The 906,639-nt window shown below is 53.4% G+C and carries 875 protein-coding genes, 15 tRNA genes, 3 rRNA genes, 1 other RNA gene, 13 pseudogenes, 1 CRISPR repeat array and 2 riboswitches (2 of these 910 only partly in view); of the genes and pseudogenes, 466 read left to right on the forward strand and 441 right to left on the reverse strand.

Annotated elements, in window-relative coordinates; all coding sequences use genetic code 11:
* From minC to QYC28_RS03170, 5 genes are all read right to left on the reverse strand, one after another.
* Positions 1-299, reverse strand: partial view of a septum site-determining protein MinC gene (gene minC / locus QYC28_RS03150; RefSeq protein ID WP_149818102.1) — the 5' end (the start) only. Its footprint begins 490 nt before the window's first position; 299 of the gene's 789 nt are visible here — the first part of the coding sequence; its start codon is at positions 297-299; its stop codon lies off the left edge, out of view.
* Complete coding sequence (locus QYC28_RS03155) at positions 296-1,084, reverse strand: nuclear transport factor 2 family protein (RefSeq protein ID WP_226971996.1); 789 nt, start codon at positions 1,082-1,084, stop codon at positions 296-298. The genes minC and QYC28_RS03155 overlap by 4 nt, the downstream gene beginning before the upstream one ends.
* A gap of 33 nt (positions 1,085-1,117) precedes the next feature.
* Positions 1,118-1,954 carry a Ycf66 family protein gene (locus tag QYC28_RS03160; protein WP_149818104.1) on the reverse strand — a complete coding sequence of 279 codons (837 nt, stop codon included), beginning with the start codon at positions 1,952-1,954 and terminating at the stop codon, positions 1,118-1,120.
* A 104-nt stretch (positions 1,955-2,058) separates the two neighbouring features.
* Positions 2,059-2,211, reverse strand: a complete 153-nt coding sequence (locus QYC28_RS03165; protein WP_149818106.1) for a photosystem II reaction center X protein — start codon at positions 2,209-2,211, stop codon at positions 2,059-2,061.
* A gap of 62 nt (positions 2,212-2,273) precedes the next feature.
* Positions 2,274-3,188: a phosphodiester glycosidase family protein gene (locus QYC28_RS03170; protein WP_286668926.1), complete on the reverse strand. Its 915-nt coding sequence runs from the start codon at positions 3,186-3,188 to the stop codon at positions 2,274-2,276.
* 275 nt (positions 3,189-3,463) lie between these two features.
* On the opposite strand from QYC28_RS03170, the gene QYC28_RS03175 reads away from it, so the two are divergent.
* From QYC28_RS03175 to QYC28_RS03185, 3 genes are read left to right on the forward strand one after another with little or no spacing between them, the layout of a single operon-like run.
* The gene (locus QYC28_RS03175; RefSeq protein WP_310828839.1) at positions 3,464-4,450 is read left to right on the forward strand and encodes a cytochrome c oxidase subunit II; all 987 of its coding nucleotides are present in this window, start codon (positions 3,464-3,466) and stop codon (positions 4,448-4,450) included.
* A 33-nt stretch (positions 4,451-4,483) separates the two neighbouring features.
* Positions 4,484-6,142 carry a cytochrome c oxidase subunit I gene (gene ctaD / locus QYC28_RS03180; RefSeq protein WP_302679829.1) on the forward strand — a complete coding sequence of 553 codons (1,659 nt, stop codon included), beginning with the start codon at positions 4,484-4,486 and terminating at the stop codon, positions 6,140-6,142.
* A 19-nt stretch (positions 6,143-6,161) separates the two neighbouring features.
* Positions 6,162-6,767, forward strand: coding sequence for a heme-copper oxidase subunit III (locus QYC28_RS03185; RefSeq protein ID WP_149818114.1), 606 nt, complete (start codon positions 6,162-6,164; stop codon positions 6,765-6,767).
* On the opposite strand, the gene QYC28_RS03190 is transcribed toward QYC28_RS03185, so the two are convergent.
* The 10 genes from QYC28_RS03190 to QYC28_RS03235 all read right to left on the reverse strand — a co-directional run bounded on the left by QYC28_RS03190 (position 6,764) and on the right by QYC28_RS03235 (position 16,924).
* Positions 6,764-7,477 (reverse strand): DUF4079 domain-containing protein, encoded by a 714-nt coding sequence (locus tag QYC28_RS03190; RefSeq protein ID WP_286626565.1) that lies wholly within the window; start codon positions 7,475-7,477, stop codon positions 6,764-6,766. The genes QYC28_RS03185 and QYC28_RS03190 overlap by 4 nt on opposite strands.
* Positions 7,478-7,517: 40 nt before the next feature.
* A complete protein-coding gene (locus QYC28_RS03195; RefSeq protein WP_302679830.1) occupies positions 7,518-8,093 on the reverse strand; it encodes a hypothetical protein in 576 nt (191 codons plus the stop codon).
* Between the two features lie 19 nt (positions 8,094-8,112).
* Positions 8,113-8,185 (reverse strand) — tRNA-Arg (locus QYC28_RS03200).
* Positions 8,186-8,203: 18 nt separating this feature from the next.
* Positions 8,204-8,920 (reverse strand): ABC transporter ATP-binding protein, encoded by a 717-nt coding sequence (locus QYC28_RS03205; protein WP_149818118.1) that lies wholly within the window; start codon positions 8,918-8,920, stop codon positions 8,204-8,206.
* A 3-nt stretch (positions 8,921-8,923) separates the two neighbouring features.
* Positions 8,924-9,163 (reverse strand): hypothetical protein, encoded by a 240-nt coding sequence (locus tag QYC28_RS03210; RefSeq protein ID WP_149818120.1) that lies wholly within the window; start codon positions 9,161-9,163, stop codon positions 8,924-8,926.
* A 111-nt stretch (positions 9,164-9,274) separates the two neighbouring features.
* Entirely contained in the window at positions 9,275-10,123 is an 849-nt protein-coding gene (locus QYC28_RS03215) for a nitrate ABC transporter ATP-binding protein (RefSeq protein ID WP_399363183.1), read from the reverse strand.
* A gap of 27 nt (positions 10,124-10,150) precedes the next feature.
* Positions 10,151-12,127 carry a nitrate ABC transporter ATP-binding protein gene (locus QYC28_RS03220; protein WP_149818124.1) on the reverse strand — a complete coding sequence of 659 codons (1,977 nt, stop codon included), beginning with the start codon at positions 12,125-12,127 and terminating at the stop codon, positions 10,151-10,153.
* A 9-nt stretch (positions 12,128-12,136) separates the two neighbouring features.
* Complete coding sequence (gene ntrB / locus QYC28_RS03225) at positions 12,137-12,973, reverse strand: nitrate ABC transporter permease (RefSeq protein WP_190278189.1); 837 nt, start codon at positions 12,971-12,973, stop codon at positions 12,137-12,139.
* Between the two features lie 31 nt (positions 12,974-13,004).
* A complete protein-coding gene (locus QYC28_RS03230; RefSeq protein WP_149818126.1) occupies positions 13,005-14,345 on the reverse strand; it encodes a CmpA/NrtA family ABC transporter substrate-binding protein in 1,341 nt (446 codons plus the stop codon).
* Positions 14,346-14,668: 323 nt separating this feature from the next.
* Positions 14,669-16,924: a bifunctional diguanylate cyclase/phosphodiesterase gene (locus tag QYC28_RS03235; RefSeq protein ID WP_302679831.1), complete on the reverse strand. Its 2,256-nt coding sequence runs from the start codon at positions 16,922-16,924 to the stop codon at positions 14,669-14,671.
* Positions 16,925-17,331: 407 nt separating this feature from the next.
* Here QYC28_RS03235 and QYC28_RS03240 point away from each other — a divergent pair, with 407 nt between their 5' ends.
* On the forward strand, positions 17,332-17,949 hold the full coding sequence (locus QYC28_RS03240) for a hypothetical protein (protein ID WP_302679832.1): 618 nt from the start codon (positions 17,332-17,334) through the stop codon (positions 17,947-17,949).
* Here QYC28_RS03240 and QYC28_RS03245 read toward each other — a convergent pair.
* The 9 genes from QYC28_RS03245 to QYC28_RS03285 form a co-directional block, all read right to left on the reverse strand.
* Positions 17,946-19,187, reverse strand: a complete 1,242-nt coding sequence (locus QYC28_RS03245; protein WP_302679833.1) for a zinc ribbon domain-containing protein — start codon at positions 19,185-19,187, stop codon at positions 17,946-17,948. The two genes, QYC28_RS03240 and QYC28_RS03245, sit on opposite strands and share 4 nt — an antisense overlap.
* On the reverse strand, positions 19,184-20,191 hold the full coding sequence (gene trpS / locus QYC28_RS03250; RefSeq protein ID WP_149818132.1) for a tryptophan--tRNA ligase: 1,008 nt from the start codon (positions 20,189-20,191) through the stop codon (positions 19,184-19,186). The genes QYC28_RS03245 and trpS overlap by 4 nt, the downstream gene beginning before the upstream one ends.
* Positions 20,192-20,334: 143 nt before the next feature.
* Positions 20,335-22,926, reverse strand: coding sequence for a M1 family metallopeptidase (locus QYC28_RS03255; protein ID WP_302679834.1), 2,592 nt, complete (start codon positions 22,924-22,926; stop codon positions 20,335-20,337).
* A 40-nt stretch (positions 22,927-22,966) separates the two neighbouring features.
* Positions 22,967-23,191 carry a DUF167 domain-containing protein gene (locus QYC28_RS03260; RefSeq protein WP_149818134.1) on the reverse strand — a complete coding sequence of 75 codons (225 nt, stop codon included), beginning with the start codon at positions 23,189-23,191 and terminating at the stop codon, positions 22,967-22,969.
* A gap of 6 nt (positions 23,192-23,197) precedes the next feature.
* Entirely contained in the window at positions 23,198-23,611 is a 414-nt protein-coding gene (locus QYC28_RS03265) for a hemerythrin family protein (RefSeq protein WP_302679835.1), read from the reverse strand.
* A gap of 14 nt (positions 23,612-23,625) precedes the next feature.
* On the reverse strand, positions 23,626-24,480 hold the full coding sequence (locus QYC28_RS03270; RefSeq protein ID WP_286668929.1) for a DUF4388 domain-containing protein: 855 nt from the start codon (positions 24,478-24,480) through the stop codon (positions 23,626-23,628).
* A gap of 27 nt (positions 24,481-24,507) precedes the next feature.
* On the reverse strand, positions 24,508-25,074 hold the full coding sequence (locus QYC28_RS03275) for an ATP/GTP-binding protein (RefSeq protein ID WP_149818140.1): 567 nt from the start codon (positions 25,072-25,074) through the stop codon (positions 24,508-24,510).
* Between the two features lie 46 nt (positions 25,075-25,120).
* Positions 25,121-25,516 carry a roadblock/LC7 domain-containing protein gene (locus QYC28_RS03280; RefSeq protein ID WP_149818142.1) on the reverse strand — a complete coding sequence of 132 codons (396 nt, stop codon included), beginning with the start codon at positions 25,514-25,516 and terminating at the stop codon, positions 25,121-25,123.
* A gap of 54 nt (positions 25,517-25,570) precedes the next feature.
* Positions 25,571-26,125 carry a protoglobin domain-containing protein gene (locus QYC28_RS03285; protein ID WP_149818144.1) on the reverse strand — a complete coding sequence of 185 codons (555 nt, stop codon included), beginning with the start codon at positions 26,123-26,125 and terminating at the stop codon, positions 25,571-25,573.
* Between the two features lie 644 nt (positions 26,126-26,769).
* Between QYC28_RS03285 and QYC28_RS03290 the strand changes: the two genes are divergently transcribed.
* Positions 26,770-27,063, forward strand: a complete 294-nt coding sequence (locus tag QYC28_RS03290; RefSeq protein ID WP_149818146.1) for a hypothetical protein — start codon at positions 26,770-26,772, stop codon at positions 27,061-27,063.
* 8 nt (positions 27,064-27,071) lie between these two features.
* On the opposite strand, the gene QYC28_RS03295 is transcribed toward QYC28_RS03290, so the two are convergent.
* Positions 27,072-27,491 carry a cupin domain-containing protein gene (locus tag QYC28_RS03295; protein WP_286626579.1) on the reverse strand — a complete coding sequence of 140 codons (420 nt, stop codon included), beginning with the start codon at positions 27,489-27,491 and terminating at the stop codon, positions 27,072-27,074.
* Positions 27,492-27,581: 90 nt separating this feature from the next.
* On the opposite strand from QYC28_RS03295, the gene dapB reads away from it, so the two are divergent.
* The gene (gene dapB / locus QYC28_RS03300) at positions 27,582-28,397 is read left to right on the forward strand and encodes a 4-hydroxy-tetrahydrodipicolinate reductase (RefSeq protein WP_190278192.1); all 816 of its coding nucleotides are present in this window, start codon (positions 27,582-27,584) and stop codon (positions 28,395-28,397) included.
* A 1-nt stretch (position 28,398) separates the two neighbouring features.
* On the opposite strand, the gene QYC28_RS03305 is transcribed toward dapB, so the two are convergent.
* Positions 28,399-29,262, reverse strand: coding sequence for a Tab2/Atab2 family RNA-binding protein (locus QYC28_RS03305; RefSeq protein ID WP_302679836.1), 864 nt, complete (start codon positions 29,260-29,262; stop codon positions 28,399-28,401).
* 261 nt (positions 29,263-29,523) lie between these two features.
* Between QYC28_RS03305 and QYC28_RS03310 the strand changes: the two genes are divergently transcribed.
* Both QYC28_RS03310 and trmB read left to right on the forward strand, forming a co-directional pair.
* Positions 29,524-30,969 (forward strand): ammonium transporter, encoded by a 1,446-nt coding sequence (locus QYC28_RS03310; RefSeq protein ID WP_286649869.1) that lies wholly within the window; start codon positions 29,524-29,526, stop codon positions 30,967-30,969.
* A gap of 153 nt (positions 30,970-31,122) precedes the next feature.
* Positions 31,123-31,764 (forward strand): tRNA (guanosine(46)-N7)-methyltransferase TrmB, encoded by a 642-nt coding sequence (gene trmB / locus QYC28_RS03315; RefSeq protein ID WP_302679837.1) that lies wholly within the window; start codon positions 31,123-31,125, stop codon positions 31,762-31,764.
* On the opposite strand, the gene QYC28_RS03320 is transcribed toward trmB, so the two are convergent.
* Both QYC28_RS03320 and QYC28_RS03325 read right to left on the reverse strand, forming a co-directional pair.
* Entirely contained in the window at positions 31,761-32,465 is a 705-nt protein-coding gene (locus QYC28_RS03320) for a triacylglycerol lipase (protein ID WP_286626583.1), read from the reverse strand. The two genes, trmB and QYC28_RS03320, sit on opposite strands and share 4 nt — an antisense overlap.
* Positions 32,466-32,469: 4 nt before the next feature.
* Positions 32,470-33,357: an MBL fold metallo-hydrolase gene (locus tag QYC28_RS03325; protein ID WP_286626584.1), complete on the reverse strand. Its 888-nt coding sequence runs from the start codon at positions 33,355-33,357 to the stop codon at positions 32,470-32,472.
* A 289-nt stretch (positions 33,358-33,646) separates the two neighbouring features.
* Here QYC28_RS03325 and QYC28_RS03330 point away from each other — a divergent pair, with 289 nt between their 5' ends.
* Genes QYC28_RS03330 through QYC28_RS03340 form a run of 3 tightly spaced genes read left to right on the forward strand, consistent with a single transcriptional unit; the run spans position 33,647 to position 38,692 of the window.
* Positions 33,647-34,804, forward strand: coding sequence for a sigma-70 family RNA polymerase sigma factor (locus QYC28_RS03330; protein WP_149818160.1), 1,158 nt, complete (start codon positions 33,647-33,649; stop codon positions 34,802-34,804).
* Positions 34,805-34,858: 54 nt separating this feature from the next.
* Positions 34,859-36,241 carry a DUF1822 family protein gene (locus QYC28_RS03335; protein ID WP_302679838.1) on the forward strand — a complete coding sequence of 461 codons (1,383 nt, stop codon included), beginning with the start codon at positions 34,859-34,861 and terminating at the stop codon, positions 36,239-36,241.
* A gap of 30 nt (positions 36,242-36,271) precedes the next feature.
* A complete protein-coding gene (locus QYC28_RS03340; protein ID WP_302679839.1) occupies positions 36,272-38,692 on the forward strand; it encodes a CHAT domain-containing protein in 2,421 nt (806 codons plus the stop codon).
* A gap of 488 nt (positions 38,693-39,180) precedes the next feature.
* Here the strand turns inward: QYC28_RS03340 and sbcD are convergent, their stop codons facing one another.
* Both sbcD and QYC28_RS03350 read right to left on the reverse strand, forming a co-directional pair.
* On the reverse strand, positions 39,181-40,494 hold the full coding sequence (gene sbcD, locus QYC28_RS03345; protein WP_190278194.1) for an exonuclease subunit SbcD: 1,314 nt from the start codon (positions 40,492-40,494) through the stop codon (positions 39,181-39,183).
* A gap of 5 nt (positions 40,495-40,499) precedes the next feature.
* Positions 40,500-42,134 carry an alpha-D-glucose phosphate-specific phosphoglucomutase gene (locus QYC28_RS03350; protein WP_286649872.1) on the reverse strand — a complete coding sequence of 545 codons (1,635 nt, stop codon included), beginning with the start codon at positions 42,132-42,134 and terminating at the stop codon, positions 40,500-40,502.
* Between the two features lie 169 nt (positions 42,135-42,303).
* Here QYC28_RS03350 and QYC28_RS03355 point away from each other — a divergent pair.
* The 3 genes from QYC28_RS03355 (at position 42,304) to QYC28_RS03365 (ending at position 45,135) form a co-directional block, all read left to right on the forward strand.
* A tRNA-Phe gene (locus QYC28_RS03355) sits at positions 42,304-42,376 on the forward strand.
* An 11-nt stretch (positions 42,377-42,387) separates the two neighbouring features.
* On the forward strand, positions 42,388-43,326 hold the full coding sequence (locus QYC28_RS03360) for a cobalamin-binding protein (protein ID WP_302679841.1): 939 nt from the start codon (positions 42,388-42,390) through the stop codon (positions 43,324-43,326).
* Positions 43,327-43,545: 219 nt separating this feature from the next.
* Positions 43,546-45,135: a glycoside hydrolase family 57 protein gene (locus tag QYC28_RS03365; RefSeq protein WP_149818172.1), complete on the forward strand. Its 1,590-nt coding sequence runs from the start codon at positions 43,546-43,548 to the stop codon at positions 45,133-45,135.
* Positions 45,136-45,147: 12 nt separating this feature from the next.
* Here QYC28_RS03365 and ffh read toward each other — a convergent pair whose 3' ends face one another.
* Entirely contained in the window at positions 45,148-46,557 is a 1,410-nt protein-coding gene (gene ffh / locus QYC28_RS03370; protein ID WP_149818174.1) for a signal recognition particle protein, read from the reverse strand.
* Positions 46,558-47,068: 511 nt separating this feature from the next.
* Between ffh and QYC28_RS03375 the strand changes: the two genes are divergently transcribed.
* From QYC28_RS03375 to QYC28_RS03390, 4 genes are all read left to right on the forward strand, one after another.
* Positions 47,069-48,505: a circularly permuted type 2 ATP-grasp protein gene (locus tag QYC28_RS03375; protein WP_399374920.1), complete on the forward strand. Its 1,437-nt coding sequence runs from the start codon at positions 47,069-47,071 to the stop codon at positions 48,503-48,505.
* Positions 48,506-48,634: 129 nt separating this feature from the next.
* On the forward strand, positions 48,635-49,105 hold the full coding sequence (locus QYC28_RS03380) for a CAAD domain-containing protein (protein ID WP_302679842.1): 471 nt from the start codon (positions 48,635-48,637) through the stop codon (positions 49,103-49,105).
* A gap of 8 nt (positions 49,106-49,113) precedes the next feature.
* On the forward strand, positions 49,114-49,806 hold the full coding sequence (locus QYC28_RS03385) for a type 1 glutamine amidotransferase (protein ID WP_286649874.1): 693 nt from the start codon (positions 49,114-49,116) through the stop codon (positions 49,804-49,806).
* Positions 49,806-50,582 carry an RNA methyltransferase gene (locus QYC28_RS03390; RefSeq protein ID WP_190278304.1) on the forward strand — a complete coding sequence of 259 codons (777 nt, stop codon included), beginning with the start codon at positions 49,806-49,808 and terminating at the stop codon, positions 50,580-50,582. Before QYC28_RS03385 ends, QYC28_RS03390 begins: the two co-directional genes overlap by 1 nt.
* On the opposite strand, the gene psbZ is transcribed toward QYC28_RS03390, so the two are convergent.
* The 11 genes from psbZ to QYC28_RS03445 form a co-directional block, all read right to left on the reverse strand.
* Entirely contained in the window at positions 50,579-50,767 is a 189-nt protein-coding gene (psbZ, locus tag QYC28_RS03395; protein ID WP_149818185.1) for a photosystem II reaction center protein PsbZ, read from the reverse strand. The two genes, QYC28_RS03390 and psbZ, sit on opposite strands and share 4 nt — an antisense overlap.
* Before the next feature lie 116 nt (positions 50,768-50,883).
* On the reverse strand, positions 50,884-51,738 hold the full coding sequence (locus QYC28_RS03400; protein WP_302679843.1) for a M23 family metallopeptidase: 855 nt from the start codon (positions 51,736-51,738) through the stop codon (positions 50,884-50,886).
* A 131-nt stretch (positions 51,739-51,869) separates the two neighbouring features.
* Positions 51,870-52,625 carry a phycobilisome rod-core linker polypeptide gene (locus QYC28_RS03405; protein ID WP_149818189.1) on the reverse strand — a complete coding sequence of 252 codons (756 nt, stop codon included), beginning with the start codon at positions 52,623-52,625 and terminating at the stop codon, positions 51,870-51,872.
* Between the two features lie 33 nt (positions 52,626-52,658).
* On the reverse strand, positions 52,659-53,399 hold the full coding sequence (locus QYC28_RS03410; protein WP_302676357.1) for a phycobilisome rod-core linker polypeptide: 741 nt from the start codon (positions 53,397-53,399) through the stop codon (positions 52,659-52,661).
* A gap of 3 nt (positions 53,400-53,402) precedes the next feature.
* Positions 53,403-54,236, reverse strand: coding sequence for a phycobilisome rod-core linker polypeptide (locus QYC28_RS03415; RefSeq protein WP_149818193.1), 834 nt, complete (start codon positions 54,234-54,236; stop codon positions 53,403-53,405).
* 15 nt (positions 54,237-54,251) lie between these two features.
* Positions 54,252-54,893: a HEAT repeat domain-containing protein gene (locus QYC28_RS03420; protein WP_225901515.1), complete on the reverse strand. Its 642-nt coding sequence runs from the start codon at positions 54,891-54,893 to the stop codon at positions 54,252-54,254.
* Positions 54,890-55,720: a HEAT repeat domain-containing protein gene (locus QYC28_RS03425; protein WP_149818197.1), complete on the reverse strand. Its 831-nt coding sequence runs from the start codon at positions 55,718-55,720 to the stop codon at positions 54,890-54,892. Before QYC28_RS03425 ends, QYC28_RS03420 begins: the two co-directional genes overlap by 4 nt.
* Positions 55,721-55,727: 7 nt before the next feature.
* Positions 55,728-55,964 (reverse strand): phycobilisome linker polypeptide, encoded by a 237-nt coding sequence (locus QYC28_RS03430; RefSeq protein WP_149818199.1) that lies wholly within the window; start codon positions 55,962-55,964, stop codon positions 55,728-55,730.
* Between the two features lie 43 nt (positions 55,965-56,007).
* Positions 56,008-56,871 carry a phycobilisome linker polypeptide gene (locus QYC28_RS03435; RefSeq protein WP_149818201.1) on the reverse strand — a complete coding sequence of 288 codons (864 nt, stop codon included), beginning with the start codon at positions 56,869-56,871 and terminating at the stop codon, positions 56,008-56,010.
* 113 nt (positions 56,872-56,984) lie between these two features.
* Positions 56,985-57,473: a phycocyanin subunit alpha gene (cpcA, locus tag QYC28_RS03440; protein WP_149818203.1), complete on the reverse strand. Its 489-nt coding sequence runs from the start codon at positions 57,471-57,473 to the stop codon at positions 56,985-56,987.
* 68 nt (positions 57,474-57,541) lie between these two features.
* Positions 57,542-58,060: a phycocyanin subunit beta gene (locus QYC28_RS03445; RefSeq protein ID WP_011057792.1), complete on the reverse strand. Its 519-nt coding sequence runs from the start codon at positions 58,058-58,060 to the stop codon at positions 57,542-57,544.
* A 433-nt stretch (positions 58,061-58,493) separates the two neighbouring features.
* Between QYC28_RS03445 and QYC28_RS03450 the strand changes: the two genes are divergently transcribed.
* A complete protein-coding gene (locus QYC28_RS03450) occupies positions 58,494-59,201 on the forward strand; it encodes a uracil-DNA glycosylase family protein (RefSeq protein WP_149818205.1) in 708 nt (235 codons plus the stop codon).
* 1 nt (position 59,202) lies between these two features.
* Here QYC28_RS03450 and QYC28_RS03455 read toward each other — a convergent pair whose 3' ends face one another.
* The 9 genes from QYC28_RS03455 to QYC28_RS03495 all read right to left on the reverse strand — a co-directional run bounded on the left by QYC28_RS03455 (position 59,203) and on the right by QYC28_RS03495 (position 66,825).
* Positions 59,203-59,562, reverse strand: a complete 360-nt coding sequence (locus tag QYC28_RS03455) for a PadR family transcriptional regulator (RefSeq protein ID WP_149818207.1) — start codon at positions 59,560-59,562, stop codon at positions 59,203-59,205.
* Positions 59,563-59,953: 391 nt separating this feature from the next.
* Positions 59,954-60,514 (reverse strand): 2'-5' RNA ligase family protein, encoded by a 561-nt coding sequence (locus tag QYC28_RS03460; protein ID WP_286626599.1) that lies wholly within the window; start codon positions 60,512-60,514, stop codon positions 59,954-59,956.
* Complete coding sequence (locus QYC28_RS03465) at positions 60,514-61,170, reverse strand: class I SAM-dependent methyltransferase (RefSeq protein ID WP_149818211.1); 657 nt, start codon at positions 61,168-61,170, stop codon at positions 60,514-60,516. Before QYC28_RS03465 ends, QYC28_RS03460 begins: the two co-directional genes overlap by 1 nt.
* A gap of 3 nt (positions 61,171-61,173) precedes the next feature.
* On the reverse strand, positions 61,174-61,764 hold the full coding sequence (locus QYC28_RS03470) for a DUF3177 family protein (protein ID WP_149818213.1): 591 nt from the start codon (positions 61,762-61,764) through the stop codon (positions 61,174-61,176).
* A 63-nt stretch (positions 61,765-61,827) separates the two neighbouring features.
* The gene (yvcK, locus tag QYC28_RS03475) at positions 61,828-63,177 is read right to left on the reverse strand and encodes a gluconeogenesis factor YvcK family protein (protein WP_190278196.1); all 1,350 of its coding nucleotides are present in this window, start codon (positions 63,175-63,177) and stop codon (positions 61,828-61,830) included.
* A complete protein-coding gene (locus QYC28_RS03480; RefSeq protein WP_149818217.1) occupies positions 63,161-63,571 on the reverse strand; it encodes a hypothetical protein in 411 nt (136 codons plus the stop codon). The genes yvcK and QYC28_RS03480 overlap by 17 nt, the downstream gene beginning before the upstream one ends.
* A gap of 73 nt (positions 63,572-63,644) precedes the next feature.
* Complete coding sequence (locus QYC28_RS03485) at positions 63,645-64,586, reverse strand: folate-binding protein YgfZ (RefSeq protein ID WP_149818219.1); 942 nt, start codon at positions 64,584-64,586, stop codon at positions 63,645-63,647.
* Complete coding sequence (locus QYC28_RS03490; protein WP_149818221.1) at positions 64,583-65,773, reverse strand: bifunctional 2-polyprenyl-6-hydroxyphenol methylase/3-demethylubiquinol 3-O-methyltransferase UbiG; 1,191 nt, start codon at positions 65,771-65,773, stop codon at positions 64,583-64,585. Before QYC28_RS03490 ends, QYC28_RS03485 begins: the two co-directional genes overlap by 4 nt.
* Entirely contained in the window at positions 65,770-66,825 is a 1,056-nt protein-coding gene (locus QYC28_RS03495) for a thiamine phosphate synthase (RefSeq protein ID WP_190278197.1), read from the reverse strand. Before QYC28_RS03495 ends, QYC28_RS03490 begins: the two co-directional genes overlap by 4 nt.
* Before the next feature lie 84 nt (positions 66,826-66,909).
* On the opposite strand from QYC28_RS03495, the gene QYC28_RS03500 reads away from it, so the two are divergent.
* The 11 genes from QYC28_RS03500 (at position 66,910) to bioA (ending at position 76,616) form a co-directional block, all read left to right on the forward strand.
* Complete coding sequence (locus QYC28_RS03500; protein ID WP_190278198.1) at positions 66,910-67,467, forward strand: SPOR domain-containing protein; 558 nt, start codon at positions 66,910-66,912, stop codon at positions 67,465-67,467.
* 141 nt (positions 67,468-67,608) lie between these two features.
* Entirely contained in the window at positions 67,609-68,925 is a 1,317-nt protein-coding gene (locus tag QYC28_RS03505) for a DNA methyltransferase (RefSeq protein WP_302679844.1), read from the forward strand.
* Between the two features lie 76 nt (positions 68,926-69,001).
* Positions 69,002-69,718: a hypothetical protein gene (locus QYC28_RS03510; protein ID WP_302679845.1), complete on the forward strand. Its 717-nt coding sequence runs from the start codon at positions 69,002-69,004 to the stop codon at positions 69,716-69,718.
* Positions 69,708-70,316: a DUF4033 domain-containing protein gene (locus QYC28_RS03515; protein WP_226972039.1), complete on the forward strand. Its 609-nt coding sequence runs from the start codon at positions 69,708-69,710 to the stop codon at positions 70,314-70,316. Before QYC28_RS03510 ends, QYC28_RS03515 begins: the two co-directional genes overlap by 11 nt.
* Before the next feature lie 87 nt (positions 70,317-70,403).
* Complete coding sequence (locus QYC28_RS03520) at positions 70,404-71,414, forward strand: ArsJ-associated glyceraldehyde-3-phosphate dehydrogenase (protein ID WP_286626608.1); 1,011 nt, start codon at positions 70,404-70,406, stop codon at positions 71,412-71,414.
* Positions 71,415-71,424: 10 nt separating this feature from the next.
* Positions 71,425-72,678, forward strand: a complete 1,254-nt coding sequence (gene arsJ, locus QYC28_RS03525; RefSeq protein WP_149818233.1) for an organoarsenical effux MFS transporter ArsJ — start codon at positions 71,425-71,427, stop codon at positions 72,676-72,678.
* A 161-nt stretch (positions 72,679-72,839) separates the two neighbouring features.
* Entirely contained in the window at positions 72,840-73,139 is a 300-nt protein-coding gene (locus tag QYC28_RS03530) for a hypothetical protein (RefSeq protein ID WP_149818236.1), read from the forward strand.
* Positions 73,140-73,354: 215 nt separating this feature from the next.
* Positions 73,355-73,816: a ribosome maturation factor RimP gene (gene rimP / locus QYC28_RS03535; protein WP_190278200.1), complete on the forward strand. Its 462-nt coding sequence runs from the start codon at positions 73,355-73,357 to the stop codon at positions 73,814-73,816.
* A gap of 40 nt (positions 73,817-73,856) precedes the next feature.
* Positions 73,857-75,044, forward strand: a complete 1,188-nt coding sequence (nusA, locus tag QYC28_RS03540; RefSeq protein WP_149818240.1) for a transcription termination factor NusA — start codon at positions 73,857-73,859, stop codon at positions 75,042-75,044.
* Between the two features lie 2 nt (positions 75,045-75,046).
* The gene (locus tag QYC28_RS03545) at positions 75,047-75,313 is read left to right on the forward strand and encodes a YlxR family protein (protein WP_149818242.1); all 267 of its coding nucleotides are present in this window, start codon (positions 75,047-75,049) and stop codon (positions 75,311-75,313) included.
* A complete protein-coding gene (gene bioA / locus QYC28_RS03550; protein WP_302679846.1) occupies positions 75,306-76,616 on the forward strand; it encodes an adenosylmethionine--8-amino-7-oxononanoate transaminase in 1,311 nt (436 codons plus the stop codon). Before QYC28_RS03545 ends, bioA begins: the two co-directional genes overlap by 8 nt.
* On the opposite strand, the gene QYC28_RS03555 is transcribed toward bioA, so the two are convergent.
* Positions 76,592-76,984, reverse strand: a complete 393-nt coding sequence (locus QYC28_RS03555) for a DUF1823 family protein (RefSeq protein ID WP_149818246.1) — start codon at positions 76,982-76,984, stop codon at positions 76,592-76,594. The two genes, bioA and QYC28_RS03555, sit on opposite strands and share 25 nt — an antisense overlap.
* 75 nt (positions 76,985-77,059) lie before the next feature.
* Between QYC28_RS03555 and lepB the strand changes: the two genes are divergently transcribed.
* Positions 77,060-77,629 (forward strand): signal peptidase I, encoded by a 570-nt coding sequence (gene lepB / locus QYC28_RS03560; RefSeq protein WP_149818248.1) that lies wholly within the window; start codon positions 77,060-77,062, stop codon positions 77,627-77,629.
* Here the strand turns inward: lepB and QYC28_RS03565 are convergent.
* Positions 77,626-77,940: a hypothetical protein gene (locus QYC28_RS03565; RefSeq protein ID WP_302679847.1), complete on the reverse strand. Its 315-nt coding sequence runs from the start codon at positions 77,938-77,940 to the stop codon at positions 77,626-77,628. The genes lepB and QYC28_RS03565 overlap by 4 nt on opposite strands.
* Before the next feature lie 417 nt (positions 77,941-78,357).
* Here QYC28_RS03565 and QYC28_RS03570 point away from each other — a divergent pair, with 417 nt between their 5' ends.
* The 8 genes from QYC28_RS03570 to cruF all read left to right on the forward strand — a co-directional run bounded on the left by QYC28_RS03570 (position 78,358) and on the right by cruF (position 84,300).
* Complete coding sequence (locus tag QYC28_RS03570) at positions 78,358-79,191, forward strand: DUF975 family protein (protein WP_149818252.1); 834 nt, start codon at positions 78,358-78,360, stop codon at positions 79,189-79,191.
* 4 nt (positions 79,192-79,195) lie between these two features.
* Positions 79,196-80,521 (forward strand): aspartate aminotransferase family protein, encoded by a 1,326-nt coding sequence (locus tag QYC28_RS03575; RefSeq protein ID WP_302679848.1) that lies wholly within the window; start codon positions 79,196-79,198, stop codon positions 80,519-80,521.
* Between the two features lie 48 nt (positions 80,522-80,569).
* Positions 80,570-80,884, forward strand: coding sequence for a hypothetical protein (locus tag QYC28_RS03580; RefSeq protein WP_149818256.1), 315 nt, complete (start codon positions 80,570-80,572; stop codon positions 80,882-80,884).
* A gap of 109 nt (positions 80,885-80,993) precedes the next feature.
* The gene (locus QYC28_RS03585) at positions 80,994-81,461 is read left to right on the forward strand and encodes a VOC family protein (protein WP_302679849.1); all 468 of its coding nucleotides are present in this window, start codon (positions 80,994-80,996) and stop codon (positions 81,459-81,461) included.
* Positions 81,458-81,736: a glutaredoxin family protein gene (locus QYC28_RS03590; RefSeq protein WP_302679850.1), complete on the forward strand. Its 279-nt coding sequence runs from the start codon at positions 81,458-81,460 to the stop codon at positions 81,734-81,736. The genes QYC28_RS03585 and QYC28_RS03590 overlap by 4 nt, the downstream gene beginning before the upstream one ends.
* Positions 81,737-81,895: 159 nt before the next feature.
* A complete protein-coding gene (locus QYC28_RS03595) occupies positions 81,896-82,609 on the forward strand; it encodes a TrkA family potassium uptake protein (RefSeq protein ID WP_149818262.1) in 714 nt (237 codons plus the stop codon).
* A 10-nt stretch (positions 82,610-82,619) separates the two neighbouring features.
* On the forward strand, positions 82,620-83,306 hold the full coding sequence (locus QYC28_RS03600; protein ID WP_302679851.1) for an energy-coupling factor transporter transmembrane protein EcfT: 687 nt from the start codon (positions 82,620-82,622) through the stop codon (positions 83,304-83,306).
* Positions 83,307-83,385: 79 nt separating this feature from the next.
* Positions 83,386-84,300, forward strand: coding sequence for a gamma-carotene 1'-hydroxylase CruF (gene cruF / locus QYC28_RS03605; RefSeq protein ID WP_302679852.1), 915 nt, complete (start codon positions 83,386-83,388; stop codon positions 84,298-84,300).
* Here the strand turns inward: cruF and priA are convergent.
* Positions 84,256-86,682, reverse strand: coding sequence for a primosomal protein N' (gene priA / locus QYC28_RS03610; RefSeq protein ID WP_302679853.1), 2,427 nt, complete (start codon positions 86,680-86,682; stop codon positions 84,256-84,258). The two genes, cruF and priA, sit on opposite strands and share 45 nt — an antisense overlap.
* Before the next feature lie 128 nt (positions 86,683-86,810).
* On the opposite strand from priA, the gene QYC28_RS03615 reads away from it, so the two are divergent.
* From QYC28_RS03615 to QYC28_RS03625, 3 genes are all read left to right on the forward strand, one after another.
* Positions 86,811-86,990, forward strand: coding sequence for a hypothetical protein (locus QYC28_RS03615; protein ID WP_149818268.1), 180 nt, complete (start codon positions 86,811-86,813; stop codon positions 86,988-86,990).
* A 77-nt stretch (positions 86,991-87,067) separates the two neighbouring features.
* Complete coding sequence (gene pruA / locus QYC28_RS03620; protein WP_149818270.1) at positions 87,068-90,010, forward strand: L-glutamate gamma-semialdehyde dehydrogenase; 2,943 nt, start codon at positions 87,068-87,070, stop codon at positions 90,008-90,010.
* Positions 90,010-91,173 (forward strand): class I SAM-dependent methyltransferase, encoded by a 1,164-nt coding sequence (locus QYC28_RS03625; RefSeq protein ID WP_302679854.1) that lies wholly within the window; start codon positions 90,010-90,012, stop codon positions 91,171-91,173. The genes pruA and QYC28_RS03625 overlap by 1 nt, the downstream gene beginning before the upstream one ends.
* Here QYC28_RS03625 and QYC28_RS03630 read toward each other — a convergent pair.
* Together QYC28_RS03630 and QYC28_RS03635 are read right to left on the reverse strand one after the other, a co-directional pair.
* Positions 91,165-96,255: a DEAD/DEAH box helicase gene (locus QYC28_RS03630; RefSeq protein ID WP_302679855.1), complete on the reverse strand. Its 5,091-nt coding sequence runs from the start codon at positions 96,253-96,255 to the stop codon at positions 91,165-91,167. The two genes, QYC28_RS03625 and QYC28_RS03630, sit on opposite strands and share 9 nt — an antisense overlap.
* Before the next feature lie 171 nt (positions 96,256-96,426).
* Positions 96,427-97,566, reverse strand: coding sequence for a glycosyltransferase family 1 protein (locus QYC28_RS03635; RefSeq protein ID WP_302679856.1), 1,140 nt, complete (start codon positions 97,564-97,566; stop codon positions 96,427-96,429).
* A gap of 105 nt (positions 97,567-97,671) precedes the next feature.
* On the opposite strand from QYC28_RS03635, the gene QYC28_RS03640 reads away from it, so the two are divergent.
* From QYC28_RS03640 to QYC28_RS03650, 3 genes are all read left to right on the forward strand, one after another.
* On the forward strand, positions 97,672-98,253 hold the full coding sequence (locus QYC28_RS03640; protein ID WP_302679857.1) for a PAP/fibrillin family protein: 582 nt from the start codon (positions 97,672-97,674) through the stop codon (positions 98,251-98,253).
* 104 nt (positions 98,254-98,357) lie between these two features.
* Entirely contained in the window at positions 98,358-99,353 is a 996-nt protein-coding gene (locus QYC28_RS03645) for a hypothetical protein (RefSeq protein WP_302679858.1), read from the forward strand.
* Positions 99,354-99,414: 61 nt separating this feature from the next.
* The gene (locus tag QYC28_RS03650; RefSeq protein WP_149818280.1) at positions 99,415-99,963 is read left to right on the forward strand and encodes an NADPH-dependent FMN reductase; all 549 of its coding nucleotides are present in this window, start codon (positions 99,415-99,417) and stop codon (positions 99,961-99,963) included.
* On the opposite strand, the gene hemB is transcribed toward QYC28_RS03650, so the two are convergent.
* From hemB to QYC28_RS03675, 5 genes are all read right to left on the reverse strand, one after another.
* Positions 99,960-100,946, reverse strand: a complete 987-nt coding sequence (hemB, locus tag QYC28_RS03655) for a porphobilinogen synthase (RefSeq protein ID WP_149818282.1) — start codon at positions 100,944-100,946, stop codon at positions 99,960-99,962. The two genes, QYC28_RS03650 and hemB, sit on opposite strands and share 4 nt — an antisense overlap.
* A gap of 154 nt (positions 100,947-101,100) precedes the next feature.
* A complete protein-coding gene (locus QYC28_RS03660) occupies positions 101,101-101,649 on the reverse strand; it encodes an NUDIX hydrolase (RefSeq protein ID WP_149818284.1) in 549 nt (182 codons plus the stop codon).
* Positions 101,650-101,654: 5 nt separating this feature from the next.
* The gene (map, locus tag QYC28_RS03665) at positions 101,655-102,479 is read right to left on the reverse strand and encodes a type I methionyl aminopeptidase (RefSeq protein ID WP_149818287.1); all 825 of its coding nucleotides are present in this window, start codon (positions 102,477-102,479) and stop codon (positions 101,655-101,657) included.
* 72 nt (positions 102,480-102,551) lie between these two features.
* Entirely contained in the window at positions 102,552-103,994 is a 1,443-nt protein-coding gene (locus tag QYC28_RS03670) for a deoxyribodipyrimidine photo-lyase, 8-HDF type (protein WP_149818290.1), read from the reverse strand.
* A 21-nt stretch (positions 103,995-104,015) separates the two neighbouring features.
* Positions 104,016-104,333 (reverse strand): hypothetical protein, encoded by a 318-nt coding sequence (locus tag QYC28_RS03675; protein ID WP_286626640.1) that lies wholly within the window; start codon positions 104,331-104,333, stop codon positions 104,016-104,018.
* A 128-nt stretch (positions 104,334-104,461) separates the two neighbouring features.
* On the opposite strand from QYC28_RS03675, the gene QYC28_RS03680 reads away from it, so the two are divergent.
* The 12 genes from QYC28_RS03680 (at position 104,462) to QYC28_RS03735 (ending at position 116,753) form a co-directional block, all read left to right on the forward strand.
* Positions 104,462-104,872, forward strand: a complete 411-nt coding sequence (locus tag QYC28_RS03680) for an STAS domain-containing protein (RefSeq protein ID WP_226972000.1) — start codon at positions 104,462-104,464, stop codon at positions 104,870-104,872.
* Between the two features lie 54 nt (positions 104,873-104,926).
* Positions 104,927-105,382 carry a Mini-ribonuclease 3 gene (locus tag QYC28_RS03685; protein ID WP_149818294.1) on the forward strand — a complete coding sequence of 152 codons (456 nt, stop codon included), beginning with the start codon at positions 104,927-104,929 and terminating at the stop codon, positions 105,380-105,382.
* Positions 105,383-105,397: 15 nt separating this feature from the next.
* The gene (locus QYC28_RS03690) at positions 105,398-105,868 is read left to right on the forward strand and encodes an ATP synthase subunit I (protein ID WP_302679859.1); all 471 of its coding nucleotides are present in this window, start codon (positions 105,398-105,400) and stop codon (positions 105,866-105,868) included.
* 41 nt (positions 105,869-105,909) lie between these two features.
* Positions 105,910-106,668: a F0F1 ATP synthase subunit A gene (atpB, locus tag QYC28_RS03695; protein ID WP_149818298.1), complete on the forward strand. Its 759-nt coding sequence runs from the start codon at positions 105,910-105,912 to the stop codon at positions 106,666-106,668.
* Between the two features lie 73 nt (positions 106,669-106,741).
* Positions 106,742-106,990, forward strand: a complete 249-nt coding sequence (gene atpE, locus QYC28_RS03700; RefSeq protein WP_009767951.1) for an ATP synthase F0 subunit C — start codon at positions 106,742-106,744, stop codon at positions 106,988-106,990.
* A 61-nt stretch (positions 106,991-107,051) separates the two neighbouring features.
* Positions 107,052-107,468, forward strand: coding sequence for a F0F1 ATP synthase subunit B' (locus tag QYC28_RS03705; protein ID WP_149818300.1), 417 nt, complete (start codon positions 107,052-107,054; stop codon positions 107,466-107,468).
* Between the two features lie 11 nt (positions 107,469-107,479).
* Positions 107,480-108,010 (forward strand): F0F1 ATP synthase subunit B, encoded by a 531-nt coding sequence (locus QYC28_RS03710; RefSeq protein WP_302679860.1) that lies wholly within the window; start codon positions 107,480-107,482, stop codon positions 108,008-108,010.
* Positions 108,007-108,564, forward strand: coding sequence for an ATP synthase F1 subunit delta (gene atpH, locus QYC28_RS03715; RefSeq protein ID WP_302679861.1), 558 nt, complete (start codon positions 108,007-108,009; stop codon positions 108,562-108,564). The genes QYC28_RS03710 and atpH overlap by 4 nt, the downstream gene beginning before the upstream one ends.
* 40 nt (positions 108,565-108,604) lie before the next feature.
* Positions 108,605-110,116, forward strand: coding sequence for a F0F1 ATP synthase subunit alpha (gene atpA, locus QYC28_RS03720; protein ID WP_149818305.1), 1,512 nt, complete (start codon positions 108,605-108,607; stop codon positions 110,114-110,116).
* 175 nt (positions 110,117-110,291) lie between these two features.
* On the forward strand, positions 110,292-112,823 hold the full coding sequence (locus tag QYC28_RS03725) for a mannose-1-phosphate guanyltransferase (RefSeq protein WP_149818307.1): 2,532 nt from the start codon (positions 110,292-110,294) through the stop codon (positions 112,821-112,823).
* A gap of 46 nt (positions 112,824-112,869) precedes the next feature.
* Positions 112,870-114,828: a two-component system sensor histidine kinase NblS gene (gene nblS / locus QYC28_RS03730; RefSeq protein WP_149818309.1), complete on the forward strand. Its 1,959-nt coding sequence runs from the start codon at positions 112,870-112,872 to the stop codon at positions 114,826-114,828.
* Between the two features lie 200 nt (positions 114,829-115,028).
* Complete coding sequence (locus tag QYC28_RS03735) at positions 115,029-116,753, forward strand: ShlB/FhaC/HecB family hemolysin secretion/activation protein (protein ID WP_302679862.1); 1,725 nt, start codon at positions 115,029-115,031, stop codon at positions 116,751-116,753.
* On the opposite strand, the gene trpA is transcribed toward QYC28_RS03735, so the two are convergent.
* Positions 116,750-117,544, reverse strand: a complete 795-nt coding sequence (gene trpA, locus QYC28_RS03740) for a tryptophan synthase subunit alpha (RefSeq protein WP_315863218.1) — start codon at positions 117,542-117,544, stop codon at positions 116,750-116,752. The two genes, QYC28_RS03735 and trpA, sit on opposite strands and share 4 nt — an antisense overlap.
* 93 nt (positions 117,545-117,637) lie before the next feature.
* Here trpA and QYC28_RS03745 point away from each other — a divergent pair, with 93 nt between their 5' ends.
* The gene (locus tag QYC28_RS03745) at positions 117,638-118,918 is read left to right on the forward strand and encodes an FtsW/RodA/SpoVE family cell cycle protein (protein ID WP_302679864.1); all 1,281 of its coding nucleotides are present in this window, start codon (positions 117,638-117,640) and stop codon (positions 118,916-118,918) included.
* Here the strand turns inward: QYC28_RS03745 and QYC28_RS03750 are convergent.
* The 3 genes from QYC28_RS03750 to QYC28_RS03760 all read right to left on the reverse strand — a co-directional run bounded on the left by QYC28_RS03750 (position 118,915) and on the right by QYC28_RS03760 (position 123,335).
* Positions 118,915-120,801 carry a PhoX family phosphatase gene (locus QYC28_RS03750; RefSeq protein ID WP_302679865.1) on the reverse strand — a complete coding sequence of 629 codons (1,887 nt, stop codon included), beginning with the start codon at positions 120,799-120,801 and terminating at the stop codon, positions 118,915-118,917. The genes QYC28_RS03745 and QYC28_RS03750 overlap by 4 nt on opposite strands.
* A 109-nt stretch (positions 120,802-120,910) precedes the next feature.
* Entirely contained in the window at positions 120,911-122,503 is a 1,593-nt protein-coding gene (locus QYC28_RS03755; protein WP_302679866.1) for an ABC transporter ATP-binding protein, read from the reverse strand.
* Positions 122,504-122,516: 13 nt separating this feature from the next.
* On the reverse strand, positions 122,517-123,335 hold the full coding sequence (locus tag QYC28_RS03760) for a photosystem II manganese-stabilizing polypeptide (protein WP_149818320.1): 819 nt from the start codon (positions 123,333-123,335) through the stop codon (positions 122,517-122,519).
* Positions 123,336-123,590: 255 nt separating this feature from the next.
* Here QYC28_RS03760 and QYC28_RS03765 point away from each other — a divergent pair, with 255 nt between their 5' ends.
* From QYC28_RS03765 to QYC28_RS03775, 3 genes are all read left to right on the forward strand, one after another.
* Entirely contained in the window at positions 123,591-124,109 is a 519-nt protein-coding gene (locus tag QYC28_RS03765) for a hypothetical protein (protein WP_149818322.1), read from the forward strand.
* A gap of 166 nt (positions 124,110-124,275) precedes the next feature.
* Entirely contained in the window at positions 124,276-125,823 is a 1,548-nt protein-coding gene (locus QYC28_RS03770) for a serine/threonine-protein kinase (RefSeq protein WP_286626657.1), read from the forward strand.
* A gap of 115 nt (positions 125,824-125,938) precedes the next feature.
* Positions 125,939-126,109, forward strand: a complete 171-nt coding sequence (locus QYC28_RS03775) for a chlorophyll a/b-binding protein (protein WP_011056299.1) — start codon at positions 125,939-125,941, stop codon at positions 126,107-126,109.
* A 257-nt stretch (positions 126,110-126,366) separates the two neighbouring features.
* Here the strand turns inward: QYC28_RS03775 and ndhM are convergent, their stop codons facing one another.
* The 4 genes from ndhM to QYC28_RS03795 all read right to left on the reverse strand — a co-directional run bounded on the left by ndhM (position 126,367) and on the right by QYC28_RS03795 (position 129,508).
* Positions 126,367-126,702 (reverse strand): photosynthetic/respiratory NAD(P)H-quinone oxidoreductase subunit M, encoded by a 336-nt coding sequence (ndhM, locus tag QYC28_RS03780; RefSeq protein WP_206199685.1) that lies wholly within the window; start codon positions 126,700-126,702, stop codon positions 126,367-126,369.
* A gap of 245 nt (positions 126,703-126,947) precedes the next feature.
* Positions 126,948-127,286, reverse strand: coding sequence for a DNA-binding protein (locus QYC28_RS03785; RefSeq protein WP_399363189.1), 339 nt, complete (start codon positions 127,284-127,286; stop codon positions 126,948-126,950).
* A 130-nt stretch (positions 127,287-127,416) separates the two neighbouring features.
* The gene (locus QYC28_RS03790; protein WP_149818328.1) at positions 127,417-128,835 is read right to left on the reverse strand and encodes a CHASE3 domain-containing protein; all 1,419 of its coding nucleotides are present in this window, start codon (positions 128,833-128,835) and stop codon (positions 127,417-127,419) included.
* Complete coding sequence (locus QYC28_RS03795; RefSeq protein ID WP_149818330.1) at positions 128,825-129,508, reverse strand: response regulator transcription factor; 684 nt, start codon at positions 129,506-129,508, stop codon at positions 128,825-128,827. Before QYC28_RS03795 ends, QYC28_RS03790 begins: the two co-directional genes overlap by 11 nt.
* Before the next feature lie 157 nt (positions 129,509-129,665).
* On the opposite strand from QYC28_RS03795, the gene QYC28_RS03800 reads away from it, so the two are divergent.
* Together QYC28_RS03800 and trmFO are read left to right on the forward strand one after the other, a co-directional pair.
* On the forward strand, positions 129,666-131,069 hold the full coding sequence (locus QYC28_RS03800; RefSeq protein ID WP_149818332.1) for a cation:proton antiporter: 1,404 nt from the start codon (positions 129,666-129,668) through the stop codon (positions 131,067-131,069).
* Positions 131,070-131,071: 2 nt separating this feature from the next.
* Complete coding sequence (trmFO, locus tag QYC28_RS03805) at positions 131,072-132,445, forward strand: FADH(2)-oxidizing methylenetetrahydrofolate--tRNA-(uracil(54)-C(5))-methyltransferase TrmFO (protein WP_302679867.1); 1,374 nt, start codon at positions 131,072-131,074, stop codon at positions 132,443-132,445.
* Here trmFO and tsaE read toward each other — a convergent pair.
* Genes tsaE through QYC28_RS03830 form a run of 5 tightly spaced genes read right to left on the reverse strand, consistent with a single transcriptional unit; the run spans position 132,348 to position 135,920 of the window.
* On the reverse strand, positions 132,348-132,806 hold the full coding sequence (tsaE, locus tag QYC28_RS03810) for a tRNA (adenosine(37)-N6)-threonylcarbamoyltransferase complex ATPase subunit type 1 TsaE (RefSeq protein WP_302679868.1): 459 nt from the start codon (positions 132,804-132,806) through the stop codon (positions 132,348-132,350). The genes trmFO and tsaE overlap by 98 nt on opposite strands.
* Entirely contained in the window at positions 132,807-133,499 is a 693-nt protein-coding gene (bchM, locus tag QYC28_RS03815) for a magnesium protoporphyrin IX methyltransferase (RefSeq protein ID WP_149818338.1), read from the reverse strand.
* Positions 133,500-133,547: 48 nt separating this feature from the next.
* Positions 133,548-134,456, reverse strand: a complete 909-nt coding sequence (locus QYC28_RS03820; RefSeq protein ID WP_149818340.1) for an ABC transporter permease — start codon at positions 134,454-134,456, stop codon at positions 133,548-133,550.
* On the reverse strand, positions 134,425-135,147 hold the full coding sequence (ftsE, locus tag QYC28_RS03825; protein ID WP_226972002.1) for a cell division ATP-binding protein FtsE: 723 nt from the start codon (positions 135,145-135,147) through the stop codon (positions 134,425-134,427). Before ftsE ends, QYC28_RS03820 begins: the two co-directional genes overlap by 32 nt.
* Positions 135,144-135,920: a WecB/TagA/CpsF family glycosyltransferase gene (locus QYC28_RS03830; protein WP_190278205.1), complete on the reverse strand. Its 777-nt coding sequence runs from the start codon at positions 135,918-135,920 to the stop codon at positions 135,144-135,146. The genes ftsE and QYC28_RS03830 overlap by 4 nt, the downstream gene beginning before the upstream one ends.
* Before the next feature lie 269 nt (positions 135,921-136,189).
* Between QYC28_RS03830 and psbD the strand changes: the two genes are divergently transcribed.
* On the forward strand, positions 136,190-137,248 hold the full coding sequence (gene psbD, locus QYC28_RS03835) for a photosystem II D2 protein (photosystem q(a) protein) (protein ID WP_149818344.1): 1,059 nt from the start codon (positions 136,190-136,192) through the stop codon (positions 137,246-137,248).
* Between the two features lie 57 nt (positions 137,249-137,305).
* On the opposite strand, the gene rfbC is transcribed toward psbD, so the two are convergent.
* The 3 genes from rfbC to rfbB are packed head-to-tail and all read right to left on the reverse strand — an operon-like array spanning position 137,306 to position 139,810.
* A complete protein-coding gene (gene rfbC, locus QYC28_RS03840; RefSeq protein ID WP_302679869.1) occupies positions 137,306-137,854 on the reverse strand; it encodes a dTDP-4-dehydrorhamnose 3,5-epimerase in 549 nt (182 codons plus the stop codon).
* Positions 137,847-138,734 (reverse strand): glucose-1-phosphate thymidylyltransferase RfbA, encoded by an 888-nt coding sequence (gene rfbA, locus QYC28_RS03845; protein ID WP_149818348.1) that lies wholly within the window; start codon positions 138,732-138,734, stop codon positions 137,847-137,849. Before rfbA ends, rfbC begins: the two co-directional genes overlap by 8 nt.
* A complete protein-coding gene (rfbB, locus tag QYC28_RS03850) occupies positions 138,731-139,810 on the reverse strand; it encodes a dTDP-glucose 4,6-dehydratase (RefSeq protein WP_302679870.1) in 1,080 nt (359 codons plus the stop codon). The genes rfbA and rfbB overlap by 4 nt, the downstream gene beginning before the upstream one ends.
* 103 nt (positions 139,811-139,913) lie before the next feature.
* Here rfbB and QYC28_RS03855 point away from each other — a divergent pair, with 103 nt between their 5' ends.
* Positions 139,914-140,363 (forward strand): nucleoside deaminase, encoded by a 450-nt coding sequence (locus tag QYC28_RS03855; RefSeq protein WP_302679871.1) that lies wholly within the window; start codon positions 139,914-139,916, stop codon positions 140,361-140,363.
* 6 nt (positions 140,364-140,369) lie between these two features.
* On the opposite strand, the gene alr is transcribed toward QYC28_RS03855, so the two are convergent.
* Positions 140,370-141,521, reverse strand: a complete 1,152-nt coding sequence (gene alr, locus QYC28_RS03860) for an alanine racemase (RefSeq protein WP_302679872.1) — start codon at positions 141,519-141,521, stop codon at positions 140,370-140,372.
* A 308-nt stretch (positions 141,522-141,829) separates the two neighbouring features.
* Between alr and murI the strand changes: the two genes are divergently transcribed.
* A complete protein-coding gene (murI, locus tag QYC28_RS03865; RefSeq protein ID WP_149818353.1) occupies positions 141,830-142,723 on the forward strand; it encodes a glutamate racemase in 894 nt (297 codons plus the stop codon).
* 77 nt (positions 142,724-142,800) lie between these two features.
* The gene (locus QYC28_RS03870) at positions 142,801-143,523 is read left to right on the forward strand and encodes a Bax inhibitor-1 family protein (protein ID WP_190278207.1); all 723 of its coding nucleotides are present in this window, start codon (positions 142,801-142,803) and stop codon (positions 143,521-143,523) included.
* Here QYC28_RS03870 and aroC read toward each other — a convergent pair.
* From aroC to rimI, 6 genes are all read right to left on the reverse strand, one after another.
* Positions 143,520-144,611 (reverse strand): chorismate synthase, encoded by a 1,092-nt coding sequence (aroC, locus tag QYC28_RS03875; RefSeq protein ID WP_286626682.1) that lies wholly within the window; start codon positions 144,609-144,611, stop codon positions 143,520-143,522. The genes QYC28_RS03870 and aroC overlap by 4 nt on opposite strands.
* 15 nt (positions 144,612-144,626) lie before the next feature.
* Positions 144,627-144,965, reverse strand: coding sequence for an iron-sulfur cluster assembly accessory protein (locus QYC28_RS03880; RefSeq protein WP_286626684.1), 339 nt, complete (start codon positions 144,963-144,965; stop codon positions 144,627-144,629).
* 11 nt (positions 144,966-144,976) lie between these two features.
* Positions 144,977-145,915 carry a TIGR01777 family oxidoreductase gene (locus tag QYC28_RS03885; protein WP_286649896.1) on the reverse strand — a complete coding sequence of 313 codons (939 nt, stop codon included), beginning with the start codon at positions 145,913-145,915 and terminating at the stop codon, positions 144,977-144,979.
* Positions 145,916-145,921: 6 nt separating this feature from the next.
* On the reverse strand, positions 145,922-146,365 hold the full coding sequence (locus tag QYC28_RS03890) for a ChuX/HutX family heme-like substrate-binding protein (RefSeq protein ID WP_302679873.1): 444 nt from the start codon (positions 146,363-146,365) through the stop codon (positions 145,922-145,924).
* 80 nt (positions 146,366-146,445) lie between these two features.
* The gene (locus tag QYC28_RS03895; protein WP_286668950.1) at positions 146,446-147,621 is read right to left on the reverse strand and encodes a transaldolase; all 1,176 of its coding nucleotides are present in this window, start codon (positions 147,619-147,621) and stop codon (positions 146,446-146,448) included.
* Between the two features lie 90 nt (positions 147,622-147,711).
* On the reverse strand, positions 147,712-148,263 hold the full coding sequence (rimI, locus tag QYC28_RS03900; RefSeq protein ID WP_302679874.1) for a ribosomal protein S18-alanine N-acetyltransferase: 552 nt from the start codon (positions 148,261-148,263) through the stop codon (positions 147,712-147,714).
* A 61-nt stretch (positions 148,264-148,324) separates the two neighbouring features.
* Between rimI and QYC28_RS03905 the strand changes: the two genes are divergently transcribed.
* The 6 genes from QYC28_RS03905 (at position 148,325) to ald (ending at position 152,410) form a co-directional block, all read left to right on the forward strand.
* Positions 148,325-148,702: a DUF2996 domain-containing protein gene (locus tag QYC28_RS03905; protein ID WP_226972003.1), complete on the forward strand. Its 378-nt coding sequence runs from the start codon at positions 148,325-148,327 to the stop codon at positions 148,700-148,702.
* Positions 148,674-149,183: a peroxiredoxin gene (locus QYC28_RS03910; protein ID WP_226972004.1), complete on the forward strand. Its 510-nt coding sequence runs from the start codon at positions 148,674-148,676 to the stop codon at positions 149,181-149,183. The genes QYC28_RS03905 and QYC28_RS03910 overlap by 29 nt, the downstream gene beginning before the upstream one ends.
* 98 nt (positions 149,184-149,281) lie before the next feature.
* Positions 149,282-150,004 carry a DUF928 domain-containing protein gene (locus QYC28_RS03915; RefSeq protein WP_149818368.1) on the forward strand — a complete coding sequence of 241 codons (723 nt, stop codon included), beginning with the start codon at positions 149,282-149,284 and terminating at the stop codon, positions 150,002-150,004.
* A 7-nt stretch (positions 150,005-150,011) separates the two neighbouring features.
* Positions 150,012-150,376, forward strand: an RNA gene (rnpB, locus tag QYC28_RS03920) — RNase P RNA component class A.
* An 83-nt stretch (positions 150,377-150,459) separates the two neighbouring features.
* Positions 150,460-151,314, forward strand: coding sequence for a prephenate dehydratase (gene pheA, locus QYC28_RS03925; protein WP_149818371.1), 855 nt, complete (start codon positions 150,460-150,462; stop codon positions 151,312-151,314).
* A 7-nt stretch (positions 151,315-151,321) separates the two neighbouring features.
* Positions 151,322-152,410: an alanine dehydrogenase gene (gene ald, locus QYC28_RS03930; protein WP_149818373.1), complete on the forward strand. Its 1,089-nt coding sequence runs from the start codon at positions 151,322-151,324 to the stop codon at positions 152,408-152,410.
* A 91-nt stretch (positions 152,411-152,501) separates the two neighbouring features.
* Here the strand turns inward: ald and QYC28_RS03935 are convergent, their stop codons facing one another.
* The gene (locus QYC28_RS03935) at positions 152,502-152,819 is read right to left on the reverse strand and encodes a helix-turn-helix domain-containing protein (protein ID WP_255451710.1); all 318 of its coding nucleotides are present in this window, start codon (positions 152,817-152,819) and stop codon (positions 152,502-152,504) included.
* A gap of 260 nt (positions 152,820-153,079) precedes the next feature.
* Positions 153,080-153,937 carry a phosphatidate cytidylyltransferase gene (locus tag QYC28_RS03940; RefSeq protein ID WP_149821646.1) on the reverse strand — a complete coding sequence of 286 codons (858 nt, stop codon included), beginning with the start codon at positions 153,935-153,937 and terminating at the stop codon, positions 153,080-153,082.
* A gap of 247 nt (positions 153,938-154,184) precedes the next feature.
* Between QYC28_RS03940 and QYC28_RS03945 the strand changes: the two genes are divergently transcribed.
* On the forward strand, positions 154,185-154,850 hold the full coding sequence (locus tag QYC28_RS03945) for a sigma-70 family RNA polymerase sigma factor (protein WP_149818375.1): 666 nt from the start codon (positions 154,185-154,187) through the stop codon (positions 154,848-154,850).
* Positions 154,851-154,891: 41 nt separating this feature from the next.
* Positions 154,892-155,422 carry an anti-sigma factor gene (locus QYC28_RS03950; RefSeq protein ID WP_149818377.1) on the forward strand — a complete coding sequence of 177 codons (531 nt, stop codon included), beginning with the start codon at positions 154,892-154,894 and terminating at the stop codon, positions 155,420-155,422.
* Here QYC28_RS03950 and QYC28_RS03955 read toward each other — a convergent pair.
* From QYC28_RS03955 to proB, 8 genes are all read right to left on the reverse strand, one after another.
* On the reverse strand, positions 155,412-156,338 hold the full coding sequence (locus tag QYC28_RS03955) for an NAD(P)H-dependent glycerol-3-phosphate dehydrogenase (RefSeq protein WP_302679875.1): 927 nt from the start codon (positions 156,336-156,338) through the stop codon (positions 155,412-155,414). The two genes, QYC28_RS03950 and QYC28_RS03955, sit on opposite strands and share 11 nt — an antisense overlap.
* 12 nt (positions 156,339-156,350) lie before the next feature.
* Positions 156,351-156,671, reverse strand: a complete 321-nt coding sequence (locus QYC28_RS03960; protein ID WP_149818381.1) for a hypothetical protein — start codon at positions 156,669-156,671, stop codon at positions 156,351-156,353.
* A gap of 99 nt (positions 156,672-156,770) precedes the next feature.
* On the reverse strand, positions 156,771-157,625 hold the full coding sequence (locus tag QYC28_RS03965; protein WP_149818383.1) for a DUF6671 family protein: 855 nt from the start codon (positions 157,623-157,625) through the stop codon (positions 156,771-156,773).
* Positions 157,618-158,388: an ABC transporter ATP-binding protein gene (locus QYC28_RS03970; RefSeq protein WP_149818385.1), complete on the reverse strand. Its 771-nt coding sequence runs from the start codon at positions 158,386-158,388 to the stop codon at positions 157,618-157,620. Before QYC28_RS03970 ends, QYC28_RS03965 begins: the two co-directional genes overlap by 8 nt.
* Positions 158,389-159,336, reverse strand: coding sequence for a serine hydrolase (locus tag QYC28_RS03975; RefSeq protein ID WP_226972005.1), 948 nt, complete (start codon positions 159,334-159,336; stop codon positions 158,389-158,391).
* A gap of 110 nt (positions 159,337-159,446) precedes the next feature.
* The gene (locus QYC28_RS03980; RefSeq protein WP_302679876.1) at positions 159,447-160,199 is read right to left on the reverse strand and encodes an RNA methyltransferase; all 753 of its coding nucleotides are present in this window, start codon (positions 160,197-160,199) and stop codon (positions 159,447-159,449) included.
* Positions 160,200-160,790: 591 nt separating this feature from the next.
* On the reverse strand, positions 160,791-161,798 hold the full coding sequence (locus tag QYC28_RS03985; protein ID WP_190278210.1) for a GntR family transcriptional regulator: 1,008 nt from the start codon (positions 161,796-161,798) through the stop codon (positions 160,791-160,793).
* 166 nt (positions 161,799-161,964) lie between these two features.
* The gene (proB, locus tag QYC28_RS03990) at positions 161,965-163,074 is read right to left on the reverse strand and encodes a glutamate 5-kinase (RefSeq protein WP_302679877.1); all 1,110 of its coding nucleotides are present in this window, start codon (positions 163,072-163,074) and stop codon (positions 161,965-161,967) included.
* 74 nt (positions 163,075-163,148) lie between these two features.
* Here proB and QYC28_RS03995 point away from each other — a divergent pair, with 74 nt between their 5' ends.
* From QYC28_RS03995 to QYC28_RS04010, 4 genes are all read left to right on the forward strand, one after another.
* A complete protein-coding gene (locus tag QYC28_RS03995) occupies positions 163,149-163,952 on the forward strand; it encodes an inositol monophosphatase family protein (protein ID WP_302679878.1) in 804 nt (267 codons plus the stop codon).
* Between the two features lie 34 nt (positions 163,953-163,986).
* The gene (locus tag QYC28_RS04000) at positions 163,987-164,436 is read left to right on the forward strand and encodes a DUF29 domain-containing protein (RefSeq protein ID WP_190278211.1); all 450 of its coding nucleotides are present in this window, start codon (positions 163,987-163,989) and stop codon (positions 164,434-164,436) included.
* A gap of 16 nt (positions 164,437-164,452) precedes the next feature.
* The gene (locus tag QYC28_RS04005; RefSeq protein WP_149818398.1) at positions 164,453-164,890 is read left to right on the forward strand and encodes a DUF29 domain-containing protein; all 438 of its coding nucleotides are present in this window, start codon (positions 164,453-164,455) and stop codon (positions 164,888-164,890) included.
* Between the two features lie 71 nt (positions 164,891-164,961).
* A complete protein-coding gene (locus tag QYC28_RS04010) occupies positions 164,962-165,147 on the forward strand; it encodes a hypothetical protein (protein ID WP_011057956.1) in 186 nt (61 codons plus the stop codon).
* On the opposite strand, the gene QYC28_RS04015 is transcribed toward QYC28_RS04010, so the two are convergent.
* Positions 165,144-165,728: an L-threonylcarbamoyladenylate synthase gene (locus tag QYC28_RS04015; protein ID WP_302679879.1), complete on the reverse strand. Its 585-nt coding sequence runs from the start codon at positions 165,726-165,728 to the stop codon at positions 165,144-165,146. The genes QYC28_RS04010 and QYC28_RS04015 overlap by 4 nt on opposite strands.
* A gap of 9 nt (positions 165,729-165,737) precedes the next feature.
* A complete protein-coding gene (gene ggt, locus QYC28_RS04020) occupies positions 165,738-167,465 on the reverse strand; it encodes a gamma-glutamyltransferase (RefSeq protein ID WP_302679880.1) in 1,728 nt (575 codons plus the stop codon).
* A gap of 99 nt (positions 167,466-167,564) precedes the next feature.
* Between ggt and QYC28_RS04025 the strand changes: the two genes are divergently transcribed.
* From QYC28_RS04025 to QYC28_RS04080, 12 genes and pseudogenes are all read left to right on the forward strand, one after another.
* Complete coding sequence (locus QYC28_RS04025) at positions 167,565-169,394, forward strand: NAD(P)H-quinone oxidoreductase subunit F (RefSeq protein WP_302679881.1); 1,830 nt, start codon at positions 167,565-167,567, stop codon at positions 169,392-169,394.
* Positions 169,379-170,875 (forward strand): NADH-quinone oxidoreductase subunit M, encoded by a 1,497-nt coding sequence (locus QYC28_RS04030; protein ID WP_302679882.1) that lies wholly within the window; start codon positions 169,379-169,381, stop codon positions 170,873-170,875. The genes QYC28_RS04025 and QYC28_RS04030 overlap by 16 nt, the downstream gene beginning before the upstream one ends.
* Positions 170,872-172,017 carry a CO2 hydration protein gene (locus QYC28_RS04035; protein WP_302679883.1) on the forward strand — a complete coding sequence of 382 codons (1,146 nt, stop codon included), beginning with the start codon at positions 170,872-170,874 and terminating at the stop codon, positions 172,015-172,017. Before QYC28_RS04030 ends, QYC28_RS04035 begins: the two co-directional genes overlap by 4 nt.
* Before the next feature lie 66 nt (positions 172,018-172,083).
* Entirely contained in the window at positions 172,084-173,361 is a 1,278-nt protein-coding gene (gene glyA, locus QYC28_RS04040) for a serine hydroxymethyltransferase (protein WP_149818412.1), read from the forward strand.
* Between the two features lie 28 nt (positions 173,362-173,389).
* Positions 173,390-174,436, forward strand: coding sequence for a glycosyltransferase family 4 protein (locus QYC28_RS04045; RefSeq protein WP_149818414.1), 1,047 nt, complete (start codon positions 173,390-173,392; stop codon positions 174,434-174,436).
* A gap of 4 nt (positions 174,437-174,440) precedes the next feature.
* On the forward strand, positions 174,441-175,691 hold the full coding sequence (locus QYC28_RS04050; protein WP_310828887.1) for a competence/damage-inducible protein A: 1,251 nt from the start codon (positions 174,441-174,443) through the stop codon (positions 175,689-175,691).
* Complete coding sequence (locus QYC28_RS04055; protein WP_149818418.1) at positions 175,688-176,095, forward strand: hypothetical protein; 408 nt, start codon at positions 175,688-175,690, stop codon at positions 176,093-176,095. Before QYC28_RS04050 ends, QYC28_RS04055 begins: the two co-directional genes overlap by 4 nt.
* Before the next feature lie 930 nt (positions 176,096-177,025).
* A pseudogene (locus tag QYC28_RS13235) lies at positions 177,026-177,370 on the forward strand (cell surface protein); the annotation flags it as partial.
* 27 nt (positions 177,371-177,397) lie between these two features.
* A complete protein-coding gene (locus QYC28_RS04065; protein WP_302679886.1) occupies positions 177,398-178,876 on the forward strand; it encodes a YadA-like family protein in 1,479 nt (492 codons plus the stop codon).
* A 263-nt stretch (positions 178,877-179,139) separates the two neighbouring features.
* The gene (locus QYC28_RS04070) at positions 179,140-180,102 is read left to right on the forward strand and encodes a glycosyltransferase family 9 protein (RefSeq protein ID WP_302679887.1); all 963 of its coding nucleotides are present in this window, start codon (positions 179,140-179,142) and stop codon (positions 180,100-180,102) included.
* Positions 180,095-180,685, forward strand: a complete 591-nt coding sequence (locus QYC28_RS04075) for an HAD-IIIA family hydrolase (RefSeq protein WP_149818426.1) — start codon at positions 180,095-180,097, stop codon at positions 180,683-180,685. The genes QYC28_RS04070 and QYC28_RS04075 overlap by 8 nt, the downstream gene beginning before the upstream one ends.
* Positions 180,686-180,687: 2 nt before the next feature.
* Positions 180,688-181,191, forward strand: a complete 504-nt coding sequence (locus QYC28_RS04080; RefSeq protein ID WP_190278214.1) for a hypothetical protein — start codon at positions 180,688-180,690, stop codon at positions 181,189-181,191.
* Here the strand turns inward: QYC28_RS04080 and QYC28_RS04085 are convergent.
* On the reverse strand, positions 181,180-181,875 hold the full coding sequence (locus QYC28_RS04085) for a Crp/Fnr family transcriptional regulator (protein ID WP_149818430.1): 696 nt from the start codon (positions 181,873-181,875) through the stop codon (positions 181,180-181,182). The two genes, QYC28_RS04080 and QYC28_RS04085, sit on opposite strands and share 12 nt — an antisense overlap.
* A gap of 563 nt (positions 181,876-182,438) precedes the next feature.
* Between QYC28_RS04085 and QYC28_RS04090 the strand changes: the two genes are divergently transcribed.
* From QYC28_RS04090 to QYC28_RS04100, 3 genes are read left to right on the forward strand one after another with little or no spacing between them, the layout of a single operon-like run.
* The gene (locus QYC28_RS04090) at positions 182,439-182,648 is read left to right on the forward strand and encodes a DUF2997 domain-containing protein (RefSeq protein WP_190278215.1); all 210 of its coding nucleotides are present in this window, start codon (positions 182,439-182,441) and stop codon (positions 182,646-182,648) included.
* A 20-nt stretch (positions 182,649-182,668) separates the two neighbouring features.
* Positions 182,669-183,055, forward strand: coding sequence for a DUF1257 domain-containing protein (locus QYC28_RS04095; protein WP_302679888.1), 387 nt, complete (start codon positions 182,669-182,671; stop codon positions 183,053-183,055).
* Between the two features lie 24 nt (positions 183,056-183,079).
* On the forward strand, positions 183,080-183,490 hold the full coding sequence (locus QYC28_RS04100) for a ferredoxin (RefSeq protein WP_226972007.1): 411 nt from the start codon (positions 183,080-183,082) through the stop codon (positions 183,488-183,490).
* Here QYC28_RS04100 and QYC28_RS04105 read toward each other — a convergent pair.
* On the reverse strand, positions 183,477-183,908 hold the full coding sequence (locus QYC28_RS04105) for an NfeD family protein (RefSeq protein WP_190278216.1): 432 nt from the start codon (positions 183,906-183,908) through the stop codon (positions 183,477-183,479). The genes QYC28_RS04100 and QYC28_RS04105 overlap by 14 nt on opposite strands.
* 204 nt (positions 183,909-184,112) lie before the next feature.
* Between QYC28_RS04105 and QYC28_RS04110 the strand changes: the two genes are divergently transcribed.
* The 3 genes from QYC28_RS04110 to QYC28_RS04120 are packed head-to-tail and all read left to right on the forward strand — an operon-like array spanning position 184,113 to position 185,828.
* Entirely contained in the window at positions 184,113-184,289 is a 177-nt protein-coding gene (locus tag QYC28_RS04110) for a hypothetical protein (protein WP_190278217.1), read from the forward strand.
* 38 nt (positions 184,290-184,327) lie between these two features.
* The gene (locus tag QYC28_RS04115; protein ID WP_286626722.1) at positions 184,328-185,092 is read left to right on the forward strand and encodes an EI24 domain-containing protein; all 765 of its coding nucleotides are present in this window, start codon (positions 184,328-184,330) and stop codon (positions 185,090-185,092) included.
* Positions 185,073-185,828 (forward strand): DUF429 domain-containing protein, encoded by a 756-nt coding sequence (locus QYC28_RS04120; RefSeq protein ID WP_149818440.1) that lies wholly within the window; start codon positions 185,073-185,075, stop codon positions 185,826-185,828. The genes QYC28_RS04115 and QYC28_RS04120 overlap by 20 nt, the downstream gene beginning before the upstream one ends.
* Here the strand turns inward: QYC28_RS04120 and QYC28_RS04125 are convergent.
* Entirely contained in the window at positions 185,825-186,124 is a 300-nt protein-coding gene (locus QYC28_RS04125; protein ID WP_206199745.1) for a DUF6825 family protein, read from the reverse strand. The genes QYC28_RS04120 and QYC28_RS04125 overlap by 4 nt on opposite strands.
* Before the next feature lie 293 nt (positions 186,125-186,417).
* On the opposite strand from QYC28_RS04125, the gene QYC28_RS04130 reads away from it, so the two are divergent.
* The gene (locus QYC28_RS04130; RefSeq protein ID WP_149818445.1) at positions 186,418-188,109 is read left to right on the forward strand and encodes a SulP family inorganic anion transporter; all 1,692 of its coding nucleotides are present in this window, start codon (positions 186,418-186,420) and stop codon (positions 188,107-188,109) included.
* On the opposite strand, the gene QYC28_RS04135 is transcribed toward QYC28_RS04130, so the two are convergent.
* The 4 genes from QYC28_RS04135 to dnaK (QYC28_RS04150) are packed head-to-tail and all read right to left on the reverse strand — an operon-like array spanning position 188,100 to position 192,802.
* On the reverse strand, positions 188,100-188,612 hold the full coding sequence (locus QYC28_RS04135) for a DNA-3-methyladenine glycosylase (RefSeq protein ID WP_255451731.1): 513 nt from the start codon (positions 188,610-188,612) through the stop codon (positions 188,100-188,102). The two genes, QYC28_RS04130 and QYC28_RS04135, sit on opposite strands and share 10 nt — an antisense overlap.
* 46 nt (positions 188,613-188,658) lie before the next feature.
* Positions 188,659-189,744 carry an acyl-CoA dehydrogenase family protein gene (locus tag QYC28_RS04140; protein WP_302679889.1) on the reverse strand — a complete coding sequence of 362 codons (1,086 nt, stop codon included), beginning with the start codon at positions 189,742-189,744 and terminating at the stop codon, positions 188,659-188,661.
* Between the two features lie 3 nt (positions 189,745-189,747).
* Positions 189,748-190,728, reverse strand: coding sequence for a DnaJ C-terminal domain-containing protein (locus tag QYC28_RS04145; RefSeq protein WP_149818449.1), 981 nt, complete (start codon positions 190,726-190,728; stop codon positions 189,748-189,750).
* A 49-nt stretch (positions 190,729-190,777) separates the two neighbouring features.
* Entirely contained in the window at positions 190,778-192,802 is a 2,025-nt protein-coding gene (gene dnaK / locus QYC28_RS04150) for a molecular chaperone DnaK (protein WP_190278312.1), read from the reverse strand.
* Between the two features lie 290 nt (positions 192,803-193,092).
* On the opposite strand from dnaK (QYC28_RS04150), the gene QYC28_RS04155 reads away from it, so the two are divergent.
* Positions 193,093-193,407 carry a DUF6679 family protein gene (locus QYC28_RS04155; protein ID WP_024125163.1) on the forward strand — a complete coding sequence of 105 codons (315 nt, stop codon included), beginning with the start codon at positions 193,093-193,095 and terminating at the stop codon, positions 193,405-193,407.
* A gap of 9 nt (positions 193,408-193,416) precedes the next feature.
* Positions 193,417-194,556: a bifunctional diaminohydroxyphosphoribosylaminopyrimidine deaminase/5-amino-6-(5-phosphoribosylamino)uracil reductase RibD gene (gene ribD, locus QYC28_RS04160; RefSeq protein WP_302679890.1), complete on the forward strand. Its 1,140-nt coding sequence runs from the start codon at positions 193,417-193,419 to the stop codon at positions 194,554-194,556.
* Here the strand turns inward: ribD and QYC28_RS04165 are convergent.
* Entirely contained in the window at positions 194,528-194,998 is a 471-nt protein-coding gene (locus tag QYC28_RS04165; RefSeq protein WP_149818455.1) for a hypothetical protein, read from the reverse strand. The genes ribD and QYC28_RS04165 overlap by 29 nt on opposite strands.
* Positions 194,999-195,613: 615 nt before the next feature.
* On the opposite strand from QYC28_RS04165, the gene QYC28_RS13240 reads away from it, so the two are divergent.
* The 3 genes from QYC28_RS13240 to QYC28_RS04180 all read left to right on the forward strand — a co-directional run bounded on the left by QYC28_RS13240 (position 195,614) and on the right by QYC28_RS04180 (position 199,118).
* Positions 195,614-196,942, forward strand: a complete 1,329-nt coding sequence (locus QYC28_RS13240; protein ID WP_302679891.1) for a M23 family metallopeptidase — start codon at positions 195,614-195,616, stop codon at positions 196,940-196,942.
* Between the two features lie 3 nt (positions 196,943-196,945).
* On the forward strand, positions 196,946-198,466 hold the full coding sequence (gene cobA / locus QYC28_RS04175; RefSeq protein ID WP_302679892.1) for a uroporphyrinogen-III C-methyltransferase: 1,521 nt from the start codon (positions 196,946-196,948) through the stop codon (positions 198,464-198,466).
* Positions 198,467-198,527: 61 nt separating this feature from the next.
* Positions 198,528-199,118 (forward strand): chromophore lyase CpcT/CpeT, encoded by a 591-nt coding sequence (locus QYC28_RS04180; RefSeq protein ID WP_149818459.1) that lies wholly within the window; start codon positions 198,528-198,530, stop codon positions 199,116-199,118.
* Here the strand turns inward: QYC28_RS04180 and lgt are convergent.
* From lgt to rpmI, 3 genes are read right to left on the reverse strand one after another with little or no spacing between them, the layout of a single operon-like run.
* Complete coding sequence (gene lgt / locus QYC28_RS04185; RefSeq protein ID WP_149818461.1) at positions 199,115-199,921, reverse strand: prolipoprotein diacylglyceryl transferase; 807 nt, start codon at positions 199,919-199,921, stop codon at positions 199,115-199,117. The two genes, QYC28_RS04180 and lgt, sit on opposite strands and share 4 nt — an antisense overlap.
* A gap of 14 nt (positions 199,922-199,935) precedes the next feature.
* Positions 199,936-200,286, reverse strand: coding sequence for a 50S ribosomal protein L20 (gene rplT / locus QYC28_RS04190; protein WP_286626737.1), 351 nt, complete (start codon positions 200,284-200,286; stop codon positions 199,936-199,938).
* A gap of 41 nt (positions 200,287-200,327) precedes the next feature.
* Positions 200,328-200,525 (reverse strand): 50S ribosomal protein L35, encoded by a 198-nt coding sequence (gene rpmI / locus QYC28_RS04195; RefSeq protein ID WP_149818467.1) that lies wholly within the window; start codon positions 200,523-200,525, stop codon positions 200,328-200,330.
* 65 nt (positions 200,526-200,590) lie between these two features.
* On the opposite strand from rpmI, the gene QYC28_RS04200 reads away from it, so the two are divergent.
* From QYC28_RS04200 to QYC28_RS04210, 3 genes are read left to right on the forward strand one after another with little or no spacing between them, the layout of a single operon-like run.
* Entirely contained in the window at positions 200,591-200,989 is a 399-nt protein-coding gene (locus tag QYC28_RS04200; protein ID WP_149818469.1) for a hypothetical protein, read from the forward strand.
* Positions 200,990-201,721 carry a photosystem II S4 domain protein gene (locus tag QYC28_RS04205; RefSeq protein ID WP_149818471.1) on the forward strand — a complete coding sequence of 244 codons (732 nt, stop codon included), beginning with the start codon at positions 200,990-200,992 and terminating at the stop codon, positions 201,719-201,721. It begins immediately after the preceding gene.
* A 4-nt stretch (positions 201,722-201,725) separates the two neighbouring features.
* A complete protein-coding gene (locus QYC28_RS04210) occupies positions 201,726-202,517 on the forward strand; it encodes a YdcF family protein (protein ID WP_149818473.1) in 792 nt (263 codons plus the stop codon).
* On the opposite strand, the gene QYC28_RS04215 is transcribed toward QYC28_RS04210, so the two are convergent.
* Positions 202,514-203,401 (reverse strand): alpha/beta fold hydrolase, encoded by an 888-nt coding sequence (locus QYC28_RS04215; RefSeq protein WP_302679893.1) that lies wholly within the window; start codon positions 203,399-203,401, stop codon positions 202,514-202,516. The genes QYC28_RS04210 and QYC28_RS04215 overlap by 4 nt on opposite strands.
* Positions 203,402-203,666: 265 nt before the next feature.
* Between QYC28_RS04215 and QYC28_RS04220 the strand changes: the two genes are divergently transcribed.
* The 12 genes from QYC28_RS04220 to QYC28_RS04275 all read left to right on the forward strand — a co-directional run bounded on the left by QYC28_RS04220 (position 203,667) and on the right by QYC28_RS04275 (position 219,646).
* Positions 203,667-204,674 carry a PstS family phosphate ABC transporter substrate-binding protein gene (locus tag QYC28_RS04220; protein ID WP_302679894.1) on the forward strand — a complete coding sequence of 336 codons (1,008 nt, stop codon included), beginning with the start codon at positions 203,667-203,669 and terminating at the stop codon, positions 204,672-204,674.
* Positions 204,675-204,809: 135 nt separating this feature from the next.
* Positions 204,810-205,823 (forward strand): phosphate ABC transporter permease subunit PstC, encoded by a 1,014-nt coding sequence (gene pstC / locus QYC28_RS04225; protein WP_310828903.1) that lies wholly within the window; start codon positions 204,810-204,812, stop codon positions 205,821-205,823.
* A gap of 2 nt (positions 205,824-205,825) precedes the next feature.
* Complete coding sequence (gene pstA, locus QYC28_RS04230; RefSeq protein ID WP_149818481.1) at positions 205,826-206,773, forward strand: phosphate ABC transporter permease PstA; 948 nt, start codon at positions 205,826-205,828, stop codon at positions 206,771-206,773.
* Positions 206,767-207,570, forward strand: a complete 804-nt coding sequence (gene pstB / locus QYC28_RS04235) for a phosphate ABC transporter ATP-binding protein PstB (RefSeq protein WP_149818483.1) — start codon at positions 206,767-206,769, stop codon at positions 207,568-207,570. The genes pstA and pstB overlap by 7 nt, the downstream gene beginning before the upstream one ends.
* Before the next feature lie 110 nt (positions 207,571-207,680).
* A complete protein-coding gene (locus QYC28_RS04240; protein ID WP_302679895.1) occupies positions 207,681-209,243 on the forward strand; it encodes a polysaccharide deacetylase family protein in 1,563 nt (520 codons plus the stop codon).
* A gap of 30 nt (positions 209,244-209,273) precedes the next feature.
* The gene (locus QYC28_RS04245; protein WP_149818487.1) at positions 209,274-209,945 is read left to right on the forward strand and encodes a Uma2 family endonuclease; all 672 of its coding nucleotides are present in this window, start codon (positions 209,274-209,276) and stop codon (positions 209,943-209,945) included.
* Positions 209,946-209,968: 23 nt separating this feature from the next.
* Entirely contained in the window at positions 209,969-210,631 is a 663-nt protein-coding gene (locus QYC28_RS04250; RefSeq protein WP_149818489.1) for a Uma2 family endonuclease, read from the forward strand.
* 23 nt (positions 210,632-210,654) lie between these two features.
* On the forward strand, positions 210,655-211,320 hold the full coding sequence (locus QYC28_RS04255; protein WP_149818491.1) for a Uma2 family endonuclease: 666 nt from the start codon (positions 210,655-210,657) through the stop codon (positions 211,318-211,320).
* Positions 211,321-211,342: 22 nt separating this feature from the next.
* Positions 211,343-212,311: a cyanophycinase gene (locus tag QYC28_RS04260; RefSeq protein ID WP_149818493.1), complete on the forward strand. Its 969-nt coding sequence runs from the start codon at positions 211,343-211,345 to the stop codon at positions 212,309-212,311.
* Between the two features lie 93 nt (positions 212,312-212,404).
* Positions 212,405-215,095 (forward strand): cyanophycin synthetase, encoded by a 2,691-nt coding sequence (cphA, locus tag QYC28_RS04265; protein WP_302679896.1) that lies wholly within the window; start codon positions 212,405-212,407, stop codon positions 215,093-215,095.
* Positions 215,096-215,294: 199 nt separating this feature from the next.
* A complete protein-coding gene (locus QYC28_RS04270; protein WP_399375210.1) occupies positions 215,295-215,954 on the forward strand; it encodes a transposase in 660 nt (219 codons plus the stop codon).
* A gap of 44 nt (positions 215,955-215,998) precedes the next feature.
* The gene (locus QYC28_RS04275) at positions 215,999-219,646 is read left to right on the forward strand and encodes a hydantoinase B/oxoprolinase family protein (RefSeq protein WP_302679897.1); all 3,648 of its coding nucleotides are present in this window, start codon (positions 215,999-216,001) and stop codon (positions 219,644-219,646) included.
* A 10-nt stretch (positions 219,647-219,656) separates the two neighbouring features.
* Here QYC28_RS04275 and QYC28_RS04280 read toward each other — a convergent pair whose 3' ends face one another.
* Together QYC28_RS04280 and QYC28_RS04285 are read right to left on the reverse strand one after the other, a co-directional pair.
* Positions 219,657-220,058 carry an AbrB family transcriptional regulator gene (locus tag QYC28_RS04280; RefSeq protein WP_149818499.1) on the reverse strand — a complete coding sequence of 134 codons (402 nt, stop codon included), beginning with the start codon at positions 220,056-220,058 and terminating at the stop codon, positions 219,657-219,659.
* Positions 220,059-220,555: 497 nt separating this feature from the next.
* The gene (locus tag QYC28_RS04285; RefSeq protein ID WP_149818501.1) at positions 220,556-221,164 is read right to left on the reverse strand and encodes a Uma2 family endonuclease; all 609 of its coding nucleotides are present in this window, start codon (positions 221,162-221,164) and stop codon (positions 220,556-220,558) included.
* An 89-nt stretch (positions 221,165-221,253) separates the two neighbouring features.
* Here QYC28_RS04285 and QYC28_RS04290 point away from each other — a divergent pair, with 89 nt between their 5' ends.
* On the forward strand, positions 221,254-224,265 hold the full coding sequence (locus QYC28_RS04290) for an SMC family ATPase (protein WP_302679898.1): 3,012 nt from the start codon (positions 221,254-221,256) through the stop codon (positions 224,263-224,265).
* Between the two features lie 72 nt (positions 224,266-224,337).
* Positions 224,338-225,588, forward strand: a complete 1,251-nt coding sequence (locus tag QYC28_RS04295) for a VWA domain-containing protein (RefSeq protein ID WP_302679899.1) — start codon at positions 224,338-224,340, stop codon at positions 225,586-225,588.
* Here the strand turns inward: QYC28_RS04295 and QYC28_RS04300 are convergent.
* The 6 genes from QYC28_RS04300 to QYC28_RS04325 all read right to left on the reverse strand — a co-directional run bounded on the left by QYC28_RS04300 (position 225,580) and on the right by QYC28_RS04325 (position 231,252).
* Complete coding sequence (locus QYC28_RS04300) at positions 225,580-226,356, reverse strand: S-adenosyl-l-methionine hydroxide adenosyltransferase family protein (RefSeq protein WP_302679900.1); 777 nt, start codon at positions 226,354-226,356, stop codon at positions 225,580-225,582. The two genes, QYC28_RS04295 and QYC28_RS04300, sit on opposite strands and share 9 nt — an antisense overlap.
* 7 nt (positions 226,357-226,363) lie before the next feature.
* Positions 226,364-227,098, reverse strand: coding sequence for an SDR family oxidoreductase (locus tag QYC28_RS04305; RefSeq protein WP_302679901.1), 735 nt, complete (start codon positions 227,096-227,098; stop codon positions 226,364-226,366).
* Entirely contained in the window at positions 227,095-228,453 is a 1,359-nt protein-coding gene (locus QYC28_RS04310) for an FAD-binding oxidoreductase (RefSeq protein WP_149818511.1), read from the reverse strand. Before QYC28_RS04310 ends, QYC28_RS04305 begins: the two co-directional genes overlap by 4 nt.
* The gene (locus tag QYC28_RS04315; RefSeq protein WP_149818513.1) at positions 228,431-228,838 is read right to left on the reverse strand and encodes a GtrA family protein; all 408 of its coding nucleotides are present in this window, start codon (positions 228,836-228,838) and stop codon (positions 228,431-228,433) included. Before QYC28_RS04315 ends, QYC28_RS04310 begins: the two co-directional genes overlap by 23 nt.
* Entirely contained in the window at positions 228,835-230,241 is a 1,407-nt protein-coding gene (locus QYC28_RS04320) for a UbiA family prenyltransferase (RefSeq protein ID WP_302679902.1), read from the reverse strand. The genes QYC28_RS04315 and QYC28_RS04320 overlap by 4 nt, the downstream gene beginning before the upstream one ends.
* 351 nt (positions 230,242-230,592) lie before the next feature.
* Entirely contained in the window at positions 230,593-231,252 is a 660-nt protein-coding gene (locus QYC28_RS04325) for a transposase (protein WP_399375211.1), read from the reverse strand.
* Positions 231,253-231,384: 132 nt separating this feature from the next.
* Between QYC28_RS04325 and QYC28_RS04330 the strand changes: the two genes are divergently transcribed.
* On the forward strand, positions 231,385-232,020 hold the full coding sequence (locus tag QYC28_RS04330; RefSeq protein ID WP_149818521.1) for an EcsC family protein: 636 nt from the start codon (positions 231,385-231,387) through the stop codon (positions 232,018-232,020).
* On the opposite strand, the gene QYC28_RS04335 is transcribed toward QYC28_RS04330, so the two are convergent.
* The 8 genes from QYC28_RS04335 to mnmA all read right to left on the reverse strand — a co-directional run bounded on the left by QYC28_RS04335 (position 232,017) and on the right by mnmA (position 239,983).
* Positions 232,017-233,051, reverse strand: coding sequence for an AI-2E family transporter (locus tag QYC28_RS04335; RefSeq protein ID WP_149818523.1), 1,035 nt, complete (start codon positions 233,049-233,051; stop codon positions 232,017-232,019). The genes QYC28_RS04330 and QYC28_RS04335 overlap by 4 nt on opposite strands.
* Positions 233,052-233,057: 6 nt before the next feature.
* Positions 233,058-233,684, reverse strand: a complete 627-nt coding sequence (locus tag QYC28_RS04340) for a DUF3153 domain-containing protein (protein ID WP_302679903.1) — start codon at positions 233,682-233,684, stop codon at positions 233,058-233,060.
* 194 nt (positions 233,685-233,878) lie between these two features.
* The gene (locus QYC28_RS04345) at positions 233,879-234,514 is read right to left on the reverse strand and encodes a peroxiredoxin (protein WP_149818527.1); all 636 of its coding nucleotides are present in this window, start codon (positions 234,512-234,514) and stop codon (positions 233,879-233,881) included.
* Between the two features lie 119 nt (positions 234,515-234,633).
* Positions 234,634-235,329, reverse strand: coding sequence for an N-acetylmannosamine-6-phosphate 2-epimerase (locus QYC28_RS04350; RefSeq protein ID WP_286626769.1), 696 nt, complete (start codon positions 235,327-235,329; stop codon positions 234,634-234,636).
* Positions 235,326-237,917, reverse strand: coding sequence for a TIGR03960 family B12-binding radical SAM protein (locus tag QYC28_RS04355; RefSeq protein WP_302679904.1), 2,592 nt, complete (start codon positions 237,915-237,917; stop codon positions 235,326-235,328). The genes QYC28_RS04350 and QYC28_RS04355 overlap by 4 nt, the downstream gene beginning before the upstream one ends.
* A 25-nt stretch (positions 237,918-237,942) precedes the next feature.
* Positions 237,943-238,623, reverse strand: coding sequence for a hypothetical protein (locus QYC28_RS04360; protein WP_149818533.1), 681 nt, complete (start codon positions 238,621-238,623; stop codon positions 237,943-237,945).
* 5 nt (positions 238,624-238,628) lie between these two features.
* Positions 238,629-238,859 (reverse strand): DNA-directed RNA polymerase subunit omega, encoded by a 231-nt coding sequence (locus tag QYC28_RS04365; protein ID WP_149818535.1) that lies wholly within the window; start codon positions 238,857-238,859, stop codon positions 238,629-238,631.
* Between the two features lie 14 nt (positions 238,860-238,873).
* A complete protein-coding gene (gene mnmA, locus QYC28_RS04370; RefSeq protein ID WP_149818537.1) occupies positions 238,874-239,983 on the reverse strand; it encodes a tRNA 2-thiouridine(34) synthase MnmA in 1,110 nt (369 codons plus the stop codon).
* 234 nt (positions 239,984-240,217) lie between these two features.
* Between mnmA and QYC28_RS04375 the strand changes: the two genes are divergently transcribed.
* The 6 genes from QYC28_RS04375 (at position 240,218) to hisD (ending at position 245,135) form a co-directional block, all read left to right on the forward strand.
* Positions 240,218-240,502, forward strand: coding sequence for an RNA-binding protein (locus QYC28_RS04375; RefSeq protein WP_149818540.1), 285 nt, complete (start codon positions 240,218-240,220; stop codon positions 240,500-240,502).
* Positions 240,503-240,604: 102 nt separating this feature from the next.
* Positions 240,605-241,600: a ketol-acid reductoisomerase gene (gene ilvC / locus QYC28_RS04380; protein WP_149818542.1), complete on the forward strand. Its 996-nt coding sequence runs from the start codon at positions 240,605-240,607 to the stop codon at positions 241,598-241,600.
* A 21-nt stretch (positions 241,601-241,621) separates the two neighbouring features.
* Positions 241,622-242,710, forward strand: a complete 1,089-nt coding sequence (ruvB, locus tag QYC28_RS04385) for a Holliday junction branch migration DNA helicase RuvB (protein WP_149818544.1) — start codon at positions 241,622-241,624, stop codon at positions 242,708-242,710.
* A complete protein-coding gene (locus QYC28_RS04390) occupies positions 242,694-243,170 on the forward strand; it encodes a DUF29 domain-containing protein (RefSeq protein WP_149818546.1) in 477 nt (158 codons plus the stop codon). Before ruvB ends, QYC28_RS04390 begins: the two co-directional genes overlap by 17 nt.
* Positions 243,171-243,200: 30 nt before the next feature.
* On the forward strand, positions 243,201-243,698 hold the full coding sequence (locus tag QYC28_RS04395; protein WP_302679905.1) for a DUF29 domain-containing protein: 498 nt from the start codon (positions 243,201-243,203) through the stop codon (positions 243,696-243,698).
* A gap of 141 nt (positions 243,699-243,839) precedes the next feature.
* On the forward strand, positions 243,840-245,135 hold the full coding sequence (hisD, locus tag QYC28_RS04400; protein ID WP_149818550.1) for a histidinol dehydrogenase: 1,296 nt from the start codon (positions 243,840-243,842) through the stop codon (positions 245,133-245,135).
* Between the two features lie 6 nt (positions 245,136-245,141).
* Here the strand turns inward: hisD and QYC28_RS04405 are convergent, their stop codons facing one another.
* The 3 genes from QYC28_RS04405 to QYC28_RS04415 form a co-directional block, all read right to left on the reverse strand.
* On the reverse strand, positions 245,142-246,239 hold the full coding sequence (locus tag QYC28_RS04405; protein WP_149818552.1) for an ArsA-related P-loop ATPase: 1,098 nt from the start codon (positions 246,237-246,239) through the stop codon (positions 245,142-245,144).
* 1,065 nt (positions 246,240-247,304) lie between these two features.
* Complete coding sequence (locus QYC28_RS04410) at positions 247,305-248,702, reverse strand: IctB family putative bicarbonate transporter (protein WP_149818554.1); 1,398 nt, start codon at positions 248,700-248,702, stop codon at positions 247,305-247,307.
* A gap of 31 nt (positions 248,703-248,733) precedes the next feature.
* Entirely contained in the window at positions 248,734-249,024 is a 291-nt protein-coding gene (locus tag QYC28_RS04415; protein WP_190278222.1) for a hypothetical protein, read from the reverse strand.
* Positions 249,025-249,323: 299 nt separating this feature from the next.
* Here QYC28_RS04415 and QYC28_RS04420 point away from each other — a divergent pair.
* The 7 genes from QYC28_RS04420 (at position 249,324) to QYC28_RS04450 (ending at position 256,904) form a co-directional block, all read left to right on the forward strand.
* Positions 249,324-250,813, forward strand: a 16S ribosomal RNA gene (locus QYC28_RS04420).
* Positions 250,814-250,930: 117 nt separating this feature from the next.
* Positions 250,931-251,004, forward strand: a tRNA-Ile gene (locus QYC28_RS04425).
* 11 nt (positions 251,005-251,015) lie between these two features.
* Positions 251,016-251,088 (forward strand) — tRNA-Ala (locus QYC28_RS04430).
* A gap of 144 nt (positions 251,089-251,232) precedes the next feature.
* A 23S ribosomal RNA gene (locus QYC28_RS04435) occupies positions 251,233-254,847 on the forward strand.
* Positions 254,848-254,972: 125 nt separating this feature from the next.
* Positions 254,973-255,089 (forward strand): 5S ribosomal RNA (rrf, locus tag QYC28_RS04440).
* The 16S, 23S and 5S rRNA genes sit together here with 2 tRNA genes alongside, the layout of an rRNA operon.
* Positions 255,090-255,258: 169 nt before the next feature.
* Positions 255,259-256,581: a S41 family peptidase gene (locus tag QYC28_RS04445; RefSeq protein ID WP_399363193.1), complete on the forward strand. Its 1,323-nt coding sequence runs from the start codon at positions 255,259-255,261 to the stop codon at positions 256,579-256,581.
* Entirely contained in the window at positions 256,581-256,904 is a 324-nt protein-coding gene (locus QYC28_RS04450; protein WP_149818561.1) for a helix-turn-helix transcriptional regulator, read from the forward strand. The genes QYC28_RS04445 and QYC28_RS04450 overlap by 1 nt, the downstream gene beginning before the upstream one ends.
* On the opposite strand, the gene QYC28_RS04455 is transcribed toward QYC28_RS04450, so the two are convergent.
* The 13 genes from QYC28_RS04455 to QYC28_RS04515 all read right to left on the reverse strand — a co-directional run bounded on the left by QYC28_RS04455 (position 256,901) and on the right by QYC28_RS04515 (position 271,585).
* Positions 256,901-258,034 carry a cob(I)yrinic acid a,c-diamide adenosyltransferase gene (locus QYC28_RS04455; RefSeq protein WP_149818563.1) on the reverse strand — a complete coding sequence of 378 codons (1,134 nt, stop codon included), beginning with the start codon at positions 258,032-258,034 and terminating at the stop codon, positions 256,901-256,903. The two genes, QYC28_RS04450 and QYC28_RS04455, sit on opposite strands and share 4 nt — an antisense overlap.
* Positions 258,035-258,068: 34 nt before the next feature.
* Positions 258,069-258,248: a hypothetical protein gene (locus QYC28_RS04460; RefSeq protein WP_149818565.1), complete on the reverse strand. Its 180-nt coding sequence runs from the start codon at positions 258,246-258,248 to the stop codon at positions 258,069-258,071.
* Between the two features lie 17 nt (positions 258,249-258,265).
* Positions 258,266-258,988: a Stp1/IreP family PP2C-type Ser/Thr phosphatase gene (locus tag QYC28_RS04465; RefSeq protein ID WP_149818567.1), complete on the reverse strand. Its 723-nt coding sequence runs from the start codon at positions 258,986-258,988 to the stop codon at positions 258,266-258,268.
* Between the two features lie 24 nt (positions 258,989-259,012).
* Positions 259,013-260,722 (reverse strand): AarF/ABC1/UbiB kinase family protein, encoded by a 1,710-nt coding sequence (locus QYC28_RS04470; protein WP_286626792.1) that lies wholly within the window; start codon positions 260,720-260,722, stop codon positions 259,013-259,015.
* 68 nt (positions 260,723-260,790) lie between these two features.
* Positions 260,791-262,017, reverse strand: a complete 1,227-nt coding sequence (locus QYC28_RS04475) for an MFS transporter (protein ID WP_149818571.1) — start codon at positions 262,015-262,017, stop codon at positions 260,791-260,793.
* 362 nt (positions 262,018-262,379) lie between these two features.
* Positions 262,380-265,013 (reverse strand): DNA mismatch repair protein MutS, encoded by a 2,634-nt coding sequence (gene mutS / locus QYC28_RS04480; RefSeq protein WP_149818573.1) that lies wholly within the window; start codon positions 265,011-265,013, stop codon positions 262,380-262,382.
* A 76-nt stretch (positions 265,014-265,089) separates the two neighbouring features.
* Positions 265,090-265,479, reverse strand: coding sequence for a hypothetical protein (locus QYC28_RS04485; protein WP_190278224.1), 390 nt, complete (start codon positions 265,477-265,479; stop codon positions 265,090-265,092).
* A gap of 126 nt (positions 265,480-265,605) precedes the next feature.
* On the reverse strand, positions 265,606-266,982 hold the full coding sequence (locus QYC28_RS04490; RefSeq protein ID WP_255451714.1) for a PP2C family protein-serine/threonine phosphatase: 1,377 nt from the start codon (positions 266,980-266,982) through the stop codon (positions 265,606-265,608).
* Positions 266,983-267,100: 118 nt separating this feature from the next.
* Positions 267,101-268,402 carry an MFS transporter gene (locus QYC28_RS04495; RefSeq protein WP_149818578.1) on the reverse strand — a complete coding sequence of 434 codons (1,302 nt, stop codon included), beginning with the start codon at positions 268,400-268,402 and terminating at the stop codon, positions 267,101-267,103.
* Complete coding sequence (gene recO, locus QYC28_RS04500) at positions 268,399-269,238, reverse strand: DNA repair protein RecO (RefSeq protein ID WP_286668981.1); 840 nt, start codon at positions 269,236-269,238, stop codon at positions 268,399-268,401. Before recO ends, QYC28_RS04495 begins: the two co-directional genes overlap by 4 nt.
* Before the next feature lie 64 nt (positions 269,239-269,302).
* Positions 269,303-269,623: a nucleotidyltransferase family protein gene (locus QYC28_RS04505; RefSeq protein ID WP_149818582.1), complete on the reverse strand. Its 321-nt coding sequence runs from the start codon at positions 269,621-269,623 to the stop codon at positions 269,303-269,305.
* Positions 269,620-270,033, reverse strand: coding sequence for an HI0074 family nucleotidyltransferase substrate-binding subunit (locus QYC28_RS04510; protein ID WP_190278225.1), 414 nt, complete (start codon positions 270,031-270,033; stop codon positions 269,620-269,622). Before QYC28_RS04510 ends, QYC28_RS04505 begins: the two co-directional genes overlap by 4 nt.
* Before the next feature lie 25 nt (positions 270,034-270,058).
* Positions 270,059-271,585, reverse strand: coding sequence for a UbiD family decarboxylase (locus QYC28_RS04515; protein ID WP_149818584.1), 1,527 nt, complete (start codon positions 271,583-271,585; stop codon positions 270,059-270,061).
* A 64-nt stretch (positions 271,586-271,649) separates the two neighbouring features.
* On the opposite strand from QYC28_RS04515, the gene lpxA (QYC28_RS04520) reads away from it, so the two are divergent.
* The 3 genes from lpxA (QYC28_RS04520) to QYC28_RS04530 are packed head-to-tail and all read left to right on the forward strand — an operon-like array spanning position 271,650 to position 274,480.
* Positions 271,650-272,447, forward strand: coding sequence for an acyl-ACP--UDP-N-acetylglucosamine O-acyltransferase (gene lpxA / locus QYC28_RS04520; protein ID WP_302679907.1), 798 nt, complete (start codon positions 271,650-271,652; stop codon positions 272,445-272,447).
* Positions 272,448-272,502: 55 nt separating this feature from the next.
* Positions 272,503-273,036: a hypothetical protein gene (locus QYC28_RS04525; RefSeq protein WP_302679908.1), complete on the forward strand. Its 534-nt coding sequence runs from the start codon at positions 272,503-272,505 to the stop codon at positions 273,034-273,036.
* A 7-nt stretch (positions 273,037-273,043) separates the two neighbouring features.
* A complete protein-coding gene (locus tag QYC28_RS04530) occupies positions 273,044-274,480 on the forward strand; it encodes a serine/threonine-protein kinase (RefSeq protein ID WP_302679909.1) in 1,437 nt (478 codons plus the stop codon).
* 7 nt (positions 274,481-274,487) lie between these two features.
* On the opposite strand, the gene QYC28_RS04535 is transcribed toward QYC28_RS04530, so the two are convergent.
* Both QYC28_RS04535 and QYC28_RS04540 read right to left on the reverse strand, forming a co-directional pair.
* Positions 274,488-275,186 carry a DUF1995 family protein gene (locus QYC28_RS04535; protein ID WP_286626807.1) on the reverse strand — a complete coding sequence of 233 codons (699 nt, stop codon included), beginning with the start codon at positions 275,184-275,186 and terminating at the stop codon, positions 274,488-274,490.
* 5 nt (positions 275,187-275,191) lie between these two features.
* On the reverse strand, positions 275,192-275,521 hold the full coding sequence (locus tag QYC28_RS04540) for an Hpt domain-containing protein (protein ID WP_302679910.1): 330 nt from the start codon (positions 275,519-275,521) through the stop codon (positions 275,192-275,194).
* Positions 275,522-275,724: 203 nt separating this feature from the next.
* Here QYC28_RS04540 and argC point away from each other — a divergent pair, with 203 nt between their 5' ends.
* Positions 275,725-276,777 (forward strand): N-acetyl-gamma-glutamyl-phosphate reductase, encoded by a 1,053-nt coding sequence (gene argC / locus QYC28_RS04545; RefSeq protein WP_149818596.1) that lies wholly within the window; start codon positions 275,725-275,727, stop codon positions 276,775-276,777.
* A 3-nt stretch (positions 276,778-276,780) separates the two neighbouring features.
* Here argC and QYC28_RS04550 read toward each other — a convergent pair whose 3' ends face one another.
* The 3 genes from QYC28_RS04550 to hemH all read right to left on the reverse strand — a co-directional run bounded on the left by QYC28_RS04550 (position 276,781) and on the right by hemH (position 278,500).
* Positions 276,781-276,951 carry a hypothetical protein gene (locus QYC28_RS04550; protein WP_149818598.1) on the reverse strand — a complete coding sequence of 57 codons (171 nt, stop codon included), beginning with the start codon at positions 276,949-276,951 and terminating at the stop codon, positions 276,781-276,783.
* Between the two features lie 16 nt (positions 276,952-276,967).
* On the reverse strand, positions 276,968-277,252 hold the full coding sequence (locus QYC28_RS04555) for a hypothetical protein (protein ID WP_149818600.1): 285 nt from the start codon (positions 277,250-277,252) through the stop codon (positions 276,968-276,970).
* A gap of 81 nt (positions 277,253-277,333) precedes the next feature.
* A complete protein-coding gene (gene hemH, locus QYC28_RS04560) occupies positions 277,334-278,500 on the reverse strand; it encodes a ferrochelatase (RefSeq protein WP_190278227.1) in 1,167 nt (388 codons plus the stop codon).
* 120 nt (positions 278,501-278,620) lie between these two features.
* Between hemH and QYC28_RS04565 the strand changes: the two genes are divergently transcribed.
* The 3 genes from QYC28_RS04565 to QYC28_RS04575 all read left to right on the forward strand — a co-directional run bounded on the left by QYC28_RS04565 (position 278,621) and on the right by QYC28_RS04575 (position 280,758).
* Positions 278,621-280,213, forward strand: coding sequence for an Hsp70 family protein (locus QYC28_RS04565; RefSeq protein WP_149818603.1), 1,593 nt, complete (start codon positions 278,621-278,623; stop codon positions 280,211-280,213).
* Positions 280,214-280,225: 12 nt separating this feature from the next.
* Positions 280,226-280,489 carry a DUF3146 family protein gene (locus QYC28_RS04570; protein WP_149818605.1) on the forward strand — a complete coding sequence of 88 codons (264 nt, stop codon included), beginning with the start codon at positions 280,226-280,228 and terminating at the stop codon, positions 280,487-280,489.
* A gap of 65 nt (positions 280,490-280,554) precedes the next feature.
* Entirely contained in the window at positions 280,555-280,758 is a 204-nt protein-coding gene (locus QYC28_RS04575; protein ID WP_011058047.1) for a hypothetical protein, read from the forward strand.
* Here QYC28_RS04575 and QYC28_RS04580 read toward each other — a convergent pair.
* The 3 genes from QYC28_RS04580 to QYC28_RS04590 are packed head-to-tail and all read right to left on the reverse strand — an operon-like array spanning position 280,736 to position 285,169.
* Positions 280,736-281,884: a tyrosine-type recombinase/integrase gene (locus tag QYC28_RS04580; RefSeq protein WP_302679911.1), complete on the reverse strand. Its 1,149-nt coding sequence runs from the start codon at positions 281,882-281,884 to the stop codon at positions 280,736-280,738. The two genes, QYC28_RS04575 and QYC28_RS04580, sit on opposite strands and share 23 nt — an antisense overlap.
* Positions 281,859-284,165, reverse strand: a complete 2,307-nt coding sequence (locus QYC28_RS04585) for a heavy metal translocating P-type ATPase (RefSeq protein WP_302679912.1) — start codon at positions 284,163-284,165, stop codon at positions 281,859-281,861. Before QYC28_RS04585 ends, QYC28_RS04580 begins: the two co-directional genes overlap by 26 nt.
* Before the next feature lie 23 nt (positions 284,166-284,188).
* Positions 284,189-285,169, reverse strand: a complete 981-nt coding sequence (locus tag QYC28_RS04590) for a bestrophin family ion channel (RefSeq protein WP_315863213.1) — start codon at positions 285,167-285,169, stop codon at positions 284,189-284,191.
* 187 nt (positions 285,170-285,356) lie between these two features.
* Here QYC28_RS04590 and QYC28_RS04595 point away from each other — a divergent pair, with 187 nt between their 5' ends.
* Together QYC28_RS04595 and QYC28_RS04600 are read left to right on the forward strand one after the other, a co-directional pair.
* Complete coding sequence (locus QYC28_RS04595) at positions 285,357-285,566, forward strand: chlorophyll a/b-binding protein (protein ID WP_149818613.1); 210 nt, start codon at positions 285,357-285,359, stop codon at positions 285,564-285,566.
* 227 nt (positions 285,567-285,793) lie between these two features.
* The gene (locus QYC28_RS04600; protein ID WP_286626817.1) at positions 285,794-286,552 is read left to right on the forward strand and encodes a hypothetical protein; all 759 of its coding nucleotides are present in this window, start codon (positions 285,794-285,796) and stop codon (positions 286,550-286,552) included.
* Here QYC28_RS04600 and QYC28_RS04605 read toward each other — a convergent pair.
* Positions 286,541-287,806: a hypothetical protein gene (locus tag QYC28_RS04605; protein WP_302679914.1), complete on the reverse strand. Its 1,266-nt coding sequence runs from the start codon at positions 287,804-287,806 to the stop codon at positions 286,541-286,543. The genes QYC28_RS04600 and QYC28_RS04605 overlap by 12 nt on opposite strands.
* Positions 287,807-287,972: 166 nt before the next feature.
* On the opposite strand from QYC28_RS04605, the pseudogene QYC28_RS13245 reads away from it, so the two are divergent.
* A pseudogene (locus tag QYC28_RS13245) lies at positions 287,973-288,339 on the forward strand (transposase); the annotation flags it as partial.
* Between the two features lie 4 nt (positions 288,340-288,343).
* Here the strand turns inward: QYC28_RS13245 and galE are convergent.
* The gene (gene galE / locus QYC28_RS04615) at positions 288,344-289,396 is read right to left on the reverse strand and encodes a UDP-glucose 4-epimerase GalE (protein ID WP_302679915.1); all 1,053 of its coding nucleotides are present in this window, start codon (positions 289,394-289,396) and stop codon (positions 288,344-288,346) included.
* Positions 289,397-289,440: 44 nt separating this feature from the next.
* Here galE and prfC point away from each other — a divergent pair, with 44 nt between their 5' ends.
* Together prfC and recR are read left to right on the forward strand one after the other, a co-directional pair.
* Positions 289,441-291,066 carry a peptide chain release factor 3 gene (gene prfC / locus QYC28_RS04620; protein ID WP_149818617.1) on the forward strand — a complete coding sequence of 542 codons (1,626 nt, stop codon included), beginning with the start codon at positions 289,441-289,443 and terminating at the stop codon, positions 291,064-291,066.
* Between the two features lie 7 nt (positions 291,067-291,073).
* The gene (gene recR / locus QYC28_RS04625) at positions 291,074-291,682 is read left to right on the forward strand and encodes a recombination mediator RecR (protein WP_149818619.1); all 609 of its coding nucleotides are present in this window, start codon (positions 291,074-291,076) and stop codon (positions 291,680-291,682) included.
* A gap of 166 nt (positions 291,683-291,848) precedes the next feature.
* Here recR and QYC28_RS04630 read toward each other — a convergent pair.
* Positions 291,849-292,388 (reverse strand): annotated as a pseudogene (locus QYC28_RS04630) (response regulator); the annotation flags it as partial.
* Positions 292,389-292,636: 248 nt separating this feature from the next.
* On the opposite strand from QYC28_RS04630, the gene thrS reads away from it, so the two are divergent.
* Positions 292,637-294,451 carry a threonine--tRNA ligase gene (thrS, locus tag QYC28_RS04635; RefSeq protein WP_302679916.1) on the forward strand — a complete coding sequence of 605 codons (1,815 nt, stop codon included), beginning with the start codon at positions 292,637-292,639 and terminating at the stop codon, positions 294,449-294,451.
* A 17-nt stretch (positions 294,452-294,468) separates the two neighbouring features.
* Entirely contained in the window at positions 294,469-295,251 is a 783-nt protein-coding gene (locus QYC28_RS04640) for a glycosyltransferase (RefSeq protein ID WP_302679917.1), read from the forward strand.
* Positions 295,252-295,368: 117 nt separating this feature from the next.
* Here QYC28_RS04640 and QYC28_RS04645 read toward each other — a convergent pair whose 3' ends face one another.
* Complete coding sequence (locus tag QYC28_RS04645; protein ID WP_286649917.1) at positions 295,369-295,812, reverse strand: SufE family protein; 444 nt, start codon at positions 295,810-295,812, stop codon at positions 295,369-295,371.
* A 151-nt stretch (positions 295,813-295,963) separates the two neighbouring features.
* Positions 295,964-296,109: riboswitch (cobalamin riboswitch) on the forward strand.
* Positions 296,110-296,399: 290 nt separating this feature from the next.
* On the opposite strand from QYC28_RS04645, the gene metE reads away from it, so the two are divergent.
* The 3 genes and pseudogenes from metE to QYC28_RS13250 form a co-directional block, all read left to right on the forward strand.
* Positions 296,400-298,652 carry a 5-methyltetrahydropteroyltriglutamate--homocysteine S-methyltransferase gene (gene metE / locus QYC28_RS04650; RefSeq protein WP_302679918.1) on the forward strand — a complete coding sequence of 751 codons (2,253 nt, stop codon included), beginning with the start codon at positions 296,400-296,402 and terminating at the stop codon, positions 298,650-298,652.
* Positions 298,653-298,821: 169 nt separating this feature from the next.
* On the forward strand, positions 298,822-299,058 hold the full coding sequence (locus QYC28_RS04655) for a His/Gly/Thr/Pro-type tRNA ligase C-terminal domain-containing protein (protein ID WP_226972012.1): 237 nt from the start codon (positions 298,822-298,824) through the stop codon (positions 299,056-299,058).
* 128 nt (positions 299,059-299,186) lie between these two features.
* Positions 299,187-299,405, forward strand: a pseudogene (locus QYC28_RS13250) (nitroreductase family protein); the annotation flags it as partial.
* A gap of 82 nt (positions 299,406-299,487) precedes the next feature.
* Here QYC28_RS13250 and QYC28_RS13255 read toward each other — a convergent pair.
* Complete coding sequence (locus QYC28_RS13255; RefSeq protein ID WP_302679919.1) at positions 299,488-300,105, reverse strand: hypothetical protein; 618 nt, start codon at positions 300,103-300,105, stop codon at positions 299,488-299,490.
* 276 nt (positions 300,106-300,381) lie between these two features.
* Between QYC28_RS13255 and QYC28_RS04670 the strand changes: the two genes are divergently transcribed.
* From QYC28_RS04670 to QYC28_RS04680, 3 genes are all read left to right on the forward strand, one after another.
* Positions 300,382-301,038: an NAD(P)H-dependent oxidoreductase gene (locus QYC28_RS04670; RefSeq protein WP_302679920.1), complete on the forward strand. Its 657-nt coding sequence runs from the start codon at positions 300,382-300,384 to the stop codon at positions 301,036-301,038.
* A 171-nt stretch (positions 301,039-301,209) separates the two neighbouring features.
* Complete coding sequence (locus QYC28_RS04675) at positions 301,210-301,716, forward strand: GNAT family N-acetyltransferase (RefSeq protein WP_226972042.1); 507 nt, start codon at positions 301,210-301,212, stop codon at positions 301,714-301,716.
* A 44-nt stretch (positions 301,717-301,760) separates the two neighbouring features.
* Positions 301,761-302,027 (forward strand): DUF5340 domain-containing protein, encoded by a 267-nt coding sequence (locus QYC28_RS04680; RefSeq protein ID WP_149818636.1) that lies wholly within the window; start codon positions 301,761-301,763, stop codon positions 302,025-302,027.
* On the opposite strand, the gene menA is transcribed toward QYC28_RS04680, so the two are convergent.
* Positions 302,015-302,911 carry a 2-carboxy-1,4-naphthoquinone phytyltransferase gene (gene menA, locus QYC28_RS04685; RefSeq protein ID WP_302679921.1) on the reverse strand — a complete coding sequence of 299 codons (897 nt, stop codon included), beginning with the start codon at positions 302,909-302,911 and terminating at the stop codon, positions 302,015-302,017. The two genes, QYC28_RS04680 and menA, sit on opposite strands and share 13 nt — an antisense overlap.
* Before the next feature lie 33 nt (positions 302,912-302,944).
* Positions 302,945-303,334 carry a hypothetical protein gene (locus QYC28_RS04690; protein WP_190278228.1) on the reverse strand — a complete coding sequence of 130 codons (390 nt, stop codon included), beginning with the start codon at positions 303,332-303,334 and terminating at the stop codon, positions 302,945-302,947.
* Positions 303,335-303,535: 201 nt separating this feature from the next.
* Between QYC28_RS04690 and QYC28_RS04695 the strand changes: the two genes are divergently transcribed.
* The 5 genes from QYC28_RS04695 (at position 303,536) to QYC28_RS04715 (ending at position 311,283) form a co-directional block, all read left to right on the forward strand.
* Positions 303,536-304,561, forward strand: a complete 1,026-nt coding sequence (locus QYC28_RS04695) for a hypothetical protein (RefSeq protein WP_302679922.1) — start codon at positions 303,536-303,538, stop codon at positions 304,559-304,561.
* A 70-nt stretch (positions 304,562-304,631) separates the two neighbouring features.
* Complete coding sequence (locus tag QYC28_RS04700) at positions 304,632-306,779, forward strand: polyribonucleotide nucleotidyltransferase (protein ID WP_149818643.1); 2,148 nt, start codon at positions 304,632-304,634, stop codon at positions 306,777-306,779.
* Between the two features lie 12 nt (positions 306,780-306,791).
* Positions 306,792-308,975 carry a glycine--tRNA ligase subunit beta gene (gene glyS, locus QYC28_RS04705; RefSeq protein ID WP_302679923.1) on the forward strand — a complete coding sequence of 728 codons (2,184 nt, stop codon included), beginning with the start codon at positions 306,792-306,794 and terminating at the stop codon, positions 308,973-308,975.
* Between the two features lie 144 nt (positions 308,976-309,119).
* Positions 309,120-310,007, forward strand: coding sequence for a hypothetical protein (locus QYC28_RS04710; protein WP_302679924.1), 888 nt, complete (start codon positions 309,120-309,122; stop codon positions 310,005-310,007).
* A gap of 112 nt (positions 310,008-310,119) precedes the next feature.
* Positions 310,120-311,283: a GuaB3 family IMP dehydrogenase-related protein gene (locus tag QYC28_RS04715; protein ID WP_149818647.1), complete on the forward strand. Its 1,164-nt coding sequence runs from the start codon at positions 310,120-310,122 to the stop codon at positions 311,281-311,283.
* On the opposite strand, the gene QYC28_RS04720 is transcribed toward QYC28_RS04715, so the two are convergent.
* The 9 genes and pseudogenes from QYC28_RS04720 to QYC28_RS04755 form a co-directional block, all read right to left on the reverse strand.
* Complete coding sequence (locus QYC28_RS04720) at positions 311,280-311,996, reverse strand: C40 family peptidase (protein ID WP_226972014.1); 717 nt, start codon at positions 311,994-311,996, stop codon at positions 311,280-311,282. The genes QYC28_RS04715 and QYC28_RS04720 overlap by 4 nt on opposite strands.
* Before the next feature lie 127 nt (positions 311,997-312,123).
* Positions 312,124-312,406 (reverse strand): annotated as a pseudogene (locus QYC28_RS13165) (type II toxin-antitoxin system VapC family toxin).
* A gap of 89 nt (positions 312,407-312,495) precedes the next feature.
* Positions 312,496-312,750 (reverse strand): type II toxin-antitoxin system Phd/YefM family antitoxin, encoded by a 255-nt coding sequence (locus tag QYC28_RS04725; protein ID WP_190278229.1) that lies wholly within the window; start codon positions 312,748-312,750, stop codon positions 312,496-312,498.
* A 226-nt stretch (positions 312,751-312,976) separates the two neighbouring features.
* The gene (locus QYC28_RS04730) at positions 312,977-313,954 is read right to left on the reverse strand and encodes a linear amide C-N hydrolase (protein ID WP_149818649.1); all 978 of its coding nucleotides are present in this window, start codon (positions 313,952-313,954) and stop codon (positions 312,977-312,979) included.
* A 7-nt stretch (positions 313,955-313,961) separates the two neighbouring features.
* A complete protein-coding gene (gene purQ, locus QYC28_RS04735) occupies positions 313,962-314,687 on the reverse strand; it encodes a phosphoribosylformylglycinamidine synthase subunit PurQ (protein ID WP_149818651.1) in 726 nt (241 codons plus the stop codon).
* Positions 314,684-315,289, reverse strand: coding sequence for a hypothetical protein (locus QYC28_RS04740; RefSeq protein ID WP_302679925.1), 606 nt, complete (start codon positions 315,287-315,289; stop codon positions 314,684-314,686). Before QYC28_RS04740 ends, purQ begins: the two co-directional genes overlap by 4 nt.
* 5 nt (positions 315,290-315,294) lie before the next feature.
* Positions 315,295-315,564: a phosphoribosylformylglycinamidine synthase subunit PurS gene (gene purS / locus QYC28_RS04745; RefSeq protein ID WP_149818656.1), complete on the reverse strand. Its 270-nt coding sequence runs from the start codon at positions 315,562-315,564 to the stop codon at positions 315,295-315,297.
* A gap of 3 nt (positions 315,565-315,567) precedes the next feature.
* Positions 315,568-316,527, reverse strand: coding sequence for an SPFH domain-containing protein (locus QYC28_RS04750; RefSeq protein ID WP_302679926.1), 960 nt, complete (start codon positions 316,525-316,527; stop codon positions 315,568-315,570).
* 187 nt (positions 316,528-316,714) lie between these two features.
* A complete protein-coding gene (locus QYC28_RS04755; protein WP_399375214.1) occupies positions 316,715-317,728 on the reverse strand; it encodes a transposase in 1,014 nt (337 codons plus the stop codon).
* 516 nt (positions 317,729-318,244) lie between these two features.
* On the opposite strand from QYC28_RS04755, the pseudogene QYC28_RS04760 reads away from it, so the two are divergent.
* Positions 318,245-319,092: pseudogene (locus QYC28_RS04760) on the forward strand (IS630 family transposase).
* Positions 319,093-319,145: 53 nt separating this feature from the next.
* Here QYC28_RS04760 and QYC28_RS04765 read toward each other — a convergent pair.
* The 4 genes from QYC28_RS04765 to QYC28_RS04780 all read right to left on the reverse strand — a co-directional run bounded on the left by QYC28_RS04765 (position 319,146) and on the right by QYC28_RS04780 (position 323,890).
* Positions 319,146-320,453 (reverse strand): aminopeptidase P N-terminal domain-containing protein, encoded by a 1,308-nt coding sequence (locus QYC28_RS04765; protein ID WP_302679927.1) that lies wholly within the window; start codon positions 320,451-320,453, stop codon positions 319,146-319,148.
* 428 nt (positions 320,454-320,881) lie between these two features.
* Positions 320,882-321,946, reverse strand: coding sequence for a threonine-phosphate decarboxylase CobD (gene cobD, locus QYC28_RS04770; protein ID WP_149818663.1), 1,065 nt, complete (start codon positions 321,944-321,946; stop codon positions 320,882-320,884).
* Positions 321,947-321,951: 5 nt separating this feature from the next.
* Positions 321,952-322,278 (reverse strand): HU family DNA-binding protein, encoded by a 327-nt coding sequence (locus QYC28_RS04775; RefSeq protein WP_190278230.1) that lies wholly within the window; start codon positions 322,276-322,278, stop codon positions 321,952-321,954.
* A gap of 409 nt (positions 322,279-322,687) precedes the next feature.
* Positions 322,688-323,890: a phosphoglycerate kinase gene (locus tag QYC28_RS04780; RefSeq protein WP_149818667.1), complete on the reverse strand. Its 1,203-nt coding sequence runs from the start codon at positions 323,888-323,890 to the stop codon at positions 322,688-322,690.
* 154 nt (positions 323,891-324,044) lie between these two features.
* On the opposite strand from QYC28_RS04780, the gene QYC28_RS04785 reads away from it, so the two are divergent.
* Both QYC28_RS04785 and QYC28_RS04790 read left to right on the forward strand, forming a co-directional pair.
* Positions 324,045-324,434 (forward strand): universal stress protein, encoded by a 390-nt coding sequence (locus QYC28_RS04785; RefSeq protein ID WP_149818669.1) that lies wholly within the window; start codon positions 324,045-324,047, stop codon positions 324,432-324,434.
* A 114-nt stretch (positions 324,435-324,548) separates the two neighbouring features.
* Positions 324,549-327,107 (forward strand): DUF3536 domain-containing protein, encoded by a 2,559-nt coding sequence (locus QYC28_RS04790; protein ID WP_302679928.1) that lies wholly within the window; start codon positions 324,549-324,551, stop codon positions 327,105-327,107.
* Here the strand turns inward: QYC28_RS04790 and QYC28_RS04795 are convergent.
* Positions 327,104-327,688 carry a Uma2 family endonuclease gene (locus tag QYC28_RS04795; RefSeq protein ID WP_302679929.1) on the reverse strand — a complete coding sequence of 195 codons (585 nt, stop codon included), beginning with the start codon at positions 327,686-327,688 and terminating at the stop codon, positions 327,104-327,106. The two genes, QYC28_RS04790 and QYC28_RS04795, sit on opposite strands and share 4 nt — an antisense overlap.
* A gap of 141 nt (positions 327,689-327,829) precedes the next feature.
* On the opposite strand from QYC28_RS04795, the gene QYC28_RS04800 reads away from it, so the two are divergent.
* On the forward strand, positions 327,830-328,564 hold the full coding sequence (locus QYC28_RS04800; RefSeq protein WP_149818673.1) for a DUF2993 domain-containing protein: 735 nt from the start codon (positions 327,830-327,832) through the stop codon (positions 328,562-328,564).
* Here QYC28_RS04800 and QYC28_RS04805 read toward each other — a convergent pair.
* Entirely contained in the window at positions 328,514-329,206 is a 693-nt protein-coding gene (locus QYC28_RS04805) for a phosphoribosylanthranilate isomerase (protein WP_302679930.1), read from the reverse strand. The two genes, QYC28_RS04800 and QYC28_RS04805, sit on opposite strands and share 51 nt — an antisense overlap.
* A 95-nt stretch (positions 329,207-329,301) precedes the next feature.
* Between QYC28_RS04805 and psaK the strand changes: the two genes are divergently transcribed.
* Positions 329,302-329,553, forward strand: a complete 252-nt coding sequence (psaK, locus tag QYC28_RS04810) for a photosystem I reaction center subunit PsaK (RefSeq protein ID WP_226972017.1) — start codon at positions 329,302-329,304, stop codon at positions 329,551-329,553.
* Here the strand turns inward: psaK and QYC28_RS04815 are convergent.
* Complete coding sequence (locus tag QYC28_RS04815; RefSeq protein WP_149818679.1) at positions 329,530-330,483, reverse strand: serine hydrolase; 954 nt, start codon at positions 330,481-330,483, stop codon at positions 329,530-329,532. The genes psaK and QYC28_RS04815 overlap by 24 nt on opposite strands.
* A 10-nt stretch (positions 330,484-330,493) precedes the next feature.
* Positions 330,494-332,278, reverse strand: a complete 1,785-nt coding sequence (gene pyk / locus QYC28_RS04820; protein WP_302679931.1) for a pyruvate kinase — start codon at positions 332,276-332,278, stop codon at positions 330,494-330,496.
* A gap of 208 nt (positions 332,279-332,486) precedes the next feature.
* On the opposite strand from pyk, the gene QYC28_RS04825 reads away from it, so the two are divergent.
* From QYC28_RS04825 to QYC28_RS04845, 5 genes are all read left to right on the forward strand, one after another.
* Positions 332,487-333,533: a GTP-binding protein gene (locus QYC28_RS04825; RefSeq protein ID WP_149818683.1), complete on the forward strand. Its 1,047-nt coding sequence runs from the start codon at positions 332,487-332,489 to the stop codon at positions 333,531-333,533.
* Positions 333,534-333,542: 9 nt separating this feature from the next.
* Positions 333,543-333,698 carry a DUF2256 domain-containing protein gene (locus tag QYC28_RS04830; protein ID WP_302679932.1) on the forward strand — a complete coding sequence of 52 codons (156 nt, stop codon included), beginning with the start codon at positions 333,543-333,545 and terminating at the stop codon, positions 333,696-333,698.
* Between the two features lie 32 nt (positions 333,699-333,730).
* Positions 333,731-334,108 carry a SaoD/DsrE family protein gene (locus QYC28_RS04835; RefSeq protein ID WP_149818687.1) on the forward strand — a complete coding sequence of 126 codons (378 nt, stop codon included), beginning with the start codon at positions 333,731-333,733 and terminating at the stop codon, positions 334,106-334,108.
* 16 nt (positions 334,109-334,124) lie between these two features.
* Positions 334,125-334,343 carry a GDCCVxC domain-containing (seleno)protein gene (locus QYC28_RS04840; protein ID WP_149818689.1) on the forward strand — a complete coding sequence of 73 codons (219 nt, stop codon included), beginning with the start codon at positions 334,125-334,127 and terminating at the stop codon, positions 334,341-334,343.
* A 69-nt stretch (positions 334,344-334,412) separates the two neighbouring features.
* On the forward strand, positions 334,413-335,540 hold the full coding sequence (locus tag QYC28_RS04845; protein WP_302680056.1) for a geranylgeranyl reductase family protein: 1,128 nt from the start codon (positions 334,413-334,415) through the stop codon (positions 335,538-335,540).
* Here QYC28_RS04845 and QYC28_RS04850 read toward each other — a convergent pair.
* The gene (locus tag QYC28_RS04850) at positions 335,537-337,501 is read right to left on the reverse strand and encodes an adenylate/guanylate cyclase domain-containing protein (protein WP_302679933.1); all 1,965 of its coding nucleotides are present in this window, start codon (positions 337,499-337,501) and stop codon (positions 335,537-335,539) included. The two genes, QYC28_RS04845 and QYC28_RS04850, sit on opposite strands and share 4 nt — an antisense overlap.
* 42 nt (positions 337,502-337,543) lie before the next feature.
* Between QYC28_RS04850 and QYC28_RS04855 the strand changes: the two genes are divergently transcribed.
* From QYC28_RS04855 to QYC28_RS04865, 3 genes are all read left to right on the forward strand, one after another.
* Positions 337,544-338,056: a hypothetical protein gene (locus tag QYC28_RS04855; RefSeq protein WP_149818693.1), complete on the forward strand. Its 513-nt coding sequence runs from the start codon at positions 337,544-337,546 to the stop codon at positions 338,054-338,056.
* Between the two features lie 71 nt (positions 338,057-338,127).
* Positions 338,128-338,209, forward strand: a tRNA-Tyr gene (locus QYC28_RS04860).
* A gap of 193 nt (positions 338,210-338,402) precedes the next feature.
* The gene (locus tag QYC28_RS04865; RefSeq protein WP_190278231.1) at positions 338,403-338,858 is read left to right on the forward strand and encodes a hypothetical protein; all 456 of its coding nucleotides are present in this window, start codon (positions 338,403-338,405) and stop codon (positions 338,856-338,858) included.
* A 28-nt stretch (positions 338,859-338,886) separates the two neighbouring features.
* On the opposite strand, the gene QYC28_RS04870 is transcribed toward QYC28_RS04865, so the two are convergent.
* Entirely contained in the window at positions 338,887-341,355 is a 2,469-nt protein-coding gene (locus tag QYC28_RS04870; RefSeq protein ID WP_302679934.1) for a sigma 54-interacting transcriptional regulator, read from the reverse strand.
* Between the two features lie 139 nt (positions 341,356-341,494).
* Here QYC28_RS04870 and typA point away from each other — a divergent pair, with 139 nt between their 5' ends.
* Positions 341,495-343,285, forward strand: a complete 1,791-nt coding sequence (gene typA / locus QYC28_RS04875) for a translational GTPase TypA (RefSeq protein WP_149818697.1) — start codon at positions 341,495-341,497, stop codon at positions 343,283-343,285.
* The gene (locus QYC28_RS04880) at positions 343,285-343,566 is read left to right on the forward strand and encodes a DUF3593 domain-containing protein (RefSeq protein WP_149818699.1); all 282 of its coding nucleotides are present in this window, start codon (positions 343,285-343,287) and stop codon (positions 343,564-343,566) included. The genes typA and QYC28_RS04880 overlap by 1 nt, the downstream gene beginning before the upstream one ends.
* Positions 343,567-343,570: 4 nt before the next feature.
* On the opposite strand, the gene QYC28_RS04885 is transcribed toward QYC28_RS04880, so the two are convergent.
* Positions 343,571-345,217 carry an AarF/ABC1/UbiB kinase family protein gene (locus tag QYC28_RS04885; protein ID WP_286649926.1) on the reverse strand — a complete coding sequence of 549 codons (1,647 nt, stop codon included), beginning with the start codon at positions 345,215-345,217 and terminating at the stop codon, positions 343,571-343,573.
* A gap of 128 nt (positions 345,218-345,345) precedes the next feature.
* Between QYC28_RS04885 and trxA the strand changes: the two genes are divergently transcribed.
* Both trxA and QYC28_RS04895 read left to right on the forward strand, forming a co-directional pair.
* Positions 345,346-345,660 carry a thioredoxin gene (gene trxA / locus QYC28_RS04890; RefSeq protein WP_149818701.1) on the forward strand — a complete coding sequence of 105 codons (315 nt, stop codon included), beginning with the start codon at positions 345,346-345,348 and terminating at the stop codon, positions 345,658-345,660.
* 126 nt (positions 345,661-345,786) lie between these two features.
* Complete coding sequence (locus QYC28_RS04895) at positions 345,787-346,944, forward strand: DUF445 domain-containing protein (RefSeq protein ID WP_255451733.1); 1,158 nt, start codon at positions 345,787-345,789, stop codon at positions 346,942-346,944.
* Here the strand turns inward: QYC28_RS04895 and QYC28_RS04900 are convergent.
* Positions 346,941-347,531 carry a DUF3318 domain-containing protein gene (locus QYC28_RS04900; RefSeq protein WP_149818704.1) on the reverse strand — a complete coding sequence of 197 codons (591 nt, stop codon included), beginning with the start codon at positions 347,529-347,531 and terminating at the stop codon, positions 346,941-346,943. The genes QYC28_RS04895 and QYC28_RS04900 overlap by 4 nt on opposite strands.
* 120 nt (positions 347,532-347,651) lie before the next feature.
* On the opposite strand from QYC28_RS04900, the gene QYC28_RS04905 reads away from it, so the two are divergent.
* Positions 347,652-348,923 (forward strand): FAD-dependent hydroxylase, encoded by a 1,272-nt coding sequence (locus QYC28_RS04905; RefSeq protein WP_286626866.1) that lies wholly within the window; start codon positions 347,652-347,654, stop codon positions 348,921-348,923.
* 80 nt (positions 348,924-349,003) lie between these two features.
* Complete coding sequence (locus QYC28_RS04910; RefSeq protein ID WP_302679935.1) at positions 349,004-350,323, forward strand: class I SAM-dependent methyltransferase; 1,320 nt, start codon at positions 349,004-349,006, stop codon at positions 350,321-350,323.
* On the opposite strand, the gene QYC28_RS04915 is transcribed toward QYC28_RS04910, so the two are convergent.
* Genes QYC28_RS04915 through dapF form a run of 4 tightly spaced genes read right to left on the reverse strand, consistent with a single transcriptional unit; the run spans position 350,315 to position 353,919 of the window.
* Positions 350,315-351,427, reverse strand: a complete 1,113-nt coding sequence (locus QYC28_RS04915; protein ID WP_302679936.1) for a DUF819 domain-containing protein — start codon at positions 351,425-351,427, stop codon at positions 350,315-350,317. The genes QYC28_RS04910 and QYC28_RS04915 overlap by 9 nt on opposite strands.
* Positions 351,420-352,139, reverse strand: a complete 720-nt coding sequence (locus QYC28_RS04920; RefSeq protein WP_149818713.1) for a peptidase — start codon at positions 352,137-352,139, stop codon at positions 351,420-351,422. The genes QYC28_RS04915 and QYC28_RS04920 overlap by 8 nt, the downstream gene beginning before the upstream one ends.
* Before the next feature lie 9 nt (positions 352,140-352,148).
* Complete coding sequence (locus QYC28_RS04925) at positions 352,149-353,051, reverse strand: VWA domain-containing protein (RefSeq protein ID WP_149818715.1); 903 nt, start codon at positions 353,049-353,051, stop codon at positions 352,149-352,151.
* A 7-nt stretch (positions 353,052-353,058) separates the two neighbouring features.
* Entirely contained in the window at positions 353,059-353,919 is an 861-nt protein-coding gene (dapF, locus tag QYC28_RS04930) for a diaminopimelate epimerase (RefSeq protein WP_149818717.1), read from the reverse strand.
* A gap of 29 nt (positions 353,920-353,948) precedes the next feature.
* Between dapF and QYC28_RS04935 the strand changes: the two genes are divergently transcribed.
* The gene (locus tag QYC28_RS04935) at positions 353,949-354,167 is read left to right on the forward strand and encodes an Hfq-related RNA-binding protein (protein ID WP_149818719.1); all 219 of its coding nucleotides are present in this window, start codon (positions 353,949-353,951) and stop codon (positions 354,165-354,167) included.
* Here QYC28_RS04935 and larC read toward each other — a convergent pair.
* Together larC and QYC28_RS04945 are read right to left on the reverse strand one after the other, a co-directional pair.
* Positions 354,159-355,358, reverse strand: coding sequence for a nickel pincer cofactor biosynthesis protein LarC (gene larC, locus QYC28_RS04940; protein WP_302679937.1), 1,200 nt, complete (start codon positions 355,356-355,358; stop codon positions 354,159-354,161). The two genes, QYC28_RS04935 and larC, sit on opposite strands and share 9 nt — an antisense overlap.
* Positions 355,359-355,430: 72 nt before the next feature.
* Entirely contained in the window at positions 355,431-355,760 is a 330-nt protein-coding gene (locus QYC28_RS04945) for an MGMT family protein (RefSeq protein WP_302679938.1), read from the reverse strand.
* Positions 355,761-356,143: 383 nt separating this feature from the next.
* Between QYC28_RS04945 and QYC28_RS04950 the strand changes: the two genes are divergently transcribed.
* The 9 genes from QYC28_RS04950 (at position 356,144) to QYC28_RS04990 (ending at position 363,462) form a co-directional block, all read left to right on the forward strand.
* Positions 356,144-356,881 (forward strand): V4R domain-containing protein, encoded by a 738-nt coding sequence (locus QYC28_RS04950; RefSeq protein ID WP_149818725.1) that lies wholly within the window; start codon positions 356,144-356,146, stop codon positions 356,879-356,881.
* Positions 356,862-357,437 (forward strand): hypothetical protein, encoded by a 576-nt coding sequence (locus tag QYC28_RS04955; RefSeq protein ID WP_302679939.1) that lies wholly within the window; start codon positions 356,862-356,864, stop codon positions 357,435-357,437. Before QYC28_RS04950 ends, QYC28_RS04955 begins: the two co-directional genes overlap by 20 nt.
* A gap of 9 nt (positions 357,438-357,446) precedes the next feature.
* Positions 357,447-357,932, forward strand: coding sequence for a phycobilisome protein (locus QYC28_RS04960; RefSeq protein ID WP_149818729.1), 486 nt, complete (start codon positions 357,447-357,449; stop codon positions 357,930-357,932).
* A gap of 56 nt (positions 357,933-357,988) precedes the next feature.
* A complete protein-coding gene (locus tag QYC28_RS04965) occupies positions 357,989-358,660 on the forward strand; it encodes a V4R domain-containing protein (protein WP_149818731.1) in 672 nt (223 codons plus the stop codon).
* Positions 358,661-358,710: 50 nt separating this feature from the next.
* Positions 358,711-359,193: a 2Fe-2S iron-sulfur cluster-binding protein gene (locus tag QYC28_RS04970; protein WP_149818733.1), complete on the forward strand. Its 483-nt coding sequence runs from the start codon at positions 358,711-358,713 to the stop codon at positions 359,191-359,193.
* Positions 359,194-359,231: 38 nt separating this feature from the next.
* Positions 359,232-360,032: a tetratricopeptide repeat protein gene (locus QYC28_RS04975; protein WP_149818735.1), complete on the forward strand. Its 801-nt coding sequence runs from the start codon at positions 359,232-359,234 to the stop codon at positions 360,030-360,032.
* 94 nt (positions 360,033-360,126) lie between these two features.
* A complete protein-coding gene (locus tag QYC28_RS04980) occupies positions 360,127-361,917 on the forward strand; it encodes a serine/threonine-protein kinase (protein ID WP_286626876.1) in 1,791 nt (596 codons plus the stop codon).
* A 43-nt stretch (positions 361,918-361,960) separates the two neighbouring features.
* Entirely contained in the window at positions 361,961-362,929 is a 969-nt protein-coding gene (locus tag QYC28_RS04985) for a metal-binding protein (protein WP_149818737.1), read from the forward strand.
* The gene (locus tag QYC28_RS04990; protein ID WP_286626878.1) at positions 362,926-363,462 is read left to right on the forward strand and encodes a hypothetical protein; all 537 of its coding nucleotides are present in this window, start codon (positions 362,926-362,928) and stop codon (positions 363,460-363,462) included. The genes QYC28_RS04985 and QYC28_RS04990 overlap by 4 nt, the downstream gene beginning before the upstream one ends.
* Before the next feature lie 29 nt (positions 363,463-363,491).
* Here the strand turns inward: QYC28_RS04990 and cobT are convergent, their stop codons facing one another.
* The 4 genes from cobT to QYC28_RS05010 all read right to left on the reverse strand — a co-directional run bounded on the left by cobT (position 363,492) and on the right by QYC28_RS05010 (position 366,478).
* Positions 363,492-364,580, reverse strand: coding sequence for a nicotinate mononucleotide-dependent phosphoribosyltransferase CobT (gene cobT / locus QYC28_RS04995; protein ID WP_302679940.1), 1,089 nt, complete (start codon positions 364,578-364,580; stop codon positions 363,492-363,494).
* On the reverse strand, positions 364,577-365,347 hold the full coding sequence (gene pgeF / locus QYC28_RS05000; RefSeq protein WP_302679941.1) for a peptidoglycan editing factor PgeF: 771 nt from the start codon (positions 365,345-365,347) through the stop codon (positions 364,577-364,579). Before pgeF ends, cobT begins: the two co-directional genes overlap by 4 nt.
* A 44-nt stretch (positions 365,348-365,391) precedes the next feature.
* Entirely contained in the window at positions 365,392-365,685 is a 294-nt protein-coding gene (locus tag QYC28_RS05005; protein WP_149818744.1) for a nucleotidyltransferase family protein, read from the reverse strand.
* A gap of 79 nt (positions 365,686-365,764) precedes the next feature.
* Positions 365,765-366,478 (reverse strand): phycocyanobilin:ferredoxin oxidoreductase, encoded by a 714-nt coding sequence (locus tag QYC28_RS05010; RefSeq protein ID WP_149818747.1) that lies wholly within the window; start codon positions 366,476-366,478, stop codon positions 365,765-365,767.
* An 87-nt stretch (positions 366,479-366,565) separates the two neighbouring features.
* Between QYC28_RS05010 and shc the strand changes: the two genes are divergently transcribed.
* Entirely contained in the window at positions 366,566-368,509 is a 1,944-nt protein-coding gene (gene shc / locus QYC28_RS05015) for a squalene--hopene cyclase (RefSeq protein ID WP_286626882.1), read from the forward strand.
* Here shc and QYC28_RS05020 read toward each other — a convergent pair.
* Together QYC28_RS05020 and QYC28_RS05025 are read right to left on the reverse strand one after the other, a co-directional pair.
* Complete coding sequence (locus tag QYC28_RS05020) at positions 368,506-369,345, reverse strand: M48 family metallopeptidase (RefSeq protein ID WP_226972018.1); 840 nt, start codon at positions 369,343-369,345, stop codon at positions 368,506-368,508. The genes shc and QYC28_RS05020 overlap by 4 nt on opposite strands.
* An 88-nt stretch (positions 369,346-369,433) precedes the next feature.
* Positions 369,434-370,423, reverse strand: a complete 990-nt coding sequence (locus tag QYC28_RS05025) for a cysteine synthase A (RefSeq protein ID WP_302679942.1) — start codon at positions 370,421-370,423, stop codon at positions 369,434-369,436.
* A 137-nt stretch (positions 370,424-370,560) separates the two neighbouring features.
* Between QYC28_RS05025 and QYC28_RS05030 the strand changes: the two genes are divergently transcribed.
* Positions 370,561-370,647: transfer RNA gene (locus tag QYC28_RS05030), tRNA-Ser, on the forward strand.
* A 113-nt stretch (positions 370,648-370,760) separates the two neighbouring features.
* On the opposite strand, the gene QYC28_RS05035 is transcribed toward QYC28_RS05030, so the two are convergent.
* On the reverse strand, positions 370,761-371,555 hold the full coding sequence (locus QYC28_RS05035) for a site-specific DNA-methyltransferase (RefSeq protein ID WP_149818755.1): 795 nt from the start codon (positions 371,553-371,555) through the stop codon (positions 370,761-370,763).
* Positions 371,556-371,570: 15 nt separating this feature from the next.
* A complete protein-coding gene (pyrR, locus tag QYC28_RS05040; protein WP_190278235.1) occupies positions 371,571-372,113 on the reverse strand; it encodes a bifunctional pyr operon transcriptional regulator/uracil phosphoribosyltransferase PyrR in 543 nt (180 codons plus the stop codon).
* A 360-nt stretch (positions 372,114-372,473) separates the two neighbouring features.
* On the opposite strand from pyrR, the gene uvrB reads away from it, so the two are divergent.
* The 3 genes from uvrB (at position 372,474) to ispF (ending at position 375,714) form a co-directional block, all read left to right on the forward strand.
* Positions 372,474-374,483 (forward strand): excinuclease ABC subunit UvrB, encoded by a 2,010-nt coding sequence (gene uvrB, locus QYC28_RS05045; RefSeq protein WP_286626885.1) that lies wholly within the window; start codon positions 372,474-372,476, stop codon positions 374,481-374,483.
* Positions 374,484-374,641: 158 nt separating this feature from the next.
* Positions 374,642-375,151, forward strand: a complete 510-nt coding sequence (gene apcB / locus QYC28_RS05050; protein ID WP_181494530.1) for an allophycocyanin subunit beta — start codon at positions 374,642-374,644, stop codon at positions 375,149-375,151.
* A gap of 80 nt (positions 375,152-375,231) precedes the next feature.
* Positions 375,232-375,714 carry a 2-C-methyl-D-erythritol 2,4-cyclodiphosphate synthase gene (gene ispF / locus QYC28_RS05055; RefSeq protein WP_149818762.1) on the forward strand — a complete coding sequence of 161 codons (483 nt, stop codon included), beginning with the start codon at positions 375,232-375,234 and terminating at the stop codon, positions 375,712-375,714.
* A 9-nt stretch (positions 375,715-375,723) separates the two neighbouring features.
* Here the strand turns inward: ispF and QYC28_RS05060 are convergent, their stop codons facing one another.
* Complete coding sequence (locus QYC28_RS05060) at positions 375,724-376,470, reverse strand: pentapeptide repeat-containing protein (protein WP_302679943.1); 747 nt, start codon at positions 376,468-376,470, stop codon at positions 375,724-375,726.
* Between the two features lie 95 nt (positions 376,471-376,565).
* Between QYC28_RS05060 and QYC28_RS05065 the strand changes: the two genes are divergently transcribed.
* Both QYC28_RS05065 and QYC28_RS05070 read left to right on the forward strand, forming a co-directional pair.
* Positions 376,566-377,522 (forward strand): LysR family transcriptional regulator, encoded by a 957-nt coding sequence (locus QYC28_RS05065; protein WP_190278237.1) that lies wholly within the window; start codon positions 376,566-376,568, stop codon positions 377,520-377,522.
* Position 377,523: 1 nt separating this feature from the next.
* Entirely contained in the window at positions 377,524-378,168 is a 645-nt protein-coding gene (locus tag QYC28_RS05070; protein WP_149818768.1) for an alpha/beta hydrolase, read from the forward strand.
* Here the strand turns inward: QYC28_RS05070 and QYC28_RS05075 are convergent.
* Together QYC28_RS05075 and wecB are read right to left on the reverse strand one after the other, a co-directional pair.
* Positions 378,155-378,805 carry a diacylglycerol/polyprenol kinase family protein gene (locus QYC28_RS05075; RefSeq protein WP_190278238.1) on the reverse strand — a complete coding sequence of 217 codons (651 nt, stop codon included), beginning with the start codon at positions 378,803-378,805 and terminating at the stop codon, positions 378,155-378,157. The two genes, QYC28_RS05070 and QYC28_RS05075, sit on opposite strands and share 14 nt — an antisense overlap.
* A 26-nt stretch (positions 378,806-378,831) precedes the next feature.
* Positions 378,832-379,956: a non-hydrolyzing UDP-N-acetylglucosamine 2-epimerase gene (wecB, locus tag QYC28_RS05080; protein ID WP_149818770.1), complete on the reverse strand. Its 1,125-nt coding sequence runs from the start codon at positions 379,954-379,956 to the stop codon at positions 378,832-378,834.
* 261 nt (positions 379,957-380,217) lie between these two features.
* Here wecB and QYC28_RS05085 point away from each other — a divergent pair, with 261 nt between their 5' ends.
* The 3 genes and pseudogenes from QYC28_RS05085 to QYC28_RS05095 all read left to right on the forward strand — a co-directional run.
* A complete protein-coding gene (locus tag QYC28_RS05085; RefSeq protein ID WP_190278239.1) occupies positions 380,218-380,733 on the forward strand; it encodes a bifunctional nuclease family protein in 516 nt (171 codons plus the stop codon).
* Between the two features lies 1 nt (position 380,734).
* Positions 380,735-381,856 (forward strand): aldo/keto reductase, encoded by a 1,122-nt coding sequence (locus QYC28_RS05090; RefSeq protein ID WP_149818774.1) that lies wholly within the window; start codon positions 380,735-380,737, stop codon positions 381,854-381,856.
* A 214-nt stretch (positions 381,857-382,070) separates the two neighbouring features.
* Positions 382,071-382,358: pseudogene (locus QYC28_RS05095) on the forward strand (transposase); the annotation flags it as partial.
* Positions 382,359-382,381: 23 nt separating this feature from the next.
* Here QYC28_RS05095 and QYC28_RS13170 read toward each other — a convergent pair.
* The 7 genes from QYC28_RS13170 to rsmH all read right to left on the reverse strand — a co-directional run bounded on the left by QYC28_RS13170 (position 382,382) and on the right by rsmH (position 386,737).
* Complete coding sequence (locus QYC28_RS13170) at positions 382,382-382,636, reverse strand: hypothetical protein (RefSeq protein ID WP_149818778.1); 255 nt, start codon at positions 382,634-382,636, stop codon at positions 382,382-382,384.
* Positions 382,624-382,899 carry a hypothetical protein gene (locus QYC28_RS13175; protein ID WP_149821683.1) on the reverse strand — a complete coding sequence of 92 codons (276 nt, stop codon included), beginning with the start codon at positions 382,897-382,899 and terminating at the stop codon, positions 382,624-382,626. The genes QYC28_RS13170 and QYC28_RS13175 overlap by 13 nt, the downstream gene beginning before the upstream one ends.
* Position 382,900: 1 nt before the next feature.
* Positions 382,901-382,973: transfer RNA gene (locus tag QYC28_RS05100), tRNA-Ala, on the reverse strand.
* 10 nt (positions 382,974-382,983) lie between these two features.
* The gene (psbP, locus tag QYC28_RS05105; RefSeq protein ID WP_149818780.1) at positions 382,984-383,535 is read right to left on the reverse strand and encodes a photosystem II reaction center PsbP; all 552 of its coding nucleotides are present in this window, start codon (positions 383,533-383,535) and stop codon (positions 382,984-382,986) included.
* Positions 383,536-383,559: 24 nt separating this feature from the next.
* Positions 383,560-385,326 carry a penicillin-binding protein 2 gene (locus QYC28_RS05110; RefSeq protein WP_302679944.1) on the reverse strand — a complete coding sequence of 589 codons (1,767 nt, stop codon included), beginning with the start codon at positions 385,324-385,326 and terminating at the stop codon, positions 383,560-383,562.
* A 9-nt stretch (positions 385,327-385,335) separates the two neighbouring features.
* The gene (locus QYC28_RS05115) at positions 385,336-385,776 is read right to left on the reverse strand and encodes a hypothetical protein (RefSeq protein WP_190278241.1); all 441 of its coding nucleotides are present in this window, start codon (positions 385,774-385,776) and stop codon (positions 385,336-385,338) included.
* Between the two features lie 88 nt (positions 385,777-385,864).
* On the reverse strand, positions 385,865-386,737 hold the full coding sequence (gene rsmH, locus QYC28_RS05120; protein ID WP_302679945.1) for a 16S rRNA (cytosine(1402)-N(4))-methyltransferase RsmH: 873 nt from the start codon (positions 386,735-386,737) through the stop codon (positions 385,865-385,867).
* A 59-nt stretch (positions 386,738-386,796) separates the two neighbouring features.
* Between rsmH and QYC28_RS05125 the strand changes: the two genes are divergently transcribed.
* From QYC28_RS05125 to QYC28_RS05145, 5 genes are read left to right on the forward strand one after another with little or no spacing between them, the layout of a single operon-like run.
* Complete coding sequence (locus tag QYC28_RS05125; protein ID WP_302679946.1) at positions 386,797-387,342, forward strand: Npun_F5560 family protein; 546 nt, start codon at positions 386,797-386,799, stop codon at positions 387,340-387,342.
* Positions 387,343-387,360: 18 nt separating this feature from the next.
* The gene (locus QYC28_RS05130) at positions 387,361-387,672 is read left to right on the forward strand and encodes a nucleotidyltransferase family protein (RefSeq protein ID WP_302679947.1); all 312 of its coding nucleotides are present in this window, start codon (positions 387,361-387,363) and stop codon (positions 387,670-387,672) included.
* Complete coding sequence (locus QYC28_RS05135; RefSeq protein WP_302679948.1) at positions 387,648-388,049, forward strand: HI0074 family nucleotidyltransferase substrate-binding subunit; 402 nt, start codon at positions 387,648-387,650, stop codon at positions 388,047-388,049. The genes QYC28_RS05130 and QYC28_RS05135 overlap by 25 nt, the downstream gene beginning before the upstream one ends.
* The gene (locus QYC28_RS05140) at positions 388,046-388,678 is read left to right on the forward strand and encodes a hypothetical protein (protein ID WP_302679949.1); all 633 of its coding nucleotides are present in this window, start codon (positions 388,046-388,048) and stop codon (positions 388,676-388,678) included. Before QYC28_RS05135 ends, QYC28_RS05140 begins: the two co-directional genes overlap by 4 nt.
* 27 nt (positions 388,679-388,705) lie before the next feature.
* On the forward strand, positions 388,706-390,064 hold the full coding sequence (locus QYC28_RS05145; protein WP_302679950.1) for an OB-fold nucleic acid binding domain-containing protein: 1,359 nt from the start codon (positions 388,706-388,708) through the stop codon (positions 390,062-390,064).
* On the opposite strand, the gene QYC28_RS05150 is transcribed toward QYC28_RS05145, so the two are convergent.
* Entirely contained in the window at positions 390,061-391,311 is a 1,251-nt protein-coding gene (locus QYC28_RS05150) for a SufS family cysteine desulfurase (protein WP_286626904.1), read from the reverse strand. The genes QYC28_RS05145 and QYC28_RS05150 overlap by 4 nt on opposite strands.
* 328 nt (positions 391,312-391,639) lie before the next feature.
* On the opposite strand from QYC28_RS05150, the gene QYC28_RS05155 reads away from it, so the two are divergent.
* The gene (locus QYC28_RS05155) at positions 391,640-392,878 is read left to right on the forward strand and encodes a DUF4912 domain-containing protein (RefSeq protein ID WP_149818794.1); all 1,239 of its coding nucleotides are present in this window, start codon (positions 391,640-391,642) and stop codon (positions 392,876-392,878) included.
* Between the two features lie 58 nt (positions 392,879-392,936).
* On the opposite strand, the gene QYC28_RS05160 is transcribed toward QYC28_RS05155, so the two are convergent.
* Together QYC28_RS05160 and QYC28_RS05165 are read right to left on the reverse strand one after the other, a co-directional pair.
* The gene (locus QYC28_RS05160) at positions 392,937-393,812 is read right to left on the reverse strand and encodes an alpha/beta fold hydrolase (RefSeq protein ID WP_149818795.1); all 876 of its coding nucleotides are present in this window, start codon (positions 393,810-393,812) and stop codon (positions 392,937-392,939) included.
* A gap of 84 nt (positions 393,813-393,896) precedes the next feature.
* Positions 393,897-394,217 (reverse strand): DUF1815 family protein, encoded by a 321-nt coding sequence (locus tag QYC28_RS05165; RefSeq protein WP_149818796.1) that lies wholly within the window; start codon positions 394,215-394,217, stop codon positions 393,897-393,899.
* A gap of 371 nt (positions 394,218-394,588) precedes the next feature.
* Here QYC28_RS05165 and QYC28_RS05170 point away from each other — a divergent pair, with 371 nt between their 5' ends.
* Positions 394,589-395,032 (forward strand): NUDIX hydrolase, encoded by a 444-nt coding sequence (locus QYC28_RS05170; protein WP_149818797.1) that lies wholly within the window; start codon positions 394,589-394,591, stop codon positions 395,030-395,032.
* Here QYC28_RS05170 and QYC28_RS05175 read toward each other — a convergent pair.
* The 5 genes from QYC28_RS05175 to QYC28_RS05195 all read right to left on the reverse strand — a co-directional run bounded on the left by QYC28_RS05175 (position 395,029) and on the right by QYC28_RS05195 (position 397,921).
* Positions 395,029-395,745 (reverse strand): metal ABC transporter ATP-binding protein, encoded by a 717-nt coding sequence (locus QYC28_RS05175; protein ID WP_149818799.1) that lies wholly within the window; start codon positions 395,743-395,745, stop codon positions 395,029-395,031. The two genes, QYC28_RS05170 and QYC28_RS05175, sit on opposite strands and share 4 nt — an antisense overlap.
* The gene (locus QYC28_RS05180) at positions 395,742-396,803 is read right to left on the reverse strand and encodes a metal ABC transporter substrate-binding protein (RefSeq protein WP_149818801.1); all 1,062 of its coding nucleotides are present in this window, start codon (positions 396,801-396,803) and stop codon (positions 395,742-395,744) included. The genes QYC28_RS05175 and QYC28_RS05180 overlap by 4 nt, the downstream gene beginning before the upstream one ends.
* Before the next feature lie 122 nt (positions 396,804-396,925).
* Entirely contained in the window at positions 396,926-397,141 is a 216-nt protein-coding gene (gene rpsR / locus QYC28_RS05185) for a 30S ribosomal protein S18 (protein WP_011057896.1), read from the reverse strand.
* Between the two features lie 13 nt (positions 397,142-397,154).
* On the reverse strand, positions 397,155-397,349 hold the full coding sequence (gene rpmG, locus QYC28_RS05190) for a 50S ribosomal protein L33 (RefSeq protein WP_149818803.1): 195 nt from the start codon (positions 397,347-397,349) through the stop codon (positions 397,155-397,157).
* 35 nt (positions 397,350-397,384) lie between these two features.
* Positions 397,385-397,921, reverse strand: a complete 537-nt coding sequence (locus tag QYC28_RS05195) for an RDD family protein (protein WP_302679951.1) — start codon at positions 397,919-397,921, stop codon at positions 397,385-397,387.
* A gap of 90 nt (positions 397,922-398,011) precedes the next feature.
* Between QYC28_RS05195 and QYC28_RS05200 the strand changes: the two genes are divergently transcribed.
* The 3 genes from QYC28_RS05200 to QYC28_RS05210 are packed head-to-tail and all read left to right on the forward strand — an operon-like array spanning position 398,012 to position 402,925.
* Positions 398,012-399,772: an NFACT family protein gene (locus tag QYC28_RS05200; protein ID WP_149818807.1), complete on the forward strand. Its 1,761-nt coding sequence runs from the start codon at positions 398,012-398,014 to the stop codon at positions 399,770-399,772.
* A 39-nt stretch (positions 399,773-399,811) separates the two neighbouring features.
* Positions 399,812-400,270, forward strand: coding sequence for a photosystem II protein PsbQ (gene psbQ / locus QYC28_RS05205; RefSeq protein ID WP_149818809.1), 459 nt, complete (start codon positions 399,812-399,814; stop codon positions 400,268-400,270).
* A gap of 36 nt (positions 400,271-400,306) precedes the next feature.
* Positions 400,307-402,925 (forward strand): DNA polymerase III subunit alpha, encoded by a 2,619-nt coding sequence (locus QYC28_RS05210; protein WP_302679952.1) that lies wholly within the window; start codon positions 400,307-400,309, stop codon positions 402,923-402,925.
* Here QYC28_RS05210 and tmk read toward each other — a convergent pair.
* Positions 402,851-403,564 carry a dTMP kinase gene (gene tmk / locus QYC28_RS05215; RefSeq protein WP_149821687.1) on the reverse strand — a complete coding sequence of 238 codons (714 nt, stop codon included), beginning with the start codon at positions 403,562-403,564 and terminating at the stop codon, positions 402,851-402,853. The genes QYC28_RS05210 and tmk overlap by 75 nt on opposite strands.
* 191 nt (positions 403,565-403,755) lie before the next feature.
* Between tmk and QYC28_RS05220 the strand changes: the two genes are divergently transcribed.
* From QYC28_RS05220 to QYC28_RS05245, 6 genes are all read left to right on the forward strand, one after another.
* Positions 403,756-404,109: a hypothetical protein gene (locus tag QYC28_RS05220; RefSeq protein ID WP_149818813.1), complete on the forward strand. Its 354-nt coding sequence runs from the start codon at positions 403,756-403,758 to the stop codon at positions 404,107-404,109.
* Between the two features lie 23 nt (positions 404,110-404,132).
* A complete protein-coding gene (locus QYC28_RS05225) occupies positions 404,133-405,230 on the forward strand; it encodes an FAD-binding oxidoreductase (protein WP_226972019.1) in 1,098 nt (365 codons plus the stop codon).
* Between the two features lie 25 nt (positions 405,231-405,255).
* Positions 405,256-405,366: a photosystem II reaction center protein PsbM gene (psbM, locus tag QYC28_RS05230; protein WP_149818817.1), complete on the forward strand. Its 111-nt coding sequence runs from the start codon at positions 405,256-405,258 to the stop codon at positions 405,364-405,366.
* 69 nt (positions 405,367-405,435) lie between these two features.
* Positions 405,436-406,566: an iron-containing alcohol dehydrogenase family protein gene (locus QYC28_RS05235; protein WP_315863221.1), complete on the forward strand. Its 1,131-nt coding sequence runs from the start codon at positions 405,436-405,438 to the stop codon at positions 406,564-406,566.
* Entirely contained in the window at positions 406,567-407,763 is a 1,197-nt protein-coding gene (locus QYC28_RS05240) for an aspartate aminotransferase (protein WP_286669017.1), read from the forward strand.
* Between the two features lie 16 nt (positions 407,764-407,779).
* On the forward strand, positions 407,780-409,654 hold the full coding sequence (locus QYC28_RS05245; RefSeq protein ID WP_302679954.1) for a potassium transporter Kup: 1,875 nt from the start codon (positions 407,780-407,782) through the stop codon (positions 409,652-409,654).
* Positions 409,655-409,667: 13 nt separating this feature from the next.
* Here QYC28_RS05245 and QYC28_RS05250 read toward each other — a convergent pair whose 3' ends face one another.
* Both QYC28_RS05250 and mscL read right to left on the reverse strand, forming a co-directional pair.
* Entirely contained in the window at positions 409,668-410,939 is a 1,272-nt protein-coding gene (locus QYC28_RS05250; protein WP_149818825.1) for an ABC transporter substrate-binding protein, read from the reverse strand.
* Positions 410,940-410,951: 12 nt separating this feature from the next.
* Complete coding sequence (gene mscL / locus QYC28_RS05255; RefSeq protein WP_226972020.1) at positions 410,952-411,368, reverse strand: large conductance mechanosensitive channel protein MscL; 417 nt, start codon at positions 411,366-411,368, stop codon at positions 410,952-410,954.
* 223 nt (positions 411,369-411,591) lie between these two features.
* On the opposite strand from mscL, the gene QYC28_RS05260 reads away from it, so the two are divergent.
* The 4 genes from QYC28_RS05260 (at position 411,592) to QYC28_RS05275 (ending at position 414,890) form a co-directional block, all read left to right on the forward strand.
* Positions 411,592-412,584: a 30S ribosomal protein S1 gene (locus QYC28_RS05260; protein ID WP_149818829.1), complete on the forward strand. Its 993-nt coding sequence runs from the start codon at positions 411,592-411,594 to the stop codon at positions 412,582-412,584.
* A 1-nt stretch (position 412,585) separates the two neighbouring features.
* Positions 412,586-413,611 carry a 4-hydroxythreonine-4-phosphate dehydrogenase PdxA gene (gene pdxA / locus QYC28_RS05265; RefSeq protein WP_149818831.1) on the forward strand — a complete coding sequence of 342 codons (1,026 nt, stop codon included), beginning with the start codon at positions 412,586-412,588 and terminating at the stop codon, positions 413,609-413,611.
* A gap of 85 nt (positions 413,612-413,696) precedes the next feature.
* Positions 413,697-414,020 carry a DUF1825 family protein gene (locus QYC28_RS05270; RefSeq protein ID WP_286649937.1) on the forward strand — a complete coding sequence of 108 codons (324 nt, stop codon included), beginning with the start codon at positions 413,697-413,699 and terminating at the stop codon, positions 414,018-414,020.
* A gap of 12 nt (positions 414,021-414,032) precedes the next feature.
* Positions 414,033-414,890, forward strand: coding sequence for an aminotransferase class IV (locus QYC28_RS05275; RefSeq protein ID WP_149818835.1), 858 nt, complete (start codon positions 414,033-414,035; stop codon positions 414,888-414,890).
* A gap of 11 nt (positions 414,891-414,901) precedes the next feature.
* Here QYC28_RS05275 and QYC28_RS05280 read toward each other — a convergent pair whose 3' ends face one another.
* Together QYC28_RS05280 and QYC28_RS05285 are read right to left on the reverse strand one after the other, a co-directional pair.
* A complete protein-coding gene (locus tag QYC28_RS05280) occupies positions 414,902-415,528 on the reverse strand; it encodes a hypothetical protein (protein WP_302679955.1) in 627 nt (208 codons plus the stop codon).
* A gap of 34 nt (positions 415,529-415,562) precedes the next feature.
* Positions 415,563-416,213 carry an exopolysaccharide biosynthesis protein gene (locus tag QYC28_RS05285; RefSeq protein WP_302679956.1) on the reverse strand — a complete coding sequence of 217 codons (651 nt, stop codon included), beginning with the start codon at positions 416,211-416,213 and terminating at the stop codon, positions 415,563-415,565.
* Positions 416,214-416,325: 112 nt separating this feature from the next.
* On the opposite strand from QYC28_RS05285, the gene QYC28_RS05290 reads away from it, so the two are divergent.
* Complete coding sequence (locus QYC28_RS05290) at positions 416,326-416,688, forward strand: DUF6464 family protein (RefSeq protein ID WP_149818841.1); 363 nt, start codon at positions 416,326-416,328, stop codon at positions 416,686-416,688.
* 76 nt (positions 416,689-416,764) lie between these two features.
* On the opposite strand, the gene QYC28_RS05295 is transcribed toward QYC28_RS05290, so the two are convergent.
* Both QYC28_RS05295 and QYC28_RS05300 read right to left on the reverse strand, forming a co-directional pair.
* A complete protein-coding gene (locus QYC28_RS05295) occupies positions 416,765-419,293 on the reverse strand; it encodes a glycogen/starch/alpha-glucan phosphorylase (RefSeq protein WP_149818843.1) in 2,529 nt (842 codons plus the stop codon).
* 128 nt (positions 419,294-419,421) lie between these two features.
* On the reverse strand, positions 419,422-420,162 hold the full coding sequence (locus QYC28_RS05300) for a hypothetical protein (protein ID WP_302679957.1): 741 nt from the start codon (positions 420,160-420,162) through the stop codon (positions 419,422-419,424).
* 130 nt (positions 420,163-420,292) lie between these two features.
* Between QYC28_RS05300 and QYC28_RS05305 the strand changes: the two genes are divergently transcribed.
* The gene (locus QYC28_RS05305) at positions 420,293-421,234 is read left to right on the forward strand and encodes a MoxR family ATPase (RefSeq protein WP_286626922.1); all 942 of its coding nucleotides are present in this window, start codon (positions 420,293-420,295) and stop codon (positions 421,232-421,234) included.
* Positions 421,231-422,676: a DUF58 domain-containing protein gene (locus QYC28_RS05310; RefSeq protein WP_302679958.1), complete on the forward strand. Its 1,446-nt coding sequence runs from the start codon at positions 421,231-421,233 to the stop codon at positions 422,674-422,676. The genes QYC28_RS05305 and QYC28_RS05310 overlap by 4 nt, the downstream gene beginning before the upstream one ends.
* Here QYC28_RS05310 and QYC28_RS05315 read toward each other — a convergent pair.
* Positions 422,673-422,888, reverse strand: a complete 216-nt coding sequence (locus tag QYC28_RS05315) for a hypothetical protein (RefSeq protein ID WP_302679959.1) — start codon at positions 422,886-422,888, stop codon at positions 422,673-422,675. The genes QYC28_RS05310 and QYC28_RS05315 overlap by 4 nt on opposite strands.
* A 164-nt stretch (positions 422,889-423,052) precedes the next feature.
* On the reverse strand, positions 423,053-423,313 hold the full coding sequence (locus tag QYC28_RS05320) for a hypothetical protein (protein WP_206199935.1): 261 nt from the start codon (positions 423,311-423,313) through the stop codon (positions 423,053-423,055).
* A gap of 436 nt (positions 423,314-423,749) precedes the next feature.
* Here QYC28_RS05320 and QYC28_RS05325 point away from each other — a divergent pair, with 436 nt between their 5' ends.
* Positions 423,750-426,431 (forward strand): CHAT domain-containing tetratricopeptide repeat protein, encoded by a 2,682-nt coding sequence (locus tag QYC28_RS05325; RefSeq protein WP_302679960.1) that lies wholly within the window; start codon positions 423,750-423,752, stop codon positions 426,429-426,431.
* On the opposite strand, the gene QYC28_RS05330 is transcribed toward QYC28_RS05325, so the two are convergent.
* A complete protein-coding gene (locus tag QYC28_RS05330) occupies positions 426,428-427,585 on the reverse strand; it encodes a DUF58 domain-containing protein (protein WP_302679961.1) in 1,158 nt (385 codons plus the stop codon). The genes QYC28_RS05325 and QYC28_RS05330 overlap by 4 nt on opposite strands.
* 14 nt (positions 427,586-427,599) lie before the next feature.
* Entirely contained in the window at positions 427,600-428,073 is a 474-nt protein-coding gene (locus QYC28_RS05335; protein WP_226972021.1) for a co-chaperone YbbN, read from the reverse strand.
* A gap of 16 nt (positions 428,074-428,089) precedes the next feature.
* Here QYC28_RS05335 and QYC28_RS05340 point away from each other — a divergent pair, with 16 nt between their 5' ends.
* Together QYC28_RS05340 and recA are read left to right on the forward strand one after the other, a co-directional pair.
* Positions 428,090-428,878: a hypothetical protein gene (locus tag QYC28_RS05340; RefSeq protein WP_149818855.1), complete on the forward strand. Its 789-nt coding sequence runs from the start codon at positions 428,090-428,092 to the stop codon at positions 428,876-428,878.
* 74 nt (positions 428,879-428,952) lie between these two features.
* A complete protein-coding gene (gene recA, locus QYC28_RS05345; protein ID WP_149818857.1) occupies positions 428,953-430,011 on the forward strand; it encodes a recombinase RecA in 1,059 nt (352 codons plus the stop codon).
* Here the strand turns inward: recA and QYC28_RS05350 are convergent.
* Positions 429,978-430,517, reverse strand: coding sequence for a GNAT family N-acetyltransferase (locus QYC28_RS05350; RefSeq protein ID WP_286669030.1), 540 nt, complete (start codon positions 430,515-430,517; stop codon positions 429,978-429,980). The genes recA and QYC28_RS05350 overlap by 34 nt on opposite strands.
* Position 430,518: 1 nt before the next feature.
* A complete protein-coding gene (locus QYC28_RS05355) occupies positions 430,519-431,385 on the reverse strand; it encodes a tetratricopeptide repeat protein (protein WP_149821693.1) in 867 nt (288 codons plus the stop codon).
* Between the two features lie 259 nt (positions 431,386-431,644).
* Between QYC28_RS05355 and QYC28_RS05360 the strand changes: the two genes are divergently transcribed.
* The 3 genes and pseudogenes from QYC28_RS05360 to QYC28_RS05370 all read left to right on the forward strand — a co-directional run bounded on the left by QYC28_RS05360 (position 431,645) and on the right by QYC28_RS05370 (position 432,835).
* The gene (locus QYC28_RS05360; RefSeq protein WP_302680057.1) at positions 431,645-431,794 is read left to right on the forward strand and encodes a CD225/dispanin family protein; all 150 of its coding nucleotides are present in this window, start codon (positions 431,645-431,647) and stop codon (positions 431,792-431,794) included.
* A gap of 31 nt (positions 431,795-431,825) precedes the next feature.
* Positions 431,826-432,631, forward strand: a pseudogene (locus QYC28_RS05365) (IS630 family transposase).
* An 81-nt stretch (positions 432,632-432,712) separates the two neighbouring features.
* Positions 432,713-432,835, forward strand: coding sequence for a hypothetical protein (locus QYC28_RS05370; RefSeq protein ID WP_399375219.1), 123 nt, complete (start codon positions 432,713-432,715; stop codon positions 432,833-432,835).
* Here the strand turns inward: QYC28_RS05370 and nagA are convergent.
* The 8 genes from nagA to QYC28_RS05410 form a co-directional block, all read right to left on the reverse strand.
* Complete coding sequence (gene nagA, locus QYC28_RS05375; protein ID WP_149818863.1) at positions 432,806-433,954, reverse strand: N-acetylglucosamine-6-phosphate deacetylase; 1,149 nt, start codon at positions 433,952-433,954, stop codon at positions 432,806-432,808. The two genes, QYC28_RS05370 and nagA, sit on opposite strands and share 30 nt — an antisense overlap.
* Positions 433,951-434,184, reverse strand: a complete 234-nt coding sequence (locus QYC28_RS05380) for a ferredoxin family protein (RefSeq protein ID WP_149818865.1) — start codon at positions 434,182-434,184, stop codon at positions 433,951-433,953. Before QYC28_RS05380 ends, nagA begins: the two co-directional genes overlap by 4 nt.
* A gap of 50 nt (positions 434,185-434,234) precedes the next feature.
* On the reverse strand, positions 434,235-435,866 hold the full coding sequence (locus tag QYC28_RS05385; RefSeq protein ID WP_302679962.1) for a helicase HerA domain-containing protein: 1,632 nt from the start codon (positions 435,864-435,866) through the stop codon (positions 434,235-434,237).
* A 3-nt stretch (positions 435,867-435,869) separates the two neighbouring features.
* The gene (locus QYC28_RS05390; RefSeq protein ID WP_302679963.1) at positions 435,870-437,117 is read right to left on the reverse strand and encodes a D-alanyl-D-alanine carboxypeptidase; all 1,248 of its coding nucleotides are present in this window, start codon (positions 437,115-437,117) and stop codon (positions 435,870-435,872) included.
* 7 nt (positions 437,118-437,124) lie between these two features.
* Complete coding sequence (locus tag QYC28_RS05395; RefSeq protein ID WP_302679964.1) at positions 437,125-437,331, reverse strand: DUF2839 domain-containing protein; 207 nt, start codon at positions 437,329-437,331, stop codon at positions 437,125-437,127.
* A gap of 173 nt (positions 437,332-437,504) precedes the next feature.
* The gene (gene leuS, locus QYC28_RS05400; protein ID WP_286626935.1) at positions 437,505-440,072 is read right to left on the reverse strand and encodes a leucine--tRNA ligase; all 2,568 of its coding nucleotides are present in this window, start codon (positions 440,070-440,072) and stop codon (positions 437,505-437,507) included.
* A 73-nt stretch (positions 440,073-440,145) separates the two neighbouring features.
* A complete protein-coding gene (locus QYC28_RS05405; protein ID WP_302679965.1) occupies positions 440,146-440,844 on the reverse strand; it encodes a response regulator transcription factor in 699 nt (232 codons plus the stop codon).
* Between the two features lie 52 nt (positions 440,845-440,896).
* Positions 440,897-441,502, reverse strand: a complete 606-nt coding sequence (locus QYC28_RS05410; RefSeq protein ID WP_149818878.1) for a hypothetical protein — start codon at positions 441,500-441,502, stop codon at positions 440,897-440,899.
* Positions 441,503-441,696: 194 nt separating this feature from the next.
* On the opposite strand from QYC28_RS05410, the gene QYC28_RS05415 reads away from it, so the two are divergent.
* A tRNA-Met gene (locus QYC28_RS05415) sits at positions 441,697-441,770 on the forward strand.
* A 69-nt stretch (positions 441,771-441,839) separates the two neighbouring features.
* Positions 441,840-442,547: a molecular chaperone gene (locus QYC28_RS05420; RefSeq protein ID WP_302679966.1), complete on the forward strand. Its 708-nt coding sequence runs from the start codon at positions 441,840-441,842 to the stop codon at positions 442,545-442,547.
* Here the strand turns inward: QYC28_RS05420 and QYC28_RS05425 are convergent.
* The 5 genes from QYC28_RS05425 to QYC28_RS05445 form a co-directional block, all read right to left on the reverse strand.
* Positions 442,544-445,027, reverse strand: a complete 2,484-nt coding sequence (locus tag QYC28_RS05425) for an O-antigen ligase family protein (RefSeq protein WP_302679967.1) — start codon at positions 445,025-445,027, stop codon at positions 442,544-442,546. The genes QYC28_RS05420 and QYC28_RS05425 overlap by 4 nt on opposite strands.
* Positions 445,028-445,098: 71 nt before the next feature.
* The gene (locus tag QYC28_RS05430) at positions 445,099-446,331 is read right to left on the reverse strand and encodes an LL-diaminopimelate aminotransferase (protein WP_302679968.1); all 1,233 of its coding nucleotides are present in this window, start codon (positions 446,329-446,331) and stop codon (positions 445,099-445,101) included.
* A 34-nt stretch (positions 446,332-446,365) separates the two neighbouring features.
* Positions 446,366-449,041, reverse strand: coding sequence for an alanine--tRNA ligase (gene alaS, locus QYC28_RS05435; RefSeq protein WP_149818886.1), 2,676 nt, complete (start codon positions 449,039-449,041; stop codon positions 446,366-446,368).
* Positions 449,042-449,343: 302 nt separating this feature from the next.
* Entirely contained in the window at positions 449,344-450,195 is an 852-nt protein-coding gene (locus QYC28_RS05440) for a prepilin peptidase (protein WP_399363006.1), read from the reverse strand.
* A complete protein-coding gene (locus tag QYC28_RS05445; protein WP_225901554.1) occupies positions 450,150-450,377 on the reverse strand; it encodes a hypothetical protein in 228 nt (75 codons plus the stop codon). Before QYC28_RS05445 ends, QYC28_RS05440 begins: the two co-directional genes overlap by 46 nt.
* A gap of 307 nt (positions 450,378-450,684) precedes the next feature.
* Here QYC28_RS05445 and QYC28_RS05450 point away from each other — a divergent pair, with 307 nt between their 5' ends.
* Positions 450,685-454,428: a PAS domain S-box protein gene (locus QYC28_RS05450; protein WP_302679969.1), complete on the forward strand. Its 3,744-nt coding sequence runs from the start codon at positions 450,685-450,687 to the stop codon at positions 454,426-454,428.
* Positions 454,429-454,461: 33 nt separating this feature from the next.
* Here QYC28_RS05450 and QYC28_RS05455 read toward each other — a convergent pair whose 3' ends face one another.
* Positions 454,462-454,980, reverse strand: a complete 519-nt coding sequence (locus QYC28_RS05455; RefSeq protein ID WP_302679970.1) for a glycosyltransferase family A protein — start codon at positions 454,978-454,980, stop codon at positions 454,462-454,464.
* 383 nt (positions 454,981-455,363) lie between these two features.
* Between QYC28_RS05455 and hemL the strand changes: the two genes are divergently transcribed.
* Complete coding sequence (gene hemL, locus QYC28_RS05460) at positions 455,364-456,599, forward strand: glutamate-1-semialdehyde 2,1-aminomutase (RefSeq protein WP_315863222.1); 1,236 nt, start codon at positions 455,364-455,366, stop codon at positions 456,597-456,599.
* On the opposite strand, the gene QYC28_RS05465 is transcribed toward hemL, so the two are convergent.
* Positions 456,590-458,746, reverse strand: a complete 2,157-nt coding sequence (locus QYC28_RS05465) for a histidine kinase dimerization/phospho-acceptor domain-containing protein (RefSeq protein ID WP_302679972.1) — start codon at positions 458,744-458,746, stop codon at positions 456,590-456,592. The genes hemL and QYC28_RS05465 overlap by 10 nt on opposite strands.
* A gap of 218 nt (positions 458,747-458,964) precedes the next feature.
* On the opposite strand from QYC28_RS05465, the gene QYC28_RS05470 reads away from it, so the two are divergent.
* From QYC28_RS05470 to QYC28_RS05490, 5 genes are all read left to right on the forward strand, one after another.
* On the forward strand, positions 458,965-459,816 hold the full coding sequence (locus tag QYC28_RS05470; protein ID WP_149818896.1) for a circadian clock protein KaiA: 852 nt from the start codon (positions 458,965-458,967) through the stop codon (positions 459,814-459,816).
* 5 nt (positions 459,817-459,821) lie between these two features.
* A complete protein-coding gene (kaiB, locus tag QYC28_RS05475) occupies positions 459,822-460,148 on the forward strand; it encodes a circadian clock protein KaiB (RefSeq protein ID WP_149818898.1) in 327 nt (108 codons plus the stop codon).
* Between the two features lie 76 nt (positions 460,149-460,224).
* Entirely contained in the window at positions 460,225-461,781 is a 1,557-nt protein-coding gene (gene kaiC, locus QYC28_RS05480) for a circadian clock protein KaiC (protein WP_286669038.1), read from the forward strand.
* A 4-nt stretch (positions 461,782-461,785) separates the two neighbouring features.
* Complete coding sequence (locus tag QYC28_RS05485; protein WP_149818902.1) at positions 461,786-462,706, forward strand: NAD(+) kinase; 921 nt, start codon at positions 461,786-461,788, stop codon at positions 462,704-462,706.
* Between the two features lie 60 nt (positions 462,707-462,766).
* Positions 462,767-464,380 carry an HD family phosphohydrolase gene (locus tag QYC28_RS05490; RefSeq protein WP_149818904.1) on the forward strand — a complete coding sequence of 538 codons (1,614 nt, stop codon included), beginning with the start codon at positions 462,767-462,769 and terminating at the stop codon, positions 464,378-464,380.
* Here QYC28_RS05490 and QYC28_RS05495 read toward each other — a convergent pair.
* The 3 genes from QYC28_RS05495 to QYC28_RS05505 are packed head-to-tail and all read right to left on the reverse strand — an operon-like array spanning position 464,377 to position 465,781.
* On the reverse strand, positions 464,377-464,973 hold the full coding sequence (locus QYC28_RS05495) for a CPBP family intramembrane glutamic endopeptidase (protein WP_149818906.1): 597 nt from the start codon (positions 464,971-464,973) through the stop codon (positions 464,377-464,379). The genes QYC28_RS05490 and QYC28_RS05495 overlap by 4 nt on opposite strands.
* Positions 464,974-464,977: 4 nt before the next feature.
* The gene (locus QYC28_RS05500; protein ID WP_149818908.1) at positions 464,978-465,304 is read right to left on the reverse strand and encodes a 2Fe-2S iron-sulfur cluster-binding protein; all 327 of its coding nucleotides are present in this window, start codon (positions 465,302-465,304) and stop codon (positions 464,978-464,980) included.
* A 42-nt stretch (positions 465,305-465,346) separates the two neighbouring features.
* Positions 465,347-465,781, reverse strand: a complete 435-nt coding sequence (locus QYC28_RS05505) for a thioesterase family protein (RefSeq protein WP_149818910.1) — start codon at positions 465,779-465,781, stop codon at positions 465,347-465,349.
* Between the two features lie 112 nt (positions 465,782-465,893).
* Between QYC28_RS05505 and QYC28_RS05510 the strand changes: the two genes are divergently transcribed.
* The gene (locus QYC28_RS05510; protein ID WP_302679973.1) at positions 465,894-466,940 is read left to right on the forward strand and encodes a WD40 repeat domain-containing protein; all 1,047 of its coding nucleotides are present in this window, start codon (positions 465,894-465,896) and stop codon (positions 466,938-466,940) included.
* A gap of 89 nt (positions 466,941-467,029) precedes the next feature.
* Here the strand turns inward: QYC28_RS05510 and sufB are convergent, their stop codons facing one another.
* The gene (gene sufB / locus QYC28_RS05515) at positions 467,030-468,466 is read right to left on the reverse strand and encodes a Fe-S cluster assembly protein SufB (protein ID WP_149818914.1); all 1,437 of its coding nucleotides are present in this window, start codon (positions 468,464-468,466) and stop codon (positions 467,030-467,032) included.
* Between the two features lie 121 nt (positions 468,467-468,587).
* On the opposite strand from sufB, the gene sufR reads away from it, so the two are divergent.
* The 5 genes from sufR (at position 468,588) to aroQ (ending at position 471,262) form a co-directional block, all read left to right on the forward strand.
* Positions 468,588-469,247: an iron-sulfur cluster biosynthesis transcriptional regulator SufR gene (gene sufR, locus QYC28_RS05520; protein ID WP_149818916.1), complete on the forward strand. Its 660-nt coding sequence runs from the start codon at positions 468,588-468,590 to the stop codon at positions 469,245-469,247.
* A 1-nt stretch (position 469,248) separates the two neighbouring features.
* Positions 469,249-470,127: an alpha/beta fold hydrolase gene (locus tag QYC28_RS05525; RefSeq protein ID WP_302679974.1), complete on the forward strand. Its 879-nt coding sequence runs from the start codon at positions 469,249-469,251 to the stop codon at positions 470,125-470,127.
* Between the two features lie 50 nt (positions 470,128-470,177).
* Positions 470,178-470,510 (forward strand): photosystem II reaction center protein Psb28, encoded by a 333-nt coding sequence (psb28, locus tag QYC28_RS05530; protein ID WP_149818920.1) that lies wholly within the window; start codon positions 470,178-470,180, stop codon positions 470,508-470,510.
* A 126-nt stretch (positions 470,511-470,636) separates the two neighbouring features.
* Positions 470,637-470,765, forward strand: a complete 129-nt coding sequence (locus tag QYC28_RS05535) for a hypothetical protein (RefSeq protein ID WP_255451719.1) — start codon at positions 470,637-470,639, stop codon at positions 470,763-470,765.
* Positions 470,766-470,815: 50 nt separating this feature from the next.
* Positions 470,816-471,262 carry a type II 3-dehydroquinate dehydratase gene (aroQ, locus tag QYC28_RS05540; RefSeq protein WP_190278250.1) on the forward strand — a complete coding sequence of 149 codons (447 nt, stop codon included), beginning with the start codon at positions 470,816-470,818 and terminating at the stop codon, positions 471,260-471,262.
* On the opposite strand, the gene QYC28_RS05545 is transcribed toward aroQ, so the two are convergent.
* Positions 471,259-471,798 (reverse strand): YqeG family HAD IIIA-type phosphatase, encoded by a 540-nt coding sequence (locus tag QYC28_RS05545; protein WP_302679975.1) that lies wholly within the window; start codon positions 471,796-471,798, stop codon positions 471,259-471,261. The two genes, aroQ and QYC28_RS05545, sit on opposite strands and share 4 nt — an antisense overlap.
* A 143-nt stretch (positions 471,799-471,941) precedes the next feature.
* Here QYC28_RS05545 and QYC28_RS05550 point away from each other — a divergent pair, with 143 nt between their 5' ends.
* The 4 genes from QYC28_RS05550 to QYC28_RS05565 all read left to right on the forward strand — a co-directional run bounded on the left by QYC28_RS05550 (position 471,942) and on the right by QYC28_RS05565 (position 475,034).
* Entirely contained in the window at positions 471,942-472,439 is a 498-nt protein-coding gene (locus QYC28_RS05550) for an HNH endonuclease (RefSeq protein WP_149818924.1), read from the forward strand.
* An 8-nt stretch (positions 472,440-472,447) separates the two neighbouring features.
* On the forward strand, positions 472,448-473,158 hold the full coding sequence (locus QYC28_RS05555) for a Crp/Fnr family transcriptional regulator (protein ID WP_149818926.1): 711 nt from the start codon (positions 472,448-472,450) through the stop codon (positions 473,156-473,158).
* Between the two features lie 68 nt (positions 473,159-473,226).
* Positions 473,227-473,814 carry a hypothetical protein gene (locus QYC28_RS05560; RefSeq protein WP_399374965.1) on the forward strand — a complete coding sequence of 196 codons (588 nt, stop codon included), beginning with the start codon at positions 473,227-473,229 and terminating at the stop codon, positions 473,812-473,814.
* A 107-nt stretch (positions 473,815-473,921) separates the two neighbouring features.
* Positions 473,922-475,034, forward strand: coding sequence for an RNA polymerase sigma factor, RpoD/SigA family (locus tag QYC28_RS05565; RefSeq protein ID WP_149818928.1), 1,113 nt, complete (start codon positions 473,922-473,924; stop codon positions 475,032-475,034).
* On the opposite strand, the gene ispE is transcribed toward QYC28_RS05565, so the two are convergent.
* Positions 475,031-475,966 (reverse strand): 4-(cytidine 5'-diphospho)-2-C-methyl-D-erythritol kinase, encoded by a 936-nt coding sequence (gene ispE / locus QYC28_RS05570; RefSeq protein WP_206199976.1) that lies wholly within the window; start codon positions 475,964-475,966, stop codon positions 475,031-475,033. The two genes, QYC28_RS05565 and ispE, sit on opposite strands and share 4 nt — an antisense overlap.
* An 82-nt stretch (positions 475,967-476,048) precedes the next feature.
* On the opposite strand from ispE, the gene QYC28_RS05575 reads away from it, so the two are divergent.
* Positions 476,049-476,903 carry a metal ABC transporter permease gene (locus QYC28_RS05575; RefSeq protein WP_302679976.1) on the forward strand — a complete coding sequence of 285 codons (855 nt, stop codon included), beginning with the start codon at positions 476,049-476,051 and terminating at the stop codon, positions 476,901-476,903.
* Here the strand turns inward: QYC28_RS05575 and tsaD are convergent.
* The gene (tsaD, locus tag QYC28_RS05580) at positions 476,848-477,909 is read right to left on the reverse strand and encodes a tRNA (adenosine(37)-N6)-threonylcarbamoyltransferase complex transferase subunit TsaD (protein ID WP_149818934.1); all 1,062 of its coding nucleotides are present in this window, start codon (positions 477,907-477,909) and stop codon (positions 476,848-476,850) included. The genes QYC28_RS05575 and tsaD overlap by 56 nt on opposite strands.
* A 215-nt stretch (positions 477,910-478,124) precedes the next feature.
* Between tsaD and QYC28_RS05585 the strand changes: the two genes are divergently transcribed.
* Entirely contained in the window at positions 478,125-478,562 is a 438-nt protein-coding gene (locus tag QYC28_RS05585) for an Rrf2 family transcriptional regulator (protein WP_149818936.1), read from the forward strand.
* A gap of 63 nt (positions 478,563-478,625) precedes the next feature.
* Complete coding sequence (cysK, locus tag QYC28_RS05590) at positions 478,626-479,591, forward strand: cysteine synthase A (RefSeq protein WP_149818938.1); 966 nt, start codon at positions 478,626-478,628, stop codon at positions 479,589-479,591.
* Between the two features lie 79 nt (positions 479,592-479,670).
* On the opposite strand, the pseudogene QYC28_RS05595 reads toward cysK, so the two are convergent.
* The 3 genes and pseudogenes from QYC28_RS05595 to QYC28_RS05605 form a co-directional block, all read right to left on the reverse strand.
* Positions 479,671-479,943, reverse strand: a pseudogene (locus QYC28_RS05595) (transposase); the annotation flags it as partial.
* Between the two features lie 83 nt (positions 479,944-480,026).
* Complete coding sequence (locus QYC28_RS05600) at positions 480,027-480,332, reverse strand: hypothetical protein (RefSeq protein WP_302679977.1); 306 nt, start codon at positions 480,330-480,332, stop codon at positions 480,027-480,029.
* A 92-nt stretch (positions 480,333-480,424) separates the two neighbouring features.
* Positions 480,425-481,816, reverse strand: a complete 1,392-nt coding sequence (locus QYC28_RS05605) for a ParA family protein (protein WP_190278251.1) — start codon at positions 481,814-481,816, stop codon at positions 480,425-480,427.
* Positions 481,817-482,033: 217 nt separating this feature from the next.
* On the opposite strand from QYC28_RS05605, the gene rpsB reads away from it, so the two are divergent.
* Both rpsB and tsf read left to right on the forward strand, forming a co-directional pair.
* Entirely contained in the window at positions 482,034-482,825 is a 792-nt protein-coding gene (gene rpsB, locus QYC28_RS05610) for a 30S ribosomal protein S2 (protein WP_149818942.1), read from the forward strand.
* A gap of 17 nt (positions 482,826-482,842) precedes the next feature.
* Positions 482,843-483,769, forward strand: a complete 927-nt coding sequence (gene tsf, locus QYC28_RS05615; protein ID WP_149818944.1) for a translation elongation factor Ts — start codon at positions 482,843-482,845, stop codon at positions 483,767-483,769.
* Positions 483,770-483,774: 5 nt separating this feature from the next.
* Here tsf and QYC28_RS05620 read toward each other — a convergent pair whose 3' ends face one another.
* Genes QYC28_RS05620 through QYC28_RS05640 form a run of 5 tightly spaced genes read right to left on the reverse strand, consistent with a single transcriptional unit; the run spans position 483,775 to position 490,578 of the window.
* Positions 483,775-484,425, reverse strand: coding sequence for a riboflavin synthase (locus tag QYC28_RS05620; RefSeq protein ID WP_302679978.1), 651 nt, complete (start codon positions 484,423-484,425; stop codon positions 483,775-483,777).
* A gap of 7 nt (positions 484,426-484,432) precedes the next feature.
* Positions 484,433-486,283 carry a prolyl oligopeptidase family serine peptidase gene (locus QYC28_RS05625; RefSeq protein ID WP_302679979.1) on the reverse strand — a complete coding sequence of 617 codons (1,851 nt, stop codon included), beginning with the start codon at positions 486,281-486,283 and terminating at the stop codon, positions 484,433-484,435.
* Entirely contained in the window at positions 486,280-487,728 is a 1,449-nt protein-coding gene (gene purF / locus QYC28_RS05630) for an amidophosphoribosyltransferase (protein WP_149818948.1), read from the reverse strand. The genes QYC28_RS05625 and purF overlap by 4 nt, the downstream gene beginning before the upstream one ends.
* Positions 487,729-490,014: a phosphoribosylformylglycinamidine synthase subunit PurL gene (gene purL / locus QYC28_RS05635; protein ID WP_302679980.1), complete on the reverse strand. Its 2,286-nt coding sequence runs from the start codon at positions 490,012-490,014 to the stop codon at positions 487,729-487,731. It abuts the gene before it with no gap.
* Between the two features lie 39 nt (positions 490,015-490,053).
* Positions 490,054-490,578, reverse strand: a complete 525-nt coding sequence (locus QYC28_RS05640) for a GNAT family N-acetyltransferase (RefSeq protein WP_149818952.1) — start codon at positions 490,576-490,578, stop codon at positions 490,054-490,056.
* A gap of 71 nt (positions 490,579-490,649) precedes the next feature.
* Here QYC28_RS05640 and QYC28_RS05645 point away from each other — a divergent pair, with 71 nt between their 5' ends.
* Positions 490,650-491,372 carry a hypothetical protein gene (locus tag QYC28_RS05645; RefSeq protein WP_149818954.1) on the forward strand — a complete coding sequence of 241 codons (723 nt, stop codon included), beginning with the start codon at positions 490,650-490,652 and terminating at the stop codon, positions 491,370-491,372.
* Between the two features lie 40 nt (positions 491,373-491,412).
* Complete coding sequence (locus QYC28_RS05650) at positions 491,413-493,071, forward strand: Ppx/GppA phosphatase family protein (protein WP_302679981.1); 1,659 nt, start codon at positions 491,413-491,415, stop codon at positions 493,069-493,071.
* Positions 493,072-493,081: 10 nt separating this feature from the next.
* Here the strand turns inward: QYC28_RS05650 and QYC28_RS05655 are convergent, their stop codons facing one another.
* The 6 genes from QYC28_RS05655 to QYC28_RS05680 all read right to left on the reverse strand — a co-directional run bounded on the left by QYC28_RS05655 (position 493,082) and on the right by QYC28_RS05680 (position 496,089).
* The gene (locus QYC28_RS05655; protein WP_149818959.1) at positions 493,082-494,017 is read right to left on the reverse strand and encodes a branched-chain amino acid ABC transporter permease; all 936 of its coding nucleotides are present in this window, start codon (positions 494,015-494,017) and stop codon (positions 493,082-493,084) included.
* Positions 494,018-494,401 (reverse strand): glycine cleavage system protein GcvH, encoded by a 384-nt coding sequence (gcvH, locus tag QYC28_RS05660; RefSeq protein WP_149818961.1) that lies wholly within the window; start codon positions 494,399-494,401, stop codon positions 494,018-494,020. It abuts the gene before it with no gap.
* A gap of 16 nt (positions 494,402-494,417) precedes the next feature.
* Positions 494,418-494,615 (reverse strand): hypothetical protein, encoded by a 198-nt coding sequence (locus QYC28_RS05665; protein ID WP_149818963.1) that lies wholly within the window; start codon positions 494,613-494,615, stop codon positions 494,418-494,420.
* 18 nt (positions 494,616-494,633) lie between these two features.
* The gene (def, locus tag QYC28_RS05670; protein WP_149818965.1) at positions 494,634-495,200 is read right to left on the reverse strand and encodes a peptide deformylase; all 567 of its coding nucleotides are present in this window, start codon (positions 495,198-495,200) and stop codon (positions 494,634-494,636) included.
* Between the two features lie 73 nt (positions 495,201-495,273).
* Positions 495,274-495,615: a LapA family protein gene (locus QYC28_RS05675; RefSeq protein ID WP_149818967.1), complete on the reverse strand. Its 342-nt coding sequence runs from the start codon at positions 495,613-495,615 to the stop codon at positions 495,274-495,276.
* A gap of 108 nt (positions 495,616-495,723) precedes the next feature.
* Positions 495,724-496,089 (reverse strand): hypothetical protein, encoded by a 366-nt coding sequence (locus QYC28_RS05680; RefSeq protein ID WP_149818969.1) that lies wholly within the window; start codon positions 496,087-496,089, stop codon positions 495,724-495,726.
* Positions 496,090-496,167: 78 nt separating this feature from the next.
* On the opposite strand from QYC28_RS05680, the gene QYC28_RS05685 reads away from it, so the two are divergent.
* From QYC28_RS05685 to QYC28_RS05700, 4 genes are all read left to right on the forward strand, one after another.
* Entirely contained in the window at positions 496,168-496,995 is an 828-nt protein-coding gene (locus tag QYC28_RS05685; RefSeq protein ID WP_226972023.1) for an aldose epimerase, read from the forward strand.
* A gap of 33 nt (positions 496,996-497,028) precedes the next feature.
* Entirely contained in the window at positions 497,029-498,549 is a 1,521-nt protein-coding gene (gene trpE, locus QYC28_RS05690; protein WP_149818973.1) for an anthranilate synthase component I, read from the forward strand.
* A 167-nt stretch (positions 498,550-498,716) separates the two neighbouring features.
* Positions 498,717-499,334, forward strand: a complete 618-nt coding sequence (locus QYC28_RS05695) for a Crp/Fnr family transcriptional regulator (protein ID WP_149818975.1) — start codon at positions 498,717-498,719, stop codon at positions 499,332-499,334.
* Positions 499,335-499,458: 124 nt separating this feature from the next.
* Positions 499,459-499,543: riboswitch (Glutamine riboswitch) on the forward strand.
* A gap of 41 nt (positions 499,544-499,584) precedes the next feature.
* On the forward strand, positions 499,585-500,040 hold the full coding sequence (locus QYC28_RS05700; protein ID WP_302679983.1) for a DUF4278 domain-containing protein: 456 nt from the start codon (positions 499,585-499,587) through the stop codon (positions 500,038-500,040).
* A 117-nt stretch (positions 500,041-500,157) separates the two neighbouring features.
* Here QYC28_RS05700 and QYC28_RS05705 read toward each other — a convergent pair whose 3' ends face one another.
* Together QYC28_RS05705 and QYC28_RS05710 are read right to left on the reverse strand one after the other, a co-directional pair.
* Positions 500,158-500,706, reverse strand: a complete 549-nt coding sequence (locus QYC28_RS05705; RefSeq protein WP_149818979.1) for a hypothetical protein — start codon at positions 500,704-500,706, stop codon at positions 500,158-500,160.
* Between the two features lie 624 nt (positions 500,707-501,330).
* A pseudogene (locus tag QYC28_RS05710) lies at positions 501,331-501,560 on the reverse strand (acetamidase/formamidase family protein); the annotation flags it as partial.
* Positions 501,561-501,690: 130 nt separating this feature from the next.
* Here QYC28_RS05710 and QYC28_RS05715 point away from each other — a divergent pair.
* Both QYC28_RS05715 and lnt read left to right on the forward strand, forming a co-directional pair.
* A complete protein-coding gene (locus QYC28_RS05715) occupies positions 501,691-502,887 on the forward strand; it encodes a DNA double-strand break repair nuclease NurA (protein WP_302679984.1) in 1,197 nt (398 codons plus the stop codon).
* Positions 502,838-504,370: an apolipoprotein N-acyltransferase gene (gene lnt / locus QYC28_RS05720; protein WP_302679985.1), complete on the forward strand. Its 1,533-nt coding sequence runs from the start codon at positions 502,838-502,840 to the stop codon at positions 504,368-504,370. Before QYC28_RS05715 ends, lnt begins: the two co-directional genes overlap by 50 nt.
* On the opposite strand, the gene QYC28_RS05725 is transcribed toward lnt, so the two are convergent.
* A complete protein-coding gene (locus tag QYC28_RS05725; protein ID WP_149818984.1) occupies positions 504,321-505,160 on the reverse strand; it encodes a DUF3598 family protein in 840 nt (279 codons plus the stop codon). The genes lnt and QYC28_RS05725 overlap by 50 nt on opposite strands.
* Before the next feature lie 179 nt (positions 505,161-505,339).
* Here QYC28_RS05725 and QYC28_RS05730 point away from each other — a divergent pair, with 179 nt between their 5' ends.
* Genes QYC28_RS05730 through QYC28_RS05740 form a run of 3 tightly spaced genes read left to right on the forward strand, consistent with a single transcriptional unit; the run spans position 505,340 to position 508,796 of the window.
* Positions 505,340-506,206 (forward strand): response regulator, encoded by an 867-nt coding sequence (locus QYC28_RS05730; protein ID WP_149818986.1) that lies wholly within the window; start codon positions 505,340-505,342, stop codon positions 506,204-506,206.
* Positions 506,203-507,450: an FAD-binding oxidoreductase gene (locus QYC28_RS05735; protein ID WP_286626999.1), complete on the forward strand. Its 1,248-nt coding sequence runs from the start codon at positions 506,203-506,205 to the stop codon at positions 507,448-507,450. The genes QYC28_RS05730 and QYC28_RS05735 overlap by 4 nt, the downstream gene beginning before the upstream one ends.
* Before the next feature lie 20 nt (positions 507,451-507,470).
* Complete coding sequence (locus QYC28_RS05740; RefSeq protein ID WP_302679990.1) at positions 507,471-508,796, forward strand: (Fe-S)-binding protein; 1,326 nt, start codon at positions 507,471-507,473, stop codon at positions 508,794-508,796.
* Here QYC28_RS05740 and QYC28_RS05745 read toward each other — a convergent pair.
* Genes QYC28_RS05745 through QYC28_RS05755 form a run of 3 tightly spaced genes read right to left on the reverse strand, consistent with a single transcriptional unit; the run spans position 508,793 to position 511,390 of the window.
* Positions 508,793-509,227, reverse strand: a complete 435-nt coding sequence (locus QYC28_RS05745; RefSeq protein ID WP_149818992.1) for a hypothetical protein — start codon at positions 509,225-509,227, stop codon at positions 508,793-508,795. The two genes, QYC28_RS05740 and QYC28_RS05745, sit on opposite strands and share 4 nt — an antisense overlap.
* Before the next feature lie 27 nt (positions 509,228-509,254).
* Positions 509,255-509,626, reverse strand: a complete 372-nt coding sequence (locus tag QYC28_RS05750; protein ID WP_149818994.1) for a hypothetical protein — start codon at positions 509,624-509,626, stop codon at positions 509,255-509,257.
* 54 nt (positions 509,627-509,680) lie between these two features.
* Positions 509,681-511,390: an AarF/ABC1/UbiB kinase family protein gene (locus QYC28_RS05755; RefSeq protein ID WP_149818996.1), complete on the reverse strand. Its 1,710-nt coding sequence runs from the start codon at positions 511,388-511,390 to the stop codon at positions 509,681-509,683.
* A gap of 357 nt (positions 511,391-511,747) precedes the next feature.
* On the opposite strand from QYC28_RS05755, the gene QYC28_RS05760 reads away from it, so the two are divergent.
* Both QYC28_RS05760 and QYC28_RS05765 read left to right on the forward strand, forming a co-directional pair.
* A complete protein-coding gene (locus QYC28_RS05760) occupies positions 511,748-513,673 on the forward strand; it encodes a DICT sensory domain-containing protein (protein ID WP_149818998.1) in 1,926 nt (641 codons plus the stop codon).
* Between the two features lie 48 nt (positions 513,674-513,721).
* Positions 513,722-514,447, forward strand: a complete 726-nt coding sequence (locus tag QYC28_RS05765; RefSeq protein ID WP_149819000.1) for a segregation/condensation protein A — start codon at positions 513,722-513,724, stop codon at positions 514,445-514,447.
* Here the strand turns inward: QYC28_RS05765 and QYC28_RS05770 are convergent.
* A complete protein-coding gene (locus QYC28_RS05770; protein ID WP_302679991.1) occupies positions 514,444-515,295 on the reverse strand; it encodes an inositol monophosphatase family protein in 852 nt (283 codons plus the stop codon). The two genes, QYC28_RS05765 and QYC28_RS05770, sit on opposite strands and share 4 nt — an antisense overlap.
* Positions 515,296-515,301: 6 nt before the next feature.
* Positions 515,302-515,694, reverse strand: coding sequence for a 2Fe-2S iron-sulfur cluster binding domain-containing protein (locus QYC28_RS05775; protein ID WP_149819004.1), 393 nt, complete (start codon positions 515,692-515,694; stop codon positions 515,302-515,304).
* A 141-nt stretch (positions 515,695-515,835) separates the two neighbouring features.
* On the opposite strand from QYC28_RS05775, the gene QYC28_RS05780 reads away from it, so the two are divergent.
* Positions 515,836-516,384 (forward strand): DUF1269 domain-containing protein, encoded by a 549-nt coding sequence (locus tag QYC28_RS05780; RefSeq protein WP_149819006.1) that lies wholly within the window; start codon positions 515,836-515,838, stop codon positions 516,382-516,384.
* A 232-nt stretch (positions 516,385-516,616) separates the two neighbouring features.
* Complete coding sequence (locus QYC28_RS05785; RefSeq protein WP_190278253.1) at positions 516,617-518,389, forward strand: hypothetical protein; 1,773 nt, start codon at positions 516,617-516,619, stop codon at positions 518,387-518,389.
* Here the strand turns inward: QYC28_RS05785 and QYC28_RS05790 are convergent.
* A complete protein-coding gene (locus tag QYC28_RS05790; protein ID WP_190278254.1) occupies positions 518,386-519,228 on the reverse strand; it encodes an acyl-CoA desaturase in 843 nt (280 codons plus the stop codon). The genes QYC28_RS05785 and QYC28_RS05790 overlap by 4 nt on opposite strands.
* Before the next feature lie 671 nt (positions 519,229-519,899).
* On the opposite strand from QYC28_RS05790, the gene QYC28_RS05795 reads away from it, so the two are divergent.
* From QYC28_RS05795 to ntcA, 4 genes are all read left to right on the forward strand, one after another.
* A complete protein-coding gene (locus QYC28_RS05795) occupies positions 519,900-522,626 on the forward strand; it encodes an MGH1-like glycoside hydrolase domain-containing protein (protein WP_302679992.1) in 2,727 nt (908 codons plus the stop codon).
* A 368-nt stretch (positions 522,627-522,994) separates the two neighbouring features.
* Positions 522,995-523,654: a hypothetical protein gene (locus tag QYC28_RS05800; protein ID WP_286669048.1), complete on the forward strand. Its 660-nt coding sequence runs from the start codon at positions 522,995-522,997 to the stop codon at positions 523,652-523,654.
* A gap of 6 nt (positions 523,655-523,660) precedes the next feature.
* Positions 523,661-524,305: a DUF2834 domain-containing protein gene (locus QYC28_RS05805; protein ID WP_302679993.1), complete on the forward strand. Its 645-nt coding sequence runs from the start codon at positions 523,661-523,663 to the stop codon at positions 524,303-524,305.
* 174 nt (positions 524,306-524,479) lie between these two features.
* Positions 524,480-525,145: a global nitrogen regulator NtcA gene (gene ntcA / locus QYC28_RS05810; RefSeq protein WP_190278317.1), complete on the forward strand. Its 666-nt coding sequence runs from the start codon at positions 524,480-524,482 to the stop codon at positions 525,143-525,145.
* Here the strand turns inward: ntcA and QYC28_RS05815 are convergent.
* Together QYC28_RS05815 and psb35 are read right to left on the reverse strand one after the other, a co-directional pair.
* A complete protein-coding gene (locus QYC28_RS05815; RefSeq protein WP_302679994.1) occupies positions 525,142-526,758 on the reverse strand; it encodes a cyclic peptide export ABC transporter in 1,617 nt (538 codons plus the stop codon). The two genes, ntcA and QYC28_RS05815, sit on opposite strands and share 4 nt — an antisense overlap.
* Entirely contained in the window at positions 526,755-526,982 is a 228-nt protein-coding gene (psb35, locus tag QYC28_RS05820; RefSeq protein ID WP_149819022.1) for a photosystem II assembly protein Psb35, read from the reverse strand. Before psb35 ends, QYC28_RS05815 begins: the two co-directional genes overlap by 4 nt.
* Positions 526,983-527,144: 162 nt before the next feature.
* Here psb35 and QYC28_RS05825 point away from each other — a divergent pair, with 162 nt between their 5' ends.
* Both QYC28_RS05825 and hemC read left to right on the forward strand, forming a co-directional pair.
* Positions 527,145-528,479, forward strand: a complete 1,335-nt coding sequence (locus QYC28_RS05825) for a TIGR03279 family radical SAM protein (RefSeq protein WP_302679995.1) — start codon at positions 527,145-527,147, stop codon at positions 528,477-528,479.
* A gap of 73 nt (positions 528,480-528,552) precedes the next feature.
* Entirely contained in the window at positions 528,553-529,515 is a 963-nt protein-coding gene (gene hemC / locus QYC28_RS05830; protein ID WP_302679996.1) for a hydroxymethylbilane synthase, read from the forward strand.
* A gap of 7 nt (positions 529,516-529,522) precedes the next feature.
* Here the strand turns inward: hemC and QYC28_RS05835 are convergent, their stop codons facing one another.
* The 3 genes from QYC28_RS05835 to accD all read right to left on the reverse strand — a co-directional run bounded on the left by QYC28_RS05835 (position 529,523) and on the right by accD (position 536,800).
* Positions 529,523-533,785, reverse strand: a complete 4,263-nt coding sequence (locus QYC28_RS05835; RefSeq protein WP_149819028.1) for a CHAT domain-containing protein — start codon at positions 533,783-533,785, stop codon at positions 529,523-529,525.
* Positions 533,786-533,897: 112 nt separating this feature from the next.
* Positions 533,898-535,757, reverse strand: a complete 1,860-nt coding sequence (locus tag QYC28_RS05845; protein ID WP_302679999.1) for a serine/threonine phosphatase — start codon at positions 535,755-535,757, stop codon at positions 533,898-533,900.
* A gap of 119 nt (positions 535,758-535,876) precedes the next feature.
* On the reverse strand, positions 535,877-536,800 hold the full coding sequence (gene accD / locus QYC28_RS05850) for an acetyl-CoA carboxylase, carboxyltransferase subunit beta (RefSeq protein WP_206200021.1): 924 nt from the start codon (positions 536,798-536,800) through the stop codon (positions 535,877-535,879).
* A 235-nt stretch (positions 536,801-537,035) separates the two neighbouring features.
* On the opposite strand from accD, the gene rseP reads away from it, so the two are divergent.
* From rseP to QYC28_RS05875, 5 genes are all read left to right on the forward strand, one after another.
* Complete coding sequence (gene rseP, locus QYC28_RS05855) at positions 537,036-538,142, forward strand: RIP metalloprotease RseP (RefSeq protein ID WP_286627016.1); 1,107 nt, start codon at positions 537,036-537,038, stop codon at positions 538,140-538,142.
* Positions 538,143-538,150: 8 nt separating this feature from the next.
* The gene (nth, locus tag QYC28_RS05860) at positions 538,151-538,819 is read left to right on the forward strand and encodes an endonuclease III (protein ID WP_149819035.1); all 669 of its coding nucleotides are present in this window, start codon (positions 538,151-538,153) and stop codon (positions 538,817-538,819) included.
* 10 nt (positions 538,820-538,829) lie between these two features.
* Positions 538,830-539,459, forward strand: a complete 630-nt coding sequence (locus tag QYC28_RS05865; RefSeq protein ID WP_302680000.1) for a Uma2 family endonuclease — start codon at positions 538,830-538,832, stop codon at positions 539,457-539,459.
* Complete coding sequence (gloB, locus tag QYC28_RS05870; RefSeq protein ID WP_302680059.1) at positions 539,456-540,214, forward strand: hydroxyacylglutathione hydrolase; 759 nt, start codon at positions 539,456-539,458, stop codon at positions 540,212-540,214. Before QYC28_RS05865 ends, gloB begins: the two co-directional genes overlap by 4 nt.
* 62 nt (positions 540,215-540,276) lie before the next feature.
* Positions 540,277-541,569 carry a hypothetical protein gene (locus QYC28_RS05875; protein ID WP_302680001.1) on the forward strand — a complete coding sequence of 431 codons (1,293 nt, stop codon included), beginning with the start codon at positions 540,277-540,279 and terminating at the stop codon, positions 541,567-541,569.
* Here the strand turns inward: QYC28_RS05875 and QYC28_RS05880 are convergent.
* From QYC28_RS05880 to QYC28_RS05895, 4 genes are read right to left on the reverse strand one after another with little or no spacing between them, the layout of a single operon-like run.
* Positions 541,566-543,134 (reverse strand): serine protease, encoded by a 1,569-nt coding sequence (locus QYC28_RS05880; RefSeq protein ID WP_190278256.1) that lies wholly within the window; start codon positions 543,132-543,134, stop codon positions 541,566-541,568. The genes QYC28_RS05875 and QYC28_RS05880 overlap by 4 nt on opposite strands.
* A gap of 53 nt (positions 543,135-543,187) precedes the next feature.
* Positions 543,188-544,069, reverse strand: a complete 882-nt coding sequence (locus QYC28_RS05885) for a 3'(2'),5'-bisphosphate nucleotidase CysQ (RefSeq protein WP_286627022.1) — start codon at positions 544,067-544,069, stop codon at positions 543,188-543,190.
* On the reverse strand, positions 544,066-544,599 hold the full coding sequence (locus QYC28_RS05890) for a GIY-YIG nuclease family protein (protein ID WP_302680002.1): 534 nt from the start codon (positions 544,597-544,599) through the stop codon (positions 544,066-544,068). The genes QYC28_RS05885 and QYC28_RS05890 overlap by 4 nt, the downstream gene beginning before the upstream one ends.
* The gene (locus QYC28_RS05895; protein ID WP_149819044.1) at positions 544,596-545,165 is read right to left on the reverse strand and encodes a HAMP domain-containing protein; all 570 of its coding nucleotides are present in this window, start codon (positions 545,163-545,165) and stop codon (positions 544,596-544,598) included. The genes QYC28_RS05890 and QYC28_RS05895 overlap by 4 nt, the downstream gene beginning before the upstream one ends.
* A 78-nt stretch (positions 545,166-545,243) precedes the next feature.
* Between QYC28_RS05895 and rodA the strand changes: the two genes are divergently transcribed.
* The 4 genes from rodA to QYC28_RS05915 all read left to right on the forward strand — a co-directional run bounded on the left by rodA (position 545,244) and on the right by QYC28_RS05915 (position 547,830).
* Positions 545,244-546,518: a rod shape-determining protein RodA gene (gene rodA / locus QYC28_RS05900; RefSeq protein WP_286627028.1), complete on the forward strand. Its 1,275-nt coding sequence runs from the start codon at positions 545,244-545,246 to the stop codon at positions 546,516-546,518.
* Positions 546,519-546,572: 54 nt separating this feature from the next.
* A complete protein-coding gene (locus QYC28_RS05905; RefSeq protein WP_149819048.1) occupies positions 546,573-546,740 on the forward strand; it encodes a DUF3285 domain-containing protein in 168 nt (55 codons plus the stop codon).
* A gap of 20 nt (positions 546,741-546,760) precedes the next feature.
* The gene (gene ybeY / locus QYC28_RS05910) at positions 546,761-547,249 is read left to right on the forward strand and encodes an rRNA maturation RNase YbeY (protein ID WP_302680004.1); all 489 of its coding nucleotides are present in this window, start codon (positions 546,761-546,763) and stop codon (positions 547,247-547,249) included.
* Positions 547,250-547,377: 128 nt separating this feature from the next.
* Entirely contained in the window at positions 547,378-547,830 is a 453-nt protein-coding gene (locus tag QYC28_RS05915) for a diacylglycerol kinase family protein (RefSeq protein WP_286627031.1), read from the forward strand.
* Between the two features lie 23 nt (positions 547,831-547,853).
* Here QYC28_RS05915 and ychF read toward each other — a convergent pair whose 3' ends face one another.
* From ychF to QYC28_RS05940, 5 genes are all read right to left on the reverse strand, one after another.
* The gene (gene ychF, locus QYC28_RS05920; protein ID WP_302680005.1) at positions 547,854-548,945 is read right to left on the reverse strand and encodes a redox-regulated ATPase YchF; all 1,092 of its coding nucleotides are present in this window, start codon (positions 548,943-548,945) and stop codon (positions 547,854-547,856) included.
* 235 nt (positions 548,946-549,180) lie between these two features.
* Entirely contained in the window at positions 549,181-550,596 is a 1,416-nt protein-coding gene (glnA, locus tag QYC28_RS05925; protein WP_286669055.1) for a type I glutamate--ammonia ligase, read from the reverse strand.
* A gap of 109 nt (positions 550,597-550,705) precedes the next feature.
* Positions 550,706-551,203, reverse strand: a complete 498-nt coding sequence (locus QYC28_RS05930) for a DUF2085 domain-containing protein (protein WP_149819059.1) — start codon at positions 551,201-551,203, stop codon at positions 550,706-550,708.
* Positions 551,204-551,371: 168 nt separating this feature from the next.
* Positions 551,372-552,730 (reverse strand): glycosyltransferase family 1 protein, encoded by a 1,359-nt coding sequence (locus QYC28_RS05935; protein ID WP_149819061.1) that lies wholly within the window; start codon positions 552,728-552,730, stop codon positions 551,372-551,374.
* 59 nt (positions 552,731-552,789) lie between these two features.
* Positions 552,790-553,866: a glycosyltransferase family 4 protein gene (locus QYC28_RS05940; RefSeq protein WP_302680007.1), complete on the reverse strand. Its 1,077-nt coding sequence runs from the start codon at positions 553,864-553,866 to the stop codon at positions 552,790-552,792.
* A gap of 343 nt (positions 553,867-554,209) precedes the next feature.
* Here QYC28_RS05940 and QYC28_RS05945 point away from each other — a divergent pair, with 343 nt between their 5' ends.
* From QYC28_RS05945 to QYC28_RS05970, 6 genes are read left to right on the forward strand one after another with little or no spacing between them, the layout of a single operon-like run.
* Entirely contained in the window at positions 554,210-555,079 is an 870-nt protein-coding gene (locus QYC28_RS05945) for a branched-chain amino acid ABC transporter permease (RefSeq protein ID WP_149819065.1), read from the forward strand.
* Positions 555,063-555,608, forward strand: coding sequence for a D-glycero-beta-D-manno-heptose 1-phosphate adenylyltransferase (rfaE2, locus tag QYC28_RS05950; protein ID WP_149819067.1), 546 nt, complete (start codon positions 555,063-555,065; stop codon positions 555,606-555,608). Before QYC28_RS05945 ends, rfaE2 begins: the two co-directional genes overlap by 17 nt.
* On the forward strand, positions 555,584-556,291 hold the full coding sequence (locus tag QYC28_RS05955; protein ID WP_286669057.1) for a GUN4 domain-containing protein: 708 nt from the start codon (positions 555,584-555,586) through the stop codon (positions 556,289-556,291). Before rfaE2 ends, QYC28_RS05955 begins: the two co-directional genes overlap by 25 nt.
* A gap of 45 nt (positions 556,292-556,336) precedes the next feature.
* Positions 556,337-556,732 carry a Spy/CpxP family protein refolding chaperone gene (locus QYC28_RS05960; RefSeq protein WP_190278259.1) on the forward strand — a complete coding sequence of 132 codons (396 nt, stop codon included), beginning with the start codon at positions 556,337-556,339 and terminating at the stop codon, positions 556,730-556,732.
* Positions 556,733-556,736: 4 nt separating this feature from the next.
* Positions 556,737-556,895, forward strand: a complete 159-nt coding sequence (locus QYC28_RS05965) for a hypothetical protein (RefSeq protein WP_190278260.1) — start codon at positions 556,737-556,739, stop codon at positions 556,893-556,895.
* A gap of 16 nt (positions 556,896-556,911) precedes the next feature.
* Complete coding sequence (locus tag QYC28_RS05970) at positions 556,912-557,355, forward strand: hypothetical protein (RefSeq protein WP_190278261.1); 444 nt, start codon at positions 556,912-556,914, stop codon at positions 557,353-557,355.
* Here the strand turns inward: QYC28_RS05970 and QYC28_RS05975 are convergent.
* Entirely contained in the window at positions 557,347-557,649 is a 303-nt protein-coding gene (locus tag QYC28_RS05975; protein WP_286669095.1) for a carbon dioxide-concentrating mechanism protein CcmK, read from the reverse strand. The genes QYC28_RS05970 and QYC28_RS05975 overlap by 9 nt on opposite strands.
* Before the next feature lie 96 nt (positions 557,650-557,745).
* On the opposite strand from QYC28_RS05975, the gene cofH reads away from it, so the two are divergent.
* From cofH to QYC28_RS06000, 5 genes are all read left to right on the forward strand, one after another.
* Positions 557,746-558,924, forward strand: coding sequence for a 7,8-didemethyl-8-hydroxy-5-deazariboflavin synthase subunit CofH (cofH, locus tag QYC28_RS05980; RefSeq protein ID WP_149819075.1), 1,179 nt, complete (start codon positions 557,746-557,748; stop codon positions 558,922-558,924).
* The gene (locus QYC28_RS05985; protein ID WP_302680008.1) at positions 558,924-560,525 is read left to right on the forward strand and encodes a DUF3352 domain-containing protein; all 1,602 of its coding nucleotides are present in this window, start codon (positions 558,924-558,926) and stop codon (positions 560,523-560,525) included. Before cofH ends, QYC28_RS05985 begins: the two co-directional genes overlap by 1 nt.
* 70 nt (positions 560,526-560,595) lie before the next feature.
* Positions 560,596-561,525 (forward strand): pentapeptide repeat-containing protein, encoded by a 930-nt coding sequence (locus QYC28_RS05990; RefSeq protein ID WP_149819079.1) that lies wholly within the window; start codon positions 560,596-560,598, stop codon positions 561,523-561,525.
* A 57-nt stretch (positions 561,526-561,582) separates the two neighbouring features.
* Positions 561,583-562,668: a 3-isopropylmalate dehydrogenase gene (gene leuB, locus QYC28_RS05995; RefSeq protein ID WP_149819081.1), complete on the forward strand. Its 1,086-nt coding sequence runs from the start codon at positions 561,583-561,585 to the stop codon at positions 562,666-562,668.
* A gap of 126 nt (positions 562,669-562,794) precedes the next feature.
* The gene (locus QYC28_RS06000; RefSeq protein WP_149819084.1) at positions 562,795-563,325 is read left to right on the forward strand and encodes a YqhA family protein; all 531 of its coding nucleotides are present in this window, start codon (positions 562,795-562,797) and stop codon (positions 563,323-563,325) included.
* A gap of 29 nt (positions 563,326-563,354) precedes the next feature.
* Here the strand turns inward: QYC28_RS06000 and QYC28_RS06005 are convergent, their stop codons facing one another.
* The 3 genes from QYC28_RS06005 to QYC28_RS06015 all read right to left on the reverse strand — a co-directional run bounded on the left by QYC28_RS06005 (position 563,355) and on the right by QYC28_RS06015 (position 566,900).
* Entirely contained in the window at positions 563,355-565,493 is a 2,139-nt protein-coding gene (locus tag QYC28_RS06005; RefSeq protein ID WP_302680010.1) for a bifunctional diguanylate cyclase/phosphodiesterase, read from the reverse strand.
* Positions 565,494-565,641: 148 nt separating this feature from the next.
* Positions 565,642-565,968 (reverse strand): hypothetical protein, encoded by a 327-nt coding sequence (locus tag QYC28_RS06010; protein WP_302680011.1) that lies wholly within the window; start codon positions 565,966-565,968, stop codon positions 565,642-565,644.
* An 800-nt stretch (positions 565,969-566,768) separates the two neighbouring features.
* The gene (locus QYC28_RS06015; protein ID WP_255451724.1) at positions 566,769-566,900 is read right to left on the reverse strand and encodes a hypothetical protein; all 132 of its coding nucleotides are present in this window, start codon (positions 566,898-566,900) and stop codon (positions 566,769-566,771) included.
* A 119-nt stretch (positions 566,901-567,019) separates the two neighbouring features.
* Here QYC28_RS06015 and nrdR point away from each other — a divergent pair, with 119 nt between their 5' ends.
* On the forward strand, positions 567,020-567,508 hold the full coding sequence (nrdR, locus tag QYC28_RS06020) for a transcriptional regulator NrdR (RefSeq protein WP_149819090.1): 489 nt from the start codon (positions 567,020-567,022) through the stop codon (positions 567,506-567,508).
* Here the strand turns inward: nrdR and QYC28_RS06025 are convergent.
* The 4 genes from QYC28_RS06025 to QYC28_RS06040 are packed head-to-tail and all read right to left on the reverse strand — an operon-like array spanning position 567,505 to position 570,306.
* Positions 567,505-568,701, reverse strand: coding sequence for a GNAT family N-acetyltransferase (locus QYC28_RS06025; protein WP_149819092.1), 1,197 nt, complete (start codon positions 568,699-568,701; stop codon positions 567,505-567,507). The two genes, nrdR and QYC28_RS06025, sit on opposite strands and share 4 nt — an antisense overlap.
* A 44-nt stretch (positions 568,702-568,745) precedes the next feature.
* The gene (locus QYC28_RS06030) at positions 568,746-569,738 is read right to left on the reverse strand and encodes a pentapeptide repeat-containing protein (protein ID WP_286649964.1); all 993 of its coding nucleotides are present in this window, start codon (positions 569,736-569,738) and stop codon (positions 568,746-568,748) included.
* Between the two features lie 42 nt (positions 569,739-569,780).
* Entirely contained in the window at positions 569,781-570,032 is a 252-nt protein-coding gene (locus QYC28_RS06035) for a hypothetical protein (RefSeq protein WP_286649965.1), read from the reverse strand.
* On the reverse strand, positions 570,025-570,306 hold the full coding sequence (locus tag QYC28_RS06040; RefSeq protein WP_011057702.1) for a helix-turn-helix transcriptional regulator: 282 nt from the start codon (positions 570,304-570,306) through the stop codon (positions 570,025-570,027). Before QYC28_RS06040 ends, QYC28_RS06035 begins: the two co-directional genes overlap by 8 nt.
* A 43-nt stretch (positions 570,307-570,349) precedes the next feature.
* Here QYC28_RS06040 and QYC28_RS06045 point away from each other — a divergent pair, with 43 nt between their 5' ends.
* Entirely contained in the window at positions 570,350-571,747 is a 1,398-nt protein-coding gene (locus QYC28_RS06045; RefSeq protein WP_302680012.1) for an aminotransferase class I/II-fold pyridoxal phosphate-dependent enzyme, read from the forward strand.
* On the opposite strand, the gene QYC28_RS06050 is transcribed toward QYC28_RS06045, so the two are convergent.
* The 6 genes from QYC28_RS06050 to acpP all read right to left on the reverse strand — a co-directional run bounded on the left by QYC28_RS06050 (position 571,744) and on the right by acpP (position 576,937).
* Complete coding sequence (locus QYC28_RS06050; RefSeq protein ID WP_149819098.1) at positions 571,744-572,361, reverse strand: DUF3727 domain-containing protein; 618 nt, start codon at positions 572,359-572,361, stop codon at positions 571,744-571,746. The genes QYC28_RS06045 and QYC28_RS06050 overlap by 4 nt on opposite strands.
* 97 nt (positions 572,362-572,458) lie before the next feature.
* Entirely contained in the window at positions 572,459-572,869 is a 411-nt protein-coding gene (locus tag QYC28_RS06055) for a hypothetical protein (protein ID WP_302680013.1), read from the reverse strand.
* A 4-nt stretch (positions 572,870-572,873) separates the two neighbouring features.
* Complete coding sequence (locus tag QYC28_RS06060) at positions 572,874-573,296, reverse strand: hypothetical protein (protein WP_149819102.1); 423 nt, start codon at positions 573,294-573,296, stop codon at positions 572,874-572,876.
* A 98-nt stretch (positions 573,297-573,394) separates the two neighbouring features.
* Positions 573,395-575,389 carry a transketolase gene (gene tkt, locus QYC28_RS06065; protein ID WP_149819104.1) on the reverse strand — a complete coding sequence of 665 codons (1,995 nt, stop codon included), beginning with the start codon at positions 575,387-575,389 and terminating at the stop codon, positions 573,395-573,397.
* Positions 575,390-575,424: 35 nt separating this feature from the next.
* Positions 575,425-576,687 carry a beta-ketoacyl-ACP synthase II gene (fabF, locus tag QYC28_RS06070; protein ID WP_206200057.1) on the reverse strand — a complete coding sequence of 421 codons (1,263 nt, stop codon included), beginning with the start codon at positions 576,685-576,687 and terminating at the stop codon, positions 575,425-575,427.
* Between the two features lie 4 nt (positions 576,688-576,691).
* Entirely contained in the window at positions 576,692-576,937 is a 246-nt protein-coding gene (gene acpP, locus QYC28_RS06075) for an acyl carrier protein (RefSeq protein ID WP_149819108.1), read from the reverse strand.
* 221 nt (positions 576,938-577,158) lie between these two features.
* On the opposite strand from acpP, the gene QYC28_RS06080 reads away from it, so the two are divergent.
* The 7 genes from QYC28_RS06080 (at position 577,159) to QYC28_RS06110 (ending at position 584,552) form a co-directional block, all read left to right on the forward strand.
* Entirely contained in the window at positions 577,159-579,423 is a 2,265-nt protein-coding gene (locus QYC28_RS06080) for a ribonuclease R family protein (protein ID WP_302680014.1), read from the forward strand.
* A 36-nt stretch (positions 579,424-579,459) separates the two neighbouring features.
* Positions 579,460-580,455 (forward strand): methionyl-tRNA formyltransferase, encoded by a 996-nt coding sequence (gene fmt / locus QYC28_RS06085; protein ID WP_302680015.1) that lies wholly within the window; start codon positions 579,460-579,462, stop codon positions 580,453-580,455.
* Between the two features lie 132 nt (positions 580,456-580,587).
* Positions 580,588-580,911, forward strand: a complete 324-nt coding sequence (locus QYC28_RS06090; protein ID WP_149819114.1) for a ribbon-helix-helix domain-containing protein — start codon at positions 580,588-580,590, stop codon at positions 580,909-580,911.
* Positions 580,912-580,955: 44 nt separating this feature from the next.
* A complete protein-coding gene (locus QYC28_RS06095) occupies positions 580,956-582,485 on the forward strand; it encodes an AAA family ATPase (protein ID WP_190278319.1) in 1,530 nt (509 codons plus the stop codon).
* 120 nt (positions 582,486-582,605) lie between these two features.
* Positions 582,606-582,959, forward strand: coding sequence for a DUF1257 domain-containing protein (locus QYC28_RS06100; protein ID WP_149819118.1), 354 nt, complete (start codon positions 582,606-582,608; stop codon positions 582,957-582,959).
* Positions 582,960-583,206: 247 nt separating this feature from the next.
* Complete coding sequence (locus tag QYC28_RS06105; protein ID WP_149821710.1) at positions 583,207-584,031, forward strand: site-specific DNA-methyltransferase; 825 nt, start codon at positions 583,207-583,209, stop codon at positions 584,029-584,031.
* The gene (locus QYC28_RS06110) at positions 584,019-584,552 is read left to right on the forward strand and encodes an NUDIX hydrolase (protein WP_149819120.1); all 534 of its coding nucleotides are present in this window, start codon (positions 584,019-584,021) and stop codon (positions 584,550-584,552) included. The genes QYC28_RS06105 and QYC28_RS06110 overlap by 13 nt, the downstream gene beginning before the upstream one ends.
* A gap of 23 nt (positions 584,553-584,575) precedes the next feature.
* On the opposite strand, the gene QYC28_RS13260 is transcribed toward QYC28_RS06110, so the two are convergent.
* The 5 genes from QYC28_RS13260 to QYC28_RS06130 all read right to left on the reverse strand — a co-directional run bounded on the left by QYC28_RS13260 (position 584,576) and on the right by QYC28_RS06130 (position 589,659).
* Positions 584,576-584,875, reverse strand: coding sequence for a transposase (locus QYC28_RS13260; RefSeq protein ID WP_399375227.1), 300 nt, complete (start codon positions 584,873-584,875; stop codon positions 584,576-584,578).
* Positions 584,853-585,137 carry an IS630 transposase-related protein gene (locus QYC28_RS13265; protein ID WP_399363204.1) on the reverse strand — a complete coding sequence of 95 codons (285 nt, stop codon included), beginning with the start codon at positions 585,135-585,137 and terminating at the stop codon, positions 584,853-584,855. The genes QYC28_RS13260 and QYC28_RS13265 overlap by 23 nt, the downstream gene beginning before the upstream one ends.
* 193 nt (positions 585,138-585,330) lie before the next feature.
* Positions 585,331-587,541: a glycosyltransferase gene (locus QYC28_RS06120; protein WP_302680016.1), complete on the reverse strand. Its 2,211-nt coding sequence runs from the start codon at positions 587,539-587,541 to the stop codon at positions 585,331-585,333.
* 26 nt (positions 587,542-587,567) lie between these two features.
* Complete coding sequence (locus QYC28_RS06125; protein WP_149819124.1) at positions 587,568-588,647, reverse strand: PIN/TRAM domain-containing protein; 1,080 nt, start codon at positions 588,645-588,647, stop codon at positions 587,568-587,570.
* A gap of 49 nt (positions 588,648-588,696) precedes the next feature.
* Positions 588,697-589,659: an HMA2 domain-containing protein gene (locus tag QYC28_RS06130; protein ID WP_149819126.1), complete on the reverse strand. Its 963-nt coding sequence runs from the start codon at positions 589,657-589,659 to the stop codon at positions 588,697-588,699.
* A 105-nt stretch (positions 589,660-589,764) separates the two neighbouring features.
* On the opposite strand from QYC28_RS06130, the gene QYC28_RS06135 reads away from it, so the two are divergent.
* From QYC28_RS06135 to QYC28_RS06145, 3 genes are read left to right on the forward strand one after another with little or no spacing between them, the layout of a single operon-like run.
* Positions 589,765-590,787 carry an ABC transporter ATP-binding protein gene (locus tag QYC28_RS06135; protein WP_190278320.1) on the forward strand — a complete coding sequence of 341 codons (1,023 nt, stop codon included), beginning with the start codon at positions 589,765-589,767 and terminating at the stop codon, positions 590,785-590,787.
* Positions 590,787-591,197 carry a hypothetical protein gene (locus QYC28_RS06140; protein WP_286627067.1) on the forward strand — a complete coding sequence of 137 codons (411 nt, stop codon included), beginning with the start codon at positions 590,787-590,789 and terminating at the stop codon, positions 591,195-591,197. Before QYC28_RS06135 ends, QYC28_RS06140 begins: the two co-directional genes overlap by 1 nt.
* A gap of 3 nt (positions 591,198-591,200) precedes the next feature.
* On the forward strand, positions 591,201-592,340 hold the full coding sequence (locus QYC28_RS06145) for an LptF/LptG family permease (protein WP_149819130.1): 1,140 nt from the start codon (positions 591,201-591,203) through the stop codon (positions 592,338-592,340).
* Here QYC28_RS06145 and QYC28_RS06150 read toward each other — a convergent pair.
* From QYC28_RS06150 to ndhO, 5 genes are all read right to left on the reverse strand, one after another.
* Positions 592,337-593,518 (reverse strand): M20 family metallopeptidase, encoded by a 1,182-nt coding sequence (locus tag QYC28_RS06150; protein WP_149819132.1) that lies wholly within the window; start codon positions 593,516-593,518, stop codon positions 592,337-592,339. The genes QYC28_RS06145 and QYC28_RS06150 overlap by 4 nt on opposite strands.
* A 38-nt stretch (positions 593,519-593,556) precedes the next feature.
* Complete coding sequence (locus tag QYC28_RS06155; RefSeq protein WP_302680018.1) at positions 593,557-594,039, reverse strand: CYTH domain-containing protein; 483 nt, start codon at positions 594,037-594,039, stop codon at positions 593,557-593,559.
* Between the two features lie 3 nt (positions 594,040-594,042).
* Complete coding sequence (locus QYC28_RS06160; protein WP_286627070.1) at positions 594,043-595,506, reverse strand: carotenoid oxygenase family protein; 1,464 nt, start codon at positions 595,504-595,506, stop codon at positions 594,043-594,045.
* Positions 595,503-596,858: a folate/biopterin family MFS transporter gene (locus QYC28_RS06165; RefSeq protein ID WP_149819136.1), complete on the reverse strand. Its 1,356-nt coding sequence runs from the start codon at positions 596,856-596,858 to the stop codon at positions 595,503-595,505. Before QYC28_RS06165 ends, QYC28_RS06160 begins: the two co-directional genes overlap by 4 nt.
* A 110-nt stretch (positions 596,859-596,968) precedes the next feature.
* On the reverse strand, positions 596,969-597,181 hold the full coding sequence (gene ndhO, locus QYC28_RS06170) for a photosynthetic/respiratory NAD(P)H-quinone oxidoreductase subunit O (protein WP_149819138.1): 213 nt from the start codon (positions 597,179-597,181) through the stop codon (positions 596,969-596,971).
* A gap of 257 nt (positions 597,182-597,438) precedes the next feature.
* Here ndhO and QYC28_RS06175 point away from each other — a divergent pair, with 257 nt between their 5' ends.
* Positions 597,439-598,869, forward strand: coding sequence for a mannose-1-phosphate guanylyltransferase/mannose-6-phosphate isomerase (locus QYC28_RS06175; protein WP_149819140.1), 1,431 nt, complete (start codon positions 597,439-597,441; stop codon positions 598,867-598,869).
* A 15-nt stretch (positions 598,870-598,884) separates the two neighbouring features.
* Here QYC28_RS06175 and QYC28_RS06180 read toward each other — a convergent pair whose 3' ends face one another.
* The 7 genes from QYC28_RS06180 to QYC28_RS06210 form a co-directional block, all read right to left on the reverse strand.
* Positions 598,885-599,334 (reverse strand): divergent PAP2 family protein, encoded by a 450-nt coding sequence (locus tag QYC28_RS06180; protein ID WP_149819142.1) that lies wholly within the window; start codon positions 599,332-599,334, stop codon positions 598,885-598,887.
* 51 nt (positions 599,335-599,385) lie between these two features.
* Entirely contained in the window at positions 599,386-600,309 is a 924-nt protein-coding gene (gene crtE, locus QYC28_RS06185) for a geranylgeranyl diphosphate synthase CrtE (RefSeq protein ID WP_149819144.1), read from the reverse strand.
* A 10-nt stretch (positions 600,310-600,319) separates the two neighbouring features.
* Positions 600,320-601,240, reverse strand: a complete 921-nt coding sequence (folD, locus tag QYC28_RS06190) for a bifunctional methylenetetrahydrofolate dehydrogenase/methenyltetrahydrofolate cyclohydrolase FolD (protein ID WP_149819146.1) — start codon at positions 601,238-601,240, stop codon at positions 600,320-600,322.
* A gap of 203 nt (positions 601,241-601,443) precedes the next feature.
* Positions 601,444-601,779, reverse strand: a complete 336-nt coding sequence (locus QYC28_RS06195) for a hypothetical protein (protein WP_149819148.1) — start codon at positions 601,777-601,779, stop codon at positions 601,444-601,446.
* Positions 601,780-602,050: 271 nt separating this feature from the next.
* Positions 602,051-602,695 (reverse strand): pentapeptide repeat-containing protein, encoded by a 645-nt coding sequence (locus QYC28_RS06200; RefSeq protein WP_149819152.1) that lies wholly within the window; start codon positions 602,693-602,695, stop codon positions 602,051-602,053.
* A 5-nt stretch (positions 602,696-602,700) separates the two neighbouring features.
* Positions 602,701-603,162, reverse strand: coding sequence for a Fur family transcriptional regulator (locus QYC28_RS06205; protein WP_149819154.1), 462 nt, complete (start codon positions 603,160-603,162; stop codon positions 602,701-602,703).
* 134 nt (positions 603,163-603,296) lie between these two features.
* Positions 603,297-603,596 carry a TMEM165/GDT1 family protein gene (locus QYC28_RS06210; RefSeq protein WP_286627074.1) on the reverse strand — a complete coding sequence of 100 codons (300 nt, stop codon included), beginning with the start codon at positions 603,594-603,596 and terminating at the stop codon, positions 603,297-603,299.
* 162 nt (positions 603,597-603,758) lie between these two features.
* Between QYC28_RS06210 and QYC28_RS06215 the strand changes: the two genes are divergently transcribed.
* The 3 genes from QYC28_RS06215 (at position 603,759) to QYC28_RS06225 (ending at position 606,319) form a co-directional block, all read left to right on the forward strand.
* The gene (locus QYC28_RS06215) at positions 603,759-604,739 is read left to right on the forward strand and encodes a hypothetical protein (RefSeq protein WP_190278267.1); all 981 of its coding nucleotides are present in this window, start codon (positions 603,759-603,761) and stop codon (positions 604,737-604,739) included.
* On the forward strand, positions 604,736-605,062 hold the full coding sequence (locus QYC28_RS06220; protein ID WP_149819160.1) for a hypothetical protein: 327 nt from the start codon (positions 604,736-604,738) through the stop codon (positions 605,060-605,062). Before QYC28_RS06215 ends, QYC28_RS06220 begins: the two co-directional genes overlap by 4 nt.
* Positions 605,063-605,176: 114 nt before the next feature.
* Positions 605,177-606,319 carry a histidine kinase gene (locus tag QYC28_RS06225; RefSeq protein WP_149819162.1) on the forward strand — a complete coding sequence of 381 codons (1,143 nt, stop codon included), beginning with the start codon at positions 605,177-605,179 and terminating at the stop codon, positions 606,317-606,319.
* Here the strand turns inward: QYC28_RS06225 and QYC28_RS06230 are convergent.
* Positions 606,316-607,275 carry a hypothetical protein gene (locus tag QYC28_RS06230; protein ID WP_149819164.1) on the reverse strand — a complete coding sequence of 320 codons (960 nt, stop codon included), beginning with the start codon at positions 607,273-607,275 and terminating at the stop codon, positions 606,316-606,318. The genes QYC28_RS06225 and QYC28_RS06230 overlap by 4 nt on opposite strands.
* 113 nt (positions 607,276-607,388) lie before the next feature.
* A complete protein-coding gene (gene lpxD, locus QYC28_RS06235) occupies positions 607,389-608,405 on the reverse strand; it encodes a UDP-3-O-(3-hydroxymyristoyl)glucosamine N-acyltransferase (RefSeq protein ID WP_149819166.1) in 1,017 nt (338 codons plus the stop codon).
* A gap of 204 nt (positions 608,406-608,609) precedes the next feature.
* On the opposite strand from lpxD, the gene QYC28_RS06240 reads away from it, so the two are divergent.
* Positions 608,610-608,795, forward strand: coding sequence for an NblA/ycf18 family protein (locus tag QYC28_RS06240; protein WP_024125509.1), 186 nt, complete (start codon positions 608,610-608,612; stop codon positions 608,793-608,795).
* A 71-nt stretch (positions 608,796-608,866) separates the two neighbouring features.
* Here the strand turns inward: QYC28_RS06240 and QYC28_RS06245 are convergent, their stop codons facing one another.
* Entirely contained in the window at positions 608,867-609,613 is a 747-nt protein-coding gene (locus QYC28_RS06245; protein ID WP_286627078.1) for a hypothetical protein, read from the reverse strand.
* Between the two features lie 238 nt (positions 609,614-609,851).
* Between QYC28_RS06245 and QYC28_RS06250 the strand changes: the two genes are divergently transcribed.
* Entirely contained in the window at positions 609,852-610,133 is a 282-nt protein-coding gene (locus tag QYC28_RS06250) for a hypothetical protein (RefSeq protein WP_149819170.1), read from the forward strand.
* A gap of 54 nt (positions 610,134-610,187) precedes the next feature.
* Entirely contained in the window at positions 610,188-610,910 is a 723-nt protein-coding gene (locus QYC28_RS06255) for a superoxide dismutase (protein WP_149819172.1), read from the forward strand.
* Here the strand turns inward: QYC28_RS06255 and QYC28_RS06260 are convergent.
* The 4 genes from QYC28_RS06260 to rpsP are packed head-to-tail and all read right to left on the reverse strand — an operon-like array spanning position 610,855 to position 612,669.
* On the reverse strand, positions 610,855-611,877 hold the full coding sequence (locus QYC28_RS06260; RefSeq protein ID WP_149819174.1) for a PhoH family protein: 1,023 nt from the start codon (positions 611,875-611,877) through the stop codon (positions 610,855-610,857). The genes QYC28_RS06255 and QYC28_RS06260 overlap by 56 nt on opposite strands.
* Before the next feature lie 9 nt (positions 611,878-611,886).
* Positions 611,887-612,060, reverse strand: a complete 174-nt coding sequence (rpsU, locus tag QYC28_RS06265) for a 30S ribosomal protein S21 (RefSeq protein WP_015126245.1) — start codon at positions 612,058-612,060, stop codon at positions 611,887-611,889.
* Between the two features lie 3 nt (positions 612,061-612,063).
* Positions 612,064-612,414 (reverse strand): KH domain-containing protein, encoded by a 351-nt coding sequence (locus QYC28_RS06270; protein WP_149819176.1) that lies wholly within the window; start codon positions 612,412-612,414, stop codon positions 612,064-612,066.
* A 3-nt stretch (positions 612,415-612,417) separates the two neighbouring features.
* Positions 612,418-612,669 carry a 30S ribosomal protein S16 gene (gene rpsP, locus QYC28_RS06275; RefSeq protein WP_149819178.1) on the reverse strand — a complete coding sequence of 84 codons (252 nt, stop codon included), beginning with the start codon at positions 612,667-612,669 and terminating at the stop codon, positions 612,418-612,420.
* Between the two features lie 106 nt (positions 612,670-612,775).
* Here rpsP and fabD point away from each other — a divergent pair, with 106 nt between their 5' ends.
* Positions 612,776-613,666 carry an ACP S-malonyltransferase gene (fabD, locus tag QYC28_RS06280; protein WP_190278269.1) on the forward strand — a complete coding sequence of 297 codons (891 nt, stop codon included), beginning with the start codon at positions 612,776-612,778 and terminating at the stop codon, positions 613,664-613,666.
* Positions 613,663-614,298 (forward strand): 1-acyl-sn-glycerol-3-phosphate acyltransferase, encoded by a 636-nt coding sequence (locus QYC28_RS06285; RefSeq protein ID WP_149819182.1) that lies wholly within the window; start codon positions 613,663-613,665, stop codon positions 614,296-614,298. Before fabD ends, QYC28_RS06285 begins: the two co-directional genes overlap by 4 nt.
* On the opposite strand, the gene gap is transcribed toward QYC28_RS06285, so the two are convergent.
* The 7 genes from gap to QYC28_RS06320 all read right to left on the reverse strand — a co-directional run bounded on the left by gap (position 614,295) and on the right by QYC28_RS06320 (position 621,534).
* Positions 614,295-615,317, reverse strand: coding sequence for a type I glyceraldehyde-3-phosphate dehydrogenase (gap, locus tag QYC28_RS06290; protein WP_302680019.1), 1,023 nt, complete (start codon positions 615,315-615,317; stop codon positions 614,295-614,297). The genes QYC28_RS06285 and gap overlap by 4 nt on opposite strands.
* A gap of 23 nt (positions 615,318-615,340) precedes the next feature.
* Positions 615,341-615,676, reverse strand: a complete 336-nt coding sequence (locus QYC28_RS06295; protein WP_149819186.1) for a rhodanese-like domain-containing protein — start codon at positions 615,674-615,676, stop codon at positions 615,341-615,343.
* Between the two features lie 52 nt (positions 615,677-615,728).
* Positions 615,729-617,276 (reverse strand): NAD(P)H-quinone oxidoreductase subunit N, encoded by a 1,548-nt coding sequence (locus tag QYC28_RS06300; RefSeq protein ID WP_302680021.1) that lies wholly within the window; start codon positions 617,274-617,276, stop codon positions 615,729-615,731.
* Positions 617,277-617,421: 145 nt separating this feature from the next.
* Positions 617,422-618,318: an LD-carboxypeptidase gene (locus tag QYC28_RS06305; RefSeq protein ID WP_149819190.1), complete on the reverse strand. Its 897-nt coding sequence runs from the start codon at positions 618,316-618,318 to the stop codon at positions 617,422-617,424.
* A gap of 1 nt (position 618,319) precedes the next feature.
* Positions 618,320-618,856: a DUF2808 domain-containing protein gene (locus QYC28_RS06310; protein ID WP_302680022.1), complete on the reverse strand. Its 537-nt coding sequence runs from the start codon at positions 618,854-618,856 to the stop codon at positions 618,320-618,322.
* Positions 618,857-618,859: 3 nt separating this feature from the next.
* Entirely contained in the window at positions 618,860-619,381 is a 522-nt protein-coding gene (locus QYC28_RS06315) for a transcriptional repressor (RefSeq protein WP_190278270.1), read from the reverse strand.
* 221 nt (positions 619,382-619,602) lie between these two features.
* Positions 619,603-621,534 carry a transglycosylase domain-containing protein gene (locus tag QYC28_RS06320; protein ID WP_399375229.1) on the reverse strand — a complete coding sequence of 644 codons (1,932 nt, stop codon included), beginning with the start codon at positions 621,532-621,534 and terminating at the stop codon, positions 619,603-619,605.
* Positions 621,535-621,684: 150 nt separating this feature from the next.
* On the opposite strand from QYC28_RS06320, the gene tyrS reads away from it, so the two are divergent.
* From tyrS to QYC28_RS06340, 4 genes are all read left to right on the forward strand, one after another.
* Positions 621,685-622,911 (forward strand): tyrosine--tRNA ligase, encoded by a 1,227-nt coding sequence (tyrS, locus tag QYC28_RS06325; RefSeq protein ID WP_286627167.1) that lies wholly within the window; start codon positions 621,685-621,687, stop codon positions 622,909-622,911.
* 57 nt (positions 622,912-622,968) lie between these two features.
* On the forward strand, positions 622,969-623,298 hold the full coding sequence (locus QYC28_RS06330; protein WP_302680023.1) for a hypothetical protein: 330 nt from the start codon (positions 622,969-622,971) through the stop codon (positions 623,296-623,298).
* A gap of 62 nt (positions 623,299-623,360) precedes the next feature.
* Positions 623,361-626,045, forward strand: coding sequence for a pitrilysin family protein (locus QYC28_RS06335; RefSeq protein WP_302680024.1), 2,685 nt, complete (start codon positions 623,361-623,363; stop codon positions 626,043-626,045).
* Positions 626,046-626,049: 4 nt separating this feature from the next.
* Positions 626,050-626,772: a cytochrome c biogenesis protein CcdA gene (locus QYC28_RS06340; protein ID WP_149821714.1), complete on the forward strand. Its 723-nt coding sequence runs from the start codon at positions 626,050-626,052 to the stop codon at positions 626,770-626,772.
* A 295-nt stretch (positions 626,773-627,067) separates the two neighbouring features.
* A CRISPR array of direct repeats spans positions 627,068-629,747; the repeat unit is 36 nt; unit sequence GTGCTGGGATTCTTTCCCAGCCGAACAAATGGAAAC.
* Between the two features lie 15 nt (positions 629,748-629,762).
* On the opposite strand, the gene QYC28_RS06345 is transcribed toward QYC28_RS06340, so the two are convergent.
* Complete coding sequence (locus tag QYC28_RS06345) at positions 629,763-630,983, reverse strand: F420-0:Gamma-glutamyl ligase (RefSeq protein ID WP_302680025.1); 1,221 nt, start codon at positions 630,981-630,983, stop codon at positions 629,763-629,765.
* 75 nt (positions 630,984-631,058) lie between these two features.
* Here QYC28_RS06345 and QYC28_RS06350 point away from each other — a divergent pair, with 75 nt between their 5' ends.
* On the forward strand, positions 631,059-631,835 hold the full coding sequence (locus QYC28_RS06350; protein WP_286627093.1) for a DUF1350 family protein: 777 nt from the start codon (positions 631,059-631,061) through the stop codon (positions 631,833-631,835).
* Positions 631,836-631,883: 48 nt separating this feature from the next.
* The gene (gene trpB, locus QYC28_RS06355) at positions 631,884-633,125 is read left to right on the forward strand and encodes a tryptophan synthase subunit beta (protein WP_286627095.1); all 1,242 of its coding nucleotides are present in this window, start codon (positions 631,884-631,886) and stop codon (positions 633,123-633,125) included.
* Between the two features lies 1 nt (position 633,126).
* Here the strand turns inward: trpB and asnS are convergent, their stop codons facing one another.
* The 3 genes from asnS to QYC28_RS06370 form a co-directional block, all read right to left on the reverse strand.
* The gene (gene asnS / locus QYC28_RS06360; RefSeq protein WP_286627096.1) at positions 633,127-634,515 is read right to left on the reverse strand and encodes an asparagine--tRNA ligase; all 1,389 of its coding nucleotides are present in this window, start codon (positions 634,513-634,515) and stop codon (positions 633,127-633,129) included.
* An 11-nt stretch (positions 634,516-634,526) separates the two neighbouring features.
* On the reverse strand, positions 634,527-636,923 hold the full coding sequence (locus QYC28_RS06365; RefSeq protein ID WP_302680026.1) for an endonuclease MutS2: 2,397 nt from the start codon (positions 636,921-636,923) through the stop codon (positions 634,527-634,529).
* 68 nt (positions 636,924-636,991) lie between these two features.
* The gene (locus QYC28_RS06370) at positions 636,992-637,951 is read right to left on the reverse strand and encodes an FHA domain-containing protein (RefSeq protein WP_286669073.1); all 960 of its coding nucleotides are present in this window, start codon (positions 637,949-637,951) and stop codon (positions 636,992-636,994) included.
* A 195-nt stretch (positions 637,952-638,146) separates the two neighbouring features.
* Here QYC28_RS06370 and QYC28_RS06375 point away from each other — a divergent pair, with 195 nt between their 5' ends.
* Positions 638,147-638,623: a Dps family protein gene (locus QYC28_RS06375; RefSeq protein WP_149819216.1), complete on the forward strand. Its 477-nt coding sequence runs from the start codon at positions 638,147-638,149 to the stop codon at positions 638,621-638,623.
* Here the strand turns inward: QYC28_RS06375 and QYC28_RS06380 are convergent.
* Together QYC28_RS06380 and QYC28_RS06385 are read right to left on the reverse strand one after the other, a co-directional pair.
* Positions 638,620-638,994 (reverse strand): hypothetical protein, encoded by a 375-nt coding sequence (locus QYC28_RS06380; RefSeq protein WP_149819218.1) that lies wholly within the window; start codon positions 638,992-638,994, stop codon positions 638,620-638,622. The genes QYC28_RS06375 and QYC28_RS06380 overlap by 4 nt on opposite strands.
* Positions 638,995-639,075: 81 nt before the next feature.
* Positions 639,076-642,471 (reverse strand): EAL domain-containing protein, encoded by a 3,396-nt coding sequence (locus QYC28_RS06385; RefSeq protein WP_302680027.1) that lies wholly within the window; start codon positions 642,469-642,471, stop codon positions 639,076-639,078.
* A gap of 144 nt (positions 642,472-642,615) precedes the next feature.
* Between QYC28_RS06385 and QYC28_RS06390 the strand changes: the two genes are divergently transcribed.
* Genes QYC28_RS06390 through mutL form a run of 3 tightly spaced genes read left to right on the forward strand, consistent with a single transcriptional unit; the run spans position 642,616 to position 645,642 of the window.
* On the forward strand, positions 642,616-642,831 hold the full coding sequence (locus tag QYC28_RS06390; RefSeq protein WP_149819222.1) for a DUF2555 domain-containing protein: 216 nt from the start codon (positions 642,616-642,618) through the stop codon (positions 642,829-642,831).
* Positions 642,818-644,032 carry a bifunctional phosphopantothenoylcysteine decarboxylase/phosphopantothenate--cysteine ligase CoaBC gene (gene coaBC, locus QYC28_RS06395; protein WP_286649976.1) on the forward strand — a complete coding sequence of 405 codons (1,215 nt, stop codon included), beginning with the start codon at positions 642,818-642,820 and terminating at the stop codon, positions 644,030-644,032. Before QYC28_RS06390 ends, coaBC begins: the two co-directional genes overlap by 14 nt.
* Complete coding sequence (gene mutL / locus QYC28_RS06400; RefSeq protein ID WP_302680028.1) at positions 644,032-645,642, forward strand: DNA mismatch repair endonuclease MutL; 1,611 nt, start codon at positions 644,032-644,034, stop codon at positions 645,640-645,642. Before coaBC ends, mutL begins: the two co-directional genes overlap by 1 nt.
* On the opposite strand, the gene QYC28_RS06405 is transcribed toward mutL, so the two are convergent.
* Entirely contained in the window at positions 645,584-646,126 is a 543-nt protein-coding gene (locus QYC28_RS06405) for an NADAR family protein (RefSeq protein ID WP_226972031.1), read from the reverse strand. The two genes, mutL and QYC28_RS06405, sit on opposite strands and share 59 nt — an antisense overlap.
* Positions 646,127-646,297: 171 nt before the next feature.
* On the opposite strand from QYC28_RS06405, the gene psb27 reads away from it, so the two are divergent.
* Both psb27 and QYC28_RS06415 read left to right on the forward strand, forming a co-directional pair.
* On the forward strand, positions 646,298-646,702 hold the full coding sequence (psb27, locus tag QYC28_RS06410) for a photosystem II protein Psb27 (protein WP_149819226.1): 405 nt from the start codon (positions 646,298-646,300) through the stop codon (positions 646,700-646,702).
* A 5-nt stretch (positions 646,703-646,707) separates the two neighbouring features.
* Positions 646,708-647,418 carry a M15 family metallopeptidase gene (locus QYC28_RS06415; protein WP_302680029.1) on the forward strand — a complete coding sequence of 237 codons (711 nt, stop codon included), beginning with the start codon at positions 646,708-646,710 and terminating at the stop codon, positions 647,416-647,418.
* A gap of 14 nt (positions 647,419-647,432) precedes the next feature.
* Here QYC28_RS06415 and rpmB read toward each other — a convergent pair whose 3' ends face one another.
* From rpmB to QYC28_RS13185, 6 genes and pseudogenes are all read right to left on the reverse strand, one after another.
* On the reverse strand, positions 647,433-647,669 hold the full coding sequence (gene rpmB, locus QYC28_RS06420; RefSeq protein WP_149819231.1) for a 50S ribosomal protein L28: 237 nt from the start codon (positions 647,667-647,669) through the stop codon (positions 647,433-647,435).
* Between the two features lie 81 nt (positions 647,670-647,750).
* Entirely contained in the window at positions 647,751-648,389 is a 639-nt protein-coding gene (locus QYC28_RS06425; protein WP_149819234.1) for an LON peptidase substrate-binding domain-containing protein, read from the reverse strand.
* 59 nt (positions 648,390-648,448) lie between these two features.
* A tRNA-Leu gene (locus tag QYC28_RS06430) sits at positions 648,449-648,532 on the reverse strand.
* A 62-nt stretch (positions 648,533-648,594) separates the two neighbouring features.
* Positions 648,595-649,041, reverse strand: coding sequence for a hypothetical protein (locus QYC28_RS06435; protein ID WP_190278272.1), 447 nt, complete (start codon positions 649,039-649,041; stop codon positions 648,595-648,597).
* A gap of 124 nt (positions 649,042-649,165) precedes the next feature.
* Positions 649,166-651,487, reverse strand: coding sequence for a DNA helicase PcrA (pcrA, locus tag QYC28_RS06440; RefSeq protein ID WP_302680030.1), 2,322 nt, complete (start codon positions 651,485-651,487; stop codon positions 649,166-649,168).
* A gap of 166 nt (positions 651,488-651,653) precedes the next feature.
* Positions 651,654-651,881 (reverse strand): annotated as a pseudogene (locus QYC28_RS13185) (hypothetical protein); the annotation flags it as partial.
* A gap of 155 nt (positions 651,882-652,036) precedes the next feature.
* Here QYC28_RS13185 and menB point away from each other — a divergent pair.
* From menB to QYC28_RS06480, 8 genes are all read left to right on the forward strand, one after another.
* A complete protein-coding gene (gene menB, locus QYC28_RS06445; protein ID WP_149819238.1) occupies positions 652,037-652,873 on the forward strand; it encodes a 1,4-dihydroxy-2-naphthoyl-CoA synthase in 837 nt (278 codons plus the stop codon).
* Positions 652,874-652,917: 44 nt separating this feature from the next.
* Entirely contained in the window at positions 652,918-653,166 is a 249-nt protein-coding gene (locus QYC28_RS06450; protein WP_149819240.1) for a Ycf34 family protein, read from the forward strand.
* Between the two features lie 164 nt (positions 653,167-653,330).
* Complete coding sequence (locus QYC28_RS06455; protein ID WP_255451725.1) at positions 653,331-654,650, forward strand: TrkA-related ion transporter; 1,320 nt, start codon at positions 653,331-653,333, stop codon at positions 654,648-654,650.
* Positions 654,651-654,654: 4 nt separating this feature from the next.
* Positions 654,655-655,179 carry an SRPBCC family protein gene (locus QYC28_RS06460; protein WP_149819242.1) on the forward strand — a complete coding sequence of 175 codons (525 nt, stop codon included), beginning with the start codon at positions 654,655-654,657 and terminating at the stop codon, positions 655,177-655,179.
* Positions 655,180-655,241: 62 nt separating this feature from the next.
* Positions 655,242-656,054: a hypothetical protein gene (locus QYC28_RS06465; protein WP_190278274.1), complete on the forward strand. Its 813-nt coding sequence runs from the start codon at positions 655,242-655,244 to the stop codon at positions 656,052-656,054.
* A 95-nt stretch (positions 656,055-656,149) separates the two neighbouring features.
* Complete coding sequence (clpB, locus tag QYC28_RS06470; protein ID WP_302680031.1) at positions 656,150-658,813, forward strand: ATP-dependent chaperone ClpB; 2,664 nt, start codon at positions 656,150-656,152, stop codon at positions 658,811-658,813.
* A gap of 32 nt (positions 658,814-658,845) precedes the next feature.
* Positions 658,846-659,718: a ParA family protein gene (locus QYC28_RS06475; protein WP_149819246.1), complete on the forward strand. Its 873-nt coding sequence runs from the start codon at positions 658,846-658,848 to the stop codon at positions 659,716-659,718.
* A gap of 40 nt (positions 659,719-659,758) precedes the next feature.
* Positions 659,759-660,550, forward strand: a complete 792-nt coding sequence (locus QYC28_RS06480) for a ParB N-terminal domain-containing protein (RefSeq protein WP_302680032.1) — start codon at positions 659,759-659,761, stop codon at positions 660,548-660,550.
* On the opposite strand, the gene chrA is transcribed toward QYC28_RS06480, so the two are convergent.
* From chrA to nblR, 3 genes are all read right to left on the reverse strand, one after another.
* Complete coding sequence (gene chrA / locus QYC28_RS06485) at positions 660,547-661,776, reverse strand: chromate efflux transporter (RefSeq protein ID WP_286649982.1); 1,230 nt, start codon at positions 661,774-661,776, stop codon at positions 660,547-660,549. The two genes, QYC28_RS06480 and chrA, sit on opposite strands and share 4 nt — an antisense overlap.
* Positions 661,777-662,210: 434 nt before the next feature.
* Complete coding sequence (locus QYC28_RS06490; protein ID WP_149819253.1) at positions 662,211-662,723, reverse strand: DUF192 domain-containing protein; 513 nt, start codon at positions 662,721-662,723, stop codon at positions 662,211-662,213.
* Positions 662,704-663,393: a response regulator transcription factor NblR gene (gene nblR, locus QYC28_RS06495; RefSeq protein ID WP_149819255.1), complete on the reverse strand. Its 690-nt coding sequence runs from the start codon at positions 663,391-663,393 to the stop codon at positions 662,704-662,706. Before nblR ends, QYC28_RS06490 begins: the two co-directional genes overlap by 20 nt.
* A gap of 63 nt (positions 663,394-663,456) precedes the next feature.
* Between nblR and QYC28_RS06500 the strand changes: the two genes are divergently transcribed.
* The 3 genes from QYC28_RS06500 to frr all read left to right on the forward strand — a co-directional run bounded on the left by QYC28_RS06500 (position 663,457) and on the right by frr (position 664,846).
* Positions 663,457-663,530, forward strand: a tRNA-Arg gene (locus QYC28_RS06500).
* Between the two features lie 52 nt (positions 663,531-663,582).
* On the forward strand, positions 663,583-664,311 hold the full coding sequence (gene pyrH / locus QYC28_RS06505) for a UMP kinase (RefSeq protein ID WP_149819257.1): 729 nt from the start codon (positions 663,583-663,585) through the stop codon (positions 664,309-664,311).
* A complete protein-coding gene (gene frr, locus QYC28_RS06510) occupies positions 664,298-664,846 on the forward strand; it encodes a ribosome recycling factor (protein WP_149819259.1) in 549 nt (182 codons plus the stop codon). The genes pyrH and frr overlap by 14 nt, the downstream gene beginning before the upstream one ends.
* 1 nt (position 664,847) lies before the next feature.
* Here frr and QYC28_RS06515 read toward each other — a convergent pair whose 3' ends face one another.
* The 3 genes from QYC28_RS06515 to QYC28_RS06525 are packed head-to-tail and all read right to left on the reverse strand — an operon-like array spanning position 664,848 to position 667,474.
* Entirely contained in the window at positions 664,848-665,486 is a 639-nt protein-coding gene (locus QYC28_RS06515; protein ID WP_206200125.1) for a histidine phosphatase family protein, read from the reverse strand.
* 52 nt (positions 665,487-665,538) lie between these two features.
* Complete coding sequence (locus QYC28_RS06520; RefSeq protein WP_302680033.1) at positions 665,539-666,708, reverse strand: SpoIID/LytB domain-containing protein; 1,170 nt, start codon at positions 666,706-666,708, stop codon at positions 665,539-665,541.
* Positions 666,709-666,745: 37 nt separating this feature from the next.
* Positions 666,746-667,474, reverse strand: a complete 729-nt coding sequence (locus tag QYC28_RS06525) for an HpsJ family protein (RefSeq protein WP_149819265.1) — start codon at positions 667,472-667,474, stop codon at positions 666,746-666,748.
* A gap of 214 nt (positions 667,475-667,688) precedes the next feature.
* Between QYC28_RS06525 and glmU the strand changes: the two genes are divergently transcribed.
* On the forward strand, positions 667,689-669,038 hold the full coding sequence (gene glmU, locus QYC28_RS06530) for a bifunctional UDP-N-acetylglucosamine diphosphorylase/glucosamine-1-phosphate N-acetyltransferase GlmU (RefSeq protein WP_302680034.1): 1,350 nt from the start codon (positions 667,689-667,691) through the stop codon (positions 669,036-669,038).
* Here the strand turns inward: glmU and QYC28_RS06535 are convergent.
* The 7 genes from QYC28_RS06535 to QYC28_RS06565 all read right to left on the reverse strand — a co-directional run bounded on the left by QYC28_RS06535 (position 669,035) and on the right by QYC28_RS06565 (position 674,003).
* Entirely contained in the window at positions 669,035-669,367 is a 333-nt protein-coding gene (locus QYC28_RS06535) for a hypothetical protein (protein WP_149819267.1), read from the reverse strand. The two genes, glmU and QYC28_RS06535, sit on opposite strands and share 4 nt — an antisense overlap.
* A gap of 54 nt (positions 669,368-669,421) precedes the next feature.
* Positions 669,422-669,493 (reverse strand) — tRNA-Val (locus QYC28_RS06540).
* Between the two features lie 52 nt (positions 669,494-669,545).
* Positions 669,546-670,250, reverse strand: coding sequence for an orotidine-5'-phosphate decarboxylase (pyrF, locus tag QYC28_RS06545; RefSeq protein WP_226972032.1), 705 nt, complete (start codon positions 670,248-670,250; stop codon positions 669,546-669,548).
* A gap of 24 nt (positions 670,251-670,274) precedes the next feature.
* Positions 670,275-670,871 carry a DUF3611 family protein gene (locus tag QYC28_RS06550; RefSeq protein WP_149819269.1) on the reverse strand — a complete coding sequence of 199 codons (597 nt, stop codon included), beginning with the start codon at positions 670,869-670,871 and terminating at the stop codon, positions 670,275-670,277.
* A gap of 30 nt (positions 670,872-670,901) precedes the next feature.
* Positions 670,902-671,738 carry a sulfurtransferase gene (locus tag QYC28_RS06555; protein WP_149819271.1) on the reverse strand — a complete coding sequence of 279 codons (837 nt, stop codon included), beginning with the start codon at positions 671,736-671,738 and terminating at the stop codon, positions 670,902-670,904.
* Positions 671,739-671,744: 6 nt separating this feature from the next.
* The gene (locus tag QYC28_RS06560; protein ID WP_149819273.1) at positions 671,745-672,896 is read right to left on the reverse strand and encodes an NAD-dependent epimerase/dehydratase family protein; all 1,152 of its coding nucleotides are present in this window, start codon (positions 672,894-672,896) and stop codon (positions 671,745-671,747) included.
* Between the two features lie 93 nt (positions 672,897-672,989).
* Entirely contained in the window at positions 672,990-674,003 is a 1,014-nt protein-coding gene (locus QYC28_RS06565) for a hypothetical protein (protein WP_286649986.1), read from the reverse strand.
* Positions 674,004-674,352: 349 nt separating this feature from the next.
* Here QYC28_RS06565 and QYC28_RS06570 point away from each other — a divergent pair, with 349 nt between their 5' ends.
* The 6 genes from QYC28_RS06570 to QYC28_RS06595 all read left to right on the forward strand — a co-directional run bounded on the left by QYC28_RS06570 (position 674,353) and on the right by QYC28_RS06595 (position 681,514).
* The gene (locus tag QYC28_RS06570) at positions 674,353-674,940 is read left to right on the forward strand and encodes a Uma2 family endonuclease (protein ID WP_149819277.1); all 588 of its coding nucleotides are present in this window, start codon (positions 674,353-674,355) and stop codon (positions 674,938-674,940) included.
* Between the two features lie 97 nt (positions 674,941-675,037).
* Positions 675,038-676,714, forward strand: coding sequence for a DUF3685 domain-containing protein (locus QYC28_RS06575; RefSeq protein ID WP_302680035.1), 1,677 nt, complete (start codon positions 675,038-675,040; stop codon positions 676,712-676,714).
* Between the two features lie 276 nt (positions 676,715-676,990).
* Positions 676,991-678,784 carry an iron uptake porin gene (locus tag QYC28_RS06580; RefSeq protein WP_302680036.1) on the forward strand — a complete coding sequence of 598 codons (1,794 nt, stop codon included), beginning with the start codon at positions 676,991-676,993 and terminating at the stop codon, positions 678,782-678,784.
* 94 nt (positions 678,785-678,878) lie between these two features.
* A complete protein-coding gene (locus QYC28_RS06585; protein WP_302680037.1) occupies positions 678,879-680,114 on the forward strand; it encodes a S41 family peptidase in 1,236 nt (411 codons plus the stop codon).
* Positions 680,104-680,745: a phosphoribosylglycinamide formyltransferase gene (gene purN / locus QYC28_RS06590; protein ID WP_310829008.1), complete on the forward strand. Its 642-nt coding sequence runs from the start codon at positions 680,104-680,106 to the stop codon at positions 680,743-680,745. The genes QYC28_RS06585 and purN overlap by 11 nt, the downstream gene beginning before the upstream one ends.
* Before the next feature lie 148 nt (positions 680,746-680,893).
* Positions 680,894-681,514, forward strand: a complete 621-nt coding sequence (locus QYC28_RS06595) for a hypothetical protein (protein ID WP_149819285.1) — start codon at positions 680,894-680,896, stop codon at positions 681,512-681,514.
* 36 nt (positions 681,515-681,550) lie between these two features.
* On the opposite strand, the gene QYC28_RS06600 is transcribed toward QYC28_RS06595, so the two are convergent.
* Positions 681,551-682,717, reverse strand: a complete 1,167-nt coding sequence (locus QYC28_RS06600) for an aminotransferase class V-fold PLP-dependent enzyme (RefSeq protein WP_302680039.1) — start codon at positions 682,715-682,717, stop codon at positions 681,551-681,553.
* Between the two features lie 142 nt (positions 682,718-682,859).
* Here QYC28_RS06600 and QYC28_RS06605 point away from each other — a divergent pair, with 142 nt between their 5' ends.
* Positions 682,860-683,585 carry a hypothetical protein gene (locus QYC28_RS06605; RefSeq protein ID WP_286627136.1) on the forward strand — a complete coding sequence of 242 codons (726 nt, stop codon included), beginning with the start codon at positions 682,860-682,862 and terminating at the stop codon, positions 683,583-683,585.
* Between the two features lie 41 nt (positions 683,586-683,626).
* On the opposite strand, the gene ruvX is transcribed toward QYC28_RS06605, so the two are convergent.
* On the reverse strand, positions 683,627-684,082 hold the full coding sequence (ruvX, locus tag QYC28_RS06610; RefSeq protein WP_149819291.1) for a Holliday junction resolvase RuvX: 456 nt from the start codon (positions 684,080-684,082) through the stop codon (positions 683,627-683,629).
* Positions 684,083-684,179: 97 nt separating this feature from the next.
* On the opposite strand from ruvX, the gene ileS reads away from it, so the two are divergent.
* The 5 genes from ileS (at position 684,180) to QYC28_RS06635 (ending at position 690,016) form a co-directional block, all read left to right on the forward strand.
* Positions 684,180-687,041: an isoleucine--tRNA ligase gene (gene ileS / locus QYC28_RS06615; RefSeq protein ID WP_149819293.1), complete on the forward strand. Its 2,862-nt coding sequence runs from the start codon at positions 684,180-684,182 to the stop codon at positions 687,039-687,041.
* 16 nt (positions 687,042-687,057) lie between these two features.
* Positions 687,058-687,858 (forward strand): site-specific DNA-methyltransferase, encoded by an 801-nt coding sequence (locus QYC28_RS06620; protein WP_149819295.1) that lies wholly within the window; start codon positions 687,058-687,060, stop codon positions 687,856-687,858.
* On the forward strand, positions 687,855-688,358 hold the full coding sequence (locus QYC28_RS06625; protein WP_149819297.1) for a hypothetical protein: 504 nt from the start codon (positions 687,855-687,857) through the stop codon (positions 688,356-688,358). The genes QYC28_RS06620 and QYC28_RS06625 overlap by 4 nt, the downstream gene beginning before the upstream one ends.
* 310 nt (positions 688,359-688,668) lie before the next feature.
* Positions 688,669-689,475, forward strand: coding sequence for a transposase (locus QYC28_RS06630; RefSeq protein ID WP_302680061.1), 807 nt, complete (start codon positions 688,669-688,671; stop codon positions 689,473-689,475).
* A 46-nt stretch (positions 689,476-689,521) separates the two neighbouring features.
* Positions 689,522-690,016, forward strand: coding sequence for a pentapeptide repeat-containing protein (locus tag QYC28_RS06635; protein WP_226972035.1), 495 nt, complete (start codon positions 689,522-689,524; stop codon positions 690,014-690,016).
* On the opposite strand, the gene gltX is transcribed toward QYC28_RS06635, so the two are convergent.
* Both gltX and QYC28_RS06645 read right to left on the reverse strand, forming a co-directional pair.
* Complete coding sequence (gltX, locus tag QYC28_RS06640; RefSeq protein WP_286627140.1) at positions 690,006-691,463, reverse strand: glutamate--tRNA ligase; 1,458 nt, start codon at positions 691,461-691,463, stop codon at positions 690,006-690,008. The two genes, QYC28_RS06635 and gltX, sit on opposite strands and share 11 nt — an antisense overlap.
* A 58-nt stretch (positions 691,464-691,521) precedes the next feature.
* Positions 691,522-693,621 carry a TIGR00300 family protein gene (locus QYC28_RS06645; RefSeq protein WP_149819303.1) on the reverse strand — a complete coding sequence of 700 codons (2,100 nt, stop codon included), beginning with the start codon at positions 693,619-693,621 and terminating at the stop codon, positions 691,522-691,524.
* A gap of 264 nt (positions 693,622-693,885) precedes the next feature.
* Between QYC28_RS06645 and tig the strand changes: the two genes are divergently transcribed.
* From tig to clpX, 3 genes are all read left to right on the forward strand, one after another.
* Complete coding sequence (gene tig, locus QYC28_RS06650) at positions 693,886-695,340, forward strand: trigger factor (protein WP_226972046.1); 1,455 nt, start codon at positions 693,886-693,888, stop codon at positions 695,338-695,340.
* An 84-nt stretch (positions 695,341-695,424) separates the two neighbouring features.
* Entirely contained in the window at positions 695,425-696,114 is a 690-nt protein-coding gene (gene clpP / locus QYC28_RS06655) for an ATP-dependent Clp endopeptidase proteolytic subunit ClpP (protein ID WP_302680040.1), read from the forward strand.
* A gap of 32 nt (positions 696,115-696,146) precedes the next feature.
* Positions 696,147-697,469 carry an ATP-dependent protease ATP-binding subunit ClpX gene (clpX, locus tag QYC28_RS06660; RefSeq protein ID WP_149819308.1) on the forward strand — a complete coding sequence of 441 codons (1,323 nt, stop codon included), beginning with the start codon at positions 696,147-696,149 and terminating at the stop codon, positions 697,467-697,469.
* On the opposite strand, the gene QYC28_RS06665 is transcribed toward clpX, so the two are convergent.
* Positions 697,466-698,185 (reverse strand): SDR family oxidoreductase, encoded by a 720-nt coding sequence (locus tag QYC28_RS06665; RefSeq protein ID WP_302680041.1) that lies wholly within the window; start codon positions 698,183-698,185, stop codon positions 697,466-697,468. The genes clpX and QYC28_RS06665 overlap by 4 nt on opposite strands.
* 163 nt (positions 698,186-698,348) lie before the next feature.
* Between QYC28_RS06665 and QYC28_RS06670 the strand changes: the two genes are divergently transcribed.
* From QYC28_RS06670 to QYC28_RS06690, 5 genes are all read left to right on the forward strand, one after another.
* Positions 698,349-703,046, forward strand: coding sequence for a translocation/assembly module TamB domain-containing protein (locus QYC28_RS06670; protein WP_302680042.1), 4,698 nt, complete (start codon positions 698,349-698,351; stop codon positions 703,044-703,046).
* Between the two features lie 88 nt (positions 703,047-703,134).
* The gene (locus QYC28_RS06675; protein ID WP_302680043.1) at positions 703,135-705,417 is read left to right on the forward strand and encodes a cache domain-containing protein; all 2,283 of its coding nucleotides are present in this window, start codon (positions 703,135-703,137) and stop codon (positions 705,415-705,417) included.
* Positions 705,418-705,426: 9 nt separating this feature from the next.
* Positions 705,427-706,104 (forward strand): bifunctional demethylmenaquinone methyltransferase/2-methoxy-6-polyprenyl-1,4-benzoquinol methylase UbiE, encoded by a 678-nt coding sequence (gene ubiE, locus QYC28_RS06680; protein WP_302680044.1) that lies wholly within the window; start codon positions 705,427-705,429, stop codon positions 706,102-706,104.
* Positions 706,105-706,283: 179 nt separating this feature from the next.
* The gene (locus QYC28_RS06685) at positions 706,284-706,775 is read left to right on the forward strand and encodes a universal stress protein (RefSeq protein ID WP_149819316.1); all 492 of its coding nucleotides are present in this window, start codon (positions 706,284-706,286) and stop codon (positions 706,773-706,775) included.
* A complete protein-coding gene (locus QYC28_RS06690) occupies positions 706,768-707,364 on the forward strand; it encodes a tRNA-(ms[2]io[6]A)-hydroxylase (RefSeq protein WP_302680045.1) in 597 nt (198 codons plus the stop codon). Before QYC28_RS06685 ends, QYC28_RS06690 begins: the two co-directional genes overlap by 8 nt.
* 2 nt (positions 707,365-707,366) lie before the next feature.
* Here QYC28_RS06690 and QYC28_RS06695 read toward each other — a convergent pair whose 3' ends face one another.
* On the reverse strand, positions 707,367-708,038 hold the full coding sequence (locus tag QYC28_RS06695) for a hypothetical protein (protein WP_149819321.1): 672 nt from the start codon (positions 708,036-708,038) through the stop codon (positions 707,367-707,369).
* A gap of 195 nt (positions 708,039-708,233) precedes the next feature.
* On the opposite strand from QYC28_RS06695, the gene rpe reads away from it, so the two are divergent.
* Positions 708,234-708,929: a ribulose-phosphate 3-epimerase gene (gene rpe, locus QYC28_RS06700; protein WP_206200153.1), complete on the forward strand. Its 696-nt coding sequence runs from the start codon at positions 708,234-708,236 to the stop codon at positions 708,927-708,929.
* On the opposite strand, the gene thiO is transcribed toward rpe, so the two are convergent.
* Positions 708,926-710,032, reverse strand: coding sequence for a glycine oxidase ThiO (gene thiO, locus QYC28_RS06705; RefSeq protein WP_302680046.1), 1,107 nt, complete (start codon positions 710,030-710,032; stop codon positions 708,926-708,928). The genes rpe and thiO overlap by 4 nt on opposite strands.
* A gap of 177 nt (positions 710,033-710,209) precedes the next feature.
* Between thiO and QYC28_RS06710 the strand changes: the two genes are divergently transcribed.
* The 7 genes from QYC28_RS06710 to hmpF all read left to right on the forward strand — a co-directional run bounded on the left by QYC28_RS06710 (position 710,210) and on the right by hmpF (position 720,336).
* Positions 710,210-710,719 carry a TIGR02652 family protein gene (locus QYC28_RS06710; RefSeq protein ID WP_149819327.1) on the forward strand — a complete coding sequence of 170 codons (510 nt, stop codon included), beginning with the start codon at positions 710,210-710,212 and terminating at the stop codon, positions 710,717-710,719.
* A 2-nt stretch (positions 710,720-710,721) separates the two neighbouring features.
* Positions 710,722-711,708, forward strand: a complete 987-nt coding sequence (thiL, locus tag QYC28_RS06715; RefSeq protein ID WP_310829030.1) for a thiamine-phosphate kinase — start codon at positions 710,722-710,724, stop codon at positions 711,706-711,708.
* A 221-nt stretch (positions 711,709-711,929) separates the two neighbouring features.
* A complete protein-coding gene (locus QYC28_RS06720; RefSeq protein WP_149819331.1) occupies positions 711,930-715,349 on the forward strand; it encodes a phycobilisome rod-core linker polypeptide in 3,420 nt (1,139 codons plus the stop codon).
* A 249-nt stretch (positions 715,350-715,598) separates the two neighbouring features.
* Entirely contained in the window at positions 715,599-716,342 is a 744-nt protein-coding gene (gene rpaB / locus QYC28_RS06725) for a response regulator transcription factor RpaB (protein ID WP_149821735.1), read from the forward strand.
* Between the two features lie 18 nt (positions 716,343-716,360).
* The gene (locus QYC28_RS06730) at positions 716,361-717,161 is read left to right on the forward strand and encodes a hypothetical protein (RefSeq protein ID WP_149819333.1); all 801 of its coding nucleotides are present in this window, start codon (positions 716,361-716,363) and stop codon (positions 717,159-717,161) included.
* A 5-nt stretch (positions 717,162-717,166) separates the two neighbouring features.
* The gene (locus tag QYC28_RS06735) at positions 717,167-718,363 is read left to right on the forward strand and encodes a homocysteine biosynthesis protein (RefSeq protein ID WP_149819335.1); all 1,197 of its coding nucleotides are present in this window, start codon (positions 717,167-717,169) and stop codon (positions 718,361-718,363) included.
* Positions 718,364-718,689: 326 nt separating this feature from the next.
* The gene (gene hmpF, locus QYC28_RS06740; protein ID WP_302680062.1) at positions 718,690-720,336 is read left to right on the forward strand and encodes a pilus motility taxis protein HmpF; all 1,647 of its coding nucleotides are present in this window, start codon (positions 718,690-718,692) and stop codon (positions 720,334-720,336) included.
* A 3-nt stretch (positions 720,337-720,339) separates the two neighbouring features.
* Here hmpF and QYC28_RS06745 read toward each other — a convergent pair whose 3' ends face one another.
* Positions 720,340-721,392, reverse strand: a complete 1,053-nt coding sequence (locus tag QYC28_RS06745; protein ID WP_302679180.1) for a tetratricopeptide repeat protein — start codon at positions 721,390-721,392, stop codon at positions 720,340-720,342.
* 181 nt (positions 721,393-721,573) lie between these two features.
* Between QYC28_RS06745 and QYC28_RS06750 the strand changes: the two genes are divergently transcribed.
* Positions 721,574-723,568, forward strand: coding sequence for an elongation factor G (locus QYC28_RS06750; RefSeq protein WP_302679181.1), 1,995 nt, complete (start codon positions 721,574-721,576; stop codon positions 723,566-723,568).
* Here the strand turns inward: QYC28_RS06750 and QYC28_RS06755 are convergent.
* Positions 723,565-724,413: a glycosyltransferase family A protein gene (locus QYC28_RS06755; protein ID WP_286625053.1), complete on the reverse strand. Its 849-nt coding sequence runs from the start codon at positions 724,411-724,413 to the stop codon at positions 723,565-723,567. The genes QYC28_RS06750 and QYC28_RS06755 overlap by 4 nt on opposite strands.
* Positions 724,414-724,513: 100 nt before the next feature.
* Between QYC28_RS06755 and QYC28_RS06760 the strand changes: the two genes are divergently transcribed.
* Both QYC28_RS06760 and QYC28_RS06765 read left to right on the forward strand, forming a co-directional pair.
* Positions 724,514-724,586 (forward strand) — tRNA-Glu (locus QYC28_RS06760).
* A gap of 96 nt (positions 724,587-724,682) precedes the next feature.
* A complete protein-coding gene (locus QYC28_RS06765) occupies positions 724,683-725,846 on the forward strand; it encodes a pyridoxal phosphate-dependent aminotransferase (RefSeq protein ID WP_286649433.1) in 1,164 nt (387 codons plus the stop codon).
* Here QYC28_RS06765 and QYC28_RS06770 read toward each other — a convergent pair.
* The 3 genes from QYC28_RS06770 to QYC28_RS06780 are packed head-to-tail and all read right to left on the reverse strand — an operon-like array spanning position 725,843 to position 728,750.
* Complete coding sequence (locus QYC28_RS06770; protein WP_302679182.1) at positions 725,843-726,445, reverse strand: Uma2 family endonuclease; 603 nt, start codon at positions 726,443-726,445, stop codon at positions 725,843-725,845. The genes QYC28_RS06765 and QYC28_RS06770 overlap by 4 nt on opposite strands.
* A 44-nt stretch (positions 726,446-726,489) precedes the next feature.
* The gene (locus tag QYC28_RS06775; RefSeq protein WP_149819349.1) at positions 726,490-727,386 is read right to left on the reverse strand and encodes an ROK family protein; all 897 of its coding nucleotides are present in this window, start codon (positions 727,384-727,386) and stop codon (positions 726,490-726,492) included.
* The gene (locus tag QYC28_RS06780; protein WP_302679183.1) at positions 727,383-728,750 is read right to left on the reverse strand and encodes an LCP family protein; all 1,368 of its coding nucleotides are present in this window, start codon (positions 728,748-728,750) and stop codon (positions 727,383-727,385) included. The genes QYC28_RS06775 and QYC28_RS06780 overlap by 4 nt, the downstream gene beginning before the upstream one ends.
* Positions 728,751-728,943: 193 nt before the next feature.
* Here QYC28_RS06780 and obgE point away from each other — a divergent pair, with 193 nt between their 5' ends.
* The 5 genes from obgE to dnaN all read left to right on the forward strand — a co-directional run bounded on the left by obgE (position 728,944) and on the right by dnaN (position 736,639).
* A complete protein-coding gene (gene obgE, locus QYC28_RS06785; RefSeq protein ID WP_149819353.1) occupies positions 728,944-729,954 on the forward strand; it encodes a GTPase ObgE in 1,011 nt (336 codons plus the stop codon).
* Between the two features lie 38 nt (positions 729,955-729,992).
* Positions 729,993-732,524 (forward strand): CHAT domain-containing protein, encoded by a 2,532-nt coding sequence (locus tag QYC28_RS06790; protein WP_302679184.1) that lies wholly within the window; start codon positions 729,993-729,995, stop codon positions 732,522-732,524.
* Positions 732,525-732,526: 2 nt separating this feature from the next.
* The gene (locus tag QYC28_RS06795; RefSeq protein WP_190278322.1) at positions 732,527-733,798 is read left to right on the forward strand and encodes a HAMP domain-containing sensor histidine kinase; all 1,272 of its coding nucleotides are present in this window, start codon (positions 732,527-732,529) and stop codon (positions 733,796-733,798) included.
* Positions 733,799-733,864: 66 nt separating this feature from the next.
* Complete coding sequence (gene murJ / locus QYC28_RS06800) at positions 733,865-735,433, forward strand: murein biosynthesis integral membrane protein MurJ (RefSeq protein ID WP_149819359.1); 1,569 nt, start codon at positions 733,865-733,867, stop codon at positions 735,431-735,433.
* Positions 735,434-735,529: 96 nt separating this feature from the next.
* A complete protein-coding gene (dnaN, locus tag QYC28_RS06805) occupies positions 735,530-736,639 on the forward strand; it encodes a DNA polymerase III subunit beta (RefSeq protein ID WP_149819361.1) in 1,110 nt (369 codons plus the stop codon).
* On the opposite strand, the gene QYC28_RS06810 is transcribed toward dnaN, so the two are convergent.
* Complete coding sequence (locus tag QYC28_RS06810; protein ID WP_302679185.1) at positions 736,636-737,268, reverse strand: CPP1-like family protein; 633 nt, start codon at positions 737,266-737,268, stop codon at positions 736,636-736,638. The genes dnaN and QYC28_RS06810 overlap by 4 nt on opposite strands.
* Before the next feature lie 294 nt (positions 737,269-737,562).
* Between QYC28_RS06810 and QYC28_RS06815 the strand changes: the two genes are divergently transcribed.
* The 4 genes from QYC28_RS06815 (at position 737,563) to QYC28_RS06830 (ending at position 740,573) form a co-directional block, all read left to right on the forward strand.
* Positions 737,563-737,820 carry a hypothetical protein gene (locus QYC28_RS06815; RefSeq protein ID WP_302679186.1) on the forward strand — a complete coding sequence of 86 codons (258 nt, stop codon included), beginning with the start codon at positions 737,563-737,565 and terminating at the stop codon, positions 737,818-737,820.
* A 66-nt stretch (positions 737,821-737,886) separates the two neighbouring features.
* Positions 737,887-738,732: a ferredoxin:protochlorophyllide reductase (ATP-dependent) iron-sulfur ATP-binding protein gene (gene bchL, locus QYC28_RS06820; RefSeq protein ID WP_149819367.1), complete on the forward strand. Its 846-nt coding sequence runs from the start codon at positions 737,887-737,889 to the stop codon at positions 738,730-738,732.
* Positions 738,733-738,776: 44 nt separating this feature from the next.
* On the forward strand, positions 738,777-739,157 hold the full coding sequence (locus tag QYC28_RS06825) for a DUF5331 domain-containing protein (protein WP_149819369.1): 381 nt from the start codon (positions 738,777-738,779) through the stop codon (positions 739,155-739,157).
* A gap of 33 nt (positions 739,158-739,190) precedes the next feature.
* Positions 739,191-740,573 carry a ferredoxin:protochlorophyllide reductase (ATP-dependent) subunit N gene (locus QYC28_RS06830; protein WP_302679187.1) on the forward strand — a complete coding sequence of 461 codons (1,383 nt, stop codon included), beginning with the start codon at positions 739,191-739,193 and terminating at the stop codon, positions 740,571-740,573.
* 65 nt (positions 740,574-740,638) lie between these two features.
* Here QYC28_RS06830 and QYC28_RS06835 read toward each other — a convergent pair whose 3' ends face one another.
* The 7 genes from QYC28_RS06835 to QYC28_RS06865 all read right to left on the reverse strand — a co-directional run bounded on the left by QYC28_RS06835 (position 740,639) and on the right by QYC28_RS06865 (position 748,109).
* Positions 740,639-742,801, reverse strand: coding sequence for an AMIN domain-containing protein (locus QYC28_RS06835; RefSeq protein WP_302679188.1), 2,163 nt, complete (start codon positions 742,799-742,801; stop codon positions 740,639-740,641).
* A gap of 94 nt (positions 742,802-742,895) precedes the next feature.
* Positions 742,896-743,615, reverse strand: coding sequence for a type 4a pilus biogenesis protein PilO (locus QYC28_RS06840; RefSeq protein WP_149819373.1), 720 nt, complete (start codon positions 743,613-743,615; stop codon positions 742,896-742,898).
* Positions 743,612-744,313 (reverse strand): PilN domain-containing protein, encoded by a 702-nt coding sequence (locus QYC28_RS06845; protein ID WP_149819375.1) that lies wholly within the window; start codon positions 744,311-744,313, stop codon positions 743,612-743,614. The genes QYC28_RS06840 and QYC28_RS06845 overlap by 4 nt, the downstream gene beginning before the upstream one ends.
* Before the next feature lie 11 nt (positions 744,314-744,324).
* Positions 744,325-745,404, reverse strand: a complete 1,080-nt coding sequence (gene pilM, locus QYC28_RS06850; RefSeq protein WP_226971900.1) for a type IV pilus biogenesis protein PilM — start codon at positions 745,402-745,404, stop codon at positions 744,325-744,327.
* A 263-nt stretch (positions 745,405-745,667) separates the two neighbouring features.
* Positions 745,668-746,249, reverse strand: a complete 582-nt coding sequence (locus QYC28_RS06855) for a L,D-transpeptidase (RefSeq protein ID WP_302679189.1) — start codon at positions 746,247-746,249, stop codon at positions 745,668-745,670.
* 29 nt (positions 746,250-746,278) lie between these two features.
* A complete protein-coding gene (locus tag QYC28_RS06860; RefSeq protein ID WP_149819381.1) occupies positions 746,279-746,710 on the reverse strand; it encodes a hypothetical protein in 432 nt (143 codons plus the stop codon).
* A gap of 169 nt (positions 746,711-746,879) precedes the next feature.
* The gene (locus QYC28_RS06865) at positions 746,880-748,109 is read right to left on the reverse strand and encodes an acetate/propionate family kinase (RefSeq protein ID WP_302679190.1); all 1,230 of its coding nucleotides are present in this window, start codon (positions 748,107-748,109) and stop codon (positions 746,880-746,882) included.
* A gap of 122 nt (positions 748,110-748,231) precedes the next feature.
* On the opposite strand from QYC28_RS06865, the gene QYC28_RS06870 reads away from it, so the two are divergent.
* The gene (locus tag QYC28_RS06870; RefSeq protein ID WP_149819386.1) at positions 748,232-749,929 is read left to right on the forward strand and encodes a phospholipase D-like domain-containing protein; all 1,698 of its coding nucleotides are present in this window, start codon (positions 748,232-748,234) and stop codon (positions 749,927-749,929) included.
* Positions 749,930-749,947: 18 nt separating this feature from the next.
* On the opposite strand, the gene QYC28_RS06875 is transcribed toward QYC28_RS06870, so the two are convergent.
* Complete coding sequence (locus QYC28_RS06875) at positions 749,948-750,460, reverse strand: adenine phosphoribosyltransferase (RefSeq protein ID WP_149819388.1); 513 nt, start codon at positions 750,458-750,460, stop codon at positions 749,948-749,950.
* A 49-nt stretch (positions 750,461-750,509) separates the two neighbouring features.
* The gene (locus QYC28_RS06880) at positions 750,510-751,814 is read right to left on the reverse strand and encodes an NCS2 family permease (RefSeq protein WP_226971901.1); all 1,305 of its coding nucleotides are present in this window, start codon (positions 751,812-751,814) and stop codon (positions 750,510-750,512) included.
* A gap of 402 nt (positions 751,815-752,216) precedes the next feature.
* On the opposite strand from QYC28_RS06880, the gene QYC28_RS06885 reads away from it, so the two are divergent.
* The 7 genes from QYC28_RS06885 to QYC28_RS06915 all read left to right on the forward strand — a co-directional run bounded on the left by QYC28_RS06885 (position 752,217) and on the right by QYC28_RS06915 (position 760,231).
* Entirely contained in the window at positions 752,217-753,935 is a 1,719-nt protein-coding gene (locus QYC28_RS06885; RefSeq protein WP_302679191.1) for a hypothetical protein, read from the forward strand.
* An 18-nt stretch (positions 753,936-753,953) separates the two neighbouring features.
* On the forward strand, positions 753,954-754,745 hold the full coding sequence (locus QYC28_RS06890; protein WP_302679192.1) for a prepilin-type N-terminal cleavage/methylation domain-containing protein: 792 nt from the start codon (positions 753,954-753,956) through the stop codon (positions 754,743-754,745).
* Positions 754,723-755,229, forward strand: coding sequence for a GspH/FimT family pseudopilin (locus tag QYC28_RS06895; RefSeq protein ID WP_302679193.1), 507 nt, complete (start codon positions 754,723-754,725; stop codon positions 755,227-755,229). The genes QYC28_RS06890 and QYC28_RS06895 overlap by 23 nt, the downstream gene beginning before the upstream one ends.
* An 11-nt stretch (positions 755,230-755,240) precedes the next feature.
* Positions 755,241-755,888: a type II secretion system protein J gene (locus tag QYC28_RS06900; RefSeq protein ID WP_302679194.1), complete on the forward strand. Its 648-nt coding sequence runs from the start codon at positions 755,241-755,243 to the stop codon at positions 755,886-755,888.
* 186 nt (positions 755,889-756,074) lie between these two features.
* A complete protein-coding gene (locus QYC28_RS06905) occupies positions 756,075-756,581 on the forward strand; it encodes a DUF6790 family protein (protein ID WP_302679195.1) in 507 nt (168 codons plus the stop codon).
* 120 nt (positions 756,582-756,701) lie between these two features.
* Positions 756,702-760,004 carry a carbamoyl-phosphate synthase large subunit gene (gene carB / locus QYC28_RS06910; RefSeq protein ID WP_149819400.1) on the forward strand — a complete coding sequence of 1,101 codons (3,303 nt, stop codon included), beginning with the start codon at positions 756,702-756,704 and terminating at the stop codon, positions 760,002-760,004.
* Complete coding sequence (locus tag QYC28_RS06915) at positions 759,998-760,231, forward strand: DUF370 domain-containing protein (RefSeq protein ID WP_149819402.1); 234 nt, start codon at positions 759,998-760,000, stop codon at positions 760,229-760,231. Before carB ends, QYC28_RS06915 begins: the two co-directional genes overlap by 7 nt.
* A gap of 14 nt (positions 760,232-760,245) precedes the next feature.
* On the opposite strand, the gene QYC28_RS06920 is transcribed toward QYC28_RS06915, so the two are convergent.
* The 5 genes from QYC28_RS06920 to QYC28_RS06940 all read right to left on the reverse strand — a co-directional run bounded on the left by QYC28_RS06920 (position 760,246) and on the right by QYC28_RS06940 (position 765,054).
* Entirely contained in the window at positions 760,246-760,737 is a 492-nt protein-coding gene (locus QYC28_RS06920) for a spore coat U domain-containing protein (protein WP_149819404.1), read from the reverse strand.
* Positions 760,710-762,974, reverse strand: a complete 2,265-nt coding sequence (locus QYC28_RS06925; protein WP_302679196.1) for a fimbria/pilus outer membrane usher protein — start codon at positions 762,972-762,974, stop codon at positions 760,710-760,712. Before QYC28_RS06925 ends, QYC28_RS06920 begins: the two co-directional genes overlap by 28 nt.
* Positions 762,975-762,984: 10 nt before the next feature.
* Complete coding sequence (locus QYC28_RS06930) at positions 762,985-763,755, reverse strand: molecular chaperone (protein ID WP_302679197.1); 771 nt, start codon at positions 763,753-763,755, stop codon at positions 762,985-762,987.
* 1 nt (position 763,756) lies between these two features.
* Positions 763,757-764,332, reverse strand: coding sequence for a spore coat U domain-containing protein (locus tag QYC28_RS06935; protein ID WP_302679198.1), 576 nt, complete (start codon positions 764,330-764,332; stop codon positions 763,757-763,759).
* A gap of 182 nt (positions 764,333-764,514) precedes the next feature.
* Complete coding sequence (locus QYC28_RS06940) at positions 764,515-765,054, reverse strand: spore coat U domain-containing protein (RefSeq protein ID WP_302679199.1); 540 nt, start codon at positions 765,052-765,054, stop codon at positions 764,515-764,517.
* Between the two features lie 448 nt (positions 765,055-765,502).
* Between QYC28_RS06940 and QYC28_RS06945 the strand changes: the two genes are divergently transcribed.
* From QYC28_RS06945 to QYC28_RS06970, 6 genes and pseudogenes are all read left to right on the forward strand, one after another.
* A complete protein-coding gene (locus QYC28_RS06945; RefSeq protein WP_149819415.1) occupies positions 765,503-765,889 on the forward strand; it encodes a hypothetical protein in 387 nt (128 codons plus the stop codon).
* A gap of 98 nt (positions 765,890-765,987) precedes the next feature.
* A pseudogene (locus QYC28_RS06950) lies at positions 765,988-766,792 on the forward strand (IS630 family transposase).
* A 217-nt stretch (positions 766,793-767,009) separates the two neighbouring features.
* Positions 767,010-768,020 carry a sulfate/molybdate ABC transporter ATP-binding protein gene (locus QYC28_RS06955; protein ID WP_149819417.1) on the forward strand — a complete coding sequence of 337 codons (1,011 nt, stop codon included), beginning with the start codon at positions 767,010-767,012 and terminating at the stop codon, positions 768,018-768,020.
* A gap of 68 nt (positions 768,021-768,088) precedes the next feature.
* Positions 768,089-768,160 (forward strand) — tRNA-Gln (locus QYC28_RS06960).
* 17 nt (positions 768,161-768,177) lie between these two features.
* Entirely contained in the window at positions 768,178-768,960 is a 783-nt protein-coding gene (locus QYC28_RS06965) for an HAD family hydrolase (protein ID WP_149819420.1), read from the forward strand.
* Positions 768,961-769,014: 54 nt separating this feature from the next.
* A tRNA-Lys gene (locus QYC28_RS06970) sits at positions 769,015-769,086 on the forward strand.
* Between the two features lie 6 nt (positions 769,087-769,092).
* On the opposite strand, the gene QYC28_RS06975 is transcribed toward QYC28_RS06970, so the two are convergent.
* The 5 genes from QYC28_RS06975 to QYC28_RS06995 are packed head-to-tail and all read right to left on the reverse strand — an operon-like array spanning position 769,093 to position 773,304.
* Entirely contained in the window at positions 769,093-769,938 is an 846-nt protein-coding gene (locus QYC28_RS06975) for a PspA/IM30 family protein (protein WP_302679200.1), read from the reverse strand.
* A gap of 47 nt (positions 769,939-769,985) precedes the next feature.
* Positions 769,986-770,765 (reverse strand): enoyl-ACP reductase FabI, encoded by a 780-nt coding sequence (gene fabI / locus QYC28_RS06980; protein WP_149819423.1) that lies wholly within the window; start codon positions 770,763-770,765, stop codon positions 769,986-769,988.
* A 57-nt stretch (positions 770,766-770,822) separates the two neighbouring features.
* Entirely contained in the window at positions 770,823-771,896 is a 1,074-nt protein-coding gene (locus QYC28_RS06985; RefSeq protein ID WP_149819425.1) for an aromatic ring-hydroxylating dioxygenase subunit alpha, read from the reverse strand.
* A gap of 39 nt (positions 771,897-771,935) precedes the next feature.
* Positions 771,936-772,943, reverse strand: a complete 1,008-nt coding sequence (locus QYC28_RS06990) for a photosynthesis system II assembly factor Ycf48 (RefSeq protein WP_302679201.1) — start codon at positions 772,941-772,943, stop codon at positions 771,936-771,938.
* A gap of 25 nt (positions 772,944-772,968) precedes the next feature.
* Entirely contained in the window at positions 772,969-773,304 is a 336-nt protein-coding gene (locus tag QYC28_RS06995) for a rubredoxin (RefSeq protein ID WP_149819429.1), read from the reverse strand.
* A 345-nt stretch (positions 773,305-773,649) separates the two neighbouring features.
* On the opposite strand from QYC28_RS06995, the gene sfsA reads away from it, so the two are divergent.
* A complete protein-coding gene (sfsA, locus tag QYC28_RS07000) occupies positions 773,650-774,375 on the forward strand; it encodes a DNA/RNA nuclease SfsA (RefSeq protein ID WP_149819431.1) in 726 nt (241 codons plus the stop codon).
* Here sfsA and QYC28_RS07005 read toward each other — a convergent pair.
* Positions 774,372-774,725: a VOC family protein gene (locus QYC28_RS07005; protein WP_149819433.1), complete on the reverse strand. Its 354-nt coding sequence runs from the start codon at positions 774,723-774,725 to the stop codon at positions 774,372-774,374. The genes sfsA and QYC28_RS07005 overlap by 4 nt on opposite strands.
* Positions 774,725-775,261, reverse strand: coding sequence for a phycobiliprotein lyase (locus QYC28_RS07010; RefSeq protein ID WP_190278015.1), 537 nt, complete (start codon positions 775,259-775,261; stop codon positions 774,725-774,727). Before QYC28_RS07010 ends, QYC28_RS07005 begins: the two co-directional genes overlap by 1 nt.
* A 184-nt stretch (positions 775,262-775,445) precedes the next feature.
* Between QYC28_RS07010 and QYC28_RS07015 the strand changes: the two genes are divergently transcribed.
* The 3 genes from QYC28_RS07015 to QYC28_RS07025 are packed head-to-tail and all read left to right on the forward strand — an operon-like array spanning position 775,446 to position 777,264.
* Entirely contained in the window at positions 775,446-775,769 is a 324-nt protein-coding gene (locus tag QYC28_RS07015; RefSeq protein ID WP_149819437.1) for a DUF2605 domain-containing protein, read from the forward strand.
* A 36-nt stretch (positions 775,770-775,805) separates the two neighbouring features.
* Entirely contained in the window at positions 775,806-776,087 is a 282-nt protein-coding gene (locus QYC28_RS07020; RefSeq protein ID WP_149819439.1) for a DUF2973 domain-containing protein, read from the forward strand.
* The gene (locus tag QYC28_RS07025) at positions 776,056-777,264 is read left to right on the forward strand and encodes a GTPase family protein (RefSeq protein WP_302679202.1); all 1,209 of its coding nucleotides are present in this window, start codon (positions 776,056-776,058) and stop codon (positions 777,262-777,264) included. Before QYC28_RS07020 ends, QYC28_RS07025 begins: the two co-directional genes overlap by 32 nt.
* Here the strand turns inward: QYC28_RS07025 and QYC28_RS07030 are convergent.
* From QYC28_RS07030 to QYC28_RS07050, 5 genes are all read right to left on the reverse strand, one after another.
* Complete coding sequence (locus QYC28_RS07030; RefSeq protein WP_302679203.1) at positions 777,261-779,546, reverse strand: ComEC/Rec2 family competence protein; 2,286 nt, start codon at positions 779,544-779,546, stop codon at positions 777,261-777,263. The genes QYC28_RS07025 and QYC28_RS07030 overlap by 4 nt on opposite strands.
* 95 nt (positions 779,547-779,641) lie before the next feature.
* Positions 779,642-779,932 carry a DUF1816 domain-containing protein gene (locus QYC28_RS07035; protein WP_302679204.1) on the reverse strand — a complete coding sequence of 97 codons (291 nt, stop codon included), beginning with the start codon at positions 779,930-779,932 and terminating at the stop codon, positions 779,642-779,644.
* 179 nt (positions 779,933-780,111) lie between these two features.
* Positions 780,112-780,792, reverse strand: a complete 681-nt coding sequence (rsmG, locus tag QYC28_RS07040; RefSeq protein WP_302679205.1) for a 16S rRNA (guanine(527)-N(7))-methyltransferase RsmG — start codon at positions 780,790-780,792, stop codon at positions 780,112-780,114.
* On the reverse strand, positions 780,779-781,114 hold the full coding sequence (locus tag QYC28_RS07045; protein WP_286625103.1) for a hypothetical protein: 336 nt from the start codon (positions 781,112-781,114) through the stop codon (positions 780,779-780,781). The genes rsmG and QYC28_RS07045 overlap by 14 nt, the downstream gene beginning before the upstream one ends.
* A 150-nt stretch (positions 781,115-781,264) precedes the next feature.
* Positions 781,265-783,019 (reverse strand): iron uptake porin, encoded by a 1,755-nt coding sequence (locus QYC28_RS07050; protein WP_302679206.1) that lies wholly within the window; start codon positions 783,017-783,019, stop codon positions 781,265-781,267.
* Between the two features lie 309 nt (positions 783,020-783,328).
* On the opposite strand from QYC28_RS07050, the gene radC reads away from it, so the two are divergent.
* Entirely contained in the window at positions 783,329-784,078 is a 750-nt protein-coding gene (radC, locus tag QYC28_RS07055) for a DNA repair protein RadC (protein WP_286668544.1), read from the forward strand.
* A gap of 43 nt (positions 784,079-784,121) precedes the next feature.
* Here the strand turns inward: radC and QYC28_RS07060 are convergent, their stop codons facing one another.
* The gene (locus QYC28_RS07060; RefSeq protein WP_286668545.1) at positions 784,122-785,027 is read right to left on the reverse strand and encodes a polyphosphate kinase 2 family protein; all 906 of its coding nucleotides are present in this window, start codon (positions 785,025-785,027) and stop codon (positions 784,122-784,124) included.
* Positions 785,028-785,231: 204 nt separating this feature from the next.
* Here QYC28_RS07060 and QYC28_RS07065 point away from each other — a divergent pair, with 204 nt between their 5' ends.
* The gene (locus QYC28_RS07065) at positions 785,232-785,651 is read left to right on the forward strand and encodes a hypothetical protein (RefSeq protein ID WP_286625107.1); all 420 of its coding nucleotides are present in this window, start codon (positions 785,232-785,234) and stop codon (positions 785,649-785,651) included.
* A gap of 13 nt (positions 785,652-785,664) precedes the next feature.
* Positions 785,665-786,840 carry a hypothetical protein gene (locus QYC28_RS07070; protein WP_302679207.1) on the forward strand — a complete coding sequence of 392 codons (1,176 nt, stop codon included), beginning with the start codon at positions 785,665-785,667 and terminating at the stop codon, positions 786,838-786,840.
* A 7-nt stretch (positions 786,841-786,847) separates the two neighbouring features.
* Here the strand turns inward: QYC28_RS07070 and QYC28_RS07075 are convergent, their stop codons facing one another.
* The 7 genes from QYC28_RS07075 to QYC28_RS07105 all read right to left on the reverse strand — a co-directional run bounded on the left by QYC28_RS07075 (position 786,848) and on the right by QYC28_RS07105 (position 794,737).
* A complete protein-coding gene (locus QYC28_RS07075; protein ID WP_149819459.1) occupies positions 786,848-787,429 on the reverse strand; it encodes a DUF1997 domain-containing protein in 582 nt (193 codons plus the stop codon).
* 72 nt (positions 787,430-787,501) lie between these two features.
* Positions 787,502-789,127, reverse strand: a complete 1,626-nt coding sequence (locus QYC28_RS07080) for an iron ABC transporter permease (RefSeq protein ID WP_310834793.1) — start codon at positions 789,125-789,127, stop codon at positions 787,502-787,504.
* A gap of 71 nt (positions 789,128-789,198) precedes the next feature.
* On the reverse strand, positions 789,199-790,065 hold the full coding sequence (gene nadC, locus QYC28_RS07085) for a carboxylating nicotinate-nucleotide diphosphorylase (RefSeq protein WP_302679208.1): 867 nt from the start codon (positions 790,063-790,065) through the stop codon (positions 789,199-789,201).
* The gene (gene trpD / locus QYC28_RS07090) at positions 790,055-791,074 is read right to left on the reverse strand and encodes an anthranilate phosphoribosyltransferase (protein ID WP_149819465.1); all 1,020 of its coding nucleotides are present in this window, start codon (positions 791,072-791,074) and stop codon (positions 790,055-790,057) included. The genes nadC and trpD overlap by 11 nt, the downstream gene beginning before the upstream one ends.
* Positions 791,075-791,111: 37 nt before the next feature.
* Positions 791,112-791,465, reverse strand: coding sequence for a hypothetical protein (locus tag QYC28_RS07095; RefSeq protein WP_302679209.1), 354 nt, complete (start codon positions 791,463-791,465; stop codon positions 791,112-791,114).
* 96 nt (positions 791,466-791,561) lie between these two features.
* Entirely contained in the window at positions 791,562-793,058 is a 1,497-nt protein-coding gene (locus tag QYC28_RS07100; RefSeq protein ID WP_302679210.1) for a cobyric acid synthase, read from the reverse strand.
* A complete protein-coding gene (locus QYC28_RS07105; protein WP_149819468.1) occupies positions 793,058-794,737 on the reverse strand; it encodes an alpha/beta hydrolase in 1,680 nt (559 codons plus the stop codon). The genes QYC28_RS07100 and QYC28_RS07105 overlap by 1 nt, the downstream gene beginning before the upstream one ends.
* A 382-nt stretch (positions 794,738-795,119) precedes the next feature.
* On the opposite strand from QYC28_RS07105, the gene QYC28_RS07110 reads away from it, so the two are divergent.
* Entirely contained in the window at positions 795,120-795,851 is a 732-nt protein-coding gene (locus QYC28_RS07110; protein WP_302679211.1) for a DUF928 domain-containing protein, read from the forward strand.
* Here QYC28_RS07110 and QYC28_RS07115 read toward each other — a convergent pair.
* The 3 genes from QYC28_RS07115 to QYC28_RS07125 all read right to left on the reverse strand — a co-directional run bounded on the left by QYC28_RS07115 (position 795,848) and on the right by QYC28_RS07125 (position 798,934).
* Positions 795,848-796,687, reverse strand: a complete 840-nt coding sequence (locus QYC28_RS07115) for a fatty acid desaturase (RefSeq protein ID WP_286625115.1) — start codon at positions 796,685-796,687, stop codon at positions 795,848-795,850. The genes QYC28_RS07110 and QYC28_RS07115 overlap by 4 nt on opposite strands.
* 94 nt (positions 796,688-796,781) lie before the next feature.
* Positions 796,782-798,164, reverse strand: a complete 1,383-nt coding sequence (gene hemN / locus QYC28_RS07120) for an oxygen-independent coproporphyrinogen III oxidase (RefSeq protein ID WP_302679212.1) — start codon at positions 798,162-798,164, stop codon at positions 796,782-796,784.
* Between the two features lie 38 nt (positions 798,165-798,202).
* Entirely contained in the window at positions 798,203-798,934 is a 732-nt protein-coding gene (locus QYC28_RS07125) for a heme oxygenase (biliverdin-producing) (RefSeq protein WP_149819476.1), read from the reverse strand.
* 273 nt (positions 798,935-799,207) lie between these two features.
* Here QYC28_RS07125 and acsF point away from each other — a divergent pair, with 273 nt between their 5' ends.
* Positions 799,208-800,272 carry a magnesium-protoporphyrin IX monomethyl ester (oxidative) cyclase gene (gene acsF, locus QYC28_RS07130; RefSeq protein ID WP_149819478.1) on the forward strand — a complete coding sequence of 355 codons (1,065 nt, stop codon included), beginning with the start codon at positions 799,208-799,210 and terminating at the stop codon, positions 800,270-800,272.
* A 2-nt stretch (positions 800,273-800,274) separates the two neighbouring features.
* Here the strand turns inward: acsF and QYC28_RS07135 are convergent, their stop codons facing one another.
* Positions 800,275-800,577: a DUF3181 family protein gene (locus QYC28_RS07135; protein WP_302679213.1), complete on the reverse strand. Its 303-nt coding sequence runs from the start codon at positions 800,575-800,577 to the stop codon at positions 800,275-800,277.
* A 328-nt stretch (positions 800,578-800,905) separates the two neighbouring features.
* Here QYC28_RS07135 and QYC28_RS07140 point away from each other — a divergent pair, with 328 nt between their 5' ends.
* From QYC28_RS07140 to QYC28_RS07155, 4 genes are all read left to right on the forward strand, one after another.
* The gene (locus QYC28_RS07140) at positions 800,906-803,317 is read left to right on the forward strand and encodes a dynamin family protein (protein ID WP_302679214.1); all 2,412 of its coding nucleotides are present in this window, start codon (positions 800,906-800,908) and stop codon (positions 803,315-803,317) included.
* A gap of 112 nt (positions 803,318-803,429) precedes the next feature.
* On the forward strand, positions 803,430-805,838 hold the full coding sequence (locus QYC28_RS07145; protein WP_302679215.1) for a dynamin family protein: 2,409 nt from the start codon (positions 803,430-803,432) through the stop codon (positions 805,836-805,838).
* Positions 805,839-805,972: 134 nt separating this feature from the next.
* Positions 805,973-806,914 carry a diguanylate cyclase regulator RdcB family protein gene (locus QYC28_RS07150; RefSeq protein ID WP_302679216.1) on the forward strand — a complete coding sequence of 314 codons (942 nt, stop codon included), beginning with the start codon at positions 805,973-805,975 and terminating at the stop codon, positions 806,912-806,914.
* A 2-nt stretch (positions 806,915-806,916) separates the two neighbouring features.
* Complete coding sequence (locus QYC28_RS07155; protein WP_149819486.1) at positions 806,917-808,005, forward strand: patatin-like phospholipase family protein; 1,089 nt, start codon at positions 806,917-806,919, stop codon at positions 808,003-808,005.
* 30 nt (positions 808,006-808,035) lie between these two features.
* On the opposite strand, the gene QYC28_RS07160 is transcribed toward QYC28_RS07155, so the two are convergent.
* Positions 808,036-808,455 carry a photosystem I reaction center subunit II PsaD gene (locus tag QYC28_RS07160; RefSeq protein ID WP_149819488.1) on the reverse strand — a complete coding sequence of 140 codons (420 nt, stop codon included), beginning with the start codon at positions 808,453-808,455 and terminating at the stop codon, positions 808,036-808,038.
* Between the two features lie 377 nt (positions 808,456-808,832).
* Here QYC28_RS07160 and QYC28_RS07165 point away from each other — a divergent pair, with 377 nt between their 5' ends.
* Complete coding sequence (locus tag QYC28_RS07165) at positions 808,833-809,468, forward strand: YqiA/YcfP family alpha/beta fold hydrolase (RefSeq protein WP_149819490.1); 636 nt, start codon at positions 808,833-808,835, stop codon at positions 809,466-809,468.
* Here QYC28_RS07165 and QYC28_RS07170 read toward each other — a convergent pair.
* Positions 809,453-810,439: a methyltransferase domain-containing protein gene (locus tag QYC28_RS07170; protein WP_302679217.1), complete on the reverse strand. Its 987-nt coding sequence runs from the start codon at positions 810,437-810,439 to the stop codon at positions 809,453-809,455. The genes QYC28_RS07165 and QYC28_RS07170 overlap by 16 nt on opposite strands.
* A gap of 232 nt (positions 810,440-810,671) precedes the next feature.
* Here QYC28_RS07170 and ribBA point away from each other — a divergent pair, with 232 nt between their 5' ends.
* Positions 810,672-812,315 (forward strand): bifunctional 3,4-dihydroxy-2-butanone-4-phosphate synthase/GTP cyclohydrolase II, encoded by a 1,644-nt coding sequence (gene ribBA / locus QYC28_RS07175; protein ID WP_286627175.1) that lies wholly within the window; start codon positions 810,672-810,674, stop codon positions 812,313-812,315.
* A gap of 54 nt (positions 812,316-812,369) precedes the next feature.
* On the opposite strand, the gene QYC28_RS07180 is transcribed toward ribBA, so the two are convergent.
* The 3 genes from QYC28_RS07180 to QYC28_RS07190 are packed head-to-tail and all read right to left on the reverse strand — an operon-like array spanning position 812,370 to position 814,491.
* The gene (locus tag QYC28_RS07180) at positions 812,370-812,957 is read right to left on the reverse strand and encodes a 4'-phosphopantetheinyl transferase superfamily protein (RefSeq protein WP_149819495.1); all 588 of its coding nucleotides are present in this window, start codon (positions 812,955-812,957) and stop codon (positions 812,370-812,372) included.
* Position 812,958: 1 nt separating this feature from the next.
* On the reverse strand, positions 812,959-813,396 hold the full coding sequence (locus QYC28_RS07185) for a hypothetical protein (protein ID WP_226971906.1): 438 nt from the start codon (positions 813,394-813,396) through the stop codon (positions 812,959-812,961).
* A gap of 60 nt (positions 813,397-813,456) precedes the next feature.
* The gene (locus tag QYC28_RS07190) at positions 813,457-814,491 is read right to left on the reverse strand and encodes a Gfo/Idh/MocA family protein (RefSeq protein WP_149819497.1); all 1,035 of its coding nucleotides are present in this window, start codon (positions 814,489-814,491) and stop codon (positions 813,457-813,459) included.
* A 143-nt stretch (positions 814,492-814,634) separates the two neighbouring features.
* Here QYC28_RS07190 and queC point away from each other — a divergent pair, with 143 nt between their 5' ends.
* The 5 genes from queC (at position 814,635) to QYC28_RS07215 (ending at position 819,617) form a co-directional block, all read left to right on the forward strand.
* Positions 814,635-815,336 carry a 7-cyano-7-deazaguanine synthase QueC gene (gene queC, locus QYC28_RS07195; RefSeq protein WP_149819499.1) on the forward strand — a complete coding sequence of 234 codons (702 nt, stop codon included), beginning with the start codon at positions 814,635-814,637 and terminating at the stop codon, positions 815,334-815,336.
* A 125-nt stretch (positions 815,337-815,461) separates the two neighbouring features.
* A complete protein-coding gene (dnaK, locus tag QYC28_RS07200; RefSeq protein WP_149819501.1) occupies positions 815,462-817,384 on the forward strand; it encodes a molecular chaperone DnaK in 1,923 nt (640 codons plus the stop codon).
* 205 nt (positions 817,385-817,589) lie between these two features.
* Positions 817,590-817,754, forward strand: a complete 165-nt coding sequence (locus tag QYC28_RS07205; RefSeq protein ID WP_011057571.1) for a hypothetical protein — start codon at positions 817,590-817,592, stop codon at positions 817,752-817,754.
* Between the two features lie 10 nt (positions 817,755-817,764).
* Entirely contained in the window at positions 817,765-818,064 is a 300-nt protein-coding gene (locus tag QYC28_RS07210; RefSeq protein ID WP_149819503.1) for a TMEM165/GDT1 family protein, read from the forward strand.
* 125 nt (positions 818,065-818,189) lie between these two features.
* On the forward strand, positions 818,190-819,617 hold the full coding sequence (locus tag QYC28_RS07215; protein ID WP_149819504.1) for a mechanosensitive ion channel domain-containing protein: 1,428 nt from the start codon (positions 818,190-818,192) through the stop codon (positions 819,615-819,617).
* A 5-nt stretch (positions 819,618-819,622) separates the two neighbouring features.
* Here QYC28_RS07215 and QYC28_RS07220 read toward each other — a convergent pair whose 3' ends face one another.
* From QYC28_RS07220 to QYC28_RS07235, 4 genes are all read right to left on the reverse strand, one after another.
* Positions 819,623-819,997 carry a YraN family protein gene (locus QYC28_RS07220; protein ID WP_149819506.1) on the reverse strand — a complete coding sequence of 125 codons (375 nt, stop codon included), beginning with the start codon at positions 819,995-819,997 and terminating at the stop codon, positions 819,623-819,625.
* A gap of 5 nt (positions 819,998-820,002) precedes the next feature.
* Positions 820,003-821,283 (reverse strand): glutamyl-tRNA reductase, encoded by a 1,281-nt coding sequence (locus QYC28_RS07225; RefSeq protein ID WP_149819508.1) that lies wholly within the window; start codon positions 821,281-821,283, stop codon positions 820,003-820,005.
* Between the two features lie 103 nt (positions 821,284-821,386).
* Positions 821,387-822,232 carry an Rpn family recombination-promoting nuclease/putative transposase gene (locus tag QYC28_RS07230; protein WP_149819510.1) on the reverse strand — a complete coding sequence of 282 codons (846 nt, stop codon included), beginning with the start codon at positions 822,230-822,232 and terminating at the stop codon, positions 821,387-821,389.
* 36 nt (positions 822,233-822,268) lie between these two features.
* On the reverse strand, positions 822,269-823,570 hold the full coding sequence (locus QYC28_RS07235) for a valine--pyruvate transaminase (protein ID WP_149819513.1): 1,302 nt from the start codon (positions 823,568-823,570) through the stop codon (positions 822,269-822,271).
* 145 nt (positions 823,571-823,715) lie between these two features.
* On the opposite strand from QYC28_RS07235, the gene QYC28_RS07240 reads away from it, so the two are divergent.
* The 11 genes from QYC28_RS07240 (at position 823,716) to uvrC (ending at position 836,244) form a co-directional block, all read left to right on the forward strand.
* On the forward strand, positions 823,716-825,002 hold the full coding sequence (locus QYC28_RS07240; RefSeq protein WP_302679218.1) for an efflux RND transporter periplasmic adaptor subunit: 1,287 nt from the start codon (positions 823,716-823,718) through the stop codon (positions 825,000-825,002).
* Positions 825,003-825,011: 9 nt separating this feature from the next.
* The gene (locus QYC28_RS07245; protein WP_190278324.1) at positions 825,012-825,431 is read left to right on the forward strand and encodes a VOC family protein; all 420 of its coding nucleotides are present in this window, start codon (positions 825,012-825,014) and stop codon (positions 825,429-825,431) included.
* Between the two features lie 55 nt (positions 825,432-825,486).
* Positions 825,487-826,977 carry a leucyl aminopeptidase gene (locus tag QYC28_RS07250; protein WP_302679219.1) on the forward strand — a complete coding sequence of 497 codons (1,491 nt, stop codon included), beginning with the start codon at positions 825,487-825,489 and terminating at the stop codon, positions 826,975-826,977.
* An 11-nt stretch (positions 826,978-826,988) separates the two neighbouring features.
* Positions 826,989-827,723: a 16S rRNA (uracil(1498)-N(3))-methyltransferase gene (locus QYC28_RS07255; RefSeq protein WP_302679220.1), complete on the forward strand. Its 735-nt coding sequence runs from the start codon at positions 826,989-826,991 to the stop codon at positions 827,721-827,723.
* A 56-nt stretch (positions 827,724-827,779) separates the two neighbouring features.
* Positions 827,780-828,184, forward strand: coding sequence for a 30S ribosomal protein S12 (rpsL, locus tag QYC28_RS07260; protein WP_149819523.1), 405 nt, complete (start codon positions 827,780-827,782; stop codon positions 828,182-828,184).
* A 71-nt stretch (positions 828,185-828,255) separates the two neighbouring features.
* The gene (rpsG, locus tag QYC28_RS07265; RefSeq protein ID WP_149819525.1) at positions 828,256-828,726 is read left to right on the forward strand and encodes a 30S ribosomal protein S7; all 471 of its coding nucleotides are present in this window, start codon (positions 828,256-828,258) and stop codon (positions 828,724-828,726) included.
* Between the two features lie 74 nt (positions 828,727-828,800).
* The gene (gene fusA, locus QYC28_RS07270; RefSeq protein WP_149819527.1) at positions 828,801-830,876 is read left to right on the forward strand and encodes an elongation factor G; all 2,076 of its coding nucleotides are present in this window, start codon (positions 828,801-828,803) and stop codon (positions 830,874-830,876) included.
* 17 nt (positions 830,877-830,893) lie between these two features.
* On the forward strand, positions 830,894-832,123 hold the full coding sequence (gene tuf / locus QYC28_RS07275; RefSeq protein WP_149819529.1) for an elongation factor Tu: 1,230 nt from the start codon (positions 830,894-830,896) through the stop codon (positions 832,121-832,123).
* 100 nt (positions 832,124-832,223) lie between these two features.
* Positions 832,224-832,538, forward strand: a complete 315-nt coding sequence (gene rpsJ, locus QYC28_RS07280) for a 30S ribosomal protein S10 (RefSeq protein ID WP_149819531.1) — start codon at positions 832,224-832,226, stop codon at positions 832,536-832,538.
* A 30-nt stretch (positions 832,539-832,568) separates the two neighbouring features.
* Positions 832,569-834,344, forward strand: coding sequence for a M61 family metallopeptidase (locus tag QYC28_RS07285; RefSeq protein WP_302679221.1), 1,776 nt, complete (start codon positions 832,569-832,571; stop codon positions 834,342-834,344).
* Between the two features lie 13 nt (positions 834,345-834,357).
* A complete protein-coding gene (gene uvrC / locus QYC28_RS07290) occupies positions 834,358-836,244 on the forward strand; it encodes an excinuclease ABC subunit UvrC (RefSeq protein WP_302679222.1) in 1,887 nt (628 codons plus the stop codon).
* A 49-nt stretch (positions 836,245-836,293) separates the two neighbouring features.
* Here uvrC and QYC28_RS07295 read toward each other — a convergent pair.
* The 4 genes from QYC28_RS07295 to QYC28_RS07310 all read right to left on the reverse strand — a co-directional run bounded on the left by QYC28_RS07295 (position 836,294) and on the right by QYC28_RS07310 (position 838,489).
* Positions 836,294-836,365: transfer RNA gene (locus QYC28_RS07295), tRNA-Gly, on the reverse strand.
* Positions 836,366-836,418: 53 nt separating this feature from the next.
* Positions 836,419-836,751, reverse strand: a complete 333-nt coding sequence (locus tag QYC28_RS07300) for a P-II family nitrogen regulator (RefSeq protein WP_181494899.1) — start codon at positions 836,749-836,751, stop codon at positions 836,419-836,421.
* Between the two features lie 40 nt (positions 836,752-836,791).
* Positions 836,792-837,895: a sodium-dependent bicarbonate transport family permease gene (locus QYC28_RS07305; RefSeq protein ID WP_149819539.1), complete on the reverse strand. Its 1,104-nt coding sequence runs from the start codon at positions 837,893-837,895 to the stop codon at positions 836,792-836,794.
* Between the two features lie 261 nt (positions 837,896-838,156).
* Positions 838,157-838,489: a YnfA family protein gene (locus QYC28_RS07310; RefSeq protein WP_315863028.1), complete on the reverse strand. Its 333-nt coding sequence runs from the start codon at positions 838,487-838,489 to the stop codon at positions 838,157-838,159.
* A gap of 54 nt (positions 838,490-838,543) precedes the next feature.
* Between QYC28_RS07310 and QYC28_RS07315 the strand changes: the two genes are divergently transcribed.
* From QYC28_RS07315 to QYC28_RS07335, 5 genes are all read left to right on the forward strand, one after another.
* A complete protein-coding gene (locus QYC28_RS07315) occupies positions 838,544-839,533 on the forward strand; it encodes a succinate dehydrogenase/fumarate reductase iron-sulfur subunit (RefSeq protein WP_302679223.1) in 990 nt (329 codons plus the stop codon).
* A 56-nt stretch (positions 839,534-839,589) separates the two neighbouring features.
* Positions 839,590-839,748 (forward strand): chlorophyll a/b-binding protein, encoded by a 159-nt coding sequence (locus tag QYC28_RS07320; protein WP_149819543.1) that lies wholly within the window; start codon positions 839,590-839,592, stop codon positions 839,746-839,748.
* 3 nt (positions 839,749-839,751) lie between these two features.
* Positions 839,752-840,825 carry an ABC transporter ATP-binding protein gene (locus QYC28_RS07325; protein WP_286625150.1) on the forward strand — a complete coding sequence of 358 codons (1,074 nt, stop codon included), beginning with the start codon at positions 839,752-839,754 and terminating at the stop codon, positions 840,823-840,825.
* 94 nt (positions 840,826-840,919) lie between these two features.
* Positions 840,920-841,891: a solanesyl diphosphate synthase gene (gene sds / locus QYC28_RS07330; protein ID WP_011057594.1), complete on the forward strand. Its 972-nt coding sequence runs from the start codon at positions 840,920-840,922 to the stop codon at positions 841,889-841,891.
* A gap of 190 nt (positions 841,892-842,081) precedes the next feature.
* Positions 842,082-843,443, forward strand: coding sequence for an LCP family protein (locus QYC28_RS07335; RefSeq protein ID WP_302679224.1), 1,362 nt, complete (start codon positions 842,082-842,084; stop codon positions 843,441-843,443).
* Here QYC28_RS07335 and QYC28_RS07340 read toward each other — a convergent pair.
* Positions 843,440-844,096, reverse strand: coding sequence for an ATP-dependent Clp protease proteolytic subunit (locus QYC28_RS07340; protein ID WP_149819549.1), 657 nt, complete (start codon positions 844,094-844,096; stop codon positions 843,440-843,442). The two genes, QYC28_RS07335 and QYC28_RS07340, sit on opposite strands and share 4 nt — an antisense overlap.
* A gap of 106 nt (positions 844,097-844,202) precedes the next feature.
* On the opposite strand from QYC28_RS07340, the gene QYC28_RS07345 reads away from it, so the two are divergent.
* From QYC28_RS07345 to QYC28_RS07375, 7 genes are all read left to right on the forward strand, one after another.
* Positions 844,203-845,042: a prohibitin family protein gene (locus QYC28_RS07345; RefSeq protein WP_149819551.1), complete on the forward strand. Its 840-nt coding sequence runs from the start codon at positions 844,203-844,205 to the stop codon at positions 845,040-845,042.
* Between the two features lie 131 nt (positions 845,043-845,173).
* Complete coding sequence (gene lysA / locus QYC28_RS07350) at positions 845,174-846,526, forward strand: diaminopimelate decarboxylase (protein WP_302679225.1); 1,353 nt, start codon at positions 845,174-845,176, stop codon at positions 846,524-846,526.
* 20 nt (positions 846,527-846,546) lie between these two features.
* Positions 846,547-847,425, forward strand: a complete 879-nt coding sequence (gene cdaA / locus QYC28_RS07355) for a diadenylate cyclase CdaA (protein ID WP_149819555.1) — start codon at positions 846,547-846,549, stop codon at positions 847,423-847,425.
* Between the two features lie 22 nt (positions 847,426-847,447).
* Complete coding sequence (gene uppS, locus QYC28_RS07360) at positions 847,448-848,197, forward strand: polyprenyl diphosphate synthase (protein WP_302679226.1); 750 nt, start codon at positions 847,448-847,450, stop codon at positions 848,195-848,197.
* A gap of 58 nt (positions 848,198-848,255) precedes the next feature.
* Positions 848,256-848,918 carry a uracil phosphoribosyltransferase gene (upp, locus tag QYC28_RS07365; protein WP_149819559.1) on the forward strand — a complete coding sequence of 221 codons (663 nt, stop codon included), beginning with the start codon at positions 848,256-848,258 and terminating at the stop codon, positions 848,916-848,918.
* Between the two features lie 3 nt (positions 848,919-848,921).
* Entirely contained in the window at positions 848,922-849,827 is a 906-nt protein-coding gene (gene thrB, locus QYC28_RS07370; protein WP_302679227.1) for a homoserine kinase, read from the forward strand.
* A gap of 51 nt (positions 849,828-849,878) precedes the next feature.
* A complete protein-coding gene (locus QYC28_RS07375) occupies positions 849,879-850,949 on the forward strand; it encodes a RuBisCO accumulation factor 1 (protein ID WP_302679228.1) in 1,071 nt (356 codons plus the stop codon).
* Between the two features lie 7 nt (positions 850,950-850,956).
* Here the strand turns inward: QYC28_RS07375 and QYC28_RS07380 are convergent, their stop codons facing one another.
* Together QYC28_RS07380 and QYC28_RS07385 are read right to left on the reverse strand one after the other, a co-directional pair.
* Positions 850,957-853,185, reverse strand: coding sequence for a polysaccharide biosynthesis tyrosine autokinase (locus tag QYC28_RS07380; RefSeq protein ID WP_302679229.1), 2,229 nt, complete (start codon positions 853,183-853,185; stop codon positions 850,957-850,959).
* 16 nt (positions 853,186-853,201) lie between these two features.
* Positions 853,202-854,332 (reverse strand): polysaccharide biosynthesis/export family protein, encoded by a 1,131-nt coding sequence (locus QYC28_RS07385; protein ID WP_302679230.1) that lies wholly within the window; start codon positions 854,330-854,332, stop codon positions 853,202-853,204.
* Positions 854,333-854,443: 111 nt separating this feature from the next.
* Here QYC28_RS07385 and QYC28_RS07390 point away from each other — a divergent pair, with 111 nt between their 5' ends.
* On the forward strand, positions 854,444-855,166 hold the full coding sequence (locus tag QYC28_RS07390) for an ABC transporter ATP-binding protein (RefSeq protein ID WP_302679231.1): 723 nt from the start codon (positions 854,444-854,446) through the stop codon (positions 855,164-855,166).
* Positions 855,167-855,193: 27 nt separating this feature from the next.
* Positions 855,194-855,478 carry a DUF427 domain-containing protein gene (locus tag QYC28_RS07395; protein WP_286625162.1) on the forward strand — a complete coding sequence of 95 codons (285 nt, stop codon included), beginning with the start codon at positions 855,194-855,196 and terminating at the stop codon, positions 855,476-855,478.
* On the opposite strand, the gene QYC28_RS07400 is transcribed toward QYC28_RS07395, so the two are convergent.
* Entirely contained in the window at positions 855,432-856,370 is a 939-nt protein-coding gene (locus QYC28_RS07400; protein WP_302680063.1) for a methylenetetrahydrofolate reductase, read from the reverse strand. The two genes, QYC28_RS07395 and QYC28_RS07400, sit on opposite strands and share 47 nt — an antisense overlap.
* Positions 856,371-856,419: 49 nt before the next feature.
* Positions 856,420-857,790: a phosphoglucosamine mutase gene (glmM, locus tag QYC28_RS07405; protein ID WP_302679232.1), complete on the reverse strand. Its 1,371-nt coding sequence runs from the start codon at positions 857,788-857,790 to the stop codon at positions 856,420-856,422.
* A 183-nt stretch (positions 857,791-857,973) separates the two neighbouring features.
* Here glmM and rfaE1 point away from each other — a divergent pair, with 183 nt between their 5' ends.
* The gene (gene rfaE1, locus QYC28_RS07410; protein WP_302679233.1) at positions 857,974-858,996 is read left to right on the forward strand and encodes a D-glycero-beta-D-manno-heptose-7-phosphate kinase; all 1,023 of its coding nucleotides are present in this window, start codon (positions 857,974-857,976) and stop codon (positions 858,994-858,996) included.
* Here the strand turns inward: rfaE1 and QYC28_RS07415 are convergent.
* A complete protein-coding gene (locus tag QYC28_RS07415; RefSeq protein WP_302679234.1) occupies positions 858,993-860,690 on the reverse strand; it encodes an N-acetylmuramoyl-L-alanine amidase in 1,698 nt (565 codons plus the stop codon). The genes rfaE1 and QYC28_RS07415 overlap by 4 nt on opposite strands.
* 432 nt (positions 860,691-861,122) lie before the next feature.
* Here QYC28_RS07415 and QYC28_RS07420 point away from each other — a divergent pair, with 432 nt between their 5' ends.
* On the forward strand, positions 861,123-861,347 hold the full coding sequence (locus QYC28_RS07420) for a replication restart DNA helicase PriA (protein WP_149819579.1): 225 nt from the start codon (positions 861,123-861,125) through the stop codon (positions 861,345-861,347).
* 68 nt (positions 861,348-861,415) lie between these two features.
* Positions 861,416-861,694, forward strand: coding sequence for a hypothetical protein (locus QYC28_RS07425; protein WP_149819581.1), 279 nt, complete (start codon positions 861,416-861,418; stop codon positions 861,692-861,694).
* Here the strand turns inward: QYC28_RS07425 and QYC28_RS07430 are convergent.
* Entirely contained in the window at positions 861,691-862,893 is a 1,203-nt protein-coding gene (locus tag QYC28_RS07430) for an anion transporter (RefSeq protein WP_302679235.1), read from the reverse strand. The genes QYC28_RS07425 and QYC28_RS07430 overlap by 4 nt on opposite strands.
* Positions 862,894-863,067, reverse strand: a complete 174-nt coding sequence (locus QYC28_RS07435; protein WP_149819585.1) for a hypothetical protein — start codon at positions 863,065-863,067, stop codon at positions 862,894-862,896.
* 273 nt (positions 863,068-863,340) lie between these two features.
* Here QYC28_RS07435 and QYC28_RS07440 point away from each other — a divergent pair, with 273 nt between their 5' ends.
* Positions 863,341-863,646, forward strand: coding sequence for a DUF3155 domain-containing protein (locus tag QYC28_RS07440; protein WP_149819587.1), 306 nt, complete (start codon positions 863,341-863,343; stop codon positions 863,644-863,646).
* A gap of 244 nt (positions 863,647-863,890) precedes the next feature.
* The gene (locus tag QYC28_RS07445) at positions 863,891-864,736 is read left to right on the forward strand and encodes a transglutaminase family protein (protein WP_149819589.1); all 846 of its coding nucleotides are present in this window, start codon (positions 863,891-863,893) and stop codon (positions 864,734-864,736) included.
* Here the strand turns inward: QYC28_RS07445 and cax are convergent.
* A complete protein-coding gene (cax, locus tag QYC28_RS07450; RefSeq protein ID WP_149819592.1) occupies positions 864,733-865,800 on the reverse strand; it encodes a calcium/proton exchanger in 1,068 nt (355 codons plus the stop codon). The genes QYC28_RS07445 and cax overlap by 4 nt on opposite strands.
* Before the next feature lie 97 nt (positions 865,801-865,897).
* The gene (locus QYC28_RS07455; protein WP_149819594.1) at positions 865,898-867,337 is read right to left on the reverse strand and encodes a DUF3084 domain-containing protein; all 1,440 of its coding nucleotides are present in this window, start codon (positions 867,335-867,337) and stop codon (positions 865,898-865,900) included.
* Positions 867,338-867,439: 102 nt separating this feature from the next.
* On the opposite strand from QYC28_RS07455, the gene xth reads away from it, so the two are divergent.
* Entirely contained in the window at positions 867,440-868,261 is an 822-nt protein-coding gene (gene xth, locus QYC28_RS07460; protein WP_286625174.1) for an exodeoxyribonuclease III, read from the forward strand.
* On the opposite strand, the gene surE is transcribed toward xth, so the two are convergent.
* Positions 868,211-869,014 carry a 5'/3'-nucleotidase SurE gene (gene surE, locus QYC28_RS07465; protein WP_286625175.1) on the reverse strand — a complete coding sequence of 268 codons (804 nt, stop codon included), beginning with the start codon at positions 869,012-869,014 and terminating at the stop codon, positions 868,211-868,213. The two genes, xth and surE, sit on opposite strands and share 51 nt — an antisense overlap.
* A gap of 173 nt (positions 869,015-869,187) precedes the next feature.
* On the opposite strand from surE, the gene QYC28_RS07470 reads away from it, so the two are divergent.
* The 12 genes from QYC28_RS07470 (at position 869,188) to QYC28_RS07525 (ending at position 881,651) form a co-directional block, all read left to right on the forward strand.
* Positions 869,188-869,424 carry a hypothetical protein gene (locus QYC28_RS07470; RefSeq protein ID WP_149819600.1) on the forward strand — a complete coding sequence of 79 codons (237 nt, stop codon included), beginning with the start codon at positions 869,188-869,190 and terminating at the stop codon, positions 869,422-869,424.
* A gap of 182 nt (positions 869,425-869,606) precedes the next feature.
* A complete protein-coding gene (locus QYC28_RS07475) occupies positions 869,607-870,188 on the forward strand; it encodes a thioredoxin family protein (protein WP_149819602.1) in 582 nt (193 codons plus the stop codon).
* 118 nt (positions 870,189-870,306) lie between these two features.
* Positions 870,307-872,343 (forward strand): BamA/TamA family outer membrane protein, encoded by a 2,037-nt coding sequence (locus QYC28_RS07480; RefSeq protein ID WP_302679236.1) that lies wholly within the window; start codon positions 870,307-870,309, stop codon positions 872,341-872,343.
* A gap of 11 nt (positions 872,344-872,354) precedes the next feature.
* Positions 872,355-873,212: a UDP-3-O-acyl-N-acetylglucosamine deacetylase gene (gene lpxC / locus QYC28_RS07485; RefSeq protein ID WP_149819606.1), complete on the forward strand. Its 858-nt coding sequence runs from the start codon at positions 872,355-872,357 to the stop codon at positions 873,210-873,212.
* A 62-nt stretch (positions 873,213-873,274) separates the two neighbouring features.
* Positions 873,275-873,736, forward strand: coding sequence for a 3-hydroxyacyl-ACP dehydratase FabZ (gene fabZ / locus QYC28_RS07490; RefSeq protein WP_149819609.1), 462 nt, complete (start codon positions 873,275-873,277; stop codon positions 873,734-873,736).
* A 12-nt stretch (positions 873,737-873,748) separates the two neighbouring features.
* Positions 873,749-874,555, forward strand: coding sequence for an acyl-ACP--UDP-N-acetylglucosamine O-acyltransferase (gene lpxA, locus QYC28_RS07495; RefSeq protein WP_190278326.1), 807 nt, complete (start codon positions 873,749-873,751; stop codon positions 874,553-874,555).
* 27 nt (positions 874,556-874,582) lie between these two features.
* Complete coding sequence (locus QYC28_RS07500; protein WP_149819613.1) at positions 874,583-875,044, forward strand: tRNA (cytidine(34)-2'-O)-methyltransferase; 462 nt, start codon at positions 874,583-874,585, stop codon at positions 875,042-875,044.
* On the forward strand, positions 875,044-875,544 hold the full coding sequence (locus QYC28_RS07505; protein ID WP_302679237.1) for a gamma-glutamylcyclotransferase family protein: 501 nt from the start codon (positions 875,044-875,046) through the stop codon (positions 875,542-875,544). Before QYC28_RS07500 ends, QYC28_RS07505 begins: the two co-directional genes overlap by 1 nt.
* A complete protein-coding gene (locus QYC28_RS07510; protein WP_302679238.1) occupies positions 875,541-876,794 on the forward strand; it encodes an HlyD family secretion protein in 1,254 nt (417 codons plus the stop codon). Before QYC28_RS07505 ends, QYC28_RS07510 begins: the two co-directional genes overlap by 4 nt.
* Positions 876,795-876,797: 3 nt before the next feature.
* Complete coding sequence (locus QYC28_RS07515) at positions 876,798-879,005, forward strand: glycosyltransferase family 2 protein (RefSeq protein ID WP_302679239.1); 2,208 nt, start codon at positions 876,798-876,800, stop codon at positions 879,003-879,005.
* 412 nt (positions 879,006-879,417) lie between these two features.
* A complete protein-coding gene (locus tag QYC28_RS07520; RefSeq protein ID WP_286668559.1) occupies positions 879,418-879,558 on the forward strand; it encodes a hypothetical protein in 141 nt (46 codons plus the stop codon).
* Positions 879,525-881,651 carry a glycosyltransferase gene (locus tag QYC28_RS07525; RefSeq protein ID WP_302679240.1) on the forward strand — a complete coding sequence of 709 codons (2,127 nt, stop codon included), beginning with the start codon at positions 879,525-879,527 and terminating at the stop codon, positions 881,649-881,651. Before QYC28_RS07520 ends, QYC28_RS07525 begins: the two co-directional genes overlap by 34 nt.
* Here QYC28_RS07525 and QYC28_RS07530 read toward each other — a convergent pair.
* The 3 genes from QYC28_RS07530 to QYC28_RS07540 form a co-directional block, all read right to left on the reverse strand.
* The gene (locus QYC28_RS07530; protein ID WP_302679241.1) at positions 881,648-882,901 is read right to left on the reverse strand and encodes a hypothetical protein; all 1,254 of its coding nucleotides are present in this window, start codon (positions 882,899-882,901) and stop codon (positions 881,648-881,650) included. The two genes, QYC28_RS07525 and QYC28_RS07530, sit on opposite strands and share 4 nt — an antisense overlap.
* A gap of 222 nt (positions 882,902-883,123) precedes the next feature.
* Positions 883,124-883,708 (reverse strand): RdgB/HAM1 family non-canonical purine NTP pyrophosphatase, encoded by a 585-nt coding sequence (rdgB, locus tag QYC28_RS07535; protein ID WP_302679242.1) that lies wholly within the window; start codon positions 883,706-883,708, stop codon positions 883,124-883,126.
* A 3-nt stretch (positions 883,709-883,711) separates the two neighbouring features.
* Positions 883,712-884,365 (reverse strand): TIGR02281 family clan AA aspartic protease, encoded by a 654-nt coding sequence (locus QYC28_RS07540; RefSeq protein WP_302679243.1) that lies wholly within the window; start codon positions 884,363-884,365, stop codon positions 883,712-883,714.
* 62 nt (positions 884,366-884,427) lie between these two features.
* On the opposite strand from QYC28_RS07540, the gene QYC28_RS07545 reads away from it, so the two are divergent.
* Positions 884,428-885,009, forward strand: coding sequence for a Uma2 family endonuclease (locus QYC28_RS07545; RefSeq protein WP_149819629.1), 582 nt, complete (start codon positions 884,428-884,430; stop codon positions 885,007-885,009).
* Between the two features lies 1 nt (position 885,010).
* Here QYC28_RS07545 and QYC28_RS07550 read toward each other — a convergent pair whose 3' ends face one another.
* From QYC28_RS07550 to speA, 8 genes are all read right to left on the reverse strand, one after another.
* Positions 885,011-885,415 (reverse strand): NIL domain-containing protein, encoded by a 405-nt coding sequence (locus tag QYC28_RS07550; RefSeq protein WP_149819631.1) that lies wholly within the window; start codon positions 885,413-885,415, stop codon positions 885,011-885,013.
* A gap of 604 nt (positions 885,416-886,019) precedes the next feature.
* Positions 886,020-887,537 (reverse strand): CapA family protein, encoded by a 1,518-nt coding sequence (locus QYC28_RS07555; protein WP_302679244.1) that lies wholly within the window; start codon positions 887,535-887,537, stop codon positions 886,020-886,022.
* Between the two features lie 96 nt (positions 887,538-887,633).
* The gene (locus tag QYC28_RS07560; protein WP_149819635.1) at positions 887,634-888,104 is read right to left on the reverse strand and encodes a CBS domain-containing protein; all 471 of its coding nucleotides are present in this window, start codon (positions 888,102-888,104) and stop codon (positions 887,634-887,636) included.
* Positions 888,105-888,106: 2 nt separating this feature from the next.
* Positions 888,107-888,538, reverse strand: a complete 432-nt coding sequence (gene aroH, locus QYC28_RS07565) for a chorismate mutase (protein WP_149819637.1) — start codon at positions 888,536-888,538, stop codon at positions 888,107-888,109.
* A 30-nt stretch (positions 888,539-888,568) separates the two neighbouring features.
* On the reverse strand, positions 888,569-889,393 hold the full coding sequence (gene sppA, locus QYC28_RS07570) for a signal peptide peptidase SppA (protein ID WP_286625191.1): 825 nt from the start codon (positions 889,391-889,393) through the stop codon (positions 888,569-888,571).
* Positions 889,394-889,453: 60 nt separating this feature from the next.
* Entirely contained in the window at positions 889,454-890,572 is a 1,119-nt protein-coding gene (locus QYC28_RS07575) for an S-layer homology domain-containing protein (RefSeq protein ID WP_286625192.1), read from the reverse strand.
* A 49-nt stretch (positions 890,573-890,621) separates the two neighbouring features.
* A complete protein-coding gene (locus QYC28_RS07580) occupies positions 890,622-891,008 on the reverse strand; it encodes a hypothetical protein (protein ID WP_286625193.1) in 387 nt (128 codons plus the stop codon).
* Positions 891,009-891,016: 8 nt separating this feature from the next.
* A complete protein-coding gene (speA, locus tag QYC28_RS07585) occupies positions 891,017-892,930 on the reverse strand; it encodes a biosynthetic arginine decarboxylase (RefSeq protein WP_149821751.1) in 1,914 nt (637 codons plus the stop codon).
* Between the two features lie 156 nt (positions 892,931-893,086).
* Here speA and accC point away from each other — a divergent pair, with 156 nt between their 5' ends.
* The 7 genes from accC (at position 893,087) to QYC28_RS07620 (ending at position 898,685) form a co-directional block, all read left to right on the forward strand.
* Positions 893,087-894,448: an acetyl-CoA carboxylase biotin carboxylase subunit gene (gene accC, locus QYC28_RS07590; protein WP_286625194.1), complete on the forward strand. Its 1,362-nt coding sequence runs from the start codon at positions 893,087-893,089 to the stop codon at positions 894,446-894,448.
* Positions 894,448-895,518, forward strand: coding sequence for an undecaprenyldiphospho-muramoylpentapeptide beta-N-acetylglucosaminyltransferase (gene murG, locus QYC28_RS07595; RefSeq protein ID WP_302679245.1), 1,071 nt, complete (start codon positions 894,448-894,450; stop codon positions 895,516-895,518). Before accC ends, murG begins: the two co-directional genes overlap by 1 nt.
* 10 nt (positions 895,519-895,528) lie before the next feature.
* On the forward strand, positions 895,529-896,023 hold the full coding sequence (locus QYC28_RS07600; RefSeq protein WP_149819649.1) for a low molecular weight protein-tyrosine-phosphatase: 495 nt from the start codon (positions 895,529-895,531) through the stop codon (positions 896,021-896,023).
* Entirely contained in the window at positions 896,023-897,048 is a 1,026-nt protein-coding gene (gene purM / locus QYC28_RS07605; RefSeq protein WP_149819651.1) for a phosphoribosylformylglycinamidine cyclo-ligase, read from the forward strand. Before QYC28_RS07600 ends, purM begins: the two co-directional genes overlap by 1 nt.
* Before the next feature lie 79 nt (positions 897,049-897,127).
* Complete coding sequence (locus QYC28_RS07610) at positions 897,128-897,802, forward strand: Uma2 family endonuclease (RefSeq protein WP_302679246.1); 675 nt, start codon at positions 897,128-897,130, stop codon at positions 897,800-897,802.
* 28 nt (positions 897,803-897,830) lie between these two features.
* A complete protein-coding gene (locus QYC28_RS07615) occupies positions 897,831-898,493 on the forward strand; it encodes a Uma2 family endonuclease (RefSeq protein WP_286668562.1) in 663 nt (220 codons plus the stop codon).
* A gap of 3 nt (positions 898,494-898,496) precedes the next feature.
* Positions 898,497-898,685 carry a nucleotidyltransferase substrate binding protein gene (locus tag QYC28_RS07620; RefSeq protein ID WP_302679247.1) on the forward strand — a complete coding sequence of 63 codons (189 nt, stop codon included), beginning with the start codon at positions 898,497-898,499 and terminating at the stop codon, positions 898,683-898,685.
* A 108-nt stretch (positions 898,686-898,793) separates the two neighbouring features.
* Here QYC28_RS07620 and QYC28_RS07625 read toward each other — a convergent pair whose 3' ends face one another.
* The gene (locus QYC28_RS07625) at positions 898,794-899,861 is read right to left on the reverse strand and encodes an AI-2E family transporter (RefSeq protein WP_226971909.1); all 1,068 of its coding nucleotides are present in this window, start codon (positions 899,859-899,861) and stop codon (positions 898,794-898,796) included.
* Positions 899,862-900,036: 175 nt separating this feature from the next.
* On the opposite strand from QYC28_RS07625, the gene QYC28_RS07630 reads away from it, so the two are divergent.
* Together QYC28_RS07630 and QYC28_RS07635 are read left to right on the forward strand one after the other, a co-directional pair.
* On the forward strand, positions 900,037-900,717 hold the full coding sequence (locus tag QYC28_RS07630) for an NnrU family protein (RefSeq protein ID WP_255451735.1): 681 nt from the start codon (positions 900,037-900,039) through the stop codon (positions 900,715-900,717).
* Positions 900,718-900,790: 73 nt separating this feature from the next.
* A complete protein-coding gene (locus tag QYC28_RS07635) occupies positions 900,791-902,677 on the forward strand; it encodes a chloride channel protein (protein ID WP_190278020.1) in 1,887 nt (628 codons plus the stop codon).
* Here QYC28_RS07635 and cobA (QYC28_RS07640) read toward each other — a convergent pair.
* The 3 genes and pseudogenes from cobA (QYC28_RS07640) to QYC28_RS07650 all read right to left on the reverse strand — a co-directional run bounded on the left by cobA (QYC28_RS07640) (position 902,651) and on the right by QYC28_RS07650 (position 904,635).
* The gene (gene cobA / locus QYC28_RS07640; RefSeq protein WP_149819663.1) at positions 902,651-903,418 is read right to left on the reverse strand and encodes a uroporphyrinogen-III C-methyltransferase; all 768 of its coding nucleotides are present in this window, start codon (positions 903,416-903,418) and stop codon (positions 902,651-902,653) included. The genes QYC28_RS07635 and cobA (QYC28_RS07640) overlap by 27 nt on opposite strands.
* 53 nt (positions 903,419-903,471) lie before the next feature.
* Positions 903,472-904,113: an L-threonylcarbamoyladenylate synthase gene (locus QYC28_RS07645; RefSeq protein WP_149819665.1), complete on the reverse strand. Its 642-nt coding sequence runs from the start codon at positions 904,111-904,113 to the stop codon at positions 903,472-903,474.
* Between the two features lie 89 nt (positions 904,114-904,202).
* A pseudogene (locus QYC28_RS07650) lies at positions 904,203-904,635 on the reverse strand (DUF29 domain-containing protein).
* A gap of 139 nt (positions 904,636-904,774) precedes the next feature.
* Between QYC28_RS07650 and QYC28_RS07655 the strand changes: the two are divergent.
* A complete protein-coding gene (locus QYC28_RS07655; RefSeq protein WP_149819669.1) occupies positions 904,775-905,179 on the forward strand; it encodes a hypothetical protein in 405 nt (134 codons plus the stop codon).
* Between the two features lie 295 nt (positions 905,180-905,474).
* Positions 905,475-906,639, forward strand: the 5' portion of a protein-coding gene (locus tag QYC28_RS07660; RefSeq protein ID WP_149819672.1) for a hypothetical protein. The gene runs 86 nt beyond the window's last position; the window shows 1,165 of its 1,251 coding nt (coding positions 1-1,165); it begins with the start codon at positions 905,475-905,477; its stop codon lies off the right edge, out of view.

A 906,639-nucleotide genomic window follows, 5' to 3' on the forward strand; every position in this document is an offset into this window, starting at 1 on the left:
TGATGTTCACTCAGGGCTTCTGCTAACTGTTGCAGCTGTGACTGATCTAAGAGCCGCTGTCCGCAGGCACAATCTACGGGTAAGGTCTCTGACCAGAGGTGTTCTTGACCGACAAGGTAAAGTTGCAACTGCGGCCACAGGTCAATCCAGTCTAAATCGGCCGGCAACGTGAGTCGGTAGCGCCCTCCACAGTGTTCTAAAGCGAGGCCGCTGACAATGGGTGTGCTTTGCTCCACCTCAAGAGTTACCGCAGGGCTTTCAGCAGGTTCCTCTACGGGGGTTGACTCCGCCTCACTCATGGTTTTTCCACTCGCAGTCGCTGTGTAATCAGAACCATGCCCGTATCGCGAATTAAGGCCACAGAGACCCAGCGATTACCGGCTTCTTGAGGCGCACGTCCCACCTTAAAAATCCCGCCCGCAGAGAGAAGTTCCAATTTGACGGGGCTAGGATTGGCGTAGGTTTGGGCGTTGATGGGCTGATCGCTGGCGGCGCCGAGGAGAATGGCATTGCCAATAGGTTCTTGCACAATCGCATCAAGGCTGAATTCTTCACCCGCACGCACGGCTTGGGGGAGGGAGAATTGCACCGTAGGCGGTGTCGCACCAATCGTGATCGTAGTTTTTTCGCTGGTAATGTCTTGGCGGATGATTTTGCCGTTGCGGATGACTTGGGTGGCTTGCAGGTTGCCACGAATGTTTTGCGGGCGATCGCTCGTGCCGCCGGTTCCCTCAATGGTTGTACTAATCTCTAGAATCCACTCATTTCCCTGCTGTTGCCAACGGTTCACCGTCGTGCGGTAGCGGATGTCACGGTAGGGTTGCCAAAACGTCGGCAGTTGTTTGCGCAAGATTTCAAGGGTGAGGCCGTCCCCTGTTTTGAACTCAGGGTCATAAAAGGCTAGCACTGCCTCTAGATTCTTTTGACTGGCTGCTGTATCCAACCCGTTAACGAGGGATTGCAACGATTCTGGCAGAGCAGCCGGAGTGGCTTGCGCGAGGGGAGCCGCCCAAGTCTGCTCCTGTATCCCTCCACAGATCACTGCCAAGCCAAGAACTGAAACCAAAAAAGAGCGACGCATCATTCACTGCCTTTGCGACTCGTTTGCCATTAAGGTCTATTCATCAAAATTGGCGGAGTTATCTTGCTCGTCAGTGGGGGGACGATCCAAGGGTTGATAGGGCACATATTCACTGCCATCCGTTGTGCCTTCCGGACGGGGGCGGGGGGGTCGCCGTCGCACAGGGCGATCGCTCACTTCCGCAGTTTCCGTAATCGGCGGCGGTCGGCGGGTTGGCCGGCGGGTTGTCGGTGTTGGTGGGCGATAGGGTTCATCGACAATCTCATCTGCCGCTGGTGTTGTCGGTCGCGGACGCCTTGAAGGGGGACGCCGAACACTGGGGCGGCTAGGGGGTGGGCTACTGCGGCGCGAGGGTAAACGTCCTACAGGGGGGGTATCTTCCACATCTTCGTCTTCATAGCGCGATCGCGACACATCACGGCTACCACGAATTCGCCGCAGGGGTGGGTACTCCTCCTCTTCTTCCTCGTCGTCGTAGGGTTCGAGTTCCTCTATTTCCGCACGGTAGGTGTAGCTGCGGCTCACAGGTCGCTCTTCATCCACAATCGGGGTATTTCGCCGCGCCTGCTCTGTGGCTACCCGCCGCAAACGAATACTTTCGTAGGCAAAAAAGGCAGCGGTGCCCGTCAGCAGAAACTGGCCAAAGAGCAGAATTGGATCGAGGCGCCATCCTTGGAAAAAGAGAATCCCACCGCACAGGAGAGCCACTGCGGCAAAGAAAATATCATGATCCCGCGCTAACTCTGGTTGAATCGAGCGCAGAAAATAGAGGAGGGCTCCAGCAACCGCTAGGCCAATTCCCAAAATGCCAGCAGGCCCAAGCCCGACATTAACAATTTGACCAAGGAGGGGGGAAAAGGAAAGATACGTCATTTAACCCATCGTATTGAAGGGGCAAAATAAAACACAGAGTCACAGCGCAATGGCCATGACTCTATTTTAGCGATGATTGCAAAGCCCACCAGCCGCTTGGCTGCCTATGAAGAACGCTGCACTTTATCAATTTGACTAATGGTGATCAAAGCAGCGAAGGTTAAACCCAGCACCACCGCGCCGGACAATAGCCCAATAAAGAAACCTTTCAGAGAAGGGGTAATGGTCAACAGTAGAGGGTACGCAGAATGAATCATGGCTGTTGCTTGCAGGTCAAAGTGAACACTAGGATTTTAACAAAATCTGGCCTTGCTGCTCATTAGCCCCAGTCTCGCCAAGCCCGCAATCGCGTCAGTAGCCGCTGCTGAATCCGCTCCCAAAACCCAAAGGAAAGGACGCCTCGGGGTTGCTCTCGTGGGACTAAGCCGATATTTGCCCCGACCGGTCTGAGCGATCGCCCCATGGCCATCGCCGCTTCGCGAGCCTCTTCTCCAGGAGGAATAAACGTGAGGGTGGGAGCGGGTAGCCAACGCGCCAGTTCGCAATAGCGATCGCGGGGATGATTTTTTACTTGTCCCTGCACCACCAACGTCGCCGATTCGCCACCATCCACCGCCGTTGCATCAGTGACGCCCTGCTCCAGTAAAAACGCCTGAAGCTGTGGAAAGGAGACCCCCGGCGAACCACCATTGCCCCGCCCATCGCTGACGACGAAAATATATTCATTGCCCCGTCTGCCGAGAATCGCCTTTGGGGACGTGCGATCGCTCCCATCAACGGGTAGCTTCCTGCCCCCTTCTAAAATTTGCTGCGAGCCACTGACCACATTAAAGGGTTGCTCTGGCAACCTACCGCGATAAAACTCGATCCCTCCTTGGGCAGGAAAATTCACCACCCCTGAATAGCCCCCCTCATAGGGACGCACCACCTGACCATTCACGATGTAGGCTCCGAGAACCCCCGCTGGAATCGTGCCTCGACCGCTCAAGCAGGTTTGCCGCAGTGCTCGGTAACTAATACCCTCAGGATGGGACTCGCCCATGATCCATTTTTGATAATCCTGAAAAGAGGGCAGGGATTGAGCATGCAGCCAGCGGAAAAAATTAGTATTCATCGCTGCCACAGCTCCCGTCCGCCGCGCAAAAGCCGCTGTCGTTTCTAAATAGGTATCTTGGCCATTAGGGGCAGGTTCTGTCATGACCACCCGATAATCTGCCATCGGCGCAGCCACCATATATACCTGCGTTTGATCCACTCTATGGGTCGAGTACTGAAGAGTGGCTAATGAGAGGCCAACCCAAGGCAACACACTCAGCATCTATTTTCCTCCAGCACAGCCTTCAGTTTCGGTGGGCTATCTCTAACCTAGGACGCAAAAACAGATGATTCTGTCCCCAAGCTGCTTTAAGGATAGTGAATAAATCAACATAAATCTTTAGGTTCTTTTAACCCACATCCTTGGGGAATCTGCCTAGGATCAGGGTGGGATTTTCTGGACGCTTTGGCACCATGGAACAAATACCCGCTTCAATTTGGACACTCACCGCTGGCATTGTTGTTACCCTGATTAGCTTCTGGGTTGGTCATCACCATGGCCTCCTGCCGGAACAGGCCTCTGAGCAGGCTCCCTTGGTGGATAACTTCTTTGACATTATGCTCACAATTGGTACCGCTCTCTTTTTGGTGGTACAGGGTGCGATCATCCTCTTTGTGATTCGCTATCGCCGCCGTGCCGGTGAGGAAGGGGATGGTCTACCCGTAGAGGGCAACTTACCCCTAGAGGCCTTCTGGACGGCCATTCCTGCCCTGATTGTGATTTTCCTTGGTATCTACAGCGTGGATATTTTCCAGCGCATGGGGGGACTGAATCCGGGGGATCATGCTCTGCACTCCATGCACACCCCTAAACCAGCAGTGGCGGTTGTTGCCGAAGCCTCCTCAAAAACCACCAGCGATGCAACTGCCCTTTTAGCAGCAGCGCCAACCCCTGAAATTGGCATTGGTGCCAGCCCCGATGTTCAAGGCAAAGCCCCAGACGTAGTGGTGGATGTGGCGGGTATGCAGTATGCATGGATTTTCACCTACCCCGACAGTGGCATTGTCTCCGGCGAATTGCATATCCCAGTGGGCAAAGATGTCCAATTAAATATCTCCGCGCGGGATGTGATCCATTCCTTTTGGGTGCCCCAGTTTCGCTTGAAGCAGGATGCGATTCCGGGTGTGCCCACTGAACTGCGCTTTAAGGCTACCAAGGTCGGGACATACCCCGTCGTCTGTGCTGAACTCTGTGGTGGCTACCACGGTGCCATGCGCACGCAGGTGATCGTGCATACCCCAGAGGATTTTGAAGCGTGGCGCAGTCAAAACCAAGCGATCGCAACGACTCCCGTGATCCCCTCCCTGAGCGATCGCCATGTCGAGGAGATGGGCGTCACCCCCCAATTGGTGGCGCAAGTAGAAGCAATGACCCACCACCATTCTCCGGCAAAGCTTTAGTTTTCTTCCTACTGTTGCATTCTTGAGAGAGTTATGGCGCAAGCACAACTGCCGCTAGATACCCCCTTGTCGCTCCCTGAGCATCCCAAGGCGTGGAAGTGGTACGACTATTTCACCTTCAATGTTGATCACAAGGTAATTGGCATTCAATATTTGGTCACCGCCTTTATCTTTTACTTGATTGGCGGACTGATGGCGGTGGCCATGCGCACGGAGCTGGCAACGGCAAATTCCGATTTTCTTGACCCGAATCTTTACAATGCTTTCATGACCAACCACGGCACCATTATGATTTTCTTTTGGGTGGTGCCAGCGGCCATTGGTGGCTTTGGCAATTACTTGGTGCCCCTGATGATTGGGGCGCGGGACATGGCTTTTCCCCGCTTGAATGCCTTAGCCTTTTGGCTGAACCCGCCGGCGGGGGCATTACTCTTGGCCAGTTTCCTGTTTGGCGGTGCCCAAGCGGGTTGGACCTCCTATCCGCCCTTGAGTACGATCACGGCCACTACTGCCCAGAGTATGTGGATTCTGGCGATCGTCCTTGTGGGTACCTCCTCGATCATGGGATCGGTGAATTTCATCGTTACCATCTGGAAGATGAAAGTGCCTAGTATGCGCTGGGATCAATTGCCCCTCTTTTGCTGGGCCATGCTAGCCACCTCTCTGCTGGCTCTAGTGTCAACGCCCGTGCTGGCGGCGGGGCTGATTTTGCTGCTGTTTGATATTAACTTTGGCACCTCGTTTTACAAACCTGATGCCGGTGGGAACGTTGTCATTTACCAGCACCTTTTCTGGTTTTACTCTCACCCGGCGGTGTACCTGATGATTTTGCCGATCTTTGGCATTATGTCTGAGGTGATTCCGGTTCATGCCCGTAAGCCCATCTTTGGCTATCAGGCGATCGCCTACTCCAGTTTGGCCATCTGCTGCGTGGGTCTCTTTGTCTGGGTACACCATATGTTCACCAGCGGTACGCCCCCTTGGATGCGGATGTTCTTCACGATTTCGACACTGATTGTGGCGGTGCCGACAGGAGTAAAAATCTTTAGTTGGGTCGCCACCCTCTGGGGGGGCAAGATTCGCCTCAACAGTGCCATGCTCTTTGCCATTGGCCTACTGTCGATGTTTGTCCTTGGTGGCCTCAGTGGTGTGACCTTGGGGACTGCCCCCGTGGATATTCACGTCCACGACACCTACTATGTAGTGGCACACTTCCACTACGTGCTTTTTGGTGGTTCCGTGTTTGGTCTCTATGCGGGGATTTACCACTGGTTCCCCAAAATGACAGGACGGCTCCTCGATGAGCGCTTAGGGATTCTCCACTTTGTGCTGACCTTTATTGGCACGAACCTGACCTTTTTGCCGATGCATGAGTTGGGTCTTAAAGGCATGCCACGGCGAGTGGCCATGTACGATCCCCAGTTTGAGTCGATTAATCTCATTTGTACGATTGGCGCCTTTGTCTTGGCCTTCTCAATTATTCCCTTCCTGATTAACATCATTTGGAGCTGGAATAAGGGCAAAATTGCCGGCGATAACCCTTGGGGCGGTCTCAGCTTAGAGTGGACGACCAGTTCACCGCCGCTGATTGAAAACTGGGAAGTGCTGCCTGTGGTCACCAAAGGTCCCTACGACTACGGCATTGAGCAGCGCAAGGGAAGCACCGATGAGGATGAGGACGAGAAAGAGTAGGACACTGTAGGAGCAAGCCATGCAAGGTACTGTTGACTCTCAAGCGACGGCCATAGCCGTTGATCATGCCCATGAGCACCCTGATTTTCGGGTTTTAGGGTTGCTGGTCTTTTTGATTTCTGAATCCCTAATGTTTGGTGGCCTCTTTGCGGCCTATTTACTTCTGCGGGGCATGAATGAGCAATGGCCGCCCGAAGGCACTGAGGTGGAACTTCTTGTGCCCACCATCAACACCATCATCCTTATTTCCAGTAGCTTTGTCATCCACTACGGCGATGTTGCCATCAAAAAGGATGACGTTCGCGGCATGCGCCAATGGTACTGGATCACGGCGGCCATGGGGGCAGTGTTCTTGGGCGGTCAAGTTTATGAGTACCTCACCCTCGGCTACGGCCTGCGCACCAATGTCTTTGCCAACTGCTTTTATGTGATGACGGGCTTCCATGGCCTCCATGTCTTTGTGGGGATTTTGCTGATTTTGGGGGTGATCTGGCGATCGCGCCGCCCCGGACATTACAATGCCCACAAGCATACGGGGGTGGCCATGGCAGAGATCTACTGGCACTTTGTGGATGTGATCTGGATTATCCTCTTCACCCTGCTGTATATCCTGACTCGCTTTTAGGGACAGGTCTTGAATTGGGGCGATCGCGGATCAAAGTTGCACTGATAGACCACAGGTGCTTGCCAACTCAAGGGAATTTCCAAGAGGTCACGGGTACCCGTAATTCCCTGCAAGAGAAAAAGAACAAGGGCAAGGGAATTCAAGCCAATGTGAATCCGCCGCCACCTGAGCGATCGATCTTGGTAAATCTCCCCCACAATGGCCACAGAAAAAATCATCAGCATCACCGCCGCCAAGCCAAAGTAAAAGTGGGAAACCCACCACTCGTCATCACGGCGAAAGACCCCCGGTTGAAAAGCTAGAATGGTCACCCCCATCCCTGAGAGGGTGGCAAAAACAGCACGCCATAGCTTCGATTGAGCGCGATACAGCAGCGCCGTTGCTGCAATGGTGACAACAAACATCAGTGCCACGAGGACAACAGAGAGCGGTTGCAGTGTCTGATTCTCCGCCTGCATCAAGAAGCCCTGAAATCCAAACACCACTGAATAGGCCAAGGCCACCAATGTGATGCCAACCACGCCGGCTGCTAAAAGATTGCCCAATTTGACATGCAGGGTGCCCACTGTGGGTGGGATGGTGGTGTCTTTGAGACGACGCTGCCGCGTTTGCAGAGCAAAGAATGTGGTGATGCCAATGACCGGAAAGACAAATGTGCAGGCCAAGATGGGATGCAACAGCAAAATGATGTCTTTGAGGTTGAGAAACATACTGGCTAAGAACGATAAGGCCAGTTTTAAGGTAACGAATCTAGGGGCGGGGCAAATCAAAGAACAGCACTTTTGTCAGTAAGCCAACTGTGGCCACCAACAGGGTCACTAGGAATCCCCATAGCCGCGCATCTGTGCCCGCTTGTCGCTTAGAAATATCCTGCAAGGTGGACTCTACCGTATCAATCCGCTGCCCTAACTGTACTTCTATGGAATTGATACGCTGCTCCAGTTTGGCCTCCACAGCCTTCATCTGTTGCTCCAGCTTAGCTTCGACAGCATTGATACGCTGCTCCAGTTTGGCCTCCACAGCCTTCATCTGTTGTTCCAGCTTAGCTTCGACAGCATTGATGCGCTGCTCTAGTTTGGCTTCGACGGCGTTGATGCGCTGCTCTAGCTTAGCCTCCACAGCATTGATACGCTGTTCAAGTTTGGCCTCGACAGTATCAATTTTGTCCTCAAGCCTTTGGAATTTCTCGTTACTCGTGGCGATGTGAATATCCAGCTTTTTATCCATGGCTTGGATGGCAGCCTGCATTGACTGCATATCGGCCTGCATCCCTTGGATAGCATCTAAAACTTGGCTCAATTCGGAACGGCTAACGGGTTCAGTCATGATGCTGATACTTGATTAACGGACGTGGAGGGATTCGAACCCCCGACCCTCAGAACCGGAATCTGATGCTCTATCCACTGAGCCACACGTCCAGCCTTCTCATCATAGCATTAACCAAGGTAGGCTTGCTGAACCCGTGGATCATTCAGGAGATCCGCTGCACGACCGCTGAGGGTCACTTGACCCGCTTCAAGCACATAACCGCGATCGCCCAATTGTAAGGCTAGGTGCGCATTTTGCTCGACCAGTAGCATTGTCATCCCCTGTTGCCGCAGTTGTGCCAAGATGGCAAAAATTTCCCGTACTAAATTGGGCGCTAAGCCTAAACTGGGTTCATCAAGGAGCAGTAAGCGAGGACGACTCATCAGGGCACGGGCGATCGCCAGCATTTGTTGCTCACCGCCACTGAGGGTTCCCGCCAGTTGGTATTGCCGCTCCCGTAGTCTAGGAAAGCGCTTGAGTTGTTCTTCGAGGTCTTGTGCAATCTGCGCCTCATCTCGACGACAGTAGGCACCGAGAAGAAGATTGTCGCGTACGGTTTGGCGGGCGAGAACCTGACGCCCCTCTGGACAATGGGCAATGCCCAGCCTCACTAATTCATGGGGCGATCGCCCTGCAATCGATTGACCGGCAAAGCAAATGGTACCTTCACTGGGAACGAGTTTAGAGATGGCACGCAGCAGGGTGGTTTTGCCAGCACCATTGGCACCCACAAGGGTAATGCACTCGCCGGCTGCAATGGCCAGACTCACCTCGCGCAGAGCGCAAATGCCACCGTAGTGGACACTCAGGGACTCAATTTCCAAGATGCGCGCTTGAGAAGTCATCCCCTAGGCCGTGGTCTGTGATTCCTCCGGGTTGGGGGAGCCACCCCGCGCCTCTTCCCATTCAGCAATAGCGGCATTTTCGGTTTGGGCAGCAGCACTGGTGACGAGGGCGGAAATTTCCCGAGGAGAGAACCCTTCTTCCAGTAGCTCCATATAGATAGGATGGAGGTTGCGTTGCAGTTCTTTGAAGATGGCGCGGGCGCGATCGGTATAGCGAAAGTTTTGGTCAAATAAGCTGGCCATCTGAGAAATCCAAGAGCACTGCCACTATCCTAAATCCTATCGGCACACCCATTGCCAGTGGTGGCGCGGACTTTTGTTTTCTTTCCCTTGGGCAATGCAAGTAGAAAAAACCTACTCTGCCTCTTCGTCGAGATGATAACGACGATAGAGAAAGTCAAGGGCATCGTTGCGCAGTTGATAGTAGGTGGGATCTTCGAGGATGCGCTCGCGATCGCGCGGCCGTGGGAAGGGAATTGTCATGATTTCACCAATTTTGGCAGCAGGGCCATTGGTCATCATCACTAGGCGATCAGCCAAAAACAGCGCCTCATCAATGTCGTGGGTAATCATCAACACGGTGCAGCGGTGTTCTTGCCAAATGTTGAGCAGCTCCTCTTGCAGTTCCTCCTTGGTGATGGCATCGAGGGCACCAAAGGGTTCATCAAGAATGAGGATCTCTGGCCGAATCGCAAGAGCACGAGCGATCGCCACCCGCTGTTTCATCCCGCCTGACAACTGCGCCGGATATTTATTGGCCGCTTCCGCCAAGCCCACCATTGCCAAGTGTTCGCGGACAATCGCCATCTTTTGCGGACGGGATTTCTCTGGCCAGACAGCATCCACTGCCAGATAAACATTCTCAGCAGCAGTTAACCACGGTAAGAGGGCATAGTTCTGAAACACCACCATGCGATCAGGTCCCGGCTCCTTGATAGGTTGCCCCTTGAGGCGTACTTCCCCGGTGGTGGGACGCACAAAGCCCGAGACCATATTGAGTAAGGTGGTTTTGCCACAGCCAGAGTGACCAATGACGCAGATAAACTCCCCCGCTCGAATATCGAGGGTAATATCCGTCAGCACAGTAAAAGGCCCCTTCTGGGTGGGATAGACTTTGCTCACCTGCTCTAGGCGCAAAAAGGATTCAGGGGAGACTACGGCAACGGGGGTAGTCATGGCTCGGTTTCCTTGGCTAATCATCAGCAACTCCAATCATCTGACATATTGGGCTTAGGCAGCGCGTGGCACGGGCAAATGCAAGGGAATTTCTGCCATATAGACCTCGTGCTTGATCTCTAGGCTATTGAGATAGCTAATGGGGTCATCGGCATTAAAGGTGGTGCCATCAAAGAGTTGGATCGGCCCAGTGCGATACTTAATATCCAAGAGTCCCAACTCCCGCGCCGCTGTACTAAAGACACTCACCCGACACACCCGCTCGAGAATTTCCACCCAGTTGCGTGGGAAGGGAATCGTGCCCCAACGGGCAATCTGGGTCATCATCCACAGGTGCTCAGTTCGGCTAGGACGATTCACACCGTCGCCAAAGAACAGATGATGCACAGATCCACCATTTTGATCCACCCCCAGTTCTAGATACTCAGGGTTGGTAGCCACATAGGCCTTGCGGCTGAGGATTTGCTTAATCTCCTCACTGTGGGCCGGGTCGGCACAGTAACGACAGGCATCTAGTAGGGCTTTGACTAAAGCAATGTGGGTATTGGGATAAGCCATCGCCCAATCTTCGCGCACGCCTAGGACTTTCCCGGGATGTCCTGCCCAAATGTCAATGTCGCTGGCAATCGTAAAGCCCACTCCCTCTTTGGCCGCCCGCAGATTCCAAGGATCACCGACGCAATAGCCATCAATACTACCAGAGCGCAGATCCGCAACCATTTGTGCCGGTGGAATCGTCTGGAGGTGGACATCATGATCGGGGTGAATGCCCCCTGCCGCTAGCCAGTAGCGCAATAGAAGATTATGCATGGAGGAGGGATGCACCATTCCCAAACGGTGGGGGCGATCGCGCGTTTGCAGCAAGTAGCGGTGAAAGTCACTAAGGGTGCGAATCCCCTGCTCGGCAAATTCCTTTTTCAGCGTGATGCCATTACCATTACGGCTCAGGGTGAGGGCACTGACCACAGGCAGCGGTTGCTCTTCATGACCGCCACAGGTAAACCACACGGGCATCCCCGCCGGCATCTGAGCGGCATCGAGGTAGCCTGCGGCAATCCCATCCACAATGCCTCGCCAACTGCTCTCGCGTACAAGGGAGACTTCCTCTAGGCCATGGTGGGCAAAGAACTCCTTTTCGTAGGCAATGGCAATGGGAGCGCAGGCAGTCAAGGGCACAAAGCCAATTTCCAGATTCGTTTTTTCGAGACCATGGCGGGCAATGGCCGGTTTGCGACGCGCCTGCAACTGTTTCACCCGTTTTTGCTGGTTGAGGAAATAGATGATTTCACTGCGCAGACTGTAGTAACTGGGGTGTTCGACAACGGCCATCCGCTGCCGGGGACGGGGAATATCCACCTCAAGAATGCCGCCAATTTTCGAGCCGGGACCATTGGTGAGCATGACAATCCGATCCGAGAGCAGCACCGCCTCATCGACATCATGGGTGACCATCACCGCCGTCACCTGCTGGGCTTCGCAGATCTTCATCAATTGTTCCTGCAAATTACCCCGCGTCAGGGCATCCAAGGCACCAAAGGGTTCGTCCAGCAGCAGCAGCTTCGGCTGAATGGCGAGGGCACGGGCGATCGCCACCCGTTGTTTCTGACCGCCAGAGAGCATAGTGGGTGGCTTGTGGGCATGGGGGCGCAACCCCACGAGGTCGATATGGGACTCGACAATTTGCCGCCGTTCAGCCGGAGTGAGGTGATCGAGCACTTCATCCACCGCTAGGGCAATGTTCTCGCGTACCGAAAGCCACGGCAGCAGCGAATAGTTTTGAAAGACCACCATGCGATCGGGACCCGGCTGGCGCACCCGCTGTCCCTCCAACGTCACCACCCCTGAGGTGGGCAGGTCTAAGCCGGCAATCATATTCAGTAAGGTGGACTTGCCACAGCCGGAGTGACCAATCAGCGAGATAAACTCCCCCTTTTGAATCGTCAGGTCAATCCCTTTGAGGGCGAGATACTGCCCGCCATTCGTGAGGTCAAAGACCTTCTCCACCTGATCCACAGCCACAAAAACGCCCATGATTCCCTCCTAGCGATTTGCCGGTGCAATTTTGCTTTGCAGGAAGCCCACCAAGCGATCCAAAATCAGGCCAATGGCACCGATATAGACCACCGCCACAATGATTTCCGTGACGTAGTTTTGCTGGTAGGCATCCCAAATAAAGAAGCCAATGCCCGCTACCCCCGACATGACAATTTCAGCGGCAATAATCGCCAGCCATGCCAAGCCAATGGCAATCCGCAAGCCGGTGAAAATGTAGGGCAATGCCGAGGGCAAGAGAATTTTCAGAAAGAACGTTTTCTTGGAGAGCCGCAGTACTCGCGACACATTTTTGTAGTCTTGGGGAATTTCCCGTACGCCCACAGCAGTATTGATCAGAATCGGCCAGATGGAGGTAATGAAGATCACAAAGATCGCGGCGGGTTCATTTTGGCGCAACGCCGCAAGGGAGATGGGTACCCACGCCAAGGGTGCCACCATGCGCAGAAATTGAAAGATGGGGTCGAGGGACTTATTCAGTGCTTTACTGGTGCCCACCAAAATCCCCAGCGTAATTCCGACAATGGCAGCCAAGCCATAGCCTTGGGCAACACGGGTCAAACTAATGAGGGTCTGGCGTGCCAACCCCTGATCCAAGGGGCTGTTGTAATAAAAGGGGTGAAAGATCAGATAGCGACTGCGCTCATCGGCAAACACTTGAATCGGACCCGGGAGCGAGAGAATTTTGGTTGAAGAGAGAATCTGCCAAACCACCAGAAACCCAATCACACCCATAATTGGTAGGTAAAAATCCGCCCCCTGCTGGCGCAGAAACTTCATGAGGGGATTGGTATTGCCATTACGGCGCACAGATGCAACAGCCATGGAAGTCTCCTATTGAGTAGCAACGAAATGACTAGGACTTGACCTTGATTTTGAGGCTGTCCAGATAGGCTTGGGGGTTATCGGGATCAAACTTGATGCCATCAAAGAAGGTTTCCACGCCCCGCGAGTCGGTGGTGGGAATTTCAGCCGCTGGCACCCCTAACTCTTTGGCGGCCTCTTGCCAGAGATCGCTGCGGTTGACACGCCCAATCATTTGCTTGATGTTGTCAAAGTCCTTGATTTTATCGGCGTTGAAGCCCCAGCGCAGGTTTTCAGTCAAGAACCAGAGGTCGTGACTCTTGTAGGGGTAGGAAATACTGTTGCCATTGGGGTCGCGCCAGTAGAGGGGCCCCATGTTAAAGTCGTTGAAATTCGGTTGACCATCTCCCATGGTGTAGGTGCCTTCATAGGGAGGAGTGAGGATATTGCCGGGAATGTTGAAATACTCGCGGCGGCCACAAATTTGAATGAGTTCCGGGCGGTTGGCCTTGTCATCGCACCACTGCTGAGCTTCCATGACGGCTTTCAGGAGCGCTTTGGTGGCGTTGGGGTGTTTATCGACCCAGTCAGCCCGCACGGCTAGGTACTCTTCGGGGTGGTAGGGCCACATCTGTGCTGTTAGGGTGGCCATAAAGCCAATATCATCACTGACAATGCGGAAGGGCCAAGGATCACCGGTACTGAAGGCGTCCATCGTACCATTGCGCATGCCAGCAACTGTTTCAGCAGAAGGAACGGCTAGGAGTTCGATGTCGCGATCGGGGTCAATGCCATTGGCGGCAAACCAGTAGCGGATCCACAGGTCTTGGTTGGCGTTGGGAAAGGTGTAGGCAGCTTTGAACTTGCGGCCATTTTTGGCAGCAAAGCCTTTAATGTAGTCGGGATCGGCGATTTTGAGGTGCAAGCCTTTGCCCTTATTGGCGCCGGAAATGGCAATCCCGTTGCCCTGGGTATTTAACTGTGCCAAAACGTACATCGGCACTTTTTGATTGTTGAGGGTGATAATGCCTTCGCTGATCAGGTAGGGCATGGGCATCTGCCACTGACCACCATCAATCCCGCCGGCAGCAGAGCCAATCACCACATTGTCCCGAGCACTGGCCCAGTTGGCCTGCTTGGAGATTTCAGCATTGGTGAGACCATGCTTGGCAAAGAACCCTTTTTCTTTAGCAATAATCAGAGGTGCTGATTCCACAATGGGAATAAAACCTAACTTAATCGTGTCCGTTTCCACTGCCCCCGTAGTGGTAGTCCCTCCTCCCTGCTGTTGTCCTTGGGGAGTTTCTGCGGGGGCACATCCCTTGAGGGCGATCGCCCCCATGGCGGTAGCAGTGGCAGTCATTAGAAAACGACGACGTGACAATTGAGACATAGCGTGACCTATATCGAGAACAGTAAATAGTTGACAAAAAAATCGATTCCCAGACCAACAGGTTGGGACAGGTTTTCCAATTAGCGGTGACGAAAGACCGAAATTTGGATTGGTAAAAATCTATCACCCCAGCTCGTCAAAAAGACATAGGCCTATACTATAAACTGAGATGAACTTTTTTATAGAATTTATAACCTAAGCTAATGTGATTAAGCCCTGCTATTAGCGCCATTTCCCCCCTTGATTAAAGGAGGTGAGGAATGATGACAAGTCAATTTGTTATTCATTTTTCGATTGAACTTGACTTGAAGGTGCTGGTGTTGTTAAAGGATGTGTTCCTGTAGATACACCTCAGCCTTGTCCGTAGTCAGCGGTGGGGCAAAAAGATAGCCTTGACCAAAGGGACAGCGCAGCGATCGCAACAGTTGCAGTTGAGTTGTGTTTTCAATGCCCTCAGCAATGCAATCGAGGTGGAGGTTGCGCGCCAGCACCAAAATCGTGTGAACCACCTCTAGATCTTCTTGGCTGCGATCCATTTGGGAAATGAAGGAGCGGTCAATTTTAATGCCATCGAGAGGCAGATGGCGTAGATAGCTCAGGGAGGAATACCCAGTGCCAAAGTCGTCAATGTTAATGCGTACCCCCATCGCCTTCAACTCGGCAAGAATTTCGCGGGCAGAGTCCAAGTGTTGCATCAAGGTACTTTCAGTAATTTCTATCTTTAGAAAGTGCCCTGCTAAATGGTAATGCTCAAGGGTTTGTTGAATCTCAGCTACAAGGGTGGGCAACGAAAATTGGTTGGCGGACAGATTGATACTCATCGTAAAGCCCACGGACTGAAGCTTGGGATAACGCTGTTGCCACTGCTGCAACTGTTCACAGGCATTGTGCAAGACCCAGCGGGAGAGTTCAAAAATCAGCCCCGTTTCTTCAGCGACGGGAATAAAAACTTTGGGGGAAATCAGCGTATCCCCCTTTTGCCAGCGCAGGAGTGCCTCAAAACCTTTGAGAGATTGGCTCCGGAGCTTGACGATGGGCTGATAGTGGAGGACAAAGTCCCCCCGTTCAATCGCTTGCCGCAGTTCCACTTCTAAGTACAGGCGATCGCGCACCTGTTGCAGCATCACAGGATCAAAGACATCAATGCGATTGTGTCCCTTGGTTTTAGCGTGGTACATGGCCATGTCAGCATCCCGCAGCAGTTCCTCGCTACTGGTGTAATGGGGGTTACCCATCACAAGACCGATACTCACCGTGCTGTACAGGGTGTAGTGATCGATTTCAAAGGGATGGTTGAGGCGATCCTGCAGTTGGTGGGCAATGGCTTGGGCATGTTCTATCCCCTCAATATCATTGAGCAAGACCGCAAATTCATCTCCCCCTAGGCGTGCCACTACGTCCTGAGGACTCACACAACGCGTCAGCCGCTGAGCAAAGGCTTGGAGGAATAAATCCCCTGTGCCATGTCCCAGACTGTCATTGAGGGTCTTGAAGCGATCGATATCCAAACAGAGCACAGCATAGTGGTAGTGGGGGTGCTCGGCTGCATAGCTGAGGGTAAGGCGCAACTGCTCCTCAAAGAACCAGCGATTGGGTAAATGGGTGAGGCGGTCATGGCGGGCTTGGTAGAGGAGTTGGGCTTCGATTGCTTTGCGCTCTTGAATTTCCGCTTGCGCCTTTTGATAGAGTTCTGCCTGCAGGATGGCGATCGCCAACTGGGTCGAAATTTGCTTAATCAGTTCAATTTCACTGTCTTGCCAGTCGCGGGGATGGGCGCATTGATGACAGATGAGCAACCCCCACAGCCGCCCTTCGACAATAATCGGTACCACCAGATTGGCCTTGACCTGATAATGAGCCAGCAGATCCCGATAGCAGGGAACTAGAGGGGCGGTGTCTAAATCATTTACCACATGGATGCGACCGCGCTTGTAGGCTTCAATGTATCGCTCTGTAAAGCAGGAATCCCCCACCACGTCCCCAAGAGCCGACAACCAAGGGGGAACGACGGCTTCAACATCCATAATGCCGCGCCAATCCTCGAGGAAACGATAAACGAGCACGCGATCGCAGCCCAAGAGTTCTCGCACATCCTTGACGGCAGCTTCGAGAATCGTGGCCAGATCAAGGGATTGGTGAATGTGCTGGGTAATTTGTACCAGCAGGCGATCGTACTGGGCTTGGCGCAGCAGTTGTTGTTCCACCTGATGGCGATCGATGGCATGGCGAAAACTGCGCGCCAGCAAGTTGGGACTGAGTTCCTGAAAGCTCAAGTAGTCCTGAGCACCACTGTGGAGGATCTGAGTGGCCAGATCAGGGCGATCGCTGGGATCAATCACAACTAAGGGTAAGTGTGGATAGCGTTGCTGGAGTGTTTGCACTGCTTTAAGAACGTGATCCCCTTGAGCAATGAGGACAAGGAGATTGGGCTTGGCCTGAGCAACCACCCCGGGGGTTAAATGAGAATACGGACAGGTGTGAACTTGATAGCAAATGTAATCAATCTCGGCGAGATGGGGATATAAAATTTCACCCGATTGGGGGATGTTTTCGATCAGTAATATGTTGATGGATGGCAATAAGCATTTTTTTTGAGGATATTTTTGCGCAGAGTCTTCTGCGACGACTTCAACGGTCGCTAGTGGTTCTAAAGGGCAGTCATCAACAGCGGACAAAACAAGGAGTTTCTCAATCATTGCTAAGTCATCATTCAACACATTAAAATCACAAACTATACAAAAATTTATCAAGGAATATTATTTGTTGCTTCTTCCTAAGTCCATCATACAGCCCTTTTCTAAACTATTGGGGCAGCGATGGCACTTCATCCCCTCAAAGAGCGGTTTTGAGGCTTTTCTGACCGTGATCCCGTCACTGTGAAAAGGGGTGGGGATCGCTGTGAGATCGTGATAGAGAACACGTTTAGACTGCTATCAAAATTGCTAGGTTAGAAGCAGCATTCCCCAAAGGCAGGGGGTTGATCATTGTGCTGCAAAAACAACTTCAAAGCTGGCTGCGGGTTTCTTTACCGACATTGACGCTGGCGATCGCCCTTGTAGTTTCCCCATCCCCGGGTCTCGCCCAGCGGGATTTGATCCCCATTGACGGTTCCGATGAGGATATGCAGCTTCTCTTTGATCTGGTTTATTATCCGCGCCGCGATCCTGCCCGTTTTCGGCTGCAAAACAGTGCTGAGGTGGAAGCTTATCAGTTGATTCGCACCATTTTGCGTACGGGCACGACCCTCTACATCCGGCAGCGCCAAGATGATAATTACGGCTCCTATAGTTTTAGTCGCGATCGCTTGATCTTGCGTCCTCGCGCCCTTGCTCATTGGCCGATTTTTATCGAAACGCTGCGCCATGAGGGCTGGCATGTCGTTCAAGCCTGCTTTGCGGCGAAACGAGATTTGGATTCCTTGGTACCCGTGGGCATTCGCGTCAGCCCCGGTATCGTCGCGGATCTCTACCGCAAGAGTGGCTATAACCCCGCAGACATTCCAATTGAGGCCGAGGCCTTTGCTGCTGAGCGGGTACCCAATATGACATTGCAGGGGCTACAGCGTGAGTGTGCCGACTGGCTCAACCGCCCCAGCAAGGACTAGCCAGAAGAACGGGTCGATGCACCGCAATGACGACAATAGGGTAAGTGGCGATAGGTGGGCTGCTGACAATTGGGACAGGGCATCCACTGCAAATAACCACAGTGGGGACAGTGCTGATCGAGATCCCGCAGTCGTTTGCCACAACGGACACAGCGGAGTTTTTGGACCCGCCCTGCCGCCTGTCGCTGTGGATTGAGGAAAAAAGCTTGCGCCACTTTAATCATGCCAAACCCGACCGCTGGAATCAGCAAGATATAGAGGTAGCTGACCAAAAAAAGCAGACCGCCAAAAAGAGCAAGAATGACATTAGCCAGCCACTCAAAGAGTGCTCCCACCTGCAATAGTTCAAAAATCTTCAGCACCAAAGGAATCAAGAAGATCACCAGCAGGTGCCAACTCATGAGGGCAAGCAGGCCATGGCGGTGGCGATCGGCAAAACGATGCACCACTAGGGCGATCGCAATCAGCGGTAATAGAAAGAGGGCTTGTAAAACAAATTGGAGACTGGGATACCAAAACTGAGAGCGCTGATATTGGTTCTCAAGCTGGGCAAAGGTGGCGTCCTCGGCTAAAAATTTCAAGAAGGCTTGGCTATCGGCTTCTTGGAGAATCGCCTGTTCAAGGGCCGCCATCTCATTTTTGAGAGCGGCAATTTGGCGGTTGTTGGCCTCAAGGGTGGCTTTGGCCTTGGCGGCTTCCACCAAGTTGATCGATTGATCCGCGGGTTGCCCCGCAAGCTGCTCTAATAGTGTCGAGTCATACTCTTGACGAATGCGGGCATTGGTGGCCTCGAGGGTTTGAATTTGTGCCTGTTTCTGCTGTCGTTGCTTAAGTCGGGCTTGATTGGTGGGGTGGTTGACGGCATCTTGATACTCTGCATAGGTGAAGCAAATGGCGGAGATGGTTCCCAGTTTGCCCTTGCTGCTTTCCTGTAGGCGCTCCACAGCCGTCTGGGGCGGGGGGTCAAGGCTAATCTGCTGCTCTAGAAAACGAATGTCGCGCTCCCTAGCGGTGTCTTGGCGATAGGCTTGCCAAGGAGCATAACAGGGCTGGGCTTGACTGGGACTCAAAGGCCAATTGCTAATTTCGCTGAGGCCACTAAAGACATTAATGAGGATAAAAATATCCACCAAGATAATGACAATGAGACTGACCCAATTCAGGGGTTCGTCATTGACAAGGCGCGATCGCCGCCAAAATCCCCGCCAGAGTCGCCTCAACCCGCTTGTGATATTCATGGCAGCGTAAACCCAAAGGCAAGTTTTACCCGCTCTAGGGTTGCATTGGCCACACGGGCGGCCTGTTCTTGGCCTTTTTTGAGCAAATCCTTGAGATAGCTGGGGTCTGCCATAATCTCTTGGTATCGCTGCTGAATCGGTTCTAGGGTAGCAATCACCGCATCGGTGAGTAGGGGCTTAAACTGTCCCCAGCCCATATCGGCACATTCTGCTGCCACTGCCTCTTTCGTTTTTCCCGTGAGTACTTGATAGAGACTCAGCAGGTTATTGGCTTCAGGACGGTTAGGATCATCAAAGGTCAAGCCGCGGATTGAGTCGGTCTTGCAACGCTTGATTTTCTTGCGAATCTCATCGGGGGAGTCCAAAAGGTTAATGCGACTCAGTTCCGAGGGATCCGACTTCGACATCTTCTTGGTGCCATCGGTAAGGCTCATCACCCGTGCCCCCTCTTGGGCAATCAAGGGTTGCGGCAGCTTGAGAATTGGCGGCTGATTGTGGGCAAAGAGGTAGTTGACACGGGCAGCAATATCGCGGGTCAGTTCCAAGTGTTGCTTTTGATCTTCCCCCACAGGGACCAGATCGGCATCGTAGAGCAAAATATCTGCTGCCATCAACACAGGATAGTCCAAGAGTCCTGCCGCGACATTTTCTCCCTGCTTGACGGCTTTTTCCTTGAATTGAATCATGTCCTCCAGCCAGTTGAGGGGGGTGATGCAGTTCAGTAACCAAGTGAGTTCGGCATGGGCGCTGACGTGGGATTGGACAAAGATGGTGGCGTGGGCTGGGTCAATGCCACAGGCCAAGTACAGAGCAGCAACAGTATAGGTATTAGCCGCCAGTTCTGCGGGATTGTGGGGGACGGTAATGGCATGTAAATCCACCACACAAAAGTAGTTTTCATACTCGGCTTGCCCCGCCACCCAGTTGCGAATGGCTCCGAGATAATTCCCCAAGTGCAAGCTACCTGTGGGCTGGACTCCCGAAAGCACCCGTTTTTTGGTCACCCCAACCTCCTCTAATTGCATTCCTACTATGCTACAGCCCTTTTCCTATGGATGGAACACGGCTTAAAGGATGAAAGCCCCTATCCCATGGCAGGGTCATCTAGGCTTGCCCAATGCCCGCAGGGGTCTGGGTGTCGCTATCCCTAACTTAGCGCTGAGTCCTGCTGGGTCGCTTTAGTGCGTGCTTCTAACTCTTCAAGGCGGCTTTTTAGGGTTTGATTTTCCTTTTGTAACTCGTTGAGGGTGGTCTCAAGGGTCTTGAGGCGGTCATCGCTGCCAAGGGCTTTCTGAACTTTGGCGATTCCTTCATCAACTGATCGTTTGATACGGCCGTCGGTGGTGCGATCGCCCAGCTGCTGCAGCAGGCCTAAAACTTGGGGATGGTCAATTTGACTCAGGGCTTGAACAACGGCCATCTGGGTAAAGAAAAAGGTCTCGTGGCTGAGTTGCTCTAGCCGTTCCAGAATTTGTTGCAGTTGGGGATGGTGGCGATCGCCAATGGTGCCAAGGGTACGAATGGCGGCCAAGCGTAGGGGTTGCGGGACATCAATAGCGGTGTAGTCAAGAACCAAATTCACCGCCTCTGGAGACGCCTTGAGTTGCCCCAAGCCAGCGATCGCCCCACAGCGTACCACCTCATTCCAGCCTTGTCGTTTTTCCAAAGCCTTCCGCAGTCGTTTCAGCACTTTTTCGAGCTTGGGTTTCGGTTGCGGTTTGGCAGCGGCAATCACACCAATTCCCTTCAGGGCGGCAGCTTCAACGCTATAGCTGGGGTCGCCGTGCTTGGCAATGGGCTTGAGAAGTTCGTAGGCTTTGGCGGACTTAAACCCAGCAATGGCCTCCACGGCTGCTGCACGGACATGGGGATGGCTATCGGTAAGGGCGAGCCTTAGAGCCTCTAAGCTTTGATCCAGTTGAATCGTGCCCAGCACTTTGGCAATTTCACGCCGCACTCCCCAAAAGGGTTCCCGTTGCAGCGCCGCCGCCAAGGTTTGCACAACTTCTAGGTTTCCTTTTTTGCCTAGGGCAATGGCAGCTTGAACCCGCCCCAAAACATCGGGGTCGTACTGCAGTTGGGCTTTGAGTTCAGGGAGGGGGTACTCTAGGGTAACGGTTTTGAGGGTATGGTTGCCAGCATCAAAACTCACAAAGGTGGGCTGCTGTGGCAGCGGCAAATAGAAGGTGTGCTCTGGTTCATGAATGCGCAGGGGAATGGTTTTGACCGTCACCTGCCCCTGATCATCCACCGTACCGATGCCAACAGGGATGCGCAGATCAAAGAGGTTGCGCTCTAGGGGCGTGACCCCATCGGTCACCTGCTGCTGCTTGACGGTAAGAACGGCTAATTGATCGGCTACCTCCCAGCGATAGCTCACATGGAAGTCGGGATGTCCCCCACGAAAAACGTATTGGTCAAAGAGGGGAAGTAGGTTGCGGCCGGTGGCCATTTCAATCGCCCGCAGCAGATCCACCGTTTCGACAGTTTGATGGGCGTAGGTTTGGACAAAGGTTTGAATGGCTTTCCAGAATTGTTCTTCGCCGAGTTCCTGGCGGATCATGTGATAGACGCAGGCGCCTTTTTCGTAGAGGTGGCGATCGTAGAGTTCAATGGCTTCGCGATAGACATGGGTGACAATGGGGCGGCGGTAGCGATCGCTATCCTCACTGAGGTAGTTGCGCAATTCCCCAAGGCGATAATAGGCGGCAAAATCAGCGCCATATTCCTCCTCAAACCAGAGCACCTCGGCATAGGAGGCCATGCCCTCCTTGATCCAAGCGTGAGACCAGTGCTTGATCACCACCAGATCGCCAAACCACTGGTGTGCCAACTCATGGGCCACTAAACTTTCACTGCGAAAATCTTCAGCGGCGGCTCGCTCATCCAACAGACAGCGGTCTGTCAATAGGGTTGTCGAGGTATTTTCCATACCGCCAAAGATAAAATCGGCCACACAGACTTGGGCATATTTGGGGTAGGGATAGGGATAGCCGTAGATGCGGCTGAAAAAGTCCATCATCTTTGGCGTTTTGCCCAAGGTGCGGCGGGCATCAGCAGCGCGATCTTTAGCAACGTAGTAGGTGACGGGCTTGCCCTGCCACTGGTCATCAAAAACCGCAAAATCCCCCACCGCTAGGGTCATCAGATAAGTGGGATGGACCTGGGGTTGATACCAGTGAAAGATTTGCCACTCTCCCTCGCTGTAGCAGGCACGCAATTCCCCATTGGAAATAGCCTGTAAGGGTTGCCGCACCCGCGCTCGTACCTCTGACGTCGCCAGCTGCCCAGGAGAATCAAAGCAGGGAAACCAATAGCGGGAGTCCTCATCTTCCCCTTGGGTCCAAGCTTGGGGGGGATCAGTGGCAACAAAGTACAATCCCCGCTGGGGTTTCTGCAGACGGTAGTCAATGGTGATCACCAGCACCTGATCTGGGTGAATCCCCAAGCTCGCATCAAGGGAAATATCCAGAAACTCACCATCGTAGTGGAAGGCTTGGGGTTGGTGCTGCACAGTCACACTCTGGATCTGTTGCCCCACGGCATTGAGGCGCAGCTGGCGCACTTGGGAGTGCAATGGTCGTAGGTGGATATGACACTGTCCCCAGCATGCCTGGGTCTCTAAATCTAGGGTCAAGTCCAAGCAGATATGTTCCACCTGCCCCACTCGATCGGGACTGTAGTGGGGACGTGCACCGCTGAGGACAAAGGATTTGGCTGGAGTGACATCAAGAGTCATAGGTTATGTTGAGCCGCACTTGCTCTTAGTCTAGGGGGTATCAATCGAGGAGTTCAACCACCTTATAGCGACTGGTATGACCCTTGATTAACCGAACACGGGACTTAGGCACCTGAAAATAGGCTGCCAAGACCGCAATCAGTTCTTGATTGGCCTTGCCATCAGTGGCAGGGGCACGCACCGCCACCACTAGCTGACCGGCAGAATCAACAGCAACAGAGGACGCTCTTGCATTCGGTTTGACCACCAGATGGTATTTCTTCATGCCCTCCTAGCCTGAAGCATGGGCACAGATGTGCTGCCCAATTTGCTTGTCAATTTTCATAATGTGATTCACTAACCAGTCTGCTAACTTACCATGGATCTGGGTGGCGATCGCCGCATCCGCTTGGCTGTTGCGGTACTGCTGCTGCAGCTCTTCAATCATCTCGATGAACTGTTTATGGGCGCAGCGGTTAACTTCTGCTAGGGGGCACTGGTATTTTTCAGCACAGCTTTCTTCATTCCCGAAGTGCCACTCTGCATAATACTTCATGAAAGCAATTAGCTGTTTAATCGCAGCGCTTCCCCGACCCTGTTCAATGGCATCCGCCAGATCATTGACAGCACAGACGAGTTCCTTGTGCTGTATATCAATCATGGGCACGCCGGTCTGGAGCTGCTCTGTCCACGCGAAGCGTTGCATTGTTTTTTATCCCCCTAGACCGATTGTGGGTGGGTTTTTGTTTTCAGAAACGCAAAGATTCCCTCTAGAAAGGAGGAGCTAATTTCTGTTGTTTCAATGAGTTCTGGTTCCCTAGGGCTGGCGGCGGCAGCAGCAATGCCAGCAATTTCCTCGGCAATCCCCACCACTATTAGGCGAAAACAAATTTTTTGCACCTCTAGAATGGGTAAGTTCAACGCTTCACTGATTTCTTGGAGGGTTTTGGTACCGTTAGCGTACTCCCACACTTGCCACTCATGATGATTGAGGTGGTAGGGGGGCTGTCCTTCAATCGTGCTGGCAATGGTTGAACTCGGCAGGGGCAGCTTGTCCATTAGGGCTGTCCAATCCCGCAGCAGTCGTAGACCCGCCAAGGAAATTTCCATGGGTGAGGCACTCAGTCCCGTCATTTCCTCAAAGGGCAGTGGATGGTTGGCATCGAACTTAAACCAGCCCTCATTGAGGCTAAAGAGGTGAGGAATCGGTGTCAGTACCTGTTGCTTGAACAATAGCCGCAGCTGTTCTGGCTCAAGGGCACCTTGGGTTTTCAAACACAGCCCAAGGGATCCGGTTCGGGAACAAAAGGGTAAAAGGCGTTGAATGGTAGTTGGGCGCAGCCAGCCCCGCTGCTCAATGAGCCGTTGCAATCCTTGGTGATCCAAGGTCGTTGTTGCGGCTACAATCTGACCCAAGTGAAAGAAGATATAGTACTCCTGCATTTGGGGAATCAGCGGCATCATCCCCGCCATTTCCACGGGCTTAATGGAGAGGCAGCCCGTTTTTTGCCCCTGCTCCAGAAAATGAAAAATTTCCCCCAAGGAAAATTCCGATAGATAACCTGTAATTTTCATACATTCCCCCTAGTGAGTGATGTTGTTCTAAGTGGTGAGTGCACTGCGGTTTAATTGCGAGGATTGGGCACTGGCATAGGCTTGAATGAGTGCCATCATGGCAGCGGCAACGGAAGACTGATCCAAAGCATTCACAGGCACCATGGGTGGGCGGCGGTGGGGACTCAAGTAGCCAAGGGCGATCGCGATCTCTTCAGCAGGCCACGCATTGGGATTATCGGCATGGCTCAGACCCACTAGCATTGGAATCTTTGTGCGATGGCGCATGAAGGCCAAAATCCGCCGTGCGGCTCGAAAATCTTGGGGACGGTGAGAACTGACCAGTAGGATAAACGCATGGGCTTTGCGAATAAGAATATCCCACATAAAGTCAAAGCGTTCTTGACCAGGCGTGCCATACAGATGCAGGGCAACATTAGGACCAAACTGCAGCCGCCCAAAATCCATCGCTACCGTTGTCTTTTCCTTGAAAGCAGCAATTTCATCCGTTGCCTTGCGATCGGTATCCACCACCTCAATTTCGCTGATGGTACGGATGAAGGTGGATTTGCCTGCGCCCACTGGTCCTGTGATGACAATGCGCATAATTTCCATGGGTTGGCACCTCAATTACGGCAAAACACAGAGGAATCAGGCTGGTCTAAACATTCACGGCTTGCCCCATACCCATGAGTTGGGTTTGCAATTCAGCCAGAACATTTTTAATTTCAAGGTTGATAATGCCCAATTTGGCAGAGGCATCCGCCAGCACAAGGAAAACCGCATCTTCGGTGCAGCTGGTGAGAATGCCATACCCACTGGCACCCTCTACAAGGATGCGCTCGATTTTGCCCCGGCTTAGCTCTCGTCCAATACGTTCCCCCAACGACAACATGGCCGCTGACATCGCTGCCACCCGTTCATCATCCATTCCCCCCGGCAAGGTTGCCGCCAGCGTCAGACCATCGGGAGACACAAGCGCTGCCCCTTGGACATTACTGGCATTGGCAACAAAGTGTTGCAATGTAGCTTCAAGTTTTGCGGCATTAATTGGCATAGTCTAATCCTCGTAAAGATATGGGAACTTTTTCAACAATGACTGCTAGGTGACCTACATGGCAGCAGCCCCTGTGGCAATTAGCCGTTGAAATAGTGCTTGGGTCCAACCGGTTTCCTTAAGAACCGCTTGGGAAGACACCTCGAAGTAGGCCTGTTCAATAAAGGCAAGATCAATCATGCAAATTTTGCCTAGGGCATCACTGAGGGCCTCGGATTTGTTGGCTTCCCTTAACTTTTGCCGCACGGCGTTGACAACAATTGCCATCGCGGGTACCACATGCTGGGGCCCAATGCCAATGCGCACGTGAACCAGACCAATTTTCCAGCGGCGCTCAGCGTAGGCCTTGCCCCAACCATCCATCCCTGTGAACATTTCATGGAACCAGTCGATGAAGGTTTGATGGAGGCGATGAATGCGTCCTTCTGTGGCGTTGAGGATGGCATTCATCTCTTCATCCCGCCCCAAGTAGTCATAAAAAATATCAGCCATCTGTGGAGCAATTTCTTTTCCCCAAGGGGCAGCCTCAGCTAACAGGGATTTGTCTTCATCAGTCAACTGGACTCGTCGCACCATTATTGCCATAAAATTGATTGGCTCAATTGTCATCTCTTTCGCCTCGAAACACTGAATAACTTTAATTACTAGATCAGGTGAATTGACTGGGCGTCCGTGATTCAGTGATTAGAATCAAGTCAGGCACTTGCTCCTGCAAGCTAACAAACAATATTCGGAAAAGCTGAAAATTTCAGAAACAATTAAAGATTCCCCCTTAAAAATCCAAGCACTGCTGGTACAGACCCCTGCATTAGATGCTTGAAAAGCGCTTTCTCACTCCACGACATGCAACCTCAACTCAGATTTAGCCGATTTCACAGGGACTCAACACAGAAATAAAAGTTGCTCCTCATTCTAAAAAGTATGAAGTTAGCTTACTTATCACTCTGCGTTGCAGAAACAGGCTGCGGTTAATGCAGAGAGTATCCCCCTGACTTTCTAATGAAAAGTATAGATTTCTCTGTAGTTCTCTGATTGTATTTCTCGACACACTACACAAAATAAAATGATTAGACACATTTTTTAATTATTCTTTAGTTTTTTAATTCGCTTTGTGTGGAAATGAAAGTAACTTTTACAAAATATCCCCAATGCCTTGATCCCATGGCACGGAGTATGCCACCCTTGCATTGTTATCCATCTAGGATGCTTTGAGTCATCGTAGGTATTTATCTTGAGCAAGGGAGGATAGTTATATGTCCGATCGCTTGACCTACCAAGGCGAAATGGAAACGAAGCTGCAACAACTCGGTGCCCAGCTTGACCAACTCAAGGCAAAGGCGGATCAAGCGGGTGAAGATGTCAAGGCAGATATTGAAGCTAAAATTGAAGCCCTCAAGACCAAACGCGATGAGATTACTCAGCAATTGGCTGCCCTCAAAGAAGCGGGCGATGATGCTTGGGAGTCCCTCAAAGCAGGGTTCCAGAGTGCGTGGGATGAGTTGAGCAAGGCCTTTGAGGAAGCAGCCAGTAAGTTTAAGGGTGAATAACTGTTTTCTTAGCTCCAGCCCTCAATGGTGACATCGACGCGATCGCTCTCGTGGGAAAGGGGCGCAATGTTCAAGTAGTACAGGGGCTGATCCGGCGATAAATTCCGCAGCCAATGGAGACATTGGGCATCCACATGGACATAGGAGCCGGTTTCCACGGGGGTACGGATCAAGGCGGTTGCCGCCACAGAACTCGCAGGGGGCGTCATCGGGTAGGTAATCAGTTCACCAACTCCCGATACAATCAGGAAAATATCGTCACCGCGATGGTGGTAATGGGGATAGTTGGCTTGTCCTGGCTCAATGCGATAGAGACTAGAGGCTAGCTCAGGGTTGTGGTGATCCAAGGGACAGACGGCATAGCCCGGCCGCTTTGGTGTCCAAGTTTGACAGCGCTCAACCAACTCAGGAAAAGAAAAAACTAACATCGTGCCTTTAGGACAAAATACTCAGCATTGGCTTATTGTATCGCCAAGCGATCGCGCTATCCTAGCCTGTGGTCTGTGTCGGAGTTTGGCATGAGTACATCCATCCCAGTGATTGTTGTTGGCGCCCTCGGTAAAATGGGACGCGAAGTTGTGAAAACAGTGCAGCAGGCTCCTGACACGACCCTTTATGCGGCTGTTGATCGCAAGCAGGTGGGGGAAGATATTGGTGAAGCCTTGGGGCTAGGAGCCTTAGAGATTCCCATTAGCGGCAGCTTGCAAGAGGTGTGTGTGGCGGCTGCCCAAGAAAAACAACCCGTGGTCATGGTGGATTTTACCCATCCCCAAGCAGTGTATGAGAATGTGCGCATGGCGATCGCCTACGGGGTGTATCCGGTGGTGGGGACGACAGGCTTGAGTCCAGAACAAATTGAAGATCTGGCCGAGTTTGCCGACAAGGCCGATATGGGGGTGGTCATTGCGCCGAATTTCTCAATTGGCATGGTGCTGCTCCAAGAGGCTGCCATCCGCGCAAGCCAGTACTTTGATCACGTGGAGATCATTGAACTGCACCACAACCAAAAGGCTGATGCTCCTAGTGGTACCGCCATTCAAACCGCGCAGCGTTTAGCAGAATTGGGCAAAACCTTTAACCCCCCCCAAGTGCAGGAGTCCGAACATCTCACGGGGGCGCGAGGGGCGTGCGCTGACGCTGAAATTCGCATTCACAGTGTTCGCCTCCCCGGACTGATTGCCCATCAGGAGGTGATTTTTGGGGCACCGGGACAAATTTATACGCTGCGCCATGACACCAGCGATCGCCAGTGCTATATGCCGGGGGTACTGCTTGCCATTCGCAAAGTCACGCACCTCAAACGCTTAATCTATGGCCTTGAAAAGCTGCTTTAGTCTAAACTTCAGGGGTTTGCTGCAACAACCAAAAGCCTTGCAATGCATCTTGTTCCGGTCGTTCCTTCACTGCGATAAAGTGTAGCCCCTGGCTTTGAGTACAGGCGTCCCTAAAGGCAGCCAGTTCCTTCTGAATTTGGGGATTGCGGCCACTAATGAGAACCCAGCGATCGCTCGCTCCTGTTTCTAATACCAATAACGGTTGGGGGTTCTCCTCAAAACTCAAATAGGCCGGCTCTAATCCCGATAGCCAACCCGCTAAGGGCAGTGCGCGCTGCGAATAGATAATTAACCCCGGCAGTAGCGTATCGTCCCTGAGGGTCAAAAAGGGCAGTGGGGGTACCTCACCAAAGGGCAGTTCCCATTCACCAGCCGTTTTAATTTCCCCCAGAGGAAGACCACTGAATTGCCAGCGATCGCCCCGCAGGGCTGGTGGTAAAGGTTGAGGTGCAGGGGGGATCAACTGGGGTGGCGTTGCCAGATCGGCTTGGTAGTTGGGTAGGGTTGGATAGAGGTTTGTGGCGCGATCGCGCAGCCAATCATAGAGGGCAAACGTGCGCCGACTGGGCACCATCACTAATCCTGCCGCTTCTCCCCCCCGCGTAATAATGCTGGTCATGGCTCGGCGGAAAAAACGTACCCGATCGGGTTGAGCACTGTTTGCCAGTCCCAGTTGCTGCCGCCATTGATCCATGGCTTCTTTGAGGGCAGCTTCTAACCAGCGGGCATTGGCTTCAGCGCCGGCACAAGTTTTGCTGAACTGAAATTGTTGCTGGCGATCGCAAATCAGCAATTCCCAGATTTTTTTGTTGTTTTCATCCACAAGGGGACGGGAATAAAAATCCAACTCCCAGATCGTATCCATTCACACCTAGAGGAACGTTACCCGCAAACTTGAAGCTATTTGCCTTTCCTAGGATAGGCGGTTTTGGCCGTCAAGGTAAATGTATAACCCGATACAGATTTTCCACTGTGAGAACTGGTGCAATCAAAGGTTAATTGCGGGTCAATGCTTTGCTCAGCTCAAGCCAAACAACAGCCAGATCACTTTCTGGCGCGATGGTGCCGCAACTGCGATTTCTCCTCCGCTGAACTCATGTGCAACTCTACTCCATAATCGTTGAGAATGAAAGCGATGTCCAAGTTAAAACTGAAACGTGCGAGACGGCAAAAGCGCCCGTTACGCAACCTCGACCGGCAGCCCAATTTCCGCTGGCGATCGCCAGCCCTTGTCGCCTGCAGTCCCCTAGCTTTAATCATTGTGGCTGTTTGGGGAGTGGCTGCTCAGGCACAGGATAAACCCCTCACCCCTGAAACAGTTCAAGGAGTACTCAACACCATTTGGGTACTCATTGCAGCCATTCTGGTGATTTTCATGAATGCTGGCTTCGGCATGTTGGAAACTGGCTTCTGCCGCCAGAAAAATGCTGTCAACATTCTTTCTAAAAACCTCATTGTTTTTGCCTTGGCCACCCTTGCCTACTGGGCGATCGGATTCTCTTTCATGTTTGGTACCGAGGGCAATGCTTTTATTGGCCTAGGGGGCTTTTTCCTCAGTAGTGAAAACCCCGAAACCTACGGTCTTGATCCCTTTCCGGAGGGCTTACCCATCGCTGTGGCCTTTCTGTTCCAAGCTGCCTTTGCAGGAACCGCAGCCACCATTGTTTCTGGAGCAGTGGCCGAGCGGATCAAGTTTGTTGACTTTTTGATTTTCAGCCTCCTGCTCACTGGTATCTCTTACCCCATTACGGGTCACTGGGTTTGGGGGGGTGGCCTTCTCAGCAACATTGGTTTCCTTGGCCCAGATATTGCCTTTAAGGATTTTGCCGGTTCAACGGTGGTTCATGCCGTAGGCGGTTGGTCGGCACTGATGGGCGCTGCGTTTCTAGGACCACGGCTTGGCAAGTATGCCGCAGATGGTACGCCTCGGGCGTTGCCCGGCCACAACATGGGCTTTGCCATGCTGGGGTGTTTGATCCTCTGGATCGGCTGGTTTGGTTTTAACCCTGGTTCTGAACTGGCCGCGAATGAAGCTGTACCCTACATCGCAGTCACAACAAACTTGGCGGCGGCAGCCGGTGGGGTTGCGGCAACAATTACCGCTTGGCTAGCCATTGGTAAACCTGACCTCTCCATGATTATCAACGGTATTCTGGCGGGATTAGTGTCCATTACAGCACCCTGTGCAGGTGTGTCTTACTGGAGTGCCGTGATCATTGGTGCCATTGGCGGTGTGATTGTGGTCTATTCTGTCCTTTTCTTTGACCGCATCAAAATTGATGACCCCGTCGGCGCCACCTCTGTCCACTTGGTCTGCGGCACTTGGGGTACCTTAGCTGTTGGCTTGTTTGACAAAGAGTTAGGCTTGCTCACCGGCCACGGAGTGACTCAGTTGATTGCTCAGATTATCGGTATTTTGACAGTCGGTGGCTTTACTGTACTGCTGACCAGTATCTTTTGGCTGGCTCTGAAACAAACGCTTGGCATTCGTGTTTCCGAAGAAGAGGAACTCAAAGGCTTGGACATCGGCGAGCATGGCATGGAAGCCTACAGCGGTTTCTTGAAGGAGTAACTCGCCTGCCAATAAGTTTGGGGTCGTACCACGCCGCTGGACGATCCCATTGCCCTAGGTGGTTTTTGCTGTCCTCAGCGTTTGAGGGCAGTTTTTTCTAACTTTGCAGTGATATACGCTACGCTATAGCGGCAGTACATTAGGGAGTTTTGGATGAGCGATCGCGCCATGGCGGTACGGGTGCGACAACACGTTAACCCTCTCAGTCAAAAGTTCCAGCAGGACATTGCTGTTCCCGATTGGGCAACGATTTACGAGCAACCCTCGCAGCCTTTACATCTCGATATTGGCTGTGCCAAGGGGACGTTCTTGCTAGAAATGGCAGCACTGTATCCAGAGCAAAATTTTCTGGGTCTGGAAATTCGCTACCCGCTGGTGGTGACGGCCAATGAACGGCGCGATCGCCAGCAACTTCGGAACCTCCACTACCTTTGGGGCAATGCCAATGTCCACTTGGGCAAAATCCTCGGCGGACTCCCCCTGCACACCGTCACGATTCAGTTTCCAGATCCGTGGTTCAAGCGCCGTCACCATAAACGCCGCGTCGTCACCCCTGAACTGGTGGCCACCCTTGCCGAACTCCTGCCCGCTGGTGGGCGTGTTGTCCTTCAGTCAGATGTCTTTGAGGTGGCTGAATCAATGGTGCAACAGTTTCGTGCCCATGCCGCCTTTAGCTCAACCTGTACCGATTGGTTACCCCAGAGTCCTTGGCCCGTCGCGACAGAACGGGAAAAATGTGTCCTCAGTAAAGGATTACCCGTTTACCGCTGGCAATTTGAGCGGTGTGCCCTCTAACTGGCTTTCAAATACTGCTGCCAAGTAGCGACAATAGCTGGGGAACCGTACCAAGGGGCATCGGGGCGATCGCGCAAGCGGCTGCGAGGCGCATGGAGCACATCTTCATAGACCAGATTCTCTGCCCCCTCAAGGTGGGCTGCTGCCACCGGTGTCACCCCATCTCCCCAACAGGCACCCTCGCCACAGGTGAGTTTATAGCTTTGATACGTAAACCAATTGGCAAACGAACCGCGTGGTGTGCCATAGATGGCCTTGCCCGCTAGACACACATAGCGAACTTGCGGGTAATAGGCACCGGGGTACGTGGTGTTCACAAAGTCAAGATTGCGGCGCGTCCAACGCTCCTGACTCCGATGGGGAGTACCCAACGTGATTAGCGTGTGCACCCATTTGTGACCCGCCCAAACTTGGTCATCATAGGGTTGATCCCCTAGGTAAATGCGGCTAATCCAGCCCCCCGCTGAGTGGCCAATGAGATGCACGGCAGACGCCCCTGTTGTATTCAGAACATGCTGAATGGTGGTATCCAAGGCCTGTAAAATTGGCGCCACCGATCGCCCCCCCAACGTGGGAAACCACGAGCGTACCCTGAGGGGCACCACCTCCGCCACAAACCCCAATTGCCGCAGATAATCCCGCAGTGGGTAATAGTCAGGGGCAGCCGCTAAATATCCCGGTAAAAGAACGACAGGCAACACAGGACTAACTTGCTTGAGGCGTCGCCGGGAAGTGTATCACATTTGGATAGACGGAAATCATTAGCCCCTCGCGAGCCAGCAGCGTCTGCGGAAATCGTGCCCGTGCCAACTCACCAATGCGATCTAGACAGTCATCATCATGGCTAGGGTCATGGTGAAACAAAATCAGTTGCTTCACTTGGGCGGCTTGGGCAAGCTTAACCGCCTCCTGCCATGTGGAATGCCCCCACCCCACCTTGCTCTGCTGCGGGTGATAGTACTCTTCATCGGTATAGGTGGCATCGTAGATCATCACATCGGCGCGATCGGCCAAGGCAAACGCCCCCGGATGCAACTGATCGGGCAAATGCTCCGTGTCTGTGATATAGGCCACATGGATACCCTGCCAACTCACACGGTAGCCCACCCCCCCACCCGGATGATTCAGGGCTTCATTACTCACCACCACACCACCGCCTAGGTGTACCTGTTCGCCCGCCTCCAAGTCATAAAAACGCAAATCTCCCCCCATAATCTGCAACGGGACGGGAAAGTTGGGGTGCAGCATTTGATCATTCAGTCGTCGTTCAATGCCTTGGCCATTTTTCCCTGGCACGGCGTAGATATGGAACTGATTCCCCGGTACAAAGGCGGGCTGAAAGAAGGGAAAACCCTGAATATGATCCCAGTGGGTATGGGTAAAGAATAAATGTGCCGCCACCGGCTGTTGACTCATTAGGTGCTCCCCCAGAACCCGTAAACCCGTACCGCCGTCAAAAATGATGCGTTGACCATTAGCTTGAATTTCCACGCAGGGAGTGTTACCGCCATAGCGGACAGTGTGGGAACCGGGACAGGGAATACTGCCGCGCACGCCCCAAAACCGAATGGTGAGTGGGTTAAACATGGGCATATCGCAAATCTTGATCGTAGTGTGCCACAGAAAACACTCTTGACTTGTGATATGGATCATCTTCCCCCTGTGACGCTAGGAGTTGATAGAGTGGGGGCTAGCCGCCACGAAGGTTGGTAAAAAATTTTTTCTAAAATCTGCAAGGCGAGTGCATATTTGTAAAAACGCCATTGGATAAATGAATGGAGGGTTGTAACAGGAGGATGGATGAAAATGCCCAGTGAATAAAGCAGGCGGTCACGTTTCTCCGTACGGTTGTCCTTTGATTGATATCTAGTGAGAGCGATTGATGACACGCCAACCCTGCGATAAACTCATTGCTTTGCTCCGATTTGACGGTTCCGATCGCCCGCGCTGGTATTGCGATCGCCAACTACAGGCCTACTTCACAGCAGCGGGGTACAACCTCGAGGAGCCGGAGCCGACGGCTGTCTTCCTCCTCCAAAAATTACAGCGTCAGCCGAACCATGATGATGCCCAGTACTGGCGGCGGGGTCTATTTTGCTATCTCCAAGAAACTAGTTGGTCTGTAGCCATGACCCTGCGGGAGAAACTGGGCGGGATGCATCAGGTCAGTGACTGTTTTCAGCAGGCTTGCTGTCTCACTAATGATCCCCTCAAGTTATTGAGCAAATTTAAGCCCGAGCGGGGTACGCGGCTATCCACCTATGCCTATCGCCGTATCTATGACGGTGTGTATGCTGCGCTGGTGGGGGTTCGGAAATCAGATTGGGGCCTACTCAAACACAGTAGTTCCCGTTCTCTTGCCTCAGCTTTGAGGAACCAAGGATACAGCGAAGGTGACATCAACCGAATCGAAAAGGTTGTCCAGCTCTGGAAAGAGTTGGTGGATCAGCCCACTGCTACCGATCAGGCACTGCTGGCTGAGGTGGCTAAAACCTATCGTCAATGTTATTCTCATCTCCCTGCTGTGACTCCTAGCGAAGTTGAAACCCTGCTTGGTAAAGCGATCGCTGCCTTGCGAGCTTATCACCAACCACAGGTGGTGAATCCTGCTGAGCAAAGGTTTTGGGACACCCTAGAAGGAGGAAATACGCCTTGGGAAGCAACCCTGAAACAGGAAGAACAGGAAACCCTTAAACGGGTCTTTGAAATGATGAAAAATGCGATTGCAGCACTGGATGACACTAGTCGTCAGGTGTTTTGTCTGTACTATTGCGAGCAGGTCAGCCAACAAGCAATTGCCCAGCACTTAGGCTTTGCAAAACAATATCAAGTGTCTCGCGTCCTAGAGCGGATTCGTGGTCATTTGGCGAAAGTGCTACTCGCAGCCCTTAACCAACCCACGCATCCTCAACGCCTTAAGGAGGTAACAGTGGCTATCAATCTGTGGTTAAAGGGGGGCTATAAAGTGTTAAGAGCGTCTTGTCAACGGTGTGGTCGGGTGGGTATGGCAGAACACTGTCGTTATGAGGGTGCATCTTGACTGTTTTGTAAACGGTATGAACTTTTGGGAGTTGTTGTACTTAGGTAAGAAACCATGACATCGCTATCACTGTCGTTTCTCACTGCCATAGATGCGCCACCGATGGCGCACACAGAACACGTTCACATTGACTTAACAAATTGTGGCGATCGCCAGTGGATTGAGCAGATCACAGCGGCTGCCCGCGCTTACCGTCGTGGCAGTGTCCGAATAAATGCGATGGCCTATGTAGCTGTGCGTGACTGGTTCGCAGCAATGGGCATCAGTGCCGACCCCTTCCTCTCCACCGTCAAACTGCCCATCTTCTGGGAGTTTGTCAACGGCACCCTGCTGAAGACCGCCATTGGTCAAGTGTTGATTGTGCCTGATACTTCCATAGAGCTTGACGAGTGCCGCATTCCTCAGGAATGGTTGCACATTGCCGCTTGGAAACCCGATTACATCTTGGGTGTCCAAGTCTTTGCCGAAGAAGCGCAGGTCAGACTCTGGGGCTATGCACCGACTAGCAGTGTGAATCGTGCTGCTGTTGACGCCTTTAGTCGTACCTACAGCCTCGATCGCGAGGACATGATCGAAGATGTGCCCCTCCTCGCTGCCTTGCCGGCCTGCCATCACATCCCTGTTCCATCACCTGCCGCAACTGCGATTCCCACAGCCACGCTTCAGCAAATTGCCAGTGGTGAGATTCTCTTGCCCCGCTTGGTGTTACCCCTAGAGGAATGGCTGCACATCATTGGGCAACCTCGCCATCGCCTTGATCTCTTTTTGGCCTGTCATCCGCAGCGGCTGAGTCTATGGCTTTATGCCAAGACCAAGGGCGTGAGCAACCTGTTGGGTCAAGTGTGGCAAGACGTGCAGGAACTGCTTGAGGAGGGCGCTATGATCAATCCCTATCTCAGTTGGAAGCTGGGCTGGACATCGCCAGAGTGGGCATTGCGCTCCAATGACACCTTAGAAGCCATGCAAGCTCAAGCTCAATTACGCCAAGCCTTGGCAACGGAGGATTGTCGCCAAGCGGTTGCCCTCCTCAAAGACCTGATTGCCACCACTGCCGATGAAGGATTGCGCTGGCTGGCGGCAGAATATCTCCACGCTAAAGATGCCACTGCCCCAGAAGCAGGGGTGTGGAAAACTCGTACCGTGGACTTGGGTCTTGCCCTCGGCGGACAGTCCTTCGGCTTGGTCATGGCCGTACTGCCGCGAGATACGATGTCTGCCAATATTCTTGTGCGCGTCACTGCCCTCAAGGTAGGTGAAACGTTGCCCCCAGACTTGGTTTTGATGATTACTGAGGCCAATGGCAATACCTTTGCCCAAGTCACTAGTCGGCAGCAGGATCAAGCGGTGCAGTACAAGTTTTGGGGACAAATTGGCGAAACTTTTGGCATCACATTGGCCTATGGAGATGCTAAGATCACGGAAACTTTTGTTGTCTAGCTGCATTGGCTCTTTTTGATTGCCGCTGCGATGAAACACGTCTGTCTCGAAATCTACGGGGGTTGCCTTGAGCAGCATTCCCTCAAGGGTCGCCTATTACTGGGGACAGAAAGCCAAGTGGATGCCTATGGGGTGTATCCTGTAGAGTTTCCAGCAATGCCTCACCTTCCGCACCGCTATCGGCAGTGGCGTGACGCCTATCACGGCTATGCGAAGAATACTCGTCTGGGGGCTAGCGGTAACCAGATTACGAACATTGGTACTCAGCAACCCACCCTCCTTAAAGAGGTACGGCAAAACTACACTGACCTTGTGACCACCCTTGGCACGTGGTTGCACAATACGCGCATCTGTTATCTCTGCGAGGAACAGATCAATGAGCAAACTTCACTTTCTAAGGAGCAGACTTCATTTTTTGGCCTAGGCAACTTTATCTTGCCGCCGCCGATGAACGAGATTCACCGCATTTCTGTGCAGACAGATTTTGTTGAACTGTGGCGCTATCCATGGCACGACTGGACACCGATTCGCCAACACAGCAATCTGGATGTGGTGTTTTCACCAATGGTGTATCAGTCCCTGAAGTCTTCGACAGCGCACCATGAGGGAGTACGGATTCTGGCAATTTTTGGCGCGAGTGGCGACCTTGATCTCAAGGGGGATCTTGAGGCTCTCAGGGCGTTGCCCAATGTCGAACTCCACTGCCTGCGATCGCCCCAATTAAGTGAACTCTATTCCCTGTGGTGTCAGCCTTGGGACATTCTCTTTTTTGCTGGGCATAGTCAGGGTAATGGCATTATTATCAACAATGAAGAGGAACCATTAGAGATTCGCGAACTTTATCGCACGCTTGAACGTGCAGTGGCGCAGGGGCTAAAACTGGCAATCTTTAATTCCTGCAACAGTATTCCCCTAGGACAGTTTTTGATTCAATTGGGCTTGCCCCACGCGATCGTGATGCGCGAAGCGGTTCCGAATATTGCCGCTGAGTTGTTTTTGAAGTACTTTTTACAGAACTTTCACGGCGGTGCAGATCTCTATGCCGCTGTAGCTCAAGCGCGATCGCAATTACGCGAACTGAGTCGCTGCGATGATCATCTGCCGGGCACATCAGCGCTTCCCTTAATTTGCCGCCATCCCCAAGCGCGCTGCCTACACTGGCACCATTTACGCCGATCAGAAGCCCCTGCTGTTACAGTTGGTGTGTCTGGGGGCGATCGCTCCTCCCCAAGGGTTTCTAAATTTCCCGCATTCCTCTACTGGTGTCGCTGGCAACTGGAACTGGCGCAACTGCTGCCCCACGCCCAAGATCCTAGTCGCTGGGTGACAGCAATTCCTGGGGGTTGCAGTCCCCAAAGGCCACAGCAAAACTACCAAGAGGCCTTTGCGAATGTTGCCCACTGGGTCTGCGGCCTCGAGCGCACTATCGGTGGCTTTTCCCCTCAAGCGGAGTTGGCCTTTTTCTTTCCTGCCCTAGAGGCTGAGGCTCGGCAACTTCTAGCGCGGATCTCTAGCCAACAGCTGCTGCCTTACTTGGAATCCTTGGTGGTGGAGCAGCGGGGTCTCCCCCGTGTCCGTGCCGCTTTTTTAATTGCGCAGCAATATCCCAATGTCAGCCACCTCAGTACAGCGTTTCAAGTTTTAGAGGATACCTTACGCCAAGACACCAAGCCCCAAGTGCGCGAAGAACTATTAGCGGAGTGTCAGCAATTTCTCAAGGAGCTAGATGCCAAGCTTGTCAGGAGCGTTTGGGACAGCACCACGGGAGAGCGCCTACAGCAGTTTTTACAGCGGCTGCTCCATTATCCCCAACAGTCTAACCGCCTGAAACTGGCGATCGCCTCTGTTCTGATTACGGCAAAAGGCCGTTGGGCGGTTGAAGCTAGCAATGTTGCCCTAGAAATTTTTCGTAACTCCTCATACCTAGAGGATGTGATCCTTGCCAGTCGCTGTTTACACCAAGCGGGGGTGCAGCAGTGGGAGGTTGTTGGCCGACTAGAGCGCTATTTGGGCTTGGCCACGGTGCAGTCCCACCAGATTGCCCTTGCCGGCGCCCTTGGCCTTGTTAGTCCGAATCATCCCCAAGCCATTGACACCCTTGAGTTAATCATTGAGCAGCAGGCCTACGATCTGGAAACATTGATGGCGGCGGTGCGTGCCCTTCACCGCATTTCCCCTGAGCATCCCCTTGTGTTGGCGACCCTGCGATCGCTCTTGGTCAAGGCACAGGAAACCCAAGATATTCTCGGCTTTTACTATGGGCTAGCAGCTCTCGATGACTTGCAGCAGCCCCTAACCCCCTACATCTCAACTACAGTCATCCCATGGGTTTGCCAGAAAATTGCGGTTTTTAAGGCGCAAGAAGAACCTTACCTGATGGCTCCCTATACCGTGCTGTGGTACTGTAGCCGCCATATTCCCTACCAAGAATTTGCAAATTTTTGGCAATAGTTAACTTCCCCGCAGGGGCGTGAGATCGAGCGCTTTCTGGGGATCAACTGTAGGACTAAAGAAAAAATGGGGTCGTCGCAATGACTGACCCCGCCTGCCGATTCCTCAGAGAGGAGAACACTAAGACTTAGCCTAAGTCAGATGAGAAAAAATGTCAACAAGCTCGAAGAAAAAATTTGCCCAAGATGCCGCACACTCCCTTTCCCCCTCTCCCTCAGATTCCAAGCCATGGGCTTTCGCCCTAACCTCTGAGAAAAGTTACCACTGCTTAGGGGGGTGCTCAAGGTTGAAGAGTTGCTCAGCCCTCAACACCAATTGCGGGAGTAGCGTTGATCGAATTAGGGATTGTCCTGATGCATCAGTCTGGTTCCCGTGATGTTCGCAGGCCAGTGCGCACGCCAATGCCACCGGGGAAAATTTCGAAGGGTAAATGATTCGCCTTAATTTCGTTTTCAAGTGTGGTGAATAAAAATCAAATAATTGCGATATTAGGAGAGCAATTTCAGTTGCTGAATCACAGGTTCGGGCGATCGCGCAGCGCGCCCTTCAGGCGATCGCGGCATCTCTGGAGTGTCTTGACCCTCTTCTTCAGAGTGGTCATCAAGGGTTTGGAGTGCCGCTAGCAGATCTTGGTGCAGCGGTTCAAGGTCAGGGTGATGATCCAGATAGAGTTGCAGAGCATGGCTGGGGTCAAGGCACTGTTCGAGGGCAACTTCTGGCAGGCGGGCAATGGGCTGGCTATTCACCAGTTGAGGCAGAAGGCTGACGCTGTGGGCACTTTCAAGCGCTTTTTGCAGTTCATGGAGGTTGATCAGGGGAATTTGATCGGGGCGCAGTTGATACATGACCCGCACCACAGCCCCGCTGATCTCCCCGCGGGCGATTGCTCCCAAGAGGGCGGCTTGGGGATCCAGTTCCACCTCGGTTAAGTCCACACGAATGGTGCGGAAGGGGCGGGTGGGTAGGGGACAAAACTGAAATTCTGTTTTGCCCTTAGCAAGGTTCACTAAGACATAGCCCTTTTCTTCCCCCTCTTCACCAAAATCCACCCGCTCAATGCTGCCGGGATAGACCACGGGTGGATCGTGACACAGGACTTGATGGCGATGCACATGGCCAAGGGCAACGTAGTCAAAACAGGGGCGCGCCAAAAAACTCAGGGGAATCGTAAAACCTTTGCCGGCACTCAAATAGCGTTCAGAGCCGTACTGGGCGGTGTCCACCATGGCATGGGCAAGTAAGACAGTGGGCAAGGCCGGATCAAGTTGGCGAATTTCCCCCTCAAGGGCAAGGCGCAGCCGCTCTAGGAGCAGTTGATGCACATCCGCAAGGGAAAGGCCACTGGTTTCTGGCCGAGTGAGGAGCGTAGATCGCGTTAACCAAGGGAGGGTAATGACTTGAACACTGCCGCGGCGAGTCTCAATGCGATGGGTAGCCAAGCGATCGCCCACGATAAAACCGGGCACCCCAAGGGTGCGATAAAGACTGAGGCTCGCGCCCCCCTGTCCTTGGGCGTGCTGATCGTGGTTGCCCACCAGCAAAACCGTAGGAATGCGGGCATCGGCCAAGCGGCGAAATTGGCTGGCAAAGGCTTCATGGACGAGAGGGGGTGGCGTGGCATCGGGAAAGGCATCACCGCCAAAGAGCACCAGATCAACGGGTTCACTGAGGGCACGGTCAATACAGGTGGCCAGAGCAGCAATAAAATCCTCAAGGCGCGTATTCAAGCCGGTGGCCGGGTTAATGTGGCCATGACTGAGGCCACTGCCTAGGTGAATATCGGACACATGGAGAATTTTCATAGCGATCAGGTGATGACCGTGGGGCGATCGCGCCCCGTTAAGCCTTTGATATTCGCCACTTCATTGGCCAGTTGAATTAAATCGGCGAGTGCCACTTGGGCATCGAGGTGCTGCTGGGCAGGATTGGGTTCAAAGCGCTCCAAATAGACCCGTAGTGTTGCCCCTTGGGTTCCCGTTCCCGATAGGCGATAGACAATGCGACTGCCATCCTCAAAAATCAGCCGCATCCCTTGATTTTGGCTGACGCTGTGATCCACTGGATCGGTGTAGCTAAAGTTATCGGCAGTGGCCACGGTGTAGGCACCCAAGGTCTGACCCACGAAGCTGGGCAGTTTTTGCTCCAGTTGGCTCATCAGGGTGTGGGCGCGATCGCTCTCAATGCCTTCGTAGTCATGGCGGGAGTAGTAGTTGCGGCCATAGGTCTGCCAGTGGGCTTTGACAATCTCGGCCACGGAGGTTTGGCGGACGGCCAAGATATTCAACCAAAAAAGCACAGCCCAGAGGCCATCTTTCTCGCGCACGTGGTTGGAGCCAGTACCAAAACTTTCCTCACCGCAGAGAGTGGCTTTACCGGCATCGAGGAGGTTGCCAAAGAACTTCCAGCCCGTGGGGGTTTCATAACAGTCAATCCCCAGCTTGGCCGCAACGCGATCGGCCGCTTGACTCGTGGGCATGGAACGGGCAATCCCCGCTAATCCGTCTTTGTAGCCGGGCACCAGTTGGGCATTGGCGGCCAGAATGGCTAGGCTATCACTGGGGGTAACAAAACAGTGTGCCCCCAAAATCATGTTGCGATCGCCATCGCCATCGGAGGCCGCACCAAAATCAGGAGCCTGCTCGCCAAAGAGTTGCTGCACCAAGTCATGGGCATAGACCAAATTGGGGTCGGGATGACCACCACCAAAGTCCGGTAGCGGCACACCATTTTGCACCGTGCCTTGGGGTGCCCCTAGGCGTTTTTCAATGATCCGATGGGCATAAGGTCCCGTAACCGCGTGCATGGCATCAAAGACAAGGCGCAGCTTCCCATTGCGAATGACCTCAGCAATACGATCAAAGTCAAAAAGAGTCTCCAGCAATGTTTGATAATCGGCGACGGAGTCAATGACTTCAACAATCATTTCACCCAAGGGAAACTCCCCAAGGGTGTGCAGATTCACATCGGGGGCTGTGTAGATTTTGTAGCTGGTGAGGGCAAGGCTCCGCTCATAGATCGCGTTGGTAACTTTCTCTGGCGCAGGCCCGCCATTGGCAATATTGAACTTAACGCCAAAATCTCCCTGTGGCCCTGCGGGGTTGTGACTGGCTGAGAGAATAATGCCACCGATCGCCCCATACTTGCGGATCACACAGGAGGCTGCCGGCGTTGAGAGAATGCCATTTTGCCCCACCTTGACCCGTGCAAAGCCATTGGCTGCGGCCATCTTGAGGATGACTTGGATCGCCTCAGCATTGAAGTAACGGCCATCACCCCCTAGGACAAGGGTTTGCCCCTGCGGTGCCTCAATGGTGTCAAAAATCGCTTGAATAAAGTTTTCTAGATAGTGGGGCTGCTGGAAAACAGGTACCGCCTTACGCAACCCAGAGGTGCCGGGTTTTTGATCCTTGAAGGGAGTGGTGGCAACAACTTGAATACCCATTAGGAGGCTCCACAAGGGGACTGTCACTATAAGGGCAGCTTAGTCGGCTCCAGAATCGTGGTCAAGACCTTTCCATATAGTATGCGATAGTATGCCTTTGCCCTAATTGATTTTCTGAGAGACTTGTCATCGCACCTAGACGCTTGCTAAAATCATAAAGCACTTTCAAGCCGGGATAGCTCAGTTGGTAGAGCAGAGGACTGAAAATCCTCGTGTCGCCAGTTCAATTCTGGCTCCTGGCATCGCCGACAAGATGCGCCTCGTTTCGCTCCTACCGAGTGCCACAGAAATTGTTGCTGCCCTAGAATTGACACCGTTTCTTGTGGGGCGTAGCCATGAATGTGACTATCCGCCAGAGGTGAAGACATTGCCTGTTTGTACACGGGCAAGGTTAGATACACAGCAGTCAAGTTTAGCAATTGATCGGGCGGTTCAAGACCTCCTGCGATCGGCTCTGGGCATTTATGACTTGGAACTGGCGACCCTGCAAGCGCTAAAACCGACCCACATCATTACCCAAGATCAATGCGATGTTTGTGCTGTAACCTTTGCAGAGGTGCAGGGGGCAATCGCCAGACTCTTTGAGCCACCACCGCAGTTAATTTCCCTCCAACCCCATTGCCTTGAGGATGTCTGGCAGGATATTCGGCGGGTGGGTCTTGCCCTCGGTGTCTCTCCCGACCCCCTACTGAATTCGCTACACACCAGAATTCATGCCTGTCAAGCATGGGTGAGCGATCGCCCGCGGCGGCAAGTCGCGACCATTGAATGGATTGACCCCCTCATGGCCAGTGGCAATTGGGTACCGGAATTGATTGCCCTCGCGGGGGGTGAAAATGTCCTCGGTACAGCAGGAAAACATTCCCCCTACATTGAGTGGTCAACACTTCTGGCGATCGACCCGGAGGTGATCATTGTCATGCCCTGTGGCTTTGACCTCGAACGCAGCCGTCAAGAACTTGACCAAGCCTTGCACACTTATCCCCAGTGGCAGCAATTGCGTGCCCTGCAAACAGGTCAACTGTACATTGTTGATGGCAACGCCTATTTCAACCGCCCCGGCCCCCGCTTAGTGGATTCCCTTGAAATTCTTGTCGAGATTCTCCACCCACCCCAAGAACCAAAATTTCAAGGCATGGGTTGGCAACCCTACAGCCCTTTTCCCAAGGATGGCACACGCTCACAGCTGTGAAAGCCAGTGCCGGCAAGGATTTGATTTCCTATCCCCTATTTCAGCAAAGGGCAGCTGTACGCGCCATCAATCGCAGGAGGATGGCACCAACGATAAATCTGAAGAAAAGATAAAAATTACCCGTTGCAGATTTGGCTATTTCGCCTAAGATGAGGGAAACTCAACTGATCTCATTGATCCCCTGCCGTTGTCCCAAATACATAAATAGGCAAGCTTCCTATGGCAATTGGTTATTTAGCGCTGGTTTTGCATGCTCACCTCCCCTTTGTCCGCCACCCCGAGAGTGACTACGTTTTAGAAGAAGAGTGGCTCTTTGAGGCAATTACCGAAACCTATGTGCCCCTGATCTGGATGTTTGAGGGGCTAAAGCGTGACGGCGTGGACTTCAAAATCACCATGAGTATGACGCCGCCATTAATTTCAATGCTGCGGGATCCGCTACTTCAGGAACGCTACGATCAGCACTTGGCAAAACTAGAGGAACTGGCAGAACTAGAGGTAGAGCGCAATACCTACAATGGCCACATCCGCTACCTTGCCGAGCACTATGCCCAAGAATTCAACCGCGTACGGCAGACATGGGAAAACTACGATCGCGACCTCGTCAAGGCCTTTAAGCAGTTTCAAGACACCAATAACCTTGAAATCATTACCTGTGGTGCCACCCACGGCTACCTGCCCCTCATGAAAATGTATCCCCAAGCGGTGTGGGCACAACTGCAAGTGGCCTGTGAGCACTATGAACAAACCTTTGGCCGCCCGCCCAAGGGCATTTGGCTGCCAGAATGCGCCTATTACGAAGGCCTAGAGCGAATGCTGGCCGATGCGGGTTTGCGCTATTTCATTACTGATGGCCATGGTATTCTCTATGCCCGTCCGCGGCCTCGCTTTGGCACCTATGCGCCTATTTTCACCGAAACTGGGGTGGCTGCCTTTGGCCGTGATCATGAATCCTCCCAGCAGGTGTGGTCGTCAGAGGTGGGCTATCCGGGGGCGCCTGAATACCGTGAGTTCTACAAGGACTTGGGGTGGGAAGCGGAGTACGAATACATCAAGCCCTACATCATGCCCAATGGCCAACGCAAAAATACGGGGATTAAGTACCACAAAATTACCGGGCGCGGTCTTGGTTTAGGGGACAAGCAACTCTACGACCCCTATTGGGCACGGGAAAAGGCGGCTGAGCACGCTGCCAATTTCATGTTTAACCGCGAAAATCAAATTCGCTACTTGCACCACCTAATGCAGCGTCCGCCAATTGTGGTCTCTCCCTACGATGCTGAACTCTATGGCCACTGGTGGTATGAAGGGCCTTGGTTCCTTGACTTTCTCTTCCGCAAGGTCTGGTTTGACCAAGACACCTTTGCCATGACCCACTTGGCAGACTATCTGCGCGCCCATCCCACCCAGCAGGTGTGCCGTCCGTCCCAGTCCAGTTGGGGCTACAAGGGCTTCCATGAATACTGGCTGAATGACACCAATGCTTGGATTTACCCCCACCTCCATAAGGCTGCTGAACGGATGATTGAACTGGCCAAGGGGGAGCCGTGGGATGAATTGAGTTGGCGTGCCCTCAACCAAGCGGCACGGGAATTACTCCTTGCCCAATCCTCAGACTGGGCTTTTATTATGCGGACGGGAACGATGGTACCCTATGCGGTTCGCCGCACCCGTAGCCACTTGATGCGCTTCCACAAGCTCTATGATGACATCAAGGCACAAAAAATTGATGCGGGTTGGCTGGAAAAAGTGGAAGCTATTGACAATATCTTTCCCCACATTAACTATCGGGTCTATCGCCCCTTGTAATTGGGGCAGTGGTTAAAGAACGCCAAAGCCTTTGCGTTTCTTTTGCTTCTTGGGCTTTTTGGGAGCCTGAGCACGACCCCCTCGACCCATTGGGTTCATACCCGGCATCCCCATTCCCGGAAAGCCCCCTTGACCCATCTGCTGCATCAGCGATCGCATCCGCTGGAAATCGCTGACCAACTTTGTCACATCGGCCACTTGATAACCAGAACCTTTGGCAACCCGTTCACGGCGACTGGGGGAGCTAGCGAGAAGTTCAGGATTGCGGCGCTCTTCGCGGGTCATGGAGTTAATCATTGCTTCCGCCCGTTTGAGTTGTACTTCGCCCTGCTGGAGTTGCTCCGTTGAAATTTTATTCATGCCGGGGATGAGCTTCATAATTCCCGCAAGGGAACCCATATTTTTTAGGAGGCGCAGTTGCTTGAGGAAGTCATCAAAGTCAAACTGGGCTTCGAGGATTTTGCGGGACATTTTTTCGGCATCGGCCAAGTCCACTTCCTCTTGGGCTTTTTCGACAAGGGTGAGGACATCCCCCATCCCCAAGATGCGAGAGGCCAAGCGATCGGGATAGAAAGGTTGGAGAGCCTCGACTTTTTCACCAACACCAATAAACTTAATTGGCTGTCCTGACACCTGTCGCACTGAAAGAGCTGCACCGCCGCGTGTATCCCCATCCAGTTTGGTGAGAATGGCACCCGTAATCCCCACCTGCTCATGGAAGGCACGGGTGAGGTTGGCTGCCTCTTGTCCCGTCATTGCATCCACCACGAGGAGAGTTTCGTGGGGTTGGACCGCTTCCTTGATGGCCGCTAGTTCTGCCATCATCTCGGCATCAATTTGTAAGCGCCCGGCTGTGTCAATAATCACGGTATCTACACCGAGTTCCTTGGCTTTGGCCACCCCTTGGCGAGCAATTTCCACGGGGCTAACTTCTGTACCCATCTCAAACACGGGCACGTCAATTTGTTTGCCAAGAGTAATCAACTGATCAATCGCAGCGGGACGATAGACATCAGTGGCCACCAAGAGGGTGCTGCGGCGTTCTTTGCGCAGGTGCAGGGCGAGCTTTGCTGTGGCGGTGGTTTTCCCCGTTCCTTGTAAACCGGCCATGAGAATAATCGTGGGGGGTGGCTCCACGTGAGCAAGGGGACTGTGGGATTCCCCCATGACCTCAACAAGGGCATCGTAAACAATTTTGATAAATTGCTGATCGGGACGAACCCCGGCAATGACCTCAGCACCGATCGCCCGCTGACGCACATTTTCAATAAAGTCTTTAGCGACCTGGAGGTTGACATCGGCCTCTAACAGGGCACGGCGCACTTCCCTAAGAGCTTCTTGGATGTTGTTTTCGGTAATTTTGTCTTGACCCCGTAGGGTTTTCCAAGCAGATTCAAGGCGTTCGGCAAGGGCGTCAAACATGGATTACAGCTCAAGGGGCAACAAGAATTTCATTGATCTTAGAGTATCTATCGTAGCAAACCGTCTTCCCCATACCGTCTTGGCTGCCGATTTAAGCAAGGGGCTGCGAGTTGCAATTTGTAGCAAAGTTAGCAGTGGTCGTCAACCGTATCCCCTAGGCTTTCACGGTAAGATAAAAACATTAGGGTTAGAGTCTTTATTTTTATCAGGTTCTATAAAGACGGCCCATTAAAGGCTCTGATCGGCGGGAGGTGTCCAATGCTTGTGATCCTCACCCAAAATCAGATTTTACCATCACAGTCTGTGTGTCAATCCTGCTTGTTTGCTGATCGCCAAGGCCAACCCCGCTGGCAGGAGGGTCAGCTCCGTTGTGGGGCGCCTCTAGGGAGTACTGCCGAAGCGGGATGTCAACACTTTCGCTGTCAAATGGGGTTTCATTTAGTGGCGGTGTCAGATTTGCCGACTCCTCTCGAGCAAGACCATTGAGGGAAATCGCCACCAAGGAATATCAATGCTGGAATTTGAGAACTACGATCCGGAAGACTTTTACGACGAGTGGTTTCTAGCCAAAGGCCAACCACGACCTTTTATTGAACCGCTGTTACAAGGGGTGCGATCGCTGCCAGCGGGAGAACTGCAACAGCGCCAAAAAACCGCACAACAGGTGATGTTTAACATTGGCGCCACATTCACGGTCTATGGTGCTGCCGAGGGCACCGAGCGGATCATGCCCTTTGATATTCTGCCGCGGGTCATTCCCGCCCAAGAGTGGCAAGCCCTTGAACGGGGTCTCAAGCAACGGATTGCGGCGCTCAATACATTTATTGCGGATGTCTATGGTGAGCAAAAAATTATTAAGGATGGTGTCATCCCACGGCAACTCATTGAGTCGGCCAAGGGCTATCTGCGTCCCTGCCATGACCTGAAGCCGCCGGGGGGCATTTGGTGCCATATTACGGGTACCGACTTAGTGCGCGATCGCGATGGCACCTTCTATGTCCTAGAAGATAACCTGCGCTGCCCTTCGGGGGTCTCCTATGTGCTGGAAAACCGCCGCGTGATGAAAAGCACGTTTCCCCTTGTCTTCAAAGAACTGCACATTCAACCTGTGGACGAGTACCCCAGCCATCTCCTAGAAACGCTGCTGAACCTTGCGCCCCCCGGCCTACCGGATGCGACCGTGGTGGTACTGACGCCGGGGATGTACAATTCCGCCTATTTTGAGCATTCCTTCCTTGCTCAGCAAATGGGGGTAACGCTTGTGGAAGGGCGGGATCTGGTGGTGGCCGATGGTTACCTACAAATGCGCACAACCAAGGGTCTGAAGCGCGTGGATGTGGTCTATCGCCGCATTGATGATGACTTCATTGATCCAGCGGTATTTCGTCCTGATTCGATGCTGGGGGTCAGGGGTCTGATGGAGGTTTATCGCCAAGGGCGGGTGGCGATCGCCAATGCCCTCGGAACTGGCGTGGCCGATGACAAGGTAATTTATGCCTATGTGCCGCAAATGATTCGCTATTATCTCGGTGAGGAACCCCTACTGCCCAATGTGCCCACCTACCTGTGTTGGGAGCCAGAACAGTTAGATCATGTGCTCAAGAACCTCGATTCCCTCGTGGTGAAATCTGCCAACGAGTCCGGCGGCTATGGCATGCTCATTGGTTGTCAAGCCACGGCTGAGCAGCGGGCAGAATTTGCAGAGCGCATCAAAGCCAATCCCCGCAACTACATTGCCCAGCCCACCCTTTCGCTGTCGCGCGTGCCCACCCTGCTGGGGGATGAAATTGTCGGCTGCCATGTGGACTTACGCCCCTATATCCTGTACGGTAAGGAAATTTATGTCCATCCCGGTGGTCTGACGCGGGTGGCGATGAAGCGTGGCTCATTGGTGGTGAATTCTTCCCAAGGGGGCGGGAGCAAGGATACGTGGGTGCTTAATGATTAGAGCCGTCTTTTGGGGACAGGGGATGCTAGCGGTAAGGCACCACCTATGTTAAACAATTATTAGCTATTAGCCAACGCTGATCGGTGAACTTAGCCTAAACTTGCTGAGGTACTGAAGGAACTTAAGCGCATGAATGAATTTGAGACATCCCCAACCACAGAAACCGCCCATACGGAAAAGCCTATTTTTGAACCAACGCCGGCACCAGCACCCTTAGCGGAAGTAGAGTCTCAGCCAGCACCGCCGAAGGTGGGCGGTCTCACGGATGAACAGTGGCAACAGGCTCGTGAAAAACTCTATTGGCTCCTCACGGTCTTCCCCGATCAGGTTAGTGCATTTCTGGGCGAATACAAGCAGCCCCTGCGCACCCTCCTCATCATTCTCGCCACTGTTCCCTTTGTGGCACTCGCGGTTGCCATTTTGGAAGTAGTGAATGCCATTCCCCTCCTAGGCCCGACCTGTGAACTCGTAGGCTTTGGCTACACTTGTTGGTTTCTCTATCGCTATGTCCTCTTTGAGTCCGGTCGCCGTGAACTTGGCCAAAAGGTGAATGAGTATAAATCCCGTATCCTTGGGAATGAAGGCGGCAGTTCTTCCTAAGGGGATTCATGCGGCTGCACTACCTCCAGCACGTGCCCTTTGAGACCCCTGCCTACATTGCGCAGTGGGCGATCGCCCGTGGTTTTGATTGGCAAGGCAGTCATCTCTATGCGGGCGAGCCGCTACCCGCATTGACGGAGGTGGATGCGCTGATTGTGATGGGCGGCCCTATGGGGGTACACGATGAGGCTGTTTATCCGTGGTTAGGGGCTGAAAAGGCCTTTTTGCGCCAAGCGATCGCCAACGGGTTACCCATTTTCGGGATTTGTCTTGGTGCTCAGCTCTTGGCACAAGTCCTAGGGGCAGAGGTCACCCCAGCACCCACGAAGGAAATCGGCTGGTTTCCCATTGAACTGACAGCAGCCGCCCAAGCGCATCCTTGGTTTCAGGATTGGCCACCCCAACTGACGGTGCTGCATTGGCATGGGGAGATGTTTAGCCTCCCTCCGGATGCGATGCCCCTCGCCAAAAGTGCCGCCTGTCCGCAGCAAGGATTCTTGTGGGGCGATCGCATTGTTGGTCTTCAGTTTCACTTAGAAGTGACCCCCGCTAGCCTTGGGGAGTTGATTCAGCACTGTCAGCACGAGCTAGTCCCCGGCCCTTACATTCAATCCGCCACAGAGATTCAAGCTCAAGCCGCGCAAACCGCACTCTTGACTCCCTATCTGGAACGTTTACTTGAGCGCTGGATTCAGTTGTGATCATTACCAGTCGGCAGAATCCCTTGGTGCGCTCGATCCGTAGGCTGCACCACCGTAAATATCGCCAAGGGCACTTGCTTTTAGAGGGGACTCATTTGCTCCAAGAGGCACTGGCAGCCGGCTATCGCTTATCGGTGGTTTGCTATACCAGCGCTTGGCAAGCAAAGCAATCGCCAACATTTTGGCAGCAGGTTGTCCATAGGAGCGATCGCGCCGTTGAAGTCAGTGAAGAGGTACTGACTGCCCTCTGTACGACAACCACTCCCGATGGCGTCGTTGCTGTTGCCGACTATACACCCCTTCCTACCTTGCCACTCCAGCGTTTAGGTCTGTGCTTAGTCACGCTTCAGGATCCGGGCAACTTGGGAACGATTATTCGTACCGCTGCCGCCGTAGGTGTTGAGGGGCTATTGTTGACCCCCGATTGTGTGGACATGACCCATCCAAAAGTGTTGCGTGCCAGTGCCGGCCAGTGGTTTCGCCTACCGATGCAAACTGTTAGCGATGGTTTGGCAACTCTCAAAGCCTACCAAGCCCAAGGATGGCAAATAGTCGTCACATTACCAACCGCGCCACTGATCTATTGGCAAGCGGATTTTCGTCAACCGACCTTACTGGTCATGGGAAATGAAGGCCAAGGGTTACCCCCGGCCTACCAAGATCTCACGTTTACGGCACTGCGGATTCCTCAGGAGCCAAATGTTGAATCCCTCAATGTGGCGATCGCCACAGCAGTGCTCTTGTACGAAGTCTATCGCCAACGCTGGCTGAACTAAACCACAAAAAAGTTGAGAACGCCTACCACCAGCACTAGGGCAATCCATAGCCCAGAGCCAAGGAAAATTAACTGCTTTGAGCGATCCCAGTCTTGGGGCGAGGCGTAGGCCACTGGCACAGCCACCACCATCACAAAGGAGAGGACGACAAGGGCAGCAAGAGCCAGTTGAAAGAGAATCGTCATTGTTGCTAACTCCCAAATCTTATCAGCGGCAATGGTAGCGAAGCGGCTACCTCTGAACTAGCATTATCCCCCATTTCTTGACCCTAAACTAGGCTCAGCAGCGAGTTATATCGCAACTATTGCCAGCCCTGAGCCAGCCACGATCGCGGATCAACGCACTCGCCATTAACGTAGAGTCCCCAATGTAAATGGGATCCTGTGGAGGCACCCGTATTGCCAACCGTACCAATGACTTGTCCTGCCTCAACCATTTGTCCCTCTTGAACGCGGATTTGATCGAGGTGCAGGTAAATCGTCAGCACCCCCTGCCCATGATCAATACCGATCGTGTTGCCATGGATGAGAAATCCTTGGGATTCTCGCCCCACTAAGGCCACTCGCCCCCGCTGCGCCGCTACTACGGGTGATCCCTTGGGGCCTGCATAGTCCAAACCACGATGGAAGTAGTCCTTGGCAAAAACCCCGTTGTAGTACCGCCGCACGCCGTAGGGTGTGGTCACAGGGCCACTGTTGGGGCGGCGAAAGGCACCTTGCCAGAGTCTTTCGGGGGTGACCAGTGCCTTAAAGGCATCCACGCGATCAAATTCCAAATCCGTTCCTGAGGCGTCTTTGCCCGGTGGGAGCCAAATACTTTGCACAGGAAAGGAGCGATCGCCCACCCACAGCAACAGATTGCGGGTTTCATTTCCTGAGCGAACCACCAATGAACGGCGGCCGGGGGTCTGTAGTGGTGTTGTGGCCACAAACGCACGCCATTGCTGTGGCCCAATGGAGAAGACCGGCAGGGCTTTGCCCGCCACCTCGACTGTGGGTTGTTCTGCAGCGTTGACCACAATGGCCAGCGTATCTCCCAAAACAGCGCGACCGGGACTGACGGTGACCGTAATTGGAATCGTAACTTGACTACTGGCGGGCAGAATGGTGGTAGTGATAATGGCAGGTACTAGCCACGGGAGAAGGCGATCGCGCATAGCGGCAAGAAACAATGAGCCTCTAGATTGGACACGCAAAAATGCACTGGGGTTCCAAGCAGGAACGAATGAGAAAAAGCCGCCAGTAAATTTACCGACGGCCAGATGATTAAAGCATCGTTGAGCGTAATTTAACGCCGGCGGGGCACCTTGGCCAAGTAGTCAATATCAGCGGCACGCAACTGCTGGGCATAGCGAGTCTTGGGCGCGATCGCTGCTGCCAAATTGCGGTATTTGCGGGGGTCGCCCTCCGGTAGCCGCCGCTCTTGGAACTTGCGATCGTAGAATTTCTCCAGCGTAAACCGCCAATCCGTGGTAGTGGTGCCGACTTTGTCGCGGTATTCAAAGCCATAGCGCGGCGTCACGAGGTTAAAGGGACGTCCCTCCATCCGCTTGCGCTGGTAGGGCACCGTAAAGTCACCAAAGGCATTGGTGTATTCCTCACTGTCGAGGAGGGCATCGACAAAGCCATAGAAGCCAAGAGTGCCGATTTTAATTGACCAAGCAATTTTTTCCTCTTCGTTGTAGGCACTGCGCCCCAAGAACCGCCGCAGGCAAACATCCACCAAACGGTAGTTGTCGTTCACAGCCACCACCGTATTGTAGAAGCGCTCTGATTTGGCCAGACCGCGAATGAAGTCCCGCACCGTAATCACTCGGTTCACTAATTGGGATTCCAAGGTGATTTGACGGTTAAAGGCCAAGGTGGCATGCTCACTAAACACCTGCCGATAGCAGGCCCAAATCACCTCGCGGATTTCCGCGTAGGAGGCCGCATCCTCAAGACGATAGATATAGGGGGTATCTTCGTTTTGATCGGCAGTTCCAAAGCTAGCGACGCGGTGGTTTTGAGTCGTGGGTTTGTAGGTGAGTAGAGGTAAGTCCATGGATCTCTCCCAAGTCAAAGAGTGAAACAATAGCTAGCGCAGCGGAAAGGTCGCCGTCGGGTTGATCGACGCCGGTACAGTCGGGCGATCGCGCCGCGTGGTATCGGGGATTTGCACATTGGCCGTGGACACTGGCTTGAACTGCACAGGCGTCACTTTGACCGATCGTGCCATCTCCAAGAAGTTGCGAATGTCGCCCCACTTGTAGCGACTGTTCTCTAACTTATCGCGCCAGTAGTCACCATAGCGAGGGGTCACCAGATTAAAGGGGCGATCTTTATAGCGACGACGCTGGTAGGGCACGGTGTTATCGCCAAAGTTTTGCGTATATTCGTCACTATCCACAAGGGTATCGACAAAGTTCTGCCAACCGTCGGTGGCAATGCGAATGGACCACGCCAGTTCTTCATCTTTGTTGTAAGGGGCACGCCCAAGGAGCCGCTTCAGGGCAATTTCCACCAAGCGATAGTTGGAGTTCGTCTCCACCACCAAGCGACGGAATGTCTCCGATTTGGCCAAGCCGCGAATAAAATCCCGTACCGAAATGGCACGATTGGCTAGTTGGGACTCCAAATGGGGCTGGCGGGTACTCTTGAGGACAACGTGTTCACTAAACACTTGGCGATAGGCTGCCCAAATCAGTTCATCAATATCCGACTGATCCACTGCATCCTCAAGGGAATAGCGCCAAGGGGTGTCTTCATTGGGCACTTCATAGCCCGGTACCCGCTGATTTTGGGAACTAGGGGCATAGCTCAGCAAGGGAATCGTCATGGCTTACACCTTTGGTTGAGAGGGCAAATAACGATAGGGCAACGCAACGGGCACAGGTTTGACCGGTGTCGGCGGCAAATCCCGCTCTTGGGCGGTGTTGGGAACCGTCACCAAACTGGAGGTGGCCCGTGCCACATGGCGTTGAGTATCGAGGGTAGGCACCACAATTGAACGCGCCATAGAGAGGAAGTTGGCTGGAATCGCGCCGCGGATAATTTGCTTGTCCAGTGGCCCTGCGGTGTAGTAGCGCACTTGATAGTAAGAACGGCCACTCAGGGACATTTCCTTGTTGCGCCAGTAGTCGCTGTAGCGGGGATTAACGAGGTTAAAAGGACGCGCCATGCGCCGCCGCCGTTGGTAGGGGACAATATCGGCACCAAAGTTTTGCTGGTACTCGTCGCTGTCCACCAAGGCATCAATAAATCCTTCTAGGCCACGGGTGGCTAAAATAATTGACCAAGCAATCTGCTCCTGCTGGCCATAGGTGGGGCGGCCAAGGAATCGCTTGAAGGAGACATCCACAAGGCGGTAATTGGAATTGACGGCTGCCACTTGCTCGCGATAGACCTCGGACTTACCCAAGCCACGGATAAAATCCTGTACGGAAATGGCACGATTGCGCAGTTGGGATTCTAGGAAGGGCTGACGGTAGGAGGCCAAAATCAGGTGCTCGCTGAAAATTTGGCGATAGGCTGCCCAAATCAGGGCATCCACGTCTGCGGCATCGGTGGCATCGGTGAGGCGGTAGATGACGGGATCATCCTCGGCGGGGACTTCATAACTGACCACCCGCTGGTCAAGGGTTCTGGGCTTCACAGCCAGCAAGGGTAACGACATAACTTTCCAATCCTTTTAGGTGTGCATGGACAGAGAGTCCCTCTGGAGGGCAAGTTGACAACGGGAACGCACAACAATGTCGGGGTCGCGATCGCTCAAATGATTGAGGAGGAAACGCACCGCTTCCCGAAGGGCACGAGCAGCCGCCTGCTGATGCAGATGATCGAGGGCAACACCCACGGCATAGCGAACCGCCCAATCCGCTGCTTCACTGTTGCGTTGAAGAACTGTGAGTGCTTCCCTTAATTGAGCCTCTCTTGCCGTCTCTTCAGGGATTAACTGCCAGCGGAGCGTTCCTAAGGCCTTTGTGGCGGCGCGACGAACACTGGGGGCAAAATCCGACTGCGCGGCAGCCAATAAGACCCGTAGGGCGGCAGGATGACCAATGCTTCCCAAAACTCGCACCCCATAGGCACGGGCACCGTAGTTGTATCCATCCAACTGTGCCAACAGCGGCTCCACGACAGCATCCCCAAGGGCAATGAGGCCTGCCACAGCGGCTTGGGCAGCAGCGGGGTTGTTGTACCCCAAAACCGCAATCAGCGTGGGAATGGCAGCGGTGTCTTTTTGCTGGGCAAGCTGAACCACCGCCTCGCATAGGGCAGGAGCAGAGGTGGCGGTCTCAACGGCATGGATATAGGGATGGAGATCACTCACAGCAGTTGATCCAATCCTTGAAAGAGGGAGAGGGTCTGTTCGGCTGGGGCGGCCTGCCGCAGTTGCTGGCTGAGGATGCCGTGGAGGGCAATGAGCTTGAAGCTCGCTTCAACACCCGCCTGCAAAATAGCCTCTGCTGCGGGTAGATAGCCCATCGCTCCCAAATCCAGAAGCGCTGTCCGCCGCAGTTGCACATCCTCACTGTTGAGAGCCGCCAGCAGGCGATCGCCATACTCGGCCGCTCCCGTGAGCTGAAAAAGTGCCCGCGCGGCGGCAAATTGGACTCGCGGCATCTCATGGGCCAAGAATGGCTCAATCAGGGCAATGGCTTCAGTGGCACCGAGCTGACCCAAGCTTTCAATCACAGCTTCCACCGGCTGCACTAAATGCGGGCGCCCGGGGACGAGCCGCGCCATTGCCACACCCCCTTCTAGGAGCGCTTGTAGGGGCGCGATCGCTTGGGGATCTCCCAACTGACCAAGGGCAATGGCCGCCGCCTCACGGACATAAAAATCCTCGCAGCGCAAGCACTCAATTAACGCCGGTACGGCTTGGCGATCGCCTAACTTGCCCAAGGCACGGGCGGCATTCCGCCGCAGAGGGTAGCCCCCCAATTCTGTGCGATCGGCCTCATCGGCTAAAGCCATCATCAAAGCGCTGACAATGGCCTGCCGCTCCGCTGCCGTTGCCGTTTCTAGGCCAAACTTCCCCAGCCACCACGCCGCATAGTAGCGGAGACTGGTATCCGTCCCCTGAAGCTGCGCCAGCATTTGGGGAACCGTCAGTTGTACCGGTTCAGAGACCGCCGTCATTCCCTCTCCAGACATCAGCCAATTAGGAGGCGACGACAGGGGTAATGGAAACGATTTTGCCCCCCATGCGGGTAATGCGCTGCATCTCTTCATTCATGCGGTTGTAGGGCACCGTAATAAAGGTGCTACCGCTGCGCCGAATCGGAAACCCCATTTTGTCAGTTTCTTCGTTTTGACGCAGACCCACAACCTCGTAGCGGAAAACGCGAGCGCCGGAGGGGCTAAGGGCAGCACTTCCAGACGCAGTTTGACCAAACATGACACCTGACTCCCAATCTCAAAAGGACGCTAAACAAACATTCCTAGGCAGGATTGACACTGACAATGCGAGCACCCGTGCGCTGAAGCTGCTGCATTTTGCTCGACAGTTGCTCATAGGGCACCAAGAAGGCGGTACTGCTGCGGCGCACCCCCGGATAGCCCGGTTGGCGAATGCCCGCCACTTCAATGCGATAGACGCGGCCACTTTCACCAAAGGAACCACCCAAGCAAGCCCGTGGGGGAACATCGGCACTGGGGGTGTAGTAGGCAAAGGCTGTATCGCTACTCGAAGGCGGCACCACCGTATTGGGACTGTTGGTGGCCAGATCCCGCGCTAAACGGGACATGCTGCCTTCTGCTTGGGCGCGATCGCTATTGGCATAGCCACGATAGAGACGGAACATGCGGTTAAAGCCCACTGTTTTCTGACCCGGCTGGCTATTAAAGCCACGGTAATAGGGCACGACCCAATCCCCAAAGCTATCGGTGTATTCGGGGGAATCAATGTAGGAGTCAATGTCGGCATCAAAGCCCTCATTTTCGTAGAGATCCAAATGGAAGATTACTTCCGACTCGTCGTAGGGTGCCCGCCCCAACAAATGCTTATAGTTCAGTTCAATGACACGGGTTTGAAAATTGCCGTAGAGAAACTTCTCTTTGTATAGTTCCGACTTGGCCACTGCGCGCACAAACTCCCGCACGGTAATTTTGCCATTGCGCAACAGTGACTCCGCACTCACCAAACGCTCCGATGCCATGACATAGTCATTGCCCAAGACCTGACGGTAAACGGCACGGATGACAGTCTCTAGATCTTCCTCGCTCCAGTTGGCACGCAGCTCCACCCGCGGAGCATCACTGAAGGCGGAGGTACCCAAGCGCGAAGCAGCAGCAGTAATAGCCACGGTACAAACTCCTAAATATCGAGGGTACAAACAAGCCCGGTGCTGTAAACAAAGGGTCAGCCCAACGCCGACAACATCTGCTTACCTCACCGGGCAACGAAGGGAAACGCCTATTAGCTGAGGGCGTTAATGGCGTAGTCGATGTAGGCGTTGGCTTCCACCGCAGCTTGGCCCGTCAAGCCATGATTGGCTTTGATGTATTTCAGAGCTTCCACATACCAGCTTGGGGAGAGATCAAACGTGCTGTTGATTTCAGACAAGCCAGCGATGAGGTACTCATCCATCGGACCAGTGCCACCGGCAACGAGGCAGTAGGTCACCATCCGCAGGTAGTAGCCGATGTCACGGGCGCACTTGGCTTTGCCTTCGGGGGTCGAGGCATATTGAGAGCCTTGCATGGTGGTGGTGTAGGGGAATTTTTGGTACACCGCTTGGGCTGCGCCGTCAATCAGGCTCTGAGCATTGTTGGTCAGGGCGCGAGCAGCTTCCATGCTGGCCACAGCGCGCTTGAAGCGACCGTCAACCGCTTGCAGCTCGGTGTTGCTAAGGAAACGACCTTGGGTATCAGCGGCGGCAATAGCTTCAGTAATCGGCGTTTTCATGGATAAAATATCTCCCTAAAAAATGTGCGTGTTCAGAACGGTCAAAGTTACAAGACGGTAGCTGTGTCTTAGGCAACAGCGGCAGCGGCACGATCAAAGTAGCCAGCAATCTCAGACATCAGGGCACTGCAATCGCCAGGGGTGATGCCATTGGGATCATTGGCGATCGCGATCGCGGCATCTTTCATTTTTTGGATAGCCACAGCCACGGAGGAGCCGGGGGTACCAAGGGCTTGGTAGGTTTCCCGCAGACCGTTCAAGCAGCGATCATCGAGCACGCTGGAGTCACCGGCCAAAATGGCGTAGGTCACATAGCGCAAGATGATTTCCATGTCGCGCAGGCAAGCAGCCATACGACGGTTGGTGTAAGCATTCCCACCGGGTTGGATCAGTTGGGGTTGCTCTGCAAAGAGGGCACGAGCAGCGTTAGCAACGATCGTGGAGGCATTGCTGGTGATGCGGTTGACGGCATCCAGACGCTTGTTGCCTTCTTTCACCAAGTTGGACAGGGCATCGAACTGGGCGTTGGTGAGGAATTCACCGCGGGCATCGGCCTGAGCGACAACTTTGGCAAATGCATCTAGCATGGATCAATTCTCCTTAAAGGTTGTTAAAGAAGTTAGAACTTCTTGACATTCCTGCCCCTAGCGGGATTGCAGGATTTTTATGGTGTTTTTGTGTCAACCCATAAAGGCTGTGTCAAGCAACCTTAGAGCGACCAAGCTGATCCTTGGTGTGGATATGTCAGGTCACGAACACCACAGTGGTGGGTGCCGGAAAGGTCGAATAACAGCCTGTGTTTCCCTAGGTGAGGTCAACAACCGTGCTGTTAAACCCTTCAGGTATTTCTTATACAATGCAGTGGGAAACCTGTTTCGCCGTAGTTATTAATTTGTAAAATACTTTTGTGAGATAAATTAAGCTTCCCGCGATCGCCATAAAATTGGTGCGATTTGTCCTAAGTTTTTCCTAAGTTTCGTGAAGTTTCTTTAACATTATTCTCAGGAAGTTACGATCCACATGAGTGAACCGTTGCAATTTAGCTTATTTGACACCCCCACCGAGGCCGAACCTGCACCAGCGACGCCCCTTGATGCTGCCACCTACGATCAAATTCCACTGCGGGCTGAGGTGCCCATTCCCGCCGGTACCTACCGCGACTTGGAGGCGCTTGCGGCGCATTGTCAGCAGTGTCAACGCTGTGGCTTAGCGGCCACCCGTACCCATGTGGTGGTCAGCCGTGGTAATCCCGCCGCCAAGCTGATGATTATTGGGGAAGGACCGGGTCAAGCGGAGGATGAAACGGGTCGCCCCTTTGTTGGCAAGGCAGGGCAGCTCCTCGATAAAATCCTTGCTTCGGTCAATCTCGATAGTGAACGGGATGCCTATATCTGCAACATTGTGAAGTGCCGCCCCCCCGGCAACCGCGTCCCAACACCCGTGGAAGCAGCAGCCTGTTTGCCCTACCTCCTAGAGCAGATTCGCTTGGTGAATCCCCGCATTATTTTGCTGGCGGGGGCAACGGCTGTCTCTGGATTGCTGAAAGATAATCGCGGCATTACCAAAATTCGTGGCCAGTGGATTGAATGGCAGGGACGCTGGTGTATGCCGATTTTTCATCCTGCTTATCTGTTGCGAAATAACTCGCGGGAGCCGGGCAGTCCCAAGTGGCTAACGTGGCAGGATATGCAAGCCGTGCGCGATCGCCTGCGCCAACTCGATGCTTAGATTACTCCTGACGGTGGGGATGTTCCTGCAAATAGCGTAGCCAAAGCTCCGAAAGTTCCCGCGCCTGTTGCTCCTTTTCGCCAACAATGTGGTACATTCGCCGCGGCCGACCGCGACCTTCCACCTTCTTCCAATAACCATCAATAATTCCCTCATCCTCAAGGAATTTGAGGGCGCTGTAAAGAACCGTATCAGAAAGGCGGTAAAGAGGATATTCGTTTTCAATGGCTTGAATCAGCGCCGTGCCATAGGAGTCCCCCTTTTCCACAAGGGTATAGAGCACATAGCACACCGCAACTTCCTTGCTCAGGTAAACGGGCGGTGGCTGGCGGAAAAAGGTGTAGATATCTTCCAGTTTCATAACCTTATCCTCAGCAATGGGCTACTGCTGATCCATTGACTCCCCAAAATTCCTCAGATCATGGAAGCGTCTGAATTCAACTCTGTTGCTCCAAATGATAGAAAACACAAATACTCCCCCCTTAATATCAGCACTTGCCTCTAGCCTCATATAGCGCATGAAAGTCACTAAGTATTTATCACTACCAAGACTACAATATTGTTTTACAACCCTTTCCTGAGATATAGGAGAAACAGTCTTCTCCCGTATCGGCTTTCACGATTTTAAGCGTGTGCCATCCTTGTGCAAAGGGCTATACTTCTGATTTTAGGAAGTCTGAGAGAAAAGTGTTCCTTGCATCATAATTCCGCAGTTGGCAAAAATCAAGTCATTGACTTGTCGCAAATTGATTTCAAGGGGCATCAGGGGCAAGGTTTCTTAACAAAAATTCACGATAAATCTGCCAGCGGCGGCCATTGTGCACCAGCAGTGTGAGGTGGGATACCCAACAGCGAGCCGCAAAGGATTGTGCTTGAAAGTCTGCCCAAGCGTGGCGAAAGTTGTCCTTGGTTAAATCACGAAAGGCGATCGTCATGTGGGGGGTAAAAGGGTGCCGCCGGGTGAAGGGAAGGTTCAAGGGTTGAGCTACGCTCTTAACTAAGTTGGCTTGGAGCATTTTCAGATCTGGGGTGGCGGCAACATGAATGTAAATGACCCGCGGCGGAAAGGCAGCAAAGCCATTGAGAATCAATTCCACTGGAGCAGCTTGGCGGGAAAAGGTTTCTAGGGCTTGCTCTAGATCTGCTACTGCTACATGTGGCCACCAAAAGGGGGGATAGAGGGTGACGTGGGGTGGGGAGCGTAGTGCTGCTTGGGTTTGGTAGCGATCGCAACAATACTGCTTGAGGCGGGTGACTTCAGCCTGAATGTCAGCATTGGGCAACAAAGCAATAAAGTAATGCCGCCGGTTCATTAGCGCTGTGCCACAACGGTCCAATGGCGATCGGAGGTGAGGGTGGCTTGCCACTGCTGCGGCGGCTGCGGCAAGGTTTTGAACAGATCCCTCATTTCCGTTAAGGTCAGTGCCGCATGGAGCGAATCGGCAAACAGTTGCCGTTGTTGGGGCGTGTCTTGACCCGCATATTGGTCAACCAAGGCTTGCAGTTCTGCCCGCGTTTGCGGACGACAGAGATCGCGGATAAACAGGGTGCCTTGGGGACGGAGCACCCGCAGCATTTCCCCTAGGGCAGGCTGGGGATCGGCTAAGTGATGGACAAGGCTATTGCTGATAACGACATCAAAACTCGCTGCGGCAAAGGGCAAGGCTTTGGCATCCCCTTGCATAAAGTTTAATTGGGGACTGTGGTGCCGGGCGATCGCCAGCATGGCTGGACTGAGGTCAATCCCTGTTAGTTGCCAATGGGGATAGCGTTGATGCAGCATTTGCAGAATCCGCCCGTTCCCTGTACCCACATCTAAGACTTTTAGAGGTTGCTCAACACTGGCTAAGACTGCGGCTAAATCTTCACAGAAGACGGCATTAACGGCAGTAAAATCCATGGCGTCATAGGCGGCAGCCGTTTCTGGCGTTTCCATGACCTCAGGTTCAAGAATGCGTTGCAGCGGCATAGGCTATAGACCCGTGGCCGATCGCCCCTGCTTGGGTAAGCGCACAAACACAAAGTAGCTCAGGTAGAGCAGATAAATCACCAGTGCAACCGCCGCAAAGAAGCCAAGGGTGCCAGCGCGGGCTTGGGCATGGAAAATATCTTTGAACATCAGGGGCGGCTCGAGCCAGACTTGGCAACTGGGGGTCTGAACGGCACCAGCGACAAACGCACAGGGCAAATAAAAGGCCTGACCAATGGCGGCAAGGGTACAGTAGAGCGTGATTGCCCAACGCCAGCTACTAAAGACCTGACCAATCAAATCTTGGCGATCGCTAATTTCTTCATTGAGATCGACCCAGAACCAGAGGCTAATGGGAATCAGTACCAAGGCCATAAATCCCGTGACGTAGGCCACTGGCCACTGGGGCATCATCAGATATACCGTAATTGCCAATAGACTGGACACCCGCCAATAGATAATCAGCAGTTGAGTAATGGCTGGCACATTCTGAATCGTTGACCACAAGAGCAGGATCAAGGGAATAACGACTGTAAACAGTACCGCCAAGCGGTAGTCCATCCACACGAGCGAGCGCAGAAGTTCCAAGGACATGGCAGGCCACAGACCCAAGTGCAACGGTTCTATTATTAGGGATCGCCTTCCCAAGGCACAAGGCTAGAGCGATCGCACGCGTTCATACCAACGCATCAGAATGGCTGCTAACTTTTGCGAATCATGGCGCACGGTTGGCGTGGATTCGTCCATCACATCAGCAAGGATCAGCCGACAGTTTTGGCGGGTCAGGGCTTCCCGATCAATAGCCACAGCGGTACTTCCCTGCTGCGCATAGCGTTCAAGGTGAGCAGCACTGGGGGGATATTTTTGCACCAGCACTGCATCAAACAGGCGATCGCCCGTGACCGCATCAAGAGCACGCACATGATCACTCACAGCATAGCCATCGGTTTCCCCCGGCTGCGTCATAATGTTGCAGACGTAAACACAGGGGCACTGCCGCTCCGCTAGGGCTTGGGCAATCTCAGGCACCAAAAGATTGGGAATGATACTCGTATAGAGACTGCCGGGGCCAAGGATAATGTAGTCGGCTTCATGGAGAGCTTGAATGGCGCGGGGTAGGGCTTTGGGGGCAGGGGGAGAGCAACCAATTTCGACAATTTTGCCGCGGGCGGCTGTAATGTTGGACTCCCCATGAATGAGGCGACCATCGGCAAGGCGTGCCCAAAGGGTCATATCTGTTAGGGTGGCTGGCAACACTTGACCACGAATGGCCAAGACCGCTGAACTGGTGGCGATCGCTCGCTCCAGATCCCCCGTGATATTTGTCATCGCCGTCAGAAACAAATTGCCAAAACTGTGCCCCGCCAAGCCATCGCCCGCCTCAAAGCGGTACTGAAAGAGTTCGGTGACGATTTTCTCCTCATCCGCTAGCGCCGCCAAGCAGTTGCGAATATCCCCCGGTGGCAGCACCCCAATTTCTCGCCGCAGTCGTCCGGATGAGCCGCCATCATCGGCCATCGTCACAATGGCAGTGATATTGGAACTATAGAGCTTGAGTCCCCGCAAGAGGGTTGACAGCCCCGTACCGCCCCCAATGGCCACAATTTTCGGGCCTCGCCCCAAGCGCCGATGGGTGAGGAGTCGCTCCACAAGCGCCTTATCGTCCTCTGGCAGTAGGACTTCCGTAATGGAACCAAGGGTACGGGCATAGCCCCAAGCAATCAGTGCCAACCCCCCAAGCAGCAGTAAAGGGCCACTGATGTAGCTGGGCACAAAACGGGCAATACTTTGAACAAACTGCTCTAGAAATTGCAGGAAGTAAAAAATGGGGGTGAGGTTGATGCTAATGGCAAAGCCCAGACTAGCCAGCAAAACGCCAACTGCACTAATTAGGAGCCATCGTTTCACCAGTAGCCCAGGGAGCAACCATTGGGACCACAAACGGATTTTACGACGGGCTGGACGCAGTCTTGCTGAGAGTTGTTGAGCCTTATTCGCTCTCCTCATCCGCACCAATACCCAAATAGGTTTTACCGAGGTAGCGGGCGAGGCGCTGGAGTGGATTGGTCACTTGGGTTTGGTGTTCAGCGTGGTCACTATTCACAGGAACGCCTAAAATGCCTGAAAATTCGTCATCACTGATTTCCCCCGCCTGATGTTGGGCAAAGGAATCCACCACCTGCACCAGTTCATCGGTGGAAAACTCAAAACCATGCTGACTGGCAAAATCCACCACTTTCGGTGCCATTTTTCCCCGCAGCGCGGCCAGTTCCTCGGCATCGAGTTCGGCAGCCCCGCTGATATTGCCATCCCCTACCCCCAGAAGGTTTTCCAATTCATCCCGCAGTTTGGCATCCTCAGCGGTCTTTTGCATGAACGCTAATACCTGTGCCGTGGCCATAGGCTTCCTTCCTTCGGTCAGTAAACGTCTGCACGAACCGATTGGATTATAACATTCTCTAATGAGAGTATTTTTAGGCAACAGTTCTTAAGAAGGGTACCTCGACCACTTGGGCAGTCACGCCCTCTGGGGTGTGCAACGTCAACCCAGCACCGCCCACTTTTGTGCGCACATAGCCGAGGCCAAAGGCACCCTTCTCTAGGGGAGTACAACTGGTGAGCAGACCCACTTTTTCACCGGCTAGGAGTAAGGGGGTGGGGGGTGTCACTACGGCACTTAAGTCCAGTCCCCAGAGATGTTGTTTGACCCCTTGGTAGGTGTTGAGGCGAGCGATCGTTTCTTGGCCAATGTAGCAGCCCTTATTGAAAGAAATCGTATGCCCCAGTCGGGCTTCGAGGGGGTTATAGTCTTCGGTGAGTTCAGCCTCGGCAGCCGGACGGCCTTGGCGGATGCGTAGGTGCTCCCAGTCGGCATCACTCAGTTGGGGATAGGGATGAAGTAAATCGCTGAGGGGGCGATCGCTCCAAAGGGTGAAACCCGGAATTGCTAGGCCACTGGTGGCAGCAAGGGTTAAGGGAACACCTTCGTGGGTGACAGTGACATGATCATAGGGATGCGCTAATCCTTCAAGACCAAATTGAGCGCTGATCTTCTCAGCAACACTCCCAAAAACTCGATAGCAGTAGCTCTCAGCAGTGCGATCGCTCACCTGCACATCGTCGCCAAAGAAGATGTACTTATCGAGCCATTTCAAGAGAAACTCGCGGCGCTGCGGTGACACCAGTAGATCCACCCACTCCCTATGAACAAGTAGGGTGACAAGATCAAGGGTGCGCGCCGTCGAGGTCAGAAAAACCGTATCTGCCCCTTGGCCGGGTTGCAAGACAAGACAGTTATTGGAGCTTTGATTGTGCAAAAACTTCAGGCGATCGCCCCCCGTAAGGCGTAGACGTCCCCAATGACTGCAATCATAGACTGCCCCACTGGCAGAGACTATTTCCAGTAGATCCGTCATTCTTTTACTCCTAAGAGAAGTAAGTCCCGCTCAAGGAGCGATCGCACCCCTGCAAGATTGAAGCCCGGTTGCTCAGCTAATACCTCAGCCACGTTTTTTTGACCCGTCGCAGCCGTCAGGAATTGCTGCTCAGCCTGATTGAGCTGAATCACATCATAGTGACAGTTAAAGACACAGGCTCCTGGCCAGCCATCTAAGCAGGGGTGTCGCCACGGAATGGCCACCAGCAGAGCCGCATCCTCAGACCAATCGTGACGGGGCAGCGGCGGCTTGGCCAAAAAGAACTCAAAGTGGGTCATTGCCTCAGGGTCAAGGCATTCAATGAGTTGATATTGCTGGATCGGATCTAAGTGCTGTGCCCGGTGCAAAAGTTCTGGCTGCGTGCCCAACAGCCGCTCCAACCGCCAAACTTGGGGATTGGAAAAGCCAACGAATTCTAGGCCAGAGGCAGCAATGAGATCAAAGAGGCTGGCGATCGTGTAGTCAATTTCTTGGGGATGCACATACATATCAGCAAAGCATTCATCCCGCTGATTTTCGAGGCTCCAGCGCTCCTGCTCGCGCTTTTTCAGGCGGTTGTTCTGCGGCAATGCGGCAAAGAGTTGTCGTCCAATGGCCACCCCCTCGCGATAGTTGTGGCGATCGCTCCCTAGAAGGAGGGCAATGGCCTGCTGCATCAGTTTAATTTCCCAGCGACCGTAGGCTCCATAAACAAAGATGTGCAAAATGCCGCCGGGGGCAAGAACATCGGCGAGAGCTTGAATACCCCGCTGCGGATCCGGCAGATGGTGCAGCACGCCCACACAGTTAATCATCTGGAACCTTTGCCCCAGTTGTGCCACATCCTCTAGGCTTAGGTGGTGAAATTCGACATTGGTGGCGCCCGATCGCCGGCAGCGTTCGCGGGCAATCTCCAAAGCACCCTCACTGAGATCCAACGCGGTAATCTTTGCCTGCGGATTCAAATGGGCGAGATATTCCGTTCCTACACCAGTGCCACAACCGGCATCGAGAATGGCAACCTCTAACTGGGAGGGATAGCGTCCTGTGCAAAAGCTATAGGCCGCCGGCCAAGACCAGCGCCAGTTGTACCCCGGTGGTGGCTCATCAAGGAGCGGTTCCGGCGGAAAAGGATAGGTATTGTACAGTTGCCGCACAGCAGCAGTAATCTCAGCCGCCGAGGTCATGATGGTTCCCTTTGAGATAAGCGTCGTAATAATTCTCGGGTGGTTGCCTCTGGGTCAGCCGCATCCATAATGGCGCGGACAACGGCCACCTGAGTCGCCCCGGCCTTGACCACCTCATCAATGTTACTGAGATCAATGCCGCCAATGGCAAACTGCGGCATCGGGGCGTGTTTGCGGGCGTATTGGAGATAGTCAAAGCCCACAGCCGCTTTACCGGGCTTGGTAGGAGTCGCAAAAATCGGCCCAACACCCACATAATCGGCACCTTCAGCAATGGCGCGCTCCAGTTCTTGGGGATTGGTGGTCGAGCGTCCCACGAGGCGATCGCGCCCTAAAATTTGCCGAGCCAGTTCCATGGGAATATCCGTCTGTCCGAGGTGGACACCATCGGCATTGGCACCAACGGCAATATCCACGCGATCGTTGACCAAAAACAGGGCGCCGTAGCGTTGGCACAGCGCTTGTAACTGGCGAGCCGTGGTTAGACGGGTGTGATCATCACTGGTTTTGTCGCGGTATTGCACAAGGGGCAGTCCCCCCTTCAAAGCAGCTTCGACGGTTGCCAGCAGGCGATCGCTGGGGGCAGTCACCAGATAGAGCTTTGCCCCTTGCAGGCGTTGCGCTCGAGCTTGGCGCGGGTTGAGGATCAGGGCTTGCTCGAGAATGTAAACGCGATAGCGGAGGGCTTTGGCGGTGTCACTCAGCTCAGTGTCCGTCAATTTCGCGTATTCTTCAATCACCCGCAGGGCTTCTTGGACACGGGCAAAGTTAGCGGTGAGCACCTCGCTGAGGGTCTGGCGATCGCGCTCTTGGGGATGACTCAAAGCAGTCCCCGGATCCTGATCCGTTTGTCGTGCCGCCCGCAACTCTGGGGTATGGTAGCGGCCAAGGGTTTGGCGCAAATCTTTACATTCTGCACTCAGGGCAGCATCTTCGCGGCCAAAGCGGCACCATTCCTCAATCACCCGCAGACCTTCGCGGGCACGGTCAAGGTTGGCATCGAGAATCCGCCGGATGCGTTGCCCCTCAAATCCGGGAGCTAAATTTTGCATAGCACGTCCGATCCCCACAGAAAAGAATCAACACAGTTCTGTTCACCGTTCATCGGCATTGTTGATAGCGCAATGAAGTTTTTGATGAGCCGTTTCAGCATTCACTCCCAGCCGTGGTTGAGTCACCTATGTTTGATCCTAATGGGTTGGGGGACGCCCGTATTGGCGGCAGAACCGATTCCCATCCCCGTGCCACCGCCAGAGGTGAATACCGTCATCCCGATTCCCGTGCCTGCCCCAGAGGTGAGTACCGCGCCAATTCCCACCCCACCGCCGCAGCAGCTTGACAACTCCCTCGAACGATTGCCGGTGCCTAGTGGCCCGATTCCGATGGGATTTGTGGGTCGCGATCGCGCGATGAATCAATTGCCGCCCCCACCAGACATTTCTGATGCAAACTTGGCAACACTAGCTCCCGTAGCCCCCAGAACGCGGTTTCGAGTCATTGTTTTGGATTTGCGGGAGGATGATCTGGCCAATCAAGAACGCCTGCGATCGCTCGTTCCCGAAGTGATACCCATTACCTTGGGTCAGCGCCGCGCCCTACAAGTGGGAAGTTTCCAAAACGAGGCCAATGCCACCGAAATGCGCGCCTTTATGGAGGTCAATGGCTTCCGCGCTGAGATTCAACGTCTGCCCTAAACGACCTCAATTGGATCAAGAACGCTGCAAAGAGGCCTAAAGAGTGCCCGCTTTTTGAGGCAGTGAAGTGAACCCCCTGCCAATGCAGTCAATTTTTCATAGACTTTAGAGGATTAGGAGCAAATCGCCACAGGAGTTGAGTTGCTAAAACATTCTAAGGATACAACCGTTCCCAAAGACAATGGCAATATCAACAAGATAGATGAGCAAGACCGCGCCTTTCATGACTGGTATCGGTTTGTGCTCTCTTATCCGCCCCATCTTGTGAGGGATTATATAGAAGACTTTGGCTTGAATGCAGAGAGTGTCATCCTCGACCCCTTTTGCGGCACAGGCACAACGCTGGTTGAGTCGAAGCTGCGTGGAATCCCCTCATTGGGTACCGAAGCCAATCCATTTGCCCATTTTGCGACGTGTGTTAAGACGGATTGGGATGTTGATCCGGATTTACTCTACCGTCACTCCTGTGAGATCGCAGAATTTGCCCTTGACATCCTGCGGCAGCAAGGGATAGAGGACTCGCTGCCTTTTGAGGGGAATATTGCGGATCTACCGTTACGCCAACTCTCGCCAGAGCAACATAAACTCATCCTTACGGGGTCGATCAGCCCGATTCCCTTGCACAAGGTCTTGGTACTCCTTGACTGCTTAGAGAAATACAGAATAGAACAGGTCTATCGGCATCAACTGCTAGCGATCGCCAACATACTGGTTTTTGCCGTGAGTAATTTGCGCTTTGGCCCTGAAGTGGGTGTTGGCAAGCCTAAAGTTGATGCACCAGTGATTAGTGCTTGGCTCGCCAAAATTGATGAAATGGTGGAGGATTTGCGGCAGGTCAAAAATCAAAATGATGCCCCTGCCCACGTCTATCTGGCGGATGCAAGGTGTCCTGACCGAGTATTGCCGCCGCAGTCCGTTGATGCGGTAATCACGTCGCCCCCGTATCCCAACGAAAAGGACTACACCAGAACAACTCGCCTTGAATTGGTACTCCTAGGTTTCATCAAAACCAAGGCGGATTTACAGGCTTTGAAAAAGAGTCTACTGCGTTCCAATACCCGCAATGTGTATAAGGCCGATGACGACGATCGCTGGGTTCAAAATCATCCCGAAATTCAGAGGATAGCAGCTGAAATTGAACGCCGCAGAATTGAGCTGGGTAAAACGTCTGGCTTTGAAAGGCGCTACAGCAAAGTAACAAGGCTTTATTTCGGCGGTATGGCGCGCCACTTGGCTGCCCTGCGATCGCTCCTGCGCCCCAATGCCCAACTAGCCTACGTCGTGGGTGACCAAACCTCCTATTTGCGCGTAATGATTCCCACTGGCCAGCTGTTAGCCGACACCGCCCAATCCCTTGGCTATGAGGTTGTGCGTACAGATCTCTTCCGAACACGGTTTGCCAGTGCCACCAAGGAGCAACTGCGCGAAGAAGTGGTGATCCTACGCTGGAAAGGCTAATGCAGCCAATTCAGACAAGCTGAGGGGCTATAGAATTACGGTAGAATAAAGCATCAATTGGCAGTATACCCACCCTATGGTTACCTCTTGGGCGAAATGGTCATTGCCGCGACCTCAACGGCACTCAACTGTGCTGCACCACAGGCGATTGCCCAAAGGGCACGCGACGCGATCGCAACGGCTGCGCTGGAAATCCTTCGTTTTTAATCTGCTGTCTGAGCGTCTTTTGCTGGTCATCGGCGGACTGGGGGCCGGCCTTCTCCTGTGGCAAACCGATGGCCCTTTGATGGTGGCCACCCTGAGCGGTGTGGGTACGATTTTTCTCCTCAGTCGCTGGCAATGCCGACTGTTGACCCTATGGCAAGACCTGCGCCAACAGATGTCCCAATGGCTACACCATCCCTTCGCCTTTACGGTGGTCGCGGGTCTGTTGGCCTGTTTGGGCACCTATACCCTTTTGCATTTGGGTCAGCACACCGCAGATCCATGGCTCGTGGTGGCGCTTGTCATCCTCGGCATTCTTTTAGTGGCCGTCATTGCCCTTCTTGGGACGCTCATGGGGCAACTGCAACAGCAGCAACAGCTCCAACAGGTGTCTCAGTGGTTTGCTGACCTCAGCCATCCGCAACCGCTCCATCGGCTAGTGGCCATTCGCCAGTTAGCACGTGTCCCTAGAAATACTGATTGCCGCCAGGTGCAGGAAGCCCTGTATTTGCTGCTGGGACAGGAAACGGATCCAATCGTTCGCCGTGCTGCCCTTGAGGTGCTCGATCAGCTTGACGATGCCGCCTGAGTCCCTCAACTGGCTAGAGCGATGGTGCTTGGCTCGGTTGATTCGAGCGATCGCTAGTGTCATTGGGGTTGAGCCACAGCGATTCGACTACGTTGGCTTTGTTGAAATCACACGGCAAGTGAAGCAGGGGCGATCGCCCGTGCAGCAGCAGGCTATCGTGGCCACCGTCTTTGATCGGTTAGTCCCCCCTGTCATCAGCACCTTGGTGCGCACACTCTTTCGCCCGACCCGTTGGGTCTGTGAGTGGAATGCGTGGTTTGCCACCCGCCTCACGGGCTGGTTAGTGGGAGCCAGCGATCGCTACTGGGTCGAGGTCATTCCCCCCGATCAACCCCGCCAATGGCAACACAGTGGCGTGCGCATTCAAAAATGCCGCTATCTTGCTGAATCTCAATGCGTGGCACTCTGTATCAACCTGTGCAAAAAGCCCACAGAGCAATTCTTTCGGCAGCGATTTGGCATTCCCTTGACGATGACGCCCAACTTTAGCGACTACAGTTGCGAAATGGTTTTTGGTACCCCTGCCCAGCCGATTCCTGAGCCGACGCTGCCGCCGTGTTGGGAAGATCCGAGTCAACCCCCCTGCTCCCACGTTTAAGAGCATTCCTTTCAGAAAGAATTTTTGCTGATTGACAATTCAAGATTATTTGAAATAACGTAGGGATGTCCCGCTGGAGCAGCAACGATGGGCGTTGGCATCGGCATTAATGGCTTTGGCCGCATTGGTCGCTTGGTTTTGCGTGCCGCGTGGGGTTGGCCTGAACTCGACTTTCGCCACATTAACGAGATTAAAGGAGGCACAACCGCTGCCGCCCATTTACTAGAGTTTGACTCGGTGCATGGCCGCTGGCTCCAAACTATCGAGGCCAAAGAGGGGGCGATCGCCATCAACGATCAGATCCTGACCTTTTCGGAAGCAAAAACCCCAGCAGAGGTACCTTGGCAAGAGCGCGCGGTGGACATTGTCCTAGAGTGCTCCGGTAAATTCCGTACCGCTGAGCAACTGGCGGCCTACTTTGCAGTTGGGGTGAAAAAAGTGATTGTTGCCGCCCCCGTCAAAGAACAGGCTCTCAACATTGTCATGGGCGTCAATGACCATCTCTACAATCCCCAAGAACACCACTTACTCACCGCCGCCTCCTGTACGACAAATTGCCTTGCCCCCGTCGTTAAGGTCATTCACGAAACCCTTGGCATTCGCCACGGCTTGATCACCACGATCCACGATGTCACCAATACGCAAACAGTGGTGGATACCCCCCACAAGGACTTGCGCCGTGCCCGCTCTAGTCTAATGTCTCTTGTGCCGACAACCACGGGTTCAGCCACTGCTATTGGGCTGATTTATCCAGAACTCCAAGGCAAACTCAATGGCTTAGCCGTGCGGGTACCGCTGTTGAATGCGTCCCTCACCGACTGTGTTTTTGAAGTCAGCCGCCCCACTAGTGTAACAGAGGTGAATGCAGCCCTGAAAGCGGCGGCAAACGGTCAGCTCAAGGGAATTCTCGGTTATGAGGAGCGCCCTCTTGTTTCCATTGACTATTGCAACGACCCCCGTTCAAGTATTGTCGATGCCCTCTCCACAATGGTTGTGGATGAAACGCAGGTAAAAATTCTCGCGTGGTACGACAACGAATGGGGCTACAGCAATCGCATGGCCGAATTAGCTCGTCACGTCGCCACTACTTTGCCCTAGGGAGTCTGCTATGGCTGTGTCCACCAGTGTCCGCAACTATATGATTGTTACCCTCGCCTACTGGGGGTTCACGATTACCGATGGCGCACTGCGGATGCTAGTGCTGCTCTACTTTAACCAAATTGGTTACACACCGCTGCAAATTGCCTTCCTCTTTCTCTTCTATGAAATTTTTGGCATTGTCACCAACTTTCTCGGTGGCTGGATTGGTTCCCGTTTAGGGCTGAATGTCACCCTCTACGCGGGCATTGGTTTACAGGTGATCTCGCTGATCATGCTCACGCCCTTAACGCAAGAATGGCCCTTGTGGTTTGCGGTGCCCTATGTGATGGCGGCACAGGCGATGTCGGGGGTGGCCAAAGACCTGACAAAGATGAGTTCTAAGAGCGCCATTCGCTTAGTGGTGCCCCAAGAGGCGGAGTCACGGCTCTTTAAGTGGGTGGCGATTCTGACGGGTTCTAAAAATGCCCTCAAGGGGGTGGGTTTCTTTGTTGGCAGTGTGTTGCTGACATTGGCGGGCTATAGAGCGTCCCTGTGGATTATGGCGATCGCGCTTATCTTGATCCTGTTCAGCGGTTTGTTATTGCCACGGGGGATGGGGCAGATCAAAAAGAAAATCAAATTTCGCCAACTCTTTTCCAAGAGCAAGGAGATCAATATTCTTTCTGCCGCTCGCTTTTTCCTCTTTGGTGCGCGGGATGTCTGGTTTGTGGTGGGTTTGCCCGTCTATCTCCAAAGTGTTCTCAACTGGTCATTTTATGAAGTGGGGGGCTTTCTCGCCCTGTGGGTCATTGGCTATGGGGGTGTTCAGTCCTCGGCACCCCTGCTGTTGAAATACCTCAATCGCGGTCGCCCTCCCCAAGCCGCCACTATTCAGTTTTGGACGTTTACACTGACGATTGTGCCAGCAGTCATTGCCTTGGGCTTGATGAGCCACTGGAATCCCAATGCCGTCATTATTGGCGGCTTGCTCCTTTTTGGCTTGATTTTTGCCATGAATTCGGCAGTCCACTCCTACTTGGTGCTGGCCTACACCGATGATGAAAAGGTGGCCTTGAATGTTGGCTTTTACTACATGGCCAATTCCGGCGGGCGACTAGCAGGAACGGTTCTCTCTGGCCTCATCTATCAAATTTGGGGCATTGTCGGCTGTCTGTGGGTTTCGATGGTCTTTGTCCTCTGTGCTGGACTTATTTCCCTAAAGCTCGAGGATCCGAAACGGCAGCAGCCCTACCCCTCGTTGGCGATGGGCGATGGTGAGTAACTGCAACATTTCCTCAGATCGGCTACAACTGAATAGAATTAAGGTAAGGTACAGTTCTTTTCCTAAGGATGAGATATCCTCAACACGGTAAAAGCACACGTGAGACAGGGTAGTACTTCCAGAAAAGGGCTGTAGGAGAGGTTCCCCGAGGAATTGCCATTATGATGCTCCCCCAAGAAATCATCGGCCAAAAAGTATGGTTGGAAGTGGAGCCCGAAGATGCCTACTATGCGGGTGAGAAGATTCGGGTACAGGCGGAAATTAGCCAGCCCACTGCTCCCCCATGGTACTATGCTCGCTACATCAACCCACCCCGCTGGTTCCGCACCCCAGGCCAGTGGCTCACCCACCATGAGGCGGAGATGGCAGTGCTCTTGAATCCTGTCTTGGAGGATTTGGAGCTAGAAGAAGAGGACTACGACGGTGATGAGCTGACGAATGGCGATTTTAGCGATCGCTAGGAGCGTCTCGGGTCTGTTGGTCAGGGTGGCGATCGCCCACTGTTAGCTGCTATACTAAGTGCTACGAAGAGTGGTGTATTGGCAGCACCCATGAACGTTCTGTTGTGAACGGTTCAAAAGTCTCCTTCCCCTAGGGAAGTGGGGTTGTCATTTTCTGAGATTGTTTGGGTGTGGTGGGCAATGTCCCGCCTTTTTTATTTCCTATGCAGATACAGATGCTTTTGCCTGTGGTGCAAACCCTTGCCCAGCAGGTTGCCGACCAAGAACACCTTGATCTGGTGAGTGTGCAGTGGCTGACCCATCAATCGCCCCCGATTTTACGGGTGGAGGTGCGCCATCCTGAGAATGACACCAGCTTAGAGGATTGCGAACGGCTGAGTCGGGCACTGGAGATGGCTTTGGATGGGCTGCCAGAGTTGGAGTTTGCCTACGTTCTCGAGGTGTCGAGTCCCGGCCTGTCGGATTACTTGAGTAGCGATCGCGACTTTGATGCCTTTCGTGGCTTTCCTGTACGGGTCACGACCACCGCACCCCATCGGGGCAAAACCCTTTGGGAGGGCAACCTGATTCGCCGTGACGCGGTGAATGTCTATCTCAATCAACGGGGGCGATCGCTGGCGATTCCCCGCTCACTCATTGCCAGTGTCCAACTGTACACCCCCAGCAGTGAGCCTTAGCAGCAGTTGATCTACTCAATGAACGAGGTTGTAACAGACGATGACCATCTATCGCTTACCCGGCCTACGGGCCATGATCAATGAAATCAGTCAAGAGCGGAATTTGCCCAAGCACGCAGTGCATCAAGCCCTCAAGGAAGCACTGCTCAAGGGATACGAACGCTATCGCCGCAGTCTGCGCCCGGATCATAGTCACTTTGAAGAAGACCACTTTGCCAACTTTGAAGTGGAACTAGACACCGAGCAGGAGGGCTTCCGCGTTTTGGCCACCAAAACGATTACGGAAACAGTGGCGAACCCCGATCGCGAAATTGCCCTTGCCGATGTGATTGAGGTGGTGCAGGATGCCCGTGTCGGCGATACGGTGCTGTTGGATGTGACCCCTGACCATCAGGAATTTGGTCGCATGGCCGCCATGCAAACCAAGCAAGTGCTGGCGCAGAAATTGCGAGATCAACAGCGTCGCCTCGTCCAAGAGGAATTCAAAGACCTCGAGGGCACCGTACTCATGGGGCGCGTCCTGCGGTTTGAGCGGCGATCGGTGATTATGGCTGTGCGCAGCGATGCTAGCCAACCGGAAGTGGAGGCCGAACTGCCGAAACGGGAACAACTTCCCAACGACAACTATCGCGCTAACTCCACATTCAAGGTGTATCTCAAGCGCGTCAAAGAGGGACCTCAGCGCGGCCCCCAATTGGAGGTTTCCCGTGCGGATGCTGGCTTGGTGGTCTATCTCTTTGCCAATGAGGTGCCAGAAATTGAGGATGAAGTGGTGCGGATTGTGGCCATTGCCCGCGAAGCCAATCCCCCGAATCATAAAGTCGGCCCCCGCACCAAAATTGCCGTGGATACCTTAGAGCGGGATGTCGATCCGGTGGGTGCCTGTATTGGGGCACGGGGATCCCGCATTCAAGCAGTGGTGAATGAACTGCGGGGGGAAAAAATTGATGTGATCCGCTGGTCGCCGGATCCAGCCACCTATATTGCCAATTCCCTCAGTCCCGCCCCGGTAGAGGATGTGCGGCTAATCAACCCCGAAGCCCGCATTGCCCATGTCCTTGTGGCACCGGATAAGGTCTCCCAAGCCATTGGTAAGGAAGGCCAAAATGTGCGCTTGGCAACTCGCCTAACGGGCTGGAAAATTGAGGTGCGCGATAGCTCCCAATACAACTATGAAGAGGAGGATCGCTTGGCCATGGCCGCCCTCGAAGAACAAGTTGCCAGTTAGGGATGATGGCTGTCCCCCAACGCCGCTGTGTGTCCTGTGGCCGCTTGGCCGATCGCTCGGAGTTTTGGCGAATCGTGCGCTGCTGGCCCGATCAAAAGGTGCAGTTGGATCGGGGGATGGGGCGATCGGCCTATCTGTGTCCCACTGCTGAGTGTCTCAAGGTGGCCAAACAAAAAAAACGCTTGGCGCGATCGCTCCGCTGTCCCATTCCCGAGGATATTTTTACGACCCTTGCTGCTCGCTTAGATGCCCATCGCAACTATGACTGACTCCCCCATTTGGCAGCCCTTTACGCAAATGAAAACGGCGGCTCCGCCCCTGAAGGTGGTGCGTGCCCAGGGTGCTCGCCTTGAACTGAGCGATGGCCGTCAGATTATTGATGCCATTTCCAGTTGGTGGGTGACGCTCCATGGCCATAGCCATCCTGTGCTGGCTAAAGCGCTCTATGAGCAGGCACAAACCCTTGAGCACGTCATTTTTGCCGGCTTTACCCATGAGCCAGCGGAGCAGCTTGCCCAACTGCTGTGTGCCCACACGCCAGCGGGGTTACAACGGGTCTTTTTTTCCGACAATGGCTCAACCGCCGTGGAAGTGGCGCTGAAGATGGCCTACCAGTATTGGCAGCGGCGAGATCAACCCCAGCGATCGCGCTTCATTGGCTTTGCCGGGGGGTACCATGGCGATACCCTTGGGGCAATGACTGTCGGCCAAAGTTCCCCGTGGTGGCAACCCTTTCAACCGCTGCTCCCCCCCTTAACAATCCTGCCCTACCCAGCAACCTATGCGGGGGATCCAGAGGTGGAGACCAAGGAAGCACAGGCGATCGCTCAACTGGAGGATACCCTGAAGGCAGACCCCGATGCCTATGCCGCTCTCTTCATTGAGCCACTCGTACAGGGGGCAGGGGGAATGCGCATGTGTCGTCCCTCGTTTTTGCAAGCCCTTTCTGCAATTGCCAAGGCCTATGGGGTGTTAGTCGTCTATGACGAGGTGATGACGGGGTTTGGCCGCACAGGTGCCCTCTTTGCCTGTGAGAAAGCGGGGACACAACCCGATCTCCTTTGTCTCTCTAAGGGGTTATCGGGAGGCTGCTTGCCCATTGCCGTCACATTGGCCACTGAGGACATTTACCAAGCCTTTTATGCCGATGATCCGGCGCGCGCCTTTTTCCACAGCCATTCCTATACCGGCAATCCCTTGGCCTGTGCGGTGAGTGTGGCTTCATTTCAATTGCTGCTTGCCAAACCTGAAGCCTACCAAGGCCTAGAGGCGCGCCATTGGCAGTGTTACCAGCAGTATCTTGCCGATGTCAGCAATCTCAAGCAATTTCGCACCTGTGGCACGATCGCGGCCATGGAATTGGCGACGGCGGCCTCCTACTTTAGTGACCTTGTGCCCCAACTGCGCCGCCGCTTTATTGAGTTGGGTGTGCTGCTGCGACCTTTGGGCAATACGCTCTATATCCTGCCCCCCTACTGCATTAGTGATGAAGAACTGGCCGCAGTCTATCGCGCCATCCGCCAAGTGGCGATCGAGGTGGCCGCAGGTTATTTCACCGCAGCCTCGGCTTGAGTGGCCATGTAGCTGAGGAGCCAATTGACCGCAGTGGCACGGCGCGTACGGCGGGGGTTGAGTTCCTTGATTTCATAGCCAGCAAAGCCCAACTGTTCCTTGAGAAGTTGCTTGTGGGCAGGGGGAATAGAGCGGGTAAGCTTGACGATGGCGGGGCGGCTGCCAATGAAGTCGGGGGGTTGGGGATAGTCTTGTCGCCATTCTGGAGGCACGCGATCGCTCTGCCAAGTTTGACTGTGGGCGTCATAGCGATAGCCCAAGCAGTGCCACAGGAGCTGATTGACCGTAGCATCATCCAATTCATCATTGAGAATTTGCCACAATGTGGCTTCTGTGAGAGGGGGGAGTGGCGAATCAGAGCTATCCATTCACACTCTTTGTAATCAGTCGGTCTACTGAAACCGGTACCATAAAAAGGGTGGTTTCTCTAAATCTGCCCTTATATGTCTGCTTCGGCAACGAATTCCCCTTCCCGCTGGCGATCGCTACGCAATAATGCCCTGTTGATTGGGGTGGCTGTGCTGATCACGCTACTGATTCGTATTTTTGTGGCGGAGTCGCGCTTTATTCCCTCAGAATCTATGGAGCCAACGCTTTGGCCGGGCGATCGCATTGTGGTGGAAAAGATCACCTATCGCCAGCGATCGCCTCGACCGGGAGATATTGTTGTCTTCTATACCCCACCCCTCTTGCAGACCCTTGGTTATCGCGCCGATCAAGCCCTCATTAAACGAGTGATTGCCACCGCCGGGGATACGGTTGCCGTGCATGATGGTCAAGTTTGGGTCAACGATCGCCCCCTTGAAGAACCCTACATTGCTGAGCCACCCGTTTATACGCTCTCCCCAGTGACAGTGCCAGAGAATATGCTCTTTGTTATGGGAGATAACCGCAACCACAGCAATGACTCCCATATCTGGGGATTTTTGCCCCTTGAGAATGTCATTGGTCGGGCGATCGCCTGCTATTGGCCCCTCAACCATGCGGGTAAAATTTCGTCCCCGGCTGCTTAATAGGTGACTAGCCGCATCAGTGTGGGGTTAGCATCCTCCACCAGTCCCCATTCAACTGGTAACGGTACCACTTGTCCCACAGGAGTTGTTTGCGTTGCTTGGAGACAATCAGTCTGCAAACTGTAGTTGCCATTGCGCAGGCTTGACGGTTGGGCAGGGCGGCTGACTTGACAGGTTTTAATGACCGTCGCTCCCACCTGTAGCGTGCTATGGGTTTGGCTGTGAGCCAAAGGTGTCCAAGAAAACACGGCTAACAAACTCAAGGCGATCGTGGCGACAAGAGACTGCCACCAAAACTGCATGCTGAACATAATTCCCCCGCCTTCAAGTCATTGATGAAATCACTTGTAACAGTTCCTTAGATTCCTTCCCCCGCTTTTGCAAACATGAGGCTTTGAGTCTTGAACAGTGAATACTAAAGGTATTAACTGCAAAAAAGTAATAAGAAAATGAGAGGAGCTGTTTAGAGTTGTAGGGGACTCCGTCGCTTTCCCTACACTTCTATTGTAGGCTTTATAGCCAAACCTAGTTACGATCCTGTACAAAAGTTCATGATTGAGTCTTAAATACAAGTCTTGTCCCATGGATTGAACACACTCAACATTTTGAAAATGATTACAGGAAAGACTTATATCCGATGTTTTAGAAAGGTGAAGAAGTGACACATTGACAATTGGCGCAGCCCCAAGCGATCGCTAGGCTAGAGGCAACCCCTTGGAACCGCCATTATGTACAGTGAGTCAGAACATACTCCCCAAGCGATCGCCAACCGCCCCTATCAAGTACGGATTGGTCAATACCTCAATGAGGGCTGGCAAATTTTCAGCACTCAACCCGCTGCCTACATTGGTTTTCTCATTCTGACAACCATTATCAATGGTGTGCTCAACAATATTCCGGGGGCTGGCCCAATTGTTAGCACGATTTTGGCAGGCCTCTTCGCCGCAGGCTACTACTTTTTCAGCTTTCGCATTGCCCGCAACCAAAGAACCGAATTTAGCGACTTTTTTAATGCGTTCAAAAACAACTACTTTCTGCCCATCTTCTTGACGAACTTGATCATCGGTTTGATTACGAATGTGTTTGTGATCAGTGCCAGCATTCTATTTGTGATTGCGGGGTTGCCCTTCTTGCAAAGCATATTAGAGCAGGCGGCGGCTGAAGCAACGGAACCCGATGCCGACTTAGAACAACTGCTAGCGTTACTGGAGCAGCTTCCCTCTGTGCCGCATGCCCTGAACCCCGTTTTCATCTTGGTGGGTGCCATCCTGCTGCTGCCCGGGGTTTACTTTGGGGTAGCCTATATGTTTGCTGTGCCTTTGGTGGTGGAACACCGGTTTGATGTGTGGCCGGCACTAGAAACCAGCCGCCGCTTAGTTTCCCGCGATTGGTGGAGCTTCTTTTTTCTCAGCGTGTCAATCATTTTCTTCAATATCTTGGGCTTTTGCCTCTGCTGTGTGGGGATGCTGGTGACTATTCCTTGGAGTAGTTGTGTCATTGTGGCGGCTTACCGCGATATTATTGGCCTCATGCCCACCACTGACAATAGTAACCAGTTTTAGTCCGATGACGCTGCCCACCCTTGCAGATCTGAATCTCGACCCCTTTTGGATGCCCTTTACGGCCAATCGCCAGTTTAAGCAAAGTCCTCGGCTCCTTGTTTCGGCAGCAGGGATGTACTACAGGAGCATTGATGGCCGTGAGATTCTCGATGGCACCGCCGGGTTGTGGTGTGTCAATGCCGGCCACTGCCGTCCAGAAATTGTGAGGGCGATCGCCCAACAGGCAGCAACACTGGATTTTGCCCCCACATTTCAGATGGGACATCCGGGGCCATTTCGGGTGGCCGATCGCCTGCGCACAATGACCCCTGACCCCCTCAACCATGTCTTTTTTGCCAACTCTGGCTCTGAGGCCGTGGATACAGCCTTGAAAATTGCCCTTGCCTACCATCGGCTGCGGGGAGAGGGGACACGGCAACGGCTCATTGGTCGCGAGCGGGGCTATCACGGGGTCGGCTTTGGTGGAATTTCAGTGGGGGGAATTGCTGCCAATCGCAAGTTCTTTGGTTCTCTCTTGGCAGGGGTGGATCATCTGCCCCACACCCACAACCTTGAGCACAATGCCTTCAGCAAGGGACAACCCACTTGGGGAGCACATTTAGCCGACGAGCTAGAACGCTTAGTGGCGCTGCATGATGCATCGACGATCGCAGCGGTAATTGTTGAACCCCTTGCGGGTTCGACGGGGGTATTGATTCCGCCCCAGGGGTACTTGGAACGCCTGCGTGCCATTTGCGATCGCCACGGCATTTTGCTGATCTTTGATGAAGTGATCACGGGTTTTGGCCGTCTCGGTGCCCCCTTTGCCAGTCAGTACTTTGGTGTGACTCCAGACCTCATCACGGTTGCCAAGGGTCTAACCAATGCCGCTGTACCCATGGGAGCGGTGATTGTCCGCGATGAGATTTACGACACCTTCATGCAAGGCCCTGCGGGGCAAATTGAGTTTTTCCATGGCTACACCTATTCGGGACATCCCCTTGCCTGTGCGGCCGCCTTGGCAACCCTAGAGATCTACGAGAAAGAAGCCCTATTTGAGCGGGCGGCTTCCCTTGCGCCCTATTGGCAGGAGGCCATCCACAGCCTACGGGGTCTGCCCCATGTCATTGATATTCGCAACTTGGGCTTGGTGGCAGGGATTGAATTGGCGCCACGGGAGGGGCAAGGAGGGGCACGGGGCTATGATGCCCTCTGTCGTGCCTTTGAGGCGGGACTACTGATTCGTGTCACGGGGGATATTATTGCCCTCTCACCACCGCTGATTGTGGAGCGATCGCACATTGATCAAATGGTGGATATTTTGAGTCGTGTTCTACGGGAACTTCCCTAGGCACCGCAGCGTCGGAATCAGAGGATCACTCTCTCCTTGGAGGCTTCTATGTTACGCTTCCTGCCGTTGGCCATCAGTAGCTTAGCTACGCTGGTGGCGATCGCTCCCCCCAGTCGTGCCGCCTATCCCCTCTTTCCTAATCAGCCGGGAGTTGATGTCTTCTTCCCAGGGCTAGAGTCCTTTGGGCGGCCGCGGACACCGCAGTACAGTCCCTACAATCCTGTCATTTACCGTCCGCCGGGGCAATCTCAAACGTACATTATTGTGCCAGTGCCCTATCCACCTCGCCCCGTAATTTACCCGCCCCCCTATTCACCCGTTTATTATCCCTATTACCCCTGTTATCCATTCCGTTGCCGATAAACAACAATACTGGGGATTGATACTTGACTCGACTTGGGAAGCAGACCGAGAGCCGGTTCTCCTGCTAAAATAGCGGCTAATTTAGCCATTTTCAGTTCGAGAGAAATCTATGGCTCAGTTGGCGATCGCTCCCGTTTTATTTCACCTTGCCTTTCCTGTCAGTAATTTGGCGGACACCAAGGCCTACTACATTGATGGGTTGGGCTGTGAACCAGGGCGCGAAAATTCCCACTGCCTAATCATGAAGCTCTATGGCCATCAACTGGTGGCCCATGTCACCCATGAACCCTTAAGCCCATCCAAAAGTATCTATCCGCGCCACTTTGGCCTCATTTTCTTGGCGGAAGCCGACTGGCAACACCTCTGCGATCGCGTGATCAAGAAGGGACTTGACTTTTACCAGCCGCCGCGCACCCGCTTTGCCAACACCCCCTTAGAGCACCAAACGTTCTTTCTCGAGGACCCCTTCCACAACCTGATTGAAATGAAGCACTACCGCCATGCAGAAGCCATTTTTGGCCTGCGGGATCACCGTCATATTGGCGATACCCCCCTCGTTTCTGCGCCGCAACCGTGACCCATCTGATTCTCTATAGCAAGCCCGGCTGTCACCTCTGTGAAGGCCTGCAAGAAAAGCTAGCCACCCTGAGGGAATTTACCCTTGAGGTACGCGACATCACCAGCCGCGATGATTGGTGGCAAGCCTATCAATACGAGATTCCTGTTCTCTACCTAGTGATTGGAACGCAAGTGCTTCCCGTACCGCGCTTTTCTCCCCGTGCCAGTGCTGAACACATTCGTCGGCGACTCCAACAACTGACCCATTCAGGCGGCGCCTCATCCAGCAATTAACGGTATAATCAATTAGTGGGATACAGCCCTTTTCAGAGGGAGCGAATACACCCAAAAATTTAATAGCCCCAAATGGCAGAGGATTGCCTCCCCCCTAGGTATCCCATATGTTAGAAAAGGGCTATCATTGGCATTGCAACGCCAATAGAGAATTCACGCATGGTAGATTTTGGAGCAATGCTCTTTCGCGGGCGGGGGGTCAAGATCTCGCAGCAGTATGCAGTGATTGGCCTAGGGCGGTTTGGCCGGGGGGTGTGCGAGACCCTGCACGGCATGGGCTATGAGGTGCTCGGCAGTGATAACCAAGAGCGATTGGTGAATCAAGTGCTTCAGGATCACATTGTGGATCATGCGATTCAACTGGATTCCACGGATCCCCAAGCCCTGAAGGAGGCGGGTCTCTTTGAGTTTGAAACGGTAATTGTGGCCATTGGCAACCATCTCGACGCCAGTATTATCACCACATTGAACCTAAAGGAGGCAGGCGTGCCCAATGTCATTGCCAAGGCTTCCTCAGAGATTCATAAAAAACTCCTAGAGCGAGTGGGGGCAGATCGGGTGATCTTTCCAGAGTATGAGGCGGGTTGTGAACTGGCGCGATCGCTCACCCGCCCAGCGATTCTCGATTGGTTCGACCTTGACCCCGAAAAAAGTATTGTCGAAGTCAAAGTGCCTGAGGCATTTCACAATCGCACAGTTGCCGAGGTGGAACTGCGCAGTCGCTATGGCCTCAATTTAATTGCCCTGCGCTTTGATGATAAGTTTGAGATCAATCCCAGTCCCAACCAGAAGCTCAATAAAGGGGACATTATGGTGGTGATTGGTGCTAATAACGATATTGATCGCTTTTTGCGGAGTCAACACATTAATTAGGGCATAACCCTTGAGCTTTCGCTACTGGTCGCCGCCGGCACGGGTGATGGCGATTCTCCTGTGGATTTTTTGCATTAGTAGTTTGCGGCGGTGGGAAAGTCTGGCGATCGCGACCTTGCTTGTGGCGCTCCTCTATCTCCTGAGCCATGTCCCTTGGCAGCGCTTAGGCAAACGTCTGCAGCAGATGGGGCTCTTTTTTCTGGGACTGTGGTTACTGTTGGCGGTTACTGCGTGGCCGATCGCACTGCTCCTCACATGGCGCTTGGTCTTGTGTCTTGCCCTTGGCGTGGTGTTGCTAGAAAGCTTGACGTTTAGCGAATGGGTGCAGGTCTGTCGCTGGTGGGGGCTACCGCCCTTGTTGGTGGATACGTTGGCTTTGACCCATCGCTATCTCTTTGAGCTAGAGAGTCAGTTGACACAAATGCAGCAGGCACTCTTTCTGCGGGGATTTCGCTTGAGTTGGCGCCGCCTTCGCCCGTGGGCACAGGTGATTGGTATCTTTCTCATTCGCGCCGAGGAACGGGCACAGCAGATCTATCTGGCAATGCGCTTACGGGGCTATGGGCAAGTGCTTCAGCGTCGTCCGCAATTTTCTGAAGGGGCGGTTTGGAGTTGGGGGCTAACGCTGAGTGCTGGCTTGGGGGCAGGATTGTTGGCAATCTATGATGCCCTTGGTGAAATCCAACTGCCTTTTTGAGGTGGATAGACGACAGTGGGAACAGTGGTACATTAACATATTAACATTTGTAAACGATTGCCCCTTTGAGATTGCCCCTATGAAACCCAAGAACGCGCTTTTCGTTGCGGAGCAGGTGTGCCTAGTTGGCCACATTGTGGCGATGGCCTTTGGCTTAGCGGGGTTGCTCCTCGTCGTACCCCATCCCGAGTTTATTCTGGCATTGCCCGCCTGGGGTCAGCAGCTGTTTCAATGGAGTATGGCCAGTGGGGGTGTCGTTTATATTGTCCTCGGTGCACTGGCGATCGCCCTTCACACCTATCGCAACTTTGGCCTTGGCAAACTCCTTGGCTTTTTACTGCCAGCGGTGGGCATTTCCCTTACCAGTGAACTGTTGGGGACGAGTACCGGCTTTCCCTTTGGCCATTATGGTTACCTCAGTGGTTTGGGGTACAAAATTGCTGGGCTGGTGCCCTTCACGATTCCCCTCTCCTGGTTTTATATGGGGCTAGTCACGTTTCTTTTGGCCTACAGTGGCTTCATCAGTCGTCCGCTGCGGGAAGGCAAGGGCGTGGGCTGGGGGGCAGCCCTGATCACTGTGGGCTTGGGAGCAATCTTTTTAACCGCTTGGGATTTTGTCCTTGATCCGGCCATGAGTCAAACTGCCATTCCTTTTTGGCAATTTCAGGATGTCGGTGAATTCTTTGGGATGCCCTACCGCAACATTCTGGGATGGACGGGCACAGGAGCCGTGTTTATGGGGCTGGCGATGATCACTTGGTGGCCAAAGCCAATGGTGGTGAACCGTGGGCAACTCATTACCCCCTTGGTGGTGTATCTGGTGAATTTTGCCTTTGGGGCGATGATCACGCTCACGTCCTTGGATCAACGTTTTTGGATTCCGGCAACCTTGGGATTTGTTTTGGGGGTCGTGCCGGTCACAGCACTGTGGTGGTTTACTGAAGCCCCCCTAGAGAAAGTTCAGGGGGTCAACATCAATACTGAGGCGGGTTGAGCGGGGACACTGCGCCTTGAGGTGCATGAGGGCTGGGCTGAGGTTAGAAACTCGTTCTAGTTTGCCCTTGAGTAAAATTTGCCAGCGGTAGCGGCCAGCAATTTTGGCAATCGCCGCGGGGGCGGGGCCAAGCACTTCCCATTCTCCCTGAGAAACTGGGGCTAACGTTTGGAGCTGTTGGGCGATCGCCTGAGCCGTTGCGGCCACGTCCTCAGGATCGGGACTACTCAAGCGCAGAAGGATGAGTTGGGCATAGGGGGGATAGCCCAAGGGGGCACGGCTACTTAGCTCCTGTGTGGCAAAGGTGTCCCAGTCATAGGCTTTGACCGCTGTAATCACGGGGTGTTCGGGTACATAGGTTTGAAGAATAACTTTACCGGCGTGGGCACCCCGCCCCGATCGTCCGGCCACTTGGGTGAGGAGTTGAAAGGTTCGTTCTGCCGCCTGATAATCCGGTAAGTGCAGGAGGCTATCGGCTGCCAGAATGCCCACCAGCGCCACTTGGGGTAGATCAATGCCCTTCGTCAGCATTTGCGTCCCCACCATCACATCGGCTGCGCCGGCGGCAAATTGAGTCAATAACTGGCGATGGGCGCCCTTGCGTTGGGTGGTATCACTGTCAAAACGCAGTACTCGCAGCTGTGGAAAGAGGCGATTCAGTTCACTCACCACCCGCTGCGTCCCGCCACCAAAGGGCTTGAGATAGGGAGAGCCACAATTAGGGCAGCGTTCGGGCACAGCTTGGGTGTAGTTGCAATAATGACAACGCAGCACTTCCATTTTATCGTTAAAGAGGTGCCCAGTGAGAGACACGCTGCAATGGGGACAGTACATCACTGTGCCACAACTGCGGCAGGAAAAAAAGGTGCTGTGACCGCGCCGCGGCACAAAGAGAATTGCCTGCCGGCTCTGTAGGTTGCCAAGGGCCTCCTGGAGAAGGTAACTGAGCATGGAACGGTTGCCCCGGTGTAATTCTTGGCGCATATCCACGATGGTGATGGGGGGTAGGGGGGTGGCATGAATGCGCTGGGGTAAAGAAAGAAGCTGAATCTGTCCTGTTTGGGCGGCTTGCCAAGTGCTGAGGGCAGGGGTAGCAGTGCCCAAAATCAGGGGACACCGTTGCTGGCGCGATCGCCATTGGGCAACGGTACGGGCATGGTAACAAGGCTGAGGTTGATCCTGTTTGTAACCACTGTCGTGCTCTTCATCGAGAATGATCAAACCCAAGCCCACCAAAGGCAGCAGAACCGCCGATCGCGTGCCAATGATTACCCGTGGCTGCGGCATCAGCGTCAGTCGCCAAGTATCGTAGCGCTCCCCCTCACTGAGACCACTGTGATACACCAGCAAGCGTTCACCAAAGCGAGCACGCACGCGATCCGTCAGTTGAGGCGTCAAGCCAATCTCCGGTACCAGCAGTAGGGCCGATCGCCCTCGCCCTAGGCACTCAGCAATTGCTTGCAGATAGACTTCCGTTTTGCCAGACCCCGTCACCCCGTGCAGGAGAAAGGTTTGGGCACAGTCTAGGTGTTCGGAAATAGCTTGCAGGGCAGTGGCTTGGGCAGGGGTGAGGGCTTTTGGCCGATCCGATGTCACCGTTACCCCCTGTTCAATGCGGCAATGCTGCTGCTCGACAATGGCAATGTATCCCTTGGCAGCAAGGCGATGGAGCGTTTGGGCGGTGGTGCCAGTAGCCTTGAGTACCTCTTGCAGCCAGCAATCGCGACCCTGTTGCTGCAAATAGCGGAGGATTTGGCGCTGCCGCTGGGTTAAGGTCTCCCCTTCACTATTGAGGAGTACCACCGCCTGTTGCTGTTTTGGCTGTTGACTGGCGGGTGCCGCTAAGTAGGTTTCCACCCAGCCAAGGCGTTCGAGTTCTGCGAGGGCACGCTGAGCCTTGGGAAGCTGTTGCTGGAGGTAGCGCACACTGTAGTCCCCACTCCCTTTGGTCTGGAGAAAGCGCAGCAGATGTTGCCCTTGTTCTGACAGGGGGGGAATCCCCTGTTGTGGCCGCAGGCGCACCCGCCGTTGCGATCGCCCCAAGACCCCTGGCGGTAGAGCAGTGCGCACCACTTGAATTAAAGGCGTGCAGTAGTAGGTGGCAATTTGTTCTAACAACGCCCAATAGTCCTTGGGAAAAAGCTGCTGGTCAACCACGTCAAGGAGCGATCGCAAGCGTTGTGGCTCAACTGATGGCGGTACAGTTTCCAGTACCTCGAGGACAATCCCCCGCACCACTTGGGAGCCAAAGGGTACTTCCACCACCTCGCCCCCTTGAAGACACCAACCCGCAGGAACTTGGTAAGTGTAAGCCTCGCTTGCCGCCGGACAGTCCACAAGCACACTGGCGTAGAGAGAGGGTTGTTGAGGTGCTAAGGCCATCAGATGGTTTGATTGGTTTTCACTCAGACAGGCAGATAAAAACGTCCCCAACCACTGTACATACTTCTTCTTTAGATTTTCGCTATTCCACAACGCAGATTTGCTCGCTAGGCTGGGAGCTGGCGATTATGCGCTGGCCGGTGGTGCGCCGCTTTCCCACAGGCACTGTTTTAAGAGCCAATATCACACCCGCAGGCTTTGCCACGATTACCGATAGTCGCGGTTTGCCTTGGCTGAAGGTCTCCATTGGTGACGAGGATCGCATTTGCTTGGTGCGAGCCAACCGCCGATTTATTCGTCCGCGCTGAGAATTTAGTTGTTTACTTTAGTTTGCTTGAGAGGGCGTGGGAAAATAGGGAAGACTGCTCCTCACCCAAGATTCTTCATGACTGGTCTTTACGAAGCACAAACGATCGCGATCGCCCGTCAACTGTGGGCGGCTAGTCAAGAGTCCCGCAACTTTTTCAGTCAACTGCGGGAGCAAATGCGCATTGAAGATAAACTCCTCAGCTGGGCGATGGAACATCCGGGGCTACGGGTGCAACTCTTTCGCCTCATTGACTGCCTGCCGAGTCTGCGCAGTAAAGCCGAGGTGGCACGCCACTTGCAGGAGTACCTCAGTGACCCCAGTGTGGAGTTGCCGGAAGGCCTAAAAAAACTCTTGAACTTTGCTCAGCCGGATTCCCTGCCCGCCCAAGCAGCGGCAACCACCTTCACAACAGCCGTTCAAGCCCTTGCCCACAAGTACATTGCTGGTGAAACTACCGAGCAGGTGCTGAAAACCATTGGCCGCCTACGCAAGCAGGGCATGTTGGTGACGATGGATATTCTTGGGGAGGCGGTGATTACGGAGGCAGAGGCACAGCAGTATTGCGATCGCTACCTTGACTTGATGCAGCAACTCAGCCCCTTGGGTCAGCGGGAAGGGGTGAATCCAGTCCAAGTCTCCGTGAAGCTGACGGCCTTTTACTCCCAGTTTGATCCCCTAGATGTGTCTGGCTGCCGTGCCAAGGTAGGGGAACCGATTCGGCGGTTGTTGCATCGTGCCCAAGAATTGGGGGTGGCGGTGCACTTTGACATGGAGCAGTACGCCTACAAAGACATTACCCTCGCAATCTTGAAGGACATTTTGCTAGAGCCAGAGTTTCGCGATCGCGCCGATGTCGGGCTGACACTACAAGCCTATTTGCGGGATAGCTACCAAGATGCCCAAGACCTGATTACTTGGGTGCAACAGCGGGGGACACCAATCACGGTGCGGGTGGTCAAGGGCGCCTACTGGGATCAAGAACTCATTAAGGCGGTACAAAATGACTGGCCATTGCCCGTCTATCAACACAAGCAAGATACCGATGCCAACTTTGAGCGGGTGATTGAACTGCTCCTGAGTCACCACACGCTTTTGCGCACAGCAGTTGCGAGTCATAATGTTCGTTCCCAAGCGCGGGCGATCGCGATCGCCCAACATCAGCACATTCCGCCCACGGCCATGGAATGCCAAGTTCTCTATGGTATGGCCGATAAACTTGCCAAGGCTCTTGTGGAAGCGGGGCAGACGGTGCGGGTCTATTGTCCCTACGGTGAGCTGATTCCGGGGATGGCCTACCTGATTCGGCGGCTCTTGGAAAATACGGCCAATAGTTCCTTTTTGCGCCAACAATTGGGAGCGGTAAATATTGACGCACTCTTGGCACCGCCAGAACCAACGGCAGACTTTAGGGCAGTGAACGTTCATCTGACCACGGGCAAGACCTCAACCTTTCTCAATGCTGCCAATAGCGACTATGCCCGCGCCAGCCAGCGGGAAGCGATTCAAGCGGCCTTAATTCATGTCCATCGCCAACTAGGGCAAACCTATACCCCCATCATCAATAGCGATCGCGTCAATACCCTCGAATACAGTGAGTCCCTCAACCCCTCACAGCCCGAAGAAGTTGTCGGTCGCGTTGGCTTGGCCACCATTGAGGATGCCGAGCATGCAATCCGGGCTGCCAAAGCTGCTCAAGCGCAGTGGCAACAGACTCCCGTAGCCGAACGGGCCATCCTGCTCCGGCGGGCAGCGGATCTCCTCGAGGCACAACGCCATGAACTGGTGGCTTGGATGTGCTACGAAGTGGGCAAGGTGGTGGCGGAAGGGGATGCTGAAGTCTCCGAAGCTGTTGATTTTTGCCGCTACTACGCTGATGAAATGGAGCGCCTCAGCAGCGGCTATGACCGCAACTTTCCCGGCGAAACCAACCATTACCACTACCAAGGTCGCGGCATTGCAGTCGTCATTTCCCCTTGGAACTTTCCCCTAGCGATTCCCACCGGTATGACCGTGGCCGCCTTAGTCACAGGCAACTGTACCATCCTCAAGCCCGCGGATCCGGCGGCTGTGATTGCAGCGAAGCTGGCTGAAATTCTCATTGCCGCTGGTTTTCCCCGCGGGGTGTTTCAGTTTCTCCCCGGCCGTGGCTCCGTGATTGGCCCCTACCTCACCAAACATCCCGATGTGCATCTCATTGCCTTTACTGGCTCCCAAGAGGTGGGCTGCCGCATTATTGCTGAGGCAGCGGTGTTGCAGCGGGGACAAACCCACATCAAACGGGTGATTGCCGAGATGGGGGGCAAAAACGCCATTATCATTGACGAAAGTGCCGACTTAGATCAGGCAGTGGCGGGGGTGGTGCAATCGGCCTTTGGCTACAGCGGCCAAAAATGCTCCGCCTGTTCACGGGTGATTGTCCTCGAGTCCATCTATCAACCCTTTGTGCAGCGCTTAGTGGAGGCCACCAAGTCCCTCAATATTGGGCCTGCCCATTTGCCCAGTACCCGTGTCGGACCGGTGGTGACCGCAGCCGCCCGCGATCGCATTCAGGAATACATTGCCAAGGGACAGCGGGAAGCGGAACTGACCTTGAGTGTACCGGTACCGGAGGTGGGGTATTTTGTCTCTCCTACCATCTTTACCAACGTCCCCCCCACCGCCACGATCGCCCAAGAGGAAATTTTTGGCCCGGTGCTAGCGGTACTGCGGGCAGAAACCTTCAGCCAAGCCCTTGAAATTGCCAATGCCACGGCCTATGCCCTGACGGGGGGGCTCTATTCGCGGACGCCGTCCCATATTCAGCAGGCCAAAGCCCAATTTGCCGTAGGGAACCTGTACATCAACCGTGGGATTACGGGGGCGATCGTGGATCGGCAGCCCTTTGGTGGCTTTAAGCTCTCAGGGATTGGTTCCAAAGCGGGTGGCCGCGATTACCTGCTGCAATTTCTGGAACCGCGTGTCATTACCGAGAATGTGCAGCGCCAAGGGTTTGCCCCCATTGCCGGAGTGGATGATTGATGTCAAAGGGCACTCAGCTATTGGCCGACCTTCAGGAGCGCATCAGGGCAGCGGGCGCCATTTCCTTCTGTGAGTTTATGGCCTTGGCTCTCTATGCACCGCAGTGGGGCTACTACAACCGTCCCCAAATACAGATTGGTCGGCGCGGCGACTTTATCACGTCCAGTAGTCTGACGAGGGATTTTGCGGAACTGCTCACTGAGGCTTTTGTGCAGATGTGGCACGCCTTGGAGCGACCGCAGCGGTTTACCCTGTTGGAGATGGGGGCGGGTGAAGGCCAATTTGCGGCTGGGGTCTTGGGCTATAGCCAAGCGACCTACCCCGATTTCTTTGCCACCTTGGAGTACCAGATTCAAGAGCAGTCCCCCACTTTACGGGAACGCCAACGGCAACGCTTGGCTCCTTGGGGCGATCGCCTGCACTGGCTGGATTCTAGCACAGCGGCTGAACCCATCGTTGGCTGTATTTTTAGCAATGAACTCGTGGATGCATTCCCAGTGCATCGGCTGCAATGGCAGGGGAGCAATTGGCAGGAAATTTACGTCAGCCTCAATGCCCAAGGGGAGTTTCAAGAGGTTTTGCGTCCCTTGAGTGGCGATCGCCTTCATACCATTAATGATTACTTTGCCACCGTTGGCATTAATCCGCAGCAGCAGGGCTACAGCGACGGCTACCGTACCGAGGTTAATTTGAACCTAATCCCGTGGCTCAAGGATCTGAGCCAGCGCCTAGAGCAGGGCTTTGTTCTCACCATTGACTATGGTTATCCCGCTCAGCAATACTATCATCCCGCCCGCTGTGAGGGTACCTTGCAGTGCTACTATCAACACCGCTATCACGACAATCCCTACTGTTTTGTTGGCGAGCAGGACATTACGGCTCATGTGGATGTGACCGCCTTGACGTGCTATGGGGAGCACTTTGGCCTTGAAACTCTCTATGTCACCCGCCAGAGTTTATTTCTCATGGCCCTAGGTTTGGGCGATCGCCTACTGGCGCAACAGCAGAGGAATGGCAGTCTCCTCCAAGCCCTGAACCGCCATCAATCACTGCACCAACTCATTGACCCCCTTGGCCTCGGTGGCTTTTACGTCGTTCTCCAAGGGAAGCAAGCCACCCTCGATCTGCCGCTATTAGGCGAACTAGATACAGCACTAAGTTAACGGTTTTTCATGAATTTGAACATCAATTGCTGAATCATCACTACGGACTTCATATTTATGCTCTGACTGACGGTATACATTGACTGTTTGATGGGTTGTTGAAAAAGTGTTCTCTTCTAGATATTGAGGGTTACCCCAGATTATCTCTTCAATGGTGCTAGAGGTATACTCAGTGAATCCACTACCTGAGTCTTTCACAAGTTGTTCAATTTCACGAATCTTCTGTAAGTAATTTATGCCTTCTGTATCATCATCTGGCATCACAATAAAGAGATAGTCTCGCGCTCGGCTGATAGCCACATTGAGAATATTTTGGTTGTTAAGGAACATCTGAGAACTTGAAGAGAGTTTTGGTGGTGGATTGAAAAGAGTAAAAATAATATCGCACTCATCACCTTGGAAACCATGGATGGTACCGACTTCAATCTCAATAGTACTCGGCTTAGGAGACCATGAGTCAGTTAACCTATTCAATAGGCTAGCTTGGGCACGATAGGGAGCAATGATTCCGATGTGTAACTTGGAACTTAAATGGACTTGGCTTGCAAGCCAGCGAACGAATTCAAAAGTGAACAACGCTGAGTAGATATGGTAAGGCGTTCCACTTTCCAGTCGCTTAGGTCGGTAAATACTTTCATATTGTTTAACGGGAAACTTAATAAGATTGATTGGCTGAATAGTAAGGCTACCAAAATTTAATGGACGCTGCATTTCATTTGTTCGATAGTGCCGTAAAATACCGTCATAAGTAAATCGACTGAAAACTTCGCCAATAGCAGGAATACTCCGATATTGTGTTTCTAGATTTATTACTCGGTACTGATGTGGCTCTGTAGTAGGACTTGCAAAAGAGCCTACTTTACTGAGGCCAACCAGTGTATAGATATTTTCACTTTTCCAATCTTCAACTTCAGAAATCGGTTCAATTTGGAAGGGATCTCCCGCAATAATAAATTTGCAAGACCGGTGGCTGTATAGTGGATAAATAATGTTGACAAGTGGAATCATTGAAGCTTCATCAATCACTATTGTATCCCACTCTATTTCACGTAACTTCTGCCTACCAGATTTGGTAGAAAATCCATCATAGACAAAACGGGCAATCGTCGTGACTGTTATGAAATGACTTAACTGGCTAATATCAAAGGAGCGATCGCGACACACACCTGCTTTTTCAATATACTCATCACTAGAGCTTCCAAAACGAATAAGCCAGTTTTGATAGGAAATATTTGTGCCCATTTTCTCTATAATACGAGCTACTAGAACATCGGCTGCTTTATTAGTAGGTGTAAGAACAAGTACCTTGGCTGGATTATCACCTTGCATCATTGGAATCAGCACTTTCTCTGCAAGGTAAGTAGTCTTACCTGTACCAGGTGGACCGAATACAAACTCAATATGAGGCGTTAGGTTCGCCTTCATATCAAACTGATTGTCCAACCCTAGTTCACGAAAGCACTTCATTAGTTGATCTAAGAGAAAAGATGGATTTTGTATTTCGATACAAGCTTCTAGTACCTTACTTAGATCAAGGCCCTTCAGGTCATCCTCAGAAGTAAGCTTACCAAGAAGTATAAATTCTTTTGCCGTAAATGATTCAATATGCAGTTTTTCCTTTCGCCCATCAGCAAAACACAAATCTAGACGTACATCCGAAAAATCTTCAATCGAGGGTGGAATAAAACGATTCGGCTCCTTTAGAACAATAGTTCTAGATGACTGATTGTCCAAGTCTACTTTACTAAATCGAATAGAAATAGCCTTGCTGCTTGAAAATTTTTCAAGATTTTGCATGCACTCTAATTCAAGTAGTGAAATAAACCAGCCATAGCTGTATCGAGGCAATTTTTTAGCTTTCCGATATAGAGCTTCTTCACGTTCTATGCGATCAAGTTCACTAGCGTAGCGATCTTTGGCACGATCTAGCTTTTTGTCATAGTTAACTGATTGTGGAGCATAGTCATCTACATCTTGAATACTGTCATCCTCCTTATTAGGATCCTTATTAGGAGCCTTAACTGAAGAGCGACGCTTTTCAATTTCTTGAATTAGAGAAGACTGACAACTTCTATCCTCTAATTGAGTACTTTTTCTGCGAACAGCCTTTTTGAGAATATCTATTGCTTCAGTTTCGGAAATTTCCAGTTCTTCTAGTACTTTATTGAATCTATCAGCTTGCTCAATTTTCCGAGATTCTTCCTCACTTAAATAAGAAGTTTTTTCTGATTTATTTTTTATTCCCAAAAATTCGATAAAATTTCCTGCGTCACGTTGATTATATTCATCTGAAAGTTCTTGAATTGTAATAGCATCAGGAGAAACCAGATCACCCGACTTATTTAGGAGCCACTTACTTTTGCGTAGCCTCTCGCTAACACTTGTGTAATATTCGTATTCTCCTTTGTAACCTCCACGTGGTCCAAAATGCCTTCGAGATACCGTCATAGCACTTTTATAACTACTCCACCAATAGCGAGTAAGAATATTCCAAAGGAGAATAGATTTTTCATGATTCACTTTCTCTAATAATTCCTCTAAACCATCAATTTTTTTGTCATCACCTGTCACTCTTATGCCAAACCAATTATAGTGAACTTCATAGCTAGGGACGTCAATTATTTTTGGAATAGAATTAACACCAAGCTCACATAGAAATCTTTTGAGATTTTCTTCATCTTTTTCATCTATAAACTTCTTGTATTCATCTTCTAGTAAAAACCTTGTATCTGGTTTAGTTTCAAACCATTTTCTTAATTTAGTAGTCGGGAAATATATTATTTCGTTCGGTTTACTCCAGTGAATTTCTGAATTATTACTTTTATTTTGTGTAAAGCAAGCAAGAAAGGGAATTTTTTTAATGTCATTCAAAAAACTTTCGGCCTCATATTGGGGAAGAGACATAAAATAATCAAAAAAAGTTTTTAAGTGAGTAAGTCGCTCATTGATACTAAGCTTCTGTAGAGATTCATCATCTTTATATTGAGGTAGGATAATTTCATATATCTCGTCACGTTTAGATGGTTCTTGACTATTGACGCCTAATAAACCTAAAAATTTTTTTAAGATTTCATGATCAGATTCAGGATATTTCTCAGCAAGATATTCCCAATCTAGGAACTTGGTGTCCGGCTTGGATTTATAAAAAGCAACTAGAGCATCAGTTGGAAAATACAGTGCTGTTCCCCGAGAATATCCCCTTTGACCATTTTTTGCTTGATAAGGCAGGAAGTCTATCTTCTTAATTCTTGAAATAAAGTGATCCGTTTCATTATGCAGGCACTCATTTTTGAAGTATTTGAATGACTTAGCCAAGAAATTATCTGGTGAGATCTGTCCTCTAGCTATCTTATTAATATCAGCCTCAATTTCATCCTTGACGGTGTATTCTCTGATGCCGAAGCGAGCAAAAAACTCCCTAGCACTTTTTTTATTACCATTGCCTATAATTCGTTGGATAGCCATAAATAGTTTGTATGATAAGGCTTTATAGTCGTCATGATCACTATTGGGAAGAAATAGAGCCAGCTTACCTTCTCGATCGTATACTGAAGTAACATTTCCATCATTATCAATAAATATATTTCTATTTTTTACTATATCCATCCTTTTTTTGGATTCAGATATCCACTCATAGAATCTATACAACCATTTATAGTTTTGTTTTTTTATGAAAACACTAAATGTATCCTCAAAATTATTCAGAATTTTATCTTCATCTAACCAACCAGATATAATTTCATCGATATAATTCACGAGTTGCTTATTTTTTCGATGACATTCATCTCGACCAAATGAAGTAAATACCCAGCAGGCATCTTGATTACCTGTTAGAAATGCCAACTGCTCGTTAGAAATGATCTGTGTAATTCTAGGAATAGATGCCCAATAGGCATTGTCTGATTTTGCAAATCGGTTTTTGCTAGAAGGAAGTAATGCTTCTTCCTTAAACTTAGACTTGATGGCTGTATAAAATGGCCTGAATGAAATTCTACTACTATTATCTTGATTATCAAACATTAATTCATCATAGGGAATAATATCAATGATACTATCATCTATGAGTTTTTCATCTCGTAGTACAGGAAGGCTATCAGCAGCAAGTTGTGCTAAGTCCTCAATAAGCTTTTGGTTATGTTCCTCTCCAGCTTTGATACCTTCTCGACTGTCCGTCAGCAGAAATGGTGCATGCAAAATAAAGTTGAGATTTGTTTCTTCTCTAGTTGGAAAGAAACAAAATGCAGGACGATGAATGGGGCGTAGTGCTTTATTTTTTTCTAAAGCGTAGCCAATAGAATAAGTATGACCTTTATCATTGGTTCTGCTAAACATTAATAAGTATTCGATATTCTTTCTTTCATTTGTAACTAATGACAGCTTTAGATGTTGAACTCTGATATCTTGTTGCTGAGTCTCATCTCTAACTTCTTTAATATACTGACCATTAACATTACCCGCTTCAAAAGAAATGAATTTTAGGTTAGAGAGAAATAGAGTAGGAAATTCTAAAGACTTTAATTTTTTAAGAATCTCGTCATAACTCTCTTGAGCTTGTTTCTCTGTGTGGTCAAAAGGAAAGAAAAAAACTGTTTCTGATGACTCTCGCCAATCAAGATCAGCATCTAGCATACGTGGCACGATAAAGCGTTCAATTTTGAACTGAAATTGTGGATCATAGATGTGTGGTGTTTGGGTGTACTGAAAAACTGCCTTAAAGCCAATTCCAAATTTACCAATTGAAGCTTGAGTTTTGTTTGAGTTTCCAATTGAAGTAATTGCGTTAATATGGCCTAAAGTGCCATTTTCTCTATCCTCTTTTTCTCTGTCGGGATCAGAAATAGTAAACCAAATAGAACCATTGTGTATAAAGTACAGTCCATCTTTTTTAAGTCTGAACTTGGCAATAGTTGCCTTAGCATCATCAGCATTTTGCAGTAATTCATAAATAAAGTGTGCTTGGTCAGAGTATTTGTCCACAACACTACGCTGGAGACCACGCATGAAAGGCTGCTCAAGCATATCAGCAGCTTGGGCGCGAACTTGGGTAAGCTTATCGAACCACTCTTTCTCTTTTCTTCCCATTATTTTTGTTAATAACTTAGCTTTGTTACGCTATAGCATACTAAATTTCAAGGAATAATATGCATAAATTTTAGAAATCTTTACTTGCGATCATCAAGTGTACTGCATGGCTTAGGGACTGTGATCGCCCCCTATAAAGGAAATTAGCTATGCCAGCAATATTTACCGCATTTAGCAAGTTAAAACTGTATCCTGATGTTTGGTTGGCAAAACTGATCGGTAGTACTGCTCTAGTTGCTGGGTGGCCGCCGCCCAACTCCAGCGTTCAGCTTCTTGGCGGGCATTTTGGCGTAGGGTCTCGCGATCGCTCGGAGAGTCAAAGAGGCGCTGACAAGCCGTAATCGCTCCTGTAGAATCCGCTGGGTCAAACAAAAACCCATTCACCCCATCAGTGACAATATCCGGAATCCCACCACTGTTGGCAGCCACGACAGGACAGCCTGCGGCCATCGCTTCTAAAAGAACCAAGCCAAGGGTTTCCGTGCGCGAGGGAAAGACAAAGACATCCGCCGAGGCAAAGGCCGCTGCCAAGCGTTCACCGCGCAGATAGCCCACAAAATGGGTGGGGGTACCGGCAAAGTGTTTTTCAAGTGCCTCCCGATGCGGACCATTGCCCACGAGTGCCAGTCGCGCCTGAGGAATCTGCTCCAGAATGGGCTTAATCTGCTCAATTTCCTTTTCCGCGGAGAGGCGACCAACGTAGAGCAATAGGGGGGCTTCTGGATGCCCTTGGCTGAGAAAGGAGCGCATTTCTTGACTTTGGCGTTGTGGATGGAACAGCTCCACATCTACCCCCCGCTGCCAGAGATCCAGATGGCGAATGCCGTGCGCTTTCAGTTCTGCCACCATGGCCGTTGAGGTACACAAGTTGAGTTGAGCACGGTTATGGGCCAACCGCAGCAGCGACCAGAGCACCTCTTCAAGAAACCCCAAGCCATAGTACTTCAGGTATTGCGGCAAATGGGTGTGGTAGGAAGCGACCAAAGGTAAGTGGAATTTCTGCGCATAGTACAGACCCGCTACCCCCAAGACCGCTGGGTTCGCCACATGGATCAGATCGGGTGCAAAGGCCTCTAGGGCTTGACCAATGGCGGGTCGCGGCAGGGCGAGTTTGAGTTCAGGATACAATGGGAGGGGAAAACCGGAGACACCGTAGATCTGCGCGCCTTCGTAATAATCCAGCCCGCCCTCGGGAGCCACCACCAACACCTGATGGCCATTCCGTTGCAGATGCCGGACGGTTTGACACAAACGGGTCACAATGCCATCAATCTTGGGAAGAAAGGTCTCGGTAAATAGCGCGATCCGCATTTCGCTAACCTGAATGGGAGGGAGGTTTTTCCCATTCTCGAATTAGGGGGGTCTTGACGCAACCCATAGGGGCGAAAAAGTTTCTTGCACAAGGAGGGGTAAACTGTGGCAAAAGCAGAGTTATTGATGGCGATCGCTGGCCTGAATCGAGGCATTCTAGCCACACCGCGCGATCGCAAACAGGTGGCCGCCCTTGCCGCTTCCCTTGAAACCATGAATCCCACCCCCGATCCCCTCAATGCCCTCGAAAAACTTGCTGGGGATTGGCGACTCATCTACACCAGTAGTCAGGCGCTGCTTGCTCTAGATCGCTCCCCAATTGTCAAGCTGGGGCAAATTTATCAGTGCATTCGTCCGCAGCAGCAGCGCATCTACAATATTGCTGAACTCTACGGCTTGCCCTTCCTAGAGGGGATTATCAGTGTCTTGGCGCGGTTTGAACCCTTGACCCAACAGCGGGTACAGGTGTACTTTGAACGCTCCATTGTTGGGTTGCGTCAGTGGCTCAATTACTATTCTCCCTCCCAGTTCATTCCCCAACTCCACAGCCGTCAGCCGCTGATTGCCCTAGATGTCCCCCTCAACAGCAATGATCAACAGGGCTGGCTGGAGATTACCTACCTAGATGAAGACCTGCGAATTGCCCGCGGCAATGAGGGGAGCCTCTTTGTCTTAAGCCGGGTTTAGGGACCATTCCCTGTACCGTTAAACTAGGGAAGAGTGGCACGATTCTCACCCCTGCCGCAATGGAAGCACAGCTGCCCCAGCAACTCAGTTTTCCATGGAATCCGATGCCTTCTGAACCGCTGGCTGAAGGTTCCCTAGCGGCTACTCCTGTTGCAGGGAGTGATAGTAGCCAAGAGCGCATCCGTTATTTAGAGCAGGCCATTGACCAATGCCAAAACTATATCAACGAGCTGAAGCAGCAACTGCGCAATCAGGCCTTTTTGGAAGACTTACTTGCTCGTACGGAAGAAACGGCTCAGATTCAACAACAGGCGATCGTTGCCCTCCAAGAACAATTGCGCTCCCAAGCCACCTGTGCTCACGAGTTGGCCGAAATGAGCCACCATCGCCAATCCTTGGAAACGATTCTTCAGCAATCGCAAACGGAAATTGAGCACCTGCATCAGGAGGTGGATCGGCTCCTCAAGGCTCAAGATGCCCTCGAGGCTAAATTGGTGAATAGCCATCGCCTCCTGCGGCAACGGGAACAGGAATATCAACTCCTTGAATCCCAACTGCGCCAAGTCCAAGAGGAAAAAGCGCTGCTGCAAACTCGCCTTGAACAAGCCCGCTCAGAGTTGAGCGATCGCCAAACCCAACTGGATGATCTCAACCGTCGCCTCACCCAAGCCAACCATTTAATTGAAACCCAAGAACGGATCATCACTGCACTGCAACAGGCGCAAGGATCAGAGGCCAGCAAAAACAGTGTTATTCAGGGACTGAGTAAAACCCTGCTAAAAACCCAAACCAAGTTACAGGAATTGGAACGGGACTATCAGCAGCAGCGCCTGCAATATATGACCACCCAGCACTACAACCAAGAGCTGGAGGCGCGCACTAGTCAACAACAGGAACGCCTACAACACCTAGAAGCCCAAATTGCCGAACTCCAAGAGCAAATTCTCCATCAGGCACAGCAGGCACGGGAGCAGGAAACCGCTGTTCAACACTGGAAGGATCGCTACACCGAGGCCGAGCGATCGCTAGCGCAGTTACAACGCGTCATTGCCCAAATGGCCACGGGTGGTTCCATTTCCCTGAGTGAGGTTCCTTCTTAAAGAGGATGTTTGAACAAACCTAAATTTTGTATAATAAGCCATAGTCATTACGAGTTTGTTTATGGTCAAATTCATTGGTTGGGCAGGGAGTCTGCGGGATGGCTCCTACTCTCAAAGCGCCCTAGATGTTGCCATTGCCAAAGCCGCCGCCCAAGGGGTTACCGTTGAACGTCTGGATTTACGGCAAATGACGCTCCCCTTTTGTACCGGTGCTGAGAGCTACCCCGACTACCCCGATGTCGCCATCTTTCAAACCAAGGTCAAGGAAGCCGATGGTATTTTGCTGGTGACCCCGGAGTACCACGGCAGCGTTAGCGGTGTGCTCAAGAACTCCCTTGATCTCCTCAGCTTTGAACACCTCAGCGGCAAAGTGGTCGCCATGATGAGTGTCCTCGGCGGCCAAACCAACAGCAATGCCCTCAACGATCTACGGGTGATTCTGCGCTGGGTGCATGCTTGGGTGATTCCAGAGCAGGTAGCCATTGGTCAGGCGTGGCAAGCCTTCACACCCGAAGGGCAATTGAGGGATTCCAAGCTGGATGAGCGAGTGGACAAAATGATTGCCAGTTGGATTCAGACCACCCGTCAACTACGAGAAGCAAGCGCCTAATTCAATCCCTCTTGCAGCCACTGCGCCACCTGCTTAGCATGGTAGGTGAGAATGACATCAGCACCTGCCCGCTTAAAGCCAAGGAGAGTTTCCAGCACCACTTTTTTCTCATCAATCCAGCCATTGCGGGCGGCGGCTTTCACCATTGCGTATTCCCCGGAAACGTTGTAGGCGGCCACCGGAACATCGCTCACCTGCTTGAGTTGGGCAATGACATCCATGTAGGCAAGGGCAGGTTTCACCATCACCAGATCGGCGCCCTCCTCAATATCCAAGCTGACCTCCCGCACTGCTTCGCGGACATTGGCGGGATCCATTTGGTAGGTTTTTTTATCACCAAACTTCGGTGCCGAATCTAAAGCATCGCGAAAAGGGCCATAGTAGGCGGAGGCGTATTTCGCAGAGTAGGCGAGAATCCCCACGTGGGTATAGCCTGCGGCATCTAGACCCGCCCGAATGGCACCGACACGGCCATCCATCATATCTGACGGAGCAACAAAATCAGCGCCCGCAGCCGCTTGACTCACTGCCTGTTTGACCAGCACCTCTACGGTTTCGTCATTGAGAATTTCGCCATCTTTGACAATGCCATCGTGGCCTTCGCTGCTGTAGGGATCAAGGGCGACATCGGTAAAGATCAGCAGATCCGGTAAGACGGCCTTAATGGCGCGTACCGATCGCTGGACAAGACCCTCAGGATTGTAGCTTTCAGTACCTGCATTGTCCTTGAGGTGCTCAGGAACGAGGGGAAATAGCGCGATCGCCCCAATTCCCAAGGCATAGACCTCCTTCAGCTCTAAAATCAGGCGATCCAGCGTATAGCGATAGCAGTCGGGCATTGAGGGGACTTCCTGCACCTGATCTTCCCCCTCCATGACAAAGACCGGATAGATCAAATCGCCCGTGGTTAGGGTATGCTCGCGCACCAAGCGACGAATTTGAGCCGTGCGGCGTAAACGGCGAGGCCGATGGGTTAGCTCCATAATTCAACAATCAAAAACTCAGTAATGTCCCAGTTCAAACAGCTGTGAATCAGCACGTACAACCTTTGGATTATTTCCGCATTATCTCACCTTGAGGGATCAAAACTGTGGGCGGTGCAGGATGCTTACAAACGTTTACGAACAACTTCAGTGTTCAAGCGGGTTGCAGATAGGGCAAGGCCAGATAGAAACTGGTGACGGTCTTGGCATCTTTCACTTGACCACTATGAATCGCAGCGGCCAAGTCAGCTAGAGAAAACTCCACAATTTCAATGTGCTCGTCGGTGTCCTGAGGCGGGGGTGTCTCTAGTTTTTCCAGCTCAGTGGCCAAGTAGGCGTAGATCACTTCATCAGAATAGCCGGGGGCAATGTAAAACTCTCCCAGTTTTTGCCAATGGTGGGCGCGGTAGCCCGTTTCCTCTTCAATCTCGCGCTCAATGGTGGCAAAAGGCTTTTCGTGATCCTCAACGGTGCCCGCTGGGAACTCCAGCAGATATTCCTCAGTGGCAAAGCGGTATTGTTTGACAAGGATCAGGTTGCCCTCTGGGGTCACCGGCACAGCTAATGCCCCCCCTGGATGCCGCACAGTTCCCAAGATCGAGACAGACCCATGGGGCAAGCGATATTGATTGACCTCAAATGTAAATTTACGACTGCGGCAAAAGCAGTGGCGTTCGAGGACTTCGGGGGGGATTTTCGTCATAGGGGTTAGACAAGGGTGCGATCGGTGAGAATTTCGTAGCCCGTTTTGGTGACCAAGACCGTGTGCTCAAATTGGGCAGAGAGGGAATTATCAACCGTAACCGCTGTCCAGCGATCGCGCAAAATCCGCACCTGCTTTGACCCCGCATTGACAATGGGTTCGATAGCTAGGGTCATCCCTGCCCGCAGCCGCACATTCTTGAGTTCAGTGGTGCGAAAGTTAAACACCGAGGGTTCTTCGTGGAGATTGCGCCCCACGCCGTGGCCAGTAAAGTCCTCGACCACCACAAAGCCATTGGCTTCGACATAATCTTGAATAGCACCCGCCAAATCCATGAGGTAGTTGCCTTCTTTGACCTGCTCAATGCCGCGGTAGAGGGCTTCTTCGGCAACTTTTACAAGCTTGGCCGCCTCCTCAGAGATCTCCCCCACCGGAATCGTAATGCAAGAGTCGCCATGGAAGCCGTTGTAGTAGGCACCGGTGTCAATCTTAACGATGTCGCCATTGCGAATCACTTTGCGGGGGCTGGGAATGCCATGAACCACTTCATTATTGATGCAGGCGCAAATGGAGGCCGGAAAACCCTGATAGCCTTTGAAGCTTGGTGTTGCCCCCATTTCGCGGATGCGTTTCTCAGCATAGGCATCGAGATCCGCCGTCGTCATGCCCGGCTCAATCATTTGGGAGATTTCCTTGAGCACCGTCGCGACAATCCGCGAGGCCTGCCGCATAATCTCAATTTCTCGCTTAGATTTAATTTCAATGCCACGGCGGGGGCGAGTTTGGACAGGGGTGGTGGGGGGAGTGAGCAGACTGCCAAGGATATTCATGGGCGCGATGCAACCGCAAAAATCGTTCTTTTTCAGGATAACGCTGTTGCGCTGATCAGGGGAATGTCAATTTTATCCTTGAGGGATGGGTGAACGAAAATGCGCTTGATAGAGCTGCTTAAATCGCCGCTGTTGCTGCCCGTGATCCACAATTGGCAAGGGATAACCGCAGCGATGCCGCTCTAGGGGAGAAATATTTCCCGTCACCAAATCTGCCGTGTCTAGGGATTTCAATTCCGGCAGCCAACGGCGAATGTACTCCGCCTCAGGATCAAATTTTTGCGCTTGACTGGCTGGGTTAAAAATCCGCAGCGGCTTTGGATCCATCCCACTAGAGGCACTCCACTGCCAACCGCCATTATTAGCTGCCAAGTCGCCATCAATCAGTTTTTGCATAAAGTACTGCTCACCCCATTGGGGATTGATGATTAAGTCCTTGGTGAGGAAACTGGCCACAATCATGCGGCAGCGGTTGTGCATCCAACCCGTTTCATCGAGTTGGCGCATGGCGGCATCCACAATTGGGTAACCGGTGCGCCCCTCACACCAAGCCGCAAAGTGTTCTGCGTGATTCAGCCAAGGAAAAGTGGCAAATCCTTCACGATGGGGACGCTCCGCCAAGTGGGGAAACCAATAGAGGGCGTGCTGATAAAACTCCCGCCACGCCAATTCCTGCTGCCACGTGCGAATACTCGTTTGTGCCTCTTCACTGCGGGCTGAGGCCATAGCGGCCTGACTGGCTGCCCAGACACGACGAATACCAATGACACCGAACTTGAGGGCAGGGCTTAAGAGGGAGGTTCCAGGTTGCGCTGGATAGTTGCGCTGCTCACCATAGTCTTGAATGTGCTGGTCAATAAAGGTCTCCAGTTGTGCTTGGGCAGCGGCTTCACCGGGAGCAAGGATCAGTTCTCCTGACCAGTGAAATCCCAAGTCCTTGGCAGTGGGCAGCGGTATCGCCCCTAGGGCTGTGGCTGTCGCTTGTTCAGCTTCTGTCAGAGGTTCGAGGCGTTGGGGAGTGGGAGCTGGCTGCGGTTTGGCAAGGCTCGACCAGTTGCGCCAAAAGGGGGAATAGACGGTGTAAGGCTGCCCCTGTTTTGTTTGTACGGCCTCTGGGGGATGTAGGAGTTGATCCCATGTGGTTTCGACGGCAATGCCTTTTTCCTTGAGGGCAGCAGCCACAGCGCGATCGCGATCGCGACCGTAGGGTTCCACATCCTCATGCCAATGCACCGCCACCGCCCCTAAGCCACCGGCCACTTGGGGCAGAATTTGACGCGGGTCACCATGAAAAATTAAAAAGCTCCCCCCAAGTCGCTGATAGGCTTCTTGCAAGGCCTGTAGGCAACCCATGAGGTATGTCACCCGCACCGCCGCAATGTCCGAGGCACTGAGAATCGCCGGGTCAAAGCAAAAAATGCCAACCACTTTGGGAGTTTGGGTGTAGGCAGCCGCCAACCCCACACTGTCACTGAGGCGCAGATCGCGACGATGCCAAAACAGGCGCAGGCTCATCGCCCGTCCATCCTAGGCGCCCTAGAAAATAGCGCCAATACATTCATTGGTTGCGGCTTTAACTTCCGGGGGTTCATTGTCGGCAGTCATTTTCTGAAATTCCTCATAGCTCATTTTTTGTTGGAGGCGGTTTATCAGGCAAGTGCAATAGCGATCGCCGCGATCGCCAAAGCCGGGAGGCGCTTGCGCCGCAAATTTGGTTTGACACTCCTGCATAAAGACCGCGATCGCCTCTGGGGGATAAGTCGCCGCTGGCATTTCTTGGGCGAAAATAGATAAACTCAGCAATCCCAGACCGCTACTGCTGAGAAGGCTCATCACGAGTTTGGAGAATTTCATTGGGGCGGTACCTGATCCGATTCTGGCAAAGAGCTTCCTGCGGTTGCTGCACTTCCAAACTTTTGTTGAGTTAGCGATCAAGTCATAGACAAGGATGCCACGTTTATCTATACTTGTTTTCTATCGTTTTGTGTGTCCAGTTATCGGCAAAGGAGGCTCTCATTTCTGAACCACTTGCCCTCACCCAAAGCCTAAGGGGTACCCGTGAGATTCGCGATAACTATCAAGTGTTTCGCCTGACGGGTCTCATTGATGCGTTCTCCGAGTCGGCCTTTCGCAAGGTCATTAGTAAGTGTTTTGACGATGGGCCTGCCAACGTCATCTTAGACCTTTCAAAAATTGAGTTTATTGACAGCTCTGGCCTCGGCATTTTGGTACAACTCGCCAAAAAAGCCCAAGAGCATCAGGGTCAACTGCAAATTGTCACCAATCCCCGCATCACCCAAACGGTCAAACTCGTGCGTTTAGAAAACTTTTTGCCCCTTCAGCCGGATCTGGCGACGGCGATCGCCCAAATTACTGGCGAAACCCATTCCTAAACATTCTGTTCCTGTGGCAGTAAAACCAAGGGGGGTCTCTTTAGCTGAAACGTCATGCTGGACTCTGCTGGATTATTGCCCCTTGTCCCCCCCAAAATTCCCGCCCATCAACTGCCACCGGCGGCTTTGGCCTACTTTGGCGACGCCGTTTATGAACTCTTTATCCGCTGGCTTTTTCTAACCCCGCCCCAACGCATCAATACCTACCACCGCCAAGTGGTGGCGCATGTGCGTGCTGAAAGTCAAGCCCGTTATATGGACTTCCTTTGGCAGCATTGCACCGAAACCGAACGCTCGATTTTTCGTCAGGGTCGCAATGCGGCTGCCGATGGCCCGAAGCGAGTTGCCGCAAAAATTTACCGCCAAGCTACTGGCTTTGAAGCCCTACTGGGATACCTCTACCTCACCAATCCTCAACGTCTACAGGAGATTTTTCAACTGCTTGAGCGGCACATTCGCAATGAAATGAACAGCAATATCGACGAAGCAGAATCCCGTAATGAAATGTAACCACTGCGTGATAGGATGCTTAGTGGCCAGTTCAAGGCATCCTCGGATGCTCCCTATTCTGCTGTGACTGTTCCCGATTCTGCTTCAGCACCCTCTGCGCCATCAACCATTGCCAATTCCCCAAAGAAGGGCGGCTCGATGGCCGAGTTTTATCAACTCTGTCGCGAATTATTCACGACAAGCCTCGTGCTGATGGCGATCGCCTTTGGAGCGGTTTGGCTGATTTACGGCCTGAACACAGCGTTGAACTACGTTTTGGGGGCAAGTGCGAGCCTAATTTATCTGCGGCTCCTCGCCCGCAGTGTGGAGCGCCTAGGAAACGACCAGAAAAAGCTGGGGAAAACGCAGCTCCTTGTCGTCGTGGTTGTGATTATTTTGGCAGCCCGTTGGCAAGAGCTACATATTATTCCAGTGTTCTTGGGGTTCTTAACCTACAAAGCCGCCATTCTGGTCTATATGTTTCGTACGGTTTTGCCGTCCCCTTAACGCTGGCTCACTGTAGTGCTTAGACAACCGAGCGCGGAGGCATGATGCCTTTGATACACCTTTGGACAGCTCTTCCCCTTGCCAAGTTGGAGGTGGGGCACCATTTCTACTGGCATATTGGCAACCTAAAAGTTCACGGTCAAGTCTTCATCACCACTTGGTTTGTGATGGCCATTCTGATTGCGGCGGCCTTTGCAGCCTCGCGGAATATCCAACGGGTGCCCAGTGGTATTCAAAACTTGATGGAATACGCGCTGGAATTCATCCGCGATTTGACCAAGAGCCAAATGGGTGAGCACGAGTACCGAGCTTGGGTTCCCTTTGTGGGGACACTGTTCCTGTTCATTTTTGTTTGTAACTGGTCAGGCGCACTGGTACCGTGGAAACTCATCGAACTACCAGAAGGGGAGCTAGCAGCACCCACCAATGACATCAATACCACCGTGGCCTTGGCTTTACTGGTCTCCTTGGCCTATTTCTACGCCGGGCTACGCAAGCGGGGGCTGAAGTATTTCACCAAGTACATCGAGCCAACGCCCGTCTTACTTCCCATTGCCATCTTGGAAGATTTTACAAAACCGCTTTCCCTGAGCTTCCGTCTTTTTGGCAACATCTTGGCGGATGAATTGGTGGTGGGGGTCTTGGTGTTGCTGGTGCCCTTGTTTGTGCCCTTGCCCGTGATGGCCTTGGGACTCTTTACCAGTGCCATTCAAGCCCTTGTGTTTGCCACCCTTGCAGCCACCTACATTGGGGAGGCCATGGAGGGGCATGGCGGCGAGCACGAAGAGGCTCACTCCTAAAAGGGGTACATACCCTGCTATTGTTATCTCTGGAAATTTTGTTTCGTCCTACTACGTCTCGAGGAAATCAACTATGGATCCGTTAGTCGCTTCTGCTTCTGTTTTGGCTGCTGCTCTGGCAATTGGTTTGGCATCGCTTGGGCCTGGGATTGGTCAAGGGAATGCCTCTGGTCAAGCCGTGGAAGGGATTGCGCGGCAACCGGAAGCGGAAGGTAAAATTCGGGGTACCTTGCTGCTGACACTCGCATTCATGGAGTCCCTGACCATCTACGGTCTGGTAATTGCGCTGGTGCTCCTGTTTGCCAACCCCTTTGCATCCTAATGAACCCCAGTGGGGGAGGCTTGGATGAGCTTTCCCCCGATCCCCCATTCTGGAGAGGCTGATGTTTGATTTTGATGCCACCCTACCCCTGATGGCTGTGCAATTCTTAATCTTGACCGTCATTTTGAATGCGCTGCTGTACAAGCCCTTGGGTCAGGCGCTGGACAATCGGGATGAATATATCCGAACCAACTTGCAGCAGGCCAAGGAGCGGTTGCAACAGGCCACTGAACTGGCTCAGCAGTATGAGCAGGAATTGGCCAGTACCCGTCGCCAAGCCCAAACCTTGATTGAAGAGGCCAGAGCCGAGGCACAAAAAATTGCCACCGCCGAAATTGCTGAAGCACAGCAGGCCGTGCAGGCAGAGTTACTCAAGATTCAAGCAGAAATTGATCAGCAAAAGCAGGCGACACTGCAAGCGCTTGAGGGTCAAGTTGCCAGCTTGAGTGAACAGTTATTAGCGAAGTTACTGGCCTAGGAGTGTGGGTCATGGACGCAGTATTTTTATTGGCAACGGAAGAAGCGGGGCATTTTGGCATTAACACCAATTTGCTCGAAACCAATGTGATCAACCTTGCCATCATTATTGGGGTATTGGTGTATTTTGGGCGGGGCGTACTTGGCAAAACCTTGGGCGATCGCCAGCAACAAATTGCCACAGCCATTGCGGAAGCCGAAGAACGCCAGAAAGTGGCCGCTGCCCGCCTCGCCGAAGAGCAGCAAAAACTGGCTCAGGCCAAGCAGGAGGCACAACGCATTCGCGAAGACGCCCTTGCCCGTGCCAAGGCTGCCAAGGAAGAACTCATTGCCCAAGCCAAGCGAGAAATTGATCGCTTGAAGGAAACCGCTTCCCAAGATACCAGTGCCGCCACTGAGCGGGCGATCGCCGAAATTCGTGAGCGGATTGCTGCTATGGCACTTGCCGAGGCCGAAAACCAACTCAAAGCGCGTTTGAGCCAAAATCCAGACCTTCAACGCACCCTTGTTGATCGCAGTATTGCCCTACTAGGAGGCAAATGATGCAGACCACTGTCCGTGGTGAACTTGTTGAACCCTATGCCGAGGCGCTGCTGTCGTTGGCGCAAACCCACAACCTCATTGATCAGTTTCAGCAGGACACGCAGTTAATTCTGGAACTCCTTGCCAGCTCCAGTGAACTGCAACAGTTTCTTGCCAATCCCCTGATCAAGCCTGAGGCCAAAAAGAATGTGCTGCGGCAGTTGACAGTGGATAAGGTGCACGGCTACTTCCTCAACTTCTTAATGTTGCTCGTGGATCGGCGGCGAATTAACTTTCTTGGCCCTATTTGTGAGCAGTATCGTGCCCTTGTGCGCAAACTCCGCAATGTGGTCTTGGCGGAAGTCACCAGTGCTGTCGAACTCAATGACGATCAACGCCGTGCCGTGGTCGAAAAGGTCAAAGCCATGACCGGTGCTGCCGATGTGGAGCTTGTCACTGCCTGCGATCCCGAACTGATTGGTGGCGTGGTGATTAAAGTTGGCTCCCAAGTCTTTGATGCTAGTCTGCGGGGTCAACTCCGCCGCCTCAGTCTCACCTTGGCGCAAGCCGCTTAACGTCCCTTTGTAAACTGTTCAACCCTTGAGAGCGACTTCTATGGTAAGTATCCGACCCGACGAAATCAGTAGCATTATTCGCCAGCAAATCGAGCAGTACGAACAGTCGATCAAAGTCGATAATGTCGGTACTGTATTGCAGGTGGGCGATGGCATTGCCCGTGTCTATGGCCTCGACAAAGTGATGGCCTCAGAATTGGTGGAATTTGAAGACGGCACCGTGGGGATTGCCCTTAACCTCGAAGAGGATAACGTAGGGGTGGTGCTGATGGGCGATGGCCTCGGTATCGAAGAAGGCAGTACGGTGCGGGCCACCGGTAGAATTGCTTCCGTGCCTGTGGGTGAAGCGGTCATTGGTCGGGTCGTGGATGCGCTGATGCGCCCCATTGACGGCAAAGGGGAGATCCACACGACGGCAACCCGCCTGATTGAATCCCCTGCCCCCGGTATTGTCCAGCGCAAATCTGTGTGTGAGCCGTTGCAAACGGGGATCACCGCCATTGACGCCATGATTCCCATTGGTCGTGGCCAGCGGGAACTGATCATTGGCGATCGCCAGACGGGGAAAACGGCCGTTGCCATTGACACGATTCTGAACCAAAAAGGCCAAGATGTGATTTGCGTCTATGTGGCCATTGGTCAAAAAGCGTCCAGTGTGGCTCAAGTGGTGAACGTGCTGCGGGAGCGGGGTGCACTCGATTACACGATTGTGATTGCCGCTAACGCCAGTGATCCAGCCGCTTTGCAGTATCTGGCTCCCTACACCGGTGCCACGATTGCTGAGTACTTCATGTACCAAGGCAAGCACACCCTCGTCATCTATGACGACCTCTCCAAACAAGCGCAAGCCTATCGGCAAATGTCGCTGCTGCTGCGCCGTCCCCCCGGTCGTGAAGCCTATCCAGGGGATGTGTTCTATCTCCACTCCCGCCTGCTGGAGCGTGCCGCCAAACTCAACGATGCCCTCGGCGGTGGCAGCATGACGGCGCTTCCTGTGGTTGAAACCCAAGCCGGTGACGTGTCTGCCTACATTCCCACCAACGTCATTTCCATTACCGACGGTCAAATCTTCCTCTCCTCTGACCTCTTCAACGCTGGCTTGCGTCCTGCCATCAACGCGGGGATTTCCGTGTCGCGGGTGGGTTCCGCTGCTCAAATCAAAGCCATGAAGCAAGTGGCTGGCAAACTGAAGCTGGAATTGGCGCAATTTGATGAACTGCAAGCCTTTGCCCAGTTTGCCTCTGACTTGGATAAAGCCACCCAAAACCAACTGGCGCGGGGTCAACGGCTGCGGGAAATTCTCAAGCAGCCCCAGTACTCACCCATTCCGGTGGAATACCAAGTGGCAACCATTTACGCCGGTACCAATGGCTACCTTGACGACATCCCCGTTGAGGCAGTGGCCAAGTTTGTTGCCGGTCTGCGGGACTACCTACACACAAGCAAGCCCGAATACGGCGAAATCATCCGCACCACCCAAAAACTGGATGAAAAAGCTGAAGCCTTGCTGAAAGAGGCAATCGCCGAGTACAAAGCCGGCTTTACTGCCTAGGCGCGATCGCGCTATATCATGCTCTGAACCTGCCCTCTACCCAGGGTAGGTTTTTTTATGCCTAGGCTACTCTCAAGTGTCAAAAATCATTGCAGTTTCCTTGAGCCATCCCCCTGAGCCTGCCGTCCTCTCCTACACTGGGATCCTAGGGCGAGGTTTGACAAAGGAGAAAACAGTGCGTGTCGTCCTCATGGCCGGGGGAAGTGGTACTCGGTTGCGTCCCCTCACCTGTGATCTACCCAAGCCAATGGTGCCGGTGGTCAATCGTCCCATTGCCGAGCATATTCTCAATCTCCTACGCCGCCATAGCCTTGATGATGTGGTCATGACATTGCACTATCTCCCCGATGTCGTGCGCGACTATTTTGGCGATGGGAATGAGTTTGGGGTGCACCTGAGCTATGTCGTTGAGGAAGAGCAGCCCCTTGGCACAGCAGGTTCAGTCAAAAACATTGCCAATTTGCTAACGGATCCCTTTTTGGTGGTCAGTGGCGATAGTATTACCGATGTCGATTTAACCGATGCCCTACGTTTTCACCAGCAGCACGGTGCTCCCGTAACCCTGATCCTTGCCCGTGTACCTCAACCGAAGGAGTTTGGCATTGTCTTTACTGATAGCGATGGCCGCGTGCGGCGATTTCTCGAGAAGCCCTCAGCGGGGGAAGTCTTTACGGATACGGTGAATACGGGCATCTACATCCTCAGTCCTGCTGTCATGGACTATCTCAATAGCGGCATCGAGCGGGATTTTTCGCGGGATTTGTTCCCATTGCTGTTGCAGGCGGATGTGCCGATGTATGGTTATATCACCGATGCCTACTGGTGCGATGTCGGCAGTCTGCAAACCTATCAACAGGTGCAACAGGATGCCCTCTATGGCCGCGTGCACTTGGAAATTCAGGGGCACGAAGTTCAGCCGCAAATTTGGGTAGGGCACAACACCACATTGCCGCAAACAGTTCAGCTACAGGCGCCGCTCGTCTTGGGCAATAATTGCCGCTTTGGTGCGGGGGTCACCCTTGGGGCGGGGACGATCTTGGGAGATAACGTGATTGTTGGCAATGGCAGCCGGTTGTGCTCAGTGGTGGCTTGGAGTGGCTGTTTTATTGGGGATGACAGTGAATTAGAGCATTGCATTTTGGCGCGCCATGTCCATGTCGATCGCCATGTAACCCTACACGAAGGGGTAATTATTGGCAGTCGCTGTGTGGTCGGGGAGGAAGCTAGCCTCAGTCAGGGGGTGCGCCTGTGGCCGGGCAAACGTATTGAAGCGGGTGCAATTGTCAATGAAAGTCTGATCTGGGGCACAACGGGACAGCGCTATCTCTTTGGTCAGCGGGGGGTAGCCGGTGTGGCCAATGTGGACATTACACCGGAGTTTGCGGTGCGGTTGGCAGCGGCCTATGCATCCACCCTTGAACTGGGAACTAGTGTCTTGGTATCGCGGGATCAGCGCAATGTATCGCGGATGGTAGCCCATGCCCTGATGTCGGGTTTGATGTCAGTGGGGATTCATGTGCTCAATTTGGAGGCGATCGCCCTGCCTATTGCCCGTTTTGCTGCCCAAACCCTTTCAGTCAGCGGCGGAATTCATGTGCGTGCCCATCCCGATCGCGCCGATCAACTCTTGATTGAGTTTTTTGACCATAAGGGCATCAACCTGAGCAAAGCCAAAGAGCGGCAAATTGAAACCGCCTACTTCCGCGAAGATATTCGCCGCGCCCTACTGACGGATGTCGGTGTCATGACCCATCCCAACAACTGCGTGGCCGCCTATGCCCAGGGCTTTGAAAAGTGGCTGAATACCCAACTGTTTTATGGTAGCCCCGCCAAAATTGTCATTGACTATGCCTATGCCGTTTCTGGGGTTGTCTTGCCCCAGCTCCTCAGTAAGTTTGGCTGTGATGCCGTTGTTCTCAATGCCACCCTGCACCCAACCCTCCTCAATATTCTCGAACGACAGCGACTCCTGCGGGAACTAGGACAGGTGGTGACAGCGCTGTCTGCCAGTTTGGGGGTACAAGTCTCCGCCAATGGTGAACGGTTGACCTTGGTGGACAATGCCGGTCAGGTGTTCAGTGATCAAGAACTCACGGCGTTGATGACCTACTTGACCCTCTTGACCCATCCGGGGGGCAGCGTTGTGGTGCCGGTCACAACCTCTAGCGCCGTGGAGGCGATCGCCCGCCAACAGGGCGGACAAGTCATTCGCAGTCGCACCAACCCCACTGATCTCATGGAAGCCTGCCAACACCACAGCGGTGTAGTTCTCGGCGGTTCTGCAGAAACCGGTTTTATCTTCCCGCAACTGCATCCGGGGTTTGATGCCATGTTTACGATCGCCACGCTGATCGAACTACTGGCACTGATTGGCAAACCCCTCACCGTCATGCGCCAAGAACTACCCCGCGTTCACTACTACCACCGCCCGATTCGCTGTCCTTGGATTGCCAAAGGGTCATTGATGCGGCACTTGGTGGAAACCCATCCCCGCAATCACTTGAGTCTCATTGATGGCGTCAAAATTGGTGAACCCAACACGGATCATTGGGTGCTGATTCTCCCCGATGCCAGTGAGCCACTGGTACACCTCTATGTAAACAGTCCAGATGCTACGTGGAGTGAGCAGATGCTGCACCGCTACAGCCGCCGCATTGAAGAGTTTGCTCGTTTGGAACCCCTCTCAGATGCCACAATAAAGATGTAACCAAAATCCCGTAGAATCAGGGAAAATTTTTCGTACATTAGGCGCAATGGTGCTTTTGAAAACGGAGAAAACCGAAGGGGACTTTACTGATAAATTGCGAGGAATTGCCCGTTGGTGGTCAGAATTCAAGATTCAAACCCGCCTCATGGCCACAGCAACCCTCGTGGTCTCGATCATCATGAGTGGTTTCACCTTTTGGGCGGTGAATACCATTCAAACCAATGCCCACCTCAATGACACCCGCTATGGCCGCGATTTGGGGTTGCTCTTAGCTGCCGATGTGGCTCCCCTAGTGGCCAAGGGGGATACCGCCGCTGTTGCCGAATTTTCTCGTAAGTTCTACGAGCGCAGTGCCAGTATTCGCTACATCCTCTATGCCGATCCCGATGGGGAAATTTACTATGGCCTGCCCTACTCTGCCCCCCAAGTGGAAAGTGCGCTGACCCTGCGCCGCCGTATTCAACTGCCGGACACCTACCGTGCCAGCCAAGAACCCCTTGTGCGCCAACACCAAACCCCCGACGGCCTTGTGGCCGATGTCTTTGTGCCGTTGATATTTAATGGTGAAAATCTAGGAGTTGTGGCTTTGGGCATTAATCCCAACCAAACGCTTATTGCCTCTGCCAATCTCACGCGGGATCTCACGATCGCCGTCTTTGTCTCCCTCTGGATCATGGTGATCTTGGGGGGCGTCTTCAATGCCCTCACCATTACTCAACCCATTAAAGAATTGGTGCAGGGGGTCAAAAACATTGCCGCCGGAAATTTTAAGCAACGCATTAACCTGCCCTTTGGCGGTGAACTGGGGGAACTGATCACCAGCTTTAACGACATGGCTGAGCGCCTTGCTTCCTACGAAGCCCAAAACATTGAAGAACTCCAAGCCGAGAAAGCGAAACTGGATACCTTGGTGTCCACCATTGCTGATGGGGCGATTCTCTTAGATACCGACATGCGGATTATTCTTGTCAACCCCACGGCTCAGCGCCTCTTCAATTGGGAAGGGATGAACGTCATTGGCCAAAATGCTCTGAACTGTTTTCCAGCACCGGTATGTGAAAAACTCACCTGCCCCCTCTACAAAGCCTCCAAGGGCGAGTCGGAAGGAGGAGAATTTCGGGTAACGCTGCAAGAGCCTAGCTCGCGATCGGTACGCATTTTGCTGACAACGGTGATGGATGTGCAACGGGAAAAACCCAAGGGCATTGCGATTACGATTCAGGACATTACCCGTGAGGTGGAACTCAACGAAGCCAAAGCGCAATTGATTAGCAATGTTTCCCACGAATTACGCACACCCCTATTCAATATCAAATCGATCATCGAAACCATTCAAGAGTACGGCAGCAGCCTCAGTGAAAAAGAGCAACAGGAATTCCTCGAAACTGCTAACCACGAGACCGATCGCCTGACTCGTCTTGTGAATGATTTCCTCGATATTTCTCGCCTCGAATCGGGTCGCCCCTATCAATTTGGCTCGGTACAGATGGCGCAGGTGATTGATCAGATCATGCGCACCTACCAACTCAATGCTGCCAATAAGTCCATTACCCTCACTGCCGAAGTGGAAAACCCCCTGCCACCGGTTTGGGGCAACTACGATCTGCTCATTGGTGCCCTCACTAACTTGGTGGGGAATGCTTTGAAGTTTACCCCCGAAAATGGACGGGTAACCATTCGTGCCTATGTCTGGCATCCCCCCAGCGATCCAGAGCAGGAACGGGTGCGCATTGAAGTCGCCGACACGGGTATGGGCATTGCCCCAGAGGATCAACCCCGCGTCTTTGAACGCTTTTTCCGCGTTGAGAATCGCGTGCATACCCTAGAGGGGACAGGGCTGGGGTTGGCCATTGTCCAAGATATTATCCACAAGCACAATACACAAATTCATTTAATTAGTGAATTGGGGGTCGGCAGTACCTTTTGGTTTGATTTGGCCATTGATGAATCCGCCCTCGTTAATAACCCTGATGGCACTGCTGAAAGGGCACTTCCCCCCGCTTGAACAAGTTGATAGAGGAAGGGGGCGATCGCCCCCCGTTGCCAACAACCACAAATAATCGGCTAAAATCTGAAGGCACGAATTCACCACTCCTCACGCCGATGGTTCCTTGGGCTTGACCCACAGGAAGAAAAAAACAGGTCTTTGTATTGATTTTGCGGCTCTATACTAAAACCGAATAATTAAACATTGGGGTTGAGGACGTGAAAACAAACTTATTTGCACCCGTTGCCCTTCTCTCTGTTCTCGGCAGTACGGGAGCGGTGTTACCTGCTTTAGCGATTCCAGTTCTCACCCCCACCCAACAGGATATTCAGCCCCCCCTACCGGAACCACCCCCTCTACCCTCCCCTTCGCCACCCGCTCTTGAACCGCCCCCTTCACCCCCTAGCCCAGCCCCCGAGTCAGAAAACGTTTTAATACCTGTACAAAAAATTGTTGTTGAAGGGAGTACTATCTTTGGGCCTGCGGAATTTGATCCGATTATTAAGCCCCTGGAAGGGCGTCAGGTGACGCTTGCGGAGCTACAAGGCGCTGCCGATGCGATTACAAAACTCTATCTTGAGGGGGGCTATTTGACCTCTCGCGCCGTTTTAGGCGAGCAGGTGGCACGGGATGGGGTAATCACGATTCAAGTGCTTGAAGGCCGCCTAGAGGACATTCGTATTGAAGGGAATAAAGGAATTATCCAACGCTATATTCGCAGTCGTATTGCCCTCGGTGCCGGCGTGCCCCTCAACTCCAATCGTCTGGAAGAGCAGTTGCGCCTGCTGCGAACGGATCCTCTCTTTGCCAATCTTTCTGCCAGTCTGCGACCCGGCACGACGCCCCAAGACAGTATTTTGGTGGTACGGGTGGTGCCCGCCCGCTGGTTTAATGCCGCCTTTGGTTTGGATAACAATACACCACCGGCGATCGCCCCCAGCCGTGCTACTGTCTTTTTGGGATACAACAACCTCAGTGGCCGCGGCGATAGTGTCTATGGCTCCTACGCCATTAGCAACAACCTTAGCACCTTTGACTGGGGAGCGTCCAACACCGTAGAGTTTGGCTACAGTCTGCCCCTCAATGCCATGAATGGCACACTCACCATTCGCACCGTACAAGCAGACAGCGAAATTACCCGCCCCCCCGCCCTTGCTGGCTTGAATATTCGCAGTGAGTCTTCTATTTACGAAGCCAGTTTTCGCCAACCGGTGATTCGCAATCTCCGTGAGGAACTGGCCTTTGGCATTGGCTTCCTGATGCAGTCGGCACAGACTTTTGTTTTGGGAGTGCCAACCCCCATTTCCATTGGTTCTGATCCATCGGGCTATAGTGCCACCCGAGTGCTGGAAGTGAGCCAAGAATATATCCGCCGTGATCCCCAAGGGGCATGGGTCTTTCGTTCGCAGTTCAACTTTGGCCTGCCGATCTTTGGCGCCACCGAAAACCCCAGTCCAACCCCTGATGGTACTTTCTTTAGCTGGCTGGGACAGGGACAGCGGCTGCAACGCCTCTGGGCAGATAACTTCTTGATTTTGCGTACGGATGTGCAACTGAGTCCCAATAGCCTCCTCCCCTTTCACCAATTTGTCATTGGTGGCCCCCTGTCGGTGCGGGGTTACTCAACCAATGCCCTCTCTGGGGATAATGGCCTGCGGTTCTCTGGGGAAGCCCGTTTTCCCATACTGCGCACTGCCAATCGTCGCCCGATTATTTCCATTGGACCGCTGTTTGATCTAGGGGTGGTCTGGAACAATAGCCGTAATCCTGCGGGTGCAGTGCCCGATAATGTGATTGCCGGCTTAGGTATGGGACTCTTGGTGCAACCAACGCCCAACTTAGACATTCAGTTCCAGTACGCGGCACCATTGATTGATCTGCCCGGTCAAACCCGCAGTTTGCAGTCCGATGGCATTTACTTTACGTTGACGGTGCGTCCCTAGGGCGTATCGAGGGCTGCGCGGAGTGACTGACAAAACTCGGCGACAGCGGCAACTCCCTGCTCTGGTTCTGCCAGACGTTTGACAAAGGCACTGCCGACAATGGCAGCATCGGCGCCCCAATCGCGCACTTGGCGGGCATGCTCCGGACTGGCAATGCCAAACCCGACACCGATGGGCTTGGGAGTGATCTGGCGTAGGGTGTGCAACAGTTCCTGAACCCGAGTGGCCATTTCTTGGCGCATGCCAGTGACACCCGTGGTGCTGACAAGGTAGATAAAACCTTGGGAGGCGGTGGCGATCGCCTGCATCCGTTCGGGCGATGTGGTGGGCGCAATCAGTAGTGTCAATTCCAAGCCTAGATGCGCTGTTTCTGCAAGAACGGGTTCTGCTTCCTCAAGGGGCAAATCCGGAATCACTAAGCCCTTGATCCCGGCTTGGGCAACGGCTTTCAGAAATGAAGAGACCCCTCGATGGTAGATGGGATTGTAGTAGGTAAATAAAATGAGTGGTGCCCTCAGTTGGCGGTGTAAGTCCGTTGTCATTTCTAAGACTGCCTCGAGGCGAGTTCCCCGTTGCAGGGCGCGGGTAGCGGCTGCCTGAATCACGGGACCATCGGCCAAGGGATCGGAATAGGGCATTCCCAGTTCAATCAAATCTGCACCATGGGCATCTAAGGCCTTGAGGGCAGCAACCGTCGTTTCTAAATCAGGGTCACCGGCAGTCAAAAAGGGAATCAGGGCACAGCGTTGGCGGGCACGACATTGCTCAAAGCGTTCAGAAATTGTAGGCACAGTCACAGGCAGTCGCTCTAAAAGATGCATAATAATTGTGCCAGATTAGATACTGTTCCTATAGTGGCCGATGCCAGTGAGGGTCATCTAAGCGTGAGTTGGTGGCGTTTTCTCCCCTTTGGCGATCGCCTGCGGCGCAGCGAAGCGGTTGGCGACCTGCGGCAGTGGACCCTAGAAGCACGATTGCTCCACTGGTTGACCCTAGTGTGGATTGGTCTGGGGTTGGTCGTCCTCTTTTCCGCTAGTTTTCCCGTCGGTTTGGCCGAAACAGGGGATGGGCTGTACTACTTTACGCGCCAGTTGCTGTGGCTTGCCCTTGGCTGGGCAGGGTTTCAATTGTTTCTACGGCTACCCCTGCGGCGATCGCTCCAGATGGCCATTCCAGGTTTCTTTTTGTTTCTGCTGCTGATCTGGGCAACACGCCTACCGGGGGTCGGGACAACGGTGATGGGCGCCACCCGCTGGATTAGTCTTGGCCCTTTTCAACTCCAGCCCTCGGAAATGATGAAGCCTTTTTTAGTCCTGCAAGCCGCTTGGGTGTTTAGTTCGTGGCGGCGGCTGCACCTGAAGGCGCGTTGTTTTTGGTTAACGGCCTTTGCCCTGACGCTGCTGGGAATTTTAATCCAACCCAACCTCAGCACCACCGCCCTCTGTGGCATGACATTGTGGCTGATTGCCCTTGGGGCAGGTTTACCCTTGGCGCCCCTACTGTTAACAGCCATGAGTGGCTTGGGCTTGGCAGTCCTCAGCATCAGCATTAACGAGTATCAACGGCGGCGGGTGATGTCCTTCCTCAACCCTTGGGCGGATGCGATGGGGGATGGCTACCAACTGGTGCAGAGTCTCTTGGCGGTTGCTTCGGGGGGCGTTTTGGGCACGGGCTATGGCTTTTCACAGCAAAAGCTCTCCTATTTGCCCATCCAGCACACGGATTTTATTTTTGCGGTCTATGCCGAGGAAATGGGGCTATTGGGGTGCCTCTTGCTCCTAGGACTGCTGGCGGCCTACGGTTGGCTGGGAATGCGGGTGGTGAATCAGGCGCGGGATCCCCTGATCCAGCTCATTGCCTTGGGGGCAACGGTGATCATGCTCCTACAGGCCCTGATTAATATAGGTGTCGCCATTGGTATCCTACCGACAACAGGATTACCCTTTCCCCTCTTTAGCTATGGCGGTAGCTCAATTATGGCCAGTATGGCGATCGCTGGCCTGTTGATTCGCTGTGCCCGTGAAGGACAGCAGGCAGAGGTGATTGCCTTCCCCGCTGCCACAAACACTCGCGCCAAAACGTCTAGAACCCACCGCCGCCGGGCTGCCCCAGTCGTACCCCTGCGTCCTGAAGGGATCAATCGCTATTCTTCCCGCAAGCCCTAGGCTGACACTTCCCGGCCATCTGAGCGCCATACAGCAATGACGGCAGGCCGAGGCACGACCACCTCTTCTCCATAGGGCCAGCGTGTTGGCAGATCAGCTGTGGATTTTGCCCCTTCCCCCGGATGCTGAATAGCACAGAAGAAGGTTTGATAGTCACTGCTAAATTCAGGGCCACAAATTTCACAGCCGGGCACGCCAGAGAGGAACATCTTCAGTTCGCGGCGCTGCGGATTGAGGACATAAACGCCATCATTTTTGCCCAAGCGGGTTGATCCGCCATTGCCATCGGTGGCAATCCAGACATTGCCGGCGCGATCAAAGGTCAAGTTATCGGGGGCTGAGATTGGCGTTACCTCTGCGTTGGTGGGTTCACCATACAGCACTAACTGGCGGTTTTTCTCTGGGGCGGAGGGATCTCCACAAAGCAAAGGTAAACGCCACTGAAACTGCAAGGCGGTTGGGTTATTGCCCTGCTCAATCATTTCAATCACATGCCCCATCACATTTTCAGGACGCGGGTTGGCGCCATCCGTGGCCTTAGCCTTCCGTTTCTCGTTGTAGGTCAGCGCCAGCCAAACACTTTTGGTGACCGGATTCCACTCGAAGTCCTCGGGTCGATCCATTTTTGTTGCCCCTAGGGCATCAGCGGCGGCGCGGGTGTAAATAAAACACAGGGCAGGATCCTGTTGGAAGGCTGTGGGCAGATTAGGGTTGGGGGTAATTGTACTGCCCTCAACGCGGGCGATCGCTCGCCATTCACCCGTCAGATCGTCATTAAAGCGAGCAACGTACAGTTCCCCTTCATCCAACAGGTTCAAGTTGGCGGCGCGATCGTTGGCTTGGTACTTGCCCTTGGTAATGAATTTGTAGGCATACTCAAAGCGTTCATCATCCCCCATATACACCACAACTCGACCATCGGGGGCAATCACCGTTGTCGCCGCCTCATGGCGAAACCGTCCTAGGGCTGTGCGTTTAATGGGGGCGCGATCCGGAGAAAGAGGATCCACTTCCACAACCCAGCCAAAGCGAAAGGCCTCTTGGGGTTCCTTCGCGATGTTGAAGCGATCTTCATAGAGATAAAAGCCATAGCGATCGGCCCGCTCATTGGGAATGTCATAGCGCTTATGCAGCTCCTTCACCATGCCCGTGAGGTTGCTATCACTGCCGCCAAAATAGCTATGGAAGTTTTCCTCGCAGGTGAGTACCGTGCCCCAAGGGGTTTTGCCCGCTGCGCAGTTATTGAGGGTGCCATTCACCCGTGTCCCCGTGGGATCCGCAGCCGTTTTCAAAAGGGCGTGGCCTTTAGCAGGGCCAGAAATCTCACAGGGCGTTGAACCTGTGATTCGGCGGTTGTAGGGCGAGGCTTTCACATATTGCCAGCCACCATTGGCGTTTTTGGCAATCTCGACAATGGAGAGTCCATGGGCCTCCCGCTGGAGTGCGGCTTGCCATTGATTCGGGCGATCGCCCACGGTTTGAAACATGAGTTCGGGATTGGTGTATTCATGATTTACGACCAGCAAATGCTTGCCATCGGGTGTGGTCTGATAGCCAACAAAATCACAGTTGTAGCCAAAGCACTGCTGCTGCCGTTGGACATCGGCTGCGGTGACTGTCTGGTGAATGCGATTCCAATTCAAGTTTTCACCACCATCGAGGGCATCGCCCCAGCGAATCACGACGCCATGCTCAAAGCCCTCAGGCAGCGTAATTTTATCGTCGGTGTTGGGGTAAATCGTTGGAAAGCCTAAAGCCGGTGCAGTGGCACACCCCTTGGTCAGGGTTGCAAGGGTTAAACCCGCCGCGCCAAAAAGAGCAGTTTTTAGTACGGTGCGTCGGCTTAGGACACGGGGTAACAGATCACCAAAATATTCAGCCATGAAGCGTATCTCGTTCCAAATTCATCCACTGTGGGCAGCCAGTTCCTAAACTTTAGGGAAGTTGGGTTAGGGTTTGCCTAAGAAATGGGGGAAAAATGGTTAAGATACGCTACAGAGCAGCGGCCAGCAATTTTTGCGTGTAGGGATGCTGCGGCTGGGCAAACAATTGGGCAGTGGGAGCCAGTTCAACGATCTTACCAGCGTACATGACGGCAATGCGATCGCAAAAATAGCGGGCGATCGCCAGATCGTGGGTGATAAAGAGATAAGTGAGTTGGAATTGTTCCTTTAACTGTTGCATCAGCGCCAGCACCTGGCGTTGGATATGGGCATCGAGCATACTCACTGGTTCATCACAGACCACCAGTTGGGGATGGGTAATCAGGGCACGGGCGATCGCCACCCGTTGGCGTTGTCCCCCCGACAGAGCATGGGGATAGCGATGAACATAGGCTTCAGGGGGGGTCAATTCCACCTGTGCCAGCATCTCGCGCACGCGGTCTTGGGCAGCCTCTTTGGCCATCAGCCGATGAATTAGCAGTGGCTCCAGCAAGTTTTGCTCCACGGTCATTTTGGGATTGAGGCAGGCATGGGGGTCTTGGAAAATCATTTGCAGATCGCGGCGGACTGGGCGCAGTTGTGCCGCTGGTAATTGAGTTAAATTGCGCCCCAAAAAGACCACTTCACCGGCGTTGGCGGGAATCAGTTGCAGAATCAAGCGCGAGAGCGTACTTTTACCACAGCCGGATTCGCCCACAAGGCCAAGGGTTTCTCCACGGCGCAACGTCAGATCGACGCCATCAACCGCTCGAATCGTGGTTTGCGGTTGTAGCCATCCCCCCAAGCGGTAGTGCCGCTGTAAATTGTGAACCTGCAGCAGTTCTGGGGCAGTGTCCAAGGGTGGGGTTTCTTTAGGGGTGAGTTGGGTGGCCGCAAGTAGGGACTGGGTATAGGGGTGTTGGGGCTGTTGCAGCACTTGACGAGCCGCTCCCAGTTCAACAATCTTGCCTTGGTGCATGACCGCAAGGCGATCGCAATACTTGGCCATCAATGCCAAATCGTGGGAAATCAGCAGCAGTCCCCGCTGCTCCGCTTGGCACAGGCGCGTGAGTTCATCGAGAATTTCCGCCGCGACAGTCACATCTAGCGCCGTTGTCGGTTCATCAGCAATGATCAGGGGTGGGTTCAAGAGCAACGCAAGGGCGATCGCCACCCGTTGACGCATCCCGCCACTCAACTCATGGGGATGCTGATGCAGGCGATTGGCCGAAATTTTCACCCGATCCAACACCTCAACAATGCGCTGCCGCCGTTGGGAGCGACTCCAAGCAGAGCAATGACTCCGCAATAGCTCATCGCAGTGGTCATAGACGCTCATGAGGGGATTGAGGCGCGTCATCGGATCCTGAAAGACCAAACCAATTTGCTCGCCCCGCAGTCGCCGCAATTGGGAAGTGGTCAGCCCCAAAAGGGATTGCCCCTGAAGGGCGATCGCCCCAGCAACCTGTGACCCAGTCGGCAATAATTGCAAAATGGCCTTACCAATCGTGGATTTGCCACAACCTGACTCCCCCACTAAGCCAAACCGCTCCCCAGCGGCCACACAAAAAGAAACACCATCTACCACGCATGTTGCAGCAGATGATGTCTCCGTTGTAGGGTAGGCGACCCGCAGTTCCCTGAGTTCTAAAAGAGTCGCCATGGGCTGGTCGACCCTAGGCAGGTTCGATGCGGGCGTAAAAGACCCCTTGAATTTTCACTTCGTGAGGTTCGTGGGCACCCATATCATCATCGGAGAGTTGCTCACTTTCAAAGGTGCCAGCAATTTCACCCGTGCGGCCATCCACTTTCGCCACATTCAGAGAAATTTCACCCTTGGTCAGGGAGAAGCGTTTGACGTTGGCGCGAGCCAGCTCTTCTTCTTTACCTTGGGGAATGGCGATCGCCGAATCATAACCAGAGGCCAAGCCCCGTCCTTTGGGATCGAGGAAGTTGGCGGTGCGGTAGGAAGGAACGGTGAATTCCCCTTTGAAATCCGTTGAAGTGGTGATGCTGCTAATGTTGGGCTGAGTGCTCGCCACCAAGTTTTTCACCGTAAACAGCAGTGGGATACGCTCGCCACCGGGCATTTGCACGGTCACTGGTTGGAAATCAATCCCATCCTCTTCTATGAACGTGAGGCTGCCATCGCTGTTGACCTTGAGTTCCCCTTGAATTTGATCCAAGCTTGTGGTTTCGCGGGTCACCAGTTTTGTGGGAACAAATTCGGCCTCTTGGCGTTTGTTCTTAGGCTCTTCCTTGACCAAAAATGTCGTCGGCTGCAAGCACAGTTGGGCAATGCGATAGGTTTGGGAGCTATCAATGGGGTAGGCACCGCGTGCCGTATCATCAAGCGTGGGGCACTTGTTGGCCAGACCAGTGCCGACAATATCGTCATAGGTTAAAGTCTGTTTTGCGGCAAAGGCGGGGGCGCTCAAGGAAAAAATCCCTAAACATACCGCCAGCAGCGTCGCCATTAAAATGCGATATTTCATGGTTAACCTCAGAAGTCAAAGCATCTCAAAGCAGTCAGAGTGTGGGAGATACCCCTGCGTAAGAGTCCAGTGAAGGCAGCCATGCAACTACCTTATCAATCCATGATTATACGGAGCTTTGCGATCGCCTCAGAAAGGAAATTTTCCCAGATGTTTTAATTTCAAAAAGTAAAAATGAATTGGCTCCCCCTCTCCTGCTGGTGCGGCCCAGCGAACTGGCTACACTAAGAGAGAAGCAGAATTGGGAGTGGATACATGGATGACAGCGAGTTGTTTGCTGTTTTTGTTGCCGATGTTGTCAATGGGGCTGAGAGCCTTGCATCGAATCCCAACTATCGCATTGAATCCGTCTTAGGGACTTGGCAACTGGTGGACAACAAAGCGGGCGTCATTGCCACAGGCAAAAGTGAAAATGGTCAACCGCAGATCATGGTCAAGCGCTACTGCGATGCGTGGGAATCTTTGCGACAAGCATTGACCCATGGTTCATTTTTCCCTGATCTTGCTCAAAATAAGGCACAACTGGTGCCCTTTACCCGTGCCGCCATTCCCGAAGGCTATCAACTCTATGATTGTGCTGCCAGTGAGATGTGGCGCAGTTGGCGACGGGGCGCCGTTGATCATGTGCACATCTATACCGCGAATCAGTGGCGATCGGTGGGGGAGATTTCCTGTAGTGGCGGTGTGGTCTTTATCCCTGTTCCGGATCTGGAGAAAGAGATTCAGATTACCAGTTCTTCACTGATGTCTTGGTTAGGCGTTCCCAATGCTTAGAACCCTAAAAAGGCTTAAGAAACTACGGATTGGGGGGAGCGATCGCCCCAATGGATCAAACAGAACCTAAAGACTCTAGAGATAATAGACGTATAACCATAGCGACCTAGCAACACAATACTTGCCTGTTTGCGACCTCGTCAGCCGATTTCCCCTTGAGGCAACTATGTCAGAACCGCACCGCGATACCAACATTGGCCAAATTCTGATGAATCGGTACCAGCTGACGGAGCTGATTGGCAAAGGCTCAATGGGGCGGGTGTATCGAGCAGAGGACATTCTCCTTGGTGGTGTTCCCGTTGCCGTTAAATTCCTGTCGCAAACCCTGCTCAACGATCGCATGAAAACCCGCTTTGCCCAAGAAGCGCGCGCGGGTGCTCTCCTCGGTCAGAAAAGTATGCACGTGGTGCGGGTGCTCGACTACGGCATGAACAACGAGGAAATTCCCTTCTACGTCATGGAATTTTTGGAAGGCGAAAACCTCAGTGATTTGCTCCTAGAAGAACCCCTGCCCTTAAGCCGATTTCTGCGAATTGCACGCCATATGTGCCTTGGTCTGCAGGTAGCCCATGAGGGAATTATCATCGAAGGCCAAAAATGCCCCATTATTCACCGTGACATCAAACCTAGCAACGTCCTTGTGATTCAGGATGGCACGATGGGGGAACTTGCGAAGCTATTGGATTTTGGGATTGCCAAATTTTTGGGGGATGTCTCTGAAAAAAGGCAAACCTCGTCGTTTATGGGCACTTTGGCCTACTGTTCCCCAGAGCAAATTGAAGGGCGAGAGTTGGATCACCGCTCGGATATCTACAGTCTTGGCATCACCATGTATGAGCTACTCACCGGCAAGATGCCCATTCAGGCGGACACCCACTCCATTGGCAGTTGGTTTAAGGCACACCACTTCCAAAAGCCAGTGCCCTTCAATGTGGCCAGTCCAGGGTTGTATCTTCCTCCTGTCCTTGAGGAACTGATCATGGCCTGCATGGCCAAGTCCCCCAGCGATCGCCCCCAAAACGTCGGTGAAATTATCAACGTCTTAACAGCCCTTGAGGAACAGTTTGGGAGTAGTCGAGTCACCCAGCCGGGGGTAGAGGTTGCTGCAAAAGTCTCTCAACCCTCAGAACGCCAGTCTCAACCGCCTGTTGCCCTTGCAACGGTTGAAGAAGTCTGCTGGCAAAGTGTTTGGCCTGCCGATAAACCCGTCGCGGAAATTGTCTTTCCGATGCCTTTGTATGCACAGCGGGAATCAGCCGCCTCGCTGTGGGTGATGCTGCCTCGCCCAGAAATTGATCGGCGCATGCTCAATATTCGCTACAACCAGTTTCTCTTTACCACCAGTCCCCACCCGATGATCCTCTGGATTACTGCTATCTACGATCCCAAACAAGGTCCCCGCTGGTTGCCCTGTTATTTGGATATGAAACTGCCACGCAACCAAGAACTCTGCGTTTTGCTCTCGGAGACCGGCTACTATCCGCTGCTCTTTTTCTCCCTTGAGGATCCGCAACACTGCATCAATGTCCGCATGTTTACGATCGCTACCTTCCAGCGGCAACTGCTACGGGATTGGCTGCAAACCAGTAAAAGCTTGCCCAGTTCTGCCCCAGCGATTGTGAGCCGTAATCTCCTCAAAGCAGAGTTTGAAAACTACAAGCCGCAAATCCTCGCCAAGCTGGAGAACGTGAAGATGGCCACAGTCATTGATTAGGGATACCGCGATCGCCCTCTAGGACAGCAATAGAGAAAAATATATTAAGAGATGTTGCGGAATTAGTAAAGAATTGTTACAGTGAGGGTACAGGGTTCGATCAGGAGTCAAAACCATGGAAGATACCAAAACCATCAAAGCTGAAGATCGCAACGCATGGGTCTTTGGATTCACCCCCCAAGCTGAAATTTGGAACGGTCGCCTCGCCATGATTGGCTTTGTGGCGGCGCTACTCACAGAACTGATCACCAAACAAGGCGTGCTTCACTTCTGGGGTCTCCTCTAGACCTTAACTCTCTCCCAATTTTCAGCGGTCAAAGTGTCATTTTGAGGTCAGTAATGGCCTCTTTTTTTTTGGCCAATTCAGCGGTACTACAAGGCAAACACAGCGCCTTTCACAAAGAGAGCACACCTTCAAAACCGTGAAAGCGACTAGCAGAGAGGATTGTACTCCCTCTATGCATCCCAATATGTCAGGACTGTAGCGGGAAATTTCGCTGTCAAAGTACCTGTTAAATAATTCGCGATTAAGGATGAATAAATCTAGGAGTGATTCACACGAGGAATCCCCAGACTGTAGTTACGCACACGACTATTGAGGTTGTAACCAATTTCACCTTGCATCAGTAACGAGCGAATAAAGTGCTCCAAGTCCGAGCCAATCCGCCGCAAATTGTATTCCGTCAAGTCCTCGCCAGCGGCATTTGCCACCAACTCCTGAAATTTGGCTTCCACCTTCGCTAGGGCGGCGTCGTTCCACTCCAACTCGTTATCGGGATCCACATTCAGCGTCAGCGTTTCTGTATCAGGATGAACTTCACCATCAACCACATGGCCGGCATAGATGTGAACGTGACGTGTTGTGGACTTCAGTAGCATGGCTGACCCAATGACGAGTGGACAGTAGTTCGTAAACGCTTCTACTATACCAAGAATCCTTTCGCGGAAAGTTTCGAAAAACTCATGCCTTAACCCAAGAATCCGTAATAGAACTAGGCTGGATTCTAGGCTGATTTTGGCTAGCGATCGCTGAAAATAAAAGGGGCAATCGCCCCCTCTATCCATCGAAATTTTTAGCTACCTCACAAAATTTTCCAGCGGCCTATGTGGTAAAGTGGTTTATCCTAACGTGCTTGTCGTTGCTCCCAGCGTCGCCGGCCACCCGCCCAAGGGGGAGGCCCACCATGGGGACGAATGTTAATCACCTCTCCATTGGCGCGGGTAATACGAAAGGCGTCAAAATCATAATCATCATATTTCCCCACCACCGTGACCGTTTCGCCGGGCTGGAGATTGATTTGGTGAAACCAACGCGGCCCCGCATCCACAATCACTTGGCCAGTGCCATCCTCGAGAATGAAATGATTGCCAACAACACTGCGTACAGTGCCGCGAATGGTAATGCCATAGACATTGCCTAAATTACGAATCGGGGTTACCGACTGGGCAACGCTTTGAGCCATCGGCGGCATAAAAACGCCCGTAGTACCAACAAAAAGAGACATACTCAGGATCCACAAATACTTCCTAACCACCTTCTGTGTCCTCAATGCTTCAATCCCTAGGTTAGGGAAAAAAAATGACAGAACTATGTCAACGTCCGCTTGGGAGTAAGGTAATGGTCACCGTTGTTCCCTTCCCCACGCGACTGTGAATTTGCAGCTGTCCTTGATGAGCATCAACAATTTGTTTGACGATTGCCAGCCCTAAACCAAAACCCTTTGGTTGTTCCTGGCCTTGAGCAATGCGATAAAAGCGTTCACACACATGGGGAAGGGCGCCCTCAGGAATACCAATACCTGTATCGGCTACAGCAACTTGAACACCGCGATCCGTTGGCTGTAGTCCTAGTACCACCTTGCCACCCCTAGGGGTATAGGCACAGGCATTTCTCAAAAGGTTTGCAATTGCTTGCTTGAGCAGCAAAAAGTCACCCTTTACCATGACGGGCAATTCAGGGAATTGAACCACAAATGTGATCCCTTGGTTATCCATGGGCTGCTGCCACTCTTCAGCTAATTCCTTGATCAGCGCATGGGCATTAAACGATTGGCAATTGGCCAATTGACCTTCATGGCGAGCCAAAAACAGCAGATCGCTGACTAAATTGGCCATTTGTTTTGCAATCTGGCAAATGTTGTTTAAATTTTGCTGCACAGTTGCAAATGATTCACTGTCATCTTGCAGCTCTTCTTCTAGGATCATTAGAGCCAGCTGACTATTACTTAAAATTGCTGATAAAGGTGCCCTTAGCTCATGGGAAGCATTGGCTGTAAATCGCTGAAGCTGATGACAAACAACAGATAGTTTTTCATTATTTTCCCTAAGGGAATTTTCGCGAAATTCTAGCTCCGCAACCAGCTGATAAAACAAGCGAACAGAGAGTAAGCTAGCAATACCACCAATCACGGCGGCAGCAATTATAATTGACCATGCCAATTCTCGATACTCAATTTGGTGCTGCCGGCGATCGCCCAACAGCACCTCCTCATTTTTATAAAATTCGTAAATGCTTTGCCGTGCTCTTTCCATTAAAATTCGACTTTTATTCCAATCAATATTCTGCTCTTGGTTGGACTTACTGAATACATGAGTCGTAGATGCAAAATTTTCTGAATATACGTAACGATCAAAAATCTGAATGTTTTGATGAAGGGTTTCCTCGATGGAGTCTAAAGCTTTAAGTTGCTCAGGATTATCCTGTACCAGCCCTCTAATTTTTTCCAATGATGGAACAATGCGAGATTTTGCTGTGATGTAAGGTTGCAGAAAGCTGTGACTGCGTGTCAGGCTATAGCCACGCACACCTGTTTCCAAGTCCAGCAGTAAGTTAAGTAGTTTTTGCGTTTCTAGTCGTACTTTTTGCGTATGCAACACCCATTCATCATCTTCAATTAGGTTTAGCTTCAACCATATAAATGACGCGACAATAATGAACAGACAGATAATCGGCATGGCAATAATTAAGCCAGCACGATAGCGAATTGATCCAACTACTTTCCTAAGAAACATTTTGCTGGGGATTCAAGGAATAACCACTACCGTAGTGGGTTTTGAGCCAATGCTCTACCCCCAGTTGTTTCAATTGCTCCCGCAGCCGTTTCACTCGCACGGCAACCGCGTTACTCTCAGGGGATTTATCCCATTCCCAGAGTTGACTTTCAATTTGCTGGCAGCTGAGAACTTGGCGTGGATGGCGCATCAGGTAGCTGAGCAACTGAAAATCTCGACTTTTAAGCTGAATTTCCGCACCTTGATAGCTCAACTTCCGAGTCTCTAGGTGGAGAGTTAATCCCTCAAGGGTTAGTTCATCCCCCTGCCAGAGGGGCGATCGCCGCCGCAGGGCGCGGATGCGTGCCAATAATTCCAATAGATCCACGGGCTTAATGAGATAATCATCGGCACCCACATCTAAGCCAGTGACTTTATCCGCCGTCGTGTCCTTTGCGGTAAGAAAGACAATTGGCGCGGTTTTTTGTTGCTGGCGGTAATAGCGACACAGCTGTGTGCCTTCACCATCGGGCAAAAGCCAATCTAAAATGAGCAATTCATAATCCACCTCATGGATTAACCAGTAGGCTGTTTTCAAATCGGGTGCAGTATCAACGGTGTAGCCCTGCCGCTGCAGTGCTAGGCAAATGGGCTGTCGCTGCTGGGGGTCATCTTCGACAAAGAGAATGCGCATGCTCGAGTGACCGCTGCTATAAAAAACGATGATAAACCTGCTGAAATCCAATTTGATTTAGACAGAAAGGAATAGGATTCGGTTCAGGCCAGAGGCAGGTTGAGCAAAAGGGGAAGGCATGCTTAACTGAGTTAAAGAGTTTTGAGCCTTTGCTCCTATGCCTTTGATAACGCTACTGTTTGAACCCTTTTTTGCCAATGCGGCAGCAGAATCAGTGAACTTGGCGGAAGCAGCACCTTTAATTTTGGCCGCTGTTTTACTGAGTCTGGTGGTGATTTACTTGGCAAGCAAAATGGGCGGTGAAATTTGTGCCCGCATTAACTTTCCACCGGTGTTGGGCGAGCTGGTGGGCGGTGTGGTGGTTGGTATTTCGGTTTTGCACCTGTTGGTCTTTTCCGAAGGGGGAACCACTGAGCCCTCTGTGCTGACGACGTTTATTCAGCAGACCACCGGTATGGATGACCCGCTGGCTACGGTGGTTGCCAATACTGCCAGTGAGGTAATTGCCGTCCTCTCAGAAATTGGCGTTATGATTTTGCTGTTTGAGATTGGCTTGGAATCCGATTTAGAGGGTTTGCTGAGGGTGGGGCCGCAGGCAGCTATCGTTGCTGTGGGCGGGGTGGTGGTTCCCTTTACAGCGGGAACCCTTGGCCTCGTGACGCTGTTTCATGTGGACTTGGTGCCGGCCATCTTTGCCGGTGCGGCTCTGACGGCAACCAGTATTGGCATCACAGCCAAAGTCCTTGCCGAAATTCAACGTCTTACTTCCCCGGAAGGTCAAATCATCATTGGGGCAGCCGTTCTCGATGATATTCTCGGCATTATTGTGCTGGCAGTGGTGGCCAGTCTAGCCAAAACGGGCACGGTCGAGATTAGCAATGTGATCTACTTGATCATTAGCTCTGTGGTCTTTTTGGTGGGGTCTGTTGTCGTGGGGCGGCTGCTGAGTCCCTTCTTTTTGGGAATGGTCGATCGCCTGACAACGCGCGGTAACTTGCTGATTCCCTCTCTTATCTTTGCCTTTGTCCTTGGTTATGTGGCAGTGATCCTGCAATTGGAAGCGATTCTCGGTGCTTTTACCGCTGGCTTAGTCTTGGGAGAAACGGAAAAACGACGTGAGCTAGAGGAGCAGATTTTGCCCATTGCCGATATGCTAGTGCCAGTTTTCTTTGTCTGTGTTGGCGCGCGCACCGATATTAGCGTTCTCAATCCCCTAGAACCGGCCAATCGTGCGGGTCTGATCATTGCCTCCTTCCTTGTCGTTGTGGCCATTGTTGGTAAGGTAGTTACAGGGGCAACGGTCTTTGGTCAGCCGGGAATTAACCGTTGGGCCATTGGCATTGGTATGGTGCCTCGCGGTGAAGTGGGTTTGATTTTTGCGGCTGTGGGGTCGGCCAGCGGTGTGCTCTCGAAGGCTCTAGATGCCGGTATTATCGTCATGGTGATTGTGACCACCTTTGTTGCGCCACCCCTGTTGCGCTTGGTCTTTAAGCCAGAGGTAGAGGAGTCAGAGGCGTTACCCAGCTCAGAAGTTGCAGTGGAGTCTCCCCCAGAAGGATAGCAATGGAACCGATTACGGTCGTTGGTGGTGGTCTAGCGGGTACAGAAGCAACTTGGCAAATTGTTCGAGCGGGTGTGCCGGTGGTGCTGTATGAAATGCGCCCCCATGTGCCTAGTCCAGCTCACCATACGGCGGAGTTGGCAGAGTTGGTGTGCAGTAATTCCTTTGGTGCCAAGGCGAGCGATCGCGCCACGGGGTTATTGCACCATGAACTGCGTGCCCTCGGGTCGTTGATTATTGCCACTGCCGATCGCCATCAAGTGCCCGCCGGCGGTGCTCTAGCGGTGGATCGCGCCCAGTTTAGCCGTGAGTTGACTGAAACCCTCGAACGCCATCCCCTTGTGACATTGCGGCGCGAAGAACTCCCCCATTTGCCAGAGACCGGGATTGTCGTACTAGCCACCGGGCCGCTTACCAGTGAGGCGCTGAGTGCGGATTTGCAACGTTTTACAGGCCTAGACTACCTGAGCTTTTTTGATGCTGCCAGCCCAATTGTGGCTGGGGAGTCCATTAACCGTGAGGTGGCCTTTTTGGCCTCCCGCTACGACCGCGGGGAAGCGGCCTATCTCAACTGTCCCTTCACTGCTGAAGAATATCAGCGCTTTTGGCAAGCTCTCTGTGAAGCTGAACAGGCCCCCTTGAAGGACTTTGAGCGTGAGAATGCTCAATTTTTTGAGGCTTGCTTACCCGTAGAGGAGTTGGCGCGGCGGGGGGTGGATACCCTGCGCTTTGGACCTTTGAAACCCGTGGGCTTGCGAGATCCGCGTACGGGAGAGCGTCCCTATGCGGTGGCACAACTGCGCCAAGAGGATCGCCACGGCCAACTGTGGAACTTGGTGGGCTTTCAAACGAATCTACGCTGGGGGGAGCAACAGCGGGTGTTTCGGATGATCCCCGGTTTAGAGCAGGCGGAGTTTGTGCGCATGGGGGTGATGCACCGCAATACCTTCTTAAATGCGCCGAAGTTGTTGAGTGCCAGTCTCCAGTTTCGCGATCGCCCCACCCTCTTGGCGGCGGGTCAAATTACGGGTACCGAAGGGTATACAGCAGCGGCGGCGGGGGGGTGGTTAGCCGGCACGAATGCGGCTCGCTTGGCACAAGGACTCGCCCCCTTGGTATTACCCCCAACCACGATGGCTGGTGCCCTCTTCCACTACATCAGTACGGCGGAGAGCAAAACCTTCCAGCCCATGCCCCCCAACTTTGGTATTCTGCCACCCCTAGAGCAAAATGTTCGGCAAAAGGCCTTGCGCTATGCCGCCTATCGCGATCGCGCCCTCAAAGATTTAAGCACTTGGGCAACAGCGATGTCGCTGCCCCTACAGCCTCTAAGGTTAGATGGGTGCGATCCTGCTGTCGTTGAAACTGGAGCCTAAGATAATTCGGGGGCAATGTTGGCAGGCGATCGGGCCACTCTATGGCAACAATTCCCAGATCAATTTCTTCCCCAAGCCAATAGCGTTCCGGTGCCAACTCCGCCACTTCAGCGGGGGTAAGGCGATAGAGATCAAAGTGATAGAGGGGCACACGCCCTTCGGGGTATTCCTGAATCAGCGTGAAAGTGGGGCTTTGGATGACATCCGCAATGCCCAATCCCTCCCCCAAGGCTTGCACAAACGTGGTTTTCCCTGCCCCTAGATCCCCCGCTAACAAGAGCACTGTCCCCGGCGGCAGCCATGTCCCCCACTGGCGCCCCAAGGCTTGCAGATCCGCCAAGCTGAGGTTGAGGTTCGTCATCTAGGCGCGCACTGCTTCTAGGAGTCGCGAAAAGTAAAAGCGGGTTTTGATCATGGCATTGCGTTCAATCCGCCAACCCAAGTCTCGCAAAATCCCCACAATAAATTCCTCACTGTGGAGATAGGCACGGGTGGCCTTGCTGGAGCCGGGGAAGAATTCACCAATTTTTTTCAGCAGCGTATATTTTGGTGTTTTGGGGGCAAAGCTGAGGATCAGTCGCTCCATCGCCAAGGAACTCAAGTGGGCTAGCATCCCTGCCATTTGGCTGTCGGGATAGTGGATGAGGACATCGAGGCAGATGACGGTATGGTATTGTCCCCGCAGGGCTTCAAGATCACTGACACTGAGGATGAGTTCATGGTGGCCATTCAATTGAGCAGCGGCGCGATCGCGGGCTTCGGCCACCATCTTCTCGGAAATATCACTGGCATAGACCCGTGCCCCCAATTCCGCTAGGGGAATGCTCAGACTACCAACACCACAGCCCGCATCACAAATGAGTTTACCCTTGAGGGAGCCATCAGCCTTGAGCCATGCCAGCACCGTATCAATGGTCTGTTGGTGTCCCATGCGGATATCCGCTTGCACCTTGCTGACCTGATCCGTGCCATAGATGCGCCGCCAGCGATCGAAGCCGGTCGTGTTGAAATAATTTTGAACAATTGCTTTCTCGTCAGCCGTAAATTGTGTCATAGCCCTTAGAATCAATCGTCATTGCCCCATTTATTGTGGCATAGCCGCCTACCGCTGAGAGGTGGTTGGCAGGGCTAATCGGGTACTCACCAGTCCCAAAATCACGCCGCTGAGAACCAAGAACACCCCCAAAGCGGGTGACCAGACAACAGAGGCATGGCTAGAAAGAGCGCGAAAGCTGGCCTGTTGGGCTAACCACTGCTGCAGCTGTTGACTGCTACCCCAGCCAACCATCCACGCCAGTAAACCGCCGCCGCCCCCTAGACTAGCAGCTTGAATAAATAGGGGGGTATAAATCCAAGTTTGGGTGGCGCCCACTAGAGTCATGATCTCAATTTCAGGTTGGCGCACAAGGATAATCAACCGTAAAATGGCGCTCACTAAGGCAACTACCGTTAAACTCAGGAGCAGCACCAAAATGAACGTGATTCCCCGCACTACTCGCTGCACACTTTGCAGACCTACTAGGGCGCGCTCAAGATACTGCACCGACTCAATGCCTTCCTTTTGGGCAATTTGGCTGGCTAGGGGGGCTACCTGATCGAGGCTTTGGGCGCGGATCTTGATTTCATCGCTGAGGGGATTGGTGTCAAAGAGGTCTAAGCCACCCTGTTCACTTTTGAGGCCTAAATCAGCTTGCAATTCTGCCCAAGCGCGATCGCGATCCATCCAAGTGAAGTCGGCTACCCCCGGTAATGCCGCCAACTGCTCCTTAAGGCTGGCCACTTTGGCTGCGGGAAGTTCAGGCGACACATAGGCCGTAATTTCTAGGCGATTGCCCAAGGACTCAACACTAGCGCCAAGGAGGTGCGACACTTGCCAACCCCAACCAAAAATAAAGAGCGTCACGGCCACAGCAATGACGGCTGCGCTATTGAGCCAACCACCGCGCCAGAGACTGCGGCGCACTTCTGGAAGCAAAAAGTCAAGGGTGGGTAAGGGGCTCAAGTTTGCCATGGTGCAAATGGAGAATCCGATGGGGGACTAAGCGAGTCAAGGCTAAGTCATGGGTGGTAAAGAGAACCGTTAGCCCATGTTGATGAAGGCGATGGAGCAGGGCAAGAATTTGCTGGCTGGTTTGCGGATCCAGATTACCCGTGGGTTCATCCGCCAGCAATAGCTCAGGCCCACCAACGATCGCCCGAGCAATGCTCACCCGCTGCTGCTCTCCCCCCGATAGAGATTGGGGATTGGCATTGGCTTTGTGGCTCAGGCCCACCAGTTTGAGCGCCGTTTGTACCCGCTGCTGAATTTCTGCTTTGGGAATACCGCGCACCAGCAGCGCAAAGGCCACATTCTCTGCCACGGAGCGATCGCCCAGCAGCTTAAAGTCTTGAAAGATTACCCCCAAGCGCCGCCGCAACTGTGCCATCCGTCGATCCTGTTGGGGATTGACTTCCTCACCAAAGAGGCGAACTATGCCCTGATCTGGGCGAACTTGGCCACAGAGAAGTTTTAAGAGGGTGGATTTACCCGACCCCGAAGCACCCGTGAGAAAATAAAACTCTCCCCGTCGCAGTTGTAAATTGACGCGATGTAAGCAGGGCAAAGTGCCACCAAAGGACTTCGTGACTTGCCACAGTTCTGCAACGATTACCCCCTCAGAGGTGGGTTCGCAGGGGGGTACCACTGGGGTCACTGCTGTCATCGGGACGAGAAACGCTGTCGCCCATACAAACGACTTAGGAGCGCCTTCCATGCAAATTGGGGCAAAGCCAACATCCGCCGCCAGCGCCACGGTTCCTGATACAGACGGTAGAGCCATTCTAGATGGAGTTTTTGCATTAGCTTGGGTGCTCGCTTTTTAACCCCTGCCCACACATCAAAACTACCGCCCACGCCAACCCAAATCGCCTCTGGGCAAATGTGACGATGGCGATCGATCCAGTATTCCTGCCGAGGCACCCCCAAAGCCACAAAAATAATGTGGGGTTGTGTCTCCTTCAGCGTTTCAATGAGAGCAACCTCTGTATCGGCATCGTGGTAGCCTGACTGCACACCAACAATGTTCAGGTTGGGCAACTCTCGATGCCAGCGCTCAGCCACTTTTTCTGCCACCCCCGGCGCTGCCCCATAGAAGAAGACCCGCTTGGGCTGGGGAGCTTCATTGGCAAGTCGCAGGAGGGCTTCGGCAAATTCAATCCCCGGCAGACGGCGCACCGAGAGGCCATGCAACTTGAGGTAGAGAATGACCCCCGATCCATCGGGAATCACCAAATCAGCACGGTGTAAAACATCGGCAAACTCTGGTGTGCGCTCCGCTAGGATCACCATCTCTGAATTGAGCGTGATTACGTGCTGACCATGGCCATCCCGCTGCTGCATCAAGAGCCACTCTGGGGCATTATCCACCAAGTGCAGTGGAAAGCCAAGAACAGAGACCTTTACGGGAATGGCGGGAATTAGAACTGAGCGACCCATAGGGCAAAATTCAGCGCAAGAAACACCGAGTATCTTACAGCCCTTTTCACAGTAATTGCACCCTCCCGGCAAAAACAGCTTTTAACAGGGATGTTGAAGCAAGGGCCATAATAGCTACCGCCCTATCTTGGGATCTATGCGTTGTTGAAATCCACAAAACGCCTTTGCTAGATTAGAGTCGTTATTAAGATTCGTAAACTTGGCTCTTATCGTCCCATTGAGCTACCTCACGAATCTGCCTTTATCACTTCCTTTTGGAGTTGAGTTTTATGACGATCGCAATTGGACGAGCGCCAGCAGAACGGGGATGGTTTGACATCCTCGACGACTGGCTCAAGCGTGACAGATTTGTCTTTGTCGGCTGGTCAGGCATCCTGCTGTTTCCCTGCGCCTACCTTGCCCTCGGGGGCTGGCTGACCGGTACCACCTTTGTGACCTCTTGGTACACCCACGGCCTCGCCTCCAGCTACCTCGAAGGCTGCAACTTCCTCACCGTTGCCGTTTCCACCCCCGCCAACAGCATGGGGCACTCCCTTCTTCTCCTTTGGGGTCCCGAAGCCCAAGGGGACTTCACCCGCTGGTGCCAACTCGGTGGTCTGTGGACCTTTATCGCCCTCCACGGCGCCTTTGGCCTCATTGGCTTCATGCTGCGGCAATTTGAAATTGCTCGCTTGGTGGGCATCCGTCCCTACAACGCCATTGCCTTCAGTGCCCCCATTGCCGTCTTTGTCAGCGTCTTTTTGATCTACCCCTTGGGGCAATCCAGTTGGTTCTTTGCCCCCAGCTTTGGGGTGGCTGCCATCTTCCGCTTCCTGCTGTTCTTCCAAGGGTTCCACAACTGGACTTTGAACCCCTTCCACATGATGGGGGTGGCCGGTGTGCTCGGCGGTGCCCTGTTGTGTGCCATCCACGGTGCCACAGTGGAGAACACCCTCTTCCAAGATGGCGAAGGCGCCAGCACTTTCCGTGCCTTTAGCCCCACCCAATCGGAAGAGACCTACTCGATGGTGACGGCGAACCGGTTCTGGAGCCAAATTTTTGGGATTGCCTTCTCGAACAAGCGCTGGTTGCACTTTTTCATGTTGTTTGTGCCCGTAACGGGGCTGTGGATGAGTGCGATTGGCGTGGTGGGTCTGGCGTTGAACCTGCGGTCTTACGACTTTATTTCCCAGGAGATTCGGGCAGCGGAAGACCCTGAGTTTGAGACGTTCTACACGAAGAACCTGCTCTTGAACGAGGGCATCCGCGCTTGGATGGCGCCCCAAGACCAACCCCATGAAAACTTTGTCTTCCCAGAAGAGGTACTTCCCCGTGGTAACGCTCTGTAGAGCCTAATCGTATCCTCGTCTGAGTGTCCCTCTCCAATTGGGGAGGGATTTTTTATCTCAAGCAAATAGGGGAAGTTCGTTGAAAGACTTGCCCTGCTGATCCTTGACAGAAAGGAGGGGGTCGCTGTCGATCGGCCATTGAATGCCGACGGTTGGATCATTCCACAGCAGTGTATATTCATCCCCCGGATTGTAGTAGTCCGTTGTTTTGTAGAGCACTTGGGCAGTGGCTGATTGCACCCAGAAGCCGTGGGCAAAGCCAGGGGGAATCCACAGTTGCTGGAAGGTGTCTGCACTGAGCCAAGCCCCTACCCATTGGCCACAGGTGGGCGAGGAACGCCGCAAATCGACTGCGACATCAAAAATTTTTCCTTCGATGACGCGAATGAGTTTGCCTTGGGGCTGTTGGTGCTGGTAGTGTAATCCCCGTAGCACGCCCTGTTGTGAGGCAGAGTGATTGTCTTGGACAAAGGTCACCTCTAAGCCTGTAGCGGCCATAAAAGCCCGTTGATTAAAGCTTTCTAGGAAAAAGCCCCGCTGATCGCGAAAGACACGGGGTTCCAAAAGCAGAACATCAGCGATCGCCAACGGTTGTACCTTAAGCATGAATGCCTCCAGTGACTTCTGCCCACACCTGCAAGAGATATTGACCGTAGCTACTTTTGCGCAGGGGTTGGGCGAGTTCATAAAGTTGCTCTGGGGTAATGTAGCCCTGATGCAGAGCAATTTCCTCTAAGCAGGCAATTTTCACCCCCTGCCGTTCCTCCAGCGTGCGAATGAAGCTGCTGGCCTGTTGCAGCAGATCATGGGTACCCGTATCCAGCCACGCATAGCCGCGTCCCAGCAATTCCACCCGCAGTTGTCCCTTTTCAAGGTAAAGGCGGTTGAGATCGGTGATTTCCAGTTCCCCCCGCGCCGATGGTTGAAGCTGGGCTGCCAGATCGCACACTTGATGGTCATAGAAATAGATGCCGGGCACCGCATAGTTGGACTTGGGTACTGCTGGCTTTTCCTCAATGCCGAGGACGCGACCGCTGGCATCAAACTCAATCACACCGTACTGCTGCGGATTGGCCACCCGATAGCCAAAAATCATTGCCCCTTCCGTCAATTGCGCCCCCTGTTGCAATTTTTGGGGTAAATCATGGCCGTAGAGCAGATTATCCCCAAGGGTGAGGCAGACGGGTTCTCCTTGTAAAAACTCCCGCCCTAGGATAAAAGCTTCCGCGAGACCATTGGGCTGAGGCTGCACACAATAGCTGAGGGACAAGCCCCACTGATGACCATCCCCTAGAAGCTTTTCAAAAAGATAGAGGTGCTCTGGGGTAGAAATAATGAGGATCTCCCGAATCCCCGCCAACATCAGAATTGAGAGGGGATAGTAAATCATTGGCTTGTCGTAGATGGGCATCAGTTGTTTACTGACCACCTGCGTCAGGGGATAGAGGCGGGTTCCAGAGCCACCGGCCAAAATAATTCCCTTCATGGGCAATGACTAAGAACGCTGCCATAGTGGGTTGCCAGCCAAGCACTGTAGTCGGCGGTGCGCGCTGCTTCCACCCAATCTTGATGGGCAAGATACCACTGCACCGTCTTTTCGAGGCCACTGCTGAAGGTTTCTTGGGGCTGCCACCCCAATTCTCGCTGAATTTTACGGGCGTCAATGGCGTAGCGGCGATCGTGGCCGGGGCGATCGCTCACAAAGGTAATCAAGCTGCGGTAATTCAAATCAGACCGGGGCACAAGGGTTTGCAGCAGATCACAGAGGGTTTGCACCACCTCAAGGTTCGGCTTTTCGCAGTTGCCACCAATGTTGTAGGTTTCCCCCACCCGCCCCTTTTGCCAGACGGTATAGACCGCGCGGCAGTGATCTTCAACGTAGAGCCAATCCCGCACATTTTGACCATCGCCATAAATGGGTAGCGGTTGCCCCGCCAAGGCTTGGCAGATCATCAGGGGAATCAGTTTTTCGGGGAACTGGTAGGGGCCGTAGTTGTTGGAGCAATTGGTTGTCAGGGTGGGCAGACCGTAGGTGTGGTGGTAGGCACGCACAAGGTGATCTGAGGCGGCCTTTGAGGCGGCATAGGGGCTGTTGGGGGCATAGGGGCTGTCTTCGCGAAAGGGCGGATCTTCAGGGCCAAGGCTGCCATAGACTTCATCGGTGGAAATATGAATGAAGCGGAACTGCTCCTGTGCTCCAGTGGGTAACTGTTGCCAGTAGGTTTTGACCTCCTCTAGGAGATTGGCGGTGCCCACAACATTGGTTTGGATAAAGTCTTGGGGACTATTGATGGAGCGATCCACATGGCTTTCGGCAGCAAAGTGAATCACGGCATCGGGCTGAAAGGTTTGCAATAGCTCTTGGACAAGGGGGCGATCGCCCACATCCCCCTTGACAAACTGATAATTGGGCAGTTGCTCCAGCATGGCCAAGGTTCCAGGGTGGCAGGCATAAGTCACTTTATCGAGGTTGAGCACTGCACCCCAGCCTTCCGTAAGGGCTAAGCGCACAAAGTTGGCGCCAATAAAACCACCCCCACCCGTTACCAAAAACTTGATCATGGACACTGACACCAGCAGATTCTGGCTTGCATCATACCAAGACTAGACACCTGTTCAGAAAAAGACGTTTACTAGGAATGAACATTTGCTCAGGCGGACAATCATGGATGAATTTATGGCGGCAGCGATCGCCGAGGCAGAGCAAGGACTCAAAGAGGGCGGCATTCCCATTGGCTCGGTCTTGGTGCGCAATGGCCAAATCATTGGTCGCGGCCACAACCAACGGGTGCAGCGGGGCAGTCCGATTCTGCATGCGGAGATTGACTGTCTGGCCAATGCGGGTCGCATCGGTCGCTACGATGATACAGTACTGTACTCAACCCTCATGCCCTGCTATCTCTGCGCCGGTGCGGTGGTGCAGTTTGGCATCAAAAAAGTGATTGCGGGTGAATCCCAGACCTTTCCGGGGGCGCGGGAGTTCATGGCAGCCCACGGCGTTGAGGTGATTGACCTGAACTTGGAGCGATGCCAGCAGTTAATGCGGGACTTTATTACGCAACATCCCCAGCTCTGGTTCGAGGACATTGGCGAACTCACCTCTGAAGGAGAGTAGCAAAATTCAGGAGACAGGAATACGCGGCAAGCGGTTCTTGAAGCCGCAGAGAATTTCCCAAGTAATTGTGCCTAGGGTATCCGCCCAAGTTTCTACGGTTAGGCAATCCTCGCCATCTTCGCCTAGGAGCGTGACGACATCCCCCTCTTGCAAGCCATCAATGTCACTGACATCAATCATCAGTTGATCCATCGTAATGGCTCCCACTTGGCGCACCCGTTTTCCTTGAACCAAGACTTCAAGCTTGTTGGAAAGAAGGCGGGGCACCCCATCGGCGTAGCCAATGCCAACAACGGCAATTTTCATCGGCTTGGGGGCAATGAATTGGTGGCCATAGCTAATGCCCGTATGGGCGGGAATCTCCTTCAACAGGGTAATGCGCGATCGCACTTGCATGACTGGTCGCAGCGGCACCACCTCCCGTAAATGGGGGGCAGGATACACACCGTAGAGACTCAAACCAATCCGCACCATGTCATAGTGGCTACTGCGATTGGCCAAGGTGGCGGCTGAATTCGCCATGTGACGCCGCACCGATCCCAACCCAAGGGGAGCAAGTTCTTGACACACCTGCTCAAAATAGGCCTGCTGCTGGTGCATCAAACTGGGGTCAGGGTCATCGGCACTGGCAAAGTGGGAATAAATCCCTTGGATGCGGAGGTTGGGTAACCGCTGCACAAACTGCACAAAACCCACGGCATCTTGCCACGGACAGCCCAAGCGAGACATGCCCGTATCAATCATCAAATGGACATCAAGGGGTTCCCGCAGATGATCGGCGTAGTCGGAGAAAATTAGGGCTTGCTTGGGTGTAGAGAGGGTGGGCTGAAGCTGCCACTCGGCCATCATCTGCACCTGCACGGGCAAATTGACGGATCCCAAGACCAAAATTGGCGCTGTAATCCCCGCCTGCCGTAGGGCAATCCCTTCGGGAATTGTTGCCACCCCTAGCCAAGTTGCACCGTGGGCTAAAACCGTCTGTGCCACCGTGAGGGCACCATGACCATAGGCATCTGCTTTCACCACGGCTAAAAGTTCCGTTGTTGGTGCCAGCCATTGGCGAAGATGTTGGGTATTGGCTGCCAAGGCCGCCAAATCAATTTCAATCCATGCGCGCTCACACTCCTGGGAACTGGTGAGCTGTTCCTGACTGAGCATTGTTTTTCCTATCCTCACACCATAATTCCCCAGTAGGGGGTGACGAAACTTACAGCCACAGGTGCTCTGTGATTCAATGTATAGCACCCTATGTTCGGTCTTGGCGTCAATTATTCGGTTCTTGGCAAAACCTGCTAGAGTGGCACTACAGCCCTTTTCTCAGACCTAGCGTCCATAGAGGGGATGTATTGTGGCTCTCACGGTTTGGAGCGTGTTTCATCCCGGTGAAAAGGGCGGTAGATTGGCTGTGGTTGCTCTCTTGCTGAACGGGGCAATGTCATTTTTGTTGGTGTGAGGTCGAGGTTCGAGTGGACAACTGGCACAAGACATCCCTAGGGCTAAATCCTCTGGGAGCGATTGGCGTGTTTGACAGTGGGGTGGGGGGCCTAACGGTTTTACAGGCACTCCAACGCCTTTTACCCCAAGAATCGTTTCTCTACTTTGGGGATACAGCACGGTTGCCCTATGGAACTCGCCGCCGCAGTGAAATCCTGCAATATGTGCGGGAGATTTTGACGTGGATGCATTCCCAAGGCGTCAAGATGGCGGTAATGGCCTGCAATACTAGTTCAGCCCTTGCCTTGGCACAGGTTCGCAGTGAGTTTCCCTTTCCGATCCTTGGCTTGATTGTCCCCGCTGCCAAGATGGCAGTCACGCTGGGAAAGCGCATTGGTGTCATTGCTACCCCCGCAACGGTTAAAAGCGGTGCCTATGCACGGGCACTTCAGGAACTCTCACCCACAGTGGCGATCGCTCAAGTGGCTTGCCCTGAGTTTGTCCCCCTTGTGGAAAGCAATTGCCTAGAGGGCGATCGCGTCCACCGCATTGTTTGTCAGACCCTAAACCCCCTAGTTCAATTTGACCCCGATACCCTCATTTATGGTTGCACCCATTACCCCCACCTGCGCCCTGTGATTGAGCAGTATTTGCCCGCAACGGTTCATCACCTTGATCCTGCCCATGCCGTTGCCCGTGCAACAGTGCGCAAACTAGAAGCCATGAATTTAGCGACTCCTTGCCCCCAAGGCCAAGTGCACTTTTATGTCAGTGGGATACCCGAACAATTTGCCCAGTTAGCCAGTCAATGGCTGGGATACTACCCAACGGTGGAGCATCTATCCTTGAGTGTCTTGACCCAATTCTATCCGCCATTAGAGATAACCGCCCCGCCACCAGAGGTCTCCGTGGTTGTTGCCAGCTAGGTGCCCTTGGGAATTTTGGCACAATAGAACTATGCCATCTGGCTGTGTTGTCTATTCACCACCCTTGGAGGATTCCCGTGAGTAGTACCAGTAACTTTCAAGAGGCGATTCGCGAGGCGCGTAGTAGCGCGATCGTCGGTCCCAATGTGATTCGCAATGCCCTGCCCTTTGTCGGTGGTGGCCTCGTCCTGACGGCGGTGGGTAGCTGGGGTGGTCTGGGCGTGCTTGCTGCTGCGCCCCAACTCTTCATGCCCACGTTTATTGTGGCCATTATTGCTGAACTTGTCCTCTTTTTTGTGGCGCAGGGAGCCGCTCGCAAAGGGAACAATGGGCTAGCCCTACCCCTGTTGGCCACCTACAGTTTGCTATCGGGTTATACGCTCTCTGGATTGATTGCCCTTGCCCTCAGCACCGTGGGCATTATGGGGATCATCATTGCCGCTGGCGGCTGTGGCATCACGTTTATGGCCGCTAGTCCCATTGGTTCCAATCTGTCGGAACGCGATGGCTTTGCCCTTGCCAAAACGGTACAACTGGGGATTATTGCCCTGCTGGTGGTGCTCGTTCTCCAGTTAGTCTTCAGCTTCTTTGGTGTCTTTACACCCACGTTTCTGGAAATTGCGATTTCTGGCATTGGTGTCGTGCTCTTTGTGGGGGCTGCGGTGGTGGACTTCTTTGTGCTGCCCCGTACCTACCGCGATGATCAGTACCTCTCTGCTGCCCTTTCGATGTACTTGACCTACATCAACCTGTTTATCTTTATCCTGCGGTTACTGATTGCCCTCAATCGCAGTCGCTAAAACAGCAGATGACACTGGGCATGATCCCGGAGCAGATGGTCACAGAGAACGAGAGCTACCATTGCCTCGACCATCGGCACCGCTCGCGGTAACACACAGGGATCATGCCGCCCTTTTGCCGCTAGAATGGTTTCTTCACCCGCTTGGTTCACGGTTTTCTGGGCTTGGCCAATGGTGGCGGTGGGCTTAAAAGCTACCCGCAAAATAATGTTTTCGCCATTGGAGATGCCCCCCTGAACCCCCCCAGAACGATTGGTGCGGGTGCGAATGCGCCCCTGTTCATCGGTATAGAACTCGTCATTGTGCTCTTGACCCGTGAGCAGGGTACCGGCAAAGCCAGAACCAATTTCAAAGCCCTTACTGGCGGGCAGCGACATCACCCCCTTGGCAAGATCTGCTTCTAGTTTGTCAAAGACGGGGGAGCCTAGGCCGACAGGCACATTGCGAACCACACACTCAATGACACCGCCAATGGAGTTGGCTTGCCGCCGCACCTCATCCACAAGGGCAATCATCTTTTCTGCGGTGGTGGCATCGGGACAGCGCATGATATTCGCCTCAACGGCAGCCGCTGCCACGGTATCAGGATCAACAATGGCTTCAATGTCCTTGACCCGCTTGACGTAGGCAATGATTTCGGTACCCGCGACTTGAGCCAGAATTTTGCGGGCGATCGCCCCCGCTGCAACCCGCCCAATGGTTTCCCGTGCCGAGGAACGCCCACCCCCTTGCCAGTTGCGAATCCCGTATTTGCCGTCATAGGTAGCATCTGCATGGGAGGGACGATAGACCTGTGCCATTTCGGCATAATCTTCGGGGCGAGTGTCCTTGTTGCGCACCAGAATCGCAATGGGCGTGCCGAGGGTTTTGCCCTCAAAGACCCCGGAGAGAATTTCACAGCGATCGCTCTCTTGGCGAGGGGTCGTGAGACGACTTTGGCCGGGGCGGCGGCGATCCAGTTCCTTTTGAATATCCGCTTCTGACAGTTCCAATCGGGGAGGGCAGCCATCCACAACCACCCCCACACCGCCCCCGTGGGATTCACCAAAGGTGGTGACGCGAAAGAGATGCCCAAACGTATTGCCCATAGTGATTTCTGAAACCTACGATCCGCTCACCCGAAAGGCCATGCCACAGCCACAGGTTTGACTGGCATTGGGATTGTGGAAGCGAAAAGCGCCCCCCATTAAGTCTTCGATGTAATCCACCCGCAAGCCCCGCAACATCTCAGCCGCTTCCGCCGCGATCGCGATCGTCCAGCCTTGGGACTGGGTGAGCACATCCGTCGGCTCGGGTTCGGCCACAAGGGCAAGATCGTAGCGCCAGTCACTGCACTCACTGGGTTGCACCTGAATCCGCAGAATGGCTGCTTGGCCTCGACTGACGCCATGGGCTTGGAGACGTTCCAACTCTTGAATGGCTGCGGGGGTCAATTCCACCATCTTGCACCAAACTAGCGGGAACCATCAGTATATCGTGGTTTTAGGAGGTTGGTGAGAGCTGCCTTGGCGTTGGGGTAGTCAAATTGAAATCCCGTAGCCAGCGTTCGCTCCGGCAAGACCCGCTGCCCCTTGAGCACCACATCAGCTCCTTCCCCAAGCAGCAATTGGAGAACTGGGGCAGGCACAGGCAACCAAGAGGGGCGCTGCATCACCTCTCCTAATACCCGGCAAAAGTCCGCCATCGTCAGTGGCTCTGGGGCGGTGGCATTGTAAACCCCCTGCATTCCCGCTTGATCCACTGCGGCTAGAATCAGGCGCACTAAGTCCTGCTGATGGATCCACGAAAACCACTGCTGACCCGAGCCAAGGGGCCCCCCTAGATATAACTGAAAGGGCAATAGGAGCTTGGCCAGTGCCCCCTGCTCGCCGAGGACAATGCCAAAACGGAGAATTACGAACCGCACCCCTAAATCCGTTACCCCTTGGGCAGCCGCTTCCCAGTCCACACAGACCTTGGCCAGAAAATCATTTCCCGCTGCATGGGTTTCGACAAACATTTCTGTATCGCTAGTGCCGTAGTAGCCAATGGCAGAGGTGGAGACCAATACCTGCGGGCGCTGTTGACATTGGGCGATCGCCTGCACCAACTGCTGTGTGCCGACAACCCGGCTATCGTAGATCTCCTGTTTGCGCTGCGCTGTCCAGCGACCATTGGCAAGGGGTTCTCCTGCCAAGTTAATTACTGCATCCGCCCCCTCAAGGGCAGCAAACCAGTCCCCGGCGGCTTTGGGGGTATAGCCCACCCATTCAACATGGGTCATGCCAGCGAATTGTTTGGCGGCTTTCGCCGAGGAGCGTACTAAGGCAACCACGTGATCGCCGCGATCGCTCAGGGCGCTGACGACCTGCTGCCCGACAAATCCAGTAGCACCGGTTACAACGACTCTCATAGATGCCTATCCATGGGTTGCGCTGGACGCTTTTGCCTCAAGGTCGGCCACCACGGGTTGCCACTCTGTACCGTAGCGTTCCCGCAGGGCGTGCCAAGCTGCCACTTGACCTGCGGCGTATTCACCGGGTTTGCCCCATTGCAAAAAGGCGCTGAGGACAGATTTTTCATTGGCATCGAGAAAGCGAATGGCGTAGGTGGGAAAGTTGCCCCGCTTGGCTTGCCCCTCCTCGAAGCGAACTTTGGCCACCTGATCCATATTCAGGTGAAACTCAAAGTCCTCCGTGTGCATATTGGCATAGCGCCCCTTGGGCAGTTCAGCATAGAAAACCTTGGTGAGGGGCGATCGCACCTCCAGAACGGCAGTTTCGTTTGTAACCACAAGGCGCAGTAGCCCCAATTGCTCACAATCCCTGAGGAATTGCTGAAAGGAGGGAGAAGTATCAGACATCGTTGGTGCATCAGCTATGAACGCTTCTTCCACTGTGACGCACAGGGGATGCTGATGCAAGACTGCCAAGTTGGTCTTTGTTATTTGGCCTTGGCCAAGTGCAGCACCACCCCCAAGCCTGCTCCCATGTCCTCCGGGGTCACCTTACCATCGTGGTTGGCATCGAGGGCATCAAACACTGCATCCGTTCCCAGCCACTCTTCGCGGGTAATAATGCCATCGCCATCGAGGTCATAGACATGGAAGAGTTCTTCTGCTGCATGGGTGAGGGTTTCCGCCCCTTCAAGGCGGGCCAGTCGCTGCGTCAAGAGATCCTCAAGGGTCTCCAGTGCCTTGGTGAAGCCCTTAATGCCCTCATCCAGTTTTTCACTGGCCATCTCATCAGCCGCGTGCATCCTGCGGAAGGTGGCTTCATCCATAGCGACTTTTTCAATGTCAAGGGTGGCAGCGATCGCCGGATCCAACTTGCGTTTTAGCTCGCCACTGGTATTTTGTAGCTCTTGGAGCAAGGCCGGGGAAATGGTGAGCAAATCGCAGCCGGCCAGTTCAATGATTTCGCCAATGTTGCGGAAGCTAGCGCCCATCACTTCGGTAGGATAGCCGAATTTCTTGTAGTAGTTGTAGATTTTGGTGACGGAAATCACCCCTGGATCCTCAGGCCCCGGATACTCGGCACGACCTGTTTTTTTCTTGTACCAGTCGAGAATGCGCCCAACAAAGGGGGAAATCAATGTCACACCCGCCTCAGCGCAGGCGATCGCCTGATGGAAGCCAAACAGCAGGGTTAAATTGCAGTGAATGCTCTCTTTTTCGAGAATTTCGGCTGCACGAATGCCTTCCCAAGTCGAGGCAATTTTAATCAGCACGCGATCGCGCCCCACGCCTGCGGCTTCGTATTGGCCAATCAACTCCCGCGCCTTTTGCACTGTAGCTTCTGTATCGTAGGAGAGCCGCGCATCTACTTCCGTTGAGACCCGACCGGGGATAATTTGCAAAATTTTCAAGCCAAAGGCCACCGCCAAGCGATCCACAGCAAGGGAGACAATCTCACGGGGAGTAGCACCAGACCCCAAATCAGCTTTGGCTTTGCGCAGGGTTTCATCGACAATGGGCTGGTACTCCTTCATTTGGGCAGCAGCTGTAATCAACGAGGGATTCGTGGTGGCATCGCGGGGGGTGAATTTTTCAATGGCGAGGATGTCTCCCGTATCAGCGACCACAACTGTCATTTGTCGCAACTGTTCCAGCAAGTTCATGAGACAGGTCTCCCAAAGGTGTCCCTTTCATTATCGTTCGCCAGCCCCAGGGTCGGAGAAAGCACCGTAACAAAGCGCAATATGTCACCCCTAGGTTCTCTCAGTGCGATCGCTGAGCAACCAACCTTGCGCCTCAACCCGCGATCGCCAGTGCTGCCAGTGCTGCTCAAGTTCCTGCCCCATTTCGGGAGTATTGAGGTGATTGCGCCAAAGAATCAGGGCATCCTCTGGGGGGTTCTCGTAGTAGTGGGGACGCCGTCCGACCAGTTCAAAGCCAAAGTGCTGATAGAGTCGTTGGGCGGCTGCATTGCTGGCGCGTACTTCCAACGTTGCCCACTGGCGATCGCCCCCTTGATGCCCCAGTTGCAAGAGCCGACACAGCAGTAACCCCGCTAACCCCTGCCGCCGGTACTGCGGATGCACCATCAACAGCACAAGGTGCAATTCATCGGCAATCCCCCAGCTCACGCCACAGCCGCACACCCCATCAAGGGTGGCCACCACCAGCAGCGTATGTTGCGGATTCTCCAACTCACGGGCATAGCCCTGGTGCGACCAAAAGCCCTTCAGACACACCTGATCCAGTTGAACGATGCTATCTAAATCCTTGATCGTTGGGCGTCGTAATTCTAATTGCCCCATGGCCGTTGCCTGCAAGGGAGAGTGCTATCATGCAGAGGAAATGGTACCGTGTAGCAGCGCTATGGCAGAAGAGACGCCCACCCAAGCCCCCAAAAAAGAAAAGCCCCCCGCCATTGAGGATAAACCCTTTGCTGAGTTTATTAATGAGGCTTTTTTGCCTGCTCTCCAGAACGCCCTCAGCGCCAAAGTGGGGGATGTGAGTCTGCGCCTAGAGGAGAATACCGTGATGGGTGAGTGGGGCAAGGGAATGTATCAGTTTCGCCTCTACTTCCTAGAGGGGGATATCCAAGGGCCGAAGGCTTTTGTCTGTAGCAGCGGTGGCATTACCCCCAGCACCATTGAGCCATTTTTGGGGGATGAGCGTAAAGTAACGCTTGATCTCTTGGTCTTTGGGGTGATGCAGCGCCTGAATGGCCAAAAGTGGTTGGGAGGCAATTAGCGAGAGTATGGCCACAGCAATTCAAGTGGGCGATCGCGCCCCTGACTTTGAACTCACGGCTGCCGATGGCCGCAAGGTGAAGCTCTCCGACTTTCGTGGCAAAAAGAACGTTGTCCTCTACTTTTACCCCGCCTCAGAAACCCCCGGCTGCACGATTCAAGCCTGTGCCTTTCGCGATGCCTACAGTGTTTTCCAAGAACTGGGTGCTGAAGTGATTGGCATTAGTGGCGACCCCGTGGAGCGGCAGCAGGGCTTCCAGAAAAATCACCAACTCCCCTTTCTCGTCCTCAGTGATCCCGGCAACAAGGTTCGCCAGCAGTATGGTGCCTCTTCGCTCTTTGGTCTCTTTCCGGGGCGGGTCACCTATGTCATTGATCAAAAGGGTGTGGTGCGCTACGTTTTTGACTCTATGCTCAACTTCAAAGCCCACGTAGATGAGGCGCTCAAGATTTTGCGTCAGTTGGCCAGTGCCACTGCCTAAAACCAGCGATCGCAATCACACCCCAACGGTAAGCGAGTTCACTGCCAAGGCCGACTCCCTAGGGCTAGGGTAGAGCCATTCTTCTTAGGAGTTTGGCCATGCGTTCCTACCTTGCCCTTGTACCTGCGGTGACCCTCTTTCTGTTGCCCCTTGGTTCTCTCAGCCTTGCGCAGGGAACGACCCCTGTGGTGAGTCAGCCTTCCAGTCTTGTGGCGCGGCTGCGGGCGAATCTGCCGAACCGTGGTGTTCCCGGTAGTCGCTTTGGGGGGGCAACCCGTGGAGCCTGTGTTAGCGGCAGTGAACGTTTAACCGCCTTACTCCCTGATACCCACCTTGGCCAAACGGCTGTGGCGACACCAACCCTCTTTGTTTTTGTGCCCAAGAGCAAAGCCACGCAGGGGGAAGTGGTGATTGCTGATGCTGAGCATCGTCCCCTAGCAACAATGGTGGTGGATCTACCCGCTGAACCGGGGATTCTGGCACTGAAGCCCAATGTGCAACTCCAACCCGGCCAAGACTACCGCTGGACCTTTACCCTACTGTGTGGTGCTGATGCCGATGATCCCTCCGCCTTTATCTCTGTCAGTGGCGTGATTTCGCGGGTGCAGCCGGCCACGGATTTGGCAAAGCAACTTCAGGGCAAGAGTGGGGGCGATCGCCTTGGGGCAGCAGTTGATGCGGGTCTTTGGTACGAAACCTTGGCGATTTTGGCCGAGCTGCAAGGGAATGAAGCCACACGGAACCTAGCCCGCAGTGAATGGGTCGCCGTATTATCTGCCGTTGGTCTAGGGAGTATTGCCCAAGCACCCCTAGTACAATAAAACTGAATGAGTTAGCGCGGTGGTTGCGGGAGTCTCTCACTCCTGAGGAAAGTCCGGGCTTCCAAAAGACCAAGCTTGCTGGGTAACGCCCAGTGCGGGTGACCGCGAGGATAGTGCCACAGAAATATACCGCCGATGGAGGGAAACCTCACAGGCAAGGGTGCAACGGTGCGGTAAGAGCGCACCAGCAACATCGAGAGGTGTTGGCTCGGTAAACCCCGGCTGGAAGCAAGGTGTGCTAGCGCTAAGGAACCAGGGTTGGTCTTTTCCCCAGTTCTTTGCTAGCCAGAGCCGCTAGAGGCACTTGGTAACAAGTGTCCCAGATAGATAACCACCCTTTGAACAGAACCCGGCTTACGTCTAACTCATTCATTAATCATTTTTTTATGATCTTGAGAAATGCCCCCTGGGGACGTGCCCTTGACTCTTTTCTGCCTCTGTATTGAAGTCCGTCTATGGTGAAGCTGGGTTACCTTGGCCCAGTGGGCACCTACAGCGAAGAAGCTGCCCAAAGCTATGCCCAATGGCAGCAACAACAGGGAGTATGCCTTTGCCTTGTGCCGATGATCACGATCGCCGGCTGTCTGGAGGCATTGGCGGTAGGAGAATTAGATTTAGCGCTGGTGCCCAGTGAAAACTCGGTTGAGGGCAGTGTCAACATTACCCTTGATTCGCTGTGGCGACTGGATACGCTGCACATTCAGTACGCCTTTATCCGCCCCATTGTCCATGCCTTCATTGCCCAAACCACAGATTTCGCCCAAATTCAAGCGGTCTATTCCCATCCCCAAGCTCTCGGGCAGTGCCAGCGCTGGTTACAAGCCCATCTTCCCCATGCGCGCCAATGTCCGGTGACCTCCACCGCCGAAGGGCTGCAATACGTGGCTCAATCCGATCGGGTGGGGGCGATCGCCTCCGTACGAGCCGCCCAACTCCATCAACTACCCATTGTCGCCACCGAAATTCAGGATATTCCCGACAATTGCACGCGGTTTTGGGTGGTGAGTCGCCAACAGGGGGATGGCTGGCCCCAGCCGGGGGATACCCACACTTCCATTGCCTTTAGCCTGAAGGCCAATGCCCCCGGTGCCCTGCTCAAGGTGCTGCAACTCTTTAGCGATCGCCAGATTAACCTCAGCCGCATTGAATCGCGCCCCAGCAAACGTGCTTTGGGGGATTATCTCTTCTTTGTTGACTTAGAGGTGAATGGTCGCCCTGATGTGGTGGCTGATTGTCTGCTGGCGCTTAAGGACGCTACAGATGTGTTGAAAGTCTTTGGTAGTTATCAATTTCTAGACCTCGGAGAATAGATTGGCCATGCGTATCGGTGTCCCCAAAGAAATGAAGGATCAAGAATTCCGCGTCGGTCTGACGCCAGCAGGGGTACAAAGTCTGCGGGAGCGCGGCCATGAGGTTCTCATTGAAAGTGGCGCGGGGGTGGGTTCAGGCTTTCTCGATGAGGCCTATGTTGCCGCAGGTGCCCAAATTGTGTCCACGGCTCAAGCCGCGTGGGATGCCCAACTGGTGGTCAAAGTCAAGGAACCCTTGCCCTCGGAGTATCGCTATTTGCGTTCTGGCCAACTGCTCTTTACCTACTTGCACCTTGCCGCTAGTCGGGAGCTGACGGTGGCTCTGTTGGAATCGGGGATTACCGCGATCGCCTACGAAAGTGTTGAAGAAACGCATCACCAACGCAGCTTCCCGCTGCTAACCCCCATGAGCATGATTGCCGGTCGCTTGGCAGTGCAGTTTGGTGCCCGCTTCCTAGAGCGTACCCAAGGGGGGCGGGGAGTGCTCCTCAGTGGCATTCCGGGGGTGCGGCCGGGGCGGGTTGTCATTTTAGGGGGCGGTGTCGTCGGCACAGAAGCGGCGCGGATGGCTGTGGGTTTGGGGGCACAGGTGAGCATTCTCGATATTAATGTCGAGCGTCTCAAGTACCTAGAAACCCTCTTTGGCGCCCGGGTGGAGTACCTCTACAGCAGTTCTCACCTCATTGCTGAGCTATTGCCCCAAGCGGACTTAGTGATTGGTGCTGTCCTTGTGCCGGGTCAGCGTCCTCCCTGTTTGGTGCCCAAGTCCCTTGTGCAAACGATGCGCCCCGGAGCAGTGATCATTGATGTGGCCGTGGATCAAGGGGGCTGTGTGGAAACGCTGCGACCCACGACCCATTCCAACCCCACCTATACCGCCTTTGGTGTGGTTCACTATGGCGTGCCGAATATGCCGGGAGCCGTGCCTTGGACAGCCACCCAAGCCCTGACGAATAGCACCTTGCCCTATATTCTTTGCCTCGCCGATCATGGCGATCGCGCCCTCGAACTCTCCCCTGCCCTTGCCAAGGGTCTAGTGGTCAAGCAGCACCATTTAGTCCATCCCGATGTGCGGGTTGTCTTTCCTGATCTTTAGGCGGACGATCAAGTACCTCTGGACAGGCTGAGCCCCGTTCTCATTGACGCTCATCCCGCTAACGCTAGGCGTATAGCAGGAGATTCCCCGTTCACAGCATCTCTACGAAAAACTTGGGTCGTGCTAGTTGAAGTCCGTCCGAGGTGGAGAGAAAGTATTCCAGACCAACATCGACGCCAACCACCCGCTTCAAGACTTGCTGCAATGCTTGGGTGTTAACCGACGCTAAATCAGGGTTGGTCTGCTTTGCTTGAGTCAATCGTTGGCACTGCACGTTGAAGCTGGGGTAAGGGGCATCCGCTGGGATGATGTACTCGCTACGCACAGAGCAGGCATTGACTGGACATTTGCGCGAAGCAATCCAGTCTTTGCGCTCCCTCAGCGCATCATTCCAAACTTGGCGACACACTTCTAGATCTCTAGATCGTAGTCGATCTGCTTAGCCTGCTGCTGGGTTAGTTTTAGCCTGTACTCGTACGTCAGGGTGAGCATGAGTGGATTATAGCTATCAGTCGCACCCGATGTTCGGTGCTAGCTCAATATATCCAGCAACAAGCTGAGATTGAGTGACTGCTCCCTATGGTCGCCCGCCGCCTCACCACTACCTAACCGCTTTGCGGTATAGACGGAGCACTGCGGCGAATTTTGGTAGATTGAATGGCAAGAAACTCATTGACACAGGGGCAATAGTAACGTCACAAAGTAAAACACAAGGGGTGCCGTAAAAACATAGCTATCGGCGCGATCCAAAATGCCGCCATGCCCGGGAATCAACTGGCCAGAATCTTTGACGCCGGCATCCCGTTTCATCATTGACTCCGTTAAGTCCCCCAATAGACTGGCAATGCCAATCATGAGGCCAAACATTGCACCCAAAAGCCAAGGGAGTGGCCAGCCGAGGGAATGTGCTCCCCAAAGGGCGACGCCTAAACTCCCTAAAACGCCAAACACTGCCCCTTCTACGGTTTTCTTGGGACTGATGTGGGAAAGCCGTGTCCGGCCAAAGAGCTTACCAACAGCATAGGCACCAATATCTGCCGCCCAAATACAGACAAAGGCCAAGAGGGTTACCTGCAACCCCAAGGGCAAAGCGGTGAGTTGAAACTGCTCTGGCCAAAATCCTCCCAAAGGTAATGTTGCCTGTTGCTCCAATCCCCGCAAGCGCACCCAATAGCTTGGCAAATAGCCGCCGTAAAACAGCCCCATGATTGAAGTGGAAATGTCGGCGATCGAGGCCAGCTTGGGTTGAAATAGCAAGTAGAAGCAAATAAAAGTACCTGCGACAGGAAAGACAGCATCCGCAAGGTCTGGACGCAGCAGTGAGGTGATCAGGAGCACTTGACTCACCACGAGGGTGGTTTTAGCCGCCGGCGCACTCCCTTTGGCACGGGCTAATTCAAAGTATTCCAGTTGACCCAGATAAATCAGTGCCCCAATGCCCAGACAAAAATACCAACCGCCTAGAAAGGTCATCAGCAGCGCGAGAGCGATCGCGACAAGTCCACTGGCAATGCGGATCCAGAGCATGGTGGTGAGGGGCGGTGATAAGGGGTTACATTGAGCCGCGCGTTGAGTGTTTGCGTAGCGCGTCCAAAGAACGATCGCCGCTACAATAAAAAGTTTAATCTAAATTCACCAACGTTAAGGGAACATTAACAGACTCGCAGCCAAGACAGGATGCATGGCAATGTCCTTGCCAAGCTATAACGGATTATGGAACATCATGGGGGCAAGGGCGTCATGAAAAGCGATTGGTCTGAGGTCGATTGTATCCATGACATCCAGTCTTCCCCTTGCTTGGACGCGTGTTGAGGAGACCAGTGCTCGGGTGACGCTGCCGCTGACAAAACTTACACCCCAAGAGTTGGTTGTCCGCTGTCAAGCCGGCAGAACCCCAGATCGCGCTGCCTTTACTGAATTGTTGCGGCGATACCAATCCCATGTGGAGCGAATTATCTATCACCTCGCGCCCGACTGGGACGATCGCGCCGACCTTGTGCAAGAAGTCTGGATTCGGGTCTATCGCAACATTCACAAACTGCAAGACGCCAGCAAATTTCGGGGTTGGCTCAGCCGCATTGCCACCAACTTGTTTTACGATGAGTTGCGCAAACGCAAACGCCATCAACCGCCCCTGTCGCTGGATGCACCCCTGAAAACCCAAGAGGGTGAAATGAGCTGGGAACTTGCCGCCAGTGATGCCAGTCCCGATGACCGGTTGCGTACGGATGAATTCTATGATCAATTACGGCGGGCGATCGCCAACCTACCGGAAACCTTTCGGACAACGATTGTTCTGCGGGAAATTGAAGGCCTCTCCTACGAAGAAATTGCCCAAATCACTGGGGTTTCCCTCGGAACCGTGAAATCGCGAATCGCCCGTGCCCGACAGCGACTCCAACTAGAACTCCAACCCCACCTCGATCTCCCTTCAACCTGATGCGAATCACCCCTACCCTTTTCCTGCAAGGACAGACCCCTATGATGGACGAACTTGATCACTGCAAACGCGATACCTTTGAACTCCTGAGCGCCTACCTCGATGGTGAAGTGACGGCTGCAGAACGGCAACAGGTGGAAGCATGGCTGGCCACTGACCCCGAAGGCCAACGCCTCTATCAGCGACTCCTGACCCTCAAGCAGCAGATGCAAGAACTGCCCGTACCCTTGACCCCCTGTCCAGCGGATCGTTTGGCCGCTCAAGTGATTGCTAAGGCCCATCGCCCCCGTCGTATTTGGGTCTTAGGGAGTGCGGGAGCAACCCTAGCGGCATCCTTCGTGGCAATCCTGACGGGTCTAATTCCCAATCCCTTCCCCAGTCTGCCTGTAGCTATCACCAGTCCTGCTGGCATTGAGCCAGAGGTATCTCCCCTACCGATTGAGCCAACGGCAGTCGGTTTGATGCTCAGTCTTGACCGTCCCCCTGTGGCCATTCCCGTCAGTGAAACGGCTCCTGCGGCGCTGCCGGCACCCCGGGCAAGTTCACAGCCAAGGACTGAAGCTACTGACTAGGAATAATCTCCGGCTTGAAGGGACGCTCCAAAAGACAGTTGAGGGCAGCTTGGGGAGTGAGATGACCACTAAGAACGGCATTCACCATCGCCGTAATCGGGATATCTAACTGGTGCTGCTGGGCATAGGTGCAGAGCGCGCGAGCAGTGTTCACCCCTTCAGCCGTCCCCTTGGTCAGCGCTAGGGCTTGGGAGAGGGACTTACCGTGGGCAAGATGCCACCCCACTTGATAGTTGCGACTCAGGGCGCTGGTACAGGTGGCGAGGAGATCTCCTAACCCTGAAAGGCCGTAGAAGGTTTCCACTTGTCCGCCCCAGTGGGTACCCACCCGCACCATTTCCACCAGTCCTCGGGTAATCAGGGCAGAGCGGGCATTGACGCCCAGACCCAGACCATCATTGACGCCACAGGCGATCGCAATCACATTTTTGAAGATGCCCCCCATTTCCACACCCCGCCGATCCTCATTGCTATAGAGGCGAAAGGTGGTACTGCCCAAACAGTCCTGCACTTGCTTGGTTGCTGCTAGGTTGCCCCCCACCACTGCCGCTGCCGGTAATCCCTGCTGAATTTCACTGGCTAGGTTGGGTCCTGAAAGCACCACAAGATCGTGATGCGGGCAGTAGGTTTGCCAAATATCCGCCGCTGTGGCAAAGGTTTCTGATTCTAGGCCTTTCGTGGCACTGACAAGGATCATTTCTAAGGGGGGTTGAAGGGCGGCGACTTGGGCAGCCACTTCCCGTACAGCTTTGATGGGGAGAGCCGAAACCAGTAAATGAATGTCTTGAAAAAGAACAGCCGAGAGTGCCCCCTGCGATCGCCCCCAGCAGGAGACCGTGCAGCCCTGTTGCTCAAATAGGTATGCCAGTGTTTGTCCCCAATGACCTAAGCCCAAAATCAATACCCTTGGGGACATACCATCCCCGTCCTAGGGCGTAACCGTTAGATTTTGAAATTGTTGCTGCTGTCGTTTGCGAAAGGCCTCTGCTTCAGCATTAAGATTTTCCATTTGATCCGCCACTACTTCGTTGGGATCGCGACCATCCATCAAACGCAGGCGATTCATCAGTCCGGGCACGGAAAAGTTGCCATTCTGGGGATTAAGAATGCTTCCCAAATCATTGGCATTGCCGTTTTGTTGCCAGCCTTCCATTGGGTTATTCGTGTTTGCAGTCTGGGCAAGCGCCATACTCCCGAGATTGAGAGTGAGTGCAGCAAGGGCAAGACTGGTTAGATAGCGAGGTGTCATGGGTCACTCCTCAAAACATGCGCTAGGAATGCAGACGATAGGATGGCTCAATCGGTGCCGAGGGCTGTACAAGGGATTATACCAAGTCTTTGTCGTTGCCTAGGGGTTGCAGAAGTAGCATTGACTGGGATCGGCAACGGTTTCAGGAACCGGTACTGTGAGTTGGTGCAAACAGCGTTGACAGCGGTAACGGCTGGCTTTGATGGCGCTGGTGGGTGCGCCACACCGTTCACAGGGTAGCCCCGGCAGTTTCTCACGAGCCACAAACCCCGGCCAGCCACACTGAGGACAGCCCTGAGCCATTGCTTGAACGAGGTCAGCAGCCGCTTGAGCAATCACCTGCATGCGCGTCGGGTTCATGTGGGCCCGCATATCGGTTTCAAGGTGAATGGTGGGGCGATCGGTTTGCAGGGTGGCGATCGCCCTTTGCAACTGTTCCTCGCTTTGAATCCCTTTGAAAATTGGCGTATTGGGTAGAGGATCCGCCTGCGCCATCGCAATCAAACCATGTTCTGGAAAGCCCACCCGCTCGGCAAAGGCCAAGGCCTCTTCAAGATTGCTCACGGTGGCATGGTTAAAGTTCGTTTCTAGGGAGAGCACTTCCCCCCGCAAGACAAGGTCATGGCGGCGATCCACAAGCAGGATGAGTTCGCGATCGCTCGGAAGCATCGGAAATTGCGGATGGGGGCCAAAGCTGCCTTCACTGGCAACCACTAAGTCTGCGTCCGTTTGTGCCAGCACTGCTTCTGCCTTGGCGAGAGCCGCCTCTTCTTGGGTGCCACAGCGGGGAATTTCACGGCTAAACGTGCCAAAGCGATCGCTATCAAAATCTGAGGCCACAACTACCGTTACCCCTAAGCGAGCCAGCACCGGAGCGATCGCCTGCTCTTTGCCATGCTTGGTGGCAAGAATTGCCGTGCGTCCTTGGAAGTAGCGATCTGTGGCTCTAAACATCACCGCCAAGATAGGCCTCAATCACCTTGGGATCATTTTTAACCGTCAGGGGATCGCCCAGAGCAATGAGTTGACCAAAGTCCAATACTGCCAAGCGATCGCACAAACTCATCACCAAGGGCACATGGTGCTCAATGAGAATCACCGTCAGGTCAAAGGTCTCCTTGAGGCGACGAATTAACTCACAGAGGTCTTGCTTTTCCTTGGGGTTCATACCCGCAGCCGGTTCATCTAACAAGAGCAGGCGGGGTTGCAGTGCCAAGGCACGCGCCAGTTCAAGGCGGCGTTGTTCACCATAGGGTAAGTTGCCTGCCCGCTCGTGGCGCCGCTCATAGAGATTCACCCAGTAGAGAAGCTCCTTGGCGCGGTTTTCCAAGCGCTCCTGAGCATACCGTACAGGGGCTGCTCCCCAGAGGTTTGCCCAAAAACTGGCAGGGGCATGGAGATGCTGTCCCATGCGCACATTCTCCCAAACACTCATCTCTGGAAAGAGGCGAATATTTTGAAAGGTGCGAGCAATGCCCAACCCAGCAATCTGGTGGGGCTTAAGCAGGTGCAGGGGCTGCTGCTGAAACTGAACTTCTCCTGAGGTGAGAGGAATTAACCCCGTCAGCAGGTTAAAAAGGGTGGTTTTACCAGCGCCATTGGGGCCAATAATGCCAAAAATCTCCCCCGTTGCCACGCTAAAGGACACGCGATCAACCGCCTTGAGGCCGCCAAAGTAGCGGCACACATTCTCTAAGGTCAGGAGTGGCTGCGACATCTAGGGCTGAGGAGGGGGAAGTTTCTCGAAGGCTTGGTAGGCCATGCGCGAGACTTGGCGAATGAGTTCACTACCTCGGGGATCATTGTAGGGGCGTTTCACCATCATTGCTGCCACATAGCGTTGGCCATTGGGCATATCCACCATGCCCACATCTCCCACCACAATACCAATATCGCCAGTTTTGTGGGCAATGGTGGCCCCTTTGCCAAGACCAGCGGGCAAGAGGGTATTAGTGACCGTGCGCCGCATAATGTCCAGCAGGCGATCGCGACTACGGGGGGAGACAATTTCCCCCTGACCAATTTTCAGCATCAGCGTTGCCAAGTCGCGGGGGCTAGTGGTGTTGGTGCCCTTCATATCCGGTAGCAGATTGTTGATCACCGTATTTTCTAAGCCCCATTCCTGAAACTGTTGGTTGAGCACGGCGGCGCCCCCAAGGCGATCAATAATCATATTCGTTGCCGTGTTGTCGCTAATGGTAATCATTAAATCGGCCACCTCAAGGGCGGGGTACTGGGAATTCGGCTTTTGGTATTGCAATGTGCCCGCCTCAGAAGCAATCAGATCGGGGCGCATCGTCAGGCGTTCATGGAGCGTGACTCGTCCCTCATCCACCGCCTTGAAAAAGGCAACAAGGATGGGAAATTTAATCGTAGAGGCTGCTGGAAAGACCGCATCGCCGCCTACATTCAGAGATGCCCCGGAGTCGAGGTTAAAAAAGTACAGCCCCGCGGCCAGATTGGGTTGACGGCTCACTAATTGCTGAATTTGCTGTTGCAGGTTTGTCAGGGGACGTTCTGGGGGCAAGTTGGGGATTGGTGCTTCGGGGGCGATCGCCTGACTGGCCGTGGTCTCTAGGGACAGTTTTTCAGGCTGCAACACCGACAGCAGTGTGCCTACTATGGTGGCAAGGGCAACCACACTGACGCCAAAGCGAAAAGTCATTAAGAACAAATTGGGACGGGGAGGCGTTGGGCTAGGAAGCGGTGCTGGACGAGACAGTGAGGAAAGAGTAGAGGACGGAACCATTGAACGAGACTGAGCAACCATGCCATTTACTGTAGAGGGAAGGTGTCCGAAGCAATCGTGGCTGCGTGCTGAATCGCCCACTCCACCTGACGCAGTATGCCCCGCAACAGCGCTACTTCAGCAGCCGTGGGGTAGGCGCGCCCGAGGAGCGATCGCACCTTGGCCATACGACTAGCAGCGGTATGGGGATACAAAAAACCAATCTGGAGCAGCACCTGCTCTAAATGGTCATAAAACCCCTGCAACTGCTCAAAGGGGACGGCAGACCCTTGGGAAAAAGTTCCCCCGCTGTCGCAGACCGTCAACCACAACTCATAGCAGCATACGGCAACAGCTTGCGCCAGATTCAAAGATGGATAAGCATTAGCCGTAGGAATCTGCACCAAACCATGGGCACACTCCAATTCTGCATTCGTGAGTCCCCGATCCTCGCGACCAAAGACCAGTGCCGACTGCGGGACAGCCAACAGTTGCGGTGCCGCCTGACGCGGTGTCCACAGAGGTAACGCCAAATCCGCCACCTCTCGCCCCACCGTGGCAAAGACCCGCTGACAATCCGCCAGTGCCGTTGCGAGGGAGTCCGTCATTCTGGCTTGCTGGAGCACATCCTCTGCATGAACCGCCCAGCGACGGGCTAGCTCTCCCTTGGGATCACAGCGGGGACTGACAATCCACAACTGCTGTAACCCCATATTTTTCATCACCCGGGCAATGCTGCCGACATTGATCTCCCCTTGGGGTTCAACGAGCACAATGCGTACCAAAGGCAGGGTATCCACGCTTGCTGGCTGAGCCAAAATAAAAAAATAATTAACATTTTCTAGATGATTTTAGAAGACTTCTTTAATCTTTCTCAAGTCCTTACAAATTCAGGACTTTGCTGCATATTTCATAAAATTTAATAACTGTAACACGCTTAGTACGGTTCTTAGCGCAATCAGTAGAATTGGAAATAACTTTTTAGGTGTGACCCCTACTCGCAAACCGCGTTCCCTTGCTTAGGAAGTTCTCCAGAGATTTCCTAGGTACAGTCCTGTTCTAAAACATGGGGGACACAAAGGGGGCTTCTCTCCTATAGAGACTTTCACCGTTTTAACTGTGTTCCATCCCTGTGAAGAGGGCTGGGTTTTGGGCTGGCAGCAGGGGTCTTGATTTATGTGGTGTGGTTCTGTCAACGAGGAGTCAACTCATGTGGCGTTTTATGAGCTTGCATTGGCCAAAACTCAGTGCCGTCGGCCTCCTGTACTGTGGTCTAGCCGCTGGCTTAGGTTATCTTACGAACCTACAACTGGATGCAATGCACAATCAAGCAAAAAACCAGGCAATCACCGTGCAATTGTCCCATAGCCTGAATGATCTCAATCCCTGAGTCAAGAGGCTTTAGCTTCGAGGGGGAGATCTTCCGTCAGACCAATTTCCCGTTTCAGCAGTTCGACCGACTGCGGATCAATGTAGCTTTCGCAGCAAATGAGACGGGGGATGCGAATCAACTCATGGCGGGCCGCCGCAATGGCTGCTTTGACCCGTTCCCCACTGGCGCGATCGCTAATGATCGTATGGGCACGGTGCACCAAGGCATTGAGCTTATAGCTATCGTTGGCTTGAGCCGTCACCAAGAGTAGCTCATCCCCCCGCAAACTGTGGATCATCACCTCTGCGACACCAAGGGTACCGGAACTGAGGCTGACCAACCCCAAGCAGGAGCCTTTCGGCAATTGCCGTACCACTTCCAGTTCCCGCTGGTAGTTGTAGATGTCGATGAAAAATACTCGCACGTCCTTATCGCGGGTGATGGCTTCCGTCATGCTGGCAAAATAGCGCACGGTAACGACAGTTGCAGAGGTATCGCCATCAAGGACGGTTTCTAAGTCTTCAAGAAAAATCAGCTCGACGGGAATCGGCAGCAGTTGTTGCAGTTCCTGAACAATCAGTTCGCCAGCCCCTTGATCGTGGCGGGGCACCGTCACCAAAACCCTCACCCCGGCTTTTTGGCGGGCATCAATCTCCGCAAGGAATAACTCGCGAATTTGACTTAGGGAATAGCCCATTTCGAGGAGGGTATCAACGCTTTCCTGAACAATGCGGTGCACAGGCACAACAGCGGGTCGGCGTTGGCGAGGACGGGTTTCCTCTTGGCCGAGGGCACGCACATAGATGCCCGACCCCACTTGGGGCACGACTAAACCAGCAGCTTCAAGGCGTTCGTAAACTTTGCTGATCGTGTTGCGGTGCAATCCAGTTTGCATGGCCAGCTGCCGCGTACTGGGCAAGCGATACCCCGGCGGAAATTGCCGTGCAGCGATCGCAAAACTAATTTGGTTAAAGAGCTGAGTTGAAGCAGGAATTTCGCTATCTGGTTGGATGTGGAATTGAACCATACGTGTCCTTTCGCCCATCAGGTACTGTCCTAGAGGGATACGCCCTCCTTGGTGTGGCTATGCCAGATGCAAAACCTACCCCCAATCGCTGCATAAACCGTCACAGTTAGTGAGTAATTTTACCGCACTTGCTACCGATCGTTCTTTTTGGGGCGATAAAGCACGGTTACAGGGTCACCACCAAGTTGTCGCGGTGGACAATTGTATCGGCAGCGGCATAGCCGAGGATGTTGGCCAATTCCGTAGATTGTTGCCCCTGCACACGCCGGATTTCTTCACTGTTGTAGTTGACAAGGCCACGGGCAATTTCAGTGCCTGTGGGGTCACAGAGCTTCACGGCATCTTGGGCTTGAAACTCCCCTGCAACACGGGTGATGCCTGCTGCCAAAAGAGACTTGCCACCCACAGTAATGGCCTTAACGGCACCCTCATCGAGCCACAACTCGCCTTTGGGAATGAGGGCACGAGCAATCCAGCGTTTGCGGGCATTGATGGTTTTGGGACGAGGTTCAAAGTGGGTGCCCAAGGGCTCACCCGCAAGGATTTTTAGCAGGTTGGTGGGCGATCGCCCATCGGTAATGACAGTGCGTACGCCGGCTTCGGTGGCAATCTCGGCAGCCCGAATTTTGGTGGCCATGCCCCCCGTGCCCCAAGGGGAGCCAGCAGCACCAATTTGAATCGTTTGGGCTAACTCGGCTAAGGAGACCACCCGCTCAATGGGAACGGCTGTTTTATCAATGCGCGGATCTGCTGAGTAGAGGCGATCGACATCCGTGAGCAAAAATAACCAATCGGCTTCCACTAAGCTTGCCACAAGGGCTGAGAGGGTATCATTGTCGCCAAACTTGAGTTCATCCACTGCTACCGTGTCGTTTTCATTGACAATGGGGATGACGCCCAGTTCAAACAGCGCCTGGAACGTGTTGTAGATATTCAGGTAGCTCTGGCGATCCACAAAATTTTGCCGCGTCACGAGGATTTGGGCAATCGGCTGGCGCAGGACTGAAAAAAGATCATCGTACATGCGCATTAGGTGTCCCTGCCCCACTGCTGCCACCGCCTGTTTTTGGGCTAATTGTTGGGGACGCTCTGTTAAGCCCAAGCGCACAGCACCCACACCCACCGCCCCAGAGGAGACGAGTACCACGCGATCGCCCCGCCGTTGACAGTGACACAGCACCTCCACTAATTGGGCAATGGTGGCCAAGGCCAGATTTCCTTCTTTACCCCCCGTTAAGCTCGATGTGCCAATTTTGACGACCAGTGTTTGTGCCATGGGGAGTCGGGACGGATATTGACCAGTGGGTATAGGATCAGACGTGCTCATTGTATCGCGGTGGGAGACAGCCAATGAACTCAGGGTTTTGGTCTGAGGTGCTGGAAACCTGTCAACAGATTCAACAGGTGGTTGCCCCCCGTTTGCTGGAGTGGGCAGGGCAATCCCCCAGCGATCGTAAAGCCGATGGCAGCCTTGTTACCCGCGCCGACCTTTGGGCCGATCAGAAAATCACCGAAATGCTGCAACAACGCTTTCCCCACCACGGCTGTCTGAGTGAAGAGGGCAACCATACCTACGGTGGTGAACAGTGGTGTTGGATCATTGATCCCATTGATGGCACGACTAACTACAGTCATGGTTTGCCCATTTGGTGTATTGCCCTCAGTCTGCTCTACCAAGGCACACCCGTATTTGGCTATGTGCACGTTCCCGGCTTTCAGCAGACGTTTCATGGCTTCTATCAAGCCCCTGACCATGCCAACGGTGCCTATTTGAATGAGAAACCCATTCGCGTTAAGGTCAGTGAGCCAACGTTGCAGACGTTTTTTAGTCTTTGTGCCCGCAGTACCGATGTGCTCAAGCGCTCCTTCCCCTGCAAAATTCGCATGTTAGGAGCCGCCAGTTACAACTTGCTGACCGTTGCTGCGGGTTATACCCTCGGTGCTGTGGAGCGCACACCTCGCATTTGGGATGTTGCCCCCGCTTGGCCGATTGTCCATGCTGCTGGTGCCCACTGGCAATGGTTAGACCCGCCAGAACCTTGGCAAAGAATGTTTCCCATTCAGCCGGGGCAGGAAGCCGGCAGTCGCATCTTCCATACACTGGTGAGTGCTAGTCCTAGCTTGGGGCAATTTTTTGCGGCGTACATTATCTAAAATGCAGCTGGAGGGGATCTGCTCATCAAAAATCATGCAAAGCAATCTTTATGAAAGCGACTTTTATGCTTGGACCCTAGAGCAGGCAAAGTTACTCAAGACAGGCGACTTTGGCCATCTTGATATTGCCCACCTAGTAGAGGAAATCGAAGCCTTGGGACGGCAGGAGCGGCAAGAACTAAAAAACCGCCTCGGTGTTTTGATTGGGCATTTGCTGAAGTGGGAGTATCAGCCAGAAAGACGCAGTAAAAGTTGGCGAGTCACGATTCAGATGCAACGACGCGAGATTAAGGATTTATTGGAGGAAAATCCTAGCCTTCAGTCTTATCTAACGAAGGCGATCGCCAAAGCCTATTTGGCAGGACTCGACTTAGTGTGCTTGGAAACGCCCCTAGACTATCCAGATTTACCCCCAACCTGTCCCTATACCCTAGAACAATTGCTTGACCCAGACTTCCCGCGAGATTTGTATCCCACGGAATAGTTCACCATCAAAGGCCATGACCTCTCCTCTGTATGACACGGACTTTTATGCTTGGACCCTAGAGCAGGCGAAGTTGCTCAAGGCAGGCGACTTTGGCCATCTTGATATTGCCCACTTAGTAGAGGAAATCGAAGCTTTGGGACGGCAGGAGCGTCGGGAGCTAGAAAATCGCCTCGGGATTCTCATTGGACATCTCCTGAAGTGGGACTATCAGCCGCAAAAACGCAGTAAAAGCTGGCGAGCAACCATTCGCGAACAACGGCGAGCTGTGCAGAAACTGATCCATCAAAACCCCAGCCTGCAACCCTACTTACCCCAGGCGATCGCTGAGGCCTATGAATCTGGCAAAGATTTAGTGGTGCGTGAAACCCCCTTGGACTACTCAGATCTCCCTGAAACCTGCCCCTATACACTGGGGCAACTCTTTGATCCCGACTTTCCTGCCACGAAGTAAAAAACTTCAGCGTTCTGAAGCATACTCATGGCATCAAGGCTATACTGGCAGTGACGACGTGGAGTCGCAGTATGGATACAGCCCAAATTAAAGCTCTAGTGGAAAAAGCCCTAGAAGATAAAATTCTTACCCTCGAAGAGCATGGCCAAATTATTGACGCAGTGCTTTCCGATGGCCAAATTTCCGAAGAAGAGGAAAAAATTTTACAGGAACTCCTCGAACGGGTCGCCTCTGGGGAAATTGATTCCCAGTATTAGGGTGTTTTAATCTGCACTCGCCCTTGGCGCAGGACGTACCATTCCCCCGATCGCCATTGCACGACGGTTGAAGGTTCTGGGGGGGTAAGGGGTAACTGCCACGGGTGGAGCGTCAGCACTTGGGGAAACTCACAGGCGATCGCCCCCCATTCAATGAGTGGCGGCTGACCTGAACGGTTAATACTGGTGGTGGCCAATGGTCCTGTTTGCTCGAGGAGGGCTTGGGCAGGCGGCCAATCGGGAACCCGCAAGCCAATCGTGCCTGTACCTAGGGGGTTCAAACCCGCAGGAAGTTCAGCAGCGGGCAACACCAAGGTCACGGCTCCCGGCCAATAACGCGCCGCCATGGCAGACCACTGCTCCCATTCAGCCGCACTACCGCGCACAAAGGGCCAGAGTTGCTCAGGATTGGCACCCATGAGGATCAAGGGTTTAGCCAGTTGGCGCTCCTTGGCAGCATAGATCAATTCCCCGCGATCGCACCGACTGGCCAAGGCGGGCACCGTATCGGTGGGAAAACTAATCAACCAATGGCCCGCTCGCACTGCGGCGACTAAGGCGGCCATACTCACCTGTGCCATATTTCTCCTCTACCAACCCATGGCAGCTCCTTCCCCCCGAGGATCCGCTGCCCCTTCCAATTGTCCCTGATCCAAAACGCGAATTAAGCTGGCATTCCCCCAAGGGCGGCTTTGTTCTGCCCGATAGCCCCACTGCTGCCACGTTTGAATCCAAGAACTTGGAATCGTTGGCTCGACAAAGAGGGTATCCGGCGCCCACTGCTGATGAATGCGGGGACGGGCAACGGCGGTGGCGGCATCCTGCCCTAAATCAACGACGTTCAGAAACAGTTGCAGCACAGTTGTAATAATGCGACTGCCGCCGGGGGAGCCTAAAACCATATTGAGGCGATGATCCTTTAGCACAATTGTTGGACTCATGCTCGAAAGGGGACGCTTGCCCGGTTCGATGCCATTGGCTAGGGGGGCGTTTTCTGATTGAATACCAACCACACCAAAGAGGTTGGGTTGATTGGGGGCAATGGCAAAATCATCCATTTCATTGTTGAGGAGAATCCCCGTTTGCGGCACCACCACACCCGCCCCAAAGGGACCATTGATCGTAAAGGTTAGGCTAACGACATTTCTTTGGGCATCGACAACATTCAGGTGACTGGTGTTGTCTGACTCTGCAAGTTGGATTGGGGTGGCGGCACTCACAGCACGTTGGGGACGGGCACGACGGGGAAGAATTTCGCTAACCCGCTGTTGGGCATAGCGAGGATGGGTGAGGGCCGTGACCGGCACCGGCACAAAGTCACTATCCCCGAGGTAACGGGCGCGATCGGCGTAGGCAATTTGCATGACGCTGGCTAGGTAGTGACCGCGATCGCTGGGGGTAGAAGCAGGGGGCAACAGTTGCCAGAGGTTGAGCATTTGCACAAGGGCCACACCACCAGCAGAGGGGGGTGGCATCGAACAGACCTGAAACGCACGATAGGTGCCACAAATTGGCTCTCGCCAAACGGGGGTATAGGTTCGTAAATCCTCTAGGGTGATCTTGCCCCCTTGCTGCGCCATAAACTCGGCAATCGCTCTGGCAATCCAACCCTCATAAAAGCTGCGCGGCTCGCGGGCGATCGCCCCCAAGGTTTTTGCTAACTCTAGCTGTTGAATCACCGTGCCCAAGGGGGGAACTTGGCCATCCCTGAGGAAAATGCGCGCGGCGGTAGCATCGTGCTGCAGAACGGCTTGGCGCATCGTTGCCCACTGCTGATAACGTGGGGTAACCGCAAACCCCTGTTGGGCAGCCTGAATGGCGGGTGCCACCACCTGCGACCAAGGCAGTTGACCATAGCGCTGGTGCAAAGCGGCTAAGCCAGCAACGGTGCCGGGGGTGCCTGCGGCCAAGACTCCATCCAAACTGGCGCGGGGAATCACCTCTCCCTTCGCGTTGAGATACATCGTTGGTGTCGCTTGCAGGGGGGCACGCTCCCGAAAATCAAGGGCACGCAGGGTTTGAGATTGGGCGTGATACACAAGGGCAAAGCCACCGCCACCAATCCCAGCGGCATAGGGTTCAACGACGGCGATCATGAATGCGGTTGCCACGGCTGCATCCACGGCATTGCCCCCTGCCTTGAGGATGTCTCTTCCTATTTTTGCTGCTGCGGGTTGAGCTGCTGTCACCATTCCCCGCTGGCTAATCGTTTGAGCTGGGGCGGGTGGGGCGGCAAAAAATGTTACCGCTAGGACAATAGCGAGGAAGGGCGATCGCCCCCATTGCTCAACCTTCCCTAGAGTGAATCCTTGCTCCATGATTGATTTGGCTCAAAACTGCTGCGGAACCCCAGCCTGTAAAATACACGAAGAGAGCAGTATTGCAAACGTCCTCAACCGCCAAGGTTCATTTTTGCCATGCCAAATTCACTGTTAGAAACCAGTTGGTGGGTGCCCTGTTATGGCTTAGTGGGTGCAGCCCTGACGTTGCCTTGGGCCACCGGTGTTGTGCGGCGCACCGGGCCTCGACCCGCAGCCTACTTCAATCTGCTGATGACGATTGTTGCTTTTGTGCATGGCTTTTTCCTGTTGCAACAAACTCGCAGTGGCGCCACCGCAACGATTGTTTGGCATTGGCTACAGGCACCGGGACTCGATCTCTCGTTTTCATTGCTCATCAACAGTGTCACCACGGGGGCTATGGAGTTGGTGACGGGCCTGAGTATCCTCGCCCAGATTTTTGCCCTAGGTTATCTCGAAAAGGACTGGGGTATGGCCCGCTTCTTTGCCTTAATGGGCTTTTTTGAGGCGGCCCTCAGTGGCATTGCGATCAGTAACTCGTTGCTCCTGAGCTATGGCCTGTTGGAGATGCTGACCCTCTCGACCTATTTGCTGATTGGCTTCTGGTATGCTCAGCCCCTTGTGGTCAAAGCAGCACGGGATGCCTTTCTCACCAAACGGGTGGGGGATATCTTACTCCTCATGGGGGTAGTCGCTGTCGGCAGCCTTGCGGGGAGTTATGATTTTCCCAATCTCTACCAATGGGCAGAAGACGCCAATTTACCAGACGGTTGGGGCTTTTTACTGGGCTTAGCCTTGATTGCAGGTCCCACGGGTAAATGTGCTCAAGTGCCTTTGCACCTGTGGCTCGATGAAGCGATGGAAGGGCCCAACCCCGCTTCGATTATGCGCAACTCAGTGGTGGTGGCGGCGGGTGCCTATATTCTCATTAAGCTACAGCCGATTCTGGTGGCCTGCCCGGGGGCAAACATTGCGCTGATCCTGATTGGGGCAGTCACAGCCATCAGTGAATCCCTTGTTTCCATTGCCCAAATTGACATTAAACGGGCACTGTCCCACTCGACGAGCGCCTATCTGGGGTTGGTGTTTATTGGCGTCGGCACCAACTGGACAGATTTTGCCCTGTTTGTATTGCTCACCCACGCGATCGCCAAGGCACTGCTGTTTATGAGTATTGGCAGTGTGATTATGACCACCAACTGTCAGGATTTGACGGAATTGGGGGGCTTAGGCGGACGGATGCCAGCCACAAGTTCAGCCTTTGTGATTGGCGGTCTCTCCCTAATTGGCTGTCTGCCCTTGGGTGCCTTTTGGTCGTTTTATCGCGGCATTGACTACTACTGGCAAACCCAGCTTGGCTTGGTGGGTCTGATTTTGCTGGTTAATACCCTAACGGCGGTCAACCTCACCCGTGTCTTTCGCTTGGTCTTCTTAGGGCCTGCTCAACCCAAAACCCGCCGTGCCCCTGAAGTGCCTTGGCCGCTGGCAGTGCCAATGGTCACCCTGAGTATTTTGAATGTGCTGGTGCCCTTTATCTTGCAGCGGGTGCAGTTGTTACCGACAACGATTGATTGGTGGATTGTGGTTCTGCTTGTGGTGTCAGGATGCACTGGAATTCTCCTTGGGGGTTTTGTCACCCTCAAGCGCCAGTGGACACGTCCGATCAAGGTGCCCTTGCGCTTTGTGCAGGATCTGTTAGCCTACGATCTTTACATTGAGGAACTCTATCGCTATACCGTGGTTTGGGCAGTGCGATCGCTCTCGCAGTTCAGCGCTTGGGTGGATCGCCATGTTGTTGATCGCATTGTGAATACAACGGGTGTGGCATCCCTTGTGGGGGGTGAGTTGCTCAAGTACAGTGCCAGTGGTCAATCCCAAGCCTATTTGCTGCTGGTGTTTATTGGTGTGGCAATTCTTGGGGGGGCGATCGCATGGCTACTACTGTAATGCCGCTGTTAAGTTTCCTTCTCTGGGTGCCCTTACTCGGTGCCCTTGCCCTCAGCCTGTTACCCGCTGAAAGTCTGGGACGCACCTACCGCAGTTTAGCCGCTGTCGTGATGGCGATCGCCCTTATCGTCAGTCTCGCGATCGCCCGTCTATTTGACCCCGCCAATGCAGCACCGCAATTAACCGAGGTGATTCCTTGGTTGGAGCCACTGGGCTTGAGCTATCGCCTGAGCGTGGATGGCCTGTCGCTGCCGCTATTGGTCTTAAATAACTTCCTGACGCTGATTGCCCTCTTGGCCACTTCTGTCAATCTGCCCCGTCCGCGGTTGTATTACCCGCTGGTACTGCTGTTGAATGCGGGTGTCAGTGGCGCTTTTTTGGCCGATAATTTGCTGCTCTTTTTCCTCTTCTATGAATTGGAGTTGATTCCCCTCTACCTTCTGATTGCGATTTGGGGTGGGGCACGGCGCAGTTATGCGGCCACCAAGTTTTTAATTTACACGGCCATTTCTGGGGTGCTGCTTCTAGCCGGATTCCTAGGACTGGTGTGGCTTGCCCATACCCCCTCCTTTGACTTTGACCCCCAGTTATCCACCCCCTTGCCCCTCAGTTCACAGCTGGTTTTGCTAGGGCTGATTTTGGTGGGCTTTGGCATCAAGATTCCCCTCGTGCCCTTCCATACGTGGTTACCCGATGCCCACGTTGAAGCTTCCACGCCGATTTCTGTGCTGCTGGCGGGGGTACTCCTGAAATTGGGTACCTATGGGCTAGTGCGCTTTGGCGTGCAGTTATTCCCGCAGGCATGGCAAGTTTTGGCGCCGGGGTTGGCCACTTGGGCGGTGGTCAGTGTCCTCTACGGTTCCCTAATGGCGATCGCCCAAACGGATATGAAAAAAATGGTGGCCTACAGTTCCATTGGGCACATGGGGTTTGTTCTCTTGGCCACTGCCACTGCCACTCCCTTGAGTATTTTGGCGGCTATTGCCCAAATGATGAGCCACGGCTTAATTTCCGCCCTCCTCTTTTTGCTGGTGGGGGTTGTCTATGAAAAAACTGGCAGCCGCAACATTGAGGTACTGCGGGGATTGCTGAACCCTGAGCGGGGGTTGCCCCTGATTGGTAGCCTGATGATTGTCGGTGTCATGGCCAGTGGCGGTATCCCCGGCATGGTGGGCTTTGTGGCGGAGTTCCTGATCTTCCGCAGTAGTTTCCTCACCTTCCCAGTGCAAACACTCCTGTGTATGGTGGGGACGGGCTTAACGGCAGTGTATTTTCTCTTGCTGGTGAACCGCGTCTTTTTTGGTCGTTTGCCCAATGAATTGACGGATTTGCCGCCCGTGGCGTGGGGCGATCGCCTGCCGAGCCTCCTATTAGCCACGCTAATCTTGATCTTAGGGATTGTTCCTAACTGGCTGATCCATTGGAGTGAAACCACCGTTAGCCTTCTCACCACTGCTGTTGCTACGCTGCCCGTACCATGACCCTGATTACTGCTGCTCCAACCTCCCTGCATCAAGAACTGCGTACCGCCATCCTAGAGCGGTTGCTGAATGGTCAAGCCCTGTTACCGGATACGCCAACCCACGTGATGGAAGTGGTGGGCATCCTCAAAAGCTATGGGGTGGTGCTCAAGGCCTATGCCGAAAATCTTTGTGACATTAGTCAGCGGCAGTTTCTGGTGCTCTTTCCCTTTTTCAAATACTTCAACGGTGAGATTACCATTCCCAAGCTGCTGCGCCACTGGTGGCACGACCGCATTAACTACGAATACGCCGAATACTGTATGCGTGCCATGATGTGGCATGGGGGCGGCGGTCTTGATGCCTTCCTTGATTCGGCAGAATTTCGGCAATTGGCGGCCAAGGCGATCGCCGCTAAACTGCGGGGCAATCCCCTGATGCAATTCGTGAACCAGCTTTTTCCAGAGTTTTTGCTGGAAACAGTGCGGATGCTTTGCTACTACAGTGGCTTGGGGCAGTTTTGGACGGTGATGTATCCCATCTTTCTCACCTTGAGCGATCGCTACGATGCGGGTGAGATTCGCAGCATTCCCGATGTCGTAGATCATATTCGCGCGGGACTGATTGCGGCTGCCGATCACCCCATTACCTACAGCGTTACCATTCACGGCCAAACTTACGATATTCTGCCGGCTAGCGCTGGTCTTACCTTTTTAGCTGACACCGCCATTCCCTATGTCGAAGCGGTGTTCCTGCGGGGTACCCCCTTCTTTGGCCTCATTTCCTTCAATGCCCAAGCGCAACAAATTTCCCGCGATCAAGCCGAATTTGGCTATGGCGCCCTGTTTGCGGATCCCATTCCCACGGGTGCGGCTGGTATTCCTCCCACACTGCTCATGCAGGATATGCGCCACTATCTCCCTCCCTATCTTTTAGAGTTCTATCGTCGCCAAGGCCGAGGGGAAGACGATCTGCGCGTGAAAATTTGCCAAACCTTCCAAAAATCAATGTTTTGCGTCACCACAGCGGCAATCACCGCCCTTGCCCCCTATCCTTGGACGACCACTGACCCCCAAGAGCAAGCCGCCAATCGGGCATTCTACGAAACGTGGCTAGATCGCCTCGAAACCTCCCGACTCTGGAACGTGCAACTGAGCAACTAACCAAGGCTCAGGCAGCGATCCGCGATAAGATAGTAAGGCAGTTCATCTCCCTCCATCGACAATAAAATGACCCATATTGATTGGCTTGCGCAAACGGATCCCTTGGTCGCTGAAATGGTACAGCGGGAAATCCAGCGGCAGCAGCAACACCTTGAACTGATTGCCAGCGAAAACTTTACTTCTCCTGCGGTGATGGCCGCTCAAGGCACAGTTCTCACCAACAAATATGCCGAGGGATTGCCCGGTAAACGCTACTACGGTGGCTGCGAATTTGTGGATGAAGTAGAGCAACTGGCCATCGATCGCGCCAAGGAACTCTTTGCCGCCGCCCACGCCAATGTGCAACCCCACTCCGGTGCCCAAGCCAATTTTGCCGTCTTTTTGGCACTGCTCAATCCCGGCGACACGATTATGGGGATGGATTTGTCCCACGGTGGCCATCTCACCCACGGTTCCCCCGTCAACGTTTCTGGTAAATGGTTTAACGTCGTTCACTACGGTGTCCATCCTGAAACAGAACGCCTCGATATGGACCAGGTGCGGGATTTAGCGCGGCAGCACCGTCCTAAGCTGATCATCTGCGGCTATTCCGCCTATCCGCGCGTCATTCCCTTTGCCGAGTTTCGCCAAATTGCCGATGAAGTGGGGGCCTACCTCATGGCCGATATTGCCCACATTGCCGGTTTGGTTGCCACAGGTCACCATCCCAATCCGGTGCCCCTTTGCGATGTGGTCACCACCACCACCCATAAAACCCTGCGCGGCCCTCGCGGCGGCCTGATTCTTACCCGTGATGAAGAGTTGGGCAAAAAGTTCGATAAAGCCGTCTTTCCCGGTACCCAAGGGGGGCCATTGGAGCACGTTATTGCTGCTAAGGCGGTGGCCTTTGGTGAAGCCCTTAAGCCCGAGTTCAAAGCCTATTCTGGCCAAGTGATCCGCAATGCCCAAGCCCTCGCTGCGGGGCTGCAAGCGCGACAACTGCGCCTTGTCTCTGGGGGCACCGATAACCACTTGATGCTGATTGACCTGCGATCGGTAAATCTAACGGGCAAAGAGGCCGATCGCCTGATGGGGGAAATCAATATCACCACCAATAAAAATACGATTCCCTTTGACCCTGCCTCTCCCTTTGTCACCAGTGGTCTGCGGTTAGGAACCCCAGCGTTGACAACCCGTGGCTTCACTGAGGCTGAGTTTACGGAAATCGCCGAAATTATTAGCGATCGCCTGCATGCCCCCGAGGATGAGGTGATTAAAAACCGCTGCCGCGAGCGGGTGGCTGCCCTCTGTGCTCAATTTCCCCTCTATCCCCACTTGCAATTGCCGCAACCAGTGCTAGCCTGAGGGGGAATCCTGCCAATGGTCTAATCAGATGCTGTACCACCTGATTGCCTTCCTTGCTGCCATTGCCGTTGTTCTGTTGGTCACTCCCATTGTCAATGACTTTGGCCAGAAGGCAGGGTTTGTGGATAGACCCAATGAACGCAAAATTCACACCCGTCCAATGGTGCGCCTCGGTGGCGTCTCCATTTTTCTTGGTAATCTGGTGGCACTGCTGATTGTCTGGAATGCCGGCGGATTTGGTGTTTTACCCCAGCCAGCGGAGTATGAAATTTGGGGGGTCACTCTTGGCGGGGTGGCTTTTTTCCTCATTGGCCTAGCGGATGATCTGCTGACTTTACCAGCGCTTCTACGCCTTGTCCTGCAATTTCTGGTGGCGGGTATTGTCTGGGCGGTGGGGGTCAAAATTCGCATTATCACAGTGCCTTTGGTGGGAACTGTTGACCTCGGCTGGCTCAGTTTGCCCCTGACCACAGTGTGGCTAGTGGGGATTGCCAATGCCATTAACTTCATTGATGGGGTAGATGGGCTAGCAGCAGGGGTGTCGGGGATTGCTGCCTCAGCAATGCTGTTTGTCTGTATGCTGATGGGGGAGCCGGAGGCAGGACTATTGGCAGCTGCCTTGGCAGGAGGTGCCTTGGGGTTTCTACGCTATAACTTCAATCCGGCACAAATTTTTATGGGCGATGGCGGCGCCTACTTCATGGGTTTTACCCTTGCAGGTTTGGGCGTGATTGGACTCGTCAAGGCCTATACGGCGGTGGCCATTCTACTGCCCCTACTGATTTTGGCCGTGCCCATTGTGGACACCTCAACCGTTGTTTTTAACCGCCTCCTGAAAGGGCAGTCTCCCTTTGCCCCCGATAAGGGACATCTACACCATCGCTTGCTCAAGGCTGGTCTTTCTCAGCGGATGACGGTGCTGTTTATCTATTGCCTAACGCTATGGGTGGGGAGTCTGGCCTTGGCCTTGGCTGGTTTGCCGGGGGGATGGGGCTATGCCGTGGCTGCCTCCCTTTTGATGGGCTTTGCCGCTTGGTATGTATGGGAACGGGTGCGCAACAACGAAGATGACTGAAACAATGAGCGCAGAGATTATTTGCGTGGGCACAGAATTGCTGCTGGGGGAAATTCTCAACAGCAATGCCCAGTTTTTAGCGCAACAACTGGCGAGCTTGGGTATTCCCCACTATTACCAAACTGTCGTTGGCGACAATCCCACGCGGATTAAGAAAGTCGTCGCTATTGCCTGCGATCGCGCCCGCCTATTGATTTTCACGGGTGGCCTTGGCCCCACGCCCGATGACCTGACAACGGAAACCCTAGCGGATTTCTTTCAAGCCCCCCTTGAAGAACGCCCGGAAATTATTACTGACCTAGAACGCAAGTATGCCCATCGCGGCGGCTTTAGTCCCAGTAATCGCAAGCAAGCCCTCCTGCCCGTGGGGGCGCAAATTCTCCCCAACCCCTTGGGGACTGCCCCCGGCATGATTTGGCAGCCGCGCACGGGTCTGACAATTCTCACCTTTCCCGGTGTCCCGGCTGAAATGAAACAAATGTGGCAAGAAACTGCGGTGCCCTTTTTGCGGTCCCAGGGCTGGGGAAAAGAGGTGATTTACAGCCGTGTGCTGCGTTTCTGGGGCATCCCTGAATCGGTACTTGCGGAAAAAGTGGCTGCCCAAATTGCCCGTGAGCATCCCACGGTGGCGCCCTATGCCAGCAATGGGGAAACCCGCCTCCGCATTACCGTCCGTGCCAAAGATGAAGCGGAGGCCCAGCAATTGATTCAACCCGTTGAAGCAGAAATCCGCCAAATTGTCGGCCTAGATTGCTACGGTGCGGATGAGGATACCCTTGCCAGTGCGGTGGCGCGGCTGCTTCAGGAACGACAGCAAACAGTGGCAGTGGCAGAGTCCTGCACCGGCGGTGGCCTTGGGGAGATGCTAACCCGTTTGCCGGGGAGTTCCCTCTCGTTTAAGGGGGGCGTAATTGCCTACGCCAATGATGTCAAGGTAACTCTACTGGGGGTCAATCCTGAGGACTTAGAGCAAGAAGGTGCCGTGAGTGCCGTGGTGGCTGCCCAGATGGCTCTAGGAGTGAAAACGCGTTTAGGCAGTGACTGGGGCGTCAGTATTACCGGGATTGCTGGCCCCGGCGGCGCGACGCTCAGTAAGCCAGTGGGATTGGTGTATATTGGCGTGGCACTGCCCAATGGCGAGGTCATGACCCGTGAATTTCGCTTTAGTGGTCAACGGGGACGGGATTGGGTGCGGCATCTCAGTGCTATGAATGCCCTCGATGTCTTGCGGCGGCAGTTATTGGTGAATCGATGAGTCACGGTCTGCTCTGGTTACCCCTATTGGCTATTTTTATCGTGCTGGCACGGTTGGGCTGGGTCGAGTACCGGAAGGTGGAACACTATCGCCAGTGGGCAAAAAATTTTGAAACCAGTAAATATGACATTGCCGCTGTCCTCGGTCAACAGGGCGATCGCTTGACGTGGGGACGCCCTACCCAACAGGGCATTATTCATTTGCAAACTTGTGAATTATCGACTATTCAAAACATTTGGATTGAGTGTAACGGTCAACGAATTGACACACAAACTACTCATTCTAAAGGAGCAATTCAACTGGTGCTAGAAACCTTTACAGGAGACTGTTATCGCATTCCTTTTACAGAATTCACCCTTGCCTTGGCATGGCGCGATCGCCTGCAACGGGCGATCGGGAACTGATGGGGTCGATTAAAAACTAAAAAAATCTAAATTGTGCTTGACTAAGCTTGACAATTAAGCGAAGTCTGACTAGAGTTACTTAAATAGTGAGCTAACGGGGGATACCAAAAAGGCAGGGTTTTCTTTCGCTTTTTTAGCGACTGTAGGACTTGTGTCTTTTTGGGTTTAAGGAAAGAGTAGCCCATAGGAAAGTGCAAAATTCTACAAAGCACTTGACTGTTGTATTTACACCTTAACCTTGGGAGGCCTATCCTCATGTGCAAAAGACTACACCCCGTTTTGGCTTGTGTTGTTAGCACAACAGTGCACATTATTCTAGTCACCACACCTGCATTGTCTCAAACTCGAGACTGTGGGAATCCTATTCCTCCTTTTCCTTTTTTGTTCAATTCTGCCACTGGTACAGGGAACGAAAACCTAATTTGTGGCGCAAATAACAATTTACTCCCTGCCTTGCAACGGTCTATTGCTGTTGGTATTAGCAACACAGTAAATGGTGGCACTGTCGCCAATCATGCGATCGGTAGCAACAATAACCTTGGGCCAAACATAAATACCACAAACACCGCTGTTGGTCATAATAACAAAATTGACGGAGTTAATGCTCAGAATCATGCCTTTGGCTCTAGCAACACAATCGGCGTTGGAGGGCCTATTCTAACTGAAGACGAAGGCAACAATAACACTGCCCTAGGAGCAGAAAATCAAGTCGGCACAGTTGGAACACCCAATCCTTCAGATCCTTCTTTTCCCGATGCAGCTCGCAATAACAATACCGCAGTCGGTTATCAGAACGTTGCTGATGGCACTACGAATACAACTGGCAGTAACAACACCGCCATTGGCATGCAGAACCGAGCCGAGGGTGATAACAACACTGCTGTGGGGATGCAGAACCGAGCCCAAGGAGCTAATAGCACCGCAATGGGGATGCAGAATTCAGCGAATGCAGTAAATGCCACCGCCGTGGGGATGCAGAACCAAGCCCAAGGAGATAGAAGCACGGCAATGGGGTTTGTGAACCAAGCCAATGCAGACAACACCACAGCTGTGGGGTTTGTGAACACCGCACAAGGAGCTAATAGCACCGCAATGGGGTTTTTTAACCAAGCCTTGGGAAATGACAGCAGCGCAGTTGGCTTTGCAAACACCGCCCAAGGAGTTCAGAGCAGCGCGGTTGGCTTTGTAAACACCGCCCAAGGAGTTCAGAGCAGCGCGGTTGGCTTTGCAAACACCGCACAAGGAGTTCAGAGCAGCGCGGTTGGCTTTGCAAACACTGCCCAAGGAGATAGAAGCACCGCAATGGGGTTTGTGAACCAAGCCAATGCAGACAACACCACAGCTGTGGGGTTTGTGAACCAAGCCAATGCAGTAAACGCCACCGCCGTAGGCTCTGGTAACCAAGCCCAAGGGCTTGACAGCACCGCAATGGGTTCAGGCAACCAAGCCCAAGGAGTTCAAAGCAGCGCGGTTGGCTTTACAAACACTGCCCAAGGGTCTGACAGCACCGCAATGGGTTCAGGCAACCAAGCCACCCAAGCAAACGCCACCGCCGTGGGGAGGCAGAACCTAGCCCAAGGAGCTGACAGCACCGCAATGGGTTCAGGCAACCAAGCCACCCAAAACAATGCCACCGCCGTGGGTAGACAGAACTTTGCCACTCAACAGGACGCCACCGCCGTAGGCTCTGGTAACCAAGCCCAAGGATTTCAGAGCAGCGCGGTTGGCTTTACAAACACTGCCCAAGGGCTTGACAGCACCGCAATGGGTTCAGGCAACCAAGCCACCCAAAACAATGCCACCGCCGTGGGGAGGCAGAACCAAGCCCAAGGAGCTAATAGCACCGCAATGGGTTCAGGCAACCAAGCGCTGGGGGCTCGTAGTATTGCCATTGGCCACCAAAGTACTGCAAATCCCGCTGATAGTATTGCAATTGGTCAGACTGCCCAAGTCGTGGGTGGTGCTACTGATGGTGTGGCCATTGGTAGAGGTGCCACAGTTCAACATGCCAACAGTGTGGCCATTGGGGCAAACTCTGTAACAACACAGGCCAATGTTGTGTCTGTTGGTGCCCCCAGTGCTGAACGCAAGGTTGTCAATGTTGCGCCTGGCATCATTGCACCAACGAGTACGGATGCAATCAATGGCAGTCAGCTCTCTGCCCTCATCAACCAACTGTTTGCTACTGGAATTTGTTCAATCACTAACGCAACAGTAACGTGCGGTAACATTGCTTTGGGAAATGCTGCTAACCCTGTGGGTGCTAATAGTATTGCCATTGGCAACAATTCAACGACGGGTGCCAATAATGCCATTGCCTTTGGCCCATCGGCACAGGCCATCCATCCCAACAGTGTGGCCATTGGCGCTGGCTCTGTAACAACAGCTCCCAACACGGTTTCTGTGGGCGCCCCAGGAGCAGAACGCCGCATTACCAATGTCGCCACCCCCATCAATCCAACGGATGCTGTCAATAAAGCCTATGTTGACGGCATGGGAGCAGTGGCCTTGGGAGCAGCGAATGCCTACACCGATGCTCAAATCAATCAATTACGGGGAGAGGCTTTTGCGGGCATTGCCTCGGCAGCAGCACTCATGCCGATTGTGCCGGCACGTTCTGGTCAAACCACATTTAATGTGGGATTTGCAACCTACGGTGGATACAGTGCAGCCGGGATGGCTATAGCCCACCAAATCGGACCGGTGATTATTGATGCAGGGGCAAGTTTTTCTAGTGCAGGCTATCCCTTAGCACGCATTGGTATCGGCGCCCGTTTTTAGAACAACAGGGAACTAGGGGGGCTTTGATGTCCACATTTGGGAAAAGACGCTAGCCTTTAAAATTGAAGCTAAGCCTCCTCAATACTGCCCAAGGAATCTAGCCCTATGGATGTGTCTGTGGTCAACCAGAATCCACCATTTATGCTGAATCAGCCAGCAATGGCTCAGTCTTGGATCAAGCCCTGCAAAGTGGTCTTCTTCTGGAAACGCAGTGGCTTTTATGGGGCTTTGGATTCAAGGCTTTTTGCTGTTGGAGGTCGCTGATGAAAAATATTGTGGCGCTGGTGCCAGGGGGTATTGGGGATCAAATTTTGTTTTTTCCTACCCTCGACGACCTCAAAACCCACTTTCCGAATAGTCAAATTGATGTGGTTGTTGAACCCCGTGCGGTTGCTGCCTACCAACTGAGTTCTACAGTCCACCAAGTGATTCCCTTTGACTTCAAAGACCGCAATGCCTTGGCTGACTGGGTAAACCTGATTGGTATGTTGCGGGATGGGGAGTACGACGCCATTCTCTCCTTGGGGCGCAGTAAGGCGGTGCGCTTTTTGCTGTGGCTGACGGGGATTCCCAAGCGCGTGGGCTTTGCGAAGCTCAATCCCTTGGGGTTTCTCACCGATGCGGTACCTGTCAACCTTGATCAATACAGCGCCGCCACCTACCACGATTTGCTCAAGGCCTTTGGCATTACTACCCCTTGTCCCCTACCCAAGGCAGTGATTGCCGAAGAAGATAGGCAATGGGCAACTGCAGAGCAGCAACGCCTAGGAATTACTGGGCGGTATCGCCTCTTGCACGGTGGCTCAAGTCAGATGGCACTTACCAAGGGAATTAACAAAATTTACCCCCCCGCTGCTTGGGTTGAGATCATCCAGACGCTGCAACAGCAGGAGCCGCACCTGCCCTTTATCGTGGTCTGTGGGCCTGAAGATCACGCATGGGTGAGTGCGCTAACACAGGCGCTACCGGAGATTAAGATTAGCCGTCCTCCAGACTTGCGCAAACTGGCAGCTTTAATGCAACAGGCACAACAGATTCTCTGTACCGACAGTGGCCCAATGCACATTGGCGTGGCGGTGGGGACTCCCCTTGTGGCGCTTTTTGGCCCTACGGATCCTGCCAAACTCCTGCCCAACGATCCGCGCTTTCGAGCCGTCAAATCCCCTACTGGCAACATGGCCGATATTCCTGTCTCAGCCGTGATTGAGGCAGCTCGCCATGGCTAGACCGGCTGTCTTTCTCGATCGCGATGGCGTACTGAACCAAGAGGTGGGCTATATTCACCGCCTTGAGGACTTACAGCTCATCCCCGGTGTGGCTCAGGCAGTGCGACGGCTCAATGATGCGGGGTGGTTTTGCTGTTTAGCTTCCAATCAGTCGGGTCCGGCGCGGGATTATTACAGCATTAAGCATGTCTGTGCCCTGCACCACAGACTTCAGGAGTTGCTAGCCGCCAGTGCTGGTGCGGTGTTGGATGCGGTTTATTTCTGTCCTGATCTCAGCCGTCCTGAAGGGGGAGTGGTTGCCGACTATGCGGGTTGGACAACATGGCGCAAACCCAATACAGGAATGCTCGTAGCGGCCGCTTGGGATCATGATTTAGATCTCAGCCGCAGTGTCATGGTGGGGGACAAAGCCACCGATATTGATCTGGCGCGGAATGCCGGCTGCTATGGGATTTTAGTACAAACCGGCTTTGGCGATCGCGTTCTTGAGGGGAGTTACCAGCACGCCAGTCGACCCGATTACATTGCAGCAGATTTAGCCGCTGCCGTAGAGTGGATTTGTACGCACCTTGCACCTCGTTAGCGATGAGCGCATCGCCAGACTATACCAAGTTTCCCCTTGCTCTACTGTTGCTGGTGGTTCTGGGCTACGTCCTCGTGGGCTGGTATTTGTCTGCCTATCCTTGGATGTGGTCAGCCTATGCCTCTTTTTTGGCAGCAATTCTGACAGTGTTTGTCGTGGGGGGCACCTCTAGCCTGTTGCGATCGCGCCAGAGCAACCCTAAAAGTATCTTTAGTGGCTTAATTATGCGCGTGGGCACCCCCAGTCTCTTTACAGTACTGGTGCTGAGTACCGCTGTCACCCTTGCCATTATTGCCTTTCACGTCTTTAGTGTGATTGCCATTCTCATTGGCACCGAAATTCTTGTGCGCATTGAAATGAAAGCCGCCGGCTACCAGAACTGGCAAATTATGCTAGTGCTGATTCAAATGGCGATTTTAGGAGTGTTCATTGGCTGGAGCATTGGGCATTACTTGCTGCCATCCTCTTCAGGGCAATCATTATTGTTCTTAGTCCTAAAGGAGTAAACTTTCTAAGGCACGTAGATTCGTAATGCACAAGCTCTCTTGATTGCGGCGAATAATGCCCTTGCGCTCCAGTTTCCCAAGCACCCGTGTCACCGTTTCCCGCGCCATGCCACTGAGACTACTTAATTCACGGTGGGGTAGATTGGGAATTTCTAGGCCATCGGCTCCCTGTCGCCCTTGACCATCCGCCAAAAACAGCAGAATATCGGCCACCCTTGACGTACTATCCGATTCCCGCAGCCGCAGCCGCCGATTCAGTTGCCGGAGCCGTCGTGCCATCAACTTGGCGAGGCGTATGCCCGCTTGAGGTTCAGTATTGACAAGATTGACAAAATCCGTCGCGGGCATATTGGCCACAACTGTCGGTGTTAGGGTAATCACATCCGTTGAGCGGGGCACTTCCTCTAGGGGGGCCATTTCGCCAAAGAGTTCGCCGGGCCCGAGGATATTCAGGGTGACTTCTTTGCCATCAATGTTGTAGGTGCGAATTTTGACCCAGCCACTGAGGATAAAGTAAACCGATGTGCCCCAATCATTCTCCAGCAAGATGACTCGGTTGGCGGGATGCTGACGTGTCACTACATGGGCTAGGGCTTTCTCCACCACTGCCTGCGGTAAATCCCGAAAAAAGGGTGTATTTTGTAAAGATAATTCAGGTGCAGGAGAACTACGCCGTTCTTGCATAAAGGTCAAGGCCGAGAGGGCGAGGACAGAGGCTGAGCAGATAGGTCGTCAGGCGTTGCAGGGAAATCAACACCTGTGATCTTACCATTGCTATCCATGATCACAATCAATGTATCTGTAACGTTAGAAAACGCTAGCTTGATACTGACAATATTGCCGTTGATCTGACTCCCAAGACGCTCTTTGTACACGCCTACCTGTCTCAGAATAACTGTTTTATCGTTTTTTATGGTTTTCTGAGGGTTTAAGGCGAAACGAATTTCTGAATATCATACCGCCTTTTCCAGAGGGATTGAGTGAGGTCGCGATCGCCCTGAGGCCGCCGTCCCGTCCAAGAAAAGCAATCTACATATCTCTTATCAATTCTCGACGCAGACTTGGCTCTATAGATGACTGATTCTTCAGGTCTTCAGGCATCCGGGGGAAATTGCTGCGGAGTGTAAAGTTTATTAAAGCCCTTGACTCCTTTGGTTAGCCTTCGTCACAATGAGTTCCATAGGTTAGGACTTGAATTTTATCCTCGTGAGCGGTTTGTCATAACTGCGAGTGAGTAGGTTGTGCCAATGCTAGAAACCCTTGAATTTGTGATTTATCCCGATGGCCGTGTCGTTGAAACGGTGACGGGTATTTCTGGGGCATCCTGTGCTGAGGTGACTGCTGCCATTGAAGCGCAGCTGGGGTGTGTCATTAGCCAACAGCCCACCGCAGAATACTACGCTCCCCAAGAGGAAGAAAATCAATTGGTTGTTCAATCTGTCCCCTCCCAGTGGTAATCGTTGAGGATTGGTGATCCATGTCGCACTTCAGCCAAATCAAAACCCAAATTCGCAGTTTACCCGCCCTACAGGCTGCCCTAACGGACTTGGGCCTACCATGGCAATCTGGCTGCCAAGAAGTGCGCGGCTTTCGCGGTCAAACCCAAACGGCCCAAGTCGTTGTTCCCCAAGATAATGGCTATGACATTGGCTTTCGCTGGAATGGCACTGAGTATGAGCTAGTGGCGGATTTGGAGTTTTGGCAGCAGGCATGGTCAGTGGATCGCTTCTTGAATAAAGTCACTCAGCGCTATGCCTACCATGCGGTGTTGCAATCCGCTACTGAACAGGGCTTCCAAGTGCAGGCCACAGAACAGCAGGCCGATGGGAGTGTCAAGGTCGTGCTGCAACGCTGGCGTTCCTAGCCGGTCAAAATAATGGATAGGCAGATGGGTCAGCCCCTTGGTTTAGAACCAGAGCTTGGGGGTCAACTGCGCCAAAGTGAACCTCGCAGTGGCTACGAACCTGAACTCGGAGGAACCCATCGCCAACGCGGTGTCTATGTTGATGAGATTACCTGCATTGGCTGCAAACACTGTGCCCATGTGGCGCGAAACACGTTTTACATCGAGCCGAACTACGGGCGATCGCGGGTGGTACGCCAAGATGGTGACCCCCTCGAACTGATTCAAGAAGCCATTGATACCTGTCCCGTTGACTGTATCCACTGGGTAGATTACACGGAATTAAAACGGCTTGAGAAAGAACGCCTTGAGCAGGTAGTTCCCCTTGCCGGTTTTCCCATTGATCCAGCCACCACGCACCGCAAGAAACGGCGATCGCCCCCTAGGACTGAATAGCATCCTCGGGCATCACAATCAGCGTCGTTCCCTGACGGCCAATGATAATCACCCGCTGATGCTCGGGAATGGCCAAGCGGGGATCATCACAGCGAGCTTGCCAAGAGATCCCTTCGTACAGCACTCGCCCCGTCTCGCCAGCGGGGATTTTCGTAAGTGTTTCCGCCTCGGCGGCTTCCTTGAGTACGGGGGGAACTCGCTTTGGTTGATACCGCCGCAGGAGAAAGACCACCACAACAGAGAGCACCATCCAGAGGAGAATCTGTATTGAAAAGCTGGGAATCAGAAACGAGAGAAAGGCAACAATCAGGGCGCTGAGGCCGAGAGTGGCTTCCATAAAAGCCGTCGGCAAAACAAGCTCCATCACAAAAAGAATGATGGCAACAATTAACCAAATCCAAAAGGGAGACAGGGGCATTGCTCTTATCACCCAAGGCAGCCACTTCAACGATAGCTCAAACTCTGCGGCTACAGCGAGCAGGTTTAACCGTTTTGAGTGTGTTCAATTCTTGCGAAAGAGTTGCACTGGAACTTACAAGAGTCCCACTGCGTCAAGAGAGCCAGCACTCAAGAGAGATTCCTCCGATTCTGTACAATAATGACTTCAATGAGGCGAACAACGATGACGGATCTATTCATTCCCCTCCTGGTGGGACTTCTCACCCTTGGACTATTGACCAGTTGGCTATGGCGACCGACAGCAACGCCAGTTTCCCGTGCTGAACAGGTCAATACCCCTGATTTTGTTGCCGATGCGCCGCCGCCGGATGATGAAGGAACACCGCCCCGCCGTGGATAGGCTAGGATTTTCCTAGGGGCTTCTAGAAGAACAATTGAGTGATCAAGCAGCTTTGGTCAGCAGGACAGCGGTTTCAGGCGGGTTTCTTTGCCTTTGGTCGTGGTCTTTTTTTTATCGCCCGTTATCGTCTTTGGGGCTATCTATTGTTACCTGCCTGCTTGAGCCTCGTTCTGGGGGTAACGCTTATCATTGCTGCTTTCTGGGCTGTTCAAGTCATTGGTGATGATTGGTTTGTGGGTGGGGAATGGCAGTGGCTCTACCAAGGGTTCATTGATATTTTGGCAACCCTCATTGCTGTCTTTTTGGCCCTAATTGGCTATCAAACGCTGATTCCCCTTGTGGTGATTCCTTTCCTTGGTCCACTGCTCAACCGTGTTGAAAAAATTACCACGGGACAAACGATTGAGGTGGGGTGGCGGCGCGATCTATTGAACGCCATTATCGGTGGTTGGTTTGCGCTGCGGGATGCAGTGTTGCAGGTGATCTTCCTACTACTTTCATTTCTAACGGGGCCGCTGCAACCTATCGTGATGGCGATCGTCAACAGTTTCTTCCTAGGGCGAGGCAGCTTTGATTACCTCCTTGAAAAACACAGCACCTCTTTGAGAGAGCGCAAGCTCTTGACCCGTGCCTATACGCCCCAAATCTATGGCCTTGGTTTGGCGCAGTTTTTGGGGCTGCTGATCCCCTTCGTCGGTTTGGTGCTCGTACCACCCGTGGGAGTTGTGGCTGCTGCTTTACTGATTCAAGATCATCCACCGCAACAACAGTTGATGGCAGCGAATGCGGTTTCTCGGCGTTGATCTGGCTTGGAAAGGGGGGGCATCAGGGTACTGCTGTTTGCAGTGGCAGGGGCAAGATTTGGCGGTGGTCGCTCGCGATCGCTCCCGTGATACGGATGAACTTTTGGCATGGATTGATCGCGATGCACCCTCTGCGCAAGCAGCCATGGTGGCGGTGGATGCCCCCCTAATTATTCCCAATTCGCGGGGAATGCGTACCTGCGATCGCCAAGCCCATCAAGTCCTTGGGCGGTATCATGCCGGCTGCTATCCTGCGAATCAGCAGTCCCCCTTTGCGCAGCACACCACGGGTTTTAGTCAAGCCCTTAGCCAACGGGGGTTTCGCCATGCGCCTACGATCGCCCCCCAAGCACACGGGCGATTTCAAATTGAAGTCTTCCCCCATGCCACGGCGATCGCCCTCTTTCAGCTTGACCAAATCATTAAATACAAAAAAGGCCGCCTTGCAGAACGAGCCAAAGGGTTAGCCAAGCTTAGGGATTTAATGGCCACCCAGCTTCCCCACTGTGAGCCACCCTTAGCACTAGAACTCACTATCGAAATCCCCAGCAACGGGCGAGACCTCAAGGCTCTTGAAGATCAACTCGATGCCGTTCTCTGTGCCTACACGGCAGCCTATTGGTGGTATTGGGGGCGCGATCGCCACTGGGTTTTGGGTGGTGAGTCTTTTTCCCCAGAGCCAGCATCAACCGATGCCTACTTAAAAACTGGCTATATTGTTGTTCCCCGTCGCTAGCTTTCGCGATTGCGGTAGCGTTGCAGTTCCGTGCGTAGAGCAGCAATTTCCGCCCGCAAATCATCAATGAGGGCTTGCCAATCCACTTGTTGGCTACGCCGAGGCACCACCATTTCTGCCTCTTGACGGGCACGAGCTTGCACCTCTTCCATGAATTGATGGAGCCGCTGCTGCTGTTCGGCATCAAATCGCCCCAGTTGACTCAGGAATTCTACAAATAGATGCTGCGCCTGATCACGCAGGAGCGTTGCGGTTGCCCGACCAAGGAAGAAGGCATCCAGCGGCGATTGACTCATAGGAGCTGTATTCCTCATCAGTTGTGTCTCTCAATCCACGAGTGTAACAAAGTTTTACAGTAAACAGATCTCGCTCTCTCCCCCTTCTCCAGCTTTTTCCTATAGAACAGATAAGAAAATCTTTGCCGTTCTACTCGCCAAGTTGTTCCCGGCAAAGCATAGAATTATCTCAATTAAATTCTTTCTTATCATAGCCATAAGCAAGGTATAGGGATACTCCCTCAGGGCTAGGGGTTCCTCTCGATAACGCTCTCGCTATGAAATCCTCTCTAAATTCGCCAAAAGGGGCAGAAATGCTAACAAATTTAGTTAATCGAGTTCACTTTCGCGATTGGCGCGGCGATCTCTTTGGTGGGCTGACTGCTGCCATTGTCGCCTTGCCGATGGCCTTGGCCTTTGGGGTCACCTCTGGGGCTGGTGCAACGGCGGGACTCTACTGCGTCGTCTTTCTTGGCTTTTTTGCGGCTCTCTTTGGGGGCACGCCAACACTCATTTCCAATCCGACAGGGCCGATGACCGTCGTGATGACGGCAGTGATCACCCGCCTGACCAGTGAATATCCCGAACAGGGGTTATACATGGCTTTTACGGTGGTAATGCTGGCGGGCGGTTTTCAAATCCTCTTTGGTCTGTTGCGGTTGGGTAAATACATCACCCTCATGCCCTACACCGTGATTTCTGGCTTTATGTCGGGGATTGGCCTGATCATGATCCTGCTGCAAATTGGTCCCCTGTTGGGGCACAGCAGTAAAGGGGGGGTCTTGGGGGCAGTGCAACACTTGCCAGAGTGGATTCAAACCCTGAACTCGGCTGCCCTTACTTTGGGCTTGTTCACCCTCGGACTCATTTATTTCACGCCCCAGAAAATTCGGCGAATTGTGCCGCCACAGCTTCTCGCCTTGGTTTTAGGCACGATTTTGTCAATGGTGTTTTTTGGGGATGCCGGTTTGACCCGCATTGGCACGATTCCCACGGGGCTGCCAGCGTTTGTGCCGCCGACGTTTACACTGCCTGCGCTGAAAACGATGATTGTGGACGGGGCAATGCTGGGGATGCTCGGCTGTATTGATTCGCTCCTGACCTCGGTGATTGCCGATAGCATTACCCGCACCCAGCACGATTCCGATAAGGAACTGATTGGCCAAGGTATTGGTAACCTACTGTCCGGCTTATTTGGTGGTCTGCCCGGTGCCGGTGCCACGATGGGCACAGTGGTAAATATTCAAGCGGGGGGACGCACCTGCTTATCGGGCATGATCCACGCTGTCATTCTACTGATGGTGGTGCTGTGGGCGGCGCCTTTGACGGAACCGATTCCCAATGCAGTGTTGGCGGGGATTCTGATCAAGGTGGGGATTGACATCATTGACTGGAATTTTCTCAAACGTGCCCACCTCTTGTCCCTGCGGGCGGCCTTCATTATGTATGGCGTGATGCTGCTGACGGTCTTTGTGGATTTGATTGTGGCGGTGGGTGTGGGTGTCTTTATTGCCAATATGCTGACGATCAAGCGCTTGGCGGATCTGCAATCGGAGGATGTGAAGGCGATTACCCACGCCGATGATCAAACGCCCCTCACCCCTGAGGAAAAAGAACTCTTCCGCGAAGCCAAGGGTCAACTGTTGCTCCTCCACCTTGGGGGTCCGATGAGTTTTGGCTCCGCTTGGGCAATTTCCCAGCGGCAGGCGATCATGTCGGACTATAAGGTGCTGATTCTGGATGTCAGCAGTGTGCCCCTGTTGGGGGTAACGGCAACCTTGGCCATTGAGTCACTCATCCAGGAGGCACAAAAGCATCGTTTAGCAATTTTTCTCGTGAATGGTTCGGCGGATAAGGTGCAACAGCGGCTGCAACGCTTCCGTATTTTGGATCGGTTGCCGGCAGACCATGTGGTGAGCGATCGCCGAGACGCCCTCGAAAAGGCCATTCAGTTTCTCCACCAACCGGAGGAATTGCTGGAGGTGACAACGGGCAGCTACGAATAACGCGAGACCGCCGGGTTGCCCTGCACATACCAGCGCCACGGAATCTCCTGACCTTGGGAAATACCAATGCGAGTGGTTTGTACCACAGGGGCTGTCAGGGGTTGGGGCGGCTTTTCTAACCAGAGGCCGCTCTCTTTCCCTAGCATCAAGCCCGAAAGCTGGCGATCGATCCCCAAGACTTGGCACAGTTTCCCCGGACCAGCGGCACTGCGGGGGGGCAAGGGTGGACTGAGCATCTCAAGGGCACGGATGAGAACAGCACTGGCAAAATTGGGGCGATCGCTGGCGATATTCAGGCAGTGGTGAATGCCATAGATTTGATAGACATAGATTGTCCCCGGTGCTGCAAACATCGGGGCGTTGCGAGCCGTTTGGCGACGGTAGCCATGACACGCGGGGTCGCCGGCCATATAGGCTTCAGTTTCAACAATACGGCCGCGGTAGAGTTGACCATTGGCCTGCTGTCGCACGAGAAGACACCCCAGTAATTCTTGGGCAACCACTGGGGCAGGGCGAGCCAACCACTCAAGGGGCAGACACTGATCTCGCTCAATGGGAACCCTTTTCAAGCAACAAATCCTCCATCAAGGCATGGCGCACGGGGGCATTCAAGCCAGAGACGGTGTAGAGCATGGCTTCGCGATAGAGACGCTGCACCGTGTGACTGAGCATCAAGGCACTGCCACCCGTCGTCATCAGGGCAGCCTGAGCCGCTTGGACGGCAAGGTGAATGGCTGCGGCGCGCAGTTGTGCATGGTGGGGGGGATTCAGGTTCTCTAGCTCTTCTTGAATCTGGTCGTAAAGGCGGTGCCAGCGATCGCGAAAGTGGTGATAGAGGTCTTTGGCGTCGGCACTCTCGGCGAGAATCTGCAAACTGGCACGGGCACAACCCATGGGGGCGGCACTGCCCCGCAGCAATTGCTGGCGATCGCGGAGGGCCATCCAATCCGCCTCACTGATACCCACCACATCTTCCGGCGGGACTAACCAATCCACCACTTCTGCTTGCACCGTTTGAGTTGAGGGCACAGCCGCTAGAGGTAAGGGCAATGAGAGGTGCAAAATGCCACCGCCAGCCTGTTGGGCATTGATAAAGGGCATGAGGGCAAAGAGAATACGCTGATCCGGTAGGGGAGCTGCGGCGATAAACATCGTCATGTGCTGAAAGCCACTGAGCCAAGGCAGCGTGCCCTGCAGGAGGTAGCCCCCACTGGTGGGTTGAGCTTGTAGATCCACTGGGTTGTGGCGTAAGTGGGAAAAGCTGACACCAATCAACATCTGCCCCTTCATTAAGTCCGCTAGGTAGGTTTGGGCAACGTTCCCTTCAGGATGTTCAAGAATCATCCCCAAGGCGGATTGATGTTGTGCCACCAAAAAGGCAAGGGCACCGGAGGTTTGCGCTAGTTGTAAGCTCAAATGCCACAGCGTGCGGCGATCGCACCCCAATCCCCCCCTTGCCTTGGGTACCGCCAAACGAAAAATGCCCAAATTTCCTAGGGCTTGCAGACTTTCCGATAAAAGGGACTTTTGCTGATCAATGCGGTTGGCAATTGGCGCAACAACGGTACTGAGGTAGGTCTGAATGTCCTCTAGGAGAGGCTGCGCTGCGGGGTCAGCAAAGACCAAGGCATCCATAGTTTAGGAGTACGCCAGATGGGCACGGGGGTTGTAGGACTCAATGGCCTGAAGTTGCCGGTAGAGATCGCGTTCAGCATCACTCAGTTGGGGCGGCAGTGTAATGACAATCTCCACCAGTTGGTCACCGCGATCGCCATCGGGGCGAGGATAGCCCTTACCCGCCAGTCGCAAACGTTGGCCTGTGCGTACCCCTGCTGGCACCATCATTTTCACCCAACCATCGAGGGTCGGGGCTTCAATTTGGCCGCCGAGGGCAGCCTCACTGGGGGTCACGGGGAGTTCACAGACAATGTCGTAGTCCTCAAGGCGAAAGAGGGGATGGGGCGTCACTTGAATTTTCAGATAGAGATCACCTCCACCCGTACCTTGACCCCGCAGCCGAATCCGCTGACCCGTAACCATCCCCGCTGGCAGCGTCACTTCTAAGGAGCGCCCATCCCCAAGGCGAATCCGCTCCCGTCCCCCTTCGTAGGCCTTCTCGAGGGGGATTTCTAGGGTGGCTTCAGCGTCGCGACGACTCACAGCGGTATAGGCGGTTTTGACGGTGCCGGGGCGAAAGTAGTCTGTCTCTATCGTAGGCGAGCGACGGGGGGGATCCGCAGCAACCGTAGAGGTGCGGGGCGATCGCCGACCCAACAGTTGATCCAAAAACTCTTGAAAATTATCTTCACTGAGGTCGGGTTCTTCCCTGACACTGGTGCCATTGCGCCGAGCCATAGTGGTACGTTGGGAAGGGCGAGTGCGAAAGCCGGGCTGTGACCAATATTCACCGTAGCGATCGTATTGCTCACGGCGAGCCGGATCACTTAGGACTTGGTAAGCTTCACTAATGTCTTTGAACTTCTCTTCAGCAGCGCGATCGCCCGGATTCATATCGGGATGATACCGCCGCGCCAGCCGCCGATAGGCACGTTTAATTTCCTCAGTGCTCGCACCTCGATCCACGCCCAAAAGCTGGTAGTAATCTCGAAAATTACGCATCGACAGTCCTATCTACACTCACAGTTGCGGCAAACAATGCAAACAAGCTCTACCAGTCGTCGTCATCCCAATCCTCCCATGCGGCTGAATCACTGCGCTGGGAATACCCCCGAGAACGCCGCGTCCGGGGTGGCTCATCCCACTCATCCTCATAATCGTCACGCCGCCGCTCTCGACCCCGCACCGCATCAAGGCCTTTATTGACTGCTTCCTTGAGGTTGGGCAGCTTAAAGAGATCCTCATCGTCTTCCAATTCCTCTTCGCTGAGGCGCAGTTGGCGGACAAAGTCGTAGAGCCGCTCTTCAAGAGCCGCATAGGTGAGGTCAATCTGGCGATCGTCCTCATTGCGAATGGCCTCCTGCAATTGCCGCACCAGGGCCTCAATACTCCGGCGCTGATCAGCGGCAAATTGATAGCCAAATTCTTGAGCCGCTTCCCGCAATTGACGTTCAGCGCGGTGAATCAAATCTTGGGCACGGTTGCGCTTCTCAATGCGTGCCCGCCGCTGGCGATCGCCCGCTGCATTGGACTCCGCATCCAAGAGCATCTGCTGAATTTCCTCTTCACTCAGGGTTGATGCCCCCTGAATCACCACACTTTGCTCACGACCGCTAAAGCGATCCAAGGCCACCACTTGGAGCAGGCCATTGGCATCCAAGTCAAAGGACACTTGAATTTGGGGCACCCCCCGAGGCGCTGGCGGAATTCCCGTTAACTTAAAGCGTCCCAAGGACTTATTGTGTTCTGCTAGTTCCCGCTCCCCTTGAACGACGTGGATTTCCACTTGGCTTTGGTTATTTTCTGAGGTTGAGAAAATATCGGAGCGGCGCACCGGAATCGTTGTATTGCGGGGAATCAGCACCTTCGTGACGCCGCCAATGGTTTCCACCCCTAAGGAAAGGGGGGTTACATCCAGCAGCAGGATATCCTTCATATCCCCGGCGAGAATGCCTGCTTGAATGGCGGCACCAACAGCCACCACCTCATCGGGGTTGACATTTTGGTTGGGTTCACGGCCAATCATCTGCCGCACCAGATCCTGCACCATGGGCATCCGCGTCGCACCACCCACCAGCACCACGGCATCAATTTGAGCGGGGGTTAAATGGGCATCCATCAGTGCCTGTTCGACCGGATAGCGCAGCCGTTGCAGCAGGTCTTGGCTCAGGTCTTCAAATTGGCGACGACTGAGGGTGGTTTCAATGTGTTTTGGCCCATCCGCTGTGGCGGTGACAAAGGGCAGATCGATATTGGTTTCCAGTAAGCCTGAAAGTTCAATTTTGGCTTTTTCGGCAGCATCGGTGAGCCGTTGTAGCGACTGGCGATCGCGCCGTAAATCAATGCCCTCTTTGGCGAGGAAGTCTTCGGCTAGCCAGTCCACAATCAACTTATCAAAGTCATTGCCCCCCAGTTGGGTATCGCCGCTGGTGGCCTTCACCTCAAACACGCCATCGCCAACATCGAGAATGGAGACATCAAAGGTGCCACCGCCAAGGTCAAAAACGAGAATCGTCTGCTCCTTCTGGCGATCGAGGCCATAGGCAAGGGCTGCTGCCGTCGGTTCATTAATAATCCGCCGCACATTCAGACCCGCAATCCGCCCAGCATCACGGGTGGCTTGCCGCTGTGAATCATTAAAGTAGGCGGGGACAGTAATCACCGCATCGGTGACGGGTTCCCCTAGATAGCGGCTGGCATCCTCCACCAGCTTGCGCAAGACCATGGCTGAAATTTCTTCGGGGGCAAATTCCCGTTGCAAGCGTGGGCACTTGATGCGCACTTTACCCGATTCATCGCGGCGAATGGTATAGGGTACCCGCTTGGATTCAGCCGTCAGTTCCCTGTATTCGCGGCCAATAAACCGCTTCACGGCATAGAAGGTGTTTTGGGGATTGAGCACCGCCTGTCGCCGCGCCAACTGACCCACAAGGCGCTCGCCATCTTTGCCAAAGGCCACCACAGAGGGGGTGGTGCGGGAGCCTTCTGCATTGGCAATCACAACGGGTTTTCCCCCTTCCAACACAGCAATGACGGAATTGGTTGTCCCCAAATCAATGCCAACAATTTTGCCCATGCCGTTTGAACGACTCCGCACTGGTTAGAATAAATGAATAGCGTTATAGTAACGGATTATTTACCCTTTGTTACGCTTATTCGATTGTACGAGATCTGCCCCAGACCGTCAGAGAATCACTCTTTCCCCTGTGCTGCGCGATCGCTACAACGATATGAACAACCTCAGTCCCCACACCTCCCATTCACCGCTGCTCATCTTTTGAAGTCTAGCGGTAAGATGACAGGCAAGAGGTTGCAGCACAGCTTATCAACTGTTGCTACGCCCAATTCCGAGAAGGAGACCGTTCTATGCTACACCGCAAGCTTTATCAACTCTATACCGACGGCCAAGAAGTCTGGATTTACTTGCGGGATCAACAGCGCCTAATTGACCGGGCACGCATTGTAGACATCGAAGGGAATGTTGTTACCATCCGCTACGAAACGGAGGAAGACGACGAAGTGTGTGCTTGGGAAGAGATCGTCAATATCGAAAGCATTGGCTCGATTTCACGGCGGCTCGCAGCAGTTCCGCGGGGTTATGCGGAGTTACCCATTGCGGATGAGTGTCCAGAGGCGGAGCAACTGCCGAAGCATTCCTCGGAAACCGAACACGAGCGTTGATTCTTACCCATGCGCTCAGCCCCCGTTGTGGAGGAGATAGCCACGATTGATGCCCAGTACATGGGGCGCTGCCTTGAGTTAGCCGCTCGTGCCAAAGGCTGTACGGCTCCGAATCCCCTCGTGGGCTGTGTGATTGTGGCGGAGGGACGGGTGATTGGGGAGGGGTTTCATCCCAAGGCAGGGGAACCCCATGCCGAGGTGTTTGCCCTGCGCAGCGTCAGCGAGAGCGATCGCCCCCTCCTCAGCAAGGCCACCCTCTACGTCAATCTTGAACCCTGCAACCACTATGGCCGCACGCCCCCCTGTACCGAGGCGATTATAGCGGCGGGTATTCCCAGGGTGGTGGTGGGCATGATTGATCCGAATCCCCAAGTAGCGGGGGCGGGGGTAGAACGGCTGCGCTCAGCAGGCATAGAAGTCACCGTCGGCGTGCGGGAAGCAGAGTGTCAACGCCTGAACGAAGCGTTTGTGCATCGGGTGCGCTATCAGCGTCCCTTTGGCATTTTCAAATACGCCATGACCCTCGATGGCAAAATTGCCTCCAGTGCCGGCCACAGTCTCTGGGTGAGTGGTGAAGCCGCACGCGCCATGGTGCATCAACTGCGCTCTGAATGCGATGCCGTGATTGTGGGGGGCAATACCGTGCGTCTGGATAATCCCCTTTTGACCTCGCGCCATGAGCGCAACCCCCTACGGGTGGTGATGAGTCGTACCCTTGATCTACCGCCGACTGCCTCTTTGTGGGAAACGGCCACGGCTCCAACATTGGTAGTTACCGCTGCTTCCCCCCAACATCCCCTGATTCCCCAATTGCAGGCACGGGGCGTGGAGGTGGTGCACCGAGAGCCGCTAACACCGACCACCGTTATGGCAGAGCTGCATCAACGGGGCATTATGACGGTGCTTTGGGAGTGCGGCGGTTCCCTTGCAGCGGCAGCGATCGCCGAAGGCATGGTACAGAAAGTGTGGGCATTTATTGCGCCAAAGATTATTGGTGGCTCTGCTGCCCCCGCCCCAGTGGCCGATCTCGGCTTAACCAAGATGAATGAGGCCTTGTGCCTCGAGGACGTGACTTGGCAAACCGTGGGCGAGGACATTCTCCTAGTGGGCTACCTACCGCCTAGGCCTCGGGTTCCGTCACTTCAATAATGGTACAGCCCGTTTCTGTGGGGGGCGTATCCGCCTGCTCATAGAGCAAATCAATCCACAGCGACTCCGGGTAGGGCTTGCGACTAGAGACATAAAAAAGCCAATGCTGGCTGACATTGAGGGACTCGCGCCGCAGCTTGGCCATTGCCGGGGTTGTAATCAGGCGCAGCGCAGCGTTGGCATTGCGCCACTGCTCAATAATCCCAGCCGCCACCCGCAGGGTTTCCCCTTCGCTATTTTCTAATTCCAAAATGCCGTCAATGTGGATACTCTCCCACCAGTGCTGTGGATCCCGCAGATCCAATCCTTGGCCATCCATATAGTCAATGAGGTTGGGAAGATATTCGCGAATAAAGTTTTGGACAACACTAAAGGGGGGAAAAGGACGCAAGACTTTGAGGTGGCTTGCTGTTTGTTGAAACCACAGCTTGTGGTAAGTCATGGGGACAAAGCTCCGTCAAAAAGGCGATCGCCAAAAATCGTTACAAACTGGTTTATTTTACCAAGCAAGCTTGCTCCGATCGCTCCTGAGAGTGAAGATGAATATGTGCCACTTTTGGCGCAATTTGGCACAAGTGTTACTAGGACAATTTTGGTGTAACGACCAACGATGAGAAGGCTGTCAGCTGACTTACATTATTAAAAAAAACTATACACACTGATTAGCTAACTTTACTCTACTTATTCATTTATTGGAAATAATGATTTTTCTTTCATGGGTAGTAATTAAGCCCAAGTCGTGATGAATTCAGGTTTTTTGATTATTGACCAGTAGGTAGAAAATTCGCATTTTTATTTTGCAGCAAGTAATTCACCCCCCAGAGAGGGCAGGACGAGGCAAGGGGGTGGCTTGTCATTTGGTTGTGGATTGGGTAAAGTCACCTAGAAGTTTCGTCGTGGTGCCAAAACACCCTTTGCATAAACAACAGATTGGGACAGTTTTAGGCATAGATGCGGCGAGTGGCCTCTGGCTACCTTGGACGATTGCTCATGATGTGTGTTCTCGGTTCACCGCTTTGTCGAATCACTGTCAATTTTGTGTGCGAGGAGGATTACCTTGAGCAACGATAGTCGTACCCCTACCGCCTCTCAGGATGCACCCCTTGCGTCTGCTGCTATGCTTGGTCGTTCGCTGCGCTCCCTTTGTTCCTGTCTGCCCCTGCTGGGCACCTTTGTTTTGATTCAGCCTACGCAAGCCCTTGATCTGACCACTCTTGCGAGCGATCGCGATCTGGGTTCAAAGGACATTCGCCCCGAATCTCTTAACCTCCCCTCCCTCTTCAGCACTGAAAGCCAAGACCCGCTTGCGGAATTTGAAAATCTTTTATCCGCCAACAAAACTGAGTTACTCTTGGGCGTCACCCAAGCGGCATGGCAACGCACCATCCGGCCCCAAGTAAGGTTTGCCCCCTTGCCCTTGAGCACACCTGCACCGACCCTATCTGCCTCTGCCACCTTTGAGCACCGCAGCCGTCCTTCTGAACCGACCTTCAAAGTGGTGGATCGGCGGGTTCGCACCAATAGCTTGGCGGATCTGGTGACGCAGGCCACCACCTCTGTTGTTGCTTCCTTGGCCATTGATACCCCCTTTGCGATGGGTGGCTCTTTGGAGCAAACCACGACGGCAGTTGAACCACCGTTCACCGAGGGGGAAACGACTCAACTCTCGCAGCGGGTGGCAGTTGTGAACTCTCCAGCCGCATCGACCTCAACTGCAACCCTAGAGCCTGTTCCCTTTGGGCGTGCTGCTGAGCGGCGGCGGCATACCACCCCTGCCCTAGTTTCAGTCCAACAACCCCCTGCTCGCCCAGCGCTACCCCAGCCCACTGTTGCAAATCGCCCGCAAACAACAACAGTAACAGCACCGACACCTGCCGCCGTACAGCCCATTGCCCCCCCTGTGCCCGTCAAGGTGGCACGCTCAATTGTGGCTCCCTCTTTACCCAGTAATCTCGACCTACCCCCTCTGCCCAACTCCGATCGCTTTCTACCTAGCCTAACCACCAACTTTATCTGGCCGGCGCGTGGTGTGTTGACCTCTGGCTTTGGCCCGCGCTGGGGACGGATGCACCGCGGAATTGATATTGCTGCTCCCATTGGCACGCCCATCTATGCTGCTGCCGCCGGTGTCGTTACCTACTCCCAATGGAATTCTGGTGGTTTCGGCAACTTGGTGGAAATTCGCCACGCCGATGGGACCCTGACGCTCTATGCCCATAACCATCGCAACTTGGTGCGCGTGGGCCAATACGTTGAGCAGGGTCAGCAGATTGCTGAAATGGGCAGCACCGGTCGCAGCACAGGCCCCCACGTTCACTTTGAGATACATCCCCCAGGGCGGGGTGCGGTCAACCCAATGATCTTCCTGCAACGTAACCAAGGCTAGGCGTTGACGATCTATTTTGTGGGGGCAGGCCTAGGTTCACTTGGCTATCTCACCTTGGCCGCTTGGGTTTGTCTACAGCAGGCGCAGGTGGTTCTTTACGATGCGCTTGTTTCCCCAGACCTCCTAGACCTTACACCCCCCGATTGTTTGCGAGTCGCGGTGGGCAAGCGGGCAGGGGCTGAGGCTGTTCCCCAATCAGAAATCAACCGCCTTTTAGTGGACTACGGCCAGCAGTATGAACGGGTTGTCCGCCTCAAAAGTGGCGATCCGGGACTGTTTGGCCGTTTGCATCAGGAACTTGAGGCTGTCTTGGGGGCAGGTTTAGAGGCTGTAGTGATTGCGGGGGCGTCCTCAGCGCTAGCGGCACCTTTATTGGCGGGTCTCTGTGTTACAGCAAAGGACGTGAGTCAATCCGTAGCGATTCTATCGGGGCATGCGCCAGAAACCCTTCCTTGGGCAGCGATCGCCCAAATGGAGACGCTGATTTTTTTGATGGCCACCCGTTCCCTGCGATATATTGCCGAGCAATTGCTGAGGCAGGGGCGATCGCCCGCTGAGGGATTGGCCATTCTGCACTGGGCAGGGCAACCCCAGCAACAATTCTGGTTTGGCACCCTAGAGAGTTACCTGAAGACGCCTGACTTTCCAGACATGGCTCCTGCGGTCGTTGTCATTGGCGCGATCGCCCAAAAACGCTACCCTTTGGCTAGTCTAGATCTGGTCTTCCCTGAATTTTTGAAGATTTCCCCATCAGCCATGTCTGCGCTCCACGGCAAAACCATTCTCGTCACCCGGGCAGCAGTGCAAGCGAGTGACTTTACGCAGCAACTGACAGCCGCCGGTGCCACCGTTTTAGAAATGCCGACACTGGAAATCGTTCCCCCCAGTTCTTGGCAGCCCCTCGATCAGGCTTTGGCGCAACTCAATACCTTTGACTGGCTCATTCTCACGTCCCACAATGCCGTTAGCTTTTTTATGGAACGGTTACAGCATCATGGCAAGGATGGTCGTACCCTCGCCGGTCTCAAGATTGCTGTTGTTGGCGAAAAAACCGCCCAAACCCTCAGCAGTTACGGCTTAGTGGCTGACTTCACCCCCAGTGAATTTGTCGCCGATGCCCTAGTGGCAGAATTCCCAGAACCTGTAGCGGGGTTGCGTTTTCTCTTCCCACGGGTTGAAAAGGGTGGGCGACCCGTGCTACTAGAGACCTTTACAGCGGCTGGGGCTGAGGTTGTTGAGGTGCCCGCCTACGATTCCCGCTGTCCCCAAACCGTTGATGCCCAAGTCTTAGGGGCGCTGCAAGGGGGTCAAGTGGATATGGTCACGTTTACCAGTTCTAAGACGGTGAAACACTTTTGCCAATTGGTGGGTGCGCAGGCGGCAGAGTTACTTCAGAATGTGCAGATTGCCAGTATTGGCCCGCAAACCTCGCAAACTTGTCGCGAACTCTTGGGACGGGTGGATACTGAAGCCACAGAGCATACCCTTGAGGGACTCCTTCAGGCGTTATTACGGATCACTTAGTGCTTTGGGTGCACCAATCCGCTAGTGTGAAAAAAGGACTGTTGTAAGGCAATTGTGGAGCATGACACACGCAACCGATGTGCTGACCCTTGGCCGTTGGATGGCGGCGGATTTTAGTAACCAAGCCCAAGCCTTTGAGAATCCCCCCTTCTATGCCCATATTCGGGTGTGTATGCGCCCTCTGCCCAGTGGTCTTCTAGAGGGCATTGCCCTTTATGTGGAACAGGCCTATGACTATCTTCTAGGTGTTCCCTACCGCACACGGGTTTTAGAACTGGTGCCCGCCAATGATCACATTGTGATTAAAAATTACATACTCAAGGATGAAAAACGCTTCTTTGGGGCAGCTCGCGATCGCCAGCGGCTTCAGGCGATGACAGCCGATGATTTGGAACTCCTCTGTGGCTGCAATATGCTCACCTACTGGACAGGGCACAGCTTTCGCGGTGAAGTGGAGCCGGGCAAAGCCTGTAAAGTCGTACGTAAAGGACGGGAAACCTATCTTGATAGCACGTTTGAAATTGATGGCGATCGCTTCATTAGCCACGATCGCGGACGGGATCCCGAAACCGATGAGCACGTTTGGGGCTCCGTGGCAGGTCCCTTTCACTTTGTGCGCTGGCAGAGCTTTGCTGATGAAATTATTGCCTAGGCGGTTTGCCAATCTGGTAACGGTTTGCCTTGGTAATAGAGGCGAAAGAGTCCCCAAGCCCCTAGGGCGATCGCCACCAAGCTAACCACTTGGGCAATTCGCAGCGGCCCCAACATCAGGCTGTCCATGCGCAGTCCTTCAATCCAGAAGCGACCCAAGCTGTAGGCAATGGCATAGACCAAAAGCAGGGTGCCGGGTTTTTGATAGCGAGGTTGACGAAAGAGCCACAGCAGGAGAACAAAGACTCCTAGGTTCCAAAGGGACTCATAGAGAAACGTGGGGTGGTAATAGGCTTCGTTGATTAGCGCCGGGGGACGCTGCGGCGCGGGGATATAGAGTTTCCACGGCAAATCCGTAGGGGCACCAAAGGCCTCAGAGTTAAAGAAATTGCCCCAGCGTCCAATGGCCTGTCCCAAAATTAGTGAAGGGGCAATGACATCCGCCACTTGCCAAAAGGAAAGCCGCTGCACGTACGTAAAGATCGCCATCGCTAGCATACCGCCGAGGATGGCACCGTGAATGGCAATGCCGCCTTTCCAAATTTGCACCACTTGATCTAAGTGCTTTTGGTAAAAGCCCCAGTTAAAGGCGACGTAATAGAGCCGTGCAGCGGGAATAGCGGCAACCACAAGCCAAATCGACAGATCCGCAATCAGATCAGGATCAATCTGCCGCTGGCGTGCCAAGCGCTGACTCAGCCAAATGCCAATAAAGACGGCGGCAGCAATGAGTAGGCCGTACCATCGTAGGGTGATGAACCCTAGCTCAAGGGTGGCACCGGGGGATTGGAAAGTGGCGATCATGCCTAGAATAGGTTCTAAACAGCGCGAGCAGTCTGAATGACAGTGGCAAAGGCGTCCGTATCCAACACCGCCAATTGAGCCAGCATCTTGCGATTGAGGTGAATATCGGCTTTTTTCAGGGCGCCCATGAGTTGACTGTAGCTCATGCCATGTTGACGCGCAGCAGCGTTAATCCGCGCAATCCAGAGCCGCCGAAAGTCCCGTTTGCGCCGCCGCCGATCGCGATAGGCATTGCACAGTGCCTTCATGACCACCTGATTGGCGGTGCGGAAGAGCTTGGAGTGCCCCGCACGATAGCCCTTGGCGAGCTTGAGAATTTTTTTACGCCGTTTGCGGGCAACGTTACCCCGTTTGACCCTTGCCATAGTTCAATTTCACCCTTGATCAAAAACTGAAAATTTATCAATTAAGCGTAGGGCAGCATCAGCGATACTCGCTCAAAATCCCGTGGATCGACGAGGGCCTTGTGGGAAAGACGATTCTTGCGATCGCTCCCCTTATGTTCGAGTAAGTGATTTTTGTTGGCCTTACGGCGGACAAACTTACCACTGCCCGTCGTCCGAAATCGTTTGGCAGCAGCACGACGTGTTTTTAGCTTTGGCATAGCCTTGCCCTATTTTAGACACAGCTTACTAATGTACTATTTTGAAGAGAGTCTTGGCAAGCTGCATGGAACTGGAGTTCATTCCTGTCGAAGAGTTTTATTTTGCCCTTACCTTGGCCATGCGCACCCTAGAAGATTTAGGCGATGCGGCATTTGTGGAGCGGGTGCGATCGCGCTTGCAGGAGCGGTTTGGTCAAGCCTCAACGGTTGCTGCCGGCAAGCAAAACACTTTTAACTATGTCTTTCGCGTCAAGGGGGTGGACAATAGCCCCGCCCCACAGCTCATGCTATCCATCGCCGACTGGCAGGGGAAAATCCGCCTCAGCAGTGACTATGGCTGGACATTGGATGCACAGCGCAAAACCATCCGCACTGAGAAATTTGGCGATCGCCCCCAGTTTTGCCAACAGGTGAAAGCCCACTTAGCCCAGTGGCTGGAACTGCCGGAATTTCTTGAGGTCTAAATGTTTGACCTAGGGACCGCCCTTGACACAGCCATTAAAACTTGGTCGGTGGTGCATACCCCCTTTTTGTCCCCCGATCAGGTGGTGCAGGCACTCCGCACCCTTGAGCAACGGGCCGATGTTCATGGTCTCGCCTGGGGGGGGTACCCGCAAGCGGAACGCTGTCGGCTGGCGATCGCCCCCACTGAACTTAGTCTTGAAGAGCAACAGCCGCCCCTTGCTTTGGTGCGAATCACAGGCAACTTTCTCTTTGATCCCGCCACCTACAGTGATTTTGAGCGAGCGATCGCCAATGCCGGTCTCGATGACGGCGATTATGGGGATGTGATTCTCCTTGGGGAACGGGGGGCACAGGTCATTCTCATCCCTGAAAAAGTCCCTACTTTACAAGAACACTTAAAACAAGTGCGGACTGTAGCGGTGACCGTCGATCTCTGTGACTGGTCAGAACTGGCCGTAGCGCCCCCCCAACGGAAATCCCTCAGTACCGTCGAAGCATCATTGCGCTTGGATGCTGTGGCCTCAGCCGGGTTTGGCGTCTCCCGCAGTAAAATGAGCGACTGGATTAGCCAAGGACTGGTGCGGGTCAACTGGCAAGTGGTGCAACAACCGCGGTATCTGCTCAAGGTGAATGACCTCATTGCCATTCGCGGCAAAGGGCGATTACGGATTCAAGACATTCAAGTTACCAAGAAAGAGCGCTACCGCATCCAGATGGAGCGCATTCGCTAAGACTATGGATCTGCTGCTGTCGAAATTACTGCCGCCATTGCTGTATCCATTGCCCTTGGCCTGTTGGGCATTGATTTTTGCCATTGTTCGCTTTTGGCGTGCTCCCAAACAGGCGGCGATCGCCCTCGTGATTGCCCTGAGCATTTTACTCCTGAGCGGCAATGACTATGTGGCAACAGCGCTTATTGCTTCCCTAGAGCGACAGTATTTACCCCCTGATCCCATGCCCAAAGCTGCCGCGATCGTTGTTCTCGGTGGGGCGGTTGTCCCGCAAACGGCGCCGAGGCCTTGGGTAGAAGTCACGGAAGGGGGCGATCGCATCCTCTACGGTGCCCACCTCTTTCGCCAAGGCTATGCCCCCTATCTCATCCTCAGTGGGGGTCGCATTGACTGGCTCGGCGAAACCTTTCAGCGGGGAGAAGCAGCAGACATGGCGGAAATTGCCACCACCTGCGGTGTGCCGATGGACAAGATGCTGCTGGACACCACCGCACTGAATACCTATGAAAATGCCGTGAATGTCAAAGCGCTTCTTGAGCAGCATCAAATTCAGGGGAATCTGCTGCTGGTGACATCCGCCTACCACATGCCCCGCTCCGTCGCCATTTTTCGCCGTTTGGGAATGAAGGTGATCCCGGCACCGACGGACTATCGGTACCTGTCGATCGCGCGATCGCCCACCTGGCAAAACTTGCTGCTCAGCCTGATCCCCAATCCCTCCAACGTGGACATCACCACGATCGCCCTACGGGAATACCAAGGTCTGCTCGTTTACAAACTCAGAGGTTGGCTTTAGAGACCCTGAGCACGCAGAAACCCTTGACACGCCTCCACAAAAGCAGGGGCTGACTCATAGGGCAGGACATTGCGCCCCGCAATCACAACTCCCTCAGCATTGGGAAATGTCTTGGTATAAAATTGCAACCGTTTTGCAGGGGATTCAGCCCCACCCTCCCGACTGATACTAGAGGCTTGGTCTCCCATCACCACAAACACTGGCTGCCCAGTCTGCTGCATTTTCTGACGATAGTCCCGCCGCCAAAAACCCGACAGGAATGAATACACCCCATGGCGACTCTCAAGGTCAGCACAACCAGCGGCCAGCATCTTTAGCCACTCATCATCCACATCCTCAGGCTTGGCAAAAAGCTGATTGATTGAAAACTGCCGCAGGAAACTTTCTTGGCGGGCATAGAGATAAAAGCCCCAACCCAAGGGAGAATCAAAAAGATTCCAGCGCACCCTTTGCCATGTGGGATCAGTGTTTTCAGACACCAAAGCGGCGGCGGGGGGGCCACTGAGGATCATTGCCCTGACTACTTGGGGATCAAGGTAGACTAGCTCCATCGCTACGGGAAACAATGCCCCTTGGACAACGAGAATCACCGCTTGGCGAATCTCAGAGGCGATAAAGACCTGTAACTGAGCCGCCCAATCTTCGGGGTAATAGGCAATGTGGGGTAGGGCACTCTGGCCACAGCCGAGCAAGTCAGGAATGTAGAATGAGTAACCTTCCCCTTGGGACTGCCAATGGCTCACACAGCGATCCCAGAACCGCCCAGAGAGGCCAACCCCCACTGGATGGACAAAAACAATGGGGGTATGCCCTTCTTCACCACTGAGACGATAAGTGCAGGGAAAGCCCTGCCACCGATAGGTTTTAGAAACAAATGACAGCATTGCAAACAGCCCTTGGCGATTTCCCTGACACTGAACCAGCGGGTATGGAACCCACCTCAACAATATGGCTAATCCCTAACATTGGGTAGGAATTTTAACCAAATCTTTCCCTTGGTTTAACCTATCCCCTAGAAACGTTGCGTATTCTGACGGAAGGGTAGTTTGATCGGTTCGCCTGCCTGCAACCTCTTGGCAGCCGTCAAGCCAAGACCCCAAGGGTTCAAGTCTTTGGGAAACGCTGTTTACTCCGCTAGGAGAGATTACTATGTTCACATCTGTAAAGAGCTATGCTCGTTTTGGTGTCGTCGCCGCGGTCGCGGCTCTGTCGGGTAGCCTGATTCCTGCTGCTTTATCCCAAGGGACACCTACGATTCGCATTGATGGCTCCAGCACCGTTTTCCCCATTACCGAAGCTGTCGCTGAAGCCTTCCAAAAAGCCCAAGGGGGCAAAGTCCGTGTAACCGTCGGTGTGTCTGGTACAGGCGGTGGCTTCAAGAAGTTCTGCCGCGGTGAAACGGATATTTCCAACGCCTCACGCCCCATTTTGGCCAAGGAAATTGCTGACTGCCGCGCTGCTGGCATCAACTTTATTGAACTGCCAGTGGCCTACGATGCTCTCACGGTAGTGGTTCATCCCCAAAATACTTGGGCAACAAGCTTAACGGTTGCTGAATTGAAGCGGATTTGGGAACCCGATTCTAAAATCAATAACTGGAGCCAAGTGCGCCAAGGTTTCCCCAATATTCCTTTGAAACTCTTTGGGCCAGGTGCCGACTCTGGAACCTTTGACTATTTCACAGAGGCCATCAATGGTAAATCAAAAGTCAGTCGCAAGGATTTCACCGCCAGCGAGGATGATAATGTGCTAGTCCAAGGTATCACTCGCGATCGCGGTGCGCTTGGATACTTTGGTTTTGCCTACTATGCGGAAAACCGCAATCGGCTCAAAGCGGTTGCCATTGACAACGGCAAAGGCCCTGTTCCACCTTCCGAGCAAAACGTGCTGAATGGGACATACCAGCCCCTCTCCCGTCCCATCTTTATCTACGTCAACGCTAGGTCAGCGCAGCGGCCTGAAGTACGGCAGTTTGTCACCTACTACCTCAATAATGCCCCAGCCATGGTGAAAAAGGTGAAATATGTGCCTCTGCCGACTAGTGCCTACCGCACGATTCTGGCTAACTTCAACCGCAACCGTGTGGGTACGATCTTTGGGGGCAAAGAGGCTATTGGCTTGACGATCAACCAACTGCTGAGGATGCAACCCCAATAGATTGATATTTTGATTTAATGAAGGGTGTGAGGTATCAGCCCTCCACCCTTTTTTCCCATTTTGTCAACCTCAGTCGTTGATTCTCTCAAAAGATAAATTCCAACTAAAAGATTTTTGCTTGCTGGAATAATACCCATGGTAGAACAGCCCCTACCCTACTCAACGAAGCTCCCCGTCGCCTTGCCATCCCGCACTGTGAGGATTTGGCGGGAGCGGATCATTGCTAGCATTCTATTTTTGGCAGCAATCTCATCGGTCGTGACCACGCTTGTCATCATCTATATCCTGTTTACCGAAACAGTGATCTTCTTTGAAAAGGTGATGGAGCTGCATCAAGAGTCCCTCTTTGAAGCGTTGGTGGAGTTCTTTACGAGTACGGACTGGTCACCTCTGATTGAGCCTATTGGAATCGGCATCTTACCCTTGCTCTCTGGAACCTTCACGACCTGCTTTGTGGCCAGTTGCGTGGCTATTCCCCTTGGCACGATTGCGGCCATCTATCTGAGTGAGTTTGCACCCGCCAAAATGCGGGAGATCCTCAAGCCTATCCTTGAAATCTTGGCGGGTATCCCCACGGTTGTTTACGGCTACTTTGCCCTTTTGGTGGTCACTCCCTTTCTCCAGAAAATCATTCTTGGCGTTCAGCAATTTTTTAATCCTGGCAAGGAACCTTGGGAATATTTTGAGCTGCCTGGTTTTAACATGTTGGGGGCAGGTATTGTGGTGGGACTAATGGTGCTGCCCTATATTGCCAGTTTGACAGAAGATGCCCTCCAAGCTGTTCCTTTGCAACTGCGGGAGGGATCCTATGCAATGGGGGCAACGCGTTTGCAAACAGCAATCAAGGTTCTCATGCCGGCTGCTATCTCTGGCATTATGGCCGCCTATATTCTGGGGCTGGCACGGGCAATTGGCGAAACAATGATTGTGGCCGTGGCCGCTGGGTTACAGCCCAAATTCACCTTTAATCCCTTAGAAGGAGCCTCCACAACTACCGCCTTCATTGTCTCGGTCAGTTTAGGGGATCTCCCCCATGGCTCATTGGAATATCAATCTATTTTTGCCGCTGGGATCATGCTGTTTTTTGCCACACTGATTCTCAATGTGGCGGGGTACTTCTTTAGTCGTCGCTATCGTGAGGTGTACTAGCTATGCCTAGCCAGCACCCGCTTTTGAGTAACCTCCGCAACCCCATCGCCATCGCTGCCTCCATTCGCTCTCGCACCCGTTGGGAACGTTTTTTCATTGTTCTAGGGTGGTTTTCCCTAGCTGTAGCGCTCTTAACACTGATTTTTTTGGTCTCTGACCTTTTTCTGCGCGGCCTGCCAATGCTTAACTGGAAATTCTTCACTTCGCCCCCCAGTAGCGATCCAGAAGAGGCAGGCATCCTCACGGCATGGGTGGGGAGTTTGTTGGTCATTCTTGTAACGGCGTTCGTGGCCATTCCTTTGGGGATTGCGGCGGGCATTTACCTCGAAGAATATGCTCCCAAAAACTGGCTGTTGGATTTCATTGAGGTCAATATCACGAACCTAGCAGGCGTGCCCTCGATTATCTATGGTCTGCTGGCTCTCGGTTTCTTTGTCTATATCCTCAACTGGGGTGAGAGCATTCTCACAGCTGGGTTTACACTGGCACTGCTGATTTTACCCGTGGTGATTGTGACCACCCGCGAGTCCTTGCGCGCCATTCCCCAAGGCATTCGGGAGGCGGCCTATGCGGTTGGTTCGAGTCGCTGGCAAGTAATTGCCGATCATGTGCTGCCCTACTCGATGGGGGGGATCCTCACGGGGATCATTGTGGGTATTTCCCGTGCGATTGGTGAGACGGCGCCCCTGATCACGATTGGTGCTTTGACGTTTATCACGTTCTTGCCAGATCCACCGATTCAAAGCGAGTTTCCCTACATTTCCTTTAAGTGGATTTGGTCTCCCTTTACGGTGCTGCCGATTCAGATGTTTAACTGGGTTTCCCGTCCTCAAGAGGCCTTTCAAGTGAATGCTGCAGCGGCTGGGATTGTCCTACTGGTGTTGACGCTGGCGGTGAATGCAACAGCTATTTATCTACGCTATCGTTTTAGGAAGAGTATCAAATGGTAAAACCTACAGATTGGGTCGTGGCTACCGAGAACGAGCCACTGAAAAAGCTGGCAGAAGTTCGGGACTTGAACTTTTACTACGGTGGCAAGCAGGCTCTGAAAAACATCAACTTGCCGGTCTATGAAAAGAAAGTTACGGCACTGATTGGGCCTTCAGGTTGTGGCAAGACCACGTTGCTGCGTTGCTTTAACCGCATGCATGATCTGTATCCCGGCAATCGCTACGAGGGGGAAATTTGGTTGGGGGATGAGCAACCGCGTAACCTCCTGCAAATGGATCCAATCGAAGTGCGGATGCAGATTGGCATGGTCTTCCAAAAGCCCAATCCTTTCCCCAAGTCGATTTACGAAAACGTTGCCTATGGATTGCGGGTGCGCGGCATCAATAACCGTGCGATCCTCGATGAGGTGGTGGAGCGATCGCTCCGTCGTGCTGCCCTGTGGGATGAGGTCAAAGATCGTCAGAAGGAACCGGGCACGTCTCTGTCGGGCGGTCAGCAGCAGCGGCTCTGTATTGCCCGTGCCCTAGCCACTGATCCAGAGATTATTCTCTTTGACGAGCCAACATCGGCATTGGATCCGATTGCCACGGTCAGTATTGAGAACCTGATTAGCGAACTCAAGGAGCAAGTGACGATTCTGATTGTGACCCATAACATGCAGCAGGCGATTCGTATTTCCCAGTTCACCGCCTTTATGTATTTGGGCGAAATCGTTGAGTACAACGAAACCATGTCCATCTTCACGAAGCCAGTGGAACAGAAGACTGCCGATTACGTGAGTGGTCGCTTTGGTTGATCGCTGCGTCAAGTCCGCTTGAGAATGTGGTCTAAGAGGTAAGGTGTGGTTGTGAATCGATCGCTACCCTAGGGCTAGTAGTTATTCGTTCTCGCTCTAGGAGCGCAGTTATGGTGGCATCGCTGGAGTCAACGGTCAGGGAGATTTCACCTCAGGCGATCGCCCGTGAATTAGCGCGCCGCCTTGCGCCGCAGGCCACCTATGTGCGTGTCGCTCACTCCGCCGAAGGCTGGAAAATTCTCCTAGAGGCAGAGCAAATTCCCGATCAACGCACCTGCCTTGATGTCTTGGTTGCTTTTTTAAGTCCTGTCCTACCCCAATCCATTGATGTCTATGGGCGACAGTTGGGGGGGCAGCGCCCTGCATGGGGAGTACGTCTGCGGCCTCGGCCGGTTGCAACCCCCACACCCACAACAGTTCGCGATCGCCAGCTTGAACCCTTAGCTTTAGCGGCCAGTGTCTTAGGAATCTTTGGTTTAGGAGCCGTCGGCCAATGGCAGTCTCCCAGTGTTTGGTTGGCAGCAGCACCCGAACCCACCGTTGAACAAGTGCGATCGGTCATTCTTAATGCTGCGCCCATTTTGACTCCCGCCCGCCCACCCCTGTGGCACCACTACTCACCCCCTGAGGCCTTTCGTGGCCATGTGTTTAATCGGGTTGCGTTACCCCCTGAGCAAAAGTTGGTGGCACTGACCTTTGATGATGGCCCTGATCCGACCTACACGCCCCAAGTGCTCGACATTCTTGCCCAAGAAAAGGTCAAAGCGACATTTTTTGCCATTGCCAGAGCCGTTGCAGCGCGCCCAAAATTAGCGCAGCGCATTGTTAGGGAAGGTCATGTCTTGGCCAACCACTCTTGGAGCCACGGCTACCATTACTTTAATCCTGCGGCTGCCCAGCACGAGGTGGATCAAAGCCAACAATTGATAGAAGACATCACTGAGGCAAATATCAAGCTCTTTCGACCACCGGGGGGAAGTCTCCATAATGGTCTGGTGAGTCGCGCCAGCCAACAGGGCTACGGTGTGGTAATGTGGTCAGTAGATCCACAGGATTGGTTACCTCGCCAAACGAGCGATCGCATTGTCAACACAGTTGTCCAGCAGGCGCATGCCGGTGCCATTGTTCTGCTCCATGATGGGGGTGGCTCTCGGCGAGCAACGGTTGCAGCCTTGCCCAGAATCATTGCCGAACTGCGAGCTAAGGGCTATCAATTTGTTACTGTTCCTGAGTTGATTGCCGCTCAAGAGCCAACGAGTCTACCAGAACCCCCTTCTTGGCTGACGATTCAAGAAACGGCGCAGCTTCAGCAGTTGATTCTGCAACTAGAGACCCGCATTCAAGTTTTAGAAAAAGAGCTAAAGACTACACCCCCATGGGCGATCGCCGAACGGGAGTACCTAGCGGCCACCCTACGGGAGCAACAGGCAGCTCTGTCTTGGGTGCAACAACGGCTGGCCTTTGAACAAGCTGCTGAAGGTCAATATCAAGCGGCTCTCAAACTGGCGGAGCAGGCGACGCTTGCCGCTAAAGCACAACAATCATCAGTGGCTAAGACCTTGTGGCAGCGGGCGATCGCCACCCTAGACAGCATTCCCAACACGGCTTTTGTTGCCCCCCTTGCCCAAATCAAGCAGCGACAATATAGCCGCAGAATGCACCAACTACAATAAAGGCAGCACGCGGATCCTCAACAGCCTGCCATGACAATTGAACACCCAGTGCAACTGCCGCCCCTTGAAAATGGCGATCGCCTGACGCGGGACGAATTTGAGCGTCGCTACGCGGCTATGCCCCACCTGAAAAAAGCAGAACTGATTGAGGGAATTGTTTACGTGGCTTCTCCCCTACGCTACCGCAGTCACGGTCAACCTCACCTATTCCTAATCACTTGGCTGGGCACCTACTGTGCAGCCACACCGGGGGTTGAAGCGGCAGATGCTCCGACTATTCGCCTAGATGCCGATAATGAACCGCAACCCGATGCCATTTTACGCCTCAGCCACGGGGGGCGATCGCGAATTACTGCTGATGACTATATTGAGGGCGCGCCAGAACTCGTAGTTGAAATTGCCGCCAGCAGTGCTGCCTACGACCTGCACGATAAGCTCAGGGTGTACCGCCGCAATGGCGTTCAGGAATATCTTGTCTGGTGTACCTACGATCGCCAAATCCACTGGTTCTCCCTTGAAGCAGGGGAATACCAGCCCCTCACTGCTGATGCTGAGGGCATCATCCGCAGTCGCCAATTTCCTGGACTCTGGCTCGCCCCTGAGGCATTACTCGCCCATGATCTGGGTACTGTCTTGCGAGTGCTCCAACAGGGAATTGCCACCCCTGAACATCAAGCGTTTGTGGCTCGCCAGCAGCGATAGAGAGATTCTGAGGAGAGAGAGCCATGACACTAAAGTATTCTCTACCCCCCCTTGAAAATGGCGATCGCTTGACACGAGCGGAATTTGAGCGCCGCTATACAGCCATGCCCCACCTGAAGAAAGCAGAACTGATTGAAGGAGTTGTATTCATGGGGTCTCCCGTGAGTATCGATCATAGTCGCTCCCATGGCTCAATTATGGGATGGTTATGGTTCTACAGTGCTGCAACACCGGGGCTAGGTTGCTATGACAATCCGACGGTTCGCTTGGATGGCGATAATGAACCGCAGCCCGATGCTGTGCTCCGCCTTGAAAGCGGGGGCAACTCTCGCATTAGTGAGGATGGTTATATCGAGGGGGCACCGGAACTTGTAGTTGAAATTGCCGCCAGCAGTGCCGCCTACGACCTGCACGATAAGCTCAGGGTGTACCGCCGCAATGGCGTTCAGGAATATCTTGTGTGGTGTACCTACGATCGCCAAATCCACTGGTTCTCCCTTGAAGCGGGGGAATACCAACCACTTGCTGCCGATGCTGAGAGGATAATTCGCAGTCGTCAATTTCCCGGACTCTGGCTTGCCCCTGAGGCATTACTGACCCATGATCTGGGTACGGTTTTGCAGGTACTCCAACAGGGAATTGCCACCCCTGAACATCAAGCGTTTGTGGCTCGCCAGCAGCGATAGAGAGGTTCTGAGGAGAGAGAGCCATGACACTAAAGTATTCTCTGCCGCCCCTTGAAAATGGCGATCGCCTGACACGGGACGAATTTGAGCGCCGCTATGCAGCCATGCCCCACCTGAAAAAAGCAGAACTGATTGAGGGAATTGTTTACGTGGCTTCTCCCGTTCGTGTCAGTCACAGTCAGCCCCATGCCGAGATCATGGCTTGGCTCGGTTTTTACAAAGCAGTTACGCCGGGGGCTCTCGTCTATGACAATCCGACGGTTCGCTTGGATGGCGATAATGAACCGCAGCCCGATGCTGTGCTCCGCCTTGACAGCGGGGGCAACTCTCGCATTAGTGAGGATGGTTATATCGAGGGGGCACCGGAACTTGTAGTTGAAATTGCCGCCAGCAGTGCCGCCTACGACCTGCACGATAAGCTCAGGGTGTACCGCCGCAATGGCGTTCAGGAATATCTTGTGTGGTGTACCTACGATCGCCAAATCCACTGGTTCTCCCTTGAAGCAGGGGAATACCAGCCCCTCACTGCTGATGCTGAGGGCATCATTCGCAGTCGCCAATTCCCCGGCCTTTGGCTCACCCCTGAGGCATTACTGGCCCATGATCTGGGTATGGTTTTGCAGGTACTCCAACAGGGAATTGCCACCCCCGAACATCAAGCGTTTGTGCAAATCTTGACCAAAACTTAAAAAATTTCCCTAATCTGGCATTATGCTGTATAGAATCCCCGTGTCAATAGGGGGGTATTGGCATCGCCCTTGCCAAATGCATCGATTCTGTCTGCCGATTGACCGTTTCATTCACCGTAGCCCTATGTTGCAATTAGACCCCATTTCCAAAACGACCAATCAACATTCTGGTCACAAAGGTTTAGTGATGGCGATCGGGGGAGCGGAAGACAAAGTACGTGGGCGACAAATTCTCACCACCTTCTGCCAACGTGCTGGCGGCCTAGATGCTGTCATTGGCGTCATTCCCTCTGCTTCCCGTGAACCCGATGCCATGGGGCGACTCTACCACGATATTTTCCGCGAAATTGGCGTGCGCGAAGTGGACGTTCTATTGGTGGGCGATCGCGCTGATGCCGAACAGGAAGAGATGCTAGCTCGCTTGAGTCGCTGTACTGGCATTTTTATGTCCGGGGGCGATCAACTGCGTTTGTCGGCGCTGCTGGATGAAACCCCCCTCCTCTACCAATTGCGTCATCAAGTCTGGGAAGGCAAATCAATTCTTGGGGGCACGAGTGCCGGTGCCGCTGTCATGGGTGAGTGCATGATTGCCAGTGGGGGCAGCAATGAAGCTCCAAACCGCTCCTTAGTCGATTTGGCCACAGGCTTGGGTATTCTTCCCGATGTTTTAGTGGATCAGCATTTCCACAATCGCAATCGCCTCGCGCGCCTGATCAGCGCCATTTCTGCTCACCCCGACAAGCTGGGAGTCGGCATTGATGAAGATACCTGTGCCATGTTTGAAGCTGATGGTATGCTGCGGGTTCTTGGTCGTGGTTCTGTCACCATTGTTGATCCTCGGGATGTCAGCTACACGAGCTATGCCCATGTGGATGTTAACGAACCCTTGAGTATCTACAACTTGCGCCTGCACATCCTCAGTGATGGTGACTGCTATAACCTCCGCACCCATCAAGTGCAGCACAAATGTATTTTGCCTCCCCTAAATTAAGTTTTCAGGAAAGTGTTGCTTAAGATACAGTTTATTGCGTCACTCGCCTCAAAACTAAAAATGGTAAGCTGTCCTTAAAAAAGCCACTCTTCTATGAAAATTCTCAAATTACAAACGCTGCGGGGTCCTAATTATTGGAGCATTCGGCGTCATAAGCTGATTGTCATGCGTTTAGATCTAGAAGAGGTGGCCAACACCCCCTCCAATCAGATTCCCGGCTTTGTGGATGGGTTGGTGCGGGTTTTACCCAGTCTCTACAATCATTTTTGTTCCCTTGGCCATGAGGGGGGCTTTCTCACCCGCCTAAGGGAAGGCACCTACCTCGGTCATGTGGTTGAGCATGTCGCCCTCGAACTCCAAGAACTAGCAGGGATGCCCGTTGGTTTTGGCCGCACGCGGGAGACCTCAACGCCGGGGGTGTATCAAGTCGTCTATGAATACCAAGTGGAAGAAGCGGGTCGCTATGCCGGCCGCGCAGCAGTACGACTCTGTCAAAGCATTATTGATACGGGCACCTATCCCCAGCGCGAACTGGATCAGGATCTCGCCGATCTCCGCGAGTTAAAAGCCAAAGCCTCCCTAGGCCCAAGTACGGAAGCGATTGTCCGCGAGGCGGAAGCCCGTAATATTCCTTGGTTTGAGTTGAGCAGTCGCTCGATCATTCAATTGGGTTATGGTGCCCGCAGTCATCGCATCCAAGCCACCTTGAGCGATCGCAGTGGCATCTTGGCCGTGGAACTCGCAGGGGACAAAGAAGGGGCAAAGCGACTGCTTCAGGATGCCGGAATTCCTGTGCCCAAGGGAACCGTCGTCCGCTACATTGAAGACCTCCCTGAAGCCATTGAAGACATCGGCGGCTACCCGATTGTCATTAAGCCCCTCAACGGCAACCACGGTCGGGGGATTACGATTGACATCAACAGCCTAGAAGAGGCCGAAGAAGCCTTTGAAATTGCCAGCAGTGTCTCCAAATCAGTGATTGTGGAACGCTACCATGCGGGTCGCGACTTTCGGGTTCTAGTGGTCAATGGCAAAGTAGTCGCCGTTGCTGAACGGGTGCCAGCCCATGTCATTGGCGATGGCCGCTCCACCATCGAAGAACTCATTGAGAAAACTAACCAAGACCCGCAGCGGGGAGACGGTCACGATAATATCCTCACTCGCATTGAGGTGAATCACGACACATGGACACTCTTGGAAAAGCAGGGCTATACCCTAAATACTGTCTTGCAACCGGGGGAAATTTGTTATCTACGCGCCACGGCGAACCTGAGTACCGGTGGCATTGCCGTTGATCGCACCGATGAAATTCACCCGGAAAATGTTTGGATTTGCCAGCGGGCGGCTCAGATCATTGGCCTCGATATTGCGGGGATTGATGTTGTCAGCCCCGATATTAGTCAGCCCCTGCCTAAAGTTGGCGGTGTGATTGTCGAGGTCAATGCTGCTCCCGGCTTTCGCATGCACACAAACCCCAGCCAAGGGATTGCCCGCAATGTCGCCGAACCGGTGTTGAATATGCTCTTTCCACCGGGAACGCCCTGCCGCATCCCAATCTTTGCGATTACGGGCACCAACGGTAAAACCACCACCACCCGCCTCATTGCCCATATCTGCAAACAAACGGGGCAAACCGTTGGCTACACCACCACAGACGGCATCTATATTGGCGATTATCTGGTGGAAAAAGGGGACACCACCGGGCCTCAAAGTGCCCAACTGATCCTGCAAGACCCCACAGTTGAGATTGCTGTCCTAGAAACAGCGCGCGGTGGTATTCTCCGCTCCGGCTTGGGCTTTGACCACTGTGATGTCGGGGTGGTGCTAAATGTGCAGGCTGACCATCTTGGCCTTGGTGATATTGACACCGTTGAACAGTTGGCGGACTTAAAGGCCGTGGTGGTGGAATCCGCTTGGCCGAATGGCTATGCTGTCTTGAATGCCGATGATTCCCTCGTGGCGGGAATGGCACGCCAAGTCAAAGCCCAAGTGGCCTATTTCTCGATGAATCCCCACAATCCGATTATTCGGCAGCACATTCAGCAGGGGGGTCTCGCCGCCGTTTATGAAAATGGCTATCTCTCGATTTTGAAAGGGGACTGGACGCTACGGATTGAGCAGGCAGAAAATGTGCCCATTACCCTTGGCGGTCGAGCCGGCTTTATGATTGCCAATGCCCTCGCTGCCAGTCTAGCCGCCTTTGCCCAAGGCATCAGTATTGAGCATATTCGCGCTGCCTTGACCAGCTTCCGAACCTCAGTGGAGCAAACCCCCGGGCGGATGAACCTCTTTGATTTGGGGCAATTTAGTGTCTTGGTGGACTATGCCCACAATCCAGCAGGGTATGAGGCCATTGGTGAATTTGTCCAAAAATGGCCAGGGCAGCGCATTGGTGTCGTTGGCGGACCGGGCGATCGCCGTGATCAAGACTTAGAACAACTGGGTGAACTCTCGGCGAAAATCTTTGATTGGATCATCATTAAAGAAGATGACGATACCCGTGGCCGGCCGCGCGGCGATGCCGCCTATTGGATTGAGCGGGGAGTACATCACCACAGTGTCCAACGCCAATACGACATCATCCATGACGAGGTAGCAGCGATTCAATTTGCCCTCGATCGCGCCCCCCAAGGCTCCCTAGTGGTGATCTTTCCAGCGGAAATCAGCCGCACCATTCAACTGATTCACCAGCATCATCAACGACTCCAAGGGGAAACGACCAATGGCTTTCACAGTGAGGGAATTTCCACCAGTGGTGATCTCAATCCCTCCATCTCCCATTAGGCAGTTTCTCAACCGCTGGCAACGCTAATCTGATCAAGTCACCCTGATCAACAGCGAGAAGCACAGTATAGGCCTTTTCAAAAAGGTTGGAGGATCTCACCGCTTTTACCAGAAGTGTTGAAAGATAGTTTGAGAGGCTAGAAAAAAGGGAAGAAATGTCATATTCTTCCCTTAAAAAAAGAAAAACAGTCAACTTACTATGGCATCTTTTGCAACTCTTGTCAAGTCCATTCTCAATCAGCTCAGCCCCTGTGACTACCCCGTGCTGAACTCTCAATTGTTCTTCAAAATCTGGTTGACCTACGTTCTCGACCAAGGGTTAACCAGTATGAGAGCCTTATTTTATCGCTTGAATCATGCAGGGATTACAAATGCTGTTGTAATCATGGATAAAGGGTTTGCGAGCTGGCAATTGTTAGAGCGACTGCGTGAGAGGAAGTGCTCATTTGTTGTACGTATCAAGAATAACATGAGAATGAAGCTCAATCATGAGAGATATCGCGTGGTTCAATTTTTTGACGAGAATCAAAGGGAGTTTCGTATAGCGACAAATCTAAAGGAGCTGAGTGATGAGGAAGTGAGTGAGTTATATCGGCAGCGGTGGGCGATTGAGAACCTATGGAAATTTCTGAAGATGCATTTATCATTAGACAAGTTGATTACAAAGAGTTTGAACGGGGTGGTAAATCAGATTTATATGGTTTTAATTGCCTATTTAATTTTAGAGCTGGTGGAGATACCTGAATACTTTGGGAAGAAGCTATTAGACAAATTGCGATATTTGCAACTGGAACTCAGTCGTCGCTGCTCGATAGTGCATTGGAGCTTTGATTGGCAGCCAGAGCTACTGGTCACTTAAAATGTTAAGTTTTGTTGCAGGATTCAACACTTCTGAGAGTGATCATGAACAATGCGGTTGCAATGAAAGCCAAATGGCAATTTTGGATCGATCGCGGCGGCACGTTTACGGATATTGTCGCCCGCCGTCCCGATGGTCAAATGGTGGTGCACAAGCTGCTCTCAGAGAATCCAGAGCAGTATCGCGATGCAGCAGTAGCGGGAATTCGTACCCTCATGGGGTTGGCGCCGGATGCCCCCATTCCCAGTGAAGCCGTTGAAATTGTGAAACTGGGGACAACGGTAGCCACCAATGCCCTTTTAGAACGCAAAGGCGAGCCAACGGTGCTCCTGATTACCCAAGGCTTTGGGGATACTCTAGCCATTGGCTACCAAAACCGCCCGGATCTGTTTGCCTTAGCAATTCAGCAACCGCCGCCCCTCTACAGCCATGTCATTGAAGTCAAAGAACGGGTGAGTGCCCAAGGGGAAATTCTCGTTCCCCTTGACTTAGAAGCCCTGAAGCCGCAATTGGCAGCGGTCTATGACCAAGGCATCCGCAGTTGCGCCATTGTGCTCGTGCATGGCTACCGCTACCCTGACCATGAACAACAGGTGGCAGCCTTGGCAAGGGAGATGGGGTTTAGCCAAGTGTCGGTGTCCCACGAGGTAAGTGGCCTGATCAAGCTGGTCAGCCGGGGCGATACGACTGTTGTGGATGCTTATTTGTCGCCGGTGCTGCATCGCTATCTACAGGGGGTGCAGGGGGAGCTGGGGGAGATTCCCCTCTACTGTATGCAGTCCAATGGCGGTGTGGTGGCGGCGGCCTGCTTGCGCGGTAAGGATAGTCTGCTTTCAGGCCCTGCTGGGGGGATGGTGGGGGTGGTGCGCACTGCTTTAGCCGCAGGGATTGAGTGGCTGATTGGTTTAGATATGGGAGGTACCTCGACAGATGTCTGCCACTATCGCCACAATCCGGATGCCCCTTGGCCAGAGTATGAGCGGTGGCAGGAAACCACCATTGCCGGTGTGCGCTTGCGATCGCCCCTCCTAGCCGTGCATACCGTCGCTGCTGGCGGTGGCTCGGTTTTGCGATTTGATAAGGGGTGCTACCAAGTGGGGCCAGACTCTGCCGGTGCCAATCCCGGACCTGCTGCCTATCGTCGCGGCGGACCTCTCACGGTGACCGATGCCAATCTCCTCTTGGGGAAAATTCAGCCCGCCTATTTCCCCGCTGTCTTTGGCGCCGATGGTCAACAGCCCTTGGATCGCCAGACGGTGGAACAGCAATTTGCTCAACTGCGCCAAGAGATCTACGAGAGCACCGGAGATGCCCGCAGTGTTGCCGATGTGGCGGCTGGTTTTATTGAAGTGGCGGTGAATACCATGGCACAGGCAATTAAGAAAATTTCCCTAGAGCAGGGGCACGATGTGCGCGACTATACCCTCTGCTGTTTTGGCGGTGCCGGCGGCCAACACGCCTGTTTGATTGCCGAGGTGTTGGGAATGCCGCAGGTGTATCTCCATCCCTATGCGGGGGTGCTCTCGGCCTACGGCATTGGTCAGGCGGAGCTGCGGGTACTCAAGGAGCAAACGATTGAACAACCCCTCACCGCCGCTGTTCTGGTGGAGCTGCAAGGCCAAATTGAGCAGCTAAAAGGGCAAGCAATAGATGAACTTGTTGCCCAAGGGGTCGATCGCCCGCAGATTCAAAGTCAAGTGCGCATCGGCTTAGGTTATGTGGGGACAGATACGATCCTCTGGGTGCCCTGGGCAGATTTGGAAAGGATGGCAGCCGCATTTGCCCAAGCCCATCGCGATCGCTATGGGTTTACTATACGGGGGCGATTGCTCCGCATCGGTCAAGTCGCGGTTGAAGCCATTGCTGTTCAGGCAGTTCCAGCGGTCACGATGCCCCATGCCGCCACAGAACTCACGCCCCTTGCCCATGTGTCGGTTTACAGCAAAGGCCAATGGCACAAAGCACCCGTCTATGAGCGCGATTGCCTCCCTGTCCATCAGGTCATTGCAGGGGTGGCCTTGATCTTAGATGCTACGGGCACCAATGTGGTTGAGGCGGGCTGGCAGGCGGAAGTGGATGATCAAGGGGGATTGTGGCTGCGTCCCCTGCAGGAATCCCCGGCACCGTCAAAGCAGATTGCCGTCACCGTTGCGGATCCGGTGCAACTAGCCATTTTTCAGCAGTTATTTCGCGCCATTGCTGAGCAAATGGGAGTAACGCTCCAGCAGACCAGTGCCTCGGTCAATATCAAAGAACGGTTGGATTTTTCCTGTGCTCTGTTTGATGCTGCCGGCAACCTTGTGGCCAATGCCCCCCATATCCCCGTCCATTTGGGGTCAATGAGCGAAAGTGTTAAGGCACTGCTGGCTGAGAAAGGCAACACCCTCCGGGCGGGTCAGGTTTTTGCCACAAATAATCCCTATCGCGGTGGCACCCATCTGCCGGATATTACCGTGATTACCCCCGTATTTCTCAAGGGGGAAGCGCAACCCGCCTTCTTTGTCGCTTCGCGGGGGCACCATGCTGACATTGGGGGCATTAGTCCTGGATCAATGCCGGCCAATAGTACCGATGTCCGTCAAGAGGGAATTCTCTTTGATAATGTGCTGCTGGTGGAGGGCGGGGAGTTTCAAGAGGCGGCCATTAATCAACTGTTGAGCCAAGCCCCTTGGCCGGCTCGCTATCCTGAGCAGAATCTGGCGGATCTGCAAGCCCAAATAGCCGCCAATCAGCGGGGGGTACAAGAACTGATTACCCTGTGCGATCGCTATGGTCGCGAGGTTGTCGCTGCCTATATGGAATTTAGCCAAGCCAATGCTGCTGAGTGTGTGCGCCAATGCCTGCGATCGCTCCAAGGGGGACGCTTTTGCGTTGCGATGGACAACGGCAGCCAAATTCAGGTGCAAATCACCATTGATAGCAACGAAGGCACCGCCTGCCTGGACTTTGAGGGCACCTCCCAGCAAACCAATGACAATTTCAATGCTCCCCTTGCCATTACCAAGGCGGCTGTGCTGTATGTCTTCCGAACCCTCGTACAAGAGGACATTCCCCTGAATGCGGGCTGTTTGCGTCCCATTGAACTGCGGGTGCCGCAAGGCTCACTGTTGAACCCCCAGTTTCCGGCGGCGGTGGTTGCTGGCAATGTCGAAACCTCGCAAACCCTCACCAATGCCCTCTACGGTGCCCTCGGCATTATGGGAGCGGCTCAGGGAACGATGAACAACCTCAGCTTTGGCAGCGATCGCTATCAATACTACGAAACCATCTGTGGCGGCGCTGGGGCAGGAGCCACCTTTGCCGGAGCCAGTACGGTGCAAACCCACATGACCAACTCTCGGCTCACCGATGTCGAAGTGCTCGAAAACCGCTACCCCGTGATTGTTTGGGAGTTTTGCCGTCGGCGGGGCAGTGGGGGCAAAGGGCAGCAACCGGGGGGAGATGGGGCAATTCGTGTCCTTGAGTTTCGTGAACCCATGACCGTCAGCCTCCTCAGCCAGTCGCGGAAAATTCCCCCTTTTGGCCTTGCGGGTGGTGAGTGCGGTGCAGTGGGTGAAAATCAATGGCTGAAACTCGGCCAAATTCCCCATCCCTTAGCAGGAACCGCCACAATCAATGTTGAAGCGGGCGATCGCCTGCGCATTTGTACCCCAGGTGGTGGTGGCTTTGGGGTACCTCAACTCTCAGATTAGATATATCAAATTAATCTTCATCGTCGGTGGGTTGACCGTTGCTGCTCACTTGTCTAAGGTGAATGTGCTTACGGCCAAGGGTAATTTCAAATTCATCCCCCGGCTTGAGATTCATTTGCTTGGTATAGGCCGAACCAATGAGTAAATTACCATTGGCTTGTACCGTGATTCGATAACTAGCACTGCGACCGCCTCGGCTACCACCACGCCCTGACTTCGTATCAAGATTCATCCCCAAGGCTTCAAGAAGCGCCTTATTAAACTTCATTTTGCTGATGCGCTCCTTACCACTTTGGGTGACCGTGTAGTAGCCACAGGCCTTTGCTTTTTCCTCGTGGCTGAGATGTTCCAATTGTTTGTACTTCTCTAATAAAGCAGCACCTGTCAAGGGTTCTACTTGCTTGCGTCCCATTTTAACCTACCTTTTCAATGATCAAATACTGTCTATTCATTGGCGATTCAATCAAAGAGTGCCAAAGCCTGACAGCGAACTCGTAATGAGTGAGTGTCTATTTTTAGCAAACCATAATTTTTTTCAGAATTCAAGTTGCGATCGCCCTTGAGTCAGGGTTTTACATTTCCTTTAGACGAGTTACATTGACACTCTTTTCACAGGGACGCAAGAGACTCAAAAAAGTGAGGGCTAGTGTAGAAAGTACGCCACCTCTTTTACAGCCCTTTTCACAGGTATCGCGCAGACTCAAACACTACAAAAGCCACGACGGAAGAGATTTCTATCAGCGTTTATGTATCCCTTATTTAAGACAAGGGCGGTAGATGCTCTATCCTTCAGAAAATGACGCCAATCAAACTTACGGCACTTTTTGCAAGAATTGAATACGCTCACAACAGTCGCTTCAGTGTGAGGTGGCAAAGCCCAAGAGTGTCAAACCCGAATTGGCCTGCTGATCATTGTGAACTATTTGGGAAAATAGAAGCAAGCTCAAGCACTTGTTCGGGGAACTGCGGCAATTGCACAACGCCACTGGTCGGAATAATTCTCTTGCTGAGGTAGCCAAACTGCCGCGGGGTAATTTCAGCAGGTTCGCTATAGACTTCCAGTGTGCGATCGCTGACATTGAACAGCCAGTAATGGGGAATCTTGGCTTCAGCATAAAGCGATAGTTTCACTGTGCGATCGTACTCTAGGGATGAATCCGCCACTTCTATCACAAGGAGCGTGTCCGCAGGTGTGGGATGGGCTGAGGCATAGTCATCTTCTTGGTTTTTAACGATCGCCACATCGGGTTCTGGCTCACCGTCAAGGGCAATCGTAATCGGCGACTGGCACTGAAGCGTGGCGCGATCGCCCACAATCTTCGGTAAAATTCGCAACAATCGCCGCAGACAGCTTTCGTGCGCTGTTCCCTTGGCCGCCATTCGCACCAATTCCCCCCGAATTAGCTCAATGTGGTCATCTTCCCTCAGAAACCCAAGTTCCAGTAAACGGTGATAGTCCTGCACCGTAAATCGCACTGGTTGGGGGGTTGGAGTGGGTTGGCAAGTGGTGATGATCATGATCTTAATTTTAGGCAGAGTCTCAGAAGTGACGCATTCTTCGCTAGAGAATGCCCTAAACTGTGGAAACATCAAGGGTGTGGTGCCCTATGATTCCACGTCAACTGGTATTGCGCAATTTCCTCAGCTATCGCCAGGCCATTCTTCCCTTTGCGGGGTTACATCTGGCCTGTATTTGTGGTGCCAATGGGGCGGGCAAGTCCTCGCTTCTTGAGGCGATCGCCTGGGCACTCTGGGGGCAAAGCCGCGCTAGCCGTGAGGATGATGTGATCTACTACGGCGAAATGGAAGCCCAAGTGACGTTTGAGTTTAGCGTTCAGGGGCAGACCTATCGGGTGGTACGGTTGCGGCGACGCGAGCAACATACGGTTTTAGAGTTGCAGATTCAAACAGCAGCGGGCTATACCTCGCTAACGGGGCGATCGCTACGAGCAACACAGGAAAAAATCATTCAAATTCTGCGCCTTGACTACGCCACGTTCGTCAACAGTGCCTATCTGCGCCAAGGCCGTGCCGATGAATTTATGGCCAAACGCCCCAGTGAACGCAAGCAACTCTTGGCCACCCTTTTAGGCTTGGATCAATACGAGACGCTTGCGGAAGCGGCTCGCGATCGCGCCCGTGACTACAAAGCCCAAATCAGCGTTCTGGAACAACGCCTCCAGAGCCTAGGGGAGCAACTCGCCCAAGAACCGCAGTTACGCGCCCAACAGGCAGCGGTGAGCCAGCAGATTCAACAGCAACGGCAGCAAGTCGAGCAGTGTCAACAACGGCTCCAAGAGCAACAGGCCGCCTACCACGTCCATCAACTGCAACAGCGGGACTATGAACACCTGCAACAGCAGCGAGACACCCTCGGGACAACAATCGCCCATCTCGAGCAGCAGTGCCAGACGCTCCGCCAAGAACAGGCCGCGATTGCGGATCTAGAAGCCCGTGCCCCCCTCTTGGAAGCCGCCGTTAGCCAATGGCAGCGCCTGAAAACCGCTGAAGCGCAATTGCAGCAGTGTTTTGCTGACTATCAACGGCTGCGCCAACAGCGCGATCGCCAGCAGCAGAACCTCGACCAGCAGCGCCAAGACCTTCTGCGCATCCTGCATGGATTGGAGAGCCAGCAGCAATTTCTTCTGGAACAATGCCAGCAGTTGGAAAAGCTCCTCAAGCAAGAAAATCAGATTGTCGCTGCCCTTGAGCAGTTACAGCGATCGCGCGCTCAGCTCCAAGCACAGGAAGAGCTTCAACAAAAAGTCTTTCCCCTTCTGCAAGCCAAACAGCGCCTTGAACTGGAACGGCAACAGCAGGAGCAACGCCTCCGCAGCCGGCGCGATGAATTGCAGCAGCTGTGGCAGCATCTCCACCAACAGGTGGAACGACAACCTGCTCTCCAAGAGGCGGTGATACTGATTACAACACAGATTGAAACCCTTGAAAAACAACGGGTTTATCAAGACCATGTGCGGGAAAAGGGACTAGAGCGCCGCCGCTTCCTAGAGCAACTGCAAGCCCGCCAGCGGGAATACGAGCGGCAGATTCATCAACTGAACCAGCGCCTAGAACTGCTCCATCAACCGGGAGCCATCTGTCCCCTGTGTCAACGTCCCCTCGATGCCGAGCACTACCAGGCTGTCCTGCAGCGCCATGTCGCTGAAAAACAGGAACTGCTCAATCAGGTGTGGGTAATCCGCGAGCAGCTGGCAGTCACAGAGCGCGAAATTCAGGTCCTGCGGCGGGAATATGCAACGGTTGCCCATGAGATTTCCCAACTGACGCAACTCTTTGAGCAGCGGGGGCAACTCCAGCAACAACTCCAGAGCACACAGGATTTGGAACCTCAGTTGAATCGCTTGGCTGCAGAAATTCAGCAGATTGAGCGGCAGCTGAGGAACGGCCATCAGGAAACCCTTGGGGAACTACAATCGATTGAGGCGGAACTGAAGCGCCTCAACTATGACGAGAAAAATTTAGCGATCGCCCGCGGGCAAGTGGAAAAATGGCGTTGGGCCGAAGCCAAGGAACAGGAACTCCGCCAAGCGCAGCGGCAATACCGCCAAATTCAGCAACAACTGCCGGCCCTAGTGGCACAACAGGAAGAACTGCAACGCCAACTCAATGCCCTTGAAACCCTCTCCCCCTTGGCACAAACCTTGGCCACCATTGATCAGCAGTTGGCGGCCTTAGCCTACGATCCTGAGCAGCATGCCCAAATTCAGGCACAACTGGCGGCATTAGAACCGGACTATGAGGCCTATCAGACCCTGCAACGGGGGCGATCGCGCCAATCCCAACTCCGCCAAGACCTCCAGCACCTAGAGGAAACGCTGCACCAACAACGGGAACAACTGCAACGCATTACTGACAAACTTGCTACCCTTGAGGACACTGCACGCGCCGCCAGCCGCCTTGCCGCCGAGCTGAACCAATGTCAACAGGAACTCCTGAAGCAGCAGCAGACCCTCGAAGCTAACCTTGCCCAGCATGGCAAACTCAGCGCTGAATTAGAGCAACTCCATCGCCTAGCCCAAGAATACGAACAGGGACAGCAAACCCTTGCCCACCTCCGCTATCAATACCGCCTCTACTGCGAACTAGCCCAAGCCCTAGGCAAAAATGGCATTCCTGCCATGCTCATTGAAACGGTCTTGCCCCATCTGGAGGCAGAAACCAACCATATCCTAGGCCGCCTGAGTAACCATCAACTCCATGTGCAGTTCATTACCCAACGCAGTCGGCGGCGCAGTGGCGCTGATACTAAGCCCATTGAGACCCTCGATATTCTCATTGCCGATTGCCAAGGGACTCGACCTTACGAAAGTTATTCTGGGGGTGAAGCCTTTCGCATCAATTTTGCGTTGCGTTTAGCCTTGGCGCGATTGTTGGCGCAGCGCTCCGGCAGTGATGTCCAGTTTCTCATTATTGATGAGGGGTTTGGAACCCAAGATGCCCAGGGCTGTGAACGGCTGATTGCCGCCCTGAACGCGATCGCCCCTGAATTTCACTGCATCCTCGCCATTACCCATGTGCCTGCCCTCAAAGAAGCTTTTCAAACCCGCATTGAAGTCTCCAAAACAGGGGGAGCCTCCCAACTCAGCATCATTACCTAGGACAGGGGTAGCAGCTTGCGGCACAATATCGGCAAAATGGTAGAGTAGGGTCAGCAACAGCACACTTTGCCAATGACGGTTGAACTTATTGCCAAACTCAGCGATCCCATTGTCAGTGCCGGACAGGGGGCACAGCGCCAACTGGAACTAACGTTAGCGGCACAGCGACAACAACAGCAGCGCGCTCCTCTCAATCTCTGCCTGATTTTGGATCACAGTGGCTCAATGGCATGGCAACCTTTGGCAATGGTCAAGCGAGCGGCTCAGTCATTAGTGGATCGATTACAGCCGAGCGATCGCCTGAGTATCGTGGCCTTTGATCACAAAGCTCAGGTGTTAGTGCCCAATCAATTTGTGCAGGATAAAACCGCAATCAAGGAGCAAATTGCAACCCTTGAGCCAAGTGGTGGCACTGCCATTGATCTGGGGATGAAACTGGCCCTGACAGAGTTGGCCAAAGGCAAACAGGGAACCATCTCCCAAGCCTTTTTGCTCACCGATGGCGAAAATGAGCACGGCGATAACCAACGCTGCCTTGAACTGGCCAAGCTGGCAGCAGAGTACAACATTACGTTTAATACCTTAGGGTTTGGCGTTCACTGGAATCAGGATGTCCTCGAGCAAATTGCCGATGCAGGCGGCGGGCGGCTGATGTTTATTGAGTATGCTGAGCAGGCGATCCCCTGTTTTCAAGCGCTCTTTAGCCACATTAGCAGCGTGGACTACACCAATGCCCATGTCCTATTGACCCTGAGTGAGGCGGCACAACTAGGGAACTTCAAACCAGTCAACCAAGTGGCTCCCGATACGATTGAACTCACCTACGACAGCCCCACCCCCCACGAGTATGTGATTCGGGTTGGCGATGTTTCCGCTACCGTCAAACGCACACTCCTGATCACCCTGAGTACCCAACCCTTGCCGCCAGGCTCTCACCTCATTGGTTTTGTGCAAGTCCGCTACGATGACCCCGTGCAGCAAGCCACTGGCCTTTTCTCCGAGAGGATTCCCCTGACGCTCACAGCAGAACCAGAGCACATCCCCCAAGTGGATCCAGAGGTGCAGCAGAGCATTCTCACCCTCGAAAAATACCGCAAAACGAAACTGGCGGAAACGAAACTGCAATCGGGAGACACCGCTGGCGCTGCCACCTTTCTTCAGAGTGCGGCCAAAACTGCTCTCCAACTGGGGGATACGGAAGCCGCAAAAGTCCTTGAGGCCTCGGCTCAAGAGCTACAGCAACAATCCACCCTCAGTGAATCAGCCCTTAAGCGCACGCGCATTGCTTCAAAAACTGTCCTGAGCAATCCCCCCTCAAATTAGCCACAGGGCATCGCCATTGCGGCAACCCAACACCCTTTGGGCACTGCCGCCATTAACGGCTAACTCAATAAACCCATGACTGCCTACTAATGCCATCAGATGTTGAGGTGGAACATCACCATAGGTGTGGACGAGGGGAATCTGCTGCCCCTGAATCTGGATCTGCTGGTAGCCCTTGGCTAAAAGCGCCGCAGGGAGTGTGGTGATCACATTGCCAAAGTGATCAATCGCTTGAATCCAACCTTGGATGCCTTGGGGGGTAATCTCATAGGTGAGATGGGGCAAGCGCACCAAACTATCTGGCTCAATGGCAGAGCCAAGGCGCGCCAAATCGGTTCCTGCAGCTAAATGGGCGGCCACGGGGGCAAAAATATCCCGCCCATGGAAGGTAGCACTGGGGTTGGGGGTACGCCAAAACTGCGGCTGGGTGAGTTCAACCACTCGCCGCGGGGGATAGCGATCGCCCACTAGACTAAAGACCCCATTATCGGGTCCCACACAATAGCCAACCCCCAGATCAAGGGCGATCGCCCGCCGACGGGTTCCCACCCCCGGATCCACCACCACGACATGCACCGTTTGCGGGGGAAAATAGGGCACCGCTTGCAGCAGTTGAAAACTGGCCGTGCGACAATCCTGCGGTGGAATTTCATGGCACAGATCAATCACTTGGGCTTGGGGATCAATACTTAAAATCACCCCCTTCATCACCCCCACATAAACATCCTGATGGCCAAAATCCGTCAGCAGGGTAATGCAGCGAGCCATAGGCAGTTCACAGAGACAGTCGCTTAAACAAGGGTTCAGGAATCCAACGAATGATCACCATGATCCAGCGCCAGATGGGTCGCACATAGATCACATCTTTCTTTTTTTCTATGGCTGTGAAGATCGCATTGGCCACTTCCTGCGGCTGAGCAGTGAGTAGGGGGGGCAACCTCATGCCTTCGGTCATCCGTGTCTTCACATAGCCCGGCAGAACGGTTAAAACCTGTATTCCTGATTTAGCAAGGCGATGCCGCAACCCCGACAAAAATGCGGTGAACCCAGCTTTTGCAGAGCCATAGAAGTAATTACTCGCCCGCCCCCGTTCCCCGGCCACAGAGGAAATCCCCACCAACGCACCAAACCCCCGCTGCTCAAACATATTGGCAAAGAGACTCAAAATAACGACTGGCCCCTCATAATTGGTGCGCATCACTTCAAGGGTAAGGGATAAATCTTGCTCACATGCCTTTTGTTCTGGCATGAAACCAACAACGCAGATCACGATCGCGGGTTGCTCCGGGAGTTGCTGGATAAAACTTGCATGGGTCTCCACCGCTAAAACATCAAATTCATGGACACTGACGGCCACGCCGTAGCGTATTTCCAGATCTGCTTTATCTGGCTCTAGGCGACTCACCTGTCGTGCCGCCAATTGAATCGGATAGCCCTGAGCTGCAAACCGCTGGGCGATCGCCCGCCCCATATCGGAAGTTGCCCCCAAAATCAGCACAGGCGCCCTCATAGATGTAACCTCTTTGACTGTTCCGAAGCAAAGTTCACCGTCCACTGTTGGGCATCCCTGACCTTGACAAACGTTTCTACCCGAGCATCGGACTGGCGCAGGCGCATTGGCGTCAAATGGCTATCCTTGGCAAGGTAAAAGCGACCCCCATAGTGTAGGGTGATCTCCTCCAGTTGATCCAAAACCTTGAGGGTGCGTTGCGACATCGGAAAGTCCAAGGCCAAGGTATAACCCGCCATGGGAAATGAAAAATAACCCTGTTGATCCCCCAACTTCTTCAAGACCGCCAGAAAGGATCCCGCTCCTGCGGCTGACGTGCAATGCAGTAACGCCGATAAACCTTCACGGGCAGTGCTCAGGGGCAAGACACATTGGAACTGGACAAAACCGCGCCGCCCATAGATGCGATTCCATCCCAATAAGCTATCAAGGGGATAGAAGAAGCGATCCCAATCCACGAAGGACTGGCTGGCTTGCCGTTGCTGATTGAGAAAATACAGTTGATTAAAAGCGCGAACCGTCAAGGGATTCAAGGCACCATTGGGAAAATCCACGGGAATCGAGAGTTTGCGTCGTTGCGGAGTCCGCAGTGGCCTTTGGCGATATTTGGCTGGCAACTCCTCCCGTGTGGCATGTTCGCCCAGTATGAGCACAGACCGTCCTAACTGCGAACCAGTCGCCAGACAATCAATCCAAGCCACGGAGTAGGTCACGTCCTGAGCCGCCTCAAAGAGATCAATGACCTCGTCTAAATGCTTGGCGATGCGGGTCGTTTGGCGAATCCACGCGGTTTCAATGGGGCGCAAGCGAAAGGCGGCTCTGAGGATCACCCCCGTCAAGCCCATTCCCCCCACCGTCCAGTAAAACAAATCCTGATTTTCGGAAGGGGAGCAGCGATAAATTTGCCCCTCACTGGTGAGGAGATCCAGCCAGTCCAAACTCTGAACAAAACTGCCCTCTTTGTGGTGATTCTTGCCATGAACATCAGCCGCAATCATGCCCCCCACAGTGACAAACTTTGTACCGGGGGTAATCAAGGGAAACCAACCGCGAGGCACAAAAATCTCGAGAATCTCCGCCAGCAGCACCCCCGCCTCAGCAATCAATTGACCCGTGTGCGGATTAAACCCCAATAGGCGATTGAAGTGGCGCATTTGCAGCGTTGCTTCGCCATTGAGGGCGCTATCGCCGTAGGCACGGCCATTTCCTCGGGCAATGAGCGGCAAATCCCTCTTGAGAAGCTGGAGAATTTCGGATTCTGAGCGCGGGCAATAGACATGACAGGTCTGCACAGGATACCGCCCCCAGCCGCAGAGCGTTTTAAGAGAACCCCTAGGCGTCATGGGAGAAGACATATCGCTTATCCAAGTGATACTTGACCACATAGCCAATGGCTAGACCAATAATGGCGCCAATTTCGCGCATGAAATGGCTGTGCCAAATCAACCAAAATACAGTTTCAAATCCCCAAAAGATGGCCGTTGTGAAAATCCCCATCGAAGCATACAGACTAAATTGACGGCTATAGTGATGCACACCCTTTTTATGATCAAAAAAAATCCAGCGCTTATCCAGATAGTATTTCACTACCAAACCCACGAGGGTACCCACTGCCACTGCGGTTATAAAATAAGGGAAACTATTATCAATGAGTAATATCACCCTTTGAAAAAATAAATTCATAAAGGTGGCAATAACCGCAAAAACTGTATAGCGAATAATCAGAGTTTGCAAACTCATAGAATCCCACCAAGAATAAAGAGAACTAGGCAGATCAAGAAACAAATTTGACTTTGGCGATCTTTAATTGCATAAACAATTGGATCATAGTGCATCAACCCGCGATGGGTCAGCAGGATGGTGCGGGTAATCCAATATAGCAGCACACAGCAAATACCCCAGAGCACCTGTGGTCTTGTGTAAAGAAGCTGCACTTGGGGAGAGTTGATATAGAGTGCCAGCACCAAAATTGAGACATAACCCGCCCCAATGGCCATCATGCTAATAATCGGCAAATCGTCAATATGATAGCTCCGACCACTGGTCTTGAGTTGTTTGCGGTGACGATGATCCACCAGTTCTGCTTGCCGCTTGACTGTTGCTAGGCAAAAGAAGAAAAAGATGGAGAAGGCCAAAAGCCAGACACTGAGGGAAATTCCTGTGGCAACCGCACCCGCAAAGATGCGAAGGGTATAGAGACCAGCGAGGGTGCAAATGTCAACAATAATCCGTCGCTTTAGGTAGAAGGAGTAGGCAGTTGTGAGACCATAATAGGCCAGCAGAATGCCCAGAAATGGCCAACTGATAGTGGTGGCGATCGCCATTCCCAGTCCTAAAAGCACCAAAATCATCCAGATGCCATGACAGAGGGGAAGATCCCCAGCGGCAAAGGGGCGATGACGCTTGCGGGGATGGGCGCGATCGGCCTGCAAATCCAAAAGATCATTTAAGACATAGACACTAGAAGCCGTGAAATTAAAGGCAACCACTGCCAACAGCGAAATCCAAAAGGTTGGTAAATCAAATTGATGTCCCGCGAGCATAGGCACAAAGACCAAACTATTTTTCACCCACTGATGGGGGCGGATTTCTTTCAGGTAGGGCTTAATACTTCGTTTTGCGCTGCCGAGATGTTCCACATTGGGATTAATTTGCTCGACTTTTTTGCGTAGCCGAGGAGACGCATTGACCGTCATTGCTTTGGCCGCAACTGCCCACACAGGCAAATCAGCCTCAGAGTCCCCCATATAGATAAAGTTTTTCTCACCAAAACGCTCTATAATGAACCTTGCCTTATGCTCTCCCTTCAAATTAAGCTGGCCATCAGACCCATAAACCTCGTCAAAAAGCCCTAAATGGGCAGCAATCTTATCAGCAATGAGTTGATCAGTGGCAGTGACAAGAGCAACCTTACCCCCCTTTGCTTTCCAAGCTTGGATATACTGAATAACTTCTGAATTATAGGGTAGTGATGTAACCTCTATTTTAGAGAGAGTGGCTAATTTTCTTTTAATCTGGGCGCGATTAAAACTTCTTGTTTTGAATAATTGAATTAGAGACTGACTAAAAGACGACCAGATTAATTCCAGCAGAACATCTGTTTTCAGTAGTGTTTTATCTAAATCAACTGCAAGGTAAATCATCTATTCATGCCAGAAATAGAAAGGCGGAAGTAAAAAATGGGATAGATAGAACTCTATTGTCACAGCGATTTAAGGTCATGGGTGATTACTCAGTGAGCTAGATGAGTTTAATTTTGGAATAATTTGATAAATAATTCCTTTTTGCTCAAGTTGATATTTTTTGATCACTTCATCTAACTGATAATAAGCAGGTGGTTCAATTGCTGCAATAAATATCTGATTATCATCAATATTGCGATCAATCCAATTTACAACTCCCTCCGAAAACAGTCTTTCTACAAAAATTAATCGAACATCTGTCCTATACTTATCAATGCAGAAGTGTTGAATCCTGCAACAAAACTTAACATTTTAAGTGACCAGTAGCTCTGGCTGCCAATCAAAGCTCCAATGCACTATCGAGCAGCGACGACTGAGTTCCAGTTGCAAATATCGCAATTTGTCTAATAGCTTCTTCCCAAAGTATTCAGGTATCTCCACCAGCTCTAAAATTAAATAGGCAATTAAAACCATATAAATCTGATTTATCACCCCGTTCAAACTCTTCGTAATCAACTTGTCTAATGATAAATGCATCTTCAGAAATTTCCATAGGTTCTCAATCGCCCACCGCTGCCGATATAACTCACTCACTTCCTCATCACTTAGCTCCTTTAGATTTGTCGCTATACGAAACTCCCTTTGATTCTCGTCAAAAAATTGAACCACGCGATATCTCTCATGATTGAGCTTCATTCTCATGTTATTCTTGATACGTACAACAAATGAGCACTTCCTCTCACTCAGTCGCTCTAACAATTGCCAGCTCGCAAACCCTCTATCCATGATTACAACAGCATTTGTAATCCCTGCATGATTCAAGCGATAAAATAAGGCTCTCATACTGGTTAACCCTTGGTCGAGAACGTAGGTCAACCAGATTTTGAAGAACAATTGAGAGTTCAGCACGGGGTAGTCACAGGGGCTGAGCTGATTGAGAATGGACTTGACAAGAGTTGCAAAAGATGCCATAGTAAGTTGACTGTTTTTCTTTTTTTAAGGGAAGAATATGACATTTCTTCCCTTTTTTCTAGCCTCTCAAACTATCTTTCAACACTTCTGTGCCAACGCCATCCCTTAAGTTGACAATTATTTCTTAAGCCTATGGCCACAGCGTCAGCGTCTATACCCGATTGGCTGCTCAACCTCATGCTTCTTGCTATTCAGGATGGTCGAGAATGGGGATACGAGTTTCTTCGTGATCCCCACTGGGGTGGCGATCGCGATCGCATGGCCAACCACGCAATTTATGAAGCCACCCTCTGGTCAGTGGGTTCTGGAGTCGCCACTGGCGTCATGGGCTGGGCTGGCATGCCCCTCGACATTGGCTACTTTTACTATGCCCAAATCAAGCTGGCAGCGGCGCTGTTCATCATCTATGGCTTAGATCCCGAAAACAAAAATGTGCTGATGATGCTGATTCCCACTGCCTTGGGGTTTACTGCCGCTGAACTTGCAAACCACTTCGGTACCCAATTTTGTCGGCAAATCTTCAAGACCTTTGGCCGGCGGGCGGCGCAAAAAAATTTATCCCAAGTGCTGATGGCAGTCTTCAGGCAGCTGCCGCCTCCCCTTTTGCGGCAGATTTTTGGCAAAGCCTCGAGCAAAAGTCTCACCCTACCTGCGCGGGCCGTTCCCCTTGTGAGTGGCGTGATTGGCGGGGCTACGAATGCCGTCATGATGAACATTTGCGGTCATGGGGTGTGTACGGTGATCAAAACGTTTCGATCGCCTAGTTAGGTGTCTTCGACAGGCTCAGACTCTAGGACGGTTTTCAGCGTTGCGGCTAGGGGAATGGCCAGCAAAATTCCCAAAAAACCTGCCACCCGTCCGCCAATGAGCAGAGCAATAAACTGCCAGAGGGGATTCAGGCCCATCAAGTCCCCCAGTAACTTTGGGGTAAGCACGTTATCCTTAATTTGTTGCAAGACCACAGCAATCACGAAAATATTCAAAGCCAGCCACGCATCCTGAAAGAGGATGAGCAGTGTCACTAAACCAATGCCCAAGGTCGCCCCCACCACAGGGATGAGCTGGGCAATACCAATGATCAGGGCAAAGAGAAAGCCAAAATTGACCTTGAAGGCGATCATAAAGGGAATCAGGGCAAGAAACATAAACAACCCCAGAAAAAGCTGTGCTGAGAAAAAACTGCGAATATTCAGCCGCAGCGAGTAATCCACCATCTGTCGCCAAGGCTTGGGTACCAGTTTCATGATTCCGCGCCAAATTTCACTGCCATAAAAGAGCATATACACCGTTAGGATTAGCACGAGGAGCACATCAACAAATTTAGTTAGGGTTGTAATCGCTACACCGGGTAACATGGCGGCAATCCCTTTGAGCTGGATCGTCAGCTCTTCCATCAAGTCATTCACCCCCACGGGAAAGCGGTAGCGGCGCAGTAGTTGATCCAGATGGCGCAAATTTTGATTGCTGGTATCCGCCAACTCTGGCAGTTGATTCAGGAGTTCTTCCGCCTGTTGAATAGCAAGGGGGAGCAGCAACAGCATCAAGACACTGACCACTAAAAGAGTAATCAGTAACACAAGGGCGATCGCATTCCGCCGCCGCAAACCACGAGCACAGAGGCGAATCACCACTTGATTGAGCAAAAAAGCCAAGATGGCGGCAATGACAAGGAGATTAATCGGATATTCAAAGTAAAGGTAAACCTGCTCCGCCACCCAGAGATTGAGGACAATCAAAGGTCCCGCTATTAAATAGGCAAGATACCGTTGCCAACTCTGCGGCGGGCCAGACCATCTCATGGGACTCTAGGTTGAATGACTCCTAGGCAGGCGAGTGCGTAACCAATTGCCCAGCACCAGCAAGCCCACGATCGCCAGTGTGCCCCAACCCAAGGGACTCGGATACCAATAGGCTGCCTCTAGGTGATTCAGATAACCGGGCATCAATGTCCAAGTCAGGCGATCGCCCCTTTGCTGAACATGAGGATTGACCACGGTATCAGCAGTAGTGGCTGGGCGCTCAATTGGGCGTGCCCCCCAAGGGGTTTCTAGGGCAAGCTGAAACTTCAGGAGCGACTGCGGTGCCACCAAAACAGCTTGATCACGGGACTCAATGCCCAAGGGGCGCAGATCAATGTCATAGCGAAAGCGCTCCCGTACAAAGAGCAACCAGTTCTGGTCAAAAATCTCCGCCTCAGCAGTGACTTGGGGAAGATAGGGCACACCACCGATGCGGTTGAGGACAGTGGCCAATTGCTGGCTGGTGTCAAAGGGAATCGTCAGCTGAAGATGGGTTTTATCGCGTTCCTTGACCACTCCCCCCAAGCGGCGCGCCTGCTGAATCACCTGTTCTGTAAAAGGGAGATCGGGTTGGGGCAGCGTCAGCGTGTAGGTTAGGCTCCCCCCAGTTTGTCCCTGATGCTGGATGACCATATCTGCTTGGACGCATCCACTCAAACAGACCACAAGGGGTATCAAGAGCCAAAGTATCCAGCGCTGCATTCCGCCTCTATTCCTTTCCTTGGTTTTGCTGTGCAAGATTATCCTATCTTGGGATGCTGCCAAGGCACAAAAAAACACCCCGAACAGCTCAGGGTGTCGCCATAACTTGTCTAGGCTAATCTAGGCTATTTGTTGGGTTGAGGTGTCAACCGCAGATAGGGCTTAACAGCATTGAAGCCCTTGGGAAACTTCTGCTTCGCCTCTTCATCGCTGAGGGAAGGCACAATCACGCACTCTTGACCCTCTTGCCAGTTGACGGGGGTGGCCACACTGTAGTTGTCCGTCAGTTGCAGCGAATCAATCACCCGCAGAATCTCAGCAAAGTTACGCCCCGTGCTCGCGGGATAGGTCAAGGTCAAGCGCAGGCGTTTTTGGGGGTCAATGATAAAGACTGTGCGCACCGTCAGGTTGTTGAGGGAGTTGGGGTGGATCATGTCGTAGAGGTTGGAGACTTTTTTATCTTCGTCTGCCAAAATCGGGTAATCCACCTTGACGTTGTTGACTTCTTCAATGTCTTTGATCCAGCCGAGGTGGGACTCCACACTATCCACACTCAAGGCCAAGGTTTTGACATTGCGCTTCTCAAATTCTGAGCGTAACCGCGCCACTTCGCCCAGTTCTGTCGTACAAACGGGGGTGTAATCCGCTGGGTGGGAAAACAATACAACCCAGCTATCCCCTGCCCACTCATAGAAGTTGATTTCCCCCATGGAAGACGCTTGGGTAAAGTTGGGTACGACATCCCCAAGTTTTAGGCTCATAGATGGTGGCTCCTAGGCTAACGATGTATCTTTAGCTACGGATTCTATCTTGCCACAAACTCTCGTTTATCGGTCGGAATATAGAGGAAAATATACAAACCGATAGAATTGGATAGGATTTAGGGTTGAGAATTTTCAATCGTCGTTGCCTTTAGGGTCTGGACATACTGCTGCACCTTGAGGTCAATACCCGTAATATCCGTGCCCACGACCACTGCCCAAGCGCCCAAATTCAAGGCTTTTGCAGCCATTGTGGAACTGGCAATCCCCCCTTCACAGAGAATAGGGACATTGAGGTGCTCAACAAGCTGACTCAGGAGCGCCCAACTGGGGGGTGGGGTATGCGCCGTGGTTTCGGTGTAACCAAAGAGGGTCGTGCCCACCCAATCAGCACCGGCAGCAACCGCCGCTTCAGCACTTGCAAGGGAGTCAATGTCGGCCATGACGGGCTTGCCCAGTTCATCGTGAATTCGCTGAATCAAGTCCTGTAGGGGTTCAGGGCGCGATCGCGCTGTGGCATCGAGGGCAATCACATCGGCACCGGCAGCAGCAACGGCCACTGCATCGGCAAAGCGAGGCGTAATATACACGGGGTACTCGGGCAACACCTGTTTCCAGAGGCCAATAATGGGCACCTTTACCGCTTGGCGCACCGCCTGAATATGGGCTGGGGTATTGATGCGCACGGCCACTGCCCCCCGTAAAACAGCGGTTTTTGCCATGGCTGCAATAATCTCTGGGACGGCTAGGGGAGAATCGGGCGGTGCTTGGCAGGAGACAATCAGACCGCCGCGAATTTGCGTTGCTAGGTTCATGGTGTCTCTAAATGCAATTTCTGGCGGGCGATCGCCCCCAGTTCTAAGGCGTGACCACTGACCTTCTCTAGTAAATAAAGACAATGCTCTGGCCGCAGGAATGTGCCATCGTTGCGACAGACCCCCGTGTAGATCAGGCTCATCATCGGCCAGTGGTCTTGGTGCTCCTTGAGGCGGATCTCCAGCAGGCGATCGCGCAAATTCACCACTTGGGTTTTCCCTGACTTGGTGGTTAGCTCATAGAGAATTTCAGGGGTGGCTCGCAAATCCTCTAACCACTGTTGCCAAGTGCCCCGCTCCACGGGTTCAGGGGTACGGATGAGCAGTTCATAAGTAGCTGCCCGCAGGGCTTGACTCGCTGCCGGTTCACTTAAGGGCACCACTTCCCAAGTGTAAAGGGGCACCTCCGCCGGCAGTTGTTGCCGCAATTGCTCCAGCACCGTTGGCGGATCCACCTCGCGATAAAATTCCAGATCAATAATTTCGCCATAACTGGTCACCCCAAGGGGCAAGGCGCTGGCGGTGGAGATGCGGGGTGAAGGATGAAATCCCCCCGTAAAGGCAATGGGTAGATGGGCACGGCGTACTGCTCGCTCAAAGAGGCGCAGTAGATCTAAATGGCTGAGAAGCGTCATTTCCCCAGTTTTCCCAAAGGTGAGGCGCAGACGTTGCACCCGTTCTTGGGGGGCTTGGGGCTGACCTTGAATGGACGGAATCGGGGGGGGCGGCACGACCACGTTATGGCCAAAGTCAATGCCACAGACGCCACAATGGGAGCAGCCCTCAAAGGAACAATCGGGAACGACCACCGCTTCTAGGGCACGGTGCAAGTCTTCCTTCAGCCATGTTTTACTAATGCCCGTATCAATGTGATCCCAAGGCAGGGGAGCATCGAGGTTGTGGCTGCCACCACTAAAGACATTCCACTCACCCGCTTCCAGTTGACGGTATTTCCAGTCCAGACCAGCTTCTTGAATGGCTTGCGTCCAAGCGGCATAGGCGCGATCGAGGCTTTCCCACCAAGAATCTTCCCGTGCCCCCAATTCCCACGCGCGGCGGATCACTGGCCCCAGTTGGCGATCGCCCCGACCGACAAAGTCTTCCATTGCTGAGATGCGCACATCGGTAAAGTTGGCCTTCAGCCCCTTGATCGTGCGGAATTCCGCCTTCAGTAGCTCCTGTTTGCGTAGAAACTCACTGGTGGAGACCGCGTGCCACTGGAAGGGCGTATGGGGCTTGGGGGTAAAGTTGGAAATGGTCAGGTTAAAGCTCAGGGGTTTGCGTCCCTTGATCCAGCATTCTCGCTTCAGCCAACGGATCGTTTCAGCAATGCCTAACACATCGGCATCGGTTTCCCCCGGCAGGCCAATCATAAAGTAGAGCTTGACCTTATCCCAGCCCTGTTCGTAGGCAGTTTTGACCCCCCGCAGCAGTTCCTCATTGGTCAGACCTTTGTTAATAATGTCCCGTAGCCGCTGTGTTCCCGCTTCCGGGGCAAAGGTCAGTCCCCCTTGGCGCGTGCCCCCCACAATATGGGCAATGTTTTCATCAAAGCGATCCACCCGCTGGCTGGGGAGTGAGAGGGAGATGTTCTCGTTTTGCAGGCGGTTTTTAATTTCCACACCCACGGCGGGCAAAGCCAAGTAGTCGGAGCAACTTAACGACAGTAGCGAAAACTCGTTGTAGCCCGTGGCGCGCATCCCCGTTTCAATGGCAGCAATCACCTCATCGGGGGCAACATCGCGGGCAGGGCGGGTGAGCATCCCCGGTTGGCAAAAGCGACAGCCGCGCGTACAGCCCCGGCGAATTTCCACCGTCAAGCGATCGTGAACGGTTTCTACATAGGGCACCAAGCCAATGGCATAGTGGGGCATCGGGGTAGCTACTCGCCGCAAAATGCGCTCAGGCACATCGGGGCGATTGGGTTTAACAGAGCCATCCCCTTGGCGATCGTAAAATTGCGGCACATAGACCCCCGGCACCTGTGCCAAATCCAATAGCAAGTCCTGCCGACTCAAGCCGGCTCGTTTGCCTTCTGCCACCACGAGGCCAATTTCGGGCAAGAGTTCCTCGCCATCCCCAAGGGCAAAAAAGTCAAAGAAGTCAGCGTAGGGTTCAGGGTTTGATGTCGCTGTCTGTCCACCGGCAAAGATAAGGGGAATCTCTTCTAGGGGTGCCTGTTGGCGTTCTCGCCAAGTCAGGGGTAAGCCAGCCAAGTCGAGCATTTCCAGAATGTTCGTGGCACCCAACTCATAACTGAGGCTAAAGCCAATGAGGTCAAACTCCCGCAGGGCACGGCGCGATTCCACAGCAAAAAGGGGAGTTTGGGTCACTCGCAATTTGGCGGCTAAATCCGCTGCGGGTAAGTAGGCGCGATCGCACAGTTGATCGGGGACGGCATTGAGAATGTTGTAGAGAATAATGTGTCCTAAGTTCGAGGCGCCCACCTCATAGATTTCCGGATAGCTGAGCACCCAGCGCACCGTTGCGGCCTGCCATGGCTTATGAACCGCCCCTCGCTCATTGCCCAAATAGCGAGCAGGTTTGAGAATCTCTGGGGTGAGCAACTCAGTAATCGGAACAACCATGACTCATGAACCCAATTGCAAACATCTAGGGCAGTAAAAAACGGGATTCCCCAGTGGGCATCGGGCGGGGGGGTTCGGGGGGCGCCAAAAGTCCAGCACTGCCAGGTTGGGGAACGGGGGGCAAAACGGTGGGAGGTCTCGATGTCGGTTCTGGCAGTGTTGTTTGGGGTTGGGGACGCTGGGGCGTAGTCGTGGGTAACCCCGCTTGCTGGGCGTAGAAGGTGGCCAGTGTGCTCACCAAGGCATCCCGTTGTTGGCGATTGAGTTGGCGAATAGCAGCAATATCCCCTTCCATGGGGTTGACTGTCAGGTAAGAACGTCCCGGATAGGTTTCTCCCCGCAGGAAGTCATTCAGCCCCAAATAGTCAGCAAGGGAAATTTTCCAGTCAAAACGGTAGAGGGGCGATCGCCCTTTGACAGTGGTGTGATAGACAATGAATCGCTCAAGGAGGGTACTCTCCGGCGCGGGCTGACGATTTTCTTGGCGGATATAGTGGTTTTCCTTCGGTAAAGCGGGCAATTTGGGATAGAGGGTTTCTGCCACCAGCCGCGGGTTAATGAGAATTTGGGCAGTGGCATCGGGTAGGTTGGGGTCAGGTTGCGATCGCCCCACACTCCAAGTACTGCTCAGGGGCAACCACAAAAGTGCCAGCAAGCACCCCCCCGTCACCCAGCCCAAAAACGTCCAGCCCCGTCGTCTTCCCATGGCGCCTAATCTGCCAGTAACTCCGGTTGAGCAATTTCATCGGACATTTCGATAATGGCACGGGTCACCGGCTTCAGGGGCAGATCATCGAGATCTTCACTGGCCTCTAGCCCCCGCCGCTGTTTCGCCCGGTTGGCAATTTGCACCGTAATCCGATAGCGATTGGCGGAGTGCTTGATTAATTCTTCCGCTCGGCGGTTAATTTCCAAGGCTGAGTAATGAAGGCGCTTTTGCATGGTCAGTCTTTTCCTTAAACGTGGGTGGCCATTGCTTGTAGGGGTTGTGGTGTCGGTGTCACAAAGGGCTGGATAATGCCGCCCCCCAGCAGGCGATCGCCCGCATACCAAACCGCCGCTTGCCCCGGCGTTACCCCAAATTGCGGTTCAGCAAACTCCAATTGTACCTGCTCAGCGTTGGCAGCGGGAATGATGGTTACCGGCACCGGAGGAGTACGATAGCGAATTTGTACCGTGGCTGTGATCGGTTCTGTGGGAGGGGGAATCGAGACCCAGTTCACCCGGGCCACTGTACACTCACGACGGCCGGCGGTGGCACGATCGCCGACAATGACGCGATTGTGTTCCCGATCTAAGGCCACCACATAAAGCGGTTCAGGTGCCGCAATTCCCAAGCCTTTGCGCTGGCCAATCGTATAGTGGTGAATCCCCTGATGGTACCCCAGCACCCGGCCATGGACATCGACAATTTCCCCTTGCTGACTGGGCAGATACTGATCCAAGAATTGGCGCATGGAGCCATGGGCTTCAATCAGGCAGAGATCTTGGCTTTCCGGTTTACTGGCGGTGTGCAGGCCATACTGCGCCGCGAGGGCACGGGTCTGCGCCTTGGTTTGCTGACCAAGAGGAAACAGCACATGGGCCAGAATCTCTTGGGGCAAGTCATAGAGAAAGTAGCTTTGATCCTTATGACGATCCACCGCCCGCCACAGTTCATAGCGATCGCTCGTGGGATTGTATTTCACTTGGGCATAATGCCCGGTAGCAATGTAGTCAATCCCCAGTTGCTCACGGCTATAGGCGAGCATCGGCCCAAACTTCACCAAACGGTTGCATTGGGAACAGGGCAGCGGTGTCACCCCACTGGCGTAGCCACTGACCAGATAGTTCACAATATATTTCTCGAAAATTTCGCGGCTATCCACAATATGGTGAGGGACTCCCAGCTCCTCACAAAGACGCGCCGCATCCACTAGCCCCTCAGAGCAGCACTGCCCCTTACCCTTCATCAGCCACAGCGTCAGACCAACAACGGGGTACCCTTGAGCTTTGAGGCTAGCAATGGCCACGGAACTATCAACACCGCCGGAAAGGCCAACAACAACCGCCGGTAAATCGGACATTGTTAAGATTCACAAAAAATCTACCTCTTTTAGGGTAGCATCCCTACTTTCGCAGCGCAGGCCATCGCAATCGGCTATAATCGGGAGACAAGGTTGGCGAGTAATCGCCGCTTGAGTTTTTTAAGTAGAGCGATTCTTGAGTTCGGTTTTAGGGAAGGTTGGTTACGTGACAGTCGTCTCTCCGAAGTCAGCGTCAACACATGGTTCAATTTTTGCTTTGGAGCAGATCAGATTATGTCTATTTATGTCGGCAACCTTTCCTACACGGCCACCCAAGAAGACCTAGAGGCCGTTTTTGCCGAGTACGGTTCCGTCAAACAAGTCTACTTACCGGTGGATCGGGAAACAGGCCGTAAGCGGGGCTTTGGTTTTGTGGAAATGTCCACGGATGCTGAAGAAGAGGCGGCGATCGCTGATCTCGACGGTGCCGAGTGGATGGGACGGCAACTCAAGGTCAACAAGGCACGCCCCCGTGAAGCCATGGGTGGTGGCAACAATCGTTATTCCCGTAATCGCTAACTCCCGCAACTAGCCCTCTAGGAGGTGCTATATCGGCTCTGCCAATGTGGTAGAGAAATAATAACGACCTGCTGAATGCAATTGGAAAGGAACATCATCACTATGGCGCGCATGTATTACGACGCAGATGCCCAATTAGAACTCCTCAAGGACAAAACGATCGCCATCATTGGCTATGGCTCCCAAGGCCACGCCCATGCCCTCAACCTGCGGGATAGCGGTCTCAATGTTGTGGTGGGTCTCTATGCCGGCAGTCGTTCTGCAGAGCGTGCCCGTGCCGATGGTCTAGCGGTGCACTCCGTGGCGGAAGCTGCGAAACTGGCCGACTGGATTATGATTCTTCTGCCCGATGAAGTTCAGCGGGTTGTTTATGAGCAGGAGATTGCCCCCCACCTGCAAGCGGGGAATGTCCTTTCCTTTGCCCACGGCTTTAACATTCACTTTGGCCAAATTGTGCCCCCCGACAATGTGGATGTGGTGATGGTGGCGCCCAAAGGCCCCGGTCACCTCGTGCGCCGCACCTATGCCCAAGGGGAAGGGGTACCCTGCCTGTTTGCGGTCTATCAAAATGCCAGTGGTCAAGCCCGCGATTTAGCCATGGCTTACGCCAAGGGGATTGGAGGCACCCGTGCCGGCATTCTGGAAACCACCTTCCGCGAAGAAACAGAAACCGATCTGTTTGGTGAGCAAGTGGTGCTCTGTGGTGGCCTCAGCGCCCTGATTAAGGCTGGCTTTGAAACGTTGGTGCAGGCCGGTTATCAGCCAGAGCTGGCCTACTTTGAGTGTCTCCATGAAGTGAAGCTGATTGTGGATTTGATTGTGGAAGGGGGGCTTGCCAAAATGCGGGACAGCATCTCCAACACCGCAGAATATGGCGACCTCACCCGTGGCCCACGGATTATTACCGAGGAGACCCGCGCGGAAATGCGCAAAATTCTCCACGAAATTCAAACGGGTCAATTTGCCCGTGAGTTTGTGCTGGAAAATATGGCGGGTAAACCGGGCTTTACTGCAATGCGGCGACGGGAGGCAGAACACCCCATTGAACAGGTGGGTCAAGAACTGCGTTCCATGTTTAGCTGGTTAAAACGGGCTTAAGCTTTGCCCTAGGGGGCACCAATGGCGATTATTTCATCGCAAAATTCACCGCCGGAGCGATCGCGCCCCCCTTCACTGCTTTCCAATCAACCCACCCCAGAGGAACAGCACTCGCCGGCTGAAGAGTCCCTACGTCCCCGCTCTTTGCAGGACTACATTGGCCAGCAGGAACTAAAAGATGTGCTGCACATTGCGATCGAGGCAGCCAAGGCACGCCAAGAACCCCTTGATCACCTGCTGCTCTATGGCCCGCCGGGCTTAGGGAAAACCACCATTGCCTTGATCTTAGCGGCAGAAATGGGGGTCAACTGCAAAGTGACCAGTGCCCCAGCTTTGGAACGCCCCCGCGACATTGTGGGTCTCTTGGTGAACCTGCAAGCGGGGGATATTCTCTTTATTGATGAGATTCACCGCCTCTCCCGCATGACCGAGGAACTCCTCTATCCCGCCATGGAGGATTTTTACCTTGATCTCACCGTGGGCAAACAGCAAACGGCACGCACGCGACGACTGAAACTCAATCGCTTTACCCTTGTGGGAGCAACCACCCGTGCCGGTGCGTTGACCTCACCCTTGCGCGATCGCTTTGGTTTAGTGGAGCGCTTGCGCTTTTATCATCCCGAAGAACTCCAGCAGATCGTTCAGCGGGGGGCAGCCCTCTTACAAACTCCCATTACTCCTGAAGCCGCTCTAGAAATTGGCCGCCGCAGTCGGGGTACCCCCCGCATTGCCCTGCGGCTCCTGAAGCGGGTACGGGATTATGCCGCTGTGAAACACGATGGCACGATTAGCCTAGAGGTGGCTACCGCTGCCCTTGAACTGTTCAATGTGGATCCAGCAGGCTTGGATTGGAGCGATCGCCGGCTCCTCAGTCTGATGATTGAGTCCTATCAAGGCGGGCCTGTGGGCATTGAAACCCTTGCTGCAGCCACTGGTGAGGATGTGCAAACCATTGAAGAGGTCTATGAACCCTACCTGCTCCAGATGGGCTATCTGCAACGAACCCCCCGAGGCCGCGTTGCCACTCCCCGCGCTTGGCAACACCTAGGCTATACTCCACCAGAGAACCAGTTGCCGTTGTTATCTCGTCCCCATGACCCCTTGTCTTAAGACCCAACTCCTCTATGAGACCGACTATTACCTTTGGCTTAAGGAGACCGTTGCCCAACTCAAGGCAGGGGACTTCGACAACTTAGATGTGGAAAATTTAATTGAGGAGATTGAGAGCTTGGGTCGAAGCGAAAAACGCGCCCTATTCAGCTATCTACTGCGTCTTTGTGAGCATCTTCTCAAGCTCAAATACTGGGAAACTGAGCGACAATACTGCTATAGGGGTTGGCTGTTGGAGATTAGTCATTTCCGTTTAGAAATTGCACTAATTTTGCAGGATAGCCCCAGTCTTCAGCCATTTGCAAAGGCATCTTTCCTAGATTCCTATCAAAAGGCAAGGAAAAATATGCTGAAGGTGATTGGGTTATCCCCTGACGTGATTCCGGAAGTCCCCGACTTCACAATGGAGGAAGCTCTAGACGAGGAGTGGCTGCCTTGGCAATCTGACCTCAATTCATAGAATCCACTGGCCTTCGAGAAGTATTCTGGTATGACCTCTCCCATTAAAACTAAGCCTGCATCCCTCTACACCGCAGACTATTACCTTTGGCTTAAGGAGACCGTTGCCCAACTCAAGGCAGGGGACTTCGACAACTTAGATGTGGAAAATTTAATTGAGGAGATTGAGAGCTTGGGTCGAAGCGAAAAACAGGCGATCGCGAGCTATTTAATGCGACTCTGTGAGCACCTCCTCAAAATTAAATACTGGGACACGGAACGGGAATACTGCCTGCGGGGTTGGCAACGAGAAGTGATGAATTTTAGACTGCACATTCAGGAAATACTCGAAGCTAGCCCTAGCTTGACATCCTTTGTACAGGAGATTTTCATCAAACAATATCGCAATGGGAGAAAACTCTTTCTCAGCGCTAGTGGGGTGAATCCTCATTTGATTCCTGAAGCCCCCGAATTTAGCCTTGAACAAGCTCTCGATCAGAACTGGCTGCCTTGGCAATCTGATGCGAACTGCGAAGGCTCAGTCTCGTGAATCGCGATCTTGCCCTAAGCACTCGTTGTTGGCCAGCCTTAGCCCGCCCCTGTAATTGGAAAATCGCTGTAAGCTATTGATAGGGTTGATTAAGGCTTTTTAACCTTTCCCCGACTCTCTGCCTCGCCTACGTGAACGACCATGTTGCGGATCATCACCCAGTTAACAGACCTACGCGCTGAACTACGCCGCATTTGCGATCGCACCGATAGCGGGGAGATGAGCGAACAACAGGCTACCGTTGAGGCAATTTTGCGCCGTGTGGCCAAGGAAGGCGATCGCGCCCTGATTGAGTACACTGCCCAGTTTGATCACATTGACCTCACCCCCGAAACATTACGAGTGAAAGGAGATGAACTGGATGCTGCTTACCAACAGGTGTCCAAAGAACTCCTCGATGCCATTCGCCTCGCCAAGCAGCAAATTGAAGCCTTCCACCGCCAGCGCGTGCCCAAAAGTTGGGTGCAATTTGGTGAAGATGGCATTGTCCTCGGCAAACGCTACACTGCTGTTGATGCTGCCGGACTGTATGTGCCGGGGGGACGGGCTGCCTATCCGAGTACGGTGTTAATGAATGCAATTCCCGCTCAGGTGGCCGGTGTGCAGCGGATTGTCATGGTCACCCCTCCCGGTCAGGGCAAAGGTATTAATCCTGCGGTTCTCGTTGCCGCCCAAGAAGCGGGAATTCAAGAGATTTATCGCGTTGGTGGCGCCCAAGCCATTGCTGCCCTTGCCTATGGCACAGAAACGATTCCGCGCGTGGATGTGATTACAGGGCCGGGAAACCTCTATGTCATGCTTGCCAAAAAGCAAGTCTATGGGCGGGTTGGTATTGACTCCCTAGCAGGGCCTTCAGAGGTCTTAATCATTGCCGATGAGGCGGCCAATCCTGTTCACATTGCCGCTGATTTGCTAGCTCAAGCAGAACACGACCCCTTGGCAGCGGCCATTTTACTGACTCCGAGTTTGCCCCTTGCAAAGGCGGTGGTTACAGCGGTGAACGAACAATTGGCTGACCATCCGCGCCGGGTTCTCACCGAGAAGGCGATCGCCCACTACGGGTTGATTGGCATTGTCGAGAGCCTAGAACAAGCGGTAGAACTCTCCAATCACTTTGCCCCTGAACATCTGGAATTGGAAGTCGAAGACCCTTGGAGCCTTGTCGAGCAGGTGCGCCATGCCGGTGCGATTTTCCTCGGCTATTCCACCCCTGAAGCGGTTGGCGACTATCTCGCGGGTCCCAATCACACCCTGCCCACCTCTGGTGCCGCCCGTTATGCTTCTGCCTTGGGTGTAGAAACGTTCCTCAAACACTCCAGCATTATTCAATACACCCCTGCCGCCTTGCGCAAACAGGGGGGAGCGGTCATGACCCTCGCTGAAACAGAAGGCCTGATTTCCCACCGCGACTCCGTGCGTCTGCGCCTTGAACCTTAGAAAGTCTTAGAAACTGACGATCAAGTAGGGGGCTTCAAATTTACCCCCGCGAACCGGTTTGCCCTTCAAGCTAGGGGGCAGTTCAATGTGGCGTCGCTGATCGCCAGCCTCCACCGTCAGTTCCCCACTAAACTCGCTGAGTTTCACCTGTTCTTTGCGAAATCCTGGCAGGAAAATGCGCACCTGCTGTTGCGTCTCATCAAACTCATGGGGAGCCGGTGCCGCTCCTAGCTGGTTCAAATCTGGAAGATAGGAAACAAGATTTTGCCAGTTGTTCCAGTCTTTAGGAAGAGCGGAAATGCGTAGCGGTGCAAACGTGCGGCTGACCTCTGGCGTGGGTTCCCCCATACAAAAGACCTCAGAAATGGGGACATTCACCTGTTGAGCACTGCCCCATAGCCATTGGGTTTGAGCCGTTGAGATCACTGTGCCATCGGTTAGCAGAAACACCGATAACCGTTGTGAATCTGCGGCAATCTGTACACCGCGATCGATCCACTCCTTCGCCTCACCGAAACGCTCCCGCACTTTTTGGGTGTCAATATTGGCCGCCATAATTGCGCTGGCGATCGGCCCCCCAATCGCATTGGCGATCGCGTTGAGATCCAGTTGATCCAGCAAACGTTGAAAGCGGCGATAGTACCATGCCAATCCTTGGGGCAACCCAATCAGCCGCAGTGTATCTTGACTATTCCCACCCACGTAGACAATCACATCGTACTCACCGCTGCTGTAGTGCACGCGCAGCGCATTTAGGGTCAGCAAAGTATCCATCCCCGGCAAGATCACCAATTCGCCTGCATAAACCTTACCCACCAACTCTTGGGGCAAATAGGGTTCCACCAAACGGCTGAGTTCTTGCCATGCGGTGTTGAGACTTTCAGTAGCCAGCAGCTCAGCGATCGCTAATCCCTCCGACAGCAACTTGGGTTGCCAACCAATCGCCTGATCTGGACTGCCAATGAAAAATTGCAGGGAAGTGGCTGGACTCGGCACTGCTAACAAGGTTCGCTGCTGTCGCCCGGCAAACCACTGGGCAATAGCCAGACCCAGTGCTGTTTGTTGTTCTGGGGTTGCTCCTAAGAGAGTAACAATGCGTGTCATGGCAAGTTTGAGGACGATAGTTGCTTGGACTATCCTATCGGCAAACGGCTATCCCAAGGTTCTCTAGACAACCCCTCATAAAATCGCTTCTATGGGCAGCAAAATCCCCTCAACGATAAAGCTACTTACTAGGGCGATCGCCCTCCTTCTAGGGGCTTCTAGACCCTTCTCAGGCCAAAAAAATTTTTCGCGGCGCAAACAGATCCCTATTAGAGCATCCTGAACCTAAATTCAAATCCTTTTTCACAGTTTTCCCCAAGTTCCCCAAAGTTTTCCCCAAGCACTTGGAAGTTCTGATCCTCTAGCCATCTCAACCCTTCGTTTTGTTCTTGTCTTCCTAATGTTTCCCAGTGTCACAACCCTCTCAACCAAGATTTCCTCAAGCTCTAAGACAGCTTCAGACTAACCCCACATGCCCCAAATCACATCTTTATTTTTCTCTGTCAGAATCTTATTCCCCTTAGATCTAGGGATCTACTACTACTAAATTATTTAAATAATATTTATAGTAGTAGTAGGGGCTGTGGAAATGTGGAAAAATTTTCGGAAACCCGCTTGCAGAGCGACTTTGAGCCACTTCCCCCCTGTGGAAAACTTGTGGAAAAAGTGGGGGGTTTTTCCACAGGCCATTATCTTAGTGGAAAAAGAATAAAAAGTTTTCCACAGTTTTTCAGAGTTTTTCCGGGGTTTTCCACAGGTTTTCCCCAGAATTTTCCACAGGCTTTTTGGAGTTTTCCACAGGCTAGGGGGGGAAGATTTCCGTATTTCTACGATTCCCCTTGCCGGCGATCGCTCGCACACTGAAAAAAGAGATTGTGCCAACCGATACGAACGTTCCTGTGGACTCCCTGATGTTTTCCCTAGAATGCCCCATAGCCAGTCTTGAGCAAGTGATTGGTCATCTTCCTCCTGTTGAGCAGATTCGGATGCTGATGTACCACCCTTACTTCACCGGTCGCTGCCCTGCGTGTCGGCAACCTATCCATCACTCCCAACTCAAGATAGGTCAGTGCCATTGCTCCCACTGTGGCTGGCAAGATCAAGCGGGCGATTCCGAGCTTATGCCTAGGTTGACGGCTCAGCATCCAGACCGTTAGCGGCTGTATTCTCTGTTCGGTCTGCCAACGGTGCAAAGCTGGCAACGATCGCCACCATCAGCCACCAAAGGGTAGCCACCTCCGGGCGAAACCAAATCGTATCTACCAACCCATGGGTCAGCATTCCCACCATGCTTGCCACAGCTCCCATCAACCAGAACCCTTGAGGGTTTGCTGTTGTTCGTAACGCCTGCAAACAACGCCACGCGCGATCGGCGAGCACCGCCAACAACCAGAGAAAGACACTAAAGCCCATCACCCCCACTTCCACAAGGATTTCCAGAAAGATGGAATAGGCACTCAAGGCCGTAAAGCGCACATTCACCTGATACAGCGGGTAAATCTGGTTAAAGGCCACATTCCCCGGTCCAATGCCGAGCCAAGGCCGTGCCCAAATCATCTGTTGCACTGCCGTCCAAACATTAATGCGGAAATTATTGCTACTGTCCCCTCGGGCAACAAAAATACTCGCTGCTCGCTCCCGCAGCGGCGCCACACTCACAATCGCACCAATACAGAGGGCGATCGCCAGCCCCCCCACAGTCGGCACCCCCCAACGCCGCCATTGCAGCGGTAACCTTGGCCAAAACCAAATCCCCAGCAACCCCACCCCAGCGATCGTCGCCGCAACCAACCCCAACCAACCACCACGGCTAAACGTCAATATCAGGCTTGCTGTATTCATCCCCAGCATCACCACCGCCAACAGCTTTGGCAGCCAGCCTCGCCACACCGCGATCGCCGCCGCACTCAACGGCACACTAGGCAACAAATAACCCGCCAACAGATTGGGATTTCCCAAAAAGCTATACACCCGTGTCACATTTGCTAAGGCCGACTCTGGATCCGTCCACGTCGCCAACGGCTCCGCCCCAAAAATCCACTGCCGTATCCCCTCCACACTCACCAGCAACGCCGTCAGCAGATAGACCGTCAGCAAGCGCGATCGCCACCGCTCATTGCGCATCACCCGCTCCGCCAGCGCAAAAAACAGCAAGTACAACGTCAGCTTCGACAACCCCACCATCGCCGCCCGAGGAACCGGCGACAACACCGTTGCCAACAGCGCAATCCCCCAATACAGCAGCACCAGCAAATGTACCCCCGACCAGCGGCCTTCCCGTTCCCCCGCCAGCGTCCACAGCAACCAAAACCCACCCCCTGCTGCCAGCAGCATGCCAATCATTCCCGACGGCATCAACGGCGCCAGTACCAGCACCAAGCCCACCAGCAGCGCCGCACAATGTGGCAGCCATCGCCCCAGCCAACTCTTCTCCTGCCATCCTTGGAGCAAGCCCAAAAGCCGCCCCACCCCACTGTGGCTTCGCCACCCCTCCATATCCAACCGCCGCAGCAGCACATCCATAGCACTATCCCTTAAGCACAGGTATCGTCGATCAGCTTACGCCCAAGCACCGTTGCTGAAAATCCTCCCAAGGAATTCCGCGCTCCAAATACACCGGCGCACTAGGCGTGTAGGGACTACGCAGCCGATCCACCGCCACAATCACCGCCTCCTGCGGCAAAAGGGGAACATCCGCATCCACCACCGTTGCTCCCGTCAACGACGACGACACCCCCTTAAAGATCAGCACCACCTCCTCTTGCTCCCCCACCTGTGCCTCCACCAGCAACACCTCCTGCGGATGGGCACGACTATAGGCCTCCAGCAGCGCCAACGCTGACATGCTCACCCCCCTGAAACGAAAATCTGAAAAATTTTTTAGCCCCAAAAGCCGCTTGTAGAGAGCGTTTCAGCCAAATCCAGAAAAAAATCCGAAAAAATCTCGAAAAAGGGGTTGACACGCCTATGTAGGCTTGTTAGATTGATAAAGCACTCGATGAGGCGCGCAGCCGAAACGAGTCCTGAACCTAGACAAATCAACGTTTGAAAGCCAAAGCGTTAACCCTCGTCAAGGTACTCAAGTAAGTACATTTTCGATGTAGGTTACACCTACTAGAGCAAAAAGTCAAATTCTCTTTCTTCAAAATGGAGAGTTTGATCCTGGCTCAGGATGAACGCTGGCGGTCTGCTTAACACATGCAAGTCGAACGAGCACTTCGGTGCTAGTGGCGGACGGGTGAGTAACACGTGAGAATCTACCCTCAGGAGGGGGATAACGGCTGGAAACGGCCGCTAATACCCCATATGCCGCAAGGTGAAATCTTTTTTGGCCTGGGGATGAGCTCGCGGTGGATTAGCTAGTTGGTGGGGTAATGGCCTACCAAGGCGACGATCCATAGCTGGTCTGAGAGGATGATCAGCCACACTGGGACTGAGACACGGCCCAGACTCCTACGGGAGGCAGCAGTGGGGAATTTTCCGCAATGGGCGAAAGCCTGACGGAGCAAGACCGCGTGAGGGATGAAGGCCTTTGGGTTGTAAACCTCTTTTCTCAGGGAAGAACACAATGACGGTACCTGAGGAATAAGCCTCGGCTAACTCCGTGCCAGCAGCCGCGGTAAGACGGAGGAGGCAAGCGTTATCCGGAATTATTGGGCGTAAAGCGTCCGCAGGTGGCTTTCCAAGTCTGCCGTCAAAGCCCGAGGCTTAACCTCGGATCGGCGGTGGAAACTGGATCGCTAGAGTGCGTCAGGGGTAGGGGGAATTCCCGGTGTAGCGGTGAAATGCGTAGATATCGGGAAGAACACCAGTGACGAAAGTGCCCTACTGGGACGTTACTGACACTCATGGACGAAAGCTAGGGGAGCGAAAGGGATTAGATACCCCTGTAGTCCTAGCCGTAAACGATGGACACTAGGTGTTGCTGGTATCCACTCCAGCAGTGCCGTAGCCAACGCGTTAAGTGTCCCGCCTGGGGAGTACGCACGCAAGTGTGAAACTCAAAGGAATTGACGGGGGCCCGCACAAGCGGTGGAGTATGTGGTTTAATTCGATGCAACGCGAAGAACCTTACCAGGGCTTGACATGTCGCGAATCCTGCGGAAACGTGGGAGTGCCTTCGGGAACGCGAACACAGGTGGTGCATGGCTGTCGTCAGCTCGTGTCGTGAGATGTTGGGTTAAGTCCCGCAACGAGCGCAACCCTCGTCCTTAGTTGCCAGCATTCAGTTGGGCACTCTAGGGAGACTGCCGGTGACAAACCGGAGGAAGGTGGGGATGACGTCAAGTCATCATGCCCCTTACGTCCTGGGCTACACACGTACTACAATGCTGTGGACAGAGAGTTGCCAACCCGCGAGGGCGAGCTAATCTCTTAAACCACGGCTCAGTTCAGATTGCAGGCTGCAACTCGCCTGCATGAAGGCGGAATCGCTAGTAATCGCAGGTCAGCATACTGCGGTGAATACGTTCCCGGGCCTTGTACACACCGCCCGTCACACCATGGGAGTTGGCCACGCCCGAAGTCGTTACTCTAACCCGCAAGGGAGGGGGACGCCTAAGGCAGGGCTGATGACTGGGGTGAAGTCGTAACAAGGTAGCCGTACCGGAAGGTGTGGCTGGATCACCTCCTTTTAAGGAGACCCAATCTGTTCAGGTCGCAACGTCACCTTATTTAGAACAGATTCAATGCGGTCTAAGCACGAGGTTGACCTTGGCTTTCAAACTCTGCTAGGTTAAGCAGACAGGCATGGGCTATTAGCTCAGGTGGTTAGAGCGCACCCCTGATAAGGGTGAGGTCCCTGGTTCGAGTCCAGGATGGCCCATACACATGCCTGGGGGTATAGCTCAGTTGGTAGAGCACCTGCTTTGCACGCAGGGGGTCAGCGGTTCGAGTCCGCTTACCTCCACGTCATTCCATCAAAGGTTGACGTGTCTGCACATTAAATTTCAGCGACAGAACCTTGAAAACTGAATAGCGATTAGTCAGGTAGTTATCTTGGATAGGACAATCACTTGTCCTATCTAGAAACACAGACACCAATGTTGACTGTGGTCAAGCTACAAAGAGCCTACGGTGGATACCTAGGCACACAGAGGCGATGAAGGACGTGGATACCGACGATACGCTTCGGGGAGCTGGAAACAAGCTTTGATCCGGAGATTTCCGAATGGGGCAACCCAGTGACTCTAACGCCAATCCATAACGTTAGAGGGCGAACCTGGCGAACTGAAACATCTTAGTAGCCAGAGGAAAAGAAAGAAAACTCGATTCCCTTAGTAGCGGCGAGCGAAAGGGGAACAGCCTAAACCAACGGGCTTGCCTGTTGGGGTCGTGGGACAGCAACGTGGAATTGAGCGGCTAGACGAAGTAGTGGAATGCTACACCAGAGAAGGTGAAAGTCCTGTAGTCAAAAGCTTAACAATCCTAGCTGTATCCCGAGTAGTCCGGAGCACGTGGAATTCCGGATGAATCTGCGAGGACCACCTCGTAAGGCTAAATACTCCTGTGTGACCGATAGCGCATAGTACCGCGAGGGAAAGGTGAAAAGAACCCCGGAAGGGGAGTGAAATAGAACATGAAACCGTAGGCTTACAAGCAGTCGAAGCTCGATTTAACGAGTGACGGCGTGCCTGTTGAAGAATGAGCCGGCGACTTATAGGTACTGGCAGGTTAAGGCAAGAATGCCGAAGCCATAGCGAAAGCGAGTCTGAATAGGGCGTTTGTCAGTATTTATAGACCCGAACCCGGGTGATCTAACCATGGCCAGAATGAAGCTTGGGTAACACCAAGTGAAGGTTCGCACCGACCGATGTTGAAAAATCGGCGGATGAGCTGTGGTTAGGGGTGAAATGCCAATCGAACCCGGAGCTAGCTGGTTCTCCCCGAAATATGTTGAGGCATAGCGGTTGTGATTATAGCAGGGGGGTAAAGCACTGATTCGGTGCGGGCTGCGAGAGCGGTACCAAATCGAGTCAAACTCTGAATACCCTGTGTACACACAGCCAGTCAGACGGTGGGGGATAAGCTTCATCGTCGAGAGGGAAACAGCCCAGACCACCAGCTAAGGTCCCTAAATCATCACTAAGTGGCAAAGGAGGTGGGGATGCTCAGACAACCAGGAGGTTTGCCTAGAAGCAGCCATCCTTAAAAGAGTGCGTAATAGCTCACTGGTCAAGCGTTCCTGCGCCGAAAATGAACGGGACTAAGTGATGTACCGAAGCTGTGGACTTACTACGTAAGTGGTAGGGGAGCGTTCTGCATTAGTTTGAAGCACTAGCGTAAGCAGGTGTGGACGAGGCAGAAGTGAGAATGTCGGCTTGAGTAGCGAAAACATTGGTGAGAATCCAATGCCCCGAAACCCCAAGGGTTCCTTCGGAAGGCTCGTCCGCGAAGGGTTAGTCGGGACCTAAGGCGAGGCCGAAAGGCGTAGTCGATGGACAACTGGTCAATACTCCAGTACTCATCTTGGTTCGTGCAGAGGGACGGAGAAGGCTAGATCAGCCGGATGTTGGTTACCGGTTCAACTGTCCGAGGTGTTGAGGAGCGGTGAAAACGCTCTGAGCTGAGGCAGGAGTACGACCCACTACGGTGGGGAAGTGATTGATGTCATGCTTCCAAGAAAAGCTCTAAGCACGTTAAGCCAAGATACCCGTACCCGAAACCGACACAGGTGGGGGGGTAGAGTATACCAAGGGGCGCGAGATAACTCTCTCTAAGGAACTCGGCAAAATGGCCCCGTAACTTCGGGAGAAGGGGTGCCACCGAGAGGTGGTCGCAGTGAAGAGGCCCAGGCGACTGTTTACCAAAAACACAGGTCTCCGCTAAGTCGTAAGACGATGTATGGGGGCTGACGCCTGCCCAGTGCCGGAAGGTTAAGGAAGCTGGTCAGCGCAAGCGAAGCTGGCGACCGAAGCCCCGGTGAACGGCGGCCGTAACTATAACGGTCCTAAGGTAGCGAAATTCCTTGTCGGGTAAGTTCCGACCCGCACGAAAGGCGTAACGATCTGGGCGCTGTCTCGGAGAGAGGCTCGGCGAAATAGAAGTGTCTGTGAAGATGCGGACTACCTGCACCCGGACAGAAAGACCCTATGAAGCTTTACTGTAGCCTGGAATTGGGTTCGGGCTTTGCTTGCGCAGGATAGGTGGGAGACGTTGAAGTATCCCTTGTGGGGGATATGGAGTCGCCGGTGAGATACCACTCTGGCAAGGCTAGAATTCTAACCTTCTGCTGTTAGCCAGCGAAGGAACAGTTTCAGGTGGGCAGTTTGACTGGGGCGGTCGCCTCCTAAATGGTAACGGAGGCGCGCAAAGGTTCCCTCAGGCTGGTCGGAAATCAGCCGTAGAGTGCAAAGGCATAAGGGAGCTTGACTGCAAGACCTACAAGTCGAGCAGAGACGAAAGTCGGCCTTAGTGATCCGACGGTTCCGCGTGGAAGGGCCGTCGCTCAACGGATAAAAGTTACTCTAGGGATAACAGGCTGATCTCCCCCAAGAGTTCACATCGACGGGGAGGTTTGGCACCTCGATGTCGGCTCATCGCAACCTGGGGCGGTAGTACGTCCCAAGGGTTGGGCTGTTCGCCCATTAAAGCGGTACGTGAGCTGGGTTCAGAACGTAAATCATTGCGTCACTTCACAGTAATGTGGAGCAGCAAACCGACTAAAATCGGTAGAATCTTAATCAGTGACGAACGGCTGATTAAGACAATACCGAGGGTAAGCAAGAGTCTCGTGACAGATGATTTAACGCTGAGTTACATTGCTGGTTTTTTGGATGGTGATGGTTGCATTAATCTACAACTGGTGCGACGTAAGGATTACGTCCTTGGTTATCAAATTCGCGCTAGCATCACTTTCTTTCAGTCTTCTTCGCATCGTTCCTTCTTGGAGTGGTTAAAGTCTATTTTCCAAGCAGGGTTTGTGAGAGACCGAAAAGATGGCTTAAGCGAGTATGCAATTGTTGATGCGCCATCTGTCTTAGAAGTGCTGCTAACTCTTCGCAGCTACCTTAAACTCAAGAAGCCACAATGTGATTTAGCAATTACTGTTCTACAGGAAGTTGTTCAATCAAGGCGATTAACGCCAGAACAATTCCTAAAACTTGCTCAGCAGGTGGATCAATTTGGTGAACTGAATGCTTCCAAAAAGCGTTCGATTCGCTCTGATCAAGTGGAGCAGTTTCTGAGATCACGACAACTCTTGATCCCGTAGAGACTGAAGCCTAGGCTTGAGTTAGCCATCAAGCGTAAGCTGAGATGTTCTGAAGTTGTCAGAGACATCAAATGTCGGCTCCTGATTCGTTAGTGGCGAGAGTCAGGATGAAGATATAGTCCATGCTCGTAGTGATACGAGAACAACATGCGTGAGACAGTTCGGTCCATATCCGGTGCAGGCGTAGGAGCATTGAGAGGAGTCCTCCTTAGTACGAGAGGACCGGGAGGAACGCACCTCTGGTGTACCTGTTATCGTGCCAACGGTAAACGCAGGGTAGCCATGTGCGGAGTGGATAACCGCTGAAAGCATCTAAGTGGGAAGCCCACCTCAAGATGAGTGCTCCCATGGCATAAGCCAGTAAGGTCACGGGTAGAACACCCGTTAATAGGCTCTCGATGGAAGTCCAGTAATGGATGAAGTCTAGGAGTACTAATAGACCGAGGGCTTGACCTCATCAATCAACAGGTGTCTGATTCAATTAACTATACTGACAATCGCTATTTAGTTGAAAGGTTATTTACGCTGAATTTATCTAGCAACTCTTGAGTCTAGGTTCTCAATTTAAAAATAATGCTTTGCCTAGTGCCTATGGCGCGACGGAACCACGCTGATCCATCCCGAACTCAGAGGTGAAACGTCGCAGCGGTGAAGATAGTTGGAGGGTTGCCTCCTGCAAAAATAGCTCGGTGCTAGGCAAAATATTCAAACCACCCCATCTAGATTTTCTAGGTGGGGTCTTGATTTTTAAGAAATGTTTAAGGGATGATCGGTTTTGGATAGAGGAGTGACATTGATGGGTAGTTCGGTCTATATTGCATCAAATATCGCTCTCCTCAAAAGGTTTTTAGGGTCATGCCTCAATTCATGCGTTTGATGGGTCTTCGGCACTGGATGCGGGTGGGTTCCTCGGTGGTGGCAGCGGTGCTGGCGGCGGCGTTACCAGGCTATGGACGAATGCAGGATAGCCCCAAGATGTTGGTGGATGAGGTGTGGCAAATTGTGCAGCAGGAATATGTGGATGAGTCGTTTAATCAGGTGGATTGGCTGGCGGTACGGCGGCAACTTTTGGCGCAGCGCTACACGTCGCGGCAGCAGGCCTATGCAGCTATTCGGGGAATGTTGCAGCAGTTGAATGACCCCTATACGCGCTTCATGACTCCAGAGGAGTTTACGGCTTTGCGCACGCAAACGTCGGGGGAAGTTTCGGGGATTGGTATTCGCTTGACGGTGGATGAAAAGACACAACAGTTGACGATTTTGGAGCCGCTGGAAAATTCACCTGCAACTAAGGCGGGAATTCGGGCGGGCGATCGCCTGCTGGCCATTGATGGTCACTCTACTCGGCGGATGTCGATTGAGGAGGCATCGCGGCGGATTCGGGGGCGGGTGGGGACTCCCATTGAACTTCAGTTGTTTCGCCCTAATCGCGGTACCTTTCGCCTGACGCTGACACGGGCATTGATTGAACTCCCTGCGGTGCGATCGCTGGTGAAGGAGGAAGGCGGTGCCCGCATTGGCTATATCTATCTGAGTGAATTTACTGCCCATGCAGCGGATCAGTTGCGCGCGGCGATTCGCAAGCTAGAGGCGGAGAAGGTGGAGGGGTTTGTTTTGGATTTGCGAGGGAATCCAGGAGGACTATTGCAGGCAGGAATTGATATTGCCCGCATGTGGTTGAATCAAGGTTTGATTGTGCGTACGGTCGATCGCAGTGGCCACAGTGAGCAGGCACGGGCGAATCAATCGGCATTGACGAATTTGCCCCTCGTGGTTTTGGTGGATCACCGCTCTGCTAGCAGTAGTGAAATTCTCACAGGGGCATTGCAGGATAACGGTCGTGCGATTGTGGTGGGCACGCCAACCTACGGTAAGGCCTTGGTACAATCCATTCATCAATTGAGTGATGGTTCAGGATTGTCGGTGACGGTTGCTCATTACTACACGCCCAATGGCACGGATATTAACCGCACAGGGATTACGCCGAATGTAATGGTGACGCTGCCGCAGGAGGTGAGTACCAATCCCCGTTTGTGGACGACAGCAGCCGATCGCCTGTACCAAGCAGGAGTGGCTCAATTGCGCCAAGCCATTTATCGCAGTCAAGCGCCTAAGCCCATGAATACGGCTCAAACAGGGGAGCAGGAGCAGTTTCGCCAACCCCTTGGTGTCCCTTGTCCGGTGCAGTGATGGTTGTTTCAGAGATTGATCAGGAATACCCCGCTGAGATTCAATTGGCCTTCCATGCCCTTGGGGAGCCGTTGCGGTTGAAGGTGATTGAGATTCTGCATCGGGAGGAGCTGTGTGTCTGTGATCTGTGCGATCGCCTGCACCTGACCCCCTCAAAACTCTCGTTTCATCTGCAGGCACTGCGGCGAGCCAATCTCGTGCTGTCGCGTCAAGAAGGGCGGTGGGTCTATTACCGCCTCAATCGTCCCCAATTTGAAGTCCTAATGGCCTATTTGCAGCAGTTTACGGTGGGGGAAACGGTGCTGGCTCGCATCTGTTCTTAAAAATCAACGCCGCGCTTGAGATCAACGCCTTTTTCAGCATAGTGCTTGTGGCAGATCATCTCCGAGTGGACGCTGGCGAGTTCAAAGTAGGCGGGGGGATATTTGCAGCGACCGGTAATAATGATTTCAGTGGTGCGGGGCTTGCGCAGGAGCGTTTGCACAATCGGTTCGATGGGGAGAAGCTCGAGGTCAACGGTGGGGTTGAGTTCATCGAGAATAATCGTTTTGTAAAGACCAGAGGCAATGGCAGCTCGAGCAATTTCCCAGCCGCGTTCGGCTTCAATGTAGTCAATTTCCTGCTGCTGACCGCGCCAAACAATGGCATCCCGACCACAGCGGTGGTGATCGACTAAATGGGGATAGCTTTCCTTGAGGGCAGCGATCGCCGCATCTTCGGTATAGCCCTGCCCCCCCTTGAGCCACTGCAGAATCAGGACACGGTGGGATTGATCGCGGCTAATTCCTTTGCCGATTGCCTGAAGGGCTTTACCGAGGGCACTGGTGGACTTGCCTTTGCCGTCACCCGTATAGATTTCAATGCCTTCAATGCCCTGTTCTTGAGCCGTAGGATGCACAAGGGGACGCATCTCGGAGTGGAGGTCAGCAATTTGCAGGAGTTGGGCAGGAGCACCCCGGCCAGTAGCAATAATTTCTAGGTGTTCGGGCTTGCGGCGGAGGGTGTTGACAACTTCATCAACGGGCAAAAGGCCTAAATCTAGGACGGGGTTGAGTTCATCTAAAACAATGACGGAATAGAGACCAGAGGCGATCGCCCCCTTGGCAATATCCCAGCCCCGCTGTGCCTCTTGGCGATCGAACTTGGTAATTTGCTCGGCAGTAAAGTATTCAGCGCGGCCAGTGCGCACTTGGTCAATGAGGTGGGGAAACCCGCGCTGCAGCGCTTCAATGGCGGCATCTTCGGCATAGGCACGGCCAGGTCCTTTGAGAAAGCGCAACAGGAGTACCCGAGTGGGCCAAGCAGAGGCAATACCCAGACCAATGGAGCGCAGAACAACCCCGAGGGCAGCTTGGGATTTGCCCTTACCAGCACCGTCATAGACGTGGAGTTGACCGCTCACCCGTCCGGGGCGAATCTGAGCGGTTTGAATGCCAATACCTGCACGGGTCATAGGGGTGTGAATCAAAGAACCTAGAGGGATTGTATCAAGGGCGGGGTGGGGTTTTGAGAACAACGGCTTCAACCGTTAGATCTGTGGTAGTGGTGGCGGTAATCGCCCAACGCAGGGGCTGACCATGGGCTTGCAGCGCCTGTTCGATAGCCTCATGGAAAGGCGAGGAAAGGCTGTGTCGGGGTAGGGTCAGACGGATAAATTCCGTTTGCATAGGTTTTGCTTGATGGGTTAAACACCAATGACAACGACGGTGACATTGTCGCGGCCGCCGTGGGTTTTGGCAGCATTCACGAGGGCAGCCGCCGCTTTTTCGACATTGGGTTCACTGAGGTAGATACTGATCACCTCGTCGGTGAGTTCTTCAGTTAAGCCGTCACTGCACAGCAGCAGGCGATCGCCCGGCTCTAGATCAATGGGTTGAATATCAATTTGGGTGAGGTCTTCACGGCCTAGGCACTGGGAGAGGACATGGCGCCATGGATGCTGCCGCGCCTGCTCAATGGTCAAGCTTCCCAGTTGTACGGCTTGGGCAATCCAAGTGTGATCGCTGGTAATTTGCTGGAGTTGGTCTTTGCGCCAGCGGTAGATGCGGGAGTCGCCCACATGGGCACACCAAGCGCGATCGCCCTTTTCATCAACGAGAACCACCACAGCCGTTGTCCCCATATCAGCACGGGCAGTATTTTGGCGTTGCTGCTCAACAATGGCATGATTGGCAGCGAGAAAGGCTTGGCGGAGTAGGGTCACAGGGTCATGCTGAAGGTCCTCAAGGTGGGTTTCCAAGAATGCCTGAATATGTTCGACAGCTAAACGACTGGCTTCCTCGCCCCCAGCGTGCCCACCCATGCCATCGGCCACAATAAAAAAACGCTGATGCTTTTCGTCAATATAAAAAGCATCCTGATTGCTTTTGCGAATCAGACCACAATCAGTTAAGCCGGCAACGTCCATGACCCCCCTATGTTGGGTTGCTTGTTAAAACATTTTTTCATACTTATCGAGTTTAAGCATGAGTCGCCAATAGAGGATACCAAACCATACCGCTAATGCGGCTGCCACACCCGCCAAGAGGAGATACTGGTTCACGAGTAAAATTGTCGCCACTAAGGAAAAACTGCCAATAAGGACGACATAATTTAGTCCTAAGTTAATGTTACTCAGGCGCCGCAGAATGCGATCGCTCTCACTGGAACGGACACGCAAGCGCAGATCACCATTTTCCAGTTTATCGAGCACCTCTTCAAGGCGACGGGGCAAGCCAATGGCACTGCTGCCCACTTGAGCCGCTTGACGACTCAGTTCAGAGAAAAGACTGCCATTACTGGGATCGGGGAAGTTTCCGTTGGTCATAAGTTCAGTCGCAAATGGTTGGGCAACTTGCATGAAGTTAAAGTCTTTGTCGAGTCCCTTACCTACCCCCTCTAGGGTGGAAAATGCCCGCATCACAAAGGTAAATGTGGCGGGAAAGCGGAAGGGTTGGTCATAGGCAATTTCGTAGAGGTCATCGCTAATTTGAGCCACCGATTGGGCTTCAAAGGACTGGTTCATGAAATTGTCGAGGAGATACTGAATCGAGCGACGTACCGGCCCTAGATCGCCTGTGGGAACCAACGCTCCTAGCTCTACAAGGCACTGTACCACCTGTTCGGCATCCCGTTGGGCAATGCTTAAAAATGTTTTCAGCAATTTATCGCGGGTCACAGGTTGAATGCGCCCCATCATGCCAAAATCGTAGAAAATCAGTTGGCCGTTGGGGCTGACGGCAATGTTGCCTGGATGGGGGTCAGCGTGGAAGAAGCCATCGTTGAGGACTTGATAGAGGTAGGCTTTCGCCCCCAGTTCCGCAAGGCGTTTGCGGTCTAGACCCGCCGCTTCAAGAGCTTCGTAGTGGCTAATTTTAATCCCCGGTAGGTACTCAAGGGTGAGCACACGCCGTGAGGTATACCGCCAATAGACGCGAGGAACACAGGCCCAGTCGCGATCGCGAAAGTTGCGGCGGAAGGTGTCGGCATTGCGTCCCTCATTGAGGTAGTCAATTTCTTCGTAGAGAATGCGACAACACTCATCGTAGATGCCCATCCAGTCGCGCCCTTGCCCCCATTTGGGGTGGTTTTGAAAGTATTGGGCAATGCCTTTGAGAATCGCCAGATCAATGTCAAACAACTGCCGCAGGCCGGGGCGTTGAACCTTGACCACCACTTCTTCGCCTGAGAGGAGTTGTGCTTTGTGGACTTGACCCAGACTGGCGGCGGCCATGGGGATCGGATCAAAACTGCGAAACAGTTCAGGGATATGGCGGCCAAAGTCTTCGTAGATGATTTTTTCGACTAGCTCGTAACTAAAGGCGGGGACGCGGTCTTGAAGTTTACTCAGTTCTTCGACGTATTCGCTGGGGAAGAGATCGGCACGGGTAGAAAAGAGTTGCCCCAGTTTAATGAAGGTGGGGCCCAGCTCAAGGAAGGTTTCACGAATCCAGATCGCTTGGGCACGGCGTCGCGCCGCACGCTTAGCATCGGTCATACCGCCCCAGTAGCTCCAAGATTTGGTGAGGAGCCAACGGCCAAAGAGAAATCGCCAGACAAAAAACCAAATATCAAAGAAGCGCCGCGTTTTTGAGTAGCGCTCGCGATTCCAACGATAGGATTTGCCGGTGGGCGTCAAACTGGCCGAAACTGGTGTGGACACACGCTCTTCCCTAGTGGGTGATCTCAACAAATTGTAACGAATCCCTAACGATACCAAAGAATAATAGGCTACAGGGCATAGCGATCGCGCCCCATGCCGAGGGCAAAACGCAGGGAATCGGGCAGGCTTTTGCTACTAGCGGTTAAAAAGAAGGTTAGCCCCAAGAGGCTAAAGACCGCCGCCATGCGAAAGATCAGGCGATAACCCAAAGGATCAATCAGCCCCCCCAGCAGTGGCCCTGCCAAGGCCATCCCCAGATCAAATCCCCCTAAACTGAGGCTGAGAACCCGTCCCCGCTCATCGGTGGTGGAGCGATCGGCCATCAGGGCAGCGACCATGGGAATCAGGACACCGCCGGCAAGACCTTCAAGAATCGCCGCCCAGAGGATATCCAAGGGGGTTTGGGCTTGGGCGAGGAGCACCATTGAGACCCCATAGCAGGCAAGGCTGGCGGAGATGAAAATGCCCCTTCCCCAGCGATCGGAGGCAGAACCCGTGGCCACACGACCGATAAAGCTGGCGATCGCCGCCACGGAGTAAAACAGCCCTGCCGAAATGTTGAGCCGCTCAGCCGCAATAAACAGGGGAATAAAGGTGGCGATCGTGCCAAAGGTCAGCCCTACACTCAGCATCACCAAGCTGGGAATCCGCAGCCGTTCTGAAAGCAAGAGCCGCCAAAAGAGGGCTTTCTCTGGGCGAGACCCTCCAGAGTCCTGTGGGATATTCACCGCCCGCACGCCTGCGGCAGCCATGAACCCAAGGGCAGCTAAGCTACTGGCAACCATGAAGACCGAGCTATGACTGTAGTTCATTTGCAGCCAACTACCGAGACTCGGTCCGAGGGCAACCCCAATGGGATGGACAAGGCTGGTGTAGCCAATGATTTCACCGCGATGCTCAGGTGGGGCAATATCTGTCACCAGTGCCATGTAGCCGGTGGTAAAGCCAGCGATGCTCACGCCATGGAGAAGGCGCACCGCAACAAGGAGGGGTAGGTCGTGGCTGACGATATAAAACAGGGGAGCGATCGCGGCCACAGCGAGGCCAATCAGCAATGTAATTTTGCGTCCCCGGCGATCGGCCAGGGGCCCTAACCACGAGCGGGAACCAATCAGCCCCACAGCAAAGGCACCCATGACAAACCCCACCTGATGGGGCGTGCCCCCCTTCTCAGCAATGTAGAGGGGTAATGTGGGTAACATTGCGGCAATGCTGGACCAAAACAACAGACCAGCCAGTACGAGCCTGAGTAGCGTTTGGCGCACGGATGGGGGTAGCTTCAACAGGACAACCACAAATCCCCCTTGTTAACAAAACGTTACATTCCTTATCTATGATAGCTTTTTGCTGGCCGCTGGCTATGCACCCGAATTCTGTCCACTGCTGCTGGCTCAAGAATGCCTGCGAGCCTGCTCCGACAGATCCCCCAAAGCCTCCCTAAGGTTGATTCTCTCGTAGAATCCCTCGGAGTCGCTCTGGGAGAGGATTTGAGTATTTTCGATGACCTTGTAGAAAATAAAATTTGCCACCCTTCAAAAGGGATCCCTCGGAACAGGGGGTTGCAATCCGCTCCGGGAGAGGCTATGTCGAAGATGCTATTGCTTCTCTTCGGGGAAGCAGAATGAATGGAAATGAATGGAAACTCTTTGGTGATTAGTTAAAGAGGTAATTCTCCCTGATCAATTTCTTCGGGAGTTTCGGTTTTCGGAGTTCCATTCATTTGACTTTTGCGTAGCCCCACGGCAATTTTGCTGTGCTTTTCAATTTGGCGCATCACTTCACGGGCTCGCTGAATCACTACAGGAGGAAGGCCCGCAAGGCGTCCCGCTTCAATGCCGTAGGAGCGATCGGCGCCACCGGGCTTGACTTGGTGGAGAAAAATAATCTCGTCGGGGAGTTCTTTGACCACCACTTGGTAGTTGGCCACATTGGGTAGCAGCGTTGCCAGTTGATTCAGTTCGTGGTAGTGGGTGGCAAAAATGGTGCGGGATTTGAGGGTGGTGGCAAGATATTCTGCCACTGACCAAGCGATCGCCAGCCCATCAAAGGTGGCCGTGCCGCGCCCAATTTCATCAAGGAGGACAAGGGAGCGATCGCCCGCATGGTTGAGGATATTGGCCGTTTCATTCATCTCCACCATAAAGGTAGATTGACCCGTGGCGAGATCGTCAACGGCACCCACCCGCGTAAAAATGCGATCGCACACTCCCAAGGTGGCACTGGTGGCGGGCACATAACTGCCCATTTGCGCCAGCAGTTGAATCAAACCCACCTGCCGTAGATAACAACTTTTGCCACTGGCATTGGGGCCTGTCAGCACCATCAGATCAGCGCTTGTACCGAGTTCCGTATCGTTGGGAACGAAAAACCCCGCTGGTAGCATCTGCTCGACCACCGGATGGCGCCCGCCGCGAATCTGAAGCTGGCGATCGCGGGTCATGTGCGGTCGGCAATAGTCCTGATACAGCGCCACCTCTGCTAACCCCAAAAGCACATCTACCGCTGCCACCGCTGCCGCAATCTCACGAATCGTTGAGGCCTGAGCGGCCACCTGCTCCCGCAACTGCACAAAATACTGGTACTCCAGTTCAAAAAGATGGCTTTGAGCCGCCAATAGCCGTGCTTCCCGTTCCTTGAGTTCCGCCGTGATAAAGCGTTCCTCATTTGTTAGGGTTTGTTTGCGGATGTAGTCATCGGGGACTTGGTTCAGCTTGGCGCGGGAGACACTCAGATAGTAGCCAAAGACTTTTGTATAGCCCACTTTGAGGGTGGTAATGCCCGTGCGCTCCCGTTCTTGGGCTTCTAAATTAAGAATCCACTGCTGATCTTGCTCAATTTGCTGGCGTTGCTGATCTAGTTCGGGGTAGGCACCCGACCGCAGGAGACCCCCTTCGGTGAGACTAATGGGGGGCTGATCCACAAGGGCTGCGCTGAGGGTATCCGCCAACTGCTCAATCACCGGTGGCAGGTGGGCAAGGGCTTGGAGATAGGGGGATTGGGTTGCCGTCACAACCGCCGCAAGGGAAACTAACGTCCGAAAGGAGTCCCGCAGTGCCGCTAAATCACGGGCATTGGCCGTCCCAGAACCCGCCCGACCCGCTAGGCGTTCGAGGTCATAAATTTCCTGAAGGTGGCGGTGCAGACTCTGACGTAGGCTACTATTGGCCATTAATTCAGCAATGGCCTCTTGGCGCGCCGTGATCTGCTCAATATCAAGGAGGGGTTGCAGGAGCCAGCGGCGCAATAGACGCCCCCCCATTGCCGTCGTTGTGCGATCGATCGCCCACAGTAACGAACCTTGGAAGCTACCATCGCGGACGGTTTGCGTCAGTTCCAGATTGCGGCGGGTTTGCGGGTCGAGAAAGAGATACTGGGCGAGGGAGTAGGTGCTGAGGTTTTGCAGGGGCACTGGTTGTTGGCGATGGGTTTCATCCAAATAGGCCAAGAGGCCACCGGCCGCCCGCATGGCAAGGGGCAGATGTTCACAGCCAAAGCCTTCGAGGGATTTGACCTGAAAGCGTTGACACAGGCGTTGGCGAGCTTCCGCTGCCTGAAAATCTTGGGGCGATCGCAGGGTGTAGCACCACTGGGGAGGCAATTCAGGGGGCAATTGATCCTTGGCTTCACCCGGGCGCAAAACGCGATTAATGTCCGGAGCCTGACTAGGCAGGAGAATCTCTGCGGGTTGCAAGCGGTTGAGTTCAGCAATTAACTCGGCGCGATCGCTCCCTTGGGTGGTACAAAACTCGCCCGTCGAAACATCGGCGTAGGCCAATCCCCAATGGTTTCCAGAAAGGAGAACAGCAGCAAGGAAATTGTTGCGGCGTGGTTGGAGCAGCTCTGTATCCAACACCGTTCCTGGCGTAAACACTCGGGTCACTTCCCGCTTCACCAGTCCTTGAGCTTGGGCGGGGTCTTCCACTTGATCGCAGATGGCAATGGCGTAGCCCTTTTCAATAAGGGTGCGGCAGTAGCGTTCAAGGGCGTGGTGGGGAATGCCAGCCATGGCCACTCGTCCCACTTCTTTGCCCCCCTCTTTGCCGGTGAGCACCAGTTCCAGCTCGCGAGCAACTATACAGGCATCCTGAAAAAAGGTTTCGTAGAAGTCCCCCACCCGATAGAGGAGGAGGGCTTGGGGGTAGGCATCCTTAATTTCAGCATAGTGCTGCAGCATCGGCGTCAACAGCGATCGCTCCACCTCATCGTGGCGCACCTGTAGGCCAGGGTTGCGTCCTAAGCGCAGGGCAGGGGACTCAGTCTCAGAATGGGGCAGCGGGCGATCGTCGGACATGGCAACGTCACAGCTTCCTGTGGTGTGCTCCAAGGGGACCTTATATTATAGTTTTCTCTATTGTGGAGTAGAGCACCTAATACTCATCCCCCGTGGTCTCCATAAAGAGCCACTCCGCCAGTCCCGGACTATGTTCCCCAAGGATGGAAATGGCCTCTTGAAAGCGGCTGCGTTGAACATTGGCCTTGCTGATGCGCTCTGGATACGTGGTCATCAGGAGGTAGGGTTGGCTTTCCCTTGATTGCACAAAGGTTTCCACACCAGTAACAAGGGGATGCATCTCAAAAAAATGATGGAGTGCCATGGCTTGCTCAAGGGTTTTGGCTTCAACAAAGCCGAGATGACGGGTTAGGATGTCCCAAATGGCATCATCATCGCATCGGAAACTCACCTCAACGAAATAGCGCATCCCCACCTCACAGGCACCTGCGGCTATCTTAACCGCTTTTATTGATTTCATTGTCATGCCGTTGGGAGGGTTCCCTCGAATGGGAGAGGAGGCAGCAACTTTCAATCCTTGTGCGTTATGGCAAGGGTTTTGCTGGTGCCTTTGTTAGCTCGATGGGGTCAAACAAGGGTCAAGCAGGATTGCCTACTGGTCAATGACCTGCAGAATCACTAGCGTCATATCATCGCTGCGCCGGCCACTGGCATTGGTAAAGGCATCAACGGCATCAAAAATATAATCCAATAGTGCCTGAGCACCCAAACCCTTGGCACAGCCCTCTTTGAAGACTGCTGCGAGGCGCTCTTCCTCAAAGCGTTTACCTTTCGGATTATCGGCTTCTGTGATGCCATCCGTGTAGTAAACCACCGTGTCGCCGGGTTGCAGTCGCACTTCTGCCTCTTGATATTGGCTGCGGGTATCCAGACCAATGAGCATACCGTAGGTGTCCAGCCGATGGATAATCCCGGTTTCAGCTCGCCATAATAGGGGAGGAAGATGAGCCGCATTACTGTAGGCCAAGAGCCGCGTTTGCGGGTTGTACTCAGAGTAAAAGAGGGTGACAAAGCGGTGGGAGCTTTCTAAATCCGGCTGCATCGCCCGGTTGAGGTGCTGCAAAATGCGGCTAGGACGGTGACCATTGAGTGCTTCTGCCCGCAGCATGCCTCGGGTCATGGTCATGATCAATCCGGCCGGTACCCCCTTACCCATCACATCGCCAATGGCAATGCCCCAACGACCCTGTTCAATGTCTTGTTGATCGCCGAGGCCATAGGTAATGGGAATAAAGTCATAGTAGTCCCCCCCCACCCAACTGGCGGTGCGACACTCGGCGGCTAGCTCGAGGCCGTGGATTTTGGGACAGCGGTGGGGCAAGAGTCGCCGTTGAATTTCTGCCCCAATTTCCAGTTCCCGATCCAAACGCTGGCGATCGCGCAACTTTAAGGCCAATTCATCATTGGCAATGGCCACTGCCGTTTGATCCGCAATTACCTGCAACAGTTGCTGCCGCGTTTCATTCCACTCGTACTCAGGTTGCTGACTAAAAACGTAGAGCCGCCCCCGCTCCGTGAGTCCCGAATCCTTGACGAGAATCGCCGTGCCGTAGAACTGAATGCTTTGGGGGAGGCGTTCTCGCAGTTGCTGATCCAGAAGTTGCTCAAGCCGAGGACGGCTGATCTCGCGATTATTCTCCGCATCGATTGCCACCATACCAACGCTATTGGCAAGGGTGCGGGTGGCCGTTTCTAGGGCGGCGCGAATATTGGGACACTGATCGCTGGCGTGACAATGGAGTTGTTCAAGACGAGCCTGACCATCGGCGCGAAATAAGACTAGAGCTGCTGCCTCTGCCTCTGTGACCCGACAGGTAATGAGGGGGATCAGTTCAAAAAATTGATTCAGGTTGTTGAAACTCCGCAGCGCAAAGCTTAGGGAGGCCAATAGCTCCTGAATTTTACTGTTTTCCCGCTGTAACCGCGACACCATTTCCTTAAGGGCGATCACAGGGCTAGAGGAGGTCATAGAGGAGGAGGGGAAGGCAGGTGACATGGTAAGTTACGCCAGCAAAAGCGTCAATTGACTCTACAGCGTAGCGCAAAAAACGTCAAGATGAAAGGATTTAAGATTTTTTATGGAACTTTTAGAGCAGGCCGCCGGTCACCATGCCGTTGCGATGGCTGAGGGTCATCAGCGTCCCACCAAGGGCGATCGCCCCCGCCAAACCGATGAGTACCGGCTGTAGCCCCCACCAAGTCTCCGCTAAACCAACCACCGCCAAGGGCACACTGAGGGCAATATTCACGAGATTATTTTGTAGCCCAAAAATCGTCCCCCGCTGTTCGGCTGGGGTCATTAGTTGAATTAAGGTTTGCATCGGAATCGCCACAAAGGCGGCAAAGAAGCCCAAACCAATGATGTAGCCCATGCTCCAAGCCAAAGAATCCAAACTCAGGGACAGACCAAGAAACATGCCCCCCATGCCCCAACAGCCCACTAAACCCGACCAGCCGTAGGCAAAGTGCTTGCCCACCGTATTCAAGAGCAGTGCCCCTAGCCCGAGTCCGCCGGCCGCAGCCGCCAAAAGAAACCCAAATTGATCCGTATCGAGGCTGGGTAAGACCTCCGCAAGGCGCACTACCAAAACCGACATCGCCGCGACAATGGCAAACAGCAGGATGAGTTGCAGCAGGGCAAAACGCAGGGCTGTATATTCCTGCAAAAGCTGAAGGCCTTGGCGGAGTTCTTGCCACACTTGACGATAGTGGGTTGGCGGCAGATGACACTGATCCGGTGGCCGCAGCAGCATGAGTAGGAGTGCTGCCCCCCCATAGCAGGCACTGACAAAGACAGCCCCACCCCACTGGGAGTGCCAGTGGCTCGCAAGATTCAAAAGCGGTTCACCCGCAGCGAACCCCACCACGAGAGCAGCCATCATCGTCAGGGTATAGAGGGAGTTGGCGGACATCAGATGGGACTTATCCACCAGCAGCGGAATGGCCGCCTGTTCTGCGGGGGCAAAAAACTGGGTTAAACAGGAAATCGTAAACGTGATCAGCAACAGCGCCATAAACCCAAACCATTGCCCGGCGCCAAGGAGAATCGTGATCGGAATCCCTAAGACAAGGAGGGCACGGTAGAGATTGGTGACAATGAGCACCTGTTTTTTTGACCAGCGATCCACCAGCACCCCCGCCACCGATCCGAGGAGAATGGCCGGAATCGTAAAGGCCACCATGATGGCCGACACCCAGCCACTAATACTCTGGTGTGCCGCTTGGAAAAACTCTGTAGTGAGGGCAATTACAAATACAAGGTAAATTTTGTCAGCCAACTGTGAGCAGACCTGCGCCAACCAAAGAGCAATAAAATTGCGGTTTTGCCAGAGGGGAGGCACCGGTGGTAGGGGGAGATCCAAGCGAATGTCTTGCTGCTCAATGGTCATGGCTGGGACACCGCAACAGGTGAAAAACAACTATCAAGGAGGGGGGGCACTCGCAACGTTTGCTCCAGATGAAATTGCAGGTACTGGCGCAACACCCGCTCAAGGGACAGCCAAACACTAAGGGGATAGGTCTCGGCTTGGGCAAGGAATTCATCCCGTGCCAAGGATGGGGTGGTGGGCAGTGCTAGCCATTGCCCGAGGCGCACTTCACTTGCTGTCAGTTGGCGATTGCCCTCTGAAGACACCGCCGCAAGAGAGTTGTTGGGACGCGCCTCAGTAAGGGTAAAAACGCCTCCCCTAGCAAAACTAAAGCCCACCCGCCAGTCGGTATCCGCCGCAGGAACAGCAATCTGGCAGCCACTTTCATGGCACTGGTACCATTCCGGGGCAATGCCCCCCAATCGCAAGATGCCCCACAGGCCGCGCACCAATAGCGCTAGGGCAGCGCGACTCGAAACCCCCTGAAGCTGGTCTAAGGTGGTACAGAGCCAATCAAAGAGATCCGGTTGAGGCTGCTGCGGATGGACTTGGTAGAGCACCACCTCACCGAGATATTGGGCAGCGGTCAGAGTGGTCAAGTGGCTGTTGAGGCCTTGGTAGGTGGCGACTGTTTCTGCTTGGAGAATGCGATCTAAATTGCGGCCAGGACTAATAAAGAGGTCATTGACGACAAACAAATCCACCCGTCCGCCCAGTTTCGAGCGGGAGCCACGGCTATGGGGGGCGACTAACTTCAACAGCCCGCGATCGCGACTAAAGACACTGAGCAGGCGATCGCTTTCCCCCAGGGGCATGGCCTTGAGGTTAATGCCAATTGTGCGGTAGGTGCGACCCATCCGAAGTATCCAGACAATAGCAGCACATTTTTAGCCTATCTTTTAGGCTATCGCGGCCAGTCCCCTATCCACTAATCAACTTGTCGCGGGCAAACCATTCCACCCCATGCTGGTTAATCTCTTCCCGCAGAGTTGCATTCTCGATGCTGTGATAGACGAGGAGATCCACCCGTTGGGCAATGGGCAGTTCAGCGATCGCCTCGGCAAGGGCAGCTTGATCACTAAGGGTGAGGTTTTCGCCAAAGAGGGCAATATCAATATCCGAAGTTGTTCTGAAGGTACCGATCGCCCGTGAGCCAAAGAGGACGATTCGTTCTACCTTGGGATTGGCCGTTAGAGTGTCAACGATGGCTTTGCGTTTTTCTGGGGTGAGTCCGTCCGTCATTGTTGATATTTTTCCTGCAAGCAGTTGTACAGTTTCCGAAAAACAGGAGTCAACCTGTGTTTGATCAGTCGTTCCGCCTCTTTTGTCGTTTGCTCTTCGTAGGTATGGCTCAAGAGATTTCGCTTTGCCAAGGCATCTAGCAGTGTCTCCGTGTCTTCCTCCGTGAGATAGCCCGTCTCAAAGGCCTTGCGAATAGCTTCTCTGGGAGTTTTCACATCCAGCCCCTCATAAAAAAGAAGGTCTTTCAATGTTTTCCACGCTAGTTCAAGGGTGAACTCAAACATTTGTACCAGACCGGCTCGCTCTAGTTCCGAATACTCCTCCTGAGCACAGGCGGTTTCTAGGCGGATTAGGGCGCGACCAAAGTTCTGCAACCGCTGTTGCCAACGCATCGCATCTCTATTCGTCATGTTTTATGAACCGTTGTTTCTCCGATTATCGCCAACGAAAGGCGGGGTCTAGCTCATAGCCGAACCGCGTCGCATCTACGGCTGTTAAGTCAATATCGCCAAGGCCATATTCCTGCCAGCGTTCTGTGACTCGCCGTGCCACCTCAGGATCCGATGTGAGGGGATCGCCCCAAGGATGGTCTGTTTCTGGGGGAATTTTCGTGGTGGCATCAATGCCCATGCGTCCCCCAAGGCCGATTTTTTCGCTGGCAAAGTCAAGGGAGTCAAAGGGGGTATCTCCCAAAATAAAGACATCGCGGCTGGGATCCACCTTGGAGCTGATCGCCCACACCACCTGACGCGGATCACGAATATTGATCTCTTTGTCCACAACAATCACAAACTTGGTGTAGGTAAATTGGGGTAGGGCACTCCAAAAGGCGAGGGCAGCGCGGCGTGCTTGGCCAGGATAGGCTTTGTCAATGGAAATAATCGCCGCCTTATAACTGAGGGCTTCCATCGGCAAAAAGAAGTCCACAATCTCCGGTACCTGCTGCCGCAAAATGGGTGTGTAAATGCGGTTGAGGGCAAGGGCAATCATGGCCTCTTCCTTGGGGGGGCGACCGCTAAATGTTGTCAGGTAAATGGGATTGCGGCGATGGGTCAGGCAGTGGAAATGAATGACGGGGGAGTCTTCAACGCCACCGTAGTAGCCCATGTGATCGCCACAGGGGCCATCGGGCAAAACTTCACCGGGGGTAATGGTGCCCTCAAGGACAAATTCCGCGTGGGCAGGCACCTCGAGATCAAGGGTTTTGCACTTGGCCAAATGAATGCCGCCCCCACCATAGAGACCCGCAAAGAGCCATTCGGATAAATCCACGGGAATTGGCGTTGCCGCCGCCATGATGATTAGAGGATGCACCCCCAATGCCACAGCCACTTCTAGCTTCTTGCCACGGGCGGCAGCTTTGCGGAGATGGCGTGCTCCTCCCCGCACTGAAAGCCAATGCACGGTCATGGTGGTTGGGGATTGCAGTTGCAAGCGGTAAACCCCGACATTGGGAATGCCCGTCTCACAGTCTTTGGTAATGACGAGGCCAAGGGTGATAATTTTGCCTGCATCCTTGGGGTAGGGGCGAATCAGGGGCAGTTGCCGTAGATCCAAATCGGGGTCTTTGATCACCACCTGCTGACAGAGGGGTAACAAATCGCGACTCGGCTTGGCACGGACGACATCAAAGAGAATTTTGCCGAAATCAAGGGCTTGACTCAGGGTTTTGGGCGGCTTCGGCTGTTGTAGCTTAGCCAACTTTTCCCCGAGGGTCTCTAGCTCTAAGGGGTGGTTCATGTTCATGGCCCAGCACACGCGCTCGACGGTGCCCAAGAGGTTAATTGCCACGGGATAGGGAGAGCCAATGACCTTTTCAAACAGTAACGCTGGCCCGCCGGCAGCCAACAGGCGGTTACAGATTTCCGCCATCTCCAGATCGGGATCAACGGGTACGGTGATGCGTCGCAGTTGTTGCCGCTGTTCTAAAAGCTGGAGATATTGCCGCAGGTCGTTCGTCATCGGGGATCAAAATCGCTTAATCTCTTTTATGTTAAGAATCTTTAGCCAATCGTGCAGGAATGTCATGGCGGTTCATCCCACGGCAGTGATTGAGGCGGGTGCCCACATTGGGGAAGAGGTGGAGATTGGTCCTTTTTGCTATGTGGCGGCCACGGTGGAGATTGGACGCGGTACGCAGTTGGCTCCCCATGTCACCCTGTTGGGATATACCCGTCTTGGCGAGAACTGCAAAGTGCATAGTGGGGCAGTCATTGGCGATCTCCCCCAAGATGTGGCTTATCAGGGGGGGATTAGCTATGTCCACATTGGCGATCGCTGTACGTTGCGCGAGGGCGTGACCATTCATCGGGGAACCCAACCAGAAACCGTCACCCATGTCGGGCATGATTGTCTGCTGATGGCCCACAGTCATCTAGGTCACAATGTCTATGTGGGAAACCATGTGACGATCGCCAATAATACTTTGATTGCCGGGTATGCCCATGTGGGCGATCGCGCCTTTATCAGCGGCAACTGCCTTGTGCATCAATTTACCCGTATTGGTCGCTTGGCCATGCTCTCCGGCGGCACTGCCATTCAAAAAGATGTGCCCCCCTTTTGTATGACCCGTAGTCTGAGTACCAATACGATCATGGGCTTAAATGTGGTGGGTTTGCGACGTGCTGGCTTTTCAGCGCAAGAGCGCCAACTGCTTAAAAAAGCGCTGGATATCCTCTACCGCTCCCAATTCACCACCTCCCAAGCGGTACAGCACCTGCGGGAACAGTTTATCCATCCCCTCATTCAAGAGTTTTGCGATTTTATTAGTGCCTCAGAACGGGGCATCTGTCATTTTGTGCGTCGGGAAGAGGAGCCCTCCTGAGCAGGAAGCAACTTTTTGGCTATGATCACCAAGCAGCATCTTACCCCTAGATCCCATGGCTGAAGCGCTGCTATTCTCCCTGCTAAGTGGCAGTATAGGCCTATGGGCGCTGCTTTACCATCAGTGGTGGAGCTGGCAGGAGCAACTCAGCCAACAACGCGATGAAGAAGAGGAACAGTTGACCACCTACCCCTCCAAAGAAGAACAGCGTCAAGTATCCCCCAAGCTGGCAGGTTGGGAATTCAAAATTCTGCGATCGCGCCGCAACCAATTTCATGATCCCGATGTCCTGCGCAAAGTCTGCCAAGAGGAAGCCCAAGGGGGTTGGATTTTATTTGAGAAGCTCGACGATCGCCGATTGCGCTTTAAGCGACCCATGGCCCTGCGGGAAAAAATCAAGCCCAGTGCCAACTACGATCCCTACCGCAGCTACTATGGGTCTCGGTTTGAATGGGAATCTTTGTTGTCCGTGATACTCTTGATGATGATGGCAACCTTACCTGCATATTTGGGCTATCGCTTGGTTATTCTCAGTCAACGCTTAGCCCCACTGCCAACCACTACTCCATCTGCTCCATTGCGTCCCTAAGGTGCCTATGTCCTCCCTCAGTTTGCTTAGTGTGGGCACAACCCTCCAAGGGGGAAAATATCGCCTCGATGCCCTTTTGAGTCAGGGGGGCTTTGGTGTCACCTATCGCGCAACCCACACCCTGCTCCATCAGCCAGTGGTGCTCAAAACATTGAACCTGCAGCAGGAACCCCCGAAGCGGATTCATGATCTGAGGGAGCGGTTTATCCAAGAAGCGCAGCGCCTTGCCCAGTTTAATCATCCCCACATTGTGCGCGTCAGTGATTGCTTTATTGAGGGGGGGCGTCCCTTCATTGTCATGGACTATATCCCCGGACGAACATTGGCCCAAGTGATTCAGGAGGAAGGCCCCCTACCGGAAAAAACGGCTCTCCACTATATTCGCCAGGTGGCTAGCGCCCTTGAATTAGTGCATGAGCATGGGCTGCTGCACCGCGATGTCAAGCCCGATAACATCATGCTGCGGGACGGCACAGATCAAGTGGTGCTGATTGACTTTGGCATTGCCCGTGAATACACTGCTGGGGTGACGGAAACAAATACGGGATTGCTCTCAGCAGGTTATGCGCCGGTGGAGCAGTATTTACCCCGCCACCAATGGACGCCGGCAACGGATGTCTATGCCCTAGCAGCAACGCTCTATGCCCTTTTGGCAGGACGCCCTCCTGTGGCCTCGGTCTTGCGCGATCGCGTGCCTCTCGAGGATTTACGCCAGTTTCAGCCCAATCTTAGTCAGCGCACCATTGATGCCATTGAAGCAGGAATGGCTTTGGATGTCCGCGAACGTCCCCAAACGGTGCGGGCATGGCTGCAACTGCTCATGGGACAGCCCGTGGCGCGTCAAACCACAGCAACGGTAGCGGTGATGCCGCAGTACCGATCCACTATCTTGGCAAATACTCAACCGGAGGGGACAGCCGTCGTTGCTCCCCTCAAACAACGCAATTTTTCGCCGTGGCTATGGCTGTTGGGAACGGCAATCTTTGGCAGCTTAGCAGGCATTGGCCTAGGGCTATTTTTGCGCAACCAACCCGTGGACACAGTCACCCCTCGCCCCCCGCGTCCTCAGGAACAGGAATTTCCACCCACCCTGCCGACCATTGTGCCACCTGTAGAGGTGACGCCCACTCCCACCCCGACACCGACGCCAGAGCCGGAACCCACCCCTACGGAACCGACGCCCACCCCAGAGCCAACGGAAACGCCTACCCCTAGCCCGAGTCCTGAGGAAGCATCCCCAGAACCAACGCCGACTCCTCCTCCATCCCTCTCTCCAAAACCCCCAAAGTCCCCAAAGCCCCCAAAGAACGCAGAGCCTCCCGTCGCCCCCCCCACCACCGTTGAACCATCTCCACCAACACCTACGCCCTCACCGCCACCGACAGACACAATGCCCGAGGTGTCACCCCCGCCAACCAGTAACACTGAACCGGCCACCCCTTAGAGATTGGCTAGTTCTGAAGTGCTCGCAAAAAGGCACCCAAGCGACTAAAGATTCCCTGACCACGGGGTTTGCCTTGGGGCGTCAGGGCACGCTCAATGTCTTCACTACTGGGGCGTTGCTCAAATTCTGCTAGGCAGGTGGGGGCGGTTTTGCCGTATTGCCAAATTTGCCACGGTTGCGGATAACAGCGCCAGAGAATGATGGTTTCTGCGAGGGGACGAAGGTAGTAGCAGGGTTCAAGGGTGTTGAGAAATCGCTCCCGCAGCCGCCGACCGGCGTAGCCAATACCAACGACGGCCACATCCTGAAGCCTTGGGTTCAAAAGGATAAAGGGGCGATCGCCAGCCGTTTCACACATCTGCTCAATGGCATTGACTTCTACAGGGGTTGGGGCAACGATGACAATGGCGCGATCGCTCGCTGCAATGGGTGTCAGTAGTTCATTCACGCCCCGCACACTATAGGCGGTTTCTCCCCATTCGCGACGGGCTAGGGCGGCAGATCCGGCATCGGCAAAAAAGACCTTGAGATCACGACCTAGTTCCTCAAACAAAGGGAGGTAGCCAGCGGCAAAGGCCATCGCATTGAGATCGGGCAACAGGATCTCGATTTGCAGCCGATTTTTCCCCTCTTGAAGCGCAGCTTGGGTGGCCTGTTGGGCTTGGCTAAGGGCAGTCTCCAGACTATCGGGGGGCAGGATCGACATGAGTCTTAAGCGGAGACCTCACTAGCAACGGTGGCAAACATGCGCTGTAGCTCTTCCACTAGGGCTTTGGCTTGGGCGAGCGTTTGCGGGGTTGTGGATTGTTCCAGTTGGGCGGCGATGGTTTGCATGGCAGTAATGCCGACATTACCACTGGCTCCCTTGAGATGGTGGGCATCCCGCTTAATTTGTTCAATGTTGCCTTGGTTGACAGCGTTAGCCAATGTTTGGAGGCGCTCTTGGGCATCCTCGACAAAGGTTTGCAGCAATTCCATTTCAAACTCGCGATCGCCCCCCGAAAGGGCAGCCAAGTAGTCCCAATCAATTGGCGATGTCATCGATTCACAATTCCCCACAGGTTACTCGTCGTTATTTTAGCTTGTACCAGCCAAGGCGGTTCAAGGGTTAGGTGAGGAAACGCAAGGGGAGATTTGTAATAATTCTTAACTTCTTCAGCGTGGTCTGCCCCCTTGGCGAAACAGGGGATTGGATGGCACTATCGCAGTGGTGAGGCCAACAACAGCGGCAGGATTGAGGAACGATGGGCGATCGCGTGACGGTGGGGATTGTGGGGGCCTCTGGCTATGGGGGCGTCCAACTGGTGCGTTTACTCCTTGACCATCCCCAAGTGGAGATTGCATACCTTGGCGGTGAGGGGAGTGCGGGTCGCCCCTACACGGAGCTATATCCCCATTTGCAGGGTCGGGTGAATCTCACGGTGGAACCCGTATCTGTGGAGGTGATTCGCGATCGCGCCCAAGTGGTGTTTCTCTCGCTGCCCAATGGCATTGCCTGTAAGCTTGCCCCGCAACTCCTTGAGCAGGGCTGCAAAGTGCTGGATTTGTCGGCAGACTATCGCTTTCAGGATTTGAAAACCTACACCCAGTGGTACGGTGAACCAAGGGAAGATGAGGCTACGGTCCGACAGGCGGTCTATGGGTTGCCAGAACTCTATCGCGATCGCATTCGCCAAAGTGCCCTCATTGGTTGTCCGGGGTGTTATCCCACCGCTAGCTTGCTGGCTCTAGCACCCCTGATGAAGCAGGGTCTGATTGAACCGAATACGGCAATTATTGATGCTAAGTCCGGTACCTCCGGCGGTGGTCGTCAGGGCAAAATCAATCTCCTGCTTGCGGAAGCTGACAACTCCCTTGCTCCCTACAGTGTTGCTCGACATCGCCACACCCCAGAAATTGAAGCTATTTGTAGCGAATTAGCCGGCCAAAGCGTCCTTGTGCAGTTTACGCCCCACCTCGTGCCCATGCCACGGGGGATTTTGGCCACTGTCTATGCCACGCTGCGGGATCCCGGTCTAGTGCGTGAAGATTTAATCACCATCTACCAAGCTTTTTATCGCCATTCCCCTTGGGTGAATATCCTGCCCCCCGGCCTCTATCCCCAGACGAAATGGGCATGGGGCACAAATGCCTGTTTTATTGGCATTGAGGTGGATGAGCGCACCGGCCGGGTGATTGTCATGTCCGCCATTGATAACCTAATGAAGGGACAGGCTTCCCAAGCGGTGCAATGCTTGAATCTAATGATGGGCTGGCCAGAAACGCTGGGCTTACCGCAGGTCGCCTTTTATCCCTAGGACTCAAGTTTCATCCTGTTCGACCAAGGGCAGGCGATCGCCCCGTAATAGCTCAGTGCTGCTTGCACTCAAGGACAATCCCATCTGCCATAATCCCTGCCCTAGGCACAAAGCCGCTAGAAAGGGAGCGGTACTCAAGCTTAACAGTAGTGTTGTCGGTGCTAAGCGAGCCATCAGAACGCATCAAGAACTAATCAACATCTGAACTATCCGTATCCTCCTCAGGAGGAACATTGGCAAAGAGCAAGTCTCGTGATTTCTTCAGTTGCTTCCAAAGTGCCTTAATTTGACTGTAGGCCTCCTCGGTGCTAATTTTGCCGCCGGTTTCCAGACCACAAATATAGCTCACCCGTTGAGCAAATTCCTGCAAATTGGCATTAAAGGCCAAGTTTTGCGGCGTAAATACACCATGGTAGCGGCTGGTGGGGAAGAGGAACTTTTCTTTGTCAAATTCCGGTTTGGGCGATTCAGACACAGGCGTAGCCCTTTGCCAGTGAGGTTACCCCCTATTCTATCGAAAATTTTCAGGTTCCTATGGGCAGCAGGCGGCAATTTTTCACAGCAGCCCCAGCATGTGTAATGGCCCTTGACCACTGATTAACTCAATGATCAGGGCTAAAAATCCCAACATTGCTAAGCGACCATTCCAGCGTTCAGCAGCGGAGGTCATCCCCCATTCCCAGCGCTCCTGAGGATAGAGCTTGACGCGCTTGCGAGACTTATTCACTTCGGCAAAGGTGCGGGGTGGAGCAGCAAGGGCGTCCTTCACTAGCTGGGCAAGAGCAGCAATAAACCCCTTGTGATCGTTGAGGGCAGGCACCCGCCGAAAGACTTCAATACCCGCTTCTTCAGCAATCTCGCGGTACTCAATGTCAATTTCTTGAAGCGTTTCAATATGTTCTGAAATAAAGCTAATGGGAACAACAACAAGGGTTTTCACCCCTTGAGCGGCCAACTCAGGAATCACATCTTCGGTGTAGGGTTGCAGCCACTCCACAGGCCCCACCCGACTTTGATAAGCCAACACATGGACATTGGGGCGATTCAGGGCAGCCATGATGAGCTTTACACAGGCTTCGATTTCCTCTTGGTAGGGATCCCCTGCTTCGGTGACATAGCTTTTGGGAACGCCGTGGGCACTAAAGAAAATCACGGCTTCGTCGGGGTTGGGGCATTGGTCGAGTTCTTGGCGAATCAAGTCCGCCATAGCCGCCACATAGCCGGGGTGGTTGTACCAAGAAGGGATCAGCGTATAGCGAATCTTTTGCAATTCAGGGTCTTGGTTCCACAGGCTCTCTAGGAGGCGAAAACTAGAGCCACTGGTGCTAATGGAAAACTGCGGGTAAAGAGGTAAAATCACTAGATCGCGAATTTGATCTGCTTTGATTTGGGCGATCGCCTCCTCGGTAAAGGGGTGCCAGTAGCGCATACCAATGTACAAATTGGCCTCAATGCCAATGCCTCCTAGGGCATCCTTGAGGGCACGGGCTTGCTGTTCAGTCATCCGCCGCAGGGGAGAGCCGCCACCAATTTGGGCATAGTTGGCCTGAGAGCGCCGGGCACGACTGGCGGAGATAAACCAAGCAAGCGGCTTTTGCAGCCAACGGAAGGGTAGGCGAATAATTTCGGGATCAGAGAACAGGTTGTACAAAAAGGGGCGCACATCCTCGGGGCGATCGGGCCCCCCTAAATTGAGAAGTAGTACACCTGTTTGGCTCGCCATTCCCAAAATCACCTAAATCTTTTCGCGATCGCTTTCTTATTGTGACATACTCTCAGGATCTCAAGGGGAAAAAATCTCGGTAAGGTAGGGATGAGAGAATGCGGTTGATGTGTGCAAACGGTGACCTACGCAATTGATTTTGGAACCAGTAATACGTTGGTGGCGCGGTGGAATTATGCCACCCAAGCGGCGGAAGCGGTAACGCTCTCTGGACTCTCGGTGGGGTTTGGTGAGGTACCGGCGCTCATTCCTAGCTTGGCCTATGTGGAGGATGCCAGTGTCCCCCTTGTGGTGGTGGGGCAGCAGGTGCGCGATCGCGGGTTTGATGTCGTGGGCGATCGTCGCTTTTTCTCGCGGTTTAAGCGGGGGATTGGCGCCACCGTACAGGGCTATTTACCCGAGCTGGATGGCTGTTCTTTGAGCTTTGAAACCATTGGCACGTGGTTTTTGCAAGCCCTGTTGAAGGAACTGAAACACACTAGCGGCGGCGATGTCGAACAGGGGTTGATCTTCACCGTGCCGGTGGATAGCTTTGAAACCTATCGCAGTTGGCTGTTGCAGGTGTGTGAGGGGTTTGCCATTGAGCAAATTCGCCTCTTGGATGAACCCACGGCCGCGGCCTTAGGTTATGGCGTGGCCGATCGCCCGCTGATTTTAGTGATTGATTTTGGTGGGGGCACCCTCGATCTCTCCCTTGTGGAACTCAAGACCGATCAACGCCAAAGCCGTCCTTTGGGATTTATTCTCAAGTGGGGCGATCGCCAGTGGGCCTCAAGCGACAACCAACGGCCTCGCACAGCGCGGGTGATTGCCAAAGCGGGCTTAAATTTAGGGGGCACCGATATTGACCACTGGATTGTGGATGAGTGGGTGAAGCGGGGAATGACCGCCAATAGCCTACTCCTGCGCCTTGCCGAGCGCTTAAAAATTCAACTCTCACAGCAGCCCTATGCCCAAGAGGTGTACTTTGACAGCGAAACCTTTACCACCCTTGAACTGCGCCTCGAACGGTCTGAACTGGAGGAGATGCTTCGCCAACAGCAATTTTTCCAACGCCTCGATGATGCCCTCACTCAAGTACTCCAACAGGCTCGCCGCCAAGGGATCACCCCCGACACGATTGATGCGGTGCTCCTAGTGGGGGGGACAACGCAAATTCCAGCGGTGCAAAAATGGGTTGCTGAGTATTTTGAGGCCACAAAGATCAACGCCCAACAGCCTTTTACAGCGGTGGCCATGGGTGCTCTAGCAGTGACCCAAGGGCTGGATCTCAAGGATTTTCTCTACCACAGCTACGGCATTCGCTTCTGGGATGCTAAGCTCAACCGTCATGGCTGGCACCCCATTATCCAGCGGGGACAACCCTACCCCATGGGCGAACCCGTGGAATTGATTTTAGGGGCCTCGACGGAGGGACAGCCCAGTATTGAACTGGTGATTGGTGAATTGGGGGACGAGCAAGGGGGTGTGGAGATCTTTTTTGATGGCGATCGCCTGATTACCCGTAGTGCCGGTGAACGCACGGTGCAGCCCCTCAATGACACCCCCCAAGGCAAAACCCTCGCCAAGCTGGATCCCCCTGGCTATCCGGGGAGCGATCGCATTCGGGTTCTCTTTCAAGTGGATGGCGATCGCCAACTGCGAGTTACCGTTGATGACTTGCTCACCCAAGAGCGTCTCATCAATAATCAAATCGTCACCCAATTGCGTTGACCGAATTGCATTGTGGCTCCCCATTCCCTACCCCAAACTACTGCCTATGTCCGCATCATTGCCCACAGTTGGCAAGAGGGTCACATTCGTGGCCATGTCTGCGCCAGCGAGTACCAGTGGGAATTTTGCTGGCAATTTAAGGCGAAAAAACTGCAAATCTCCCCAGCCCTTGGGCGTGCTCTGATCAAAGAACCCTTGGGGCGGTTTCTGGAAGCCCAAGACTATCAATTGGAGCCGGGGGGCGATTATGAATTTGTTGTCCGTGCCAAGTTTTAGGTGCGTTCCGCTGTGCCTAAGCTACAATCAGTGAGGAAACCTGTGCTGATATTGCCAGATAGCCTATGTTCTTGAGCGAATTAGCGCCCCTTGTCAAAGAGTTGAGCCAAAAACCCGTTGCCTTTATGGGCGGCTTTGTCTCTGGATTGTTGGGGTTGAGCCTTGATCAAAAGCCAGTCAGCGATTGGCTCAAGCAGTACGGCGACTATCAGCCCCCCAGCCCGCCGCCACCCCCCCCCAGTGACTTCAAGAGCATTCGAATTGAGTAAGGACACGAGCCACTGCCTGCCGTTGATCCCGTAGGGTCAGCCAGCGGTGGTAGGTTTGGGTATGAATCGCCACACTGTGTCCCATCATCCGTGCGGCAACGGTATCGGGTAAGCCATAGTGAATTGTGCGCACCGCCCACGCATGGCGCAAGTCATAGGGACGAAAGGGCAAGCCGTAGCGACGGAACTGTTGATTTACCCGCTGGCCAATGCGTTGGAGGGTTGTTTGGGTCAAATCCGTATTGATCCTCGGCAACTGGGGCGATCGCAAGCCAAACACCTCGACCCACTGGGGAGGAAAGGGCCACACCTGATGGCAGCCAGTTTTTGTCGTTTCCTGCACCTCGATCATCCCTTCCGCGTCACCTGTGACAAGGCCACTTAAATCGCAGAAGAACACTTCATGATTGCGCAGGCCATAGGCCGCCATTAAGCCATAGACATAGCGCCACTGGGGATTGGGAATCTGCTGGTAGGCGGCTAGAATCTCCTCATCACTGGGTAACTCCCGTGGTTGGAGCGATCGCCGCGAATAGGTGCCCCAAAACCGAGCTAGGGGAATCGGTAACTCCACCCCTAGGAACCGACAAAACCCTTGAAAGGCGGTACAGGCCACCTGCCGTTGTCGCTTATCAGCGGGGATTTGCTGCAACAGGCCATAGATCAGTTCTGGTAATGAATGGTCGGGATGGGTAGCGGCGGCTTTGAGCAACTGCCGCAAATAGGGGGCATAGGCCGTTTCCCAAGTGGTGCGGCTGAGATCCCCTTGAGCCAACAGGGCAGTTTCAAAAGCAGTAATTTGTTCCCCCAAGGATAACTCCCCAAGGCGCCCTAAGCCCTTGACCCGTTCATAGTCCTGCCAGCGAAAGGTGTTTTCCAGTAATTTGGCGGCAATAATTTTGGCTTCCTTTTCCGCTGCCTTAAGACCGCTGGGGGTGGCGGGTAACCCTAGACTTAAACGCTGTTGGTGGGGGCGGAGCCGATGACTGCCCGGTCGTGGCGGCAGGGTACCCCGCAGGCTGAGACGTTGGCCGCGTTGTTCAATTTGCAGACCCAACTGCGCCAGTTTGAGGCGTTGATTGACCTGCTGAAGTTGTTGGTCAAGTTTCTGAGGGGACGTGGCCATTGCTGAGGGACTCAGAACTCAACTCGCTGCCGAAATGACCAAAACTGCGGCGCGGACGTTTTTTCCAAGGAATATCGAGAACCCCCGCTTGGGAGCGGCTACGACTGGACTTGTGCTCAACTTTGACGGGGCGATAGTTCGTGAGGAGGCGCAGGCTATTCAGTTCGGCCAAGAGGGTTGCTCCATTGCTAATCAAGACGGCAATCACAGGGTGCAAGCTCAAAAAGACCCCCGCTAAAACCACACTGACATTGGGAATGACCACAAGGGCGATATTTTGATTGATAATGTTCATCACTTCTTGGCTGAGGGCGATCGCCTGCACCAGTCCCTCAAGGCGATTATTCATCAAGAGAAGATCTGCGGTTTGCCGCGCCGCATCACTGCCTTCAGAAAGGGTAATGGAAATATCAGCGTAGGCCATTGCTGCTGTATCATTGAAGCCTTCCCCCACATAGGCCACGACTTTTTCGCCACCATTTTTAAACTTCTCTAGAAGTTCAACTTTGTCCTCTGGCATTTTATTGGTATAGATTTGACCGAGACGAAAGCCAGTGGCATAGCCCACCGCATTGGCGACTTCGTGGTGATCTCCCGTCACCATATAGCACTCAATACCCCGCTGTTGCAGAGCGGCAATCACACTAGCGGCTTCAGAACGCACGGGGTTGCTATAGAACACCAGTGCCACCAGTTCACCATTACAGGCAACACAGACAAGGGAGCGGTTCCAAAGCACGCCTTCATGGGTGCGCAGTTCATCAAGATCAATGGGCACTTGGCGATCGCGCATCAGTTGGGGGGTGCCCACCAAAATCTCTTGCCCCTCGACGGTTGCTGCCACCCCCTTACCCGGCTCATAGACCCAGTTGCTATAGGTTCCCCCCTCAATCCCGCGTTCAGCCGCATACTCAAGGATGGCAAGGGCAAAGGGGTGATTGATTGACTGTTCCACAGTTGCCAGCCAATAGAGTAGCGTTTGCTCACTCAGGCCGGGCTTGAGGAGATTGACCCCCACAATGGTTCCCTTCACTTCCGTCAGTGTGCCGGTTTTGTCAAAAACAATGACATTAACCCGTGAGAGCAGTTCAAGGGCGCGGCCATTGCGAAAATACACCCCGACATGGGGCGCATAGGTGAGGGCTGCCAAAATCGCAGTGGGAATGGTAATGCCAATCCCTGAGCCAAAATCCAATTGCAGAGGGGCGATCGCCCGATGGGCATCCAAGGTAACCCCATAAACAATGGCAGCCACGCCCATTGCCGGCAAAATGGCTTGGTTCGAGATTTCCTCAGCGTAGTTTTCAATGCGGGTATCCAGTTGCGGCGCTTGGCGAGCCAGTTGCAGTGTTTTGCCCACCTGCGTCTCTTCACCAACGGCTTCAGCAACAACGCAAATTTGTCCCCGCACCACAAGGGAAGAGGCCAGCACCGTTTGCTCAGGTTCACAGGGCAGTAGATCCGACTCTCCCGTGAGAAACTGCCGCTGAATCACGGCGGATCCCCAGAGCACGGTACCATCCACGGGCACCGCAGATCCGGCGGCCACAATCACGCGATCGCCCACCTGTAGCTCGCGCACAGAGACATTTTGGCGAGTGCCGCCCCGCTCTACCCAATAGGTGCGCTGTTGATCGAGGGGGTCAAAGACTTGGTTTTCCCCCACTTGAGCGGTCATATCCCGCAGTGACCCCCCCACTTGCCCCATAAAGGCAGCTAACACCGGCGCCATGTATTCCCCTTGCAGCGTATGCAGAATCGTCCAGAGGGATTCCAGTTGGGTGACGTTGAGATGGCGGTGTTCGAGGCTCTCTAGGGCTTCTTGGAAGGTGGGCAGTGCCACAATCACAATCACAGTGGCGACAATGGCAGGGTAGAAGGGGGTTTGTACTGGTAGTAGCGCCACGATCGCCAGCGCCAAGGTGGGTAGCGCCATTTTCTCGATAAAGTAAGCGGTGTTCCAAGGGGAGTACACCAACTTATCAATGGGCAGCATCCCCGGTAAGGGTAAACGCTCATCTGCTGCGGCCTGAATCAATTGGCCAAAGCGGTGAAGGGGATTGTCAGCTTCAGGACTGTATTGAACAATCAGGCTAGCGGCGGGCAAGTTAAGGCGAATTTGTTGCACACTGTCTTCTTGAACAAAGAGAGCTTGCAGTTGCCGCCCATAGCGATCGTCATATTGCAGGCGGGGAATCCGCAACCGCACTCGCCCCGGTAGGTGATGCACCACTTCGTAATGAACCCTTGCTGGCGGCGGGGAAACCACAGTTGCAGTCATGATCAATTACCCCTAAGGATCGGTTAAGAAAAGGGCTGGGGGGAGCGATGGCGATGGGTCGGCGCACTAATGAGGTCATTGATATTCTGCTGCATTGTTAGGCAAATTGCATCCAAGGGCAGATCATTGAGGTCACGGCCAAAGGGATTTTCGATTTCGATGCCAATTTCTTCAACGCCAAAGAGGGTAAAAGCAATGAGTCCCACCATTGGGCCTGTCCACCACACAAGGTTATCCACCAGTTGAAAGGGTAGCAGCAAGCAATAGAGAAATAATAGCTGCTTGAGATGAATGGCATAGGCAAGGGGCATCGGTGTTTTCAAAATTCGCTCACAGGCACCCATGGCATCCACCAATTGCACCAACAGTTCATCCATGTAAGTGAGTTGGTACAGGGACAGGGAGCCACAGCGGTGCTGGTGGTGCAGATAGTCCTCAATCCACAGGGCAATGCGCAAGGGGACATTTTGCACCGTTTGTAGCTCTTTGTATTGATGGGGCTTGAGCAGGGGTTCCAGTTCGGCAAAGGATTCTCCTCGCAGGTGTTGCTTGGTGGCGATCGCAAACACCCCCACTAAATGAACGGCATCAATTTTGGCTTGGTGATCCTCCGGACTATTTTCGTCAATGGCAGTCCACATCAAGCGGGTTAGGCTGCGGGAATTATTCACAATGTTGCCCCACTGGCGGCGGCCTTCCCAAAAGCGCTCATAGGCAGTGTTGGTGCGAAAGACGAGGAGCAACCCCAGCACAATCGAGGGAATGAGACTGCCTAGCACTGGCCAGTGGACATTGATCACATAAAGGTCGATCACCGTCACCAAGACGCCAAAGCCACCGCAAAAGAGGACTTCCGAAAGAATGGCCGGAATGACTGAGCCACGCAAACGCAGGGCAAGACGTAACCATTGCGGCGGTTGCAACAAAAACTTCGCCACGCCCGACCGATCTCGGGGTAATTGGCGTCTGAAGGGGTGAAAACCGAGGAAAGAGAAGCGGCTCATGAATACCAGTGGGCGATTCCCACCCCAATCTTTAGCACACTGGCGTACTGAAACCGTGTTTTTACCGCAAAGAACAACCGAAGAGACTGCAAATCTTAAGAAAATCCGTTAGCCCTTGCCATTCCCCCACAGAAGTGTTAAGTTATATTAAGAACATGAAACACTTTGTAACAAACGGAGGACAAAAATGAGAGGTGGTAGCATCATTGATGATCAAGGCAAAATGAACAACTTTGCCATTGAACCCAAAATGTACGTGATGAGTGAACCGCAAGCCGGCTTTACTCCCTATGCAGAACTGTTCAATGGTCGCTTGGCCATGATTGGCTTTATCTCCCTGCTGGCCTTGGAAGTGATTACGGGTCACGGTCTGATTGGCTTTTTGAATAGCCTCTAGGTCGTCGCTGCGCTCTTAGGCATATCCGTTCTTCAGCAGCCCTTGTGCGGTTAGAAAGAACAAACAACTCATGGAATGGGTCAGCCTGCCTCTCGGGGTGGGCTTTTTGCTTTTAGTCTTTATTGGAATTAGTCTTTATTGGAATTAGTAAATCATAAATTATTGTTTACATCTTGCTTCTATGGACAGAGCTATGTAAACTAACCAAAAAATCGTCTATTTAACCTATGCTGCGAGAAAAAATTTTGCGCATCCTCGGCTACTCGACCAAATGCCTGTGGGCTGATCTGGCAGTTTTGTTCGGTTTGGGTTGTGCAGGCGTGGGCATTGGCTATGGCAATATGGCTGTAGCCACCGGCGGTGTCTCAATTAGTCTCAGTGCGGCTTGGTTTTCCATTCGCGAGAATCAGCAAGCTCTCCTCAGTCAGCAACCTCAAAGGGCGATCGCCCCAAGGGATCAAACAGATGTCAGTTTAGATCACTCCCAGCGAGAATCCCTAGAGCAAATTCTTGATCTATGTCGCAATTTCTACAGTAGAGCGCATTCACAGCTTCCCAGTAATTTCCAAGAGAAAGATGTGCAAGTTGTCCTTGAAAGGCTCTTGAGAAGTACGTTTCCCAACTCGGATATTAGACGGGAGTACCCTATTCCTCAGCCCTACTCCCATGGTCGATTGATTGACTTTATGCTTGTTGATGAGAAGGTGGCAATTGAGGTCAAGGTAGTCTCAGCACAGAGAGGGGTAGTCTCAGCACAGAGAGGGCGCAATCGATTATTTGACGAATTAGCAATAGACCTTGAAGCGTACCGCCATAGTGAAATGAGTTTTAGAAAATTGATTTGTTTTGTTTACGATCCTAATAATCAATTACCCAATCCGCGTGGCTTTGAAAATCACCTGAGGGGCGATCGCGGGGGATTTGAGGTCATCACAATCGTGGCACAAAATCCTTATCAGGCTAATGGAGTCGCTTCAGCGGGATAGGTGAGTGACAATCAGGCGGTTTAAGGCCTTGAAAGGATCGCAAGACAATTGCTTTTGGGGCAACACTTTGCTTAATATCTGTCTCAGGGCATTCAGCACCTTTTCTTGCATATCTTCAACCTCGGACAGTCCTGCCAGTTGATGGACAACGTTATTGCGTTGCTGATAGTAGGCCTCGATCCGTTGGAAGTGAGGAGCAAGATCCGTTGTTTGGGAGTCATACTCTAAAACTGCTAGCAAAAGCTTCCGCGTCACGACATCAAGGAACAGGCGATCGCCATTTTTGCGCTGGTAGCTTCTGAGGTATTGCCAAAGCCGACCGTGATCGTGGTGTTGCAGCAAGTTCAAGCTGCGTTCTCGCGTTGCCCCATCAGTTGTAATGTCAAGACCCACCGTCTTTTGTACAAAGTATTGCAATAGGTTTTCGTACAAACTCATGGCCAAGATTAGGGCTTCTGCATAGCGCCCCACCGTAAATAGGCCAACAACTTGAAAGTAAGTGTCCCGAAAGAGGGCATGGCGATTGTTCTGCCGCAGTTGGGCGATTTCCTGAAGCCATAGCTTTTCAATCTTAGTTTTGTAGGGGTTGATGGCATCAAAGGCTTGGTGGTAGTTGCGGGCAAGGCGATATTTACCATAGCGAATCAGTGCTAAGGCCAGAGGAGCCTCAATAGAGCTATGCTTGAGGGAAATTTCAGCCCCTTGGTAGTCATAACTATCCAACTGCTGTTGAATCCCTTGACGATCTAACGCTTGGCGAAAGACATTTAAGTCCACCGCAAATACTCGCTTTTGACCCGGTCGAATTTCTTGGGGATTGCGGGCTTGCCATAGCCGGAGTCGGTGTTGCGTCTCGATCGCCTGTAAAATGCCCCAAGCTGCTTTCATGGCGGGGGTACCAGAGGAACCATTCAGTTCTAGCCAGTCGTTGGAGTCTTGATAACCCTTGGCTAGGTGTAGTGCGCGCTTGGCCTCTTGGACGGCGATGACAGGGTTAATTGGGTCTGCGGAGAGTTCCCTGCTGACCACTTCTAGGTGAATTGCCTCCTCGCCAATTTGCAGCTCACTGTGAAGCCAGTCCTTGGTGTCGATCGCCCGTTGTTGAAAGTCTTCTGTGTAGAGCAATAGAACCCGTTTGATCGGCTGCTGTTGGGCTAAAAACTTTGCCAGTGAAACAATGGAGCCTTCTTGGTTGGTTTTCTCAGAGTACGGATCTTGGTGACCCACAAAGGAAAGGAGAATGCTACAACCCATAGTGGTTTTCACAGAAGGTCTCTTGTCTATGTTGCCGCAATCGTTCCCTATATTTCAGGCTGTGTCGGATGATGAGACAGCGTTTGACTCTCAGGTGGCCTGTGAGTAGGGGTGGTCAGCGCGAGGCTAACGGATTGATGGAGAGTTGGGAAGTGTCAGAAAAGTAGAGCGTTTAGTGGCAGGACGGTATAGACACCAGAAAGACTTTATAGCCCCAATGCTGTTTTGCGGGTATTTGAATGGGTGAGGGTTTGTGAGCTGGCTGAGTGAGTACTGTTTGCCGGCGTTAGAGAGACCATCGCTGTTGATTAGTTGATTATGGATAATGCACCGATTCATCCGCAAGGGGGGATGCAGGCAGTGGTAAAAGCGGCGGGTCACGCGGTGTTATTTTTACCGAAATCCTCTCCTGATTTGAATGTGGTTGAGCATGACTTTAGTGGGCTGAAGTGAGTGGGCTGAAGCGAGCGCGGAGGTATGCAGGGTCAAACCGTTCTATGGATGAGGTGATTCGCAAGTATTGTGCTGGATAATGTCTCATTCTTGATTGGAATAGCTATATATTGCCACAATTGTGCCTGATCCGTGGCGGTATTGGTGCCATCGCCAAGCGTGATGAATGATTTGCTCGATGTCAGGGTACTGCGGCTGCCAACCTAAAATCTGACGGGCGCGATCGCTATTGGCAACGAGGATTGCGGCGTCTCCTGCTCGGCGATCGCCCTCAACGACTGGAATCGAACAACCTGTGACCCTCTGAGCGGCTTCAATAATTTGCCGCACCGAAAAGCCTTGGCCATTCCCCAAGTTAAAAATTTGCGAGTCGCCGCCACTCAGGAGGTACTTTAATCCCAGCACATGGGCTTGGGCTAGGTCCACGACATGGATATAGTCGCGAATGCAGGTGCCATCGGGAGTAGGGTAGTCTGTGCCATAAATGCAGATGTGGGGGCGTCGTCCCATCGCCGCCTGCAACACTAGGGGAATCAAGTGGGTTTCTGGATGGTGATCTTCCCCTAAGCGGGAGTCGGGATCCGCACCCGCGGCATTGAAATAACGGAAAATCACCGACTTGAGGCCGTAGGCCCTGCCCATATCGGCAGCAATTTGCTCCACCATCCACTTAGAGCGCCCGTAGGGGTTAATGGGAGCACAGGGACAGGTTTCGCGAATCGGCACCTCTGAGGGCAAGCCATAGACGGCGGCTGTGGAGGAAAAAACAAAGTAAGGCACCTCGGCGGCGACCATGGCCTGTAAGAGGGTCAGGGCACCATAAACATTATTTTGATAAAAGCGATCAGGGGAGCGGACAGACTCGCCCACTTCAATATAGGCAGCAAAGTGCATTACTGCCGTCACGGGATAGGTTTGAAAAATCCAATCTAAGAGAGAGCGATCGCCAATATGACCCACAATGAGTTCTGTTTTAAGAACAGACTCGACCAAATCGCGGTGCCCTCGCTCAAGGCTATCTAAAATCAGAACCTGAAAGCCGGCTTGCTGCAGTGCCAAAACGGTATGGCTGCCAATATAGCCCGCGCCCCCGGTGACCAGAATCAGCGGCGAATTATTATCATTATTAATTGTCATTAAAGTCCATCTGTTACACTAGAAAAGCTGCTACAAATTCTGCCATGACCAGTGACTTACACCATGAAATCACCCAAGAGGTGAAACGACGTCGTAATTTCGCCATTATCTCTCACCCGGATGCCGGGAAAACGACGCTGACGGAAAAGTTACTGCTCTACGGTGGGGCTATTCACGAGGCGGGAGCCGTCAAAGCACGACGGGCACAGCGGCAAGCCACCTCTGACTGGATGGAAATGGAGCAACAACGGGGGATTTCGATTACCTCGACGGTCTTGCAGTTTGAGTACCAAGGCTATCAGATTAACCTCTTGGATACCCCCGGCCACCAAGACTTCAGTGAAGATACCTATCGCACCCTTGCGGCGGCTGATAATGCTGTGATGCTGGTGGATGCGGCCAAGGGTTTAGAACCCCAAACCCGCAAGCTCTTTGAGGTATGCCAACTGCGGGGTCTGCCGATTTTTACATTCATCAACAAGCTGGATCGGCCGGGGCGGGAACCCCTTGAACTGATTGATGAAATTGAACAGGAGCTGGGGCTGATTCCCTATCCTGTGAACTGGCCGCTGGGGATGGGCGATCGCTTTCGCGGCGTCTATGATCGCCTGCGGCAGAATTTTCACTTCTTTGAGCGCACCACCCACGGTAGCCGTGCTGCGGCTGAAACGGTCATTGCCCTTGGGGATCCTGCCATTGATCCCTACATTGAGTCCTATCGCTTGGAATACAACCAACTCAAGGATGAACTAGAACTGCTCGATGGCGTGGGGGCGGAGCTAGATCTTGATCTGGTGCATCAGGGGAAAATGACTCCTGTCTTCTTTGGCAGTGCCATGACCAACTTTGGCGTGCGCCTGTTTCTAGAGCACTTTTTGACCTATGCGTTGCCACCCATGGCCTACAAGAGCGATCGCGGGGCGATTGATCCGACGCAGGAGCATTTCACTGGCTTTGTGTTTAAGCTGCAGGCCAATATGGATCCGAAACATCGCGATCGCGTCGCCTTTGTGCGGGTCTGTAGCGGCAAATTTGAAAAGGACATGACCGTCAACCATGCTCGCACCGGCAAAACTATCCGCCTTTCTCGCCCCCAAAAACTCTTTGCCCAAGGTCGCGAATCCCTTGAAACGGCCTATGCGGGCGATGTGATTGGCCTGAATAATCCAGGCATGTTTGCCATTGGCGACACCCTCTATGTCGGCCCCAAATTGGAATATGAAGGCATTCCCTGTTTTTCCCCAGAACTCTTTGCCTATCTGCGCAACCCCAACCCCTCCAAGTTCAAATCCTTCCAAAAAGGGGTGAATGAGCTACGGGAAGAGGGTGCCGTGCAAATCATGTACTCTACCGATGAATCGAAACGAGAACCGATTCTGGCGGCAGTTGGCCAACTGCAATTTGAAGTGGTGCAGTTTCGCCTATTAAACGAATACGGTGTGGAAACTCGTCTTGACCCTCTCCCCTATACCGTTGCGCGCTGGGTACTGGATGGTTGGGAAGCCCTCGCAGCCATTGGCCGCATCTTTAATGCTGTCACCGTCAAAGACAGTTGGGGACGGCCGGTGCTGCTCTTTAAGAATGAGTGGAATCTGCAACAGACAATGGCAGATCATCCCAAACTGCGCCTGAGCGCGATCGCCCCCCTTGCCGCTGCTGTGCCTGCCTAGCTGACCCATGAGTAGTGTCTATACCCGTCCCCTTGCTCGCCTCATTGAGCAGTTGCAACGCCTGCCGGGTATTGGCCCAAAAACCGCCCAACGTCTTGCCCTCCATCTGATCAAACGTCCCGAAGCCGATATCCAAGCCTTGGCTCAAGCCCTCCTTGACGCCAAACAGCAGGTGGGACTCTGCTCCGTTTGTTTCCACCTCTCTGCGGAACCCGTGTGCGACATCTGCGCCTCCCCCCAGCGGGACGATCACACCATTTGTGTTGTGGCGGACTCCCGCGATGTCATTGCCATTGAAAAAACCCGTGAGTACCACGGCAAGTACCATGTCTTGGGGGGACTCATTTCTCCGCTAGAGGGCATCACCCCCGAACACCTGCACATTCAACCTCTGATTCAGCGCGCCAGCCAAGCACAGGTCAAAGAAGTGATTTTGGCCATCAACCCCAGTATTGAAGGGGAAACGACCACTCTCTATGTGGGGCAGCTGCTGCGGCCTTTTGTGAAGGTGACTCGCATTGCCTTTGGCCTACCGGTGGGCGGTGATCTTGACTATGCCGATGAAATGACCCTTGCCCGTGCCCTTGCCGGTCGCCGGGAAATTGAGTGGCAGTAGCTTAGTGCCCCCCTTGCAATCGCCGCAATGCCGTCACAATTTGGTGGATGGCTCGCTTCAATTGCTCGACTTCGTGGTGTAACCGCTGGTCTTCCGCTTCCAAAGCGGCGAGGCGATTGTCATCCCCACCACTAGCTGTTGCCGCTAGTTGCTGTTGCAGTTGAGCAACCGTTGCTTGGAGTTGAGCAAAGTCATTTGCTTTGACAGATTGCGCCTGCAAAGCTTGAATGGCACCTTCAAGGGCGGCCAGTTTGTCATAGATGGGGGTGAGATCCACAGCAACGGGAGCCGCTACTTCCGCAGGTGCTGCTGCTTTGACGGGTCTGGGCTTACGAGCTTTGCGAAAGGCCTCTTGAATCGCTGCTTCGAGTTGTTCTTTTTCAAAGGGTTTCTCAATGAACTCAAACCACTCAAAGGGTTCTTGGAGCTTTTCGGTGACCTCTTCCTTGCGCCCTGACATAATTACGAGGGGGATAGCGCCAAGGAGATCATTTTTCTCCAATTCTTGATAGACTTCCCAGCCGCTCACCTTCGGCAGCAGAAAATCCAGCATGATCAACGTCGGCTCAGACTGCTCAATGAGTTGCAGCCCCTCACGGCCATCCTTGGCCTCAAGAATCTCATAGTCGCCCTCTGGCAACATTTCACGGACCCGCATCCGGATTACTTTACTGTCGTCAATGACAAGGACTTTGCGGCTAGTCACGGAAACACTCCATTCCTATACAAGATTCCTATAGAAGAGATTGTGAATAGAGGGCGGCAGTGGCATGACCACCACGTGATTCCAACCTTAGCATAGCCCTGTCTTTTGGAGTTGACCACTCGCCTTACACTGCCGCAAAGCGTCCCTGAACCCAAAAATTTGGGGTCAAAGACCCACCCTTGAGGGCAGGAGAATGTCACAATAGAAGTCTCACCCCTACCAAAGATTTGTTCGATACGTCACACCCTATGCCAGAGTCTGCTGCCCCTATCCACCTCCCCAAAACCAGTGAGTCGGAGCAGCTGAAGCGGATTCGCCACACCAGTGCCCACATTCTGGCCATGGCAGTCCAGAAGCTGTTTCCCAAGGCGCAGGTTACAATTGGTCCTTGGATTGAGAATGGGTTTTATTACGATTTTGACCACCCCGAACCCTTCAGCGAAAAAGACCTGAAGCTCATTGAGAAGGAGATGGTCAAGATCATTAAACGCAAGTTACCAGTGATCCGTGAGGAAGTAACCCGTGAGGAAGCTGAGCGGCGTATCCGCGAACTGGGAGAACCCTATAAGCTAGAAATTCTCCAAGACCTCGAAGAGCCAATTACGATTTACCACCTCGGCGATGAGTGGTGGGATCTGTGCGCCGGCCCCCATGTGGAAAACACCGGTGAGATTAACCCCAAGGCGATCGCCCTCGAAAGTGTTGCTGGGGCCTACTGGCGCGGCGATGAAACCAAAGCCCAACTGCAGCGCATTTATGGCACTGCTTGGGAAACCCCTGAGCAACTGGCGGAGTATAAACGCCGCAAGGAAGAAGCCCTGCGCCGCGACCACCGCAAACTGGGCAAAGAGCTGGGTCTCTTTATCTTTGCTGATCCTGTAGGACCAGGGCTACCCCTGTGGACTCCTAAGGGAACGATTCTACGCTCAACCCTCGAGGAATTTCTCAGAAAAGAGCAAATGAAGCGGGGATATCTACCGGTGGTGAGTCCGCACATTGCCCGTGTGGATCTATTTAAGACCTCCGGCCACTGGCAAAAGTACAAAGAGGATATGTTTCCTCTGATGGCTGAAGATGCTGAGGCTGCTGCCCACGAGCAGGGTTTTGTTCTCAAGCCCATGAACTGTCCCTTCCACATTCAAATCTACAAAAGTGAGCTGCGCTCCTATCGCGACTTACCCCTGCGGCTGGCGGAATTTGGTACCGTCTATCGCTATGAGCAGTCGGGAGAATTGGGAGGCTTGACACGGGTGCGGGGCTTTACCGTTGATGACTCCCACCTCTTTGTCACCCCAGAGCAGTTGGATGTCGAGTTTTTGAATGTGGTTGACCTCATTCTCTCGGTCTTCCGCTGTCTGCGTCTGAATAAGTTCAAGGCACGGTTGAGCTTCCGCGATCCCAAATCCGATAAGTACATTGGCTCCGACGAGGCTTGGTCAAAGGCGGAGTCAGCAATTCAGCGAGCGGTAGAACAGTTGGGCATGGAGCATTTCTTGGGGATTGGGGAGGCCGCCTTCTATGGGCCGAAACTAGACTTTATCTTTGAGGATGCTCTCGGTCGTGAGTGGCAGTTGGGAACGGTTCAGGTGGACTACAATTTGCCTGAGCGCTTTGATTTGGAATACGTTGCTGAGGACAATACCCGCCGCCGACCAGTGATGATTCACCGTGCCCCCTTTGGCTCGCTGGAGCGGCTCATTGGCATTCTCATTGAGGAGTATGCAGGGGATTTCCCCTTCTGGCTGGCACCAGAGCAAGTGCGCCTGTTGCCCGTGGGGGATGAGCAACGCCCCTATGCCGAACGTGTGGCCGCTCAACTGCGAGAGCAGGGTGTGCGCGTGAGCGTGGATCGCAGTGGCGATCGCCTAGGTAAACAAATCCGCAATGCTGAAACCCAGAAAATTCCCGTGATGGGCATTGTGGGTGCCAAGGAAGTCGAAAGCGAGACTGTGAGTATTCGCACCCGTGCTGCAGGCGATGTCGGCGCCTTGCCGGTTAAACAACTGATCGAGAAACTGACATCGGCAATGAATGCAATGGATGCCGAGGTTCAGTGGCAGTAGCTAGAGGTTAACTCATTATGACCTATCCTTTTATATCAATTATTACGGCAACTCTCAATGTCGAAGATACGATTACTCGAACCATTAAAAGCCTTCAAGGTCAAACGGATAAAAACTTTGAATGGATTATTGGAGATGGTGCTTCAACTGATAGTACCATTAGTATTATTCAGTCTACAAAGGGCTTAAATATAAAAATTATCTCAGAACCAGATTTTAGTTTATATCATGCGATCAATAAATCGCTTAAAATTGCAAGTGGAGATTATTATCTTGTTTTAGGTGCTGGAGATTTACTAGAACAGAATGCAATAGAGTTGTTTAGAAAAGCTACTTGCTCTACGAAAGCAGATATACTATCAGCACATGTGTGGTTAGGTAAACGATTAAGGCGCCCTAATAGAGGAAGACCGTATTTGTTTTCAGCCGGAGCCTACATATCTTCCCATGCTGTTGGTACTCTAATTAAAACCGATCTTCATAGGCAACTAGGATACTATTCCTATAGATTTCCAGTTGGCGCAGACTACTTCTTTATCAAAACTGCTATTCAAAATGGCTGTAAGTTTCACGGATGCGATTTTATTGCCGGAGAATTTATGCTTGGCGGTATTTCATCAACTGATAAATTATCAGTTGTATGTGATGTCTTCCGTTTACAGGTAGAAACTGGAAAAAACTTGCTTTTACAAATATTAATTCTTATTTGTGCTTTATTTATTCGAGTTGTTATTCCTAAGTACATACCTTCTCTAATATGGGGTACAAGCAGAAGTGTTAAATCCTTAAACGAAGCTTAATGTCCCCGTTGTGTGGATTGCTGCGTCATCCTACAACTAAGGGATTATCCTCCTTCGTAAAGGTGTTCTCTAGCAACCAGTCCAGCTTTTGCTGCTGTAGTCCCATCAGCTGAGGCTTTAAGTGTGACACGAAGTCTCGGCCAAGTGATACGCTAGGGCTTTCATCGTTCGAAAAATGTTGTAAAAGCCATTGGCTCGCGAGGGGGTTAAGCTGACATTTAGTCCGGTTTGCTGAATAAAGTCAGGTTTTAACTGCAGGATTTCTGCGGGTGTCAACCCACTCAACCCTTCGACCAATAGCCCCACCAATCCCTTCGTTACCTGAGCGTCAGAATCCCCCTGAAAAATCACCTTGCCCTGCTCTAAAGAGGCTTTCACGTACACTTGGGAGACACAGCCGGGCACGCGGTTGGCGGCGACCTTCTGCTCCTCAGGAAATGGCGGCAGGCGCTTTGCAAAGCTCAGCAAGTATTCATAGCGCCGCTTTGGATCTGAGATCTGTTGGAACCGCTGAACAATGCGATCGAGGGAAGCCGGTAAAGGCTGGCAGGCAGAGGGCATATTGACTTAGAAGAACGCTGCTGAGAAAAATGATAACCATTTCTGATTTTACCCTCAGCAGTTGCACAATAACGGCAGCAGTCAACCTAGGGGCAGCTTTTCATGCCAATAGACCGCCGTGCTCTTACCCTTAACTCGTAACTTGTGTTAGCCTTTAATGTACTTACTCGGTTCTGGTGGGGATCAGCCATCAGACGCAAGGGGGAAAGTGCAGTGCAAATCTGCCGCTGTCCCGCAGCTGTGATGAGAGGCACTACTCTCTCAGTCAGAATGCCCGCCGAGTTGTGAATGTCGTTATGCCAACATCTGCGAGGTACAGATGATGTTCTTCATGCTTCAATTTTCATTAATTTGCCTAGGTAAAGACCCCCCCTACCGCCCTTTTCTGGCAAGGTTCCTGCCGTTACTGTAGCACAAGTGATTTTGGAGATTTTCAAGTACCTACAAGCACCTAGACAAGGGCTCCTCTTGCAGTGACCCACGCTAGGTTCTGCTGATGATACTGGAAGTGCACTGCTTGTTGGACTGAAAACAGCCAGCTTTCATTGTCTATTGAGAGAACTGTCAAAACTCAGGGTACCATAACAATGACCATTCAGACTGCAACGCTAGGCTACCCCCGTATTGGTAAAAATCGCGAGCTGAAAAAGGCATTGGAAGCCTTTTGGAATGGTAAATCCAATCAAGAAAATTTACTACAAACGGTTCAAGATATTGAATTGGCAAATTGGCAAACGCAACTGCAGGCTGGCATTGATCGCATTGGCGTTGGCGATACCAGTTTTTACGATCCCGTTCTCGACTGGAGTGTCCGCCTCGGCCTCATCCCACAGCGGTATCAAGCCTTTACAGGGTTGGAGCAATACTTTGCAATGGCTCGCGGTCGAGAGGGAATTCCAGCCCTTGAGATGACCAAATGGTTTGACACCAACTATCACTACTTGGTTCCCGAAATGAGTCAGCCTCTTCAGGCAGCAGACTTTAGTGATTTTCTGGGGATCATCGGTCGCGCCCAAAAGGTCTTGGGCGATCGCGCCGTTCCCATGGTGCTAGGGCCTTTAACCCTGCTACGGCTGAGTCGGCTGCAGATGAATCTAGAGGAAGCGTTGTCTTGCCTAGTGGAGCGCTATCTTATCCTGTTGGCTGAATTGAAGAACCTAGGGGTGGTTGAGGTACAAATCCACGAACCTGCCTTGGTTTTTGGGGACACCAACAACTTCAGGGAATTGTATGAATCAACATTTGATGCGCTTTGTCAAGTTGGTTTGCCGATTTACCTAGTGACCTACTTTGATGATCTCGGCGCTGCCTATCCTTGGGTGGTGACGTTGCCCGTAGCCGGCATTAGTCTAGATTTTACCCGTGGGCAGAACTTGGCATTATTGCAGCAGTTTAGTTTCCCAAGGGATAAACAGCTGGGGGTGGGTATTGTGGATGCCCGAAACATTTGGAAAATTTGCCCAGAACTTGTTGTGTCAACCTTAGCAGCGATTCAGGGTATCACAACCAATATCCGGTTGCACCCCTCAGCCTCTTTACAATTCGTCCCCTACGATGCAGCACGAGAAGTGAAGTTACCAGAGCCATTGCGGCGGGTGTTGAGTTTTGCCGAACAAAAGTTGGATGAGGTGGTGCTATTGGCCCAGACGCTGCAGGAGAGTCCCAAAGCCCTTGCCCAGCACCCCCAATTAGCAGAGATTGAAGCCCAGTGGCAGGCCTTTAAGGAATTTAGGCCTGTGAATCCAGTGGTACAACAGCGGTTGCGCAATTTAACCGTCAACGATCTGAAACGGGCTATGCCCTATGAACAACGCCGCCAACTGCAGCCCACCTTACCGCTCTTTCCGACAACTACCATTGGTTCTTTTCCGCAAACCCCAGAAGTGCGGCAATTGCGGGTGAAGCTCAAGCGCGGAGAAATCACCCTTGCGGAGTACCAAGCAGCAATTGATGCTGAAATTGCCAAATGCATTCGATTGCAGGAAGAAATTGGCTTGGATGTATTGGTGCATGGCGAATTTGAACGCACCGACATGGTGGAATTCTTTGGCCAGAAGCTCACTGGTTTTGCCTTTACCGAACACGGCTGGGTGCAAAGCTATGGCAGTCGCTGTGTGCGTCCACCCATTATTTATGGGGATGTAGCGCGAACCGAGCCAATGACGGTGCGAGAGTTTAAGGTGGCGCAATCGTTGACCCAGAAAATCGTCAAGGGCATGCTGACGGGCCCTGTGACCATGATTAACTGGTCCTTTACCCGCACCGATATTCCGCGGAGCGAACAGGCGATGCAGATTGCCCTGGCTCTACGGGATGAAGTGGCCGATTTAGAAGCTGCTGGGGCAAAGATTATCCAGATTGATGAACCCGCTTTACGGGAAGGATTACCCCTCAAGCCGGAACGTTGGCAGGAGTACTTGGCTTGGGCCGTCGATGCGTTTCGGTTGGCGGCTGGTGTGGCTAAGCCAGAAACCCAAATTCATACCCACATGTGCTATTCGGAGTTTGGCGACATTATTCAACATATCGAGCGCCTAGATGCAGATGTGTTGTCCATTGAAAATAGCCGCAGTAACAATGAAACGCTGTTTGAAATTACTGATGCCGGCTATCAACAGCAGGTGGGCAATGGTGTTTATGATGTTCATAGTCCGGCAGTTCCCACTGTTGAGCAGATGGTTCAGCAGCTGGAGACTGCGATCGCCCATCTACCCAGTGACCAGATTTGGGTTAACCCAGACTGCGGTCTGAAAACCCGTCGCTGGGAGGAAGTGATTCCCTCACTGAAAAACATGGTGGCAGCCGCCCAGCAATTGCGAGGGGCTCGTCTTACCAACTGAGGATCTGTTGTTGCTGCCAGCGCACCGTTGCCCCCTTAAAATCGCAGGATTTTTCCACCACTCAAAACTGCGTTTCCATTCCTGCCATTGGCGGGGCAATGCTTGTAAGAAGGCTGCGCCATGCCTAAAGACCTGCTCCATGATTGGTAGGGGCACCTGACCTCGGCTGATGGGACATCCGCATGAGTGTGAATCGTACGGGCGATCGCTAGGTCAACAAATCCGCAATGCTGAAACCCAGAAAATTCCTGTGATGGGCATTATCGGTGCCAAGGAAGTCGAAAGCGAGACCGTAAGTATCCGCACCCGTGCAGCAAAAGATGTCAGCGCTTTCCCTGTTAAGGAACTGGTTGAAAAACTCACCTCTGCCATGACTGCGATGGATGCCGATATTCAGTGGCAATAGTGGGCAATTGATCTACAGGGCAGTTGACCTCGCCTTTAATAGTTTGTCAAAATGAGCGGCGAGTGGTTTTCGCGATCGCGTAGCGTACCCTTCGGGTAATCGCTCTAATCAATTCTCTAGGGAACAGAATGACTGAAGCACCGATTTCACCAACAACGGTTTTGCAACAACTGCAATGGCGCTACGCCACGAAGAAATTTGACCCCAATCGCAAAATTCCTGCGGATCTGTGGCAAACACTTCTACAAAGTCTGGTACTGGCTCCTTCTTCCTTTGGCCTGCAACCGTGGAAGTTTTACGTCATTGAGACGCCTGAGCTACGCCAAGCCCTGCTCCCCCACACTTGGAATCTGATCGCTACCTTGCACGGCAAGCTGACTCAACCGCGGGTCACATTTCCAAAACTAGGGAGTGCAAATGACAACAACCTTAGGGTTGACCTTGGGATAGGGCTAATAAATTCTGTTCACACTCCTGAAAAACAAAGGACAAAATGCCTAGGACTTGGGGGAGATTGCCAATGGCATATAGCTCAGAGCCGTACACCGCTCCTGCCAGCGTTAATTTGTAGAATTGCCACCCTTCTCCATTGGTTACAATACCATAAATATCCAAATTTCGATCAATTTCTTTGTTGTTGTATTGGCAGGCTTTCATCTCTGGCAAGCACTGCGCAAGTCCCTGCTCAAAATCATCCCTCTTGGCCTCGACAATGCAAACAAATGGCGCTTCTAAATAGGCCTTGCGTTCTGCCACCAAATAGTCCACATACCCAGTGGTTTGCTCATCGGATAGGGGGGCTGACTTCCAAATTTTCAAGTGCTTAAACTGCCGTAGGGACTCTTGGCAAATGACATCAATTAAGAGTTTTTTTGATTCCTCGCTGCTGCGTAGATCAAAGACTTCAGAAATTTGCCGCAGGTTTTCCTCAAAAAACTCACTGGGGGCGATTGGTGTCACAGACAGCTTCCAAGGAATGATTTCTTGAATACCTAGGTACTTGAAAGCTTCAGCGTAAGTAAAGCTGGAAAAATGCTTCTTTTTCATCGGTAGGCTTCCTGTAAGCGGTCTTGCAGCTCTGGCAATAAAGATTGCTCTATGTTGTCATAAATGCGTGACATTCTGGGGATTCTCCTCTAGCCGGTGATGGCGGTGAGGCGTACCCAATATTTTACGCAATAAATTTGATGACAGAATTGCCCTCAACACAGGAGAGAGGTTGACCTTACCCTCATGGTTTGTCAAAATGAGCGGCGAGTGGTTTTCGCGATCGCGTAGCGTACCCTTCGGGTAATCGCTCTAATCAATTCTCTAGGGAACAGAATGACTGAAGCACCGATTTCACCAACAACGGTTTTGCAACAACTGCAATGGCGCTACGCCACGAAGAAATTTGACCCCAATCGCAAAATTCCTGCGGATCTGTGGCAAACACTTCTACAAAGTCTGGTACTGGCTCCTTCTTCCTTTGGCCTGCAACCGTGGAAGTTTTACGTCATTGAGACGCCTGAGCTACGCCAAGCCCTGCTCCCCCACACTTGGAATCAACGACAGGTGGTGGATGCCTCCCACTTAGTGGTATTTGCCATTAAAACCAATCTCAATGCTACGGACGTTGATCGCTACCTTGCACGGCAAGCGGAAGTCCACCAAACCGCAGTGGAAAATCTGCAAAAGTATGGGGACTTGGTCAAGGGCTTTTTGCACTCACCCCCCTACCCCCTCAATGTTGATGAATGGTCAACCCGCCAAGTCTATATTGCTTTGGGTCAGTTTATGGTGACGGCGGCGCTGCTGGGCATTGACACCTGCCCGATGGAGGGTTTCTTGCCCCAAGAATATGATCGCCTTCTCGGTCTATCTACCCAAGGTTATCATGCCGTCGTTCTATGTGCAGCGGGCTATCGAGCGGCCGATGACAACTATGCGACTTTGCCCAAGGTACGCTATCCCCTAGAGGCAGTCGTGGAAGTGCGCTAAGGTTCACGAATTGACCCCGCTGGACATAGGCTAAGCTAGAAATAGCTCGGTACTCGCCTTTGTATGTCTTTGCACACCGATGATCCCATTGACCACAATTTAGTTGATTTAGAAATCGTTCCCGCCAAAGAAGAAGAGCGCTCTGAACCCACTAACATCATTATTCGCGAGATGGGCATTGATGACATTGCCCCCGTGTTTCACCTTGGCGAGGAACTCTTCACCAGTGATCTGTATCCCTCGCTCTATCGCATCTGGGATGAGTGGGAGGTCATTGGTTTCTATAACACCGATCCCGAATACTGTCTGGTGGCCGAGGCGGATTCTCAGGTGGTCGGGTTCATCTTGGGCACCATTATTAGCAAAGCCCCATGGGTGTATGGCTACATTAACTGGCTGGGGGTGCATCCCCACTATCAGCGGCGGGGCATTGCCGATAAGCTGGTGGATAAGCTCATCGAGCGGATGATTGAGGAGGGGGCGCGATTTATGCTGGTGGATACCGATCCGGCCAACACGCCCGCAGTAAAGTTTTTTACCCGTAAGGGTTTTGGCAATCCGCGGCGGCATGTCTTTTTTTCGTTAAACTTAACCAAGCACGAAATCTATGGCCGGCTGATTGCCTACGAGCGCGATCGCTCCGAGCGGTTGACCTATCGCCGTCCCCGCCGCCGCTAGAAAGCTGAAATCTAGATAGTCGTTCCTTGGAGGTGTCTGCCTTGGTGACTCTTTCTTCTGCCCCCTCAGATGAGATTCCTGTTCCTGCCCACATCCATTACGAGCTAGTGCTGCAAATTTTGGAACAGGTCTCGTTGCCCGCCCTCCCTCCCCACTCCAGTGGTTACCAGCAACTCCATAGCGCTGCTATTCATCTACGCAAAGCCCTGCGGCTACAAAAGCAGTTTGAGGAGGAATGGCAATTGAGGGGTGGCAGTGTGGAGTACCAATGGTCGCTGAATCGCGATCGCCCCCCAGCTCAGAGCAAGTAACCCAATCCCAAGAGCAAGCTACTCCAAAAGTGCAGTTGCACCGCAATAAATTTCGAGTTCTTCATCTGCTCAGGGACACTGTGAAATTGCGCCATCCGCTGGCACAAATAAATCGCCCAAGGCAGTGAACTCAAAGCCAGCAGTGTTGGCCACGGCAGCATTCCCCAGAGGACAGCGGCCACTAAGAGAGCATAAAAGACGCCACAGGCGCCATAGACCAGTTGAGCACTGCGAGCCGTCCCTAGGCGCACGACCGGCGAACGTTTGCCAGCGGCTAGATCATCGGCCACTTGGTGAAAGTGGGAGCAAAAGAGAATCAGTGTTGTCGTCAGACCATTGAGGATAGCCACTGGCCAAATACTAGGGCTAAAGGTTTGCCCTTGGCTATAGTAGGCAGCAGCGATCGCCAGCGGCCCAAAGCAGATAAAACAAATTGGCTCTCCCAAACCCAAATAGCCCAAACGAAAGGGTGGACCTTGGTAACTATAGCCTAGGGCGCAGCAGAGTAATACCAACCCTAAAACCGTTGCATCCTGTTGGAGCCAACTAATGGCCACAATCCCCAGTAGCCCCAAAAGTAAGCAGAGGTTGCTCAGCCAGAAGATGAGTTGCTTTTTGCCCGTGAGATTGACGACCGAATGGTACTTGTGGCGATCGATCCCCGTTTCGGCATCAAAGACATCATTACTGAGATTCAGCCAGACCAAAATGAGTACGGCTGCTGTTAGAAACAAACCAAACGGCCACCAATGCACCCTTCCCGTTTCGGCGATCGCCACCGCTGTGCCCAGCCAAATCGGCATCACAGCCACACTGTACATGGGAAGCTTAATCGCCGCCCACCACAAACGGGAGCGATCCATCGATTCTGACGGACTAGCCATCTCACCTACACTTGAGTCACCTTCGTCAGCATATCATTGCCGCTTGTGCCCATCGATCGCTTGTTTCGCTGCCCAAATGGCTTGCCGCAACGCTGGATTATTCAGCTTATAGCTATAGATGCCCAAGTCCCGCGCTAAGGCCACCAGTTGTGGGCGAGTCAGTCGCTCTAGCTCCGCGATCGTCAGCGTTTCGATAGTGGGTTGAGGCGGGCACAGTTGGCGTTCAAGGGCGGCCACTTGCTGTTCTAGGGTACTCAGGCGCTGCAAAACCGTGGGACAGGCCATCTCCGTCGGCTGAAGAGATTGTTGCAAAATTTTACGAATTGCCTCACTAAGGGAACCGCATCCCTGCTGCACTTGCCAGCGTTGGAGTTGGCCATAGAGTTCAGCATCTAAACGAAGCGTGATCTTTTTGTGGGGCATGACTGAAATTCCAAAAAAAAACCGACAAACTTACTTACAGTCTGTCGGCTCGTTGTGTGTTCCCTGTTGATGACTCGGATAGTACTGAGTCACTATTTAGTATGACTCATCCCCCGATAGAATGACTGTGACGATGATCACAATTTAGCCGCCTTTTATTGAGTTTCACCAAATTCTCTCATTAGACTTTCCAAATTCCCTATGACCTCTCCCCTAGACGGTACGATTATTTTGCCCGACAACCCCCTGAGCGTCCCCCTACGGCGGCGTTTACTCCATGTGAATGGGATAGGGAGCGATCGCGCCAAGCAACGGCGGGATTTGAACCGCCTTGCCGAACTCACAGCGGCTTATCCTTTAGAAGTTCGCGGCATTCACAATCAGACCCATGGTTTCCAAGCAGATCTTTTGGAAAGTTTCCTCGGTAAGGCAGAACTCTATCGTTTTTGGCCCCAGACCCCAGCCCCAGACCCCAGCAAGGATCGCCGCTATGAGTATGCTAAACTTCTTGGCCAACTGGTGACTCAAGATCTGACCGATGATGCGGATATTCTGGCGATCGCCCAACCGAGCCAACTGCAACAGCGCCCCCTCGATATCAACAGCACCGCTGACTTAACGAAACTCCTTGACCTATCGTTCCTACAAAAATTAGGTTGGGGGGATTTTGCCCAGTATCTCTACGGTGCCTTTCCAGCCGGTGCGCCGCGTCCCACCCTGCGGTTGGCCTATGAAATCGTCAAGGGGTTACAGGCGGGAGCCGAATTGTACCTTGTCGCCCATAGTCAAGGGTTAATTATTACTGCCCTTGCCTGTCACATTGTGCGGCAATTGCTGCTGCCGCAAACGAAATGGATGGAGATGGTGCATCTCATTGGCTATGGCCCGGCCATTTTCTTTGCGGATTTGCCGCCAGAGCTACAGCCGCGAACCATCCTAATTCAACACCGTCAAGATGTGGTGGCCGAAACCCTGAGCAACCTCCGCAATGTGGATTTATGGACTAACTTGCAAACCCAGATGGAAAAAGCCATTCACTACGCCGATGATCTGCTGAAAGTGCTCGGTCAAGATAGCCACCACTCTGCCAGTTTCTATTTGGGGTTACAGGACAGCCCCAGCAGCCGGCGATCGGCAGAACTGATACAAATTTTATTAACCCAAAGCTGGACAGCCACCCCCAGTCTTGCCGTCCTTGGGGGCACACGGCTAATCCTTGAACTTTAGCGGATGAGTGGCAGAAGCGGCTATCCTAGTAGAGAGAAAGGAATAGGAAGAAGGACAAAATAGAACGCCAATGAAGGGTCTAGAAAAGATTATCCCCCTAGATGGACGGGATATTAAGGTAGTATTGCAAAAATTTGCCCCCCAAGCGGCCGGTTCCATTCTCATTAGTTCGGGGGAAACAGCTGTCCTAGTGACGGCAAATCGTGCCGCTGCTCGCGAAGGCATTGATTTTTTACCCCTTGTGGTGGATTACGAAGAGCGCCTCTATGCCGCTGGGCGGATTCCCGGCGGTTTTTTACGGCGTGAGGGTCGTCCCCCCGAAAAAGCGATTCTTATTGGTCGCCTGATTGACCGGCCGCTGCGCCCCCTCTTTCCCCAATGGTTGCGCGATGATCTGCAAGTAGTAGCCACGACGGTTTCCTTGGATGAAAATGTTCCCCCCGATGTATTGGCGGTAACGGGAGCCTCGATCGCTGTCCTCTTAGCGCAAATTCCCTTTAATGGTCCAATGGCAGCAGTGCGGGTGGGCCTTGTGGGGGATGAGTTTATTATCAACCCCACCTACAAAGAAATTGAGCGCGGTGGCTTAGATCTGGTCGTGGCCGGGTCTCCCGATGGCGTGGTGATGGTGGAAGCCGGTGCCAATGAGCTGCCCGAAGCCGACATGATTGAAGCCATTGACTTTGGCTATGAGGTCATCCAAGACCTGATTCAAGCGCAGCGGCATCTCCTCAAGGAACTGGGTCTTGATATCGTCAAAGTGGAACCGCCGGCGATCGACCCCACCTTGGAAAACTTCATCTACGATCGCGCCGTTGAACCGGTCAAAGCCATTCTCAAACGCTTTGAAAAGGACAAAAATGTTCGCGATGCTGCCCTCGATGAGGTGCAAGGGGCGATCGCCCAAGACATTGCGGCTCTGCCCGAAGATCACCCAGTGGCTGTGGCGGCAGCGGAAAACCCCAAAGCCCTGCCTACCCTCTTTAAGGCCGTGACGAAAAAACTCATGCGGCAGCAGATTATTGAAGAAGGGGTGCGAGTGGATGGCCGCCGTCTCGATGAAGTGCGCCCCATTTGGTGTGAGGTGGGGGTTCTGCCAGAGCGGGTTCATGGTAGTGCCCTCTTTAATCGCGGCTTGACGCAGGTGATGTCTGTAACCACCCTCGGTTCTCCTGCTGATGCCCAAGCCCTTGATGATCTGCATCCCGAGGACAGCAAACGTTATCTGCACCACTACAACTTTCCCCCCTACTCTGTGGGTGAAGTCAAACCCCTGCGATCGCCCGGGCGGCGGGAAATTGGCCATGGTGCCCTCGCCGAGCGTGCCCTCGAACCGGTCATTCCTCCCAAAGAGGAGTTTCCCTATGTGATTCGCGTCGTGTCGGAGGTGCTCTCTTCCGATGGTTCTACCTCCATGGGATCCGTTTGTGGTTCCACCCTCTCCTTGATGGATGCCGGGGTACCGATCCGTAAACCCGTCAGTGGGGCGGCCATGGGGCTGATCAAGGAGGGCAATGAGGTGCGCATCCTCACCGACATTCAGGGGATTGAAGACTTCCTTGGCGACATGGATTTCAAGGTGGCCGGCACCGATAGCGGCATTACCGCCCTGCAAATGGACATGAAAATTACTGGCTTGCCGATGTCGGTGATCAAACAGGCAATCGAACAGGCACGTCCGGCACGGCTCCATATCCTTGAGAAAATGCTGGCGGTGCTGGACAAACCCCGTCCCCAACTGCCCCCCAGTGCGCCACGACTGCTGACGTTGCAAATTCCCCCCGATATGATTGGCCTTGTCATTGGTCCCGGGGGTAAAACCGTGCGCGGTATCTCTGAGCAATACAACGTCAAGGTGGACATTAGTGAAGAAGGGCTGGTCACCATTACTGCCCCCAATGAAACCAACGCCAAGCAAGCCCGGGCGGCCATTGAGGGTCTGACGCGAAAGCTCAACGCCGGTGATGTCTATCTGGGTAAGGTGACGCGGATTATTCCCATCGGTGCTTTTGTCGAGTTTCTCCCCGGCAAGGAGGGGATGATCCACATTTCCCAGTTGGCGGAATATCGCGTCGGCAAAGTTGAGGACGAAGTGAAAATTGGCGATGAAATTGTGGTCAAAATTCGTGAGGTGGACAGCAAAGGCCGCATTAACCTGACCCGCCTTGGTATTCATCCCGACGAGGCCGAAGCCGCCCGCAGTAGCTCCGTTGTCTAGCCCATGGTCACCATGCCCAAGTCATCACCGCATACGTTCCTCTTGGAGGTGGGAACCGAGGATCTCCCCGCCCGCTTTGTCAGTAGTGCCCTGCGCCAGTGGCACACCCTGATTCCCCAAACCCTCAAGGAACAGGGACTGGAGGGGGAAGTCAAAGTCTGGGCAACCCCGCGCCGCTTAGCCGTACTGATTGAGGGGTTACCGCCCCAGCAACCCGATCAAGCAATTGAAATCAAAGGGCCAGCGGCCAGCGTGGCCTTTCGGGAGGGGGAACCTACCCCTGCCCTATTGGGGTTCCTGCGATCGCGCCAAGGTCGTCTTGAGGAAATTGAAATCCGTCCCACGGAAAAAGGGGAGGTGGTCTATCTCAAGCAAGTTCGCCCCGGCCAACCGACGCCCCAACGATTGACCGAGTTGGCACCACAGTGGATTGCCGCCCTTGAGGGTGCCCGCTTCATGCGCTGGGGGGATGGGGATTTGCGGTTTTCGCGTCCCATTCGCTGGCTAGTGCTGCTGTGGGAGGATCAGGTGCTGCCCTTGGTCTTGGAGAGCCATTCCGTGCGCATTGCCAGCGATCGCACCACCTATGGCCATCGCGTCCTTTCTCAAGGGGCTATTGTCCTCAAGCATGCCCAAGACTATGAAGCTGCCCTTGAAACGGCGGGAGTCTTGGTGGATCCAGAGGTTCGCCAGCAACGGATTCGCGAGCAAATTGCTGCCCTTGCTGCGGAAGCGGGGGGATGGGTGGATTTAGCGGTGCCCCTTTTGGAGGAAGTCACCCACCTCGTGGAATGGCCAACGGCGGTTTTGGGAAGTTTTGAAGCACGGTTTCTGGCCCTGCCCCTTGAGGTGATTACCACCGTATTGGTGTCCCATCAGCGGTATTTTCCCGTGTACACCGATGCCACTCGCCAAGCGCTGCTCCCTGTATTCATCACGATTAGCAATGGCGACCCTGCGGCCACCCCCTTGATTCGTGCTGGGAATGAGCGGGTGATTCGTGCTCGCCTAGCGGATGCCGAGTTCTTCTACAAGGTGGATACGGCACAGCCCCTAGAGCACTATCGTGACAAACTAGCCACGGTTACCTTCCAAGATGAATTGGGATCCATGGCCGACAAAGTGGAACGGCTAACCGCACTAGCTCGCCAAATTGCCACCGCCTTAAATTGTGCGGCTGCGGACGTTGCTGCCATTGAACGCACGGCCTGCCTGTGTAAAGCGGATCTAGTAACGCAGATGGTGGGGGAATTTCCGGAACTGCAGGGCTACATGGGGCAAGTGTATGCCACGGTCTCCGGGGAAGCGCCAGCGGTGGCCACGGGGATTTTTGAACATTATCTGCCGCGTTTTGCGGGCGATCGCCCGCCCCAAAGTCTCACGGGTCAGGTGGTGGGACTCGCCGATCGCTTGGATACTCTAGTCTGCCTCTTTGGTATCGGCCTGTGTCCCACGGGGTCATCAGATCCCTTTGCCCTACGGCGGGCTGCCAATGCCGTGATCACCATTCTCTGGCAGGGGGAACATCACTTGGATCTCCTCGCTCTGCTACAGGAGTCTGCCCAAGCCTTTTGTCGCCAATTTGCCGCCAAGCTCAGTGCCGCTGACTTAGAGCAGGAACTGCAGCAGTTTTTTAGCCAACGGCTGCGAACCTTACTGCAAGAAGAACTCGGCATTGAGTATGACTTGGTGAATGCCGTCATTCCAGAGGATCAGGCGGAGTTGCAGACTCGTGCCCTTAGGGATGTGGTTGATGCCCGCGATCGCGCCCAATTTCTCCAAAAACTGCGCCAATCCGGTGAACTCATGGCCATTTACCCCACCGTCAATCGTGCCGCGCGTTTGGCACGTCAGGGCACCCTAGGAACAGACTGCCTGAATATCCGCGCTGTCAAGGCCAAGCACCTCGCAGCCCCCATTGAAAAGGAATTCTATGCCGCTCTCAAGGACCTCTTGCCAAGGGTGCAACAGGCGCAGGGGCAGCGTGCCTATGGGGAAATTGTGGCTGCTTTAGTCTCCCTTGCCCCCATTGTCAGTCGCTTCTTCGATGGCGAGGAAAGTGTCCTAGTGATGGCAGAGGATGCAGCCGTGCGTGCCAATCGCTTAGCGCTCCTTGGTCTGTTGCGCAATTGTGCAGCCATTATTGGCGATTTTGGGGCGATCGTCCAAATCGAGAGCGTTGCATCCAGCTCATAGTTCTCACAACTTTTGGCAGGAACAAAAGTGTTGCTTAGCTCACAGCGGCAACGCATAATTGAGAGTACCCCAATTGAGAATTGCCGTGGCCTGTTCATCTGAACAGGCGCTCAGTTGGTGTTTAGCCTGTTTGCGAGAATTACCATGACTGCTGAACCCCCGGCCAAGCGCCCCCGCGCCAAGAAGACCCCAGCGACTCCGCCAACGCCTTTCCCTGAGTTAGAAACCAAATCTCGCCCAGAAATTCTCGGTGTTGCGGCAGCGGGTAGCTCACCGCCCAAGGTCAATACTGCTCCTGAAGAAGCGATTTCTGAGCAAGAAGATCTTCCTTCCCGTCTCCAGCCGATCCCACCCCCCAGTGAACGGATGCAATATCGGGCGATCGGGGTTGTACGCGGTCGCTATGTACCCGCTTCGGAGGCGGAGTTCAACCGCGGGGTGATGATGACCGAGGATGGCGTGGAAATTGAAACCGTCCTCTTGGGGCAGGTGATGAACCTGATTAAAAAATATCTCGACCTGAATGAACCCCACCTCTGGGTGGTCTATCCCCGCACCCGCGACGTTGACAAAGAAGCGGTGAAACTGCACCTGCAAATTGTGGGCGTATGGGAACCGGAGCGCCTGCAACAGGCCAATGCCACAGCAGCGGATCCCGGCGTCAATGACGGCTACTTTTCTGTACGCGGAGAAGTGATCTTCAACTCCCAAGAAAAGAACTTTGTCGTCGTTAAAATTCAACAGTTGCCGCGTCGGCGAGGGGAAAAACCCAAAGCCTTCAAATTGAAACTAGTGGGAACGGTACCCATGAAGTCGCCGGGCTACTTTTGGGACTTTCAAGTGCAGCGACAGGGAACCAGTCTAGTAGTTCAGGAGGCAACCACCGTCGGTATCCTGCCCCCCCGCAAAATCAAGAAGCCCAAGAAAGCCAAGGCACGGCCAGCCCGTCCCCAGCGCCCTCAGCGTCCTAGTTCGCCGCGTCCGACCTCCTTTCGCCCGGTTCGGCGATCGCCCAACCCACCATTGAACTAGCGCCAAGGCATGGCTTGTCGAGGTGTTGTAAATTTTTGTAAATTTGTTGCACTGCCAACAACAACTTAGACACCGTACTTGATCATTTAGCCCACCTACTGCGAGGAACACCATGACGATTCAACTAGGGGGACATCGCACCGCCCGTCGCGCCTACGGTATTGATGAAATTGCCCTTGTCCCCGGCAACCGCACCCTTGATCCCCAACTGGCCGATACCCGCTGGCGCATTGGTACCATTGAACGGGAAATTCCGATTATTGCCAGTGCCATGGATGGGGTCGTGGATGTCACGATGGCCGTCAAACTCAGCCAAATGGGGGCACTGGGTGTCCTCAACCTTGAGGGAATTCAAACCCGCTACGAAGATCCAGCACCGATTCTCGAACGCATTGCCAGCGTCAGTGTTGATGAATTTGTGCCCCTGATGCAGCAGTTGTATGCCCAGCCGATTCAGCCCCACCTCATTGAAAAACGCATTCAAGAAATCAAATCCCAAGGGGGGATTGCTGCCGTCAGTTTAACCCCAGCGGGAGCCAGTCGTTTTGGCGATGTTGTGGCAGCGGCAGGGGCCGATTTGCTCTTTGTCCAAGCCACGGTTGTCTCACCGGCTCACCTTGCCCCTGAGGGGACAGACCCCTTAGACCTTGCTGCTTTTTGTGAGCGGATGCCAATGCCCGTCATTTTGGGGAATTGCGTCACCTATGAGGTGGCCCTCAGTCTTATGCACTGTGGTGCGGCAGCAATTCTAGTGGGGATTGGGCCGGGGGCAGCCTGTACTTCTCGGGGTGTGCTTGGGGTGGGGGTGCCTCAAGTCACGGCGATCGCCGACTGTGCCGCCGCGCGGGAAGCCTACTTTGAAGAAACGCAGCGCTATGTGCCTGTGATTGCCGATGGCGGCTTAGTTACCGGTGGCGATGTCTGCAAGTGTATTGCCTGTGGGGCTGATGCGGTGATGATGGGATCCCCCTTTGCCCGTGCCAAAGAAGCCCCCGGTCGCGGTTATCACTGGGGTATGGCCACGCCTAGTCCGGTGCTGCCTCGGGGGACGCGCATTCATGTCGGCACCACTGGCACCCTTGAGCAGATTCTGCGGGGACCCGCTCAGTTGGACGATGGTACCCATAACTTCCTTGGGGCATTGCAAACCAGCATGGGCACCCTTGGCGCCAAGGATCTGCGGGAAATGCAACAGGTGGAGATCGTCATTGCTCCTTCCCTCCTCACGGAAGGCAAGGTCTATCAAAAAGCGCAAAAACTGGGGATGGGTCGCTAGCCGAGGGGCAGATAGCTATAGTCAATGCGGCCACCGCCGCGAAACTGCTGCCGATAGGCGATGCTGACGGGATCCTCACTGGCGTAGAGGGTATCAATGCCAATACCATTGCGGCCATATTCTTTGCCAGAGCTATGGATATACTCTCCCTGCCCCAGATAGAGACCCACATGGGTCGCCTTTTCACGGGTACCAAAAAAGACGAGATCACCCCGCTGAAGCTGGGGTAAGGTTTCCTCAATGGAGTTGCTTCCTAGGGGCGTGGCAAAAGCCTCCTGCTGATAGGCATCCCGCGGCAGCCAAATGCCTTGATGGGCAAAACTAGCCTGTATCAAGCCAGAGCAATCGTAGTTGGGGGCAACGGTTCCGCCCCAGAGGTATGCATGGGGAACCCGCTGTGCCGCCAAGCAAAAGGCAATCACCTCCTCAAGGACAGCCTCAATATAGGCGCGATCGCGGGTAATGGGTTGATAGGGCTGAGTGGCGGGTGTGAGATGGCGGTAATCCTGTGGATCCAGCCAGCCCCAGTATTCATCCTCAGCAAGTTGCACGTAGGTACGTTCAGCCCCCAAAGCAGGTGCCCAGAGCAAGCGTCCTGCTGCCCCTTGGGTCGCCAAGCGATCGCCCGTGGGGGCGTCGTAGAGGTTCACCATGGCCGTGAGTTGATAAAGCTGCATTACCGTCTGATGGTTTAGAGAATAATGACTTTGCATTTGAGTTGCCCCTCTTTTTGCTTATAGCGGGTCAGTAGCATGGTTTGAAGGCTTCAAAACTCTACGTATGTAATTTCTTTTTCTTAAGGTGACCGAAGAGGGGTATCAGTGAAGTTGGGCTGTACTGCTACATGACATCGACTGAGTAGGCACGGATTGCTGTATCCACTGTCGCAATGGTCAAACCGTTTTGTAATGCTTGACAGATGAGCATTCTGTCAAACGGATCGCGATGCAAGGGTGGCAGTTTAGCCAGTTGAATTACACTATTTTCATCAAGACCAAGGCTGTCAATACTCAGATAAACCTCATTGTCTGGATCACGAAATTATATCCCGAAGATCCGTGGATAACTGAATATCACCACTAATGAACCATAAGAAAATATGCGTATCTAACAAAATTCTCATTTACAGCTCTTTTCAAAAGAATTGAACTTACCTAGGAAAGTTAAAGCTCCTCTATGACAGGGTTACAGCCTCTCGATGACCCCCATATTTTAGAAAAGGGCTGTACCCTCGAATGCGTTGAGCAGCTCTTCCGGCAAAGGAGCGTCGAAATCATCTGGAACGGTAAACTCGCCCGCACATAAACCAAATGGTCGCAATTGCTTACTCTTGCCAATAGGTTTAAGAGGTTTAAGTTCAGCAATCAGCTGTTTAGATCTAAAAATAATAAGGGTCTCACCTGCCTCTACTTGATCCAGATACTTGAGAGGATCACGCTGAATCTCATCAACCGTTACATTCAACATCGGCTTGCCTCAACACAACTTGATATATGCATCAAAATCCAAAGCAGTGAAACATTTCAAGGCTTCTCTTCCCCTCTTTAGTGATTCCAAGTACAGGTCGCAATGCTCATCAACGAACTAAAGGCTGGGTAGAGCGGCTCTTGGGGTATTCATAGCTTTCTCAATACTCTGCTACTTTATTTTAATTTCTTTCTCTTGAGGCGACTAAAAAGAGGTCAGCTACAGTTCAATAGGGGGCAGCTACAACGGGAGCAAACTGTGCCGCCACATCCCCCACCAACTCAGGATGGTTCGGATCTAGCATCATCACCGGTGCCTCAGGGTGTAACTCAAACTTCTCTAAGGGAAACCAGAGGATGTTGGGCGCTGTGGTTAGCTCAAAAACGTAATAGCGGTGGGTTAAATCCATAACGGTGCGGTATTCAGTGTTGTAGAGACTTCCCGGCACTTTATTGGGGGCACCAAAGGGCACAGAGACATTGCGGGCGATCGCTAACACACTGGCGATCGCTTCCCGTTGATTGCGGGGTTCGGGCAGCACCTGCAAGAAATAATCAGCCCGCACAAAGCGATGGCTGGGATCCACATTCCCCGGCAGCGGTGTTTGGCGTGTGGCATTGGTGAAATCAAACTGGGCACGGTAGGCCAACTGCTCATCATAGGGGGGATCGTTGGTCATGATTTGATACTGGCGTCCATGGTGGATAACCAGTTCACCGTTGAGATATTCCAAAATGGCCGAGTCGCCACTGGCATCCGCGATCGCTACATGAACCGTGCTGGCAAAGCCCTGTACCGTGATCATCACTGGTTGAATCTGAGCCATGAGGTCAAGGGCTTCCTGCACTGTTGCCGCATTATCCAGCAGGTATTGCCCCCAGAGTCCGGCGTGTACCCCCTGCTTTTGTGGATGCCGTGTGCCAAAGTCCGTTGCTGTCAAATAGAGCAGATGCACTGCCAAGCCCTGTTCATTGAAGCCATCGACGGTTCCCAAGCCGTACATACTGACAACGGCACTGCCATAGCGGGACTGCCAACGGGCGGGGTTTGCCATTTCAAGAGCAGCGGTGCCCAGATGATTGCCCTGACGCTGAAGCCCACGCGGAAAAATGATTAGCTTTGGTTCAGTGGTGGTGGGCCAGTCCATGGTTCGCGCCACAAAGACCCCTAGGGCATTGGTATGCCAGAGAATGCGAGTACACATGGAACCCTCAACAGCAAACGGCGGCATTCAAGAGGGACTTAAATAACTGCAAGCCGTCTAAAGTATGGTCACTGGGGGAGTGGCTCAAGGCGGGGTCAGCGGCGCGCTCAGGGTGGGGCATCATGCCTAACACATTGCCAGCAGCATTGCAAATACCGGCGATATTGTTGAGCGAACCATTGGGATTACTCTCAGGGGTGACATTCCCTTGGGCATCGGCATAGCGAAAGAGGACTTGGCGGTTGGCTTCCAGTTCAGCGAGGGTGGCGGCATCGGCGTAGTAGCAGCCCTCACCGTGGGCAATGGGCAAGCGAATCACCGTTTTATCGCCATAGGCCTGTAGCCACGGGCGTTCCTTGGCTTCTAGGCGCAAATACACGCGATCGCAAATAAAATGCAAGTCCCGATTGCGCACTAGAGCACCGGGGAGCAGTTTGGCCTCGGTCAGGATTTGAAACCCATTACAAATGCCCAGCACCCATTTGCCAGCGGCGGCATGGTCTTTGACGGCAGCCATAATTGGTGAGAAGCGGGCGATCGCCCCACAGCGCAAATAATCACCAAAACTGAAGCCCCCTGGTAGCACAATCAAATCATAGTCACTCAGATGGGTCTCTTCGTGCCACAGCAGTTGCGTTCGCCATTGGAGAATTTCACTCGTGACGTAGGCCACATCGCGATCGCAATTGGATCCGGGAAAAACGACAATCCCCACGTTTAGGGCATGACTCACAGCAATCCATCCATCACGTCAGTAATCGGCTTTAACTTGGCTGGGGCATGGAGTAGCTCAATATCCCGTAGCCAGACCACACCGTGTCCCATGAATTCCACCCCAATTTTAATCAAGCCGGGGGTCTGGGGTTCTGGTTTGAGGTGAAAAGGCACTTCGCACAGGTGCCAGTCGCGATCGCCCACGAGGGAAACCGTGCGCGAAAATGTCCAACCAAAGGGTTGACTGCGGCTGAGGAAGAGTTGTCCCCCCTCAGGCAATGCTCCGGTTTTCACTAAGGCACGGCACAGGAGCAATTGATCGCCCCCTTGGGCAGAGGGCACTTCCAACCAGAGGTGGGCTTCCGGGAGTTCAAAGAGGGGAATCGTTTGCGGCCAGTGGGACTCCAGATACCAAGCGGCGCCTTCAACCCTGAGACCAGAGCCAGCAATAGGCTGATCCACACCCGCCCGAAAAAGGGCAATGCGTTGGAACGGGGCTGCAGGTTCCGGTACCTGCAGCAAGGGGGCAAGGGTCTCCGCCAAGGACTCTAATCCCGATTCAATCCCAGCCTTGATGCCCGCCTCGATACTGGCTAATAGATCATCCCACCAGTTGAACATCGTGCCTATCCTGCGGCAGTTGCCAGCTCCTGCAATTCAATGCGAAAGGTTTCAATCACGGGGTTGGCCAACAGTTGATCGGCAATGTGGGTGAGTTGTGCCTCGGCAGTGGCGCGATCGCTGGCCTCTAGAGTGAGTTCCACCAGTTTGCCAATGCGCACCGCTTGCACATTGGTATAGCCCAGATGATGAATCCCCGCCTGTACCGCGACGCCTGCGGGATCTAACACCGATGGTCGCAGCGTAACAAAAACCTGTGCCTGAAATTGTGCCATGGACTATACCTCGCGGGGGGACTGCTCGATCAGGGACTTCACACCCTCAATCGTTGCCGGGATACTGCTGGGATCCATAAATAGTACTTTACTGCTATCACTATGGCCAATGGTGCGTCCCATATCTAAATAGCCCTGAGCAAGGAGAAACTGGAGCGCTTCCTTGGCCTTGGGATCTTCGCGCAGTGCTGCGGCAATAATTTTCATTGCTTCTGCAGTTCCTTGGGCACGCAAAATCTGATCTTGGCGCTCAGCTTGGGCACGCAACACCACCACTTTTTGTTCTGCTTCCGCTGCCAGAATAGCGGCTTTTTGTTCGGCCTCGGCGGCTAACACTTGAGCTTCCGCTTTACCTCGAGCCGAGTTGATCGCTGCTTCCCGCTCCCCTTCAGAGGTGAGAATTGCAGCCCGTTTTTTGCGCTCCGCAGACATTTGCAGTTCCATTGAGTCTTGAACCGCCTTCGAGGGGGCAATATCCCGCAGTTCCACACGGGTCACCTTCACCCCCCACGGATCTGTAGCAATATCGAGATCCCGCAGGAGATTCTCATTCACCTGAGTACGAGCGGTAAAGGTTTCATCCAGCTCTAGCTTCCCCATTTCTGCTCGAATCTGCGTTTGCACCAGATTCACCATTGCCATCTTCAGGTTTTCCACCTTGTAGTAGGCGCGCTCCATATCAATAATCCGCCAGTAAACAACGGCATCCACCGTAATCGTCACATTGTCACGGGTGATACACTGCTGCGGCGGAATATCTAAGACCTTTTCCCGAGTCGTTTGCTCAAAGACCACGCGATCAAGGAGCGGCACTGTAAAATTTAGCCCCGGTTCCAAGCGACGGCTATAGCTGCCTAACCGCTCCACCAAGGCCATATTGCCCTGATTGACAATGCGCACAGAGCTACCAATAGCCCAGCCCCCAAACCCCAGTAGAAACAGCAGGCCAAAGAGTTCACCCATAGTTTCCGTTCCCGAATCAGTTCACTACTACTCTAGGAGCTGGCGGTCTAGGTTGGGCTACAGCAGCGGCTAATTCATAATTTGTTACTCGCCTTTAGCTGACCTAGGAGTGCTGATTCTGGCACCATGGAGCAAGGATTTTGGTTAATACCCAGAAGTGTTGAATCCTGCAACAAAACTTAACATTTTAAGTGACCAGTAGCTCTGGCTGCCAATCAAAGCTCCAATGCACTATCGAGCAGCGACGACTGAGTTCCAGTTGCAAATATCGCAATTTGTCTAATAGCTTCTTCCCAAAGTATTCAGGTATCTCCACCAGCTCTAAAATTAAATAGGCAATTAAAACCATATAAATCTGATTTATCACCCCGTTCAAACTCTTCGTAATCAACTTGTCTAATGATAAATGCATCTTCAGAAATTTCCATAGGTTCTCAATCGCCCACCGCTGCCGATATAACTCACTCACTTCCTCATCACTCAGCTCCTTTAGATTTGTCGCTATACGAAACTCCGTTTGATTCTCGTCAAAAAATTGAACCACGCGATATCTCTCATGATTGAGCTTCATTCTCATGTTATTCTTGATACGTACAACAAATGAGCACTTCCTCTCACTTAGTCGCTCTAAAAATTGCCAGCTCGCAAACCCTCTATCCATGATTACAACAGCATTCTCAGAGATCATTTCTAGAATCTCCTCTTGAAAGCTCAAGTCATGTCTCTCCCCAAAAGAAATCACCGCTTTACCTATGATGTTCTCTGTTAAATCAAATCCCGTAATTAACTTCACTTGATGATATTTATAGAACCAAAAGAGTTTACTGGTCAGGGTAATGATGGTTGAATCGATAGGAAACAGCGTCATGCTTGAAGTACGATGTCTCTTTTGAGCTTGAGACATCAGTTGAGTGTAAATCCCCTCAAATAAGCTGGTTGTCCGAGTTTTGTTGGCTTTGGAAAACGTGGACATATCCACTGTAATCCCTGCATGATTCAAGCGATAAAATAAGGCTCTCATACTGGTTAACCCTTGGTCGAGAACGTAGGTCAACCAGATTTTGAAGAACAATTGAGAGTTCAGCACGGGGTAGTCACAGGGGCTGAGCCGATTGAGAATGGACTTGACAAGAGTTGCAAAAGATGCCATAGTATAGTAAGTTGATTGTTTTCTTCTTCTTTTAAAGGAAGAATATGACATTTCTTCCCTTTTTTCTAGCCTCTCAAACTATCTTTCAACACTTCTGAACCAAATGCTATTATTCTTTTTCTACTTCGCTTGACGACAGGGGAAGGTGTGCCGTTTCTCTTCATTACACGATTAGTGCCTTTTGCGATACTTCTCGGTATTGTCCTCTACGATGTCGATACGATAAATTGATGCCACTGCCAGCACCGCCTAGCGCTCATATTCAAGTTAAACCTTGGCATAACAGGCTTCCGTGCGAGGATTTCTACCGAGAAGTTGCCAGTACCGCAGGTGGGTTCCAAGAAAGGCGAGTTAATGCGTTCGGTTTCTGGCTGGACTAAATCTAGCATAGCCTGCACGATGTGCTGGGGGGTGAGTACTTCACCATGGTCAGCAACGCGGCGTTTGGATTTGACAGTTTTTTCCACGGGGACTTGCTGTCAAGGACTATAGCCATTTCGAAAGGAGATGAGATATTTTCAAGAGGGATAAGCTATACTCAAAGAGTCATGAATGTTACTCAAGAATATGAGCTATAGCTTGGACTTACGAGAGCGGGTTGTCTCCTATATCAAGCAAGGTGGCAAAATCAGTGAAGCGACTCAAATTTTTCAGGTGAGCCGCGCCACTATCCATCGCTGGCTGAAGCGAGACGACTTAGCCCCCACAGTTGTCCCCCGTCGTCCTTGGAAGCTGGATTGGGCGGCCTTAGCAGCCGATGTTGCTGCCCATCCCGATGACCGTTTAATCGACCGTGCCCAGCGATTTGGCGTTCAAGTTTCCACCATTAGTTATGCCCTCGCCCAGATGGGCATCACCCGAAAAAAAAACAGATGCGTTACCAAGAACGGTGTGAAGAAGAGCGGCAAGCGTATCAACAGCAGCTCGACACATGGGTAGAGAGCCATGGGGAGGAAACGGTAGTCTATATCGATGAGACGGGGTTTGACTCTCGAGTAGAGTGTGAGTATGGGTGGTCAGCGCGAGGCGAACGAATTGATGGAGAGCGAGCGGGGAAGCGTCAGAAAAGAGAGAGTTTAGTCGCAGGACGGTATAGACACCAGAAAGACTTCATCGCCCCAATGCTGTTTTGCGGATACTTGAATGCGGTAGGGTTTGTGAGCTGGCTGAGTCAGTACTGTTTGCCGGCATTAAAGAGACCTTCGTTGTTGATTATGGATAATGCACCGATTCATCCGAAAGGGGCGATTCAGGAAGCGGTCAAAGCGGCGGGTCACGAGGTGTTATTTTTACCGAAATACTCTCCTGATTTGAATGTAATTGAGCACGACTTCAGTGCGCTGAAGCGAGCGCGGATGTATGCAGGGTCAAACAGTTCGATTGATGAGGTGATTCGCAAGTATTGTGCTGGATAATATCTCATTCTTGATTGGAATAGCTATAAATGAGGAGGACTTCCTGCTCTCTATTATTTGGGCGCCGCTGCTGTCAGTACTTCGTGCCCCTCGGTGGTGACTAAGACATCGTCTTCAATGCGCACGCCAATACCGCGCCAGCGATCGCCAATCTCAGGTTGACCCTCAGCAGGAGTTGCTTCGGGGTGAATATAGATTCCCGGCTCCACTGTCAGCACTTGACCCGGTTGCAGCGTGACCCATGTTTCTTTGTTGTGCTTGTAAAGACCGACATCATGGACATCGAGACCCAGCCAGTGACCGGTGCCATGCATAAAGAAGGTGCGATATTTCTGGGTATTGTTCTCTTTGCCTTCGTTGATCAGATCGTCAATCGCTCCCCGCAGCAGGCCAAGGTCAACCAGACCCTCAACGATCACCCGCACAGCCGCATCGTGAATTTGGTTGTAGGTATTCCCCGGTTGCACCTGCTCAATGGCCGCCTTTTGGGCAGCAAGCACAATCTCATAAATGGCTCTTTGCTCGCCACTGAACTGGCCACTGACAGGGAAAGTGCGGGTGATATCAGCGTTGTAGTAGCGATAGGCACAACCTGCATCAATCAACAGCAGGTCACCGGCTAGCATTTGGCGTTGGTTGGCTGTGTAGTGGAGCACACAGCTATTGGGCCCTGAAGCCACAATGGAAGGGTAGGCCGGGCCATCGCCCCCCCGTAGGCGAAAGAGATGCTCCATCTCCGCCTGAATTTCATATTCCCAGCGTCCGGGGGCAGCCACTTCGCGGGCACGCTGATGGGCTTCGACAGTGATGGCGATCGCTTGGCGCATCAAGGCCAATTCTGCTGCTGATTTAATTTGCCGCATCGGTGCCAAGAGAATACTGGGATCGGCGATCGCCCGCGGCCCTGTGCCCCGCTTGGGTAGGGTTGCTAAAAGCTGTTGATAGTGCTTGAGAATCAGTTGATTAAAGCGCTCATGGTGACCAAAGTGGTAGTAGAGGGGGTCGCCGGTTTCCAGATAGCGCGGCAGGTGCTGCTCTAGCTCACCAATGGGATACACCGCATCGGCGCCTAATTGCTCCTTGGCTGCTTCTACCCCAAGGCGTGCCCCTGTCCAGATCTCTTGGCTGAGATCCTTGGGCTGCACAAAGAGAACATAGCGATGCTCACTGTGGTTGGGCGCAAAAACAGCAACGGCCTCTGGCTCATTAAAGCCCGTGAGGTAATAAAAGTTACTTTCTTGGCGAAAGTTGTAGTCCACATCATTGTGCATGATGGCGCGCGGGGCACTACAGAAAACAGCGACACCCGTGCCCAATTTCTCTAAAAACTGCTGCTGTCGTTGCTGGTACTCTGTTTTCATCGCGCCTTGAAAAGTGGGTCAACCCTTGGGAATGATGACCCTGAAGTGGTTTGGTGGGGGCGGAGGGACTTGAACCCTCACGACTTGTTTAAGGTCAACGGATTTTCATCCTCCTGCCGCTTTCGCGACCACCCCTTGGGTGTTGAGGATTGGACTCTCCCTTTACCCGCGTAGAGGATCTACGGTAGGGTAGCTCCCGTCGAGTCTCTGCACCTTCCGTTTCTGGAGGAATGATCCATGGGAAACGGCTTGGCTCAGGATTGCCCTATTTGCCCTATGGACAAACGTAGGTTTCCCTGAATTTGAGAGCATTCACTTAATAGATTTCTCTACTAAGGCTCAATTGCTTAAGTCCGCAGCGTCTACCATTCCGCCACGCCCCCTTCAGTACCGCTACTATACCACCTTGGCTTTGGGGGATGCAATTCCTACCGGCGTTGGTAATAAGCCCGCAAACCCTCGAGGAGCCGCTGATTTTCGCTGTCACGGCGCACCGCCACTCGGAAGTAGGAAGCGCCCAATTCGGGAAAGCTGCAACAATCGCGAATCAAAATGTGATGCTGCTGGAGGAGGTAGGTTTGCAGGGGCAAAATGGTGTCCGTTGCTTGCAGGAGTAGAAAGTTTGCCTTGCTCTCGGTCACCACCTTCAGTTCGGGCATATTATTTAAGGCCGCCGCAAAGGCATGACGCGCTGGCGGTAACCATGCCCAAGTCTGTTCCTGAAAGGGGCGATCGCCCAAAGCTGTGACACCGGCAATGATTGCCAAGCAATTCACACTCCAGGGATCGCGCCACGATCGCCAGCGTTGCCAACGTTCTGGAGCCGACACCCCATAGCCGAGACGCAGACCCGCCAGACCATAGAACTTCGTCAGCGATCGCAGGATGATTAAATTGGGGTACTCAGGTACAGCCGCGATGAGAGACTCGCTCGCCGCCGGCGGCAAAAAGTCCATAAAGGCTTCATCCACGACCACTAAGGCACCCGTCTCTAGCAAGGGCTGGAGCTGATTCCGCGACCAGAGCTGTCCACTGGGGTTATGGGGATTGTTAATGAGGATGGCATCTTCAGGGGTTAGGGCAGGCGCGATCGCCCCAAAGCCGCTTTGCACCTGGGCTAGGGGAATCGGCACAATTGGGCAAGCAAAAGCCGCCAGTGCCCGCCGGTAGTCAGCAAAGGCAGGAGTAATAAGATAAATCTGCTGGCGATCGCCACACTCGCGACCTACCCAAGTCAATAACTCCGCCGCGCCGTTGCCCACCAAAAAATAATCCTTCGGTAGTTGATGCAGGGCGGCAAGGGCATCCACCAAGGGACGGCAATCGGGATCGGGATAGTCACGAATCGTGGGCAGCGCCGCCTGAAGGGCGGCTATCACTGAGTCAGGAGGTCCCCAGGGGTTGAGACTGGCGGAGAAATCCAAAATCGCATCGGGAGCACAGCCAGCGATCGCTGCCGCCCAAGCTAAATTGCCACCGTGGCGGGGGGGCATTCAGACTATTTTTTCTTGCCCTTGGCCGCCGGTTCAGGAGCCGCCGGCGGTGCAACTTTTTCTTTGAAAAGTTTCCCTGCTGAAAAGGCGGGAACGGTAGTTGCTGGGATTTGCATTTTTTCTTTGGTTTTCGGGTTGCGTCCTTCACGGGCTTTGCGCTCCCGCGGTTCAAAGGCACCAAAGCCCACTAGTGTCACTTTTTCTCCCTTGGCCACGGCCTCCATGATTTCCTCAACGGTGGCTGAGATAATGGCCTCAACTTGCTTTTTGGTGACGTTGTTGGTGCTATGGGCACGACTAAACACAGCATCCACGAGTTCAGCTTTATTCATGGGGATCACTCCACAGAAACATTAAAGGTTGTTAATTGAGGAACAAATGGGTGAAAGGCACGAAACCCTTGCCTCTGCTTGCTTTCAAGCCTCATTCTAGAATAGCCAGACCCCAACTGGAACCCTGAAACCTTTAAGATATGTGGTTTTCAGCCACTTTTATCCATTAGAAATTTCTCAAACCCTTGATTCATCAGTCTTTTAGCCTATTCCATCCTCTTTGCAGGGATAGTTTGGGGCAGTGACAGTTGTTAGAAAAATTAACAAATCACGGTGTCCCAAGGTCTGAATATCGCCCCAGAGAACAAAAAAGCCCCATGGCTGAGACGATGGGGCATTCACAAATTTCATGAATTTAATGCTTGGATTCGGAGGATTTGATCACAGCGTATTGGCGATGATCTATCCCCTAGGCATCATCCAAGGCGGCAATACCAGGAAGTTCTTTGCCTTCGAGGAGTTCAAGGCTGGCGCCACCACCGGTGGAGATGTGGCTCATGCGATCGGCAACGCCCACTTTTTCCACAGCAGCTACGGAATCGCCACCGCCAATAATCGTGGAGACGCCCTCACTGGTGAGGTCAGCCAAACAGCGGGCGATCGCCTCCGTGCCCTTAGCAAATTGATCAAACTCAAACACCCCCATTGGGCCATTCCAGATCACTGTTTTGCAATCCTTGAGCGCCTCTTGAAAGCGCTTGACGGAAGCAGGCCCAATATCCAGACCCATCCAGCCATCGGGAATCGCTTCGATACTGACCACTTGACTATTGGCATCGGCGGCAAAGTTATCCGCCACCACGACATCTGTGGGCAAGAGCAACTCCACCCCTTTTTCTTGGGCTTTGGCTTCGAGGTGTTTGGCTAGCTCCAACTTGTCTTCTTCCACCAAGGATTTGCCCACATTCAGCCCCCGCGCTTTGTAGAAGGTGAAGATCATGCCGCCGCCGATCAGCAATTTATCCACTTTTTCTAAAAGGGCTTCAATCACGCCAATTTTAGAAGAGACTTTCGATCCCCCCACAATCGCAGCCAAGGGACGGCGGGGATGCTCAATGGCGTTTTGGAGATATTCCAGTTCTTTCTCAATCAAAAAGCCCGCCACGCAGGGACTGAGGTATTGCGTCACCCCAGCAGTTGAGGCATGGGCGCGGTGCGCAGTGCCAAAGGCATCGTTGACATAGACTTCTGCACAGGCCGCCAGTTGCTTGGCAAATTCAGGATCATTTTTTTCTTCCCCCGGATGGAAGCGCACATTCTCGAGGAGACAGACATCCCCATTGGCCATTGCTTGGGTATGGGCCACCACGGCATCACCAATGCAGTCATCGAGCTTGGCCACGGGTTTGTGGAGCAGTTCCGAGAGCCGCTGAGCCACAGGAGTGAGGCGCAGTTTATCATCCACACCCTTGGGACGGCCAAAGTGGCTGACAAGAATCACCTTGGCACCTTTGCTGATCAGGTCTTGAATGGTGGGCAGTGCGGCGCGGATGCGAGTATCGTCAGTGATGACGCCATTCTCATCGACGGGAACGTTAAAATCCACCCGCACGAGGACACGCTTTCCTTCTAAGTCGGCAGCCGATAACTGCGCTACAGATTTTTTAGACACGCTAGAGCCTCCTAAATGCGTTAAAACATGGATGATAGTACTAGGGGCATAACAATCCCAGCCAGCGATGGAGTGACCCGTTACAGAACCCTCACCTGACCCTCATTCTACCCAAGGGCGTGCCCTTCCACTTGACTCCAATGAGGTGAACTCTATGTTCAAAACCATTCTTTTTCCCATTGACCGTAGCCGTGACACCCAAGAAGCCATACCTACCGTGGTGGAGATGGTGAAGTTGTTTCAGAGTCAGTTGTTTTTGCTATCAGTGGAGGAAAGCCCTGAACCGGATGCGGAATTAGAAGCAGCGATTACAGAATTTTTGAATCGTGCTAAGGAGGCCTTTGCCCAACACGCGATTGCGGCGGAAACTTTGCTACGGCGCGGCAAACCGGCCTTTGTGATCTGTGATGTGGCCGATGAGATCAATGCCAGTTTGATTATTATGGGTTGCCGAGGAACGGGCCTGACCCCAGAGGGGTTTCAAGAAAGTGTCAGCAACCGCGTGATTAATTTGGCGCCCTGTCCGGTCTTGGTGGTGCCCTAGGCGCTGCGTAACTGAATCTTGCGGAGGTTAAAGTTTCCTCACAGGCGGCCTAGCCCTTGGGGCGATCGCCGATGATCTAAGGAAAGTGAATGTGTTGTCTTGTGGTTGATCTGCATGCTGAATCCAACAGATGTGACGCCGACCGTGTTTTCCCCTGCTGCTGATCAACTGCAAGCCCTTGGGGTGTACGTAACCATCCATGGCCATTTCTATCAGCCCCCCCGCGAAAATCCCTACCTCAATGCCATTGAACACCAACCCAGTGCCCAGCCGTTCCACGATTGGAATGAGCGTATTTACTACGAGTGCTATCGCCCCAATGCCTTTGCGCGGATTCTCAACGATCGCGGTGAGGTCATTGATATTGTCAATAACTTTGAATACCTCAGCTTTAATATCGGTCCGACGCTCTTTAGTTGGCTCGAACGCTACGATCTTGAGGTCTATCAGCGCATTATTGAGGCTGATCGCCACAGTTGTCAGCGCTTCAATGGCCACGGCAACGCGATCGCCCAAGTCTATAACCACATGATTTTGCCCTTGGCCAACTACCGCGACAAACTCACGCAAATTCGGTGGGGCAAGGCGGACTTTCGGCGGCGGTTTGGCCGCGAACCGGAGGGGATGTGGCTGGCGGAAACGGCCATTGACTATGAAACCGTAGCCGCCCTGATTCAAGAGGGGATTCGCTTTACGATTTTGGCGCCTTCCCAAGCCCAACGCTGTCGTCCCATTCTCGCTGACGGTGAAAGCGAGTGGATTGAAGTCAGTGGCAGCCAAATTGATCCGACCCGTCCCTATCGCTGCTATTTGCCGGAGGGCGATCGCCAGCGGGATTACCTCGACATTTTCTTCTACGATGGCCCCATTTCACGGGACATGGGCTTTAGTGACCTGCTCAGTAGCTCGCAGTTTCTAGTAGGACGCCTAGGGCAGGCCGTACGCGGCGATCATCGCCCCAGTCAAATCATTGCCGTTGCCACTGATGGGGAAACCTTTGGCCATCACAAGTATGGCGGTGAAAAAGCCCTCGCCTATGCCTTTAAGGTAGAAATTCCCCGTCGAGGCTGGCAGATCACTAACTTTGCCTACTACCTCAGCCTGTTCCCGCCCACATGGGAGGTGGAACTCAAACCCGTCACGGCGTGGAGTTGTGCCCATGGCGTGGATCGCTGGCAGGACAATTGTGGTTGCGGTGGCGGAGGCGAGTGGCAGCAACTGTGGCGACGCCCCTTGCGGGAGGCGCTGAACTGGCTGCGGGATGAGCTAATTGACATTTATGAAACGCTTGGGGGCGAGCTATTTCAGGATGTTTGGGCTGCCCGCGATGCCTATATTCAGGTGCTGGGCGATCGCGCCTCGGAGACCCTGCATCGTTTTTTGGCACATCACCAACGCCGCCCCCTGAGTCAAAGCGAGCAAATTGATGCCCTGCGTCTGCTGGAGATGCAGCACCATGCCCTGCTGATGTTTACCAGTTGTGGCTGGTTCTTTGATGAACTCTCGCGGCCTGAGGGGGTACAAATTCTCCGCTATGCGGCACGGGCGATCGAACTGGCGGGAGATGTGGCAGGGGTGCAGTTGGAACCGGAGTTTATTGAGCGTCTGGCCGCTGCCCCCAGCAATGTGCCCCAGTTTGGCAATGGGGCAGCAGTCTATCACCAGTTGGTGAAAACGGCTCAAATTAGCTTGCAGCAGGTGGCCGCCCACTATGCTATGAGTTCCCTCTTTAACAGCTACCCCCGCCAACACCAGCTCTACTGCTATGAGATCGAGCAGGGGGATTATCATCTCCAACGCATGGGCAGCCTGACCTTGGCGATCGGCCAGATTCAACTCACCTCGACGATGACAACCGAGTCCCAACTGCTGATCTTTGCTGTCTTGCACTTGGGGGGCTGGGATTTCCACTGTGGGATTCAACCCTTCCAAGGGCGGCGGGAATATAGCCAGATCAAGACCCATCTCCTGCAAGCCTTCCAACAGGGGAGTGCAGCACGGGTGGTGGTGGCAATTACGGAACGCTTTGGGGGGGTAGCCTACAGCTTGGATGATCTCTTTGCTGAGGAACGACACCGTCTCATGGGGGTGCTGGCGCGGGAAACCCTTACGCGCTTGGATCAGCTTTATACCCAAGTCTATCGCGATAACTACGGTATCCTGATGGGGTTTCAGCGGGATGGCCTGAGTGTGCCCCAAGAATTGCAAGTCGCGGCAGCGGTGGCGTTGACCCATCGTGCCATTAGCCATTTGCGGGGTTTAGAGCAAGACCTGAGCGATCTCAGTGATTTGCCCTTGGCGGATCTACAAAACCATTTAGCAGAATTGGCGGCGATCGCCCGTGAAGCACGGTTGTTGGGTTGTCACCTTAGCCTTCAAGAGCAACAGCGACTCCTTGAGCAGCAAATTAGCACTGGATTGCGTTATCTTGCCCACCACCTCGACAGTGACACCCTTGGCCAGTTGAGTCCCCTGCTGCAGGACTTGATCACCATTGGCGATGCCTTAGGTTTGAACCTGAATCTGGATCGGGCACAGGAACAGCTTTATACCCTGATGGGTGAACTGCGGCAGAAGGGCAGGCACCTCAGCGAGGGCGATCGGCGGCACCTACAAACCTTAGCTATCCGCCTCAAGGTTGATCCCCAACTATTGGTTGCCCTCTCTTCCTAGGGAAGAATCTCCGTTAAATCCAGCACGAATCCAGGGAGCAGGTCTTCCCCAGAGAGGTGCCGAGGGGCGATCGCGACTTCAGGGGGTATTTGAGAACGGTAGATTTCTACCCGTTGATTTTGCGGGTCAATCAGCCAGCCTAGGTGCAAACCATTGTCCAGATATTCGCGCATTTTGGCTGCGAGTGGCCGCAGATCATCACTGCGCAGCTCAATCACAAAATCGGGACAAAGCGGTACAAATCCTTGCCGTTGTTCGGCGGTCAAGGCGTGCCAGCGATCGCTTGGAATCCAAGCAACATCGGGACTGCGAATGGCGCCATTGGGCAGCTTAAATCCCGTCGAGGAGTCAAAGGCAACGCCCAATCGGGATTGCTGATTCCAGAGGTACAGTTGAACAGCTATTTGAAGATTGCGCCTGCCGGTTTCTCCACCTGTGGGGGGCATAATGATTAATTCTCCACGGGGCGATCGCCCCAGCCGCAGATCAGGGTTTTGGCGGCAAATTGCGGCAAACTGCTCATCGGTTAGTTCCAGCACCGGTTGTAGGGCGATCGTCAGCATGGCTGAGCAGCCTCTCATCGCGTTTCCACTACCCCAGTTCTAGCAAATTAGGAAAGTTGCCTCTGGCCAGACCAAACCTACGTCCAGTTTCGTTAAAATCAGCGAACTAGCCCCATAGGCTGGCCTAGGTATCACCCAAAAAGTGTGTGAGGAGTACGTATGTCGTTAACGTCGCCAGAAATGGCTGAGGCATTTGGTGCCGCTTCTGAACGCGGACTAATTCCCCGAGTCTTGCAACCGGCGTTGCACTGGTGGTTATCTGCGCAGTTGGAGCAGGCAACAGGCTTGGAAATTCAAATTCAAGGGGGCGATCGCCAGATTTTGCGGGGATACTTACCCCACGTGCGCATTGCCGCAGCAAGAGCCAGTTATCGCGGTATTCAATTGCGCCAAGCAGCCGTCCAAGCGGAACAGATTCAGATTAATCTAGGACAAGTGTTGCGAGGCAAACCCCTAAAACTCTTGGCACCAGTGCCGGTACGCGGGGAACTAATTCTCAACCAAGCCGATCTCAACGCCTCTTTGGGGGCGCCGCTCCTGCAATCCGGCCTACGGGAACTGCTGAAATTGCTCGATCAGCGCGGCTTGGGCAAAGCAGGGGTCAATCTGCAAGAGTGGCAATTGCGGCGTACGCAGGCAGAATTGGGTGCTGGGTGCCTCAAACTGGTGTTCTCGATGGTGAATGCCCAAGGGGAGCAGGCGGATTGGCATTTGATGACCCAGGTGCGCTTGCAGGATGAGCGAACCCTCTGCTTAGAAAAGGTGCATTGGCAAGGGGAAGGTGACCCTCATCCCACGGTGGCCATTGATTTGGGTGAGGGGGTGGCCATTCAGGAGTTGCGGCTAGAAACGGGTGCCCTCAGGGTGCAGGGAATGATTTGCATTTATCCCTAGGTTGCTCAGCAACGCTGCTACGCGTCCTAAATCCTTGATTCCCGGTTGGCTTTCCACACCACTGGCTAGGTCAATCCCTTGGGGTTGGGTTTGGGCGATCGCCTGCCGACAATTTTCGGGCGTAATACCCCCCGCCAGCCACCAAGGGCAAGGAACGTGTAACGCTTTGAGGAGCGTCCAGTCAAAGGGCTGTCCCGTGCCTCCCAACTGCTGCGGATGGTAAGCATCCAAAAGAATACGATCCACAATCGGGGCGTAGGCGGGAATCTCAGCGAGGCTGGCTGCCGATCGCACCCGCAGGGCTTTGATCAACACAATATTAGGGAAAGTATGGCGCACCTGTTGGCAAAACTCGGGCGATTCGCTGCCATGAAGCTGTAGTGCCTGTACCCCTGTGGTTGTGACTAAGTGGGCTAATACTGCTAAATCGAGATTGGCAACCACGGCAACAGTCAGCACTGAGGGGGGCAACTGCCGACAAATCTCGGCAATGGTTGCTGCGGGGACATAGCGGGGGGAATGGGGCACGGTAATAAACCCCAGGGCACTGACGCCCATTTGGGCGATCGCGATCGCCTGTTCGGGTAGAGTCAAGCCACAAATTTTGACAGTAATTTTGGCAGGGACAGTTGAGTTAAGCATTTGTAACGAGATGCACCATTTTGTAAAGAACTAGCGGTGGGCGATCAGGCCGTTCCGTATAATTCATGGGCAATTGTACCCATTTAGGAGGAACCATGGTGTTAGCCACGCTCCCCGATACCACTTGGACGCCGTCTGTGGGTTTGGTGGTGATCCTCTGCAACCTGTTTGCGATCGCCATTGGCCGCTATGCCATTCAATCACGGGGAAAAGGCCCCGGTTTACCCGTTTCCTTGCCCGCCCTCTTTGAAGGCTTTGGTCTGCCGGAATTGCTGGCTACTACCAGCTTTGGCCACATTTTGGCAGCAGGTGTCGTCAGCGGCCTACAGTACTCCGGTGCCCTCTAGGGTCGGAATACCCTTAGCAATCTGACGGGAAAGGAAGGGCAGTACCTCCGTATTCTTGCTGGCGGTGCAATTTTCCGTAAAAACCACCAAGGTATAGGGGCAATGATTGGGGAGTTCAATATAGGCCGCATCGTGGCGCACCCAACTGGTGAGTCCCGCCTTTGACCACAACTTTGCCCCCGGCGGTAGCCCTTCCCCCAAAAAGCCCTGTACTTGGTTTTCTGGATCCTCGGCCAAAAGCTCTGGATCGAGGGAACGCTCCATCAGTTCCATCATTGCTTGACTGGCACTGGCAGAGACGGCTACGCCCCCCACAATGCTATGGATCAGCTTGGCGGTTGCATTGGTTGTCAGACGATTGGCATTCTGGCGATCGCGCCCGACAAATTCCTGCTCTCGTCCATAGGGGCCATCACACCACGTTTTTTGATTCACGTTGATATTAGTTAGCTCTGGCCACCCTAAGGATTGAAAATAGCGATTGACGATATTGCGCTGGTATTGCCATGTGCGAAAAGGTTCCGGTGGCAGCACTGGGCCACTGGTCGTCCCTGTGAGCATATCCACCACCAACCCTGTGGCATCATTGCTAGAATCCACAATCATATCCCGCAGGGCGCGTGCTAATTCCGCATCCGGCTGGAGCATGCCACTATGGAGCCATTCATGACAGGCCACCAGATAAAACAGCTTCACCACACTGGCCGGGTACATCAGCACATCACCCCGATAGTGGGCGCCGGGAATCGAATACTGCCAAAATTCTGCTGCGGTCAGCGCTCCGCCCGTATTCACGGGAATGGGGGGTGGATACACCAATAAGGTCAGGGCAATGTCCTCTTGTCCCAGCCAAGGAAAGTGTTGCCATGTCGCTTGGAGTGTCCGCGTCACCAAATCCGTGAGATAGGTGTTGGCCTGAAAAAAAATCATTATTTCACTCCTACTCTGGCGATCGCTCGACCCCATTGCGGGCACCGGAATAGACCAAGCCCCGTTCCACATCCATAGTGAGAATCGTGCCCTCGCGGATCAGGCGGGTGGCATTTTTGACCCCAACAATCACCGGAATGCCCAAGCGCAACCCTAGGACCGCCGCGTGGCTCGTCAGGCTATCCTCTTCGGTAATAATGCCTGCCGCTTTGCGAATGGCTTCCACCAATTCAGCACTGGTGCGCTCGGCTACCAAAATTTCGCCACTATTAAACGTGCGAACTGGCATTCCTGCGTGTACCACCCGCGCTGGGCCACTCACCGACCCATGACCAATGCCACAGCCGCGTCCCATCACCGAGGTGACGAGTTCCACCTTGATCATATCCGTGGAGCCAGAGACCCCTTGCAGCGTGCCAGCGGTCATCACCACTAGATCCCCTTCCTCTAGGAAGCCCCGCTCCTGTGCCGCATTAATGGCTGCCTGAAACGACTGCCGCATCGAGGGATGATCCAGAGTCAGCAGTGGTTCTACCCCCCAGACTAACTGCAAGCGCCGTGCCACCTCGATATGGGGCGTTGCCGCCAAAATCGGAATTTGGGGACGAAACTTGGAGACATTGCGGGCTGTAGCGCCGCTCTTGGTTTGGGTAATGATGGCTTTGGCATGAAGTTGTGCTGCCACCTGTCCCACCGCTTGACTAATGGCATTGGGAATGGAACGCACCGCTATGGACTCAGCCACGGGCGGTTGCCGCAGTTGGGGTTGGTTGTCGATGCGGGCGGCAATCGTGGCCATCATCTTCACTGCCTCGACGGGGTATTCCCCCATGGCCGTTTCATTGGAGAGCATCACGGCATCGGTGCCATCGAGAATAGCATTGGCGACATCGGAAATCTCGGCACGGGTAGGGCGGGGGCTTTTCACCATGCTGTCCAGCATTTGGGTGGCCGTAATCACGGGAATGCCCAAGCGGTTGGCGGCAGCAATCAGCCGTTTTTGCAGAATCGGCACCTCTTCGGCGGGCAGTTCCACCCCCAAATCACCCCGTGCCACCATCACCCCATCACAGAGGGAAAGGATGGCATCCATTTGCTCAATGGCCTCGTGCTTTTCGATTTTGGCAATCACCGGCACCTGCTTCCCAGCGTTGGCAATCAGTTCTTTGATCTCCAGTACATCTTGGGGATTGCGAACAAAGCTGAGGGCCACCCAATCCACCCCTTGATTGAGGCCAAACATCAGATCTTCACGATCTTTTTCTGTCAGGGCTTTAATCGAGAGGTAAACCCCCGGAAAGTTCACACCCTTGGCATTGGAGAGCGTGCCGCCAACAACCACTCGGCAATGGAGTTCACCCGCGTCTTTATCCACTTCTTCCACGAACATTTCCACGCGGCCATCGTCGAGCAAAATTGTGGCGCCGGCGGGAACCTCCTGAGCCAAGGGGGGATAGGTAATGGAGCTAATGTGCTGATTGCCCATGATAGAGCGACTCGTGAGGGTAAAGCGATCGCCCCGTTTGAGGGAAATGGCGCCCTGTTCAAACCGCCCGAGGCGAATTTTGGGGCCTTGCAAGTCCTGCAAAATGCCCACAGGTTGCCCCAACTCATAGGAAATTTGGCGAATCAGGCGAATGCTGCGCTGGTGATCGTCGTGGGTACCATGGGAAAAATTCAGGCGCAGGGTAGTCGCTCCCGCTTGGATAATGGCGCGCAGTTTATCGGGATGGCTAACCGCTGGACCAATGGTGGCGACAATTTTAGTGCGGCGTTGCAACGGCTGGTTCGACATATTTAACTTAATCGTTAGGCCTCAACAGGTTACCCTATTTTGCTTGACATGGGGAGACATGCAGGAGCGTTTTGGACATTGTCCTACCCACGGTAACGGCTGTTGGTGGCAATCGAGTCCTGTTTCTAGCCTACAGCGATCGCTCCCCCCTTGAGGGAGGTGCAGCGGCTATAATTTGAGAATAATTCTCGCCCGTAACAGCCTGCCTATGACGACTTCTTCCCTGCCTACAACCGCCAAAATGGAGGCAATGAAGCACGGCCTACCGGTAACTATCATTACCGGGTTTCTCGGTAGTGGTAAAACCACACTCCTCAATCATATTCTGACTAATCAACAGGGACTGAAGACCGCCGTCCTTGTCAATGAATTTGGGGAGATTGGTATTGATAATGAGCTATTGGTGACCCAAGATGAGGGCATGGTGGAGCTCACCAATGGCTGTATCTGCTGCACGATTAACAATGACTTGGTGAATGCGGTTTATCGAGTGCTTGAGCGCCCCGACAAGGTGGACTACTTGGTGGTGGAGACAACGGGCTTGGCGGATCCGCTGCCGGTGGCTCTGACCTTTTTAGGAACAGATCTGCGGGATCTCACCCGTTTGGATTCAATTATTACGGTGGTGGATGCGGAGAACTTTAGTCTTGATCTTTTCAATAGCAGCGCTGCCCAAAGCCAAATTGCCTACGGTGACATTATTCTCCTCAACAAAGCAGATCTCGTCACTGAGGAACGCTTGCAGGAGTTAGAACGGCGAATTCACGAAATGCGGGAGGGAGCGCGGATCATTCGTACGGTGAAGGCGCAAGTGCCCCTGCCCTTGATTTTGAGTGTGGGGCTGTTTGAGAGCGATCGCTACTTCCATCCCGAGCATGAACACTCTGATCACGACCAAGACCATGAGTGTGACGAACACTGTGATCATGACCATCATCACCCTCATCATCACTCCAATCACCTTGAGGAGGATGGCTTTACTTCCGTGTCTTTCCAGAGCGATCGCCCCTTTGAACTGCGCAAATTCCAGTATTTTCTGGATCACCAGCTACCGGAATCCGTCTTTCGTGCCAAGGGCATCCTTTGGTTTAAGGAAAGTCCCCGCCGCCACGTCTTTCACCTCAGTGGTAAGCGCTTTAGCCTCGATGATGAGGAATGGAAAGGCGATCGCAAAAATCAACTGGTGCTCATTGGCCAAAATTTGGATCATCCAACCCTGCTGACCCAGTTGGCCGCCTGTGTCACTGACGCATAACCCCCAATCATGGCCAAGCAACGGCGCAAAGAAAACCTTCCCAGCAAAATTTGTCTGGTCTGTGGGCGGCCCTTCCAATGGCGCAAAAAATGGGCAAATTGCTGGCCGGAGGTCAAGTACTGTTCTGAGCGCTGTCGGCGGCGGCGCTCCCAAGCCCAAAGTTAATGTGCTTTTGCTGAATCAAAAGGAATGGTTCTATGAAAGTTGCCTATATTTTTGCCACTGACATGGCCAGCACCTTTAAGTTGGCAACCATGGTTTTACCGCAGCTGGAGCGGGGCGATCATGGCGCTGAAGTGGTGGGTATGATGTTTTTTGATGATAACCTCTTTTGTTTGCGTTTAGGGGATCCCGTTGGTGAGCGCTTAGCCCGCATTGCCAAGGAACAGGGGATTTTACTCATGGCCTGTGATCAGTGTGCGGTGCGCCGTGGTTTGGCCGAAGGAACATTTGACGAATGTGGCACCGGTTCTGTCAAAGCCAAGGGGATGGTTGAAGGGGTAGTGTGTGGCTGCTTTCCGCAGTTTTATGCTAGCCTTGCAGGCAGCGGACTCGATCAAGTCATTACCCTTTGAGTCTCTGCTGAGGAAGATGAGTCAACCGTCAGTTGTGTTTTCCAGCACCTTGGTCTGTCCCCATTGTCACACGAAGCAAGCGGAATGGATGCCCAGCGATGCCTGTGTCGTGTTCTGGGAGTGTCCCCAATGTCATGCCCACCTCAAACCCAAGGCGGGGGACTGTTGTGTCTTCTGTAGCTATGGCACGGTTCCTTGTCCATCGCGGCAGCTGGAACACACTGGCGATCGCTAGAATTGGGGGTTGCTATCCCCTGAGGAAACCGCTATCGTGGGGGCGCTTTTGCCTCCCGTCAGTAACCGTATGCAGGCAATCTACGACTGTATTGTGGTGGGTGGGGGTGCTGCCGGCGGGTCAGCCGCCTATCATCTCGCTTGCCGCGGACGTCAGGTTTTGGTTCTAGAAAAATTGGCCTTGTCCCGCTCAAAGCCCTGCACTGGAGGGGTTTCACCCGCCATTGCCCAGTGGTTTGATTTTGATTTTCAGCCCGCCATTGCCGATACCACCCGCACTGTGCGCTACAGTTGGCAGCTCAGGGATGCCATTGAAGCCGAGTTAAGCATTCCCGAACCCATCTGGATTGTTGATCGCACGGTGTTTGATCAGTACCTGTTGCAGCAGGCTCAACAACAGGGTGCGGTTGTTACAGATCAGACCGAGGTTACCGGAATTACGTTCCAAGAAGATCGCTGGCAGATCCACACGGCAACCACGACCTATGGTGGGCGGTATCTGATTGCTGCCGATGGTGCCAATAGTCAAATGGCTCAGTGGCTGGGGTTTAAGCCCAAAGTGGTGCGCACGGCGGCGGTGATGACCGTCCCCAACCCCACAGGCGATCGCGCGGCGCATTTTGAATTTGGCCTCGTGAAAAATGGCTACCTCTGGAGTTTTCCCAAGGGAGATCAGCGAACGGTGGGGGTTGCTGTTGTACGGGGGAGCGATCGCCCCAATTGGGAACCGATTTTGCAACAGTATTGTGCTGCCCATGGGCTGCAGTTGGCCGATTATGCCATTCAATACCATCCCCTGCGGGTATGGGAGGGTCAGCAACCACTCCATACCCCCCATGCCCTCCTTGCGGGTGAAGCCGCTGGTCTTGTGGATCCCTTTTCCGCCGAAGGCATTCGTCCGGCTCTCTACAGTGGCATGCGGGCTGCTGAAGCCATTGATGCGGCTCTTGCTGGTGAAGTGGAGGCCTTGGCCACCTACAGCAAAACCTTGCAGGAGGAATGGGGAGCGGATTTAGTGTGGGCGCAACGCCTCGCAGCACTCTTCCATCGCATGCCGAAGGTCGGCTACCACCTTGCCATGAAACGCCCCTCCGCTACCCAGCGGCTCGGTCAAGTCCTCTGTGGTGAGTTGCGCTATCGCGATATTGCCGGCCGTGCCATCCAACGGCTCAGTAGTTCCCTGATTCCCGGACGTTAGATCTCCACTTCAATGGCGGTGGGCTGATTGGGGGCGATCGCCAGTCCCTTGCGTAGGCCAAGAATCCGAAAGACCTGAATTTTGCGCTCTTTGCCCTTGAGTTCCAAAGGTCCCCATGCCTCGACCTCGTAGCGATCGCCGAGATACTCTAGGGTTTCCTGTGCCACTAAAATCCGACAGGGGCTAGGCTGGCGGTGCTTGTCCACACTCTCAAGGCGCGAGGCGGTATTCACACTGTCGCCAATCACACCATACTCGAGGCGATTTTTACTACCGAGACTGCCGACCACAATCGGACCTGTGTAGATCCCCGCCCGCATCATCACCTGCGGTAGCCCTTGAGCCGCCCATTCACGATTCAGTTCCTCTAGCAGTTGTCCCAAGGCCAAGGCACAATCCACAGCATTGCGGGCATCAATGGCAATTCCTTCGCGGCTGGTTCGTTTAATGGGCACGCCAAACACGGCCATAATGCCATCGCCGGTGAACTTATTAATCACGCCGTGGTAGCTTTGTACCACATCCGCCACTTTTTCTAGATAGGCATTGAGCCAGTTAAAGAGTTCCTCCGGTTCCATACCTTCAGAAATGGTGCTAAACCCCTTCAAATCAGTAAAAAGCAGTGTGGCAATCAGGCGTTGGCCGGGCAACTTACCATCCTTGAGGAGTTCATCGCGCCGTTCCCACATGGCGGCGGCAATTTCTGGGGAGATACTTTGACCCAAGAGGCGCATCACCATTTGCCGTTGCTGTTGGGCTTGCTGTGCGGTATAGCTGACTACCCCGCCACTGCCAAGGAGGAGGGTCAATGCTGGCGGTACAAGGGGCACCCAGCCCAACTTGAGAAATAGGCCGTAACAGGTGAGCAAAAGAAGTAGTAGAGCCGTTGCCACTGCCGTTGCTAAGGCTAGAGGATGGCGCACTCGCCAAGCAAGGATGGCACCAATCAATGCCCAAAGAACAATCCAAACATTCTCGACACTGTTGGGCCAAAACCAAATGACGGCGCGATCGCCCAAACCCGCATCAATGAATTGCCCCACCATTTGGGCGTGGATAAACACCCCTGCCATGCGCTGATTGTCCCGCAGGCCGGAACTAAAGGGGGTATAGAAAAAGTCTTTGCCACTTTCGGCAATGTTGCCAATGAGAACCACGCGATCGCGAATCAATGCAGGAGCAACCCGCCCATTAAGCACATCCTCCAAAGGTACCCACGTCACTGCCCGCTGATCACCGCGATAGTTGAGCATAACCTGATAGCCCGCTGTATCTGCCCCCACATAGCCACCATCATTGGGTTGCAGGGGTGTGAAAATGCTTTGTCCTAACTGCATTACATTGGGATCGGCATCACTGCTGCGAGGCTCAATTCCCTCATCCGCCAGATACCGCAGCGCTAGCCGCAATGAGAAGGAGTACAGTGTATTCCCCTGATCGTCCGGCAAAAAGAGTAAACTGCGACGGACAATGCCACCGGCATCAACCGTGACATCATTAAATCCCACCTGATCGGCACTGAGGGCAGCCGGCGGACGAATGGTTGGGTGAGTAGCATCCCCTAGTTTCGTGACCGCAAAGAGGCGATCAGAATTCAGCCAAAGGCGGTTTAGCGCTTCATGCCCCGGCGGTACGGGAAAATCGCGGTAAATATCCAAGCCAATGGCACGGGGTTCATGTTTGAGGAGTTGTTTTAGAGCTTGGGCGTAGATCTGATCCGGCAGCGATAGGGAGCGGTAACGTTGAATATCGGCTTCGGTGACTGCCACCACCAATAGTCGCGGATCGGGGCCGGGCATGGGGCGCAATTGCATCAGGCGGTCGTAGGCACCCAATTCCAGTGGTTGTAGCCAACCCATTTGACGAATCCCAATCACCACCGTGCTGGCGATGGCACTGGCCGCCAGAATCAGGCCGAGATCGGCAAAGGTGCGGCGAAAATGGGACAATAGGGGCAACATAGGTTCGCTAACAAGCGAGAGATTTCTTTTATCCTAATTCCTATGAAAAATTACTTGGTTGCCACCTTGGGCGATCGCCTCCAAGCCGAGGCCGTTTATACCCAGCTGGAAAAGGACGGCTTCCCGATGGAAAAAGTAGCTCTGCTGGGTCGAGGTTACAAACAGTGGTCAGAGTTGGGACTCACCGATCCCTTTCAAGTGGCACGGCAGCAAATGCAACGGATGTTGATCTGGCTTGTTCCTTTTGGCTTCTTTGCCGGTTTTACCTTTAACCAAGCGACTCAAATTGACATTTTGCCGATGCTGGATCGCCTCAACAATAGTCTTTTGGGGGGCATCTTTGGGGCGATCGCTGGCGCTCTCGGTAGTCTCACCGTAGGTGGTGGTCTCCAAGTGGTGATTACGGGTAAGTCGGGCATCCCCTTTGAAAAGCGATTGCAGCGGGGCAAATACCTGATCCTAATTCAAGGTAGCGACAGCGAGATTCGCCGCGCCGAACGTCTCCTCAAAGTGCAACCCCTAGAAAACCTGCAAAGCTACACCCTCGACGAGTAGGGAATTGTTTTCTCAAAACGGGAAGCTCAAGTCTCCCCCCTGATGTGGTATATTAAAAAATCGCGATGAAAGGGTCGGTGCCCGAGTGGTTAATGGGGGCGGACTGTAAATCCGTTGGCTACGCCTACGCTGGTTCGAATCCAGCCCGGCCCATACAGATAAAAAAGCCTGAAGCCAAAGAATATCAGGGGTTTCAGGTTTGCTATGTTTTTCGTAAGTGAACTATTTGTTGCTGTTGCTTGCTTAATAAAGGGGCAGAACTGGTCATATTTTGGTCCAAAGTTTTCAAAGGCGGGCGATGGTCGCTTAGGACGTTCAGGAAAGGAATTGATGCAAAGGGGCAATCATGAGTGAACCTGTAACGCGATCGGAATTGAGTCAAGTGTTGGATGCCATCCAAGGGATGCAGGCTAGTCTTCAGGCCATAGAGAAAAAGCTAGATATTCACATTGCCACCAGTGGCGAGAGGTTCCAACGACTTGAGAACAAAATTGATGCCGTCGAGGCGAAGCTAGAGCAGCGTATCAATGCTGTTGAGGCGAAGCTAGAGCAGCGTATCAATGCTGTTGAGGCCAAGCTGGAACAGCGCATCAGTGCCGTCGAGGCGCAATTGTCGCAGCGTATTAGTGCCGTAGAGACACAATTGGGGCAGCGCATTGACACAGTAGAGACCACATTGCAGCAAATTGTCAAACGGCAGGATGGAACCGATGCTCGTTTGTGGGGATTCTTGGTGACGCTGCTAGTGCTGGCTGCTGGCTTAATCACTAAGCTGCTGTTTTTTGACACGCCACGCCTTTGATGCAGTTTTGCGAATCCAGCCCAGCCCATCAAAGTAAATAGGCAATTCCCCAAGCGAGAGCGAGAATGCCTAGCCAAGGGTGCCACATCTGTCGTAGGGGCGATCGCGCAATCTTTTGACTGAGGAGCAAACTGGCAAGGGTACTGACGACAAGTGTGGTCGTTTGCAGGAACCCGATCACCGCTGGATGGGCTTGCCAACTGGGCAAACTCGTGCCATCAAGACCAAAGGTTGCAAAGGTTACGGGCAACAACTGCCCTGCCTCCCCTAGACCAAGGGGCAAATAATAGGCCAAATTGGCACCCAGCACCAAAGGTAGATACCCATAGGCCAAGCGCACAAAGGGAACCAAGCCTTGTCGGTGTATCTGATGCCAACCCCATGCCAAGAGTCCCGGCAGAGCTAGCGCCACCACTGCAATCATCCCCTGTAACCAAAAATGAGCTTCCGTCAGTCCTAGCCGTTTCAAAAGCAGCGGTAAACGGTGCAATACCACCGCCCCCAAGAGCAAAAACAGCAGGCAAACTTCAGCCGCCGTGGCCTCATGACTAGTCCAGAGATCAATAGCCGGCGGACGCAGATTCACTTCCACCGAGCGATGCGGGCAAGCCTTGAGACAGGTCATACACAAAACGCAATTGCGGTTATCCGTCAATTGAGCGGGATGGGAATAGACGGGACAGCCCCCCGTTTCTTGACCTTCCCCAAGGGCGGGACCGCCTTTGTAGCATTGGTAGGTCTGGCAACTGGCAGCGCACACCCCCTGCTGTGCCCGCAATTCAAGAATGGAGAGTTTGCCAAAGAGGCCATTCATGCCACCAATGGGGCAGAGATAGCGACACCAAAAGCGACGTTCATAGAGCTGAGAAAAAATCACGGCTCCCGCTGTAATCAAGATCAGTAGCCAACTGGAGAGATAGGCCGTATTGGGTAAATCCCACAATTCTTCCCACAGGAGAATCACGGCAAAGAGGCCAAAGAGCACCCAGCCCCCCCAGCGTTCCGCCAGTTGACGCGGCCAAGGGCGCAGCTTGCGCGGCCAAATCTTGAGGGATAGCCTTTGCAGGACTTCGCCGTAGATCATAAAGGGGCAGACCGCACACCAAATGCGCCCCAAAAAGGGAAAGATCAGCAATGAGACCGGCCACCACCACGCCCAGAAGAGGTTCAGGGTAAAGTTGTGTGGGCGATCTTGGGGTCCCCAGAGGCCAATGGCGACAATCAGCGGAAAAAGCCAAAGGGTCAGGCCATAGTTGAGGCGATCGGGCCACCACGGACTGTGTAGAAAAGCACGCAATTGGGGATAGGCATTGAGTAGGTTCCAACGAAATCGCCGTTGGCGCGATCGCTCCGGCCAAAAGACTTCTTCAGTGAGTAACTCCGCCCCGTCTGCTTGCACAAGGGCACGCTCCACCAGACTCGCTAACTCCCGCAAATTGCCGGGAAAATCATAACTTTGCAGCCGGCGTAGGGCTTCGGGGGTAATCTGAGGCTTAGGAATGCCCCGTTGCCGGCAGTAGAGGGCAATATAGTAATTCACCAAGGCTTCAATATCTGCTTTTGTCACCCGCAGTGGGGGTACCTTAATTTGGTGGTGCACCAGATTTTGGCAATCGCAGCCTTTCTTTTCGGCAATCAAGATCAATCGCCCCGGAAAGCGGCGGGAGGATATGGGGGGGTCGGCGACGGGTTCATAGGTCTGTTCGGCCACAAGGCGGCGCAGTTGCGGATAGAGGTGGGCAGGCCATTCATGGACATTGTTGAGGATCAGGGTGCCCTCTGCGACCCAGTCAAGGAGACCCGGTTTCGTGGCTTTGCCAAAGAGTTCTGCCCCATTGGCGGATAGGGTGCCACAGTTAAAACGAATCAAAGGTTGACGGCGATCGCGCGAGCCATAATGAATTAGCGCAGCAATATTGTCCTTTTCCAGACCCGGTTCACCAAAAATCAATACCGGCTGGCGATCGCTCGCGGCCTCTTTAATCCCTTGGCGTAAGCGCACGGCATAGCGGCTACTCCCTACAATTCCCTGTTTTACGCGCGGCACAAGATAGGGGCGCAAGACTGCCTGCCGCTCCTGCTCGTGGGCAAGATCACTGAGGGTACTTTGCAGCTGCTGCGACACCTGTTGGCGGAGTTCGGGAAATTGATCAGCCAATGTGGCAAACACCTCGCGGGGCAATGTCCACAATTCACAGTCCGTGAGGGTAATCACTGTTTGCGGTGCCTGTTGCTCCAGTACTAATTCTGGCCAGTGTAAAACCGTTCCCGGTGGCAGGGTCGTTATAGTGGCGGGGCGATCGCGGGTGGTGTGGTAGGCTTCCAGTTCTCCCGATTTCAGGATCATCAGATGAGTAACGGCTGTGTCTTCAAGGACAAGGCGACGATTGGCTGCAATGGATTCTGTGCGCAGGGCGGCAGCGATCGCCTCTAATGCTGCCAAAGAAAGCGATCCTAGGGGAGTATAGGTTTGCAGCCAACTCAGGCGATCGGTCATCGAGGGCACCCCCCAACAAAATTAGTGATGAGGAAACACCTCACTACCTATGGCTCAGTTCCTTTACCAAACTACGCTAGGATTGTAAAGGTTTCTTACGCTCCTCAACGCTCTATTACAAAACCCGCAGGAAGTCGCTATGAGTCTGCCGATTCGTAATGTTGCTATTATCGCCCACGTTGACCACGGCAAAACCACTCTGGTGGATGCCCTACTGCGTCAGTCGGGTACCTTTCGTGAAGGGGAAGACATTCCTGAGTGCGTCATGGACTCCAATGATCTGGAGCGCGAGCGTGGCATTACGATTCTGGCCAAGAATACAGCGGTTCGCTACAAAGACTTGACGATTAACATTGTGGATACCCCCGGCCACGCCGATTTTGGCGGTGAAGTGGAGCGCGTCCTTGGCATGGTGGAGGGTTGTCTGCTGATTGTCGATGCCAACGAAGGGCCAATGCCCCAAACCCGCTTTGTCCTGAAAAAAGCCCTTGAAAAAGGTCTGCGCCCCATTGTGGTTGTGAATAAAATTGACCGGCCGCAGGCAGAACCCTACAAAGCCATTGATAAGGTGTTGGACTTATTTATTGAACTGGGGGCGGATGATGATCAGTGCGAGTTTCCCTATCTTTTTGCTTCGGGCTTGGCGGGCTACGCAAAAACAGATCTAGACGAAGAGGGCAAGGATCTGCAGCCCCTCTTTGAGGCCATTGTCCGCCATATTCCACCGCCAGTGGGCAATCCCGATGCGCCGCTGCAACTTCAAGTGACCACCTTGGATTACTCGGAGTACCTAGGGCGAATTGTTATTGGCAAAATTCACAATGGTACGGTGCAGGTGGGACAGCAGGCGGCCTTGGTCAAGGATAACGGCCAAATTGTCAAGGCAAAGATTACCAAACTCTTGGGCTTTGAGGGACTGAAGCGGATTGAATTGGACATGGCTAGTGCCGGCAATATTGTGGCGATCGCTGGCTTTAGTGATGCCAACATTGGCGAAACCATCACCGACCCCAACACCCCCCAAGCCCTACCCCTGATCAAGGTGGATGAACCGACCCTGCAAATGACCTTTGCGGTCAATGACTCCCCCTTTGCCGGTCAGGAGGGAACCTTTATCACCTCGCGGCAATTGCGCGATCGCCTGTTTCGGGAACTGGAAACCAACGTGGCACTGCGGGTCGAAGAAACCGACTCCCCCGATCGCTTTGCCGTTTCTGGTCGGGGTGAATTGCACCTTGGCATTCTCATTGAAACGATGCGCCGCGAAGGCTATGAATTCCAAGTGTCCCAGCCCCAGGTGATCTATCGTGAAGTCAATGGTCAGCCCTGCGAACCCTACGAATGCTTAGTGCTCGACGTTCCCGATGAAGCCGTTGGCGGCTGTATTGAGCGCCTCGGCCAGCGACGCGGTGAAATGCAGGATATGCAGGTGGGGGGCAATGGTCGGACGCAACTGGAGTTTGTGATTCCGGCGCGGGGTCTCATTGGTTTCCGGGGCGAATTTATGCGCCTAACGCGCGGCGAAGGGATTATGAACCACAGCTTTTTGGACTATCGTCCCTTGGCAGGCGAGATCAGCACCCGTCGCAATGGCGTCTTAATTGCCTTTGAGGAGGGCACGGCCACCTTCTATGCCCTGAAAAACGCCGAAGATCGTGGTGTCTTTTTCATTACCCCCGGCACCAAAGTCTATAAGGGCATGATTGTCGGTGAGCATAACCGTCCCCAAGACCTCGAAATCAACGTCTGCAAAGCCAAACAACTCACCAACTTTCGCTCCTCAACGGGGGATGAACTAGTGCAACTGCAAGCACCTGTGGAAATGAGCCTAGAGCGGGCACTGGAGTACATTGGCCCCGATGAACTGGTGGAGGTAACGCCCCAATCCATCCGACTGCGGAAAATGAGCAAGAAGCTGGCACGCCGCTAATGCTGACGAATGCCTTTTTTGCCCTCTCGCTGTTTCCCTATTTGGGGTTCTTGTACTTCATGACCCGCAACCCCAACACCCCCCGTTTAGCCCTCATTGGCTTCTATGGGACACTGGTGTTTGTTGCTGTCACCATTCCAGCGGGACTCTATGCCCAACAGGTCTATGGCACAACCTTGGCCAATGTGGATGGGTTGCACGGGGGGGCAGAATTTTTTCTAACCTTGGCCAATATCCTGATTGCCTTGGGCTTTCGCCGCGCCCTCAGGGAATCCTCCTAACCGCCTATTGCCAGCGGCATAACCAAAGAAAGCGCAGCCAACTGCGCAGGAGTGCCAAACCCGCTAGTGCTGCTACTGTAAAAAGAGCGATCGCACCCCCCAAAGCTTTGGCTGACCACAACATCGCCCCCGCCAAAAGGGTAAAACCAGCCAATCCCAAATAGACTAAACAAATTAACAAACTCTCAATGCGCCGCAGTTGCCGCTCCATCGTGGGATTGCGCACCGACAGTTGCAGTTCGCCACAAGCCAAGCGATCCTCTAACTGTTGCAGCCGCACTTCAAGGCGACTGGGCTGCTGTAATCGTTGGTTGATTAGGGTTTGGGTTTGGTGAATCAGTTCTCGCCAGCCCCCCCGCGAGCGACGCATTAATTCCTTGACAAAGGGTTGGGCCGCCGCCCTCAGGTTGTACTCAGGGTCTAAACTGCGGGCAATCCCATCGAGGGTTGTGAGGGACTTGAGAATATAGGTCATCTTTGCGGGTAGGCGAAAGGGCTGCTGCTCAAAAAGGGCATACACATCCTGTTGCAACTCCCGAAAGGCGGTTAAATCCACAGGCCGTTCGGTAAATCGATCTAAAATCAATTGCATAATCCGTTGTAGGGGCACCCTGTCGGTAACAGGCATCAATAGCCCCAGTTCAATTAAGGCAGCAATCACGCGATCGCTATCCTTTTGCAGCACAGCAAAAAATGTTTGCACCATCTGCTGCTGATTCAGGGCTGGCACTTCTGTCATCATGCCGTAGTCATAGAAGATGAGATTGCCTTCCTTGGTCACGGCCAAGTTCCCCGGATGCGGATCAGCGTGGAAGAAGCCATCAATCAATAATTGCTTGAGATAGCAACAAATTCCCCGCTGGTTAATCATCTGGGGATTCAAGCCAAAGGCTTCGATGGCGGCGCGATTGTCAATGCGAATGCCGGGGAGATACTCCATCGTCAGGACATAGCGGCAGGTGTGCGTCCAATAGACCTTGGGGACGCGGATATGGGGGTCTTGGGCAAAGTTAGCCCGAAAGCGATCAGCATTTTGCCCCTCTTGAACGTAATCAATTTCCCGCAGCAGAATACTAAAAAACTCCTCATAGATTTCGTGGAGAGCATAGGGACGGAGAAAGGGGAGCCAGCGATCGCCCCAGCGAATGAGTTCACCAATGGCCAGATAGTCCAGATACAATTGCGCCTCTAGATGGGGGCGTTGCACCTTCACCACCACCTCTTCACCACTGTGGAGCGTTGCGCGATGGACTTGACCGAGACTGGCGGCTGCAAGGGGTTTGGGATCAAATGTGGCGTAGAGATCGGCAAGGGGTTGCCCCAAGTGCTGCTCAATGAGGGCGATCGCCCGCCGCGAGTCAAAAGGAGGCACCTGATCCTGTAGTTTCCTCAGCGCCTCAATATAGGCGGGGGGCAACAGATCAAACCGAGTCGAGAGAAATTGACCAATTTTAATAAACGTTGGCCCCAAGACCAATAATTGCTGTACGAGCCAACGCGCACGTTGAGATTGGGCGCGATCGCTCCGCCGCCGCCAAGCATAATCCCACAGCAGCTGACTCCCAAAGCGCCCCAGCACCCCCACAATTTGGCTGACACGGCGAAACAGGAGCCAGCGACTGGGACGATAGGTAGAGGCAGTAACCAGCATTCAGCAGCAATCACAAAAAGTGCCCAACCTCAACAATACTCCCTTTTTCACGGGCATTCAGACTTGCTCGCCCCGATTCTCTTTTGCCGTGTCTATGATGAGAACTAGAGTCCCGATCGGAATTTGCTATGGCGACAACACGTCAATTTAGTAGCTTCAGCGATCTCCTAGCCACCACAGATAAACCCCTCTTGGTTGACTTTTATGCCGACTGGTGTGGTCCTTGCCGCATGATGGCGCCGATTTTAGAGCAGGTCAAGCAAGTTTTGAAATCGGCTGTTGAGGTCGTCAAAATTGACTCCGAGCGCTATCCCCAACTGTCGAGTCAATACCACGTTCACGCTCTGCCAACCTTGATTCTCTTCCACCGAGGCCGTGAGGTTCAGCGCTGGGAAGGGGTTCAGCCGCCAGAAGTTCTGATTGACGCCATTCGCCGCCTGTAAAATTCTTCAAAAGAAAGGTGTTTGAGGAATCAATCAGGATTGGCCAATATCAGCTATTGGACATTGCTCGTACCACCGTTGGCGGGGGGCGTCATTGGCTACTTTACGAATGATTTAGCCATTACCATGCTCTTTCGCCCCTACAAGCCTATTTATGTCGGCGGCAAGCAACTCCCCTTTACCCCCGGTCTGATTCCCCACAATCAGGAGCGGCTGGCTCGTCGCATTGCTGATGCCATTTTGGGTTCTCTCCTGACGCCAGAGGAGCTGCAAAACTTAGCGCGGCGTCTGTTGCAAGTGGAACGAGTGAAGGCGGTCATCCATTGGCTCCTACAAACAAGTCTGAGCCAAATTCAGGCTCAAAGTGAACAGCGATCGGCCCAAGTTTTGGCCAATATTCTACGGGATTTTTTTGGCAGTGCCCTACCCCGTTTGATTAAAGTGTGGTCGCGGCGGGAAGATTTTCTGGAACCACAACTGAATCAACTCTTTGATCAGGTATTAGTGGAGCTGCAACTGAGTGATGAGCAGGCGGAAAAACTGGCAGATTGGCTGCTGTCGGTCATGTTGCCCCCCGATCGCCTGCGACTGGCCATCATTGACTTCCTTACCGATCGCACGATTAATGTCCTCGATCAAGAACTACGCCAAAATACCAGTGGCACCTACTGGGTGGTGGCTAATCTGGTGGGGGTGCGCAATACGTTAATTCGCCTGCGGGAGTATTGTCTCAATGAACGCGAAGCCTGTAACCGCCGCCTCGGAGAATTAATCACAGCATTGGCACTGCGGCAACGCTTGGTGGAAGCGCTGCAAAATATCACCCTGCAAAGTTTGCCCCTCGGTACAGTGCGGGAGCTACGGCAACTATTTCGGCAGACGGTGCGCAGCTATATCCAAGAGCAGGGCTTTAGCGTTATTGAAACGGTAAGCCAAACAGTGGAGTGGGAAACGATTTCCTTGAGTATTTTGCGGCGACTGCGGGATTCGGCAAGTCTGGGTGCCTCGCTGGAAGTGGTTAGTGATGAATTGGCTCTAGTGCTCGATCGCTATCTGGAACGGGATATGGAACTGATTATTGAGCGGGCAATTCCGATTTTGGATTTGGATCGGGTGATTGTGGATCGGGTCAAGGCCACCTCGCCAGAAAATCTGGAACTAGCTATTCAGGGCATTGTTCGCAGTGAGTTGCAAGCCATTGTCCGCTTGGGGGGCATTCTTGGCTTTTTGATTGGTGTCGTGCAGGCGGGCTTTTTGTACTGGCAAAGTCTGCAAGCGTCCTAAACTGGGACTTTGACCTCAGATTCACCCGCCAACTGGCGTAGATTTTGGCAGCGAATCAGTTCAGTGACATCAAGGACAGGACGACGCTCCAACTCTGCCACCTGAGAAATGCCTGCAAGGAGAGCCTTGGCAGCCTCTTGTTCACTGTAGCCGCGCCGTTGAGCCAATTGCAGGGCTTGGCGATCGGCCGCCACTTCTACGGGAATGCCCCGCGTATTTTGCCACACTTGCAGGCCAGCAAAGGTGGTTAGCGCCCCCGCTACCAAAATGCCTACGGGGTCTGCTTGGACAACTTGTAAGACTGTACCCAGCAAGCCTGCCACCGTGAGTCCTTGGTAGAGGTCAAGTTTGATCAAACCCGTGGTGTTAAACCAAGCCACTGCCCGCAGCAATAAAAGATCGCGCTCCGGGGTATCGAGATGCTGCCACAGGCGAAAGTTAATTTCAATCGGGCGATCGCCCCAAGGAAGAGCGGGCTGATAGCGCAACACTTTGCTTTGCTGTGGTCGAGAAACCAACTTACAGCGCATTCGTGCCGACGCGGGCATTAGATCAAGCAAGCGCGGAATCTCAACCTCTGGGGTCATAGGGAAACTCATACACTCATTGCTCTGCCTTTAGTCTGCCATTACCATCCCTTTTCTGCAATCTTTTGCATTCCTTAAAATAAAAGGGCATGTGTTTTTTGTGCCTGAATCAAAATGGTCATGACATCGGCTTTTGCCCCCGCAGAACAATCGCTGGTCGCTTCTCCCCAAGAATTGCCCGCCGTGGATGTGGCGATTGTCGGTGCGGGGATTGTGGGTCTGAGTTTGGCCTGTGCGCTGCGAAACAGTGGTCTAGCGATCGCCCTCATTGAGGCAACCCCCTACGCGCGGGAAAACACCAAAGGCCAAGCCTATGCCCTGCACCAAGTGTCTCGTTGTTTCTTTGAGGGGATAGGGGTGTGGGATCAGTTGATGCCTCACGTGCAGCCCTTTGAGGTGGTACAACTCTCCGATGGACGGTTCCCCTTGACGGTTCGCTTTTCCCCCGCCGATTTGGGCACAGAAGCCATTGGTTATGTGGCTGCGCACGCCGCGATCGCCGAGACCCTACAGAGCGTTCTACAGTCTGTTGGCAATGTGACGTTCTATTGTCCGTGGCGGGTGGTGACGAATGAGATAAAGGGCGATCGCGCTCAGTTGACGCTCATTTCTGGTGACCCGGCCGCACCCAAGGTGGCTTACTTGGCAGCGCGTTTAGTGGTGGCAGCAGATGGTGGCAAGTCTCCTTTGCGGCAACAAATGGGCATTGAACCCAAGGGATGGCAATATGGTCAGTCCTGTGTGGTTGCTACTCTCGATGTTGCCCATCCCCAACCCGTGATCGCCTATGAACGCTTTTGGCCAACAGGCCCCATGGGGGTGCTCCCCCTAGCGGGGAATCGCTATCGCGTGGTTTGGACACTGCCCCACCCAGAGGCGGAAGCCGTTGCTGCCCTCGACGATCGCGCCTTTCTAGCGAAACTGCAGCCCTATCTTGACCCACAGATGGCGCAGATTACCGCTGTAAGCGATCGCTTTGTCTTTCCAACCCAATTAATGCAAGTGAATTCCTATGTGGCCGATCGCTTTGTGGTTATTGGCGATGCGGCCCATCGCTGTCATCCCGTGGGAGGGCAGGGGCTAAATTTAGGCCTGCGGGATGTGTGGGCACTAGCGCAACAAATTCTTGCTACGCCTTGTGAGAGACTGGGCGATCGCCCGTCCTTGATCCAATTCCACCGTCAACGTTGGTGGCAAAATGCCCTAACCCTTGGATTTACCGACCTGCTCAATCGGCTTTTTTCCAATGCGTGGTGGCCTTTGGTGGGGGTGCGCCGCTGGGGCTTGTGGCTGTTGCGAACTGTTGCCCCCTTCAAACGTCTGGTGCTGCGGTTTATGGCCGGTCTCCTGCTACCCCTACCCAGCGATCGTCAATTCCCCAGAGGGCGTTAAAACTTTCTGCGCAATTATCGCTAGCGCCGTCATTCTGTAGGATTAATTTGACAGAGAAACGAACCACTTGGGAGAAATAGATGGCTGCTACGGATGATCTAGAGAAAATTCGCCGCCAGTTTGACTATGGTCCCTATCCCCGTGTTGCCATTGACAAAACTCCCAAGGATGAGCCGAATGTTCTCTTTGTCCACGATTTGGTGACCGCCTTTTATGTGCGAGATCATCGGGTGCCAGAGACCAAGGGCAAGCGGATTCTCGATGCTGGTTGTGGGACAGGTTATAAGTCCTTGGTGTTAGCCATTGCCAACCCCGGCGCGGAAATTGTCGGTATTGACCTGTCCCCTGAGTCTGTGAAGTTAGCGGCAGAGCGACTCAAGTTCCATCACTTTGACAACGTTTACTTTGAGGCGCGCTCCATTTTGGATTTACCCAGTTGGGGCGAGCAGTTTGACTACATCAATTGCGATGAGGTGTTGTATCTGCTGCCTGACCCCGTCGCAGGCCTCAATGCCCTCAAAAGTGTCCTTAAGCCCGATGGTATCTTGCGCGCCAATCTCCACAGTGCGCTGCAACGCTTCCCCTACTTTCGTGCCCAAAACCTCTTTAAGCTGATGGGCTTGATGGACGACAATCCCGAAGAAATGGAAATGGACATTGTCCGCGAGATCATGAAAGAACTCAAGGATGGTGTCGATCTGAAGGTTCGCGCTTGGAACCCGCACTATGAGAAGGAGGAGAGTAATGAGACCCTCTTGGCGAATCATTTACTGGTGGGCGATAAGGGCAGCACGATTCCCCAACTCTTTCAATACCTAGAAGCAGCGGGTCTGGAATTCATTTCCATGGTTAACTGGCGCCACTGGAATCTGGTGGATCTCTTCAAAGACCCAGAGAACCTGCCCACCTTTTTAGCGCTGAGCTTGCCCGATGTGCCGCAGGCGGTGCAATTGGAGATGTATGAACTTTTGCATCCCGTGCATCGCCTCTTGGATTTTTGGTGTAGTCCGCAACCCCGTGCCGCGGTACCCGACTTAGGGGAATGGACTGAGGAGCAGTGGGATCAAAGTACGATTTATCTGCATCCGCAACTGCGCACTGAGGCAATCAAGGAAAAATGGCTAGGGTATCTCAATGACCGCATGATTGTAGACTTGGGCACATTTATGTCCTTTTCTAGTCCCACGTCGGTCTATGTGGATCCGCTGGGATTGGCAACACTGCTGCCCTTGTTTGATCAGCCCCTTCCCTTTCCAGAGCTGTGCGATCGCTATCAACGCTTGGCACCCCTCGACCCCGTCACCCTAGACCCCATTGAACCAAGGGTGGCACGGCAACAACTGCAAGCCCTCTTGACCCGCTTGGAAGTGAGTTTATTTGTTTTGGTCAGCCTACCCTAGGCCCATCCAGCCAAGAGCTTGGGCAAGTGCTAGTCCCAAATAGTTGGCGATCGCATAGCCAAGCAGTCCCAGGGTAATCCCTACCCCCATTAACTGAGGCTGATGCCGACCGGTGGCTTGGGCAACGGCTGTGGTTGGTCCCCCCACTGCGGCTTGGGAGGCAAGGGCAATCAGTTCCACATCCAACTTCAGGAGTGTCCCAAGACCAAAGGTGACAAGACCGTGGGTCAAGACAATCACAGTAGCAAAGAAAATCATGTCCAGTCCCACTGGAATTAGCGAGGGCACATGGGTACCGGCACCAATCACCGTAAAAAAAAGATTCAGGCCAAACATTCCCAAAGCGCCCGTGCCCCGCAGGTAACGCATCCACTTAAATTGCGCCAGCGCCAAGCTGAGGGTGGTAAGCCAGACAATGGTGGGAATTAGCGGCCAAAACTGATGCAGTGCCGTTGACAGGACCAAGATAGCCACAGCCAAGCTGAGGAGAATGGCTAGATCTAGGGGGGCGATCGCTGAGGTGGTGGGCAGGGGAGTCACCGTAGCCGCTTCCCCCTGATCCCGTGGTGGATAAAAATGTGCCAACAGCGAAGGCAGACTCAGCGTGGTGGCCAGCCAAATGGCCGTGAGCAGGTTATCCGCCGTCGTTGCCGCACTAAAGAGCAAATCCGAAAGGTTGAGGGCACGCCCAACCCCCACAAAGTTAATGCTGCCGCCAATATAACTGGCCGCCAAACTGCCCGCCAAGCGGGGGGTATCCCCGAGAAACCGACTGTGGAACAGCACACTGGCAAGGAGCGCACCCACCAAGGTTCCAAAACTAGCAAGGCCAAAGGCTAACAGGGCCGATCGCCCCAAGCGCCGCACATCCTGTAAATTCACCAGCAGTAGTAGCCAGACGATCGCCAACGAGGTGATGGTGCCGTAGATCGTGTCATAGACCGGCGATTGTTGGGGAATAAGACCCAAATTTGCACAGATGGCCGCCAAGATCAAAATGATCAGCGAAGACCCCAAGCGTGCCGCCCAGCGAAAGCGATGCTCTAGCCATAGCCCCAGAGCCGTCAGGGTTAATAGGATGCCCCAAAGGATCAAGTCATCCATGGGGGGGCAACTCCGCTAGCCGCTGTCCCAACCGTGTCGGCTGCTCATAGACCCGCCGCAGGGTATTCACATCCCGCTGTGAAATGGGGGGCGGATCCGCCACTTGGGCAAAATAGAGGGCATCAGTGGGTAGGGGGCTATGTCCCCAAATGCCGAGGGCATGACCCAGTTCATGGCGCAGCGCTGCAAGGACAAACTTGGCAGCTTGAGTCGGACGCACCACGACACGGCAGCGATGGCGCAGCACCCCTTGGCTATCCACAAAGAGTTCGTAGCTGGTTTCAGCAAAGCGGGCGCGGCGGTTATTTTGATCCGTGGGTCGCTGCGAGAGCAAGCGAATATTCGCCGCTAGGCTGGCATCCACAATTTTTAGGGGCAAATAGGCGGACCACTCCTTTACGGCCTGTTCTGCCGCTGCTTGCCACACATGGTTCGGATCCCACGGCGGCGGTTCAATGGCAACGGTGACCGGGAACTCTGTCCACAGTAGATAGCCCACTTCCACCGCTTGGACTTCATCAAAATAGTCCTCACCTTTCCTAGGAATCTCAGCTAGGGAGGGGGGCAACGGATAATGCACTGCTGCTGGCAGTTGGATATTCTGGCGCGTCAGGTTTGCGGTGCCTGCCAAAGACTCCCAATTCCCTTGGGTACCGCCCAGCATCAATCCTAGGGCAACCATGCACACCAAGAACCACCAGCGACGCTTCATCTTTGCTCCTCAACAGGTCTGTACAAAGGGCCAGCCCGGAAATCGCCAGAGAATGATGGGAATTGCCACTGTCCAGAAAAAGGCATTGAGCAAGGCAATTTGACCCGCCAGATTCATCGGCAAATGCAACCATCCCTGCAGCACCCAGCGATCCAAGGGCAAGACCAAGAGCCACATAAAACAAATGACGGCCATTCCGCCCCAAAAGATTGGCCAGCGGGCGTTGCTATTGAAGCCCTCAAAAAAGGTTTGACCCACCAGTTCTTCGAGAATGGCGACGGGGGCAGAGCGGTATTGCCCACCTGTGACTTGGGTAGCGGCGGCGAGTTGCGGAGCATGATCACCGACAACAATGGCGTTGATTTTGACTCGTTGTTGGCGGGCATTGGCCACCACGCCTGCATCTACTGGGGCTTCCCCATCGGTAATGAGGAGCAGTTGGCGGCAGCGATTCGAGATCTGTTGCAGTTGTTGGGTGGCCATGGCGATCGCCCCCGAAAGATTGGTGGCACTGGGATCCACTTGGGCAAGCAAGTCACTGCGATTGAGGGCTTGATCCAGTTGGGTGAGGAGCAGATCACTATTGGTTTCAAACCGCGGCGTCAGAAACACCACATTGCGACCAAAGCCGTGGATCATGACTTCGTTGGGGTTGGTGAGTTCCCGTTGGTTACGTTGTAAGTAGAGCTTGGCAGCGAGCACCTGCTGCGCCATTACAGTTTGCGGTTGATTAAATTGCAACGGATTATTGCCAAACGTACTGCCGCTGAGATCAAGGGAGAGAACAACGGCGACACTAGGGCGTCCCCAATTCAACAGTGAGAAGAGCAACGCCAGCAGGACACAGCCTATGAAAAGAATGAGGGGAATCTGAAAAAGAGGGTAATACCACAGTTGTCGCCGACGAGTCATAACTCACCTAAGGCAAGGTACCGCTAAAGACTGCGAGGGCAGGCCCGGTCATATACAAATGTTGGCTAGGCAAATCCCAGCGAATATGGAGATCTCCCCCCGGCAGTTCAACCGTGGCTTGGGCTTGATCGCCCACAGGACTGAGGCGATGGGTCAAGACGGCAGCGACGAGGGTGGCACAGGCTCCCGTTCCACAGGCAAGGGTGATACCAGCTCCCCGTTCCCAGACGCGCATCCGCAGGCGATCGCTCCCTAGGACTTGCACAAACTCAGTATTGGTACGCTGGGGAAAAACGGGGTGATGTTCAAACTGTGGGCCAAGGGTTGCCAGATCAACCGCAGCGACATCCTCGACAAACGTGACACAGTGGGGATTGCCCATACTCACACACGTCACCAACCACGGGCGATCGCCCACCATTAGGGGCACATCAATCACCTTTTGATCTGCGGCTGCCAAGGTGGTGGGAATCTGCTGCGCCAAGAGTTGGGGTTTACCCATATCCACCGTTACCTGACCATCCGCTTGTACCTCTGGCACAATGAGACCGGCAAGGGTGTCAATGCGGTAGCGCACGATTTCGCCGGCGGAGCGACCCTCAAGGGCAAAAATAAACTTGGCCAAACAGCGAATGCCATTGCCGCACATTTCGGCCACTGAGCCATCGGCATTGTACATCCGCATGCGGTAGTCGGTATCCCCCGTGCCTGTCAGCAAAAAAATCACGCCATCGGCGCCGACCCCAAAGTGGCGATCGCACCAGTGTTGCGCTTGTTCTGGGGTTAAGAGCAGCTCTTCCTGATGGCGGTTGTCAATGAGTAGGAAATCGTTACCTAACCCTTGGTACTTCTGAAAAGATAGGCTCATAAAATTGAAAAGGTACGAGAGGGAAATCCATGACCGACGAATTCAATACGGCACTGCCCAGCATTCGCCAGTTGCAGACCTTCATTAAAGATAGCACCGAGGTTGAAGTCAAGCTCAGCACCAGTGATCTCGTGGTTGGTAAGGTGCGCTGGCAGGATATGAATTGCCTCTGCGTTGTCGATCACTATGATCAACCCACCATTATTTGGAAGCAGGCCATTGTCTTTATTAAACCCAAGCTAGCCTAAGGACCACAGTTGCAGCGCCACTGCCAAGGCCTCTTGATAGACCACCTGCCAAGGCTGCTGATGCTGACGGGCAAGGGCGGCACAGTCTTCGTATTCCGGCTGGACATTGAGCCGCTGTCCTTGGTGTTCGGCTACTTTCACCCGTACTTCACCAAAGACCGTTGCAATGGTTTTAATTTGGCGTTCAAGGATATAGCGCTCCTGTACCTGCCGCCGCAGCCCCAGCGTCGTTGTTTCCCGAAAGAGGGTCTGGACACAGGCGGCCTCAACACTGGGGGGACACAGCACCGTGAGCAACACCCCCAAGCGTGACTTTTTCATCGTAATGGGTTGGTAAAAGACCTCAATCGCACCAGCAGCATAAAGTTGTTCAAGAGTATAGCTGAGGGCTTGGGGTGTCATGTCATCCAGTTGGGTTTGCAGTTCGACAATGGTTTTTGCCGTAGTTGTTTCTGCTGAGTTCGGCAGCGTTCCCAACCAGAGACGCAAGAGATTCGGTAGGGGCAACTCTTGACTCCCAGCGCCTAAGCCCACCCGTTTCAATGTCATCGCTGGCGGCGCACCAAAGCCCTCACTGAGGGCACAGACAAGGGCAGCGCCTGTGGGTGTCACCAATTCTTTTTCAATACCGTTGCTGTAGAGGGGCACTTGGTAGGTTTGGCACAGTTGTAAGACCGCAGGCACGGGCACCGGCAATTGACCATGGGCAGCTTTGACCATTCCGCCGCCCGTTGGTAAAGCAGAGCAGTAAATGCGGCTCACATCAAGGTAATCCAGCCCTAAGCAGGTGCCGACAATATCCACAAGCGCATCCACCGCTCCCACTTCATGGAAATGTACTTTTTCTGGCTCAATGCCATGCACGGCGCCCTCAGCAATGGCCAAGGCTTCAAAAACCTTGAGACTCCAGTCACGGGCGCGATCGCTAAGGTGGGCGGCACGGATTTGCTTTGCAATGTCTGGCCAATGGCGATGGTGATGGGAGTGGCGATCGCGCAGATGCACCTGTGCTTTTAATCCCCGCTGTCCCTTGCGCTGCACTGTTTCAATGGTTAGCTCAAACTCATTGGCAATTCCCAGCTTTGCCAATTGGCTTTGGAGGTAGTCGAGGGGAACCCCCAGATCAAGGAGGGCACCCAGACACATATCCCCCGCCACCCCAGCAGGGCAGTCAAAATAGGCAACCGTCATAGCAAACTCACAGGTGCAGCGGCACTAAGGACTATGATACCGGGTTTATAGTGAGCGAAACTGCGAGGAGACTTACCCTACCGCTGAGGTTTCTGTGGCGATCAACAGCTCATCAACTATAACCGACGGTTGCCACTGGTAGCGCCTCAAGTTAATGCGATCGCCCGCCTCAAAAATAATCCCCTCTGCTTCTAGGCGCCAGCGCTGTAACTCATCCGTCCCTTGGCGTTGGGGCGCGTAGGAGATTTTGCCTTGGGCATTAACCACCCGATGCCATGGAATGTCAGAATTCGGTGCCACTTGATAAAGGGCATAGCCCACATAGCGTGCATGCCGTGGCCAACCACACAGGGCAGCAATTTGGCCATAGGTGGCCACACGTCCTACGGGGATTTGCTTCACTAACCAATAAATTTTTTGTTGAAACGTCAGTGCCTATGTATCTGTCTTCATAAGATTTCATATTTTAAGGCACATTCAACCCCTCTAAATCCGTATTCCTACGGAGGAAAGCATCAAAATGAACCCCCTAGATTAAACATTAAGGGTGGTAACAGGATTACTAAATTCAATTAAGAACACCTGCCCCCGAAAAGATAGATCGGTCATGATTTAAGCAGCAGCAATGCTGAGGCAGGGGAGGGTGGAATTCTTTGCTTTGTGTTGAACCATGATGTGTTTCTCATCTAATTGTTTTTTGCTGAATGATTGCTTCTATGCTTTTTTGACTTGAGCTCCCAATTGTCTTTGTCGATATTCTTGACGCTATTTGATGGAGTCGCCCTATGACCATGACCAGTTCCCGACCCCAAGCCGCCGCTGGCGATCGCTACGGTGTTAACCATCTCCTGCGCAAAAAATACCCGAAACGCCACCATCACTATGCTTTTTGGGACTTCTTTCAATTCGATAGCGATCGCGGTACCTATACCGATTGGAACAATGCCCGTAACCTCCTAGTGACTGAAGACTTCATCATTGGCCTCATTGAAGGCCTTGAAGAGGAAGTTGGCCCTGCCTCCAGCGTCGTCATGTACAAAATTGGTGAAGAATGGGGACGCCGCGATGCCCGCTTCTTCCAAGAGTGGTTTCCCACGGAATATGGCTATGAGCAGGGGATCAAGCAAATGCGGCTTCCCTATGTCCTCGAAGCTTGGTGGTGGCCCTGCACAACCCAAGGCTGGGGCAACTGGGAAGTGGATCTCAGCGAGCAAAAACATGGCTTTATGTTCATCAATATCTTTGATTCCGTTGTGGCCCGTACCTTGGGGGATGTTGGCCGACCCGTGTGCCACCTCTACGCAGGCCTCTTTGCCGGTTTCTTTAGCGGCCTGATTCAAAAAGAACTCAGTTGTATTGAAATCCAGTGCTACGCTATGGGGGAAACCTACTGCAAGTTCCTGCTCGGCAAGCAGGATCGCATTGATGCCGCTGCCTTCTGGCAAAACGAAGGAGCCTCCGCCAAAGATATTGAAAAACGGCTCCGCAGTGGAGAACTGGTCTATGAAAAACCTAAACGGTAATTGGCAACAGCAAGCCGTTGCTGAATTCTTTGAGGAACTGAACTGGCTGGGCTTGGTGCGGCAGCAACCGGTGGCGGAAGCTGTGGTACTCAATTGGCAATCCCTGAAAGTTGGCGAATTTTGGCAGCGGGTCAATTGGCTGGGGCTTGAGGTCAAAGGGGCGATCGCTCCCACGAGTCCCACAGAATGGCCCAGCTATCGCGTCAAGGACTTCTTTGGTCACATCAACTGGGAAGGGATTAGGGTCATCTTGCCTGCGATCTCACCCCCCCTAGAGGAGGAAATGGCGGCTCCCCCCGTTGCTGCCCCTGCCACCCCTTGGGCTGCTTGGTCGGTAGAAACCTTCTTCCGCCAACTCAATTGGGAAGGCCGTCCGGATCAGGCCATTTCCCTCGAGCCGAGTCTGTGCCTCTGGCGCCTATCGGTCAAAGACTTCTGTGCCAGCCTGCCTTGGGCAGGCCAACCCGTAATTGCCCAAGTGAGGAAAGTGGAACCCCCGCCCCCTGCCCCCGTGGAACCCGAAGTCACCCTCTCAGACTTATCAAACCTGTTTTAGGAGATCCCTATGCACACCGAGTTAATGAATCTCTACTACAAAGCCGAAGAAAACTACCTCAGCAATGTGGACATCAAAGTCTTCCGCCACCACATCGAATCGCTCCAGCAGCGGTTGAACACCTATGAATTTCTGCGGGATCATGAAATTGATATCTTTCAGCCTGTGGCCGACACTCTGCAAAAGAAATACCCCACCGAAAATCCCCAAACCCTTGAGCAAGTGTTGCGTCAGGCGATCGCCCTACTGCGCTATGCCGCCATGGCCATGCTCCTGAATAACCCCGAGTTTTTGCAGCATCGGCTCCTCGAGTGGCTCACGGAAGTGGTCAACGCCCACCAAACCCAAACCCTATGGAGCAGTTGCCACGAGCTTCTCAGTGCCCGCCTCAAGGAAATGCTCACCGAGGCTGAACAGGACTTGATTTTGCCGCTGTTGGATCACGCCCAAGCGACCCTTGTGGGCTTGCCAGCGGTGGTCTCTGTCCACGCCTAGATTAGGGTTGGAAGTCTGCTGAAAGTGCTTGTTATGCCTACGAATGAGGATGTCCTATGATCTCTGTTGCTGATTTGGTCAAAGACCCCATCATCCCCGGCAACTACTACGCTGCCGATGCCTATGTACAGGGGGATTTTGAAACAGGTCTGATTGAAAACCGCAAAGGTGCCCGTCTCATTGCTCTACCGGATATTTTGCTCCAAGCCATCTATGCCGGCCTCGATCAGGAAGTGGGACAGGCCAGTGGGGTGGTTCTCTTTAACTGTGGTCGCTGGTGGGGCAAGAACTTTTATCGCCGCTTTGTCGAGGAGGTCAGCGAGTACTATCGCCGTCCCCTTGCGGAAATGGAAATGGTGGAGTTTCTCCAGTGTCTCAAGGAATGCTGGAAGACCCACGGTTGGGGCACGATTGATCTCGATGTGAGCTTCTACCAGCAGGGCTTTTTGGTGGTGAAAACGTGGGACTCCCCCTTTGCGGCGGCGGCTCCCAAAAATACGGGTCAGCCCCAATGCGCTGCCGAGGCGGGGATTTTAGAGTCCTTCTTTAGCCAATTGACTGGTCGCGATCTCCACTGTGTGCAAACCGCCTGTGAAACCCTAGGGGCAACCAATAACCTCTTTGTCTTGGGCTTGCGGGAGCGGGTCGAACCGGCTAAGGCTTGGCTGCAAGAGGGACAGGATCATGACACGATTATGGAGCGGCTGTGTCGCCCTCAAGCCGCTTGAGTATGATCCTAAAGTAACTCTCGATGCGTCATTAAAAGGAGAAAAGAGCAGTGGCCAAAGTTGTCAAACTTGAACCCATCTCGCGGGAAACCACGATTAATACCAATGACAATTTGCTGTCTGCTCTATTGGACTCTGAACTCCATGTGCTCAAGGAGTGTGGCGGGCGTGGAATGTGTGCCACCTGCCATGTCTATATCAAAGAGGGGATGGAGAGCCTCTCCCCAATCAATAAGCGTGAGCAACGCACCCTTGAGGTGATTACAACGGCAAATGCCACCTCTCGCTTGGCCTGTCAGGCACGGGTACTGGGGCCGGGGGTAGTGGTGGAGCTACCCTCAGGGATGTATGTCAACGCGGTTGAAGATATTGAGTCTTTGATTGGGCGGCGGGCTGAGCAGGATATTTTGCACCCCCTCGATGGCCGCGTCTTGGTGGAAGCGGGCAAGCTCATTACCCGCACGATGATTACCCAGTTGAAAGATACCCAAGTGCAGGTGGGGCAATATCTCGCCAATACGTCGGATGCCTAACCAACCACTTCATTTTCATCCTCAGGGAGGCACCATTTATGGAAGACCGTAGTTTAAATTCCCATGACACGCCATCTCGCAGGGGGCTAGCACCTCTAGAATGGGGCGCAACAGGGCTAACGGTTGTGTTGTCGGTGGCGGCGGCTGCGACCCAACAGGCCATTTTGACAGCGATCGCCCCTTTGCCCCTTTCGCTGGCGGTGGGCTTAAACTTAGTGAGCCGTAAAAAACTGGATGACCAGTTCCAAGCCTTTGTGCAGCAACAGGAGGCCAAAATTGCTGAATTGGTGGCGTCCCAAGGGCAGCAGCAGTCAGAGGTCGGCGGCCTCACCCTAGCCCTTAGTCAGGTGCGCGATCGCCTTGAGGATGTGCAACAACAGCTGGCACAGCTGGGTCAAGGGACGCAGCATCTCCACGACTATACCCGCATTCTCGACACGGAGCAAAAACAAATTGAACAGGTTCTCGAGTGCCTGCGGGAAATTGAGAAAAATACCCAAGTGATTCAAACCAACCCCAGCCATGCCAAGGCCTACTACAATCGCGGTCTCACCCATCAGCGGCTAGGGGATGCCGAAGCGGCGATTCTCGACTACTCCGAAGCCATTCGCATTAATGAGAACTATGCCAAGGCCTATCATAATCGCGGCGTTGCTCGCTCGACCCTTGGCGATCGCAAGGGAGCAGTAGAGGATTTGCGCACAGCGGCAAAGCTGTTCTTTGAACAAGGGGACATTAGCAGTTATCAGCGGGCACGGGATCTGGCCAAGCGCATCCATGAGGTGGGGAGTATTGAACAGGAAGACAAGGAAGTCCCCTTAGAAATTCTTTTCTCCTAAGAACCGATTGGCTGTGCGGCTCAATCTGCATGGACAGGGGCGAGATTGCGAATCATTCTGAGAAATGTTTTTCGTTGATGGTTGAGGCTCGTTGTTGGCCACGGCTCGTACTGCCCAAACCTCCCGTTACCGACTGGTGGATCTAGCCGGTCAAGGCCAGTACGGAAAAGTTTATCTGGCGGTCAATCGTGAGTCCGGTGACCTTGTGGCGATTAAGGTGCTCAGCGAGCAGCAGTTGCTGACCCGTGGCTTTTTGCGGGAGTTGAACTTTTTGCTGACGCTACAGCATCCCCATGTGGTGGGTTGTCAGGCGATTGACTATATTCGCGTGCGCCATAGCCCCCAAGTAAGCCGCAGTTTGGTAATGGACTATTGTGCCGGGGGGACATTGCGATCGCTCCTAGAGCAAGAACAGGCCTTACCCCTGACCACCGCTTTGCGCCTCACGTTGGATATTCTCGCAGCCTTGGCCTATGCCCATCATCGCGGCATTCTCCACTGCGATCTCAAACCGGAAAATATCCTGCTGGAGGTGACTGCTACGGGCTGGCAGGCAAAGGTGTCCGATTTTGGTGTCGCACGCCTCATTGAGGATGTCAAGGGCAGCGGTCAAACGGGATCTCCTGCCTATATGGCGCCGGAGCGTTTCTATGGTCAGACGCTGCCCGCTTCGGATCTCTATGCAGTGGGGATTCTCATGTACGAGATGATCGTTGGCGATCGCCCCTTTCACGGCACACCTGCTGAACTCATGACCGCCCACCTTAGCCGTCCCTATACCCTTCCTGAAGGCTTGCCCTTTCTGGTGCGGAGCATTATTACTAAAGCGTTGGATAAATTACCGCAGCGCCGCTATAAAAGTGCAGCGGAAATGACGATGGCGGTGCAATTAGCCCTAGAGGTGATCGAGGCAGAGCGTCATGAGCAGCCGTTGTTGTTCTCTAGGTCACCGGCGGCGGTTTGGCTGGGGGAACCCCAAGGCTATTCTTTAGCGATACCGCCCCAACAGGTTGCTAGTACGGCCACAAGGTTCTATGGGGTGGTGGGCGATCGCCTCTGGGCTTGGCAAGCTAGGGAGACTGTGCCCGAAGAGATGGGTCAATGGCCGCTCCCACCGCTGCCCATTCAACTCTATGGCGGTGAAGTGAGTACTTGGCTGCGAATCAATGTGCTACCCCCCCAGCTTTTCTGCATCCATGACCAGCTTATCCCCCTAGACTGTCGTCTTCACTCTAGCCTCAACCAATTAGCCATTGACGCCACTGGTTACTGGTGTGCAGAAACCGAGATTGATAGCGCAGCAGCGGAATTACAGCTTCATGTCCAACTGATCAATGGTCAAGGGCAGCGGACTCTCCGTTGTCAATGGTATGGACGAACGTTTGTGGATACCCTGCTCCTCAATCGTCGCTATGGCGTGGTGATTAGTCGATCGCACCATCCTGAGACGGAGCATGCCACCACCCATTTTCAACTCTTTGACCGCCGCGGACACTGGCGGCTATACACTCAACTGCCTGCCCACCTGACGTTGCTCACCCCTGCCCACCACCAGCCATGGCAACTAGCGGCCTTTGAAGACCATCCGCAGCAACCCCTGTTGATGCTTCTACATTTGCGCCCTTGGCGGGTTCAACGCTTGGGGCTGCGGTTTCGTCCCCAATTTCTCTGTGCTACCCCTTGGGGATACGTCGTGGCCGGTCGCCATCGTTTGAATTTGGTAACCCATGGCGGCGAAATTGTCGGCACGGCTGAAAGTGAACAGGAGATTTGTGGCCTCGGCTTTACGGGCGATCGCCACCTTTGGTTGATTCGTCACTACCAGGACAAGTATGTCTTGCAAACGTGGGACATTGCCACGTGGGAGATTGACCTCATCCTCTAAGCCAGCAGCCTATGATAGAAAGAATAGCCGTGGGATATGCCCCATGAAACAGCCCCAGATTCTCAAAATTACCCGCAAAGCGGCCAGTCTGAAACAAAAGCAAAAGCAGCAGTCATCTCCCACCACCCTTGATGTTACAGCGACAACGGTAGCCTCTGAACCCGTCGTTGAGGTAGCAGCGGGCGATCGCCACAATGCCGAGGGTCACCAACACTGGTGGAGTGAACGCTGGATTGGTGTGCTAGAGTCCTTTGGCTGGCGCCGACGGCTAGAGCGGGCACGCAATTATGTCCGTGAAGGACGGGTGCTCACCTTGGAATTCCAGGGCAACCAAGTCCATGCTCAAGTTCAAGGCACGGCTCCCGAACCCTATCACGTCAAACTGCATCTCGATGCCTTTAGTGAAGAGCAGTGGCAATATGCCATTGACGGCATGGCTCAAAAGGCTTTCTATGCGGCCAAGCTCCTCGCCGGGGAGATGCCCCCCAGTATTGAGGAGGTTTTCACCCAAGCCGGACTCAGTTTATTTCCCTTTACCAAATTTGACATCCACAGCCGCTGCAATTGCCCTGACCCGGTGAATCCCTGTAAGCACATTGGCGCGGTCTATTACTTACTGGGGCAGTACTTTAATGACGATCCCTTTTTGCTCTTTCAGTTGCGGGGCAAAACCAAAGAGGAGATTCTCCAACGCCTGCGCCACTATCGGGCAACGGCGACTACCCCCTCTATGGTGCCCACCCCCCCACCCCTCTATGAGCCACTGAAAACCGATGCTCCCTTTTGCCAATATCGCCAGCCCCTACCCCCAGAGTTAGTGGTGCTTGTCCCCAGTGGTCAACCCCATGCGGTGCTTTCAGTGTTACCCCCCTTTCCCCATGAGGTTCCCAGTGAAGTGGCGCAGTTAATGGCCACCCTAGAGCAGATGTACAGCAGTGCCAGTCTTGGGGCCTGTCAGTTGGCGATGAGTGAACCGCTGAGAGGAGATGAGGGAACCGAAAGTGAGCCATGAAACCCAACCAGTATGACGGTCAGGGCGAAAATCTCAAACGTGGTCTCAAAGCAGAGGACGCCTTCTTAGAGCTTGCCCGCAAGCAGGGATTCCAAGTTCACCACGCGAGCGAAGCTGCTGATATTCATGAGCACTGGGATTGTTTGTTGATTAAGGGGCATGAGTCCCTGAAAGTGGACATCAAGGCAGTCAAGAAAATTCAACGCCAAGACCCGCAGCCCCAAGATCAATACACTTGGATAGAATTGCAGGGGGTACGTGATCGAGGCTGGTTGTTTGGCGGTCACTCAGACTATATTGCCTTTCAAACGTTGAACTCATTTATTTTGGTGCAGCGCACAGCACTGATAGCGTTTGTGCAAAAGAATGTCGATCTCGCCGTTCTAGTGACCCAACCTACAGAGGCCCTAAAAAAACATCAAGGCAAATATCCTGTGTACCGTCGCTCAGGGCGGAGCGATCGCCTCATCTTAGTCGAAACCGATATTCTAAGACAGCTTCCGGGCAGTATCGAGTGGCTGAATCCCCAGTAACTTCCCCCTTTTCCCCAAGAAAGTCGCGATCACATCCCTTTAGACCAGCGATCGCCCAACCTGTCAATAATATCCACCATGGGTGAATTGCCCCAACCCGCCAGCAGATGGGCAGCAATGGCACACCCCCCTGCACCAACCCCTTCTTTGACAAACCCCTGTTCATAGGCACGCAGGGCAGGATGACGGGATGCGCTGAAATCAAGCTGCGTGTAAATGAGTGGACACTGAACACGCTCTGCCAAGCGGTGAATCTGAGCCGTTTGATCTTCAATCAGCCAGCGGGTTGTGCCCACCACGATTTGTTCGGGACACCAAGGCAGCTGACGCCACTGGGCGATCGCCCGTGCAAAGGCATAGACCGCGATCATTTGCGACCCCCCCGCCAGCAAAACGCCACAGGTTTGACTTGCCCGCAGGACCATAGCCGCCACAACCACCTGCATTGGATCGCCAATCGCCGCTACACAAGTGAAAGGATCCGCATTAGCAGGCAGATGGGCAAGTCCCTGTTGCACGAGTTGCCACTTTTGGGCATGGTTACTCTGGCGGTGGCTGCTGCCCACACAATCGCGAGCAGCAATGCCCAAACTTTCACAGAGGGCAAGGGCAGTAGTGGTGCCGGCAACCACACATTCAGCGATAATCAGCCACGGGTGATGCTGACTCAGCTTGGCGCCCCAAGACCACCCCTGTTGCCAAAGATGCGCCACCATTTGTGGTGCCATCGCTTCACCCGTCGTTAGGCAGCGCGCCGGGGCGCCCCCCAAGTCAATCATCTCGGGCAGACGCGGCAAAGGTAAACCCGCATCAAAGACGTAGAGGGGCAACGCCAAAGCCTCAAGAAGGGCACGACTAATTAGAGCAGGGGAAGCACCCGCCGTCAGCGGCGGCAGGGGATAGTGGTAGTGGGGTTGAATGCCTCGCAGCAGGAACTCGCCATCCGCTAGGGCTGTGGTTCGGCGATCGCTGGGGGTTTGACCCGCTGCCGAGATTCCGGGAATCAATGCCGTTTCCGTAAAGCCAAGAACACAGACTAGGGCAGGAAAGTCGGGGTGCTGGCAGTGGCGATCGCCCCAAGCGCGGGCAATGGATTCTCCCGTGGCAACGCCAATCATACTAATCGACTAATAATTCCCGACCACTGCACCTGCTTGAGGTGTTCACGGCGATAGGAGAAAAAGCATTCAGCATCGCGAAACGTACAGTGGGGAGACAGGGCAATTTGCTCGTCCCTTAGCCCCAATTGCAGCAATTGCAAACGATTCACCCGTGCCACATCCACCCGAAGTCGCTCAGGGTCAGGATCGCGAAAAACTACGGCTGGATCTAGGGCGGCTAAACGGTCGTAAAGCTCCTCACAGTCAGTGGTGTCAGTCACCCCCTCAAGAATGGTCTGCGCCAAGGCACGGGCAACATTCAGCCCCACTTGATAGACCTCACCGCGAATCGCAGGCCCCATGGCAATCCGTAAATTAGCAAGATCACTGCCGAATGCTTGCATCTGCTGGAGCGTGGCCTTAGAGATTTGGATCGCTGTCCCCCGCCATCCCGCATGAATCGCCGCAACCCGTCCACTCGCCACATCGGCAATTAGTAAGGGGACACAGTCAGCACTACACACCCAGAGGGCTTGATCAGACCCTGTGGCCACAAGGGCATCCGCTGCCAATCGTTCATCACGGGCTAAAACTTCTGCTGCCAAAGCAACGCGATCGCCATGCACCTGTTGGGTTCGTAGCGGTGTTGCTGTCGTGCCTAGGGCTGCGGTGAGGGTGCTGAGGTCTTGTCCTTGCCAATCGCGAGTAAAGAAGCCATGGGAAAACCCCTGCAAAAGATCGCAGGTAAGAAAGCGCCCGAGGTCAGTGGTTTGCCAGTGCCACATTGTCAGATCCAATGACAGCTAAACTATGGCGTTCTCGTAGCTCCCTAGAAGGCACGAATCGCCTCCTTTAATACCTCCTCCCTAAGCCTTGAACGTAAAGATTGGGGTGTGCCCAAATCAACAGAATAGTTTAAGATTTCCTCCAGATATTCTTTTAACTCAATGAAGGTAAATAATCCAACAGGCCTTTCAAACGCTACTAACAAATCAACATCACTTTCAGCGTGAGCTTCATCCCGTGCCACTGAACCAAACAGCTGCAGGGTCTTTACTGCAAATTTTTTAAGGGATTCTCGATGGTTTTCTAAGGTATTGATCACTAACTGAGGAGTCACCATTCCAATGTTTCCTTATTCTTTTAATCTGACTGATCCACTGGCTGATGCGGTTCATCGGGGAGAGAGTCCTTAAGGGGTTCTAGGCAGCAGGGGGCAAGTCAAAGAGAACGGTGGTCATATAGCGTTCTGCCCAAGCAGCACCAAAGGCTTTTTCCAGCACACGGCGGGTTTTATCGTTCTGCTGTTGCTGGTGGCAGTAGTGCCGTTGGCCGGCAATCACGGCTTCGGGCTGATCCGTGGGCACAGCTTGCTGGCTAAGTTGACAGTGGAGCGTGAGGTACTCACCAAGGCGATCAAGAAATTGCTGTTCCTCAGTGTCTCCCTGTGGCCGAATAAAAATGCAAAAGGGGGAGAAGATCTGTCCCCAAGGGGGCAACTCACGGGGTTGACTAAAGGTGAGTTTTGGCAAAACACTTAAGGCCGATGTATAGGCAACGGGCAACTCACCCGTTACCGGGGAGAGATCTACAATTGCGGCACTAATTTGCCCTCGGCCCCCCACGAGGTCACAGCCAAACATTGGCAGATCGTAGCGCGGCTCTGGAAACATGACACAGTGCAAAATGTCGAGACTCTCCCCCACCCGTGCCAGTTCAAGATGAAGTTTGCGAAAGGGCGGTGCTTGGTAGCAGTGGTTCTCAATCGTTAGCCGCTCCCCTTCCAGTTTGCCCTCGACATAACCGAGATCCTCAGGCAGGGTATAGGGGGCTAAGGGCAAAGTGCTCTGCCAAATCTGCTCAATGCGATCGGCGAGCCGCTGAATTAGGGGATGCTGGTGTTGACGGAGAGACATAGCCTTGATCCTAACCCAAGTCTGTGCCGCTTGCGAGGGAGCGATCGCCCCCGCTAAACTAACCAAGAGTCTAACAGCCGAGGAATCATGCAAACTCAAATTGCCGCTGCCATTGACCCAAAGCAACTCCAACAGGCGATTCGCGCCAGCCAAGACTTTCTCTTTTCACAGCAATATGCTGAGGGCTACTGGTGGGCAGAATTAGAGTCCAATGTGACCATGACCGCAGAGGTGATCCTGCTCCACAAAATCTGGGGCACCGAACAGCGGCTACCCTTGGCCAAAGCGGAACAGTATTTGCGCAACCATCAGCGGGATCACGGCGGTTGGGAGCTATTTTATGGCGATGGCGGCGATCTCAGCACCAGTGTGGAAGCCTACATGGGACTGCGGCTCTTGGGCGTCCCCGCAACGGATCCCGCCCTAGTGAAGGCACGGCAATTTATCCTTGCCCGCGGCGGCATTAGCAAAACTCGCATCTTTACCAAACTGCACCTTGCCCTCATTGGCTGCTACGACTGGCGTGGGATTCCCTCCCTCCCCCCTTGGATCATGCTCCTGCCGGAGGGTAGCCCCTTCACTATTTATGAGATGTCTAGTTGGGCACGTAGCAGCACCGTGCCGCTGTTGATTGTCATGGATCGCAAGCCCGTTTATGCCATGGATCCGCCCATTACCCTCGATGAACTCTATGCCGAAGGGCGGGCAAATGTGATCTGGGAACTGCCCCGCCAAGGCGACTGGAGTGATGTCTTTATTGGTCTCGATCGCGTTTTCAAGCTCTTTGAAATCCTAAACATTAATCCCCTTAGAGAACAGGGGCTAAAGGCCGCCGAAGAATGGGTGCTCGAGCGTCAAGAAGCCAGTGGCGACTGGGGCGGCATTATTCCGGCGATGCTCAACTCCCTATTGGCATTGCGTGCCCTTGACTATGCTGTGGATGACCCCATTGTGCAGCGGGGGATGGCAGCAGTGGATCGCTTTGCGATTGAAACCGAGACCGAGTATCGCGTCCAGCCCTGTGTCTCGCCAGTTTGGGATACTGCCTTGGTCATGCGCGCCATGGTGGATTCAGGCGTTGCTCCCGATCATCCCGCTCTGGTCAAAGCTGGCGAATGGCTGCTGTCCAAGCAAATCCTTGACTATGGGGACTGGCACGTAAAAAACAAAAAAGGTCAGCCGGGGGGATGGGCCTTTGAATTTGAGAATCGCTTCTACCCCGATGTGGATGATACAGCGGTGGTGGTGATGGCGCTTCATGCTGTGACCTTGCCTGACGAAAACCTCAAACGGCGAGCCATTGAGCGGGCAGTCGCTTGGATTGCCTCAATGCAGTGTCGGCCGGGGGGCTGGGCAGCCTTTGATGTGGACAATGACCAAGATTGGCTCAATGCCATTCCCTACGGCGATCTCAAGGCAATGATTGACCCGAATACTGCTGATGTCACGGCACGGGTGCTGGAGATGGTGGGGCGGTGTCAGTTGGCCTTTGACAGTGGTGCCCTCGATCGCGCCCTTGCTTACTTGCGCAATGAGCAAGAACCGGAAGGCTGTTGGTTTGGCCGCTGGGGGGTGAACTACCTCTATGGCACGAGTGGGGTGTTGGCAGCCCTCTCCCTTGTTGCCCCTCGCTACGATCGCTGGCGCATTCGCCGTGCCGCTGAGTGGTTGGTGCAGTGTCAAAATGCCGATGGTGGTTGGGGTGAAACCTGCTGGAGCTACAACGACCCTTCCCTCAAGGGCAAAGGGGATAGCACCGCTTCCCAAACTGCTTGGGCCATTATTGGCCTTTTGGCCGCTGGCGATGCCACAGGAGACTACGCCACAGAAGCCATTGAAAAGGGGATGGCCTACCTGCTGCAGACCCAGCGCGCCGATGGCACATGGCACGAGGATTACTTCACCGGCACGGGCTTTCCCTGCCACTTTTACCTGAAGTACCACTACTACCAGCAGCACTTTCCGCTGACGGCCTTGGGGCGCTATGCCCGCTGGCGGGGTCTTTTGGCTAATGAGAAAAAATCAGGCTAGAAGGAGCGCAGCTGTTGCTGGTAGGCCAAGGGATCGGTGCCACACAGGGGTTGGGGGGCAACCACACAGTCATTGCTCAAACCAGAGCGAATTAAATTTTCAGCAAGCAACTGGCGATCGCGCGGCGCAGGGTGGGTACTCAAAATCGTTGGCGGTGCCCCTCCCTCCCGTTGCAATTTCTGGAGAAATGTCACCATCGCCCGTGGATCATAGTTGCTGCGAGCCAATAGCCCCAGTCCATAGCGATCGGCTTCTAGTTCCTGCTCACGACTGCGGGGACGCCGAAAGGCAAGTTCCATGGCCATTTGTAGCCCGCGATCGCGATCCAAGCCGGCTGCGGTCATTAACCCCTGAGCGATCGCCATTTGTTGCAGTTGACGAATCACATGGCGCTGATCAATATGGCCAATTTCGTGGGCAATGACGCTGGCTAGTTCCGCCTCGTTTTCCGCCCGCAGCATTAGCCCTGTAGTGACATAGACAAAGCCCCCCATTGTGGCATAGGCATTGACTTGGCGGTCTTGGATGATGTGAAACTGGTAGGGCACACCTCGACGTTCGCCGACATTAACCAAGCGGTCACCAATGCTATTCACATAGTTTTGCGCAGCGGGATTGCGAACAAGGCGCATCCCTTGCCGCAGCATCTGCTCATGGATCTGTTGCCCCAAGGCCACCTCTTGGCGGGGCGAGATATTCGATAGTTGGATGACCTGAATCCCCTGCAACAGTAACCGCTGCCAGAGATTTTGGGCCTGTGCAGCCACAGGATGGAGAGCGATCGCCACCCCACAGACCAAGCTCGCAAAGAGGAGAAACCAACGTTGTTTTTTCACGGCTAATATTTCGCGTAAAATCCACACCCACGCCTAGCGGCTACTTGCCCCCTTCTGACCCCTCTATTTTAGACATTGTTCCCAAGGCTTAACGTTTTTTAATCTCTGGCACCCGTAGCCCTTTACTGGCCAGCCACTCTGAATTAAAGAGCCGCGATTGATAGCGGGAACCCCCATCGCACAACACAGTAACAATTGTGTGACCGGGTCCGAGTTCCTTGGCGAGGCGTACCGCTGCCCCCACATTAATCCCGACGGAGCCACCCATAAAGAGGCCATCGTAGTGCAGCAGTTGATAAATGATCTCAAGGCACTCTTGATCCTCAATTTGAATCGCATCATCAATGGGAGCGCCTGCTAAGTTGGCGGTAATGCGGCTATTGCCAATGCCTTCGGTAATGGAACTGCCACTGCTACTGAGGGTGCCCGTTTTCGCATAGCTATAGATGGCACTGCCCATGGGATCAGCAATCACAGTGCGAATGGTGGGATTTTTTTCCTTGAGGTACATCGCCACACCTGCATAGGTGCCTCCCGTGCCAGTGGCTGCTACCCACGCATCAATGTGGCCATCGGTCTGCTGCCAAATTTCCGGTCCTGTGGTTTCGTAGTGGGCTTGGCGATTGGCAAGGTTATCGAACTGGTTCGCCCAGATGGCATTCTCCATCTCAGCAGCAATACGGCCAGAGAGCTTTACATAGTTATTGGGGTCTTTGTAGGGCACAGCGGGAACGGGGCGCACCTCGGCACCTAGGGTACGCAACAGATCAATTTTTTCTTGGGATTGGGTATTGGGAATCACAATCAGACACTTGTAGCCCTTGGCATTACAGATGTGGGCTAGGCCAATGCCCGTATTGCCTGCTGTGCCTTCGACCACCGTACCACCGGGTTTGAGAAGGCCCTTTTTTTCAGCATCTTCAATAATGTAGAGGGCAGCCCGATCCTTAACAGAGCCACCGGGGTTGAGGAACTCTGCCTTACCGAGAATTTCACAGCCCGTGAGGTCGCTAAAGTAGTTGAGGCGAATCAGCGGCGTCTGCCCGACGGTGCCGACAAAACCCTGTTTAATATCCATGCCGTCGTTGTTTTAAGTTAACTGAATACTTTTATCGTAAAGGGGTTTGCCGCCAGAATTGCCTTGAGGGGGAGCGTGACGGAGTCAATCGCGAAGTGTGCCTTTGGCATTCACCTTTGCTATGATTGGAGATCCTTGGAGAGGTGGCAGAGTGGTTGAATGCGCTTGACTCGAAATCAAGTTTAGGGTAACACCTAACGGGGGTTCGAATCCCCCCCTCTCCGTTGATGTCGGCGATGGCTTAGAAAAATGGATACCTCGCTTTAGCTAGCGATAGATGTAGTGGCACGACTGACCTAGAAGCTTGGCTAATAGAACCTGTCAAGCTCGAAAAGTCCTATAAATTGATTACATCAAAAAGTGTAATCTCATTCAGGAGTCTCTCCTTTGCCAGTTCTGCATATCGAGGATCAATTTCAACGCCGACGCCTTTTCGTTTGTTGGCAAAAGCTTCCACCAGTGTTGTGCCGCTGCCACAAAAGGGATCGAAGACGATATCCCCCGGAAAACTAAAGAGCTTGATACATCGTCTCGGCAGTTCCCTTGGAAACGGTGCAGGGTGACCAATCTTTTTTTTGCTTTCGCCGCTGAATGTCCATAGCCCGTTTGTCCATTCCATAAATTCTTCCCGAGTAATATCGGCCTTTTCATCGGACTTGCGCCGCCACTCCTCTTTGTACAACACCACAATTAACTCCACAGGCGCAATCACATAGGGTGCTGAGGGCGACATCCACGATCCCCAAGCCGTCCGCCGCGAAATATTACCCTCATTCCAGACAATGGTGGACTGATATTTCCAGCCAACCTCTTGAGCCAAAACCGTCAAATCCGCGCCAACACTGCGCTGTCCCCCTTTGTTTTTATCGAGGGGAATGTTAAGGCAAAACCGCCCGCCCGTTTTTGTCCAGTGAAAACAGTTGGACAGCCAAGCGCGACTAAATTCTAGATAATCGCTGTAGGGGACATTATCTTTGACTGAGCGATATTCAAGACCCACATTGTAGGGCGGGGAAGTCACAATCAGGTCAATAAAAGGCTCAGTAAATAAATCAGCATCAAGGCTATTGGCATTGAATAGCCATGTATCTTTCATTTGAAAGAAGGCTTCTTTTTTTGAGATGAATGGCATTGAGTTTTCCCAAGATTAAGAGGGTTTCCATAGCTCTACCCCATCTCGCTGATCAATCCCCTGCAAGAGTACCTTGACCACTTCATCGCGAGCCGTGGGCAGTACTTTACCCGTAAAGTCGGGGTGAATCGGCAATTCGCGGTGCCCGCGATCGATGAGTACCAATAACCAAATGGCACTGGGGCGACCGTAATCATGGACGGCATTGAGGGCAGAGCGAATCGTGCGGCCACTAAAAATCACATCATCCACCAAGACCACAATCCGCCCAGAGAGATCCACGGGAATCAGGGTCTGACGCGGTGTGCGCGGGCCAATGCGATCCAAGTCATCGCGATAAAACGTGATATCCAACTCACCAATGGGGAGGCTCACTCCTTCCAGTTGTTCAACTTGTTGCCCCAACAGCTTGGCAAGGGGAACCCCACGGGTATGAATCCCCAACAACACTAATTTGTCGAGGGCATCGCGAGCCTTCTCCACCACTTGGGAAGCTAAGCGCGTGACAGTGCGCCGTAGATCATCGGCACTGAGAATTTCAACGACTTCACCAGCCATAGCCGTCACGGTAGGGAATTCACAGATTTTAGCGAAATTCCCGCAAAAAGAGACCCTACGCCAAGCGGGTAGGGCCAAAGACGCAGTTAGGAGGTATCTTGCTTCCCTACGATACTGCCGATATTTTGGGGGAGCGAAAGCTTTTACCAATTCTTTAGATTTGGCGCAATTAACTGTTACAATACACGAGAAACTGTTATTTAGAATACCAAATCTTAGGGCTGCTTTCTCAAATGGGCGAGGACGTGGTTTTGACCGTTTCAAGCGCCTTCAATCCTTCTGAACAAGATTTTGGGTGGCTCGCTCCTCTGTTGCTCGACTACCCTAAAAGCTAGGTAAGAATTCGTTAGAAATTGGGCAATGACCAGCACTCCCTTTCGTATTTACGCTCCCTTTGAACCGACGGGAGATCAACCCCAAGCCATTCAAAAGCTCGTCGCCGGCGTACGGGCGGGATATCGCTTCCAAACATTGCTGGGGGCAACGGGCACTGGCAAAACCCACACGATCGCCCGCGTGATCGAGGCTCTTGGTCGCCCAACCCTTGTGCTGGCTCACAACAAAACCCTTGCGGCGCAACTGTGCAATGAACTGCGCTCCTTCTTTCCAGAAAATGCCGTCGAGTACTTTATCTCCTACTACGACTACTATCAGCCTGAGGCCTACATTCCCGTTACCGATACCTACATCGAAAAAAGTGCCTCGATTAATGAGGAAATTGATATGCTGCGGCACTCCGCTACCCGCTCCCTCTTTGAACGGCGGGATGTGATTGTGGTTGCCTCGATTAGTTGCATCTACGGCTTGGGTATTCCAGCAGAGTACCTCAAAGCCGCGATTCCCCTCGAAGTGGGCAGTGAAATGGATCTGCGGCAACTACTGCGGCAATTGGCGACAATTCAATACACGCGCAACGATGTGGAACTGGGGCGGGGGCGCTTCCGTGTCAAGGGAGATGTTTTAGAAATTGGCCCAGCCTATGAGGATCGCATCATTCGCGTGGAGTTTTTTGGTGACGAAATCGAAGCCATCCGCTATCTCGATCCCCTGACGGGGGAAACATTGCAGAGTGTCGAACGCCTGAATATCTATCCCGCGAAGCACTTTGTCACCCCTGCCGAACGCCTTGAAGCGGCTTGTGCTGCCATTGAAGCGGAACTGCAAGCCCAAGTGGCTTACTTGGAAGCCCAAAATAAACTCCTTGAAGCACAGCGCCTGAGTCAACGTACCCGCTATGACTTGGAAATGCTGCGACAGGTGGGCTACTGCAACGGTGTCGAAAACTACTCACGCCATCTCGCAGGCCGCGCAGCGGGGGAACCGCCGGAGTGTTTGATTGATTATTTTCCTGAGGATTGGCTGTTGGTGGTGGATGAGTCCCATGTAACGGTGCCGCAAATTCGCGGGATGTTTAATGGCGACCAAGCGCGGAAAAAAGTGCTGATTGATCACGGCTTTCGGTTGCCCAGTGCGGCGGATAATCGCCCCCTGAAGGCGGAGGAATTTTGGCAAAAGGTGAAGCAATGTATCTTTGTCTCGGCAACCCCCGGCGATTGGGAATTGGCGGTGTCTGAAGGGCAAGTTGTCGAGCAAATTATTCGGCCGACGGGGGTCGTGGATCCAGAAATTTTTGTCCGTCCCACCCAAGGACAGGTGGATGATCTCTATGGGGAGATTCGCCTGCGGTGCGATCGCCAAGAGCGGGTACTGGTGACCACTCTCACGAAACGAATGGCCGAGGATCTCACGGAATACTTCCAAGAACGGGGGGTGCGAGTGCGCTATCTGCACTCAGAAATCAATGCCATTGAGCGCATTGAAATTCTTGAAGCCCTGCGCCAAGGGGACTTTGATGTGTTGATTGGTGTCAACCTGTTGCGGGAGGGACTGGATTTACCCGAAGTGTCCTTGGTGGCCATCCTTGATGCAGATAAAGAGGGCTTCCTGCGGGCGGAGCGATCGCTGATTCAAACCATTGGCCGTGCTGCCCGGCACGTCCGTGGACAGGCGATTCTCTATGCCGACACCCTCACCGACAGTATGCAAAAAGCCATCCAAGAAACGGAGCGCCGCCGCGCCATTCAACTGGCCTACAACCAAGCCCACGGCATTACTCCCCAGCCCATTGTCAAGAAAACCAGCAATGCCATCTTGGCCTTTTTGGATGTGTCTCGCCGCCTCAATGCCGAGTCGGTGCCTGTCTTATCTTCCCAAACCTTACAGGAACTGAGCCTAGAGGACATCCCCCAACTGATCCAAGACCTTGAGGCGAAAATGAAGGCGGCTGCCCAAGAATTGGCCTTTGAGGAGGCTGCCCGCTACCGCGATCAAATTAAGCGTTTGCGCGATCGCCTCGTGGGGCACCCCTAGAATTATGAACTTTTGTAATAGTTCGCAACAGTCCGTAAACAGGAGCGAAGGGGGAGAAACCCTACCGTGATAAGCTAAGTACGATTTTAGATCCGCGCAATTTCGGCTGGCGTTCGGGTTGACGCTAGTTTTACCAGTTCTAGGAGTAAGAAAAACCTATGCGTGATGCCGTCACCACACTGATTAAAAACTATGACTCCACCGGTCGCTACCTCGATCGCGATGCTGTTGACAGTTTGCGCTCCTACTTTAATTCCGGTGCGGTACGGGTTAAAGCGGCAGCAGTGATCAATGCCGATGCCGCAGCCATTGTGAAGGAAGCGGGTTCTGCCCTCTTCACAGAGCAGCCGGAACTGATTCAACCCGGCGGCAATGCCTACACCACACGCCGCTACGCCACCTGCCTGCGGGATATGGACTACTACCTACGCTATGCCACCTACGCCATTGTGGCCGGGGATGTGGATGTCCTCAACGAGCGCGTCCTCGAAGGTCTGCGGGAAACCTACAACTCCCTTGGGGTGCCCATTGGACCAACGGTGCGCGGTATTCAAATCATGAAGGAGATTGTGCGCGATCGCGTGGCAGCGGCGGGCATCGAGGACACGAGTATTGTCGAACAACCCTTTGACTACATGTGTCGGCAACTGAGTGAAGTGAATATCTAGTTTGGCCAAGGTAGAAGACTCTGCAACAATAGAGGGCGGTGGCATTGGCGATCGCCCCTTCGTTGTCCTGTGCAGCAAGTATGAAAATTCGCATTGGTAATGGCTACGACATCCATCAATTGGTGCCCGAGCGGCCTCTGATTTTAGGCGGTATCAAACTAGAACACACCTTGGGACTCTTGGGGCACAGTGATGCCGATGTCCTCACCCACGCCATTATGGACGCCCTTTTGGGGGCCCTCAGCCTTGGCGATATTGGCCATTACTTTCCCCCCAGTGATCCGCAGTGGGCAGGGGCAGATAGCCAAGTCTTGCTGGCGAAAGTAGCGGCACTGATTGCAGAACGGGGTTGGCAAGTGGGCAACATTGATGCCGTAGTGGTGGCAGAGCGTCCGAAGCTGAAACCCTACCTCGACCAGATGCGCGATCGCCTTGCAACCACCCTAGGGATCGATCGCGACCAGATTAGTATCAAAGCCACCACCAATGAAAAACTGGGGCCAGTGGGGCGTGAAGAGGGCATTGCTGCCTATGCCGTGGCGCTGCTCCAGTCAGAAGCTTAAGATGAACTACTAGCTAACATACAGGCTGTAGTGAAAATCCGTTTGCTCGCACTGGCTTTGCTGGAGATTGGCATGGCGAAAATTGGCCCAGCGACAGATGGCATGACTGAGGTTGGCGCGCACAAAAAGGGCATGGGAGAAATAGCCCCGCGTCAGTCCTGCATAGGCTAAATTGGCCGCATAGAAGTTGCAGCGGTAAGCCTGAACCCCCTCAAGACAAGCCTGCACCAGTTGCGCAAACCGCAGCGTAGCTTCATTGAGACTGGCTGCCATCAACAGCGCAAAGGAAAAATCACTGGCAGCGGCGCGGGCATGGCTGAGATCTGCTTGACACCAATTGCTGTGGCGACAATCCGCCTGCTCAAGGGTGACCCAAGAGAAATCGGCATAGGTCAACCGAGCGTACTGCAAGTTGGCCAGTTGAAAATTTGCCCGCTGGGCAGTGGCGCGATCGCCCGCCACTTTTAAGAACAACGCCCCTCGGCAATCGGCATCATCGAGGTTCGCCGCTGTCAGATCCGCCTCATAGAGGTTAGCAAAGCGCAAATCCCCGTGGGCAAGGTTCACCTCTCGCAGACAGGCACGGCTGAGATTGCAGCCCCGCAGGTCATAGCCCCGCAGATCCATGCCCGTAAGATTCATTTCACTCAAATCTACAGTAAGCTGAGGATAAGCTCGCCGCCATTCGTTCCAGAGGTCTTTTCCCCCCCGCAGGCGATCGCTCATTACCTGATTTAAGTGCCCTTTGATCATCATTCTTGCCTTGAGATTCTTCACATTTCGTTATCATGGCGCGAAATTTGATAGAATTTCGTCTATGTAGCCCTATCGCTGACGAAAGGAGAATGGGTTTGAAACAAGCAACCCTACATCAGCTTAAGGTTTTTGAGGTCACTGCTCGCCACGGAAGTTTTACCCGCGCTGCCGAGGAACTCTTTCTGACGCAGCCCACCGTTTCGATTCAAATGAAGCAGTTGACCCGTGCCGTTGGTATGCCCCTCTTTGAGCAAGTGGGCAAGCGGCTCTATCTCACAGAAGCCGGCAAGGAACTACTGGCCACCTGCCAAGACATCTTTGAGCGCCTTGAGCGGTTTGAAATGGCCGTTGCCAATCTCAAGGGTCTCAAGCAGGGACACTTGCGGCTGTGTGTCATTACCACGGCCAAATATGTGATTCCGCGGCTGCTGGGGCCATTTTGCCAGCGCTATCCGGGGATTGATGTCGCCCTGACGGTCACCAACCATGAACAGGTGGTAGAGCGCATTCGAGGCAATATGGACGATCTCTATATTCCCAGTTGCCCACCGGAGAATGTGGATGTGGAGTGCCACCGCTTTTTGGATAATCCCTTAGTGGTGGTTGCCCCCAGTCACCATCGCCTCAGTGGCCGCAGTAAAATCCCGATCCAAGAACTGGCGGGAGAACCCTTTATTATGCGGGAGCAGGGATCGGGCACCCGCCAAGCGGTGGAGAAGCTCTTTGCAGAGCACGGTGTGCCGATCAATATCCGCCTTGAGCTGGGAAGTAACGAGTCCATTAAGCAGGCGATCGCTGGCGGCCTAGGGATTTCTGTCCTGTCTCACCACTGCTTAGCCCTTGATCGCGAGTCCAGCCAGTTGACGATTCTCGATGTCGAACATTTCCCGATTCAGCGGCACTGGCATTTGGTCTATCCTGCGGGCAAACAACTGTCGGTCGTGGCTCAGGCCTTCTTTGACTATGTGTCCACTGAGGGTCGGGAGATGATTGAATCGAGCCTCACCTATCCCAGTGTGGCGGCGCCGGCCAAGGAACTCAATCCTGTCTAGCATGACAACCCTCCAATTTCTCACCTTTCCCGATCCGCCGATCGCGGCCGATCACAGCCTTCTATTGCTCCACGGCTGGGGTGCCAATGCCGCAGATCTGATTTCCCTTGGATCGTTGCTGGCTCCCCAAGCCCAAACCTATGCAGCGGAAGCTCCCTTTCCCCATCCTTACGTCCCCCAAGGGCGGATGTGGTACGACCTGAATCAGCACGATGCCCGCAGTGGCTCATTACTGCTCGATGAGCGGGCAACGGATCTAGCCACCAGTGAAGCGGCACTGCGGGAGTGGATTGCCAGCTTGCCCATTGATCTCAGCCGCACAATTTTAGGGGGATTTTCCCAAGGGGGAGCATTGACATTGGTTGTGGGGTTAACGTTGCCTTTAGCGGGATTATTGGTCTTTAGTGGCTATTTAGTGCGCCCGCCAGTGGTGACAGCCACCTCGCCACCCGTGTTGATGATCCATGGCACAGCGGATCCTGTGGTGCCCTTTGCCAGTGCCCAAGCCAGTTGGCAAGCCTTGCAAGCCGCAGGAGTGAAGGGAGCGTTTCATGCCCTACCCATGGCCCATGAAATTAATGGAGACGCGATCGCGATCGCCCGCCAGTTTATTGAGAAGACCCTGCCTAACATCAACTCAAATTGAGTAACCCATAGGCAAGCAAAGCGCTACCGATCGGAACTGTGAGATTATCAACCCCTCGCCAAGCAATCAGTTCCAAAAGGGTCGCACCCAGACCTACTAAGGGGGCAATCCAGAGCAACTCTAAGGCCGCAATGGGGGTGAGGGATAGAGCCGCCACCACGGTACTCACACAGAACATGGTCAGGGTTCCTTCCCAGCTTTTACTGGTTCGCGGCAGGGGATGGCGTCCCCAGTTAATCCCCACAAGGGCAGCCAAGCCATCTCCCCAAGCCATCACTAAAATTCCCAGAACCGCCAGTTCCGGCAGCGTGTTCCAAAAGAGCGCCATTAATGTGCCAATACTCACCGCATAAAAAAAGGTGCCCCAGCTTTGGCGCCCCACGCCACTAATACTGGGAAAAATCGGTATGCGGTAAGAAAGCAGTGTGACGACGCCAGCGATCGCTGCGGCCACAATTCCCCAACTCGTGGGTACCCCCAAGGCATAGGCAATGAGAATCACTTGACCCGCACCAATGTGAACCACTTTCCGTGACCATTCCTTGGCATTGGGAAACCAAGCGTGAATCAGTTCTGCGGTTAACAGCACCAAGCCCAGCCAACTTGTGACCAAAATTCCTGCCCAGAACATTGTCATTGCTATCCTCAGATGGCCGTGGCTCCTTACTGTGTCTGCTGGGCAAAAAACTGGGTCACAATCTCAAGGATGCGATCGCTCGCATGACCATCGCCAAAGGGATTAATCGCCGTCGCCATGCGGTTGTAGGCCACTGGATCCGTGAGCAGTTCAATGGCTGCCGCTGCAATCGTATCTGCAAACGTGCCCACCAGTTTAGCAGTGCCAGCGGTGACCGCTTCCGGCCGCTCAGTGGTTTCCCGTAACACCAGTACCGGTTTACCAAGGCTAGGGGCTTCCTCTTGGAGACCACCGGAATCCGTCAGCAGGAGTGTTGATCCCTTAATCGCTGCCACAAGAGCAGGATAGTCCAGTGGCTCCGTCAGAAAAACGCGAGGATGATGCCCCAAATAGGCTTTGAGGGGTTCACGCACGGTGGGATTGCGGTGCAAGGGCAAGAGCAAAGCGGTATCGGGAATCGTGTTTAAGATTTTCAGGAAACCATTGGCAATGTCTTCTAGGGGGGCACCCCAGTTTTCCCGTCGGTGAACGGTGGCGAGGATCACGCGATACTGTTGCCAGTCAAGGCCGGGGACATGGCACACTGGCTGGCGATCGGCCACTTGCAGCAGCGCATCAATCACGGTATTGCCCGTCAAGTGAATACTACCCGTGACCCCGGCCGCCTGAAGATTCTTGACGGCTTGTTCCGTAGGGGCAAAATGCAACTGCGCTAATTGGGAAATAAGGCGGCGGTTGGCTTCTTCTGGATAGGGGTTGTAGAGATCGTCGGTGCGCAAGCCCGCTTCCACATGGCCGACAGGAATCTGCTGATAAAAGGCGGCAAGGGTAGCGGCAAAGGCGGTTGTTGTATCCCCCTGAACCAAAACAAGACGGGGCAGGAGTTCTTGATAGAGTTGCTCAAGGCCTTGGAGAGCACGACAGGTGATTTCGGTCAGGGTTTGCTTGGGCTGCATAATGGCCAAGTCCCGATCTGCCCGCAGGTCAAACAGTGCCATCACTTGATCCACCATTTCGCGGTGCTGTCCCGTGAGGACAACGTAGGGTTCAAACAGGGGCGATCGCTGGAAGGCTTGAATGACCGGTGCCAATTTGATTGCCTCCGGGCGCGTACCCAACGTAATGCAGATCGGGATCGAGGAAGCAATCATAGCCGTCTAAATACCAAAAATAATAACTTTAGTGTACCGAGAAGCGAGCGTCAAAAAAGTGTCTAGTTGCCACTGCCCATGATTCCGTCGTTCGCCAGTCTTTTTCTAAAGCATGGAGTCTTAAGGAATGCCTGCGCGTCGCCCCTCCGTTACTTCTCCCATAGGGAGTCTTACAGTGGTAGGGGTGTGCCATCTTGGTGGGAAGGACTGTATGTTAATAATAGAAGGGAATGCACCGCCATTGCGCTCGCTGAGGTGGCCATGATTGAAATGACCGTTGCTGGGATTGCCCTCGATGCCACTAACCGTCGCACTCCAATTGTCTTACTCAAAGACGGTGCTGGACGGCGAGCACTGCCCATCTGGATTGGTGATAATGAGGCGCGGGCAATTTTAATGGCCTTGGAAAATCAACGAGCACCGCGACCGATGACCCATGATCTGATGGTCAACATTCTCAACGAATGGAATATGACCCTAGAACGGGTGGTCATCCATTCCTTGGAAGACAACACCTACTATGCAGTGCTCACCCTGCGCCAAGGAGACATTCGTAAAGAGATTGATGCTCGTCCGAGCGATGCCATTGCCCTTGCCCTGCGCTGTGATTGCCCGATTTGGGTGATGGAAGCGGTTGTTGCCGATGCCTCGATTCCCGTCGATCGCGATGCTGACGAGGAAGAACGCCAAGCCTTTCGCCGCTTTTTAGATTCGATTCGCCCTGAAGATTTTATTCAGCAGGGCCGGGGAATGGAAGAGGATTCCTCCGCAGGCTAGAATGCGCTACCGCCGCTTTGGTCGCACGGGGCTGAACCTCTCGGTTTTTTCCCTTGGAACGATGCGCGCCTTGGGCAGTCCAGAGGTGATGCAGGCGGTCATTGAGGGGGCGATCGCCCACGGCATTAACCACATTGAAACCGCCGCCGCCTACGGTGCCAGTGAGGCCTATATTGGTCGTGCCCTCAAGGCACTGGGTCAGCCCACCGTTTTTATCACCACTAAACTCTTGCCCCAAGGGGATGCGGATCACGTCCAGCGGCAAATTGCTCAATCCCTTGAGCGTCTTCAAGTCTCACGGTTAGATGGTGTCGCCCTCCATGGCCTCAACACCCCTGAGCATCTCGCATGGCTGAGCACTGAGGGGATGGCAATGCTGCGGCAGTTGCAAGCAAAGGGGGTAATTGGTGCTTTAGGCTTTTCCAGTCATGGATCGTTGTCTGTGATTTCGCGGGCGATCGCCAGCAATCAATTTGATTTTGTCAATCTGCATTACACCTACTTTCAGCAACGCAATGCCCCAGCGATCGCCGCTGCCGCTGAGCGGGATATGGGGATTTTTATCATTTCGCCAGCCGATAAAGGGGGACAACTCTACCGGCCTTCCCAACGGCTCCAAGATCTCTGTGCGCCCTTTCACCCTCTCCATTGGAGCTATCGCTGGTTGCTGAGTCAGCCTGCCATCACCACCTTGAGTATTGGACCTGCCACCGTTGCCGAGTTGGCCTTTCCCTTGGCCGTGGCTGATCAGGTGGCACCCCTGAGCGCTGAAGAGCAAGCGGTGGGCGATCGCCTGCAAGCAGTGATGCAGGAAACCTTGGGCACCGATTTGTGTCAACAATGTTATGCTTGTTTGCCCTGCCCTGAGGAAATTCACATCCCCGAAGTGCTGCGGCTTCACAACTTAGCCGTCGCCTACGACATGACAGAATTTAGCAAGTATCGCTATGGGATGTTTGGTCGTGCCGGGCATTGGTTTCCCGGTCAACCCGCCAACCGCTGTACTGAATGTGGCGATTGTTTGCCCCGCTGTCCCAGTGGCTTGGAGATTCCTCGGCTATTGCGCGAAACCCATGAGCAGTTGCAGGGCACCTCGCGATCGCGCCTTTGGCAGGGGATTTGATGAATAAGGGAAAATCAAAAACAATGTCGATCAACCAGATTTTGAAGAACAATTGAGAGTTGAGGACGAGGTAGTCACAAGGGCTGAGCCGATTGAGAATGGACTTGACAAGAGTTGCAAAAATGCCGTAACTTATTTTTTCTTGTTTTGAGGGAAGAATACGACATTTCTTCCCTTTTTCCTAGCCTCTTAAACTATCTTTCAACACTTCTGGTTTTCAGGATATTGGGGTACGTTAGGGTTTGTGAGTTGGCTGAGTCAGTACTGTTTGCCCGCGTTAGAGAAACGTTCGTTGTTGATGATGGATAATGCACCGATTCATCCGAAAGGGGCGATTCAGGCAGTGGTGAAAGCGGCGGGTCACGAGGTGTTATTTTTACCGAAATACTCTCCTGATTTGAATGTGATTGAGCACGACTTTAGTGCGCTGAAACGAGCGCGGATGTATGCAGGGTCAAACAGTTCGATTGATGAGGTGATTCGCAAGTATTGTGCTGGATAATGTCTCATTCTTTATTAGAATAGCTATAAAATTGATCTAGAAGATTGCGATCGTCCTTCGGGGCGATCGAGGATTGAAACGACACTGACAGCATCAAAGCGATCGTCCCCGGGACGATATGACAGGATTTCTAAACCAATTGGCTCCCCAGTCACCCCATCCTTGAACAAAATCACCCCATCTCCAAGTTCTGTCGCAACCTGGTTTCTTCGTGGAACTTGCCAGAATACACTTAACAGCTCTGTTTCTGGCTCATAAAATACTCTTATTTGAGCCACACTGTCTCCCCTTCTTTAATGGCGTCAGTTTGATAAGCAGTGATTAAAAAACCATCTCCATTTAAGCATCGTGCCACTGCAACAACCCAACGTTTTTCTCGCTGTACCCGATAAAACAATAATACTCCTGAATCTCGGCTACTGCGACGAACCTCATCTGGTGTAGAAAGAGCTAACCGCACACAATCTTCCAACTCTTCAATATCAGGGTGCTTGATGAGCAGCCGTTGCCAATACTCCTCAATTGAAAAGGGGGCAAAAATATGGAGAGTAGGGAACTCGAATCCCTGACCTTCGCGGTGCGATCGCGACGCTCTACCAACTGAGCTAACTCCCCAGTTCTTTCTTTAATATACGGTAAACGAGGACACGATGGTCTTAAATTGGTCTTCTACCTTTGGCCAGCGCTCCTCGGGAGCTGACACACTCAAGGTATAGACCTTTCCTCGGCTCACAGCAATACTCGATAAATTGTGTCGCTGCTGAGCATTGTCCCCATCCCCCGGCAGAGTGACGGCATACTCCAGAATGTAGTAGGTCTTATCATCTGCCTTTTGGGAGCTAGCGGAAATCAGGGCAGAACTGCGCCCGCTTTCAGTTGGGGCAATGATATTGCGCAGCAGGCGATCGCCCACCTCCTCTGGTGACCCCAATTCCTCAAGAGACTTTGTGCTGGAAACCGTATTCACGACCACACTGACGTTTTCTGTCGTCTCGATAATGTCGTGAAAGACCACATCCACGGGGTCATCCACCTGTACTTGTACCCAACCGCGGGGGTAGAGAAACTCATAGCCATCGTAGCTATCCACATAGGCCTGTAGCCCACTGGTGGCCGAACACCCTCCCAGCAGCACCACAAGAATCGCCAACGCTGTGGCAAAAAACCGTTGAATCATACCGTCCTTTTGCGCTGTTCTTCCCTATTGTGACACCGAAGCTGGCGTAGCGGGGCGGCGCAATTCCTCTGGATGTGAGGGGGGAATGCCCTCAATCGTAATCAGTGACTCCGTTACCGCTCGCACAATGGGAATCGCCACCGTTGAGCCATAGGCATCATCCCCCTTGGGTTCATCCACTACCGCCAAAATCACATACTGCGGCTGATCAAGGGGAAAAATAGCCGCAAAGCTCGTGATGCGCAGATTGCTGTAGGTACCGCCAATTGCTTTTTGTGCTGTGCCGGTTTTACCCCCCAAGCGGTAGCCGGGAATATGGGCGGGTTTCCCTGTACCGAAGCGCACAACTTCTCCCAGCATTTTGACCACTGCTTGACTGGTGCGCTGCGAGAAGACCCGTCGAGGGGGGCGTTGCTCAAGGCGTTTTTGCAGTTGGCCATTTTCATCGTAGAGGCCATCAATGACATGGGGAGTGACCATCTCTCCCCCGTTGGCGATCGCCCCCAATAGTTGAGCCAAATGCAGCGGGGTCAGGGAAAAGCCTTGGCCAAAGGCCGTTGTTGCCGGTTCAATGGGGTAGTTAATAAATTGCTCCGGGGGCTTTAATTGAGCGGCGGTTTCAAAGGGGAGATCACTGCCCACCTTCTCGGTCAGCCCCAAGCGATGCAGATAGCGATAGTAGTGGCGGGCGGGAATGCGGTTCATCATGTGCACCATGGCCACATTGCTGGAGTAGGCAAGAATTTGGGCAATATTGAGGGCACCGCGGCCGCCCCGCTGACTAAAATCACTGTTTTGAATTGGCCAGCCCCCCACCGTAATCCGCCCCTCATCGGGTAGCACTGTATCGGGAGTAATGGCATTGAGTTCAAGGGCGATCGCGGTGTTGATCGGCTTAAAGGTTGATCCTGGCTCGTAGAGATCCGATACCGCCCAGTTGCGAAACAGTGCCGGATCAGCACGGTAGTAATGATTGGGATCGTAGGAAGGTTCTGAGACCAGTGCCCGCAGTGCACCAGTTTTCACTTCTAGGACAATGACCGTGCCCCGCTTAGCGTTGAATTTGCGTAACTGCTGTTGCAGGGCTTGGCGTGCTGTTTGTTGCAAACGAGTATCAATCGTGAGGCGCACATGGTACCCCTGACTCAAAGCACGCAGATCCGCAGGGGCAAGGGCAGGTAACCATTGACCCAAAGCATTGGTTGACAGGAGCTGGCGGTTATGGGGAACCAGTAAAAACTGGTTTTGGCTAAACTCAATCCCCGCTTGACCTTGGTGTTCTCGATCCACATAGCCGACAACGCCCGCCATGAGTTCCTGCTGCGGATAAATGCGCTGCCACGCTTGGTTCAGTTCCAAGCCATCGTGGTTGAGAGCACGAATTTTAGCAGCAGTTTCCTCGTCAATGTCGTAGGCAATGGGGACGCCTGTGGGGTAGGTGCTGAATTTGGCCAACAGTTGCTCTGGAGATTGCTTGAGTAAAGGGGCCAGATCGCGGGCGATCGCCCGCCGCTCCACTTTGAACTGAATTGGATGGGCAAAGAGGGTAAACACAGGCCGATCTAGGGCAACAACTGTCTCTCGGCGATCGGTAATTGGGTAGCGTGCCAAGGTTGGCGGAGTATAGCGCCGTTGTTGTTGCTGTGCCCGTGCCGCTAAGGTTTCCCCCTGAACCACTTGCAAATAAACTAGGCGAGCAACCACACCCCCCATCACCATCAGCAAAAAGCCAAAGATCAAGCCAACTCGCAAGGGTGGCAGGGATTGGTTTTGGGGGCGGGCCGTTGTCATGGAGAGCGATCAGTAATTGACAGTGCGCTGCGGCGGTGGTGTCACGGGGGGGCGTTCAAAATGAGTTTTGGCAGCAATCTTGCCCTCATTGGGCACAAAAAGAACGTGTTGCGGCGTTTGGGGAACAAGCCCTTGAGGAGCGCGTTGCACTTGCTGCGTCACCCGATAGCGGAGGGTTTCATTGCTCACCAATAGCTCCCGCTCCTGCCGTTTGAGGGTTTCTAAGCGGTCATAGGCTTGACTCCACTGCCGCTCAGAGAGGGCTGACCAACCATAGAGAGGCAGTACAGCCACGAGGGCACTGGTGGCCGCCACCCCAGAAACCCATTGAATCCCCAGCAAAGTTTTTTGCCACAGGGGCATTTGCGGCTTGGGGAGGGGCCGAATTTCCGTTAGGGTTGGCGACGATTGGGGAATAAATCGGGATTTGAATTTAGGGGCAGCAACCATAGACGCCAGCACTCCTCAGCAATTTATTACCCTAAAAGATTATGACGCACTGTAAAGATACCCATAAATAAACCATCATTCGGGCAATTCATGCAAAAGTACGCGCTGCAATTCGTAGCTTTGCCGATCGCGATCGCGGGTTGAGAGCAACTTCCGCTGCATCCGCCACAATCGGTTTACGAGTCACAACTGCCAAGAGGGGATTGCCACGCCACGCCTGCTTCACCCGCCGATCTTCCAAGCTATGGAAGCTAATGACGGCAATGCGCCCTGCGGGCCTTAACCACTGGGGCGATCGCGCCAAAAATTGGTCGAGCACCGCTAGCTCTTGGTTCACATAGATACGCAAGGCCTGAAAAACCCGTGTGGCTGGATGAATGCGTTGCCGCGGAGAAGCCTTGAGGCAGTGGGCAACCAACTGCGCCAGTTCTTGGGTGGTGGCAAGGGGACGACGGGCAATAATGTGGCGGGCAATGCGGCGGGCAAAGCGTTCTTCGCCATACTCATAGAAAATATCCGCCAGTTCTCGCTCGCTGTAGTGATTAATCACCGTTGCGGCGGTCAAGGGGTTATTGGGGTTCATGCGCATATCGAGGGGGGCATCAAAGCGAAAACTAAAGCCCCGCTCTGGACGATCCAACTGGGCGGAACTCACGCCTAAATCTGCGAGAATGCCATCAAACATCGGCTCAGCCACAGGCAGATCAGCAAAGTTGCCGTGCCAAAACTGGACGCGATCGCCAAAGGGGGCGAGGAATTCCTGAGCCGCCGCTAAGGCCATGGGGTCTTGATCGATCGCCAGCACCCGACAAGTGGGTTCACTCCGTAAGAGCAGCGCCGTGTGGCCGCCACCCCCCACCGTTGCATCCAAGTATAGTCCCCCGGCCTTGAGTTGCAATGCCTCCAGAACTGCGCTTGCCAGTACCGGTTGATGGTAGGTGGAAAATTCCAAATCTTGCATGAGCGGATCAGAAGCAGCGTAAAATTTGCCACAGCACAGTCCCTTGGAGAGCAGCCGCCGTGAACGATACTTCCCTCAACTTAGCCGATGAACTGCTGATACGGGATCAACTCGTGCAGCAACTCTCAGAGGAACTCTATCAACTCATGGTGCAGCATCCTGAGTTATTTGTGCGCTTTTACCAAGCCCGCAAGACCGAGGCCGCCAATGCCGCAGCCCTGAAGTTGCTGCAAGCCCAAGTGCAACAGGTAGAAGCACAAATTGCTGCCTATCAAGAACAGATCCTTGCCTACCAGCAGCAGAGCCAAAGTCGTGAAGCGGAAATGAATGAATTGAAAGCTCAAGTCATTGAATTGAGCGATCGCAATGAGATGCTAGAGCGCGTCATCCAAGAAATGCCCGAAGTCTATCGGCAAAAATTTAGTGAGCGGCTCAGTCAAGTCAAACTGAAGATTGAAAGCCTCGAAAAAGAAAATGCCCAACTGCGTGCCGAACTGCGGAATCTGCAAACCCTCTTGGCCGCTCAAGCCCGCCAGCAACAACAGCAGGGATTACCCTCATTGCAACCTGCGCGCGTTGGCTTGATTCCCAGCTTTAATACTTAGGTGGACAGGAATCAAAGCGTGACCCCTGCCAACGAAGATCTGCGGGAACTCAAAAAAATACTAGAAGACTTTTTTACAGGGCTTCCCGTCAAGGTCTATCTATTCGGCTCGGCTGCCCGTGGTGCTCTGCGCCAAAGCTCTGACTTAGATGTCGGGATTTTGCCCCTTGCACCACTGCCCGTGGGGCTGTTGAGTGAGTTGCGGGAGCACCTAGAGATGTCCAATTTGATCTATCCAGTCGATGTCGTGGATTTATCAGAAGTGTCCGCCGACTTTCGATCGCGAGTGATTGCAGAGGGAATTGAGTGGATCGGCTCAGGGAACGATTAGTGGTTGCCCAAAGAGCACTAGCTACTTTGCAAGAATTGCCCTTGGGCAAGCGCACAGATACGATTATTCGTGATGCTGCAATTCAGCGATTTGAATACACCCTAGAAGCCGTCTGGAAAGCAGCACAGCTATATCTACGGGAACGCGAAGGATTAGACATCGCCTCACCGAAGGGCGTGATCCGTGCTTGCTTGGCTGTTGGCCTACTTACTCCAGAGGAAGGCCGTTTAGCGCTAAAAATGGTGGATGATCGCAACTTAACCGTCTACACCTACAATGAGACCTTGGCAGATGCAATTTTCTCGCGGTTAGCACAGCACGCCATGCTCATGGATCGCTGGTTAGCTGCCCTCGCAGCAGGAGGATTAGAGGATTGAAAATACGGATTTGGTGTGCGGCACAGCCAAGGGAAGCCGAACTGTCTGCGGATCAAGTCGTGACCCAAGTGGTACCCCTGCTGCAACAGTGTCAGGACAGTGCCGAGATTGCCATTTGTCCCCTCGATGCCCCGATCGCGATCGCTCCCCAACCGCAGGTGCTAGACTATAGCCTCACCCATTGGGCAGCATCCGAGCTTTGGCAGCAGTGTCAAGCTTTGCCTGCCTTGGTTACCCAGTGGGGGATACGAACCAGCACAGGGGGTCTCTATCAGTTGCCACTAGCGCAAACGGCAAAGGGAACCCTCTTTGGCGAAATCATTGGCTGCCTTGAAGGGACATGGCAGTTACCCATCCATGCCAGCGATCGCCAGCGACAAACCCTCTATGCCCTCGGACGGCGACTCCTAGATCACTTACAGGCACCGGTGGGCTGCTATTTTCTGCAATTTGGCTGGCAGGGGGAAGTGATCTTTGAGCAGCTGTGGCCTTTTCCAACCGTGGCGGCTCTAGCCAGTATTGGTGTGCAAACCCCCGACTGGTTGACGGCTCACTACCAGTGTCTCAGGGGGAACCCATTGCGGGATGTGCGGATTCCTGCTCGCGACACAGTGCGACGATTAGAATAGAGAGCGCAGCGTTTGGCAAGGTGAAGCGTGAAGATTGTCCGCCGGCGGCTAGTGGGTTGGCAAGCGGTCTATGACATTGGTTTAGCTGGGGATCACAATTTTCTCTTGGCCAATGGAGCGATCGCCGCCAATTGCTTCAACAAGTCCCACTCCACGGCCTACGGCTATGTGACCTATCAAACCGCCTTTCTCAAGGCCAACTTTCCCGTCGAGTACATGGCCGCCTTGCTCACGGCGAATAGTGGCGACCAAGACAAGGTACAGCGCTATATTGCCACTTGCCTGAGCATGGGGATTGAGGTTCTTCCCCCCGATGTGAATCGCTCGGATATTGACTTTACGCCCGTGGGGGACAAAATTCTTTTTGGTCTGTCGGCAGTGCGCAATGTCGGTCAGGGGGTGATTGAGGCCATTTTACAGGCACGGGCAGAGGGGGGCGCCTTTCAAAGTTTGGCGGATTTTTGCGAACGGGTTCCGCGTGCGGGGGGCGATAGCCGCATTCTCAACCGTCGTGCCCTTGAATCCCTCATTGCCTGTGGTGCCATGGATAGTCTCCATCCCCAGCGCAACCGTAACCAACTGATGCAGGATCTCCCCCTTGTGCTGGAGTGGGCACAGGCGCGCGCCAAGGATCGGGCGGTGGGGCAAGTCAACCTCTTTGATATGTTGCCTAGTGGCTCCGGCAATGAATTCGGCGGTAGCTATGACCCAGCCCCCAGTGCGCCCCCAGTGGATGATTTGCCGGATGCCGAAAAGCTCCGCCAAGAAAAAGACCTCCTAGGATTTTATGTGTCGAACCATCCCCTCAAAGATATTCACCGACCAGCGGCCATGATTGCCCCTATTAGCTTGGCGGATCTCGAGCAGCACACAGGTCAAGGGATGGTGAGTGTCATTGCCCTGCTGACGGGCCTCAAGCCCATTACCACCAAGCGCGGCGAGCGAATGGCCATTGTCCAGTTGGAAGACCTCACGGGCCAGGCAGAGGCCGTGGTTTTTCCCAAAGCCTACGAGCGGATTCATGGCCAATTGCAGCTTGATCATCGGCTACTGCTGTGGGGCACCCTAGAGATGCGCGACGATCGCCCCCAACTCCTTATTGAAGATGCCGAACCCCTTGAAGAAGTGAAACTGGTGCTTGTGGATTTGCCTGTTGAGCAAGCGGGGGACATTCAAGCCCAAAGTCGCCTCTCGGAAGTGCTCAAACAACAGGTGGGTGACATGCCCAAGGTGCCGGTGGTGGTCAAAGTGACCGATGGCTACCATGCCCAGTACGTGCGCCTAGGACCGCAGTTTCGCGTTGAAGATGCCGATCGCGCCCGCCATGCCCTTACCAGTGCCGGTTTTCACGCCCAAGCCAGTGAACTGCTGAGCCTCAAGCTCTAGGCAAAGACATCACTAAAGAAGGCAATGGCTTCTCCAAGGGCAGCAATAAACTGATCAATTTCAGCACGGGTGTTGTAGAAATAGAGGCTGGCTCGTGCCGTGGACTGAACCCCTAAATAGCGGTGCAAGGGCTGTGTGCAGTGGTGTCCTGCGCGGATGGCAATCCCCGACTGATCAAGGATGGTCGAGAGATCGTGGGGATGCACCTCACCAACGGTAAAGCTGGCCAAGGCAGCGCGATCGCCCGATTTGGGGCCATACACTGTGACACCGGGAAGCTCTTGGAGGCGTTCAAAGAGATAAGCCGTCAGTTCCTGTTCGTAGGCATGGATGCGCTCCATTCCCCACTGACTCAGGTAATCTACCGCTGCACCAAGGGCGATCGCCTCCGCAATGGCTGGCGTTCCCGCTTCAAACTTGTGGGGAATATCCGCATAGGTGGCATGTTCAAAAAAGACATCGGCAATCATTTCGCCACCGCCCAAGAAGGGGGGCATTTGCCGCAGGAGTTCCGCGCGTCCCCAGAGGAAACCAATGCCCGTGGGTGCACACATTTTATGACCGGAGGCCACCAGCCAATCGCAGCCCAACTGCTGCACATCAATGGGGAGGTGAGGCACACTTTGGCAGGCATCCACCAGTACCCGCGCCCCCTTGGCATGGGCAAGACGCACAATCTCGGGAATCGGGTTGAGGCACCCCAGCGTGTTGGATACATGGGCGACGGCCACTAACCGCGTGCGATCGCTCAAAAGACTTGCGTAGTGGTCAAGATCAAACGTTTGCTCTGGCGTCAGTTCCACAAACTTGAGGCGAGCACCGGTTTTCTGCGCCACAAACTGCCACGGAATCAAATTACTGTGGTGCTCCATCACCGTCAGGATCATTTCATCCCCTTCCTGCAGCGTATTCATGCCCCAGCTATAGGCCACGAGGTTAATCGCCTCACTGGCATTGCGGGTATAGATAATCTCCTCGGCATGGGGGGCATTGACAAAACGCGCCACTTTTTCCCGTGCCCCTTCGTAGGCCGTGGTCGCCTCAGCACTCAGCGTGTGTACGCCCCGATGGACATTCGAGTTGTAGCGACGATAGTAGTCCTCAAGGGTATTGAGAACTGCCAAGGGCTTTTGGGAGGTGGCCGCATTGTCAAAGTAAATCAACGGGCGATCGTGCACCTGTCGCGCCAAAATCGGAAAGTCAGCACGGCAAAGGTCAGCGAGGGAGCGGCTCGGGGCGATCGTCATAGTGGTTGTGGTGTGGTTGTGGTGACATCAGTAACATTCAGGAATTTCCTGGCAAGTCCCCACGGCATTTGCAGGGATACATTTCTCACTATACTCCCTTCCCCCTCGCAGAAGGTGGTTTGAGGCTGAACAGGAATAGCAAACCGCTATCTTGATCCCCGTGCAGAATAAATGTTATGAAATCTTGACATTTGATCCCTGCAAAAGACTAAACTGCGTATAAATTCCTAGAAGTATGCCCGAATTCCCTTGACGCCCCAAGACTTTTTTGCCAAAGATCAAGGGCAAAGGATAGCTCTGTCTATCAACCCACGATAAGGAGGCACCCATGCCGAAAGATCGCCCCCCTCTAGAAGAAATGACCTTGCGGCAGTTGCGGCGCGTCGCCAGTGAACTGCAAGTGTCCCGTTATAGCCGTATGCGCAAAGATCAACTCCTCGCTGCCATCCGTGAAAAGCAGGCGCAAGCCAACGGATCCACCACTACCATTTCTGTCCAACCTGTCCCCTCTAATCTGGAGTCGCAAGAAAAAGTGGAAGCAGCAAAATTTGACCTCGGTCCTGCTCAAGAGGATGTTCTCTTGGCCTCTGTAGATGAAGGCCTTGGGGATTTGCCGGGGGGCTATGGTGAAAGCCGCATTGTCCTCATGCCCCGGGATCCGCAGTGGGCCTACGCCTATTGGGATGTGCCCAACGAGCACCGCGAAGAATTGCGGCGGCAAGGGGGTCAGCAACTGGCTCTACGGCTCTACGATGCCACGAATATCAACCTCGATAGCCAAATTCCCCACAGTGTTCAGGAGTACCCCTGCGATGAGTTGGCGCGGGAGTGGTATCTGCCCATCCCCGTGAGCGATCGCGACTATGTGGTGGAAATTGGTTACCGCTGTGCCGATGGCCGCTGGTTGGTTCTAGCCCGTTCTGCCCCTGTGCATATTCCCCCCACCTACCCCTCAGATTGGGTCTGGGATCAATTCATTACGGTGGATTGGGATATGGATCTGCGGGGCAAAACCCTCTTTGATCTGGGGGCACCCTTGGCGGGCACTGCCGAACCCCATCCCATTTACGAAGGCATCTTTGCCATGGCCGAAGGAGCCGAAGCGCAGCGGGTGGCAGGTTCTCTCTTTGGTTCCATGCACCAAGTCCCCGGCTCCATCTCCCAGTTGCCCGAAATGGCCATCAGTTCCTACGTCTTCCCCTCGGGGGTTGGCCTATGGGCTGTGCCGACGGTCTCGGGTCTGACGATGTCGGGCGTTGGCTTCTCAGCTTCGGCGGCTCCCATTCGTCCCCGCAAATTCTGGTTGGTGGCAGATGCTGAACTCATTGTCTATGGGGCTACGGAGCCAGATGCCACCGTCACCATTGGTGGGCGCCCGATCAAACTCAATCCCGATGGCACCTTCCGCTTCCAGATGTCCTTCCAAGATGGCCTCATCGACTTCCCGATCTTGGCAGTGGCGGCAGATGGGGAACAAAACCGCGCCATTCACATGAAGTTCACCCGCGAAACCCCCGAACGTCGCACCAATACCAAGGAAGAAGCGGTGCTGGAGTGGCTAGCCTAAGCTAAGATGGTTAGCTCAATCCATGCCTTTCCCTCTGCCGATGGGTGGGGGGATTTTTTTAGGCACGCAAAAAGGCAAGCAGTTCACGATTGACTAGCCCCGGCACTTCCTGTTGTGCCCAGTGGCCACAGTCGGGCAGATATTTCAGCCGCCACGGTGCATGGATCCACGCTTCGATGCCATTGGCAAGGCTGGGTTGGGCGAGGGGATCATCGGCGCCCCAGAGAATCAGGGTGGGGCTGGTAATGGCTTCCGTGTGCTGTTGCAGTAGGTGCCACCACTGTTGGGGTGAAAAAAGATGGCGATAACTTTTGAGCACCGCAGCGATCGCCCCCGCTTTTTCAAGGGCGGCTTGATAGAGTTGCACAGTTTCTGCCGAGAAGGCAGCCTTGCGGATGGAGTAGCGTTGAAAGAGATCCTGTAAAAAACTCTGCAGATTATGCCCTAGCCAGTATTCCGCTAAGCCGGGGATGTGGCAGGCCAACAGTGGCCAGTTGCGCCAAAAATGCTCTACCTGTTGCCAGAGTTCCAGTCCCACACGGTAGGGGTGGGGGGTATTCAAGACGGCTAAATGCTGCACCCTCTGCGGAAAACGTGCCGCCACATGCCAAGCAATCAGGCCACCGCAATCATGACCGACAATGTGGGCGCGTTCATAGCCCAGTTCTTGGATCAGCGCCGTGACATCTTGGCTGAGGGTATCGAGATCATAGCCGTGGGCAGGCTTCTCGGAGTCATTGTAGCCCCGTAGATCTGGCACTACAACCTTGAAATGACGAGCCAGCACGGGAATTTGAAATCGCCAAGAGTACCAAAACTCTGGAAAGCCATGCAACAGAATCACAAGATCACCGCTGCCTTGGGTGACATAGTGCAGGCGTACTTGGTTAACGCTGAGGTACTGGTGTTGCCAACTAAGGGACGCTTCAGTCATTGAGGGTGGGGATCAAAGTAGAAGGAAAGTCCAGCTACTTTTAAGCTAGCACCGACAAAAGAACGAAGGATAGCCCCGACAGGGTTAAACCGCAGTGGGGATACGGACTTCCTTGAGGAGATTGGCCAGTTCTTGCAGTTGATTGATGGCCTCTGCCCCTTCGAGTTTCATGAGTTCGCGGTCATCGCGCATTTCAGTCCAAGTGATCCCATAGTCAGAGACCAAAAAGCGAATCAGGTGGTTGTCGGCCAAACTGACCATGAAGGAGGCACTGTTGAGTTCACCGCCACAGGTGTAGCAGGAGGCCATGTAGCCTCGATTTTCTAGGGCGATTGCCAGAGCTTGCAGGTTCAGCACTAAATCGCGAATAAACTGGCGGTGTTGTTCGGCTAAGCGGTAAAACATAGGACGATTCACTCCAAGCAATGAACAAAGTTATAGCACAGCTGCTAGGGAAATATTAAGACAATCTTAAGAAAGGGCAATGCTGTACCAACGTTGTTAAAACCCTGCAGCCATTTGTAAAATTTGATAGAAAAATCAGAAAAGCTAAAATTTGTTATCGAGACAATCTTATGAAAGAGGAGACTTGACAGCTGCCCGTTGGGGAGAGTCCTCTAGAGCGCGACTTTTACCTCTGGCTACCCCTTGCTTAACGTTTTAGCGGCTGTTGATTTGTTTTTGCTGCTGTACTCTTCATTTTACCTTTAATCTGCTTTAGGATTGGCTTTACGTTTCTAGGGTAGAGTAGCCCTAACGACACATTTTGCAAGACAATGCCAGCAAGCCCAATTGTTCCCGTTGCCCTTGCGGTTCTTTACCAAGGCGATCGCGTTCTCATGCAACTGCGAGATGATTATCCCCATATCTTGTATGCCGGCCACTGGGGACTTTTTGGCGGTCATCTTGAACCCGAAGAAGCACCGCTCGCGGGTGTCCAGCGGGAAGTCTATGAGGAGATTGGCTACTGCCCACCTCACCTCACCTTTTTTGGAGAGTACGGCGATCCCCAAGTGCATCGCTATATTTTCACAGGCCCTTTGACGTGTGCACTGGAAAACTTGGTACTCAACGAAGGACAGGGCATGGACTTGGTACCCTACGATTCTGTGGTGGCTGGGGTTCACTATGCCCAAACCCTCGGCGAAGATCGCCCCTTAGGCGCCATCCACCAGCGCATTCTGCTGGATTTCTTTGCTAGGAGAGAATCCCCCGTTTAAGCAGCAAACTGTTGCAGCACCCGTTCGGGGGTTCCCAGTCCTTGGACAGAGCGATCGAGATACAGCACCTGATCACAGGTTGCCCTTACCCGCTCCAAGTGATGGGAAATTTGTAAAATCGCCCAGCCCTCACTCACCTTGAGGGTCTCTAGGAGGTCATAAAATTGTTGCTCACCTCGGAGATCTAAGCCAGCGGGAGCTTCATCCAAAATCAGGAGACGACGGGGTTGCACCAAGCAATAGGCCAAGAGGGCGCGTTTTGTTTCGCCCCCGGAAAGGGAACTCATGGGTTGTGTCGCAAGATGCTCGAGGTGCAGGCGTTGGAGACTTTCCAAGATGGCGCGATCGCGCTGCTGTCGGTGCTGCCAAGGCCACTGCCACGTAGGTTGCCCCCAGCCCAAACCCACAAATTCAGCCACGGTGATCGGAATGCGTGGATCGCACTGAAAATTTTGCGGCAAGTAGGCTACCTGTTGGCGGACATAGGGGAGCGTGCGGCGATAGCCCATACCATAGCCCAAGAGGGTCACCCGCCCCTGCTGGTAGGGAATAATGCCCAAAATGGCTTGAATCAGGCTACTTTTGCCCGCCCCATTGGGACCAATAATGGCCATATTCGTATTGGCGGCGAGGGTAAAGGAGACATTTTCCACCACCCAGCGATCGCCCCGCCGCACCGAGAGGTTTGCCACCTCTAGCAGGTATTCGTTCACAGTGCTGCCCCTAACGGTCTATTCACCTGCATCCACCATGTCCCTACCACCGCGATCGCATCGGGACGACGATAGGCTTGCTGTTGCGCCCCAAAAGCCTCAGCCAGATTGCGAATGTTTTGCTCCATTCTTTGCAGGAAGTAGGTCGGCGTGAGATCAGCGGCAGTGGGAGCACGCTCTAGGGGATCAAACACACTCACTTTTACGCCCAAATCCTGCGCTAAACTGTCAAAGACCTGTTCTTGCCCCGGTTCCGTCAGGAGCGTTTTCAGATCACTTTGTTGCACCGCCTGCATCACCCGCTGCACATCCGCAGGTGAGGGATTAACCGACGGAATGCCCACGAGATAGATTGCTTTCAGGTTATAACTCTCGGCAAAATAGGGCGCCACATCGTGATAAACCACAAATGTTTTGCCCGCAAAGGGAGTGAGTTTTTCCCGGGCGAGGGCATCTAGGGCGTCTAACTCCTGAATAAAGGCGGCACTATTTTGCTTGTAGATGGCAGCCCCTTCGGGATCCACAGCAATCAGACCATCGCGAATGTTTTTCACCTGCTGCATGGCGCGCTGGGGATCTAGCCAAATGTGGGGATTGAATTCACCGTGGCTGTGACCGTGGTCATCATGAACGTGGTCGTGGTGGTGATCGTGATCATCCTTTTCGCTGGCAAGGGTGGCCACCCCCGCGCTGGTATCAATGATCTTGAGATTGGGATTGGCGGCATTTTCAATCAGTTTGTCTAAAAAGGTTTCCATCTCAAGGCCATTTTTGACCAAAACCCTTGCTGTGGCCAGCAGCCGCACATCCTCAGGCCGCGCTTGAAAGTCATGGGGGTCAATATTGGCCGGCAAGAGTTGCTCAACAGTGGCGCGATCGCCTGCGACCGCTTTTGTAAAGGCAGTGATGGGTAAGAAAGTCGTCACAATTGTGAATTGGGCTTCTGCCTGTGAGGTCTCCTGCTCCTGTGGCGACTGGGCTTGGGGGGCACAACTGCCCAAAAATACCCCCAGAGTTACCAGCAGCCCCCAGCGTTTAAGGTGAGCTTGGATAGCCATAGAGAAATAGATGAATGATAACCATTCTCATATTTGCACACTTAAGCAGGGAGAGCAAGCAAAAATAAAGGGGCAAGCCTCAACCTACCCCTGCGCAAAAACCAATTAGCGATCGCGAGTTTTTAGCCTTCGAGATTCAAGAACGGCAAGAGTGCCATGATCCGTGCCCGCTTAATGGCCACTGCCAGTTGTCGCTGTTGCTTGGCCGTGAGACCAGTCACCCGCCGCGGCAAGATTTTCCCCCGTTCAGTGATAAAACGCCGTAGTAAATCAACATCCTTGTAATCAATGGGCTGTCCAGGGGGAATGGGAGAAATGCGTCGCCGATAAAATGCCATAGCTGTCCTCTAATTACTTGATTTCTTTGTGAATGGTGTGCTTGTTGCAGTGGGGGCAAAATTTCTTCAGTTCTAACCGCCCTGTGGTGGTGCGACGATTTTTGGTGGTGGTGTAGCGAGATACGCCAGGCGATCGCTTGGCCGGATTAGTGCGACACTCTGTGCATTCTAGGGTGATAATGATTCTGGCGCCTTTTGCTTTAGCCATGGTCTTGCCTATCTATCCAGTGAGCCGATCTCTAATTATGGCAGATCTTTGCGGATTTTGCTCACCAATTCAATGAGCTTGCGATCAAGGGCAAAGCCCCGCTGGCAGCGATACACCTTTGTGCCGCCAAGGCGATCGTGGAGCGTGCGGTGCTCTTCATCAATCCACGCCAAGCTACAGTCAACGGCCAAGGGCAGTGCCAAAATAATCAGCGCCATACTCGGGCCATAGGACTCCCAGCCTGCCAATGTCAACAGTGCCCCGACACCAATCACCAGTTCTCGCTTGCTGAGGGAAAGGAGATCCGGTGTCCGCTGCCGCTGATCCAACAGGCGCACATTCATCAGCCAATGGCCGGGGCTTTGACCCTTATTGCGGTTCACCATTGCCACCCGCAGCAACCACCAAACGATGGCAAAAACAAACAGTTGCCCCCACTGAATGGTGGCTCCCGGCGTGATACCGACAACACTCGTCAACCAGATGAGGATAAAGTCAATGCTGGTGGCGATCGCCCGTCGCCAAGGCTGAGCCAGTGGTAAGGGGGGTGGATATTGACGGGAAAGTGCCATAGCAAACACGCGGTGGCAAAAGGCCAGAGAGTGGCTACACTAGTATAGCTTGGGGCCGATTCCCTCAAAAAATTCTGCGGAGTTTGGACGGTGCAACCCGTTGATTTGACGACCCTGCGTGCTGTTTGTGCCGATCTCCAACATTGGCTACCGGCACGGCTCGAAACGGTTTACCAGCGCGATCGCCACACGATTGCCTTGGCACTGCGCACGCTGAAAAAACAGGATTGGCTGACCCTCAGTTGGCATCCCCAAGCGGCACGCATTGCCTTTGAACCACCGCCCCCCCGCCAACCCGACACCTTTACCTTTAGTCAGCAACTCCATGCCCAACTCAATCGCCTTGCCCTTGTGCGGGTGGGGTTAGTCAACCCTTGGGAGCGCGTCGTGGTCTTGGAATTTGCCCCTCGTCCGCAGGAAGCAACGCAGTGGCGTCTCTATGCCGAGATCATGGGCAAGTACAGCAACGTGATTCTGGTTAACGCTGCCGGGGAAATTGTTACTGCTGCCCACCAAGTCAATGCCCAACAGTCCCGCTTGCGCCCAATTCTGACCGGTCAACCCTATGTGCCCCCACCCCCCCTAACGGCCGCGTTGCCCAGTTGCGAGATTCCCTTTGAGCAGTGGCAACAACAGGTAAGCGTGATTCCCGGACTGCTGCGGCAGCAACTTCTGAAGGCCTATCGGGGACTGAGTCCAGCCTTGGTACAGCAACTACTGGCGGATGCCGCATTGCCCCTAGAAAGTCGCACCACAGAGCTAACCGCTGAAGAATGGCGGCGGCTATTTGACCATTGGCAGCACTGGCTGGCGTGTTTAGAGAGCGGGCATTTTGTCCCCCAATTTACATCAACGGGCTATCGCGTCATTCCCCCCCTTGGGACGCAGACCCCCTCAACCCTCAGCATTCACGAAATTCTCGCCACCTATTACCAAAACCAACTACAGCAACAGCAAACGCAGCAACTTCAGCAACAGTTGCACCAGAGCCTACAGGCACAACGGCAAAAACTGATCGCTAAAATTGAGGGCTTTCGAGAACGATTGGCCGCCGCTGCTGGGGGCGATCGCCAACGCTACCTAGCCGATTTACTCATGGCCCATGCCCACCTGTGGCAACCCGGCATGACTGAACTGATCGTGACGGACTTTGCCACCCAAGAACCCCTCGCCATTCCCCTCTCGCCAGAGAAGAGCGCCATCCAAACGGCGCAGGAGCTGTACAAACAACAGCAGAAACTCAAACGTGCCCAGCAGCACATTACGCCGCTCCTCACCGCTGCTGAAGGGGAACTGGCCTATCTGGATCAGGTGGCGGCCACCCTCACTACGGCCACATCCTTAGATGTCCTTGAGGAAATTCGCGCTGAATTGATTCAACAGGGATACCTGACGGCGCCCGATTACTATCGTCCCCCTACCACGCCCAGTCCCTACCTACGCTATACGACACCGAGTGGCTTCACGGTTCTCGTGGGGCGCAACAACCGTCAGAATGACGATCTCACCTTTCGCGTTGCCAGTCCCTACGATTGGTGGTTTCACACCCAAGAGATTCCCGGTAGCCATGTGATTCTCCGCCTCGCAGCGGGGGAGGTGCCCAGTGAGAAAGATATTCAATACGTGGCGAATTTGGCGGCCTACCATAGTCAAGCCCGTGCCAGTGCCCAAGTACCCGTGGTCTATACGCGCCGCAAGTATGTGCAAAAACCGAAGGGCGCCAATCCGGGGATGGTGATCTACGATCAGGCGACAGTGGTGTGGGGGTGCCCTCTGAGTGTCAGTGATGGCTCTTCCGATCTGACCCAAGGGGGTGCTGGCGGCGATCGCCACGGGATCATGGCAGAATAGAACCGTGTTTTTTACGACACCATTGACTGCTGAGGTTCTATGCTGCGCCTAAATCGAAAATCCCTAATTTCAATCCTATTAAGCGTTGTTGCCATTATTTTAGTCGGCTGTGGCGGCCCCAGTGCCACGACCACCCCTCCGCCCACCTATAGTGAGTTGCAAATTACTCGCATTCAAGACTACCTGAGTGACATTGAGAAAAATGCTGAACGCTTTGCCGACCTAGAGGTCAGTGTGGCCAAAGGGGATTGGCAGGAAGCCCGCAACATTATGCGCGGCCCTCTCGGTGAAATGCTGATGGATATGCGTGCCCTCAACCGCAATCTCTTGGCAAAGGATCAACCCACCCCCACAGCTTTGACCCGTGCCCTGACGGATGACTTCCTGAAAATTGATCAGGGGGCGGATCTCAATAGTGTCACCGTGGCTCAAGAGGGCTTCCGTGATGCTGAAGCGGACTTCAAGGCCTATCTCAATAGCTTGCCTGAGTTGTCCTAGTCCCCTGCGTTTCTCCTAGGTTGATAACCGTTGCCCATGTCCTTCGTCGGTCTGCATATTCACAGTGATTACAGTCTTCTGGATGGTGCAAGTCAGCTTCCCGACCTAGTGGCACGGGCAATGGAATTGGGGATGCCCGCGATCGCCCTCACGGATCACGGGGTGATGTACGGCGCCGTTGAGCTGTTAAAGTTGTGTCGCGGCAAACCCCTGAAGCCAATCATTGGCAATGAGATGTACGTCATCAATGGCGACATCACCAAGCAGGAGCGCAAACCCCGCTTTCACCAAGTGGTGCTGGCCAAAAATAAACAGGGCTACCACAACCTCTGCAAACTCACCACCATCTCCCACCTCCAGGGCTTCCAAGGCAAAGGCATTTTTGCTCGCCCCTGCATCAACAAAGAACTCCTAGCTCAGTATCGCGAAGGGCTGATTGTCACCAGTGCCTGTTTGGCAGGTGAAATTCCCCAAGCGATTTTGCAGGGCAAGCTGGACTTGGCACGCAGTGTTGCTGCTTGGTATCAAGAGACCTTTGGTGAGGATTTTTACCTTGAGATCCAAGACCACGGCAGTCAAGAGGATCGGGTGGTCAACGTTGAACTGGTGCGCATTGGCCGCGAGTTGGGGATCAAAATTATTGCCACCAATGACTCCCACTTTATCTCCTGTAATGACGTTGAAGCCCACGACGCTCTACTTTGTATCCAGACCAACAAGCTGCTCGCCGATGAGAAGCGGATGCGCTACAGCGGTACGGAATACCTGAAATCCGCCGCTGAAATGGCTCGCCTGTTTCGGGATCACTTGCCCGCTGAGGTCATTGAAGAGGCTTTGGCGAATACCCTTGAAGTGGCCGAAAAGATTGAACCCTATAACATCTTTCGTGAACCCCAAAGTCCAGAGTTTCCGGTGCCTGCTGGTCATACAGCCGATACCTACCTAGAGCAAGTGGCGTGGCAAGGACTGTTGGAGCGATTTCACCTCAGCGATCGCCAGCAGTTGGATCCCACCTACCGGCAGCGACTGGAATATGAACTGAAAATGCTGCAACAGATGGGGTTCTCGAACTATTTCCTCGTGGTTTGGGACTACATCAAATATGCCCGCGACCACAATATTCCCGTCGGGCCAGGGCGGGGATCGGCGGCGGGTTCCCTTGTGGCCTATGCCCTGCGCATTACCAACATTGATCCCGTACACCACGGCTTGCTCTTTGAGCGGTTTTTGAACCCGGAGCGCAAGTCCATGCCCGATATTGATACGGACTTCTGCATTGACCGCCGCGAGGAGGTGATCCAGTACGTCACCGAAAAATACGGCAGCGATCGCGTCGCCCAGATCATCACCTTCAACCGCATGACCTCAAAGGCGGTGCTCAAGGATGTGGCACGGGTGCTGGATATTCCCTATAGCCAAGCGGATCAAATGGCAAAGCTGATTCCCGTGGTGCGGGGCAAACCGGTCAAATTGGCGGTGATGATCTCCGATGACACCCCCTCGCCAGAATTCAAGGAAAAGTACGACAGTGATCCGCTGGTGCGCCGCTGGATTGATATGGCGATGCGTATTGAAGGTACCAACAAAACCTATGGCGTCCATGCGGCCGGCGTCGTCATTGCCTCAGAACCCTTGGATCAACTGGTGCCGCTGCAACGCAATAACGATGGGGCGGTGATTACCCAGTATTTCATGGAGGATCTGGAATCCCTTGGCCTCCTGAAGATGGACTTTTTGGGTCTGAAGAACCTGACAATGATCCAAAAAACGCGGGAGTTGATCCAGAAAAACCACGGTCAAACCCTTGATTTGGATGCCCTCCCCCTCGATGATGCCAAGACTTACCAAATCCTTGCTGAAGGCAAACTGGAGGGGATCTTCCAATTGGAATCTTCGGGGATGCGCCAAATTGTTCGAGAACTGAAGCCCTCAAATTTGGAGGACATTTCCTCGGTGCTGGCACTCTATCGACCGGGACCGTTGGATGCAGGCCTGATCCCCAAATTCATTAACCGCAAGCATGGGCGGGAACCCATTCAATATCAACATGAGCTTTTGAAACCCATTTTGCAGGAAACCTACGGCGTTCTTTGTTATCAGGAGCAGATCATGCGGATGGCGCAGGACTTGGCGGGCTATTCTCTGGGTCAAGCGGATCTGCTCCGCCGCGCGATGGGCAAAAAGAAAAAAGAGGAAATGGAAAAACACGAAGCCCTCTTCATTGAGGGAGCGGCGAAAAATGGGGTGCCCAGCGCAGTCGCCCAAGAACTCTTTAAGCAGATGCTGGATTTTGCTGAATACTGTCTGAGTGGGGAGACGGCGGTGATGACGGTGGAATATGGGGCTGTCCCGATTCGCCGCTTGGTGCAGGAACAGTTGGCCTGTCAGGTCTACAGCCTTGATCCCCAAGGGCATCTTTATACCCAGCCCATTGCCCAATGGCACTTTCAGGGCTTCCGTCCCGTGTATGAGTATGAACTTGAGGATGGCTCAACGATTTGTGCGACACCTGATCACCGCTTTATGACCACCCGTGGCCAGATGCTGCCCATTGAGCAAATTTTTCAGGAAGGACGAGAGCTATTCCAATTCGCGATCGCCCCCAGTACGGCGCTGGCTCAAGGTCTCAAACCAGCGGTGCAGATGAGCCGCTAGACAATCTTGAATAGCTTCACTCACCTGATCAGTGGGTTGATCCGCCGCAATTCGCTGCCAGCGATCGCCCCCTGCCTTAGCCAAGGCCATAAATCCTTGACGAACTCGCTCATGAAAGGCCACCGCATGCTGCTCTAGGCGATCCGCTATGCCCCGCCGTTGGGTGCGGGCAAGGCCAACCTGAACCGGCAGATCCAGCCAGAGAACTAAATCCGGCATCAGTCCAGCGGTGGCAATCTGGTTGATGTGCTCGATGAGGCTCAAGTCCAGTCCCCGCCCATAGCCTTGGTAGGCAATGGTGGAAGCCGTGTAGCGATCGCACAGGACAATGCCCCCCCGTTGCAGTTGGGGGCGGATACTCGTCGCCACGTGCTGGGCGCGATCGGCGGCATAGAGCAGGAGTTCTGCCATGGGATCAATCTCTAAATCACTATGGAGCAGCAGTTGCCGCAGGCCTTGGCCAAGGGGCGTTCCCCCCGGTTCACGGGTCAGCAGCAAGGGCGGATCAATGTCAGCGGATCGTAATTTTGCCAGCCAGCCACTTTCCTCTAGCCATGTGGTGATCGCCCCCATTTGGGTCGTTTTGCCGGCACCCTCTCCCCCCTCTAGGACAATAAACAAACCAGTGTAGGGATGCATGAATTCAGCGATTTTGAAGAAAGGTTTGATATAATCGCGGCATCCTGCCATATAATGCAGGTCACCTTACAATGGGGGTAATGCTCAATTCCCTGTGATTTCCTAGGACACCAGCAGCGAGAGCGCCCCGTCTGTTCCGTGATTACACTAGAACCATTGTTCGCGAATTATTAGTTTACCACTTGGCGGTTATGGCTCGATATGCTCGTGTTGTTACCATTGCACTCCCTCGGGCACGGCTAAAGGAAGAGCTGGTGCAAACCCTAGAAGCCTGCGATTTGACGGTAACCCATGTGGGGGATGATTACGTCGTGGCACGGGAGAGCGCGCTCGATGCCATTTCAATGTCCCAACTGGTCACGGTTGAAGTCCTGATTGATAAAACCACGCCCCAAAAGGATGTCACCAAGTTTGATCTGGTGCTCAAGAATAAGGAACTGACCCTCAAGAAAAATAATCACTGCTTTGAATGGTTTGACCGTGTCAGTCGCGCCATTGCCGAAAATGAAAATTGGGAATTAGTTAATACAGTTGCCACACTGTGACGGTGCTGCTAGCAAATGCAACAGTGACCATTGTGGGCGCCGGGGTGGTTGGCTCGGCGATCGCCTACGAACTGAGTCGTGTGCTTGATCCAGCGGAAACGCCGATTCTTGTCCTTGAAGCACAACGGGAGGAAGATTGGCAAGCGACCGGTGCGGCTCTTGGTGTTCTCATTGTCCACCTCAGTCGGCGGCGACGTGGACGCAACTTTCAACTACGGCAGGCCAGTTTGGCACGTTATGAAACCCTCATTCCGGAGTTGGCGGCAGAAACGGGGGTTCAGATTCCCTACCAGCGCCGCGGCATTATCGAAATCTGTACCACTAAGGACGAGGCGATCGCCACCCAAGCATGGTTGCAGGAACAGGCTCCCCAAGGCGTGCAGTGGCTCTCGCCAAAAGAAGTCCAAGATCAATGTCCCCTTGTGGATATCCACCACATTCACGGTGCACTTTGGGCAACGGGCGATCGCCAAGTCACCCCTAAACCCTTGACTCAAGCCCTGCGCCAAGCGGCTCATCAACGGGGCGTCAAGTTCTTGTATCAAAGCCCTGTCCGGCAACTCCAGCGATCGCTCCAAGGGGGATGGATTTTACAGCTCGATCAAGCAGCCATCGAGACTGAATACCTGATCCTAGCGGCGGGTCTGGGAACAACACCCCTTACGCAAGCCCTGAATCGCTCTGTCACTGTGGAACCGGTTTTAGGACAAGCCCTAGAGTTTGCCTGTGATATTGATGCAAATACACCAGTAATGACCGCTGAAGGCATTCATTTTGTCCCCTTGCCTTGGGGGCGGGTGTGGGTGGGCGCCACCGTGGAGTTCAACACTCTCACCGCGAATCCGCAAACCCTTGATCAACTGCATGGACGGGCGATCGAACTTTGGCCAGTTCTGAAAACGGCTCCCTTAACCCAACAGTGGCAGGGACTGCGACCCCGCCCGAGCGATCGCCCGGCACCCATCATCGAAAAAATAGACGACCACACTTGGCTGGCCACTGGCCACTACCGCAATGGTATCCTGCTAGCTCCCATCACCGCCCAAAAAATTGCCCAATCCCTGAGGCTGACCTTGGCCAAGGGCGATCGCCCCAAGGGGGACACAGCATTGATAAAATAAAAGCCAGCGTTGTGGGGTACATACCATGGAAGTGAATCCTTTTGGCTTGGTGGCAACAGCCATGTTTGTCTTGGTGCCAACAGTGTTCTTGATTATTTTGTACGTGCAAACGGAAAGTCAGAAGAAGAGCAGCTAAGATAGATCTCTACGGCTAGAGCGAAAATGACTCTATTTTTGCCGCAGATGCTCTAAATAGTCCTTATTTATACGGCCTGTGACTGCTGCTTCGTTTTCACCCCTTTGTATTGCACCTACCCACGTCTATCGTGGTTGGTTCATTCTCTTCCAAGCGGGGGAAGCCATTGCTCAATTGGGGCATCATCCCCTTTTAGTGGTTTCACCGCAGCGGTATCAGCAGCTTGAGCAGGAGTGGCAGGCGATCGCCCGCTCCCATGATCTCACCTTCAGCGTGGGGACATTCCATGGTGAGTGCAGTGAATCCACCCTTGCCCAGCTCCGCCAAGAGGCGCAAGGCAGTGATCTCATCATTGGCATTGGCGGTGGCAAAGCCCTAGATACCGCTAAACTTTTGGGGCATCAATTACACTTGCCCGTAGTGACGATCCCCACGTCCGCAGCCACCTGTGCCGCTTGGACAGCCCTCTCCAATATCTATACAGAGGCCGGTGCCTTTGCCTACGATGTGACACTCCACCGTTGCCCGGATCTGCTGCTCTTGGATTACGCCCTGATTCAAACGGCGCCGAAGCGAACCCTGCTTGCCGGCATTGGCGATGCCCTTGCCAAGTGGTATGAGGCCTCGGTGAGTAGTGGCCACCGCCAAGAAACGCTGATTGTGGCTGCGGTACAGCAAGCCCGAGTATTGCGCGATCTTCTCTTGCAGCAATCCGCTGAGGCCCTGGCCAATGTGGGCAGTACCGCTTGGGAAAATGTCGTCGATGCCAGTGTCCTCATGGCAGGGATGATTGGGGGTTTGGGGGGTGCCCAATGCCGCACGGTGGCAGCCCATGCGGTGCACAACGGTCTGACCCAACTGCCCCAAAGTAGGGGCACCCTCCATGGAGAAAAAGTGGCCTACGGTATTCTGGTGCAACTACGCTTGGAAGAGCTAGTTCAAGGCAGTCAACTAGCTGCTAGCGCTCGCCATCAGCTGTGCCAGTTCTATGAACAGGTGGGTTTGCCCCTGAGTTTAGAGGATTTGGGTTTCCAAGAGGCCAGCTTGGCGCAACTCCAGCACGCTGCAACCGTTGCCTGCGCTCCCCACTCCGATATTCACTATTTACCTTTTGCGGTGACACCTGATTTGCTGCTAGAAGCAATGGTGTCCACCGTGGTCGGCTACAGTGCCACAGTCTTAGATGGGAGTGCCCGCTAGATGGGGTTAGAGTGGATTCAGCCGGCCGATCGCTTGGGGGCATTGCCGCCCTACGTCTTTGCGCGTCTCGATGAACTGAAGCTGAAAGCCCGCCAGCAGGGACTCGACCTCATTGACTTGGGGATGGGTAATCCCGATGGCTCTGCCCCGCGTCCAGTGATTGAAGCAGCGATCGCCGCCTTTGAGGAACCTAGTTACCACGGTTATCCTCCCTTTGAAGGCACAGCGGTTTTCCGTCAAGCCATTACCCGTTGGTATCAGCGCCGCTACAATGTCTCCCTTGATCCCGATGGTGAAGCCTTACCCCTGTTGGGATCAAAAGAGGGACTGACGCACCTTGCCCTTGCCTATGTCAATCCGGGGGATGTCGTTCTTGTGCCTAGCCCGGCCTATCCTGCCCATTTTCGTGGACCCGCGATTGCCGGTGCCAACATCTATCCCCTTATTCTGAAACGGGAAAAGGGCTGGCTCATTGATCTCAGTGAGATTCCCAGTGACATTGCCCGTCAAGCGAAGGTTTTGTACTTCAACTATCCCAGCAATCCTACGGCGGCGATCGCCCCCCGCTCTTTCTTTGAAGAAGTCGTTGCCTTTGCCCGCGACTATCAAATCCTTCTAGTGCATGACCTTTGCTACGCCGAACTAGCCTTTGATGGCTATCAACCCACCAGCTTACTGGAAATTCCCGGTGCCAAGGAAATCGGCGTTGAGTTCCATACCCTCTCGAAAACCTACAATATGGCCGGTTGGCGGGTGGGGTTTGTGGTGGGCAACCGCCACATTATTCAGGGCTTGCGTACCCTGAAAACGAACTTAGATTATGGGGTTTTTTCCGTCTTACAGAAAGCGGCAGAGGTGGCCTTGAGCCTGCCCGATAGCTACATTGCCTCTGTGTGCGATCGCTATCGCCAACGGCGGGATTTTCTGATTCAAGGCTTGAATGAACTGGGCTGGCAACTCACCCCAACCCAAGCAACCATGTACCTGTGGGTGCCCGTACCCGTGGGCATGAGTTCGACCGATTTTGCCCTCAAACTGCTTCAGGAGACAGGCGTTGTTGTGACCCCCGGCAATGCTTTTGGCGAAGGGGGTGAAGGATACGTGCGCATTAGCCTCATTGCCGATCGCGATCGTTTAGGGGAAGCCCTCAAACGCATGGCTCAAGCCAATATTCGCTTCGATAGCTTAAGTCGGTAACATACTCCATCCGGCCATGACAAAAACGAATGCTGCCCACCAGCCCTCAAGGCTCCTCATTCTGGGTGCCCTCGGTGTCGTCTATGGTGACCTAGGGACCAGTCCCCTCTATGCCTTTGAAGAAACCTTCAATCCCCTTCATCCCCTAACGGTTACTCCGGACAATATCTACGGCATTCTCTCTTTGATCCTCTGGTCGCTTGTCCTCATTCCAACATTCAAGTATGCAATCTTTGCCCTGCGTGCTGACAATGGCGGTGAAGGCGGCATCTTTCCCCTGACGGCACTTGTCCTCTCCCGAATTCGCCTTAGTCCCCACTGGCGGCGCTGGGTGATCATTTTCGGTCTCGTGGGGGCGGCCATGTTCTATGGAGATAGCACCATTACCCCTGCGATTAGTGTTCTCTCTGCCGTTGAGGGGCTAGAGGTGCTCAGTTCCCAGTTTGCAACTTGGACAGTTCCGCTAACGGGGGTCATTTTAGTGGGGTTGTTTTGGTTTCAACATCGCGGTACCACCCAAGTGGGGCAGGTCTTTGGCCCGATCATGTTCCTCTGGTTTATGACCTTGGGCATTCTTGGCGCGATTCACATCTTCGAGCACCCCACAATTCTGAACGCCCTCAATCCTTGGTGGGGAGTAGAACTCTTTCGCACCCATCCCAGCCAAGTTCTTTTTCTATTGGGAGTGGTTATTCTGGCACTGACGGGTGCCGAGGCGATGTATGCCGATATGGGACACTTTGGCGTCCAGCCGATTCGCTTGGCGTGGTATCGTCTAGTCTTTCCTGCCCTTGCCTTGAATTATCTGGGGCAGGGTGCTTTCATTCTCAAGCATCCAACGGCTACCCATAATCTCTTTTTCCAACTTGTGCCTGAGTGGAGCGTTTTGCCCTTAGTCATTCTCAGTACATTGGCCACCGTTATTGCATCTCAAGCGGTAATTTCGGGGGCTTTTTCAATGACTGCTGCGGCTATTAAGTTGGGCTATCTGCCCCGGCTGCGCATTGATGTCACGGATGATCATCACCGTGGCCAGATTTATATTCCTGTAATCAACTGGTTGCTATTGGTTACGGTTCTGCTCTTGGTCATCACCTTTAGAAACTCATCAGAACTCGCGGGTGCCTATGGTTTGGCAGTTAACTTAACCATGGTAGTTACGACTCTCTGCCTGATTTTGGTGGCGCGGCACTTGTGGCGGTGGTCTATTCTGCAAATTAGCCTTGTTTGGGTCAGTATTTTAGTAATTGAAATTGCTTTCCTGATGGGAAATGCCCTCAAGATTCCCCACGGTGGCTGGTATCCCCTTGTTTTCGGCGGGATTATTTATATGCTCTTAGTGACGTGGCGACAAGGTCAGGTTCTGCTGCGCCAGCAACTGCTGCAAGCAAATACTCACTTCTCCCTCAAGGAACTGCTCAGTCAAGGGGTTGCGCGTGTGCCGGGGATTGCTGTTTTCTTCTCACCACTTCCCCACACCATTCCACCGACCTTTATTCAAAACCTTCAGCACAATCATGTGTTGCATGAGCAGATGATCTTTATCCATTTAGCAACTGCGAATTTACCCCATGTGCCCTTGTCAGAACAATTGGCCTATACAGTCACGGATGTCGGTATTTATGAAATCATCCTTACCTCGGGGTTTCGCGATCGCCCCGATGTCCTACTCGCCCTTGAAACTTGCCAACGTGTCCTCAATCTCCCCCTCAACGAACCGATGAGTTTCTTCCTAGGCCGTCGCACAATCATCCCCACCCACGCCCCCGGTATGACCTACTGGCAAAAGGTTGTCTTTGCTTGGCTATATCGCAATGCTGAGGATGCCATGATCTACTTTCGTCTGCCCCCTGAACAAGTAGTGGAGCTTGGCATACAGGTAGAGATTTGATACGTGGGAGCATTTATCCCAAACGGCTATTCCATGCGGTTTCTGCATCCTTGAGTGCCTGATCAATTGTCTTTTGTCCCAAGAGAACTGCCTGTAAATTCTCGTAGAGGAGTCGTTGTAGCTCCTTAATATCCCGCAGAGGGGGAATGAGAACCTCTGCTTGGTTCATTTGACGAGCGCTGACCGATCGGGCAATGTCCACGGGGGTGGCATTTTCGCCAATGGTACAGAAGTAGGGATCCGCTAGAGCCGCTTGTGTAGAAGGCAGGACATTGGCTTCCTTGGCAAAGGCGAGTTGGTTTGCATTATTGGTGACAAAGAGGGCAAATTCTACGGCTAGGTCAGGATGGCGGCTCTGGCGGGGCACAAGTAAATTCATCACAGCAACATTTTTCTTGCCAGTGTCTCCGGTCAACTGGGGGGCGGGGGCTGAAACGGCTGCAATACTGGGGGCATTGGTGGCGATCGCGTTCAAAAATTCCGGACTGGTCATCAATAGAGCCGTTTGTCCCGCTTGATAGAGTTCGATACCTTGGCGGTGGCCTTCAGTCAGCACCTGTGGCGGCAAGAGTCCCTGACGATAGAAATCCAGCCAATACTGGAAAACGGCTTTGCCCACTGGGGAATTAAAGGCAGCACGGCCTTGATCATCGACAAGCTTCACCCCCATCTGTACCATGGCCTGCATCAGTTCGGCAGAGTCCTCGGGCACCATCGTGATAAAGAAGGCGTATTTGCCCGTTTTCTCCTTCACGACTTTAGCAACACTAGCAAGTTCAGCAAAGGTTTGCGGGGGGCGATCGATCCCAGCGGCGGCAAGAATCGCCTTGTTATAAATCGTTACCCGCGAGGTGAGGTACCAAGGCACGGCAAAACTCTTGCCCTCTAACGTCGTTGCCTGCCAGATATTCGGTAGATAACGCTCGCGCACGGCTGGCGGCACATAGTCATTGAGATTGAGCCACGCATTGCGTCCTGCCAACAACGCCGCAAAGTCGGGGTTCAGGTTCACCACATCGGGAGCAGTGCCCGCTAATACTGCCATGAGAATTTTGGTCTGCATTGCCGTCCAAGGAATATCCACCCAGCGCACATGGACATCGGGATGTTGGGCTTCAAATTCCGCAATCAGGCGATGGAAGTAGTCAGTAAATTTCGGTTGCAGTTGCATGGTCCAGAATTCAATCTGGGTGCCTTGGGTAGGCGGCGTTGTTCCACAACTGGTGAGGATGGCCAGCCATAGCCCCACCAACAGCCCACCGATCCAGCGTTGCCACGATCGCATTGCTGAGGACTCCTACAGCGGGGGGAGTTTAGAGGTGCAGGCACGACAGCGAGTTGCTTTGAGGGGCACGGATTCCAAGCAGTAGGGACACTCCCGTTGTTCTGACGCAGGGGGTTTCTTCGGTAGCAAGGGTAAAAGCAGCTTCAGGAGAATAAACAAGCTCAGGGCAATCACCCCAAAGTCGAGCAAACTGCCCAAAAACTTGCCAATTCTAATCCCCGACCCGACCGTAAGCTCGCGCCAGTCGCCCCCTGGAATCAGGGGATTGATCAAAGGCATCATCAGGTCTTCCACCACGGAGGTGACAATGCGGCTAAAGGCACCCCCCACCACGACAGCGATCGCCAGATCAATCACATTCCCCTTTAAGGCAAATTGGCGGAACTCCTGCCAAAATTGCTTGACCTGTCGGCGGTTCAATCGCCCCATGCCCACTCCTCAGTAGTACACAAAAATTAACACTTATCTTCATCAATGACCAAAATTTTAGCGATGCCGCTAGCCAACGGGCAAACTCTAGGCTAACATTGTAGATCCAGTCAGAAAGTGTTCGAGCGATCGCTGGTATGATTGCGTATGGCACCCACTTCTGCCCGCTTGATAACTCACTATACACCCCCATTTTCGTTAAAGGAGCTAGGAAAACACTCGCATGGTCAATCAGGAAAAAACGTTAGACGTGGGCTTTACGCATGCTGATTTTGCAGCCTTACTCGACCGGTACGATTACCACTTCAACCCCGGCGACATTGTTGCTGGCACCGTCTTTAGCATCGAACCGAAGGGTGCCCTGATTGACATCGGTGCGAAAACCGCTGCCTACATCCCCATCCAAGAAATGTCTATCAACCGGATTGACAGTCCGGAAGAAGTCCTGCAACCGAACGAAACCCGTGAGTTCTTTATCTTGGCGGATGAAAATGAGGAAGGGCAGCTGACGCTGTCGATTCGCCGTATTGAGTACATGCGGGCTTGGGAGCGCGTTCGCCAACTGCAAGCGGAAGATGCCACCGTTCGTTCTCAGGTCTTTGCCACCAACCGTGGGGGTGCCCTTGTGCGCATTGAAGGGCTGCGCGGCTTTATCCCCGGTTCCCACATCAGCACCCGTGTCAACAAAGAAGAATTGGTGGGTGAAGAGCTACCCCTGAAGTTTTTAGAAGTGGATGAAGAGCGCAACCGCCTCGTCCTCAGCCACCGCCGTGCCCTTGTCGAACGCAAGATGAACAAACTGGAAGTGGGCGAAGTGGTGGTTGGAACCGTGCGTGGGATTAAGCCCTACGGTGCCTTCATTGACATTGGTGGGGTTAGCGGTCTGCTGCACATTTCCGAGATTTCCCACGATCACATTGATACGCCCCACAGTGTTTTCAATGTCAATGACCAAGTCAAGGTGATGATTATTGACCTTGATGCTGAGCGGGGTCGGATTTCCCTGTCCACCAAGCAACTGGAGCCAGAACCCGGTGACATGGTGAAAAATCCGCAGTTGGTCTATGAAAAGGCTGAAGAGATGGCAGAGCGCTATCGTCAGCAACTCCTGCAACAACAGCAGCAGGCCACCGCAGAGACCACTGAGGAAGTCATTGAAGACATTCCCGAAGCCACTGAAGACGATACGGCTGAGCCGATTCTTCAAGAAGCCTAGGATGTCCCTTGCCCTCACCCTTGGGGATCCAGCGGGCATTGGCCCAGAAATTCTCCTGAAAGCCCTAGCTCACCTGCCCTCAGAAATGTTAGGGCAGTTTTTTATTGCTGGTACAGGCCAAGTATTAGAGGAAACGTACGCTCGCCTCTGCCAGCAGGGACAGGTGGCCATTGATCCTGCCCAGCTTCGGATTTGGGAGCATCCCCTCGATGCGGTGATTGTGCCGGGGCAACCGAGTGTGGTGAGTGGGGCGGCGAGCTTTGCCTACTTAGAAACAGCCATTCAGCGGGCGATCGCTGGCGAGGTGGCAGGCATTGTGACGGCACCGATTTCTAAGGCCAGTTGGCAGGCGGCAGGCTATGCTTTTCCCGGTCAAACAGAAGTGCTGGCTCACTTTACAGGAACCGCCAACGTGGGCATGGTGTTCTTGGGGCGATCGCCCGTAACCAACTGGGTGCTGACCACTTTACTCGCGACGACCCACATCCCCTTGCAAGAGGTGCCCAAAGCACTGACCCCCGAACGCCTCAATGAAAAACTCGCGCTCCTTGTGCAGTTTCTGAGGGAGCGGCGGCATCTGGAGCGGCCTCGCATTGCCATTGCTGGCTTGAATCCCCACAGTGGTGAGCAGGGACACTTAGGCCAAGAGGAAGTGACTTGGCTGATTCCATGGCTCGCAGCAGCCCAGCAGCAGTATCCCCAAGTTGAACTGATTGGTCCTGTGCCCCCTGATACCCTCTGGATTGGAGCTGCCGATGCGTGGTGGGGACGCCCTGCCCCGGCAACTGCCTACGATGCCTACCTCGCGCTTTACCATGATCAGGGGTTGATTCCCGTGAAGATGCTCGCTTTTCGGGAAGCGGTGAATACGACGATTGGCTTGCCCTTTATTCGCACGTCCCCGGATCACGGTACGGCTTTTGATATTGCGGGTACAGGGATGGCAGACCCACAGAGTTTTCTGGCGGCGATCGCTTGGGCGCAAACCCTGAGTGAAGGATCGGTTTTCCCTCTTCCCCCCGCCTAAAGTGCCTTTGATAGAATGCAACTAGATAACAAACCAAACGGTCAAGCGTTGGCATTTGGGTTGTTGCTGTATCGGGCAGAGTCATATGGGATTCTTTGATTCAGAAATTGTTCAACAGGAAGCACAACGCCTGTTTCAGGACTACCAGCAGTTGATGCAGCTTGGCTCCGAGTACGGCAAGTTTGACCGCGAAGGCAAGAAAATTTATATCGAAAAAATGGAAGAACTCATGGAGCGCTACCGTATTTTTATGAAGCGGTTTGAGTTGTCCGATGACTTCATGGCGCAGATGACCATCAAACAATTGGAGACCCAACTCAGCCAGTTTGGTATGTCTGCCCAAACCATGTTTGATCAAATGCATCAAACCCTTGAGCGCATGAAAGCCGAAGTGGAACGCCAACCCTAGGGGAGAGGGCGAGTGTTGCTCTGCAATTTGGATGGGGTGATTACGCCAGAGGCCTCGATTTCTGTTCTTGATCGCGGGTTTCTCTACGGCGATAGCGTTTATGAAGTGATGCGTACCTACCGCGGGATTCCCTTTGCCTTACCAGAGCACCTCGCACGGTTGCGTGCTTCAGCGGCCTATCTCTACATGAGCGTGCCGTGGTCTGATGAGTACATTACCCAAGAAGTGCAACGCACCTTAGCGGCTGCCCCAGCGGGAGAATATTACATTCGGATTGTCGTGACCCGTGGTAGGGATCGCCGCATTGGGCTATTGCCAGAACCAACGACCCAGCCCAGATTATTGATTGTGTTGATGGCGATCGCCCCCGAACCAACATTGAGCGAACAGGGAATTTGCCTGACCATTGCCAAGCGGCAACGCACGAGCACTGCTGCCCTTGATCCAGCCGCCAAAACGGGCAATTACCTCAACAATATCTTGGCGCTATTGGAAGCGCAGCAAGCTGGGTTTGACGACGCCCTGCTTCTCAATGCCCAAGGGCAGATGACCGAGGCCACGACCAGTAACCTCTGGATTGTCCGTGAGGGTGTGGTCGAGACACCCCCCACTGCTGTTGGGATGCTCCACGGAATTACGCGAGCGACGCTGTTGCAGATCGTTGCAAACTTGGGCATGCCCCATCGGGAAGTGATTCTCACCCCACAGGAGCTAGCGAGAGCCAGTGAGGGCTTTCTGAGTTCATCGGTGCGCCTGCTAATGCCGATTCGCCAAGTGGATGAGGTGATCTTTCCCGCCTGTCCAGGGCCTGTGACCCAAAAGTTATGGCAGGAATTATTAACAGTGATGGAAAAGGCGACTCTGGCCTAGATACAGTCCTTTTAGCGAAGTCCTTGAGTTGGGAACATGACGGGAATATTGGGATTCACCCATACTTGACAGTCGAGTTCGGTACTGGCTGGGAAAAAAGGAATCGGGTTGCCTGCGGCATCGGTGACTTCTGGCAGGTATTCAAGGGGTAGGGCATCAAATTGACAGGTGTAGGCACCATAAATGACCTGCCGGCGATCGCCCAAAGGGCGCGCTGCGCGATCGCGCAGGATCAACTGATAACCAAAGCTGCGACTGGCATTGCCCAACTGATTGATCAGGGCAAAACGCCGTAAATAGGGCAGGCGTCCCCAAGCAGACGGCGACACAAAGGCTTCAACTCTACCCCCCGGCGCTGTGATGGCCGGAAAAGCCTGCCAGCGCTGAATCACCCCATCCCCAAACTGCTGCACTGCCCACCAGAGGCTGGGTACCGTTAAGCCCACTGCCGAGGGTTGCTCACTCACCACGACTTGTTTTTCATTGACCGGCAGCGCGATCGCCCCCGCAACCGCTGGCGGTAAGTCTTCTGCCGAGGTATTGGCGGCTGTTTTGAGGGGCTGCAACCCTAATAGCGCGATCGCCCCCACGGCACTCAACCATCGGCCACAGGACTTGGGAGGGGATAGGGTTCTCATTTGCTTTGAGTCGGGAAGGAGATTACCTCCTATATTACGGATGCAGCCAAGCCTTCAATACATCGAGGAGACTATTCCCCCCCCACGCAAGGGCAACCAGAATGGAGGTGGTCACCGCTAAGCCAATCAGAGAAATAACCACCCCTGCCAGACTAATCAAACCATCGTCATCCAAAAGACCAAAGCCAATCGTAAAAATGCCCATCGCTGGAATGGTGTTGGTGCCGGGAATGGGCAAAATCATCGAGATTGCCATCAGTGACACGGCAACTCCCAAGCCCAAACGTCCGCCTCGGGTCGTGCAAATGGGGCGCAAGCGGGGACGGGAGATCAATTCAATCCGCCGCAGCCAAGGCAAAGCTGTGCGCACAATCTTTTGAATCTGGGATCGCGGCATCGTGCGCTTGAGCAGCCGCGGGGGTAACCAAGGGGTTGAGGCACCCACGAGCAATTGCCAGCCCAACAGTAACAGCACAATGCCAAAGGGGGTGGAGTAACCGGGGGCTGGAATAGGCAGCGCCGAGGGCAATGAAAGTACAGCCAGCAAAAAGCCGAAGGTTCGCTCTCCCGCCAACTGCAGAATATCCCCCAAGGACACCAGTTGCTGCGTTAACACCTCGCCATCGCTGGGGCTAGGCACAGGACTCAAAAAGGCACATTCGAGGTCAGTGGACAGTTTTGCCATAAAAAATTACGGGAGGTGGAAATGTTGCCACTGCTAGGATACGATAGATTGATCGTTAGTTATGCCCAACACAGTTGACAGGCGATCCTAAGGCCGCGATCAACCTGAAGCCATGGCAACCCCATCTGACTTACCGACAGAGTTGCACCTGATCAACCCGCGGCGATCGCTGGGTCATGTTTATCTCGACTGGACACCCCAACCTGGTTGCCATGTGGATCATGAAGGGGAAACCTATACCGTGTTAGAACGCCGTCATCGCTACCGGTTTCGTGGCGGACGTTATCAGCTGGAAAAAATTGCCCTCTATGTGCAGCACAGCGATACTACCAGCGATCGCCATCTCGTCAATGGACAGTGGGTGATTGGAGATCCCACCTGCCGCTGGAATGCGCTTTCACCCTTGTTGCGGTGTGCTGTGAACCCTCAAGGCTCCTGCCAAGACTGTCGAGATTACCAGCCTCGAGAACCTTAACGTTTTGCTGCGAAAAACCCCCTCGCGCAGAGGGGGAGCATCAGGGTGATTTCAGATTGAGCCAGAGACGGCCAGCCTACTGCACAGCGGGCGTCATATAGGAGGTTTGCGGGAGAACAATTTTCACCGGTTCAACGTGCCAGATGTCTTGGCAGTACTCGCGAATGGCGCGATCGCTAGAAAATTTGCCCATCCGTGCCACATTCAGAATCGACATTTTTGCCCATTGGGCTTGATCTTGATAGACCTGAAGCACCTGTTGATGGCAGTCCACGTAGCTTTGGTAGTCTGCCAAGAGGCAATAGCGATCGTTTTGCCAGAGGTGTTCCACAATTGGGCGAAAGAGTTCCGTATCCCCATGGGAAAAGTAACCAGAGCCGATGAGGTCAAGGACTCGCTTCAGTATCGGGTTATTATTGGCAAACTCCCACGGACGGTAGCCGTTACGCCACAATTCCTGCAATTGCTCCACCGTATTGCCAAAGAGGAAGAAGTTTTCTGCTCCTACTTCTTCGCGAATCTCCACATTGGCACCATCGAGGGTGCCAATCGTCAGCGCCCCATTGAGGGCAAATTTCATATTCCCTGTGCCTGAGGCCTCGTAGCCCGCTGTTGAGATTTGTTGGGAGAGATCCGCTGCGGGATAGACCCGCTGTCCCAGAGTCACATTGTAGTCGGGTAAAAAGACCACCTTCAGGCGATCGCGCACCGCTGGATCACGGTTAATCACGTCGGCTACCGAGTTGATGAGCTTGATGATTAGCTTGGCCATGTAGTAGCCCGGCGCCGCCTTACCGCCAAAAATAAACGTTTGGGGTACCATCTCCAGTTGCGGATTGTCCTTCAACATCTGATAGAGGGTGATGATATTGAGGACACACAGGTGCTGCCGCTTATATTCGTGGATGCGCTTCACCAAAATGGAGAAGAGGGAGTGGGGATCCACCGTTACTCCCACGCGATCGCGAATGTATTCCGCAAGGCGTTCCTTGTTTCCATGCTTCACCGATCGCCACTGAGCCGCAAAGTCGCGATCCTCTGCCAAGGGTTCCAATCGCCGCAGTTGATCCAAGTGCTTCACCCAATCTTCGCCAATGCGTTCGGTAATCAGGCGAGTTAATCCGGGATTACTGAGCACCATCCAGCGCCGAGGGGTGACGCCATTGGTTTTATTGGAAAATTTCTGCGGCGTCAGTTCGTAGAAATCCTTGAGCACCGTTTGTTTCAAGAGTTCTGAGTGCAGCGCCGCCACTCCGTTGATGGCATGACTCCCCACCGCTGCCAAGTGTGCCATGCGCACATAACGACAGCCACTTTCATCAATAATCGACAGCCGCCGTAGGCGATCGTTATCCCCCGGATATTGCAGGCGCACCTGATCAAGGAAGCGTTGGTTAATTTCGTAGATAATTTGCAAGTGGCGGGGTAGTAGTGAGCCAAAGAGATCTAGCGGCCATTTTTCCAGTGCCTCGGGCAAGAGGGTGTGGTTGGTGTAGGCAAATGTCTTGCAAGTAATGTCCCACGCCTGCTCCCAAGGCATGAGATGCTCATCCACTAACAGGCGCATCAGTTCTGCCACTGAAATTGCCGGGTGGGTATCATTCAACTGCACGGTGAACTTCTCGTGGAAGCGACTGAGATCCTTATTCCCCGATTGCTTGTAGAGGCGGATCATGTCCTGAAGGGCACAGGAGCAGAAGAAATATTGCTGCATCAGCCGCAGTTCTTTGCCCTGCAATTGCTCATCGTTGGGATAGAGCACCTTGGTGATGTTTTCCGAGGCAATTTTTTGGTTGACGGCACCGTAGTAATCGCCCGTGTTAAAGGCTTGAAAGTCAAAGGACTCCACCGCCTCTGCCCGCCATAGACGCAAAAGATTGGCGGTATTCACCTTGTAGCCCAAGATTGGGGTGTCATAGGCTACCCCTTGAATCACTTGGTGGGGTTCCCAAACGACCCGATAGCGACCCTGATCATCGGTGTAGCTATAGGTATAGCCGCCAAACTTCACCTGCAAAATCAACTCTGGTCGCGGAATTTCCCAAGGGTTGCCGTAGCGTAACCACTTATCCGTAATCTCAACTTGCCAGCCATCGCGAATCTCTTGGTCAAAGATGCCGTACTCATAGCGAATGCCGTAGCCAATGGCGGGGATTTCCAATGTGGCGAGGGAATCCATATAGCAGGCGGCCAAGCGACCCAAGCCACCATTGCCCAAGCCCGGCTCTTCCTCCTGATCCAGCAGTTCCTTGAGGTTCAAACCCGTTTGCCGCATGGCTTCTTCAACGGCCTCATAGAGTCCGAGGTTAATCAGGTTATTGCCGAGGTGTGGCCCTAGCAAAAATTCGGCGGAGAGATAGCAAACAGTGCGGCTTTCTTGATCTCGATAGGTTTTGGCAGAATTCAACCAGCGCAACAGTAGGCGATCGCGCACGGTGTAGGCCAAGGCCAAGTAGTAATCATTTTTCGTCGCCACTTCGGGGAATCGCCCTTGGATAAAGAAGAGATTATCCATAAAGGCGCGGCGCAGCGTTTCAATACTCGTACCGGTGCGATCGTCTTCCGTCAGCACCGTGGGACAACCGGGCGGAATGAGACTGGTCATTGTGGGAATCCTCGCAAAGAATTAACGCGATTAGTAGTCAGCCCTTCCCTTCTGTTCTACCGCGATCGCCAAGGATTCCCCGCTAAGTACAGAATCTCTTTACCAGCAGGCCAGCCCTTCCCTAGCGTTTATTGACTGTGGGGGAGCAGTTGGCAGGTGAGTTCTTCCTCGGTTTCTGAGGGATCTGGTGGGGCAACGGTGGGTGGGGTAGTGCCAAGGGTCATGTCTGGGGCGGGGCTTTGTTGATAGCGTTGATAGAGCGTAGTCAGCAGTTTGAACAGGCGATCGCCGCCACTGGCATAGAGAGGGTCATCGGGCAAGCGCGCCAAAGCAGCGGCCATCTGCGTCTGCAAGATCTCTAAATCCCCATAGCGGCGGGTCAGCCGTTGCAGTAAATCAATGAGGGTAAACCGCTCTAGGCCTTGAGCATGCACCGGTTTAGTGGTCAACAGAGCGGCCACAAGAAGCTTCATCTGCAGGGGGGTACAGTAGCGAGTGACTTCCAAGCGCAAATCGTAGAGATCGGCGGTGCTGAGGGTTGGCGCCTCGAGGGTCAGTGTGGCCGTTGGGGATTGGGTGTAGAGGGGCACCAAAATTTGCAGGAGTGCTGCTGAAAGAATCTGGTAGGCTGGTGCTTTGTTGAGACTATTGACAATGGCCGTTAGGCGTTGTCCCAAAAGGGTGGGGGTTTTCAGCTGCTCAAGGATTTGGATCACGGCCTGTTGCACATCGCTGACGGTCCACGGCGGCGCTTGAGTCGGCCATTGATTTTGCTGCAGGGCATACAGTAGCTTAAAAAGACGACTGTGCTGCGGATGCTGGACGATTTGTTGGGCAGCGGTGGCAATTGGAGAAGTTGTTGTCGTCACAGGTTTGCCAAAAGTCCCTCGATCTGTATTCTAGCCAATTTTCCTAGACGATAATTTATTGATTGTCATCAAGGGGAGATTGTCAAGACCTCTGCTAGCATTGGGAGAGTTTAGCAGTAACAGAACGGGTGTGAAAGAGCTTTTTCATCGCCTGCAGCAGCGTCTCAATGAGATTGTTGTCGGTCAAGGGGCGATCGCCCAAGGGTTGGTTGTGGCGCTTCTTGCCGAAGGCCATGTCATCCTTGAGGGGGTGCCAGGAACCGCCAAAACCCTCCTTGTGAAGCTCCTCGCTCGTCTAATTGCAGCGGAATTTCGCCGTATCCAACTCACCCCCGATGTCCTGCCAGCGGATATTCTCGGTACGAGTATCTTTGACTTTAACAGTCGCACATTTCGCCTGCGCAAGGGGCCAATTTTTACCCAAGTGCTGCTGGCGGATGAAATTAACCGCACACCGCCTAAGACCCAAGCGGCTCTCCTCGAAGCCATGGAAGAACGGCAGGTAACCCTTGACGGCACCACTCTGCCCCTCTCGGGTTTATTTTGGACAGTGGCCACCCAAAACCCCTTGGAATTTGAAGGGACGTATCCCTTGCCCGAAGCCCAACTGGATCGCTTCCTATTTAAGCTAGTCGTTCCCTACCCAGAGCCAACCTCAGAACGGCAAATGCTTGAAAATGCCCTTGGGGGCTTTGAGGCGCGGGATCTCGATCAACTCAATTTGGAGCCGTTGATTACCGTTGAGCAAGTTTTGGCAGCACGGCAGCAAGTGCGGCAAGTCCATGTGGCGCCTGCGGTGCTGGATTATCTGTTGGCCTTGGTGCAGGCCAGTCGTCAACATCCTGAACTGCTGTTGGGGGCTTCCCCACGAGCGGCAGTGGGCTGGTTACGCGCCACCCAAGCCCAAGCGTGGTTAGAGGATCGCGCCTATGTTACCCCTGAGGATGTGAAGGCGATCGCCACCCCGCTACTGCAACACCGCTTAATCCTCAAGCCCGAAGCCCAGTTAGACGGCACCACGCTGCCCCAAGTGATCCAAGGTATTCTCGCGAAAGTTGCTGTTCCTCGATGAAAGCACCTGCCAGTTATCAGTTTGGTCGCCATCGCCCCCGCTGGGTGCCCACGGTTCGCTTCTATGGCCTCTTGCTGCTGGGGCTTCTCTTTCCAGTGCTGACCAGCTTTCTGCCAGCAGAGCTATGGCCGATCGCCGAGGCGGTTCCCCAAGGGAAGTTGCGGGAATGGTTGCACCACTGGCCTCTGGGGCTGGGATGGCTCCTGATGGGACTGTACGATCTGGTCATTTTCGGCCTGTCCCTGTGGGACTATATCCGCATCGGTCGCTGGCAACTGACCCTCGATCGCGCCTGTGAGTCACGGCTCTCCATTGGTCGGCAAAACCCGATTCGCCTCAGGCTGCACACCCGTGGTGAGGTTTCCTTGAATGAGCAGATCTGGGTTGAACTCTACGACTATATGCCTGCTGAGTTTACGGGTGAAATCCCCTACTTTGCCTTGGCGGCCTCAGCCCAGAGGACGTTGGAATTGCTCTACCATGTGTTTCCACCGCGACGGGGTGCCTTTCAATGGTCAGGCTGCGATGTGCGGCTGCGCAGTTCTTGGGGCTTGGCGTGGCGACGCTGGTTTGCACCCGTTGTGACTGAGGTGGAAGTCTATCCCGATTTGATGGGCTTGCGATCGCTCTCGATTCGCCTCAGTTTAGAATCCAGTGGCAGCTTGCGGCGGCGACGCTATGCCTTGGGGGGCACCGAGTTTGCCGAATTGCGGGAGTACCATCTGGGGGATGATCTGCGCCTCATGGACTGGAAAGCGAGTGCCCGCCGCGGACGGCCTCTTGTGCGCGCCATGGAGCCCGAACGGGATCAACCCCTGATTATTCTCTTGGATCGAGGCCGCTTGATGACCGCTACTGTCGCTGGTTTGAAACGCTTTGACTGGGGCTTAAACGCGGCATTGGCACTGGCGCTGACGGGCTTGCGACGGGGGGATAAGGTGGGCTTGGGGATTTTTGATCAGCAACTGCACACGTGGATTGCGCCTCAAAGTGGCGATTCCCATCTGGGGCAGATTCTAAGTCAGGTGTATCGCTGTGAACCCATTCTCGAAGAATCCGACTATGTGGGCACCGTCAGCGCGATCTTGGGACACTATACCCGCCGTGCCCTTGTGGTGGTTCTTACAGAAGTCATTGATGAGGTGGCTTCCCAAGAACTCCTCGCAGCCATGGCTCGCCTCACGCCGCGTTTTCTACCCTTCTGCGTTGCTTTGCGCGATCGCCACATTGAAACCCTTGCCCACCGCCCCTTCACAGGCTCCGTAGATCAAATTTCCAGCCTCTACGAGCAAGCCGTTGCCCTCGATCTCCTGCACCAGCGCCAGCGCGCCTTTGCCCACTTGGAGCAACAGGGGGTTCTTGTCCTTGACGCGCCTGCGGATCAAATGAGTGAGCAACTGGTGGATCGCTATCTGCTGCTAAAAGCGCGTGGTCGCCTCTAGGGTTGGCTAGCCTCGATCACACTGGTATTCCTTGGCTCCTGTAATGGCCGTAGGGGCGGGCGATCGCCCGTTGGTGTCGCTAGGGGAAGGGGTGTCGAGGTCTGCGTCAGCCCACAAGTTGCCCGCAAACGCGCTTGCAGGAGTTGACTCACCACCTGACGTCGAATAAATTCTTGCTCAATTGCTGGGGAGACTGAACGTTGCAGTTCCATAGGTTGCCTCGAATTCACCGTTGTTCACGGCGACACAGGCTTCCGTGCGCTTCCCACACCCACATTCAACCGGTCATAGGCCTCACCTCGATCTTAGCGGCGATCGCCCACGATTGTAAAAATGACTACCAAAATGCAGTGGGATTTGTGGGGATTTCCTAACACTATTGCAACGGGGATACATTCGGGGATTGAGGTGATTCCCATTTCTGCTGGCAAAACTCGTGGATCACCTTACCGCCATGAATAATCACATAGAGCGTCACTCCACTGAGGACAAAAGGCATGATCTTCTCGAGCCAAGGAAGATGGCAACCGAGGCGGGTCAGGACAAGGGCAAAGGCATCATCTAAAAGGCTAATCAACAAAGGTAGCAATTGTCTTAGAAGGGTAAGAATCTCTGGTAAATAACCATCACTATCCATAAAAATACTCTCGGCTGAGTTGACGCAGAAAATCACCTAAAGAAACATTGATCAGTTGGGATGATTGGTGAGTGGAAATACTTCATAGGCACTTCATTCTCATCAATACAAATAAAGAATTGAAAAATGAATCACACTTCTTTACAAATTGATGACCTTTAGATAAGCTTACCCTAACTGCGATTGTTGTTTTTGCTAGTGTTCCCAAGAATAGCCGAAAACCCTGTCCGTCAAGCATTAAGGCTGCTATTGCTATTGCTAAGTTCGGTTGAAAATGAGAGATTATCGTGAGTTGTTAACAACCGTAACACTTCTATTATAGGCAACGCCTAGGGGTTAGGGGATAACTGTAATTTGTCGTTACATTGGGAACGCATTCTGAAGGTTGGCTGTCTAGGATAGAGATGACAGCAGCGGCAGGTGCTTTATGAGACGGATGTCGGGTCATCGGTGTTGTTTTGCGCTTCTGTTGGCGATCGCCACAACCACAGGATTTTACCAGCGGGGACTCGCACAAAATGAAGCCCAACAGTTGCGCGATATTATGCAGCGGTTGGATGCCCTACAACAGCGCTATAGTGCCGCCGTCAGTGAACTAGACGTGATTCGCAAAACCTCTTTTGGCGGCGATAGTAATCATGTCATTGCCCTCACAAATCAGATTGAGCAGTTGCAAAAACAGGGGAATTATGGCGCAGCAGTGGCACCCTCGCGGGAATTGGTGGCGATCGCCGAGCGGGTTTTAGGTGCCCATCACCCCACTGTGGCTGCAACTTTGAATAACCTTGCTGTCACCTACAAGGAACTGGGCAACTTTAGTGAGGCGATTCCCCTCTATCAGCGCAGCTTAGCCATCCGTGAACAAGCCCTTGGCGCCAATCATCCCGATGTTGCCACCAGCCTCAATAACCTCGCCAACCTCTACACCGATCAAGGCAACTACGGTGAGGCCCTGCCTCTCTATCAACGCGCCCTTGCCATCCGTGAACAAGCCCTAGGCAAAAACCATCCCGATGTGGGCTTGGGTGTGCACAACTTGGCAGTGATGTACCATTTGCAGGGCAGCCTAACCACAGCCTTGCCCCTCTACCAGCGCAGTCTGGGTCTCCTCGAACCCGCCTTAGGGGCAGAACATCCCTTGGTGGCAACGGTGTTGAATAACCTTGCCGAACTCTATCGTGCTCAGAGCAATTATGGCGCGGCGCTTCCCCTTTACCAACGCAGTTTGGCGATCCGTGAAAAGGTACTGGGGACAGATCACCCCGATGTTGCCACTAGCCTCAACAACTTGGCTGAACTCTATCGGGTACAGGGGAATTATGGGGCGGCGCTTCCCCTCTATCAACGCAGTATTGCCCTGCGGCAGCGTACCCTCAGTGGCGAGCATCCCTATTTGGCGCTAAGTCTTGCCAATTTAGCCAAAGCCTACTGGGCGCAGGGAATGATCAACGAGGCCTTAACCGCTCTCAACCGCGCCCTTGAGATTGAAGAGGCCAACCTCAGCCGTAACCTCGTGGTTGGCTCCGAGGAATACAAGCGCAACTATCTGGCCACGTTTCAAGACTCCACCAACACCGCCATTTCCTTCCATTTACAGGGGAGTTCCCAGAATCCAGCAGTGGCCAACCTCGCCTTGACTACCATTTTGCGCCGTAAAGGTCGGTTGTTGGATGTTTTAGCGGCAACAGCCAGTCGCCTACGTAATCAACTGGATGCCTCGGGGCAGCAGCAACTGGATGAATTAATTCGTGTGCGAACACAGATTGCTAGCCTCACCTTTGTACGCGATCGCCCACCGCCGGCCAGCCAAATTAGCCAACTCGAACAGCGTGCCAACCAACTGGAAGCGCAACTGGTGAGCCAAAATGCCAACTTCCGTTTGGAAGTCACCCCCGTCACCCTCAGTGCCGTGCAGCAAGCGATTCCCGCCAATGCCGTGCTGCTGGAGTTTATCCAGTATGTGCCCTACAACCCAAAAACCAACCGCTGGGAAGCGCCCCGTTACGCCCTCTATGCCCTGAAAAATAGGGGTGCTCCCCAATGGCGTGACTTGGGTACCGTCGCTGATCTCGATACGGTTATTAAGGCAGCACGCCAGCGGATGGCGGATCCAAGATTGCCCGCTACGGTAACGAAGCCCTCTTTGAAGGCGGCCTATGAGCGCCTCTTGGTTCCTCTGGAACCCTTCCTAGCGGGCAGTACCCATCTGCTGGTGGCTCCCGACGGTCAGCTCAATACTCTCTCCTTTGAGGCCTTGGTGGATCGGCAGGATCGCTATCTGGTGCAGTCCTATACGATCACACTGCTCACCTCAGGACGCGACTTGCTGCGGCTCCAACAGCGGGTTAAACCCGCCAATCCCCCCTTGGTGGTGGGTAATCCCACGTTTAGTCAAGGGAGTGGTCGTGCTGTGGCAAGTAGTCAGCGGGGAGTGAACCCGCGATCGCTGGATTTGCGCAGCCTGACATTTACGGAGTTACCCGGAACCGCCACGGAGGTGAAAACCGTAAGCACGCTCTTGCCCCAAGCGCAGATCCTCACGGGCAGCAGTGCCACCGAAACTGCCATCAAACAAACGCAGCGGCCGCGGGTACTTCACCTCGCCACCCATGGATTTTTCCTAGAGAGTCCGCCGCTATCTCCCCAAGTCCTGCAACATACCCGTGGTCTCAATGCCAATACTCCCTTTAGGGGGGAAAATCCACTGTTGCGCTCCGGCTTGGCCTTGGCGGGTTTCAATCAACGGCAGAGTGGGGTGGATGATGGCGTGTTAACGGCTTTTGAAGTCACCGGCATTAACCTTGATGGTACCGAGTTAGTGGTGATGTCCGCCTGTGATACGGGGCGCGGCGATATTCTCAATGGCGATGGTGTCTATGGCTTGCGGCGAGCCTTTACCTTGGCGGGGGCGCGTACCCAAGTGAGTTCCCTCTGGAAGGTGGATGACACCACGACCCAACAACTGATGGTTGCCTTTTATCAAAATCTAGCGGCTGGCAAGGGACGCAGTGAGGCTCTACGGCAAGCGCAGTTGCAGTTAATGAATGACCCCAGTAAGCAAATTCCCTATTTTTGGGCTGCCTTTGTTAGCAGTGGTGAGTGGCGCCCGCTGCCCTAAGACAGGGGGTAGCTGACAGGGGTTTGTAATTGGCTGCCGAGGGGGCGATCGCGATCAATCCACAGAAGTGCCCCTTGCCGCCGTGAGGGTGGCTCTCCCCAGAGCACAGTGATACTGCCGGGGGGCAAAGGTTCAGGGCTAGGCCATTGACTGGTGAGCCAGACAAGGGAATCGATGGGATACTCAGCATCGGTGTCGCTGGGGGCGATCGCTGCTAGGGCCCGCAGTACCGTTGGCTGACCGTGGAGCATCCCCGTGGCGGGACTCCAAAACTGGACAGGAATTTGCTGTTGCAAACTGTAAAGGTAGAGGCTAGCCGCCGCAATCACCGCCTGCTCAAAGTCCTCCCCAATCCAATGGGGACGGGTATCCAAGGCAATGGTCACCGCATTCCCACCGCTAAAGGTGTCAAACTCGCGTACCCGCAGTTCGCCATAGCGAGCACTGGTGCGCCAATGGACTAAACGCAAAGGATCACCCCAGCGGTAGGGACGTAAGGCACGGGTGATGCCCTCTTGGGCAACGTGAAGATGATGCTGGCGATCGCGCCACTCTTGGGAAATCTCTTGCCCCAGTTGATCCAGCAAAGGACACTGTTGTAATTGCAGAACTTGCGGATAAACCACCACCTGCTGCGGTACGGGAAATGCGCGCTGACACCAAAAGAGGCCCAAGGGGGCAGCGGTGCGGAGGATTAGCTGCGACCACTCATAAATGCCCCGACGGGGTGGGATCAGATCGTAGTGCCAAGGAATGGTTTGCTGCGGTGGCAGTTCCGCGATTGCCTGTTGGGGACATTTTCTCTGGATGGCTGACCATAGATCACGGGGAACGGGGTCAATCACTTGCAAATTGTGGCGAGGCGTTTGGGTGGCATTGGTCAGAAAGACGGTCAGGCGTAGGCGATCGCCCGCATGAACTGGATCCACCTTGGCTCGCTCCAGCACCAATCCCCGCAAATAGCGCGGCGGTAGAATCGCCGCCACCAAGAGCAGACCAAAAATGATCCCCGTAATCACGTACAGCCAACCCGCCATCGAATTAATGGCTGCCGCAAAAAGAAAGAGATTCATGCCCAATAGCAGCAGTCCCGCGTAGGCGGGGGTCACCCAGCGTTCCTCTAAAAACTGACTGAGGCGACGCAGCTTGGCCATCGCAAATTCTCGCCTTAGGAGCGGTGGGACTCAGCGGGCAAGAGGCTAGGAAAGGAGTAGGCAAGCAGTTGCTGCAAGGCTTGACGAAAGTCCCCCTTGACAAGGGCGGGATCAAACCGCTGCACCAATTCGCCGCGATCGAAAAAAAGAAGGGTTGGCAGACTCGTCAGTTGGAAGTGACGACTGAGGGCAAAGTTTTCATCAGCATTGATCCTGAGAATTTGCAGCCGGTGCGGCAGTGACTGCTCCAGTTGATCCAGCAGGGGATCAATGAGGCGGCACAGGCCACACCAAGGGGCCCAAAAATGCACGATCACAGGCACGGGGGCACTGCGAATTTGCCGCTGGAATCCTTCAATATTAAATTGCTGAATGCCCTTCACGTTGTTATCTCGTTTTGTCTTGGGATCATGGTAGCAGTCAGCGGCGGTTTTGCAGCAGCCATTTGCGGCGATCTGATGCCGTAGGATCAAAAATAGTTTATCCAATGATTGGCGTGCCCAAATGACCCCCAAGCCCACCCTTTGGCAAAAACTGTTCCCCCTGCTGTTACGGGAAACGATCGCCACACTTCAGGGGATCAGTGAACTGCTGAGCAAGGCCACAGCGCAACTCAAGAAGGTAGCCACACAACGGGCGATCGCCCCAGAGCAGCTGAATCCCGAACGTTCATGGGTCGGTCGAGGGGCAGCCCTATGGTGGCAGGGAATGGGCTGGGTGCAGCAACGGCTGCCGAACCATCTCCAGGAGCGGTATAACCGCGCTACTCTAACTGGGATCGCGATCGCCCTACTCCTCATTTTGCTCTGGTTGAATCCCCTCAGTTGGCTGCAATCTCCTCGCCAGCCAACGGTGAAAGCAACCCAGCGTCCCCAACCCAGTGTCCTTGTGCAACCCCGCCCGGCACCCACACCCATGGCAGCAACACCCGCCCCAATACCTCAGCCGACACCAACACCCACTCCGTCACCAAGGGCGATCGCTCCTTCCACCTTCGTCAGTGACAGCCTCACCGTCCGCCAGCAATTGCTGGCCCTTTGCGATCGCTACAGCAACGCCCTTGATCCCACCCTGACCCTCACCCCCAGCGAACAGCGCTTGGAATTGATGCTGGCCAACAGTTGGTATGATCTCAGTCCTACAAAGCAGGATCAACTAGCCCAGAACCTTTGGCAAACTGCCCATGACTTGGGGTATCAGACCGTCATTGTGGTGGATACCGAAGGTCACCTGCTTGTCCGCGATCCGGTGGTGGGTGATAATGCCATCGTTGTGCGTCGCAAGCTGATCTAACTCACCCCCGCAGCTTAAGCCATCAATTTCGCCAATCCGCTAACCTAGAAAAGTGCCAACTTCTTCAGCTTGCTATGAGTGACACCACCCTTGCCTCCGAAAAACGCAAAGCCCTTGAGCTTGCCGTCTCCCAAATCGAACGCAACTTTGGTAAGGGCAGCATCATGCGCCTTGGGGATGCCACCCGCATGAAGGTGGAAACCATCTCTAGCGGTGCCCTCACCCTTGACCTTGCTTTGGGGGGTGGACTGCCGAAGGGGCGGATCATTGAAATTTATGGCCCTGAAAGTTCGGGGAAAACCACCTTGGCACTTCATGCGGTGGCCGCAGTCCAGAAAGCCGGTGGTGTAGCTGCCTTTGTCGATGCTGAACATGCCCTTGATCCCACCTATGCGGCTGCCCTCGGCGTGGACATTGAAAACCTACTGGTGGCTCAGCCAGACACTGGGGAAACGGGTCTAGAAATTGTTGATCAACTGGTGCGCTCGACAGCCGTAGATATTGTGGTGGTGGACTCCGTTGCGGCCTTGGTGCCCCGCGCTGAACTGGAAGGGGAAATGGGCGACAGCCATGTGGGGCTGCAAGCGCGCCTCATGAGCCAAGGCTTGCGCAAAATTACCGGTAATATTGGTAAAACAGGCTGCACCGTGATTTTCCTGAACCAATTGCGGCAAAAAATTGGTGTCACCTACGGTAACCCAGAAACGACGACGGGGGGAACCGCCCTCAAGTTCTATGCTTCAGTGCGCCTAGATATTCGGCGGGTGCAAACTCTGAAGAAGGGAACGGAGGAATTTGGGATTCGCGCCAAAGTCAAGGTGGCCAAAAACAAAGTGGCGCCACCCTTTCGCATTGCTGAGTTTGACATCATTTTTGGTAAGGGCATTTCCAATCTCGGCTGCATTCTTGATATGGCCGAGGAAACCGGTGTGATTAGCCGCAAAGGAGCTTGGTATTCCTACAACGGCGAAAATCTTGCCCAAGGCCGCGACAACACAATTAAATATATGGAGGAGAACCCTGCCTTTGCCCAAGAGGTCGAACAGCAGGTGCGGCAAAAGCTAGACCAAGGGGTAGCCGTCTCTGCCAATACGGTGACTCATACCCACGAGGAAATGGCTGACGAGGAATAGGGGCGATCGCCCGCGAGGGACTTCCGTAGGAGCAATTTCCGCTCTCCCCAAAAGGTGAAGCCTTCCTCAACGACTGCAAAGCCACAGCGGGCGTATAACTGCTGCGCCGCTTGATTGTGAGCAAGGACGTGCAGATAGAGATCGCAATAGGCGGAGCAAAGGCTGCCCTCAACAGTGTGTAATAGCCGCCGACCAATGCCACGCCGCCGGTAGTCCGGATGCACCGCCAAATTGGAGAGATAAGGTTTGGATTCACCCTTGATCTCACGGAGCTGCATTTCCACACTCCCCACACATAGAGCAGATTGACCTGTGGATAGGAGGGCTAGCCAACAGTGGTAGTGGGGACGCTCGCGCTGCCAGCGATCGCGCAGATCCTGCTCAATTCCCAGCTGCACAAAACGGCGCCAAAGGGCTTGCCACCCTCCCCCTGGGTGAAAACTCAGTGCCACGAGTTGAGCCACACTGGGCAGGTCGGTGATCTCTGCCGCACGAATCTCAATCATTCTAGGGCTGAGGAAGGACAGATTGCTCAGGTTGGAGTTGGCTCAGCAGTGCCCGCAGAGGGGGCTTGGCCAATAGGGTTTGCGTATCGGCCACTAGGCGATCGCCCCAGAGGTTTTCCCGTTGAAACTCCACCGTGCCATAGCGGCTATCGAGGCGCAGGGCTTCTTCCGCCAGTTGTAGTGCTCTTGCTTCATTTCCCAGTTGCAACAGGGCTGTGGCCAAAGCAAGTTTCGGCTCACTGGCTTTGGGGTCAATGTCTGCTGCCTGTTCCCAGTTCTTGGCTGCTTGGCGGATATTGCCTTGTTCATAGAGCACGAGACCAATGTTGGTATAGGCTGGCCAAAACTGACGATCCAAGCGCAATGAGCGGCGGTATTGCTCGATTGCCCGATCCTTTTGTCCCAATTTGAGATAGGCATTGCCAAGGTTGAACCATTCCTCTGTGGCATCGGGTTTCAGTGCCAATCCCTGCTCGATCGCCCGCACTGAGGCTCCATAGTGCCCTAGGCGAAAATGGGCAGAGCCTAAGTTGAAATAAGCCCCCGGATTTTTATCATTGAGTTTCAAAGACTGCTCTAGGGCTGGCACTGCATCCTTGGGTTGATTGACCGTGAGGTAGAGTCCCCCCAGTAATGCCCAAATTTCGTGGGCTTGGGGTGCCAACTGCACTGCTAGCTTGGCTCGCACCAACGCCTCTTGAAATTGCCGAAACTGTGCCAGTTGTAGGGCTTCTTGGGCCACAATAAAGCCATTTTGCTCCATCTCCTTGGCATTGAGTTCAAGGGTGCGCGGTAACACCACCTGTGCCGTTGCCAGACTGCCACTCAGGAGAACAAGACCCAGACTCAAGGTTAAACGGGCAAGCATTTTAGGCACGATCAATTTCCGTGTTGCAAGCTAAGTGAATTCCTCTTTAGTTTGCCATACCCTACCGACGTTTGCGGTGACTGAGGGCAACTCTTGACAAAAGTGGAAGGGAGATGATTGCCTTTAGAGAAAAAATAGGCTAGCCTGTGCTTATTCAAAGATCGCTAATCAATTGCTGTCAATTTTTTAAACCCTATTCAAACCTGATTTTTAAGGAAATTTAACAATGAACCCTTCAAATGAAAACATTCCTAACTACATGGTTCCAGCGATTCTGTCCACGATTTGCTGCTGTTTGCCTTTCGGTATTGTCGCTATTATAGCCATTTCGAAAGGAGATGAGATATTTTCAAGAGGGATAAGCTATCCTCAAAGCATCATGAATGTTACTCAAGAATATGAGCTATAGCTTGGACTGACGAGAGCGGGTTGTCTCCTATATCAAGCAAGGTGGCAAAATCAGTGAAGCGACTCAAATTTTTCAGGTGAGCCGCGCCACTATCCATCGCTGGCTGAAGCGAGACGACTTAGCCCCCACAGTTGTCCCCCGTCGTCCTTGGAAGCTGGATTGGGCGGCCTTAGCAGCCGATGTTGCTGCCCATCCCGATGACCGTTTAATCGACCGTGCCCAGCGATTTGGCGTTCAAGTTTCCACCATTAGTTATGCCCTCGCCCAGATGGGCATCACCCGAAAAAAAAACAGATACGTTACCAAGAACGGTGTGAAGAAGAGCGACAAGCGTATCAACAGCAGCTCGACACATGGGTAGAGAGCCACGGCAAGGAAACGCTGGTGTATATCGATGAAACGGGGTTTGACTCTTGGGTGGCGTGTGAGTATGGGTGGTCAGCGCGAGGCCAACGAATTGATGGAGAGCGAGCGGGGAAGCGTCAGAAAAGAGAGAGTTGAGTCGCAGGACGGTATAGACACCAGAAAGACTTCATCGCCCCAATGCTGTTTTGCGGATACTTGAATGCGGTAGGGTTTGTGAGCTGGCTGAGTCAGTACTGTTTGCCGGCATTAAAGAGACCTTCGTTGTTGATGATGGATAATGCACCGATTCATCCGAAAGGGGCGATTCAGGAAGCGGTCAAAGCGGCGGGTCACGAGGTGTTATTTTTACCGAAATACTCTCCTGATTTGAATGTGATTGAGCACGACTTCAGTGCGCTGAAGCGAGCGCGGATGTATGCAGGGTCAAACAGTTCGATTGATGAGGTGATTCGCAAGTATTGTGCTGGATAATATCTCATTCTTGATTGGAATAGCTATATTTTTGCTGCCCAAGTCAATTCAAGGTTAGCAGTCGGCGATCGCGCCGGGGCGTTGGAGGCCTCAAACAAGGCCAAGCTATTTACTTGGATTTCGGTGATTGCGGGATTGCTCGGTGGTGCCCTTTATGCGGTACTCATGGTGCTCTCAATCATGGCTGAGCAAGGGGGGATGTAGCTCGCTGGGCAGTCGTTCATAGTGGTGGGGCGATCGCCAGCGCAGAAGATGGGTCACCGGCTGCTGTAGGAGTTCTGTCGTCAAACCGATGGCGCGGCGAGGATTCACCGTTGCTAGGGTCAACGCTGCTTCAAAATCGCAAACTCCCCAATCCACTAGGCGTCCCACCATTGCCAACAGCGGCACAGTGGTGCCACAGAGGGTGCCATCAGCCAGTCGTGCCGTACCATTTTTCACTGCAATCTGCCGCTGATCCCAAGGATAGACCCCATCGCCTAACCCCAGCGGAGCAAGGGCATCACTCACCAAAAACAGGCGATCGCCCGCGCACTGCCACAACACCTTCAGCATTTGCGGATGAACATGCACCCCATCGCCAATCACGCCACACCAAACGCGCTGATCTGTCAAGGCTGCTGCTAACAGTCCCGGCTCGCGATGATGCAGAGGGGGCATGGCATTAAAGGCATGGGTGATCATTGTGGCACCGGCATCAAAAGCCGCCTGCGCTTCCTCCACTGTGGCTAAAGAGTGACCTAAACTCACGGTAATTCCCAAGCCACGTAAGTAGGCCAGAACCTGATTAGTGGCATCCAGTTCCGGTGCTAGGGTAAGAATACAGACCGAGCGGCTAAACTCTGCTAGAACCTGTTTAACCGCTTCAAAAGTCAAGGGTTGCAGATACTGCTGGGGGTGTGCACCCCGCTTCTGGGGATTGAGGAAAGGCCCCTCCAAATGCACACCTAAGATTTTGGCTTCAGACTCTTGCGCATTGGGCGCGTATTCGTGGAGCACCCTCAAGGCAGTGTGAATTTCCGCGAGGGGAGCAGTCACAATCGTCGGGGCGTAGGCATCAATCCCCTCTTGCCAAAGATAGCGGCCAATTTTTGGCAGTGGTTCGGTGGTCTTTAACCAAGGAAAGGGAATGCCCAAGGCACCGTTAATTTGCAGATCGACGCCCCCAAGGGAGAGATAATCGCCGCCGAAGTCCAGCACCTCAGAGCAATCGGGGGGAATCAGGTCAGTGCCGATCGCCGTCACTTTGCCATTCGTGAGTTGTACCTGTTGCAGGCGATCGCTCCCCAAAAGCCGCACGCGATCGAGCCAATAAACACTCATGGGGTGGTGGGGGTTAATTGCAGATCAGGGCGTTCTTCAGGCACAATTGCCCCCTCCACAGGACACACTTGCAAACAAATGCCACAGTCAATACAGGTGGCAAAATCAATCCAGAACCAATCGGTGCCCTTGGCATTTTTCCCCGGTCCCGGATGAATACAGGCCACCGGACACGCCTCAACGCAATCGGCAACCCCTTCGCAGGTATTGGTGACAATGGTGTGCGCCACAGTGTTCTCCTCACTGAGAGTTGATTCAGGATCAATTCTAAAGCTCTAGGCTAGATCCCCAGATCTGACTTCGCCGCTTGAGCCGCCTCCAATAACATGGGTGTAGGGAGTTCCTCCCAATCGCGATCGCCGATCTCGGCATAGAAGGTTTCGTCATAGCTGCGGGTTTGGATCACCACAGGCATCGGCACCGCATGACCCAGCACAAGCGCCTGTTGTTTAGAATCCAGCTTGGCCAACACCGATCGCAACTGCTGCGAACCCGCCACCCCCGTGAAAATGGCCTCAATGTCCTTTTCATCGTTAAGGAGTGCAGTGATGCGGGTGCCAATTTGCGACATGATCTCGCTATCAATGCCCGAAGGCCGTTGATCAACAACGAGGAGTGTGACAAAGTACTTGCGCATTTCGCGGGCGATCGTCCCAAAAATCGTTTGCTTCACCGTGGCCGGATCCAAGAAGCGGTGAGCCTCCTCAATCGTGATTACCAGTTGACGCGGGCGATCGCTGGGATTTTTGGTTTGCAAAAAAATCTCCGACTGCTGCACATAGGCTTGGTGGATGCGGCGGGCAATAATATTCGTCGCCAGCATATAGGAGAGCATATTGGCTTGGGAGCCAAACTCAATCACTACGTGGTGGCCGGCAGCGAGGGTCTCCAAAATTTGGCCAATGTAGTTCTTAGCACAGGTATTTCGTAGGTACTTCAGTTGTTCCAGCCGTGTCAGTTTGCGTTGCAGCGCCATGATCGAGGCTTTGCTGCCCATTTTCGTTTCACAAAATTCCTGAATCTCCTGATTGGTCATCACCAAGAGGCGACTAATCCAGCCCTTGCCAAACTCATTGCGCAGAATAATTGCATTTTCAAGGCTGGCCTCCGAGAGGTTCAGTTCCGCTTGCACCAAGGCCAAGTCCTCCACCTCAATTTGATCAAAGCCAATGTAGAGTTCTTGGGCATCGCGCACCCCTCGCCGTTGGGTGGATTCAGGGTCAAGGGTATAGATCTTGACTTGGCGGGGAAACAGTTGCCGCAATCCCTTAACGGTACTCAGTTGCTTGCCTTCACGGGTGGCTTCCCAGCCATACTCCGAGTGCATATCAAAAATCAAGTTCACCGCCGCCTGTTTGCGGATAATCCCCGACAACAACAGCCGCGTTAAAAAGGACTTGCCAGTACCCGACTTGCCAAATACGCCATTGCTGCGCTCGACAAAACGATCCAAATCCAAGCAAATGGGCACCTGCATATCTAAGGGAGTGCCAATGGCAAAGTTACGCCGCTGCGGATCGTCCTCCCAGCCAAACACGGCGCGAAAGTCCCGCTCACTGGCGTCATAGACAGGACTAAAATGGGCAGGGATGGTTTTTACGGGCAGTAAATCCTGCTCATCGTTGAGGATCATCAACATCGGTGCCACACTCAGCGTCGCAAACGTGCCCGTACCCGCCAGTACCTCCTGCAAAAAGGTATCCTCAAGGGCGGGGGGGTTGAGCAGAATGCGGGGATTGGCCGTACCAAGCACGACATCCGTCAGCAGACAAAAGAAGCGCGATCGCTGGCCTTGGATCACTAAAAATTGGCCGACCCGCAGTTCTTCTACAGAGACGTTGCCACACAGTCGTACCTCTAAGCCCTGACTGAGGGAGCCTTGGACAACAATTCCCAGTTGTTGTGCTGTCATCGTTTATTGCGCCTTCAGGAGCTGAATGCGTTGGGGGTCGCCAAACCGCGGAGCAGGGGCTTGGCGGTGAAATTCAGCACCCAGTCTTTGGGTCGCTTGTAGCGTTTGACTCAAATGCTGCACATAGCGATCCTGTATCTGCCGAAACCCTTCTAGGTTGTCTCCGCCATTGAGAAGCGCAAAGCAGACGGTGCCGTATTTTGCTGTGGGTAAGACGCCAACCAACGCACTCACATTCCAAAGAGACCCCGTTTTTACTAGGGTTGCCGCCGGTAGTTGACGATACTCTAACGTACCGCGATCGCGCCCCGCCATGGGTAGCACATCCGCCAAACTGTGGTTTTTCTGAGCGAGCATCTCCTGAAGCGCCAAAAGCATCCCACACGCCGCCCGGGGAGAAATGCGATTCTCCTCCCCCAGACCTGAGCCGTTGATCAGTTGAATTTCACTGGGGGGTACATTGGCTTTACGGGCGGCCACTTGAGCTACGGTTGCAGCACCCCCTGCCATTTCTGCTAGGGTTTCCGCAATCTCATTATTACTGTAGATATTCATTTGCCGCACAATTTCCCCCAAGGGGAGTGAGCGATGCTCGAGGCGCAGGGTAACACTCGCAGGGATCGTGCTTTGGAAGCGTGTTTCACCCGTCATCGTGACTTGGGGGCGGGGTTGTCCCTTGAAGTGCTGTTCATAGGCCGTTTGAATTTCAGGCGTCCAGCGGCGGTGATCTAGGGCGAGTTTGAAGAGCGCTGCGGCGGTCTGGGGTTCAGGGTAAAAGTTCATCATAAAAGGGGGAACGATGACTAGATTCCCCTGCACTTGACGAATTCCAAGGCGGTTAAGGGCATTACCGATGGCGATCGCCTCCTCCCAGATAAAGAGGGGATCATTGCCGCCAATCAAGACCAAGTCCCCCCTGAGAACACCATTTTGCAGCGTGCCTGTGGTGCCGATGCGAGTCAGAAACTGATAGTCAAAGGGGTATTTATCTAGAGCCGCCAGACTGGTTGCCACTTTGGTAACAGAGGCAGCGGCAAGGGGGCGATCGCCCTGGTGGTTGACCAATAACTGGTGGGCACTTTGAACCCAGATGCCCTGTTGATTGGGAGAAAAACCCTCCTGTGCCAATGTTTGCAGGTAGCGATCGCGATACTGATGCAGCGCAGCCTCATAGGGAAATATCACTGCTTTTAACGCCTCAAAGCGCGGTTGTCCCCAGTACCATGCCAATGCTGCCAACAGATCCAACATGCCAGTTCTAATTCACTGTCAATTCCCACCATCCCAAACTGGGGCCAATAAAGCGAACCGTGAGCCAAATGACTACCAGCAGGCCAATCCCTACCCAGGTACCCCGCGTTACCCACTTCTGGATTAGCAGCAGTTGCTCCTTCCGGAGCCAGCCCTCCTTTTCTTGACCGTAGCTCTCACCAAGGGTTTCCTTGCGCCGTTTTGCCTCACCCATAGTTGCCGCTCAAATGGTTACAGTCCTTATCCTAGACGCTTTTAGGAAGCGATCGACCCCCTTAGACTCGATCCTAGACACACTACGCCAAACTCCGCTAGCTTCTGCAAAATCCTATGGGAAAAATGGGGCGTCCTCAGCAGACCAAGTGGACTACAGCAAAGTGCTAGTGTTTAAGGAGTTAGGACAAAGTTCACCAACTTGCCCGGCACGACAATGACTTTTTTAATGGTTTTACCGGCAAGGTAGCGTTGGCCAATCTCCGACTGCTTGGCGGCTTCCTCCAGTTCCACTTGACTAGCCGTGGCAGGGACTTGAATCGCACCACGGGTTTTGCCCATCACCTGAATGACAAGGGTGATTTCATCGGCAACAAGGGCAGTGGGGTCTGCTTTTGGCCAAGGCTGGCGGTGGATGGAGTCGGTGCCGCCCAGTTGGTGCCAGAGTTCTTCACTGATGTGGGGGGCAAAGGGAGCAAGCAGGGTTAGCAATGTTTGGATGCCCTCGCTATACACGCCAGAGGTATAGTAATCGGCGCTACTGAGGGCATTGGTGAGTTTCATCAGTTCGGCAACCGCGGTATTTAATTGATAGTCGCCCTCAATGTCCTCGCTAATTTCTTTAATTGCGGTATGAATGGCACGGCGCAGCTCTTTTTCAGTTTTAGTGAGGCTTGCAGGCAGGGGTTGACCCAGCTGACCCCCCTTGGTTTTGAAGGTTTGCACCAAGCGCCAGACGCGGTTGAGGAAGCGAAACTGACCTTCGACATCGGCATCGTCCCACTCGAGGTCTTTTTCGGGGGGCGCCTTGAAAAGGATGAACATGCGGGCAGTATCCGCCCCGTACTTCTGAATCACATCACCGGGGGCAACGCCGTTGTACTTGGATTTGGACATTTTTTCATAGACGACCTCTAGGGCTTCCCCTGTGTCGGGGTCAGTGGGTTGGCTGAGATCGGCGATGCGGCTAGGAATGATGTACTTGCCCGTGCGCGGATTTTTGTAGGTGCGTCCTTGAACCATGCCTTGGGTGAGCAGACGTTGGAAGGGTTCACTGACATGGACAAGCTGGCGATCGCGCAAAACTTTGGTGAAAAAGCGCGAGTAGAGCAAATGGAGAATGGCGTGCTCAATCCCCCCCACGTACTGATCCACCGGCAACCAGTCCTTAATGGCTGCTGGGTCAAAGGGGGCTTCACTGTTGCGAGCATCGGCGTAGCGGAAGTAGTACCAAGAGGAGTCAATAAAGGTATCCATTGTGTCCGTTTCCCGCTGGGCAGGGGTACCACATTTCGGGCAGGGAACATCCCGCCATGCAGTAAGTTTCGCCAAGGGAGAAGGGCCACGACCGGTAAACTCCACTTCCTCGGGGAGCAGCACGGGTAATTCTGAGCGCGGCACAGGCACCGCTCCACACTGCGGACAGTGAATGATGGGAATGGGGACACCCCAATAGCGTTGGCGGGAAATGAGCCAATCCCGCAGCCGATACTGCACTTGCTCCCGTCCCCAGCCTTGGGTGGTTGCGTATTCGGTAATGGCTGCTTTAGCTGCAGTGGAGTCCATGCCATCAAATGGACCACTGTTGATCAATCTCCCCGGCTCCGTATAGGCAGCCTTGAGGCGGGCACTGGCTTTGCCGTCTGGGGGAATGATCACTTGGCGAATGGGGAGCTTGTGGGCCTTGGCAAACTGAAAATCGCGCTCATCGTGGGCAGGCACGCCCATTACAGCACCGGTACCGTATTCGTAGAGGACATAATCGGCAATCCAGATCGGGATTTCTTCACCGGTAAAGGGGTTCAGAGCTTTGCCACCGGTGGCCACACCCCGCTTGGGGCGATCGCCCGCTGTGCGTTCGAGTTCACTTTGCTGTTGGACACTGGCAATAAAGGCTTCGACGGTTTTGCGGCGGCGGCTAGTGGTCACTTTCGGTGTCAGGGGATGTTCGGGCGCCAGCACCACGTAGGTCACCCCATAGACCGTATCGGGACGGGTGGTAAAAACAGCAATTTTCTCATCGCTGCCAACAATTGGAAATTCCAGATAGGCACCCGTGGACTTGCCGATCCAGTTGGCCTGCATCAATTTCACCCGCTCTGGCCAGCCGGTCAGTTGTTCCAAGTCATTCAGCAGTTCCTCGGCATAGGCAGTAATTTTCAGAAACCATTGCTTAAGCAGTCGCCGTTCCACTAAGGCGCCCGATCGCCACGATCGCCCTTCGCTATCCACCTGTTCATTGGCCAACACTGTTTGATCCACGGGATCCCAGTTCACCGCCGCTTCCTTCTGATAGGCCAAGCCCGCCTCAAAGAATTCCAAGAAGAGCCATTGCGTCCAGCGGTAGTAGTCGGGGTGACAGGTGGCCACTTCCCGTTCCCAGTCGTAGGAAAGGCCAAGGCGTTGCAGTTCTTGGCGCATTTGGGCAATGTTTTGCTGTGTCCAGACGCGAGGATGAATCCCCCGTTCAATGGCGGCATTTTCTGCCGGCAGGCCAAAGGCATCCCACCCCATGGGGTGAAGAACGCGATAGCCCTGCATCCGCCGACAGCGGGCAATGACATCAGTAATGGTGTAGTTGCGAACGTGCCCCATGTGCAGATTCCCAGAGGGGTAGGGAAACATTGAGAGGGCATAGAATTTCGGCTTTTGCGGATCGGTATCGGTGCGATCGATCTGGCGGGCAGCCCATTCCTGTTGCCACTTGGCCTCAATCACTTGGGGGTCGTAGCGATCGTCCACAACAGTTTTCCCGAAAGAACAGCTTATCTATTGTATCTAGCACGTTCCTTTCCAAGATACGGCAACAGTGGTCTTAGCTTGCCGGTGCCGCAACGGGGCGTAGCCGATAGCCTTGACCATAGACCGTTTGAATTAGAGAGGGTTCGTCGGCATGCTCAATTTTGCGCCGTAGCAGCCGAATCTGGGCAGCCAATAGGTTGCGATTGACGCAGGGCTGATCCGGCCACAGTTGACTGGCAATCAATTCATGGCTGAGGAGTTCCGTCGGGTGCTTGAGGAAGAGCGCCAAAAGTGCCGTTTCCTTTTCCGAGAGACAGATGCACTGTTGCCCCCGGTAGAGCAGACGACCTTCGACATCTAAACGCAAATCTTGCCAGCAAAGAATCGGGGCTGTACACCCCATGGTATGTCGCCGCCGCAGCAGTGCTCGTACCCGTGCCAGCAATTCCCGCAGTTCAAAAGGTTTAACCAAGTAATCATCAGCACCGGCATCCAGACCCCGCACCCTGTCATCCACCGTGTCTCGAGCAGTGAGAAAGAGAACGGGAGTCTCATCACCGGCTTGGCGCAATCGTTGACAAAGTTCTAGCCCCGTAGGCGGTGGCACCATCCAATCCAAAATTAAGAGGTGGTAGGGGCGCTGCGTTTGCCAGTAGGCTTGAGCCGTTTCACCATCGTAGGCCACGTCAACGTGGTAGCCCTCTTGGCGCAGGATGTGACCCAAGGGATCGGCTAGCTCCGTTTCATCCTCTAGCAGCAGAATGTGCTCCACAACATCAATTGATGGCCGATGGACACCAAAATTTTAGCGAAATCCTCTTGAGTTAGGCGGCTGCTTGTAGCAACTGAGGCGGCACCGGAATTCCCGCTGCGATCGCCTCCGCTGGCAGTGTGGGTACAAGGCGATAACAGTAGAGAAGAAATTGCTCTAACCATGTTTGTAGCAGGTCTTGCTGCTCCTCGTTGAGGTAGCGATCGAGAGCAGGTACTTGCTCAGTGTAAAAGGTCTCAACCCGAATCGTGCGCAGCCAAGGATGAGTCGGGCGGGTAATCAACCAGTAGTTACGCACAAGGGCACGACCGAGGTGATTCTGGACGATCTGGCTTGCCTTCCTAAACCATGGCAGATAGTTTTGCAGCGTCTGTACCACTGGTGGCGTAAACAAGGGGCGTACTGCGGATGTCACGCCAAGCAGGTTCAGGATTTCACCCTCTAGTGCCAAGAGGTAGGCCAAATTGATAGGGAGAGACGCCTTAGCCCGACAGTAGGACATCAGCAATGTTTCTAGGGTGGCACGGGTTGCTTCTGGGAGTCCTTCAAGCAACAGGAGAAGCTGATTTTCAGTTCGCAGGGGACTGGCAGAGAGGGCTGAGCCTTGGCGCTGATAAATTTCCCTCAGAGTATCGAGGAGAAGAGGCGGTAGCAGCATTGCTCAAGGAGTTAGTCTAAAAAGACCTAGGTAATCTTAATACTTTCTTTATATGTGTTTGTCGGGATGATGGAAGTAAGGGTTGCTACAGTTGACCCAGAAAAAACTTAGGATATTGATAGGATTTTATAAATCTTCTAGCGATCGCTTGCCAATCCTCTAGGGAATACGCTATCTTGGGTAAGCTAGAGCAACGCGGGGTAGAGCAGTCTGGTAGCTCGTCGGGCTCATAACCCGAAGGTCCATGGTTCAAATCCATGCCCCGCCATTCATGATCTTCAATCGATTCTGGCGCTTCTTAGCTCCTTTAATTCCTCTCCCTAGCTTGATTCTTGGCATGTCCACAGCGCAGACGGCTCAATATCGCTTGAGTGCGCTGAAGATTGAACTGGCACCCCAAGAACCTTTTACGGTACTGGCGATCGCTAATACGGGCAATGTCCCCCTCGACTTTAAGGTGCGGGTGCAGCAGTGGCAACAGCGGGCAACGGGGGAAGATGAACTCCATCTCTTACCTGCAAATAGCCTAGAGCTAGTCGCCTTTCCCAACCTCCTGCATCTGCCCGTGGGCGGACGGGCTGAAATTCGCATTGGCCATCGCTTGCCGGCTGCTGATGTCGAGCGGACATATCGGCTTTTAGTTGCAGAAATTCCTCCAGCCCCTCAAGGAATCGGCTCAGAAACGCGCCTCGTAACGGTGCATAGCCTGCCCGTATTTATCAAACCAGCGGTCATTCGGCGGCAGGGGCAACTCCTCAATGCCCAAGTGCAGCAGGGAACCCTGCAAATGACTGTCAGTAATCGGGGCAATGTGCATATCGAGGCGGATCAAATCACAATCAGAGGCTTGGCGGAGAATGGTCAACAGCTCTTTGAGCTGCGCCCGCAACGGGAATATGTTCTTGCAGGGGTGACGCGGCCCTTAATGCCCATGCCTTTGCCCCAAGACCAGTGTGCAGCCGTGCGAAGCCTACAGATTGTCTTGGACATTGCTGCCAATCCCCCCACCACCCAAATTGAGCGACCCACGGGGCTTTGCCGTTAGAGCCTTTGGTTAAGAGCAGCAAAAAGCCGCTGGCGATCGCCCTCTAGGGCCTGATCTAGTTCTGGCAAAAAGGTGTTGTCTGGCCACAGCGGCGCGAATAAAGTCACCATTGGCAGACTGTCAATGGCAATGAAAAAGTCCGTAGGTTGGGGGCCATCAATGTGGCGACTATTCACCCCAAAACCGCTACGGCTATAGGTAATAGCAACAGCAGGCGCCGCCGAACGCAACCACTCAAGGGGTGTTGGCTGACCAGCTATGGAGCGCACCATCTGTTCCAGTTGCTCCGGGCTACCTGACCAAATGGAGGCCAAGAGGTCACGGCGGTTGTTAGGGTCATCCCATGCCTTGAGGAAGGTTTGCAGCGTTGCAGGAGCTTTCAATGTTGCCTCTTGGGGGTTGGCCAAGGGTTGCAGCCATGCAGCTAGGGGGTCGGTGTCCCGAGGGAGTTCCCCTTGCCACCAGCGGAGGAGGGTTGACACTTGACGCACATAGGCGCCTGAGGGGCGATCGCTGGCAATGTCCTGCTCAAGCTGACGATAACGCTCCGTGACCGCCGTCAGCACTGGTTGATAAAAGGGTGCGAGGGGAGCAACCCGCCAAGCCGGACTGGTGATGAAGATGGGATGGCGCAGCACCTCAAGGATCAGGGCTTGGGTCGCGAGTTGCGGTTGATTCTGACCAATAAGGGCTAAGCCAAGCCCCAGAAAGTTTCCCCGTTTAGCCGGTACCAGTTGAGCCGCGTTGGCAAAGGTAGGAACTGCTGCACCCAAATTGCCCTCGCGCCAATAAAGCCATGCCAAGTTACTATAACCAAACTCAAGGTAGGGGGACAGCTCAATTCCTTTTTCAAACTCAACCGTTGCTGTACGCAAGAGGTTTGCCCGTGCTGTGGGGTTGTCTGTCATCATGCCCCGCTGGCCATAGTTCCACCCCAGTTGCAGTGGATAGTAGGGTTCCCAAGGGGCGAGTTCCTGAGCATGGAAGAGCTTCTCAGTAAAGCGATTCCAGTCGGGAGGGGTTTCCAAGAGGACTAGAAAACCTTCGCTGCTACTTGCCCAAGCACGGTGAATCGGTGTCAGCCAACCCACTATCACTAGGATGATTCCTAAACCCACGCCCACCAGCGAGAGTACCCAGCGTACCCGCAACCGTTGAGGAGGAGCTTGCCCTTGGCCTGTGCGAATCAGGGTTGTTAAGAGGGTGAGTTCAATTAGGAAGAGGCCACCAATGCCGACATTGTCCAGTTGAAAATCCGTAAGACTGAGCACGCCGTAGCCCCAAAGCGCAAAGTAGAGGGCGATCGCCAGCCGTTGTTCCCGCTGTGCTAAGTTCGGCCACCAGCGCCGGTAGCGCATTGCCCAATAGACCAGTAGCCCCACCCCCAAGAGCAATACGGCAATGCCCCAAAGCCCAAGTTCGGCCCAGAGTTGTACGGGGGTACTGTGGAGTTGATAGATCCACTCCGCTTCACGGCCAGCCCAGCCCGGACGATAGTGCTGATACCACAGGGGCACACTGCCTAAGCCATTGCCCCTCAGAGGATGTGCGGCCCCCATCCGCCAGCCAACAATACTGGTAATCCAGCGGTAGGCCAGTTCGCTCCCTTGTCCTCCCTGCCAGAGAGCCACTAAGCTGCGGCGCAGGCGATCGTTGGCCAAAGCGACCACCGCTAAGCCCACCAAAGCCAACAAGCCCCACCAGAAGCGACGCTGGCGGCGATAGTGCCAAACCCAACCCACGCCAAGGGGAATGACCATTGCCAGTAAGCCGAGGCCGCCCCCCCGTGAAAATGTTGTATAGAGGGTAACTAGACCCAAAAGCAGCACCGCCATCCAAAACCGGCGCGATCCACTGGTTTCTGCTTCTATGGCCAACAGTCCTACCAAGGGTAATGCCAGCAGCAGGTAGCCCGCCACGTAGTTTTGGTGACCAAAGGGTGCCCAGTTGCGTAGTTCTAGGGTATCTGGATTCAAATGGGGGGTGAATCCTTGAGGGCTATTCAAAATTGCGGGGGCGATCGTCGTGCCCAGCCAAAGGCCTAAACTGACAAGAATCACGAGGGCAGTGAGATAGCCTTGAAAGCGCACGATTTGCCAGCGGCGTTCTGGGGTTCGCAACCAAGCCCCGAGGGGATAAAGGACAGCGATGCTTCCCAAGAGTGCCCAGCCATACCAGCGAGCCTGATGGGGAAAAGCACTCCACGTCCCTGAAATCGCCAATGCCAACAGGAGTAATAGCACTACGCCATCAAAGCCATTTCCCAAGGGCTGCACCCGCCGTTGATAGGCCAACACCTGCAAAAACCAGAGCAGAGGCACCCCCAGCGCGGCTTGCCAGAGTAAGACCCAAGGCCACGCCACCATCAGACTGTGACTATCGGGTAAGAGGGTAAAAAAGGCATAGCCAGCTGCTGTGAACAACCCCAGCAGAATGCCCTCCTGTTTAGCCGCCTGTTCGCCCCAATGTTTTGCCGTCATCGGTGATGCTAAAAGGGTTTAAAGCCGCTCCAACCGCTTTGATGAGCCTTGTCCTGATTCTAGGTGAATTCTTAGGCAAAGGCTGCCACCACCCGATCCATGGCTTCAACCACATTTTCCCGACTATTAAAGGCCGAAAGGCGCAGATAGCCCTCACCCGCTGCCCCAAAACCAGCACCGGGGGTACCCACTACATAGCAAGTGTGCAGCAATTTATCGAAAAAGTCCCAACTGCCAATCCCTTGGGGCGTCTTCAGCCAGACATAGGGAGCATTGACCCCACCATAGACTGCAAAGCCCGCTTGGGTGAGTTTTTCGCGAATGAGACGGGCATTGTCCATATAGAAGGCCACCAGTTCCCGTACTTGGGCTTGACCGGCTTCAGAGTAAACCGCCTCCGCGCCCCGCTGCACAATGTAGGACACACCGTTGAACTTTGTGGATTGCCGCCGTTGCCACAGCGCCCAGAGTTCGACGGCCTCGCCACTGGGGGTTTGCCCCTTAAGACCCTTGGGCACCACCGTAAAGGCGCAGCGGGTTCCCGTAAAACCGGCATTTTTCGAGAAGGAGCGGAATTCAATGGCGCACTCGCGGGCACCGGGAATTTCATAGATCGAGTGGGGAATAGCGGGATCGGTAATAAAGGCTTCGTAGGCGGCATCAAAGAAAATAATTGCTTTATGGGCACGGGCATAGTCCACCCACGCCTGTAAATGCTCCCGTGTGGCCACCGCACCGGTGGGATTGTTGGGGAAGCAGAGGTAGATTAAGTCCACAGGTTCACTGGGCAGCGTGGCGGTGAAGTGGTTTTCAGCGGTAATCGGCAAATAGACCAGTCCAGCGTACTCCCCGCGTTCATTGGCTTCCCCCGTGTGCCCTGCCATGACATTGGTATCCACATAGACGGGATAAACGGGGTCGGTAACGGCAATGCGGTTGCCGTCGCCAAAAATATCGAGGATATTCCCTGTGTCGCACTTGGAGCCGTCGGAAATAAAAATTTCACTGGCATCGATGTCGCAGCCGCGGGCTTGGAAGTCGTGGGCGGCAATTTTTTCCCGTAGCCAAGGATACCCCTGCTCAGGCCCATAGCCTTTGAAGGTGGCGCGATCGCCCATTTCTTCCACCGCTTGAATCATCGCTTGACGACAGGCCGCTGGCAGCGGTTCGGTGACATCCCCAATGCCGAGACGAATCAGGGGGGCATCGGGATGGGCTTGCAAGAATTGATTGACACGGCGGGCAATTTCCGGAAAGAGATACCCTGCCTTGAGTTTGAGGTAGTTTGCGTTAACAAAGGCCATAGTGCTGCTGAGTGAGAAACAGAAGCTCAATATATCAGGATTCGAGAATCCCTTTGAGGCGAGAGTGCGCCAATTGCAGCGCCTCGGATAACTTTTCAGGTTCAGATCCCCCCGCTTGGGCAAAGTTGGGACGCCCACCACCGCGGCCACCACAGACTTGGGCGAGTTCCGCCACCAGTTGACCGGCATGAACCCCCCGCTCTACAACCTCCGGACTGGCGGCCACCAAGAGGTTCACTTTGTCAGCAGCCGGTTGAGTGGCCAACACCACAGCTCCACTACCCAGTTTATTCAGGAGCCATTCAGCGGCGGTTTTTAGCCCTTGGGGATCCACCCCTGCTAAGGAGGCAATGAGAATGTGGGTATTGCCGACGGCTTCAGTCTGCTCCAAGAGGGCTTGAGTTTTAGCGAGGGCTAGTTCAGCTTTGAGGTGTTCCAGTTCCTTTTGCTGGGCTTTGAGATCCGCTTGGAGTTGGCTAATGCGATCTAGAATCTCTTCCGGTTTGGCTTTGAAGCGATCGCACAACTCGCGGACAATGCTATCGCGCTGTTGCAAATAGTCACGCACCGCTGGTCCTGCAATGGCTTCAATGCGACGAATCCCGGCAGCCACGCCACTTTCACTAATGATCTTAAAGAGGCCAATTTCAGCAGTGTTGTGGACATGGGTGCCACCACAGAGTTCCATAGAAACGCCCGGAATATCGAGAACCCGCACCTGCTCGCCGTATTTTTCACCAAACATGGCGATCGCCCCCTTGGCCTTGGCTTCATTGAGCGCCATGATACTGGTGTGGGTGGCATGGCTTTCACTAATCCAAGTATTGATTTGATCTTCAATCTGTTGCAGTTCTTCGCGAGTGAGGGCACGGGGGCAGTTAAAGTCAAACCGCAGCCGATCAAAGGCCACCAGTGATCCCGCCTGGGAAATGTTTTCGTCAATCCGCTTTTTCAAGGCCGCCTGCAAGAGATGCGTTGCGGTGTGGTGCGCCTGTACCCGCCGCCGACAACTGAGATCAATTTGGGCGCTCACGCGATCGCCAACGCTGAGGCTGCCCCGCTCCACTTTGCCGTAGTGAACAAACACTTCCTTTTGCTTTTGCACATCGTGGATTTGCACTAGGGCATCACTGCTGGCGAGATACCCGCGATCGCCAATTTGGCCACCGGATTCAGCATAGAAGGGAGTTTCCTCAAGGATCACCTGCACTTCAGTCCCTGCCGTTGCCGTTGTTACCGGATGACCCGCCACCAAAATCGCTGTTACGGTCGTGGTCAAACTAAACTCGTCATAGCCACGAAACTGCGTCGGATGCAGTTGATCCGCTAGGGAGTCAATCCCCTCCTGAACGGTAATATCAATGGTTTCGTGAGCGGCTTGGGAGCGTTGCCGCTGCTCGGCCATACAGGCCTCAAACTCAGCCACATCCACACCAATGCCTTGCTCAGCGGCAATCTCTTGGGTCAACTCCAAGGGGAAGCCATAGGTATCAAAAAGAACGAAAGCATCGCGCCCTGCCAATTGTGGTTTACTGCGTTTTTTGCCCTTAGTTGTCTTCAATGGAGCGAGCATCTCCGCTAAGAGCTTCTCACCCCGATCCAAGGTCTTAAGAAACTGTTCCTCCTCCCGCTGGAGTTCGCTGAGAATGACTGCCTGCCGCTCGCGCACATTGGGATAGACATTGGCAGCCAGATCAATCGCCACTTGAGCCAAGGCAGGGGTCACCAGTTCATTGATCCCCAACAGCCGACTATGGCGGACAATGCGCCGAATCAATCGCCGCAGGACATAGCCACGCCCCACATTACTGGCGGTGACGCCATCGGCAATGAGATGAACCACGGCACGGGTGTGATCGCCAATCACCTTGAGGGACGTTTTGGTGCTGGCATTGGCTTTGCGGTACTGAATCCCGGCTCGCTGCGCTGCCGCCTCAATAATCGGGAAAATTAAGTCTGTCTCGTAGTTGTTGGGCACCCCTTGCAGAACCTGCGCCATCCGCTCCAAGCCCATACCGGTATCAATGTTTTTCGCCTTGAGGGGGGTGCGGCGCCCTTGATCGTCTTGGTTCAACTCCATGAACACTAGGTTGTAGAGTTCGATGAAGCGGCGATCGTCATCGAGATCAACGTCAGCTAGTCCCTTTTCCGGATAGAAGTCGTAGTAAATCTCAGAACAAGGGCCACAGGGACCCGTTGGCCCCGCCGTCCAGAAGTTGCTCTCCTCTCCCATGCGCTGGATGCGCTCCTTGGGCAAGCCCACTTGGCGATGCCAAATGTCATAGGCCTCATCGTCATTTTCAAAGACGCTCACCAAGAGCCGTTCCGGGGGCAAACCATAAACCGTGGTCATCAATTCCCATGCCCAAGCAATGGCCTCCGCCTTGAAGTAGTCGCCAAAGCTGAAGTTGCCCAACATTTCAAAGAACGTGTGGTGGCGAGCAGTGCGACCCACATTTTCAATGTCATTGGTGCGCAGACATTTCTGGGCAGTGGTGGCGCGAGGCACTTTCGGGGCTTCTTGGCCGAGGAAAATTGGTTTGAAGGGGAGCATGCCGGCGATCGTCAGCAGCACCGTCGGATCCTCTGGAATCAGCGAGGCACTGGGCAAAATCGTGTGTCCCTTAGCGGCATAGAACTCAAGGAATTTTTGGCGAATTTGATCACCTGTGAGGGCAGTTGTCGCCGACGCAGAAGGGGACGAGGTCATTGGAGCAAAGTCTCAACGGAGCGCAACAAACGGCAAGAATACTATTTCATCATACTGGATTGTACTCTGGGAATAAGGCACCCCATTGGCAGGATTTACGAGAATAGCCATGGCTGAGCCAGCCACCCGCTCTGAAATGGGTCAACTCCTTGAGGAAGTGAGAGGAATGCGCGCTAATATGAGAAAGTTGCCGATCTGAGCGATCGCCAGCGGGTGGTGGATGCCCGCCTATGGGGTTTTATTGTCGCCCTTGTCAGGGAATTTCGGCTTATCTTGTCAAGTTGTCTTTACTTTGATAAGAGTTAGCGCACAAACACGCCGGGCAAAAAGGTTTCGAGATAAAGATGAATCAATTGGCGGCCAAAGAGACCACTGACAATAGCCGCTACTGCCAAAAAAGGACCAAAGGGAATCGGTTGTCGCCGCTGAATCCAACCGAGGGCAATCCCCAGTCCACCCATCAGGCCACCGAGGGCACAGGCCAAGAAAAAGGTAACGAGCAATCCCTGCCAACCTAGCCAAGCCCCGATCATCGCTGCCAGTTTGCTATCCCCTCCCCCCATGACCTCCTGACCAAGGGCGATCGCCCCCCCCCAGCGGATCAGATCAAAGAGCCAAATGCCAATCACTGCGGCAATGATGCTTTCCGTGAGTCCGCCTAGACCCGTCGTTAACCCTCTCACGAGCAGGCCGACAATCAACCCCCATTTTGTCAGGGGATGGGGCAGCGTCATCGTGTCTAGATCAATCAAGGCCAAGGCCAAGAGCCACGCACTCAACAGCCAGAGCACAAGGGTTTGCACTTGCCAGCCACTCACAGCCACAATCAGGACGTACAGCAGTGCCGTCAACAGCTCAATCGCAGGATACCGCCAAGAAATCGGTGCATGGCAGTAACGACATTGCCCCCGCAGGAATAGCCAGCCCAAAATTGGGATATTGTCCCAGGGCTTGAGTGTGGTCAAACAAATCGGGCAGCGAGACGGCGGATAAAGGAGCGATCGCCCGCTCGGCACACGGTAGATCACAACATTGAGAAAGCTCCCCACCGCTGCCCCAAGGCCAAAGACAAGGCAGTAGCTAGCAAAGGTCAAAAAAGTTAGTGCAGTTATAGGCGTGTTACTTCCGGCAGATGATCGTAGGGAATAAAGCATTCTTGGGGCAGCAGCACTGGTTGACTAGTAAACAGCACATAGCCCCGCAGGGTTTGCCGATTAACAGCGACACCCGCAGGCACCGTTTTTGCCCCATGAACCTGCTGGTAGAGATTATAGATGGATTGAGCAGCGGCTAGTAGGGGGGTATCAACGGTTTCCATGGTCTGCAAAACTGGCATGTGCCCCACTCCTCGGCAATCGAACAATTAGAAACGGTTATGTTTGGTTTTGAGCCAATCATCAGTTCTCGCCAAGCGCTCCGCCTATGCAAAAGCAGATCTGAAATCCTCTACCTGACTATCAATCATCTTGTCTTAGCAAAGCGATAGCATAGGGGTAGGACGGCGCTAAGACATCTTCCTCGTGAAATCACCTATTCATTAAAGAATTGATTGTTTCACCATGCCCAGCCCCTTGGCGATCGCTAACGTCGCCCTGTAGCTATTGACTGTGTTCCTTGTTTCCTCACACTCCTTTGACCGAACCATGAACTCACAGCAGTTCTCCCTTGCCAATCATCTGCACCATTTACCTCATCCTGTCTTGGCGGGCGATCGCAAGGGCACCATTCTTTATGCCAACGCTGCGGCGCAACGGTTATTGAACCACGCTAGTACCGATTTAGCGGGCCTCTCCGTCATCGAGCTACTGTCCGCCAACTTTGACCTCTCCCTAGAGCGGTTCCAGCAGGTGCTCAACACCCAAACCCCGGCACAATGGGACTGCTATGATCCGCGCAAACAGCAGTGGTGGCAACTGGATTTAACCGCTGATGCTCACGGCTGGACCCTGACCCTAACGGAAATTACGGAACGCTATCGCCATTGGCTGCTCCAAGAAGCGCGGGTTAATGAACTGGAAAAATGGTGGCAGCGATTTCACACCCTGACGGAGATAGGTCAACAGCTCTTCTGGGAAATCCAAGGGGAGTGGTGTTATTGGTACGGTGACAGTCAGGGGGTGCTGGGGTACCCCCTAGAGCAATTGCCCAAAACCCTGCGAGCGTGGCAGCAACTCATCTACCCAGAGGATCAAGAGCGCTTTTGGCAAGCCATCCCTCAGCAAGGAGGAGCAACACCCTGCGATTTGGAATATCGCCTGCGCCATGCCAATGGTGCGTATGTGTGGGTGCGCGATCGCTGGGAATATCGGCAGCAACCACCAAACACCACAACCATCATCGGCGTCATGGTCAATATCCATGACCAAAAGATACAGGAAATGCGCCTGCGGGAAAGCGAACAACGCTATCGCAACCTCGTAGATCACCTACCCGCCGTGGTGTATCGCTGTGCCATCGATGCTTCGTGGACGATGGAATACCTAAGTCCCAAGTTCACTGAGCTGACGGGGTATCTCCCGAGCGAACTGGTGCACAATCAGGTTCGTAGCTACGCTAGTATTACGCATCCAGAAGATAGCGATCGCGTTGATTGCACAATCCATGAGGCCCTTGCCAAGGGCTTGCCCTTTAGTGTCGGCTACCGTATTTTCTGTGCTGATGGGTCGGAGCGTTGGGTACATGAGTACGGTCAGGGAGTCTATGACGTAACTGGCAAAGCCTATGCAATTGAGGGCATCATTGTGGATGAAACAGAACGAATTCAGTCAGAGCAAGCCCTCAGAGAAAGTGAGTATCCCTGGCGTGCGGTCTTTGAAAATGCCCAAGTCGGGATTATTGTCACTAGCCCTGCTAACCACTACCGCCTTGTGCATTGCAATCCCTTTTTTTGTCAATTTGTCGGCTACACCGCTCCTGAACTGGCAAATCTCACCGCCCATGATCTGACCTTTGCTGAAGATTGGCCTGAGGAGGCGGCTCTCGTCCAAGAGTGTCAACTGGGACTGCGCAACACCTATCAAATTGTCAAGCGTTACCGCCACAAAAAAGGGCACACCGTCTGGGGAAATTTAACCCTCTCCTGTGTGCGCAATGCCCATGGTGAGCCTCACCTGCTAATTGCCCTGATTGATGACATTACTAGCCAACGCCAACTGCAACTCGCCCTCGATCGCGAGCGCAACCGCTATGAGCAGTTAGTGAACAATTGCCCCGTCATCATTTTGACTCTCAATCGCGACAAAACTCTCTTAACCAGTAATTGGGTTGGCTTGAAGACACTGGCAGCGGCTCAAGTGGTGCCCGGTATGCCATTTTCGGCACTGCTCCATCCCCAAGAATCAGTGACTCGGGTGGAAGCCCTGATTGACCGCGTTCTGGACGGAGAAACCATTAACGACGAAGAAATTCTGCTGCGTTGCCGCACCGATGCTCCCTGTGATATGCTCAGCCACCTTTTTTCCCTGCTGGATGAGGAGGAGGAGGAAATTGTCGGCTGTGTGGTGGTCTGTACTGATATTAGCGATCGCAAACGTGCCCTTGCTGAACTGGATGAGCGCGAGGCTCAATATCGCAGTGTTTTCGAGTCTGTGGCCGATGGCCTAGTGATCTATGACACCGAAAACCTACAGATCGTTGAGGTCAATGATGCCATCTGCGACATCTATGGTTTCAGTCGTAGTGAATGCCTTGAACTCCAACCTGAGGATTTTCTGCACCCCGACTACCGCGATCAGTTTCAGGAATTCCTAGAGACGATTCGGCATCAGCCCACTTGGCACGGTGTCAGCAAGCATCGCTGTAGCGATGGCCAGATTATTGATGTAGATATCTTTGCCACAAGGTTGCGCTACAAAGGCAAAAATCAAGTCCTCTGCGTCATCCGCGATATTACACAAATCAAGCGTTTTGAAGAAACTCAAGTGGCGATCGCCAAAGAACTCAGCCGACGGGAAGCACTCTTTCGCAATCTCATTAACGATTTAGATGTGGGAGTGATGCTGCTGTCTGCCGATCTCTACGCAAAAGTGATTAATCCTCGGGGCTGTGAGCTGCTGGGGGTCAAGGAAGCGGACATCATTGGTCAAAAACCAACAGAAATGGCTTGGGATGCCCTCAACGATGCCGGAGAACCAATGCCGCCAGCGGCTTTTCCGCTGATGATTGCCATTGCTCAAAAGCAACGGGTACAAGGGGTGATGGGCATTCTCAATCAACAAACCCAACAGCGGCTCTGGCTGCAAGTGACCGCTGATCCAGAAGTCACGGCAACAGGGAGTATTGAGCAGGTGATTCTCACCTTTAGCGATATTAGCGATCGCAAGCACTACGAGGCCTACCTTCAAGATCAAGCCGTTCGCCAGCGGGAACTCAACCAGCTCATTCAGGAGATTCGCGAAGCCCCTGATCTCAATCAGGCCTTTGCCAAGGCGGTACAGCAGGTGTGTCATATCCTGCGGGTCGATCGCGCCATTGTCGTCAAGTACGAGCCAGAACAGCACCACTGGATTCCCCTAGTGGAGTTTCTCAACAAACCGTATATAACCCCTAGCGTGGGGCTGACGATTCCAGACGAGCATAATCCCATTGCCGCAATCCTCCACCAAGGAAAAATTGCCGAGCTGCCTGCCCTAGAGAATCTGGATCCCACCGATGCAGTGAACCGTGCAATTGCTCAAGTGCTCGGTGGTGGCTGGCTCATTGCCCCAATTCGGATCAATCAGCAGATTTGGGGGGCTTTTTCCTTTCAGCGTTTTAATCATTCCAGCGGCTGGACAGATGAGGAACGCCAACTCATTCTCTCCCTCACCGATCAACTGGCAATTACCATTCAGCAAACAAACTTGTATGACTCACTGCAATTGGCCAATGCCGAACTTTCTCGCCTTGCGACCATTGATGGTCTCACCCAGATTGCCAATCGGCGCTATTTTGACCAGTATTTGCAGCAGCAGTGGCAGTTAGCCCAGCGAGAACAGACGAACATTTCCCTGATTCTTTGTGATGTCGATTGCTTCAAGAACTTCAACGACCACTACGGCCACCAAGCAGGGGATGACTGCCTGATCGCGATCGCGAAAATATTAACCCAAGCGGTGCGCCGTCCCACCGATTTAGCCGCACGCTACGGTGGTGAGGAATTTGCCTTGATTTTGCCCAATACCGATCTCACTGGCAGTCTGCGCGTCGCCGAACGCATCCAACAACTTCTCTATGCCTTGGAGATTCCCCATATGGCCTCCTCAGTGAGCGATCGCGTCACCCTGAGTATGGGCATTGTCAGCTTGCTGCCCCAAGTTGGCCAACCGGTGAATGAATTCATCACCCTTGCTGATCAGCAGCTCTATCTCGCCAAGCGGGGCGGGCGCGATCGCTATTGCTATGCTTAGGTTCTTGCTTAGTGAGAACTCTTTCGTAGGCCTTCAGCAGATAGTGGGGCTTGAGGGCAGGAACAGTATATGCTTTGGATCATGGCGAACCATCCGCCGCAACCGCTGGCCAAAAATTTTCAACTTGCCCCGCCAGCCCTGATGATCTTGCACCCGTGGCCTTTGGGAGGGCTTTCCTAACAAGCGCTGCTGCCAGTAGTCATCGTGGCCAATGAGCAAAAATCGCCAGTAGAAGTGCCAGAGGCCATTGGGGGGAGCATGACTCGCACGGGCTTGGCGTTGACGCCAAATACACTCCCGAATCGCAGTTTCCCCAGCCAGCACTTGAATCTGTTCATTGGCTGTAAAGCTCATCACCATCCTTTGCAACCAACTGCGCTCATAGCAACAGTCCGAATCACAATACACAATCACCTCACCCGTTGCTTTCTCCGCTGCCCACATTTTCACCTCGTAGTAGCCAAGCGCCTTGGGCACGGCACAAAACGTCAGCCAAGGGTAGGCCTCGGCCAGTTGCGCAAGATACGCTTGGGGAGCATCCCCTGTTTCCAAGAGCAGGACTTCATTGGCGGCAGTGGGGGGTAAATCCTAGCTAGCAAGGGACTGGAGGGCACAGTGGAGTCCAGCCATATCCGCATTTGCCAAGTTCTCAGTTTCCAAGATGATGGAGAAGGTGGGCAGAAGTGGCGTGGAGGACATAGACATCTTGCAGAGGTAGCCGTTCTGTGGGTACAACTCCAGTGTTATTCTCCCAAGCGCCATAAATGAGCCGCCCAAACCGTAAAGAATTGCAACATGCGCCTTTGTCGGGTTAAGGGGCAGAAGAATTGCCTATAATACTGTGAGCACGCCAATGCTTGAGGGAGTTGACGTTGACCACGACCGTTTTTCAAACCACAAAATCCCAAGAAATTTTTGCCGCTGCCCAAAAACTCATGCCCGGTGGCGTCAGTTCACCCGTGCGTGCCTTCAAGTCCGTCGGCGGCCAGCCCATTGTCTTTGATCACGTCAAGGGTGCCCACATTTGGGATGTGGACGGCAACCAATACATTGACTATGTGGGGTCTTGGGGGCCCGCGATCGTCGGCCATGCCCATCCCGAAGTCATTGATGCTCTCCATACCGCCCTTGAAAAGGGAACCAGCTTTGGCGCCCCCTGCGTGCTTGAGAATATCTTGGCGGAAATGGTGATTGCCGCTGTCCCTAGTGTCGAGATGGTGCGCTTTGTGAATTCTGGCACCGAAGCCTGTATGGCAGTGCTGCGGCTCATGCGTGCCTATACCCAGCGGGAAAAGGTGATCAAGTTTGAAGGCTGCTACCACGGTCATGCCGATATGTTCTTGGTCAAAGCAGGGTCAGGAGTCGCTACATTGGGCTTACCCGATTCTCCCGGCGTGCCGAAAGCAACCACCGCCGCCACATTAACCGCACCCTACAACGATCTCGAAGCGGTTAGTCGCCTCTTTGAACAGTATCCCAATGACATTGCGGGGGTGATCCTTGAACCTGTGGTCGGCAATGCTGGCTTTATTCCGCCAGATGCTGGCTTTCTCGAAGGGCTGCGGGAGCTGACGAAACAGTACGGTGCCCTCTTGGTCTTTGATGAAGTGATGACTGGCTTTCGCATTGCCTATGGCGGTGCTCAGGAAAAATTTGGTGTGACACCAGACCTCACCACCCTCGGAAAAGTGATTGGCGGTGGCCTACCAGTGGGTGCCTATGGCGGTCGCGCTGACATTATGAAGATGGTGGCACCGGCAGGACCGGTGTATCAAGCGGGTACCCTCTCTGGGAATCCCTTGGCAATGACAGCGGGCATTAAAACCTTGGAAATTCTCAGCCGCCCCGGTAGCTATGAGCAACTGGATCGGATCACAGGCAAGCTGATCCAAGGACTGTTAGAGGCCGCACGGGAATTTGGCCATGAGGTGTGTGGTGGGCACATCAGTGGCATGTTTGGTCTCTTTTTCACCGCTGGTCCGGTGACGAACTATGAGCAAGCCAAGCAGTCCGATTTGAAAAAGTTTGCGGCCTTCCACCGGGGTATGTTGGAGCAGGGGATTTACCTTGCGCCATCCCAGTTTGAAGCGGGCTTTACTTCCCTTGCCCATACAGAGGCGGATATTGAGCGCACCATTGCGGCAGCGCGGACAGTGCTGAGTCAGCTTTGAGCTTTCACCGTCGCGGCAAGGAGCACCACATCCATTAAGTCCGCAAGGTTGAGGCAGGGAAAGACCATGACATCCCCCAATTGATGAATGGCTCGGCTGCTATCTTCGGCCAAGGTAATCATGGGGAGTTTTCGCAGTTTGGGATGATTCTCCAGATGGGCGACCGCGTCAGCGGGCAAATCCCAAATCAGAACATCGGGTTGCCAAATCTCCACCAAGAGATCGGCCTGTTCAAGGTCTTCTGCTTCGAGGAGCCGCAGGTGGGGCAGGCTAATGTCATGGAGGAGGCCGAGGCGGAGTACCGTTTGATTGAGGAGGGGACGCTCAAAAGTCGATTCTTCCACTGGAGCAACCAATCGCGGGAAACACCAGCGATCGAGGACATCAATCAGCAGGCTGGGATGACTACTCAAGGGCAGCCGTTGTACAAAACCGGTCAAGCCCAAGGGAGTGGCTTCATCGGAGAGGATGATCAACGGAACAGTGGCCGTGAAGGAGCTGGTGGCCAGACTTTCAACCACATCAGCCAGAATGAGACTACTGGCGGGGCGGACGACAATGGCCGTGGGTTGCAGTTGCTCCAGCTTATCCAGCGCTTCAAGGGGATGGCGAGCGACCACATAGCCGTAGTGATTGCGCCGCAATGCGGAAGTCGTGTCCATGATCCACGTGGCATCATTACTCACCAAAAGGATCAATTGAGCCGTAGTGGGTAACTCAGGGGGAAGTTCCTCAGCAAAGGGCAGTAGCACTGTCCACTCACTGGAGTCGTCAGCTTGGGCAATAAAGGAAAGCTCACCATTGTGGAGACGACAGAGTTGGCGGGCGAGCATCAGCCCCATGGTGACTTCGGCATAGTCCTCGAGGCATTCGTGCAGCAGGCGATCGTGATCCTTGAGGGGAATGCCATGTCCCTCTTCCCACAGTTGCAGCGCCAGCCAATTTTGCCAGCGACTCAAGCGCAGTCCATAGCGATCGCTGGGAAAGAGCATCAGCCACCCCAAGAGATGGGCAAGAATCTGCCGTAGCCGCAGAGCATCGCCGTAGAGGTACACATGGCTCAAGGGCTGATCAATGTGCCACTGCCACTGCCAACCTAGCGGGGTTAGATTGTAGAGATGCTCCGCCAACTCCTGCGATCGCAACCACAAACCCGCCAATTCTACGGTTTCCCATTGCAATTCCAACTCTCGCCAAAGGGCACGGGTGTAGTCCTGCCACGCCTGAATGAGGCGATTCATTTGCCAACCGCTACGCTGGATCAGGGCAAGGTAGTCCTGTTGCTCTGGTAGAGGGTGCTGCCACAAAAGTTGGGTGAGGCTGAGAATCGCCGTTAGGGGATTTTTGAGTTCATGCCCCAAGCTCAGGAGGAGGCGCTTTTGCTGATGGAGGCGCAGTTGGTGCAAGCGGATGGGGGTCGTCGGATCTGACTCCTGCCGCCGTTGGGCAAAAAATAACCAATAGCGATCGCTCGCCACCGCGACACCGCTTTCTGCCTTCTCCCAGTCCAACGACGTTAAATTCAAGGGAAACGAACACACCTGCCAGAGCGATCGCCCGAAGGGCCCGCTACGCGATCGCGCCTCTAGTGCCTGACAATTCATGCCTTCAAATTTAGGCTGCACCAGTGGCAAGAAATCAGTTAAGTGTTCTGACCAAGCGCGATTTTGCCAAACGACTCTCCCTTGGGCGTTTTGAATTTGTACCGGCAAAGGCAATTCTTCAATCACCTCCAGCCAAGGCAAAGGGGGCTGGCACGCCCAGCGATAGAGCAAGCGTTGCTGATCCAGCAGTCCCAAAAAACAACCCTGTGCATCCACAACCGCAATATAGGCTGGCATCTGGACTTGGCTGCGCAACCACCCCTGAAACTGCAATAGTGTCCACGTTGCGGGTACCACCATCACGGGCGATCGCCAAGAAGCCGTCACACTCCCCACCGCCAAGTCGGCTAACGTCCCTTCCCGCTCCAAACTCAACGCCAACCGCCAGCCCTGCACCACTCCCAAGGGTTTTTGCCCCTCATCCACAATGACGATCGTCTCTGGGAGGGTTTCTTGCCAACGCTGGCACACCTCGCTGAGAGACAAACCTGCCCCCACCGTCATTGCAGGTTCAGTAAAGCTGGCTAGGGAGAGGGAATTCATGGATACAGCCCTTTTTTGCAATGGGGGATACATCAAATAATGAAGTAGGATGCCGCTTTACACAGGCTTTGCCATTCTTGAGTGTGTTCTGTCCTTGTGAGCAGGGCTGTTGGTCCTAAGCTTGTAATGAAATGGCAACACTCCTCCAGAAAACACTGCCACCACCAGCGAGAAAGTGATAGGATGCTATCAGATGCAAACTCAAGTTCTGAAAGCACGTGGCGCAGTCAACCGCACTAACAATCTGTGGCTTAGTTTACTCGCCCGCTATTGGCCAAGAATTAGTCCGTTTGCACAACTCCGACATCGATGAACTGGTTTACTTTTCCAACGAGAGAGAGTTTTGCAGCTATTTAGAGCAGCGGCGCAATAATGTCGCTTGTTTAATTTTAGAATGGGGAGAGGGTACGCCGCAAATCATTACCTATCTTCACCACAGCGCCACACTCCTGCCCGCGATCATTGTCTTTCCTGCCGGCACCTCACCCGTTCCGCCGGGGCCGCACTACCACATTGCTGAAATCATTCTTACCGCTGACAACCTCCACCAGCTCAACCACCAAATTGAGGAAGCCATTACGGGATTTGTCAAACTCTGTCCGGGCTGTGCGGTGCCGCCCCATGTCATGTTTCGCATGCCAGCTCTGAAAGAAAGTAGTAATGTCGATCCGCAGCATCGTCTTTCCCAAAAATTGAAGGAGCGGCTCGGCTACCTAGGGGTCTATTACAAGCGAGACACGGAATTTTTCTTCCGCCGTATGTCCACTGCCGATAAACGCAAGCTGCTGGACGAATTGCGCTCAATTTATCGTACCATTATCCTTGAATACTTTAACACCGATGCCAAAGTTAATGAGCATATTGACGAGTTTGTTAGTAAAGCGTTCTTCGCGGATATTTCTGTTTCCCAAGTGCTAGAGATTCACGTCGAACTCATGGATAACTTTTCCAAGCAACTCAAACTCGAAGGTCGTAGTGAGGACATTTTGCTCGATTATCGCCTGACCCTCATTGATGTCATTGCCCATCTGTGCGAAATGTACCGTCGCTCAATTCCGCGTGAGGTGTAGTTTCTATGGCCCCACTGCGGAAAACCTACGTTCTCAAGCTCTATGTGGCTGGCAACACCGCCAACTCCGTGCGTGCCCTCAAGACCCTCAATAATATTCTTGAAAAGGAATTTAAGGGGGTTTATGCCCTCAAAGTCATTGATGTCCTAAAAAATCCGCAACTAGCGGAGGAGGATAAAATTCTAGCAACTCCAACCCTTGCCAAAGTTTTGCCCCCACCGGTGCGCCGCATCATTGGTGATCTGTCCAACCGAGAGAAGGTGCTCATTGGCTTGGACTTGCTGTATGAAGAAATTGGCGAGCCAGCGGATGATGATCTCAGCTTGGAATAGGCGCAGTGGTTAGAGTATCTCAGTTTAGAATAACCTTTTGGAATTTTTGGCAGCATACTGATCTAAAAAATCTTCTATGACGAACCTACCTGAAAGTCAGTTCAGTACAACTGGGCAATCCCCTGCGGAAGTCAAGAAAATCCCAACAATGATTGAGGGATTTGACGACATCAGCCATGGGGGACTTCCCCAGGGACGCACCACCTTAGTCAGTGGCACCTCTGGCACAGGGAAGACCCTTTTTGCAGTTCAGTTTCTCTACAATGGCATTACGATTTTTAATGAGCCGGGTATATTTGTTACATTTGAAGAGTCTCCCCAAGACATTATTAAAAATGCCCTGAGCTTTGGCTGGAATCTGCAAAGCCTCATTGATCAAGGTAAGCTCTTTATCCTCGATGCTTCCCCAGATCCCGATGGTCAGGAGGTGGCTGGGGATTTTGACTTATCTGCTCTGATTGAGCGCATTCAATACGCAATTCGCAAATACAAAGCGACACGCGTCTCAATTGATTCCGTAACAGCCGTTTTTCAGCAGTACGATGCCGCCTCGGTGGTACGGCGAGAAATTTTTCGCTTGGCGTTTCGTCTGAAGCAACTGGGCGTGACCACCATTATGACCACGGAGCGGGTAGATGAATATGGACCAGTGGCGCGTTTTGGGGTGGAAGAATTTGTCTCCGACAACGTGGTGATTTTGCGTAATGTGCTGGAGGGGGAACGGCGGCGGCGCACTGTAGAAATTCTCAAGCTGCGGGGCACCACCCACATGAAGGGGGAATATCCCTTTACGATCAACAACGGCATCAATATCTTCCCCTTGGGAGCCATGCGTCTTACCCAGCGCTCCTCCAATGTGCGGGTGTCTTCGGGGGTCAAGACCCTCGACGAGATGTGTGGCGGCGGCTTCTTCAAGGATTCCATTATTTTGGCCACGGGGGCAACGGGTACGGGCAAGACCCTGTTGGTGAGCAAGTTCTTGGAGACAGGCTGCCAGCAGGGGGAACGAGCCTTGCTGTTTGCCTATGAAGAGTCAAGAGCGCAGTTGTCTCGCAATGCCTCCTCTTGGGGAATTGATTTTGAGGAGCTAGAACGGCGAGATCTGTTGCGGATTATTTGTGCCTACCCTGAGTCTGCGGGACTAGAGGATCACCTACAGATTATTAAATCCGAGATTGCTGACTTTAAGCCCTCACGGGTGGCCATTGACTCCCTTTCTGCTTTGGCGCGGGGGGTAAGCAACAATGCCTTCCGTCAGTTTGTGATTGGGGTTACTGGATTTGCTAAGCAGGAGGAGATCACCGGTTTTTTCACCAATACGACCGATCAGTTTATGGGCTCTAACTCCATTACCGAGTCCCATATTTCCACGATCACAGATACGATTTTGCTGCTGCAGTATGTGGAAATTCGCGGTGAAATGTCCCGGGCAATTAACGTCTTTAAGATGCGGGGTTCGTGGCACGACAAGGGCATTCGCGAGTATGTCATCACAGAAAAGGGCGCCGAGATCCGCGATTCGTTCCGTAACTTTGAGGGGATTATCAGCGGTACCCCAACCCGTATTGCGGTGGATGAAAAAACAGAGTTGGCACGGATTGCCAAGGGAATGCAGGATCTAGAGAACCAGTAGCCCCATGCAGCTCAACCAAGTCATTGTGGTGCACAAGGCCGGCGATCGCCAGAGCAAGGAATGGGCGGATCGCGCCTCCCGTCAATTGCAACAGCGTGGCGCCAATGTGCTTGTGGGGCCGAGTGGACCTAAGGACAACCCCTACCCCGTCTTTATGGCCTCGGTAACAGAGCCCATAGATCTGGCCATTGTTCTGGGGGGAGATGGCACTTCCTTGGCGGCGGCACGGCATCTGGCTGCGGCGGGGGTTCCGATTCTGGCGGTCAATGTGGGGGGGCATTTGGGGTTTTTGACGGAACCATTAGAGCTGTTTCGCGATATGGAGGCGGTTTGGGATCGCCTTGAGCGGGATGAGTACGCCATGCAACAGCGAATGATGCTGCAAGCCCAAGTGTTTGAGGGATCAAAATTGCATCCTGAAGTGGTGGGCGATCGCTACTATGCTCTGAATGAAATGTGCATTAAGCCGGCATCTGCCGATCGCATGATCACCGCCATCCTCGAAATGGAAATTGATGGCGATGTGGTGGATCAGTACCAAGGGGATGGGTTGCTGGTGGCCACCCCCACCGGCTCCACCTGCTATACGGTCGCCGCCAATGGCCCCATTTTGCATCCGGGGATGGAAGCGCTTGTGGTGACGCCGATTTGCCCCTTGAGTCTTTCGAGTCGCCCCATTGTCTTGCCTGCACGCTCGTCAGTGAGCATTTGGCCGTTGGATGATCACAGCCTCAATACTAAACTGTGGATGGATGGCGTACTGGCCACCTCCATCTGGCCGGGACAGCGGGTACAGGTGACGATGGCCGATTGTCAGGCACGCTTTATCATCCTGCGGGATCACTACTCTTTCTATCAAACGCTACGGGAGAAGTTGGCTTGGGCAGGGGCACGCATTCCTTACCACAACAACCACCGCAATTAGATCACAACCCCATGCTGGCAACGCATCTATAATGGGCGCATTCCTCACGGGTCTTTTGCGATGATTGTCAGTCCCCTTGAACGAGCGGTGCTTGGATCGAGTGCCGAAACGCTGGTCGATCAGCTTCTGGAAATTGGCATTGCCCTTTCCGCGAGCCAATCCCTAGAGGAACTACTGCATCTCATTCTCACGAAAAGTCGCCAAATTACTGCTAGCGATGCCGGCACAATTTTTCTAGTTCAGGGCGAACGGGCAGTTCTGGAATTTAAGGCGGCTCAAAATGATAGTGTTGCTCTCCCTGAGCAGGTACAGGACACTACAGTCCCCCTCACCCCTGATAGCTTGGTGGGCTATGCCGCCCTCACGGGGGAATCCCTGAATATTCCCGATGTGTATGCCCTAGCGGGAAACGAGCTGTACCAATTCAATCGTTCTTTTGATGAAGCCCTGCGCTATCGAACCTGCTCGGTGCTGGTGGTACCAATGCAAAATGTCAGTGGTGAGGTGATTGGGGTGCTGCAGTTGATTAATCGCAAGCGATCGCCCGACACCCTGCTGACGCCAGAAACCACTGTGGCTCTCACCCAACCCTATAGCCCTTGGGAAGAACACATTGTGCGATCGCTGGCCAGTCAGGCCGCTGTGATTATTGAGCGCAACCATCTGCTGGAAAGTATTGAACAGCTCTTTGAGGGCTTTGTCACCGCCTCAGTACAAGCAATTGAGGTGCGGGATCCCACCACGGCGGGACATTCGGAACGGGTGGCAGCACTGACAGTACGCTTAGCGGAGATCACCCATGCAACCTCAAGGGGGGTCTTTCGGGAAGTCTCCTTTAGCGATCGCCAACTGCAAGAGATTCGCTATGCAGCGCTGCTCCATGATTTTGGCAAGGTGGGTGTGCCGGAGGCTATTCTCAACAAGCAAAAGAAACTCTACCCTGAACAATTGGAGGTGATTCGCCAACGGTTTGCCCTCGTGCGCCGCACCCTAGAAATGGAAACGGCTCAAGCCAAGGTGAACTATCTCCTGTGTCATCCCCACACGGTTCATAGCCCAGAACAGGCCTGTCACCACTGCGCCTTTTTGCGTCACTTCGATGAGGAACTCCGCCAACAACTGGTCACCCTCGAAGCCTATTGGCAGTTGCTCGAGCAGGCCAATGAGCCGCAAATTCTCGATCAAGAACCCCTTGCCCGCCTTCAGGAATTAACCCAGTTTTATTATCGCGGGACTGATGGCGAACTCCATCCCCTGATTACGGCCAGCGAACTGGAACAACTCTTGGTGCGGCGAGGGAATCTTACCCAACAGGAGCGGCGGCTCATTGAGGCCCACGTCACCCATACCTACCAGTTTCTCTGCCGCATTCCTTGGACACCCCACCTAAAAAATGTGCCGATCATTGCCTATGGTCACCATGAGCGATTGAATGGCAGTGGCTACCCGCGAGGTATTGGGGCGGCGGAGATTCCTTTGCAAACCCAGATGCTGGCGATCGCCGATATTTACGATGCCCTGACGGCCAAGGATCGCCCCTACAAAAAGAGCCTACCCGTGGATGCGGCCCTAGAGATTCTGTGGCAGGAGGCCAAGGAATTTAAGATTAATCCCGATCTCGTTGAACTCTTTGAGCAACAGGAGGTCTTTCGGGTGCTGGGGCACCAGCGCTAGGGTTGATGGGGAGACGATCGCAAAAAGGAGACTTTCCAAAGCGTAGCCGCCAGCCAATTAGTACAGGTATGGGCGACGATCGCTAGGAGTAAATTATTCATTGCGACGGCACTATAGGCAAACAGCCCGCCCACAATGGTTGCCCACAGGGCATAGGGCCACTGCTGCCGCGATCCAGCGTGCAAAATACCAAAGCACACCGAGCTACCGATGATCCCTGCCCAGTTGAGACCCAAGCTTGGTAGGAGCACCCCGCGAAAGAGCAGCTCTTCACTGAGGCCGGGCAGAATGCCAATCCAAAATAAATCAGGCCACAGCAGCGGTGAAAGTACCAGTTTCAGGTAGGTATCCGACGCATGGCGGTAGGCGGGCCAGAGGCGATACAAAATAGCCCCCATCCCCGTAATTCCTAAGCAGAGGACAATCCCTAAAACCACTGCCCAACCATCCCAGCGCAGCGGCAGAAGTCCCCCGGAAAAGGGGGTCAATAACCACACCCGCGCCAAAATCAGCCACAGAATGGCTGTCAACGCCATGGCCACTAAGACCTGCGTACGACTCAGAGGCTCATCGGGCAGGGGGGACTCCTCCATAGGCCTACGCTTTCTGGAATTGACCAAATTGGAAGTTATAGACCTCTTCCTCTTTTTCAGAGATGAGTTTGAGATCTGAACAGGGGCGAGCCACACAGAGGAGCACATAACCTTTTTCCCGCAGTTCGGGACTCAGCCCCATGGCATCGCCGTGATCAACGGTGCCCTCTTGAATTTGGGCGGCACAGGTAGTGCACACCCCGGCATTACAGGAACTGGGGAGATCAATGCCGGCAGCGGTGGCCGATCGCAGGATGGGTTTATCGGCACTGGCTTCAAACGTGTAGGTTTGTCCTTGGTGCAGGATTTCAACACGAAAGGTTTGGGTCATTCTTGCAGTGAGCTATGACGCAACATCTTTCCTATTATCCCCCTAATCCTCGCGATCGCTGGTTTCCTCTGGTGCGGACTTTAGCCAGCGGCTCAAAGGTTCAGGGATGGCGACCCGTTGGCGTTCTTGCAGGCAAATGTGTTGCGTCTGGGCAATGGCCACCCGATCGCCCCCCGCATTGTAGAGGGTATAGGTGAGTTGAAAACGGCTGTGATCCAGTCTTTGGGGGTCAATGGTCACCCGCAGGCGATCGCCACAGTAGAGGGGCTTCAAAAAGCGCACCTGCGCCTCCGTAATCGGCACAATCAAGCCATTGTTGCTAAAAAATTGCCGCAGATCTACCCCCAACTGGGCAAGGACATCCTCATAGGCCTCATGGCAAAACCGCAGCAGATTAGCAAAGTAAACTACCCCAGCGGCATCCGTGTCAGCAAAATGAACCGTGCGCTCATAGTCGCGAAGGGGTGTTGTATTCATTGATGACCATCCCATAGGGTTGTCCAACACAAGTCATACGCAAAAACGTGCCACAGCCTTTATTGTTAATGTAGGGTACAGCCCTTTCGCAAGCTATTGGGGTACGGGACGGATGAGTAACAAAGGCAGTTCTGATCTGCGACTTCTTTTGAGCACACTTGTCATCAGCGGCTTGGTCGCAGGACTAGCCTATTGGCAACTCAGTCAACGCTGGACGCCCTCCCCCGATCAGAATGGTGGCTCCCCCACAGAAACCACCTCCAAGTGGCAAAAAATTGCCCTCGCTACGACGCTGCGCGGCCATCAAGATGAAGTGAACGCGATCGCCCTCAGTCCCGATGGCAATTTACTCGTCAGTGGTGGCGACGATCGCAAGCTGTATTTTTGGAATTTGGCTACGGGAACTGCCCTCGGACAAGCCACCGGTCACACCGATTGGATCTACGCCCTTGTGATCACTCCCGATGGTCAAACCGTGATTAGCGGCAGCAAAGACAAAACCATCAAACTCTGGGGTGTGAGCGATCGCCAGCTCCAAGCCACCCTCAGTGGCCACCAAGATTTTGTGAATGGCTTAGCTCTTAGTCCCGATGGCCGCACCCTTGCCAGTGCCAGCTATGATCACACCGTCAAACTGTGGGATCTCCCTAGCCGTCAGGAAATCACTACCCTAAAGGGCAATGAGGGCATCATGCTCAGCGTTGCCATTAGTCGCGATGGGCGTTTTTTAGCCACTGGCGGAGTGGATAAGCTGATCCGCATTTGGGATTTGCCCTCCCGCCGCCTCCTGCGCACCCTCGAAGGACACACCAGCGATGTCAATAGCCTCGCCTTCACCCCCGACAACAGCCAACTAGTGAGCGGCAGTGACCAAGACGGGATCAAAGTCTGGAACCTGACCACAGGGGAACTCCAGCATCAGTTTGGCAGCGAAGGTGGGCAAGTCTTTAGCGTGGCGGTGAGTCCCGATGGCAGCACCATTGCCAGTGGCCACGGCGATCAAACCGTCAAACTTTGGTCTCTCTCCGGCCAGTCATTGCGCACCCTCAAAGGCCACTCTGGTGCCGTGTACAGTGTCATTTTTGGTCAAGATCAACTGATTTCCGCCAGTGAAGACCGAACCATTAAGGTGTGGCGCCTCTTTCCCGGAAGCTCATAGAGAACTTATATGTCTCAACTGCGAAGCAAAAAAAAACGGCTAAGATGCCCAAGAATCTTAGCCACGGAGAACAACGGCTTGAATCTTCTTTAGCCAACACTCCCCTCGAGCTTCAGGCTCAGCAGGCGATCGGCCTCGACCGCGAATTCCATCGGCAACTGGTTAAAGACATCGCGACAGAAGCCACTAATCATCATTGAGACCGCATCTTCGGCAGAAATGCCCCGCTGAGCAAAGTAGAAGAGTTGATCCTCACCAATTTTTGAGGTTGAGGCCTCATGCTCCACCTGTGCCGTGGGGTTTTGCACCTGAATATAGGGGAAGGTATTGGCGGCTGCCGTATCACCAATGAGCATCGAATCGCATTGGGAATAGTTGCGTGCCCCTGTGGCCTTCGGCCCAATTTTCACCAAGCCGCGATAGCTATTTTGGGAGTGCCCTGCCGAGATCCCCTTGGAGACAATCGTGCTGCGGGTATTCTTACCAATGTGGATCATCTTGGTGCCCGTGTCCGCCTGCTGGTAATGATTGGTGAGGGCAACGGAGTAGAATTCACCCACGGAATTATCCCCCACCAAGACACAACTGGGGTACTTCCAAGTAATGGCTGAACCCGTTTCCACCTGTGTCCAAGAAATTTTGGAGTTGCGGCCAAGGCAGAGTCCACGCTTGGTCACAAAGTTATAGATGCCCCCCTTGCCGTTTTCATCGCCAGCGTACCAGTTTTGCACCGTGGAGTATTTGATTTCGGCATTGTCAAGGGCAACCAGTTCTACGACTGCTGCGTGGAGTTGATTGGTATCGAACATGGGAGCAGTACAGCCTTCAAGGTAGCTCACATAGCTGCCCTCATCAGCAATAATCAGCGTGCGCTCAAACTGCCCCGACTCCCCATTGTTAATGCGGAAATAGGTGGATAGCTCCATCGGACAGCGGGTGTTCTTGGGAATATAGACAAAAGAGCCATCGGAAAAGACGGCGGAGTTCAAAGCAGCATAGAAGTTATCGCCAATGGGGACAACGCTGCCCAAGTATTTCTGCACCAACTCGGGATATTCGTGGAGCGCTTCAGAAATGGAGCAGAAAATGATCCCCTGCTTGGCCAACTCTTCACGGAATGTGGTAGCCACTGACACGCTATCGAAAATGGCATCGACGGCCACATTGCTCAGCCGCTTTTGCTCGGAAAGGGGAATCCCCAGTTTCTCAAAGGTTTCCAGCAGGACGGGATCCACTTCATCCAAGCTCTTCAGCTTTTCCTTTTGTTTTGGAGCTGAATAATAGACAATGTCTTGGTAGTTGATGGGGGGATAGCTCACCCGTGGCCATGTGGGTTCGCTCATCTTCAGCCATTGGCGATAGGCCCGCAGGCGAAACTCCAGCATGAACTCTGGCTCGTTCTTTTTGGCAGAGATGAGGCGGATAATGTCTTCATTGAGACCGCGGGGAATGGTTTCCGTCTCAATTGGGGTGACAAAGCCGTATTTATAGGGCTGATTGACGAGGGATTGTACCGTTGCCGACATCGAGTGTTCTCTTGGGTGAAGGAATGGCCAAAATTTAGAGTATATTAAGCAACAAGATGGTTGCTTTATCCCTAGGACTAATTTAGCAACAAAACGGTTGTTTTAGTCAAGGGGGCGTTGCGTGACGCTCACATCAGATACTAAACAGGACATCTTACACTGCCTTCTCCGCGACGGTCACCTCAGTGCCCAGGAGTTGGCGGCACAACTGGCGATTAGTCCGCAAGCGGTGCGGCGGCACCTCAAAGATCTAGAGGCGGAGCAACTAGTGACCTATGAAGTCCTGTCGGGTACGGTGGGGCGTCCCCAATACCGTTACACGATTAGCGAGGCGGGACGAGAGGAACTACGGCAACTGCAACTGCGGCAACAGTCGAGTCAGACAAAGGGCTTTGCCGTTGAACTCTTGGAATCCGTAGCAGCAACCCTGGGCCCCGAGCAGATGCAGGACGTATTGCAGGCAGCTTGGCAGCGCAAGGCATTGGCCTATCGCGAGCAAATGGGAAGCGGTACTTTGGCGGAACGCTTGGCACGACTGGTGGCCCTGCGGCGACAGGAAGGGTATATGGCAGAGTTTTACCCTGTGAGTGAACCCCAAGGTGCCTATCTCTTTACGGAATACAATTGTGCAATTTCCGCGGTTGCCCAGTCTTTTCCCACCGTCTGTAATCATGAGTTAGAGATGTTTGCGATCGCCCTTGGGGATTGTGCTGTGGAGCGCACCCATTGGCTTGTGGATGGTGAACATCGCTGTGGTTACCTGATTCGTCCTCTGAAGTAGCATGGCCTTTTGTCCGCCCACCTTTGTCCAGCAGAGCTTCAGCACCAGCAGTGGCCGTATGGTCTATTACACCCCCAGCGATCGCTACTGGGGTCAGGTGCAATCTCGCCCTCCCCTTGTCTTTCTCCACAGTTTGGGGGGTGGTTCTAGCCACTACGAGTGGTCGCAGGTGTATCCTGCCTTTGCGGCTCGCTACCGCGTTATTGCTCCGGATCTGATTGGTTGGGGGGAGTCGGATCACCCCGCCCGTGACTACACCAGCAGCGACTACTGGCTGATGATTGCTGAACTGCTGCGCATGCTGGGTTCCCCTGTGCCGGTGGTTGCCTCCTCCCTAACGGCGGGCATTGTGGTGCGCTTGGCGATTCAGCAACCCCATCTTTTTGAGCGTTTGTGTCTAGTCTGCCCCAGTGGGTTCAATGACTTTGGTGAAGATCAAGGACAGGCGATCGCCAATGCCCTGCTGAGGGTGCCGATTCTTGATCGCCTCATTTACACCGTTGCTGCTGCTAACCCCTTGGCGGTGCGCAACTTCCTCACCCAATTTATTTTTGCCGATCCGCAGCGGCTACGCTCGGAAACTGTTGAAGCCTACTTGGATGCCGCCTGTCGTCCCAATGCCGAATGGGCAGCTCTGGCGACCCTGAAGGGAAATCTCTCCTTTGATCTCAGCCAGTATTTACCCCAGTTAACGATCCCCACCGTGATCCTCTGGGGAGAAAAGGCCAAGCTCACGCCCCTTTCTCTAGGTGAGCGACTCTATGCCACTGCCCGCGATCGCCTGCAACAGTTTCACGTGATCCCCAAAGCAGGGGTCTTACCCCATCTGGAGCAACCCGAATGGGTGATCTACAGCCTGCGGCGCGATTTCTTGCTTTAAGTTGTTCCCGATACAGGTATCCTAGAAGTATTGCTTGAAGTGTTGGTGCAATGGCAGAAATTCAATTTATCCGTGGCGTTGATGAAGAAGTGGTTCCCGATGTGCGTTTGACGCGGGCACGGGATGGCAGCAGTGGTCAAGCCATGTTTTACTTTGATAACCCGAAAATCGTCCAAGAGGGCAATTTGGAGATCACGGGGATGTACATGGTGGACGAAGAAGGCGAAATTGTTACCCGTGATGTCAATGCCAAGTTCATTAACGGTCAGCCCGTTGCCATTGAGGCCACCTACACGATGCGCAGCCCCCAAGAGTGGGATCGCTTTATTCGCTTTATGGATCGCTACGCTGCCAGCCATGGCCTTGGCTTCCAGAAGTCCTAACCAGTCTTAAATTGATCGGGTGCCGATTCAAAAAGATTGTGCTAGCTTAAAGTTACGATGCCTTTTTTGTCTTTATTCAGGACACAGGGCATCTGCAAGTTCTATAGCGATACAGTAGGGACATCAATGGATTATCTAGAGAGCCTGCTTGACACCCTCAAATCGTGGTTAAAAAAACTGTTGGAACTTCTAGGTGGCGCCGATCCCACCCCTGAGCTGGAGCCAATTCCGATTCCCGTGCGCGATCGCCGATAGAGTCACGGCATTCAACAAAATTGAGTCAGTTTTGAACGGTTAGGTTAAGCTTGGCCTTTCATATTTTGGTGCTTCATGGCCCCAATCTAAACCTGTTAGGGCAACGGGAGCCGGGGATTTATGGGGTTGTGACACTAGCGAGCATCAACCAATCTTTGGCAGCCTTGGCGCAGGAGTTAGGGGTAACCATTGAGTGCCTCCAATCCAATCATGAAGGGGTCTTGGTAGATGCGATTCAAGAGGCAATGGGGCGTGCCCAAGGCATTTTAATTAACCCCGCCGCCTATACCCACACCAGCGTAGCTCTACGAGATGCGATTGCTGCGGTTGCCCTGCCCACTGTGGAAGTTCACCTGAGTAACATTCATCAACGGGAAACTTTTCGCCATCATTCCTACATTGCGCCGGTGGCGATCGGTCAAATTGCTGGCTTTGGTGCTGATAGTTATTTGTTGGGGTTACGGGCACTGGTCAATTATTTACAAGCAAAAGGCTAATTCTCAGCGGGGCGCGCGATCGCCAGCGGTGTTCCCAACTGTCGTGCCAGCCAAAATTCCAGATTGCGTACCCAAGATTTACCATCAAGGCGCTGGACAAGAACAGGTTGCACCAAGATCGTGAACATCCCCAAGCGATTGCCCACGAGAATATCCGTAAACAGGCGATCGCCCACCATGGCCACCTGATCATAGGGCAAATTCATGGCTTGCACGGCCTGACGAATCTTACGCCGCGAGGGCTTGCCCGCCCCCATCAAAAAGGGTAACTCCACCTGCTGGGCAATACGTTCAATGCGGCGATGGTTCAAGTTATTGCTCACTAGCCAGATCGGCATCTGATGCTTGATCTCCAGTAGCCACGCCAAAATTTTCGGCGGCAGATCTTCATCCCACGTGGGGAGGAGCGTATCATCCACATCCAACACCATGCCCCGCAGATGATATTTTTCCAACAGACTGGGGTGCAACTGTTCAATGGTGCTTTCAAGAATTAAATCCGGTTGCAGCAGTGCTGCTAGAGACCCAGTGGCCATTGAAAACGCAAATAACGAAGAAGAAGCTTCTGCCAGACTATCACGATCCCAGGGGAGAGTGGGAACTGCAAAAATCTTTCCTAGTGTTACTCCAATCACAAAGGATATGCTACCATCTGAGAGAATGCCGCGTGTCAACGGATATGGCGAAGGTTCTGGTACTCAATGCCTCCTATGAACCACTCAATATTACGAGTTGGCAACGGGCAGTTGTCCTTTTAATCAAGGGCAAGGCGGAGCAAGTCGAGCACAACGGCAAGATGGTTTACAACAATTTTCCCTTGCCGACCGTCATTCGTCTGCGGCATTATGTCGTCACTCCCTACAAAGAAATTCCCCTTACTCGCCGCAATATCCTGCATCGAGATGGCCATTCTTGCCAATACTGTGGCTATACCGGGGATGAGCTCACCCTTGATCACGTCATCCCCAAATCGCGCGGTGGCGGTGAAACTTGGGAAAATATTGTGACCGCCTGTGTGCGCTGTAACGTCAAGAAAGGGAATCGCACCCCTAAAGAAGCAAATATGCCCCTACGGCAAACACCGCGTCGTCCCATTAGTAGTTTGTACTTCGAAGTCACGAAACACGTGCGCACCGGCACTCATCAAGAGTGGCGGAAATATGTCATCGGTGTCTAAAGGTTGTTATGTCAAGTATTGAGACCGAAAACTTTAGTCAACTCTTTCCGCTTTTTGGTGCCAGTTCCCAAGAGGCGCTTTCCTCGATGCTCTCAGTGGCTTGGCATAACACCTACCCGGCGGGGCGTGCCATCCTAATTGAAGATGCGTGGGGCAATGCAGTTTACTTTATCCTCGCAGGCTGGGTGAAGGTGCGACGACTGCTCGCCAATGGGGATTTCATGACCCTAGCGATCCTTGGGCCGGGGGATTTTTTTGGTGAAATGGCCATTCTTGACCAATCACCCCGCTCAACAGATGTGGTGGCGCTGTGTCCAGCGGAAGTTTTGTCTGTGCCGGCGCAAAAATTTGTCCATGTCCTGCGCCATGAGCCGGATCTGCACTATCGGATGCTGCAATTGATGGCACAACGGCTACGCTTGACCAATACGCGCATTGAACTGTTGCACAAACCTCCTGCCGTCAAACTAGCCCATGTCTTGGTGAATTTGGCACGGCGCTATGGTCAGCATCCAGGGGGCAATGCCAACACAGCCGTGATTTTCAATGTGCCCATCAAGGATTTAGCGGATGTGGCTAACATTAGCCCTGATGAAGCCCATCAACTGCTGGATAAACTGGTGGCGAAAAACTGGATCAAGATTGATGCGGCCAAGCAACAACTCCAAATTCTCAATTTGCCGCAACTAGAGCAATTGGCACAGCAAGCGGTGAATTAAAGTTCTGTTGGCTTGTTGAGGAGCAGTGACCTCGCCTAGGATAGCAATAGTTGCAAGCTCTTTCTGCTATGGCGATCGCCCCCAACCTCTACGAACACACCTTGGTTCGCTACACGGATCCGCTGCATGCGACAGAACTCCTGCGGCAATATCGCCCATACCTAGAAATGATTCCCAGTATGCGGCGACCTCAAGAGAGTTTAATTCCAATTCCGCTGCCGATCGCCCATATTCAGGTTCCTGCCGCCACAACCTCGAACCAACGTCCCCAAGTGAAGTCGGTGATGGTGCCCTGTGATTTGGTCTTTGTCCTGTGCGATCCCGAGTGGAAAGTCAAAACCGACATTGAACTGCTGGTCTTTATCCATCGGCCAGGGGAAAGCTTTACGGAACTGCTGACCCGCTGGCGCCAATCCCAAGTGCTCCTCAGTCGCAGTTATAGCTGGGATATGCCCTTGCAGCATCGGGATGTCTTTAGTGAGGGCGCCAATCGTCAGTTTCCCCTCTTTGTCCTCTTTCAAGAAACCCTTGCCGTGATCAAGCGCGGTCTCAAGGCTGCCCGGTTGCCCTGCGTGATTGATACCACGATTCTCAAGGAACAGCCGTCTTCAGCCACAAAGCTTATGACGGGTGCCTCAGAAAGCACAGAAGGTTGATCAATATCACAACTTAAGCACCAGCTCCATCACTGCCGTCCCCCTCGCCAAGGGCAGAGAATACCACTATCGAGCTGAATTCTCGATATTGTGAGTTGAGTTGTCCTATGGTGGCTACCCCCATTCAACCCGTGTCCGACCGTCCATTGACAACGGATTTGGTGCGGCAGTATTTGCAGGAAATTGGCCGTGTGCCCTTGCTCACCCCTAGCCAAGAACTGCGCCTTGCCCAACAGGTTCAGCAGTACCAAGCCCTGCTCGCAGTGCGAGATCAGTCCGATGACCCCCAGATCAAGCGCTATGTGGCGGCTGTTACGGAGCGCGATCGCCAGCAGCGGCAGTTGGGGCGTCCCCTTACCCGTACCCAATGGGCTGCGCGACTTAAGATGAGTGTGGCTGAATTGCAAACCTGTGTGCAGGCGGGTCGTCAAGCTTGGGCAAAGGCAGCGAATATGACCCTAAGTGAACTTCAGCACATTGAGCGGCAAGGACAGCGGGCAAAAACCCAATTGCTGCAAGCCAACCTGCGCTTGGTGGTGAATATTGCCAAAAAATATCAACATCGCGGCGTGGAATTTTTAGATCTGATCCAAGAGGGGAGTTTGGGTCTAGAACGTGCCGTTGAAAAATTCGATCCGACCAAGGGATTTCGCTTTAGCACCTATGCCTACTGGTGGATTCGCCAAAGTGTCACCCGTGCTGTTGCTAGTCAAAGCCGCACAATCCGCTTGCCCATTCACATGGTGGAAAAACTCAATAAAATTAAGCGTGCCCAACGGCGTCTTGCGGCTCAACAAGGCGCGATGCCCAGTCTAGCGGACATTGCCCAAGAACTGAATCTGGAGGTGTCACAGGTGCGGGAAGTGCTCATGGCTGTTCCCAAATCCGTGGCCTTGGAACAGCGGGTTGGCTCCGACCAAGAAACGGAATTGCAGGAGCTGATTGAATCCACTGCCCCCACCCCCAATGAAGTGATCATGCGTGAGTCCCTGCGTACTACTTTGAAGCAACTCCTCAGTGATCTCTCGCCCCGTGAGCGGCAAGTGATGGAACTGCGCTATGGCCTCGGGGAGCAGCCCGCCCTTGAGATGGCGGAAATTGCGGCACTGCTGGGACTGAGTCGGGAGCGGATTCGCCAAATTGAGCACCGTGCCCTGCAAAAGTTGCGGCAGCCCCAACGGCGCCGAGAAATTCAAGACTATCTTGAGGAGTTTGCCTAGGGCGTCTCCAACTGAATGCCGTGGGGACAGCACTCACAGATCCATAGATCAAGGTCGGGGTCTGGTAGGGCGCGCCGTACCCGTTGCATGATGCTGTAACCTTCATCGGCAGAGGGCGCTAGGGCAAACACTGTTGGCCCGGATCCTGACATCATGCTGGCGATCGCCCCAGCGGCGAGGAATTGCTCCTTTAACTCTGCCACCAAGGGATAGCGGGGCAACACTACCTTCTCTAAATCATTACGGAGGCTGGCGGCCAATTTGGCGATGTCACGCTGCTGAATGGCCTGTAACAGGGTTGCGGATCCCCCCTCTTGGCGGGCTTTTTCCTGCTCGTTGGGGGTTTGGGCATAGGTGGCGGCGAATTCCTGCCGATAGGTTTGATAGGCCCAAGGGGTGGCCACACTAAGGGAGCGATACTTCCCTAGGATCACAGTTAATCCCTGTAAATCCGCTAGGGGCGTCAACTGTTCACCGCGCCCTAGGGCTAAGGCGGTCCCCCCTTGCAGACAGAAGGGCACATCAGCCCCCAATTGCGCTGCAAAGGTTTGCAATTCCGCTTGCGTCAGACCCAACTGCCACAGGAGATCTAAGCCCACCAGTACCGCTGCCCCATTGGTGGATCCCCCGGCCAAGCCTGCCCCCATAGGAATTCGTTTTTCAATGAAAATTTCAACGCCATCGCGATCGGGAAAATGCTGCTGGAGTAAGGCCGCTGCTTTGTAGGCGAGATTTCGTTGATCGCAGGGAACAGCCGGGTTGGTGCAATGGACTTTAATTTGGCGATCGCGCCGCGGGATGAGTTCAATGCGATCCATGAGGGAAACCGCCTGCATGACCATTACCAGCTCGTGGTAGCCACTGCCATCTAAACAATTGCCAACAATTTGTAAAAAGAGATTAATTTTGGCAGGTGCCAGCAGACGATACACGCAGCCCCATCCTCACAACCACCTCGTTCAATAGCATATTATTCTTCTATTCCTCTTTGGCAGGCGCTAAACAGAAGTCCCCATGATTTTGGAACGAATGATTGAGCTGTTGCAGTTGCCCTTTATGCAGCGGGCACTGTGGGCAGGGATCTTTACGGGAGGGATGGCGGGTGCCCTCGGTAGCTTTACAATCCTGCGGCAACTTTCTTTTTTTAGTGATGCCTTGGGGCACTCAGCCCTACTGGGAATTAGCCTAGGAATTATTTTAGGATTGAATCCCTCCGTGATGTTGTTGCCCTTTGCCGTGGTGTTTGCCCTCGGGGTGACGTATTTGCTCGAGCATACGCGACTGTGGACGGATGCCCTCTTGAATATCATCTATTCGGCCTCGTTGGCGGTGGCAGTGATTTTGCTGAGTATGAGCGATCGCTATCAGGGGGGGCTAAATAATTTACTGTTTGGCGATATTTTGGCGGTGCGCCCAGCCGATCTCGTCATGAGTGGCACGCTCTGCGCCCTTGTCGGCACTTTCATCCTGCTCACGTTACGGGTGCAATTGTTAATCACAGTGAATGAGGCCTTGGCGGTGGCGCGGGGGGCGGCGGTGGGGATTCAGCGGCTGCTGTTTATCACCCTATTGGCCTTGGTGGTTGCCGTCTCGATTAAGACAGTGGGGGTATTGCTCATTAGTGCCTTTGTGGTGATTCCCGCCTGTGGCGCTCGCCTGTGGAGTCGGCAATTTTCGCAGTACGTGGTTTTGGCGGCCCTAGTAGGGGTAGGCAGTGCCATTGTTGGTATGCTCTTGTCAGCAGGGATGAATTGGCCATCGGGGCCGAGTATTGTGGTCTGTCAACTGGTGTTCTTTTTAGGCTCGATCGCCATTAACTCACTGCGAGGGGCGTGGCTGCATAGAGGGCAGAAATCTCCAGCAAGCTGAGGCGTGAACGGGCTGTCAGCTCCAAGGGGGAGCGATCGCCCCGCTGGAAATGATCCACTGCCGCATAGCCAATCATCGCCGCATTATCGGTACATAGCCGCAGAGGCGGAAAAATCAACTGTAGCCCCAAGGGTTCAGCAGCAGCCCTCAGGTGTTGTCGCAGTCCAGAATTTGCCGCTACGCCTCCCCCAATGGCGAGGGTTTTGAATCCATGATCCACTGCTGCCGCGATCGCCCGCTTGGTCAAGGCCTGTGCTACCGCCTTCTGAAAACTGGCCGCAAGGTCAGCCACCGGCAATTCATCATGGGTTTGACGCAGCTCCTCCACGAGTCGTGCCACTGCGGTTTTCAGCCCACTAAAACTGGAATCGTAGGGATGCACCTTGCCATCGGGGAGGCGGATATTTCCCTCTGGTAGATCAAAGGCCTCTGGATTGCCCTGCTGCGCCAAGCGATCGAGCACTGGCCCCCCTGGATAGCCCAAGCCCAGTAGGCGTGCTACCTTATCGTAGGCTTCCCCCGCCGCATCATCCCGCGTTTGGCCAAAGAGTTGGTACTCGCCACAGCCATAAACGCCAATGAGACTGGTATGCCCGCCAGATACCAAGAGGCAGAGAAACGGTGGTTCAAGGGTCGGTTCCGCTAAGTAGGAGGCATAGAGGTGGCCTTCAAGGTGGTGAATTCCCAAGAGCGGTTTTTGCTGCACAAGGGCAAGGGTTTTTGCCGCCGTAACCCCAATGAGCAGCGACCCCACCAATCCGGGAGCACAGGTGACAGCAACGGCATCAATGGCAGACCAATCACAACCGGCCTCACTCATCGCTGCTGTGATCACGCCGTTAATATTTTCCAAGTGGGCACGGGAGGCAACTTCCGGTACGACACCGCCAAAGGGTTGATGGGCACGCACTTGGGAGGCAATCACATTACTTTCAATGGCGCGATCGCGCACTACGGCAGCAGCCGTTTCATCACAACTGGTTTCAATGGCTAGAATTCTGACCATCGGGCAGACGTGGGCATGAAGCTAGAGCCTCTTTTCAGTCTAGCCGGTTTTTCGAGTGAAGTTGCTGAAGGGCGTTTGCGCAATGCCGTGAATTCTCGAGGTTGCAACCTGCGCCACGGTGAAGATTCTTAAGAATCTCCTAAATCCCGATCAAGAAGTAGGATATACTATGGGTTGGGCAATCTGCTCAATGTCGTGCGTGTGCCAAACGTCTTGTGGAACTGTCTGCCAAAAGTGAGTACGCCCTCTTGGCGCTCTTGGAAATGTCAGCGGCCTATGAACAGGCGGAGCCGCTACAAATTCGCCAAATTGCTGCCCTGCATAACATTCCCGATCGCTATTTGGAGCAACTGATGGCGACCCTACGCCGCAAGGGGCTGATTCGCAGTCAGCGGGGCGCCCGGGGTGGCTACTTGCTGGCAAAAGCACCTTGGCAAATCTCAATTTTGGACGTGCTCAACTGTATCGAGGGGATTGAGTCCAAGCTCGCCCAAAAGCCGCCTGAAAAGGGCGATCTGGAGCGTAGTCTGATCCGTTCAGTGTGGCTAGAAGCCTGCGCAGCAGCCAATGATGTTTTGAAAAAGCATACCCTTCAAGATTTGTGCGATCGGCGGCAGGCTTACCAGCAAGTGGATGTCATGTACTACATCTAGGCTGGGGTTGACATTCATCTAATTTCTCTAAGGTTTTTGTCTTGAATTGGAGATTGATATCCCATGAACATTGCCCCCGATATTACTGCCCTCATTGGTCGGACGCCCCTCGTACGCCTGAACCGCATTCCCCAAGCGGAAGGCTGCGTTGCGCAAATTGTTGTCAAGCTAGAGAGCATGAATCCTGCGGCCTCGGTTAAGGATCGCATTGGCCTGAGTATGATTCAGGAGGCAGAAGCAGCGGGTCTTATTACCCCCGGTAAGACGGTTTTGGTGGAACCCACATCGGGCAATACCGGGATTGCCTTAGCAATGGTGGCGGCGGCAAAGGGCTATCGCCTGATTCTCACTATGCCAGAGACCATGAGTGCAGAGCGGCGAGCTATGCTGCGTGCCTATGGAGCAGAGCTGGATTTGACCCCCGGCACAGAGGGGATGAGTGGTGCCATTCGTCGCGCCGAAGAAATTGCTGCCTCCCTTGAAGATGCTTTCATGCTGCAACAATTCAAAAATCCCGCCAATCCCAAGATTCATCGTGAAACCACTGCCCTCGAAATTTGGCAAGATACGGCCGGTCAAGTGGATATTTTGGTGGCTGGAGTGGGTACTGGAGGTACGATTACGGGAGTGGCAGAAGTGATCAAAGCCAAGAAGCCCAGCTTTCAGGCGATCGCTGTCGAACCTAGCAATAGTCCTGTCCTTTCAGGAGGCAAACCAGGCCCCCACAAAATTCAAGGTATTGGCGCCGGCTTTGTACCCCCCGTTCTTAAACGAGAACTCATTGATGAAGTGATCCCCGTCTCTGACGACCAAGCGATTTATTTTGGTCGCCGCCTAGCCCGTGAAGAAGGCCTTCTTTCAGGCATTTCCAGTGGGGCTGCCCTTTGCGCTGCCATTCAGGTGGCTCAACGACCCGAAAATGCGGGCAAGTTAATTGTCATGGTGCAGCCGAGTTTTGGTGAACGCTACTTAACCACACCCCTGTTTCAGGATGCACTGCCCTTGGTACCTAGTTACTTGCAACATTAGGCCTGCTTTGAGTTCAGCGTCAGAGGTTGTTTTGTGCCAACTAAAACTTGGTTTGTGGGGTGGGGCCTAGGGTGTGTCATCAGTTAAGCCAGATAACAGCGGCAGCGAGATATATCGCACCTAAAAAGTTTCGCGCTGTCTTATCGTAACGTGTAGCAATCCCTCGGTACGGCTTGAGCCTAGCAAAAAAATTCTCAATCAAGTGCCGAGCTTTGTACAGTTCTTTGTCATAACCACGACGCTGTTTACGACAAGACTTGGGCGGAATGACAGCCTCGCACCCTTTCTCCGCTAGCCGTCTTAGCACCCGCTCATCTGCAGCATAGGCTTTGTCCGCCAGTAATGCCTCAGCAAAACACTGCCTCGATGGTCAATCTATCTGATGACACGCCCTAGAACTTCGGCCAATTGGGACTGAGTCACAGCAATTTTCCTCTAAACTCTGTCAAACAGTGTAATTTTGGCCAAGAGTCCTGCCACCATCAAAAACAGTGCCACCAGTAATGCCCACAGGCGATTGTCCGTTGAACTTTGGCGTTTCCCTAGCTCCACTAACTGCTCGCGATTGTTCTGTACTTCTAGGCGAACGGCCTCGATTTTGGCCTCCATGGTGTTAAATTTTTCACGGATTTCTGCTTGCCCCACCTTCACTTCAAGGGTGAGTTCTGTCAACTGCGACTGGATTACCTTGACGGTTTCCAGAACTTCGGCTAGTTGGGATTGGGTGACAGGCTCGGTCATGACGGCTGCTCAGGGAGGGGTAATTTCATTTTAGGGGAGCAAGCAATTTCTGTTTTCAGATTTTTTATAAATCTTGTTAGGAAGGTTGTTGGTTAGGGGAGGTCATTGACAGCAGCTAAGGGGCGAAGATAGGTCTGCACCAATGTTTGATAAAAGCCTAAGACGCGCTTATCTTTGAAGACAGCAGGAACACGGGCAAAGGCGGCACGGGAAATAATGGCATATTCAGGAATGGCAAATACGCTTGTGTCGTTGGCTTGATACTGTGGCCAAAAGTAGGGAGTGAGGTGGGGGAGTTTCTGGAGAATCCGTTCAATTTCTGTTTGGGCAACGGCCATTGCCTTGTCGGTTGTGGGAGCACCATTAAAGAAAATAGGCAAAGGAAGGGGGCCGCCTTCACGGCGCAAGGTGTGAATTTCATTAAAGAGAAATTGGTGAATCACCTGAGCGGCATTGTTGAGGGAGGAGAGATCGGTGTGGCGGGTGGGAATCAAAACGGCGTCACTGGCATACACGGCGCTCTTACTTAAAAAGAGCCAAGCACTGGGGCAGTCAATGAGGATGTAGTCGTAGCGATCGCGCAAGGGGGTAAGGAGTTCCCGCAGGCGGGTAATGGGTGGATATTGGGTTTGCATCGCCTGAATGAGGATGCTTTGCAGTTGTGGCGCAGCAGGAATGACGTCAAAAATATGGGCAGATTTGATACTGCTGCTGGTGCGGATGCGCAGGTCAAAAGGGCGAATCGTAGCCGTAATCGGCTCATCAGGGTTTTGCAGACAAGCCGCAAGGGTCGTACTGGTGGGGGTTAGCTCAAGGGCGCGGCTGAGATCCCCTTGGGGGTCACAATCAACGAGCAAGACAGCGGCATCTGCCACAGCAAGGGTGGCGCCCAAGTTAATCGTGGTGGTGGTTTTGCCCACTCCCCCCTTATGGTTATAGAGACAGAGGGTGGTGGCACGGGGGCGCGATCGCAAGCAGGTTTTGAGGTCTTCGATAATGCCCTCAAGGCGATCGCCCGTCAGTTCATAGTTGGGCGTCACTGGATAGACCAAGTGACCATGGCGTTGAAAAAGCTGTAGATGGCGGGCATTCGTGATCAACCCCCAAGCGGTTCCTTGGCAATGGCAACCCCTGAAAAGTTGGCGGAGTTGTTGCAGAGCGCGGCTATGATGGGCAGACCCATTCTCAAGGTTCAAGACCACGGTTTGACTGGGGGTATTGCGGGAGCGACGGGCAGGGGGTTTAATCTCCACAATTAAATCGGGGTCAACTTGAGTCTGACAAAAAGGAGGCTGATGCTCGCGGGGGAAACGGGCTGCCACATCGGCAATGCCTGCACCTGTGTCAAAGGAAGAGAGGCGATCGCGATCGCCGAAGCCCAACACACTCAGGAGCGGTTGCACAAAGTGCTGCTCAATAACGGCTTCAGAGGTTTCGTCACCGTGAATTTGTTGCCATTGCGATCGCAAGCGGGAAATATCCAACGTTCAGCACCATCCAGCCGTCTTGAATCTTTCAGAATAGTTTGGCCACCCCTGAGCGTCAAGATCACGACGCTACCAAATCACTGTGGATTGGGCTTTCCAACAGCCTTGATCATTGGCTATGATAATAAATCTGCAAATCTTTCACATTCGTCCCCTTGGGTGTCCTCACCGGATGATGGACGGATGGTTGTTTAACCCATAGGAGTACAACTCAATGGCAGTTCTTAGCCTTGCCCAAATGCTGGAGGCAGGGGTTCACTTTGGCCACCAAGCCCGCCGCTGGAACCCCCGGATGGCACCCTACATCTTCACGGTTCGCAATGGGGTGCACATCATTGACCTCGTGCAAACCGCCCAACTGGTGGATGAAGCCTACAACTACATCCGCAACGCCGCTGAAAAAGGCAAACGCTTTTTGTTTATTGGTACTAAGCGCCAAGCCGCCGGCATTGTCGAACAGGAAGCGCTCCGCTGCGGCAGTTACTACGTCAACCAGCGCTGGCTGGGGGGAATGCTCACCAACTGGAACACGATCAAAACCCGTGTCGATCGCCTCAAAGAATTAGAAAGCATGGAGGAAAATGGCCTCATTGATCTGCGGCCAAAACAGGAGGCCTCAGCCCTGCGGCGAGAACTGGCACGTTTGCAAAAATACCTTGGCGGGATTAAACAAATGCGGCGGCTGCCCGATGTCGCGATTATTGTTGATGTCAAGCGCGAGTACAACGCCGTTGCCGAGTGTCACAAATTGGGGATTCCGATCGTGGCGCTGCTGGATACCAACTGTGACCCCAATCAAGTGGATATTCCCATCCCCGCTAACGATGATGCCATCCGTTCGATTAAGCTGATTGTGGGTAAACTAGCCGATGCCATTTACGAAGGCCGCCATGGTCAGTTGGACGAACCAGAAGCGGATCTCGGTGATGAGGACGACGATGGGATGACCGCCAGCGACGATGGTGATGCTGACGCCCTAGATATTCCAGATGATTCTGACGCTTAATCCTTGAGGAACAGATCATGGCAGAGATTTCAGCCAAACTAGTCAAAGAACTGCGGGACAAAACCGGTGCCGGCATGATGGACTGCAAGAAAGCCTTGCAGGAGTCCAACGGCGATATGGAAGCCGCCATTGCTTGGTTGCGGCAAAAGGGTCTAGCCTCTGCGGGTAAAAAAGCCGGGCGCGTCACCAGTGAAGGTCTGGTGGATAGCTACATTCACACTGGCGGGCGCATTGGCGTGCTGGTGGAGGTGAACTGTGAGACCGACTTTGTGGCTCGCAACGAGAAATTCAAAGCCCTTGTCCAAGACATTGCCAAGCAAATTGCCGCTTGCCCGAATGTAGAATTTGTCTCAATCGACGATATTCCTGAGGAGTACAAAGAAAAAGAACGCCAGATTGCCCTTGGCTCCGATGCCCTGAAGGGCAAGCCCCCCGAGGTCAAGGAGAAAATTGTTGCTGGCAAACTGGAGAAAACCCTCAAAGAGTTGTGCCTGCTCAACCAGCCCTTCATCCGCGATCAGTCCAAGACCGTTGAAGAGTTGGTCAAAGAGCACATTGCTGAACTGGGGGAAAATATCCAGATTCGCCGCTTCCAACGCTTTGTCCTCGGTGAGGGGATTGAGAAGCAAGAAACCAACCTTGCTGAAGAGGTGGCCGCCCAAACCCAAGCCATGAGTGCTGCCGCAAAAACTGCCGAAGCACCCGCAGAAGTGGCCGAAACCGCAACGCCTGAAGTGAGTGCCCCTGAACCAGCAGCGGAAACAACACCTGACGAGCCAGCTCCAGAACCTGTCGCAGTTTCTGAGCAGACAGTGGAACCAGTGGCTGAGCCTGCTGCCGAAAGTCCTGACCCAGTCGCTGAACCTACGGCTGAAAGTAAGGGATTTGGTGCTGCTGCCAAAAAATCTGGTGGCAAGTCTCGGACTGCCAAGAAGAAAAAATAATGACCCTAGGCGTAGCCATGGGCTTGGAGAAAGGCGAGGTCAATTTCGACTGCGGTTGAGGCGTCTTGAGGCTGGAGAAACTTGCGGGTATATTTGCCCAATAGATCCGCCTCTAGGTTCACGCCATCGCCAACCCTAAGAAATTGCAGCGTGGTTTCTGCATAGGTATGGGGGATGACAGCAATGCTAAATTCATCCCCTTTTTCATTGCAATGGGCAACGGTAAGGCTAATGCCATTGATGGCAATACTGCCCTTGGGGATGATGTAGGTTGCTACCGCTTCAGGGGCAGAGAAGGTGAATTCCCAACTCGTGCCTGTGGGCGCGATCGCCAGTACGGTGCCGACACCATCCACATGACCGGTCACAAAATGCCCTCCTACCCTATCCCCAACGCGTAGGGCAGGTTCTAGGTTCACCATTGCGCCTGCTGCCGCTTTGGCCGCCAATGTGGTGCGTTGCAGCGTTTCCGGGGAGACACTGACGGTAAAACCGGTGGCATCAACTGTTTCCACTGTGAGGCAGACGCCCTCAACGGCAATACTATCGCCAATGGCCACGTCCTTAAGAAAAGGGGCAGCGGCCGCAGTAATCGCCAACTGGGACTCGGAGCGTTGCTGGAGCACACCGATCGCCTGAATAATGCCAGTAAACATTGTTCTTCTAGCCTTTGAGTAAATGCCTTTGATAAAACTTCAATTCTGCCTCAAGGGCGGTGGCGATCGTGCTGCTTTGGCGGAAGCCGTGTCCCTCTTCGGCAAAGGTGTAATATTCTACGGGAATGCTCTTGGCCTGCAGGGCGGCTACCATCTGTTCCGCTTGGCTGGGGGGAGCAACGACATCCTTTAGCCCCTGAAAGAAAATCACCGGACAGGTGAGGCGATCCGCATGGTAGAGGGGCGATCGCTGGCGGTAGAGGTCTGCCCCTTCGGGATAGGGGGCAATCAGTTGATCAAAATAATGGGCTTCAAAAGCATGGGTTTCCTTGAGCAGGCTAAGGAGATCGCCAATGCCGTAGTAACTCGCCCCCACATGGAAGGTTGTGGTAAAGGTCAGGGCACACAGAGTAGTATAGCCCCCAGCACTGCTGCCGCGAATGGCCAAGCGATCGCCCGCCACTCGTCCTTGAGCCACCAAATACTGCGCCCCTGCTCTACAATCTGCCACATCTACCACCCCCCACTGTCCCCGCAGGGCATTGCGATAGGCACGACCATAGCCGGTACTACCACGATAGTTGACATCCAACACCGCAAAGCCGCGACTTGTCCAAAACTGGATGCGCAAATCGAGACCTGTGCCACTGGCTGCCGTCGGTCCGCCATGACTTCTCACGATTAAGGGGGGGTGTGAGTCTGCCGGGGGTTGTACTTGGGGATTTTGGGGTGGGTAGAAAAAGCCGTAGGCGGTTGCACCCTCAGTTGTGGGAAATTCCATCACCTCAGGCTGCGAAATCCACGCCGGCGGCAGAGGAGAAGCAATGGGTTGCAGCGGTGTGGTGGTGCCGTCATCCAGATTGAACTCAACAAGATGGGGGGGTAACAGGGGCGAACTGCCAATCAAGGCAACGGCGCGATCGCTCAGGCGAACGAGAGAATGAATCTCAGTGTAGTCCGTCGGGACAGTTTGCCACTCACCCGTGGCTAGGGAGACGACTGCCAGCCGCCATAGCCCGCGATCGCTATAGGTTAAAACTGCCGTTTCAGCGTTCACAAGAGCATAGGTGGATTGACCAAAGACCCAGAGGGGCACCCCGGCATCATAACTGGCCTGCCAAACGGGTTCATGGCGGCCATCACGGTAACGATAGAGATTCCACCAGCCAGAGCGATCGCTGATGTAGTAGAGGGTCTCTCCTTGCCATTGGGGTTGCTGCACAGATTCCTCACTACTGCCAACAATGCGGTAGGGCGTACCAAGGAAACCGTCACTACTGACCATGGCTCCCCACAGTTCACAGCCATCCCAAGGCATCTGCGGTGCTGACCATTGCAACCAGACAAGGGTATGACCCTCTGGACTCAAGCGTGGCGCAGCATAAAAGCCAGCCCCAGTGATCAAGGACGTCCGCTCCCCCGATAGGGAAATGGCAACAAGGGATTGCCGTGAGCTACCCTCTGGCAGATGTGCCTCTTCGACACATAGCAGGCGATCGCGCCAAGGATCGACGCAACCATCGGCAAAGCGCGTATTCGCCGCTTGATAGATTAACTGAGGGCTGGGTTCCCCAAGGGCGTAGATCCCCTGATCGGCATCATTAACAAAGTAAATTTGATCACCGTGGTACCAGTAGGCACCGCCGCCATACTCATTCACGCGCGATCGCGCACTCCAAGGGGCAGCCAAAAGTTCTTGCCCTTGACGCACCAGCACTACTCGCCCCTTTTCTTGGGGACGCCGCTCTAACCACACCAAACCTAGGGGAGTGGCGCGCAATTCACTGAGACTGGTGGCCGCAGCACTGACTGCGGTGGCAGAGAGGATGGAAGGCCAGTGACCGTAGTCCAGACTCATTGGGGAATTTGCTCAAGCACCAACTTTTGCCGTTTCACTGGCTCCGGGATGCTAATCGGGTACTTGCCTGTAAAACAGGCGGAACAAAAGCGATCGCCCGTATCGTAGGTGGCGGCAATCATCCCCTGCCAACTGAGGTAACTCAGGGAATCCACGCCAATCTGAGCCGCAATCTCAGCCACGGACTTGGTGGCTGCAATCAGTTGATCTTGGGTATCGGTGTCAATGCCATAGAAACACGGGTGAGTGACCGGCGGCGAGGAAATCCGCATATGTACTTCCACTGCACCGGCATCCCGCAGCGCTTTGACAATTTTGCGGCTAGTGGTGCCCCGCACAATCGAGTCATCCACAATCACCACCCGCTGTCCCATCAACACATCCCGCAGCGGATTCAGCTTCATCCGAATTCCCGACTCCCGCATCGACTGGGTGGGCTGAATAAACGTGCGCCCCACATAGCGATTTTTAATCAAGCCTTCGGCGTAGGGCACCCCCGTCGCTTGGGAAAAGCCAATGGCCGCTGGCACACCCGAATCGGGCACAGCAATCACCACATCGGCATCGGCGGGGGCTTCACGCCCCAACTGGTACCCCAGGCGCTGGCGGTAACTATAGAGGCTCTCCCGCTGCATGACACTATCGGGGCGGGCAAAGTAAATCATCTCAAAGATACACAGCTTGCGTTGGGATTCTGCCCATTGCACACTGCCAATGCCTTCAGCAGTAATGTGGACGAGTTCCCCCGGCTCCACATCCCGCACATAGTCCGCACCAATAATATCGAGGGCACAGGTTTCAGAAGCAAGGACATAGTGGAGTGTCCCTTCTATCATTAGGCGGCCAATCACTAGGGGACGAATGCCGTGGGCATCCCGCAGCCCAAACAATCCCGCTGGGGTACCCATGACTAGACTAAAAGCCCCTTGGCACTGTTGAGCCGCAGTAATCATCCCCTCTGACCAGGATTGACCAGTAGCCACCGCTTGGGCGATCGCCCAGGCAATGAGTTCCGAATCCGTTGTGCTTGCTAACACCGCCGTAGGGGCATCACAGGCTAGGACTTGTTCGCGCAGAGCGTAGGTATTCACCAAGTTGCCGTTGTGGGCTAAGGCCAAAGGCCCAAGGCGAGTGTCCACCACAACGGGTTGCGCATTGACAATGCGACTAGAACCCGTGGTCGAGTAGCGGTTGTGGCCGACAGCCAAATCTCCCACCAGCCCTCCAAGAATCTCTTCGTCAAAGACTTGGGAGACCAAGCCCATATCCTTGTAACAGTGGACGGTGTCACCCGCAAATGTGGCAATTCCCGCCGATTCCTGACCTCGATGTTGCAGGGCATAGAGACCAAAGTAGGCGAGGCGAGCCACATCCGCCCCCGGGGCATAGACCCCAAACACACCACAGGCTTCTTCCGGCTTATCAGCAAATTGTTGTTCTGTCATTTAGTCCAAATACTTCGGCAGGGGCGATCGCCAAGCAATACCTAACTCTTTTATCGTAACCTTGATAAGCGGAGAATTGTCACAGGTGTCAATACACAGTTCTGTATGTTCACCATTAACAACCCCTAGGCGTGTCCAAGCATTGGGCAGTTGCGCCTGCACATAGGTTTCCCACACCGTCTGTGCCGTTGGCGGCACCGAAACCAGAATGCGCGCCCCCCCTTCAGCAAACAGCAGCACATCCCACCGCGGATAGGTGCCCGCTGGCAATTGAATCGTTGCCCCCCGTTGGCCACTGAGACAGCTTTCCGCCAAGGCCACGGCCAAGCCCCCCTCGCTGAGATCGTGGGCACTGGCAACCCACCCCTGCTGAATGCCATAGCGACACACCGCCTGCACTCGCTGCTCTAGGTCTAAATCAATCTGAGGTGGACGCCCCGCCACAAGGCCATGGATCTGGGCAAGGTATTCCGACCCACCGAGGCTCAGGCGCGGATCACTCAAGGGCGTGGTCAGAGGCAACCCCAATAGGTAAATGGCATCTCCGGGCGATCGCCAGCCCTGACCGACAACCCGCTGCAAATCGGGAATCAACCCCACCATCCCCACCACGGGGGTCGGATAAATCGGCTGTGGTTGGCCGTTGCTATCAATCGTTTCGTTGTAGAGGGAGACATTGCCCCCGGTGACCGGCGTTTGTAGGGCACGACAAGCCTCGGCCAGACCCCGACAGGCATGGGTCAACTGCCAGTAACCCACGGGCGTTTCGGGACTGCCAAAGTTAAGGTTATCGGTAACGGCCAGAGGTTCTGCTCCAACACAACTCAGATTACGAGCCGCTTCGGCCACGGCTGCTTTGCCGCCTTCGTAGGGATCCAGATACACATAGCGGCTGGGACAATCCACGGTTGCTGCAATCCCTTTTGGGGTACCCCGCAGGCGAATCACCGCTGCATCAGCATCACCGGGGAAGACGAGGGTGTTGTTTTGCACCTCGTGATCGTACTGACGATAGACCCATGCTTTAGAGGCAATACTGGGGGTGGCGAGAAGAGTGAGCAAAATCTCCGCGGGCGATCGCGCCGGTAACGCCAATTGATCCACCGACCATTGCCGCGCCTGTTGGACATAGACAGGTGGCTCACTGGGACACTGCCGCTCATAGACAGGGGTATCTTCCGCTAGGGCACGGGCAGGCACCTCTGCGGCCACCTCGCCCCGGTAAAGCACCCGCACCAGCGGTTCAGCAATGACGCGACCCACAACCACCGCCTGCAAGCCCCAGCGATGGAAAATCTCAATGAGTTCCGCTTCCCGCCCTTGCGCCGCCACAAAGAGCATCCGTTCTTGGGATTCCGAAAGGAGAAACTCGTAGGGCACCATCCCCTGTTCCCGTACGGGCACTTTGTCCAAGTCCAGTTCAATACCAACACCGCCTTTGGCAGCCATTTCCGCAGTCGAGCAGGTCAAGCCCGCTGCCCCCATATCTTGGGCGGCCACCACTGCCCCGGTTTGAAAGGCTTCCAGACAGGCTTCAATGAGGCATTTTTCCATGAAGGGATCCCCCACTTGGACGGCGGGGCGATCGCTCATTGATTCATCAGTGAGTTCGGCACTGGCAAAACTAGCCCCTCCCATGCCATCACGACCCGTTGTAGAGCCCACATACAGCACCGGATTGCCAATGCCACTGGCTGCCGATTTAACAATTTCTGGGGTTTCCATGAGGCCCAAGGCCATGGCATTCACCAAGGGGTTACCGGCATAGCAAGGGTCAAAATAGACCTCGCCCCCCACTGTGGGCACACCGACACAGTTGCCATAGTGGGCAATACCCGCCACGACTCCTTTCACCAATTGTTGGGTTTTGGCTTCCTTGAGATCGCCAAAGCGCAGGGCGTTCAGCAGGGCAATGGGACGCGCCCCCATCGTGAAAATATCCCGCAGAATCCCCCCCACGCCGGTCGCTGCCCCCTGAAAGGGTTCAATGGCCGAGGGATGATTGTGGGACTCAATCTTAAAGGCAAGGCGCAAGCCATCCCCTAAGTCCACGACGCCGGCATTCTCACCGGGACCGACCAGTACCCGTGCCCCTTGGGTGGGAAACTGCTTGAGCAGGGGACGGGAGTTTTTGTAGCAGCAATGCTCTGACCACATCACCCCAAACATGCCCAATTCCGCGCGGTTGGGATGGCGGCCAAGGCGGCGGATAATTTCGGTGTACTCTTGGGGCTTGAGGCCTGCAGCAGCAATCTCAGCCTCAGTGACGAGGGGGGGTTGGCTCATGGCAAAGGATTATTTCGGCTACGTTATTGATTATCGAGCCTAGCGGGAATTGGGGTACCAAAACATCCCCTTAATCCCCTCGGGATCCGGGCGAAAACCCAACTGACGGTAGAAGTCCACCACATGGGGATCGGCAAAGAGGGTAATGTTGCTGATGTCCTCGCTGCGCAGTTCTTTGATTATCTGCCGCATTAATTCTTTGCCCAGACCCCGCCCTTGAAATTCTGGATGCACGACCACATCCCAAATCGTGGCATTAAAGGCATGGTCAGAGGTAGCACGGGAAAAGCCAATCAGACGACGATAGGCACCCCGCTGCTCCCACATCGAGATCACCAAAAAGCTATGCTGAATTGCTTTTTTCACCTTGCGAATGGGACGGCGCGACCAGCCCACGGCATCACAAAGTTCTTCGAGTTCATAGACATCAATATCTTTTTCTTTGCTGAAAATAATTTGGCTTTCGCTGCCATTGTCCCGCTCTACCTGAGAACCTAAACTAGGGGACGTCGTGGTGGTGCTGGCAGTCGGTTGCGAATTGAACAGCGATTTCCAGAAGCTCATGCAAGTATGCTGGAGATGGGAGAATGACCAAGTGTAACCCGGCCTAGGCTATAGTATAGCGACTCTCACCCATGGTTTCCGATTTTCAACTGCGTAACCTTGATGTCCTGAAGCGATTCAACCGCTCCTTTCCGGACTTTTATGAGCAATTTGTTGGTCGGGATGTCCAACTGCAAAACCTGAAACTGGGGTTTCAAATTCATAAGACCAATCAGGCGGTGATTCAGATTGTCCCCGAGGGCGATCGCTCCGTTCTCCACTTTGCCCACCGCAATCACTCTTACCTGCTCAGTGATCTCTTTGGGGTGATGGCCGCCTACAAGCTGACAATTCACAATGTCTCGCTCTATGGCCATGTGCGACCACCGATGCTGGTGTTTGTCAAACTGGTGCTCTCAGAGCAGGGCAAACCCCTGACGAAAAAGCGCAGTGAAAGCGTGCGCCGTGCCCTCCAACAGACCCTCAGTGGTGAATTTGCCGTTGAGGAAATGCTGGCCATGGAGTTTAACCTCAACGAAGGCCTGCCGCAAATTACCACCAGCTTTTATCAGGATCAGGTCTTTCATCTGCCGGCACTGTTGGTGGAGTCCACCAATCATCCGGCGTTGCTCTACAAGGTGATGCATGCCATTTGGCAAGAGGAACTGCTGGTGGTGAATATCAACTTTATGCTTTGGCAGGGCCGGGTGCGGCTATTGCTCTATCTGCTAGGGCCGAATGGCAGTGTGATTCCTGATTATTTAGGCTCGCGTATTGCTGCCAAGATTAAGGATCATCTAACGGGAAACACTTAGGGTAGGATAGGGGGTGTTTGTCCCCTTCGATACAAGTCCAATGGCTGCTGAACAACATCTCCACCTGTGGCGAGCAGTGAATCTCAGCGATCGCATTCTGGCGGCCATTGATGTCGGGACAAACTCAATTCACATGGTGGTGGTGCAAATTCAGCCCAGTTTACCCAGCTTCAAAATCATTGCTGCCGAAAAAGATATGGTGCGGCTGGGGGAACGCTGCCAAATTACCGGCCAACTGACGGAAGAGGCCATGAATCGGGCGATCGCCACCCTGCGCCGCTGTCGCGAATTGGCCACGGGTCTCAAGGCGGAAGAAATTATTGGCGTGGCCACCAGTGCGGTGCGCGAAGCCCCCAATGGTCGCGAGTTTTTAGAGCGGGTCAAGGAAGAGACCGGCCTGACCATTGATCTAATTTCCGGCGAAGAGGAAGCGCGGCGCATCTACTTGGGGGTGCTCTCGGGGCTAGAATTCAACGGCAAGCCCCACATCATCATTGACATTGGCGGTGGCTCCACAGAGTTAATCTTGGGGGATGGTCATGAACCCCGCTACCTCAACAGCACCAAAGTGGGGGCAGTACGCCTGACGGACTTATTTGTCAAAAGCGATCCCATTAGCGATCAGGACTACGCGGCCCTGCGCGCCTATGTACGGGGAATGTTGGATCGTGCCGTTGAAGACCTGCGGCAGCAGCTCAGCCCCCATGAAAAACCGCAATTGGTGGGTACCTCAGGCACGATTGAAAGCCTGATGATGATTCACACCTGCGATCGCCTTGGTGCTTGTCCCCCCTCCCTACGCGGCTATGAACTGACGCTAGGGGACTTAAAGGCACTTGTGGCCAAATTGCGGCGACTAAACTTTAACCAGCGCTGTCAACTCTTGGGGATGTCGGAGCGGCGCGCTGAAATTATTGTTGCAGGGGCAGTGATTCTCGCTGAGGCCATGGAGATGCTGGACCAAACCAGCCTGATCACCTGCGATCGCGCCCTGCGGGAAGGCATCATTGTGGACTGGATGCTCACCCACGGCCTGATTGAAGACCGCCTCCGCTATCAAAGCTCGGTGCGTCAGCGCAGTACCTACAGTTTGGCGCAAAAGTTCCATGTCAATCTTGCCAGCAGTGAACGGGTGGCCAATTTTGCCCTAACGCTCTTTGATCGCACCCAAGGGGTGCTCCACAACTGGACAGAAGCGGAACGGGAACTCCTCTGGGCAGCGGCAATCCTCCACAATGCTGGCCACTACGTTAGCCATTCTGCCCACCACAAACATTCCTACTACCTTGTGCGCCATGGGGGTCTGCTCGGCTACACCGATACGGAAATTGAGATCATTGCCAACCTCTGTCGCTATCACCGCAAAAGCCCCCCCAAGAAAAAGCATGAGAACTTCCGCCAATTGGTGGGACGGCGAGAACGGCAAATTGTCGAGCAACTGAGTGCCATTCTACGGTTGGCCTCAGCGTTGGATCGGCGGCAAATCGGGGCCGTGGATCACATTACCTGTGAGTGGCACGCTTCCCAGCGGGAGTTTTGTGTGCAGGTGCACCCGGCAGATCCTAGCGATCGCTGTGAGTTGGAAATTTGGAGTGTCAACTACAAAAAAGAACCCTTTGAAAGCCAATTTGGCGTCAGTTTGAAGGTGGAATTAGTGCCCACCAGCAGTACGGCTCTAGCCACAGCAGTCAACTACTAATTCAACAGCCTTAAACTTTTTCCACTGGGGGCTGCCCCAACAGCCCTTGGGGACGCACAAGCAGCACCAGAAAGAGAATCGCAAAGGCCGCAGCATCCCGAAACCCCGAAGCAGCGGCAGGCACCATTGCCTCCACTAGTCCCAGCAAAAAGCCCGCCAACATTGTCCCCGGTAAGCTCCCTAGACCCCCCAGAACAATCACCGCTAACCCCTTAAGACCAAAGATCACGCCAAACTGCGGCCCCGTAATCCCGACACTCAGGGCGACGAGGGTACCAGCAACGGCAGCCAAAGCACTGCTGACAAAAAACGTCACTTGAATAATGCGATCGCTATCAATGCCCAGTAATGTCGCGGCAGTCGGATTTTCGGCCACCGCTTGCAATCCTTTCCCCATGCGCGTCCCTTTGACCCAATAGGTCAGGGCAATCATCAAAACCACGGCCACGGCAAAGATGACAAATTGACTAGTGCGCAGGGCAATGTCCCCCAATCGCAGGGTGAGGGGCAATCCCCCCCAGAGTTGATCGGGATAGGTATAGACTTCGGCACCCACCAAATACTGGATCAGGTTGGTGAGGAGAACAGCCGCCCCAAGGCTGGCCACCACGGTCAAGAGGGTATCGGCGCGCTGTTGCCGCAGGGGTCGAAAGACGACCCAATCAATGCCAACCCCCAACAGGCCACAGCCAAGGGCACTGAGAACTAAGGCCAGCGCAAAGGGTAAGGCAACGGGAAGCTGTCCATTGGCCAACAGACCATTAAAGCCAAAGCGTCCCCCTAAGAGGGCATAGGTGAGATAAGCGCCAATAGCAAAAACAGCACCGTGGGCAAAGTTGATGATGCCCAAAATCGAGAAGACAAGGGTATAGCCGAGGGCAAAGATGGCATAAACACTCCCTGTGGCCAATCCATCCACAAGGACTTGCAGGCCGCTTGTTACCACCTACGCTCCTTCCACAAGGGCACGATAATCCGCTGCTGAGAGGAGTCCCGTAGGGGGGGTACTGACTTGCACCTTCACCAACCACCCCTCCCCATAGGGATCCGCAGCAATTTGCTCGGGGTTGTCAAGGACTGCTTGATTGACCTCAATCACGGTTCCTGCGAGGGGTGCATAGAGATCCTCAACGGCCTTGACCGACTCAATGGTGCCAAAGCGTTCGCCGGGTTTTAGGACATCGCCAACGGCAGGCAACTCAACAAAGACAATATCCCCCAGTTGATCGACGGCAAAGGCACTAATGCCGAGGGTGGCTGTATCGCCCTCAAGGCGCAGGTACTCATGGCTGTCGAGATATTGCAGGTCGTCAGGGTAGGTGAGCGTCATAGCAGATTCCAATCCATCAGGGGCGATCGCTGGCACGGGCAAGGCGCACCGCCGTTACAAAGGCTACTAAACTAAGGGGCAGACTGAGGAGCAAAATCACGGTAGTTGGAATGGTTCCCAACTGGGCTTCTCCCGAACTCAGTTCAAAAACACAACCCACCGTGGCGATCGCTGCCACACAGGCACCCAATAGGTATAGATAACTCTTGGCCACAGACGATGATCCTCAGGGTTAGGCAGCAATGGGACGCACGGCACTGGCGGTAAATCCATGCTCTTTGAGTTCGTGGCGCAGTAGGGCTTGGTTCTCGACGCGATCCACAAACATCACCCCCGTCAGGTGATCAATTTCATGCTGGATCGCCCGCGCCAGTAGCCCACCCGCCATGATCACTTGGGGACGCCCCCACTCATCTTTGTAGGCCACCTCCACCATGGCCGGACGACGCACCTCTAGGTACACCCCCGGAATACTCAGGCAGCCCTCTTGGCAGACTTCAAGGTCTTCACTGAAGTCCTTAATGACCGGGTTAATCATCACCAACGGTTCTGCCTCGGGGTCATCGGGATGAATATCAATGACAAGAATTTGCTTATTGATGCCCACCTGGGGTGCCGCCAAGCCAATGCCATCGGCACTGTACATGGTTTGCAGCATTTTCCGCACAATATCGCGGATACTGTCATCCACTTTGCTGACCCGTTTGGCGGGTTGACGCAGCACGCGATCGCCCAAATAGTGCAATTGCAGGGGCGGATTTTTTAACTTTTTCTTTTCAACAGCTAGAGAGGTAGCCATAGGACACGCCGAGTTAACACAAAATAACAAAAGTTAATCATTTCCTAGCCTAACGAATTTTCAAGACTCTCGGCTACTTTTCCGTCGAGGCACTGCTGACACTGGGCAGGAGGCGTTGTTGCTCCTCAAGGGCAGCTTTGTAGCGTTCCACATCCTCCTCAAGGTGGGCAATTTGCTCATCGCGGGCTTCCATTTCCACGCGAATCGTAAAGATGCGCTGCACCTGTACCCAGACGTTAAAGACCCAAGCAAAGACGGCACCAATGCCCATGGCCACGATGAGTTCAATGCACAATGGGGCTTGAATTACTTTCCCTTCAAAGAACTTAATACTAACGGGTTCGGTATTTTGAATACTAAAGAGAACTAAGCCCAAGCCAATGACAAATATCATCAAGAAGTTCAGTTGTCGCATAGGGCATCCTGTAGCAAATCTAGTCAACAAATTTAATCATAGACAGGGATTGTCGCATCGGGCCTCTTGCCAGCGACCAACAATCTTGGGCTAATCATACCACTGTGGCTAGTCTTCAATCACTGAATGACTGACTTCCACTGCTTGGACATCAATGGTGCCGGGGGGAGTCAACCGTTGAAACTGGCGATCGCGCACCATCAGGATTTCGCCACAGGCGGGGCATTGGGTTTGGGTATTATTCAAACTGCTAAATTCAAAGCCACACACTGGGCAAGCCGCCGTCACCAACTTCCAGCGAAACCAAAGTTGTAACCCTGCAAAAAGGAGTACAGGGGTCAACATCAAGATGAAAAACAGCACCAGAAAGGATTGCACTAACCAGCCTAGCCCCAGTAGCCCCAGTAACCAAGTTACCAGCAACACACTGAACCAAAAACGTAAGGTGGGGTTTAGGGTAAATCTTAGGGACATTGGCCTCCCTCCAAGGGCATTGCCGCTATTCTAGCGTAGTCGCGAGTGTATCCTAAAAAGCAGGCGTACTGTCCAGCTATGGTAATGCCCTATACTCTCCACGCCGAACGTACTCGCGTTGAAGTGATTCCAGAGCGCGGTGGCCTGATTAGCCGCTGGCAGTGGCAAGGTCATGAGCTGCTGTACTTGGATCGGGAGCGCTTTGCCAACCCGCAGTTAAGCGTGCGTGGCGGTATTCCCATTCTCTTTCCCATTTGTGGCAATTTGCCCGAGGATACGTTTCACCACAATGGCCAAACCTATCACCTCAAGCAGCATGGCTTTGCACGGGATTTGCCATGGCAGGTGTTAGATCAGCAGGAACATCTCTTGAAGCTGGGATTGCAGGATACGCCAGCCACGCGCCAAGTCTATCCCTTTGCCTTTCATCTGACCTTAACCTACACCCTTGCTGCTGATGCCTTGGCGATCGCCCTTGAGGTGGCTAACCCCGGTGACACCCCCTTGCCCTTTAGCTTTGGCTTACATCCCTACTTTGCCGTTGCTGACAAGCAGCAATTGCAGTTTGACCTGCCAATCCATGCCATGGTGGATCAGAAAACGCAACAACCCCTCACCTTTAGCGGCACGTTTGACTGGCATGCGGCAGAACTGGATTTGGCCTGTCGTCCCCTCACGGGTCAAGTGGCTCGCGTCTGTGATCTGCAACAACAGTACTGCCTGACGCTGCGCTACGATACAGCGTTTACAACCCTCGTTTTTTGGACGGTTCAGGGCAAACCCTACTACTGTCTAGAACCTTGGACTGCCCCCCGCAATGCCTTGAATACGGGGGTAGATCTCCTGCACGTGCCACCACAGAAGCACCTTACCCTTGGCGTCGAGATTGCTGTTGCCCCCCTTTAGGGAGAAAATAGAAAGGTTTTCACAGACGCGACCATGCACCCCGATTTTCAGACCTTTTGTCAGCTTGCCGAGCAGGGTAACTTCATCCCCATCTATCAGGAGTGGGTGGCGGATATGGACACGCCCGTGTCCGCTTGGTATCGGGTCTGTCGCGATCGCCCCTACAACTTTTTGCTCGAGTCCGTCGAGGGGGGTGAACAATTGGCTCGCTACAGCCTCCTCAGTTGTGATCCGCTGTGGGTACTAGAAACGCGGGGCAACCAAACCACCCAAACCCATCGCGATGGCTCAGTCACCACATTTACGGGCAATCCCTTCACAATTTTGGCCAATTGCCTTGCCCCCTATCAACCCGTGAAGCTACCACAACTGCCGGGGGGCATTGGCGGTCTTTTTGGTTTTTGGGGCTATGAACTGATTCAGTGGATTGAGCCGCGGGTTCCGATTCATCCTGCCACTGAAAAGGATTTGCCGGATGGCGTGTGGATGCAGGTGGATCAAATCCTGATTTTTGATCAGGTGAAGCGGAAAATTTGGGCGGTGGTCTATGCTGATACCCGTGAGATGGACTTGAAAACGGCCTATACCTATGCCAGCGATCGCCTAGAGCGGCTTTTGAACGCACTGCAAACCCGTATTCCTGCTGAGGCCACCCAGCTGCCCTGGCAACCCAGTCGCCACACCCCCAGTTACACCAGCAATACCACCCCAGAAACCTTCCGTGCCAATGTGGAGCGCGCCAAGGACTACATCCGCGCCGGTGATATTTTCCAAGTCGTTCTCTCCCAACGCCTCAGTGCCCCCTACAGTGGTGATCCTTTTGCCCTCTATCGCTCCTTGCGCCTGATTAACCCTTCCCCCTACATGGCCTACTTTCAATTTGGCACGTGGCAGATCATTGGCTCTAGTCCAGAAGTCATGGTTAAAGCAGAGCACCACCCTGAAAAACGTGGGTCTCTCCTTGCCACAGTGCGTCCCATTGCTGGCACTCGCAAGCGGGGGCACACCTACGCCGAAGATCAGCAGCTCGCCACAGAACTCCTCGCCGATACCAAAGAAGTGGCCGAACACGTCATGCTGGTTGATTTGGGGCGCAATGATTTGGGGCGCGTGTGTCGTCAGGGGAGTGTCACCGTTGAAGAGTTTATGGTGATTGAGCGCTACTCCCACGTCATGCACATTGTCAGTAATGTGGTGGGCGAACTATTGCCCGATAAAACGGCATGGGACTTATTGCAAGCCTGTTTCCCCGCTGGCACAGTCAGTGGTGCCCCCAAAATTCGGGCCATGGAAATCATCTATGAATTGGAGGGCTGCCGCCGTGGCCCCTACTCTGGTGCCTATGGTTACTATGACTTTGAAGGTCAACTCAATACCGCGATCGCTATTCGCACGATGGTGGTGCAACTGCTAAGCGACCACCAACGCCTCATTCACGTCCAAGCCGGTGCTGGTATTGTTGCGGATTCCGATCCGCAGCGGGAATACGAAGAAACCTTGAACAAAGCTCGCGGTTTATTGGAGGCCATCTCTGCGCTGGGCGGCAAGCCTTAACCAAATGATCAAGGAGCCATCATCTGGTTTTTACATTTACCCCTTAGTCTAATAGGCGGTTGTTGCTAACGTTACCCAGAACACAGGCACTGGGAATGTTGGAAGAACTACCAATTTCTTGGGGATGTGCCTAAGTATTGGTTTCTTTTGCTTGAGGTTCTGCTGCCATGGCAAACGTCTCCCTTGCTGCCATCACTCCCCCCGTGGAGGAACGCTGGCGTTCCTCCTCTCGACTACACACGTTTGGCATGGGGGACAGCATCTGGATGGAGCCAGAGCGCATTTGGCTAGTGAGCCGGGGCGTCGTGCTGTTAAACCTTTTGCACCCCGATGGTGAAGAAGTGGTGGTGGGACTGGCCACCCCCGGTACTGCTTTTGGTTTACCCTTGACCAGTTTAACGGCCTACCAAGCCAAGGCACTTTCCAAGGCAGAGTTGATGCTCTTTACACTGGTGGAGGTAGAATCCTCACCCAACTTGACCCAAAGCCTTGTGCGGGGTCTGGCTCGTCGCCTACGGCAAGCGGAAGGTCTTTTAGGAATTACCAGCCATCGCCGGATTGAGGAGCGATTACGCCATTTACTCTTGCTTTTGAAGCAAGAAATTGGTCAACCCCATCCCCTCGGCACTCGCTATAGTGTTCGCCTCACCCACCAGCAACTGGCAACGGCGATTGGCACAAGTCGGGTGACTATCACACGTCTGTTGGGCAAACTCAAAGAGGAGCAGTGGCTCACCTACGATCGCGATCGCCACATCATTCTCACCAACGCCGCTCAGATTTAGGTGATTTAGGTTAGTTCTCCCCTGATCAGGGCACCTCTGGCACAAAAGAGAAGGTTTCTAGTGTAAATTTTTGTAACCACTTGCACTCATAATGGCAAAACTGTTAAATTAGATACAGAAATAAATCGTTCATCTTTGCTAGGAACCACCAAAAAGTTTGGGTGAATAGCGAAGACGGAAGTAGGGCAATGGTCCCGAAGGAACGCGCCTCAGCTGACAACAACTAGCCAGTACATCATTTGGGGCGATAATGATGACAACGACACTCACCTATCGCGGCGTTCAATACGACTACGTTCCTCCGGCAGTCCGTAGTGAAGCAACCGATGTTGTAGCCAAATATCGGGGTTGGAATTACCACTGCACCCACGCAGTGAATCCCCCAGCTCAACCTGTGCGGGATTTAATCTATCGCGGTGTGGTCTACCGTACGGGTCAAACGGAAGCTGTGAATACGACAGCAACCACTGCTGCCAACACAGCCAAGGAAGTGAATATGCCAGCGCTTGATCTCAATCAACTTTCGCGGGTCATTCTCACCCATCACCACCAAGTGATCAAAAACCGCGAACAATCCCTCCTCACGCGAATGATTGCCCAAATGGGATTGCCTGCGGCCGCAGGTCACTATTGGAACCAAATTCAGGGCAAAATTAAGCCCCATGTCTGGACAAGCTACGATCGCAGTCATGCCACGATGAGCTAGCACAGGGGTGTGATTGTCCTCTCTCAAGACTGATTCGTAACGGCACTCGCATGGGAGTTATCTCTGGTGCGAGTTTTTTATTTCAGCCTAGGGCGTCAAGCAATGGCTGCACTTGGCCTAAGTTAGCCATTCAATCTCATTAAGATCAAAATCAAGATCGAGATCGATCTCCGCCAAGTCCTCTGGATCGGCCACCTTCTTCAGGGAGGCAAGGGATTGTTTTGAAGGCTTGCGACTTTGGGGAGTTGGGCGCTTGATATCCGACAGTGTGGCCTTCTCGATGCGCGTCCTTTCTTTGAGGGCATTGGGGTTGACGTATTCTAGGAAGAAGTTTACTGTTTCCTGTTTTACCCAGCCATTGAGGACAGCCAAGGCACCGAAGCGATAGCTGGTCTGCCATTGTTCTTTGAGAATTTGCTGAATTTGTTCCTCAGTCAGTAAACTGGCCTTTTTGAGATAAAAACCGATGGGATGTTTTTCTTTACCTTGGCTGAGTTTTGGCCACTCTTCTACAAAAAAGTCAATGGTTTCTTGGGGCAACCAACCATGGAGGGCAACAATTTCACCAAAGCGCAAGTTGGTATAAATGCTTTTTTCCATTAAGGCGACTTGGAGTTGGCCTCGTGTAATTAACCCCGCCTTGAGTAGTAATTCACCAATTCTCATGATTGCCCCTACGAGTAGAAAATCATCAACTTTCAACAACAATGGGACATCAATTGGGTAAAGCCCCTTTCACAGGGATCGAACATCCTTGCAGCAGCCAACGCCGCTGTAGGACGGGTCACACATTTTTGTGCTTATTGTGTTTAGGCACAATATGTTATGACATATTTCAGAAAAGGGCTGCCGTTTTTTCAAGGACATACATCCGTTACTCTTGACAGTACCTCTCACAATAGCTGAAGTTACGCGAAACTCCTAATTGTAACAAATCTTAATACAGCTCTTTTCAGAGGGATCTCTTCACACGAATTCAGCGTGGCCAGTAGAGCTCTTTTAAGAGAAGCTAGATGTTCGGATGTCAGTTTAGCCAAGGCTGAAAAAGCGGCAAAAATGCTCACCTCATCCTGTGTGAGCGGTTAATTAGTGATTGAGCATCCACCGGCGACCGCAGGATTGCTGCTGAAAGCGGGGAGGCTTGGGTTCTTGGGGCGATCGCTGCACCAGTTCTGGGTCACTCCCCCGCGAGGGTCGGGGCAAGGCGGAAGAGAGATTTACCGCTGGTACTGAAAAAATGCGTCGGCCAAGCTGCTGACACTCTGGACAAAAGGCGGGTTCACTAGATTAGTCCCAAACTGCCTTTGCGGCCTTCGGGAAGTGATCCGTCAGGAAACTGCCCCCATTTTCTTTGCTGTCATTATTTGGCCGTCCGTCCAATCCTTGCACTCAATGCGAAACACATCACCGGGATTGACTGAAACCACTGCGGGGATCTCTGGATGCCAGCGATTATGCCCCGGCAGTTCTTGCTGATCCATGGGCTTAGTCAGATCCACTTTGAACAGAGTCTTCGGTATAGGGACGGACTCCAACGATTGGCAGTGTGCTCACCTGTAACTCAGTACCCATGAGCAATTATTGAGATGTTGTTTAGATTTAGTATTGGAGCAGGTCTTCAGGACAGCTGTATCTCCAGATACGAAAACAGTGTTGGACTTCGTCAAAGTAGCTGCTCAAATGGGAACGGTGGGTCAAGTGATCCGCCAAGGGGCGATCGCCAGCCAACAAAAACAAGCCCGTGCCCTCGAAGTGTTGACAGTAATGGCAGAAAATTTAGAGCACTATCGCCAAGCCATCCAAGCGTGGGGCGAGTCCTTTCCCTTTAATGCTGCTGAACCCATTGAATCCCTGACGGTGAAGCACGCTGTCCCCCCTGCCCCAAGGTCACACATAATTTTTGCCACCGATGGCTCGCAAATTGCCCCCAGTCACCACGAAATTGCCTATTGCTATTTGATTAATGTGGGACGGGTGGCGATCGCCTACGGTCAAGGGCAACGCCCCCATTTAGATAGTGTGCCGCAGTTGGTTTATGACCCCGATGAATTGCGATCGCGGGGCTGGGGACTCACCATAGAGGATTGGTTACGCTACCGCCGCACTCAAGCGGAAATTCTTGCCCTTGTTGAACTCATTCAAGCGCAAAACAAGAAAGCCCCCAGCCTAGCACTCGTGGATGGTTCACTGATTTTCTGGGCGTGGGAATCACTGCCGCCAATGGTGCGTGAGGAATTGTTGACGCCCATCTTAGCTGCTTGGGATGAATTGCGTGCGAAGCGAATTCCCTTGGTGGGCTATGTCAGTGCCTCCCGCAGTCATGAAACGGTGAATTTTCTGCGCTTGGGGGTTTGCCCCTACCCTGAACCCAACTGTGCCCTCCACTGTGGTCAGACGAGTCAGACTGGCCTCGAGGCGACTCGCGATCGCCCCCCTTGTCAAGTCTTTGATCCCCTGCGGGATGTGCTCCTCTGGCAAGCACACTTGGCACCGCAACAGTATAGTCCCCTCTGGCGGAGCCGCAGTCGCATTCTGGAACATTACGGCGACCATCACATCTACGTTGCCTACCTCCACGGTGGCTCGGAAGTGGTGCGTTTGGAAGTTCCTCAATGGGTGGCGCGGGATGCAGACCTGTGGCAACAGGCAGTTGCGTTGACGGCAGCACAAATTGAAAAAGGGCGGGGTTACCCCGTGGCATTAGCAGAAGCCCACAATTTAGCCGTTGTGCGCGGCAGCGATCGCCAACGCTTTTTTGCTTTACTAGAACGGGAACTGATTAAAGCAGGACAGTGGCATGTGGCTCCTTCCCCCAAAGAGCAACGCAAACGCCAAAGTATTGCCTAGGTGGCTGCTGTGTGTTGGTTTAGGCATCGCGGGCTGGGGAACGCAGTTGGCGCTACCGCCAGTAAGCGGGTGGTTCTTGGCCTTCATAGGAATTGTGCCCCTGTGGTGGCAGTGTCAGGTTTTATCGCCACTGTGGGCAGCGATCGCCGGCCTGTGTTGGGGACTAGGGTTCTATGGCAGTAGCTTAGGCTGGGTGTGGGATTTGCATCCCTTGATGTGGATTGGCATTGCCCCAGTCCCCAGTTGGTTGATCTCGCGGGGGATTTGGCTTTTCCTGAGCAGTTGGGGGGCAGTCCTGAGTGGGAGTTGGGCCTTTTTGATGGCACGCTATGGGGTGCGGCGATCCGCCCCTTGGCAACTTCTGTGGGGTGTCACCCTTTGGTGTGCCCTTGAAGCCCTCTGGAGCTATTCGCCCCTGTGGTGGATTAGTTTATCCCTGACCCAAAGTCCAACGGGACTCCTTCAACTGGGTCGTCTGGCGGGACCCACCACGATTACGGCAGTCGTGATGACAGTGAATGGCTTAGTCACCCTCAGTCTGCGGCGGCACACATGGGCAAAGCAATGGCTTGTTGTTACTCTTTTGGGGGCGATCGCCCTCAATGCTGTTTTAGGCGTCAGTGTCACTGCGGATCAAGGGGAACCCCTACGGGTGGGTTTGATCCAAGGCAATATCCCGACACGGGAAAAGCTCACGCCAGAGGGTATCCGCCGCGCTTGGCAGGACTATCCCCGTGGCTATCGCCAACTGGTGGCTCTAGGGGTTGATGCCGTCTTGACTCCGGAAGGGGCACTGCCGATTTTGTGGCAACCACACCAAGTCAATCCGATAACCAGCGCTGTTCGGGAGGCGGGAGTTCCCCTATGGTTAGGGACATTCATGGAGACGCTAGGAGGGCATCATCAGGTGCTCCTGACCCTCGATGGGCAGGGGGAGATTTACAGTCGCTACAACAAAGTCAACCTTGTTCTTTTGGGGGAATATATTCCCGATTGGCTGGCGGGGGTAGTACAGCGGTTATCTACGTTGCGATCGCGCCTCCTGCCGGGGAACCCTGATCAGGTCTTTACCACCCCTTGGGGCAAGGCCGTTGTCCTGATTTGCTTTGAATCTGCCTTTTCCCACCGCAGCCGCTGGCAACTGGTTCATGGGGGCCAGTTTATCCTCAGTGTTGCCAACAATGATCCCTACCGTCGCCAACTGATGAGCCAGCACCATGGCCATGATGTGTTGCGAGCCGTCGAGGGCGATCGCTGGCTCGTGCGCTCCACGAATACGGGCCTTTCTGCGGTGATTGCGCCTACGGGGGAAACTGTTTGGCTCTCCAATGCCGATGAGTTTGTGATTCATGCGGCAACGATTTTGCGGCGGCAGACCCAGACCCTGTACATCCGCTATGGGGATTGGTTGCTACCCCTCTTGCTGGGGATGCTTATCCTGCTGGCGGGCTTACCCGCTCTTCGACTACGAGGGTGGCACTGACCCACTCCCCGCGATCGCCATAGGTGCGAATCAGGCGCTGCCGCTGTCCCTCTGCCCATAACCAGCCCACCTCCACAAAAAAGGGGTGACGAAAGGACACCTGCAAGGGGGTTAGGCTAGAGGTACCGTCGGGGAGCAACAAAAGCTGCTTGGGTTGATCCGTATCCGTAAAGAGTAGGCGGGACCCAGCAATTGTGGCCGTTGTTTTCACCTCGTGGTCGGGGGTTTGCAGCAGTTGGTAGAGCCGATCGCCCTCGCGCCAAAGACTTAGATGGGTCGGGGTTTCCGTGGGCGATCGCCAGTCGGCATAGACGGTGTAGGCGGTACCGCGCCATTCCCCTAGGAGTTGATCCACGGTTAAGGGAGGACGTTCAACGGCGTTACTGTGGGCACGAAACTCGCGAATCAGAGTCATGGATTGGAGGTGCTGATTTTTGTCAAAGAGTTGGACAAACCGCAGTCGGCGATCGCCCATGACAAAGCCATACTCCGCACCAAACTCGGCAAAGGGCGCCACCTGCAACGATCCCTTAGAAAAAGCCCCCGTCGGAAAAAAGACATTTTGGCGGCCAATGGTGGCATACTCCTGCACCGTTTCACTGGTGGGGGGCTGATCGAGACCATTGCCAAAGCGTCGCAGTTCAAAGCGCACCCGTTGACCGTCAGCAGTATCGGCAAGGATCAAAATCGAGGGCACTGACGCTCCCACGTCTCCCGTAGGGCTGACCGCCGTAAAGGAGCCATGCCATTCCCCAAGGTTTTTGCGAAAATTTTCCCAATTTGTTGTCATTGATTATCCTTGATTATCTTTACCGCTGTGTGCCACCATCATCATTACTATAGAAAAATAAAGTATTGGAGATCTTGCCAATTGGGAAGTGGCCGGCGATCGCCGGCGCTCAGAAAAAACTTTGATAGGATGGGGAGTGTCAGGGCGCTGACAAACGATCGCCATTGGGAGACCCGTGCATGACCACCGACCTCTTTGATTCAGGGGCTGGTCGCATTCTGATAGTCGATGATACCCCCGAAAATGTTGAAGTTTTAACCACACTGCTGCAACTGGAAGGCTACGATGTGCGCGGTGCCATTAGTGGCCAAATGGCGCTCATGGGGATTGAGGCCGAACCCCCGGATGTCATTCTCTTGGACATCATGATGCCTGATATGAATGGCTACGAGGTCTGTCAAACCCTGAAGGAGAATCCCAAGACCAAGCATATCCCCATTATTTTCATTAGTGCCCTCGATGATGTCTTTGACAAGGTCAAGGCCTTTGAGATTGGCGGCGCCGACTACATCACCAAACCCTTTCAGCAGGCGGAGGTGCTGGCACGGGTAAAAAATCAGTTGACGATCGCTCTCCTACAGCGGAAGCTGCGGCAAAAAAATGCCCTCTTGCAAAAGCAAAACCAGCAGTTGCAGGAAATCGTCGAGGAGCGGCGTGACTTGGTCTCCTCACTGCAAGCAGCGCAAGAACAGTATCGGCAGATGTTTGAGGAAGCCGTGGTCGGGATTTACCAAAGTTCGCCCGAGGGGGTTTACTTCAAAGTCAACAATGCCTTGGCACGCATCTATGGCTATGCCGATGCTGAAGACTGGCTAGCGGATATAGAACACCATAATCATCGTCCCTACGTGGATGACAGCGCTTGGGAAAAATTCCAACAGCAAATTGAAACTCGTGGCTTTGTGCGCAACTTGGTTTCCAAGGTGTATCGCGCTGACCACAGCATCACAACCATCTGTGAATGCGCCCGCCCCGTCAAGAGTGAGGATGGCCAACTCCTGTACTACGAAGGGTTTGTCTTTGAACTGCCCACCCGTAATCCATGAAACAAACCCTGAGCGCCCTGTTGGGGGATGCAGCGGTTCACTCCCTTGCTGAATTGGGCGATCGCGCTCCCCACCTGCGTCCCTACCTTCCTGAGTATGCCCTGCTGGTGACTCCCCCCACCCCAGAAGCGGGGGCAGAAGTGATTGCCTATGCCCGGCGCCAAGGCTGGCGAGTGTTGCCCATTGGCGCAGGCACCAAACTCAATTGGCTCGGGAACACCCCCAAGGCAGATATTTTTCTGCGGACAACGGCGTGGCAGAAGCTCATTGATCATGCGGCTGCCGATATGACCGTCACCACCCAAGTGGGTATTCCCTTTCAGCAGCTCCAGCACCACCTAGCACCCGCAGGACAGTGGATTGCCGCAGATCCCCTCTTTCGAGAAACGGCCACCCTTGGCGGCTGCTTGGCCACCCAAAGTAATGGCAGCCTACGGCAGCGGTATGGGTCATGGCGCGATCAATTGTTGGGGGTCAAGTTCATTCGCAGTGATGGCCAAATCGTCAAAGCGGGAGGGCGGGTGGTCAAAAATGTTGCCGGCTACGACCTGATGAAACTCCTGATCGGCAGCTATGGCACGCTGGGCATCCTAACGGAGGTGACGTTGCGGGTCTATCCCCTGCCGGATGCGGTACAAATCTGGCAGTTGCGGGGGGAAGTCTCTGCTTTGGCCAAGGGACTTGAGGTGATTTTGACGAGTTCCCTTGCGCCCGCGCGGTGTGTGTTGCGCCTTGAACCACGGGGGACGCTGCTGTTGGAATTGGAATTCCATACCCTGCGGGAAGTGATTGCTGCGGGTACGTTGGGCGATCGCCTGAGTCAGATTGCCCAGACCCATAATCTGCAACTGGAACCCCAAGCCCCCCTAGGCATTACCCTCAACCCCACCCCCGATCAAGTGATTCTCAAAATCGGTGTGCCTCTAAGCGAAATGTTGCCCGCCCTCACCCAGCTTCAGCAGTTGGCAAGGGAATTGGCCTGTGAGTGCCGAGGCGAAATGAGTGCAGGGGTCGGTTACGCCTATCTCCACGGACAGGAGGAGCATCTCGGTCAACTCATTCTCAGGCTGCGCCAAGGGCTACCACGGGGCTATGTCACCGTCTTAGCCGCCCCCCTGAACCTCAAGCAGCAACTCGATCCTTGGGACTATCGCGGCAACGCCCTTGAATTGATGCGGAAGCTTAAGCAACAATTGGATGCAACGGGTGTCTTTGGCACTGGCGTTTTTGTCGGCAATCTCTAGACAAGTTTCAATACTTACGAATGACTGCAACTGATCCTGTGGCTGGCTTTGATGCGCAGTCACCCCCTGATCCACACCTGATTGATGCCTGTGTCCACTGCGGGTTTTGCCTCTCCACCTGTCCTAGCTATCGGGTGTTGGGTACTGAAATGGACTCTCCCCGTGGTCGTATCTATCTCATGGATGCCATTCATGAGGAACAGGTGCAACTGGCGGATGTCGTACAGCACTTTGACTCCTGTTTGGGTTGCTTGGCCTGTGTCACCACCTGTCCATCGGGGGTTGAGTACGATAAGTTGATTGCGGCCACGCGGGTTCAAGTGCAGCGCCATTATCAGCGGCCTGTGGGCGATCGCTGGTTGCGGCAGTTGATTTTCCAAACGCTGCCCTATCCCCAACGGCTGCGTGCCCTCCTGTGGCCGCTCTGGCTCTACCAAAAACTCGGCTTGGCACATCTCGAAAAGCGGCTGGGACTCCTGAAACGGCTCTTGCCCAAGTCCCTTGCGGCCATGTATCAAATCCTACCGCCCCTTTCAGCCAAAACATTTCGCGATCGCTGGCCTGAAGTCGTGCCTGCCCAAGGGAAACAGCGTGGCCGCGTGGGGGTGATTCTTGGCTGTGTCCAACGGCTCTTTTTGCCGGAAGTTAATGAAGCCACGATCTCCGTCTTAAGTGCCAATGGCTTTGAGGTGGTGCTACCGCCACAACAGGGGTGCTGTGGTGCCCTGCCCCATCACCAAGGGGAGGAGGATCAGGCGCAAACCCTTGCACGCCAAATGATTGACTGTTTTGCAGCGGCCAAGGTGGATGCGGTTTTAATCAACGCCTCGGGTTGTGGCCACACCCTCAAGGAATATCATCGCCTTTTGGCTGCCGATCCAGAGTACCGCGATCGCGCCCGTGACTTTGTGCAAAAGGTGGAGGATGTGCAGGTCTTTTTGGTCAAACAGGGCTTGGTGACACCGCTCCACCCCTTGGGCGATCGCCCCTTGACCTTGGTCTATCAAGATGCCTGCCACATGATCCACGGCCAAAAAATTCGCCTTGAACCGCGGCAACTGCTGCGACAAATTCCCCAAGTGCAACTGCGCGAACCCCTCGATGCAGCCCTGTGCTGTGGCAGTGCCGGGGTTTACAACATTCTTCAACCCGATGTGGCGGCGGAATTGGGACGCCAAAAGGTACGCAACCTGCTGAATACTCGCCCTGATGTCATTGTCTCAGCCAATGTGGGCTGCAGCGTGCAATTGCGGCAGTATCTCCAAGAGCAGAGTAGCTCCGTGCCCATTTACCACCCGATGCAACTGCTAGACTTGGCGATTCGTGGTGAGCAGCTTCCGTCCTAGGCTATATCCGGGGGGGCACTGAGGATTGCGCGCACTTGAGCTAGTAACCATTCTCGCCCCACTTCCCAACCTCGTTCGCCATCCGCCTCAAGGATCATCAGGCTATCCACTGGCTCTGCCGCCAACAGTTGAAACAAAAGGGGAATAATTGGCATGGGAACTGGGATCACTTGTTCATCACAGGCCTCTTGAGCCATGGCTTCACTACCATAGGCGTGGATGACGTTTTTTTGCTGGTGGGGGGGGTGCTGTTCCTCAAGGGTAATCACCTGCCACTGGCCATCGGGGGTTTGTAGGACGTAGTAAACCGTTTGCCCGTAGCGCTGGGCTTCCTCGTAGAGAATGGGGGCGATCGCCTGTACCGCCGCCACAGTCGCAGGGTCATCGGGGGCGTTGGCAATCAGTTCATCCACTTGGGTCAGTAAATCCACAACGCCTCCTTTAGGAGTTATAAAAAACTATTCCTTGGCCTCAAGGGCATCGAGATCAAGGGCACGAGAGCCACCCGTACTTAAAATCGTCAGCACTTTCCCCAGTTGATACCACACCAAAAGGGCGGTGGCGATCGTCAGCACAAAGGCAATGACCATACTCAGCCCTGCACCAAAGCCATAGGTCCACAATCCCGCCATCAGGAAGAGCCAGATACCAATGGAAATCCCCAAGTAGGGCAACTGAAGTTGGGGGCCGCGCAATTGACTCAGAACGCGGGTGGAGCGACTGCGGTTCCATTCTTGGACGCTCTGCTTGAGGGTGGCTTCAAAGGCTTTACCACTGGTCAACCCCATAAAAATACCCGCCAGTAGCAAGACAATGGGTGGATCAAACACGGGATACCTAATCCTTCTTGGACACTCAGGAACGTTGATAACCGCTGCCAACCCTTAGCTGGCCACCACCAAGGAATTGCTGTCTTCTTCTTTACCGAGCGTGTGGGAGACAGAGGCCTTGAGGGCTTCCCATGCCACATCAATCAAGAAGAGCGGACGCAGATCAGACTTGACCAAATTCCAAAGGCGTTGCACCTCTTCGGTGTGGAGACGGTCATCTTCGGTTAACGCTAGCACAATTTGCCGCCGCAGGTACTGCCCCTCCTCAGAAAAGAGATACTGCAAGCCCAAGGTGGCGGTTGGCGCGAGGTTAAAGTGCTGATCCTGCCGGGCGATCGCAATTAGGTTTTCCAGGCGTTGCCACTGAAGACGACCATCCTTGAAGAGGACATCCAATAACCGTCGCCGCAGTTGGGGCGATTCTCCTTGCAGCAGACGCCGTGCCACATAGGGATAGCTGACATCAACAATGCGGAAGTTAGGGTTGAGACACAGGGCAATGCCCTCTTGGGTGACTAGAGAGCGAATGATTAGGGCAAACTTAGCGGGAACCCGGAAGGGATAGGCATACATCAACTCGGAGAAGCGATCGGTGATCACTTTGAAGTTGAATTCCCGCACACTGGAGCCAATCACCTCCTCAAAGACCGACTCAAGGGCAGGGATAATCGGCGTAATATCCGTTTCCGGGGTCAAAAAGCCCAGTTTGACAAAGTCCGTCGCCAAGGCTTGATAGTCCTTGTTCACCAAATGAACGACGGCATCCACCAAGGATTCTTTAGTGCTCTCCTCCAGTTGATCCATCATGCCGAAGTCAATGTAGGCCATCCGGCCATCCGGCATGGCAAAGAGATTGCCGGGATGGGGGTCGGCATGGAAGAAGCCAAATTCCAAGAGTTGCCGCAGTCCTGAAATCACCCCCACCCGGATCAGCTCATCGGGATCAACGCCCGCCGCCACCATGCAATCGGTACGGGTGAGCTTAATGCCATGGATCCACTCCAAGGTCAGCACATGCTCACTGGTGTACTGCCAGTAGATTTTCGGTACCTTGACCGTGGGATCATCGCGGAAGTTGGCAGCGAATTTCTCGGCATTGCGCCCTTCATTGAGGTAGTCAATTTCCTCGTAGAGCTTGCGGCCAAATTCATCGACAATGTCCCGCAAATCATGGCAGAGGTTAATCGGTAGCCAAGGCTTGACCCACTGCACCAAAAGACGGATCAAGAAGAGATCGCGGGTAATCACGGGCAAGAGGTTGGGACGCTGCACCTTGACGGCCACTTCTTCACCACTGTGGAGTTTGGCTCGATAGACTTGGCCGAGACTGGCGGCGGCCACCGGTTGGGGTGAGAATTCGGCAAAAATATCCCCTAGGTTTAAGCGCAGATCCCGCTCAATAATGGCAATAGCAATCTCATTGGCAAAGGGGGGCAACTTGTCCTGAAGGAGCGTCAGTTCTTCGAGGTAGTCGGGACAAATCAAATCGGGGCGAGTGGAGAGGGCTTGACCGACTTTAATGAAGGTTGGGCCTAAACGGATCAGGAGTTTGCGCAGTTGCATTGCTCGCAGGGGACGCTGACTTTCCTGTTGCCCTAGCCACTTGTCCCACTGCAACAGCAGCCAAAATGTCAAGAAAGATACCGAAATGTTAACGAACCGCCAGATAACTCGCCAAGGATGTCGCCAGTAGTAGCGGGCGATCGCCTCAGGATCATACCGACGATGACCAGCACTAGGGACAGCAGAAATACGGGCAGTCACAGCTTTTTCACCTTATTCTCTGAAACCCAACTTACTACACCCCTCTTGCCTTGCCATGGGTGTTTCCACGGAGCGCTTTTGGGAACACTGTAAGCAACCATTGCAATGATGAGGATTTTGTTGATCCCCGGTGCTAGAGGAGCTGATCTTTTTGGGTTTGCTTAAATATAGTATAGAAAACTACACATAAGCCCTGCCAATCAATAAAATTCTTAACAAAAGTTTAAGATTGGAGGTTCCAGCAATTCAGCCGTTGGTTGACTTAGGTACAGCCGCTCGAACTGAATTTCAGTAGGTTCGCTGGTGCGGATTTGCCGATAATGGTACCGTAGGGCATCTTCTTATTCACACCCTTCCATGGCCAACAGGATCATTGCCACATCTGTTCTTGAGGAGTTGTTGGCGCGGTTGCCTCGCTTGCGATCGCAACTGTACTTCAAGACATCGCTGACGGCGCTTTCCCATGCAATGGAGGATCAGGTTTTGGCCAACGAGGATGCGCCGATTATTATTGCCTGCTTTCAGCGGGAACGCTTTTATCGTCAAGAAGCCCATCGCTACCGCCGTATTGCCACCAAGTCCCACCACGTTTACGTTTTGGCTGCCCCGGAAACCGAGTTTAAGAACTGCTCGGGAGACTATGAAACGGTTGCCTTTGATCCCGCCGATGCCCTCAGTCAAGAATGGCATTTGACCGTCTTGGGCAAAAATTACAGCACTTGCTTGGTCTGCCGCGAAGTCCAGCGATCGCCCGCCAATCGCTTAGATGTGTTGCCGCCGATGGATGCGGCGCGTCGTTTTGAGGGCATTTGGACCTTTGATCGGCAGGTGGCAGCGACAACCGCTGAAATCCTCCTCAACCGTATTCGGGAGTACCGCCCTGAACTGAAGGAGAAACTCAAGGAAGGTCGGGCATGGGTTGAGACCTATCGCCAAGTGGCGGGGTGCAATAGTGATCCTGCCCCTTTTGCCGATCGCCTAGTGACCTATCTCCAAGCCGGCCAGTACAAGCAAATCAAGGCCTACCGCCAAATTGCCATTCAAGAGCGCAAGGAACGCCTCACCAATGCAATTACCACGGCGATTCGCAACTCCCTTAATCCCACAGAAATTCTCACTCGTGCGGTGGCAGAACTAGGGGAAGCCCTCAAAGGCGATCGCTGTCTCATTTACCGTTGCCGCAGTACCGATACGCGGGTGCGCATTGAGCACGAGTACACCAGCGGTGCTCTACCGCCATTGCAGTACCAGTATTGGCCCGTGAGTGAGCACCCCTACACCCAGCAGGCACTGGCACATCAGCAGGTCATTCAGGTGGATGATGTGGCCGCTGATCCCCACTACGAGGCGACCCGTTTCAAACCCCTCGAGGCCGCCGGCGTCAAAGCCCTCCTACTGGCACCTGTTCTCTATCAAGGGCGACTGTTGGGCATTGTTGAACTGCACCGCGGCGAACCGCTGCCGTGGCACGATATGGACGCAGAATTAGTGGAGGCGATCGCCACCCAAGTGGGGGTTGCCCTGATTCAGGCGGAGGCCTACGCAGATCTGGAGGAACTCAACGCGCAACTGGAGGCCTTAGATCGCACCCGCAGTAATCTCATTGCAATTACGGGTCACGAACTGCGCACGCCCCTTTCGACAATCCAAGTCTGCCTTGAAAGCCTAGCCAGTGAACCCGATATGGATCCAGAACTGCGGCAGGTGATGCTGAGTACCGCCTTGGCCGATGCTGAGCGCATGCGGAAACTGATTCAGGACTTCCTCACCCTCTCGCAGTTGGAAAGTGGCCGGGTGCAGTGGCGACCGGAACCCCTCCCCCTCCAAGAACTGGTGGACCTAGCCCTCAGTAGTCTGCGCACCCCCAAGGATCAACTACCGACCATTCGCACAGTCTTGCCCAAGGAATTGCCCTTGATCCGAGCAGATGGCGAATGGCTAGTGGAGGTGCTCTCGAAGCTACTCGATAATGCCTGCAAGTTTACGGAACAGTCGGGTCAGGTTTCCATTGCTGCCAAGCCTCGTCCCGATGGTCTATTGGAAGTGACGGTTGCCGATACGGGGCGCGGTATTGAGCCGGATCGCTTGGAAACGATTTTTGATCGCTTTTATCAGGAGGAGGGAGCACTGCGGCGCTCTGCGGGTGGGACGGGCTTGGGTCTCGCGATCTGTCGCCAGATCATTACCAATTTGGGGGGACAAATTTGGGCGGAGTCGGCGGGGCGCGATCGCGGCAGTGAGTTTCACTTTACGATTCCCATTGCTGAGCCTTTTTCTGGATAGGGGCTGCCAAGCCTCCTAAGATAGACAACAACGAGTGGGCAGCCAACCATGAGCCAATCCTTTGCCGATACCGCCATTGACATTTTGATTGACTTGGCCGAGCGGGGGGAAATTGACCCTTGGGATATTCAAGTGATTGAGGTCTTCGATCGCTGTTTGGCGGAGTTGACACGGCGGGGGGAACCCAATCTCAGTGAATCAGGGCAGGCCTTTTTGTATGCAGCGATGCTGGTGCTCCTGAAGAGCGATCGCCTAGTTGCAGTTGCTGAACCGATGCCCGAGGAAACAGAATTCGCAGAGCCGCCAGAGATCAGTGAAAACCAGTCCTTTGTGGTCTTGCCCCATGCCCTAGAGCAGCATTTGCATCGTCGCCCCGTGGCTCCCCCCCAACAACGGCGCCGCGTCACCCTTGAGGAATTGATTGCCCACCTGAAAACCATGGCCGTTCAGAACGACCGTGCAAAGGTGCTGCGGCCGCATCAACCGCGGCGGCGTCGCCCTCCCACAACCCTCAAGGCAATTACCCAACTGGCGCACCAAGAAAACCTCACGGAGATGGCTAACGAAGTAGAAAGTCTCCTCGGAGAAATGGCTCCCGAAGGGACATGGCTAGACTTCCAAGTGCTACTGCAGCGCAAACCCGATCCTGTGGGGGTCTTTTGGGCGCTGCTATTCCTCGCTGCCCAGTCTAAGGTGGATCTCCAACAAACCAATTTCTATCAACCCCTACAGGTACGGACGTGTTTAGCTGAAGCGATACGCCTAGAGGCCTAACCTCCCTCTGGCAGAAACGAAAAGCCCAAGGGCTTTACCCGCAGGAGTGCCTCACTCAGGGCAGTGTGGAGATACCCATTCGTCGCTAAAATCCGCCCTGATGTCAGTTGAAAAGGGGATTGATCGTAGGCAGTGACGACGCCCCCAGCTTCACGAACAAGGACTACACCAGCGGCCAAGTCCCAAGGGGAGAGACCCCGTTCCCAATAACCATCAAGGCGACCACAGGCAATGTAGGCCAAGTCAATGGCTGCCGCCCCACCCCGCCGTACCCCTTGGCTGAGATGGGTGAGGTAGCAAAATTCTGCATAGTTGTTGTCTTCGGTTTCACGGCGATCGTAGGCAAAACCCGTGACCAAAAGACTATGACTCAATTCTGCAGTGGTGGAAACCCGAATGGGCTGGCGATCGCGGGTGGCACCGAGGCCTGTAGCAGCGCGAAACAGTTCGCGATGAAAGGGATCATAGACGACACCAACGTGGGGTTCCCCCGCCACCAGAAGGGCAACAGACACTGCACTAAAGGGGTATTGATGGGCATAGTTGGTGGTGCCATCCAGAGGATCAATCGCCCACAGAAATGGATTATCCTTCAGTCCCGAAAGACCCGATTCCTCCGCGAGCACCGCATGGTCTGGACAATGGCGATGAATTACATCCAGTACCGCCGTTTCCGACTGGCGATCGGCCACCGTGACGAGGTCACCAGAGCGCCCCTTTTCCTCAATCTCACTCAGTTTGCCCCAATAGTGCTGAAGAACCGCGCCGCCAGCCAGGGCCGCCTCTGTGGCAATTTCCAGATAGCGCTGCCGCTCATTCTCCGGCAGTGGGCACTCCACTCCTGTCATGGCTGATTAATCCTCATCGAGGGGCAGACCCAACTGGACTCGCCCTTTACCAAAGTAGCGGCCAAACTGCAGCTCATAGACCTCATCCTCATCTTGGGTTTCCACCTCAAGGTCAGAGCGGGCATAGCTGACACACAATAGGGCATAGCCTTGGGCTTGCAGGGCGGGGGAGAGTCCCATGGCTTCGGGTTGATAGACATGGCCAGAGAGAATGCGCACGGCACAGGTGGTACAGGCACCGTTACGACAGGAAAAGGGCAACTCAAGGCCTTGGCTCTCAGCGTATTGCAGGATATAGCGATCGCTCGGAACAGTAATTGTGTACGTCCGCGTGGGTAGATCCCCCGGCTTGAGGGGACGCACGTGAATGGTCACTGTGTAGGTTTGTGGCGTGCTCATGGTCTCGCTATCTTACCGTGAAAAGGGCTGTCAAAGACCTTGCTTCGTCCCTTAGCTACAATACCGCAATCCCAACCTGCTAATGACAATGCTAGGGTAGGAGCGGTTCTATGACCCACATTCGTAGGGAGACCTAAAGTTATGAGTACCTTAGTGGTCATTGCGTTTGATGATGAGTACAAGGCGAACGAAGTATTAATCCAGCTATTGAAACTCCAGCGTGAGCATCTCATTGACCTTGAGGACGCGGCTGTTGTCGTGCGCACCAAAGATGGCAAGGTTAAAATCAACCAGACTCAGGATTTGACCCTCCAGGGGGCCCTTGGCGGTGGCTTTTGGGGGCTGCTCATTGGTCTATTGTTCTTCAATCCCCTCTTGGGCTGGGCTGCGGGTCTTGTGGCGGGGGCGATTTCCGGCAAATTTACCGATATTGGCATTGACGATAATTTCATCAAGGAATTGGGACAAACCATTGCCCCCGGTAGCTCGGCCATCTTTACGTTGGTGCGTCAAGCCACACCCGACAAAGTCCTTGAGGAAATTGCTCCCTTTGGCGGTAAAGTCCTGCGCACCTCCCTATCAAAAGAGGATGAAGCCAAGTTGCAAGAAGCCCTTAACCGAGGCAATCCGGCGTCCCAATCGCCTGCCCCGAGCGAAGCGACAACCCCCAGTGAAACGGCGAACAGTTAGTTTGTTGAGTTTGTCTTGGGTCTAGCTCTCGCTCTAAATTGATTAGGATAATTTTGAGAGGCTCGGCCATTCCCTAGGTACAGCCCTTTTCCCAAGGATGGAACCCACGCAACACTGCGCAAGTGAGTGTCGGGCAACATTTCAGTTCCTTAACGCCTAAGAAAAGGGCTGTCACTGGGCATTGTGCTCACAGTTAGGGAGGCCAATAGGGAGTGTTGGGGAGTGGGAGACGGTGCAGGATCAAACTAAATCAACCGCAGTGATCGCGATCTTAAAACGCTTTGGTGGGCGATCGCGCCAACTTAACCATCTAATTCCCTTGGTTCAAAAGCAGTGGCGTGCCTGCCTACCTTGGTTGCAACACTGGCAAGTGGTGGCCAGCCTCTCCCTCCTCACCTCCGTCGGGATTTCCGGGCTATCCCTGTGGCTGCTGCTGCGGCAACCGACGACTCCCGGCAATTGTGATTTTGTCCTTTGGCCTTTGGCATCGGCCTCCTTTCGCCTCTACTGCGCCCAACAAGCGGCGGAGCGACACACCCTTGAAGATTTGCTCCATGCCATTGATCTCATTGATGACTTGCCCCGCGATCATCCCCTTGCCCCTGAGATGAATCGCCGCCTAGAAGCGTGGTCAGATCAGGTTTTGGCCTTGGCAGAGGTAGCCTTTCATGAGGGGCAATTAAATCGGGCGATTGCCTTTGCGCGGCGCATTTCCCGTGATGTCCAAGCCTATGCCAAGGTGGAAGAACGCATTCAGCGCTGGCAGGAAATTTGGCAAGAGGGAGAGGCCATCTACCGACGCGCCGAAGCCGCCTTAAAAAACCTCGAATGGCGAGAAGCTTTTCAAATCTCGCTCCAGTTGCAATTTGTTGCCTGTCGTTATTGGGCACAAGAGCAGTTTGGCGCCTTTAATGAGCGGATTATCCGTGCCCAACGGGAAGATCGGCAGTTGGATGAAGCCCGTGCCCTCATGGCACAGGGGGGAGCTGATAACTTGGCCGCTGCCATTGAAATTGTGCGGCGAATTCCCACCACCAGTGATATTTATCCCGGTGCGCGGCGATTGCTCAATGAGTTGGGTGAACAGTTACTTGCATCAGCAGTGGCGGCTCTGAATCGCTATGACCCCCAAGAGGCAAGGCGCATTGCTGTTTTAATTCCCCGTGATGTCAGGAGTGCCCGCAGCGCTGAGGATGTGGTGACGTTGGCAACCGCAGAAGAATTTGCCCAAGCGGGGATGGGTCAGGATATTGATCGGGCGATCGCCCAAGCACGAACGATTACGGCAGAACGCCCCCTCTACTTTGAAGCCCAGCAGGCCATTCGGCGCTGGCAAACAGATTTGCAGGTACTGCGAACCCTCGCAGAAGCGCAGGCCATTGCCCGTGGCGGCACGCTGGATCGCCTCTACCTTGCCCTCAACAGGCTCAACATTCCTTTGGCGGACGCGAGTCCCTATCGCCAAAACCAAATCCGCGATCAGCGACGGCTGTGGCAACGTCAAATCCAGATTACTGAGGATCAACCCCTGATCGATCAAGCCAATGCCCTTGCCCGCCAAGGCACCCCTGAAGCCCTGCTGCAAGCCCGCCAACTCCTTGAACAAATTCGTCCCCAGCGCGCCCTCTACGAAACGGCTCAAAATCGCCTCAAAGAACTCTTCCCCCCCGTTGCAACGGAAGCGGTGAGCTGGCAGCCTGACCCAGATATGACTCGCCTGAAGGAAGCCCAGCGCCGTGCTCGAGGGGGGCGCGATCGCGACTTTGCTGCTGCCATTGCCATTGCCCAAGAAATCTCCCCCAACTCCAGTGTCTATGCCACCGCCAACCAGTTGATTGTGCAGTGGGGCAATAATATCTTGGAGCAGGCGCGCTATTGGGTGGGGCGGGACAACCAGCAGGCGATCGCCACCGCCGAACTCATCCCCCCCACGCATCCCCTCTACCCAGAGGCGAGGGAATTGATCCACATTTGGCAAGAGGCGGAACCCCAGTACCCCTTTTAAGGGCTTTTATTGATTTGTGGGGCTTCCACGAGCCGCACCTTTTGGGCCAGACCAATCGCTTGCAGTGCCCGAATCGTGAGCCACGTAATATCAAATTCCCACCATTGCAGACCGTGACGTGCCGAATGGGGGTAGGTGTGGTGATTGTTGTGCCAGCCTTCGCCAAAGGTGAGCAGGGCAACCCACCAGCAATTCGTGGAGCGATCGCCCGATTCAAAGGTGCGGTAGCCAAATTTATGGGTGGCACTATTGACAAACCACGTGAGGTGATACACCAGCACAAGGCGGACAAAGATGCCCCAGACCACAAAGGGCAGTCCCCCCCACAGATACAGCAAGACCCCTAAACCCACTTGAATCGGCACAAAGTACTGATTCAAAAAGCGATAGACGGGGTCAGTGTTAATGTCCTTGGTGAGGCGTTCCACCTCTGCCTTGGCGGGCACCTCTTGGAGCATCCAGCCCATGTGCGACCACCAAAACCCCTTTTGGGAATTGTGCTGATCCAGTTCTTGATCGGAGTGGAGGTGATGGTTGCGGTGGAGGCCAACCCATTCAATAATTCCACCCTCACAGGCCAAGCTGCCGCAAAAGCCAAAAAAGTATTCCAGCCATTTCGGGCACTGCAAACTGCGATGGGTGATCAGGCGATGCCAGCCTAGGGTGATGCCAAGGCCTCCCGACACCCAATAGAGAACAACACACAACAGCACAGCCGGCCAGGAAAACAGCCCCGGTACCAATGCCAGCAACGCTCCCAAATGCACAATGCCCATAAAAAAAATCACCCCCCAATTGGGACGCAGGGGGCGCGCAGGCAACGAAGAAACAGATGTCATAAAACTCTCGAACAAATTGACAAACTCAAAGTGGAGTTGAGCCCTGTCGGCTGCTCCCCTAGAGCAAAGATGGTTACGACTGCTTTTTACCTAGATGCCTAGAGAAATGGCTTCCTAAACAACCTACGTTTAACGAGCAAACAACCAGCCTTTACATTCATTATAGCGGAGATTGGAGAAGACTTGTCCTCCCCCCGGCCTGAAAGCCGTAGATTCCTACAACACCACGCAGGGATGACTGCGCAGTCGCTTCGGCGAGTTCTAACCGCTGCTCGTATCTTTCCGGCATGCCCTGCCGTAGGCCACCTTGGGTTTCAGTGGCAATACCATGATTAGGATGCCTCCGCCATCCGCACTATCCTTCGCCGCCGGCATGAATGCCGAGGCTTGCCGCGCATCAGGTCAAGCAAAATCTGGGTCGGGTACTACTTCTTTCACGAAGACGCTCAACACTGCGACAACCCCTACTGTAGCGGATTGGATTCCCAGATGTCCCCCTAGTTCAGGAAAGGGCTATATCTGCCCTAGAAGGTTTCCAAACCTTAATGTTTTCTTTCTTGAGGAGTTAGGATACTTTGCTTATCCTCAAATCGCCAAGCTCTTTTTATAAGAGTTTCCGTTTGAGTTTGTAGGCATTTATAGAACTTTTGAGATAACAAGCGAGGTTAAAGATGGTTTTTTCTGTCAATCCTGAACTGGAACGACTCAATCAAGTTCATGGCCAAGCCAACCCTTGGAAATTTTGGGGACCTTACTTGAGCGAGCGGCAGTGGGGCACTGTACGGGAAGACTATTCCGCCGACGGCAATGCTTGGGAGTATTTTTCCCATGATCAAGCGCGATCGCGTGCCTACCGTTGGGGTGAAGATGGCCTCGGTGGCATTTGTGATGCGCAGCAACGGCTTTGTTTTGCCTTGGCTCTTTGGAATGGCAACGATCCGATTCTCAAGGAACGGCTTTTTGGCTTAACCAACAATGAAGGCAATCATGGGGAGGACGTTAAAGAGTATTACTTTTACCTCGACAGTACGCCCACCCATTCCTACATGAAATACCTCTACAAGTATCCCCAAGCTGCCTATCCCTACATTGATCTGGTGATGACCAACCGCCACCGCAGCCGCTTTGAAATGGAGTATGAACTCTTGGATACAGGGGTCTTTGAGGGCGATCGCTACTTCGATGTCTTCATTGAATATGCCAAAGCGGCTCCCAATGACATTTTGATTCAAATCAGCATTCACAATCGCGGCAACGAAGCTGCCCATTTGCACGTTCTGCCCACCCTCTGGTACCGCAATACGTGGAGTTGGACACCGGACAAGGTTCTCGCCAAACCAGAACTGAAGCAAATGGATGCAACATTAGTGCGCGCACGCCATGAGGAGCTAGGAGAGTATGAATTTGTGAGCGATCGCGCAGTGCCCTTCCTCTTCACTGAGAACGAAACCAACTTTGAGCGGCTCTTTGGCCAGCCCAATGCCTCGCCCTACGTTAAGGATGCCTTTCACCGCTACCTGATCAATGGCGAGCAAAATGCCGTCAACCCCGGCAAAGTCGGCACCAAGGTGGCTGCCCACTATCAAGTCACAGTTCCCGCCCAAGGGGTTGAGATCATTCAACTACGCCTAGCATCTGCCCAAAGTAGCCCCCTCAGCTTTGGCAATGCCTTTAGCGATCGCCTTAACCAAGCCCGCACCGAAGCGGATCTCTTCTTTGATCACCTCATCCCCAGTGACTGCACTGCTGATCAGCGCAATGTGGTTCGTCAAGCCTTTGCCGGCATGATGTGGACAAAGCAGTACTACTACTACCCTGTCAAGCAGTGGCTGGAAGATAAAGCACTGCCCCCCGATGTGGAAGAGCGCATCGTTACCCGCAACAAATCGTGGTTCCACCTTGAAAGCGCCGACATTATCTCCATGCCCGACAAGTGGGAATATCCTTGGTTTGCCGCTTGGGACTTAGCCTTCCACTGCTCGCCCTTAGCTCTGATGGATATCGACTTCGCCAAAGAGCAGCTTAAGCTGATGGTGAATGAACTGTATCTGCACCCCAACGGTCAAATTCCCGCCTACGAATGGAACTTTAGTGATGTGAATCCGCCTGTGCATGGAATTGCCACGTGGCAAATCTATCTCTTGGACAAAGCCATGAAAAAAGGCGAAGGTGACTTGGCCTTCCTTGAGAGTGTCTTCCACAAGCTCATGCTCAACTTTACGTGGTGGGTCAACCGCAAGGACTCCCTCGGCAACAACGTCATGGAAGGTGGCTTCCTTGGTTTAGACAACATTGGCGTCTTTGACCGCAGTGCGCCCCTACCCACCGGTGGTGTTCTTGAGCAGGCGGATGGTACGGCTTGGGTGGCAATGTTTGCCCTCGATATGCTCTCTATGGCGCTGGAGCTAGCACAGCACAATCCCGTTTATGAGGATATTGCCTGCAAATTCTATGAGCACTTCATTTACATTGCCGGGGCGATGGATCGCATTGGCGTCCAGAAAGATGAACTCTGGGATGAAAAGGATGGCTTTTACTATGACCTGCTGCGGCTGCCCGATGGTCGTGCCCAGCGCCTGAAGGTACGCTCGATGGTGGGATTGCTGCCCCTGTGTGCCACTGCCATTTTCTCGGAAGAGTTGCTGGACTCCCTACCCACCTTTAGGGAACGCATTGCTGCCTTTAATGCCCGCCACCCTGAGCTTTTAGCCAACATTAACCCCATTGATCGCCCGGGTGTGAAAAAGCGGCGGTTGCTCTCCCCCGTCAACGAGGCCAAACTACGGCGGATTCTCACCCGCATGTTGGATGAGAGTGAATTCCTCAGTGACTATGGCATCCGTGCCCTCTCTCGTCACCACTACGATCACCCCTATATTTTCCAACTCGGCCGCGAGGCCTATCGCGTCAGCTATGAACCCGGTGAATCCACCACCGGCCTCTTTGGCGGTAACTCCAACTGGCGTGGTCCCATTTGGATGCCCGTGAACGCGCTCTTGGTGCAAGCTCTCCGCAAAATGTATGGCTATTACGGCAACGAGTTTACGGTGGAATGCCCCACCGGTTCAGGGCGCTGGCTCAACCTCTGGGAGGTCTCGGCAGAAATTGCCCGCCGCTTGGCCAGTATCTTCCTCAAGGATGAATCGGGGCGGCGACCACTCTATGGTGCCACCGCAAAATTCCAAAGTGATCCCCACTGGCGTGATCTAATTCTGTTTTATGAATACTTCCATGGGGATAATGGCGCAGGACTAGGTGCGAGTCACCAAACCGGCTGGACGGGTCTGATTGCACGGATCATCATGGGACTCAATGTTCTCGACGCCGATGAGGTACTGGAGAAAGGACACTTGGCTGTGGTCTCGAAACGCTTAGCGGAGTTGGTCAGCGCCAGCTAGCACCTGATTAAGGCTGAAGCGTATTGTGATAGGGGGGGCGATCGCCCCCTTTTTTAGGTCAAGACTTGGCCACCCCCACAAAAATCTAAAACTCGGTAATCCTAGCTGATTTTAGTTCTATTGAATTTGCCAACGTACAAGTAAATTTCCGTGAAATTACTGGCCAAACAGCACCCCCCATTTTTTACACTGATAAACAGGAGGAATGAACTCACTTTTGCCTAAAGTTAGTTTCTACTGCTGCTGGAATCTGCTGCAGTAAGTGTAACGTTTACATTTTGCAATACAGCCAGAGAGATGTTAAGCTAATTTACAAAAGTTTACATTCCGCCTGTGTTCCACATTGGCTTGATTTGAGGTTCAGATTTATGTCGCTCACACCCATGACCCGCTATTACATTCGCCGTCTCCTTGCAAAGCGTGCTGAATCCCTTGGGTTGACCGTGAGTGGTACCGAAAGTGACAGTCAAGCCTTTGCCGATCAATTGGCACGCCTAGAATCCTTGGCGGCAACTAAGTTGGCAGAAATTGATCTCATTGTGCGGATGCACCAAACCCTCAGCCGCAACGGCCAAACCTACAATAGCTACCTCGCCAATCTGGAACAAAAACTCTTTGCCCTCATGGGTCTGGGGGGACAGCCTCGCGAAGAACTGACAGACATTACCCTGCCGCAGCTTGAAGAAACAAAAGGCGCCGCAGCAAAAGCCCTCACCTTGGCGGAAGTGCTAGAACACTTTAACAAAATTGGCGACATCGCCCAGAAATACCTTGGCAAGATGATTGTGGCCAACTATTGGCGGGGGACTCGTCCCTACAGCAGTTGGTTCGCTGACTTTACAGTGACCAATGATGGTCGTGTGGTTTGTCAATCCTACCAGTCCACCCGCGATGTGTTTCTCAGTGAGGAGCAGCTAGAGCACTTGCAAGGTTGGCTAGAGGCCTTTATCCGCCAGTGCCAGCGAGTGCTGCCGCAATTTACGAAGCAACTGCAAAAAGCGGGGGTACCCGAAACGGTTTTAGCTTAGGGCGGTATGCGGATTTTCTTTGCGGTTCTGTGGCTGGGATTGATTGTCTATAGCTTTGGTTTTGCACCCCCCGATCAACTGCAAACACTGACACTCATTCAACGGCTAGCAACGGGAGACTGGCAAGGCATTAACCCCCTCATTGTCAGTCTTTTTAATTTGATGGGCGTCTGGCCACTGATTTACACCGCATTACTGGTGGTGGATGGTCAAGAACAGCGATTTCCCGCGTGGCCATTTGCGGCTTTTAGTTTTGCCGTGGGTGCGTTTGCCCTGTTACCTTACTTCATCCTGCGCCAGCCAGCACCGATCTTCAGCGGAGAACTCAATCGGGGGGTACGCCTTTGGGAATCACGGCTCACTGCCGTTGTCATTGATTTATTGGCTATGGGCTTTCTTGGCTATGGCTTGGTCGGCGGCGATTGGCCAGACTTTTGGCAGCAGTGGCAAACCAGCCGCTTTATTCATGTGATGGGCCTAGACTTTTGCCTCCTGTCGTTGCTCTTGCCGGTGCTACTAGTGGATGACTGGCAACGGCGAGGGCTGGAAAAGTCACCGTGGCGCTGGTGGAGCCTTGTCCCCCTCTTGGGAGCATTAGGGTACTTGCTTTTGCGCCCACCCTTAATTCTCTCGAAAAAAAGTGTGGCATGATACAAAAAAATGCCCCTGAATTGGTTTTACTAATCTGTCAATGCTGAACTCTTCACCCAGAGCAAGATTCGCTGGCGTTGAAAGAGTTGCATTGTTGGGGGGATATCAATGCCGACAGCACCCTATGCGATCGCCACACCACCCGTTAAACCACCTTGGATTGACACACGACTCATGAACAAAGATCAACCCTTAGCACCCGTCTTTCGCCACATGGCCAGTGGCCTGTTTCCATCCACCACTGAAACTTACGAACGCGGCAAAACCATTTTCTTTCCGGGGGATCCAGCGGAAAAGGTCTATTTTCTCCTCAAGGGGGCAGTGAAGCTCTCACGGGTGTATGAAGCAGGCGAGGAAATTACGGTGGCACTGCTGCGGGAAAATACCGTATTTGGGGTGCTGTCCCTGATTACCGGCACCCGCTCCGATCGCTTTTACCATGCGGTGGCGTTTACGAATGTGGAGCTATTGGCCGTTCCCATCGAACAGGTGGAAAAGGCGATGCACGAGGATCCCGATTTGCCGATGTTTATGATTCAGGGGCTGTCATCGCGGATCCTGCAAACGGAGATGATGATCGAGACCCTTGCCCACCGCGATATGGGATCCCGCTTGGTGAGCTTTTTGCTGATTCTTTGCCGTGATTTTGGGATTCCCACGAGTGCGGGAGTCACTGTGGATTTGAAGCTTTCCCATCAGGCGATCGCCGAGGCCATTGGTTCGACACGGGTCACTGTGACTCGCCTATTGGGGGAACTCCGCGATCAAAAAATGATCTCAATTCACAAAAAGAAAATCACGGTGCATAATCCGCTGATGCTGAGCCAGCAGTTTACCTAGGTCACGAGTTGGCCATAGTCGAGTTTGATCAGGCGATCGGCCACGTCAAAGTAGCGATCGTCATGGCTAATCACAAATACCGTTTTGCCCTGAGCCTTTAGCTCAGGGAGGAGTTGGCGGTAGAAAATATCCCGAAAGAGGGGATCTTGATCCGCTGCCCATTCATCAAAGAGGTAGGCGGGGCGATCATCAAGGTAGGCCATCAACAACCCCAAACGCTTGCGCTCCCCTTGGGAAAGAGATGTCGTAGAGAAGCGGTTACCTTCTAGGCAAACTTTGTGGCTGAGGCGCAATTTTTCAAGATATGCTGGGACGGCTGCTAGGCGTTCGGGGGACTCAATGCCCAACAATGACTCAAAAAGATAAAAGTCACTAAAAACGGTGGCAAAGTGTTGGCGATACCATTCGTAGTCCTCAGGCTGCAAACAGTGATCATCCACCCAAATTTCCCCCTGATCGGGAATGTAGAGTCCTGTAATAATTTTCGCTAGCGTTGACTTGCCGCTGCCGTTGCCACCGACAATAAAAAGGAGTTCCCCAGCCTCCACGGTCAAACTCAAAGGGCCGAGGGTAAAGGTCGCAGGTTCATCCCCATGGCCACTGCGGTACTGATGACGGATCTGCCGCAGAGAGAGGGTTTTCCAGCCAAGGGGAGGGAGTTCGCCTGTATCGTTGAGGTTTTGGCGCGGATCTCCAAGGCTCAGTTGTAGGGATTCCACCTTCTTGAGGGCAACGCTGGCACGACTAAATACCGGAATGGCATCAATCACCTGTTGCATCGGCAGCATGAGGTAAATGATCGTCAGAACATACCCTGAGAGAACTGTGGGTGTGGCTCCCAGCAAATGGGGCAGCGTAAAGAGAAAGAAGCCAATGGTAACAAAGAGCAGCAACTGCCCCCAACTGGCAGCAATGGCAAAGACCATGTACCCTAGCTCGTTTTGCTGCCGTGTTTTCTGAGCAGTGGGTTCCAATTCCCGATAAAAGAAGGCCAACCGCCGTTGCCGATTGAGCTTGAGTTCTTTGTTGCCCTCAGTGAGTGTCCGAAAGTGTTGAAAGAGGTGATCCTGTTGCTGCCGTGCCCGCTCTAGGAATTTGCGTGCTCTGCCCGCTAGAAACAAGTAGCTGCCAGTACCAATGACAATCAAGCCCACAAGGGCAAAAAAGAGGGGCGGCGACAACCAACCCATGTAAATCAGGCAGCCAATAACAATGGCAATGGCATTAAAAAGATTGGGCAGGACAGAAAAGGAACGGGAGACGGCATCCACGTCCTCTGTCAGCGTCGCAAGGAGTTGCGGATTGCCAATGGCTTCTAACTGGCGTAGGGGTGAAGCGAGAATCTGGCGGCTGAGGAGGAGGCGCATTTCATAAACCGCCTGTTGGGCAGCCCGCACCAGGAGCACTTGGGCGCTAAAGTGGGTCAGCAGTAGGAGCGTGCCGAGGAGAATAAATCCCCAAGGTAAGAGGCGCTGGAGGGCAGGGGTTTTTTGGAGGGCAGCATTGATCAGGGCAATGAGCGCAGCCGTACTGCCACCGTTGAGAAGGCCAGCGATCGCTGCCGCAACAATCGTCGGCCAAGCCGCCCGTAAAAGAATCCGAAAAAGCTTCACGAATCTGTTGTCTCATCAGGGGTGGGATTGGACTCAGACTCTTCGAGATTCAACTTGGGAATAAAACTGGGGCGATCGGCATTTTCCCAACCGGGGGGACGCTTCGAGTTGTACCATGCAATGAGGCCAATACTCACGGCCGCCACAAGACCCAGCAACAACACCCCATAAAAGGGGACAAAGTTACCTGCACCAACGGTAAAGCTAATCCCCAATGACCCCATTATCGTCCTCGTTAACATTTTTTAGAAATATGTAGAACACCACTATATCAACCCTATGGTTGCTTTGAGAATCCTGAGAGTTGGAAGCGGCTGTGCTGCCTAAGGTACAGTACAGGATAAAGAAGTTTTGCTGACTGTCCCCCCTCTTTTCAACAATCAACCATGAGCGATCGCGCCCTTCGCCCGGCTGTTGTAGCTGCTGTGGAACCCGGCTCTATTGCCGCTGAGTTGGGATTTGAACCCGGTGATGCGTTGGTGGCCATTAATGGCGATCGCCCCCGCGATTTGATTGATTATCGGTTTCTCTGTGCCGAGGAATACCTCACCCTCGAAATACTGGGCAAAGACGGCCAAACCTACGTTCTCGAAATTGAAAAAGACATTGATGAAGATTTAGGACTGGAGTTTACCACTGCCCTCTTTGATGGGTTGATGCAGTGCAACAATCGCTGCCCTTTTTGTTTTATTGATCAGCAGCCCCCCGGCAAACGGGAAAGCCTCTACGCCAAGGATGACGACTACCGCCTCAGCTTCCTCTACGGCAGCTACATTACCCTGACGAACCTGCTTCCCTCAGAATGGCAACGCATTGCTCGCTTGCGCCTTTCTCCCCTCTATGTCTCTGTCCATGCCACAGTAGCCAGTGTTCGCCAACGCCTACTGAAAAATCCACGGGCGGGGGAAATTCTGCAACAGATTCGCTGGTTTCAAGAGCAACGGCTGCAACTCCATGCCCAAGTGGTTGTCTGTCCGGGGATTAATGACGGCGAGTGCCTCGAGCAAACACTGCGGGATTTAGCCCAGTTCTATGATCCTGAAGAGCCAACCGTGCTCTCGGTGGCGGTGGTGCCCGTGGGACTGACCCGCTTTCGCCCTGCTGAGGATGAACTGATTCCCGTCACCCCTGATCATGCCCAAGCGGTGATTCAACGGGTACAGGCGCTCCAACAGCGGTTTGAACAGCAGTGGCAAACCCCCTTTGCTTGGCTAGCAGATGAATGGTTCTTGATTGCCGGATCGCCCTTACCCCCCGCCGCCCACTATCAGGACTATCCGCAACTCAGTAATGGCGTGGGAACGATTCGCCTGTTTTTAGAAGAGTTTGAGCTTCACGCCCAACAGCTTCCCCAACGCTTACCGCAGCCGCGTCATCTGAGTTGGGTGGTGGGTAATACCGTGGAACAGGCCTTTGCACCCTTGGTGGCTCGCCTTAACCAAATTGAGAACCTGCGCCTTGATCTCTATGCCCTTGCTAGCGACTATTGGGGACAGCAGATGTCCGTGACAGGGCTATTAACCGGCCATGATTTGATCTATCACCTGAAGGGCAAACCCTTGGGCGATCGCCTGCTTCTGCCCAGTCTGATGCTCAAGCACGATGAACCCGTTTTTCTCGATGATGTGCCTTTAGCCACTGTGGAGGAAGCACTAGGGGTCCCCATTCAAGTGGTCTCTGGTGGCGCGGCAGGGATTATTGCTGCTTGTACTCACCCCTAAAATGCCTGATCTTGCCCCTTGGGATCCCCGCAACCTATAATGGCTGGATGCTGTCCGCTGCACACTCAACGCTATGATTGCCACCTCATCCCGTCCGGTTCGCATTGGTTCCCGCAAAAGTCAACTGGCTCTCGTGCAAACGGAATGGGTACAGGCGCAACTGCAAGCCCACTATCGCGATCGCGCCTTTGAGGTGGTGACCATGACCACCCAAGGAGACAATATCCTTGATGTCGCCCTTGCCAAAATTGGCGATAAAGGCCTCTTTACCAAAGAGCTAGAACTCTCAATGCTGCGGGGTGAGACCGATTTGGCCGTTCACTCCCTCAAGGACTTACCCACCAAGTTGCCCGATGGTTTAGTTTTAGGCGCGATTACTGAGCGGGAAGACCCAGCAGATGCCCTTATTTTAGGTGCAAAATGGGCAGGACACACCATTGATACCCTACCTGAAGGCACGGTCATTGGTACTTCGTCACTGCGTCGCTTGGCACAGTTGCGCCACCACTACCCCCATCTCACGTTTAAGGATGTGCGGGGCAATCTAAATACTCGCTTGGCCAAATTAGATGCTGGGGAATACGATGCCTTGATTTTGGCGGTGGCTGGCCTGCGGCGTTTGGGCTTTGGCGATCGCATTAGCCAAGTCTTACCCGCAACAGTCTCCCTTTATGCCGTGGGTCAGGGCGCCTTGGGCATTGAATGCCGCGCCGACGATGCTGACATTTTAGCCTTGGTCAAGACCCTTGAACATCCAGAAACAGCAGCCCGTTGCCTAGCAGAGCGAGCCTTCCTACGGCAATTGGAAGGGGGCTGTCAAGTGCCCATTGGGGTGCATACGGTGATTGAGAATGGTCAACTCACCCTCACAGGATTGGTCGCCAGTCTCGATGGCCAACGCCTTGTCAAGGACAGTCTTACAGGAGATGCCGCCACAGCCGAAGAACTGGGGACGCGCCTTGCTTTGAAGCTGCGGGAACAGGGAGCCTCAGAGATTTTGGAAGAGATTTTTGCTACTGCCCGTCTCGAGCGTTAGTTTATCCCTACCATGGAACCCCTACCATTGTAAAAGCAGCCCAGTAGTAGGGATGATCGAGGGAACGACGACCAGCCCCTTGGGTAACTTCTGGGGGTAACGGGATGCGGCCACGAATTGTTTGCAGTTCATTGTCTTGGATGCGAATATTGCCGCGCAGCATCGCTAGCTGCGCTTGCCGTAGCGCCTCGGCCTTAATGGGTACCGTATTTAACAAATCGTAGAAAGTAGTCATCAGCGCCAACGTCCCCTCATCGCTGACATACCACAAACTGGCCAGCACCGACTTCGCCCCCGCCTGTACCGCCAGACCCGCAAACCCCAGTTCTGCATCCAAATCTCCAACCGCCGTGCGGCAGGCACTGAGGGTCAAAAATTCTGCTTGGGGACGGTTAAGCTGTAAGCCTTGGAACTGCAAAAGATTCAATCGCCCATCCCTAAAAGCAATGTAGGAATTTTCTGCAGCTCCTGGTTGAAACTCAGCGTGAGTGGCCAAATGGATTACAGGGTAGAGTCCTTGACGGCGCTGTTGTCTAAAATTGGCAATTGTAAAGGCCTCATTGAGAAAGGCTTGACCTCCTCCTAGGTTTTTAACAATCTGCGCCACCTCTAGGGGCGCCATCGGCAAGGGGGACTGATCCGGGAATTCCGATGCCCCCATTGCCAAGATGGGTTCCTGTTGAATACTGCGGTAGCGAATATCCATGAGCCTTATACTGGGAACCAGTGCCGTGCTAAATTGCTCTACAAGAAAGTTTTGACCATCATGGAGCGCTGCCAAGGGAATGCTACGCATACCACTGTCTAGAACAAAGACCAGTGTGTCAATGCCCTGGGCATTCAATTTAGCACGCAAAGGGTCAATCAACCATTGGTAAAGCTGTTGTGCCGCCGGTAGGTAAGTACGGGTATTGATCAGGCGTGGATCACGCACCCTGTTAATAAAAGTATCCACTGTTTTTAATAACTGTTGACGCCCCACTCCCTGCAGCGGTGTATAAAGCGGCCTCCCCTCTGGGGTAACCGAGATGAGATCAAATTGGTCAGGCCGGGCTAGGGTGTAAATGACAGCTGGCTTTTTACCTGTTTGCTTGGCAATTTCATTGAGGGCTGCCTGCAAATCCTCAAGGGAGAAATCCTGCCTATCACAGGTACGTTCTAGATAACTGCTAACTTCTAGACAGCCCCGTAGATCGAGTAACGCCAGTGCACCTTCAATGTTATTGCTAGCTAGGGCAGTCTCGATATCTCTAGTTAAGAGAATTTCAGGGGGAACGCTGGGTACTTTAAGGGGGTCTGGGATGACTGGTGTAGGGGGTTCTAATAGTGGATTGGCTTCTTCAGGAGAAATCAAGCTGCTATCGACAACATTTTGACCTGTATTTTCAAAACGAATATTTCCGACCTCCACAAGACCTGAAAGCGTTGTGGGTACAGGAATAATCGATCCCTCGGCTTGAATTGCCCCTGCAGTTCCATTCCTTTCGGAATTGCCCACTAAAAATGGAGTAGCATTGTTGATAAAGATATTCACTGAGTCACCCCATACCGTGGTAGGCACACCATTGAAAACAAACGTACCCAAGCCACGCAGTGAATTTTGCGCATAAATATCAACACTGCCCGCCCCAGCCTTAATCCAGTTGAAAACTAGATTGCCTCCCCTTAGGTTGACATCCCCACCACCAGTCGTCAAATGACCCAGCGTTAAGTTGCCGCTGGGTATTGTCTGGAGATTAGTGAATAGATCAGGCAGTGTTAAATCATCATCCGGAATTGGATCAATCGTACCTCTAGAGGTTGGAATAGGGAAATCACCAGTCCAAGCTAAGAAGTTACCACCGTTGGTGAAGATATCACCCGTCGTAATCGTAGGCGCAAACAGTGTAACATTGCCACCACTGCCAGCTGTATTGATATTACCTGTTGTTAAAGCACCCCTGTAGGCAACAGCAGCCAAATCACCCCCGCGAGTCGTGATATTACCAGTTGTTATGTCAGTTATGGAATCAAGATAAACAAAACCACCGTTGCTGTTGATATTGCCAGTTGAAATACCCCCGCTTCCTGAAAAGACTGCGATCGCTCCGCCTGCACTGATTAGGTTGCCGAGAGTGATGTCATTAAAAGCAACTACGCCGATAGTACCACTACTTTGAGTTACTTGCAAATTACCAGCAGTAATCTTAAGTACAGAGTCTAGACTAATATCTGAACTAGTGGTGACATTGTTCAACTGAATATTACCAAGAGCATTGATGCTTAGACTTGCAGTGTTGACTGTTCCTGAAACTGCGGTTTGACCTGTTGAGTCAATATTCAAAGAATGATTGCCATTGATATTGCCATTGAATGTAATATTTTTCCCTGAAAAGCTCGTTGAGTTTAGTAGAGTTGTGTTACCACTGAATTGGATACTGCCTGCAGATGCATTAACTAAACCTCCAAGGGAAATCGTACCCCCACTACTCTGTAGATTAATACTTCCACCTGATGTACTGAGAACATTGCCACTAGAAGGAAGGAAGATATTGCCACTAGCTTGGAGGGTGATATTGGCGCCATTAGTTTGTATGGGAGCATTGGCACTAATGTTTGCTGCACTGATATTAATTGGATTATTGAAGGATGATTGATTTTGAATCACTCCCTGTGCTTGTAATACCAAGCTCCCCTGAAGCGAGATGGGGTAGCCGATGATGATATCATTATCAGCCTGTAGCGTGAGTGAGTTTGTCGAGCTGCTGGAAATTGAGGTTTCTACATAGATATTCCCAGTAGAATTTGCAGTACTGTCTGTTGTTATCACAACGTTTGTGGACTTGAGTGCTGATAACAGCGTTCCTATAGTTAACACAGAAACTGAAGGAAAGTTTGATAATGCTTTAAAGGGCGAAGAGGAAGTAATGTTCAAATCATACATGCTATTACTGATATATATGTCTGTTGGATCAAGTAATAATGTTCCTGTGTTGCCATTTAGGGCAGTGGTATCGACTCTGCCTTGAAAATCCAGAAACTGTTTGCTGGAAACTTCGACAAAGCCGCCATCTCCCCCAAGGGCACCGCCACGGCTACTGATCTGGCCATAAAAACGCGTGTTGTGCTCTGCCCAATTGATAATTGTGCCGCCGTTACCCTGATGGGTGGCATCAGCATTCAAAAGAGTACCGGCATTAACAAAAAGGTTTTGTGCATTGAAGCTACTGCCCAGCCGGCCGGTTCCTGTTGTTCCCCCTAGGTAGTCACCACCAATGAGAATTGTGCCGCCCCCTGTATTACCCGCAGCATTCAGTTGAGCATTAATCAGAGCAATATTACTGCCTTGGCCAGCAATGGTGATTTTACCCCCGGCGCCAGTGGTATGACTCACATCTATCGTGCCGCCAATGACTGCTGTATTTGTGGTTAGGGGAATCTTGGTACTGTCGTGAACTAAATGAATCGTGCCATCTGGATTTTGAATCACGCTATTGACGGCAGGATAGCCATTACCCCCTGTGAGTAACGTCGGGAGATCAATTGGCTGAATAATGCCTGCGGCGGGCAATCGCTCTTTGGGAATCTCTAGACTGAGGAGCATGCCCTCTTGGGAAATGCGCACCAGACCTGATTCAGGTACCGCCACAACATTGACCGTGCCCCCCGTTGCGCCAAGGGTACCTGTATTGATCACCTGATGCGCCATCAGGGTCAGGGATTGACCGTCATTAACCCTAAGATTGCCTTCATTAATTAGGATGCCTCTATTGGCAAATTCAAAGCCAATCGGGGAGCCATTGAGTTGGCTGTAGGTGTTTGAACCATTGAGATCAAAGAGGCCATTGCCAAAGTGAACGCGCTGGGCTGTCGAGGCATGGAATGCCGCTGGTAGATTCAACTGCGCATTCGGACCAAAAACAATACCTGCAGGATTCAGGAGGTAGAGATGACTGTTTCCGCCTGTAACTTGCAGCACGCCGTTGATATAACTAGCACTGCCACCATTGACGCCAGCAAGAATGTTGCGAATTTGCGGGGTAGAAAGAAAGTTGGCGATTTGCCCCTGCTGGACATTGAAATCACGAAACAGGTGAAAAAGGTTTTGGCCATCGGCAGAACGTTGTCCGCCACCAATGTTGAACTGATGGTTGACGGTTTCTACGGTGGTGCCAGTGGCATTGGGAGCGGGGGTAATTTCAGCAAGGGCGGGTGTACCAAGAAAAGAGGTCAAGCTAGTCAGGATCACCCAGCTGTAGGGCAACACTTTTGTTAAGCATTGAGAATTCATATGACGTTATGTAAAAAAAACTTGCTAATGAGGATAGTTTTATCCTCAGGGACTATTTTAAGTGCAATCAAGGCAATGTGCCACTTGGCAAAGTGTCTGGTGCGGGTACTGTCTAAAATAGGGCATTAAGAACAGAGCGCAATTTGAAGCGGAGGGCGATCGCCGTCAAGTTATCGTGGCCATTGACTTGATTCCCCATATCAATCAATTTATGGAGCGACTGACTGAGGGGGATACTAAAGTCGAGCATCGGGACTAAGTGGCTAATGATATGGGTTTCAAGGCAGCGATTATCGGACAGACCATCGGAGCAAAGTAAAACCAAGGTATCTTCTTCGATGTCTAGGTCGATGACTTCTGGGTAGATGGCCTCATTGTTGCGAGGGCCGAGGGCTTGGGTGAGTTGGTAGGCATCGGGGCGGCCATAGGCAATTTCCGGCTCGACCCCCTGTTGGATAAGACGTTGACCGACTTCGTGATCAATGGTGAGTTGTTGCAGTCCTTGACGTTTGGTAAAGCGGTAAATGCGACTATCACCGACATGGCCAAGGCGTAGGTGGTAGTTATGCACTAGAGCCATGACCAGCGTTGTCCCCATGCGGCCACTGCCGGTTTTCCCTTTTTGATCATTAGTGGCAAAAATGACTTCATTGGCACGGTAAATGGCCTTGCGAACCTCTTCAGCGCTAGGGAGTTCTCCCTGCCACGGCCATGTCTGTTCAAAGTATTCGTGAATAGTTTTAGTGGCAAGGGAACTGGCAATTTCACCTTCTGCATGCCCCCCCATGCCGTCACAGAGCACGTAAAGTCCCTGAACATCCAACTGCTGCCCTTGGGGGGTGAGACGCACTTGCTGCCGATGATCAATCAGGTAAAAATCCTCGTTGTGGTGGCGATCGCGCCCGGTGTCTGTCTGGGCAGCAACATCCACTTGAACCAGTTGCCGCGGTAAGAGGACAGTGGGTGCATCCTCAATAGCGGTATGATCCTCTTCTGGTGATTCTGATGAGAGGGTGATGTCTGGCAGTTCATTAATCAAGTCACCCGTACTTTCACCTGTCTCCTCCTCAAAGTCTGGCAGAGGTTCATTGCGCAGGGTGGAGGCGAGAGAGTCGAGCAACATCTGAATTTCTGAGATTTTCTCCAGAGGAGCCGTGCTCAAGGAGACCAAGAGCGGCATAAAAACGGCTTGACGACGACTAGAGGCATGGCGAAATAACTCTTCCCAAACAGTAACGAGGCTGGGGGGTGGCGTGGGTCGCTCAAAGGTTTTCACTAAGGGCAAGGTGAAGTCCAGTTGATGCAGCCGCAATTGATCGTCAGGGTTGACGGCTAAATTCCTAACTGTGAGCAAGGAATAATGGCAGTGCCACGGTTCTAGAGTCTTCCACAGCTCAATCATGTCCTCTAGGTACTGAAAAATTTGCCCATCGGAAATGTTGTCGTCTTGCCAGACATCTTGCAGAGGGCGCGCTGTGTGATTGTAGTCGAGAATAATGCCGTGGCAGTAGTTGGCCGGTAAGTTGCTTGTGGAAACGGTATCTAGCCACGCATCGTGAATGGCTGGAATGGTTTCGGGATAGACAAGGTGCAAGGCAAGGTAGGCGATCGCCACCGCACTGAGGTCAGGGTATTGAGCTTGCAAATGGGGAATGACCACACTGGGGTCGAGAATGTTTAACCCCTGTGCCCAATCCTGAGCCGTTTCGCGGAGGGCTTCTAAGAGCGTCGGTTTCTCAGGCTGTAGATCCTGCACCAGTTGGGGCAAATCACAGGCGTAACGGTGATCCCAGCGTTGGTAGCGGTGCTGGGGGTCAAAAAAGACAGCGGCATTGGGAGGATTGGTGTCCTGCTCAAACACAGTTCCCTCAGAGTTACGGTTGGGGACAGCCAAAATGGGGTGATCGGTATAGGCAGGATAGAGAACGCCCCACCAAAGTTTGAGGTTTTGATCAGTTTGAGCGGTAGGCATTAGAGCAGGTGAGCCAGCAAAGACAGCACAGTGACGACCACCCCTTGCGGTGTGGGAGCGGTATCCCCTATTGTATAGCGATCGCCCTAGGACAACCCTTGATCTGGGGGTTGCTGCTGTTATTCCTCAGCCATTGCCATCACAGGAAATGATTTGGGCAGCAGGGTCGAGGAAACATGACGCGTCACCGGTTGATGTAAACGAATTAACTGTGCCAAAGTTGACTTCAGGTGAGTCCGCGGCACAATCACATCCACAAAGCCGCATTTCTGGACAAATTCGGCGGTTTGGAAGTCATCGGGAAGTTTTTCCCGCAGCGTTTGCTCAATAACCCGCCGCCCCGCAAAGGCGATCGTTGCTTTTGGCTCGGCAATAATAATATCCCCTAACATGGCAAAGCTAGCCGTCACGCCCCCAGCAGTGGGATGGGTCAAGACGGGGATATAAAGCAGACCTGCACTGCGATGCCGTTCGAGGGCAGCAGCCGTTTTCGCCATTTGCACCAAGCTGAGCATCCCTTCTTGCATGCGGGCACCGCCAGAGGCACAGACAATCACAAGGGGAATCTGCTCCCAAGTGGCCCGTTCAATCAGGCGGGTGATTTTCTCGCCGACCACGCTGCCCATGCTACCGCCCATGAAGGCAAAGTCCATCACCCCTAAGGCAACCGGCAGCCCCTCCAGTTGGCCGAGGCCGGTTTGTACGGCATCCTTGAGACCGGTTTTCTCTTGATACTCCCGCAGGCGATCGCTATAGGGCTTGCGATCCTTAAATTGCAAGGGGTCACAACTGACCAAATTTTCATCGAGGGGGCGCCATGTGTGGGGGTCAATCAGTTGTTGGATACGCTCACTACTGCTGACGCGATGGTGATGGCCGCACTCTGGGCACACCAGTTGATGGCTATGCAGATCTTTGCTGTAGATCATGACGCCACAGGCTTCGCACTTTGTCCAGAGACCATCAGCGATCTCCCGCTCTGGCTGCATGGGGGTCAAGGCGGTTTCTTTACGGCGATTTGCAAACCAATCAAATAAAGACATTGTAGAAAATTCCCTTTAACGTTGAGGTCTCAAATAGCACGTTTGTATGGGTCTCTCTCAGGAGCGTCCACTAAGAATAATTACTTATCATGCCACTTTGTTGCATTTTTGCAATATATCGCACAAGTTTGAGAAATTATGCAAGGGGCTGTGGCGAAATCACCGATCCAAGGGGAAGTTCGGTGTCACAATAAAAGGGAGTTAACAATTCGCAGCGTAGCACTGGGTTGAATCTATGTCCATGGTTGCAGTCGTGGTGGCGATCGCCATCTTGGGAATCTTGATTTTTGTCCATGAGTGGGGGCACTTTATCGCTGCCCGCAGCCAAGGCATTCATGTCAACCGCTTTTCTATTGGGTTTGGCCCGATCCTCTGGAAGTTTCAAGGCAAGGATACGGAGTACGCCCTGCGCCTGATTCCCCTAGGGGGCTATGTGGGATTCCCAGACGATGACCCCAATAGCAGCGTTCCCGCCAACGATCCCAATCTCCTGAGCAACCGGCCGATTTTGGATCGCGCCATTGTCATCAGCGCGGGGGTGATTGCCAACTTGGTCTTTGCCTATTTGCTACTGCTGGTGCAAGTGGGCGTCATGGGCATTAGTCAGGCCACCTACTATGAGGGTGTCCTCATTCCTGCCCTTGTCCCGGAAAGTAGCCTTGTGGCCACCAGAGCGGGCATTCAGCCGGGGGACTTGGTTTTAGCCGTGGATGGCCAACCCTTGGGTGCCGATGCCAATAGCTTACCAAACCTGATGCGAGCCATTCAGCAGCATCCGCAGCAACCCCTGACACTGACGATTCAACGTCAAGGGCACATCCAAGAGATTACCGTCACGCCAGAGGTGAGTGAGGATGGTCAAGCCCGGATTGGCGTTCAATTAGCCCCCCATGCCGACATTTACCGCGAACACACCTTAAACCCGATTAAATTAGTCACGGCGGCCGCGGCGGAGTTTCAGCGGGTGGTTGTGCTGACCCTAGAGGGGTTTCGCGAACTTTTCCAGCATTTTGATCAAGCGGCTCAACAGGTCTCAGGACCGGTGGCGATCGTAGCGATGGGCGCGGATATTGCCCGCTCCAATGCTGAACAGCTCTTTACCTTTACCGCCTTGATCAGTATTAACCTTGCAATTATCAATATTCTGCCCTTTCCAGCCCTTGACGGCGGTCAACTGCTCTTTTTACTGGTGGAAGCGCTGCGGGGTCGTCCCTTACCCAATCGCATTCAAGAGGGCGTCATGCAAACGGGGCTGGTGTTGCTCCTTGGACTGGGGATGTTCCTCATCGTGCGGGACACCGTGAACCTCACGGGCTTGGGCTGGGTACAGCAACTCTTTTAAGGGCTTCTATGGCGATTACCCGTCGTCTTGCGGCCAAGCAACAGCGAGCCTTGGAAATTCTCACCCGCCTCAAGCGCCTCTATCCGGATGCCACCTGTAGCCTCAACTTTGCCAATCCGCTGCAACTGCTGGTAGCCACAATTCTCTCTGCCCAATGCACGGATGAGCGGGTGAATCAAGTCACCCCGGCACTGTTTGCTCGCTATCGTGATGCCGAGGACTTTGCCATGGCTGATTTGGCTGAGCTAGAACAGTACATCAAGTCCACTGGTTTTTATCGCAATAAAGCCCGCCATATTCAAGGCGCCTGCCGCCGCATTGTCGAAGTCTATGGGGGTCAGGTGCCCAAGGTGATGGAAGATTTGCTTTCACTGCCGGGGGTAGCTCGCAAAACAGCCAATGTGGTTCTTGCCCATGGCTACGGCATTTTGGGGGGAGTGACGGTGGATACCCATGTCAAGCGGCTGAGTCGGCGGTTGGGGCTGACCCAAGAAACGGATCCCGTGAAAATTGAGCGGGACTTAATGCGCCTGATCCCCCAGCCCGATTGGGAAAACTGGTCAATTCGCTTGATTTACCATGGCCGCGCCGTTTGCCAAGCGCGCCAACCCCAGTGCGAAGGCTGTGAACTCATTGACTTGTGTGCCACAGGTAGGAAGCTGATACCAAAGTCATAGGGGATTTGCCATGAAAACCCTAACCACAACTACGGGCGAACAGCGTGTCACGCTCCACGGCCTCACTTGGCAGCAGTACCAACAGATTCTCAATGCTCTGCCGCAAACCCGTGCTGCCCACTTGATATTTGATTGTGGAACCCTTGAAATTACGATGCCCCTCGAAGAGCATGAGTTTGCCAGTGAGCTGATCGGTCTATTTTTGCGCATTCTGGTGGTGGAAACAGGACTGCGGCTGCGATCGCTGCGCTCAACAACCCTGTGGCGACCGGATCTGAAGCGAGGAGCAGAACCAGATAATGCCTATTACATCTACCATCAACCACAGGTGGCTGGCCGCAGCATTGATCTGAGCATTGATCCACCGCCTGATTTAGTGATTGAGGTGGACATGACCCATACCGATATCGATAAAAACCAGCTGTATGCGGCCTTGGGGGTACCGGAGCTATGGCGGTACAATGGTCGGGAATGGCAAATTTTCCAGTTGCGGGACGGATGCTATCAAGGGTGCGATCGCTCCCCTTTATTTCCATGGGTGCCCAAGGAATGCCTTTATCGCTTCTTGGCAGAGGCCAAAAGGGATGAGGTAGAGGCAGAGAAAAATTGGCGACGCTGGGTACAGGAACAACGGCCATGATGATTTATCGCCTCAATGCCCTTACAGATAACTACATTTTTTTGCTCCATGATCCGCAAACGGGGACAGCGGCAGTGGTGGATCCGGCAGAGCCAGAACCTGTTCTTGCCAAATTAGCGGAATTGGGAGCAACACTGACGGCGATCTTCAATACCCACCACCACTGGGATCATGTGGGTGCCAATCGTGCCCTGCGATCGCGCTTCCCCAATATCGAAGTCTATGGCAGCCGCGAAGATCAAGGCCGCATTCCAGAGCAAACGGTTTTTCTTAGTGCCGGCGATCGCGTGCCCTTTGGCGAACATGCTTTTGAGGTGCTGTTTGTTCCCGGCCATACCCGCGGTCACATTGCCTACTATGAGCCAGCAACGGGCGATCTGTTTTGCGGTGATACCCTCTTTGGCGGTGGCTGTGGTCGTCTTTTTGAGGGGACACCGGCACAGATGTTGGAGTCTTTGAATCGACTGCGGCAATTGCCGGAGCAAACGCGGGTCTGGTGCGCCCACGAATATACCCAAAAGAACCTCAGCTTTGCCCTGACAGTGGATGCCAATAATCCTGCCCTGCAAGAGCGCTATGCTCAAGTCTGTCGCGATCGCGCCCAAGGAAAAAGCACGATTCCCAGTACGATTGGCGTTGAAAAGGCAACGAATCCTTTTTTACGCTGTGAAGTCAGCACCATTCAAGCAGCAGTGGAGGCAACCACCCCCCTCCAAACCTTTACACGGTTGCGGGGTAAACGGGATCAATACTAGGTGCCTATTGAGCACATCAGAACGGTAATCTAGTTTTATATTCCTCTACCCCCAAAGCTGCGATGGCAGTTTCCTATCAGAGTCGCTTCTTGAGCTTTTGGCAACAGCAATGGCACCGTTGGCGGCAACACTGGCAACGCCAACTATGGCAAATTGAAAGCAGCCTCAGTGGCACGCTGCAGGTGATTGGCGCCATTCTGGCACAGGTTTGGCAGCGGGGACTCCCCCAACTCATGGGCAGCGTCTCTCGAATGCGTCAACGCCTCCTAGCGCAACCCACAGCGGCACCCCCTGCCGATGAAGCACTGCTAACTGTGATGTCTGCCCTCTCCCTGACGAAAGGGGAGGATGACTCTTGGGTGGTGGCGATCGCCCCCATTGCCCGCCCACTGACTTGGTGGCAGCGCTGGTTTCAACCCCCGTCCAAGACGTTACCACCACAGGATGCACCTTTGGCACAGCGGCAACCCTTTTACCTTGCCTGCGATCGCGCCGCAAAATCCCTATTGCTTGTGGATGAGGCTGCCCGTCCCTTGAAAATCTTCACCGCCACAGAACAGCGGCAAATTGAGCAACGCATTGCCTATGCCTTGGCAGTGTACTATCAGCACCTTCGGCAGTGGTATCGGCGACGGCATCACTGGCTCTGGGGTTGGCAGCAGCGATCGCTCAAAGCAGGCTCTAACCCACCGTCCTGTTTGGTGGGCAATTTTCTAGGGCAACTTCAGTTAACAGGTGCTAGTGAAGGGGATTTAGTCCTACCCACGGTGTCTCCCCTAACCGCTGCCCTCCGCTGGTTGCGATCGCGCCTTCCCTTCGGCCGCAAAAATACGCTGTCCCAAGGGCGGGTACAGGGGATTGCCACCCTTCTAGAAACCCAGCAGATGGTGCTCATCGGCACCGATAACGAGATTCTTTATACCCTCACCCCTGCCCAACAGGCGCAAGTTCTGGCTTGGATTGAACGCCATCTCAATCCCTTCAAGCTGCCCTTCCCAGACTGGCTGAGTCAACTCTCCTATTGGCTAGGGGGATTCCAACCCCCAGTGGTGGCAGCCGTAAATTCACCGCTATTGGCGGCTACGGATCCTTTGCCAGTCTTTTCTCCCGTGGAGACCCTTCTTAGCCTAGGCAGTCGCTCTGATTCCCTAGCCCATTCGCCACCCTCAGAAACTGCGGCCACCAGTGTCCCTCCAAATCCAGAGCAGTTAATTCTTGATGTGGATGCTGCCCTGATTGGCTATGAACTCCACTGGTTTGAACGGCTCCTGCTGTGGTGCGATCGCCTGTTTCTCTGGATTGAAGAACACCTGATTCGTTTGGGTCGTTGGCTCTTGCAGCAGTGGCAACGCTAGCGGTTCTCAATCTGACGAATTGCGTCCATCATTTCGTTGTAGGACTGCATATTCCCCTGTTGGCGATAGAGTTCAGCGGCTTGGCGCAGATCCGGTAGGCTCGCTTTGGAGTTCTGTTCAAGGAGATACGTTACACCCCGCACCGCAAAGGGGATGGGATCTTTGGGGGTGAGTTGCGTCAAGGCCGTCCAACTGGGGCGACTGAGGGCATAATCTCCCATGAGAAAAGCCGCAATTCCCCGCAGCAAATGATAGTCGGTGCTCTTGGGATTGGCGGCAATGAGACGATCAAACACGGGGATACTGCGGCGAAAATCGCCACTGAGAAACAGCGCCAAGGATTGAATCATCTGTAGATCGCTGTTGTTGGGACTGAGGGCAAGGGCGCGATCGCTATCCGCAACGGCAGTACCAAAGTTGCCGAGGAGCAAATTCAAAAAGCTACGGATGCCATAGGCTTCGGTGTACTGGGGATTGAGGGCGATCGCCTTGGCAATGTCCTGCTGAATCGTGCCGGGGCGTTCAGCCATATTGCGGACAAACGTATCCAGCATCGGGGTGGGCGGGTTGGGGGGAAAGGCATCCTTGAGAATAGGGTTACCTTGGGTCAGACGACTCAGGTACTTGGTTCCCAGTTCTTCACCGAGCTGATTAAAGTCTTGGTGAGGCACAAGGGCAAACATTTGCGCTACGGCCCGTCCCAGATAGGCTTCACTGTAGTTGGGATTGAGGGCGATCGCCTGGGTATAGTTGTCAATGGCGGCGGCAAAATTCTTGCGTTGGAAGTGCTCCTCAGCGGCGAGGAAATAGTCCGCTGCTTTCAGGGGGGTCGGGGCAGGCAGAACCGTGGTTTCCCGCGACGGTGTGGCCAAACTCAAGTAGGTATTGATGGGAATGCCGAGATTAAAGCCGCGTTTCACAAAGACAGTACTGGAGCCACTGCCCTCCTGCACAAGGGTAGAAGCAATATCGGCACTGCCATGAACCCCAATTAAACGGCCATTTTCATCGAGGACAGGGCCGCCACTCATCCCCGGCAAGGTGGGATTGCTATAGACCAAGGCATAGCCATCTTGAATCGGACGCGAGGCATTGGCCGTCAACCGCCCCTCGGTAAATTGATAAATGCCCCCCAGAACCGAGGCCTCCTGAGCAGGAAAACCAGCCACAAAAACGGGCATGCCCTCCACTGCCTCTACGGAGTTTCCCAGTGTGGCAAGGGTGTAATCGCGGTTGCTTTCAATTTCCAGCGTGGCCAGATCAACGCCGGGCAAGCGACGAATGGAATTGGGTCGCATGGCATAGCGCTGACCATCAACCGTTTTCACCGTGTACTGGCCGGCCTTTTCAACCACATGGTAGGCGGTGAGGATAACGTAGGTACTGCCCTTGCGCTGCAGTAGGATACCTGAGCCGTGGCTGTTGGCACCTTCAATGAGCACGGTGATATTTTTGGCAATGCGGGCAACTTCTGTAACGCTCACCCCTTGAGCCGGAAAAGGCTGAGCAATATGGACGGTGGCGATCGCCATTCCTACCAATGACCAACTGTGCCAGCGCCCCATCGGGATGCCTCCAAGCAGACTCTAGCCCCACGATAGCCTATTTCTCAGGGATTCTAGGTAGAGCCAAGGGACAGTTGAACGGCGGTAATCGCCTCCACCAAGGGCGATCGCAAGGCAGCGATATACTCTGGCCAGCCAATGAGAATTGGTTGCTGATGGGCAAGGGTCTGTCCCTGTAACCCCGTAGCATCAAAGCGCAAGGGATTTCCCTGCAAGTCGGTGCACACCAAACCTGCTGCCGTTGCTAAAGCCAAGGGGGCGGTGGTGTCCCAGAGCTTCACCCGCTGATTTAAGTAAAGGTAGAGTCCCGCCCGTCCCAAAATCACTTCAATCACCTTGAGGCCAAAACTGCCCAGAAAGCGAAATTCCACTTGGGGCAACACCTGATGAATTGCATCGCCGTAGGTGCGGTAGTCGCGATAGCCAATCATGATCGGGCAATGGTCTTCATTAGGAGAGGGCGGGCAAACGGGTAAGAGGGGGACAGGGGGGCCACCACTGCTCATCTGAAAGAGTCCCCAATCTTTACCGCCATAGTAGAGGTGATCCAGATTGGGAGCATAGATCCAACCCGCCACTGGACTGTAGTGCGCCAGCAGGCCCACCATGAGGGCGTAACCTTGGCGATGGTGAATCAGATCATCCGTGCCATCGAGGGGATCAATCAGCCAGTAGCGATTTTTCGGTTCTTGAAAGATCGCTTGGGAGTCAGCATTTTCTTCGCTGATGATGCCATCCTCAGGAAACCAAGCGCGAAATTTCTGACTTAGCAGCCGATCCAAGAAGCGATCAATACTGGTGGCAAAGTCTTGGCGTCCCTTTTCAATGACCTCAAAGGGTTGCTGTGCCAGTTGCCGTGCCCGCTGCCCCGCTTGGCGCAGAAGTTGATTGATCTGCCAGATTTGGCTAGAGGTCAGGGGGGGAGAAGTCATCATTTGAGGTCCAGCCGTCCACTTTCCTTCAGTTTGGCGTTAAAGACCAGCGGCTCCTGTAGCGATCGCTGCTTTAGCTGTTCCAGAATTGCTGCTTCAACCCGCCGCGCCACCTGTTTTAGCAGTTTCGGTTGCGTCAATGGATCGGCACTTGCCCATGCAGTGCGTTCGGCCTCGGTCATTTGCTCCCTGACATCAATGGCATTTTCCCACTGGGGGCGATCGCGATCGTTGCCGAGGGGGACGGTTCCCAATTCCGCTAGCCACTGTTGTTTTACAGCTTCTAGCCACGGGCGATCGGGACGTTCGATGGCGATCGCCTTATAGCCACGACACTGCTGGGGACAACGCACAAGGTGTTGCAGCAAACTCAGTCGCATATCCCGCGAATAGCCAATATACTGTACGCTGCCAGTGGCATCAAAAATGGCATAGAGACCGATCGCCCCCTTAAGATCCGGTGCTACCCGGCCTGCATCATCAATGTAGGGATGGAAGGGCAATTCAGCCAAAGTCGGCGCAGGAAAGCTCATGTTGGCAGGGGTGGCTCATCTTTGCGTGCTTCACCCTCAGTATGCCCTATCTGTGGATGTGTGGCAGGAGTGGGAGATTTGGTATGGGCCCGTTGGCGCAATTGTTGTGCCCGTTGGTGCAGTTTTTGAAAGTAGTCGGTGCTGGTAATTTCGGCAACGGATTTCTTTCGCTTTTCTTGGTCAATTTCGATTTTTAGTTCACTCAGTTCCTCCTCCAGTTGATCTTGGCGCTGCTCTACCGCCTGTGCCATGTCCAAAAAGACTTGGGCAAGTTCTGCCATGTCATCACTCCCTTGAGCATAGTGCCTGAGAACTCTGGGATCAAGCTGGTTAAACTGATCATGCTTGAGGGCGTGGGCAGCACTGACAAGGGTACGAATCGGCTTAGTAATCGAAGGAGCCACAATCAGGGAAATGAGAATGACCCCAACACAGACATTGCTTTCAGTTTGGTTGTAGAGCACCACCATCCCCATCGGTAATAGGGAAATCAGCAGCATCACCAGCAGCAGCCGCCCCGAAATTGACCACAAAAGCCTTGACCAACCCTGTTGCCACCGAAGCATAGATCCACTCAAGCTAGAATGGGAATCTTGATCAAACCACCACTGTTCCAGCCTAGTGCGAACGAAGGATATTGGGCGATGTTTTGGACAACTCGGCTATGGCAACGCCGCTGGTCTGCTTGGCTCCACCCTTGGCGGGGGATGGATTGGCTCCTTTTAATTGCCGTATGGCTGATTACGCTGTTGGGGGCAGTGGCGATTCACAGTGCCGAGCTGCACATTGGCGAAAAGGATGGCTTCCAACATCTGGCGATCGCGGGCGTGGGGACGATTTTGCTTTTCCTACTGGCACGGGTGCCGACATCGGTCTTTATCTCAGTCCATTGGTGGGTCTATGGTATCAGTTGTGCCCTTCTACTGGCTGTGAGCTTATTTGGTGTGGAAGCTAACGGTGCCCAAAGTTGGCTGCCCATTGCGGGCTTTAACCTCCAGCCTTCAGAATTTGCCAAAATCTCGATCATCCTCACCCAAGCTGCCCTTCTCCAGCGGGTGCCTGCCAATGGCCTCAGGGGTATTCTACGGGTGTTTGCGGCAACGGTCTTGCCCCTAGGGTTGATTTTATCCGAACCTGATTTGGGGACCTCCCTTGTCTTTGGCGCCATCACCTTGGGCATGCTCTATTGGGCCAATGCCCGTTTGGGCTGGATTGTGCTGATGCTCTCCCCGTTGGTGGCGGCCATTCTCTTTGCCCTACCGCTGCCCTATGCACTCAATCTGGTGCTGTGGTTCCTGTGGACATTAGGGATGGGGGTTGTGGCATGGCAAAACCTGCCCTTGGGGTGGATTGGGGCGATCGGCGGCATTGTTCTGAACCTTTCAGGGGCAGGACTGGGTCAATTGCTGTGGAGTGTTCTCAAGGACTACCAAAAAGACCGCCTCTTAATGTTTTTAGATCCCGATAAGGATCCCTTGGGGGCGGGCTATCACCTGATCCAATCCCGCATTGCCATTGGTGCGGGTGGACTGTGGGGGCGAGGGCTGTTTCACGGCACGCAGACACAATTGGGGTTTATCCCTGAGCAGCACACGGACTTTATTTTCTCCGCCATCGGTGAGGAATTAGGCTTTTTGGGGGGGCTGCTGGTTTTAGGACTGTTTTGGTTGATTGGCCTGCGGCTATTGCAAATTGCCAATAGCGCCCGCAATGATTTTGGCTCGCTCCTAGCCATTGGTCTCTTTGCAATGCTGATGTTCCAAGCGGTGGTCAATATCGGCATGACCATGAACCTATTTCCTGTGACGGGTATTCCCTTGCCCTTCCTCAGCTATGGCCGTTCTGCCCTTTTGGCAACCTATATTGGTTTGGGGCTAGTGCAATCGGTGGCCAATCATTGCCCGCGATCGCGCTACTGAAGTCAAGCACCCTTTGTTAAAATTCATGAAGATTGCCCATAGCAGTGAAATCCCATGAGCGAGTCCCCAGAACCCACGCCCTCCCCTGTCGAGCAGCCCAGTTATGTCAAATTGGCCATGCGGAACATGGTACGCAAGGGGGGCAAATCTCTGACCCATTTTGCCCTCACCAGTATCGGTCTGTTGGCGTTGTTGGTGGGCTTGTCCTACCTCACCCGCTAGTGAGAACACAGCAAAAACAAATGACGGTTACCGTCTATCTAGAACTTCACGATCCTTCCCTGAGCAATGAGGTGGCAGAACTTCCTTGGCAAGTGTGGTTTCGCACGTGGATTGCCATGGTTGAACCAAACCAAGGTAAGGCCTATGAGGTAACACTGCGTTTGACGACGGATGCTGAAATTCAGGTGCTTAATCATCAGTATCGCGATCGCGACACCCCTACGGATGTACTCGCCTTTGCCACCCGTGACTACGGGCTTCCTCTGCCCCCTGCAGAACCAGAGTACCTAGGGGACATTATTATTTCTGGCGACACCGCCCGAAAGCAAGCCAGAGAAGGGGGGTATTCTCTATCCATAGAAGTGACTTGGCTGGCTTGCCATGGCCTCCTCCATCTTTTGGGCTGGGATCATCCCGATGAGACGCAATTGGCGCGCATGCTTGCCCAGCAGGCTGAGTGTCTTAGGGCAGTGGGTCTTGCCCCTCCCTATTCTCCCGATGATCCATAGGAACGAAATCCCAAAGGATGTGCTTAAATGGAAGGCGTTAACAGCCAAATTTTTTGAAAAACTTTTTAAGGTGTATGGAATCCAGCGTCAACACTTAAAGACCAATGTTTGGTGTGATGGGTAACGTTATGACACAAAAAGTTCTTGCCACCTACGCTGAGAAAACATCAGGGATAACCATACTGCGACAGCGCTCCTACCGTGTGGCGCCCTCTTTACTGAATAGTTTCCGTTATGCATGGGCGGGAGTGGTCTATGCCTTTCAAACTCAGCGCAATTTTCGGATTCACACCGCAGTTGGTCTTAGCGCGATCGCCCTCAGTGGTCTGTTAAAACTTCCCCCCGTTGAGGTGGCAGTGATTTTGCTCACGATTGGTGTTGTCATGGGGCTAGAGCTGCTGAATACGGCTCTTGAAGCGGTGGTGGATCTCACCGTTGGTAAGCAATATCATGATCTCGCTCGCATTGCCAAGGATTGTGCCGCTGGTGCGGTTCTGCTCAGCGCGATCGCAGCGGTGGGGGTGGCGATGGCCTTAATTGTGCCGCCCTTGGTTTATCCGATTGTGGGAACGTTGCTATAAACTTGTCATCCAATCAGGAGGGGCTAAACATTAAAGCGGAAGAGCATCACATCCCCCTCCTGCACAACATAATCTTTACCTTCACTGCGGACTAGGCCTTTTTCCTTAGCCACCGTCATGGACTGACAGGCCACTAGGTCTGCGTAGCTCACCGTCTCAGCGCGAATAAAACCCCGCTCAAAGTCACTGTGAATAACGCCTGCGGCTTGGGGGGCTTTGGCACCCGCTGGAATCGTCCATGCTCGGGTTTCCTTAGGCCCTGTAGTAAAAAAGGTTTGCAGACCCAGCAACTTGTAGGTTGAGCGAATCAGCGATCGCAAGCCCCCTTCAGTGACCCCCAAGCTAGCAAGATATTCAGCGCGATCGCCCTCGGGCAAATCCACAAGTTCAGCCTCCACCTGAGCCGAGACAATCACCACCTCCGCCCCCTCCTGCTGGGCAATCTCCTGAACCGCCGCTGTCCATTCATTGCCAGTGGCCAAATCCTGCTCAGCCACATTAGCGGCATAGATCACGGGCTTACGGGTGAGCAATCCCAGAAAGCGAATGGCGGCTTCTTCGTCCTCCGTCAGTTGACACAGACGAGCAGGCTGTCCCTCATTGAGCACGCCAAGGAGCTTTTCAAGAGCCGTGAGTTCAATCTGTGCCTCTTTTTGCGATCGCGCTGCCTTACGGGTACGTTCAATCCGTTTTTCAATTTGCGCTAAATCTGCCAGTGCCAACTCTAAGTTAATGACCGCAATATCCTCGACAGGATTGACGCGACCTGCCACGTGGACAATATCCTCATCTTCAAAGCAGCGCACCACGTGCACAATGGCATCCACCTCGCGAATATTGGCCAAGAACTGGTTGCCCAATCCTTCCCCTTTGCTGGCTCCCTTCACCAAACCCGCAATATCCACAAACTCTACCCGTGTCGGCACGATCTGCGCTGATTGGGAAATTTTTGCCAATACCTCCAGCCGTTCATCGGGGACGGCCACCACACCGACATTGGGTTCAATCGTACAAAACGGAAAATTGGCCGCCTCGGCCTTGGCATTGGCCACAAGGGCATTAAACAGCGTTGATTTGCCCACATTCGGTAGGCCGACAATTCCCGCGCGTAACATCAGACCCTACAACCTCATTCTCAAGGGAAGACATTTCCCAGCCATTGCACCCAAAAATGGGAAGGTTAATTTTCAATAACACTCCAACTTATCAGAAATTCCAGCCCTAGGCAACTACGGGCACACTCAAAACCGCTGTCAGAGAAGAATCGGCAACAAAAATAAAAGAGGCAACCCTTGATGAGTGCCTCTAAGTGCTCTGTGCCTAAATGGGAGGCTCTAGGGATTCACTGCCCTAGGCATCAAAGTAGAGGGTGAATTCATAGGGGTGAGGACGCAGGGACATGGGAATCACTTCTGTGTCCAGCTTGTACTGAATCCAGTTGAGGATAAAGTCTTCGCTAAAGACACCGCCCGCTGTGAGGAAGCTATGATCCTTTTGCAGGTTTTCCAGAGCCGCCATGAGTGAACCGGGGGTGGAGGGAATTTTGGCCAGTTCTTCGGGGCTGAGGTCATAGATATCAACATCCAAGGGGCTACCCGGATCAATTTGATTCTTGATGCCATCAATCCCTGCACACAGCATCGCCGCAAAGGCAAGGTAGGGGTTACTTGTGGCATCGGGGCAACGAAACTCTAGGCGCTTCGCTTTGGGATTGGGACCAGTGAGAGGAATCCGCACAGAGGCAGAGCGGTTGCCTTGGGAATAGGCAAGGTTCACGGGGGCTTCAAAGCCGGGAACCAGTCGTTTGTAGGAGTTCGTTGTCGGGTTGGTAAAGGCCAACAGCGCTGGGGCGTGTTTGAGAAGACCCCCAATATACCAAAGTGCAATTTGGCTCAAATTGGCGTAGCCCTCACCCCAAAACAGCGGTTGACCATCTTTCCAAATCGACTGGTGAGTGTGCATCCCCGAACCGTTGTCGTTGAAGACGGGCTTGGGCATAAAGGTTGCCACTTTACCGTGCTTGCGGGCAACGTTCTTGACGCAGTACTTATAGGTCATCAGCCAGTCGGCAGCTTGAATGAGAGTGCCAAAGCGGAAACCCAACTCGCACTGACCTCCTGTGGCCACTTCGTGGTGATGTTTTTCAATGGGCACACCGCACTTGGCCATCGTTAAGAGCATTTCTGTCCGCAGGTCTTGCAGTGTATCCGTCGGCGCAACAGGGAAGTAGCCCTCTTTGCCACGGATTTTGTAGCCAAGGTTGCCCCCTTCTTCTTCGCGGCCAGTGTTCCAAACACCTTCAATACTATCAACGTAGTAGTAGCCAGACTTTTGGTTTTGGTCGTAGCGAACGTCATCGAAAACAAAGAACTCGGCTTCGGGGCCAAAGTAGGCCGTATCACCAATGCCGGTGGCTTTTAGGTACTCAATGGCACGGGTGGCAATGGAGCGCGGGCAGCGATCGTAGAGTTCTCCGGTGCGTGGATCTTTGATGGTGCAAATCATGCTCAGGGTGGGTTCTTTCATGAAGGGGTCTTCCCACGCCGTATCCGGATCCGGCACCATCACCATGTCGGATTCGTTGATCGCTTTCCAACCGCGAATACTGGAGCCGTCGAAGGGCACACCCTCGGTAAATGAACTTTCGTCAATTTGGCTCTTGTGAACCGTCAGGTGTTGCCACGTGCCGGGCATGTCAATAAATTTCAAGTCGATTAGCTCGTACTTGCTGTTGATCAAATTCAAGATTTCTTGGGGCGTTGCCATGTATAGGTTACTCCTTCTGTATTGGGCGCACCGCAGCGACAATCTATGGTAGAAAGTTGCCCCAGTTAATTTTTGTATCGGAGGCTACCAAAATTTCGGTGTTTGCTCCCTAGCGGGAGGTAGCAAGGCGCTGTTTGGGATATAACAGGGGCATGATCAGTAATCCCAAGCCCAGTCCCGCGATCGCCCCAAAGGGAAAGACAATCCAATTGGAATAGCCCCAGACGCCATAGTGTTGCAGTGCCCACTCAAGGGGATAAAACAGCATTAACAACACCGCCACTAAAAAGCCCCCCAGACCATACTGCGGCAGCCAGTACCACTCGCGAGCAGTGGTGGAACGCTCAATCCACCAACGGGTCAAAAGAACCCCCAGAAGGGTGCCATAGCAGCGCATACACACCGCCATTTTCCAAGGGGGAGCGAGCATCAAGCCCATTTCTGGCTGCGGACATACATGATTGCCCATCGTGTAGATAATGTGGGCAATTTTAGGCAAGAAAAGAAAATGACTAGCGGCCAAGAAAGGCGCAAACAAAGGACCTAGAATCAGTGCCGCCAGAATGACATCAGGCCATAGGGGAAAAAGCGATCGCCACCGCACCATTGGATGTTAGAAATGATACAAAATGATAAACAACCCCCTAGAATTTAACAAATTGTTCACAGCAAGGGCAATCAGTGATTGGGCAGAGCGGCGAGATAGAGATGATCCCTCCACACAGGAATGCTGCTTAATCTTGTCCTCAACCACTCTGCTACGTCATTAAGAAGTTTAGGAGGCTAAGGCCGCCTTGGTCACAGTTGTCAGTGAGGCTGTGTTCTTAACCGTCTCTAAGCGCGGTGAATTCCCCATGAGGGAGGCAGCAAAGAGTTGCCGGTACAGTTGCCCCATCTGGAGGGCGATCGCTTCCCAGTTGAAGAGGGCTTGCACCCGCTCGCGGCCATTTTCCCCAAGGGTACGCGCCCAAGCTGGATTAGCCAAGATACGCTGAATGGCCTTGGCCAAGGCGGTGGCATCCTGAGGCGGCACCAGTAGCCCTGTTTCCTCGGGAATCACCGTGAATTGCAGGCCCCCAACCGCAGAGGCAATCACCGGCGTGCCACAGGCCATCGCTTCAATGGCCACCAAGCCAAAGGGTTCATAGTAGCTGGGCACAACGCAGACATTGGCAGCACTGTAGTAAACCGCCAAGCGCTCATGGTCAATTTGCCCGACAAAGGTCACGCGATCGCCCAAGTTGTACTCCTGCACTAATCCTTCAATGCGCCGCCGTTCGGCACCATCACTGCGCTGCGGATCACTCCCCCCCACAAGCAGTAACCGCCCTTGGGGCACTTGAGCCATCGCTGCCACCAGCGTTTCAATCCCTTTGCGGCGATCAAAGCGACCCACATAGAGCACAATCGGCTCATCGGCAGGCAAATTCAGTTGGGCACGGGCATCGGCCACGGGGTAAAAGAGATGCAAATTCGTGCCACAGGGAATCAGACGTGTTTGCCCTGCCTTGGAGACCCAACGCCGTAGGTAGGCTTCCTCTTGGGGGCTAGTCACAATCACACAGTCGGCATTTTCAAGGATGGCTTTTTCCACCATGAGGCGGGTTTCATCCCGTTGGGCTTGCTCGGAAGCCACTTGATATTTGACAACCCCCAAGGAATGGTAGGTGTGCAGCCATTGGAAATTCAACTCCTGACGCAACTGCCAACCCACCCAGCCAGAGAGCCAGTAATTGGTGTGGATCAGGGGATAGCCATATTTGGCATGGTAAGCCTTGAAGGCTTCGACAAACTTCGGCAAGGTCTCAAAGAGTTTCTCACGCGGAATATAGGTCAGAGGGCCTGCCTCGAGGCGAATGGTGCGACAGTGGGGGCTATGTTCAATGACATCGGGGTCATCGGGATGGATTTTGCGGGTAAACATATCCACGTGCCACCCGGCTGCCGCGAGGGCTTCCCCCAATTGCCGTACATAGATATTTTGGCCGCCAGCGGATTCATGGCCGACATCAGCGGCGGGATCCCCATGCACAGAAATCAAGGCAATGGGTTGACGGGCAGGCACCTGCGGTTGGGGCATGGCAAACGCCCGAGGAAGTGTATTTTTTGCTGTACGGGTTGATAATGCTTGCATAAATACACCTTTTGAATAACGGTCAAAGAAACACTTTTGCACAGGGTTCAGGGATACACCTAACTGGCCAGCAGTTCAATCGTCCCCCTACGATGTCCATTATGGACAAAGGTGTCGGCGAGAACGGTATCATAGACTGCTTCATACTCGCTCACCATCCGTTCAACACTGAACCGCTGCCAAACATAGTCTCGACAGGCCATGCGATCCAGTTGCGGCACTTGGGCAACAGCCGCCACACATTCGTCAACGGAGTGACACAGAAAACCGGTTTTGCCGTGCTCAATCACTTCAGGCGCTGCCCCCTTGGCGATCGCCACCACTGGCGTACCGGCTGCCATGGACTCAATCATCACTAGGCCAAAGGGTTCCTGCCACGTAATCGGAAAGAGCATGGCGATCGCCCCACCTAGGAGAGCATTTTTGGTTGGATGATCTGCTTCGCCGATAAATTGGATAAATTCACCATCAATGTGGGGTTCAATCAATTCCTTGAAGTAGTCGCGATCCACCCGATCCACTTTGCCGGCCATCCGCAGGGGGATGCCCACTCGCTTAGCAATTTCAATGGCATGGTGAGGGCCTTTTTCCGGGGAGAGCCGTCCCAAGAAGGCCAAATAGGGTGGATCGCTGGGCTGGGAATAGAAGTGATGGGTTTCCACGGCAATGGCGTTATAGACCGTGGCAATGTAGTTCAAATCCCGTAGTTGCCGCTGGGAATGGGAAATACTGACATAGTTTTGGTTGCGATATTGGCTGAAAATGCGCTCATTATCCGTCGTAAAGCGACCATGGAGCGTGTGAACAACGGGTGTTTTCACCAGACTGGCGTAGGGTAAAGCCGTATAGCCCACATGGGAATGGATGACATCAAATTCATTGGCACGACTAAAGACTTCTCCCAGTTGCAGAGCTTCATAGACGGCATATTCCTGCACATTGGGATCGAGGCGAATGGCGTGGGGATAGGTAGAAACCAATTTGGCTTGGGTAATGGAATCGCCACTGGCAAACAGCGTGACCTCGTGCCCTCGCTTGACTAACTCTTCTGTGAGCAGACTCACCACCAACTCCACACCCCCGTAGGCTGGCGGCGGTACCCGTTCCCACAGGGGAGCGATTTGAGCAATGCGCATACAAGCCTCCTCGAACAATACGGTTGGTCACCGCTGCCTTGATGCTAATCGCGCGATTGACTCAGCAGCATGGCTGCCTCAACGGTACGCAATCTCACTGAAAAAGACCAAGGGGGTAAATCCCTACCTGAAACTTCGGGAATCCGTACTATTATTTGTTATTGTCGCTACATTTTGGCAGTATAAATCAAGATATAATCTTGGGTTTGGCTTGAAGCTTTCGAGATAGAACTCACTTTTTCCAGTGAGAGAAAAGGCTCTCGTCTAAACACCCCACTGATCGCTATTCTATGAGCAGGTGCTGCCCCTTTCACGTTTTCTCAAATTTTAGTCGCAATCGTTCATGGATATTCAACTGATTCAACTCTTTGTTAACGGATTGGCGGTGGGCAGTATTATTGCCCTCGCAGCAGTGGGTTTGACGCTCACATTTGGGATTTTGCGCCTGCCCAATTTTGCCCACGGCGACTTTATGACGGCGGGAGCCTACCTAACGCTGGTGGCTAATGCAACAGGACTGGATATTTGGCTCTCAATGGCGATCGGTGGCTTGGGAACGGCAGGGTTGATGCTCCTGAGTGAGAAGCTCCTGTGGCAGCCGATGCGCGATCGCCGGGCAACTTCCACCACACTGATTATTATTTCCATTGGTCTGTCGTTTCTGCTGCGCAATGCTGTGATTCTCATCTGGGGCAGTGAAAACCAAACCTATCGGCTGCCAGTGATGCCTGCCCTTGATTTTTGGGGCGTGAAAATTATTTACTCGAAGGTGATTGTCATGATTTTGGCGGTGGTGGCGATCGCCACTGTGCATTTGATCCTGCAACGCACCAAGGTGGGCAAAGCCATGCGAGCCGTAGCCGATGATCTCGACTTGGCGCGGGTTTCGGGGATTGATGTCGAGTGGGTGGTGCTGTGTACTTGGCTCTTGGCGGGGGTGCTCACGGGGGTGGCCGGGGGTCTCTATGGCCTGATTACCGCTGTGCGGCCAACGATGGGCTGGTTTTTGATCTTGCCCCTGTTTGCTAGTGTAATTCTCGGTGGCATTGGCAATCCCTATGGGGCGATCGCTGGCGCCCTGATTATTGGCGTGGCTCAGGAGATGAGTACCCTGATGATTCCTTCTGAATACAAGCTGGCCGTTGCCCTAGTGATCATGATGGCGGTGCTTTTAGTACGTCCCCAAGGGCTATTTCGTGGCACGCTCAGTTAGTGTTCTTAGGAGAAGTCCCCTGAACCTTTACACCCTTGAAGCCCTTGTGGCTACCATCAATGCTGCGCCCCAAGACTGGCGCCCTTTGGTGTTTACCAATGGCTGTTTTGACCTGATCCATGCGGGTCATGTCCGCTATCTGGCAGCAGCCCGTGCCCTAGGCAAACGCTTGGTGGTGGGCTTGAATAGCGATCGCTCCGTGGCAACTCTAAAGCCAAAACGGCCAATTATTCCCGAACAGCAGCGGGCAGAGGTGCTTGCTAGTTTACGATCAGTAGATGCGGTGGTGCTATTTAGCGATCGCACTGCCACGAGCCTGATCGAGGTTCTCCAACCGGAGATCTACGTCAAGGGGGGCGATTACCAACTGGAGACCCTACCGGAAGCGGCGGCTGTGCAGCGCTATGGTGGTCGCATTGAACTCATTCAAGTAGAGGTTCCCAGTTCGACAACGGCGATCGTCCAACGCATTTTAGAGTTGCATGGGGAGGAGTCACCGGGCGCATGGTCACCACAGAACCAGCCTTAGCCGATTTACGGGAGCAGTTGTACAACGGCAACGAAAAATCCCAACTGGCCGCCATGAGCACCCTGAGTACGGCAGGCAGTGAAGGCTATCACCTCTTGCAGGAATTCCTCAAAGACAGTGCCACCTTTTCCCCCCCACCCGCCCCTTGGATCCGCGGTCAGGCCTATCGTCTCCTATTCCACAGCCCAGAAGCCTCTGTGCAAGCCTTTTTGCAACAACACTATCCCCAAGGGGTGATCCCGCTGCGCTCCGATCGCGGGGTGGACTATCAGGAACTGGCTGAACTCCTAGTGGCCGAAAAATTTGAAGCCGCCGATCGCCTGACGACGCAAAAGCTCTGTGAACTGGCGGGTCCTTTGGCACAAAAACGCCGCTGGCTCTACTTTACGGAGGTGGAGCAATTCCCGATTGTGGATTTACAAACCATTGATCAATTGTGGCTCGCCTTTTCCTTGGGTCGCTTTGGCTATTCGGTGCAACGGCAACTGTGGCTAGGCTGCGGTCAAAACTGGGATCGGCTGTGGGAGAAAATTGGCTGGCGGCAGGGCAAGCGGTGGCCGCGCTATCCGAATGAATTTATCTGGGACTTGAGTGCCCCGCGCGGACATTTACCCCTGACCAATCAACTGCGGGGCGTACAGGTGATCAACGCCCTGCTCAATCATCCCGCTTGGACAGCCTAGAATGGGGGTAGCAACAAGCGTAGCAGCAGTGGTGAGGTGGCAGCGATGAAAAAGAATATTCAGCGATTCATGGTGGCGATCGCCTTGATTATTGGCATCAGTGGCACAGTCATTCCACCCCAAGTCGTGGCTCAAACCAGTGGCGGCCTATTGACTGCTGAGCAAATGAAAAAACTCAATCTCAGTGTTGAGCAAAAACAGGCCGTACTGCGGCTAACCCTGCGCACCAACGATCGCATCCTCAAGATCCTTGATCGCGACCAGCAGCGCATCTTTCGCAATGCCATCAAACAGGGGAAATCTACCGGTGAAGCCATGGACGCCGTTTCGTTGCGCCCTGATCAAAAGACACAACTCTCGAAGGTGATGCAGGATACCCGCGTCGAAATGCTGACAATTCTCACCCCTGAGCAAGTGAAGCAACTGCAAGGATCTCGCTAGCGTTATGAACGTTTTTGTCCTCTGTACCGGTCGCTGCGGTTCGGTCACGTTTGCCAAAGCTTGCACCTTCATCACCAATTTCAGCAGTGCCCATGAGTCGCGGACATTCCTGCTCGGTGAGGCACGTTTGGCCTACCCCGATCGCCACATTGAATTTGGATAATCCCCTTTCTTAGTTTTTGGGACGACTCGATCAAACCTATGGCGATCGCGCCTACTACGTTCACCTGCGGCGGGATGACCTCAGTGTTGCCCGCAGCTACCGCCAGCGCTATGGCCTCTGGATGATGAAAGCATACCGCGAGGGCATCTTGCTCCACTTGCCAGCCAATGCTGACCCCTTAGAGGTGTGTTTGGACGATTGCCATACGGTGAATAGCAACATTGAACTCTTTCTGCGGGACAAAACCCACAAAATGACGATTGATTTAGCGGACATTCAAACCGCTTTTCCTCAGTTTTGGGAATGGATTGGTGCTGAAGGGGATCTAGAGGCTGCCCCAGGTTGTTTTCAAACAAAGCATAATGCGGCTCACTTTATTCCAGCTACCGCCATTGATAGCCTAGTACGGTCAGTGCGACGGCTCCTACCTCAGCCGCCCATTCAAAACACCTTAAAGTAGAAAATCCTCGGCTGGCTGCTGCGGGACTACAATCGGTAAAACCTGTTCGAGATTGCCATCGGGACGGGCAATAATCTGATGGGAAATGACCTCGTGGCCACTGAGCGATCGCGCTGCTCGAACTGCTGCATTCACGTCCGCCACCTCTCCCCGAATCACCACTGTCCAATAGCCCGCACCAATCCCCTCACAACTGACAAGGGTAACCTGAGCCGCTTTGACCAAGGTATCGGCCACAGCAAGGGCTGCCGGGTACCCCAAGACCTGCACCATGCCCACCGCTTCTGCTGCCATTGCCATTCTCCCTTCCACGTCTCCCATATTTTAGAAAAGGGCTGTGCTTAAGCTAAAGAAAGAGTGACCTAGTTTCCTAAAGGTGGAGTAGATTCGATGCAGACCATAGGGGCGATCGTTGAGCTAGAGGCGGCTCTTGCCAACAATGGCATTTCTGCCCAACAAGCCCTCACCCTTTTGACAGCCGCTCTTCCCTTAGCCGCAAGCAGTGATCCTCAAGAACCATTGCCCCCCCTCCTCAGGGCACTACAAACCGCGAGCGATCGCCTGCGCCAACAACAGGTAGGCGACACCGTCACCTATGTGATTAACCGCAACATCAACTTCACGAATATCTGCGAGCAACACTGTGCTTTCTGTGCCTTTCGTCGCGATGCCACCGCTGCCGATGCCTACTGGCTCGACATTGACACGATCCTGAGCAAAGTGGCTGATGCAGTTGCCCAAGGGGCGACGGAAATCTGTATGCAGGGCGGACTCAATCCAGCCGCTAAAGAATGCGGCTCTAGTTTGCGCTATTACCAATGCCTCGTGCGGGACATTAAAACGGCCTTTCCTGAAATCCATCTCCACGCCTTTTCGCCCCAAGAAATTCAATTCATTGCCCGTGAGGATGGCCTCTCCTATGCCCAAGTGATTGATGTTCTGCATCAGAGTGGGGTGGACTCCATGCCGGGTACTGCCGCTGAGGTGTTAGTAGATCGAGTGCGCTCAAAAATCTGTCCTGAGAAAATGAACACCGCGACATGGCTAGAGATTGTGGAAACCGCCCATCGTTTGGGGGTATGGACGACCAGCACCATGCTCTGCGGCCACATTGAAACCCCAGCCGATCAGGTGGCTCACCTACAACACCTACAGCAACTTCAGCAAAAGGCCTTAGAACACGACTATCCCGCGCAAATTACCGAGTTTATTCTGCTGCCCTACGTGGGGGAACTTGCCCCCAAGGCAATGCGACAATGGGTAGGACACCCGCAACCGCAGTTATTACCCACACTTGTCCTCACGGCAGTGGCGCGGTTGTTTTTAGGGCGATGGATTCCGAACCACCAGCCTAGTTGGGTCAAACTGGGTCTTGAGGGGGCAACCATGGCTCTGAATTGGGGCTGTAATGATTTGGGGGGAACGCTGATGGAAGAACACATTACCTCAGTGGCTGGAGCGCAGGGGGGCACGGGCGTTAGTCCAGCAGATCTGGTGGCCGCAATTTGCTCCTTAGGGCGAACCCCATGTCAGCGCACCACACTTTACCATCCCGTTGGAGAGTTGTGATGACCACGGAATCTCAGCCTTCAGTTCAGTCTCCCCGTCGGTTCCGCCCTTGGCTAGTGGGTGGTGTTGCCGTGGTTATTGTCGGGGCAGCCGCCGCTGCGGGGGTCTTCCTGTGGCAACGGTTTAGTCAACGTCCGATCGCGCCCGGAATGGCGATCGCCCCCAATAGTGCCCTATTGACCCTCACCTTACCCACGGATCCCAAGCCTTGGGAAGCCCTTGCCAAAAGTGGCCTGTTACAAGCCCAACCCTGGTTGAACCCCAGCTATGATCCGCTCTCGCCAGAGGGGGTGAATCTGGCGCAACTGGATTACCTCAAGGATGTGCGCCCCTTTATTGGTGACCAAGCCACAGTGGTCTTGTTGCCCATTACCCCAGAGTCCGTCAGAGAATCGCCGGTGCCGCCCCACGTTTGGATTGTGCCGACCCTAAATGTACCGATGGGGGAGCAACTGCTGCAAAGCGTCATTGGCGAGCCGATCACAGAAATCAACGGCGTGAAAATCTTCAAGGCCAAGGGGATTCTCCCTGACCCCGATAGCGGTGCGATCGCCCTTGTTGCGCATGAGAATCAGGCCTACATCATTTGGAGTCAGCACCAGAGCGCCCTGCAACAAGTCATTGCCACCGCCCAAGCCAACAACGGCATTGGCAGCCAGCCCACCTATCAACAGGCAGTGAAAGGGTTATCGGATCATCGCCCTTTGGTGGAACTCTATTTGAACCTACCCGCCTTTTTAGCCAGTCAGATGGCCGCCCCTGAAGGAAGTCTGCCTGAACCCCCGCGGGAACTGCAAGGGATGGTGCTCACCGCAGACATGACCCCTGAGCAAATCGAATTGGAGGTGGTGACTTGGCGCCCTGAGCAGAATCAAGCCTTGGTCAGTGAAGGTCAAAGCCGTGAACTTAGTCGTCTTGTGCCTGAAACGACCCTTGCTTTTTACGGTACAGGCTCCTTTAAGAATTTATGGCAGAATACCCCCGCCTCAGTGAAAGAGACGATCGCCAGCACGGTTAAAGATCTCACTGGCCTCGATTGGCAACAGGCCTTTGTGCCTTGGATGGATGGCGAATTTGCTGCTGCCTTTGTGCCCGTTCCCGCCCTAGGCAATGCCCCTAGTTTGCTCTTTCTCAGTCAGACCAGTGATCGCCCCCAAGCCAGTCAAACCCTGAGCCAGCTCGATAGCCAAATTCGCGATCGCCTGCGGTGGCAAGTACAACAAACGGCAACAGAACCGCAACCGATCACCACTTGGCGTATTCCCCCAGGTTTGCCGGTGGGGCAGCATGGTTGGCTGAATGACCAGACCCTCTTTTTGGGACTCGGCCCTTTGACGGATATGAGTACCCGCCCTGAGCGCTCCCTTGCCGACTCTCCCCTCTATCGTGCGGTGCTGCCCCAGCCCAAGGACACGCAGTTCTACCTGAATTTGAGTCACCTTGGGTCACTGCAAAATAACTTGCTCTTGCCTGAACTAGCACCTGAAGTGGCGCGATCGCTCCAACCCTTTGCTGCTCTAGGCATCACCAGTCAGGTGCGGGATAATCGGTTTACCCACTACATCGCTCGAATCCGCCTAAAACCCCTCTCACCACCGTAGGTTCAGCCAAAACTGGGGGAACCCTAAAACTAGACGCAGATTTGCTACTGAAGGACGTGACTGAATTACTGTGGAACCAGATGCTCTACTGAAACAATATAGCGTGGGCGATCGCGACTTTGCGGGGGTACGGTTGCGCCGCGCTAACCTGAGTCGGTATATTTTGACGGGCATTGACCTTTCCCGTGCCGATCTCACCGATGCTGCCCTACAAAGTACCAACCTGCAAGGGGCTGATTTGCGGGGAGCAATTCTTACGGGCGTCAATCTCAGTCAGGCGGATTTGCGGGGGGCGGATCTGCGGGGTGTGATTTTAATTAGCGCCGATCTGCGCTGGGTGTCGTTGCGCAAGGCCAACCTAACGGGGGCGGATCTCAGCCGTGCCAACCTTGCCAATGCCGACCTCAGTGAAGCCAACCTCACCGGTGCCCAACTGAGTGAAGCCATTTTGCGGGATGCCAACCTGACGCTCACGGATCTCACCCTTGCTGAGCTAGAACGTGCCAACCTCACCCGTGCCAACTTAACGGAAGCCTACCTGCGGGGCGCTGATTTGGCAGATGCCGTCTTGCGAGAAAGTCAACTGGTGCAGGCCAATTTACGCGGTGCCAATCTCAGTGCCACCAATTTGTACCAAGCCAATTTAGAGCGAGCCGTCCTGATTGGAGCCAATCTGCGCCGTGCTCACCTTGAGGAAGCTTATCTGCGGGAAGTGGCCTTCAAAGAAGCCAACTTGCGCCATGCCTGTTTGGACAAAGCCAACCTTGTGGGTGCCGATTTACGGGGAGTGAGCCTTGCCCAAGCACTGTTGCGGGGCGCCAATCTCAGCTCTGCCATTCTCATTGGGGCGAATTTAATGGGAGCCAATCTCAGTGGTGCCGATCTGCGGGGAGCCAATCTCATTGAAGCGATTCTTACCGGTGCCAGCCTCAATGGCGTTGATCTCAGTGCTGTGGATATGAGCGAGGCGATTTTGCCGGATGGCTATCTCTCGGAATAGCCTCAAGGGAAGACCGCTGCTGGTGTAGATTAGAAGATCGGTGATTTTGAGACAGGCATGGCAACCACGTATCGCATTGCTGTTTTGGCCGGGGATGGTATTGGTCCAGAAATTACGGCTGTTGCCCTCGATGTGTTACAGGCGATCGCCCCTCGCTTTGAATTGGCCTTTGACTTTATTCCTGCCCTTGTGGGCGGCTCTGCCATTGATGCTGTGGGGGAACCCTTGCCAGCAGCAACGCTGGAAACCTGTCGGCAAAGTGATGCCGTGCTTTTAGCCGCCATTGGCGGAACGCAGTGGGATAGCTTACCCCGTCATCTGCGCCCGGAGACGGGATTACTTGCCCTTCGCGCTGGTCTGGGTTTATTTGCTAACTTACGCCCCGCCAAGATTTTTCCGCAACTGCTCCATGCCTCGTCCCTCAAGCCGGAAGTGATTGCCGGCGTGGATCTCATGGTGGTGCGCGAACTGACTGGCGGCATTTACTTTGGTCAACCGCGCGGTATTTTCACCACGGAAACGGGTGAGCAGCGGGGGGTGAATACGATGGCCTACACCGCCACGGAAATTGACCGCATTGGCCGCGTGGCCTTTGAAACGGCTCGCAAACGGCAGGGCAAACTCTGCTCCGTGGATAAAGCTAATGTCCTTGAAGTCTCCCAACTGTGGCGCGATCGCCTGACTGCGCTTAGCGCTGAATATCCCGATGTGGAACTCACCCACCTCTATGTGGACAATGCCGCAATGCAACTGGTGCGCGCCCCGAAACAGTTTGACACGATTGTCACCAGTAACCTATTTGGCGATATTCTCTCCGATATTGCTGCCATGCTCACCGGCAGTATTGGTATGCTCCCCTCCGCTAGCCTAGGGGAATCCGGGCCGGGTCTGTTTGAACCGGTTCATGGCTCGGCGCCCGACATTGCCGGCCAAGACAAAGCGAATCCCTTGGCAATGGTGCTCAGTGCGGCCATGATGCTGCGTTATCGCCTCAACCAACCAGCAGCAGCGCAAGCGATCGAAGAAGCGATTACTGCTGTTTTAGATCAAGGCTACCGCACTGGCGATTTAATGGCTGAGGGCTGTACGCTGGTGGGCTGTCGCGAAATGGGCAACCTCTTGATTAAAGAATTATCCCAATAGGCTCCTACTCCTCTGCTAGTAATCTTCAACTACTAACCCCTAGCTATTGCTCCCCTCACATTTCCCACCTTCTTTGATTGGCGAGTGCCTCTGCTAGCATGTTAGGAGCTTTTGGTGATCTTGGTAATGCGAAGATTATCCCAACTGGAGAGGCTTGTTGAGCCTTTTCTCTGGTATTTCCGTCTTTTTGTCATTATTCCCGTCATTTTTAGCCTACTCAGTACCTTTGCTCTATTTATTCTCGGCAGTCATGAAATTCTTCTGGGGCTGGGCATCCAATTTCGCAATTATGGGGATTCGACAATTTATATCAAAACCCTTGGCTACATCATCACGGGTATTGATTTGTATTTAATTGGCATTATTTTGTTGCTGTTTGCCCTCGGTATCTATGAACTGTTTATTTCTAAAATTGATGCGGGTCTGGCTCGCGATCGCGCCACTGATGTTTCCCTGATGCAGGCTCAAAGTTTAGATCAGCTTAAGGATAAACTGCTAAAAACAATCGTCATGGCTCTGGTGGTGACTTTCTTTAAGCAACTGATTGCCTTCAATGTCAAAACGCCCCTTGACTTACTATATCTGGCCACCGCAATTCTGATTATTGCCATCAGCACCTACTTGATGTACCGCGTCAGTTCAGAAGCCCATCACTAGATGCTTAGGGTCTCCAAGAAATGGTGTTTCTAAGTAGCATGAATCTGCGCCAACAGGGCATCCACCTGCTCAATACTCAGGGGTTGCGAGAAATAATAGCCCTGGGCATAGTCACAGCCCAGTTCCCGCAGTCGCGTCACTTGATAGGGATGCTCCACCCCTTCAGCAATCACTTCGAGTTCTAATCCCTTGGCAAGGCTGACAATGGCATCAATCACAAGGGGTTTTTGCGCGGTTTCAGTGATCAGCTTCACAAAGCTGCGATCTATTTTGAGGATGTCGATGGGAAGATTGGTCAAGTAGCACAGGGAAGAATAACCCGTGCCAAAGTCATCGAGGCTGAGCTTGATGTCTTGAGCCTTGAGTTTAAGTAAGATGTCGCGCACCTGATCGGGCTGATCAATGCCTACACTTTCGGTCATTTCGAGGTGCAGGCAATGGGGGGGAATCTGGGTCTGTTCTAGGGCCGCCAACACCTGTTCGGCTAGGGCAGGGTGCATCAGTTGCCGATTCGATAAATTCACATTCACAGACAACTGACACTGGGGAAATTGCTCGTGCCAGTGCTGAAGATCGCGGCAAGCCCGCCAGATCACCCAATCGCCAATGGGCAAAATGAGTCCCGTTTCCTCAGCAAGGGGAATGAAGCGATCGGGCAGTAATAAACCTTGGGTGGGATGTTGCCAGCGAATCAGGGCTTCAAAACCGTAGAGACGATTATCACTAAGACGATAGATGGGCTGATAAAAGAGGGTAAATTCATCCCGCTCAATAGCTTGGCGCAAGCCGACTTCAAGAGAAAGGCGATCGCGCGCCATCAAATGCATTTCTTCACTAAAGACTTGATAGCGATTGCCCCCCGCCAACTTGGCACGATACATGGCAATATCGGCATTGCGCAAGTAGTTTTCTGCTTTTTCAATGTGGGGCGATCGCGTGGCCACGCCGATACTCACCCGCAGCGTAATTGGTTGATCTTTGACCATAAAGGGTTTATCGAGTTCACAGCGAATGCGATCGCACACCCCCAAAGCATCGTTGTTGTCACGAATATCATCCAGCAAAATCACAAACTCATCGCTGCCAATGCGAGCAACCGTGTCATCGGGGCGGACAATGCGGCTGAGGCGATTGGCCAACTCAATCAAAATCAAGTCACCACAAGTGTGGCCAAGGCTGTCGTTAATGACCTTGAACCGATCAATGTCAATGAACAAAATGGCAAATTTATAGTCGGGACGACGCCGACCATGGCGAGCCGCCTGTTCAATGCGATCAAAAAGCAGCGTGCGATTGGCTAACCCCGTCAGCGAGTCATGGAGGGCATCATGGAGCAACTGTGCCTCGGCAAGGCGATGTTCCGTCAAATCGGTCAGAGAACCCGCAACCCGCGTGGCATTCCCGTAGGCATCCCGCAACACCAGCCCCCGTGCCAACGCCCAGCGATAAGAGCCATTGCAATGTTGAATGCGAAACTCTTGGTGGAAATGGGGGGTTTGGCCGCGCACATGGAGCATTAAATTCAATTTGACCCGCTCGACATCTTGGGGGTGTATCCGCTTGAGCCAATCGTCAATGTGGTTGCCAATTTCGTGATCCTGATAGCCGAGAATACTTTTCCAGCGCGAGGAATAAAATGTCTCATTGGTCGTCAGATTCCAGTCCCAGATGCCATCATTGATGCCACGGGTGAGCAGTGCATAGCGATCGCTGGTTTCCAGCAACGCTGCTTGGGTCAACTTTATATCGGTGATGTTGTAGCCGCAGATCAACCCTGCCCCATTGGGAAAGCGCACAAAGGCCCAGATCATCTCTAGGACTTGGCCATCCGCCCCATGGATAGGCACTTCTTGCCAACCGCTAGGAGTATGAACCATCCAATAACGAACTTGCCGCTGGGTCTCTGGATCGGGAAAACACTGGCTCAAAAAATCCCGCGAGAGCAAGTCCCCCGTATCCCAGCCCAACTGGGTCGTCACCTCTTGGTTAATGGAGTAAATCTGCCCTTCATTGTCATAGAACAGGATCAGCAGAGGTAAACGGGCACAAACACTCCGCAGCAGCTCATAGGGATCCGCGCTTGCTGGAAAATCAAAACCATAGCTCGCTTGACCACCCATGATTGGCCGACCAAATTGAGGAAACAAAAACGAGGCATCGTGCTCCATGATGCTATCCTAGCTTGAGTGTTCAGCAAATAACAGAGTGATTTGACCTAGACCAATAAAAGTGCTAGACACATTGGTACCTCTCCTGAAATTCCTATTATGAATTATGAAGCGATAAAGATATTGATATCTCTTCAAATTCTTGTGCCTAGGCAGTTACTGATTCTTTGCCCACACCTGATGAGGCGTATTTTAATCCCAAAATCCAGAAAATCTGCTGGGTAATTGCCTCATATTGCTCAATAGAGAGTAGGTCTTTTTTCTGGTGTAAAAGAATAAGTCTGCCCAACTGTTCCGTGACCGTAGCCAATTCCTTTACGTCTGGATAAAGGCTTTCTAATACAGCCCCCAGATCTGCTTCTGCATTGGCCACTAGCCCTGCCCCCTCATAGATGACAGGCCTAAGAAATGGCTCGTACTGCCGCAACAACCGCCGCAAGTAATAGATCATTGAAATCGACAAAGAGGGAACCATAAGCGACTTCCTTACATCCAATAGAGGAGGGCAAAACTGTGTATTACTCACTGAGCAATTAGGCATTAAATCCTAAAAACAGCGTCATAGTTGTTATCCAGATTACAATCTGACTAAGTCATTTCAACTTTTTTTGCGTCCTAGGAGTGCGCCTAGGAGAGTGATTTTCTGGATTAACCTTGATAGCGTGCCAATGCTCATAGTCTAGTCAGCCTCGCTAATTTCTGTCAATTGAGTCTTGGTATTAGGGAATACTAATTTCCCGTGTTTTTACGAGATTTAAGTTTTAATTAATTCTTGTTTAGATAGTTTGATTGATATTGGTTAATTATCTTTTTGATCCCAAAATGATTCATCAAGTGATCAATTTTGAGATATTGAGTCTCATATTGAAATTGACGATGATTCATTAGTTTCCCCCCAAACAAAGCTTGATTTTTGACAATCTATCCAACAAGCCACATCGGGCTAGAAGAGCGTTTTCGCTTTAGAGAGTGTCTATAAGTCATCCTAAAACTTGGATCACTCCTTCTTCAAAAGTTCGTAATCCTTTTTTGCTTTTTAATAACTGAAGGGTTGAATAGTTAAGACTTATTTAAGTTTCTCAGGATTTCTTGATACTGCTCGTCCTGACAAAATCACTCCCCTACAGGGAGACTTTCATGCAGCAAATCCTCGACAGCAAAGGGCACTGAGCCGTTTATCTCAGTTTGATTTACAATTTTCAATGAAAAGAAGAATTTATTTTTGGCTAATTATGCTGTGTCTATCGCAATTGATATTGAGTTCTTCAGGGAGTCCTAGTGCCCAAAAAAGCCCACAATCACCAGCGGAATAAAGAGGCTCAGGGCAACAATGAGGAGTAAATTTTCTGGCTCGACGTTAATGATCGTGGGTTGATTGCGTTTCTTTTGGGGGTTTGGATCGGTCATGGCAGGATACCCGATGGATACCCCTAGCCTAACAAACGCTGTCGCAGCTCTTGCGAATGTTAATCGCTCGAAAGAATCGGCTATGATACTCTCAGGTGCCTAAATAAGCGGGGATCCCTATGCAGTGTCCCTATTGCCACCATACGGATAGTCGGGTTCTAGAGTCTCGATCGGCAGAGGGGGGGCAAAGTATTCGGCGGCGTCGAGAGTGCCTCCAATGTAGCCGTCGCTTCACCACCTATGAGCGGATTGAGTACGTTCCCATTACGGTCATTAAACGCAATGGCGATCGCGAGTCCTTTGATCGCTCCAAATTGCTACGGGGGATCATGACCGCCTGTGGCAAAACCAACATTCCCCAACAAAAAATTGAAGCCCTCGTAGATGATATTGAGGCGGATTTGCAGTTGCGATCGCGCCGCGAAGTCACTAGCGCCGAATTGGGGGAAGCGGCACTCCAGCGGCTGCGTCATCTTAGCGAAGTGGCCTATGTCCGTTTTGCCTCGGTCTATCGTCAGTTCCAAGGGATTAGTGATTTTGTTGCGGAATTAGCCCATCTCCAAGAGACCCCTGCCTCTCCAGAGTTGGTGACGCTCTCCCAGTCCTAGAGGGATTTCATGGGTAGATCGGCATTCATCGTGTCAATGAGCCGTTGCTCCTCATCATTGATCTGGGCAATGTAGTGGTCAAAAATTTGCGCTAAACGGGGTTCATAGAAGCGGTGCAGGCTGTAGTTGGGAGTGGCCGGAAAGCCTCGCCGTTTTTTATGGCGTCCGCCAGCACCGGGATCAAAGCGCTGAATGCCGTTGGCGATCGCCCATTCAATGGGTTCGTAGTAACAGGCATTGAAGTGCAGGCAATCAATCTCCTGGGCACTGCCCCAATAGCGACCGTAGAGATTGGCTCCCTTGGTAATACAAAAGGACATGGCAATGGGACGCTGCGCGCCACTCCTAGGATAGGCAGCAAAAAGAACGACTCGATGGCGATAGCGATCGCTGAGGGCTTCAAAAAACTGCCGTGTTAGATACTTGCTGCCCCACCAGCCAAATTTGTCGCAGGTATCGGCATAGAAATCGTACATTTGGCGCAATAGGCTGCGGCTGACCTCATCCCCCCGATGAACCCGAAACGTGAGATCCGCTTGAGCCACGGCCTTGCGTTCGCGCTTGATGTTGCGGCGTTGATTGGCATTGAAGTCCGCGAGATAGTCGTCGAAGGTCTGATAGTTGCGATTTTGCCAGATGTAACTGTGGTGGAGCCACGCACGATAACCGTAGGCTTCGACAGCGGGCTGCCATTGGGGATCGACGTAGAGAAAGTGACAACTGGAAAAGCGGTGGCGCTGGCAGAGGCGATCAATTTCATGGAGCATCACTTTGGTCATTCTGACCTCATCCACCCCCTCGGCCATGAGAAAGCGATAGCCCACCGCCGGCGTAAAGGGCGCCATCCCCAGCAGCTTCGGATAATAGCGAATGCCCAACCGCGCCGCCAGCTCTGCCCATTGGTGATCAAAGACAAATTCCCCTTGACTGTGGCCTTTGACATAGAGGGGAGCGGCAGCGACCAGTTCCCGCTGACCTTGGCGATCGCGCCAAACCAAGAGATGATGGGGGAGCCAACCGGTTTGCAGCGTTGCACTGCCAGAGGCTTCAATTTGGTGCAGCCATTCCCATTCAAAGAAGGGGGTTTCTAGGGGCAACGCAAGAGCATCCCACTGGTCTTGGGGAACGCTGGCGATCGCATTCACCCACTGAATCGTTAGCTCCGGTGCCAGTGCCGCTGCAAACTCTGCCATACCCCTCAGGGAAACTGCGTCTCTGTTGTACTATAGCAAGTGCTTTAGATAAAGACACTGCCATCGGGCATTAATGCCTGCTCCAAGCAAGCCTCCAGCAACAGGGCACTACTGAGATCAGCACGCATTAGGTTGGCTTGACGTAAATTGGCACCCTTGAGATTCGTGCGGGCTAGGTAGGCATCAATGAGGCGAGCTTCTTGCAAATCCGCCCCGGTGAGATCCGTACGCCGCAAATCCGCCTTATTCAAAACCGCTTCCCGCAAGTTCACCCCTTGAGCTTGGGCATCATCAAGCCGCGCCTCGGAGAGAATCGCTTGACTTAAATCCGCTTGCGTGAGAATCGCTCCCCGCAGGTCTGCTTGAGCCAGCCGCGACTGCCGTAAGTTGCTTCCCACCAGATTCGCCTCATAGAGAATGGCACGGGTGAGAATTGCCCCCTGAAGATTGGTATTTTCTAAATTCGCTTGGGTCAGGTTGGCGCCATTGAGGTTGGCCTCTTTAAGATGCGCCCCCTTGAGGTTCACCCGCGATAGATCTGCCCCTGCCAAATTCGTTCCTTGGAGATCTACCTGATGCAGATCTGCACCCACCAGACTTGCCCCCTCCTGATAGTTCTCTTTGCGAAAGTTAGCACTGCGCAGACAGGAGCCAGCCAAAACCGTATGGCTTAAATTCACCTGTCGCAAGTCACTACTCAGGAAGTTGCAGTCGCGAAAAACGGCCAATGTGAGATCTGCTCCCTGCAAATTGGCGCGATCAAAAACGCAACCATGACATTGGGCATCACGAAAATGGCTATCGTTAAAAACTGCTTGGGTAAAGTTGCATCCCTCCAAGCGGGCGCCCGTCAAGAGGGCATAGCTAAAGTCAGCACGACCAAAATGACAAAACTGGAAATGCACCCCCTGTAAACTGGTACCGCGCAAGTCAATACCAATCAAATCGGCACCCACGAGACGAACGCCGGCCAGATTCACAGTTTGAAAATTGGTTTCGCCCTTGGCATAGCGAGCGAGCAACTCTTCAGCGTCCATGGCAATCTAACGTAGGGAGCAGTGCGCTAGGGATGTCTGTCCTTAACATTGCCAGCCACCGTGCTGAAGGCCGTAGTGTTCCAGAATCTCCTCACATCGTGCTTGGGCATCTCGGTCAAGCGTAGGGGGCACAGCCACGGCAATGCCTTCAATTTGACTGAGTTCGTAGTCAAAGTGGGAACAGGTTTGGGGCAACAGCCGCACAGAAACCCCATCGAGTAACTGCAAGTGGGCAGCCAGCTCACGATAGACCGCCAGTGACAGGCGGGGATTGTAGTACACCCGTTCACTCATGGGGCTGGGTCGGGGGAGTGGGTAAGGCACAACAATTGACATCATTCAAGCAAACTTTACCCCAGGCTAAAGCCCAGCGCACAAGTGCCACACGATTTTCTGATTTTGTTTTCATTAGAATATTACTGATATGGTTATCTACCGTACGCTTGCTGATGTCTAGTTTGGCGGCAATGTCTTGGTTGGTTAGCCCCGCCGCCACAAGCTCCAACACCTGTAGCTCACGCTCCGACAGCAGTGAATACTCCAACCGATCGTCTTGCGGTATAGACATCCCTAAATCCGTATAATTACTTAGACCCTTATATTCATTGTAGTTGACGATTTCTCTCCTTGCTGCTCTTTTAGCCCAAAACCACACGATTCCCTTACACACGCCCGGCCATCAACGGGGTCGAGGCATGGAGCCGCTGTTGCGTGCCCTTTGGGGAATGGCCTTAGCCCAAGATTTAAGTGAGTTGCCCGGCCTTGATAATTTGGCGCAGCCAACAGGAGTGCTGGCAGAGGCACAGGCGGCGGTAGCGGCGACGGCGGGGAGCGATCGCGCTTGGTTTTTGGTGAATGGTGCCACCAGTGGTCTTTTAGCCGCACTTCTAGCCACGGTAGGGCCGGGCGATCGCGTTCTCGTGGGGCGCAATGTCCACCGCTCAGTGATTGCGGGACTGGTGTTAACGGGGGCGAAGCCCGTCTATTTGGGAGTCGCCGTTGATCCCCAGTGGGGGCTGCCGTTGCCCGTTACCCGTGATGTGGTTGCCGCCGGCTTGGCTGCCTATCCCGATACCAAGGCGGTTGTGCTTGTCAGTCCCACCTATGAAGGCCTTTGCTCACCCTTGGTCGAGATTGCTCAGTGCGTCCATGACCACGGTTTGCCCCTCATTGTCGATGAAGCCCACGGCAGTCATTTTGCCTATCATCCCGCCTTGCCGGTAGCCGCTTTGGCCGCAGGCGCAGATGTGGTGGTGCAGTCGTGGCACAAAACCCTCGGCACGTTAACCCAAACGGCAGTGCTGCATCTGAAGGGGGAGCGGGTGTCCCCTGAGCGCTTGAGTCAAGCCCTGAACCTCGTGCAAACCACCAGTCCCAGCTATTGGTTTTTGGCAGCCCTTGAGCGGGCGGGGGTGCAGATGGCTGAGCAGGGAGAGCAAATCTACGCGCGACTTCTCCAGTGGGTTAAGACCTCTGAATGGCCTTTACCGCGCTGGCAGCCCACAGGTATCCCTCAGGATCCGCTGCGATTGACCCTAGGGACTTGGCCGATCGGTCTGACGGGGTTTGCCCTGGATGAGCTGTTGCAACCGCAGATCATTGCTGAATTTCCCAGCGGGCGATCGCTCACCTTTTGCCTTGGCCTCGGTACCAGCCAAATAATGCTCGAAATCTTGGCCGATCGCCTGAAAAGTGTTTATGCCGAATATCGTCACAATGCGCCTCTGCCGCCACTGGTCATTCCCCCAATCCCTAACCTTGAAGAACCTACACTCTCACCACGGGATGCCTACTTTTGCCCACAGGCATCGGTTCCCCTCAAGGCGGCCTTAAATGAGATTAGCGCTGAGACCCTCTCCCCCTACCCACCGGGAATTCCCGCTGTTATCGCCGGCGAACGGATCACTGCATCAGTGATTGAAACCTTGCAAACCCTCCAAGAGCTGGGGGCAGAGATCGTGGGGGCTACCGATCCTACGCTACAAACCCTAAGAATCTGTAGGGTCTAGTCTTCCCAGTCCTCCTCTTCAATGAGATGGCTCACCAAATGCTGTTCCAAGAGGGGTTGCAGGTGTTGAAAGTCTTGGGGAGAGAGGAGTTCAGGTTCTTGACCGGGGACAAGGCGAGCCACATAAAGGGTGGGACTCAGGGGCGTATAAACGCTGTATTCCCGTGTACCGCAAAAGAAGCTACTGCCCAGAGGTTGATACTCCTCAATGTCATCATCGGCTTCCACCTCAACCGTGAGAATCTCATCTTCATCCAGATCCGGCAGTTCACCCGCTACGGTGAGGGTTAGTGCAGTGCGCTTGAGGGTGAGGTTTTGTTCTTCAAGGATGGCACGGGCTGTATCAAAGACCGCATCAATTTCCTGCTCCTCTAGGGGCACCAAGATTTCTTCCTCGTCGTTTTCGGCCACGACCGCAAAAATTTCTACGGGGTAGTCCACTGGCCGCAGCAGCGCATAGGTTTCCCCTTGCACCTTCAGACGAAACTCGATGTAGCAGTCGAGGAAGCGACCATCATCATCGTAAAGGCGGAGTTGCTCCATCTCCTCCTCGAAGTCTTCCTCCTCCCAAGGCTGCTCATTACTATTTTGCTGGTTTTGATAGTTTGAACCCATGCTGCTTCGGTAAAAAGATTCCCTATGGCATTGGAGCATACCATGCAGCGGGTCGCCGTGGGGCAGCCTTGGTTAATTTTTCTACAAAAACTTAAAATTAAGGGGGATCTAAGCCGGCAAATAGGGCGGCAACCACCTGTGCTGCCTTCTGATCGAGCTTGTGCCAGTCCACCTCCCCAGCAGGGTCAAAGAGGCTGAGGTCAGCTTGCACCTCCCCCACCTGAAAGTCATGGATGCCGCTGTAGTCCAGTTCTGGGGTGTACTGCTGAAAACAAATTTGGTAGCACAGCTCCCACAGGTTCACCCGCTCTTGGCGATCGCCCTGACGTAAGTGCAGCCAGTAGAGAATTTGTGGTTCGGCTTCACCACAGGGAATCTCAACGGTTTCATAGGTGCCCTGCCAAGGGGAAGTTTCTAGCGATCGCCGCAGATGATCAAGCAGGCGAATCAGTGCCGGTTGAATCAGTTGTGCCGCTGCATACCAAGGATAATCCGTGTTGGCCGTCATGAGACTAAGCGAGAGGTTTTTTGACATTGTAGGCTTCGTGGGAGAGCACACTGCGGGGTTCAATGCGATCGCCCGTGTCATAGCAGATGAGGCGATAGTTATAGCTCAGGGGAATACTAATAATTCGGCGATCGTGATTCAGGCGCTTGCCCTTGAACTGGCGATAGTCGGCTCCTGCAAGGAGTTCTGCAATCACTTGGCGGGCTTTGAGGACAATCCACTTCGGCAACCCTTGGAGATCCACCACATCGTTGGCAAAGGAAGCCTCCCATTCCTGCCGTGCCAAGCGTGCTTGTTCCTGTGCCAGTCGTGCCTGTTCCCGTTCTGCTACCTCTAGAGCTTTTGCTTGGATCAACTGAGCGCAGTAGTGGCAAACCTGACCATAGCCTTGGTGGCCGCAGGGAAATTTTTTCCGACGACGTGGCATAGGGCGTTCTCAAAAAAAGCAAAACAGGGCAGAGAGTTATACCCCCCCACCCTGAGCATCTATTGATATTTTCCGTCTAAAGGCGTACCATTGGCAACTTAGCCAAGCAGGGCATTGGCCTTGGCCACCACATTGTCCACCGTGAAGCCAAATTTCTCCATGAGGACGTTCCCCGGAGCCGAGGCACCAAAGCGCTCGATCGACACCGTTGCATCGGCATAGCGGCACCAACCAAAACTGGACGCCGCCTCCACCGCAAGGCGTTTTACCCCCGCCGGCAGCACACTGGCTTTGTACTCAGGGGATTGCTCCTCAAAGAGTTCCCAGGAGGGCATGGACACCACCCGCACTTTCTTGCCACTAGTTGTCAGGACTTCAGCGGCCTTGACACAGAGGGAGACTTCTGAACCGGTGCCAATCAGGATCAAATCGGGAGTACCTTGGCAATCCACAAGGGTATAGGCACCTTTGGCGACATTGGCCGCAGAGGTACCGGCCAAGTTGGGCACATTTTGCCGCGTCAGTGCCAAGAGGGTTGGCTGTTTGCGGCGTTGGACGGCCACTTGGTAGGCACCCGAGGTTTCATTGCCATCGGCAGGACGGATCACCAGTAGGTTGGGAATAGCACGCAATGAGGCTAGGGTCTCCACGGGTTGGTGGGTAGGGCCATCTTCACCAAGGGCAATGGAGTCGTGGGTCATCACATAGATCACCCCCGCTTGGGAGAGTGCTGAGAGGCGCAGGGCAGGCCGCAGGTAATCAGCAAAGACCAAGAAAGTGGCACAGTAGGGAATCAAGCCGGAATTGTGGAGAGCAATGCCGTTGCAGATGGCAGCCATGCCGTGTTCGCGCACGCCAAAGCGAATATTGCGATTTTGGTACTGGCCTTTTTGGAAGTCACCGGAGCACTTGAGTTCGGTGAGGTTGGAGTGGGTCAAGTCCGCAGAACCGCCAATGAGTTCGGGCAGATTGGGGGCGATCGCGTTCAGGCAAATTTCCGAATGCTTGCGGGTGGCCACAGCCTTATCTTCAGGAGTGTAGCTCGGCAGATTAGCATCCCAGTTGGCGGGCAACTCACCCCGCAGCAGCCGTTCAAATTCGGCAGCCTCCTCAGGATACTTTTGGCGATAGGTGGCGAGGGTTTGGTTCCACTCCGCTTCATAGCTAGCACCGCGCTCCACAGCTTTGCGGAAGTGGTTGAGGACATCCTCGGGGACAACAAAAGGCTCATAGTTCCAGCCAAGGTTTTCGCGGGTGAGCTTGACTTCCTCAGGCCCAAGAGCAGCGCCGTGCACCCCAGCGGTGTTGGCTTTGTTGGGGGAACCATAGCCAATGGTAGTGGTGACTTTAATGAGTGAAGGTTTATCGGTTACGGCTTTGGCCGCTTCAATGGCTTTGGCAATGCCCGCAAGATCCGTATTGCCATCGGCGACGTGCTGCACGTGCCAACCATAGGCCTCAAAGCGCTTGCAGACATCCTCTGTAAAGGCAATGTCGGTGGAACCGTCAATGGAAATGTGGTTATCGTCGTAGAGGGCAATGAGTTTGCCTAAGCCCCAGTGACCCGCAAGGGAGCAGGCTTCGCCGGAGATGCCCTCCATGTTGCAGCCATCGCCAAGGATAACGTAGGTGTAGTGATCCACTAGTGTGACATCGGGCTTGTTGAAGCGAGCCGCTAAATGGGCTTCCGCCACTGCTAAGCCAACGGCGTTACAAATCCCTTGACCGAGAGGGCCTGTAGTCACCTCCACACCGGGGGTCTCAAAGTTTTCCGGGTGACCGGGTGTGCGCGATCCCCATTGGCGAAACTGTTTAATGTCCTCGATGGTGACGCTGTCGTAGCCCGTGAGGTAGAGCAGGGCATACTGCAACATACAGCCATGACCCGCCGAAAGGACAAAGCGATCGCGATTGAACCACTGCGGATTTTTGGGGTTAAACCGCATGAACTGGTTCCACAGCACATAGGCCATGGGTGCTGCCCCCATTGGTAGGCCGGGGTGCCCGGAGTTGGCCTTTTGCACCGCATCGATCGCTAGGAAACGAATCGCATTAATACAGAGTTCATCAAGGGATTGAGTCACCGCAGGCATTGCTTTCTCTCTCTAATTGGGTTTGCAGCAGACAGTTAACGATCGGGAGTAAATTTGCGGAAGGCCAACGTCACGTTGTGCCCACCAAAGCCAAAGGAGTTGGACAAAGCCACCGTCACCGGACAAGCCCGGCTCTGATGGGGAACATAGTCCAGATCGCAGGCAGGATCCGGTTGCTCCAAGTTAATTGTAGGGGGGATGCGATCGTGGGCAACCGCCATCACCGTTGCGATCGCCTCAATACCCCCTGACCCCCCTAGGAGGTGCCCCGTCATGGATTTTGTCGAACTTACGGGAACGCGACGGGCATTTTCCTCACCAAGGGCACGTTTAATAGCGGCAGTTTCCGTACTGTCGTTGGCGGGGGTACTTGTACCGTGGGCATTGATATAGCTCACCTGATCCGGGGCAATCTCCCCATCCTTGAGGCAGGCTTCAATGGCACGGGCCGCCCCTTCTCCCCCCGGTGAGGGAGCAGTCATGTGGTAGGCATCACAGGTCAAGCCATAGCCCACCATTTCTGCATAGATGCGTGCCCCCCGCGCAAGGGCAAATTCCAATTCTTCAAGGATCAAGATGCCTGCCCCTTCCCCAAGGACAAAGCCATCGCGGTTGAGGTCAAAGGGACGGCTGGCATGGTGGGGGTCATCATTGCGGGTGGACAGGGCACGGGCTGCCGCAAAACCCGCCACCGATAGGGGAGTAATTGCTGCCTCAGTACCGCCACAGATCATGGCCTTGGCATAACCGTGCTGCACCATACGGAAGGCATCGCCAATGGCATTGGAACCCGCTGCACAGGCGGTCACGGAACAGGAATTGGGGCCTTTGGCACCGGTGTGAATGGCGGTGAGTCCGGCGGCCATATTGGCAATCATCATCGGGATCATAAAGGGACTACAGCGATCGGGCCCCTTGGTGAGATAGACCTCCTGCTGATCCTCCATCACCTTTAGGCCGCCCACACCCGTACCAATAATGATGCCAATGTCAGTGGCATTGCCCTCGTCAATCGTCAATTGGGCATCTGCAAGGGCTTGCTTACTGGCAGCCACGGCAAATTGAGCAAAGCGATCCATGCGTTTGGCATCTTTGCGATCCATGTAGAGGGTGGGATCAAAGCCACGCACCTCACCCGCAATGCGGCAGTCATGACGACTGGCATCAAAAGCCGTGATGTAATCAATGCCGTTGCGACCGGCCATTAACCCTTCCCAATACTCCGCAAGGGTGTTGCCGAGGGGGGTAATTGCCCCCATCCCCGTGACAACGACCCGTTTTTGGTGCGCCTTTGCCATGGATCTATGCAGCTACCTTATTGTTGATAAAGTCAAGGACATCTTGGACGGTTTTCAGTTTTTCCGCCTCTTCGTCGGGAATTTCCACACCAAACGCTTCCTCAAGTGCCATGATCAACTCCACGGAGTCAAGGGAGTCAGCATTGAGATCCTCGGCAAAACTTGCTTCGGGCACAACCTTTTCTGCATCAACACTGAGTTGATCGGCAACAATGGCTTTTACTTTTTCGAGAATTTCAGATTGATTCATAGATGCCTTAACTGGATGGACAACGATTGAGAACAGTAATTGATGCGGGCGATCGCCATTCCTCAAATCTAGGATGTTTCGTGCCCAGAATCAACGCGCCATAATTATAGGACAGATTGGGGATCCCCTAAGATACTCCTGCAACTGTGATAAGCTACAGTTTGGATACTTGACACCAACAACGCTACATCCACTGTTGCCCTCCCTTCACCGAGTTGCCGATGCATTTTACGATTGCCAGTCTGCTTGCCAACTTTAGCGAAGATAAATTTGTTGCCCCGAAAGTTCTCGAAAAAAAACTCGGCTGTGACGATCCTGAGAGCCAGCGAGAACTGGAAATTGCCCTTGATGCCCTAGAACGCATTGGCCTGCTCATCAAAGAACGGGGCAAGTATCGCCGCGCCAGTGATGATGGGTTGATTGAAGGGCGGCTGCGCTGCTCCAGCAAGGGTTTTTGCTTTGCGATTCAAGATACCGAGGGTGCTGAAGATATTTTTGTGCGTGAGCATCAACTCAGTACCGCTTGGAATGGCGATCGCGTGCTGGTGCGGGTCACCCGTGAAGGCCGCCGCAAGAAATCTCCAGAGGGGGAAGTGAAACTGATCCTTGAGCGGGGAAATCCCTCGGTGATTGCCCGGGTGAAACAGACCGAAGACGGCTTTCGGGCCATTCCCCTCGACGATCGCCTGCTCTTTGAAATTGCCCTTGAACCCAATGACCTCGTGCCCGATCTATCCACGGTGGTGGATCAACTGGTGCATGTGAACATTCGCCGCTATCCCTTGGGGGGGTACCTGCCGACGGGGGAAATTGGCCAGATCCTAGGGAGTGATGCCCAATCGGCGCCAGCCTTAGATTTGATTTGCTGCAAACATAATCTTGTCCGCCAATTTAGCCCCGCCCTGCGGACAGCAGCCGCCACCTTAAATGCCCAGTTGGAAACCTTGGACTTGAGCGATCGCCAAGACTTGCGGGAACTGGTCACCATTACCTTAGTGGCTCCCGGCCAAGAACCCCAAGTGGCCTTTTCCCTCGATGCCCTCGAGCAAAATCTCTGGCAGTTGGGGATTCACATTAGCGATGTGGGGGGATTGCTCCCCCGCGATGAACTGCTGGATCGCACTGCTCGCCGTCAGGGGATGACCCTCGCCACCCCTGAACTGAGTTTGCCCCTCTTGCCGCAGGAATTGGAGAGGTTGCGCTTGCTGCCGGGGGGCGATCGCGCTGCCATTTCGCTGCTGATGGTGATCAACAATGCCGGTGAAGTTCAGTCCTACAGAATTTACCGCAGTTGTATCCGCGTTGATGCCTGTGTCACCAGTGAGCAGGTGGCGGCCACCCTTGCCCTAGGGGATACTTCCGGTGATTGGTTGCGTGCCCTGATTCACCTTGCCAATGCCGTGAGTCAGCAACGACAGGCACGGGGGAGTATTGAAGTCACGCCAGCGGATGCCCTGAGCCTTGCCTATGCCGATGAGGGTCTCGCCCCCGCCATTCCCCTACCGAGGGTCACCCCTTGGACAAGCTTAGTGATCCTTGCCAATGAACTCCTGGCTCGGCATTTGGCGAAGTTGGGGGTACCGGCTCTCTACCGCACGCAGCCTGTGCCCGAACTCTATGCCGTGCAGGATTTTCTCAAGCTCTGCCAAAATCTCAACTTGCCCTTGAGCCTAGACAATCCCACGCAGGTCACGCCCCGCGACTGTCAGCGCTTTATGGCACAATTGGCCACCTCGGATCTAGCAGCCGTGTTGCAGGAACTCCTGCTGGATAAACTCAAACCCGCCAGCGATACTGCCGTGGCGCTGCCCCACTTTAGTTTGGCCACTGGCGAGGGCTATGGCCATTTCTGCTCACCCCTCCAACGCTACACTGACATTGTGAATCAGCGCATTTTGCACATTCTCCTGACGGAAGGGCGCGATCGCCGCGGGCCACGGGCAAAAGAGCGCGTCAATCTTGGCGAGTCCAGTTGCTTGGAGCAGGTGAATTGGACTGTTTTCACCACCGATATCCAGCGGGAAGTGGACACCCTCGTTAACGAATTAGCCCCCCACCTCCAAGAGCGGGAGCGGCAAACCTACACGGCTTGGAAGGATTTGGTGGGGCTACAACGGGTGCGCCAAGTCCAAGCCTGCATCGGCGAAGTGCGTTCGGGCATTATTACCGGCGTGCAGTCCTATGGCTTCTTTGTGGAACTGATTGACTTTAATGTTGAGGGCTTAGTCCACGTCAGCTCCCTCAAGGATGACTGGTATGAATACCGTGCCCATGCCCAAACCTTGACGGGTCGGCGTAACCGCTTGCGCTACCGCTTGGGCGATCGCGTTGAAGTCCTGATTAAAAATGTGGATTCCTACCGCCAGCAGGTGGATTTGGCGGTTATTAGTGGTGGCTCCCAAGTGACGGAAGAAGATCTCAACGGTAGTAGTGACGGCGGCGAAGCCCTCACCCCTTCTGAGGATGACGCTCCTGAGACTCTCTAAACCAGCAGTTGACGTTTTGCAGGGAGTGGGCAGCGGTTGAAAATCATTTATTTTGGCACACCGGAGTTTGCCCTTGCGCCGCTACAACGGCTGCTGGAAACAGAGACCTATCAAGTGTTGGGGGTGGTCACCCAGCCCGATTGCCGACGGGGACGGGGCAACCAGTTATCGCCTTCTCCGGTCAAGGCCTTAGCCCTTGGCCACAGATTACCGGTTTGGCAGCCGGAACGTCTGCGTCGGGATCCAGAGCTGCCTGAGGTCTTGCGATCGCTAGGCGCTGATGTCTTTGTGGTGGTGGCCTACGGTCAAATCCTGCCCCCGTCGATCCTTGAGATTCCCCGTTACGGCTGCATCAACATCCACGGCTCGCTGCTGCCGAAGTATCGCGGTGCCGCGCCCATTCAGTGGGCACTCTACCATGGCGAAGGGGAAACCGGCGTGACGACGATGCGCATGGATGCGGGTATGGACACAGGCCCGATGCTCCTGAAGCGCAAAGTAACGATTCATCTAGGAGATAACGCTGCTACCCTCAGTGCCAAGCTCAGTGACATGGGTGCCGACCTCCTACTAGAAACCTTGCAGCAACTGCTACAGCTTCAACCCGAACCCCAAAACGACGCTGAGGCTACCTACGCACCGCTCATTCAAAAAAGTGACTATGCCATTGATTGGGGGCGATCGGCCTTAGCCCTTCACAACCAAGTGCGCGCCTTTTACCCCTATGCCTATACCCAGTGGCAAGACACCCCCTTGAAACTGCTGCAAACGTGGCCATTGGTGCCCGAAGTGAGGGCCGAATTACCGGAACCTTTACAGTCTTTTGTTTGTGAGCCTGAGGCATCTTCCGCCCCGGGTACGGTGGTAGAGCTAATTAAGGGATGGGGCCCCGTGGTACAGACGGGCAAGGGTCGCCTGCTGCTGAGTCAAGTGCACTTGAGTGGTCGCAAAGCCCAATCGGGGTGGGATTTTGTCAATGGGGTACGGCTGGCGATCGCCACTCAATTCGATATGATGCCCTCAGCCCTGTAACTGAGTTTTAAGCACGCGGGGCTTAATGTAACTAAATGTTACGATTTTGCCGTTTTGACAGCATTTCACCTTGACACCCCTCGGATCGGCTCACTACACTGGCACACATACCTAGGTACGTCTCTAACCCCTATGGAAGATAAGCAAAAGGTTACGTTGTATCTATCCCCCGATGTGCACCGCCAGCTAAAGATTGCCGCTGTGGTCGAGCAGGAAACGATGTCCACCCTTGCTGAACGTGCCATTGAATTTCTGCTGGCTCACCCAGAAGTACTGGCGGAATATGCCGAGCAAAAGCATGGCAATGTGCATCGGGTTTACCACTGCCCAGAGTGTGCTAGTGCCCTTGTCCTACGGGGGGATGAGCTAACGGCCTTGGTCAATCAGCCCACAGTGATTGATGACGACAGCCTCAGTGTTCCTTCGCTCTCCGTCGAGTTGGTGTCTGCCCGCTAGGGGCGGGGGTGTTGGGTCAGCCTTGAAAGAAGGAGGTGATTGCTGTGCAAGAAGAATTGAGTATCCTCATCCAAGCGCAATATCCGTTGATCTACCTCCTGACCTCTGAAGAAGAGCGGGCTGAGCAGGCGATCGCTACCATTGCCCAAAGTCAAGTCGGGTCTCAAGGGCGGTCTCCCCGCAAGCTCTACATCTGGACAGTGACCCACGGCATGGTCGAGTATGGCCATCCCCGCAACAACAGTCACCACAACACTGTCTCGCCGGAAGCCGCCATTCAATGGGTTGTTCACCAACGGGAACCGGGCATCTACGTCTTCAAGGATTTGCACCCCTTCATTGATTCGCCCCCTGTAACTCGTTCTTTACGGGACGCGATCGCCAGCTTCAAAAGCAGCCACAAAACCATTATTCTCATGTCCCCGGAAGCGGCGCAGCGGATTCCTGTCGAACTGGAAAAAGAAATCGTTGTCGTTGACTACCCTCTACCCAGTATCAACGAACTAGATGAGGTGCTCGAGGAGCAACTAGATCCCCGCAATCGCCGCCTCACCCCTGAGGTACGGGAAAAACTCGTCAAAGCCACCCTTGGCCTGACGCGGGATGAAGCTGAAAAAGTCTTTCGCAAAGCCAAAGTGACCGCAGGTCGCCTCACGGAAGCAGAGGTAGATATTATTCTCTCCGAGAAAAAGCAAATTATTCGTCGCAATGGCATCCTCGAGTATATGGAAGTGGATGAAACCATTGATTCGGTCGGCGGTCTAGAGGAACTGAAAGTCTGGTTACGCCAACGCGCCAACGCCTTCAGTGAAAAGGCGCGTGAATACGGCTTACCGCAACCGAAGGGGATGTTAATTTTGGGGGTTCCCGGCTGTGGGAAGTCCCTGATTGCCAAAACCACCTCCCGCCTTTGGGGCTTGCCGTTGCTGCGCCTTGATATGGGGCGCGTCTATGACGGTTCAATGGTGGGGCGATCGGAGGCCAATTTGCGCAATGCCCTAAAAACCGCTGAATCCATTTCCCCTGCCATTCTCTTTATTGATGAAATGGACAAGGCCTTTGCGGGCGGAGCAGGCTCCTCGGACTCCGATGGCGGTACCTCAAGCCGGATCTTTGGCTCCTTCCTGACTTGGATGCAGGAGAAAAAGTCTCCCGTCTTTGTCTTGGCGACAGCCAACCGCGTCGAACGGCTCCCCGGTGAATTTTTGCGCAAAGGTCGCTTTGATGAAATTTTCTTTGTGGATTTGCCCAATGCCGAGGAGCGCAAGGAAATCTTTCGCATTCACCTCACCAAGCGCCGTCGCGAGATTGATCGCTTTGACCTAGAGCAACTGGCCAATATCTGTGATGGCTTTTCAGGTGCCGAGATTGAGCAGGCCATCATTGCTGCCATGTACGAAGCCTTTGCTCAAGGGCGTGAGTTTACCCAGTTAGACATTATTGCCGCTAGCCGTGCCACTCAACCCCTTTCCAAGACGATGCAAGAGCAGGTCACGGCACTGCGTGATTGGGCACGCCAACGGGCGCGTCCGGCGGCTGCTTCAGTGGCTGAATACCAGCGACTGGAGTTCTGACAAGCTTCCTTCTGTCTGCCCTGCGCAGATGGGAGAAAGACCCGACCACAGGGGTTTGGTTCGCCATAAATTGTGGTTCATTCAGTCCAATGTTTCTGTCTCAATCTGGAGGAAATCCACATGTCTCACTTCAGCACCCTGCGTACGAAAATTACCGATGCTGAAATCTTGAAAGCGTCCCTGCGGGATCTGGGCATTACGGTGAAAACCAATGCCGATGTGCGTGGCTACAATGGCCAACGTGTTCGCTCTGACATCGTCGCTGTCCTCGATGGCGAGTATGATCTGGGCTGGTCTCGCAATGCTGATGGCACCTTTGATCTGATTGCTGACCTCTGGGGTGTGGCCAAAAAACACAACCAAACTGAGCTGATCAACTCGATCAACCAAAAATATGCCATCAACAAAACCTTGGCTGAGGTGAAGCGTCCTGGCCTTCAGAACGCCAACGTCAAGCTTGTGGTGCATAGCTAATCCTGTTGCCAATTGCTTTGTACTGTCTAGCGCGCGTTCCCAAGTAATCCGCTGGCTGACTCCCTAGGGGTCGGCCTCTTTTTTTATCTCAGGATTACGAATATGGTATTTTGGCGGTACAGGGAAGGATGGCTTATAGTTATTGAGTTCTGGCCAGCACATTCAAGAGCGTTTTTCTCCAGAGGCTAAGCTAGTCGTTGCCAGTGGAGATGTCTGTGAGGTGATTCGTCAGGTGCCGGATGAGGCTATGACGCTCATCTTTACGTCGCCGCCCTACAACCTCGGCAAGGCCTATGAAACGCCGGTGGCGATCGAGGACTATCTCCAAAGCCAAAGTGAGGTAATTACCGAGCTATATCGAGTACTACGGCCAGAGGGAAGTTTGTGCTGGCAAGTGGGGAATTTTGTTCAAGGGGGAGAGGTGTATCCCTTGGATATTTTGTTTTATCCCCTGTTCAAGCGGTTGGGTTTGAAGCTGCGCAATCGCATCATCTGGAAATTTGGCCATGGTCTCCATGCCACAAAGCGCTTTTCTGGCCGCTATGAAACGATTCTCTGGTTCACGAAGTCCGATCACTACATCTTTAATTTGGATGCCGTGCGTATTCCAGCCAAATATCCGGGGAAACGCCATTTCAAAGGCCCCAATAAGGGCAAACCCTCGGGCAATCCCTTGGGCAAAAATCCATCCGATGTCTGGGAAATCCTTCTTCAGGATTGGCAAGAACTGGTGTGGGATATTCCCAATGTCAAGTTCAATCATCCTGAAAAAACATTGCATCCCTGCCAGTTTCCCATTGAGTTGGTGGAGCGGTGCGTTCTCGCCCTCAGCCATGAAGGGGATTGGGTCTTTGACCCCTATATGGGGGTGGGATCATCGCTTTTGGCTGCCCTAATGCACAATCGGCGGGCGATGGGCTGTGAAAAGGAACCCGCTTATGTCAACATTGCTCGCCAACGGATTCAGGCCTATGAAAATGGCACCCTGCCCTACCGTCCCCTCGGCAGACCGGTGTACGCCCCCACAGGGCATGAGAAAATAGCCCAAGTTCCTGAAGAGTGGCAACAGTGAATTGGCGATCGCTCGATGAACTGGTACGCATTCAATCCAAGTGGGTGACCTTGATTGCCGAAAAGTGGCTGACGGACACAGGTGAAACCTTAGAATACTGGCGGGTAGAAAAGGCGGACTCGGTGATTGTCCTGCCGCTGCAAGGGAAGGATTTAATCTGCTTGCCGCCAACCTTTCGGGTGGGGGTTCAGCGAGCTACGGTGGATTTTCCCGGTGGCAGAGTAGGGTCGGATCAAGATCCGATCGCGATCGTGCCGCAAATTTTGACACGGGAATTGGGAATTACCGCTGATGTCATTCAAGGAATCACCCCGATCAGTGAGCAGCCTTGGCTGGTCAATAGTGCTTTCTCCAATCAAAGAGTGTGGGGCTTTGTTGCTGAACTCGCACCAAGGGCAACGGTACCTCAAGCCGGGGGCAGGTTTCGGCTCGGGAGTCCGGACATCTCACAGCTTCTTGCACAGTTGGAGTGCTTGCAATGTCGTGCTGTTTTGTTGCAATGGCTGTATCTCTCTTTATAGCTATTCCAATAGAGAATGAGGCATCATCCAGTATAATACTTGCGAATCACCTCATCAATCGAACTGTTTGACCCTGCATACATTCGCGCTCGCTTCAGCGCACTGAAGTCGTGCTCAATCACATTCAAATCAAGAGAGTATTTCGGTAAAAATAACACCTCGTGACCCGCCGCTTTCACCACTGCCTGAATCACCCCTTTCGGGTGAATCGGTGCATTATCCATGATATACACCACTGTTTCCTCGCCGTGACTCTCTACCCATGTGTCGAGCTGCTGTTGATACGCTTGCCGCTCTTCCTCACACCGTTCTTGGTAACGCATCTGTTTTTTTTCGGGTCATGCCCATCTGGTCGAGGGCGTAACTAATGGTGGAAACTTGGACGCCAAATCGCTGGGCACGGTCGATTAAACGGTCGTCGGGATGGGCAGCAACATCCGCTGCTAAGGCCGCCCAATCCAGCTTCCAAGGACAACGGGGGACAACCGTGGGCGCTAAGTCCTCTCGCTTCAGCCAGCGATGGATGGCGGCGCGGCTCACCTGAAAGATCTGAGTCGTTTCACTGATTTTGCCGCCTTGCTGGATATAGGAGACAACCCGCTCTCGTCAGTCCAAGCTATAGCTCATATTCTTGAGTAACATTCATGACGCTTTGAGTATAGCCTATCCCTCTTGAAAATATCTCACTCCCTTTCGAAATGGCTATACGTTGACATCTCCCCTATTGCCACACTTTTATTGTCCCCTAGGGCAAATTTTTGAGCTGTGAGCCTATCGGTCAATTATTGCTATAGAGGCTAAAGAGCGATCGAAAGTCGAAGAGACGAATCAACATTGGCCAAAAGGCATCTAGGCCATTGGGGGCTTTGGGTTTGTGCCACCATGTGAGGCCACCATAGAGCAGTTGTACGAGGTGCCGCTGTGCCTCATCACTGACCTCTAAAAATCGCAGGTAAATGCAGCACCGCTCTTCTTCAGTGCGGGTACGAACCACGGCTGCGGTGACGCTAAAGTCCTGTTCCAAAAAGGTCAGCGTGCCGACGGTATCTCTTTGGGCTTCGATAAAACGCCCTGCAGTCAGCAACAGGGCAGCACCAGTCTCCGACACATCGCGGGTATAGCCCCAGTAGGTTTGATCCCCCAGTTGGAAACGACATACGGTGCAAACGGGAAAGCGATCGCTCTGACGGCGGGTGGGCTGATCAATGGAGGACAGAACCGCAATCAAGGCAATAAAGGCGTTGTAGAGCGTCCAAGCCAGCATCACCTCTAAACCCGCCCGTTCATACTCCATTGGTGGCCAGATATGGAGCCAGTAACCCCCATAGCGGATAAAGACCCCCACCCCGACTGCAATCACAAACGCCGCCAGCGGCCATGTATAGCGCAAATTCAACCGCTTCCGATTGGAGAGGGTGCCCTTGTTAGTGACAATGCTGCCAATTTTACCGAAGGGATTGCGGAGGATTTTAATCAGTTGCACCATCCCCGGAAAGGCAAAGGTCACCTCATAGACTTCACCCCAGACGGAAAAATACCGCCCTTCTGTCGCCCAGCTAAAGGTGGCGATCGTCAGCAGTGTATAGGGCAGCGCATAAAAGAGATACTCACCAAACGTGGCCACCGTCAGGGAAATACCGGTCATCAGGCTCAAAAAAGGACCGACGAGAAAGCACGTGCGGATAAAGGGATTAATGTTGTGCAAGAGCAGCGAGAGGTGGCAACTGCGCTGAAACCACGACAGTTTTGACCAAATGGGGAGATCATCACCACAGAAATAGATTTGCATATTCCCCTGTAGCCAGCGCAGCCGTTGCTCCAGATGATCTTGGAAGTTGCGAGGAGACTCCCCCATGCTGAGGATTTCATTGAGGTAAACGAGGCGATAACCAGCGATCTGCATTTTGGTTCCCGTTTGGAAATCCTCGACCACACAGCGGGTATAGTATCCACCCACGGCTTCTAGGTCACGGCGGCGCACCACATAGGAGGTACCGCAGCAGATAATGGCGTTGCCAAAGTCCCGCCCCGGCTGAATAAAGCCAAAAAAGTACTCCATATCGCCGGGCATCATGAACTCAATGCCAAGGTTTTGGGAGTGGTAGTCAGGGTTAAAGAAGTGCTGGGGGGTCTGCACCATGGACACGTGATCATCTTGAAAGAAGCCCACGGTGCGGCTCAGGAAGTTCTGAAAGGGAATAAAGTCGGCATCAAAAACGGCAATCAGTTCACCAGTGGTGTATTTCAGGGCATGGTTGAGGTTACCTGCTTTGCGGTGCTCATTGGTGGGACGGGTGAGATAGTTGACCCCCAGATGCTCACAGAGATCCGCAATTTCCGATCGCCGACCATCGTCGAGGACATAGATGCTTTTATTTCTGTAGTTGATCGCCTGACAGGCCACAATCGTCCGCCGCAAAATATAGGGAGGCTCATTATAGGTGGGAATAAAAATATCCACACTGGGGCAGTATTCGCCGCTGAGAACTGCCTGCTGATAGTGATCGGCCTGGCGCGATCGCCAAGCAGTCGTCAGCCATGCCGTCTGATAGAAGTAAAGCAAATAGGTGAAAAAGTAGAGCACCTCAAGACCATAGAAGCCAATACTGGCAGTAAAGCTCAACCAGTGGGCATCATTGAGCGTCACCCAGCCCCGCCACACCAGATAGCGGCAGCCAAAGAGAATAACAATGAAGCGAATAATCAAGCGTGTGACATTGTTGCTGGGAATAAAATTGAGGGCAACTGCCACCACTGCCGCAAGGACAATGGGCCACCACACGCTTAAATCATCGGTGGGCATCTGCAGGAGGTCGGGCAGAGGCCGCAACTGATCGGGATTCACTAAATCAATGGGAAAGAGCGTCGGTCGCCACACCGTCGCCAACAGCACACCAAAGAGGAATAGGATGCTGAAAACAAAAAGACCCCAGACCCACGGTGAAACCAGTTGCGGGGGGGAAGTGGGCTTGGGTGGCTCATGGGTCATAGGGAGACCCCCTAAAAAGAGGAAATTTAGGCCATCGTTGGCATTTGCAGACGGGCAAAAATCATGCGGCCTGCCGAGGTTTGCAGGGCACTGGTCACAACCACCGACAACTGATCGCCAATGTGATCCACCCCCTCTTCGACAACCACCATCGTGCCATCCTCAAGGTAGCCCACCCCTTGCGCTGGTTCTTTCCCTTCCTTGAGAATCTTCAACTCCAGCGTATCGCCGGGGAGGTAGATGGGGCGCAGGGCTTGCGCTAACTCGTTGACGTTAAAGACATCCACTTTTTGGAAGCGGGCAACTTTGTTGAGATTCAAATCATTGGTGACAAGAGTGCCGTTGATTTCTTGGCAGAGGCGCACCAGCTTGGCATCCACCGTTGTTAATTCTGGATAGTCTGCGGAGTGAATGACAATGCGATCGCCCAAACTGGCTTGGAGGCGATTGAGAACGTCGAGACCTCGCCGACCACGAATCCGTTTTTGTTCATTCCCCGCATCGGCAATCAGTTGCAACTCTTGCAGTACAAACTGGGGCACAATGATTTGCCCTTCGAGTACCCCAAGATTCAACAGCGCCTCAATGCGGCCATCAATAATGCAACTGGTGTCCAGTACCTTTGCTCGGGCAGGTTTGAGCATCCCCTCAGCCAAGAGACTGCTAGCAACGGCATTGGGGTTAATTAACCGCAGCAGGGCAGGCCCGTGACTATCGGCCAAAGTGGTTCCCGAATAGGCAAAGACAATGCTAGTGAGAACAGCAATCAGGGGTTTAATAAAGGAAAAATCCTTGGGAATGGGCAACAGGAAAATCGGTGCCAGCATCAAGTTGGCCAAGAGCAACCCCACCACTAGACCCACGGCTCGCGACAAGAGCGTTTCTGGGGGCAATTGACGGATACTGCGCTCAAGACGATGGTAAAGGGACTGCAACAATAAACCAAGGGCAATGCCAACAATGGCGCCAAAGCCAGCCATGACCCACTGCAATCCCCGCACATTGGCCACTTGAGCAAGAACCGTTTCTGGGAGGAGGTCAATGCTGTTGAAGCCAACGGCAATTCCCATCACGACGATAATGAGGAGTAAGATGGTATCGAGCATTGGTTCGCTCCTGTCGCGCTGGACATCTCCATAGGCCATTACTTTAGGATTATACTTTTTTCTCTTTTGCTGCGGTGTTGGGCTGTTGCATATCGAGATGACGACTAATGCGGGTACCGGCTCGGATGCCCTCAGCTTCGGCTTGAGGCCCCAGAATGGCCCGTGCCACCATGCCACCGAGGGTCGCCCATAGCGTTTCCTTAGTAAAGGCTTGACTGGTTTTCACCCACCACTCTAGGAAAAGATGCAGGGATGGGGGAGGAGGTTCCTCAGGGGATGGCGCCGCCAACTGTCGCCCGAGATCTTCCCCTAGTTGCGCACCAACCATATTGCCCACTACGCGCCCGACGGTTTCGCCCACAGGCCCCAAGACCACTTGCCCCGCCAAGCCGCCAGCAATTTCACCGGCGGTACCCCCAATTTTGTCACCCGTGCGAATCTCCAAGACTTTCGCGACCCGTTCCGGCGTTTCCTCAAGGGCAGTAAATTGCAGTTGGGTGATTTGCTCCGTGGCTTCCATCCCTAATCGCGCACCAATCACACCGCCAACAAAGGTGCCCACTTGCACCCCCATGACCGCACCCGCAGGCCCCATAAACAGGCCACCCGCCGTTCCCCCCACCATGCCACCGAGAATATCACCTACATAGCCGCCCATGAGAAATCCGCCCATGGAGGTGAGTTTGTTGCCCACCTCTTCGGGTTCGAGATCAAAGGCGCGGGTGAGGTTTTGCAAGCCCTTATTGCCTTGGCCAATGATCTGGACATCCCCCCAAAATTGAATGGCCGCCAACAGTTGTAGGGGCGTGATTTGCTCGAGGTGATACTCAATGGTAATTGAGGCGGCAAGGGGGTTAACGTGAACAGATTTGATCCCTTGGCGGGTTTTCAGATAGGCACTCAGGGAATCGCGAAAGGCAGCATCCGTTTTCAGTTCTTGAATCCGCAATCGCAGGCGATCGCCCGTGAGGTGCATGACTTCGGCAATCGGCGCAGTTTCGGCAGTGGCCATGGGAAACCCACCCAATAGGCTCTAGTTGCCGTTGTAGCACGCGCACCAAAGCAAGGAGGAAGATCTGTCAAAATGTTAAGGGAATCACACACAGAGTGAATGACCATGACAGCCACGGTAAAGGTCGAACATCTCAAGAAGTCCTACGGTGCCATTACAGCGGTGGCCGATGTCTCCTTTAGCGCCCATCAAGGGGAAATTTTTGGGGTGCTGGGGCCAAATGGCTCAGGGAAAACGACAACACTGCGCTGTCTGTGTACCCTCTCGCGACCGGATGCTGGGGTATTGGAAGTCTGTGGTCTTTCGGTTCTCCACCAACCTCATTTAGTGCGCCAAAAATTAGGCTATGTGGCTCAGGAGGTGGCGCTTGATAAAATCCTCACGGGTCAGGAATTTCTAGAATTACAGGCGGCGCTGTACCACATTCCCCGTGCCCTGATTCCAGAGCGCATTGAAGCAGTGCTGGCACGGTTGGATTTATTGGAATGGCGCGATCGCCAGTGTGGTACCTACTCGGGTGGCATTCGCAAACGCTTTGATCTCGCGGCAGGACTACTGCATCAACCCCAAGTGCTTGTCTTAGATGAACCCACCGTAGGCCTCGACATTGAAAGTCGCCAAGTGATTTGGGATGTGCTGCGGGATCTCAAGGCTCAGGGACTGACCATTATCTTGACCAGCCACTACCTTGAGGAAGTGGATCTCCTTAGCGATCGCTTGGCGATTCTCGATCAGGGGCGGGTGATTGCCAGTGGCTCTCCCGAGGAACTCAAGGCCAATATTGGGGGCGATCGCGTCACGTTGCGGGTACGAGAATTTACACCGCGTCAAGAGGCACAAATGGCCCAGGCCCTTCTCAGTCAATTGGACTGCGTGAAATCGGCGCTGATTAATGCCAACCAAGGCAACTCCTTGAATCTGGTGGTCACAGATGCGGCTGTGGCGATCGCAGCCATTAGAAGGGCGCTAGAGGAAGCAGGACTTCCCCTCTTTAGCTTGGCGCAGTCACGACCCAGTTTAGATGATGTCTATTTGGCCGCCACGGGTCAAACCCTCTTGGATGCCGACTTGGCAGCAGCGGCGCAGCGGGACAGCAAACAGTTGAAAAAAGAGGCCATGCAACGCTAATGGGGCAGCCAATTCTTTGGGTTCATGGAGACTGCCTCGACCCCACGGCGCCCATCTTTGACCGCTATCCCAAGGCGCCGGCCATTTTTGTTTGGGATGTAGCGCTCCTCAAGGAGTGGCAAATTCGCCTAAAGCGGCTGGTCTTTCTCTATGAGTGCCTGCTGGATCTCCCCGTGGAAATGTACCGGGGTGAGGTCGCTCCCTTGGTGAATGCCTTTGTTGAGGTGCACGGCGGCGATCGCGTGGTGACAATGGCCAGTCCTAGCCCTCGCTTTCGCGCCATTTGTCAGCAATTGGCCTATCCAGTGGAGATCCTAGAGCCAGAACCCTTTGTCACGTTACCTGCCAATGCTGATTTGAAGCGATTCTTTCGTTATTGGAAGTTGGCGAAACCCCGCTTGGGACTATAAAAGATGCTGGCGATCGCCCGATCCCTTGAGAAGATGCCTTGGCAGCCGCGATTCTCCCTGTTGGATCGCTATATTCTGCGGGAGATGATTCGCCCCTTTGTCTTTGGTTTTGGCATTTTTACGGCGATCGCTGCCGTTATTGGTACGGTGTTCTACCTCATTCGCAATATGGTGGAGCACAACCTTGGCATCCTCAGTGCCCTTCAAGTCTTTTTTCTGCGTTTGCCCACCTTTGCGGTGCTGGGCATTCCCATGGCGATGCTCTTTGGTTCGCTCCTTGCCTATAGTCAACTGTCCCGCCGCAGTGAACTGATTGCTTGCAAAAGCTGTGGGGTGAGTCCGCTGCGTTTAGTGCGACCGGCGCTCCTAGCGGGGTTCTGTGCCTTGCTCTTCACCTTTGCCCTCAATGAACTGGTGGCTCCCCCCATGGCCTACCGCGCCATCAAGACCTTGGAAGTGGCGATTCAACGCCCCCAACCTACCTTTCAAACCCGCAATATCTTCTACCGTCGTTTTGCTGGGGGGCAGCTTCAGCAACTCTTTTTTGCCCATCGTTTTGATGGCGAGGTCATGGGTCAAGTGACGGTGTTGAACTTTGAGCAGGGGCAATTGCGAGAAATTATTACGGCGCAGGAAGCCCAGTGGCAGGGTTCGGCGTGGCTGTTTCGGCAGGGCACCTACCACCACCTGACCCGCGATCGCGACTATGATGTGGCCGAGACCTTCTCAGAACGAACATTTGCCTACCCCCGCACCCCCCTTGATTTAGCGATGGAAACGCGAGCACCAGAGTTTATGACCAGCCGCGAAATCTATCAGTACTTGCAAGTTTTGGCGGAAAGTGGCGATGCCAAACGTCTGCGGCAGTGGCGGGTGCAGTTGCAGGAAAAGCTCTCTCTCCCCTTTTTGTGTCTCAGTTTTGCTGTTGTCGGCGCTGTTTTGGGGATCAGTTCTCCCCGCCAAGGACAGGGGCGGGCCTTTGGGCTCAGTGTGGCAATTATTTTTGGCTATTATGTCAGTGCCTTTATCTTCACGGCCTTTGGTGAGGGGGGAGCCATTTCACCCCTTGTGGCCAGTTGGCTGCCAAAGGGGATAGTCAGCGCGATCGCCCTCGGCATGCTCTACCATGCCAATCGTCATTAGTAGGGAATCTGCCAATAGCGACAGGCCGCATGGGCAAGGGTCATCACACCCACGGGGATAGCCTGTTCATCGACATCAAACTCCGGGTGATGCAGGGGATAGTTGGGGCGATCGCGAAACCCTACCCCAAGGCGAAACATCGCACCGGGGGCATGCTCTAGGTAAAGGGCAAAATCCTCTGCCCCAAGGGACGGTTCCGGCAAAATATGCACATGGGGGGCACCCACCACATCAGTCGCCGCCTCCGCCAGCAGTTGCGATAGGTAGGGCGTATTTTCCACCCCCGGTACGCCCCGCCGATAGTGGAGTTTGTAACGGGCACCGTAGGTGTGGCAGACATTGGCCACAATTTGCTCAATCCAGGTCGGGAGGGTGGCACGGGTTTCCGGATGGAGCGATCGCACCGTTCCCTGAAGGGTGACCTGATCGGCAATGACATTGGCAGCCCGTCCCCCTTGAATTTTGCCAAAGGTAACCACCACGGGTCGCAGGGGATTCTGCGTGCGGCTAATGGCCTGTTGCAAAGCACTGATCACTTGAGCGGCAATCCAAATCGCATCTACCGCTTCATGGGGGCGGGCACCGTGGCCCGATTCTCCCAAAATCGTTAACTCAATGTCATCGGCAGCCGCCGTCAACGCCCCATAGCGCACCGCTACTTCCCCCGCTGGAATGGTGGGAAACACATGGAGCGACAAAATGGCACTCACCTCTTTCATAGCGCCATCGGCAATCATCCAACTCGCCCCTTGGGCAATTTCTTCCGCTGGTTGAAAAATAAACCGCACCCGGCCGGGGAACTCCTCCTTGAGGGCTGCTAACACCATTGCCGTGCCCAGACCCACCGTGGTGTGGACATCGTGACCGCAGGCGTGCATCACCCCGCTATGTTTTGAGCTAAACTCGAGTCCAGTGCGCTCTTGAATCGGCAGGGCATCCATATCGGTGCGAATGGCCAAGAGCCGCTGTTCTTTGGGATTCCCCGCCAGTTCCGCAATCACCCCCACTTTCCCCACATCCTGCTGTACCGTTAAGCCGGCGGAGGAAAGTACCCCCGCCACATAGGCAGCGGTTTGATGTTCTTGGCCACTCAATTCGGGGTAGCGGTGCAGATGGCGACGAATTTCAATGAGACGGGGGGTGAGGGTTTGGGTAATCTGGCGAATCCGAGCAAGCATAGCGCAGCCGTGGCGATATTTTTGTATCCTATCGAATCTCAGGAATTGCCGGTTGCCCACTCCTGATAGGGGTGCTCCGCTAAGTAGGCATTGGTATAGCGGGGGTCGTCGGTCACCTCAAGGCCAATCCACGGGGGTAGAGTCAGGGGATAGTTAGCACGGGGCAATTCAATTTCTGCCAAAATCAGGCCAGTACAGGCGCCAGTAAATTCATCCACTTCCCAACACAGATCACCCGCTGGAATACGATAGCGGTTTTTCTGGATGATGGGTTGTAGGCACAATTCCGCGAGGAGTTCCCTTGCATCAGCAACGGGGATAGCATACTCATACTCACGGCGTTGGCCACCGCTGGCTTTGCCCTTGATTGTGATCCATGCTTGGTCACCCGCAAGACGCACCCGCACCGTGCGCTCAGGAACTGTGGACAGGTAGCCTTGGGCAAATTGGGACACACTTGTGACCAGCGATCGCCATTCTTCGCCTGTGACAAGGAACTTGCGCTCAATTTCGATGCCCATTGCCTAGACCGCTGTGGTAAATGAACCGTGGAGACCATAGGGAATGTGGTGTTTCAAGCGCAATCGTGCCACTGGCCCGGCGCTAATGGCTGCCGCATCAAAGATGAGTAACTGCGATTTGTGGCAACTGGCATCATACACCACCTGCAAGAGCCAGCCATCCTCTTCCCCTTGGGCACCCTGCCAGAGAAAGTCACCCTTTTGCAGACCCCGCGGGACAAAAATGGGTTCACTGGCAAAGCCACGCGGTGCCGCCGACCAAAATTGTTCCTCCCCCGTCTGGCGATCGCACCGCCACAGTGCCTGGAGAGGCGCATTGGTTTTCGGATCATGCCCTGCCGCCAAATACGTGTAGCGATAGGGTTGCCCCACCTTGGCCGGATGCACTACGGGAAATTCACAGGGGCGATCGCTCACCACTTGCCAATCCACAGCCTTGGTTTTGGGGTTCAATTGAATCCGCCACAGCAGGCTTGAGGGCAGCGCTGCAAAATTCACCTCCCGAAAATCCATGCCCGGTTCGAGATTGGGAAAGTGGCTGTAGGCAATGGACTCCACATGAATTTCATCCCCAGCTTCGTAGGCATTGGCATGGTGAAAGACAAAACAGGCGGGCATCGTCAACATCTGGGGAGTCCCACCCCGACGAGGCAGCAGCCAAACCCGTGTCGGTTCCTGCGCATTGAATTGAATGCACTGGGCAGCGCCCCGCAGTCCCAGCAGATAGGGCAGTGGATTTAACTGCACTGGATTTTGAAAGACAATGGCGTAGTTGGGGGTCAGGGCAAAGTCATGGATAAAGGCAAAGCCCGGAATTTCAAAGACAGGTTGGGAGACACATTGACCACTGGCATCAAACTCATAGAGGGTAATACGAGTCCGCAGGCCGGGCTTGACACCAAAATTCACGAGCCGCTGCGTCTGAGGATCAAAGCGGGGATGCGCTGCAAAGGCATCCCTCTCCTTGAGGAGACCCCCTAGGTTGTCGAGGCCAATGGTTTCTAGGGTCACAGGGTCAAGGCAGTAGGGCAGACCGGCTTCCCAGAGCGCCAGTAATTTGCCCCCCCAATAGATCACATGGGTATTGGCAATGTTTTTGACCCGAATATCGAGGAAATTGGCCAGCCAGCCCCCCGGTTTTTGGGTGCCAAAGACACCGCGATAGAGAAGGCGATTGGCCTTTTCCTCCTCTAAGAACCCAGCGGTACGCACGTAGCGATTGCGAAAATGCACCCGTCCCTTCTCAAAGCGAAAAGCACAGATCATGCCGTCGCCATCAAAGGGATGGGCTAAGGGCACTCCCCCGCGCTCCAACCGTCCAGGGCCATTGCGGTAGAGCGTTCCCACCAAATCCGTGGGCACCGTACCTTCGACATCCTCAATCCAATAGTCATATTCTTGGGTGAGAGATTCGGTCCCCCCCCGCCAATCCGCCATCGTGTAGGGGCGATCTAAAACTCCAGTCATGGGACACTTGGCTCCAACTCAACAGTGACAGAGGATTGAGAGGCGGGCGCCGGCACCTGCTGCGGCAACCAGTTCAACAGGGGTAGGGGCAATAGCGTACTCAGGTTGGTAATGAGCACCAGCAACCAGAGGCGATCGAAGTTATGCTCGGTAATCCCCAGCCAGTGGGTCAGCAGTGCCCCCAACTCATGGGAGACCAGATTGGCAAGGTTGCTAATGGACATCAGCAGCGCAAAGAGGGTGGCCTCAATCCCCGGCGGACACAGCCGTGCCGCCAACACGAGTACCGGCATAAAGGCAATCTGCCCCATAACTGCCAAAATGAGGCTATCCCCCAAGCTAAACCACTGGTCACTAATGCCCCATTGGCGATTGAGGTGGGTGACCAAAATCAAGCTAGAGAGTCCCAAAAGGGCTGAGAGAATCGTGCTCCAGAAAAAAATGGTACGAATGGGCAGCGTTTTCAAGTAGCGCTGGAAAATCCACACCCCCAAGAGGGAGGCGATGCTAGTGACAAGGCGCACCCGTCCCAAAAACTCCGCCTCAAAGCCCAATTCATTCGTTGTGAAGAAAAAGAAGGCTGATTCCGAGCCGGGGGTGGCTTGCCAGAGGAAGAGAAACGCCACCGGCAACCAAATCCGTTTTTGCATCATGGCTTGGCGCACACGGTTGATGTGCTCCCAAGTCTGACGCAGTTGAGGCCGAGCCGTAACCCGTGCTTCGGCGATCGCCCACGCAACCCCCGACATCAAGAGCGGAAACGCCGCTGTAATTTGAAACACTGTACGCGGACTAAACCACTGCAACAGTTGGCCACTAAAGTAAGCGGTGAGGATACCCCCCACGGCAGTCGCTGCCCAGCTTAGGGATTGCAGCGTTCCCATTTCAGTCGCCGATTCTTGGCGTGCCCGTTCAACCACCAGTGAATCGACAATCACATCACTGAGGGCGATGGCGATCGAGGTTGCGAGAATCGCTGCCGTTGCCTGCCAAGGGGTAGCCACCCACGTCCCCAAGCTCAACCACGCCCCACAGCCCAGCAAGCCCGACAGGACAAGATAGGAACGGCGACGAAATCCCAAAAGCGGCACACTATCAGAAATGAGGCCAAATACCGGCTTAATGACCCAAGGCAGCGCAGCCACACCCATCAATGCCGCCACTTCCGCCGGCGACAGACCCAACTCATCCTTAAAGAAAAAGCTAATGGCCAGCCGTGCTAAGCCCAACACCCCTTGGACAAAATACACCAGCAAAATGGCTAAGAGTTCGCCACTGGGTTCTTGCCCAAAAAGGAGCGTCTCCTTGAGCCACTGAAACCAGCGTTGAGGTTGCGAAGGTTGAACTAACATTACTAAATGTTAAGCAATAGCATTGCCTCCATCATATCCAGACACGCTGAAAATTGCTAACACGGGTACTCTTCACTGGCTCCTAGGCTAGCAGGAGACCCTAATTGGGGTTATTTGGCGATCTCCAGTTGATCGAGGCGCAGCCAAACTGTAGGGGTGGGCACTGGAAATTTAATCTGCGCATAGTCACCGCGAATCTCCACCACCTCGCCTCGTCCCTCAAAGAGATAGGGGGGATAGCGATGATCACTGGCCAAGGCCTCAACACTGTTGGCCAATTTTTCAGCAACGACCTTTACCAAATCTCCCTTTTTAATCGCCATAGGAAACCCTAACGCTGATCAGCCCACATTCTATCCCAAGGAGAATCGCCAAGGGCTTTAAGTCTGTTGATGAATCCAATTGCCAAACCTTAACCAAGGGGAAACGCCACCTCAGTCCTTCACTGCCATTCATCGGGCACTGCCAAAACAGTAGCCCCTAGAAAATGAGCAACAAAAAGAACAGGGGTCTGAACCAAGACGAAGTTCTTTGGCGATAGACTACGCTTAAGCGTCGCATTACGTGAGGGGAACCTTGCATGGACTGTATTCCAGTGATTCTATCGGGGGGAGCCGGAAGTCGCCTTTGGCCATTATCGCGCCAAGCCCATCCCAAGCAGTTTATGCGCTTAACTGCCGAAGGGCAGAGTCTGCTACAACAAACGTGGCAACGCTTGCAGGGTTTACCCCAAGTGCAACCGCCAGTGGTGGTGGCCAATGACGCCCATCGCTTCCTTGTAGCGGAACAATTTCAAGAGCTAGGGGTGACACCAACGCGGATTTTGCTCGAACCCTTGGGGCGCAATACGGCTCCTGCGATTACCCTTGCTGCGCTCTACGTCACAGAAGTCCTCGCCACCGATGCCATTCTTTTGGTGCTACCAGCGGATCATTTAATTCAGGATGTTGCCGCCTTTCAGCAGGGGCTACAACGGGCACTTGCACCCGCCACCAAGGACTGGTTGGTAACGTTTGGCATTACGCCCACCTCTCCCCATACAGGCTACGGCTACATTCGGCGGGGGGAAGCTCTCAGTGAGGCCCACACCTATCGGGTGGCAGAGTTTGTCGAAAAACCCGATTTGGCAACGGCAGAGGCTTATCTAGCGGATGGCCATTACCTTTGGAATAGCGGTATGTTTCTCTTCCGCGCCCAGAGCTTCTTAGCAGAATTGGCACAGCAGCAGCCAGACATTTTGCACCATTGCCGTTTGGCACTGCGGGAGGGACAGGAGGATTTGGACTTTATCCGCTTGGCCACAGCACCCTTGAGTCAGTGTCCCAGTTTATCGGTGGACTATGGGGTGATGGAAAAGACGCAAAAAGCAGCGGTAGTGCCCCTAGAGTGTGGCTGGAGTGATGTGGGGTCTTGGTCAAGTCTCTGGGAGGTGACACCCAAGGATGAATTTGGCAACAGTTGCCGTGGCGATGTTCTCACCTATGGCAGCAAAGATTGCTTTGTCCATAGTCAAAACCGCTTGGTTGCCCTACTGGGGGTGGAAAACCTCATTGTTGTAGAAACCGCTGATGCTGTTCTCATTGCCCATCAGGAGGCGGCACAGCAGGTGAAACAAGTGGTGGAGCAACTGCAAGCCCAAAAGCGCAGTGAGGCTTACAATCATCGCGTAGTCTATCGCCCTTGGGGACATTACGATTCCATTGACACGGGTCATCGCTTTCAAGTGAAGCGGATTACGGTCAAGCCGGGGGCGAGTCTTTCGCTGCAACAGCACCATCACCGCGCAGAACATTGGATTGTTGTCAGTGGTACAGCGGAAGTTACCTGCAATGGCAAAACGTTTCTGCTGACGGAGAATGAGTCCACCTATATCCCTGTGGGCGCTGTGCACCGCTTGGCCAATCCGGGGAAAATTCCCCTTGAAATGATCGAGGTGCAGTCGGGAGCCTACCTTGGCGAAGATGATATTGTCCGCTTTGAGGATCGCTATGGTCGCGAGACAGGGCAATAACCGCTGGGCAAACCCTTAGACCGCCAGCCAAGCGATCGCCACCCCAAGGGCGGAACCAACGATGACTTGAATGGGGGTGTGCCCCAATAACTCCTTGAGGCGGGCTTCTGCCAATTCGTGCCCATCTTGGAAAAATTCATCGACAATTTGATTGAGAATGCGGGCTTGTTTACCGGCTGCTTGGCGTACCCCGGCCGCATCGTACATGACAATGCAGGCAAAGACAACGGCGATCGCAAACTCAATGCTATCCCAGCCCCGCTGCAGCCCTACCCCAGTCGCCAGAGCAGTAACTAGGGCGGAATGGGAACTGGGCATGCCCCCCGTTTCCACTAGAACGCGGAAATTGAGCTTGCGGTGTTTGGCAATGTCAATCAGTAACTTGAGCATTTGGGCGATCGCGCTGGCGGCGAAAGCGACCCAGAGGACATGGTTAGCCAGTAGCTCACGAAGACCGTCCATCATGGTTACGGACAAGGACAAACTCTGCGCCCATCCTAACCCACTTCGGGATCGTTAATGACTGCGACTGGTAATGTAGTCGGCGATCGCCTGCAAAGGAACGGCGGCTGCCCCATACACAGCCAACTCTGCCTTCGCCTCTGCCACCAAGCGTTCAGCCTCTTGGCGAGATTTTTCCAGACCCCACAGGCGCGGGTACGTCATTTTTTGGGCGGCCACATCTTTACCAACGGTTTTACCGAGGACATCGCGGGTCGAAGTAATATCCAAAATGTCATCCACAATCTGGAACGCCAAGCCAATATTTGCCGCATAGCGCGACAGGCGAGCCACATCAGATTCATTCGCCCCCGTCAGTAATGCCCCAGAAACCACAGAGGCCTCCAGTAATGCCCCCGTTTTGTGGGAGTGGATAAAGTGCAGCGTTTCTAGACCAATGTTCGGCTGCCCTTCACACTCCAAGTCCACCACTTGACCGCCCACCAATCCCGTTGCTGCCACCGCATGCCCCAACCGCGCCACAATTTTCAGCAGATATTCTGCGGGCACGTTTTTCGTTTGTTCCACCACATATTCAAAGGCATAGGCCAGTAAGCCATCCCCCGCCAGAATGGCAATATCTTCGCCATAGACTTTGTGATTTGTAGGCTTGCCACGACGGTAGTCATCATTGTCCATAGCCGGCAGATCATCGTGGATCAGCGACATCGTGTGGATCATCTCTAGGGCACAGGCGGTGGGCATGGCCATTTCCACGGTACCCCCCATCAGTTCACAGGTGGCCAAGCAAAGAATCGGGCGCAGCCGTTTGCCCCCTGCCATCAGTGAATAGCGCATCGCATCGTAAATTTTCTCTGGGTAGGCAACGGGGATCGAGGCTTCGAGGGCCGCTTCCACAAGGGCTTGGCGTTCTTTGAGGTAGGCCTTGAGATCAAATGTGCCGGCGGGATGGACTTGGGGGGGATCAGCGGAAATCATGAACAACTCCTCAGCGTGCGGGCGGCATAGAGGTCAACGAGAGCAGGGGCTTGTGCCAGTTGTGACGGCGACAATAGCTCCATACAGTATTGTGCAACAACATGGCAACGGTCATCGGACCGACGCCCCCCGGAACAGGGGTAATATAACTGGCCACAGCACAGGCAGCCTCATAGTCCACATCGCCCCAGAGACTCGATTTACCGTCGGGGCGTTGAATGCGATTAATCCCGACATCAATGACCACTGCCCCCGGCCGAATCATGTCGGCAGTAATCCGCCGCGGCTGTCCCATTGCTGTGACTAAAATCTCAGCACTACGGGTGACACTGGCAAGATCACGGGTGCGCGAGTGGGCGATCGTCACCGTTGCATTGGCAGTGAGTAACATCAAGGCCAAGGGCTTGCCGACCAAAATACTGCGACCCACGACCACTGCCGAGCGACCTGCAACATCAATGCCATAGGCGGCCAAAAGCTGCATCACTCCAGCAGGCGTACAACTGCGCAGTCCCGGTTCATCGCGCACGAGCCGACCGAGATTTTCGGGATGCAGGCCATCCACATCTTTATCCGGATGAATCGCGTATAGCAGGGGACGGGGATCAAGGTGGGGCGGTAGGGGCAATTGCAGCAGAATGCCATCCACCCATTCGTCCTGATTTAGCTCAGTAATTCTGGCCAATAAATCCGCTTCTGTAATGGTGGCCGGTAAATGGGCACCAAAGGATTGAATCCCGACGCGGCCACAGGCTTGTTCTTTGGCACGGACATACACGGCACTGGCGGGATCATCGCCAACCCGCAACACCGCCAAGCCGGGCGATCGCCCCCACTGGGCTTGAAACGTCCGCACATGATCAGCCAACTGGCGTTCAATGGACTGGGCTAAGGATTTGCCATCAAGGCAGGCAGCGGAGTTTGCAACCAAAGGACACCTTAAAATTGATCAATCACAAAAGTCTAGGGTTGAGTTGCCGAATGCGTTTCCATCGGTTGGCAACAACATCGAACTAGTTTACCTCAAACAGGGAGCACCAAGGCTAGCATTGATCAAGTTCTCTCTGCTAGGCCACCGCAGATAGGGAATTACGCCAGAAGAGTTAACAAATTGTGCCAAAGGCTTAAGAATCGCTAGGGGCGATCGCCCGAAGGGGAGGTTCGCTCCACTTGAATTTTGGCAATGGCAGGGGTGGTACACAGGTAGGTCAGCACATCCTCCGCACTCATCAGGCGCTTAAGCACCACTTGGCCAATGGTTGAGGCAGGGTCAGGATGGCTGGGCTTCACTTCTACCATGAGAACCATCTCCTCCACTTGGTACAGCCAAAGCTTTTCCTCCCCCTCTAGGATGTAGAGGCAGGTACGGGTGATCACGGGCGATCGCCGCCACGCTTGCTCATTCCAGAGGCCTTGGGGTTCCCACACGCGGCCAATCTGCCACCCCTCAGTGAGGAAAAAGTATTTCATGCCACAGGCGGCGATTCATTCCCTTGGGCACTGGCGGTCTCCTCAGGTTCCATAGAATTAAAACAAGCTGCCGCTATCAGCAAAAAAGGCGTTCCTGGCACTAGGGGTAAAATGAAGCCGACAACCCCAATAATCCCAAAAATTACACCAAGAACCATACGTGCTGTATTACGGATGCTTTTAGTCACAGGCATTCCTTTCGAGTTGCAATAGGCGAGGATGATTCACCTCTAACGTAGCCTGAACCTTGCCTTTTCACAAGTTGCTGGTGCTAAGCTTTATCGAGAATCGCATCCCGCAGATCCATGCCGTCCATTTCTGCTTTGTAGAGGTTTGCCCCCTTAAAGTTAGCACGGCGGGCATTGGCCTTCGACATCTTGGCCGCAATGAGAACCGCATATTCAAAGTTGGCCTCAATGAGACTGGCACTTTCGAGAATCGCTTCTTGCAAAATTGCGCTCTTGAGATCGGCCAAGTGCAGGTTGGCTTGAAAGAGATTGGCACGGGTGAGGTTGGCATAGGCAAGGGTCGCTTCCACTAGGCTCACTCGCCGCAGTAGCGTGCCCACCAAGTTGGCTTGGCGCAGATCGGCCATGGCAATATTTGACTTGTAGAGATCAGCACCCGCTAAGGTAGCCCGCTGTAAACAGGCCCCCTGCAAATCCGCCTCAATCAGGTCACTCATGTAGAGGTTTGCTCCAGCCATGTAGGCATCCTTGAGCAAAGCGTTGCGCAGATCAGCCCCCGCTAAATTTGCCTGATCGAGATTGGCATTGGTGAGGTTGTACAGCTCCAAATTGGCGCCAGTGAGATCGGCTTGTCCCAGATCAGGGCGAATATCACTGTTTTGCTCCCGCCATTGATTCCAAGCGGTAACCCCCTGCTTGAGAAGCTGAAGATGTTGGGGATTGGCCACGATAGTTATCCTTGGGTGCTCGCCTCAGCGTTTTGATAACCATAAAAGTCAATGCGATAGTCAACGATTTTCACGCCAGTTTTTGCTTCAATCTCAGCAATGAGAGAGGGGGGTAGCTCAACGTGAACGTCAATAATTTTCTGGCTATCGAGACAATTGACATGGCTGTGGCTATCACTGATATTGCCGTAAAGGCGCCCATCGGCACGCTCAACGCACTCAATAATGCCATGCTCGGAAAGGGCTTCGAGATTCTGATATACAGAGGTATGGCCGATGTCTTTGCCGGCTTGATTCAGGCGATCGTAGATCTGCCGCGCTGAGAGGTGATCCTTGGCATCCCAGAGCAGTTCAAGAATGGCACGCCGCTGCCGACTCAGCCGCAATCCAAGCCGCTGACAGCGATCGATCGCATCCTCAAGGGAACGAATGGGGGGTAGGGGACTGGGAGCAGGAGACGTGAACACGGCGCTATCCTAAAAAATAAAATTCAAACAGCAGATTTTGCTTAGCTAAGTAGCCTATCGCAGTTAAATCGCAGTTTTAGGGTTATCCATTTGCTAACCTGTAGTCACTATGATAATCAATCCTTTGGTTATAATCAAATTCGCTCCTTGTCAAGGCTGTCAGCCGCTGTTTGAGACAGCAAATAAAACCCCAGAAAGGCAAACATCATGGCAGCGATCGCCTTGACCACCTTCACGGGGATCAATGTGGCAATCCCACTGCCCAAAAGCACACCGAAAAACGTTGTACACACCAAGCCAGAGGCCACGCCTAGAAAGACAGCGGTAGCGGAGCGGGCATTACTCCCTAAAGTAATCGCCACCAGTTGACTCTTGTCCCCCAGTTCTGACAAGAAAACAATCGCAAAACTCACGGCAAAGGATTGCCAGTCCATCCAATTTCTCCAAAGATGTTGCTGCTATAGGGCAGATTAACGGTATGAGCAGTTGCGGTCAACGATCGCTAGTGGCGCAGGGTGGCAGGATCAGCTTAAAACAAGTTACAATTCTTAACATCAATTCTGCTTATAGCCCTGTTCTAAATGGCGGAGGTGCTCATGTTGAATACCACTACTGACGGATCGAGCGCGATCGCACCGGACACCACCTCCTTGAGCAGTCTGGCACAGGCTTGGGCAAAGCGCTATATTACCAACCTCAACACCACCGCCCTTGCGGAGGATGATCCAGCGGTGGTTGCCCCTCGGCTCTTGGCCGAATTGCGGAATGCCAGTGTCAAGGCTTGGCAGCGCACCGAAGGCTTCTTGGCCGCAGAGATGATTCGCCATGGCATCCCAGCGGAACTGGTGGATCCTTGGAGCATCTCCAAAGACATCCATGACATTTATCAGCGCACCCTCAAACTCTACGAAGCCGGCAAGGGCACCCAGCAAATGACCGCCAAGCTGGCTAGTGCCATCAGTGAGATTCGCCGCCGCTATACTGCCGTCGATCCGCGGGTGATTGGCTTTGTCAGTATGCAGTTTCACCACACGGGGGTATTACTGCTAGAAGTGGCACCAACGAGCCAACGTCCGATCCTCAGTAGCTTCTTCAAAGTCATTGATGATCACCTCTACCTGCCCTTGCACCGTGCCTATAACGCAGCAGCCAACTACGACTACAATGATCCGGCCTTGGCTTTAGTGCGCCATCTGTTGCCCCAGAGCACGGCGATCGCCACCGCTATTTGTGATCGTGTTGCCGAACTCAACCCCCAGCACCGCTGTTTTAGTGGCCCTTTGACCCAAGCCAGTGTGCGTGTTTCCAGTATTCGCGATGTCGAGATGTTCCAAATCTACCTCTGGGTATGTCTTTTGGAGCAAAGCCTTGGGGCGCTGCAACGGGAACTCTTTCCCCTGTGTTTGATGCTTTATCCTTCGCTGAATGTGACATGGGAGCTAGTGTTTCAAATGGTGCACCTTTTGGGTAAGGAAATACAAACCCGTGCCGCTGGCTATGATACAAGTGTTTTTACCCCCTACTATCTATCTCTCCGAGAAATGTTTGATCCCAAGATTTTTCAAGGACTCCTATGATTCCCAATTTGCAGCAGGTTTCTCTCTCCCCCATTGCCATTGCGGGGTCTGGTCTGTGGGCGATCGCCCTGTACTGGGGCTTTTATCCCACGGGGCAAGCCTTAATACAGCGTTTAGTGACGTGGCTAGGGGGTGAAGCAAACCAAAGTGCCGAATTCTGGGCAGGGATGGTGGGGCTAGTTCCCTTTATTCTGGTGGGGACGGGTTGCTTTATCCTCTGTAGTTTGGGCTTGGGGCAAAGTTGGGCCTTGAGTTTAGGCCTGATGGCAACGATCGGTGGGGCAATCTACGAACTTGGCCGGCGGGATGGCCAGCAATCTTAAGTTGGGTTGCGAGGGAGAATCCGCTAACATTTAGTTAATCTTTTGATTGCTCTCTAGTGTTTCCTGTCCAGGAAGCGCCATTCATTGCCCTTGAGAATACTCACCGGTGATTCAATGAAAGCGTCTGCGGATGCCAGTTCTACCCAAGAAACGACACCGCCGCTCAGTTTGCTCCTGTTTGTTGCCAATCGTCCGGGCGATGAAGAGGAAACCGCTGCTATTCAAGCCCACATTCAGCAACTGCCCTCGAACTTTGGCTTTGAGTTAAAAGTGGTGCCCATAGGTGAGCAGCCCTATCTCCTAGAGGAGTACAAGCTGGTTGCCACGCCTGCCTTGATTAAAGTCCGCCCTGAACCGCGTCAAACCCTTGCTGGTCGCAAGCTACTGCAAAAGGTGGACTATTGGTGGCCGCGCTGGCAGCGGGAAGTGGCTCTTGGCCTACAGGCAGATATGCAAAAGTCGGCAGCGGAGCAGTCCGATTGCTCCATGGAACTCAGCCGCCTCAAGGATGAGCTGTTTCAACTGCGTCAAGAGCGCGATCGCCTTGCCGAACAACTGCAATTCAAAGATCGGATTATTGGCTTGCTGGCCCATGAGTTGCGTAACCCCCTCACTGCTGTTGGCATTGCCCTTGAAACCCTCGAAGCCAACCTTCAGGAAGAGAGCACTCAGCAACTCCATATTGAGGACATCCAACGCCTGTTTCACCATGCCCGCAGTCAAACCCAGATGATGGGACAACTGATTACGGATTTACTCTTAGCGGCGCGCGGGCCCCAAGACAAACTGCAAATTATGGCACGGCAACTGGATCTGCGACAACTGTGCCAAGAAACGGTTGAGGATGTGCGCCTCAATTTTGAACGTAAAAAGCAGCACTTTACCACCGACATTCCCTTGGATTTACCCTTGGTCTATGGCGATGGCGATCGCATTCGTCAGGTCCTTGTCAACCTGCTGGACAATGCCTGTAAATACACTCCTGCAGGGGGCAAAATTCACCTCAGTGCCTTTCACCGCATGACTCAAAAAGTACAAGTTACCGTCTGTGACACTGGCCCCGGTATTCCCATTGAGCAGCAGGAAAAAATTTTTGGCGAGACGGTTCGCCTCGATCGCGATCGCACCATTGAAGGCTATGGCATTGGCCTTGCCCTTTGCCGCCAAATTATTCGTATGCACTACGGCCAGATTTGGGTGGACTCCCAACCGGGAAAAGGCAGTTGCTTTCACTTCACACTGCCCGTTTATAGCTAGCGCTGCCCTTCCTTGACCATGCGGGCGATCGTTTCAGCACGCAGATAGGGATCAGGCCCGAAGGGCAAAATTTCGTAGAACTCGTTATCTGGCAAGCGCATCAGTTGTAGGGATTCCTGCTCGCGATAGATCACATAGACTCCCGGTGGCCATGTTTTGGCACTGCGCACTGGCACAGGAATGTCACGGCGCTCTTCGCCAACGCAGGCAAGGCGTACCACCTGTGTATTGGGACGATAGACCACCTTATCTTCACGGGTGCGCCGAAATAAAAAGCGATCCAAAACCTTGGGTAGAATCTCTGTTTCTGTGCCCCCCAATTGCAAATTCAAATCCAGTAATTTGTCTTCAAGGGTGAGTTCAATGATGTGGGGTTCAGGGACGAGGGGTTGGGAGTGAATCTCAGTGGTCTCTTGGGGTGGTTCGGCGGTAGGTTTCACCTTCTGGACAATTTGGCTGATGTATTCCAGATCCACTGTCGTGATTTTCTTAAAGGTGACAAACCAAGAGAGCAAACTAATGGCTATCCCCGGTTCCAATGTCGTAATCAAGGTTGCTAGATCCAAGTCATCAAGGCGAATGGCCTTAAGAGCAGCATCGGTTTGACCCAAGACAATGGCTTGATCCCCTGCACTTAAGTGCTTGAGACTGCCGTAGAGCAATCCCAAATCAATGGTTTCTTGACAGCCCTGGGTGGAAATGCGATAGGTGATGTCGTAGAGCCAATCCAGTGTCACCAAGTCATGGTTGAGCATCCAGAGGGCAAAGTTAAAGGCCGTTTGGGGAAAGGCAGCTTGGGCAATGCTTTTGACAATGACTTGGGCGCGATCGCGCTGGAGCAAGGTAAGTAAGGCTGCTTGCTTGTCTGCCTTGATTGTCAGTTCATGGTAGCCAAGGAGCGCTTGGAACAATTCCTGATCACTGGGCAGTAATCGAATGGCTGCTGGAGGAGTCATAAGCTTTAGTGTCGCAGATTCGTGTGACCCATTGCCCCTCACCCCATGATGAACGATCCAAAAGGCAACCCTAGCCCTTAATTCCACTATAGAGGGTGGTTAGAATATCTATGCTATCCCCTTACCTTTGCTTCCAATTGGCGCACTCGCTTGAGGAGATCCGGCAGTTGCTTCACTGCGGCTGAAACCTTGAGGTAGAGGGTTTGATCCATGGCTGGAATCCCCCCCATGCGGCTATCTGGGGGGACAGAGCTACTGATGCCGGATTTGGCGGAGACAATGGTGCGATCGCCAATGGTCAAATGACCCGCTGCCCCCACCTGCCCAGCAAGGACGACGTGATTACCAATGTGGGTCGACCCGGCCAAGCCCACTTGGGCACAGAGAATCGAATTTTCACCAATGGTGCAGTTGTGAGCCACCATTGTCAGGTTGTCAATTTTCGTGCCATCCGCCACGCTGGTTTCCCCTAAGGTGGCGCGATCAATCGTTGTGCCGGCACCGATTTCCACATCATTGCCAATGACCACGGTGCCCACTTGGGGAATTTTATAGTGGCGACCATCGGGCAGAGGCACATAGCCAAAACCATCACTACCCAGAACGACACTGTTTTGCAGAATGACGCGATCGCCCAATTGCACCCGCTCCCGCAAGGCACAGTGGCTATAGATACGGCAATCGGCGCCAACCACCACATCATCGTAGAGCGTGCAATGACTATCAATTATCGTGCGATCGCCAATGCGCACGCGATCGCCAATCACGGTATAGGCACCAATGGTCACCTCAGCTCCCAAGACGACATTGGCTCCCAGAATTGCCGTCGGGTGAATTTTGGCGGAGGGTTTGGGTTGCGGATAAAACCATTCAATACATTTGGCAAAGGCAAGGTAGGGATGGGGCACCCGCAGCAGGGGACAGGCTGCTTCCCCTTGAAAATCGGGACGGACAAACACAGCAGCCGCTGCCGTGGTCTGCAATAGAGCGGTGTACTTCGGATTGGCTAGAAAGGAGATGTCTGTTGCTGTTGCTGTTTCGAGGGGGGCTACCCCCAAAACGGGGCGATCGCCCTGCTCTGGACAGTCGAGGGTTGCCCCAAACCGTTCAGCCACCTCTGCCAACCGCATCTTGCCGTCCTCATCATCGAACTTAAGTTTTAGCTCAGTCTATCAGGTCTCGTTTGTGAAACCAATCAAGAATTTAGTGAAATCGTTCATGCTGAACATTTTATCCTTTGCACGGGTGATATTCATTGAGTGGCAACTTTGTCAATGTGTTTGTTATATTTTTTAACACGTATGCCCGATAACATGGAGTAAGGAGTACATTCTATGGAGCAACGCTTCCCCGAACTGAATGTTGACCTCAGCTTTGAACAGGAGTTTCAAATGCGGGTGATGGAGGAGCAAGTGAGTGCCATGAGCCTTCAGGAAGCTCGTGAGCTACTGTTGCAAGCCTCTCGCCTATTGATGATGAAAGACAACGTCATTCGCTCCTTGGTCAAACGCGCTGCCTAGGTCACACATGTGTGGGACGGACCTCTTTCTCCACCTTGCTTCCTCCGTCGAATCAAGTAGGGGATAGTGGCCTACCACGCACGGGGCTGAAACTGCGGGTCGTTGAGAATCGTCACCCCATCCCCCGACTGCGCCAACACAAACAAACCTTGCCGATAAGCGTAGCGAGCCACCTCGGGCGGCACAATCATCCCTGCCACGGCACCCAAGAGTTTCGTGCCACGATACTGGTGAGCTAGACGGCGAAATTTCGCAATCCGCTCTAAATGCTCATCAACATCCCCTTGGCTAAGTTTTGTTTTCACTTCGACGAGAACGGCTTCATCGGTGTTAACGACCAACAGATCAATTTCTAAACTCTCGTTGCCGTCTTGAAGAATCACATCACTGTAGAGTTGAGAAACAGCAATTCCCCGACTCTGAAATAAGCGCAACACGGCTGGGCGGACTTGCCACTCCACAAACTCCCCAAGGCGATTGCCCAGTTTGCCAATTTGTTGGTTGAGCTGCCGTGCTTCTTCTCGGAGCAACCGTTCCGTTTCTTGAAAACGCCGGTCAGTCTCTTGGAACCGCCGATCTGTTTCTTGAAATTGCCGTTCAGTCTGCTGAAAAAGCCGGTCTGTTTCTTGAAAACGTTGAGCCGTTTCCTGAAATCGCTGTTCAAGATCCTGAAAACGCCGGTCAGTCTCTTGAAATCGCCGATCTGTTTCTTGAAATTGTCGCTCGGTTTCCTGAAATCGGCGTTCTGTTTCCTTTTGAGCCTCCAGTAGCTCTGCCAATAATCGCCAAACATCTTCAGGGGTGTATGCCTGTGTCATTCTGGATTGATAATTGCCAACAAACTGGTGCGTACACCTTACCATCATAACTTAGGAAACAATACAGAAGCTTGGTAGCCTCAACGCTTCAGTACGAGGGAAAAAACCCAAAAAGGACTTTAGTTCCAGAGGATATAATAAGAATAAGAATGAGGGCTGACCTTGGTGAAAAAAATAAGCGGTTAGAAGAAGCCTACTGTAAAAATTATTTGCGATCGCTCCCAAGAGGTATTGACTTATGACTTGTCCACTGCTGCTGAGCGTGGTGTTGCTGGGGATATGTTATCCCTTGGCCACGTTGGCGACTCCCCTGCCCCCGATCTTTAATCCCATTTCCCCGACCACTGGCTTTGAATCCTCGGAAATGAACCGCCTTTGGCAAAATCAGTGGCGTTCTAAAGACCGCCGTGAGGCCAGTACGACGCTGCAACCATCCGCTGACAAGGTGCTGCAAATTGAAGTGGATGGCCAACTCCTGACACCCAGCCAAGCTCAACAACTCCTACTGCGCCAAGAATAATCCTGCGGAACTTAAAGACTTAAACTATTAGCGGGAACATTTCACGTACTCGCTATGCCCCTAACCCGTCGTCAAACCCTTGGCCTTCTCGTCGGCAGTGCCGCTACACTCTGGTTGCGATCGCGCCCAGCCGTGGCTGAAGGTGAGCCGTCAGAAATTTATACGCTGCCGCCTTTGCCCTACGGCTACGATGCCCTAGAGCCAGTGATTGATGCGCAGACGATGCAGCTACACCACGACAAACACCATGCGGCCTATGTGAAGACGCTGAACAAGGCACTAACACCCTACCGTCAATGGCACGGCCTAGCCATCGAAGACCTCCTGCGTCACATTGGCCAACTACCCACCGCCATCCAACAAACCGTGCGCAACCACGGCGGCGGCCATGCCAACCATTCCCTCTTTTGGCAAAGTATGGCACCGAATGGGGGCGGTGAACCCACGGGGGAGTTGGCCACAGCAATTGCAGCCACCTTTGGCTCGTTCTCAGCGTTTCAAACCCAGTTTCAGCAGGCAGGTCTAAAGCACTTTGGCAGTGGCTGGGTCTGGCTTGTGCTGACGCCCCAAGGAAATCTGGCCATTACCACCACACTGAACCAAGATTCGCCGCTGATGCAAGGGCAAGTGCCGATCTTGGGCAATGATTTGTGGGAGCATGCCTACTACCTGACCTATCGCAACCGTCGCGATCAGTACCTAGAGGCTTGGTGGCAGGTGGTTAATTGGCCTTGGCTGAGCGATCGCTACGCCCAGATGCGCGCTCTTTTGACTTAGTAAGCAAGGCCTGCTCATGGCGATCGTAGGCATCAATAATTCGCTCGACAAGGGGATGGCGAATCACATCCCCCTTGGTTAGATAACAAAACGCGATCCCTTCGACATCTTTGAGAATTTTCGTGGCCACACTGAGGCCGGAGGTTTGATGTTCTGGTAGATCGGTTTGTGTCAAGTCCCCCGTTACCACCAAGCAGGAGTTAAAACCAATGCGGGTCAAGACCATTTTCATCTGGGCAGGGGTGGTGTTCTGGGCCTCATCGAGGATGACAAAGGCATTATTGAGGGTACGCCCTCGCATATAGGCCAAGGGAGCCACTTCAATCACCCCCCGCTCCATCAGGTTACTAATTTTCTCTGGCTCCACTAGTTCGTAGAGAGCATCGTAGAGGGGACGCAAATAGGGATCAATTTTTTGCTGTAAATCTCCCGGCAAAAAGCCGAGCCGCTCCCCTGCTTCCACCGCAGGCCGTGTCAAAATCAACCGCTCATAAGTACCCGACAGTAGCGCTTGGACGGCTAGAACGGTGGCCAAGAAGGTTTTGCCGGTGCCCGCTGGCCCAATGCCAAAGGTGAGTGTGTGGCTGCGAATGGCTTGAATGTACTGGCGCTGGCGAAAGGTTTTGGCACGAATAATGTCGCCGCGACGGGTGCGAGCCAGAATATCCTGTTGCAGCTCTTGGAGGGCTTCCCGCTGCTGGGTGTCGTAGGCATGGCGGACGGTGAGAATATCTACCCCAGACACAGGACGCCCCTCGCGCCAGAGGGTACCGAGGTCTTGAATCAGTTGTTGGCAGAGTTGGATTTGAGCAGGGGTACCAGTGATGTAGAGATCCCGCCCCCTTAAAACAAGGGTCGCCCCTGTTTGGGCGGCAAAGATGCGCAGGTTGGCTTCTTGCTCACCGACAAGGGCGATCGCACTCTCAGTGCTGTGGAGATCAATCGTGAGGCTTTCCCTCGTGGTCATACCCAAGGCTTAGCGATTGCGCTTGCGGGCGGCCTCCTGTTTGCGTTTGCGGCGCAGGCTGGGTTTCTCGTAACGTTCACGCCGTTTGACTTCCGAAAGAATGCCCGCTTTTTGGATTTTTTTCTTGAATCGCCGTAGAGCGGACTCAATGGATTCGTTTTCACCTAAACGCACTTCAGACACGCGCTAACTTTGCCTCCTTGATGATGGATAAGAACGACGGAATCGCCGGGGGCGATCGCTCCCTTGATGATCTATTTTAGGCGTACTTTTGGCATCGTCATAGACATCTAAGTAAACCTGCTGACCGGCGGCTTGGGCAGCAGCCTGTAGAACTGCTCGAATGGCATGGAGATTACGACCGCCACGGCCATAGACCCGTCCCTTATCCTCGCCAGCAAAGGCAAGGCGTACCCAGATGCGAGAATTGGCAGGGGAAAATTCCGCATGCAGCCGTAGCGTTTCCGGTGCTTCCATAAAGGGTTCCAGCAGGAAGCGAATCAAGGCAGCGTAGTTGGGGGCAGCCGACTCAGTCATTGCCTATTTTTTGGCAGTTTCGGGGAGAAGATTTGCTTTGACAAACAGCCGCCGCACGGTATCTGTGGGTTGTGCGCCCTGCGCCAAACGCCGCTTGATAGCCTCTTCCTTGAGGCGCACTTCATCACGGATCGGATCATAGAAGCCCAATTCTTCGAGGGCACGCCCATCGCGGCGATCGGTATTGTTCATCGCCACAATCCGATAGGTGGCGTTCCGTTTTTTGCCGTAGCGTTTGAGACGCAGTTTAATCATGTCAGCCTATGGAGATAAAAGGGGCAGATTTTTATCGACAATTTTCTAGTATAACGGACATCCCAAATCGGGTAAAGTAGATTGCGGTTCGAGTTGAGCACTGCCGATGACAAAGACAGCATGGTTATTTCCCGGCCAAGGGTCGCAACATCCAGAAATGATGGCGGATTTGCTGACGGCCTATCCCCCAGCCGAGGAGCGGTGCGCACAGGCAGCGGCGATTTTGGGGTGGTCGGTCATTGAGTGCTGTGCAGGTCGTATCGGTAACTTAGATCAAACCCTCTATACCCAGCCGAGTTTGTTTCTGGTGGAGAGCTTGCTTGTGGATGCCCTCAAGGAACAGGGGGCAAAAGCGGACTTTGTTGCGGGGCATAGTCTCGGCGAATATGTTGCCCTCTATGCGGCGGAGGTTTTTGACTTTACAACAGGACTGAAGTTAGTGCAGCGGCGAGCCGAACTGATGAATGCCGCTGGGGGGGGCAAGATGGTGGCCTTGATTGGCTTTGACCGCGAGCAGTTGCAAGAGGCGATCGCCAGCACAGCCAATGTGGTTCTGGCCAATGATAACCATCCGGGGCAGGTGGTGATTTCGGGGCTGCCGGCAGCGGTGGACGCGGTGCTAGGCAAAATTAAGGTGAAGCGAGCGGTTCCCTTGAATGTGAGTGGGGCTTTTCATTCCCCGTTTATGGCGGAGGCGGCAGCCACGTTTGCTACGCTGCTGGAGGAGTGCACCTTCCACGAGGCGATCTTTCCCGTTTTGAATAATGTCGAACCTGAACCGACAACGGATGCAGCGGTGATCAAGGCACGCTTGCGATCGCAGATGACCGGCTCTGTGCGGTGGGTGGACACCTGTCATGCCCTTGCGGCAGCGGGGGTGACCCAAGCCTTTGAAATTGGTCCCGGCAACGTATTGGCAGGCTTGGTTAAACGCACGACCCCAGAGATCACCGTTACCAGCATTGCCACGATCGCTAGTTTGGAGAGCCTTGGGTGAGTCGCGATCGCGAGCCGCTGATCAGCCTGCTCCTCTACCATCTTTTCAAATGGTCAGTGGTGAGTCCACTCCTGCACACCTACTTTCGCGGGCGCATCTATGGTGCCCATCAGGTACCGCTGCGAGGGCCACTGGTGGTGGTAGCCAATCATGCCAGCTACTTTGATCCACCCCTGATTTCTAACTGTGTGCGCCGACCGGTGGCTTGGATGGCCAAGGAGGAATTATTCCAGATTCCCATTTTTCGGACATTGATTCGGTGGTATGGTGCCTATCCTGTGAAGCGGGGAGCCGGCGATCGCCGCGCATTGCAGGCCGCCCTCAAAGCTCTAGAACAGGGTTGGGCAGTGGGGGTCTTTTTGGAGGGCACGCGCACGAAAGATGGGCGCATCTATGATCCGAAATTGGGGGCAGCACTCATTGCCGCCAAAGCTCAGGCGCCTTTATTGCCCGTATGCCTTTGGGGAACCCAAGAGATTCTCAAAAAAGGTGGATTTCCCCGACCCGTTCCCATTACAGTGCGCATTGGTGCTCCCATTCCGCCCCCAGCTTCGGGCGATCGCCCTGCCCTAGAAGCAGTCACACAGCACTGCTGCGAAGTGATCCACCGTCTCCATGACTTGGGTCGCTAGAGCAGACCATCCTTAGCGGCCATCAATTTGAGGAGATCTACCACACGGCAGGAATAGCCCCACTCATTGTCGTACCAAGCCACCACCTTAAAGAAATTGGCATTGAGTTGGATCCCCGCTGTGGCATCAAAGATACTGGAGCGGCCATCACCGATAAAATCACTGGAGACAACCGCCTCTTCGGTATAGCCGAGAATCCCCTTGAGATCCCCCTCAGCCGCTGCCTTCATTGCCGCACAAATCTCGTCATAGCTCGTGGCCTTCTCAGTTTTGAAGGTTAAATCCACCACCGACACATCGGGTGTGGGTACGCGAAAGGCCATCCCCGTCAACTTGCCCTTGAGTTCGGGCAACACCAGTGTCACCGCTTTAGCAGCGCCGGTAGACGCCGGAATAATATTTTGGCCAGCCCCGCGGCCGCCGCGCCAATCCTTCTTACTAGGACCATCCACCGTCGGTTGGGTTGCGGTGACAGAGTGCACCGTGGTCATCAAGCCCTCAGCTAGCCCAAAGGTTTGATGTAGGACCTTGGCCACCGGTGCCAAGCAATTTGTGGTGCAACTGGCATTGGAGACAATCACATCCACCGCTGGATCAAAGGCCGCATCATTAACACCGACGACAATTGTTTTCACCTTATCGGCATCCTTGGTGGGGGCTGAAATCACCACCCGCTTGGCACCCGCTTGTAAATGCTGAGCCGCCCCCTCATAGCCAGTAAATAGGCCAGTGGATTCAACAATGTAGTCGGCGCCAACCGATCCCCAAGGCAGTTCTGCGGGATTGCGAATGGCCGTACAGGGAATGAACTTACCATCAATTTCGATGCCCTCTGCCGTGGCCTTGACGGTTCCCGGATAGATGCCGTGGGTGGAATCGTACTTAAAGAGGTAGGCAAGGTTATCCGCAGGCACGAGATCGTTAATGCCGACAAACTGAATATTGTCGTAGGCGAGACCCGCCCGTAGCACCAAGCGGCCAATGCGGCCAAAGCCATTAATACCGACTTTCAAGGTCATGAAAACTCTCCCAAGGCAATCAACTAATAACGGGGTAGGGTTGGATCCACTGCCGCAGCATAGGCATCAATACCACCGACAATGTTTTTCACATTACGGAATCCCTGCTGAATCAACCAGTGACCCATTTGCGCTGATCGCACACCGTGGTGGCAGAGTACCAAGGTTTCCCGATCTGGATCAAAGAGCTGGCAAATTTGGGGCGACCATTGGGGAAACGCACTCAAGGGCAAAGGCGTAAAGTGAGGAAGATGGGCGATCGCCCACTCCTCTGGTTCCCGCACATCAATGAGTTGCAAGGTATCCGCCTCTGTGGCTAGGCGTTGCGCTAATTCCACCACTGTGATTTGTCCTAGCATGGCTTCCCCTTGATTCTAGGGGGATAGATCGGGAATCGTACTAAAGTCATCCTTAAGATTTACCTGCCGGCGGTAGGTTTTGGTAGGCCACCTCGATCGCCGTCGGTTGATGAGCCACTTGGGGCACATCTAGTACTGCCGTATTCACCAAGTTAAAGAGGGGATTGGCCAAGATACCCGCCAAGGAGGTGGCAATCACCGTCATCACTAGACCCACCTGCAAAGGACGCATGCCAAAGGTTGACCAAGAAATCTCGGGATAATTTTGCACAGCTAGGGACATTTCTTGGGGTTCCTTGACCACCATCATCTTGACAACACGAATGTAGTAGTAAATCGAGATCACACTCGTTAATAGACCCAGCAGCACCAGACCATAGGCACCGGCTTGCCAACCCGCCCAGAAGAGGTAAATTTTGCCAAAAAAGCCGGCCAAGGGAGGAATCCCCCCCAGAGAAAGCAGACAGAGGCTCAGGCCGAGGGTGAGCAGGGGGTCTTTTTGATAGAGGCCGGCATACTCACTAATTTGATCGGTACCCGTGCGCAGGGAGAAGAGAATCACACAGGTAAAGGCGCCAAGGTTCATGAAGAGGTACACCAGCAGGTAAAAGAGCATACTGGCATAACCTGCCTCAGTGCCAACGACAAAACCAATCATCACAAACCCCGCCTGCCCAATGGAGGAGTAGGCGAGCATCCGCTTCATGCTGGTTTGGGCAAGGGCAACCACATTGCCGAGAATCATGCTGAGGATCGCCAGCACCGTAAAGATGAGTTGCCACTGATCGGTGACACTGGGGAAGGCCAAGGTCAAAAAGCGAATGGCAAGGGCAAACCCAGCCGCTTTGGAGCCAACGGAGAGAAAGGCAACCACAGGCGTAGGGGCACCCTCATAAACATCGGGCGTCCATTGGTGAAAGGGCACTGCTGAAATTTTGAAACTAATGCCAGCAATAACAAACACTAAGGCCACCACCAGACCCAAGGATTCCCCAGAGAGAGCTTGGGCAATTTCTGGTAATTGGGTGTACCCACCGGAGAGGCCATACAACAGTGACGATCCATAGAGGAAAATGGCAGAACTGGCCGCACCAATCAGGAGATATTTCAAGGCGGCTTCGTTGGAGCGGCTATCGCGCTTGGTGTAGCCGGTGAGCAGATAGGAGGCAATACTCAGGGTCTCTAGCGCCACAAAGATAAACACCAGTTCTTGGGCACCGGCAATGAACATGCCACCCACCGTGGCGGTCAAGAGGATGGTCATAAATTCGCCGAGGGAACTGCCGGTTTGCTCAACATAGCGAATGGACATGAGAATCGTGCCCAAGGCTGAAAGGGCAATCAGTCCCCGGAAGAAGAGGCTGAGGTGATCAGAAATAAAGCTGCCAAAGAAACTGACGGTGTCGGGCTGAGTCCACAGGGGAATCATCGTGGCGATCGCTCCCCCTAAACCGACAATGGCAAAGTAGGGGGTCCAGCGATCGGCTTGGCGTCCCTGAATCAAATCTGCTAGGAGGACAACAAGCAGCGTCACAATCACGATGGTTTCCGGCAAAATGGTGCCTGCATTCAGCTGTCCGGCCAGTGTCACCAAATCCATAACTCTTTACGCGCCTTGATGGAATCCCCCATATCTTATCACTCGAATTTTCATTTCATTGTTTGCCAGCGATCGCCTTCTGCTTATGAGTGGGATTAGTTTTTACCAATCTCGGCACTGGCAGAGGTGGTATTTTGATTTTGGGTCAGAGTAATAGCCGCAAAGAGCCGCGATCGCCATCCAACTCTGCTGCGACTCCCACAGGTAAGGCAGCGTTCACTCCCTCATGACCAAAGGGCAAGTCACTGACAATGGGAAGCCCCAAATCCCCTAAGCGATCCTGCAACACCTCAATCAGCCGAAAATTGGGTTGGGTGGTCGGATCCTCACAGCGACTAAAACGACCGAGGACAATCCCCTGAATCTGATGCAACACACCACTGCAGCGCCACTGCGTCAGCATGCGGTCAATGCGATAGGGGGCTTCACCCACATCCTCTAGAGCCAAGATCACATTCTCAAAAGAAGGACAATCAGGCGTCCCCAGTAAATGAGTCGCGACTGTTAAATTCCCCACCAAAAGACGACCCTGCACCACACCGCCCCCCCAACCCGTTCCCAAGAGCGGCTCTAGGGGTTTGCCCCGCACCAGATCAAAAAGCCGCTGCTGACTCCAAAGGGGTTCTGCCGCCAGCGTGGTGAGTACTGGGCCATGGACACCGGCCACCCCTTGGTTAGCATAGCTCCACAGCAAAGCCGTAATATCCGAAAAACCAATCAGCCATTTCGGCGATACCGCTGGCCACTGCCACTGCTCCAACAGACGAGTCGCTCCAAATCCACCCCGCCCGCAGAGAATACCCTTAATAGAATTATCTTGCAATAAGTGCCGCAGGCGATCGCGCCGCTGTTGATCGGCACCCGCAAGGTAGCCCCAGCCGGCAAAGGCCGCCTCATCGACAATCACCTCATAGCCCTGAGCTTGCCAACAGGCCACTCCCTGCCAAAAAGGTTCCCTTTGGCGGAGGACACCACTGGGAAAGGCGACGGCAAGGCGATCGCCCGGCTGAAGCGGCGGCGGTAATGTTGCAAAGACGGTCACGTTAGAAAAAATTAGAGTTGCGGTAAAACTGCAAGCGACCCGTGCCGATATTTTGACCCATGGCGCGATCGCCCCCCCGAGGAAAGGCTGTCACAGCAAAAAGATACGTCCCATCCCATTGGGGATTGCGCACAGGAGCAACCTCAACCCGCAGGTACGACCCCGGTGGCACAGGGGGATCAAAGGTCACTCTAAGCAGCGCTGAATGGCCATCAAAGGTCACCTCGGCCAAGGGAATCGGCTGGTGGGAGCGATCGCCGATAAAAGCACGGGTACGTTGGGGCAAAAAGTAAATTGTCTCAATGCCGGGCAGTTGTTGAATGTCAAGCCGGGCAAGGGGTTCGCCTGCGGTGGTCGGTATCTGCACAATGAAGTTGTAGGTGGTATTCGTTAGCCACACTTGAGGATAGCGGGTATTGGCTTCAACAAAAATGGGTGGCTGATCAAAGGCCACCCGACCATCGGGAAACTCAACCCCTAGGCTCTGAGGGGTCAAAGCAGCTATGCCAACAAGGGCGATCGCTAAGGGTCGTCGCATCCCTTATTTACCCCGCGAGGGGGGTTCTGTGCCGTGGGCAATCGCGCTACTACAGACCCAGTTTTCCGGCAGTCCGGGGTAACCGCGCCGCAACGCCTCTGGGCAAATGGTGTAAATCGTCAGTTGGCAATCAATCAATTGCAGACCATACTTCTCCGTCTGCTTCAGAGCCTGCTTGAGAATCGTATCATTGTCGAACTCCATTGTGCGGTTGCATTGCACGCACACCATGTGGTGATGGTGGTGCGGGGACATGGTATTTAATTCATAGTGCTTGTGTCCCTCTGCCAGTTCCAACTCCCGCAGAATACCCATCCGCGACATCAGCTTTACGGTGCGGTAAACGGTGGATAAACTAATGGAGTGTCCCTGTTTGCGCAACTCATGGTGCAGGTCTTCAGCACTCAGGTGATTGCCCTTGGGCAGATTCTGGAAAATATTGAGAATGGTTTCTCGCTGTGGCGTCAACCGCCAGCCCTTCTCATTCAATTCTGCCTTTAAGGCTGCTGCTGTATAAAGTGGCATAGAAGATTCGCTTGATCTGCCGATATTGGTTTGCATGATAGCCGACAACAAGTGTCATTTGCAACAACCCCAGCTTATTGAGAATAATTACAATAGTTTTACTGAAGTTTCTGCAAATGAGTTGCAACGCCCAAGCACCATCTGATCAAATCGATCAAATCAAGTGTTAATGGGTTCAGTGGCGCAGAACCCAGTTCAAAAACCAATCCCTAATTTGTTTGCTAATTTGTTTGCCGTTGCGGCTTGGGTCGCTGGAACTTCGACATTGGAGTAAAGTCTTCGATGGGCACATCCTTGAGTGCCTGACTCATGAAATCCCGCCAAATGGGTGCCATAAAGCCACCCCCCGTTGCCCCCTGCCCGAGGGGTGCATAGTTGTCATTCCCTGCCCAAACAGCCGCTGAGAGTTGTGGCACATAACCAACAAACCAAATATCCCGCTCAGAAGAGGTGGTGCCTGTTTTCCCCGCCGCGGGTCGGCCAATGTTGGCGGCTGTCCCTGTGCCACTGGTGATCACACTCTGCATTGTGTTGTTTAGGGCGGCGGCGGCCCAAGGATCAAGCACGAGTTTGGGGCGCGGTGTGTGATCCAAGAGCAAATTGCCATTGTTATCGGTGACTTGAATGATGGTTGTGGTGGGGGATTGCCAGCCATTGTTGGCGAATGTGGCATAGGCCGCGGCCATTTCCAAGGGCGTTAGATCCACAGCCCCCAGAGGTAGAGAAACCACAGGAAGCATGGGACTGGTAATGCCAAGGGTACGGCAAATTTCAATGACGCGCTCAATGCCCACCTCTTGGCCAAGAACAATCGCAGGAATATTGCGGGACGTGGCCAAAGCCATACGCATAGACATCCCACCCATAAAGGAGCCATCGTAATTTCGCGGCACATACCACCCACTGCCATCGCGATACCTAACGGGTGAGTCGTTAATTCCAGAATCCGGCGTATATTTGCCACTGGCATAGGCAACATAAAAGACAAAGGGCTTAAAGGCAGACCCCGGTTGACGCATGGCTTGGGTGGCGCGATTAAACTGACTGCGGTTGTAGTCCACACCGCCGACAAGGGCTTTGACATAGTGCGTTCGTGGATCTACTGCCGCCAAGGCCAACTGATCGGCGCGCACACCACTGCCCCGTAGGGTTTGATAGCCGCGTTGGATTGCCTCTTCGGCCATTTTTTGCACCTTGACATCAAGGCTACTTTGTACCCGCATTCCCCCACGGATAACCGCTTCACGACCAAATTGGCGGGTCAACTCCTGCAACACAGCATCCGTAATCCAAGGGCTACGACTGCGCTGGAAGGAGGTAATTTCCCCTAGCTTGATGGGTTCTTGGGCAGCGGCAGCGGCCTCTTGGGGGGTGATCCAATCCAATTCCACCATCCGATCCAGCACCAACTGCTGCCGTTCCTTGGCGAGGTCAAAATCCACAAAGGGGCTATAGGCCTCGGGCGCTTGAATAATGCCAGCCATCATGGCGGCTTCGGCAAGCGTGAGATCAGCGGCATTTTTTTTGAAGTAGCTTTGGGCTGCGGTTTGTACGCCGTAGGTATTGTGTCCCCAATAGACTTGATTGAGGTACATCTCCAAAATTTCATCTTTGCTGAAGATCTGCTCGAGGCGCATGGCCAGAACAGCCTCAGCCACTTTACGGCTAATGGAGCGATCTTGAGACAAAAAGAGATTTTTCACCAATTGCATCGTCAGGGTAGAGCCACCCTGTACAGTACGCCCCGAGGTGAGGTTGACCATCAAGGCACGGGAAATACCAATGGGATTAATACCGCGATGCTGGTAGAAACTACTGTCTTCAATGGCCATCACAGCCAGCTTCAAATTGGGGGAAATTTCGCTGAGGGGAACGACTTCGCGGTTTTCTTCATCGTGAAGGCTGACAAGGAGGGTGCCCTTGACATCGTAAATGTGCGTCGTTTCACTGGGAATGTAGCCCCGCAGCGATCGCACATCCGGCAAATTCCGAAAGCTAATCGCCAAGCCCAGCAGTCCCCCGCCGATCGCCGCACAACCAAAGGTCATCCCCACAAGGAAGGTACGGTTAGCAATGCGCAGGACCCCACGCCAGAAGTTTTCATCCTGGGGGCGAGTTTGGGAGGGGTGTTTGCCAAGGGTAGTGGTGGACACGACAGTCGCTTCCTTACGCCAATTATTTTTTACTTCGTATATGATTTTTTTATTGGAATAAAAGTAAGGGATGGCAAAATTGCCCCGCGATCGCAATTGATTGCTATCATAGCCATCCTAGACCAGAAAATGTCCCAGCCCAATTCCATGATGTCTTCAGATCTTGAGGCCACAATTGCCCGGCTCCAGCGCGGCGTTGTCGAAACGTTTCCCCATGTCCCTGATTCCACCAAACCCGAAGAAAATCTCTGGGCCTATTTGCGGCAAACGGAGCGCCCGCTGCGGGTTAAGCTTGGCATTGATCCCACCGGCAGCGAAATTCACCTTGGCCACAGTATTGTGCTGCGCAAGCTGCGGCAGTTTCAGGATGCGGGTCACTGTGCCGTACTGATTATTGGTGACTTTACGGCTCAAATTGGCGATCCCACAGGAAAGTCCGAGGTGCGCAAACAACTCAGCCCCGAAGAAGTGGCTGCCAATGTGCAAACCTACCTTGAGCAGGTGAAACCCATTTTGGATTTTGAGACCCCCGGCCGCTTAGAAATTCGCTACAACTCGGAGTGGCTCGCTAAACTGGACTTGCGGAAAATTCTTGAGCTACTGGGAACCATGACTGTTGGCCAAATGCTGGCCAAGGAGGGGTTTGCCGAACGCTACGCCAAGGAAACGCCCATTTTTCTCCATGAGTTTCTCTATCCCCTCATGCAGGGCTATGATTCGGTGGCGGTGGCCGCAGATGTCGAGTTGGGGGGGACGGATCAAAAGTTCAATATTGCTGTCGGTCGCGATTTACAGCGCCATTTTCGCTTGCCCACCGTGCAATTTGGTCTGCTGATGCCGATCCTAGTGGGCACGGACGGAGTACAGAAAATGTCGAAGTCCCTTGGCAACTATGTGGCGCTTACGGAATCGGCAGCCAGTATGTACTCCAAGCTGGAAAAAATTCCCGATGCCTTGGTGAACCAATACATTGAGTTGCTCACGGATTTGCCCTTGGACAGTTTACCCCCCAATCCCCGCGATCGCCAGAAGGCCTTGGCCCTAGAAGTCGTGAGTCAGTACCATGGGCGCGATCTCGCCCTGCAAACCCAAGCGGAACTAGCCGCGATCGTCACCCAAGGGCAAACGGCACAGGCGGGATCGATTCCAGAGTATTCCCTTGGGGAGTTTCAGTTTCCTGTGAAGCTGACTTATGTGCTCAGTCACACCAAGCTCTGCCCCAGTAGCAGCGAAGCGCGCCGACAGATCCAAGGGGGTGGGGTGCGTCTCAACGGCGAAAAAGTTACGGATGTGGACTTTACCCTCACGGCACCGGAACCCTATGTGAACCAAGTGCTGCAAGTGGGTAAGAAAAAATTCCTGCGCTTTCTACCTTAGGTGGCGGTTGGCATTCTCTGCCAGAATGAAGATGAGGTGGTGCAGAGAATGTGTAGGATGAGCGAGCAGGAATTTCAGGCCAAGGTACTCAGCGAGTTGCAGGTGCTGCGTGTAGATGTGGAGAAGCTCGGCACCGATGTCGAAAAACTACAAACGGATGTCGAAAAGCTCCAAACTGATGTGCACAAACTGCAAGGGGATGTGAGTGAGTTGGCCACTCAGGTGAAAAATCAAGAGTATAAGTTTGAGGTCTATCAGCGGGGCACCGATGCCATGGTGCGGATGGCAACAACGATTATTATTGCGGCAGCATCGGTCGTGGTTCTGGCGAGTCTTTCCCCGGCGATTACAGCACTTGTGAGCGCGATCGCCCACCAAGGGAATTAACTACAACGATGACCCTAGGGCTAGTTCCACGATTCGTTAAAATCTTATTATTTATTGGCTTGATGCTCTTGAGTACCAGTTTGGCGGTGATTTTTCCCCTGCACACGGTAGAAGGACTCGGTAGTGGTGTAACCAAAACCGTTTTAGACAATGGCCTCACGGTGCTGATCAAAGAGATTCCCACAGCACCCGTCGTGAGTTTACAGGTGTGGTATCGCGTTGGTTCTCGCCATGAACCCAAGGGAGAAAATGGGATTGCCCACCAACTGGAGCATTTGATGTTTAAGGGCACCAAGAGCCGTCCCGTCCAGTTTGGTCAGTTGTTTTATGCCCTTGGCAGTGCTTCCAATGCCTTTACCAGCTACGACATGACTGCCTACCACCATACGGTGCGCGCTGACCAACTAGAACCACTGCTGATCCTTGAAGCCGATCGCCTGCGCAATATCCTGATGACCCCCGAGGCCCTTGAGAGTGAAAAACGGGTGGTGATCTCGGAGCTGCAAGGCTATGAAAATAGTCCTGAATATCGCCTCAGTCGAGCCCTGATGGCCGCCCTCTATCCCCATCATCCCTACGGCTTGCCAGTGGGGGGAACGGCCAGTGATGTGGAGCAGTTTACGCTGCCAGCGGTGAAGAGTTTTTATCACCAGTACTATCGCCCCGATAATGCCGTTGTGGTGATTGCTGGCGATGTCCGTCCCCCAAGGGCACTGGAACTGGTCAAGAAAACCTTTGGGCAGATTCCTCGGCCAACCGACCCTCTAAAGTCTCCTTCATTACCGCCCCCAACGGCAGGTCAAGCCCAGCGAATTTGCCTCACAGAACCGGGGAGTGCGCCGCTATTACAGATTTTGGTACCCATTCCAGCGATGACCCATCCAGATCAGGCGGCCTTGGATGTGCTGGATATGCTCCTCAGTGGCGGACGCAGTTCGTACTTGTATCAGGAATTGATGGAAACGGGTCAAGCCAGTTCGGCCTACTCCTATGTGGCCGCGTTACAGGCGGGGGGCTGGTTTGAAATTGGCGCGATCGCGGCTCCGGAGCAATCCCTTGAGACCATTGAGCAGACCATTGGCCAGATTCTCCACCAGCTGGCAGAGCATCCCTTGAGCGCCGCTGAACTGCAACGGGCTAAGCAACAGCTCAAGGCCAATTTTATCCTGCGCAATCGTGACATTGATGCCCAAGCCAGTCAATTGGCTAATGATGAAACCCTGACGGGAGATTATCGCTTTAGCGATCGCCACCTTGCGGCCATTGAAAAAGTCACGGCTGCGGATGTTCAACGAGTGGTGCAGACCTACTTTGGGCGCGATCGCTGGATTGTGGGGGAATTTATTCCCAGTGAATTTGCCGATGTTGAGCTTTCAGGTCGGCCGGGTGCCCAAACCACCGCCCATAATCTTGTCGGTGAGCCAGTGGATCCGCAAACCATTGCCGCCTATTTACCCCAAGGGAGTGGGCAGGCTGCCCCTGAGGTCAAAAATAATGGGGTGGAAACCTTTACCCTGAAAAATGGCCTGCGGGTGCTCTTACTCGTGGATCGCAGTACACCAACCATTACGCTGGCGGGGCGCATTGACGCAGGAACAGCCTACGATCTATTGACACAACCGGGGGTGGCCCACCTCACTGCTGCCAATCTCCTCAATGGCACGCGGCGCAAAAATGCCCTGACGCTGGCACAAACCCTTGAGGATCGTGGCATTAGCCTAGAATTCAGTGCCTTCCGCGATGGAGTGGATATTGAGGGCTATGCCTTGGCCAGTGAACTGCCCACGCTGTTGCAAACCCTTGGTGAAGTCCTTCAAGAAGCCACCTTCCCAGAACCGGAGTTTAAGCTCAGCCAACAACGCTATCTCACGGCTCTGAGCCTTGAGGCGGATGATCCTGTGCGCTGGGGGCGCCGCGTCCTGCAAGAAACCCTCTATCCCGCCAATCATCCCCTGCATCCCTTTGCCACTCCTGAATCTGTACAGGCGATTCAACGCCCAGACCTGTTGAACTTTTATCGGGCGGCCTATACCCCCGATCACACGATTTTGGCCCTCGTGGGGGATTTTGACCCAGTGGAGGTGCGATCGCGCCTCAATGAAATTTTTGGCTCGTGGCAACCCCAAACGGATCCCCTGTCCCTAACCTTTCCTGCGGTTTCACCGCCCGAGCAAACCCTCTTTAAGAATGCGGTGATTGCCGGTAAGAGCCAAGCGATTACCTATCTGGGGACGCCGGGGATCGATCGCCGCGATCCTCGCTTCTACGCAGCGATGCTGATGAATCACATCCTAGGGGGAGACACGCTGGCCAGTCGCTTGGGCACAGAGATTCGCGATCGCCAGGGGTTGACCTATGGCATCTACAGCTTCTTTAGTGCCAGTCGTCAAGCAGGGCCTTTTATCATTCAATTGCAAACCGCCCCTGAGGATACCGCCAAGGCCATTCAGGCCACCTTGCAACTTCTCAGGGATGCCCACCGCCAAGGATTCACCGCTGCCGAACTCGATGCGGCCAAGCGCAGCCTCAGCAATACCTACATTGTGGAATTAGCCAATGTCGATGTGGTGGCACGGACGCTGTTGGGAAATGCCAGTGTGGGCTTACCGCCGGCGGAATTACAACAGTTTAGCGATCGCTTGCAAGCGGTGACTCTAGAGCAAGTGAATCAAGCTCTACGCGATCTCCTTGATCCAGAGCGATTGGTGATTGTGACGGCGGGTCCCCCTGTTGCCTTTAACCTTTGATGCCATGGCCAGCTTAACGCTCCAACTCTATCAACTAGAACAGTGGGCAAACCAATGGGTGAGTGGTCAACTGAGCAGTCTCAGCGTCATGAGTGTGGGGATTATCTTTTTGGCGGGACTGCTCACAAGTCTGACTCCCTGCACCCTTTCGATGCTGCCAATTACTGTCGGGTACATCGCCGGCTACGCCACAAAGCAAAATAGCTCCGTCTTGCGCCAGTCTCTTTGGTTTGCCCTTGGCCTCGCAACCACCTTAACCCTGTTGGGGATGATTGCTGCGGTTGCTGGTCGCATCTACGGTCAGGTGGGCTGGGGGTTAACGATCGTGGTGAGCTTGGTGGCGATCGCCATGGGCTTAAACTTGCTCAATGCCTTGCCCCTGAGCTTTCCCCGCAGTCGCTTCCTAGAGGAACTGCCGGATCGGGTTCCTGCGGGATTGCAAGCCTATACCCTAGGGGCAACATTTGGCCTTGTGGCAGCACCCTGTAGTACGCCGGTCTTGGCAACGCTGCTGGCATGGGTGGCCACAACCCAAAAGCTAGTGGTGGGGGCTGGCCTGCTGTTGGCGTATACAACAGGGTATGTCGCGCCGCTGATTTTAGTCGGAGTATTTAGCGGTGCCTTGCAAAAGCTCTTGGCACTGCGGCAGTGGTCGAGTTGGATTACCCCTGTGAGCGGTGTGCTCCTCATTGCTTTTGGCGTCATTGCTTTAGCCATTCGTCTTTAGTGCTCAAGTCAAAGGGGCAGTGGTTAGCCGATAGCGGCAGCCATGCAAGCACCTCTGGACAAAAATATCCTCTCAGCTTGGCAATTTTCTCAAACCCAGTCTCCACAACGCTTTGAGCAATTTCTAACAGATTTGGAGGTGCTTGAATTTTCCCGAAATTCAGTTCCAGAGTGACTTTCACGTCCTGTGACCCTGCGGATCTAAAAATTTTACAAAAACAAAAAAATGATCCTCTCTAGGTGCTTGAAAATGACCTGTGCTATAGTAGTCGTAGAGCACCTTCTAGGAAGGCGCAGTGCTGGGATTCTTTCCCAGCCGAACAAATGGAAACGAAATAATTGTCCAGTCAAAATTTTTAGCTTGCATGTGCTGGGATTCTTTCCCAGCCGAACAAATGGAAACCCTTGGGGCGTTGGGCACGCTGGGCACGCTTATGTTGTGCTGGGATTCTTTCCCAGCCGAACAAATGGAAACCTATGACGGATGGCAAAACCATCCGTTATGGTAACGTGCTGGGATTCTTTCCCAGCCGAACAAATGGAAACGGGACGGGGACGGGATGGGACGACAACATAGAGGACGTGCTGGGATTCTTTCCCAGCCGAACAAATGGAAACTTCAACAAAACCAAAGTCTTTGGCGAACAAGGATTCAGTGCTGGGATTCTTTCCCAGCCGAACAAATGGAAACTTTTCCTATGTAGGGGACACGGTTTTAGACCCGTGTGCTGGGATTCTTTCCCAGCCGAACAAATGGAAACCATCTCCATCTACAACTCTAATTTTTAAGTGTCCAGTGCTGGGATTCTTTCCCAGCCGAACAAATGGAAACCTCCAAAAGAAAATCTACATATCTATCCTCAATCATCTTGTGCTGGGATTCTTTCCCAGCCGAACAAATGGAAACGCCTCTTGTAATGATTTTGATAGTAAGGAGTATTGGTGCTGGGATTCTTTCCCAGCCGAACAAATGGAAACTTCTGAGGCGCACGAGAACTAATTTGTGTTTCATCCGTGCTGGGATTCTTTCCCAGCCGAACAAATGGAAACGGCACAAAGCGCGTAGGCTAAGTACTTCTCTAAATGTGCTGGGATTCTTTCCCAGCCGAACAAATGGAAACAACATTCCCTAGATTTTACCTATGCTCCCACAACTAGTGCTGGGATTCTTTCCCAGCCGAACAAATGGAAACTCCCCACAATCAAAAAAGAACGAGTTAATAGGCTCGTGCTGGGATTCTTTCCCAGCCGAACAAATGGAAACGCGTGTAATAGTAAAAATCTTCTGACTCAGGTAGTGCTGGGATTCTTTCCCAGCCGAACAAATGGAAACTCTACTGCATCCATACTTTTTGCAACATCAATAAGTGCTGGGATTCTTTCCCAGCCGAACAAATGGAAACTCTACAGCCACAAGGATTTTGGGCTGCTCCTTGATAGTGCTGGGATTCTTTCCCAGCCGAACAAATGGAAACGTTGTTTGTTTTGAAGATCATACATTTGGATTACTTGTGCTGGGATTCTTTCCCAGCCGAACAAATGGAAACAACATCGAATCTATACTCAATATTATGAGAATAATAAGTGCTGGGATTCTTTCCCAGCCGAACAAATGGAAACTTCTGGATCTCCCTCGAAAAAGCTTGGTTCTATTTCGTGCTGGGATTCTTTCCCAGCCGAACAAATGGAAACATTTATTGCCTTTTAATCTTTCATATAAACTTAGAAGTGCTGGGATTCTTTCCCAGCCGAACAAATGGAAACATTACTTATTTAACTCAACTATCTAACTACTATGAGTGCTGGGATTCTTTCCCAGCCGAACAAATGGAAACAAGTTGCTCCTCATTTGCTTCAGTCTAGTATTTTGTGCTGGGATTCTTTCCCAGCCGAACAAATGGAAACGAAAGTGCTGCAAGAGCTTTGGCCAACATAATAACCGTGCTGGGATTCTTTCCCAGCCGAACAAATGGAAACTTTTGTTGAACTCCATCTTGATGTTGGTGCAAATGTGCTGGGATTCTTTCCCAGCCGAACAAATGGAAACAGACTTTTCCTCGGGATATTCTTATTAGTCCTTCCTGTGCTGGGATTCTTTCCCAGCCGAACAAATGGAAACGCGGCGTGGAACTAGGAATTGCAGGACGAGCAACCGCAGGTGCTGGGATTCTTTCCCAGCCGAACAAATGGAAACTTTCGCTTCTAAAGTTTTTTAGTTTTTTTTGTGGGGTGCTGGGATTCTTTCCCAGCCGAACAAATGGAAACTTTAGGAAATTGATTCAACCATCCTCCTGAAAAGTGCTGGGATTCTTTCCCAGCCGAACAAATGGAAACGCGTTGGTACCAGTCAAAGTCAATGACTGGTACTGTGCTGGGATTCTTTCCCAGCCGAACAAATGGAAACGCGTTGGTACCAGTCAAAGTCAATGACTGGTACTGTGCTGGGATTCTTTCCCAGCCGAACAAATGGAAACTTTAAGAGCCAAATGATTGACTCTTTGATAGAGTTGTGCTGGGATTCTTTCCCAGCCGAACAAATGGAAACACGATGAGAATGAACTGACTAACCGCGCGCCTCAAAGTGCTGGGATTCTTTCCCAGCCGAACAAATGGAAACCTAAACTGAGCTTTATAATCTTCGATATGCATTAAGGGTGCTGGGATTCTTTCCCAGCCGAACAAATGGAAACGACTGTGTAATTTGTAGTATTCATTTATTTTGCCCGTGCTGGGATTCTTTCCCAGCCGAACAAATGGAAACTTTGGTACTGTCCAACGGATGGTTAAAGCACAAATGGGTGCTGGGATTCTTTCCCAGCCGAACAAATGGAAACCCTAGTTTACAAAATTTTAACTAATCAATTAGCTGTGCTGGGATTCTTTCCCAGCCGAACAAATGGAAACCTTGAGCATTTATAAAAGCTTCAATAGCAGGATCTAGTGCTGGGATTCTTTCCCAGCCGAACAAATGGAAACGGTTGGTCATAAGAGCTAATGCATCTTGTCTAGGAAACCCTCAGTCGAGCTCGGAGAAACACCGCAAGGCCGGATTAAGACAATGGGTGTTTGCTCATCGGCATTACCGGCGGGGTTTTTCTTCAGAGCAGTCGTGAGGAAGTGAGGGGAGACTCCTTGGCTAGCGGCAAGCACCTTGACTGCCCCTAGGTCGTTAACATCCACAATGGCGATGCCCAAACCCGTTTTTGCTGCCAGATCCTCCACGACGGCTTGGGGGTTAACAGGTCCCATAACAATAAATTGATCGTAGGGGGGCAGAGTACCTGTCACATCGTCAATGAGGCGAGCTTGTTCGCCGGCCAATTGATAAAATCCGCCCTTGTGACCAAAGACTTTGGCGATCGCCCCCCCCAAAAAGGCCAAGAGTACCCGTAGCTCGCCCACTTCCTCGACCAAGGCTTGCATGCCACAGGCCGTTGCCAAACTGGAAGTCGGCAAGAAGAACTGGCACACCCGCGTTGCTACCCAGCCGGGGCGCAGTTGGGCAGGATCTTTGAGGCGGCCTTGAATAATGGCAATGGGGGTTTCACCAATTGCGACAATATCACCTGCTTGGGCATGGGGCATGACGTAGCGATTGAGCACCTCTAGGGGAATATCCAACGGCGTCAGTAAATGGGTGCGAATGGGGAGTACCTGACATCCCTCCGCCTGTCGCCACACACCTGTATTTCCCGTGGCCGGAAACTTGAGGGGGATAAATTCATGATGGGTTTTCAGGAAGCGACCATGGGGGCCATAGGCAATGTAGTGAATCTTGACCCAAGCAGCCTTGACCTCGCTCACGCCAATTCCCTGCAAATCCACACAAATCTCGACATTCGTTTGCTTGGTGGACTTGACGATATAGGCAAACCAATAGCCATCGGCACGGGGGGGAAACTCTGGCTCCGGGTGGCGGGGGATGACCTGCACATCCGTCTGAATCATATCGACACGGCCATCGGACAATAGCACCACCTCTGCCCGTAAGTCTGGCACCATCACCTCAAGGCCACGGTGGGGGTTGCTCAGTCCCAATAGCCCGACAAAACGGTAGTGGGTTGGCTCATAGATTTCCAGATTCCAAGTGGCACGGATCACTTCAAGGGGATGGGCTGGCCGCTGGCGATACCGCCCTTCCAAACCGATCGCCACCAAAAGGGCTAGGAATCCTAGGGCGGCTGCCCCTATGCCGATAACTGTTGCAATCATCACGTGTCCTGTACCACTGCATTTCCCGTATTCGCTAGATTACAGTCAGTTAGGCATTTTTGGAGTGACTGGATTTTGGAGTGGCAAGAGGTTCGCGGCAGTTGGCTGTGTCTTCCCCAGCGTCCCTTGGGGTGGATTCACTTTCTGGGGGGAGCTTTTGTGGCAGCGGCACCGCAATTGACCTATCGGCGCTTGTTGGAGCACCTAGCGGAGGCGGGCTATGGCATTATTGCCACGCCCTTTGTGAACACCTTTGATCATGGGGCGATCGCCCTCGATGTGCTGAATAAACTCGACTATGCCCTTGATTGGTTGATCTATCGCCGCGGCTACCCAGCGGCATTGCCCATCTATGGTTTGGGACACAGTATGGGCTGCAAGCTCCACCTGCTGATCAATAGCCTCTACGATGGCGATCGCGCTGGGAATATATTCATGGCCTTCAACAACTACCCCGCCAGTCAATCCATTCCTTGGATAGAAAACCTTGCCCCCGTGGGTGTCGAATTCAGTCCCAGCCCGACAGAAACCGAAAAACTGATTCAAGAGCGCTATCCTGTGCGCCGTAATCTCTTGATCCGTTTCCAAGAGGACGATATTGACCAAACAGCCCGCCTGCGCAGTCTCCTCAGAGCCAAATTTGGCGATATGGTCACTGCCTTGAAGCTACCGGGGAATCACCTCACCCCCCTCAGCCAAGGACTCAAGTGGCAAGTCGGCGCAGAATTTTCTCCCCTAGATGCCGTCGGCCAGTGGATCAAGCAAAGTCTCTTTCCGGAAATGCAGATTCTGGAGGAGTGTCTGTTGGAGTGGCTCAATCCCCTAGGCACTGCCCGCCGTTCCCGCCCCTAGCGTGGCACAATCACATAAGGAACCCTTGATGAAAAAAGGACTTTGCCCGTGACTGTTGCCCCCTCTGCTGCCCTCAGTGCCGCTGCTCGCCCCGATCCCCGTGGTCGCTTTGGTCGCTTTGGTGGCAAGTATGTTCCCGAAACGCTGATGCCCGCCCTCAGTGAATTGGAGGCGGCCTTTGCCCACTATCGCCAAGACCCTGAATTCCAAGCAGAATTTCAGCAACTGCTGCGGGACTACGTTGGTCGTCCCAGTCCCCTCTACTTTGCCGAACGCCTCAGTGCCCACTATGCCCATGATCAAGCCCAACCCCAGATCTATCTAAAACGGGAAGACCTCAACCATACGGGTGCCCACAAAATCAACAACGCCCTCGGGCAAGTCCTGCTTGCCAAACGCATGGGCAAACAGCGCATTATTGCCGAAACAGGTGCCGGTCAGCATGGAGTAGCTACAGCAACAGTGTGTGCCCGCTTTGGCCTCCAATGTGTGATTTACATGGGGGTACAGGATATGGAGCGGCAGCGGTTAAATGTGCTGCGGATGCGCCTATTGGGAGCAGAAGTGACCCCCGTCAGTGCAGGCACAGGCACCCTAAAAGATGCCACCTCCGAAGCGATTCGCGATTGGGTAACCAATGTTGAAACCACCCATTACATCTTGGGTTCAGTGGCGGGGCCCCATCCCTACCCGATGCTAGTGCGGGAATTCCATGCCGTCATTGGGGCAGAAACGCGGCGGCAGTGCCTTGAGAAATGGAGTGGGCTGCCCGATATTCTGCTCGCCTGTGTTGGCGGCGGCTCCAATGCCATGGGACTCTTCCATGAATTTGTCGAGGAACCCCAAGTGCGCTTAATTGGTGTTGAAGCTGCGGGTCAAGGGGTGGACACGGGTCACCATGCTGCCACCCTGACCAAAGGGGAAGTGGGGGTACTCCACGGTGCCATGAGCTATCTCTTGCAGGATGCCGATGGTCAGGTGGTTGAGGCCCACTCCATCAGTGCCGGTTTAGACTATCCGGGCGTCGGGCCAGAGCACAGCTACCTCAAGGACATTGGCCGTGCCGAATACTACAGTGTCACCGATGCTGAGGCCGTGGCTGCCTGTGTGCGTCTTACCCAGTTGGAAGGCATTCTCCCTGCCCTCGAAACCGCCCATGCCTTGGCCTATCTGGAAACGCTATGCCCGCAATTAACGGGGCAGCCGCGCATTGTCATTAACTGTTCAGGACGCGGCGACAAGGACGTGGAAACGATTGGCCGCTATTTTGAGGCACAGCCAACCCCCTAAGCTAAAATTCAGCATTCCCCGGTGTACGAGGAAAGGGAATAACATCACGGATATTGTCCATCCCCGTCATAAACTGCACCAACCGTTCAAAGCCCAGCCCAAAGCCGGCATGGGGAACACTGCCATAACGGCGCAAATCCAAGTACCACCAGTAGGGGGCAGGGTCTAGCCCACGGCGGACAATCTGCTCCTGTAACACCTCAAAGCGTTCTTCCCGCTGGGAGCCACCAATGATCTCACCAATTTTCGGGGCAAGGACATCCATGGCAGCCACCGTTTTGCCATCATCATTGAGGCGCATATAGAAGGCTTTAATATTGGCGGGATAATCATAAACAATCACGGGGCGCTGGCAGTATTCCTCAGCAAGGTAGCGTTCATGCTCCGATTGCAGGTCTAGTCCCCAAGCCACGGGAAATTCAAAGGCGCGGCCACTTTTTTCTAGGACTTGAATGGCTTCACTGTAACTAAGGCGGGCAAAGGGTTGAGTTGCCATCTGTTCGGCGGTGGCCATGACGCTATTATCAATCCGCTCCTGAAAGAAGGCCATATCCTCTGGGCAGTGGTCAAGGACATAGCGAAAGACAAACTGCAAAAAGGCCTCCGCCAGTTCCATATCTCCCATCAGGTCACAGAAGGCCATCTCTGGCTCCACCATCCAAAACTCGGCTAGATGCCGCGAGGTGTTAGAGTTTTCAGCGCGGAAGGTGGGGCCAAAGGTATAGACATTGGTAAATGCCGTGGCCATAATTTCTGCCTCCAGTTGGCCACTCACCGTCAGGTAGGCACGGCGGCCAAAAAAGTCCTGACTGAAGTCAATATTCCCCTCTGGGGTTTTGGGTGGCTGCGCTAAATCCAGGGTGGTGACGGTAAAGAGTTCCCCAGCCCCTTCACAGTCGCTGGCGGTAATGATCGGGGTGTGTACCCACAGGAATCCCCGCTCTTGGAAAAATTGGTGAATGGCAGTGGCACAGGCATTGCGCACTCGCATCACTGCGCCTAGGGTATTGGTTCGCGGCCGGAGATGACTAATGGTGCGTAGAAATTCAAAGCTGTGGCGTTTTTTTTGCAGGGGATAGGTTTCTGGATCGGCACTGCCCCAAAGGTGAATCTGCTGGGCATGGAGTTCAATGGTTTGGTTTTTGCCGGGAGAACGCACCAGTTCGCCACTGAATTCTGCGGCAGCCCCTGTGGTCAGGTCTTTAATGGCTGGCGTTGCTGCTGCCACAGTGTTGGGAATGACCACCTGCAATCCGGCTAGGGTTGAGCCATCGTTGACGTTGACAAACGTACATTCCTTGAGTTCGCGTTTGGTGCGCACCCAGCCCTTGACGGTGACGCGATCGCCCACTTGACCTTGATGAAGAATATCCTTAATCCGCTGCTGCATGGGTCTTGTTCCTATAACTGCACAATGGTTACTCCCCGGCCTCCCTCTTCAGGAGGCGCAAGGTGATAGCTTTGAACGCTGGGGTGCTGCTCTAAAAATTGATGCACAAACTGGCGGAGGGCACCACTGCCGTGGCCGTGGATAATCCAAACCGTTCCCTGCTGGCGGTTGAGAAATTCCTCTAGGAGAGGTTCCGCCTCATGGGTGCGCTTGCCCCGCAGATCGAGGGTACGGCTCTCTGTGCGAATGGCGGGTGCTGGGGTTGGGGTGCGAGAAGGGGGTGGGAGGGGAGCTTGAGCTGGGTCGGCCTTGGGTTTAGATGGTGTGCGTACCGGTTCGCCCTTGAGGGACTCTACGGCGTGGGGCGGCACAGTAAATTTCACGGAACCCACTTGGACGACAATATCCCCCTGCTGGCTGACACTGAGGACTTCGCCCACCTGTTGCCATTGGGGCAAGCGAACGCGATCGCCCGGTTGAGGAATAAAGCCAACGGGCGGGGGTGGTGGTAAATAAGTTTTCTCAATCTGATGCAGCGCCGTTTGGGCAGCTTGTACCTGTTCGGGACTGTTGGCGCGTTGCAGTTGAGCAATTACTTTGGCAATTTCCTGCTGAGCCTGATGGAGGGCGCTGCGTACCTGCTCCTCCTGTTGTTGGCGCAGTTGCTGCTGTCGTTGTCGCAGTTCTTGAGCCTTGGTGGCAATTTCTTGGTAGAGGGCTTCTGTATCCCGCAGCAGCGCCGCTGCCGCTGTGGTTTTGGCCTCTTGGGCTTGGCGTTGTGCCACCAGCCCCATAATCATTTCATTGATGCGGTTGCTGTCGCTACTGAGAAAGGCTTTGGCATCCTCAATAATGCTGGGATATAGCCCCAACCGCTGGGCGATCGCTAGGGCGTTAGACTGTCCCGGTATGCCCCACAGCAGCCGATAGGTCGGGGCAAGGGTGGTCTCATCAAACTCAACGGCGGCATTTTCAAAGCGGCTGTCCTGATACTTGAGGGCTTTGAGTTCGCCATAGTGGGTGGTGGCAAAGGTGAGACTGGCGTGCTCTGCCAGATAGCGCAACAGGGCGATCGCTAGGGCTGTGCCCTCACTGGGATCGGTGCCGGCCCCCACTTCATCGAGGAGCACCAACGTATTGCCCCCTGTCATCTCGAGCTCTGTGAGAATATCGCGGATATTGCAGATATGACTGGAAAAGGTGGACAGGTTTTGGGTCAGGGACTGCTCATCCCCAATGTCTGCCCAAATCCCTGTAAACCAGGGCAACTCTACGGGCGCTGCCGCTGGCACATACAACCCTGCTTTTGCCATCAGTGCTGCCAAGCCCAAGGCCTTCAAGGTTGCTGTTTTGCCGCCAGTGTTGGGGCCAGTGATTGTCACCACCTTGGTGGGGGGGTGCAATTCAATGTCAATGGGAACCACGGTCTGTCCTTGCTCATGGTGCTCCTGCCACACCAACAGGGGATGGCGCAAGGCCTTCAGGTGCAGTCGCGTGTCACTGACAAACTGGGGTGGGTTGCCCTGCAACCAGAGACTATAGTGGGCACGGGCCACCGCCATATCGAGGGTGGTCAGCACATCGAGCAGATACCACAAATCATCACTAATCGTGGCCAACTGATCCGAGAGGGCTTGGCAAATGGCGCGTTCGGCCTCAGCCTCCTGATGGGTAAGTTGTTGCAGGCGGTTTTGCAGGTCAATGGTTTCCCGTGGCTCAATGTAGAGCGTGGCACCACTGGCGGAGAGATCGTGGACAATCCCCGGCATCTGGTCTTTGTGGGTGGCTTTGACTGCCAACACATAGCGATCGCGCCGTTGGGTGACCACTGCCTCTTGAATAGCACTGGCTCGCTGCTGCAGAATCTGCTGCAGTTGCTGCTGGATCTGGGTACGGCACTGCCGTTGCTGCTGGCGAATCTCAGCCAATTCTGGACTGGCGCGATCGCTCACTTGCCCCTGATCGGTAATACAGCGGTAAATCTCCTGAGTCACCTCAGGATAGGTACGGACACCGGCCACTAGTTGTTGGAGTTCATTGAGTTGCGCGTGTTCCTCAATTTGACGCCGCTGTTGCCGCGCCGCACTCAACAGGTGGGCGATCGCCAGTAGCTCCATTCCCTGCAAACAGCCCCCATGATCCAACCGGCGAAGGGCAGGTTCAATATCCGTGACTTGGCTAAAATCTAAGCGCACTTGGTGCACCGTTTCTAGGGTAATCACCTCAGTGGTTTGAGCCAACAGCACTTGACTGGCTGCTTGGGTGCCCCCTAGAATCTCTCCCCCCTGCAGCTGGCGCATCCCCCGTTTGGTAGCAGCAAACGTTGCCAACTGATAACAGAGACGCGGCCACTCCAGCCGCCCTAGGGATTTGTCTAGTGCACTAACTTGTGATGTGAGAACAACCAATGTTCGCTATCTGCTGAAAACACTACTTTCACTGACTGTAGCACTGCTCACCAATCCGTGCAGCGGTTCTAGAGGACCATCCCCGACGACATCTCCGCATCCACGGCATCCTGCAGTTTCAGCAGGGTACTGGTGAGGGCTTCAGGATTGAAGTAGGTCCATTCGATGGCTTGGGCGATCGTTTGCAATCGCTCGGTAATACTCGTGAGATCTCCAAACAGATTTTCGCGCGGCAAGCCCGCAAAGAGTGCCATCGCGCCTTGATTGACCGCCCACTTGCACTCCGATTCATGGACACGGGTGCGCAGGCCACTGAGGAGAATGACATTCATTTCTGGATAGCGCTGGCGATACTGGCGACAAAAATCGTAGGGATTGGTTTTTGGCATTCCCAAATCGAGGAGCAAGAGGCTGACTTTGCAGTTGAGGGACTCCACATGGGCAATAATTTTTTCTAACTCAAAGTGGGATGTTGCCCAAATCGTCGAAATCCCTTGGGAGTTCAATAATTCCCGCCACATTTCCCCTTGGGTACGCGAAGAGTGGGTCATCAACACGGTAACTTGACCCTTGCTCTCATGGGAATGATTGGTGTAGGGGTGAGGACTCGGCACATCCCGTAGGTCAATGTACTCTAGTTCTGACTCACCAATGGAAATGCGATCGCCGTGTCTGAGGAGATGGGGCGCGTGGATACGGTTATTACCGATAAATGTCCCGTTCATGCTCTTGAGGTCAGTCAGCCGATAGCGATGATCCGCCTGCCGCTCAATACAAAGATGGTGCCGCGAACACCAGCGATCGGGTAGGACAATATCACAATCTTTACTTCGACCAATTTGCCAAACGGGTAACTGATCCAACACAATTGAACGTTGCATGTAAATGGAGTGCAATAACAACCGGGGTGTGGGTGCCGCTAGAATCAGCTCACTGGGACGCATGAACCCCCACTGCTGTTCACCAGAACGGCTGGGTGCTTGTAGGTGTGGAACGTAGGTATCGGGGCGATTGGCTGAGGCGTCCATAGCAGCAGCTAAAAAACACTCAAATCATCAAACTTATTTTTATGCTGCCTATCCTAGCGTTGATGAGCAGCAAGGGACTACCTCCATCTTAGATGTCAATAGAATGGCAGTAGCACCCTCTAGGTTGCTAAAACGTACTCGTTATGAGTATGATAAATAGACAGGACAGTTCGATAACTGTCAAAGGAGACCACTATGAGTGCAACAACAACGCTGAAAGAGCAAGTGCTGACCACGCTGAAACGGGAACAGGCCAATGCGGTTGTCCTGTATCTGAACTATAAAAAGTACCACTGGCTAACCTATGGCCCCTTGTTTCGGGAGTTGCACCTGCTGTTTGAAGAACAGGGAACAGAAGTCTTTGCCATGATTGATGAACTGGCTGAGCGTAGCTTGATGCTTGATGGCCAGCCAGTGGCAGACCCCGCAGACTATCTCAAAGTGGCAACGGTAACCCCCTCAAGCGGCCAACTCACGGTCAAGCAAATGATTGAGGAGGCGATCGCTAACCATGAGCTGATCATTACCGAGATGCACCAAGATGCAGAAGTGGCCACTGAGGCGGGCGACATTGGTACGGCTGACCTCTACACCCGTTTGGTGCAAACCCACCAAAAACATCGCTGGTTCCTCAAGGAGTTTTTAGCCAAAGGCGATGGCTTGGTCAGTTAGTTGCGAATCGGGCCGTTGTAGTCAATGGTGGTGCGTCCATCGGCAGCCACAGTAACGACAGTTTCGATACTGGGCAGGGATGCGGGCACGCCATTGCTGACTCGATGGCCCAAAATCCGAAACGTGTAGGAGCCGTCGGCATTGCGCACATAGGGAGCTTCACGGACAGGCCCATGCATGGACTGCTCGGCTCGATAGCGACTTAATCCGCCATTGGTTCGTTCTGCAGCTTGGCGGGCATAGTTGCGAGCGCGAACTAACTCGACAATGTTGACAGGCTCAGGATTAGTTGCTTGGGCAATCGCCAAGGGGGCGATCGCTCCCCCAAGGGAAAGACTCAGCATGAGGCTAGCAATCAGCGGCTGGGTCATCAGGCTTCTCCACTCAGCGGTCTTTATCTAAGATAGCCAAGGGGCTTTGCTGACCCCTAGATAACGGTCTTGATGCAACAATTATTTGCTTTCCGTTTGACAAGGCGTGATCCTCGCTTGTAGTAACTGGTGCGCTTGCTCCTCAGAGAGGGGTTCACCAAAGAGAAACCCCTGACCCCGCTGACAGCCCAACGCCTGCAAGCACTGCTTTTGGGAGAGATGTTCAATGCCTTCGGCAACCACTTCTAGTTGCAGGGTTCGGGCGAGGCTAATAATGGCACGAACAATTTCTAAATTTTGGAAATTGGTTTCGATGTCCCGGACAAAGGACTGGTCAATCTTTAGGGCATACAAGGGCAGTTGGCTCAGGCGGCTGAGGGAGGAATAGCCAGTGCCAAAGTCATCAATGCCACAGCGAATATCAAGGGCTTGGAGCGCCTCCAATTGCTCTTGGGCAAACCTTGAATCGGGCATGATCACTTCCTCAGTAATCTCCAGAATCACTTGCTGGCCGCGAATCCCATAGAGCGGCAACAGATGCTTGAGCAAAGGAACCATTTGGCCAGAATTAAAGAAAGCACTGGAAATATTGACACTGAGGGTGAAGTCGGCAGCCCGAGAACCCAGTGTCTGTTGCCATTGGTAGAGGTTGAAAATTGCCTTTTGCAGAACCCATTGATCCAGTTTTGTGGCTAGACCCAACCCCAGAGCCAAGGGCAAAAATTCTGCCGGACTGATCCAACCGTTTTCGGGATGCTGCCAGCGAACTAATACTTCAAAACCAACAAGGCTGTCCTGACTGAGGCTGACAATGGGCTGGTAGAAGAGCGCTAGTTGCTCCTGCTCTAGGGCACGGCGAAATTCCTGTTCCCGTTGTAAGCGGGTGTAAACCGCTTGGTGGTGCTCCGATTCAAAGAGTTGCATACCGTTGCACCCTTGGGCCTTGGCAGCATACATGGCAATATCAGCATCCCGCAGCAGTTCACCGGCAGTGCGGTAACGAGAATTAACAATGGCGATGCCAATGCTGACGCTGACACTTACTTCAGTGCCCTTGAGCACATAGGGTTCACTAATGCAATGGCGCAGGCGATCGCCATACTCATAAATCTGCTGGAGACCCTCAATGTGTTCGAGGATGGCAATAAACTCGTCTCCCCCCAATCGGCCAACGATCTCCTGCTGGCGCATACTCGACCGAAGGCGATGGGCAATTTCTAGAAGTAACTCGTCGCCGGCATCATGACCCAAGCTATCATTGATGACCTTAAACCGATCCAAATCCAAAAACAAAACGGCAAAGGGCGGAATGTCACCGCGGTGGTAGGCAGCCAGCAGTTGATCAATTTTTTCTGTGAGGAAGGCGCGATTGGGGAGATTCGTTAAACTATCCTGGCAAGCCAGTTGCCGCAATTTCTCCTCCGCTAGCTTGATGTTGGTAATGTCCAAGCAGGAACCAAGGTAGCCAATGCAAGTGCCGTCTTCGGCATAGCGGGGTGCCGCTTGCTTGAGTACCCAGCGATAGACACCTTGGCCATTGCGCAGGCGGTGCTCAATTTCATAGCTTTGCTGCTGCTCAACGGCAAGACGGATGGCCTGCTCTGTGCGCTCCCGATCCTCAGGATGGACAAGGTCTAACCAGTTCCAGCCAAGGATTTGGTCTAAGGAGGCGCCCAAGACGCGGCAAATGGTTTGGTTGGCAAACTCAATGGTGCCTTTGCTATCTGCCAGCCAGATCATCAAAGGTGAGGCATCGGCCATCTGGCGAAAACGGGTTTCACTTTCCACTAGGGCTAGCATCGCTTTTTTGCGTTGGGTGACATCCACCCCCACCGTGGTGATCAGGTAACTGCCATCCCCTTGAGGTTCAGCGGTGGCATTGAGGGAAATCCACACCTCATGGCCGTCGCGATGTTGAAAGCGATATTCGGTGTGGGCACAGCCTTCTTGGAGTAATTTCTCGCGAAAGGGACGATGATAGGCTTCCCAGTCCTCGGAGGGAACCCGCGATCGCCAAAGATTCGGGTCTTCTTGAAAGTCAAGGGGGCTGTAGCCGAGAATGCGCAGGTGCCCTTGGGAGAGATACTCATAGCACCAAGAGCCATCAGGAAAGAGCCGTATTTCACTGACAAAGGCATCGGCGCGATCCAACAGTTGATTGAGCTTTTCTTGGGCGGCCTGGAGTTCCCCATTGACGTTGTGCAAATCGAGGGTGCGGGCAATCACCTGCGCCTCAAGTTCCGTTTGCTGGGCTGCAAGTTGCTGGGTCAGCTGCCGTTGTCGCGTGACATCCACTGCCGTCAGTAAAATGAACTGTTGGTTGCCGTTGGGCAGTTGCAGGGGCAGGGAAACCATCTGCCAAATACGCTCTTGTTTGGCGCGAGTGCGGATGCACACATCCCCATGCTCAACCCGTGCCTGCGTTATAAGGCAGCGTTGGAATTCTGTGGCCGCCCACTGGCGTTGCGCTGCTTCAGGAAAGGCAATGGCTAACCACCCCTCCCATGTGGGGGTTTCCTCTGGGCTGCTGCCGGTTTGCTCTTGCCATGCCCGATTCATCAACCACAGTTGACCATCCGCCGCCACCAACGCCATCGGCAGCGGTGATAAAAGCAGGCTGTTGCGGAACACCTCGTCCATTTCAGTGTAGGCGCGCCAAAATGACTGCCGCTCCTGCTCTACTTGGTTCAGATGCTGAGCCTCCGTAACCAAAAGAGTGACCAAAAAAGCGATGATACTGATGATCTGCACCTCTTGGGCTAAGCGCTCCGAAAGCCATAGGCGATCGTGGTGTACCCATTGAATTACCCAACCAATGAGGAGGGGGCCAAGGATGCTCCAAGGCAACAATCGCCGCAAGAGTAGGCCACCTATCCTTTGTGAACTGAAGTAACGCATCACCCCTCGGGAGGGATGCCATTGCATAAGGCAGAGGTTCAGCAGCCCAAGAAGAACGCAGGCGAGGATTTGGCCAAGGGCAGAGGCACTAAGAGACAGCGGCAATTGGTACAGACCGGCCAATACCTCAAGGAACAGCAGACAGGCACTTGTGATTGCCCCTCCTTGACCGAAAATCACTTGCCAACTTCGCTCCCCCCTGACCCCCCACAGGGCCACCCCTAGCCCTATAAAGGCCACAGGCCGTAGCAAACTGGTGTAGGCCGGCAAAGACAGCGCTTGCCACGGAGCAGTGATTTCCTGAGCATTGAAAACTGCTACGGCAATTGCCACCCCCATGAGAACAAGCACTAGGCCACAGAGCTGGGGGAGGCATGCTAATTCTCGATCTCTGCCCCTAGATCCCATGAGGGTGATGGCCAATGCGGTTAACCCAAGGGCGATGGCAGCAAAAACATCAATACCGACCAAGAGAGGCGAGTGGGAAGTGATGGCAGCGAGAACCCATTCTATAAAAACAGCTGTTGCTACCCCTAGACTCAACAGAGCAACCACTCGTAAGAATTGGGGATTGGTCATAGGCAGGGGTAAAACTGGCTAGGGACATCGTACCCCGCAGGGCAGTAGCTTTTTTAGTCTAGCTCCTCAATCTTGGGGTTGAGGCCAAGGGGTATGTAAACTAGTGTTGTAGGACAACTCTTTAGGCGTCCTGCAGGAGGGGGTATGCAAACAACTCACCACTACACTCAGGAGTATATCAATCACCTCACCCCCCAGGAGGTGGCTGCCTTGGCACGACGGCTTGAGGAGGATGATTACGATACACCCTTTGCTGCCCTTGAAGACTGGCATCTGCTGCGGGCCATTGCCTTTCAGCGGCCAGAGCTGGTAGAGCCTTATTTGTATCTTCTGGATTTAGAAGCCTTTGACGAGTCCTAGGGCAGTTCCCCATTTATTAGTGGGGGTGGGGGGTGGCATTGCTGCCTATAAAATCTGTGATGTGATCTCCACGCAAGTAAAGGCGGGGTGGCAAGTGTCTGCCATCCTTTCAGAGACCGCCTCGCAGTTCGTTACGCCGTTGACCCTTTCGACCCTGTGCCGGCAATCGGTACTCACAGATGCGGATTTTTGGCATCCCCAAGCGCCGCGACCGCTACACATTGAACTGGCAGAAAAGGCAACGCTGATGTTGATTGCTCCCCTCACGGCCAATACGTTGGCAAAGCTGGTGCTGGGTTTGGCGGATAACCTGCTCACGAGTACGGTCTTGGCCTCCCAAATACCCATCTTGGTGGCACCGGCCATGAACACGACCATGTGGGAGCAACCGACGGTACAGAGCCATTGGCAACAACTGCAACAACAGCCCCGTTATCATTGCTTACCCCCGGCCTATGGCCGCTTGGCCTGTGACAGCGTCGGTGTGGGGCGGATGGCGGAGACGCAGGAAATCATTGCCTATTTGGACTCCTTGGCCTATACCCACGGCCAGCGAGACTTAGCTGGCAAGCATCTGCTGATTACGGCGGGGGGCACCCGCGAGTATTGGGATACAGTGCGCTTCATTGGTAATCCGGCAACGGGGAAAATGGGGATCGCTCTGGCAAGGGCAGCCCTGCATCGCGGTGCAAAGGTGACGTTGATTCATGGGGCGATCGCCGAGCCGATCCCAGCCCAGGTACGCGCTATTGAAGCAATCAGTAGCGAAGCAATGTGCAAAGCTGTCCTTGAGGTGTGGCCAGAGGCAGATTGGCTGGTGATGGCTGCCGCCGTTGGCGATGTCCGCCCGGCCCAACAGTGGTCGGGAAAGCTGCCGAAATCGGAGTTGCCTACCGCCTTACCCCTGAGTCCGGTGCCCGATATTTTGCAAGCGGTGGCTCAGATGCGCCAACCCCACCAACGTCTGATTGGTTTTGCTGCCCAAACGGGGGATATTGTAACGCCCGCCCGCGAAAAGCTAGAACGCAAGGGCTTGGATTTGATAGTTGCCAATGCGGTGGATCAAGCCGATGGTGGCTTTGGCAGCAACGAAAACGCAGCGGTGGTGCTGGATCGTCAAGGGCGATCGCGCAACCTTGCCAAGGTACCAAAGTTAATTCTGGCCCACCAAATTTTTGACGTTGCCCAAGAATGGCTCTGATGAGCGATGTCCTGACGGTGGTGCCTCTACCAGCACCAATGCGGCAAGCGATCGCTGCCGCTGAAACCCTCGACTCCCTAGCCACGGTTGTCCAAGAACTGGTGGAAAATGCCCTCGATGCCGGGGCGAGTCGCATTCACCTCCACTGGCGCCCTTCAGCATGGCATCTTGAGGTCACAGACAATGGCGAAGGGATTCGCTGGGCAGATCTCACCCAAGTGGCTCTCCCCTACACCAGCAGCAAGTTGCCCCCCAGCGGGGAATTGGCGGACATCACAACCTTGGGATTTCGCGGTCAAGCCCTCCACAGTTTGGCGCAAATGGCACAGTTAACGATTTGCACTCGCCACCGTGAGGCGGAGACCGGTTGGCAAGTGAGTTATGATGCCCAGGGTCAAGTGCGCAGCCAGCGTCCTCTAGGAATGGCCGTGGGAACTCGCGTGATTGTCGAGCAACTTTTTCAGGACTGGCCGCAACGACAGCAGGGGGTCAATCCCAAACAGGTTCAGCGGCGCCTTCAGGAAATTGCCCTGTGTTTCCCGCAGGTGGCTTGGCATCTCCTTAAGGATGGAAAGCGCTGGCACCACTGGCCGGCGGTGGCGTCTTTGGGCGATCGCCTGCTCCAGCTGCTCCCCAAAATCCACCCTCAGGATCTGCGCCAAATGAGCGATGCCCAAATTGAACTGGTCTTGGCTCTACCAGATTGTCACCATCGCCCCCATCCCGATTGGTTAGGGGTGGCTGTTAATGGTCGTTGGGTGGAACTGCACAGTGATCCCTCGTGGCAGCAGGTGATTCTTGAGGCCTTTGGTCGCGGTCTACCGCGGCAGCGCTTTCCCCTGTGTATTGCCCATCTCCATTTACCCCCGGCGGCGATTGATTGGTCTGCAGCACCCCAAAAGCGCACAATCTATCTGCGGGAGCCAGAGCAATGGCAAGCTCTGTTAGTCGAGCGCATTGGCCAACTGCTGGCCTCCCCAACCGTCCCCACAACGAGCTATCACCTGCTTAAAGCTGCTGAACCCCCTGGCCGCTATCGAACCTTGTTATCCCCCAGTCCATCGCCCCAGTCAGCCCTCAAGGTGGTTGGCCAGTTGCACAATACGTACATTATTGTTGAGCACGCCGAAGGCATCTGGTTGATTGAGCAGCACATTGCCCATGAACGGGTGCTGTACGAGCAAATTGAAACAGATTGGCAGGTGGTGGAGCTAGAGCAGCCGGTGTTGGTGGACTCCCTCACGGAGACGCAAGTGCAACGCCTGCAGGAATGGGGGTTGGCGATCGCTCCCTTTGGGGTACAGGTTTGGGCAGTGCGCAGTGTGCCTGCTCTATTGCGCGATCGCCCCGATGTAGTAGCTGCCCTGATTGAACTCAGCCAAGGGGCGGATCTAACTGCTGCTAAGGTGGCCGTTGCCTGTCGCAGCGCCATTCGTAACGGCACGCCCCTCACCCTTGCAGAAATGCAAACCCTTGTGGATCAGTGGTACCGCTGCCGTCAACCCCACACCTGCCCCCATGGTCGCCCCATCTGTCTGCAACTGCAAGAATCTAGCCTTGCCCGTTTTTTCCGTCGTCACTGGGTGGTGGGCAAAAGTCATGGCCTTTAGATTGGCAATCTTGCAGAGGGGTGAAAGTGTGAAGATCTGCCCCTTGGCGCAGACAATGCCGCAGATGCATCAGCAGCCGTCCTAGGTAGTTCGAGCCTTGGCGATCGCCCCCACAACCCCAATAGCTATCTACTGGGGAATCTTCCACCAATTCTTCATCCCCAGTTGCTAAGAGCAGTTCCCGCAGGTCGGGATGGGTGGTAAATTTGGCCACAAGGGCACGCCACATCACTGGCTGTTTCAGTTGATCCCACTGAGGATGCACGGGGTAACGACCACTGCGACCGAGTTGGGCAGCCGCTTCGGGAGTTGGGGCGATGCGAATGGCATGACCAAAGGCCTCATGGGCAGTGCCAAAGAATTTATGGGCTTGGTAGTAGTGCTCCGCTGTTGGCCAGTAGTAGCCCTCAAGGGTAAAACCGTGGGGAGAGAAATTGGAAAAACTGCCGTAGGCATCCTTGACGCGATAAAAGTAGATGGTCATTGCCAACCGCGTTCCCGCACCCCTTGATCACCTAAGCATTGATGAGGACTGAGATCATCATGCCCCAAATACAGCCCTTTTCGCAGAGACAGAAGCGGGTTAGGGGAGCCAATTCTTGCTAAGATCAGCCTCATGGGTATCTTAAGACCTAATTTTGTTTTGGGGTTTGATATGAAACGTTTTTGGGCGATGGTTTGGGCACTTTTCCTAAGTGTGTCACTACTCCTGACCAGTTGTGCTAATGTGCCCACGGGGCTAACGGGAAATTTCCGTGAAGATACCCTTGCGCTGATCAGTAGCCTGCGCGAAGCGATCGCCCTACCGGATAATGACCCCAACAAGAAGGCCGCTCAAGCAGAGGCTCGCAAAAAACTGAATGACTTCTTTGCCCTCTATCGTCGCGATGACTCCCTGCGATCGCTCTCTTCCTTTATGACGATGCAAACTGCCCTCAACTCCCTTGCGGGTCACTACAGTTCCTATCCCAATCGTCCCCTCCCGGAGAAGCTGAAAGCCCGCCTCGAACAAGAGTTTAAGCAAGTTGAACTCGCCCTTGATCGCGAAGCCAAGTCCTAGTCCCAATGGGGGATAAGCCCTATACCAAGATTCCGATTGCAGAGTGTGGGGAACCCCTAGCGCCTATTCCACCTACCTTTCTGCGGCTGCAACCCCATCCCTATCAAAGCCTCGGTGCCCCCTATGGCAAAGCCTCTCCCTTTTGGTTGCGGGTGGGGGTCATTGCTGCCCTTGAGCGCGCCCAAGCGTTCCTAGAACCTTACGGCTGGCAACTGGCGATTTTTGATGCCTATCGCCCAATTGCGGTACAGCAGTTCATGGTGGCGCATACCTTTGCTACCCTCTGTCAAGAACGGGGGTATGATGCGCAGCAACTTGAGCCAGCGATCGCCCGCGAGATTTGGCAACAGGTTGATCAATTTTGGGCGGTGCCCAGTTTAGACCCTCAGCAACCACCCCCCCACAGTACCGGCGCTGCCGTTGACCTTACCCTCGCTGACCCCGCAGGCCATCCCTTGGAGATGGGGGGTGTCATTGATGAAATTTCTGAACGTTCTTTTCCCGATTTTTACGATCGCCATCCTGAAGAGACCCATGCCGCTTGCTTTGCCCAACGCCGCCAAATTCTCTATCAGGCAATGCGCCATGCAGGCTTTCAGCGCCATCCCAATGAGTGGTGGCACTTTTCCCTTGGGGATCAGTTGTGGGCTTGGCAAACGCAGCAACAGACTGGCCAGCGGGACATCCTCGCTCGCTATGGCCGCGTGGATCTTTGAGTCTGGGCAATGCCTTAGAGCTTGTTGAGATTCAACCCCGCTTCTTTGGCAAATGCACTCAGGCCTTTGCGCTCAAGGGTTTTAATGGCTTTGGTAGAGAGGCGCAGCCGCACCCAACGGTTGCCTTCTGGCCACCACACCCGTTTCCATTGCAAATTCACTTCTTGCAGTTTTTTCGTCCGCCGGTGGGAGTGGGAAATAGCGTAGGCGTTATTGGCTTTTTTTCCAGTCAGTTGACAAACGCGGCTCATTGGTTTTCTCCCCTGCAAGGCAATGTGATGCAAAATAACCAAGACTTCTAGCGTAACATATTCCGCCGAGAAGCACACGGCCTATTTGAAGGTTTCCTTGAGGACGGTGCGGGCCGCCAAGTGATTGCGGGTGGTGGTTAAAATTTCTGCTTCCCGCAGTAGGCGATCGTAGGTGGATTGTAGCTCTAGAAGACGTTGCTGCTCCTGAGCGACACCGCGAAAATTACTGGCAATCCAATAGGACAATTCAAGGGCAGCCGTGGGCACATCGGGGGGCAGCTCCATGGGTTGTTCTGTCAGTTTTGCTGAGAGGCGCACCACATCCTCAAGAAGTTGCCGCACTTCCTTGGCCAAGGGGCGCAGATCAATGCTGGTGGGTTCATCCTCAATCCACTCCACTAGTCCAACGCGGTAGGGTTTTTCGCGCACGTAGTCCAAGATGCGAAACCGCTGCTGACCCAAGGAATCAATGAGCATGCGATCATCGGGAAGCCGTTCGTAGCGACGCACTTCCGCACAACAGCCCACCGTGGCTGGCCGTCCCGTCTGTGGATCCCACATCACGATGCCAAAGCGGCGATCGCTCTCAAGAATCGTATTCATCATGATGCGGTAGCGAAATTCAAAAATGTGGAGTGGCAGGGGTCGCCCCGGAAAGAGCACAACATCCGGCAAGGGAAAAATGGGGAGTTCGCGAACGGCAATGGACGAAAAAGCCATAATGACAGCGCACAGAAGCCAATGCTTCTATCGTACCGTACTTTGCAGGCTTCCTAGGATGCGGAACCGGGGACTTGAACCCCGAAGTCCTTGCGGACACTAGAACCTGAATCTAGCGCGTCTACCAATTCCGCCAGTTCCGCTCGTGTAGATTTTGGTCAGCGATCCTTTATTATCTTGGGTTTGGTGGAGTTCTGTCAACTCATTATTTCATCTTGCCTCGGAAGGTGAGCACAAAGGGCTGACCATCCAATTGACCATTGCCCGCCAAGTTGAGAATGGACTGCTGACCGCCATAACGAATATTGAGGGTGCCATTGGCATCGGCCATACCAGAACTGGTCAAGCGAATCCGCAGATTGTAGGCATCCTGCTGCATGACGTTACCAGAGAAGCCAATATAGTTGCCATCCGCCAGTTGCATATTAATATCCGCCACCTTTTGCGGATCAATGGCAATGCTCATAAACGTTACTTTTTGGTTCGGGCGGCCACTGATGCGAAATAGACCCTCGCCCATATCAGCATAGAAGGTGGTGCCTGCGGGTTGGGCTGGCTGAGCGACCATTGCGGGCACTTGGGGGGCGATCGCGTAGGTGTGCGCCCCAACGCTGAGGGCAAGAAGGGTTGCTGCAATAATGCTGTTGCTCACGGGAAGTTCCTAAGTTCCTATAAGTTCATGCTTATCCTGACGCTCAAAAAGTGTGAATGGCACCCAAACAGCCGCATCCTGCAATAAGACTTCATATTGTTCAGCTCGGATCGGTTCGCTCGATTTATAGCCGTTCAAGGGGTGTCAGCCGGGGATCCACCACCTTTTGCCCGCGACGTGGGAAACGAATCGCCAAGGAGAGCTTCGAGCCAGTGTTAAAGACATGGGTAATTTCCCCTTCGCCATAGACAGGATGGAGAATGCGATCGCCCACCCGCCAAGGAGAGGCAGCAGCCTTGCTCAACCGTGCGGGGGATAGCTTCGTGACAGCAGCCATTTTGGGTCGTCGTTGAACATTCCCTGTCAGCAGTTCTGGGGGTAGCTCTGTCAAAAATTGCGAAGGAATCGTATCTTCACTGCCACCGTAGCGGCGACGGCTTTGGGCAAAGGTGAGAAAGAGTTGTTCTTGGGCACGGGTGATGCCGACATAGCAAAGGCGGCGTTCTTCTTCAAGGGCCATGGGGTCGTTGAGACTGCGGAAGTTGGGAAAGAGTCCCTGCTCCATGCCCACCAAAAAGACAACGGGAAATTCTAGCCCCTTAGCGGCATGCAAGGTCATCAGGGAAACGACGCCCTCTCCCTCCTGCAAGGTATCCAAATCCGAGGCAAGGGCAGAACTGTTGAGAAAATCGCTGAGGCTTGCCCCCTCGTTTTCTTCGCTAAATTGCTGGGCAGCGTTAACCAATTCCATTAGGTTTTGCAGTCGCTCTAGGCTTTCGTCAGTGCCTTCGTTTTCGAGTTCGCGGCGGTAGCCTGTCTCTTCAATCACGGTTTTCACTAGTTCAGGCAATTCAATGTCGTCCACTAGCGATCGCAGGCGGGTCATGAGGGTCACAAACTGCTGCACGGCACGACTGGCTCGCCCGGCCAAGGGCGTCATGGATTCGGTATCGGTAATTAAATCCCACAGGGAAATGCCAAGGGTTTGCGCGGCGTCACTGAGGCGATCCAAACTGGTTTTGCCAATGCCGCGTCGTGGCACGTTGATAATTCGCCGCAGACTCACGGTGTCTTGGGGGTTTTGCAGCAGCCGCAAATAAGCGAGAACATCCTTGACTTCCTTGCGCTCATAGAATTTGAGACCACCAACCACGGTGTAGGGAATGTTGGCACGCACTAAGGCCTCCTCAAAGGGGCGCGATTGGGCGTTGGTGCGGTAGAGAATGGCAAACCGTCCCCATTGGGGTTCGAGGGATTGACTGCCCAAGGCTTTGATGGTTCGGGCAACAAAATCGGCTTCATCGGTTTCAGTGTCACAACACTCGCAGTGAATGGGAGCACCTTCTCCTTTGGTGGGACGCAGCACTTTATCAATGCGTTCGTTGTTGTGCTCAATGAGATGATTGGCGGCCTGCAAAATGTTGGCTGTGGAGCGATAGTTTTCTTCCAACTTAATCATTGTGCGGCTGTGGTTATCGGGCAGGCGATCGCCAAAATCCTGTTGGAAATTCATCAGGATAGTGAAATCAGCGCAGCGAAAGGAATAAATGGACTGATCCACATCGCCGACGACAAAAATCGAGCGATCGCCCCAATTCTGAAACTGTTGCGGTGGCGTACCATTGGTGGCCAGTAGCCGAATGAGATTGTATTGGGTGCGGTTGGTGTCTTGGTACTCATCCACCAGAATATGTTGGAATTGCTGATGCCAATACTCAAGGCGCTCAGGGTGCTGTTGTAGCAGCTGCACCGTTCGCAAAATCAAATCATCAAAGTCAAGGGCGTTATTCTGGGCAAGGGTTGCCTCATAGCGACGATAAACTTCTGCGGCCACCCGGCCAGCGGGCGATCGCTGTTCCTGCTCCAATTGATCGGGGCTTAGCCCTCGGTTTTTGGCATGGCTAATTTTGTAGCGGATACCGCGCGGATCATGCTGGCGCTCATCGAGATTGAGTTCCGCAGTGGCAATTTCCTTAATCAGGCTTTGCACATCTGACTCATCAAAAATGGTGAAATGCCGCGTCCAGCGATACCCTTGGGGATGTTGATAGGCCTCTATTTCCAAGCGCAGGAGTCGGGCACACAGGCTGTGGAACGTGCCAATCCAAAGGGACTTCGTGTAGGTTTGATAGACTCGCGATCGCACCCGCTGTTGTTCGAGGGGAGAGAGATCCAGCCAGTCTCGCCTGTAGAGTTGCTGAGCCACCTCTTGACCAAAGAGAGCTTCAAGCCGCTCCTTCATTTCGCGGGCGGCCTTATTGGTAAACGTCACCGCCAAGATATTTTCTGGTGCCACCTGATGCTGGCGAATCAAATGGGCAATGCGATAGGTGAGCGTGCGAGTTTTCCCGGAACCGGCGCCTGCCACCACCAACATCGGGCCACAATAGTGCTCCACCGCCCGCCGTTGTGATGGATTCAGTCCTGCCAGAAAATCCCTACTCATTTGCTGCTACGCCCATTCGCCTAAAGTTTTATGATACCTGTTATGACCAGCCAACGGGTTAGCCCCCCATCCGCCAGTACTGCGGGCATCACGGCATCAGACGGCGATGGGTTGACCCTCCTGCCAGCCTTGGGTTTGAGGCGATATCATCCCACAGGGGATCTCGGGCACTGTAGAGGAGTTCGCGCTCCAACAGCGCATTGATGAGCATTGATTGCCAGCACTAAAAGGCCCCGCAAAAACAATCTCAAATGTTGGCGAAACCACCTTGCGCAGGGAAGTTTGAACTGGCGTAATATCATAAGGAGCGCAGCTTGGGTTCCGCATTCAACAGCTCAAGGAGGCGATCGCAATCCGCTTGCAAATTGGGGCAGGTGTTGAGGAGGTCGCTCATAGCAAAGAAGCACAAACTATTGTCAGCAACAGCCTAACATAGCTCTCCTAGCCTCCCCTAGGTGGTGGATGTTAATTTTTTTTGCGATTTTGCTCCCCTCTAAACCCGAGAACCCCTCAGGTTACAATGAGAATCCATCTTACCCATCACACTCTATGGACAGCGTCCACTGGCAGCAGGTTCACCACTACACTGACATCCTGTACCACAAAACGACGGGCATTGCCAAAATTACGATTAACCGTCCCCACAAGCGCAATGCCTTTCGTCCCCAAACCATTGTCGAAATGAGTCAGGCCTTTGAGGATGCCCGCAACGATCCCACGATTGGCGTTGTCTTGCTCACCGGGGCAGGCCCCCACACCGATGGTAAGTATGCCTTTTGTGCGGGTGGTGACCAAAGTATTCGGGGTGAGGCAGGCTATCTGGATGATCAGGGGGTAGCACGGCTGAATGTGCTGGATCTGCAACGGCAAATTCGCTCCCTGCCAAAGGTGGTGATTGCCCTTGTGGCCGGCTATGCCATTGGCGGTGGCCATGTGCTGCACTTGGTCTGTGACCTCACCATTGCTGCTGAGAATGCCATTTTTGGTCAAACGGGGCCACGGGTGGGTAGTTTTGATGCGGGGTTTGGTGCCAGTTATCTTGCCCGCATTGTCGGCCAGAAAAAAGCGCGCGAAATTTGGTTTCTCTGTCGACAATATACAGCTCAGGAAGCCTTAGCGATGGGTCTAGTCAATGCTGTTGTCCCCGTTGAGGAGCTGGAGGCGGAGGGGATCCGCTGGGCGCAAGAGATTCTCACCAAAAGTCCCTTGGCCATTCGCTGCTTGAAGGCGGCCTTTAATGCCGATTGTGATGGTCAAGCCGGCCTACAGGAATTAGCTGGCAATGCAACCTTGCTGTACTACCTCACTGAAGAGAGTACCGAGGGCAAAAACGCCTTTTTGGAAAAACGTCCCCCCAACTTTCAGCAGTTCCCTTGGCGCCCCTAAGGGATGCGCTAGAGTAGGAGCATGTGGCATTGGGAGAGTTCGCCATGTGTATCTGTGTTAACTGCGCCCTTGTGGATCGCTGCACCACATACTATGCCGTTGAAGAGCAGCACCAACAGCCCCATCTGACCCTCACACCAGACTTTGACCCGATTGAGCCGACGATCAATATCAACATCCGTACCCAAGGGGAAGAGATTCTCTTAGAGTGGGATGTGGTTGGTTGTGCCAGTTTTGTCGAAGAACAGGGACGGTGGGCAAAACTGCGTCCAGGAGAATTGATTCCCACCTAAATCTGATGGTTAGCCGGCGATCGCGGCAAATCGCGGCAATTTGATGTTCTCTTCTAGCGGCACTCATGGGACAAAGCCGGCTAAGACAACAGCTTGATCTATTTCTGCACGCACCACAGGTAGAAATTAGCCTGCTGGTTTTGATCCTCATATGGGTACTTTTAGTGGTGGTCGATCTTTTCTGGGTACAGCCCGGCCACCCTAATTTTTTTCTGATGCTGGCGGATTTGCCCCTACGGCTGTGCTTTGTTGTTGAGTTATTCCTACGCTTTGCGATCGCCCGCAAAAAGCAACGATTTTTCCGCCACTACTGGCTTGATCTAGTCGCGATTTTACCGATGCCGCCCCAGTGGCCCCTGTTTCGTCTGCTGCCCCTTTTGCGCCTACCCCGTGCCTCGATTTTGATCAATCGCAACCTACACTACATTTCTCCCCAGATTTCTGGTCTCTACGGTGCCCAAATTTCAGCACTGTTAATCATTGTGTTGATCATGCTCTTTGGGGGACTGGCTTTTTATATTATCGAAGGAACCTCAAACCCAGACATCGAGACCCTTGGGGATGCCCTGTGGTACAGCTTCTTTTCCTTAGTGTCCGCCGAACCCATTGGTGCCTATCCCAAAACCCATGCCGGGCGGATCATTACCCTAGTGGTGGTTTTGTCGGGGCTGACTTTGTTTGCAGTGTTTACAGGGGTGGTGTCTGCCTTCATGGTGCAACGGTTGCAATCAGTCATGAGCATTAAGAACTTTGACTTGGATGAGTTGCGCAACCACATTATTCTCTGTGGCTGGAATCGCAGTGCCCCCCTAGTGTTGCAGGAGTTGCAAACCGATCCCCAAACCCGCCATGCACCGATTGTCATTGTTGCTGAACTTGAACAGTTGCCCTTGAGTGAGTTGCGGAGAGTAGATCAAAATCGCCTCTACTTTTATTCGGGAGACTATACCCGCATTGACGTTTTAGAGAAGGTGCAGATTTACCACGCCTCCCGTGCCATTCTCTTGGCGGATACCAGCCAGCCCCGCAGTGATCAAGACCGCGATGCCCGAACGGTTCTCGCTGCACTGACCATGGAAAAACTCAATCCAACGATTTACACCTGTGCCCAGCTTTTGGATCGCAATAATAATGTGCAACTTCAGGCGGCAGGGGTGGAAGATGTGGTGGTGGCTGATGAAATGGCGGGTCACCTGATTGGCAATGCAGTACGCAATCAAGGGGCGATGGATGTTTTTGCGGAATTGCTAACAGTACAGGTGGGAAACCAATTTTATCGGCTGCCTTTGCCGTCAACGCTGGCAGGCAAAACCTTTTGGCATGCGCAACGACACCTCAAGGAGCAGTACGATGCCCTCTTAGTTGCTGTGGAACGTCGCATTGAGGGGCGTCGCCAGACGGAGATTAACCCACCAATGGACTATGAGCTGCAAGGGGGGGACTATGTGGTTGTGATTGCGCGGCAGTATCCACAGTGGGGATAGGGTGATGGAAATTGCCTCCCAAGTAGAGCTGCCCTTTCCCCGCGAGCACGTCTATCGCACCTATCGCGATCGCCTGCCTGAGTTAGTCAACTGGATGCCCAATGTGCGTAAAATTGAGGTGCAAGAGCGCAGGGAACAGCCTGAGATCTTAGAGATGGTTCTGGTCTGGCATGGGGGTGGCGAAATTCCGGCAGCGGCTCGGGCACTGCTGAGTGAGGCAATGCTCTCGTGGACGGACTACACCCATTGGGACGATCGCCACTATCTCACCCGCTGGCGCATTGCACCCCATGCCTTTACCGAGGCCATTGACTGCCAAGGGGAAAATCAATTCATTGCTGTGGGTGACTCAACAATTATCACTAGCCGAGGTCATCTACGCATTGATCCAAAACGCATTCCGGGGGTACCCTCCTTCCTAGCTGGCATGATTGCTCGCGCTGTGGAGGAGTATCTCGGCCAACGCATCGAACCCAATTTTCAGCAGTTGGCAGCCAGTGTCGCAGCATTTTTGCAGGCAAAGGGGTGAGATTGGCACGATAAGGGGCTGTGGCAAATTGTTGGATGAGAAGCTAAAGGGGGTAGTTGACGATGAAGGTACTAAAGCAAACGATGAAGGTACTAGAGCAAACGATGAAGGTAATAGAGCAAACAGAGTATCGCTTACGCCTGCGGGAACAGCCTTTGTTTTTTTGGCTCGGTGGTGGGGTGTTGTGTCTTTGTTCTGTTTTCCTCTTGAGTACCCTTCCTTTTGCCAAAATTGAGTGTCAACGCCAAACTCTACCCTATGAGTGTGTTGCCACCACCCCGTTCTTTGTCATTCAACGGCGGGTCAAAATTCCACTCTCGGTGCTGCGACAGGCAAAGTTGGAGGACTACATTGACAGCGAAGGCGATCGCATGTACAGCATTGTCCTTGAGGCTGGGGCTGACTCAATACCCTTGGGCATGCATTCCTCAGATGGGGATAGTCGCGCCGCAATTGTGCAGCAAATTAACCAGTTCCTCAGCAATCCCAACCAAATGCAACTGTCTACTAATGTGGACAATCCTTGGCTAATTCAGATGGTTGTGGGGGTGATCTTTTTGGTGGGGGTGATGGGGGTGAGTCTGATTGTGTTCGCTCCTGCCTTAACCCTCGATCTGAATCGTAGCAGTGGCACATTTACAATTTACCACGGGTATTTTTTCCCCCGAACGAAACAGGAATTGCGCTTGCAGGACATCAAAGAAGTGGCTATTGAGGAGTTGGTGGATTCTAATGGCGATCGCTTCTATCGCGTCGTGATGCACCTCACTTCTGGCGAGACAGTTCCCCTGCGGCAGTACTACAGTAGCGGCTATGACAGCAAGAAAAAACTCGCTAATCTCCTGCGGCAGTTTCTCTATCTGCCACCTCTATAAGTCGTCCTGCGAGTGTGGCGCTGGCCTGTTGATTACACTGAAGATGATGGCATAATGCATTCACGGTCGGTGGGGTTTTGCCCTCAATTATCACTATGCAACCAACGGATCCAACAAAGTTTACTGATAAAGCATGGGAAGCCATTGTTAACTCCCAAGATGTGGCGCGGGAGTATCGCAGCCAATATCTGGAAACAGAGCACTTGATGATTGCCCTCCTGCGGGAGGAGGGACTGGGGCAACTGATCTTTGAACGGGCCGATATTGACACTGAATGGGTGCTCAAGCGGCTGATGGAGTTTGCTAAGCAGCAGCCCCGCGTGCCAACGGGAAGCGAACTCTACTGTGGCCGCAGCTTGGATGCCCTGCTTGATGAAGCCAATCGTCTGCGCCAAGAGCAAGAGGATCAGTTTATTTCGATTGAGCATCTTGTCCTCGCATTTGTGGGCGATCGCCGTATTGGTCAACGTCTGTTCCGCGCTTTGAATTGCGATCGCGAGCAGTTGGCGGCCACCGTCAAAGCCATTCGCGGCGCCCAAAAAGTCTTAGACCAAAACCCCGAAAATAAATACGCTGCCCTTGAAAAGTACGGTCGCGATCTCACCGAAGCAGCCCGCCAAGGCAAACTGGATCCCGTCATTGGCCGCGATGAAGAAATTCGCCGCGTCATTCAAGTGCTCTCCCGCCGCACCAAAAATAATCCCGTGCTCATTGGTGAACCGGGTGTAGGTAAAACCGCCATTGCCGAAGGCCTTGCCCAGCGGATTATCAATGGCGATGTGCCAGAATCCTTGAAAAATCGGCGGTTGATCTCCCTTGATCTGGGGAGTTTAGTAGCGGGTGCCAAGTTTCGCGGTGACTTTGAAGATCGCCTCAAGGCGGTTCTCCATGAAGTGACCCATTCCGACGGTCAAATTGTTCTCTTTATTGATGAATTGCACACCGTGGTTGGTGCCGGTGCCAATCAAAACTCCTCAATGGATGCCAGCAACCTCCTGAAGCCGATGTTGGCGCGGGGCGAACTGCGCTGTATTGGTGCCACCACCCTAGACGAGTACCGCAAGCATATTGAGAAGGATGCTGCCCTTGAGCGTCGCTTCCAGCAGGTGTATATTGGCCAACCCAGCGTTGAGGATACGATCTCAATTTTGCGCGGCCTCAAGGATCGCTACGAAATTCACCACAACGTCAAAATTACTGACTCGGCATTGGTGGCAGCGGCGATGCTTTCGGATCGCTATATTAGCGATCGCTTTTTACCCGACAAGGCCATTGATTTGGTAGATGAAGCGGCGGCCAAACTGAAAATGGAAATCACCACCAAGCCTGCTGAACTGGAAGCCCTTGAGCGGCGACTGCGGCAACTGGAGATGGAAAAACTCTCCCTCAAACAGGAAGAAAGTCTGCCCCTGAGCCAAGCGCCACTCCAAGCCACCCGCGATCGCCTGCAGCGCATCGAAGAGGAAATTGCCCAACTGCAACCGCGACAACAGGCCATGCAAGCCCGCTGGCAAGCCGAAAAAGACCTCCTAGAGCGGATCAACAGCCTCAAAGAAGAGGAAGATCAGGTAAAGCTGCAAATCGAGCAAGCGGAGCGGGACTACAACCTCAACAAAGCTGCTCAACTTAAATATGGTCGCCTCGAGACGCTGCAACGGGAATTGGAAAGCACCGAAGCGCAACTCTTGGAACTTCAGGCCGAAGGCGGCACCTTTTTGCGCGATCAAGTTACGGAAGCTGATATTGCCGAAATCGTCTCCAAGTGGACGGGAATTCCACTGCAAAAACTCATGGCCTCAGAACGGCAAAAACTCCTGCAACTGGAACAAGTCCTCCATCAGCGGGTGATTGGTCAAACTGATGCCGTGGCCGCCGTGGCCGCAGCGATTCGCCGAGCGCGAGCCGGCATGAAAGACCCTGCCCGTCCCATTGGTTCCTTTCTCTTTATGGGTCCCACGGGGGTGGGCAAAACAGAACTGGCCCGTGCTCTTGCCGAAGCCCTCTTTGATGATGAAAATGCCCTTGTGCGCATTGATATGTCGGAGTACATGGAAAAACACGCCGTCTCCCGCATGATTGGCGCACCACCGGGGTATGTCGGCTTTGACAGTGGCGGGCAACTGACGGAGGCCATTCGCCGTCGTCCCTATGCCGTGGTTCTGTTTGACGAGGTGGAAAAAGCCCATCCGGAAGTCTTTAATGTGCTCTTGCAGGTGCTCGATGATGGCCGCGTCACTGATTCCCAAGGGCGAACGGTGGACTTCCGCAATACCGTGATCATTATGACCAGCAACTTGGGCAGCGAGCATATTTTAGATTTGGCCGGGGATGACAGTCGCTATGAGGAAATGCGCCAACGGGTACTCCAAAGTGCGCAAAAGTATTTTCGCCCCGAATTTCTCAACCGCATTGATGACTTGATCCTCTTCCATGGCCTAGGGCGGACTGAACTGGCACAGATTGCTCAAATTCAACTGCGACGGGTGGAGAAACTCCTTGCGGATCAAAAAATTCGCCTGCGCCTCACCCCGGCAGCGCTAGATCATTTGGTGGCGGTGGGCTTTGATCCAGTCTATGGGGCACGTCCTCTGAAACGCGCCATTCAACGGGAATTGGAGAACCCCCTCGCCGTGAAGATCCTTGAAGAGGTCTTTGCACCCGGCGATACGATTTTGGTAGATTTGGTCAATGGTGAGTTGACCTTTAGCCCTGCCAACCTCGCAGGTGCAGGCGATCGCGACACCGTCACCGCCTCCTAAGCCTTCAGTAACCGACTCGACAGGAAAGAAGCGTGAAAGTTATTACCATTTATCACAACAAGGGTGGTGTGGGGAAAACTACTGTTGCTGTCAACTTAGCGGCTGCCTTTCGTTGTCGGGAAAAGCGGGTTTTGGTCATTGACATGGACTCTCAAGCCAATACGACCTTTGCCACTGGCTTAATGAGTTTTCTGTTTGAAGAGGAGGATACACTGCGGGATGCTCATATCTTCCATGTGCTCAGATATGCCGATGAGTATCCCATTGAAAAAGTGGTTAGGAAATCCCAGTCTTTTAATCACCCAGAAATTGATGTTGTCCCTGCCCATATTGATTTAGTGAGCATTGAAACCCGTGATCTACTGAAGGAGATTGATGCCATTCATCTACAACTGCTTATGAAGTTAGAAGCACTCAAGGATGCCTACGATATTGTCATCATAGATGCACCGCCAGCTTGGGATCTCTACGCCGAAATTGCCCTGATTGCCTCAGATTATCTAATTATTCCCTCAGATTTTAAGCCCTTTGCCAATCAAGGCCTAAAGTACGTCATGTCGTTTGTGAAAGATATTAATCGACGATTTGCAGACTTGCGGGTCAAGTTGGGTAAAAAACCCTTAGAAATTTTGGGAATTTTGCCCTCAAAAATTCATGGCCAGACCAAGAATTCAAGTAGGTTTATTGCTGTTCAAGAAGCAATTACGAATAAGTATCCTCTGAAAATTCTAGAGACAATTATCACAGAATGTGTTGATTTGTCCAGTAGTCTCAATCGAGTAATTACAGTTGGTGATAGTGAAATACCAGCACCTCAATCTATTTTTCGCTTTAAGCCCAATTCAAATTCGGCTCGTGAATTTAATCATCTAGCAGATGAAATTAATTGGATGACGCAATCCTAGTCAACCCTAAAATGCAATGGTCAATAGCAAACGTATTCAATTGACAGCGATTGAACTGAGCCCTGACCTTGTGCCCGCAGATCAGGGAAGGATCGAGGAACTGGCTAGTTCAATTCTCAAAGCAGGTATCTGTTTTCCACCGCTAGTGGTGCGGCGTTTGGGCGATCGCTTAGCCTGTCATCGCTTCAAACTCTTGTCAGGTCATCAGCAGTATTATGCTGCCCAAAAAGCCAATCTTAAAGAAATCAATGCCCTGATTCTTGAGGAAAACGACACGCCAGAAATAGAAGCTGCCATCCTCAATCAAATTCAGCCTAACTCCGCAATTTCTGAGGTAACAGAAGAACAAAAGCAAGAACAAACTACAGATCCTTTAGCTTTTGACTCACCAGCGAGCAACTTCAACGGAAATCTTACCAAGACACTCCTTCAGCAGCTTCTAGAGCAAAATCAAGCCATTTTTCAGTCCCTAAAAGAAATGGAGGCAGCTCTAGTAAACATCAATGCCAAACTGGATAGCTTACCACTGTCACAAGTGTCACTGTCTACACCAACAACAATGCTATCAGCCTCCTCGGCAGATCGCAACCAACCTCAGTTAAAAATACGCTTGCTTAATCAAGGTTCCGAAGCTGAAATCCAACAGTGGCTTATAAATGCAGGAGTAAGTAAAAAAAGCAGTCGAAAATATATCAAAAAGATTATTGAATCTCGTACTCAATCTCCCTTTCAGTCTCTCATTCATCTTAAAGAAATTTTGAAACTGAAGTCTCAGACCCTTGCAAAACTCGAAAAGTGCCCTGTACCAGCAAGTTTGAGTTTTCCTCTCTAGGCCGTGCCAGTTAACCATTGGCCACCGCATAATCCAACTGTTGCTCCCACAGCAAGGGCGATCGCTGGGTGCCATTTGAGGCGCGTAATCGCTACAAGGGAAAAGACCAAGAGCACGCTATTGAGAATGAGACTGACGGGCTGATCGAGGTGGAGAATGGCAGGCGCAAGGTTAATGGCTGCTGACAACACCATACCCACCACCGCAGGATTGACCCCTGCCAAAAATTGCTTCACCCGTTGGAGATGCTTCACCACTTGATAGTAGTGGGCAAGAGCAAACATCAATAATAGGGAGGGCAAAAATAAGGCCACCGTTGCCAAAAAAGCACCACCAATACCAGCAACACGGAATCCCGCAAAAGTGGCAATGACAGCGATCGGCCCTGGGGTCAATTGACTAATAGCCACACCATCAATAAATTCCTGCTGCGTTAGCCAATGCAACTGATCGATCAACAGTTGTTTCAACACCGGGATCAGGACAAAGCCACCACCAAAGAAAACAATGCCCACTTTGAGGAAGGTAAGCACTAGGGTCAGCCACTGAACGGGTTGAGAAGAGGCAGTGGCCATTTGGGCAGCTTGGTGGGGTAAGGTCTGGATCGCTAGGGGTAAGCCAACGAGGGCGGATTTTTGGGAAGTTTGGAGTTTTGTGGTTTTTGTCGGTGGGCTGAGTTGGAGAATGAGACCAATAATGCCACCACTGCCAAGGATGAGCAAGGGATTAATGTGGGTCAAACTGCCGAGACAGGCCGCAATGGCGATCGCGATCGTTACCGTCGAGCGCACAGACTTTTGCCCCATTGACCAGACTGCTGCCAAGATAATGCCAATGACCACTGGCGTTAGCCCCGCTAGGGCACCTTGCAACGAGGGAATCGTATGAAACCCAAAATAAAGCCAAGATAGTAAAATCACCGCCACCACAGACGGCAGCAGAAAGGTCAGACTACCCAACAGACCACCCCAAAAGCCATGGAGGCGATAACCAATAAAGAGCGCCGTATTGACCGGGAACGATCCTAGGATTTGACTGAGGGCAACCCCGTGCAGAAATTCATCAATGGCCAAGAGCCGCCGTCGCTTAACAAACTCATTTTCCATGAGGGCGATCATGGCAATTCCACCGCCAAAGCCAATACTGCCCAGTTTCAGAAATACAGCGGTCATTTCCCAGAGATTCAGAGGCAGGGGGGACGACGACTCTTCCTCGGACTCCAGCATGGCTTGTTCCCTCGCGATGGCTGTAGCTAATTATATTTTCTTATATTGCCATATAGTTAAACAACAAACAAGAGGGGGTAACGGCAATTGTGGATAAGGTAAAAAATGTGAAACAAACCTTGACAGGGTTTTGGCGCTTAATTTAGGATTTTGGCTAAATTATATTAGCCACAAAACTTCTTGCAAAAATTTAGACTATGCTCGACAAGTTCTCTAAATCACCGACCTACCTAAAGACCATGACCGCTATTGGCATCGTGGGTCTAATTTTTACTCTAATTGAAGAAAAAAGTAGTGAAAAAAAAGGAGATACAACGGCTGTAGAAGAGGCTAGGAAACTAAGGGAGTTTATTACCAAAGCTACAGCACGGAATTTAATTAAATTGCTTTGGAATAATAACAATCCTTAAGAGTTAAGGAACCCTGTCCATCAATCAAGGCGCCAAGTACTGTATCTCCACAGGATCATTGACCTTAAGTCCCAATTCAGCGGCGCGGCCACCCGCCAGCTCTAAAACGGCATCCACGGGAATCCCGGATTCGTAGGTGGGGCAAGGGAGTGTTTGACAAGGGGGAGCTTCGGGGGCGATCGCCACTACTTTACCGTCCCTGAGAAAAATCAAGTCAAGGGGAATAAGGCAGTTCTTCATCCAGAAGCTGGCCACTTGAGGCGGAGAGATGGGAAACAGCATCCCGCGATCGCCCGGCAATTCAGGACGAAACATCAAGCCCAACTGCTGCTGTGCCGGCGTGCGCGCCACTTCCAACTGAATCCATGTATCGTGAATGCGTGCCTTGGCCGTAATGGGTAGATATTGCGGAATGCCGCGAACCATTTGCGGGGGTGCGGCCGGATCCCCTTGGCTCAGACTTTGACAGCCCAGCAGTAACCCCAACGTGACCAATCCCAGAACCAACCCGCGCATCTTACGCTTCACGGAGAACATAGCCCACTCCTCGCACTGTGTGAATTAACCGTTTTTCGCCATCGGGTTCAATCTTCAACCGCAGATAGCGAATATAGACTTCAATGACGTTGGATTCTCCCAAAAAGTCATAGCCCCAGACATTTTCTAAAATTTGCTCACGGGTAAGGACTTCGCGGGGATGCTCCATGAGAAACTTCAGTAGTTCATACTCCTTCATCGTTAGATCGATCGTGCGCCCATTGCGCTCCGCCCGCCGCGTCAAGAGATCAAGGGTCAAATTATCAAATCGCAACACCTCACTTTGGGTGACTGGCGGCTTCAGATAAAGCTGAATCATTTGCAAAAAGGGCTTGGGACTATAGGGCAGCAGTAGGTAATCATCGGCACCCGACTCCAGCACCGCCACCCGATCCTCTAGGCGATCGCTCTCCAGCATCAGTAGAATTGGCAAACTAATCCCCTGCTGGCGCAACCGCTGGCACAACTCCATACTGTTGAGCCGCCCCAAATAGCGGTCCATGATGATCAGGGCAGGCTGCCATTCTGCGCAGGCCAAGTGACATTCCTTTTCCGTTGTTGCAATCACAGGGTCATAGCCTGCGGCTTGGAGGTCTTGCCCCATGCGCTGTGACAAGGGGTTGTCAGCGCAGACCAAAAGTAAACGTGAAGGGGGAGAATTTAGCTCCATCTCAATCATCCCTTATGAAGATCTTACTTTCAGCTTATGCCTTGTGGGAAAATGTTCAAAAATGCGCCCGTAGCTCAGCGGAATAGAGCACTCGCCTTCTAAGCGATTGGTCGTTGGTTCGAGTCCAACCGGGCGCGTCTAACCTGCTATCGTTGATGGGGAGCGTATTGGAGTGCAAGAATCCTCGCAATGAGTCCTAAATATCGCCGCGTATTGCTCAAATTGAGCGGTGAAGCCCTCATGGGCAACCTGAACTACGGCATTGATCCAAAAGTGGTGCAGGCATTTGCCAACGAAATTGCTCAGGTGGTGCAAGCGGGAGTTCAAACTGCCATTGTGGTGGGGGGTGGCAATATCTTTCGCGGTGTGAAAGGAGCGGCTGCTGGCATGGATCGGGCGACCGCAGACTACATCGGTATGATTGCCACCGTTATGAATGCCCTGACCCTGCAGGACGCCCTCGAACAAATGAATGTCCCTACGCGGGTACAAACTGCCATTGCTATGCAGGAGGTAGCCGAACCCTATATTCGTCGTCGTGCCATTCGTCATCTGGAAAAGGGACGAGTAGTGATCTTTGGGGCAGGATCAGGAAATCCCTTTTTTACCACTGACACAACAGCCGCCCTGCGAGCTGCCGAAATTGATGCGGAAGTCATTTTCAAAGCCACTAAAGTAGATGGCGTCTATGACGCCGATCCCCACAAAAATCCTAACGCGCGTCGCTACCGCAGTCTCACCTATACCCATGCCCTTACCCATAACTTGGCGGTGATGGACAGTACAGCGATCGCCCTGTGTAAAGATAATGATATCCCCATTATTGTGTTTAGTTTAGAAACGGCCGGTAATATCTACCGTGCCTTGACTGGGGAACCCATTGGTACGATGGTTGGAGGCTCCTGTGAAATTAGCTGATGTCGAAGAGCGGATGCAAAAATCGGTTGAAGCAACCCAGCATGACTTTAATAGTATCCGCACGGGTCGCGCCAACGCGGCGTTATTAGACCGGGTGATGGTGGACTACTACGGCACGGAAACCCCCCTGCGCTCCTTGGCCAATATCTCTACCCCCGATGCAACCACGATTTTGATTCAGCCCTACGATCGCTCCACATTGGCAAGCATTGAAAAAGCCATTCAACTCTCTGACTTAGGATTGACGCCCAACAACGATGGCTCCAGCGTCCGCCTCAATATTCCGCCCTTGACCACAGAGCGACGCAAAGAACTGGTGAAAACTGCCGCCAAAATTGCCGAAGGGGGCAAAGTTGCCATTCGCAACATCCGTCGTGATGCCATTGATCACATCAAAAAAGAGGGCAAAGCCGGCGAACTCACTGAAGACGAAGTGAAAGACTTGCAAGAGAAAGTGCAAAAGCTCACCGATAAATACATCGGTAAAATTGATGCCCTGCTCGCCGAGAAAGAAAAGGACATTATGACCGTATAGGCTAGGTGCCCGGCAAGTGCCGCAGTTCGGGACTCAGGTGCGATCGCTCCGCAAGGGCAAGGAGCAATGGCCCACGGGAGGTATATTCGACAATACTGACACTGGCTACTGGGGCAGCAATGCGATCGCGAAATCGTCCCACATCAATACCCAGAAGACCACAGAGCATAATCCGAATGGTGGCCTTGTGGGAAACCAGCAGAACATTGCCGTCGGGATACTCCCGCTCAATTTCTAGGAGAACGGCATTACTGCGGTAGTAGATGTCAATCCCCCGCTCACCCCCTGTGGGGGCATTCCAGCCCGGATCCGCCAGCCAGCGCACATAGTCATCGTGGAACTTGGCATTCACCTCTTCCGGGGAGAGGCCTTCCCACTGACCATAGTAAATTTCCCGCAGACCATCGCGAACCTGCATCTGGAGACCGACGCGATCGCACAAAAACTGTGCCGTGGTTCGCGTGCGCAACGTGGGACTGACAAAGACGGCTTGCCAAGGCAACTGAGCATAGTGTTCGGCAAAGGCCTCAGCCATCGCTAGACCGGCATCCGTTAAGGGTGGATCCAGTTCTCCACAGTAGGCATTGGCGCGACTAAAGCTAGTTTGCCCGTGGCGCAAGAAATAGAGTGTTAAGACCACAACCTTCACCCCATACCGCTAGGGGCAGCATAGTCGAGGGGCACAAAGCTCGTCAACGCTGAGTCGTGTCCAATACACTCAATGTAACGCCTTGGTAATAATGCCCCAAAATTTGGTCGTAGGTGTAGCCCTGTAATGCCATACCGTAAGCCCCCCATTGACTCATGCCCAAGCCATGACCGTGACCTCGGCCAGTCATTGTAAAGGCCACTGGCACACTGTGCCCCCCTTGACTGGCCACATTGCCATACTCTGGCGTAATTGTCAGTAGGGTACTGCGCAATCCCAACACCCGCCGTAGTTCACTGCCTGAAATGGTGCGGCTACCCGCTGTGCCCACCACTTGCACTGCCATGACTCGCCCTTGGGGGGACAATTGCAAGGGGCGAAAGCCAACGATGGTACCAATACCGGGGAGGCGTTGTTGCAGTTGTGCCGCGGTGAAACGCACCGTCCACTGAAAGTTGGGGGAGACTTGGTCAAAGTCAGGGGTACCGCGCAGGTAGGGAACGGCATTTTGCCAAATGTGCTCTGAATTTTCAGTGTGACCCCCTGAGGAGGCATGGAAGACGGCTTCAATGATTTGGCCATTGTAGGTGAGCACTTGACCGCGGGTGGCGGCAACGGCAGCTAGGGTACTGGCGGTTTCTGAACTGACCCCCGGATACACCTGATGGGTGACGGTGGCACCCACATCAAAAAGACTACCGGGACGACGGCGTTCGCGATCGCGCCGAAAGAGGACAAAGGAACGGGAGGCCACCGCTTGAGCTTTGAGGGCTTCCAGCGGCCAAGAGGGATACATTTCCTTACCAACGACACTGGGCAGATACTCCTCTAAATCCACAAGGTTGATGGCGATCATCCCCTCACTGGTACTCACCAATTGCAACCGCCCGCGATACCAGCGATCGCCCACCCGGACGAGGCCATTGTCTCGAGGTTCGAGGAAAACTTGCCGCCCCCGCACACCCCCTGCTTGTACCCCCGCCCCCGTCAGAACCGCCGTAATATTCTGCTGCGGTGCCACTGTCAGCACCCGACCCGCCTCATCCCGTAATTGCGCTGGGGTGGAGCTACTAATTGTTACTTGACGTACCCGATCTAAAACCGCGACCCGCAATTCCACTGCTGCGGCCGTCAGTTGTAGGAGCAGGCTGATCAAGCAGCCAAGACCCAGCGACTGCGACAGAAGACGCCAACGCACAATGAGGTAAAGCATGTTCTACTCCTCAGGTAGGCGGCAATGGTGACGATGCCTAGCGGTGCTCGCGCAGACCACTCCAACCAATGGTAATAAAGCCCACTGCCAATAGAAAACTACGAATGCCTACCCTTAGACGATTCACAAAGGCTTCCTGTTGCGCTCGATTCACCGCTTCTTGTTGCTGGTTGCGGATGCGCTCCCGTGCCTGACCCGCTTGTTTATCAAGGGCTTGGGGGTCTTTTTGTAACTGCTCGAGAATCGCCCGTTGATCGGGGGGGAGTTGATTGCTTTTCAGGAGTTGCTCCAGTTGACCGCTACTGGCCAGTTGTTTAATTTGCTGCTGTTCCTGCTCAACCCGAATTTCTGCCTGTGCCGCCTCTTGATTGATTTGGTTGACCGCCTGTTCCATAATTTGCCCCGTAATCGATAGGTAGAGGGGAATCCCCAGCAGGCAGAGCAATCCTAGCAAACTCGAGAGGACAAAGACCCAAAATCGCCAATCCTTGAGGGCAGGTTCCCCCGGCTCCGGCTGCGTCGTACTGCCAGAAACCGCTTGAATCCAAAAGCCAGTGTAGATAAAGACAAACCCAATCAAGGGGGTGGCACCGCGCTCAATGAATTGGTTGACGACCGTGAGTTGCCACTGGCTGTTATTGAACTGGGGAGTAATAAAGAGGATACCCCACTCGACCAAGAAGGTGAGGAGCAGGATGATTCCCACCAGTTTTAGGAACTGAGCCGCCAAGGGGACAGGTCGCTTGGTTGATTTGGAAGCGGTCATGGACTGTGAGTGACTCGTCAACTACTGCATCAACCTTACTGGATTTTGGTGCCGTTGATTCATCTTGGACCCATTGACTCGCCTATGGCGCTGCTATCTTTGGCTACCGCAACCTTGGTATACTCCAATTGTGCATGGCGCTGATGCGGCTGGGCTGCTTCTCCCCAGTATTGCTCGTTCGCCATCCCTTTGCGCATTGAGGCACAACAAATCCATGGTCATTGTGGCAGTCTTAGCGGCAGGACGAGGCACACGGATGAAATCCTCGCTGCCAAAAGTTCTCCATCCCCTAGGTGGGCGATCGCTGGTGGGCTGGGTTTTGCACCAAGTTCAATCTCTGCAACCGCAACGGCAGTTTGTGATCATTGGTTATGGGGGAGACACAGTGCGGGCTGCCTTAGCGGATCAACCCCACGTGGAATTTGTCGAGCAGCGCGAACAACTGGGAACGGGTCATGCGGTACAGCAGCTTTTGCCCCACCTCAAGGACTATGAAGGCCATCTTTTGGTACTTAACGGCGATGTGCCCCTCTTGCGTGGCGAGACGCTAGCACACTTGCTCGCAGTCCACCAGCAACACAACAATGCAGCCACCATTTTAACGGCACAAATTCCCAACCCCCAGGGCTATGGCCGTGTGATTTGTGACAGTCAGAATATCTTGAAGCAAATTATTGAAGACCGTGACTGCACCACAGCCCAAAAGCAAAACCGCCGCATCAATGCTGGGGTGTATTGTTTCCACTGGCCCCAACTTGCTGCTGTGTTGCCCTATCTCCAAGCCAACAATGATCAGCAGGAATACTACCTCACGGATGCCGTCAATGCCCTCAGTCCTGTGATGGCGGTGGACGTGGAAGACTATGAGGAAATTTTGGGCGTTAACGATCGCGTGCAGTTGGCGGCAGCCTATCAAGTGCTGCAAAATCGCATCAAAACTGCTTGGATGCAGGCGGGGGTGACCCTGATTGATCCGGCCAGCATTACCATTGAGGACACCGTGGAGCTGGCTCCCGATGTGGTGATTGAACCCCAAACTCACCTGCGCGGCCAAACCCGTATTGGCAGTGGTAGCATCATTGGCCCCGGCACTTTGATTGAAAACAGTGTGATTGGCGAACGGGTGACGGCTCGCTATGCCGTGATTAGCGACAGTGAGATTGGCCATGATACCCAAGTGGGGCCTTTTGCCCACATCCGCCAGCAAAGTCTGGTTGCCGATCACTGCCGCATTGGTAACTTTGTCGAGCTAAAAAAAGCGCAGTTGGGCAGTGACACCAAGGCCTCTCATCTGTCCTACCTAGGCGATGCCACCTTGGGCGATCGCGTCAATATCGGGGCAGGAACCATTACCGCCAACTACGACGGCGTGCGCAAGCACCCCACCCATATTGGTAGCGGCACCAAGACAGGGGCTAACAGTGTTTTAGTGGCTCCGGTAACCCTCGGCGAAAATGTTACGGTGGCGGCGGGTTCAACGGTGACAGAAGATGTACCGGATCATGCCCTTGTCATTGCCCGCTGTCGTCAAGTGGTCAAGCCCAACTGGCACCCCAAAGCCTAGCCCGCCCCACAGCAGGGTTCAATGCCCAGCCGCCGCAGGAGCAGATCACTCACCGCATTAGCAACCGCAAACTCGCTATAGAAGCTTTGGGAAAAATCAAACTCTTGCAACTCCGTGACCAGAGCCAAGAGAATGCCGCCAAGATCATGCTCCCCTTCTAGTCGCTGACGGCGGTACACTTGGGCGGCTCGCTGGGCGATCGCCAGATTCACAGCTTCCGGTAAATACTCGGTGTTGAGCCAATCGAGAAGAGCTGCCTCCAACCATGCCGCATCCGCAGTGCAGTCACCACAGGGGGGAAGTTGAAGCGGCGGAATTGGGGTACTCATGGCAGAGTCCTAAACTCGTCTGATTAAGTTCATCTTATAACTTGCAGTCAGCAATGGGCGATACTGGATTCGAACCAGTGACCCCTTCCGTGTGAAGGAAGTGCGCTACCACTGTGCTAATCGCCCTAGTTCAGACAATTTTTAATCATATCTTGGTTTGCAGGCTTTTGTAAATCGCTCAGACGAGGCGGCGGCAAATTTCATCAAAGGTTGCGGCGGGATCCGCTGCTTGTAAAATCGGACGGCCAATCACAAGATAAGAGGCACCAGCAGCAAAGGCGGCATTGGGCGTCAGCGATCGCGCTTGATCCCCTGTGGCAGTACCAAGGGGGCGAATCCCCGGACAAATTCTCAAGAACTCCTCTCCGCAGCGTTGTTTTACCCGTGCCGCCTCCTGAGGAGAGCAGACAATGCCCGCCAGTCCCGCTTGATGGGCCAGATCAGCCATGCGTTCAACATAGGTGGCCGGATCAAGGGGAATCTGGAGTTCTTGCTGCAGGGTGTTTGCGTCAATGCTGGTGAGCAAGGTCACCCCAATGAGTTGGGTGGCGCTTCCCCCTAGAGCCGCCTGCGCGCTTTTCAGACCCGCTAATCCCGTTGCCGCATGGATAGTCACAAAGTCCACGCCATAGGGGGCGATCGCCCGGGCTGCGGCGGCCACCGTATTGGGAATATCGTGGAGCTTCAAATCGAGAAAGATACGCTTCCCCTGATCCTTGAGGACATCGAGAATAATCGGCCCGCTGGCACAAAAGAGTTCTAGCCCCACCTTCCAAAATTGCACTTGGGGCAGCGTATGAATAGTGGCGATCGCCACCTCCAAATTGGGCACATCCAAGGCCACAATAATTTTGCTGGCAACAGCCTCTTGAGAATTAAACAAGTCTCTTGGATCTCCTCAGACGATTCACAGGGGACGGCGCACACAGCGCAACAACCACAGCGCCACAATAATACCCGTCAACTGAGCGGCAATCGTATTCACCTTCGCCTGAATCACAAAAATCTCCAACGGCTCAATCAAGACATTAGTGGCATAGACCGCCGCCCCTTGGGGAATCGACAGCACCTTGAGCAACAACATGCCCACATTCCACTCGGCGGCAGCCACCGTAAAAATCATGCCAGCAATATTTACCCAGAGACCAATATTCAAGCTGCGGATCACGTGCTCCTTGGTCGGGCGTTTTTCTGGGCGATCCAAGCGTCGTCCCAGTTGCGGATAGCGATAGCAGCAGTAAATACTCACGCCCAAAAACACTAGACCAATAATCGCCAGCACTAAGCCCAGTGTGGGACTATTCATGCCATTTTGCGGACGATTGATATTAAATTGACGACTAAAAACAACGATGATAATAATCAACAGCGAGACAAAGCCAAGGACGACCTGTGTCCAAAAGCCAATCCAGCCAAAGCGTTGCAGTTCACGGCCAAGACGGTGGAGAGGTTGGGTCGTACTGCGATGGGATGGTGGGGGGGCATTACCGGGAAGACGTTCCATGGTCGGGTGAGGAAGAGGGCTTAGGCTTGATCATAGCGAAGGGCCATGGGGTGCCGCCAAGTAGGAACACCAATCGCTCCAACTGCCCGCATAGAGCTTGGTTTGATGCAGGCCAGCGATCGCCAGCCCCAAAATATCCACACAGGCGGTTACCCCCGACCCGCAATAGACAATGATTTGCTCAGCCGCAGCCAAGGGCTGCCAGTGGGCTTGCAGTTCGGCAACCGATTTGAGTCGCCCCTGTGCATCGGAGATGGCCTGCCACGGATAATTCACTGCTCCGGGAATATGACCTGCCACGGGGTCAATCGGTTCAATTTCACCGCGATAGCGACGGGGTTCGCGGGCATCCACAATCACTGTCTGGGGGGCAGCTTGAGCAGCTATCACGGCAGCGCGATCCACTACCCACTCCGGATGAGGATGGGGCTGGAAATTGCCCGGCCGAAGCGAGGGAACCTCAGTGGTTGTCGGATACCCAGCTTCGACATAGGCGCGATAGCCACCATCAAGCACCGCTGCGCGATCGTGCCCCAACCAGCGCAAAAGCCACCAGCAGCGAGCCGCATAGGCAAACCGTGAGTCATCGTAGGCCACCACTAGCGTCTCTGGAGTTACCCCGATCTCATTCAGCCGTGCTGCTAATTTCTCGGGATCAGGTAAGGGATGACGGCCGCCATGTTCTTGCCGAGGGCTGGAGAGATCCTGCTCTAGGTCGAGATAATAGGCACCCGGCAGGTGCCCTTGGGCATACTCCCGTTGCCCGCGCGTCGTGTCCATGAGGTCAAAGCGGCAGTCCACAATCACAACCGTTGGATCTGCCAAATGCTCAGTCAACCAAGAGGCCGTTACGGCATAGGGGGGCATAGGAGCTTAGGCGCGCCATTTCACTTTCGGGAGAATGTGATTGACATCCACTCGGTCTTTGTATTTGATGGCAAAGTTCAGCAGGGAGTCAAGGAGCGAATCCGACAGGTAGTGGGGTTGCAGTCCCAGATCCAGCAATTTGGTGTTTTTGGCGTTGAAGTAGTGCTCTTCTTTTTCAACACGGGGGTTTTCGAGGTGCTGGATTTCCACCTTGAGGCCGAGGGCTTTACCCGCTTCTTGAACTTTGTGGGCAAGGTCGCCCACACTAAACTGTTCTGTAAACTGGTTGAGGACGCGGAATTCACCCGGTGCGGCGGGGTTGTTAACGGCCAATTCGATACAACGCACGGTATCGCGAATATCCAAGAAGCCGCGAGTTTGCCCCCCCTTGCCATAGACCGTCAGGGGATGACCAATGGCAGCTTGAATACAGAAGCGATTGAGGGCGGTGCCAAAGATACCGTCGTAGTCAAGGCGGTTGATCAGCAATTCATCCATGCCCGTTTCTTCGGTGAGCACGCCATAGACTACCCCTTGGTTCAAATCGGTGGCACGCAAGCCCCAAATGCGGCAAGCAAAGTGAATGTTGTGGCTATCGTGAACTTTACTGAGGTGATAGAAGCTACCGGGCTGCTTGGGATAGGGCAATGTATCTTTGCGACCATTGTGCTCAATGGTGATGTAGCCCTCTTCAATGTCAATGTTAGGAGTGCCGTATTCACCCATGGTGCCCAGTTTTACAAGGTGGCAGTCAGGGTTGTGGGTATGGATAGCGTACAGTAGGTTGAGGGTGCCGACCACGTTATTGACTTGGGTGAGGACGGCGTGTTCCCGATCAATCATGGAGTAGGGGGCGGAGCGCTGTTCGCCAAAGTGGACGATCGCCTCGGGCTGAAACTCCAGCATGGCGCGCTCAAGGAAGTGATAGTTACAAATATCGCCAATATAAAGGCCAATCTTTTTGCCAGTGAGATCCTGCCAGCGTTGCAGACGGTGCTGAATGGGGGCGATCGGCGTGAGGGTTTCGACACAGAGTTCAGCATCCCAATGACGCCGAATGAGGCTATCCAAAATCGCCACATCATGGCCACGATTTGAAAGGTACAGGGCTGTCGCCCAGCCGCAATAACCATCACCGCCAATTACGAGGACTCTCATGCTAACCGTGCTGAAATCGATAATTACTCCGCCAGCCATTGAATGGCTTCCATACCACGTTACCAGTAATGGGGACATCGGTGATCCACTGGTTTAGAATTCGGGAGGAGAATCTAGGGCATTCGTTTCTCTTTCTGAGAAGATATGCAGTTTAACAATTTGTCCCGCTAATTCAATTTGCACCATATCCCCAGAGAGAAAATCCAAGGCTTCTAATAGGGCTTGTAATTGGGGCGTGCTGGCACCCGATGCTTGGTAGAGGCGATCGCTCAAATGGCTGAGGCGCTGCCACGTGGTATAAAGCCGAGCAATGGTGCTTTCCAGTTGCGCTGCCTGCTGGAGAAGATCGGCAACGGTTTGCAGTTGCTCAAGGCGCTGGGCTTCGATCAGGACTTGTTCCAGATCCACAGGGTGGGCGTTGAGGGCTTGAATTTGGAGAGCGGCCTCCAGATAGCGGCTGAGTTGGCGAGCCGTCGCTGTGATTTCCTTAACCGTTTCCACACTGGGGTCGCTGGCCAGCTCTTGGGAGAGTTCCTGCTGCTGTTGGGGGGGGAGCTTTTCTAATTCTTTGACTAGAGGAGCGATGTAGCGGGGGGCAAGGGTGCGATCGCTGGCCTTTTGGCGCACCACTGGCGGTAGGAGATCAGAGTGCAGAGCCGTCCATTCCGCTTGCAGTTGGCGCACTTCACGGTGGGTAATGCGATCGCCCGCTGCTGCGGCTTGGGTAATCAGGGCTTGCACCTCAGGATCCGCTGCGGCGGTTTCCAAAAAGGCGCGTTTACTAAAGCGAGCAATGGCTTCGGGGGGCAGGGGACGTTCCTTGAGCAATTCATCGGCGCGATCGGCCAACTGAATCAAATCATCGGCACGGCGTTTACTGATTTCGTGTTCCTGGAGCCACTGCTGAAAGCCTATCCCCCGTTCATCCCCTTGATGGCGATAGCGATCGCGCACGGCTCGCAAAATTTGTCCCCGCCAGATCTCCGTTTGCAGGTCAAAGCGTTCACACACCTGCCACGCTTGGCGTACCTGTTGGAGAAATTCCTCTTCCGAAAGGGGCGTATCCGCCGCCGGAATGGGCAAAACAAAATCAGGCGTTGGCTCCATCGGTCGGAGAAAAGCACAGCTTCAGCAGTATAGCCTACCCCAAACAGTAAGGATAACCATCCCGTGCGGCAATATAGACCTTGCCGTCCCAAACAACAGGTGAAATTCGCTGTCATCGGGAACCCGCGTTTGGGCTTCACGCTATTGGCGGAGGGTCAAACTGGCTACCAAGCCTGCATTTCCCCAGAGGAGTAAGCGGTTGATTTGGCGACGTTTCACTGACAGACCCTGTCCCAAGAATTGACCACGCTCAAAACCCTAGTAGAAGAACATTTCACCGTGTACCCCATATGTTAGAAAGGGGCGTTGAATTGCTTAGGATTGAACTATCGCGTTGACGGGAACTCTGATGACCACAGTATTGGAGCCAGCGGTCACGTACCTCACTCCGGAAGCTTACTTAGCTCAAGAAGTGGTGGCAACGGAACGCCATGAGTATCGCCAAGGAGAACTTTACACTATGCCCGGGGGCAGCGTTAATCATAACGAGTTGGTTCGTTCCTTAACTGTTCTGTTGAGTTTGGCACTCAAGGGACAGCCCTACCGCGTCTTTGTCACAGATCAACGCCTCTGGATTCCGGAAACGCAGTCGTACTACTATCCTGATGTCATGGTGACGCCGAAGCCGGTGCCCTTGGTGGCGGGACGCAACGATGTGGTGATGCAGCCGATTTTCATTGCTGAGGTTTTATCGCCTTCGACAGCGGATCGCGATCGCGGGACAAAATTTTTCGACTATCGCCAGATTCCAACCCTGCAAGAATATCTCCTGATTAGCCAAGATCGCCCCTGTGTTGAACAATATTTGCGGCAGGCTGAATATCAATGGCTGCTCACGATTTGGCAAGATATTACGCAGGAACTGCTACTGCCCTCGTTACAGACTTCCTTCAAACTCAGTGATCTCTATGCAGACGTTGAGTTAGGTGAGTCCTAAAAAGAATTCCTTAATTGTCATGGCAAATTGTCATGGCGCGGCTTGTCAGTCAATATCTGAATAGTCCCAACCCCAACTAAGTCTTGCGCAAATGTCGATGTCCCCTATCACTGCTGATGCCTCCCCCAACTTTGGTCTCATCATTGTCGAGGGAGAGGATGTGGTGCGCCTTGGCCTTTGGACAGGAATTCAGCAGCAGTTGGGGATTGAGCCGCTGGTCTTTCACGATGGCCATGGTCTGATCACCTATCTGGAAAACACGCCCCTCGATCAAGAACGCACGCCTTGGATTGTTCTCTGTGATGCCCAACTCACAGTGAATGATGCCACTACCCCTTGGCTGTGGCAGTGGTTGAAGCAGCACTATCCTACCCTGCGGATAATTCTCACTGTCCGACCCGCTGCCCTTGAGTTAGTTTCCCTTGCCCAACAGGCGGGTGTCGAAGGCATTTACCATCGCAATACGGCGCTGAGTGATCTCTTGGCGGGAATTCTGGCCATTGCCCAAGGGGAAATCGTTCACACCGTCACGCCTCCAAAACCCCCCTTGAGTGTGCTCTTTCCCAATCCGTGGGATCGTTGGCGGTATCAGGTTCTGCAGCAGGGATTGGGGGAAATGGATGCGTGGTTACAGGCTTTGGATCAGTACTTGGGGCGATCGCGCCTCTCTGCCCTCGAACGGCTGGTGTGTGAAGGTCGCCATCGGGAAATTCGTGCTGCCCGCTGGTTAGTCTCCCGTTTCTTGCCACACCCGAGTCAAGCCCCTCCTGCGCCAGTGGTGCCCCCCGTGCGTCCGCAGATTGAGATCATTTCCCAATTGGTGGATCGCTGCTTACAACGGATGCAGTCGGATCTCTTGAACCTAACGTCGCGGCCTTTGGAGTTAGAGGTGCTCACCCTACAACAGCGGCGGGAACTGCTCTATACCATCCTGCGGCAGTGGGATCTCCTCGTGCGCACTTTACAAGCAACACCACCCAGTATTGAATTTCTGCACCAGCGGGGTAGCTCCCTACTGCAAGACCTGTGGGAACAGAGCCTGCGGGAGTTTTTTCGTCCCTATCGTTTTGCCCTCGGCAGTGACGCCGATCTGATTGAGCAATTGCTCACAGAAAGAGAAACTGTGGCCAGCGTTTATCTGAAGCCAATCCCCTTTGTGGCGGAGATGCTGGCTCATTTACTGGTGCAACAGCCCCTCGTGATTCATCAGCAGACCTATCGCTACGGCACCGCTGCCGCCTTGGAAATCCTCGATGCCCTCCTTGATCATTGGCTCCTCACTGTCGCCAATGGCATTGTCTATCCGCTGCTGAATCGGTGTTGCTATAGTGCAGTGATTCAACAGACATTTTTTCAGCCGCAATACACCTCAACGCGGGAAATGGAACGCTTTCGCAACGCTCTCTCTTGGCATTACCGCTGGCGGCGCTGGGTCAAGGAACCCCAAGATATCTTTGAAAGTCGTTTGGTCTTACTGCGGCTCACGGAGCGAGGAATTCAGGAACTAGCGCTGACCGTCCCCCGTCATCAGGAACTGATGCAACTCGAGGGGATTCCCTACGCTCTGACCTTGGCGCTGGAGGCGCGCGATGCTTTAGCCCCCCCAGTACGGGCAGTGGTGGCTTGGGTCGGCAAGGGAGTGGTGTATCTGCTGACGCAGGTGATTGGTCGCGGTTTGGGACTCATTGGTCAGGGCATTTTGCAGGGCATTGGTCAGTCGGTTAGCAGTGGCTGGAGTCGCTCTGAAGCCCAAAAAACCTCATCCAAACCTTGAGCTGGCCTAATTCTTAAACGGCTCCTAACCTTGAGATAACCTTAAGCCAACGAACACGGTGTTAGAATCTGGCTGGTAAGTAACTATCTCTGCCCCTTGGGGGATAGTTTCTATGAGATGTGCTAAAGCCTCTGTAAGAAAGTCTGATAGCTCAGCTTGCTGGCAGATGAATAACTTTAGCGAGCATCTCAGTAGGATCAATAATTGAAGGAGAATTCTGTCTTAGGGACTCGTTCTTTAGGACAAGTTCATTGAGGAGTGAAGGAGTAAGACGTTATGTCCCGCATTTTTCCGGGGTTGGTTTTGACCTCGCCTATTTTATTGTTGGGTGTGCTGGCAGGTGCAGCAACAGCCGCTGATACCGCTTTGAGCAACTTCAGTAGCACTCAGTTTCAAACCCCTACTGCTGGTGCTGAATCCCTAACCACACTGCCCACCAGCACGACACTTGTTGCCCAAAATCGCCGCAGCAACCTCTCTGTGCCCTCAGTGGCCGAACTAGAAGTGGGGCGTGTCCCTACGACATCGAGCATGGGTCAAGTGACCTCTGTAAGCCAACTCTCGGATGTGCGCCCTACAGACTGGGCCTATCAGGCCTTGGCCTCTCTTGTCGAGAAATACGGCTGTATTGCCGGTTATCCCGATGGCACCTTCCGTGGCAATCGTGCCGCTACTCGTTATGAAATGGCAGCCGCTTTGAATGCCTGCCTCGATGTAATTAGCGATCGCTTTGCCACCAAGGAAGACCTTGAAACCCTGCGCCGCCTGATGCAGGAATTTGCCAATGAACTCGCCGTCATCAAAGGCCGCGTCACCAACCTTGAAGGCCGCGTCGCCAACCTCGAAGCCACTCAATTTGCCACCCTCACTAAGCTCAACGCTACGGTTATCTTCAACGTCTCCGATATATTGACGAACAAGCAGGCACTACGTCCTGGCGATCCTAGCCCACAACCAGTACAGGATACCAACCCCGTTGCCAATTCCCGCGTTCGTCTCAACCTCGATACCAGCTTCTATGGCAAGGATCGCCTACGGTTGCGCTTGCAAGCAGCTAATATTACTGGTTATGCCGCATTGATGGGCACCAATATGGGGCGCCTTGGCTATGATGGCACTAATAACAACCAATTTGAACTGCAAAAAGCCTTCTACAGCTTCCCAGTGACCCGTCGCGGTCAAATGATCCTAGATTTTGTGGGGGGTGAGTTCAACGACAATGTCAACAATTTCAACCCCTTCCTCCAATCCAGTGATACGGGTGCCCTCTCTCGCTTTGGGCGTTATCATCCCATCTACCGCGCAGGAAGTGCTGCCAATGCTGCGGGTGTGACCTTTAAGTACGACCTCATCCAAAATAAGGAACGGGGCACCGGCGTCACCCTCAATGTAGGCTACCTTGCACCCTTTGCCAACGATCCTGATCGAGTTGCGAACAATGGCCTCAATGGCTTCTTTGATGGTGCCTATGCTGCTTTGGCTCAGGTGGATGTGCGCCCCATGAAAAACCTCGCCTTGGGGGTGACCTACACCCACTCCTATGGCCTTGATCCCTTTGGGGGAACAGGTAGCTCTGGTTTCCGCTCAGCGGCAAACCCTTTGGGGACTCCACCACCACCTCCTCCAGCTAACAACGTGCCTAACCAAGCAGCGGATGCGGTGGGCTTCCAGTTTACCTATCGCCCGATCAAGCAGTTGAATGTTGCGGGCTGGGCAGGCTATGCTAATGTTTATGGTGTTCGACCCCCTGCTCTAACAGGTGGCCGCCGTGAGGCTGAAATTGTCAACTGGGCCATTACCTTTGCTTCCCCTGACCTCTGGCGGAAGGGAGATGTGCTGGGTCTTGTTTTTGGCCAGCCCCCGCAGCTCATTAGCATCACAAACGTCCCTGGTGTTCTTGGCGAAAGTTACACGCGCTTCAACTCCTATCACTTAGAGGGCTTCTACCGCTTTGCGGTGAGTCGCAATATCTCGATTACCCCTGGGGTGATTGCCATCTTCAACCCCAACAGTAACTCAAACAACGATCCCATCGTTGTTGGCGCTGTGCGGACAACCTTTAGCTTCTAAATCCTCACCGACCTGTTTCCCCCTCCCTGTGAGGGGGATTTTTTTATGTGGGGACGATAGAATAGGGGCGAGGCGTTGTCAATGGATTTGTGGGGTGAAATACTGGGCAATTCTCGGCGTCGGTGTTGCACTATTGGGAATACCGTCAGCACTGGGGGGCACCAGTACGCTCAAGGATGCTCCCAAGGCTTTGGTGGATGAGGCGTGGCAAATTATCTACAGAAGCTATCTGGATCGCAGCTTCAATCGTCTGGATTGGCAGGCCATTCGTCAGGAGTTGCTCTCCCAACCCTATGGCGATCGCGAGGCCGCCTATCGGGTGATTCAGCAAGCCCTTGTCCGCCTCAATGATCCCTATACCCGCTTTCTGCCGCCCCAAGCGTACCGTCAACTGCTCCTGCAAACCCAAGGCCAGCAGGTGGATGTGGGTCTCACCCTCGTGGAGTCGGGGGAACTCTTTCGCATTCAGGCAATCCAAGGGGGGTCGGTGGCTGCCAAGGCGAATTTGAAAGTGGGAGATGAAATTCTGGCCATTAACGGTCGGGGGAGCGATCGCCTGACCTTGGAGCGAGCCAATCTGGCGTTGCGAGGGCCAGCGGGGAGTAAGTTGCGCCTACTGGTGCGCCGTGAGGGCAAACCCCAACCCTTTAGTGTCGAACTCACCCGCGCCGGTGAAATTCCGCGTACAGTGAATTTTCAGGTTCTGAATCATCCTCGGGTGGGCTACATTCGCCTCAGTGGTTTTAATAGCCGCTCCCAACAAGAGATGCAAGCGGCGATCCAAATCCTGCAACGAGAGAAAGTTCAAGGCTTCATTCTGGATTTGCGCCACAATTCGGGGGGGCTCCTAGAAGCCGGCATTGAAATTAGCCGCCAATGGCTCGATTCTGGGGTGATTGTGCGCATTCAGCAAAACCAGCGAGAAGAGACGATTCGTGCCCGCCAACGCGCCTTGAGTCAGTTGCCCCTCGTGGTCTTGGTGAATCAGGCCTCCGCCAGTGCCAGTGAAATTTTAGCCGCTGCTTTGCAGGATCAGAGGCGCGCAACCGTGGTGGGGACACCGACTTTTGGTAAGGTGCGGGTTCAAGCGGTTCATGAACTGGGGGATGGCTCTGCCCTCGTGGTAACGGTAGCTCGTTATCTGACGCCAAAGGGTCGCGATATTGCCGCAGGGGGGATCACCCCCGATGTACTGGTGACGGTCGATCCCAGTAGCGATTTGGAATTGCGGCTCAATCCCAACTTGGTGGCACGACCCACGGATCCAATGGTGGCCAAGGCCTTAGAATTATTGAGCACTAAAATCAGTAATGCCCGTCATGTCCAGTGAGGCTCTTGTTGTCCCTTCTGCTCCAGCGATCGCGCCCACGCCCCGTCCCCTGCGGTTAGGCGTTTTAGCTTCTGGCAATGGCTCCAACTTTGCTGCCCTCGCCGAAGCGATCGCCCAAGGGGAATTGGCTGCCCAGATTCAAGTTCTGATCTACAACAATCCCGATGCCTTTGTCGCAGAGCGGGCAAAACAGTGGCAGATTCCCAGTGTCCTCCTCAACCATCGCCACTACCCCAACCGTGAAAGTCTGGATGCGGCCATTGTCGAAACCCTCAAAGCCTATGGGGTCGAGTGGGTAGTGATGGCGGGCTGGATGCGGATTGTGACGCCTGTCCTCCTCAATGCCTACCCCCAGCGGGTAATTAACCTGCATCCCAGTTTGCTCCCCAGTTTTCGGGGATTGCATGCCGTTGAGCAGGCCTTGGCAGCAGGTGTGAAAATTACTGGGTGTACCGTCCATCTGGTGGAAGAGGAAGTGGATAGTGGCCCAATTTTAGTCCAAGCAGCAGTGCCCGTTCTCCCCGATGATACGCCCGCAACCCTCCACGCCCGCATTCAAGTCCAAGAACACCGCATTCTCAAGCAGGCGATCGCCGACATTGCCGCACGGCAATCACAAGCTTCCTGCTGATCCTTGGCTAATAGAAGGATCTCTCAGGGCGAGGGTCCGCCCTCTTTTCTGATTGGCTTGGGAATTGCGTCAGCATCCTTTTCTCAGTGGAGAGCATTGATTCGGGTTAGGATTGGGGATGTATCCGTGAGCAATTGTTAATCCAGTCATGACGCAGGCATACACCCCTGAAGATGTTTGGCGGTTATTGGGGGAGCTATTAGAGGCTCAGAAGGAAACCGAACGCCGCTTTCAAGAAACAGAGCGCCGCTTCCAAGAAACGGATCGGCGATTTCAAGAGACTGACCGACGGTTCCAAGAAACGGAACGCTTGCTGCGCGAAGAAGCGCGCCAACTCAACCAGCAACTGGGGAAACTGGGCAATCGCCTTGGGGAATTTGTGGAATGGCAGGTGCGCCCCGCCGTGCTGCGCTTATTTCAGAGTCGCGGCATTGCCGTCTCTCAGCTTTACAGCGATGTCATTCTCCAAGATGGCAATGAGAGTTTAGAAATTGATCTGCTAGTCGTCAATACCAATCAAGCGGTTCTCGTCGAGGTGAAAACCAAACTGAGCCAAGGGGATGTGGATGAGCACTTAGAGCGGATCGCGAAATTTCGTCGTTTGGCACACCAGTATCGGGACACCCAGCTCTTGGGCGCCGTAGCAGGAATGATCGTACCCCCTGAAGTAGCTCGCTATGCCTATCGGCAGGGTTTGTTTGTGTTTGCGCAGTCCGGAGATGGGGGGGCGATTCTCAATGATGCGCAGTTTCAGCCCCGGATATGGTAGGTGACTCTAATCGCTCTAATTCAATTCTCAAGCGTCCTAAGGATGATTCTGGAGCCAGTGTTTGAGGGCAGCAACAAGGCGATCGCACTCCTGCGGCAGCGTAAAGTAATGCACACAGGCTCGCACCGAGGCAGGATAGAGCAATTCCCGCACCAAGATATTCTCTGCCTCAAGGTCTTGCACCAATTGGCGATGCTGACCATTGGCCAACTGAAAGGCCACCAAGCCCGACGGCGGCGGCACGGGACTCAAGCAGGTCAAACCCACCATGCCCTGTAACTGTTGCCAAAGATAATGACTCAGCCCACAAATGCGCTCATATCGCGCTTGGGCAGTCCCCCATTGATCATGCACCCGCAGGGCAGTGGTTAACCCCGGTACCAAGGAAAAGGCGGTTGTGGCCACTTCAAAGCGACTGGCATCCTCCTTCCAGCCTGCCGGTTGGGCATCACGGGTTTGATGAATGCCGCGCCAACCAATGAAGGTGGGTTCCAACGTCGGCAGGCGATCGCGCCGAATGTACAGCCCGCCGAGACCCGCAGGGCCACAGCACCACTTGTGTCCCGTAAAGGCATAGTAGTCCACCCCCAAGGCAGGTAAATTCAGGGGCACCATACCCACACTTTGGGCACCATCCGCCAAGACTTGGATGCCGCGACGGTGGCAAAGGTCAACAATTTTCTCCAACGGCAAAAGTTTCCCGGTATTCCACAGCAAATGACTGAGGACGACCAAGCGTGTGCGGGGATGGAGTCGGGCTTCAATGGCGGCCACCTCATCCTCACACCAGGGCCAAAAGGCCACCCGATCCACCACCACTCCCAACCGCCGCGCCAATTGTTCGGTAATCGCCACGACCCCCGGATGCTCACAGTTAGAAATCAGCAGGCGATCGCCCGCTTGCCAGTTGATCCCCCAGAGAACGATATTGCAGCCAGTGGTTACAGAATCCGTGAGGGCAATGGTCTCGGCGCTCGTCCCCAAAAGCTGTGCCAGTTCTTGCCGCAGGGTTTGCAGTTGTTGGCTCAGCCAGGGAAAGACGCGATTGGCAAAGGGGCCTTCCTCTTGAATGTGGCGATCGCTCTGGATGATGGCCTGCCATGTGTCTTGGTGCAGCGGCCCTTGTCCCCCATAGTTGAGGTAGATCTTATTCAGTAGGGCGGGGTAGGTGTCGTGGTAGGCGCGCAGTGTCTCTAGGTTCATCGATAGTGATTGCAGAGCGATAGATAGATGCTACCGCAAAGGATTTAAGATAAAGATCTGTAGCAAGTCCCCTTTTCATTCCCCCACTCAAGGGGCGGCACTTGCAAGCACGGCTCGGTAAATTAATCCTGTCAATTAAGTCATGACAAAGGCATACACTCCTGATGACGTTTGGCGATTACTAGGGGAGCTGTTAGAAGCTCAAAAGGAAACCGAACGCCATTTCCAAGAAACAGAGCGCCGCTTCCAAGAAACAGAGCGCCGCTTCCAAGAAACAGAGCGCCGCTTTCAAGAAACAGAGCGCCGCTTCCAAGAAACGGATCGGCGATTTCAGGAGACGGATCGGCGATTTCAGGAGACGGATCGGCGATTTCAAGAGACGGATCGGCGATTTCAAGAAACGGAACGCTTGTTGCGGGAAGAAGCGCGCCAACTCAATCAGCAACTGGGGAAACTGGGCAATCGCCTTGGGGAATTTGTGGAATGGCAGGTGCGCCCCGCCGTGCTGCGCCTATTTCAGAGTCGCGGCATTGCCGTCTCTCAGCTTTACAGCGATGTCATTCTCCAAGATGGCAATGAGAGTTTAGAAATTGATCTGCTAGTCGTCAATACCAATCAAGCGGTTCTCGTCGAGGTGAAAACCAAACTGAGCCAAGGGGATGTGGATGAGCATTTAGAGCGGATCGCGAAATTTCGTCGTTTGGCACACCAGTATCGAGACACCCAGCTCTTGGGAGCGGTGGCAGGGATGATCGTGCCCCCTGAGGTGGCTCGCTATGCCTATCGGCAGGGCTTGTTTGTGTTGGCGCAGTCGGGAGATGGGGTGGCGATTCTCAACGATGCGCAGTTTCAGCCCCGCACATGGTAGCCCGTGCCCAAGAATTTGAGCAGACAACTTTTCAGCCTCCGTTATAGCTGCGGATCAGCGGGTGCCAGTGTTGCTTTTGCCGCTTGCGAACGGGCATCGAGCCATTGTTGCAAAATGAGGGCAGCAGCAATTTGATCCACTAAGTCCTTGTGGTGACGGGGCGATCGCCGCCGCTGTTTGAGAATCTCTTCCGCCTGAAATGAGGTGAGTCGCTCATCCATATATTCCACGGGTAAGTTCAAGGCCGCGCCAATTTTTTCCGCTAGATGTTGCACCTGCCGGGCTTGGGAACCCAGTTGACCATCGAGGGTGTAGGGCAAGCCCACAATTAATTTCTCCACCCCTCGCTCTTGGCAAATCTGGCGAAGCTGCGCCACATCACTGGCAAAATTCCGCCGCTGGATAGTTGTAATGCCCGTGGCCAACTGCCCTAGGCGATCGCACCCTGCCACACCAATGCGCTTGCGCCCCAGATCCAAACCTAGAACGGAAATCATCCTTGAGTGAATAAGAACAGTTCTCCTACAATTAAATCCATTGCCAAGATGCGTTTTTTCCCTAGCTGAAAACGATCATACCCCGCTGTACCCACCCATGACTGACGCGACCCCCGACTACAAAGACACCGTCAACCTGCCCCAAACCACCTTTGAAATGCGGGCAAATGCAGCCACACGGGAACCCCAATTACAGGCCTTTTGGGCACAGCACCAAATTTATGAAACGCTGCAGCAAACCAATCCGGGTGAGGTCTTTATTCTCCACGATGGCCCCCCCTACGCCAATGGCGCTCTCCACATTGGCCATGCCCTGAATAAAATCCTCAAGGACATCATCAACAAGTATCAACTGCTGCGGGGCCGCAAGGTACACTACCGCCCCGGTTGGGACTGCCACGGCCTGCCCATTGAACTCAAGGTACTGCAAAACCTGAAACCCGAACAGCGTGCCCAGCTTACCCCCCTCACCCTCCGCCAACAGGCCAAGGAATTTGCCCTCAAAACCGTGGCCGAGCAAAAGCAGAGTTTCCAACGCTATGGGGTTTGGGGCGACTGGGCGCACCCCTATCTGACGCTTACCCCCGACTATGAGGCAGCACAAATCGGTGTCTTTGGCGAAATGGTGCTGCGGGGCTACATCTATCGCGGTCTGAAACCGGTGCACTGGAGTCCCAGTTCTAAAACCGCCCTCGCCGAAGCCGAACTAGAATATCCCGAAGGCCACACCTCCCGCAGTCTCTATGCCGCTTTTGAAGTCATCGAGTTGCCCGCAGGCTTAGCCAAGTCTTGGTACAAAGCCCTAGGCAAATTGGGGGTTGCTATCTGGACAACGACCCCTTGGACGATTCCCGCCAACTTGGCCGTCAGTGTCAATCCCGATCTCACCTATGCCCTTGTTGAAGTCAAACCCAGTGCCCGCTACAAATATTTGATTGTGGCCAAGGATCTGGTGGAGCGCCTCAGCCAAACCCTCGGTTGTACGCTCAAGGTGGTTGCCACCGCCAAAGGGGCTGACTTGGAAAATGTGCGCTATCGCCACCCCCTCTTTGAGCGCGAGAGCAAAATTGTCATTGGCGGTGATTATGTCACGACCGACTCCGGGACGGGACTGGTGCACACCGCCCCCGGTCATGGCTTAGAAGACTATGCGGTGGGTCAGCGCTATGGCTTGCCAATCCTGTCGCCCGTGGATGAGAATGGTTGTTTTACGGCGGAAGCGGGGGCATTTGCGGGTCTCAATGTCCTCAAGGAAGGGAATGAGGCGGTGATTGCGGCACTGCAAGCGTGTGGTGCCCTCCTCAAGGAAGAACCCTATGTCCACAAGTACCCCTACGACTGGCGCACCAAAAAACCAACGATCTTCCGCGCCACGGAGCAGTGGTTTGCCTCCGTTGAGGGCTTTCGCGATGCGGCACTAAAGGCGATCGCCGAGGTGAAGTGGATTCCTGCCCAAGGGGAAAACCGCATTACGGCAATGGTGGCGGAGCGTTCCGATTGGTGTATTTCGCGGCAGCGCAGTTGGGGCGTGCCCATTCCCGTCTTTTATGACAAAGCCACGGGGGAACCCCTGCTGACGGCAGAAACCATTGCCCATGTGCAAGCGATTATTCGCGATCGCGGCTCCGATGCCTGGTGGGAACTCTCCGTTGCGCAATTGCTGCCCGAATCCCTGCAAGATCAGGCCGATCGCTACGAAAAGGGCACCGACACGATGGATGTCTGGTTTGATTCGGGTTCCTCTTGGGCGGCGGTTCTCGGCGATCAACAGGCGGATCTCTACCTCGAAGGCTCTGACCAACACCGCGGCTGGTTTCAATCCTCATTGCTAACACGGGTTGCCGTTAAAGGCCAAGCCCCCTACAAAGCAGTCCTCACCCACGGCTTTGTCCTCGATGAGCAGGGACGGAAAATGAGCAAGTCCCTCGGCAATGTCACGGATCCCCGCGAAGTGATTGAGGGGGGCAAAAACCAAAAGCAAGACCCTGCCTATGGTGCCGATGTATTGCGCCTGTGGGTGTCCTCTGTGGACTATGCCAATGATGTGCCCATTGGTAAAAATATCCTCAAGCAGTTGGCGGATGTCTATCGCAAGATTCGCAATACGGCTCGCTTTCTTCTGGGGAATCTTCACGACTTTGACCCCGATCAAGACGCCATTCCCTATGCCCAACTGCCCGCCTTGGATCGCTATATGCTACATCGGCTGCATGAAGTCTTCAGCGAAGTAACGGCGGCCTTTGATAGCTTTCAGTTCTATCGCTTTTTCCAAACGATTCAAAATCTTTGTGTTGTTGATCTGTCGAACTTTTATCTCGATATTGCCAAGGATCGGTTGTACATCAGTGCTGTCGCGAGCGATCGCCGGCGTAGTTGTCAAACTGTCCTTGCCATTGCGGTTCAAAACCTCGCCCGTGCTATTGCCCCAGTGCTTCCCCATTTAGCCGAAGATATTTGGCAGCATTTGCCCTTCAAAACCCCCTATCTTTCGGTTTTTCAAAGCGGCTGGGTACAGCTTCCTGCCCAGTGGCAGGATCCGGGGCTAGCCAGTGAATGGCAACGCCTGCGGCAACTACGCCTAGAGGTGAATAAGGTGCTCGAACAGGCCCGTGCCGAAAAGCTCATTGGCTCCTCTTTGGAAGCCAAAGTGTGGCTCTATGTTGCCGATCCACAGTGGCGCGATCGCCTTGCGGAGATGAATCCCAGTGATGCCCTCAGTGGCAATGGGGTGGATGAATTGCGCTATCTCTTCTTGGTGTCCCAAGTGGAGCTGATGCCGCAAGAGGCAGGGGTGGACGTACCCTATGTCCTTGAAGCCGAAGGGCTATGGATTGGTGTTGGTCATGCCAAGGGTGAAAAATGCGTCCGCTGCTGGAATTATTCTGAAAGTGTGGGACAATCGGCCTTGCATCCCCAGTTGTGCGATCGCTGTCAAGCCGCCCTAGAAGGGACGTTTTAGATCATTGAGCGAAAGCATGCTAGAGATCGATCGTATCTACCAAGCTGATGCTTTTACCCTCTTGCCCCAGATTGAAAGTGCGAGCATTGATCTCATTATTTGCGACGGCCCCTACGGTGTAACCACCAATCCATGGGATCGCATCTCTAACATCCAAGAGTTTAACCTCAAACTCATCACCATCTTTGCTGAAAAATTGAAAGAGGGAGGAGCGCTCTACCTTTTTGGTAAACCTGATTGTATTGACTTTATTGACTACCGTCCATTTCTTAACTTACAGGCAAAAATTGTCTGGTATCAGCCCAGTCGCCTAGCCCAAGGACGGATCAACTACACAAATAACTATGATCTTATTTGTTACTTTATTAAAGGCCAGCGTCCCAAAACCTTTAACTTAGATGCTATTCGGGTACCACAGCTAGTAGAGCTAGAGCACCGTCGTCGTTGTGAGCGGGTACCATCAGTGATTAATGGTAAGTATGGCAAAACTAAATTCAATGAAGAAGGTAAAAACCCAGGAGATGTCTGGGGAGATATTAAACAGCTCACGTATAAGTCAAAAGAACTAGTAGCTCGCGAAGCACTCAATACCATTCAAAAGCCAGAGCAGCTGATTGAACGCTTAGTCAAAGCAAGCTCTAATAAGGGTGACTTAGTGCTTGATCCATTTGCCGGTGTCGGTACAACCCCTGTAGTTTGTAAACGCTTGGGAAGGCATTTCATTGCTATTGAGCAAGATCAAAAGTTTGTCCAAGCAGCAAACGAGAGATTACGTGAGGCAGAGTATGAAATCGCAGGGAGGCTTTTTGATTGGTGAAACAGCAAGTTTATCGTCAAATTGTTGATCTGATCCGTCAAGCGTCTCAACTTGCTCAAACAATTGGTATTCGCAACCTACTGCAACCGGGGTTAGTTAAGGAAATGATTATTGCTGACCTGCTAGGTCACGAACTAATTGATTCTAAGCGTGATGCCGATGCTCATGCCATTAGCGACCCAAGTGAAAAGTATGAATATTTATCTTGTATAGAAGGTGGAAGCGGTCAGCTTGACCGAATGTTTAAGGAACCTCCTGAAAAGCGTGCCCAATCACTTACACGAATTACCCGCAACACAAAAATTTACTTAGCCGTTTTTGAGAAGGAAAACCAAATCAACTGCAAAGTGATTTACGAGCTAGAACCCAGTGATGTACTTACCGAAGCAAATCGTCAGCTTGATCAAAGTCGGAATGCCATCTCCCATATCAGCTTCTCGGAAACCTGGGCTAGGGAGCATGGTCGTGTTGTCTATCAAAGCAGTAGCTCCCATAATTAATCGAATTTACCTGCAAACGAGTCAATTGTACTAAGCGCAGCTCTGACTTACACCTTGGAGGTACTCCTATCAACTAGTACCCAGTAGCTGTACTGATGCCGTTCAGATTATTCTTTTTTTCTAAACGAAAGATAAAACCTCCGTGAAATCACGGTAGGCAAGGGGGGATGCTGTAGTATTGTTACTGCTATAGCTATTTCGAAAGGGAGTGAGATATTTTCAAGAGGGATAGGCTATCCTCAAAGCGTCATGAATGTTACTCAAGAATATGAGCTATAGCTTGGACTGACGAGAGCGGGTTGTCTCCTATATCAAGCAAGGTGGCAAAATCAGTGAAGCAACTCAAATCTTTCAGGTCAGTCGCGCCACCATCCATCGCTGGCTGAAGCGAGAGGACTTAGCGCCCACGGTTGTCCCCCGTTGTCCTTGGAAGCTGGATTGGGCAGCCTTAGCAGCGGATGTTGCTGCCCATCCCGACGACCGTTTAATCGACCGTGCCCAGCGATTTGGCGTCCAAGTTTCCACCATTAGTTACGCCCTCGCCCAGATGGGCATCACCCGAAAAAAAAAACAGATACGTTACCAAGAACGGTGTGAAGAAGAGCGACAAGCGTATCAACAGCAGCTCGACACATGGGTAGAGAGCCATGGGGAGGAAACGGTGGTGTCTATCGATGAGACGGGGTTTGACTCTTGGGTGGCGTGTGAGTATGGGTGGTCAGCGCGAGGCCAACGAATTGATGGAGAGCGAGCGGGGAAGCGTCAGAAAAGAGAGAGTTTAGTCGCAGGACGGTATAGACACCAGAAAGACTTCATAGCGTCGATGCTGTTTTCAGGATATTTGAATGCGTTAGGGTTTGTGAGCTGGCTGAGTCAATACTGTTTGCCCGCGTTAGAGAAACGTTCGTTGTTGATGATGGATAATGCACCGATTCATCCGAAAGGGGCGATTCAGGAAGCGGTCAAAGCGGCGGGTCACGAGGTGTTATTTTTACCGAAATACTCTCTTGATTTGAATGTGATTGAGCACGACTTTAGTGCGCTGAAGCGAGCGCGGATGTATGCAGGGTTAAACTGTTCTATGGATGAAGTGATTCGCAAGTATTATGCTGGATAATATCTCATTCTCTATTGGAATAGCTATAAAGCTACGAGCAGGAGCATTGTCTCTAGTCCTCCTACCATTGGTTGTACCAGCGGTTGCTAAGGCTGAAAATCCTGCCCATGTGCGACAACTCTTGGAAACGCGCCAATGTCCCAACTGTGATCTGCGGGGCGCGAACCTAATGGATGCCAATTTGTTTAAGGCGAATTTAGCAGGTGCCAATTTGGAGGGCGCTTATCTGGCGGGTGCGAATCTCTTTGGCGCCAATTTGGAAAGGGCAAACTTGAACCGTGCCAGTCTCTATCTAGCGATTTTGGTCAATGCCAATTTGGCAGGGGCACAACTGGTGGGAACACGCCTCACCCTTAGCAACCTTGTCAATGCCAATCTTAGCGGTGCCAATTTGGAGAATGCGGTCATGAAGGGGGCAAACATGATTGATGTGAATTTGACGGCTGCAAACCTGAAGGGGGCAGATCTCGATCGCGCAAATTTGAGTGGGGCTAATTTAAGCCAAACGATCTTCGATCGCCCCCCAGCCCCTAGGAAGTAACCTGTGCCTGTTTCAATGCTGCCGCAAGTCGCGGTTGATCCCAGCCCCGTTGGTGGAGAATTTGCCACGTGGCCATTAAATCAGGACCGTGGACAGCACCCGTGAGGGCAGCGCGCAGCGATCGCATCGTTGCTCCCTTTTTGACCCCTGCGGCTTTGCTGGCCTGTTGAATCAGGTGTTGTCCCATCTCCACTGTGAGCCTTGGCTCTGTCGGCAAGTGTGCTAGTAGGTACGCCAAAATCGTCGCATTCTGGGGTTGGCTCAGCTGAGCCATTGCTTCAGCATCAAGGGTAATGGTGGGTACAAAGAAAACTGCCCCTTGATCAATGGCCTCCTTGAGGGTGTTGAGACCCGGTTGAAGGAGTTGGGCAAGGTCAAGCAACCAAGGGCGATCGCCCCCCTCATCAAAGGCATAGCCTGCCCCCTGCCATAAGGGAATCAGTTCTGCCAAAAGTTCTGCTGGCTCTAGTTGCTGAATGTACTGACGATTGAGCCAATTGAGCTTATCCCAATCAAAACGGGCACCTGCCTTGTTAATTCGTTCAAAACTAAAGTGCTTCGCCGCCAGATCAAGGGTAAAGAGTTCCCCTATCCCTTCAGGGGGCGACCAACCCAAGAGTGTCATGTAGTTGGCCAAGGCGGGGGCTAAATACCCCATGGCTCGGAAGTCAGAAATGGAGGTCACCCCATCTCGTTTTGAGAGTTTTTGTCCCGCTGAGTTGAGAATCAAGGGAGTATGGGCAAAGTTGGGGGGAGTGGCGCCAAGGGCTTCGTAGAGTAAAATTTGTTTGGGTGTGTTGCCAATGTGGTCTTCACCGCGAATGACATCGGTAATGCCCATGGCAATGTCATCGACGACCACCACCAAGTTGTAGAGGGGGTAGCCAATTTCGCCGCGGGGGGCAGCTCGCGCAATCACCATATCGCCCCCCAGATCAGCCCCCTGCCAACTCACTCGACCACGCACCAGATCCTGCCATTCAATCTGGCGATCGTCCTCAATTTTGAAGCGAATGACGGGGGTGCGTCCTGCGGCATCAAAGGCGGCTTGCTCCTCTGGGGTCAAATGACGGTGACGGTTGTCGTAGCGCGGGGCTTGTCCCTTGGCTTTTTGTTGTGAGCGTAGGGCATCGAGTTCTTCAGGGGTACAGTAGCAGTAGTAGGCGAGTCCCTTGTCCAAAAGGGTTTGAATCGCTTGGCGGTACAGATCAAGGCGATCGCTCTGGAAATAGGGGCCTTCATCCCACGTCAGCCCCAGCCATTGCAAGCCCTCAAGGATATTCTCGGTATATTCGGGTCGAGACCGCTCGCGATCAGTATCCTCAATCCGCAGAATGAATTTCCCTCCCCGATGGCGGGCGTAAAGCCAGTTGAACACAGCGGTACGGGCAGTCCCAATGTGCAGATTTCCTGTCGGACTCGGTGCTAAACGAACACGAACTGTCACTGCTGACCTCGAATACAAAAATTGCCTTTTCGATCCTACCCCATTGGCTGAAAAGCTTCTAGGCAAGGGTATAGGGACGATTCAGCCGCTCCAACTGCTGCACCATCAGGCTGAGGAACAGTCCCACATCGGTGACCACGCCCACGGATTCCACAGAACCCCGATCCGCTAGTTTAGTGACGACCGCTGGGTTAATATCCACACAAACGAGCTTCACCCCGGCGGGGGTCATATTGCCGACACCAATGGAGTGCAGCATCGACGAGAGCATCAAAATCATGTTTGCGCCCTGAATCAGGCGGGCATACTCCCGCTGCGCCTCAATTAAATCCATGAGGGTATCGGGCAGTGGGCCATCATCACGGATTGACCCCGCTAGGACAAAGGGCACATTATTCTTCACACACTCATACATCACGCCACTGGTGAGGATGCCCTGAGCCACGGCGTTGGCAATGCTGCCACAGCGACGAATGGTATTGATCACTTTCAGGTGGTGACGGTGACCGCCCCGCACAGGAACGCCCCGCTGCATATCCACTCCCAAGGAGGTGCCCATGATCGCCTGCTCCATATCGTGCACCGCGATCGCGTTGCCGCCGAGGAGTCCTTGGACATAGCCTTCACGGATCAGCTTGGCTAAATGCTCACCACCGCCGGTGTGGATAACCACTGGGCCGGCCACCACAATCACTTTGCCCCCCTGATCGCGGATGCGCCGCAGTTCCCAAGCAATTTGTTCCACCACCAGTTCGACGCGGCGTTCACTGGAGACCCCTGATCCCATGAAGGTGAACTCTTGGGTGCTGCGCTGGCTTTCCGTTTTCCGAATCGTGCGGATGCCTTCGACGCCCACGACCACGCGATCGCCCACCTCTAAATCCCGCAGAATGCGACACTCCGCCACCGTGCCTTCCGGGGTTGAGCGCACCACAATCGCCCCATCCATGCGTTGGTTTTGAACCCGAACCCACTCGCCGGCAACTCGTACCTCTGTGGGATAAATCGTGGTTACATAGAAATCATCCGGGGCAACCCCCGCTTGGGTGACGGTTTCGAGGGTCGCATCACACACCTCTGAGGGCGGTAAAATCGCACCGAGGGTGATCAACTGCGCCATGATCGCATCCATGACCTCGGCATCGGGCGCCATGACCCGAATATCCGCTTGGGAGGGACTTTGCCGTTGTTCGCCAAGATTAAATTGCAGGACTTGGAAACTGCCGCCACTTTCCACAATTGTGTCTAGGACACGGTTCACAAGGCCAGAGTCGAGGAGGTGTCCCTCCAGATGAATGACCCGACTGGGAATTGTCGCCGTGGCATGGAGTTCTTCGCGCACGGGTTCGGTCACCCGCAAGGTCAAGCATTTAGCTGCACCCCCCGCCTTGAGAAATTCTGTCAGGGGCGTTTCCACCACCTCAAAGCCCACTTGGGCAAGGGCGGACTTCAATTCTTGGCTGGCACAGTTGAGAATCACCGTGCGATCGATATTGACGGCATTGCAAGCAAAGTTGACCGCATCAGCCTCTTTAACGGCAATTCGTTTATCCGCTGGTACCCGCAGTTCAATCAGGCGGTTGGAGTAGGCATCAAAGGCGGGAGGATAGTAAAGTAAGTAGCCATCCGTGAGCGGACAAAAACATGTGTCAAGGTGGTAGAAACGCTCATCCATGAGCCGCAGGGAGAGGACTTCAATATCCAGCCACTTCGCCAAATAGGCATGGGAATCCAATTCTGAACGGAAGCCATACCCTGCCCACAGCCAGCGACCCTCACGATCCAAGAGGGCATCTCCGGCTCCCTCAAAGGGCAGTTGCTTCGGTAGCTCAAAAACTTGATACCCCTGAGATTCAAACCACGCTTTGAAATAGGGTTCTTCCCCTTGACGTTCTGGATGATAAAAGCGACTGAGCACCACGCGATCGCCGAGCACCAAGCCCGCATTCGCCGTAAACACCATATCCGGCCAGCCCGGCTGCGGCTCAATCAGGTCAACCGTTGCCCGAGCATGGATAATTTCGTAGAGTTTTTGCCACTGCTCCTGTGCCCGATCGCGGGAGGACTTGTGGATATTTCCTTCCATCCAAGGATTGATTACATAGTCCACCTCATAATGGGTGGGAGGGCACATGAGGAATCGCAGGGTTGAACTCATAGGGGTTGTTTAGAAATCGTTGCAATTTGTGAAAACAGTCTAGGTGTGGGCTACACGGCACCCATCACAAACTTTTATTCTATAGGCAGTGGGGATCCTGACGATTAGTTTTGTCATCAAACCTTGACATTACACCCATTGCCCTGTGTCTTTAAGCGCAACTCCATTTGCAAATAGCAGGGGAAATCTGCGCTAAAATTATAATTTGTGCGATCGCGCACAGCCAACTGACACCATTTGCGAAGGGGAATGACCTTGACTGACGTGACTGACATCATTTCCATGGCGACTGAACCCCGTGCCAATAGCCAACTCCTCGCCACGATTGAGGTTTCGGGGGCACACTCTCAACAGGTGTATAACCAAGTGGTCAATGATCTCCTTCGCCATACACAGCTACGCGGATTTCGCAAGGGCAAAGCCCCCCGGCAGCTGGTATTGCAGCAAATTGGCAAAGAGCGGCTGCGCTATGTGGCCATGGAAAAACTGATTGAGGATACCGTTAAAGCCGCCGTCGAAAAGAACAATATCCCCTACTTGGGTAATCTTGAACTTCAAGGGGACATTCCAGAAATACTGAAGCAATTTCAGCCCGGCGAAAACTTTTCCTTCAGCGTCACGTTTGATGTTGAACCAGAAGTGACAGTCACAGCCTATAAAGGGCTAACCATTGAGTACAATCCCGTCACCTACAATCCCGAAACTGTTGAGAAGCTCTTGCAGCGGCACCAACGGGAGCACGCCACCCTCATTCCCGTCGAAGACCGGCCCGCTCAGTGGGGCGATGATGTCACCCTAAAACTGGTGACCAAAGATGAAAATGGGGAGGTGGTGAAGGAACTCTCAGCAGATGAACTGCCCCTGTCCCTCGATGAAGAGCAACCCTTTTTGATCAAAGAAATTCCTGCTGCTGTTGTCGGCATGAGTGTCGGTGAAGCCAAAACGGTGACGGTGTCTATTGCTGAGGAAGTCGAGGAAGGGAAAGCAGAAATCCCCAAACAATTGACCGCTGAGATTGAACTTCTAGGGATTAAAGCACCGGAACTGCCCCCCCTAGACGATGCCTTTGCCGCTGAGCACAGTGAATTCAGTACGATGGCAGAATTGCGGGCCTATCTGGAACAAAACCATCAGGAGCGAGCTGAAAATCAAGACAAGAAAGCGAAAGAAGCTGCCCTCATTGATACCCTCATTGCCCAAAATCCAGTTGAATTGCCAAAAACCCTGATCCGCAAAGAGGCAGATGTGAAGGTGCGGACGACGCTGATGCAAATTCAGTCCCAAGGCGTTGATCTCAACAAGATTATGACCGAGGAACTCTACGAAAAAATGCGTCAAGAGGCAGAGCCGGGGGCTGTTAAAGAGGTGCACTCCCGTTTATTGTTGAGGGCGATCGCTCGTCAAGAGGGCATTGAACCTAGTCCCGACGCAGTGGAGGAACGGCTGAACCGCTACAAAGAGGTGTTGGGCAACCAAACAGCCAAGGATCTAGAACGACTCCGCGAATTTGCCCACGATGAAGTGCAGCAGGAGGAAGCCCTCAACTGGCTCCTAGAGCAAAATACATTTCAGCCAGTGCAGTCCGACACAGCCACTGAGCAGCCCACAGCGACTGCTAAAGCGCCCAAAGATACCCAGACGGAGGCCGTTGCTGAAAAGCCATCTAAGCCGCAAAAACGCTCTGGGAAAAAAGCAAGTTCTGCCCCAGCCCAAGAATAGTTCGGCATAATGAAAGTGATGATCCCTACGGGGACAAACCACTAGTTACAATTAATTACAAACGAACCGTCATTCTAGGCAACTATGCTGCAATCGCGTTACGACCATCCCCTCAGTGCCATTCTGCGCTCTCCAGCGCTCAATCTGCCGCCTACCCATGCCAATATTGTGCCGATGGTGGTTGAGCAGTCGGGGCGGGGTGAACGAGCCTTTGATATCTACTCGCGACTCCTGCGGGAGCGGATCATCTTCCTAGGGGGGGGCGCAGGCGATCGCCGCGGCATTGATGATGCGGTTGCTGACTCCATCGTGGCGCAGCTTCTGTTCCTTGATGCCGAAGATCCGGAAAAAGACATTTACCTGTACATCAACTCACCGGGTGGCTCGGTTACAGCCGGCATGGCCATCTACGACACCATGAAGCACATTCGCCCCGATGTGTGTACCCTCTGCTTTGGCTTGGCGGCGAGTATGGGTGCCTTCTTACTGTCTGGCGGTACCCGCGGCAAACGGATGGCGCTGCCCCATGCGCGGATCATGATTCACCAGCCCCTCGGAGGTGCCCAGGGTCAGGCAGTGGATATTGAAATCCAAGCGCGGGAAATTCTCTACCACAAGCGCAAGCTCAATGAACTCTTGTCACAACACACGGGGCAACCCATCGAGCGCATTGAAGCTGATACGGAGCGGGATTTCTTTATGTCCGCTGAAGAGGCCAAGGCCTACGGTCTGATTGATCAGGTGGTGACGCGGCAGACCCTCCCTAGCCACTAAGTACACCCTACGTGCAACCCTAGAGGTTCCCTATGGCCAAATATGATACCCACCTCAAGTGCTCCTTTTGTGGTAAGTCACAGGAACAGGTGCGTAAGCTCATCGCGGGCCCTGGGGTCTATATCTGTGATGAATGCGTAGAACTGTGTAATGAAATCCTCGATGAGGAATTGGCCACCGTTCCCAATGCGGCGGCTCCCCGTCGAGACTCCACACCGTCGCGATCGCCCCGCAGCACACCCCGCAGTCGGCCCCTCAGCCAAGTGCCCAAGCCTCGGCAAATCAAGGAATTTCTTGATAAGCACGTGGTCGGCCAGCATGAAGCTAAGAAAATCCTCTCAGTTGCGGTCTATAACCACTACAAGCGCCTGAGTCTTTTGGATGGTGATCAGCGGGGCGATGACAACGTCGAACTGCAAAAGTCCAATATTCTCCTGATTGGCCCGACGGGTTCTGGCAAGACCCTCTTGGCTCAGACATTGGCGAAGCTCCTCGATGTTCCCTTTGCGGTTGCCGATGCCACTACCCTCACGGAAGCCGGCTATGTGGGGGAAGATGTGGAAAATATCCTGCTGCGCTTGCTGCAAACCGCCAATATGGATGTGGAGGAAGCACAACGGGGGATTATCTATATTGACGAGATTGATAAGATTGCCCGCAAAAGTGAAAATCCTTCAATTACCCGTGATGTGTCCGGGGAAGGGGTACAGCAGGCGCTGCTGAAGATGCTAGAGGGGACGATCGCCAATGTGCCGCCGCAGGGGGGGCGCAAGCATCCCTACCAAGACTGCATTCAAATTGACACGACGAATATCCTCTTTATCTGTGGGGGCGCCTTTGTTGGTTTAGAGAAAACCATTGAGCAGCGGGTGGGCAAGAAGGCAATGGGCTTTGTCCGCGATGGCGAACCCCTCCCCAAGGAAAAACGCTCTGCGGATATTCTCAAGCAACTGGAACCCCACGATCTGGTGAAGTACGGCATGATTCCAGAGTTCATTGGCCGTATTCCCGTGGTGGCCGTGCTAGAGCCGTTGGATGTGGCCGCCTTGGCAGAAATTCTTACCCAACCTCAAAACGCGCTCCTGAAGCAGTACCAAAAACTCATGCGCATGGACAGTGTGGAGTTGCGCTTTGAACCGGCGGCGGTAGAGGCGATCGCCCAAGAGGCCTACCGTCGTAAAACCGGTGCCCGTGCCCTGCGCGCTATTGTTGAAGAGATTATGCTGGACGTGATGTACGAACTGCCTTCCCGCAAAGACCTCCGCGAATGTACCATCACGCCCGAAATGGTGGAAAAACGCTCCACGGCTGAACTACTCCTGCATCCTTCTTCGCTGCCTACACTTTCTGCTTAGAAGAAGACGTGGCTATCGGGCATCAAGCTCAACTCAAGGGGAACCGCATGGGGATCCGTTTCTAGGGTAGCGCGAATCAGACGAGCAACGGTGGCCGGTCGCAGCAGTTTCTGGCGATCGATTTTGAGGCTGACGGCATCCCAAAAGGGCGTATCCACACCGCCAAAGTAGAACAGACTAAAGCGAATACCATAGCGCTTGAGTTCTTCGGCCATACACTTGCTGAAGCCCACCACCCCAAATTTCGCAGCACAGTAGGCTGACCCCATCGCCATTGAATGTTTACCGAGGATACCGACAACGGTGCAGATGTGTCCCTGTTGTTGCTCTTTCATCAGTTCGGCAGCCTGTTGGCTGGTGTAAAAGCAACCCTTGAGGTTGAGATCCAGCATCTGATCCAGTTCAGCCGCAGTAATTTTTTGATAGGGCTTGAGGAGGCCAGCCCCCGCCGCGTTGATCAATACATCGAGGCGTCCCTGCTCACTGCGGATGGCTTGCATTAATTCGCTCACTTGCTGCGGTTGGGTGATGTCACAGGGCTGAATTTGTACGGTGACTGAGGAGGGAAGCTGCTCTGCCAAAGCTTGCAGGCGATCGCTCGAGCGAGCCGCTAAGACCAACTTGGCACCCGTTTCTTGGAGTTGCTCAACAACGGCTTGACCAATGCCACCTGTGGCACCCACCACTAACACCACACGATCTGCTAAGACACTCATTTTGTTACATTTCTTTACGTTCATCCTTTTATCCTAGCGTTTCTTGAATTGCCCAGAACCTACCCATCGCTTGGGCAATCAAATTTAGAAAGACGAGCCTTTGTTCTGCGTATTAGGATTGAGCTGTTAAGCGTCTTGCCTAGGTGTGACGGAGTTGGGATGAATGACGCAGCAACCACAACCCCCCTTTACCCTTTGGTCTCGTCAGTGGGGATGGAGAATGATTGCCTTGGTGGTGCTCGGTGGAACGCGGGCGTGGTGGTTTGTGCACTATGAATTGGCTCCTGAAATTGCCCAACAACTACAACAGCGTCTCAATCGGCCAGTGGAAATTGGCGGCGTTGAGCACGTCGGGCTGAATGTTGTTCGTTTTGGCTCCTCAGCGGTTCCCAGCTACACGCCAGAAGATGGCACTCCCGAGTTGGACAACGCGCTAATCAATGGCATTGAAGTCGCCTTTAATCCATGGCAGCTTCTGACAGGTCAAAAATTAGATCTCGACGTGACTCTCCACCAACCCCAACTCACGGTGGTTCAGGATGCCCAAGGGCGGTGGTGGCGCACAGAAGTTCAGCTGCCAGAGGAGGAGCCGAGCTTGTTTCAACTGAATCAAATCAAGGTGAAGGTGCGGGATGGCTCTGTGCTGGTTCAACCCTTTCGGCGTCCTGCCTACCTGCTGCACCAAATTCATGGCGGATTGACCCTGACGCCCGATCGCCAGAATTTTGCCCTCGAAGGTCAAGCGGAAGGACAACTGGCCGGGGGTGGCCAATGGCGATTGCAGGGGGACTGGAACCAACCCCAAGAATCAGGACAACTGGATTTGCGCTTCAGTAAGATTCCCCTTGGGCTCGGGAATGAGATTCTGCCAGAGACCATTCGTGTCCAAGGCGGCCAATTGGAGGGGCAATTACGGGTTCGTCTGCCTTTACCAGAAACCCCCGAAGTCACGGGTCAAATTTGGTTGCGGGATGGTACTTTACGCACGGCCTTTGTGCCCCAAGACATCAAGGGATTACAAGCCCATGTGCAATTGCAGGGCAATCAGGCAAAGCTGCACTATTTGCGCGGGGCGATCGCCAATGTCCGCTGGCAGGCTCAAGGCACCGTCGGTCTCCGAAGCGGCTGGAACATTGAAGCGCAAGTGCCGAGGTTTGATCTCGCCCCTACCTTAACGGCCTTGCAGATTACGCCACCGGTTCCCCTGCGAGGTCAAGTGGAAGTTCCCACCCTTCGCGTGCAGGGGGATCTGGAGAATCCCCAAGTCATAGGTGAACTGCGCAGCCAAACGCCGCTCCAAGTGGATCAACTGCAACTGCAACAGGTACGGCTGCCGTTTATGGCGTCCCTTGAGCAAGGGGTTAGGCTGATGGAGGTTCGCGCCCAGTTGGTGGATGGCGGTGAGGTACAGGCAACGGTTGGGGTAGAACCCACGGGCGAGTTTCGTGGCCAAGCACAAGTGCAGCAGGTGAATCTGCAGGCGATCGCCCGCCGCTACGATGTGGCTCCGCCCGTGTCCCTAGGGGAGGGGTTTGCACAACTGGACTTTGGTGGCAATCTGCGTACCCCAGAGGCTTGGCAGGCCAATGCCGCCTTTCAACTACCGACGGCTCAGTATCCACTGCGGGGCACCGCCCGTCTGACGCAAACTCAACTGCTCGTTCCTGAGTTTCAAATGCAGTTTTTAGGGGGGAGTCTGCGGGGTCAAGTGCAAGCCGCCGCCGGTCAGTGGCAGTTGCAGGCTCAGGCTGAGAATATTCCCCTACGGCAGTTGAATCAAGAGTTACAAGGTCGTCTCAGTGGGCAGGCGATCGCCCAAGGACGGGTGGATCAACTAACGCTACCAGCGATTCGAGCTAGTGCCAATCTGCAAGTGGATCAAACCCCCACGGGTGATCCGCTGATTGCAGTTGTGAACTGGGATGGTCAGCAATTGCAAGTGCAAGAAGCCACCCTCGGTGCGATCCGCGCCCAAGGCACTATTGGTGTTGATTTAGCGGCCTTACAACCCACTGACATTCAATTGGGCATCCAAGCCAGAAATCTCCCCCTGAGTACCTTAAGCACTTTCTTGGAACCGAATCTCCCCGTTCCCCTCACCCTTGCAGGTACCACGTCCTTTCAAGGCCAACTCACAGGCCGCCTCGATAGGCTCCAGTTTCAGGGGGCACTGCTCACCCAAGGATTGGCGGTGAATGATTTGCGCTTTGCCCCTCAACTCACGGGCACGGTTACCTTGAGCCAACAACAGGGGGCAGCCCTCAATTTACAGGGGGGGGGCGATCGCTTGGCGTTTCGTTTGGATGCCGATGGCTTACCCCGCTCACTGCTGGTTCAACGGCAACAGGCGCAACTGATCGGCCAGCGCCAAGGGGAGAGCTTTGATCTGCGTCTGCAGCAGTTTCCTGTGGAATCCCTGCGGTTACGGCTCTCGGAACTCCCCGAAAAAGCCATTCTCGCAGGACTGGCCTCAGGCAATCTCCAGTTGCAAAATTGGACGAGGGGGCAGGGTAGTTTTACCGTAGAGCGACCGGGGTTAGGGGCATGGCGGGGCGATCGCCTGCAAGCGCAATTCCGTCTGAGTCGCGATCGCCTGACGATTCAATCTGGCCTTTTTACAAAAGGGGAAAGTCGCTATCAATTCACTGCCGATCTCCAGCCTCAACAATTGGGGGCGCAGTTGACGATTGCCCAAGGCAATTTAGCGGATTTAACGGGACTCGCCATCGTCCTCGGGATTGGCCAACCCACCGCTCGGGGGACTGCTGCAGATTTGGGCACACCCACCGCAGGGGAAGGTCTGCAAGTCTCAGTGCTAACACAAATTCGCCGCCTTGCCGAAATTGAGATGCTGCAAGCCCAAGCGGCTTTGGTGCGGCGGCCGGAGCTGCTGCCCCCCTTGGAGCAACTTCAGGGGACTTTTAATGGCCAAATCAATCTGAGTCAAACCCCGCAGTCGGGTCTGGTGGCCAGCTTTGATCTCAAGGGCGCCAATTGGCAGTGGGGAAATTACGCAGTTGAGCAGTTTCTGAGTCGCGGTCGCTTTGCCCAAAATCAACTGGTGCTGACAACCCTCAATCTGCTTGTGAATGGTGGGCAATTAAACGTCAATGGCATTCTTGGCGGTAACCAGCAAAATGCCCAACTGCGGCTAGAGCAATTCCCTGTGAGTCTTGTGGCAAGTCTTTTGCCGCCGGGGGTGGATGTGGACGGTAAGGTGAATGCCCAAGCGGTGTTGACTGGCTCATGGCAGCAGCCCATTCTCGCCGGTGAGGCGACCCTTGCGGAGGGTCGGTTGAATCAACGTCCCTTGGAGGCAGCGAATGCCACATTCCGCTACGCCCAAAATCGTCTTGCCCTTCAGGCGATCGCCCGCTTGGATACGCCAGAACCGCTCATGGTGACAGGTTCGGTTCCCTTGATCTATCCCCTTGACCCGCGACCCGTGGTGGATCCGCAGTTAGCCCTAGATGTGAGTGTCAAGGACGAAGGATTGTCATTAATCAACCTCTTTACCGATCAGGTGCAATGGCAACAAGGAAAGGGAGTTTTCCAAGCCCAACTGCGGGGAACGTGGGCGGAGCCGATGGTGAATGGCGTCCTGAGTGTGGATGATGCGGTGATTAAAACTCCCGCCTTTGAGGAACCGGTGACTAATCTCAGTGCGCGGGTGCGCTTCGATCGCGATCGCCTGCGGGTGGATGGCATTCAAGGTCTCTTTAGCCAAGGGCAAATTACTATGGCAGGGGTGTTACCGATTCAGACTCCCTTGGTCCCCGATGATCCTGATGCTGCGACCCCCCTCACCGCGTCCTTGCGACGCTTGCAAGTGAATGCCGGCAATATCTATCGCGGCACCGTAGAGGGCACCCTCGTGATTACGGATACTCTCCTGAGTCCTGATTTGGGGGGCAGTGTCCAACTCAGCCAAGGCCGTTTGGATTTAGGCGCCATCAATGGTTTGGTCAATGGCAATGGGTTAGCCACTCCTGCTGACAGTCCCTTTGAACCCCTAGCTTTTGATAACTTGGTAATTAATATCTCAGATGCCTTGCGGGTGACGCGATCGCCCGTTCTCAACCTAACGGCCACTGGCAGTTTAACCCTCAATGGGAGTCTCGATAGTCTCCAGCCTGACGGCAAAATTCGCCTCACAGGCGGGCAACTGAATCTGTTCACTACCCTCTTTTTGCTCCAGCGGCGAGCGGATAACTATGTGCTCTTTACCCCTGCCAATGGCTTGGATCCCGAACTCAACCTCACCCTTGCTGCCACTGCCACCGAAGTTTATACCCCCGGCACCGTGACGCGACTCTCCGATGCGGGTTCCCTCACAGCCACCAGTTTAGGGACGCTGAATACCGTTCGCATTACTGCCCGCATCAATGGTCGTGCCAGTCAATTGCAAACCAATTTGCCTGCGGTGCTTGAGCTATCCAGTACCCCTTCGCGCAGCACGACCGAACTCCTTGCCTTGATGGGCGGTGGTTCAATTGCGGATCTCAACCAAGTGGGGGGAGAAGCGGCGGTGGCCAGTCTTGCCGGATCAGCTCTTTTCAACAACCTACAGGCATTGATTGATCAGGCCACGGGCAACCGCACTTCCTTTCGGATGTTTCCAGCGGTGGTGCCCCCCGATCGCCAGGCTCAAAGCCAAGCCCCAACCCTTGCCCTAGGGGCTGAACTGGGTTTTCAAGTGAACAGTTTTACCTCGGTTTCCCTCTTGCAGTTGCTCACCGCTCCCAGTGATCCGACGCGGTTTAACCTTGGGTTTCAGGTGACAGAGCAGATTCGCCTTGGCGGACAGGTGAGCACCAGTGGTGAGGGCACAGGCTTTATTGAATTCCGTTACCGTTTTTAAGGTCGTCTAAGATCAATGTACTGCCAGCAACGCTCAAGCTTGGAAGGTGACAATTGCGGCAGTTGCAGTACCCTCGGTATCAATCTTGATGAAAAATTCCGCTAGAGCCTTATCTCAACGATTCTCGACCGCATGGCAGCGGTTAAGTCTGCGTTGGAAATTTACCTTGGCCTTGGCTCTTGTGGCGCTCTTTCCAGCCGTGATTATTACCGAAGCCCTGATTCAGGTCAGTAATCATAACTTCGATCGTCAACTTGAGCAGCAACTGCGCTCTAGCTTGCAGGATTTGCAGTGGGAAATTGATAACTTGGCCTATGAGTCCCGCATTCAAGCCCTCTTGATTGCCAATGGGATGTATGTGCAGCACGTGGGTCAACCCCTCACCCGTATGATGAATCCCTCCACTATCCGCGATCTGCTTGAGGAGGTGGATACTACTGAGCGTCCCATGAATCTGATGCTGGTGAGCGATGCTAGTGGTCAGGTACTCGCCCAGCAAACAATGGTCTTGGCTAAAACGGGAGAGGCACTCCTTGACTTGACCCCCGAAACCCATTCCTACTATCGTCTCAGCTCACATCAAGCCAGCAGTATTGCTCACTTACCGATGTTTCAAGTGGCTCGCGATCGCCAGCAGATGATTAGCGGTCTGGTGCTCCTCAGTCGTGAGCAGTTACAAGAACTGGGCTTAGCCCAGCAGGCCAAGATCACATTGCGTCCTCAACCCATTGCAACTCTACCCGCCAAGCAACGGCCAGCCCCTGTGGGTACCTACCCCATTGCGGACGGCAATATTGGCTTACTGGCCTTTGCCGCAAAGCCTCTCTATGAAAACAACCAATTTCAGGGGCTAATTCTGACGGGCATTTTACTCAACAATATGCCGGATCTTGTGGATGCCACCACAGAATGGTCCACGGTAGATACGGTGGCAACAATTTTTGCCCAAGATTTGCGGATTGCCACCAATGTACCTTACACCGATGGTCAGACTCGCGCCCTTGGTACCCGCGTTGCTCGCGAAGTGGCTACTCAAGTGCTCAATCAGGGCAAAACGTTTTTCGGCACAACTGACATTTTGGGTTCTCCCTATGTAACGATCTACAGTCCATTGCAGGACTTTCGCCAGCAGCTCGATTTGCCGCATCCACCGCCCATTGGTATCGCCTTTGTGGGGAAGTCCCAAGCGTGGATTCATACCATGACCACCCAGAAACGGTTGGTGGCCTTTGCCATTACCCTTGGTGCCCTGTTGTTGGCCAGTGTTTGGGCCTATCTCACGGCCAATGCCATTGTCAAACCCATTCAATCCTTGGCGACTTCGACCCGCCGCGTGCAGGCAGGGGATTTGACGACACTGGTGCAGGTGCACTCCCTTGATGAGGTGGGAGAACTGGCCAATGCCTTTAATGCCATGATGCGCCAGTTGCGGATCTCTTTTGAGGAGTTAGCCCAGAAAAACCGCTCCCTTGAGCAGATTCGTGATGAACTGCTTGAGGCCAATGAACAGTTTGAGGCGGTACTCAATGCTGTACCGGGTACGATCTCGTGGATTAATGCCGAGGGCATCTATAAGGGGGTGAATCGCAAGTTGGCAGAAACCTTGAATTTGCCACCAGAGGCGTTTATTGGTCGTCCCTTGGGCTTTTTGCGTGAGGATAGAGAGTTGGCAGCCTTTATGCAGGAGTTTGTGGATTCTCCCGATCAATTTGCCTCACGGGTGATCTCCGTTAAGCGCAATAGTCAAACCGCATTTTACCTCGTGGCTTTGCAAAAATACATGCAGGGTACCCATACGGTTGCCGTCGGTATTGATATTAGCGATCGCATTCGCGCCGAGGAAGCACTGCGCATTGCTGAGGAAAACTACCGCAGTATTTTTGAGAATGCCCTTGAGGGGATTTTTCAGGCGTCAACAGAAAATCGGTTTATTCGGGTCAATGCCGCCATGGCCAGAATTTTTGGCTTTGACTCTCCTGAAGAAATGGTGCAGAGCGTCACCAGTATTCCCGACCAAATCTATGTGGAAGCCAGCACCCGTGATGAGATTCTGAATCATTTTGCGACTGGAGGAACAACGGGACATTTTGAATTCAAGGCCTATCGGCGCGATCGCCAGATCATCTGGGTCGAATTGGATATGCGGGCGGTCTGGGATGCCGAGGGCAAGATTCTCTACTATGAAGGATTGGTGCAGGACATTACTGAGCGCAAACAGCGTGAACAAGCGATGCAGCAGCAAATCGAAGAGCTAAGGGTGGAAATTGATCACGAAAAACGGCGGCAGCAGGTGGCCGAAATTACCGAAACGGAGTACTTTCAGCAATTACGCCGTGAGGCGAACTATTTGCGTCAGCGTCGCCAGCGCTAAGGCTAAACCATGACCGATATCCAAGCCCTGTTTGAGCGCATTGCCCCCCTCTACGATCGCCTCAATGATCAACTGAGCTTTGGCCTTCACCATGTCTGGAAGCAAATGGCCGTGGACTGGCTCGAACTGCCTGAAGGGGCAACGGCTTTAGATCTCTGCTGTGGCACGGGGGATTTGAGTCGTGTGCTGGCGCGTCGGGTGGGGCGGCAGGGGCGGGTGGTGGGGTTGGATTTTGCGGCAGCACCCTTGGCGATCGCCCGTCAACGCAGTTGCCATTACCCGCAAATTGAATGGCTTCAGGGGGATGCTTTGGCTGTGCCCTTTGCAGATCAAACCTTTCAAGGAATCACCATGGGCTATGGGCTGCGCAATGTCGTGGATATTCCCCAAGCCCTCAGGGAAATGTTTCGGCTGCTTGTCCCCGCTGGGCGGGCAGCCATTCTTGACTTTAGCCATCCCCAAACCCCCGCACTCCAGAAATTTCAGCAATGGTACTTGCAACAGTGGGTGGTGCCCACCGCGCGTCAGTATGGCTTGGCCGCAGAGTATGACTATTTGTGGCCGAGTATTCAGGCTTTCCCCAGCCCAGCCACCCTCTGTGATCTAATTCAAAACGTGGGTTTTCAGCACGTGAAACACTACCCTCTGCTGGGGGGACTCATGGCGATTACTGTTGCCCAAAAGTAATCTAGGTTACAAATGTTAGGCTTCACTCCTTGGCCAATCCTCTAAGCTATAAGTACAGCCTTTTTCTATACGGTTGAGGAGGCCTGATCAGCTTTTAGGAATGGGGCAAGTAGCTCTCAGTGATACTCAATGGCTGTGAAAAAGGCTGTAGGCGAACCACAGGGCATTTGGAGGGCAGTATGTATAAAAAAATTCTCGTTGCCGTTGACGACAGTGAACTGGGAGAACAGGTCTTTCAAACGGCGCTGGATTTGGCACAGCACTACCAAGCCCGCATGATGCTCATTCATGTCCTCTCACCTACCAATGAATCCTATCCTGACCCGATCTTTACCACCCCCTTGGCTTCCGGGGTCTATGTAGGACTCCACGAGGAAGTGATGCGTGCCTATGCGGAGCAGTGGGAAAACTTTGAGCAAAAAGGCTTGGATATGCTGCGCAACCTCACCCAAATTGCCACTGAAAAAGGGGTGCCCACAGAATTTACCCAAGCCCTAGGGGATGCGGGTCGTGCCATTTGTGATCTGGCCAAAGATTGGGAAAGTGATTTGATTGTGCTGGGGCGGCGGGGTCTCAAGGGCTTGAGTGAATTTTTCCTCGGCAGTGTCAGCAACTATGTGCTCCACAACGCCCCCTGTTCTGTCCTCACCGTCCAGCGCCGCCGTGATTGAGACGCCCGTTCGCATTAAGTTTCTTGTGCAACCTACCCGTCCTGAGTGGGTAGAGCAGGCGATCGCTCACCTAGATACGATTTTGCTCGATCACTCCCACTGTGAGCGCAAAGCCGCTAGTGTTGCCATTAACTTAATGTTTCGCTATCCTTCCCACAAGCGATTGGTGGATGCCCTCACCGATATTGCCCAAGAGGAACTCGATCACTTCCGTCAAGTCAATCAGCAACTGGAACGCCGCCACATTTCCCTTGCCCCCCTCAGTGCACCCCCCTACGCCTCTCGCTTGAATGCCGCTGTCTGCCCGCAGGAACCCCAGCGCTTCTTGGATACCCTATTGGTTTGCGCATTGATTGAAGCTCGCAGCCACGAACGATTGCAACTGCTGGCTCAGCATTGCCCAGATCGGGAGTTAGCAGAATTTTTTGCCAGCCTTGTGACCTCTGAGGCACGTCACTATGGCACCTATTGGTACTTGGCCTATGAGTCCTTTGGCCAAGAGGTGGTGGCAGAGCGATTGCAGCAGTTGGCTGCCCTTGAGAGTGAGATTCTCAGCACGCCCTACCCCTTGCCGCGGATTCACAGCTAGCCCTAGATTGCTGGTGGTGTTGCCCCTTGCGCAGTGGCGGGCTGACCGACCGTAAGGCGCACCGTTTGACCAAATTGTTCTAAAACCACTGCGGGTGTGGTGTCATAGGCATCAATGGCCCGCACAAGCACATTGCCAGCGATTGTATCCCCCACCTGCACCGTACGGGTGACATTCTCTTTGGGTGAGCGAATAATTGCCTGTAGGCGACCATTTACGGCAGCCACACCAAAAACCTTCACCGCTTGGGCGTCCACTGGTGGGGGCGGTGGCGGGGGGGGTGTCGGTCGGCTAGCGGTACCACCCGTACCTGCACCATTGCCCACTGTTCCAGCAGTGCCATTGCCACCCCCTTCAACCGTGCCACCATTTTCCATGCCACCATTCTCAACACCACCCGTGTCTGGTGGCGGAACAGGCTCAAAAGGATTCGGGCGACCAATATTCGAGAGTCCCTCAATGTAGGTTTTGGGGTTGGTGGGTGGGGTTAAGGCGGCAACCGCAGATCCAGCGGTACCGGGTTCGGTGGGTTCAGGGGTGGTGGGAGCGGCTGCGGGGGGAGCAACGGGTTGATCCGTAATTTCTGTTTCAGTGACCATGAAGCCACAGCTACTCATTGTTGAGGCCAGCAACCCGGCTGCAATGGTAATGATCTTGGTGCGCTGTTTGAACATTTGGTGTCTCACCCTTGGATGATGGTCTGGTGGTGCAGACGTGCTCTTTGTTGCCTACTATAAAATGTACCGTTGGCTGGCAGTGGCTATGCATAGGCAGTTGCCAAAGTGGTCTTTGCAGTGCAGAGTTGCTGTGGGGGCGATCGCTCGGTACACTGGGAACAACTGTAACGTTATTTACGGAATCAATCGGTCATGAGTGCTAAGCCCGTCGTGATTGCTCCCTCCATTCTCTCTGCGGACTTCAGTCGTTTGGGTGAAGAAATCCAAGCGGTGGATCGGGCGGGAGCCGACTGGATCCATGTTGACGTCATGGATGGTCGTTTTGTTCCCAATATCACGATTGGGCCATTGGTTGTTGAGGCAATTCGCCCCTTGACCCAAAAGCCCCTCGATGTGCACTTAATGATCGTCGAGCCAGAAAAATATGTGGCCGATTTTGCTAAGGCCGGTGCAGATATTATCTCTGTCCATGCTGAACACAATGCCTCGCCTCACCTGCATCGCACCCTTTGTCAAATCCGCGAACTGGGCAAACAGGCAGGGGTAGTACTCAATCCCTCTAGCCCTCTTGAACTCATTGAGTACGTCCTCGATGTTTGTGACCTCGTCTTGATTATGAGTGTTAACCCCGGCTTTGGGGGTCAGAAGTTTATTCCAGCAGTGCTGCCAAAAATTCGACGACTACGGCAACTGTGCGAAGAGCGCGGTTTAGACCCATGGATCGAAGTGGATGGCGGTCTCAAGGCGGACAATACGTGGCAAGTTCTCGAGGCCGGTGCCAATGCCATTGTGGCCGGTTCAGCGGTCTTCAAGGCACCGGATTACGCAGCAGCGATCGCGGGCATCCGCCATAGCAAACGTCCTAGTCCTGAGTTGGTGACTGCTTAGGCACTGGTTGCTGACGGCGTTTGAAATCGCTGCCACGAAAAGGCTTTCAGGTGTCGATCGCCCGTCCGATGCAAAATCAAGTTGGCCATCAGCTTCGCTGTAATCGGGGCAAGCAAAATGCCATTACGGTAATGCCCCGTTGCCAAGTAAAGATTGGTCGCTGGCCCTTCCCCCAAAATCGGTAAATCATCGGGGGTGGCTGGACGATAGCCCCACCACGTATCAATCACCTCGTAACTGGCCAACTCTGGAATAACGGCGGTGGCACGATTCAGCAGTGCTTGCAGGCCAGCAACCGTCGTTCCCTCCTGGAAACCCACATCCTCACTGGTGGCACCCACCACCACTTTGCCAGAGCGACGCGGCACGAGATAGAGTTGATCGCCAAAGATCACATGGTTGAGCAGGGGTTGCCCCGGCGGTTTTAGGGCTAACATTTGCCCCTTGCGGGGGGTGACGGGTAGGGGAAGTAGGCTTTGTGCCCATGCGCCTGTGGCCAGAATGTAAATCCCCGCAGACCAACGCCCGCGATCGCTCTCCAAGGCTGTAATCTCCCCTTGGGGGGTTTGCTGAAACCGCTGGACACTAATGCCCTCAATCACTTCGATTCCTAGAATGCGAGCGGCACTCACCAAGACCTTGGCCAAGTTGCGGGTATTCACCTGCCCATCTTGGGGAAACCACCAAGCCCCTAGGACACTCTCCGCAAAGCCCGGTTGATAGTTCCCAAGTTCAGACGCATCGAGCCAGCAGCTGTCGGGTTCCATAGGGTGGGCGCGATCGCGCTGCCGCTCATCGGTCACGGGTGCCAAAATACCACAGGGCCAGTAGCCCGCATCCATGCCCGTCAGTTGCTCAAGCTTATCAATCCAACTGGGATAGAGATTGCGGCTTGCCGTACACAAATTCCACATGGCGCCTGCGGGCAAGCCTTCTGCTTGGGGGGCTAACATTCCCGCTGCGGCATGGAGCGCTGCTTCCCGAAACTGGCGGCTGAGAACGGTGGGTCGTGCCCCCCGCAATGCCAATTCGATGGCGATCGCCAGCCCCATGGTGCCGCCACCAATAATCAAAATGTCTCGCTGCTCATCCCCAAGGATCATTCTTGACGCTTCAATCCCAATTTACACATTTCTTTATCTTGGCACCTGCCACTCCTTAAAGGGTAGCCCAAACCACCCACTTGAGAAGGAACGGCGCCTTGTTTTCCGCTCCTGAAGTCAACTCGTTATAATAAGGGCGATCGCGGTGGATTTGCTGCCGCTATGTGGTAACTGTTCATGATCTCATCCGGCTCTCACTACCCGATCTTTGGCCCTGAAATCCGTTGTCCCCACTGTCGGCAAGTCATTCCCGCCCTGACCCTCACCGATACGTACCTGTGCCCGCGCCACGGTCCTTTTGAAGCCGATGCCAAAACGGGGGAATTAATGCACCTGCAATCTGGCCGCATTTGGCGCCTCTGGGACGGCGAATGGTATCGCCAGCACACCCACCCCGACGGGATTCGCTTTGAAATTCACGATGCCCTCGATCGCCTCTACACCCAAGGCTACCGTGCCACCAAAGTCATTATTGCCGAACGCTATCGGGATCTCTTTTGTGCCTACCTCGAACGCAGTACCCCTTGGCGAGGCCCCACAGATCCCCAAATGCTGCGCCTCTTTGGTTTGCCCGTTGAGTTTAGCCCCCCCGCTAGCCAAGAGGAGCGCTGGGATGTGATTAACTTTGATCTCGAAAAAGAACCCGGCGCCCCCATTCGTCCCCCCTATTTTCGGATGTTTGACTAGTGATGCTCACCCTCGCCGACTGTGGCGAACTGGAATTGATTGAGCGCCTGCGCCCCTATTGCCACAGGGAATTGATTGGCGATGATGCAGCGGTTTTGTCGCTACCCCCCGGTGAACAACTGATTGTGAGTACCGATGTCTTGGTTGAGGGGGTGCACTTTAGTTTAGGCATGACCGATACCCCCGTAACGATGACGCCGGTGGATGTGGGCTGGCGATCGCTGGCCGCCAATTTATCCGACCTTGCAGCCATGGGGGCATTGCCCTTGGGGTTAACGGTGGGTCTCGCGGCACCGCGCAACTGTCCTGTGGCAACGATTGAGGGCATTTACCAAGGGATGGCTGCCTGTGCCCAAGCCTACGGCACTAGTATTATCGGTGGTGATACCTGTCGCTCTAGCGTTCTCAGTCTCAGCATCACGGTCTTGGGCAGTGCGCCGCCAGAACGGATTATTTATCGCGATCGCGCTCGGGTGGGGGATGTCATTGTCGTGACGGGGGTTCATGGTGCCTCCCGCGCTGGTCTCGAGTGCCTTTTGTATCCGCAGTGGGCCAGTACTGTGTCCGCAGAACTACGGCAAGCGTGGATTCAAGCCCATCAACGCCCCCAACCTCGATTGGATATTGTCCAATGGTTGCGCCAACAGGTGCCCCCGCCGCGTCTTGCTGGCATGGATAGTAGTGATGGTCTAGCGGCTGCCGTCTTGCAACTCTGTCAAGCCAGTGGGGTGGGTGCGATTCTTTGGGCAGAGCAAATTCCGATGGTGGGCTATAGCGATCGCCCGCAGGCCTTGAACTGGGCCCTCTATGGCGGTGAAGATTTTGAGCTGGTGTTGTGCCTTGCCCCAGACTTGGCTCAAGAACTTTGTAGGGCAGCGGGTGAGCAGGCCGCCATTGTTGGGGAAATGATTCCTGAAAAGAGAGTGCAACTCAAGCTCAATGGTGAATTATTGCCCCTGCAGCCCGATCAACTTTTTCAGCACTTTTAGGCGATCGCTTGAGGGGGCGGATTAGTTGCCTGAAGCAGGCATGGGTGTTGAGGTCGGGCACCGCCGTCAAGGAATATTACAAAAATTCATAAAGCTTGGGGGCGATCGCCGATAAATCCCCATAAATTTATACATTTCTTAAAAAAATACCGAGCTACCCCCGAATCGTTCTAATCTAAGTTAGCGCGTTAACTAAAAGTAAAGGGAGCCTCTTAGTAACCATGGTTGTCAAAGCAAGTGGTGGAAGCTCGGTTGCCCGCCCGCAACTTTATCAAACAGTCCCCGTTTCAACGATTATCCAAGCCGAACAGCAGGATCGCTTCCTGAATCGGGGTGAACTGGATGAACTCGCTGTTTATCTGCGCTCTGGGGCAAAACGCCTTGAAATTGCCACCACCCTCACCCGCAACGCCGACATCATTGTTTCCCGTGCTGCCAACCGCATCTTTGTCGGTGGTTCCCCCATGGCCTTCCTCTCCCGTCCCCAAACTGAAGAAGCCCCCCAATTCACCACTGGGGCAAGGGGCGAAGCCATTGACATGAAAGAAGCTATGAAGTTGGGAACCGCAACCTATGTGGACACCCGTGGTGGATTCCTAGAGGGCTTGCGCTCCGTCTTTAGTGCCTCTGGTGGTGGTGCACCCGTGGGCTTCAAGCCGATCAACATTGCCCGCTATGGCCCTGCCCGCATGGAAAAATCCCTGCGCGACTTGGATTGGTTCCTCCGCTATACCACCTATGCCATTGTGGCTGGCGATCCCAACATTCTGGCGGTGAATACGCGCGGCTTGCGAGAAATTATTGAGGCTGCTTGCTCCACTGATGCCACCATTGCTGCCCTACAGGAAATGCGGCGGGCGGCTCTTAGCTACTTTGAAAAAGACGCTGAAGCCAAGGGCATTGTGGAAACCTACTTTGAAGTTCTGATCAACGAATTTATTGCCCCTGCCCCCTCCGATAAAGTGCGGCAGCGCAACTCCACGGATCTTCAAGGTCTGCAACTACCCCAGATTTACTTCAATGCCGCCGAACGCCGTCCCAAATTTGTGATGAAGCCGGGGCTATCCGCTGCCGAGAAAAACGAAGTGGTCAAAGCCGCCTATCGGCAAATCTTTGAACGCGACATCTCCCGTGCCTACGGCTTGGGCATCTCTGACCTAGAATCCAAGGTGAAAAATGGCTCCATCTCCATGAAGGAGTTCATCCGCCAACTGGCCAAATCGCCCCTCTATCGCAAAAACTTCTACGAACCCTATATCAACAGCCGTGCTCTCGAACTGGCCTTCCGCCATATTTTGGGTCGTGGGCCTTCGAGCCGTGAGGAAGTGCAAACCTACTTTGCCATTATTTCCAAAGGGGGTCTTCCAGCCTTAGTGGATGCCCTTGTGGATTCCAAGGAATACAGCGACTACTTTGGCGAAGAGACGGTGCCCTATCTGCGGGGTCTGGGGCAAGAGGCTCAAGAGTGCCGCAACTGGGGTGCCCAACAGGATCTCTTCAAGTACAGTGCTCCCTTCCGTAAAGTCCCGCAATTCATCACCACCTTTGCCGCTCAGGATCAGCCGCTGCCGGATCAACACCCCTACGGTGCGGGCAACGATCCCTTGGAAATTCAGTTTGGCGCCATCTTCCCGAAAGAGAAGAAAAATCCCAATGCTCGCCCCCAACCCTTCAACAAAGACACCCGCCGCATTCTCATTACGCGCGGGCCAGGGATCAACAATCAGGTGAGCAATCCCGCAGCGCGTGGGGTCGCCCCCGGCAGCCTAGGGCCAAAAGTCTTCAAACTGGATCAGCTGCCCAGCATCAATGCCCGCATTGGCAAACGCTCGATCGCCACGGGCGGCGACAGTGTCAAATTTGCTGAAAGTTCGACCCAGCGGGTGATTCGTGCCGCTTATCTGCAAGTCTTTGGCCGCGATGTCTATGAAGGGCAGCGCCAAAAAGTGGCCGAGATCAAACTGGAAAATGGTGAAATCTCTGTGCGTGAATTTGTGCGGATTTTGGCCAAGTCAAACCTCTTCCGCAGCCTCTACTGGACACCGCTGTACGTCACGAAGGCGATTGAATATATTCACCGTCGCCTCTTGGGTCGTCCCACCTATGGTCGCCAAGAGATGAATGCCTACTTCGACATTGCCTCGAAGAAAGGTCTCTATGGCTTGGTGGATGCGATCATTGACAGCCAAGAGTACAGCGAAGCCTTTGGCGAAGATACGGTTCCCTACGAGCGCTACATTACGCCCCAAGGTTTGGCTCTGCGATCGCTCCGCGCTGGCACGATTGGTGAAACTGGCGTACCCCCTGAAAAAGAAGAAACACCTCGCTTTGTCGAACTGGGGGCGGTGACCGAACTGCGAACCGAGCCAGCAATTGAATTCCGTGCCAATCAAGGGGTGAGCAAGCGCCGCGACCAAACCAAGGTCTTTAAGCTCACGGATCTCAATGACAAGCAAAATCTGCAACTAGTGATTCAGGCGGCCTATCGTCAGGTCTTTGAGCGGGATGTGGCGCCCTACATTGTCCGCGATGAATTTACCGCCCTTGAATCGAAGCTCAGCAACGGCGAGATCACCCTCAAGGAGTTTATCGAGGGCTTGGGTTGCTCGGAACTCTATCAGAAGGAGTTCTACACCCCCTACCCCAACACCAAGGTGATCGAACTGGGCACCAAGCACTTCTTGGGTCGGGCGCCCCTTGATCAAGCGGAAATTCGCCGCTACAACCAAATTCTTGCCACCCAAGGCTTAAAGGCCTTTGTCCAAGCCCTTGTCAGTAGTGCTGAATACGCTGAAGCCTTTGGTGAAGATACGGTGCCCTATCGTCGCTTCCCCACCCTGCCGGCGGCCAACTTCCCCAACACTGAGAAATTGCACAATCAACTCACAAAGCAAAGTGATGCGATTGTCGTGCCCAGCTTCGCACCTGTGAAACCTCGCCTCGATAACACGAAGCTGCCGCTCCTCAGTCGGGCGATCGCCGAGCAAGAGGCCAAAGCGCGTCAAGCGGATCCCAGCAAACCCCGCTTTATCGAATTGGGACGCTCCTTCCGCAATGGCGATGGTCAATCAGTGGAAGTGGGGGTCGGTACCAGCCGCCGCCGTCCTGCTCGCATTTTCCGCATGACCGTGGGTGCCCCTAGTGCTGAAGTGGAACTGCTGATCAATGCCATCTACTGCCAAGTGATGGATGTCTTCAGTGGCCAAGTGCCCAGCCAGTTCCGGCGCCCTGATCTCGAGAGCCGCCTGCGCAACGGTGAAATTACCGTCCGCGAGTTTGTGCGTACCTTGGCCAGCTCGGAGATCTATCGCAACCGCTTCTACACCCCCTATCCCAACACCAAGGTGATTGAATTCCTCTTCCGTCACCTCCTCGGTCGCGCCCCGGCCACCCAAGCGGAAATTCGCCAATACAACAAAATCTTGGCGGATCAAGGCCTCAAGGCTGCTGTCGAAACGATGGTGAATAGCCCTGAGTACAGCCGCTACTTTGGCGAAGATGTCGTGCCCTACAAACGCTTCCCCACCCTGCCAGCGGGCAACTACATTGGCAGTGTCAAGGCCGATGCCGACTTGGTCAAGCAATCTTGGTCAAGCCTCTCGCCCTCGTTGGTGGGGATTCAGCCAAGCCACCGCGACTAGGGAACGCTGCCACTAACCACTGGTGAATCAATACACTAGCGGATGCTCTTGCAGGAGTGTCCGCTTTTTTTCTCGACAAGACCACGTTAAAATATCTTAAAGATTTTCAATTCTGAAAAATCGGCAAAATCCTGTCCTAGTGAGGGCTGGGAGTCTTTCTATAGCCAGTAAAAAAATGATAGAGTACAAAAAATTCACATTTTAATTTCTATCCATTACTGTCCTCATTGAGTAGGAGTGTCCGTTACTTTGGAGAGCCACAAAGAAAAGATACTCGTTGTTGATGATGAAGCGAGTATTCGCCGCATTTTAGAAACTCGGCTGTCAATGATTGGCTATACCGTCGTCACTGCTGCCGATGGCGAGGAAGCCCTGACCACATTTCGGCAGGAGCAGCCAGATTTAGTAGTGCTTGACGTGATGATGCCCAAACTAGATGGCTATGGCGTCTGTCAAGAACTGCGCAAAGAATCCGATGTCCCCATTATTATGCTCACTGCCCTTGGTGATGTCGCCGATCGCATTACGGGGCTGGAACTGGGCGCCGATGATTATGTGGTCAAGCCCTTTTCCCCCAAGGAGTTGGAAGCCCGCATTCGCTCGGTGCTGCGACGCATTGAGAAAACCAGCACCTCTGGTATCCCTAGCTCTGGGGTGATTCAGGTGGGCAATATTCGCATTGATACCAACAAGCGCCAAGTCTATAAAGGGGATGAGCGCATTCGCCTCACGGGTATGGAATTTATGCTCTTGGAATTGCTGGTGGGTCGCTCGGGGGAACCCTTCTCACGGGGAGAAATTCTCGAGCAGGTGTGGGGCTACACGCCAGAACGCCATGTGGATACGCGGGTGGTGGATGTCCACATTTCCCGCTTGCGGGCTAAGCTAGAGGAAGACCCCAGTAATCCAGAATTAATTTTGACAGCACGGGGAACAGGCTATCTCTTTCAGCGAATTACTGAACCGGGAGAAGCAAGCAACAAAAATTCCTAACTGGCTTGAGGGTGAGCCATGCTTCAAAAACGCTGGCGCTGGTCAGAAGCTGTGGGTCTAGGTCTGACGGTTGTGGCCTTGAGCATTATTGCCTTTATGCAGCAGGATGCCCTGCGTCAGTTACAGGTTCAAACGGCAGAACAATTCACCGATGCCGAATATGAGCGCCAGAATGCCCAAACCATTACTCAAATGCGGCTTTTGGCAAATCTCCCTTCCTTTGGTTTTGACAATTTAGTTGCCGATTGGGCGTTTTTGCAATTTTTGCAGTTTTTTGGTGATTCCGCTGCCCGCCAAGTCACGGGTTACGACGATGCACCTGCTTTCTTTGAGGTGATTATCGCTAAAGACCCCCGCTTTGCCCCAACCTATCCCTATCTCTCGACGGCAATTACGGTGTATGCAGGACAGCCGCAAACCTCTGTGGCTTTGATGGATCGGGGTCTGGCAGCGATGGATCCCGCCTATCAACCGACAGCTTACTTGGCATGGGTATTTCGGGCGATGGATGAATTGCTCTTTTTGGGCAAGGGGCGAGCGGCAGCAGAGTCCTACGATCGCGCAGCGGCTTGGGCAGAAATGAATCCAGATCCACAAGTCCGCGCCGCAGCAGAGTATTATCGCTCGTTGGCACAAACCCTACGGCGGGATCCCGATAGTCGGATGGCGCAGATCAATGCTTGGATTTGGGCACTGGTGAATGCGGTCAGCGATCGCTCGCGGCAAACGGCGATAGAGAATATTGAACGCCTTGGGGGCAAGGTCTCACGGCTCCCCGATGGCACTTGGCAAATTCGCCATCCTGAAGATCTGCGGTAACGCCTGTGGAACGCACGATTGCCGAAATCAATGAAAAGATTACAGCAGGTAAAGCCACCGTTTGGACATTGGCAGAACTCAAAGCCCGCCTTGAAAGTCTGAGCATTGCGGAAGCAACCCGCCAAGTGGATGTGGTGACAACGGGTACCTTTGAACCCATGGAGTCCTCTGGGGCGATCCTTAACTTAGGCCCGACGGATCCGCCGATTAAACTGCGGCAGTGCTGGCTCGATGGCATTCCCGCCTATAGTGGTTTTGGCGCCGTCGATCTGTACTTGGGGGCAGCCCAATCCCTTGATCCCAATTCCGAAGCGGGCGAAGCCGACAGTCTGCGGGAGCGAGGGGGTGGCCATGTCATTGCCGATTTGATTGCAGGTAAAGCCATTCCCCTACGGGCAGTGGGCTATGTCACGGATTGTTATCCCCGCGCCAGTTTAGAAACGGTGATTAGCAAAGAGACGATCAATCAGTTCTATCTCTATAACCCCCGCAATCTTTATCAAAATTTTATTGTCGGTGTCAATGGTGGCGATCGCCCGCTCTATACCTACCTTGGTCCGCTGCAACCGCAACTGGGGAATGCCGTCTATGCCTGTGGCGGCGCCCTCTCACCTTTATTGAATGATCCCTACTTGCGACTGGTGGGGATTGGCACGCGCATTTTCCTCGGCGGCGGCATTGGTTATGTGGCGTGGGAAGGCACTCAACACTTCCCCTTGCAAAAACGGTTGGCCAACGACATCCCCATTGGTCCAGCGGCCACCCTTGCCCTGATTGGTGATGCCAAACAGATGGATCCCTTTTGGGTGCGCGGTTGCTATTTCAAGCACTATGGAGCGTCCCTGATGCTGGGGGTGGGGGTTCCGCTGCCGGTGTTGGATCAAGAGGTCATTGCCCGCTGTGCCATTCGCGATGAAGACGTGGTTGCCCCAGTTATTGACTTTTCAATTCCCCGCCGCGTGCGTCCCACCTTTGGCATGGTCAACTATGCTCAACTCAAGTCAGGCAAAATCAAGATTGAAGGCAAAACTGTGCGCACCGCTCCCCTGACGAGTCTTTACTTTAGTCAGCGCATTGCCGAAGTCCTCAAAGACTGGATCCACAGTGGTCGTTTTACCCTCACAGAACCCGTTGCCCCCCTGCCGCGCGATCGCGCCTTTCTGCCACAGCAACCTTGGATGCCCGCTGCCAGTGATGATTAATGACATTAATAACTTTTGGCGGGTAGCAACCCTCCTTTCGCTATAATGACCAATAGTTCAACCACCTTGGCCTTGGCAATTCTCCAGTCCCCGACCGAGTGATTCAGGCCACTGCTGAACGCTTGCCGATGGGTGTTTAATAAAAATATAGGGTTCTGGATTCCAGCGATCGCGGACAGACGAAAAGTTGCATCCTTCACTCACTTAATTCCGTCATGCGTATGATTACGGTTGTTGTATGTTCTAGTTGTGTGTCAGTCTCAGCGTTAGGGTAGAGGTCAAGGGCTGTGCAGTATCTCGCCGAGGTGATTAAAAAAACGGGTTTCATGGGGACGAAATCCGAGTTGAAGTTGTTGATGCGTGAGCAGTCGGGCTACTGGCACCCTGTCCCCCAAAACGAAGAAACCATTCCCTTTGACAACAGTCGTGACTACGGCAATGGTGTGTTGGTCTTTGTAGAAATGGCCGCCAACCGCCAGATTCAAAACGTGGATGAAGCAACGCGCCGTCTCACCGGTATCTTGCACGGCTTCACACGGATGCGTGAGCGGTTCCAAAGTCAAGAGGAAGAAATTGAGGGCTGGAAGCAATCCCTCTCCTATCAGGCGGAAGCTCTCAATCAACGGGAACAGGAATTTGAGCAGCGCAGAGAAGAACTCCAAGAACTAGAGGCGCAATTGGCCGGCGCTGAAGAGCAACTAGCACAACTCAACAAATTGCGAGAAGAATTGACCGTCGAGGAACAGCGGATTCAATCAGAGCGCCAAGCCCTTGAAAATTTACGCCACCAAGTGCACCAAGAGCAGCAGCGCTGGGAACAACTTAAATCAAGCCACAGCGTTGGCCTATCCCCAGAGCAAATTCGCCAAGTGGACTCGATTTTGCAGCAGTTGGCAGAGACCCTCAACAGTGGTGGGCGTCCTCAAATCGCGGAATGTTTTCAAATTTTAGACCAGCAGCAAGCCTTGCTGAGTCAATACTGGCAGCAACTAGAGCAACTGGAGCAGGAGCTGAGTCAACGGCAAGCTGCCCTAGAGGAACAACTGCAAGCCTTCCATGCAAAGGAGGAGACGTGGCGCACCGCTCAAGAACAATTTTGGCAAGACAGTCGAGCGATCGCCCTGCAGGAGGAACTCTGCCGCTACAAACAGTCCGTGCTTGAAAAAGAACGTCACCTCCTTGCCCAACAGGAGGAAATGATCCAGCAAATGCGCCAAGCCATGGTCAGTGATCTCACAGAGGCAGTGGATGTGAATGCCCTGATGAAAATGCCCATGGAGGAACTCGAAAAAGAAGTCGCCAACCGCGGTAATGACCTCAAACGTGCCTCTGCCTTTGTCAACGATCAAGAAGAAGAGCTAAAAATGGCTCTGGAGTCCTTGGCAGAACTGGAGCAAAAAGTCAAAGCAGCCAGTGATTTCGATCGCCTGCAACTGGCAGGAGAACTGGAGGACGAACGCCAGCGCTGTAATCTGCTCAATCAGGCGCTTGAAGGACAGCGGCAAAATATCCGTGAAAAAGAAGCGATCTACAAAATTCACAAACAAGTGCTAGAGGCGCGCAAAGATCCCGCCTCCCAACAGGGCATTAGCCTCATTCCCATCCTCAGTGAACTGGAGCGCCAGTTTCAAGAGTACAGTGTGGCTGTCAATCAACTCGCGGAAGAATTGCAGCAGGCCTATACTGATCTCGAAAGTCTGCGCCACGACCTTGAAGAGCGCCGCAAACTGCAACAGCAGCAAAAAGATCAACTCAGTCAAGAAGAACAGGCACTGATTGAAGAGCAACGGTTACTCGCTGCCAAGCGCGGCCAAGCGAATCTGCTGCGGGAGATTTTACAGCCCGTTCAAGATCGCCTCAATCACCTGCGCCAAGGCCTAGAGGGACTAAACCAAAATATCCTCAATGGCCGTCCCAGTGCTCTCATTTCTGAATTGCAGCAGGTCGTCATGAATCTAGGGCAGGGGGCTTAGTCGCTAATTGCGCTGCCGCATCGCGTCTCGGACTTTGGTTTCCCCTGCGCGGTTATTTTGCTCACGGTACAGTTTCAAAGCCACTTGATAGGCACTGCGAGCCTCCTGCCGCCGCCCTTGCGCTGCCAAGGCTTTGCCCAAGCGGTAAAATCCTTCGGGATCTCTAGGGTTGATCTGCGTGGCTTGACGATAAATGGCCGCCGCTTCAAGGGGGTTGTTCTGCTGCATTAACAACTCGCCAAAGCTAAAGTAGGTGGCTAGCCGTTCGGGTTGCAAAGTGATTAGGCGGCGATAGGTTTGAATGGCTCGCTCGGTTTGATTCGCCGCAACGGCCAGTTCTGCCACCTGTTGTAGCAGATCCGCATCCCGCTGACCCAAGTTAGCCGCGCGATCAATCGCTTGCCAGCCATTGCTAGGATCGCCGGCGGCCAGAAGTGCCATCCCCAAGTTGAGTTGAATCGAGGCATTGCTAGGGGCAAGGGCTGCCGCCTGTTGCAGACTACTGAGGGCTTCAGGAATATTGCGTTGTTGGAGCAGCAAAACGCCTAATCCCTTTTGAGCCGCCCAATTGCGGGGGTCAAGACTGAGGGCGGAGCGGTAGGCCTGTATAGCGCCTTGGGGATCCCCCATGCGGGCGAGAATCACCGCCAGTCCTTCGTAGGATTGGGCATTACGGTTATTCAGGCGAATGGCTTGGCGGTAGGCGGCAGCAGCCCCGTGGTTTTCCCCCATCATCCCCAGACTGTAGCCGAGGGCATAGTAAAAATCAGCGTTTTGTTGATCCAGCTCAATAGCGCGTTGGTAGGCACGGGCGGCTTCGGCAAATTGTCCCTGCTGGGCATAGAGGTAGCCAATGGCAGAATGCACGCGGGGATTACGGCTCTCGCTCTGGAGCAGTTGCTGATAAATGGCCAAGGCTTGGGCATAGTTTCCTGCTTCCACTAGCCGTCGCCCTTCTTGCATCAGCGTGCTGACTTGGCTATTGGCGTGTACTGGCGATGCCATCCAAAGGCCAAGACTGGCAATACTAGCCCACAAAAGGGAATTGAAGCGCATCGTGAGTGAGTCCTCCTCGCAAACGTTAACCCCAACTTAACGGTTGTTTACAGCTCTCTTAAGAGATACTGCAAATTCCGCCAAGGGCGATCGCCAAGGGTTAAGAGATCTAGTTAAGGCAAACTAAGGCTCTATTCTGGACAATTTTGACCCGAATGGCAAATCAAAAGGTAGGTGTGTGATGGCGAGACGATGCAACATTGCCCTTGTGGGCAGCTACAACAGTGGCAAAACAACCCTTGCAGAAAGCATTTTGCGCCTTACCCACGCCACGAGCAGTAAGGCCAGTAGTCTTCTAGATACCAGCCCTGAGGCTCGCGATCGCCAAATGGGGGTGGAACTGAATGTCGTTCATATCCAGTATGGGGACTTGGAGCTGACGCTTCTCGACTGTCCCGGCTCGGTGGAATTGCTGCAAGAAACCCTCAATGCCCTCGTGGGGGTGGATATGGCAATCGTTGTCTGTGAACCCCTTAGCGATCGCGCCTTTACCCTAACCCCCCTGTTCAAATTCCTCGATGACTGGCAGATTCCCCATATTCTTTTTGTCAACAAGATGGAGCGCGCCCATGACCCCTACATGGAGATCCTCGCGGCCTATCGCCAAGTTTCCAGTCGCCCCTTGGTACCCCACCAGTACCCCATTTGGCAGGGGGATGATCTCTTGGGCTACATTGACTTGGTGACGGAGCAGGCCTATCACTATCATGCGGGGGCAGCGGCGGATTTAGTTCCCTTTCCTTCGGAATTACAAGCCGTTGAACAGGCGGCGCGGGCGGAGCTACTGGAGGCTCTAGCCAACTATGATGACCACCTTTTGGAAGAACTCCTTGAGGATATTGCGCCGCCAGAAAGTGAAATCATGGCGGATCTGCGCTGGGAGTTGGGAGCCGATTTAATTGTGCCCGTCTTTTTTGGCAGTGCGCAAACGGACTACGGTGTGCGCCCCCTATTGGCAGCCCTTGATCGCGAAGCACCCGATGCCACAGAAACTGCTGCCCATCGCCAGATCAATGGTGAGGAACCCCTCGCCCAAGTACTGAAGACCTTCTATCTACCCCAAGGAGGCGGCAAGCTCTCCCTCGTTCGGGTCTGGCAGGGTACCTTGACCGATGGTATGAGCTTGAATGGGGTGCGTGTGGGTGGTATCTACCGTGCCCAAGGTACACAACTGGAATCCTTGGGACAAGCCACAGCGGGGGACATCGTTCTCTTGGCGCGCCTAGAGGGCATTCGTACGGGTGAGACCCTCAGTATCAATGGTCAGGCGGTGCCTTTGCCCTGTGCCCCCCAACTAGAACCCGTCTATGCCTTGGCCATTACCCCCAGTAAACGCAGTGATGAGGTGAAGCTCACCAGCGCGCTGCAAAAACTCCTTGAGGAAGATCCGGCGCTGCGCTGGGAACAGCATGGCGATACCCATGAAATTATTCTCTGGGGACAGGGTGACATTCACTTGCAGATTGCCCTTGATCGCCTGCGCCGCAAATATAACCTACCGATGCAAACCCATCTCCCCCAAGTCCCCTACAAGGAAACCATTCGCCGCAGCACGAAAAACAGTCATGGCCGCTATAAACATCAAACCGGTGGCCACGGCCAGTTTGGCGATGTGTACCTCGATATTGCTCCCCTAGAACGCGGCAGCGGCTTTCAATTTAGTGAAACCATTGTCGGCGGCGTTGTGCCCAAGCAATATATCCCCGGTGTCGAGCAAGGGGTGCGGGAATTTCTCAACCAAGGACCGTTGGGATTTCCGATCGTGGATGTGGCGGTGACCCTCACCAATGGCTCCTATCACTCCGTGGATAGCTCTGAGCAGGCCTTTCGCCAAGCGGCTCGCCTCGCCATGCAAGCGGGAATTCCCCAGTGTGAACCGCAACTCCTAGAACCCATCATGGCAGTCCAAGTGTGGATGCCCCAAGCTTTTACGGCTAAGGTGATGCAGGCGTTGACGGGGCGGCGCGGTCAGGTTTTGGGCTACAGCAATAAGGAGGGTTGGCCCGGCTGGGAACAGATTGAGGCTTATTTACCCCAAGCAGAAATGCATGACTTTGTGGTGGAGTTGCGATCGCTGACAATGGGCACAGGTGGCTTCCATTGGCAATTTGACCATCTTCAAGAAGTACCGGAGAAACTGGCCGCGACGATTGTCCAGCGCCACAAAAAAGCCTAGGCCACCAGTTGAGCCGCCTTGGCCTGCAATTCCTGCAGTCGTGTGGCCATAATCTGCTGAATCTGCGCCTCCTGCTGGCGATCGCTCGCATCCAGATCATCAGCCACGGTACCGGGAGCGGCTTGGAATTTCTTGAGTTGACGGTCAAAGAAACTATTGGGAAAGCGGCGGTACTCAACGGTCTGCTGCTGGAGGCGGGCAGTGTGGCAAAACTGGTGCAGCCAATGGGCATAGGCCACATCCTCAGCCCCATAGCGAAATTGGCGAAACACCTCCTCTTCGGGAAAGCCGCCAATAAACTCATGGACTTCGCGGCGCACGGCGAGATTGAGCACCAGCGTTTGCTCGAGACTCCTGTGCCAGTAGGGGTGCAGGCGATCGCGACAATAGACCCCTGTGCGTACCGCCCCAAAATACGCTGGGGCATAGGGTGCTGGTAAAGGCTGATTCAACACCGATAGGGCTAAAAACAGATGCTCAGGGCGGTAGAGATCATCGGCATCACAGAAAAAAATCACCTCCCCTTTGGCCAAGCGCACCCCCATGTTCCGCGCTGCCGCAATACCCATATTCGTCGGCAAGCCCACCAATTGTAGGGGCACTACATCCGGCCACTGGGCAGTTGCTACATCACAGGTGTGATCCGTAGAGCCATCGCTCACAAGGATCAATTCCCCCGCAGTGGCGTAGGGGAAGTGCTGTTGGAGGTAGCGGCAACTGGCGGCAATGCTCTCAAGGGTTTCCCGAAAGACCGTTTCTCCCCGCTGGGTCACCACATTGTAGGCGGGCATCACAATCGAGAAGGAACGTAGGCCAGCAAGTTCCACAGCAAGTCCCTCAGTCACTCGCCCTCATTTTCTCCCTAGGAGCGGCTGCGATGCAAAAATTTCCCAAGGTGTTGACAAACGCTCAGGGCATTCGCTACATTAACTAATGCTGAGTCTTGCCCCCATCGTCTAGAGGCCTAGGACACCTCCCTTTCACGGAGGCGACGGGGATTCGAATTCCCCTGGGGGTATCCTCCACTGGCAACCTCAACGTGAACGGTCGATATTTGATTCGCCGCTCCCCTGCCAAAGTGCCACAATACGGAAAGTAGTGCAGGAGACAAAGGATGGACTGGGCAACGCGGGTGATGCGGGTCACGCCGTCGGTAACGCTGGCGATTGATGCCAAAGCCAAGGCAATGCGCGCAGCGGGAGAGGATATCTGTAGCTTTAGTGCGGGCGAACCCGACTTTGACACCCCTGCCCACATTCGTGAGGCGGCAAAAACAGCGCTCGATCAAGGCAAAACCCGCTATGGTTCGGCGGCAGGGGAACCGGCCTTGCGGCAGGCGATCGCCACCAAGCTCAACAACGACAACCACCTGCCCTATCGTGCTGAAAATATTCTCGTCACCAATGGCGGCAAGCAGGCGCTCTTTAACCTGATGCTAGCCCTAATCAATCCCGGCGATGAGGTGATTATTCCTGCCCCCTACTGGGTGAGCTATCCAGAAATGGTGCACTTGGCTAGTGGCACGCCGGTGATTGTGACAACCACTGCGGAAACCGGCTATCGGATTACCCCTGCCCAGCTAGAGGATGCCATTACCCCCAAAACACGGCTCTTTGTCCTCAACTCCCCCAGCAACCCCACGGGCATGGTCTATACCCCCGAGGAAATTCGCGAACTAGCGGCAGTGATTGTGCGGCATCAACTGTGGGTGGTCTCCGATGAGATTTACGAGAAGATTCTCTACGATGGGGCTGAACACCTGAGCATCGGTGCTGTCAGTGAGGCGGCCTTTGAGCGAACCATTGTCTGTAGTGGCTTTGCCAAGGCCTATGCGATGACGGGTTGGCGTGTGGGCTATTTGGCAGGGGCAACCGATGTGATTAAAGTCGCCACGAAAATTCAGAGCCACAGCACCTCAAATGTCTGTACGTTTGCCCAATACGGTGCCCTTGCGGCTCTAGAGGGAAGTCAAGCCTGTGTGGCCGAGATGGTGGCCGCCTTCCGCGATCGCCGTGCCTGTATGTATGAACGCATTTCTGAGATTCCTCGCCTGCGCTGTCTCAAACCCCAAGGCGCCTTTTATCTCTTTGTGGATATTAGCGAAACGGGTTTAAGTTCCGTAGAGTTTTGCGATCGCCTGCTGGAGGAAGAAAAGGTGGCCACAATTCCCGGTAAAGCCTTTGGCATGGATGATCACATTCGCCTCTCCTACGCCACGGATTTGGCCACCATTGAAAAAGGCCTGACGCGACTGGCAAAATTTGTCGAGCGGCTCTAAATCCACAACCGCGCCATCGGTAGGAGAAACCCCGGCATCACCTCGCTGCAATCAACGACCTGGGGGGCGTCTAAAACAACCACGTCCTCTTGGGGACGATAGAGTTCTACTTGGCGGTCTTGGGAATTGATCAGCAGCCCCAAGCGCACCCCCAGTCGCCGATACTCCTGCATTTTGGCGCGTAAGCGGTCAATCGCATCCGAGGGCGATCGCAACTCAGCAACGAAATCCGGCACGATAGGGATAAAGCCCGTCAGATCAACGCCCTCTAGGCGGTGGCTAGCAATCCAAGAGACATCTGGGGAGAGTTTGCCGCCCCCCAAAGCTGTAAAGTCATAGCCCGTTGAGGAATCAAAGGCACGCCCCAGTTGCGTTTGCCGGTTCCAAAGCCCCACTTCCACAATCAGCTCAAAATTTTGGGCACCCGTTTGCCCCCCCGTTGGCGGCATGACAATCAATTCTCCAGCCTGGGTCAATTCTAGGCGCAGATCAGGATTATCGCGGCAGAGCTGATCAAACTGCTCTGGGGTCACCTGCACCGTTGCATTGCGGACATTGAGCAGCAGCGGCGAGCTGTCCACGGGTGTTGTAGAAGTCATAACGGTTGATTTAAGCCGAATAACTTGATCCTAGCGAAGGCAACTTAGAGGTGGTCTTTCACATATTTCCACGCTAGTTTGGCTGCACCGACGATGCCCGCATGATTGCCAAGGGTGGCTCGCAAACAGTGGAGGTTATTGCGGGAGGTGGGCAGCACCCGCTCTTCCAATTCAGCAATCATCGAGGGAAAAAAGAGGTCACTGGCGGCACTAATCCCCCCACCAATAATCACTGCTTCGGGGGTGAGGACATATATAAGGCTCGCAATGCCAGCGGCTAATTCACGGCCATAGGTTTGCCAGAGGGCGATCGCCTCAGGGTCGCCATTGTTGGCTCGCTCTGCCATCTCATGGGGTTCACAGCCCCAGCGTCGCCGCAGGGCTTGGGCGGAAACATGTTGCTCAAGGGAACCGCGATTGCCACTGTTGCAGGGAGGTCCGTTGTAGTCGAGGGTAATCAGCCCCAACTCGCCGGCAGCACCATCCCGACCGACAAAGAGATCGCCATTGAGGATAATCGCACCGCCGACCCCCGTCCCCAAGGTCAGCAAAATTAAATCCTTGAACTGACTCCCCGCCCCTAGCCATGCTTCTCCAAGGCCAGCACAGTTGGCATCGTTACCAATCACGGTGGGTTTGCCCGTCAGATGTTCGAGGCTGTCGCTAATGGGCACTTCGTACCAGTCAAGGTTAATGGCACGGCGGGCAATACGACCAGTGGCATCCACAGGCCCCGGTATGCCCATCCCGATCGCCAACGCCCGATCCTCACCATCCAGTTCTTTAATCCCCTGCACAATCGCTCTAATCACCCGCTCTGGAAAGGGAGGCTGAGGGGTCGGCAACGTTAGGGTATTGAGGCAATCCCCCTTGGGACTAAAGCGCCCCATTTTGATGGCAGTGCCACCAAGATCAACACCAATCACGTAGGGTTCACTCACAGAGATTTTGTCAGTCTCAATTGCAGGCGATCGCGGGCATCGTCGCCCAGTTGAATCGTCACATCCGATGCTAGCACACCCGTACTCTCCACCCGCACTTCCCCAAATCCCAGCAATAACTGCACCCGACGCGCTGCCGCCAAATCCCCCTGCTGCGCAATGATGCGCGTAATCGGCATCGGTTGGGGTAATGGCTCTGCCACCAAAGGATCAGGGTAACCCGCGGTTTGCAGTTGCTCACTCAGACGCATGACCACTGATTCTGGCAGGGTGGTATTTTGAATCGCAATCCGCACTTGGGCAGGGGGGGGCAGACCTGTCTCGCGCGGATCAGCAGTAGGGGTGTCGCGGAAATAGTGATCCGTTAGCCAAGCAATCCGTTGGTAATTGGGCAACCAATAGCTCACTTCCACTTCATCGGTGCTGCCATTAAAGTTCCCCGGCAGCATCAGAAACTCCACCCGCGATCGCGGCAAGCTAGTGAGGAATTGCCCCAAGCTCATCAGTTCCTCAACCGTTAAGTTGGTATCCAAGTTTTCGCGAATAATACTGAGAAGCTGGGGGGTACGGGCAAGGGTTTCGGGGCGAGCCGTTTGCTCCATTAGTGCCCGCAAAAACATCTGTTGTCGCTGCACGCGGCCAATATCGCCAAGGGCATCGTAGCGAAAGCGCAGAAATTGTAGGGCTTGGTTGCCATTCAGGTGTTGTCGTCCGGACTGCAAATCAATGTAGAGGCGCTGACTGTCATCCCGATAGCGCATGGCTATGGGTACATCCACTGTCACCCCCCCAAGGGCATCAATGAGTTTCTCAATGCCTTGAACGTTAATGCGCAAATAGCGATCGATGGGCACATCCCCCAACAGATCACTTACCGTTTCCGCCGCCAGTGCAGGCCCGCCGAGGGCATTGGCTTCGTTGATTTTGGCATCCCCCCGACCCGGAATGAAGGTGAGGGTATCGCGGGGAATTGACAGCACCACTAACCGTTGCTGCACTGGGTCAAAACGCACCAGTAGAAGTGAGTCCGATAGCCCCTCAACGGAATTCACTAGGGCATGGTAGGTAAGGTTGGGGTCCGGTGGTTCATCTAAGTCGGAGGTTAAGACCTTGGAGCCAATAAGCAGTAAATTCAAGGGTTGATGGAGCCTTGCCCCTGTCCAGCGATCGCCCCGTTGAAACACCTGCCACTCTCGACTGCTGAGCGATCGCTGCATGAGTGGTGTACTCTGACTCAATAGCCCCCACAGTGCCCCTAGGCTGCCGGAAATTAAGGCAACCCCTAGCCACAACACCAGTCGCCAAAATAAAACCCCTTCTTCAGGCGGAGCGGGTCGTCGTCGGCGTTGCCATCGAATAAACACTATTGCCTCGCCACACTAAAAATTCCCTTAAGCCTACCATATAGCCCTTATTCTCCTATGACGTACATCAAGCGTCTTCGATACGGAGTTTCACCCTTTGGAGTCTGTGCTATCCCCGTGAAAAGAACTGTCAACAAGTTGGCAAGATACAATACTCAAATATCCAACTCATACGCAACCGATTGCGGCCAAAATGCAATTTATTGACCTCGCCGAAATTCATGTCAAAGCTGGGAAGGGGGGCGACGGCATTATTGCCTTTCGCCGTGAAAAGTATGTACCTGCGGGAGGCCCCTCAGGGGGGAATGGCGGCAATGGTGGCTCGGTGATTCTCAAGGCAGTCTCCAATTTACAAACATTGCTGGACTTTCGCTATGCCCATGTCTTCAAAGCGGACAATGGCCAACGGGGCGGGCCGAATAACCGTACGGGTGCCTGTGGTGCGGATTTAGTGATTGAAGTGCCCTGTGGCACCATGGTTTGGGATGCGGAAACCGAGGAATTACTGGGCGACCTCACTACCCCTGGTCAAACGCTGCTGGTGGCTAAGGGGGGCAAAGGGGGTTTAGGGAATAAACACTTCCTGAGTAATCATCAACGGGCACCAGACTATGCCCTACCGGGGCTAGAGGGGGAAGAGCGGCATCTCCGGCTGGAACTCAAACTACTAGCGGAAGTGGGCATTATTGGCCTGCCCAATGCCGGTAAATCCACCCTAATTTCGGTGTTATCAGCAGCGCGACCGAAAATCGCCGATTATCCCTTTACAACCTTGGTGCCCAATTTAGGTGTGGTGCGCCAACCCAATGGTGATGGCACCGTGTTTGCTGATATTCCCGGTCTCATTGCCGGTGCCCATGCGGGTCTGGGGTTGGGGCATGAGTTTCTCCGCCATATTGAGCGTACCCGTCTGCTGCTGCACTTGATTGATGCCACGGCTGAGGATGTGGTGGCTGCTTACCAAACCATTCGCGATGAGCTAGTGGCTTATGGTCACGGCTTGGGCGATCGCCCGCAAATCATTGCCCTGAATAAAATTGATGCCCTAGAGGCTTCGCAAATTACGGCTATTCAAGAGACCCTCGCTGCCTATGCCGGTCAGCGGGTTTTTGCCATCTCTGCGGTGGCGCGTCAGGGGTTAGAGCTTCTCTTAGATGCCATTTGGCAGGAACTGGGGGTGAGCGTTTCCCATCAGTATTCTTGATTGTGACGGGTGCTGTTGAGGAACCACCGAGGAAAAAAATGAACACCAGAAGATGCCTTGTCCGGGGCGCGATCGCCCTTGGAAGTAGTCTGATTCTTAGTCTGTGTTCGCCAACTCTAGCCCAGCCATCCCCCCAGCAATTTCAGGAACTTGCCAATCAAATTGATCAACTGCGGGAACAAGGTAATGTGCAGGCTGCTATTCCCCTAGCAGAGCGCTTTGTGACCTTAGTGGAAAATACGCTGGGCAGCAACCATCCCTTTTTGGCAGCCAGTCTCAACGAATTGGCAAAGCTCCATGTTGAGCAGGGAAATTATGCAGCAGCACTCCCCCTCTATCAGCGGGCATTGGCCATCTATGAACGTACTGGAGGTTCCGAACAACTAGAAGTAGGCGTAACATTGAATAATTTGGCCAATCTCTATCGTGCCCAAGGGAACTATGATGCTGCGTTGCCAGTGTTTCAGCGGGCATTGGCGATCGCCGAAAAGACCCTAGGGTTCAATCATCCCGAAGTGGCGGTCATTCTCAATAACATCGGTCTCCTCTACACTGAGCAAAAAAAGAGTGCAGCCGCCCTGCCCTTGTATCAACGCGCCCTCAGGATCTTTGAGCAAACCCTTGGGGAGAAGAGTCCCTACGTGGCAACAACGCTGAACAACCTCGCAGCCCTGTATCGGGAACAAAAGAATTATGCTGACGCCTTGCCCTTGTACCAACGTGCCCTTCAGATTCGCGAACAAACGTTGCCCGCAGGTCACCCCGATATTGCTGCCAGCCTGAATAATTTAGCCACGCTCTATTTTGATCAGCGCAACTACGCAGCGGCACTGTCTCTCTATCAACGCACGCTGGCGATCGCCCAATCCCGCCTAGGAGACCTCCATCCCAACACTGCCATTGCTCTCGGCAACCTTGCTGCAGTTTATTGGCAACAGGGAGACTTGAAGCAAGCCCGTGCCCTACTGAACAATGTTCAAGAAATCGAAGAAAAGAACCTTACTCAAAATCTGGTCGTTGGCGCCGAGGATTACAAGCGTAGGTATCTGGCTACCTTTGAAGACACGACGAATGCCATTCTCACGCTGCACCTGCGGAGCCTGCCCCAAGATCCTGAGGCCACCGCCTTGGCCCTGACAACACTTTTGCGCCGCAAAGGGCGACTACTGGATTTTCTCAGCCAAAATCAGGCGCGGCTCCAACAGGAACTGTCTGCTGCAGACCAATCAAAGCTGCAGCAATTGATAACCCTGCGAACCACCCTTGCAAGGATGGCCTTTGCGGCAGCAGAACCCGTTGCTGCTTCCCAACTGCAGCAACTGCAGGCGCAGGCCGATGCCCTAGAGTCGGAGTTGAGTCTGCGCAGTGCTAGCTTTCGCGAACTCACTGAACCAGTGACCATTGCTGCTGTGCAACGGGCCATTCCTGCCAATGGGGTGCTGGTTGAGTTTGTGCGCTATCGCCCCTACGACTTTAGCAAGCGGCAGTTTAGTGAGCCGCGCTATGGGGTCTATGTGTTGCCGGCTAGCGGCCCACCCATAGGCAAAGACATTGGTTCTGCGGCCGAAATTGATGCCCAAATACGCCAAGTCCGTTTGCGGTTGGCTGACCCCCGTTTGCCTAAATCCGAAGTTCAGCGGCCAGCTCAGACTTTGGCAGCGCAGTTAATCACACCCATTCTGCCGTGGATTGGGGCGGCCACCCATTTGCTCATTGCCCCTGATGGTGAGCTCAACACCATTCCCTTTCAGACGCTTGTGGATGCCCAAGGGCGCTACTTGGTGGAGTCCTATCTCATTACCTTGCTCACCTCAGGACGAGAACTGTTGCGTTTGCAATCCCAATCAGAATCTGCTGCTGTGCCTTTGATTGTGGCTGACCCCAGTTTTGATCATTCCTTTGGCAATGCCTCTGCCGCTTCCCCGGCGGTGCGCTCCCTTGACTTGCGGGGGTTGGCCTTTGCTCCTTTGCCGGGGACGGCTCAAGAAGCCCAAGCCCTCAGGGCACTCCTGCCCCAAGCGCGGCTGTTGGTTCAAGGGGCGGCCACCGAAGCAGCGGTTAAGGCGGCGAAGTCCCCAAAAATTCTCCACTTGGCTACCCACGGCTTCTTTTTAGCCCCGTCAGGAAACAGGGACATTCTGGAAAACCCCCTTTTGCGTTCGGGTTTGGCCTTGGCGGGGTTTAACCAACGCCAGAGCGGTTCAGACGTGGAGGATGGGGTACTGACGGCCTTAGAGGTGACCGGTATGAACCTGAGGGGTACGGAGTTGGTGGTGCTCTCAGCCTGTGATACGGGACGGGGGGAGGTGGTGAATGGGGAGGGGGTCTATGGATTGCGGCGAGCGTTTACATTGGCTGGGGCGCGATCGCAGGTGAGTACCCTATGGAAAGTGGATGATCAAGTAACCCGCGATATGATGGTGGCCTTTTACCAAAATCTGCGCCGAGGCATGGGGCGCACAGAAGCCCTGCGGCAAGTCCAGCTTCAGCGACTCAAGGATGAATCCCCCTACTATTGGGCGGCGTTTGTTTCCAGTGGTGATTGGTCTCCCTTAGCATTGCCCCGATGACGATGGTTCGTGCCATTCAATACCGCCTTGCCCTGTGGTATGTGGGGGTAACGGCACTCCTACTCCTCATCTTTGCCACGGGGTTCTTTTTCTATGTGCGGGGAACCCTGATCGAGCGCATTGATGACACCCTCAGCCACGTTGTTGAGGTGGTGAGTCGTTCCCTGATTATTGACACGGGCACGGCGGAAGCCATTGATTGGCAAACCAGTTTAGGCAGTAGTCCCCTTGCGGCGCTGGAGGAGGATCACATTGACCTAGAGGGGTTTACTCCAGATCAGCAGTTGGCTTGGAGCACGTTTTCAGAACCCCTTGATCTGCCCTTGCATCTCAGTCGGACAGCAGAAACGGTGCAGGTGGGTGAGGATCGCTGGCTACGGCAGATGACGGTGGCCTTAGTGGTGGGCGATCGCCTACTGGGCTATTTGCGGGTCAGCCATCCTTGGTTCGAGGTGACCCAGCCGAGTCAAGCCCTGCTCTGGGATCTGTTGGTTGGTATCACAATTACGCTGACCCTAGTGAGTATTAGTGGTTGGTTCCTGTCACGGCTGGCGATCGCCCCCCTGCAGCAGTCCTATGCTTATTTGAAGCAATTTACCGCCGATGCTTCCCATGAATTGCGCAACCCCGTGGCCCTCATTCAAACCAATGTCCAAGTCGCCTTAGCCACTGCGGATCCGGAAACCCAACGCCAACAACTCCTAGTCATTGAACGCCTTAGTCGCCGCCTCAGTCGCTTAGTGGATGATTTGCTCTTTCTGACTCGCCAAGATAGCGGCATGATTCCCCTGCAGGCCCAGCCCTGTCACCTTGATGCTATTCTCCTAGGGGTGATTGAGGAGCAAACACCTCTGATCCAGCAAAAGCACCTACAACTGGCGTTGGAGCTTGCGGATCCCCAGACCGCGGAGACAGAGGCCTATCGCCTGTGGGGCAACCCCGATCATCTCAGCCGCTTGTTAACCAATATCCTCAGTAATGCCGTGCAATATACCCCTGCGGGGGGTCAGATTCAAGTGAGGTTGGATCAGCAGGGTAAATTCTACCGTGTCGTAATTGCTGATAATGGACCGGGGATTCCCGCCAGTGAACTGCCCCGCCTGTTTGATCGCTTTTATCGCCTTCAGGGCACAAAGTCCGAAGGGACGGGTTTAGGGCTGGCGATCGCCCAATCCATTGTCAAAGCCCACCGCGGTCAGATTCAGGTGACTAGCGAAGTCGGTCAAGGCACCTGCTTTACGATTCTGCTGCCAGCGGAAATAAAAGAGATCTAGATTGCTGGTACGATCATCGCCAGAGTTATCCCCAAATCAGCCAGTTTTGTTAGGATTGCCACCACTGTGGAAAAGAAATCGCGTTCGCTTGCCCATGTTGCCACCATTGTTGCCGTTGCAACGCTGTTGAGTAAAGTCGCGGGACTGGTTCGCCAGCAGGCGATCGCCGCCGAATTTGGTGTGGGCGCCGCAGTGGATGCCTACAGTTATGCCTATGTGATTCCGGGGTTTCTCTTTGTGCTCTTGGGGGGGATCAATGGTCCGTTCCACAGTTCGATCATCAGTGTGGTTCTCAAGCAACCGCCCGAAAAAGCCGCGCCCCTCGTGGAAACCATTACCACCGTTGTGGGTGCCCTATTACTGGTGCTGACCGCCATTTTGATGGTGCTGGCTGACCCCTTAATTCAACTCATTGCCCCCGGTGCCAGTCCAGAGATTCAAGCCTTAGCCGCAGAGCAGTTTCGGATTATGGCACCCTTGGCCGTGCTCTCGGGTTTGATTGGCATTGGCTTTGGTACCCTCAATGCTGCCGATCAGTACTGGTTGCCTTCCATTAGTCCCTTGCTGTCTAGTTTAGCGGTGATTATTGGCATTTGGTTTTTTGCCGATCAATTTGGCCCAGCAGTGCTCGCTTGGGGAACCCTAGCGGGAGGGGTACTGCAATGGCTTGTACAAATTCCTGCCCAATGGCAAGCCGGCATGGGTACATTGCGATTACGTTTTGATCTCAATCGTCCCGAGGTGCGGGAGTTAATTCAACTCATGGGGCCTGCCACCCTATCCTCGGGAATGCTCTTGATCAGCGTCTATATCAGTCTTTTCTTTGCCTCCCAGTTGCCTGTGGGGGCTGCGTCGGCCTTGAGTTACTCCCAACTGCTCTTTCTAACGCCCTTAGGGATTCTCTCCAATGTGATCCTTGTGCCCTATATGCCCATTTTTTCAAAGTTGGCACAACCAGAACATTGGCCGGATCTCAAGGAACGCATTCGCCAGAGTTTGGTACTCACTGCCTTGAGTATGATGCCCCTCGGTGGCATGATGGCAGCTTTGGCATTGCCGGCAGTGCGGGTGGTCTATGAGCGGCGTGCCTTTGATTTTCAGGCCTCCCAACTTGTGGCGGCGCTGCTGCTGGTCTATGCCGTTGGTATGTTTTTCTACCTTGCCCGCGATGTTATTGTGCGGGTCTTTTATGCCCTAGAGGATGGCCGCACACCCCTCTACATCACCCTCTGGGGATTGGGATTTAATGCCCTGTTTTGCTTTTTCTTTACCCAAGCCTTTGGCGCTGTTGGGTTGGCAATGGCCACGGTTGGGGTGAATACCGTATCGTTTATTGCCCTGACTTGGATTTTGCACCGTCGTTTGGGGGGGCTACCTTGGGGGGAGCTAATGGTGCCGTTGCTGGGAATTGCCCTAGCCAGTGTTCTCAGTGGTGCGGCAGGTTGGGGTGCCCTCAAAGGACTGGAATTGTTTTGGGGGCGGGAAGGCTTGGGGGTGCAACTGTTGCAGTTGGCGATCGCCGGCAGTGTCAGCCTGATTGTTTTTGCAGCAGCTATCTCGCCCCTAAATCTACCGGAGCTAGAGTTTTTCCTGAGCAAAGTACGGCGGTTTTTGCCCAAGCGATACCAGTCATAGATTGCATAGTATGCTAGTAGATCGGCCAATAACGAGCCGCGTTTTTTCTTCTCTCCGTTGCCTCTTATCCCATCTGCCTCTGCCGTGGAGTACACCATGAAAGTTGTTTGTTCACAATCAGTTCTCAGTAGTAAGCTCGCCCCCCTGAGTCGCGTTGCCCCGAGCAATCCGTCGCACCCGATTTTGGCGAATATTCTCCTGCAAGCTGAGGGTGGCCGCCTCGGACTCTCCGTCTTTGATCTCAGTTTGGGGATGCAAATCTGGCTGGATGCAGAGGTCAAGGTGCCGGGGGCAATTACTGTTTCTGCTAAGCTCTTTAGTGAGATGGTGTCGCGGATGCCCAATCGCGATATTGAGATTACGGCGGAAGATACGCGAGTGATCCTCGACTATGGCAGCGGTTTCTTTGAGATTCAGGGGATGAGTGCCGAGGAATTTCCTGCTCTGCCCACGTTAGAGGATGTGACACCTGTAACTTTGACCGCAGAGGCATTGCGGCGGGGACTTCAGGGGAGTTTGTTTGCGGCGAGCACTGATGAAACCAAGCAAATTCTCACCGGGTTGCATGTGACCTTTGAGGTCGATCGCCTTGAGTTTGCAGCGACCGATGGCCACCGCCTCGCCGTTACGCTGACTGAACAGCCTGTGCCGGAAGCCCTCTCGCCGATTACAATTCCCGCAAAATCCCTCAAGGATCTAGAGCGGCTGATGGCGAAACAAGACGGGGATGTAGCACTGCGCTGTGACCCGACTCAAGTGGTGTTTGATATTGGCAACGATGCTCGCATTACCAGCCGTCTGTTGGAGGGGCAGTATCCCAATTACCGCCAACTCATTCCCAAAACCTTTGCGCGCCAAGTCACGGTGGAGCGATCGGCCCTAGCAGATGCCCTAGAACGGGTGGCAATTCTTGCGGCTCAAAAGAATAACGTCGTCAAAATCAACATTGATGCTGAAGCCCAAGAACTCAAACTCTCGGCTGAGGCGCCGCAATTGGGAAGTGGTGAAGAGAATGTGCCGGCTCAGATTTCTGGGGAGTCGATGGAGGTGGCCTTCAATGTCAAATATCTTCTCGAAGGACTGAAGGTGATGAATAGTTCAGAGGTGCAACTGCAACTCAACGGCGAAACCCAGCCCGCGATCCTCCTCCCCCTTGGGGAAGCCCAGATGAAATACTTGGTGATGCCGATTCAAATTCGCAGTTAGCGCAGGAAATTGCTGGTGAGCCAAAAGGTGACGAAAACGCCAATGCCCACCAGTTGATCCACATTGAGGAAGACCCCCGGCAGACCAAGCTGGTAAATGCCCACGGCGATCACTGCGCCCACTATCAAGGCAAGGAGGGTGATCAAAAAGGCACGGCCAAGGCGTTGTTCTTTGCGTTGCAGCCACACGAGGTTAAAGCCAACCCCCAGTGACAGCACCAATGCCAAGGTATCGGGATTGGCCTGAGACAGCCCGATCGCCATCAGAACGGCATAGACCGTTGAGGTAATCGCGATGCCCCGCAGGTTGGGGGTGTCCAACTGTTGCTGCCACCACTGAAGGGCGGGATGATTCGCAATGCGATTGGGCTTAGCTGGCGCCGGTTCATTGAGTTGCTCAGCATAGCGAATGCGCTCAGGCACTTTGATTTTGCCCTCTTGGCGTTGCCGCAGCCGATCCATCAAAATGGCATCGTAGGCTGCTTCAATTTCGGTACGCTGCCGTTCATCCCCCGGATGAGCCGCTAATAGCGCATCCCGTGCTTCTTTAATCTGCTCGAAAGAAGCGTCTTCCGGCACTTGCAGCTTTTCGTAGGGGTTGTCACTCATGGCAAATTGATCTTTGTTCATTGGCCATTCTTACGGGCAGTATCAACAGCGGACTGAAGGCTACCCTACAGCTTAACGATGCTGCACCTTTCCAAGGAGCTAATTTTGCTCGTCCAGAGAGATGGCAGAGAAAAACGCTGTAGCACAATCGCCTTCCCTCAAATTCTAACTACTTCCTAGGGAAAACGAGAGAAAGTAGCGCTCAAAGGGATGCAACCGTCTAAATTGTAACAAATCATTTACTTTCGAGATTTTTAATAATTCTTTACAACGATGCGGGCGATCGCCCCCTAGGAGAAACGTTTCTTTTTTCAGATGTTTTTTGGCGCGATCGCTGGGCAGGTAAATTTTAGCCTTGAGGCCAATTGGTCAGGGGATGACTTGGCGGCGGGAATTTTTGTATTTTTGTTTAATTTAACTAAAAAACTAACAGCAAAAAAATTAAAGATAACTTCTCAAAGAACCGCCAGTTTCCTGAGAGACTTCCCAAACTTAAAAAAGCGTTTGCCCATCCTCAAATCAGCTGAAATTTTATTACAAAAAGATTATTTTTCTAACCACTGCCGCTTCTAGCGATCGCTGGCCGAGAATAGCAGTTAGGTCATCGTGTCGCTCCATTACTTAGGAGGCAAAGTCAACGTGAAACTCGCAGTGTACGGTAAAGGCGGAATTGGCAAATCCACCACCAGTTGCAACATCTCAGTGGCGCTGGCGCGGCGGGGCAAGAAAGTCCTGCAAATTGGCTGTGACCCCAAACACGACAGCACATTTACCCTGACAGGCTTTCTGATTCCCACCATCATTGACACGCTCCAAGCCAAGGACTACCACTACGAGGATGTCTGGCCAGAGGATGTGATCTACAAAGGCTATGGCGGTGTGGATTGTGTCGAAGCGGGTGGCCCCCCGGCTGGGGCAGGCTGTGGCGGCTATGTGGTCGGTGAAACGGTCAAGCTCCTCAAGGAACTGAATGCCTTTGATGAATACGATGTCATTCTCTTTGACGTTCTGGGGGATGTGGTCTGTGGTGGCTTTGCGGCCCCCCTTAACTATGCCGATTATTGCCTGATTGTCACCGATAATGGTTTTGATGCCCTCTTTGCGGCGAATCGCATTGCCGCCTCCGTCCGTGAAAAAGCGCGCACGCACCCCCTGCGCCTTGCGGGTCTCATTGGCAATCGCACCAGTAAGCGGGATCTCATTGAAAAATATGTGGAAGCCGTGCCCATGCCCATCCTTGAAGTGCTGCCGCTGATTGAGGATATTCGCGTGTCACGGGTCAAGGGCAAAACCCTCTTTGAGATGGCCGAAAGCGATCCCAGTCTCAACTATGTCTGTGACTACTACTTGAACATTGCCGATCAAATTTTGGCGCGGCCTGAGGGGGTGGTGCCCAAGGATGCCCCCGATCGCGACCTTTTTGCCCTGCTCTCCGACTTCTACTTAAACCCACAGGGGTCAGAACGGTCACTTGCAGCGGTCTAAAACTCTCCTAGAATACTCCACGGAACCCCTTCGCTGGAGTGAGTATGAACCCTGAGCAATTACGGCAAAGCGCACGCAGTAAGTGGCTGGCCTACTACCAAGAAAACCACCATTGGATTGTCCGCTTGGCGATTTGGAGTACCTATCGCGGTCAACGGCGCCCCTCCTCAAGTTTTATTTTGGGGGTGCTGACGGCTTTGGAACCGCGCTTACTGGATGCTCTACCCGTCATTGTCGAACTCAGCAACGATCCCGATCGCATTATTTCTGCCTTGGGCTTGAACTTCAACCCCGACGAAGAACGGGCCAACGGCGATAACCCTCCTCAACTGCCCCCAGAACCTCGCTTACTACCCCCTAAGCCCTTTGTCAGTAATCGGGCTGAAGAACACGGTGAGGAGGCTGCTCAAAGTCATCAAACCTAGTTCCAATCGTTTCTAAATTTGGAGGCTCTCCCTATGACTGCGACTGCTCCCAATGCCCTCAACTTTGAGTGTGAAACGGGCAATTACCACACCTTTTGTCCCATCAGCTGTGTGGCTTGGCTGTACCAAAAAATTGAAGACAGTTTCTTTTTGGTCATTGGCACCAAGACCTGTGGCTACTTTTTGCAGAATGCGATGGGGGTGATGATTTTTGCCGAACCCCGCTATGCCATGGCGGAGCTCGAAGAGGGAGATATTTCGGCGCAACTCAATGATTATAAAGAGCTAAAGCGCCTCTGCCTCCAAATCAAGCGCGATCGCAACCCCAGTGTCATTGTCTGGATTGGCACCTGCACCACGGAAATTATCAAAATGGACTTGGAGGGACTGGCGCCCAAACTAGAAGCCGAAATTGGCATTCCCATTGTTGTGGCTCGTGCCAATGGTCTGGACTATGCCTTTACCCAAGGGGAAGATACGGTGCTAGCAGCCATGGCCGCCCGTTGTCCCACGCCCACAGCGGTGAGCGATCCAGAGGAACGCAACCCCATCCAGCGCCTTCTCAACTTTGGCAAGAAAAAAGAGGATCTCCAAGCTGAATCCCACCAGTACCACGACCACCCACCCCTTATTCTCTTTGGCTCCCTGCCCGATCCCGTGGTGACCCAACTCACCTTGGAATTAAAAAAACAGGGCATCAAGGTGTCAGGATGGCTGCCTGCCAAACGCTATACCGAATTGCCAGTGATTGATGAGGGCTACTACGTTGCTGGTGTGAATCCCTTCCTCAGTCGTACCGCCACTACCTTGATTCGCCGCCGCAAATGTCAACTCATTACGGCTCCCTTTCCCATTGGCCCTGATGGTAGCCGCGCGTGGATCGAACAGATTTGTACCACTTTTGGGATTCAGCCCCAAGGCCTAGCGGAGCGCGAAGCCGAAACTTGGGAAAAACTGAGCGACTACCTTGAATTGGTGCGAGGCAAATCGGTCTTTTTCATGGGGGATAATCTCCTAGAGATCTCCCTAGCGCGGTTTTTGATTCGCTGTGGTATGCGGGTACTAGAAATTGGCATCCCCTACATGGATAAACGTTACCAAGCAGCTGAGCTAGAACTCTTGACGAAGACTTGTGGCGAGATGGGGCATCCCCTCCCCACCATTGTTGAAAAACCCGATAACTACAATCAACTTCAGCGGATTAAGGCGCTCCAGCCCGACCTTGTGATTACGGGTATGGCTCATGCCAATCCCCTCGAAGCCCGTGGCATCAGCACCAAGTGGTCTGTGGAATTCACCTTTGCCCAAATTCACGGCTTTGGCAATGCCCGTGACATTCTAGAACTCGTTACCCGTCCGCTGCGGCGCAATCAAGCCCTTGCAGGGTTAGGTTGGCAAAAACTGGTTGCCAACTAAAGGCCAACTAAAAAAATGAACCCCCTCTGAACAGACTCGGAGGGGGTAATCCCTACTTAGAAGTGTTAGCGTTGCCGTGGAGGTTGGAGAATCTGATTTTGAATATTTGGCGGCATACTCCCGGGTGTTGGCGTGTACTGATAGCCAAAGCCGGCATTTTGGGTATCATCAACAATCTTCGGCGTCACCATCACCACCAGTTCATTGCGTTGACGCTGGTTGCTCTCGCGGCGGAACAACCGCCCCAACAAGGGAATGTCTCCTAGGATTGGAATCTTACTCACCAACGAGCGATCTTGATCTTGGATAATGCCCGCCAGCATCAAGGTTTGGCCATCCCGCAAGCGAATCCGCCCCGACTCCATCCGCCGCTGTGAGATCAGTGTCCCCGTGGAACCCGCCGGCGCTCCTGGGAAAACCACAGCATAGGTACCGCTGGGAGCACTCACCTCTGGAGACAATTGCAGCGTTATAAAACCATTATCGTCAATTTGCTCTACGGTGACATTAAAAATCACCCCCACAGGCCGCAGGATTGGGCGAATCTGTTGAGTCGCGATCGCCCCGCCGCCGCCAGTGGCTTGTTGATCAGCAGTGGATTCAATGCCAGAGAAAATTTCTTGGGTCAAATTGACTTGCGCAGCACTCCCCTCCTGAATGACAAGGGTGGGGTTGGTCAGAATTGTGGCATTGCCAGTTTCAATAGAAAGTTGAAGCTGCGCAAAAAAGTCGCTCAGTAGATTCCCCACGGGTGTACTGACTGGTGCGCCAGTGAGGGGGGCAGGGGTCAAACCACCCACGTTAGGTGTGGTGCCACGGATAACAGTGAGTCCATCAGCGTTGAAGATAGCTCCCCAAAGGCTGCTGCCAAAGTTAGTAATTAAGTCTGCATTTGCTCTCCGCCCTCGCAACAGGTTCACATCAATAAACTTGACATTGACCATTACCTGCCGCTTACGGATGTCAAATTGCTGAATCAGTTGGGTGGCAATTTCTACCTTGCGGGGGGAGCCGATGAGGGTGACTGTGTTGGTGCGGGGGTCACCCACCACCTCTAGTCCCCGCAGGAGTGAGCTTCGACAAATTTGATCAACCACACCGCCAGCTGCTGCTGGTACTTGCAGCTGCTCACAGCCGGTTGGCGCCTGAGATGGGCCAGTATCTGGCAAGTTTGCACCATACATTTCCAAAAGCTGCACTGCCCCTAGTTGCAGGTCACCCTCACGGGTACTGGTTGTACGGTTGAGAGCAGTTTGAGCCGTTGTCTGAGCTTGTCCACTTGTGGTACCGCCAGAGCCAATGGTGCCCCCCGTTTGAGCCAGAGAGCTGATTTCCCGTGTCGTTAAACCCGCCCCAAAGACCCGCATCTGATTGAGGCGGATGGTGCGGACAATGCGGTTTTGGGCATCGGGGGGTAAGGCTTGACCCACAAAGATAGTGCGGCCTTGGCGATTGGCTTTGAGATTGGTAACCCGCAGCACATAGTTGAATACGTCTTGAACGGATTCATTCTCGATATCGAGGGAGATGGTGACGCCGCCTGCTTCGCCATTGCCTTCCGGAAAGACAACGTTCATATTGGCGGCACGAGCCAGTAGGGAAAGAACCTCCCGCACTGGAGCCTCCCGCAGCAGTAGGCGGGGAATCCGTTCATTGGTGCCCAGTTGAATCGCGTCGGGGTCAGCATTGACTGGGCTAATCAGCATATCGCCAACAGGGGGTGGCACTGGGCGCGGCAGAAAAGGCGGCACCGCACTAGGGCCGGGGGGCATGGCCATGGGTTGACCCGTGGGGGTAACTTGGGGGCCTGCGGCGCCCTGAACGGTGATGAAGTTAATTTGCAGGCCATCACGTCCTTCACGGATGACTTCACCAATGGGAGCAGCACTAATGCCATTCACGGTGACACGGATGGTTGTCGCATCGAGTTGTACCACCTCGACGGAGGAGATACCGGGGGCGGGGTTGTCTTGGCGGAAGGCTCCCCCTTGGGGTAGGCGCAGTTGGCTATTGGGAATATCAGCAATGGAGGCATTGCCGCGATTGACGGTGAAAACTGCTGGCCGTAGATTCCCCTGCACGTTGAAGAGGAGTTGAATGCCGTTGGGAGCTGTTACTAGACGAACTCCCGTAATTTCCGTTGCTGTGGCCCAAGTGGGGGTTTGACTGGCAGCAACAAGGGCGGTTGTGGCCACCCCTAAGCCGAGACGATGTAAAAGCTGACTCACGATGCTTGACTCCTCACAAATGCCACCAAATGTATGAAAAGAGAATGCAACTCGCTCCCAAGACACTCTACGCTGCTTTTTGGCTTGCCATGCGCTATTGCTGTTGTTGTTGCGGTTGTCCTTGCTGCTCACCTCCTTGGGGTGGGGGGGCCAAAGCGGCAATTTCCTCAGGGGTTAGGGGTACGTAGGCCATAAGCTTAAACGTGGTAATCACTTCGCCGGGCTTATCAGCAACGAGTTCCATCGTCAGGTTGTTAATCACGAGGAAGTTCTGCTGCTGGTCAATTTTTTGCATGATCTGCAAAATACTGGGAAATGGCCCTTGAATCGTAACGTTGGTTACCTGTTGTTTTAGTTTGGCATTTAATTCGGGGCCAAGGGAGCCATCTTGGACAATTCCTGAAGCTGCACTATCGGGTTCAAATGTGGTCAGTTGGGCACCGCTGGTCAGGATTAGGCGGTTAATGTCAAGGAGGAGGGTGTCTAGGGCTTCCTGAGTGGCAAAGAGCGATCGCACGTCACGATTTTGCTGCTTGGCGCGCTCTAACCCCGCTACCACATCATTAAGTTGCTTCAGGATCACTTCCCGCTGGGAGAGGTCATTTTCCTGTTGGGCAATTTCCTCCTGTAACTTGGCCGCTTCCTCCAGTTTGGGGGCAATGAGAAGACTCCCCAAGTAAACCGCTGCTCCCAAACCTACCAAGGCAATAAGGACACCACTGACGACGGGTGTCAGGGTAATGCCAAAGACCGTCGGATAATTGGGTGCGGGTTCCTCAATCGGGGGGCCGCCAAAATCGCCAGTTAGGGTCATTCCTGTACCACTCCTTTTTCTTTGAGAAATTGAATGCGCGCCACCAGTCCTTCAACGCCATTGGCTGCGAGTTCTTCAAGGAGTTCCGATGCCGGCACGCTGGCGATCGCCGTCTTGATATTGAAGGAAACCCTTGCGGTTGTCTCTTCCTCACCCTGTTGATTTGCCCGTTCCGCCTTCACCAACTGAGTGGCCTTGCCATCAAAGAAGGGAGAGCGATTTTGCAAGAGCAAAAGAAAGTCACTGACTGCATCAAAGGATACGGCTGTGCCTTCAATCGTTAGCTCTTGGCCTGTTTGTCCGCCTTGGGTAATCCGCCGAATTTGTACCCCTGCTGGCGTTTGAGTTGCCATATTGCGCATCACCGCCGACCAAGGTTTGACCTGATTAAACACCGAGGCTAGGGCTTTGGTTTCCGCGGTAACCTGCTCCTGCTCTTTTTTAATTTCATCCATGCGTTGCAGGTTTGGAGAAATCGCTGCAAGGCGATTCTGAATGCTTTTTTGCTTACTCGTCAGTTGTTGCAGCCAGAGGTTCGCACCCACTGAGCCGAGGAGTGCAAGCCCTACAAAAAAGAGCGCCGCTACAGAGCCAAGAATAATCGGCACATTACTCATTCCTGCCGCTGCGGCTGTGGTAGCAGCCATGCCCCCCACTTCGGGACGTTCTTTAAGGAGGTTAATCTCAATTGAGTACATCGGGGATGCTCCTAAGCGCCACGCAGACCAAGACCAATCACCGTGCCGAGGGCAGGGCGTTTTTCGAGGGGAATCTCTTCTAGGGTTTGCAGTCCCAGCAAACTAATGGGGTCAACCAAAGTGGTGGCATAGTTGAGCCGCTGACTAAAAAACTCATCCACTTGACCAATACTGGCACCGGGACCGGCAAGCAGCAACTGCGAGACCTCTAGACTTTCCCCTTGGTTGAGGTAAAAGTCAATGGAGCGGCGGATTTCGTCTGCTAGATCGGAGAGCACTCGCAAAATAGCGGCACCACTGGGGTTGAGTGCTCCGGTCACATCCATCGGCTCTAGGGGAACGGTCAGATTCTCAATCAGGTCAACGCCCATCGAAGGCGGCAAGTTCATGGCGCGGCTAATGGCTTCTTGCATCCGTTCTTTACCAATGGGCACTTTGCGGTTGAACTGGGGAATGCCATCTTTGACGATGCTAATTTCTGTGCCCTCGTCGCCTATATCAATAATCGCTGCTGCTTCGCCCACAAACTGCTGTAGTGAATCCCGCAGGGTACGCATGAGGGCAAAATTGGTCACTTCAAGGGCGATGAGTTGTAAACCGGCTTGGGTAAAGGCATTGATGTAGGCATCGGTCACTTCGCGGGGCGTGCCCACGAGCAAAATTTCTACCCGCTCAATGCCATCTTCATCAAGGGAGGTTCCCAGTTTTTGATAGTCAACATCGGCCTCTTCACGGGGAAAGGGCAGGTAGAGGGGCGCTTCCTGCATGAGAACCACTTCCCGCAATTCATAGTCGGGTAATTCCGCAGGCAGGCGAATCAGGCGAATCACGGCTTCATTCATGGGAATGGCACTGATCACCTCTTTTTGTTTGATGCGCTTATCCTCAATCCCTTGACGGATGGCATCGGCGACGGCGGTGGTGTCAATGATGCGGCCTTCTTCAATGGCGCCTTCACTCAAGGGCACTGAGGCCATAGCGGTCATTTTCAGACCCTGCTTTTGCCGCTGAAGCTGTACGATATTGACCCGCTCTGGGGTGAGTTCAATCCCCAAGCCCTGCTTTGGTTTTGCAAATAGATTTCCCAGCACAATATCACCCACCAGTGAACGGTCAAGTTTGCATTAGCGAGATGGCGTGAAGAGTGAATTTCAGAACGAGGCCAGACCCTAACCTGACAGGGTTATGGAAACACCTGTGTTGCTAAGGCGATCATAACCAATGTGCATCGGCTCTTTCCAATGCATTGGTATGGTTTGCAAAGTGGCTTTATGCAAAACTTGAGCGATCGCTCTTGGGGAAAGTCACCAGCGATCGCTCAATGATGGTATCAGTTTTTCTTAATTAAGATCAACTAGGGCTGAACAATCACCCGTGTGCCCACCTCAATTTTTTCAAAGAGGGCGCGAATATCATCGTTGCGCATCCGCACACAGCCATGGGAAACGGCTTGGCCAATCAAAGATTCATTCGTTGTGCCGTGGAAGCCAGCATAGTTGTTATTTCCCATGGGGGCAAAGACAATCAGGCGATCGCCCAAAGGGTTGCGACCCCCCGGCGGAACCAAAACCCCCGTAAAGGGATTACGCCATTGGGGATTGACGACTTTGTGCAGCACTCTGAAATTACCTTGGGGCGTTTCCCAGCCCGGCTTGCCCACAGCCACGGGATAGCTGGCTAATACTTGATCACCTTCATAGAGAAAGACGCGGCGCTGCCGCAAGCGCAGGACAATTTTGCGTTCTAAAGCGGGTAGAAACGGAGTTGCTTCACCAAGGGGGGGAAGTGCCAAGGGCGCTAAGGTGGTCGGTAAGTACGGCTCTGACTCAGAGGCACGGCTCACCTTCAATTCTTCAGCACCCACAGCAGCCATAGGCAGGATAGCGATCGCCCCCAGTGCTAAACTTAAGGTTTTTCCTCTGACCCAGCCCAGCATGAGAACAACTCCGATCTCTCTCAGGATGTTTAGAACAGAATTTGTGTTGGCGGTGCCGGCGCTGGTGCTGCGGGGGGAATGGCAGCCGGACGCGGAGCCGGTGCTGAGCCACCCACTTGAGGCACTTGAATGGGGGTTACCGCGACATACTCAGGGGCAGGCACGATGGCGGCACAGATGATTTTGGCGGTGGGCACACTGGCCTTTGGATCCAAAATCACTGCCACATCCAGACCTTCAACAATTTCCTTGCGGAAGGGGCGCTGACGGTGCTTGCGATCAAACACCACCACAATCTCTTCACCCCAAGGTTGCCGCAGGGTGACATTATCTCCATCAATGTTGGTGACAACGCCCCGCACAGCCTTCACCTGTTTGGCTTCAGCAGGAGAAAGTAAAACAGTGGTACAGGTTGCCATTGCGGCCAAGGCAACAAGAGCGGTACGACGCAGATTCAACACAGTTCAACTCCTGATGTTTTTTTGTCTCTGGACGATTTAAAGATTGAATACTGAAAACTGAATACTGAGGAGTGAATAATTACCCGCATTCTACGTACGCTGCCCTTGGGGCGTCAAGGCTAGGGCATAAATCTTGATGTTTTCTTATGTTTTCTTCAGCAAATTCAGTTTACAGAAGCTGTATGCAGGCGCGGGCGATCGCCCAATCCTCTTGGGTCTGAACCACGAGAACCCGTACGGGAGCAGTCGGCAGCGCAATGTCGCGATCGCCTTTGCTCTCTTCGTTAGCTGCGCTATCTAACTCAATTCCCAACCAACCCAGTCCTCGGCAGACATCGCGGCGCACACCGGCGGCATTTTCACCAATTCCTGCTGTGAATACCAACGCATCGAGACCACCAAGACTGGGCAAGAGACTGGCAATGCCCCGTTGCAGGGAGTAGATAAAACAGTCATAGGCCAACTGCGCTTGGGCATTCCCCTGATCAATCGCTGCCAAGATCTGGCGCAAATCGTTACTCACCCCAGAGATTCCCAACAGGCCCGATTGCCGATTCACCAAGCGATCGAGGTCTTCAACTGTCTTGCCCCACCGCAACAGATAGAGCAAAATTCCCGGATCAATGTCGCCACAGCGCGTCCCCATCATCACTCCCGCCGTGGGTGTAAAGCCCATCGTGGTCTCCACCGAGACTCCCCCCTTAACCGCAGTGAGGGAACAGCCATTGCCAAGGTGGCAGGTAATTAGGCGTAACGCTGCTAAGGGACGCTGTAATAGGGTGGCCGCCCGTTCACTGACGTATTGATGGCTAATGCCGTGGAAGCCGTAGCGTTGAATACCAGCGGTGGTCAATTCATAGGGAATAGGGTAGGTGCGCGCCACTGCTGGCAGTTGGGCATGGAACGCGGTATCAAACACGGCCACTTGGGGCGTTTGGGGACAAATGTCGGCCATTAATTCCATTCCCAGCAGGTTGGCTGGATTATGGAGCGGCGCATATTCACTAAATTCGGTAATTGCTGCTTTCACCTGCGCATCCACGCGCACCGCTGCTTGGTAACGGCTACCCCCATGAACCACGCGATGACCAATGATCGTAATCTCTGCAAGGCTTTCTAGGAGCGTTGTCGAGCCATTGGTGAGGGTGTCTAGGAGCGTTTTGAGCCAGTCCCGTAGGCCTGCAATTCCCCCCTCTGGGTGGGTTAGGCTGGCTTCGTAGCGCTGGTCGGCAGTTGTGACCTTGAGCCGCGCCACCGTTGGGTCTTGTCCCCAATCGAGCAGGCCTTGCCAAAGGGGAGCGGGGGGTGTGGCAGCCGTTGCCGCCATTTCAGGTGCTAACTGATACAAACAGGCTTTGAGGCTACTAGAGCCAGCATTTAACACCAGCACCGTGATCATGGCAGGCCCGCAAAAGCATCGCCTCTATCCTAGCCAAGCGCCCGTGGCAACCGATGCAGCGCAGAACACCTTGAGGCGAAAAAGATAGCCCTAGAATTGGGACAGGCATTGAGGAAGTCAGCGTGTTTTGGCAAAAGCTTAAATGGCGGCGACACGGTGTGTATCTGCTGTTGTTTCTATTGGGGCTGTTGATTGCGGCTGTGGTGCTCACTCAATTGCGATCGCACCCGATTCTCCGCCCTGCCCTAGACCCGCTGCCTCAACATCCACAAATCGCGGTACACATGAATCACTCCCAAGCCCACAGTTATCAAGAACCCTATCGCCCCTATACCCGTGAAGGGGAAGACCTTGAGGCAATCATGATTGAGCAGATTGCCAAGGCACAAAAGACGATTGATGTGGCGGTGCAGGAGTTTCGCTTACCCAATCTGGCCAAGGCCCTAGTAGCACGGCAGCAGGCGGGGGTGCGGGTACGAGTGGCGATGGAAAATACCTACACTGCGCCTTGGGCAACATACAGTGCTGGGCAGGTGAGTGCCATGGATCCAAGAATGCGGGAGCGCTATAACGACTGGAAAGCGCTGGTGGATACCAACGGCGATGGCCAACTCAGTGCTGCCGAACTCAGCGATCGCGATGTGCAGACGATTCTCAACGAAGCGAAGATTCCTTGGATTGATGACACTGCCGATGGCTCCAAAGGCAGTATGCTCATGCACCACAAGTTTATTGTGATTGACAATCGCCAAGTGATTGCGACTACGGCGAACTTTACCCTCAGTGATGTCCACGGCGACTTGGGACGACCCGATACCCGTGGCAATGCCAACTCCCTCTTGGTGATTGATAGTCCCGCCGTGGCACGCCTATTTACTGAGGAATTCAACATCATGTGGGGGGATGGTCCCGGTGGTCAGCCCAACAGTCGCTTTGGGGTCAAAAAGCCAGTGCGTCCCCCTCAACCAGTAGCGGTGGGCGATGCCATGGTTACAGTGCGCTTTTCGCCAACCCCGCGATCGCAACCTTGGTCTGTCTCCACCAATGGCTTGATTGGCCAAACACTACGTTGGGCACGCCAAAAAATTGACATGGCGCTTTTTGTCTTTTCAGATCAAGAACTATCCTACGTTTTAGAGGAACGCCATAACCAAGGGGTTAGCATTCGCGCCCTCATTGACTCAGGATTTATCTACCGTGACTTTAGCGAAGCCCTCGATATGATGGGGGTGGCGATGGCCAATACTGCCCAAGCCCGTCAAGGCAACTGTTACTACGAAGCCGGCAACCGCCCGTGGCAAAACCCCATTCAAACGGTGGGCACCCCCCTCCTACCAGAGGGCGATAAGCTGCACCACAAGTATGGCGTGGTCGACGATCGCACCGTCATTGTTGGTTCCCACAACTGGTCCGAGGCGGCCAACCGCGGCAATGATGAATTCTTGCTGGTCATCGAGCATCCTACGGTTGCAGCTCACTACGAACGGGAGTTTGAGCGGCTCTATAGCAATAGTCGTTTGGGTCTGCCGCAGCATATTCGCGATCGCATTCAGCAGCAGTTGACCGCCTGTGGCGGTAAGATTGCCACCCGACCTGCCCCCTCTTCAGGAAATCGTGCCAGCACACCGACTACACGGGTGAACTTGAACACGGCCACCGCAGAGGAACTGCAAACCCTACCGGGCGTCGGCCCAAAACTAGCGGCTGAAATTATCCGTGCCCGCGAGCAAAAGCCCTTTCAATCCTTGGCCGATCTAGATGCCGTCCCCGGTGTCGGGCCGAAGCTCCTCGAACGCTTGCGCGATCGCGTGACGTGGTAATGTCCTCGCAAGCCACACCTAATAGGTTACAAGGGTGGTAATTGGCACATTGGGAAGTTTGTGCCGTCCTCCCAAGTCCGTCAGCTCAACAATAAAGGCAAAGCCATGGAGTTCAGCTTGTGCTTTTTGGATCAGACCCGCCGCCGCTGCTGCTGTGCCCCCTGTGGCAATCAAGTCATCGACAATTAACACCCGCCGCCCTGGTTCAATGGCATCTTGGTGCATCTCGAGGCGATCGCGCCCATACTCTAGCTCATACTCCACAGCATAGACCGGCGCGCAGAGTTTACCCGGTTTGCGCAAAGGGATAAAGCCGGCTCCCAAGCGATAGGCCAAGGGAGCGCCAAAAATAAATCCCCGTGACTCGATGCCAGCCACATAGTCAATGCCATCGTTGGCGTGTTTTTCCACCAATTGGTCAATGACGTAGCGCAGCCCCGCCTGATTTTGCAGCAGCGTTGTTAAATCCCGAAACAAAATGCCCGGCTTAGGGAAGTCTGGGACATCGCGAATCAGGGATTTGAGATCCATAGGTAGTTAGGTTCCAATCAGTTCAGAAGCATCCTATCTTAGATCCTGTCTAACGCCAAAAGTAGTGGGCAATAAAGATAACCGCCAATCCCCAGAGGGCAGGATGCACTTCTCTCCCTTTGCCTGCCGCCCATTTCACGATTGGATAGCTAATAAATCCCACCGCTAGCCCCTCACTGATGGAGTAGCTCAAGGGCATCACCAACACCACTAAAAAAGCAGGAATCGCTTCCGTGAGATCAGACCAAGGAATGTCTGGGAGCGATCGCGCCATAAAGACACCGACCAGCACCAAGGCCGGTGCCGTCGCAAAACTGGGAATGGCGGTCGTAATCGGCAAAAACAGCAGTGAGAGCAAAAACAAGCCCCCCACCATCAGCGCCGTTAGCCCCGTCCGTCCCCCCACGGCAATGCCTGCTGCCGATTCAATATAGGTGGTCACGGTGGAAGTGCCAAAGAGGGCGCCAACAATTGTCCCCACTGCATCCGCCATAAAGGCTCCCAAAGCGCGGGGGAAATGTCCCTGCTGATTGAGAAACCCCGCCTGTACCCCCACCGCAGAGAGCGTGCCCACGGTGTCAAACATATCGGTAAAAAGCAGTACCAAGGTGACCAAGAGAAAAGACCCCAACTGCTGCGGTTGTAATTGTCCAAAACCCACTAAGGCTTGACCAAAGAGATGGGACGGCCATTGCGGCCATTGGATCAAACCTGTCGGCCAAGGGGTAGCTCCCACTAGCCATGCAGCCAAGGCAGTCATCATCACTCCCCAAAAAATCGCGCCCCGCACCCCCTTAGCACAGAGAAACGCCGTCAAAAGAATCCCAAGGGCAGCGAGGATGGGTGGCCATGTGTCAAAGGTGGTGAGTTTTGTTTTCGTGGCGGCATCAGCAATGATAATTCCCGCATTGCTAAGGCCAATGTAGGCGATAAATAGCCCCACCCCGGCAGCGATCGCCACCTTCAAGGACATGGGAATCATATTTACAATCAGCGATCGCACCCCCGTTAGGGTCAGCAGCACAAACACAATGCCCTCGAGGAGAACAGCACTCAACGCCAATGGCCAAGGCAACCCCATTTGCCCCACCACCGCAAAAGCAAAAAAGGCATTGATGCCCATGCCGGGGGCCAACGCAATCGGGTAATTTGCCCAAATCCCCATCAGCATGCTACCCACTGCCGCCGATACTGCGGTTGCAATCACTAACTCCCCCTGCAAATCCTGTGGTTGCGCTAAAAAAATAGCATTGGAAAGAATTTGCGCATTCACCGGCAGGATGTAGGCCATCGTTAGAAATGTTGTCAGTGCCGCCAGTGCCTCGGTAGGGAGTGAGGTGTGTGCTTGCTGCAAATTGAACCAATCCCTAAAGCGTAAGTACCCATGTCTCCTCAAGAGGTTGCTCCTTTGTGCAAGAGTTATTCAAGTTTATTTACACTGAAGCCCAGTATGAGTGAATTTGATAAGGTTTGGACTTGTCCCTAACAGAGAGATTCGCCACTTCTATGCTGGAGTACTCTTGAAATGGAGCCTTTTGGGGAAAGGTATAATATTTGGGGAAAGGTATAATATAGGGAGCAGGACATGGATGTGAGCGAGATTACATCACCTCTCTCAAGTTTGCGGTTAAATTATATCAACTGTGTATAAAAGCTAAAAATTGAGGGCATATTCAACTCAGCATCAGCAGCAACGAAGTTCTTGTAGTCAAGATATATTGATAGAGCAAAGGTTGGGGCAATAAAGGACAGGCCAATGATGAAAAAACTGGTGCGCTCACTGAAACGTCGCTATCCCCGTTCGGGGTATCGGCAGCGGGGGTTTACTCTGCCTTTGGTCTTGGGCATGGGACTGATCATGATTGTGGTTGCCCTAACCCTGCTCTCGCGATCGCAACTGGATGTGAGCACTGCTAGCTTGCAAAAACAAACTCAGCAGGCCTTTGCGGTGGCTGAAGGCGGTATGGCCCGTACCCTTGGCTTACTCAATGGCAACTACCAGATTCTGCTGCGCCGCACCTATAACCCCGCTAACAATACGAACTTTAATCCTGCCCGCCCCTACCTGATCAGTCGCGCAGCGGATGCAACAAAAGTGGGTCAGCCCAATACCACGGGTTTGAATGTTCCTGCTGTGAATGAATGGACAGCGGCGAGCCTTGGTTCTGATGCGCCCCCCTGCTTTACCCTCGATAACCTAAATACGATTGTCCTCAACGGCACAATTGGCACCCCTGTGCAGGGCAATTACCGTATTCTCTCCTATCTCTACGATGCGCCAACGCAAACAGGACACCTGTTGATCGAAGGTCGCTTGCCCAATAACTCGCCGGCGAATGCCTTCATCTTGCAAAAGATGGTGATTACGGATCGCAGCGTGCCCTCCAACTTCCCTGGCCTGCTGGCACAAAGCATTAACCTCGGCAACAATGATGTCTTTGGCACCGTCAACGGCAACGTGATCTGCACCAATCCTGCCAACTGTGTGGTTCCCCAAGCGCAGTGTCAGAATGGTCAACCCACCCAGCAGGGACTGCGCAGTGCCATCGGAGCGCTCAATAACGCGATTATTGAGGGGACGATCGCCATCAACAAGATTAACCTACCGCCTTTTCCTGAAGTGCCCGCTGCGGTGGGTGGTTCCGTGCTAGGGAGTGTTCCCCTGACCACGCTGCCCAGTTGGTTACCATCCAGTCAACGCGAAGACTTTGAGAAAGCCCTAGAACCAACAGGTGGCTACTACAGTCAAGGTGCCTACGCTAACTTTCCGATTCAAGGACAAGGCCAAAATCCTCCCCAAGACTCACAGGACATTACAGGTAGAACAACTGACCGAAACTTTCCCCGTTCAGGGGACTATCCCTACGTTGACCCTGACCCCAACATTCCCTTCTTTATCCCTGATCCCCTACGCCCCGGGGAGCGAATTGTCAATCCTAACAAAGTTTACTACGCCTACCGCATTAACAACATCAACCTTAGTGGAAATAACAAAGTAACGTTCGATACCACTAAATACGCCATTCGCCTCTTTGTCAGCGGTGATCTCACCCTCAGCGGCCAAGCAGGGATTGACAATACATGTTCCCCAGACTCTTCTACCTGCGGCATGGGAGCCAATATGGGCCTTCCCTCTGGTGTCGGCACGCCCGATCGCCTACGCATCTATGGCAATCCCCCAGACCCAACCAATGCGATACCTGACCAAGAATTCACCCTTAGCGGTGGCTCCACAGTAGGAAGTGTCTTTGTTTATGCGCCTGATGCGAAGGTAGGCATCAATGGCGGCAGTCGCGAGCCAGATATCTTCGGTGCAGTTTGGGCAAAAACGTGGAATGGTTCTAGCTCCAACAATGCTGAAATCAGGGTGCCCGATCGCCTGCCTGAAGCCCTAGGGGGCAACTATACCAATGCTTCAATTGTGGTGGCACGCACCACGGAAGCCAGCAACTGGAACCGCTTAGCCCAGTACTAAACGCCGGAGGCGATGTTGATGACTCACCATAAACTCTGTTTCCACTGGCTGGTAAAGCAACGTTCCCAAGGCTTTACCCTTGCGGAGGTCTTGGCTTCCATTCTGGTGATTAGCCTCTTTACCCTAGCGGCGATGCAGGCCATTGTTGTCGCTGCCTTTTTCCAAGCGGATGCCCGTAAATTTGCCGAGGCCAGTCACTGGATCCAAGATGATCTGGAAAATATCAAAATTGTTGCCTACGATCTCTGCCAAACCAAGTTTGCCCAACGCAAGCTGGCAGCACCCGCCCAAGGCAATGACACCACCTTAACACTGGCACTCATTCAATCGGGTGAAAGTGACTACGATCAAGCCATGCCCCCAGAGTATCGCACCGGGGGTGCCTGTCCAGTAACTTCACCCACGGATGGGTTTCGAGTGGGCGATCGCGTTCTCATTGGTTCGGACTCGGGCACACGCCGTATTCTCTCTATGTCAGCCAACACGATTACCTTGGACTCGCCAGTAGGGGGCTATCGGGGGGCGGGTACTCGTGTCTATGCCCGCTGTCGGATTCAGCCCAACGAAACTCAGGGGATTGATGGGGGGTTTGGTGCCTACCTGCAAACCTTGATTCCGCCGATGAACAGCAGCAATAATAGTCGCCCCATTGTCAATGACACGTTTACGATGACGCGCACACCCACCACCCGTGCTGAGGCACCTTTCCAAACCCTAGAACTGGCCTATTCTGTGCGCAATAGTAACAACCGCGTCGTTGCTCAACTATCAACCGAGGTGGTGCCCAATGCATTTTTCCGCTGTCCGTGAGCAGGGCATGACCCTGATTGAAATCTTGATTGTCCTGACGGTGGCAGCGATTTTAGCGGTGGCTGTCACGCCGAGCTTTCTCTATTGGCTAGAAACGCAGCGGGTCAACCAAGCTCTTGAAAGCTTAGAGGGGGCACTACGGGAAGCGCAGCGGGAGGCAATGCGGCGCAACCAAGCCTGTCGAGTGACGATTAACACAGGCACCAATCCCACTATCGCGGGGGATCCACCCCAATGTCTGCCCAATGGCTCCCGCCAACTGGAAAATGTAACCCTGCGTCGAGGAACAGGGACGGCCGCCGTACGGTTTGGCTTTCAGGGGCGCACCAGTAGTACAGGTACGATTGTGATTGCCTCCACAAGCCATCCGACCCTGCAGCGCTGTTTGGTGGTGTCTTTAGGATTGGGGATAATGCGTACGGGCAATTACCTCGCAACGGACACCACGGGTGCAACTGCCGATAACTGTCAAGCGCGCAATTAAGGAGCAGGGAGATGCAGGACTGGCGCAGAGGCAATCGCGGCTTTACATTGACGGAGTTACTGGTAGCGGCTGCCGTTGGCAGTATTGTTGTGGCCATGAGTGGTTGGGCAATGGTGGCTATCCTGCAAAACAATCGTCGTGTTGAAGAGCAGGCAATTACCCGCATGAACCTGAGCCGCGCCCTCGACTTTATCTCCGATGATATTCGCTCAGCCATTCGCATCTCAACCACGGCACCCCCAGATTGGGTCATTCCCAGTGGTGGCTACCAGTTGGTGATGTTTATAGAAAAACCAGCGGATAACCTAGAGGAACAGAACGACGGCACCCTCGCCAGTACGACCCGTGTGGCCTATTACACCCGTCCCAAGACAAGCAATGTGGTGTGGCGAGGCCCGATGATTCTCTATCGCCAAAAAATTGGTGACTCTACCCCCAATGCGTTAATTGATGGCATTGCCAACACGAGTCCCAACTGCACCAATAACTTGCCGGGTGCTGTTGACAGTGGCTCTCACCAAGGGGGATTTCGCGTCTTTGTGCAGCACAATCGCAATGTCAAGCTCTGCATTGCTGGTTTGGTGGAGTCAACGGGTACGGTTTACCAAGCAGAAACCCTTGCCGCCGTGCGATCCGGATCTGCGACCCCCACTCCCTAGCGGCAGCAGCATTCCTTGAGAGGTACTTTTGGGAACACTGATAGCTTCTCCTCTTCACTCGGATAGAATAGGCTCAAAACGGTGAAAGTTCCTAGGGAACGGGATGACCTCCCCTTTACTTTACGTACCCCCTGTTTGACAAAAGGGTCATCGTTTTTCTATTGCGGCTGTTATAGGGATGCAACCATGATTTGGCTTTTTTATAGTCTGATGACTATTCTTGGCATTGGTCTGCATTTGTGGCGACAGCCTCACCAGCGTACATGGGCAGGGATCATCCATGTCAGCTTGCTGTACCTACTGGTTATTTTTGTGGGAATTGGGGGGGTGATGAGTGCGTTGGTGCATACGTTTGATGCTGCAGCGACGGCTCGCAAAATTGGCTGGTTACCGGGGAGTCCTTTCCAATTTGAGGTCGCAATGGCGAATCTGGCCTTTGGGATTCTTGGCCTGCTGTGCATTTGGCAACGAGGATTGTTTTGGTCAGCAACAGGGATTGGTTTCTCGGTCTATGTGTTGGGATGTGCCTATGGCCACTACCAACAGATGTTGCTGGGAAATTTTGCCCCCTACAATGCTGGCTGGGGGATTTGGCTTTACGATGTTGGCGTACCGTCGTTGATCTTGACATTGCTGGGGAGCCGCAGTCGCTGGAATGTGTCCCACCCTCATAGGAATGTGAGTAAATCCTAACACCAATCGCCCTCAGAGCTGGTGACCGAGTGATTTTCAACTTAACAGAACAGGCGCGATCGCAAGGGGGAGTGTAGGATAGGGAAGGCGTGATTGAAATCCTTTGGCTGCGTTGTCCCTATGCCTCGTCGTACCGATATTTCAAAAATTCTCATTATTGGTTCGGGTCCGATTGTCATTGGTCAAGCCTGTGAATTTGACTATTCGGGAACCCAAGCCTGTAAGGCGTTGCGCGAGGAAGGGTACGAGGTGATCCTGATTAACTCCAACCCCGCCACCATCATGACGGATCCTGAGACCGCTGATCGCACGTACATTGAACCCCTCATCCCGGAAATGGTGGAAAAAGTCATTGCCGCCGAACGCCCCGATGCCCTACTGCCCACAATGGGGGGACAAACGGCCCTGAACTTGGCGGTGGCTCTGTCAAAATCGGGGGTTCTCGATCGCTATGGGGTGGAACTGATTGGGGCTAAGTTGCCAGCCATTGAAATGGCCGAGGATCGCAAGCTCTTTAAGGAGGCAATGCAGCGCATTGGTGTGGGGGTGTGTCCCTCTGGCTTGGCCAATACCCTCGAAGAGGCGCGGGCGATCGCCCAAGAGATTGGGGTTTATCCCCTGATTATTCGCCCCGCCTTTACCCTAGGGGGCACTGGGGGCGGCATTGCCTACAACCAAGAGGAATTTGAAGAAATTGCCGCTGCCGGTCTCGATGCCAGTCCTGTCTCACAAATCCTTATTGAGCAATCCCTGATCGGCTGGAAAGAATACGAACTGGAAGTGATGCGGGACATGGCCGATAACGTGGTCATTATCTGCTCCATTGAGAACGTGGATCCCATGGGTATCCATACCGGGGACTCCATCACTGTCGCACCAGCGCAAACCCTGACGGATAAAGAGTATCAGCGGCTGCGGGATGCTGCCATCAAAATCATTCGGGAAATTGGCGTAGAAACGGGCGGATCAAACATTCAGTTTGCCGTTAACCCGGAAACAGGGGAAGTGATCGTGATTGAAATGAATCCCCGCGTCTCCCGCTCCTCAGCACTCGCTTCTAAGGCAACTGGCTTTCCCATTGCCAAAATGGCGGCGAAATTGGCCGTGGGCTACACCCTGCCGGAAATCCCCAATGACATTACCAAGAAAACCCCCGCTAGCTTTGAACCCACGATTGACTACGTGGTCACCAAAATTCCCCGCTTTGCCTTTGAGAAGTTTCCCGGCTCGCAGCCGGTGCTGACCACCCAAATGAAGTCCGTCGGTGAAGCCATGGCCATTGGCCGCACATTCCAAGAGTCCCTGCAAAAAGCCCTGCGATCGCTGGAAACGGGACGCGCCGGCTGGGGGTGCGATCGCCCCGAAAAACTCCCCAGCCTTGAGCAACTGCGGGGGAAACTGCGCACACCCAATCCCGATCGCATCTTTGCCATTCGCCACGCCTTCCTTTTGGGGATGACCGTTGAGGAGATTTACGAACTGACGGCCATTGATCCGTGGTTCCTGCGGCAGATGCAGGGACTCCTAGAAACGGAAAAATTCCTCAAGCGCAGCAAACTAGAGCAACTCACCGCTGATGATCTCTGGCGGGTCAAGCAGCAGGGCTTTAGTGATGCCCAAATTGCCTACGCCACCAAAACCACCGATGATCAGGTGCGTGCCTATCGCCAATCCCTCGGTGTTGTTCCCGTCTATAAAACCGTGGACACCTGTGCCGCCGAGTTTGAGGCCTACACCCCCTACTACTACTCCACCTATGAGCGGCCGGTGGAACAGATTAACCCGGAGACGGGTGAGGTTGAACCCCTGCCGCCGCAATCGGAAGTATTGCCCCCCCGCAAGCCGCGGGTAATGATTCTTGGCTCTGGCCCCAACCGCATTGGTCAAGGGATTGAATTTGATTACTGCTGCTGCCATGCTTCCTACGCGCTGCGGGCGGATGACTATGAAACAATCATGGTCAACTCCAACCCTGAAACGGTTTCCACGGATTACGACACCAGCGATCGCCTCTACTTTGAACCCCTGACGAAGGAAGATGTCCTCAACATTATTGAGGTGGAGCGCCCCATCGGCATTATTATTCAGTTTGGCGGTCAAACCCCCCTGAAACTCGCCTTACCCCTCCAGCAGTACCTCGAAACCCATGGCGATCGCCTCGGAACGCAAATCTGGGGTACCTCGCCCGACTCCATTGATATTGCCGAAGACCGCGAACGCTTCGAGAAAATCTTGCGGGAGCTGAATATCCCCCAACCCCCCAATGGCACCGCTCGCAGTTATGCCGAAGCCCTGAGTATTGCCCAGTGCATTAGCTACCCCGTAGTGGTGCGCCCCAGTTATGTGCTCGGCGGTCGCGCCATGGAAATTATCTATTCTGATGCCGAATTGGAGCGCTATATGAACGAAGCCGTTCAGGTGGAGCCAGAGCGACCGATTCTCATTGATAAGTATCTGGAAAACGCCATTGAAGTGGATGTGGATGCCATTGCTGATGCCAGCGGTACCGTGGTGATTGGCGGGATTATGGAACACATCGAACAAGCCGGGATTCACTCTGGGGATTCTGCCTGTAGCTTGCCCACCCAATCCCTTTCTCCTACCGTGTTGGAGACCATTCGCAGGTGGAGTATTGCCCTCGCCAAGGCCCTCAAAGTGGTGGGGCTGATGAACCTACAACTGGCAGTACAAGGGGAGCAGGTCTATATTTTGGAGGCCAACCCGCGGGCATCCCGTACGGTGCCCTTTGTCTCCAAGGCGATTGGCATTCCCCTTGCTAAAATGGCTGCCCGCCTGATGTCAGGCAAAACGCTTGCAGAACTCAATTTCCTCGATGAGAAGATTCCCAACCATGTCGCTGTTAAGGAAGCGGTTCTGCCCTTTGAAAAATTTGCCGGTACCGATACGGTGCTAGGACCTGAGATGCGCTCCACCGGTGAGGCGATGGGGATTGACATGACCTTTGGTGCTGCCTATGCCAAGTCTCAACTGGCGGCCAATCAAAGGTTACCTTTGAAAGGAACCGTTTTTGTATCGATGAGCGATCGCGACAAGGCAGCGATTGTGCCCGTGGTGCAGGAGTTGCAGTCCCTCGGCTTTCGGATTATTGCCACCGAAGGAACCCGCAATGCTCTGCTTGAGGCGGGTCTGAGTAATATTGAACTCATCCTCAAGCTTCATGAAGGGCGTCCCCATGTCCTCGATGCGATTAAAAATGAGCAGATTCACCTGATTCTGAATACGCCTTCGGGTCAGGAAGCCCGTACCGATGCCCAATTGATTCGTCGCACCGCCCTTGCCTACAAGATTCCGATTGTGACGACAATCGCCGGTGCCAAGGCGACGGCTGCCGCCATTAAAACCCTGCAAACCTCAACCCTCGGGGTACGGGCACTTCAGGACTACCATCGGGCGGAATGCTAAACATTGGTTTTGGCAACTATGTCTCGCCGCAGCGACTGCTGGCGATCGTCAGCCCCGACTCTGCCCCGATTAAACGCCTGATTCTCGAAGCACGGCAGCATCATCACCTCATTGATGCCACCCACGGCCGGCGGACTCGTGCCGTACTGGTCTTGGATGGGGAGATTGTCGTTCTCTCGGCGCTGCATCCTGAAACGTTGGTGGCGCGACTCAACCCACCCCCCTAGACGTCTCCAAAACATCAAAAAATAATCGTCACCCGCAGTGAGTCGGTGTAGAGGCCGGGGGCAACCCACTGCTGGGCAGGAATGCGACCGTAGATCGTCAGTGTATTGAGGACATTGTTGCCGGGAATAAACGGTCCCCGTTGCTGTGTGCCCCCAGTGCCATCGCCCCAAATGATACTGCGATTAGCATCGAGGTAGAGGTTATAGTTCAGGCGATCGCTCCCACTGCTCATTTGTCGCGGTGTAAAACTATTGCTGCCCCCTTGGCTTAGTTGAACCGTTACGGGGCGGTTGTTAAAGCGACCAGCCCCACCCCCCACACAGACAAACTGGACTTGACCAGTGGTATCCAGAGGAATGGGCGAAAAAGGATCATAGCTCCCAAAGTTCAAACCGGTCACACTTTGAAACTGACAACCCGTCCCCTGCGCCTGTGCGGCTGCCCAATACCCAAGGCAACTGAGGCCAGTGATGCATCCTATCGTGGCGAGTCGGGCAACGAACATGAGACTTTCCCTACGTCAGTAAAGAGATCGTCACTGGGTGGCAGTGTCAGTTGGAACGTACAGCGCAGTTGCTCGTAGGTCACTTCAGCAGTGTAGGTTCCTGCTTCTAGGGTATCAAAGTAAAATTCTCCCCTTGGCGAGAGGGGCGATAGGATTTTTTCCTTGTTGCGTTCTAGGGTGAGTTGTCCCAAATTGGGAATGATCCGCTCACTGCCCCGCAAAATCACCACTCGTCCGACATAGTTGCGACTGGGGCGGACATCAAAGCGGGCGATCGCTCCCCCACGAAAAGGCGGTGCAATCAGTAGCTCGGTGCGGCCAATGGCAAAATCAATGGGAATATCCTGATCCTCAATCCGCAAGGCATTGCCGTAGTAGGGCAGCAAGTCTGGAATCAAAATTTTACCGCGACGATTCGTGCGACCAATTTCTTGATTACTTAAGTAGGTGCGCACACCCCCCACATTGGGCACATCCACCAAGACAAAACTCCCCTGCACCGGTCGCGTGGCAAAAACTTCACCGCCAATTGTGACGAATCCCCCTTCCACCACCACTTGCGCCTGTCCTGTATCCCCTGCCTGCGCGTAGCCAATTTGGTAGCGGCTCCAAGGGGCATTGTAAGAAAATGTGCCACTGACAAAGGCCTGCTCATTGGCCTGAAGCACCTGTCCCTGATAGCCATAGCCGACGCCCGCTGGGAGCGATCGCGAGACCTTGAGGAAAGGAACCCCCTGATTTCCCTGTTGCAGCCAGCCGGTGTTAAGTGTCACCGCATTGTTCAGAAAGTAGTTAAACGTAACACTGATTTGGTTCACTGGCTGATCACTGCCAGAGAGGAAGCGCGAACCTTGCAGGTATAGACTGAGATTGCGACGGAGTTGCACTTGAGCGAGAATCGTTGCCTGTTGCCGCACCCCTTGATCGCGGGGGTTGGTAAAAAAGTACTGACCACTGATTGTTAGCCGCGACCCCAGACTGAGGGTAGCATTGGCAAAGCCCTCTAACTGCGGGCGATCGTCCCCCAAACCCAAGCCAGTATTGACATAGTTGCCACTGAGCAGGCGCACCCCACCACCAAAGGCCAGCCGCCGCCCCGGATAGTTGTAGCCAACAGCAACCCCACTCCCCAATTTTCCCTCAGTGGTACTCACCGCCGCCGCCACATCCAGCGTGCCAATGGGAATCGCCGTACTCAGGTTCAAGCCCGCATTCAAAAGATCGCCATTGCCTTCCAGACGTGCCCCCAGGGTCAAGTTATTCAAAATGCCCTGCCGATAGGCCGCCAAAAATTGCCCCTGATCTCCGTAGCTGAAATTCTCCGTGCCAAAATTTTCCCGCTCGGCACCGGCAGCCACAATAAACTCCGATAGTCCGGGGCGCAATAACGTAAACGACTGGACAAAATTACGGCTAAAGACCTGTTGATTGCCCTCAGCATCCTTTATCACAATTCGCAAGCGATTAAAGCCCCCAAAGGCGGGCAAATTTTTGAGAATAAACGGCCCCGGCGGTAACGTCACCTGCCGAATCAGCAAGTTATTCAGGTAAATTTCTGCGCTGCTGGGGGTGGTTACCTCACCCCGAAAGTCAAAGGCGGGTTGGCGAATCAGGTAAGGGCTAAGGCCAAAGTTGCGTTCCCAAACAATGCCCCCCCAAAGGCCACCCCCGCCCAACAGGTCACTGCTGATAAACGCATCCCCTAGGGTCAAAGTCGTGAGATGGCGCCGATGATCCAATCTAAAAGCGGTGAGTCCCCGTTGCAGGTTGCCATCGGCAGTCAACCCCAGCGTTGAGGTAAGGGCATTGCCACCAAAGCTAATCGCCACTTCACTGGCAGCCGTCAGTTGTTCAAAGTTATTCCAAAAAACGCCATAGTTCAGGTAGGCACTTAAGGGTTGGCTATAGCGAATCCCCGGCGGTTCATTACTCGGGTTAAAGTCAATGACCGTTTGTGGCAGTTGGGCTGCTCCCACCTGTAACCGTAGCACTAAGTTGGCATCATCCCGCTGGAATGTCATCTGCGGTGCCAACGACTGCAAGGAGACGTGCTCAATGCCTTGGATGATTTCGCGGCGACCGCCAATCTCCCTCAGACCGGCATTCACTAGATCCTGCAAAGGGATGAGCACATCGTCGCCACGCACCAAAACAATCACATCCCCCTTGGTAACGCGATTCACCTCAAGGGTATAAATGGCAGAGACTTCTGCTTGGGCAGAGACTGGAGCAGCCATCAGGAGGCTACTAAGCGCAAACGCCGTTGGGAGTAGAAATTTCAGTTGTAAGGGAGGGGTTGGTGCCCACAGACTGTAATTTGACTTGGCGCACTTGGGCACAGTTGGTTTGTGGTAGAGGAATATTCCTAAAGGGGCGATCGCGATCGGCCAACACATACACCGACTCCAGCATTCGCTCGAACACCACTGTTCCCTGCTCATTCAGCCCCTGAACAGTGATACCAAGGGTTTGAATGTGGACATTGCCTTTATTGCGCAGGACAAAACTTAATTTGCCCCCTTCGACGCGACCATTCAAAATTTCGCCTTGGCGCTGGATATTGGCGGGTTGGACAAAAACTGGCAAGCTAAAGGTCTTGATAATGCGAATGGCTGCCCCTTGGGTTTCTAAGACATTGGCTGGGGGCAGTTCTGTCACCAACAGACGATAGGTTTGCTCTTGCGTTGTCGCCGGTTGCCGTGCTCCCACCCGTAGGGTTCGCTCTTCCCCCGGCGGTACCGACAGCAAGACAGGGAAAGCCACGATATTGCCATCGCTTTCCGTTAGCTCCTCTTGACCATCGGCGGTTTGCTGCCAGCGGCGCACACTAATCTCAAAGTTAATCGGCACCTGCCCCGTATTGGTCAGGGTCAACAATGCCGTTCGCTGACGCGGTGAGAGAAACACCTGCACCGCATTCAGATAAAACTCCGAGGATTGTGCTCCCACCCTTGAAGCCATGCCAAGGGCAATGACTGTGGCCAGCAGGGCAAACCGCCACCCCAATAGAAAGCGCACGCTAGAACGAGACAGTGACTTGAACCGTATCAATATAGGCACCGGGTTTTAGCTGATCTAGAGTACCGGACGGTAAGTTATCTGCTGCGAGAATCCGACCGTAGATGGGGAAGTTTGCAGGAGATGCATTGGGTGCTGTGTACTCGACAGCATTACTGAGATCACAGCCCCAAACTTGACTTCTCGCAGCATCTTTGTATAATCCATAGGGAAGACGAGCATCCGCATTGGCCATCTGGCGCAGAGGAGCAGTACAAGAAGAGCTCGATGAAGCGTTGCTTCCTTCCCCCAGCTTAATAGTCGCTTGAGTCTTAGGTAAGCACTTGACACTCACTTCACCTTGGGCATCCAAGGGCGTTGTTGCGTGGGCACCCAATGGATCATAGGTACCAAAGTTGATATTTTGAGTACCCGTAATTTTGCAGGCTGGGTTGACGTTTGCTTGAATTTGGATATTTGTGGTTTGGGGCGAAGTTTGGGCTTTTGCCCTCTGTGCCATTAATAGAGGCAACACTCCCCCCGCAGCGGCAAGAAATAGACTGAGAAGAATCCGTTTGAGCAGGAATGAGAAAGTCATCGTCAAACCCCCTTATGAGAACAACAAAAAGTTTACACTTCAATCTTTGATGTTACTCTGATACTGAATGTAGCAAGCCTTTAGGGATGACTCGCGGTGAGCTTGCAACACACACTAGCAGCAACAATACTACAGCATACCCCCCTTGCCTACCGTGATTTCACGGAGGTTTTATCTTTCCTTTAGAAAGAAACAATAATCTGAACCGTATCGGTATAAGTACCCGGTGTCAGTTGATTCAGAGTCCCTAAAAGTGCAAGAGCTTGACCCGATGGGATGCGGCCGTACACGATAATGTCTTTGACGCTAGCATTGGTCGCACTGTAGTCCACATCATTCAGGAAGTTACAGCCCCAAATGTCAAGAGGGGAGTAAGAACTATCCCGATACAAAAAATAAGGAAGGCGAGCGGAGCCAGAAGCCATACGCCGCAGCGGTACAAGACAACTGGACAAAGCAGCAGGATAACTCCCCTGATTCAGCCGAATGGTTGCTTGGGTGCCCGGTAAGCATTGCACACTCACCTGACCTTGGGCATCTAGCGCTTGGGTGTAGTGGGTACTGAGGGGATCATAGGTGCCAAAGTTAATATCCTGAACGCCCTTAATCACACAGGCTGCCTTCACCGTCGCCTGAACGTTGATGTTACTGGTTTGAGGTGAAGTTTGAGCATGGGCGCGCTGAGCCGTTAGGAGTGGCAATAGACCACTGGCAGCAGTCAAAAATAAACTTATTGGGTAGAGCTTTAGCCTCAGAAAACAGGGGCGATGCATAAGACTCTTCTCCCAACAGTTCATCAGTATTTTAATTGCTAGAGTGAAGCCTACAAATTGCTAATTATGAATTTGGAGAGCACTCAGTCATGACTCGTAGGCCAAGCTTACGCAAGCCTAATGTGAAGGTGTGCGGCGAATTCACAATTGCAGCCGTTAGAGGGATGCTGTCAACCCTACACCACTTACAGGACTTATGAACAGAGAATTTTAACTACGCAACAAAAGTTAATCTAAAGATTGGCACCCCCAAGCGTCAGGATCATCGTTGATGGCATGCGATCGCCATCGAAGGCAGTCTCAAAAATATTTTTGTAATGTTGATTGACCCCATTTTATTTGAGTGTATGCTAGTGCCTAGGAAAATTTTGTAGCCCTTTGATTTGGAGTGATTGCTGTGTTGCCAGACTTGCCAAGTTTTGATGCTTTGCTTCAGAGTTTGCGTAATATTGACACCCTAACCGAGTGGGAAATGGCGGTTCTGGGCATTATTGTCATCGTGGTTGGCATTTCTCTAGGGAACTGGGTCTGGCCAAGGATTTTGCAGGGGCTATTTATTCTTCTGTATCTTGGTGTAACTGCTATTCCCCTATTTTTGGTGGCGAACGGCATTCTACACCAGTGGCAAGATGTGGTCTTTAGCTGCCTAGTTATCGGCTTTTTGGGGTCAATCCCGTTACTCCCCTTTTTTGCTGTTTCCAGTATTCAGCGAAAAATAGATGGCCTCAAGCAACAGGTGAACACACCACCTGCATCAGCTCCTATTAATTTCGAAAGGGAGTGAGATATTTTCAAGAGGGATAGGCTATCCTCAAAGCATCATGAATGTTACTCAAGAATATGAGCTATAGCTTGGACTGACGAGAGCGGGTTGTCTCCTATATCAAGCAAGGTGGCAAAATCAGTGAAGCAACTCAAATCTTTCAGGTCAGTCGCGCCACCATCCATCGCTGGCTGAAGCGAGAGGACTTAGCGCCCACGGTTGTCCCCCGTCGTCCTTGGAAGCTGGATTGGGCGGCCTTAGCAGCCGATGTTGCTGCCCATCCCGATGACCGTTTAATCGACCGTACCCAGCGATTTGGCGTCCAAGTTTCCACCATTAGTTATGCCCTCGACCAGATGGGCATCACCCGAAAAAAAACAGATACGTTACCAAGAACGGTGTGAAGAAGAGCGACAAGCGTATCAACAGCAGCTCGACACATGGGTAGAGAGCCACGGCAAGGAAACGGTGGTGTCTATCGATGAAACGGGGTTTGACTCTCGGGTGGCGTGTGAGTATGGGTAGTCAGCGCGAGGCCAACGAATTGATGGAGAGCGAGCGGGGAAGCGTCAGAAAAGAGAGAGTTGAGTCGCAGGACGGTATAGACACCAGAAAGACTTCATCGCGCCGATGCTGTTTTCAGGATATTTGAATGCGGTAGGGTTTGTGAGCTGGCTGAGTCAATACTGTTTGTCAGCGTTAGAGAAACGTTCGTTGTTGATGATGGATAATGCACCGATTCATCCGAAAGGGGTGATTCAGGCAGTGGTGAAAGCGGCGGGTCACGAGGTGTTATTTTTACCGAAATACTCTCTTGATTTGAATGTGATTGAGCACGACTTCAGTGCGCTGAAGCGAGCGCGGATGTATGCAGGGTCAAACAGTTCGATTGATGAAGTGATTCGCAAGTATTGTGCTGGATGATGCCTCATTCTTTATTGGAATAGCTATATGTTTTGAGCCTCAAGGGCAATCTACGGCATCTGTATTCTACTCAGTCTTGACGGTGGGGTAGAGTGGTTGGCGCAGGCGGTGCGTTGCCATGCCATTGTCTGAGTATGCGTTTGCCCTGTGGGCAAAGACACAGGGCTTCAAAACTACGGTAATCTTATAGAGAAACTAGAGTATTGCTAGCAGTGCTATGGGCATCACTATTGAAAACGTTTCTAAGTCCTTTGGCTCCTTTCAAGCGGTCAAGCAGGTGGATTTGGATATTGCCAGTGGCTCTTTGGTGGCGCTGTTGGGGCCTTCAGGTTCCGGCAAATCAACCTTACTGCGGCTGATTGCGGGTTTAGAGATGCCCGACACTGGCCGAATTCTGCTCACGGGCAAGGACGCCACCTATCAAAGTGTCCAAGAACGTAATATTGGCTTCGTCTTTCAGCACTATGCCCTTTTTAAGCACATGACTGTGCGCCAAAATATCGCCTTTGGCCTAGAGCTGCGCAAGGTGCCCCGTGCCAAGATCAAAGCTCGGGTTGAGGAGTTGCTCGAGTTGGTGCAGTTGGGTGGCTTGGGCGATCGCTACCCCTCTCAGCTCTCTGGGGGACAACGCCAGCGGGTGGCTCTTGCCCGTGCCCTTGCCGTAGAACCCAAGGTGCTATTGCTGGATGAACCCTTTGGTGCCCTCGATGCCAAGGTACGTAAGGAACTGCGAGCATGGCTACGCCACCTCCACGATGATGTCCATGTGACAACGGTCTTCGTGACCCATGACCAAGAGGAGGCTATGGAAGTCGCGGATCAAATTGTTGTCATGAACAAAGGCCAAGTGGAGCAGGTGGGCACCCCCGCTGAAATTTACGACCATCCCGCTAGCCCCTTTGTGATGAGCTTTATTGGCCCTGTGAACGTCTTGCGCTCCCGCGTCTTTCAGCAAAGCGAAGGCACGGCTGCCCACTGCGATATTTTTCTGCGCCCGCGCGACATCATCATTGAGACGAGTCCCAATGGTAACACCGTCTCAGCCCGCATTCACCGCATCATTCACTTGGGTTGGGAAATTCAGGTGGAACTGCGCCTAGATGATGGACAGGAGCTGATGGCTCACCTATCGCGAGAGCGATTTGACGAGCTGCGCCTTGAACCCCAGCAACAGGTCTTTATTAAGCCAAGGGAGGCAAAGTCCTTTCCCCTTTACTACAGTATTTAGGCACCAAAAAATCCGTTCATCCCTTGAACAAAGGGGGTCAAACTTGCTATGCTAACAAAGCAACGCAATGGGGTGTCGCCAAGCGGTAAGGCAGCGGGTTTTGGTCCCGCCATTCGGGGGTTCGAATCCTCCCGCCCCAGTTAGGTTATAGACATCAATGCCAAGAATATTACCTTCATTACTGGCCTTAGATTTTGATGGCGTCCTCTGCAACGGCCTGCGAGAATATTTTCAAACCAGTTGGCAGGTGTATCAGCAGGTGTGGCCTGAGCAGCCCCTTGTGCTTTCCCTAGAGGAACTAGAAAGGCAATTTGGTCAATTGCGCCCTGTGATTACGGTGGGTTGGGAAATGCCGCTCCTGTTGCGAGCAATTGTTGAAGGCACCTCTACTCAAGAGATTCTCCAAAACTGGCCAAAGGTGCGCGATCGCCTACTTGCTACCTACCATCTCACTGCCACCGATTTGGGAGAACGAGTGGACGGCCTGCGCGATCGCTGGATTGCAACGGACTGGCAAAGCTGGCTGGCGCTCCATGACTTTTATGACGGTGTCGTAGCCGCTTTGCAACGCTGGCAGACTCAAGGTCAACCCCTCGCCATTGTCACCACCAAGGAGCAGCGCTTTGTTACGTATTTGCTAGAGCAAGCGGGCATCTCCTTTCCCCCAAGGGCGATCTATGGCAAAGACCAACAGCAGCCAAAACCTGTGATTCTTGAGGCGCTTCAGTCAACCTATGGTGCTCCCCTGTGGTTTGTTGAGGATCGCCTCGGGGCACTGTTACAGGTTGCGGCTACACCGGAACTAGAGGAAACAGAACTCTTCTTGGCGACATGGGGCTATACCACTGCTGGCGATCGCGCCCAAGCCGAGGCACATCCGCGCATCCATCTCCTCAGCCGAGAACAATTTTGTGAATTTCCCCACTGGCTTTGCCCCTAACCCCTTGTCTTTCAAGGTGGTTTTCTCTATACTGGAAAAGCTGCGCAACAGCGCGGGTCGCTAGCTCAGCGGTAGAGCACTCGGCTTTTAACCGATTGGTCTTGGGTTCGAATCCCAGGCGACCCATTCCAACTAGCTATCCAATAGCCGGCGGAGTTCTGCCATATCGTCATCAATAGATTTACTCTGAGAGGATGAACTGGGGCGTGGTGCGTCCTGCACTTCGGGAGTAGAGACGTTGATATTAATATTTAACTGACTGCTGCCACTGGAGGTCTGGGGGAGTGTCCCCGCGGAGGAAGCATCGGGCAACAAGCCCATCTGCCGCTTCATTTCCAGCAGTTCAAATTCCACATCCTGTTTGTTGGCGCTGCTTTGGAGCGCTTGGAATTTACTTTCGAGAGTATCGCCACTCAGTTCAGCGATCGCTTGGGAGCGGGCTTCCATTTGCAGGACTTTATCTTCCATACGCTCAAATGCCGCCATCGCATTGGAGGTGCCCACCTTGCTGACCGCTTGATGAATCTGCTCAGAGGCTTTGGCTGCCCGGACACGCGCTTTGAGCATTTCCTTCTTCGTTTTCGCCTCAGAAATTTTGCTTTCAAGGGCGGTCAAGTTGTCCTTAAGGGTTTTTACTTGGACTGCCATTTGATCCACTTGGGCTTTAAGGGCGGCAGCGGTATCTGCGGCAGTTTTCTTGCGGTTCAAGGCTTCCAACGCGAGGGCTTCATCTCCTCTACTGAGGGCAAGGCGTGCCCGCTCTTCCCACTGTTGGGCATCCTTAAGATTTTGGGCGTACTGCTGCTCTAGTCGTTTCTGAGCAGCAATGGCTTGAGCAACGGCTTGGCGCAACTTCACCAAGTCCTCGTTCATGTCAATAATTGTTTGCTCAAGGATTTTTTCTGGATCTTCAGCAGCACTGACAATGGCATTGAGATTAGAGCGAATCACCATGCCGACACGATCAAGTAAACCCATGCTTTGCCTCGTCAATAACTCGCTGACTCTACTCTAGCGCATGCCCTCTACATCCCCATGATGCAGTAGCCCGAATCCACATAAAGAATTTGACCAGTGATGCCACTGGCTAGATCGCTGGCAAGAAAAGCTGCTGTGTTGCCCACCTCTGTTTGGGTCACCGTGCGCCGCAACGGAGCCGTGGCTTCCACATGGTGGATCATATCGAGAATGCCCCCTACTGCTGAGGAGGCCAAGGTGCGAATTGGACCAGCGGAGATACCATTGACACGGATCTTCTGAGGCCCCAATTCTGCCGCGAGGTAGCGCACATTCATTTCTAGGGCTGCCTTGGCAATCCCCATGACATTGTAGTTCGGCACAACCCGCACACCCCCCAAATAAGTCAGGGTAATGATTGACCCGCCGTTGGTCATCAATGGTTTAGCGGCACGGCTGAGAGAGATCAGGGAGTAGGCACTGATGTCGAGAGCGAGATTAAAGCCTTCAAGGGAGACGGCGGAAAAGTCACCACTGAGATCTTCTTTTTGGGCAAAGGCCAAACAGTGAATCAAAATATCTAAGCCACCCCAAGTAGAGGCAATGGCAGCAAAGGCTTCGTCAATTTGTTGAGGTTGCTGCACATCTAGGGGTAAAAGCAGTTTGGGGTCTAAAGGAGCAGTCAGTTCCTCGACCTTTTGCTTCAGCTTTCCCCGCTCGTCGGGAAGATACGTCACTGCCAGTTCAGCACCTGCTGCATGGAGCTGTTGGGCAATCCCCCAAGCAATGGAGCGATTATTGGCAATGCCGGTCACAAGGGCGCGTTTTCCCGATAGGTCTAGGAGCATAGGTACAGCCAGTGTGAATGATCTAACCCTCTGATCGTACCAGAGGGGCTGCTGCCTTTAGCGCCAGCGTAGGACTTGGGTTTTCAAGGGGTTGACAAATTCCCGTCCCTCTTGGGTGGCTTTCTCGTACTCCCGCTTAAGCTGGTAATACCATTTAGCTTGGTAATCGGCCTCTTTGATAAGCGTCAACGGTGGCTTGTACTTTAGGCCTTCGCTTTGCTTGGCCACAATGCGCAAATCTTGGTTGAGAAATTCCCGTGCTAAGGGAGCCAGTAGCGGTTTCAGGGGGGCGAGCCATGGAAAGGTCCAGTAGTAGGTGGCAGTGAGTTCAGTTTCCTGATCGTTGATGGGGGTGAGGGTAATCAGAAAACAAAAGGTGTGGCGATCGCTATAGTTGGTTTCGATGCGAATCCCCGGCAGCCGATAGATAATTTCCACCTCAGGATGGCCACCTAAAATATGGTGTGCCCACGACTTGCGCAACAGGGGATGGCGGCGCATGGTAAAGCCATAGGGCGACGGATCAAAGGTTTTTGCCTTCTCAAAGAGCTTGCCCCGCTTGCGCCACCACCACGCCCCATGGACAAAGGGCGCATGGGAGGGATCCATAAAGTTAATAAACACCTGATCCAAATGTCCCGGAAAGATGAATTTTTGCACCGCTTGGGGTTGGGTCTCGGCGCTAAATCCGGGCACAAGGGGCACCTCTAGGGTCGGTTCACTGACATCACGCTCATTGGCTGGGAAAAAAATCCAGAGATTGCCCTGCACCTCGCGTACGGGATAACTCAACACACCAAAGTGCTTGAGATCCACATCACTATCACTGGTCAGGGAGGGAATCAGCGTACAGTGGCCGTGGGCATTGAAGCGCCAGCCGTGGTAGGGGCACTCCACCTCTTCCCCATCAAAGTGACCATAGTGTAGGGGAATGCCACGGTGAGGGCAGAGATTGCGCAGCGCAAAGGGCTTGCCTGAAGTGGTACGGCAGAAGAGAATAGGCTCCCCTAAAAGCACCTTGGCTTGGCAGCGACCCGGCTTGAGGTCAGCGGCTGGCAGGCCATAGTACCAGATATTGCGTAAGAAACTACTACCCTCATGGAGGGAGAATGAAGTGCTGCTGGAGTTCATAACCAGACTCTACCAGATGCTCGGCAGTTATTTTCTACGTTACGCCGAAGCAGCCGTCAAGTCAGTCACATACCGCAGCAAGATCCCCTTCTGGCCAATGATGAACCCTTGATCAGGACTAAAGAAGAGAATTTTATAAAAGTTGGAGGGGACTTTTTTCACGTCCACATCCTGCTGCCACGTTTGGCCACCATCTTGGCTACAGAGCAGTACCCCAGCACCCCCTGCTAGCCATACTTCATTGGGTGTGCGATAGGCCAGATCAAGGAAGCCAACACTATTGCGACGCAGGGGACTCAGCAGTTCTCCCCAGTTTTCGGAATTGTCTGGATCAGAGAAGGCAATTTTACCGCCATTGACAATCATCCAGAGCCGACCATCCGGGGTAAAGCCCATATTGTGGACACGGCGCGAGGTGGTGCGATTGTGGGGTTGCCAAGCGGTTTGTCCCGGCTGCCACGTGGAGTAAAAGCTCCCCCGCGAGGAGACAGCCACATACTCACCAGAGGGCGAACGGTTGAGGTTGCGCATCACACCAATAGCTTCTTGAACTAAGGCCTGCCAGTTTCTGCCCCCATCTTGGGTACGGTAAATGGCGCCTACATCGGTCATCATTTCTGCAGCGCCATTGCCGAGGGCTTTGATCAGGCGGGGTGAGCCGGGGAGCTTGGGATTGAGGGGAATTTGACTCCAAGATTGGCCACCATCGGTCGTGTGCAGCATAATGGGTGGCTCACCGACAATCCAGCCCTCGTTCCCTTGGAAGCTAACGCTGTTGAAGCGATAGTCGGGATTATCTAAAACCAGCGTACGGGGTTCCCAAGTTTGACCACCGTCGCGAGTTTCCATCAGTGTGGCATTGGCACCCACCAACCAACCGTGATTACGGTCAATAAAGCTCATATCGAGAATGGTTGAGGTGGTTGGTAGTTGGATGGCTTCCCAAGGGTTGTAGTCCAAGGCGGGGATGGCAAGGGCAGAGGTACTCAGGCTCATCCAGAGGACAACGGTCACCAGTAGCCAATGCAGGAACTTGATTCCTTTCATTTTTTGCCAATAACTGTCAATTTGTTTAGCGAACATTATAGAAACTCAGTAGAAAAAGAACGGCAAGGGCAAGACCACCAAAAATGAGGATATTTTTTTGGCCGGGGGTGAGGCGATTCACACCCAAGCCGTAGTTCAGATTTTCCTTGAAGCCTGAGGGGGATCCCACAGGTCCAATGTTGCTAAATTGCTTTTTCGGAGCACTGCACACTGGACACCGCCAGTTTACGGGGAGATCAGCAAAGGCTGTCCCCGGCGGAATCGAGCGATTTTCGTCTCCCTTTGAGGGTTCATAGATGTAGCCGCAGGCACGGCACTCAAACCGATCTAAGGGCGCAACATCAGGGGTTTCGGCGGTCATACCTCAGAAATTTTTAAGATTTGCGACATACATCTTAATACTACGGGATTTAGGGGCGTTTCTTGTGATGAGGACAGGGGAGTTTTCAGGACAATACTGCGAAACTCTAAGACATGTAACGAAAGATCAGACCTTTGCAACATAAATATAAAGAAAAGATTAGGGAAGCCAGCCCTGCCAAGAAGTGATGCCATGATAGGGGTATTCAATTGAGGTCAGCCCATATAGACCTTAACCTTAAATCTCCTTTAATATTCCGTAGAATGCTGGCTTCCATATCACCAAGGGGGCTGGCATTTTACTTTTGGGGGTAGAATAGAGACCTGCACTTTCTACGGGTCGCCTGTGACTCCCACATTGTGTTGGCACTATCCACCGCTCCAAGCAGGAATTCTCTGTCGGCGCTATCAGCGATTTTTTGCGGAGATTGAGTTGACCTCTGGCGATCGCATCACAGCCCACTGCCCGAATACAGGGCCGATGACAGGAATCTGCCAAGTGGGTGCCCCCGTTCAAGTCTCCTACCATGCAGATCCCAAGCGCAAGCTGGCCTATACGTGGGAAATGATTTTCGTTGATGGCACGTGGGTGGGGGTAAATACGAGTTTGCCGAATCGGGTGATTGCTTCCGCATTGGCGGCAGGCATCCTACCGGAACTAGCTGGGTACGGCACTCAGCAGCGAGAGGTGGCCTATGGTCAAGAGCGCAGCCGCATTGACTTTTACTTGGCGGATCATCCCCAACAGCCCCCTGCCTATGTTGAGGTGAAAAATACCACTTGGGCGCAAGGGGGGTTAGCCCTGTTTCCTGATACGGTGACCATGCGAGGTCAAAAGCATCTGCGGGAACTGCAATGGCTACGGCAAACCCAACCTGACACTCGTGTGTGTATGCTCTACTTTATTAATCGCGGTGATTGCGATCGCTTTGCGCCGGGAGACAGTGCCGATCCCACCTATGGACAACTCTTACGCGCCGCCTACAACCAAGGGGTGGAAATTTTGCCCTATCGTTTTGCCATTGAGCCAACGGGCATTCAGTTTTTGGGAACGGCCAAGCTGGTACTCTAGGACACTTGGCTAAGTTCAATCAGATTGCCATCGGGATCTGCGACAAAGATTGCGGTTCGTCCTGAGGCACTGCGCTGCAAGGGAATTTGGGCTGCCACTAGGCGTTGTTCGAGACTGGCTAAATCAGTTACGCCAAGGGCAAAGTGGGGGTTACGTCCCCACCGCTGATCTTGACAGGGATCAACCACCTGCTCCGCTGGGATGAGATGAATTTGCACCGTACCGATTTGATACCAGCGGCCGGGGAATTTCAGGGGGCGATCGACGGGGGTAAGACCCAGCAACCCTTCATAGAAGGCCGCAGCTCGCTCCAAATCCGTGACGTTAATAGCAACGTGGAGAAAGACCATCAGGAATTGGCGGGTTGCGTCACCCCTAAGCGAATTTCTGAGCAAAAGGAGGCCATACTAAAGCCACCAAAGCGCTTGAGAATACTGGTGCGCAGGCGTAGATTGGGGCTGGCAAACCAAAGGCGCTCTTCAGAGTACATGGTTTCGTATTCGGTAATCAGTGTTAGGGCACCATCACTGCCCATACTGAAGCGACCGGCAACCGGTGCTTTTTCGGCATAGCCCATTTCCCGCAGGAGCTTGCCTTCCATCCGTGACCCCTGATCCATGATCGGCACCAGTACCGTTGAGCCTTCGTGCTTCTCGCTGTCCCATTCCATCGTGCCGTCCCAACTGACCCGTGCACCGCACACTGCCCAAGCGGGATCCATGTCATATTGCTGACACAGGGCAATGACCGCAGGATCATCCACAGACAGTAATTCAATGGTTAACTGAGACTTGCCTGACTCAGTTTGCTTAAAGGCCAAGTGATGACTGGTACGTTGGGAAAACCAGCGGCCAGCACTTTGGGCAAAAAAGTCGCGGATGTCCATACCTGCGCACACTATGTAATGGGGACAAGAGCAGTATTTTTGAGTCTTTTTTTAGGGTACACCGTCTCTTCGATTCCTTCCAAACGATCGCGCTGAGGAAAGATGCAGTCAAAGATTAACAATGTAACAATATGTAAACGAGTTTAAGATTTAAGATAGAAGTAGGTCGCCCTCATCAATCCCTATGCTGCACTCAAATTTACCTGAACCTCAACTGCTTAAGGTCTTGCTGGAGCCGCTACTCGAAGATTTTCAGTACTGGTTCACGCGATCGCGATCGCTCTTGCAGACAGAAGTGATTCCCTTCTTGAACGTGGCGGAACAGCAGGCACTCCTTGAACGGGTGGAGACGGCCCTCAATGATGTGATTGCTACCCAAAGCCTCTTTCGGGCAACGGACGGCCAAGTGGGGGTTGATACACAGGTACTGATGCAGTGGCATACGCTCTTGATGGAGTGCTGGCAGGTTGCCCACCACTATCGCTTATCCAAATCTTGTGACACTTAAACGATTCTTGGCGCTTGGCTCGGAGGTGCTCTCTTCATGTTGCAGTTGATCTATATTGTTGCCTTTACGGTCTTGGCACTACTGGCCATGGCTAATCTGATTCGCAGTTTGTTGACCCTCGGCATTGAATCACAACGCCAATTTTCACCGCCACGGGTGACCCATCCCGAACTGTTAGATAGCGATGGCCATGTGATTGATGAACCCCTGTTGGTGATGCGCTCTCTCAGTGTGGAGGATGCCCGTGCCCAGCTGGATGCGATCTACCGCGAATCCCCCAGCTACGGTGACGACGCCCGTGGAGAAACCCAAGCCTAAATTCTTAGGCTCCTATGGGCAGTTCCTGAGCCGCTGGTTTCAGGTGGATGCAACGGCACTGGCGGAGGTCTTGGCTAGGGCACGGCAGGAATTAGCGGCGACGGAGGTCTTGCTGATTGGCAAACCCCAATCGGGGAAAAGTTCGATTGTGCGGGCAATGACGGGTGCCGATGCCAGTATTGTCGGGGCGGGGTTTCGTCCCCATACGCGGCAAACACAGCGCTATGACTATCCCACGGCTGAACTGCCACTGCTCACCTTCACGGATACAGTGGGCTTGGGGGAAACGCCAGAGCAAACGGCTGAGGTGGTGGCGGAATTGGATCACCTGTTGCAGCAAAGTCAACGGGCACGAGTGATTATTTTGACGGTCAAGGTAACGGATTTTGCGGGCGATCGCCTGCACCAAGTGGCAAAGGCACTGAAGAAGGCTCATCCAGAGATTCCGTTTATTTTGGCCATTACCTGTCTGCACGAGCTGTATCCCCCCAACCAAGAAAATCATCCCCCCTATCCCCCAGAGATTCCTGAGGTTAATTTGGCGATCGCTGGCCATAAGGAGCGCTTTGCTGACATTAGCGATCGCGTCATTCCCCTTGACTTTACGTTGGAGGAAGACGGCTACACCCCTGTTTTTTATGGCTTTGAGACCCTTGCTACAACCCTAGAGGCAGTGCTGCCCAAAGCAGAAGCCCAACTGCTCCGCGAGCTGATCGCCCAATCCCATCTCAGTGATCAACTGGCTCCCCTCTATCGTCAGGTGGGGCGGCGCTACATTGCCCCCTTTGCAGTGATGGCGGGAACCTTGGCGGCAGTGCCTTTGCCCTTTGCCACGATGCCAGTCCTTGTGGGGGTGCAGGTGGTGATGGTGGTGCTGCTGGGGCAGTTGTACGGTCAGACCCTTTCGCCTTCCCAAGCCGGGGGCATCTTGACCACAATTGGCGGCGGATTTGTGGCGCGGTTGGTGGGGCAACAGTTGATTAAATTGATTCCGGGTTTGGGATCGGTGCTGTCTGCCTCTTGGGCGGCGGCCTATACTTGGGCCTTGGGGGAAGCCGCCTGTGTCTATTTTGGCGACGTGATGGGGGGCAAAACTCCCGATCCGCAGCGCATTCAGCAGGTACTCCAAGAAACATTGGCAACCGCACATTTACGCTTGCGCCAAAGCGAGTCCTAAATCAAGCCATCGTTTTGAGGGGCATTGGCCTTCAGGGAGCCATCCGCTTGCCAGCGCACTTCCCCGGCTTCTCCGACCACAAAATAGGGAATTTCTTTCTCCTTTAGATAGCGGGCGATCGCGGGATCAAGGGCGTTGCGACTAAGAATGACACTGCGCGGCTTAACAATCTCAAAGAGGCGTGGCGTTAATTTTCGCCCCCACCACCAGAGAACCTGCGGTGGCTCCACGGGCGTCACGGCCAGCCAATCCGTTTGAGCGGCATCGCGACTGGGATCACTGACAAAGAGCCACTGACTGTTGCCCATCTCCAAGGTCAAGATAGCCGGATCCGCCCGCAGGACAGTAATTTTCACCTGACCCAGTTGAACGGGTTGCCGCAGGGGAAGCGATTGATGGGGCACCTTGAGGGTGGTCAACATTTCCCGGTAGGCAGGATCACTCTTGGCCGTTGGCACATCCGTAAACTGGCGAATTGGGGTGATCCCATGAATCTCGCGCCAGCCCTGTTGTTGACGGTACTGGCGATCGCTGGCCACCGCCCAATCAATGCGGTTAATGCCCTCTTGAGCCAAGAAAGCCGTTAGCCCTTGGGGATCTCCCCCATTAATGACGACTGTCCCCGCTGGTTGCTGAACCACCAGTGTCGGCACCTGTGTATTGGCCAGAACCGTAGCTTGAAAGAGGGTATTTTGGCGCAGAATAAAGGGCACGAGAACCAGAGTGACACCAAGGGTAAACAGCAAAAACCAACGGCGCCGCCAGCGAGGACTCAGCCACCCAAGGACAATCAGGCCATAGAGAACAACAACTTGCAGCCAACCCAAACTGCCAAGGGCGATCGTTGCCCCCGGCCACTGGCCGATGGTTTGAATCAGCCACAGGAGGAAAGCTGTGGGGTAGTAGAGGAGCCAAGCAAGCGCCGATCCCACAGGCGGAACGAGGAGGCCGACCATGGCACTGATGAAGCCGCCAACCGTCAAGAGAACTAGGGGCAGATTGGCAAGGACATTAGCCAGCAGACCATACACCGGGAAAATACCGAAGATTGCCAAAGAGAGGGGCAGTACCCAAAGGGTGGCCGCGAGGGGTACCGCGACAAGGTTGCGCAGGGGTGTTGGCAACCAATCGAGGCGATCGCTGATCGGTTGAGCACTGACAATGAGACCCAAGGTGGCTAGGAAGCTCAACTGAAAGCCAATGTCCTCAATCCACAGGGGATTGTAGATCAGCATGGCAGTGGCGATCGCCAGCAGAATCACGAGGGGTTGCCCCTTTTGACCATTCACCAAAGCCACCAGACCCGCCAAGCCCATCAACACAGCGCGAATTGCTGAGGGGGCAAACCCACTCAAACAGGCAAAGAGCACCAAGACCCCAGCCCCCAAACCATAGCGCCACTGCTGCGGCAGGAAACGCGTCACCGCCAAGACAACTGCCAACAAAATCGCCGTATGAAACCCCGAGGCCGCCAGAGCATGGGATAGCCCCACGCGCCGAAAGCTGTCGCGCACCTCAAAGGGAATGGCCACCGCGCGGTTCCCCAGCACCATTGCCGAGACCACCGCACCATAGCGATCGCCCAACCCTTGGGCATGGACTTGGATAATCCGCTGCCGCAGTGCCCACAACCCCCAAGGTGATCCCTGATCCAAAATCGTGACCTTGTTGCCTGCTAAGCCAGCAAAGGTGTGCTGTAACTGAAGCTGCCGCCGAAAGTTAAAGGCACGAAAAAACTCACTGCCCCCCCCACGAGGCAGATAGAGCCGCCCCGAAATCTGGATCCGTTGGCTGGGATGTAGCTTTGCCCCTTCCGCTGCTGGCAGTGTCACATAGAGGCGGCCACTGGCTCTCCCTTGCAGCACCTCACTTTGGGCCGGTACTTGACTGAGATTTTGATAGCGCTCCACCCCTAGGAAAAAGCGTCGTCGCCCAGCGCGATTAGGTAGTGGTGTGGTTTCAACACGCCCCTCGACGAGCACCGTTGACGGTAGGTTCAACCCCTCAAGACGGGGCACTAAACTGCTGATGTCATTCACCCCCGGCTGGGGCGTGCGCAGCCACACATAGGCCATCGCTAAAAGGGCAACCCCGGTGGCGATCGCAAAACTTTGACTCGAAGGCAGGCGCAGCCAAACCTTACCGCCCCAGCGCCGCCCGCTGTAGAGCATCCCTCCTAGGGCCAAGACCCCCAGCCAGCCCCACTGAAAGAGACTGAAAACACACCCCGTAATAAAGGCGATCGCCCAGAGAATTCCATCCGCCTTGGTAATGCTGAACATAGCCTTGTTGGGGTTGGCGTCCAGAGACTTAGGAGAAACTTTAAGACGGCATCATGCTGTAGGGACAGAGTTTTAGAACCAATTCAGACTTTAACCTATGTCATGCCAACACTAAGGGGCACCCGCGTCTTTTTTTCGGCGTCAATGGTCACCTCTTCAGGACGGCAGCGCACGACACTGACCTCAAGTCCCTCTGCGCCCTCAGCCTTCAAGTCCTCAATGTAGCCATCCTTCTCTTTTTCCGCCTCCATGGGTGTCAGAAAAGGGCCAAAGTAGTAGGTGCAGGGGGGGGTTTTCGTTTCTATCTTGACCCACCACGCCAGACCCATACCATTGACGAGATCGGCGAGCCAGCTTGTAAAACCTGTATTATTATCGCTAAACATTGACGGTATTCCTCCGAAACTTGCCAAATTGCCCCAACCAATCAATTCAATACATCTGTTGGTTTGCTCTCTATTTGTGTATAACTGATCCCCCCCTAAATGTGTATGGCGAAAATTCCAAACCATCAATTGTCATATTTATTTACATCAAGAGTCCCCACGAGGACAAGATCACTCATTCAACCCTGACGCTGAAGGTAAACGCAGTGGCGCTGGGCATGGCTCAAGGGGGTGGCAAAGGCCTGAATCTCTAGGAGTTGACTGCGGTATCGCGGCAGCAGGGTTCCTAGGGTTTGGGCATCCTCTTTGCTCCACTGACCTCGGTACAGGACTAAAATGCCCCCCAACCGTAATAGGGGCAACCCATAGGCACAACAACGAGCCACATCACCGACGGCTCGAATCAAGGCCAAATCATAGCGGCGCTCATGGGCTTCTGCCCGTCCCCATTGCGCCTGAATGTTGGCCAAACCAACACTTGAAGGGAGAGAGTGCAAAAATTTGACTTTCTTTTGGGTTGCTTCAAGGAGTGTCACTGACCAATCGGGGCGGGCGATCGCCACCGGTACCCCCGGAAAACCACCGCCACTGCCAATATCAATGACCTGTTGAATCTTAGTTCCCCAAGGTGTTCCCCCAGTAGGCTGAAGCCATGGCAAAATCCCCCGCAACGAATCCCAGAGGTGCTTCTCCCAGAAATCAGGGACTGCCGTAATCCGCGTCAAGTTGATCCCTTGGTTGGCTGCGAGGATTGCCCCATAGAAGCGTTGGAACTGTTCCTGCTGTTGGGGTGTGGGTTGCCACTGGAGGGTCTCCTGCCAAGGGAATGGCTCAAGCAATAACGGCCTAGGACTCGCCATCACCACCACTGGGCAACTCTTTCTTTGCTGTTAGCACCTCCCACGCCGCTTTGAGTCGCTCCTCAAAATCCTTGACATGGCTAGAGACGGTATCAGCATTCGACTTCAGCTCTGCGATCGCCGTTTCAAGGGCTTTCTGTACATCCGCTGGCAGGGCTTTTAACTGAGCGGCGGCAAAGCGCTGGAGAGCCGCCAAGAGTTCTTTGGCCGCCTCGATCACCTCCTCAGCACTGACGGTTTCTCCAGCGGGCTCAGGGTTGGATGACTCGGCAGCAGCAACCGGTTCTTCAGTTGTTGTGGGTGGGACTTGTTCTTCAGACATGGAGGTAGGCTCCTAAACGTACTCATTCATAACTGCACAACTGGTACCCTTACCTTAGCAAATGCTGCCTTTGATCTTTTGCGGTAACTCGAAAACAAAACCCCACCCCCCTAGGGGTAGGGCATCTATTTCCTCACTAGCTAGGGACAGCTAGAAGCTAAAGGTTGTTCGCACAACCCCCAGAAGCAGCGGCGCGTTGTTACTGTTGCTGTTGGAATTGACCACGGCAATGAGGCCAGGTGTAATTGAAATATTCCGCGAGATCGGAATACGGTATAGCCCTTCGATGTGATAGGAGTTAAAGGTTGCACCCGGTGCACCCGCTACATTGCGAACGCTAATGGTTTGCGGGGGTTGACCGACAATTAAACCCAGAACATCGCCCTTACGCCAGATGTCTGGTACCGCAAAGGTGGCGGCCCAGTTTAAGACTTCTGCTTCTCGCCGTGGGCCTGTGAATCCTTGTACCTGATAGACATTGGAGTAGCCGACCCAGCCTGCAATGTTGAATTTTTGAATGGGGCGGTAGCTAAACTGAAAGCCAAAGTTATCGGCGGCTGCATTGGCATTATTGCCAATGGGGTTGGCAGCAGAGCCGGCAAACCCACTGCTTCCCGTTCCGCCAGCAACACCGACACCAAAGGAGCGCACATAGGTAAATCCCATGGCGAGGTTCTTCGCAGGTCGCCAGTCGAGTTGGGCCAAGGCGGCATAGGCACCGTCGAAGAGACCATTAGTATTTGGTGTATTTCGATCCGGATTAGCTGCGTTCGGTGCCTGATAGCTCAGATTTAGGGTTAGGCCAGTGCCCCGCTCTTTATTTTCAAGGAGGGTATAGCGCAGTGTTAAGCCAGCACCGCCACCAAAGCGATAGAGGGGGTTAAAGCGACCAAACCGGCTAATGGCTCCCGTTTCATCGGACTGCAAGAGGGGGTTAAAGGTAAAGACATTCTTGTCGAAATTGCCTGCTGATGCATCAAAGGCAAGGAATAGGCGGTTGGTCAGAGGGGTGCGGTAGTAGAGGTCGTCAATGGTGAATTGGCCGCCAGTGTTGGTGTCATAGCTGAGCCGTGCCATGTTGGTACCGGTAACAGTTCCGTAGTTAGGCATATTGGCCGCCTGAATGCGCACCCGCAGGACATCCTTGCCATAGAAGCTGGTGTCAAAGTTCAGCCGAGCGCGGTAAGTAGCAACAGGGTTGTCTTCGATGGTTGGCCCGCGATTGGGAACAGCGTTAGCAGCAACGGCTTGGGTGCCCGTGAGGACATCGGACACATTGAAGATGACTGAAGCGCGTAGTTTAGTGGTGGTGGAAAATTGGGTTGCTTCAAGGTTAGCAACGCGACCTTCCAGATTCGTCACCCGTCCCTTGATCACGGCTAATTCGCTACTCAACTCCTGCGCCAGCCGCTGAAGGGTGGCCAGATCTTCCTTGCTGGCAAAGCGATCGCTGATCACATCCAAGCAGGCGTTCAAGGCTGCAGCCATCTCAAAGCGTGTGGCGGCACGATTGCCACGGAAAGTGCCATCGGGATAACCGGCAATGCAGCCATATTTCTCCACCAGTGAGGCCAAGGCTTGATAGGCCCAGTCCGTGGGGCGCACATCCGAGAGTTGATTCACTGAGGTCACTTGCGGCATTGTCCGCTGCATTCCCAAAGACGGCGCGGGGGCAGGGAGTCGGGGAGCTTGAGCCTCTAAGTCCGCCACTGCTGGCACTTGTGCCACTTGCAAGGGGGATTTTACTGAACGAGTGACTTGTTGCAACTTATCATCAAGAAATCCAGAAGCACTCACATCATTCGTATGGGGTGTGTCTTGCAACTGATTCGCAGCTAATGCCGCTGACATTCCCCAAGCAGGAGCCAAAGCTAGCCCCAGCCAGACCGCGATCGATCTCGCCATTATTCACTCCTCAATCATGATCAAAGTATCTGCAAGCCTCGATTTATAGGATATTCAAGGGCAATCGGGCGATCGCCCCCACCACTTCTGAACAGGCAACTCTTACCTGCCCCCTAGGAAAAGTTAGGAGTAGATTCGCAGTACGTTCATTGAGGCTGAACAGAGGAAAACGGTTTCTTTACTTTCTTTAGCTTGAACTATTTGCAAATAAAAGTCAACTACTTCTTGCAAATTTCTCTAAACCAGTCCCAACGCTGCCACAAGCAAATCTTGATATGCTTTTTAGCAATTCCCTTGATCGCTGCTGTCATGTCCTACTCCCTCCGTGTTGCTGATCTGCCCGTCGGCGATCGCCCCCGTGAAAAGCTACTCAGCCAAGGTGCCCGCTATCTCAGTTCCGCAGAACTGTTGGCGATTTTACTGGGGACTGGTCAAGGGGCGGGCAAACTCTCAGCCGTGGGCTTAGGACAATTTATCCTCAAACAGTTGGGGGAGCGCAGTGGTAACAGTACCGATGCCGTGAGCCTTTTACGCGACATTACCCCAGAGGAATTGATGGCCATCCCTGGTGTTGGCCCCGCCAAAGCCACGACCATTCTGGCGGCTGTGGAGTTGGGGAAGCGGGTCTTTCAGTCGCGACCGGGGGAGCAAACGATCATTGATAATCCTGCCCTTGCTGCCGCTGTCCTCAGTACTGATCTCATGTGGCAACCGACGGAACGCTTTGCCGTTCTCTTGCTGGATGTGCGCCATCGCCTATTGGGGTCTCATGTGATTACCGTGGGAACCGCCACAGAAACCCTTGTCCATCCCCGCGAAGTTTTCCGTGAAGCGGTGCGTCGCAATGCGAGCCGCCTGATCATTGCCCACAACCATCCCTCAGGCAATCTCTCTCCCAGTCAAGCGGATCTGGACTTAACCAAACAAATTCTGCAAGCGGGACAAATTATGGGCATTCCGGTGCTTGACCACTTAATTCTCAGCAATGGCGATTACCAAAGTCTGCGGGAAACAACCTCCCTATGGCAAGAGGTTCCCCAAGGGGATGGATCTGCCTAAGGATGTTCCCAAGCTCCTCGATTTCGGGAGGCAGTGGCAGCCGTTATTCCTCGTCGTCAGGTTCGTTTTCCAGTAATGCCTTGGCTTCCAGTAACTGCTCTTTGTGGGCTTCACTAACAATTGGGTAGTGCAGGTTGAGACTCGCCAATTTTTGATAAATGAAGTGAGCCACCATCAGCCGCGCAAACCACTTGCGATTGGCGGGAATAATGTGCCACGGTGCCCAGTCGGTACTAGTGTGGCGAAAGACATCGGCATAGGCCGCTCGATAGTCGTCCCAGTGGGCGCGATCGCGCACGTCATCAATCGAAAATTTCCAGTTCTTTTCCGGGCGACTAATGCGCTCCAAAAAGCGTTTTTTTTGCTCTGCTTTGGAGATATTCAGGAAAAACTTGAGGATGAGAATGCCATTGCGGGTTAAGTAACGTTCGTAGTGATTAATGTCCTCAAAGCGCTCTTTCCAGATGTGCTTGGTCTTGGTTTCGGGGGGAAGTTGCTGGCGATTGAGCAAATCGGGGTGCACCCGCACCACAAGAACTTCTTCGTAATAGGAGCGATTAAAAATACCAATACAGCCTCGCTCTGGCAATGCGCGGTTGGCTCGCCACAAAAAGTCATGATCCAACTCCTCAGCACTCGGTGCCTTAAAGCTATACACCTGACAGCCTTGGGGGTTAATGCCACTCATGACGTGTTTGATCGTGCTGTCTTTGCCCGCTGCATCCATTGCTTGGAAAATAATCAGCAGCGCATAGATATTCTGGGCATAGAGAACATCTTGGTAAGCGGCTAGCTTCTTAATCCCAGCAGCAAGGAGTTCTTGGGCTTCGGCTTTGCTTTTGAGGCCAGCGGTATCCGCAGGATCATAGTCCTGCCAGTGAAATTTCTCCCCCACGGGAACAATGTAGCGATCGGGGTTAATTTGGTCGAGAAAATCTTGGGGAATCATGATCAAGAGGGGTTGCGGCAGAACTGTATCCTAGCCTACATTCTCTCATTGCAGAAAAAATCGAAATATCCCCCTTTCGCGGCTATCTTTAACAAATTGTATAAGTCACAGGCAAAACAGAATTCTCTTTGTATGCTGTATCAGTAGGCGAGCGATCGCTCGCCATCGAATCATTTTCTGTCGTTTGCGTTTTGGACAGCCACCGTGGCTCCGATTAAACCTCACAAACTGGATCTCGATGCAAGTTACCCCTGCCCCTGTCGTCGCCAAGGGGAGTTGATGCCGATCGCCCTCACGGAAGCTTTTGGCTGTCGGCGCTGTCAGCAAATTTTTGTCGTCCGTCCCGATGGCTATTCCATTGAGCAGTTGGCCACCACCTATCCCTACAAGCGAGCGTGGTATTGGACAGGATTGCAGTGGAATCAGTTGCAGCGGGGCTTCTCAGAAAGCTATTGGTATTTTGCGATTGGCCTGAGCTTCTTTTTATTGATGCCTATTCTCCTCTGGCTGCCCTTACTTCTACAATTGTCCTTAAAACCTGAAGGGCTGCTATGGATCATTGCCTCCCTGCTGATTGCACTGATGCCGGCATTTCTAGTCTGGATTGCCCTCTCCCGTCGTTGAATGCGCTACGGCCATGTTGCCTGAGCCGCTAAGGGGGGCGCGGGTCGCCAGTACACACCTCAGCCAAGTTAGCTATGCCCTCCGTCAGGACGCTCTTCGGCGATTGATTGAGGAGTTGGCAACAGCAGAACCCCTCCTGTTGGAGCAAAATACGCTCGATCTTGAATCTAGCCGCGATTTAGCAGTGTCCCAGATTGTTCTTGGCTGGCTACGGCTGACCCATGAGCGCCTGCACCGTATTCGCCAGTGGCTAGAGCACCTCTACCATGCTGCAGATCCATGGCAGCAATCATTGCCAACGCGACCCGAGCGGTTTCAGTATGCCGTGCCCCTAGGGGTGGTGGCCTTGGTCTATGAAGGGCTACCTACTTTAAGTTTGATGCTGGCGGGCATGGCCCTCAAAACGGGAAATGCCCTTGTGCTCTGGAGTGGTGAAAGTAGCCGCTATACTGCTGGGGCGATCGCCAGTCTCATCGAGGCCGCCCTCAGTAAAACTAGTCTGCCCAAAGCCACCATTCAAACCCTCTCCCTGAGTCCAACCAGTTGGCTTGCGGATCCCGTCGCTGTTGATCTCGCCCTTGTCTATGGCCGCTCCCGCTTTGTGGCCGAGCAACGCGCTGCTGCTCGCTGTCCCTTGGTCTCTCTTTCCCTTGGGAATACCTATCTGGTTTGGGATGGTTCGGTGTCGCCAGAGAGTGTCCTCAACTGTATTCAGCACAGCCACCAAGCCAATCCCGATCGCGCCCTTGCCATTGAAAAGGTCATTGTGCTCGGTAATGTCAATCCCTCCCATCTGGCATTTGTGATCAATGAACTGACCCAAGCGGGCTACAAGCAGGGGGTGGATGAGCACTTACACCGCAACTATCCCGAAATTCCCCTCGTGGACGCCAGTGAGTGGCCGCTCCCCTATCTGGATCAACGCTTGGCGTGGCACTACGAAGAGGATCTCACCGCCGCAGTGCATTGGATTCACCAGTATGGCAGCGCCGCCAGTGGGATTATTGCCAGCAGCTACGAAGACTGCCGTGCCTTTTATCAGCAGGTGCAAACTCCCCTTGTCTTTGTCAATCGTCCCCCCCAACTAGAGCGCTTGGATGCCTTGGCCATTGGTGCTGCTGCAAGGGGTTTTCAGCGGGGACTCTTTGGCCTTGGGCAATTACTCAGCACAAAGCAGGTCTATCTGTAGGGAAATTTTAGCTGGAACTGACAGGGACAGGCGTGAGCCAATCGCCACTGCCATTGGTTTCCACTTCCGTGAGCCAGCGTTGATAATCGGCGACAAGGTGTTGACTGAGGCGTTGTTTCATCGTTAACAGAACGCTCTTGAGTAAGCCATTGCCGGTGGCTTCGAGAATCGGGCGCGGTGTGAGATCGAGTGGCGGCGGAATATCCACGCCCACCTGCAAGTCAGCTAGACCAATCAAATCCGTGCCGTTTGCCGTTGCTTGGGGAGACAAGTAACCTTCGAGGGCAAGGTGGAAGCGGCGATTAATGTAGTCCACCCCCCGAATTTCACAGCCGAGGGAGCGCAATTGTAAAGAGCCATCGCTATTAGCATGGACAGCCAGATCCACCGTGGGCTGCAAGCTGACCATGAGAAAGTTAAGGGGACGCATCTTGAGGCGAAAGCGATCGCTACCCAAAAATTCCACTCGGGTTGGATCGGTGAGGGCATAGACAAGCCGCTGGGGTTGGCGCAGGTAGTGCTGCAAGGGAGCCGTGGGTGTTTCAATACTGAGGCGCACAGATTGGCTGGCCTTAAATTCTAAGTACATAGCACACCTAGCGAACGTTGTTTCTAATGTAACGAATTATTAAGAAGATTGGTAAACGGTAAACCGAACTCCCTAATCTGCCCAGCGGGTTTGCCGTCCCAGCCAAATGACCGGAATGAGACCGACGACCACCAAGGCCAAAGCACTTAAGGCGGCTTCGGGAAGTCGCTCATCAGAGGCAAAGCGGTAAACCTGTATGGCTAGGGTATCAAAGTTAAAGGGACGAATCACCAATGTTGCAGGCAATTCCTTCATCACATCGACAAAGACCATCAGGGCAGCGGTAAAAAGGCCGGGCACCATCAGCGGCAAGTGAACCGTGCGCAGAATATTCCAGGGCGATCGCCCCAATGTCCGCGCCACCTCATCCAAGGACGGACGAATCTTCACTAGGCTGGCCTCCACACTGCCCAAGGAAACCGCCAAAAAGCGTACCAAGTAGGCATAGATCAGGGCTGTGATTGTGCCACTGAGAATCAAGCCCACTTCCACCCCCCACAGGTGCTCAGTGACATCGTTAATGACGTTATCTAGCCACCCCAAGGGCATGAGAATCCCCACCGCAATCACCGTACCGGGAATGGCATAGCCCATCGCCGCAATCTGTGTTCCCCAACGCACCCAAACCGTTGGCAGCAAGCGATGCCCATAGGCCAAGAGCAGGGCAATGCCCACCGCCAAAACCGCAGAGAGGGTGGCCAAAATCAAGCTGTGGCTGGCGTGTTCTAAAAATTCACGGCTGAGGTGCAGTTGTTGGTAGCTGATGGCCAAGTAGAGGAGTAACCCGCCGGGGAGTAGAAGACCAAAGAACACCGGTAGGGCACAGACCAGCCAAGCCAAAGCGGCTCGCCAGCCTTTGAGCACGTAGGGAATGGGGCGATCGCCCCCGCGATTGTAATAGCGTGCCTTGCCCCGAGACCATTTCTCCACGAGCAGCAGGGCAAAAACAATCACCACCAAAACTGAGGCCAACTGCGCCGCCGCCACGCGATCGCCCATGCCAAACCAAGTGCGGTAAATGCCGACGGTGAAGGTATCCACACCAAAGTACTGCACAGTACCAAAATCATTCAGGGTTTCCATGAGGGCGAGGCTTGTACCCGCAGCGATCGCTGGCCGAGCAAGGGGCAGCGCCACCGTCCAAAAGCTGCGCCAAGGCCCACAGCCAAGGGAACGACTGGCCTCTAAGCTACAGGTGGCCTGCTCCAAAAAGGCTACCCGCGCCAAGAGAAAGACATAGGGATAGAGAACGAGGGTGAGCATGGCGATCGCCCCGCCAAGGGAGCGGATATTGGGAAACCAGTAGTCACCGTAGCCCCAGCCTGTCACCTCCCGTAACCACCCCTGAATGGGACCTTCAAAGGCGAAAAACTCCGTATAGGTATAGGCCAAAACATAGGCGGGTGCTGCCAAGGGGGTTAACAGTAGCCATTGCCACCAGCGCACCCCCCAAAACTGACAGTTGGTGACCAGCCAAGCAGTACTGACACCAATGACAATCACCCCTGCTCCCACCCCCAACATCAGCCAGAGGGAGTTGAGTAAATAGTCGGGTAAAACGGTTGTGGCCAAATGGTGCCAAGTGTCACCCGTATTCACAAAGAGTTGACTGAGAATGACCAAAATCGGTACCGCAATCACCACTGCAATCAGCGACACCACTAACTCCCAGGGTTTGAGCTGAACCAGCTGCGGCATTCTCATGGATTTCAACATCGGGCAACCTCCCAAAATAGGTACTGACGTTGTGGGCAAGAGGTAGAGAGGACTCAAAGAATGGTCAAACTAAAGTCTAGCCAAGGGGATCGCGTGATTATCGCACTCGTAGAAATGTAGTCCACCCCTGTCAAGGCCACTGCTCGCAAGGTTTCTAGGGTGATATTGCCAGAGGCCTCAATTTTAGTGTGGGGGGCTGCGGCGCGGATCATCGCCACGGCTTGGGTCATCTCTGGAATCGGCATATTGTCAAGCATGATCACCTCTACCCCCAAGGAGAGGGCTTCGCGCACCTGCTCTAGGCTCTCAGTTTCCACCTCAATGGCCAAGGGAAAGGGACTGGATTGGCGGACTTGTTCAACCGCAGCCGTGATGCCCCCCGCTGCCACAATGTGGTTGTCCTTGATCATAATTGCATCGTCAAGGCCAAAGCGATGGTTGACACCGCCCCCCACCGCCACTGCATATTTTTCTAACAGGCGCAGTCCGGGCGTTGTTTTGCGGGTATCGACGAGTTGCGTCGGCAAGTCAGCAATTTGCTGGGCATAGGTATGGGTGAGGGTGGCAATGCCACTCAGGCGCATCAAGCAATTGAGGGCCAGCCGTTCGCCAAGGAGTAAGGTTTCTAGGGGAGCTTCAATGCGAGCAACAATTGTCGGCGCCTCACAAAGGGTGCCCTCAGCCTGCTCGTAGGTAAATACTACTGCTGCTGTCAGGCGTTGAAACACCCGCTCCACAATGGGCAGACCGGCAATCACTCCCTGACTTTTGAGACGGATGTGGGCTTTTCCTTGGCGATCCTGAAGATGCAGGGCTTGGGTGGTGCGATCGCCCCGACCGATGTCCTCCTGTAACCATTGATCCAAGAGGGGATCCAAGACACACCACGGCGGCAAATAGGCAGACACCCTAGGATTCATTGGAGAGCGTCACCAATGTCTGTAACTTGTCCCATGCGGCGCCACTGGCCAGAATCGCCTTTGCCCGATCCACCCCTTCCCACCAATCTTGAACGGCTGCTGCCACGTAGAGGGCTAGGGCGGCATTGAGCGCCACCACATCCTGCTGAGCCGTTGTGCCTTTGCCCTGCAGAACTTGGGTAAGAATCTCGGCATTGGTCTGGACATCTCCCCCAGCCAGATCCCTCAGGGGGGCACTGGCGAGTCCCAAGGCTTGGGGATCAAGGACTTCTTGGCGCAGCGATTCCTCAGGGCTACTAAACATGACAAGATCGGTCATATTGCCGAGGGTGGCTTCATCCACTCCTTCGCGACCATAGAGAACAATCCCGCGTTGGCGTCCGAGACGTTGGAGGGCGCCGGCCATGGCTTCAAGATAGCGATCGCTAAAGACACCAATCACCTGCCCTGTGGGGTGGAGCGGATTCACCAAAGGACCGAGGAGATTAAAGACGGTGCGAATTTTCAGGGTACGGCGCAGGGGAGCCACGGCTTTCATGGCGGGATGCCAACCGGGGGCAAAGAGGAACGTAATCCCCACTTCCTTGAGCAAAAAGGCGGGATCGCTGTGGGCAAGATTGATCCCAAGGCACTCAAGGACATCCGCTGAACCGACGCGGCTAGAGACGGAACGATTGCCGTGCTTAGCCACTTTGACACCGGCTGCTGCGACAACAAAGGCAACCGCTGTGGAGATATTAAAGGTACCCGCGCGATCGCCCCCAGTGCCGCAGGTATCAATGAGGGGTTCGGCTAAATTTAGCGGCGCAGCGGCGGACTGAGCCAGCAATACCTTGGCCATGCCCGTGAGTTCCTCAACCGTCAGCCCCTTGAACTGTAATGCGGTGAGAATGGCACCGGCGAGGGCATCGGGAATTTCTGCTGCCAGCCATCCTTGCATTAACTGGGTGGCCTGCTCTTGCGTCAGGGCTTGGCGATCGAGGAGTTGTTGGAGCAGGTCAGACCACATTGAACTGTGTCGGCAGAGAATCGAGACTGAATTAGACTTAATTGAGTTGTTGCTGGCGCTGACGTGCCTGCCAATAGTGCATCGGTAAGCAAAGCAGCGAAGAGGTGGTGAGCAAAAAGGCCAAGAGTGCGGTGATTTTGCACATTTGACCTAAATCGGTGCCTTCTAATGGTACAGCGATTTGCAGACCCCGCGCACCACAATAGACGAGCCAATAGACAAAGATCATGCGCCAAAGGGTTTCACTATAGGCCTCTTGGGGGGAATACTCCCGCAGGGGACATTGTTTTTCCTCTTGATAAGCTGTGTACAAGAGCCAGCTTAAGCCACTCAGAGCGGCGATCGCTGAAACAATTAAGATTCCCACTGACCAAGAAGCAGCCACTGTCATTGTTCTTTTGCACTCCCTATCATCAGCACATCGTTCCTCAGTCTAGGGGAGTCATTTGCAAGGGATGACAATTGCTAACAATTTGAAATTTTTACATCAACATAATTTACAAATGCTCCCTAGGTTCAGGTGAGCCATCACGGCTTCTGTAAGTTGATCCAGTGCAACAGTCCGTTGCTCGGCATAGTGGGGAATGGCTGTGGGTAGGGGGGGCAGTTGACGGCGCGATCGCAACCCATTCAGCCAATGGCGGCGCCAAGCACCATTTTCCAATAGCCCATGCAGGTAGGTGCCCCAAAGCGTGCCCGCTGTGTTAACAAGGCCGAGTTCTGAAGCAGAAAAAAGGGGCTGCCAACCGTTGAGATCGCCTGTGTATTCACTTTGGCCTTGGTGAATTTCATAGCCCACGATCAGCTCAGGACAGGGGAAATAAATGGATTGGGTTTGTTGTTGCTGGGTACATTTGCTTACCCCCAATTGCGTGTGCAGTGGCATGAGTCCCAGTCCTTTATAGGTGCCGGGGCAGCCCTCTAGGCCTAGAGGATCGCTGATGGTGATACCCAAAATCTGCCACCCACCGCAAATACCGAGAATGGTTCCCCCTTGGGCAGCGTAGGCTTGTAGTTGCTCTGCCATCCCCGTTTGCCGTAGGACGTGGAGATCAGCAATCGTCGTTTTCGTCCCCGGCAGGATCACGGCATCGGGTTGCCCCAAGGGACGATGGGGGGGTAGAAACTCAAGGGAAACACTGGGTTCCGCTAGGAGGGGATCCACATCGGTGAAGTTGGCAATGCGCGGCAGCCGAATGACGGTGATTTTGAGGTCGGCGCCTTGGCGTTGGGGACGCGGATCCCACAGATCGAGAGAATCCTCGGCAGCGTAGTGGTGCTCGAGCCAGGGAATCACCCCTAAAACCGGTACTCCTGTAGTCTCCTCTAGCCATTGCACACCACTGTCAAGGAGCGATCGCTGGCCACGAAATTTATTAATGACAATCCCCTGAATGAGCGATCGCTCAGCAGGATCAAGAAGCATCAATGTCCCGACAATATGGGCAAAGACGCCCCCCCGATCAATATCCGCCACAAGGATCGTCGGTGCCCCAAGATAGGTGGCCACCCGCATATTGGTGAGATCGCGGTGCTTGAGATTGACTTCTGCGGGTGACCCTGCACCTTCACACACAATCCAGTCAAAGCGTTGTCGCAGATCCGCCAAGGCCTCGGTAATCGCCTGCCAACCCCGCTCAAAATAGTCCCGATAGTAGTCTGCTGCTTGGGTGACCCCCGCCACCTGCCCCTTGAGAATCACTTGGGAGGTCATGTTGCCTTGGGGCTTGAGGAGAATCGGGTTCATCGCCACTTCGGGTTCTATCCCTGCCGCCCAGGCCTGCATTGCTTGGGCATAGCCAATTTCACCGCCCTCACGGGTGACGTAAGCATTCAAGGCCATATTCTGTCCCTTAAAGGGAGTGACACGGTAGCCCTGCTGCGCCAGCCAACGACAAATCACCGCTGTGAGGAGAGATTTACCCGCATGGGACGTGGTTCCCACTACCATCAGGGATTTAGCATTCACAGTCGAGTTGATCATTACTTCGCTGCCTGTGGAACCTTTTCCAACAGTTCTGGGGCTAGGGATTGGGTCAGGTTCAGGCCATGGGTGGGCGAACTCAACGCCATTGCTGCGGCCGGTGTCAGCCATTGCCGTGCCTGTTCATCCCCTAGAAGGTGCAAGCGTAAAAAGGCTAAGCTCAATCCTCGCAGATAGGTGCGCGATCGCGGGGGCATGGCACCGACAAGTGACTGGGGCACAGGCAACACCGGTTCATTTTGACCCGCCTCACCAATGGTTGAAAAATGGGTGGCATCGTCTATCAACACCAAGTAGCGATCGGGCGTCGTCAGCCATGTAAAGGGATAAATTTGCTCCTCGACCGCTGGGGCGATCGTATCGTCACTGGCAGCCACAAACATAACGGGAATTTTCAACTGCCTCAAGGATTCAGGACTAAAGACAGCACTGGTAATCGGGTTAACAGCAATCACCGCTTGCACACGGGGATCCTGTAGGGAATAGACCTTTGGTGGTAATGCTTGCGCTTGGCATTGGAGCAGCAGTGACACATTAAACGAGTCGAGAACACTTCTTGTGCAATGTCGCCGCAGTTGTTGAAAATCCAACGGTGCCCCCGCGAGGGTGAGAGCCGTGTAGCCGCCAAAGGACTGACCAATCATTGCCACCCGCTCCAAATTTAGCCGCCCTGCCCAAGGATAGAGTTGCTCAGGAAATGTCCCTAAACGATTGAGGACAAACGTGACATCGAGGGGGCGATCCAGAAATTCTTGGGCCGCCATCCTTGGACTGACATAGCCCATGGGAAAGGACAGTACCTGCCGGGTCGAGCTACCAACGTGCTCAAGGGCAATCACCGCAAAACCGTGGGAGGCCAGATGTTGACACAAATAGCGATAGCTGTAGCGACTTGCCCCCAGTCCATGGGAAACAATGACCACTGGAACCCGCTGTCCCGCAGGAACGATGGGTAGATAGAGATCCGCTGCAATGGGGCGGGAATGTCCCGTCAACTGCAACCGCCGAGGCGATTCATCCACTGCTGTCCAAGGCATCTCTAGCCACCGCCAAGGCCCCGGTTGGAGCAGTGATTGCACACTGGCAGGAATAGATTCTGGCTGATTTGCGATCGCCTGTTGACGAACAACATCCAGAATTGTCTCTGTTTCGCGGATTGTCTGCTGGAAGTTTTTGAGAATCACGAGTCCTTCCTTGAGGTCAAAGCGGATACTGCGGGAGGGGTAATGGCGCATCACACTCAACGCGGTGAGACCCTTGGGATCAGTGGCAGCGAGAATCAGGGCTGATCGCAGGGCAAGGGCATTTTCTTGACGGCTTTGGGTTTCGAGGATCCGACCCGCTTGCACCATCAATTCTTGACCTAGGGGGGAGTACAACAGTTGGGCAACAGCCACGGGGGACAATCGCAGCCGTTCTTGTAAGGCCAACCGCAATTGCTGCTGATGCACAGGCGGCAATAACCGTAAATAGCTGGCGAGTTCTGGGGAGGCTTGGCCAGTGGTAGCAAAGCGTTCTAAATCAGCAATGGGGAGCGATCGCTCCAAAGGGCCATAGCGAAAAATAATCCGTTCTGCTGCCGTTGCCGACAGCCCGCTTGATCCCGCCAAAAAGATGCTGAGACCCGCCACAACACTGAGGGGGGGCAAGAGAAACCACTTAAGGGAGAGAGTGTTCACAGCGAGGAGTCACGCAACACCACTAGATCAAGAAATTTAGAAAAGTAGTGGGAACAGCGCTCAGCGCAAAAATTCTATAGGTACTTTCCAGTATAGAGATAGCCCTTTGCTAATATGCCTGCTGCTGACATCATGCCCGCGCCACTTTGGAACTGCTAGGGTGCTGTCCTCGTCTGGAAAACTACTCAGGTTGTGAGCCAGCGCAATACCAGTACGTGATGGACATCATCACCCTCTCGTTGGCGCTATCACCCCGCAGCCCACACCCAACTCCTATGGTAGTAGTGTGGCAGGTAGGGAAATGACCAAAGATTAACGATAAGCCCCCCTAACACTTCCCGCTACCGCTTTTCATTAAGGATCTTGACCTATGAAACGCCCTATGTTCACGTCACTGCGATATTTCGTTCCTTGGAGCTTGGCCGTACTCATCCTCGATGCGGGTCTGAGTTGGGCGGGATTCACGCCCCCGAAAAACCTATCCCGGCCGGGGAATCGGGAGGGGGCAGCCACTCGCGGCGTCTGTAGAGTGCAAACAGCGGCGAACGAACCGGATTTAACCGCCTTAGTACCAGCAAGCAATATTGGTTTAACGGCAGCCAATCGTCCCACGTTTTACTGGTATTTACCCGCCAATAATTACCAAGCTCTGGAGTTTGCCCTCTTTCAGAACCTTGCCGATGGGACGCAGGTGCAAATTTACAAGCAGCAGTTTCCGATGGCCCATCGCCCGCGCCTAGACAGTATTACGTTGGCGGGTGACGTACCGCCCCTACAGGAGGGGGTGGATTACCGCTGGACGGTGAGTCTCATTTGTAATCCCCGGGATCCTGATCCATCACAGATTCGCTTTGTGGAAGGTTGGGTACAGCGGGTGGCACTACCAGCGACCTTGAACAAGCAACTGCGCCAAACCAGTCCTGTAGAACGCTATAACCTGCTGGCTAGCCATGGTCTGTGGTACGATGCCCTCGAGACATTGGTCAAACTGCGGCAGCAACAGCCAACTAACCCCAAGGTGAATGCCCTGTGGACAGAGTTAATGACCGCTGAGGAGGTTGGCCTCAAGCGCCTGAGCAATTTGGCGATCGCCCAACGGAGCCGAGGCAATTAGGACAATGCTGTGGGCGGGGGCAACTGTACCTTAGAAGCAAGACCCAGTCCTTGGAGCGTGCGAATCACCCACCATGTGGGATCCACTTCCCACCAGTACCAACCGGCTTTGGCGACGTGGGGATAGGCGTGGTGGTTGTTGTGCCAACCTTCACCATAGGTAAGGAGTGCTGCCCACCAGAGATTGCGGGAGTTATCCGGCGTATCGAAGCGGCGGTAGCCCCATTTGTGGGTCACGGAGTTGATAAACCAAGTGCTGTGCCAGAGGAAGACCGCCCGCACAAACATCCCCCACAGCAGCCATGACCAACCCCCTAGGCCATAGAGCAGCAACGCAAGGGGCACTTGCAGCAGCAAAAAGTAGCGATCCAGCCAGCGGTAAAAGGCATCTCGTGTCAAATCTGGGGCATAGCGGGCATACTCCTCAGCATCAAAAAATTGGCGGTGGGGATAGACCAGCCAGAGCATATGGCTCCACCAAAAGCCCCGCCGCGCTGAGTAGGGATCTTTGACTTCATCTTCGGTGTGGGCATGGTGCAAGCGGTGACCGGCAACCCAAAAAATGGGACCTCCCTGCATGGCCAAGGCACCCAAAACAGCAATGATGTACTCCAACCACTGGGGCACTTGAAAACTGCGGTGACTCAAGAGGCGATGGTATCCCAAGCAAATGCCGATACTACCAAAGAGCCAGTGCAGAAAGATGGTGACCGCCAAGGCTGACCAAGAGAAAAAGAAGAGGGCAACTACGGCTAAGCCATGAACCGTCGTTAAAAAAAGCACAAAAGCCCAATTGAGGCGGGCAGTTTCAGGTTGGAATTCTAGGGATGATGACATGGGCACTCCTCAACACCGTGTGCAGATTTAGACGCAAGTTGAAATCAAGTGTAATCTAAAGAATTTGAGCCACCAAGACAATCCTCGGCTGAGCCTAAATGGCCTTAGAAAATGTCTTACCAGATTTGTGTTGCAGGTAGGTATCAAAGAGGGCAGCCACATTGCGAATTAGGAGCCGACCCACAGAGGTAACTTCCACGCGATCGCGCCCCAAGTGAATGAGACCATCGGCAGCCAATTCCTGCAGTGCAGTTAACTCAGGAGCAAAGTGGGTATCAAAATCGAGATTGAACTGGCGGGCGATCGCCCCCTTGTCCAAGGTAAATTGACACATCAGCTCCATGATGATGGTGCGGCGCAGCAGATCCTCAGGGTGTAATTGAATCCCGCGTTCTGTGGCCAATTGCCCCGACGCAATGTTACTAAAGTAGGTGGCTAGGTGCTTCTGGTTTTGGGCATAGGCCTCCTGCAACATGCTAATTGAGGTGAGACCAAAGCCAATCAAATCTGCGGGGGGCAGGATCGTATAGCCCTGAAAGTTGCGCTTGAGGGTTCCAGCTGCTTGGGCGATCGCCAGCTCATCGGTGGGCTTAGCAAAGTGATCCATGCCAATGTACTGATAACCTTGGCTAGTCAGCGTTTCAATGACCCGCTGCAAAATGGCCAGTTTGGTCGTGCCATCGGGTAGGGTAGCGGGGTCAATTCGCTTTTGGATGGGTTTCAAATTGGGAAGATAGGCAAAGTTAAAGACCGCAATGCGATCGGGGTCAAGGCGCACTGTTTTGGCAATCGTGGTTTCAAAAGATTGCACCGTTTGAAAAGGCAGGCCATAGATCAGGTCAATGTTGACACTCTCAAACTCAGCAGCGCGAATCCACTCCATCACTTGAAACAGCCACGTCTCTGGCTGCACCCGATTGACGGCAAGTTGAACTTGAGGATCAAAGTCTTGCACACCAAAGCTGATGCGGTTGAAGCCCAGATCGCGCAAGCGAAAGAGATACTCGCGGTTGATATAGCGGGGATTGACCTCAATGGAAATTTCGGCATCCTTGGCAAATTCAAAGTGGTGGGTGAGCGTCCGCCACAAAGATTCCACTTGGTCAATGGTGAGATAGTTGGGGGTACCGCCGCCCCAATGCATTTGAATCACTGGACGAGTGCGATCCAGCCGTGCCGCCACTTGGGCAATTTCCTCTGCTAAGGCATCCAAGTAGGTTTTGGCAATGGTTTGGCTTTGGGTGACGATGACATTGCAACCGCAAAAATAGCAGGTGGTCTGGCAAAAGGGAATATGCACGTAGAGGGACAGAGGCAGGTGCTCTTCGTTACTCCGCAGCAGTTCCCGTTGGAAACAGTGGCTATCAAAGTCAGCAGTAAACTCGGCAGCCGTGGGGTAACTGGTATAGCGGGGCAAGGGGCGATCGTATTTTTGCAGTAGTGCCCCATCAAATTGAATCGGCTGAATCACACTCATGGATATTTGCAAGCTCCTAACAAGATCAACAGTGGGCCTTAAACGGCAACGGCTTCAGGACGGGGTTGCTCCCGCCGACTGGGCTGATTCTCGATCACCACGGACTGCCACATCTGATCGCCAATGGTGGCTTTTAACTCCGACTCAAGGGCGTGCATGAGGTTGCAGTTGAGGGCAAAGGCAAAGTTGGCTTCCTTGACAATGCGGGCGATCGCGACCTCATCGAGGCTGAGGCTATCCAAGGTTTCCCGATAGCGCTGCTTAAAGGCTTTCTTGTCTTCTGGGGTTGGCAGGGCTGGAAACTCGTAAAAGGCGGTGCCCTTGCCTGCGGGGAGGGTCAACTGCGAACGCACAATTTTGCTGAGGGCTTGTCCCCCAGAGAGATCCCCCATATAGCGGGTGTAGGAATGGGCAATGAGCAACAGAGGATCACTTTGGGCGAGGTCATGAATACGACTGAGGTAAACGCGGGTGGCCGTGAGGGGGGTAATCTGATCGCGCCAATCCTCGCCATAGTAGAAGGCCAAGTCTTCGGCCAGTTGGCCACTGCGGTTCAGTTCGGGGAAGTACATGGCTCGCAGGCGATCGCCCGTAGCACTGGCTAAGGCAGCTTCGAGGTCGGTGTACACAAAGTAGAGATTGGCCAAGAACTGGCGGAAGAGGCTCGGCGTAATCAACCCGCGGACAAAACATTTCATGAAGGCGGTGTGTTCGGCCAAGGTGTGAGCCTCAGCAGTTCCTTCCCGCAGCGCAAGAGAGAGCACGGTCATACCTGTAACTCCTGAAATCAGTTTTAACAATCTTTTTTGAGGCAAAGCCATCCTGCCAGCGGCGAATGGCCGTGGGCTGAACGGGGGCAGAAGGGCAAACTAAGGGTGAGTATTACTTTTTGACCATATGGCTGTCAAGTGAAACTTCAAAAAACATTACAAAACTGCCTACTTTTGCAAAATCGTCAAGACGGTTATTGACCGTCCTGAGGGATATAGTATAGTAAAACGGTATGACCTACATAGGTTTAGTTCTATAGGAGTGAACAGCTTATGGTGGCGATCGCCCCCAATCCCGATGCGAGTCAGAGCGTTAAAACCATTCGTGAAAACCTTTTAACCCCCCGCTTTTACACAACAGATTTTGAACACGCAGCAAAACTTGACCTGAGTCGCCAGCAGGAACAACTCGAAGCAATGTTGGCGGAAATGCGGGCAGACTACAACCGCCATCACTTTGTCCGCGATGACTCCTTCAAAGGCACATGGGACACCTTGGATGCAGAGACCCACAAAGCCTTTATTGATTACCTTGAGCGTTCCTGTGTCTCTGAGTTTTCAGGGTTTTTGCTCTTTAAGGAACTCTCGCGCAAGCTGAAGAATCGCAACCCCCTCTTGGCGGAAATCTTTCACCTCATGGCACGGGATGAAGCGCGACACGCAGGGTTTCTCAACAAGGCAATGATGGATTTTGGCCATGCCATGGACTTGGGCTATCTCTCCAAGGCGCGCACCTACACGTTTTTCCCCCTGCCATGGGTGCTCTACACCGTCTATCTATCGGAGAAAATTGGCTACTGGCGCTACATCATCATCTACCGTCACCTAGAAAAGCACCCCGAACATTCCTTCTATCCCCTCTTTAACTACTTTGAAAGTTGGTGCCAAGACGAAAACCGCCACGGCGATATTTTCAAGGCATTGATCCACTCCCAACCCCAATTGATTCAAGGCTGGGGTGCCAAACTATGGATGCGCTTCTTCCTGCTGACGGTGTTTGCCACCCATACGCTGACGGTGCATGAGCGTGCCAAATTCTATGAAGCCCTTGGTCTTGATGCCACGGAATTCGATCGCGAGGTCATTGCCAAAACCAATGAGACGGCCGCTCGCACCTTCTCGGTGGTGCTCAATGTCGATCACCCTGACTTTTATCCGCGGCTGCAACGCTGTGTCGAAATCCATAAAAAACTCCAAGCCATTGAAGCCAGCAATCAACCCAAGTGGCTGAAGGCCTTGCGGAAGCTTCCTCACCAGTTGGCGATCGCCGGCCACCTGTTACGCCTGTATCTCTTGCCCCCCGTCAATGCCCAACAGGAATGGGGCACCGTGCACTAGGGCTAAAGCTCCTCTTGGCGAAAACGGTTGAGCAGTTCCACCAGCAGCTCTTGGTTGGCCTTGGGAATCAGGCGATCGAGGGAAAGGGACTGCTGACCCCCGCCAAGGGGAACTGAAACCTCTTGCAAGACACTCGTGACCTGTGCCGAATTAACCTCCCCCTGCTCTAGGAGGGGCAAAAAGGCTTCGGCGAGGGGGGTTGCCAGCTTTGCATCAGCGAGATACAGATGCCATTTGGCCACATCCACATAGATATCACGGCCAATTTCAGCCGCAAGACGTTCAATTAAGGGGGTACGACTCATTTAGATCACCGCTTTTTCATTCACTCTATTTGTACCAGTCAAGGGGGGCGATCGCTAAAACAGACCGATCATGGGATAGTAATCGGGAAAACACCTGTGGACAAGGATCAGGCTCACCCATAGAAGGCCAATCATTAATTTTTGTTAAGAACTAAAACCCTAACAGTCTTTTCCCTAAGTGCTGAATGCGCTCAAAGCAGCCAAAATCAATGGTTACAGGGAGCATGTCCTTTTTCTTTTAGGAAAGAGCTGTAGATTACAACAGTTTTTATTCTTTGTGCTACCATAGGCATCAGTTCTCTTTTAATTGCTCTTAATTGCTGATTGTATGGCTACGACTATCCCCCCCGGCATTCCCCAAGACATTCAGCCAAGTGAGACCCTACTAGAAAACTTGCGCCAGGATGTCATTCATTTGCTAAAACAGACCGTTGGCATTGTTGAACGCTACAACAGCCTCCATAAAACAGCAGAGAGGGATTCATCTCAAGAAAAAACAGAATTTTCAGGTACAGCAGCGATTCGACAAGCCCTCACCAACGTTGAGGAAATGGCTTTACGCATGGCCGTGGTCGCCCCCATGAAAGCCGGCAAATCCACGATTATCAATGCAATTGTCGGTCAACCGCTTTTGCCTGCCCGCAATACTGCCATGACCGCTACTGCAACGGAAATCGTTTTAGATACAAACTACCCTGAACCTGTTCTCTTTGTCCCCGAAGAAACCCTCGCTTTATTCAAAAAGGCAGCGGTGAAAATCCGCCAAGAATACAATAAGAATCGTGACAACGTTAAAGCTAAGTTACAGAAATATCCTCATCTTTACACCACATTTGAAAACATTATCAGGAATGACGGCACTTTGTTCAAAGAAGAAACAACAGGTGTCGAAAGTGTGCGTGAAGCCCTGCAACTAATGAATGATTTGGTACGTTTAGCCAGCCAAATAGTTCCTGCCTACAACCCTGTAAAGCGGATGCGGGAGCTACCCCAGATCAGAGTAGCACCTTTTACCTCTGAAGGTGAGGCTATCAACACCGCTTTGGGCAACCTTGTGATTATTGACACTCCAAATCCTAACGAAGCAGGCGAGAACTTAGAAATCAAGAATATTTTTGCTGAACAACTTGAGCGTAGTAGTCTTATTTTGGTTGTCCTAGACTTTACCCAACTCAAGACTGAAGCGGCTAAAAGTGTTCAAGAAACCGTTCAGGCAATTGCTGAGATTCGTGGTGGAACTGAAAATATCTATGCCCTCGTAAACAAAGTTGATCAACGACGCACAGGGGATATGACTCCTGAAGAAGTGCGGGAGTTTGTGCAGCAGGAATTTAGAATTCCTAGCTCTCATGCTTTTGAGCTATCTGCCCAACGGGCCTATTGTGCTGCTCGTTTCCTGAAGCAGCATGACTTAGGAGAAGACTGGCGGACTCGACCTGAAGCCAGAGATTTGGCAAGAGAAATTCTTGGGGATGACTGGGAAGAAGACTTAGAAGATATTGACAAAGACGCGTTTACTAAGAAAGCTAGAAAGCAGTGGTATGAACGCTCAGGATTTTATCAGTTTTTCACTAAAGTGATTAGTGAACTCATTAAAATTGCTGCACCGAAAGTAATCAGAGAATCTCTAAACATCACTCACGGCTTTATTCATAAGCTTCTTGAAGACATTAATTTGCGAAAAAGAAGCTATCAAGCAACCCTAGGTACACTTGAGGATGAAATTAAGCAACTAAATCAAGATATTAAGAAAATTGAAAATTTGGCTAATCTGTTGAATATTATCGAGGAGTATCAAAAAGAAATTAAGAATCAGATTGCCAGTGAAGTCTCTGAATTGAAGAACGAGGCAAGAGCAAAAGTAATGCTTTCTTTCGCAGACTACATCGAATCTTTCGCAGGCCGCCTCGAAAACAAGTACGAGGCAAGAGCAAAAGCAATGCTTTCTCTCGCAAACTACATCGAATCTTTCGCAGGCCACCTCGAAACAGACTTTTTACATGAGTATCGGGACTTTTTGACGATTAGTTTTCATTCAGAGTATGAAGCAGAAGATTTTCGGAGAGAAATATTTAACCTAGTTTCACAAGAAGCAGAAAAGTTTTTTGGTGATACCCAGAAAAAGATTGAAAAATTTGTAGGAGAAAAAATCCTTGGATTAAAGAAAGAAATAGAGGAAGAAACTCAGCCTATCCTAGAAAAAGCAAGAGAACGACTCCAGATGACTTTTAATGTGCAATTAAGCCTTCCTGATTTTCAAGTTTCAAAGGCTAGTTTTAGCAATTCTAAACTTCGACCAGTTCCAAAGAGCATAGGAATTGGGCTAATTGGGCTAATTGGGCTGGAGATAGGAATTCGGACAATGGGGATAGGAACTTTGCAAATTCATTCAGTCTATCTCAATGAAGTCGTTGAGGAAATCAATCGACAAATAGACACCCAAGCGAATCAAATAGAACAAGAGGTTAATCAAGAGGTTAATAATTATTTAGAAAAATGTTTTAAAGTAGAAGCAGAACAATACATCGAGTATCTCAGTAGCTATCTCAAGGATTCTTATCTCAGTAGCTATCTCAAGGATTATCGAACAACCTTGGAATATCAGAGAAACTCTGCTGTTGAAGTAATGAAGCAACTAGAGCAACTCGAGGAGGATGCTCAAAAAGCGAAGTGTGATATTCCAATTTATTCGCGTCGAGTAGAGCAAGTTCTGATCAGCAGTATTGAAGGTGAATGCTGAGCCGACTAATTATTAAATTTTATTGCAGATTCAACTTTCCTTGCCGTACAGTGTCAACACTTTTTATCTTTTATGCTAACCTAGCCCCCAGTACCCCCTGACTGCAGATGATATGGCTACGACTATCCCCCCCGGCATTCCCCAAGACATTCAGCCAAGTGAGACCCTACTAGAAAACTTGCGCCAGGATGTCATTCATTTGCTGAAACAGACCGTTGGCATTGTTGAACGCTACAACAGCCTCCATAAAACAGCAGAGAGGGATTCATCTCAAGAAAAAACAGAATTTTCAGGTACAGCAGCGATTCGGCAAGCCCTCACCAACGTTGAGGAAATGGCTCTACGCATGGCCGTGGTCGCCCCCATGAAAGCCGGCAAATCCACGATTATCAATGCAATTGTCGGTCAACCGCTTTTGCCTGCCCGCAATACTGCCATGACCGCTACTGCAACGGAAATCGTTTTAGATACAAACTACCCTGAACCTGTTCTCTTTGTCCCCGCAGAAACCCTCACTTTATTCAAAAAGGCAGCGGTGAAAATCCGCCAAGAATACAATAGGAATTGTGACAACGTTAAAGCTAAGTTACAGAAATATCCTCATCTTTACACCACATTTGAAAACATTATCAGGAATGACGGCACTTTGTTCAAAGAAGAAACAACAGGTGTCGAAAGTGTGCGTGAAGCCCTGCAACTAATGAATGATTTGGTACGTTTAGCCAGCCAAATAGTTCCTGCCTACAACCCTGTAAAGCGGATGCGGGAGCTACCCCAGATCAGAGTAGCACCTTTTACCTCTGAAGGCGAGGCTATCAACACCGCTTTGGGCAACCTTGTGATTATTGACACTCCAGGTCCTAACGAAGCAGGCGAGAACTTAGAAATCAAGAATATTTTTGCTGAACAACTTGAGCGTAGTAGTCTCATTTTGGTTGTCCTAGACTTTACCCAGCTCAAGACCGAAGCGGCTAAAAGTGTTCAAGAAACCGTTCAGGCAATTGCTGAGATTCGTGGTGGAACTGAAAATATCTATGCCCTCGTAAACAAAGTTGATCAACGACGCACAGGGGATATGACTCCTGCAGAAGTGCGGGAGTTTGTGCAGCAGGAATTTAGAATTCCTAGCTCTCATGTTTTTGAGCTATCTGCCCAACGGGCCTATTGTGCTGCTCGTTTCCTGAAGCAGCATGACTTAGGAGAAGACTGGCGGACTCGACCTGAAGCCAGAGATTTGGCAAGAGAAATTCTTGGGGATGACTGGGAAGAAGACTTAGAAGATATTGATAAAGACGCGTTTACTAAGAAAGCTAGAAAGCAGTGGTATGAACGCTCAGGATTTTATCAGTTTTTCACTAAAGTGATTAGTGAACTCATTAAAATTGCTGCACCGAAAGTAATCAGAGAATCTCTAAACATCACTCACGGCTTTATTCATAAGCTTCTTGAAGACATTAATTTGCGAAAAAGAAGCTATCAAGCAACCCTAGATACACTTGAGAATGAAATTAAGCAACTAAATCAAGATATTAAGAAAATTGAAAATTCGGCTAATCTTTTGAATATTATCGAGGAGCATCAAAAAGAAATTAAGAATCAGATTGCCAGTGAAGTCTCTGAATTGAAGAACAAGGCAAGAGCAGACGTTAGTCATCTTTTTTCTCAAAAAGAGTATGAGCAGGCTGATGTTGTCAAAAAAGTAATGCTTTTTCTCACAGACTTTGCACACAAATTAACCAACGACAAGTCTCGTGAGGATCATTTAAGGATTCCTTTTAGCTCAAGGCATGACGCTGAAGATTTTCAGGGAAAAATATTTAACCTAGTTTCACAAGAAGCAGAAAAGTTTTTTGGTGATACCCAGAAAAAGATTGAAAAATTTGTAGGAGAAAAAATCCTTGGATTAAAGAAAGAAATAGAGGAAGAAACTCAGCCTATCCTAGAAAAAGCAAGAGAACGACTCCAGATGACTTTTAATGTGCAATTAAGCCTTCCTGATTTTCAGGTTTCAAAGGCTAGTTTCGGCGATTCTGAACTTCGACCCGAAGCTTTAACTAGGACTGTCTATAAAGTTCGAAAAGTGGAAAAGAGATTTTGGTGGCACTGGCTTTGGCTAATTCCTAAGGAAGTGGATGAAATTTATACAGAGACTATTCAAGAATATGTAGTCTATCTCAATAAAGTCGTTGAGGAAATCAATCGACAAATAGACACCCAAGCGAATCAAATAGAACAAGAAGTTAATAATTATTTAGAAAACGGTTTTAAAGTAGAAGCAGAACAATACATCGAGTATCTCAGTAGCTATCTCAAGGATTATCGAACAACCCTGATTGAGAGCCAAGAATATCAGAGAAAGTCTGCTGTTGAAAAAGAAGAAGTGATGAAGCAACTAGAGCAACTCGATGAGGATGCTCAAAAAGCGAAGTGTGATATTCCAATTTATTCGCGTCGAGTAGAGGAAGTTCTGGAAAATTATGGTTCTTCCTGCGATTCACCAGCAAATTTCTCTAATCAGTGATTAATTTAGCTTTCCTTGCCGTACAGTGTCAACACTTTTTATCTTTTATGCTAACCTAGCCCCCAGTACTCCCTGACTGCAGATGATGCCGATTTATTTATGTCGATTAAAGTACTTTTTGCGTTGTAGATTCTATGAATTACTCAGCCATTGAAGAGCGAATCCCTCTTGCCAATGATCAACTACTGATTGATTTAGCTAACAGCATTCACACGAATCAGTCTTTGATAGCGTATCGCGCCAATCGAGGTTTTTGGGGTAGGCTACTGGATAGTTTAACAGGTCGCACTTACCAGCAAGATACCCTTCTTGCCCAAAACTTGACCCGAGGACAGGAAGCATTACTGAGCATTACCAATGAACTGATTGAAAAGCTGCAATTTAATGAGTATGCCCTTGTCACTACGCAACACTCTCTCCGAGAAACTCGTGAATGTCTTGTAGCTACGCAGCACTCTCTCCGAGAAACTCGTGAGGGGCTTAATCACAACACGCAGGCATTGAATAGTTTATTGAATAGTTTAATTGAGACCTGCGATCGCAAGTTTCAAGAGCAAGAGAAACGCATTGCTACCCTTGAACGGCGAGTGACGGCACGAGAAGATTTCGATCGCATTTTCTCTCTCTGGCGAAGTGGCCAAAGCTATCACGATCTCCCTTGGGCTATCCAAATCCTATTTTTAGCCCGCGAAATCTACAACAGTTCCATTGCCTACCTAGAACTTGAACAACAAGTCACTTATTATCGCGACCTACTGGTGAATGAAATTTTGGCGCACCAGCGGCACGACTTACCCAAGCATTTCTTCAGTACCGCAACGCTGCTAAAAGTAACTCGGCAAGCAACAGCACAAGAGGATACAGAGATCGTTTACGACATTCTGGCGAGTTGCCGCTATTCAGACTCCTATCCCTTGCTGCACAATATGTCAGCACTATACTGCCAACAGCAGCCTTCCTTTGTCCCTCAGCACCCTCCTTATACCCTAGATGCCAAAGAAGTCATTCAACGGATTGTTCGTGAAACTGCCGCTGCAACGTTGCATTCCCTCCAGTCTCTGAAATCCAAGGAGTGATTATGCTAAACACTGGTTCAAAAGTTGGTTTAGTACTTACGGGTGGTGGTGCCAAAGGGGCTTACCAAGTGGGGGCACTGCGCTACCTCGCTGAACAGGGATTTGAACCGCACATTATTGCAGGTACCAGTATCGGTGCCCTCAATGGCGCCATCATTGCCAGCTATCCCCAGCAATTGGCTCGGGGTGTGAGCAAGCTCGAGGAGATTTGGCGTGAGATTGGTGCCGCCAATATCATCTCCGCCAACCCCAACTGGCTCAGCATTCTCATCAGCTATGGCATCCAATCTGCCTTACCTGAATTTGGGGGATGGATCAATACTTTTTTGACAGTGACGGGGATTCTCCCCAAATGCCATTCCGTCTTTGACCCGCGCCCGATCGAAGAACTTGTGCGCTCCTATGTAAACTACAACCAACTGAAACGGGGTACGGAGCTTTGGGTAACGGTTTTTCCCTCATTGCAAATTCCGGGTCTGGGCTATAACCTGTTGATGACATTGATTGACATGTGTCGCGTTTGGACAGGCACAAAAGCTGAGTGGCTGCGGGCACAGGATATGGATGACCCAGAGACGTTATTGAACTTGCTGCTGGCGAGTGCGGCCATTCCTTTGGCCTTTCCGCAGCGACAGGTCAATGGTCAAACCTATGTGGATGGGGCACTTCAGGATAATGTGCCCTTGGGAGCGTTGGCGCAGCGGGGCTGTACCCATGCCATTGTCATTCACCTTGAGGATGGGGTGCCTTGGAATCGTTATGACTTCCCTAATTTGACGATCATTGAGATTCGACCACAGACAGTGCTGAATACTTCAAACACGGTTGTACTGGGGAGTCTAGAAAGCTTGCTCGATTTCCGGAGCGATCGCATTGCCGCCCTGCAAGCACAGGGGTATGCCGATGCCAAGGCAGCCATTGAGCCGATCCTCACCCTTGTGCAGAACCTGAGAACCCTGCGCCAAACCCATGGGGAGTTAAAGGCTTCTACGGCAGCACTCTTGAATCCCGATGAGTTAAAAACCTCTACAGCAGCACTGCTCAATCACAACGTTACTTTAAAATCAATACCCCCCATGGTTGATCCATAGGGGGTCATCAGGAGATAGCTCAGCACCGACCTATGGATCGTAGGGCTTCTTGCCGGTGAACTTCAGTTGCGAGGGATTGGGATTTTGGCCAATGGAGCGGGGCACCGAGTTGACGGCTTCACGCCCTTGGTTCACCTTCTCAGGGAAAACACCATCCTTGGGATGGATCAACACGGTTTCGCCATCGGGGAAAATGCGGTAGATTTTGTAGTCATTGATTTTGCGGGGGCGCAGTTGCTGAGCGGCTAGGGCAAGGCACTGCTCCTTACGGGCAAGGTAAACAAGATTTTCCCCTTCACGCATAACCGCAGCCCCAGCCGTCGGCATTTCAAAAACCTGCTCTTTGGGGCTTGTCCAGGTGATGGCGTATTTCTCTTCGGTGTCCGCTGCGCTGAGGAGGCCGCCGGTGCTGCCACCATAGAGCGGGGGTTGCCCAGTGAGTGTTGTCATGCGTTCGATCCTCAATCTCTCACGTTTTCATCCTTAAGATCGGCCAGAGACAACCCTTTTCTTGGATATGGGATACATCAAGGGGATGCAATCTTCTCCCAAGGGCTTTCGCAGTTTTGAGCGTTTGCCCTCCTTGCGAAAAGGGCTGTAGCCAGATTCAACGGCATCGTAGCATTGAAATCGCGGTGTTGACGCGAGTTGTGAGAAACTGTAACAGTTCCCTCCAAGTAGGCGCTGTCATAGGCTTTTTCGATGGAGATCCACGGCTATCCTCAATTGCCGTTAGTCTTAAGCCGATGTTTGAAGGGCAAATTGGTTAAGATTATTGACAAAGTGCAGCAAAAATATGTCCACTCCTCACAGGGAATGGTTGAGCAATGCAATATCTCTACCTCCATGGATTTGCCTCGTCGCCTCGCTCTGCGAAGGCCCAGTATTTTCGCGATCGCTTTGCGGAACTCGGTCAACCGCTACTCATTCCTGATCTCAATCAAGGGGATTTTTTTCACTTGACCCTGAGTCGTCAAATTGACCAGGTAGAAGCGCTGCTCGCCCCAGAGGAACCCGTCACATTGATTGGCTCCAGTTTTGGTGGCCTGACGGCTGCTTGGCTAGCCGAAAAGCATCCCCAAGTGGTGCAACTCTTTCTTCTTGCTCCTGCCTTTGAGTTTGCGATCCATTGGCTGCCGCGCTTGGGCGATCAATACCGCCGCTGGCAAGAAACGGGTGTGCTGGAGGTGTATCACTACACCAAAGAACGCCTGCTGCCCCTTAGCTATGGCTTTGCCAAGGATTTACTGGAGTACGACGATCGCCAGCTGCAGCGGCCTGTGCCCACCCTCATTTTCCATGGTCTTCAGGATGAGGTGATTCCCATCGAAGCCAGTCGTCGCTACTGTGAAGGCCGCCCTTGGGTGAGTCGGGTGGAATTGGACAGTGATCACGCTCTCAAGGATGTACAGCCGGCCATTTGGGGCATGATGTACCCGATCATCTATCAGCAGTTAACTTGAGAGGCTGGGTCAAGGGAGACCGCAGGAATTTCTGCTCGCACAGCGCGAAACATGCCAAAGCGGCACAGTCCCATGCCAAAGGCAATCCGCATCAACAGAAATGTGGGTACTTCCCGCAAAGATTTCACTAGCCCCGCTAGGCCAAAGCGAATCAGCCCCTCTGGTCGCACAATTCCCTGCCAAATCGAATCTAGCCACGAGGGGAGCGTTTCCTGTGTCCAGTCAGCAGTGATCACCTCTCCAGCCACTAAACCTGTTGCGGCAAGGGCTTCGGCAAAGCCTTCAATACTGGCAAAGGCGGGGTGTGCCCATTGATCCAAGAGCTGCCGCATAATGAGCCGCTCCCAGAGGTTCAAGGGGTGCTGGCGATCGTCCCTTTGGTTCCAATCGGCAACCACAAGAATCCCCCCCGGCTTTAGGACACGGAGTAATTCCTTAGCAAACTGCTGTTTATCGGGCATGTGCGGGCCTGCCTCAATTGACCAAACCACGTCAAAGCTGGCATCTGGAAATGACAAGGCTAGAGCGTCATCCACTTGAAACTGCACATTGAGATCGGCAGGAGTGAGTTCCCGCGCCCGCCGTACCTGTTCAGGGCTGATTGTAATTCCCGTCACGTGAAAGCCATAGTCACGCGCTAGCATACGACTGCTTCCGCCAATGCCACAGCCCACATCCAAAACCGTTGTCCCCGGCGGCAGGCGATCGAGACCCCCCCAGCGCACCATTTCATGGACAAAATCTGCCTTTGCTTGGCGAAAGTCCTTGGGACGGGGGGGCGAACCATAGTGGCCAAGGTGAATATGCTCACCCCAGTAAAATTCAAGAATGCCGTCATTGGTCCAGTCGTCATAGGACTCGGCGACAGAGCGGGCAGACTCGTACTTGCGAGGAAACAGGAGATAAAGCGCTAACCCCACGAGGACTAACGCACCAACAATGATAACCAGTATGAGCAATAGATGAGACATGCAGCAGATTGGCTGGTGAAACCTTTCACTATGATGACGAGGTTTTTAGCATTTCCACAAGGGAAAGAGCCACAGATGGGTTTTCATAGGAGATCGTACGCTGTTCAATACTATCTTGAAAAGTTGGTGCAATCCTGCCTGCTAGTGCTGCGGGCACCCAATCCTCGTGAAAAAGGCTGTAACTTAATAATAAGGAGCCTTAAAAATTCTGGAAGGAACTGCCTTGGCGGATGTGCCTGTGTTTGACTCGATTGAATCTGCGTTGGATGCCCTGCGGCGGGGTGAAGTTATCGTCGTGGTGGATGATGAGAATCGTGAGAATGAGGGGGATCTCATTGGTGCCGCTGAGCGTGTGACCCCAGCCATGATTAACTTTATGGCGGTTCATGCCCGAGGACTGATTTGCCTCGCCATGGAGGGCGATCGCCTCGATGAATTGGATTTGCCCTTGATGGTAACAACAAACACCGATAGCAATCAAACGGCTTTTACGGTCAGTGTGGATGCCGGCCCGCGTTGGGGCGTGACCACAGGCATTTCCGCCGAAGACCGTGCCCGCACCATTCAAGCCCTCATTGACCCGACGACCCAGCCTCAAGATTTACGTCGCCCCGGCCATGTCTTTCCCCTGCGATCGCGCCCTGGGGGGGTTCTCAAGCGAGCCGGCCATACCGAAGCCGCCGTCGATCTGACACGGTTGGCAGGGCTGTATCCAGCGGGGGTCATCTGTGAGATTCAAAATCCCGACGGCACCATGTCGCGGCTGCCCCAACTCATTGAATATGCTCGCACCCACCAACTGAAGATTATTAGCATTGCCGACTTAATTAGCTATCGTCTCCAGCATGAGCGTTTTGTCCGCCGCGAAGCTGTGGCCAAGCTACCGACGGAGTTCGGTGAATTTCAAATCTATGGCTATCGCAATTCCCTCGATCAATCGGAGCACGTCGCCATTGTCAAAGGAGATCCTGCCACGTTTAGCGAGCAACCCGTGCTGGTGCGCGTTCATTCTGAATGTTTGACGGGCGATGCCCTCGGTTCACTGCGCTGTGATTGTCGGATGCAACTGCAAGCGGCTCTGAAAATGATTAACGCGGCAGGACGCGGTGTGGTGGTTTATCTGCGCCAAGAGGGTCGTGGCATTGGCCTAGTCAACAAGCTACGTGCCTATTCCCTGCAAGATTTAGGGATGGACACCGTGGAAGCTAATGAGCACCTCGGCTTCCCAGCGGATTTGCGTAACTATGGTGTTGGCGCCCAAATGCTCAATGACTTGGGAGTGAAGCAGATTCGCCTGATTACCAATAACCCCCGTAAAATTGCTGGCCTCAAGGGCTATGGCCTCGAAGTGGTGGATCGGGTGCCGCTGTTGATTGAAGCGACGCCCTACAACACCCCCTACTTGACGACTAAGGCGGAGAAACTGGGGCATCTGCTGCTACAAACTTACCTGATCACAGTGGCCTTTCGCTGGCAGGAGTTGCAATTAGATGCGGGCGATCGCTATGAGCGGTTGGAAAAAATACGTCATCTGGCCGCAGGCGTCCATTTGCTAGTGCGCGAAGAAGCTCGGCCCGTTGCCCAGGCCATCTTTGGACATCCTGACCTGATTGTTCACTTTGGCTTTGACCAACCCCATGTGGCCGATCGCCAGTGGTATCAGCAGCCGGAACACCCCTATGTGCTTGCGGTGCAAACCCTGCTGCGGCAATTTTGCCAATGGCCCACTCTCAAGGGATTTGAGTTTCTCGTAGCGACAGGCAGCGATCCAATGCTCAACCTACCGATGGCTCTCGATCGCCAAGCCTACACCCAACAGCCCCCCAGTGAGTGGCAGCCTCATCTCATCTATTCATGGTCAGCAGTAGCAGGTTAAAGCGTCGATGAATCTCTTGGAGCATCTACGCCGTTTTCAAGTGTGAACATTCATTTATCCCACTACTTCTGGCCGAAAAAAAACACACTGGAGCGGCGTTGGCGTTAGCACAACAACACTGGCAATGGCGCGATCGCCCACGGGGAAACTGACTGCCCAATGTTCTAAAGGCTGAGCTGCTGTCCGCTGCCATACCCCGATCCCCTGAGCCTTGAGCCACGCTTCATAGTATGTCCATGCCTGGAGAAACGAGCGATCGCTCCCCTCTAATATCCTTTGTTGCAGAGCCGCCCCAAAAAACCGCCGACTAATGGCTGAACGCTGAGGACAGGGGCGCAAGATCTCTACATCTACCCCTACAGCCGCCCGGCCACTCACAGCCAACACTGCTAAGTTACCACTATGGCTCCAGTTAAATTCCAAAGCATCCAAATAGGGCTTACCCCCAGCGGTACGCGGTAGAGGCTTCTCGCCAAGATTCGGCTGATAGCGTCGTAAATAGGCGCGCAGGGTAACCTCACGGGGCACATCAGGGGGAAGCGTTAACCACCAAAGATGCAGCGCATGGGAATACAAGGTGAGATTGTCGTGTGGCGCCTGCCATTGAGGGGCAACAATCGGGGGTAGGGGGAAATCCCACACATTAGAGACTGAGGCGTTTTTTTAGTGACAATAGGTGAGTGCGGGGATTAATGGGGCTGCGGGGCAGCGGTAACTCAAAATTCGGCCAATTGGGCAGACTGGCACAGGGACAGTGTACAGGGGGTAACCCATGACAGGGTAGAGGCACAGGCATTTGGCAGCGGGCACAGGGGGTAATGTCCCAACAGTCGCTCAAGAGTTGCGTAATCGTCTCCGCCGTGTCCTCAAGAAAGCAGTCTCCTGCCTGACCAGAGATCACATAGGCCCAGCAGGCCTCAAAGGCTTGACTGTAGCGATCGCCCTGAAGGACAGGTTGCGGCAGCACCGTATGCGCTCCGCCCCAAATACACAGTCGTTTGCCCAGCTGAAACCAGTAGGCGAGATAGGACTTCACCTTTGCTTGGGCTGCCAAAAAGGCACAACCTTCCAGATCCGTCATTGACACAACCCTCGCTGCTGTACTTACTACCCTAGCGCAAGGAAACGAGGGCGATGCGTGCTAACGAATCAGTGCCGCCAAGGAAGCATCCAACTGTCCCCAACTGTGGCCATCAAGGGCTAACTGCTCAATGAGACTGGCCAAGCGCAATGCTTTGAGTGCCTGCTCCCCACCCACCGAGGGGGGTTGACCGCCACGGACGCAGTTGACGAAGTGCTCCAACTCGGCATGGAGAGGTTCAATATTGCTGGTATAGACCTTCTCAATGAGACCGTCTTGGCGGTAAAGGACTTGGCCATGATCGGCACTGCACGATGCGGTGGTTTTGCGGTGAATGAGAATCTCGTTTTTCAGGAAATCTGCCTCCGTGAGGGAATTTTTGCAGTGGGCAGCAATGCGCCGTTGTTTGCGGTGGGTGACTTTACTGGCTGTGAGGGTGGCAATAATGCCGTTGGCAAAGCCCAATGTGGCGGTCACGTAGTCCAGATACCCAGAGTTGGCAGAGCGACTGCCGGCGGCCGTTAGGCGCACCACCGGGGAATTGGTGAGTTCCAGCAACAGGTCAATGTCGTGAATCATTAAGTCGAGAACCACTGAGACATCATTGGCGCGATCGGAGTAGGGACTCATGCGATCGGCTTCAAGGGCAAGGATTTCCTCCGTGCGCAGAACTTTGCTCAGTTCTTGAAATGCAGGGTTAAATCGCTCAATATGTCCGACTTGGAGGATGCACTGGCACTCCGCTGCTGCGTTGACGAGGGATTCTGCTTCACTAATACTGGCGGCAATCGGTTTTTCCACCAAGACATGTACCCCGTGGCGCAAGCAGGTAATGCCTACTTCATGGTGGAGACGGGTGGGCACGGCAATACACACCGCCTCAACGTGGGGCAGCAAATCAACATAGTTTTCAAAAAATTTCACCCGATATTTGCTAGCGGTATCAATGCCCCGCTCCAGATTCACGTCAGAGATGCCCACAAGTTCGACATCTTTGAGTAAACTCAAAACACGGGTGTGGTGCTGACCCATGTTGCCAACACCGATGACGCCAATGCGCAGTGGTTCGGGCTGGGGACGGACGGCAGAACTCATGTCTAGTTATTTCACTCCTCTACGCAACCGGGGAAGGGCTTGGTGTTGGCGATCGCCCGCCGTAAGTAGAAACTCACAGAATGAACATTTTCAGAAAGATGCTACCACAGCATTGCCAAATGTAAAGGTTTTGATAGACAGCTATGATGACGACACCAAAGGCCGTCGTGTTGCTCTCAGGGGGGTTAGACTCCAGCACGGTGTTATTTCGTGCCAAGGCACTGGGTTATGCTTGCTATGCCCTCTCCTTTGACTATGGGCAGCGCCATCGGCGGGAATTAGAAGCCGCGATCGCCATTGCCAGTGCCGCGGGGGTGATTCAGCATCAAATCCTCTCCTTGAATTTGCAGTTATGGGGCGGCTCTGCCTTGACTGATTTGACGATTGACTTGCCCCGCGATCGCGATCTGGCCACCATGAGCCAAGAGATTCCCATTACCTATGTCCCCGCCCGCAATACAATTTTCTTGAGTGTTGCCCTTGCCTATGCCGAAGCCCTAGGGGCGCAAACTGTGCACATTGGCGTCAATGCCCTCGATTACTCTGGCTATCCCGACTGTCGCCCCGACTATATTGCCGCAATGCAGGAGGTCTATCGCTTGGGTACCAAACAGGGGCGTGAAGGCCAGCCCATTGAAATTGTCACCCCCCTCATTGAACTTCACAAAAAAGACATCATTCGTCTGGGGAATGAGTACGGCGTTCCTTGGGAAAAAACTTGGTCCTGTTACAGCGATGACCAACAGGCCTGTGGTCGCTGCGATGCCTGTCGATTGCGTTTAGCGGCCTTTGCCGAGTTGGGTTTAGGGGATCCCTTGCCCTACGCGGTTCACCCCCCGCTCTAGGTTCGGTAAATCCCCCTTTTGCTCATGGCAGCAGCGATCGCACTATAGGAAGGAGAGAGGGTTAAGCCCAATATGGGTGCTGTGCCCCGCATCGAAGTTAGCCTGCAAAGGGAGTTTTCGTCGCTATGGCAAAAGTTGTCGGAATTGATCTGGGGACCACCAACTCCTGTGTGGCCGTCATGGAAGGGGGCAAGCCCACGGTTATTGCCAATGCTGAAGGGTTTCGGACAACGCCCTCCGTTGTTGCCTACACCAAAAATGGCGATCGCCTCGTGGGTCAAATTGCCAAACGGCAAGCAGTGATGAACCCCGAAAATACCTTTTATTCTGTGAAGCGCTTTATTGGCCGTCGCTTTGATGAAGTGACCCACGAAGCCACCGAGGTCTCCTACAAAGTTTTGAACGTCAATGGCAACGTTAAGCTGGATTGCCCTGCCCTTGGCAAACAGTTTGCCCCCGAAGAAATTTCTGCTCAAGTCTTGCGCAAACTAAAAGAGGATGCCAGCAAATATCTTGGCGAGGAAGTCACCCAAGCGGTGATTACCGTGCCCGCCTACTTCAATGACTCGCAGCGCCAAGCCACCAAAGACGCTGGCAAAATTGCCGGTCTTGAAGTGCTGCGGATCATCAACGAACCCACCGCCGCTTCCTTGGCCTATGGCCTAGATAAAAAAGCCAATGAAACCATCCTCGTCTTTGACCTTGGCGGTGGTACCTTTGACGTGTCCATCCTTGAAGTCGGTGATGGTGTTTTTGAAGTGCTCGCCACCTCCGGGGACACCCACCTTGGTGGTGACGACTTTGACAAGAAAATTGTGGACTACTTGGCTGAGTCCTTCCGTGCCCAAGAAGGCATTGACCTGCGCAAAGACAAACAGGCGCTGCAACGGCTGACGGAAGCGGCAGAAAAAGCCAAGATTGAACTTTCCAGCGTCATGCAAACGGAAATTAACCTGCCCTTCATTACTGCAACGCAGGATGGGCCTAAGCACCTCGACATGACGCTCACCCGCGCCAAATTTGAGGAACTCTGCTCTGACCTCATTGACCGTTGTCGCGTACCCGTTGAGCAAGCCCTCAGGGATGCCAAACTCAGCAAAGAGCAGATTGATGAAGTGGTGCTCGTCGGCGGTTCCACCCGCATTCCTGCCATCCAAGAGCTGGTCAAACGGCTATTGGGCAAAGACCCCAACCAGAGTGTGAACCCCGATGAAGTCGTGGCGGTGGGTGCCGCTATTCAAGCTGGGGTGCTGGCAGGGGAAGTGAAAGACATTCTTCTCCTCGATGTCACACCGCTGTCTTTGGGGGTGGAAACCCTTGGTGGCGTGATGACGAAAATTATTCCCCGCAACACCACGATCCCGACGAAAAAATCTGAGGTCTTCTCTACTGCGGTTGATGGTCAAACCAATGTGGAGATCCACGTCCTGCAAGGGGAGCGGGAAATGGCCGCCGATAACAAGAGCCTCGGTACCTTCCGTTTGGATGGCATTCCGCCGGCACCCCGTGGCGTGCCCCAAATCGAAGTCACGTTCGATATTGATGCCAACGGTATCCTCAACGTCACCGCTCGCGACAAAGGCACCGGCAAACAGCAGTCCATTAGCATCACCGGCGCCTCAACGCTGCCTAAGGATGAAGTGGAACGCATGGTGCGCGAAGCGGAAATGAATGCCGCTGCCGATAAAGCCAAACGCGAGAAAATTGAGACCAAAAACCAAGCGGAGCAACTCTGCTATCAAGCGGAGAAACAACTATCCGAATTAGGTGACAAAGTCTCGACCAACGACAAAGACCGCCTCACCTCCCTCATTGCTAACCTGCGATCGGAAATCGGCACTGAAGCTGAGAAGAAACCCATTGAGTCCATTGACTTTGGACGGGTGAAATCGCTGATGCAGGATCTGCAACAAACCCTCTACAGCGTTGGCTCCAGTGTCTACCAAAGTGCGCAGTCCAGTGATGGAACTGGCTCCAGCAGCAGCGGTAGCAGTGGTAGTGGCGGTGATGATGAAGTGATTGACGCTGAGTTCTCGGAAACCAAATAGTCCCGCCCATTGGCAACTTTCTGCCAGAACAAGACTCCTCCTCCCCCTAGGTGAAAGCTTAGGGGGTTTCTCATTTTTGTGAGGGGGTATAGTCACCGTTTTTTCGATCACAGGCTTCTTGTGCTAGGGGAAAAATTCCGATACAATAAAGTTTCTGTCCTTAATTTTTGTTGAGTGCTGAGACCACCCCACCATTGAGGTAAGCATGGCCAAACGCCGCAATCCCAAGAAAGAAAAAGCTCTTCGTAACCAAGCCTATGCTCGCAAGTTTCGCAAGCGTTCTTCGGGTCGCTACAGCCGCCGCCTAAATACGGAGAATCGCCCAGAGACGAAAACCACCGAGACGGTTGAGGAAATGACGGACGCCTAGAGGGCAGTCGGTGATCAAGCGCGCGTTGCCATGGCGAGAGTTCGGGGTTGCGTTTTTAACCGTTTTTTTGGCTGAATTTGCCGATAAAACTCAAATTGCTGTATTTTTCATGGCTGCCCGCGCTGCCTCCCCTTGGTTGGTGTTTTTGGGAGCAGCTTTGGCCTTAGTAACCACTAGTTTGATTGGGGTATTGATTGGTCGCTGGCTATCACAGTACCTCTCAGAACAACGATTACAAACACTGACCGGCAGTAGTCTCTTGGCGATCGCCCTTTGGCTATTGTGGGATATGCTGCACCCAAGCCTTTGATGACCAAAATATCGCCACTTAATGGCGCGAGAAAGTTCCTTCAGTTGACGATCGCCCCCTGCTAAAGTGAGGGGGTTAGCTTAGGCACTGTCTAAGTTTGTGAACCCCTGAGGAGACTGTGGAGAATGCCATCCCAAGTCATTGAACTGTGGTCATCGTTCGTTAGTATTGCCGATGCACCGTTGTTTCGCCTTGGGCGGGAAACGATTTCCCTGCGTTGGCTGTTTCAAGTGGTGCTGTTGCTCATCCTCGTTGCCATTTTGGCGCGCTTTTTCAAGGGGGTGCTGAAAAATCAACTCCTACCGCGCCTTGGTTTGGATTTAGGCAACCGGGAGGCCATTTCCACTGTGATGAGTGGTGCCGGGGGAGCACTGGGCTACATTATTGTTTTGCAAGCAGTGGGGATTAATCTCGATTCCCTTGCGGTGATTATCGGTGGCTTGGGGGTGGGGATTGGTTTTGGTTTGCAGGATGTCACCCGCAATCTCATCAGTGGCCTGACGCTCCTGATTGAGCGCAAAGTGCGTGTCGGCGACTTTGTGGAAATTGAAAACATCAGTGGCTACGTTCAGGAAGTTTCGATGCGAGCCACGGTGATTCAAACTTTTAACGGTTCAAATGTGGTGGTGCCCAATACCTACCTTGCCGATAGTCCGGTGCTGAATTGGTACTATGAAACCCACCGCGGTCGCATTGATGTTCCCATTGGGGTGGCCTATGGGACAGATCCAGTTTTGGTGACGGAAGTCTTGCTCAACATTGCCCATTCTGAACCAGATGTCCTCAGGGAGCCAGCCCCTCGGGTGATTTTCCGTGAATTTGGCGATTCGGCGCTTGAGTTTGAACTTTGGGTATGGACGGATGCCATTGAGCGGCGAGTGTTCATCAAGAGCAGTCTCAATTTCAAGATTGATTATTACTTTCGGCAGCATAATATCTCGATTCCTTTCCCGCAACGGGACATCTGGATCCGCAATGCGCCAGCGCTCTCTCCCCTCAATGAGCCAGCCGAAATGGTAGGCATGCCCTTGGCACCGGCAACGCCCTCCTTAAAGTCGCTGCTTCAGCAGGTGAGCTATTTTCAGTGCATGAATGACTTGCAATTACGCTTTCTCATCGAATCGGGCTACCGCAAGCACTTGGCAGCGAAGGAAATTTTGTTCCGTGCTCAGGAGGCAATCAGTAACTTCTACATCGTATTGCAGGGGCAGATGGCGGCGGTCTATGAAGAGAATGGCGAGCTCAAGCCGATGATGACGTTTAACCCGGGGGAGCACTTTGGCGAGCTACCACTGATGCTGGGGGTGGCCTGCCCAACAACGATGATGGCAATGACGGATACGGTCTTGTTTGTCCTACCACGGGAGGGATTTGAACAGTTGCTAAAAGAACATCCTTCCCTTGCTGATGAGATTGCGGTGGCGATCGCCCGCCGTCAGGATGTCCTGGCGCAACATCAACAGGAGCTTCAGCAACTGAGTCGCCAAGAGTCGGATCAAAGTCGTCCGATTAACTGGATTCGCGATCGCCTGCAAAAACTCCTGAGTTGGTAAAGTGCTCAATCGGTGGCGTCCAGCGTAAATGCGTGCTCCAAGTATTGATGCAGCCGATAGGTACCTGCTTGGTATCGCACCAAGGCCACATCGAAGCGACAGGGATGATCCTGCCACTGGGGCTGACGTTCTAGGAAGGCTTGGGCGGCCAAAATGAGTTTGCGTTGCTTGCTAGGGGAAATCGCGCCAAGGCCATCATAATCCCAGTTGTGGGAACGGCGGGTTTTCACTTCGACAAAGCGCACCACTCCCCGCGGATCACAGACAACAATATCCAGCTCACCCCAAGGGCAAGACCAGTTCTGAGCCAAAATTTGACACTGCTGGGTTTGTAGCCACGCGACAACTACCGCTTCGCCGCGATCGCCCACGTGGCGCATAGCCCCTAGGCTTCAATGGGTTCGAGATTAAACAAGTCTTGGAGGGTCTGCATAGCGCGTTGACGACTCTCTAAATCCCGCTGTGATTGCAGTTGCACTGTTGGATCATGGAGAATCTTGTTAATAATCGTGCGCGTCATTGCTTCAATGACCCCTTGGTGCTTATCACCAAACTCACTGCCTAAGCGGGAGAGGGCTTTTTCCAGCTCTTGGGTGCGAATGGCTTCCATTTTTTGGCGCAGACTGCGGATGGTGGGAATTGTTTCTAGGGCGTGCCACCAAGCTAAAAAAGTCTCTAATTCTTCCTCAAGGATACCCTCGGCCTCTTGAGCCAATTGGCGTCGCGCCTCTTGGTTTTGGGCGACCACTGCTTCGAGATCATCCACATTAAACAGTTGCACGGAGGCCAATTCTGTCACGTTGGCATGGACATTGCGGGGCACGGAAATATCAATGATGGATAGGGGGCGATCGCCCGTGAGCACCGACCCTAAATTCTCGCGATCCAAGAGGGGTTGTGTCGCTGCTGTACCCGTAAAGACCAAATCCATTGCTGCCACAATCGGCAGTAGATCTGTCATCGTAAAGAGTTCAAAGCGTACTTCGGGAAACTGCTGCGCCAGTTCCTGTGCCCGTTCCAAGGAGCGGTTGATAATGCTCATTTCTTTCACCCCTCGGGCAATCAGGTGTTGCACCACCAAGCGGGACATTTTGCCCGCACCGACAATGGCAATGCGGCAGTTCTGGAGATTTTGCAACCGCAAGTCGGCGAGTTCCACCGCCGCTGAGCTAATGGAGACCGCCCCCGTCCCAATGCTGGTTTCTGTGCGTACCCGTTTACCGGCAGCGATCGCCCCCGTAAAGAGGCGATTGAGAATAGACCCAATGGACTTGTACTGCTGCCCTAACTGATGACAGCGCTTCACTTGGGAGAGAATTTGCCCCTCGCCAATCACCAAGCTATCCAAACCCGAGGCCACCCGCATGAGGTGCATCACCGCATCCTGATGCAGCAGGATAAAGAGGTAGGGACGCAGTTGGGGCAGGGGAATATGACTCCACTCACTGAGAAACTGATGCACTTCCCGCACGCCCACCTCAGTGTCACTAGTAACAATGTAAATTTCTAAGCGGTTACAGGTGCTAAGGATGGTCGCTTCCTGAATATGGGCGTAGCCGCATAGATGTTGCAGTGCCCGCTCCCGCACATCCTCTGGCACACTCAATTTTTCGCGCACATCCACAGGGGCGGTTTTGTGACTCAAGCCAATGACAGCAATATTCATAGGAATCGGTTGACGTTCGGCTGCAACTCCATCAATTGTTGTATCAGGATTCTTGAGCCTCCTTCACGCTTGTTTGCAAGTCTTTACTAAAGGAGGATTCTCCCTAACCGAGATTCCTGAGCCAGCCCCTCAGGTCTTCTAGGGTCGCAAAGTCAAGGAGTGCCTCTGCCAAAGTCTCAATCTGAGTGGATGGGAGTTGGCGAATTGCTGCTTCAAGTTCAGCCGGTAAATCCCCAAACCGTCGCCTGAGGAGGCGCAAAACAACCAGTGCTTCTCCCTGCTGTAATCCCTCTTCTCGTGCCTCAGCATAAACTTCTTGGTAAAACCGTGTCCGCTTCAGCTCCTCCGTCGTAAACCCCAGCATGCGCAGCACCTCCTCCCGACTCAGCTTGGTGAACTTGTACAGCACAATGGTAGTGATTAACTCTATTATGGCTTCCAAGTTTGGCGCTCTTTCGGTCTGGCTGCGCTGGGCAAGTAATCGGGCGACTCTGGGCATCTCTGCCTCTGGTACCACCATCAACTGCATCAGGGCAAGGCTCAAGGGCAATTCCGCTGGCGACCCCAGTTCATTCAAATACACCCGCCGCAGGCGATCGCTTTTGACCAACACGTCATAGGGTTCAAAGGAAACTTGTTCGGCTTGGCGATGGGGATAAATGACCACCGCTTGCCAGTCAGAAAAGGTGTGGCGATACAGTCGCAGATAGAGAAAGATTTCCGCAAAGAAGCGTTCGTAGAAGCTGTTATCGCGCTGAAACTGCACCTCACAGAAATAGACGGTTCCTGAGGGGTCAGGGGGTACGAAGACGCCGTCAATGCGAAAGGCCGTTTGCTTGAGTTCCACGGACTCAAAACGATACCCCTGCGGAGCTTCTCTGCCCAAAAGGTCAAACAGTGTCTGGGGCAGCTGGGCAAACAGTTGGTAAAAGAGGGAGTCACGGCGCATTGAGAAATGAGGAAGTACTCACCCATGAAGGAGGGCTTAAGCGAGGACATCAGAATAGGAGCGGCTAGGGAACTCTTGATACACCTGTGTAATAGTGGCGGCGAGCCGTTGCATGCCAAGGGCAATTTCCTCATCACTGGCAGTGAGACTAATACGCAGGCACTCTTGTTTGTGGCGCCACGGCTCGGTCAAGCCGGGGAAAAAGGAACTGCCGGGAACCACAATCACCCCTGCTCGCTTCAGGTGTTGATATAATTCCCAATCTGTCATGGGTAAATCCCGTAGCCACAGCCACGCGAAAATTGCCCCCTCACCGCGATGCAAAAACCAAGGAAGATCCTTGGGCAAAGCAGTTCGTAGGTTTTCTTCGAGAACTGTAAACTTGCGCTGATAAAAGGGACGAATGACATTGACGGATACTTCGGCTAGGGCACCATTGGCAATGGCTAAGGCCGCGATCGCCTGACCGTAGCGCGAGGCATGAATACAGGCATTGGTTTGAAAGGCTTCGAGAACACTCAAAATCTCGCGATCGCCAATAGCAATCCCCACCCGTTCCCCCGGTAGTCCTGCTTTTGAGAGGCTGAGGCAGTGGACAATATTGCCGCCAAAAACGGGTGCTAGTTCCGTAAAGTTCAAGCTGGGATAGGGGGGGCCATAGGCAGCATCAATCAACACTGGAACGCCATAGGGGACAGCGAGATCAGCAATTTGCCGCACCTCGACATCCGTGAGCACATTTCCCGTCGGATTGCAGGGACGAGAGAAGATGACGCATCCAGTCGTCTCATCAATGTGGAGTTGTTGAAAGTCGGGACGATACTTAAAGGTGTGATCCGCTTCAAAAATCTCAAGGCGCGGACGATAGGCAACAACGGTATCAGGGGTAAGGCTGACGCCACCATAACCCGTATATTCTGGACTCAAGGGGAGAACGACTTTCTTTAATTCACCGTTGGCGCTAAAGCCCCCAAAAGCATTGGCAGCAAAGAAGTAGATGGCCTGACTGCCGGGGGTGACAAGGACATTGCGCTCCGTCAGGTTCAAACCATAGCGGCGATTAAAATCATCGACAACGGCAGCAATTAGCGGTTCATACCCTTGGCTTGTGCCGTAGCGGCAGACCACTTGGCCAAATTCTGGGCTGGCCATTAGCTCGTGGGTACAGTCGCGCCATAGTTGCTCCACCTCAGGGACAATGAGGGGGTTACCTGCACTCAGGTTAATCAGGTCTTGACCGCGATTCAGGCGCAACGTCTCAATAATATCCTTCATGATTGCCCGAACTCCCGTCAGTTGGGACATTTGCTGGCCAATCTGGGAGAGTGCAGGATTCATAGGCAAAGGACATAGACAGTATTGGTTAGGATAGCATCTGCGCTTCTATTGAGGGACAGATGGAACCAATAGACACGGTCAATGCTGCTATTCGGTGGGTCACTGTAACATAACGTTAGAATAGGCCAAGAACTGTAAGGCATTCATGGCAGCGTTTATCCCCTTTGTTGGTAAACCTTCTTCCCCTTGGCGATCGCTCGTGATTGGGGTGATTGCTGCTGGTTTGATTGGCAGTGGTGGCCTACTGCTGTGGCGATCGCGCCAAACGCCCCTTGATTTAGATCGCTACACCGTACCCGTTCAAGACAGTCGCGATTTAGTCGCTCGCATCGCTGCCACGGGCAAAGTTGTCCCTGTACAAACCGTCAATATCAGTCCAAAACGGGCAGGTCTTCTCGCCGAACTCTACGTTGAGCAGGGCGATCAGGTCAAGGCGGGTCAAATCATCGCCCGTATGGACAACCGCGATGAGCAGGCGCAACTTGCCCAAGCCCAAGCCAACCTCGCCGATGCCATTGCCCGTCGCGATCGCGTGGTTGCCGGTAACCGTGCCGAGGAAATTGCCCAAGCCGAAGCCCAAGTGCGAGCAGCCGCCACCCGTGCTCAATTGGCAGAAGAACGCCTGAAACGCAATGAATTGCTCGCGGCTGAGGGTGCGATTCCCCGCGATACCCTTGATGAATTAAAAGCCAATCGGGATAGCGCGATCGCCAGTCTGCAGGAAGCCCAGAAGCGTCTGCAACTGTTACAGCGGGGTTCCCGCACTGAAGAGATCCGTCAAGCGGAAGCGGCCGTGGCTGCTGCCCAAGCCCAAGTCCAAGCTGCCCGTGCGGCTCTTGAAGATACAGTGATTCGCGCTCCTTTTACGGGCATTATTACCCAGAAGTACGCCAATCCGGGAGCCTTTGTGACACCCACCACCACCGCCTCTGCCACGACCTCTGCCACTTCCACCTCAATTGTGGCCATTGCCCAAGGCCTAGAAATTCTTGCCGAAGTCCCAGAAGTGGACATTGGCCAAGTGTTTGTGGGGCAACCTGTTGAAATCCGTGCCGATGCCTATCCGGGGGAAACCTTTGAAGGACGAGTGCGCTTAGTGGCACCCGAAGCCGTGGTGGAGCAAAATGTGACGTTCTTTCAAGTGCGGGTCTCCCTTGTTACTGGGTTGCAGAAGCTGCGCTCTGGGATGAATGTGGACTTAGATTTTCTGGGGCAAAAAATTAACAATGCTCTGCTGGTACCCACCGTGGCCATTGCCGTTGAGCGTGGCCAAACAGGTGTTTATGTGGTGGGGGAAGACAATCGACCAAAATTTCGCCCTGTCACCATCGGCAGTAGCTGGCAGGATCAAACGCAAATTATCAGCGGCCTGAGGGCGGGTGAGCGGGTCTTTATTGATTTTCCGGAACGGCTGCGGCCAAAACAGGAGTAGTTTATGGGCTTGCACCACGTTTCCATTCGCACCGCCAATATTCAGCGGGCGATCGCCTTCTATGAATGCCTAGGCTTTACGATGGATGTCCGCTTTACCACGGGCTATACCCTTGCCTGTTGGCTCAAGGGCTGGCACACCCGCCTTGAACTTGTGCAAGTCCCTGAACCCCACCCTGCTGCTGACCCTTTTCACGATGAGCACTATGTTGGCTACTATCACCTCTCCTTTGATCTCAGTAATCATCCGCATCCTCTAGAAACCTGGCTCCAGCAAGTGGCGCAAACCTTGGCTGCCCAGCAATTGCCCTTTGAGCTACTCCTGAAGCCTAGTCAACAGGTGATTGGTTCCCACCTCTATCACGTCGCCTTTATCCGCGATTGTGATGGTCTACCCCTTGAGTTTTTGCAGTGTCTTGGTTCCTGCTGAAGTCTAAACCCCGATAAAATAAGGGGGTCGAGAGATTTTTGGGTCGTCCATAGGCATGCAACTGCAAACAACCACTACGGCAATTCCAGACTGGTCTGGTGATTTACTGGCGATCGCCGTCTTTCAAACGGAAGGCACCCTCACCCTTACAGATCCCTATACGACCCTCGATCAGCGCCTCAATGGCCTCTTACAAGAACTCATCAGCGAAGGGGAGTTTCAAGGCAAATCTGGCACCTCCCTGCTCATGCGCCTATTGCCCAACTTCCCCGTTAAGAAACTCCTCCTTGTCGGCTTAGGCAATCGCGATGACTTTAACCTAGAGACCCTGCGCCGCACTGCTGCGACCATTGCCCGTACGGCTCGCCGTGAACACACCAAAACCTTAGGCATGGCGCTGCCCCATGAGACCCTCGAGGCAAGGGATGCTGCCCAAGCCATTGCCGAAGGAGTTCTCCTTGCCCTCCACAGTGATGTGCGTTTTAAGTCGGATCCCGAAGCTCGTAAACTCCTGCCCTATCCAGAATCCGTCAGCCTGTTGGGTTTAGGGGAGCAAACAGCAGCCTTGACCCGTGCCCAGCAGATTTGTGATGGGGTGATTTTGGCGCGCGAACTCGTGAATGCCCCGGCCAATGAAGTGACGCCTGTCACCCTTGCGGAAACAGCTCAGCAATTGGCGGCTACCTACGGCCTCACGGCAAAAATTTTGGAGCGCGATGAGTGTGCCGCCTTGGGTATGGGTGCCTTTTTGGGTGTGGCTCAGGCGTCTGACCTACCGCCGAAATTTATTCACCTTACGTACACTCCCCCCGGCAACGTCCAGAAGAAGATTGCCCTCGTTGGCAAAGGGTTAACGTTTGATTCCGGTGGCCTCAACCTCAAGACCCAAGGAGGCATTGAAACCATGAAAATGGACATGGGGGGAGCCGCAGCCGTTTTGGGAACCGCCAAGGTCATCGGTCAACTCAAACCCGCTGGCATTGAAGTTCACTTTATTATTGCCGCCACCGAAAACATGATCAGTGGCCATGCCATGCATCCGGGGGATATTCTCACCGCCTCCAACGGTAAAACCATCGAGGTCAACAACACCGATGCTGAAGGCCGCCTCACCCTTGCCGATGCCCTGGTCTATGCGGAAAAACTAGGCGTAGATGCCATTGTTGATTTGGCAACGCTGACCGGTGCCTGTATTGTTGCCTTAGGGGATAATATTGCTGGTCTTTGGAGCAACAATTCAGAATTGGCGCAAGCTCTGCAACAGGCTAGCGATCGCTCCGGTGAAAAATTCTGGCAAATGCCCCTTGAAAATAAATACTTTGAGGGTATGAAGTCCCAAGTGGCCGATATGAAAAACACCGGTCCGCGATCGGCCGGATCAATTACCGCTGCTCTATTCCTTCAGCAATTTGTCGATCACACCCCTTGGGCACACCTTGACATTGCTGGCCCTGTCTGGACAGAAAAAGAGGATGGCTACAATAATCCCTGTGGGACGGGCTACCCTGTGCGCACATTGGTGGAGTGGCTATGCAGTCTCAGTTAGATAGAAACTGAATGCGATCGCCCCAGCGGTTAGTCGTCTCACCCTCACAAATCCAAGACCGACGGGTGTGGCTCACTCCTGAGCAAGTCCACTATCTCCGCCATGTCCTGCGCTTAAAAGATAACGATGTCATCTCGATTTTGGATGGCCAAGGCCAGCGATGGCGGGGCACGCTTGGTGTAAATGGGCAGACTGTCGAATTATTGGAGGCTGAACAGCAAAAGACGGAGCTCAGTGTAGAAATTATGCTCTGCCTAGCTCTACTGAAGGCGGCGAACTTTGAGCAGGTGTTGCAACAGGCAACGGAATTGGGAGTCAAGCGTATTATTCCGATTCAAACAGCGCGATCGCTCCTGCAGCCGAGTACCAGCAGATACCAGCGTTGGCAGCGCATTCTGCAAGAAGCCGCCGAGCAAAGTGAGCGTCTTTATGTGCCTACCCTCAGTGATCCCCTCTCCGTTGCCGAAATGGTCAGCCTCACCCCCAAGGGCTACATTGCCAGTTTGAATGCCTCACAGCTCCTGTGGGACTGCTTGCCCCAGATGGATCTTTCCCAGCCCATTTATCTGGCGATCGGACCCGAGGGGGGATGGACAGCCTCAGAAGTGGAGCAAGTTTTGGCCGCTGGTTGGCAAGCATTTTCCTTGGGGCAGCGTACCCTGAGAGCCGTCACCGCCGCGATCGCCAGCCTGACCTTAGTGAGCCATTACACTGAGAGACACTGCGCAACAGCACAACAGCATTGACAACGCCACGGCCACCTCGATACACTAGAAGTTCGGTGAAATTAACGTAAGCAGCAATGCCCACCATCCAGCAACTGATCCGCCAAGAGCGGGAACTGTTGAAAAAGAAAACAAAATCTCCTGCCCTCAAAAGCTGCCCCCAACGGCGTGGGGTGTGCACACGGGTCTATACCACAACCCCCAAAAAGCCCAATTCTGCCCTGCGCAAAGTGGCACGGGTACGCTTAACCTCTGGCTTTGAGGTCACCGCCTATATTCCCGGAATTGGCCACAACTTGCAGGAGCACTCTGTGGTCATGATTCGTGGCGGTCGGGTTAAAGATTTGCCCGGTGTGCGCTACCACATTATCCGTGGCACGTTGGATACCGCCGGCGTCAAAGATCGTAAACAAGGTCGCTCCAAATACGGTGCCAAGCGTCCCAAACCCGGTGAGGCTGCTGCTACCGGCAAGAAGAAATAATTTCCGTTCTCCTATCTCCTTGAGTCCACCCTTGAAATCTTAAACTTCACTAGAGCAAACAGCAAACACCTATGTCTCGTCGCACTCGCGCTCAAAAACGGCCTACTGCCCCTGATCCCGTCTATAACAACGTGCTGGTGAATATGTTAATCCAGCGGATTATGCTCAATGGCAAAAAATCCCTTGCCAGCCGCATTGTCTATGACGCAATGAAAACCGTACAGGAGCGCACCGGCGAGGATGCTCTGCAAATTTTTGAGCGGGCAGTAAAAAATGCAACGCCCCTAGTGGAAGTGAAAGCCCGCCGTGTGGGGGGTGCCACCTACCAAGTGCCGATGGAAGTTCGTCCCGATCGCGGCGTCGCCTTGGCTTTGCGCTGGTTAGTGCAATTTTCTCGCAAACGAGCCGGTCGTTCGATGTCCGCCAAGCTGGCTAATGAATTGATGGATGCCGCCAATGAAACCGGCAGCACCATTCGTAAACGGGAAGAAACCCACAAAATGGCAGAAGCCAACAAGGCCTTTGCCCACTATCGCTACTAAACCGTCACACGGTTCAAGAGTTGGATACAATTATTTAAGAATTCTAACGTAATGCAACAAACAAGGAGGTAGCTGTGGCACGGACGACCCCGCTAGAGCGAGTGCGAAACATCGGGATTGCCGCTCACATTGATGCGGGTAAAACAACCACAACTGAACGTATTCTTTTCTATTCCGGTGTGGTGCACAAAATTGGCGAAGTGCACGAGGGTACCACGGTTACCGACTGGATGGAACAGGAGCGGGAGCGGGGCATCACCATTACAGCCGCCGCCATCAGCACCTCTTGGAAAGACCACCAGATCAATATTATTGACACCCCCGGCCACGTGGACTTCACGATTGAGGTGGAGCGCTCCATGCGGGTTCTTGATGGGGTGATTGCGGTATTCTGCTCCGTCGGTGGTGTGCAACCCCAGTCAGAAACCGTATGGCGGCAAGCCGATCGCTACAGCGTCCCGCGCATCGTCTTTGTCAACAAGATGGATCGCACTGGGGCAAACTTCTACAAAGTCTATGACCAGATTCGCGATCGCCTGCGGGCAAATGCTGTGCCGATTCAGTTGCCCATTGGTGCTGAAGATCAGTTCAAAGGCATCGTTGATCTGGTGCGGATGCGCGCCAAAATCTACAAAGACGACCTTGGCAAGGAAATCGAAGATACCGAAATTCCTGCCGAGATGACTGAACTGGCGGAAGAGTATCGCACCAAGCTCATCGAGGCAGTTGCCGAAACCGATGATGCCCTCATGGAAAAATACTTTGAGGGGGAAGAACTCACAGAAGAGGAAATCCGCGCCGCCCTACGCAAAGGGACGATCGCTGGCACCATTGTGCCGATGCTCTGTGGCTCCGCCTTCAAAAATAAAGGCGTGCAATTGCTCCTTGATGCCGTGGTGGACTATCTGCCAGCGCCCATTGACATTCCAGCGATTAAAGGTCATCTGCCCGATGGCACAGAGGTAGAGCGGGCTGCCGACGATGATCAACCCCTAGCGGCATTAGCCTTCAAAATCATGTCGGATCCCTATGGCCGCCTCACCTTCGTGCGCGTTTATTCCGGTGTTCTCAAAAAAGGCAGCTATGTCCTCAATGCCACTAAGGGCAAGAAAGAGCGCATTTCTCGTCTGATTGTGCTCAAAGCCGATGAGCGGATTGAAGTAGATGAACTGCGAGCCGGCGATTTAGGAGCTGCCTTGGGTCTGAAGGAAACCTTCACGGGGGATACCCTCTGCGATGAAAGCTCGCCCGTGATTCTTGAATCGCTCTACATTCCAGAGCCAGTGATTTCCGTGGCTGTGGAACCCAAAACCAAGCAGGACATGGAAAAACTCTCCAAAGCCCTGCAAGCCCTCTCTGAGGAAGACCCCACCTTCCGCGTCAGCGTTGATCCTGAAACCAACCAAACCGTGATTGCGGGCATGGGGGAACTGCACCTCGAGATCCTTGTGGATCGGATGCAGCGGGAGTTCAAAGTGGAAGCCAATATTGGCCAACCCCAAGTGGCCTACCGCGAAACGATTCGCAAACCTGTCCGTGCCGAAGGCAAGTTTATCCGTCAAAGTGGCGGTAAAGGCCAGTATGGTCACGTTGTGATTGAAGTAGAGCCTGCCGAACCCGGTACTGGGTTTGAATTTGTCTCCAAAATTGTTGGTGGTGTTGTCCCCAAAGAGTACATTCCACCCGCTGAGCAGGGAATGAAGGAAGCCTGTGAATCGGGGATTTTGGCAGGGTACCCAGTGATTGACCTCAAGGTCACATTAGTGGATGGCTCCTACCACGAGGTTGACTCCTCAGAAATGGCCTTCAAAATTGCTGGCTCCATGGCCATTAAAGAGGCAGTGATGAAAGCCAATCCGGTGCTGCTGGAGCCAATGATGAAGGTCGAGGTCGAGGTTCCAGAAGAATTCCTTGGGACAGTGATGGGAGACCTCATTTCCCGTCGCGGTCAAATTGAGGGACAAACCGTGGAAAATGGCATTGCCAAAGTGACGGCAAAAGTCCCTCTCGAACGGATGTTTGGTTATGCCACTGACATTCGCTCGAATACCCAAGGTCGGGGAATTTTCTCGATGGAATTTAGCCATTACGAGGAAGTCCCCCGTAATGTGGCTGAGGCGATCATTGCCAAAAATAAAGGGAACGCATAGTCTATACGAGGAACAACATGGCACGCGCTAAATTTGAACGAACCAAACCCCACGTTAACATCGGTACGATTGGTCACGTTGACCACGGTAAAACCACACTGACCGCAGCCATTACCATGACATTGGCTGCCCAAGGGAAAGCTCAGGCTCGCAAATACGATGAGATTGATGCTGCCCCTGAGGAAAAAGCCCGTGGGATTACCATCAACACGGCTCACGTGGAGTATGAGACCGAAAAACGTCACTATGCCCATGTGGATTGCCCCGGCCACGCTGACTATGTGAAAAACATGATCACGGGTGCCGCCCAAATGGACGGTGCTATTCTCGTGGTGGCCGCTACTGATGGTGCGATGCCCCAAACCAAGGAGCACATTCTCTTGGCTCGTCAGGTGGGGGTGCCCAGCATTGTTGTCTTCCTGAACAAAGTGGACATGGTGGACGACGAAGAACTGCTGGAGCTGGTGGAACTGGAACTGCGGGAACTCCTCAGCGAATATGAATTCCCCGGTGACGAAGTGCCCATCATCCGTGGTTCGGGTCTGAAAGCCCTTGAAGCCATGACCGCCAATCCAAAAACCCAACGCGGTGAAAATGAGTGGGTCGATAAAATCTACGAGCTAATGGATGCCGTGGATAACTACATTCCCACCCCTGAGCGGGATGTGGATAAGCCCTTCCTGATGGCCGTAGAAGACGTGTTCTCCATTACCGGTCGGGGTACCGTGGCCACGGGCCGGATTGAGCGCGGTCGCATTAAACTCAACGAAACGGTTGAACTCGTGGGTCTGCGGGAAACTCGCACAACGACGGTCACCGGTATTGAAATGTTCAAGAAGAGCCTCGAAGAGGGGATTGCCGGTGACAACGCTGGTTTGCTCCTGCGCGGCCTGAAAAAAGAGGATGTGGAACGGGGAATGGTGATTGCCAAACCCGGCTCCATTACGCCCCACACCCAATTTGAGGGTGAAGTGTACGTGCTCACTGAAAAAGAGGGTGGCCGTAAAACCCCCTTCTTTGCCGGTTACCGTCCGCAGTTCTATGTGCGTACCACCGATGTGACCGGTACGATTACCTCCTTCACCGCTGATGATGGTAGCGCCGCTGAAATGGTGATGCCTGGTGACCGCATCAAAATGACCGTGGAACTGATCCAGCCCATTGCCATTGAGCAGGGGATGCGCTTTGCCATCCGTGAAGGTGGCCGGACGATTGGTGCGGGTGTTGTCTCCAAAATCCTGAAGTAGTTGATCTTATGGCCGCTAGCCTTTCTGTGGTGTTGGCGGCCTTTTTTTGTCTGAATTTTGTCGGATTGTCTCTGAACCTTGACAAGTAAGGAAGATTCCTATGGCTGCTCTACAACAGAAAATTCGTATTCGCCTTAAGGCCTTTGATCATCGCTTGCTCGATACTTCCTGCGATCGCATTGTCGATACTGCAAAAAGAACCGGCGCTTCCCCCGTTGGCCCAATTCCCCTACCCACTCGCCGTCGAATCTATTGCGTCCTGCGATCGCCCCACGTGGATAAGGACTCACGGGAGCATTTTGAAACCCGTACCCACCGTCGCATACTGGACATTTACCAACCTTCACCGAAAACGATTGATGCCCTGATGAAGTTGGACTTGCCGGCGGGCGTAGATATTGAAGTGAAATTGTAAGCGTCGCCAAAGTTCACTACACTGAGGGGTATGACGCATACGATCATTCATCCTTCCCCCTCTGAGTCTTCTCTTCAGCCCCCTGCCATGGCCTACAGAATCAACTGCCAGCAGGGGCATACGCATCTTTTATGGGTAACGCTGCGGCTAACGGCACCGCAAACCGATGTTCTTGATCTGCACTTGCCGGTGTGGACGCCGGGTTCCTACCTTGTGCGCGAATATGCGAGGCATCTTCAGGACTTTACAGTAACGGCCGCCGACGGTACCCCCTTGGAATGGTGGAAGTGTGCCAAGAACCAGTGGCAGGTGGCCTGCACGCCGGGTCGAGAACTAGAAGTGCGCTATGCCATCTATGCCCATGAACTGTCAGTGCGCACCAATCATTTTGATCCCAGCCATGCCTACTTCAATCCGGCAGCGGTCTGTCTCTATGTGCCAGAATATCGCGATCGGCCCCTAACAGTAACCATTGCTGCACCGCCGCACTGGCGGGTGACGACTCCGCTTGAACCCTTTGGCGAGGATGGCTTCACCTTTTGGGCAGCAAATTACGATCTGCTGGTGGATAGCCCCTTTGAGGTGGGCAGCCACCCTGTTTATGCCTTTGAGGTGGACGGTAAACCCCATGAACTGGCGGTGTGGGGCAAGGGCAATTTTGAGCCGCAGCGGGCGATCGCCGACATGCAGCGGATCATTGAAACAGAGGCAAGTTTCTTTGGCGGCCTGCCCTACGATCGCTATGTCTTTATTTTGCACCTTACCCACAAGGGCTACGGCGGTCTGGAGCATCTCAATAGCTGCTCGTTGATCTTCCATCGCTTTGGCTTTCAGCAAGCGGAGCAGTATCGCCGCTTCCTCTGTTTAGTGGCCCATGAGTTTTTCCATCTTTGGAATGTCAAGCGCATTCGCCCCCAAGCCTTTGAAATCTTTGATTACGACAGCGAAAATTACACCACCAGCCTCTGGTTTGTGGAGGGGATAACCAGTTATTTCGACCAACTGATTCCCCTCTGGGCAGGGTTATTTGATGCTGCGGCCTATCTTAAGCTGCTGAGCGAAAGTCTGAATCGCTATTTACACACCCCTGGTCGTTTTGTTCAGTCCCTTAGTGCTGCTAGCTTTGATGCGTGGATTAAGCTCTATCGCCCCGATGAAAATAGCATTAATTCGCAGATGTCCTACTACCTAAAGGGAGAGCTAGTGGCACTACTGCTGGATTTGCGGATTCGCCTTAATTTTAATCACCAGCGATCGCTCCTCGATGTCCTGCGGCGGTTGTGGCAGCAGTATTGCGAGACAGGTCAGGGCTATACCCCCGATGAGCTGTGGGAAACGATTGAAACCGTTGCCGATGAAAACCTTGGCACATGGCGCGAGCAATTCATTGAAGGAACCGTAGAACTCCCCCTTCAGGAGTGGTTGGCTAAAGTGGGTTTGGAACTGGTGCCCCAAGACGCGCTGCCCTATACGGGACTTCAGTTTAAGCAGGAACATGGCGCTCTGCAAATCAAGGCAGTGCTGCGGGACTCCCCGGCTGAACAGGCAGGCTTGGTGGCTGGGGATGAAATCATTGCCCTCAATGGGTGGCGCGTCAAGGCGGAGGACTGGTCAGAGCGATTGCGGGAATACCCAGTGGGAGAGACGATTCACTTGACATGGTTCCATGATCAGCAATTGCACTCAGGAACATTGATGTTGGGAGACCCTCAGCCCCGCTATCAGCTGCAGTGCCGTGCCGATGCCACGCCGAGTCAGCGGGCACATTTAGAAGCTTGGTTGGGAGCCACAGCGGCGCAGCTCTAGGGGAGGTGGCAGCATGCTTCAGCCCTTGATTCAGGATCGCGATCGCTTGGAACAGATCTTGCGGCAACTGCCCTTGACTCCCGGCGTTTATTTTTTCAAGGACAAGACGGATCAAATTCTCTACATTGGCAAGTCCAAACGCCTGCGATCGCGGGTGCGCTCCTATTTTCGTGAGCCAGCCCAATTGGGGCCGCGCCTTGAATTAATGGTCTATCAGGTGGCGGACATTGAATTCATCGTCACCGATACGGAAGCCGAAGCCCTTGCCCTCGAAGCCAATTTAATCAAGCAGCATCAGCCCCACTTCAACGTTCTCCTCAAGGATGACAAGAAATATCCCTACGTCTGTATTACGTGGTCAGAACCCTATCCCCGCATTTTCATTACCCGCAAACGCCAATTGGGTAATGTCGGCGATACCAGCAGTGATGCTCCCAAGGATCGCTACTATGGCCCCTATGTGGATAGCTTTCGTCTGCGCCAAACCCTTGCCCTTGTGAAGCGGCTTTTTCCGCTGCGGCAACGTCCCCGCCCCCTTTTCAAGGATCGCCCCTGTTTGAACTATGACATTGGCCGCTGTCCGGGGGTCTGCCAAGGGCTGATTTCACCGCAGGAGTATCGGCAAACGCTGCACAAGGTGGCCATGATCTTTCAGGGGCGCACGGGGGAACTGGTGGCACAGTTGCAGGCACAAATGGTGCAAGCGGCGGCGGATCTGAATTTTGAACTGGCGGCACGACTACGGGATCAAATTCGTGGCCTTGAGCATTTAGGCGTGGATCAAAAGGTGTCCTTGCCTGATGACACGGTGTCACGGGATGCCATTGCCCTTGCCTTGGGCGATCGCCATGCAGCCATTCAACTCTTTCAAATTCGTGCGGGTCGCTTGGTGGGACGTTTGGCTTTTGTTGCCGATGCCCAAAGTGGCAGTGTCGGCACGATTTTGCAACGGGTGCTTGAAGAACACTATGCCCAAGTGGATGATGTAGAAATTCCCAGTGAAATTTTGCTGCAACATCCCCTCCCCGAGGCGGATCTGCTGCGTACCTACTTGAGCGAAAAGAAAGGCCGCGCCGTCACCCTCACTGTCCCCCAACGCCAAGCAAAAGCCGAACTGATTGCCATGGTGCAACGCAATGCAGAATTAGAATTGGCACGCATTCAACAGGCCAGCGATCGCACCCAAACGGCTCTTGAAGATTTAGCCCAACTCCTTGGCCTTGACACCCTGCCCCACCGCATTGAGGGCTACGACATTTCCCACATTCAAGGGTCTGACGCCGTGGCCTCACGGGTTGTTTTTATTGATGGCTTGCCCGCCCAGCAGCACTATCGCCACTACAACATCCGCAACCCTGAAGTAAAACTTGGCCACTCCGACGACTTTGCCAGTCTTGCTGAGATTCTCCGCCGCCGCTTTGCCCCCTATCTTGAGGGCAAGGGTGACCCTCCAGAGGCTGATGACTGGCCCGATGTGATCCTCATTGATGGCGGCAAGGGGCAACTGTCCGCCGTGGTTCAGGTGTTGGAGCCACTCCTAGACGATCTCACCCTTCTCAGCTTGGCCAAACAGCGGGAGGAGATTTTCCTACCCCACCACCGCCAGCCTCTGCCGACCGATCCAGAGCAACCGGGGGTGCAATTGCTACGCCGCGTCCGCGATGAGGCTCACCGCTTTGCCCTGAACTTCCACCGTCAAAAACGTGCCCAACGCCAACGGCGATCCCACCTCGACCAAATTCCCGGCTTGGGCTATCAACGCCAAAAGGAACTCCTCGCCACCTTTCGTTCCATTGACTACATCCGCATGGCCACGCCCGAACAGTTGGCGCAGGTACATGGGGTCGGCCCCCGTCTAGCGGAAAAAATTTACCGCTATTTTCATGCTGATACCGATTAGAAAAGAGCTAAGTGCTTTTCAAAAAAGGGCGATCGCTTGCTATTTCAAAAGCGGGTAACGCGATTCGAACGCGCGACATCAACCTTGGCAAGGTTGCGCTCTACCACTGAGCTATACCCGCAACAGATTCTTAGCTTAAAAAATTAGGAGGCGTCTTGTCAAGCCCCAGAAATTTCAGCAGCCCTCAGGACCACAAAAGCTGTGGGCGTACAACACTTCGGCATCGTAGATGTAAGCAATGCCTGCATAGTCGTTGAAAAACTCGACTGCCACCCGATCCACAATTTTTTCCGCCATTTCCCGCGTCTGGGTGAGTACCTCAAACTTGATATTGGCTTGGGTATCGGAAACGCTGGGTTGACCAGAGGAGCGCACATTGCGACTCCCTTTGCCGCCGGTTTCCATCACGGTGTAGCCAGTCGCCCCGGCCTCATCAATGATTTGGGCAATTTTTTTCAAGAGAATCTTCTCGGTCACAATCACGAGCTTCTTTGCTGGCTTGGCCATTCTGAGTACCTCCTTGAGTGAAATTGGCGCGTTTGGGTCACTAGCTGCCGCCCATGATTGCTTGGGCAAGGCCAAGGTAAAGCGGAATTCCTAGGCCGATGGCAATGGGAGTCCCGATCGCGGTGGAAGCACCAATATAGGCGGAAGGGTTAGCGGAGGGAATCCCTGCCCGTAATGTTGGCGGCCCAGAAATATCGGAACTAGAGCAGGCAATCACGGCTAGAATCACCACACCCCCAAGGCTAAAGCCAGTGACATAGTGGGCAATCATTCCCAAACCAAAGGCAATCAGGCCATGAACGAGGGGCGCCACCACGGCATAGACCACATACCATTGAGCAACTTTACGCAACTCACCCAAGCGTGACCAAGCCTCCATCCCCATAACGAGCATCAACACCGAGAGTAAACCGCGAAACAGAGGGTTGTAAAAACTCTCATAGACACTGTCGGGACGGGTAAAGATGCCCAAAGCAACACCCAGCAGCAGTGCCGAAAGGGCTGCCCCTTGCAGACTTTCTTTGACAATCGGCCAGATTCTGACTCGTTTGCTTTGTTGACTGCGGTACTCACTCGTGCTCCCGGCATAACCTGTGGCGCTCCCTGCACCCGCATAGGCACCAACGGCGCTGAGGGAAGCCGGCGCCTTTTTCTCCTGTTTTTTCTTGAGGTAAATGCTGGCAACGACAATGGCTGTCACCAGAGCCGGAATATCCATGAACGGATACAGTGCGGCTGCCCAAGGTTCATAGCTAATTTTCTGCGCCTCCAGAGCCGTTAGCGCTGCTGCCATGGTCGAACCACTCACAGCCCCAAATAAACCTGCGGTAGCGATCGCGTCAACGGTTTTGACCTTCGGCAGCTTTGCTAAGGTATAACGGCCAATAAATACAATGAGAATCCCCATCGCCACAGCAAAGAGTGCTGGCAAGAGCATCTCCTGTAGGTTGGAACTGCGAATCGCAATCCCACCGCTGAGGCCGACTTTCATTAGCAACATAAAAATAATGAACTTATAGATGGCATCGGGAATCTGAAGTTGACTGCCCAGCGCTGCAATGACCATGCCCCCCAGCAAGAAGCCAAGGGTAGGCGACTGTAATTGCTTGACAAAATCTTGCAAAAACTGACTGGGAAAATCCACAGTACTATTCCTCCTTAATTATCAGGGGCTATCCATGGGGCTGTAGATGCTGAAGTTGATAGAAGACTATTTGGGCGATTGCCACCCCTGCATCCGTCGGTCAACGGCGCAAATATAGTCTTTTATCTATTTAAGCTTTTTGATTTGCTTGTCTTACTCTATAGTAAATTCTTCAGCAAAACACACATTTAATAAACATTACTTTCAAATAGATTAAATAAGCCCAGCTTATAGACTGACCTTGGGGCGATCGCGACGCTGTCAATGGCTTCTTGGCGCGTACATGATAATCAGCGTTCCGAGGAGGGCAACCCCAGCACCGAGCAAATCAAACTTATCGGGGCGCACCTTATCAATTCCCCAACCCCAAAACAGAGCCACCAGCAGGAAAATACCACTATAGGCAGCCTGAACACGACCGAAATGCGCAGGTTGCAGCGTCGGTACCATGCCATACATAAAAAGGACGATCGCCCCTGCTAAGGCATACCAAATGCTTTTATGCTCCCGTAGCCACAGCCAGACAAGATAGGCTCCCCCCAGCTCTAGGAGGCCTGTGATCAGAAAGTAAAGTAGGGATTTTGCAACTTTCATCATCGCCGCAGTGCTTGCTATACACTGGAAACTACATTGGGCTGACGCCAGCATATGACAATTCAGTTGACGATTCGCCGCCAAGCACCCAACAAGAGCGCCTATTGGCAAGCCTTTGAACTAGAGATTGATCCTTCCCTCACCATTCTTGATGCCCTCATTCAAATCAAGGGATACCAAGACGGTAGTCTTAGCTTTCGCAAGAATTGTCGAAACACCATCTGCGGCAGTTGCGCGATGACGATTAATGGTCGTTCTGCCCTTGCCTGTCAGCAAAGTATTCATGCCGAGTTAGCCAATAGTCCTGTTCCCAACCAAATTGCGATCGCCCCCTTGGGGAATTTGCCTGTCCTCAAAGACCTTGTCGTAGACATGAGCGATTTTTGGCAAAAACTTTCAGCCGTCAATCCTTATGTGGGTAGAGCGGCACGACAAGTGCCTGAGCGGGAGTTTCTCCAATCCCCCAGCGATCGCGCCAAACTCAATGCTGCGGGTAACTGTATTCTCTGTGGTGCCTGCTACGGTGCCTGCAATGCCGTGGAAGTGAATCCCGACTTTGTTGGCCCCCATGCCCTTGCCAAAGCAGCTCGCCTTGTGGCCGATACCCGCGATAGCGAAACTGACCAACGCCTAGACCAATACAACACTGCCACCAGTGGTGTGTGGGGCTGTACCCGTTGTTTTAATTGCAATACAGTGTGTCCTGTGGGCGTGCAACCCCTCGATCGCATTAGTGAGATCAAGCAGGCGATCCTAGCACGCTCAACAACAGCAACCCGCAATCAAGACCGTCCTGTGCGCCATCGGCAAGTGCTCTTGGAACTAGTGAAAGAGGGTGGCTGGGTGGATGAGCGGCAATTTGGCCTACGGGTGGTGGGCAATCGCTTTCGAGATGTCGGTGGGGTTGTCAGCCTTGCCCCCTTAGGCTGGCGGTTATTGCGGCGCGGCAAGTTTCCACTGCGATTTGAAAAGTCTGCCGGTCAAGCCCAAATTAAGGCAGTGATCACCGCCCTACAGCAGCAACAGCTCTCTTCTAAAATGTGAGTACAAAGTGAAGGCTCTATGCCAAGCTAAAGAAGTTGTTTTGCATACCTAACACCATGAGTGAACCGACGCCCGATGATTTGACCCCGCAATTTGGTTGGTCGCGCTATGCGGAGCTGATCAATGGCCGCTTTGCCATGATTGGCTTTATTGCCCTGCTGGTGCTCGAGTGGGTGACTGGCCAAGATTTCTTTACGTGGGTGGGCTGGCGATAGGTTGTGGCGGCAACACTGCGCTTAGAGGGAGTCACGCGACGATTTGCTCTAGGAGTGGGAATTGGTCCACTCTCTCTAACTGTGCCCGCAGGGGCGCTTTGGGTGATTGTCGGGCCTTCGGGTTGTGGCAAATCTACCCTATTGCGGCTTATTGCTGGCTTGGAGCAACCCACCAGTGGCGAGATTTATATTGGGGAGACCTGTGTCAATGGCCGCAGTGGGCGCGATCGCGATGTGGCAATGGTCTTTCAGAACTATGCCCTCTATCCCCACATGACCGTGGCCGAAAACCTTGGCTTTGGTCTGAAAATGCGCGGTGTTGATCCGGCCACACGGCAGCAACGGGTGCTCCAAGTGGCTAAGCTCCTCGGGATTGAGTCCCTGCTGCAGCGCAAACCGCGTCAACTCTCCGGTGGTCAGCAGCAGCGGGTGGCCTTGGGAAGGGCCTTGGCGCGATCGCCCCAAGTGTTTCTCCTCGATGAACCCCTCTCCAACCTTGATGCCCAATTGCGCGAACAAACCCGTGCTGAACTGAAACAATTGCATCAACAACTGGGCATTACCACCCTCTATGTCACCCACGATCAAGCGGAGGCGATGACCCTTGGCGATCGCATTGTGGTGCTGGATCGCGGTCAAATCCAGCAAATTGGCACCCCTGCTGATCTCTACGACAAACCCGCCAATACCATGGTGGCGCGATTTCTGGGCACCCCACCGATGAATTTACTGCCCGCTCGCTGGGATGGCAGCCGCCTGTGGATAGCGCAGCAGCCCTTACCCTGTCCGGACACCCCCCATTGGCCGCTAAAAAGTGAACAACCCCTCACCGTGGGCATTCGCCCAGAGCATTTGTCTATCAGTGAGAAGGGCTTGGGGGCGATCGCCACCCTCGTTGAACCCCTAGGCCGCGAAGCCATTGTCCGCTGTCGCCTCATGGATAGTTCCCAAGAACTGCTGTGGTTAGCCCCTAATCACCAAATCCCTCAAATGGGTGACCCTCTCCAGTTGCAGGCTTGCCATCTTTATCTGTTTGACCCTACAAGCGGGGTGGCTTTCAATTTTGAGCCTAGCTGAAAATTCATCGGAACCCTTACCCAAGATTGGAGGGTTCGCTTAGAATACAACTAGGATTCTGTAAAATTTCGTAACTTCTGCGGCCAGCCCGTCCATGACTTCGGTAACCTCTCTTTTTTCACCTGTCGAAGCGGATCTCTGTGTACTAACGGAGAACCTGAAGGCACTGATTGGAGCACAACACGCCGTACTCTCTGCTGCCGCCGAACATCTTTTTGCTGCCAGTGGTAAGCGCATCCGACCCGCCATTGTCTTTTTGGTGTCGCGAGCCACGCTGCCCGATCAGGGGATTACTCCCCGGCACTGCCGCTTGGCAGAAATTACGGAAATGATTCATACCGCCAGTCTCTTTCACGATGATGTGGTGGATCAAGCGCAACTACGGCGCGGTGTGCCCACCGTCAACAGTGTCTTTGGCAATCGGGTGGCCATTCAAGCGGGAGACTTTCTCTTTGCCCAAGCCTCTTGGTACTTAGCGGATTTGGATAACCTGCAAGTGGTGAAACTCCTCTCCCAAGTGATCAAAGACTTTGCTGAAGGGGAAATTCGCCAAGGCTTTAACCGCTTTGACACCAGCATTACCCTAGACGACTATCTACTGAAAACCTACTACAAGACAGCTTCCCTCATTGCCAACAGTGCCAAGGCGGCAGCGGTTCTCAGTGAAGCGCCCCCAGAAACCATCGAAGCCATGTACACCTACGGCAAAAATTTGGGCCTAGCCTTTCAAATTGTGGATGACATCCTTGACTTCACCCGCTCCACCGCAGAACTAGGGAAACCCGCTGGCTCAGATCTGCGGGATGGCAACCTAACGGCACCCGTCCTTTTTGCCCTACCCAAAGCCCCCTATCTGCATACCCTCATCGAGCGCGAGTTCAGTGAAGAAGGCGATCTAGAAACCGCCCTCAACCTAGTGCGCCAAAGTGGTGCCATTGAAGACGCTCGCAATTTAGCCAAGGAATATGCCCAAGCGGCTCTACCGGCACTTGAAGTGCTACCCCCGTCGGAACCGCGTCAGGCCCTCAGCCAGTTAACAGATTATGTCCTTGAGCGGCTCTATTAAGCTGCCAGCAGAACGGTCTCCAATGCCCAGCGCATAAATCTCAGGAATTGGCCGAAAAATAGAAACAAGCCTTGCTTGGGGCAGTCCAATAGGTATAAGGGCGGGATCAGTAATCAATCCCCTACACTAGAGACAGGGATTGCGTCCACCCGACTAGCCTGCAGTTTGTTTTTATTTCGGGAGTGAATTTGTGGCACGAGGCGTTCAACAGCGTAAACCGGTGAGTTCTACTGTGGGTAGTCGGGGAAGGCAAAAAGTATCTCAAAAAAGCAGGGGTCAGCGATCGCGCCCTTCGCCATGGCGTACCCTAGGCTGGATTGCTGCCTTTAGTGGTGTGTCCTTGGTCTCTGCCTTTGCGGGCATGACGTTTGTATTGATGTCACCCTTTCAGGGCACGAACCATCGTGGCCAACGGGATCCCTCTTGGCTGGAAATGATGACACGGGGATTCCAATATGGCATGAGTCGGCCAGTGAACCTCTTGGTATTGGGGGTGGATGAGGTTCTAGGGGCTCCTCCCGGCTCCCCTGAACGGTTTCGTGGCCGCACCGACACGATGCTGCTGGCGCGGTTTAACCCTGAAAATGGCACGATTACGGTCTTGAGTATTCCCCGTGATACCCGTGTGGAAATTCCCGGACATGGCATCGACAAAATTAATGCCGCCAATGTTTATGGAGAGGTGGATCTAACGGTGCGGGTGGTCAGCGAAATCCTCAACTATACCCCCATTGATCGCTACATTCGCATTGATACGAGGGCATTTCGAGAATTGGTCGATCTGGTGGGCGGTGTCGAGGTCAACGTGCCCAAGCGGATGGTTTATACCGATCACACCCAAAAACTTTACATTGATCTTCAACCGGGGCTGCAAACCCTGAACGGGGAGCAAGCAGAGGGTTTTGTTCGCTTTCGTTACGATGAACTGGGGGATATTGGCCGTGCCCAGCGGCAGCAAATGCTGATCAAGGCGCTGCAAAAGAAACTGGCCAATCCCGTCATGCTGACCCAGTTGCCGAAACTCTACAGCGTCCTGCAAAAATATGTGGATACGGATTTAACCTTTGCCGAACTGATGGCGATCGCCCAATTTAGTCTGCGTATTGAGCCAGACAACCTGCGTTTGATTCTGCTGCCGGGACGCTTTAGTGGTGATGGCTATGCGGTCAGCTACTGGCTGCCCGACTATGACCGCATTGATCGGGTGGTTGCTGAGCACTTTAGCGATCGCCCCTCAAAACTAGTCAACTATACTTGGGGCGACAGTGGCACCCTGCGGATTGCCCTGCAAAATGCCTCCGGCAGTCGTGAGGCTGCTCAAGATATGGCGGATTTTCTCGCCCACCATGGCTATACCAATGTGATCATCAGTGAAGAGTGGTATCAGCAAACCCCTGAAACGGAAATTGTCGCCCAACAGGGAGACCTCAGCGCCGCCCAAATGATCCGCTCTGTCCTTGGCATGGGGCGTGTCTCTGCTAACTCCACTGGCGTCCTTTCCTCTGACATCACCATTCGCATTGGCCGTGACTGGGCGGCGGTGTTGCACTAGGTCAAGGTTGCTGGCAGTTTCTTGGTAACAGCCTCTGGTTCAAGGATGCGGTCAATGATGCCGTACTCCTTCGCCATCTGTGGGGTCATGTACAGCAGCCGATCCATATCACGGGTGATCCGCTCAGGGGGTTGACCGGTATTTTGCGCCAAAATTTCCACCATCATCGCCTTATTGGCCAGAACCTCCTTGGCACGAATTTGGATATCGGTGGCCTGCCCTTGGGCATAGCTCTTGGTTTGGTGCAGGACAATCGTGGCGTGGGGTAAGCTGGCGCGACACCCCTTGGTACCGGCCGAGAGCAACATGGCGGCCATCCCCATCGCTTGACCAATGCAGATCGTATGCACAGGGGGCTTAATGTAGCGCATGGTGTCGCAGATGGCAAAGGCTTCTGTTTCAAAGCCAATGGGTTCGCCATCGTAGCGGGAGGTTCCCGTCGAGTTAATGTAAATGCGGATGGGTTTTTCGGGATCGTCGTATTGCAGATAGAGCAGTTCCGCAATGATCAGCTCCGTAACCGCTGGCACCAAAGGCATGCCGAGATAGACGATCCGCTCCTTCAACAGCAGTGAAGGGAGATCGGGGGGTGGAGTGCGATAGTAGGCATCACCATAGTAGGCCGCTTGGGCAGCAGTAAGGGGCAACCGCATAGGACGCTCAGCAAATGACAGACTATCTGTACTTTAGCAAGGAATTGCCTTCCGGATCGGTGGGAAGCACCGCCTATAATCAAAGCAGAAATCCAATTCTTGGGTCATGAATCAACTCGCCAGTTCGCGGCTCACCTCCTCAGTGGTGGCGATCGCCATTGTCTTGCTGGTTGTCCTTTTGAATGCCGTGGTGATTATTAATCCTGGCCAAGCAGGGGTGCTGAGTATTTTGGGTAAAGCTCAGGATACTCCCCTCCTCGAGGGCATTCACTGGAAACCGCCGTTTATTGCCAGTGTGGATGTCTATGACGTAACTGTACAGAAGTTTGAAGTGCCAGCGGAAAGTGCCACCAAAGATTTGCAGGATATTACCGCCAGTTTTGCCATCAACTTTCGCCTAGACCCCATGGCCATCGTGGATGTGCGCCGCACCCAAGGGACCTTGGAAAATATCGTGGCCAAAATCATTGCTCCCCAGACCCAAGAGGCTTTCAAAATTGCTGCTGCCCGTCGCACGGCGGAGGAGGCCATTACCAAGCGCGATGAACTTAAGGAGGATTTTGATCATGCCCTCGGCGATCGCCTAGCCAAGTACCACATTCTCGTACTGGATACCAGTGTCGTTAACCTTGACTTTTCGGAGGAATTTTCCAAGGCCGTCGAGGATAAGCAAATTGCTGAGCAGCGGGCACAACGGGCGGTCTATATTGCCCAAGAGGCAGCTCAACAGGCGCAAGCGGAAATTAACCGTGCCCAAGGGAAAGCGGAAGCCCAACGCCTCCTTGCCGAAACCCTCAAAGCTCCGGGGGGCCAGTTAGTGCTGCAAAAGGAAGCGATCGAAGCATGGCGCGAAGGCGGTGCCCAAGTGCCCCAAGTGATTGTGATCAACGGCCAAGAAGGGCTACCCCCCTTTTTCCTCAATTGGACAGGAACAGCAGCAAAATAGCTGAGGGACGGTTCGATGAACTACAGGCTCAGCAGAGACTCAACAGATGAAGGGAGCGATCGCCCAAATCCCCCTAGAATTGAGAATAGCGATTTGTTCTTTTATTCTTTGATTTCTCGCGATACTGACCCATGATCTCCACCCCGCTTGCTGCCAATCAACAAATTTTACCCCTGACTGCGCAAACCAATGCCCGCGGCCATCTCACCATTGGTGGGTGTGATGTGGTGGAGTTAGTGGCTCAGTTTGGCTCTCCCCTCTACATCCTTGATGAATTCACCTTTCGCACCGCCTGCCGTCAATACCAAGACACCCTCCAGCGGACCTACGGTGGTGAATTTTTGGTGCTCTACGCTTCAAAGGCTTGGAACTGCTTGGCCACCTGCGCCCTTGCCCACAGTGAAGGCTTGGGGATTGATGTGGCCTCCGGGGGTGAACTCTACACTGCCTTGAGTGCCGGCGTCCCCGCCAGCCACATTTACTTCCACGGTAATAACAAGTCCCCCCAAGAACTCCTCTATGCCCTTGAGGTCAATTGCACGATTGTTGCCGATAACTGGCTAGAACTAGAGCGCCTTGCTGCCTACGTTGAGGAGCATGATCTCTCGACCCCACCGCGCGTCATGTTGCGGTTGACACCGGGGATTGAATGCCACACCCACGAATATATCCGCACTGGACATCTAGACAGCAAATTTGGCTTTGACCCGCAACAGTTTCCAGAGTTGCTTCAGTTTGCTAAGGCGCATCCCGAACTAGACTGGGTCGGACTCCACGCCCACATTGGCTCACAGATTTTTGAGGAACAACCCCATTTAGACCTCTGTGATGTCCTTGTGGATTGGCTGGCTCAAGCCCGTGGAGCGATGCTACCCATGCGCGAACTGAATGTGGGGGGTGGTCTTGGCATTCGCTATGTAGACTCCGATAATCCACCGGCGATCGCCCACTGGACAAAGGCCATTAGTCATCAACTGAGCCAAGCCTGTCAGCAACACCATCTTCCCTTACCCAAACTCATCTGTGAGCCGGGTCGCTCCATCGTTGGACCTGCGGCAGTGACGGCCTACACCGTGGGCAGCCGTAAGGTGATTCCTGAAGTGCGCACCTACATTGCGGTGGACGGGGGCATGTCCGATAATCCCCGACCCATTACCTATCAGGCGCAATATACAGCCCTGTGTGCCAATCGCATGACCACTGCCGCCACAGAAACCGTACGTGTTGCCGGTAAGCACTGCGAATCGGGCGATATTCTGCTGCCCCAAGTCACCCTACCCCCCCTGCAAGTCAATGATATTTTAGTGGTGGCCAGTACGGGTGCCTACAACTACAGCATGGCCTCCAACTACAATCGCGTGCCCCGGCCGGCGGCGGTAGTTGTCTGTGAGGGGGAAGCCAACCTGATCCTGCAACGGGAAACCTACGCTGATTTGGTGGCCCATGATGTCTTGCCCCTGCGATTGAGCACCCCCGCCCCCTAGGAGGTGACGAGCACAATGGGATGATAAGCCTCCTAGGTAACTTGTCGTGGCTGCTGCTGTCCTCGGAGACACTGGCCAAGGTGCGAACAGTCGTGGATGTGGTTTTGGTCTTGACCCTAACCTACGCTATTTTGCGGGTTGTGGCCGAGCGGCGAACCCTCTGGATGATACGGGGCTTTATCTTCCTCCTTTTGGCAACCTCCCTCAGTCGTGCCATTGAGCTACAGTTTTTGAGCTTTGTGCTGCACAACTTAGTGATTGGCTCTGCGGTGGCCTTAGCCGTTATTCTGCAATCGGAAATTCGCATTTTTCTGGAACAGTTGGGACGAGGACAGTTTTTCGGCTTTGTGCAGCCCGTGGCCGAGTCGAGTCTCACCAATGATGCCGTTGATTTGATTGTGACGGCCGTGAAGGGATTATCTCAGGATCGTACGGGGGCACTCATTCTCTTGGAAACCCATACAAAGCTCAGCCCCCAAGATTTTACCCATGCAGGGATCGCTCTCAATGCCCGCCTTTCGCCAGAACTCATTACCTCAATTTTTCAAGTGAGTTCCCCCCTGCACGATGGGGCAATTTGGGTGCGGGGTGCTGAAGTGATTGCGGCAAAGTTGATCCTGCCCCTCTCGGATCGCACGGGGCCTTGGCAGTTGGGCACTCGCCATCGCGCCGCCCTAGGGATTACCGAACGCATTAGCCACTGTGTCTGTGTAGTGGTCTCTGAGGAAACGGGGTCAATTTCCCTTGCCTTTAAGGGGGAGCTTCAACGTCCCCTCACAAGCAGTAAACTAGGGGAATTGTTGCGGCAATATGTGCAGGATCAAGAAACGGGAACTTCACAACCCCGTCAACGTCGGCACAGCTTAAAATTTTGGAAAACGGTATGGCCACTGCGCTAATTTCCGCCAATAGGATGTGTCCATGACGCTACAGCCCCATTCACTCATTGAGTTACCCGCTGATTTGGATCGCGATCGCCTACCTCGCCATGTGGCGGTGATTATGGATGGCAATGGCCGCTGGGCAAAGCAGCGCAATTTACCGCGCATTATGGGACACCAACGCGGGGTGGACACCCTCAAGGATCTGCTGCGCTGTTGCAAAGATTGGGGCATTGAAGCCCTGACCGCCTACGCCTTCTCCACAGAAAACTGGGGGCGCCCCCTGCCGGAGGTGGATTTTCTGATGACCCTCTTTGAGCGAGTGTTGCGGCGGGAGCTGGCGGAAATGGTTGCCGAGGGCGTGCAAATTCACTTTGTGGGTGACTTGGCGTGTTTGCCGAACTCCCTACAAGCGGAAATTGAGCGAGCGATGACCGCTACGGCCAATAACCAAAAAATTAAATTTGTGGTGGCAACCAACTATGGTGGGCGACGGGAAATTATCCACGCTTGCCGTTCGATTGCAGCCCAAGTGAAAGCGGGACGCCTTGACCCCGCCGATATTGATGAAGTACTCTTTGAACGCCATTTGTACACGGGCGGCCTACCGGATCCCGATTTGTTGATTCGCACCAGTGGCGAGATGCGCGTCAGTAACTTTTTGCTGTGGCAGGTGGCCTATTCAGAAATTTACGTCACCAAGACCCTCTGGCCGGATTTTGACCGCGCTGCTTTCCATGAGGCGCTCCGGGATTACCAACAGCGACAGCGGCGATTTGGCCGTGTCTAAAGGGGACGATTTCAGTGGAGAATAGGAAAGCCCGCCGGGTACGTATTGGAGCGATACCGTGACCCCCCAATTGCGCATTTATGTTCCCCCTCATCCCCTCATTCAACACTGGCTAACGGTGGCTCGCGATCGCAACACGCCCACTCCCTTATTTCGGGTGGCAATGACAGAACTGGGGCGGTGGCTGGCCTATGAGGCGGCGCGGGAATGGTTGCCAACGGTGGAAACAGTGGTTGAAACGCCCCTTGCCCCCTGTGCAGCGCTGGTGGTGAATCCGCAAGTACCCGTCGTGGTGGTACCCATTTTGCGGGCGGGTTTAGCCTTGCTCGACGGTGCCCAAGGGGTCTTACCCACAGCAAAGACGTACCACTTAGGGATTGTGCGGGATGAGGCCACCCTTGAACCCAGTTGCTATCTCAATAAGTTGCCCCCGCAGTTTGACCCGCAAACCCGTGTCCTTATTAGTGAGCCGATGCTGGCAACGGGAGGTTCAATTATGACAGCAATGCAGGAATTGGTGCAGCGGGGGATTGACCCAGCCTTGGTGCGAATTATTTCCGTGGTCACTGCGCCGCCAGCTTTGCAGAAACTCGGTGCCCATTTTCCCGCAGTGCAAGTCTATGCGGCCACGATTGATGAGACAGTGAATGAGCAGGGCTTTATTGTGCCCGGCTTGGGGGATGCGGGCGATCGCGCCTTTGGTACCGGGGAGGAAGTGTAACCGATGATGACAGTGGTGACTGTGCCAGCAACAACGGCTAATTTGGGTCCGGGGTTTGATTGTCTGGGAGCGGCTCTCACCCTCACCAATACGTTTACCTTTTCCTTGAGCGATCGCCCCCATGTCAATGTGCGGGGCACTGAGGCAGGCGGTGTCAGCAGTAGCTCCGACAATTTGGCCTATCGTGCCTACCACCGTTTCTATCAATATCTAGGGCGTGAAGCCCCACCTGTGTATTTAGAGATTGATCTGGGGGTTCCCCTCGCACGGGGTCTCGGCAGTTCAGCGACCGCAATTATTGGCGGCTTAGTAGGGGCAAATCGGCTGGCGGGCTTTCCCCTCAGTCATACCGAGGTTCTAGAATTGGCCATTGAAATGGAAGGCCACCCCGATAATGTGGTGCCGGCCTTGCTAGGGGGCTGTCGTCTTGCTGTCCAAGGGAGTGCAGGGGGATGGCATTGGCTAGAAATTCCTTGGAATCAGGATGTGGTGCCGATTGTGGCGATTCCAGACTTTGAGCTAGCCACGGAAACAGCGCGGCAAGTGCTACCTCCCCACTGTACCTACGGTGATGCAGTTTTTAATATCAGTCACCTTGGTGCTCTGCTGCGGGGTTTGGAAACGGGTCAACGGGAGTGGCTGCAACTGGCCTTGGGCGATCGCCTGCATCAACCCTACCGCCAAAGTCTGATCAAAGGCTATACCGACCTCCACAGGGCGGCTCTTGAGGCGGGTGCCCACGGTTTGGTCATTAGTGGCGCAGGCCCCACGCTTTTAGCCCTTGGGGATCCCGTTACCGCTTCCGCCATTGCCACTGCCCTCAAGGAGACTTGGGCAAAGTTTGATGTGCAGGCACGGGTGGAGGTGCTGGCCATTCAACGCCAAGGGACAACGGTGCGCGATCGCTAGCAATCTTAGGCAATTGTATAGCATGCTTCCCTGTCAATAGGAGGTGATTAAATGAGCCAAGAACAGGATGCCCTGACAACGGAAGTGCTGCAACGCCTACGCCGCAAGGAGGGCACTTGGCAGGATTGGGGGGCCGGATGCCAGCAACTGCAAAAACAAGGGCTATCTCCCCAAGCGATTTTTGAGGCCACGGGCATTGAACCCATTCACCAAAATCAACTGATCATTGCCCTGCAAGTGAGTCAGAGCCTACGGGAAGCCCCTGAATCTGTGCGTGCCTATTTTCAAACGCGGGGCAGCGATCTGCTCTATGAACTGCGGGTCTTATCAGCGGGCGATCGCCTTGCAGCAGCCACCCTCATTGTTGAGAAACAACTGGATGTCACTGCGGTTCATGAGGTCTGCCGTGCCCTCAAGGCCGTGAGCTATCAAAAGGATGACAGTGCAGGTTTTGGTGAGAGTGTGGGCGATCGCATTGGTCGCTACTATTGGCAACTGGCGCGGCAGCAACGCGATTTAGCCCAGCGATCGCGCCTTATTGCTCAGGGCTTTCGCTTTGTTGAATCCGCCACAGGTCGCCAAGCGCTTGAGAAACTGCTGACGGACTTGACCGTGGTTCCCGCTGCTAGCCAACCCCGACTTCCCCTTTACCGCTTGGATTCCGCTGAAGACCTGCCCTACCTCGTTCCCATGGCAGGAACAGCCCCCCTCACTGCCGCAGCCTTTAATCAAGTACCGCAGTTAACTTCTACAGGTGCTTTTCAATTAGTCGCTGTTCCTCAACCCATGACCCTAGTGGCTCTCCCCAGTTGGCAGGTTCTCCTGAATGCTGTTGACCCAGTCGGGGTGCTTTGGCCAGTGGCAGACCTACCCACAGAATTACCGCCCACGCCTGCGGGACTCCCCATTGAACAAGTGCTCCTGATTGTAGATCGTGGTCTTCCAGAATGGGAGCGCGATCGCTATCTGTTGATTGCACCTAGGGCCAGCGATCCTGTCCAACTGGCTTGGTTTCCTGAACCCCCTACAGCGCCAATTCTTGGCCAACTCCTGCTCGTCTTACGCCCCCCCCAAGTGCTGGATGAGAGTATCAACAAGGAACTTTGGTTCTTTGAGGAATAGCTTAACTTTAGGCGAGATTCACCACAACGCCCAGAGCGCTACTACTCCCCAAACTGTAATCTGCCAAGGCTAGTCGCACCGGCTGCTGGGGTGCCTTCAGATTCACTACCACAAGGGTCTGATCCACCAGTCCCGACCAGAGTTTGGCATCAGCAAAGTTGGCCAAGGGGGGTGTATCCACAATCACCAGATCAAAATAGTTTTGCAGGTGAGCCATGAACTGTTTGAGCGTGTCTTGGCTGAGGAGCCGCATCGGCTGTTGCCGCAACTCACCAGCGGTTAAAATTGCAAGACCGCGCCGCGCCTGAGCAACGCTATACCAGTGCCGCCGATGAATTAACCAATCTGCCAAGCCCTGTTCATTCGTCAGGCCGAGATAGCGGTGAATCTGGGGTCGCCGTAAATCCCCATCAATCAGCAGAACCCGCTGACCCGTGCCTGCGGCAGCAAGGGCAAGATGCAGAGCAACGGTGGTGCGCCCATCGGTGGGTAGGGCTGAAATCACGGCTAACGAATGCCCCAAACCCACGGCCTGGAGGTTGGCAAACACATGGTGAAAGGCTTCCTGAAACTTCACCCATTCCCCGACAGAGGGTAGGACTTGAGTCACCTGCCACAGCCCTGAATTGCCCTTCACCACGCGCTCTAGGCGGAGATTGGTTTGGGGGGTTGCCTTGGGAATTTTGCCAAGGAGGGGCAAGCCGAGGGCATCTTCCACTTGGGCTGGACTGACAAACGTATTGGCGGCTGCATCTGCAACATAAGTAGCCAGAACCCCCAACACAAGGCTGGCGATCGCCCCTAGCACCAACAGCAGTAAGCGCGGGAAGGTGGGTTGGACAGCGGGATTCTCTAAATCCGTCAACACCTGCCAAGCAAAGTTATTCTGTGCTAGTTGTAGTTGCACTGCCTGTCGGGCTTGATTGAGCATCTCGAGGGAGAGGTTGGCCGTCCGAATCCGATGTTCAAGGCGATCAATGGCGGGGAGTTGGCTACTCAGTTGTTGTAATTGTTGGGCAACTGTCCTTTGAGGGGCAGCCAATTCGGCGTCATAGCGCCGCTGGTTTTCGTATTCAATCCACGCCGTAATGTAGTTGGTAATCAGCGTTTGTGACACTGTTCCCTGAAAGCCCAGAGCCGTGGGGTTGTCCACTTGATATTGCTCACCAATCACTTGGCGGGCGATCGCCTGCAATTGCTCCACCAAAACTCGCCGCTGTTCCTCAAGAGCTTGGATAACGGGTGTCCCTTCCCGAAAAATGGCTAGATTCTTGGCAATTTCTTGATCCAGTTCTTGAATGCGTGCCAGTTGTTGCTGATAAGCAGGGGAGGTACTTAAATTCGCTGCTGCTAGGGCTTCGGCGGGTGTCATCTTGAGTTGTTCTTGAAACCCTTGAAAACGACCGTAGGCTTCCACGGCCTTCAGGCGAGCCGCTTGGCGCAGGTTGTGGATTTGGCGATACTGTTCTGTTAAAAAGCGCAGTTGTTCTGAGGGTTGCAGGCTCGTGCCTTGGGGTTGGCTGGCTTGGAGTTGCTGCTGGAGTTGCTCTAATTCTGTAAGGTGCTGATTGATGTCTTTGTCCAGTTGCTCTAGGGTGCGATTGAGTTGTTCTTGGCGATCGCGCTGACTGTAGTCAACAAACGCCTCTGCCACGGCCTTTAATACTGCGGTCACGATTTCTGGCTGGCGATCGCGATAGGCCACTTCTAGCACTTTTGTTTGGGTCGGCAGTTGCTCTGTGGCGGAACTAACCACTGGTCGAATTTCCAGATGCTCAGCTAAGACCCGCGTGGTCAGATGGGGATACTGCTGTTGTAGTTTCTGGGCAATGGGTGCCAGTACTTTGTCACTTTCTAGAACGAGAATCTGTGCCCCCACATCCACTGGAGGGGGTGTGGTTGGCGGCGGGGAGGGGAGGGTACTGGCAATGCCATCACGGGGGGTCAGGGTTGGCGCAGGCTGTGGTTCCTTCACTGGTTCCATCAGGAGGCGAAAATAGGCCTCGTACATTTCGGGTTGCCAGAAAACATACCCCCCCATGACCAAGAATGAGAGTAAAACCGTTCCTGACAGTAGTCGCCACCGTCGCCGACAGCGATCGCTAAAAGCTTGCAGCCCACCCTTGTTAGAACTTTTTCTGGTGCTGAACCGTGATGGATTTCGCTGGCGATCGCCCGCAGGACGCACTTCGCGATCAACGACCCGTAAATTGGGTATCTTTTTTGGGAGCGACATCAGTAGTACGCCATTCCTAATCAAATATGTTAACTAAGTTGAGGAACACTCCTAAGGTTCCTAAGGCGCCGATCGGCCGCAGGGCATTCCCAATCGTATCCCCCACCTGCGTTAGCCCTGACCGTTCCACCACAATCACATCCCCCTGTTGCAACACAGGATTATTGTTGGCATTGGGTTGAGCCGCCAAGCTAAAGGGAATCCGTCGCCGACTGACTGTGCCATCACGATTCAGCCGCACCAGCGTCACCCTAGACATATTGGCACGTTGCACATTGAATCCGCCAGCCGCCCCAATTCCCTGAGTGAGCGTGGCATTGGCTGGCACTTCGACCAAGCCCGGTCGCAATACTTCGCCCACAACCTGCACCCGAATCACCTGTGGCGAAAACGTTGCCGAGGCCACCCGTACGGCTTCAGCCGCATTCACTTCCTTCGCCTTGGGCACCACAATCACATCATCACTGCGCAGCGTGATATCTTGGTTCGCATCCCCCGACTGAATCATCTCCCAAAGATTAATTCTGGTTACGGCTGTTTGGCCATTCCCCAGTTGGCGGCGTATCTCAATGTTGCGAATATCGGCCTCTTGGGTAATTCCACCGCTTTGAGCAAGGACTTGGCTCAGGCGAGGCCATGTTAAGCCACCGGAAAGGCCGATACCGGGGGCAGAAGCTGATACAGAAGTAAAAGGAACAACATAGGAGCCTGGACGGCTCACCTCACCTGCCACCAAAATCTTCATGGGGCGCGGCGTCTGCAATGTAACCGTTACTGCTGGAAAGCGCATGACTTTACTATAGGCGTTCAGAATCACCTGCTCCGCTTGGGGGAGAGTTAAGCCGCCCACCATGACGCGCCCTGCCAAAGGTAGGGTGACTGAGCCATCGAGATTAACAGTGAATTGTTGCTGACCAGTAACACTGGCTGGCAGGTTGACCACTTCAATGAAAAGCACATCCCCTGCACCTAGGAGATAGTCCTGAAGGGGGTTAATGCTGGTAAAACTATAGGAGCTTGGACTGAGGGGCATGGGTTGAGCAGTGGCCGAGCGGGGTACCATCAGTGTTGCCCCAAGGGTGAATCCACTGGCGATCGCCAGCGTGATGACGGTGTTGTGTAGCCTTGGCAATGATTTGCACCCCATGGTTCATTCTCCTCACTCACTTGTTTGTTCTACCATACGCCATCTATTCGCCACCAAGGTCATGAAAAAAGGCTTTAGAATGAGTGCAAATGGCCTTGTTACCTCATTGTAATGCTGGATTCGCCACTCATTTGCCTAGAACAGATTTCTAAAGTGTATGGCCAGGGGGAAACGGAAGTTCACGCCCTTAGGGAGGTGAATCTCAACATTCAGCGGGGAGAATACTGTGCAATTATGGGGGCTTCGGGGTCAGGGAAGTCCACAATGATGAATATTATGGGCTGTTTGGATCGCCCGACCTCTGGTCGCTATTTTCTCGATGGCCAAGATGTGGCACACCTCAGTGATGATGAACTCGCCCATATTCGCAATGCCAAGATTGGTTTTGTCTTTCAACAGTTTTACTTGCTGGGGCAGCTAACGGCACTGGAAAATGTGATGCTACCCATGGTCTATGCCCAGGTTCCCCCCAAGGAACGGCGCGATCGCGCGATCGCTGCATTGGAACAGGTGGGGTTGGGTCACCGCCTTGAGAATCGCCCCAATCAACTCTCGGGAGGACAGCAACAACGGGTGGCGATCGCCCGCGCCATTGTCAATCAGCCGCTACTCCTGCTCGCCGATGAACCCACCGGTGCCCTCGATAGCCACACCACGGCAGAAATTCTTGCTATCTTTGGGCAACTCAATGCGGCCGGCATGACAGTAATTATGGTGACCCATGAACCCGATGTGGCGGCTGTCACGCACCGCATTATTCAGTTTCGTGACGGTCAAATTCTTTCCGATCGCCCCAATGTGCCTAGCCCGCTGACGGCACCTGCTTTATCTTAAGAAGGGGAGCGACTGAGAAAAAAAGCAATGGCAAAAGCAGTTTGGAAAGGCGCAACCTTGGCCGAGAGCGATCGCTATGAGTTGGTCGAAGGCAATGTTTATTTTCCGCCAGAGGCACTCAATCCGGCCTATTTTCAGCCCAGCGATACCCACACCGTTTGTGGTTGGAAAGGCACAGCCAGCTACTACCACGTTGTTGTCAATGGTGAGGTGAATCGTGATGCTGCGTGGTACTACCCCGATCCCAAGCCGGCGGCAGCTAATATCAAAGGCTATGTGGCGTTTTGGCGCGGGGTACAGGTGACGCACTAAGGGGAGCAATTCCCGCTCGGTTGAGAATTTCCGGAATCAAATCCTCACGGCGCACCGCCATTAAATGCACTCCCTGACAGAGTTCCCGTGCCTGTTGCACTTGCTCGGCAGCAATAGTTATCCCTTCATCGAGGGGATCAGCGGCAGCGGCAAGGCGATCGATAAGGTGCTGCGGAATCGAAGCCCCCGGCACGGCGCGATTGATAAACAGGGCATTTTTGGCCGACTTGAGGAGAAAAATTCCAGCAAGAATGGGTCGCCCACAGCCAGCGGCAATCTGATCCATAAACTTGGCTAGCCGCTCAAAATCGGTAATTAACTGCGTTTGGAAAAATTGAGCACCCGCTGCCAATTTGCGTTCAAACCGTTGTTGCAGTCCTGACCAACTGGCAGACTGAGGATCAACCGCAGCGCCAGCAAAAAGTTGAGTGGCGCCATCGGGTAGGGGACGATCCTCGCTATCCACCCCTTGATTCAGTTGGCCAATAATGCGCAATAGACGTACAGACTCTAAATCAAAAACGGGCTTGGCTTGGGGATGATCGCCAGCTTTGACCGGGTCTCCTGTGAGTGCCAAAATGTTGTGCAAACCTAGAGCAGCAATGCCCATAAGATCGGCTTGTAGGGCAATGCGGTTGCGATCGCGACAGGCGATCTGGCAAATGGGTTCAAACCCCTGCTGTTGCAACAAATAGGCGGCTGCCCAAGAACTCATGCGCAACACAGCGCGACTGCCATCGGTGACATTAACCGCATGAACCCGCCCCTTGAGATGGGCTGCTTGGCGCAACATCGTACTGGCATCCCTACCCTTTGGGGGGCAAACCTCTGCGGTGATGAGAAACTCACCCTGCTCACAGGCAGCTTGAAAACGCGAGACTGACAAGGAAATGGCTAGAGCGCGACTAGGCAATTATCATACAAGCTAGTGACGCCTGTTCCTAGGCCGCTAAATAAGCGGTCACCGTCTGCACCAAGGTCTCTGTCCAATAATCAGCAACACTTTGCTGCTCGGCTTCCACCATGACGCGGATAACGGGTTCTGTCCCAGAGGCACGTACCAAGACTCGCCCGCGATCGCCCATATCCAGTTGCGCTTTGGCAATCATCTGCTGCAGAGGTTCACACTCCTGCCAGTGGAGCCGCCGCTGCCGATCGTCAACACGGACATTGCGGAGAATTTGCGGGTAGGCGGTAAAACTTTGGTCTCGCAGTTGTGCCAAGGATAGACGGGAATCCTGAACTAGGGTCGCTAAATGAACCGCTGTGAGCAAGCCATCCCCCCCCACACCATAGTGACGGCAGAGGATATGTCCCGACTGTTCTCCCCCTAGCATGGCACCGTGGCGCAGCATCTCTGCATGGACGTATTGATCGCCCACTGCTGCCCGCACCAGTTGTCCACCCCGCGCTTGCCAAGCTCGCTCAAAGCCGAGATTCGACATCACAGTGGCGACAATCAAATCCTTAGGGAGTTGTGCCTGCGACTGAAGCCGTTGTCCCCAGAAGTAGAGAATGTGATCGCCATCAACCACCCGTCCTTGACTATCCACCGCCAGCACGCGATCGGCATCGCCATCAAAGGCAAACCCCATAGCGGCACGGGTTTCACGGACAGCCTGTTGTAATGGTTCTAAATGGGTCGAACCGCAGTTGACATTAATGCGATCGCCATCGGCGCGATCGTGGAGAGCAATCACCTCAGCCCCTAGGGCATGGAACACCGTCGGTGCCACCGCTACTGCAGATCCCCAAGCCAAATCCAACACCACCCGCAGTCCCCGCAGCGGTTGACGATCCTCAAGGGGGGCTTGCACCGCATGGCGATAGCGCTGAAGCAATTCGGGACGATGATGCAAATGCCCCCAGTACTCCGTATGGGGCAAGGATAGGCCAGCATTTAGGTGGGCTTCAATTTCTTTTTGCAGATCAGGGCTGAGCTTGCTGCCATCGCTGCCAAAAATTTTAATGCCGTTATCGGTGGGGGGATTGTGACTGGCGGAAATCATGGCGCCGCCCATCGCCTCTGTGGTGGCGGTCAAATAGGCAATACAGGGAGTCGGGCACAAGCCTACATTCCACACTTCAAAACCAGCGGCGGTTAACCCTGCGGCCAAGGCTGTGGCCAACATATCACTGGAGTTGCGGGAATCTTGACCAATGATAAAAGGGCCTTGGGGTGCATCCGTCCTTTGTCGCAGCACTTCTCCCACCCAATATCCCAAGCTTAAGGCCAAGTTGGGGGTTAGCAACTCCCCCGCCCGCCCACGAATGCCATCGGTTCCGAACCGAATCGGCTGCTGCCCAATCATGGTTGATTCCTCACGCCACACCAACACTCATTATTTTCTAGTCGATCTCCTGAGCTATGCAGGAGACGATTCTTAACATTTATTCACTCTCTCTGGACTATAGCACCTCTATGAACCTTTGCTGCCACATCAACGTCCCCCCACAGGAGTATTCTGGATCAGCGGGAATTGAGGCAAAGCCAAATGTTACCACCCGACCTGCGCCAGCAATTGCAATCGTCCCAAGGGCGACTCCTACACTTTTTGGAGTCCTTTTCCTCAGCACGGGTACTGGTGGTGGGGGATCTCACCCTCGATGAATTCCTCACGGGTCAGGTGGAACGCCTCTCGCGGGAAGCCCCTGTTCTGATTTTGCGCCATGAGTTTACCCGCCAAGTGCCCGGCGGCGGTGCCAATGCCATCTACAATTTGGCCAAGTTGGGTGCTCAGGTGCAGGCGGTGGGTCTGGTGGGTGAGGATTCTCAAGGGCAAGCCCTGTGTGAGATTTTTCAAAGGGCAGGAATTGATACCCAAGGAATTTTTAGGGATCGCGATCGCCCCACCGTGACGAAAACCCGTATTTCTGGCCATGCTCGCCAGTCGGTGACGCAGCAAATTGTGCGCGTGGATCGCAAGTCCGATGATCTGCCTGCCCCAGCCCTTCAGGAGGCGCTAGCGGCCTTTATTCGTCAGCAGGTGGGGACTGCCGATGCCGTGGTTTGCTCCGACTATGGCGATGGTGTCTTTACACCCCCTGTGATTGCGGCTGCCCTAGAGCATGAGCGCACGATTGTTGATACCCAACGGGATTTAGCTCGCTATCGCGGTGCTTTCCTATTTACGCCGAACCTGCCAGAAGCAGAGGCAGCGGTGGGCTACCCAATTCGCACAGAGGCCGAGGTACTGCGAGCTGGGGAAGACCTGCTGGAGTTGACGGCGGCTAAATATATGCTGATTACGCGGGGGGATGCTGGTATGAGCCTCTTTAGTCGCGAGGCGGCGCCCTACCATTTACCCGCCTTTAACCGTACGGATGTCTTTGATGTCACTGGCGCAGGCGATACCGTTGTTGCTGCTTTAACCCTTGCCCTTGTGGCGGGTGCCAGTCTTTGGGAGGCGGCAGTTTTAGGCAATTTGGCTGCCAGTATTGTCGTACGTCAGTTTGGCACAGCCACCACATCCACCGCCGAGATGGCGGCAGCCCTTCACCATTTGCTGGAAGATTAATCCCGCGTCGCCTGCTGCAACCATTCCAGAATCCCTTGAGCCAAGGTATGGGCAAGCTCGGCTTGGGCTTGGGGGTTAACAATCCACTCAAACTCTTCAGGGTGAATCATAAAGCCCAGTTCCAGCAGCACCGCAGGGGCAATTGTCGGACGAGTCAGGGCAAGGTTATTCCAAAACACACCATACTGCTGCCGCCGCAGTCGCTGACTGAGATACCCCTCTAGGAAAACGGCAAGGTCATGGCTTTGGGGATGATACCAAAAGGTGCCAATTCCTTGGGTATTACGGGCATCGCCAGCATCGGGGAGAGCATTGTAGTGCAAGCTGAGGGCAAGGGTGGGTTGGGCTGATTCAATGGCGAGAAGGCGATCGGGCAAGTCCAGATCAATATCCTCTGTGCGCGTCAAAATGACTGTTGCCCCAAGGCGTTCTAGCTCGGGTGCCAGTTTTTGGGCCAGTGCCAATGTGACGACCTTCTCTGGGGTACCATCTGGGCCGCGTGCTCCCAAGTCCTCAGGCCCGCCATGGCCGGGATCAAGGAGAATTTTAATCCCCCGCAGGGGTTGTGTCCCCCGTTGGAGTTGGGGTGGATGACGCAGTTGCAGCACTAGTCGATTGCCCTCATAGGCCACGCGATAGCCCCACTGTTGGCGATGATGCAGCGTCAAGCGATACTCCACCCGGTCTTGATCAAGGGGGTACCAGTCCAGGCGCTGGATGACGGGATCGGCATTGAGGCGAATGATGTCGGTTTGGGGAATCGTGTTGTGGAGCGTCAGGGTGAACTGGCGATCGCCCTGCTGAATCGAAATCGGTACGGGCACATCCAAAGGAAAGCTGATTTCTGTCCAACCCGCAAGCTGACGGCTGGTAATACTGCGGATGGTGGCTGTTGTCGGCAGAGCACTGGAGAGGAACCGCACTTCATTGGCGCGGATCCAACCCCCATAGTCCAAATGCAGCCAATCCCCCGTTTGTCCGCGTACCCGTGCGCGTGTTCCCACTGGCAAGGGCGTCAGCCGGGAATAGTCAGTGCTAGGACCTGTGCGTGCCACCCCACCAAGGGAGCGGGTGACTTCAACAACAGGTAATTGCGTTGGCTCAGCCACACGAATGCGGGCACCCAGTTGGCGTTGGTTTCCTAATTGCCATTGAATCGGGCCATAGTCGCCCACTTCGGTGAGCTGGAGGCAATTGCGATAGAGAGAAGGGCGAGCAGTAACCACATCCGCTTGATGAATCAGCGCAGCCAGATTAGAGGGCAGTTGCACTTGGGGCGGTAGGGGTTCTAGGGGCAGAATGCGCTGGCCCACTTGGACTTGCACAGCGCGATCGCTGGGGGCAGCAGCAGTAAAGCAAACAATTTCATTGGCTAGGCGCACTAAATCGGCTGTTGGCTCTAGGGGTTGTAGGGTGGTCGGTACTTGGGGCACCGTGCGGGTGATGGCAAAGTCAAGGCGCTGATCTCCAGCTTGGAGGGTGATGTGATTCAATCCGGGTTGCAGGGGAAGCCTAGGGGCAAAGTGTCCCGCTGGCGAGCGATCGCCAATCACTCGACCATTGAGCGTCACCACGACCTGTGGCGGTGCTGTGCCAATAAAGAAAATCTGAGGGGCACTGGTGGTGTGCTCTCGCGGCGGATAAACCACTTGTAGCGAACCCTGTGCTGTTGCTGGCTGGAGTGAACTCACCATGAGTGCACCAAAGAAACTCAAACTCAACCTATTTACCCCCAACCCTCATACATTTCTTAATCCTTTCTTCAGATTACAGCCCTTTTCTAAGATGCGGGGTGCCCATGATGCCGTTTTGCCTATTGTGGTTCTGTTTAATCCTTGTGAAAAGGAGTGTTATAAAAGTCAATCACTTCTCAGAAAAAAGAAAAAGTTTTCTCTTAGGCTACTTATGGAATTCGTTGATCCCCGCTAGATTAGCATATTTTTTAACATTGGGATCATTGCCATCTCTGGGAAATCCATCCATAATAAAAAATGTCCTCTCTCATAAATTGCCTTAATGTTGCGCAATACTATTTCTTTGGTCTTGTTATTTTGAAACGCAAGTTTGCGCAGCGCCTTTTATCACAAGTTCATGTCCATCAAAAAGAATTTAAGGATTATTTAACTATGGTTACCATGCAAACGATTCACTGTCCTCACTGTGGTAAATTAGCCCTTCGCCAACGCTATGGCTCCGTGAGTCACACCCAGTGTCCCCACTGTGATTACGTCCTAACGATGTGCGATCGCACAGGACGGGTGCTAGAGGCCTACACGCCTGAAATTACTCATGTGGGTCAGTATGGCGCCAACCTCACCTGCACCATAGAGCGAACACGGGCACTGTGCTAGCAAGAATTCATTAGAAGAATCTAAAGATTGATGAGGAAAATCCTGAGAGTTGTTAAGATAGTTTACATATGGCTATCTTACTTCTACTGGTACTGGCATTGGTGCTGTGGTCGGTGCGACTCCTCCACGGTGCCTACCGCCTCCGGGATTTTTCCTTACTGCTGGCCAGTGGCCTCGTGGCCATCTCAGCGGGAGGTGTGATTTTTGTCTATAGCCTGATGAATGGCTGTGTCGGCTATCTCAGTCAAGGGCAGCCCATTCCTGAATCCGATGCGCCTGTCATTATGTCTGATGTGGCCTACTTTGAGAGTGCCTCTGGAGCAACGACCCCAACCTTTAGCCCCTAAGTCTGACTCACGATCCAAACGTAGGCGATCGCCAGCGTCAACACTGTGAGCGGTGCACCAAAGCGCAAGTGCTGCCAAAAGGAAAACCGCTGCCCTGAGCTAGCAGCGGCCTCAACGGTAATTAAATTAGCCACAGCACCAAAAAGCGTAAGATTGCCCGCGAGGGTACTTGTGGCTGCCAGTAGGTACCAGAGTTGATCGGCACCTTTGGGGATAAACTGTGCGAGCAGCAGCACCGTGGGCACGTTAGAAATTAAATTTGACAGCAGTGCTGTAATCACCACGAGGGGCAAGGGCTGATTCACCCAAGGGCGCAAAACGGCTAATAAATCAAAGTTTTGAATACAGCGGGTAAGAATAAACAGACCCGCAAACAGAACCAATAGTGACCAATCCACCTGAGCAAGGATGCGCTCTGGCTTCACCCGACGGGTGACCAGTAAAGCTGCTGCCGCCAAAAGAGAGGATTCTGCCAAGGGAAAGCCGAGCAGAAAGGCCAAAAACATCAGCCCAGAGACAATCAGTGTCTTGTGGAGTAACCCTTTTTGCACCTGCACCGGTTGGAGCGTAGCCAATGTACAGGGTTGGCGCGATCGCACCTCCGGATAGAGCCACCCCAACCAAACCACTTGCAGCCCTAACCCCAGCACTGCGACGGGAACCATCACTTGGGCAAACGGCAGATATCCTAACTCGGAAAACGATCCCACGAGGATATTTTGGGGGTTGCCGCTGAGGGTGGCTACAGAACCGATATTCGTTGCCGCTGCGATCGCTAGCAGATAGGGCACTGGATTTAAGCCCAAGACATGGGTAATGCGCAGGGTTAAAGGCGTCGTCACAAGGGCAAGGGTATCATTCAGAAAGACCGCCGATAGCATTCCCGTCGCCACAGCGAGAAACACCAACAACCCCAAGGGACTGCCACTAAAGCGCACCACCGTCACCATCGCTATTTGAAAAAAGCCGCTCAAGCCCAGATAAGCATTGACAATCATCATGCTGAGCAAGAACACGATGGCTTGGGGATCAATGGCTTGCCATGCAGTGGGTAGATCAATCGCCCCTAAGGCAATCAAAAGAGCCGCACTCACAAGGGCGATCGTTGCGCGATTCATACATAGCCCCGGCACCCCCCCAAGGGCTAAGGCACCGTAGCTGAGGGCAAGGATCAGAAGTTGCAGGAGAGACCGCAGCACCTACTGTTGGGTTTGAATTTTCTTGGCCTCTAGGGCATCGAGCAATTCCCCAAGAGCCGCCATGTCATCACCGTCATATTCCCGCTTCCACAACAGTTGGGAAATTTGGTTTTCAATGGCTGAGGTTAACACTTGGGTTTCGAGCACCCGTTGCACTAAGCGTTGGATCATCATAGGGGTTCAGCAGCTTAGACAGTCGTTCTCTAGGGTAGCCCATTGGCTGTGGGGCAAATGGAAGGAACCACTTTCTCAAGTGGCACAATTTGCTATAGTGGGGGCACTGGGATCAGCAAAGCGTTGATCCTAAGCTGGGGATCGTTGTCCCGTCAATAAATCGTGTTTCGATAAATTAAGGAAAGTTGAAATTCTAGAATACACCAGATATACTAAAGAGCGACTTTTGTAAACTCAATAACAGTTCTTTGAAGGCAAAGGAGGTAAGGCAACTTGGCCAGAAGACGGAAGCGGAAGAGCCGGCGGCGTCTCGAAGGACGCAAAATCCTTGAGTGCGTACCTCAATATAGCATCGAAAGTGGCGAAGATAAACCTGTGACAGCGGCACGAAAATTTATTCAAGCCAAGGGGATCACCCCACCCGCTTTACTTCTTGTTAAGCGGAATGAGCACACCACCGATCGCTACTTCTGGGCAGAAAAGGGCTTGTTTGGTGCGCAGTACGTTGAAGAAAACCACTTTTTATTCCCTAGCCTAAGGGAACTGGCAGAAGAGAAAATGGCAGCCACGACTCGTTAGGCTGTTTTTTTACAAACGTCTGTTTTATTGAGGAGTCAGGATCTGTTCTTGACTCTTTTTGCTTTGGTAGTGAGAGGATCTAGGGTGTGGTCTAAAGATTTGATCTTTTTACGCCATTTACTTATGGCAATTTGGAAACTGTCCCCTACAATAGAAATAGCGGAGACGCACGTTTCCGTTCACTCCTCACACCACACCCCGCCTGGACAGTTATTGGTTCGGGCGGCTTCCTTTTAGATATGAAATGGAATACCGCATTTATCATCAAACTACCTACACCTACAGCGCCCCTGTTGCCCTTGCCCCCCATGATTTACGCTTGATCCCGCGTAGTGATGGCCACCAACGCCTGCGATCGCTCTCCCTCCAAATTTTACCAACTCCCCAAGGCCAAAGTACTGTCCTCGATGTCCATGGCAATCACATTCAACGCTACTGGTGGTCACCACAGCCCACCACCTCCCTGATGATTCAGGTCACCTCTGAAGTAGAAACCTATTGCGACAACCCCTTTAACTATCTGCTTGACTCGTGGGCAGTCACCCTCCCTTTTAACTATCCGCAGCGACTGGCAACTAGCCTGCATCCCTATCTATCACCGTCAGTGGATCCTGTTGCCTATGAATTGGCTTGGCAAATTTTAGCCAGTGGCGATGGCAGTGTCCTCACATTTCTCAGTGACCTCAATAACAAAATTTACCGTATCTGTCAGCACCAAATTCGTGAAACCGGTGCCCCTTGGCCCCCCTGTGTGACTTGGGCAAAACAAATGGGTTCCTGTCGCGATACGGCCGTCTTGTTTATCCATGCCTGTCGGGCTGTGGGCTTAGCGGCGCGGTTTGTCAGTGGCTATCAGGAAGGAGACTTGGATAATCCTGAACGGCACCTCCATGCTTGGGTAGAAGTGTATTTGCCGGGGGCAGGCTGGCGCGGCTATGATCCCACCCACGGCCTAGCGGTGAGCGATCGCCACATTGCCCTTGTGGCTGCCGCTGATCCGGCAGATGCTGCCCCCATTCAAGGTGCCCTGCGGGGACAGGGGGTGACCTCAACCATGACCTATCAACTACAGATTCAGCGCCTCTCCTAAGTATGGAAGAAAAAGGCGGTGCCGAGAATCCCATAGGTGGCCAACAGCAGCGCCCCCTCTAGCCAGTTGGAGCGGCCATCTAGGCTAATCACATTAGCAATCACGACCGCAATAATCACCGTCACCACTTCAAAAAGACTAAAGTTTAAATCCATCGGCTGACCAATAAACTGGCCAATCAGCACCAGCACAGGTGCCACCAAGAGCGCCACCAAGAGGGATGAACCCAAGGCGATGGACACGGACAAATCCATATTGTTTTTCAGGGCAACCCCCACCGCAGTCACATATTCCGCTGCACCACCCACCAACGGCAAGAGGATGACCCCAGTAAATAGGGGCGTTAGACCCAAGCCCTCCGTTGCTGCTTCAACTGCGCCGACAAAAATTTCTGACTCAAAGGCTACGCCAATCGTGGCAATCATTAGAACCGTGATCCACAGGGGCAGGTTCGGCTTTTCATGGTGCCCCGCTTCGTCCCCCAGTTCCACCTGGCTGACATCGTAAAGATAGCTGTGGGTTTTCAAAGAAAAGAGTAACGTTAGTCCATAGACCAGAATCAGAATGATTGCGGCCACGACTGACATTTTGGAAATTGCGGTTGGCGGCACACTGCTGGAGGTGTAAATGACCATTGCCGGTAGGAGAATCGCGGCGATCGCCACCGTCATCGAGGAAGCATTCACCCGTGCCACCACTGGGGCAAAGGATTGCTCCTTGTAGCGAATGCCCCCCAGCAGCATGGATAACCCCATCACCAGCAAAAGGTTCGCCATCAGGGTGCCCGTAATACTGGCTTTGACAATATCCACTAAACCCGCTTGCAGCGCCACAATAGCAATAATCAGTTCCGTTGCATTGCCAAAGAGGGCATTCAAGAGGCCACCAATGGTTGGTCCAGTGGCCAGAGCCACCTCCTCCGTTGCGGTGCTCAACCAAATCGCCAAGGGCACGATCGCCAGTGCCGCCAAAACAAAAACCGTGAGGGCGCCCCATTCCAATTTTTCAGCAGCAATGGAGAGGGGAATGAACACCAAAAAACCAATCGAAACCAGTCGCTTCATGGGGGCACCCCTTACATGGTGAACGGAGAAAAATCTCCTCTATCCTAGCCTGCGGTTTGATGAATCCAGCCCAATTCGTGGGCAATGATGCTGATGCCTAACCACTGCGCAGGATCACTCGCTGATTTTGGCGGGCAACAAGGGAGAGGGTGAGAGGGCCAGCGGTATAAACGGACGTGGGGGTGACCGCGCTAATATCAATCGTCCCTTGGTGATCTTTGAGGTCGAGGACAAATTTCACCAGCTCAATTTGGCGAAAGGAGCCAACACTGCCAGTGACCGGATCTGGGAGCACGCCAGAGGCGATCGCCCGCTGATTACTGACCGTAAACAACTGATCCAAGCGTTGCAAAATTTGCTCATCGGTCATCTGGCTCGGATCCAAGGAAATGGTAGCCAGATTCTCACCCTCGCGGAAAACCTCCTGATTGCGCGCCACTTGGGGCACTACAAGAATATTGCTTTCTCCCTGTAGATAATTGGCCGCAGCTAAAATGCGCACCACATAGGGCTGGCCATCACTAATTTGGCTGCGCAGGCGGTTCACGTCTTCGGTGGTAATTTGAATCACCTGATCCGTTGGTTTTAGATTCTGGGGATTGTTGAGGACAATGGCATTGCGCCGCGCTTGCCGCAGGAGTTCTTCAATGACTTGGGTGGCTTGAGCCGAATCTTTGACATTTTGAATCACCGCAGAGGCCAAGACTTGCCCCGTGCGAATGGCGATCGTCCCCCGCCGTAATCCTAGCAAAAGGATGCTCACGTTTTCCTCAAGGCGTTGGCGACTGGCCTCAAGGGCAGCAATTTCCTGCTGAAGCGTGCGCTGTTGATTCCGTAACACCTGCTGCTGCTGATTGGCAACGGCCAGTTGATCCTGAATGCGATCAATCTCTGCTTGGAGACGATCCTTTTGACCTTCCACCTCGGCAAGGCGCTGTTGAGCCGTGCGAATGGCGGTTTCTAGGGCTGCTTTTTGGCCAGCCACATCCTCGAGGCGGCCTTGGATGGCTTGTCGCTCCCGTTGCAAACGCTGAATTTCTTGCCGCAGGCGTGCCCCTTGGGCTTCAAAGTTTTCGAGGTCTTTTTGGGCTTGGGTGTAGCGGTCTTGAAGTTGCTTGAGTTCTGCTTCTGTGAGGGTTTGACGATTGACGGCCTGCTCTAGGACTTGGTTGGTTTGACTAAGGCGTTGGCGAATGTTGGCCAGTTCAATTTGGGATTGTGCCAGTTCCGCCTCAATTTCATCCTTTTGGGCACGGGTTTCGGCGAGTTCTTGTTCCGCAGCCGCTTGTTGACGGCGAATCGTATCAATGCGCAGCACGCCATCGCGCAATTCACGGCTGAGGGCAAAGAGGATGGCAAGGGTGGAGGCAGAAATTAAGCTGCCTGTGAGAATGGTAATCAGGACAGCCGTCTGGCGAGGCCGCAAATTAAACCAGCTCAATCGGGCTTTGCCCACTTTTGAGCCTAGGCGATCGCCCACTGTCGCGATCGCGCCCCCAAGAATAATCACGGCCAAGACCAGAACATACCCAGCCATATTTCGGGTACTGCTGCCACTCCCCAACTATACTTTCTACAGTATGTGCCGATGCTGCCCCCTATAACGGTTTGGGCAAATCACTTTGACTGAAATCAACCGATGCCAAAAATTGCTACTTGGAACGTCAACTCAATTCGCACCCGCCTTGACCATGTGTGCCACTGGTTAGACACCACTGGAGTGGACTATCTCTGTCTTCAAGAGACCAAAGTCACAGATGCTGAGTTCCCGCGTCAGCCCTTTCTGGATCGTGGCTATCAAGTTTATTGTAGTGGCCAAAAGGCCTACAACGGGGTGGCCATTCTCAGTCGTCAGCCCCTTGCGGGCGTAGAAGCAGGCTTTGCCCCCCAATTACCCAGTCACAGTGAGTTGGATACGCAAAAACGACTGATTCGCGCCCAATTAGCTCCTGATGTCACCTTGGTAAATGTCTATATTCCCAACGGCGGAGAGTACGACAGTGAGAAATACCACTATAAGCTGCACTGGTTAAAAACCCTCCATGTCTATCTCGAGCAGCTCACTGCCCAAGGGGAGGTGATTCTCTGTGGTGATTTTAATATTGCTCCAGAAGATAAAGACCTTTTTGATGCCAGCGATCGCGCCACAAAAGTGGGAGCCACCGATGCCGAACGCAACCTGTTAGCGGCCATTCGCGACCTTGGCTTCCACGATGCCTTTCGCCACTTTACCGAGGCGCCTGGGCACTACTCTTGGTGGGATTATCGCACTAATGCCTTTCGCCGCAATCACGGCTGGCGCATTGATCACCTCTACATTACCCCTGGCATCAAAGCCTGTGCCTGCAACTGTTATATTGATACTGCCCCTCGGCGGTTAGCGAAACCCAGTGACCATGCACCGGTGGTTTTAGAGATTGAAAAGGGGCTGTACAGTGGGCTGGCGCAGCCACTCGGTTAAATCCTGAACCCCTTGGCCGTAGGTGAGATCAAAGGTCAGCGGTGTGATACTAATCAGATTTTGGGCAATGGCTTCCACATCCGTGGGGGCTTGATTGGGGTCTTGGGGATATTCTTCAACCACTTCACCAGCGAGCCAGTAGTAGGTTTTGCCGCGAGGGTCAATGCGCTTCTGGAACAGGTCATGGTAGCGGCGAATCCCCTGTCGTGTAATGACAACGCCAGCAATTTCACTGGCAGGCAGAGCCGGCACATTCACATTGAGGAGCATCTTTGGGGGCAGGGGGGCGGTTTCCAGTGCCTTGAGCAGACGACTGGCAAAGTCAGCGGCTGGCTGAAAGTCATGAACTGTGAAACTGGTGAGGCTAATGGCAATACTGGGAATTCCCTCAATCACCCCCTCCATGGCAGCAGACACCGTGCCGGAGTAAAGAATATCCGTGCCGAGGTTGGAGCCTTGGTTAATCCCAGAAACGACAAAATCTGGGGGTGCCTCTAGGAGGGCACCAAGGGCGAGTTTGACACAGTCGGAGGGGGTACCGGAGCAGGCCCACGCCTTAATACTAGGGTGAAAGCGATCGCTAACGACTTCGGCGCGAATCGGATCAAAGACCGTGAGGCTATGCCCTGTAGCAGAGCGTTCGCGATCCGGACACACAACCACGACTTCATGGCCAGCGATCGCCAGCGTATCTGCTAACGTCCGAATGCCGGGGGCAAAGACCCCATCATCATTGGCAATGAGTAACCGCATTTCCTGCCCCCTGAATCGTGAAGTATTGGCAAAACATTACAGTTGATTGCAAATCGCAACACCCTCCCTGAGAAATGTTAACCTCTAAAAGGGTTAAGTGACGCACCCCACCCTGCCGAACAGTTTGAACGCACCATTCCTGACATGACCGCCTTTAGGGATTGATAGGATCTATGGAACGCCTACTGAACCATCAGTTGAAGGAGAACACTGTGTCTGTGCATCAAAGTCATCCGTTACTCCGTGAAGACCTCAGCGAATACGTTGCCCATTTGCAACTGCACATGGCACTCCAAGCGCGCAATTTGGTGCCTGCCCTGAAACACACCAGCGACAGCCGCGAGCAACTTCTCCATCAAACCCAAGCCACCTTTGAGAAGCACGTCTCCCGTCAAAGCTATATTGGCTAAAGCAATTTTTCTCTGTGCTCAAAAATTAAAACCTATGATATCTAAGCAGGAGTGATCTTGCTGCTTTTTGCGTTGGTTAGGGGAGTTGCTCCTCTCACCACTTTGAGGAACGATCGCAACAGAGTACACTAGGGACGATATTGCTATTTGTAACACTCTTGCCAGCGTTCTCAGGAGGTTTTATGGCGCGGACAGAGTCCACGATGCTTGCCCTTGGTACTGTTGCTCCCGATTTTCAGCTGCCCGATGTGGTGAGTGGGCAAACGATTTCCCTCAGTAGCTTTGCCGATAAGAAAGCCCTACTGGTGATGTTTATTTGTCGCCACTGCCCCTATGTAAAACACGTCCAAGAGGAATTGGCGAAGCTGGGGCGCGACTACAAAGACACTGGCCTAGGAATTGTTGCCATTAGTGCCAATGACGCTGCCAACTATCCCGATGATGCCCCAGAGTCCCTGAAGGCGATGGCCACTGAACTAGGGTTTACATTTCCGCTTTGTTACGACGAGAGCCAAGAAACGGCCAAGGCTTACACGGCAGCCTGTACACCCGACTTCTTCCTCTTTGATGGCGATCGCAAGCTTGTGTATCGCGGACAGCTCGATGATAGCCGCCCCCAGAATGGCTTACCGGTGACTGGGAAAGACTTGCGTGCAGCCATTGATGCCGTGTTAGCTGGTCAAACCCCCAGCGAGGATCAAAAACCGAGTCTTGGCTGTAATATCAAGTGGAAACCGGGGAATGAACCCGCCTATTACGGCTAATGTTGGAAAGGTAAAGAGAGGGGCACTTTTATTGCCGCTTTTGAGTCGTTAACCTACTGTTATATCAATGCCAATGGGTTTGGCTGTATTGACGCGATTTGTTTTTTAGGTGTGAGCAGTGAATAACCAACTTTTTTCGCCAGTGCGAATGCAGCCAATGGGGGCTGCCCTGAAAACGGTAGCAGTGGCAATGGCAACCGTGGCGATCGCCCTCGGTCCTTTGAGTCCCAGTCGTGGCCAAGAAGCCCCCACGCCTCCTGAAAACCAACCTGCGGAAACTCCAGCATCCCCAACGCCACCAGCGGCAGAGCCTGCGCCTGAAAGCCCTCCCGCAGCAACCCCAGCACCGCCCACCCCGCCGCCTGTGAGTCAGCCCCCCGCTGATGAACCCCAAGTTCTGATTGCGGAAGTGGTGGTTGAAGGCGCCACACCCGAACTTGAACAATTGGTGTATCAAGTCATTCGCACTCGCCCTAGCAGTACCACCACCCGCACGCAACTACAAGAGGATACCAACGCCATCTTTGCTACGGGCTTTTTTGCTGATGTCAATGCCGTCCCCAGCGATACCCCCCTCGGTGTGCGGATTACATTTGTCGTGCGCCCCTATCCAGTACTGCGAGCCGTTCAAGTAGCGGGCAATCAGGTACTCACCCCAGAAAAGGTCAACGAGATTTTTGCCCCGCAAATTGGTCGCACGCTCAACCTCAGAGAGCTACAGTCTGGCATTGAGCAAATCAACCGGTTCTATAGGGACAATGGCTATATCTTGGGGCAGGTGGTTGGCACCCCCCAAGTGGATCCCGATGGCGTCGTGACGTTGCAGGTGGCTGAAGGGGTGGTTGAAGCGGTCACCTATCGTTTCCTTAATAAAGAAGGAGAGCCGACAAAACAGCGTACCCGTGACTTTGTGATTAGCCGTGAAATGGACACCCAGCCCGGCGTTGTCCTCAACCAAAATACTGTGCAAGCAGATTTGCGACGCCTCTTTGAACTGGGACTCTTTGAAGATGTGCAAGTTGCCCTTGAACCGGGTCAAGACCCACGCAAAGTGAACCTAATTCTCAATATCAGAGAGCGCAATACGGGCAGTATTTCCGCTGGGGCGGGGTATAGTTCCGCTGCAGGGCTATTTGGCACAGTGGCATTCCAACAAAACAACCTCTTTGGTCGCAACTGGAAATTTGGTGTTGAAGCCCAAGGGGGGACTGAAGGGGAGTTTCTCTTTGACATTAACTTTACCGATCCTTGGATTAAGGGGGATCCCTACCGCACCTCCTATACCGTGAGTGCCTTTAACCGCCTGACAGTGCCCACCACCTTCACCAATGGCCCAATTGATGTTCGCTTGCCCAATGGTGACTTTCCGCGGATTAACCGCTTGGGGAGTGCCGTCTTCTTTACGCGACCCTTTACGAAGGATCGGGATCAGATACGCACCGCTTGGACCGGTTCCTTGGGGCTGCAATATCAGCGGGTTACCTCCCTAGACAGTGGTTTTAGCCGCTTTAATACGGATGCTTTAGGCAACTGCTTAACCTTTCCAGACAATGGTGTTTGCCGTGGTTTTAATGACCTGTTTACGGTGCAAGCAGCAATTCTGCGGGACTTGCGTAATGATCCCCTGCGGCCGACGAGTGGCCAAGTGATCCGTTTGGGGGTAGATCAGTCGCTTCCTATTGGGGCGGGCAATATTCTCATGAATCGGGTGCGGGGCAGTTATAGCTTCTATATCCCCGTGAAGTTTCTGCGGATTGAGGGGCCACAAACCCTTGCCTTCAATATCCAAGCGGGCAATATTTTTGGTGATTTGCCCCCCTATGAATCCTTTACGATTGGCGGTGCCAACTCCGTGCGCGGTTGGGAAGAGGGGGCGATCGGCTCCGGGCGCGCCTTTGTGCAAGGGACAATAGAGTATCGGTTCCCAATTTTTAATATTGTTGGTGGCGCCCTCTTTGTGGATGGAGCCAGTTTGCTCGGCACCCAACGCAGCGTACCCGGTCAGCCGGGGATTGTGCGCGGTAAACCCGGCGAGGGGCTAGGCTATGGCGGCGGCCTGCGGGTGAATACCCCCCTAGGCAATATCCGCATTGACTTTGGCTGGAATAATGAAGGGGGCAGCGCCTTCAGCTTTGGCATTGGCGAACGCTTCTAGGAGAAATACCCATGGTAACGACCTCTGTACCAACGGCACCGACTGCAACTGCACAGCAAACTCTTGGAAAGGCTGCCCAATGGTCAGGGGTAGGTTTGCATTCTGGTCAATTAGTTGAAGTGACCTTGAAACCCTCACCCGCCAACACGGGACGGCACTTTGTGCGCCTTGATCTGGAGGGACAGCCCGTGATTCCTGCTCAGATTGATGCGGTTCAATCCACTCAGTTGGCAACGGAGTTGGTCGCCAATGGCGCCAGTGTGCGCACGGTTGAACATCTCTTGGCAGCGCTGGCGATCGCTGGTATTGATAATGTCACGATTGAGATCACAGGCGCTGAGGTGCCGGTGCTCGATGGCTCGGCGCAACCTTGGTTAGAAGGCATTCAAAGGGTCGGTGTTGTCCCTCAGGAGATTCCTCGGCCAGCAGTCATCTTGAAGGAACCTGTCACCATTTACGAAGGGGCAGCCTTTGTCAGTGCCATTCCTGCTCCTGAGCTGCGCCTCACCTATGGCATTGACTTCCCCTATGCGGCGATTGGTCGCCAGTGGTGTAGCTTTACCCCTTCAGAACTAGCGGTGGCCGTTGCCCCTGCCCGTACCTTTGGTTTTGCCGAACAAGTGGAGTATCTGCGCAGCCAAGGCCTGATTCAGGGGGGCAGTTTAGAGAATGCTCTGGTGTGCAGTGCCAGTGGTTGGGTCAACCCGCCGTTACGCTTTGCCGATGAACCCGTTCGCCACAAGTTACTCGATCTTTGGGGAGATTTAGCCCTCCTAGGGACACCCCCCATCGCGCATTATGTTGCCTATCGGGCGAGTCATCATCTGCATACCCAATTGGCACGGGCGATCGCCCAACAGATGGTTTAGTAGAAAACCATTCTCCCCTATGATTTGTGTATATCTTTGATGTGCAGCCGACACCTACCCCTATGCCAACGTTGACTGACTCCCCACCGACCACTGTGCTGACGGTTACCGATCTTCAGCAGTTGCTTCCCCACCGCTACCCCTTTTTGCTGGTGGATCGGATCATTGACTATGTGCCAGAAAAGTATGCCGTGGGGCTGAAAAACGTCACGATCAACGAACCCTTTTTCCAAGGGCACTTTCCCGGTCGCCCAATTATGCCGGGGGTGCTCATTGTGGAAGCCCTTGCCCAAGTGGGAGGGGTTGTCCTGATGCAGATGAACTGGGCAAAGGATAAGCTTTCTGTGTTTGCGGGCATTGATAAGGTGCGCTTTCGCCGTCCCGTCGTCCCCGGCGATCAGTTAATCCTGCGGGCCGAGCTTCTTGTTGTCAAGCAGCAGCGCATCGGCAAAATGCAAGGACGGGCTGAGGTGAATGGTCAATTGGTCTGTGAGGGCGAGATGATGTTCTCGCTGGTGGACTAGTCACAATCAATGATGCAAACACTGATCCATCCTACTGCTGTCATTCATCCCAGTGCCGAGCTACATCCCACAGTTCGGGTCGGCCCCTATGCCGTGATTGGTGAACAGGTGCGCGTTGGTGCCCATACCGAAATTGGTGCCCACGTGATTATTGAAGGGCCAACGGAGGTGGGGGTAGGTAATCGTATCTTTCCGGGAGCGATCATCGGCACGGCTTCTCAGGATCAAAAATATACGGGTGCCAATAGTGCCCTGCGCATTGGTGACTACAACACGATTCGCGAGTTTGTGACGATTAACCGCGCCAATGGTGAAGGGGATGCCACGATCATTGGTAACCATAATCTACTGCTGGCCTATGTCCATGTGGCCCATGATTGTGTGATTGAGGATCAGGTGGTAATTACGAATGCGGCCTCGATCGCTGGCCATGTTTGCATTGAATCAAAGGCCCGCATTGGCGGTATGGTGGGCATTCATCAGTTTGTCCATATTGGTCGCTTGGCAATGGTGGGAGCCATGGCACGGGTAGATCGGGATGTGCCCCCCTATATGCTGGTGGAAGGTCATCCGGCGCGGGTTCGTGCCCTCAATCAGGTGGGACTGCGGCGGGCAGGCGTCACAGACGCAGAAATGCGCGACCTCAAGGAGGCGTTTCGGATTCTCTATCGTCGTGAGTTACCTCTTGCCCAGGCGATCGCCCAATTAGCAACCCTACCCCCTTCTGAGTATTTAGAGCATCTACAGCGCTTTTTAGCCTATGCCCGCGAAGAGGGACGGCGCGGCTTAACCCCCAGTGGCCGGGCGACAACGGATTAAGTCTCTAGTTGCCACTGACTCAACGCCATGCCTGCTGTGGTGCTTGTCCATCCCCAAATTCCCCCGAATACAGGCAATATTGCCCGCACCTGTGCTGCCACCCACACACCACTGCATCTGATTGAACCCTTGGGCTTTGAACTCAGCGATCGCTACCTCAAGCGAGCTGGTCTTGATTACTGGCCCTATGTCACCTTGCACTGCCACCCCGACTGGCCGACGTTCCTCAAAACCACCCATAGCGGGGGGCGTCTGATTGCCTTTGAGCCTTCAGCCCAACAGATTTACTGGGACTTTAGCTTTGCTGAGAGTGATTGGCTGATCTTTGGCAGCGAACCCGATGGCATCCCCGCCGAAGTCTTAGCGACCTGTGACGCCTTTTTGAAAATTCCCATGTGGCAGCCGGCGGTGCGCAGTTTGAATCTCTCGGCTTCGGTGGCGATCGCCCTCATGGAAGTTTACCGCCAACTCTATTCCTCAACTGCTTGATGACCGAATCACTCCCCCTTGATGATTCCCATATTTTAGACAACGGCTGTATCTGGTACTTTGCCTACGGCAGCAACCTCTGTACCGCCCAAAAAAAACGTCGCATCGGTACCGTCCCCACTGCTGAAGTTGCTGAACTGCGGGGCTATCGCCTTGTGTTCAATAAACGCAGTAATGATGGCACTGGCAAAGCAAATGTTGTCCCTGATCCTCACCCTTCTGTTTGGGGTGTGATTTATCGCTGCACAGAAGCAGACATTGAACGCTTAGATTTTTACGAAGGTGTTAAGTGGGGACATTACCGTCATGAATTTGTTAGAGTCATAACGTCCACGGGTCAGGCGATAACAGCTCTGACTTATGTGGCAGGGGAGGATTTTATTGATGAAACCCTGTGGCCTTCAGCCGACTATTTAGAGACAATTCTCCAAGGGGCAAAGGAGCATGGGCTTCCTGTTGAGTATGTTGCTGAGCTGTGGCAGTGGAAAAATCGAATATGAATACCTCATCATCTTCCAGTGCAGTTGCCACTAAACCCCCACAAACTGAGAAACGGCGCCGCATTTTTCGGATAGTGCGGATTGGCTTGGGGGTGACGCTCATTGGCTTAGCGGTCTATCTCCTCTGGTGGCGACAGCGGAATGTGGTCAGTCGGGTCGGCTACCTCAATGGCACAATTATTACCCTCTATGCCACGATCCCCGGCACCCTAACCCTAAAAGACTTACGCCCCGGCGAACGCCTGAATGCCGGTACGGAAATTGGGACGATTCGCAACGATCGCAATCCCCAACTGGAAACCGATCGCCAGAACCTTGAAACTCGACTCAATGTCGCCTTTTCCCAACAACGGGGACTGCAACAGAAACGCAACAGCCGTATGGCTCTGATTTCTCAACTCGATCGCTATCAGCAGAGTCAGCAAACCCTTGAAGTTCGCTTTGCCCAAGAGGCAGTGCAGCGTACCCTAGGCGAACTGCGCCAAGCCCAAGAAGCTCTGGCCATTGCCCGCATTGAAGCCGATCGCTATACCAGCTTAGTGGAAACAGGGGCTGTGGCGCGCCAACTCGCCGATGAAGCCGTTTCCCGTGCCAAGCAAGCAGCGAAATTTGTTGAGAGTAAACAGGCCGAACTGCGCCGCCAACAAACAGCCCTACAAGCGGCTCGCCAAGGATTGCAACTGGATGCTTCGCGTACTTTTAGCTTTCCCCAAATCCGCCTCATTGATTTAGAAACTGAACTGGTTGATATTGATGTTGAACTTTTGGCAGTGGCCACAACGATTGCCGAGTTACGCCGTGAAATTGCCAATATCAAACAGCAACTCTCCCTGCAACGCCTTGCCCCCGTGAAAGTACCGACGACCGCAGTGGTTTGGTCAGTGATCCACAAAACAGGGGATTTGGGTATTCCCCTGACCGCAGGGGATCCGATCGTTAAAATTCTCGACTGTAGCGATGTTTGGGCAACGGGCTTGGTGGCGGAGCGGGATAATCCTCGCCTGCGGGTGGGTCAGGAAGCAACAGTGCGCTTATTGGATGGGAGCGATCGCCGGCTAACGGGGATTGTCCGTGCCATTCGCGGCGGGCCAGGTAAAGTCGAAGTGGGTGAAAATGTGGCTGTGCCCCCTCCCGACTTGGTACGTAACGAACTGGCAGTTGACGTTCAACTGAACAACCTACCTGAAGACTTAAGCGCTGAGCGTTTCTGTGGTGTGGGTCAAAGTGTTGAAGTGATCTTTGGAAGCTAAATCATGCGCCTCAAGTCGTTACAAGCCGATGGCTGGCTTTTGATCCTAGGCTTTCTCGGCCTTCTAGGGGTACTGCTGTGGCAAGTCGATTGGCGAGATTTGCTGCCGAATCTTGTCGGTTTTTGGCAGGGCGGACAAGCCATCATGCGCCCCCAAGGAACCACACTTGAGGCTTTACTGCTGCCGGCGTTTGTCTGGTTGGCAATCACGTTTCTCCTAAAGGAACTCTCCCCTAAACCGACCTTCTGGTCACGGCTGATTGTCAGTGTGGGTCTTGCCCTATTGGGGATTCGCTATGAACTCTGGCGCCTGTTGAATAGCCTCAACTTGGATGATCCCCTCAATGGCACGATCTCCGTCGTTCTCTTTTTGGCAGAATTGCTGACAGTTCTCAATAGTGTGGCCTTTTTCTTTCACTGTATTTTCTCCATTGACCGCACACCCGCAGCCGATCGCCTCAGTCAAGCAGTGATTCGCGGTGAGTATCTGCCTTGGGTGGATGTGATCTTGCCGACCTACAACGAAGGGGTGGATATTTTGCGGCGTTCGGTGATTGCCTGCCAAGCCATGGACTACCCCAACAAGCGGGTTTACCTGCTCGATGATACCCGTCGGCCAGCGGTGCGTGCCCTAGCTGCAGAACTCGGCTGTGAATATCGCGATCGCCCCGACAACCGCCATGCCAAAGCAGGGAACATTAACCATGCGCTGCCCACCCTTAGTGGTGAACTCATAGCAGTCTTTGATGCTGATTTTGTCCCCAGCCGCAACTTCCTCACCCGCACCGTTGGCTTTTTCCAAGATCCCAAGACGGCAATGGTGCAGACGCCGCAGCATTTTTTCAATGAAGACCCCGTTGCCGTCAATCTCGGCCTTGAGGGCATCCTCAACAATGAGCAAACCCTTTTCTTTCGCTTTATTCAGCCCAGTCGTGACTACTGGGACTCCGTTGTCTGCTGTGGTACCTGTTTTGTGATTCGCCGTAGTGCCCTCGATGAAATTGGTGGCATTCCCACAGACAGTATCACCGAAGACTACATGACAACCATTAAGCTGCAAAGCCTTGGCTATCGCGTCAAATACCTCAATGAAGCCTTGGCGGCGGGGATGTCCCCGGAGACGATTAGTGCCTACATTAACCAACGGCTGCGCTGGGGGCAGGGCACACTGCAAATGCTCTTTTTGGGGGGCAACTTTTTCACTGCCCCTAATCTGCGGTTAACGCAGCGCCTCTCCCATTCCTTGAGTATTATCTACTGGTTTCTTTCCATTCCGCGGGTGATCTTTCTTTTGGCACCGTTGGCCTTTTTGCTCTTTGGTATTGCTCCCTTGCGAGCAACGGTGAACGAGATTCTTTACTTTTACTTTCCCTACTATCTGGGGAATATCATGGCCTTTTCATGGCTCACCGAAGGTCGCCGCTCCGCTTTTTGGTCGGATGTCTATGAAACGATTATTGCCTTTCCGATGGCGATCACGGTGATTCGCACGCTCATTAGTCCGAGGGGTAAAACCTTCAAAGTGACCCCCAAAGGGGTGGTGGATCCCCATCGCATCAATATCAACTGGCCGCTGATTCGTCCCCTGATGATCATTGCCATTTTGACGATTGTTGGCCTGATCTGGCGCAGTTCTCCCCTGCAGGATACGATTGTCAACCCCGATAGCTTGGCGGTAAATATCGTCTGGTCAATCTATAATCTGTCGCTGCTGTTGGTGTGTATGCTGGTGGCTATTGATGTACCGCAGCGCCGTTTTACTCGCTTTCTGCGGGCTGAACCCTGTGAACTCATTGTTGGGGGCGATCGCTACGTCGGGCAAACTGTGGATATTTCTGAAGAGGGCGCCCGCTTACAAATCCGCCGCTGTGACACTTGTCAGGAAAACCATGCTTCGCCGCAGGGATTAGGAACCTACAGTGCCCAATTTCGCCTCTTGCCTCCTAGCGAACTCGCAGATCTATGGCTCTCGGCAGAGCTGCGCTGGCACGATCAGGAGCGCCTGATTCAACTTCAGCAGGGGGCGAGCAGCAACCCTGTCGAAATGCGAATTCGCTTTGTGGATCTATCCTTGGCAGAGCACCGTCGCCTGATCCCCTACCTCTACTGCCAACCGGGACAATGGGATGAAATTCGTGTGCCTGAAATCAAAACCGCTTGGGCAATGATTCAAAGTGTCTTTCGCCTGCATCCCCTTGCCGAAAGTCGCTAGCCCATTGTTGAATTTTTGCTTTAATTTTTCGGTATAGGCTTAGTTTTGCTAAAGCATTGGGTACACTAGAGGTAAGTTCCCTAAATGGATTAGCACCATGGTGAAAAATTACATCTGTCCCATTCTTGTCAAGCCAAAGCGGCCATATTTTTTAGCCTACGAATTCGCTGCAATTATTCTAGGCAGTCAGAAATTTTGCTGATAATTAATCTTGCATTTAGAAGCGTTGTTATTCATCAAATCAATTAATACCACTGCTACATCCAAGACTCATTGATCAAAGCATTGAAAATAGTTGAAATCTAAAGAGTTGCTCACCCGATCGTAATTTTGAGGTCGTGGCGTTGTTCAACTCTGAGTGAGTACAGGATGTAGAGCCTCATCCCAACTGACTGTGTTCCCATGAAGCTACTTGAAACTAACAACCTATCCCCTAGGGTTTCTCAGCCATCGAGGCCGCCTACGCCACAGGCACCTGCGCGATCGCGACGTATTAGCCCTGATCTGTGGCTTTTACTGTTGGGCAGTGGCGCATTTCTGGCCGTCCTGCTGAGTCAACTGGATTGGCAAAACTTTCTACCCAACTTAGTCGGTCTTTGGCACGAGGGGAAAGCACTGCTGCGGGCTGACGGCACGACGCTTCAAGCACTCCTATTGCCCACACTAGTCTGGATTGCCATTACGTTCTTCCTGAAGGAGATCTCCCCCAAGCCCAATTTTTGGTCGCGTTTAATTGTGGGTTTGGGGCTGACCCTGTTGGCACTGCGGTATATCCTCTGGCGTTTTTTTAACAGCCTCAACCTAGATGATCCCCTCAATGGCACGATTTCGATTCTGTTATTTATCGCTGAACTACTGACCCTAACAAATACCATTTGCTTTTTTGCCCTGTGTATCTTTTCCAAAGACCGCAGCCCTGAGGCCGATCGCCTAAGCCAAGCCGTGATTCGGGGTGAGTATTTGCCTTGGGTGGATGTGATTCTGCCCACCTACAACGAAGGGGTGGACATTTTGCGGCGTTCAGTCATTGCCTGCCAAGCCATGGACTACCCCCACAAGCGCATCTACTTGCTGGACGATACCCGCCGGCCGGCGGTGCGTGCCCTAGCTGCAGAACTCGGCTGTGAATATCGCGATCGCCCCGACAACCGCCATGCCAAAGCCGGTAACATTAACCATGCACTGCCCACGCTCACGGGGGAGTTGATTGCCGTCTTTGATGCCGACTTTGTGCCGAGTCGCAACTTTCTCACCCGCACGGTGGGTTTTTTCCAAGATGCGAAAACGGCAATGGTACAGACCCCCCAACACTTTTTCAATGAGGATCCAGTGACTGTGAATCTAGGGCTAGAGGGGATTCTCAACAACGAGCAGACGCTGTTTTTCCGCTTCATTCAGCCCAGCCGCGATTTCTTTAACGCCGTTGTGTGTTGTGGCACCTGTTTTGTGATTCGCCGTAGTGCCCTCGATGAAATTGGCGGCATTCCCACCGACAGTATCACCGAAGACTACCTCACCTCACTCTATTTGCAGGGGCGTGGTTATCAGATCAAATACCTGAATGAAGCCCTCTCAGCAGGAATGTCGCCAGAAACCATCAGCGCCTATATTAACCAGCGATTGCGGTGGGGACAAGGTACCCTGCAAATACTGTTCCTCAAGGACAACTTTTTTACCATTCCTAACCTCAACTTCCTGCAGCGTTTTTACCATAGCCTTGGCGTGCTCTATTGGCTGCTGTCGATCCCCCGCGTTATTTTTTTGCTGGCGCCCTTGGCCTTTTTGCTCTTTGGGCTGGCGCCGCTGCGCGCCACAATTAACGAGGTAGTGTACTTTTACTGTCCCTACTATTTGGGCAATATCATGGCCTTTTCTTGGCTCACCGAAGGCCGCCGCTCCGCCTTTTGGTCCGATGTTTATGAAACCATCATTGCCTTTCCCATGGCCATCACAGTGATCCGCACCCTGATCAGTCCTAGGGGCAAAACCTTCAAAGTCACGCCCAAGGGGATTGTGGATCCCCATCGCATCAATGTTAATTGGCCAGTCATTCGTCCCTTGTTAATCATTGCCGCTCTGATGATGTTTGGTCTCATTCGGCGGAGTTCGCCTTTGCAAGAGACGCTGGTCAATCCCGATAGTTTGGCCATTAACATGGTCTGGTCTAGCTACAACTTTCTCTTGATTTTGGTCTGTGCTCTGGTGGCCATTGATGTGCCGCAGCGACGACATCCGCGGTTCCTGCGTTCTGAACCCTGTGAACTCATCGTTGGGGACAACTGCTATGGCGGACAAACGGTTGACCTGTCTGAGGAGGGGGCACGAATACGTCTCAATAGGTTGCCGGCGGCGTTGTTAGATGACCCCCGAGGCGAACTGCACTTTCTGGCGCCGAGCCCTTTGGTCTACTTGCGCTTACCGATCCAACTGCGGTGGTCAAGAATGGTTGCGTTAGGAAAAAACGCCACGGCTTTAGAGATTGGTGTGCAGTTTCTTCCCTTTTCTTTGCCAAAGCAACGTCGCTTTATTCGTTATCTTTACTGTCAACCCGGCCAATGGGATGAAGTTCGTGTGCCTGAGATTAAAACCGCTTGGGCAATGATTCAAAGTGTCCTTCGCCTGCATCCCCTCGCCGAGAGCCGCTAACCATTGAGAAGGGTGAGGAGATTTTGAATCGCCATACTAGTGGCGCGAACTGCGGCTTGAACGTTGGCATTCTTTGGCTCGACTTGCAGCAGATAGGCCAAGCTGGATTGGAGATAGGTTAAGGCCATCTGAATGTTGGGATCAATGTGCTGGTAGGTTTGGGGCGGGTAGGGCTGACCATAACTGGGATGGGCATAGCCAACGGAGTGCTCGTAGTTGGCCGCTGGATACCCTTGGGAATAGTCATAGTTGGGGTGGGGATAGCCCACAGAATGCTCGTAGTTGGCCGCTGGATACCCTTGGGAATAATCATAGTTGGGGTGGGGATAACCCACGGAATGCTCGTAGTTGGCCGCTGGATACCCTTGGGAATAATCATAGTTGGGGTGAGAATAGCCGACGGCGTGCTCGTAGTTGGCCGCTGGATACCCTTGGGTGGCTTCAACCGGTTGCGCAGGCTCAGGGGGCGTTGAAACTGTTGCTGCAACCGCAGGTACTGGTGGCGCTGACGGCAAAATGACGGCGTGATCTTCTTCCTTCTCCGGTTCGCCAGCAGGGGAGTCAATTGGCGTTGATGGGGTGCTACTGGCCTTGGCAGCCATAATTTCCGTAGCATCGAGGATTTGGGTGGGGGCGCTGTCAATGTCTCCCATGCGTTCTCCCCGTTTGTAGGCACTGATCTGACTGGGACTCTCGGCGGTGTCTTTTTCCTCTTTTTTCAGCCACACCAAAAAGTCAGAGGCACTGTAGGTGGCTTCCCCGCCCAAGGTACGAATGGCAACAAAGCCATTGGCCGCATTGACGCTTTGAATGGGATACCACGTACCCCGATAGAGAATCATCGCATCCATCCCAAGGGAGTTACCCCCTGTCAGAGCGCCGCGTCGCTTACCCCGTGCCCAGCGGTCTTTCCACAGCACTCCCGCTTCGGTGTACTGGATCACATAGCCTTCGGGAACGGTGCGATGTTCGTAACGTAAAAATCCGGGGGTTTGAGCCACACCGACTTGGAAGATACCATAATCCACCATTACCTCTTGAATTAGAGGCCGATAGGGCGATGCATCCCGTACTTCAATGGCAAGGGTAGGGGCATCTGTTTTCACCCGTGCAACGATGCCATCTTTGTAGGAAATCAACTGAACTTCATCAAAGGTTGTTTCTACGCGCAGGTGCCGATTCGAGAGCATTCGCGAATTTTTCTGAATTAAGTCTTTAATAAATTGGTCTATTAATTCGCGATCGCCCATAGTTTTTGCTTTGAATCACGGCAAGAAGACTACCAGCCACTGGGCCTACGGGACGTGCACCTTTCCTTTCATTATATTCCCTGTGAATTTCTTTCTATCAAGGGCATCGCTGAATGGAGCTTTGCGACGCTAGACCCGTTCTTGCATAGTGGCCACAGGTTGGTTGAGGAACACTATTGGCGTCAGTGTAGGACAAAAAGCTTGCTGCCAACAACCGTGAATCTACGGATGAAAGGTTTGCAAATACTCCCGCAGCCGCTGTAATGCCTGACCCCGATGACTGACCTGTTGCTTTTCAGTGGGACTCATCTCGGCAAAGGTACGCTGCTGACTGGGCACCCAAAAGATAGGATCGTAGCCAAACCCCCCTTGACCGCGGGCCGCCGTTAAAATCTCACCTGCACACCGTCCTTCGGTCGTAACGGCAATCGTGCCATCGGGACGCGCGAGGGCAATGACACAAATAAATTCAGCGGCGCGATCGCTGACACCGGCCATTTCCCGTAATAGACGCTCAATACGCTCAGCATCCGTCGCACCGTAGCGAGCCGAGTAGATCCCCGGTGCCCCCTCAAGGGCATGAACGGCTAGCCCCGAGTCGTCGGCGATCGCCCACGTTCCCAGCTCCTGAGCGGCAGTGGTGGCCTTCAAACAGGCGTTGCCCACAAAGGAATCCGCAGTTTCAGCAATCTCAATCGTGGCTGGCAGGGGCAGCAACTCCCCAATCCATGGCTGTAACCAGCCTTGAAACTCTCTGACTTTACCGGCATTGTGACTGGCTAAGACCGCTTGGGCGAGAATGGGCATTGCCTAAGGACGACGCTGCAACTGAATATGATCTTGCCGCAAACTGACATCAAAGTGCTGCAGAAAATCCTGCCCCAATAGGCCAATGGTCATTTCAGGCTCAGCGACAGCAACGGGCACTTGCTTCCGATGAAAACCGCCGACGCTGATGGATTGGACATAGACCACTGGCAGCACCACTTGACCATTCGCGGTATGAAACAGGCGATTATCCACCACTTGAGCGGGGGTAATGCCTAAAGCGCGTGCCATCGATCGCGTAATCACTGTCATACTGGCGCCTGAATCCACTAGCATCTCAAACCGTAACCGTTGATTAAACATCACTGGGATAACGGGAATTCCTCCCTGCCGCCGCAGAATCGGTACGATGCCACTGGGCTGGGTGATCACTGTTGCCATGGGCGGAGCAGGGGTTCGGGGAAGTTGTTGCAGCCGCACCAATTCTTGACGATAGCTAGTAAGGGCTGGCGCCTGTTGGGGATGGGCACGAATGACCTGATCGAGAATTTGCACCGCTGTTGCCCAGTCTTGGTTGGCGATCGCCCGATAAAAACTTTCTGGCAGTGCCACCGCAGGCACCCCCTTGGCCGGGGCAATCAGGAGCATCATCCCTGCCAGCGTTGCCAGTGCCCAATATCCGTGTTGTTGGGTCATAATTTTCTTCGTACCCTAGGATCAATAGTAGCGAGATAAGCGTTGGCTATTCTAGGCTGCCAATGAGCACGCAACCTTCGCCACAACTGAGTCCTGAAGACTATCTGCAACGGGAAACCCAAAGTGGGGTCAAGCACGAATACATCAACGGTCAGATCTACGCAATGGCAGGGGCAAGCGATGCCCATGTCACCTTAGCCTTAAATTTGGCAACTCTGCTACGACCAACGGTGCGCCAACGGGGCTGTCGTCTCTACATTTCAGATATGAAAGTGCGTCTGGAGCAGCGAAATTGCTTTTACTATGCGGATCTTTTTGTTACCTGCGATCCACGGGATCGGCAAACCTCTCTCTATAAATCTTTCCCTTGCTTGGTGATTGAGGTGCTCTCTCCTTCAACAGAGGCCTTTGATCGCGGCGATAAGTTCCTTGACTATCAAAGCCTTGAGACGCTAGAGGAATACGTGCTGGTCAATACTCGTCAGCAGCGGCTAGAGACCTTTCGTCGCAGTACCTCGGGCTTATGGGTTTGGCAGGGCTATTCCCCGCCACAAAATTCGGTTGAACTCAAGAGCATCGCTTGGCAAGGCCACTTGTCTGATATCTATCAAGACGTGACCCTTGAGGAGGAGTTGAGGAGTTGAATTAAAAGTTGGTGTGAATCGCCTCCATCGGGCACGCGGTCACACATTGCTCACAGACAATGCAACGGGAGCGGCTAAATTGGAGTTGAAACGTCTCTGGATGGAGCGTCAGCGCCTGAGTGGGGCATACCCCCGTACAGAGGCCACAGTGGACACAGGCCTGCTCATCAATCACAATTTCACGGCTGGCAAGGGAAACCTCAATATTCTGTTGTCGTAACCATTCTAGGGCGGCCTCCATTTGATCAATGTCCCCAGCCAACTCTAGAACCAGTTTGCCCACTTGGTTAGGTGCCACTTGGGCGCGGATGATATTGGCAGCAATGTTAAAGTCCTTGGCTAGGCGATAGGTGACGGGCATTTGAATCGTCCGTCGAGGGAATGTCAATGTGACTCGCTTTTTCACTGGTTGAAGCTTTGCATCGCAGTACAGCCCTTTCCACAAGTATCGCACACTCGCAACGCTGTGAAAGTTAGCGCACAGCCCTTTTCATAGGAATTGAAAATGAAAAACCATTAAATTTTGTTTACTAGTCTATAAACCTAAAAGCCATCTCCAAAGTGAAATTGTTACCCTGCTAGATAGGATGAGATAGAGAATTTTTATCAAAATTTAATAAATTATTAAAAAATGAACATTGCAAAGAAAAATGAATCTCAAATCAAGCTAGAAGGTTCATCCGTTGCTGATGAAATGGCTCTTTTATGGACGCTTGCTGGCTTGATAATCATTTTCTTAAAATTATACTTTTCTCCCACCCTTTCAGTACAGTTGAGTTGTCAGCGCACTGAAACGAAAGATATGACCGCCACTGCCCAGTGCTTAGTTAAAGAATATTGGTTTTGGGGATTGTATAAACGAAATGAAATGTTAGTTGAATATGTCTCAAGGAGTAACATTGAAATCAAAGAGGAAATAGTTCGACAGCCGAATCCTTTATTACGCAAATTCCTAAGTTTCTACCGGTCAAAATTGAGCACCAACAGTTGTCTCATCGACCAGAGGAAGACTAGGATTGGGAATCGGTGCTGACAATTTCACCGAGGCGTTCAATCTGCAAGGGAGTGTTGGGAAAGTCGGCTTGGGTTAAACGGCGAATCAGTTGCACACTGGCAAAGTTTTGATCAATGTGGGGAATCCCCTTGGCATTGAGGCGTACAGGAATGACTTTACCTTGAAGGAAGCGGCCAGAACCATCGAGTTCAACATCGAGGATTAAGGACTTGCCAAGGGTGCCGTGACTGCTCAGGGTCTGATAGCCGACAAAGTTCCCTAGGGAATAGGCAATGAGGCGGCCTTTATACAATTCGAGGGCACGGGGGACATGGGGACCATGACCTAAGATTAAATCGGCACCGTTATCAATCATGGTGCGGGCAAACTGAACCACATTGCCGCGGTCTTCGCCATAAAAGTACTCGGTGCGATCGCGGGTGTGAATTTGATCGCTGCCTTCGGCGCCACCATGGAAACTAACAACCACAATATCAGCGTTTTGCTTGGCCTTCTGGACAAGAGCAGCACCGGCCTTGAGGTCTTGAATGCGATTTTGGCCGTAGTAGGTGGCAAAGCCAATAAATGCGGTTTTCAGGCCATTGGCTTCGAGGTAGGTAATTTGATTGAGATCACCAATGGCGGTCATGCCAGCGGCGTTGATGTGGCGAATCGTATCGCGAAATCCCTGCTCATTAAAGTCGTAGCTGTGGTTGTTGGCAATGTTGAGGACATTGAAACCAGCTTGGCGCAACACCTGTGCATAACTGGGCGGTGAGCGAAAGGCAAAACTGCGACCACTACTGGTGTTTTTGAAGGGATGGGGATGATCGGTGAGGGTACTTTCATAATTGCCAAAGAGGAGATCTGCCCCCTGAAGATAGGGTTTCACTTGGGCAAAGAGCTTTTGTGGATCCGCAGGCAAGCGGTTACTCGGAAAATTGGTGCCAAGGACAATATCGCCAACGGCCTTAATCCGCAAACGGCGATCGCTCGGGGCGGGTGGGGGGGGCACAAGGGGAACGTCGGGTTCAGGGGTTGTAATGGCTGGACTGGGTTCCGCACTCGGCGGGGCATCGACACTGAGTTGATTTTGCAGGGTAAGGGCAACGGCACCCGTGCCCGCGATCGCCAATAAACTGAGGGCAAAAGCACTGACCGCTTGATGGGATGGCGTGGTGGCAGGTGTCGTTGGATTTGAGCTTGTCTGCACAGACGGCGCCGCTGGTAAGGTCTCCTGTAAGTCAATGGTCTGTGTCCATTCTGGCCATTCTTCGCCAAGGAGCCGAGCATGGAGCCGTACACGTAGAACGCCTTGGGGCGCCAATTGCTTGAGGCCTCGGCAAACAAACTGAACGCAGACTTGGGGAGGGAGCGATCGCGCCGCTTCAAACATAATTTGTAAACAGTCACCCCGTCGCCGAACGAGGGCACGCACTCCCTTGGCCTGAAGCGTGCGGTTCATCAAATGGGCAATGGCCTCTGCTTGACCCTGCCGTGCCTGCTGCCAAATCAAATCAAGGGAAGCGGTCATGATCAAAGAACCCTCAGGCGATCGCGAGCGAACCTGTGGTTATTCTATGGGAAGTCACCAATCTTGAAAGTTAGTGTCAGGTCAATTTGACAAACGTCACGCAGAAGTTTCTTGGGTATGCAAGGCTCGCAACAGATCATGACGGCTAATAATGCCGACCAATTCTCCTTGGGCATTCAAGACCGGCAGGCGACTAATGTGGTGATTCACCATGAGGCGAGCCGCTTCAGCAATGGGTGCATCGACGTTAATCGTGTGGGGGTTGGGGGTCATCACATCTTGCACCTGTTGGCCGAGGGTTTTCTTGAGGTGTTGATGAAAGGATTCTGGAGACTCAAAGTAAATAATGCTGCCGAGGAACGTAATGTACAACGGTGGCTCGAGAGGCGCTTCGCGCACAATCAGGTCAGCTTCAGACACCAAGCCCACCAATTTGCCCTTATCATCCACCACGGGGAGGCCGCGCACCTGTTTTTCTTCCATCAGGCGAACTGCCTCAGAAATCGGGGCATCGGTAGGAATGGTAAAGGGGTTGGGGGTCATGTAGTCACGGACAAGAGCGGTCATAGTTAACCTAGGGAATGAGAGGACAGATGGAGGGGATGGTAGTCGCCGTGCATTGCCAGATCGGGACGGAGGCTCTGGGCATGGCGCAGGTAGGCATGGTAAATCGGTTGATCGGGGTTGGGGGTGTTGAAGTAAATCAAGCAGCGGATACAGCGGGGTAAGCCTCCCTCCACATGCATTTGTTGAACATCGAGGAGAGGAATGTTGCGCCAATGGGGACATTCCCGGGCGATCGCCGCCGGAAAGATTTGATCGAGGTCACGGGTCACAGAGAAGGTCACACTAATCACTTCCGAGAAATCGAGGGCATTGCGCCGCTCAATCTCGCCGAGGAGTTCCAAAACCGCCTCACGGATTGCTGGAATTGAATTTTCAGTGGCGGTAGTTGCTCCACGAATTGCTCGGACGCGCCAGCCCACAGTGTGCTCCTCCATCAAGATATCCGCAAGGGTACTGTATCCAGCTTAGGGGCGATAGAGCCATAGGGGAAGTCCATTGGTGGCCATTTCAAATTCCAGCCAGTCGAGACCCGCTTGCCAGGGAAAGGGGAATCGTTCCTGCTGACGCGGAAACAGCCGAGCCAAGGGGGACTTGGGTTCTTCGATGGTTTGCACCTTGGTTTTGTCGGGGTCAAGTCCGGCCAGTTCCGCTAACCAGCGCCGGGCATCCTCCTCGGTTCCTAGGCGATCCACCAGTCCGAGAGCAAGGGCCTGTTCACCCGTAAAGACACGGCCATCGGCAAAACTGCGCACGGTTTCGACATCGAGGTTACGGCCTTCGGCCACGGTTTGGACAAATTGGTGATAGCTGGTGTCAATGAGGTCTTGGAGAATGCGGATTTCTTCCTCGGTAAGGTCGCGATCGAAAGCAAGAATGTCCTTGTAGGGGCCAGACTTGACCACCTTGAATGAGACCCCCACCTTGTCGAGGAGCCGTTGCAAATTGTTGCCCCGCAGGATGACGCCAATACTGCCCGTAATGGTGCCGGGGTTGGCCATGATGTGCTGTGCCCCCATACCGATATAGACCCCGCCAGAGGCAGAGATATTGCCAAAACTGGCAACGATTTTCATTTTCGACTGCAAACGCTTGAGAGCCGCATAGATTTCTTGGGAGTCCCCCACGGTCCCGCCGGGACTGTCAATGCGCACCAGTAGTGCCGGATAGCCCCGTTCTTCAATGGTTTTCAGGGCTTTGAGGACACGACGGCGAGTACCCCCAGCGATCGCCCCCGTAATTTCGAGGCGGGCAATTTGACGATGGTAACCACGGGATAAGGGCCAAGGCATAGGTAGCAATCAGTTCAGCAAATCGTAACAATTGACTCGGATTTCTAATCTAGCAAGGTTCTAGGAGGCAGAGGGCGGTGCTTGCTTCACCATCGCTGCTGAGAGTCCCTCGGTACCGTTGCCGATATACCACAGGGCTGCTGCGGCTTCGGCGTGGGTGACGGGTTTTTGGGGCTGGAGCAAGAGGGTTTCTCCCCAAACGCGGCGAATGTTCGAGAGATCCCCCGCGAGATAGTCAGCGGCCACGGCATTGATGGCGGGGGGAGCAATCCGTTGACTGTCCTTGAAGCCCCATGTTTGCTGAATGCGGTCAATCGTGCTGGGACTGAGCCGCCCCTGTTGATCAAGGGGCACTTTCCACTGCAACAGCGTTTCGCGAGTAAGGGGAGCATTGGGGCGAAAGAGGGTACTAGTATCGCCGGTGAGGGGGCTGGGCAAAAATCCTGCCATCGCCAGTCCCTGAATATAGGGAAAGTCGGGATTATCACGGGGCACATCTTGGAAAATGGGTGTGTCGTTGCGGCTGCCCAAGCGGATTTGGCGTGCGGGGCGATCGGCATAAAAGCGGTTGTAGGTGGTCACCAACCAACGCACAAACTGAGCACGACTGATGGGGGTATTGGGTTGCAGGCGATCGCCCGTGGTGCTGAGAACCCCCAGTTCTGCCAAGTCACGAATGGCCGGCTGTAGGGGGGCAGGGGCGTCCTCTAGATCAGCGAACGTTTGGGGGGAGGAATGGGTGGGCTGGGGAGACGGTGTGGCCGTGGTGCTATTGGTGGATGTGTAGGCCACGGTGAAGGTTGTCAGGTTATTTTCTGGCACCGTGTTGATGGTGACGCTCACTTCCAGTTCAGCACTGCGCCCCCTGAGGGTGATCGTATTGTCGGCTACCTGTTGCTCCACCAGTTGCCAGCCCGACTGCTGAAATTGTTGGCTATAGAATTGCTGGATGGCGATCGCCGGCGCGGGTGCTTGCCAGCGGGTTTCCGTCGTCTGGGGTGACCCCGCTTGGGGCTGATTGGCTACAAGCATCGCATTAGGAAACCGTAAATTCTCTGGTAGCGTTGTCGTCGGTTCTGGCGTGGGTGCTTTCCCCGCCCATTGATCAGCATTGGGGTCAGCAGCAAACCAACTTTGTAGCCCACTGCCCTCACAACTGCTGAGAAGCAGGGCACTCAAGAATAAGATCCATCCCAATTGGCGCGATCGCTTCAACGTTCTTCGACCCTCAGCTTGCTACCGTTTCACTCAGCACTGATTTCAACCGCCATAGAAGGAAAGTCTGCCCCAACTCTAGGGGCAGCGGTGTCACCCCCTCAATACAGGACTGTACCCAGCCCTCTCCCCACGACCATTCTTGCCAGCCCTCAATGGTCTGCCGCAGCACCAATACCAGTCGCTCTGCTGTGAGTAGTTCCACGCGATGTTCCAGTTTTAACCACAGGAATTCACTGCTGAAGGTATCCCCCACTTGCAGGCGATCGCCCGTCGTCTGAATCTGTAGGGGCCACAACCACTGCCGTAACTGTGCTGGCTGCGTCAAATAATCCCGCAGTTGGTCTGCGGTGGCCGGCACTTCAATGCGCAAATGGCTTGATTGAAATGTTCCCAGCATGGCTTTCCCTAGGAGGACAGGTAGGTGTAGCTGCGCAAACTCCGCTCGTAGTTTTCCAGTAGGTGCTGCGCTTCTGCCAATGTAATTTGCTGCTCCGCAAGGGCAGCCTCGGCACGACGGCGAATTTTCTCGAGGAGGGCATCCCCTTGGTACTGCACATAACCGAGGACTTCTTGCATTGTATCGCCCCGCACCAAATGCTCAATTTCGTAGCCCTTGGGGGTTAGACGGATATGGACGGCATTCGTATCCCCAAAGAGATTGTGGAGGTTGCCCATGATCTCTTGGTAGGCACCGTTGAGAAAAAGGCCAAGGTAGTAGGGTTCCCCTGGGCGAAAGGGATGGAGTTCCAAGACCGATTTCACATCCCGCAGGTCAATGAACTGGTCAATTTTGCCGTCGCTGTCGCAGGTGAGATCCGCAAGGATGCCCCGTTCTGTGGGTTCTTCATCGAGGCGGTGGATTGGCATGATTGGAAACAGTTGATCGATCGCCCAGCTATCGGGCACCGATTGAAACACCGACAGATTGATGTAGTAAATCGAAGCCATGATTTTCTCAAGATCTTCGAGATCGTCGGGCACATATTCCTGCTGGCGAGCAATGCCGAGGATTTTGGCACAACAGGCCCAAAAGAGACTCTCTGCCCGTGCCCGCTCTGGCAAACTCAAGTAGCCAAAGTTAAAGAGACTGATGGCTTCTCCCTTAAATTGCAGGGCGTCGTTGTAGGCCTCTTGGTAGTTGTTTTCATCAATTGTTTGGTAGGTATCGTAGAGATTGCGAATAATCAGGTGCTCCTCTTCCGTGGCCGGTTCGGGGGTAATTTTGGGCACTTCACTGACCCCCAAGACATTGAAAATCAACACCGATTGATGGGAGGCAATGGCGCGGCCACTCTCACTAATGAGAATGGGATCGGGAATGCCCCGCTGCCGACAGGCGTCCTTAATGCCGGCCACCACATCACTGGCATAGTTTTGCATACTGTAGTTTTTCGAGGCATGGAAATTGGTTTTCGAGCCGTCGTAATCCACCCCTAAGCCACCGCCCACATCGAGGTATTGCATATTGGCACCGAGGCGCACCAGCTCGCCATAAATTTGCCCCGCTTCGCGAATGGCATCCTTAATGACGCTAATGGCAGAGATTTGCGAGCCAATGTGAAAGTGCAACAGTTGCAAGGAATTGAGCATTCCTACTTCTCGCAGTTGTTCAACCGCTGTTAAAATCTCTGGCACCGTCAGACCAAACTTGGCGCGATCGCCCGCAGAAGTGCCCCAACGCCCCACCCCTTGGGTACTGAGTTTTGCCCGCACCCCCACAATGGGTTCAATGCCCAAAGCCTGACTGACAGCAATCACTTCCGCGACTTCTTCAGGCTGCTCAAGGACAATGATCGGGGTGTGGCCGAGGCGACGCGCCAGAATAGCCGTTTCAATGTAGCCGCGATCCTTATAGCCATTGCAGATCAGCAGTGCCCCCGGTGTATTGAGCATGGCCAAGGCAATCAGCAATTCCGGTTTTGATCCTGCCTCTAGGCCAAACTGATGGGACTGGCCAAAGCGCACGAGGGCTTCAATGATGTGGCGTTGTTGATTGCACTTAACGGGAAAGACCCCCTTGTAGGTGCCCTGATAGCCATAGCGGGCAATGGCACGGGCAAAGCAGGCATTGAGTCGCTCAATGCGATCCTCAAGGATATCGGAAAACCGCAGTAGCAGGGGGAGGCCAATGTTGCGCTGTTGGAGCGCCTGCACCAATTCATAGAGATCCAATGACCCACCGCGATCGCCCTTGGGAGAGACGGTGACATGACCCGCCGCATTAATCCCAAAGTAGGGTTCGCCCCAGCCCTGAATGCGGTAGAGCTGCTCGCTGTCCTCAATTGTCCAATTGCTGGTTTTCGTAACGGTCAAGGCCATCGTGGGTGACACAGCAGCCATAGTGCGCTCCCAAATAAAACCCTGCTGATCCTAACTTGTTTTTGCCAGTGGCACCAATGCAATTGCCGTCGCCTTTTCGGAAGCGTTCGGCTGGCATGGTAGCATTAGGGATCGCTTCCCCTACCGTTGACCGCCATGGCCTTTACGAAAATTTTGATTGCCAATCGTGGCGAAATTGCACTGCGGATTCTGCGTACCTGTGAGGAATTGGGCATTGCAACGGTTGCCGTCTATTCCACCGTAGATCGCCATGCCCTGCATGTGCAATTGGCCGATGAGGCGGTGTGCATTGGCGAAGCCCCCAGTAGCCGCAGCTATCTCAATATTCCCAACATTATTGCTGCTGCCCTCACCCGCCATGTCTCGGCGATTCACCCGGGCTATGGCTTTTTGGCGGAAAATGCCCGCTTTGCCGAGATCTGCGCCGACCACAAAATTACCTTTATTGGGCCGAGTCCCGCTGCCATGCGTGCTATGGGGGATAAATCCACCGCCAAAGCGACGATGCAACAGGTGGGGGTGCCAACAATTCCCGGCAGTGATGGACTGGTGCAGGATGAGGAAACCGCGCGGGCGATCGCCCGCAAAATTGGCTATCCCCTGATGATTAAAGCCACGGCTGGGGGGGGTGGCCGGGGGATGCGCTTGGTGCGCTCTGCTGAAGATTTAGGACGGGCTCTCAGTGCCGCCCAAGGGGAAGCGGAAGCCGCCTTTGGCAATGCCGGCGTCTATCTGGAGCGGTTTATTGAAAATCCCCGCCACATTGAGTTCCAGATTCTGGCGGATAGCTATGGCAATGTCATTCACCTTGGGGAGCGCGATTGCTCTGTACAGCGGCGTCATCAAAAGCTCCTTGAGGAGGCGCCTAGCCCTGCCCTCACCCCAGAACTGCGTGCCAAGATGGGAGCTGCTGCTGTCACTGCCGCCAAAGCCATTAACTACGTCGGTGCCGGCACCATTGAATTTCTCCTCGACGGCCAAGACAACTTTTACTTTATGGAAATGAATACTCGCATTCAGGTGGAGCACACCGTCACAGAAATGATTACGGGGCTGGATCTGATTGCGGAGCAAATTCGCATTGCCCAAGGGGAACCCCTCAGTTTGACCCAAGAGCAGGTTGAGTTGCGCGGACACGCGATCGAGTGCCGCATCAATGCCGAGGATCCGGAGCGCAATTTCCGTCCCCATCCCGGTCGTATTAGCGGTTACTTGCCCCCCGGTGGCCCTGGGGTGCGCATGGACTCCCATGTTTATACCGACTATGAAATCCCCCCCTACTATGATTCGCTGATCGGTAAATTGGTGGTGTGGGGGAGCGATCGCCCCGCTGCCATTGCCCGCATGAAGCGTGCCCTAAGAGAATGTGCGATTATGGGGGTGCCGACCACCATTCCCTTTCATCAGCAGGTGATGGACACACCAGAGTTTCGCAGCGGTATTGTCTATACCAACTTTGTCGATAAGCTCATGACCACATTGGGCTGGAATGTTTAATGCTGGGGCAAAGGAAACTACTGATTGCAGCGAGTGGTACCGGCGGGCATCTCTTTCCCGCACTAGCAGTAGCAGAAGAGTTACCTGAATATGACATCCATTGGTTGGGGGTGCGCGATCGCCTTGAACAGAAATTAATTCCGCCCCAGTACCCCCTGCATACGATCAACTTCGCTGGTGTCCAAGGCAAGACCCCTTGGGCAAGGCTGCGCCCCCTCTGGCAATTTTGGGGAGCTTTTTGGCAAACGCGCCAGTTGTTAAAACAGGGACACTTCCAAGGGGTGTTTACCACCGGTGGCTACATTGCAGCGCCAGCTATTTTAGCGGCTCGCAGTTTGGGGCGTGTCGCCCTGCTCCATGAATCCAACGCCCTACCGGGCAAAGTCACCCGCTGGCTGGCGCCTTGGTGTACGCTGGTTGCCTTGGGTACCCCCGCGAGTTTAGCCTACCTCAAATCCAAACGGCTGAACCTACGGGTCACGGGCACGCCGGTGCGTCCCGATATTCTCCATCCCGGCGACTTGGAGTTGCCGATTCCCAAGGAGGTACCCCTGATTCTAGTGATGGGGGGGAGTCAAGGAGCAGTGGCCATCAATCGCCTTGTACGGGAAACGGTTCACCGCTGGCTCGAGGCGGGGGCTTGGGTGATCCATCTCACGGGCAACAATGATCCCGATGCCCAAAGTGTTCAGCATCCCCACTATCTCGTCTTTCCCTTCTTTGAACCCATGGGACCCCTGCTGCACCGCGCGGATATCGTCATTAGTCGAGCTGGCGCCAGTGCCTTGGCGGAACTAGCCCTCACAGGAACCCCAGCGCTGTTGATTCCCTATCCCTATGCGGCTGAAGATCACCAAACGGTGAATGCTGAAGTGCTGGTGAGTGCCGGCGCTGCTGAAATGATCCCGCAGTCGGCATTGACGGGCGATCGCCTCGGACGGATCATTTTAGAATGGCTAGGGCAGCCCCAAAAATTACAAGCCATGGCAGAGAATGCCCGCCAATTGGCCATGCCCAACAGCAGTCAGCAGGTCGCTGATCTCATTCGTACGCTGATTCCCGCCCCCTAGGAAACGCGCTATGCCCATCCGTCTGCTTTTTGTTTGTCTTGGTAATATCTGTCGCTCCCCTGCTGCCGAAGGGATCATGCAGGATCTGATCAAAAAGGCCGGCCTAGAGCATGAGATTCAGTGTGATTCCGCCGGCACCAGCAACTTTCACGTTGGCGATCCACCGGATGCCCGCATGGTGATGACGGCACGGCAACGGGGACTGCCCTTGACCCATCGAGCACGCCAATTTCATGCCGCCGACTTTGAGGAATTTGATCTGATTTTGGCGATGGATCGGGAAAACTACTATGATATCTTGCGCCTTGACCCCGAAGGGAAATACCGCGATAAAGTGCGGTTAATGTGTGATTTTTGCCGTCACCACGACGCGAGGGAAGTGCCCGACCCCTACTACGGTGGTCGTCAGGGGTTTGAGAAGGTGTTGGATCTGCTCACCGATGCCTGTGAAGGCCTCCTAGAGTATCTCAAGGCTCACTACCCCCAACTACAGGAGCAGCATTGATGGACTACCGCAGTGCCGGTGTAGATGTAGCCGCTGGCCGTGCCTTTGTCGAGCAAATTCGCCCCTTGGTGCAGCGCACCCAACGACCGGAAGTGGTGGGACGACTGGGAGGCTTTGCTGGGCTATGTCAAATTCCCAAGGGCTATCGTCAGCCCCTTTTGGTGTCGGGAACTGATGGGGTGGGCACGAAGCTAAAGCTGGCTCAGGCGCTTGATCGCCACGATACGGTTGGCATTGATCTGGTGGCCATGTGTGTCAACGATGTCCTCACCTGCGGTGCTGAGCCACTCTTTTTCTTGGACTACATTGCCTGTGGTTGTCTGGCGCCAGAGATTATGACCGCTGTGGTGGCGGGTATTGCCCAAGGGTGTGAAGCGGCGGGTTGTGCCCTCTTGGGGGGGGAGACAGCGGAAATGCCAGGATTCTATGCCGAAGGGGTCTATGACCTTGCGGGGTTCTGTGTTGGTGTCGTTGAGCAGGATCAGGTGCTGGATGGCACGCAGGTGCAGGTGGGGGATGTGGTGTTGGGTTTAGCCAGTTCTGGCTTGCACAGTAATGGCTTTAGTTTGGTGCGTAAAATTGTTAGCGATCGCCAGCTCAGTTGGCAGGATACCCCCCTTGGCTCCACCCCCTTTGGCGAGCTGTGCTTAGAACCGACGCGCCTCTATGTCCAACCCATTCGTGCTGCTTTGGCGCAAGGGATTCCCATCCACGGCATGGCTCACATCACCGGCGGTGGTCTGCCGGAAAATTTGCCCCGCTGCTTGGGCGAAGGGCGATCAGCTCAACTCGATCCTCAGGCTTGGCCGATTCCACCACTCTTCCACTGGCTAGGGGAGATGGGGGAAGTCAGCTTGGGCGAACTTTTCAACACCTTCAATATGGGGATTGGGTACACCGTGGTTTTACCGCCGTCAGCGGTTGCAGCGGCGCAGGCCTGCTTTGCCGAGTGGGGGGTTGAGAGTTGGCCAATTGGCACCGTTGTTGCGGGCACCGGTGAGGTACTGGGATTACCTGCTGCTTAGTTGATGCGCGTGTACCATTCACCATCTCACTGACGCCTAGAATAAAGGTGCTGGGTGCTATCACGGACTTTTGCGAAAAATGACGGCTCCTCTCCTCACCCTTGAAAGTGGCGATCGCCTGACCCGCGAGGAATTTGAAGACCGCTATGGCCGCTCTCCCCACATTAAAAAAGCGGAACTGATCAATGGAGTCGTGTTTGTGGCCTCACCAATTCGGGTTAGAAACCACGCCCAGCCCCATAGCAACATTCTTGGCTGGCTCTTTCACTACAGCATTGAATTTAGCGCCTTCATGGTTTGCGATAACGCCACAGTCCGGCTTGATCACCAAAATGAAGTCCAACCCGATGTGCTATTGCGCCTTGAGGCATCGGCGGGGGGACAATCGCGCATTAGTGCTGATGACTACATCGAAGGGGCACCGGAGTTAGTGATTGAAATTGCCTCTAGCAGTGCCGCCTACGATCTCCACGACAAGAAAGACCTCTATTGCCGTTTTGGCGTCAAGGAATATCTGGTGTGGGTGGTCTCAGAACAGGTCTTTTACTGGTATCACCGCGAGCAGGGAAGCTACGTTCAACAACAACCCGATCGCGAGGGAGTGCTTCGCAGTCAAGAGTTTACCGGTCTCTGGTTGAATTTGCCTGCCCTTTTACAAGGGAATATGAAAAGCGTAATGATCACATTACAACAGGGGCTAGCTTCCCCTGAATGCCAACGGTTTGCTGAAGCCTTAAAGCGGCAATCACAATAAATTTAGCGTTGCCCCCGGAGGCTACGGAATGACTCAATTAGTTAATATCATCCCCCTTGAAAGTGGCGATCGCCTAACCCGCGAGGAATTTGAATACCGCTATGAGCACTCTCCCCACATCAAAAAAGCGGAACTGATCAATGGAGTCGTGTTTGTGGCCTCCCCAATTAGAGTAAGAAAGCACGCTCAACCTCACGGACACATGGTTGTGTGGCTGGGTACCTATGCGACACTGATGCCCAGTTTGATGATGTGTGACAATGCTACTGTACGGCTGGATGACAGCAATGAAGTGCAACCCGATGTGCTATTGCGCCTCGAAGAATCGGCGGGGGGACAATCACGCATTAGTGCCGATGACTACATCAAAGGGGCACCGGAGTTAGTGATTGAAATTGCCACTAGCAGTGCCGCCTACGATCTCCACGACAAGAAAGACCTCTATTGCCGTTTTGGCGTCAAGGAATATCTGGTGTGGGTGGTCTCAGAACAGGTCTTTTACTGGTATCACCGCGAGCAGGGGAGCTACGTTCAACAACAGCCCGATCGCGAGGGAGTGCTGCGTAGTCAAGAGTTTGCCGGCCTGTGGCTGAACTTGCCGGCCCTTTTGCAAGGGGATATGAAAAGCGTGATCCTGACATTGCAACAGGGGTTGGCAACAAGAAGTGATCACCCCCTCAGTGAAGGATAGATCATGGAACACTGGCAGTGGCGACTCAAGAGTTATAAAAAAGCGTTTCAGAGGCTTCAGGAAGAGGTGGAACTGTGCCGTACTCGCCCCTTGAGCAATATAGAAAAGCAGGGAGTGATTCAAGGATTTGACTACACGTTTGAACTGGCGTGGAACCTGCTCAGGGACTATAGCTATTCCAATCAAGAATGAGATATTATCCAGCACAATAACTGTGAATGCGTCAGGACACCTTTGTGAAGGTCGGCGTCAAGGCAAAACGTTTGAGAGCAGACGATGACTACCTCGCTCATCTCCTTGCTACTGCCTGAGTATGCGTTTGCCCTGCGAGGATTTCGGATCAGCCTCACTGCTTGCCTGCAAGGCTTTGAGATCCAGCAAACTGACAATCGTCCCCATAATGGGAATGGCAAGGAAGATACCGACAATGCCTGCAACCGTTGCCCCCACCAAGAGGGAAAAAAATAAAACCACTGGATTTAGGTTGACGGAGTTGCGCATCACACGGGGCATGAGGATATTTTCTTCCACCTGTTGCAGCAGAATACAGCTAATCAGCACTTGTACACTCAGGGCAATACTCTTGGGCAGCAGGATCAAGCAGATGAGGGAAATGCCCATCGTTGAGCCAATCCCTGGAATGAGATCCAAGCCACCGGCGATCGCCCCAAGGGCAAGGGCATAGGGGGCACGTAACACCAGCAAGACAAGGAATGTGGCAGTACCAAAGAAGAGAGAGAGAAGCAAACGGCCACTAAAGAAGCCCAAAAAGTTCCGCTCTAAGGCTTGGGGCACGCGATCGCGCCACGGATCAGGCAAAAAACTCAGTAGGTACTGCCATAGCCGCTCCCCCTCCAGCAGCATAAAGAAGGTAATCACAGCAACAATAATGCCGCTTAGGAAGAGGGCAAAGATGGACTGGAGCTTACCAAAGCCAAACTGAATCCCCGCAAGGGCAAAGTTGCGCAATTCTGACTCCAGTTGCTGGAAATTGATGTCTAGATTCCATCGCGCCAGAAACTGCTGCATCCTCTCAAGGGAGTCAATCCACAGATCAATTTGGCTAGGCAAATTGGTGATCAAGTCCTGCAACTGGCCAATGATCGCCAACCCAAGGGTAATCCCCAAGCCGATTAGAATTGCCAATGTCCCCAGAAACACAATGGTAACCGCCAAACTATGGGGCAAGTAACGCTTGAGCCAGCCCACAGGATAGTTGAGTAAAAACGCCAGAATGGCCGAAAAAAGAAAGATCAGTAAGACGTAGGCAAAGTAGTGCAAAAGTTGCACGCCAATCCAGCCAAGGGCAAAGAGCAGCAGCAGGCGCAGTAGGCGGCGGTTTTCGAGGCGATCGAGCCAATTGAACATAGATTGATGTCGGATGCCCTCAACGCCTTGACTATAGCTCATAGGCTGCGTTTTGCGGCTCAGTTACATTACTTTACAAAGCGTCTGACCCTTTGGGATCATGGGATGGGGTTTTAATCGTACGGAGTAGATCGGCGTGGATCAGCACAGTTGGCAAACCAGTTCGCAGTGGATCATGGTGGGGTTATTGCTCTTGTTTGCGATCGCCCACAGTGGATTGGCAAGCCTACGTCCTTGGGCAGAAAAGCGCGTCGGTGCCCGCCTTTATCGCATTTTTTTTGCCCTAGTGAGTCTGCCCTTAGCGACAACCTTGATTCTCTACTTTTTGGCCCATCGCTACGACGGCGTGCAACTGTGGCAACTCCAAGGGGTACCGGGGATGGGGGCGCTCGTGTGGGGGCTATCGGCGATCTCGTTTCTCTTTCTTTATCCGGCCACATTTAACTTGCTAGAGATTGCCGCTGTACAAAAGCCAGAAGTGCACCTCTACGAAACGGGCATTATTCGCATTACCCGTCACCCGCAGTTATGGGGACAGGTGATCTGGTGTGTGGCGCATACGCTGTGGTTGGGCACGTCCTTTACACTGCTGACCTCCCTTGGGCTGATTGCCCATCACTGCTTTGGGGTTTGGCATGGCGATCGCCGCTGGTACGCACGGCATGGAGAAGCGTTTACTGCTCTGAAAGCCCGCACCTCAATCATTCCCTTCAAAGCCATTTGGGAAGGTAGGCAACAACTCGTGTGGCGGGAATTTTGGCGCCCCGCCTATGGGGGAGTAGCGATCTTTGTCGGTTTGCTGTGGTGGCTACATCCTTACTTTTATCAAGTCACGCCGCAAATTTTGCCCTTTTAGCTTCTCCATTGGAAATTCCGCATAATTGAAGATGGAGCTATTTTAAGCAACTTTTTCTCACCCCTTTGCAACAGTGTCCTCCCCATCCTCCCCTCCTTCTCTGACTGCTGAATCTCGCCTCACTCGACTTTTCAATCAATTACAACCGCCCCCGGAAACCGTCGTACTGGTCTTGGCAGTACTCATTGGCGGCAGTGCAGGGCTGAGTGTGCTGCTGTTTCGTTACCTGATTGAGACAATTCATCACATGGCCCTTGAAGACTTGATGGGGCTGATGGGTCGATGGGGCGCTTGGACACTGGCCTGTGTTCCGGCCTTGGGGGGCTTGCTGGTGGGGATCATCCGCCAGTTTGTCCAAGAGTTTAGTCCCAATTTGGTGTCATTGATGGGTGCCGTAGAAGCGGGCAAGGAAATTCCCTTCATTCGTCCCATGGCCAAAACCCTTGCGGCGGCGATTTCCCTTGGTACAGGTGCGTCCCTTGGTCCAGAAGGCCCCAGTGTGGAAGTGGGCGCCAACATCGGTATTCTCCTTGGTCAAGCGCTGAAGGTCTCGCGAGAACGGCAAAAGTTGCTCCTCGGTGCAGGGGCAGCGGCAGGGTTGGCAGCAGGCTTCAATGCCCCGATCGCTGGCGTGTTCTTTGCCCTAGAGGTGGTATTGGGCACCACGTTTGAAACAACGGCTGTGAGTGTGGTGCTTTTGGCCGCTGTGATTTCTGCCCTGATTACCCAAATTGGCTTGGGGTCACAACCCGCCTTTGATTTGCCCACCTATGAGGTGCGCAGTTCCCTTGAGTTGCCCTTGTATTTGGGCTTGGGACTGTTGGCCTACGGTGTCGCCGTTGCCTATACCCACTTGCTCCAGTCGCTCCCCCAAGTTTTTCAGGGGAAGATACCCCCCCTGCAGTTTTTAGGTCGCATTCCCCTACTGCTGCGTCCCCTTGTGGGTGGGTTATGTGTTGGCCTTGTGGCTCTGCATTTACCGCAAGTGCTGGGCATTGGCTATGAAACGGTGGAAGCAATTCTCAGGGACGTGAACCTCTCCCTTGGTTTGTTGTTGGTATTGCTGCTAGCCAAAATGGTACTGACGGCAGTGAGTCTTGGCAGTGGCTTGGTGGGGGGCATCTTTGCACCAGCCCTATTTTTGGGGGCTTCCCTAGGAGCTGCCTACGGTAAGGTGTTGCCGATCCTGCTACCCATGTTTGCCAACAGTATTGCTGCTCCTGCCGCCTATGCAACGGTGGGAATGGCCGCCGTCCTTGCCGCTAGCGTCAATGCCCCCTTAACCGCCATTTTGCTGCTCTTTGAAATGACACGGGACTATCGCATTATTTTGCCTCTGATGGCAGCGGTGGGCTTGAGTGTCTGGCTAGTGAATAGTTTGAGTGTTCAAAAACGGGGCGAACTGCCCGCATTGGCACCCAGCGCTCAGACCCAGAAGGAGGAGCAGGAGGAAATTCCCCCCAATCTTTCTGTGGCGGAAGCCATGCAATCGGAGGTGCTGTTTCTTAGCGAAGCGACGCCTGTGGTTGCAGCTGGCTTGCAACTGATTGAAAAAAAAGCCTACTGCGCCTTTGTGACCGATAGTCAGCAGGACTTGATGGGGTTGGTCACCCTTGGGGATATTAATCGGGTGCTGACCCGTTGGGAAGCAGATCAGGAAACAACCGCCTATCAAACGCAAACGGTGGGGAGTGTCTGTACGCGAGATCTGTTACTGGCCTATGGGGATGAACCCCTGAAGGACGCCCTCGATCGCATGGCAGCGCGGGATTTAAGGCAGTTGCCCGTGGTCGATCGCCAGAACCCGCAACGGGTGTTAGGCCTACTCACCAGAGAGAATATCCGCCTTGCCTATTCTCTGGATCAAACGCGACGTAAGCTTTTGCCCTATTTAGAGTGGGCGATGCTGTCGCTGCCCCTAGAACCCGCTGCTTCAGATCTGGTGGAGACCTCCCATTAACTGGGAGCGCAGGTGAATGACCTCGCCAATGACAATCAGGGCAGGCGTTTGAATCTGTGCCTCGTCATAGGTGGCGATCGCTCGCTCTAGGGTTGTCACCACCACCCGTTGCTGCGGTGTTGTCCCTGATTCAATAAAGGCCAAGGGCGTCTGGGGCGATCGCCCACCCGCCAAGAGTTGCGGCACAATTTCCCCCAGATGGTGGAGTCCCATGTAAATCACAATCGTATCCACCGCCGTAGCCAGAGCCGACCAATTTACACGCGGTTGATAGCGACCAGCAGCCTCATGGCCCGTGACAAAAACCACCGAAGAACTAAAATCCCGATGGGTGAGGGGAATGTGCGCATAGGCAGGTGCAGCCACCCCACTGGTGACCCCCGGCACCACTTCGACAGTAATGCCAGCCTCGACAAGGGCAAGACACTCTTCACCCCCTCGGCCAAAGACAAAGGGATCACCCCCCTTGAGGCGCACAATCACCGCATGGCGCTGAGCCAAGTCAATCAACAGGCGGCAAATCTCCCCTTGGGACAGGGTATGGTTGCCCCGCCGCTTGCCCACATGAATTTTTTCCGCTTCGGGGTTGATCAAGTTAAGAATTGCGGGGCTAATCAGCGCATCGTAGAGCACCACATCCGCCCACTCCAGTAGCGTCTTGGCACGCACCGTCAGTAGCCCCACATCGCCGGGGCCTGCGCCCACTAAATATACTTTGCCAATTAATTGCGATGAAGTCATTCTTAAATCAAACCTTGTATAACGGTTTCTATCTGCCGAAAAGCTAGAGTGGCTCACTCAGCAGTCACCAGTTCTGCCGGTAGCGCTTCCCACCCTTGTCCCTTGCGTACCAGTAGCGGGGGGTCAACGGTGAGATCAAGGATACTCGACATTTGCTGTCCGGGGGGGTCGCCGGTATCAATCATTAAATCCACCCGTTTGTCAAAGGCATCGAAGAGATCTGCGGTATTCACGTAATACGTCTCGTCGTCAGGCAGTCGTGCTGAGGTGGAAATAATCGGATTCCCCAAGGCGGTCAACAGCGCTTGGCTCACAACGTGGTCAGGTACGCGAATCCCCGTGGTTTTGCGTTTGGGATTTTGGACAAGGCGGGGCACCAGTTTGGTAGCGGGGAGCAAAAAGGTGTAGGGGCCTGGGATCAGGCGACGCATGAGGCGATAAGCGGCATCGCTGACATAGGCATACTGGGCAATGTTGGAGAGGGAAGAGCACAAAAAAGTGACGGGTTTATCGTTGGAGAGTTGCTTGAGTTGGCGTACCCGTTGCACCGCTCCTTTGTGGTTCATGTCGCAGCCAATGGCATAGACGGTATCCGTGGGGTAGAGCATGACTGCCCCTTCCTTGAGAGCCTCAACAATTTGGGCGATCGTGCGGGGCTGGGGGTTAACCGGATGAAGCTCAAAAATCGCTGCCATTCAAAGATCCGCAAGGGCACTGCCGCTATAACGTAGTTTTAGTTTAACGGCAATAGCACGGGCGAATGCACCTCGTCTAGTGTTTTGAGCTAAGTGTCCGTTTCGGGGAGCCAACTCTGGGTCAAAAAGGGGATAAGGGCAGGTTTCAGGAAAAGTGCTCAGCGGTAAACCCGTTTGCGCTGCTGCTTGGCGGCGAGCGCGCTCATAGCTTATGGCAAGTTGGCTGGCTGGATAATCCCGCAAGCTCGGACTATCAGCTATAGTCAGCTCAATTTGAGTGCGGGCATCCGTGATCGCATCCAACCCACTATCAGAGCGGTGCTGGGGTTGATATTGCCACTTTAAGAGGTGTAGCAACAGACGAGTTAACTGGCTATTGATGGCGCGCCGTTCACTTTTGCCCAAGTCCTCTACCTCAGCAATGAGATGGGGCAGATCCAACTCTTGCCATCGTCCTTCTCGCAATAATGCCACTGTTTCTGCAATCCACGCACTGTAATCTTGATCGTACTGCTGCTTCATTGTTCCTAGATAAGGCGTGCCAGCATGATTCTTAGATGCAATTTTCAGAATAGCGGAACTACAAGACGGTACTCGCGGTCTTTAGCTCTAGCACTATGTAGAGTACAGTACACTAGATTGGGTTAGTGGATGGTTCTCAATGAAAAACTCCTTGCGCTATCTCCTGTTTGGCTTGGGTGTGGGGTTGGCGATCGCCCTTGTGCCCCGTTTACCTGTTTTGCACTCTCCCGATATGGTCATGGCGCAGGGAACCAGTCAAACCATTTCCCCCCAAGGGCTGGCGAACCACCTCAAGAAAATCAATGCCAAGATGTACGGTGCCTACTGGTGTCCCGCTTGCATGAAGCAAAAAGAACTCTTTGGCAGCGCTTTCAAAAGTATCAACTATATTGAGTGCGATGCGCGCGGTACCAATGGCCAGCCAGAACTGTGCAAACAGGCCAATATCCGTGCCTACCCCACATGGGAAATCAACGGTAAACGCTATGAGGGGGTCTATCCCCTAGAGGGTCTAGCTCAGCTTTCGGGGTATCAGGGGCGCTAATGCTCTTGAAGCCTAAAAACTCTTTATGAGGAGAGAACTTGGCACCAATTTTTATCGTCGGTTGTCAATTGATTGTCTTGTTGTTTATCATCAAAAAGTAGTAGGGCATTTGCGCTAGTCAGCGATCAAAGGTAATTAAGTCATTCTTGTGATTAGGATCACGGGAAAAACGTGCTTTCGATCACCAGTTAACGATATGTTGCCTTTTATGATGCAGGTATGTTAGAACCTCTCAGTTGTGCCCCTGAATTCCAGCACGGTCGGTAGCGGCGTGGCTTAGGAGCGCATATTCCCCATGAATACTTGGATAAAGGCAAACGACTACCAACTGATTTACGACCACTTGCTGGAATGTGTGCAGCACGAGAGTCCGCAGCAAGTCATTGAGCGGTTTCGTGCCCTTTTTCTCATGGGCTATACCTATCCCGATCGCCAGATTCAAGAGGCGATGGATCGGATTGTGACGGGGGCACGGGTGGCAGATAATTTTCGTCCCTTTATGAACCGCTGCTGCCACATTTTGATTAACCGCTGGCAGTCGCGTCCTTTGCTCCAAGGGGCAGTTCCCGAATTTCTGGCTATGCTGCAAACGCCTGTGGCGATGCCGGCGGGGGGTCTGAGCCGGGCACCGATTGTGCGTAAGCTGCGGCTGCTCCTGAAGGATTATTTAGAGAGTGAAGCCTTTCAGAAGCTCCAGCGCATGGTGCAATTTCTGCAAGAAGATGCCCAAGACGTTTCACAGATTCAGCAAAATAGCGATCGCCCCCTTGCTACCTTAATTCGCCGCTATCCCTATCTCTATAACCACTGCTTGGTGGGCGATGACACGACACCCGAAGACCTGCGCTACATTCAAGACTTTCAGCAAAAGGCCACTCAGCAGTTTGAAATGAACCTGAGTCAATACCTCACGAGTGAGTTTCGCCGTGCTCAGGGGCATAACAATATCCCACTGGTGAAAAATCCCACGTTGCTCTCTGCTGAGGAAGTCAGAACCTCGATTCAACACTTTGTCGGTAAGGTGGATGGCCGACACACCTATCGCGACTTGGCCAGTCAATTTGGACAGCGGCTGCAACGCCTGAAATCCACCCGCGACTTTCGGGATGCCTTCTTCCACTACTTGACGGACACCACAGCGGATGTGGGGCGGGGTCGCTTTCGCCAGCGCTTTTACCAGTATTTGGAAACGCTGCCCCTCTTTCAGCAGCCACAACCTCTGAATGAATTTACGATTGTGCGCACCTGTAGCCAAACCCTCAACTACTTAGTGGTGGATAGCGCCCAAAATCCTAACCATCTGGTTTTTGTTGACTTGCTCAATACCATCGGCACAGCGGCAACGATTGGCTTATTGCTCAAGGTTGTGCTCCTCAGCAAGAAAGTAAAACCCTACCTTGAAAAACGCTTTGCGATCCTGTTTAACCACTATCAGTCCTTTAGTCGCGGCAAGGTACGCT

Source organism: Thermosynechococcus sp. HY596 (assembly GCF_030518715.1).
Lineage (GTDB): Bacteria > Cyanobacteriota > Cyanobacteriia > Thermosynechococcales > Thermosynechococcaceae > Thermosynechococcus.

Excerpts from the sequence above, each read along its gene's own strand:
- QYC28_RS03635 (WP_302679856.1), bottom strand. The coding sequence starts at position 97,566 with ATGCGGATCGCGCTATTTACCGAGACCTTTCTTCCCAAGATTGATGGC.
- QYC28_RS05355 (WP_149821693.1), bottom strand. The coding sequence starts at position 431,385 with ATGCTTGCCCGTTTAACCTTGAGTCTGGGTCTTGTTCTCCTGAGTGGC.
- QYC28_RS05320 (WP_206199935.1), bottom strand. The coding sequence starts at position 423,313 with ATGGATAGTGATGGTTATTTACCAGAGATTCTTACCCTTCTAAGACAA.
- rsmG (WP_302679205.1), bottom strand. The coding sequence starts at position 780,792 with ATGGCGAGTCCTAGGCCGTTATTGCTTGAGCCATTCCCTTGGCAGGAG.
- hisD (WP_149818550.1), top strand. The coding sequence starts at position 243,840 with ATGTTGCGGATCATCACCCAGTTAACAGACCTACGCGCTGAACTACGC.
- QYC28_RS03480 (WP_149818217.1), bottom strand. The coding sequence starts at position 63,571 with ATGGCCACGGCACAGGTATTAGCGTTCATGCAAAAGACCGCTGAGGAT.
- QYC28_RS03820 (WP_149818340.1), bottom strand. The coding sequence starts at position 134,456 with ATGGCAAACTTGAGCCCCTTACCCACCCTTGACTTTTTGCTTCCAGAA.
- QYC28_RS03645 (WP_302679858.1), top strand. The coding sequence starts at position 98,358 with ATGCCTTCTGAACCGCTGGCTGAAGGTTCCCTAGCGGCTACTCCTGTT.
- QYC28_RS05675 (WP_149818967.1), bottom strand. The coding sequence starts at position 495,615 with ATGCGACAACTGAACTTCTTGATGATATTTGTCATTGGCTTGGGCTTA.
- fabI (WP_149819423.1), bottom strand. The coding sequence starts at position 770,765 with ATGCTCCTAGACCTATCGGGAAAACGCGCCCTTGTGACCGGCATTGCC.
- QYC28_RS07145 (WP_302679215.1), top strand. The coding sequence starts at position 803,430 with ATGGCTACGACTATCCCCCCCGGCATTCCCCAAGACATTCAGCCAAGT.
- pyrH (WP_149819257.1), top strand. The coding sequence starts at position 663,583 with ATGAGTCCTAAATATCGCCGCGTATTGCTCAAATTGAGCGGTGAAGCC.
- QYC28_RS06005 (WP_302680010.1), bottom strand. The coding sequence starts at position 565,493 with ATGGAGCACGATGCCTCGTTTTTGTTTCCTCAATTTGGTCGGCCAATC.
- QYC28_RS06335 (WP_302680024.1), top strand. The coding sequence starts at position 623,361 with ATGCTCTTGAGTACCAGTTTGGCGGTGATTTTTCCCCTGCACACGGTA.
- QYC28_RS06060 (WP_149819102.1), bottom strand. The coding sequence starts at position 573,296 with ATGCCACGTCGTCGGAAAAAATTTCCCTGCGGCCACCAAGGCTATGGT.
- tkt (WP_149819104.1), bottom strand. The coding sequence starts at position 575,389 with ATGCCTGCGGTGACTCAATCCCTTGATGAACTCTGTATTAATGCGATT.
- QYC28_RS05310 (WP_302679958.1), top strand. The coding sequence starts at position 421,231 with ATGAAAGCACCTGCCAGTTATCAGTTTGGTCGCCATCGCCCCCGCTGG.
- QYC28_RS06995 (WP_149819429.1), bottom strand. The coding sequence starts at position 773,304 with ATGACCGCCGAAACCCCTGATGTTGCGCCCTTAGATCGGTTTGAGTGC.
- QYC28_RS05315 (WP_302679959.1), bottom strand. The coding sequence starts at position 422,888 with ATGGAACTGCAACGTTCAGTCTCCCCAGCAATTGAGCAAGAATTTATT.
- QYC28_RS04815 (WP_149818679.1), bottom strand. The coding sequence starts at position 330,483 with ATGATTTTTTTTCAGGCCAACACCTATCTCACGGATTTGGTGACGCGG.
- QYC28_RS03405 (WP_149818189.1), bottom strand. The coding sequence starts at position 52,625 with ATGGACTTACCTCTACTCACCTACAAACCCACGACTCAAAACCACCGC.
- QYC28_RS03255 (WP_302679834.1), bottom strand. The coding sequence starts at position 22,926 with ATGACTCTTGATGTCACTCCAGCCAAATCCTTTGTCCTCAGCGGTGCA.
- nagA (WP_149818863.1), bottom strand. The coding sequence starts at position 433,954 with ATGAGTGTTTATTGGCTCGATCGCGTGCGGCTTTTGGGGAGCGATCGC.
- QYC28_RS03360 (WP_302679841.1), top strand. The coding sequence starts at position 42,388 with ATGCGCCTCGTTTCGCTCCTACCGAGTGCCACAGAAATTGTTGCTGCC.
- alaS (WP_149818886.1), bottom strand. The coding sequence starts at position 449,041 with ATGACCTCGTCCCCTTCTGCGTCGGCGACAACTGCCCTCACAGGTGAT.
- QYC28_RS06120 (WP_302680016.1), bottom strand. The coding sequence starts at position 587,541 with ATGACCCATGAGCCACCCAAGCCCACTTCCCCCCCGCAACTGGTTTCA.
- QYC28_RS05495 (WP_149818906.1), bottom strand. The coding sequence starts at position 464,973 with ATGGAGGAGTCCCCCCTGCCCGATGAGCCTCTGAGTCGTACGCAGGTC.
- QYC28_RS06105 (WP_149821710.1), top strand. The coding sequence starts at position 583,207 with ATGACGCTCATCTTTACGTCGCCGCCCTACAACCTCGGCAAGGCCTAT.
- QYC28_RS03385 (WP_286649874.1), top strand. The coding sequence starts at position 49,114 with ATGCGGCTGCACTACCTCCAGCACGTGCCCTTTGAGACCCCTGCCTAC.
- thrS (WP_302679916.1), top strand. The coding sequence starts at position 292,637 with ATGCCAGAGTCTGCTGCCCCTATCCACCTCCCCAAAACCAGTGAGTCG.
- QYC28_RS05390 (WP_302679963.1), bottom strand. The coding sequence starts at position 437,117 with ATGTTGGATCTGTTGGCAGCATTGGCATGGTACTGGGGACAACCGCGC.
- QYC28_RS04465 (WP_149818567.1), bottom strand. The coding sequence starts at position 258,988 with ATGGACGTTGCCGGCTTAACTGATTGTGGTCTGATTCGCAAAAGCAAT.
- QYC28_RS05150 (WP_286626904.1), bottom strand. The coding sequence starts at position 391,311 with ATGACGATCGCCCCGAGCCGCTCCCTCGCTGACCTTTGCCGTGCTGAC.
- QYC28_RS04530 (WP_302679909.1), top strand. The coding sequence starts at position 273,044 with ATGTCCTCCCTCAGTTTGCTTAGTGTGGGCACAACCCTCCAAGGGGGA.
- rfbC (WP_302679869.1), bottom strand. The coding sequence starts at position 137,854 with ATGCTTAAGGTACAACCGTTGGCGATCGCTGATGTTCTGCTTTTGGAA.
- QYC28_RS05005 (WP_149818744.1), bottom strand. The coding sequence starts at position 365,685 with ATGGTGACTCCTCAGTTAGTGATCAATACCTTAGAAAACCATCGAGAA.
- QYC28_RS07610 (WP_302679246.1), top strand. The coding sequence starts at position 897,128 with ATGACGGCTCCTCTCCTCACCCTTGAAAGTGGCGATCGCCTGACCCGC.
- QYC28_RS07320 (WP_149819543.1), top strand. The coding sequence starts at position 839,590 with ATGAGTGAACCGACGCCCGATGATTTGACCCCGCAATTTGGTTGGTCG.
- QYC28_RS05070 (WP_149818768.1), top strand. The coding sequence starts at position 377,524 with ATGACAACCCTCCAATTTCTCACCTTTCCCGATCCGCCGATCGCGGCC.
- QYC28_RS05650 (WP_302679981.1), top strand. The coding sequence starts at position 491,413 with ATGGCTGCTGAACAACATCTCCACCTGTGGCGAGCAGTGAATCTCAGC.
- QYC28_RS05805 (WP_302679993.1), top strand. The coding sequence starts at position 523,661 with ATGCGGATTTTCTTTGCGGTTCTGTGGCTGGGATTGATTGTCTATAGC.
- QYC28_RS03175 (WP_310828839.1), top strand. The coding sequence starts at position 3,464 with ATGGAACAAATACCCGCTTCAATTTGGACACTCACCGCTGGCATTGTT.
- recR (WP_149818619.1), top strand. The coding sequence starts at position 291,074 with ATGAGTAGTGTCTATACCCGTCCCCTTGCTCGCCTCATTGAGCAGTTG.
- QYC28_RS04275 (WP_302679897.1), top strand. The coding sequence starts at position 215,999 with ATGAACAATGCGGTTGCAATGAAAGCCAAATGGCAATTTTGGATCGAT.
- QYC28_RS04700 (WP_149818643.1), top strand. The coding sequence starts at position 304,632 with ATGAAGGGTCTAGAAAAGATTATCCCCCTAGATGGACGGGATATTAAG.
- QYC28_RS06165 (WP_149819136.1), bottom strand. The coding sequence starts at position 596,858 with ATGTTAGTTCAACCTTCGCAACCTCAACGCTGGTTTCAGTGGCTCAAG.
- QYC28_RS06345 (WP_302680025.1), bottom strand. The coding sequence starts at position 630,983 with ATGATTGCAACAGTTATCGGCATAGGGGCAGCCGCCCTAGGATTCCTA.
- aroC (WP_286626682.1), bottom strand. The coding sequence starts at position 144,611 with ATGGGCAATACGTTTGGGCATCTCTTTCGCGTCACCACCTTTGGTGAA.
- QYC28_RS04305 (WP_302679901.1), bottom strand. The coding sequence starts at position 227,098 with ATGAGGGCGCCTGTGCTGATTTTGGGGGCAACTTCCGATATGGGGCGG.
- QYC28_RS04950 (WP_149818725.1), top strand. The coding sequence starts at position 356,144 with ATGACCATGACCAGTTCCCGACCCCAAGCCGCCGCTGGCGATCGCTAC.
- QYC28_RS04105 (WP_190278216.1), bottom strand. The coding sequence starts at position 183,908 with ATGCCCCTGTCTCCCTTTTGGATTTGGTTAATTGTTGCCATCATTCTT.
- QYC28_RS04455 (WP_149818563.1), bottom strand. The coding sequence starts at position 258,034 with ATGACCCGTGCAGGTATTGGCATTCAAACCGCTCAGATTCGCCCCGGA.
- QYC28_RS06025 (WP_149819092.1), bottom strand. The coding sequence starts at position 568,701 with ATGGCAGAGTTTGCAGCGGCACTGGCACCGGAGCTAACGATTCAGTGG.
- QYC28_RS04260 (WP_149818493.1), top strand. The coding sequence starts at position 211,343 with ATGCTGTATAGAATCCCCGTGTCAATAGGGGGGTATTGGCATCGCCCT.
- QYC28_RS07050 (WP_302679206.1), bottom strand. The coding sequence starts at position 783,019 with ATGGCGAGATCGATCGCGGTCTGGCTGGGGCTAGCTTTGGCTCCTGCT.
- QYC28_RS07560 (WP_149819635.1), bottom strand. The coding sequence starts at position 888,104 with ATGACCGCTCTTGTCCGTGACTACATGACCCCCAACCCCTTTACCATT.
- QYC28_RS07075 (WP_149819459.1), bottom strand. The coding sequence starts at position 787,429 with ATGTACTTAGAATTTAAGGCCAGCCAATCTGTGCGCCTCAGTATTGAA.
- QYC28_RS03985 (WP_190278210.1), bottom strand. The coding sequence starts at position 161,798 with ATGGTTCAATTCCACATCCAACCAGATAGCGAAATTCCTGCTTCAACT.
- purL (WP_302679980.1), bottom strand. The coding sequence starts at position 490,014 with ATGAGCCAACCCCCCCTCGTCACTGAGGCTGAGATTGCTGCTGCAGGC.
- QYC28_RS04450 (WP_149818561.1), top strand. The coding sequence starts at position 256,581 with ATGGTTGTTTCAGAGATTGATCAGGAATACCCCGCTGAGATTCAATTG.
- xth (WP_286625174.1), top strand. The coding sequence starts at position 867,440 with ATGCCAAAAATTGCTACTTGGAACGTCAACTCAATTCGCACCCGCCTT.
- QYC28_RS03325 (WP_286626584.1), bottom strand. The coding sequence starts at position 33,357 with ATGCCCATGTTTAACCCACTCACCATTCGGTTTTGGGGCGTGCGCGGC.
- QYC28_RS03705 (WP_149818300.1), top strand. The coding sequence starts at position 107,052 with ATGTTTGATTTTGATGCCACCCTACCCCTGATGGCTGTGCAATTCTTA.
- QYC28_RS06225 (WP_149819162.1), top strand. The coding sequence starts at position 605,177 with ATGAAAGCGTCTGCGGATGCCAGTTCTACCCAAGAAACGACACCGCCG.
- QYC28_RS06300 (WP_302680021.1), bottom strand. The coding sequence starts at position 617,276 with ATGGATTTGGTGACACTGGCCGGACAGCTGAATGCAGGCACCATTTTG.
- asnS (WP_286627096.1), bottom strand. The coding sequence starts at position 634,515 with ATGCAGCAGCGGATTAAGGATATTCTTCATCAAGGTCAAGTGGGCGAT.
- cysK (WP_149818938.1), top strand. The coding sequence starts at position 478,626 with ATGAACATTGCCCCCGATATTACTGCCCTCATTGGTCGGACGCCCCTC.
- QYC28_RS03585 (WP_302679849.1), top strand. The coding sequence starts at position 80,994 with ATGGCTCAGTTGGCGATCGCTCCCGTTTTATTTCACCTTGCCTTTCCT.
- ffh (WP_149818174.1), bottom strand. The coding sequence starts at position 46,557 with ATGTTTGACGCCCTTGCCGAACGCCTTGAATCTGCTTGGAAAACCCTA.
- nblS (WP_149818309.1), top strand. The coding sequence starts at position 112,870 with ATGGTGCTTTTGAAAACGGAGAAAACCGAAGGGGACTTTACTGATAAA.
- QYC28_RS04075 (WP_149818426.1), top strand. The coding sequence starts at position 180,095 with ATGGCTAGACCGGCTGTCTTTCTCGATCGCGATGGCGTACTGAACCAA.
- QYC28_RS05465 (WP_302679972.1), bottom strand. The coding sequence starts at position 458,746 with ATGAATTCCCTCTCCCTAGCCAGCTTTACTGAACCTGCAATGACGGTG.
- QYC28_RS06620 (WP_149819295.1), top strand. The coding sequence starts at position 687,058 with ATGCTAGAGATCGATCGTATCTACCAAGCTGATGCTTTTACCCTCTTG.
- QYC28_RS05705 (WP_149818979.1), bottom strand. The coding sequence starts at position 500,706 with ATGAGAATTGGTGAATTACTACTCAAGGCGGGGTTAATTACACGAGGC.
- ald (WP_149818373.1), top strand. The coding sequence starts at position 151,322 with ATGCGTATCGGTGTCCCCAAAGAAATGAAGGATCAAGAATTCCGCGTC.
- QYC28_RS07555 (WP_302679244.1), bottom strand. The coding sequence starts at position 887,537 with ATGACCGCTTCCCTTGATTTGATTTGGCAGCAGGCACGGCAGGGTCAA.
- QYC28_RS03410 (WP_302676357.1), bottom strand. The coding sequence starts at position 53,399 with ATGACGATTCCCTTGCTGAGCTATGCCCCTAGTTCCCAAAATCAGCGG.
- QYC28_RS04210 (WP_149818473.1), top strand. The coding sequence starts at position 201,726 with ATGGATCTGCTGCTGTCGAAATTACTGCCGCCATTGCTGTATCCATTG.
- QYC28_RS03625 (WP_302679854.1), top strand. The coding sequence starts at position 90,010 with ATGTCAAAGGGCACTCAGCTATTGGCCGACCTTCAGGAGCGCATCAGG.
- QYC28_RS06240 (WP_024125509.1), top strand. The coding sequence starts at position 608,610 with ATGGAGCAACGCTTCCCCGAACTGAATGTTGACCTCAGCTTTGAACAG.
- QYC28_RS03995 (WP_302679878.1), top strand. The coding sequence starts at position 163,149 with ATGAACTCAGGGTTTTGGTCTGAGGTGCTGGAAACCTGTCAACAGATT.
- QYC28_RS07390 (WP_302679231.1), top strand. The coding sequence starts at position 854,444 with ATGCTGGATTCGCCACTCATTTGCCTAGAACAGATTTCTAAAGTGTAT.
- glmU (WP_302680034.1), top strand. The coding sequence starts at position 667,689 with ATGGTCATTGTGGCAGTCTTAGCGGCAGGACGAGGCACACGGATGAAA.
- QYC28_RS07420 (WP_149819579.1), top strand. The coding sequence starts at position 861,123 with ATGGTTACCATGCAAACGATTCACTGTCCTCACTGTGGTAAATTAGCC.
- lpxC (WP_149819606.1), top strand. The coding sequence starts at position 872,355 with ATGGTAACGACCTCTGTACCAACGGCACCGACTGCAACTGCACAGCAA.
- QYC28_RS06935 (WP_302679198.1), bottom strand. The coding sequence starts at position 764,332 with ATGACTTTCTCATTCCTGCTCAAACGGATTCTTCTCAGTCTATTTCTT.
- QYC28_RS07005 (WP_149819433.1), bottom strand. The coding sequence starts at position 774,725 with ATGGTCTTTCTCCACGTTGCTATTAACGTCACGGATTTGGAGCGAGCT.
- QYC28_RS04375 (WP_149818540.1), top strand. The coding sequence starts at position 240,218 with ATGTCTATTTATGTCGGCAACCTTTCCTACACGGCCACCCAAGAAGAC.
- QYC28_RS07115 (WP_286625115.1), bottom strand. The coding sequence starts at position 796,687 with ATGTCATCATCCCTAGAATTCCAACCTGAAACTGCCCGCCTCAATTGG.
- QYC28_RS06795 (WP_190278322.1), top strand. The coding sequence starts at position 732,527 with ATGGTTCGTGCCATTCAATACCGCCTTGCCCTGTGGTATGTGGGGGTA.
- cofH (WP_149819075.1), top strand. The coding sequence starts at position 557,746 with ATGCAGACCATAGGGGCGATCGTTGAGCTAGAGGCGGCTCTTGCCAAC.
- dapF (WP_149818717.1), bottom strand. The coding sequence starts at position 353,919 with ATGAGCCTATCTTTTCAGAAGTACCAAGGGTTAGGTAACGATTTCCTA.
- QYC28_RS05765 (WP_149819000.1), top strand. The coding sequence starts at position 513,722 with ATGAGCCAATCCTTTGCCGATACCGCCATTGACATTTTGATTGACTTG.
- QYC28_RS05760 (WP_149818998.1), top strand. The coding sequence starts at position 511,748 with ATGGCCAACAGGATCATTGCCACATCTGTTCTTGAGGAGTTGTTGGCG.
- ribD (WP_302679890.1), top strand. The coding sequence starts at position 193,417 with ATGCGCTCAGCCCCCGTTGTGGAGGAGATAGCCACGATTGATGCCCAG.
- QYC28_RS05325 (WP_302679960.1), top strand. The coding sequence starts at position 423,750 with ATGTCGGGTCATCGGTGTTGTTTTGCGCTTCTGTTGGCGATCGCCACA.
- QYC28_RS04145 (WP_149818449.1), bottom strand. The coding sequence starts at position 190,728 with ATGCGTAATTTTCGAGATTACTACCAGCTTTTGGGCGTGGATCGAGGT.
- QYC28_RS06765 (WP_286649433.1), top strand. The coding sequence starts at position 724,683 with ATGGACTGGGCAACGCGGGTGATGCGGGTCACGCCGTCGGTAACGCTG.
- QYC28_RS04830 (WP_302679932.1), top strand. The coding sequence starts at position 333,543 with ATGGCCAAGCAACGGCGCAAAGAAAACCTTCCCAGCAAAATTTGTCTG.
- ggt (WP_302679880.1), bottom strand. The coding sequence starts at position 167,465 with ATGGAGCAAGGATTCACTCTAGGGAAGGTTGAGCAATGGGGGCGATCG.
- QYC28_RS07455 (WP_149819594.1), bottom strand. The coding sequence starts at position 867,337 with ATGGCTGGGTATGTTCTGGTCTTGGCCGTGATTATTCTTGGGGGCGCG.
- carB (WP_149819400.1), top strand. The coding sequence starts at position 756,702 with ATGCCTCGTCGTACCGATATTTCAAAAATTCTCATTATTGGTTCGGGT.
- rfbA (WP_149818348.1), bottom strand. The coding sequence starts at position 138,734 with ATGAAGGGAATTATTTTGGCCGGTGGCTCTGGAACCCGCCTCTATCCC.
- QYC28_RS03365 (WP_149818172.1), top strand. The coding sequence starts at position 43,546 with ATGGCAATTGGTTATTTAGCGCTGGTTTTGCATGCTCACCTCCCCTTT.
- QYC28_RS03775 (WP_011056299.1), top strand. The coding sequence starts at position 125,939 with ATGGAAGATACCAAAACCATCAAAGCTGAAGATCGCAACGCATGGGTC.
- tsf (WP_149818944.1), top strand. The coding sequence starts at position 482,843 with ATGGCAGAGATTTCAGCCAAACTAGTCAAAGAACTGCGGGACAAAACC.
- crtE (WP_149819144.1), bottom strand. The coding sequence starts at position 600,309 with ATGATTTCCGCTGATCCCCCCCAAGTCCATCCCGCCGGCACATTTGAT.
- QYC28_RS06140 (WP_286627067.1), top strand. The coding sequence starts at position 590,787 with ATGGGGCAGCCAATTCTTTGGGTTCATGGAGACTGCCTCGACCCCACG.
- QYC28_RS05500 (WP_149818908.1), bottom strand. The coding sequence starts at position 465,304 with ATGACCCAAACCTTTCGTGTTGAAATCCTGCACCAAGGACAAACCTAC.
- rseP (WP_286627016.1), top strand. The coding sequence starts at position 537,036 with ATGTCCATGGTTGCAGTCGTGGTGGCGATCGCCATCTTGGGAATCTTG.
- menA (WP_302679921.1), bottom strand. The coding sequence starts at position 302,911 with ATGGCTAGTCCGTCAGAATCGATGGATCGCTCCCGTTTGTGGTGGGCG.
- QYC28_RS03245 (WP_302679833.1), bottom strand. The coding sequence starts at position 19,187 with ATGAATATCACAAGCGGGTTGAGGCGACTCTGGCGGGGATTTTGGCGG.
- QYC28_RS04600 (WP_286626817.1), top strand. The coding sequence starts at position 285,794 with ATGCTGCGAGAAAAAATTTTGCGCATCCTCGGCTACTCGACCAAATGC.
- tmk (WP_149821687.1), bottom strand. The coding sequence starts at position 403,564 with ATGCATCCCTACACTGGTTTGTTTATTGTCCTAGAGGGGGGAGAGGGT.
- QYC28_RS05450 (WP_302679969.1), top strand. The coding sequence starts at position 450,685 with ATGAACTCACAGCAGTTCTCCCTTGCCAATCATCTGCACCATTTACCT.
- QYC28_RS06720 (WP_149819331.1), top strand. The coding sequence starts at position 711,930 with ATGGTTGTCAAAGCAAGTGGTGGAAGCTCGGTTGCCCGCCCGCAACTT.
- tsaE (WP_302679868.1), bottom strand. The coding sequence starts at position 132,806 with ATGACGAACCTCAACCTCAGCTTGGCGGATCTGCAAGCCTTGGGGCGC.
- accC (WP_286625194.1), top strand. The coding sequence starts at position 893,087 with ATGGCCTTTACGAAAATTTTGATTGCCAATCGTGGCGAAATTGCACTG.
- QYC28_RS03795 (WP_149818330.1), bottom strand. The coding sequence starts at position 129,508 with ATGCGCATTCTCTTTGTCGAAGATGACCCCCAGCAGCGACAGCCCATT.
- QYC28_RS03880 (WP_286626684.1), bottom strand. The coding sequence starts at position 144,965 with ATGGTGGAATTGACCCCCGCAGCCATTCAAGAGTTGGAACGTCTCCAA.
- QYC28_RS07385 (WP_302679230.1), bottom strand. The coding sequence starts at position 854,332 with ATGGGGTGCAAATCATTGCCAAGGCTACACAACACCGTCATCACGCTG.
- QYC28_RS04975 (WP_149818735.1), top strand. The coding sequence starts at position 359,232 with ATGGAAGACCGTAGTTTAAATTCCCATGACACGCCATCTCGCAGGGGG.
- QYC28_RS03755 (WP_302679866.1), bottom strand. The coding sequence starts at position 122,503 with ATGGCGACTCTTTTAGAACTCAGGGAACTGCGGGTCGCCTACCCTACA.
- QYC28_RS05555 (WP_149818926.1), top strand. The coding sequence starts at position 472,448 with ATGTCAAGTATTGAGACCGAAAACTTTAGTCAACTCTTTCCGCTTTTT.
- thrB (WP_302679227.1), top strand. The coding sequence starts at position 848,922 with ATGATGACAGTGGTGACTGTGCCAGCAACAACGGCTAATTTGGGTCCG.
- QYC28_RS07580 (WP_286625193.1), bottom strand. The coding sequence starts at position 891,008 with ATGCTGGGAACATTTCAATCAAGCCATTTGCGCATTGAAGTGCCGGCC.
- QYC28_RS05250 (WP_149818825.1), bottom strand. The coding sequence starts at position 410,939 with ATGCGATCGTGGCAACGCTGGATCGGTGGGCTGTTGGTGGGGCTATGG.
- recA (WP_149818857.1), top strand. The coding sequence starts at position 428,953 with ATGAGTGACACCACCCTTGCCTCCGAAAAACGCAAAGCCCTTGAGCTT.
- psb27 (WP_149819226.1), top strand. The coding sequence starts at position 646,298 with ATGAAACGTTTTTGGGCGATGGTTTGGGCACTTTTCCTAAGTGTGTCA.
- QYC28_RS05285 (WP_302679956.1), bottom strand. The coding sequence starts at position 416,213 with ATGGCAAAACTGTCCACTGACCTCGAATGTGCCTTTTTGAGTCCTGTG.
- QYC28_RS04855 (WP_149818693.1), top strand. The coding sequence starts at position 337,544 with ATGAAAAATTACTTGGTTGCCACCTTGGGCGATCGCCTCCAAGCCGAG.
- rimI (WP_302679874.1), bottom strand. The coding sequence starts at position 148,263 with ATGGGGCAATTAGAATTACGACGCCCAACGATCAAGGATTTAGATAGC.
- QYC28_RS05835 (WP_149819028.1), bottom strand. The coding sequence starts at position 533,785 with ATGAATTCTCAATGCTTAACAAAAGTGTTGCCCTACAGCTGGGTGATC.
- QYC28_RS06230 (WP_149819164.1), bottom strand. The coding sequence starts at position 607,275 with ATGACTCCTCCAGCAGCCATTCGATTACTGCCCAGTGATCAGGAATTG.
- QYC28_RS04910 (WP_302679935.1), top strand. The coding sequence starts at position 349,004 with ATGGCTGCTACGGATGATCTAGAGAAAATTCGCCGCCAGTTTGACTAT.
- QYC28_RS03760 (WP_149818320.1), bottom strand. The coding sequence starts at position 123,335 with ATGAAATATCGCATTTTAATGGCGACGCTGCTGGCGGTATGTTTAGGG.
- ybeY (WP_302680004.1), top strand. The coding sequence starts at position 546,761 with ATGACGGTTACCGTCTATCTAGAACTTCACGATCCTTCCCTGAGCAAT.
- QYC28_RS04365 (WP_149818535.1), bottom strand. The coding sequence starts at position 238,859 with ATGCAAAAGCGCCTTCATTACTCAGCCTTGGAAATTAACCGCCGAGCG.
- QYC28_RS03185 (WP_149818114.1), top strand. The coding sequence starts at position 6,162 with ATGCAAGGTACTGTTGACTCTCAAGCGACGGCCATAGCCGTTGATCAT.
- QYC28_RS06010 (WP_302680011.1), bottom strand. The coding sequence starts at position 565,968 with ATGGTTCCCTCTTTGTCGATTTCAATGATCTATTACTTGCGGCGGTTG.
- QYC28_RS07015 (WP_149819437.1), top strand. The coding sequence starts at position 775,446 with ATGCTGCACTCAAATTTACCTGAACCTCAACTGCTTAAGGTCTTGCTG.
- QYC28_RS03570 (WP_149818252.1), top strand. The coding sequence starts at position 78,358 with ATGTACAGTGAGTCAGAACATACTCCCCAAGCGATCGCCAACCGCCCC.
- QYC28_RS03595 (WP_149818262.1), top strand. The coding sequence starts at position 81,896 with ATGGTAGATTTTGGAGCAATGCTCTTTCGCGGGCGGGGGGTCAAGATC.
- QYC28_RS06035 (WP_286649965.1), bottom strand. The coding sequence starts at position 570,032 with ATGAGTGAACGGGTGTACTACAATCCCCGCCTGTCACTGGCGGTCTAT.
- QYC28_RS03495 (WP_190278197.1), bottom strand. The coding sequence starts at position 66,825 with ATGCAAAATTTAGCTCCCGGATTTGAGGGGCAACGCATCCGGCGGATT.
- QYC28_RS06900 (WP_302679194.1), top strand. The coding sequence starts at position 755,241 with ATGCAGGACTGGCGCAGAGGCAATCGCGGCTTTACATTGACGGAGTTA.
- QYC28_RS04125 (WP_206199745.1), bottom strand. The coding sequence starts at position 186,124 with ATGAGTCAATCGCCGCTGGATGCCTTCTTCCTTGGTCGGGCAACCGCA.
- QYC28_RS05395 (WP_302679964.1), bottom strand. The coding sequence starts at position 437,331 with ATGGGTGAGGCAAAACGGCGCAAGGAAACCCTTGGTGAGAGCTACGGT.
- QYC28_RS06840 (WP_149819373.1), bottom strand. The coding sequence starts at position 743,615 with ATGACCCTAACTGGCGATTTTGGCGGCCCCCCGATTGAGGAACCCGCA.
- QYC28_RS05485 (WP_149818902.1), top strand. The coding sequence starts at position 461,786 with ATGCAGCTCAACCAAGTCATTGTGGTGCACAAGGCCGGCGATCGCCAG.
- pgeF (WP_302679941.1), bottom strand. The coding sequence starts at position 365,347 with ATGTGGCACTGGCAAACCACTGACCTCGGGCGCTTTCTTACCTGCGAT.
- QYC28_RS04360 (WP_149818533.1), bottom strand. The coding sequence starts at position 238,623 with ATGGGAAGACGACGGGGCTGGACGTTTTTGGGCTGGGTGACGGGGGGG.
- QYC28_RS07600 (WP_149819649.1), top strand. The coding sequence starts at position 895,529 with ATGCCCATCCGTCTGCTTTTTGTTTGTCTTGGTAATATCTGTCGCTCC.
- trpE (WP_149818973.1), top strand. The coding sequence starts at position 497,029 with ATGCACCCCGATTTTCAGACCTTTTGTCAGCTTGCCGAGCAGGGTAAC.
- tsaD (WP_149818934.1), bottom strand. The coding sequence starts at position 477,909 with ATGGTCAGAATTCTAGCCATTGAAACCAGTTGTGATGAAACGGCTGCT.
- rdgB (WP_302679242.1), bottom strand. The coding sequence starts at position 883,708 with ATGCCCATTCTCGCCCAAGCGGTCTTAGCCAGTCACAATGCCGGTAAA.
- QYC28_RS07470 (WP_149819600.1), top strand. The coding sequence starts at position 869,188 with ATGGAACGCCTACTGAACCATCAGTTGAAGGAGAACACTGTGTCTGTG.
- QYC28_RS04765 (WP_302679927.1), bottom strand. The coding sequence starts at position 320,453 with ATGAAAACAGAGTACCAGCAACGACAGCAGCAGTTTTTAGAGAAATTG.
- QYC28_RS04215 (WP_302679893.1), bottom strand. The coding sequence starts at position 203,401 with ATGCTGTCATTTGTTTCTAAAACCTATCGGTGGCAGGGCTTTCCCTGC.
- QYC28_RS04495 (WP_149818578.1), bottom strand. The coding sequence starts at position 268,402 with ATGACCATTGAGCAGCAAGACATTCGCTTGGATCTCCCCCTACCACCG.
- sppA (WP_286625191.1), bottom strand. The coding sequence starts at position 889,393 with ATGCCTTGGCCCTTATCCCGTGGTTACCATCGTCAAATTGCCCGCCTC.
- ntcA (WP_190278317.1), top strand. The coding sequence starts at position 524,480 with ATGAACAAAGATCAACCCTTAGCACCCGTCTTTCGCCACATGGCCAGT.
- tuf (WP_149819529.1), top strand. The coding sequence starts at position 830,894 with ATGGCACGCGCTAAATTTGAACGAACCAAACCCCACGTTAACATCGGT.
- hemL (WP_315863222.1), top strand. The coding sequence starts at position 455,364 with ATGCCCGGTGGCGTCAGTTCACCCGTGCGTGCCTTCAAGTCCGTCGGC.
- pstB (WP_149818483.1), top strand. The coding sequence starts at position 206,767 with ATGGTAAAACCTACAGATTGGGTCGTGGCTACCGAGAACGAGCCACTG.
- QYC28_RS05800 (WP_286669048.1), top strand. The coding sequence starts at position 522,995 with ATGTCGCTCACACCCATGACCCGCTATTACATTCGCCGTCTCCTTGCA.
- QYC28_RS04205 (WP_149818471.1), top strand. The coding sequence starts at position 200,990 with ATGTTTGACCTAGGGACCGCCCTTGACACAGCCATTAAAACTTGGTCG.
- QYC28_RS03280 (WP_149818142.1), bottom strand. The coding sequence starts at position 25,516 with ATGCCAATTAATGCCGCAAAACTTGAAGCTACATTGCAACACTTTGTT.
- QYC28_RS03940 (WP_149821646.1), bottom strand. The coding sequence starts at position 153,937 with ATGCTCTGGATCCGCATTGCCAGTGGACTTGTCGCGATCGCTCTCGCG.
- QYC28_RS03520 (WP_286626608.1), top strand. The coding sequence starts at position 70,404 with ATGGGCGTTGGCATCGGCATTAATGGCTTTGGCCGCATTGGTCGCTTG.
- QYC28_RS04540 (WP_302679910.1), bottom strand. The coding sequence starts at position 275,521 with ATGACATCGCCAATTGATTGGGACTACTTGGCTGCCCTTTCGGGGGGC.
- QYC28_RS04355 (WP_302679904.1), bottom strand. The coding sequence starts at position 237,917 with ATGGTTGTTCCGATTACTGAGTTGCTCACCCCAGAGATTCTCAAACCT.
- QYC28_RS05290 (WP_149818841.1), top strand. The coding sequence starts at position 416,326 with ATGGCAACCCCATCTGACTTACCGACAGAGTTGCACCTGATCAACCCG.
- QYC28_RS06875 (WP_149819388.1), bottom strand. The coding sequence starts at position 750,460 with ATGGATCTCAAATCCCTGATTCGCGATGTCCCAGACTTCCCTAAGCCG.
- QYC28_RS06125 (WP_149819124.1), bottom strand. The coding sequence starts at position 588,647 with ATGCTCGATACCATCTTACTCCTCATTATCGTCGTGATGGGAATTGCC.
- QYC28_RS06685 (WP_149819316.1), top strand. The coding sequence starts at position 706,284 with ATGTATAAAAAAATTCTCGTTGCCGTTGACGACAGTGAACTGGGAGAA.
- QYC28_RS04865 (WP_190278231.1), top strand. The coding sequence starts at position 338,403 with ATGAGTGAACCTGTAACGCGATCGGAATTGAGTCAAGTGTTGGATGCC.
- mutL (WP_302680028.1), top strand. The coding sequence starts at position 644,032 with ATGAGCGATGTCCTGACGGTGGTGCCTCTACCAGCACCAATGCGGCAA.
- QYC28_RS03885 (WP_286649896.1), bottom strand. The coding sequence starts at position 145,915 with ATGAGAGTCGTTGTAACCGGTGCTACTGGATTTGTCGGGCAGCAGGTC.
- QYC28_RS07190 (WP_149819497.1), bottom strand. The coding sequence starts at position 814,491 with ATGAGTTCTGCCGTCCGTCCCCAGCCCGAACCACTGCGCATTGGCGTC.
- QYC28_RS06890 (WP_302679192.1), top strand. The coding sequence starts at position 753,954 with ATGACTCACCATAAACTCTGTTTCCACTGGCTGGTAAAGCAACGTTCC.
- QYC28_RS04065 (WP_302679886.1), top strand. The coding sequence starts at position 177,398 with ATGGGGTTTGTGAACCAAGCCAATGCAGACAACACCACAGCTGTGGGG.
- purM (WP_149819651.1), top strand. The coding sequence starts at position 896,023 with ATGGACTACCGCAGTGCCGGTGTAGATGTAGCCGCTGGCCGTGCCTTT.
- QYC28_RS04270 (WP_399375210.1), top strand. The coding sequence starts at position 215,295 with ATGGCATCTTTTGCAACTCTTGTCAAGTCCATTCTCAATCAGCTCAGC.
- QYC28_RS05210 (WP_302679952.1), top strand. The coding sequence starts at position 400,307 with ATGTCCTTCGTCGGTCTGCATATTCACAGTGATTACAGTCTTCTGGAT.
- QYC28_RS04025 (WP_302679881.1), top strand. The coding sequence starts at position 167,565 with ATGCCAAATTCACTGTTAGAAACCAGTTGGTGGGTGCCCTGTTATGGC.
- QYC28_RS05170 (WP_149818797.1), top strand. The coding sequence starts at position 394,589 with ATGCCAGCAAGCCCAATTGTTCCCGTTGCCCTTGCGGTTCTTTACCAA.
- QYC28_RS04335 (WP_149818523.1), bottom strand. The coding sequence starts at position 233,051 with ATGAGATGGTCTGGCCCGCCGCAGAGTTGGCAACGGTATCTTGCCTAT.
- QYC28_RS05575 (WP_302679976.1), top strand. The coding sequence starts at position 476,049 with ATGATTTTGGAACGAATGATTGAGCTGTTGCAGTTGCCCTTTATGCAG.
- priA (WP_302679853.1), bottom strand. The coding sequence starts at position 86,682 with ATGGCCTTAGCACCTCAACAACCCTCTCTCTACGCCAGTGTGCTTGTG.
- glyS (WP_302679923.1), top strand. The coding sequence starts at position 306,792 with ATGCCCAAGTCATCACCGCATACGTTCCTCTTGGAGGTGGGAACCGAG.
- QYC28_RS07300 (WP_181494899.1), bottom strand. The coding sequence starts at position 836,751 with ATGGCCAAGCCAGCAAAGAAGCTCGTGATTGTGACCGAGAAGATTCTC.
- QYC28_RS04675 (WP_226972042.1), top strand. The coding sequence starts at position 301,210 with ATGGGCATTGATGACATTGCCCCCGTGTTTCACCTTGGCGAGGAACTC.
- QYC28_RS04120 (WP_149818440.1), top strand. The coding sequence starts at position 185,073 with ATGCGGTTTCTCGGCGTTGATCTGGCTTGGAAAGGGGGGGCATCAGGG.
- QYC28_RS03265 (WP_302679835.1), bottom strand. The coding sequence starts at position 23,611 with ATGCAACGCTTCGCGTGGACAGAGCAGCTCCAGACCGGCGTGCCCATG.
- QYC28_RS07220 (WP_149819506.1), bottom strand. The coding sequence starts at position 819,997 with ATGCGCCACGTGGGCGATCGCGGCGAAGCGGTAGTTGTCGCGTGGCTA.
- QYC28_RS03530 (WP_149818236.1), top strand. The coding sequence starts at position 72,840 with ATGATGCTCCCCCAAGAAATCATCGGCCAAAAAGTATGGTTGGAAGTG.
- QYC28_RS04155 (WP_024125163.1), top strand. The coding sequence starts at position 193,093 with ATGCTACACCGCAAGCTTTATCAACTCTATACCGACGGCCAAGAAGTC.
- QYC28_RS03890 (WP_302679873.1), bottom strand. The coding sequence starts at position 146,365 with ATGTCTGATACTTCTCCCTCCTTTCAGCAATTCCTCAGGGATTGTGAG.
- QYC28_RS06330 (WP_302680023.1), top strand. The coding sequence starts at position 622,969 with ATGAGCGAGCAGGAATTTCAGGCCAAGGTACTCAGCGAGTTGCAGGTG.
- QYC28_RS04395 (WP_302679905.1), top strand. The coding sequence starts at position 243,201 with ATGACCTCTCCCATTAAAACTAAGCCTGCATCCCTCTACACCGCAGAC.
- alr (WP_302679872.1), bottom strand. The coding sequence starts at position 141,521 with ATGCTCAGTCAGGAACAGCTCACCAGTTCCCAGGAGTGTGAGCGCGCA.
- QYC28_RS06375 (WP_149819216.1), top strand. The coding sequence starts at position 638,147 with ATGAGTGCAACAACAACGCTGAAAGAGCAAGTGCTGACCACGCTGAAA.
- QYC28_RS05845 (WP_302679999.1), bottom strand. The coding sequence starts at position 535,757 with ATGCCTACCGCTCAAACTGATCAAAACCTCAAACTTTGGTGGGGCGTT.
- QYC28_RS07530 (WP_302679241.1), bottom strand. The coding sequence starts at position 882,901 with ATGGGCGATCGCGAATTAATAGACCAATTTATTAAAGACTTAATTCAG.
- QYC28_RS04730 (WP_149818649.1), bottom strand. The coding sequence starts at position 313,954 with ATGTGTACTCGCATTCTCTGGCATACCAATGCCCTAGGGGTCTTTGTG.
- QYC28_RS07625 (WP_226971909.1), bottom strand. The coding sequence starts at position 899,861 with ATGTTCAATTGGCTCGATCGCCTCGAAAACCGCCGCCTACTGCGCCTG.
- QYC28_RS04605 (WP_302679914.1), bottom strand. The coding sequence starts at position 287,806 with ATGGGTTGTAGCATTCTCCTTTCCTTTGTGGGTCACCAAGATCCGTAC.
- QYC28_RS05730 (WP_149818986.1), top strand. The coding sequence starts at position 505,340 with ATGACCACCGACCTCTTTGATTCAGGGGCTGGTCGCATTCTGATAGTC.
- ubiE (WP_302680044.1), top strand. The coding sequence starts at position 705,427 with ATGACCGATATCCAAGCCCTGTTTGAGCGCATTGCCCCCCTCTACGAT.
- QYC28_RS06180 (WP_149819142.1), bottom strand. The coding sequence starts at position 599,334 with ATGATGGACGGTCTTCGTGAGCTACTGGCTAACCATGTCCTCTGGGTC.
- QYC28_RS06990 (WP_302679201.1), bottom strand. The coding sequence starts at position 772,943 with ATGAAAGGAATCAAGTTCCTGCATTGGCTACTGGTGACCGTTGTCCTC.
- QYC28_RS05680 (WP_149818969.1), bottom strand. The coding sequence starts at position 496,089 with ATGTCCCTAAGATTTACCCTAAACCCCACCTTACGTTTTTGGTTCAGT.
- ndhO (WP_149819138.1), bottom strand. The coding sequence starts at position 597,181 with ATGGCGATTAAAAAGGGAGATTTGGTAAAGGTCGTTGCTGAAAAATTG.
- cobT (WP_302679940.1), bottom strand. The coding sequence starts at position 364,580 with ATGATTGGCGTTGCCACGGGAGAATCCATTGCCCGCGCTTGGGGCGAT.
- QYC28_RS06145 (WP_149819130.1), top strand. The coding sequence starts at position 591,201 with ATGCTGGCGATCGCCCGATCCCTTGAGAAGATGCCTTGGCAGCCGCGA.
- QYC28_RS04595 (WP_149818613.1), top strand. The coding sequence starts at position 285,357 with ATGAGAGGTGGTAGCATCATTGATGATCAAGGCAAAATGAACAACTTT.
- thiO (WP_302680046.1), bottom strand. The coding sequence starts at position 710,032 with ATGATCCTTGGGGATGAGCAGCGAGACATTTTGATTATTGGTGGCGGC.
- pstC (WP_310828903.1), top strand. The coding sequence starts at position 204,810 with ATGGTAGAACAGCCCCTACCCTACTCAACGAAGCTCCCCGTCGCCTTG.
- QYC28_RS04785 (WP_149818669.1), top strand. The coding sequence starts at position 324,045 with ATGTTCAAAACCATTCTTTTTCCCATTGACCGTAGCCGTGACACCCAA.
- QYC28_RS05180 (WP_149818801.1), bottom strand. The coding sequence starts at position 396,803 with ATGGCTATCCAAGCTCACCTTAAACGCTGGGGGCTGCTGGTAACTCTG.
- QYC28_RS06155 (WP_302680018.1), bottom strand. The coding sequence starts at position 594,039 with ATGGGCATCGAAATTGAGCGCAAGTTCCTTGTCACAGGCGAAGAATGG.
- trpD (WP_149819465.1), bottom strand. The coding sequence starts at position 791,074 with ATGTGGTCTGACCTGCTCCAACAACTCCTCGATCGCCAAGCCCTGACG.
- QYC28_RS03330 (WP_149818160.1), top strand. The coding sequence starts at position 33,647 with ATGACACGCCAACCCTGCGATAAACTCATTGCTTTGCTCCGATTTGAC.
- psb35 (WP_149819022.1), bottom strand. The coding sequence starts at position 526,982 with ATGGGGTCATTGGGGATTAGCTTTACCGTTGGTGCAGGTAACTTTGTC.
- QYC28_RS07205 (WP_011057571.1), top strand. The coding sequence starts at position 817,590 with ATGGCCAAACGCCGCAATCCCAAGAAAGAAAAAGCTCTTCGTAACCAA.
- QYC28_RS03450 (WP_149818205.1), top strand. The coding sequence starts at position 58,494 with ATGAGTGAACCGTTGCAATTTAGCTTATTTGACACCCCCACCGAGGCC.
- QYC28_RS07540 (WP_302679243.1), bottom strand. The coding sequence starts at position 884,365 with ATGACCCAACAACACGGATATTGGGCACTGGCAACGCTGGCAGGGATG.
- QYC28_RS04725 (WP_190278229.1), bottom strand. The coding sequence starts at position 312,750 with ATGTTGAATGTAACGGTTGATGAGATTCAGCGTGATCCTCTCAAGTAT.
- pyrR (WP_190278235.1), bottom strand. The coding sequence starts at position 372,113 with ATGGCTGGTGAAGTCGTTGAAATTCTCAGTGCCGATGATCTACGGCGC.
- QYC28_RS04640 (WP_302679917.1), top strand. The coding sequence starts at position 294,469 with ATGACCTATCCTTTTATATCAATTATTACGGCAACTCTCAATGTCGAA.
- QYC28_RS04965 (WP_149818731.1), top strand. The coding sequence starts at position 357,989 with ATGATCTCTGTTGCTGATTTGGTCAAAGACCCCATCATCCCCGGCAAC.
- QYC28_RS03685 (WP_149818294.1), top strand. The coding sequence starts at position 104,927 with ATGCTGGACTCTGCTGGATTATTGCCCCTTGTCCCCCCCAAAATTCCC.
- yvcK (WP_190278196.1), bottom strand. The coding sequence starts at position 63,177 with ATGAGGAGAGCGAATAAGGCTCAACAACTCTCAGCAAGACTGCGTCCA.
- QYC28_RS05340 (WP_149818855.1), top strand. The coding sequence starts at position 428,090 with ATGACCCCCAAGCCCACCCTTTGGCAAAAACTGTTCCCCCTGCTGTTA.
- QYC28_RS04000 (WP_190278211.1), top strand. The coding sequence starts at position 163,987 with ATGCAAAGCAATCTTTATGAAAGCGACTTTTATGCTTGGACCCTAGAG.
- QYC28_RS05700 (WP_302679983.1), top strand. The coding sequence starts at position 499,585 with ATGATGACAACGACACTCACCTATCGCGGCGTTCAATACGACTACGTT.
- QYC28_RS05350 (WP_286669030.1), bottom strand. The coding sequence starts at position 430,517 with ATGATTGAGATTCGTGCGGCAGAGATCACCGACCTGCCCAGTGTGGCT.
- QYC28_RS06090 (WP_149819114.1), top strand. The coding sequence starts at position 580,588 with ATGGAAGATAAGCAAAAGGTTACGTTGTATCTATCCCCCGATGTGCAC.
- QYC28_RS06520 (WP_302680033.1), bottom strand. The coding sequence starts at position 666,708 with ATGCTTTACCTCATTGTGCGTTGGCGTCTTCTGTCGCAGTCGCTGGGT.
- purN (WP_310829008.1), top strand. The coding sequence starts at position 680,104 with ATGTCCAGTGAGGCTCTTGTTGTCCCTTCTGCTCCAGCGATCGCGCCC.
- QYC28_RS03295 (WP_286626579.1), bottom strand. The coding sequence starts at position 27,491 with ATGTTAGTTTTTTCTTTTCCTGAGTTGGTTGAGCGCTGTCAAACTTGG.
- QYC28_RS03500 (WP_190278198.1), top strand. The coding sequence starts at position 66,910 with ATGAGCCGTTTCAGCATTCACTCCCAGCCGTGGTTGAGTCACCTATGT.
- mnmA (WP_149818537.1), bottom strand. The coding sequence starts at position 239,983 with ATGTCCGATTTACCGGCGGTTGTTGTTGGCCTTTCCGGCGGTGTTGAT.
- QYC28_RS03855 (WP_302679871.1), top strand. The coding sequence starts at position 139,914 with ATGGATGAATTTATGGCGGCAGCGATCGCCGAGGCAGAGCAAGGACTC.
- QYC28_RS04330 (WP_149818521.1), top strand. The coding sequence starts at position 231,385 with ATGGCCACAGCGTCAGCGTCTATACCCGATTGGCTGCTCAACCTCATG.
- QYC28_RS05025 (WP_302679942.1), bottom strand. The coding sequence starts at position 370,423 with ATGGATATTAAACAGGGTTTTGTCGGCACCGTCGGGCAGACGCCGCTG.
- QYC28_RS06195 (WP_149819148.1), bottom strand. The coding sequence starts at position 601,779 with ATGAAATACTTTTTCCTCACTGAGGGGTGGCAGATTGGCCGCGTGTGG.
- QYC28_RS04845 (WP_302680056.1), top strand. The coding sequence starts at position 334,413 with ATGCAGGCAATCTACGACTGTATTGTGGTGGGTGGGGGTGCTGCCGGC.
- QYC28_RS03190 (WP_286626565.1), bottom strand. The coding sequence starts at position 7,477 with ATGTTTCTCAACCTCAAAGACATCATTTTGCTGTTGCATCCCATCTTG.
- QYC28_RS03945 (WP_149818375.1), top strand. The coding sequence starts at position 154,185 with ATGACATCCAGTCTTCCCCTTGCTTGGACGCGTGTTGAGGAGACCAGT.
- QYC28_RS04130 (WP_149818445.1), top strand. The coding sequence starts at position 186,418 with ATGCTAACAAATTTAGTTAATCGAGTTCACTTTCGCGATTGGCGCGGC.
- ileS (WP_149819293.1), top strand. The coding sequence starts at position 684,180 with ATGACTGACGCGACCCCCGACTACAAAGACACCGTCAACCTGCCCCAA.
- QYC28_RS05035 (WP_149818755.1), bottom strand. The coding sequence starts at position 371,555 with ATGCCATTCATCTCAAAAAAAGAAGCCTTCTTTCAAATGAAAGATACA.
- QYC28_RS04925 (WP_149818715.1), bottom strand. The coding sequence starts at position 353,051 with ATGACTCGTCGGCGACAACTGTGGTATTACCCTCTTTTTCAGATTCCC.
- QYC28_RS04015 (WP_302679879.1), bottom strand. The coding sequence starts at position 165,728 with ATGGCACAGGTGAGTATGGCCGCCTTAGTCGCCGCAGTGCGAGCGGGC.
- QYC28_RS05165 (WP_149818796.1), bottom strand. The coding sequence starts at position 394,217 with ATGTTTTACCGCTTAGCCGAACAACACCGCCAGTTTATTCGCGATTTA.
- QYC28_RS04580 (WP_302679911.1), bottom strand. The coding sequence starts at position 281,884 with ATGGCCACGTCCCCTCAGAAACTTGACCAACAACTTCAGCAGGTCAAT.
- QYC28_RS03340 (WP_302679839.1), top strand. The coding sequence starts at position 36,272 with ATGAAACACGTCTGTCTCGAAATCTACGGGGGTTGCCTTGAGCAGCAT.
- QYC28_RS03830 (WP_190278205.1), bottom strand. The coding sequence starts at position 135,920 with ATGGGTCGCTCAGTTCTAATTCCCGCCATTCCCGTAAAGGTCTCTGTT.
- QYC28_RS03555 (WP_149818246.1), bottom strand. The coding sequence starts at position 76,984 with ATGGATAGCTCTGATTCGCCACTCCCCCCTCTCACAGAAGCCACATTG.
- QYC28_RS03615 (WP_149818268.1), top strand. The coding sequence starts at position 86,811 with ATGCGCTGGCCGGTGGTGCGCCGCTTTCCCACAGGCACTGTTTTAAGA.
- QYC28_RS04405 (WP_149818552.1), bottom strand. The coding sequence starts at position 246,239 with ATGACACGCATTGTTACTCTCTTAGGAGCAACCCCAGAACAACAAACA.
- QYC28_RS06965 (WP_149819420.1), top strand. The coding sequence starts at position 768,178 with ATGCCAAGAATATTACCTTCATTACTGGCCTTAGATTTTGATGGCGTC.
- QYC28_RS05880 (WP_190278256.1), bottom strand. The coding sequence starts at position 543,134 with ATGGGGCGCTGGCACAGTTGGTCATTGGTAGGAATGGCGATCGCCACC.
- QYC28_RS06845 (WP_149819375.1), bottom strand. The coding sequence starts at position 744,313 with ATGTACTCAATTGAGATTAACCTCCTTAAAGAACGTCCCGAAGTGGGG.
- mscL (WP_226972020.1), bottom strand. The coding sequence starts at position 411,368 with ATGGGGCGATTGAACCGCCGACAGGTCAAGCAATTTTGGCAGGAGTTC.
- QYC28_RS04800 (WP_149818673.1), top strand. The coding sequence starts at position 327,830 with ATGTCGTTAACGTCGCCAGAAATGGCTGAGGCATTTGGTGCCGCTTCT.
- QYC28_RS06565 (WP_286649986.1), bottom strand. The coding sequence starts at position 674,003 with ATGGAGCCAACGCCTGATTTTGTTTTGCCCATTCCGGCGGCGGATACG.
- QYC28_RS06895 (WP_302679193.1), top strand. The coding sequence starts at position 754,723 with ATGCATTTTTCCGCTGTCCGTGAGCAGGGCATGACCCTGATTGAAATC.
- QYC28_RS06340 (WP_149821714.1), top strand. The coding sequence starts at position 626,050 with ATGGCCAGCTTAACGCTCCAACTCTATCAACTAGAACAGTGGGCAAAC.
- cax (WP_149819592.1), bottom strand. The coding sequence starts at position 865,800 with ATGAAGCGACTGGTTTCGATTGGTTTTTTGGTGTTCATTCCCCTCTCC.
- gap (WP_302680019.1), bottom strand. The coding sequence starts at position 615,317 with ATGACCTTGAAAGTCGGTATTAATGGCTTTGGCCGCATTGGCCGCTTG.
- QYC28_RS06130 (WP_149819126.1), bottom strand. The coding sequence starts at position 589,659 with ATGGCCACTGCCGAAACTGCGCCGATTGCCGAAGTCATGCACCTCACG.
- murG (WP_302679245.1), top strand. The coding sequence starts at position 894,448 with ATGCTGGGGCAAAGGAAACTACTGATTGCAGCGAGTGGTACCGGCGGG.
- QYC28_RS03310 (WP_286649869.1), top strand. The coding sequence starts at position 29,524 with ATGAAAGCGATGTCCAAGTTAAAACTGAAACGTGCGAGACGGCAAAAG.
- cpcA (WP_149818203.1), bottom strand. The coding sequence starts at position 57,473 with ATGAAAACGCCGATTACTGAAGCTATTGCCGCCGCTGATACCCAAGGT.
- QYC28_RS06255 (WP_149819172.1), top strand. The coding sequence starts at position 610,188 with ATGCCCCTAACCCGTCGTCAAACCCTTGGCCTTCTCGTCGGCAGTGCC.
- QYC28_RS05510 (WP_302679973.1), top strand. The coding sequence starts at position 465,894 with ATGAGTAACAAAGGCAGTTCTGATCTGCGACTTCTTTTGAGCACACTT.
- QYC28_RS03800 (WP_149818332.1), top strand. The coding sequence starts at position 129,666 with ATGCCTTTGATAACGCTACTGTTTGAACCCTTTTTTGCCAATGCGGCA.
- surE (WP_286625175.1), bottom strand. The coding sequence starts at position 869,014 with ATGCGGTTACTCATTGCCAATGATGATGGGGTCTTTGCCCCCGGCATT.
- QYC28_RS04755 (WP_399375214.1), bottom strand. The coding sequence starts at position 317,728 with ATGTCATATTCTTCCTTTAAAAGAAGAAGAAAACAATCAACTTACTAT.
- QYC28_RS06175 (WP_149819140.1), top strand. The coding sequence starts at position 597,439 with ATGGACTGTATTCCAGTGATTCTATCGGGGGGAGCCGGAAGTCGCCTT.
- QYC28_RS04490 (WP_255451714.1), bottom strand. The coding sequence starts at position 266,982 with ATGACCTCCTCTAGCCCTGTGATCGCCCTTAAGGAAATGGTGTCGCGG.
- pyk (WP_302679931.1), bottom strand. The coding sequence starts at position 332,278 with ATGTCGAACCAGCCGTTGCAACGCCGCACTAAAATTGTCGCCACCATT.
- QYC28_RS04045 (WP_149818414.1), top strand. The coding sequence starts at position 173,390 with ATGCTGTACCACCTGATTGCCTTCCTTGCTGCCATTGCCGTTGTTCTG.
- QYC28_RS06645 (WP_149819303.1), bottom strand. The coding sequence starts at position 693,621 with ATGAGTTCAACCCTGCGATTCCTCATGTGCCCTCCCACCCATTATGAG.
- QYC28_RS05685 (WP_226972023.1), top strand. The coding sequence starts at position 496,168 with ATGGTAATGCCCTATACTCTCCACGCCGAACGTACTCGCGTTGAAGTG.
- ruvX (WP_149819291.1), bottom strand. The coding sequence starts at position 684,082 with ATGATTTCCGTTCTAGGTTTGGATCTGGGGCGCAAGCGCATTGGTGTG.
- QYC28_RS06100 (WP_149819118.1), top strand. The coding sequence starts at position 582,606 with ATGTCTCACTTCAGCACCCTGCGTACGAAAATTACCGATGCTGAAATC.
- QYC28_RS04445 (WP_399363193.1), top strand. The coding sequence starts at position 255,259 with ATGCGTTTGATGGGTCTTCGGCACTGGATGCGGGTGGGTTCCTCGGTG.
- QYC28_RS03660 (WP_149818284.1), bottom strand. The coding sequence starts at position 101,649 with ATGACGAAAATCCCCCCCGAAGTCCTCGAACGCCACTGCTTTTGCCGC.
- def (WP_149818965.1), bottom strand. The coding sequence starts at position 495,200 with ATGGCTACCTCTCTAGCTGTTGAAAAGAAAAAGTTAAAAAATCCGCCC.
- QYC28_RS05430 (WP_302679968.1), bottom strand. The coding sequence starts at position 446,331 with ATGGCCTTTGTTAACGCAAACTACCTCAAACTCAAGGCAGGGTATCTC.
- QYC28_RS06380 (WP_149819218.1), bottom strand. The coding sequence starts at position 638,994 with ATGACCCAGCCGCTGATTGCTAGCCTCATGCTGAGTCTTTCCCTTGGG.
- QYC28_RS04325 (WP_399375211.1), bottom strand. The coding sequence starts at position 231,252 with ATGGCATCTTTTGCAACTCTTGTCAAGTCCATTCTCAATCAGCTCAGC.
- QYC28_RS06260 (WP_149819174.1), bottom strand. The coding sequence starts at position 611,877 with ATGACCACGAGGGAAAGCCTCACGATTGATCTCCACAGCACTGAGAGT.
- QYC28_RS07140 (WP_302679214.1), top strand. The coding sequence starts at position 800,906 with ATGGCTACGACTATCCCCCCCGGCATTCCCCAAGACATTCAGCCAAGT.
- QYC28_RS03895 (WP_286668950.1), bottom strand. The coding sequence starts at position 147,621 with ATGAACTTGCTGGAACAGTTGCGACAAATGACAGTTGTGGTCGCTGAT.
- QYC28_RS04290 (WP_302679898.1), top strand. The coding sequence starts at position 221,254 with ATGATTCCACGTCAACTGGTATTGCGCAATTTCCTCAGCTATCGCCAG.
- QYC28_RS07165 (WP_149819490.1), top strand. The coding sequence starts at position 808,833 with ATGCAATATCTCTACCTCCATGGATTTGCCTCGTCGCCTCGCTCTGCG.
- psbD (WP_149818344.1), top strand. The coding sequence starts at position 136,190 with ATGACGATCGCAATTGGACGAGCGCCAGCAGAACGGGGATGGTTTGAC.
- psbZ (WP_149818185.1), bottom strand. The coding sequence starts at position 50,767 with ATGACGATTCTCTTTCAACTGGCTCTTGCTGCCCTTGTCGTCCTCTCC.
- rpmI (WP_149818467.1), bottom strand. The coding sequence starts at position 200,525 with ATGCCAAAGCTAAAAACACGTCGTGCTGCTGCCAAACGATTTCGGACG.
- aroH (WP_149819637.1), bottom strand. The coding sequence starts at position 888,538 with ATGGAGGAGCACACTGTGGGCTGGCGCGTCCGAGCAATTCGTGGAGCA.
- QYC28_RS03270 (WP_286668929.1), bottom strand. The coding sequence starts at position 24,480 with ATGAAAATTACAGGTTATCTATCGGAATTTTCCTTGGGGGAAATTTTT.
- arsJ (WP_149818233.1), top strand. The coding sequence starts at position 71,425 with ATGGCTGTGTCCACCAGTGTCCGCAACTATATGATTGTTACCCTCGCC.
- QYC28_RS07135 (WP_302679213.1), bottom strand. The coding sequence starts at position 800,577 with ATGAGTCGTACCCCCTTAATTGAACGTCTTGCGGCTGAAATTGGCCGT.
- clpX (WP_149819308.1), top strand. The coding sequence starts at position 696,147 with ATGGCCAAATATGATACCCACCTCAAGTGCTCCTTTTGTGGTAAGTCA.
- QYC28_RS07045 (WP_286625103.1), bottom strand. The coding sequence starts at position 781,114 with ATGTCTGAAGAACAAGTCCCACCCACAACAACTGAAGAACCGGTTGCT.
- QYC28_RS06885 (WP_302679191.1), top strand. The coding sequence starts at position 752,217 with ATGATGAAAAAACTGGTGCGCTCACTGAAACGTCGCTATCCCCGTTCG.
- thiL (WP_310829030.1), top strand. The coding sequence starts at position 710,722 with ATGCTCACCCTCGCCGACTGTGGCGAACTGGAATTGATTGAGCGCCTG.
- QYC28_RS13260 (WP_399375227.1), bottom strand. The coding sequence starts at position 584,875 with ATGCGTTACCAAGAACGGTGTGAGGAAGAGCGGCAAGCGTATCAACAG.
- QYC28_RS05565 (WP_149818928.1), top strand. The coding sequence starts at position 473,922 with ATGGTGGCTACCCCCATTCAACCCGTGTCCGACCGTCCATTGACAACG.
- fabZ (WP_149819609.1), top strand. The coding sequence starts at position 873,275 with ATGCCAACGTTGACTGACTCCCCACCGACCACTGTGCTGACGGTTACC.
- map (WP_149818287.1), bottom strand. The coding sequence starts at position 102,479 with ATGAATATCCTTGGCAGTCTGCTCACTCCCCCCACCACCCCTGTCCAA.
- QYC28_RS03260 (WP_149818134.1), bottom strand. The coding sequence starts at position 23,191 with ATGAAGAAATACCATCTGGTGGTCAAACCGAATGCAAGAGCGTCCTCT.
- hmpF (WP_302680062.1), top strand. The coding sequence starts at position 718,690 with ATGGGGACGAAATCCGAGTTGAAGTTGTTGATGCGTGAGCAGTCGGGC.
- rpsB (WP_149818942.1), top strand. The coding sequence starts at position 482,034 with ATGGCAGTTCTTAGCCTTGCCCAAATGCTGGAGGCAGGGGTTCACTTT.
- QYC28_RS03690 (WP_302679859.1), top strand. The coding sequence starts at position 105,398 with ATGCTTAGTGGCCAGTTCAAGGCATCCTCGGATGCTCCCTATTCTGCT.
- pheA (WP_149818371.1), top strand. The coding sequence starts at position 150,460 with ATGGTGAAGCTGGGTTACCTTGGCCCAGTGGGCACCTACAGCGAAGAA.
- QYC28_RS06810 (WP_302679185.1), bottom strand. The coding sequence starts at position 737,268 with ATGAACAAAGATCAATTTGCCATGAGTGACAACCCCTACGAAAAGCTG.
- ctaD (WP_302679829.1), top strand. The coding sequence starts at position 4,484 with ATGGCGCAAGCACAACTGCCGCTAGATACCCCCTTGTCGCTCCCTGAG.
- QYC28_RS05775 (WP_149819004.1), bottom strand. The coding sequence starts at position 515,694 with ATGAGCACGCCACAAACCTACACAGTGACCATTCACGTGCGTCCCCTC.
- QYC28_RS04245 (WP_149818487.1), top strand. The coding sequence starts at position 209,274 with ATGACAATTGAACACCCAGTGCAACTGCCGCCCCTTGAAAATGGCGAT.
- QYC28_RS07155 (WP_149819486.1), top strand. The coding sequence starts at position 806,917 with ATGCTAAACACTGGTTCAAAAGTTGGTTTAGTACTTACGGGTGGTGGT.
- rpmB (WP_149819231.1), bottom strand. The coding sequence starts at position 647,669 with ATGAGCCGCGTTTGTCAACTGACTGGAAAAAAAGCCAATAACGCCTAC.
- QYC28_RS05945 (WP_149819065.1), top strand. The coding sequence starts at position 554,210 with ATGGATATTCAACTGATTCAACTCTTTGTTAACGGATTGGCGGTGGGC.
- QYC28_RS03465 (WP_149818211.1), bottom strand. The coding sequence starts at position 61,170 with ATGCCGCTGCAACGCATTCTTGAACCTGAGGTCATGGAAACGCCAGAA.
- QYC28_RS05930 (WP_149819059.1), bottom strand. The coding sequence starts at position 551,203 with ATGGTGCGGTGGCGATCGCTTTTTCCCCTATGGCCTGATGTCATTCTG.
- QYC28_RS04900 (WP_149818704.1), bottom strand. The coding sequence starts at position 347,531 with ATGACCCCAGAGGTTGAGATTCCGCGCTTGCTTGATCTAATGCCCGCG.
- QYC28_RS03160 (WP_149818104.1), bottom strand. The coding sequence starts at position 1,954 with ATGACGTATCTTTCCTTTTCCCCCCTCCTTGGTCAAATTGTTAATGTC.
- QYC28_RS04070 (WP_302679887.1), top strand. The coding sequence starts at position 179,140 with ATGAAAAATATTGTGGCGCTGGTGCCAGGGGGTATTGGGGATCAAATT.
- QYC28_RS04100 (WP_226972007.1), top strand. The coding sequence starts at position 183,080 with ATGGGTCAGCCCCTTGGTTTAGAACCAGAGCTTGGGGGTCAACTGCGC.
- ispF (WP_149818762.1), top strand. The coding sequence starts at position 375,232 with ATGAAAATTCGCATTGGTAATGGCTACGACATCCATCAATTGGTGCCC.
- fabF (WP_206200057.1), bottom strand. The coding sequence starts at position 576,687 with ATGGCAAAGGCGCACCAAAAACGGGTCGTTGTCACGGGGATGGGGGCA.
- lpxA (WP_190278326.1), top strand. The coding sequence starts at position 873,749 with ATGCAAACACTGATCCATCCTACTGCTGTCATTCATCCCAGTGCCGAG.
- atpB (WP_149818298.1), top strand. The coding sequence starts at position 105,910 with ATGATGCCTTTGATACACCTTTGGACAGCTCTTCCCCTTGCCAAGTTG.
- QYC28_RS06215 (WP_190278267.1), top strand. The coding sequence starts at position 603,759 with ATGTTGAATACCACTACTGACGGATCGAGCGCGATCGCACCGGACACC.
- QYC28_RS04415 (WP_190278222.1), bottom strand. The coding sequence starts at position 249,024 with ATGTCAGCGTTGGCGCTGCTGGAGGCCTATAGTCGTGCCCATCCGCAG.
- QYC28_RS06415 (WP_302680029.1), top strand. The coding sequence starts at position 646,708 with ATGGGGGATAAGCCCTATACCAAGATTCCGATTGCAGAGTGTGGGGAA.
- bioA (WP_302679846.1), top strand. The coding sequence starts at position 75,306 with ATGACTGACTCCCCCATTTGGCAGCCCTTTACGCAAATGAAAACGGCG.
- QYC28_RS05060 (WP_302679943.1), bottom strand. The coding sequence starts at position 376,470 with ATGATGATCAAAGGGCACTTAAATCAGGTAATGAGCGATCGCCTGCGG.
- QYC28_RS05865 (WP_302680000.1), top strand. The coding sequence starts at position 538,830 with ATGAAAACCCTAACCACAACTACGGGCGAACAGCGTGTCACGCTCCAC.
- QYC28_RS05525 (WP_302679974.1), top strand. The coding sequence starts at position 469,249 with ATGGCCTTTTGTCCGCCCACCTTTGTCCAGCAGAGCTTCAGCACCAGC.
- bchM (WP_149818338.1), bottom strand. The coding sequence starts at position 133,499 with ATGACACAATTTACGGCTGACGAGAAAGCAATTGTTCAAAATTATTTC.
- QYC28_RS03750 (WP_302679865.1), bottom strand. The coding sequence starts at position 120,801 with ATGGCTGAATATTTTGGTGATCTGTTACCCCGTGTCCTAAGCCGACGC.
- chrA (WP_286649982.1), bottom strand. The coding sequence starts at position 661,776 with ATGCTGGAGTCCGAGGAAGAGTCGTCGTCCCCCCTGCCTCTGAATCTC.
- QYC28_RS04285 (WP_149818501.1), bottom strand. The coding sequence starts at position 221,164 with ATGATCATCACCACTTGCCAACCCACTCCAACCCCCCAACCAGTGCGA.
- QYC28_RS05905 (WP_149819048.1), top strand. The coding sequence starts at position 546,573 with ATGAGCGAGTCCCCAGAACCCACGCCCTCCCCTGTCGAGCAGCCCAGT.
- hemH (WP_190278227.1), bottom strand. The coding sequence starts at position 278,500 with ATGGCGAGCCAAACAGGTGTACTACTTCTCAATTTAGGGGGGCCCGAT.
- QYC28_RS03970 (WP_149818385.1), bottom strand. The coding sequence starts at position 158,388 with ATGTCGCAGCCACTCCTGACCTTAGAGAATGTGTGCCGCTACTTTGGC.
- QYC28_RS04010 (WP_011057956.1), top strand. The coding sequence starts at position 164,962 with ATGGATACAGCCCAAATTAAAGCTCTAGTGGAAAAAGCCCTAGAAGAT.
- QYC28_RS06465 (WP_190278274.1), top strand. The coding sequence starts at position 655,242 with ATGAAGGTACTAAAGCAAACGATGAAGGTACTAGAGCAAACGATGAAG.
- QYC28_RS03630 (WP_302679855.1), bottom strand. The coding sequence starts at position 96,255 with ATGGGAAGAAAAGAGAAAGAGTGGTTCGATAAGCTTACCCAAGTTCGC.
- QYC28_RS03285 (WP_149818144.1), bottom strand. The coding sequence starts at position 26,125 with ATGACAATTGAGCCAATCAATTTTATGGCAATAATGGTGCGACGAGTC.
- rpe (WP_206200153.1), top strand. The coding sequence starts at position 708,234 with ATGAGTGCTAAGCCCGTCGTGATTGCTCCCTCCATTCTCTCTGCGGAC.
- QYC28_RS06575 (WP_302680035.1), top strand. The coding sequence starts at position 675,038 with ATGTCCCCTATCACTGCTGATGCCTCCCCCAACTTTGGTCTCATCATT.
- QYC28_RS06855 (WP_302679189.1), bottom strand. The coding sequence starts at position 746,249 with ATGCTGGGCTGGGTCAGAGGAAAAACCTTAAGTTTAGCACTGGGGGCG.
- QYC28_RS04535 (WP_286626807.1), bottom strand. The coding sequence starts at position 275,186 with ATGTCGATCCTGCCCCCCGATAGTCTGGAGACTGCCCTTAGCCAAGCC.
- QYC28_RS06815 (WP_302679186.1), top strand. The coding sequence starts at position 737,563 with ATGTTTTTTGGCGCGATCGCTGGGCAGGTAAATTTTAGCCTTGAGGCC.
- QYC28_RS07425 (WP_149819581.1), top strand. The coding sequence starts at position 861,416 with ATGGCTATCTTACTTCTACTGGTACTGGCATTGGTGCTGTGGTCGGTG.
- QYC28_RS04695 (WP_302679922.1), top strand. The coding sequence starts at position 303,536 with ATGACCTCTCCCCTAGACGGTACGATTATTTTGCCCGACAACCCCCTG.
- QYC28_RS07150 (WP_302679216.1), top strand. The coding sequence starts at position 805,973 with ATGAATTACTCAGCCATTGAAGAGCGAATCCCTCTTGCCAATGATCAA.
- QYC28_RS04915 (WP_302679936.1), bottom strand. The coding sequence starts at position 351,427 with ATGGATGACTTGATCCTTTGGGGCATCCTATTAACCCTGACGGCTCTG.
- QYC28_RS05770 (WP_302679991.1), bottom strand. The coding sequence starts at position 515,295 with ATGACAGGAGTGGAGTGCCCACTGCCGGAGAATGAGCGGCAGCGCTAT.
- QYC28_RS05620 (WP_302679978.1), bottom strand. The coding sequence starts at position 484,425 with ATGTTTACTGGCATTATTCAGGCGATCGGTGTGCTCCAGCAACGCTCC.
- pdxA (WP_149818831.1), top strand. The coding sequence starts at position 412,586 with ATGTCCCTTGCCCTCACCCTTGGGGATCCAGCGGGCATTGGCCCAGAA.
- QYC28_RS05440 (WP_399363006.1), bottom strand. The coding sequence starts at position 450,195 with ATGCTTTATTCCCTACGATCATCTGCCGGAAGTAACACGCCTATAACT.
- QYC28_RS04920 (WP_149818713.1), bottom strand. The coding sequence starts at position 352,139 with ATGAAGCGTCGCTGGTGGTTCTTGGTGTGCATGGTTGCCCTAGGATTG.
- QYC28_RS06580 (WP_302680036.1), top strand. The coding sequence starts at position 676,991 with ATGTCCCGCATTTTTCCGGGGTTGGTTTTGACCTCGCCTATTTTATTG.
- speA (WP_149821751.1), bottom strand. The coding sequence starts at position 892,930 with ATGGCCTTGACCGTTACGAAAACCAGCAATTGGACAATTGAGGACAGC.
- QYC28_RS07125 (WP_149819476.1), bottom strand. The coding sequence starts at position 798,934 with ATGACCGTGCTCTCTCTTGCGCTGCGGGAAGGAACTGCTGAGGCTCAC.
- QYC28_RS13255 (WP_302679919.1), bottom strand. The coding sequence starts at position 300,105 with ATGAAAAAGAAGCATTTTTCCAGCTTTACTTACGCTGAAGCTTTCAAG.
- QYC28_RS03510 (WP_302679845.1), top strand. The coding sequence starts at position 69,002 with ATGGTTACCTCTTGGGCGAAATGGTCATTGCCGCGACCTCAACGGCAC.
- hemC (WP_302679996.1), top strand. The coding sequence starts at position 528,553 with ATGATTGCCACCTCATCCCGTCCGGTTCGCATTGGTTCCCGCAAAAGT.
- QYC28_RS03155 (WP_226971996.1), bottom strand. The coding sequence starts at position 1,084 with ATGATGCGTCGCTCTTTTTTGGTTTCAGTTCTTGGCTTGGCAGTGATC.
- QYC28_RS07170 (WP_302679217.1), bottom strand. The coding sequence starts at position 810,439 with ATGTCTCATCTATTGCTCATACTGGTTATCATTGTTGGTGCGTTAGTC.
- QYC28_RS06210 (WP_286627074.1), bottom strand. The coding sequence starts at position 603,596 with ATGGACTGGCAATCCTTTGCCGTGAGTTTTGCGATTGTTTTCTTGTCA.
- rpsL (WP_149819523.1), top strand. The coding sequence starts at position 827,780 with ATGCCCACCATCCAGCAACTGATCCGCCAAGAGCGGGAACTGTTGAAA.
- QYC28_RS05780 (WP_149819006.1), top strand. The coding sequence starts at position 515,836 with ATGAGTACCTTAGTGGTCATTGCGTTTGATGATGAGTACAAGGCGAAC.
- QYC28_RS06245 (WP_286627078.1), bottom strand. The coding sequence starts at position 609,613 with ATGACACAGGCATACACCCCTGAAGATGTTTGGCGATTATTGGCAGAG.
- QYC28_RS04585 (WP_302679912.1), bottom strand. The coding sequence starts at position 284,165 with ATGACTGCAACTGTGGTTTCCCCGCCGCCAGCAAGGGTTCATTACGAA.
- prfC (WP_149818617.1), top strand. The coding sequence starts at position 289,441 with ATGACCAGTGACTTACACCATGAAATCACCCAAGAGGTGAAACGACGT.
- uvrB (WP_286626885.1), top strand. The coding sequence starts at position 372,474 with ATGACCAGCACTCCCTTTCGTATTTACGCTCCCTTTGAACCGACGGGA.
- clpB (WP_302680031.1), top strand. The coding sequence starts at position 656,150 with ATGCAACCAACGGATCCAACAAAGTTTACTGATAAAGCATGGGAAGCC.
- QYC28_RS03575 (WP_302679848.1), top strand. The coding sequence starts at position 79,196 with ATGACGCTGCCCACCCTTGCAGATCTGAATCTCGACCCCTTTTGGATG.
- QYC28_RS03305 (WP_302679836.1), bottom strand. The coding sequence starts at position 29,262 with ATGGATACGATCTGGGAGTTGGATTTTTATTCCCGTCCCCTTGTGGAT.
- QYC28_RS07160 (WP_149819488.1), bottom strand. The coding sequence starts at position 808,455 with ATGACAACACTCACTGGGCAACCCCCGCTCTATGGTGGCAGCACCGGC.
- QYC28_RS05160 (WP_149818795.1), bottom strand. The coding sequence starts at position 393,812 with ATGACTGAAGCGTCCCTTAGTTGGCAACACCAGTACCTCAGCGTTAAC.
- ilvC (WP_149818542.1), top strand. The coding sequence starts at position 240,605 with ATGGCGCGCATGTATTACGACGCAGATGCCCAATTAGAACTCCTCAAG.
- QYC28_RS03375 (WP_399374920.1), top strand. The coding sequence starts at position 47,069 with ATGCTGGAATTTGAGAACTACGATCCGGAAGACTTTTACGACGAGTGG.
- QYC28_RS04670 (WP_302679920.1), top strand. The coding sequence starts at position 300,382 with ATGACTGAAGCACCGATTTCACCAACAACGGTTTTGCAACAACTGCAA.
- QYC28_RS04885 (WP_286649926.1), bottom strand. The coding sequence starts at position 345,217 with ATGCTGGTTACTGCCTCTACCTATCGTCCCAGTCGCTGGCTCCTGTTT.
- argC (WP_149818596.1), top strand. The coding sequence starts at position 275,725 with ATGGGCGATCGCGTGACGGTGGGGATTGTGGGGGCCTCTGGCTATGGG.
- glnA (WP_286669055.1), bottom strand. The coding sequence starts at position 550,596 with ATGGCAACGCCCCAAGAAATCTTGAATTTGATCAACAGCAAGTACGAG.
- QYC28_RS05090 (WP_149818774.1), top strand. The coding sequence starts at position 380,735 with ATGCGCTACCGCCGCTTTGGTCGCACGGGGCTGAACCTCTCGGTTTTT.
- QYC28_RS07435 (WP_149819585.1), bottom strand. The coding sequence starts at position 863,067 with ATGATGATCCAACGCTTAGTGCAACGGGTGCTCGAAACCCAAGTGTTA.
- rplT (WP_286626737.1), bottom strand. The coding sequence starts at position 200,286 with ATGGCAAGGGTCAAACGGGGTAACGTTGCCCGCAAACGGCGTAAAAAA.
- cphA (WP_302679896.1), top strand. The coding sequence starts at position 212,405 with ATGAAAATTCTCAAATTACAAACGCTGCGGGGTCCTAATTATTGGAGC.
- purF (WP_149818948.1), bottom strand. The coding sequence starts at position 487,728 with ATGACAGAACAACAATTTGCTGATAAGCCGGAAGAAGCCTGTGGTGTG.
- QYC28_RS05260 (WP_149818829.1), top strand. The coding sequence starts at position 411,592 with ATGGTCAATCAGGAAAAAACGTTAGACGTGGGCTTTACGCATGCTGAT.
- QYC28_RS06555 (WP_149819271.1), bottom strand. The coding sequence starts at position 671,738 with ATGCCCCCCTATGCCGTAACGGCCTCTTGGTTGACTGAGCATTTGGCA.
- kaiC (WP_286669038.1), top strand. The coding sequence starts at position 460,225 with ATGACGAACCTACCTGAAAGTCAGTTCAGTACAACTGGGCAATCCCCT.
- QYC28_RS03950 (WP_149818377.1), top strand. The coding sequence starts at position 154,892 with ATGATGGACGAACTTGATCACTGCAAACGCGATACCTTTGAACTCCTG.
- QYC28_RS04525 (WP_302679908.1), top strand. The coding sequence starts at position 272,503 with ATGGCTGAAGCGCTGCTATTCTCCCTGCTAAGTGGCAGTATAGGCCTA.
- cdaA (WP_149819555.1), top strand. The coding sequence starts at position 846,547 with ATGATAAGCCTCCTAGGTAACTTGTCGTGGCTGCTGCTGTCCTCGGAG.
- QYC28_RS05280 (WP_302679955.1), bottom strand. The coding sequence starts at position 415,528 with ATGAGAACCCTATCCCCTCCCAAGTCCTGTGGCCGATGGTTGAGTGCC.
- QYC28_RS03485 (WP_149818219.1), bottom strand. The coding sequence starts at position 64,586 with ATGACGGATCTACTGGAAATAGTCTCTGCCAGTGGGGCAGTCTATGAT.
- QYC28_RS03790 (WP_149818328.1), bottom strand. The coding sequence starts at position 128,835 with ATGTTTCTTAGGAAAGTAGTTGGATCAATTCGCTATCGTGCTGGCTTA.
- QYC28_RS03195 (WP_302679830.1), bottom strand. The coding sequence starts at position 8,093 with ATGACTGAACCCGTTAGCCGTTCCGAATTGAGCCAAGTTTTAGATGCT.
- QYC28_RS07240 (WP_302679218.1), top strand. The coding sequence starts at position 823,716 with ATGGCAGCGTTTATCCCCTTTGTTGGTAAACCTTCTTCCCCTTGGCGA.
- lpxA (WP_302679907.1), top strand. The coding sequence starts at position 271,650 with ATGGCGGTTCATCCCACGGCAGTGATTGAGGCGGGTGCCCACATTGGG.
- hemB (WP_149818282.1), bottom strand. The coding sequence starts at position 100,946 with ATGGAGCTAACCCATCGGCCTCGCCGTTTACGCCGCACGGCTCAAATT.
- QYC28_RS07255 (WP_302679220.1), top strand. The coding sequence starts at position 826,989 with ATGCGATCGCCCCAGCGGTTAGTCGTCTCACCCTCACAAATCCAAGAC.
- nth (WP_149819035.1), top strand. The coding sequence starts at position 538,151 with ATGGCGATTACCCGTCGTCTTGCGGCCAAGCAACAGCGAGCCTTGGAA.
- QYC28_RS07235 (WP_149819513.1), bottom strand. The coding sequence starts at position 823,570 with ATGAATCCTGCACTCTCCCAGATTGGCCAGCAAATGTCCCAACTGACG.
- QYC28_RS06250 (WP_149819170.1), top strand. The coding sequence starts at position 609,852 with ATGACTTGTCCACTGCTGCTGAGCGTGGTGTTGCTGGGGATATGTTAT.
- ftsE (WP_226972002.1), bottom strand. The coding sequence starts at position 135,147 with ATGACAGCAGTGACCCCAGTGGTACCCCCCTGCGAACCCACCTCTGAG.
- hemN (WP_302679212.1), bottom strand. The coding sequence starts at position 798,164 with ATGAGTGTGATTCAGCCGATTCAATTTGATGGGGCACTACTGCAAAAA.
- QYC28_RS06000 (WP_149819084.1), top strand. The coding sequence starts at position 562,795 with ATGCGAAGATTATCCCAACTGGAGAGGCTTGTTGAGCCTTTTCTCTGG.
- QYC28_RS05385 (WP_302679962.1), bottom strand. The coding sequence starts at position 435,866 with ATGACAGCACAACAACTGGGAATTGTTGTCCAAGGCTCCCTCAGTCAG.
- QYC28_RS04990 (WP_286626878.1), top strand. The coding sequence starts at position 362,926 with ATGAAACCCAACCAGTATGACGGTCAGGGCGAAAATCTCAAACGTGGT.
- QYC28_RS05915 (WP_286627031.1), top strand. The coding sequence starts at position 547,378 with ATGACACAAAAAGTTCTTGCCACCTACGCTGAGAAAACATCAGGGATA.
- rsmH (WP_302679945.1), bottom strand. The coding sequence starts at position 386,737 with ATGCAAGATTTGGAATTTTCCACCTACCATCAACCGGTACTGGCAAGC.
- QYC28_RS07285 (WP_302679221.1), top strand. The coding sequence starts at position 832,569 with ATGACGCATACGATCATTCATCCTTCCCCCTCTGAGTCTTCTCTTCAG.
- QYC28_RS06525 (WP_149819265.1), bottom strand. The coding sequence starts at position 667,474 with ATGACCGCTTCCAAATCAACCAAGCGACCTGTCCCCTTGGCGGCTCAG.
- rimP (WP_190278200.1), top strand. The coding sequence starts at position 73,355 with ATGCTTTTGCCTGTGGTGCAAACCCTTGCCCAGCAGGTTGCCGACCAA.
- QYC28_RS05725 (WP_149818984.1), bottom strand. The coding sequence starts at position 505,160 with ATGACAACAAATTGGGAAAATTTTCGCAAAAACCTTGGGGAATGGCAT.
- QYC28_RS04340 (WP_302679903.1), bottom strand. The coding sequence starts at position 233,684 with ATGGTCATCCAGCATCAGGGACAAACTGGGGGGAGCCTAACCTACACG.
- atpH (WP_302679861.1), top strand. The coding sequence starts at position 108,007 with ATGATGCAGACCACTGTCCGTGGTGAACTTGTTGAACCCTATGCCGAG.
- QYC28_RS05115 (WP_190278241.1), bottom strand. The coding sequence starts at position 385,776 with ATGGTTGCTGCCCCTAAATTCAAATCCCGATTTATTCCCCAATCGTCG.
- proB (WP_302679877.1), bottom strand. The coding sequence starts at position 163,074 with ATGGCACAAACACTGGTCGTCAAAATTGGCACATCGAGCTTAACGGGG.
- QYC28_RS03275 (WP_149818140.1), bottom strand. The coding sequence starts at position 25,074 with ATGGAAATTATGCGCATTGTCATCACAGGACCAGTGGGCGCAGGCAAA.
- QYC28_RS05625 (WP_302679979.1), bottom strand. The coding sequence starts at position 486,283 with ATGAGTCTGGACTACGGTCACTGGCCTTCCATCCTCTCTGCCACCGCA.
- QYC28_RS06595 (WP_149819285.1), top strand. The coding sequence starts at position 680,894 with ATGACGCAGGCATACACCCCTGAAGATGTTTGGCGGTTATTGGGGGAG.
- gloB (WP_302680059.1), top strand. The coding sequence starts at position 539,456 with ATGATGATTTATCGCCTCAATGCCCTTACAGATAACTACATTTTTTTG.
- QYC28_RS04320 (WP_302679902.1), bottom strand. The coding sequence starts at position 230,241 with ATGATTTACCTTGCAGTTGATTTAGATAAAACACTACTGAAAACAGAT.
- menB (WP_149819238.1), top strand. The coding sequence starts at position 652,037 with ATGGACAGCGTCCACTGGCAGCAGGTTCACCACTACACTGACATCCTG.
- QYC28_RS07315 (WP_302679223.1), top strand. The coding sequence starts at position 838,544 with ATGACAATTCAGTTGACGATTCGCCGCCAAGCACCCAACAAGAGCGCC.
- QYC28_RS05110 (WP_302679944.1), bottom strand. The coding sequence starts at position 385,326 with ATGACAACGGCCCGCCCCCAAAACCAATCCCTGCCACCCTTGCGAGTT.
- QYC28_RS03170 (WP_286668926.1), bottom strand. The coding sequence starts at position 3,188 with ATGGTGGCTGCGCCGATGGCAGATTATCGGGTGGTCATGACAGAACCT.
- QYC28_RS05550 (WP_149818924.1), top strand. The coding sequence starts at position 471,942 with ATGGCGAAGGTTCTGGTACTCAATGCCTCCTATGAACCACTCAATATT.
- QYC28_RS04840 (WP_149818689.1), top strand. The coding sequence starts at position 334,125 with ATGAGTCAACCGTCAGTTGTGTTTTCCAGCACCTTGGTCTGTCCCCAT.
- QYC28_RS05010 (WP_149818747.1), bottom strand. The coding sequence starts at position 366,478 with ATGTCTCTCCGTCAACACCAGCATCCCCTAATTCAGCGGCTCGCCGAT.
- QYC28_RS06160 (WP_286627070.1), bottom strand. The coding sequence starts at position 595,506 with ATGACTGGAGTTTTAGATCGCCCCTACACGATGGCGGATTGGCGGGGG.
- rpmG (WP_149818803.1), bottom strand. The coding sequence starts at position 397,349 with ATGGCTAAAGCAAAAGGCGCCAGAATCATTATCACCCTAGAATGCACA.
- QYC28_RS07100 (WP_302679210.1), bottom strand. The coding sequence starts at position 793,058 with ATGATCAACTCGACTGTGAATGCTAAATCCCTGATGGTAGTGGGAACC.
- QYC28_RS06490 (WP_149819253.1), bottom strand. The coding sequence starts at position 662,723 with ATGTTCTCCGTGAAGCGTAAGATGCGCGGGTTGGTTCTGGGATTGGTC.
- QYC28_RS06055 (WP_302680013.1), bottom strand. The coding sequence starts at position 572,869 with ATGACGGCCAACACGGATTATCCTTGGTATGCAGCGGCACAACTGATT.
- QYC28_RS04280 (WP_149818499.1), bottom strand. The coding sequence starts at position 220,058 with ATGGGACGCAAGCAAGTAGAACCCTTGACAGGTGCTGCTTTATTAGAG.
- nrdR (WP_149819090.1), top strand. The coding sequence starts at position 567,020 with ATGCAGTGTCCCTATTGCCACCATACGGATAGTCGGGTTCTAGAGTCT.
- QYC28_RS04050 (WP_310828887.1), top strand. The coding sequence starts at position 174,441 with ATGAGCGCAGAGATTATTTGCGTGGGCACAGAATTGCTGCTGGGGGAA.
- lgt (WP_149818461.1), bottom strand. The coding sequence starts at position 199,921 with ATGATCGCCACTTTCCAATCCCCCGGTGCCACCCTTGAGCTAGGGTTC.
- QYC28_RS07010 (WP_190278015.1), bottom strand. The coding sequence starts at position 775,261 with ATGGACATCCGCGACTTTTTTGCCCAAAGTGCTGGCCGCTGGTTTTCC.
- QYC28_RS06710 (WP_149819327.1), top strand. The coding sequence starts at position 710,210 with ATGATCTCATCCGGCTCTCACTACCCGATCTTTGGCCCTGAAATCCGT.
- QYC28_RS05935 (WP_149819061.1), bottom strand. The coding sequence starts at position 552,730 with ATGCAAGCATTATCAACCCGTACAGCAAAAAATACACTTCCTCGGGCG.
- QYC28_RS03460 (WP_286626599.1), bottom strand. The coding sequence starts at position 60,514 with ATGAACCGGCGGCATTACTTTATTGCTTTGTTGCCCAATGCTGACATT.
- QYC28_RS06975 (WP_302679200.1), bottom strand. The coding sequence starts at position 769,938 with ATGGGTTTACTTGATCGTGTCGGCATGGTGATTCGCTCTAATCTCAAT.
- QYC28_RS05965 (WP_190278260.1), top strand. The coding sequence starts at position 556,737 with ATGAACGTTTTTGTCCTCTGTACCGGTCGCTGCGGTTCGGTCACGTTT.
- QYC28_RS06985 (WP_149819425.1), bottom strand. The coding sequence starts at position 771,896 with ATGAACTCCAGCAGCACTTCATTCTCCCTCCATGAGGGTAGTAGTTTC.
- QYC28_RS04590 (WP_315863213.1), bottom strand. The coding sequence starts at position 285,169 with ATGAGCCGCTTCTCTTTCCTCGGTTTTCACCCCTTCAGACGCCAATTA.
- trmFO (WP_302679867.1), top strand. The coding sequence starts at position 131,072 with ATGGAACCGATTACGGTCGTTGGTGGTGGTCTAGCGGGTACAGAAGCA.
- QYC28_RS03470 (WP_149818213.1), bottom strand. The coding sequence starts at position 61,764 with ATGTCCTTGGAACTTCTGCGCTCGCTCGTGTGGATGGACTACCGCTTG.
- QYC28_RS03430 (WP_149818199.1), bottom strand. The coding sequence starts at position 55,964 with ATGTTTGGTCAAACTGCGTCTGGAAGTGCTGCCCTTAGCCCCTCCGGC.
- QYC28_RS04310 (WP_149818511.1), bottom strand. The coding sequence starts at position 228,453 with ATGTCTTCTCCCATGACGCCTAGGGGTTCTCTTAAAACGCTCTGCGGC.
- ychF (WP_302680005.1), bottom strand. The coding sequence starts at position 548,945 with ATGTTACGCGCGGGAATTGTCGGCCTACCGAATGTGGGCAAATCAACG.
- QYC28_RS06920 (WP_149819404.1), bottom strand. The coding sequence starts at position 760,737 with ATGTTCGTTGCCCGACTCGCCACGATAGGATGCATCACTGGCCTCAGT.
- QYC28_RS07630 (WP_255451735.1), top strand. The coding sequence starts at position 900,037 with ATGGTGGGGTTATTGCTCTTGTTTGCGATCGCCCACAGTGGATTGGCA.
- QYC28_RS04200 (WP_149818469.1), top strand. The coding sequence starts at position 200,591 with ATGGAACTGGAGTTCATTCCTGTCGAAGAGTTTTATTTTGCCCTTACC.
- rfaE1 (WP_302679233.1), top strand. The coding sequence starts at position 857,974 with ATGTTACCACCCGACCTGCGCCAGCAATTGCAATCGTCCCAAGGGCGA.
- radC (WP_286668544.1), top strand. The coding sequence starts at position 783,329 with ATGTCCTACTCCCTCCGTGTTGCTGATCTGCCCGTCGGCGATCGCCCC.
- lnt (WP_302679985.1), top strand. The coding sequence starts at position 502,838 with ATGTGGCTCCTTCCCCCAAAGAGCAACGCAAACGCCAAAGTATTGCCT.
- cobA (WP_149819663.1), bottom strand. The coding sequence starts at position 903,418 with ATGACTTCATCGCAATTAATTGGCAAAGTATATTTAGTGGGCGCAGGC.
- QYC28_RS03445 (WP_011057792.1), bottom strand. The coding sequence starts at position 58,060 with ATGCTAGATGCATTTGCCAAAGTTGTCGCTCAGGCCGATGCCCGCGGT.
- QYC28_RS06790 (WP_302679184.1), top strand. The coding sequence starts at position 729,993 with ATGAACACCAGAAGATGCCTTGTCCGGGGCGCGATCGCCCTTGGAAGT.
- QYC28_RS05245 (WP_302679954.1), top strand. The coding sequence starts at position 407,780 with ATGACAAAAACGAATGCTGCCCACCAGCCCTCAAGGCTCCTCATTCTG.
- QYC28_RS03290 (WP_149818146.1), top strand. The coding sequence starts at position 26,770 with ATGTCCGATCGCTTGACCTACCAAGGCGAAATGGAAACGAAGCTGCAA.
- QYC28_RS06390 (WP_149819222.1), top strand. The coding sequence starts at position 642,616 with ATGCAAACAACTCACCACTACACTCAGGAGTATATCAATCACCTCACC.
- QYC28_RS06405 (WP_226972031.1), bottom strand. The coding sequence starts at position 646,126 with ATGACCATCTACTTTTATCGCGTCAAGGATGCCTACGGCAGTTTTTCC.
- atpE (WP_009767951.1), top strand. The coding sequence starts at position 106,742 with ATGGATCCGTTAGTCGCTTCTGCTTCTGTTTTGGCTGCTGCTCTGGCA.
- QYC28_RS04485 (WP_190278224.1), bottom strand. The coding sequence starts at position 265,479 with ATGACAATGAAATCAATAAAAGCGGTTAAGATAGCCGCAGGTGCCTGT.
- QYC28_RS04220 (WP_302679894.1), top strand. The coding sequence starts at position 203,667 with ATGTTCACATCTGTAAAGAGCTATGCTCGTTTTGGTGTCGTCGCCGCG.
- QYC28_RS04350 (WP_286626769.1), bottom strand. The coding sequence starts at position 235,329 with ATGAACCTAGCAACGCAAATTCGCGGCGGTCTGATTGTCTCCTGCCAA.
- sufB (WP_149818914.1), bottom strand. The coding sequence starts at position 468,466 with ATGTCGGCAACGGTACAATCCCTCGTCAATCAGCCCTATAAATACGGC.
- QYC28_RS04085 (WP_149818430.1), bottom strand. The coding sequence starts at position 181,875 with ATGCAAGAACGGCGTAGTTCTCCTGCACCTGAATTATCTTTACAAAAT.
- rodA (WP_286627028.1), top strand. The coding sequence starts at position 545,244 with ATGTTTTGGACAACTCGGCTATGGCAACGCCGCTGGTCTGCTTGGCTC.
- QYC28_RS04690 (WP_190278228.1), bottom strand. The coding sequence starts at position 303,334 with ATGCCCCACAAAAAGATCACGCTTCGTTTAGATGCTGAACTCTATGGC.
- pstA (WP_149818481.1), top strand. The coding sequence starts at position 205,826 with ATGCCTAGCCAGCACCCGCTTTTGAGTAACCTCCGCAACCCCATCGCC.
- kaiB (WP_149818898.1), top strand. The coding sequence starts at position 459,822 with ATGGCCCCACTGCGGAAAACCTACGTTCTCAAGCTCTATGTGGCTGGC.
- QYC28_RS06925 (WP_302679196.1), bottom strand. The coding sequence starts at position 762,974 with ATGGCTGCTCCAGTCTCTGCCCAAGCAGAAGTCTCTGCCATTTATACC.
- QYC28_RS03965 (WP_149818383.1), bottom strand. The coding sequence starts at position 157,625 with ATGTTTAGAGCCACAGATCGCTACTTCCAAGGACGCACGGCAATTCTT.
- glyA (WP_149818412.1), top strand. The coding sequence starts at position 172,084 with ATGACCCATATTGATTGGCTTGCGCAAACGGATCCCTTGGTCGCTGAA.
- QYC28_RS06370 (WP_286669073.1), bottom strand. The coding sequence starts at position 637,951 with ATGGACGCCTCAGCCAATCGCCCCGATACCTACGTTCCACACCTACAA.
- QYC28_RS05270 (WP_286649937.1), top strand. The coding sequence starts at position 413,697 with ATGGGATTCTTTGATTCAGAAATTGTTCAACAGGAAGCACAACGCCTG.
- QYC28_RS04180 (WP_149818459.1), top strand. The coding sequence starts at position 198,528 with ATGACACACGCAACCGATGTGCTGACCCTTGGCCGTTGGATGGCGGCG.
- rpsJ (WP_149819531.1), top strand. The coding sequence starts at position 832,224 with ATGGCTGCTCTACAACAGAAAATTCGTATTCGCCTTAAGGCCTTTGAT.
- psbQ (WP_149818809.1), top strand. The coding sequence starts at position 399,812 with ATGCTGCGCCTAAATCGAAAATCCCTAATTTCAATCCTATTAAGCGTT.
- QYC28_RS04710 (WP_302679924.1), top strand. The coding sequence starts at position 309,120 with ATGACTGCTGAACCCCCGGCCAAGCGCCCCCGCGCCAAGAAGACCCCA.
- glmM (WP_302679232.1), bottom strand. The coding sequence starts at position 857,790 with ATGATTGGGCAGCAGCCGATTCGGTTCGGAACCGATGGCATTCGTGGG.
- QYC28_RS06015 (WP_255451724.1), bottom strand. The coding sequence starts at position 566,900 with ATGACCGATCCAAACCCCCAAAAGAAACGCAATCAACCCACGATCATT.
- shc (WP_286626882.1), top strand. The coding sequence starts at position 366,566 with ATGCAAACTCAAATTGCCGCTGCCATTGACCCAAAGCAACTCCAACAG.
- QYC28_RS03230 (WP_149818126.1), bottom strand. The coding sequence starts at position 14,345 with ATGTCTCAATTGTCACGTCGTCGTTTTCTAATGACTGCCACTGCTACC.
- QYC28_RS07375 (WP_302679228.1), top strand. The coding sequence starts at position 849,879 with ATGAGCCAAGAACAGGATGCCCTGACAACGGAAGTGCTGCAACGCCTA.
- QYC28_RS04110 (WP_190278217.1), top strand. The coding sequence starts at position 184,113 with ATGACGGATCTATTCATTCCCCTCCTGGTGGGACTTCTCACCCTTGGA.
- dnaK (WP_190278312.1), bottom strand. The coding sequence starts at position 192,802 with ATGGGCAAAATTGTTGGCATTGATTTGGGGACAACCAATTCCGTCATT.
- QYC28_RS03905 (WP_226972003.1), top strand. The coding sequence starts at position 148,325 with ATGGCAGAAGAGACGCCCACCCAAGCCCCCAAAAAAGAAAAGCCCCCC.
- QYC28_RS04080 (WP_190278214.1), top strand. The coding sequence starts at position 180,688 with ATGAGCGCATCGCCAGACTATACCAAGTTTCCCCTTGCTCTACTGTTG.
- QYC28_RS04825 (WP_149818683.1), top strand. The coding sequence starts at position 332,487 with ATGACGACTTCTTCCCTGCCTACAACCGCCAAAATGGAGGCAATGAAG.
- QYC28_RS04515 (WP_149818584.1), bottom strand. The coding sequence starts at position 271,585 with ATGACGAACGACCTGCGGCAATATCTCCAGCTTTTAGAACAGCGGCAA.
- QYC28_RS06770 (WP_302679182.1), bottom strand. The coding sequence starts at position 726,445 with ATGACTTCTACAACACCCGTGGACAGCTCGCCGCTGCTGCTCAATGTC.
- QYC28_RS04295 (WP_302679899.1), top strand. The coding sequence starts at position 224,338 with ATGACGGTTGAACTTATTGCCAAACTCAGCGATCCCATTGTCAGTGCC.
- QYC28_RS03425 (WP_149818197.1), bottom strand. The coding sequence starts at position 55,720 with ATGTCTGGAGAGGGAATGACGGCGGTCTCTGAACCGGTACAACTGACG.
- ruvB (WP_149818544.1), top strand. The coding sequence starts at position 241,622 with ATGGCGATTATTTCATCGCAAAATTCACCGCCGGAGCGATCGCGCCCC.
- QYC28_RS07070 (WP_302679207.1), top strand. The coding sequence starts at position 785,665 with ATGTTGCCTGAGCCGCTAAGGGGGGCGCGGGTCGCCAGTACACACCTC.
- QYC28_RS04985 (WP_149818737.1), top strand. The coding sequence starts at position 361,961 with ATGAAACAGCCCCAGATTCTCAAAATTACCCGCAAAGCGGCCAGTCTG.
- QYC28_RS04880 (WP_149818699.1), top strand. The coding sequence starts at position 343,285 with ATGCTGACGAATGCCTTTTTTGCCCTCTCGCTGTTTCCCTATTTGGGG.
- QYC28_RS03380 (WP_302679842.1), top strand. The coding sequence starts at position 48,635 with ATGAATGAATTTGAGACATCCCCAACCACAGAAACCGCCCATACGGAA.
- QYC28_RS04575 (WP_011058047.1), top strand. The coding sequence starts at position 280,555 with ATGTTCTTGAGCGAATTAGCGCCCCTTGTCAAAGAGTTGAGCCAAAAA.
- QYC28_RS06905 (WP_302679195.1), top strand. The coding sequence starts at position 756,075 with ATGATTTGGCTTTTTTATAGTCTGATGACTATTCTTGGCATTGGTCTG.
- QYC28_RS07345 (WP_149819551.1), top strand. The coding sequence starts at position 844,203 with ATGAATCAACTCGCCAGTTCGCGGCTCACCTCCTCAGTGGTGGCGATC.
- QYC28_RS05890 (WP_302680002.1), bottom strand. The coding sequence starts at position 544,599 with ATGAGCTTTCCTGCGCCGACTTTGGCTGAATTGCCCTTCCATCCCTAC.
- QYC28_RS05825 (WP_302679995.1), top strand. The coding sequence starts at position 527,145 with ATGAGCGATCGCGCCCTTCGCCCGGCTGTTGTAGCTGCTGTGGAACCC.
- QYC28_RS06030 (WP_286649964.1), bottom strand. The coding sequence starts at position 569,738 with ATGGACGCTGAAGAGTTGCTCGCTCGCTATGCCAAGGGCGAAACCAAT.
- QYC28_RS03710 (WP_302679860.1), top strand. The coding sequence starts at position 107,480 with ATGGACGCAGTATTTTTATTGGCAACGGAAGAAGCGGGGCATTTTGGC.
- QYC28_RS06695 (WP_149819321.1), bottom strand. The coding sequence starts at position 708,038 with ATGTTCAAACAGCGCACCAAGATCATTACCATTGCAGCCGGGTTGCTG.
- QYC28_RS04935 (WP_149818719.1), top strand. The coding sequence starts at position 353,949 with ATGACCGACGAATTCAATACGGCACTGCCCAGCATTCGCCAGTTGCAG.
- tyrS (WP_286627167.1), top strand. The coding sequence starts at position 621,685 with ATGTCTTCAGATCTTGAGGCCACAATTGCCCGGCTCCAGCGCGGCGTT.
- QYC28_RS04750 (WP_302679926.1), bottom strand. The coding sequence starts at position 316,527 with ATGGGTGAACTCTTTGGCCTGCTGTTTCTACTGGGGTTTGGGGGCTGG.
- QYC28_RS05330 (WP_302679961.1), bottom strand. The coding sequence starts at position 427,585 with ATGGCCAAGCTGCGTCGCCTCAGTCAGTTTTTAGAGGAACGCTGGGTG.
- QYC28_RS06745 (WP_302679180.1), bottom strand. The coding sequence starts at position 721,392 with ATGCGCTTCAATTCCCTTTTGTGGGCTAGTATTGCCAGTCTTGGCCTT.
- QYC28_RS04255 (WP_149818491.1), top strand. The coding sequence starts at position 210,655 with ATGACACTAAAGTATTCTCTGCCGCCCCTTGAAAATGGCGATCGCCTG.
- QYC28_RS04315 (WP_149818513.1), bottom strand. The coding sequence starts at position 228,838 with ATGAGTTTGCAAACTCTGATTATTCGCTATACAGTTTTTGCGGTTATT.
- gcvH (WP_149818961.1), bottom strand. The coding sequence starts at position 494,401 with ATGACGCTCACCTACCCTGACGACCTGCAATATCTCGACAGCCATGAG.
- QYC28_RS06605 (WP_286627136.1), top strand. The coding sequence starts at position 682,860 with ATGACAAAGGCATACACTCCTGATGACGTTTGGCGATTACTAGGGGAG.
- QYC28_RS04035 (WP_302679883.1), top strand. The coding sequence starts at position 170,872 with ATGACCCTGATTACTGCTGCTCCAACCTCCCTGCATCAAGAACTGCGT.
- QYC28_RS05740 (WP_302679990.1), top strand. The coding sequence starts at position 507,471 with ATGACTGCAACTGATCCTGTGGCTGGCTTTGATGCGCAGTCACCCCCT.
- rpsP (WP_149819178.1), bottom strand. The coding sequence starts at position 612,669 with ATGATTAAACTGCGTCTCAAACGCTACGGCAAAAAACGGAACGCCACC.
- QYC28_RS05490 (WP_149818904.1), top strand. The coding sequence starts at position 462,767 with ATGATTGTCAGTCCCCTTGAACGAGCGGTGCTTGGATCGAGTGCCGAA.
- QYC28_RS03670 (WP_149818290.1), bottom strand. The coding sequence starts at position 103,994 with ATGAGCCTGCGCCTGTTTTGGCATCGTCGCGATCTGCGCCTCAGTGAC.
- QYC28_RS04870 (WP_302679934.1), bottom strand. The coding sequence starts at position 341,355 with ATGACCGATCGCCTGAGTTGGCTGCAAACCTATACTCCCCTAGGATCG.
- QYC28_RS07020 (WP_149819439.1), top strand. The coding sequence starts at position 775,806 with ATGTTGCAGTTGATCTATATTGTTGCCTTTACGGTCTTGGCACTACTG.
- trmB (WP_302679837.1), top strand. The coding sequence starts at position 31,123 with ATGAGCGATCGCGCCATGGCGGTACGGGTGCGACAACACGTTAACCCT.
- QYC28_RS05240 (WP_286669017.1), top strand. The coding sequence starts at position 406,567 with ATGGGGTTAGAGTGGATTCAGCCGGCCGATCGCTTGGGGGCATTGCCG.
- fabD (WP_190278269.1), top strand. The coding sequence starts at position 612,776 with ATGACAAAGACAGCATGGTTATTTCCCGGCCAAGGGTCGCAACATCCA.
- QYC28_RS07185 (WP_226971906.1), bottom strand. The coding sequence starts at position 813,396 with ATGACGGATCTGGAAGGTTGTGCCTTTTTGGCAGCCCAAGCAAAGGTG.
- QYC28_RS06460 (WP_149819242.1), top strand. The coding sequence starts at position 654,655 with ATGGAAATTGCCTCCCAAGTAGAGCTGCCCTTTCCCCGCGAGCACGTC.
- QYC28_RS03455 (WP_149818207.1), bottom strand. The coding sequence starts at position 59,562 with ATGAAACTGGAAGATATCTACACCTTTTTCCGCCAGCCACCGCCCGTT.
- psbM (WP_149818817.1), top strand. The coding sequence starts at position 405,256 with ATGGAAGTGAATCCTTTTGGCTTGGTGGCAACAGCCATGTTTGTCTTG.
- apcB (WP_181494530.1), top strand. The coding sequence starts at position 374,642 with ATGCGTGATGCCGTCACCACACTGATTAAAAACTATGACTCCACCGGT.
- QYC28_RS07515 (WP_302679239.1), top strand. The coding sequence starts at position 876,798 with ATGCGCCTCAAGTCGTTACAAGCCGATGGCTGGCTTTTGATCCTAGGC.
- QYC28_RS06865 (WP_302679190.1), bottom strand. The coding sequence starts at position 748,109 with ATGATCACGGTGCTGGTGTTAAATGCTGGCTCTAGTAGCCTCAAAGCC.
- cobD (WP_149818663.1), bottom strand. The coding sequence starts at position 321,946 with ATGCCCCCCCGCCACGGTGGCAATTTAGCTTGGGCGGCAGCGATCGCT.
- QYC28_RS04240 (WP_302679895.1), top strand. The coding sequence starts at position 207,681 with ATGGTGGCATCGCTGGAGTCAACGGTCAGGGAGATTTCACCTCAGGCG.
- trxA (WP_149818701.1), top strand. The coding sequence starts at position 345,346 with ATGGCGACAACACGTCAATTTAGTAGCTTCAGCGATCTCCTAGCCACC.
- QYC28_RS05295 (WP_149818843.1), bottom strand. The coding sequence starts at position 419,293 with ATGACCAGTCTCATTCCGCCCGGTTGTCCCACGGTGCTGACGGAAGAC.
- acpP (WP_149819108.1), bottom strand. The coding sequence starts at position 576,937 with ATGAATCAATCTGAAATTCTCGAAAAAGTAAAAGCCATTGTTGCCGAT.
- lysA (WP_302679225.1), top strand. The coding sequence starts at position 845,174 with ATGATCTCCACCCCGCTTGCTGCCAATCAACAAATTTTACCCCTGACT.
- QYC28_RS07475 (WP_149819602.1), top strand. The coding sequence starts at position 869,607 with ATGGCGCGGACAGAGTCCACGATGCTTGCCCTTGGTACTGTTGCTCCC.
- QYC28_RS06450 (WP_149819240.1), top strand. The coding sequence starts at position 652,918 with ATGTGTATCTGTGTTAACTGCGCCCTTGTGGATCGCTGCACCACATAC.
- QYC28_RS05960 (WP_190278259.1), top strand. The coding sequence starts at position 556,337 with ATGAAAAAGAATATTCAGCGATTCATGGTGGCGATCGCCTTGATTATT.
- QYC28_RS03545 (WP_149818242.1), top strand. The coding sequence starts at position 75,047 with ATGATGGCTGTCCCCCAACGCCGCTGTGTGTCCTGTGGCCGCTTGGCC.
- nadC (WP_302679208.1), bottom strand. The coding sequence starts at position 790,065 with ATGAATCCTAGGGTGTCTGCCTATTTGCCGCCGTGGTGTGTCTTGGAT.
- QYC28_RS04720 (WP_226972014.1), bottom strand. The coding sequence starts at position 311,996 with ATGCAAAGTCATTATTCTCTAAACCATCAGACGGTAATGCAGCTTTAT.
- QYC28_RS07620 (WP_302679247.1), top strand. The coding sequence starts at position 898,497 with ATGGAACACTGGCAGTGGCGACTCAAGAGTTATAAAAAAGCGTTTCAG.
- QYC28_RS03915 (WP_149818368.1), top strand. The coding sequence starts at position 149,282 with ATGCGTTCCTACCTTGCCCTTGTACCTGCGGTGACCCTCTTTCTGTTG.
- mutS (WP_149818573.1), bottom strand. The coding sequence starts at position 265,013 with ATGTCCGACGATCGCCCGCTGCCCCATTCTGAGACTGAGTCCCCTGCC.
- QYC28_RS06560 (WP_149819273.1), bottom strand. The coding sequence starts at position 672,896 with ATGAGAGTCCTCGTAATTGGCGGTGATGGTTATTGCGGCTGGGCGACA.
- QYC28_RS06915 (WP_149819402.1), top strand. The coding sequence starts at position 759,998 with ATGCTAAACATTGGTTTTGGCAACTATGTCTCGCCGCAGCGACTGCTG.
- QYC28_RS03975 (WP_226972005.1), bottom strand. The coding sequence starts at position 159,336 with ATGACTTTTCGCTTTGGCGTCAGTGTGGTTGCCCTTGCCACCATAGTA.
- QYC28_RS06150 (WP_149819132.1), bottom strand. The coding sequence starts at position 593,518 with ATGCTTGCTCGGATTCGCCAGATTACCCAAACCCTCACCCCCCGTCTC.
- nusA (WP_149818240.1), top strand. The coding sequence starts at position 73,857 with ATGACCATCTATCGCTTACCCGGCCTACGGGCCATGATCAATGAAATC.
- typA (WP_149818697.1), top strand. The coding sequence starts at position 341,495 with ATGAGTCTGCCGATTCGTAATGTTGCTATTATCGCCCACGTTGACCAC.
- QYC28_RS05075 (WP_190278238.1), bottom strand. The coding sequence starts at position 378,805 with ATGACAATGTTCTGGGCAGGAATTTTGGTCACAAGTTGGCTGGGCTTG.
- QYC28_RS04905 (WP_286626866.1), top strand. The coding sequence starts at position 347,652 with ATGACATCGGCTTTTGCCCCCGCAGAACAATCGCTGGTCGCTTCTCCC.
- galE (WP_302679915.1), bottom strand. The coding sequence starts at position 289,396 with ATGACAATTAATAATGATAATAATTCGCCGCTGATTCTGGTCACCGGG.
- queC (WP_149819499.1), top strand. The coding sequence starts at position 814,635 with ATGATGACGACACCAAAGGCCGTCGTGTTGCTCTCAGGGGGGTTAGAC.
- QYC28_RS03415 (WP_149818193.1), bottom strand. The coding sequence starts at position 54,236 with ATGTCGTTACCCTTGCTGGCTGTGAAGCCCAGAACCCTTGACCAGCGG.
- QYC28_RS07415 (WP_302679234.1), bottom strand. The coding sequence starts at position 860,690 with ATGGTGAGTTCACTCCAGCCAGCAACAGCACAGGGTTCGCTACAAGTG.
- QYC28_RS04345 (WP_149818527.1), bottom strand. The coding sequence starts at position 234,514 with ATGAGCCTAAAACTTGGGGATGTCGTACCCAACTTTACCCAAGCGTCT.
- QYC28_RS04410 (WP_149818554.1), bottom strand. The coding sequence starts at position 248,702 with ATGGATGTGCTGCTGCGGCGGTTGGATATGGAGGGGTGGCGAAGCCAC.
- QYC28_RS04795 (WP_302679929.1), bottom strand. The coding sequence starts at position 327,688 with ATGAGAGGCTGCTCAGCCATGCTGACGATCGCCCTACAACCGGTGCTG.
- QYC28_RS04775 (WP_190278230.1), bottom strand. The coding sequence starts at position 322,278 with ATGAATAAAGCTGAACTCGTGGATGCTGTGTTTAGTCGTGCCCATAGC.
- leuB (WP_149819081.1), top strand. The coding sequence starts at position 561,583 with ATGGCAACCACGTATCGCATTGCTGTTTTGGCCGGGGATGGTATTGGT.
- QYC28_RS03205 (WP_149818118.1), bottom strand. The coding sequence starts at position 8,920 with ATGACTTCTCAAGCGCGCATCTTGGAAATTGAGTCCCTGAGTGTCCAC.
- QYC28_RS06310 (WP_302680022.1), bottom strand. The coding sequence starts at position 618,856 with ATGCGACGACCCTTAGCGATCGCCCTTGTTGGCATAGCTGCTTTGACC.
- QYC28_RS06550 (WP_149819269.1), bottom strand. The coding sequence starts at position 670,871 with ATGGAACGTCTTCCCGGTAATGCCCCCCCACCATCCCATCGCAGTACG.
- QYC28_RS04505 (WP_149818582.1), bottom strand. The coding sequence starts at position 269,623 with ATGACGGACGGACTCACCCCAGAAAAACGCAAAGCCATCGTTGACACT.
- QYC28_RS04460 (WP_149818565.1), bottom strand. The coding sequence starts at position 258,248 with ATGCAAACGGAATTTATCCGTCTGACCCTACCCCGACACAGCCTTTCC.
- QYC28_RS05545 (WP_302679975.1), bottom strand. The coding sequence starts at position 471,798 with ATGGCCACTGGGTCTCTAGCAGCACTGCTGCAACCGGATTTAATTCTT.
- QYC28_RS07340 (WP_149819549.1), bottom strand. The coding sequence starts at position 844,096 with ATGCGGTTGCCCCTTACTGCTGCCCAAGCGGCCTACTATGGTGATGCC.
- uppS (WP_302679226.1), top strand. The coding sequence starts at position 847,448 with ATGACGCTACAGCCCCATTCACTCATTGAGTTACCCGCTGATTTGGAT.
- ntrB (WP_190278189.1), bottom strand. The coding sequence starts at position 12,973 with ATGGCTGTTGCATCTGTGCGCCGTAATGGCAATACCAATCCCCTCATG.
- QYC28_RS05875 (WP_302680001.1), top strand. The coding sequence starts at position 540,277 with ATGGCAGTTTCCTATCAGAGTCGCTTCTTGAGCTTTTGGCAACAGCAA.
- QYC28_RS04645 (WP_286649917.1), bottom strand. The coding sequence starts at position 295,812 with ATGCCCTCTGCCTGCCAGCCTTTACCGGCTTCCCTCGATCGCATTGTT.
- psb28 (WP_149818920.1), top strand. The coding sequence starts at position 470,178 with ATGGCAGAAATTCAATTTATCCGTGGCGTTGATGAAGAAGTGGTTCCC.
- QYC28_RS03400 (WP_302679843.1), bottom strand. The coding sequence starts at position 51,738 with ATGCGCGATCGCCTTCTCCCGTGGCTAGTACCTGCCATTATCACTACC.
- larC (WP_302679937.1), bottom strand. The coding sequence starts at position 355,358 with ATGACGGTTGCCTATTTTGACTGCCCTGCTGGGGTGGCGGGGGATATG.
- QYC28_RS05640 (WP_149818952.1), bottom strand. The coding sequence starts at position 490,578 with ATGAGCTTCTGGAAATCGCTGTTCAATTCGCAACCGACTGCCAGCACC.
- QYC28_RS07095 (WP_302679209.1), bottom strand. The coding sequence starts at position 791,465 with ATGACAGTGGCTGCTTCTTGGTCAGTGGGAATCTTAATTGTTTCAGCG.
- QYC28_RS04390 (WP_149818546.1), top strand. The coding sequence starts at position 242,694 with ATGACCCCTTGTCTTAAGACCCAACTCCTCTATGAGACCGACTATTAC.
- QYC28_RS04030 (WP_302679882.1), top strand. The coding sequence starts at position 169,379 with ATGGCTACTACTGTAATGCCGCTGTTAAGTTTCCTTCTCTGGGTGCCC.
- QYC28_RS03955 (WP_302679875.1), bottom strand. The coding sequence starts at position 156,338 with ATGTCCCCAAGGGTATTGATTTTGGGCTTAGGTCATTGGGGACAAACA.
- QYC28_RS05600 (WP_302679977.1), bottom strand. The coding sequence starts at position 480,332 with ATGACCGAGCCTGTCACCCAATCCCAACTAGCCGAAGTTCTGGAAACC.
- clpP (WP_302680040.1), top strand. The coding sequence starts at position 695,425 with ATGCTGCAATCGCGTTACGACCATCCCCTCAGTGCCATTCTGCGCTCT.
- QYC28_RS03515 (WP_226972039.1), top strand. The coding sequence starts at position 69,708 with ATGCCGCCTGAGTCCCTCAACTGGCTAGAGCGATGGTGCTTGGCTCGG.
- psaK (WP_226972017.1), top strand. The coding sequence starts at position 329,302 with ATGGTGTTAGCCACGCTCCCCGATACCACTTGGACGCCGTCTGTGGGT.
- cruF (WP_302679852.1), top strand. The coding sequence starts at position 83,386 with ATGAAACCCAAGAACGCGCTTTTCGTTGCGGAGCAGGTGTGCCTAGTT.
- acsF (WP_149819478.1), top strand. The coding sequence starts at position 799,208 with ATGGTGGCGATCGCCCCCAATCCCGATGCGAGTCAGAGCGTTAAAACC.
- QYC28_RS07545 (WP_149819629.1), top strand. The coding sequence starts at position 884,428 with ATGAGCACGCAACCTTCGCCACAACTGAGTCCTGAAGACTATCTGCAA.
- QYC28_RS04850 (WP_302679933.1), bottom strand. The coding sequence starts at position 337,501 with ATGTTGCCCCTATTGTCCCATTTTCGCCGCACCTTTGCCGATCTCGGC.
- QYC28_RS03910 (WP_226972004.1), top strand. The coding sequence starts at position 148,674 with ATGGCCAAAAGTGGTTGGGAGGCAATTAGCGAGAGTATGGCCACAGCA.
- QYC28_RS06955 (WP_149819417.1), top strand. The coding sequence starts at position 767,010 with ATGGGCATCACTATTGAAAACGTTTCTAAGTCCTTTGGCTCCTTTCAA.
- QYC28_RS05535 (WP_255451719.1), top strand. The coding sequence starts at position 470,637 with ATGGATTATCTAGAGAGCCTGCTTGACACCCTCAAATCGTGGTTAAAA.
- QYC28_RS04790 (WP_302679928.1), top strand. The coding sequence starts at position 324,549 with ATGCTGAATCCAACAGATGTGACGCCGACCGTGTTTTCCCCTGCTGCT.
- QYC28_RS04090 (WP_190278215.1), top strand. The coding sequence starts at position 182,439 with ATGCTAGAAACCCTTGAATTTGTGATTTATCCCGATGGCCGTGTCGTT.
- QYC28_RS04250 (WP_149818489.1), top strand. The coding sequence starts at position 209,969 with ATGACACTAAAGTATTCTCTACCCCCCCTTGAAAATGGCGATCGCTTG.
- QYC28_RS05955 (WP_286669057.1), top strand. The coding sequence starts at position 555,584 with ATGGTCACCACAGAACCAGCCTTAGCCGATTTACGGGAGCAGTTGTAC.
- QYC28_RS04055 (WP_149818418.1), top strand. The coding sequence starts at position 175,688 with ATGAGTCACGGTCTGCTCTGGTTACCCCTATTGGCTATTTTTATCGTG.
- QYC28_RS04140 (WP_302679889.1), bottom strand. The coding sequence starts at position 189,744 with ATGGATGCCTTGGTCTTTGCTGACCCCGCAGCGCAGCCTCTCCTAGAG.
- QYC28_RS07030 (WP_302679203.1), bottom strand. The coding sequence starts at position 779,546 with ATGTTCAGCATTACCAAGGCGGATGGAATTCTCTGGGCGATCGCCTTT.
- QYC28_RS06730 (WP_149819333.1), top strand. The coding sequence starts at position 716,361 with ATGCTTCAAAAACGCTGGCGCTGGTCAGAAGCTGTGGGTCTAGGTCTG.
- QYC28_RS05410 (WP_149818878.1), bottom strand. The coding sequence starts at position 441,502 with ATGCTGCTACCGCCTCTTCTCCTCGATACTCTGAGGGAAATTTATCAG.
- sbcD (WP_190278194.1), bottom strand. The coding sequence starts at position 40,494 with ATGAAAATTCTCCATGTGTCCGATATTCACCTAGGCAGTGGCCTCAGT.
- QYC28_RS05360 (WP_302680057.1), top strand. The coding sequence starts at position 431,645 with ATGGTTCCAGCGATTCTGTCCACGATTTGCTGCTGTTTGCCTTTCGGT.
- lepB (WP_149818248.1), top strand. The coding sequence starts at position 77,060 with ATGTCTGCTTCGGCAACGAATTCCCCTTCCCGCTGGCGATCGCTACGC.
- pcrA (WP_302680030.1), bottom strand. The coding sequence starts at position 651,487 with ATGAGTAGGGATTTTCTGGCAGGACTGAATCCATCACAACGGCGGGCG.
- QYC28_RS03650 (WP_149818280.1), top strand. The coding sequence starts at position 99,415 with ATGGTCAAATTCATTGGTTGGGCAGGGAGTCTGCGGGATGGCTCCTAC.
- QYC28_RS05895 (WP_149819044.1), bottom strand. The coding sequence starts at position 545,165 with ATGCTTCGGTGGCAACAGGGTTGGTCAAGGCTTTTGTGGTCAATTTCG.
- QYC28_RS03165 (WP_149818106.1), bottom strand. The coding sequence starts at position 2,211 with ATGATTCATTCTGCGTACCCTCTACTGTTGACCATTACCCCTTCTCTG.
- QYC28_RS05155 (WP_149818794.1), top strand. The coding sequence starts at position 391,640 with ATGCCGAAAGATCGCCCCCCTCTAGAAGAAATGACCTTGCGGCAGTTG.
- QYC28_RS07225 (WP_149819508.1), bottom strand. The coding sequence starts at position 821,283 with ATGAATATTGCTGTCATTGGCTTGAGTCACAAAACCGCCCCTGTGGAT.
- QYC28_RS06385 (WP_302680027.1), bottom strand. The coding sequence starts at position 642,471 with ATGACCAATCCCCAATTCTTACGAGTGGTTGCTCTGTTGAGTCTAGGG.
- wecB (WP_149818770.1), bottom strand. The coding sequence starts at position 379,956 with ATGATTGCTTCCTCGATCCCGATCTGCATTACGTTGGGTACGCGCCCG.
- obgE (WP_149819353.1), top strand. The coding sequence starts at position 728,944 with ATGCAATTTATTGACCTCGCCGAAATTCATGTCAAAGCTGGGAAGGGG.
- QYC28_RS03785 (WP_399363189.1), bottom strand. The coding sequence starts at position 127,286 with ATGGCTCAAAGCGTTGCCCAGTCGGTAACCCCGATTCGTAATTTAGGC.
- QYC28_RS05795 (WP_302679992.1), top strand. The coding sequence starts at position 519,900 with ATGGTTTTTTCTGTCAATCCTGAACTGGAACGACTCAATCAAGTTCAT.
- QYC28_RS06670 (WP_302680042.1), top strand. The coding sequence starts at position 698,349 with ATGACGCAGCAACCACAACCCCCCTTTACCCTTTGGTCTCGTCAGTGG.
- QYC28_RS05220 (WP_149818813.1), top strand. The coding sequence starts at position 403,756 with ATGGCTCGATATGCTCGTGTTGTTACCATTGCACTCCCTCGGGCACGG.
- QYC28_RS04715 (WP_149818647.1), top strand. The coding sequence starts at position 310,120 with ATGACGATTCAACTAGGGGGACATCGCACCGCCCGTCGCGCCTACGGT.
- QYC28_RS07060 (WP_286668545.1), bottom strand. The coding sequence starts at position 785,027 with ATGATTCCCCAAGATTTTCTCGACCAAATTAACCCCGATCGCTACATT.
- QYC28_RS06425 (WP_149819234.1), bottom strand. The coding sequence starts at position 648,389 with ATGGCTTTTTCGTCCATTGCCGTTCGCGAACTCCCCATTTTTCCCTTG.
- QYC28_RS05735 (WP_286626999.1), top strand. The coding sequence starts at position 506,203 with ATGAAACAAACCCTGAGCGCCCTGTTGGGGGATGCAGCGGTTCACTCC.
- accD (WP_206200021.1), bottom strand. The coding sequence starts at position 536,800 with ATGTCTTTATTTGATTGGTTTGCAAATCGCCGTAAAGAAACCGCCTTG.
- QYC28_RS05195 (WP_302679951.1), bottom strand. The coding sequence starts at position 397,921 with ATGGCACTTTCCCGTCAATATCCACCCCCCTTACCACTGGCTCAGCCT.
- QYC28_RS06830 (WP_302679187.1), top strand. The coding sequence starts at position 739,191 with ATGACTGCGACTGCTCCCAATGCCCTCAACTTTGAGTGTGAAACGGGC.
- QYC28_RS06600 (WP_302680039.1), bottom strand. The coding sequence starts at position 682,717 with ATGAACCTAGAGACACTGCGCGCCTACCACGACACCTACCCCGCCCTA.
- QYC28_RS06535 (WP_149819267.1), bottom strand. The coding sequence starts at position 669,367 with ATGAGTACCCCAATTCCGCCGCTTCAACTTCCCCCCTGTGGTGACTGC.
- QYC28_RS05940 (WP_302680007.1), bottom strand. The coding sequence starts at position 553,866 with ATGCGCATTGCTCAAATCGCTCCCCTGTGGGAACGGGTACCGCCGCCA.
- QYC28_RS04165 (WP_149818455.1), bottom strand. The coding sequence starts at position 194,998 with ATGACTTACCACAAGCTGTGGTTTCAACAAACAGCAAGCCACCTCAAA.
- QYC28_RS04895 (WP_255451733.1), top strand. The coding sequence starts at position 345,787 with ATGCTCTTTCGCCCCTACAAGCCTATTTATGTCGGCGGCAAGCAACTC.
- rpsG (WP_149819525.1), top strand. The coding sequence starts at position 828,256 with ATGTCTCGTCGCACTCGCGCTCAAAAACGGCCTACTGCCCCTGATCCC.
- QYC28_RS05790 (WP_190278254.1), bottom strand. The coding sequence starts at position 519,228 with ATGACATCTGTTTCTTCGTTGCCTGCGCGCCCCCTGCGTCCCAATTGG.
- QYC28_RS06050 (WP_149819098.1), bottom strand. The coding sequence starts at position 572,361 with ATGGGTTCAAACTATCAAAACCAGCAAAATAGTAATGAGCAGCCTTGG.
- QYC28_RS07250 (WP_302679219.1), top strand. The coding sequence starts at position 825,487 with ATGCAACTGCAAACAACCACTACGGCAATTCCAGACTGGTCTGGTGAT.
- QYC28_RS03210 (WP_149818120.1), bottom strand. The coding sequence starts at position 9,163 with ATGGCCAGCTTATTTGACCAAAACTTTCGCTATACCGATCGCGCCCGC.
- QYC28_RS03490 (WP_149818221.1), bottom strand. The coding sequence starts at position 65,773 with ATGACCTCGGCGGCTGAGATTACTGCTGCTGTGCGGCAACTGTACAAT.
- QYC28_RS04955 (WP_302679939.1), top strand. The coding sequence starts at position 356,862 with ATGAAAAACCTAAACGGTAATTGGCAACAGCAAGCCGTTGCTGAATTC.
- sds (WP_011057594.1), top strand. The coding sequence starts at position 840,920 with ATGACTTCGGTAACCTCTCTTTTTTCACCTGTCGAAGCGGATCTCTGT.
- QYC28_RS06750 (WP_302679181.1), top strand. The coding sequence starts at position 721,574 with ATGGCGAGACGATGCAACATTGCCCTTGTGGGCAGCTACAACAGTGGC.
- QYC28_RS07310 (WP_315863028.1), bottom strand. The coding sequence starts at position 838,489 with ATGAAAGTTGCAAAATCCCTACTTTACTTTCTGATCACAGGCCTCCTA.
- atpA (WP_149818305.1), top strand. The coding sequence starts at position 108,605 with ATGGTAAGTATCCGACCCGACGAAATCAGTAGCATTATTCGCCAGCAA.
- QYC28_RS03675 (WP_286626640.1), bottom strand. The coding sequence starts at position 104,333 with ATGAAATTCTCCAAACTCGTGATGAGCCTTCTCAGCAGTAGCGGTCTG.
- QYC28_RS04550 (WP_149818598.1), bottom strand. The coding sequence starts at position 276,951 with ATGGCTCGCTTAGCACCGACAACACTACTGTTAAGCTTGAGTACCGCT.
- QYC28_RS06040 (WP_011057702.1), bottom strand. The coding sequence starts at position 570,306 with ATGTCTATACCGCAAGACGATCGGTTGGAGTATTCACTGCTGTCGGAG.
- QYC28_RS05560 (WP_399374965.1), top strand. The coding sequence starts at position 473,227 with ATGGCGATCGCCCCCAACCTCTACGAACACACCTTGGTTCGCTACACG.
- QYC28_RS07645 (WP_149819665.1), bottom strand. The coding sequence starts at position 904,113 with ATGGCAGCGATTTTTGAGCTTCATCCGGTTAACCCCCAGCCCCGCACG.
- QYC28_RS07445 (WP_149819589.1), top strand. The coding sequence starts at position 863,891 with ATGGAATACCGCATTTATCATCAAACTACCTACACCTACAGCGCCCCT.
- QYC28_RS07615 (WP_286668562.1), top strand. The coding sequence starts at position 897,831 with ATGACTCAATTAGTTAATATCATCCCCCTTGAAAGTGGCGATCGCCTA.
- QYC28_RS05425 (WP_302679967.1), bottom strand. The coding sequence starts at position 445,027 with ATGACGGCAAAACATTGGGGCGAACAGGCGGCTAAACAGGAGGGCATT.
- dapB (WP_190278192.1), top strand. The coding sequence starts at position 27,582 with ATGAGTACATCCATCCCAGTGATTGTTGTTGGCGCCCTCGGTAAAATG.
- QYC28_RS06295 (WP_149819186.1), bottom strand. The coding sequence starts at position 615,676 with ATGCTAGGACAAATCACAGTGGTGGAATTAGCGCAACGCCTAGCCACA.
- QYC28_RS07655 (WP_149819669.1), top strand. The coding sequence starts at position 904,775 with ATGAAAAACTCCTTGCGCTATCTCCTGTTTGGCTTGGGTGTGGGGTTG.
- rfbB (WP_302679870.1), bottom strand. The coding sequence starts at position 139,810 with ATGATCAAGTTTTTGGTAACGGGTGGGGGTGGTTTTATTGGCGCCAAC.
- metE (WP_302679918.1), top strand. The coding sequence starts at position 296,400 with ATGACCATTCAGACTGCAACGCTAGGCTACCCCCGTATTGGTAAAAAT.
- QYC28_RS04655 (WP_226972012.1), top strand. The coding sequence starts at position 298,822 with ATGGGACATCCGCATGAGTGTGAATCGTACGGGCGATCGCTAGGTCAA.
- QYC28_RS03960 (WP_149818381.1), bottom strand. The coding sequence starts at position 156,671 with ATGACACCTCGCTATCTAACCAGTCTTGCCCTTGCTGCACTCACTCTC.
- QYC28_RS06080 (WP_302680014.1), top strand. The coding sequence starts at position 577,159 with ATGCATTTTACGATTGCCAGTCTGCTTGCCAACTTTAGCGAAGATAAA.
- QYC28_RS04005 (WP_149818398.1), top strand. The coding sequence starts at position 164,453 with ATGACCTCTCCTCTGTATGACACGGACTTTTATGCTTGGACCCTAGAG.
- QYC28_RS06220 (WP_149819160.1), top strand. The coding sequence starts at position 604,736 with ATGATTCCCAATTTGCAGCAGGTTTCTCTCTCCCCCATTGCCATTGCG.
- QYC28_RS07215 (WP_149819504.1), top strand. The coding sequence starts at position 818,190 with ATGCCATCCCAAGTCATTGAACTGTGGTCATCGTTCGTTAGTATTGCC.
- QYC28_RS07110 (WP_302679211.1), top strand. The coding sequence starts at position 795,120 with ATGTTCACGTCACTGCGATATTTCGTTCCTTGGAGCTTGGCCGTACTC.
- QYC28_RS05505 (WP_149818910.1), bottom strand. The coding sequence starts at position 465,781 with ATGAATACAACACCCCTTCGCGACTATGAGCGCACGGTTCATTTTGCT.
- rpsR (WP_011057896.1), bottom strand. The coding sequence starts at position 397,141 with ATGGCATTTTATCGGCGACGCATTTCTCCCATTCCCCCTGGACAGCCC.
- nblR (WP_149819255.1), bottom strand. The coding sequence starts at position 663,393 with ATGGAGCTAAATTCTCCCCCTTCACGTTTACTTTTGGTCTGCGCTGAC.
- QYC28_RS04805 (WP_302679930.1), bottom strand. The coding sequence starts at position 329,206 with ATGCTTAACTCAACTGTCCCTGCCAAAATTACTGTCAAAATTTGTGGC.
- QYC28_RS05985 (WP_302680008.1), top strand. The coding sequence starts at position 558,924 with ATGACCACGGAATCTCAGCCTTCAGTTCAGTCTCCCCGTCGGTTCCGC.
- QYC28_RS07380 (WP_302679229.1), bottom strand. The coding sequence starts at position 853,185 with ATGTCGCTCCCAAAAAAGATACCCAATTTACGGGTCGTTGATCGCGAA.
- QYC28_RS03335 (WP_302679838.1), top strand. The coding sequence starts at position 34,859 with ATGACATCGCTATCACTGTCGTTTCTCACTGCCATAGATGCGCCACCG.
- QYC28_RS06665 (WP_302680041.1), bottom strand. The coding sequence starts at position 698,185 with ATGAGTGTCTTAGCAGATCGTGTGGTGTTAGTGGTGGGTGCCACAGGT.
- QYC28_RS05885 (WP_286627022.1), bottom strand. The coding sequence starts at position 544,069 with ATGATGACTTCTCCCCCCCTGACCTCTAGCCAAATCTGGCAGATCAAT.
- QYC28_RS05645 (WP_149818954.1), top strand. The coding sequence starts at position 490,650 with ATGGTTTCCGATTTTCAACTGCGTAACCTTGATGTCCTGAAGCGATTC.
- pruA (WP_149818270.1), top strand. The coding sequence starts at position 87,068 with ATGACTGGTCTTTACGAAGCACAAACGATCGCGATCGCCCGTCAACTG.
- QYC28_RS07500 (WP_149819613.1), top strand. The coding sequence starts at position 874,583 with ATGCCTGCTGTGGTGCTTGTCCATCCCCAAATTCCCCCGAATACAGGC.
- QYC28_RS07510 (WP_302679238.1), top strand. The coding sequence starts at position 875,541 with ATGAATACCTCATCATCTTCCAGTGCAGTTGCCACTAAACCCCCACAA.
- QYC28_RS03350 (WP_286649872.1), bottom strand. The coding sequence starts at position 42,134 with ATGGGTATTCAAGTTGTTGCCACCACTCCCTTCAAGGATCAAAAACCC.
- QYC28_RS03220 (WP_149818124.1), bottom strand. The coding sequence starts at position 12,127 with ATGGGCGTTTTTGTGGCTGTGGATCAGGTGGAGAAGGTCTTTGACCTC.
- QYC28_RS05695 (WP_149818975.1), top strand. The coding sequence starts at position 498,717 with ATGGCAAACGTCTCCCTTGCTGCCATCACTCCCCCCGTGGAGGAACGC.
- QYC28_RS05085 (WP_190278239.1), top strand. The coding sequence starts at position 380,218 with ATGATTGAAATGACCGTTGCTGGGATTGCCCTCGATGCCACTAACCGT.
- QYC28_RS06315 (WP_190278270.1), bottom strand. The coding sequence starts at position 619,381 with ATGCCACTTTATACAGCAGCAGCCTTAAAGGCAGAATTGAATGAGAAG.
- QYC28_RS06675 (WP_302680043.1), top strand. The coding sequence starts at position 703,135 with ATGAAAAATTCCGCTAGAGCCTTATCTCAACGATTCTCGACCGCATGG.
- QYC28_RS04835 (WP_149818687.1), top strand. The coding sequence starts at position 333,731 with ATGAAAGTTGCCTATATTTTTGCCACTGACATGGCCAGCACCTTTAAG.
- QYC28_RS07230 (WP_149819510.1), bottom strand. The coding sequence starts at position 822,232 with ATGCGCCGTGACTCCCTCTTTTACCAACTGTTTGCCCAGCTGCCCCAG.
- QYC28_RS07395 (WP_286625162.1), top strand. The coding sequence starts at position 855,194 with ATGGCAAAAGCAGTTTGGAAAGGCGCAACCTTGGCCGAGAGCGATCGC.
- QYC28_RS07035 (WP_302679204.1), bottom strand. The coding sequence starts at position 779,932 with ATGTTTAGCGATAATAATACAGGTTTTACAAGCTGGCTCGCCGATCTC.
- purS (WP_149818656.1), bottom strand. The coding sequence starts at position 315,564 with ATGGCACAATTTCAGGCACAGGTTTTTGTTACGCTGCGACCATCGGTG.
- QYC28_RS04740 (WP_302679925.1), bottom strand. The coding sequence starts at position 315,289 with ATGTTCAACTGGTGGGATGATCTATTAGCCAGTATCGAGGCGGGCATC.
- uvrC (WP_302679222.1), top strand. The coding sequence starts at position 834,358 with ATGCTTCAGCCCTTGATTCAGGATCGCGATCGCTTGGAACAGATCTTG.
- QYC28_RS06825 (WP_149819369.1), top strand. The coding sequence starts at position 738,777 with ATGAACCCTGAGCAATTACGGCAAAGCGCACGCAGTAAGTGGCTGGCC.
- QYC28_RS07505 (WP_302679237.1), top strand. The coding sequence starts at position 875,044 with ATGACCGAATCACTCCCCCTTGATGATTCCCATATTTTAGACAACGGC.
- QYC28_RS04095 (WP_302679888.1), top strand. The coding sequence starts at position 182,669 with ATGTCGCACTTCAGCCAAATCAAAACCCAAATTCGCAGTTTACCCGCC.
- lpxD (WP_149819166.1), bottom strand. The coding sequence starts at position 608,405 with ATGCGGTTGGCAGAGGTGGCTGAACGGTTTGGGGCAACCCTCGACTGT.
- ndhM (WP_206199685.1), bottom strand. The coding sequence starts at position 126,702 with ATGCTACTGAAGTCCACAACACGTCACGTTCACATCTATGCCGGCCAT.
- QYC28_RS06135 (WP_190278320.1), top strand. The coding sequence starts at position 589,765 with ATGACAGCCACGGTAAAGGTCGAACATCTCAAGAAGTCCTACGGTGCC.
- QYC28_RS04960 (WP_149818729.1), top strand. The coding sequence starts at position 357,447 with ATGCACACCGAGTTAATGAATCTCTACTACAAAGCCGAAGAAAACTAC.
- QYC28_RS04300 (WP_302679900.1), bottom strand. The coding sequence starts at position 226,356 with ATGGCTCGCTGCATTACCCTGCTGACGGATTTTGGCCATCAGGATGTT.
- QYC28_RS05975 (WP_286669095.1), bottom strand. The coding sequence starts at position 557,649 with ATGGCAGCAGAAGCGGTGGGCATGGTGCAGGTCTTGGGGTACCCGGCA.
- QYC28_RS06570 (WP_149819277.1), top strand. The coding sequence starts at position 674,353 with ATGACCACAGTATTGGAGCCAGCGGTCACGTACCTCACTCCGGAAGCT.
- dnaN (WP_149819361.1), top strand. The coding sequence starts at position 735,530 with ATGAAAGTTGTTTGTTCACAATCAGTTCTCAGTAGTAAGCTCGCCCCC.
- QYC28_RS03770 (WP_286626657.1), top strand. The coding sequence starts at position 124,276 with ATGTCAGAACCGCACCGCGATACCAACATTGGCCAAATTCTGATGAAT.
- dnaK (WP_149819501.1), top strand. The coding sequence starts at position 815,462 with ATGGCAAAAGTTGTCGGAATTGATCTGGGGACCACCAACTCCTGTGTG.
- QYC28_RS04510 (WP_190278225.1), bottom strand. The coding sequence starts at position 270,033 with ATGACGAATAGAGATGCGATGCGTTGGCAACAGCGGTTGCAGAACTTT.
- QYC28_RS07080 (WP_310834793.1), bottom strand. The coding sequence starts at position 789,127 with ATGCCGCAGCTGGTTCAGCTCAAACCCTGGGAGTTAGTGGTGTCGCTG.
- psbP (WP_149818780.1), bottom strand. The coding sequence starts at position 383,535 with ATGATTCAACGGTTTTTTGCCACAGCGTTGGCGATTCTTGTGGTGCTG.
- recO (WP_286668981.1), bottom strand. The coding sequence starts at position 269,238 with ATGGGTCGCACCTACCGCACAATTGGCATTAACCTCAAGGCCATGCCC.
- QYC28_RS03580 (WP_149818256.1), top strand. The coding sequence starts at position 80,570 with ATGTTACGCTTCCTGCCGTTGGCCATCAGTAGCTTAGCTACGCTGGTG.
- QYC28_RS03765 (WP_149818322.1), top strand. The coding sequence starts at position 123,591 with ATGGATGACAGCGAGTTGTTTGCTGTTTTTGTTGCCGATGTTGTCAAT.
- QYC28_RS05445 (WP_225901554.1), bottom strand. The coding sequence starts at position 450,377 with ATGCCAGTTTTGCAGACCATGGAAACCGTTGATACCCCCCTACTAGCC.
- QYC28_RS05420 (WP_302679966.1), top strand. The coding sequence starts at position 441,840 with ATGTCCACAGCGCAGACGGCTCAATATCGCTTGAGTGCGCTGAAGATT.
- QYC28_RS03565 (WP_302679847.1), bottom strand. The coding sequence starts at position 77,940 with ATGTTCAGCATGCAGTTTTGGTGGCAGTCTCTTGTCGCCACGATCGCC.
- QYC28_RS06270 (WP_149819176.1), bottom strand. The coding sequence starts at position 612,414 with ATGACTGAGTCGGCTGCCCCCAACTACGCTGCCTTGATTCGCTTCCTG.